This is a genomic window from Bordetella petrii (assembly GCF_000067205.1).
Classification (GTDB): Bacteria; Pseudomonadota; Gammaproteobacteria; order Burkholderiales; family Burkholderiaceae_B; genus Bordetella_A; species Bordetella_A petrii.
Window position 1 is genome coordinate 1,799,939 of sequence record NC_010170.1, and the last position, 900,948, is coordinate 2,700,886.

The following is a 900,948-nucleotide window of genomic DNA, read 5'->3' on the forward strand; positions in this document are numbered from 1 at the left end:
CAGGTAGCGGCCGGCCAGCGAGATGAACGTGGTCAGGGCGGCGCCCTTGTTGCCGCGCTCTTCTTTTTCGACCTGGACGATGAGTTCCTGGCCTTCGCGCAGGGCGTCCTGGATGCGGGCGGAGCGGACGTCCACGCCTTCCTTGAAGTAGCTGCGGGCCACTTCCTTGAATGGCAGGAAGCCGTGGCGGTCTTCGCCGTAGTTGACGAAGCAGGCTTCCAGGCCGGGTTCGATACGGGTAATGACACCTTTGTAAATGTTGCCTTTGCGCTGTTCGCGGCCGGCGGTTTCGATGTCGAGGTCGATGAGCTTTTGCCCATCGACGATGGCAACGCGCAGTTCTTCCTGGTGCGTTGCATTGAACAGCATGCGCTTCATGAGTGGGGTTCTCCGTTGTCATGACGCGCCGATATCGGCGCGTGACCTCGGGCCACTCGGGCTGCGGACTGAAGCGGGGCAAGAAGATCGTATGGTCAAACGGCAGCCGGGCGCAGCGCGCAGGCGTAGCCGCCGCCGGTCAGGCGGGCACGTCGTGCCCTGGGGCACGCGGTTCTGTCAGCAGGGGAGTCAGGTTCACTAAGTGTGGTTGACGGAAAGGGTTGCTGTGAACGGCAGGTGCGGCCGGCGATCGGCCCGCGCGCACCTGGTGCTTTATTACGCGACGATTCTTGCAGTGCTTCAGAGCCGCTTGCGGCATGCAACGGACCTGCCAGGACAGCGGGCAAATAAAGTGCCACACCACCATCCGGCAGGGCGCGGTTGCGCCGGCGACCGAGAGGCCCCGGAGCTGAACGGTCAGGCAGCAGTACAATGGCGGCCCGCGCGCTCGACGGAGACGCGTACATGTTGCATCTCTACGCCAGGCGGCTTTGTTCAGCCCCTTAAGGCTGTCCCGATTATATGTCGCTTTCCGCAATGCGCAAAGAAACCGCGTTTTTCTCCTCTTCTGCCCCCGCGGTCCGCCTGGTTGAGGTCGGGCCCGAGCACGATGGTCAGCGCATCGACAATTTCCTGGTGCGGCTGTGCAAGGGCGTGCCCAAAAGCCACATCTACAAGGCTATCCGCGGCGGAGAAGTCCGGGTAAACAAGGGACGCATCCAGGCTGACTACCGGGTGGCGGCCGGCGACGTGGTGCGCGTGCCGCCGCTGCGTCTGCCCGCGCCGGGCGAGTCGCGGCCCGTGCCGGGGGCGGAATTCCCGGTGGTATACGAAGACGAGGCCCTGCTGGTGGTGGACAAGCCCGCCGGCGTGGCCGTGCATGGCGGCAGCGGGGTGTCGTTCGGAGTCATCGAGCAATTGCGCGCCGCCCGCCCGCAGGCGCGTTTTCTCGAGCTGGCGCACCGGCTCGACCGGGAAACCTCGGGCCTGCTGATGATCGCCAAAAAACGCAGCGCGCTGCTGGCGCTGCACGCCATGTTGCGCGAAGGGCGGGGCGACAAGCACTATCTGGCCCTGGTCGAGGGCGATTGGGTCAACGACCGCCAGCACATCCGCCTGGCCCTCACCAAATGGACCACCCAGTCGGGCGAGCGCCGCGTGCGCCCCGATCCCGACGGCCAGGCCGCGCATACGATCGTCACGTTGAAGCAGCGCCTGGGCGGTTACAGTCTGGTTGATGCCGAGCTGCGCACCGGGCGCACCCATCAAATCCGGGTGCACCTGGCGGCCAGCGGTTTTCCCATTGTCGGAGACGATAAATACGGGACGGATGAAACGCGCGCCCGCTTCGCGCGCCTGGGGTTCAACCGCATGTTCCTGCATGCCCATCAGTTGACCCTGCCGCACCCGCTTACCCAAGAACCCTTGCGGCTGACGGCGGAATTGCCCGCGGCCTGCCGCAAGCTGTTGCAGCAGTTGGAGAGCCTGTAGACATGCCTTATTCGCTGGTGGTGTTCGACTGGGACGGAACCCTGATGGATTCCACGAACGGTATCGTGGCGGCCATCCAGGGCGCCTGCCGCGACCTGGACCTGCCTGTTCCGTCGGCTTCGGCAGCCAGCTGGGTGATCGGCCTGTCGCTCGAAAGCGCATTGCGCCGGGCCGTGCCCGAGCTGACCCAGGCCATGGTGCCGCGTTTTCTCGAGCGTTACCGTACCCATTACCTGTTGCGCGATCCCGAATTGCGGCTATTCGACGGCATAGAGGGCCTGTTGGGCGACCTGGCCGGGCGCCAGGTGCGCCTGGCGGTGGCCACCGGCAAGAGCCGGGTCGGCCTGGACCGGGTGCTGGCCGCCACCGGCCTGCGCGATGTTTTCCAGGCTACCCGCACGGCCGACGAAACCTTCAGCAAGCCGCATCCGGCCATGCTGCACGAACTCATGCAGGAACTCGATGTCGAACCGGAACGGGTAGTCATGGTGGGCGACACCTCGCACGACCTGCAAATGGCCAGCAATGCCGGCGTGCACGGCCTGGGGGTTGCCTACGGGGCCCACAGCCCGCAGGAATTGCACGGGTGCCAGCCGCAGGCCGTGGTCGACAGCGTGGCTGCCTTGCGCGAATGGCTGTTGCCGAGGGCTGGCGCCTGAATTCGCGCGGGCGGGAATAGGCGGGAATATTCCGGCCAGTTGTTCGTCTAAACAGTACCGAGCAATACATCCAGGAGAGACCGCCATGTCGTCACGCAAGCCGGGCCACGAGCCACCGCCGTCCGAGATCACGCCCGAGGCGGTCTGGCTGTCGCGTCGCGAATGGATGGCCCGCGCAGGCCTCGCCGCCGCGGCGGCCGGTCTGCCGGCGTGGGCCGCGCGGCGGGCGTTCGCCCAGGACGCGCCGTCGCTGGCGGGGCGGCCCAGCCCGCAGTTCTCGGTCATGGACAAGCAAACCTCGTTCAAAGACGTCAGCAGCTACAACAACTACTATGAATTCGGCGTCGACAAGAGCGATCCGGCCGAATACGCCGGCAAGCTGCAGACCCGGCCCTGGTCGGTCGTCGTCGAAGGCGAAGTGCGGCGTCCGCAGACCTTCGATATCGACGCGCTGCTCAAGCTGGCCCCCATGGAAGACCGCGTCTACCGGCTGCGCTGCGTGGAAGGCTGGTCGATGGTGATTCCCTGGGTGGGCTATCCGCTGTCGGCGTTGCTCAAGCAGGTCGAACCCACCGGCAATGCCAAGTACGTTGAATTCACCACGGTCGTACAGCGCGAGAACATGCCGGGGGTGCGCTATCCGGTGCTCGAGTGGCCCTACGTCGAAGGCCTGCGGCTCGACGAGGCCATGCATCCGCTGGCGCTGCTGGTGTTCGGCGTGTACGGCAAGGTGCTGCCCAACCAGAACGGCGCGCCGCTGCGCCTGGCCGTGCCCTGGAAATACGGGTTCAAGTCGGCCAAGTCGCTGGTGCGCATCAGGCTGGTCGAGCGCCAGCCCACCAGCTCATGGATGCAGGCTGCCGCCAACGAGTACGGTTTTTATGCCAATGTGAACCCCGATGTGCCGCATCCGCGCTGGAGCCAGGCCACCGAGCGGCGCATCGGCGAAGACGGCCTGTTCACGCCCAAGCGCAAGACCCTGATGTTCAACGGCTATGCCGACCAGGTGGCGTCGCTGTACCAGGGCATGGACCTGAAGGCCAACTACTGAACGCGGGCCGCCGCATGCCGGAATCTACGTCCGCGCCGCCGCCCGCCGCGCGCCGCGCGCAGTGGCCGGCCGCGACCGTGGCGCGCTTCAAGCCGCTGCTGTTCATTGCCGGCCTGCTGCCGTTCGCACGCTGGATCTGGCTGGGCTTCAACGATGGCCTGACGGCCAATCCCGTCGAGTTCCTGACCCGTTCATCGGGCACCTGGACACTGGTCTGCCTGCTGGTTACGTTGTCGATCACGCCCTTGCGCCGCCTGCTGGGCCAGCCCGCGCTGGTGCGGCTGCGCCGGCCTTGCGGGTTGTTTGCCTTCTTCTACGGCAGCCTGCATTTCATGGCGTGGGTCTGGTGGGACCGTGGCTTCGATCCGGCATCGATGCTGAGCGACATCGGCGAGCGGCCCTTCATCACCGCCGGCTTCGCGGCGTTCGTGTGCATGACGGCGCTGGCGGCCACCTCCACCCAATGGGCCATGCGCAAGATGGGGCGTCGCTGGCAGGCGCTGCATCGCGCCGTGTATCTGATCGGGGTGCTGGCCATCGTGCACTTGTGGTGGCACAAGGCCGGCAAGCACGATTTCCAGCAGCCGCTGGCCTACGGCGCGGTGCTGGCGGCGCTGCTGGGCTGGCGTGTGGTGGCGGCGCTGCGGGCGCGCGCCGCGCCGGGCGGCCCGCGCCGGCCTTAGCCGGCTGCCCTGGTTTTTATGCGCCGTGCGCCGTGAATTGCGCGCCGGTTAGTCGGCCTTGTCGCCGCGCGCCGGGCCGGTCGACAACGCCATGATGATGGCGGCGGTTTCGGCGTCGGGCTGGCCATCGTAGACGGCCGGCCGGTAATGCATCTGGAATGCCGCGATCACGTTGCGCGTGGCGCGGTCCAGCTTGCCGTGCTGCGGGCAGGCATAGCCCAGGCGCGCCAGTTGGTGCTGGAACCACGCGATGTCCGGCAGACCCTGGCGCTGCAGCGCGACCCAGTTGGCCGCCGCCTGCGCTTCGTCGTACCAGCGCCCGATGCCGGCGTCCGCCAGCCGCTTCCAGGGAAACAGCGGGCCCGGGTCGGTCTTGCGCTGCGGCGCGATGTCGCTGTGCCCCACGACGTTCTCGGGGTGCACATGGTGCCGCACGATCAGGTCGCGCAGCAGCAGCACCAGCGCCTGGATCTGCGCGTCGGGATACGGCTGCCAGTCCGGCGCGCCGTGCGCGTGATCGGCGCGGCCGGTGTTGACCAGCTCGATTCCGATCGACATCGGGTTCAGCCATGCCTGTTCGTACCACCGGCTTTCGCCTGCGTGCCAGGCGCTGCGGGTCTCGTCCACCAGCCGGTAGACGCGCGGGCGGGCATCGTCGGTGATCAGGTAATGGGCGCTGACGCCGCCCTGCGACAGCAGCTTGAGCGACACGGGGGCTTCTGCCGAGGTGTAGTGCAGCACGATGTAGCGCACCCGGCTGTCCTGGCTGACGGCGGTGATCGAGTCGTCGATGTGCAATCGCGGCGGCCCCGGAGGCCCGCTTGCGCAGCCGCCCAGCGCCAGCGCCGCGCCGGCCGTGACCAGCGCCGCTGCGTGGCGGAGCGGGCGCAAGGGGGTCATGGGCGTTGGGCCAGGTACAGGAACAGGGTGGGGCGCTTGTCCAGCTCGGGCGCGGGTCGGGTTTTCCAGTCGGCGATGCTGAACGTGCGCACCCATTCGTCGCCGGTGGTCAGCGAGCGGGCCACGCACAGGCGCGTGTCGGCGCGCAGCGTGGCCAGCAGCGTGGCGAACATGGCGGCGTTGCGGTAGGGGGTCTCGATCAGCAATTGGGTCTGGTGGTGGCGCGCCGAGTGCTGTTCCCAGGCGCGCAGCTGCTTGGCCCGCTCGGCCGGATCGACCGGGGCGTAGCCATGGAAGGCGAAGCGCTGGCCGTCCAGGCCGCTGGCCATCAGGCCCAGCAGGATCGACGACGGCCCCACCCACGGGCGCACGGTGATGCCCAGGCGATGGGCCGCCGCCACTATGCCCGCGCCGGGATCGGCCACGGCGGGGCAGCCCGCTTCGGACACCAGCCCCAGGTCGCGACCCTGCCGCACAGGCGCCAGCCACTGCTGTATCTGGGCCGTGTCGGTCTTGGGCGTCAGGGTATGGATGGTGATTTCCTGCAAGGGGCGCACCGTGCCGATCTGCTTCAGGAACGCGCGAGCGGTCTTGGCATTTTCGGCGACGTAGGTGTCCAGGCTGCCGGCCAGGGCGCGCGCTTCGGCGGGCAGCCAGCGTTCGGGGGCGGCCTCGCCCAGGCTGACCGGAATCAGGTGCAGGGTGCCGCTCATGCTGCGCCGCTTCCGGCAAGGGGGTCCAGGCCGAAGGTGGCCAGCATGCCGGTCAGGGCAATCAGGGGCAGGCCGATGATGGCGGTGGGGTCGTCGCTGCGGATGAACTCCATCAGCGCGATGCCCAGGCTTTCCGCTTTGGCGCTGCCCGCAGTATCGTAAGGCTCTTCGGCGTGCAGGTACGCGGCGATAGCGGCGTCCGACAACGGGCGGAAGCGGCAGTGCGTGACCACGTCGGCTTTCTCGACGCGCTGGCCGTCGGTCACGGCCAGCGCGCTATGAAACTCTACCGTGCGGCCGGCCAGTTCCCGCAGTTGGGCCTGGGCGCGCGAAAAATCGCCTGGCTTGCCAATCGGCCGGCCATCGACCGTGGCTACCTGGTCCGACCCGATCACGATGCAGCCCGGCTGCTCGCTGGCTACTGCCAGCGCCTTGGCGACCGACAGCCGCAGCGCCAGTTCGGCCGGGGCTTCGCCAGGGGCGGGGGTTTCATCGATGTCAGGGGAGATAACCTCGAAAGGCAGGCGCAGGCGCGCCAGCAATTCGCGCCGGTAGCGCGAGCTCGAGGCCAGGATCAGGCGGGGGGATGAAAGGGGCATGCGAAGTTTGACGGTGACATGTAAGTCACGGTATTATCTAACGTTTTGCGGGATTTTTGCAGGCTGTGCCTAAACCCAAACTCGCCCACCCCGTACCTGGTGCCGTGGCAGATGCGTCGGTAGATGCTGTGGCAGGTGCCGTGGCAGGTGCTGTAGTTGACGCCTTCGGGCTTGCTCGCCAAGGCGGCAGCGTACAGGGTACTGTACCCCTGGTGCGGCTGGCCAGGGCGGTAGAAGGCTTGCCGGAACAACCTGCCGGCGAGGCCGGGCTGGTGGCGTGGTCGGTGCGGGGCGAAACCGGAACGGGCATTGCCAAGACCGGCATCGCCGCGGACCAGCCGCTCTTGCATCTGCATGTGCGGGCCAACCCGGTGCTGGTATGTCAGCGTTGCAATGTCCCGTTTGCTTATGCAGTAGATTCCCGGACAGTATTGCAGTTGGTCAAGTCCGAAGACGAGCTCGACGACGATCTGTCCCTTGATTCGCAAGACCCGGAATTTGCGGACTCGCTGCCCGAAAAGGTGGTGGGCTCGCATCGTTTCGACCTGTTGGCCCAGGTCGAAGACGAGCTCATCCTGAGCATCCCGTACGTGCCCAGGCATCCCGTATGCCCGGGCGCGCAGGCTGAAGACGGCGACGCTCCCCAGGCGCCCGCCGCCGGGCGTCCGTCGCCGTTCGCGGTGCTCGAGCAACTGAAGCGCAAAGAGTAGATCAACATCGGGCTGCATCGCGTACAATGCGGCCCGTTTCTAGGAGTCATCATGGCTGTTCAACAAAACAAGAAGTCCCCGTCCAAGCGTGGCATGCACCGCTCGCACGATTTTCTGGTCAATCCGTCCACCGCGATCGAGCCCACCACCGGCGAAACCCATCTGCGCCACCACATCAGCCCCAACGGCTTTTACCGTGGCCGCAAGGTCCTGAAGACCAAGGCCGACGAATAACGCCGCGGCGGACTCGTCTTTCGCATTCACGGCAGCGCTGACCTGCACCTGTGATACGCATCGCTATCGACTGCATGGGCGGCGATTTCGGCCTGCCCGTCACGATTCCGGCCGCGATCGAGTTCGCCCGGCAATTTCCGGATTCCCGGCTGTTGCTGGTCGGCCTGCCCGAGGCCATCGAGGCGGCGCTGGCCGAGCACAAGGCCGCGCCGCGCGATCGCTTTGAAATCGTGCCGGCCACCGAGGTCGTCTCCATGGACGACCCGGTCGAGATCGCCCTGCGCCGCAAAAAAGACTCCTCCATGCGGCTGGCTGCCCAGGCGGTCAAGGACGGCCGCGCCGACGCTTGTGTCTCGGCCGGCAATACTGGCGCCTGGATGGCCATTTCGCGTTACGTGCTCAAGACGCTGGACGGCATCGACCGTCCGGCCATTGCCACGTCCATCCCGAACCAGACCGGCCGGGCCACCACCGTGCTCGACCTGGGCGCCAATGTCGACTGCACCGCCGAACACCTGTTGCAGTTCGCCATCATGGGCACGGCCCTGACCCAGGCGGTCGATCACCGCGACAATCCCACGGTCGGCCTGCTGAATATCGGCGAAGAGGTCATCAAGGGCAACGAGGTCGTCAAAGAGGCGGCCGAGCTGCTGCGCCGCAGCCCGCTGAACTTCCGCGGCAATGTCGAAGGCAACGACATCTTCAAGGGCACGGTCGACGTGGTCGTCTGCGACGGCTTCGTTGGCAATGTCGTGCTCAAGTCGGTCGAAGGGCTGGCCAAGATGCTGTCCAGCGTCATTCGCGAAGAATTCCAGCGCAACCTGGTCACGCTGCTGGCCGGGGCAATTGCCAAGCCGGTGCTCAACCGCCTGCGCAACCGCGTGGACAACCGCCGCTACAACGGCGCGGCCCTGCTGGGGCTGCGTGGCGTGGTCATAAAAAGCCACGGCTCCGCCGACGTCTACGCCTACGGCTTCGCCCTGCAGCGCGCGCGCGAGGCCGTGGTGAGTAAACTGCAAGAACGTACTGCCCAGGCCGTGGCGCTGATCACCCAGCGCGTCCAGATGGGCGAGGCCGCTGCCGGCGAGCCCGAGGCGGCCGGGGATACCGTTTGATGGGTACCGCAATGACATATGCTGTGATCGCCGGTTCGGGCAGCTTCCTGCCTGAACGGGTCGTGTCCAACGACGAACTGGCCGCCGAGCTGGCCACCCGTAATATTTCCACGTCCGACGAATGGATCGTCGAACGCACGGGCATCCGTCAGCGCCACCTGGCCGAGCGCGGCGTCACCACCAGCTTCCTGGCCACCGAAGCGGCCCGCCGCGCACTGGCCGATGCCGGCGTCAGCGCCGCCGAGGTCGACCTGATCATCGTGGCGACCTCCACCCCCGACTACGTCTTTCCCAGCACGGCCTGCCTGGTGCAGGCCAACCTGGGCGCGAAGGGCGGGGCGGCCTTCGACGTGCAGGCCGTCTGCAGCGGCTTCGTGTATGCGCTCAGCACGGCCGACGCCTTCGTCCGGGCCGGTCGGGCGCGCTGCGCGCTGGTCATCGGCGCCGAGGTCTTCTCGCGCATTCTCGACTGGAACGACCGCAGCACCTGCGTGCTGTTCGGCGATGGCGCCGGCGCGGTGGTGCTCAAGGCCGGCAGCAAGCCCGGTATCCTGGCGGCCCAGCTGCATGCCGACGGTTCGCAAACCAAGATCCTGTGCGCGGCCGGCAACGTGGCTTACGGCGACGTCACCGGCGATCCCTTCCTGCGCATGGACGGCCAGGCTGTGTTCAAGCAGGCCGTCACGGTGCTCGACCGCTCGGCGCGCGACGTCTGCGCCGAAGCCGGCGTCGAGCTCGCCGAGCTCGACTGGCTCGTGCCTCACCAGGCCAATGTCCGCATCCTCAATTTCCTGGCGCGCAAACTGCAAGTACCGACCGAAAAAGTCGTGATTACCGTCGATTCGCACGCCAACACCTCGGCAGCCAGCGTGCCACTGGCCCTCGATGCGGCCCGTCGCGACGGCCGCATCAAGCCCGGCCAACTGGTGCTGATGCAAGGCGTGGGCGGCGGTTTCACCTGGGGTTCGGTCCTGGCGCGCATGTAACGCCGGGCCCGGCCCCTGGGGCCGCGGGCCCGATGTCGGGTATCCTCACCGATTCTGAAATCAGTCGATACATCATCATGAAAATCGCGTTTGTCTTTCCCGGTCAGGGTTCGCAGTCGGTCGGCATGCTCGATGCCTGGGCGGGTAATGCGGCCGTGGCCGATGTCGTGGCTCGCGCGGGCCAGGCGCTGGGCCAGGACCTCGGCGCCCTGATCGCGCAAGGGCCGGCCGACCAGCTCAACCTCACCACCAACACGCAGCCGGCCATGCTGACGGCCGGCATGGCCGTGTTCGCCGCCTGGCGCGCCGCTGGCGGCGCGATGCCGGCCGTGATGGCCGGCCATAGCCTGGGCGAATACGCGGCCCTCACGGCCGCTGGCGCGCTCAGCCTCGAAGAGGCGGTGCGCCTGGTGCGCGTGCGCGCCGACGCCATGCAGGCGGCGGTGCCGGTTGGCGCCGGCGGCATGGCCGCCGTGCTGGGCCTGGATGACGACGCCGTACGCGCGGCCTGCGCGCAGGCCGCGCAGGGCGAAGTGGTCGAGGCCGTGAATTTCAACGCGCCAGCGCAGGTCGTCATCGCCGGGCACAAGGCCGCCGTCGAGCGTGCCTGTGAAGCCGCCAAGGCAGCGGGCGCCAAGCGCGCGCTGGTGCTGCCGGTGTCGGCGCCGTTCCATTCGAGCCTGTTGCGGCCCGCCGCCGACGTGCTGGCCGGCGCGCTGGCCCAGGCCGCCGTGGCTGCGCCGCGGGTGCCGGTCATCAACAACGTCGACGTCGCCTCGCCCGCCGATCCGGCCGCCATTCGCGACGCCCTGGTGCGCCAGGCCTGGCATCCCGTGCGTTGGGTCGAAACCCTGCGCGCCATGAAGGCGCAAGGCGTCACCCATGTGGTCGAGTGCGGCCCCGGCAAGGTGCTGGCCGGCCTTACCAAACGCATCGACGGTGAGCTCACCGGGCTTTCGATTACCGATCCGGCTTCCCTCGAGGCCGCGCTGACCGCGCTCGGCCAGAACTGACACGGCATGTCCCGTCCCTGGGGCGGGCATTACAACGGAACTGACATGGATAAACAATCGGCAGAACTGCAGGGCAAGGTGGCTCTGGTAACCGGCGCCACGCGTGGCATCGGCAAGGCCATCGCCCACGAACTCGCGTCGCGCGGCGCCATGGTGGTGGGCACCGCCACCAGCGAATCGGGCGCCCAGGCCATTACTGAAGCGCTCGCGCCGCTGGGTGGCCGTGGCGTGGTGCTGGACGTCACCGACGCCCAGGCCTGCGACGCCCTGATCGACGGGCTGGGCAAGGAAACCGACGGCGGCCCGCATATTTTGGTCAACAACGCCGGCATCACGCGCGACAATCTCGCCATGCGCATGAAAGACGAAGACTGGTCGGCGGTCATCGACACCAACCTGGCCGCCGTCTTCCGCCTGTCGCGCGCCGTGTTGCGCGGCATGATGAAAGCCCGCTGGGGCCGCATCATCAACGTGACCTCGGTGGTGGGCGCCAGCGGCAACGCCGGGCAGGCCAACTACGCAGCCGCCAAGGCCGGCGTGGCCGGCATGTCGCGCGCACTGGCGCGCGAGCTGGGCAGCCGCAACATCACGGTCAATTGCGTGGCGCCGGGTTTCATCGATACCGACATGACCCGCGCGCTGGGCGAATCCCAGACGGCCGCGCTGCTGCAGCAGATTCCGCTGGGTCGCCTCGGATCGCCCGTTGACATCGCGCATGCGGTGGCCTTTTTATCCGGGCCCCAGGCGGGTTACATTACTGGAACCACCCTGCACGTCAACGGCGGGATGTATATGCAATAAGGTCGCCCCAGAGCGGCCATCACAGGGTGCGCCGGGGTCTTACAGTCATTTTTGTCACGGCCAGGCGTTTGCATTCCTCAACGCTTGGCTATAATTCGCGGGATTTTTCCCAATTGGAGATCTGCATGGAAAGCATCGAACAGCGCGTCAAGAAGATCGTCGCTGAACAACTTGGCGTCAACGAAGCCGAGATCAAGAACGAATCCTCCTTCCTTGACGACCTCGGTGCCGATTCGCTCGACATGGTTGAACTGGTCATGGCGCTCGAAGACGAATTCGAGACCGAGATCCCCGACGAAGAGGCCGAAAAGATCACCACCGTGCAGCAAGCGGTTGATTACATCAATTCGCACGGTAAGCAGTAAGCTCACCTGTATTCACCCGGACGCCACGCCGCCCCTGCGGATGCGGCCGGGAACGGGGGCGGTTTCAGGAGCGCCGTGCGGTCCGTGCGCGGAAACATCTACTCGGTGTTTCCGCGGCCGGGCGGGCCGCATGGGCGGCGCATCCGAAAACCGCCTTTCTTTTGTCTGTTTTAGGAGTCCTCCGTGAAGCGACGAGTCGTCATCACCGGCCTGGGTATCGTATCGCCCGTGGGCAACGACATCTCCAGCGCCTGGGACAATATCGTCAACGGACGTTCCGGCATCGGCCGCATCACCCGTTTCGACCCTTCGGCCATCACCACGCACATCGCGGGCGAGGTCAAGGATTTCGACGTCACCCAGTACATGCCTGCCAAAGAAGCCCGCCAGATGGATACGTTCATCCATTACGGCATGGCGGCTGGCATCCAGGCCTGGCAAGACAGCGGGCTCGAAGTCACCGAGGCCAATGCCGAGCGCATCGGCGTCATCGTCGGCTCGGGCATCGGCGGCCTGCCCCGCATCGAAGAAACCCAGACCGACCTGCTGGCCAAGGGCCCGCGGCGCATCTCGCCCTTTTTCGTGCCGGGCTCGCTGATCAACCTGATCTCGGGCCAGCTGTCCATCCGCTTTGGCATGAAGGGCCCCAGTTACGCTGTCGTGTCGGCGTGCACCACCGGCCTGCATTGCATCGGCGACGCCGCTCGCCTGATCGAATACGGCGATGCCGACATCATGCTGGCTGGCGGCGCGGAATCCACCGTGTCGCCGCTGGGCATTGGCGGTTTTGCCGCCATGCGGGCGCTGTCCACGCGCAACGACGACCCCACCACCGCATCGCGCCCCTGGGACCGCGACCGCGACGGCTTTGTGCTGGGCGAGGGCGCGGGCGTGCTCGTGCTCGAAGAATACGAACACGCCAAGAAGCGCGGCGCGCGCATCTACGGCGAATTCGTGGGTTACGGCATGAGCTCCGACGCGCACCACATTACCGCGCCCGACAAAGACGGCCCGCGCCGCGGCGTGCTCAATGCCCTGCGCAACGGTGGCATCAACCTCGACGAGGTCGACTACGTCAATGCGCACGGCACGTCCACGCCGCTGGGCGACAAGAACGAGTCCGACGCGCTGAAGCTGGCGTTTGGCGATCACGCCAAGAAGCTGGTGGTCAACTCCACCAAATCCATGACCGGCCACTTGTTGGGCGCGGCCGGCGGCATCGAGGCAGTGTTCACCACCCTGGCCCTGTACAACCAGAAGTCGCCGCCCACGATCAACATCTTCAACCAGGATCCCGAATGCGACCTGGACTACTGCGCCAACGAGGCGCGTGACATGAAGATCAACGTGGCGATTTCCAACTCCTTCGGTTTTGGCGGCACCAACGGCTCGATGGCCGTTCGCCGGATCTGATTTGGACGACCGCCGGGATCTCGGCCGCCGCGCACTCTGCGTGCCGGTGCGCCGCCCGAGCCACCTGGCGCTGGTGGGCCGCGCGGCCGTTGCCAGCGCCGCTGCCTGCGCGGCTGTCGCGGCAGGGTGGCAGGCCGGGCCATCGGGCCTGGCCGTCTTGGCGGGGGCGGCAGGGGGCGTTGCCAGTCTGCGGCACGCGCTGCGCCACCGCCGTGCGGCCGGCCATGGGCCGGTTCGGGCGATCCGGGCCGTGCCGGGCAGCCGCCGGTGGCAGGTCCGGGTGGGGCCCCGCTGGCATGCAGCCACGCTACGAGACGCCCGTCGCGGCCCCTGCTGGCTCGAATTGCGATTACAGCCCGATCCCGCCGCAGGGCGGGCGGTTACAAATTTGCGGGTCGCCGTATGGCGGCCCGCTGTGTCCCCGGCCCGCTGGCGCCGGCTCTGTCTGCTGGCAGGGGCGGCGCAGCGCCTGGACACGCCTGCCCCGAGGCCCGCATGAGCGAGCGCGATATCGACGCCGAGCTGGTCGCCCGCGTGCAGCGCGGCGACAAAAAGGCATTCGACCTGCTGGTGCTCAAGTACCAGCGCAAGATCCTGCGTCTGCTGGGCCGCATGATCCGTGACCCGGCCGAAATCGAGGACGTCGCCCAGGAAGCCTTCATCAAGGCCTACCGGGCGCTGCCCCAATTCCGGGGCGAAAGCGCCTTTTACACCTGGCTGTACCGTATCGCGGTCAACACGGCTCGCAATTGGCTGGCGTCGGCCGGACGCCGCCCCAGCGCGCCGAACGCCATCGAGACCGAAGATGGTGAAACTTTTAACGAAACAGACAACCTAACCGATATCAGCACGCCGGAATCCATGGTGGCCAGTCGCGAGATCGCCGAAACGGTCAACGCGGTCATCGAGGAATTGCCCGAAGAGCTCCGGACCGCTATCGTGCTGCGTGAAATCGAAGGTATGAGTTACGAAGACATCGCCCAGAGCATGGGTTGCCCGATTGGTACCGTGCGTTCGCGCATTTTCCGTGCGCGCGAAGCTATTGCCACCCGGTTGCGTCCCCTGCTGGACACCGATGCCGAGCGTCGTTGGTAAGGAGCGGCAGTCATGCAATCAACAGTCAAATCCTCGGCAGATACCGATATATCCCTTGAAGAATCGATATCGGCCTGGATGGACGGCGAAGCGTCCGAAGATATTTTTCCCGATCTCGCCACTGTGCAAGGCCGCCGGACCTGGGACACCTACCACCTCATTGGCGATGCGCTGCGCAACACCGACCTGGCCGTCAGCCCCAGCGCCAGCTTCCACGCGCGCCTGTCGCGCGCCCTGGACGCCGAGCTGCCCATCGTGGCTCCGCAGCGCCGTCGTTCGCCGCTGCGCATGGGCCTGTCCGGCCTGGCCGTGGCCGCGGCCGTAGCCACGGTGGCCTGGGTGGCGCAACCGTACATCATGGGCGGCTCCAGCCGTCCCGCCGAAACCCGCGTGCTGGCCGACGCTTCGCCCGCCGAAACGCCGGGGCTGCGCGATTACCTCGAGGCTCATCGCCAGATGGCGGGTCCCAGCGCGGTGCGCCAGGTCTCGTTCGATGCCGGAGCCGGACGTTGATCGCACAGCTGCAGCAGTTCTGTCGACCGGTGCTGGGCCGCCACCCGTGGGGCCGCCGGTCCGCGCATGGGGCCGGATGGGCTCTCACCGCTGTGTTCCTGATGGTCTTCGCGGCCGCCCACGAGGCCGCCCGGGCCGCCGAACCCGCTCCGGCCGGGTCTATCCAACTGCTCTACGACATCCAGCAGGCCGCCCGCAAGCAAGACTACGCCGGCGTATTCCTGTACCAGCAGGGCGAAGTCATCCAATCGTCGCGCCTGGTGCATGTCATCGATGGCACGGGCGAGCGCGAGCGCCTGGAAATCCTCGACGGGCAGCCGCGCGAATACCTGCGCCACAACGACGAAATCCAGTGCCTGATCCCCGAACGCAAGACCGTGCTGATGGAGCCGCGCCGCGGCGACCGCTTCCCGGGCCTGTTGCTGGGCAATCCCACTGACCTGGCGCAACACTACGACATTCGGGCCGAAGATAAGCTGCACCGGGTGGCCGATCGCCAGTGCCGCGTCATCACCATCGCGCCGCGCGACGGCTTGCGCTACGGCTACCGCCTGTGCGCCGACGTCGACACCAATCTGCTGCTCAAGGCCCAGACCATCGACGCCAAACAGGGCGTGGTCGAGCAGGTCTCGTTCACGTCCATCCGCGTGGGCGGCAAGGTCGATTCCTCTGAATTATCTTCCCGCTGGAGCACCCGCGACTGGAAAGTGCTGCAGCCGCGCATCGAGCCCACCGACCTGGCCGCCCAGGGCTGGCGCATTCCCGCGCCCAAGGGCTTCGTGGCCGTCATGCAGGTCAAGCGCTCCATGGGGCACAGCAACGTGAACCAACTGGTGCTGTCCGACGGGCTTGCGGCCATTTCGGTATTCATCGAGCCGTACGATACCGGGCACGGCCATCCGTTATCGCCGGGCGCCGCGCGCCGCGGCGCCATCAACATCTATGGCACGCGAATTGCCGACTTCTGGCTGACCGCCCTGGGCGAAGTGCCAGCCGCCACGCTCGAGCAGCTGGCCACTTCCACCGAATACGTGCCAGCCTCGTCTCAATAACAAAAAGCCTGCAAAAAGGTTTGGGGAATTTTCGGAGTTCTCTCATGCAAACGCTTTCAGTGTCGACTCTCTTTTTCCGGCGCTTTTTCCTGGCCCTTTTGGCCAGCATCATGCTGGCGGGGGCGTATGGGCCCGCGCAAGCCCAGACTTCACCCCCGCCCACGGTGGCGCTGCCCGATTTCAGCAGCATCATCGCCAAGGCCGATCCGGCCGTGGTCAATATCCGTACCACCGCCACCGTGCCGGTCCGTTCGCCCGCCGGCGGCAACGATCCCTACGAGCTGTTCCGCTGGTTCTTCGGGCCCGATTTCCAGCCGCCCGGCATGCCGCAACCGCAGCAGCCGCAGCCGCGCCAGGCTCCCGAAGAGCGCAAGGTGCCGCGCGGGGTGGGGTCCGGCTTCTTCATCTCCGATGACGGCTACATCCTGACCAACAACCATGTGGTTTCCGACGCCGCCGACATCTACGTCACCCTGACGGATGGGCGTGAGTTCAAGGCCAAGGTCATTGGTACCGACGAGCGCACCGATGTGGCGCTGATCAAGATCGAGGCCAAGAACATGGTGGCCCTGCCCATCGGCGACCCCAAGCAGCTCAAGAAAGGGCAGTGGGTGCTGGCCATCGGCTCGCCGTTTGGCCTCGATTCCACCGCCACGTCCGGCATCGTCAGCGCCATCGGGCGTGATACCGGCGAATACCTGCCGTTTATCCAGACCGACGTGGCCGTCAACCCCGGCAACTCGGGCGGTCCCCTGCTCAACCTGAGCGGTGAAGTGGTCGGCATCAACTCGCAGATCATTTCGCGCAGCGGCGGCTTCATGGGCATCTCGCTGGCCATTCCCATCGACGAAGCCATGCGCGTGGCCGATCAACTGCGCGCCAGCGGCAAGGTCACCCGCGGCCGCATCGGCGTACAGATCAGCGAAGTGGGCAAAGACGTGGCCGAGGCCATCGGCCTGCCCAAGGCCGAAGGCGCGCTGGTGAGCAACGTGGAATCCGACGGCCCGGCCGATGACGCCGGCGTCAAGCCGGGCGACGTGATCACCTCGTTCCATGGCGAGTCCATCAAGCGCTGGTCCGATCTGCCCCGCATCGTCGGCGAAACCAAGCCGGGCACCCGCACCGAAATGGAAGTGTGGCGCCGCGGCAAGACGGTGACCCTGTCGGTCAAGGTGGGCGAGCTCACCAACACCACGGCGGCCTCGTCCGACAACGCCCCGGTCGAACCCGAGCACGCCGGCAATGCGCTGGGCCTGCGCGTGGTCGACGTGCCTGCCGATGTCCAGCGCAAGCTGGGCATCAAGGGCGGCGTACAGGTGCGCGCCGCCAACGGCGCCGCCGGTGCGGCCGGCCTGCAGCCGGGCGACATCGTGCTGGCGGTCAACAACACCGACGTGACCGGCGCCGAGCAATTCAACAAGCTGGTGGGCAAGCTGCCCAAGGGCAAGGCGGCTGGCCTGCTGGTACGCCGCGGCGATCAGACCCAATGGGTGGCGGTCGAGCCTGAGAAGTAGGGCCACCCCGCGAAGCGCCGCGCTTTGCCCTAAAAGGGGCGATGCCGGCGCACCGGCGGAGCCGGATCCGCGGCGTCGCCGGTGTGGGGGCTGCTTACGGCTCGGGAGTTTTCCCTGGTGTGCCAGGTGTCAGGCTCCGCAAGGTGCCTGACACCGTCAAATCATGGCGACAGTTGCTGCTTACAGCGGTGTCAGGCACCTTGCGGAGCCTGACACCTGGGGAGCAGTCCGCACCTGGGGGGCAGTCCGCACCTGGGGAGCAGCCTGACACTCGCGGAAGCGCCTGGATGCCTGCGGGAAATCCAGGCCGGCCAGGCGCGTGCAGCCCAGGCGGAAAACACTGCCGGGCGGGGCGGCGAGATTATGTGGGGCGAACCCGTATAAAATAGCCAGTTGCCGCAAAAGGGGGCGCGTTGCGCCCCCTCGTTTTTGGCTGGTCGCCGGAGCGCCGTCGCGCCTGTGCCCGCGCGTGTTTTGTCCCTAATAAACCCACCTTATGCAGCATATCCGCAATTTCTCCATCATCGCCCACATCGATCACGGCAAATCGACCTTGGCCGACCGCCTGATCCAGCGTTGCGGCGGGTTGGCGGCGCGCGAAATGTCCGCGCAGGTGCTGGACTCCATGGAAATCGAGCGCGAGCGGGGCATCACCATCAAGGCCCAGACCGCCGCGCTGCAATACCAGGCCCAGGACGGCAAGACCTACAACCTGAACCTCATCGACACCCCGGGGCACGTCGACTTCTCGTACGAAGTCAGCCGTTCGCTGTCGGCTTGCGAAGGGGCGCTGCTGGTGGTCGATGCCTCGCAGGGCGTCGAGGCCCAGACGGTGGCGAACTGCTACACCGCCATCGAACTGGGCGTCGAAGTGCTGCCCGTGCTCAACAAGATGGACCTGCCGCAGGCCGATCCCGACGCCGCGCGCCAAGAGGTCGAAGACGTCATCGGCATCGACGCCTCGAACGCGGTGCTGGCCAGCGCCAAGACGGGCATGGGCATCGACGAGATCCTCGAGACCATCGTGGCCCGCGTGCCGGCGCCTCAGGGCAACCCCGACGGCGCACTGCAGGCCCTGATCATCGACTCCTGGTTCGACAACTACGTGGGCGTGGTGATGCTGGTGCGCATCATCAACGGCGTGCTGCGTCCCAAAGACAAGATCCTGCTGATGGCCTCGGGCGCCACCCACCTGTGCGAGCAGGTCGGCGTGTTCACGCCCAAGTCGCAGCCGCGCACCGAGCTGTCCGCGGGCGAGGTCGGGTTCATCATTGCCGGCATCAAAGAGCTGGCGCATGCCAAGGTGGGCGATACCGTCACCCTGGCGGGCAAGCCGGCCAACGCGCCGCTGCCGGGCTTCAAGGAAGTCAAGCCGCAGGTGTTCGCCGGCCTGTATCCGGTAGAAAGCTCCGAATACGACCAACTACGCGATTCGCTCGAAAAGCTCAAGCTCAACGATGCCGCGCTGATGTTCGAACCCGAGGTCTCGCAGGCGCTGGGCTTCGGTTTCCGCTGCGGCTTCCTGGGCCTGCTGCACATGGAAATCGTGCAAGAGCGCCTCGAGCGCGAGTTCGACATGGACATCATCACTACCGCGCCGTCGGTGGTGTACGAAGTCGAACAACGCGACGGCAGCATCGAAATCGTCGATAGCCCGGCGCGCATGCCCGAAGTGGGCAAGATCGCCGACATCCGCGAGCCCATCGTCAAGGTCACGCTGTTCATGCCCCAGGAATACGTGGGTCCGGTCATGACGTTGTGCAACAACAAGCGCGGCGTGCAGATCAACATGAGCTACCACGGCCGCCAGGTGCACCTGACCTACGAGATTCCGCTGGCCGAGATCGTGCTCGACTTCTTCGACAAGCTCAAGTCGGTGTCGCGCGGCTATGCCTCGATGGATTACGAATTCCTGGAATACCGTTCGGCCGACGTGGTGCGGGTCGACCTGCTCATCAACGGCGACCGCGTCGACGCGTTGGCCATGATCGTGCACCGGGCCAATGCCCGCTATCGCGCGCGCGACGTGGTCACGCGCATGCGCGGGCTGATCCCGCGCCAGATGTTCGACGTGGCCATTCAGGCGGCTATCGGCGCCGAGGTCATCGCGCGCGAGAACGTCAAGGCGCTACGCAAGAACGTGCTGGCCAAGTGCTACGGCGGCGACATCACCCGCAAGAAAAAACTTCTCGAAAAGCAGAAAGCCGGCAAGAAACGCATGAAGCAGGTGGGCAGCGTCGAGATCCCCCAGGAAGCGTTCCTGGCCATCCTGCAAGTCGAAGACAAGTAGCGAGAAAAAGGCCTTTATATGAGCTGGAATTTTGCGCTGATACTTTTTGTGCTGCTGGTGGTTACCGGCATCATCTGGGTGCTCGACGTGGCCGTGCTGCGGCGCCGCCGCGCGCAGCGCGCGCAGGCCGCGGCCGACGGCGTCGACACCGCGTATGCCGCCGACCCCCAGGAAGCCGCGCGCCTGCGCCAAGAGGCGGCCGCGGCGGCCGGGCGCATTCCCTGGTGGGTTGAATACGCCGTCAGCTTTTTTCCGGTGATCCTGTTCGTGTTCGTGCTGCGATCTTTCGTCGTCGAGCCGTTCCGCATTCCGTCAGGCTCGATGCTGCCTACCCTGCAGTCGGGCGACCTGATCCTGGTCAACAAGTACAGCTACGGCATCCGGCTGCCCATCATTGACAAGAAGGTCGTCGAAGTCGGTGCGCCGCAGCGCGGCGACGTGGTGGTGTTCCGGTATCCGGTCGACCCCACCGTGGACTACATCAAGCGCATTGTCGGCCTGCCCGGCGATGAGGTCGCGTATGTGGACAAAAAGCTCTACGTGAATGGTCAACTGGTGCCGCACCAGCGCGACGGCGAGTATTTCGAGCCTGACAGGGTTTCGTACATTGCTCAGTATAAAGAGAAATTGGGCGACGTTAGCCACGATATCCTGCTTGATGAAGGAAAATCGCAGATTTACGGGCCTATCTGGAAGTTTCCGGGGCTGAGCAACTGCGATTACGCCCGTAATGGAGTACGCTGCAAAGTACCCGAAGGCCATTATTTCGCCATGGGCGACAACCGGGACAACAGCGCCGACAGCCGCTACTGGGGGTTCGTCCCTGACGCTAATATCGTCGGGAAGGCATTCTTCATCTGGATGAACTTCAGCGATCTCAGCCGCATCGGCAGCTTTAACTGACATGTCCCTCGCCACGCTGGAAACCCGCCTGGATCACCGCTTCGGCAACGCCGCTCTGCTTGAGCAGGCGTTGACGCACCGCAGCCACAGCGCTCGCCACAACGAGCGCCTCGAGTTCCTGGGCGATTCCGTGCTGAATTTCGTCGTGGCGGCCATGTTGTTCGAACGCTTTCCGAAACTCGATGAAGGCGATTTGTCGCGCTTGCGCGCCAACTTGGTCAAACAGGCCTCGCTGGCCGACATCGGCCAGCGGCTGGAGTTGTCGCAATACCTGCGGCTGGGCGAGGGCGAACTGAAAAGCGGCGGCTTCCGGCGTCCGTCCATCCTGGCCGACGCGGTCGAGGCCATTTTCGGGGCGGCGTTCCTGGATGGCGGCTTCGATACGGCGCGCAAGGTGATCGTGCGGCAATACCAGCCGGTGCTGGCCAGCGTCGACCCCAAGACGCTGGGCAAAGACGCCAAGACCCTGCTCCAGGAATTCCTGCAGGGTCGCAAGCTGGCCCTGCCCCTATATACCGTGGTGGCCACGCATGGCGCGGCCCATAGCCAGCAGTTCGAGGTCGAATGCGCCATTCCGGCGCTCGAAATCAAAGTGGTGGCGCCCGGCGCCAGCCGGCGCGCCGCCGAACAATCGGCCGCCAAGCTGGCGCTTGAAGCCGCGCAGGCAGCCAGTCCCGCGCGCGCCGTGCGCAAGCAAGGCAAGGCTCGCAAAGCCGCGCAATTGTCACTGCCGGTGGCGGTGGCCCAAGAGGTCAAATGAGCAATACCCCTTTCCGAACCGGCTTCGTTGCCGTGGTCGGGCGCCCCAATGTGGGCAAGTCCACCCTGACCAATGCCTTGATCGGCTCGAAAATCTCCATTGTCTCGCGCAAGGCGCAGACAACGCGCCACCGCATCCATGGCGTGCTCACCCGCGAACACGAGCAGTTCGTGTTCGTCGATACGCCGGGCTTCCAGACGCGCCACGGCGGCGCCATGAACCGCATGATGAATCGCGTGGTCACCCAGGCCCTGGCCGAGGTCGACGTGGTGGTGCATGTGGTCGAGGCGGGCAAATGGACCGACGGCGACGCCAAGCTGTTGCCGCTGCTGCCCGACGCCAGGCGCACTATCCTGGTGGTCAGCAAGATCGACGCCGTGAAGCGGCGCGACGAGCTGTTCGCCTTCGTATCCAAGATTGTTGCGCAGCATCCCTACGACGCCGTGGTGCCGGTCAGCGCCGTCAAGTCGCAGCAGCTCGACCAGCTGCTGGATGAAATCGCCGCGCGCCTGCCCGAAGGCGAGCCGCTGTTCGAAGAAGACACGCTGACCGACCGGCCCATGCGCTTCATCGCCGCCGAGCTGCTGCGCGAGAAAATCTTCCGGCTGGTTGGCGACGAGCTGCCCTACGGCTGTACCGTCGTCATCGAGCAGTGGGAAGAAACCGACAAGAATCTGCGCGTGGCGGCCTGCGTGGTGGTCGAACGCGACAGCCATCGGCCCATCCTGCTAGGCGCCGGCGGCGTGCACATGAAGCGCATCGCCACCGAAGCGCGCCAAGACATCGCCAAACTGGTCGACAAGCCTGTGCACCTCGAGGTGTATATCAAGGTGCGCAAGGGCTGGTCCGATCGCGAAAGCGCGCTGCGCGACCTGGGCTATGAGTAGACGGGCGCACCGCGTCCAGGATTGCGCTGCCTATATGCTCCACGCCACCGCGTGGCGCGAAACCTCGCTGATCGTCCAGAGTTTTTCCCGTGAGCACGGTTGCGTGGCGCTGGTGGCCAAGGGCGCCAAGCGCCCGTATTCGGTGCTGCGGCCTGTGTTGTCGGCGTTCCAGCCCCTGCTGTTGTCCTGGAGCGGCGCCGGCGAAGTCAAGACGCTGACCCGTGCCGAGGTGGCGGGCCTGCGGCCCCTGGCCGGCACGGCCCTGATGTCGGCCTGGTACATGAACGAGTTGCTCTTGCGCCTGTTGCCGCGCGAAGATGCGCACCCGGCGCTGTTCGACGCCTACGACACGGCCCTGCAGCAACTGGCGGGCGGCACGCGGGCGGCCGGCGCGCTGCGGCGCTTCGAATGGACTCTGTTGCGCGAAACCGGCTATGGCATTGACCAGGAAGCGCCCGATTTCGACGACCCCGCCATCGAGCCCGCCTTGCGCCGCGACCTGCGCGAGCGCCTGGCCGCCAACCTGGCGGGCCGTCCGCTGGCCACCCGGCGGGTGCTGCTGGATCTGCAGAAGCTGTAGCGGTGACTGTGGCTGTAGCTGTGGCTGTAGCTGTAGCTGTAGCTGTGGCTGTGGCTGTGGCTGTGGGTGGCTGTGGGTGGCTGTAGCTGGCTGTAGCTGTGGCTGTAACTGACGGTGGCCATCGCCATCGCCGCAGCCGACTCTGAACGGCGCAGGTGTCTGACTCCCGCAGGGTGTCAGACACCTGAGTGGGCCGATAGTCCAGCCACATCGGTGTCCGACACCCTGCGGGAGTCAGACACCTGGCTACCGCGGCCCACAAGAGAGCCAGACACTCGGCACACTTTCACTTCTACCACCTTCACTTCCGTCCCTTCATTTCCGTCCCCGTCACGTCCGTCCCGTTCACGTCCGTCCCGTTCAAGCCTGTCCCGTTCAGGCCCGTCACGGGCGCTTCGACAATCCGGGCACCCATTCCAGCCGCCCGCCATCCCGTATTTTGTATGCGTCCAGGGTGGTGTAGTTGCCGGAGCCTGCCGTGACCAGCGTGACCGCCAGTTCGGGCTGGCCGTCGCTATCCAGATCCTTTAGTTCTGCCTGGCGCAGTTCGCCGTCGCGCGGACGGATGATGCCGTCGGCATAGTCGCCGATCGACAGATCGCGGTACAGGCGGACGCTGTAGGTGCCGATAGAGGCCGGCTCGCCCGGTTCCTGGGCCACCACGACGGTGGCCGGCGCCTGGGCCAGCGGCACCACGATGGGCGCGGGCGCGGCCGCGTCGGCCGGGCTGGACGAACCCGCCCATTCGACCACGCTGGCATGGCTGCTGCGGCGGTCGACCAGGCACAGCATGGTCAGCGCCGCCCCTTTCATATGCGCTTGCGTAGCGGTGCCGCGGATCAGCAGGGCAGTTTGCCCCGAACGGTCGTCGAACTGCATGGGCATGCCCACTTGCTCGGTTTGCGCCAGGCCGGACGCCTGGGCGCACAGGCGCAGGGCCTTGTCTTCTTGCTGCTGCCAGGCGGCAGGCGAACTCGCCTGGGCCGCCGCAGCGACCAGGGTGGCGAGAAAAAGGCAGGCTGGGGCATGGCCAAGGCAGGGGGGCATGGGCGGCTCGTGTCGGGAAACAGGATGCTTATCGTGTAGCACGCGCCACGCCGGGTGTCCATGTGCCATAGGGCTTCTGCACACAGCGGTGTCAGGCACCCTGGCGGGAGCCAGACACCTGGCAAGCATCGTGTCAGGGGTCAGGCGCGAGTCAGCGATCTGGCAAACATCGTGTCAGGGGTCAGGCGCGAGTCAGCGATCTGGCAAGCATCGTGTCAGGGGTCTGGCGCGAGTCAGGGATCTGGCAAGCGTCGTATCAGGGGGTCTGGCGGGAGCCAGGGATCTGGCAAGCTCCGGCAGAGAGTGGGCACCTTGTACATGAAAAAGGCCCGCGCAAGGCGGGCCCAGGATGCCGGAAAGCCGGGGGCTTAATCGCGATCGCCGCCGAAAATGCCCAGTAGCATCAGCAGGTTCGAGAAGACGTTGTAGACGTCCAGGTAGATGGCCAGGGTGGCGGACACGTAATTGGTTTCGCCGCCGTTGACCACGCGCTGCAGGTCGACCAGCATGAAGGCCGAGAAAATGACCACGGCCAGCACCGAGATGGTGAGCATCAGGGCGGGCATTTGCAGGAAGATGTTGGCCAGCGCCGCCAGCAGGATGACCACCGCGCCGGTGAACAGCCACTTCTGCATGTTGGACAGGTCGCGCTTGATGGTGGTGGCCAGCGTGGCCATGGTGCCGAACACCACGGCGGTGCCGCCGAAGGCCGTCATGACCAGTTGCGCCCCGTTGCCCATGCCCAGCACGAAGCCCAGCAGGCGCGACAGCATGACGCCCATGAAGAACGTGAAGGCCAGCAGCAGCGTTACGCCCAGCGAGCTGTTTTTGTTTTTCTCGATGGCGAACATCAGGCCGAAGGCGCCCGCCAGGAACACGATGGCAGACAGCCCGGGGCTGGCCATCATGACCTGGTTCACGCCGGTGTACAGGCCTACCGCGGCACCCAGCACGGTGGGGATCAGCGACAGGGCCAGCAGCCAGTAGGTGTTGCGCAGCACCTTGTTGCGGACGACTTCGCCCGGCGCGCCGGCATAGCTGCCGGAGCGGTTGAAGGGAGAAGGACGGTATTCGTTCATGGACGGCTCCTGATTGCGGCAAAGGGGATTGCCCAATGGGGTTAGACGGTTAGGATACCTTACAGTTCCCTGAAAAATCTACTGTCAGGTGTTGCGTGGTTCAGCCCGGCCGCACGCCCCGTACCGCGCGCTCGATCAGGGCGGGCAGTTCGGCTTCGAGGCGGGCGCGCAGGCCGGCCGCGGCGTCGTCGACCGCGCGCTGCAAGGCTTGTTCCAGCTCGGCCTGCAGCGCCGCGCGCAGTACGGCGTCGCCGGCGGCGCCCGCGGCGGTGCTCCAGGCCGCCTGGGGCAGGCCCGCGCCGCCCGCGGCATCGGCTGGCAGGCCGGCGACCGAGTGGCCGGCAACCTGAGTCAGCACGGGCAGGTCGGCATCATGCGCGGCGGCGCCTGCCGTGCCAGACTCGGGCGCTAGGGTGGGCTCGGCGCGCTGCGTCAGGGTGGGGATGCCAGGGTCTGAATAGTGGGGCATGGGGACTCCTGGGGCCTATGCCGTGCGGCCGGCGAGGTCGTGGCTGTGCGGCGTGTGGCCGGCGGCCTGGTAGACACGCCAGCGCTGGCGCGCCGCCTGGCGGTCGGCGGGGTCGTCGGAGACGATTTCCAGCACGCGCGCGAATCCATCGTAGCCCGGCGGGCAGTCGTCGTCGAGGTTGAGCAGCCAGGGTTCGTCGCCCGCGGCGGCGGGCTGGGGCGCGGCCGCGGTCAGGATGACCGGCGTGTCGGCGGCCAGCGGGTCGGTCGCCAGCACATGGGGCACGAACGAGACGTCGTCGAACGCCCACAGCATGCGGTCGAACGCGGCCAGGCGGGCGCCGTCGGCGCAGTACACCACCAACCGCTGGCCCGCCTGGTAGCGCTTGCGGGCGGCCTGGCAGGCGGCCCGCAGGCGGTCGGCGGCGCCGAAGGCGAAGTCAATGCGCGTCATCGGCACAGCCGGGGCCGTCAGGCCTGGTCGAGCAGGAACTGCATCAGCAGGGGCACCGGGCGGCCGGTTGCGCCCTTGTCTTTGCCGCTGCGCCAGGCGGTGCCGGCGATGTCGAGGTGAGCCCAGCGATACGCCTTGGCAAAGCGCGACAGGAAGCACGCGGCGGTGACCGAGCCGGCCGGCGGGCCGCCTATGTTGGCCACGTCGGCGAAATTGGACTTGAGCTGGTCCTGGTAGGCGTCGTCCATGGGCATGCGCCAGGCGGTGTCGAGCGACTGGCGGCCAGCCGCCAGCAGCGCGTCGGCAAGCGCGTCGTCTTGCGTGAACAGGCCCGTGTTGACGTGCCCCAGCGCCACCACGCAGGCGCCGGTAAGCGTGGCGATGTCGACCACGGCCGACGGCTTGAAGCGTTCGGCGTAGGTGAGGGCGTCGCACAGTACCAGGCGGCCTTCGGCGTCGGTGTTGAGGATTTCGATGGTCTGGCCCGACATGCTGGTGACGATGTCGCCGGGCTTGTTGGCCTTCCCGCTGGGCAGGTTCTCGCAGGCGGCGATCAGGCCCACCACGTCGAGGGGCAGTTCGAGTTCGGCCAGGGCGCGGAAGGTGCCCAGCACGCTGGCCGCGCCGCACATGTCGTACTTCATTTCGTCCATGGTGGCGGCGGGCTTGAGCGAGATGCCGCCCGCATCGAAGGTGATGCCCTTGCCCACCAGCACCACCGGACCGGCCTTGGATTTCTTGGCGGGCTTGCCCGCATGGCGCAGCACGATGAAGCGCAGGGGCTCGTCGGAACCGCGCGCCACCGACAGGAACGAACCCATGCCCAGCGCCTCGACCTGCTTGCGGTCCAGCACCTCGACCTTCAGCGACTTGAACTCGCGCGCCAGTTTCCGGGCGGTGTCGCCGAGATAGGTGGGAGTGCACACGTTGCCGGGCAGGTTGCCCAGGGTGCGGGTGAGTTCCATGCCGTGGGCAATGGCGCTGCCTTCGCGCAAGCCCTGCTGGGTTTGCGCGGCTTCGCCGCGTTCGACCACCTGCACGATTTTCTTGAGCTTGGGGCGGGCGTCGCGGTCGGGTTTGCCGAACGTGGCGTCGTAGTGGTAGGTGGCGGCGCCGGCGGCGATGGCCGCCGAACGGGCACGGGCCCGGATGGGGGTATCGGCGATGGAGTTGGCGGCCAGCGTGGAAACGGCCTCGGTGATGCGGGCGGCCACGCATGCCGCCGCAAAACCTTGCTCGGCGGCGGCATGGGCGCGCGCGTTGTATTCGCTTTGCTTGCCCAGGCCCACCAGCACCACGCGCTGCGCCGACACGCCGGGCAGGGCGCGCAGCACCAGCGTGGCGCCGGGGCGGCCGCGGAACTCGGCCTTGACGACCTGGCGCACAGCATTGTTGCTGGCGCGGTCAATGACATCGGCGGCCGGGCTGAGTTCGCCATCGGCGTATACGCCCACGGCCAGCGCGGCCGTCTTGATCTGGTGCAGGGAAGCTGTGCTCTGTGTGCTAAATTCCATGGAGGATTCCCGTGTGCGTGGTGCAGTGCGGTTGATTATCCCGCATATTCTCACATGTCTCTATTCAAACGGTCTGTCGTCGCCGAGATCACCAGTCACGCGGGGGTGGTCTTTTCCACGCTGGTGGTAGTGTGGCTCAGCGTGCTGCTGGTGCGACTGCTTGGCGAGGCCGCCGGCGGCACGATCGGCGCCGATGTGGTGCTGGGCCTGGCGGCCTTTTCCACCATTACCGCGTTGCCCACCGTGCTGGCCGTGTCGCTGTTCATCGCGGTGCTTACCACCGTAACGCGCAATTACCGCGAATCGGAAATGGTGGTGTGGTTTGCCAGCGGGCTGTCGCTGGCCGACTGGCTGCGTCCGGTGCTGCGCGTGGCGATACCCGTGGCGGGGCTGGTGGCGGTGTTGACGCTGGTGGCGTCGCCGTGGGCCTATCGCCAGATCGCCGAATACCGCGAACGCTTCGAGCAGCGCTCCGACTTGTCCAAGGTCACGGCGGGGCAGTTCGCCGAATCGGGCGAAGGCCAGCGCGTGTTCTTCGCCGAAGAGCCCACCCAGGCGTCCGACGAACTGGGCAACGTGTTCGCGCGCGAAACCGGCCCCGAATGGCACAGCGTCATGACGGCCAGCAGCGCGCGCATCGAAACCGAACCCAATGGCGACCGCTTCCTGGTGCTGGGGCGCGGCCACCGCTACGACCTGAAACCCGGCACGCCCGAAATCCGCCTGGTCGATTTCGCCAAATATGGCGTGCGCCTGGAAAGCAAATCGGGCGATCCCATTGCCGAGGCGCGCGCGGCGGCCGAGCGTTCCAGCAAGGCCCGGCCCACGATGCAGCTGGTGGCCGACGACACCGACAGTTCCTGGTCGCAGATCATGTGGCGGGTGTCGATGCCGCTCGCGGCCCTGAACCTGGCGTTGCTGGCCATTCCGCTGGGCGCGGTGAACCCGCGCCTGGGGCGCTCGGGCGACCTGCTCATTGCCGGCCTGGTGGGCCTGCTGTACATGAACGTCATCAATCTGTCGCGTGCCTGGATCAGCAGCGGCAAGCTGCCCTTCGGCATCGGCGTCTGGGCCGTGCACGCGGTGGTGCTGGCGCTGGCGGGATACCTGTTGATGCGCCGCCTGCGCGTCAAGGCGCCGCGCCAGCAGTCGTCCTGAGCCTCACCGGGGCGCTAAGGCAGGTAATGCATGCCGCCCTGGCGGCCTGCCAGCAGCGGCGCGTTGCGCACGATCGAGCGGCGCATGAAATCCCATAGCACCGACATGCGCTTGAGCTTGTGCAGGTCTTCGTGGCAGTACATCCAGAAGCTGCGCGTGATGGCGATGTCGTCTTCCAGCACCGGCACCAGGCGCGCGTCCTGCGCGGCAATGAAACAGGGCAGAATGGCCAGCGAGCGTCCCTGCAGCGCCGCGTGGTACTGCGCCACGACGCTGGTGCTGCGCAACACGACCCGGCTGTCGGGCAGCAGGTCTTCCAGGTAGCGCAGCCGTTCGCTGAACAGCAGCTCGTCCACATAGCCGATGAAGGTATGGCCGGCCAGGTCGGCGCGCGTGGCGATGGGGGCATGGCGGGCCAGGTAGCCGGGGGTGCCGTACAGCCGCAGCGTGTAGTCGCACAGCTTGGTGCATACGTAAGGGCCGCGCTGCGGCCGCTCGATGGTGATGGCCAGGTCGGCCTCGCGCTTGGATAGGCTGACAAAGCGCGGCACCGGCAGGATGTCCAGGGTGATGTGCGGATAGCGGCGCTGGAAGTCGGCCGCCAGGGGCGTCAGCACATAGCTGCCGAAGCCTTCGGTGGCGCCGATGCGCAGGTGGCCCGACAGGGCCTGCCCGATGCCCGACAGGTTTTCGCGGGCCGTCTGCACCGCGCTTTCCATCTGCTCGGCGTACACGAACAGGCGCTGCCCGTCTTCGGTCAGCACAAACCCCGTGCTGCGCGATTTTTCGAACAGCAGCGAGTCGAGCTCGGCTTCCAGCGCGCGGATGCGGCGCGCGACCGTGGTGTGTTCAACCCCCAGCCGGCGGGCCGCCGCGCTGACGCGCTGGGTGCGGGCGACTTCCAGAAAATAACGCAGGCTGTCCCAGTCGAGCATAGCGGCTTCCTTGTGTATTAATGCACAACGAATGTGCAATTTGTGCTGTTGCTTGATGATTTTTACACATCTACACTAAACCGGCCGGCCCGCCGCTGCGCGCGCAGGCCGGCTACAAACATACGAATAATCACCGGAGACATGAACATGACACTGCACGCTCGCGGGCTGGCCGCCGGTTTCTGCCTGGGCGCCATGCTGGCCGGCCCGGCCATGGCGGCTGAACAGCCGCCGGTCAAGATCGGCATCCTGACCGATATGTCGGGTACCTATGCGGCCATGGGCGGAGCCGGCTCGGTGGCCGCGGCCCAGCTGGCCATCGACGACTGCCTGGCGGCGGAATGCAAGGGCATGAAAATCGAGCTGGTGTCGGCCGACAACCAGAACAAGGCCGACGTGGGGGCGGCGCGGGCGCGAGAGTGGTTCGACCAGGATGGGGTGACCGCGATCGCCGACCTCACCAATTCCGCCGTGGCGCTGGCCGTGCAGGGCATTGCCCGCGAGAAGAACAAGGTAGTGATGTTCTCGGGCCCCGCCACGACCGCGTTGACCAACAAAGAGTGCTCGCCGGTGGGCTTTCACTGGATGTTCGACACGTACTCGCAGTCGGCGGGCGGCGCCAAGGCCACGGTGCGCGCGGGCGGCAAGTCGTGGTACTTCATCACGGTGGACTACGCCTTCGGACATTCGCTCGAAGCCGACACGGCCAAGGCCGTCAAGGCGCTGGGCGGCACGGTGACTGGCTCGGTGCGCCACCCGCTGAACGCGCCCGACTTTGCGTCGTACCTGCTGCAGGCGCAAAGCTCCAGGGCGCAGGTGGTCGCGCTGGCCAACGGCGGGCAGGATACGGTCAATGCGGTCAAGCAGGCGCGCGAGTTTGGCATTGTCGATGGCGGCCAGCGCCTGGTGTCGCTGCTGATCTTCCTGTCTGATCTGCGCGCCCTGGGGCTGGAAAACGCGCAGGGGCTGTCTTATGTGGACGGTTTCTATTGGGACTACGACGACGCCACGCGCGCCTGGTCGAGCCGCTTCGAAAAAGCCTACCGCGGGCTCAAGCCCACCATGACGCAAGCCGGCGTGTATTCCAGCGTGCTGCACTATCTGCGCGCGGTGGCCGCCACCGGCACCACCGATGGCCGCAAGGTCGCCGACAAGATGCGCGAGCTGCCGATCAAGGATCCGATCATGCACAACGCCAGCATCCGGCCCGACGGCCGCGTCATCCACGACATGTATCTGTACGAGGTCAAGAAGCCGGGCGAATCGAAGGGCGGCTGGGACTATTCCAAGCTGGTCGCCACCATCCCGGCCGACGAGGCCTTCCAGCCGCTGGCGGATTCGACCTGCCCGCTGCTGAAGCAGTAAAACGGTTGCAAGGGGCGGGCCGCGCAGGCTTGCCCCGGGCGCCGGCAGTATCCCGCAATCTATTAGGAGCAACCCATGAGTGAAGTTCCCAGCGTGCCGCTACTGATCGGCGGCAAGCTCGTGCAATCCAAGACGACCGAATGGCGCGACGTGATCGATCCGGCCACGCAGCAGGTGGTCGCCCGCGTGCCCTTCGCCACGCGCGAGGAGCTGGACCTGGCGGTGGCCAATGCCAAAGAAGCCTTCCAGACCTGGCGCAATACCGGGCAGGGCGCGCGCATGCGCGTCATGCTGAAGCTGCAGCAATTGCTGCGCGAAAACACCGCCAAGCTGGCCGAGATGATCACCCGCGAGCATGGCAAGACCCTGCCGGACGCCGAGGGCGAAGTAGGGCGCGGCCTCGAAGTGGTGGAGCATGCGTGCTCTATTGCCAACCTGCAATTGGGCGAATACGCCGAGAACGCCGCCGGCGGCATCGACGTCTACACCCTGATCCAGCCCCTGGGCGTGTGCGCCGGCATTACGGCGTTCAACTTCCCGGTGATGCTGCCGTGCTTCATGTTTCCCATTGCCGTGGCTTGCGGCAACACCTTCGTGCTCAAGCCGTCCGAGCAGGACCCGACGTCTTCGCTGTTCCTGGCGCAGCTCGCGCTCGAGGCCGGCCTGCCGCCGGGCGTGCTGAACGTCGTGCATGGCGGCCCCGAGATCGCCAACGGGCTGTGCGAGCATCCCGATATCAAGGCCGTGTCGTTCATCGGTTCGACCCGCGTCGGTTCCGAGATCTACCAGCGCGCCTCTAATGCCGGCAAGCGTTGCCAGGCCATGATGGGCGCCAAGAACCACTGCGTGATCCTGCCCGATGCCGACCCTGAAGTCGCGTTGAACCAACTGCTGGGCGCCGCTTTCGGCGCGGCCGGCCAGCGCTGCATGGCGGCCTCGGTAGCGGTGCTGGTGGGCGAGGCCCGCAATTGGCTGCCCGACTTCGTCGAGCGGGCCAAGGGCCTGAAGGTCAATGCCGGCACCGACCGCAAGGCCGATCTGGGGCCGCTGGTGTCGCCCAACGCCAAGAAGCGGGTGGAAAGCCTGATCCAGAAAGGCGTGGACGAAGGCGCCAGGCTGCTGCTCGACGGCCGCAACCTGAAGGTGCCAGGCTTCGAGCAGGGCAACTTCGTGGGCCCCACGGTGTTCGACGGCGTGACCGAGAACATGACCATCTACACCGAAGAAATCTTCGGCCCCGTGCTCAGCGTGGTGGGCGTCGATACCCTGGAAGAAGCGGTGGCCTTCATCAATCGCAACCCCAACGGCAACGGTGTGGCGCTGTTCACTCAGGATGGCGGCGCGGCGCGCTACTTCCAAAACAACATCGACGTGGGGCAGGTGGGTATCAATATTCCCATTCCCGTGCCGGTGGCCTGGTTCAGCTTCACCGGTTCGCGCGGCTCGAAGCTGGGCGACCTGGGGCCCAACGGCAAGCAGGCCGTGCAGTTCTGGACCCAAACCAAGACCGTGACCGCGCGCTGGTCGGCTCACGGGCGCACGGTGAACACGACCATCTCGATGCGTTGACCGCCCAGGATGTCCGGCTCCCCAAAGGGGGCCGGACACCCACGGCCGATGCCGCCGCGGCAGGAAGCGGCGACATGGCCCTGAGGGGCGCGGCGCTCGGCAGGAGTGTGGCGAGGCGGCGTGTGTCCCCTCTAAACTTATATCAATAAATAATATAGAACAGGTTCTTTATTACTTATAATTGGCCGGTCTATCAGGGGCCACCATGAACCTGCAGCAATTCCGTTTTGTGCGCGAGACCATCCGCCGCGACTTCAACCTGACCGAAGCCGCCCGCATGCTTTACACCTCGCAACCCGGCGTGTCCAAGGCCATTATCGAATTCGAAGACGAACTCGGCATCAAGATTTTCGAGCGGCACGGCAAGCGCATCAAGGGGCTGACCAAGCCCGGCTTGGCTGTGTCGCAGGTCATCGACCGCATCATGCGCGAAGTCGACAACCTGAAGAAGGTCAGCGACGAATTCGCCCGCCGCGACGAAGGAGGGCTGGTCATCGCTTGCACCCACACCCAGGCCCGCTATCTGTTGCCGCGCGTCATTCCGGGGTTCCGCAAGCAGTTTCCCAAGGTGCACCTGTCGCTGGCCGAGGGCAGCCCGGGCCAGTTGGCCGAGATGGTGCTGCACGAGCAGGCTGACCTGGCCTTGGCGACTGAGTCGCTCGCGCTGACGCCGGGGCTGGCTACCTTGCCGGTATACGCATGGGAGCACACCGTGGTGGTGCGGCCGGACCACCCCCTGGCCGAACTCACCAGCAGCGCGGCCAGGAACCTGACGCTGGCGCAACTGGCCGAATACCCCATCGTGACCTACGACCGGGCTTTCACCGGCCGTACCACCATCGACGAGGTGTTCGCCAGCCAGAGCATCCATCCCGACATCGTGCTCGAGGCCATCGATGCCGACGTCATCAAGACCTATGTAGACGTGGGCTTGGGCATCGGCATCATCGCCGGCGTGGCCTACGACCCGCGCCGCGACGGCAACCTGGTGGGCCTGCCGGTCGGCCACCTGTTCGGCACGCACACCACGCGCGTCGGGGTGAAGGCCGGCGTGTTCCTGCGCGACTATGTCTATACCTTCCTGGAAATGATGGCGCCGTCGCTCACGCGCCAGGTGGTCGCCGAGGCGGTGCAGAGCCGTACCGCCTAGCTGGCCGGCCTGCCCGCCAGCCCGGCCGTTCAGGCCGGGTTTTGCTTTTTGGGGGTGCGGCGAGAGCGATGCTATGCCGGAGCAGGGGGCGATAAATATTATTAAATAAGAACCAATCGCATTTGTGTTGACTAAAAAATAGGAATCATTATCATTAACTCCAGTCGCAACGATCTGGAGTACAAATCATGGCAGCAGCGCTTAGCGCGGTAGTGGTGGGCGCCGACAGGCTGGGGAATATTCCCGACCTGCTCAAGGGCCACAATATTTCGATCACGCACCATATCAGCGGGCGTGATCCCTCGCACCAGAAGAAAACACTGCAGCTGCCCTCGGGTACGCAACTGGTCATTCTCCTGACCGATTTCCTGGGGCATAACGTGATGAAGACCTTCCGCAACGCCGCGCAGCGCGGCGGTATCCGGGTGGTGGCATGCCGGCGGTCAGTGTGCAGCATGCAGCAGGCCCTGCAGCAATGCGGCCTGTGTTCGATGCATTAAGCCAGGATTCACCCGCAAGCGCCGCGCGCATTCTTTTTAAGGGGACGAGGCTGGCGGGCGGCATGGCCCGCCGGCGCTTCCTTACCGAGCAGCTTCGCCGGGCGCGGCGGCCAGCAAGCCGCCTTCGAGGCGGCGGGCGCCGTTGTAGCGCTTGGCCCAATAGGTCAGCGTCATTTTTTCGATGCGCACCACGCCGCCCGCGCTGGGGGAGTGCACGAAACGGTTGTCGCCCAGGTAAATGCCCACGTGCGAATAGCGCCGCCCCAAGGTATTGAAGAACACCAGGTCGCCGGGCTGCAAATGCTGCTTGTCGATGGCGGTGCCCATCAGGGCCATGGCCGAGCTGTTGCGCGGCAGCTTCAGGCCCAGCGCGCGCTGGGCCGAATACGCGACCAGCCCACTGCAATCGAAGCCGGTATCGGGTGACGAACCGCCATAGCGGTAGCGCACGCCGAGCTGGTCCAGCGCCTCGTTGATGAGCGGGTCGCCTATGGCTTGCTGCCGTTCGCGGCTGAGCTTGCGCGCGACCAGCGAGCCGATCGGGTCGGACGAGGACGCGGCCCAGGCCGCGTCTTGCGAATCGAGGGCGGCGCGGTTGGCGGCGGGGCGGGTGTTTGCGCAGCCCGCCAGCAGCACGCACAGGCCAAAGGCCGCCAGGCCGGCGTACCGGCGCATGAGGCCGGGGCCATACATGGGTAGTGCGTGTATCAGGTGCCGGTGCATGCCCGCCCGAGCGGGGCGGCGGGCCCCGCGGATGCTGGTGGAATTGCCGCGATTCTAGCAAATGCCGCCGTCCGGCTTGCGGTCGCGGCCTGCGTCGGACCCATGCACATGGGGAATTCCCCAGGTTGCGCGGCAAGCCTGATGCAAGCTTTGCTGGCCACAATAGGGCCCGACAGGGGGCGAAGAAACCCCTCCAAACGGAGAGCAGGCCCGTGCAATCGGAGGCAAGTAATGCAAAAAACCCGCGATTTCCATCGCCGTTCCATCGACGACCGCGACGCGTTCTGGCGCGCCGAGGCTGAACGCATCCACTGGGAAACGCCGTTCGAGCAGGTGCTCGACTATTCCCGTCCGCCTTTCGCCCGCTGGTTCGTGGGCGGGCAAACCAATCTCTGCTACAACGCGGTCGATCGCTGGCTGCCGCAGCAGGCCGACCAGCCCGCCCTGATCTGGGTATCTACCGAGGTCGATCGCGAGGCCGTCTATACGCGCCGCCAGCTGTATGACGAAGTCAACGCGGCCGCCGCCATGCTGCGCGCGCAGGGCGTGGGCCGCGGCGACCGGGTGCTGCTGTACATGCCCATGGTGCCCGAGGCGGTTTTCACCATGCTGGCTTGTGCGCGGCTGGGGGCGGTGCATTCGGTGGTGTTCGGCGGGTTCGCCTCGGTGAACCTGGCCCAGCGCATCGACGACGCCGAGCCCAAGGTCATCGTGTCGGCCGACGCCGGCTCGCGCGCCGGCAAGGTGGTGCCGTACAAGCCGCTGCTGGACAAGGCCCTGAGTCTGTGCGCCCGGCCGCCGCAATCGGTGATCGTGTTCGATCGCGGGCTGGCGCCGTGCGAACGCCAGCCCGGGCGCGACCTCGACTACGCCGAGCTGCGCGCGCGGCACGCTGGCGAGCAGGTGCCCGTGCAGTGGCTCGAATCGTCCGAGCCCAGCTATATCCTTTACACGTCCGGCACCACCGGCAAGCCCAAGGGGGTGCAGCGGGACGTCGGCGGCTACGCCGTGGCGCTGGCCGCCTCTATGGAATATCTGTTCGATGGCAAGCCGGGCGATACCTATTTCTGCACCAGCGACATCGGCTGGGTGGTGGGGCATTCGTACATTGTGTACGGCCCGCTGATCGGCGGGCAGACCACCATCCTGTACGAAGGCACGCCGGTGCGCCCCGATGGCGCCATCCTGTGGCGGCTGGTCGAGCGCTTCGGTGTCAACACGCTGTTCTCGGCGCCCACCGCGGTGCGGGTGCTCAAGCGCCAGGCGCCCGAGCTGCTGTCGCGCCACGACCTGTCTTCGCTGCGCGCCGTGTACCTGGCCGGCGAGCCGCTCGACGAGCCCACCGCGCAATGGATCTCGCAAGGGTTGGGCAAGCCCATCATCGACAACTACTGGCAAACCGAGTCGGGCTGGCCGATCCTGTCGGCGCAGCCGGGTGTCGAACGGGTGCCCACGCGCTTCGGCAGCCCGTCGTTTCCCGTGTATGGCTTCGATGCGCGCATCGTCAGCGAAACCACGGGCGCCGACCTGGGCCCGGGCGAGAAGGGCGTGGTGGCCATTGCGCCGCCGCTGCCGCCGGGGGCTATGTCCACCATCTGGGGCGACGACGAACGCTTCGTGCAAACCTATTTCACGTCGATTCCCGGACGCCAGTTGTATTCCACGTTCGACTGGGGGCGCGTCGACGAAGACGGCTATTGGTTCATCCTGGGCCGCACCGACGATGTCATCAACGTGGCCGGCCACAGGCTGGGCACGCGCGAAATCGAGGAGTCCATCAACAGCCATCCCGGCATTGCCGAATGCGCCGTGGTGGGCGCGGCCGACAGCCTGAAGGGACAGGTGGCGATGGCGTTCGCGGTGCTGAAGAACCCCGATGCCGCCGCCGGTCCCGATGCCGCGCGGGCGCTGGAAGGCGATATCATGCGCGTGGTGGAAGAACAGCTTGGCGCCGTGGCCCGGCCCGCGCGCATCCATTTCGTGACCGCGCTGCCCAAGACCCGTTCGGGCAAGGTGCTGCGCCGGGCCATCGTGGCCCTGTGCGAAGGACGCGATCCTGGCGATCTCACCACCATCGAAGATCCCTCATCACTCGAACGAATCAAGGAATCGCTGTCATGAAGACCAAACCCGCATTGACCACCGACGACGTCAAGAAAGTCCTGGCCGCTGCCGAGGCGCATGCCGTGAAGAACGGCTGGGCGGTGGCGATCGCCGTGGTCGATGACGGCGGGCACCTGATGGGCATGCTGCGGCTCGACGGCGTGGCGCCGATTTCCAGCCGCATCGCCCCGGCCAAGGCGCAAACCGCCGCGCTGGGCCGGCGCGAGTCGCGCCTTTACGAAGAAAGCATCAACGGCGGCCGCTACTCGTTCCTGTCGGCTCCGCTGCTCGAGGGCATGCTGGAAGGCGGCGTGCCCATCGTGGCCAGCGGCGAAGTGGTGGGCGCGGTCGGCGTGTCGGGCGTCAAGTCGTCCGAAGACGCCGAGATTGCGCGCGCCGGCATCGCAGCCCTCGGCCTGTGACGCATCCGCTGCCGCCCGAGCCGGGCTCCGGCCCGGCCGTTCCGCCGGCCACCGGGCCGATGGCCGGCCTGCTCAACCCTGGCGTCGCGCGCCGCGAGGTCTGGGCCTGGGCCATGTACGACTTCGCCAACTCGGGCTACACCACGGTCATCCTCACCACCGTGTTCAGCACGTATTTTGTCGGCGTGGTGGGGCAGCGGGCCGACTGGGCCACGCTGGCCTGGACGGCGGCGCTGTCGCTGTCGTACCTGGCCATCATGTTGACCATGCCCACCCTGGGCGCGCGCGCCGACGCCCGCGCGGCCAAGCGGCGCCTGCTGTACACCAGCACGGCCGGCTGCGTGGCGGCGACGCTGGTGCTGACCCAGGCGGGGCCGGGCGACGTATGGCTGGCGCTGGCGGCGGTGGCCGTGTCCAACTATTGCTATTGCGTGGGCGAATCGGTCGTGGCGGCCTTCCTGCCCGAACTGGCGCGGCCCGCCGCGCTGGGACGCGTGTCCGGCTGGGGCTGGAGCTTCGGCTACTGCGGCGGCATGCTCACGCTGGGCCTGTCGCTGGCGGCGGTCACGGCGGGCGAAGCGCGTGGCCTGTCGGCGCAGCAATACGTGCCTTGGGTCATCGTCATTACCAGCGTCATGTTCGCGCTGGCGGCGCTGCCGTCGTTCTTCCTGTTGCGCGAGCGGGCCGCGCCGCATGCCATGGCCGTGCGCGCGCCCGACATGCTGCGGCGGCTGGCCGCCTCGTGGCGCGACACGGGCGCGCATTTTCCCGAGTTTCGCCGTCTGCTGATGTGCGGGGCCTGTTACCAGGCGGGCATTGCGGTGGTGGTGACCCTGGCGGCGGTGTATGCCGAGCAGGTCATGGGCTTCACCTTGCCGCAGATCATGCTTTTGGTGTTCACCGTGAACATCGGGGCGGCGGCCGGCGCGTTCGCGTTCGGCTATCTGCAAGACCGCATTGGCCACAAACGGGCGCTGGGCATCACGCTGGCGGGCTGGATCGTCATGGTGCTGGTGGCCTACGCGGCCGTCACCGCGCCGGTGTTCTGGGCCGCGGCCATCCTGGCCGGCCTGTGCATGGGCACCAGCCAGAGCGCGGGCCGGGCCATGGTGGGGGCGCTGGCGCCGCCCGCGCGCCTGGCCGAATTCTTTGCCCTATGGACGTTCGCCGTGCAGCTGGCCGCCGTGGTGGGGCCGTTGACCTACGGCCTGGTCACCTGGCTGACCGCCGGCAATCATCGGCTGGCCATCCTGGTCACCGGCATATTCTTTGTGGGCGGCCTGGCGCTGCTGGCCCGCGTCGACATTGGCCGCGGCCTCGCGCGCCGCGCGCAACCCGGCTGAACCGGCCGTGCCGCGGCTGGTATCCTTATAGAGGCAGCCGCCGGCGTGCGCCCCGGGCGGGTCCCTCCAGCCCGCCCGCTGCGTAAGGTGCCCGTAAGAGCGCGGCGATACGGTTGGGTATAGGCAGTCATCGCCATACCTACAAATCACGAACCCGGAGACAAACCATGTCCAATACCATCGAATCCGTCCTGGTCGAAACGCGCGTGTTTCCACCGCCCGAACGCGCCGCACAAGGCGCGCGCATCGGCAGCATGGACGCCTACCGCGCGCTATGCCAGGAAGTCGAACAGGATTTCGACGGCTTCTGGACGCGCCAGGCGCGCGAGAACCTGACCTGGTCCAAGCCCTTCACCCAGGTGCTCGACGAATCCAACGCGCCTTTCTACCGCTGGTTCGGCGACGGCGAACTCAACGTATCGGCCAACTGCCTCGACGTTCACCTGAACAATGGCAACGCCGACAAGACCGCCATCATCTTCGAGTCCGATGACGGCAAGGTCGACAAGGTCACCTACCGCGAATTGCTGGCGCGCGTGTGCCGCTTCGCCAATGGCCTGAAATCGCTGGGCTACAAAAAGGGCGATCGCGCCATCATCTACATGCCCATGTCCATCCAGGCCGTGGTGGCCATGCAGGCCTGCGCGCGGCTGGGAGTGACGCATTCGGTGGTGTTCGGCGGCTTTTCCGCCAAGAGCCTGCAGGAACGCATCGTCGACGTGGGCGCGTCGCTGGTCATCACCGCCGATGAACAAGTGCGCGGCGGCAAGACCATCCCGCTCAAGCCGGCGGTCGAAGAAGCCATCGGCATGGGCGGCTGCGACGCGGTCACCAAGATCGTCGTCTACAAGCGCACCGGCGGCAACGTGCCCTGGCAAGACGGACGCGACCTCTGGATGCACGATGTCGAGGCCGGCCAGCCCGACACCTGCGAACCGGTGCCGGTCAACGCCGAGCATCCGCTGTTCATCCTGTACACGTCGGGCTCCACCGGCAAGCCCAAGGGCGTGCAGCATTCGTCGGGCGGCTACCTGCTGTGGGCGTTGCTCACGGTGAAATGGACCTTCGACGCCCGCCCCGACGACGTCTACTGGTGCACGGCCGACGTGGGCTGGGTCACCGGCCATACCTACATCACCTACGGCCCGCTGGCCGCGGGCCTGACGCAAATCGTCTTCGAAGGCGTGCCCACCTATCCCGATGCGGGACGCTTCTGGGACATGATCGCGCGGCACAAGGTCACCACGTTCTACACGGCGCCCACCGCCATCCGCTCGCTGATCAAGGCCTCCGAAGCCACGCCGGCCGCGCATCCGCGCAACTACGACTTGAACAGTCTGCGCATCATCGGCACGGTGGGCGAACCCATCAACCCCGAGGCCTGGGTCTGGTACCACAAGAACGTCGGCCAGGAACGCTGCCCCATCGTCGATACCTGGTGGCAGACCGAAACCGGCGGCCACATGATCAACCCGCTGCCCGGCGCCACGCCCACCAAGCCCGGTTCGTGCACGTTGCCGCTGCCCGGCATCGCCGCGACCGTGGTCGATGAAACCGGGGCCGAGGTCGAGCCCGGCAATGGCGGCTTCCTGGCCATCAAGCGTCCCTGGCCCGCCATGATCCGCACCATCTGGGGCGATCCGGAACGCTTCAAGAAAAGCTACTTCCCGCCCGAATTGCGCGGCTACTACCTGGCGGGCGACGGCGCGCAGCGCGACGCCGACGGCTACTTCTGGATCATGGGCCGCATCGACGACGTGCTGAACGTCTCGGGCCACCGCCTGGGCACCATGGAAGTCGAATCCGCGCTGGTGTCGCACGAACTGGTGGCCGAGGCCGCCGTGGTGGGCCGCCCCGACGACACCACCGGCGAAGCCGTGGTGGCCTTCGTGGTGCTCAAGCGCGCGCGTCCCGAAGGCGACGAGGCCCAGGCCATCGCCAAACAGTTGCGCGACTGGGTTGGCAAGGAAATCGGCCCCATCGCCAAGCCCAAGGACATCCGCTTCGGCGACAACCTGCCCAAGACTCGCTCGGGCAAGATCATGCGGCGCCTGCTGCGCGTCGTGGCCAAGGGCGAGCAGATCACGCAAGACGTTTCCACGCTCGAAAACCCCGCCATCCTTGACCAGCTTGCCAAGTCGGTCTGAGGCCGCGCCCAGGGCGCGCCGCGCAAGGCGCGCCAGGAGTATCATCGAATGCGCCCGTCCCGGTTGACGCCGGGACGGGCGCTTTCTTTCTTTCCCGAGTTATTCCTGTGAGCCGCAGCAACTTCGATCGGACCGGACTGGCCCTGATGTTCACCACCATCGTGGTGTGGGCGGGCAGTTGGGTGGCGATGAAGCTGATTGTGCCGTATATCGCGCCCATCCAATTCGTGGCGGTGCGCTACTTGTCCGGCAGCCTGGTGCTGTTCGTGCTGCTGGCGGCGCTGCGCCGGCCGCTGGGTATGCCGGCGTGGCGCTTGACCTTGCTGACGGGGCTGACCCAGACGGCCGCCTTCCAGATCTTCGTGCAGATCGCACTGGTGACGGGCGGCGTAGGCAAAGTGTCGCTGCTGGCCTACACCATGCCGTTCTGGGTGGTGGTGTTCGCCTGGGCCTTGCTGCGAGAAAAACCCACGCCGCGCCATGGCGCCGGTTTCGCGCTGGCCGGCGCCGGCCTGGTGTGTTTTCTTGAACCATGGGGCGGCATGGGCGATGCCCTGGCAGTGCTGCTGGCCCTGGCTGGTGGCTTGTGCTGGGGCTTGGGAACAGTCCTGTCCAAACGCATGTTCGAGCGGCACGCGCCCGACCTGATGACTTTCACCGCATGGCAGATGCTCCTCGGCGGCGCGCTGACCCTGCCAGCCGCGCTGTGGGTGCCGCATGCGCCCGTACAGTGGGCCTGGCAGTTGTGGGCCGGCATGTTCTACATTGTGCTCATCGCCACCGCGGCCGGTTGGCTGCTGTGGCTGTCGGTGGTGCGGCGCGTGCCCGCGTCGATCGCGGGCCTATCCAGCCTGGGCGTGCCCATCGTGGCCACCCTGCTGGCCTGGCTGACGTTGGGCGAGCGGCCCACGCCAGTCGAGATGTCGGGCATGGCGTTGATACTGGGCGGCCTGTGGGTGGTCAGCCGCGCCTCGCGGCGGCCGGGGTAGATTTCTTTGCGATGGCGGGCAGCTGCCCGCCGGGATACCGAAGCAGTTGGACGAAGCACTTGGAGCATTCATGATCGATTTGCGCAGCGATACCGTCACGCGGCCCACCGCCGCCATGTTGCAGGCCATGGCCGCCGCGCCGGTGGGCGATGATGTCATGGGCGACGACCCCACCGTGCAGCGCCTGCAACAGACCTTGGCCGAGCGCACCGGCAAAGAGGCGGGCCTGTTCTTTCCGTCGGGCACCCAGAGCAACCTGGCCGCGCTCATGGCGCATTGCGGACGCGGCGACGAGTATCTGGTGGGCCAGCACGCCCACACCTACAAGTACGAGGGCGGTGGCGCCGCGGTGCTGGGCAGCATTCAGCCGCAACCCATCGAGCATGCCGCCGACGGCACGCTGCCGCTGGACAAGCTGGCCGCCGCGGTCAAGCCGCAGGGCGATCCGCACTTCGCCCGCACCCGGTTGCTGGCGCTGGAAAACACCTTCCAGGGCAAGGTCATCCCGGCCGGCTACATCGACCAGGCGGCGGCGTTCGCGCGCCAGCATGGCCTGGGGCTGCACCTGGACGGCGCGCGGGTGTTCAACGCGGCGGTCGCGTCGGGGCGGCCCGTGCAGGACGTATGCGCGCCCTTCGATAGCGTGTCGATCTGTTTTTCCAAGGGCCTCGGCGCGCCGGTGGGGTCGGTGCTGGTCGGCAGCCGCGCGCTGATCGATGCGGCGCGGCGCTGGCGCAAGGTGCTGGGCGGCGGCATGCGGCAGTCCGGCGTGCTGGCGGCCGCCTGCCTGCATGCGCTGCGGCACCACGTCGAGCGCCTGGCGCAAGATCACGACAACGCGCGCCTGTTGGGCGAAGGGCTGGCTGGCATCGATGGCGTGCGGGTGCTGGCGCAGAATACCAACATGGTGTTCGCCGAATTCCCGTCTGACGATTGCGAGCCGCTGTCGCGCGCCCTGCGGGAGCAGGGCATCCTGATGCGCGCCGTCTATGGTGGGCCGACCCGGCTGGTTACCCACCTGGACGTGTCGGCCGACGACGTCCGCGCGACTGTGAAAGCGATTCGCGCCTACTTCGCCTGAACGCCGTGCCGCGCAAAGCGCGGCACGCGCGCGTTGGGCAGGGGCCAATAACCCAGCTTCTGCGTCAGCGCGGCCGGCTCCAGGCCGGCATCCAGCAGGAACGCCACGGCCTGGCCCGCGGCCTGCAGTGCGGGCGTACGGCCCGGGCACGCATGCCGGCCCGCCCCGAACGTCCAGGGCGCATCGCCGGGCGCCGCCGCGCCGGCCGCCGCCAGCACCAGCAGCACCGTGGCGCCGGCCGGCAGGACCTGGCCGTCCAGCGACATCGAGGCATCCAGGTAGCGCCGGGTGTTGTGCACCGGCGGATCATGCCGGGCGGTGTGCGCGGCCGCGTGCAGGCATAGCGCGGCATCGCGGCGGGCCGCCGCGCAAAGCCCTGGGTCGCGGCCCAGCGCCGCCAGCGTATTGCCGACCAGGCCCGCTCCGGCTTCGCAAGACTGGAACAACAGGCCCGCCAGGTTGGCGGCGACCTCGGCGGGCTCGAATTCCGCCTGCGCCGCGCGGCTGCGCAGCAGGGCCAGCGGCGCGTCATCAGCCTGCGCGTGCAGGTGCTCCATCATGGCGGTCTGCAGGCGCGCTGCCGCAGCATGGCCCGCTGCGAGTTGATCCGCGGTGGCTGCCGGCCCCAGCGCGGCGCGGAACAGCCGCACGTCGCGGGCGCAGGCCGCAATGGCCGGCTGCGCCAGCCCCAGGCGGCTCGCCATGGCATAGACCGGGGCAGCGAACAGAAACTCATCCAGCCCGGGCAGGGTGTGCGGCGCGGCGGGCCAGCAGGGCGCGCCGCCGCAGGGCAAGGCCTGCAGGCAGTCGACCAGTAGCGGCTTCAGGCCCGCGTGGGCGGCGTCGTCGCGCATGCGCACGAAACGGCTGAACAGCAGGCCCGCCGCGTCATCGCCCAACGCACGCGGTACGGGTTCCGCCGCGGGCCGCACGCGCGCGGCGCGATGCGCCAGCACGGCATGGATCAAAGGCGGCGAGCTGGCCACCCAAAGGCCCAGCGCGGGGTCGTAGTACAGCGGCCGCTCGCGCGCCAGCGTCCGGTAGTACGGATAGGGGTCGGGGTGGGTGACGGCTTGGATGGGGTCGGCAGGGTGCATGGCGCCAGTATGCGGCGCCGGCCGGCCGTGACGTTTCGATGCAGGCCGAAAGATAGCGGGTGTCAGGCCAGCAGCGCCGCGTAACCGTCGCGCGCGTCGGGCCATTGCAGCACCAGGCCGCTGGCACGCAGGCGCGCATTGCTGAGCTTCTTGCTGCCCACCGCAGCGGGCGCAGGCCCGGGCGCGGGCTCGGGCGCGCCGGCCAGGCGAGCCAGGTGGGCATACAGGTCGTACAGCGGCAGCGGCGTGTCGTCGCAGCCGATGTATACGGTTTCAGGGTGCGGCAGCGCCAGCAGGTGGGCGGCGGCCGCGGCCGCATCGTCGATGTGGATGCGGTTGGCCCAGTGCGGAGGATGGCGCGGCGCGCGCGCGGCGCCGGCGCGCAGGCGTTCGATCAGTTGCAGGCGGCCCGGGCCGTACAGCCCCGCCAGGCGCAGGCTGACCGATGGCAGCGCCTGTGCGGCCAGCCAGTTTTCGGTGTCGAGCAGCACGCGGCCATTGAAACCGGCGGGGGCGGGCGGCGTGGTTTCGTCGACCCAGCCGCCGTCGTGGTTGCCATAGACGGCCGACGACGACACGAACAGCACGCGCTGCAGGGCGCGGGTGTCCAGCGCCGCCAGCAAGGCGGGCAAGCCTTCGCGGAATACCGCCTGGTAAACGGCCGGGTCGCGCGCGCCGGGCGCGGGCAGGTAGGCTAGCTGGGTAATGCCGGCGGGCAGGCCGGCCAGGGTGTCGGGCTGGGTGAGATCGGCGCGTAGCCAGTGGATGCCACCGGGTTCATTGGCCGGTGGCTGGCGCCGCAATGCCCAGACCTCCGCGCCGTCGGCCAGCAGGCGGCGCGCCAGGCGCAGGCCCAGGTCGCCACAGCCCGCCAGCAGAACGCGCCGGGTCATGCCGGTTTACATGCCGCTGTAGACCGGGCCTTCGCCGCCCTGCGGGGCCACCCACACGATGTTCTGCGTGGGGTCTTTGATGTCGCAGGTCTTGCAGTGCACGCAGTTCTGCGCATTGATCTGCAAGCGGTCGTCGCCGTGGTCATCCTTGACGAACTCGTACACGCCGGCCGGACAGTAGCGCGCTTCGGGGCCGCCGTACTTGGCCAGGTTCACCGCCACCGGCACGGTGGGATCTTTCAGGGTGAGGTGGACGGGCTCGTTTTCGTCGTGGTTGGTATTCGAGATGAACACCGAGCTGAGCCGGTCGAAGGTCAGCTTGCCATCAGGCTTGGGGTAGTCGATGCGCGCGCATTCCGAGGCCGGCTGCAGGCAGGCATGGTCGGGCTTGGTGCGATGCAGGGTCCAGGGGATGTTGCCCTTGAGCACCAGTTGCTCGATGCCGGTCATCAGGGTGGCGATGGTCTGGCCTTTCTTGAACCACTGCTTGAAATTGCGCGCCTTGTTGAGTTCGGTGCGCAGCCACGACGCCTCGAACGCAGCCGGATAGGCCGACAGCTCGTCTTGCCGGCGGTCGGCCGCCACGGCGTCGAAGGCGGCGTCGGCCGCCAGCATGCCGGTCTTGATGGCGGCATGGCTGCCCTTGATGCGCGATGCATTCAGGAAGCCGGCTTCACAGCCGACCAGCACGCCGCCGGGGAACGTGAGCTTGGGCAGCGACAGCAGTCCGCCGGCCGTGATGGCGCGCGCGCCGTAGGCAATGCGCTTGCCGCCTTCGAATACGCCGCGGATGGCCGGGTGGGTTTTGTAGCGCTGGAATTCTTCGAACGGCGACAGCCAGGGGTTGGCGTAGTCCAGGCCCACCACCATGCCGACCGCCACCAGGTTGTTGTCCAGGTGGTACAGGAACGAGCCGCCGTAGGTGTCGGCGTCGAGCGGCCAGCCGGCGGTGTGCATGACCAGGCCGGGCCGCGCCTGGGCCGGGTCGACTTCCCACATTTCTTTCAGGCCGATGCCGTAGGCCTGGGGGTCGCGGCCTTCGTCGAGCTTGTAGCGCTCGATGAGCTGGCGGCCCAGTTGTCCGCGCGAACCCTCGGCGAAGATGGTATAGCGCGCCAGCAGTTCCATGCCGGGCTGGTAGTGGTCGGTGTGCGAGCCGTCGCGCGCCACGCCCATGTCGCCAGTGGCCACGCCGCGCACGGCGCCGTTGTCGTCGTACAGCACTTCGGCCGCGGCAAAGCCGGGGAAGATCTCGACGCCGGCCGCCTCGGCCTGCTCGCCCAGCCACTTCACCACGTCGCCCAGCCGCACGATGTAGTTGCCGTGGTTCTGGAAACAGGCCGGCAGCATCCAGTTGGGCGTCTTGCGCGCGCCCGTGCGGGTCAGGAACAGGAACTTGTCCTGGGTGACCGGCACGTTCAGGGGGGCGCCCTTGTCTTTCCAGTCGGGGATGAGTTCGGTCAGGGCCAGCGGGTCCATGACGGCGCCCGACAGGATGTGGGCGCCGAGCTCTGCGCCTTTTTCAAGTACGCAGACGCTCAGTTCGCGGTTCTGCTCGGTGGCCAGCTGCTTCAGGCGCAGCGCGGCGGCCAGGCCCGCCGGCCCGCCGCCGACAACCACCACGTCATATTCCATGGACTCGCGTTCGGACATTACACCTATCCCCTCTGTGTGCCTTCTGGTGATGCAAGGAAGTATTATCGGCGATTGTATTGCAGCCGGCCGGCTTCTGCCCCGGCGCGTCCTTCACTATCAGGAGCTCCCATTGGCCCGGGATCAGAAACCCGCTCGTATTCTGGAAGTCGGCGATTGGCACCAGGCCGGCGTGCCCATGCGCTGGGGCGATGCCGACGCCTTCAACCACATGAACAACACGGTGTATTTCCGCATGATGGAAGAAGCTCGCATACAGATGCTGCGCAGCCCCGACTGGTCGCCGCCGCCGGGGCAGGGGTTCATCCTGGCGCATGCCTCGTGCGATTTCCTGCGGTCGTTCACGTATCCGGCCGACGTGCTGGTCACGCACCGGGTCACCCGCATCGGCCGTTCCAGCCTCGAAACCGAAGTGCTGCTCGACAAGTCGGGCGACGATTCCGGCCCGTATGCGCGCGGACGCACCGTGCTGGTATGGATGGATTACGCGGCCGGCAGCTCGCGGCCCTGGCCGCCCGGCGTGCTGGAACAATTGGGCCGGCAATGCATGCCTGCCGCGCAAGCCGCTAAAATCGGCCCAAACTAAATAAAAACGAACGGGCGCGCCACCCGCATGCAGCCGCGCCTATCTAAATTCGAATCTTAGGAGCTGGACAGATGGACAAAGTTTATGCAAGCGCCGCCGAGGCGCTGGCAGGCATCGTCGAAGACGGCCAGATGATCGCCGTGGGCGGTTTCGGCCTTTGCGGCATCCCCGAGGCGCTGATCGCGGCCCTGCGCGATTCCGGCGTCAAGAACCTGACCTGCATCAGCAACAACGCCGGGGTTGACGGCTTCGGATTGGGCCAACTGCTCAATACCCGTCAAATCCGCAAGATGATCGCCTCGTACGTGGGCGAAAACAAAGAATTCGAACGCCAGTACCTGGCCGGCGAACTCGAGCTCGAATTCACGCCCCAGGGCACGCTGGCCGAAAAGCTGCGCGCCGGCGGCGCAGGCATTCCGGCGTTCTTCACGCGCACCGGCGTGGGCACCATCGTGGCCGACGGTAAAGAGCTGCGCGAATTCGACGGCCAGCAGTACGTCATGGAACGTTCGCTGGTGCCCGATGTGTCGCTGGTCAAGGCGCATATTGCCGATCGCAGCGGCAACCTGGTGTTCCGCAAGACCGCGCGCAACTTCAATCCCAACGTGGCCATGGCCGGCAAGATCACCGTGGTGGAAGTCGAGGAAATCGTCGACACGGGGGCGCTCGACCCCGACCAGATCCACCTGCCCGGTATCTACGTGCACCGCATCGTGCTGAATGCACAGCCGGAAAAGCGCATCGAACAACGCACCACCCGCCCGGCCTGAGGAGAACACGACATGGCATGGACCCGCGATGAAATGGCCGCGCGCGCCGCGCGCGAACTGCAAGACGGCTTCTACGTGAACCTGGGCATAGGCCTGCCCACCCTGGTGGCCAACCACGTGCCCGAGGGCGTCGAGGTATGGCTGCAATCTGAAAACGGCCTGCTGGGCATCGGCCCGTTCCCCACCGAAGACCAGGTCGACGCCGACCTGATCAATGCCGGCAAGCAGACCGTGACCACGCTGCCCGGCTCGTCCATCTTTTCCTCGGCCGACTCGTTCGCCATGATCCGCGGCGGCAAGATCAACCTGGCCATCCTGGGCGCCATGCAGGTGTCCGAAACCGGCGACCTGGCCAACTGGATGATCCCCGGCAAGATGATCAAAGGCATGGGCGGCGCCATGGACCTCGTGGCCGGCGTGGGCAAGGTGGTGGTGCTGATGGAGCACGTGGCCAAGAAAAAAGACGGCACCGAAGACATCAAGCTGCTGCCCGAGTGCACGCTGCCCCTGACGGGCGTGGGCGTGGTCGATCTGATCATCACCGACCTCGGCGTGTTCGAAGTCGCCGAAGGCGGCCTGAAGCTGCGCGAACTGGCGCCCGGCGTCACGGTTGACGAAGTCAAGGCCAAGACCCGCGCCAAGCTGGACGTCTCCGGCGTCTGAGCGCGCACTGCACGATCCCTTGAAACCCTGCTTCGGCAGGGTTTTTCATGGGCGGTCGGCGCAAGGGTAATCCCGAAGTATGAAAATATATTTTCTTATCTAAAATTGTTGTGTAAACATAATTACATTCGTGCCGGACCCACCGTTTGCAGCCCACGACCCACTCATGACTCAGGCCAGTCCGTCCGTCGCCGCCCGGATTGCGCGCGCGCAGCCCAATCTCAGCCGGGCCCAGCACCGCATGGCCGAATATGTGCTGGCCCACCAGTTCCGCGTGGCCACCATGACCATCGACGAGTTTGCGGCCGCCGTGGGCGTGTCGGTGGCCTCGGCCAACCGTTTCGCCCGCGCGCTCGACCTGCCGGGTTACCCGCAGTTCCGCGCCGAACTGGCGCGCGGTTTCGAGTCGGCGCTCGAACCGGTGGAAAAACTGCGCGTCGAACTGGCGCATTCGGCCACGGCCGTGCAGGTCATGGCCGCCACGCTCGAAGAAGACATCCGCAATGCCCAGCGCACGCTGCAGGCCCTGGACGCCGATGCCTGCGAGCGGGCCGTCGACATCGTGCTGGGCGCCGAGCGCGTGTTCATCATCGGATTCGGCGCCAGCGGCTTCCTGGCGGGCCTGCTGCAGCGCAGCCTGTGCATGCACCTGCATGCCTGCGATTCGCTGGCCGGCCCGGGCGGGGTTTCGCATGCGGCTCGCCAGCTGGCCCGCATGACCGGGCGCGACCTGGTCATTGCCATTGGCTTTCCGCGCTACCTGGCCGACACGATCACCCTGGGCAAGGCGGCGCAGCAGGCCGGCGTGCCCGTGCTGGTGCTGACCGACAAACCCACTTCGCCGCTGGCGCCGCTGGCTACGGTGGCGCTGTACGCCCACACGTCGCGCCAGCTGTCGTCCAATTCCGAGACCGCCGCGCTGGGGCTGGTGGAAGGGCTGGCGGCGGCAGTGGCCCATCGGGCCAAGAATTCGATCCAGGCCGCGGCCGGCGTGACCCAGTCCGTCATGCCGTGGCTTTTCCATGGAGCAGGAAAAAGATGATTCAGCCGGTTATTGCCATCCACGGCGGCGCGGGCGCGATGTCGCGCGCCGCCATGTCGCCCGAGAAAGAGCAGGAGTACTTGGCGGCGCTGAACGGCATCCTGTCGGCCGGCCAGGCGGTGCTCGCCGCCGGCGGCAGCGCGCTGGACGCGGTGACCGAGGCGGTGCGCCGCCTGGAAGACTGCCCGCTGTTCAATGCCGGCCATGGCGCGGTGTTCACCAGCGCCGGCACGCACGAACTCGACGCGTCCATCATGGATGGCGCCACGCTGCGCTGCGGCGCCATCGCCAATGTGACGTGCGTGCGCAACCCGGTGCTGGCCGCGCGCGCCGTCATGGAACACAGCAAGCATGTGTTCTTCGTGGGGCCGGGCGCGGAAGATTTTGCCCGCGCGCAGGGCCTGGAACTGGTCGATCCGTCGTATTTTTCGACCGATGCGCGACGCGAGCAACTGCTGCGCGTGCAGCGCGAGAACCCCGATGCCGCCGTGCTCGACCACGACGGCCAGGCGCTGGTGGCGCGCGGCCAGCCCGCGCCGGCCGACCCGCTCGATGCCGACAAGAAGTTCGGCACCGTGGGGGCGGTTGCGGTCGATGCGCAGGGCAACGTGGCGGCCGCCACTTCCACGGGCGGCATCACCAACAAGCAGGTCGGCCGCGTGGGCGATGCGCCGCTCATCGGCGCGGGCTGCTATGCCAGCAATCGCAGCTGCGCCGTGTCCACTACCGGCACCGGCGAAATGTTCATCCGCACGGTGGCGGCCTATGACCTGGCCGCGCAAATGGAGTATGGCGGCGCCTCGCTGCAGGCGGCCGCCGATCGCGTGGTGTTCGAGACCTTGCCCGCCATCCAGGGCAAGGGCGGCCTGATCGCCGTCGACTCCCGCGGCAATGTGGTCCTGCCGTTCAACACGGAAGGCATGTACCGAGGCTATGCCCGCGTGGGCGAGCCTCCCGTGGCGGCCATCTACCAATGAGCGCCACGCCAATCGCTGCCCACGCGGCAGCCTGCAAGGAATGAAGCAATATGGTTGAACGCGCAAGCAGCCTGGCGTTGCCAGACAACCGCGTCGTGCAGGTCGATGGCCTGGGCGTGCGTTTCGCCACGTCGGAACGCACGGTGGACGCGGTGCGCAATCTGTCGTTTCACGTCGATCGCGGCGAGACGCTGGCCATCGTGGGCGAATCCGGTTCCGGCAAGTCGGTCACGTCGCTGGCGCTGATGCGGCTGGTGGAACACGGCGGCGGCAAGATCGCCTCGGGCAGCATGTTGCTGCGCCGGCGCAGCGGCGCCGTCATCGACCTGGCGCGTGCGTCGGGCGCCGCCATGCGCGGCATCCGGGGCGCCGACATCGCCATGATCTTCCAGGAGCCCATGACCTCGCTGAACCCGGTGTTCACGGCCGGCGACCAGATTGCCGAATCGATCCGGGTGCACCAGGGCAAAGACGCCGTCAGCGCGCGCGCCGAGGCGTTGCGCATGCTCGAGCGTGTGCGCATCCCCGAAGCGCGCCAGGTGCTGGACCGCTATCCGCACCAGTTGTCGGGCGGCATGCGCCAGCGCGTCATGATCGCCATGGCGCTGTCGTGCAAGCCGCAACTGTTGATTGCCGACGAGCCCACCACCGCGCTGGACGTCACCATCCAGGCGCAGATCCTGCAGCTTATCCGCCAGCTCCAGGAAGAAATGGACATGGGCGTGATCTTCATCACGCACGATATGGGCGTGGTGGCCGAAGTGGCCGACCGCGTGCTGGTGATGTACCGCGGCGACAAGGTCGAAGAGGGCGGGTCGGAGCAAGTGTTCGGGCAGCCGCGGCACGCCTATACGCGCGCGCTGCTGTCGGCCGTGCCGCGCCTGGGCGCCATGGCCGGCACCGACCTGCCGGCCAAGTTTCCGCTGTTGCGCGTCGATGCCGCGCAGGAACCCGAGCCGGTCGAGCCCCACGACACTGTGCACACCGATGCCCAGCCTATCCTGCGCGTCAAAGACCTGATTACGCGTTTCGACGTGCCCAGCGGCCTGTTTGGCCGGGTCAAGCGGCGCGTGCACGCGGTCGAGCGCGTCAGCTTCGACCTGTACCCCGGCGAGACCCTGGCGCTGGTGGGCGAATCGGGCTGCGGCAAGTCGACTACCGGCCGCTCGCTGCTGCGCCTGGTCGAAAGCCAGAGCGGCGCCATCGAGTTCGGCGGACAGAACATCCGCGAAATGCCGACGAGCGAGCTGCAGCACCTGCGCCGCAATATCCAGTTTATTTTCCAGGATCCGTTCGCCTCGCTCGATCCGCGCGTCACGGTGGGTTTCTCGATCATGGAGCCGCTGCTGGTGCATGGCATTGCCAAGGGCGAAGCCGCGCGCCAGCGCGTGGCCTGGCTGCTGGAAAAAGTCGGGCTGCCCGCCGAGCATGCCAGCCGCTATCCGCATGAGTTTTCGGGCGGACAGCGCCAGCGCATTGCCATTGCGCGCGCCCTGGCCCTGAACCCCAAGGTGGTGGTGGCCGACGAGTCGGTGTCCGCGCTCGACGTTTCCATCCAGGCGCAGATCGTCAACCTCATGCTCGACCTGCAGCGCGAACTGGGCGTGGCCTTCCTGTTCATTTCGCATGACATGGCGGTGGTCGAGCGTGTCAGCCATCGCGTGGCGGTCATGTACCTGGGCCAGATCGTCGAAATCGGCCCGCGCCGCGCCATTTTCGAGAACCCGCAGCATCCGTACACGCGCAAGCTGATGGACGCCGTGCCCATCGCCGATCCGGCGCGCCGGCACCTCAAGCGTGAACTGCAGTCCGATGAAATCCCCAGCCCGATCCGGGCCGTCGGCGACGAACCGGTGGTCCAGCCGTTGGTGCAGGTAGCACCGCGGCATTTTGTCGCCCGGCATCGCATTGCCGATGCCTATTGATACGCAAGCGACTGTACACCCCCAAGGAGCCTGTTCATGAATAAACGAGTCAATTCGCTGTTTCAGCGGAAAACCCTGGCGGCAAGCCTGCTGGCCTTGTCGGCCCTGACCTGCGGCAGCGCCGCGTTCGCGGCCAAAGACGTGGTGCTGGCCCTGAGTTCGCAGGCCGAGACGCTGGACCCCTACAACACCAACACCACCCTCACCACGGCCGTTACCAAGTCGTTCTACGAGGGCCTCTTCGAGTTCGACAAAGACCTGAAGATCAAGCCGGTGCTGGCCGAAAGCTACGAAGTCACGCCCGACGGCCTGACCTATACGTTCAAGCTGCGCCAGGGCGTCAAGTTCCATGACGGCACCGACTTCAACGCCGCCGCTGTGAAGGCCAACCTGGATCGCGTGCTGAACCGCGACAACCACCTGGCGCGCTACAACCAGTTCAACCGCATCGACAAGGTCGAAGCGGTAGATGACAGCACCGTGCGCATCACCCTCAAGGAACCGTTCGCGCCGTTCATCAACTCGCTGGCGCACGCCTCGGCCGCCATCATTTCGCCGGCCGCGCTGGAAAAATACGGCAAGGACATCGCGTTCCATCCGGTGGGCACCGGCCCGTTCGTGTTCGACGGCTGGAAGCAGACCGACTACGTGCGCGGCAAGAAGTTCGACGGCTACTGGAAGAAGGGCTATCCGAAGATCGACACGATCACCTGGAAGCCGGTGCTGGAAAACAGCACCCGCGCCGCCATGCTGCAGACCGGCGAGGCCGATTTCGCGTACACGCTGCCGTACGAGCAGGCCGCGCTGCTGGAAAAGAGCGACAAGCTGAACGTGCTGACGGGCGATTCCATCATTACCCGCTACATCAGCTTCAACGTGCAGCACAAGCCCTTCGACAACCTGAAGGTGCGCCAGGCCATCAACTACGCCATCAACCGCGAGGCACTGGCCAAGGTGGCGTTCGCCGGCTACGCCTTCCCGGCCCAGGGCATCGTTCCGCAAGGCGTCATGTACGCCTACAAGATGGACCCGTGGCCGTACGACCCCAAGAAAGCCAAGCAACTGCTGGCCGAGGCCGGCTACCCCAACGGCTTTGAATCGGTGCTGTGGGGCGGCTACAGCAACACCACCACCCAGAAGGTGCTGCAATTCGTGCAGCAGCAACTGCGTCAGGTGGGCGTGAAAGTCCAGGTGCAGGCCCTGGAAGTGGGTCAACGTACCGAGCTGGTGCAGTCGGCGCCGGATCCCGCCACGGCTCCTGTGCGCATGTACTACGCGGGCTGGTCGTCGTCCACCGGCGAGGCCGACTGGGCACTGCGTCCGCTGCTGGCGTCGGAATCGTTCCCGCCCAAGCTGAACAACACGGCGTACTACAAGAACGACGTGGTCGACGCCGACATCGCCAAGGCCCTGCGTTCGGTTGACGACAAGGAAAAGGCCCAGCTCTACCAGGAAGCGCAAGAGCAGATCTGGAAAGACGCGCCGTGGGCGGCGCTGGTCACTGAAAAAATGCTGTACGCCCGCAGCAAGAAGCTGGACGGCGTCTACGTGATGCCCGACGGCAACATCAATTCCAGCGACATCTCGCTTTCCGAGTAAGCGGACCCACCCGGCCGCAACACGGCCGATGCGCGCGCCGGCACATGCAGGCGCGCGCATCGCCGATCAGGTTGAAAAATGCTGAATTACTTCCTCAAGCGACTGGTGGGCCTGGCTCCCACCCTGCTGATCGTGGCAGTGCTGGTGTTCTTGTTCGTGCACATGCTGCCCGGCGACCCGGCACGTCTGGCGGCAGGGCAGGACGCCGACCTCGAAACCGTTGAACTGGTGCGCAAAGAGCTGGGGCTGGACAAGCCGTTGCCCGAACAGTTCGTGCGATTCTTCACCAACATCGTGCAAGGCGACCTGGGCACGTCGATCCGCACGCGCCGGCCGGTATCGGCGGAAATCGGCGAGCGTTTCATGCCCACGCTGCTGCTGACGCTGGTCAGCATGGCATGGTCGGTGGTGTTCGGCATGACCATCGGCATTACTTCGGCAGTGTTCCGCAACCGCTGGCCCGACCGTCTGGGCATGACCCTGGCCGTCTCGGGCATATCGTTTCCGGCCTTCGCGCTGGGGATGCTGCTGATGCAAGTATTTTCAGTGGACCTGGGCTGGCTGCCGACCGTGGGCGCCAATTCCTGGCAACACTACATCCTGCCTTCCATCACGCTGGGCGCGGCAGTGGCCGCGGTAATGGCGCGCTTTACCCGGGCCTCGTTCGTCGAGGTCATCCAGGAAGACTTCGTGCGCACCGCGCGCGCCAAGGGCCTGCGCGAGCGCATCGTCATCATCAAGCACTGCCTGCGCAACGCGCTCATTCCGGTGGTGACGATGATGGGCCTGCAATTCGGCTTCCTGCTGGGCGGCTCCATCGTGGTCGAGGCCGTGTTCAACTGGCCGGGGCTAGGCCGGCTGCTGGTCGACTCGGTGAACATGCGCGACTACCCCGTCATCCAGGCGCTGGTGCTGCTGTTCTCGCTGGAATTCATTCTGATCAACCTGGTGGTGGACATGCTCTACGGTTTCATCAATCCCACCATTCGCTACAAGTGAGGCGGCCATGACGCAAACGACCGCCGTGCAGACCGGCACCGACGTACGCACCCCCTGGGGCGAGTTCTGGCGCAAATTCCGCAAGCAGCACGTGGGCATGGGCGCCCTGGTGTTCGTGCTGCTGCTGGTGCTGATCGCCGTGCTGGCGCCGTGGATCAGTCCCTACGACGCCGAGAATTACTTCGACTACGACATGCTCAACACCGGGCCTTCGGCGGCCCACTGGTTCGGCGTGGATCCGCTGGGCCGCGACATCTTCAGCCGCATCCTGATGGGCGCGCGCATTTCGCTGGCCGCCGGATTCCTGTCGGTGCTGCTGGGCGCGCTGGTGGGCTGCACGCTGGGCCTGCTGGCCGGCTACTACGAAGGCTGGTGGGACCGCATCACCATGCGCATCTCCGACGTGCTGTTCGCGTTCCCGGGCATCCTGCTGGCGCTGGGCGTGGTGGCCATCCTGGGCAGCAGCATGACCAACGTGGTGGTGGCCGTATCGGTGTTCAGCGTGCCGGCCTTCGCGCGGCTGGTGCGCGGCAATACGCTGGCCCTGAAACACCTGACCTATATCGAGGCCACCAAGAGCATCGGCGCGTCCGACTGGACCATCCTGGTGCGCCACATCCTGCCCGGCACGATCTCGTCTATCGTGGTGTACTTCACCATGCGCGTGGGCACCTCTATTATCACGGCGGCCAGCCTGTCGTTCCTGGGCATGGGCGCGCAGCCGCCCACGCCCGAATGGGGCGCCATGCTGAACGAGGCACGTGCCGACATGGTCAACGCGCCGCACGTGGCGCTGTTCCCCAGCCTGGCCATTTTCCTGACCGTGCTGGCCTTCAACCTGCTGGGCGACGCCTTGCGCGATGCCCTGGACCCCAAGATAGACCGCCTGTAGCGCCTTTGATGCACACACAATCGATTCTTCCCCGCATCGGCGCGCTGCCGGCGGGGCCGCTGGACGCCATCAGCGACGTGCGCGGCGTCACCGTGGGGCACCACACGCTCGCCCAGGGCCCGCTGCAGACCGGCGTAACCGTGGTGCGCCCGCATCCGGGCGACGCCTACCGCGACAAGGTGCCGGCGGCCGCGGCGGTATTGAACGGCTTCGGCAAGAGCATCGGCCTGGTCCAGGTGCAGGAGCTCGGCGTGCTGGAAACGCCGCTGGCGCTGACCAACACGTTTGGCGTGGGCACGGTGGCCAATGCGCAGATCCGCGCCGCCGTGGCCGCCAACCCCGCTATCGGGCGCGAGTGGCCCACCGTCAACCCGCTGGTCTTCGAATGCAACGACGGCTACCTGAATGACATTCAGGCGCTGGCGGTGCAAGAAGACCACTACGCGCAGGCCCTGGCGGCCGCCGATGCGCGCTTCGCGCAGGGGTCGGTCGGGGCGGGGCGCGGCATGTCGTCGTTTTCATTGAAGGGCGGCATCGGCTCGGCTTCGCGCATCGCCCAGATACAGCCCGGCCTGCGCTACACCGTGGGCGCGCTGGTGCTGGCCAATTTCGGCCGCCTGCCCAGCCTGACCATCGCCGGCCGGCCGTTCGGCCGCGAGCTGGCGCGCATGCAGGACCAGGGCCAGGCCGCCGAGGCGGCTCGCCCCGAGCAAGGCTCGATCATCTTGCTGCTGGCCACCGACGCGCCGCTCGACGCTCGCCAGTTGCGCCGCCTGGCGTTGCGGGCCGGCGCCGGCCTGGCGCGCACCGGCTCGGTGTTCGGCCACGGCAGCGGCGACATTGCCCTGGCGTTTTCCACGGCTTATACCGTTCCCCACCTGGCCGAGCGCGGCATGCCGGCCGTGGTGCTGCTGCACGAAACCCGCATCGACCCGTTGTTCGAGGCGGCGGCCGAGGCGGCCGAGCAGGCTATCGTAGCGGCCCTGTGGCATGCCGAATCGGTCAGCGGGCGCGACGGCCATCGCCGCGCCTGCATCCGTGAAGCCGCGCCGCAATGGCGCGAGTGGCTGGCCCGCACTGAACTGTAAGCGGCCCCGGCTGGCGGCCGCCGCAACCCTGGTGACATTTTCATGAAGATCCTGATTTCCACTGACATCGAGGGCGTGGCCGGCGTATTCCACACCGAGCAGACTCGCGCCGGCAACGGCGAGTACGAACGGGCCCGCGCCTGGATGACGGGCGAGGCCAATGCCGCCATCCAGGGCGCTTTCGCCGGCGGCGCCGACGAAGTGCTGGTCAACGATTCGCATGGCGGCTTTCGCAACCTGCTGCCCGACGCGCTCGACCCGCGCGCCCGGCTGGTGCTGGGCAAGCCGCGCTACCTGGGCATGATGGGCGGGCTGGAAGAGCATTGCGACGCAGTCTGCCTGGTCGGCTACCACGCGCGTTCGCAGGCGCGCGGCATCCTGGCCCACACAATCAACAGCTTTGCCTTCGCGCGCGTCTTCGTCAATGGCGATGAACTGGGCGAGGCCGGCCTGTACGGCGCGCTGGCCGGCGAGCTGGGCGTGCCGGTCATCATGGCCAGCGGCGACGATGTCTTCATCGCCGAGACCCGCCCGCTGTTTCCGCATGCACAATGGGTGCAGACCAAGGTGGCGCACGGACAGGGCAGCGGAGCCACGCTGTCGCCGGCCGCCGCGCGCGAGGCTATCGCGGCCGCGGCCGAGGCCGCGGTGCGCGGCGCGGCCGGGGCGGTTCCCCTGCGCATTGCCGCGCCTATAGAATGCCGGTTGCAGACCCAGAGTTCGGCGCTGGCCGACCTGTTCTGCATGTGGCCCACGCTCGAGCGCGTGGACGGCGTGACGCTGCGTTTCACTGCAGACAGCATGCAGGCCGCCATCCGCGTGCTCAATAGCCTGTCGGCCATGTCGTCCATGCTGCGCTAAGGATACTCATGCCCCCCACCGACACCCGCATCGCCCAGTTGCGGCAGGCCATGCGCCGCCGCGGCCTGGATGCTTACATCGTCCCGTCCGCCGACCCGCACTTGTCCGAATACCTGCCGGCCCGCTGGCAGGGCCGCCAGTGGGCCAGCGGTTTCACCGGTTCGGTGGGCACCCTGGTGGTTACCGCCGACTTCGCCGGCCTGTGGGTCGACAGCCGCTACTGGGTGCAGGCCGAGGCCCAACTGGCCGGCACCTGCGTGCGTCTCATGAAGATCGCCGCCGCCAATACGCCGGGCCATGTCGACTGGCTGGCCGCGCAAATGCAGGCGGGGCAGCAGGTAGGCGTGGATGGCCAGGTGCTGGGCCTGGCTGCGTTTCGCGCGCTGTCGGCGGCGCTGGCGCCGGCCGGAGTGGGCCTCGACATCCAGGCCGACCTGCTGGCGGATGTGTGGCCCGATCGCCCGGGCCTGCCCGATGCGCCCGTGTACGCGCACGAGCCGCCCTACGCCTGCGTTTCGCGGGCCGACAAGCTGGCCCAGCTGCGCCAGGCCATGCGGGCGCACGGCGCCGACGTGCATCTGGTGTCCACGCTGGACGACATCGCCTGGCTGTTCAACCTGCGCGGGGCCGATGTGTCGTACAACCCGGTGTTCCTGGCGCATGCCCTGGTCGGCCTCGACCATGCCACGCTGTTCGTGGACGACGGCAAGATCGGCGCGGCGCTGCGCGCGGCCCTGGCGGCCGATGGCGTCGACGTGGCGCCCTACGGGCTGGCGGCCGAGGCCCTGGGCTCGCTCGAACGCGACCAGACCCTGCTGATCGATCCGGCCCGCGTCACCTGCGGCGTGTTCCACGCCATGGACCCGTCCGTGCCGCGTGTCGAGGCCACCAATCCCAGCACGCTGTTCAAGTCGCGCAAATCGGACGCCGAGTTGGCCCACGTGCGCCAGGCCATGGCGCACGACGGCGCCGCGCTGTGCGAATTCTTCGCCTGGTTCGAAAACGCCCTGGGCCGCGAAACCGTTACCGAGCTGACCGTCGACGAGCAGATCACGGCCGCGCGCGCGCGCCGCGCCGGCTACGTATGCCCCAGCTTCGCCACCATCGCCGGCTTCAACGCCAACGGCGCCATGCCGCACTACCGGGCCACCGCCGAATCGCACGCCATCATCGAGGGCGATGGGCTGCTGCTCATCGATTCCGGCGGCCAGTACCTGGGCGGCACCACCGACATTACCCGCGTGGTGGCGGTCGGCCAGCCCAGCGCGGACCAGAAAGTCGATTTCACCCTGGTGCTCAAGGGCATGATCGCGCTGTCGCGCGCCGCATTCCCGCGCGGTACGCCGTCGCCCATGCTCGACGCCATCGCCCGGGCGCCCATCTGGCAGGGCGGGGCCGAGTACGGCCACGGCACCGGCCACGGCGTCGGATACTTTCTGAACGTGCACGAAGGGCCGCAGGTCATTTCCTACCGGGCCGCGCCCACCGCCCACACCGCCATGGAACCGGGCATGATCACCTCGAACGAGCCCGGCATCTACCGACCCGGGCGCTGGGGCGTGCGCATCGAGAACCTGGTGGCCTGCCGCAGCTGGCTCGAGGGCGAGCTGGGCGAGTTCCTGTGCTTCGAAACCCTGACCCTGTGCCCCATCGACACCCGCTGCATCGAGGTTTCACTGCTGCGGCCCGACGAAATCGCGTGGCTGGATGACTACCACCACATGGTGCGGGAGCGAGTATCGCCGCACGTCGAGGGCGCGGCGCTGGAATGGCTGCGGGAAAGGACTCGGCCCTTGCTGGCGCAATAAGGCCGGTGAGGGCCCGCCCGGGCGCCATCGTGAAGCCAAGGCGCCCGTCCCGGCCAGCCCGGACGCCAGAAGAACCAACGAAAACCCGCAGGCCCCAGCGGCAGCCCCCACTGTTACCAGATCAGACCTCAGGGAAAACCCCTGCTCCCCCGATCCCCCGGCTATAATCCAAATTTCCCGCATGCGCCCGCTCGTCCCGGGCGCCTATTACGATGACCAAATACGTATTTGTCACCGGCGGTGTGGTGTCTTCCCTGGGCAAGGGGATCGCCGCCGCGTCCCTCGCCGCGATCCTCGAATCGCGCGGTCTGCAAGTCACCCTGCTCAAGCTCGATCCCTACATCAACGTCGATCCCGGCACCATGAGCCCGTTCCAGCACGGCGAGGTGTTCGTCACGGAAGACGGCGCCGAAACCGACCTGGACCTGGGCCACTACGAGCGCTTCATCTCGGCCAAGATGCACAAGGTGAACAACTTCACCACCGGCCAGATCTACGAATCGGTGCTGCGCAAAGAGCGCCGTGGCGATTACCTGGGCAAAACGGTGCAGGTCATTCCGCACATCACCAACGAAATCCAGGACTTCATCGCGCGCGGCGCCGATGCGGCCTGGAACGGCGCCACCGACGTGGCCATCGTCGAAATCGGCGGCACGGTGGGCGACATCGAGTCCCTGCCGTTCCTCGAGGCCGCGCGCCAGATGAGCCTGCGCCTGGGCCGCAACAACGCCGCCTTCGTGCACCTGACTCTGGTGCCGTTCATCGCCTCGGCGGGCGAGCTCAAGACCAAGCCCACGCAGCACTCGGTGCAGAAGCTGCGTGAAATCGGCATCTATCCCAACTTGCTGCTGTGCCGCGCCGACCGCCCCATCCCCGACGACGAGCGCGCCAAGATCTCGATGTTCTCCAACGTGCCGTTGGACGCGGTCATCTCGGTCTGGGACGCCGACTCCATCTACAAGATTCCCGCCATGCTGCACAAGCAGGGCGTCGACAACATCGTCTGCGAGGCCCTGGGCCTCACGCCGCCGCCGGCCGACCTGTCCATGTGGGACAACCTGGTCGATGCCCTCGAGCATCCCACCCACCAGCTCACCATCGGCATGGTGGGCAAGTACGTCGATCTCACCGAATCGTACAAGTCGCTGTCCGAAGCCCTGGTGCATGCCGGCATCCACACGCGCTCGAAGATCAACATCGAGTACATCGATTCCGAAGACATCGAAACGCGTGGCACCGACCAGCTCAAGCACCTGGACGCCATCCTGGTGCCCGGCGGCTTCGGCAAGCGCGGCACCGAAGGCAAGATCGCCGCCATCCGCTATGCGCGTGAAAACGGCGTGCCCTACCTGGGCATCTGCCTGGGCATGCAGCTGGCCGTCATCGAGTTCGCGCGCCACGTCGCCGGCCTGGGCGGGGCCAACAGCACCGAATTCGATCCCTCGGCGCCGCACCCGGTGGTGGCCCTCATTACCGAATGGATGGACCGCGAAGGCAAGGTCGAAAAGCGCGACGCTACCTCCGACCTGGGCGGCACCATGCGCAAGGGCGCGCAGCGCTGCCCCGTCAAGCCGGGCACCCGCGCCCAGGCCATCTACGGCGACGACGTCAACGAGCGCCATCGCCATCGCTACGAAGTCAACAACGTCTACGTGCCGCGCCTGGAAGAAGCCGGCATGGTCATCAGCGCGCGCACGCCCACTGAAAACCTGCCCGAAATGATGGAGCTGCCCGACCACCCCTGGTTCGTCGGCGTGCAGTTCCACCCCGAGTTCACTTCCACGCCGCGCGACGGCCACCCGCTGTTCTCCAGCTTCATCGAGGCAGCCATCGCCAACCACGCCCGCAAGGAGGCCTGAATGAAAGCCTGCGGTTTCGACATCGGCCTGGAGCATCCGTTTTTCCTGATAGCGGGTCCGTGCGTCATCGAGTCGCGCGAACTGGCCTTCGACACCGCTGGCCGCCTGAAGGAAATCACCTCCAGGCTGGGCATTCCGTTTATTTACAAAAGCTCGTTCGACAAGGCCAACCGCAGTTCGGGCAAGTCGTTCCGCGGCCTGGGCATCGACGAAGGCCTGAAAATCCTGGCCGACGTGCGCGACCAGGTGGGCGTGCCCGTGCTGACCGACGTGCACGAAACCGAGCAGGTCGAGCCCGTGGCCGCGGTGGTCGACATGCTGCAGACGCCGGCCTTCCTGTGCCGGCAAACCGATTTCATCCGGGCCTGCGCCGCGTCGCTCAAGCCGGTCAACATCAAGAAGGGCCAGTTCCTGGCGCCGCACGACATGGTGCAGGTCGCCCAGAAGGCCCGCGACGCCGCCATCGAGGCAGGCGGCGACGGCAGCAATATCCTGGTCTGCGAGCGCGGCGCTTCTTTCGGATACAACAACTTAGTGTCCGACATGCGCTCGCTGGCTATCATGCGGGAAACGGGCTGTCCGGTCGTGTTCGACGCCACCCATTCGGTGCAGTTGCCGGGCGGGCAGGGCACCTCGTCGGGCGGGCAGCGCGAATTCGTGCCGGTGCTGGCGCGCGCCGCCGTGGCGGTCGGGGTGTCGGGCCTCTTCATGGAAACCCATCCCAATCCGGCTTGCGCCTTGTCCGATGGCCCCAATGCGGTGCCGCTCGACTTGATGCCCGCGCTGCTCGAGTCGCTGGTCGAACTCGATCGCGTGACCAAACGCAACGGCTTCGTCGAAAACCAGTTCATCTGAGCCGATGCCGCCATGAATCTATTTATCGTTCAGGGAATCAAAAAATCATGAGTGCAATCGTCGATATCATCGGTCGCGAAATTCTCGACTCGCGCGGCAATCCTACGGTCGAGTGCGACGTGCTGCTGGAATCCGGCGCCATGGGCCGCGCCGCCGTGCCTTCGGGTGCGTCCACCGGCGAGCGCGAAGCCATCGAGCTGCGCGACGGCGACAAATCCCGCTACCTGGGCAAGGGCGTGCTGCGCGCGGTCGAGAACCTGAACACCGAGATCTCCGAAGCCCTGATGGGTCTCGACGCGCAAGAGCAAACCTTCGTTGACCGCACCCTGATCGAGCTCGACGGCACCGACACCAAAGAACGCCTGGGCGCCAATGCGCTGCTGGCCGCCAGCATGGCGGTGGCGCGCGCCGCGGCCGACGAGTCCGGCCTGTCGCTGTACCGCTATTTCGGCGGCAGCGGCCCCATGAGCATGCCCGTGCCCATGATGAACGTCATCAATGGCGGCGCGCATGCCAACAACACGCTCGACCTGCAGGAACTGATGATCCTGCCGGTGGGCGCCACCAGCTTCCGCGAAGCCCTGCGCTGGGGCGCCGAAGTGTTCCACGCCCTGAAGAAGCTCATTCACGGCCAGGGCATGTCCACCGCCGTGGGCGACGAAGGCGGTTTTGCGCCCAACGTGCCCAACCACGAGGCCGCCATCCAGCTGATCCTGAAGGCCATCGCCGAAGCCGGCTACGAGCCGGGCTCGCAGATCGCGCTGGGCCTCGATTGCGCCAGCTCCGAGTTCTACCGCGACGGCAAGTACACGCTGGCCGGCGAAGGCGGCCTGTCGCTGTCGTCGCAAGAGTTCGCCAACCTGCTGGCCACGTGGTGCGACAAATACCCCATCATCAGCATCGAAGACGGCATGGCCGAAAACGACTGGGAAGGCTGGAAGCTCCTGACCGACCAGCTCGGCAAGAAGGTGCAGCTGGTGGGCGACGATCTCTTCGTCACCAACACGCGCATCCTGAAAGAAGGCATCCAGAAGGGCGTGGCCAACTCGATCCTCATCAAGATCAACCAGATCGGCACCCTGACGGAAACCTTCGCTGCCATCGAAATGGCCAAACGCGCCGGCTATACGGCCGTGGTGTCGCATCGTTCGGGCGAAACCGAAGACTCCACCATCGCCGACATCGCGGTGGCCACCAACGCCATGCAGATCAAGACCGGCTCGCTGTCGCGTTCCGACCGCATGGCCAAGTACAACCAGCTGCTTCGCATCGAAGAAGAGCTGGCCGAAGTGGCCTCTTACCCGGGCCTCGACGCGTTCTACAACCTGCGTTAACCACGTCGGCCGGGCGCGGCGCGCCCGGCCCTTGCGGTTGGCCGCCATTGTTCAGGGTGTACGCATATGCGCCTGTTGTTCCTGGTGCTGCTAGTCTTGCTGGGCCTGATCCAGTACCCGCTCTGGCTGGGCAAGGGTGGCTGGTTCAAGGTATGGGACCTGCAGCGCCAGGTGGCCGCGCAACACGAGACCAATGATGGCCTGCGCGCGCGCAACGCGGCGCTCGAGGCCGAAGTGCGCGACCTCGCCACCGGCGTGGGCGCCATCGAAGAGCGCGCTCGCAGCGAGCTCGGCATGATGCGTGAAGGCGAGGTCTTCGTGCAGATCGTGCCCCCCGGCACGCCCGTGCCCCAGCCGGCCCCCGGCGCCCCAGGCCAAACCGCCTCCGCGCCACGCCGCTGACGACAGGCGCCATGCTCCCGGTAGGCCGCCGCCCAGCGTCGCAGCGCATGCGGGTTCACGCCGTGGCGTTGCGCCACGGCTTCCAGTCCCAAATCGCCCCGGCAATACTCCTCGACCGCTGCAAATTTGGTCTGTTCGCTGTACTTCACCATAAAAATACCCCCATAAGTTGGTATCCAACTTTTGGGGGTCACTTCACGGCAGGTGCCTGACACCGAAGCGGGCAGCAGTTGCTCCAACCTCGGCAGGTGCCTGACACCGAAGTGGGCAACAGTTGCTCCAACCTCGGCAGGTGCCTGACACCGAAGTGGGCAGCAGTTGCTCCAACCTCGCGGTGTCTGACACCCTGCGGGAGTCAGACACCTGGGCCAGCTGGCCGCTCAGATGCGACCGCATTTCAACGGATGCCGGCCCCCCGTTTGCGCACCCAACCGCCCCCAGACAGTGTCAGGCTTCCCGTTTACGCACCCAACCGGCCCGCAGACAGGTGTCAGGCTCCGGCAGGTGCCTGACACCGAAGTGGGCAGCAGTTGCTCCAACCTCACGGTGTCTGACACCCTGCGGGAGTCAGACACCTGGGCCAGCCGGCCGCTCAGATGCGACCGCATTTCAACGGATGCCGGTCCCCCGTTTGCGCACCCAACCGCCCCCAGACAGTGTCAGGCTTCCCGCTTGCGCACCCAACCGGCCCCCAGACAGGTGTCAGGCTCCGGCAGGTGCCTGACACCGAAGTGGGCAGCAGTTGTTCCGGCAGGTGCCTGACACCGAAGTGGGCAGCAGTTGTTCCGGCAGATGCCTGACACCGAAGTGGGCCGCAGTTGTTCCAACCCCACGGCGTCTGACACCCTGAGGGAGTCACGCACCCGGAACGTGTTCCGTGAGAATAAACCACCTGAACTCCACCGCCTGAATCGGCTTTTCACGGCCCGTCGCGGGCGCAGTTCCAGCTTCCGTACACCACCGGCCCTTGCCGTGCGGCGGGTGGCGCATGCCAATCGACTGGATGCGACTGCATTTCGATGCGCAGTTCCAGTTGCAGGGCCAGCAGCCCGCTTTGCAGGGCGCGTTGCGCGCAAGAGCCGGCAGGCCGGCCCATTTGCCGCAGCAGCGCGCGGGTTATCGGCGCCAGCGGCCGGTGCAGGGCGGTCAGGCGCAGGTGCAGGGTGTTGGCATCGAATATCGTGGGGCCGCCCGCCATGGCGCCGCGCGCTGCGTGCTGTTCGGCCTGGTAGTCGTTGCTGACGGCGCGACGCCCGGAAACGCCGGCCACCTTCAGGCCAGGGCGGGCGTGGGCCTGGAAGGCGGCCGCGCCGGGCTGCAGTACTTCGATGCGCCATGGCGGCATGCCGGCCGTTGCACCGTCCGTCCGGGCGAATGGCTGCAAGGCTTGTTTGTATGCACGGGCAATGGCCGCTGGCTGGCCATGCTGCGCGGCGCCGGCGCGGGCGGCGTCGAGCAGGGCGACATAGGCCAGTTGCCGCGCCAGGTGCCAGTGCACCGCCTCGGCGGCCAGCACGCCCAGCAGTAGCAGGGGCGGGGCGGCCAGGGCGAATTCCAGCAACGCGGCACCGCGGCTGCGCCTCGGCATGCCACGGCGCAATTGTGCAGAAGTCTGGTAGCGCATCGCCGCAGTGTGCCTGCCACGACCTTGGCCGTCGATTGTGGCATCTACGCCTGGCCAAATCCGCGCGGCCGCCGCAAGGCGAGCAGCGCGCGGCGCTTCGACAGTGGCGCTCAGTGCACCGTTGGAGGATCCTGCTCGGGCATCGGCTTGGCCGGGGCGAACAGTCCCGAGCAGTCGACCGCGTCGAATTCATACGGCTTGCCGCAGAAATCGCAGGTGACGCGCACGTTGCCTTGCTCGGCCAGAATGTCCTGGACTTCGCGCTCGCCCAGCGTGCGCAGCATGGACGACACGCGCTCGCGCGTGCATGTGCAATGCCAGCGCACGGGAATGGGCTCGAAGGCGATCAGGGTTTCTTCCCAGTACAGCCGGTGGATCAGAGTGTCGATGTCGGTGCGGACCAGTTCGTCGGGCTCGAGTGTGTTGGCCAGCACAATGGCGCGCTCCAGCGTGTCGGCGGTGCTTTCGGCGCGCGCCGCGCCGCCCTGGTCGGGCAGCCGTTGCACCAGCAGGCCGGCGGCATACTGCGTATCGGCCTGCAGCCACAGGCGGGTATCGAGCTGCTCGGAGGCTTTCATGTAGTGCTGCAGGGCTTGCGCCACGGTGTCGCCTTCCAGGGGCACGATGCCCTGGTAGGTTTGCTGGCCTGGCACCTTGCGGCGCGGGTCCAGCACCACGATGAAGCGGCCCTGGCCATCGGGATTGAGCAGGCTTTGCATATTGCCGTCGGCCGGCACCGCGTGGCCCTCGCGTATTTTCACGGTGGCGCGCAGGCTCAGGTCTGACTGGCATTCGACCACCAGCAGCGCGATAGGTCCGCTGCCCTGGATCTGCAGCAGCAGCGACCCCTCGAACTTGATATTGGCCGCCAGCAGTGCCGCGGCCGCCATCAGTTCGCCCAGCAGGCGCTGGACGGCGGGCGGATACTGGTGGTTTTCCTGGGCGGCCAGCCAGGTGTCGTGCAGCCGTACGGCCTGGACCCGCACCGAGCGGTCTTCGAACAGGTATTTCTTGAGTTGATCGGTCATGGAGGAATGTTAGCCGATCGCCCGGTTCCGTCGCGTCAGCCGATGCGCTTGAGCGCCTGTTTGTAGTGCCGTCCGCGCGTTTCGTAGTGGCGCGTGTTCTTGTGCATGGTGGCGATTTCCTCGGCGGTGAGCTCGCGCACCACCTTGCCGATGCCGATGACCAGCGAATTATCGGGAATGATGCGGCCCTCGGGGATGATGGCTCCCGCGCCCACCAGGCAGTTGCGCCCCACCACGGCATTATTCAGCACGATGGCCTGCATGCCGATCAGGGCGCCTTCATGGATGGTGCAGCCGTGCAGCATGGCCTGGTGCCCCACCGTGACCCCCGGGCCGACCGTCAGCGGACAGCCCTCGTCGACGTGCAGCACGCTGGATTCCTGGATGTTGCTGCCCGCCTGGATGACGATGGGCGCGTTGTCGCCCCTGATGGACACGTGCGACCAGATACTGACGCCGGCCTGCAAGGTGACGTCGCCGATGATGTCGGCGCTGTCGGCGACGTAGACAGTGGGGTCGATGGCAGGCGTTTGCTCGTCAAGCTGGTAGATGGGCATGCAACGGTCTCCGGTATGCAATCAGGCCTGGGTGGCGGCCGCCCGCGCTTCTTCGCGCTGGCGCAGCACCCTGCGCTGGATTTTACCGGTGGTGGTCATGGGCAGCTCATCGATGAACTCGATTTCCTTCGGATACTCGTAGGGCGCCAGGCGGTCGCGCACGTGCTCTTGCAAGGCCTGGATGAGCTGGGCCTGGTCGTGGCCGGCGTATTCGGGGGTCAGCACCACGTAGGCCTTGACCAGCGCGCCCCGCTCGGCATCGGGCTTGGGCACTACCGCGGCATTGGCCACGGCGTCGTGCCCCAGCAGGCAATTTTCGATTTCGCCCGGGCCGATGCGGTAGCCGGCCGACTTGAACACGTCATCGGCGCGGCCCGCATACCATAGGTAGCCGTCGGCATCGATGCTGGCCAAGTCGCCGGTGCGGCACCAGTCGCCGGTGAATTTGGCCTGGGTGGCGGCCTCATTGCGCCAGTAGCCCAGGAACAGAATGGGGTCGGGAAAACCGTGGATATCGTACCGGTTCAGAGCAATTTCGCCGGTTTCGCCCGGCGCGACCGGCTGGCCCGCGTCATCGATGACAGCCACCTGGTGGCCCGGGTAGGGGCGTCCCATGCTGCCCGGCCGGGCCGGCCAGCGCAGGCGGCTGTTGCCCACCAGGTAGTTCATTTCGGTCTGGCCGAACATTTCGTTGGGGGTGATGCCCAGCGCGGTCTGGCACCAGGAAAACACGGTTTCGCCCACGCTCTCGCCCGCGCTCATGACCGCCCGCAGGGCCAGCCGGTAGCGGCTGGCGGGCTCGGGCACCGCCTTCATCATCATCTTGAGCGCGGTAGGGAACAGGAAGGTATTGGTGACCTGGTAGCGCTCCATCAGTTCGAAGGCCCGCTCGGGCGTGAAGCGCCCGCGCGTGCCCACGATGGGGTGGCCGAAATACAGGGTGGGCAGCAAGGCGTCCATCATGCCGCCGGTCCAGGCCCAGTCGGCCGGCGACCAGAATACGTCGTTGGGCTTGGGGAACCAATCTTGCGAGGCCACGAAGCCCGGCAGGTTGCCGATCAGGACGCTGTGGGGCAGCAGGGCGCCCTTGGGGGCGCCGGTGGTGCCCGACGTGTACAGCAGGATGGCCGGGTCGGACGCGCGCGTGGGCACGGGCTTGAATTCGCCGGGCTGGCGGGCCAGCAGGCTGCGCCACGGCAGCACGCGCTCGTCGGCGAAGCCGATGCCGATGATCTGGTGCAGGTTGGGGCAGTTGTCGCTGATGGCCAGCAGGTTGGCGCTGGAGGCGTAGTCGACGATGGCGATCCGGGCGTCGGAGTCGCGCAGCCGGGTTTCCAGGGCTTCCGGGCCGAACAGCGACGACAGGGGCACGACCACTGCGCCGACGCTATAGATGGCCATGTGCGCCACGGCCGTCTCGGGGCGTTGTCCTAAAACCACACCGACACGGTCGCCGCGCTCGACGCCCATCTTGACCAGGCCATTAGCCAGTTGGTTGGCTGCCTCGGCCAGGCGCGCGTAGGTCCAGACTTCGCGGTTGCCGGCCTCGTCTTCGTAATAGATGGCGATGCGCCGGGCGTCGGAGCTGCTGGCCGCCCAGCGGTGGCAGCAGGCTTCCGCAATATTGAATTGGGTCGGCACCAGCCAGCGGAATGATTGGTAGAGCGCGTGATATTGGTCGTTCATGGCCCTATGTTGTAAGCGCGCCGGCGACCGTCCCCTGGGGATGCCGCCTGGGACCGGGATGCCCCAAGTGCAAGCATGACCTAGAGGGCCGCGAACTGCAACATTCCCGTGCGGCTAACGGGGACGTATAAGGGTTTTTACGGGTGTTTGTCCTGTCGGCGCAAGGCCGAGGGCAAGGCCGGCAGCGACAGCGGCCGGCGGCCGCGCGCCACGGCCGCCCCGATTTCGCGCCGGGCATGCTGCGCGGCCCAGTCCAGCAGCACCAGTTGGCCGTCGTGCGATTCGGCCAGGGCCGACAGGCTTTCCACCCAGTCGCCGTCATTGCAGTACAGCACGCCACCCACTTCGCGCAGCTCGGGCTTGTGGATATGGCCGCACACCACGCCGTCCAGGCCCCGGCGGCGCGCTTCGCCGGCCAGGGTTTCCTCGAAGTCGGTAATGAACGCCACGGCGTTCTTGACCTTGTGCTTCAAGTACTGCGATAGCGACCAGTAGTGCAGGCCGAGCCGGTGCCGCAGCCGGTTGAAATGGTGGTTCAGCCACAGCGCCGACTGGTACAGCGTATCGCCCAGATGGGCCAGCCATTTGCTGTGCTGGATCACGCCATCGAACTGGTCGCCGTGCAGCACCAGCAGGCGCTGTCCGCGCGCCGTCACGTGCACCTCTTCGTCCAGGATCTCGATGTCGCCGAAGGCGTATCCGATGAACTCGCGCGCGAACTCGTCATGGTTGCCCGGCACGAACACTACCCGCGTGCCGTTGCGGGCTTTGCGCAGGATGCGCTGCACGACATCGTTGTGGGCGCGCGGCCAATGCCAGTGTTTGCGCAATTGCCAGCCGTCGACAATGTCGCCCACCAGGTACAGCGTGTCGGATTCGTTGCGTTCCAGGAAATCCAGCAGGAATTCCGCCTTGCACCCGGCCGTGCCCAGGTGCAGGTCGGAAATCCAGAGTGTGCGCCAGTGGGTAGGGCGGACTTCGTTCACGTGGGCATCCCGCGGGGCTGTCGTCATGCCCAGGGATGTAATCATCCAGGCGTGACGCCAGTGTGACCGCCGGATGACGCCGTTGTGACGGATGCGTCCCTGGCGACGCCTCAGGCCTTGCGCGGCGGCGCGTTGCGCAGGCGCGTGCCCAGCAGCCGGTCGTGCAGGAACTGCCCATCGCGGTCGAACCACGACCAGACGAAGATGGCAAAAGGTGCGGCGACGATGAACATGTCTACCGATTTCCAGCCGGTAGCCGCCGAGGCAACGCCCACGATGCCCGCCCCCACCAGCACGGGCGGCCAGGCTAGCGCGTAGCGCGCCATCAGGCGCGGCACCGAAGGCGGCCGGCCATCGCGGTCGACAAGCCGGATGTTCCAGGTTTTCATGGGCAGCGTCTGGCCCTTGCGGCGCCAGCACAACACGAAGTAGGCCCCAATGGCGAGGAACAGCCATGCCTGGCGGGCGTGGCGCAACATCAGGGCGTGCCGGCTCTGGGTAAGCGTGTCGAACAGGTAGCCGGCCAGGAACACCACGCCAAACAGCAGCACGGCTTCGTACATCATGCAGGCAAAGCGGCGCAGCCGGCTGGGGGTTTGTTGGGGGTCGATGTCGGTCATGGGGGCGTATTATCCCGCATCCCGATCGGGTGAAAAAACAACTCTCGCGCCGCGCCGTGTGGGCGGGCTAGTTGGGGGAGCATTCTTGTCCGCAGGGGGCCGTGGGCAAAAAAAACCCACCGTTGCGGGTGGGTCTTAAAAGGGGCTGTAGCAGCCCCCAAGGGGAAATCGGTATGTGGCGCGGCCTGGCTTCTGGCTTCAGGCGGCCGAGTGCGCGGCCTTGGCGCCGGCGGCTTCGCGGGCCACCAGGGACTTGATGCCCTTGCCCAGCTTGCGCAGGCCCGAGGCCAGGGCGCGCATGGGACGGGGGCGGAATTGTTCTTCGATGGCTTGCAACATCAGCTGACGCTCGAGTTCGTCGGTCAGTCGGACGGTGGGGTTGACGTTGATCACGATAATTCCAGGGCTTGCGTAAATTTAAAGCGGTGTGTTTCGCTACGGGTTAACCCGAATTTTAGGGTTAACCCTGAATTTATGCAAGAGCCTGGTGCAACGCGCGCAATTTTGGTGCCGATAATGCGCCAGTTCGGCGCCTTGTGGCTTCCCGGCCACAATAGAGGCGCCAGATTGCAGCTTTCTTACAACGCCGGGTCGGGCCGTTCCCGGTAGCTGGCCGCCACCAGTTCGAAGCCGAACAGGCGGCAGTCGAGCGCGCCGTTGTACAGCGGCGTACGGCGCAGCGGCTTCAGGCGCAGGCGTTGCGGCAGGTCGCGGTCGCTCGAGATGGCGTGCACCTGCCAACCAGCGAATTCCCGCTTCAGGTGGGTTGACCAGGTTCGCCAGAGGTCGTCATCATCGGCCGGCAGACGTTCCCCGTAGGGGGGGTTGGTGACGATCCAGCCGTGCTCGGCCGGGGCCGGCACCTGCCGGGCATCGCCCACTTCGAAGCGGATGGTGTCGGCCGTCAGCCAGGCGCGTTCGGCATTGTTGCGCGCGTACTCGATGGCCATCGGGTCCAGGTCGTAGCCCACCAGCGGCGCATCCAGGCTGGGCAGGATGCGCGCGCGGGCGTCGTCTTTCAGGTCATGCCAGCGCCGCGCGTCGTGGCCGCGCAGGCGCTCGAAGCCGAACGGGCGCGAAATGCCCGCCGGCACGCCCAGCGCGATCCAGGCGGCCTCGATCAGGATGGTGCCGCTGCCGCAGAACGGGTCGAGCAACGGGGCGGCGGGGTCCCAGCCGGCCAGCGCCAGCATGCCGGCGGCAAGGTTCTCGCGCAGCGGCGCTTCGCCCTTGTCCAGCCGCCAGCCGCGCTTGAACAGCGATTCTCCCGAAGTGTCGAGGTACAACGTGGCGGTGTGGCCGGTCAGGAACAGGTGCACGCGCGCATCGGGCCGCACGGTGTCGATGCTGGGCCGTTCGCCTTCCAGTTCGCGCAGGCGGTCGCAGATGCCGTCTTTTGCGCGCAGGTTGCAGTAGTGCAGGCTTTGCACCGGGCTCTTGATGGCCGAGGTGTCCACCCGCAAAGTCTGCTCCGCGCCGAACCAGCGTTCCCAGGGCACGCTGCGGGCCAGATCGAGGATGTCGTCTTCGTGCGAGATTTCCGCGTGCGCCACTTGCAGCAGAATGCGGGTGGCCAGCCGCGAGTACAGGTTGGCGCGTTGCATGCCGGCCCAGTCGGCGCTGAAGTGGCAGCCCGCGCGGCCGGCGCGCGCGTCGGCAAAACCCAGCGCCTGCATTTCGGCGGTCAGCGCGGCCTCCAGCCCTTGCGGGCAGGGGGCGAAGGCCTCGAACGTTTCGGCTTCGCGCGCGGCGCGTGGCTGGCGGCGGCGCACGGCGGGCTGCTCGGCGTATTCTTCGGCTGCTGGCTCGGGTTGGGGGCGGGGCCGGGGCCGGGGCTGTGTCACGGGCGGCGCGGCCGGCTCTGCGGTGCGCCGTTGGGCTTTTTCCCGGGCAAGTTCCATTTGCGCGGCCGACCGCGCGCGCGCGCCGCTGCGGGTGCGCTTGGAACCGCGCTCGGCGGCGTGGGCGTCGCGCGCCGTTTTCTTGACCGTCAGCGTTTTGCGGCGGTCTTGTTCATCAGAGGACATACGAATCCGGGCCTGTGGCCAGGCAGGTGGTCAGAAGGGCTTGAGCACTACCAGCAGCACCACCGCCACGAGCAGCAAGACGGGAACTTCGTTGAACCAGCGGTAGAACTTGTGCGAGCGCGTGTTGCGGCCTTGCTCGAATTTGCGCAGCATCACGCCGCAGGCATGATGGTAGCCGATGATGAGCAGCACGAAGAACAGTTTGGCGTGCATCCAGCCATTGCCAGGACCCATGCCGATGCCGTAGCCCACGTAAAGCCACAGGCCTAGCGCCACGGCGATGACGGCCAGCATGGTGGTGAAGCGATACAGGCGGCGCGCCATGCTGACCAGACAGGACTGTACGGCGTGGTCGGGCTGCTGGGCCAGATTGACGTACAGGCGCGGCAGGTAGAACAGCCCGGCGAACCAGGACGCGATGAAGACGATATGAAAGGCCTTGACCCAGAGCATGGCGGGCGTCCGATGGGGCGTAGTGATGGCTGTATTGTAGTCAAGGATAGTGGGGGCTGTTTGGGTCGGGTGTTTTGGTTCTTGTTGTTTTGGTTCTTGCGTCGCCTTGCCGTTTCGGGGTGGGGGCTGGGCGAAGCCCGTCGGGCTCGGGCGCAACCGGGCGCCCTCGGCCTGCTGCGCAGCTGCCCCGCCGGTCAACTCGCCCAGCCCCCACCCCGTAACGGCAAGGCTGGCAGCGTTTCAATATGGCGTAACGCCATGGCGCTTTGCCGCGGCTTTCGCTTCATCCTCCCACAGGGATCGCCGTCCAGATGCAGAGTGCAGTGGCTGCTTCGAATTCACCCGCCCCCAGTTTCGCGTAGTTCGCCAAGCGGCGGCGGCGCGTTGGGCGACGGGGCAGCCTGCGTAGCAGGCCGAGGGCGCCTGGTTGCGCCCGAGCCCGGCGCACGGGCGCCGCCGCCGCTTGGCGAACTGCGCGAAACGGCGCAAGAACTCCCCCCATCAGATCACATACAAATCCACATACTCGTGCACCGGCATGGCCTCCAGCGTTTGCTGGTCGAGCGATGCCGCCAGGATGCGCGCCTGTTGCCGGGGCGGGAAGATGCGGGCCAGGTTGGTGCGGAATTTGGCTTCGAGCAGCGGGATGCCTTCCTGGCGGCGCCGCTTGTGACCGATGGGATACTCGCAGACGATCTCGTCCAGCCGGGTGCCGTCGTTGAATTCGACCGTCAGCGCATTGGCGATCGAGCGCTTGTCGGGGTCATGGTAGTCGCGCGTGAAGGCCGGGTCTTCAACGCACACGATCTTGTCGCGCAGCGCATCGATGCGCGGGTCGCGCGCCACGTCGTCTTCGTAGTCGGCAGCCGTCAGGCGCCCGAACAATACGGGCACCGCCACCATATACTGGATGCAGTGGTCGCGGTCGGCGGGATTGTTCCGCGGCCCCTTCTTGTCGATGATGCGAATGCAGGCCTCGTGCGTGCGGATGGTAATCCGGCTGATGTCGCCGGCTGACTTGCCGGCAGCCTGCAGCCGCTTGTGGATATCCATGGCGCATTCCACCGCTGTCTGCGCGTGGAACTCGGCCGGGAAAGAAATCTTGAACAGCACGTTCTCCATCACGTAGCTGCCGTAGGGGCGCTGGAACTTGAACGGCTGGCCCTTGAACAGCACATCGTAAAAGCCCCAGGTCTTGGTGGTAAGCACCGAGGGGTAGCCCATCTCGCCGGTACGCGCCATCAGCGCCAGGCGTACCGCGCGGCTGGTGGCGTCGCCCGCCGCCCAGCTCTTGCGGCTGCCGGTGTTGGGGGCGTGGCGATAGGTGCGCAGGCTTTGTCCGTCGACCCAGGCCAGCGACACCGCATTGATGGTTTCTTCGCGGTCCAGGCCGAGCAGCTGCGCCACCACCGCGGTGGTGGCCACCTTGACCAGCACCACGTGGTCCAGCCCCACCTTGTTGAACGAATTTTCCAGCGCGATGCAGCCCTGGATTTCATGCGCCTTGATCATGCCCGCCAGTACGTCGCGCATGGTCAGCGGCGCCTTGCCGGCCGCGATGGCGTTGCGCGACAACCAGTCGGCCGTGGCCAGGATGCCGCCCAGGTTGTCGGAGGGGTGGCCCCATTCGGCCGCCAGCCAGGTGTCGTTGAAATCCAGCCAGCGGATCATCGCGCCGATATTGAATGCGGCCTGTACCGGATCGAGCTGGAATTGCGTGCCAGGCACCTTCGCGCCGTTGGGCACCACCGTGCCCGGCACAATGGGCCCCAGCAGCTTGCGGCAGGCCGGGTATTCCAGCGCTTCCAGGCCGCAGCCCAACGTGTCGATCAGGCAGTTGCGGGCGGTTTCGTAGGCCAGCTTGCTGTCGATTTCATAGCCCAGGACGTAGTCGACGATATCGACCAGGACCTGGTCCGGCTCGGGGCGGATATTCGAGACAGGGGTAGACATGGCGGCTCCTTGGAGAGGGCGGGCCGGCGCGGCACGCGCGTCGCGGCCGGAAGGGGGCAACAACCAAACAGGGGAAGGAACCCCAAAACAGGCTGATTGTCGACAATCTAGCCCTAAACCAGCGGAATGGCTATAATTTCCCCAGCTATAACGCGTGAATTGTCAACATGGACACCAAAATCCTGACACTGCCCGTCGCAGCCGAAGGCGAGGCCGAAACCCTGTCGGACCACGTTTTCCGCAAAATCCAGGCGGCCATCGTCAAGGGCGAGATCGCGCCGGGCAGCAAGATGTCCGAACCCGAACTCGCGCGTACCTACGGCATCAGCCGCGGGCCGCTGCGCGAAGCCATCCATCGGCTCGAGGGCCAGCGGCTGCTGGTGCGCGTGCCGCACGTGGGCGCGCGGGTCGTGTCGCTCAGTCAGCAAGAACTGTGCGAGCTCTACCAGATCCGCGAATCCCTCGAAGGCATGGCCTGTCGCCTGGCGGCCGAGCGCATGACGCCCGCCACCGCGGGCGAACTGCGCCGCGTGCTCGAGGCACACGAACGCGACGAGGCCTTCCAGGCCGGGCGCGGGTATTACCTGCAAGAAGGCGACTACGACTTCCACTACCGCATCGTCCAGGCCAGCGGCAACCAGATGCTGATCCGCCTGCTGTGCGACGAACTTTATCAACTGGCGCGCATGTACCGCATCCAGTATTCGGCCACGCCCAACCGACCCCGCCAGGCGTACGCCGAGCATCACCGTATTCTCGACGCCATCGCCGATGGCGACGGGGAATTGGCGGAACTCCTGATGCGCAGGCACATCCGCGCATCGCGTCTCAACATTGAACATCACATCGCACAGGGCAACCTGCAGCGCACCGAGGCATGAACACAAAATACCGCAAGCCCCTGCCGGGCACCGACCTGGAATACTTCGATGCGCGCGCCGCCGTTGAGGCGATCGCGCCCGGCGCCTACGACGGCCTGCCATATACATCGCGCGTGCTGGCTGAAAACCTGGTGCGCCGCTGCGATCCGGCGCTGCTCGACGACGCGCTGCGCCAGCTTGTCGAGCGCCGTCGCGATCTCGATTTTCCGTGGTTCCCGGCGCGCGTGGTGTGCCACGACATCCTGGGCCAGACCGCGCTGGTAGACCTCGCCGGCCTGCGTGACGCCATTGCCGACAAAGGCGGCGACCCGGCGAAGGTGAATCCGGTCGTGCCGGTGCAGTTGATCGTCGACCACTCGCTGGCGGTCGAGCATGGCGGCTTCGAGCCCGATGCCTTCCAGAAAAACCGCGCCATCGAAGACCGCCGCAACGAAGACCGCTTCCATTTCATCGAATGGACGCGCCAGGCGTTCCGCAACGTCGACGTGGTGCCGCCCGGCAACGGCATCATGCATCAGATCAATCTCGAACGCATGTCGCCGGTCATTCATGCGCAAGACGGCGTCGCCTACCCGGACACCCTGGTGGGCACCGACAGCCACACGCCGCACGTCGACGCGCTGGGCGTCATCGCCGTGGGCGTGGGCGGCCTGGAGGCCGAGAACGTCATGCTGGGCCGGGCGTCGTGGATGCGGCTGCCGGACATCGTCGGCGTCGAGCTCACCGGCCGCCGCCAACCGGGCATTACCGCCACCGACATCGTGCTGACGCTGACCGAATTCCTGCGCAAAGAGCGCGTGGTGGGCGCCTACCTGGAATTCTTCGGAGAGGGCGCGTCCAGCCTTACGCTGGGCGACCGCGCCACCATTTCCAACATGGCGCCCGAGTACGGCGCCACCGCGGCAATGTTCTCCATCGATGGCCAGACCATCGAATACCTGAAGCTCACCGGCCGCGACGATGCGCAGGTCAAGTTGGTGGAAGCCTACGCCCGCACGGCTGGACTGTGGTCCGACACCTTGATCAACGCCCAGTACGAGCGCGTGCTGCGGTTCGACCTGTCCAGCGTGGTGCGCACGCTGGCCGGCCCGTCCAATCCGCACCGTCGCCTGCCGGTGGCCGATCTGGCCGAGCGCGGCATTGCCGGGCCGGCCGAAACGCAGCCCGGCCTGATGCCCGACGGCGCCGTCATCATCGCCGCCATTACCAGTTGCACCAACACCAGCAACCCCCGCAACGTCATCGCCGCGGGCCTGCTGGCGCGCAACGCCAACCGCGCCGGCCTGAGCCGCAAGCCGTGGGTGAAGACCTCGCTGGCGCCCGGCTCCAAAACCGTGGCCATGTACCTGGACGAGGCCGGCCTGACCGCCGAGCTGGAACAACTGGGCTTCGGGGTGGTGGCATTCGCCTGTACCACCTGCAATGGCATGTCGGGTGCGCTGGATCCCGCCATCCAGCAAGAAATCATCGAGCGCGATCTCTATTCCACGGCCGTGCTCTCGGGCAACCGCAATTTCGACGGGCGCATCCATCCCTATGCCAAGCAGGCCTTCCTGGCGTCGCCGCCGCTGGTGGTGGCCTACGCCATTGCCGGCACCATTCGCTTCGACATCGAGCGCGACGCGCTGGGCACCGACGCCGATGGCAAGCCGGTACGCCTGAAAGACATCTGGCCCAGCGATGAAGAAATCGACGCGGTGGTGAAGGCCGCGGTCAAGCCGGAGCAGTTCCGCAAGGTGTACGAACCCATGTTCGGCATCCGCGACGAGCGCCGCGAGGCCGTCAGCCCGCTGTACCAATGGCGGGCCGCCAGCACCTACATTCGCCGCCCGCCGTACTGGGAAGGCGCGCTGGCCGGCGAACGCACCATGCGCGGCATGCGGCCGCTGGCGGTGCTGGGCGACAACATCACCACCGACCATCTTTCGCCTTCCAACGCCATTCTTCCCGATAGCGCGGCCGGTGAGTACCTGGCCAAGATGGGGCTGCCCGAAGAAGACTTCAACTCGTACGCCACCCACCGCGGCGACCACCTGACCGCGCAGCGCGCCACCTTCGCCAACCCCAAGCTGTTCAACGAGATGGTGCGCAACGACGACGGCAGCGTGCGGCAAGGCTCGCTGGCGCGCGTCGAGCCCGAGGGCAAGGTCATGCGCATGTGGGAAGCCATCGAAACCTACATGCAGCGCAAACAGCCGCTCATCATCGTGGCGGGCGCCGACTACGGGCAGGGCTCGTCGCGTGACTGGGCCGCCAAGGGCGTGCGCCTGGCCGGCGTCGAAGTCATCGTGGCCGAAGGGTTCGAGCGCATCCACCGCACCAACCTGCTCGGCATGGGCGTGCTGCCGCTGGAGTTCAAGCCCGGCACCAATCGCAATACGCTGGAGCTCGACGGCACCGAAACCTACGACGTGATCGGCGAGCGCAAGCCGCGCGCCGACCTGACGCTGGTGGTGCATCGCCGCAACGGCCAGACCATCCAGGTGCCCGTGACCTGCCGCCTGGATACGGCCGAAGAAGTCTCCATCTACGAGGCCGGCGGCGTACTGCAGCGCTTCGCGCAAGACTTCCTCGAAGCCGAATCCGCACAGACTGCCCGCCGCGCGGGTTGATCCACGCTGTTCCGGGGCGCGTTAGGGGCGCCCCGGAACTTTTTTTCGACATACCGATTCCCCAGGACAGCACCATGGCCCATGCACCCCAGATCAGGATTCCCGCCACCTATATGCGCGGCGGCACGAGCAAAGGCGTGTTCTTCAAGCTGACTGACCTGCCCGAGGCGGCCCAGGCGCCAGGCCCCGATCGCGACGCGCTGTTGCTGCGCGTGATCGGCAGCCCCGATCCCTACGGCAAGCAGATCGACGGCATGGGCGCGGCCACCTCCAGCACCAGCAAGACGGTCATCCTGGCCAAGAGCAGCCGGCCCGACCACGATGTGGATTATCTGTTCGGCCAGGTGTCCATCGACCAGCCATTCGTCGACTGGAGCGGCAACTGCGGCAATCTGTCGGCCGCCGTGGGTCCGTTCGCCATCGCCAACGGCCTGGTCGATCCCCAGCGGGTGCCGGCCGACGGCATTGCCGTCGTGCGCATCTGGCAGGCCAACATCGGCAAGACCATCATCGCCCATGTGCCCATGACGGGCGGGGCGGTGCAGGAAACCGGCGATTTCGAGCTCGACGGTGTCACTTTTCCTGCCGCCGAGGTGCAGCTCGAGTTCATGGACCCGGCCGACGACGGCGACGCGGGCGGCTCGATGTTTCCCACCGGCAACCTGGTCGACGAGCTTGAGGTGCCGGGCGTGGGCACGTTCAAGGCCACGTTCATCAACTCCGGCATTCCCACCATCTTTCTCGAGGCCGCGGCGCTGGGCTATACCGGCACCGAGCTGCAGGACGACATCAACGGCGACCCCGCCGCGCTGGCCCGCTTCGAAACCATCCGCGCGCACGGCGCGCTGCGCATGGGCCTGATCGGTTCGCTGGAAGAGGCCGCCGGCCGCCAGCACACGCCCAAGGTGGCTTTCGTGGCCCCGCCCGCCGACTACACGGCATCCAGTGGCAAGCGCATCGCTGCCGGTGATGTCGACTTGCTGGTGCGGGCCATGTCAATGGGCAAGCTGCACCACGCCATGATGGGCACGGCCTCGGTCGCCATCGCCACCGCGGCCGCGGTGCCGGGCACCCTGGTCAACCTGGCCGCCGGCGGCGGCGAGCGCGAGGGCGTGCGTTTCGGCCACCCGTCGGGCACGCTGCGCGTGGGCGCCCAGGCCCGCCTGGTCAACGGCGAATGGACCGTCACCAAAGCCATCATGTCGCGCAGCGCGCGCGTGCTCATGGAAGGCTGGGTGCGCGTGCCCTGGGCGCCTCGCGCCTGAGGGAAAGCTTGGGGGGGGCGTGGCCGGAGGCTGGCGTTGTTCGCTCAGCCTGTGGGTGTCGGCCAGGTGCCGCCAGGTGTCGCCCCAGTGACGCCTAGGTGTCGCCCAGGTGTCAGGCTCCCGAAGGGTGCCTGACACCGTTCGGTTGAAACAGGCTCTGCCCACTTTGGTGTCAGGCACCCTTCGGGAGCCTGACACCTGACCCTCTGGCCCGCCTGGACTCGCGTCCAGGCCTTTTGCAATGCGCGTGACCGCAGGCGCTTACTTGCGCTTTTCCAACGGTACGTATTTCTGGAGGTGTCAGGCTCCCGAAGGGTGCCTGACACCTGACCCTCTGGCCCGCCTGGACTCGCGCCCAGGCCTTTTGCAACGCGCGTGACCGCAGGCGCTTACTTGCACTTTTCCAACGGCATGTATTTCTGGAGGTGTCAGGCACCCTTCGGGAACCTGACACCTGACCTTCTGGCCCGCCTGGGCTCGCGCCCAGGCCTTTTGCAATGCGCGTGACCGCAGGCGCTTACTTGCGCTTTTCCAGCGGCACGTATTTCTGGTCTTCGGGCCCGACGTAATTGGCGGTGGGCCGGATGATCTTGTTGTCGACGCGCTGTTCAATGATGTGGGCCGACCAGCCCGCCGTGCGCGCTATGACGAACAACGGGGTGAACATGGCGGTGGGCACGCCCATCATGTGGTAGCTCACGGCCGAGAACCAGTCCAGGTTGGGGAACATCTTCTTGATGTCCCACATGACGGTTTCCAGGCGTTCGGCGATGTCGAACATCTTGGTGCTGCCGGCCTTTTTCGACAGCTTGCGCGCCACTTCCTTGATGACCTTGTTGCGCGGGTCGGACACCGTGTACACCGGATGGCCGAAGCCGATGATGACTTCCTTGGCTTCGACGCGACGGCGGATGTCGGCCTCGGCTTCGTCGGGGCTGTCGTAGCGCTTCTGCACTTCGAAAGCCACTTCGTTGGCGCCGCCATGCTTGGGGCCGCGCAGCGCGCCGATGGCGCCGGTGATGGCCGAATAGATGTCAGAGCCGGTGCCGGCAATGACGCGGCCGGTGAAGGTCGACGCATTGAACTCGTGCTCGGCGTACAGGATCAGCGAGGTATGCATGGCGCGCACCCAGTCGTCCGACGGCTTCTTGCCATGCAGCAGGTGCAGGAAGTGCCCGCCGATGCTGTCGTCGTCGGTCTGCACGTCGATGATGCGGCCGTTATGGCTGTAGTGGTACCAGTACAGCAGCGCCGAGCCCAGGTTGGCCATCAGGCGGTCGGCGATGTCGCGCGCGCCGGGAATGTTGTGGTCGTCTTTCTCGGGCAGCACGCAGCCCAGCACGGACACGGCCGTGCGCATCACGTCCATGGGGTGGCTGGAGGCGGGCAGGCTTTCCAGGGCGTCCTGCAGTTGGGCGGGCAGGCCGCGCAGCGCGCGCAGTTTTTCTTTGTAGGCCTTCAGCTCAGCCTTGGTGGGCAGCTTGCCGTGCACCAGCAGGTGCGCGATTTCTTCGAACTCGGCGGTGCCGGCGAAATCCAGGATGTCATAGCCGCGGTAGTGCAGGTCATTGCCGGTGCGGCCCACCGTGCACAGGGCAGTGTTGCCGGCCACGACGCCGGACAGCGCCACGGATTTCTTCGGCTTGAACCCGGTCTTTTCCTCGGTGGGCGTGCTGGTTTTCTTGGCGGCCGGCTTCTTTTGCGAGGTGCTCATGTCTCTGACTCCTTACCCTTGGGGGGCGTAGATGGGGCGTAATGAAAATACGGAAATGCGGGCCTATTTGCCTTTGCCCTGCTGGAACAGCGCATCCAGCTGCGATTCGAAAGCGTGGTAGCCAATGCGGTCGTACAGTTCGTCGCGGGTCTGCATGGTGTCCAGCACGTTTTTCTGGTGGCCGTCGCGGCGGATGGCCTGATAGACGTTTTCGGCGGCCTTGTTCATGGCGCGGAAGGCCGATAGCGGGTACAGCACCATGGCCACGCCCACGCCGCGCAGTTCTTCCACCGAGAACAGCGGCGTCTTGCCGAATTCGGTAATGTTGGCCAGCACCGGCACCTTGACGGCCTTGGCGAAGCGGTCGTAGGTGGGCAGGTCGTAGGCGGCTTCGGCGAAGATGGCGTCGGCGCCGGCTTCCACGCAAGCCAGCGCGCGCTCGATGGCGGCGTCCACGCCATGCGATGCGATGGCGTCGGTGCGGGCGATCAGGTAGAAGTCGGAATCGGTGCGCGCGTCGGCGGCGGCCTTGACGCGGTCGGCCATTTCCTGGGTGCTGACGATTTCCTTGCCCGGCCGGTGGCCGCAGCGCTTGGCGCCGACCTGGTCTTCGATGTGGCAGGCGGCCGCGCCGAACTTGATCAGGCTTTTCACGGTGCGCGCGATATTGAACGCCGACGGGCCGAAGCCCGTGTCGATGTCGACCAGCAAGGGCACGTCGCAAACATCGGTGATGCGGCGCACGTCGGTGAGCACGTCGTCGAGCGTGTTGATGCCGAGGTCGGGCAGGCCCAGCGAGCCGGCCGCCACGCCGCCGCCCGACAGGTAGATGGCGCGGTAGCCGGCGCGCTTGGCCAGCAGCGCGTGGTTGGCGTTGATGGCGCCGATGATCTGCAGGGGGCTTTCTTCGGCCAGCGCCTGGCGAAAGAGGGCGCCGGGAGAGGCGGGACGGGTCATGGGCGAGTCTCCGTGGAAGGCACGGACGCTCGCTCGGGCGCCCGGGCCAGATTGATGTAGCGGAAAACGCCGCGTACCGGGCGGGACCCGGAGCTGCGCAATAAAGCTGGACCCTTGCCGCCGGCAGGCGAACCCGCCGGGAAAGACACAGGTTTATTGCGTAGAGGCCCTCAAGCGGGGACGCGCGGAACCGGCTTTGCCGGCCCGCAGCGTCGTCCCCTTGAGGGGGAAGCGCACAGCGCTTCGGGGAGGATCACACTACTTCAGCAGGTCTTTCACGCCGTCGCGCTCTTCGAGCAGCTCTTTCAGCGTGAAGTCGAGGCGCTCGCGCGAGAAGGCGTCGATTTCCAGGCCTTCGACACGCTTGTATTCGCCGTTTTCGGTGGTGACCGGCACGCCGTAGATGATGCCTTCGGGGATGCCGTACGAGCCGTCGGACGGGATGCCCATGGTGACCCACTTGCCGTTGCTGCCCAGCACCCAGTCGCGCACGTGGTCGATGGCGGCGTTGGCGGCCGAGGCGGCCGACGACAGGCCGCGCGCCTCGATGATGGCGGCGCCGCGCTTGCCCACGGTGGGGATGAACGTGTCGCGGTTCCAGGCGTCGTCGTTGATCAGCTTGGCCAGGCTCTGGCCGCCGACGGTGGCGAAGCGGTAGTCGGGGTACATGGTGGGCGAGTGGTTGCCCCACACCACGAGTTTTTCGATGTCGGCCACGGCCTTGCCGGACTTGGCGGCCAGCTGCGACAGGGCGCGGTTGTGGTCCAGGCGCAGCATGGCGGTGAAGTTCTTGGCGGGCAGGTCGGGCGCCGACTTCATGGCGATGTAGGCGTTGGTATTGGCGGGGTTGCCAACCACCAGCACCTTGACGTTGCGGCTGGCCACGTCGTTCAGGGCCTTGCCCTGGGCGGTGAAGATCTGGGCGTTGACGCTGAGCAGGTCTTTGCGTTCCATGCCCGGGCCGCGCGGACGGGCGCCCACCAGCAGGGCGACGTCGGCGTCCTTGAAGGCGGTGCGGGGATCGCTGTGAGCGGTGACTTCCTGCAGCAGCGGGAAGGCGCAGTCATCCAGTTCCATGATGACGCCCTTCAGGGCCTTTTGCGCTTTTTCGTCGGGGATTTCCAGCAGTTGCAGAATGACCGGCTGGTCTTTGCCCAGCATCTCGCCGGAGGCGATGCGAAACAGAAGGGCGTAACCGATTTGGCCGGCGGCGCCGGTGACGGCGACACGCATGGCGGGCTTGGACATGAAGGTTCTCCGTAATGAGTTCGGTGAGACAAAAATCTCGCCAATCAGTGTAATCGCTGGGCACGCCTGGGCGTGCCGCCGGGCAGCCGGCAGATAGCTCGAAATCCTAGATCGAATTTACGTATACGTCAATCGCTCTTATATCTTATATAAGACATAAGACGTTGGACAATGCGCGCCGCGTTGTGCCACAATGATGTGCTTGCCCGGTATCCCGTCTGCGCTGCAGACGCTACGGCAGCGCCAGCGTCATGTTGCGCGGGCCGCGCCATCGAACAAGCACACACAACGACTTCCATGGCAGACCCCAGGCCCGAATCCGCATCACGCCATCGCGCCGCCCGCACGGCGGGCGAAGGGGCCGCTTTCAGTCCGCTTTACCGCCAGATCAAAGACCTGTTGGTGCAAAGCCTGGAACGCGGCGAATGGAAGCCCGGCGAACTCATTCCCAGCGAAATCGACCTGGCGGCCCGCTTCCAGGTCAGCCAGGGCACGGTCCGCAAGGCGGTCGATGAACTGGCCGCCGAGCACCTGCTGCTGCGCCGGCAGGGCAAGGGCACCTTCGTTGCCACCCACCACGAGGCGCGGGTGCGCTACCGCTTCCTGCGTCTGGCCGCCGACGACGAAGGCGAGGGCGGGCGCGCCGAAAGCCGCATCCTGGAATGCCGGCGGCTGCGCGCACCGGCCGAAATCGCCCGGGTGCTCGAGCTGCGCGCCGGCGAAACGGTAGTTACCATCCGCCGGCAGCTGTCCATGAATCACCGGCCCACCGTCATTGACGACATCTGGCTGCCCGGTTCGCTGTTCCGCACGCTTACCCTCGAATTGCTGACCGCCAACAAGGCGCCGCTGTATGGCCTGTTCGAAACCGAATTCGGCGTCAGCATGGTGCGCGCCGACGAAAAACTGCGGGCGGTCGAAGCGCCGGCCGAAGTCGCCGGCCTGCTGGGCGTCGCGCCCGGCGCGCCGCTGCTGCAAGTCGACCGTGTTTCCTATACGTACGGCGATCGCCCGGTGGAGGTCCGCCGCGGCCTTTACCTTACCGATCGCTACCACTATCGCAATAGCCTGAATTGATGAGCTTTTTTCCTACGATTTGATACCAACCCGTTCTCTGGGCGAAAATAGCGTGTTTGCCTGCAAAGGCGAATCCAAGTTCGCTGTCACGAATCCCTAGCACCGTAACACCGAGGCCGTCATGTCCGACACCGCTGCCAAGCCACGTCCGCAGTTCCGCAATATTGGCATTGCGCAAATTGCCCGCTACCGCCTGCCCCTGGCGGGCAAGCTGTCCATCCTGCACCGCGTCAGCGGCGCGCTGCTGTTTCTCTGTCTTCCCTTGGTCATCCTGCCGCTGTTCGCGGCCAGCGTGGCCTCGCCGGAAAGCTACGCGCAAGTGGCGCAATACGCGGGCAATCCCCTGGTGAAACTGGTGTTGCTGGTCCTGGTATGGGGCTACCTGCATCACTTCTGCGCCGGCATCCGCTACCTGGTGCTCGACCTGCACATCGGTATCGACAAGGTCTCGGCCCAGAAAAGCGCCGGTGTGGTTTTCGGCGTCAGCCTGGCGCTGACCCTCGTGTTCGCCCTCAAATTGTTCGGAGCTCTGTAAATGGCCGCTACCAAGAACTATGGCCCCACGCGCCTGGTCGTGGGCGCGCATTACGGCGTCGTCGATTTCATCGCGCAGCGCCTCACCGCCGTCATCATGGCGGTGTACACCCTGGTGCTTATCATCGGCGTGCTGGTCATGCCGTCGTTCTCGTATGAAAACTGGAAGGCGCTGTTCACCTTCCATGTCTATGCGCTTCCCCTGGGCCAGATCCTGGCCACACTGTTCTTCTTTGCGCTGGCGTGGCACGCCTGGATCGGCGTGCGCGACATCTGGATGGATTACGTCAGGCCCGCAGGCGTGCGCATGCTGCTGCAGGTGCTGACCATCCTCTGGCTGGTCGGGTCGATCGTCTATTTCGCGCAAATCCTCTGGAGTATCTAAGCCGTGGTCTCTGTCCTGAATTCATTGCCGCGCCGCCAGTTTGATGTGGTGGTCGTCGGCGCCGGCGGAGCCGGCATGCGCTGCTCGCTGCAACTGGCCCAGGCGGGCCTGTCGGTGGCGGTCCTGTCCAAAGTCTTCCCCACGCGCTCGCACACCGTGGCGGCGCAGGGCGGCGTCAGCGCGTCGCTGGGCAACATGAGCGAAGACAACTGGTACTGGCACATGTACGACACCGTGAAGGGGTCGGACTGGCTGGGCGACCAGGACGCCATCGAGTTCATGTGCCGCGAAGCGCCCAATGCCGTGTACGAACTCGAACATTTCGGCATGCCGTTCGACCGGAATGCCGACGGCACGATCTACCAGCGTCCATTTGGTGGACACACCGCGAATTTTGGTGAAAAACCCGTGCAGCGCGCCTGTGCCGCTGCCGACCGTACCGGTCACGCGCTGCTGCACACCCTGTACCAGCGCAACGTGGCGGCGCGCACCCAGTTCTTCGTCGAATGGATGGCCCTGGACCTCCTGCGCAACGAGGCTGGCGACGTGGTCGGCGTGACCGCGCTGGAAATGGAAACCGGCGACATCTACGTCCTGGAAGCCAAGACCACCGTGCTGGCCACCGGCGGCGCGGGCCGCATCTGGGCGGCGTCCACCAACGCCTTCATCAATACCGGCGACGGCCTGGGCATGGCGGCGCGCGCCGGCATTCCGCTGCAGGACATGGAATTCTGGCAATTCCACCCCACCGGCGTGGCCGGCGCGGGCGTGCTGATCACCGAAGGGGTGCGCGGCGAGGGCGGCATCCTGCTGAACAAAGACGGCGAACGCTTCATGGAGCGCTACGCGCCCACCCTGAAAGACCTGGCGCCGCGCGACTTCGTGTCGCGCTCGATGGACCAGGAAATCAAGGAAGGCCGCGGCTGCGGCCCCGACGGCAGCTATGTGGTGCTCAAGCTCGACCACCTTGGCGCCGACGTCATCAACAAGCGCCTGCCGTCGATTCGCGAAATCGCCATCAAGTTCGGTAACGTCGACCCCATCAAAGAGCCGATCCCGGTCGTGCCCACCATCCACTACCAGATGGGCGGCATCCCGGCCAACTACCATGGCCAGGTGCTCACGCACGTCAACGGCGAAAGCAAGGTCGTCAACGGCCTGTACGCCATCGGCGAGTGCGCGGCGGTGTCGGTCCATGGCGCCAACCGCCTGGGCACCAACTCGCTGCTCGACCTGATCGTGTTCGGCCGCGCCACCGGCAACCACATCGTGGCCTCGCACCCCGAGCGCCAGCATGCCCACCAGCCCGTGCCCAAGGAAGCCGTCGAGTTTTCCCGCGACCGCGTGGCCAAGCTGGAAGCGCGCACCTCGGGCGAAAAGACGCAAGACGTGGCCAACGCCATCCGCGTGTCCATGCAGCGCCACTGCGGCGTGTTCCGCACGCTGGACCTGCTCAACGAAGGCGTGGGCCAGATCGAAGACCTGGCCAAGCAGGCCGAGCACGTCTATTTCAAGGACAAGTCCAAGGTGTTCAACACCGCCCGCATCGAGGCGCTGGAACTGACCAACATGATCGAAGTGGCCCGCGCCACCATCAAGTCGGCCGCCAACCGCCACGAAAGCCGCGGCGCCCACGCGCTGAACGACCACCCCGAGCGCGACGACGTGAACTGGCTGAAGCACACCCTCTGGTATTCCGAGGATGGCCGCCTGGATTACAAGCCCGTTCAAATGAAGCCCCTGACGGTCGAGTCCTTCCCGCCCAAGGCGCGTACTTTCTAAGCAGGATGCTGTTATGAGCACCAAGAGAATCGTCAAATTCGAGATCTACCGCTACGACCCGGACAAGGACGAGCGCCCGTACATGCAGAAGCTGGAAGTCGAACTCCAGCCCACTGACAAGATGTTGCTCGATGCGATCATCCGCATCAAGAACGACGTGGACGACAGCCTCGCCCTGCGCCGCTCGTGCCGCGAAGGCGTGTGCGGTTCCGACGCCATGAACATCAATGGCAAGAACGGCCTGGCCTGCACCACCAACCTGCGCGAGCTGAAAGAGCCCATCGTGCTCAAGCCGCTGCCCGGCCTGCCCGTGATCCGCGACCTGATCGTGGACATGACGCACTTCTTCAACCAGTACCACTCGATCCGCCCGTACCTGATCAACGACACGCCGCCGCCCGAGCGCGAGCGCCTGCAGTCGCCCGAGGCCCGCGAAGAGCTCGACGGCCTGTACGAGTGCATTCTGTGCGCGTGCTGCTCGACGTCTTGCCCGTCGTTCTGGTGGAACCCCGACAAGTTCGTCGGCCCGGCGGGCCTGCTGCAGGCATATCGCTTCCTGGCCGACAGCCGCGACGAAGCCACGGGCGAGCGCCTGGACAACCTGGAAGATCCTTATCGCCTGTTCCGCTGCCACACCATTATGAATTGCGTCGACGTCTGTCCGAAGGGCCTGAATCCGACCAAGGCAATTGGCAAGATCAAGGAACTGATGGTCCGTCGGACGGTCTAGTTAAACGGTGCAGAGATCAATATGGGCAGTCTGACTGAACTCGAACGGACGCGTCTGCGGTGGCGGGCGCGCCGCGGCCTGCTCGAGAATGACCTGATCATTACCCGGTACCTGGACGCATACGAAACGCAGCTCACCGATGACGACGTCGATGCGCTCGCCCAGCTGTTCGAGCTGGGCGACAACGACCTGCTCGACCTGTTGCTGGCGCGCAAAGAGCCCGAGGGGGCGCTCGACACGCCACGGGTGCGCACCATCATCGGACAAATGCGTGAGCTCTGATTAATAGTGAGGAAATAGCGATGAACCTGTCTGACAAGAAAGCCACTCTATCATTCTCGGACGGCTCCAAACCGATCGAGTTTCCCGTGTACAAGGGCACGGTCGGCCCGGACGTCATCGACATCCGCAAGCTGTACGGCCAGACGGGCATGTTCACGTTCGACCCGGGGTTCATGTCCACGGCGGCGTGCGAGTCGGCCATCACGTACATCGACGGCGACAAGGGCGAGCTGCTGTATCGCGGCTACCCGATCGAGCAACTGGCCGTCAACTGCGACTTTCTCGATATCTGCTACCTGATCCTGAACGGCGAGCTGCCTAACGCCGGTCAGAAAACCGATTTCGATTCGCAGGTCACTCACCACACGATGGTGAACGAGCAACTGCATTTCTTCCTGCGCGGCTTCCGCCGCGATGCCCACCCGATGGCCGTGCTGACCGGCCTGGTCGGCGCGCTGGCGGCGTTCTACCACGACTCCACCGACATCACCAACCCGCAGCATCGCCACATTTCGGCCATCCGCCTGATCGCCAAGATGCCCACCCTGGTGGCCATGGCGTACAAGTATTCGCAGGGCCAGCCGTTCATCTATCCGCAGAACGACCTGTCGTACACCGGCAACTTCCTGCGCATGATGTTCGCCACGCCGTGCGAAGAATACAAGGTGAATGAAGTCGTCGAGCGCGCGCTCGACCGCATTTTCATCTTGCACGCCGACCACGAGCAGAACGCCTCGACCTCCACCGTGCGCCTGTGCGGCTCGTCGGGCACCAACCCGTTCGCGGCCATCTCGGCCGGCGTGGCGTGCTTGTGGGGTCCGGCCCACGGCGGCGCCAACGAAGCGTGCCTGCAGATGCTCGAAGAACTGCAGGCCAACGGTGGCGTGGCCAAGGTCGGCGAGTTCATGGAGAAGGTCAAGGACAAGAACTCGGGCGTGCGCCTGATGGGCTTCGGCCACCGCGTCTACAAGAACTACGACCCGCGCGCCAAGCTGATGCAGGAAACCTGCAAGGAAGTGCTGCAGTCGCTGGGCCTGGAAAAAGACCCGCTGTTCAAGCTGGCCATGGAACTCGAGCGCATCGCCCTCGAAGACGACTACTTCGTGCAGCGCAAGCTGTACCCCAACGTCGATTTCTACTCGGGCATCGTGCAACGCGCCATCGGCATCCCGACCTCGCTGTTCACCGCCATCTTCGCGCTGGCGCGCACGGTGGGCTGGATCGCCCAATGGAACGAAATGCTGTCCGACCCCGACTACAAGATCGGCCGGCCGCGCCAGCTGTTCACCGGCGCGGTGACGCGCGACGTGCCCCCGATGGACAAGCGCTGATCTTCCCGGCGTATTTCCCGGCATGAAAAAACGCCCGCAAGGGCGTTTTTTCATGGGCGTCGCGGGCGCAACGGGCAGGGCGCCGGCGCGACGGCCGGCCCCTGCGCAAGCCGGGCTACATGCCGATGCCGCGCGCCATCAGCGCGGCAAACAGCGGCAGCAGCACGAACAGGTGGGTTTCCAGCATGACCCAGCGGCGGGCGCGCTTGATGTCGGCGTCGGCTGGGGCGTAGTCGGGCTGCTGGCGCGACTGCTTGCGCCAACGCAAAAAGGTCAGGGTCGGCACGATGGAACAGAGCCCGATAATGACGAACAGGGTGATTTTGGCGTGAAACCAGGGGTTGGCCATGTAAAAAGCGACGCCCTTGACCCCCAGGGTCAGGCGCAGCAGCCCGGTGGCCAGCACGGCCAGGGCCGAAACCAGGTACAGGCGGTCGTACAGGGCGAGCCGCCTGACTGTGTCGGGCGACAGGCCCGGGCGCAGCAGCACGGCCTCGGCGGTCATGATGACGATGAGCACAAAAATGGCCAGGTAATGAAACCAGGCGAGCAGGGCGTCTTGCAGCATGGCGGCTCCGGAAGATCTGGGTAGTGCGTTTTTAACATTGCGGCAGGCCAATTATCGGGCCGAGCATGAAAATTGCTGCTTCGGAAGTAGAATTTCCTGGTTGCGGGCCGGCACCGGTCAAACGCCTCGATGTTGGCCAACTGCCCGGCCAGTGACAAGACTATTGCTTGCACACCATGGGAAGCCAAGACATGACACAGACATCTGACGCGTCACAGCAAGGCCGGCCACTGCAAATCGACGACATCACGGTCATCGACAATACCAAGCTCAAGAAGGCCGTGACAGCGGCCGCGCTGGGCAACGCCATGGAGTGGTTCGATTTCGGCGTCTATGGTTTCGTCGCTTTCGCGCTGGGCAAGGTGTTCTTTCCGGACGCTTCGCCCACCGTCCAGATCATCGCGGCGCTGGGCACGTTTTCGGTGCCGTTTCTGGTGCGGCCCCTGGGGGGCGTGTTCTTCGGGGTCATGGGAGACCGCTTCGGCCGGCAGAAGGTCTTGTCGCTGACCATCATCATCATGGCGGTCAGCACGTTCTGCATCGGCCTGATTCCGTCATATCGGTCCATCGGCATATGGGCGCCCGTGCTGCTGCTGTTGTGCAAGCTCGCGCAGGGGTTTTCCGTGGGCGGCGAATACACCGGGGCGGCCGTCTTCGTGGCCGAGTATGCGCCCGACCGCCGGCGTGGATTCCTGGGCAGCTGGCTGGATTTCGGGTCGATTGCCGGTTTCGTGCTGGGCGCCGGCCTGGTGGTCCTGTTGCAGACCATCCTGCTGGAACCGACGTTCCTGGACTGGGGCTGGCGCATTCCGTTTTTCGTGGCCGGGCCGCTGGGCTTGCTGGGCCTGTACCTGCGCCACGCCGCCGAAGAAACGCCGGCCTTCACGCAGCAGCTGGAAAAAATGGAAAAAGAAGACCGGGACGCCGTGCAAGAGCGGCCCACCGTGTCGTTCCGGGAAATATTCTCGAAGTACCGCAAGCCCTTGCTGGTATGCGTGGGCATGGTGCTTGTGACCAACATTACCTATTACATGCTGCTGACCTACATGCCTACTTACCTGTCCGGCAGCCTGGGCTATTCCGAAGAGCATGGCGTGCTCATCATCGTGGTGGTGATGATAGGGATGCTGTTCGTGCAGCCGGTCGTGGGTTTTTTCAGCGACAAGATCGGCCGCAAGCCGTTCTTGCTGACGGGCAGCCTGGGGCTGCTGGTGCTGTCGGTGCCAGCCTTTCATTTCATCGGCAGCGACAACACCGGCCTGATTTTCCTGGGCCTGTTGTTCATCGCCGTGCTGCTCAATTGCCTGACCGGCGTCATGGCCTCGACGCTGCCCGCGCTGTTTCCCACGCGCATTCGCTACAGCGCGCTGGCCAGTTCTTTCAACATTGCCATCATTGTGGCGGGGCTGACGCCAACCGTGGCTGCCTGGCTGGTGGAAGAAACCAACAATCTGCTGATGCCCGCCTTCTACCTGATGGCGGCCTCGGTCATCGGCCTGGTGACTTCCCTGTTTCTGCCCGAGACGGCCAACCGGCCCATGCGCGGCGACACGCCCAGCGCGTCCAGCCATCGCGAAGCCAAGATGCTGCTGCAGCAGGCCTACGATTACATTGAAGAAAAACTGGGGGATGTCGACGAGGAAATCGCCGACATGGAGGAGAAGCTCGAGGCGCTGCGGCGGCGCCGCCAGCAATTGGCCGATCGCCACCCGCACCTGGAGTAGGGCGGGTGGCGGCCGGGGTCAGGAACGCGCGCGGGCGGCTTCCTGCTGCGCGTCGACCACCGCCAGGGCGGTCATGTTGACGATGCGGCGCACCGTGGCGCTGGTGGTCAGGATGTGCACCGGACGGGCCGAGCCCAGCAGGATGGGACCCATGGCGATGCCGTTGCTGCCGGTCATCTTGAGGATGTTGTAGGTGATGTTGCCGGTATCCAGGTTGGGCATGATCAGCAGGTTGGCCGGCCCCTTCAGCTTGCTGTCGGGGTAGGCCAGCACGCGGATCTTTTCCGACAGCGCGGCATCGGCGTGCATTTCGCCGTCGACTTCCAGTTCGGGCGCGCGTTCCTCGATGATGCGGCGCGCTTCGGCCATCTTGCGCGACGAGCTGGTCATGCGGCTGCCGAAGTTGGAATGCGACAGCAGCGCGATCTTGGGCACCACCCCGAAACGCAGCATTTCATCGGCGGCCTGCACCGTGATGCTGGCGACTTCCTCGGCCGACGGGTTTTCGTTGACGTGCGTGTCGGCGATGAACAGGGTCTGGTCGGGCAGCATCAGCACGTTCAGCGCGGCGTAGGTCTGCCCGGGCTTGCGGCCGATGATCTCGTCCACGTACTTGAGCTGGTTGTCGTACTTGCTGGCCACGCCGCACAGCAGCGCATCGGCGTCGCCGCGGCGCAGCAGCATCGCGCCGATCAGCGTGTTGTGTTTGCGGATCATCGCTTTCGCGATGGCGGGCGTGACGCCCTCGCGGCCCTTCAACTGGTAGTAGGCGTTCCAGGTTTCGTTGAAGCGGCTGTCGTCTTCGGGATCGACGATTTCGATGTTCTGGCCGGCCACCAGGCGCAGCCCGGCCTTTTTGACGCGCATCTCGATGACCGCGGGGCGGCCCACCAGGATGGGACGCGCCAGGTTTTCGTCGATGACGGTCTGCGCTGCGCGCAGCACGCGCTCGTCTTCGCCGTCGGCATAGATGACGCGCTTGGGCGCTTTTTTGGCTTGGGCGAACAGCGGGCGCATCAGCTGGCCCGAATGGTAGACGAAGCCCATCAGCTTCTGGCGGTAGGCCTCGATGTCTTCGATGGGGCGCGTGGCCACGCCGGAATCGACGGCGGCCTGGGCGACGGCCGGTGCGATCTGGACGATAAGGCGCGGATCGAAGGGTTTGGGAATGATGTATTCGGGGCCGAAGGACAATTCCTGCCCGGCGTAGGCGCGCGCGACTTCGTCGTTCTGCTCGGCCTGCGCCAGTTCGGCGATGGCTTTCACGCAGGCCAGCTTCATTTCTTCGGTGATGCGCGTGGCGCCGGCATCCATGGCGCCGCGGAAGATGAAGGGAAAGCACAGCACGTTGTTGACCTGGTTCGGGTAGTCCGAACGGCCGGTGGCGATGATGCAGTCGGGGCGGGCGGCGCGCGCCACTTCAGGGCGGATCTCGGGCTCGGGGTTGGCCAGGGCCAGGATCAGCGGGCGGTCGGCCATGGTCTTGACCATGTCGGCGGTCAGCACGCCGGCGGTCGAGCAGCCCAGGAACACGTCGGCGCCGCGCACGACGTCGGCCAGCGTGCGCGCGTCGGTTTTTTGCGCGTAGCGCTTCTTGTTGGGTTCCATGTTTTCGTCGCGGCCGTCCCAGATGACGCCGCGCGAATCCACCACGTAGATGTGCTCGCGCTTGATGCCCAGGTGCACCAGCAGGTCGAGGCAGGCGATGGCCGCGGCGCCCGCGCCCGATACCGCCAGCTTGACCTGGGCGATGTCTTTGCCGACCACTTTCAGGCCATTCAGGATGGCGGCCGACGAGATGATGGCCGTGCCGTGCTGGTCGTCATGGAAGACAGGTATCTTCATGCGCTCGCGCAGCTTCTTTTCAATGTAGAAGCACTCGGGCGCCTTGATGTCTTCCAGGTTGACGCCGCCCAGCGTGGGCTCGAGCGCGGCGATGATGTCGACGAGTTTGTTGGGGTCGTTTTCGGCGAGCTCGATGTCGAATACGTCGATGCCGGCGAATTTCTTGAACAGGCAGCCCTTGCCTTCCATGACCGGCTTGGCGGCCAGCGGGCCGATGTTGCCCAACCCCAGCACGGCGGTGCCGTTGGTGATGACGCCCACCAGATTGGCCCGCGAGGTGTATTTCGACGCCGCGTCGTCACCCTGGTCGAAAATGGCCATGCAGGCCGCGGCCACGCCCGGCGAGTACGCCAGCGACAAGTCGTCCTGGTTGGCCAGGGTCTTGGTGGGCATTACCGAGATTTTGCCGGGGGTCGGGTGCGCGTGGTAGTCGAGCGCCAGTTTGGTAAGAGTTTCGTCCATGCTGATGAGAGGCCTTGCGGCACGGCTGACAAAGTAGAAGACGGGCCGTCAGGGGCCCGTCCCGGAAAAGAAGGCGTCTATTTCAACAGAAAGTGGGGGGATATGTTTGCTGCAGTGCAGCGTATGCTGTTTTTGTGCGCGGGGTGCGGGCGGTGTTCTTTTGGCCGTCCCGGCGCATCCGGCCAGGCGCGGCCGGCGCACGTGCGGCGGGCTCGGGCGCATGCAGGCGCCCGAGGCCTGCTGCGCAGGCTGCCCCGCCGCCCAACGCGCCGGCCGCGCCTGGCCGGATGCGCCGGGACTCCAACTGGGGATCGGCCGCCGGGGGGCTGAATGCGTGCGGGGGGTCAGCTTAGCCAGGGCGGGGTCTGGCGGTGGAGGGCGCCGAGTTTTTCGCGCAGGGCCTGGCGTGCTGCCGCCAGGCTGGGGCTGTGCGGGGCGAGCAGGTCGAGTGCCTGCAAGGCGATCCAGTCGGCGCCGACCTCGAAAAAGTCGCGCAGCCGGGCCCGGGTGTCGCTGCGGCCAAAGCCGTCGGTGCCTACCGTGCGGTACGGGGCGGCGATCCAGGCGCGGATCTGTTCGGGCACGGCGCGCACGTAGTCGCTGGCGGCCACGACGGGCGCGTCGCCGGGCAGGCATTGCTCGACCCAGGCCGGCGGCGTGTCCAGCCCCAGCGTGCGCGCGCGCTCGCAGGCGCGGCCGTCGCGCGACAATTCCGAAAAGCTGGTCACGCTCCAGACTTCGGCGGCCACGCCGTGTTCTTGCAGGAGGTCGGCTGCCCGCAGAGCTTCGCTCAGCATGGGTCCGGCGCCCAGCAGCCGTACTTGTGCCGAACCTGGCGCCACGCGCACCCGGTGCATGCCGCGCAGGATGCCAGTGCGGGCATCTTCGGTGGGCAGCGTGGGCTGGGGCAGGTTTTCGTTGGTGACGGTCAGGTAATAGAACTCGTCGTGCTGTTCGTCGAGCATGCGTTGCATGCCGTGCTCCAGAATCACCGCGACTTCATAGGCGTAGGCCGGATCGTAGGCGCGGCAATTGGGCACGGTGGCCGCCACCAGGTGGCTGGAGCCGTCCTGGTGCTGCAGGCCCTCGCCGCCCAGCGTGGTGCGGCCCGAGGTGGCACCGATGAGAAAGCCGCGGGCGCGCTGGTCGGCGGCGGCCCAGATCAGGTCGCCGATGCGCTGGAAGCCGAACATCGAGTAATAGATGTAGAACGGCAGCATGGGCAGGCCGTTTACCGAATAACTGGTGCCGGCAGCGGTCCACGAGGAAATGGCCCCGGCCTCGGTGATGCCTTCTTCCAGGATCTGCCCGTCCAGCGCTTCACGGTAGTACAGCACCGAGCCGATGTCTTCGGGTTCGTACAACTGGCCCTGGGCGGAATAGATGCCGATCTGCCGGAACAGGTTGGCCATGCCGAAAGTGCGGGCCTCGTCGGCCACGATGGGCACAATGCGGCGGCCCAGCGCCTCGTCTTTGAGCAAGCCGCCCAGCATGCGCACGATGGCCATGGTGGACGACATTTCCTTGCCATCGGCTTGCAGCGCAAAGCGCGCCCACTGCGCGGCCGGCGGCACGGGCAGGCGCGGCGCTTCGGTGCGGCGGCGCGGCAGATGGCCGCCCAGCGCCTGCCGCCGCGCCTGCAGGTAGCGCAGCTCGGCGCTGTCGGCGGCCGGTTTGTAGAACTTCAGCGCCAGGCAGTCGGCGTCGGAAATCGGCAGCGCGAAGCGGTCGCGGAATGCCAGCAGGGTCTCGTCGTCCAGTTTCTTCTGCTGGTGCGTCGTCATCTTGCCTTGGCCGGCCGCGCCCATGCCGTAGCCCTTTTTTGTCTGCGCCAGGATCACCGTGGGCTGGCCGCGGTGGCGCACGGCGCGGTGGTAGGCCGCGTGGATTTTCACGATATCGTGTCCGCCGCGGCGCAGGCGGTCGATGGCCTCGTCCGACCAGTCGGCCACCAGGGCGGCCAGCTCGGGGTTCTGGTTGAAGAAGTGGGCGCGGTTGTAGGCGCCGTCATTGGCGGCAAAGGTCTGGAACTGCCCGTCGACGGTGTGCGCAAAGGCGCGCGCCAGCGCCCCGCCCGCGTCGCGCGCCAGCAGGGCGTCCCAGTCGCCGCCCCAGACCAGCTTGATGACGTTCCAGCCGGCGCCCGCGTACAGGGTTTCCAGTTCGTCGATGATGCGGCCGTTGCCGCGCACCGGTCCGTCCAGCCGCTGCAGGTTGCAGTTCACCACGAACACCAGGTTGTCGAGTTTTTCGCGCGCGGCCAGGGTCAGCGCGGCAATCGATTCGGGTTCGTCCATTTCGCCGTCGCCGAAAATGCCCCACACCTTGCGGTCGGAGGGCTGCGCCAGCGAGCGGTGCTCCAGGTAGCGCATGAAGCGGGCCTGGTAGATGGCGTTGATGGGGCCGATGCCCATCGACCCCGTGGGAAATTGCCAGAAATCCGGCATCAGCCACGGGTGCGGATACGACGACAGGCCGCGCAGGCCGCGGGCGCGCGCGGCGATTTCCTGGCGGAAGTGGGCCAGTTCGTCTTCGCCCAGGAAGCCTTCCAGGTAGGCGCGCGCATAGACGCCCGGCGCCGAGTGCGGCTGCAGATAGACCAGGTCGCCGGCGGCGCCGTCGCGACTGGCGCGGAAGAAATGGTTGAACCCGACCTCGAACAGGTCGGCGGCCGACGCATAGCTGGCGATGTGCCCGCCCAGTTCGCCGTGCGCCTGGTTGGCGCGCACCACCATGGCCAGGGCATTCCAGCGGTTGATGGAGGCAATGCGCTCTTCGATGGCCAGGTCGCCGGGAAAGGGCGGCTCGTCGCGTAGCGGGATGGTGTTCAGGTAGGCGCTGCGCGTCTGGCCGGCGGCGCGCACGCCCAGCGCGGCGGCCTGGGCCAGCAGTTGATCCACCACATAGGCCGCGCGCGGCACGCCGGCCGCATGCACCAGGGACTGCAGGGCTTCGCGCCACTCGGCGGTTTCGGCGGGGTCGATGTCTGTGGGCGCGGCGTTGGTCATGGCGGGGCAGGTCTCTGGAGAAGTGCCCATGCTATCGCTTTCGTTCAGGCATGAGTGATCGAAAATGCGCCAGATCGGCAATGCCGGCGGCATAATGTGCTGCAATAGGAACTTTCTGTGGACAAATGTGCCGACCATGCTGGACAGCACCGACCGCCGTATCCTCTCTATTCTGCAGACCGATTCCAGCCTCACCAACGTCGAGCTGGCACGACGTGTGCATCTGTCGCCATCGCCCTGTCTGGCGCGCGTGAAGGCCCTGGAGGCCGCGGGCGTGATCCGCGGCTACGTGGCCCTGGCCGACCCGCTGCAACTGGGGCTGAGCCTGAATGTGTTCATTCAGGTCAGCCTGGAAAAGCAGGTGGAGTCCGAACTCGAGCGCTTCCAGAATGCCATGGCCGAATGCCCGGAAGTGATGGAGTGCTATCTGATGAGCGGCGATTCCGATTACCTGCTGCGCGTGGTCGTGCCGGACATGCAGGGGCTGGAGCGCTTCGTGGTGAGCCGCCTGTCGCGCATTCCGGGGGTGCGCAACATCCGTTCGGGGTTTGCGCTGAAGCAGGTCAAGTACCAGACCGCGTTGCCGCTGGGCTGAAGCCGCGGGCGCCATGCGGGCGGCGTAGAATCGACGGATTGTTTTCTGGAGCCGCTATCCCATGACCGCACCCGCCCGCGTGCCCGATTCGATCACATTGCCTGAACTGACCGTGCGCGGGGTGATCGTCGGCGCGCTGATCACCGTGGTGTTCACTGCGTCGAACGTGTTCCTGGGATTGAAGGTCGGGCTGACCTTCTCGTCGGCCATTCCGGCGGCGGTGATCTCGATGTCGGTGTTGCGGCTGTTCAAGGACGCCAACATCCTGGAAAACAACATGGTGCAGACGCAGGCCTCGGCCGCGGGCACCCTGTCGGCCATTATTTTCATCTTGCCGGCGCTGGTCATGATGGGCCACTGGCAGGGTTTTCCATTCTGGCAGACCCTGGGCATCTGCGCGGCCGGCGGCATGCTGGGCGTGATGTTCACGATTCCGCTGCGCCACATCATGGTGGTGCAAAGCGACCTGCCGTACCCGGAAGGCGTGGCGGCGGCCGAGATCCTGCGGGTAGGCAGCGGGGGCAGCGACGGGGACGGCAGCGCGGCGGGCAAAACCGGCGCGGGCAAGTCCGCGCCCACCGGCATGGCCGACATCCTCAGCGGCGCCGGCGTTGCCGCCGCCGTCAGCTTTGCCGGCAACGGGCTGCGCATCCTGGGCGACGGGGTCAGCCTGTGGCCCACCATCGGCGCGGCCGTCTTCCGCCTGCCCATGGGATTTTCGCTGGCGCTGCTGGGCGCCGGGTACCTGATAGGTATCGTGGCCGGCCTGGCCATGCTGACCGGGCTGGTGATTGCCTGGGGCGTGGCCGTGCCGGTGCTGACCTCGCTGGGCACGCTGCCGGCGGGGCAGTCGGTGGCCGATTACGCCACCGGCCTGTGGAGTTCGCAGGTGCGTTTCATTGGCGCCGGCGTGATCGGGGTGGGCGCCATCTGGACGCTGGCGACGCTGTTCATGCCCATGATGCGCGGCATCAAGACGTCGTTCGCGGCGTTCGGCTCGGCGGGCAGGGCGGCCCAGGGCGGAGCGCCGCGCACCGAGCAGGACCTGCCGGCGCGCTGGATTTCGCTGGTGACGCTGGTGCTGGTCGCCATCCTGGTGGCCACTTTCGCCGTGTTCCTGCGCGCCCAGCCCGTTACGGCGGGCAGCGTGGCGATGCTGGTGGCCTATTCGGTCGCTTTCGCTTTTATCTTCGGCTTCCTGGTAGCGGCAGCTTGCGGCTACATGGCTGGGCTGGTCGGATCTTCCACCAGCCCGATTTCCGGCGTGGGCATCGTCGCCATCGTGCTGGTGTCCTTGCTGGTGCTGGCCCTGGAAAGCGCCGGCGGGCTGCTGGCCACCCAGGAGGGCGTGCAGATGGCCATCGCCCTGGCCATTTTCACGACCTCGGCGGTCGTGGCGGTGGCCTCGATCTCGAACGACAATCTGCAAGACTTGAAAACCGGCTGGCTGGTGGGGGCAACGCCCTGGCGCCAGCAGGTGGCGCTGCTGATCGGCTGCGTAGTGGGGGCGGCGGTGATCTCGCCGGTGCTCGAGCTGCTGTACAACGCCTATGGCTTCGCCGATGCGCTGCCGCGTCCGGGCATGGACCCCGCCGCGGCCCTTTCGGCGCCCCAGGCCACGCTGATGCTGGCCATCGCGCGCGGCATTTTCACGCACCAGTTGAACTGGGCCATGATTCTCATCGGCATGGCGGTGGGGCTGGGGCTGATCCTGGTCGACCAGGTCCTGGCGCGCACTTTCGCCGTGGCCCGCATGCCGGTGCTGGCGGTGGGCATAGGCATCTACCTGCCGCCCACGGTCAGCGCACCGCTGGTGGTAGGGGCGGTGCTGGCCTGGCTGCTTGAGCGCACGTTGCGCGGGCGCGCGCGGCGTGCCGGGCAAGCGTATGAAACGTATGCCGAGCTGCCCGGCCGGCGCGGCACCCTGCTGGCCTCGGGCCTGATCGTGGGCGAAAGCCTGGTGGGCGTGCTGATGGCGGCCATTATCGGCGCCACGGGGCAGGAAGCGCCGTTGGCGCTGGCGGGGGCGAGCTTCGCCGCCACGGCCTCGTGGCTGGGCCTGGCGGTCTTCGTGCTGGTGGCGGTGCTGTTCTATCGCCGCACGCTGGCCGCCGTGCCGGCACACGCCTAGCCGCGGCGCCGTGGGCGCGGGTGGTCCGTGGTTTTCGCGTCACAGGGTGGCGGCCCGCCGCCCGGGCCGATGCCGTGCGATGCCGTCCGTAGACGGCATCATGGCGGACGTTGCGCCGGCCATGCTGCCGCGGAATGCCGCCATGCCCCGGGGTGGGGCCGGCCGCGGCGGCCCGGCGAGACAGGCGCAAATCGTAAGGGTTATACTTTCAGGCCATACGGCTTTCAAGGCTTGTACGCGCCTTCTGCCCCTGCTATCCGCTAAACGGGAAGCCCGTGTCGCGGAAGGTTTTCCTGCATCGTATCGAGTGAAGCACTCGTCAAGGTGAAGCAATATATGTCTTCCGAATCAGAATCCCTTTCCAATTCGTATTTGTTCGGCGGCAACGCCCCATACGTCGAAGAACTGTACGAATCGTATCTCGACAATCCCGGCTCGGTGCCCGACAACTGGCGCGAATACTTCGACCAGCTGCAGCACGCGCCCGCCACCGACGGTCAGGAATCCACCCGCGACCAGGCCCACGCGCCCATCGTCCAATCGTTCGCGCAGCGTGCCCGCACCAATGGCTTCGTGCAGCATTCGGTCCAGCCCGACCTGTCGATGGCCAGCAAGCAGGTGTCGGTACAGTCGCTGATCGCCGCCTACCGCTCGCTGGGCTCGCGCTGGGCCGATCTCGATCCGCTCAAGCGCCGCGAACGCCCGCCCATTCCTGAACTGGATCCGGCCTTCTACGGCCTGACCGAAGCCGACCTGGACCAGACCTACTCGGCCACCAACACGTACTTCACGACCGCCAGCACCATGACGCTGCGCGACATCCTGAAGGCGCTGCGCGACACCTACTGTCGCAGCATCGGGGCCGAGTTCACCCATATTTCCGATCCGGCCGCCAAGCGCTGGATCCAGGAACGCCTGGAAAAATCCTTCGGCGCCGCCACCTACACCGCCGAAGAAAAACGCCACATCCTGCAGCAACTGACCGAATCCGAAGGTCTCGAGCGCTTCCTGCACACCAAGTACGTGGGCCAGAAGCGCTTTTCGCTGGAAGGCGGCGAAAGCTTCATCGCCTCGATGGACGAAGTGGTGAACCACGCCGGTGAATCGGGCGTCCAGGAAATCGTGGTCGGCATGGCCCACCGCGGCCGCCTGAACCTGCTCGTGAACATCATGGGCAAAATGCCCGGCGACCTGTTCGCCGAGTTCGAAGGCAAGCACGCCGAAGGCCTGACAGATGGCGACGTGAAATACCACAACGGCTTTTCCAGCGATCTTTCCACGCGTGGCGGCCCGGTGCACCTGTCGCTGGCGTTCAACCCGTCGCACCTGGAAATCGTCAACCCGGTGGTCGAAGGCAGCGTGCGCGCGCGCCAGGAACGCCGCGGCGACCACGAAGGCAAGCAGGTGCTGCCGGTGCTGGTGCACGGCGACGCGGCCTTCGCCGGCCAGGGCGTGGTCATGGAAACCCTGAACCTGGCGCAGACGCGCGGCTACGGCACGGGCGGCACGCTGCACATCGTCATCAACAACCAGATCGGCTTCACCACGTCCGACCCGCGCGATTCGCGTTCCACGCTGTATTGCACCGACGTGGTCAAGATGATCGAGGCCCCGGTGTTCCACGTCAACGGCGACGACCCCGAAGCCGTGGTGTTCGCCACCAAGCTGGCGCTCGACTACCGCATGCAGTTCAGCCACGACGTGGTGCTGGACATCGTCTGCTTCCGCAAACTGGGGCACAACGAGCAAGATACCCCGTCGCTGACCCAGCCGCTCATGTACAAGAGCATCGGCCACCATCCCGGCACCCGCAAGCTGTACGCCGACAAGCTCACCGCGCAAGGCGTGCTGGCCGAGGGCGAAGGCGACCAGATGGTGAAAGACTACCGCCAGCTCATGGAAGACGGCCAGCGCACCATCGAGCCCGTGCTCACCGACTACAAGAGCAAGTACGCCATCGACTGGTCGCCCTTCATGGGCGCCAAATGGACCGACCAGGCCGACACCGCGGTGCCGCTGGCCGAACTCAAGCGCATCGGCGAACGCATCACCACCGTGCCCGAGGGCTTCACCGTGCACCCGCTGGTGAACAAGCTGCTGAACGACCGCCGCAACATGGCCAAGGGCGAGATGAACCTCGACTGGGGCATGGGCGAGCACCTGGCCTTCGCGACGCTGGTGGCCTCGGGCTACGCGGTGCGCATCACCGGCCAGGACTCCGGCCGCGGCACGTTCACGCACCGCCATGCCGTGCTGCACGACCAGAACCGCGAACGCTGGAACGACGGTACCTACGTGCCGCTGCAGAACGTGTCCGACGGCCAGGCGCCGTTCACCGTCATCGACTCGGTGCTGTCCGAAGAAGCGGTGCTTGGCTTCGAATACGGCTATTCCAGCGCCGAGCCCAACACGCTGACCATCTGGGAAGCGCAGTTCGGCGACTTCGTCAACGGCGCGCAAGTGGTCATCGACCAGTTCATCAGCTCGGGCGAAGCCAAGTGGGGCCGCCAGTCGGGCCTGACGCTGATGCTGCCGCACGGCTATGAAGGGCAGGGCCCGGAACACTCGTCGGGCCGCATCGAGCGCTTCCTGCAGCTGTGCGCCGACAACAACATCCAGGTGGTGCAGCCCACCACGGCTTCGCAGATCTTCCACCTGCTGCGCCGCCAGATGATCCGGCCGTTCCGCAAGCCGCTGGTTATCTTCACGCCGAAGTCCCTGCTGCGCAACAAAGACGCCGGCTCGCCCCTGACCGAACTGGCCGGCGGCAGCTTCCGCCCGGTGATCGGCGAACTCGACGACAGCATCGATGCTTCCAAGGTCAAGCGCGTGCTGGCCTGCTCGGGCAAGGTCTACTACGACCTGGTCAATGCGCGCCGCGAGCGCGAGGCCAGCCACGTGGCCATCGTCCGCGTCGAACAGCTTTACCCGTTCGCCCACAAGTCGTTCGAGGCCGAATTGCGCAAGTACGGCCAGGCGACCGAGGTCGTCTGGGTGCAAGACGAACCGCAAAACCAGGGTCCGTGGTTCTATGTTCAGCATCACTTGTACGAGAACATGGCCGAAGGCCAGAAGCTCGGCTACGCCGGCCGCCCGGCTTCCGCATCGCCCGCGGTGGGCTATCTGGCCAAGCACCAAGAGCAACAAAAGGCCCTGATCGAACAGGCTTTCGCCGCCAAGTACAAAGGCTTCATGCTGACCAAATAAGGTCTGCCGCCGACATCGAACCCCTATTCAACGGAACCCATTACCATGGCTATTACTGACGTCGTTGTTCCCCAATTGTCCGAATCCGTGTCGGAGGCGACCCTGCTCACCTGGAAGAAGCAGCAGGGCGCAGCGGTCGAGGCCGATGAAATCCTGATCGAAATCGAAACCGACAAGGTCGTGCTGGAAGTGCCCGCGCCCGCTTCGGGCGTGCTGTCCGAGATCGTCGAAGGCGACGGCAGCACGGTGACTTCGGGGCAACTGCTCGCCAAGATCGACACGGCCGCCAAGGCGGCCGCCGCCCCCGCGCCGGCCGCCGAGGCCAAGGCTGAGCCGGCCGCCGAGAAGGCTGCCGCCGCGCCGGCGCCCGCATCGAACGCCGCTGCGGGCGTGGCTTCGCCCGCCGCCTCGAAGATCCTGTCCGAAAAGGGTGTAGATCCCGCCACGGTGGCGGGCAGCGGCCGTGACGGCCGTATCACCAAGGCCGACGCCCAGGGTGCCAGCGCGGCTCCCAAGGCTGCCGCCGCGCCGGCTGCGCCTGCCTCGCTGTCGCTCGACGGCCGCCCCGAACAGCGCGTGCCCATGAGCCGCCTGCGCGCCCGCATCGCCGAGCGCCTGCTGCAGTCGCAACAGGAAAACGCCATCCTGACCACGTTCAACGAGGTCAACATGCAGGCCGTCATCGACCTGCGCAACAAGTACAAAGAGAAGTTCGAGAAAGAGCACGGCATCAAGCTGGGCTTCATGTCGTTCTTCGTGAAGGCCGCGGTTGCCGCGCTGAAGAAGTTCCCGCTGATCAACGCTTCGATCGACGGCAAGGACATCATCTACCACGGCTACTTCGACATCGGCATCGCGGTGGGCAGCCCGCGCGGCCTGGTGGTGCCGATCCTGCGCAACGCCGACCAGCTGTCGATCGCCGAGATCGAGAAAACCATTGCCGACTTCGGCAAGCGCGCGGCCGATGGCAAGCTGGGCATCGAAGAAATGACGGGCGGCACGTTCTCTATTTCGAACGGCGGCGTGTTCGGCTCGATGCTGTCCACGCCCATCATCAACCCGCCGCAATCGGCCATCCTGGGCGTGCACGCCACCAAGGAACGCGCGGTGGTCGAAAAGGGCCAGATCGTCATCCGGCCCATGAACTACCTGGCGTTGTCGTACGACCACCGCATCATCGACGGCCGCGAGGCGGTGCTGGGGCTGGTGGCCATGAAGGACGCGCTGGAAGATCCGCAGCGTCTGTTGCTGGACCTGTAAACGGCCTCGGGCAAGGGTCATGTTTTTTCTGTCGCGACAGGCCGGCAAGCCCCGGCATGCCGCTGGCGCTTAATCAAATTCCCTCCATTCGAGATCATCATGTCCAAACAATTTGACGTCGTCGTCATCGGTGCCGGCCCCGGCGGGTACATCGCGGCCATCCGCGCCGCGCAACTGGGTATGTCGGTGGCCTGCATCGACGCCTGGCAGAACGGCCAGGGCGGCCCGGCGCCCGGCGGCACCTGCACCAACGTGGGCTGCATTCCGTCCAAGGCGCTGCTGCAGTCGTCCGAGCACTTCGAGCAGGCCAATCATCACTTTGCCGAGCACGGCATCGAGGTCAAGGGCGTGAGCCTGAAGCTGGACACGCTGATCGGCCGCAAGAACACGGTGGTCAAGCAGAACAACGACGGCATCCTGTACCTGTTCAAGAAGAACAAAGTCACGTTCTTCCATGGCAAGGGCGCCTTCGCGGGCAAGGCTGACGGCGGCTATGCCATCAAGGTTACCGGCACGGCCGAAGAAGACCTGGTAGCCAAGCACGTGGTGGTGGCTACCGGTTCGTCGGCGCGCGAACTGCCGGGCCTGCCGTTCGACGAAAAAGTCGTGCTGTCCAACGATGGCGCGCTGAACATCGATGGCGTGCCGAAGAAGCTGGGCGTGATCGGCGCCGGCGTCATCGGCCTGGAAATGGGCAGCGTGTGGCGCCGCCTGGGTGCGGAAGTCACCATCCTGGAAGCGATGCCGGAATTCCTGGCCGCGGCCGACCAGCAGGTGGCCAAGGAAGCCCTGAAGGCCTTCACGAAGCAGGGCCTGGACATCCAGATGGGCGTGAAGATCGGCGAGATCAAGGCCACCGCCAAGCAGGTTACCGTGCCCTACACCGATGCCAAGGGCGGCGAGCAGAAACTGGTGGTCGACAAGCTGATCGTCTCGATCGGCCGCGTGCCCTACACCGGCGGGTTGAACGCCGAGGGCGTGGGCCTGAAGCTGGACCAGCGCGGCTTCATCGAGGTGGACGGCGATTGCAAGACCAACCTGCCCAATGTGTGGGCGGTGGGCGACGTGGTGCGCGGCCCGATGCTGGCCCACAAGGCCGAAGAAGAGGGCGTGGCGGTGGCCGAGCGCATCGCCGGCCAGCATGGCCACGTGAATTTCGACACCGTGCCGTGGGTCATCTATACCTCGCCCGAAATCGCCTGGGTGGGCAAGACCGAGCAGCAACTGAAGAAAGAAGGCCGCGAATACAAGGCCGGCAGCTTCCCGTTCCTGGCCAACGGCCGCGCTCGCGCGCTGGGCGACACCACGGGCTTTGCCAAGGTCATCGCCGACGCCAAGACCGACGAAGTGCTGGGCGTGCATATCGTGGGCCCGATGGCGTCCGAGCTCATCTCTGAGGCGGTCACCATCATGGAATTCCGCGGCGCGGCCGAAGACATCGCCCGTATCTGCCATGCGCACCCGACGCTGTCTGAAGCCGTGAAGGAAGCGGCGCTGGCGGTGGACAAGCGCGCGCTGAACTTCTGATGCGGTGACGGCAGGCAGGTGTCAGGCTCCCGCAGGGTGCCTGACACCGAAGTGGGGCGGATATTCTTGCAGAGGCCGGATTGCCGATTCGCTTCGGTGTCTGACACCTTCGGAGTCAGACACCTGACGGCACAGCGGTAAATGATGGCCGATTCGCTTCGGTGTCTGACACCTTCGGAGTCAGACACCTGACGGCGCAGCGGTAAATGATGGCCAGTCCGCTTCGGTGTCTGACACATTCGGAGTCAGACACCTGGCGGCACTGCGGTAAATGATGGCCAGTCCGCTTCGGTGTCTGTCACCTTCGGAGTCAGACACCTGACGGCACTGCGGTAAATGACGGCTGGCCCGCTTCGGTGTCTGACACTTTCGGGTCAGGCACCTGACGATGCTTCTATAAATGGTCGAGGCGGCAGGTCCGCCTTTTTTTTGGGTTTGCTGCTGCGACATGAACGTCCGCGAATATTACGAACAGGCACTGGCGGAACGGGGCTATCGGTCCGACGCGGCGCAGAAGCGGGCCGTTGATCGGCTGCAGGCCTACTACGACGATTGGGTCAGCTTCAAGGCCATGCGCTCGAACGCGCTGAAAAAGCTGCTGAACCGGCCCGACGTGCCGCGCGGCGTCTACCTGTGGGGCGGGGTAGGGCGCGGCAAGAGCTTCCTGATGGACGCCTTCTATGCCACGGTGCCGGTGGTGCGCAAGACGCGGCTGCATTTTCACGAATTCATGCGCAGCGTGCATCGCGAGCTGGAAAGCGTCAAGGGCATGCAGGACCCGCTGGACGAAGTGGCGCGCCGGGTGGCCAAGCGCTACCGGCTGATCTGCTTCGACGAGTTCCATGTGTCGGACGTGGCCGATGCCATGATCCTGTACCGCCTGCTGCTCAAGCTGTTCGAATACGGCACCTCGTTCGTGATGACCTCGAACTACGAGCCGTCTACCTTGTATCCCGATGGCCTGCATCGCGACCGCATCCTGCCGGCTATCGAGCTGATCCAGAAGCGCATGGACGTGCTGAACGTGGACGCTGGCGTCGACTACCGCCGCCGTTCCCTGGAGCAGGTGCAGTGCTACCACACCCCCCTGAATGAGCAGGCGCGCGCCGCCCTGCAAGACGCCTTCGACCGGCTGGCCGACACGCCGCCGCAAGAACCGGTGCTGCACATCGAGCACCGCGAGATCCGCGCCCTGGCGCTGGGCGGCTCGGTGGTGTGGTTCGATTTCGCGACGCTTTGCGGCGGGCCACGCTCGCAGAACGATTACCTGGAACTGGCCAACCGCTTCCACGCCGTGATCCTGTCGGACGTGCCACGCATGGGGCCCCGCCAGGCCTCCGAGGCACGGCGCTTCACCTGGCTGATCGACGTGTTTTACGACCACAAGATCAAGCTGATCATGTCGGCCGAGTGCGAGCCCGAGGCGCTGTACACCGAAGGCGCGCTGGCCAACGAGTTCCATCGCACCGTATCGCGCATTCTGGAAATGCAGTCGCGCGAATACCTGGAGTCCGAACGCCGCCTGGCGGCCGGGCTGTAGCGCACCCCCCTGGTTTTGCCATTCTCGACTCCGCCCGCCACGCGATGGCGGCGGCGCCGGCTTGCGTCCAGGAATTGCTGGCGATGACATTAAGAATGATTATAATTCTCAAATTATTCGCAGCACAGAGTCCGCAGTGAAACCTGTACCTGGCGCCAGCCTGGCGCGCTATCGATGGGCCGTGGCCTCGCGCGTGGGCGCGGCCGCGCTGGGCGGCTACGCCCTGGCCTCCGCCACCGCCGCCTGCCTGGCCGTGTGGCTGCCAATGGCGCGGGCCGACGCCGTGCTCACCGGCATGCTGGTGGCTTTTGCGGCTTACGCCATAGGGGCGGCCTGGGTGTTTGCCACCCGCAACGCCTGGCGCGCCTGGGCCGGGATGCTGGGGCCCGCCGTCGTGCTGGCGGCGCTGTGCTGGCTGGGGCGCACGGCGGGGATGGCATGATGGCGCAACCGGCGCGCACCCAGGGCGAAAGCCTGCGGCAGGCGATGTCGTGGCTGCATACGTGGGCGGGGCTGGTGTTCGGCTGGTTGCTGTTCGCCATGTTCCTGACCGGCACTCTGGCGTTCTTCCGTCCCGAGATTACGCATTGGATGCAGCCCGAGATGCCCGCGCGCCAGGCAAGCCTGCCGGCCGCGCAAGCGGCCGAGGTGGCGCAGCGCTACCTGGAACAGCACGCGCCCGACGCGCCGCGCTGGTTCATCAGCCTGCCCAGCGCGCGTGAACCGCTGCTGGGCCTGCTGTACCAGGTGCCCAAGCCGGCGCCGGGCGAGCGCGGCTTCAAGCGCGTGAAGCTGGACCCCGCCACCGGCCAGGCGCTGAAGGCGCGCGAGACGCGCGGCGGCGACTTCCTGTATCGCTTTCATTTCGAACTTGAAATGGGCTTTCCGTGGGGGCGCTGGCTTGCCTCGGTGGCTGGCATGTTCATGCTGGTCGCCATCATCAGCGGGGTGATCACGCACAAGAAGATTTTCACGGATTTCTTTACCTTCAGGCCGGGCAAGGGCGGCCAGCGGGCCTGGATGGACGGCCACAATGTCCTGTCGGTGCTGGGCCTGCCGTTTCACCTGATGATTACCTTCAGCGGCCTGCTGATTTTCATGGCCATGCTGCTGCCGGCGGGCATCTCGGCGGCCTACGACGACCCGCGCCAGTTCACCAACGATATGTTTCCGGCCTTCGCGCCCGCGCCGGCGGGCCAGGGCGCTGCGCCGCTGGTGCCGCTGGGGCAGGTGGTGGAGCGCGCGCAGGCCGAGTGGCAGGGCGGCCGCGTCGGCCGCCTGGTGGTGGCCAACCCCGGCAAGCCGGGCGCCGTCGTGTCGGCCAGCCGCGCCGCCGAAGAACGCATTACGTACGGGCGGGGCGCGCCCAGCCTGCGCTTTGACGGTGTCGACGGCAAGCTGCTGGCGCGCCACGATGCCGACAGCGCGGCCAGAGTGACGGCCGGCGCCATCATCGGCCTGCACCTGGGCCTGTTCGCCGAACCGCTGCTGCGCTGGCTGTATTTCCTGGTCAGCCTGGCCGGCACTGCCATGGTGGGAACCGGGCTGGCGCTGTGGGTGGCCAAGCGCCGTCAGAAGGCCGGCCCGGCCGCCCGGCAGGCGTTTTCGCTGAGGCTGGTCGACGCCCTGAATGCAGGCGCCATCGCCGGCCTGTGCGTGGCCCTGGCGGTGTACTTCTGGGCCAACCGGCTGCTGCCCGTCGAGCTGCCGGGCCGCTCTGCCTGGGAAACCCGCGCCTTCTTCATTGCCTGGGGCCTGGCGTTTGCGCATGCCTTCCTGTTTCGGACCCGCATGTGGCCCGACCTGCTGGCGCTGGCCGCCGGCATGGCCCTGGGCCTGCCCGCGCTCAACGCGCTGACCACCGCGCGTCACCTGGGCGTGTCACTGCCGGCGGGCGACTGGGTCATGGCCGGCTTCGACCTGGCCGCGCTGGCCGCGGGCATCCTGCTGGCGTGGATGGCGCATAAATCGCGCCGGCCGGCCGCCCGATCCGCCCGGCAGCCGACACGCGCCGCGCGGGCGGCCGGGGCCTTGAAAACCGAGGTGAATCCATGATGAGCGTCGCCGCTTTCTGCCTGGCCTATGCCGGCTTTGCCGCCCTTTGCCTGGGCATGGACCGTCACTACGAGGCGGTGTTCGGACGTGCGCTGCCACGCCGCCACCGCGCCCCGCTGCGCGCCTTCGGCTGGGCCGCGTTGGCCCTGTCGCTGTGGGCCTCGGCTGCCGTGTGGGGCTGGCGCTACGGCACGGTTGAATGGATCGGCATCCTGACCCTGGCGGGACTGCTGCTGATCTGGCTGGTCAGTTTCCGTGCGGGTCCGGCGCTGGCCGTGGGCGGCGTCTGCGCCGTGGCGGCGCCGGTGCTGGCCTGGATATAGGCCGCCGGGGCGGCGTTCGCGCCCGACGCGCTACACTGCGGACTTCTCCGCAAACCGCTGTCATTCCGTCCATGAGTACCCGCGTCCTTACTGGCATCACCACCTCCGGCACCCCTCATCTTGGCAATTACGCCGGCGCTATCCGCCCGGCCATTACCGCCAGCACGCAGCCCGGCACCGACGCGTTCTACTTCATGGCCGACTACCACGCGCTGATCAAGTGCGACGACCCGGCGCGCGTGGCCCGTTCGCGTCTCGAGATCGCCGCCACCTGGCTGGCGGGCGGCCTGGACCCCGAACGCGTCACCTTCTACCGGCAGTCGGATATTCCCGAGATTCCCGAGCTGTGCTGGCTGCTGACCTGCGTGACCGCCAAGGGCCTGATGAACCGGGCGCACGCCTACAAGGCGTCGGTGGACCAGAACACGGCCAAGGGCGTGGAGCCCGACGACGGCATCACCATGGGGCTGTTTTCGTACCCGATCCTGATGGCGGCCGACATCTTGATGTTCAACGCCCACAAGGTGCCGGTGGGCCGCGACCAGATCCAGCACCTGGAAATGGCGCGCGACATCGCGCAGCGCTTCAACCACCTGTATGGGCGCGACTATTTCGTGCTGCCCGAGGTGGTCATCGAAGAAGAAGTGGCTACCTTGCCGGGCCTGGACGGCCGCAAGATGTCCAAGAGCTACAACAACACCATTCCGCTGTTCGAGGGCGGCGCCGCCGCGCTGAAAGCCGCGGTCATGCGCATCGTCACCGATTCGCGGCAACCGGGCGAGCCGAAAGACGCCGAGTCATCGCATCTGTACACCATCTATCGCGCGTTCGCCACGCCGGCCGAGTCGGCGGCATTTCGCGCGCAGCTCGAGGGCGGCATGGGCTGGGGCGACGCCAAGCAAGCCCTGTGCGATCGCCTCGAACGCGATCTCGCGCCGATGCGCGAACGCTACCAAGAGCTGATGGCCAACCCGGGACGCATCGAAGACATTCTGCAGGCGGGCGCACAGAAGGCGCGCAAACTGGCTGTTCCGTTCATGGAAGAGCTGCGCCAGGCGGTGGGCCTGCGCGCCGCCGCGGCACCGGCGGGCAAGGCGGCGGGCAAGAAAACCGGCAAGGCCGCGCGCTTTGTCAGTTTCCGCGACGACGACGGCACGTTCCGTTTCCGCCTGCTGGGTGCAGACGGCCAGGAATTGCTGCGCTCGCGCGGTTTCGCCAACCCCAAAGAAGCCGGCGCGCTGCTGCAGCGCCTGCAGGCGCAGGGCGGGCACGATTTCCTGCAGGCCGAGGGCCTGGCCTATGCAGCCGTGCTCGACGGCGACACGGTGGCGCAAGGCCCCCAGGCCGCCGATGCCGCGCAGCGCGATGCCCTGCTGGCGCAGGCGCGTCAGGCGTTGGCTTCGCTGGCGGGCTGACCGGGGCCGATCGGCGCGCTAGCGCGCGCCGCCGGTGGCCACGATGCGGCCGTCCTGAACCTGGAAGCGCGGTGTATTGCCCTGGCCGGCGATTTCCAGCGTGTCGCCCTCGGTGTAGCCAGTAACGTTCGGGCAGTCCAGCCATTCTGGGTTGATGAACGGAAAGTACTTCAGCGTTCCGCTGCCCTGGCTGGCGAACTCAAAGGTAGTGTTGGCCACCACTTCCGGGTCCCATTGGCTGGCGTCGAACACCATCGAGCACGCCGCGCCGATGCGGTAAACAATGCTGGCGCCCATGCTGGCGAAACCCAGCGCGCCCACGTGCAGGCTGGCGCCGTTGACCAGTTCGATAACGCGCGTGCCCAGGCGTTCGAGGGTGACGTGCTTGAACGAGACCTGCACGCCGTCGAGGGTGAGGTGCGCATACTGGCCCAACCTGATCTCTCCATAGGCCGCGGTGGGGCTGATGTTCTGGTCGTTGATGGTCTGCGCCTCGTTGGCGGCGAGCGCAAGAATAGTGCTTTGCATGACGAAGGAGTCTCCGGGATGGCGCGGTCGGGGAAAGCGGCATGACGTGACCGACGCGCGCGCCCCTCGCCAGAACCACGGTTTTCATCCACAGGCGGATGCCCTGGTGAGCAGGGAAATCCGTTTTTATTGTTTTGATACAACTTGATATTTTCGCTTAATTTATCGAGTTGCGCTCACCTTTTTGTGCTACGGTGCTTAGGGATTAACCCGGATTTCCGCGCCTCATCCGCCAGGCGGCCGCGGCTGCGGCCAATTGCACGGCGCCGCCGGCCAGCATGGCCAGCCGCAATCCGGGCATGCCGCTGCCCGCCAGGGTGTAGAGCGAGCCGGACAGCGCCACCCCAAGCGTGGCACCCACCATGCGCGCCACGTTGACCAATGCGCTGGCCGTGCCGGCGCGGGCGGCCGGCACGCTGCTTACCGCGGTGTCCATCAGCGGCCCGGTCGCCAGCCCCATGCCCAGGCCGGTTGCCGCCAGGCCCGCCAGGGCGGGCGCCAGCGCGGCCGAAGCCGCGCCCAGGGCGATCAGCCACAGGCCCGCGCCAATGATCGCCACGCCGCCGGCCGTCATGGCGCGGCGGCCCAGGCGGCCGCAGAGCAGGCCGGACCAGGGCGAGATCAGCACGAACACCAGCGCCATTGGCATCAAGGCCAGGCCCGCCTGCACGGCGTCAAAGCGCCCGCTGTCCTGCCATGCCAGCGGCAGCAGGAACAGCGCGCCGTACATCCCGAACGTCATCGCGGACGTAGCGGCCAGCGCGCCGCAAAACCTGGCGGACCGGAACAATGACAGCGGCACCAGCGCCGCCGCCTCGGCGCGCCGCTCGATGCGGATGAAACCGGCGACGGCCATGGCCGCTACGGTTGCCGCGACCACGGCCAGCCAGGGCGTGGTGTGCGACTCGATTGCCGCCAGGGCCAGCGCAGCCAGCGCCACGGCCGCCATCGCCTGGGCGCCGGCGTCCCAGCGGCGCCCACGCGGATCGGACGATTCGGGTATGGCGCGCCAGGCTAGCGCCATGGCGGCCACGCCCAGCGGGATCGCCGCGAGGAAGATGCCGGGCCATCCGTAGTGCTGCATCAGGATGCCGCCCAGAGTGGGGCCGACGGCCAGGGCCAGGCCATTGCAGGCGGCCCAGATGCCCAGCACGCGGGCGCGCGCGGCGGGATCGGGCCAGCCGACGCGAATCAACGCCAGCGAGGCGGGGATCAACAACGCGGCGCCCACGCCGGCGCCGACGCGCGCGGCCACCAGCGCCGCCACGGAAGGCGCCAGCGCGCAGCCTAGCGATGCTGCGCAGAAGAGACCCGCGCCCAGCAGGAAGACACGGCGCCGGCCCCACAGGTCTGCCAGCAGGCCGCCGGTGAGCAGCAGCGCGGCATAGGCTAGGTTGTAGCTGTCGATGACCCACTGCAATGCCTGCACGCCGGCGTGAAAGTGCAGGCCGACTGCGCGCGTGGCCAGGTTGACGGCCGCCGTGTCGACCTGCGCCACCAGCACCGCCAGGCACAACGCGGCCAGCGCCTGCCTCTGGCGGCGCGAGGCCGCGGGCGCCAGGCGCGCGGCCAGGGTTTGTTCTGTCATGAGCGCGTTTCCGGTTGCATGAGGCCCATTGTGGCGGCGGCGCGGCGGGCGATGTTTCGTCCGCCATCGAAGCGTGCGGCGCTAACATGCAGGTAGAGTCCAGGCCATGACAGGGAGCGCCGCATGACATACCAGCCCGGCTTTGCCGCCACCGCCTTCTTGCTGGCCGACCATGCGCGCGCCGCCATGCTGGCGGCGCTGCTCGATGGCCGCGCGTTGCCCGCCGGCGAGCTGGCGCGCGCCGGGGGCGTGACGGCGCAGACGGCCAGCGCCCATTTGGCCAAGATGCTGGAGGGCGGCCTGCTCGACGTGGAAACGGAAGGGCGGCATCGCTATTACCGGCTGGCCGGCGCGCATATCGCCCACATGCTGGAAAGCCTGTCGGTCATCCAGCCCGAGGCCGCGCGCCCGCCGGCGCTCAGCCCGCAGGCGCGCGAATTCCGCTTCTGCCGGCGCTGCTACGACCATCTGGCGGGACAATTGGGGGTGGCGGTCACCCAGGCGCTGCAAGCGCGTGGCTACCTGCTGGCCGCGCCTGACAAACAGTTCGACATCACCGAGTCGGGCGCGGACTGGTTTGCCGGCATCGGACTCAACGTGGACGCGCTGACGCCTACCCGGCGCGGGCTGGCGCGCCAGTGCCTGGACTGCACCGAGCGGCGCCATCATCTGGCTGGTCCGCTCGGCGTGGCCCTGCTGGCCCTGATGTGCGAGAAGGAATGGCTGCGCAGGGATGCCCGCTCGCGCGCCATTCGCGTCACGCCGCACGGCTGGGCGTGGCTGGACGCGCAACTGGGCATCAAGGCGCCGTCGCTGCCGCTGGCGGCCTGAAGGCCGTGCCGGCAGTGCCGGCCGGCCCGGCTGCGCCGAACGTTATTACCGTGCGGGGCAATTCTTACCGGCAGATCCCGCGCAGATAGCGACCGGGCGTACTCAGCGTTCGGCGCCGCCCTGCAGTTGCGGGATGTTGCCCGCGTCTTCGTGCACTTGCAGGCGGTCGTCCACGCGCTGCACGCCCGTCATGGCGGTCACGGCGGTCAGCAGGGCGTCGTGCTCGGCCGCCAGAATGTGCCCGCTCAAGGTCAGGTCTCCCGCTGTGGCGGTCACGCTGATCGCGCCGGGATGGCTGACCAGGCGTCCCAATTGGGCACGCACGCGTTCCGTTAGCTGGCGGTCGCTGGCCGGCGGCTCGTCCAGGCCGAGCCCGCTGCGGGCGCCAGCCGTCCAGCCACGCACATGGTCGGCCGCCTGCTTGCCTTCGGACAGCAGGCAGTCGGCGGCGTCGTTGCGCAGGGCGGTGAAGGTGTCGCAAAGCAGGGCGCGGCGCCGGCGCCCCAGTTGCGGGTCGAAGTAGTACATCGCCGTGGCGCCGAGCGCCAGCGTGGCAATGCGATTCAGGATGGTCATGCGTCCTCCGCGAGTCAGGGCCATGGGGCGGCCGCCCCGCAGGCGGGGCGGCTGGCATGCGGGGCCGCAAGCAACGTGCCCGGCCAGGGGCCGGGCAGGGCTTAGCGCTTGAGCCGCGCGAAGGCGTCCGCCATGGCGCTGTTGCGCGGTTCGGCGCCGCGGCCGGCATCGGCCTGCGGGCGACGCCCGGCCGGGCGGGCCGCACCGCGCGGCGCTTCGCCGCCAGCGCCGCGCCGCGCCGGCTGCGCCGTGTCGTTCAGGCGCATGGTGAGCGCCACGCGCTTGCGCGCCACGTCGACTTCAAGCACCTTGACGGTCACCGTCTGCCCCACGCGCACCACGTCGCGCGGATCTTTGACGAACTTCTCGGCCAGCGCGGAAATGTGCACGAGGCCATCCTGATGCACGCCAATATCGACAAAGGCGCCGAAGTTGGCCACGTTGGTGACGACGCCTTCGAGCACCATGCCGGGGTACAGGTCGTTGAGGGTTTCCACGCCATCTTTGAACTGCGCCGTCTTGAATTCGGGGCGGGGATCGCGGCCGGGTTTTTCGAGTTCGGCGAAGATGTCGCGCACCGTGGGCAGGCCGAAGCGCTCGTCGGTGAAGTCGGCCGGCGATACGCCTTTCAGCGCCTCGCGCTGGCCGATGATCTGCTGCACGTCGGCCTTGATCTTGGCGACGATGCGTTCCACCACCGGATAGGCCTCGGGGTGCACCGCCGAGGCGTCGAGCGGGTTTTCGCCATTGGGAATGCGCAGGAAGCCGGCGGCCTGTTCGAAGGCCTTTTCGCCGAAGCGCGGCACCTTGCGCAGTTGTTCGCGCGTGGGAAACGCGCCGTTTTCGTCGCGCCAGGCAACGATGTTCTTGGCCAGCAGCGAGTTCAGGCCCGACACGCGCGCCAGCAGCGCGGCCGATGCCGTGTTGACGTCGACGCCCACCGCGTTCACGCAGTCTTCGACCACGGCGTCGAGCGAGCGCGCCAGTTCGCGCTGGTTGACGTCGTGCTGGTATTGACCCACGCCGATGGCCTTGGGGTCGATCTTGACCAGCTCGGCCAGCGGATCTTGCAGGCGGCGCGCGATCGACACGGCGCCACGCAGCGTGACGTCGAGGTCGGGGAATTCCAGCGCCGCGGTTTCGGATGCCGAATACACCGAGGCGCCGGCTTCGGACACCACAACGCGGGTGAGCTTCAGGTCGGGGAACTGGCTCATCATGTCGGCCACCAGTTTTTCGCTTTCGCGCGAAGCCGTGCCGTTGCCGATGGCGATCAGTTCGACCTGATGGCGCGCGGCCAGCGCGGCCAGCGTGGCAATGGTGCCTTCGCGGTCGCGGCGCGGCTCGAACGGATACACCGTGGCAGTGTCTACGACCTTGCCGGTGCGGTCGATCACGGCCACCTTGCAGCCGGTGCGAATGCCCGGGTCCAGCCCCAGCACGGCCTTGGGGCCGGCCGGCGCGGCCAGCAGCAGGTCTTTCAGGTTGGCGGCGAACACGCGTATGGCTTCGGCTTCGCCGCTTTCGCGCAGGCGGCCGATCAGTTCGCTTTCGAACGCGGTCAGCAATTTCACGCGCCAGGTCCAGCGGCAAACTTCGCCCAGCCAGCGCGCGCGCGGCGTGGCGTCCAGGGCGAACAGGCCATTGCCCAGTTTCAGGAACTGGGCAATGCGCGCCACGCAGGGGTGCGGCGTCTGTGCTTCGAGTTCGGCTTCCAGGCCCAGCCGCAGTTCCAGCACGCCTTGCTGGCGGCCGCGCAGCAGCGCCAGGATGCGGTGCGAGGGCAGGGTGCGCAACGGTTCGTTGAAGTCGAACCAGTCGCGGAAGTTGGCGCCTTCGGCTTCCTTGCCCTCGGCCACTTTGGAATAGAGCAGGCCGGTGGACCACAGGTGCTCGCGCATGTCGGCCAGCAGGTCGGCATTTTCGGCGTAGCGTTCGGCCAGGATGTCGCGCGCGCCGTCCAGCGCGGCCTTGGCATCGTTGATCGATGCTTCGGGGTTCAGGTACTGCGCGGCGAGCACGGCCGGATCGCAGGCCGCGTCGGCCAGGATGGCGTCGGCCAGGGGCTCCAGCCCCGCTTCACGGGCGATTTGGGCGCGGGTGCGGCGCTTGGGCTTGTACGGGGCATATAAGTCTTCCAGGCGCTGCTTGGTGTCGGCAGTGGCAATTTCCTGTTGCAGCTCGGGGGTGAGTTTGCCTTGTTGCGTGATCGAATCGAGAATCGCGCAGCGTCGTTCTTCGAGTTCGCGCAGATAGCCCAGGCGGACTTCCAGGTTGCGCAGCACGGTGTCGTCGAGCCCGCCGGTGGCTTCTTTGCGGTAGCGTGCAATGAACGGCACCGTGGCGCCATCGTCGAGCAGTTCGACGGCGGCGGCCACCTGCGACGGGCGGCTGCCGAGTTCGGAGGCAAGCTGGGCAAGGATGCGGGCGTGGTCGACGCTGGGCGCAGTGCTCGTGGAGGCGGGAGTGTCAGGCATCTGGATACGGCGACAAAGGGAAAACAAGGGGCGGATTTTGCCACAAGGCGGCGCCGGGCCATCCGGCGCTGCGCTATTTTAGGCACGGCTGGGCGGGGCGGGGCAGAGTATCATTTGGGCCACTTCACCGCCTGCCCCCCTGATGCTGGACCTGGATATTTCCGAATTTTTCGCCGCCGATGGCCCGCTGGCCTCGGCGCTGCCCGGCTATGCGCCGCGGCCGGCCCAGGTCGAACTGGCGCAGGCCATCGGCCGCGCCATCACCGATCGCGCCACGCTGGTGGCCGAGGCGGGCACCGGCATTGGCAAGACCTGGGCCTACCTGGTGCCGGCTTTCGTGGCCGGCGGCAAGGTCATCATCTCGACCGGCACGCGCACGCTGCAAGACCAGCTCTACACGCGCGACCTGCCGCGCGTGCGCGCGGCGCTGGCGGCGCCGGTGACCGCCGCGCTGCTCAAGGGGCGCGCCAATTATGTATGCCACTATCACCTCGACCGCCTGCAGGGCGACGAACGAGCGCTCAAGTCGCGCACCGAAATTTCGCAGCTGCGGCAGATCCAGGTGTTCGCCGGCATTTCCAAGACGGGCGACCGCGCCGATCTGGGCAAGGTGCCCGAAGACGCCGACATCTGGCAGCGGGTCACATCGACCCGCGAGAACTGCCTGGGGCAAGATTGCCCGCGCATCCGTGATTGCTTCGTGGTGAAGGCGCGCCGCCAGGCCCAGGAGGCCGACGTGGTCGTGGTGAACCATGCGCTGTTCATGGCCGACCTGGTGCTGCGCGAAGAGGGCGTTACCGACCTGCTGCCCGAGGCCGATACGGTGATCTTCGACGAAGCCCACCAGCTGCCCGATACGGCCACGCGGTTCCTGGGCAGCAGCGTGTCCACGCATCAATTGCTGGATTTCGGCCGCGCGCTCGAGGCCGCCGGCCTGGCCTACGCGCGCGAGGCCGCCAAATGGAGCGATGTCAGCCGGCAGGTCGAGACCGCCGCGCGCGAACTGCGCCTGGCCTGCGCGCCGCTGGACCAGTTGCCGGGGCGCAAGGCCACGTTCGAGGCCATACCCGAGCCGGCGCAGTTCGATGCCGCGCTGGCCGCGCTGCGGCAGGCCGTCGATGCCGCCACGCGCGCCCTGGGCGCGGTGGCCGAGAAACACCCCGACCTGGCAGCGGCCGCGCGGGGCGGGGCCGAAATTTCGCTGCGCCTGGCGCGCTGGGCGCTGCCCGCCCGCGAGGGCGCCGCGCACGACGACGAAGGCTGGGGCCGCGATACCCATGCACTGACGCAGCCCGCCGACGACGGCCCGGCCGTGCCGCAAGCTGTATTGCAAGGGCTGTCGGCGGCCGCCGACTACACCGGCCCCGCGGTGCGCTGGGTCGAACACGGCCAGCACCATGTGCGGCTGCATTCAGCGCCGCTGTCGGTGGCGCAGGCATTCTCGCGGTTTCGCAAGCCGGGGCAGGCATGGATACTGACTTCCGCCACGTTATCCGTGCACGGCGATTTCCATCATTACACCAGCCAGCTGGGGTTGAACGACGCGCGCACCGGGCGTTGGGAGTCGCCGTTCGACTACACCGGTCAGGGCCTGCTGTTCGTGCCGCGCGACATGCCGGAGCCGCAGTCGCCGCGCTTTGCCGAACGCTTCGTGCAGACCCTGATGCCGCTGCTGCAGGCCAGCCCGGGCGGCACGCTGGTGCTGTGCACCACGCTGCGCGCCGTCGACCGCGTGGCCGGCCTGCTGGCCGAGGCATTCGAAGACCACGGCCACGAATGGCCGTTGCTCAAGCAGGGCGATGCCACGCGGCGCGACCTGCTCGAACGCTTTTGCAAGCTCGAACATCCCGTGCTGGTGGGCAGTGCGAGTTTCTGGGAAGGCATCGACCTGCCGGGCGATGTGCTGACGCTGGTGGCGATCGACAAGCTGCCGTTCGCGCCGCCCGACGACCCCGTCATCGAGGCGCGCCTGCGGGCCTGCCGGGTGCGCGGCGGCAACCCGTTTGCCGAATACCAGTTGCCCGAGGCCGCGATTTCGCTGAAGCAGGGCGCGGGCCGGTTGATTCGCACCGAGAGCGACTGGGGCGTATTGATGGTGGGCGACGCCCGGCTGGTAGAAAAACCCTACGGCAAGCGGCTGTGGCGCGGCCTGCCGCCGTTTTCGCGCACGCGCGACCTTAACGAAGTGCTGGCGTTCTACGCGCGGCGCCAGCAAGCGGCCTGAACTAGGCCCGGCGCCCGCCTACTTCCACGAGAACGGGTTCCACCAGCTCTTGTCCGTGAGCAGGTTCTGCGGGGTCATGGTGCTGTCGGGGTAGTTGGTCTTGAGCACCCGCTCGGCGTCGTTCTTCAGGTCGGTCATGCCGAGCTTGTCGTACGAGGCCGCCATGATCACCAGCGCTTCTTCGGCCGCGGGCACGCCTTCGAAATCGGTGATGACCGTCTGCGCGCGATTGGCGGCCGCCACATAGGCGCCGCGCTCGTAGTAGTAGCGCGCCACGTACACTTCGTTCATGGCGATGGCGTTCACCAGCCACGTGACGCGCTTTTCGGCGTCGGGCGTGTATTTGCTGGACGGATAGCGCTTGATCAACTCGTTGAATGCGTCGTACGACGCGCGCAAGCCCTTGGGGTCGCGCTCGGCGGGGTCCTGGCCGGTAAGGTTGCTCATGAAGGCGCTGGCCGGCGTGAAGTTGATCAGCCCCTTCAAGTACAGCATGTAGTCGGTGCCCGGGTGGTTGGGGTACATCTGCTGGAAACGGTCGATGGCGGCCAGCGCCTGTTCGTTTTCGCCGTCTTTCCAGTTGACATAGGCCAGGTCGATCAGGGCCTGCTGGGCGTACACGCCGAACGGGTAGCGGCTTTCGATGGCCGTCAGGCGCTCGCGCGCTTCATTCCAGGCGCCCGCCGCCGTTTCCGCCTTGGCGTCGGCATACAGCTGCTCGGCGCTCCAGCCGGCGGTTTTGTCATATTTTGTGTCAGTGCCACTGCAACCCGCGGCGACCAAGGCAATGGACAGCACGACGGCCGCGCGCAGGGGCCACCCACGACGAGCAGGGCGGTTCGGGGAGGCGACAGGGCGGATGATCACGGGATTGATGTCCTTGGTGTTAGGATGGCACGCTGAATTATATGATCTGTCTTCATGTCCCATACAGACGCCCCCGCCGCCGAAGCGGGCACCGGGTTCGCGGCGGATGACGAACCCCAGTTCATCACGGTGCCCGCAGGCACGCGCGCCGACCGGCTCGACAAAATCCTGGCCGCCCTGCTCGACGGGCATTCCCGCAGCCGCCTGCAGGGCTGGATCGAGGCCGGCTGGGTGCAGGTCAATGGCGCGCCGGCCAAGGTGCGCCAGGTGGTGGGCCCTGGCGACGTGCTGGCCGTGTGGGAACAGCCCGCTCCCGAAAGCCTGGCCTTCACGCCCGAGCCGATAGCGTTCGCCGTGGTGGCCGAGAGCCCCGACTGGATCGTGGTCGACAAACCCGCCGGGCTGGTCACCCATCCCGGCGCCGGCAACTGGAGCGGCACCCTGCTCAATGGCCTGCTGCACCGGTACCCGGAGCTGGCGCGGGTCGCGCGCGCGGGCATCGTGCACCGGCTCGATAAAGATACGTCGGGGCTGATGGTGGTGGCCCGCAACGAGTTGGCCCAGACCCATCTGGTGCGCCAGTTGCAGGCGCGCAGCATGGGCCGCGAGTACATTGCGCTGGCGCATGGCTGGCTGCCGGTTGCCGGCAAGGTCGATCGCCCCATCGGCCGCGATGCGCGCGTGCCGGTGCGCATGAGCGTGGAGCGCCCCATCGCGCCCAAGCCCGCCATTACGCATTACGCGCCGCTGCGCCGGGGCCGTGCCCCGGACGGACCGGTGACCGAAGTGGCTTGTCGCCTGGAAACCGGCCGCACCCACCAGATCCGCGTGCACCTGGCCAGCCTGGGGCACCCCCTGCTGGCCGACACGTTGTACGGGGGCCGGCTCACGGCCGGGGCGACGCGCCAGATGCTGCATGCGCGCGCCCTGCATTTCGACGACCCGGGCGGCGGCGGGCCGGCCGCGTTCCGCGCGGATCCGCCCGACGACATGCGCCAGGTACAGGAAGCCCTGCAATGGAGCGAATGATTCAAGGCCTGCCCGTCATCACCGGTCCGCAATGGGCGGGCGTGCGCTATTTCTGCACCACGCGCGGCGGCGGCGCCGGCGTGGCCCCGCACGATACGCTCAACCTGGGCCTGAGGGCCGGCGATGCGCCCGCCACCGTGCTGGAGAACCGCCGGCGCGTGCGCGCGGTGGTGCCGTCCGAGCCGCTGTGGCTGCGCCAGGTGCATGGCGCCGACGTGGCCGACGCCGATGGCGGCCTGCCCGATGAACCCGCCGCGGACGCCAGCGTCACCGCCACGCCCGGCCGCGTGCTGGCCATCATGGTGGCAGATTGCCTGCCGGTGTTCATCACCGACCTGGACGGCACGGTGGTGGGCGCGGCCCATGCCGGCTGGCGCGGCTTGGCCGGCGGCGTGCTCGAACATACGCTCGAGCGCCTGCGCGCCAAAGCGCCGCGCGCGCGCGGCTGGCGGGCCTGGGTCGGACCCGGTATCGGGCCCGCGGCGTTCGAAGTGGGCGCCGACGTGCGCGAGGCGTTCGCGGCCGATGGCCCCGAGGCCCTGTCCCATTTCGCGCCGCGCCCCGGCCTGGACGGCAAATGGCTGGCCAACCTGCCGGCCCTGGCCCTGCTGCGCCTGCGGCGCGCCGGCGTGGCGGATGCGCAGGCCTGCGGGCTGTGCACCGTGTCCGACCCGGCGCGTTTTTTCTCGTACCGGCGCGACGGCGTCACAGGCCGCATGGCCCTGCTGGCTTGGCGCGAATAGGGGCATTGCGCCGCGCCGCGGCATCGGCCCGCCGGCGTTGCGGCGCGCCGCCTGGGTATCCTTGTATACCCGCATTGACAGCCCCTATGTCGCCATGCAACATCGGGCTGTCCGCGCAGTGATCAACGCCGGGTCCGAGCTCGCAGTCGTTGCCCGCACCCGACCATAATATGGTGTCGAAGTGACCGCCCCTTCTTCTTCTGCATGGCCCGTTCCGGTCAGCGTGGCGCCGGACGTCCTGGCAGACATCCAGGCCGAGTTCTCGCGTGACTGGCTGCGTGTCTGCGATGAATCCCGGCGCGGCGTGCTGGCTCCGCCCGCCGACCGGCGCTTTCGCAGCCAGGCCTGGGCAGCCAGCGGCCAGCATATGTTGCTGGCGCATGCCTACCTGTTGTCGGCCCGCGCGCTGTCGCGCATGGTCGATGCCGCCCAAGTGGGGGAGGCGCTGCGCAACCGGCTGCGGTTTTCCATCATGCAATGGGTCGACGCGCTGGCGCCGTCGAACTTCCTGGCGTTCAATCCCGATGCCCAGCAGGCCATCATCGACACCGCCGGGCGCGCGCTCAGCGATGGCCTGGCCAACCTGGTCAACGATTTGCGCAAGGGGCGCATCACTCAGACCGACGAAAGCCAGTTCGAGATCGGCCGCAATGTGGCCACCACGCCCGGGCAGGTGGTGTTCCAGAACCCGCTGTTCCAGCTGATCCAGTACACGCCGCAAACCGATACCGTGTACGAGCGTCCGCTGGTGATCGTGCCTCCCAATATCAACAAGTTCTACATCCTGGATCTGCAGCCGGCCAATTCGCTGGTGCGCTACGCGGTGGAACAGGGCCATACGGTGTTCATGGTGTCGTGGCGCAACCCGCTCGCCTCCGATACCGACGGCACCGATGCCGCGACCTGGTCGCAATACCTGGACGATGCCGTCCTGAAGGCGCTCGAGGTCGCCAGCGACATCTCGGGCCAGCCGCAGGTCAACGCGCTGGGTTTCTGCGTGGGCGGCACCATGCTGGCCTCGGCCCTGGCGCTTGCGCAGGCGCGCGGCCAGCGGCCGGCGGCATCGCTTACGCTGCTGACGGTGCTGCTCGATTTCCACGATACCGGCGTGCTGCAGGTATTCGTCGACGAGGCCCACGCCCTGATGCGCGACCGCCAGCTGGGGCAGGGCGGGTTGATGCCGGCGCGCGACCTGGCCACCACGTTCTCGTTCCTGCGGCCCAACGAACTGGTCTGGAACTACGTTGTGGGCAACTACCTGAAGGGCCAGACGCCGCCGGCCTTCGACCTGCTCTTCTGGAACGGCGACAGCACCAACCTGCCGGGGCCGTTCTTCACCTGGTATTTCCGCAATACCTATCTCGAAAACAATCTCAAGGTGCCGGGGCGCGCGCAGGCGGCGGGCCTGGGGCTGGATCTCACCCGCCTGGACATGCCCGCGTACCTGTACGGTTCGCGCGAGGATCACATCGTGCCCTGGACATCGGCCTATGCGTCCACACAACTGCTGCGCGGGCCGCAGCGATTCGTGCTGGGGGCTTCGGGGCACATTGCCGGCGTCATCAATCCGCCCGCGGCCGGCAAGCGCAGCTATTGGGCCAGCGATGCCGCCGCGCTGCCGGGCGATCCGGGCGCGTGGCTGGCGCAGGCGCAAGAACACCCGGGCAGCTGGTGGCCCGATTGGGCCGGCTGGCTGGCCGGGCATGCGGGCGCGCGTCGCAAGGCGCCCCGCCGCGCCGGCAATGCGCGCTATCGCCCGCTCGAGCCGGCGCCAGGAAGTTACGTGAAAGTCAGGGCAACGTGAGCGGCCCGCAGGGCATTACGCAGTCAGGCTGCATGCAGTTATTTAGGCGCCCAGCGCGCAGGAGGAAGGGACATGAGCGGGAAACTGGCATACGTTACGGGCGGAATGGGCGGCATCGGCACGGCGATCTGCCGCCGGCTCGCCAAAGACGGTTTTCGCGTGGTGGCCGGCTGCGGTCCCAGCCGCAATTACCAGCAATGGATCGACGAGCAGGCGGCGCAGGGCTACACCTTCTATGCCTCGGTGGGCAATGTGTCCGACTGGGATTCCACCGTGGCGGCGTTCGAGCGCGTTTCTCGCGACCTGGGCCCGGTCGACGTGCTGGTCAACAATGCCGGCATTACGCGCGACGGGCTGTTCCGCAAGATGTCGGCCGATGACTGGCGCGCGGTCATCGACACCAACCTGAACAGCCTGTTCAACGTGACCAAGCAGGTCATCGACGGCATGGTCGAGCGCCAGTGGGGCCGCATCGTCAACATCAGCTCGGTCAACGGGCAGAAGGGCCAGTTCGGGCAAACCAACTATTCCACCGCCAAGGCCGGCATCCATGGCTTCACCATGGCGCTGGCGCAAGAGGTGGCTAGCAAGGGGGTCACGGTGAACACCGTGTCGCCCGGCTATATCGGCACCGACATGGTGCGAGCCATCCGGCCCGACGTGCTGGAAAAAATCGTCGCCACGATTCCGGTGCGCCGCCTGGGTACGCCGGAAGAAATCGCCTCGATTACCTCGTGGCTCGCTTCGGATGAATCGGGCTTTGCCACCGGCGCCGATTTTTCGCTCAACGGCGGCCTGCACATGGGCTGATTCTGCAACTGGCCGGGAAGGCGCCAGGCAGTCTTTCCGGCTTACACTTGGAATACTTCAAAGTTAAAAGAGATCGCCGATCTCGGGGACAACCTAATGACGCAAGCACAACCCGGCGCCAGCCTACGCCTGATCAAAAAGTACCCCAATCGCCGTCTGTACGATACGCAGACCAGCACGTACATCACCCTGGCCGACGTCAAGCAGCTGGTGCTGGCCAGCGAAGAGTTCCAGGTGGTCGACGCCAAGAGCGGCGACGACCTGACCCGCAGCATCCTGCTGCAGATCATTCTTGAAGAAGAAAGCGGCGGCATGCCCATGTTCTCGTCGAACATGCTGTCGCAGATCATCCGCTTCTACGGCCATGCCATGCAGGGGATCATGGGCTCGTACCTGGAAAAGAACATCCAGGCCTTCATGGAAATCCAGCAGCGCATGGCCGAGCAGTCGAAAGGACTGTATGGCAGCCAGTTCGGCCCCGAGGCCTGGGCGCAGTTCATGAACGTGCAGACCCCCATGCTGCAGAACATGATGAACAACTACATCGACCAGAGCAAAAACCTGTTCGTGCAGATGCAAGACCAGATGCAGGACCAGACTCGCGCCATGTTCTCGTCCTTCCCGTTCACGCCGGGCGGCGGCGCACAAGGCGGCCGCAAATAGCGGGGGGCGGAGCCGGACGGGAATTAGTGCGGCTTGCGATATGTCAGGAAATTGTCAGGACGTTCACGATACAGTAATGAAAACGGTTCTTGTTTAAACCCGGAACCGCTTTCCCCATCCTGTTATCGAGGCTCCGCATATGTTGAAAAAAGTCTTGGCGCTGGCAGTTGGCCTGGCGTTGTCGGGCAGCGCCCTGGCGGTCGAATACCCTATCGGCGAGCCGGTGCAGAAGGGGGGCATGGAAATCGGCGCGGTCTATCTGCAGCCCATTGAAATGGACCCGCCGGGCATGATGCGCCCCGCCCAAGACTCCGACGTGCACCTCGAGGCCGACATTCACGCCACGGCCGACAACAAAACCGGGTTCCCCGAAGGCGAATGGGTGCCGTACCTGGTCGTGAAGTTCGAAATCCAGAAGGTCGGCAGCCAGAACGTCCAGAAAGGCACGTTCATGCCCATGGTGGCTAACGACGGCCCGCACTACGGCGACAACGTCAAGCTCGAAGGCCCCGGCAAGTACAAGCTGAAGTACACCGTCATGCCGCCCTCGGCCAACAAGATGAGCCACTTCGGCCGCCATATCGACAAAGAAACCGGCGTTGGACCGTGGTTCGAACCCTTCGAGCTCGACTACGAATTCGTCTACGCCGGCACGGGCAAGAAGGGCGGGTATTGATCGTGCGCCGCCATGTTGCCTGGCTGGCCGCGCTGGCACTGTGCGTCGGCCTGTCGGCCGCGCTGCCGGGCGTGGCCCGCGCCGAGCTGCCCACTTTCAAGCTTACCTTCAAGCCCGACGGCACTTTCGAGCCGGCGCGCCTGGAAGTGCCGGCTGGCCGCTTCAAGATCGAGCTGGTCAACGAAAGCAACGAGCCGGTCGAATTCGAGAGCATTCCCTTGCGCAAGGAAAAAGTGATGGGCCCTGGCGTCAAGTCGTTCGTGGTGATCACCATTTCGCGGCCGGGCGAGTATCCCTTCTTCGACGATTTCCACCAGGACGTGCGCGGCACGCTGGTGGTGCTTCCCAAAGACTGATCCGGCGGTAGTCATGGAACAGGTACTTTTCATTGTCTGGCGCGAAAGCGTCGAAGCGCTGCTGATCGTCGGCATCCTGTTTTCGTGGCTGCGCGCCAGCCCCGCGGGTCGCCGCGGGCTGCCCTATCTGTGGGGCGGCGTGGCGGCCGGGCTGGCGCTGGCCGTGGCCTTGGCGCTGGTGCTGCTGGGCGTGTCGTCGTGGCTTAGCGACGAGGGGCAGGAATGGTTCCAGGCGGGCATGTCGCTCGCGGCCTGCGCGCTGGTGGTGCAGATGGTCGTCTGGATGAAAAAGCATGGCCGCACGCTGAAAGGCGAGCTCGAATCCGGGGCCAGCGTCTCGCTGGCTCAGAATAACTGGTGGGGCCTGCTGGTGCTGGTCATGATCGCCGTGGCGCGCGAAGGCAGCGAAACCGTGGTGTTCCTGTATGGCATTCTGGCGGCCGGGCAGGGCGGCGACACGGGTATGCTGGCGCTGGCCGGCGTGGCCGGCTTCGCCATCGCGCTGCTGACTTTCTGGCTGCTGCAGCTGGGCGGCAAGCTTATCACCTGGCGGCGCTTTTTCCGCCTGACTGAAATCCTGCTGCTGTTGCTGGCCGGCTCCCTGCTGATGGGTGGCCTCGACCGCCTGATATCGCTGGGCGAGCTGCCCACGCTGGTCGACCCGGTGTGGGATAGTTCCTGGCTGCTCGACGACAGCAGCGGCCTGGGTAAAGTGCTGGCCGATTTTGCCGGTTATCGCGCCTACCCCGCCTTGACCTCGGTATTGTTGTGGCTGGCCTATTGGGTAGTAGTATGGGCGCTGCTGCGCCGGGCGGGCCGGCGGCCGGCCCGGGCCACAGCACCCGCATGAAGCAGTTGCCTGACCGGCCGGCGATTTTGCCGGCCATTGCATTTGAAGGTTGATCCATGGCAGCCGTACTCGGGCGTTCCGCCGCCCGCTTCGCCGATTTTCTGCGCGACCATGCTCCGCTGCTGCGCAAGCTGCAGTGGTGCGTAGTCTGTGTCTACGCGTTCCTGCTGATCGTGCCGGCGCTGCTGCCGTTGCCCGACAACGCCGCTTCGGTATTCAACAACCTGACCATCGTCGCGCAGTTCGCGTTCTGGGGCGTGTGGTGGCCGTTCGTGCTGGTGTCCATTCCGTTGCTGGGCCGCGCCTGGTGCGGCTGGCTGTGCCCCGAGGGCATGCTGACCGAATGGGCCAGCGAACGCGGGCAGGGCCGCTCCATTCCTAAATGGATGCGCTGGGGCGGTTGGCCGTTCGTGGCCTTTGCGCTGACCACCATCTACGGCCAGCTGGTCAGTGTGTACCAATATCCGCTGGCGGTGCTCGCGGTGCTGGGCGGCTCCACCATGGCCGCCATGGTGGTGGGCTGGCGGTATGGGCGCAGCAAGCGCGTGTGGTGCAAGTACCTGTGCCCGGTCAACGGCGTGTTCAACCTGCTGGCCAAGCTGGCGCCCTGGCACTTCAAGGTCGACGAAGAAGCCTGGCGGCATCCGGTCATCCGCATCGAGCCTGTCAATTGCGCGCCGCTGGTGCCGCTGCGCCACATGAAGGGCGCGGGCGACTGCCACGTGTGCGGCCGCTGCAGCGATTACCGCGGGGCCATCGCGCTGACGCCGCGTTCGCCCGAAGAGGAAATTGTGCACGTGGCCAGCGGCGACGCCTGGCAGACCGCGTTGATCTGCTTCGGACTGATGGGCATCGCCATCGGCGCATTCCTCTGGAGCGCCAGCCCCTGGTTCGTGACGGTCAAGCAGTGGGCGGCGACGTGGCTGGTCGAGCACGACATCCTGTGGCCGCTGATGGATAACGCGCCGTGGTTCATCCTGACCCACTACCCGGAAATGAACGACAGCTTTTCGTGGCTGGACGGCGCGGGCATCCTGCTGTTCGTGGTGGGTAGCACAGTGGTCGTGGGCGGTGCGGCCTTCGCGGCGCTATGGGCGGCCGATCTCGCCGCGCCGGCGCGCCTGCCGGGCGGACGTCTGGCAGGCCTGCACAAGCTGGCGCAGGCGCTGATCCCGGCGGCCGGCATAGGCGTGTTCCTGGGGCTTTCGGCCACCACCGTCTCCCTGTTGGGGCACGAAGGCGTGGAAACCGGCTGGGCCGACCCGGTGCGCTTCACGCTGCTGACGCTGGCCGTGGCCTGGTCGCTGCGGCTGGGCTGGCGCCTGCTGGCGCAGCGCACGGCAGCCTGGCCGCGCAAGCTGGCGGCATGGTTGCTGATGGCGGCCGGGCTGGTGCCGTTCTGCACGGCCTGGGTGTTGTTCTTCGCCGTCTGGTAGCGGACGGCGCGCTATCATCGGCCTTTCGCCGATTGCCGTCGCGCCGCCATGCACACTTACGCCTTTCGCCTGCTCAATGTCTTCGCCGACACCACCTTCGGCGGCAATCCACTGTGCGTGTTCGAAGATGCGCGCGGCCTGGACGACCAGGCCATGCTGGACCTGGCGCGGCAGTTCAACTTGTCTGAAACCACGTTCATCCTGCCCAGCGCGCAGGCCGACGCGCGAGTGCGCATTTTCACGCCGGGCTACGAAATGCGCTTTGCCGGACACCCCACGCTGGGCACGGCTCACGTGGTGCGCGAGCTGGCCGCTGGCGGCGATGCGCTGACACTGGAATTCGCCGCCGGCATCGTGCCGGTGCAAGCAAGGGGCGACACCTGGACGCTTACCGCACCCGCCTCGGGCGCGCCCAAAACGGCAGCGCCGGCCCTGGCGGCCAGCGAGATCGCCGCGCAGTTGGGTCTGCACGTCGCCGACTTGCTCGATGCCCCGCTATGGGTCGACACCGGCGCCGACCAGTTGCTCGTGCCGCTGAAATCGGTCGACGCCGTGCAGCGCGCGCAGCCCGACAGCGGCCGCTTGCATCAGTGGCAGCCCAGCACCCTGGGACGCAAGACGGCCTACGTATTCGCTTTCGACCCCACGCCTGGGCGCGACGGCCGGCAGGTGGTACAAGCGCGGTATTTCTTCACGAAAGAGGGTGGGGGCGTGGCCGAAGATCCCGGCACCGGATCGGCCTGCGCCAACCTGGGCGGATGGCTGGTGGCGCGCGGCAAGCCACTGCCCGCACGCATCGAAGTGCGGCAGGGCCGTCAGGTGTCGCGGCCCTGCAGCTTGTACCTGGATGTGGCGCGCGACGGCGCCATCCAGGTCGGGGGGCGGGTGATCGAACTGGGTCGCGGCACGGTGCGCATTCCGCAAGCCTAGAAGCCGCGCCGGACCCGGGGAAGATCAGTTCGGCTTGGCCTTGGCCGGATCGACCTTGATGTCGTTCTGCACCTGCTTCACGCCTTCTACGTCGCGGGCCACGCGGGCGGCCTGCTCGACTTCGGCTTCGGTGCCGACGGCACCCGTCAGCGTGACGGTGCCCTCGGTGGTTTCGACGGCGATGTCCAGCGCGCTGAGCGTCTCATCGGCCACGAAGGCTGCCTTGACCTTGGTGGTGATCATGGCGTCCGACGCATACTCGCCCATCGACTGCTTGGGCGCTTCGCCTTCGGCGGCTTGCGCCGTGGCGCCGACCACGGCGCCCGCGCCCAACAGGGCTGCAACGATCAGTTTGCGCGTTTGCATGATGTTCTCCTTATGTTGCGGGTTCGGAGGCGGCGCGGCCGGATGCCCGCCGCCCACGACCTACTTCTTGCGGAATGCGCCACTCAGGATCGACAGCAGCGCCAGGATCAGGAACACAAAGAACAGGATCTTGGCGATGCCCGCGGCGCCGGCGGCAATGCCGCCGAAGCCGAGTACTGCGGCGATGATGGCGATGACGAAGAAAACAACGGCGTAATACAGCATGTGGGTTCTCCTCGAATCAAGAAAAAGGGATCAGCGGTTGGCGTCGAAGAATGCGCGCACTTCTTTCTCGGCTTCTTCCTTGGTCTTGCCGTAGCGCTCCTGGATCAGGCCGGCCAGCTGTTCCGCGTTGCCTTCGGTGCGGGTCAGCTCGTCGTCGGTGAGATCGCCCCACGCGGCCTTCGCTTTACCAGTCAATTGCTTCCACTTGCCTGCAACGATGTCGTTGTTCATGGTGGTCCTCCTGGTTGATGAGCGTTTCATCACCGTACGGGGCGCACACAGGGAGTGTCAAACACGGCTGTAGGCAAATGTAAGCCGCACCCGGCGCGCTCTCGCGGCCACGGGCGCGGCGGTTGATGCTGCAAGCGGAGTTACAGTTCAGTAAAGTTTTGAGGCGCTTTGACGGGCCGGCGTAACCAGCCCTGCAAGGTCGCGCCTGCGTGGCGTTCAAGCAGCCGCGGTGCGTTGCTTCAAGTGTGCGAGGGCGGCTTCCACCTGGTCGACCAACACCAGGCACAGGTCGCCTGCTTCCAGGCGTGCCAGCGCCGTGTCGATGGCCAGGAACTCGCCGCGAATTTCCTCTACGTGCCGGGCGCGCTGCGCGCCGGCCAGCCCCTGGCGCAGCAGGGTCAGCACCTCGCCGTCGGCGCGGCCGCGCTGGCACTGGTCTTCATACAGCACGACGTCGTCGAATGCATCGCCCAGGATCTCGGTCTGGCGGCGCAGGTCGTCGTCGCGCCGGTCGCCGGCGCCGCTGATCACCACGCTGCGCCGCCGCGCCGGCAGCGCTTCGACCGCCTGCACCAGCGCCTGGATGGCGTCGGGGTTGTGGCCGTAGTCGGCAATGACGGTGGCGCCCCGGTAGTCGAACATATTGAAGCGCCCCGGCACGGTCTGCGCGTCGCTGATGAAGCCGGCCAGGCCCTGACGGATCACGGGCCAGTCCACGCCCAGCGACCAGGCCGCGGCGACCGCGGCCATGGCGTTGTCGACCTGGAAGGCTATGGCGCCGCCATGTGTGAGAGGGATATCGGCCAGCGCGATGCGGACCTCGGCGTCGCCTTGCGCGGCCACGATGTCCGGGCCGTCGCGGTAGACCACGCGATGGCCTTGCGCGCGATGCGTGCCGATAAGAGGGTGCGCCGGGTCGCTGGAAAAGAATGTCACCGAGCCGGGGCAGGCCGATGCCATGTCGGCCACGATGGGGTCCGTGGCGTTCAGCACGGCGGTGCCGCCGGCATGCACGTATTGCACGATAACGCGCTTGACCACGGCCAGGTCTTCCACGGTGCTGATGTAGCCCAGGCCCAGGTGGTCGCCCATGCCCAGGTTGGTGACGATGGCCACGTCGCACCGGTCGAACGCCAGGCCTTCGCGCAGGATGCCGCCGCGCGCGGTTTCGAACACCGCCGCATCCACGCCCGGGTGCGCCAGGACGCGGCGCGCGCTGCGCGGCCCGCTGCAGTCGCCGCTGTCGATGCTGCGCGCGCCTATGTAGACGCCGTCGGAGTTGGTCATGCCGACGCGCAGGCCGCTGCCGGCCAGCAGGTGGGTGGTAAGCCGCACGGTGGTGGTCTTGCCGTTGGTGCCTGCCACCGCCACGACCGGGATGCGGCCGTCGTCGCCTTCGGCGAACATGCTGGCGATAATGGCTTCGCCCACCGCGCGGCCCTTGCCGAACGAGGGGTTCAGGTGCATGCGCAGCCCCGGCGCGGCGTTCACTTCGACCACGCCGCCGTGCTGTTCTTCGAGCGGCAGGTGCACCGTTTCGGCCACCACGTCCACGCCGCAGATGTCCAGGCCCACCATGCGCGCCGCGGCGACGGCGCGCGCCGCCAGGTCGGGGTGCACTTCGTCGGTGACGTCCGTGGCCGACCCGCCGGTGCTCAGGTTGGCATTGTGGCGCAGCGCCACCAGCATGCCCGCCGGCGGCACCGAGTTGGCATCGAGGCCCTGTTTTTTCAGCGTGGCCAGCGCGATGTCGTCGAAGCGGATCTTGGTCAGCGATGTGGCATGACCGTCGCCGCGCAGCGGATCGGCATTGACTTGCTCGACCAGTTCGCGCACGGTGTGGCGCCCGTCGCCGGTGACTTGCGGCGGGTCGCGGCGCGCGGCCGCCACCAGGCTGTCGCCCACGACCAACAGGCGGAAGTCATGGCCGGGGATGTAGCGTTCGACGATGACTTCGCCGCTGATGTCGGCTGCCGCCCGATAGGCGGCCTCGACCTGTTCGCGCGTCTCGATGTTGACCGCCACGCCGCGGCCCTGGCTGCCGTCGCGCGGTTTGATCACCACCGGCCCGCCCAGTTCGCGGACGGCGTCCCACGCGGCTTGCGGGTCCGACACCGAACAGCCGCGCGGCACCGGCACGCCGGCCGCGTCCAGCAGCATCTTGGTCAGGTCTTTGTCTTGCGCGATGGATTCGGCAATAGCGCTGGTGGCGTCGGTTTCGGCAGCCTGGATGCGCCGTTGGCGGCTGCCCCAGCCGAACTGCACCATGCTGCCCTGGGTAAGCCGGCGAAAAGGAATATTGCGGGCCAGGGCCGCATTGACGATGGACGCGGTGCTGGGTCCCAGGCGCAGGTTTTCGTCAAGCTCGCGCAGCCGCGCCAGCGCGCCGGCCAGGTCGAAGGGCGTGTCGTCCAGCGCGGCGGCAAGCAATTGCGCCGCCTGCTCGATGGCGAGCCGGCCGACGGCTTCTTCGCTGTATTCCACCACGACCTGGAACACGCCGGGCTCGATGGTGGCGGCCGTGCGGCCGAAGGCCACCGGGCAGCCGGCATGCGCCTGCAGCGCCAGGGCGGCCGCCTGCAGCACGTGCGCGATCGACAACGCTTCTTGCTGGCCGTCGGGCCGCAGCCTGCCGATTTGCGGAAAGCGCGCGCGCAGGCGGGCCTCGAATTCAGGCAGGTGCTCGTCGATGGCGCATTCGGCGTCATGGCAGGTGACGATGGCTTCGATTGCGGTGTTGCGGCTCCAGAGGTTGGGGCCGCGCAGCGCTCGGATGCGGGAGACTTCCATGGGCGGGTTCCTGGCGTCGTTTATTGTTGGATCCAGCGGCGCACGCGGTCGATGGTGGGGCCGGAATAGGCTTCGTCGGACTGCAGCAGCACGAAGTCGCCGGCCTGGATGTGGTCCAGCGCCAGGCCGATGGCCAGCGCATGATCGGGCTCGTCTTGCACGTCAATCGGGCGCGTCCCCTGGGCCAGGCCCTGGCGCAGCAGTGCGCGGGCTTGTCCGGCCGGGCGCCGGCTGGTGACCGTGGCATCGTCGTAGAGCACCACGCGGTCGAAGGCGCCGGCCAGCAAGCGGCCTTGCTCGATCAGGTCGGCGTCGCGGCGGTCGGCCCCGGCAGCGTACACGGCGCACCGGCGGCTGGCCGGAAAGCGCGCCGCGGCGTCGATCAGGGCTTGCAGCGCCGAAGCGTTGTGCACGTCGTCAACGACCACCGTGGCGCCGCCGCGTTCGAACAGGGTGAACTGCCAGGGCGCGTCGGCCTGGTCGATGTCGAAGGCTTCGATGCCGGCGCGGATGATGGCGTCTGGAATGCCCAGCGCCCATGCGGTGCCGACCGCCGCCAGCACGTTCTCGACCTGGAACCCCACGCGCGCGCCATGGGTGAGCGGTATTGCCGCGATGTCGGCCAATGGTGTTTCATTGCGGCCTTCGGCCAACACAATCGAGCCGCCGCGCAGGAACACGGCCCGCTTGCCCTGCGCCAGCTGTTCGGCGATGGCGGGCAACCCGGGGTCGATGCCGAAGAACACCACGTCGCCGTCGCACAGCGGCGCCATGCCGGCCACGAGCGGGTCGCGCGCATTGAGCACGGCCGCGCCGCCGGGCAACACCACGTCAACCTGGGTGCGGAACACGTTGGCCAGACGGTCGGTGTCCTGGATGTCGAAGTCGCCCAGGTGATCACCTTGGTCGATGTTGGTGACCACGCCGACCTGGCAGCGGTCGTAAGCCAGCCCCTGGCCCAGGATGACGGCGCTGTCGTTCTCGATGACGGCGGCCTCGACGCTGCGGTTCATCAGCAGCCGCCGGCCGCTGGCCCAGTCGGCGCGGTCGCCCGCCTGCACCAGCCGCGAGCCCAGATACAGGCCTTCGCTGCAGGCCAGGCCAGTATGGCGGCCGGCCAACGCCAGCAGACGCGCCACCAGGCGCGCCACCACCGTTTTGCCGTTGGCGCCGGTGATGCCTACCACTGGAATGCGGCCGTCGTCGCCGACGGGAAACAGATGGTCGACGATAGCGCGGCCCACCGGACGCGGCGGGCCGTCGGCGGGCTTCAAGTGCATCAGCAGGCCTGGCCCGGCATTGACTTCGACAATGGCGCCGCGCTGGTCGTCCAGGGGTTGCGAGATGTCTTCGGCCACCAGGTCCACGCCGGCCACGTCCAGCCCGACGATCTTCGCGGCCAGCACGACGGTGGCCGCCGTATCGGGATGCACGCGATCGGTGACGTCGAAGGCGACATTGCCGCTGCGCTGGATCAGCACGCGCCTGCCGGCTGCCGGCACGCTGTCGGCCGACAGCGACTGCCGCGCCAGCTCCAGGCGCGCCGCGGAATCCAGGCGCACGATGTTTAGCGGGTGGTTCTCGGTGCGGCCGCGCCGTGGATCGCTGTTGATCTGCAGTTCGATCAGGCGGGAGACGGTATTGCGCCCGTCGCCGGTGACCCAGGCCGGCTCGCCGGCGGCAGCCGCGACCAGGCGATCGCCCACCACCAGCAGGCGGTGCTCATTGCCGGGCACAAAGCGCTCGACCAGTACGCCGCTGCCTTCTTCGACCGCTACGGCATAGGCCGACAGCACTTCCGTCTGGCTGGCCAGGTTGGTGAACACGCCGCGGCCGTGGTTGCCGTCGCACGGTTTGACGACCACCGGCAGGCCGATGTCCTGCGCGGCTTCCCAGGCGTCGGCCGGGCTGTCCACCTGGCGGCCTTCGGGCACCGGCACGCCGGATTCCGACAGCAGTGTCTTGGTCAGATCTTTGTCGCGCGAGATACCTTCGGCGATGGCGCTGGTGCGATCGGTTTCCGCCGTCCAGATGCGGCGCTGGCGGGCGCCGTAGCCGAACTGCACCAGGTTGCCCTCGAACAGCCGGATGCAGGGAATGTCGCGGTCGTCGGCGGCATCGACAATGCATGCGGTGCTGGGGCCCAGGCAATGGGTGTCGACCAGGTCGTGCAGACGGGCGACGCTGCGCTGCACGTCGAACGGGCGGTCCTGGATGGCCGCCATGACCAGTTCGCGGGCCTCGTCCAGGGCGGCGCGCGTCACTTGTTCCTGCCAGGCGCGCACCACCACTTTATAGACGCCGCGCGTCGAGGTTTCGCGCGCCTTGCCGAAGCCGCCGGGCAGGCCCGCCAGCGTCTGCAGTTCGAGCGTGACGTGTTCCAGGATGTGCCCCGGCCAGGTGCCTTCGCGCAGGCGCTGCAGGAAGCCGCCGCGCACACCGGGGCTGCAGCGGTGTTCGATCAGGCCGGGCAGCCAGGTGGACAGCCGCTCGTAAAGCCCCGGTATGGTGTTCGACGGGTAGTCTTCCAGGGCGCCGATATCGACCCAGGCTTCAAGCACCGGGCGATAGGTCCAAATGTTCGGGCCGCGCAAAGCCACGACATCGAGAAATTCAATGTCTTTGTCTTTCATGTTTTGGTGGGGGGAGGTGCGCGTCGGCAGACAGGAGACCCCGGGGGAGAGCGGGCGGGGATGTCGGGCGGGAAGCAGGGCCGATGCGTGGGCGGGTGGTTTCCTAGGATGGAAATTGGTGAAATCGGCTGCTACTATACGCCGCCTTTTCCCGCCGATAAACTCGCGTTGTTGTACGGAAGGGACACGTTCGGCCAGGCCGACAACCCGGCCATGGCGGATCGCCATCCATGACTAAAAAGCAGCTTCTTTCCGGCGCTTGCGGGCAGGCGCCGGCCGGCCGGCACGATGCGGTGCAGTCCCGCCTCGCGCCGGGCGAAGCCATTCTGGCGCGGCTGGAAACCGACCTGGATGCGCACCTGGCCTTTCGGCCAGGATCGGTTGTCCTGACCGGCCGGCGCCTGCTGGCGTGCTGCTCCGACGATGGCCAATGGCGTGAATGGCCGGTTGCGCCGCGGCTGCGCCTGAGCCTGGCCGACCACGCCGGCGTCGCCACGCTCGAACTGCGCGACGGTCCGGTGCGCCTGGCGGCCTGGCGCTTCACCCTGGCCCGCAATGCCGCCGCCCTGCGGCTGGTGGCGGCCTTCGACGCCGTGCAGGCTGGCCGGCAGACCAGCGCGCCCGCCTGTTCCACTTGCCATTTGCCGCTGCCGGCCGGGCAGGCCGAATGTCCGGTGTGTGCGCAGGCCGCGGCCCGGCCGCCCTCGTCCTGGGCATTGCTGCGCCTGTGGCGTTTCGCCCGGCCATACCGGGGCCCGCTGCTGGCCGGCTTCGTGCTGACCCTGCTGGCCACCGCGGCCACCCTGGTGCCGCCTTATCTCACCATGCCCCTGATGGACGACGTGCTGATCCCGTTCCAGAATGGCGCGCCCATCGACTATTCGCTGGTGCGTCTGTACCTGGGCGGGCTGCTCGCCTCGGCCGCGCTGGCGTGGGGGCTGGGCTGGGCGCGCACCTACATTCTGGCCTGGGTCAGCGAGCGCATCGGCGCCGATCTGCGCACCACTACCTACGAACACTTGCAGCAGCTGTCGCTGCAGTACTTCGGCGGCAAGCGCACCGGCGACCTGATCTCGCGCATCGGCAGCGAAACCGACCGCATCTGCATTTTCCTGTCGCTGCACCTGCTCGACTTTGCCACCGATGTCCTGATGATCGCCATGACCGCGGCCATCCTGGTGTCCATCAATCCGTGGCTGGCGCTGGTCACGCTGGCGCCGCTGCCGTTCATCGTGTGGATGATCCATGCGGTGCGCGACCGGCTGCGCCACGGTTTCGAAAAAGTCGACCGCATCTGGGCCGACATTACCAACGTGCTGGCCGACACCATACCGGGTATCCGCGTCGTGAAGGCTTTCGCGCAGGAAAAACGCGAGGTGCAGCGCTTTCGCGCAGCCAACAACCGCAACCTGGAAGTCAACGATCGCGTCAACAGTCTGTGGTCGCTGTTTTCGCCGACGGTGACGCTGCTGACCGAAATCGGCCTGCTGGTGGTGTGGGTGTTCGGCATCTGGCAGGTTGCCAACAAGCAGATCACGGTGGGCGTGCTGGCGGCTTTTCTGGCGTATATCGGCCGGTTCTATACGCGGCTCGACTCGATGAGCCGCATCGTTTCGGTCACGCAGAAGGCGGCTGCCGGCGCCAAGCGTATTTTCGATATTCTCGACCACGTATCCAGCGTGCCCGAACCCGACGCGCCGGCGCGCCTGGATCGCGTGGCCGGCCGTATCGAGCTGCGCAACGTGGCGTTCCGCTACGGCAACCGATCGGTCATCCAGGGGCTCGACCTGGCCATCGCGCCTGGCGAAATGATCGGACTGGTGGGACACAGCGGCTCCGGCAAGAGCACCCTGATCAACCTGATCTGCCGCTTCTATGATGTGTCGGAAGGCGCGATACTCGTCGACGGCATCGACATCCGCAATCTGCGCATTGCCGATCACCGCCGGCACATCGGCCTGGTGCTGCAAGAGCCGTTCCTGTTCTTCGGCACCATCGCCGAAAACATTGCCTACGGCCGGCCGCAGGCCACGCGCGCCGAAATCGTGGCCGCGGCCCGCGCCGCCCATGCCCACGATTTCATCCTGCGCCTGCCGCACGGCTACGACTCGCTGGTGGGCGAGCGCGGCCAGGCGCTGTCCGGAGGCGAGCGCCAGCGCATCTCGATCGCGCGCGCTTTGCTGATCGACCCGCGCATCCTGATCCTGGACGAAGCCACCTCATCGGTCGACACCACCACCGAAAAAGAAATCCAGAAGGCGCTCGACAATCTCGTGCGCGGGCGTACCACCATTGCCATTGCCCACCGGCTGAGCACGCTGCGCCGCGCCGACCGGCTGGTGGTGCTGGCTCACGGCCGCGTCGTCGAACAAGGACGGCACGAGGCGCTGATGGCGCGCCAGGGCGCCTACTATCGCCTGTACCAGGCGCAGGCCCGGACCGGCGAGGCCGACCTGCGCGACGATGTCGACGATGCCGATGGTGGCGACGACGATGATGCGCCCCACGCCTGAACCGCCCGCGAGCCTGCCATGACGCTTCCCGCTTTCGACTTGTACCGCAACGCCCAGGGCAGGCTGGTGTATGTGCCCGTGGACGGGCCAGCGCACGAGGGCGTGCTGGCCGTGCGGGCGTTTCCAGTCAGCGCGCCCTCGCAGGGCGTGTCCATCATCAGCGCCGACGGCCAGGAACTGGCGTGGTTCGACGCCTTGGAAACCCTGCCGCCGCGAGCGCGACAGCAGGTCGAGGAAGCCCTGGCCGGCCGGGAGTTCATGCCCGAAATCCAGCGCCTCGAAGCCGTGTCGGCGTTTGCCACGCCATCGGTGTGGCAGGTGCACACCGATCGCGGACCCACCGAGTTCACCTTGAAAGGCGAGGAAGACATCCGCCGCCTGGCTGGCCAGATGCTGCTGATTTCAGACAGCCACGGCATTCATTACCTGGTGCGCGACACCGCGGCGCTCGACCGCCACAGCCGCCGGTTGCTGGATCACTTCTTGTAAGACCGCCGGAACGGCGTGTGGGCTTCGAGTTCGCCCATGTAGTCGTCCACGGCCTCGGTTTCGCGCTCCAGAAAATCCTCGATCGCGGCCGCGAAGCGCGGGTCGGCAATCCAGTGCGCCGACCATGTAGGGGTGGGCAGCAGGCCGCGCGCCATCTTGTGCTCGCCTTGTGCGCCGCCCTCGAAGTGCGCCAGGCCGTGCTGGATGCAGTAGTCGATAGACTGCAGGTAGCAGGTCTCGAAATGCAGGCCCGGCACGAACTCCAGCGCGCCCCAGTAGCGGCCGTACAGGATGTCGCCGCCCTGCATGTTCAACGCGGCCGCGATGGGCTCGCCGTTGCGCAGCGCCATGACCAGCACCAGCGCGCCGGGCAGGGCCGCGTGCAGGCGCTGGAAGAACTCGGCGCTGAGATAGGGCGGGTTGCCGTGGGCAAAGTAGGTATGCCGGTAACAACGATAAAAGAACGCCAGCGATGCGGCGTCGATCTGCGCGCCGCTCAGCCATCGGAATTCGACGCCGGCGGCCTGCACCTTCTTGCGGTCCTGGCGAATCTTCTTGCGCTTGTCGTGGTTCAGTTCCGCCAGAAAGGCATCCAGGCTGGCGTAGCCGGCATTGCGCCAATGGAACTGCACACCCTCGCGCACCATGCAACCGGCCTGGCGCAGCGCCGCCAGATCGTCTTCGCCCGGAAACAGCACATGCAGCGACGACACTTTCAGGCCCTGTGCCAGTTCGACCAGGCCATGCGCCAGCTCCAGGCGGTCGTCGGCATTGGCGGCCAGCAGGCGCGGACCGCCCACCGGCGTGAAAGGCACGGCGGCCAGCAGTTTGGGGTAATAGCGCAGGCCGTGGCGTTCGAAGGCATCGGCCCAGGCGTAGTCGAACACGTATTCGCCGCGAGAGTGCCCTTTCAGGTATAGCGGCACGGCGCCAGCCAGCCGGTCGGCGCGCCGCAGCAGCAGGTAATACGGCGCCCAGCCCGTATCCGGCGCCGCGCAACCGGTGTCGTGCAGGGCTGACAGGAATTCGTGGCGCACGAACGGCTGCTCGCCCGCCAGCGCGTTCCATTGGCATGCGTCCACACGGGACAGCGAGGTTTCGACGGCAAGACGGGCAGGGGGGCTCATGGTGCAATGATAAAGTCTGGCGTTGACAAGTTCCCGCGCCGTGCCGCAGCCCTTGCCTGCGGCCATCCGATCACCAGGCATGACCGATACCGCTTTTCCCGATTCCATCCGCCGGCTGGCCCTGGCCGCGCTGGCCACGCGCGCCTGGCCCGACAAGCTGGCCTTGGTGCGCGCTATTGGCGAGGCCGTTCCTGTCGACCCGAATACCCGGCTGGATGAACCTGCCGGCCTGCCCGGGCGCCCCGATGCGCCCGAGCTGGTGCCGCCGGGCCAGGTCCGGCAGCGCTCGGTGCAGTCGCCCGAAGGACGCGCCGCGCTGCTGCATGCGCTGGCGCACATCGAGTTCAATGCGGTCAACCTGGCGCTGGATGCAGTATGGCGCTACGAAGCGATGCCGCATGAGTACTACCACGACTGGTTGCGGGTGGCGCGCGAAGAGGCCTATCACTTCGAGCTCTTGAACGACCACCTGGACAGCCTGGGCCATGTTTATGGCGATTTTCCCGCCCACAACGGGCTGTGGGAAATGGCCGAGAAAACCCGTGACGACCTGCTGGCCCGGCTGGCCCTGGTGCCGCGTACGCTCGAGGCGCGCGGCCTGGATGCCTCGCCGCTGATCCGCGACAAGCTGGCCGGCGCGGGCGACGCCGCCGGCGCGGCCATCCTGGACATCATTCTGCGCGATGAGATCGGCCATGTGGCAATCGGCAACCGCTGGTATCGCCACCTGTGCGCCCAGCGCGGCCTGGACCCCGTGGTTTGCTACGCCGACCTGGCGCGCCGCTACGGCGCCCCGAAGCTGCGCGGTCCGTTCAACTTGGCGGCGCGCCGCCAGGCCGGCTTCGACGAGGCCGAACTGCAGGCCCTGCAGCAAACCTAGGCCGTGCGCGGTTACAGCGCGATACCACGCTAAGGCGTGGCCGCACGGCGCCGGCGCGCGCCTGCCTATAGAATCGACGCCATGATCTCCCGACATTCGCTTTCCTTGCTGTGCCTGGCCCTGCTGGCGGGCGGCGTGCGCGCCGCGCCGCCCGCCGATGCCATCGCCGCGTCCGCCGACACGGCCGCTTTCGCCGGCTGCCTGGCGCAATTGCGCGGCCAGGCGGCCAGCCAGGGCGTGTCCGCAAGCACGTTCAATACCTACACGCAAGGCCTCGCGCCCGACATGAGCGTGATCGCTTCGCTGGATGCACAACCCGAATTCAAAACTCCCATCTGGGACTACCTGGCCGCGCTGGTCGACGACGAACGCATCGCCGACGGGCGGCAGGCCCTGCAGCAGTGGCAGCCCGAGCTGGCCCGCGCGCAGGCGCAGTTCGGCGTCGATCCGGCCACGGTGGTGGCGGTGTGGGGCGTGGAGAGCAACTTCGGCAAGAAGTTGGGCGGGCGGCCGCTGCTGACTTCGCTGTCGACCCTGTCATGCTTCGGGCGTCGCCAAAGCTATTTCCGCGGCGAGTTCTTCGCCACGCTGAAAATCATCGAGCAAGAACACGTGCGTCCCGAGCGCCTGAACGGATCTTGGGCGGGCGCCTTTGGCCAGACACAGTTCATGCCCTCCACCTATTTGCGCCTGGCGGTCGATTTCGACGGAGACGGACGCCGCGACCTGGTCGACAGCGTGCCCGACGCCCTGGCCTCCACCGCCAACTTCCTGAAGCGCGCCGGCTGGCAGTCCGGGCTGCCCTGGGGTTTCGAAGTGGCCCTGCCGGCGGGCCTGGATATCCGCATCGCGGGCCGCCGCAACAAACGTCCCATGTCGGCGTGGGCCGCGCAGGGCGTCAAGCGCGTCGATGGCCAGCCGCTGCCGGCTGGCGATACCCCGGCAGGCCTGCTGCTCCCGGCGGGCCCGCAGGGGCCGGCCTTTCTGGTAACGCGCAATTTCGATGCGGTGTATTCGTACAACGCCGCCGAAAGCTATGCGCTGGCCATTGCCCATTTGTCTGACCGGCTGCGCGGCGCCGGCCCCTTTGTACGGGCCTGGCCCACCGACGATCCCGGCCTGTCGCGCGCCGAGCGGCGCGAGTTGCAATCGCTATTGATCGCGCGCGGCTACGACATCGGCGAGCCCGACGGCCTGATCGGCGCGCGCACCCGCACCGCCCTGCAGGCCGTGCAGCGCGAAGCCGGCCTCGTGGCCGATGGGCGGGCAGGGCAGAAATCCCTGCTATGGCTGCGCCAGAACGCCGCCGACCCGCCCGCCGGCGTCAATGCGCCGCCGGCGCGTTGAATACGTAAGCGTCCATCGACAGCACGCCATGACTGATGCCGCCGTCCAGCACCTCTACCTCGGATCCCGGGGCGGCGGCGCCGGCGGCGATCAGCAGCGGCAGGTAATGTTCGGCCGTGGGATGCGCGCGGCGCGCCTGCGGGGCCGCATCCAGGTAGCCTTCCAGGGCTTGGCGGTCATGCGCGCGCACCGCCGCGCGCGCCCACTCGGTAAAGGCTTGCACGTAGGGTTCGTCGGCGCCGTCGCGCTGGCGGAATTCATACAGGTTGTGTGTCAGGCTGCCCGAGCCCACGATCAGCACGCCTTCGCCGGACAGCGGCGCCAGGTTGCGTCCCAGCTCCCAGGCCTGGGCGGGCTCCAGCGAGGCAGGCAACGACAGCTGCACCACCGGCACGTCGTGCGCGGGAAACATATGCAGCATGGGCACCCAGGCGCCATGATCCAGGCCGCGCCGGTCATCCAGCGCGACCGCATGGCCGGCCTGGCCCAGCAGCGCCGCGACGCGCGCCGCCAGGGCGGGATCGCCCGGGGCCGGGTATTGCAACGCATACAGCGGCGCGGGAAAACCGCCGAAATCATGAATGGTCTCGGGCCGCGTGGATGCCGTCACGGCCAGGCCGCGGGTCATCCAGTGCGGCGATACGATCAGCACCGCGGCCGGTGTCGGACGGCGTTGCCCCAGGGCCGCCAGCAGCGGCCCCGCGCGGCCGGGTTCCAGGGCGAAGGTGGGCGCGCCGTGGGACACGAAAAGAGTAGGCTGTGCTTGCATGGCAGAAAATCTCCGTTAAGGCTGGCCCGGGACGGGGCAGCCCGTTTACTAGACTGTAATTGCCTAGTGAATAGAGATAAATAAGCCATTTGTGGAAACATTGTTCCAAGAATGGTGGGTAATATGGATCGCTTCGAAGAAATGCGCGTGTTCACCGCGGTGGTCGAGGCCGGCAGCTTCGTGAAAGCCGCCGAATCCCTGCGTATGTCCAAGGCGGGCGTCTCGCGCCACGTGACGGAGCTCGAAACCCGCCTGGGCGTGCGGCTCATGCAGCGCACCACCCGCCGGCAATCGCTGACCGAAGAAGGGCAGTTGTTCTATGAACGCTGCAAAATGCTGCTGGCCGAAGTCGAAGACGCCGAAACCGAAGTCAACAGCCGCAGCGGCGAGGTGGGCGGGCTGTTGCGCGTAAACGCGCCGCTGACTTTCGGCGTGCGCCACCTGGCGCCGCTGTGGGCGGTTTTCAAGGCTCAGCACCCCAGGCTGACACTGGACATCACCCTGGCCGACCGCGTGGTCGACCTGGTCGACGAAGGCTACGACGTGGCTGTGCGCATTACGCAGCTGGCCGACTCCACGCTGATCAGCCGCCATCTGGCCTCGACGCGCATGGTGCTGTGCGCCAGCCCCGCTTATATCCAGGCGCACGGGCGGCCCGAGCATCCCAAAGAGCTGGCCATGCACGCCGCCATTGCGTACAGCTACTGGGCCGGCCGCGACGAATGGCGTTTCCATGGCAGCGAGGGCGAAGTCAGCGTGCGCATCCAGCCCGTCATGCGCGCCAACAATGGCGACACCTGCGTGCAGGCCGCGCTGGCGCACCTGGGCGTCATCCTGCAGCCGACCTTTCTGGTTGGCGACGCCCTGCGCGCCGGCTCGCTGGTGGAGCTGATGCCGCAATACCGCTGCGCCGAACTGGGCATCTACGCTATGTATCCCACCCGGCGGCACGTGCCGCCGCGGGTGCGCGCGCTGGTCGACTTCCTGGCCGGCCACTTCGCGCACGCGCCGTGGCCCGACTGAGCCTGCGCGCCTTTTGCGGGCGGTGCCGTACCGCCTTTATTTCTACGGCGATTCAAAAAGGAGCTTGTGCGATGCCTAGTAGTCTGTCTCGTTCTGCTCGTTCGTATGGCCTGACGCTGTTGTGCTGCGCTGCCGTCGGCCTGGCGCACGCCGCGCCCGTGGCCGCGGTGCATGACGCCGCCCAGGCGCAGCGCCAACCCATGCTCGACACCATGCGCGACCTGGTCGGCATCGAGTCGGGCAGCAAAGACCTGGAAGGCCTGCGGCAACTTGCCGCGCTGGTGGCCAAGCGCCTGAAGGCGCTGGACGGCAAGGTCGAGATCATCACGCCCGCCGACATCACGCGCCTGGCCGATACGCCGGAACAGGTGGGGCCGATGGTGCACGCCGAATTCCAGGGCACGGGCAGCAAGAAGATCATGCTGATTGCCCACATGGACACGGTCTACCAGAAGGGCATGCTGAAAGACCAGCCGTTTCGCATCGAAGGCGAGCGCGCCTATGGCCTGGGCATCGCCGACGACAAGCAGGGCGTGGCCGCCATCATCCATACGGTGGCCTTGCTGCGCGACCTGGGCTTCAAGGAATACGGCTCGCTCACCGTGCTGATCAATGGCGATGAAGAAATCAGTTCGCCTGGCGCGCGCAACACCATTACGCGCCTGGGGGCTGACCAGGACGCCGTGTTCTCGTTTGAAGGCGGCGGCAAAGACGGCAACCTGCGCCTGGCCACCAGCGGCATCGGCGCGGCCTACCTTACCGTCACCGGCAAGACTTCACATGCCGGCGCGCGGCCGGAAGGCGGCGTCAATGCGCTGTACGAACTGGCGCATCAGGTGCTGCAAATGAACGACCTGTCGCAACCCGCGCAGGGGTTGAAGCTGAACTGGACCCTGGCCCAGGCCGGCACCGTGCGCAACGTGATTCCCGGCCGGGCCACGGCGCAGGCCGATGCCCGCTCGCTGAAGGTCGCCGATTTCGACGCGCTGGAGGCCGCCATGCGCGAGCGCATCCAGAAAAAGCTGCTGCCCGAGGCGAAGGTCGACCTGCGTTTCGAAGTGCGCCGCCCGCCGCTCGAAGCCACCGAGGCGTCGCGCCGCGTGGCCACGCATGGCGCGGCCATCTACGAAGAGCTGGGCTTGCCGATGAAGGTGCTGGACGTGGCGACCGGGGGCGGTACCGACGCCGCCTTCGCCGGCGTGAAGGCGCGCGGAGCCGTGGTCGAGGGCATGGGGTTGAGCGGCTTCGGCGCGCATTCCAACGCGGCGGAATACGTGCAGATCGACACCATCGTGCCGCGCCTTTATCTTGCCGCGCGCATGATCATGGACATTTCGCGCGACCAGGTGCCGCTTAAGTAGGGCGCGTTCGCGCCGGCGGCGCGGTGTCCTGCAGATACCGCAGCATCTGCCGGGCATAGGCGGGCAGGTCGTCGGCGTGCCGCACGCATAACAGCAGGTGGCGCTGCGCCCAGGGCGCGTCGAGCGCCACCGCCTTGATGCCGGTGGCGCGCGCACAGCGCCGCGCCGCCGCCCGCGGCACGATGCCTATGCCTATGCCGCCGCCCACCAGCCGGCAGATAGCGTCGAAGCTGTGCAGCCGCACACGGTAATTCAAGGCCGCGCCGGCGCGGCGCGCATGCAGGGCGATGTGCTCTTGCAGGGCGCTGCCCTCGGCCAGGCCGATGAAGTCATGGGCCGAAATCTCGGCCAGGCCCACGCTGGCCGATTGCGCCAACACGTGGCCGCGCGCCACCACCAGCACCAGCGGATCGGGGCGGAACGGATAGGTATTCAGACCCTGCGGGTCGGCTGAATCGGCCACGATGCCGATGTCGGCCGCGCCGGCGCGCATGGCGTCGGCGATGTCGTCGCTGGGCCGTTCTTGCACGTCCACCGAAATGCGCGGGTGCTGCGCCAGGAAGCCGCACAGCGCATCGGGAAGGTATTCGCTGAGCGCGGCCGTGTTGCACAGCAGCCTGACGTGGCCCCGGATGCCGTGTCCGTATTGGTCCAGCTCGCCGTGCATGCGCTCGACCTGCTGCAGTACGGCGCGGGCATGATGCAGCAGCGTTCGGCCCGCCGCCGTGACGCGCACGCCATGGCGCTGGCGCACCAAGAGCGGCACGCCCAGCGTGTCTTCCATGCCGCGCACGCGCTCGCTGGCCGACGCCAGCGTCATGTGGGCGCGCTGCGCGCCGCCGGTAATGGAGCCGGCCTCGTGAATTCGCAAGAACAGGCGCAGATCGGTCAGGTCGAAACGCATTGCGCGATGCTAGCACGCCAGAATAAGGAATAACCTGAACCTGAATTCGGCACATCCGCATTGGCGTACTGGCAATAGCCAATGAAAATAAGGTCTCTTGCAACACATTGCGGCGCGGGCGAAAGGCGGTTGCCTACGGTTGTGCCGAAACCTGGATACGCATGCATCTGTTCGAATTCTTGCCGCCCATGCCGGCCACGGTGGCTGCCGTGTTCTTGCTGGCCGGCCTGGCCAAGGGCGTGGTGGGCATGGGCCTGCCTACCATTTCCATGGCCTTGCTGGCCTTGTTCATGCCGCCGGCGCAGGCCGCCGCGCTGTTGGTCGTGCCTTCGCTGCTTACCAATCTATGGCAGGCGCGGCCCGCGCGCACACTGGGGCCGTTGCTGCGGCGCGTCGGCCCCATGCAGATGGGCGTTTGCGTCGGCACGCTGGCCGGCGCCATCCTGTTCGGCCCCCCGGCCGGCGACTGGGGCGTGGCGGCTTTGGGCGCCGTGCTGCTGGCATATGCGGCCTGGGGGCTGTTCGGCACGCCGCCCGTGCTGTCCGCGCGGGGCGAGCGGTGGCTGGGACCCTGCGCGGGAATGCTCACCGGCGTCATCACCGCGCTGACCGGCGTGTTCGTCGTGCCCGCCGTACCGTATCTGCAATCGCTGGCGCTGGACAAAGACGGGCTGGTGCAGGCCATGGGCGTGTCGTTCACGGTGTCCACGGTGGCGCTGGCGGCCGGGCTGTGGCTCAACGGAAGCTATGGCGCGAGTGCGGCGGGCGCTTCATTTGCCATGCTGGCGCCGGCCTTGCTGGGCATGGCCGCTGGCCAGCGCTTGCGCCGCACGCTGTCGCCGCGCATGTTCCGCCTGTGCTTCATGGCCAGCCTGGCGGCTTTAGGGGCCTACCAGCTTGTCGAGGGGCTGGCGTCTTGAAAACCCCGGCTAGCGGTGGAACCCGTACGACCGCATGATCTGGCCCACTTTCGGGCCCTTCAGGTAGAACAAGAACGAGCGCGCCGCCAGGTTCTCTTTGCCATTTTCCAGCAGCACGGCGTCCTGCCGGATCGGGTCGTACAGCGTCGTCGGCACGATCCACGCCGAGCCACGCTGGATGCGGCTGTCCTTGTAGATGTGCGACAGCGTCACGAAACCCAGGTCGCTGTTGGCGTCCGCCAGAAAGCGGCGGGTATCCATCGTGTTGTGGCGTTCGACCAGCTTGTCGCTCACCGAACCGCTCAGCCCCAGCCGGTCGAGCACCTGCATGGCAGGGCGACCATAGGGCAACAGGTCGGGGCTGGCAACCGACAGCCGCTTGAACTGGTTGTCTTTCAGCACCTCGCCTTGCGGGTCGACATAGCCTTCGCGCGGCGACCACAGCGCCAGCACGCGCATGGCGTAGGTGTAACGCGTGCCCGGCACGGCCTTGTGGGTGGCTTCCAGGCGCGCCGGCAGCACGTCGTTGCCGGCCACGAAAACATCGTAGGAAGCGCCCCGCGAGATCTGGGCGTAGAGCTGGCTGGTGGGGGCGGTGGACAACACCACGACATTGCCGGTCTTCCGCTGGAAATCTTCGGCAATGGCGCGGATCGGTGCCGCGACATCTGTTGCCACGGCCACCTGCACCTGTCCGGCGCGAGCCGTGGCAACGGTCATACAGGCAAGCAATAACGCGACGGGAAGGCTGATGCGCGCATTCATCGGCAATCTCTGGCGCTGCGGCGCAGCGCGTTTTCTATCGAACAGGCGTGTGATTTGATCATATTCACGCGGCCGCGCCCACCCGGCCCGGGGGGCAGGGCCGCGCCATGCCGAGGAAAATCCGGAAATGCATGGATTATTGGCTGTTGATAGCCGGATTGAATGTTGCAACATCGAGTTAAACGCTGGCGAGGCCGGCCGGTCATCGCGGGGTCGCCGCTTGGCAAGAACTCCCATTGCGATGAAAATCCGTGTTTTGTCTCGGGCCGCCTTGCGGACCTGCCTCCATGCGCGATTCAAGCAGTATCGACATACGGCCGATCGCGCCGCACGATTCGATCCCGGAACTGACGGCGTTGCTGCACAGGGCGTACGCGCGCCTTGCCGCCATGGGCCTGCGCTACGTGGCCACGCACCAGTCGGATGACATCACCCGCCAGCGCATCGCCCAGGGCGAATGCCACGTGGCGGTGGCCAACGGCGTTCTCATCGGTACCATCGTCTTCAAGCCCATGGCCAACACCAGGGGCTCGCCCTGGCTCGACCGGCCGGACGTGGCCTCACTGGCCCAGTTCGCGGTCGACCCGTCATGGCAATCACAGGGGCTGGGCGGGCGTCTGATGGCGCTGGCCGAGGCGCGCGCCGCGCAGACGGGCGCCGCCGAAGTCGCGCTGGATACCGCTGAATCCGCGGGGCATTTGATCGATTGGTATGTCAGGCGCGGTTATCGCCATATCGAATACGCTCAATGGCAAGGCGTGAACTACCGCAGCGTGATCATGAGCCGGCCGGTGCCGGCCGCGGAACCGGCGCCAGACGCGCCATAATACGGGTCTTGCACAAGACCCCCGCCGCGCTTTGCTCAGGCGCTCATTGCCCGTAAATACCCGGTCGAGCTGCCGCAAAACTTCGCCCCGTCCATGCCCGATTCCGCTGCACCCGTGTCCTCCACCGCCGTCCGCGTCGCCATCATCGGTGGCGGCCCGGCCGGCCTGATGGCGGCCGAAGCCCTGGCGCGGCAAGGCATACCGGCGGACGTCTACGATGGCATGCCGTCGGTGGGGCGCAAGTTCCTGCTGGCCGGCCGGGGCGGATTGAACCTTACCCACAGCGAGCCGGCCGGGCGTTTCAACGCGCGCTACGGCGTGCGCAGCGCCGCCGTGGCCGGCTGGCTGGGCCGGCTGGACGCCCAAGGCCTGCGCGATTGGGCGCATGGCCTGGGCGTCGAGACTTTCGTCGGGTCGTCCGGCCGCGTGTTCCCGCGCGAGATGAAGGCCGCGCCGCTATTGCGCGCCTGGTTGTCGCGGTTGCGCGCCGCGGGCGTGCGCTTTCATATGCGGCATCGCTGGAGCGGCTGGCCCCCCGGCGCGCCCATCGACCCGCGACAGCTGCATTTCCAGACGCCACAGGGGCCGTTGCTGGTGAGCGCCGATGCCGCCATTCTGGCCCTGGGCGGCGCCAGCTGGGCCAGGCTCGGCTCCGACGGCGCGTGGGTGGCCGGCCTGCAGGCGCACGGCGTAGACATCGCCGCGTTGCGTCCGGCTAATTGCGGCTTCGAGGCCAACTGGAGCGCGCACCTGCGCGAGCGCTGCGCCGGCATGCCGCTCAAGTCAGTTGCCATGGCGCCGGATCACGGCGGCGCGCCCGGCTTGTGGCGGCGCGGCGAGTTCGTGCTGACCGCCGCCGGCATCGAAGGCAGCCTGGTGTACGCCTTGTCGGCCGGGCTGCGCGATGCCATTGATGCAAACGGCACGACGCTCGCCTGGGTCGACCTGCTGCCCGATCAGTCCGCCGAGCGTGTTCTGGCGCAGGTTGCGCATCCGCGCGGCGCGCGTTCCATGTCCAGCCATCTGCAAAGCCGGCTCGGACTCAAGGGCGCCAAGGCCGCGCTGCTGCGCGAATGCGCGCCGGCACAAGCCTGGCAGGACACGGCGCTGCTGGCCCGCTGCATCAAGGCGTTGCCGCTGCGCCTGTTGCGCGCGCGTCCCATCGACGAGGCCATCAGCAGCGCGGGCGGCGTGCGCCTGGAGGCCGTTGACGACGCGCTGATGCTCAAAACCGCCCCGGGCGTCTTCTGCGCCGGCGAAATGCTGGATTGGGAAGCGCCCACCGGTGGCTACCTGCTCACGGCATGCATGGCCAGCGGCGTGGTGGCGGGAGAGGGCGCGCGGGCGTTCCTGGCATCGTGATGCCCGCAAGGCCTGTTTAGCCCACTAAGCCCAGTAAGCCCCGCTAAGCCCCGTTAGTGCCGGTGTCGGCCCGGCGCGGCAGCACCCAGTCCGGCCGAGCGAAATGGCAGGTATACCCGTCGGGGAAGCGTTCCAGGTAATCCTGGTGCTCGGGTTCAGCCTGCCAGAAATCGCCCGCCGGCTCGACTTCGGTAACCACCTTGCCGGGCCACAGTCCCGAAGCGTTGACGTCCGCGATCGTATCCAGCGCCACGGCTTTCTGCTGTTCGCTGGTGAAGTAGATTGCCGAGCGATAGCTCATGCCGCGGTCATTGCCCTGGCGATTCGGCGTCGTCGGGTCGTGAATCTGGAAAAAGAATTCGAGCAGCCGGCGATAGCTGATTTGCGACGGATCGAACAGAATCTCGATCGCCTCGGCATGCGTGCCGTGATTGCGATAAGTGGCATTCGGCACGTCGCCACCGGTGTACCCGACCCGGGTCGAGATTACGCCGGGCAGCTTGCGGATGAGATCCTGCATGCCCCAGAAGCAGCCGCCTGCAAGTACAGCACGTTCGGTCGTCATGATATTTCCTTTACCTGGTCGAGATATTCGCCGTAACCCTGTTCCACCATCTGATCGCGTGGCACGAAACGCAGCGAAGCCGAATTGATACAGTATCGCAGACCGCCGCGATCGCGCGGCCCGTCGGGAAATACATGCCCCAGGTGGCTGTCGCCATGCGTCGAGCGCACTTCGGTGCGGATCATGCCGTGGCTCGCGTCGCGCCGCTCATTGATGTTCACCGGCTCGACCGGCTTGGTGAAGCTCGGCCAGCCGCACCCCGATTCATACTTGTCCGTAGACGAGAACAGTGGTTCGCCTGACACGACGTCGACATAGATGCCCGGCTCGGCGTTGTGCAGCAGGGCGCCGGTTCCCGGGCGCTCGGTTCCGCTTTCCTGTGTCACCCGGTACTGTTCGGGCGTCAGGCTGGCAATAGCAGCCTCGGTTCTCTTGTACGAAGTAGCCATGGTTCGCTCCATTTCACACGTTGCGGACGCCGGGGCGCAAGCCCGGCACGGATGCGCGCAGCAGGCACAATGATGCTGCGAGCAAGACGATATCCTTCAGCAGAAACTGGCCGGGTGCCGCCGAGATGGCGGGAAATCCGCCCGCGCTGGCTTCCGCGACGCCAGGGGTAGTGAAGAAAAAGGTCAGGGTGATCAGGTACGTGGCCGCGGACATCGCCGCGCCCAGCGCCGAGAAAGCCGGCTGGAACGCTCCCACAACCAGAGCCGCCGCCGTCGACAGTTCCAGCACGCCGATCACGTAGCTGGCGCCCTGGATGCCGAACAAGGCGTGCAGCCAGCTCATGATGGGGCTGTGCGCGATGAACGGCCCGATGCCGTTCGCTTCGTACGCGGTGAATTTCATCGCGCCAAACCAGAGAAAAACAATGACGAGCGCCCACCTGAGCAGGGCCAGCGCCGCGGGCGATCCGGCGCCTTTTTCAGCGATTTGCAGGGGTGACGGGTTCTCGGGGTGGGTCATTGCGGTTTCCTTTGGTTCCAGGCGTGGTTATGAAGAAAAACGGTTTCAGGTCCTGGACGGCGAGCCGCAGGGCGTATCGAGCGATCCAAACGCTTCCATCGGGCAGCTGGCGCAGCTTCGTTCATCGCAGTAACGACAGGTCGTCAGCGCGGATAGGGCATCGTCCGGCAGTTTGGCGACCACGGTCTCGGCAATGCGCTCGAGCGCTTCCAGATCCTGCGCAGATACGTGCGCCAGCAGCGCCTCCAGTGCCGCTTTGCGCAGCGCCAGGAGCTCGTCGCGCTGCCGCGAGCCGCTGGGGGTCAACGCCAGGCTCATCGTTCTGCGGTCCAGCGCCGACGGGCGCTTTTCAACGAAACCTCGCTCGACCAGGCGATCGACCAGGCGAACCGCGCCCGCGTGCGACAGGCGCAGAATCCGGCTGAGCTGGTCGATGGACAGCGTGGGAGAGTGGCCGATCACAATCACCGCGGCCACGGTTTCTCCGCCCAGCGACATGGCCTCGGCAACCGCCGCGCGCATGCGGTCGGTTACGCCCAGGGCCAATGCGCCAACAAGATTCACGAGACGTTCCGATATTTGTGCCATGAAGCGTGCCCTGTAAATGTATGAGTCATGCATATATTAAAGGAGGAACGTGCCGGAACGCAAGCCCGATGGCGGGCACGTTGGCTGGGGGTGTGCGGGGGTGGTGGAGGATGCTCGCGTGAAAAAATGCGAAGCCAAAAGAAAACGCCAAGCGAATCAATCGCTTGGCGTTGAATTGTGGTGGAGCCGGGGGGAATTGAACCCCCGTCCGCAAGCCCTCCGCAACCAGTTCTACATGCGTAGTCGGCCTATTTGGATTTAACCCTGGACTTAGCCAACCGACAGGCCGGACCAGGGCGATTCACGTAATTTAAGCCTGAACCGTGTGACCCCAGCGCAGACCGATTCCTTGTAAATGTCGCTGCTGCGGTTCGGGGTTGCCCCCTGGGAAGTTGCCTTCCCCCGCCTGACCCAAGGACAGATCAGTGCAGCGGCTCACCGCTTAAGCGGCGAGAGCGAAACGCTCGTCGTTGGCGTTTGTAGTGTTCCAGTGGATTAACGAGCTTACTGGTGCTCGGCATGCCCTGAGTTGTTTCGCGACCCACGTCGAATCCGGATCGGCCCCAAGTTGCTTGAATTGTACTCCAAATCGCCGCGAACAGGCAGGATTTTGCGGGGTTTTCAGGCGTTGGCGCAGGGTTGTCGCCGCAGCGTATGCGGCCGCGGGCGAGCGGTGGCGGCCAGCAGCGCGCCCAGGCCGATCGCGGCCAGCACAATACCGGCCGCGGCCACGCCCAGCGATGCCAGGCCGTGGTGATCGATGACGTAGCCGCCCACGATCGCGCCGATGCCGATACCGGTGTTGGCGCCGGAAATATTCAGCGATGCGGCGAAGGCCGGGGCCTCGGGGGCCGATTTCATGACGCGCACGTGGCACACAATAAAAAGTCCCGCCTGGGCGATGCCCCAGATACCCAGGGCCGCGGCCAGCAGCCCCGGCGTGCGCATCACCGGCCCCAGCACCGCCAGGCCGGCCGCCATCAGCGCCGAGAACAGCAGGGTGGCCCCCAGGGCGCTGCGGTCGGCCAGCCGGCCGCCGACCCAGTTGCCAAGCAGCCCGATGGCGCCGAAAGCCATCATCGACCAGCCGACCCATTGCCCGTTGAAGCCGGCCAGCCGTTCCAGCATGTCGGCCAGATAGGTATAGGCGGTGAACATGCCGCTAAAGACCAGCAGCGACAGCAGCACGTGGCCCACCACCCGGGGGTTGCGCAAGATGCGCAACTGGGCGGCCAGCTTGACGTTCTGCGCGTGGCGGGGCGGACGTGGGAAGCAGGCCCACAGCAGCAGCGCCTTGGCGAACGCCAGCGCCGCCAGCGCGCCGAACGCGGCGCGCCAGCCGAAGGCATCGGAAATCAGCACGCCGATGGGAATGCCGAACACGGTAGCGGCCACGATGCCGAACGCCACCATCGAGATGGCCCGGCCGGCGCGCGCCGGGCCGGCCAGTTCAACGGCGGTGGCGCTGGCCAGCGACCAGAACACCGGCAACGCCAGGGCCGGGACAAAGCGCGCCACCGCCATGATGCCGATATTGGGCGCCAGCGCCGCCAGGGTGTTCGAGGCGCCGAATAGCGCCAGTACGCCAATGAACAGGCGCTTGCGGTCGATGTTGGTCATGAGCGCCGTCAGCATCGGCCCCGTGGCTGCCACGGTGAAGGCGAACAACGTCACCAGCAGCCCCGCCTGCGATACCGACACGCCCAGGTCGCGCGCCAAGGGAGGCAGCAGGCCGACGATCAGGAACTCGGTCGTCAGAATGGTGAAGCCGGCGGTGGAAAGCAACAGGATGGGCAACAGCATAGGATTCCTGTGCGCGGCACGGGGCGCCGCGCGTAATGAACGGGCAAGGGAAAGGCTGGAGTGCGGCCCGGCAGAGCCGGGTGGCGCCGCGTACCGGGCGCGCCGCGAGAACAGGGCGGCCGGCCGGGCGGCAAGAGCAGTGCGTCAGGAATGCACTGTACGGTACGGGCTCAGCCGGATAAAGAGGGAAAATTCGGCATGACTATTCATGCCAGATGAACAGTGCCCGGGGCCGCGCAGCCCGCCCCGGCTTACCCGGCACTAGCGTGCGTCGCGCGGCAGCAAGGGTTCGATGGCGCCCCACAGCTCGTCGGGCGTGGCGGCGCAGGCGTCGGCCGACCAGGTGGTGATGTTCTCGTCCGTGCCCAGGTAGCCGTACGCCGCCGCCACTGCCGGCATGCCGGCGGCATGGGCGGCCTGGATGTCGCGCAGGTCGTCGCCCACGTACACGCAGCGGTCGGTGGCGAAGCCGGCCTCGCGCGCGGCATGCAGCAGCGGCAGCGGGTGCGGCTTGGAGTGGTCGGTGGTGTCGCCGCACACCAGCACCGCGCTACGGCGCGTCAGGCCCAGGAATTCGACAATGGGCAGGGTCAGGTGGGTGACCTTGTTGGTGACGATGCCCCAGGCCAGCCCGCGCTCGTGTATGCCGTCGAGCAGGGTGGCAATGCCGGGGAAAAGGCGGCTGTGCACCGTGGAGCCCGCCGCGTAGTCTTCCAGGAACTGCAGCCGGGCCGGCTCGTAGTCGGGGTGGTCGGGCAGCAGGCCAAGGGCGATGCGCAGCAGCCCGCGCGCACCCTGCGAGGCCACCGGGCGCAGCGTTTCGTAGGGCAGGGGTTCCAGGCCGCGCCGGGTGCGCTGGCGGTTCGCCGCGGCGGCCAGGTCGGGGGCGGTATCGGCCAGGGTGCCGTCGAAGTCGAACAGGATCAGGGCGCTCATTTGCGGGCGGACATCAGGTAGTTCACGGAAGTATCGCCGGACAGGCTGTACACCTGGGTGATCGGGTTGTATTCCATGCCGCGCATGCCCGTGGGCTGCAAACCCGCCTGGCGCGCGGCGGCGGCCAGTTCGCTGGGCTTGATGAACTGCTCGTGGCTGTGGGTGCCGCGCGGCAGCAGGCGCAGCACGTACTCGGCGCCGATGATAGCGTACAGGAATGACTTGGCGTTGCGATTCAGGGTGGAAAAGAACACCCAGCCGCCCGGCTTGGCCAGGGCAGCGCAGGCGCGCACCACCGAGCCGGGGTCGGGCACGTGCTCGAGCATTTCCATGCAGGTGACGATGTCGTAATGGCCGGGTTGCTCGGCGGCCAGTTCTTCGACGGGCACGGCGCGGTATTCCACCTGCACGCCGGATTCCAGTCCGTGCAGGCGGGCGATTTTCAGCGAGCGCTCGGCCAGGTCGATGCCCGTGACCCGGGCGCCCGCCGCAGCCATGCTTTCGGACAGGATGCCGCCGCCGCAGCCGACGTCCAGCACGGCCTTGCCCGTCAGGCTGCCGGCGCATTGCTGGATCCAGTCCAGGCGCAGCGGGTTGATGGCGTGCAGGGGTTTGAATTCGCTTTCGGGGTCCCACCAGCGGGCGGCCAGGGCTGCGAACTTGTCCAGCTCGGCCTGGTCGGCGTTCACGCCGGGGCGGGCGGATGCAGGAGTTTGGGTGGTCATGGGCAACTGGGCGCGGCCGCGCCGGGATGAAAAAAGGGCCTCGCAGTGCGAGGCCCTTCATTGTAGCGGCTAGCGCGTCGATTAACGGCGGCTACCCACAACTTCGATTTCAACGCGGCGGTTCTGGGCACGGCCTTCACGCGTCTTGTTGGAAGCGACGGGCTGCAGTTCGCCCTTGCCTTCCGTGTAGATGCGGTTGGGGTCGACACCCTTGCTGACCAGGTACGACTTGACCGAAGCGGCACGGCGCTCGGACAGGCCTTGGTTGTACTTTTCGGTACCGATCGAGTCGGTGTGGCCAACGGCGATGATGGTTTCGAGGTCGATGCCTTGGGCTTGCTGGGCAACTTGATCCAGCAGCTGGCGGCCTTCCGGCTTCAGCGTCGACTTGTCGAAGTCGAAGAACGTGTCGGCGTTGAAGACGACCTTGGTGGCCATCGGCGTCGGCTTGGCGGGCGCCTGAGCCACCGGCACGCCGTCGCAACCGGGGATGCCGGTCGCCGGGGTCCAGAAGGCATCGCGCCAGCACAGTTCATTCGTGCCGTTCATCCACACGTCGCCGAACGGGTTGCGCCAGTTGTCCACGGTTTGCGCGGAAGCTGCACCAGAGGCCGTAACGGCGGCGAAGGCGAGCGCCAGAGCGAATTTGGAGGGTTTGTTCATGTTTCTCCTCGTTGAGCTTGAAGCTGGATAAGTGACTCGCAGCGAACCCCCGCCGCATATCAGGAAAACGGGGCCAGTATAGCAACGCCCAGAAAAGGTTCAAAGGATCGCTACTGGGTCTCCTGCGTGCTGGAAACAATCTTAAGGCATTTGATGACCTTTGGCTGCCTTCGAAAGCCGCATTGGTGCTGGATATGATCTTTTCTTCTCTGTGTGCCGCAGGGTTGTTGGTTTTTGACAACAGGGTGGCAATTGCGCCATCAGGCGGGACAGGGCGGCGGGCGTGGCGGGCGCCCGACCGGCCGTCCGACAATCGGATGATAGAATTTCCTGTTTACCCGGCCCGGGTTTCTCTTATTCGATTCAGTCGCTATATATATGGATTCCTTTGCCAAGGAGACGCTTCCGGTATCGCTGGAAGAAGAGATGCGCCGCAGCTATCTTGATTACGCCATGAGCGTAATCGTGGGGCGAGCGCTGCCAGATGTGCGCGACGGCCTGAAGCCGGTACACAGGCGCGTGCTCTATGCCATGCACGAGCTCAACAACGACTGGAACCGCGCCTACAAGAAGTCGGCCCGTATCGTGGGCGACGTCATCGGTAAGTACCACCCCCACGGCGACCAGTCGGTGTACGACACCATTGTGCGCATGGCGCAAGATTTCTCCATGCGCTACATGCTGGTCGACGGCCAGGGCAACTTCGGCTCCATCGACGGCGACAGCGCGGCGGCCATGCGCTACACCGAAGTGCGCCTGGCCAAGATCGCCCACGAGCTGCTGGCCGACATCGACCAGGAAACCGTCGATTTCGGGCCCAACTACGACGGCAGCGAGCAAGAACCGCTGCTGCTGCCCTCGCGCCTGCCCAATCTGCTGGTCAACGGCAGCTCGGGCATTGCCGTGGGCATGGCCACCAACATTCCGCCTCACAACCTGCAGGAAGTGGTCGACGGTTGCCTGTATTGCCTGCGCAATCCCGAATGCTCGGTCGACGAGCTCATCGAGCTCATCCCGGCGCCCGACTTCCCCACCGGCGGCATCATCTACGGCATGTCGGGCGTGCGCGAAGGCTACCGCACCGGCCGTGGCCGCGTGGTCATGCGCGCCAAGACGCACTTCGAAGACATGGAAAAGGGCAACCGGCAGGCTATCGTGGTCGACGCCATACCCTACCAGGTCAACAAGAAGACACTGCAAGAGCGCATTGCCGAGCTGGTCAACGAGAAAAAAATCGAAGGCATCTCCGATATCCGCGACGAGTCCGACAAAGACGGCATGCGTCTGGTCATCGAGCTCAAGCGCGGCGAAGTGCCCGAGGTCATTCTCAACAACCTGTACAAGAACACCCAGCTGCAGGACACCTTCGGCATGAACCTGGTGGCGCTGGTCGACGGCCAGCCGCGCCTGCTGAACCTGAAGCAGCTGATCCACTACTTCCTGCAGCACCGCCGCGAAGTCGTGACGCGCCGCACCGTGTTCCAGCTGCGCAAGGCGCGCGAGCGCGGCCACGTGCTGGAAGGCCTGGCGGTGGCGCTGGCCAACATCGACGACTTCATCGCCATCATCAAGGCCGCGCCCACCCCGCCGGTGGCGCGCCAGGAACTGATGTCGCGCGCATGGGATTCCTCGCTGGTGCGCGAGATGCTGTCGCGCGCCGATCTCGACGCGGTGGGCGGGCCCGCGGCGTTCCGCCCCGACGACCTGCACGAAAGCTTCGGGCTGCAGGGCGACGGCCTGTATCGCCTGAGCGACACGCAGGCGCAGGAAATCCTGAACATGCGCCTGCAGCGCCTGACCGGGCTCGAGCAGGACAAGATCGTCGGCGAATACAAAGACGTGATGGCCACCATTGCCGACCTGCTCGACATCCTGGCCAAGCCGGAACGCATCACTACCATCATTGGCGAAGAACTGCAGGCCATCAAGGCCGAATTCTCTACCGGCGCCAAGGACACCCGCCGCTCGGAGATCGAATTCAACGCTACTGAACTCGACACCGAAGACCTGATCACGCCTACCGACATGGTGGTTACCCTGTCGCATGCGGGCTACATCAAGAGCCAGCCGTTGTCCGAGTACCGTTCGCAGAAACGCGGCGGGCGCGGCAAGCAGGCCACGGCCATGAAGGAAAACGACTGGATCGACCAGCTCTTCATCGCCAACACGCACAATTACCTGCTGTGCTTCTCCGACCGCGGCCGGGTGTACTGGCTGAAAGTCTGGGAAGTTCCGCAGGGCACGCGCGGCTCGCGCGGCCGGCCCATCGTCAATATGTTCCCGCTGGCCGACGGAGAAAAAATCACCGTGGTGCTGCCCGTCAAGGAGTTCAGCGAAGACAACTACGTCTTCATGGCCACCTCGCGCGGCACTGTCAAGAAAACTCCGCTGTCCGACTTCTCCAACCCGCGCAAGGCCGGCATCATTGCCGTGGGCCTCGACGAGGGCGACTATCTCATCGGCGCCGACCTTACCGACGGCAAGCACGACGTCATGCTGTTCTCCGACGCCGGCAAGGCCGTGCGCTTCGACGAGAACGACGTGCGCCCCATGGGCCGCAATGCCCGCGGCGTACGCGGCATGACGCTCGAAGACGGCCAGTCTGTCATTGCTTTGCTGGTGGCCGGCGACGAATCGCAAAGCGTGCTGACCGCCACCGAAAACGGCTATGGCAAGCGCACCTCCATCGCCGAATACACCCGCCACGGCCGCGGCACCAAGGGCATGATCGCCATCCAGACCTCGTCGCGCAATGGCAAGGTGGTGGGCGCCGTGCTGGTGATGCCGTCCGATGAAATCATGCTGATCACCACCGGCGGCGTGCTGGTGCGCACCCGCGTCAGCGAAATCCGCGAAATGGGCCGCGCCACGCAGGGCGTCACGCTGATCAGCGTCGACGACGGCAGCAGCCTGTCGGGTGTGCGCCGGGTGGTGGAAAGCGATGCCGACGCCGACGACGAAGATGCCGAAGCCACGGATGCCAATGACGGCGAATCCGGCGCTTCGCCCGAACCGACCGAACCTACGGAGCAATGATGGCGCGTCCCTGGAACTTCTCGGCGGGCCCGTCGGCCCTGCCTGAAGCGGTGCTGCAGCAGGCTGCCGACGAAATGCTGGACTGGAACGGCAGCGGCATGTCGGTGATGGAAATGAGCCATCGCGGCAAGCACTTCGTGCAAATCTGCGACCAGGCCGAAGCCGATCTGCGCGACCTGCTGGGCGTGCCGGCCGATTACGCCGTGATGTTCATGCAGGGCGGCGGGCTGGGCGAGAACGCCATCGTGCCCATGAACCTGATCGGCCGGCGCGGCCATCCGGCGGCCGATTTCGTGCTGACCGGCCACTGGTCGACCCGCTCGCATAAAGAAGCCGGCCGCTACGGCGACATCCATGTGGCCGCCAGCGCCGGCGAGGCCGCCAGCGTCGATGGCCGCGAACAGGCTCCCTGGACCTGGGTGCCTCCGGCGGACACGTGGAAGGTGCGCCCCGAAGCGGCCTACCTGCACCTGTGCAGCAACGAAACCATTCATGGCGTCGAGTTCACCGACTGGCCCGACCTGGCCGCGCTGGGCGCGCCCGACGTGCCGCTGGTGGTCGACGCCTCGTCGCACTTCCTGTCGCGCCCCATGGACGTCACGCGCGCCGGCCTGCTGTTCGCCGGCGCCCAGAAAAATGCCGGGCCGGCAGGTGTCACCATGGTGGTGGCCCGTCGCGATCTCATCGGCAAGGCCCTGCCTATCTGTCCGTCGGCCTTCGACTACGCCAACGTGGCGGCCGAGCATTCGCGCTACAACACGCCGCCGGCGTTCGCCATCTACATCGCGGGCCTGGTGTTCAAGTGGGTGAAGGCGCAGGGCGGGGTGGCCGGCATGGAAGCGGCCAACCGCGCCAAGGCCGAGCTGCTGTACGGCTACCTGGACAGCACCTCCTTCTATCACAACCCCGTGCACGCGCCGGTGCGCTCGCGCATGAACGTGCCGTTCGTGCTGCGCGACGAATCGCTCAACGACGCCTTCCTGCAAGGCGCCGAGGCGGCCGGCCTGATGCAGCTCAAGGGCCACAAGAGCGTGGGCGGCATGCGGGCTTCCATCTACAACGCCATGCCGCTCGAAGGCGTGCGCGCGCTGGTCGAGTACCTGCGAGACTTCGAGCGCCGCTATGGCTGATTCCCTGCAAGACCGGCTCAAGCCGCTGCGCGAGCGTATCGACGCGCTCGACACCCAGATTCTCGAACTGCTGTCGCAGCGCGCCCGTGCGGCGCTCGAAGTGGGCGAGGCCAAGCACGCTGCCGCGGCCGACGGCCCGGTGCTGCGGCCCGAACGCGAGGCCGAGGTCATCCGCCGCCTGCAGCAGCTGAACCCGGGGCCATTCCCGCGCGACGCCGTGGCGTTTGTCTGGACCGAAATCATCTCGGCCTGCCGCGGCCTCGAACGCGGCATGACGGTTGCCTACCTGGGGCCGCGCGGCTCGTTTTCCGAGCAGGCGGCCTTCGAGCATTTTGGCCGGTCGGTGCAGCCGCTGCCTTGCCCGTCGTTCGACGAAGTATTTCGCGCCGTCGAGGCCGGGCAGGCCGACGTGGGCATGGTGCCGGTGGAAAACTCCACCGAGGGCGCGGTCAACCGCAACCTGGATCTGCTGCTCAATACGCCGCTGAAGATCCTGGGCGAGCGTTCGCTCGACATCCGCCACTGCCTGATGACGCAATCGGGCTCGATGGACGGCGTGACCGCCGTGGCTGCGCATCCCCAGGCGCTGGCCCAGTGCCAGGCCTGGCTGAACCGCCACTACCCCGGCCTGGAGCGCGTTGCCGAGGCCAGCAATTCCGAAGCGGCGCGCGTGGCGGCCGGCAATCCGGCCATGGCGGCCATTGCCGGCGAAAGCGCCGCGCCTGCCTGGGACCTGCAAATCGTCGCCGCCGGCATTCAAGACGACCCCAACAACCGCACGCGGTTCCTGGCGCTGGGCGATATCCAGCCACTGCCCAGCGGCAAAGACAAAACCAGCCTGATCCTGGCCGTGCCCAATCGCGCCGGGGCGGTCTACGACATGCTGGCGCCGCTGGCGGCCAACGGCGTGTCCATGACCCGCTTCGAATCGCGGCCCGCGCGCACCGGCCAGTGGGAATACTATTTTTACGTCGACGTACAGGGTCACCGCGACGACCCCCAGGTGGCCCGCGCGCTGGCCGACCTGCAGGAGCAGGTGGCTTTCATCAAAGTGCTGGGCTCGTACCCGGCGCAGTAATCTTCCTCGCGTACGCGCATTTTCATGACTACCGCCATCAAGCCGTTGACCGCTCCCGCCCACGTCAGCGCCATTGCGCCATACCAGGCCGGCAAACCCATCGAAGAACTGGCCCGCGAGTTCGGGCTGGACCCGGCCGGCATCGTCAAGCTGGCCTCCAACGAGAACCCGCTGGGCATGCCCGAATCGGCGCGCCACGCGCTGACCGCCGCGGCCGGCACGCTGGCCCGTTATCCCGATCCCAACGGCTTCGACCTGAAGGCCGCGCTGGCCGAACGCTACGGCGTGCCCATGGGCTGGATCACGCTGGGCAACGGCTCGAACGACATCCTGGAAATCGCCGCGCTGGCGCTGCTCGAACCAGGCACGTCGGCCGTGTATGCACAGCATTCGTTCGCCGTCTACCGCCTGGCCACCCAGGCGCGCGGCGCGCGTCACATCCAGGTGCCGGCGCGCGACTACGGCCACGACCTCGATGCCATGTTCGAGGCCATTGCCGACGACACCCGCCTGGTGTTCATCGCCAATCCCAACAACCCCACCGGCACCTTCGTGCCGGGCGCCGACGTGGCGGCCTTCCTGCAGCGCGTGCACGCCGCCCACGGCGACCGCGTCACGGTGGTGCTGGACGAGGCCTACAACGAATACCTCGACCCCGAGCTGCGCTTCGACAGCGTGGCCCTGGTGCGCCAGTATCCCAACCTGATCGTCTCGCGCACGTTCTCCAAGGCCTACGGGCTGGCCGGGCTGCGCGTGGGCTACGCCATGGCGCAGCCGGCGCTGACCGACCTGCTCAACCGAGTGCGCCAGCCGTTCAACGTGAACACGTTGGCGCAGGCCGCCGCCATCGCGGCGCTGGGCGACGCCGACTACCTGGCGCGTTCGTACGCGCTGAACAAGGCGGGCAAGCAGCAACTGTGCGCCGCATTCGAAAGCCTGGCGCGGCGCTATGTGCCCAGCTACGGCAACTTCGTGCTGGTGCACGTGGGCGACGCGCAGCGCGTCAACCTCGAACTGCTCAAGCGCGGCGTGATCGTGCGGCCCGTGGCCGGCGACGGCCTGCCTGAGTGGCTGCGCGTCACCATCGGCCTGCCCGAGGAAAACCAGCGGTTCATCGCCGCGCTCACCGAAGTTCTGGCCGCATGACGCGCCCGCCAGTCGGCACCGAGACGCAGGGGGCCGATGGCCCCCTGATTCCTGTCCTGGCGGTAGTGGGCGTCGGCCTGATCGGCGGCTCTGCGGCGCTGGCGCTGCGCCAGGCGGGGCAGGTGGGGCGCGTGCTGGGCGTGGGGCGCAATGCCCAGTCGCTCGAGCGCGCCCGGCAACTGGGCCTGATCGACGCCGCTGCCACGCCGCAAGAGGCCGCCGCGCAGGCCGACGTCATCTTGCTGGCTACGCCGGTGGGCGGCCTGGGGGCGATGCTGGCCCAGCTGCGCCCGCATCTGCAGCCCCACGCCGTGCTCACCGACGCCGGCAGCACCAAGGCGGAAGTCGTGGCGGCCGCGCGCGCCGCACTGGACGAGCGTATCGGCCAGTTCGTGCCGGGCCATCCGATCGCCGGCGCCGAGCGCAGCGGGCCCGATGCCGCCGACGCGGCCCTGTACCGGCGCCGCACCGTCATCCTGACTCCTCTGCCGGAAAATGCGCCCGCCGAGGTCGCGCGCGTGCGCGCGTTGTGGCAGGCTTGCGGTGCGCACGTCATCGACATGGATGCCGACGCGCACGACCAGGTGCTGGCGTCGGTCAGCCATATGCCGCATTTGCTGGCGGCAGCCTACATGGCCCAGGTGGCTTCCGCCGACAACGCGGCCGCGCGGCTGGCCCTGGCCGGCACGGGGTTTCGCGACTTCACCCGCATCGCGGCCGGGTCGCCCGAAATGTGGCGCGACATTTTCCTGTCCAACCGCGCGGCGCTGCGCGCCGAGCTGGCCGCGGTGCGCGCGGTGCTCGATCAGGCCGAGCGCGCTATTGCCGAAGGCGACGGCGCCGCGCTCGAGGCGTTGCTGGCGCGCGCCGCCCAGGCGCGCCGCGGCTGGCGCAAGGAGTAAGCCTTTCATGACCGGACAGCCTTATCTCGATCTGCCGCGCGCCAGGCAGGCGCGCGGCCAGGTTGCCCTACCGGGTTCCAAGAGCATTTCCAACCGGGTGCTGCTGCTGGCCGCCCTGGCCGCCGGGCGCACCGACATATCTGGCCTGCTCGATTCCGACGACACCCGCGTGATGCTGGCCGCGCTGCGCCAGTTGGGCGTCGAACTGGCTGAAGCCGGCGAGGGACGCGTGACGGTTGGCGGCGCCGGCCGCTTCCCGGTGAAGCAGGCCGACTTGTTCCTGGGCAACGCCGGCACGGCCTTCCGGCCGCTGACCGCGGCGCTGGCCCTGATGGGCGGGCAGTACCGTTTGTCGGGCGTGCCGCGCATGCACGAACGCCCCATCGGCGATTTGGTCGACGCGCTGCGGCAGTGGGGCGCCCGCATCGATTACCTGGGCCAGGCAGGCTACCCGCCGCTGGCCGTGGGCGAGGGCCGCATCCGGGCCGATGCGCCGGCGCGCGTGCAGGGCGCGGTGTCCAGCCAGTTCCTGACGGCGCTGCTGCTGGCCGCGCCCGTGCTGGCGCAGGGCAGCGACCGGCCGGTGGTCATCGAGGTGGCCGGCGAACTCATTTCCAAGCCCTATATCGAGATCACCCTCAATCTGATGGCCCGCTATGGCGTGCAGGTGCGGCGGGACGGCTGGCGCACCTTTACCATCGAGCCGGGCGCGGCGTACCGCAGCCCGGGCGCCATCGCGGTCGAGGGCGATGCCTCGTCGGCGTCGTACTTCCTGGCGCTGGGGGCCATTGGCGGCGGCCCGGTGCGGGTCACTGGCGTGGGCGCCGACAGCATCCAGGGCGATGTGGCCTTTGCCCGCACCCTGGCCGACATGGGCGTGCAGATCGACTACGGCCCCGACTGGATCGAGGCCCGCGGCGTGCGGGTCGACCAGGGCGGCCGGCTCAAGGCGTTCGACACCGATTTCAACCTGATTCCCGATGCCGCCATGACCGCGGCCGCGCTGGCGCTGTACGCCGACGGCCCGTGCCGCCTGCGCAACATCGGCAGCTGGCGCGTCAAGGAAACCGACCGCATCCACGCCATGCACACCGAGCTGGCCAAGCTGGGCGCCGAGGTCGAATCCGGCCCTGACTGGCTGCGCATCACACCGCCGGCCGATGGCGGCTGGCGCGACGCCCACATCGGCACCTGGGACGACCACCGCATGGCCATGTGCTTCTCGCTGGCCGCCTTCGGGCCTGCCGCTGTGCGCATCCTGGACCCGGGCTGCGTCAGCAAGACCTTTCCCGATTATTTCGACGTTTACGCCGGCCTGGTGTCCGGCGCCCCCGACAGCTATGACGACTGACTCCATCTCTTCTGCCGGTGCTCCCGTTCCGGTCATCGCTATCGACGGCCCGACCGCTTCGGGCAAGGGTACGGTCGCTCACCGCGTGGCCAAGGCGCTGGGCTGGGCGGTGCTCGACAGCGGGGCGCTGTACCGGCTTACTGCGCTGGCGGCGCTGAACCGCGGCCTGGCGGCCGAAGACGAGGCCGGCGTGGCCGGCGTGGCGCGCGGGCTGGATGCCCGGTTCGAAGGGCGCCATATCTATCTGGAAGGCGTCGAGGTGGGCGAGGCCATCCGCCAGGAGCGCGTCGGCAATTTCGCTTCGCGCATCGCCGCCTATCCGGCCGTGCGGCAGGCTCTGCTCGAGCGCCAGCGGGCGTTTCGCGTGCCCCCGGGGCTGGTGGCCGACGGTCGCGACATGGGGACGGTGGTGTTCCCGGACGCGGCCTTGAAGGTCTTCCTGGTGGCAGATGTCGAGGCGCGTGCCGAAAGACGCTGTAAGCAGTTGATCGAAAAGGGAATTTCCGCTAAACTATCCGACCTTTTGCGCGATATGCGCGAACGCGATGCGCGCGATACCCAGCGCAGCGCGGCGCCGCTGGTGCCAGCGGCCGATGCACACGTGCTCGACTCGTCCAACCTGACCATCGAGCAAACGGTGCAGGCAGTACTCGATTTCTGGAAAGTTTCCGTCCCTGGCGGCGGTTCGTAGTTCCGGGCAGGCGCCCGGGGCCCGGGCCCTGGCAGGTTCATTCACTCCACTGTCGCGGGCAATCCGCTTCGGTGTGTTTTTAACGGCCATTCCGGCCTAATGGATTTCAACCCCATGTCTTCCGTTTCCACCCCCGCCACCGGCGGCGAAAGCTTCGCCGACCTCTTTGCAGAAAGCCTCAAGAGCCAGGACATGAAGTCCGGCGAAGTCATCAGCGCCGAAGTCGTGCGCGTCGACCATAACTTCGTCGTCGTCAACGCCGGCCTGAAGTCCGAAGCGCTGATTCCCCTGGAAGAGTTCCTGAACGACCAGGGCGAACTCGAAGTGCAACCTGGCGATTTCGTCTCGGTGGCCATCGATTCCCTGGAAAACGGCTACGGCGACACCATCCTGTCGCGTGACCGCGCCAAGCGCCTGTCGGCCTGGCTGCAACTGGAAAAAGCCCTCGAAAACGGCGAACTGGTCACTGGCACCATCACCGGCAAGGTCAAGGGCGGTCTCACCGTCATGACCAACGGCATCCGCGCGTTCCTGCCGGGCTCGCTGGTCGACCTGCGTCCCGTCAAGGACACCACCCCGTACGAAGGCAAGACCCTCGAATTCAAGGTCATCAAGCTCGACCGCAAGCGCAACAACGTCGTGCTGTCGCGCCGCCAGGTGCTGGAAGCCAGCATGGGCGAAGAGCGCCAGAAACTGCTCGAAACCCTGCACGAAGGTGCCGTGGTCAAGGGCGTGGTCAAGAACATCACCGACTACGGCGCGTTCGTCGACCTGGGCGGCATCGATGGCCTGCTGCACATCACCGACATGGCCTGGCGCCGTGTTCGCCACCCGTCCGAAGTCCTGCAAGTGGGCCAGGAAGTCGAAGCCAAGGTCCTCAAGTTCGACCAGGAAAAGAGCCGCGTCTCGCTGGGCGTCAAGCAGCTGGGTGAAGACCCGTGGGTGGGCCTGGCCCGCCGTTATCCGCAAGGCACCCGCCTGTTCGGCAAGGTTACCAACCTGACCGACTACGGCGCGTTCGTCGAAGTGGAAGCCGGCATCGAAGGCCTGGTGCACGTCTCCGAAATGGACTGGACCAACAAGAACGTCGATCCGCGCAAGGTCGTGACCCTGGGCGAAGAAGTCGAAGTCATGGTCCTGGAAATCGACGAAGACCGTCGTCGCATTTCGCTGGGCATGAAGCAGTGCCGTCAGAACCCGTGGGAAGAGTTCGCCACCAACTTCAAGCGTGGCGACAAGGTCCGCGGCGCCATCAAGTCGATCACCGACTTCGGCGTGTTCGTCGGCCTGCCTGGCGGCATCGACGGCCTGGTGCACCTGTCCGACCTGTCCTGGACCGAATCGGGCGAAGAAGCCGTTCGCAACTTCAAGAAGGGCGACGAAATCGAAGCCGTGGTGCTGGGCATCGATACCGACAAGGAACGCATCTCGCTGGGCATCAAGCAGCTGGAAGGCGACCCCTTCAACAACTTCGTCGCCACCTATGACAAGGGTGCCGTGGTGCCGGGCGTGATCAAGTCGGTCGAGCCCAAGGGCGCGGTCATCACGCTGTCGGTCGATGTCGAAGGCTACCTGCGCGCTTCCGAAATTTCGTCGGGCCGCGTCGAAGACGCCACCACCGTGCTGAAGGCCGGCGAAAACATCGAAGCCATGATCGTCAACATCGACCGCAAGACGCGTTCGATCCAGCTGTCGATCAAGGCTCGCGACAACGCCGAAACCGCCGACACCATCCAGCGCATGTCCGAAGCCAGCGCCTCCTCGGGTACCACCAACCTGGGCGCGCTGCTCAAGGCCAAGCTGGATCAACAGCGCAACGACGGCTGATAGTGACCAAGTCGGAGCTGATCGCCGCACTGGCGGCCCGCTATCCCCAGCTGGCCGCCCGCGACACCGATTACGCCGTCAAGACCATGCTCGATGCAATGACCCAGGCCCTGGCCTCGGGCCAGCGCATCGAGATCCGCGGTTTTGGCAGCTTTTCGCTGTCGCAGCGTTCACCCCGCGTCGGGCGCAATCCCAAGTCGGGCGAGCAGGTGCTGGTGCCTGGCAAGCAGGTGCCGCACTTCAAGGCCGGCAAGGAATTGCGCGAGCGCGTCGACCTGGCCGGTGGCCTGGCCGACACGCAGCCCGACGGCGACGCGCCGGACCAGCCCCAGCCCACGCTGCTTGGCTTGCACGCCATGTAGCACGCCGGCAAGGTCCGGTTGCCCGTGCCAAACAGTACCGGCAAAGCCCCTTGAATGTTCAAGGGGCTTTGTTTTTTTGCCGCCGGCCCGGCCCGGCTTCCGCTTACAATTGAACGTCTCGAACCCTCTTCTGGAGCATGCCCCATGCGCTACTTAGTCTGGGCCCTGCGATTGCTCGTTTTCATTGCGGTGTTGATGTTCGCCCTGAAGAACACCGATCCCGTGGTGGTGAAGTTCTACGCCGACTATGTCGTGCAAGACGTGCCGCTCATCGTGGTCATGCTGGCCGCGTTCGTGCTGGGTACGCTGTTCGGCCTGCTGCTCACCGTGCCGGCCGCCATGCGCCGCCGCCGCGAAGCCGTGCGCCTGCGCCGCGAAGTCGAGCGCCTGCAGGCTGCCGCCAATGGCGTGCAGCCGGTGGTCGCGCCCGAGGCCATTGCCCCCATGTCTCCGCTGTAAGCGGCGTCATCCTGCCTTTTCCATAACCGGTACAGAGCTCGCAGCGTGGATTTTGAACCCTGGTGGCTTATCTTTGTGCCCGTGCTGTTTGCACTGGGCTGGTTGGCGGCACGATTCGATTTCCGGCAGATGCTGCGCGAAACGCGCACCTTGCCCGATTCGTACTTCCGCGGCCTGAACTTTCTGCTCAACGAGCAACCCGACCGCGCCATCGACGCCTTTGTCGAGGTCGCCAAACTCGATCCTGAAACCACCGAACTGCATTTCGCGCTGGGCAGCCTGTTCCGGCGCCGTGGCGAAATGGAGCGCGCCATCCGCGTGCACCAGAGCCTGCTCAGCCGCTCCGACCTGCCCGAGGCCGAGCGCGAGCACGCCCAGCACGAGCTGGCGCACGACTTCCTCAAGGCAGGCATGCTGGACCGCGCCGAAAGCGCCTTCGAACAACTGAAAGACACCCGCTACGCGCTGCCGGCACTGCGCTCGCTGATCCGCATCTACGAATCCGAACACGACTGGCCACGCGCCATCGAAGCCGTCAAGACGCTGCATGGCCTGGTTGACGAGCCTGTGCCGCAGATCGTGCACTATTACTGCGAACAGGCCCAGGCAGCCCTGGCCGTCAAGCCCTTCAATGCCGATGCGGCGCACGCCGCGCTCGATGCCGCCGACCACGCCGCCAGGCAGGCTGGCCAGAGCGAAGCCGCCGGCAAGCCGGCCAAGGTACGCACTGCCATGCTGCGCGCACGCCTGGCGCAGCTCGAGCAAGATCCGAAGCGCGAGCGCCTGTACCTGGAATCCATCCTGGCCGACGCGCCCGAATTCGCCGGCCTGGTGGCCGAGCAGCTGCTGGCCAGCTACCGCGCCGCCGACCAGGCCGCCGACGGCCTGGAATTGCTCCAGAAGCAGTACGCCCACCATCCTTCGCTCGACCTGTTCAACGTGGTGTTCCGCGAGTTGCGGGTGCAACAGGGCGCCGCGCCGGCCTGGGCCTTCGCTCGCGGGGCGCTGCGGCACCACCCCTCGCTACTGGGGCTGGACCGCCTGCTCGAGGCCGAACTGGGCAGCGCCAACAACGGGGCAGCGCAAGAGCAGGGCCCCGTGCGCGGCGCCGACCTCAGCCTGCTGCGCAGCCTGATCCACAAGCACACGCAGCGCCTGGACCGCTACGCCTGCCGCAATTGCGGCTTCCAGGCGCGGCGGTATTATTGGCAATGTCCGGGCTGCAACGCCTGGGAAACCTACGCGCCGCGCCGTTTGGAAGAACTCGAATGAAGCCATTTCCCCTCGAGGACATCGCGCGCAGCCGCGTGCTGGTCGTGGGCGACGTCATGCTCGACCGCTACTGGTTCGGCGAAGTCGACCGCATCTCGCCCGAGGCGCCCGTGCCCGTGGTGCGCGTGGCGCGCCGCGAAGACCGCCTGGGCGGCGCGGCCAACGTGGCCCGCAACGTCGCGGCGCTGGGCGGGCAGGCCACTTTGGTGGGCATCGTGGGCGTCGACGAAGGCGGCGACAGCATCGCCCGCATGGCCCAGCAGGCGGGCGTGCAGGCCGACCTGGCCGCCGACGCCGAGCACCCCACCACCCTGAAAATGCGCGTGCTGGGCCGGCAGCAGCAGCTGCTGCGCGTGGATTTCGAACAACATCCCAGCGCGGCCGCGCTCGACGATCTCGATGCCCGCGTGGCGCGCCACCTGGCCAACCACGACGTGGTGGTGCTGTCCGACTACGCCAAGGGCGCGCTCGACCGGGTCGAGGCCCTGATCTCGCAGGCGCGCGCCGCCGGCGTGCCCGTGCTGGTCGACCCCAAGGGCGACGACTACACCCGCTACCGCGGCGCTGCCCTGGTCACGCCCAACCGGGCCGAAATGCAGCAGGCCGTGGGCCGCTGGAATTCCGAATCGCAATTAACCGAGCGCGCCCAGCGGCTGCGCGCCGATCTCGATCTTGAAGCCCTGCTGGTCACCCGATCCGAGCAGGGCATGACGCTTTTCACCGCGGCGGGCCGCGAGCATGTCGACGCGCAGGCGCACGAAGTGTTCGACGTCTCCGGTGCTGGCGACACCGTGCTGGCCACGCTGGCCGCCATGCGGGCCATCGGCCAGCCCTGGGCAGAAGCCATGGGCTGGGCCAACCGCGCCGGCGGCATCGTGGTCGGCAAGCTGGGCACGTCGGTCGTCACCGCCGCAGAACTTGGAGAATCCACATGATCGTCGTCACAGGCGCCGCCGGCTTCATCGGCAGTAACCTGGTGCGCGGCCTGAACCGCCGCGGCATCCAGGACATCATTGCGGTCGACGACCTGACCGAGGGCGACAAGTTCCTCAACCTGGTCGATTGCCAGATCGCAGACTATCTCGACAAAGACGAATTCCGCCGCCGCGTGCTGGCCGGATCGCTGCCGCCGCTGCGCGCCGTGCTGCACCAGGGCGCGTGCTCGGACACCACCGAGCGCAACGGCCGCTATATGCTCGACAACAATTACCGGGTCACGCTGGAATTGTTCGAATACTGCCAGGCACACGCCATCCCGTTCCTGTATGCCTCGTCGGCGGCCGTATACGGCGGCTCGTCAGTGTACGTCGAAGACCCCACCAACGAACGGCCGCTGAACGTCTACGGCTATTCCAAGCTGCTGTTCGATCAGGTGCTGCGCACCCGCATGAAGTCCCTGACCGCCCAGGTGGTGGGCTTACGCTACTTCAACGTGTACGGGCCGCACGAGCAGCACAAGGGCCGCATGGCCTCGGTGGCGTTCCACAACATGAACCAGTTTCTGGCCGAGGGCCACGTGCGGCTGTTCGCGGGTTGGGATGGCTACGCCGACGGCGGCCAGAGCCGCGACTTCATATCGGTCGAAGACGTGGTGGCGGTCAACCTGCATTTTCTCGACAACCCCGGCACCTCGGGCATCTTCAATTGCGGCACGGGCCGCGCTCAGCCTTTCAACGATGTAGCTGCGGCGGTCGTCAACACGCTGCGCGAAGAACGCGGCGAAGCCGCGCTGCCGCTCGACAAACTGGTCGAGCAGGGGTTGGTGCGCTATATCCCGTTCCCCGACGACCTGAAAGGCCGCTACCAGAGCTATACCCAGGCCGACGTCACGCAATTGCGCGCGGCGGGTTTCGCCGCGCCCATGCGCGATGTGCAGACCGGCGTGGCCGAATACGTGCGCTACTGGCGCGCGCGCAAGGCCTGAGGGGTCAGGCCTGAGGCCGCTGCGTAGTTTCCGCGGCTGATTTTTCCGTTCACGCGCGCCCGGCGCGCAGCGGAGCAGGCCGCATCATGGCGGGCCAGGCGGGTCGACCGATCCGCCGGCCTTGTACGGAGACTCCGCCATGAATCCCTTTCTGCACGATACGGTGGCCGCGCCCCTGGCACCGTTGCCACGTCCTGTTTTTCGTCCGGCTCCGCAGTGGCCGCTGGTCGGTCCGCGCCGGCCCGGCCGAGCCGGCGCGGCGCATGGGCGCCGGCCGCTGGCGCGCACGGTGGGGTGCCTGGCCGTGGCTGGCGGGTTGAGCCTGGCAGCCATGCCGGCCCGCTCGCTGGACGTTAATGCGGCTTCTGCCGAACAGCTTGAAGCGCTGCATGGGGTAGGGCCGCGCACGGCGCAGATCATCGTGCAGGAACGCGAGCGCGCCGGGCCGTTCGAGTCGTTGCAGGACCTGTCGGATCGGGTGCGGGGTATCGGCCCCAAGCGCCTGGGCAGCCTGCAGGCGGCCGGCCTGACGGTGGGTGCGGGCGTGCCCGTGCTGACGTCCGGCAGTATCGCCACCCCTCAATTCGCGCCGGCGCTGCCCGCGCTTTCAGCCCCCTGACAGCTGGCGGGCGGTATCCCTGGCACGAGCGCGGCTTTGGTGCCGCGTCGTGGCGCCAGCGGTTATTATCGGTCGCATGGCTACCTCTACTTATCCCACTATCGAACAAACCGTCGGCAATACGCCGCTGGTCCGCCTGCAGCGCATTCCCGGCGCGGCGGGCCAGGCGCGGGGCAATGTCATCCTGGCCAAACTGGAAGGCAACAACCCCGCGGGCTCGGTCAAAGACCGACCGGCGCTGTCCATGATCCTGCGTGCCGAAGAGCGCGGCGAGATCAAGCCCGGCGACACGCTCATCGAAGCCACCAGCGGCAACACCGGCATTGCGCTCGCCATGACGGCCGCCATGCGTGGTTACCGCATGGTGCTGATCATGCCCGACAACCTGTCGGTAGAACGCCGCGCCGCCATGGCCGCCTACGGCGCCGAACTCATCCTGACTCCGGCCAGCAAGGGCGGCATGGAATACGCGCGCGACCTGGCCATGTCGATGCAGGCTGAAGGCAAGGGCAAGGTGCTGGACCAGTTCGCCAATCCCGACAACCCGCGCGCCCACATCGAGGGCACCGGCCCCGAAATCTGGACGCAGACCGAAGGCCGCGTCAGCCACTTTGTCAGCGCCATGGGCACCACGGGCACCATCATGGGCGTGTCCACCTACCTGAAGTCGCGCAACGCCGGGGTCCAGGTGATCGGCGCCCAGCCGGCCGAAGGTTCGCAAATCCCGGGCATCCGCAAATGGCCCGAGGCCTACATGCCCAGCATTTTCGACCGCAGCCTGGTCGACGGCTATGAGTCCATATCCCAGGTCGAAGCCGAAACCATGGCGCGCCGGCTGGCTGCCGAAGAAGGCATTTTTGGCGGCATTTCTTCGGCAGGGGCGCTGGTGGCGGCTTTGCGCGTTGCCGAACGCGTCGAGAACGCCACCATCGTGTTCATCGTCTGCGACCGCGGCGACCGCTATTTGTCTACCGGCGTGTTCAACGAAACCCGCTGACGCGCCGCCATGCCGTTCGGGCCTGGGCCGCCGCGAGGAGGCCCAGGCCCGAATGCTGTCCGCATGCGCATTGCCTGCGGGACGAGGCCGCGCTAGCGGCGCGCTTCCAGGGCGGCCGCCAGGTCGGCCACCGCAGTGGCGTAGAAATAACTGCGGTTGTATTGCGTCAGGGCAAAAAAATTGGGCGTGGCGGTGCGGTACTGCACCGTGCCGCGCGCTTCTTCTACCAAATCTACGACGCCCAATGGGCGGTCTTGCCAGCCGTCGGCCCGGGCGCCAGGCGCCAGCCGCGCGCCGGCGGCCCGCAGGCTGGCCCAGGTCTGCGTGGGTTGCAGTCCGCCCGAAGCCAGCGCCGCCGGGTCGGGCGGCAGGATGACCGGCGCAAAGACCGGCAGACCGCGCTGCCAGCCGTGCTCGACCAGGAAGTTGCCCACCGACATGACCGAATCGGCCACGCTGTTGGCCAGGTCGATGTGGCCGTCGTGATCGCCGTCGACCGCATAGCGCCTGATGCTGCCGGGCATGAATTGCGGCATGCCGATGGCGCCGGCGTACGAACCCCGGGCGTCGAGCGCCAGCTTGTCCTGCAAGGCCAGGGTGATGAAGTCGCCCAGTTGCCCGCGGAACATTTCGGCGCGCTCGGGCTTGGCGGGATCGGGGTAGTCGAACGCCAGCGTGGCCAGGGCGTCCAGCACGCGGAAGCTGCCCATGTTGCGGCCATACAGGGTTTCAACGCCGATGATGGACGCGATGATTGAGGCCGGCACTCCGTAGCGTTGTGCGGCCTGGGTCAGGAGGGTCTGGTTTTCTTCCCAGAACTGCAAGCCCCAGTTGATGCGCTTGGGTTCGACGAACCGGGCCCGGTAGGTGATCCAGCTGCGCCACACTTTGCGGCCGGGCGGCGAGGGGGCGATCAGCCGCGCCACGGTGGCGTTGTAGCGGGCGCTTTCCAGCGCGGCTACCACCGGTTCGAGCGCCAGGCCGCGCTCGGCGGCCAACTGTTCGGCGTAGCCGCGGGCGTCCGGGCGCAGCGCGCCCGTAAGGGTCGAGGCCGCGGCGGGCTCATCGGCCGGCCGGGCCGGGCCGATGCGGATAGGTGCGTTGCCGCCTGAGGGTTCGGGGGCGGGCTGGGCCGCTGTTGGCCCGGGAGGAGCGCTTGCACAACCGGCCAACACCAGGGTAACCGTGCCGATTTGCAGGAATCGCCGACAGATGAACATAATCTTCCTTATGGAGACCATGTATCTTACCCACCCGTCGTGCAGGCTGCATGAAATGGGCAGCTGGCATCCCGAAAGCCCACAGAGGCTGGACGCCATTGCCGACCAGCTGCTGGTCAGCGGCCTGGCGCCGTTCCTGGCCGAGCACGAAGCCCCCGCCGCCACCCGCGAGGCTATCCTGCGCGTGCATACGGCCGGCCACCTCGACAGCTTGCACGCCCGGTCGCCGGCCGAAGGCTATTGCACCATCGATCCCGACACGATGATGAATCCGCATACGTACGAAGCCGCGTTGCATGCGGCCGGCGCGGGCATCGCGGCCGTGGATGCGGTGATGGGCGGACAGGCCGCCAATGCCTTCTGCGCGGTGCGCCCACCCGGCCACCACGCGCGCCGCAGCCAGGCCATGGGATTCTGCTTCCTGAATAACGTGGCTATTGCAGCGCAGCATGCGATGCAGGTCCACGGTGTGCGGCGCGTGGCCATCGTCGATTTTGATGTGCATCATGGAAACGGCACGGAAGATGTTTTTGCGGGCGATGACCGGGTGCTGATGTGCAGCTTCTTCCAGCATCCGTTCTTTCCCAATAGCGGCACCGAGCATCCGGCTGCCAACATGGTCAACGTGCCGGTGCCCGCCTACACCGATGGCGCCGCGGTGCGCGAGCTGGTGCGCGACGTCTGGCTGCCGCGCCTGCAGGCGCATGCGCCCGAGCTCATCCTGATTTCAGCCGGGTTCGATGCCCACCGCGAAGACGACATGGGCCAAATGGGCCTGGTCGAGGCCGACTATGCCTGGATCACCGAGCGCGTGGCCGAAGTCGCCGACCGGCACGCGCAGGGGCGCATCGTCAGTATGCTGGAAGGCGGTTACAACTTATCAGCCCTTGGACGCAGCGTCGTCGCCCACATACGGGCGCTGGCAAAGTTGTAGAATCAATAAATTGTGCAATGCGGGGCCGGCACTGCCGGCCGATTAATCATAGCTAGGAGGCTGCTGGATGAAGGTACTGGTACCAGTCAAGCGCGTGGTTGACTACAACGTCAAGGTGCGCGTGAAGTCGGATCAAACGGGCGTGGATATCGCGAACGTGAAGATGTCGATGAACCCGTTCGACGAGATCGCCGTCGAGGAAGCCACCCGCCTGAAGGAAAAGGGCGGCGCCACCGAAGTGGTGGCGGTGTCTTGCGGCGTGGCGCAGTGCCAGGAAACCCTGCGCACCGCCATGGCCATTGGCGCCGACCGCGGCATCCTGGTCCAGACCGATGCCGAGCTGCAGCCCCTGGCGGTGGCCAAGCTGCTCAAGGGCCTGGTCGACAAGGAACAGCCGCAGCTGGTGATCCTGGGCAAGCAGGCCATCGACGACGACGCCAACCAAACGGGCCAGATGCTGGCCGCGCTGCTGGACTGGCCGCAGGCCACGTTCGCCAGCAAGGTCGAACTGGCCGATGGCGAGGTCACGGTCACGCGTGAAGTCGACGGCGGGCTCGAAACGCTCAAGCTGAAGCTGCCGGCCATTGTCACGACCGACCTGCGCCTGAACGAGCCGCGTTACGTGACGCTGCCCAACATCATGAAGGCCAAGAAAAAGCCGCTCGAGACCGTTACGCCGCAAGACCTGGGTGTCGATGCCGCGCCGCGCCTGAAGACGCTGAAGGTCACCGAGCCGCCGGCGCGCAAGGCCGGCATCAAGGTGGCCGATGTGGCCACGCTGGTCGACAAGCTCAAGAACGAAGCGAAGGTGCTCTAAGATGACGACTCTGGTTATTGCCGAACACGACAACGCCCAACTGAAGGGCGCCACCCTGAACGCTATTGCGGCTGCCGCCAAGCTGGGCGGCGATGTGCACGTGCTGGTGGCCGGCAGCAATGCCAAGCCGGTGGCCGAACAGGCCGCCGCCGCCGCGGGCGTGGCCAAAGTGCTGCTGGCCGATGCGCCGCAGCTGGCCGACGGCCTGGCCGAGAACCTGGCGGCGCAGGTGCTGGCCATGGCCTCGAGCTACAGCCACATCGTGTTTCCGGCCACGGCCTCGGGCAAGAACGTGGCCCCGCGGGTCGCCGCCAAGCTCGACGTGGCGCAAATCTCCGACATCATCGGCGTCGAATCGCCCGATACCTTCCAGCGTCCCATTTACGCGGGCAACGCCATTGCCACGGTGCAGTCGGCCGATGCAGTGAAGGTCATCACGGTGCGCACCACGGGCTTCGACGCGGTCGAAGCCACGGGCGGCTCGGCTGCGGTGGAAAGCGTCGAAGCGGTTGCCGATTCGGGCAAATCGTCGTTCGTGGGCCGCGAAGTGGCCAAGAGCGACCGCCCCGAGCTGGCCGGCGCGCGCGTAGTGGTTTCGGGCGGCCGGGGCCTGGGCAGCGCCGAGAACTTCAAGATCCTGGACCCCCTGGCCGACAAGCTGGGCGCGGCGCTGGGCGCCTCGCGCGCGGCGGTCGACGCGGGCTACGCGCCCAACGACTGGCAGGTGGGGCAGACCGGCAAGATCGTCGCGCCGCAACTGTACGTGGCGGTGGGCATCTCGGGGGCCATCCAGCATCTGGCGGGCATGAAAGACTCCAAGGTCATCGTGGCCATCAATAAAGACCCCGAAGCGCCGATTTTCGGCGTGGCCGACTACGGCCTGGTCGGCGACCTGTTCCAGGTCGTGCCCGAACTGGCCAACGCGCTGTAAGCTCCGGCTTCGCGCGACGCCGGGGCTGCCCGCCGGATTTCCCGGCCGGCAGCCCCGGCGTTTTTATTTCTAGCCGCTCGGCCAGGCCAGGCAGCGGTTCAGTCAATGACCGCGGTTCGTCGATCGTGGCAGTCCCGTGTCGTCCGGCCAGACAGGGGCGGCGCGTTGGGCGGCGGCGCAGCTGCGCAGCAGGCCGAGGGCGCCTGCATGCGCCCGAGTCCGACGCACGTGCGCCGCCCCTGTCTGGCCGGACGACACGGGGCAAGGGCAAGATCACGTTCAGCGCTGACGCCCGGCTTGCCACGCGCCGGCCTGACGCCCGGCTTGCCAAAGGTTTAAGATTGGCCCGCAGAGCACCGCGACCGCCAACCGACCCCTGGAGACACAATGCCCTACGTCACTCCCTTGCAGGATTTCCGTTTTGCGCTCAAGGCGCTGGCCGGGCTCGACGAGATCCTGAAGCTGCCTGGCTTCGAAGAGGTCACGCCCGACCTGGTCGACGCCATCCTGGACGAGAATGCCCGCTTCGTCGAGCAGGCCATCGCGCCGCTGAACGTACCGGGCGACACCCAGCCGCCGCGCTGGGACGACGGGCAAGTGACTACCACGCCGGGGTTCAAGCAAGGGTTTGCCGAGTACGCCGCGGCCGGCTGGCAGGGTCTGCAGCATCCCGCGCAATGGGGCGGCCAGGGCCTGCCCAAGCTGGTGGCCGCGGCCCCCAGCGAGAACATCCAGGCCGCCAGCCTGGCGTTTTCGCTTTGCCCCATGCTTACCGATGGCGTCATCGAGGCGCTGCTGACGGTCGGCTCCGATGCGCAGCGCCAGGCCTACGTGCCGAACCTGATCGCCGGCAAATGGACTGGCACCATGAACCTGACCGAGCCCCAGGCGGGCTCGGACCTGGCCCAGGTCGCCTCCCGCGCCGTGCCGCAGGCCGACGGCACGTATCGCCTGAGCGGACAAAAAATCTTCATTACCTACGGCGAGCACGACCTGGCCGAGAACATTATCCATCTGGTGCTGGCCCGCACGCCCGGCGCCCCAGCCGGCGTCAAGGGCATTTCGCTGTTCATCGTGCCCAAGTTCCTGGTCAACGACGACGGTAGCCTGGGCGCGCGCAACGACGTCTGGTGCGCCTCGCTCGAACACAAGCTGGGCATCCATGGCAGCCCCACGGCAGTGCTGCTGTACGGCTCGGGCAAGGGCGACGTGGGCGAGGGCGCGGTGGGCTACCTGGTGGGCGAGCAGAACCGCGGCCTGGAATACATGTTCATCATGATGAACGCGGCGCGTTTCGGGGTGGGGCAGCAGGGCATCGCGCTGTCCGAGCGCGCCTACCAGCATGCCCTGGCCTACGCGCAAGAGCGCGTGCAGGGCCGCGCGGTAGAGGGTTCGGCCGGGCCGGTCACGATTTCGCGCCACCCCGACGTGCAGCGCATGCTGCTGACCATGCGAGGCCTCACCGAGGCCGCGCGGGCCGTGTCGTTCGTGGCCGCTGCCGCGCACGACAAGGGCGTGCATCATCCTGATGCCGAGGTGCGCGCCCGCAACCGCGCCTTTTATGAATACCTGGTGCCCATCGTCAAGGGATTTTCGACCGAATCGGCGGTGGAAGTCGCGTCGCTCGGCATCCAGGTGCACGGCGGCATGGGCTACATCGAAGAAACCGGCGCCGCCCAGTATTACCGAGATGCCCGCATCCTGCCCATCTACGAGGGCACCACGGCCATCCAGGCCAACGACCTGGTCAGCCGCAAGACGCTGCGCGACGGTGGCGCCACCGCTTATGCCTGCATCGCCGCCATGCGCGATACGCTGAAGGCGCTCGACGCCGCTGCCACGCGCGCGGCGCCGGCCGAGCGTGCCGGCTTGAGCCTGCTGCGCGGCAACCTCGACCAGGCGATCCAGGCCTACGATGGCGCGGTGGCGTTCATTCTTGAGTATGCGCAATCGAATATCCGCGCCGTTTTTGCGGCCAGCGTGCCATACCTGATGCTGGCGGGCATCGTGCACGGCGGCTGGCAGATGGCGCGCGCGGCCCTGGCCTGCCAGCGGCAACTGGCCGAAGGCTCTACCGACCCGTTTTACCGCGCCAAGCTGTCTACGGCGCTGTTCTACGGCGCGCAGATCCTGCCGCGGGCATTGTCGTTGTCGGCCGCGGTGCGGGCGGGCGACGTGGCCGACGCCTGCGGCGCCCAGGCGAATATTGCGTAACGTTATTAAGCATATACAACTTACGTATTTCCAGTGATACCGGTTTGATGTAAGAATCGTTTGACTCCGACCTCGCGCACGCAGGGGTCGCCCTTAGCAGGCCGCCGGCGGCATGGCCGGCGGCGCCAACCGCCACGGAGACTTACATGAGCCAACTTCGCCTGGGCGATACCGCCCCGGACTTCGAGCAAAAATCTTCCATCGGCCCGATCCGTTTTCATGAGTATCTGGGCGACAGCTGGGGAGTACTGTTCTCGCACCCGGCCGATTTCACGCCCGTGTGCACCACCGAACTGGGCTACACCGCCAAGCTGGCCGACGAATTCGCCAAGCGCAACGTCAAGGTGCTGGCGCTGTCGGTAGACGGCGTCGAGTCGCACACCAAGTGGATCGACGACATCAACGACACGCAGTCCACCAAGGTCAATTTCCCCATCATCGCCGACGACGACCGCAAGGTGGCCGAGCTGTACGACATGATTCACCCGAATGCCAGCGCCACCGTCACGGTGCGATCGGTGTTCATCGTCGACCCGGCCAAGAAGGTGCGCCTGATCATCACTTACCCGGCCAGCACGGGCCGCAATTTCAATGAAATCCTGCGTGTGATCGATTCGCTGCAGCTTACCGACAGTCACAGTGTGGCCACGCCGGTGAACTGGGAAGACGGCGACGACGTCATCATCGTGCCGTCGCTGCAGGACGAAGCCGTACTGAAGCAGAAATTCCCCAAGGGCTACAAGGCCGTACGCCCGTACCTGCGCATTACGCCCCAGCCGAATAAGTAAATGACTCACGGTGCGGGTAAGGCGCGTGCGCCTTGTCCGTGCCGGTGCCGCCTCCGCGCCCTGATGGGGCGCGGTTTTTTTTATGCAGCCGCCGGGCTTATGCCTAATGGCGATGAGCAATCAAAAAATCATTCGTTCCGTTTAGTTCTTCCGGCCTGCACACTTGCATCCATCGTTGATATTCCTTCCCGGACGCAAGCATGCCGAAAAAGACGTTCTGGACTGCCCTGGCCGCCGTGGCCGCGACTTTCGTGCTGGGTTTGCCGGCACAGGCGCAGGATGCGCAGTCATTGTTGAACGTGTCGTACGACCCCACCCGCGAGTTGTATCGCGCGGTGGATGCCGCCTTCGTCAAGGCGTACCAGGCCAGCTCCGGAGTGGAACTGACCATCCGCCAGTCGCATGGCGGGTCCGGCAAGCAGGCCCGTTCGGTCATCGATGGCCTGGATGCTGACATCGTGACGCTGGCCCTGGCCTATGACATCGATGCCATCGCCGCGCGCGGCCTGCTGCCAACGGACTGGCAGAGCCGGCTGCCGCGCAACAGCTCGCCCTACACCTCGACCATCGTGTTCCTGGTGCGCAAGGGCAATCCGAAGCAGATCCACGACTGGAACGACCTGATCAAAGATGGCGTGGAAGTCGTGACGCCCAATCCCAAGACCTCGGGCGGCGCGCGCTGGAACTACCTGGCAGCCTGGGCCTACGCGCTGGAGCAGAACGGCGGAAGCACGGAGAAAGCCAAGGCGTTCGTCGGCGAGCTGTTGCGCCGCGTGCCGGTGCTGGATACCGGCGCTCGCGGCGCGACCACCACGTTCGTCGAGCGCGGCGTGGGCGACGTGTTGCTTGCCTGGGAAAACGAAGCCTTTCTGGCGTTGAAAGAGCTGGGACCAGACAAGTTCGATATTGTCATGCCGTCGCTGTCGATCCTGGCCGAGCCCCCGGTGGCCGTGGTGGACAAGAACGTAGATCGCAAGGGCACACGCGCCGCCGCCCAGGCCTACCTGGAATTCCTGTACACCCCGCAGGCGCAGGAGATCATCGCGCGCAATTATTACCGGCCCACCGACGAGCAGGTGGCGGCCCGGTACGCCAGCCAGTTTCCCAAGGTGAAGCTGGTCACCATCGACGATCCGGCCTTCGGCGGCTGGAGCAAGGCGCAACAGACGCACTTCAGCGATGGCGGAACCTTCGACCAGATCTATCAGCCCGGCGAACGATAGCCGCGCGCCACAGGATGCAAGCATGAATACCGCAACAATCGCGGCCTCCGGGGGCGCGGCACCGGCCGGCCGGCGGCGCAACCGCCCCGGCGTACTGCCGGGTTTCGGCCTTTCCATGGGATACGCGGTGCTGTATTTGAGCCTGCTGGTTCTCATTCCCTTAGCCGCGTTGCCGATCAAGAGCGCCGGGTTGGGCTGGGACGGGTTCTGGCAGGCGGTCACCGCGCCACGCGTGGTGGCTTCGTATCGATTGACCTTTGGCGCCGCCTTGCTGGCCGCGCTGGTGAACCTGGTGTTCGGCATGCTGGTGGCCTGGGTGCTGGTGCGCTACCGGTTTCCGGGCAAGAAAATCCTGGACGCGCTGGTGGACCTGCCGTTCGCGCTGCCCACTGCGGTGGCGGGCATTGCGCTGACGGCCCTGTACGCGAAGAACGGCTGGCTGGGCGGACCGCTGGAGCGTTGGCTGGGCCTGAAGGTGGCGTTCACGCCGCTGGGCATCGTGGTGGCACTGATCTTCATCGGCATCCCGTTCGTGGTGCGCACGGTGCAACCGGTACTTGAAGACATCGAACGCGAGATCGAAGAGGCCGCGGCCAGCCTGGGCGCCAGCCGCTGGCAGACCATCCGGCGCGTGCTGCTGCCCACCGTGCTGCCGGCGCTCCTGACCGGCTTTGCGCTGGCCTTCGCGCGCGCGGTGGGGGAATACGGCTCGGTGGTCTTCATTGCCGGCAACCGGCCTATGGTGTCGGAGATCACGCCGCTGCTGATCATCTCGAAGCTGGAGCAATTCGATTATGCCGGGGCGGCCGCCATTGCCACGGTGATGCTGCTGCTGTCGTTCGTGCTGCTGCTGCTGATCAATCTGTTGCAGGGCTGGCAGGCCCGGCGCTGCGGGAGACTCGCATGAGCCGCGGCGCATACGCCGGCGCGAGCCGGCCCGATCACCTGACCGAACCGCGCTGGGTGCGCGGCCTGCTGCTGGCTTTGGCCCTGGGCTTTCTGGCGCTGTTCTTGCTGGCGCCGCTGGCGGCTGTATTCATCGAGGCGTTCAAGAAGGGCTGGGAGCTGTATCTCGCGGCCATTGTCGAACCCGACGCCTGGAGCGCCATCAAGCTGACGCTGTGGGTGGCGGCGGTGTCGTTGCCGCTGAACCTGGTGTTCGGCGTGGCGGCGGCCTGGGCCATCGCCAAATTCCAATTCCGCGGCAAGCAGTTCCTGATCACCCTGATCGACCTGCCGTTCTCGGTGTCGCCGGTGGTCGCGGGCCTGGTGTTCGTGCTGCTGTTCGGCTCCCAGGGTTGGGTGGGCCCGTGGCTGCAGGCCCACGACCTGAAGGTGGTGTATGCGGTGCCGGGGGTGGTGCTGGCCACGCTGTTCGTCACGTTTCCGTTCATCGCACGCGAGCTGATTCCGCTGATGCAGGCGCAGGGCAGCGAGGAAGAGCAGGCCGCGCTGACGCTGGGGGCGAGCGGCTGGCAGATTTTCTGGCGCGTCACGCTGCCCAACATCAAGTGGGGCCTGGTGTATGGCGCCATTCTGTGCAACGCGCGCGCCATGGGCGAATTCGGCGCGGTGTCGGTGGTGTCGGGGCACGTGCGTGGACTGACCAACACGATGACCTTGCACGTCGAGATTCTCTACAACGAATACCAGTTCGCGGCCGCGTTCGCCGTGGCCTCGCTGCTGGCCTTGCTGGCGCTGGTGACGCTGCTGATCAAGAACCTGGTCGAGTGGCGCAGCGCGCGGCCCGGCGTGCAAACACAGGCCGAGCCGGCCGCCGCGCCCGCCGCGCTGGGCCGGCCCGCGGCCGCATGATGGAGTGCCCTGCATGAGTATCGAAGTCAGAAATCTCTCGCGCCGGTTTGGCGATTTCCGCGCGCTGGACGATGTGTCGCTGCATATCGAAACCGGCGAGCTGGTGGCCTTGCTGGGGCCGTCGGGCTGCGGCAAGACCACGCTGCTGCGCATCATCGCGGGGCTGGAAACGGCCGACAGCGGCAGCGTGCTGTTCGCCGGCGAAGACGCTACCGGAGTCGACGTGCGGCGCCGGCAGGTGGGGTTCGTGTTCCAGCACTACGCTCTGTTCAAGCACATGACGGTGTTCGAGAACGTGGCTTTCGGCCTGCGCGTCAAGCCGCGCGCCACCCGCCCGTCCGAGACGCGGATCCGCGAAAAAGTGCATGAGTTGCTGAGCCTGGTCCAGCTGGACTGGCTGGCCGACCGGTATCCGGCGCAGCTCTCGGGTGGCCAGCGCCAGCGTATCGCACTGGCGCGCGCGCTGGCCGTCGAACCGCGCGTGCTGCTGCTCGACGAGCCGTTCGGGGCTCTGGACGCCAAGGTGCGCAAAGAACTACGGCGCTGGCTGCGGCGCCTGCACGACGAACTGCACGTGGCCAGCGTGTTCGTCACGCACGACCAGGAAGAGGCGCTGGAGGTGGCCGATCGGGTGGTGCTGATGAACGCCGGCCGCGTCGAGCAAGTGGGCACGCCGCGCGAAGTCTGGGAACGTCCGGCCACGCCTTTTGTGTACGGCTTCCTGGGCGACGTGAACCAGGTCAGCGGCCATGCCAGCCGTGGCGTCTGGCAGGCGCACGGCGTCCAGCTGCCTGCCCCTGAACTGGCACAGGCCCAGCATCAGCAGGCGGTGGCCTACGTGCGGCCGCACGAGATCGACCTGGCGCGCGACGATGGCCAGGGCCAGGGCATCCCGGTTCGTCTGAACCACGCGTACCTGGCCGGACCCAGCGCCTATCTGGAACTCGAGCGCCGGGACATCCAGGCCATCATCGAAGCGCAGGTGCCCGAGCGCCTGTATCGCGAACTTGACTTAAAAGAGGGCGAAAGCCTGCTGGCACGGCCGCGCCGCGCCCGCGTTTTCGCAGTCCAGCCATGACCACATCCACCCATACCCTGACTCCCGCCGTGGCGGCGCGCTGGCAGGCGCTGCAGGCACGCCTGGCCGAGATCGCGCGGCAGCATCCCGATGCGGCGCTGGCTTCGTCTCTGGCCGCCGAAGACATGCTGCTGACCCACGCCATCTACGACGGCGCCATCGACCTGGAAATCTTTACCTTGGATACCGGCCGACTGCATGCCGAAACATTGGGCATGCTGGACAAGGTGCAGGCGCGCTACGGCCGCGCCATCACGGTGTACCGGCCCGATGCCGCCGCCGTGCAGGCCCACGTGCAGCAGCACGGCGCCTATGCCTTCTACGAAAGCGTGGAGCTGCGCAAGGCGTGTTGCCAGATCCGCAAGGTCGAGCCGCTCAAGCGCGCGCTGGCGGGGCGTGGCGCCTGGATCACCGGCCAGCGCCGCGCCCAGGCGGCCACCCGCGGCGAATTGCCCGACGCCGAACAGGATCCGGTGTTCGGCCTGTACAAATACAACCCGCTGGCTGCCTGGAGCGAGGCCGAGGTCTGGGAAGCCATCCGCGCGCTCGATATTCCCTATAACCCCCTGCACGACCAAGGCTACCCCTCGATCGGCTGCGAACCCTGTACGCGCGCGATTCGTCCCGGCGAGGACGTGCGGGCGGGGCGCTGGTGGTGGGAATCGTCAGACTCCAAAGAATGCGGCCTGCATGCCGGCAACCGCGTCATCGCCGTGACCGCCGAGCCGGCGAGCTCGACTTCTGTGTAAAGGAAAACCATGTCCGTCGTCGTCAATCGCAGCCATCTGGATTGGCTGGAATCCGAAGCGATTTATATCCTGCGTGAAGTGGCCGCCGAGTGCGCCAAGCCGGTCTTGCTGTTCTCGGGCGGCAAAGATTCGGTGGTGCTGCTGCGGCTGGCCGAAAAGGCGTTCCGTCCCGGCCGCTTTCCGTTCCCGCTGATGCACATCGATACGGGCCATAATTTCGATGAGGTCATCGCCTTTCGGGACCGGCGCGCCGCCGAGCTGGGCGAAACCCTGCTGGTGCGCAGCGTGGAAGACTCCATCCGGCGGGGCAGCGTCGTGCTGCGGCGCGAGAATGATTCGCGCAACGCCGCGCAGGCGGTCACGCTGCTGGAGGCCATCGAGGAATTCGGTTTCGACGCGTGCATCGGCGGGGCGCGCCGCGACGAAGAAAAGGCGCGCGCCAAAGAACGCATTTTTTCGTTCCGCGACGAGTTCGGCCAATGGGATCCGAAGGCACAGCGTCCCGAGCTGTGGAACCTGTTCAACACCCGCGTGCACAAGGGCGAGAACATGCGCGTGTTTCCCATCTCGAACTGGACCGAGCTGGATGTCTGGCAATACATCCAGCGCGAGCGGCTGTCGCTGCCGTCCATCTACTACAGCCACCGGCGCGACGTCGTGCGCCGCCGCGGCCTGCTTGTGCCCGTCACGCCGCTGACGCCGCCCCAGGACGGCGAGCAGGTCGAGAACCTGGCGGTGCGCTTTCGCACCGTGGGCGACATTTCGTGCACCTGCCCGGTAGCCTCCGAGGCGGCCGACCCGACGGCCATCATCGCCGAGACCGCCATCACTGACATCACCGAGCGCGGCGCCACCCGCATGGACGACCAGACTTCCGAGGCCTCGATGGAGCGCCGCAAGAAAGAAGGCTATTTCTGAACTGATTGAGCACCGGACATTTCCATGAACGCTGTGAACGACTCTTTTCTTTCGGGCGCCGACAATGGCGTGCTGCGCCTGATCACGGCCGGTTCGGTCGATGACGGCAAGTCCACGCTGATCGGGCGCCTGCTGTACGACAGCAAGGGCGTGTTCGCCGACCAGCTCGACGCCATCGCGCGCGCCAAGTACAAACGCGTGGCGGGCGACGGCATCGATTTCGCGTTGCTGACCGATGGCCTCGAGGCCGAGCGGGAGCAGGGCATCACCATCGACGTGGCCTACCGGTATTTCTCGACCCCGTTGCGCAAGTTCATCGTGGCCGATGCGCCGGGCCATGAGCAGTACACACGCAACATGGTCACCGGCGCCTCGACTGCCGATGCCGCCATCATCCTGATCGACGCCACCCGCGCCGCCGACGGCCGCTTGCTGCCGCAGACCAAGCGGCACAGCACGATCGCCCGGCTGCTCGGCATTCGCCATATCGTGGTGGCGATTAACAAGATGGACCTGGTCGGCTGGGATCGCGCCGTGTTCGAGCGCATTCGCGACGCCTATGCCGAGCTGGCGCGGCGCCTGGATATCGCGCAGTTTCATGTGCTGCCGCTGTCGGCGCTGGAGGGTGACAACGTGGTCAACCCGTCAGCTCGCACGCCCTGGTACGACGGGCCGCCGCTGCTCAGCCTGCTCGAGCAACTGGGCCAGGCCGAGGCTGAGGCTGCGCCGTCGCAGCCATTGCGATTTCCGGTTCAATGGGTGGCGCGCCACGGCGGCGCCAGCGCCGACGACTTCCGCGGCTATGCGGGCCGCGTGGCCAGCGGCGTGCTGCGCCCCGGCGACGAGATCGTGATCCAGCCTTCCGGCGTGACCGCGCGCGTGCAGCAGGTGCTGGCTTTTGATCACGAGGTGCAAGAGGCTGTCGCGGGCGATTCAGTGACCGTGGTGCTGGACCGCGACGTGGATGTGTCGCGCGGCGATGTGTTGTCGCACGCCGCCGCGCCGGCGCGTGTCGGCCGCGAGTTCGAGGCCGAGCTGTGCTGGCTCGATGCACAGGCCTTGAATCCGGCACGCAAGTATCTGCTCAAGCATGGCACGCGACTGACCTCGGCAAAGATCCGCGATGTGCTGACCCAACGCGATATTCATGAGCTGCAAGAGGTGGACAACGCGAGCGGCGCGCTGGCCATGAACGAAATCGGACGCGTCACGCTGACCACGCGCGAAGCGCTGGCGGTCGATCGCTACGCTGATGCGCCAGCCACCGGCGCCTTCATCCTGATCGATGAGGCTACGCACCAGACGGCTGCCGCCGGCATGCTGCGCTAAGTGCTAAAGCCGTCGCCGGAGGCTCGGCGGCGGCTTGTTGTTTTTCGGCAAAATACAATAAAAACAATGAGTTATGGCCGATTTCCAGAGCATGAAATGAATTCTCCAGACGGCCGGCGCGTCTTGCGGTAAAGTGGGACGTCGCCTGTTCAAGGCACAAGGGGCTTGCTGAAAGTACTGGTTTTTTGTACAGTACTTTCATGGAACGCACCGATCACGCTTTTTCCGCCGGTTCTGGGTCCCCGGCTGCCGCCCCCGCCGCCTTGCGCGGCCGGGGAGCGGTTACTAATGTTCGGCACCGCTTCCAGCAAACCGACCGCGCGCCTGCCGACGACGGCTGGGCCCCTGGCGATGCACCGACCCAGCCGGCCCTGAAAACCACCGTCAAGCCCGAGCAGGCCCGCAAGCTGCTCTCGCGCAACGACTCGCCCGACATCCCCTTCGACGTGGCCGTCAACCCTTACCGGGGCTGCGAGCATGGCTGCGTGTACTGTTACGCCCGGCCCACCCACGCCTACCTGGGGTATTCCCCCGGCCTCGACTTTGAAACCCGCCTGGTGGCCAAGGCCAACGCGGTCGATGTCCTGCGGGCCGAGCTGGCCCGCCCCGGCTATCGGGTGTCTCCCATCAATATCGGTTCGGCCACCGACGTCTACCAGCCCATCGAACGCCAGTGGCAACTGACGCGCGGCATGCTCGAACTGATGCTGCAAACCGGCCACCCGGCCACGCTGGTCACCAAGAACGCTCTGGTCGAACGCGACCTCGACCTGCTCCAACGCCTGGCGGAACAGCACCTGGTCACCGTATACGTCAGCGTCACCACGCTCGACACCGACATGGCGCGCACGCTCGAGCCGCGCGCCTCGGCGCCATGGCGGCGCATCCAGGCCGTGCGCACGCTGGCCAACGCCGGGGTGCCGGTGGGCGTGCTGGTGGCGCCCGTCATCCCGTTCATCAACGACGAATCCCTCGAACACATCCTGCACGAAGCCAGCCAGGCGGGCGCCAGCTACGCCAGCTACACCGTGCTGCGCCTGCCCTGGGAAGTCCGGGCCATGTTCGAAGAGTGGCTGCATACCCATTACCCCGACCGCGCCCAGCGCGTGCTGCACCGCATCGAAGACCTGCGCAACGGCCGGCGCAACGATCCCGGCTTTGGCACCCGCATGCGCGGCACCGGCCTGTGGGCCGACCTGCTGCGCCAGCGCTTCAATCTGGCGGTGCGCAAGCTGGGCCTGAACACCACCCGGCCACAACTGGCCACCCACTTGTTCCGGGCGCCCTTGCCGCCGGTGCTGCCTGCCAGCCCTGCCCAGGGGGCGGGGCCCTCCGGCCGTTCCGCCTTGTCGCAGCCCGCCCCGCAGTTATCGTTATTCTGAACGGAGCCTCACCATGACCATCGCCACGCTCGCCCCTGATTCCGTTGCCACCCTCTCGCCCTCGCGGCTGCCGGCATGGCTGCCGCGCATGCTGGCGCAAGCCGCTAGCGGTGTGCTGCGTCAACCGGCCAAGTGGCCGTTCTCGTCGGGCCTGTCGCGCGGGCATCTGCCGGGCGCCGTGCCGCAGGCGCAACGTCCCGCCCAGCCGGCCCCGGCGTCGCCCGCCACGCCGGCCGCCGGTTCCCGCGATACGCTGGCAATGGACACCCAAGCCGCGCACAGCCAGTCGCTGGGCACGGCCGCGCAGGCCGTCCAGCAGGGCGTGACCGCGCGCCAGATGGTGGTCGATATCCTGCTGGTGGGCATGTGGGGCGCGCTGATTCCCGGTCTGATGTGGCTGGGCGCGGCGGCAGGCTTCTAGGGCAGGGGCGCAGCGGCTGAACGCGCTGCCTAGCTGGACCCCAGCAGCACCACTCCCACCAGAATCGCCGCACAGCCGGCCAGCCGGCCGACACCCACTTTTTCGCGTAGCAGGAACATGCCTGCCAGCGTGCCCAGCATCATCGACATCTCGCGTGCCGGGGCCACCAGACTCAAGGGTGCACCGTTGCGCAAGGCGTACAGCACCAGGATATACCCCAGCGGCGACAGCACGCCCACGGCCAGCGCCAGATGCCAATAGCCGCGCATGGCCTGCCAGTTTTCGGCGCGCCGCCGCATGATGTGTGGCCCCATTATCACGGTGCGGGTGACACACGTGAACCAGTCAAACAGCACCGGCATGATCAGCACCACTTTGACGCCATAGGCATCCACCACTGTGTAGGCGGCGATGAACAGGCCGATTACCACGCCCCACCGCACTCCCAGCCAGGCCTGAGGCTGGCGGAACAATGAAAGGCGCCCCTGCGTGGCAATAAGCAGCACCCCGCCGACCACGCACAGCATGCCGGCTATGCCGCTGGCAGTGGCCGGCTCGCCCAGCAGCAGAAAGGCCCCCGTCGTTGACAGCAGCGGCCCGGTGCCGCGCGCAATGGGATACACGACAGACAAGTCCGCCACCTGGTAGCCGCGCTGCAGGCACAAGCTGTAGCCCAGATGCAACGCGCCAGACGCCACAATGCACAACACCACCGGCCAGGTCCAGGCCATACCCTCGTGCAGCAGAATCCAGATGACCCACGGGGCATACACCAGCACGGCGCACAGCCCATAGGCAAATACGAACACCGGCCCCACCATCGCCGCCCGTTTGGCCAGCAGATTCCAGCTGGCATGCGCCATCGCCGCCAGGATGACTAAAATCAGGGACGTATAAGACATGTGGGGACAGCAGCCGTGGAAGAGGGCAGGTGACGGGTTTGTGACACAGCAAGCCCTCAAGGGTACTCTTAAATGGGGTCGGTTTCCTGCATTGACCACTTCCTGCCGAATACAGGCCACGCAGAGCACTCACCGACGCAAAGCATTCGCCGACGCGAAGCACTCGCCAAAGCAAGCCCCGTGGGCGTCGAGGCCTGCGCGGGGCGGTGCGTTGGGCGGCGGGGTAGCCTGCGCAGCAGGCCGAGGGCGCCTGCATGCGCCCGAGCCCGACGCACGTGCACCGCCCCGCGCAGGCCTCGGCGCCCACGGGGCTTCTTAAGAACCCCACCTTAAGAGCCCCCAACCCCCGTTTTGATGTAGAATACCGGGTTTACCAAACCTCATCCTCTACCTTGCGCACAGCAAGCATGGCCGGCCCCGCCAGTCATCCAAGCGTAAAACCACCGCAAGGCACGATGATCTCGGAGTTCACATGAACCTCATCGCCGTCCTGGAACAGGAAGAAATCAAGCGCCTTACCGGCGACAAGACCATGCCCGAATTCGCCCCTGGCGACACCGTGGTGGTCAGCGTCAACGTCGTGGAAGGCACCCGCAAGCGTGTGCAGGCCTACGAAGGCGTCGTCATCGCCAAGCGTAACCGCGGCCTGAACTCGTCGTTCATCGTCCGCAAGATCTCGTCGGGCGAAGCCGTCGAGCGTACCTTCCAGCTGTACTCGCCGCAAATCGCCGGCATCGAAGTCAAGCGCCGTGGCGACGTGCGCCGCGCCAAGCTGTACTACCTGCGCAGCCGCTCGGGCAAGTCCGCGCGCATCAAGGAAAAGCTGGTTACCAAGCAGGCCAAATCGGCCTGATCTTCGGGGCGCGGCACCGGCCATGGCTGGACATTGCCGCGCTTGCCCGCATTCCGGGTTAAAAAGGCACCTGTAAAGGTGCCTTTTTTCATGTCTGCAGCAGGTATGCCTGACTCTTCGTCCCGCCCCCGCCGGCCTCCGGTCGCGCCGCCGTTCGACCCCACTGCGCAGGTATGGCAGCCTGCCGATTCCGACCTGGCCCCCGTGCCGCCCGAACGGCTCGCGCCCGAGCTGCTGCGCGGCGCGCTCAGCCGCCCCGGTCCGTGGCCGCAAGATGCTCTCGGGTCCACCGAATATCGGCACCCGGGCCGCGAAGGCGCGCCGGTGCTGGCCGCCGTGCTGATTCCGCTGGTGGCGCATGCCAACGGCGTGAGGGTCATGCTGACCCAGCGCTCGGCGCACCTGTATGAGCTTGCCCGCAAAAAATGGATCCCTTGCTGAGTGTGTAAAACTCACGCAAGGAGGGAGGAAAGATGGGTAATCCGAGAGCTCGATATACGCAGGAATTCATGCTGGAAGCCGTGCGCATGGTCCGCGGCGGCCAGAGCATGGCGGCGGTGGCGAAGATACTGGGCATCAGCCCGAAGACGCTGCACAACTGGGTGAAGGCCGATGCCGCTGGGAAGCTGAACGGCGCAGGCAAACAGGTTTCTCCAGAACAGATGGAGATTGCCCGGCTGCGCGCGGAGTTGGCACGCGTGAAGATGGAGCGCGACATATTGGGAAAAGCCACGGCGTACTTTGCGAAGGTGTCGGCATGAAGTACGCCTGGATCGAGCTTCACAGCCGACAATGGCCGGTGTCCCTGAGCTGCCAGGTGCTGGGTGTCAGCCCCAGCGGTTACCACGCGCGCAAGGTGCGGGATGTCGATACTGACCGACCGCGCCGACGCATCAGCAACGACGCTCTGCTGGTGCACATCAAGGCCGTGCACGCTGAATCCAAAGGCGAGTACGGCTGGCCGCGCGTGTGGAAGCAACTGCTGGTCCAGGGCATTCGCGTCAGCAAGGATCGTGTCCAGCGGCTCATGAAGCTGCACGGCATCAAGGCGAAGACCAAACGCCGGTTCAAGGTCACGACCGACAGCAAACACAGCCTGCCGGTCGCACCGGACCTGCTGCAACGAGACTTCTCTCCCGCGCGTCCCGACCAGGTCTGGACTACGGACATCACGTACATCTGGACGGACGAGGGTTGGCTGTTTCTGACCGTCATTCTCGACCTGTTCAGCCGTCAGGTGGTGGGCTGGTCGATGCAGCCGCACATGCGCACGGAGCTGGTGTCTGATGCGCTGCGTATGGCGTGGTTTCGCCGCCGTCCGCAAGCGGGCCTGATCCTCCACAGTGACCGTGGCAGCCAGTATTGCAGTCATGACTTCCAGGACCTGCTCAAGGGCTACGGCATGCGCAGTTCGATGAGCCGTCGAGGCAATTGCTGGGACAACGCACCGACCGAGAGCCTGTGGGGATCGCTCAAGCGTGCACGCATCCTCGGCCAGCGCTTTGCAACGCGTCGCGAAGCGATGGACGAGGTAATCGACTGGTTGAGCTTCTACAATCATTCGCGCTTGCACTCGACGTTGGGCTACGTCAGCCCGATGCAATTCGAGCGGGACTGGTACGCCGCCCAGAACCAACGGGTGGCATAATCTCGCTCAGTTAAGGGATCCGAAATTCGCGGGCAACGTCAGTACGACCATGCCGGGCAGATCAGCTTCCCGGGTGGCCGCCTGGAAACCTCCGACGCCACGCCTATCGATGCCGCGCTGCGCGAGGCCCAGGAAGAAACCGGCCTGTCGACCGAATTCGTCGACGTGCTGGGCAGCATGCCGGCGTACCTGACCTCCACGGGGTTCTCGATCACGCCGGTGCTGTCGCTGGTGCGGCCAGGGTTCACCCTGGCGCCCGACTCGTTCGAAGTGGCCGAGGTGTTCGAGGTGCCCCTGGCTTTCCTGATGGACCCCGCCAATCACCGGTTGTACCGCGCGACCCTGCCCGACGGGCGCGAGCGGCAGTATTACGCCATGCCCTGGCAGGGTCATTTCATCTGGGGCGCCACGGCGGGCATGCTGCGCAACCTGTACCACCTGGTGCGCCAGCGGCTGGCCGCCGATGCTGGCTGGCGTTGAAAAACGCTTAGTAGCGTTGCTGAGCGGCCTCGCTTTCTTCAAGAATGCGGCGGTATAGCGCGTAGCGGCTGGCGTCGATGGCGCCGGCCTGCAGCGCCGCCACCACGCCGCAACCGGGCTCGTGGCGATGCGTGCAGTTGTAGAAACGGCAGTGCTCGATGTGCGGCGAGAATTCCGGGAAGCCGCGCAGAATGTCTTCGCCCGACAAATGCTGCAGTCCGAATGCCTGGAACCCCGGCGAGTCGATCAGGTCGCCGCCGGGCGCCGGCAGGTGATACAGCCGGGTGGTGGTGGTGGTGTGCCGGCCCATGTCGAGCGCGGCGGAATATTCGCGCGTAGGGGCATCGGCGTCGGGCACCAGCGCGTTGAGCAGGGTCGATTTGCCCATGCCGCTTTGCCCCAGCAGTAGCGTGGTGCGGCCCGCCAGCCGCGGCGCCAGCCGCTCGCGCACGGTCGTGGCGTCGTGCGCGCTGAGCTCGATGACCGGCACGCCCAGCGCCCGCACCGAATCCAGTCGGGCGCGCGCGTCGGCCAGTCCGGCGGACAGGTCGGTTTTGTTCAGGATGATCAGCGGCTCGATGCCGGCGCTCCAGGCGCCGGCCAGCGCGCGTCCGGCCAGGTCGTCGGAAAACGTGGGTTCCACCGCCACCACGATCAGCAACTGGTCGACGTTGGCGGCGAACTGCTTGGTTCGCGTTTCGTCAGATCGGAACAGCAGATTGCGGCGCGGCAGAATGGCGTCGATGGCGCCTTCGTCGCGGCCTTGCGGCGCGACGCGCACCCGGTCGCCCACGGCGGCCCCGGCTTTCTTGCCGCGCGGAAAGCAGTGGCGCACCGAGCCGTCGGGGAACTCGACCACATAGTGGCGGCCGTGCGCCGCGACGATGCGGCCTTCCAGATGCGGGGCGGCGTTGGCGCCCGCGGGCCCGGCGCGCCGGGAATCGCCCTTGGGGCGGCCCGGCAGACTCATGTGCCCTGCGTCAGGTGACGGATGCGCACGGCGGCGGGCGGATGGCTGTCGTAGAAGGCGGAATGCACGGGGTCCGGCGTAAGAGTGGCGGCGTTGTCATCGTACAGTTTGACCAGCGCCGACACCAGCCTGCCGGACGAGCTCTGCGTGGCGGCGTAGCGGTCGGCCTCGAATTCGTCGCGGCGCGAATACCAGCTGGCCACCGGCGTGAGCATGAAGGTGAACACCGGGATCACCAGGAAGAACAGCAGCAGCGCCAGGGCGTCGTTGCGGCCGTCCAGGCGCGGCAGCACGCCCAGGCCTTCATAGAACCACGGCTGCCGTGCCAGCCATCCGAGCAGGGCGAAGAACAGCAGGGCGGCGGCGAAGCTCAGCACGATGCGTCTGATGATGTGGCGTTTGGCGAAATGGCCCAGCTCGTGCGCCAGCACGGCTTCTATTTCGTCGGCGTTCAGGCGCGCCAGCAAGGTGTCGAAGAACACGATGCGGCGCGACTTGCCGAAGCCGGTGAAGTACGCGTTGCCATGCGCCGAGCGGCGCGAGCCGTCCATGACGAACAGGCCGTTTAGCGCAAAGCCGCAGCGTTGCGCCAACTGCTTGATGCGGCTGGCCAGTTCGGGGTCGGACAGGGGCGTGAATTTATTGAACAGGGGCGCGATGAAGGTGGGGTAGATGAACAGCAGCAGCAGGTTGAAGGCTGTCCAGACGCCCCACGCCCACAGCCACCACAGGCTGCCCGCCTGGGCCATCAGCCACAGTATGACGGCCGCCAGCGGCGCGCCCAGCACCAAGGCAAGCAGAACGCCCTTGGCCAGGTCGGCCGCGAACAGGCCCGGCGTCATGCGGTTGAAGCCGAAACGTGCCTCCAGCTTGAATTGCCGCCACAGGGTGAAGGGCAGCCCCAGCAGGCCCAGCAGCAGCGCCACGCTACCCAGCAGCAGCAACTGGCGCAGCAGGTCGTTCGAAGTAGCCTGCGCAACCAGCAGGTCGATGGCCTGCAGCCCGCCCAGCAGCGTCAGCGCCACCAGCAGGACGGCGTCGTAGACGCGCTCGAGCATGCCTAGCCGCACGCGCGCCATGGTGTAGTCGGCTGCCCGCTGGTGGCTGGCCAGGCCGATGCGCGGCGCGAACTCGGGCGGCACCTGGTCGCGGTGGCGCGCCACGTGGCGGATCTGGCGCGAAGCCAGCCACAGGCGCACGCAGATATCGGCCAGCAGGAAGGAAACAAACAGGAGAGTGAGGAGTGTCAGCGGCACGGAGGGGGACGGCTATGAGAAAATGCAGTGTTTTAAAGGCAAATTATATGGCTGCGAACGAAAACCGCCTGGTCTGGCTCGATATGGAGATGACCGGGCTCGACCCCACCAAAGAACGCATCATCGAGGTGGCCGTAGTGGTCACCGAGCCCGACCTGACGGTCGTGGCCGAGGGCCCCGTGCTGGTCGTGCACCAGCCCGACAGCCTGCTCGACGCCATGGACAACTGGAACAAGTCCACCCATGGCAAGAGCGGCCTGATCGACAAGGTGCGCGCTTCCACGCTGACCGAGGCCCAGGCCGAGCGGATGCTGCTCGAATTCCTGGCGCAGCACGTGCCGGCGGGCAAGTCGCCGCTGTGCGGCAACACCATCAGCCAGGATCGCCGCTTCATGTACGCCTACATGCCCGAACTGGAGCGCTTCTTCCATTACCGCAACCTCGACGTCAGCACGCTGAAAGAGCTGGCGCGCCGCTGGGTGCCCGCGGTGTACAAGGGGTTCGAGAAAAAGAGCAAGCACGAGGCGCTGGCCGATATCTACGAATCCATCGACGAACTCAAGTATTACCGCGAGCACTTCCTGAAAGTGTAGGCGCTCGCCAGACCTGCCCGCATGCGCGCCGAGTCCGGCTATTCCGTTCTCCAGATTCGCCAGGCCGAGCAGCGGGCGCTGGCGCAGGGCCGCGCGCTGATGCCGCTGGCCGGGGCCGCGGCGGCAGGCTTCATTGCCGCGCGTTTCCCCGTGGGCAGCGTCGTGCTGGCCCTGGCGGGGCCGGGCAACAATGGCGGCGACGCGCTGGTGGCGGCCGCCCGGCTGCTGGCCGCGGGCTACACCGTACGCGTGACGATGCCGCGCGGTCCGCAGGCTTTGCCCCCCGATGCGGCGCGCGCCTATGCCGGCTGGCGCGCGCAAGGCGGAGCGGAACAATCCAACCTGCCGTCCGATCCCCCCGACGTCGTCATCGACGGCCTCTTCGGCATTGGCCTGAACCGTCCGCTGGATGCCACCTGGCAGACGCTGGTTGATGCTGTCAATGCATGGAACCGGCCGGTGCTCGCATTGGATGTGCCCAGTGGCGTAGACGCTGACAGCGGCCGCGTCCTGGGGCGTGCGTTGCGGGCCCGCTGGACCCTGTCTTTTATTGGCGCCGCGCGCGGCCTTTGCGCGCCCGGCCCGGGACGCGAGGCGGCCGGCGAATTGCATCTGGACACGCTGGGCGTAGCGCTCGCATAAGCGCCCGCGCGCAGCGCGCGCTAGGCCGCCGGACGGCCGCCGAAGCGTGTGTACACGGCCGGCGACAGTGGCGTATAGCGTTCGTTGTCGCGCCCGGCCACGGCGTCCAGGTGCTGTTCCGAGGCGTCGAACAATTTCCAGTAGATCTGGCCGCACAGCGCGCGGGCGGCGTGGCCGGGCCAGCGTTCAGGCAGCATGGGCACCGGCAGTTGCGGATCGTGCAGCACGATGCGGCGCCAGGTGTGCAGCAGCAGCATGCGGGTGGCGAAGGCATCGGCGGGGTCGAGCGGCTCGTCCAGCAGTTTTTCCAGCGGTCCGAACTGGCGCGAAAAATGCCGGTACTGGCCCGCCAGCGCGTCCAGGCTCCAGCATTGCGGCGCCAGGCTGGCGATGGGCAGGCCGCCCGCGCCGGCCAGATCGCGTCCCGACAGCACCAGCGCCTTGTCGGGGATGCCCAGTTTTTCCAGGATGTCATGCGCGGCGCGCGCGTCGGCCTGCGGGTGCGCGAACAGCCCCGGGGCGATCATGCCGAAGCCTTCCCAGGCCAGTTCGCGGCGCAGCTCCGTGCGCTCGGCCAGGCCGTTGTTTCCCAGGCGGGGCAGGGCCACCAGCGTCCATTCGCCGTTCCAGTCGGCCGCGGGTCCCACGTAGATGCGCTGCGAGGCATGCGCCGTATGGCGCAGGCCCTGTTCCGACAGCTGGTACAGGCTGCGCCGCCCATGCCGTTCGGCCTGCAGCCAGCCCTGCGCCACCAGCCGGAACACGCTGGTGCGCAGCAGCCGTTCGTTGATGCCCAGCGGCTCCAGCAATTCAATGATGCCCCCCAGCCAGATGGCGCCGCCGTGGCAGGCCAGTGCGTCGCCCAACAGGCTGACGCACAGCGACTTGGCGCGCGGTGGGTCTTCCTTTAGCAGACGGGCGATATGGCGGCCGATGGGAGAGGGCGAATTGGCCATGGATAGTGGGAGATATGACAATGATCAACATGATACACATATCTAATGTGATACAAAAATAGGTTTGACAATTAAATTTGTGTATTAAATAATCGTCTCATATTCGGCCCGGCGAATGGCCGGCGCGCGTCCGTCCTTGCTGCAGGCGGGCTGCGACCCACAGGAGACGAACATGTACGCACAACTTGTCGAAACTGGCGTCAAGCAGGTCCGTAGCATCGACCAGCTCACCGGCCCGGAACAAGCCTTCCAGCGCCGCATCGACGACGGCGTGCGCATCGAGCCGCAAGACTGGATGCCCGAGGCCTATCGCAAGACGCTCATCCGCCAGATCTCGCAGCACGCCCACTCCGAAATCGTCGGCATGCTGCCCGAAGGCAACTGGATCACCCGCGCGCCATCGCTCAAGCGCAAGGCTATCCTGCTGGCCAAGGTGCAGGACGAGGCCGGCCACGGCCTGTACCTGTACAGCGCAGCCGAAACCCTGGGCGTGTCGCGCGATGAATTGGTCGACGACCTGCATACCGGCCGCGCCAAGTACTCCAGCATCTTCAACTACCCCACGCTCACCTGGGCCGACATCGGCATGATCGGCTGGCTGGTCGACGGCTCGGCCATCATCAACCAGATCCCGCTGTGCCGCTGTTCCTACGGCCCGTACGCGCGGGCCATGGTGCGGGTTTGCAAAGAAGAGTCGTTCCATCAGCGCCAGGGCTACGATCTGCTGATCCAGATGTGCCGCCACGGCACCCCCGAGCAGAAAGCCATGTGCCAGGACGCCCTGAACCGCTGGTGGTGGCCGGCCCTGATGATGTTCGGCCCGTCAGATGCCGAGTCGCCCAACAGCGCGCAGTCGATGGCCTGGAAGATCAAGCTGTTCTCGAATGACGAGCTGCGCCAGAAAATGGTGGACCAGACCGTGCCGCAGGCCGAATACCTGGGCCTGACCGTGCCCGACCCCGACCTGAAATGGAATGCCGAGCGCGGCCACTACGATTTCGGCGAGATCGACTGGAACGAGTTCTACGCGGTCATCAAGGGTCACGGCCCCTGCAACCGCGAACGCCTGGCCGCGCGCAAGCAGGCTCACGAAGCCGGCGCCTGGGTGCGCGACGGGCTGGCCGCCTACGCCGAGAAGCAGGCGCGCCGCAAGGCGGCCTGACGCGCCGCTTCGATCTTGGTTTTCCGGGCCGCGCCGGCGGCCCGTTCCCTGAAGGATATGCATCATGAGCAAGGAATGGCCGCTGTGGGAAGTGTTCATCCGCAGCCAGCACGGCCTGGCGCACAAGCATGTGGGCAGCCTGCATGCCCCCGACGCCGAAATGGCCATCAACCATGCGCGCGACGTCTACACGCGGCGCAATGAAGGTCTGAGCATCTGGGTGGTGCGCGCCGCCGACATCGTGGCGAGCAGTCCGGGCGACAAGGAACCGCTGTTCGACCCGGCCAACAACAAGGTGTACCGGCACCCCACGTTCTTTCCCATGCCCGACGAAATCAAGCACATGTAAGGCGCGGACATGGACAAGCCCTTTTTTGAATACCTGCTGCGCCTGGGCGATACGACCCTGGTGCTGTCGCAGCGCCTGTCGGAGTGGTGCGGCCATGGGCCGGCCCTGGAAGAAGACCTGGCGCTTACCAACACCGCGCTCGACCTGCTGGGCCAGGCCCGCATGTGGCTGACGCTGGCCGGCGAAGTCGAAGGAGCCGGCCGCGACGAAGACGCGCTGGCCTACCTGCGTCATGCGCACGAGTTCCGCAACGCCACGCTGGTCGAGCGGCCCAACGGCCACTATGGCGACACACTGGCGCGCCAGTTTTTCTTCGACGTGTGGCATTACTTCCTGTTGCAGCGCCTGGCGCAGTCGGCCGACGAGCGCGTGGCGGCCATCGCCGCCAAGTCGCTGAAAGAAGTCACCTACCATGTGCGGCGTTCGTCCGACCTGGTGGTGCGGCTGGGCGACGGCACGCCGGAAAGCCATGCACGCATGCAAGAGGCCGTCGAGGCCGCCTGGCGCTACACGGGCGAGCTGTTCATCGACGACGCCATCGATCGCGACCTGGCCGCGCGCGGCGTAGGCTGCGAACTGGCGGCGCTGCGCGAGCCCTGGTTGGCGCATGTGCGCGAAGTGTTGGACGAGGCCACGCTGACCATGCCCGAGCTGGACGAGGCCGGCCATGCCGCGCTGCAGGGCGGGCGCCAGGGGCGGCACACCGAGGCCCTGAGCTACCTGCTGGCCGAGATGCAATCGCTGCCGCGCGCCTATCCGGGAGCCGTCTGGTGAGCAGCGCCGCGCCCACGCCCGCCACCCCGCGCCAGGTCATGGCGTGGCTGGAAAGCGTGCCCGACCCTGAAATCCCCGTGCTGTCGGTGGTAGACCTGGGGGTGGTGCGCGAGGTGGCCTGGGACGGCGCGACCTGCGTAGTCACCATTACGCCGACTTATTCAGGCTGCCCGGCCATGCGCGAGATTACCCACGACATCGAGCGCACGCTGGCCGGCCATGGCGTGGCGGCGGTGCGGGTGGAAACCCGCCTGGCGCCCGCCTGGACGACGGACTGGATGAGCGAACGAGGCCGGGCCGCGCTAAAGGGCTATGGCATCGCGGCGCCCGCCGAGCGCGCCATCGATATATCGGGCATCAGCCGCCGCGTGGCCGAGCCGGTGGTGGCCTGCCCGCATTGCGGCTCGACGCGCACGCGGCTGGTCAGCCATTTCGGTTCGACCTCGTGCAAGGCCTTGTACCGCTGTGGCGCGTGCCGCGAACCGTTCGACTATTTCAAGACCCACTGAGCAGGGCAGCTTCACGCCATGAGCCAGACATCGTTTCATTCCCTGAAGGTCGCCTCGGTGGCGCGCAACACGCGCGACGCGGTGGTGGTGACCTTCGACCTGCCCGCAGACCTGCGGGCGCAGTTCGCGTTCCGGCCCGGGCAATACCTGACGCTGCGCACCGAGCTGGGCGGCGAAGAACTGCGCCGTTCGTATTCCATCTGTTCGGCGCCCGGCGACGGCGTGCTGCGCGTGGCCATCAAGAAGGTCGACGAAGGCGTGTTCTCGAACTGGGCCAACCACGAGCTGCAACCCGGCCAGACGCTGGAAGTCATGCCGCCAGCCGGCAACTTCACCGTCGATTTCGCGCCCGAGCATCGCCGCCATTATGTGGCCTTCGCCGTGGGCAGCGGCATCACGCCGGTGTTCTCGCTGGTGAAGACGGCGCTTTCCACCGAGCCGCACAGCCGCTTTACTCTGTTCTTCGGCAACCGGGCCTCGTCGTCGGTGCTGTTTCGCGAAGAAATCGAAGACCTGAAGAACCTGTACATGGAGCGTTTTTCGCTGGTGTACATCATGAGCCGCGAAAGCCAGGACATCGAGCTGTTCAACGGGCGCCTGGACGGCGACAAGGTAGACCAGCTGTTGTCGGCCTGGATGCGCCCCGACGACATCGACTACGCGTTCGTGTGCGGCCCGCAGACCATGATCGAAAGCGTGGTGCAGCACCTGCAAGCGCGCGGCATTCCCAAGTCGCAGATCAAATTCGAGCTTTTTGGCGCGCCGCGCGGACCGCGCGCGCTGCGCACCGGCCGCGATGCGCCGGCCGCGCCCGGCAAGGGCCAGTGCGAAGTCACTGTCGTGCAGGACGGCCATCGCCGCACATTCATTATCGACAAGAACAAAGACAGCGTGCTCGATTCGGCGCTCGCGCAGGGCGTTGAGCTGCCGTATTCGTGCAAGGGCGGTGTCTGTTCGACGTGCCGCTGCAAAGTCATCGAGGGCGAAGTCGACATGGACGCCAACTTTGCGCTGGAAGACTACGAAGTGGCGCGCGGCTTCGTGCTCAGTTGCCAGAGTTTCCCGGTCAGCGACCGCCTGGTGCTGGATTTCGACCAGGAAACCTGAATCGGCCGCACATTCCCGAACCTTATTCATCCCGGAGATCGTCTCGTGTCACATGAATTTTTCGAACGCCACCAGTCCCTGCTTGAGCGCGCGCAGGCGGCCGCGGCCGAGCGCGGCTACTGGAGCCCCTTCGCCGAGTCGCCCAGCCCGCGCCACTATGGCGAGACTGCTGGCGACGACGGCCGCGCGGCCTTCGAGGCCCTGCGCGGCAAGCCCTTTCCGCTGGCGCTGACGGGCGCCCAGGGTTCGGTGGGCGGCGAGCAGTCGCCCTACGGATTCGCGCTGGACATCAGTTATCCGCAAGTGCCCGTGGCCTCGCTGGTGCAGAACGCCGGGCGCGCCCTGGAACAATGGCGCCGGGCCGGCCCGCGCGCCTGGGTGGGCGTGGCGCTGGAAATCCTGGCGCGCCTGAACCGGCGCAGTTTCGAAATCGCTCATGCCGTGCAGCACACCACCGGGCAGGGCTTCATGATGGCGTTCCAGGCCGGCGGCCCGCACGCGCAAGACCGCGGCGTGGAGGCGGTGGCTTATGCCTGGCAGGAAATGGCGCGCATTCCCGGCGTGGCGCTGTGGGAAAAGCCGCAAGGCAAACATGATCCCATCAAGATGGAAAAGCGCTTCACGATCGTGCCGCGCGGCGTCGCGCTGGTGATCGGCTGCTCGACCTTTCCCACCTGGAATGGCTATCCGGGTCTGTTTGCCAGCCTGGCCACCGGCAACACGGTAATCGTCAAGCCGCATCCTGGCGCGATCCTGCCGCTGGCCATCACCGTGCAGGTGGCGCGCGAGGTGCTGGCCGAGGCCGGCTTCGACGCCGACGTGGTGCAGCTGGCCGCGCATCCGGCCGGCGACGACACGGCGCAGCGGCTGGCGCAGGACCCAGCCGTGAAGATCGTCGACTTCACCGGCAGCAGCGTCAACGGCAATTGGCTGGAACAGCACGCCCGGCAGGCGCAGGTATATACCGAGAAGGCGGGCGTGAACCAGGTCATTGTCGATTCCACCGACGACCTCAAAGGCATGGCGCGCAATCTGGCGTTTTCGCTGGCCCTGTATTCGGGCCAGATGTGCACGGCGCCGCAGAACATCTACGTGCCGCGCGGCGGCATCGCCACCGCGGACGGCCATGCCAGCTTCGACGAGGTGGCGGCGGCCCTGGGCGCGGCCCTGCAGAAGCTGTGCGCCGATCCGGCCAAGGCCGTGGAGCTGACCGGCGCGATCCAGAACGAAGGCATCGCGGCGCGCATCGAGCAGGCGCGCGGCCTGGGCCTGCCGGTAGTGGCCGATAGCCAGGCGCTGGAACACCCGCAATTCGCCGGTGCGCGCGTGCGCACGCCGCTGCTGTTGCGCGCCGAGGCCGGTAATCCGGCTATCGCGCAGGAATGGTTCGGCCCCATTGCCTTCGTGGTGGCGACCGACTCTACCGCGCACAGCATCGACCTGGCGCGCGACAGCGTGGTGCGGCATGGCGCGCTGTCGCTGGCGGCCTACACTACCGACGAGCGCGTGGCCTGACGTTGCCCGCGAATTTCGGATCCCTTAACTGAGCGAGATTATGCCACCCGTTGGTTCTGGGCGGCGTACCAGTCCCGCTCGAATTGCATCGGGCTGACGTAGCCCAACGTCGAGTGCAAGCGCGAATGATTGTAGAAGCTCAACCAGTCGATTACCTCGTCCATCGCTTCGCGACGCGTTGCAAAGCGCTGGCCGAGGATGCGTGCACGCTTGAGCGATCCCCACAGGCTCTCGGTCGGTGCGTTGTCCCAGCAATTGCCTCGACGGCTCATCGAACTGCGCATGCCGTAGCCCTTGAGCAGGTCCTGGAAGTCATGACTGCAATACTGGCTGCCACGGTCACTGTGGAGGATCAGGCCCGCTTGCGGACGGCGGCGAAACCACGCCATACGCAGCGCATCAGACACCAGCTCCGTGCGCATGTGCGGCTGCATCGACCAGCCCACCACCTGACGGCTGAACAGGTCGAGAATGACGGTCAGAAACAGCCAACCCTCGTCCGTCCAGATGTACGTGATGTCCGTAGTCCAGACCTGGTCGGGACGCGCGGGAGAGAAGTCTCGTTGCAGCAGGTCCGGTGCGACCGGCAGGCTGTGTTTGCTGTCGGTCGTGACCTTGAACCGGCGTTTGGTCTTCGCCTTGATGCCGTGCAGCTTCATGAGCCGCTGGACACGATCCTTGCTGACGCGAATGCCCTGGACCAGCAGTTGCTTCCACACGCGCGGCCAGCCGTACTCGCCTTTGGATTCAGCGTGCACGGCCTTGATGTGCACCAGCAGAGCGTCGTTGCTGATGCGTCGGCGCGGTCGGTCAGTATCGACATCCCGCACCTTGCGCGCGTGGTAACCGCTGGGGCTGACACCCAGCACCTGGCAGCTCAGGGACACCGGCCATTGTCGGCTGTGAAGCTCGATCCAGGCGTACTTCATGCCGACACCTTCGCAAAGTACGCCGTGGCTTTTCCCAATATGTCGCGCTCCATCTTCACGCGTGCCAACTCCGCGCGCAGCCGGGCAATCTCCATCTGTTCTGGAGAAACCTGTTTGCCTGCGCCGTTCAGCTTCCCAGCGGCATCGGCCTTCACCCAGTTGTGCAGCGTCTTCGGGCTGATGCCCAGTATCTTCGCCACCGCCGCCATGCTCTGGCCGCCGCGGACCATGCGCACGGCTTCCAGCATGAATTCCTGCGTATATCGAGCTCTCGGATTACCCATCTTTCCTCCCTCCTTGCGTGAGTTTTACACACTCAGCAAGGGATCCATTTTTTGCGGGCAAGCTCAGCCAGCCAGGTGCAGGATGCGGCCGAGGTGTCGGGCGTGGCGCTGTCGCTGAACCTGACGGGCGCCGTGTTCGTGAACCAGACCGCTGCCTTCAGCGATTTCCATGGCACCGGCGCCAACCCCGCCGCCAATGCGGCGTTGTCGGACTCGGCGTTCGTGTCCAACCGCTTCCGCGTCGTGCAGACGCGCCGCCACGTCTGACCGGGAATTTTTCATGAGCTATCACAGCATCTTGTTTGAATTGTCGGGCGGCATTGCCCGGCTGACCCTCAACCGCCCCGACAAGCTCAACAGCTTCACCGCCGCCATGCACGGCGAGGTCGCCGACGCGCTGGGCCGCGTCGAGCGCGAAGGCGCGCGCGTGCTGGTGCTGACCGGCGCGGGCCGCGGCTTTTGCGCCGGCCAGGATCTGAGCGAGCGGCAGATGGCCGCCGAGGGCACGCCGCCGGATCTGGGCGAGACGGTGGAAAAATACTACGCGCCGCTGGTGCGCCGCCTGCATGCCCTGCCACTGCCCGTGGTGGTGGGCGTGAATGGCGTGGCGGCCGGGGCGGGCGCCAACCTGGCGTTCGCGGGCGACATCGTCATCGCCAAGGAATCGGCCAGCTTCATCCAGTCGTTCTGCCGGCTGGGGCTGATCCCCGACACCGGCGGCACCTTCGTGCTGCCGCGGCTGGTGGGGCGCGCGCGCGCCATGGGGCTGGCGATGCTGGGCGACAAGCTCAGCGCGCGCCAGGCGCAAGACTGGGGCCTGATCTGGCAATGCGTGGCCGACGACGCCTTCGACGCCACGCTGGACAAGCTGGCCGCGCACTTTGCCGCCGCACCCACGCGCGGGCTGGCCAGCACCAAGCAGGCGCTGCAGGCCAGCCTGCATAATGACTTGTCCGCCCAGCTGGACCTGGAGCGCGACCTGATGCGCGAGCTGGGCCGCAGCGCCGACTACGCCGAAGGCGTGGCCGCGTTCCTGGGCAAGCGCGAACCGAAATTCAAGGGGCGCTGATGACTACGCATGTGCCTTCCGTCGATGTGCCGGCCGACCCGCACGAACTGGCCCAGGCTGTGGGCGCCGCCATGTACGCGGTGGACGCCGCCACCCAGGGCCTGGACATGACCGTGGCCGAGATCGCGCCGGGCTTTGCCCGCCTGACCATGCGCGTGCGTCCCGACATGCTGAACGGCCACCAGACCTGCCACGGCGGCTTCATCTTCGCGCTGGCCGACAGCGCGTTCGCGTTCGCCTGCAATTCGCGCAACGCGAGCACGGTGGCCTCGGGGTGCACCATCGATTTCCTGGCGCCGGGTTTCGCCGGCGACGTGCTGACGGCGGTAGCGCAAGAGCGTTCGCTGGCCGGGCGCACGGGCGTCTACGATGTCACCGTCACTAACCAGGACGGCCGTCAGCTGGCGCTGTTCCGTGGCCGTTCGTACCGCATCAAGGGGCAGATCGTCGGCACGCCGCCAGAGGACTAAAGCCCCTTTTTGCAGCGTCACACTTATTACGATAAAGCGGCGTCGCGCCGCACAGCATTCCAGGAGACCGATTCCATGTCCAATTCCGTGAGCAAACCCGGGCTGGATCCCATCGAGCACGCCAGCCGCGACGAGATCGAGGCGCTGCAGTTGCAGCGCCTGAAGTGGACCCTGGCGCACGCCTACCAGAACGTGCCGCACTACCGGCGGGCGTTCGATGCCGCCGGCGTGCACCCCGACGATCTGAAGCAGTTGTCGGACATCGCCAAATTCCCGTTCACCACCAAACAGGATCTGCGCGAAAACTATCCGTTCGGCATGTTCGCCGTGCCGCGCGAGCAGGTGGCGCGCGTGCATGCCTCCAGCGGCACCACCGGCAAGCCCACCGTGGTGGGCTACACCACGCAAGACCTGGAAAACTGGGCCGGGCTGGTCGCGCGCTCGATTCGGGCGGCGGGCGGCAAGCGCGGCGACATTGTGCATGTGGCCTACGGCTACGGCCTGTTCACGGGCGGGTTGGGCGCACACTATGGCGCCGAACGCCTGGGCTGCACGGTCATCCCGATGTCGGGCGGCCAGACGGAAAAGCAGGTGCAACTGATCAGCGATTTCCGGCCCGACATCATCATGGTGACGCCTTCGTACTTTTGCAACATCGTTGAAGAACAGCGCCGCCAGGGTATCGATCCGCGCCAGAGCTCGCTGCGCATCGGCATTTTTGGCGCCGAACCCTGGACGGGCCAGATGCGCCAGGATATCGAGTCCGAGGCGGCCATCGATGCGGTCGACATCTATGGCCTGTCGGAAGTGATGGGGCCGGGCGTGGCCAGCGAATGCGTGGAGACCAAGGACGGTCCGGTGGTATGGGAAGACCATTTCTATGCCGAGATCGTCGATCCCGAAACCGGCGTGCCGGTGGCCGACGGCGAACAGGGCGAACTGGTCTTCACCTCGCTGACCAAAGAAGCCATGCCCGTCATTCGCTATCGCACGCGCGACCTGACCCGGCTGCTGGCGCCTACCTCGCGCAGCATGCGGCGCATCGGCAAAATCACCGGCCGCAGCGACGACATGCTGATCGTGCGCGGCGTGAACCTGTTTCCCACCCAGGTCGAAGAGCAGGTGCTGAAGATCGCCCAGCTGGCGCCGCACTACCAGCTGGTGCTGACGCGCAACGGACACCTGGACGAGCTGGAGATCCTGACCGAGGTGCGCGACGAGTTCGCCAGCCTGGCCGAAACCGAGCGCGAAGCGCTGGGCAAGCAGCTGCAGCACGCGGTCAAGTCGTACATCGGCGTGACGGCGCGGGTGCGGGTGGCGGACTGCGGGTTCGTGGAGCGCACCTTGACGGGCAAGGCGCGCCGGGTGGTCGACAAGCGGCCGCGCTGACGGGGGCGCGGGCTGGCGGGCCGCCTAGCTACCGCGCCGGGGCCTGCCGCAGTACTTCGCGGGCCACGATCAGCTTCTGTACCTCGCTGGCGCCTTCGTAAATGCGCAGGGCGCGGATTTCGCGGTACAGGCTTTCCATGATGGCGCCGCTGCGCACGCCGCGGCCGCCAAACATCTGCAACGCTGCGTCGATGACGGCCTGCGCGTTTTCGGTGGCCGATAACTTGGCCATGGCGGCCTCGCGGGTGGTGGGCAATTGCCGTACGTCGCGCTGCCAGGCGGCCCGATAGGTAAGCAGGGCGGAGGCGTCGATTGCCGCAGCCATTTCTCCCAGCCGGCTTTGCGTGATTTGCAGGTCGGCCAGTGTCGCGCCGAACATCTGGCGGGAACGGGCGTGGGCGACGGCTTCGTCAAAAGCGCGGCGCGCGAAACCCAGCGCCGCTGCCGCAACCGAGACACGGAAGATGTCCAGGGTGCGCATGGCCAGCTTGAACCCCGAGCCCGGCGAGCCGAGCATGCGCGTTGCTGGAATGCGCATGTCGGTGAATCGTAATGTGGCAAGCGGGTGCGGCGCCATGACGTCGATGCGTTCGGCAATAGAAAAGCCGGGATCGTCGGGGTACACCAGAAACGCCGAAATGCCGCGCGTGCCGGGGGCTGCTTCGCTGCGCACGAACAGCGTATATACATCGGCGATGCCGCCGTTGGAGATCCAGGTTTTTTCGCCATTGATGACGTAGTGCTCGCCGTCGCGGCGGGCGCTGGAGGTCATGGCGGCCACATCGGAACCTGCATTCTTTTCAGATAGCGCGAAGGCGGGGATCAGTTCGCCCCGCGCCACTTGCGGCAGCAGTCGAGCCTTGAGCTCGTCGGAGCCGGCCAGGCTGATGGCGCCGCTACCCAGGCCCTGCATGGCGAAGGCGAAATCGGCCAGACCGTTGCGATAGGCCAGGGCCTCGCGGGCCAAGGCCAGGTGGCGCGATTCGATGGCGGGCGCCAGCCCGCCGTAGGCGCCCGGCACGCAAGCGGCCAGCAAGCCGGCCGCGCCCAGATCCGCCACCAGGGCGCGACACAGCCTGTCTACGTTGTCTGGCCGGGCCGGTTCGTAGTCGCGGGCATCGGCAAACGCCTCGATGCGGGCGGCGAACTCGGCGTGGCGCGAGTCGAAAAAGGGCCAATCCAGGAAATCACGTGCCGCGGGCGTAATGGAATCGGAGCTACGCATGGTGGTTCAAAAGGGTTCATGGAAACGCCAGAATATACGCATACGAATGGGTATGTAAACTTTATGAACGAATTTTTCTCCATAAAAATCAAAGAAATAAATTTGACATTGTGAATTCAGGTATTTAATCTACCTGAAAGTATGAGCATGATCTGGCAGTGGAGAAGCTGTTATGGAAATCATCTGGTCGCCTGTGCTGGATCCTGCCGCCGCTCGCTGGCAGGCGCTGGCGCGGGATGCCGTCCAGCAGGGCGAATCCGACGACGCCGCGAGCTCGTTGCGCGACAGCGGCTTGCTCAAGCTGGTTCGCACCCGGCGCCAGGACGCCGCCCCGTTGCCGCTGACGACGGTGTTGTCGGTACTGGAAATTCTCGCCGTTCCCCGCTTGATGCTGGCCAGGCAGCTGGCCGCCGCGGTGGTGGCCGAAACCGCCGCCGCCCGCTTGCGCACAAACGAGGGCAAGGGGGCGCGGCTGGCCGGCGGGGCTGCAGCCGGGCTGCTGCTTCCCATGTATTCCGTCGATGACGCCGAGCCCACGATCGAGGCCAGGGCCGAACAACGCGGGTGGCGGCTATCCGGCCAAGGCCGCTGGATGGGCCAATATCAGCATGGCGCGGCGTTCTTGCTGTTTGCCGCAACGGTGCCAGCCCGCGGGGCCGACAACATCAGCGCCTTTGTGGTGCCGGGCTCCATTCTCGAACTCGGCGCGACTGAAGATCCCGGCGATGCCGCGCAGGCCAATCGTTTCCAGTGTGATGTCGCGCTGCGTGCCGGCCATATGCTTGGCCGGCCCGGTACCGCGCGTGCCGCCATGCGGCAGGCGGCGGCGCTGTGCCGGCTTACCGCTGCGGCGCAGGCGGTCGGGCTTGGCCTGGCGGCCTATGAGCTGGCGCGCGGCATCATGCCGTGGCTTGCCCCAGGCGATACGCCTGGGCCGGACGCACACCAGCTGGCCGGTTGCGCGACCGCCATTTCCGCGGCTCGTGCGCTGCTTTACGAAGCGGCGCACGGCGAACAGGCCGAACGGGACGCCGGCCTGACGAGCGTAATGGCCTTGCTGTCGGCCAGCGAGTGCGCCGAGCGAACCATTCAGGCCAGCCGGCAGATTGTCGGCGACGGCGCGCCCGGCATGCAGGCGCTGCTGCAGGCCAGCCAGGTCCAGCAAGCCGACGTCGGACCATCGCGAGCTCATGCCACTCTGCTGGCCGGGCGCATTCTTCCTTCCGTTTCCGCCACACCAGGAGTTCCCCTCATGGCCCGTAACGCCAACACCCGGTCGGCAGAGTCTCCCGGCCGGGTCGCCGAGATTCTCGATGCCGCGGCTGCCGCCTTTACCCAGTACAGCTACGACGCTACGACGCTCGACCAGATCGGCGATGCGCTCGGCGTCAGCAAGGGCAGCATTTATTACCACTACCGTAGCAAGGCAGACCTGTGGGTGGCCGTTTACCGCCGAGCCATGGAAATGAACATAGACGCGATCACGCCGATTGCCCGCCAGGCCGGCGTGCACGCGCTCGACCGCCTTTACCGTATGGCCCACGCCCATTCTTTGCAAGTGATGAAGCACCTGTCGTATCAGCGTGTTGCCGTGCAGGGCCTGGAAGCCCACCTCATGGGGCGTGTCAGCGAAGAGCAGCGTGCCAGCCTGGCCGAGGTCATCAGCTTGCGCGACCACTATGAAGAGCTGTTTGTTTCCGTGCTGACGCAAGCGATCGAGGCCGGCGAGCTGCCGCGGCAGAATCCGCGTTTGTCGATCAAGCCGCTGTTTGGCGCAATCAACTGGACCACGATGTGGTACCAGCCCCGGCCGGGCGAGACGGCCGCCGACCGTGATGCCCTGGCCAGCAGGCTGGCCACGTTCGTGCTCTCCGGGCTGACGCAATCGTACGAGCCAGTCGCCGAATTACCCGCCGCCACTCACCAGCCGAATACGCATTGAAACGGAACCCGTATATGCAAACCCCCGACTCCATTCGCCCCACTAGCGACGCATCGCGCTGGGCCGCCGTTTCCCAGTGGTACCACGCGTACTTTACCGGCTTGGTCATGACCATGGTCACCCGCTGCGGCACGCGCGAGGCCGCCGACCTGGTCTTCCATATTTTCCGCCGCCAGCATCTGGAACGCTTCCTGCCCGGCCTGGACAAGCTCGGCCTGGCCGGCCTGCCGCCAGCCGTGGCGGCCGCGCGCTACCACTACTTGTCCAATGCCATCGGCGGCGTGCACGTAGAGTATGTTGAAGAAAGCCAGAAGAAGGTCTGGGTGCGTTATCCGCCGCCGCGTTGGGCGTGGCATGGCACTGCCATCTGCGCCATTCCCGGCGAGGTCTCGCAGGCGGTGCTGCGCGGCTGGCACGCGCACAACGGCGTGTCGCTGGGCACGCGCCGCCTGGGTTTCGTGTGCACCAAGCAGACCATGGATGGCCAGCCCGGCCTGGAAGGCTACTACTGCGAATACGATCGAGATATTTCCGAAGACGAGCGGCTGCGTTTCGCGCGCGGCGAAGAGGCGCCCGACTTCGATCCCGCGTTGGCGCCCACCCTGCCCACCGCCGATTGGCCGCAGGAGCGCCTGCAGAAGGCCAAGCGCAACTACGCCATGGAATACGTGCGCACGGCGTTGCCCGAACTCATCGCCCTGCGCGGGCCGCACGAGGCCGCCTGGCTGGCTGGCATCACGGGGCGCCTGATCGGCATGCAGTTCTATGCAGAGACGGCTGCCGCCATGGGGTTGCCCGACCGCGGCGATGCGGCCGACTTTGCCCGCTTCATGGTGGCCCTGGCCCAAGCGCAAGGAGACGACGCCACGCTGTTGCAGGATGCCGCGGGGGCGGGGGTGCGCCAGTCCACCTGGAAGCTGATGGCCGGCCTGCCCGATTTGCACCACGCCGCCTTCGATGCCTGGAACTGTCTGCTCGAAGGCGCGCTATCGGCGCATAACCGGCGCCTCGATCTGCGGTTGGCGCGCCGGCTGGACCAGGGCGACGATGCCTATGAATGGCGCATTGTGCCGCGCGCCACCGTTCAGGTCGCAGGGGCGCGCGCATGACGGCCCAAAGCTTGAGCGGACTGCGGGTCATCGACGCCTCGCGCGTGCTGGCGGGGCCGTATTGCGGCCAGGCACTGGGTGATCACGGGGCCGACGTCATCAAGATCGAGCCGCCGGCAGGCGACGAGACCCGCACATTCGGGCCGCCGGTCAACGCCGGCGGAGCAGCCTATTTCCAGGCGCTAAACCGCAATAAGCGGGGCATCGTGCTGGACATGGGCCAGCCACAGGGGCGCGAGGCCTTTTGGCAATTGCTCGAGACCGCCGATGTGCTGATCGAGAACTTCAAGGCCAGCACCTGGCGGGCATGGGGCATCGCCACGCCCGAGGCGATCTGCGACCGGTTTCGCCGGCTGGTGCATTGCCGCATCACGGGGTTCGGCGATGATGGGCCGCTGGGTGGCATGCCGGGCTACGATGCCGCCATCCAGGCGGCCTCGGGCCTGATGAGCATCAACGGCGAGCCCGATGGTCCCGCCCTGCGGCTGGGCATTCCGGTGGTTGATCTTGCTACGGGAATGCAGGCCACCATCGCCGTGCTGGCGGCGTTGCAAGAGCGCGCCCGGTCGGGCCGGGGGCAGTTATGCGATGTCTCGCTGCACGATTGCGCCCTGGGCATTGCGCACCCGCATGCTTCCAACTATTTGTGGACGAAAAAAGCGCCACAACGCTCGGGTAATGGCCATCCCAATATCGCGCCCTACGATGCTTTCGAGACGGCCTCTATTCCAATCTACATCGCGGTGGGCAACGAGCGGCAATTCGGTACGCTATGCGAGGTGCTGGGGTGTCCCGATATGGCGCGGGACCCGCGTTTTGGCACCAATCTCGACCGCATCGCCAACCGCGAAGCGTTACGCGAAGCGCTGCTGGGCCACCTGCGCGCGCACGACGGGCGGCAAGTGGTGGCCACCCTGATCAAGGCGGGCGTGCCGGCTGCTCCTGTTCTCGACGTGCCCGAGGCCATCCAGACGCCGCATGCCCGGCACCGGCACATGGTGATCGAGCATCCCGGCTACCAGGGCGTGGGTTTTCCGGTCAAGCTGAGCCGCACCCCTGCGGCGCTGCGCGGTCTGCCGCCCTTGAAGGGGCAGCATAACCACGAGGTCCTGGCCGAAGCGGGTTTTTCCGCCGCCGATATCGCGCACCTGGAGGCCAGCGGCGCCCTGGGTCCCGTTCCAGATTCTTGACTCATCCCAACTATTTTCTCAACCAGGGCCGCGCAGAAAAGACGGCTTTTACACACTCGGAGACAAACATGAAGCAATGGCGCGTATACGTGCGGCTGGCATTCGCGGCCGCTATCGCCCCGATCGGCGCATGGCAGCCGGCGGCAGCGGCAAATACCTTTCCGTCCAAGCCGGTGGTGATTGTGGTGCCGCATCAGTCGGGCTCGACCACCGAGACGTTTGGCCGGATGCTGACCGCCGAAATGAGCGCCAGGCTGGGCCAGCCCATCGTCATTGAGTCGCGGTCGGGCGCGGCGGGCACCATCGGCGCGCACCTGGTCGCCAACAGCGCGCCCGATGGTTATACGGGCTTGATGAACGCGTCCATCCAGGTCATGTACCCGGGCATGTTCCGCAAGCTGACTTTCGATCCCATCAAGGACTTCACGCCGGTTGGCGTGTTCGGGTTCGCGCCAATGGTGGTGGTGGTGGCGGCGCAGTCGCCCATCAAGAGCTTCCAGGACATGATTGCGCGCGCGAAAGCCAAGCCCAAGAGCCTGACTTTCGCTTCCGGCGGCTTGGGATCGTTGCCCCACCTGGTGGGCGAACTGGTCAACCTGAGCACCGGGGCGCAGATCACCCACATTCCATACAACGGCACGGGGCAGGCCACCACCGACGTGTTGGGCGGCCATGTCGATATTCTGTACGCGTCGGTGGCCAGCGCCGTGCCGCTCATTACCAGCGGCAAAATGCGGGCGCTTGCCGTGACCTCGGGCAAGCGCATCGAGCTGCTTCCCGAAGTTCCCACGATTGCCGAGTCGGGTATTCCGGATTTCGATGTCACGTCGTGGTATGGCTATTGGGTGCCGAAGAACACGCCGGCTGACGTGGTGGACACGCTGAACCGGTCCATGCTCGAGGCGTCGGCCATGCCGGTCGTGCAACAGCGCCTGAAGCAGAACGGCATTATTGCCAGCACCATGGATGCCCGGCAGTTCGCCGATTTCGTGCAGTCCGAAAGCGCGAAGTGGCTGGATGTCATGAAACGCGCCAACGTACAGCCGGCGAATTAATGTCTGCTGAATCAATCACCGCCGAATCAACAGGCGGCGCGGGAATCAACCGCCCAGCAAATCGTAAGAATCAAGCAGTGCGTAGATGATTTCCGGCTTTCGCTCCAGCCCGCGGCGGATTGCCGCGGGCAGGGTCTGCCGGGTTTTGTTGCACAGGCCGGGCAGGTCGGCGATTTCGATGTGCAGGCCGCGCACGGTGCGCACTTCGTTGGGGCCGGGCGCAATGCGCAGCGAAATGCCCAACTGCGCATGCATCAGCTGCTGCATGCGGCGCAGGTCGTCCAGGCTGGACAGGTTTTCCAGCCGGGCCACCAGTTTTTTCTCTTCTTCGCGCGTCAGGCGCAGGATGCGGATATCGCCGCCGGGTGTGGCCAGCAACCGGTCGCGGTCACAGATACAGGCCCCCGGCGGGCATTCCTGGCGTATGGGAAACGGAACATTCATGACGCCAGCAACGGTATCACACGCGGCCGCCTACTTGGCGTACACCAGGTCGCGCAGCCCAAGCGACAGCCCCGGCCAATAAGTAATGATCATCAGGCAGGCGATCACCACCAGCACAAAGGGAATCAGCGGCTTGATCAGGCGTTCGAGCGGCTGCCCGGCCACGGCGCAGGCGGCGAACAGGTTGACGCCGAAGGGCGGGGTGATCATGCCCAGCGCCAGGTTCACCACCATGATGATGCCGAAGTGCACCGGTTCAACGCCGAACTGCATGGCCACCGGCAGCAGCAACGGCGCCAGCACCACCACCGATGCCGAGGTCTCGATGAACATGCCGATCATGAACAGGGCGGCGTTGATGCCCATCAGGAACGTAATCTTGTCGTGGAACAGGTGCGACAGCCAGGTGCCCAGCGCGTCGGGCACGCCCGCGCGGTTGAGCAGGAAACTGAAGACGCCCGCGTTGGCGATGACGAACATGATGACCGACGTGGACACCACCGAGCGGTGCAGCGTGCCCGACAGCGTGCGCAAACTGAGCTTGCGATAGACGAACTTGCCCACCACCACGGCATACACCACGGCTACCACCGATGCCTCGGTGGGCGTGAACACGCCGCCGTAGATGCCGCCCAGGATGATCACCGGCATCAGCAGCGCCAGCCAGGCGCGCTTGAATGCTTGCCATAGCGGCAGGCGGCCGTCGCCGTCCATCTTGCCCAGGCCGTGGCGCTTGGCGTACAGCCACACGTACAGCATCAGCGCGCCGCCGATGAGGATGCCCGGCACCACGCCGGCAATGAACAATTCGCCGGTGGAAGTGTCGGTGGACACGGCGAACAGAATCATGGGGATGGACGGCGGGATGATCACGCCCAGTTCGGCGGCGCTGGCCTGCAGCGACGCGGCGAACGGCGCCGGGTAGCCGTGGCGGACCATTGCCGGGATCAGGATTGCGCCGACGGCGAAGGTGGTGGCCACGCTGGAGCCGGCCACCGCCGCGAAAATCATGCAGGTCAGCACGCAGGTGCAGGCCAGGCCGCCCTGGATGCCGCCCACCAGGCTCTTGGCGAACTCGACCATGCGGTCCGAGATGCCGCCGGCTTCCATCAGGTTGCCGGCCAGGATGAAGAACGGCACCGCCACCAGCGGATACTTGTCCAGCGCCGCGTACAGCTGCTGGGCCACTACCAGCCAGGGCAGCCCCCCCAGCGACACGCCGGCCAGGCTGGCCAGGCCGATGGCGACCGCCACGGGCACTGACAGCCCGAAGAAGATCAGCATCGTCAGAATCATCAATTGGGACATGGCTGGGTGCCTATACAGTGCGTATCAGTTTTTCCATTGAGCTTTGGCGGGCTTGCCGCTAGCCTTGCGCGTCGTTGCGCACGGGGGCCGGTTCGTCGGCGCCGAGCAGCCAGCGGGTCAGCACGGCGATGGCCGCCAGCGACGCGCCCACCGGGATCGCCAGGTAGATCCAGGAAATCGAGATGTTCAGGCTGGGCACGTTCTGAAAGCGCACCCGGTAGGTCATGTGTCCGCCGATCCAGGCGATGAAGACCAGGAAGGCCACGCAGATGATGGCGATAAGGTGCTCCAGCAGGCGCTGCCGGCGGCCTTTGAGCAGGTTGTGCAGCAGCTCGACGCTGATCATCGCGCCGTGCCGGAACGCCAGCGAGATGCCCAGCAACACCGTCCAGATCAGCAGCGCGCGGGTCAGGACCTCGCTCCAGTCGGACGGCGCCTGCAGGATGAAGCGGGCGATGACCTGGTAGAAGGCGGCGGCGGCCGAGGCCACGAGCAGGATCTGGGCAATGACCGATACGGCCTTGAACAGGGTCTGTTCGGCAAGACGAAGCTGACGCATGGTGAATTCCGGATGCGGGGGAGGGCGGTGATGCCGGGGGAGCGCGAAACGCGGCCGGGCTGCGCTAGGCAGCCCGGCCTGGCCGGGAGCCGGCCTTACTTGGTGTTGCGGATCGCGTCGATCAGGCTCTTGTCGTACTTTTTGTAGTACTCGGCGTAGGCCGGCTGCACCGCGGCGGCGAAGGCATCGCGGTCGACGTCGGTCGTGACCTGCATGCCTTCCTTGCGAAGCTGCTCGACGCCGGTTTTCTCGATGTCGTCGACGTAGTCGCGCATGGCCTGGGCCGAGGCCTTGCCGGCCGTCTTGAACTCGGCCTTTTCGGCGTCGGACAGGCCTTCATACACATTGGCCGACATCAGCACCAGCGCCGGGCCGTACACGTGGCCGGTCAGCGACAGGTATTTCTGGATTTGCGACAGCTTGGCCGAGGTGATGACAGACAGCGGGTTTTCCTGGCCGTCGATGGTGCCTTGCTGCAGGGCGGTGGCCACTTCGGGCCAGGCCATGGGCGTGGGCAGGATGCCGATGGCGCGGAAGGCCGCGATGTGGATGGGGTTTTCGGTGGTGCGGATCTTCAGGCCCTTGGCGTCGGCCGGCGTCTTGACCGGGCGCACGTTGTTGGTCAGGTGGCGGAAGCCCTGTTCGCCCCAGGCCAGGGCGATGATGCCGCGGTCGGGGAACTTGGCCAGCATGTCCTGGCCGATCTTGCTGTCGAGCACTTTGCGGGCGTGTTCCAGGTCGCGCAGCAGGAAGGGAATGTCGAAAACGCCGGTTTCCGGCACGAAATTCAGGGTGGCGCCGGTGGACACGATGGCCAGGTCGATGGTGCCGATCTGCAGGCCTTCGATGACCTCGCGCTCGCCGCCCAGCGCGCTGTTGGGGAACTGCTGGATCTTGTATTTGCCCTTGGTCGAGCCTTCGATCGACTTGGCGAACGCTTCGGCGCCGGCGCCGTAGTGCGACGACGTGGACAGGGCGTAGGCCATTTTCAACGTGGTCTGGGCGGCTGCGGGCAGCGCGGCGGCGGCGGTGCAAGCCGCCAGGATGGTGGCGGCAAGCCAGGTCTTACGCATGGTGTCTTCTCCCGGGAACAGATGAATATTGGTATCGGCGCATCGCATGTTACGCCCAGCGCGCATGATAGCGGGATTCCCCGGGCAAACCGACCATTGGTTACCATTGCAAAATGATGGATTTCCCTGATTCCTCCTCCCGGGCGCGCCGGCCCGGCCTGGCCGCCGCCTTGCGCCTGGGCGCCCGCATGATGAGGCGCGACGCCCGCGCCGGCGAGCTGCGCCTGCTGGTGCTGGCCCTGGTGGTGGCGGTGGCCGCCGTCACCAGCGTGGGCTTTTTGGCCGACCGGGTCGGCCGCGCGCTCGAGCGCGACGCCGGCCAGATGCTGGGGGCCGACCTCGTGCTGGACGCCGATGCGCCCATCGATGCCGGATTCCTCCAGGCGGCCCGCGACCGGGGACTCGAGGTTTCGCGCACCATGCAGTTTCCCACCATGGCCAGCGCGGGCGATGCCGCCCAGCTGGTCTCGCTGAAGGCGGTCGAGCTCGGCTATCCGCTGCGCGGCCGCCTGAGCGTGGCCGACGCCCCGTATGCCGAAGGCGCTCCCACGCGCGATATTCCGGCGCCCGGCACGGCCTGGGCCGACGCCCAGTTGCTGGCGCTGCTGGATATCGGCGTGGGCGACACCATCGGCGTGGGTGACAGCCGGCTGCGGGTGGCGCGCGTGATCACCTATGAACCCGACCGGGGCCTGCAGTTCGTGAATGTAGCGCCGCGCCTGATGGTGCGCGCCAGCGACCTGCCGGCCACCGGGCTGGTGGCGCCGGGCAGCCGCATCGGCTACGCGCTGCTGGCGGCTGGCCAGCCCGACGCGGTGGCGGCGTATTCCACCTGGTTGCAGCAGCATTTGCAGCGCGGCCAGAAGCTGGCCACCCTGGAGTCCGGCCGCCCAGAAGTCCGGCGCACGCTCGATCGCGCCCAGCGTTTCCTGTCGCTGGTGGCGTTGCTGGCGGTGCTGATTTCGGCGGTGGCGGTGGCGCTGGCGGCGGGGCGTTTTATGACGCGTCATCGCGACGGCATCGCGGTAATGCGCTGCCTGGGCGCTGTGCAGCCGCAGGTGACGCGCATGCTGCTGGCAGAGTTCACCCTGGTGGGTCTGTTCGCCTCGGCGGCCGGCTGCCTGCTGGGCTACGCCGCACACCAGGGCCTGGTGCTGGCGCTGGGCAATCTCATCGATACCGAGCTGCCGGCGGCTTCGGGCGTTCCGGCCGTGCAGGGCCTGGTTACCGGCGTGTTGCTGTTGCTCGGTTTCGCGCTGCCGTCGCTGGCGCAACTGCGTCACGTGCCGCCGGCCCGGGTGTTGCGCCGCGATGCCGAAACCCTGCGCGCGCGCAGCGCGGCCGGCTACGCCCTGGGCGCGGCGGGCTTCGCCCTGTTGATCTGGTGGTTCGCCGGCAATGCGCGGCTGGGCGCCGTGGTGGCAGGGGGGTTCCTGGCCGCGTTCGCTGTTTTTGCCCTGGTGGCGTGGCTGTGCGTGCTGGGCCTGGCGCGGCTGCGCGGCGCGGCCGCCGGCCTGCCGGCGCTGCGTTTTGCCCTGGCAGGCGTGGTGCGCCGGCGCGCCGCCACCATTACCCAGGTGTGTGCGCTGGCAATCGGCCTGATGGCGCTGCTGTTGCTGGCCATGACCCGCACCGACCTGGTGGCCGGCTGGCAGCGCACGCTGCCGCCCGACGCGCCCAACCGCTTCCTCATCAACATCCAGCCCGACCAGCGCCAGCCGGTGCTCGATTTCCTGGCCGGGCACGGCCTGGGCGGCGTGGCGCTGTGGCCCATGGTGCGCGGCCGCCTGGTGGCGGTCGACGGCCGCCCGGTCGGCCCGGCCGACTATGACGAGCCGCGCGCCAAGCGCCTGGTCGACCGCGAATTCAACCTGTCGTATGGCGACGCCCTGCCGGCCGGCAACCGCATCGAGCAGGGCCGCTGGCTGCGTCCGGATGCGCACGAGGTCTCGATCGAGGCGGGCCTGGCCGAAGCGCTGCGGCTGGCGGTGGGCGACGTGCTGACTTTCGACGTTGCCGGCCAGCAGGTACAGGTTACGGTATCGGGCATCCGCCGTGTCGACTGGGATTCCATGCAGGTCAACTTCTTCGCCGTGCTGTCGCCCGCGGCGCTGCGGGACATGCCGCAAAGCTGGATTACCTCGTTTCACCTGCCGCCGGGCCAGCAGACGCTGCCGCGTGAACTGCTGCGCCAGTTTCCCAACCTGACGGTGTTCGACGTGGGTTCTATCCTGAACCAGCTGCAATCGGTGCTGGACCAGGTCGTTACCGCGGTACAGGTGTTGTTCGTGTTCACCCTGGCCGCTGGCGTGCTGGTGCTGGCCGCCGCGCTGACCGCCACCCGCGACGAACGCGTGCGCGAAGCCGCCGTGCTGCGGGCGCTGGGAGCCACGCGCAGCCAGCTGGCGCGCGCCCAGCGCCTGGAAATCCTGGCCGTGGGCGGGCTGGCCGGTCTGCTGGCGGCGGCCGGCGCCGCCGCCATTGCCTGGGCCCTGGCCACCTATGTGTTCGATTTCCGCATTACGCTCAGCGCCTGGCCCTGGCTGGCCGGTATCGGCGCAGGCATGGCGGCCGCCTGGGGCGGCGCCGCGCTGGCGCTGCGCGGCGTGTTGCGCACGCCGCCGCTGCTTACTCTACGAGAAGCCTCATGACCGCATCACGAGTCCAACCGCAGGTCGAATCCCTGCAGACTTCCAATACGCTTTTTGAAACCCTGGGCGGCGAGCCCGCCATCCGTGAACTGGTCGACCGCTTCTACGACCTGATGGACATGGAGCCCGACCTGGCCATCCTGCGTGGCGTGCACGGACCCAGCCTGGATTCGGCGCGCGAAAAGCTGTTCCTGTTCCTGTGCGGCTACTTCGGCGGCCCCAACTACTATATCGAGCGCTACGGGCATCCGCGCCTGCGGGCGCGCCACCTGCCGTTTTCCATCGGCCGGGTCGAGCGCGACCAGTGGGTGGCCTGCATGGGCCGGGCCATGCAGGACCAGGGGGTGGCCCCCGAACTCATCGACCGCCTGCTCGAGGCTTTCTACGGCGTGGCCGACTGGATGCGCAACCGTGACGACTGAACCTGGCACCGACGCCGCCGGCGCACGCCGGCTGGCCTGGGCCGGCCCGCCCCCCGGCGCCATGCTGTGCGACGCCCGCCTGGGGGCGGCCGATCCGCATTGGCTGGACCCTCGCTGGTACGGCGCGCAGGCCCGGCCGGTGGATGCAGGCGGGCGTCAGTCGGCCTGGTTCGTGCAGCATGACGACTGGCAGGGCGTGCTGCGGCGCTACCGGCGCGGCGGGCTGGTCGCGCGCATCAGCCGCGATGCGTACGTATGGCAGGGCGAGTCCCGCACCCGCTGTTTTCGCGAATACCGTCTGCTGGCATGGCTGCGCGAACGTGGCCTGAGCGTGCCGGCGCCCCTGGCCGCGGCCTACTGGCGCCATGGGCCGGCCTATCGCGCGGCGATCCTGGTCGAGCGCATTCCCCAGGTGCGGCCGCTGGCGCAACTGCTGGACCAGCCCGTCTGGGACGCCGCCGCCAGCGCCATTGCCGCCATGCACCGCCTGGGCGTGTGGCACGCCGACCTGAACGCCTACAACATCCTGCTCGACCCGCAGGGCCGCGCCTGGCTGATCGACTTCGACCGCGGCACGGCCGGCGGCATTTCCGCGCACGCGCGCCGCGCCAACATGCTGCGCCTGCGGCGCTCATTGCAGAAGGTGGGCGGCGCGGCGGGACTGGAGTTCTGGAACCGCCTCGACCAGGCGTACCGGGCCTGCGCCGACTGACCGAGGGGCCAGTGGCCCGCAGCGGTGTCAGGCACCTGTCGGAGCCTGACACCTGACGCGTGGCGCGCGACACTGCAATAGGTGTCTGACTCCCGCAGTGTCAGCAACAGGTGTCTGACTCCCGCAGGGTGTCAGACACCGATTGACCGAGACGCCGGTGGCCCATGGCGGTGTCAGGCACCTGCCGGAGCCTGACACCCGACGCAGATATCCACGGAGCCTGACACCCGACGCAGATATCCACGGAGCCTGACACCCGACGCAGACATCCACGGAGCCTGACACTTGAGGCAGACGTCTGCGGAGCCTGGCGCCTGACGGCTGGCGCGAGGCTGCCCCAGGCCGCGGCGTCCCTTGCCCCCGGGGGCTTTGTCGGGCTCTGTCCTGCGGCAAAGGCGGGGGTTTCTCCCGTGTTTTCTGGGCAAACTCCCTGAAAAAGGCTTTATCATTTTGCCCTTTGGCAAATTTCGCACTGAGAGTGGCAAGGGGCTCGCAATGAACATCAAGGCGGAAATCCGATGGGCGCTGGGCGCGGCGCTGGCCGCCGCCGCCATGTCGGGCGCATGCGCGCAGGACAAGGTCGTCAACGTCTATAACTGGGCCGAATACACGGCGCCCGACACCATTCCGGGCTTCGAGCGCGAAACCGGCATTCAGGTGCGCTACGACGTCTACGACAACAACGACACACTGCAGGCCAAGCTGCTTACCGGCAAATCGGGCTACGACGTGGTGGTGCCGTCCACGCACTACGCCTCGCGCCAGATCCAGGCCGGGCTGTACCAGAAGCTGGACAAATCCAAGATTCCCAACTGGAAGAACCTCGACCCCGACATCATGGCCCTGGTGGCCTCGGTGGACCCGGGCAACGAGCACGTCATCCCGTGGGGCTACGGCACCAACGGCCTGGGCTATAACGTCACCAAGGTCAGGCAGATCATGGGCGACGACGCCGACCTGGGCAGCTGGGACATGCTGTTCAAGCCCGAGAACGCCGCCAAGCTGAAAGACTGCGGCATCTCGGTGCTGGACGAGGCCGCGCAAGTGTTCCCGGCGGTGCTCAAGTACCTGGGCAAAGACCCCAACAGCGACCAGCCCGACGACTACAAGGCCGCGCTGGCCCTGCTCAAGCAGATCCGCCCGTACATTCGCCAGTTCAGCTCGTCGGGCTATATCGACGAGCTCGCCGTGGGCGACCTGTGCATGGTGTACGGGTTCTCGGGCGACGTCATGATTTCCCGCAAGCGCGCCCAGGACGCCAAGCGCCCGTACGAAATCAACTATTTCATCCCGAAGGGCGGGGCGCCGGCCTGGTTCGATGTCATGGCCATCCCCAAAGATGCGCCGCATCCCGACGCCGCCCATGCGTTCATCAACTACATCGAAACCCCCAAGGTGCACGCGGCCATCACCAACACCATGTTCTATCCCAATGCCAACAAGGCGGCGCGCGAGTTCGTGGTGAAAGACGTGGCTGACAACCCCATGATCTATCCGCCGCCCGACGTGGCCAAGACGCTCTACGTGATCAAGGCCCAGCCCCTGAACATCCAGCGCCTGCAGACCCGCATGTGGGCCGAACTGAAGTCCGGACGATAGCCATCATGAGCGACAGCCGTTACGCGGCGCAGCATGCGGCCGACCCCGACGAATTCGTGCGGGTGTCCGACCTGGTCAAGATATTCGGCGACGTGGTGGCCGTGAAATCGGTCAACCTGGCCGTGCGGCGCAACGAGATCTTCGCCCTGCTGGGCAGCTCAGGCTGTGGCAAGTCCACGCTGCTGCGCATGCTGGCCGGTTTCGAAGAAGCCACTTCCGGCCAGATCGTGCTCGACGGCGAAGACATCACCGCGGTGCCGCCGTACCGGCGCCCGGTCAACATGATGTTCCAGTCGTACGCGCTGTTTCCCCACATGACGGTCGAGGCCAACGTGGCCTTCGGCCTGAAGCAGGAAGGGGTCGACCGCGCCGAAATCCACGACCGCGTGTTCGAGGCCCTGGACCTGGTCCAGATGGCCGGGTACTCGCGCCGCAAGCCGCACCAGCTGTCGGGCGGCCAGCAGCAACGCGTGGCGTTGGCGCGCAGCCTGGTCAAGCGTCCCAAGCTGCTGCTGCTCGACGAGCCCATGTCGGCGCTGGACAAGCAGATCCGCCAGAAAACCCAGATCGAACTCGCCAAGATCCTGGAACAGGTGGGCGTGACCTGCATCATGGTCACGCACGACCAGGAAGAAGCCATGACCATGGCGCACCGCCTGGCCGTCATGACCGAGGGCCAGATCGTGCAATGCGGCACGCCACAAGACGTCTACGCGTTTCCCAATTCGCGCTTCGTGGCCGGCTTTATTGGTTCCACCAACCTGCTGACCGGCACCATCGTGGTCGACGAGCCCGACCACGTCGCCATCGAGTGCGCCGAGCTGACTCGCCCGCTGTACGTCAGCCACGGCGTCAGCGAGCCGCTGGGCATGGAAGTGCACGTCTCCATCCGCCCCGAACGGCTGGTGGTGTCGCGTACCCAGCCGCAGGGCGAATATAACTGGGCGCACGGCATGGTCAGCCACATGGCCTGGATGGGCAGCTATGCGCTCTACCAGGTGCGGCTCGATTCCGGCAAGATCGTCGAGGCCAGCGTGCCCAGCCTGCAGCTGGCCCAGAGCGACGCGCCCGGCATCGACGAAGAAATCTTCGTCAGCTGGGACGCCGACAGCGCCACGGTGCTGGCCTCATGAAGCCGCCTGCGCTGCGCGACTGGATGCCTTCGAACCGCACGCTGGCGGTGGCGCCGCCGTTCCTGTGGCTGGCGCTGTTCCTGCTGGTGCCGTTCCTGCTGGTGCTCAAGATCAGTTTCGCCGAACTGCAGTTCGGCATCCCGCCCTATACCGCGCTGGCCGAATTCAAGGACGAGGCCATCCAGTTCAGCCTGCACCTGCGCGGCTACATCCTGCTGTTCACCGACAGCCTGTACCTGGCCACGTACCTGAATTCGCTGAAAATGGCCGCCATCACCACGGTGTGCTGCGTGCTGATCGGCTATCCCATGGCGTACTACATCGCCCGCTCGTCGCCGGCGGTGCGCAACGTGCTGCTGCTGGGCGTGATTTTGCCATTCTGGACTTCGCTGCTGCTGCGCGTGTATGCCTGGGTGGGCATCCTGCGCAACGACGGCCTGCTCAACAAATTGCTGATGAGCCTGGGCATCATTTCCAGTCCGCTCGAAATCTACCGCACCGACCTGGCCGTATACATCGGGCTGGTGTATGCCTACCTGCCATTCTTCATTCTGCCGCTGTACGCCAACCTGGTGAAGATGGACCTGCGCCTGCTCGAAGCCGCGTACGACCTCGGCGCGCGTCCCTGGCAGGCGTTCTGGCGCATTACCGTGCCGCTGTCGCGGCCCGGCGTCATCGCCGGCGCGATGCTGGTGTTCATTCCGTCGGTGGGCGAATACGTCATTCCCGAAATGCTGGGCGGCGCCGACACCCTGATGATGGGCCGCGTCATGTGGAACGAGTTCTTCAACAATGCCGACTGGCCCATGGCCTCGGCCGTGACTTGCGTGATGGTCCTGCTGCTGCTGGTGCCGCTGGCGCTATTCCAGTACAACCAGGTGCGCCAGGAAGAGGCGGCGCGGGGGGCGCGCGCATGAAGGGGCCCAACAACACCGGGCGCGGCCTGGCCCTGGGGCTAGGGTACTTCTTCCTGTATGCCCCCATCATCAGCCTGATGGTGTTCTCATTCAACGACTCGCCGCTGGTCACGTCCTGGAGCGGCTTTTCGCTGCGCTGGTACGGCTCGCTGCTCAATGACGACGCGCTGCTCAGCGCGGCCTGGCTGTCGTTCAAGATCGCCGCCCTGACCGCCACCGCCGCCGTCGTCATCGGCACCTGGGCCGGCTACGTGCTGGGCCGCATGGGCCGCTTTCGCGGATTCGCCCTGTACGTGGGCATGCTCAGCGCGCCGCTGGTCATTCCCGAGGTCGTGCTGGGCATTTCGCTGTTGCTGATGTTCGTGGAAATGCGCGGCACGCTGGGCTGGCCGGCCGAGAACGGCACCTTTACCATCTGGGTGGGCCACGTGACCCTGTGCATGGCGTTCGTGGCGGTGGTGATCCAGGCCCGCATCCGCGACCTCGACCGCTCGCTCGAAGAAGCCGCGCTCGACCTGGGCGCCGCGCCGCTGACCGTGTTTTTCCGCATCACGCTGCCGCTGATCGCGCCGGCGCTGGTGTCGGCCTGGCTGCTGTCGTTCACCCTGTCGCTGGACGACGTGGTGCTGGCTTCGTTCTTGTCGGGGCCGGGGTCCACCACGCTGCCCATGGAGGTGTTCTCGCGCGTGCGGCTGGGCCTCAAACCCGAGGTCAACGCGTTGGCTACCCTGTTCATCCTGGCGGTGGGCACCTGTGTCATCCTGGTCAACCGCCTGCAATGGCGCAAGGAATCCGAACCGAAATGAAGTCTCAAGCAACCCTCTATGGCCTGAGCAAATGCAGCACCTGCGTCAAGGCGCGCGACTGGCTGTCGGCCCATAACGTGGCCCACGAGTTCATCGATTACCGCGATCATCCGGTGCCCGCGGCCACCCTCAAGGCCTGGGCCGCGCAAGTGGGCGGCTGGGAAAAGCTGGTCAACCGCACCTCGATGACCTGGCGCAGCCTGTCCGACGACCGCAAGGCGGCGCAGACCGACGCCGACTGGACCCGCCTCATCGCCGACTATCCGGCGCTGGTGCGCCGGCCCGTGACCGTCACGCCCGATGGCGAGGTTACCGTGGGCTTCTCGGAAAAGCGCTACGGCGAGCGCTTCGCCTGAGCATGGCCCGCGAGTCCGACAGGCGCCCCCGGCCGGCCGCCCGACGCGGCCGCGCGCCTGGCCCCGCGCTGCCCGACAGCTTCTTCGATCGCGATCCCTGCCAACTGGCGCGCGAGCTGCTGGGCAAGGTCATCCGGCGCAGGCTGGACGGCCTGTGGCTGTCGGCTCGCATCATCGAGACCGAGGCCTATTATCTGGCCGAGAAGGGCAGCCACGCGTCGCTGGGCTACACGCACAAGCGCCGCGCGCTGTTCATGGACGGCGGCACGGTTTACATGTACTACGCGCGCGGCGGCGATTCGCTGAACTTCAGCGCCGGCGGGCCGGGTAACGCCGTGCTGATCAAATCGGGCCATCCCTGGATCGACGAAGTTTCGGGCCCCGAAGCCCTGGCCCGCATGCAGGCCCTGAACCCCGACGCCAGCGGCCAGCCCCGCGCGCCCGCGCGGCTGTGCGCCGGCCAGACCCTGCTCTGCCGCGCGCTGGGCCTGAAAGTGCCCGACTGGGACGCGCGGCGCTTCGACCCCGCCGAATTCTTCGTCGAAGACATCGGCCAGGCGCCCGAGCGCCTGGTGTGCACGACGCGGCTGGGCATTCCGGCCGGCCGCGACGAACACCTGCGCTACCGATTTGTTGACCCGGCTTACGCGGCGTTTTGCACCCGCAATCCGTTGCGGCGCGGCCAGCAGGCCGGGCGCGATTACGACTGGATGGACGCTTACGGCGCGATCCTGGCCTGAGCCTGGGCTTCGTCGTACTGGCGCTGCAGGCGGGCGCGCCATGCCGCGTACTTGCGGTGCATGCGGCGTTTGTTCAGGCGCTTGCTCCAGGCGTATAGCGGAATCAGCGGCAGCACGCCGAAGCCGTCTATCAGGTACATGCCGGGCTTGCCGTCGGCATTGCGGCCCAGCGCAATATTCTTGGCCGACATATCGCTGATGACGATGTGCGCGTCGATGAGGTCTTCGAAGAACGCATCCAGCTGTGCTCCCAGAGCCGCGCTGATGCCCTCGCGCGCGATGATCTGCGCCAGGGTGGGCGCCAGCTGGCCATCCTCGCCGGTGATTTTTTCCACCAGCTGGCCCAGCCCCAGGGTGGTCTGCGCCAGCCCCACCACCCGGGCCATAGGCACGTTCCATACGCCCGAAGGCACGGTGGTGGTGACGTATTCCGACAGCTCGTCCAGGTAGACGCGGTAGGCGCTGTCGCGCTGGAACTGTTTGTAGAAGCGCTTGAACGGCTTGCGTTCCAGGTAGGCCGCGTACGCTTCCATGTTGATGACCTTGACCAGCAGCGACGGCTCGTTGGGGTGCTGGAAAACGTAGCGGTCGGCGCCCCTGGCCAGCACCTGGGCGTGGGCGAGATCCAGCGGCCCGAACACCGCGGCGTAGCCGGGAGACGGCGCGGCGGCGTTCAGGGTAGGGGAGTCGTGTTGCACAATGATGTCGCGGCGGTATTCGATGTCCTGCGATTGTCGAAGTTCGGGCGCTTTTGCGCAACCTGGGATGCGGCCAGGCAAGCCGCCGGCCGCCTACAATGGCGCTTTCAGGAGACTGCCCTTGATCGAAGCCTTGCCCTGGATCACCGCGGCGGCGGCCGTGCTTGCCTTGCTGGCCGTATTGGGCCTGTGGCTGCGCCCGTCCGCGGGGGCGCGCGTGGCGCGCCTGGCCGACAGTCTGGATCGCCTGGAGCGCACCCTGCGCGCCGACCTCGACACGAGCCAGCGCGGGCTGCGTACCGAGTTCGCCGAATCGACCCGTGGCCTGCGCGCCGAACTGGCCCAGGGGCACGAGGCGTTGCGCACCGCGCTGTCGCGCGACGCGCAGGCGGCCCGCGCCGAATACGCCGATTCGCTGGCGCGCTTCGCCGCGCAATTCGGCGAGCGCCTGGAAGGGCTGGTGGCCCTGAACGACCGCCGCATGCAAGAGGTGCGCCAGACGGTCGACCAGCGCCTGCAGGCCCTGCAGGCCGACAACGGCGCGCGGCTCGACGAGATGCGACGCACCGTTGACGAAAAACTGCATGCCACGCTTGAACAGCGGCTGGGCGAGTCGTTCAAGCTGGTATCCGAACGCCTGGAAGCCGTGCACAAGGGGCTGGGCGAAATGCAGTCGCTGGCCTCCGGCGTGGGCGACCTGAAACGCGTGCTGACCAACGTGAAGTCGCGCGGCACCTGGGGCGAAGTGCAACTGGCGCGCCTGATCCAGGACACCATGACGCCCGAGCAGTACGCCAGCAACGTCAAGCCGGTGCCCGGCAGCGACGCGATCGTCGAATTCGCCATCCGGCTGCCGGGCCGCGCGGCCGGCGCGCAGCCGGTGTGGCTGCCCATTGACGCCAAGTTTCCCAAAGAAGAATACGAGCGGCTGATGGAGGCCTGCGATGCGGCCGACGCCGATGGCGAGCGCGCCGCCAGCGCCGCGCTGGCGCGCGCCGTCGAACTGCAGGCGCGCCAGATCGCCGACAAGTACGTGGCGCCGCCGCACACCACCGATTTCGCCATCATGTTCCTGCCCACCGAGGGGCTGTATGCCGAAGTGCTGCGCCGCCCCGGCCTGCTCGACAAACTCCAGGCCCTGCGGGTCAACGTGGCGGGTCCCAGCAACCTGGCGGCCATGCTGAACAGCCTGCAGATGGGCTTTCGCACGCTGGCAATCGAGCAGCGTTCGTCCGAGGTGTGGCAGGTGCTGCGGGCCGTGAAGACCGAGTTCGCCAAGTTCGGCTATTCGCTGGCCAGCGTGAAGAAAACGCTGGAATCGGCCAGCAACAAGCTGGGGCAGACGGAAGTGCGCACCCGCGCCATGCTGCGCAATCTGAAGACGGTAGAGGTGCTGTCCGAAGATGACGCGCGGCGCTTGCTGGGCGAAGGCGCTTCGCCGGCGGACACGGACGACGGCGCCCTTGCGCCCCAAAATGAAAAGTGCTAACGGTGGAACGTAGGTAGGTCCTGGGTGGAGCCTGGGGCCTGCGCGACCGGGAGACCCGCATGCCGCCGTTCCAGACCCACACTGTCGTCAACCAGGTAGCGCCCCTGGAAGACTACTCGTTGTATGACACCGACCCCGCGCTGAACCAGGCCGTGCTGCGCGAGGGCGCCGCCGACGCGGTGGCCGAGCTGCGCGAGCATGGAGCCTGGCTGGGGCGCGGGCACGTCCTGGCGGCCGCCGAGCAGGCCAACCGCTGCTCGCCGCGCTGGCACGGCTACGACCGCAATGGCCACCGGGTCGACCAGATTGAGTTCCACGCCGCCTGGCACGCGCTGCTGGCGGGTATTGTGTCGCGCGGCCTGCACAGCCACGCCTGGCTGCGGCCCGCGCCGGGCGCCCAGGTGGCGCGCGCGGCGGCGTATCTGATGCAGGGGCAGATCGAGGCTGGCACGCTGTGCCCCACCACCATGACCTACGCCGCCGTGCCGCTGCTGCAGGCCGAGCCGGCAGGCGTCATCGACTTCGGCCGGCAATGGCTGCCCGCGCTGGCTTCGCGCGATTACGACAGCGCCGACGCGCCGCTGGCGGCCAAGCGTGGCGCGCTGATCGGCATGGGGCTGACCGAAAAACAGGGCGGCTCCGACCTGCGCGCCATTGCGACGCGGGCCGAACCGGTCGGGCAGGGCGGGCGCGGCGCGGCTTATCTGCTGACCGGCCACAAGTGGTTCCTGTCGGTGCCCCATGCCGACGCGCACCTGGTGCTGGCCAATACCGATGCCGGGCCGGGTTGCTTCTTCGTGCCGCGCTGGACGCCGGACGGGCCGCGCAACGCGGTGCGCATCCGCCGCCTGAAAGACAAGCTGGGCAATCGCAGCAACGCCAGCGGCGAAGTGGAGTTCGAGCAGGCCTGGGGCATGCTTATGGGCGAGCCGGGACGCGGCTTGCCGCTGCTGCTGCAGATGGCCGCCACCACGCGGCTCGATTGTGTGCTGGGCAGCGCGGCCCTGCTGCGCCAGGCGGTGGTGCAGGCCGCGCATCACGCGCAGCACCGGCAGGCTTTCGGACGCGCCCTGGCGTCCCAGCCGCTGATGCGCCAGGTGCTGGCCGACCTGGCCCTGGAAAGCGAGGCCGCCATGGCGTGGGCCTTGCGGCTGGCCCGCGCGGTGGACGAACGCCACCAGCCCGCCGCCCGGGCGCTCGTGCGCGTAGGCACGCCGGCCGCCAAGCTGTGGGTTTGCAAGCGCGCCATCGCCGCCATTGCCGAATGCATGGAAGTATGGGGCGGCAACGGTTATGTCGAAGAAAGCCCGTTGCCGCGGCTGTACCGCGAAGCGCCGGTCAACTCGATCTGGGAAGGCTCGGGCAGCATCATGGCCCTGGACGTGTTGCGCGCGCTGCAGCGCGACCCGGATTGCCTGCAGGCCCTGCACGACGAGCTGGACCCGGCGCGTGGCGCGTGGCCCGCCTACGACCAGGCCTGGCAGGCCTGGCGTGAGCTCGCGGCCAGGCAGGCCGGCAGCGAGGCCGACCCGGCCCAGGCGCGCCGGCTGGCCGCCGGGCTGGCGCGCCTGTGGCAGGCTGCCTTGTTGATCCGCCACGCGCCGGCCGCGGTGGCTGATGCGTTCGTGGCCAGCCGCCTGGCGGACGCCGGCGGCATTGCCGGCGAGCTGCCGACGGGGGCCGACCTGGACGCCATCCTGGCGCGGGCCTGGCCGGGTATCTGCTAAATTTCGCCTGTTCATCGACTTCCGGCGCCCAGCGCGCCCTGGCAACATGCTGACTCAACAAGAACTGAAGCAACAGGCGGCTGACGCGGCCCTGGCCCTCATCGAACCCCTGCTCGGGCCCGACGTGATCATTGGCGTGGGCACCGGCTCTACGGCCGACCTGTTCATCGACGGCCTGGCCCGCTACCGGGACCGCCTGCGCGGCACTGTCGCCAGTTCCGAGCGCAGCGCCGCGCGCCTGGCTGGCCACGGCATCACCGTGCTGGACCTGAACGACGTGACCTCCATGCCGGTGTATGTGGACGGCGCCGACGAAATCGACGCCCGCCTGCACATGATCAAGGGCGGCGGCGGCGCGCAGACGCGCGAAAAAATCGTGGCCTCGGTGGCCGATCGCTATATCTGCATCGTCGATGAATCCAAGCTGGTCGAGCGGCTGGGCAGCTTCCCGCTGCCGGTCGAGGTTATTCCCATGGCGCGGCAGGCCGTGGCGCGCGCGCTGGTTGCGTTGGGCGGGCAACCTCGCCTGCGCGAAGGCTTCACCACCGACAACGGCAATATCATCCTCGATGTGGCGGGCCTGCAGATCGACGACGCGCCCGCCCTGGAGCTTACGGTCAACAACCTGCCGGGCGTGGTCACCTGCGGCCTGTTCGCCCGCCCCGGCGCCGATGTGGCGCTGCTGGCCACGCAGAACGGCATCCGCCGGCTCGAACGGCCCTGATGGTTGCGCCGGCCGCGGCCTGCGCGGTCAGCCCCGCGGACCGGGGCCGGGGCTAGCCCGGCGCTGGCCTTGCCCGCACCCGGGGGGCGATTCATAATCCTGTCATACTCAGGTCATAACCTTGCGGGTCGGCAGGCCCATCACGCATCGCGCACAAAGGGCATCGCCATGTATACACCTACGCGGGGAGTCCGGATGACGGAGCACACCAACAAGCAGTTCGACGCCGATCTGGAAAGCGTCCGTTCGCAATTTCTGCAAATGGGCGGCGTGGTCGAGGCCATGATCCAGGAATCGGTCGCCGCCGTTCCCACTGGCGACCTGGACCTGGTCGAAAAAGTGCGCGAGCGCGAAAAGCAGGTCAACCGCCACGAAGTCGAGATCGACGAGCGCATCAGCCTGATTCTGGCGCGCCACCAGCCCACCGCCATCGATCTGCGCACGCTGCTGGCTGTGTCCAAGATGCTGACCGACATGGAACGCTGCGGCGACGAGGCCGAGAAAATCGCCAACACGGTGCGGCGCATGTACGACACCGAGCAGCGCCACATTCCGGTGATCGAGCTGCGCCACATGGCCGACAGCGTGGGCCGCATGCTGCACAACGTGCTCGACGCCTTCGCTCGCCTCGATCCCATCCAGGCGGCGCAGGTGGTGCGCAGCGACAAGGAGGTCGACCGCGAATGGAAGGGCGCGCTGCGTAACCTGATCACCTACATGATGGAAGATCCGCGCACCATCTCGCGCGCCATCGACATGGTGTTCATTGCCCGCGCGCTCGAACGCATCGGCGACCACGCCAAGAACATGGCCGAACGGGTCATCTACATGGTCAAGGGCGCCGACGTGCGGCACACCGGCGTGAAGAACGCCGAACGCCAGGCGCGCGGCGACGAAGACACGCCCTCATCCGAACAGCGACCCGGCGTAGACGCCTGAGCCGCGGCAGGGCGGAACAAACACCCTTTTGCATGAGCCGCGCGCGCCGGGCAGGCCTGCCCGGGGTTCGCTCGTCAGGCCGGTTCAGCGTACCGCACCATGATCTGCCATTCGGCGTGCACGGCCGGGCGCGGTTCGCCTTCGGCCGCGACCGCTACTTGCCATGCGCAGCGGGCTTCGCCGGGCCGGGGTTCGGCGACTGTGGCCAGGGCAAAACTGGCCGAGACCCGTGAGCCCGAGCGCACCGGCGCGGTGAAGCGGATTTTGTCGAAACCGTAATTCAGCACCAGCGCCGCGCCCGGAAAAGCGATGCAGCTGGCTTGCCAGCAGGTCAGCAGCGACAGCACCAGGAAACCGTGCGCGATGGTCTGCCCGTACGGCGATTGCGCCGCCGCGCGAGCGCCGTCGATATGAATCCACTGGCTGTCGTACGTGAGCTGCGCGAAGCGATCGATCATGGACTGGTCGATCTCGATGGCGCGCGACACCAGCGGCGGCTGCCCGACGAACTCGGCCAGCGACCGCACCGAGCCGAATTCGCGTATCGCCGCGCTGGCGAGGGATGGGCGGTGCGTCATGCGGGCTCCGGCGGTAGACACGATCGGTAGAAACATTCAGGGGACCAGCGGTTCGGCGGCCGCGGCAGGGGCGCGGATGACGCCGGCGCGCTCGAGCTGGTCGATGGCGCCGGCGTCCAGGCCGGCGCCAGCCAGCACAGCGCGGCTGTGCTGGCCTACCGTGGGCGCGCCGGCCGGCGTGGGGCCGCCGTCTTGCGCGCACGCGAAACCGATGCCGCGGGTCCGCACTTCGCGCCCGTCTTGCCGGAAGCGGTAGTCGGGCAGGTGGACGCAGCCGGTGGCATCGACCTCTTGCAGGAATTCTTCCAGTTTCCGCACCCTGGCCGCGGGCACGCCGGCCAGGCCCAGGGCGGCTTCCAGCTGTGCCGCGCTGCGGGCCGCGAACGCTGCGCGCAGGCATTGCACGACGTAGTCGCGGTCGTTCGGCACCACGAAGCCGTTGGGGGCGTTGAAGGCTGCCAGGTCGAGGGCGCGCGCGTCGCTGCACAGGCTTTCTATGCCCAGGATGGCAGCCATCTGGCGGAACTGCGCCGGTGTGTTGGCGGCTACCGCCAGCCAGCCGTCGGCGCAGCGGTAGGTATCGGCGGCCGGGCTGCCCGTGTAGCCGCGGTTGCCGACGCGGCGCGTCGGCGTGCCGTCGCTCAGGTAGGCGCACGAATTGGGGTACATCAGCATCAGCGAGGCTTGTACCATCGAGGCATCGATGTACTGGCCCGCGCCTTCGCGCGAGCGGCGATGCAGCGACGCCACGATGGACAGCGCCGCCAGCATGCCGACCGCCACGTCGATGACGGGGAAACCCACCTTCAGCGGCGGCGCGTCGTCGCCTTCGCCCGACATCATCATCATGCCGGTCAGGGCCTGGACCACGTGGTCGTAGGCGCCGCGCTGCGACCAGTCGCCCTGCTGGCCGAAGCCCGAGATCGAGCAGTAGACGATGTCGGGCCTGACGGCCTTGATAGCGGCGTAGTCGAGGCCGTGCCGGGCCACCACGCCGGGCCGGAAGTTCTCGATGAACACATCGGCCGAGGCGGCCAAGGCGCGCAACAATTCGGCGCCTTGCCTCATGCGGATGTCGAGCGCCAGCGACTGCTTGCCGGCGTTGATGGCGGCAAAGCCGGTGGGCGTGTCGGTGTCGGCGCCGTCTTTCATCGACCGCAGCACTTCGCCGGCCAGCGGCGGCTCGACCTTGATGACTTCGGCGCCCAGCTGGGCCAGGTAGAACGAGGTCAGCGGGCCGGCGATCACGTGCGAAAGATCCAGCACGCGCACGCCTTCGAGTGGCTTGGGCATGAATGATTCCGATCAGTTGGCGGTGGCGCCGGCAAGTTTGACGATCTCGGCCCATTTGCGGGCTTCGTCGCGTATGAAGGCGCCGAAAGCCTGCGGGCTGTCGCTGTGGATGACGCGCGTGCCCGTGGCCGCGAACATGCGTGCGATGCCGGGATCGTCGAGCGCTTCGTTGGTGGCGCGAAACAGCGTGTCGACCGCGGCGGCCGGCGACCTGCGCGGCAGCCAGAAACCGAACCAGAATTCCTGGATGGCAAGTTCGCTGTGCAGCACGTCGTGCAGCGTGGGCACGCCGGGCAATTGAGCCATGGGGGCGGGACTGGTCACCGCCAGGGCGCGCAGCTTGCCGCCCTCGACCTGCGGGATGGCGGTGCCCGCGATCGTGAAGGCGAAGTCGGTGTCGCCGCGCAGCAGCGACACCGGGATCTCCACCGAACCCTTGAACGGCACGTGCACCGCCCGGGCGCCGAGCAGCGACACCAGGGTCGCGCCGCCCAGGTGCGCGGCCGACCCGACGCCGCCGGAGCCGTAGTTCATCTGGCCCGGACGCGCCTTCAGGGCGGCTATCAGATCCTGCACGGTGCGACACGGCGAACTGGCGGCCACCACCAGCACGCTGGGCGAAGAGCCGATGACGCCGACCGGCGCGAAATCTTCTATGGGGTCGAATGCCAGGCCAGGCTGCAATGCTTTCTGGATCAGGTGCGAATTCGATCCCAGCAGGGCGGTATAGCCGTCGGCGGGCGCTTGCGAGACATACTGGGCGGCCAGCACGCCGCCCGCTCCGACCTTGTTCTCGACGACTACCGGCTGGCCCAGTGTGGCGCCGAGCCTGGGGCCGAACTGCCGCATCATGATGTCGGGTCCGCCGCCGGCGGCGTACGGAACGACGACGCGCACCGACCGGCCGGGATACACATCGGCGGCGCGCGCGGCGCGGCCGATCGCCAGGCTGGCGCCCAGGCCCCCTAGGCAGAACTCGCGGCGTTGCATGTTGTCTCCTTGTAGTGCTTGCAGAATAAGCAATCGCAGCGAGCATAAAAAGTGATATGTTTTTATATAACGATAACTTTATGTTTGATGTTTGCCGATGCCCGAAGCGATCGAACCCGACCACCTGGTGGCCAGGCTGCGCTTTCGCCACCTGCGCCTGCTGACCGAGGTGCAGGCCCGTGGCAGCCTGCGGGCCGCCGCGCAGGCGCTGAACCTGACGCAACCGGCGTTGAGCAAGGCGCTGACCGAAATCGAGCATGCATTCGGCTTCGCGCTGTTCGCGCGCGGGGCCCGAGGCCTGACGCCCACCGCGCAGGGACAGGTAGTGCTGCGGGGGGCCGGCCTGCTGCTGCGGGAGCTGACCCATGTGCGGGCCGAGGCCGCCGCGGCTTCCCGCTATGAAGCCAGCGTCCGCATCGGCGCGCCGCCGTTCGTGGCGCAGGTGTACCTGCCCGACGTCATCGGCAGGCTGGTGCAAGGACAGACGCCGGTGCGCGTGCAATTGCTGGAAGAGCGGGTGCCGGCGTTGATCGCGGCGCTGCGGCGCGGCGAACTGGATGCGCTGGTGACGACGTTTCCGCGGCAGATGCTGGCGCAGGACGCGGGCGCGCTGCAGGCCATCAAGCTGTTCGCGGTGCAGTTCGCCGTAATGGCCCCGGCCGGGCATGCACTGACGCGCGCGCGCCGCGTCGGCTGGGCGCGCCTGTCACAAGAGCCATGGGTGATGCCGGGGGTAGATTCGATGGGTCGCAAGCTCATCGAGCAATGCTTTGCGCAAGCCGGGCTGCCCGCGCCGCTGCCGGTGGTGGAGTCAAGCAGCCCGACCACCAGCATCCAGCTCGTGGCGGCGGGGTTGGGCATAGGCGTCGTGCCGGACGTGGCGCTGTTGCAGCACGGCGCGTTCCGGGCGGGGGCCGTCAAGCCGGTGCGCGTGATGCCAGCGCCACCGGCCAGCGCGGTGGCGCTGATCTGCCGAAGCGGGCCCCGCAACCCCCGCGTGGCGCTGCTGGAGCGGGCGCTGGGGCTGTAGCGGGGCGGGTAAACGGATCAGGCCGAAGGCGGCACGAACCCCTGGGCTTCGACGCTGCCATCTTCGAACAGATAGCGTTCCATTTGCTGCTGCAGATATTTGCGCGCGCGGGCGTCGGCCAGGTTCAGACGGTTTTCGTTGACCAGGCGGGTTTGCACCTGTTTCCAGTCTTCCCAGGCTTCCTTGGAAATGTTCTGCCAGATGCGGGTGCCCAGCTCGCCAGGGTAGGGGGGGAAGTCCAGGCCTTCGGCTTCGCGTTTCAGTTTGGCACAGTTGACGGTACGGGACATGGTGGTGCTGCCGGTATCAAGTGGTGGAAATGCCATTTTAGCGGGCTGCCGCGGCTATTGGGGTTTGCGTCGTTCTACCAGCCCCGTCCCGCGGCGACCGGGCGAGCGGTGTCGGCGCACGTGGGTCGGGCTCGGGCGCATGCAGGCGCCCTCGGCCTGCTGCGCAGGCTGCCCCGGCGCCCAACGCGCCGACACCGCTCGCCCGGACGCCGCGGGACTGCGATAGTTGAATGCGAACCACCGTAGCGCCATCGGTGTCAGACACCGACGTATGCAGATTGCTCGCCGGTTACAGTTTTTTGATGAAGACCAGGCTGTTGCGTGAGCGGTTGTAGTTGTTCTGCTTGTCGCGCGGCAGGTCGGCGACGCCGCCTTGCACGAAGCCGCGCTTCATGAACCAGTGCGAAGTGCGGGTGGTCAGCACGAACAGGCGGCGCGCGCCCATGGCGCGGGCGCGGGACTCCATGTGGCGCAGCAGAATCTCGCCTTCGCCCGAGCCCTGCCATTCGGGATGCACGATCAGGCAGGCCATTTCGGCCATGTGCTCGTCGGGGTAGGGGTGCAGGGCGGCGCAGCCGTAGATGACGCCGTCGTGCTCCAGCACGGTGAAGCGCTCGACCTCGCGTTCGATGACGCTGCGCGGGCGTGGCACCAGGGTGCCGTCGGCTTCCAGAGGTTCGATCAGGCTCAGGATGGCGCCCACGTCGTCGAGCGTGGCGGGGCGCAGGTCGTCCAGGGTGTCTTCGACCACCATGGTGCCCACGCCGTCGTGGGTGAAGATTTCGAGCAGCACGCTGCCGTCCAGGGCGTAGGGCACCAGGTGCGCGCGCGCCACGCCGCGCTTGACCGCCAGCGAGGCATGGCGCAGGTAGAACGCGGTGTCCTCGTCCAGCTCGCCCTTTTGCAACAGGGCGTCGGCGTCGACGCGCGCCAGCTCGGTATCCACCGCGCCGTCGGGGGCCAGCACGCCGGGCGAGCTGGACAGGAAAATCAGTTTCTCGGCGCGCAGCGCCACCGCCACGCTGGTGGCCAGCTCTTCCATGGCCAGGTTGAAGGCGTCGCCCGTGGGCGAGAAGCCCAGCGGCGACAGCAGCACCACCGACGAGCCTTTTTCTATGGCGAACTTCAGGGCGTCGACGTCGATCTTGCGAACCTGGCCGGTATGTTTGTAGTCGATGCCGTCGACCACGCCCGTGGGGCGCGCGGTGACGAAATTGCCCGAAATGACGCGAATGTGCGAATGCGACATCGGCGTGTTGGGCAGGCCCTGGCTGAAGGCAGCCTCGATGTCCAGGCGGATTTCGCCGGCGGCTTCCTTGGCGCATTCCAGCGCGGCCGGGTCGGTAGGGGCCAGGCCACGGTCGAATTGCTGGGTATAGCCTTTCAGGCGCAGCTGTTCATTGACCTGCGGGCGCGAGCCATGCACCAGCACCAGCCGCACGCCCAGCGCCGACAACAGCGACAGATCTTGCACCAGCGCATTGAGCGCGCCGGCCTGCACCAGTTCGCCGCCGAACGCCACCACGAAGGTCTTGCCTCGGAACGCATGCACATAAGGAGCAACTTCGCGGAACCATCGGACGAATTGCGCGGCGGCGAATTCAGGGGCTTCTTGGGCGGAGACGGTGTCGGGTTCCTGGTCGGGCATGATGGGCGGATGGGCTTCCTGGGAAATGGGGCACGCCCCGGGGGCGCGGCCGGCGCCGCCCGCAATGCGGCGGCGCTGGCGGAAATTATATGACCGCGCGCGCCGGCGCGGCGCCGCCGCCGCGCTACAGGGTGCCCGGATACAGCCCGCCGTCCAGCACCAGGTTCTGCCCGGTCATGTAGCCTGCCTGCGCGCTGCACAGGAAGGCGCAGGCGTCGCCGAACTCGGCCGGGTCGCCGAAGCGGCGCGCGGGGATGCCGGCCTGGCGTTGGGCCATGATGTCCTCGACGCTGCGCCCGGTGTTCTGGGCTGTTTTGAGGGCGGTCTGGGTCAGGCGGTCGGTGGCGAAGGGGCCGGGCAGCAGGTTGTTGATCGTGACGTTATGCGCGGCCACCTGGCGCGCCAGGCCCGCCACGAAGCCGGTAAGGCCCGTGCGCGCGCCGTTGGACAGCCCCAGGATATCGATAGGCATCTTCACCGCGGCCGAGGTGATGTTGACGATGCGGCCAAAGCGGCGCTCGATCATCCGGTCGATGGTGGCGCGGATCAGCTCGATGGGCGTCAGCATGTTGGCGTCCAGCGCGGCGATCCAGTCTTCGCGCGACCACTCGCGGAAATCGCCCGGCTTGGGGCCGCCGGCATTGGTGACCAGAATGTCGGGGTCGGGGCAGGCCTGCAGCGCGGCCGCGCGGCCGGCGGGCGTGGTGATGTCGGCGGCCACCGTGACGACCCGCGCGCCGGTCTGTTGGCGGATGTCGTCCGCCGCCGCTTCGAGGGCTTCGCGGCCGCGCGCCAGCATCACCACCTGTGCCCCTTCGCGCGCCAGCGACAGCGCGCAGGCGCGGCCCAGGCCCTTGCTCGATGCACACACCAGGGCGCGCTTGCCCTCGATTCCCAGATCCATTGCTTTGCTCCTGTGGCGGCCGCCCGGCGGCGGCATCGCAAGTTTTTATAATAGGCGTTCAGAGGATAATCCGTACATGCCCGAAGTCTCCCGCCCGTCCGCGCGCGGCGCCGCGCCGCGCCCCGAGCGACCCATCCCCGCCATTGCCTATCCCGAAGACCTGCCCGTCAGCGCCCGACGGGCCGAGATCGCGCGCGCCATCGCCGGCCACCAGGTGGTGATCGTCAGTGGCGAGACCGGCTCGGGCAAGACCACCCAACTGCCCAAGATCTGCCTGGAACTCGGCCGCGGCCGCCAGCGCATGATCGGCCACACCCAGCCGCGGCGCCTGGCCGCCACGTCGGTCGCCAAGCGCATCGCCGAAGAGCTGAACACGCCGCTGGGCGAAGTGGTGGGGTACCAGGTGCGCTTTAACGACCGCACCGGACCCAATGCCTCGGTCAAGCTGATGACCGACGGCATTTTGCTGGCCGAGTCGCAGCGCGACCCGCTGCTGCGCCGCTACGACACCCTGATCATCGACGAGGCGCACGAGCGCAGCCTGAACATCGATTTCCTGCTGGGCTACCTGAAGCAACTGCTGCCGCGGCGCCCGGACCTGAAAGTCATCATCACCTCGGCCACCATCGACGCCGAGCGCTTCGCGCGGCATTTCGCGGCGTCCGAAGACCGCCCCGCGCCCGTCATCGAAGTGTCGGGGCGGCTGTATCCGGTGGAAGTGCGCTATCGCCCGGTGCGGCAGGACGACGCCGAAGAACCCTCCGGCGGCCGGCCGAACCGCGAACGCCTGGCCGGCGACGAAGAGCGCGACCTCATCGACGCCATTGTCGATGCGGTGGACGAGTGCGCGCGCCATGGCCCTGGCGACGTGCTGGTGTTCCTGCCGGGCGAACGCGAGATCCGCGAATCGGCCGAGGCGCTGCGCAAGCGTCATCCCGCCGGCACCGAAGTCTTGCCGCTGTATGCCCGCCTGTCGCAGGCCGAGCAAGAGCAGATTTTCCATCCGCGTACCAATGCGCGCCGCATCGTGCTGGCCACCAACGTGGCCGAGACCTCGCTCACCGTGCCGGGCATCCGCTTCGTGGTCGACAGCGGCCTGGCGCGCATCAAGCGCTATTCGTGGCGCAACAAGGTCGAGCAGCTGCGCATCGAACCCATCAGCCGGGCCTCGGCCAACCAGCGCGCAGGCCGCTGCGGGCGGGTGGGGCCGGGCGTGTGCATCCGCCTGTACGACGAACAGGACTTCGACGCGCGCGCGGCGTTTACCGACCCCGAGGTGCTGCGCTCATCGCTGGCCTCGGTGATTCTGCGCATGAAGTCGCTCAAGCTCGACGACATCGAGCAGTTTCCGTTCGTCGAGGCGCCGCCCGGGCGCGCCATCGCCGACGGCTACCACCTGCTGCAAGAGCTGGGCGCCATCGAGCTGGCCACGCCGGCGGCCGACGAGACCCCCGAGGCCGCCGACGGCGCGCGCGCCGGCTCGGCCTTCGTGCTGACCCGTACCGGCCACGAGCTGGCCAAGCTGCCGGTCGACCCGCGCATCGGCCGCATGATCCTCGCCGCCCGCGAGCACCAGTGCCTGGCCGAAATGCTGATCATCGCCTCGGCGCTGTCGGTGCAAGATCCGCGCGACCGCCCCATGGCCGAGCGCGAGGCGGCCGAGGCCGCGCACGCCAAGTTTGCCGACGACAAGTCCGAGTTCGTGTCGTTCCTGAAACTGTGGCGCTGGTATGGCGAACAGGTGCAGCACAAGGCCTCGCAGCGCAAGCTGGTGGCGCTGCTGCGCCAGAATTTCCTGTCGCCGGTCCGGCTGCGCGAATGGCACGACGTGCATACGCAGTTGGCGGCGCTGGTGGGCGAACAGGGCTGGCGCCTGAACCAGTCCGAGGCAACCTACGAGCAACTGCACCTGGCCCTGCTGTCGGGGCTGCTGGGCAACATCGGTTTCAAGGGCGAAGAGGGCGGCCTTTACCGGGGCGCGCGCGACATCCGCTTTCACATTCACCCGGGATCGCGCCTGGCCAAGAAAGGCGGGCGCTGGATCATGGCCGCCGAACTGGTCGAAACCACGCGGCTGTATGCGCGCTGCGTGGCGCGCATCGAGCCTACCTGGCTGGAACGCGTCGCCGCCCATCTGCTGCGCCGCAACTGGTCGGACCCGCGCTGGGAAAAAAAGGCCGGCCAGGTGGTGGCCAACGAACGCGCCACGCTGTACGGGCTGGTGGTGTACGCCGGCCGCCGCGTCCACTACGGGCGCGTCAACCCGCAGCATGCGCGCGAATTGTTCATCCGCCAGGCGCTGGTGCCGGGCGACATCGATACGCGCCTGCCGTTCGTGGCGCACAACCGCAAGCTTATCGCGGGCATCGAAAAACTCGAACACCAGTCGCGCCGGCCGGACATCCTGGTGGACGACGAACTCATCTACGCGTTCTACGACCGCCAGCTGCCGCCAGACATTTCGCAGACCGCCTCGCTGGAAAAGTGGGTGCACGGGCTGGACAAGGCTTCTGCCGCCGCGCTGATGCTCACGCGCGACGAGCTCATGCGCCACGAGGCGGCCGGCGTCACCACGGACGTGTTTCCCAAGCAGGTCGAGTGGCAGGGCGTGTCCATGCCGCTGGACTATCATTTCGAGCCGGGCTCGCCGCGCGACGGCGTGACGCTGTCCGTGCCGCTGTTCGCGCTGAACCAGATCGACTCGGCTCGCTGCGAGTGGCTGGTGCCCGGCATGCTGAAAGAAAAAGTGCACCTGCTGCTGAAGTCGCTGCCGCAGAAGCTGCGCCGCCATTGCGTGCCGCTGCCCGATTATGCGGCCGGCTTCTATGAACGCTGGTACGAGCGCCTGGACGATCCGCAGCGCGGCCTGGTGGACGCCCTGATCGCCGACATGTGGTCACAGGTGCAAGTGCGGCCCGCGCCAGGCGATTTCAAGCTCGAGACGCTGCCCGCGCACTTGTTCATGAATTTCAAGGTGGTCGATGAGCACGGCCGCATGCTGGCGGCCGGCCGCAACCTGGCGCAGCTCAAGGCCGAATTCGGCAAGCAGGCGCAGGCCACGTTCCAGCAGCTGGCGGTACGCGACACCGAGGTGGCGCAGGCGCTGGCGCACGAGAACCTCACGTCGTGGTCGTTCGGCCCGCTGCCCGAAATCATGGAGATCAAGCGCAAGGGGCAGTCGGTGATCGGCTATCCGGCACTGGTCGACCGGGGCGCGCATTGCGATCTGGACGTTTTCGACGACCCGGACGAGGCGCGCCGCCTACATCGCGCCGGGCTGCTGAAGCTGTTCCGGCTGGGCCTGCGCGAGCAGGTGAAATTCCTTGAGAAGAACCTGCCCGACCTGACCAAGATGAGCATGTTCTACATGAATCTGGGCACACAGGAGGAATTGCGCGACCAGATCATCGATTGCGCCGTGGCCCAGGCATGCCTGGCCGAGCCATGGCCGGCCAATGCCGAAGAATTCGAGGCCCGACGCCAGGAGGGCAAGGGCCGCCTGGGGCTGCTGGCGCAGGAAGCCGCGCGCCTGGCGTACGCGGTTCTCACAGAATACGGCGCGGTGCAGCGCAAGCTACCGCAAGCCAAACCGCACGCCGCGGCCTATACCGACCTGCAGCAGCAAATCGCCGCGTTGATGCCCAAGTGGTTCGTGCGCGATACGCCGCACGCGCAACTGGCGCATTACCCGCGCTACCTGAAGGCGGCGGTGGCGCGCATCGACAAGCTGCGCGCCGATCCGGCGCGCGATACACGGCTGATGGCCGAGATGGCACCGCTGCTGACCCAGTACCAGCGGGCCCGTGCCGCCCTGAAAGGCGCCCTGGACCCGCGCCTGGACGAATTCCGCTGGTTGCTGGAAGAGCTGCGGGTGGCGCTGTTCGCCCAGGAACTGCGCACGCCTATGCCGGTGTCGGTGAAACGGCTGTTGAAAGCATGGGAGTCGATGCGCAGGTAGCGCCGCGCCTGTGGAGGCCGACCCTTTAAACCTGTCAGATCAACGGCGACGTCATTCCTGCAGCGTCGTCTTGTCGACCAGTTCATCCTTGCCGTAGAACTTCACGCCGATGTGGATGCGGTCGCGCCCCTGCGAGCGGCGATGCCGGTTGGTGTCGCGCAGCGAATAGACGCACCCGCAGTATTCCTGCTGGTAGAAGTTCTCGCGCTTGGAGATTTCGATCATGCGCTGCGAGCCGCCGCCCTTGCGCCAGTTGTAGGTCCAGTAGACCAGGTCGTCGTAGCGGGCCGCGGCGCGTTCGCCGCAGCCGTTGATCTGGTTCATGTCCTTCCAGCGGGAAATGCCCAGCGAGCTGGTGATGGTGTCGAAACCGTGCTCGTGGGCGTACAGCGCCGTGCGCTCGAAGCGCATGTCGAAGCACACCGTGCAGCGTTCGCCACGCTCGGGGGAGTTTTCAAGCCCCTTGACCCGCTCGAACCAGTTGTCCATGTCGTAGTCGGCGTCGATGAACTCGATGCCGTGCTGTTCGGCGAAGCGGATGTTTTCCTGCTTGCGGATCTCGTACTCTTTGACCGGATGGATGTTCGGGTTGTAGAAGAAAATGGAGTAGTCGATGCCCGATGCCTGCATGGCTTCCATGACTTCGCCGGAACAGGGCGCGCAGCACGAGTGCAGCAGCACCTTGCTGCGGCCGGCGGGCAATTCGAGTTTGGGGCGCACGAGCTGGGACATGGAAAAAACGTGTTGCAGCGGTAAAACCCTTATTTTACGCCCACTTGCGGTCGGGGCGGCGGGCGGCCCAAGCCAGCGCCAAGCCAGCATTAAGCCCGCCCCAGGCTGGCCCTACGCCGGCGCGGGCCCGCCCAGCACGCGGGTCCATAGTTCGGACACCGCCGCGCGTTCTTCGGCCAGCTGGTCCTGCGGCACGCGGGCCTTCTCGGTGCCCTGCAGGCGCAACTGGTGCTGCGTGCGCCGCAGCGTGCGGTAGGCGTCGCCGGCGCGCCGCGCCAGGTCGACGGGAATCAGGCCGGCTTCGCCCGCCAGGCGCAGCAGGGCGATATTGCCCAGATTGTTCACCAGCACCCGGTGCGTGCCGGCATGGCACAGCACCAGGTATTGGGTGACAAATTCCACGTCGACCATCCCGCCCCGGTCGTGCTTCAGGTCGAAGTCGCCGCTGTGGTTGGGGTGGCCGGCGCTGATCTTGTCGCGCATTGCCAGCACCTCGTCGCGCAGCGCGGCGGTGTCGCGCGGCTGCACCAGCACCGCGGCGCGGATGCGCTCGAAGCGGGCGCCCACGGTGGTGTCGCCGGCCGCGTAGCGGGCCCGTGTCAGCGCCTGGTGTTCCCAGGCCCAGGCATGCTTGAGCTGGTACTGCTCGAAGGCTTCAACCGACACGGCCAACAGTCCGGCCTCGCCGTCGGGCCGCAGCCGCAGGTCGGTTTCGTACAGGCGGCCGGACGAAGTCATGGTCGACAGCCATGAGGTCATGCGACGGCCCAGCTTGGCGTAGACCTCGGCGGCATCTTCGCGCGGGTCGTCGAACAGGAACACCAGGTCCAGGTCCGAGGCATAGCCCAGTTCCTTGCCGCCCAGCTTGCCATAGGCAATAACCGCGAAATGCGGGGTGGCGCCCGCCTGGCGGTTCACCAGCGGCCAGACGCGCCGCACGGTTTCGGCCAGCAGCATGTCGGCCAGCGCCGATAGCTGGTCGGCCAGCTTTTCGACCGTGAGCTGGCCTTCGAGGTCCTGCGCCAGCAGTTGGAAACTGGCCTGCCGCTGCACGTCGCGCATCAGGTTCATCTGCCGCTCGATGTCGGGTTCGCCATCGGGCAGTTTGCAGGCGTCGAGATCGGCCGAGAGTTGCTGGGCCATCTGTGCGAAATCCAGCGATTCGAACAGGGTGCGCCAGTCGATCAGGCTGTCGAGCAACAGCGGATGCTGGGTGAGGTACTGCGCGGCCCATGGGCTGGCGGCCATCATGCGCGCCACGCGCGCCAGCGTATCGGGATATTCCGCCAGCAGCGCCAGGTAGGCGCTGCGCTGCGCGATGGTCTCGATCAGGTCGAACAGGCGCACGGTGGCCTGGCGCGGCGCGGGCGTCTGCTGGGCGGCCTGCACGGCGGCCGGCAGCAGGGCCTCGAGGCGGCGCCGGCTGCTGTCGGGCAGGCTGCGTACGCGATGGCTGTCCAGCAGCGATTCGGCGCGCCGCAACAGGTCGTCGGCCTCGTCGCCGAAGGCTGCGCGGATCTGTTCGGCCAGGCGGCTCTCGGCGTCGTGTTCGCCGTTGCCTGTCGCGCAGGCCGTGCCGGCGGCCGGCGCGGGGGCGTCTTCGGTCTCGCCCATGCCGGCCAGGCGGAATGCGTTGCGAAACGTCTGCGCCACGAAAGCGCGGTGGTCGGCCAGGGTGCGTTCGAAGTCGCCGGCGGCCATGCCCAGCGCGGCGGCCAGGCGTTCGCGCTGGGCGGCGTCGCCGGGCAGCAGGTGGGTTTGCTCGTCTTCGCGGTATTGCAGCGCATGCTCGATGCGGCGCAGAAAGCGGTAGGCCTGCTCCAGCTTTTGCGCGTCCTCCGCGTCGATCAGGCCGGCATCGCGCTCGGCATGCAGGGCCGCCAGCAGGCCGCGCCGCTGCAGCGCCGGCATGCGCCCGCCGCGCACCAGTTGGAACAGCTGCACCACGAATTCGATTTCGCGGATGCCGCCATCGCCCAGCTTGATGTTGTTGGCGCTATCCACGCCGTTGCGTGCCAGCGCGCGGCGCTGCCAGTCCTGGCGGATGCGTTCGCGCAGCGCGCGCAGCGAGGCCAGGGCATCGAAATCGAAATATTTTCGGTACACGAAAGGCACGCGCAGGCTTTCCAGCTGGCGGACCTGCGCGGACGCATCGCTGTCGGCGAAGGCCTGCGCCGGGATCAGGCGGGCCTTCAGCCAGGCGTAGCGCTCCCACTCGCGGCCCTGCGCGACCAGGTAATGTTCCAGCGCGTCCAGGCTCCATGCCGGCGGGCCGGCATCGCCGTCGGGGCGCAGGCGCAGGTCGGTGCGGAACACCTGCCCGTGGGCATCGGCTTCGGACAGCACCGGCATCATGCGGCGCGTCAGGCGTCCGTAAAATTCGTGATGGCTGATGCGGCGCGGTCCGTCTGTATCGCCTTCTTCGCCGTACAGCATGATCAGGTCGATGTCCGACGACACGTTCAGTTCGCCGCCGCCCAGCTTGCCCATGCCCAGGATCAGCATTTCCTGGGGGGCGCCGGTGGCCGGGTCGCGCGGCACGCCATGCACGGCGGCCAGCTCGGCCGCCACGCTGCGGTAGGCAGCGGCCACGGCCAGGTCGGCCAGCGCCGTCATCGCGCCCACCACTTCTTCCAGGCTGGCCTGTCCGCCCAGGTCGCGCACCATCAGCGCCGTGAAGACGCGTTCACGCAGCTTGCGCAGCATTTCCCGGCACAGGTCGACGGGCAGGATCTCGGGCGCGTCGGCGCCGGCCAGCTCGGCCTGCCAGGCGGCCAGAACATTTGGCGTGACCGGATGGCGCGCGGCCGTTTCCAGCCAGGCGGCCAGGTCGGGATGGGCATCGACGCGCCGGCGCAGGTAGCCGGACCAGGCGAGGGCGGGGGTGAGCAGGGAAGCGGACATGGGGGCGGACGGGCAGACGGGAAGGCGTGTTTCAGGTATAAGGGGACGATACCCCAAGACACCTCGCCCTGCCCACTCATCCGTGTCATTGCCCGCCAAAGTCACCCGTTTTCTGTGCTGGTCCGCACTGGCCGTTTATGTCGTCGCGGCTGTCGTGCTGCTCGGATTGCGGTATTGGGTGCTGCCCAATATCGATCAGTGGCGTCCGCGCATCGAAGCCTACGCCAGCGAAGCGCTGGGCGCGCGAGTCGAGATAGGGCGCCTGCAGGCCGACTGGCGCGGCCTGAACCCGCGCCTGAAACTCACCGCGCTGTCCATCTATGACCAGCAGCCCGAGCCGGTGCTGACCTTGCCTTCGGTCTCGGCCGTGCTGGGCTGGCGCAGCGTGCTGCTGCTGTCGCCCAGCCTGCTCAGCCTGCGCATCGACGGGCCCGAGCTGCGGGTGCGGCGTGATGCCGGCGGCCGCTTATGGGTGGCGGGCCAGTCTATCGACCTGAATGCTCCGCATGATGCCGGCCGCTCGTCGCGGCTGGTGCAGTGGCTGGGCTCGCAGCGCGATCTGGCGCTGGCCAACGCCACTGTGCACTGGAACGACGAGTATCGGCAGGCTCCCGAAGTCACACTGCGCAACGTCAGCCTGCGGCTGTACAACGGCGCGCTGGCGCACCGCTTCGCGCTCAGTGCCGAGCCGCCGCCGGCCCTGGCGCGCGAGCTGTCGCTGCGCGGACGCTTCACCCGCAATCCGCTGCTGACCGGCCGGCAGCGCTGGACGGGCGAGCTGTATGCCGAAGTGGATGACGCCGAGCCTTCAGCCTGGGCGCCCTGGCTGGCCGTGCCGCGCATTGCCGGTCGCGCCGCCACGCGCGCCTGGCTGACCCTGGAGCAGGGCGCTGTCACCGACGTCACCGCGGATGCCGCGCTGCGTGATGTGCGCTGGCAGGCGGCGGGCGATGCAACGGCTATCGGCCTGGCCGGGGCCACGCTAAGGGTGCAGGGCGCCCCCGGCGACGTCGTGCAGTTTGCCGACGTGCCCCTGGCGCGCGGCGAAGACGGCGCGGGCATGGCCTTGCGGGGCGAGCTGACCGGCCTGAGCGCGAACCTGCCGCACACTTTCGACCCGCCGCTGCTGCAGGCCGACACGGTTCGCATCGATGCCAGCCTGCGCCGCCCGGCGGGGCAGCCCGCCGTGGTGGACGTGCGCCAGCTCGATATTGCCAACGCCGACCTCGATGCGCGCCTGCGCGGCCGCTGGAGTGCCCAGGGCAAGACCGCCGCCGGCACGGCCGACTTCCACGGCAACCTGGCGCGCGCGGCCATGCCTGCCATCTACAAGTACCTGCCGCTGACGGTGAACGCCGATGCCCGCGAATGGCTGGCGCACGGCCTGCCAGCCGGGCAGGCGCGCGATGCCGCCGTCACCGTCAAGGGCGACCTGGACGACTTTCCGTTCGAGGACCCGGACGACGTCGGCGAGTTCCGCATTGCCGGAGCGTACTCGGGAGCCATCGTCGACTATGCCCCCGCGCACGGCGACACCAAGGGCTGGCCACGACTTGAGAACCTGGCCGGCAATTTCGCGGTCGACAAGGCCGGGCTGTCGCTCGACAGCCCGGGCGGCGCCATCGCCCATACCGGCGACGGGCAGACCGTGACGTTGGGCGCCGTGACGGCTTCCATTCCGGATATGGAGCACCAGGCCACCCTGCATGTCGACGGGCAGACCAGTGGGCCTGTGCCGGCTTACCTGGCGCTGGCTGCCAACTCGCCGCTGGGCGGGTTGCTCGACGGTGCGCTGGATTCGGCCGAGGGCACGGGCGCGTGGCAGGTGGCCCTGAAGCTCGAGGTGCCGCTGCTGGACGCCGAGAACACCAAAGTGGACGGCCGCATTGCGTTCGCCGGCAACAGTTTCCGCTTTGTGCCGCTGATGCCCGAACTGCGGCAACTGCAGGGCGACCTGCACTTTTCCGAGCGCGGCGTGTCCACCGATGAACTGCGCACTGAATTCCTGGGTGGGGCGGCCACCATTGCCGGCAAGCTCGAACACGATGGCGACGCGCTGCGCCTGGCTGGCACGCTGCCGGCGTCGGGCTTGGCGCAACTGAGCGACAGTCCGCTCATGGCCCGTGTTACAGGCCAGACGCAATATCGTGGCCAGTTGGGCTATGGCTCGGGCGGGGTGCTGGACATTTCGGTTGAATCGGACCTCGCGGGCCTGGCTATCGATCTGCCCGCGCCGGTGGGCAAGGCCAGGTCCGAGACGCGCGCCCTGAAGGCCCGCTGGAGTCCGTCCCCGGGGGCGGCTGGCAAGCGCGACCAGTTGTCGGTGAGCCTGGACGCCGGCCTGGCGCTGCAACTCGAGCACGACCGCGCGGCGCCGCGTGGCGCGCCGTATTTCGCGCGCGGCGCGCTGGGCGTGAACCGCCCGGCCGCGCTGCCGTCATCGGGCCTGGCGGTCGACATCCAGATGCCCGAGCTGGACCTGGACGCCTGGGAAAAAATCGGCGACGAGGCGCAGGCATCCGGAAAGGGGCGCAAGGGCGCAGGCAAGAGCCAGGCCGTTCTGCCTATGCTCAGCCGCATCGGTCTGCAAACGGGACGTCTGCAGGTGGCGGGCTGGACGCTCGATGACCTGAAACTCAACGCCACCCGGCCCCAGCCGGAGCATTGGCAAGTCGGCATCGAGTCACGCCAGGCGGCGGGATCGTTGTCGTGGCAGGAGGCTTCGGGCGCCATCGCCGGCCAGGTTACGGCGCGGCTGACGCACCTGGCGCTGGGCGGCCAGGAGGCGCAGGGCGCCATGCAAGACGTGCCCGAAGCGTCGGGCGACGACCTGTCGGACATTCCCGCCATCGATCTGCGCGCCGAGCGGTTTTCGTTGTATGGGCACGAGGTGGGGGCGCTGGAGGTGCAGGGCACCAACCTGGAACGCGGCAAGTCGTGGCGCCTGGACAAGCTGCGCATTGCCAATGAAGCGGCCACCCTGGACGCTACCGGCAATTGGCGCCTGGATGGCGCGCAGCGCGGCCTGACGGTCGACGCCAAGGCCGACTTCAAAGATTTGGGCGGCTTCATCGACCGCATCGGCTACAAGCAGGTGGTGGCGGGCGGCAGCGGCACCGTGCAGGGCAAGCTGACCTGGCGCGACCTGCCGTGGTCGCACGATCTGGCCAATATCGATGGCCAGGCCCGGGTCAGTCTGGACAAGGGGCGGTTGATCAATGTGAACTCCCGCAGCGCGCGCCTGCTGGAGTTGTTGTCGCTGCAATCGCTGCAGCGGCTGGCCAAGCTGGAGTTCAACCCGACAGACCTGTTGCGGGATGGGTTCCCGTTTGACACCATTCGTGGCGATATGAAGCTGAGCCGGGGCATTCTGCATTCCGAGGGGTACAAGCTCAATAGCCCGGTGGCCACTATTGTGCTGGCGGGCGACACGGATATCGTGGCGGAACGCTGGAATCTGCGCGCGGTGGTGATCCCGAACCTGGATGCCAGCGGCGCGGCGGTGGTGACGGCGCTGGCGGTGAATCCGCTGATTGGGTTAGGGGCGTTTGTGACTCAATGGCTGTTGAAGCAGCCGCTGGCTCGCGCCATGACGATGGAATACGCGGTTACTGGCTCTTGGGACGACCCCAAGCTGGAGCCGGTGGAAACCAAGCCCGAACCCAAGCCGGGGCCGGTGAGCGAGTATATCGAGCACTGAGCTGGGGAGGGGGGCTGGTTTCTGTTAGGGGTGGGGCTGGCTCGGGTTGAGGCTGGGGCCTGGCTGTGGCTGCTATGGCCATGGCTTGTGCTGTGGTTGTGGCCGGGCCGGGATTGGTTCTTGCCCCGTCCTGTGTCGTCCGGTCGGGCGGGGGCGGCGCCCGTGCGTCGGGCTCGGGCGCAACCAGGCGCCCTCGGCCTGCTGCGCAGGCTGTCCCGCCGCCCAACGCGCCACCCCCGCCCGACCGGACGACGCAGGACTGCGACCAGTGAATTTGGGCCGCCGGATCTCGTGCAGTGATCTCGCCGGGTGTCTGGCGCAGGTGTCACTGTCTCAATACAAGACCACCAAGTGTCTGACGCAGGTGTCACTGTCTCAATACAAGACCGCCAGGTGTCTGACTCCGTAGGTGTCAGACACCGCTGTGTGCCGCGGGAGCTCCATTCGTATTATGTGCGGCATCGATGTGAAATTGCGATGCCTGATTCCGCGGTGCAGTGTCCTGCCGCAAGACCGCCAGGTGTCTGACTCCGTAGATACCGTCTTGGCAGTCAAGCGGGTAACGCGTAATCGCTGCGATAAGGGGTGCGGTTTTTAAGCACGCCGAAGCATAAGTGAGCGAGCTTGCGCATGGCGGCGCCGAGAGCAGCCATCTTGCTCTTGCCGGCGGCCAGCAGGCGGGCATAGAGCGCCTGTATGTGGGGGTTATGGCGCACAGCCACGACCGCGGCCATGTACAGGGTGGCCCGCACCCGAGCCGGCCCGGTCTTGGACAGCCGAGGCCGGCCGTTCAGGCTGGTGCCGGACTGGCGCTGTACGGGCACCAGGCCCAGATAGGCCGCCAACGCCTGCGGCGATTCAATGCGCCGGTTATGCATGATCGACAGCAACGCGTTGCCGGTCTGTGGGCCGACCGCCGGGATGCTGGTCAGCAGGTCCCGGTCCTCTTTCAGGTCGGGATGGCGGTCGATATGGTCGTTGATCGCGCGCTCCAGACGCTTGATCTGCTCGGTCAGGAACGCCACGCTTTTGTCGATCGAGCCGGTGACCGGCTCGGGCGACTGGCCGAACTGGGCCTTCTCCTGCCGGTTGAGCTCACGCTGCAGATCCTTGGCCAGCGCCTCGTGCCGGGCCAGCAGCGCGCGCAGTTGCCGCGCGTGCAGCGGCGCCGGCTGCCAGGCCGGCGGGCACAGCGCCTGGCCATAGCGGGCCAGCACGTAGCTGTCGAGCTCATCGTTCTTGGTGCGCACCGCCAGCGCACCGGCAAAATCGCGCGCCTGCGCCGGATTGATCATCGAGACCGTGGCCCCCGCCTCATGCAACGCGGTGCCCGCCTGCTCGTGGTACGGCCCGGTCGGCTCGAGCACCACGTGCAACTGCTCGGGCTGCGCGCCTTGCTTGGCGCACCAGCCTAACAGCGCCTGAATCCCGGCCACCGTATTAGCCACCACCTTGGTCTTGCGCTTATCGCCCTCGGCGCCGACCAGCGCGCAGTTGAGCTTGGCCTTTGAGACGTCAATTCCCAGAAAAAACATCGACTTGGACTCCTAGTGAAATGGCCCCCAAGCCCACTGCGCCCACTTGCCTTGTTCATGCAGGGTCACTATGCCCTAGGCTACCGTCCAGCATCCAGTCGGCTCTCAGAGGCGCGAATCCGGGGCCTAATCTGCGTCACAAAGTCCAGGCTTTCCGTGTCAGAACAAACTCACCGGATCCGCTAGTAGCGATAGCTAATCACTACCGCGCTCAAGATACAAGGTGTCAGACACCGCTGTGTGCCACGGCAGCTCCATTCGTATTGTGCGCGGCATCGCTGTGAAATTGCGATGCCTGATTCCGCGGTGCAGTGTCCTGCCGCAAGACCGCCAGGTGTCTGACTCCGTAGATGTCAGACACCGCTGTGTGCCACGGCAGCTCCATTCGTATTGTGCGCGGCATCGCTGTGAAATTGCGATGCCTGATTCCGCGGTGCAGTGTCCTGCCGCAAGACCGCCAGGTGTCTGACTCCGTAGGTGTCAGACACCGCTGTGTGCCTCGACGGCTTCATGCGCACTCGATCGGAAGCGCAGCGCTTCCGGGTCGAGCTTACTTTTTCATCATGTCGAAGAATTCGGCATTGGTCTTGGTGGCGCGCATCTTGTCGAGGATGAATTCCATCGACTGGACTTCGTCCATGTCGTGGATGAACTTGCGCAGTACCCATACCTTTTGCAGCAGTTCGGGCTTGATCAGCAGTTCTTCGCGGCGGGTGCCCGATTTGTTCAGGTTGATGGCCGGGTAGACGCGCTTTTCGGCCAGGCGGCGTTCGAGGTGCACTTCGGAGTTGCCGGTGCCCTTGAATTCTTCGTAGATGACCTCGTCCATGCGGCTGCCGGTCTCGATGAGCGCCGTGCCCAGGATGGTGAGCGAGCCGCCTTCTTCGAGGTTGCGCGCCGCGCCGAAGAAGCGCTTGGGGCGTTGCAGGGCGTTGGCGTCGACGCCGCCGGTGAGCACCTTGCCCGAGGCGGGCACCACCGTGTTGTAGGCGCGAGCCAGGCGCGTGATGGAATCCAGCAGGATCACCACGTCTTTTTTCATCTCGACCAGGCGCTTGGCCTTTTCGATGACCATTTCAGCCACTTGCACGTGGCGCGTCGCGGGTTCGTCGAAGGTGGACGCCACCACTTCGCCGCGCACGGTGCGCTGCATTTCGGTGACTTCTTCGGGGCGTTCGTCCACCAGTAGGACGATCATGACGGCGTCGGGGTAGTTGGTGGTGATGGCGTGAGCGATGTGCTGCATCATCACCGTCTTGCCCGACTTGGGGCTGGCCACGATCAGGCCGCGCTGCCCTTTGCCGATGGGGGCGAAGATGTCCATGATGCGGCCGGTGAGGTTTTCCTCGCTCTTGATGTCGCGTTCCAGGCGCAGCGGCTGGTTGGGGTGCAGCGGCGTCAGGTTTTCGAACATGATGCGATGCTTGATCGCCTCGGGGGCCACGCCGTTGACCTTGTCGACCTTCACCAGCGCGAAGTAGCGCTCGCCATCTTTGGGGGTGCGCACTTCGCCTTCGATGGAGTCGCCGGTGTGCAGGTTGAAGCGGCGGATCTGCGACGGCGAAATGTAGATGTCGTCGGTGCTGGCCAGGTATGAGGTCTCGGGCGAGCGCAGGAATCCGAAGCCGTCGGGCAGCACTTCGAGCACGCCGTCGCCGAAAATCTGCTCGCCCTGCTTGGCGCGCCGCTTCATGATGGCGAACATCAGCTCTTGCTTGCGCAAGCGGTTGGCGTTTTCGATTTCCAGGCCAGCGGCCATTTCCAGCAGCTGCGAAACGTGCAGCGCCTTCAGTTCATTGAGGTGCATCGCGGTGAAAGGGGAAATTTAAAGAAGGGCTTTGGCGGCGGGCCACGGACGGGCCCGCGCGGTACATGGGCGCCGGCGGGGCCGGCGCGCGAAAAAATTACAACGCGTAGTTTATTACAACGCGCCGTCCAGGAAAGCGGTGAGCTGGGATTTCGACAGGGCGCCCACTTTGGTGGCGGCGGCCTGGCCGTCTTTGAAGAGCATCAGGGTGGGAATGCCACGGATGCCGTACTTGGCGGCAGTGCCCTGGTTTTCGTCGACGTTGAGCTTGGCGACCGTCAGGCGGCCGGAGTATTCGGAGGCGACTTCTTCCAGGATGGGGGCGATCATCTTGCACGGGCCACACCAGGCTGCCCAGTAGTCGACCAGCACGGGCTGGCTGGACTTGATCACATCGGCATCGAAGCTTGCGTCGCTGACGTTCTTGATTTGCTCGCTCATGGTGATTCTCGGTTCAGCAGCATGGGACGCGCCAGCGGCCCTGCCGTTTGTTGTTCTACTGAAAGGTAAGGAGTTAAGCATACCACTGTTGATAACAACAGGGTTTGCCGGTTTTGTGTAGGATGTTGCGGCGCGGCCCACTGGGCGTCGCCGGCAAATGCCGTCGCGGCAGCCCGAAGCCGCCAGACTTGTCATCGTACCGAATTCGAGACTGGTCAGGACGTGCGCATCCCACCTCAGGCCGCGCAGAATCTGGACTTGTCCGTAAAATGTCGGTTTTTTTCCACAGATCTTGGGGATAACTTGGCTACACCACGTTACACCGAGGCGTCCATCCGCGTCCTGAAGGGGCTGGAGCCGGTGCGCCAGCGCCCGGGCATGTACACCCGCACCGAAAACCCGCTGCACGTCGTGCAGGAAGTCATCGACAACGCCGCCGACGAGGCGCTGGCCGGCTACGGCAAGCAGATCCAGGTCACCCTGCACGCCGACGGCAGCGTATCGGTCGAAGATGATGGCCGCGGCATTCCGGTGGGCCTGCACCCCGAAGAAAAGGCCCCGGTGGTCGAGCTGGTGTTCACCCGCCTGCACGCTGGCGGCAAGTTCGACAAGCAGGGCGGGGGCGCCTACGCCTTCTCGGGCGGGCTGCACGGGGTTGGCGTGTCCGTTACCAATGCCCTGGCCACCCGGCTCGAAGTCGTGGTGTGGCGCGACGGCGCCACCAGCCGCCTGGTGTTCAAGGGCGGCGACGTGGCCGAGCCCCTGGCGCCATACACCGAGGCAGGCCGCAAGAAGTCGGGCACGCGGGTGCGGGTCTGGCCCGATCCCAAATATTTCGACAGTCCGCAGATCCCGCCGGGCGAGCTGACCCACCTGCTGCGCAGCAAGGCTGTGCTGCTGCCGGGCGTGAAGGTCACGCTCACCAACGAGAAAACCGGCGACACCAAGACCTGGCAATACGAAGACGGCTTGCGCGGCTACCTGGCCGAAGCCCTGGCCGGCGCCGAGCTGATGGTGCCCTTTTTCGAGGGGCAGCAATACGCCGGCGCCGACCATGAAACTTTCGCCGACGGCGAGGGCGCTCAATGGGTGGTGGCCTGGACCGAAGACGGCAACGCGGTGCGCGAGTCCTATGTCAACCTGATTCCCACCCCCGCGGGCGGCACCCACGAGTCGGGCTTGCGCGAAGGCCTGTACGGCGCGGTCAAGGGCTTCGCCGAGCTGCACGGTTTGCTGCCCAAGGGTGTCAAGCTGCTGCCCGAAGACGTGTTCGCGCGGGCCAGTTTCGTGTTGTCGGCCAAGGTGCTCGACCCGCAATTCCAGGGCCAGATCAAAGAACGCCTGAACAGCCGCGATGCCGTGCGGCTGGTGGGCGGTTTTTCGAAAAGCGCGCTCGACCTGTGGCTGCACAGCAATGTCGAGTACGGCAAGAAACTGGCCGAACTGGCCATCCGCCAGGCCCAGGCGCGCGCGCGTTCGGCGCAGAAGGTCGAAAAGCGCAAGAGTTCGGGCGTGGCGGTGCTGCCCGGCAAGCTCACCGACTGCGAGTCGTCCGACGCCAGCCGCACCGAGGTTTTTCTGGTCGAGGGCGATTCGGCCGGCGGCTCGGCCAAGATGGGGCGCGACAAGGAATTCCAGGCCATTCTGCCGTTGCGCGGCAAGGTGCTCAATTCCTGGGAAGTCGACCGCGACCGCCTGTTCGCCAACAATGAAATCCACGACATCGCCGTGGCCATCGGGGTCGACCCGCACGGCCCGAACGACACGCCCGACCTGTCGGGCCTGCGCTATGGGCGTATCTGCATCCTGTCCGACGCCGACGTCGACGGGTCGCACATCCAGGTGCTGCTGCTGACGCTGTTCTATCGCCATTTCCCGCGCCTGGTCGAGGCCGGCAATGTCTACGTGGCCAAGCCGCCGCTGTTCCGCCTGGACGTTCCGGCGCAGGGCAAGCGGCCGGCGCGCAAGATCTACTGCCTGGACCAGGGCGAGCTCGAGGCCGCGCAAGACAAGCTGCGCAAGGAAGGCGTGCGCGAAGGGGCCTGGAGCATCAGCCGCTTCAAGGGCCTGGGCGAGATGAATCCCGAGCAGTTGTGGGAAACCACCATGAACCCCGATACGCGCCGTCTGCTGCCCGTGGGCTACGGCAGCCTGTCGCCCGACGACACCACCCGCATGTTCGACATGCTGATGGGAAAGGGCGAATCGTCGCAGCGCCGCGCCTGGATCGAAGAAAAGGGCAACCTGGCCGAGCTCGACATCTGACCGCCTGGCCTGCCTGACCGTACACGCAACTCCGAAGACACATGACCGACAGCAATCAACCCGGCCTGTTCGACGCGGCCGCCGGCGAGGCCGACGAGGCCATCACGCTGGCCCGCTATGCCGAGCAGGCGTACCTGGATTACGCCGTTTCCGTGGTGCGGGGCCGCGCCTTGCCCGACGTGGGCGATGGCCAGAAGCCCGTGCAGCGCCGCATTCTCTACGCCATGCAGGACATGGGCCTGGGCCCCGGCGCCAAGCCGGTGAAGTCGGCCCGCGTGGTCGGCGACGTGCTGGGCAAGTACCATCCGCACGGCGACCAGGCCGCCTACGACGCCATGGTGCGCATGGCGCAAGATTTTTCCCTGCGCTATCCTCTCATCGACGGCCACGGCAATTTCGGCTCGCGCGATGGCGACAACGCCGCGGCCATGCGCTACACCGAAGCGCGCCTGACGCCGTTCTCGCGCCTGCTGCTCGATGAACTCGACGAAGGCACGGTCGATTTCGCGCCCAACTACGACGGCAGCCAGCAAGAGCCGCAGATGCTGCCGGCGCGCCTGCCCGTGATGCTGCTCAACGGTGCGTCCGGCATCGCCGTGGGCATGGCCACCGAGATCCCGTCGCACAACCTGCGCGAGGTCGCGCAGGCCTGCGTGGCGCTCATCAAGCAGCCCCGGCTGTCCGACGAAGAGCTGCATGCCATGGTGCCGGGCCCCGACTTCGCCGGCGGCGGCCAGATCATCACCCCGGCGGCCGACATCGCCCAGATTTACGCCGGCGGCCGCGGCTCGCTCAAGGCGCGCGCGCGCTGGCGGTTTGAAGAGATGGCGCGCGGCCAGTGGCAACTGGTGGTGCACGAGCTGCCGCCCGGCACCTCGTGCCAGAAGGTGCTGGAAGAGATCGAGGAAATCACCAACCCGAAGGTCAAGACCGGCAAGAAGAGCCTCACCACCGACCAGCAACAGGCCAAGGCGGTGATGCTGAACCTGCTGGACGCCGTGCGCGACGAGTCGGGCAAAGACGCCGCCGTGCGGCTGGTGTTCGAGCCCAAGACTTCGCGCGTCGACCGCGACGAGTTCGTGAACACGCTGCTGGCGCAGACCAGCATGGAAAGCAGCGTGCCGGTCAACCTGGTGTGCATCGGCACCGACGGGCGGCCGCGCCAGAAGGGGCTGCGCGACATTCTTACCGAATGGCTGGCGTTCCGCACCGACACCGTGGTGCGCCGCACCCGCCATCGCCTGGACAAGGTCATCGACCGCATCCATGTGCTGGAAGGGCGCATGGTGGTGTACCTGAATGTCGACGAAGTCATCCAGACCATCCGCGAATCCGATGAGCCCAAGGCCGCGCTGATGCAGCGCTTCCAGCTGTCCGAGCGCCAGGCCGAAGACATTCTGGAAATGCGGCTGCGCCAACTGGCGCGCCTGGAGGGCATCAAGATCGAGCAGGAACTGGCCGACAAGCGCGAAGAACAGTCGCGTCTGCAGGAACTGCTGGACAACCCGGCTTCGCTGAAGCGGCTGCTGGTGAAAGAAATCGAGGCCGACGCCAAGCAATACGGCGACGAGCGCCGCACCCTGATCGAAACCGCCGAGCGCGCCGTGCTGGAAACCAAGGTGGTCGATGAACCGGTCACGGTCATCGTGTCGCAAAAGGGCTGGCTGCGGGCGCGCCAGGGACACGGCCACGACGCCGCGCAATTCGGCTTCAAGCAGGGTGATGACCTGTACGGCGCGTTCGAATGCCGCACCACCGATACGCTGATCGCCGTGGGCGACAACGGACGGGTGTATTCGGTGGCGGTGGCGGGCCTGCCTTCGGCGCGCGGCGACGGCCAGCCGGTGACCACCATGATCGACCTGGCGCCGGGCACCCGCATCGTGCATAGCATTGCCGCCTCGCCGGACAGCCGCTGGCTGTTGGCCACCCAGCGCGGCTTCGGCTTTGCCGCGCGCCTGGGCGACATGGTGTCGCGCCAGCGCGGCGGCAAGCAGTTCATCACGCTGGAAGCGGGCGACGCGCTGCTGCGCCCCGTGCCGCTGTTCGACGGCGCGCGCCAGTTGGCGCTGCTGTCGGCCAAGGGCAAGTTCCTGGTGTTCGGGCTGGACGAGGTCAAGTCGCTGTCGGCCGGCGGCCGCGGCACCATCCTGATCGGCCTGGATGCCGCCGACAAGCTGGCGCAGACGGTGCCGGTTGGCCCGGGCGGCCTGCGCGCCACCGGCATTTACCGAAACAAGCTCACGGAAGACGTGCTGGCCGGCGCGGCGCTCGAACCCTATGTGGGCAAGCGCGCCCGCAAAGGCCGGGCGCTGGACGTGCGGCCCAAGCAGCCCGTGCTGTCGCCGGTGCTATAGCGCTTGAACGGCGGGCCGGACGTACGGCCCGCTCAAGCAAGGCCAGACAAGGTGTCTGACTCCCGACAGGGTGTCAGACACCGCCAATGACGAAGCTGTTTGAATGGAACGGTGTCTGACACCCCGTCGGGGAGTCAGACACCTGGGCGCGACGCCGTTGCCGCCCGTTCAGGCGACGGCCAGGCCGCCTTTCTGCCGCTTCTCGCGGCGTCCCTGCATGGCCCACACCAGGGCCAGCGCGCCCGCAAAGGCCGGGCGCTGGACGTGCGGCCCGCTCAAGCAAGGCCAGACAAGGTGTCTGACTCCCGACAGGGTGTCAGACACCGTCAATGACCAAGCTGTTTGAATGGAACGGTGTCTGACACCCCGTCGGGGAGTCAGACACCTGGGCGCGATGCCGTTGCCGCCCGTTCAGGCGACGGCCAGGCCGCCTTTCTGCCGCTTCTCGCGGCGTCCCTGCATGGCCCACACCAGGGCCAGCGCGCCCGCAAAGGCCGGGCGCTGGACGTGCGGCCCGCTCAAGCAAGGCCGGACAAGGTGTCTGACTCCCGATAGGGTGTCAGACACCGTCAATGACCAAGCTGTTTGAATGGAACGGTGTCTGACACCCGTCGGGAGTCAGACACCTGAGCGTCACGCCGTTGCGCCCGTTCAGGCGACGGCCAGGCCGCCATTTTGCCGCTTCTCGCGGCGTCCCTGCATGGCCCACACCAGGGCCAGCGCGCCCGCAACGGCCGGGCGCTGGACGTGCGGCCCGCTCAAGCAAGGCCAGACAAGGTGTCTGACTCCCGACAGGGTGTCAGACACCGTCAATGACCAAGCTGTTTGAATGGAACGGTGTCTGACACCCCGTCGGGGAGTCAGACACCTGGGCGCGATGCCGTTGCCGCCCGTTCAGGCGACGGCCAGGCCGCCTTTCTGCCGCTTCTCGCGGCGTCCCTGCATGCCCACACCAGGGCCAGCGCGCCCGCAGGGCCGGGCGCCGGACGTGCGGCCCAAGCAGCCCGTGCTGTCGCCGGTGCTATAGCGCTTGAACGGCGGGCCGGACGTGCGGCCCGCTCAAGCAAGGCCAGACAAGGTGTCTGACTCCCGACAGGGTGTCAGACACCGCCAATGACCAAGCTGTTTGAATGGAACGGTGTCTGACACCCCGTCGGGAGTCAGACACCTGGGCGCGACGCCGTTGCCGCCCGTTCAGGCGACGGCCAGGCCGCCATTCTGCCGCTTCTCGCGGCGTCCCTGCATGGCCCACACCAGGGCAAGCAACAGCAGGGCGGGCACATAGACCCAGAACTCGGATGGCCGGTGCGGGTTGGGCACCTTGACGTTGAGCACGTCCCAGCCCTGTTCCCAGCCCGCGCGGCGGGCCCGGCTGCCGAATTGCACGGCGCCGATCTGCACCTGGTCGCCCAGCGCGGTGACCATCAGGCCGGCCGCGGTCAGGCGCTTGCGGCCGGCGGCTTCGCCGGTGCTGTCATCGCCCTCGGGCAGATCCGGCAGGGCCACCGCCACGGTCTTGGTGAGTTCGTCGCCCTCGATGTTCATGCCTTGCAGCACCGCCACCAGGCGGCCGCCGTCGGGCAGCGTGCCCGCGGTCGCCACCAGTTCCGAAGCCGGGCGGCTTTCGTACTTGTCGGCCAGGTGGTTCATGAACCAGTCCGGGCGGAACAGCATGAAGGTCACCAGCAACAGCACGCAAATCTCAAGCACGGTGCAGCGCACCCGCATCCAGCCCAGCGTGGCCGCGGCAAAGGTCAGCGAAGCCAGGGTCGCGCCGCCCACCACGAGCAGCAGCTCCCACCAGCCGTGCACGTCGATCAGCAGCAGCAGCGGGTTGAAGACGAACATGAAGGGCAGTACCGCGGTGCGCAGGGCGTAGGTCACGCCCTGCACGCCGGTCTTGATCGGGTCTTCACCCGAAATGGCAGCCGCCGCGAAGGTCGCCAGCCCCACCGGCGGTGTGATGTCCGCCATGATGCCGTAATAGAACACGAACATGTGCACGGCGATCAGCGGGATTACCAGGCCGTTCTGCGCGCCCAGCTCTACCACTACCGGCGCCATCAGCGTGGCCATCAGGATGTAGTTCGCGGTGGTGGGCATGCCCAGTCCCAGGATCAGGCACACCACGGCCGTGAACACCAGCATCACCAGCACGTTGCCCATTGAGATGAGCTCGACGAAGGCCGTCATGCGCAGGCCCAGGCCGGTCAGCGTGATGGCGCCCACGATCAGGCCGGCGGTGCCGCACGCGATGGCGATGCCGATCATGTTGCGCGCGCCGTCTTCCAGGCCGCCGATCGCTTCGCGCCAGCCGCGCCGCAGTTCCGGCGCCGTGGCCTGGCCGCGGAACCAGGCCGTCAGCGGCCGCTGCGTGACCATCTGCACCAGCATCGCCACCGCGGCCCAGAAGGCCGACAGGCCGGCGGACAGTTCTTCGATGCTCAGGCACCACACCAGGATTCCGATCGGAATCAGGAAATGCAGGCCCGCCCGCACGGTGGGCCAGGGCTCCGGGCGCACCGGATTGGTGATGCTGATTTCCTCGGGCAGGTCGGGATGGCGGGCGGCAATGCGCAGTAGCCAGACGTCCAACGCCACCAGCAGCGCCAGCAACACCCAGACAGCAGCCGCGCCGGCCACGGCCTTGACGCCCATGCCGATCCAGTAGACCAGGCCCATCACGATCAGCGTGCCGCAGATACCCATGCCCCAGCCGGCCAGCTTCTGCAATAGCGTGCGGGGCTGGCCGCCCGACATCATGGGCTGGATGCCCAGCTTCAGGGCTTCCAGGTGCACGATGTAGAACAACGCGATGTATGAGATCGAGGCAGGCAGGATGGCGTGGCGGATGATGTCGGTGTAGGGAATGCCCACATACTCGATCATCAGGAATGCGGCGGCGCCCATCACCGGCGGCATGATCTGCCCGTTGACCGACGACGCGGTCTCGATGGCGCCGGCGCGAATGCCGCCGTAGCCGGCTTTCTTCATCAGCGGAATGGTGAAGATGCCGCCTGTGACCACGTTCGCCACCGACGAGGCCGACACCAGGCCATTGACGGCCGACGACACCACCGCCACCTTGGCCGGGCCGCCGCGCAGGTGGCCCAGCAACGCGAACGATACCTGCATCATGTAGTTGCCGGCGCCGCATTTATCCAGCAGCGAGCCCAGCAACACGAAGATGAAGATATACGACACGGACACGCCCAGCGCCACGCCGTACACGCCCTCGGTGGTCAGCCACATGTGCGAGGCCAGGCGCTCGATCGAGGCGCCGCGGTGCGCCAGCACGTCGGGCAGCCAGGGGCCGGCCAGCACGTACAGCACGAATACCGCGCCCAGCACGGTCATGGGCAAGCCCAGCGAGCGGCGCGTGACTTCCAGCAGCAGCAACAGGCCGATGGCCGCGGTGGTCACGTCCATCGCGGTCGGTTGGCCGGGGCGGCCGGCGAGTTCTTTATAGAACAGGAACAGGTAGGCGCCGCAGAAACCCGCGATGATGGCCAGCACCCAGTCGTGCAGCGGCATCTGGTCGCGTGGGGAACTCTTGCGGGCGGGGTAGGCCAAATAGCCCAGGAACATCGCAATGCCCAGGTGCAGGGCACGAGCTTCGGTATCGTTAAAAATGCCCCAGCTCAGCGTAAAGGGCAGGGGCGAGGCGTACCAAAGCTGGAACAGGGACCAGATCAACGCGCCGATGGCTAGCGTGGCGCCGGCGATGCCGCCGCACTGGCGCCCACCGCGGTCGACATCGGCGACCAATTGTTCCAGATCGGCTGTCGTCGTAGACGGCTCGGTCTTCATTAATTTCCCCAGAATGTTCGGGTGGCCGAAAAGCGCGCGCCGCGCGGAATGCATGGCGCGCGCCCGGGCTCTATGGTGGAAAGCAGGGCCGGTCACGCCGCCGCGGTGCGGGCGTGGCTGGCCGGCACAGCGTTACAGCAGGCCTTTCTCTTTGAAGTACTTCTCGGCGCCCGGATGCAGCGGCGCCGACAGGCCATTCTTGGCCATGTCTTCGGCTTTCAGGTGGGCAAAGGCCGGGTGCAGCTTTTTGAAGTCATCCAGGTTGTCGAACACCGCCTTGACCACGGTGTAGACCGTTTCGTCAGACACGTCGGCCGAGGTGACGAAGGTGGCCGTCACGCCGTAGGTCTTGGTGTCGTTGGGGTTGTTCGGATACAGGCCGCCCGGGATGGTGGCGTACGCGTAGTACGGATACTTTTCAACCAGCTTGTCGACCGCCGGGCCGGTAAGCGAAACCAGTTGCGCGCCGCAGGTGGTGGTCGGGTCCTGGATGTTGGCCGAGGGGTGGCCCACGCCGTAGAAGAAGCCGTCGATCTTGCCGTCGCACAGCGCCGAGCCGTGCTCGTCGGGGCGCAGTTCCGAGGCCAGCGAGAAGTCTTTAAGCGTCCAGCCCATGGTGGCGAGCAGCTCTTCCATCGAGGCGCGCGTGCCCGAGCCCGGGTTGCCCACGTTGAAGCGCTTGCCCTTGAAGTCTTCGAACGACTTGATGTTGGCTTCTTTGCGGGCCACTACGGTGAACGGCTCGGGGTGGATGGAGAACACCGAGCGCAGCTTCTTGAACTCGCCCGCATCCTTGAACTGGCCCACGCCGTTGTAGGCGTTGTAGCCCACGTCGGACTGCACCACGCCCAGGTCCAGCTCGCCGGCCTTGATGGTGTTCACGTTGAACACCGAGCCGCCCGTGGATTCCACCGAGCAGCGGATGCCGTGCGAGGAGCGGTCTTTGTTGACCAGGCGGCAGATGGCGCCGCCCGCGGCATAGTAGACGCCCGTTACGCCGCCGGTGCCGATACTGACGAACTTCTGTTGCGCCGAGGCCGGCAGCGGAGCGGCGAACGCCATCGCCACTGCCGCGCATGCGGCGGCCAGGCCCCACCCCTTTTTATTGCCCAAGGTGTGTTTGACAGACTTGCTCATACAAACTCCTTTTGAGGATTTTCCCCGTAAGAATACCGGTGTTTCCGGCGATTGGCGCGCCCGGTTGCGGACGCGCGGCGTAGCGGCGCCGGGGTTGTGTCCCGGCACGTCAATAAAGCCTATGACCGGGTCTGCGCGATGGCCGCGTCGATGGCCCCCGTCAGCCGCTCGGTGAGCTGATCCAGTTCGTCGTCAGAAATAATGAAAGGCGGCGCCAGCAACACGTGGTCGCCGCGCTGGCCGTCAATCGTACCGCCCATCGGGTACACCATCAGCCCTCGCGCCATGGCTTCGCGCTTGATGCGGGCGTGCAGGGTGAGCTTGGGATCGAACGTCTCTTTGGTGGCGCGGTCGGCGACCAGCTCCACGCCCATGAACAGGCCCCGGCCGCGAATGTCGCCTACATGGGGGTGTTCGCCCAGCGCGGCCTGCAGGCGCTCGCGCAGGCCCGCACCCTGGTCGCGCACGCGTTGCAGCAGGCCGTCGCGGCGGATCACCTCCTGCACGGCCAGCGCGGCGGCGCAGGCCGTGGCATGGCCCAGGTAAGTATGGCCGTGCTGGAAGAATCCGGTGCCCGCGCTCATGGCGGACACGATTTTTTCTTGCGCCATGACCGCGCCGATGGGCTGGTAGCCGCCGCCCAGGCCCTTGGCGATGGTGATCAGGTCGGGCACGACCTGTTCTTGTTCGACGGCATACAGAGTGCCCGTGCGGCCCATGCCGCACATGACCTCATCGGCGATCAGCAGCACGCCATGGCGGTCGCACACTTCGCGGATGCGCCGGAAGTAGCCGGGCACGGCGGTCAGGGCGCCGGCGGTGGCGCCCACCACGGGCTCGGCCACGAAGGCCATTACGCTGTCGCTGCCCAGTTTCATGATCGTGTCTTCGAGTTCCCGAGCCAGGCGCGCGCCGTAGTCTTCGGGCGATTCGTTGGCGCCGCGGTCGCGGTATTCATAGCAGGGCGATACATGCGCCACGTCGATCAGCAGAGGTTTGAACTGCGTGCGGCGCCATTCGTTGCCGCCCACCGCCAGGGCGCCCAGCGTGTTGCCGTGATAGCTCTGGCGGCGGGCAATGATGTGGCGGCGCTGCGGCTGGCCGATTTCCACGAAGTACTGGCGCGCCATCTTCAGCGCGGCTTCGACGGCTTCCGAGCCACCCGACACGAAGTAGGCGTGGCTGGTGCCGGCCGGGGCGTCGGTCACCAGGCGGTCGGCCAGGCGCTCGGCGACTTCGGTGGTAAAGAAGCTGGTGTGCGCGTAGGCAAGCTGGTCGATCTGCGCATGCATGGCGGCCTGCACGTCTGGATGATTGTGGCCCAGGCACGAAACGGCGGCGCCGCCGGAGCCGTCGAGATAGGCGCGGCCGGCGCTGTCATACAGCCAGGCCCCCTGGCCGCGTACCGCCACCGGCGGGGTGGCGCGCAATGATCGATGGAATACGTGGGTTGTGCTCATGTCGGTCGTGAAAACAATAATAAGTAGTATGAAAAAAGAGGGGCGCCCGGGCCGGCGGGTGGCGTCGATGCCGCGCGATCGCTAGGGGCCGTGCTGCCCGGCCAGGGCCGACCAGAACACCTTGTCGGCGTGCATGCGGTCTTCGATCTCGCTCAGGCGGTTCAGTACTTCTTCGCCGCCGCGCGCGGTCAGGCGCGCGATCAAGTGTTCGGCCAGGCCCAGCAGGCCGGCGGTGGTGTGGAAGAACGAGCCCGGCCCTCGCTGGGCGGGCTGGTGTCGCACCCCTTCGCGGTCCGGGCGCTCGAACAGCAGCACGTGGCGGGCGTCGACCGCCAGCGGCGACAGCGTGTCGTCGGTCAGGGCAATTACCGCCACGCCCTGCTGTGCCGCCTGGCGGGCCAGCCGCACGCTGGCGGAGGGGTAGGGCGATTGCGAAATCGCGATCAGCGCATCGCCGTCGCGAAGGTTGTCGACGGTTTCGGCCTGCAGGCCGCCCAGCCCGTCGATCAGCACGCTGTTGCGCCGTACCAGCTGGTAGGCATAGTGCATCTGGAAAGCGATGCCGAACGCCGAACGCGTGCCCAGGAAGCCGACCTGGCGCGCCTCGAGCAGGGTCTTGACCGACGCATCGAACGCCGCCGAGCTGTTCAGCGAGCACACCGACTGGATGGCCCGCGCCTGCAGCTCCGTCAACGCGTCATGGCCGGGCGCGCCGGCGCTGCCATGGGCGGCCTGCAGTTCGGCGGCGCGCTCGCGCAGGCTGGCCGGGCGTTCGCCGGCCAGGGCTTGCTGGAACGGGGCGCGGAAGGCTTCATAGCTGTCGTAGCCGGCCGCGCGCGCCAGGCGCAGCATGGTGGCGGGTGCCACGCCCAGCGCCTGGGCCTGGCGCCGCATCGACCACAGGCCGACTTCGGCGGGGTGGTCCGCTACCCAGTGCGCCGCGCGTTGCAGCTCGGGCGGCAATTGCTCGAGCAGGCTCTGCAGACGTTGCTGCACCGGCAAGGGAAGAGAGGGAAGCGGCACGGTTGCGGGCGGGCAGGGCGTGAAAAAACACATGATAAATAAATGACTTGATAAAAAACATATGTTTTTCCATGGTTCAGGGTAATCCCTCGCATTGGGGACCGCCTGGTGCGCTGCTGCCGCAAGGAGTGGAAAATTTTCCTGGGTATTTTGTTAAAAGCGCATATTTTTCATTAACTTCAGGAAATCTGAATGCATTTATTCACATTTTCGGCGCTGGATGGGTTGACCTGAGGGGGTTGAGCGCATATTATCTGGGTAGAATCATTTGAGTAGAAATTAATCCTACTGAACTATTTTCAGTCATGAACAACGTGCCTACGCCCGACCCGTCCCAGCAGTACGACCTGCGCATCCTGCGAGCCTTGCGCCGCATCACGCGCTCGATCGCGCTGCATTCGCGCCAGCTCGCCGCGGTCAGCCACATCACCGCTCCGCAGCTGATGTGCCTGCGCACGGTCATCGCCAATGGGCCGCTGACGGCCACGGCCATCAGCCGTGAAATCCACGTCAGCCCCAGCACGGTGGTAGGCATTCTCGACCGCCTCGAAGACAAGGGCTTGGTACGGCGCGAGCGCGGCCGCGAAGATCGCCGCATCGTGTTCGTGTCGGCTACCGACGCCGGCCGCGAGCTGGCGTCGCAGGCGCCGTCGCCGCTGCAGAAGCATCTGGCCGACGCGCTGAACGCGCTGCCCGAACTCGAGCAGGCCACCATTACTTTGTCGCTCGAACGCATCGTCACGCTCATGGAGCAGGAAGGCCATGCGGTCGAGACGCACGGCGACGCGTCATCGCCCATTCTGGAAGTGCCTACCGGCGGTGCGCCGCCTGAGTCGGGGTTGGTCGTATGAGGGGGCAGGAACTGCAATCCCCCCAACCTTCAACGGCCGTCCAGCCGGCCGCCGCTTCGCCGCGCCTGCAATTGCGCGCGCCGCGCCGCACCGATGGCGCCGCACTGCACCGCCTGGTGTCCGAGTGCCCCCCGCTGGACGTCAACTCTCTGTACGCCTATCTGCTGCTCTGCGAGCACTTCAGCGCCACCTGCGTGGTGGCCGAAAGCGCCGGCGGCCGCATCGATGGGTTTGTCTCTGCTTATTTGCCGCCAGCCCGGCCCGACGTCATTTTCGTCTGGCAGGTTGCCGTGCATTCCCGCGCACGCGGCCAACGGTTGGGCCGCGCCATGCTACGCGAGCTTTTGCAACGCAAATCGCTCGAGCATGTTCGTCATCTTGAAACCACGGTGGGGCCTGACAACCAGGCTTCGCGCCGCACCTTCGCCGGCCTGGCCGGCGAGCTGGGCGCGCACATCGCCGAGCAGCCATTTTTCGACCGGCAGCTGTTCGGCGGTGCCGACCACGACGACGAGATGTTGTTGAAGATAGGCCCGTTCACCTTGCCGCCCCGCTAGGGGCTTGCAGGCCGGCGGCCTGTCGAACCGGGACGCAGGCTGGCGCAATGCCCGCGCGGGCATTGGTTGCCTCTGTGTCTGTCAATTCACGAAATGAAGGGAGGATTCTATGGACTTGAAAATCTTTGACCGGATGGAGTCGGAGGTGCGTGGCTACATCCGGTCGTTTCCGGTGATATTCAATCAGGCGCGCGGCTCTGTCCTGATCGACGAGGAAGGTGGCGAGTACATCGACTTCTTCAGCGGCGCGGGCACTCTGAACTACGGCCACAATAATCCTGTCTTCAAGGAAAAGCTGCTCGAATATCTCGAGGCCGATGGCGTGGTGCACGGCCTGGACATGGCCACCAGCGCCAAAAAGCAATTCCTGGAAGCCGTTGACCGCGTGCTGCTCAAGCCGCGCAACTGGCAGTACACGCTGCAATTCACGGGGCCGACCGGCACCAACGCGGTCGAGGCGGCGCTGAAGATCGCGCGCCAGGTCAAGGGCCGTTCCAATATCATTTCGTTTACGCACGGATTCCACGGCGTCAGCGGCGGCTCGCTAGCTGCGACGGCCAACATGAAATTCCGCGACGCCGCCGGCTACGCGCTGGGCAACACCAGCTTCATGCCGTATGACGGCTATTTCGGCCCCGACGTCGACACCATCGCCTATCTGGAGCGCATGCTGGAAGACCCCAGCAGCGGCCTGGACAAGCCTGCCGGCGTCATTGTCGAGACGGTGCAGGGCGAGGGTGGCGTCAACGTCGCCACGCTGCGCTGGCTCAAAGAGCTGGAAAAACTCTGCCGCCGCCACGACATGCTGCTGATCGTCGACGACATCCAGGTGGGTTGCGGCCGCACCGGCAGCTTCTTCAGCTTTGAATCGGCCGGTATCCGCCCCGACATCATCACGCTGTCGAAGTCGCTGTCGGGTTTCGGTCTGCCGATGTCGCTGGTGCTGATGAAGCCCGAGCTGGACATCTGGAAGCCCGGCGCGCACAGCGGCACCTTCCGCGGCAACAACCTGGCTTTCGTCACCGCCACGCAGGCGCTCGACACGTACTGGTCCAGCGATGCCTTCTCGACCGAAGTGCAGCGCAAAGAGCGCCTGGTGCGCGACTGGCTCGAAAACCTGGCCCACAGCTTCCCCAACGCCGGCCTGGCCGTGCGCGGGCGCGGCCTGATCCAGGGCCTGGTGGCCACGGCCGAGCCGGCGTTGGCCAACCGCATCGCGCAGCAGGCATTCAAGCGCGGCGTCGTCATCGAAACCTCGGGGGCGCAGGACGAAGTGCTGAAGCTGCTGCCGGCCCTGACTATCGAAGACGAACTGCTGACCCGTGGCCTGGAAACCATCGAGGCCGCCGTGGCCGAAGCGCTGGGCGAGTCGGGCCAGTCGGCCCGTGTTCTGAAATTTGGAGGAAAACGTCGATGATCGTACGCAATGTGAAAGATGTGATCGGAACTCAGGACGAAGTCCGCACCGACACCTGGGTCAGCCGCCGCGTGCTGCTGAAGAAGGACGGCATGGGGTTTTCGTTTCACGAGACCACCATTTTTCCCGGCGGACGGACGCACATCCACTACAAGAACCATCTTGAAGCGGTCTGGTGCATCGAAGGCGATGGCTCTATCGAGACGATCGCCGACGGCAAGAAGTACGAACTGGGACCGGGCGTGGTGTACGCCCTGAACGAGCACGACGAGCACTGGCTGTGCGGCGGCAAAGAGCCGCTGCGCGTTATCTGCGTATTCAACCCGCCGCTGACCGGCCAGGAAGTGCACGACGCCGACGGCGTCTACGCGCTGCCCGCCGAAGCGCAAGCGGCTTGAGAGCAAGGAGGCTGAACATGATCTCACCTGCCCAGGATCCGTACGCCTCGCGTACGGATCGCAGTTCCGCCATCATCGCCCGCCAGGATCCGGTGGTCTATGGCGATGGCAAGTACGCCGACGCATTGTCGGCCGAGCAAGTGCAGGACTACGACCGCGACGGTTTCCTGCTGCTGGAAAATGTCTTTTCCGCCGAAGAAGTGCAGGCCCTGATCGGCGAAGTCGAGCGCATGACGCGCGACCCCGCCATCGTGCGCCGCGAAGAGGCCATTACCGAGCCGGGCAGCAATGCCGTGCGCTCGATCTTCATGGTGCACGTGCTAAACCCCATGATCGCGCGCCTGACTCGCGATCCCCGGCTGGCCAACGTGGCGCGCCAGTTGCTGGGGTCCGAGGTGTACATCCACCAGTCGCGCGCGAACATGAAACCCGGCTTCAAGGGTAAAGAGTTCTACTGGCATTCCGACTTCGAGACCTGGCATGTCGAAGACGGCATGCCGGCGATGCGCGCGCTGAGCTGCTCGGTGCTGCTGAGCGACAACAATGAATGCAACGGCCCGCTGATGCTGGTGCCGGGCTCGCACCGGCAATTCATCTCGTGCGTGGGCGAGACGCCGCGCGACCACTACAAGCAGTCGCTGAAAAAGCAGGAATACGGCGTGCCCGATCCTGTCAGCCTGCAGTTGCTGGTCGAGCAGGGCGGCATCCGCACCATGATGGCCAAGGCCGGTTCGGTGGTGTTCTTCGACTGCAACACTATGCACGGTTCGAACAGCAACATCTCGCCGTGGCCGCGCTCCAATGTGTTCATGGTCTACAACAGCATGGAAAACACGCTGAACCCGCCCAAGTACGGCCTGGCTCCGCGACCTGAATACATTGCCACCCGCAAGGCCTTCAAGGCGGTGACGCCGCTCGATAAGCTGAAGCTGGTGGAATAACACACCCTTAAAGCTCGCAAGACAGCGCCGCCAGGCGCCCGCCGTATCCGCCCCGTGGCCTGCCGCCACGGGGCGTTTGCGTTATGGGCCCGGGCTTGCCGACCGAGGGAAGACATTGCTGTACGTACAGTTTGTACGTACCGATGTACACTAGCGCTTTTTCACGCCATCCGGATTTCCCCCGGGCCAGCCGGCCCTGATAAAAGGTACCTGGAGACACTACCCATGAATACCGAAGTTTCTCGCTTCCCCATGTTCTCGGCCATGATGAAAGTGCCGGGCGGGCTGATGCTGCTGCCGCTTATTCTCGGTTCCATCATCGGCACCTTCGCGCCCGATGCGCTGGCCATCGGCGGCTTTACCACCGCGTTGTTCAAGAACAGCGCGCTGCCCCTGATCGCGCTGCTCATCTTCGCCACCGGCACGCAGGTCAACATGCGCACGGGCGGGCCCATCCTGGCTACCGCGGGCACGATCCTGCTGATGAAAACGCTCGTGCCGGCCACGCTCATCGTGCTGCTGGGCAGCTACGTGGGGCTCGACGGTATCCTGGGTGTGTCGATCCTGGCCCTGCTGGCCGCCTTCGACAACAGCAACGGCGGCCTGTGGCTGGCCTATACCGGGCAGTACGGCGACAGCCGTGACCGCGGCGCCTACGTGGCCAGCGCGGTGAACGACGGCCCGTTCTTCAGCCTGTTGTTCTTGGGCGCCTCGGGCCTGGCCGATATTCCCGTCACGGCGCTGGTGGCCGCGCTGGTGCCGTTCCTGCTGGGCGTGGTGGTGGGCAACCTGGACGTGCAGTGGCGCAACGTGCTCAAGCCGGTGCCCAACATCGTGATCCCGTTCTTCGCCTTTGCGCTGGGCACCGGCATCAACTTGTCGGCTGTCGTGTCCGGCGGCATGACCGGCCTGGTGCTGGGTCTGCTGATCAGCCCGATCACCGGGTTCCTGGTCTACCTGGGCTATCGCTACATTCTGCGCCGTGGCGGCAAGAGCGGCATCGGTTTTGCCGCAGGCACCACGGCGGGCAACGCCATTGCCACCCCGGCCGTGGTGGCGGCGGCCGACCCGTCCTTGCAGCAATACGTCAGCACCGCAACGGCGCAGGTCGCCGCGTGCGTGCTGATCAGCTCGATCCTGGCCCCGTTGCTGGCCTCGTACTTCCTGAAGCGCGCCGGCGAACTCAAGCCCGCCGAAGACGTCGCCATTGCCATGGGCGAGCCCCAGCCGGCGACCGAGGCGAGGGTCTGAGCGTGGCGCCTTTCATTGCCATCGTCGCCGACGACCTGACCGGGTCGGGCGACACCGCCGTACAGTTCGTGCGCGCCGGCTGGCCCACCCAGCTGTCGGTGGGGCGGGCCGGCCAGGCGCTGGTCGATCCGGCCGCCGGCCGTGCCGAGGTGATCGCGGTTACCACGCACAGCCGGCCCATGCCCGGCCCGCAGGCCGCGGCGGTGGTGCGCGACGACGTGGCCGCCCTGCGCGTGGCCGGCGTGCGCCGCCTGTACAAGAAAGTCGATTCCACCTTGCGCGGCGCGTTCAAGGCCGAGATCGACGCGGCGCGCCAGGCCTGGCGCGACGACGCGATCGCGGTGGTGTGTCCGGCGTTTCCGGCCACGGGGCGCACCGTGCGCGACGGTATTCTTTATGTGGATGGCCGGCCGGTCACCGAAACGTCGGCGGCCACCGATCCCGTTACGCCCGTGACCGAGAGCCACATTCCCACGCTGCTGGGCGGCGCGCAGCTGGCCGTGATCGAGGGCGAGACCTCGCGCGCGCTGGCCGACCGCATTCTGGCGGCCGGCGCCGTGGTGGTGGTCGATGCGCAGACGCCGGCCGACATGGAGCGCCTGGCGCGCGCCATCGTGCTGCTGGGCGAGCGCGCGCTGCCGGTCGGCTCCGGCGGCCTGGCGGCGCCGCTGGCGCGGCTGTGGGCCGGCGCCGAATCGCGCGGCACGGTCATCGTGGTGGTGACGTCGCAGCACAGCGCGGCGCGCCGCCAGGCGGCTGCCCTGCAGGCGGGCGGCGCGCAGACGTGGTCGCCCACGCTGGCGCAACTGGCCGATGATGCGGCCTGGCGCGACTGGACGGCGCAAGTGCAACAGAGCGCGCCCGCCGCGCAGGCGCAGGCCACGTTATTGCTGCTGGCGCCCGAAGGGCGGCGGGACGGCCTGGACTCGGATGCCGTGGCGGCCCGCCTGGGCGGACTGGCCGGGCAACTGATCCTGGCCGGCACCGCCGCCGGCGTGGTCGCCACCGGCGGCGACGGCGCCAGCGCCGTGCTGGCGGCCCTGCAGGCCGGCGGCATCGCGCTGGTTGATGAAGTCACCGGCGGCGTGCCGCTGGGTACCCTGACCGGCGGGCCGGCAGCCGGATTGCCTATCGTGACCAAGGCCGGCGGTTTCGGCGCCGACGATGTATTGATCCGGGCCGCCAGCGCGGTCCGCGAACGGAGATTCCAAGCATGACCCAAGACGCAACGCCCCCCCGCATTCCCACCCTGGCTGTCACGCTGGGCGACGTGGCTGGCATCGGACCCGAGATCACCGCCAAGATGCTGCTGGGGCACGACGATCTGCGTCAGCGCGCGCGGCTGGTCGTGGTGGGCGATGCCGCGGCGCTGCGCCGGGCCGCCCAGGCGCTGGGCGCCGACGCCTCGCGCGTGCGGGTGGTCGAGGGGCCCGAGCAGGTACGCAATACGCCGGGCATCATCGAAGTCATCCAGGCAGGCCCTTCGCTCGAGCACGTGCCGCTGGGCAAGCTGAGCGCCGACGCGGGCGACGGTTCGGTGCGCTTTGTCACTACGGCGTGTGCACTGGCGCGCGAGGGCCGCATCGACGGCATCGTCACGGCGCCGCTGAACAAGGCCGCCATGCATCTGGCCGGCCACAAATGGCCCGGCCACACTGAACTGCTGGCGCACGAATTCGGCGTCAAGACGTTCTCGCTGGTGCTGTCGGCGGGCGACCTGTACATCTTTCACGCCACCACCCATGTGTCGTTGCGCCAGGCCATCGACGATGTCACGCCGCAGCGCATGCGGGCGGTGCTGCGCCTGGCCGGCTCGTTTGCCCAGGCCCTGGGCCGCGCCGACGAACCGGTAGCGGTGGCGGGGCTGAATCCGCACGCCGGCGAGAACGGCATTTTCGGCACCGAAGACGCCGACATCCTGGCGCCGGCCGTGGCCGAGGCCAACGCCGCCGGCATTCGCGCCGCCGGCCCCATTCCGGCCGACGCGCTGTTCCCGCAGGCCGTGCGCGGCAAATGGAAGTTCGTCATCGCCTGCTACCACGACCAGGGCCACGCTCCGTTCAAGTCGGTGTACGGCGACGACGGGGTGAACATCACCGTGGGCCTGCCGGTCGTGCGTGTCTCGGTCGACCACGGCACGGCCTTCGACATCGCAGGCCAGGGTGTGGCACGCGAAGACAGCCTGGTGCTGGCGGCCGAGCGGGCCGCGCATCTGGCCCCGGGCTGGTCGCATGTATGGGAAACTGCGCGCTCCACTACCGGAGGCTGATCCCATGGCGTCGTCCGCCGAACCCGCCGCGCCGCTCGACCGCTCCAGCGGCGATCCCCTGCATGCGCAGATAGCCCAGGCGCTGCGCCGCGACATTCGCGACCGCCAATGGGCGCCTGGCACAGTGCTGCCCAGCGAGGCGGCGCTGTGCCGGCAATTCGGCGTGGCGCGCAGCGTGGTGCGGCAGGCATTGGCGACGCTGGTGGCCGAGGGACTTATCCGCCGCGATCCCGGACGCGCGCCCACGGTGGCTCCTGCGCTCGAGCATCGTCGCATGGTGCAGCGCTCCACCGGCCTCTTCGAACAATTCGCCCACACCGGCACCGTGCTGCTCACGCGCGTGCTGCGCTGCGAGCCGGCCAAGCCGCCTCCCGAGGTAGCGACATTCTTCGGCTCGGATGACACCCTGCTGCTGGAACGCTTGCGCCGCGTCGACGACGAGCCGTTGGCCTTTGTGCGCACCTGGCTGCCGCGCGCGCGCCTGCCCGGCCTGTGCGCCGAGCATCTGCACGACACCTCGCTGCACCGCACCCTGGTGCAGCGGTTCGGCCTGCACCCGGGCCGGGGCCGCAACCGCATTCGCGCGGTGGGGGCCGACGCCGCGCTGGCCGAGGCGCTGCGAATACCAGTCGGCAGCCCGCTGCTGATGCTGGAAGGGCAGGGGTTCGACCAGCACGGACAGCCGCTCGAATGGTTCACTACCTGGCACCGCGCGGAAAAACTCGTGTTCGACGTTGATGTCAGTCCCGCTGGCGAGCATATCCATGCAGCGTTGCCGGATGCCGCCGGCCCTGCCGCGCCGCAGCCGGGTGGCTCGCCCACATCGCTCGAATCGGTCGAGGCGGCGCTCGAAGCCGCGCTCGATGCGGTGCGGCGCATGCGGCAAGGCGCGCCGGGCACCTGACGCGGTTCGGGCAGGCGGGCGCGGGTGCTATGCTAGGCGCCCACCCGTCCAACTGCCTCATGCCGCCATGACCGCACGCGTCGCCAGCCTGCACATTTATCCCATCAAGTCCTGCGCCGCCATCGATCTGGCCGAGTCGTCTATCGACCGCGCTGGCCTGGCCGGCGACCGGCGCTGGATGATCCTGACCGCGCAAGGCCAGTTCATGACGCAGCGCCAATGGCCCGCCATGGCGCTGATCCGCCCGGCCCTCACGGCCGACCATCTCGAGTTGCGCGCACCCGGCATGCCGGTGCTGCGCGTGCCGCTCGACGGCTCGCAGTTAAGTGGCACGGTGCGCCAGGCCACAGTCTGGAAAGACACCGTGCCCGCGCGCGACGAAAGCGGCGAGGCAGCCGCCTGGCTCAGCCAGGTGCTGGGGCTGGATTGCGTGCTGGTCAAGATCGACGCACCGTCCCAGCGGCCCTCGCGAATCGAATGGGTCGAGCGCTGGTGCGCCGCGCACCCCGATCTGGCCGAGGCGTTCGCCGGTGAACACCGGCTGGGCTTCGCGGATGGCTTTCCCTTGCTGATCGCCAACCAGGCTTCGCTCGACGAACTGAACGCGCGGCTGGCCGCGCAGGGCGAGCCGGCGGTGCCCATGAACCGCTTCCGGCCCAATATCGTCATCCAGGGCGAATGGGAGGCATACGATGAAGACCACACCGCCATGGTGACGGTGGGGCAGGTGCGCATGGCGCTGGTCAAGCCATGCACGCGCTGCCCCATGCCGAATATCGATCAGCTTACCGCCCAGCGCCACGATGAACCCGGCCGCACGCTGGCCGCTTACCGGAAGTTCGAGATCGGCGTGGTGTTCGGGCAGAACGCCATCGTTGCCGCCCCGACGGGCGCCCGCCTGCGGGTGGGGGATGCCGCCGAGATCGAGCTGGACTTCTGAGGCCGGGCGGTTCAGGCTGACAGCTTCAGGCCGACCAGCCCCGCGGCAATCAGCAGCACGCTGGCCACGCGCATCACGCTGAGCGTTTCATCGAACAGCAGAATGCCCGCCACGAAGGCGCCCAGCGCGCCGATGCCCACCCATACCGCGTAGGCCGTGCCCAGCGGCAGGCTTTTCATGGCGATGGACAGCAGCCAGAAGCTGGCCACCATGCCGGCCAGCGTAACAGCCGACGGAACCAGGCGCGTGAAGCCGTGGGTGTATTTCAGGCCGACGGCCCACACCACTTCGAACAGCCCCGCGAATACAAGAATGACCCAGGTCATAGAGTGCCCCATTTGAACAAGTGCCGGCATGCTTGCCGGCGATGGGGCCGTCCCCGGATGGAAAACAGCCGGCAAAAGGCCGGCGGCCGCTCCGGGCCGTCCCGGAGCGGTAAAAATTATAGAATACAAAATTGACCGCCTGGCGCGGCCAGGCGCTTTTGCCCTGGCCGCGGTGCCGGCGCCGCCTCGTTTTCTACAGATGGTATCCATGAGCTTCAAGGTCACCGTACAACCCAGCCAGCATCAATTCACGGTCGAAGCCGGCCAGACAGTCCTGGATGCCGCCTTGGCCGCCGGCATCGTGCTGCCGTACAGCTGCCGCAACGGCGCGTGTTCCACCTGCAAGGGCAAGGTGGTGACGGGCCAGGTTGACGCCGGCGAATACCCGGCCCAGATCCTGTCTCCCGAAGAACTGGCGCAAGGCTATACGCTGTTCTGCCAGGCGCGGCCGCAGTCCGACCTGGTGGTCGAATCCACTGAAGTCCGGCTGGCCAGCGATATCCAGATCCGCAAACTGCCGGCCCGCGTGCAGGCCATGGAGCTCGCCGCGCCCGACGTCACCGTGCTCAGCCTGCAACTGCCGGCGGCCGACCCGTTCCGCTATTACGCAGGGCAGTACATCGAGGTCATCCTGAAAGACGGCAAGCGCCGTAGTTACTCGATGGCCTGCGCGCCGCACACCGGCAGCCCGCTCGAATTGCACGTGCGGCATATGCCCGGCGGCGTATTCACCGACCACGTGTTCGGCGCGGGCGCCACGCAAATGAAAGTACGCGAAATCCTGCGCCTGGAGGGGCCGTTCGGTTCGTTCTTCCTGCGCGAAGACTCCGACAAGCCCATCGTGCTGCTGGCCAGCGGCACCGGCTTCGCCCCCGTCAAGGCCATCGTCGAGCACATGGCGCACCACGGCATCCGCCGCCCGGCCGTGCTCTACTGGGGCGGGCGTCGCCCGCGCGACCTGTACATGCACGAACTGGCGCAATCCTGGGCCCAGACATTGCCCGACTTCCGCTACGTGCCGGTGGTTTCCGACGGCCTGCCCGAAGACGGCTGGGACGGTCGCACCGGCTATGTGCACGAAGCCGTGCTGCAAGACCTGCCCGACCTGTCCGGCTACCAGGTGTATGCCTGCGGCGCGCCGCCCATGGTGGATGCCGCGCGCCGCGAGTTCACGGCGCAATGCGGCCTGCCCGCCGACGAGTTCTACGCCGACGCCTTCACTTCCGAGGCCGACCTCGCCCGCACGGGCACGGGCGCCTGACGCAGGGGCGGTGGTGCATGGGCGGGAAACTTCCAGGTGCAAATGGATACCGCCCCTTCTTTTATGTTATAGGCGGGGCAGGGGCGGCGCTGTAAACTGCCGCACCGGCATCTCGATCGGATCGAGCCGCGACCCCAGGGGCCCCGCCCCGCTGTGGCCGGCGGCGCAAGGAGCAAGGCGCGCATGAAAGTAGCGGTATTGGGTAGCGGCATCATCGGCATTTCCAGCGCCTGGTGGCTGCGCCAGGCCGGCCATGATGTCGTAGTGGTCGACCGCCGCCCGGGCCCGGCCCAGGAAACCAGCCTGGCCAACGGCGGACAGATCTCCGTCTCGTACGCCGAGCCCTGGGCCAATCCGCAAGCGCCCCTGAAGCTGCTCAAATGGGTGTTCCAGGACGACGCGCCGCTGCTGTTCCGGCCCCAGCTCGACTGGCGCCAATGGATGTGGGGGCTGGCCTTCCTGCGCGAATGCCTGCCGGGCCGGCTGGCGCCCAACATCCGCGCCATGGTGCGGCTGGCTGAATACAGCCGCACCACGCTGCAGGCCATGCGCGCCGAACTCGGTATTTCGTACGACCACCTCGAACGCGGCATTCTCAATTTCTATCGCGATCCCCACGAATTCGAAACCTCGCAGAAGGCCGCCGGCCTGATGCGCGACTTCGGCGTCGAGCGCCGGGTCGTCACGGCCGATGAGGTCGTCGCCATCGAACCCGCCCTGGCGCCGCATCGCGGCACTATCGTGGGCGGCGATTTCACCCCCGAAGACGAAAGCGGCGACGTGCACCTGTTTGCCGCCGGCCTGGCGCAGCAGTGCGAGCGCGCGGGCGTCGAATTCCATTACGAAACCAGCGCGACCCGCCTGGTCAGCCAGGGCGGCCAGGTGCAGGCGTTGGAAACCATCCAGCCCGATGGCCGCTTTGGGCGCATCGTGGCCGATGCCTACGTGGTGGCGCTGGGCAGCTTCAGCCCGCGCCTGGTGCGGCCGCTGGGCGTGCCTTGCAACGTGTACCCCGCCAAGGGCTATTCGGCCACCTTCACGGTGCGCGACCCCGCGCGCGCGCCTTCGGTCAGCCTGACCGACAGCAGCCACAAGGTCGTATTCTCGCGCCTGGGCGACCGGCTGCGCATGGCGGGTACGGCCGAACTATCCGGCTATTCGCGCGCGCTCAACAGCGGCCGTTGCGAGGCCATGACGCGCCTGGCGCGCGAACTGTTTCCCGACGCGCTCGATTTCGAAAGCGTCAGCTACTGGTCGGGGTTGCGCCCGTCCACTCCTTCGAACGTACCTCTCATCGGTCGTACCCGCATTCCCAACCTGTACCTGAATACAGGCCACGGCACGCTGGGCTGGACCATGGGGGTCGGTTCGGGCCGGGCTCTGGCCGATCTGCTCAGCGGACACAAGCCGGAGCCCGAATTTCCTTTTCTTGGTCTGTGAACCTATGAAGACACTGCAATTGGCGGGCCTGGCCCGCGCACTGATCGCCAGCCGGCGCACCTGGGTTTTCGGCGCCGCCATGCTTGCCGCTGGCGCGGCGCACGGCGCCGCCGTCGAAATCGAGGTCTGGCACACGCTCAGCGGCCCCAACAAGGCTGAATTCGAAAAACTCACCAAGAAATTCAACAAAGAACAGAATGACGTCGAGGTCGAATTGCGCGACTTCTCCAGCGCGCAGGATCTGCGCAAGGAAGCCGCCGAGGCCCTGAAGAAAAAGAAGGGGCCGAACCTGGTGCAGCTGGCCGACAACCGCTCGCCCGAAGTCGTGTCCGAGCACAAGGCCATCCTGCCTCTGTACCAGTTGCTGGCCAAGTACCCCATCAAGGACCTGAACTGGTTCCTGCCCGCCACTTCCAGCTTTACGCGCGACAGCAAGGGGCGCCTGCTGGCCTTCCCCTGGATGGCCGAAGTGCCTATCATGTACTACAACCTGGCCTATTACAAAAAGGCCGGCCTCGATCCTAACAAGCCGGCCCGTACCTGGGCCGACCTGCAGGGCGAGCTGCTCAAGCTGCGCGACGTCGCCAACATCGAATGCCCGTATGCGTCCAGCAACCAGGTGAAAATCCACCTGGAAAACCTGGCGCCCGTCAACAAGCAGCTGTTCACCAGCAACGACAACGGCCTGGCCGCCAGCAAAGCCGCGCCCGCGCTGCAGTTCGACACCTTGTACATGCGCCACGTGTCGCTGATGGCCAGCTGGAAGCGGTCGCTGCTGTTCATGGCGCATTCCGACGACAACCAGAGCGACAAGCTGTTCGCCAAGGGCGACTGCGCCGTGCTGACCTCCGGTTCCGGGGCGGCGGGCACCTTCATGAACACGCGCTCGCTGTCGTTCGGCGTGGCGCCGCTGCCGTATTACACGCAGGCCACCAAAGAAGCCGGCAGCCCGTTCGTCAGCGGCTCGGCGCTGTGGGCCATCGACGGCCACCCGCAAGCCCAGGAAAAAGCCACCGCGCAGTTCCTGGCCTGGCTGGCCAAGCCCGTCAACGCGGCCGAATGGCACCAGCGCACCGGCTATCTGCCGCTTACCGATGCGGCGTTCCGTGCCGCCGACGTGTCGTTCTACGACAAGGTTCCGGGGGCGCACGCCATTGTGCAGTCCATGCAGAGCAAATCGCCGTCCACCAGCCGCGGATTCCGCATGGCCAACTACGATCGCGTCGAAGCCGTGCTCAGCACCGAGCTGGATGAGGCTTTCGACGGCAAGACGCCGCCCGTGGCGGCCCTGAACCGCGCCGCCGACCAGGCCCGCCGCCTGGCGCAGCAACGCTAGCGCGGCATCCAGCCATGGCGGCCATGGCCGCCATGGCGCGCCGCTTGCCAACCGGCCGCCAGGCCGGTTTTTTCTTGCCGTCAATACCCGCGTCACCTGCAATGAACGAAAAATTCCGTTCGTACAAGTCGGTCTAGCTGGGCCGGCCGGGGCGAGCCAACATGCAGTCCTCGCGTTCCGATCCGGAGCGCGCATCGATTCAGGACGAGCATGCTTCGACTCATACTTCTGGGATTGCTGCCGCTGGGGCTGGCCGCCTGTGCACAGTGGCCCGGCAGCGTACAGGGCTGGCGGGCGGGCGGCGCCCCGGCCGGTCATTACGACTTCAACTGGCAGCTATCCGGCGATCCTTCCGTGGCGCCATTGCAGGTATTCAGCGGGGCAGGGCGCACCTGGCTGCAGTTCGCGCCCGGCCGCATCCCGCCCGCGCTGTTTGCACAAACGCCGTCCGGTTTGCAGCCGCTGTCGTACACCCTCCAGGAACCCTACCTGATTGTCGACGGCATCTGGCCGGCATTGGTGCTACAAGGCGGCCGTCACGTGGCGCGGGTCGAGCGGCAAGCCGCGCTGCCGGTATCGGCTCCGGCGGCGCCACCCGCCAGCACGGCTGCCGGGCGCGGCGGCGTGCCAATTGTTGAGCCGCCTGGCGCCGCGCCATTGTCGTCCGCACCAGCACTGCCTGCGCCGCACACGCCCCTTACACGGGACGATACGCCCTCGCGTTTCCGGGCGGGGGCGCCCGACGCCACCTTGCGCGCCGTGCTGGCACGCTGGGCTGCCGAGGCCGGCTGGTCATTCGAGCCGCAGCATTGGGCCGTCGATGCCGATATCCCCCTGGCGGGCAGCGCCGATTTTCCGGCCGATTTCAAGGCAGCCGTGCGCGGTTTGCTGGCCTCGACCGAACTCGCAGACCGGCCAGTGCAACCCTGCTTTTACGCTAACAAGGTATTGCGCGTCGTGCCGTTCGCCCAGGCGTGCGACCGCTCCGCCACTTCCGGAGCCCGCCCATGAAAGCCCGTCTGGCATATTGCAGTTTCGCCCTGCTGACGTTGACCGGGTGCTCGGCGCAGCAGTCGCTGCAGGCGCTGCGCGAGGCCATCACCACGGCACGCTCCAAGGTCGAGGCTGGCCAGCAACAGTTCGCTGCCGCCGTGTCCGACCGCAACGCGCGCATTGCCGCGCAAGATGTCGACAAGCCCTGGCTGGCCGGCAAGGCGCAGCCGCTGGCCCGCGACGTCGTGCTGCCGCCCGCGCTGCGCGGCGACGTTGACACGACCCTGCTGTTCGCCGGCCGGCTCGACCTGCCTTCGCTGGCCGAGCGGCTGACCAGCGTCACCGGCATTGCCGTGCGCATCGCACCCGATGCCTTGTTGCCGCGCTCGTTGTTCCTGCCGCGCCTGGGCCAGCCGGCGGCGGCCACGGCCGAACTGGCCGCGCCGATGCGCGTACCAGTGCTGGCCGGGCCGCGTCCCTTGCCCGATACGCTCGACACGTTGGCCGCCAGCTTCGGCGTGCACTGGCGCTACCAGCGCAACGCCATCGAGTTCTATCGCATGCAGACGCGCGTGTTCGACGTGCGCGCGCTGACGCTGGCCAGCCGGGCCGACGCCCGACTGGGCCGCGCCGGCTCCGCCGAAGCCGGCGGCTTCGACAACACGTCCAACACTACGCTTTCGTCAGGCGAGCATCATGCGCTGCAAGCCGTACGAGTCCGCATTCTGCCGTTCCTGACCCAGGCCGGCACCATTGCCGATCTCGACGGCGGCGGCAGCTCGCTGGTGGTTACCGACATTCCCGATGTGCTCGATCGCATCGGCCAGTTCATCGAGCGGGAAAACCAGGCGCTGACCCGGCGTGTGCGCCTGCTGTTCGAAGAAATCACCGTGGTGGCCAACGACAGCGCCGAGGGCGGCATCGACTGGAAGGCAGTCTACGACAGCGCCCGCGCGGCGGTTGCCGCCACGCTGCCAGTGGCGGCCGGCGGCGCCGCCGCGGCCTTGGGAGCCACGGTCGACAGCGGCCCGTTCCAAGGCACGCGGGCCATTGTCTCGGCGCTCAGCCAGACCGGCGCCGTGCTGCGCCACAGCAGCGTGCCGGTGCTTACCCTGAACCGCCGCCCCGTCACTCACGCGGTACGCACGACGTTCTCGTACATCGACCAGGTCCAGAGCACCGCCGTGCCCGGCATCGACGCGGCGCTGGGCAGCACGGCGCTGCCGTCGGTATCCATCAGCCAGAAGCAGGAAACCGTGGGCACGTTCCTGACGCTGGTACCCGACGCCCAGGCCGACGGCCGCATCCTGCTGTCGATCGCCTACGACAATACGGTCGCCCAGCCCATCAAAAGCGTCACCTTCGGCACGCAAGGCAACCAGATCCAGGTTCAGCAGATCACCATCGACGGCAACGGCACGGTGCAGCAGGTTGCGTTGAGCCCCGGACAGCCCGTCATCCTGTCCGGATTCGACCGTCGCCAGGACGAATACGACCGCCGCCGGCTGTCGGCCGATGCGCCGCTGCTTGCGGGCGGGCAAGACCGTGCATCGAGCGAGCGCCTGACCACCGTGGTGCTGGTGACGGCGCAGGTCGAAGAGGACATCTGAATGATCGCCGTCCCAGCTTCTGGCCAGCTGTTGCTGCTCGACGCCGATGATGGCGGCCGCAGTTTGGCGTTCGGCCTGGCGTGGTTCGCCCTGGTGGGCAGCCATGCACCCGCCATGGCCCGGACACGCGCGCGGCGCATGCGCGCCACGCATTACGTGGTGGGCGGGCAGGGGGCCCTGGCAGGCGGCTGCGCGCGGCTTGCGCCACACGCGCGGCGCCGGCCGGTGCATGCGGCAGCCCAGGCATTCGCACGGCGCCATCCCGATGGCAGCGCGGCCTGCATCGCGCCCTTGCCCGGAGGGCGCTGGTGGCTCGTGGCAGCCCAGGACGGCGCGGTGCTGGCCCGCGCCGACACGCTGTATCCCGATGAGGCACAGGCCGAAGCTGCCCTGCAGGCGCTGGCTGTCCAGTATCCGTCGCTGCGCCGTCACGATGGGCCGCAAACCTTGCAGGCTTTGCTGGCCGCGCCCGATAGCGCGGCATTGCTGCGTCCGGTGGGTTCGCGCTGGTCGCGCTTGCCGCTGCCGGTGCGTGCTTTCGCCGGCGCCCTGGCGCTGGCCCTCGCGCTACCCATGGCCTGGCACGCCTGGCGGCCGGCCCCGCGCGCGGCCATGCCGGCGCCGGAACTGGCTCCCGACGAAGCCTGGCGCCAGGCCACGTCCAGGTTCCGCCGGCAGCTCACGGTGCATCACCTGCCTGAGCTGGCCAGCGTGCTCGCCTCGTTGCATCGCCTGCCGCTGAATGTGCAAGGGTGGTTGCTGCGCGATGCGCGCTGCCAGCCCGCGCCGCGGGCCTGGTCGTGCCGCGCGGCTTATGTGCGCGCCCAGGCTGACGCCACCAACGGCGCTTTCGCGCGAGCCGTCCCTGCCGGCTGGCAAGCGCGCTTCCAGCCGCTCGATGGCGCCGAGCTGGCCTGGGTGGTGCCGGGCAATCGCACATCGCTGGCCGACGTGAAGCTGCCTTCTGCCGTGCACGTCGATCACGTCCTGGCCAGCGCCTTGCAGCTGGCGCGGCCCGCGTTCGCGCAACTGACCCTCGGGCCGCCGGCGCCTGTGCCGGTAGCTCCCCGCGATGCGCGGGGCCAGCCCATCGCCGCGCCGGCCAACTGGCCGGCCATGCGCCAGCGCGCGCTGGCGCTGCAGGGCCCGTTGCGCTCGCTTTCCCTGTTGGCCGGCCAGCCCCGGCTGGTCGTCGCCTGGTCGTCCGTGGTGCTGCGCCTGGCCGCCGGACGCGCTCCCGACACCGCTGTCAGTGCCCTGACGGCCGAACTCCAAGGAATCCTCTATGAGCAAAACTGATCCTCGCTCGCACAAGGCGCCGGCCCCGTCCAGCCGATGCTGCTCGGCATGGCTGGCGCTACTGGCGGCCGGCTTGGGGGCGGGCATGTCTGCCGCGGCGCAGCCGCTTGCAGACGAGGGCGCCTACGTCGAAGCTGCCGAAGCCACTGAGTCCGCCGAGGCCGAGCCGGCCGTCGCCGCACAGGCATGGGCCGAAGGCGATACGGTGCGCGAGCTGCTGCGCGCCGATGCACAGGCGGCACGGGCCACGCCGCCACCACGGCAGGCGGCCGATTGGCTGGGGCCTCGCGCTGGAGGCGCGCCGCGCGCTTCTGGCGGGCCGGCCGACGCCCCGCATGGTAGCGGCGCGGCCGACCGTGTCGATGTCGTGGCGATCTACGGCGTGGGCAAGGCGCTGCATGCCGACATCTCGGTCAATGGGCGCGTATCCCGCTATCGGGCGGGACGGGCCGCGCCGCTGGCAAGCGCGTCGCCAGGAGATTCATATGTCCTGCAGGCCATCGACGTGCCGTGCGTGCGCCTGCGCAAGTCCGGCGAACCCCATACTGCCTGCTTGCTGTCCGGCCATGACTGAATCTCCGGCTCTCATCACCGCGCCGCGTGACACCGCCCGACACGAGGCCTTCTGGCTGCACACGCTCGACGACCTGGCGCGGCTCGAGCCCGCCTTCGTGCGCGCGCTCAGCGGCGAGTTCGACCTGGCTTTGCTGGCCGGACGGCTGTGCCCGGTGTTGCTCGAAGGGGGGCAGGCCGCCGTATTCGCCTTGCACGACTACCTGCACGGCGACCCGATCGCCGAGGTCGAGCGCATGGTGTGCGCGCGCGGATACCGCCTGGCGCGAACGCCGCGCTATGCCTTGCCGGCCGCGTTGCTGCTGCCGGTGGCACGCGGTCAGGTCACGGCCGCCACGCTGCGCCAAAGCCGTCCGGCGGCTCCCGCGGCGCAGCGTTCGGCGTTGGCCTCGCTCTTTCTCGACATTGTGCGCTGGGGACTCGAGCAGCGCGCCAGCGACGTGCACATCAATATTCGCCAGGCGCCGGAAAAATCCGAAGTGCGCTACACCATCGACGGCGCCTACGTGCTGCCCGGTTGCTTCAGCGATATGTCGGCCGCCACCTTGCTCGACGTACTGGCAGTGGCATGGATGGACGTGCGCGGTGGCAATGGCGCGGTGTTCGACCCGCTGGCCGAACAGCAGGGCCGCATCGCGCTCGACATAGGCGGCCGGCCGGTCACCGTGCGCTGGGCCTCGCTGGCTACCGATGCCGGGCCGTCTGTATGCCTGCGGCTGCTGCGCCTGGATGCGGCCGAGGGCGGCGCCAGCCTGGCCGAGCTGGGTTACCTGCCATCGCAGATCGCCGTGCTGGAACGCGCGCGCGAACGCTCCGGCGGCGCGATTGTGCTGGCCGGCGTGGTCGGGTCGGGCAAATCCACTTCCATTGCCACGCTGATGCGGGGCATCCCCGACACGCGCAAGGTCATCACCCTGGAAGATCCAGCCGAGTACCGCATCGGCAATGCCTTGCAGAACACTGTCGGCCGCACGCTCGATGCCGACGCTTCGCCAGTGTTCGACGCCAAGCTCAAGACCGTCAAGCGCTCGGCCATGCACGACCTGCTGATCGGTGAAGTACGCGACCGCGACACGGGCCGCGCCTTCATGGACCTGGCAGGCTCGGGCGTCAATGTGTACACCACCACGCACACCGGTTCGGCCTGCATGATCCCCGAACGCCTGGCGTCCGATTTCATCGGCGTGTCGCGCGATTTCCTGGCCACGCCAGGCGTGCTCAAGCTGCTGGTCTATCAGGCGCTGTTGCCGCGTCTGTGCTCGGCTTGCGCCATGCCGTTCGACAGCCTGCCGCGGCATGAGTCCGCCACGGCATGGCGCGATTGGGCGCTGGCGTTCGCACGGGCCCATCATATCGACGGCGCCGCGCTGCGGGCCCGCAATGCCGCGGGCTGCTCTGCCTGCCGCCGGCCCCAGCTGCCGCAGCTGCACGGGCTTGCGGGGCGCACCGTGGTGGCCGAAATGATCGAACCCGATCACCACGTTCATCTTCTGCAGCTGATCCGTCGCCGCGACAACCTGGGCTTGCAGCGCCTCGTGCGCGCCTTGCCGCGCACGGCGTTCGACGATCCCGACATGGCGGGCAAGTGCGCGGCCGCCTGCGCGGTGTACAAGGCATCGCGCGGTCAGGTGGATCCGCGCGCAATTTCCCGGTACTTCCGGCTGCCCGCTGACTTTTTCCACGCCGCGCCCTTGCGTCCGGCGGGCGGAGACCGCCATGCATGAGTCCTTCGGCGGGCTGGCCGGCATGGTGCGGCAATGGGCAGCCTGGTACGACGGCCGTTGTTTCCAGCGGCAGCGCGCCGACTACTACGAATACCTGGCCGACCTGATAGACAGCCTGCAAGGCCGCAAAACCTTGCGCGACATGTTCGAAGACGATGCGTCGCGATATGGGACCCGCTCGGCGCGCGGCCGGCTGGCGCGGCGCTGGCAATACCGGTACCAGGAGTCCGGCGGCGACCTGGCCGCCGCCTGGGCTGGCACCATGCCCGACGACGAATGCCAGTTGGTCGCCGCGGCTCAGCAGGCCGGCGGCGAGGCGCTGCCGCACGCGTTGCGCGATCTGGCCGGCGCCGCGCGGCTGGTGCAGCAGGCGCGCGGCACCCTGGCGGGCACGTGCGCGGCAGGCGGCGCGGCGCTGGCGGTCGCTGTCGGCCTGCTGTGCGCCGTGCCGTATTTCACCGTGCCGCGGTTGCAGCATGTGTTTCAGGCCGTGCCCGCCGACTACTACGGCGGCCTCACCCAGGGCCTGTACGCGCTGGCGCAGGCCTTGCGGCGCTGGCTGGCGTTCTGGGCGGTGCTGTTGGCGGGCGGCGCATGGCTGGCGGCCTGGTCGCTGCCGGCCTTTACCGGCCCGTGGCGCGCGCGGCTCGACCGGCTGGTCCCCTGGAGGTTGTACCGCGATTTCCACGCCATCCGTTTCCTGGCCATGCTGGCGGTCATGCTGCGCCAGCGCGGCAACATCGACACGCGGCTGCGTCAGGCCCTGGCGGCGCTGGCCTGGCAGGCATCGCCATGGCTGAGCTGGCACATCGGCGAGATGCTCGCGCGTGTCGAACACGGCATTGTCGGCGCCCACACATTCGATACGGGCCTGTTCGATCGCGAAACCGCCTGGTTCATGGCTGACGTGATCGCGGCGCGCGGCGTCGAAGCGGGCGTCTCGCAGGCCCGCCTGCGGGTCGAGTCGCGCACGCTGGCGCGGGTGCGGCGCCAGGCCCTGGCGCTGCGGTGGACCATGCTGCTGGCGGCCGTCGCCACCGTGCTGGGCCTGGCGCTATGGCACTACGGCGTCATCGACGAACTGCGCCGCGCCCTCATGAATTACTACGCCAGCCGCTAGCGTCGCTGCGGCTGTCCATTTTCCTCTGCTCCCGGAGCCTTGCATGCCTTATCCCTCGCTCATCGCCAAGCCGCGCCGCCAGGCCGGTTTCTCGCTCATCGAAGTGTCCATCGTCACCGCCATCGTGCTGCTGGTGGCCATCATTGGCATTCCCGCCATCGGGGCGTATGTCATCGAAAACAAAGTGCCCAAGGTCGGCGAGGAATTGCAGCGCTTCGTGGCGCGCACCAAAACCTTCGCACAGGGCTCGGGGCCGGCGCCGTATGCCGACATCGACACAGGCGCGCTGGCCAACGCCCTGCGGGATTCCAGCGTGGTGGCGGTCGCCGGCACGGGCGCCGCGGCCGTCGTATCGCACGGACTGGGGGGCAGCGGCAGCGGTTCCAACGGCACGATCACCGTGGCTCCCGCCGCCGTGGCAGGAGGCGGCGCCGGCTCGGGGTTCGTCATTACCCTGACCAACGTAAGCAACGCCGCCTGCCCCGGCCTGGCATCGGTCATGCAGCGGGTGTCCGACATCATCACGGTCGAAGGGCGGGGCGGGGCGGCCAAGGTCAAGGACATCACCATCGTGCCGCGCCTGGCCTATAGCGCCGCCGCGGCCGAATCCCAGTGCGCCGAAGGCGACAGCAACACCTTCGTATTCACCGTGCGCTGAAGGGAACCCTCATGCGCACCATCGCATTGCACGCCCGCGCGGCGGAAAATTGCCGGCCGGGCCGGCGGCAGGCCGGCTTCGCCTTGCTCGAGCTGACGCTGGCGGTAGCCCTGGCCGGCATGTTGCTGGTCTGGGGCGCCAACCGGTTGGTCCACCGCATCGACGATGCGGCCGGCCAGGCAACCGGGGCCTGGATGCTGGAACTCAAGCGCGGGCTCGACAACATGCTGCGACAGCATTTCGACAGCCTGGCCGAAGGCGCGCCAGCGGTGGGCGCCAATGGCCAGCCCTTGTATGCCGACCCGCTGGCGCCCAGCCTGGCCGAACTCAAGGCGCACGGTCATCTGCCCGCCACGTTTCCAGAAAATGGCGCGCTGGGCGCCAGCGTGAACATCCGCATCCTGCGCGACACCCGTTGCCCGGGGGCGGGTTGCCGGCTAGATGCGCTGGCCTACGGCGTCAGGCCGGTCCTGCTGGCCGACGGTTCGGCGCCCGACCTGATGCGTCTGGGCGCGGCCATCGAGGCCACCGGAGGCTATGGCGGCTCGGCCACCGCCGCCCGGGTCCGCGGCGCCAATTTCGATTTCCCCAACCCGCCCGCACCCGCCATGCCGGCCCTGCCGCCGGGCACGCTGGCCGTGTGGGCCGGCTTCGGCGCGGCCGACTACGACCTGTACGTGCGGCGCCACGACACCCGCAACCCGGACCTGCGCGGCGACCTGTCCGTGGCCGGCTCCCTGTCCACCGAGGGGCGGCTGCATGCTGGCGAATACCTGGCGCTGGGTGGCGTGGCCGTAGCCGGCGCCGCGTGTCCGGACGGGGCGGGGCTGATCGCCCGCAGTGCAAAGGGCGGGCTGCTGGACTGCCGCGGCGGCGTCTGGACCGCGGCGCAGGGCAGTTTCGGCGGCGCGTACGCCCTAAACTCCAGCAAAGGATGCGCTCAGTCTTCGTCCCCGAACCCGCTCACGGGCACCTGTTCATGCCCCCGCGGCCATACCGCCGTCCGGGTGGCGCAGGGCCTGTGGAGCGAAGACGGCAGCGCCACCGTCGGCTATGTTTGCGTGGGCCCGGGGTAGGGCGGAGGGGTCGGCAGGCCGCCGACCCTCTATAATCAAAAATTCGCCAAAATTCCGGTTCGTCCCAGAATGAAATCCTCAGAGATTCGTCAGAAATTCCTGCAGTTCTTCCAGTCGAAAGGGCACACCATCGTTCCTTCGGCCTCGCTCGTGCCGGGCAACGACCCCACGTTGCTCTTTACCAATTCGGGCATGGTGCAGTTCAAGGACGTCTTTACCGGCAAGGAAACACGTTCCTATACCCGTGCCACGTCGTCGCAGCGCAGCGTGCGCGCCGGCGGCAAGCACAACGACCTGGAAAACGTCGGCTATACGGCGCGGCATCACACGTTTTTCGAGATGCTGGGCAACTTCAGCTTTGGCGACTACTTCAAGCGCGATGCCATCCAGTACGCCTGGGAATTGCTGACCCAGGTCTACAAGTTGCCCGCCGAGAAGCTCTGGGTCACGGTCTACCAGGAAGACGACCAAGCCTATGACATCTGGGCCACCGAAGTCGGCGTGCCGCGCGAGCGCATCATTCGCATCGGCGACAACAAAGGCAGCCGCTACGCGTCCGACAACTTCTGGCAAATGGCCGATACCGGCCCGTGCGGCCCGTGCTCCGAAATCTTCTACGATCACGGCCCCGATGTCTGGGGCGGCCCTCCGGGGTCGCCCGAAGAAGACGGCGACCGCTACATCGAAATCTGGAACCTGGTGTTCATGCAGTTCGAGCGCGATGCCGCCGGCAACATGACCCCCTTGCCCAAGCCCTGTGTCGATACCGGCATGGGCCTGGAGCGCATCGCCGCGGTGCTGCAGGGCGTGCATTCCAACTACGAAATCGACCTGTTCCAGAACCTGATCCGGGCCGCCGCGCGCGAAACCGGCGTCACGAACCTGGAAGACAATTCGCTGAAGGTCATTGCCGACCACATCCGCGCGTGCGCCTTCCTGATCGTCGACGGCGTCATTCCCAGTAACGAAGGCCGCGGCTACGTACTGCGCCGCATCGTGCGCCGGGCTCTGCGCCATGGCTACAAGCTGGGCCAGACCAAGCCGTTCTTCTACAAGCTGGTGCCCGACCTCGTGGCCGAGATGGGCCAGGCCTACCCCGAGCTGACCCAGGCCGCCGAGCGCGTGGCTCAGGTGCTCAAACAGGAAGAAGAACGCTTTGGCGAAACCCTCGAGCACGGCATGAAAATCCTCGACGGCGCCCTGGCCGGCGTGCCGGCGGGCGGCCAGCTCGACGGCACCACGCTGTTCACGCTGTACGATACCTACGGATTCCCGGTCGATCTCACCGCCGACATCTGCCGCGAGCGCAATGTCGAAGTCGACATGGCCGGTTTCGATGCCGCCATGGCGCGCCAGCGCGACCAGGCGCGCGCCGCGGGCAAATTCAAGATGGCCGAGGGCCTCAGCTACGAAGGCGCCGACACCCGCTTTGAAGGCTACGAAAAACTCGAGCTCGATGGCGTCAAGGTCGCCGCGCTGTACGTCGACGGCACCCAGGTCGAACGCGTCCAGGCCGGCCAGCATGCCGTGGTGGTGCTCGATGCCACGCCGTTCTATGCGGAATCGGGTGGCCAGGTCGGCGATACCGGCCTGCTCGAAAGCGGCGGCGCGCGCTTCGCGGTGGCCGACACTCTCAAAATCCAGGCCGGCGTGTTCGGCCATCACGGCGTGCTCGAATCCGGCTCGCTGGCCGTGGGCGATACGCTGCTGGCACGGGTCGATGCCGTGCGCCGCGCGCGCACCGTGCGCAACCACTCCGCCACCCACCTCATGCACAAGGCGCTGCGCCAGGTGCTGGGCGCGCACGTGCAGCAGCGCGGCTCGCTGGTCGATCCCGACAAGACCCGCTTCGACTTCGCCCACGACGCGCCGCTGTCGGCCGAGCAAATTGCCCAGGTCGAAGCCATCGTCAATGCCGAAGTCCTGGCCAACCAGCCTACCCAGGCCCGCGTCATGGCCTACGACGACGCAGTCAAGGGCGGCGCCATGGCGCTGTTCGGCGAAAAATACGGCGACACCGTGCGGGTGCTCGACATCGGCTTCTCGCGCGAACTGTGCGGCGGCACCCATGTGTCGCGCACGGGCGACATCGGCCTGTTCAAGATCGTGGCCGAAGGCGGCGTGGCGGCCGGCGTGCGCCGCGTCGAGGCCATTACCGGCGACAACGCGCTGGCCTGGGTGCAAAACCAGAACGCGCTGCTGCTGCGCGCCGCGGGCATGCTGCGCACCACCCCCGCCGACCTGCCCGAGCGCCTGGCCCAGGTGCAAGAGCAGCTTCGCACCCTGGAAAAAGACCTCGAACAGGCTCGCGGCAAACTGGCTGCCAGCGCAGGCAACGACCTCGCCGCCAAGGCGGCCGAGGTCAAGGGCGTGAAGGTGTTGGCCGCCAGCCTCGGCGACATCGATCCCAAGGCCTTGCGCGGCATGGTCGACAACCTGAAAGACCGCCTCAAGTCCGCCGTGGTGCTGTTGGCCAGCGCCGGTGGCGACGGCAAGATCAGCCTGGTGGGCGGCGTCACGGCCGACCTCACTGGCCGCGTCAAGGCTGGCGACCTGGTCGGCTTCGTGGCGGGCCAGGTGGGCGGCAAGGGCGGCGGCCGTCCCGACATGGCCATGGGCGGCGGCAACGATGCCCAGGCCCTGCCGGCGGCCGTGGCCAGCGTGCAAGGGTGGGTCGATGAACGTCTCTGATCCTGTCTCGGGCCTGCCGGAATTCCAGCACGAGGTCGATGCCAGCGGGCTGACGTGCCCGCTGCCCATCCTGCGCGCCAAGAAAGCGCTGGCCCAGATGGAAAGCGGCCAGGTCCTGCGGGTGGCCACCACCGATCCCAAGGCCACGCGCGACTTCCAGGCGTTCGCCAAGCAAAGCGGCAACGCGCTGTTGGCCCAGCACGACAACAACCAGGGCACGGTGCTGCACTTCCTCAGGCGGCGCTAGCGGTTCCCGGCCCCGGAAGCGCTCGAGGCGTTTCCGGGGTGTATGCTACGTATCCGGCTCGAATCGAGGCCTTCCTTGCCAGGGGCTCTCATTCAATGCTAGAATCTTCCGTTTTTCACAACTAATTCAAGGGATTACCTATGGTGGTGATTCGCATGGCCCGCGGTGGGTCGAAGAAGCGTCCGTTTTACAACTTGGTAGCCACCGATTCGCGCAACCGCCGCGATGGCCGTTTCATCGAGCGTGTGGGTTTCTACAATCCGGTTGCCAGCGAAGGCTCGGAAAGCCTGCGTATTTCGCTTGACCGCGTGCAATACTGGACCAACAGCGGCGCGCAACTGTCGCCCGCCGTCGAGCGTCTGGTCAAAGACTACTCGGCCAAGGTTTCCGCCGCCGCCTGACGGCGGGCTTGGCGCAAACCCGCGCTGCCTTGCCGGCCGGTTCTATGCCTGACGCCGCCCACGCCGCGGTTCCCGGCGACTTGGTCGAACTGGGCCGCATCAACGGGGCCTACGGCGTCAAGGGCTGGGTCAAGGTGCAGCCGCATTCTGCCCAGGCCGATGTGCTGCGCAAGGCATCCAGCTGGTGGCTGACCCGCCTCGTTCCTGAAAAGGCGCGAGGCGTTGTCGCGTCTGCGCCGCAAGAATACAAGGTTGTACAGGCGCGGCCCCAGGGCGCCAGCGTCGTCGCGCAACTGGCCGGCATCACCGACCGCGACCAGGCCGAGGCTCTGCGTGGCCTGGCAGTGCAGGTTTCGCGCAGCCAGTTTCCGGCCGCCGCCGACGACGAATACTACTGGGTCGACCTCATCGGTTGCGCCTTCTACACTAATGCCGAAGGCGAGCCGGCCCGCGTGGGCGTTGTCGAAGAAGTTTTCGATAACGGCGCGCACGCCATCCTGCGGGTGGTGCTGCAGCGCGCGCCCGCGCCCGGCGGCGAGCCCGAACCCCGGCGCGACGCCAAGGGGCGCCCGCTCGAAATGCTGGTGCCGTTTGTCGGCGCCCATATCCTGGCGGTTGATCTCTCCGCCCGCCGCATCGATAGCAACTGGCCCACGGAACTCTGATGCGCTTTGACGTCGTCACGCTTTTTCCGGACATGTTCGGAACCGTGCGCGACCTGGGCGTGACCGGCAGGGCGCACGCGCAGGGCCTGTGGGCCCTGCATGCCTGGAATCCCCGCGATTACACCCACGACGTGCATCGCACCGTCGATGACCGCCCTTACGGCGGGGGCCCGGGCATGGTCATGATGGCTGCGCCCCTTGAGGCCGCCGTGGATGCGGCGCAGGCGGGCCGCGCGGGGCAGGGCCTGGCGCCGGCGCCGGTAGTGCTGATGTCCCCCACTGGCCGGCGCTACGACCAGCAATACGCGCAATCCCTGGCTGCGGGCTCCGGCGCCGTGCTTATTTGCGGCCGCTACGAAGGCATCGACCAACGCTTCATCGACCGCTGCGTCACCGATGAAATCTCGCTAGGCGACTTTGTGCTGTCCGGCGGCGAGATCGCTGCGCTCGCCATCATCGATGCCGCGGTGCGGCTGCTGCCGGGCGCGCTGAACGATGGCGAGTCCGCCCTGCAGGATTCATTCCACGACACCTTGTCGGGCCTGCTCGACAGCCCCCATTACACCCGTCCCGAAGTTCATGCGGGCCAGGCGGTGCCGGCCGAGCTGCTCAGCGGCCATCACGCCAACATCGCTCGCTGGCGGCGCCAGCAATCGCTGCGGCTTACCGCCGAGCGCCGGCCTGACCTGCTCGAGCGCGCCCGCGCCAACGGCTGGCTCACCCCGGCCGACGAGCGCTACCTGGCCACCCTCGGCGCGTAAGCCGATCCCCTGGCGTCCCCCAGCGCCTCGCGCTGGTTGAACGTCCGCATCCCGCACGAACAGGGCGGCTCTTCAGTTCGTTCCATATTCTTCCGCCATCCCTAGGGAAGTCCCCACCTTGCCTGCGTGGCCGGTGCTGCTAGCATTGAAAATTATGTATATATGAAAATTTCAAATTTCATATCTTTCATATGAGCAGCCTGGCCGTCCCCGATGATCTCGCCTCGCGACGCTCGGCCCGCGCCTCGCGCGAGCCCGCGCCGGCTTCGGTGATCGACTTTTGGCTGGGCCAGCAACTGCGCCAGTTGCGCAAACAGCATGGGCTGTCGCTCATGCAGGTGGCCAAGGCCTGCGGCATTTCGGTGGGCCTGCTCAGCCAGGTCGAGCGCGGCCTGAGTTCGCCGTCGGTAAAAATCGTCACGCTGCTGGCTGGCCAGTTCGGCGTCTCGGTGGATTCGCTGCTGCGCGGGACTGGGCAGGGCGGCGGCGAGGCCGCCGGCCGCGTGGCGCGCGCCGGCACGCATCGCCGCGTCGACCTGCTCGACAAGGGCATCCACAAAGAGATGTACACCCCGCCCGCCGGCCGCAGCCTGGATCTCTGCCGGGCCCGCATCGCGCCGGGCGGATCCACTGGCGATGACTTGTTCTCTACCTGCATGGGCGAGCAGATCGGCCTAGTCTTGCAGGGCACGCTCGAGCTCTGGGTCGAAGACCAGGTCATGCTGCTGCGCGCCGGCGACAGTTTCTGCTATGCCAGCCGCACGCCGCGGCGCTGGCGCAATCCGGGTTCGGACGTCGCCGAAGTCATCTGGGCCATCAGCCGCATCGACTACCAGGAGGCCAGTCCGTAAACCGCGCCGGCCGGGCGCCGGCATGGCCGGCGGCAGACAGGCGCACATTACCGGCGCGCGACGCGCCTAGCTTTCCACAACAGTAGGGGAATATCCATGAAACAGAAGATCATGGCGGCAGCCCTGGCCGCCGCCCTGGCACTGGGAGGCGCCGCCCAGGCGCAGACTGTGCTGAAAGTCGGCTCCACGCCCACCGGCAGCCCGTTCACGTTCCTGGACACCAAGACCAACACCATCGAAGGGGTGATGGTCGACATCATCAAGGCGGTCGGCAAAGAGGCGGGCTTCGGCGTCCAGATCGAACCCATGGCGTTCTCGGCCCTGATCGGCTCGCTCACGTCCAAGCGCATCGACCTGATCTCCGCTGCCATGTTCATCACCGAGCCGCGCCAGAAAGTGGTCAGCTTTTCCCAGCCCGTGTATCGCTACGGCGAAGGCTTCATGGTGCCCAAGGGCGACGACAAGCAATACAAGTCGTTCGCCGACATGAAAGGCATGACGGTGGGCGTGCAGGTCGGCACGGCGTTTGTCGCGCCCATCCAGAACAGCGGCATGTTTAAAGAGGTCAAGCTCTACGACAACCCGCCCGACATGATGCGCGACGCGAACGCCGGGCGCATCCAGGGCGGCTTCATGGACTATCCCATCGCGGCCAGCATCATCGCCAAGGGCGCGTACCCCAACCTGAAGATGGCCAAGAGCTACGAGCCCATCGTGGTCGGCAGCCTGGGCATTGCCACGCGCAAAGAAGACACCGAGTTGCTGGCGCGCATCGACAAGGCGCTGACGAAGCTGAAAGCCGACGGCACCATCGACGGCATCCTGAAGAAGTGGAACCTGGCGGATTGAGCGCCGGACCCCGGCCGGCGGTCCGCACGCGGCCGCCGGCGCTTTCCACTTACCCCTCTAGGATGGACTGAACGATGATGGAGTTTTTCAACGATGCGCGCGAATTCCTGCCCATACTGCTGCAGGGCGCTACGCTGACGATCCTGGTGACCTTCGGGTCGCTGTTGCTGTCGACGCTGCTGGGGATGGTATGGGCCCTGATGCGGGTGTCCGGCATCAAGCCGCTGGCCAAGTTCAGCGCCGGCATGATCAACGTGCTGCGCGGTATCCCTATCATCGTGCTGCTGTTCTACATCTATTTCGTGATGCCCGACATGGGCATTGCGCTGACGGCCGTGCAGGCGGCCATCATCGGGCTGGGCATCGCGTATTCAGCCTATCAGGCCGAGAATTTCCGGGCCGGCATCGAGGCCATCGACCGCGGCCAGGTCGAGGCGGCCATGGCGATGGGCATGAGCTGGAGCATGACCATGCGGCGGGTAGTGCTGCCACAGGCGGTGAAAATCGTGCTGCCGCCCTATGGCAACATCATGATCATGATGCTGAAAGATTCCTCGCAGGCCTCCACCATCACGGTGGCTGAGCTGGCCTTGCAGGGCAAGCTGATCGCGGTTTCCACGTTCAAGAACGCCACGGTGTTCAGCCTGGTTGCCCTGATGTACCTGGTGATGTGCGTGCCGCTCATCCTGTTCGTGCGCCACCTGGAAAAAAGGAGTGCCGCCAAATGATCCTGCTGAAGAATGTGCACAAGAGCTTCGGCAAGCTCGAAGTCCTGAAGGGCATCGACGCCGAGGTCAGCAAAGGCGAGGTCGTCTGCGTGATCGGGCCCTCGGGCTCGGGCAAATCCACCATCCTGCGCTGCATTAACGGGCTGGAGCGCTACAACAGCGGCTCCATCACCATCGACGGCGAACCCGTCGACTGCGACTCGCCATCCATCGTGTCGATCCGCACCCAGGTGTCAATGGTGTTCCAGCGTTTCAACCTGTTCCCGCATCGCACGGCGCTGGAAAACGTTATTGAAGGTCCGGTCTTCGTCAAGAAAGAGCCACGCGCCCAGGCCATCGAGCGCGGCCGCGAATTGCTGGCCAGCGTGGGCCTGGCCGACAAGGCGGATGCCCATCCTCCCCAGCTTTCGGGTGGCCAGCAGCAGCGCGTGGCGATCGCGCGCGCCTTGGCCATGCAGCCCAAGGCCATTTTGTTCGACGAGCCCACTTCGGCGCTCGACCCCGAACTGGTGGGCGATGTGCTGGGCGTCATGCGCAAGCTGGCCGAGGCGGGCATGACCATGGTGGTGGTCACCCACGAAATGAGCTTTGCCCGCGAAGTGGCCGACCGCGTGCTGTTCATCGATGGCGGCGTGGTGGTAGAGCAGGGCGCCGCCCGCGACGTATTGAACCAACCGCAACATCCACGCACGCAGGATTTCCTGCACCGCGTATTGCATCCCATGTAAGGAGCCATCATGGCGCAAGCGCCATATCCGCTGTCGCATTCCTTGTGGGCCGCCACCGCGGCCCCGCCACCCCATACCACGGCGCTGGCGGGGTCGGCGCAGGCCGACGTGCTGGTCATCGGCGGCGGCTATGCCGGACTGAGCACCGCGCTGCACCTGGCCGAGCGCGGCATCGACACACTGCTGCTCGAGGCCCGCGAAATCGGTTTCGGCGGGTCGGGGCGCAACGGCGGACAGGTGATTCCCGGGTTGAAATACGACCCCGACGAACTCATCCGCATGTACGGCGCGCAGCGCGGCGAACGCCTTGTGCAGTTCGCCGGCGGCACGGCCGACCTGGTCTTCGGGCTGATCGAGCGCCACGGCATGGACGTGCCGCGCGAACGGGCCGGCTGGATCCAGGGCGCGCACACGCGGCAGGCGCTGGACATCGCGCACGCGCGGGCCGCGCAATGGGCGCGCTATGGCGTGCCCACCCGCAGCCTGGACAAGGCGCAGGTGGCTGCCCTGACCGGCACCGACCGCTACCAGGGCGGCTGGATCGATCCGCGCGCCGGCGCCATCCAGCCATTGAGCTACGTGCGCGGCTTGGCTCGCGCCGCGTTGGCGGCGGGCGCCCGCGTGCATACCGATACCCCGGTCCAGGCGCTGCGGCGCGACGGCGGGCGATGGGTGGCCGCCACGGCCGGGGGCGGCCAGGTGACAGCGCAGCGCGTCGTCATGTGCACCAACGCATACGGCCCGAGCCTGTGGCCGGGGCTGCGGCAATCCATCATCGATGCCAACACCTTCCAGGTCGCCACGCAGCCGCTGCCCGACGACGTGCGGGCCACGATCTTTCCGCAAGGCGGGGTGTGCTCGGATACGCGCAACCTGCTTCTGTATTTCCGGCTCGACCACCAGGGGCGCCTGCTGATGGGCGGGCGCGGCCCGTTCCGCGAGCCCAAGGGGCCGCAAGACTGGGCGCATCTGGAACGCGTGCTGGTCAAGCTGTTCCCGCAGGCGGCCGGCACCCCGTTCGAATTCCGCTGGTGCGGCCGAGTGGCGGTCACGCGCGATTATCTGCCGCACCTGCATGAGCCCGAGCCCGGGCTGCTGATCGACATCGGTTGCCAGGGGCGGGGCGTGGGTCTGCAGACCGCCATGGGCCAGGCGCTGGCCGCCTACACCGCGGGCGAGGGCGCGGATGCCCTGCCGGTGCCGCTCACGCGCATCAAGGGCTTTCCGCTGTATGGCCTGCGGCGGCTGTACGTCAATGCCGCGGTCGCGTGGTATCGCTTGAACGACGGCGGGGTCTAGGGCCTTTCAGTCCAGCCGCACCCACACCGCCAGGCCGCGGCCGCCTATACCTGCTGTGCACCATGCCTTGCCGCCGTGCAGGCGGGCGATCTGCGCCACCAGCGCCAGTCCGATGCCGCTGCCGCGCATGCCGCCGTTGGTGCCGCGGCTGCGGTAGAAGCGTTCGAACAGGCGTGGCCATTCGGCCTGCGGCACGCCGGGGCCGTCGTCGGCCACGCTCAGTAGCGCGCCACCATCTGGCGCGGGGGCGCAGCGCACCTCGATGTTGCCGCCCACGGGCGTATACCGCACGGCGTTGTCCATCAGATTGCCGACCAGGATGCCAACGGCGTCAACGTCGCCGTTCACGGTGCAAGCCTGCGTATCCAGCGTGATGCGTTGCCGCTTGCCGCGCGCCGCCGATTCATAATCCCGCACGCACATCGAGATCAGTGCGGCCAGATCCACTGGGGTGGCGGGGCGCTGTTCGATGGCGTCCAGACGGGCCTGGTCCAGCAGTTGCTCAGACAACCGGGTGGCGCGCCGGGCGACGGCCAGCAGGCCATCCAGCGCCACCTGGCGCGAGCCGCTTTCGCTGGCGTCGCGCGCCAGTTCGGCATGCGTGGTCAGCGCCGCCAGCGGCGTGCGCAGTTCATGCGCCGCGTCGGCGATGAAGCGGCGTTCGCGGCTCATGGCGGTGTCCAGCCGGGCCAGCAGCCGATTAACCGACACGATCAAGGGCTGCAGTTCCGCGGGCATGCCTTGCTGCGGCAGGGGCGCCAGGTCGAAGGGGTCGCGCGATAGCAACGTGGCGCGCAGCCGGTCCAGGCGGGCCAGGGTGTGGTTGACGACGAACCGCAGTGTCAGCGTCAGCAACAGGAACAGCAGCGCCGAAGCCTCCAGGCCTTGCCACAGCCAGGCCTGAAACTCGGCGCGCCGGTCTGCCAGCGCCATGCCCACCTGGATCTGAATCCGGTTGTCTACATCGCTGGAGGCATACATGCGCCAGGGTTCGCCGTTGACGGTCACGTCGGCATAGCCGTTTTCAAAGCGGTCGTTCAAGGGCGTGGCTGGCGCGCCTGGAGAGTGCGCCAGCTGGCGGCTGCCGTCGCGCGTCCATATCTGGAAATTGATCTGGGTCTCGAAAGACACCAGGCCTCCGTCGTCAGGCTCGAAGCCGATGGGTCCCTGGGCTTCGGTGAGCGACAGCGGCAATGATCGCATTGCGACATTGGCCACTTCATGCAGCTTCTGGTCCCACACGCCGGTCTGGGTGCGGCCTTGTTCGTAGGCGAACCAGGCGAACCAGCTCGCCCAGTTGACGGCCAGGGCGAGCAGCAGGCCCAGCAGCAGGCGGCGTTTCAGGGAAGGCAATCTGAGGCCTCGCCGAGCCGGTAGCCGTAGCCATGCACCGTGGCGACGATGTGGTCGCCCAGTTTGCGGCGCAGCTGGTGCACATACACCGCGATGGTATTGCTTTCGATGGTGCCGTGTCCGCCGTAGACAGCGTCTTCCAGCTGCTCGCGGGTCAGGCTGCGCCCCGGCCGCTCCATCAAGGCCAGCAGCGTCAGGTACTCGTGCTGGCTGAGCGTGACTTCGACGCCATCGCGCCGTACTTGCCGCGTAGCGGGATCGAGCGTGACGCCGGCGCAGGCCAGCAGCGGCGTGACCCGATTGCGGCTGCGGCGCAGCACGGCCCGCAGGCGCGCCAGCAGCTCGTCGAGCTGGAACGGCTTGACGATGTAGTCGTCGGCCCCGGCGTCCAGGCCCCCGATACGTTCGCTCAACTGGTCGCGCGCCGTGACCAGCAGGACGGGCGTGGCGTCGTAGCGGGCCCGCAGGGCGCGCAGCACCGACAAGCCGGATTCGCCCGGCAGGCCGATATCCAGCAATACGGCCGCATAGGGCGAGCCGGCCAGCGCCAGGCGGGCCTCGGCGGCGTCGCGCGCCCAGTCGACCGTGGCCCCGAGCTTTTGCGCCAGGCCGGCTTGCATGGCCATGCCCAGCATGGCGTCGTCTTCCACCAGCAGTATGTGCATGCGATTTCGTCCATCGGGAAGCGTGCCGCGCAGTATGCGGCACGGCCATTAAAAACAATTTAAAACCCTGGCTGCACAATCCGGTGCCATGGCAGGAGCCGCAAGGCGCGGCTCCGCCGATATTAAGAGGAATTGCCATGAAACGCCGATTGCGATGGGCCGCCGGACTGGCCCTGTTGGGAATGGCCGCGGGGCAGGGCGCGCACGCGCAGAGCCAGAATTTCATTGGCCTGGCGGCCGGGGTATTGCCTGAATACGATGGCGCCAAAGACTACCGCTTTCTGCCGGTGCCGCTGATCAACTACCAGAGTGGCCATTTCTTTATTTCGCCGCGCGCGGGCTTGCCCGCCACCGGCCTGAAATGGGACCTGGCGCCTGACGTCACGGCCGGCCTGTTTCTGGGCATGAGCCTGGGGCGCGACGATGACGCCGACCGGATCAAGGGCCTGGGCGATATCGATTTCCATGGCGTCTACGGCGCGTACCTCGAATGGCATCCCGGCCGGTTTTCGCTGGGCGCCGCCTACCGCCAGGCCATGCGCAGCGGCTACGGGGGCACGCTGGAACTGCGCACCAGCTATCGCGTGCTGCAGACCAGCCGCAATGTGGTCACCGTAGGCGCCAGCACGTTGTGGGGCAGCCACGACGACATGCAGACCTGGTTCGGCGTCACCCGCTCGCAGGCCGCGAACAGCGAAGCCGGCCTGAAGCCGTATTCGGCCTCGGCCGGCTTCAAGTCGGCGGCGTTGTTCACCAACTGGCGCTACAGCCTGGACAAAGACTGGACCGTGGTCACCACGGTGGGCGTCAAGACGCTCCTGGGCGACGCGCGCGACAGCCCCATCGTCGAGCGTGAAACCAGCGCGTTCGGCTCGCTGGGCATCACGTATTCATTCTGACCGGCGGGGGCCGCACGGCCCCCTCGGTTCAGCCCAGCTTGGCGCGCTGCTCGCGCACCTTGGCCAGGGTTTCATTGAACTGCGCCAGCCGGGCCTTTTCCTGCTCTACCACGGCGGCCGGCGCGCGCTCGACAAAGCTGGCATTACCCAGCTTGCCGGCAGCCTTGGCCGCCTCGCCTTCGAGGCGGGCGATTTCCTTGTCCAGGCGGGCGCGCTCGGCCGCCACATCGATCTCGACGTGCAGCATCAGGCGCGCGGTGCCCACCACCTGCACGGGCGCGCCGGCGTCGGGCAAGGTGTCGACCACGTCGACCTGGCTCAGCTTGGCCAGCGCCGCCAGATAGGGGGCGTTGCGCTGCAAGGTGGCGGCATCGCCTTGCGCTACTAGCGGCACGCGCTGCGCCGGCGACAGGCCCATTTCACCGCGCAGCGCACGCACGGCCTCGACCTGGGCCTTCAGATCCGCGACGTCGGCTTCGGCAGCCGGATCGACCGCGTCGGGGTTGCTGCGCGGGTAAGGCTGCACGCTGACGCTGTCGGCGACATCGGCCTGGCGCTTGCCGGCCACTACCGACACTTTTTGCCACAGCGCTTCGGTAATGAACGGAATGATGGGGTGGGCCAGCCGCAGCACGGCCTCCAGCACGCGGATCAGCGTGCGGCGGGTGCCCAGTTGCTGCGCCGGCGTGCCTTGTTGAATTTGCACCTTGGCCAGCTCGACATACCAGTCGCAGTATTCATCCCATACGTAGCGGTACAGGGCATTGGCCACGTTGTCGAAGCGGTAGTCGGCAAAGCCGCGCTCGACTTCGGCCTCCAGGGCCTGCAGCTGGCTGACGATCCAGCGGTCGGCGAACGACAGTTCGGCCGGCTGATCGCCGCCCAGGTCGTGGCCTTCGGTGTTCATCAGCACATAGCGGGTGGCGTTCCACAGCTTGTTGCAGAAGTTGCGGTAGCCTTCGCAGCGCTTGAGGTCGAAGTTGATGTTGCGGCCCAGCGTGGCGTAGGCCGCCATGGTGAAGCGCAGCGCGTCGGTGCCGAAGGCCGGGATGCCGTCGGGGTACTGGCGGCGCGTGGCTTTTTCAATGGCGCCGGCCTGCTTGGGGTTCATCAGGCCGTAGGTGCGCTTGGCCACCAGGCCGTCCAGGCCGATGCCGTCGATGAGGTCCACCGGATCGAGCGTGTTGCCCTTGGACTTGCTCATCTTCTGGCCGTCGGCGTCACGGATCAGGCCGTGCACGTATACATGCTTGAACGGAATCTGCCCGGTCAGGTGGGTGGTCATCATGACCATGCGCGCCACCCAGAAGAAAATGATGTCGAAGCCCGTGACCAGCACGCTCGACGGCAGGTAGCGCCGCAGGTCGGGCGTGTCTTCCGGCCATCCCAGCGTAGTGAAGGGCACCAGCGCCGACGAGAACCACGTGTCCAGCACGTCGGGGTCGCGCGTCAGCGGTCCTGCAACGCCGGCCGCGCGCGCCTGTTCCTGCGCCTGCGCCTCGGTGTGGGCCACGAACACCTGGCCGTCTTCCGAGTACCAGGCGGGAATCTGGTGGCCCCACCACAATTGCCGCGAAATGCACCAGTCCTGGATGTTGTTCAGCCACTGGTTGTAGATGGTGGTCCAGTTTTCCGGATAGAACTTGATGCGGCCGTCGGCCACCACGTCGAGCGCCACCTGGGTGATGCTCTTGCCCGGATGCCGCGTGCCTTCGGGCGCCGGCTTGCTCATGGCCACGAACCACTGGTCGGTCAGCATGGGTTCGAGCACCACGCCGGTGCGGTCGCCCTTGGGCTGCATCATTTTGTGCGGCTCGACCCGCACCAGGTACTGTTCGGCCTCAAGCTGGGCCACCACGGCCTTGCGGGCCTCGTAGCGCTCCATGCCCTGGAACTGCTTCGGGCCGTTCTCGTTGATGTGCGCATCCAGCGTGAAGATCACGATCAGGGGCAGGTCGTGGCGCAGCGCGCAGGCGTAGTCATTGAAGTCGTGGGCGCCGGTGATCTTCACGCAGCCCGTGCCGAATTCAGGGTCGACGAAATCGTCGGCAATAATGGGGATATTGCGGTCGCACAGCGGCAGTTCGACCATCTTGCCCACCAGATGCTGGTAGCGCGGATCGTCGGGGTGCACGCACAGCGCGCCGTCGGCCAGCATGGTCTCGGGGCGGGTGGTGGCGATGGTCATGCCGCGCAGGGTGACCGTCTGGCCGTCCTTGTCGACGATGGTCTGGGGGCCGTCGACGAACGGGTACAGAATGTGCCACATGTGGCCGTCGACTTCCTCGGACTGCACTTCCAGGTCGGAAACCGCCGTCAGCAGCTTCGGGTCCCAGTTGACCAGCCGCTTGCCGCGGTAGATCAGGCCTTGCTGGTACAGGCGCACGAAGGTCTCCACCACGCCGCGCGACATGCGGTCGTCCATGGTGAAGTACTCGCGCGGCCAGTCGGCCGAGGCGCCCAGGCGGCGCACCTGGCCGGTGATGGTGTTGCCCGACTGCTCTTTCCATTCCCAGACTTTTTCGATGAACTTCTCGCGGCCGAGGTCGTGGCGCGAGACTTTCTCGGCGTCGAGGCGGCGCTCGACGACGATCTGGGTGGCGATGCCGGCGTGGTCGGTGCCCGGCACGAAGACCGTGTCGTCGCCGCGCATGCGGTGGTAGCGCACCAGGCCATCCATGATGGTCTGGTTGAACGCGTGTCCCATGTGCAGCGTGCCCGTGACGTTGGGCGGCGGAAACTGGATCACATAAGGCTCGGGGTCGGTCCCCATTTTTACGTGCTGGCCCGCGGTGAAATAGCCGCGCCGTTCCCATTCGGCGTACCAGCGCGCCTCGAGTTCGGCGGGCTCGAAGCTCTTGGGCAGGTCGGCAGAGTCGGTTTCGGACGGGATCGGGGCTGCGGCTTCAGTCATTACGGGTTCCGGCAAAAAAGCGGGGGCGGGCCAATAGGCGGCCAAGCAAACCTGCAATTTTAAGATGTATTGCGGTCTTGACGGCGTGCTAGAATGCCGGGTTACTGTAAACCTTTCAGAAGTCCCTGTTTTTATTAATTATTTAAGAAAAACGCGGCGGTCGCCGGAAAGTTCCGGAACCTTGTGGAAGGGCCCAGTCTCGAATCCAGCCCGGAATGCCGCACCGCAGACAGGCCGACCCACCGTTGCCTCGGTGCGGGCCAGGCCGTCGTGGCGTGCAACCCATCAACCGAAAAACAGTCAAACCCAGTTTGGAGTTTCCTATGTCCGTCGAACGCACTCTCTCGATCATCAAGCCCGACGCCGTTGCCAAGAACGTCATCGGCCAGATCATCGCCCGCTTTGAAAACGCCGGCCTGAAGGTCATCGCCGCTCGCCTGCAGCAACTGTCGCGCGCCGATGCCGAGCGCTTCTACGCCGTGCACAAAGAGCGCCCCTTCTTCAAGGACCTGGTCGACTTCATGGTCTCGGGTCCGGTGTTCGTGCAAGTGCTCGAAGGCGAAGGCGCCATCCAGAAAAACCGCGACCTGATGGGCGCCACCGATCCCAAGAAGGCCGCGCCGGGCACCATCCGCGCCGACTTCGCCGACAGCATCGACGCCAACGCCGTGCATGGCTCCGACGCCGCTGAAACGGCCGCCGTCGAAGTCGCGTTCTTCTTCCCCGAAATCAACATCCACAGCCGTTGATCCGCGCCTTGCGCGCCTGAGCAAGTCATGGAAACCGCCGAACGCGTCAACCTGCTGGGCCTCGATGGCGCCGCCCTGTCCGACCTGGTCGGCCAATGGGGCGGCAAGCCGTTCCGCGCCCGCCAGTTGCAGCGCTGGATACACCAGCGCGGCGCCGACTCGTTCGACGCCATGACCGACCTGGCCCGCGACTTCCGCGGCCAGCTGGCGCAGCAGTGCCGCATCCAGGCGCTGCCGGTCAATACCGAGCAGCGCTCGTCCGACGGCACGCGCAAGTGGCTGTTCGACGTGGGGCAAGGCAATGCCATCGAAACCGTCTTCATTCCCGAAGACGACCGCGGCACGCTGTGCGTGTCCAGCCAGGCAGGCTGCGCAGTCAACTGCCGCTTCTGTTCCACTGGGCACCAGGGCTTCAACCGCAACCTGACCTCCAGCGAAATCATTGGCCAGCTCTGGTGGGCCAAGCGCGTGCTCGAGGCCGATGCCGGCACGGCGCGGCTGGGCGGCGCCGGCAACGACGACACGCGCGTCGTCAGCAATGTGGTCATGATGGGCATGGGCGAGCCCCTGCTCAACTACGACCAGCTCCTGCCGGCCCTGCGCCTGATGCTCGACGACAACGCCTATGGCCTGTCGCGGCGCCGGGTCACCGTGTCCACTTCGGGCGTGGTCCCCATGATGGACCGCCTGTCGCGCGACTGCCCCGTGGCGCTGGCCGTGTCGCTGCATGCGCCCACCGATGCGCTGCGCGACGAACTGGTGCCGCTCAACAAAAAGTACCCGCTGGCCGAGCTGCTGGCCGCGTGCGAGCGCTACCTGGCCAGCGCGCCGCGCGATTTCATCACCTTCGAATACTGCATGCTCGACGGCATCAACGATACCGACCAGCATGCCCGGGCGCTTATCCAGGTAGCCCGGCAGGTGCGCTGCAAGCTCAACCTGATTCCCTTCAATCCGTTTCCCGCCTCGGGCCTGAAGCGTTCGCCTTCGGCGCGAGTGAAAGTCTTCGCACAAAGGCTGATGGACGCCGGCATCGTCACCACCGTGCGCAAGACGCGCGGCGACGACATCGACGCCGCCTGCGGCCAGTTGGCCGGCGAAGTCCGCGACCGCACGCGCGTGGCCCAGCGCAACGCCGGCCGTACCATTCCCATTGCACAGGTGCAGGCATGACGCAGGAGCTCGACCCGGCTGTTTCCGCAAGCGAATCCCCCATGCAGGCCCAGGCGCAGGCCGCCACGGTCGGCCAGGCCTTGCAGGCCCTGCGCGTGGCGCGCGGCTGGTCGCTCGACGAAGTCTCCAGCCGCATCAAGTTCTCGGCGCGCCAGATCCAGGCGCTCGAAAACGAGCAATGGGCCAAGCTGCCTTCCGGGGTGTCGCTGCGCGGCCTGATCCGCAGCTATGCGCGCCTGCTCGATGCCGACGCCCCGGCTATCGTCGCCTCCCTCGAAACACAAATCGCCGCGGCGCCCGCCTCCGGCGCCGGGCATCGCGCTGGCCGCCCCATGGCCGTGCCGATCCAGCCGCACGACGACGAGCGTGGCGGCGCGCCCTGGGGCTGGCTGCTGGTCATCCTGGCCCTGTTGGTCGCGCTGGTCGCCTACGCGTTCTGGCAGGGCTGGCTGCCCGCCGAATGGCTGCCCACGGCCTGGTTCTCCCGGGTGAATCCGTAATACCGGTGTACGCATGCAACAGCCGTCTCCGCCCTGCCACGACGTTCCGCCACCCGAAGTAGGGGCCGCGCCGCGCCGGCCCACCCGCTCGGTTGCCGTGCAATGGGGCGACCGCCGGGTCGTCATCGGCGGCGCCGCGCCGGTCGTGGTGCAATCCATGACCAACACCGATACGGCCGACCCCATCGCCACCGCCATCCAGGTCAAGGAATTGGCGCAGGCCGGGTCCGAGCTCGTGCGCATCACGGTCAATACCCCCGAGGCCGCCCGTGAAGTCATCGCCATCCGCGAACAACTCGACCGCATGGGCGTGTCGGTGCCGCTGGTGGGCGACTTCCACTACAACGGCCACAAGCTGCTCACGCAATTTCCCGATTGCGCCCAGGCGCTGTCCAAGTACCGCATCAACCCCGGCAACATGGGCGGCGGCAAGCGGCGCGACGACAACTTCGCCCAGATGATCGAAGTGGCCTGCCGCCACGACAAGCCAGTGCGCATCGGCGTCAACTGGGGTAGTCTCGACCACGAACTGATGGCGCGCAAAATGGACGAAAACAGCCGTCGCGCGCAACCCTGGGAAGCCCAGGCGGTGATGCGCGACGCGCTGGTGGTCTCGGCCATCAGCAATGCCCAGCGCGCCGAGCAGCTGGGCCTGCGCGGCGACGCCATCATCCTGTCGTGCAAGGTCAGCCACGTGCAAGACCTCATCGCCGTCTACCGCGACCTGTCCGCGCGCTGCGACTACCCCCTGCACCTGGGCCTGACCGAAGCCGGCATGGGCAGCAAGGGCATCGTCGCCTCGACGGCGGCGCTGGCGGTGCTGCTGCAGCAGGGCATCGGCGACACCATACGCATTTCGCTCACCCCCGAACCGGGTGGCGACCGCGCCCGCGAAGTCATCGTGGCCCAGGAAATCCTGCAAACCATGAACCTGCGGGCGTTCACGCCCATGGTGGTGGCCTGCCCGGGTTGCGGGCGCACCAGCAGCACGTTCTTCCAGGAACTGGCCGACAGCATCCAGTCGTACCTGCGGCGCCAGATGCCGGTATGGCGCGCCCGCTATCCGGGCGTCGAAAGCATGAACGTCGCCGTGATGGGCTGCGTGGTGAATGGCCCGGGCGAAAGCCGTCACGCCGATATCGGCATCAGCCTGCCGGGCACGGGCGAAGTGCCGGCCGCTCCGGTGTTCATCGATGGCGAACGCACCGTCACCCTGAAGGGCGACCGCATCGCCGAAGAATTCCAGACCATTGTCGAAGACTACGTCGCGCGCCGCTATGGCGCGCAGGCCACTCACTGAAAAAGGGGCTGAGCCGCCTGGCGCGCCGCGGTGCGGGCCGTCGCGGCATGAAGAAGATGACGCAAGCTTTCCAGAAAGTCGCCGCCATACGCGGCATGAATGACGTACTGCCTGGCGACGGCGCGCGCTGGGAACAATTCGAGAGCATCGTGCGCGAATGGCTGCGCGGCTACGGGTACCGCAACGTGCGCACGCCCGTGCTCGAGCATACGCGCCTGTTCGCGCGCGGCATCGGCGAAGTCACTGACATCGTCGAAAAAGAGATGTACACCTTCACCGATGCGCTCAATGGCGACTCGCTCACCATGCGGCCCGAAATGACCGCCGGCGTGGTGCGCGCCAGCATCGAGCACAACCTGCTGTACGACCGGCCGCAGCGCGTCTACAGCATCGGCCCCGTGTTTCGCCACGAGCGCCCGCAGCGCGGCCGCTACCGCCAATTCCACCAGATCGACGTCGAAGCCCTGGGCTTTGCCGGCCCGGACGTCGACGCCGAGCTCATCGTCATGCTGGCGCGCCTCTGGAAGCGCCTGGGCCTGACCGACGTACGACTGGAGCTCAATTCGCTGGGCCAGCCCGCCGAGCGCGCCGCCCACCGGGCCGCGCTCATCGAGCACCTCGAACGCCACCGCGACATCCTCGACGAAGACGGCCAGCGGCGCCTGTACAGCAACCCGCTGCGCGTGCTCGACACCAAGAATCCGGCCATGCAGGCCATGGCCGACAGCGCGCCGCGCCTGTTCGATTTCCTGGGTGACGAATCTCGAGCCCACTTTGATGGCCTGTGCCAGTTGCTGGCCGATGCCGGCATCGAATACCGGCTCAATCCGCGCCTGGTGCGCGGGCTCGACTACTACAACCTGACCGTCTTCGAATGGGTTACCGACCGCCTGGGGGCGCAGGGCACGGTGTGTGGCGGCGGCCGCTACGACGGCCTGATCGAGCTGCTGGGCGGCAAGCCCGCGCCCGCGGTCGGTTTCGCCATTGGCATGGAGCGCCTGCTCGACCTCTGGGAACAAAGCGTGCCGCCGGCGCCCACGCCCGAATGCGAGGTCTACGTGGTGCACCAGGGCGAAGCGGCGCAGCGCCTGGCCGCGCGCGTCGGCGAGCAACTGCGCGACGCCGGTCTGTCGGTCATCGTGCATGCCGGCTCGTCCGGTTTCAAATCGCAATTCAAGCGGGCCGACGCCAGCGGCGCCCGTGTTGCGGTTATTCTTGGCAGCGATGAAGTGGCCGCCGGCACCGCCAGCGTGAAGTTCTTGCGTGCCGACGCAGCCGGCGAAGCCGCGCAGCAGCAGGTCGCGCTGGACCGCCTGGCCGACGTTTTGAAATCCAAGGGTTAGCATGGCATACGATCTCGAAGAACAGGAACAACTCGACGCAATCAAGGCCTGGTGGGCGCGCTACGGCACGCTCGTGGTGACCCTTGCGGCCATCGCCGCGCTGGCCTGGGGCGGCTGGTGGGGCTGGAAGGCCTACCAGACGCATCGGGCCAACCAGGCCATGGGCTACTTCGAGGCCCTCGAAGACGCCGCCCGCCTGGGAGGCACGGATTCCACCGTGCGCATCAAGGCCGCGGCCTCGACCTTGCGCAGCGACTACCCGTCCACGGGCTACGCGGCGCGCGGCGCCCTGGTGGCCGCCCATGCGCTCGAACAGCAGAACGACATCGCCGGCGCGCGTGAACAGCTCGAATGGCTGGCCGGCCAGTCCAAGCAGGCCGCGCTGCAGCCGGTGGCGCGCGTGCGCCTGGCCGGCCTGCTGCTCGACCAGAAGCAATACGACGCCGCCCTGGCGCAGCTCGATAACCCCCCGGCGGCGTTCGCCGCGCTGTATGCCGATCGCCGCGGCGACATCCTGGCCGCCCAGGGCAAGCCTGAAGATGCCCGCAAGGCCTGGCAAGCCGCGCTCGACGGGCTTGCCGCCAACGACCCCCTGCGGCAGGCCGTGCAATTGAAACTGGATGCCCTCAGCGGAGCCTGATCGTATGTTTAATTTCCGTCCCGGCCGCATGTGGCGCGGCGCAGCCCTGGCCGCCAGCCTGCTCGCGCTGGCCGGCTGCTCGATGTTCTCCAGCAACGACGACCGCTACGAGCCCGCGCCTCTTACCGAGTACGCGCCGGGCATGTCGGTGCGCACCATCTGGTCCACGTCGGTGGGCAGCGGCTCCGGTTTCGGCTTCGTGCCCGTCGTTGTCGGCGACGCGGTCTATGCCGCCACGCCCGACGGCTCGGTCGCCAAGCTTGAGCTGGCCAGCGGCCGGGTGCTCTGGAAAGCCGATGCCGACACCAAGCTGTCGGCCGGCGTCGGCAGCGACGGCGCCACCACCGTCGTCGCCTCGCCGCTGGGCGCGGTCATCGCCTTCGACGACACCGGCAAGGTCAAATGGAAGGCTCAGGCTTCCAGCGACGTCGCCATTCCTCCGGTCGTCGGCTACGGCGCTGTCGTGGTGCGCAGCGGCGACTACCGCATCCAGGCGTTCAACATCGAGAACGGCGAGCGTCTCTGGAGCCTGCAACGTCCGGGGCCGGCGCTGGCCTTGCGCAGCAACGCGCAAATGATCATGGCCGAAGGGCTGGTCATTACCGGCCTGCCGGGCGGCAAGCTGCTGGCCATCAACGTCGGCAGCGGCAACGTGCAATGGGAAGGCACCGTGGCCACCCCGCGCGGCGCCAGCGACCTCGAACGCCTCACCGACGTCGTGGGCGCGCCGCGCATCGCCGGCAACCTGCTGTGCGCGGTCGCCTACCAGGGCCGCATTGTGTGCTTCGATGTCACCCAGGGCGGACGGCCGTTGTGGGCCAAGGAATTCTCCAGCGCCAGCGGCATGGCGCTGGACAACCAGTTCGCCTACGCGCCCGACCAGCACGGCGTGGTCAGCGCATTCGCGCTCGACAGCGGCACCAATGTCTGGAAGCAGGCCGCCCTGAAGAATCGCAAACTGACCTCGCCGGCCGCGTTGGGCGGCGCCGTGGCTGTCGGTGATTTCGACGGCTACGTCCATTTCCTGTCGCGCAGCGACGGCAGCCTGCTGGCCCGCCTGTCGGTGGGCGGCGGGGCCATCGTCTCGCCCCTGCAAACCACGCCGCAAGGCCTGTTGGTGCAGAACGGCAACGGCAATCTCGTGCTGATCGGCACCAACTAACTTTTCAATCTGCCAGTCCTACCGTGTCTTTCAAGCCCGTCGTCGCCCTGGTCGGCCGCCCCAATGTGGGCAAGTCGACCCTCTTCAACCGCCTGACGCGTTCGCGCGCGGCGCTGGTTGCCGATTATTCCGGCCTGACGCGCGATCGCCACTACGGCGAGGGCAGGGTGGGCGACACGCCCTTCATCGTCATCGACACCGGCGGTTTCGAGCCGGTGGCCAAGACGGGCATCCTGCGCGAAATGGCGCGCCAGACCCGCCAGGCCATCGCCGAGGCCGACGTGGTGGTGTTCCTGGTCGACGCGCGCGCCGGCGTCAACGCGCACGACCACGAAATCGCGCAGTTGCTCCGTAAATCTGGCCAGCAGCGCGTGGTGTTGGCGGTCAACAAGGCCGAAGGCATGGGCGTGGGCAATGCCACCAGCGAGTTTCACGAACTCGGCCTGGGCACGCCATATCCGATTTCCGCCGCGCATGGCGACGGCATCGTCGATCTCATCGGCCTGGCCCTGCAAGACCTGGTCGAGCCCGAGCCCGAACCGGCCCCTGACGCCGCCGACCTGCCGCCCGACCATCGCATCAAGCTTGCCATCGTGGGCCGCCCCAACGTGGGCAAGTCCACGCTCATCAACACGCTGCTGGGCGAAGAGCGCGTCATCGCCTTCGACCTGCCGGGCACCACCCGCGACGCCATCGAGATCGATTTCGAGCGCGACGGCCGCAAGTACACCCTGATCGACACGGCCGGCCTGCGCCGCCGCGGCAAGGTGTTCGAGGCTGTCGAGAAATTCTCCGTCATCAAGACGCTGCAGGCCATCGAGGCCAGCAACGTGGTGCTGCTGATGCTCGATGCCCAGACCGAGGTTTCCGAGCAAGACGCCCACATTGCCGGGTTCGTGCTCGAAACCGGCCGGGCGGTGGTGGTGGCCATCAACAAATGGGACGGCCTCGACATCGACCAGCGCGAGCGCATCGAACGCGAGTTCCGGCGCAAGCTGCGCTTCCTGTCGTTCGCGCCTACCCACACCATCTCGGCCCTGAAGGGCCAGGGCATCAAGCCGGTGCTCAAGTCGGTGGTGGCCGCGCATGCCGCCGCCTTCGCCAAGCTGTCCACGCCCAAGCTCACGCGCGAGCTGCATGCCGCCGTCGAGCAGCAGCCGCCGCCGCGCAAAGGCATTTTCCGGCCCAAGATGCGCTATGCGCACCAGGGCGGGCAGAATCCGCCGCTGGTCATCATCCACGGCAATGCGCTCGACGCCATTCCCGATTCTTACCGCCGCTACCTGGAAACCCGTTTCCGCGAGGCTTTCAAGCTGGACGGCACGCCGCTGCGTATCGAGTTCAAGTCGTCGCGCAATCCCTACACGCAGGAAAGCTGATTCATGAGCCGCTACTGGAGTCCCGTCGTCGGGACACTCAGTCCCTACGTGCCGGGCGAGCAGCCCAAGCTGCAAGACCTGGTCAAGCTGAACACCAACGAACACCCGTTCGGCCCGTCGCCCAAGGTACTGCAGGCCCTGCGCGCGGCCTGCGACGACAGCCTGAAGCTGTATCCCGATCCCGGCTCCGAGCGGCTGCGGCAGGCCATCGCCGCCTATTGCCAGGTCCAGCCCGAACAGGTCTTCGTGGGCAACGGCTCCGACGAAGTGCTGGCGCACGCGTTCCAGGCGCTGCTCAAGCACGACGGCCCGCTGCTGTTTCCCGACATCACCTACAGCTTCTATCCGGTGTATTGCGGCCTGTACCAAATCGCCGGCCAGGCGGTTGCGCTCACCGAAGATTTCTGTATCGATGTGCAAGATTACCTGCCGGCCGCCGGGCGCGCGGCGGGCGGCATTATTTTCCCCAACCCCAATGCGCCAACCGGCCGCGCGCTGGCCCTGGGCGACGTCGAACGCATCGTGGCGGCCAACCCCGACATTCCGGTGGTCATCGACGAAGCCTATGTCGATTTCGGGGCCGAGTCGGCTGTGGGGCTGGTGTCCCGCTACGACAATCTGCTGGTCGTCCAGACGCTGTCCAAATCGCGTTCGCTGGCCGGCCTGCGGGTGGGGTTCGCCATCGGCAGCAGGGTGCTCATTGAAGCGCTCGAGCGCGTCAAGAACAGCTTCAATTCCTATCCCATCGACCGGCTGGCCGAAGCCGGCGCCGTGGCGGCCATCGAAGACACGGCGTATTTCGAGCGCACCCGCCAGGCCGTGATCGCCACGCGCGAAACCCTGGCCGGCCAGTTGCAAGAGCTGGGTTTTCAGGTGCTGCCATCGGCCGCCAATTTCCTCTTCGCCCGCCACCCCGGGCACGACGGCGCCGCCTTGGCCGCGGCGCTGCGCGAGCGCAGCATCATCGTGCGCCATTTCAGGCAGGCGCGCATCGACCAGTTCCTGCGCATAACCGTGGGCACCGAGACCCAATGCGCGCGGCTGGTCGAGGCTTTGCAGGCCATTTTGGCGGACTGAAAAACCGGCCGGGGCCTGGCTTCGCTTGTCCTGACACCTTATGAAAGAATTTGCCCCTCGGGGCAAGTGGCACGGGCCGGGAAAACCCTGTAGAGTACATATTTCGGCGTCTGCCACCACTCAAAACAATCAATTGGAGCCTGGCCAATGAGCAATAAAGGGCAAACTCTGCAAGATCCGTTTCTGAACACGCTGCGCAAAGAACATGTGCCCGTGTCCATCTATCTGGTAAACGGCATCAAGCTGCAAGGGCAAATAGAATCTTTCGATCAATATGTGGTGCTGCTGCGCAATACCGTGACGCAAATGGTGTACAAGCATGCCATTTCCACGGTCGTTCCGGCACGCGCTGTCAATTTCCAGGTGGATGTTCCCGCTGAATAATCATCAGGCTCCGGCTGTACCTTTTCCTGCCCGCCGCACGGCTCGTGTCGGCGGGCATTTTCGCAGTGGCGGGGCGGGTTCATGCGCGCGTTGATCATCAGTGTTGACCTGGGCAGTCCCGATTTCCTGGCGCATGCCGAAGAATTCGCCATGCTGGCGCGCGGGGCAGGGGCCGAGATCGTCGGCACCGTCACGGTGCGGCGCGACCGCCCCGACGCCAAATTCTTCATCGGCTCCGGCAAGGTCCAGGAAGCCGTGGCCATGGCCGGCGCGCTGCTGGCCGACCTGGTCCTGTTCGACCAACCCCTGTCGCCTGCCCAGCAGCGCAACCTCGAGCGCGAGTTCAACCTGCGCGTGGTCGACCGGGTGGCCCTCATTCTCGATATCTTCGCGCTGCGCGCCAAAAGCCACGAGGGCAAGTTGCAGGTCGAGCTGGCGCAGCTGCAGCACCTGGTCACCCGCCTGACCCGCCTCTGGACCCACCTCGAGCGCCAGCGCGGCGGTATCGGCATGCGCGGGCCGGGCGAATCCCAGCTCGAAATGGACCGCCGCATGATCGGCGCCAAGGTCAAGGTGCTGCGCGAACGGCTCGACCGGGTAGAGCGCCAGCGGGTCACGCAGCGGCGCGCCCGGGCGCGCGGCGGAGCGCTGTCGGTGTCGTTGGTGGGGTACACCAACGCAGGCAAGTCCACGCTGTTCAATGCCTTGACGCGGGCCGGCGCCTACGCGGCCGACCAGCTGTTCGCCACCCTGGACACCACCACGCGCCGCATCTGGATCGAGGGCACGGGGTCGGTGGTGTTGTCCGACACCGTGGGGTTCATCCGCGACCTGCCGCCCAACCTGATCGCCGCGTTCCGCGCCACGCTCGAAGAAACCATCCACGCCGACCTCCTGCTGCATGTCGTCGATGCCGCCAGCCCGCAGCGCGACGAGCAGATCGCCGAGGTCAACAAGGTGCTGGCCGAAATCGGGGCGGGTTCGATTCCCACCATTCTGGTGCACAACAAGATCGACCGCGCCGGGCTGGCCCCCCGGATCGAACGCAATGCCCATGGTACGATTGCGCGAGTATTCGTAAGCGCTACCGAGCGCGCCGGTCTGGATGCGTTGCGCGGGGCAATTGCAGAGATCGGCCAGATTGTGGGAAACAATGCCTCGAATCACCAAACTCTTCAATCTGAATGACCCAGGCTGGGGTCGCGGCAACAACAATGGCTCCGAGCCGCCCAAGCGCCCCAAGGGCAACAGCGACGGTCCGCCCGATCTCGACGAGGTCTGGCGCGATTTCAACAACCGCGTCGGCTCGCTGTTCGGGCGCAAGGGCGGGGGCGGCGGCAACCGCGGCGGCATGACCCCGCCGTCGCCGCGCGGCGCCCGCATCGGCCTGGGCGTCATTGCCCTGGTGCTGGTGCTCCTGTGGCTGGCCAGCGGGTTTTTCATCGTCCAGGAAGGCCAGGTCGCGGTCGTGACCCAGTTCGGCAAATACAAGAGCACCGCCGCGCCGGGCTTCCAGTGGCGCCTGCCTTACCCCATCCAGAACGCCGAAACCGTCAACATTTCGCAGTTGCGCACGTTTGAAGTGGGCTTTCGCGGCAGCTCGCGCAACAAGGTGCTGCCCGAAGCCCTCATGCTCACCACCGACGAGAACATCGTCGACATGCAGTTCGTAGTGCAATACCGCCTGCGAGCCGACGGCGCGCCCGATTACCTTTTCAACATGCGCGACCCCGACGAATCGGTGCGCCAGGCCGCCGAGACCGCCATGCGCGAAATCGTCGGCAAGAAGCCCATGGACTTCGTCCTGTACGAAGGCCGTACCGAAGTCGCCGTCGAGGTGCAAAACCTGATGCAGCAGATCCTCGACCGCTACCAGTCGGGCATCCAGGTCAGCACCGTCGCCATCCAGAACGTGCAACCGCCCGAGCAGGTGCAGGCCGCGTTCGACGACGCGGTCAAGGCCGGCCAGGACCGCGAGCGCCAGATCAACGAAGGCCAGGCCTACGCCAACCAGGTCATTCCCATGGCCGGCGGGCAGGCTTCGCGCATGCTCGAGCAGGCCGAGGGCTACAAGGCCAAGGTCATCGGCGACGCCCGCGGCGACGCGGCGCGCTTCACCAGCATCCTGGCCGAGTACGAAAAGGCGCCCAAGATCATGCGCGAGCGCATGTACCTGGAAACCATGCAGCAGATCTTCTCACGGGCCAGCAAGGTCATGGTCGACACCAAGAACAGCAACAACATGCTGTACCTGCCGCTCGACAAGATTATGCAGCAGGCCGCGCGCGACGCATCGGTCAAGCCGACCGCGCTGCCCGGCGCCAGCCAGCCCACCGTACCGCAGCCGCCTGCGCGCAGCACCGGCGCAAGCTCGTCCGGCAATACTGGCAGCAGCAGCAACACGCTGTCTCGCGACCGCCTGTCGCGTTAACCCGGAGGAGCCCAGAACATGCAACGCTTCATGCCCATCCTGGTCGGCCTCCTGTTGGTGCTGGCCGCCCTTTCTTCCTGCGTATTCATCGTGCGCGAGCGCGACTACGCCCTGGTGTTCTCGCTGGGTGAAGTGCGCAAGGTCATCAGCGAGCCCGGCCTGTACTTCAAGGCCCCGCCTCCGTTCCAGAACGTCGTCACCATCGACAAGCGCATTCTCACCATCGAATCGAGCGACGCCGAGCGCATCCAGACTTCCGAAAAAAAGAACTTGCTGATCGACTCCTACGTCAAGTGGCGCATCGCCGACCCCCGGCTGTACTACGTCACGTTTGGCGGCAACGAGCGTGCCGCGCAAGAGCGGCTGCAGGCGCAGATCCGCGACGCGCTCAACGCCTCGGTCAACGTGCGCACCGTCAAGGAAGTCGTGTCGGCCGAGCGCGACAAGATCATGAGCGAAATCCTCTCCACCGTGGCCAAGCGGGCCGAACCGCTGGGCGTCGAGGTGGTCGACGTGCGCCTGCGCCGCATCGAGTTCGCGCCCGAGATCTCCGAATCGGTCTATCGCCGCATGGAAGCCGAGCGTACCCGCGTGGCCAATGAACTGCGCTCGATCGGCGCGGCCGAAAGCGAGAAAATCCGCGCCGAGGCCGACCGCCAGCGTGAAGTCATCCTGGCCGACGCCTATGCCAAGGCGCAGACCGTCATGGGGCAAGGCGATGCCGAGGCCAGCGGGCTGTACGCCGCCGCCTTCGGCAAAGACCCCGATTTCTACACGTTCTACAAGAGCCTGGAAGCCTATCGGTCGTCGTTCTCGAATTCCAGCGACGTGCTGGTGGTCGACCCCAGCTCGGAATACTTCCAGTTCCTGAAAAGCTCCACCGGCCAGGCGGCCCCCGCGGCCAAGTAACCGGGCAGGGCGCCGGTGCCGGCGCCCTGCACATACGTCCAAACCATGTACAATATCGCGTAAGGTGCGACACGAATCGCTCGTGTCCCAGGTTGATGCCCTGGTAAATCAGCATCGCCCTTGGAGGTCGTCGGGCCTCTTTAAATAAATCGGCACCTTTTGCAGCCCTTGTGGCTGCCCTAGAGAGACGCAGCGTAAGCTGCTGAGTAGTAAAGAAACAGGGCTCGGCTCCAAAGTAGTATCGGCCCTGGGTGAAAGACACACGGAAACCTCGGTTTCCCATGCTTTTCACTATGGAGTTTTCTCATCACAACGAGCGAAATGCTCTCGATTGCCTTGTCACACGCACTTTCGTGGTGTCGCTGTGACCCGTCATACGACTGACGGTAGCCTACAGTGGCGGGCAGGATCGGTAACGGCCCTGTCTGAAGCCCACTCGACAATGTACTCCTGTGTACTCCAACAGTATCCACTGCCGTGAGGCTGGGGATGGATTCTGCCAGCAGCCAGGGCGGATGAGAGGCTAGGCTAGTCCCGCATGGGCAACGGAATGTGAACCATCGTCTGAACCCCCGTGATTATTGAACGGCCAAAGCTGCTTTTGGGCCGTAGCCAAAAGGCATCGTAGCTGGTTGGCCGCGTCTTACGTGCGGTCACGTCGTCATCCAAAGCTACCGGGGGAGAGATGGGTCCTAAACGGGCAGGCGCAACGCTGGTATTGGGTTGCGCCGGTAATCGAGGGAACGTGGTAAACCCCACTCGCCGCCCCAATCGCTCAGGCGACGAAGGCAGGAAAGCCGCAAGGCAATCTGTTGGCGGAGGGGGTAGAGGATCGTGGAGAAAGCGAAGGCCCGCCTGTAATGGGCGGGATAGGGGTTCGAACTTTGCCCCGGCCGAAAGGCAGCAGACTTCCACGTGGTGCAACCGTCGCTGACGGCTGTATCAGTCCAGGTAGCGAGCCATGGTTTTTCATGTCTCGTGTTTTTCTACAGGCCCGAAGGGACTCACCATCCCTTCGGGGAGCCGTGCGTCCTCTTAGGGTCTTACTACCCCGAGGTTCAGCATGGAAGAAACTGTTAATCCCAGTTCTGCGTCCTCGCGCGTCCCGGATAGCTGGCCGACCATAGACTGGCGGCGAGTCGTGCGGAATGTGAGGGCTATGCAGATACGTATAGCGAAGGCTACGCAGGCGGGCGATTGGCGTAGGGTGAAAGCCCTGCAAAGATCGCTGGTCCGCTCGTTTTCCGCCAAAGCATCGGCGGTCAGGCGAGTGACAGAGAACCAAGGCAAACGGACGGCAGGTGTCGACCGTGTGCTGTGGGACTCGCCCGAGAGCAAGTGGGAGGCAATCGGAAGGTTGCGGCAACCGGGATATCGGCCTCTGCCTTTACGGAGGGTCTATATCCCCAAATCCAATGGCAAGGAGCGCCCTCTGGGCATTCCTACCATGCGGGACCGCGCCATGCAGGCTTTGTATCTGCTGGCACTGGAACCGGTATCGGAATCGACGAGCGATCCGAACTCGTATGGGTTCAGAAAAGGACGTTCGACGGCCGATGCGATGGCTCAGATATTCGTCACATTGTCCGGCAGGGCTTCGGCCCAATGGATACTGGAAGCGGATATCAAGGGTTGTTTCGACTGGATCAACCATGAGTGGCTGCTCGCCAACGTCCCTATGGACCGGCGAGTGTTGCGCAAGTGGTTGAAGGCCGGCGTGATTCACAAAGGCCAGTTGCAGCCTACTACTGCTGGTACGCCACAGGGAGGGATTATTTCCCCTACCTTGGCGAATGTGACGCTCAATAAGCTGGAAACGGACTTGGCAGAGTACCTGGGTACGAAGCTGGGTTGGACTAAGGCCAAACGGTTGAAAGTCCATGTGGTCCGATACGCGGATGACTTCATTGTTACCGGTGCATCGAAAGACGTGCTGGATACTGAAGTCAGGCCTTGGATAGAACGCTTTCTTGCGGTTCGAGGATTGCAACTGTCCACGGAAAAGACGCGCATCATCCACATCGATGAAGGTTTTGATTTCCTCGGGTGGAATTTCAGGAAGTACTCTGGAAAGTTGCTCATCAAGCCGAGTCAGAAGAACGTCAAGGCGTTCTATGGCAAGGTCAGGGAAATCATCGGAGAAAACTTGTCGGCTAGACAGGTCGATCTGATCGCGTTGCTTAATCCAGTATTGCGGGGCTGGTCGCAGTATCACAGCCCCGTTGTGTCGAAGGCGACGTTCAACAAACTAGACGCGCTGATTCGTTGGCGGCTAGTGCGTTGGGCAAAGCGGCGGCATCCCAAGAAGACCACTTTTTGGTCGCTCAAGCAGTATTGGCGAACAGTAGGAGATCGGAGGGGGATGTTCGCAGCACCCGCAGTAGGCAAGGATGGTCAAAGGCAGATGCGCATGCTGTATCGGCTGGTTGATACGGCAATCGTGCGGCATAAGAAAATCAAAGGGGCGTACAACCCCTTTGATCCAAGTTGGGAAGCCTATGGTGAGGCCCTGCAATCGGAACGCTTGTTGCAAAACATGGCGTACCGCAAGCAGTGGGCGACGCTTTGGGTGGATCAGCAAGGACGCTGCGCTTTGTGCGGATGCCCGATGGACATGGAAACAGGGTGGCACGATCATCACCTGGTGTACAAGGTGCATGGCGGGTCGGATGCCCTGTCCAACCGTGTTCTGTTACATCCCGTATGTCACACCCGAGTTCACACGCTTGGGCTATCTGTTGTGAAGCCGGTCCGGAAACGGGCTTAGATGATCCAAACGAGCAAACAGGTTATACTTACCTGTAAGCTAAAGGGTCGCGCGTTGCGCTTGAGCCGTGTGCTGGGAAACTAGCACGCACGGTTCTTAGGGGGGGATGGGCCAGCAATGGCCTGTCCCTACCCGACCTAGAAAACATTCCGCATGCGGCTGAGCGGGCTTACGCCCTCTCAGCCGCTTTTGTTTTGGGCGTTGCCCACGCATTTCAGGTGTCATTCAGGTAAACACTCATGGGTAACTGGTTGCTGCCCGAGAGCCTCGCCGACGTGCTTCCCGCCGAGGCCCGGCGCATCGAGGAACTGCGCCGCGAACTTCTCGACCTTTACCGTACGTACGGCTTCGAGCTGGTCGCGCCGCCCTTGGTCGAGTACATCGATTCGTTGCTGTCGGGCACTGGCACCGACTTGAATCTGCGTACCTGCAAGCTCGTCGACCAACTGTCCGGCCGCACCCTGGGGGTGCGCGCCGACATGACCCCGCAAGTCACCCGCATCGATGCCCATCTGCTCAACCGGGCGGGCGTCACGCGCCTGTGCTACTGCGGCACCGTGCTGCATGCGCGGCCGGCCGACCTCCTGTCCAGCCGCGAGCTGCTGCAGATCGGCGCCGAAATATACGGCCACGCGGGCTTCGAGGCCGATCTCGAAATTCTCTCGCTGGTGCTCGACACCGTTGCCGCGGCGGGCCTGCGCCAGCCGCGGCTCGACCTCTGCCATCCGGGCGTGGTGCGGGCCATCCTCGATGCCGATCCTGCCGCTGCCGCGTACGCCGAAGACATCGTCTTGCTGCTGCGCGAAAAAGACGTGCCGGGCCTGGCCGAGCTGGCGCGGCGCGACGGCGGCATCCGCGCCGATACCGCCGCCGCCCTGCAGCGGCTGCCCGGTTTGTACGGCGGCCCCGACGTGCTCCAGCAGGCGCGCCACGACCTACCCCTGTTGCCCGGCGTGGCGGCGGCGCTCGACGCGCTGCAGGCCATCATCGACGCCATGCCGGATGTCACCCTGGGGGTCGACCTAGCCGACATCGGCGGCTACGGCTATCACTCGGGCGTCACGTTCGCGCTATATGCCGAGGGCTGGCACGACGCGCTGGTCAGCGGCGGCCGCTACGACGACGTCAGCCGGGCCTTCGGGCGGGCGCGCCCGGCCACCGGTTTCAGCCTCGACTTGCGCAAACTGGCGCGCGGCCTGCCGCCGGCTGGCCGGGCCCGCGCGGTTCGGGCGCCCTGGGGCCAGGACGCTGCCCTGGCCGCCGCGGTGCGCCAGTTGCGCCGCGCCGGCGAAATCGTCGTGCAGGCGCTGCCGGGCCACCAGCAGAGCCAGGATGAATTCATTTGCGATCGCGAACTGGTGCTGCAGGACGGCGCCTGGACGCTTCGGACGCTGTAAAAACTGACTCCCTCTTTTACCCGAGAGGGCCGCAGGGAGATTTCCGGATTTCCCGAGAAACTCGATATCGATTCGTACAATGAGCAAGAACGTAGTGGTTATCGGCACCCAATGGGGTGACGAAGGCAAAGGCAAAATCGTCGACTGGCTGGCCGAATCCGTCCAGGGCGTGGTGCGCTTCCAGGGCGGCCACAATGCCGGCCATACGCTGTGGATCAACGGCAAGAAAACCATTCTGCGCCTGATCCCGTCGGGCATCATGCATCCCGGCGTTACCTGCTTCATCGGCAACGGCGTGGTGCTGTCGCCCGAGGCGCTGCTCAAGGAAATCGAAGAACTCGAGGCCGCTGGTCTGGATGTCCGCTCGCGCCTGCAGATTTCTGAAATCTGTCCGCTGATCCTGCCGTACCACATCGCTGTCGACCAGGCGCGCGAAGCCCGCAAGGGCGAGGGCAAGATCGGCACCACGGGTCGCGGTATCGGCCCTGCCTACGAAGACAAGATCGCGCGCCGTGCCCTGCGCGTGCAAGACTTGTTCAATCCCGCGCTGTTCGACGAAAAGCTCGCTGAACTGCTCGACTACCATAACTTCGTCCTTACCCAGTACCTGGGTGCGCCCGCCGTGTCGGCCGCCCAGGTCCGCGACCAGGCCATGGCCCTGGCGCCGGCCATCGCGCCCATGGTCAAGGACGTCTCCAGCAATCTGTACGCCATGCAGCAGGCCGGCCAGCGCCTGCTGTTCGAGGGTGCGCAGGGCGCGCTGCTCGACGTTGATCACGGCACCTACCCGTTCGTCACCAGCAGCAACTGCCTGGCGGGCGCGGCGTCGGCCGGCGCCGGCGTGGGCCCGCAGTCGCTCGACTACGTGCTGGGCATCACCAAGGCCTACACCACGCGCGTCGGCTCCGGCCCGTTCCCCACCGAACTGGTCGACGAAATCGGTACGCGACTGGCCACTATCGGCAAAGAGTTCGGCTCGGTTACCGGCCGTCCGCGCCGCTGCGGCTGGTTCGACGGCGCCGCGCTCAAGCGTTCGGTGCGCCTGAACGGCATTACCGGCCTGTGCATTACCAAGCTCGATGTGCTCGACGGCCTTGAAAGCATCCAGCTCGGCGTGGGCTACCGTGTCAACGGCGAATTCCGCGACGTGCTGCCCTACGGCGCGCACGCCGTGGCGCAGGCCGAGGCCGTGCTCGAAGAGCTGCCCGGCTGGAGCGAGTCCACTGTCGGCATTACCGAGTACGCCAAGCTGCCGGCCGCCGCGCGCCGCTACCTTGAGCGCGTCGCTGAAGTCTGCGGCGTGCCCATCGACCTGGTGTCTACCGGCCCCGACCGCAACGAAACCATCGTGCTGCGCCACCCTCTCAAGGGCTGACGCCCGGTATCCGCCGCGGGCCGCGCGCCCGCCGCGTTATTATTTCAAAGCCGCCGCCGGCCGTGCCGGTGGGCGGCCTTTTCGTATTTTCAGGAGACACCGCTATGAGCGCGCCCGCCAACGACGACAGCCATTTGTGGATCAGCTGGGACGGCTACAACCGCCTGATCGAACGCCTGACGCTGCAGGTCTACCAGTCTGGCTGGCAATTCGACCTGATCCTGTGCCTGGCGCGCGGCGGCGTGCGGGTGGGCGACGTCATGTCGCGCATTTTCGACGTGCCCCTGGGCATTCTGGCCACCAGCAGCTATCGCGAGGCGGCAGGCACCAAGCAGGGCAACCTGGACATCGCGCAATTCATCACCATTACCCGGGGCGCGCCGGCGGGGCGGGTCTTGCTGGTCGACGATATGGTCGACACCGGCCTGACCTTCAACCGGGTGCAGGAGCACCTGCGCCAGCAATTTCCCGAGATCACCGAGCTGCGCAGCGCGGTCCTGTGGTGGAAAGGGCATTCGCAGGCTACGCCAGACTATTACGTCGACAAACTGCCCACCAACCCCTGGATCCACCAGCCCTTCGAAGACTACGACAGCCTGCGGCCACACCAGCTCGAAGCCTGGATCCGCAAGGGCTCGCAATCGAAATAAGCCCGGTTTTGCGGCATTTCCGCCCACCGAGAGGGCGGTTGCCCGCGGTTTGTCGCCAAATGCTGCCCGCCGTGCTAGAATCTCGGGTTACCAGTAAACCCTACCTGGGTTGCCGGGGCGCACAGGCGTGGTTTGTTGAATGGTTTTCGGGTCCTGCGGTTTGCGGTTTTTGCCGTTTGGAACAAAAATCTACCAACGAATCAACCAATAAGCCATGCCGGGCTTGCAGTCGAAGCGCCCCGTGTGTTCAACCTTTTTGTTACCCCAAAGCAGGCCTGCCACTTTATGCCTATTGTCCGACTGAAGGAAAACGAACCGTTCGAAGCTGCTCTGCGCCGCTTCAAGCGCACCATCGAAAAGACCGGTTTGCTCACCGAACTGCGCTCGCGCGAGTTCTACGAGAAGCCCACGGCCGAGCGTAAGCGCAAGCACGCCGCCGCGGTCAAGCGCCATTACAAGCGGATTCGTAGCCAGCAACTGCCGCCCCGCCTGTATTGATGTCTTTGATTCCAGAATCTATTGATTCCAGAATCATTCATCCAGGATCTCCTCGCCCGGGTCGACGTAGTCGACGTCGTCGGGCGATACGTGCAGTTGCGAAAGGGCGGCGCCAACCTGCTTGGCCTGTGCCCTTTCCATAACGAAAAAAGCCCGTCGTTCACCGTCAGCCCCACCAAGCAGTTCTATCACTGCTTCGGTTGCGGCGCGCACGGCACCGCCATCACCTTCCTGATGGAACACACGGGCGCCAGTTTCCCCGAGGCCGTGCGCACGCTCGCCGGCTCGGTGGGAATGACGGTTCCAGAAGAAAACCGCAGTCCCCGCCAGCAGGCCGAATCCGCGCGCCGCAAGGCCGAAGAATCGCGCCACACGCAGGTGCTCGACGCCGCGCAGGCACATTACCTGCGCCAGTTGCGCGCGTCTCCCGCGGCCATCCAGTACTTGAAGCAGCGAGGCCTAACCGGCGAAATTGCCGCGCATTTCGGCCTGGGCTGGTCGGGCACCGACCGCCATGGCCTGGCGAAAGTGTTCGACAACTACGACGACCCTACGCTGGTCGAGGCCGGCCTGGTCATCGAATCCGAAGACGGCCGTCGCTACGACCGCTTCCGCGAGCGCGTGATGTTCCCCATCCGCAACGCGCGCGGCAGCCTTATCGGCTTCGGTGGGCGCATCATCGGCAAGGGCGAACCCAAATACCTGAACTCGCCCGAAACCCCGCTGTTTTCCAAGGGGCAGGAGCTCTATGGCCTGTGGGAAGCCCGTCAGGCCATCCGCCAGGAAGGGCAGGTCATCGTGGTGGAAGGCTACATGGACGTGGTCGGGCTGGCGCAGCAGGGCATTGCCAATGCCGTCGCCACCCTGGGCACCGCCACCACCCCCGATCACGTCAAAAAGCTGCTGCGCAGCAGCGACAGGGTGGTCTTCAGCTTCGACGGCGATGCCGCCGGCCGCCGGGCGGCCTGGCGCGCATTGCAGGCTTGCCTGCCTGTGTTGCGCGACGACATCGCCATTCGCTTCCTGTTTTTGCCTGCCGAGCACGACCCCGATTCCTACGTGCGCGAATTGGGCGCTGAGGCCTTCCGGGCCTGCCTGGGCGAGGCCATGGCCCTGTCGCGGTTCCTGCTCGAAGAGCTGGCGTCGCGCCACAACCTGGCCGAGGCCGAAGGGCGTGCCAGCTGCCTGCACGAGGCCAAGCCCCTGCTGGCGGCCATTCCTGAATGCGCGCTGCGCCTGCAAATCGAGCGTGAGATGGCGCGCCAGGTGCAGCTGACGCCGGAAGAAATGGCGCAGATATTGGCGCAGGCCCCGGCGCGGCCGTTCGCGCCGCCTGCTGCCGGCGCTGGCGCGGGGGCTGGCGCCGCCCCTGCCGGCGCTGCTACGGCGTCCCCGCCCGACAGCCTGGATGCCGGCGCCTATTTTGACGCGCCGCCGCCGGATTTCGACTACGAGCCGGCGGGGTTCGGCTACGACGACGAGCCTCCCGGCATGGGCGGCGCGGCGCCGGAAGGCCGTCGCGGCCAGGGCGGCTGGCAGGCACGGCAGGGTGGCTGGCAGGGCAAGAAGGGCGACCGGAAAGACAAGGGCGAGTGGCGCGGCGGCCGCCGCGACGATGGCGTCGGTGGCTACGAAGGCCGCCGCTCCATGCCCTCGCTGGCCAAGCGCCTGCTGGCGCTGTTGCTTGCGCATCCCGAGCTGGTCGACACCATGGGAGACCAGCAGCTTGAAGTTCTGGACAAAGGTCCCCATCTAGGGTTGGTAAGAGATCTCATCATGCTGGCCCAGACTAGCGGGGCGCGCCATGTGGGTGCGTTGCTGCAGGCCGCCGATCCGGATTCCGACCTGGCCGCCGTGCTGAAGGGCATGCGCGCCGATCTGCTGGCCCAGGAAGACCTGCCCGAGCCGCAAACCGAATGGGATGATGCCCTGCGGCGCATCGAATTCGACTCCGCCCGCGCCGAAATGGCCAAGCTGGCCGAGACCGGGCTGGGTTCGGAAGAGGCGCGCCAGCGGTACCAGGAACTGTCTGCTCGTCTGGCGGTCTTAAAAGGTGGTGGAATACGCTAAATGCGGTAGAATCGAGGGTTTTCCGGCGGCTATGGCGGCATTTTGGCCGGCATGGATTTTCGCCCGAGGCAACTCAACAGAACAGATTCAATAGCGGGCCGGGCGTCGGCAGGCAAGGGTGGCAGGCACAGAATATGCCGGCCTTGCATGCGGGCTCTTAACCCGTTTTGTTACAATTAGGTGGCAAGTCGCGCAGTTCGGCAGGGGTTTTGGCCGGCGGCGTTGCAGGTACGGAGCTGTGTCGATCGCAAGCAGCTTGGGGCAAGGCCCTTCAAGCTGGCAGAGCCTGTCGCAGGCAAGGCAGCCCCCGCAACGCCCGGAAACCCCGCCGCAACGAATTCGCGATACCAGCGCACCCCTGGGCCGCAAGGCCAGAAGGAGTGCGGGTTGGGCCTCATGGGCCCGCGCCGCGGCCAACGCGGCGCACGCGGCTTCAGCCGGCTTGCCTGTTTTACCCGCATCGGTCCCGTTGCGGCGCTTTGGCGCGCACCGGGCCCTTGTGGTGCATATGTGCCCCAATCACGGGTTGCGACGACCACGGAAGCGACTATGACCAGAACATCAGGCAAAACCTCCCCTGCAGACGATACGGCTGTCACGCCGGTCAAGGCGGCCAAGCGCGCCGTCAGCATGGCGGCGGAAAAAGCGCCTGCCAAGGCGGCAGTGAAGGTCTCGAAGACGGCAACCAAGACCGCGGCCAAGAAGGCCGCGAAACCCGCCGCCGCTGCCGACAAGCCTGAAAAGGCTGCGAAGGCTGCGCGCGCCAAGAAAGCCGAAGACAAGCTGGCCGACCTGGTCGGCGGCGCGCGTCCGTCCAGCGGCCGGCGCCCCGGCCGCCCCGCCAAGAACGCCAACAACGACTCCGACGGTTTCGACGACTCCATGGACGGCGAAGGCGAGGTGCTGCCCGACCTTAAGCCGCCCAAGCGCGGCGGCAAGCGCGGCAAGGCCGATCCCAAAGACCTGATCGCCCGCGGCCCCGTCTCGCCCGAAGAATACGAAGCCCGCCGCAACCGGCTCAAGCAGCTCATTAAGCTGGGCAAAGACCGCGGCTACCTGACCTACGGCGAAATCAACGACCACCTGCCCGACGACCTGGTCGACGCCGAGGCCATCGACGGCATCATCAGCACGTTCAGCGACATGGGCATCTCGGTCTACGACCAGGCTCCCGACGCCGAAACGCTGCTCATGAGCGAAAACGCGCCGGTTGCGTCCAATGACGACGACGTCGAAGACGAAGCCGAAGCCGCCCTGACCACGGTCGATTCCGACTTCGGCCGCACCACCGACCCTGTCCGCATGTACATGCGTGAAATGGGCTCGGTCGAGCTGCTTACGCGCGAAGGTGAAATCGAAATCGCCAAGCGCATCGAAGACGGCCTGAAGCACATGGTGATGGCCATCTCGGCGTGTCCCACCACCATCAACGAGATCCTCGCCCACATCACGCGCGTGCGCGAGGGCCAGGCCCAGATCGATGAAGTGGTCGACGGCCTGGTCGATCCCGAAGACGGCGAAGAGTACGCCGGCGCCGGCGTCGCCGCCGACGAAGACGAAAACGACGACGGTCCTGCCGGCGGCATGTCCAGCAAGCAGCTGGAAGACTTGCGCGTCAAGGCGCTGGCCAAGTTCGACGAGGTCACCAAGCAGTTCGAGAAAATGCGCCAGTCGTACGAGCGCGATGGCTACAAATCCGAGGCCTACATCAAGGCCCAGGAAGCCATCCTGAACGAACTGATGGGTATCCGCTTCACCGCCAAGATGGTCGAAAAGCTGGCCGATACCCTGCGTTCACAGGTTGAAGAAGTGCGCCAGCTCGAGCGCGCCGTGCTGCATACCTGCGTGGATCGCGCCGGCATGCCGCGCAGCCATTTCATCAAGGTCTTCCCGGGCAACGAAACCAATCTCGATTGGGTCCTGCAGGAAGTGGCCGCGGGCCATCCGTACGCCGAAACGCTCGAACGCCAGATTCCGGCCGTCCAGGAACTGCAGCAGAAGCTCATCGACCTGCAAACGCGCGTCGTGCTGCCGCTGAAAGACCTGAAAGACGTCAACAAGCGCATGGCCACCGGCGAAGCCAAGGCTCGCAAGGCCAAACGCGAAATGACCGAAGCCAACCTGCGGCTGGTGATTTCCATCGCCAAAAAGTACACGAACCGGGGCCTGCAGTTCCTCGACCTCATCCAGGAAGGCAACATCGGCCTGATGAAAGCCGTGGACAAGTTCGAATACCGCCGTGGCTATAAGTTCTCCACGTACGCCACGTGGTGGATCCGCCAGGCCATTACGCGCTCCATCGCCGACCAGGCGCGCACCATCCGCATTCCGGTGCACATGATCGAAACGATCAACAAAATGAACCGGATCAGCCGTCAGATCCTGCAGGAAACGGGCGCCGAGCCCGATCCCGCCACCCTGGCGCAGAAGATGGACATGCCGGAAGACAAGATCCGCAAGATCCTCAAGATCGCCAAGGAGCCGATCTCGATGGAAACCCCCATTGGCGACGATGACGACTCGCACCTGGGCGACTTCATCGAAGACACGTCCACTCTGGCGCCGTCGGATGCGGCCCTGCACGGCTCGATGCGCGACGTGGTCAAGGAAGTGCTGGATTCGCTTACGCCGCGCGAGGCCAAGGTGCTGCGCATGCGTTTCGGCATCGAAATGAGCACCGACCAGACCCTCGAAGAGGTGGGCAAGCAGTTCGACGTTACGCGCGAGCGCATTCGGCAAATAGAAGCCAAAGCGCTGCGCAAGCTGCGCCACCCCAGCCGGGCCGACAAGCTCAAGAGTTTCCTGGAAGGGCAGTAAGTTTCCTGGGCCTCTAGCTCATGCCTGGTTAGAGCAGCGGACTCATAATCCGTTGGTGCTCGGTTCGACTCCGAGGGGGCCTACCAAGTAGTAGTAAATGCGGGTTTCCGGCTAGTCCGGAAGCCCGCATTTTTTTGCCCACGGTGGCAGGTCTTGCGCGGACACGCTCCTCGTGCCGCCCGGCTGTCGCGCGCACGCAACTGAATCATTGTCTCTACATGGTTTCTGCCATTTCGATGCGCCGGCCGTGAGCATGCGCCTGCCCGTTCGGTTGATAATATCCACCAAAAATGAAACAAAAACTAACTGCATAAGGGATCGCGCCAGGCACGCGACAGACACGCCGGCGCACGGGAGAAGTTGGGGCTCATGTTGGAACCAGTTATTGATGGCACATCCTGGTGGGATGTGCAGGGCGTATGGGTCGAGCCCGTCAACGAGCGGCGCCAGGGCATCAGCGGCGTGCAGCGCGTAGTCGACTCGCAGGGTGCCGTCTATTACGTCAAGCGCCAGACCAATCACTTGTACCGCAGCCTGCGTTATCCGCGTGGGCGGCCGACGCTATTGCGCGAATGGTTGAACTTGCAGTTCTGTGCCGCGCGGGGGATTCCAACCGCGCCCCCGCAGTTCTTCGACATGCGGAAAAGCGTGCGAGGTTGGGAAGCGGTCTTGGTGACGCGCGGTCTGGACGGTTTCATCAGTCTCGAAGACGGCATTCGCGGCGGGCGCTGGACCTGTACGGAGCGCCGCAAGATTCTGCTTGCCCTGGCAGAGCTGCTGGCTCCGTTGCATCGGGCCGGACGCAAGCACGGACATCTTTATCCTAAAGAGATACTTGTGCGCACCGAACCGGAGCTGAGCGTGGCCTTGCTGGACTGGGAAGTCGCCCGCTATGTCGGGCTGGCGCGCTGGGCTGCGCAATCGGACCTGGCCCGGCTATGGCGCTCATTGATTGCCTTGGACGTCGGTGACGCCGACAGGCGGGCGTTTCTTGAGTGCTACTGTGCTCTTGCCGGGCTGCACGACCTGCAGTTGCGCGGCGTGCCCGCATTGACTGACGAACCATCCTGTAGCCGGCCATCAGCCACCTGAGCGCGGTGCTTCGCCGGTGGCGCGCGCTTCGGCTACATCGATAAAAAAAAGCCCCACGCGGCAAGCCGGGCGGGGCTAAAAGCATTACCAAGATGTGTGCGTAGTACCTGGAGAGAGTAGGTGCTTCACACAGAAGCTAAGATAAACGAATCGCTGGCGGCGGGGGGCTGGAAACGGCCGATCCGTCGATGGTTTTTGCGGTAGATCAAGCAGCATTCTTGCTGATGGCGCGGGCGGCGCGAATCACCAGCGGAGCAAGGTCCTGGCGCGCTCGTTCCAGCGTCCAGCGAGGCTTCGGCACCGAAATATTGACGGCGGCGATTGGCTGGCTGTCTTCGTTCAAGATCGCGGCGGCCACGTTGACGTCGCCCTGGAAGAATTCCTCGTCGGCATAGGCGTAACGATGCTCGCGCGCTTCATCAACCAGTTGGCGCAGCGTCGCGGCGTCGGTGGTCGTGTGCGGTGTGTGCCTTTGCAGCCGCGCCGCGTCCAACTGGCGTTCGAGCTGGTCGGCTGGCAGGTGCGCCAGTATGGCGCGGCCGGAAGACGACGCCAGCATCGGAATGCGCGTTCCCACTGGCATGTAGATGGGAATGTGCTGGGACGTGGGCACGCGCATCACGAACACCATGTTGTCGCCCTCGTCGGGCACAGACAAATTGACGATTTCCCCGCATTCCTGGTTCAACTGGTGCAGCACCGCGTGCGCGTTCTGGAACAGCGGCTCGCGCGCAAGGTAGCTGTAGCCCAGCCCGAGCGCCTTCACGGTGACGCGGAAGCGTTTGGTGTGGGGGTCTTTCTTCAGGTAGCCGCACTGTTCCAGCGTATAGGCCACCCGTTGCGCCGAGCTGCTGGTAATCCGGCAGGCCTGCGCGATTTCGCGCAGGTTCATGGTTTCGCTGGCGCGAAAGGCCTGCAACACGGCCAGTCCCTTTTCCAGGGATTGGATAAACAACGCCGATTCGGCCATGAGTGTCTTCCCGGCAACCGGCCTGTGGCGGCCTATCGCCTATCGCATGAAGTTTATTGAGCGGCGATGTTACAACACCTCGCTACGATAGTTGACGCGCTAAAACAACGCAGGGCGAACCATTGCCAAATGAGTTGATGCACTAAATAATAATCGTATATCAAATTATAGTTATCGATATACGATATGACCTCTGCGCCTCAAGCACTTCCCTCGGGCGTCGACGTGGCCATTATCGGGGGCGGCATTATCGGGATTGCCACCGCTTATGCCCTGGCGCAGGCTGGGGTGCGGGTCAGTGTGTTCGAGAAGGGCGTGCTGGCAGGCGAACAATCGTCGCGTAACTGGGGGTGGGTGCGCACGCTCGACCGCGATCCGGCCGAAGTGCCGCTGGCCTTGCGGGCCAGGCAATTGTGGGGCGATATCCAGGCGCGTACCGAGGTGGGCTTTCGCCGCACCGGCATGTTGTATCTGCAGGAGCGCAGCCGCGATGCGGTGCGCCACCATCAGTGGCTGTATGCCGCGCGAGCATTCGACCTCGATGCCATGATGCTGGACCGCCCCCAGGTCTTGCGGTACCTGCCTGAATCTCCGCGGCCCTGGAGCGGGGCGCTGTATAGCGCCTCGGATGGCGTGGCCGAGCCGGGCATGGCCACCCAGGGCATCGCCGGACTGGCCCGCCAGCACGGCGCCCTGGTGTTCGAACACTGCGCGGTGCGTGGGCTGGATCTCCAAGCCGGGCGCGTGGCCGGTGTCGTCACCGAGCGTGGCCGGGTGCGGGCGAGCACGGTGGTGCTGGCCGGCGGGGCCTGGTCGCGGCTGTTCTGCGGCAATAGCGGCGTCGAGTTTCCGCAACTGAAGGTCAGGGGTTCGGTGCTGCGCACGCAGCCCTTCGAGGCGCCGCTGGCGGCTACGGTGAACGCGCTCGATTTCACCTGCCGCAAGCGGGCCGACGGCGGCTATACCGTGTCGCAGTTCGGCGCGTCGATGGCCGATGTGGTGCCCGACAGCTTTCGCCTGATGGGCAAGTTCATGCGTGCGTGGCTGGCGAACAATGCCTTCGTGAAGGTGCGTTTCGGCAAGCGTTTTTTTGAAGAGCTGGCTATTCCGCGCCGCTTTGCGCTCGATGGCCCCAGCCCGTTCGAGCGCTGCCGAGTGCTGGACCCGGCCGCGTCGCCGCAGGCGATCAAGACTGCATGGCGGCGGTTGGCCACCACGTTTCCCGTGTTCCGCGGCGCCCGGATCGACCGCTCGTGGGCCGGCTATATCGATGTCACGCCGGATGCCTTGCCAGTGATGTCGCCGGTAGATGCCGTGCCGGGATTCTTCCTGGCGTCGGGTTTTTCCGGGCACGGATTCGGCATCGGGCCGGCCGCGGGCGAGTTCATGGCCGACTTGGTGCTGGGACGCGCGCCGCGCGCGGATGTGCACCCATTCCGCTTTGCGCGCTTTGCAGAATAGGCCTTCATGGCCGGACTCAAACCGGCCGGCCTGTGGCCAGTCGTAACCGAGAACTACCAGCAAGCGCCATCCTGCTCGTGGCGAATCGCCTTGTTGCAATTGGCAGGGATGTCTTGCCTGGATAGGCTTCCCGCTCGCAGGCAGGCGAGTAGAGTGGAAGGCGTCTTTTCAAGAACAATAGGAGAGTTCCATGCTGAGTACATCCTCCACATTGCGACGCGCCGCCACGGCTGCGATGAGCCTGGCCCTGGCCGGGCTGGTGCTGGCGGGCTGCACCACCACCAAGCCCGAGGCGTCGGCCAGCGCGACCGAACAGCGCCAGGAAATCAACAGCGGCGCGGATGCCACCCTGAGCAAACTTTACGAGACGTCGCCGCAGGCCAAAGACCTGGTCCAGCGCGCCAAGGGCGTGCTGGTGTTCCCGTCGGTGCTCAGCGCCAGCTTCATTGTGGGTGCCCAGCATGGCAAGGGCGTGTTGCGCGTAGGCGGCACGAATGCCGGCTACTACAGCACCACCGCGGGTTCGATCGGTTTTCAGGCCGGGGCGCAGTCCAAGGCCGTCGTGTTGCTCTTCATGACCGACGAGGCGTTGCAGCAGTTCCGCAGCAGTAATGGCTGGACCGTTGGCGCCGATGCATCGGTGGCGGTGGCCAATGTGGGCGCCAACGGGCGTATCGACACCAATACGGCCAAGCAGCCGATTGTCGGCTTCGTCATGAATAATGGCGGGCTGATGGCGGGTGTGTCGTTGGAGGGCGCGAAAATCGCCAAGCTCGACCTTTGACGCAGGCGCGCGCAACTGCGCGCCATAGTGCCGTGACATAAGCGACATGGCATGCAAATCCGGCGCCTCAAGGGGCGCCGGATTTGCATGCGCGCCGCGTTACGAGCCTGCCGCTGCGCCTGTCTTGGGAACTGGCTTGTCCACGCAGGTAAAGTCGATGGTGGCTTCCTTGGGCATCAGGCCGGTAGCGTGGTTCGAGTTGATTTTGGGCTGCGACAGGCGTTGACCCAGCGAGGCGCAGTGGTCTTCGGCCTGCTCGCGGGCGATGTTCTTGACTTCGACCCAGGTCTGGAACTTGGCGCCGGCATTGTAGGTGACGCGATAGGTGTGGTCGCCGGTGGCGGATACCGTGCTCATGCTGGAGCACGCGCAAAGCATGGAAAGCGCGAAGGCGCAGGATAGAGGGCGAAGCAGCATGAGGAGTCCACGAATGAGATCAGCGCTATTACAAAGCACCGGACGGCTATCGTGCAAGCGGGCATGCCGGCGCGGCGCAGTCAGCGCGCACCGATGGCATTGCGGCGGTCGAGCTTGCGGCTGAGCACGATCGACGTCTGGGTCTGCTTGACGCCGTCGAGCAGGCCGATGTGGTCGAGCAGATCGTCAAGCTGCTCGTGGGTTTCGCAGCGCAGGAACACCAGGTAATCGAATGGCCCGCTCACCGACGAGATCTCTTCCACTTCGGGGATCTTGCTCAGCTCGCGTATTACCGCCGCCGGCGTCTTGGGCAGCACGCTGATGAAGCAGTACGCCCGCACCGCGGCGTCTTCCAGCTTGTGGCCCAGGCGCACGCCATAGCCGGCGATGGCGCCTTCGCGTTCCAGCCGGGCCAGGCGGCCCACGACCGTGCTGCGCGCCAGGTTCAGCTTGCGCGCCAGGATGGCGGCGGGCTCGCGCGCGTTGGCCTGCAGCAGGCTGAGCAGTTGGCGGTCGATGGCATCGAGTTTGTCGGGCATGGCGGAATAGGCGGGCAGGGCGCTGTTCGCAAAATACAGGCCCGCCGCGCGGCAAGTCAATGTGCCGCCTCAGTCGGGCTCGGTGGGTAGCCCGCCATGATAGATGCGCCCGTCGAACTCGAACTGGGCGATGGTCTTGGCAGCCGCGTCGAATATCCGGTCTTTCTGGGCTGGCGCAAGATGCTCGGTGTCTTTCAGCGTGAACCGGCAGGTGTCGGTCCGGCCGTCGTAGCAGGCGCTGTCGACAAACTGGCTGACGCCGTAGTCGTCGGCGAAGTGCGCGAATTCGCGCAATTGCTCCATTTCGTGGAAGGCGCCGCTTGCACTGATCAGGGTCATGCCCAGCTTGGCCTCGCGCGTAACGGCTCGGCCGGCGCCGCGCCTGGCGTACGCGCCGCTCAGCGGCGGAGGCGGGGCGTCGTCGTGGTCGTCGAAGCGTGCGCCTATGGTGCGCATGCGCGCGAGCACGGCGCGCCATTGGGCGGGCTCCAGCGCCAGCCGCGCGGCCATGTAGAACACGCGCTGCTTGCCCAGGCGGTGAACGGTAGAGGGGGCGGTGAAAGCCTGCCAGGCCGCCTCGTCGTCCAGGCCGGCCAACTGGGCCATTTGCGTGTTGGTGTATCCTAGCGCATCTTGCAGGCCGCGCAGGGCCAGTGGGCTGGGCGGGACATAGTGCTGCAGGGTTTTCATGGCGCGGCTCCGGTGTGGCCGGACGCGTCGCGGGACAGGCCCGGCCGGCGCGCGCGGCATGGCGGTTCCATGCACAAATGCTAGCGTGCCGGTAGCCGCTTTGCCAAGCGGCCCGCATGCTAGGATGCCCGCCAGGAAACCCATCTTGCGAGGCTATATGGACATCCAGGAACAAATCGCCGTTATCGTCCACACCATTTCGCACCAGGGCGGCCGCATCGATGCGCTGAACGCCGTTCTGTCGTCGATGCTGCACCTGGCCAAGTCGTCGCCGGGGCTGCGCGAGGCCATCGAGGCCCAGCTCGAACAGAACTACTCCAGCTTGCTGGCGCGCTCCGAGAACCCGCAGTATGTGGCGGGCTTCGAAAGCGTGCGCGACGCAGTGCAGGCCGCGCTCAAATAGCCCGGTTTACCCACAGCTTCTGTGGACAAGTCTTGGGATAGCTTGGGCACAGCCGGGAAATATCCTTGTGCAACAAGCGCTTGCATATCGCGCTCAATTCGTGACGCCGCTGCGTTTTTCGTCGGCGGCCGCCACGATGCCGCCCAGCGTGCGCACCGCCTGCGCCAGTTCAGGCGTATGCGCCGAGCCGCAACTCAGGCGCAGGAAGTGGCTGTAGCGGTCCGAGTTCGAGAACATGATGCCTGGCGCGATGCGTATGCCTTGCGACAGGGCCTGCTCGAAGACCTGCATGCTCGATCGCTGGCCCGGCATTTCTATCCATAGCAGCATGCTGCCTTCCGGCACGTTCAGGCGCGTGCCCGCTGGAAAATGCCGGGCAATGGCCTCTGCCAGCAGCTCGCGCTGCGCCTTCAACTGCCGGCGCAGGCGCGCCAGGTGGCGGTCGTATGCCTTGGACCCCATGTATTCCGCCACCGCGGCCTGCGCCAGCGGTTCGTTGGGGCGGCTTTGCGCGAACTTCAGCATGGCAATGCGCGAGCTCCACCGGCCGCCCGTCATCCATCCCAGCCGCATGCCCGGCGCCAGTGTCTTGTGCATCGAGGCGCAATAGATCACGTTGCCCGTGCGGTCCCACGACTTGACCGCGGGCTGCGGCTGGTTGTCGTCGCACAGCATCCCGTAGGTATCGTCTTCGATCAGGGCGACCTGGTGGCGTTCGCACAGGGTCACCAGCCGCGCTTTCTCGGTATCGGGCATCACGCAGCCCAGGGGGTTCTGGAAGTTGGGCACGACAACCACCGCGCGCAGGTGCGGGTGGGTTTGCATGGCCAGCTCCAGTGCGTCCACCGACAGGCCGCGCTGCGGGCTGGTGGGAACTTCCAGCGCGCGCATGCCCAGGCTTTCCAGCACCTGCAGCAGTCCGAAATACACCGGCGATTCGACCGCCACGGTATCGCCCGGCCGCGCCACGGCGCGCAATGCCAGGTTCAGCGCCTCGATGCAGCCATGTGTGACGACGATTTCGTCCGGCGCCAGGTTCATGCCCAGATCCAGCGCACGGCGGGCCAGCACGCTGCGCAATTCGGGGTGGCCTAGCGGGGGCACCCGCTTGACCAGGATGTCGGGCTGGCCGCGCAGGGTGCGGATCATGGCCTGCTTGAGCGCATCGGCCGGGTAGTGCGCCGGCGACGCCGATGCCAGACCGAGGTCTACGCTGGTGGCATGCCGTTCGCATTGGGCGATGAAGTCTGACACCCGGTCGTGGATGCCCACATAGCTGGCCGGGTCCAGCGGCTGTTTCAGGTCTGGCTCCTGGGCGGGCAGCATGCCGGCGCGATGGCGCGGCCGCACGAAATAACCCGAGCGTGGCCGGGCTTCGATCAGGCCGTCGTCTTCGAGCTGCCGGCAGGCCTGTAGCGCCGTCGAGAGGCTGACGCGGTGGGTGCGGACCAGCGAGCGTACCGAGGGCATGCGCTCGGCTGGAGCCAGCACGCCGCTCTGGATGGCGCGCCGATAGTGGTCGGCCAGGCGCTGGTAAAGAGGTTGGGCGTCCATGCAAGCATCATGCTCCCGGCGGGGCGGCCGCCGTAAGGCACAGTTCTTGGGAAAGCACACCATAACAGATGAAAAATCCCTTGTCTGTTGCGGTACAGAAACCCCAACGGTGTGTCTGTCCCGGCGCAAGCGCCATGCGTAAGCTGGAAGCTGCTTTCATCACCCGCTGGGGCACGCCGCCATGACCGCCGAATCACTCCTTCCGACCCGCCTGCTTGTGCTGCAACGCGGCGAAACCCGCACCTTTTTAGCCACCTCCGGCATGGTGCTGGTGTGCATCGAAGGCCGTGTGCGGCGCAGCGAGCCCATCCGCGGCTACGAAGAACCCTGGCCTTATATCGTTGACGTGGCCATGGGGCAGGGTGAATCGTACGTGTGCGAACAGGCCGTGCCGGTCCAGGTCTGCGCCGAGTCCCCGGCCAGGCTGTTATGCCTGCGGCCAGCCGGCCGATGGCGTGTGCTGGCCCGGCGCCTGCTGCGGGCCGGCGCGAAATATGCTATGATTTCAAACATCAGACGCGGGGTGGAGCAGTCTGGCAGCTCGTCGGGCTCATAACCCGAAGGTCGTAGGTTCAAATCCTGCCCCCGCAACCAGTTTTCGAAAGCCCGGCCCAAGCGCCGGGCTTTTGTTTTTGCATGCCGAGCAGTGCTTGAGATACCATGCCTGGGCCGACCGGTGGACTTTCCAGGAGACGCGCCATGGGCACTGCCAAGTATGATCATCCGGGCTACATCGCCGACCTCGGGCCGCAAGGCAGCTACTACGTAGGCGTGTGGTGCCCGCACGGCTATCCCGCCCATGTGCACATTGGCAATGCCGGCGTTACGCAGGCCGACGCCGGTCTGCGCCTGCGCATTCCCGACGGGGCGTTCCAGTCGTTGTCGGATGATTTCGAAACGCTGTGCCGGCGCGCTATTGGCCAGGCCTTGCAAAGCGGCCTGCTGCGTAGTGGCCTGGGCGGCTTCCAGGAAACTCGCCTGGCGCTCGATACCACGCCCTGGAGTGGCCCGATGCAGGCCGTGGCGCGCCAAGAGGCCGCCAGCGCTGCCGTGCCTTCGTAGCGCTAAGAAGCGCGGCCACCGCCCGGGCGGCCCAGCATGGCCACTAGCGCCTGCTTCAGGCGCGGCGAAAAAATCGGCACGGTATGCGACACGCCGTCGCGGTCTATGCCTTCTTTCAAGGTAACCGATTGCCCGTCGAAAATATCGGGCGCCTTGCCCGATTCGACATAATGCGCAAGTAGCGCATCGACTTGCTCTTGCGCGGCGGCCAGCGGCGCGGCGGCCACCAGCTGCTGCGCGGCATGCGCCTGCAGCACGCGGTGCAGGTCGTCGATGAACAGCGCCAGGGCGGCCTGGCCGCGGCAATGGGGCTGCTGCCAGCCCCATTCTTCGGTGCCGCCGGCGGCGGAGGACGGGGGATCATTCTGCATATCGCCATGCTATACCATTGCCGCGCCGGCGGGGCCGCCTGCGCATTGTTCTTGGTGGTTTAGCGGAAAACGGTGCATGATTGCGTTGCCGGTTTACTGCGATCCGGTACCGGGCGCACCATGCGCGCCCTGGTTGTTCACCGTGCCAAGGAGAAACCATGAAAAACAGAATCCTGCTTGTTGCGCTGCTTGCCATTGCGGCCGTTTCCGCGGGCTGCAATACCATTGCCGGTGCCGGCAAAGACATCGAGCGCGGTGGCGAAAAAATCCAGAAGGCCGCCGACTGACCCTCGCGTCCGCCGCCGCGTCCGGCCAGGCCGGGCGTGGTGGCGTTTCACGTCCGTAGCGCCGCAGGGCTGATGCATAATGCCTGCTTGGACTGATTCGGCGGAAATGAATATGCGCATCTTGGGCCTGGCAATATCTATTACCGCAGTCGCGCTCAGCGGCTGCGCCAGCAAAGGGCTCTTGTCCGGCGACCCGCCGGGCGCCACGGCTACTTTCCCGGTGCAGGCTGATTTCCAGGCGGCTTATCGCCGCGCTGGCGAATACGTGCGCGTGTGTCACGAACAGCGGCGCCACCCGTATGGGGTCGTCTATATGTCGCATCACAGCCTGGGACAAAAGGGCGCGCCCAACGAAATCCGCATTTACAAGAAAACCGAGCCGGCCAAGATCCTCGAAATCATCCGTGCGCAGCCCGACGGCCCGGCCACGTCCCAGGCTACCGTCATGGTGCTGGGCGACGCGCCCTGGGACCAGGCGGAAGTGCAGGCCGCCCAGGCCTCTATCCAGAGTGCAACCCCGGTATGCCGGCCGCTGGCGAACTGACGCCGGGGGCGGACGCGGCCCGTGCGTATGCGCCCTTGGGCGCCGCGGCACGCTGGCTGGGTTGGCTCAATGCCATCGGCGCGCTGGTTGAAGTGGCCTTCAGCCTGGGCGTGCTGGGCGCGGACGTCGCGCCGCCCGACCTGGGCCTGCCGCTGGCGGTCTTCCTGGTGGGTGTGGTGGCATGTGGCGCCGCCATGCTGTGCTGGGGGCTGGCGCAAGCCGGCATATCGGCCGCCCGGCCGCCGCGCCGGTGCATGGCGGCCGGCGTATGGTTGGGCGCCTTGGCGTATATCGTCAGCCTGGCGGCGTTCGCGGCCGGTTGCTGGCTGTCGGTCGGCGTGGCGTTCGATTCCTCTGGCGACTCGATGGGCACTGCGTATACCGTCCACGCCACGAAGTTCTGAAAATCGCTTGCGGCACCTAAATCGCCGGGTTTAATATGCGCATTGCGTATATTTTCCAGCCCAGGGGCCGCCATGTCTATTTCCCAGCAAGCTTTCCTGCGCGACGCCATGCGTCGCCTGAATCTCACGCGTGATGTCTTCGCCACGCGCATTGGCGTCAAGCGGCGCGCCCTGGATACCTGGCTGCTGCCCGAGGGCTCGCAAGAGTTTCGCACCATGCCCGAAGTCGTGGAGCGTTTCGTCAGCGAAATCGTGCAGAACAATGCCTTGCTGGAAAAATATACGCAAAGCGCGCAAGCCGGCCCATTGCGTGATCGCATCGCGGTGGACGGCAAGCATCAGCTGATTTCTGTCGATCAGTTCTCGCGTGAGTCCGTCGAAGACCTGTTCCGCGTTGCCGACATGATGCAGCCCATAGCCCGCAGGCAGAAAGTGTCGCGCGTACTGGAAGGCGCCGTGCTGGGCAATCTGTTCTTCGAGGCCAGCACGCGCACGCGCGTGAGCTTCGGCGCGGCCTTCTGCCGTCTGGGCGGTTCGGTATGCGATACCACCGGCTTCACGTTTTCGTCCATGGCCAAGGGCGAATCCATCTACGACACCAGTCGAGTCATGAGCGGGTATGTCGATGCGATGGTGGTGCGCCACCCCGACCGGGGGTCGGTGGCCGAGTTCGCGCAGGCCACGAATATTCCGGTGGTCAATGGCGGCGACGGCCCAGGCGAACACCCCAGCCAGGCACTGCTGGACCTGTACACCATCCTGACCGAGTTTTCCCGGCTGGGCAAGCTGCTCGACGGCGCGCACATCGCCATGGTGGGCGATCTGAAATACGGTCGCACCGTGCATTCGCTGATCAAGTTGCTGGCGCTGTACAAGGGCATCAAGTTCACGTTGATCTCGCCGCCCGGGCTTGAAATGCCTGCGTACATCATCGAGCAAGCCAGCCGCAACGGCAATGTCATCGAACAGAAAAGCTCGTTGGCCGACGGGCTGGCCGGCGCCGACGTCATCTATGCCACGCGGGTGCAGAAAGAGCGCTTCGCCAATGAAGAAAGCGAAGGCTATACGCCCGACTTCCAGATCAACCGCGCCATTATCGACGCCCATTGCGGGCCCGAAACCATCGTCATGCATCCGCTGCCGCGCGACAGCCGGCCGGGCGCGAACGACCTGAGCACCGACCTCAACGACGATCCGCGCCTGGCGATTTTCCGCCAGACTGACAACGGCATTCCCATCCGCATGGCGATCTTCGCCGTGCTGCTGGGCGTCGAAGGTCTGGTACAGCATTCAATGCGCGACGTGACCTGGAAACATCCGTCGCACATCGGCCCCGACGACTCGGCCTTCCACGGGCTGGATTGAAGGCGCGGCCATGCGGGCGGGCGGCGGGGCCGCCCGCCGCTCAGATGCGCTTTTCGCCGCCCAGCGCGGCGGTAAGGTCGGCCAGCAGCTTGGCCAGTTCACCCGTCATGAGCGCCATGTCGGAATCGAATTTCTCGTCGTCATTCTGCATGACGGTGTCGTTGCCTTCCTTCAGTACGTCGAGCGGCGCCACGCGCTTGACGTCCAGGGATTCGGTCAGCACGAACGACACACGATCGGCCCAGGTCATGGCCAGGCGGGTGCACTGTTTGCCCGACTGGATATGGCGCCGCACGTCGTCGGCATCGATGGAATGCTTGACATAGCGGATGGCCGCGCGGCTTTCGCCCGAGGCGCGCAGTTCGGTGTCCTGGTCGATGCTGAAATTGGCAGGGGCTTCGTCGGCCGCCAGCCAGCCGGTCATGGCGGCCGCGGGCGATTGCGCCACGTACAGGTTTTCCAGGGGGAGCGGGTCGATGGTCTTGACCAGCAGGCCGATGACTTCGTCAGCCTTGGCCGATGCGGCCGCATCGATGACCAGCCAATGGTTCACCGGATCGATCCAGACGCGCGTGTCGCGATAAATGCTGAAGGCCTTGGGCAGAAGCTCGTCGGTGACGCGCTCCTTGATTTCCTTCATTTGCTTGCGGCCAGGCTTGTAGCCTTGCTGCTCTTCGATTTCCTGGGCGCGGGCGCGGGCTACCTGGTTGACCACCGTGGCCGGCAGCAGTTTCTTTTCGGCGCGCAGTGAGAGCAGTATCTGCTGGTTCACCGTATGCGACAGGGCCGCGTTTTCGCGCGGCGAAACCCAACCCAGGCTTTGCATTTCGAGATTGTTGCCAGCCTGATAGGCATGCCGGGCCAGGCTTTCTTCAAGCTGCTCCCCGGTTAGCGTCCAGGGCGCAGACAGTCGGTATATCTTGAGATTCTTGAACCACATGGCGTCGGGCAAAAGGGTTGATTCTATACGAGTGCCGTCGACATGGCGCCCATGTGGTTCCCTCATTGACACGACACGTTCTGTCACGGACAGTGGGCGGGCGTTCCGGTATCTTCCGGCGCATCGTCACTCACCAAAAAAAGGACACAACGATGAAACCGGCGACTATCGTAGGCATTGTGCTGATCGCCCTGGGCGCGGCGGCGCTGGTCTACAAGGGCTTTAACTACACCAGCGAAGAAACCGTGCTGCAGATCGGTTCGGTCAAGGCCACGGCCGAAACCGAGAAATCGGTGGCGATCCCGGCCTGGGCGGGCGTTGCCGCCATCGTGGTGGGGGTACTCGTCATCGGGCTGGGTCGCCGCCGCTGATATGCGCCCGGCAAAAAAAACGCTGGGCCACCACGCTTGCAGGCTCCTTTTGATTCGCGGCCCGCACAAGACAAAAAAAGGCCCGGCTTGAAAAAGCCGGGCCCGGCAGGGTCACGCAATGTCACGCCATTAAAGGCTCGCGGGGGACGTGGCATTGGTGTCAGAGTACTGGCCCTGCGGTTTCCGGACAGGGGATCAAACGTCCGGAAATGTAGTGCAAGACCGTGATCTGAGTTGGCAGTCTAATCCTGGCGGTCTGACAGCGTCCTGAATCCATCCCGTCTCCGCGAGTGCGGGCAAAAAAAAAAGCTCCCGAAGGAGCTTGAAGGGCCAGACAGGCGCAGCAGTCCTGCCTGGCGGGGGAATGTGCGGTCAGTTGTTGATGTCGACGTCTTTGGTTTCGCGCACGAACAGCGTGCCGATAACCAGCGTCATGACCGCGATGATGATCGGATACCACAGGCCGTCGTAGATGTTGCCGGTGGCTGCCACGATGGCGAAGGCCACCGGGGGCAGGAACCCGCCGAACCAGCCGTTGCCGATATGGTACGGCAGGCTCATCGAGGTATAGCGGATGCGGGTGGGGAACATCTCGACCAGCATGGCGGCGATCGGACCGTACACCATGGTGACGTAGATCACGAGGATGGTCAGCAGCACCACCACCATGACCTTGTTCATCTCGGCCGGATCGGCCTTGGCAGGATAGCCGTGGTTACGGATGGCGGCGGTCAGCGCGGTTTTCAGTTCAGCCGAACGGGCCTTGAAATCGGCCGGCGCCATGCCCGCGCCTTCGAACGAGGCGAACTCGTCGTTGCCGATTTTCACCTTGGCCACCGTACCGGCGGGGGCCGCCTGGTTGGAGTAGTTCACCGAGTTGGCGGCCAGGAACGACTTGACCACGTCGCACGAGCTGGTGAACGACGAGGTGCCCACCGGGTTGAACTGGAACGAGCAGGTGGCCGGATCGGCGATGACGGTGACCGGCGCAGTAGCCTGGGCCTTTTCGAGCGCCGGGTTGGCGAAGTGGGTCAGGCCCTGGAACAGCGGGAAGTAGGTCAGCGCGGCGATCAGGCAGCCGGCCATGATGATGGGCTTGCGGCCGATGCGGTCCGACAGCGACCCGAACACCAGGAAGAACGGGGTGCCGATCAGCAGCGCCAGCGCGATCATAATGTTGGCCGTGTTGGCGTCGACCTGCAAGGCCTTGGTCAGGAAGAACAGGGCATAGAACTGGCCCGTGTACCACACCACGGCCTGGCCGGCAGTCAGGCCGAGCAGAGCGATGATCACGACCTTCAGGTTCTTCCACTGCCCGAACGACTCGGTCAGCGGAGCCTTGGAGCCGCGGCCTTCTTCCTTCATGCGCTTGAACGTGGGGGATTCGTTGAGCTGCAGCCGGATCCACACCGAAATGCCCAGCAGCACCACCGAGATCAGGAACGGAATGCGCCAGCCCCAATCGCGGAAGGCTTCTTCGCTCATGGCCGCGCGCACGCCCATGATCACCAGCAGCGACAGGAACAGGCCCAGCGTTGCGGTGGTCTGGATCCAGGCGGTGTAGGCGCCTCGGCGGCCCTGCGGCGCATGTTCGGCCACGTAGGTGGCCGCACCGCCGTATTCGCCGCCCAGGGCCAGGCCTTGCAGCAGGCGCAAGCCGATCAGGATGGCCGGCGCGGCGATGCCGATGCTGGCGTAGCTGGGCAGCACGCCCACCAGGAAGGTGGACAGGCCCATGATGACGATGGTGACCAGGAATGTGTACTTGCGCCCGACCAGGTCGCCCAGGCGGCCGAATACCAGGGCGCCGAAGGGGCGCACGGCGAAACCGGCTGCGAAGGCCAGCAGCGCGAAAATGAAGGCCGCGGTGGGGTTGACGCCCGAGAAAAAGTGCCCCGCGATGATGGCGGCCAGGGAGCCGTACAGGTAGAAGTCGTACCACTCGAAAACCGTGCCAAGCGACGACGCGAAGATCACGCGCCGTTCCTCCTTGGTCATCGGGCGCGGTCCGGTGGATGGGCCGCGTTCTGCCAGCGATGCTGTGCTCATGATGTCTCCTCGTTTCTGGGCCGGTGGTGATCCACCGTGCAGGCTCGCGCCGGATGGCCCGGCGTCGCGCTACCTGCAAGGTAAAAAAGGAGACTGACGAGGTTCTGACGCGATACTTACCCGAATCTTAAATTTGAAACAAATTATTTCCATTAAAGGGCAATATAGTGCGCGTCAGGGTATGCCCTAGGTAGGCTCCGCGGGGTTTGCGGTGCGCGCATACAACGGAAACAGCACCTGGATGCAGGTTCCCGGCAGCCGTGAATGCGCCGTGCCTTCCATAATATGCACTTCAGCGCGGTGCTTCTGGGCGATTTCGCGCACGATGGCCAGGCCCAGGCCGCTGCCTTCAGCCTGGGTGCCCAACACGCGGTAGAAGCGGTCGAACACCCTTTCGCGTTCTTCGGGCGCGATGCCGGGGCCCGAGTCTTCCACCTCGAGGACGGCGTGCGCCGCCGTGGCGCGCACCCGCACCGTGATGTGTCCGCCGGGCGGGGTGTAGCGCAGGGCGTTGTCGACCAGGTTGTTGAGCAGCTCGGCCAGCAGAATGCCATTGCCGGCGATGCGCACCGCGGTGTCGGCGGCCTCGAAGCCCAGGTCGGTGTTCAGGGCCAGAGCCTGGGGCACCCACAGCATGGTCTGCTCGTAGCCAATGGCGTTCAGGTCGGTGGGGGCCAGGTCGGCCGAATGCGGGTTTTCGGCGCGGGCCAGCAGCAGCAGCTGGTTGACCAGGCGCGTGGCGCGCTCGGAACCCATGACCAGCTGCCGCAGGCTCGACTGCATTTCGTCGGGGCTGGCGTCGCGCAGCGCCAGTTCGGCCTGGGTGCGCAGCCCGGCCAGCGGGGTTTTCAACTGATGCGCCGCGTCGGCCACGAAGCGCCGCTGCGCCTGCACGTTGGCCGACAGGCGGTCGAGCAGTTCGTTCATGGCCCCCACCAGCGGCGCGATCTCGGATGGCGCCGCGCGCTCGTCGATGGGCGACAGGTCGTCGGGCCGCCGCGCCCGCAGGCGTTGCTGCAGCGCATTGAGCGGCGCCACCCCGCGCGACAGCCCGAACCACACCAGCAGCACCGCCACCGGCAGCACCACGAACTGCGGGATGATCACGCCCTTGATGATGTCGTTGGCCAGCTCGGTGCGCCTTTCCATGGTTTCCGCCACCACCAGCAGGGCCGGCTGGGTCTGCGGGATGTGCAGGTCGATCCAGGTGTAGGCGAGCCGCACACCGAAGCCGCGCAGGGTGTCGTCGGCGTACTGCACGGCGCCGGGGCGCGGCTGGCCCAGGTCGGGCGGCAGGGGCAGGGCGCGGTCGCCGCCCAGGTATTCGCCATGGCTGCCCAGCGCCAGCCAGAACACGCTGTCGGTTTCGTCCGGGCGCAGCACGTCGCGCACGGACTCGCTCATGTGCAGGACGGCGCGGCCATCCTGGGCGTGGACGTAGCGCGACAGCACATGCAGGTTATTGGCCAGCGCCCGGTCGTAGGGCACGTTGGCGATGTTCTGCGCCACGACATAGGTAATGGCCACGCTCATGGGCCACAGCAGGAACAGCGGCGCCAGCATCCAGTCGAGGATTTCGCCCAGCAGCGATCGCTGGGGCGGCGCGAAGCTGGGACCCTTGGCCCCGCCGCTCATGGCGTCCAGGGCTTCCTGGTTCAGCTTTTCGTGCGCGGCCGGCTCAGTGCGCGAGGTAGCCGGCACCCTGGTCCCGTTCAAGGCAGTAGCCCAGCCCGCGTACAGTGATGATCTTGACCCCGCTGGGTTCGAGTTTCTTGCGCAAGCGGTGCACGTAGACCTCGATGGCGTTGGTGCTGACTTCTTCGCCCCATTCGCACAGGTGGTCGACCAGTTGCGTCTTGCTGACCATGCGGCCGCTGCGCGTTAACAGGATTTCCAGCAAGCTGACCTCGCGCGCGGACAGGTCGAGGGTCTGGTCGTCGACCAGGGCCACGCGGCCGGTCTGGTCGAACACCAGCCGGCCGTGGCGCAAAAGCGTGGCGCCGCCGCCCGCGCCGCGCCGGGTCAGGGCCCGCACCCGGGCTTCGAGCTCGGACAGGGCAAAAGGCTTGGCCATGTAGTCGTCGGCGCCCAGGTCCAGGCCCTTGACGCGCTGCTCGACGCTGTCGGCGGCGGTCAGGATGAGTACCGGCAGCAGCGAATTGCGCGCCCGCAGGCGGCGCAGCACTTCGAGCCCGGCCAGTTGGGGCAGGCCGAGGTCTAGAATGAGCAGATCGAAAGCCTGGGCGGCCAGGGCGGAATCGGCGGCCGCGCCGTCGCGGACGGCGTCGACAGCGTAGCCATTGTGGCGCAACGAGCGGGACAGGCCGTCGGCCAGGATGCTGTCGTCTTCGGCAATGAGGATGCGCATGCGTAAGGTAAAACGGGGCGATGGCCAGAGGGCGCCGGCCGGTTCGGGCATTCTGGCACAGCCCGGGGGCCTTGCCCACCCGGGGAATCCCAGGAGCTATATGGCATACTGGATTTTTATCCAGTATAATCCGATGCCATAATCGCCGCTGCCGGTATGTATATCTTCTGTATCGCTGGCGCGGGTTGGCGCCGGCCCGCCGCAGCGTCGCACACAAATTTACCCACGGGACACCACACCACATGAACGACAAATCCAGCAAGGCAGCCGCATCGGAAAAAGCCAAGGCGCTGGCCGCCGCGCTTTCGCAGATCGAAAAGCAGTTCGGCAAGGGCTCGATCATGCGCTACGGCGACAACGAGGTCGAACACGATATCCAGGTCGTGTCCACCGGCTCGCTGGGCCTCGACATCGCCCTGGGGGTCGGCGGCCTGCCGCGGGGGCGCGTCATCGAAATCTACGGCCCTGAGTCCTCGGGCAAAACCACGCTTACCCTGCAGGTCATCGCCGAAATGCAGAAAATCGGCGGCACCTGCGCCTTTGTGGATGCCGAGCACGCGCTCGACGTCCAATACGCGGCCAAGCTGGGCGTCAACCTTACCGACTTGCTCATTTCGCAACCCGACACCGGCGAGCAGGCGCTCGAAATCACCGACGCCCTGGTGCGCTCGGGTTCGGTCGACCTCATCGTCATCGACTCGGTCGCGGCCCTGGTGCCCAAGGCCGAAATCGAAGGCGAAATGGGCGACTCCCTGCCGGGCCTGCAGGCCCGCCTGATGAGCCAGGCGCTGCGCAAGCTCACCGCCACCATCAAGCGCACCAATTGCATGGTCATCTTCATCAACCAGATCCGCATGAAGATCGGCGTCATGTTCGGCAACCCCGAAACCACCACCGGCGGCAACGCGCTGAAGTTCTACTCGTCGGTGCGCCTCGACATCCGCCGCATTGGCTCCATCAAGAAGGGCGAAGAGGTCGTAGGCAACGAAACCCGCGTCAAGGTCGTGAAGAACAAGGTCTCGCCTCCGTTCAAACAGGCCGAGTTCGACATCATGTACGGCGCGGGCATCTCCCGCGAAGGCGAAATCATCGATCTGGGCGTGCAGGCTGGCGTGGTCGACAAATCGGGTGCCTGGTACAGCTATAGCGGCACCCGTATCGGCCAGGGCAAGGACAACGTGCGCGAATACCTGAAAGAGCACCCCGAACTCGCCGTCGAGATCGAAAACAAGGTGCGCGAGAACCAGGGCATCGTCAGCCGCGCGGCCACCTTTCCCGCCAGCGAAGCCGAGGCCGAAGACGACGGCCAGGCATGATCCGCAACAAGCCCGGCACTTCAAGCGAGCCGCGCAGCGCATCTGCTGCGCGGCGCAAACCGGGCCAGCGCGAAGCCGACGGCGGCTTCGAAACCTTGAGCAAGCCCGCGCGTAGCGGGCCCTCGCTCAAGGCCCGCGCGGTGGGCTATCTGTCTCGCCGCGAATATGCGCGCAACGAGCTTGCGCGCAAACTGCAGCCCTACGTAGACGAGGGCGCCGACCTCGATGCCGTGCTCGACGCACTGGAAAAAGAAGGCTGGCTGTCTACCGAGCGGTTCGCGCAAAGCCTGGTGCACCGCCGCGCCACGCGCCAGGGCACGGCTCGCATCGTCCAGGAATTGCGCCAGCACGGCGTGGCCGAAGACCAGGTTGCCCAATTGCGCGACGATCTCCGGGCCACCGAATATCAGCGCGCCCTGGAAGTCTGGCGCAAGCGCTATGGCAGCAAGCCGGCCGACCGCGCCGAATACGCCAGGCAGGCGCGCTTCCTGGCCAGCCGTGGCTTTGCCCACGACGCCATCCGGCGCGTGCTGGGCGACGAACACGACGACTGACTCCCGCCACGGCGGCACTCCGCTATCGCGTCAGGCCTTGGCCGAGCGTATGCCGTCCAATGTCTTGAAGCAGACTTCGCGCGCGATCGCCAGAAAATCCCCCACGTACGAGGCTTCTGTGTCTTCCGTGCGCACGGCCGCGTATAGGGTGCGCCATACGCCCTGCGGGCCCAGATGGCACAGTTTCAGCCAACCCGGCCGCAGGTATTCCGTCAGCGCCCAGTTGGGCAGCGCCGCCACGCCGCGGTTGCTGGCAACCAGCTGAGCAATGATGGGTGTCAGCTCTGCCTTGCGGACCGCTGCGGGCTCGACCCCGGCCGGGTCCAGGAATGCGGTGAAAACATCCAGCCGCTGCCGGTCTACCGGATAGGTAATCAGCGTCTGGTCGGCAAGCTGCTCAGGCTCGACGTGCCGCAGGCTCGCCAAGGGGTGTGATCCCGCCACGGCCAGCACCAGCTCGTATTTGAACAGCGGCAGGTACTCCACGGCTTCCAGCCGCAGCGGATCGGACGTAATAACCAGGTCGAGATCGCCGCGCACCAGGGCGGGCAGGGGGGCGAACGAGAACGCGGCCGAAAGGTCCAGCGCCACGTCGGGCCACTGTCCCCGAAAGGCATCCAGCGCCGGCATCAGCCACTGAAAGCATGAGTGGCATTCAATGGCCAGATGCAGCCGCCCTGTACGCCCGGCCGCGAGCTTTTGCAGTTCACGCTCCGTGGCGCGCAGGCGCGGCAGGATTTCATCGGCCAGCGCCAGCACCCTCAGCCCGGCGGTGGTGAGACGGGCAGGGCGAGTGCGCCGGTTCAGCAGCGGGGTGCCCAGCCGGGTTTCGAGGTCGCGCAACTGATGCGATAGCGCCGATTGCGTCAGGTGCAGGCGTTCGGCGGCTTCTTGCAGGCTGCCGCCATCGCGTATGGCTGACAGGGTTTCGAGATGGCGGATTTCAAGCATGGCGGATCTGCTGGCCGAATAAGGGCTGCGGGGTGCGACTAGCGCTAGTTACATGAATAAATCTCAACAAATATATGTTGAGTTTGATTTTGCTGCAAGTTGACTTGAGCGCAGAATAGCATCCGAGTTGAATAAATTTGGTCTTCTTGGATATTTATATGACTATTACTCATAATTTGGGGTTCCCGCGCATCGGGGCGCAGCGTGAACTGAAGCGGGCGGTCGAGGCCTACTGGAGTGGCAAGAAAACGGCAGCCGATCTGGAAGAGACCGGCCGCGAGTTGCGTGCGGCGCATTGGCAGCGCCAGGCAGCCTCGGGGCTGCAATGGGTGCCCGTGGGCGATTTCGCCTGGTACGACCACATCCTGGAATGGACGACGTTGCTGGGCGCCGTGCCGGCCCGCTTCGGGCAGCCCGAAGGCCAGCCGGTCAGTCTGGACACGCTGTTTCGCATGGGCCGCGGGCGAGCGCCCAGCGGCACGCCCACGGCGGCCTGCGAGATGACCAAGTGGTTCGATACCAACTATCACTACATCGTGCCCGAACTGGTGCCGGGCCAGACGTTCCGTATTGCCCGCGAATATCTATTCGAGCAAGTCCAAGAAGCCCAGGCGCTGGGTCATCAGGTCAAGCCCGTGATTCCGGGCCCGCTGACCTGGTTGTGGCAGGGCAAGGGCGACGCCTACGCCGGCGGCGCCAGCGACGCGGCCAAGCTGCAACTGCTGGATACGCTGCTGCCAGTCTATGCCGAGGTGCTGGCTCGCCTGGCGCGGCTGGGCGTCGAGTGGGTGCAGATCGACGAACCTATCCTGGTGCTGGACCTGCCCCAGGCCTGGCGTGACGCCTTCCGTACCGCTTACGCGCGCCTGGCCGACGCTCCCGTCAAGCTGCTGGTGGCGACGTATTTCGGCGGCTTGAACGACAATCTGGCTACCGCGCTGGCCTTGCCCGTGGCTGGCCTGCACGTGGACCTGATCCGCGCGCCGGGCCAGTTGCAAGACGTGGCGGCGGGGCTGCGGCCCGGCCAGGTGCTGTCAGCCGGCATCATCGACGGCCGCAACATCTGGCGCACCGACCTGGACGCGGCGCTGGCCGCGCTGGCGCCGGCTCGCCAGCTGTTGGGCGAGCGCCTGTGGCTGGCGCCCTCGTGCTCGCTGCTGCACGTGCCGGTCGACCTGGCAAATGAAACCGACCTGGATGCCGAGCTGCGCAGCTGGCTGTCGTTCGCCGCGCAGAAACTCGACGAACTGGGTTTGCTGGGCCGCGCGCTGGCCGATGCCCGGGCGCCCGGCGTGGACGAGGCACTGGCGGCCCAGCGCGCCGCGCTGCGGGCGCGGCGCCAGTCGGCGCGCATCCACAACCCGGCCGTGGGCCGCCGCATGGCCGAATCGAATGCGGTTACGCGCGAGCGGGCGCCGTTTGCCGAGCGCATTGCGCGCCAGCAGCAACTGCTGAAGTTGCCGGCGTTTCCCACCACCACCATCGGCTCGTTCCCGCAAACCGCCGAAATCCGTGCCCTGCGGCGCGACTGGAAATCGGGCGCCCTGAGCGATTCGGCCTACGAGGCGGCAATTCGCAAGGAAATCGAGTCGGTCATCCGGTTCCAGGAAAAAATCGGCCTGGACGTGCTGGTGCATGGCGAGCCCGAGCGCAACGACATGGTGGAGTACTTTGGCGAGCTGCTGGCCGGCTTTGCCTTCACCCGCAATGGCTGGGTGCAGAGCTACGGGTCGCGCTGCGTCAAGCCGCCGATCATTTTTGGCGACGTGGCGCGCCCGGCGCCCATGACCGTGGGCTGGTCGTCGTACGCCCAGTCCCTGACCGACAAGCCCGTCAAGGGCATGCTGACCGGTCCGGTCACCATCCTGCAATGGTCGTTCGTGCGCGACGACCAGCCGCGCGAGCAGACTTGCCGCCAGCTGGCGCTGGCCCTGCGCGACGAGGTGGTCGACCTGGAGCAGGCCGGGGTGCGCGTCATCCAGATCGACGAGCCGGCCATTCGCGAAGGCTTGCCGCTGCGCCGCGCCGACTGGCAGGCTTACCTGGACTGGGCGGTGGATTGCTTCCGCCTGTCCACCGCCGGCGTGGCGGCCGACACGCAGATCCACACCCATATGTGCTATTCGGAATTCAATGACATCATCGAATCCATTGCCGCGATGGATGCCGACGTCATCACGATCGAGACCTCGCGCTCGAACATGGAATTGCTCAAGGCCTTCGAAGACTTCCGCTACCCGAATGACATCGGGCCCGGCGTCTACGATATTCATTCGCCGAACGTGCCCGACGTAGACTGGATGGTGGGCCTGATGCGCAAGGCCGCCGGGCGGCTGCCCAGCGAGCGTTTGTGGGTCAATCCTGACTGCGGCCTGAAAACCCGCGCCTGGCCCGAAACCGAGGCCGCGCTGGTCGGCATGGTCGAGGCGGCGCGCGCCCTGCGGGCTGGCTGATCCGCGCTGTTCCGTGGCGCCGCCCGCCTGCGCGGGCGGCGGTTCCCGTCCGCGACGCGCGCCGGGGGCCTGCGTTATACTCCCCAGGATTTGCTGCTTTGCGTCAATTGTCCTGAAAACGCAGGCCGTCCATGCCCTTGCCACCGTCGAAAGTCTCCCGCCAGCCCCTGCATACGCGTTCCATACGCGTGCAGTCCTACGGGCGCGACGACGGGTTGTGGGACCTCGAAGCCGAACTCATCGACGTCAAGGCCTACGACTTCCCCAGGCATAACGGCGACATCTTCCAGGCAGGCCGCCCCATCCACCACATGCATTTGCGCATCACCATCGATGAAGCGTTCACCATCGTGGCGGCCCAGGCAGTCTATGACGCGGCACCCTACGAACAGCAATGTTCGGCCATCGAAGCCTCGTACGCGGGGCTGATAGGCATGAACCTGCTCAAGGGGTTTCGGCGCCAGGTCAAAGAGCGCTTTGGCCATACCGCGGGCTGTACCCACATGACCGAACTGTCGCAGGTGTTGCCCACCGCGGCGGTGCAGACCATGGCCAACCGCCGGCGCCAGAACAGCAATCCAGGCGTGCGTCCATTCCAGCTGGACGGCTGTCATGCCTTGCGCACCGACGGCCCGGTGGTGCTTGAGCACTATCCCAAGTGGTACACCGGGGATAGCGCTGAAGCGGCGGACGCGCTTTCCGACTCCCCCTCTCTTTCTCATTCGTCCTGACAGGTAACACATGAAAATCCACGAGTATCAAGGCAAGGAACTGCTGAAGCAATTTGGCGTCCCCGTGCCGCGCGGGATCCCCGCTTTTTCCGTCGACGAGGCCGTGGCTGCCGCTGAAAAGCTGGGTGGGCCGGTATGGGTCGTGAAGGCGCAGATCCACGCCGGTGGCCGTGGCAAGGGCGGTGGCGTGAAGCTGGCGCGTTCGCTCGACGACGTACGCAAGCTGGCCTCTGAAATCCTGGGCATGCAACTGGTCACGCACCAGACCGGCCCCGAAGGGCAGAAGGTCAACCGCCTGTACATCGAAGACGGCGCCGACATCCAGAAGGAATACTACGTGTCGCTGGTCACCGACCGCGCCACGCAGAAGGTCGCCATCATCGCTTCGAGCGAAGGCGGCATGGACATCGAAGAAGTCGCCCATTCGACGCCCGAGAAAATCATCACCGAATACATCGACCCGCTCACCGGCCTGCAAGCCGAGCAGGCCAAGAAGGTGGCGGAATCCATCGGCCTGTCGGGCGGCTCGGCCGACCAGGCTGCCGACGTGTTCCAGAAGCTGTACACGTGCTACATGGACACCGACGCCTCGCTGGTGGAAATCAACCCCCTGAACTGCGACAGCAAGGGCAATATCATCGCCCTGGACGCCAAGTTCAACTTCGATTCCAACGCGCTGTTCCGCCACCCCGAGATCGTCGCCTACCGCGACCTCGACGAAGAAGATCCCGCTGAAATCGAAGCCAGCAAATTCGACCTGGCCTACATCCAGCTCGACGGCAACATCGGCTGCCTGGTCAACGGCGCCGGCCTGGCCATGGCCACCATGGACACCATCAAGCTGTTCGGCGGCGAGCCGGCCAACTTCCTGGACGTTGGCGGCGGCGCCACGGCCGAGAAAGTGACCGAAGCCTTCAAGATCATGCTCAAGAACAAGGGCGTGAAGGCCATTCTGGTCAACATCTTCGGCGGCATCATGCGCTGCGACGTCATCGCCGAAGGCGTGATCACCGCGTGCAAGGCCGTCAACCTGAACGTGCCGCTGGTCGTCCGCATGAAGGGCACCAACGAAGAACTGGGCAAGAAAATGCTGGCCGACTCGGGGCTGCCCATCATCAGCGCCGACACCATGGCCGAAGCGGCCACCCGCGTCGTAGCCGCCGTCAAATAAATTGCCAAGGATTCACAAATGTCGATTCTGATCAACAAGGACACCAAAGTCATCACCCAAGGCATCACGGGCAAGACGGGCCAGTTCCACACCCGCATGTGCCGTGAATATGCCAATGGCAAAGCCGCCTTCGTGGCTGGCGTGCATCCCAAGAAGGCCGGCGAGGACTTCGAAGGCGTGCCCATCTTCGGCAGCGTGCAAGACGCCAAAGACAAAACCGGCGCCACCGTCTCGGTGATCTACGTGCCGCCCGCGGGCGCCGCCGCCGCCATCTGGGAAGCGGTCGAGGCCGAGCTGGACCTGGTCATCTGCATTACCGAAGGCATTCCGGTGCGCGACATGCTCGAAGTCAAGAACCGCATGAAGGCCAAGAACAGCAAGACCCTGCTGCTGGGCCCGAACTGCCCCGGCCTGATCACGCCCGACGAAATCAAGATCGGCATCATGCCCGGCCACATCCATCGCAAGGGCCGCATCGGCATCGTCAGCCGCTCGGGTACCCTGACGTACGAAGCCGTGGCGCAGGTCACCGAACTCGGCCTGGGCCAGTCCAGCGCCGTGGGCATCGGCGGCGATCCCATCAACGGTCTGAAGCACGTCGACGTGCTCAAGCTGTTCAACGACGATCCCGACACCGACGCCGTCATCATGATCGGTGAAATCGGCGGCCCCGACGAAGTCAACGCCGCGCAGTGGGCCAAAGACAACATGAAGAAACCCGTGGTCGGCTTCATCGCCGGCGTCACGGCGCCTCCGGGCAAGCGCATGGGCCACGCCGGCGCGCTGATCTCGGGCGGCGCCGACACGGCCGACGCCAAGCTCGAAGTGATGGAAGCGTGCGGCATCCGCACCACGCGCAATCCGTCCGAAATGGGCAAGCTGCTGAAGTCCGTGCTGTAATCAGGCAACGGGTCTCGCCCCAAAAAGCCCGCCCCGGCGGGCTTTTTTAACGGGCGGGGGTCCGTTTGCCGCCCCGCCGGCCTGCGAACTATAAAATAAGCGCACCGGCACCCCGCGTACATTCAAAAATAATCCGCCGCACGCCCACAAGGCGCGCCAGGCAGCGGCCATCCAAATCGCTCGCGCACCCGCGATGGCCTGTACGTCCAACATTTGTTACTGACACCTAGGGGATCATCTAGGAAAGAGAGGAATGGAACTCACTTCAGCCGCATTCTGGATTGCCCTGCTGCAAATCATCTGGGTCAATATCCTGCTATCCGGCGACAACGCCGTGGTCATCGCGCTTGCCGCGCGCTCGCTGCCTCCCACGCAGCAGAAAAAGGCTATCGTGGTCGGCTCGGCCGCCGCGATCATCATGCGTATCATCCTGACCCTGGTCGCGGCGAAGCTGTTGCTGCTGCCCTGGTTGAAGCTGATCGGCGCACTGCTGCTGGTTTACATCGGCGTGTCGCTGCTATTGCCCGAAGGCGAAGACGATGGGGACGGCAAACAGCATGGCAGTCTGCTGTCGGCCATTCGCACCATCATGATCGCCGATCTGGTAATGAGCCTGGACAACGTCGTGGCCGTGGCCGCCGCCGCCATGGGCGACACCACGCTGCTCGTGGTCGGACTGGCGATCAGCATCCCGCTGGTGATTTTTGGCAGCACCCTGCTGCTCAAGGTCATCGAACGCTTTCCCATCATCGTATGGGTGGGGGCGGCGCTGCTGGGTTTTATCGCCGGCGAGCTGCTGGTGGGCGATCCCGCGCTGGAGGAACCTGTCGCGCGTATCGACACGGCGCTGGGCCTGACGCAGCACCAGCTGGCCTTGGGCGCGGGGGTAGTGGGCGCCCTGGTCGTACTGGCGCTGGGGAAAATTTTCCTGGCCCGTCAAAAAGTGCTGACGCAAAGCTGAACTACAATAATAGATTCGATACGCACGGCGGAGTGCCTCGCGCACACCGCCAGCGCCGGTGCGCGGCCGGCGTTGCGTAATTGTTTCGTCAAATAAATCCCCGGGGGGTCAAAGTGCTTGAGTTTTTCCAGACGCTGAGTTGGGCGGCGGTGTTCCAAATCATTCTTATCGACATCCTGCTGGGTGGCGATAACGCCGTGGTCATCGCGCTCGCTTGCCGCAATCTGGCACCCAAGCAACGCATGCAGGGCATCCTGTGGGGTACCGCCGGCGCCATCATCCTGCGCGTCGTTCTCATTGCCTTCGCCCTGACCCTGCTGGCCATTCCGTTCCTCAAGATCATCGGCGCCTTGCTGCTGCTCTGGATCGGCGTCAAGCTGCTTCTTCCCGAAGACGACGGCCATGGCAACATCAAGGGCGGCACGTCCATTGCCTCGGCGGTCAAGACCATCATCGTGGCCGACTTCGTCATGAGCCTGGACAACGTCATCGCCATCGCCGGCGCGGCCCAGAACGCCCACGAAGGTCACCAGATCGGCCTGGTCGCGTTCGGTCTGATCGTGAGCGTGCCCATCATCATCTGGGGCAGCACCCTGGTGCTCAAGCTCATCGACCGCTACCCGCTGGTTGTCACCTTCGGCGCTGGCCTGCTGGGCTGGATCGCCGGCGGCATGTTCATTACCGACGTGGTCGTAGAGAATCAATTCGGCCCCCAGCCGAGTACGGTTAAAATCGCTGCCGAAGTCATCGGCGCACTGTTGGTCATTCTCGTGGGGCGGTGGCTGGCCAGCCGTAAGAATGCCTCCAAGGAATCCACCCATGAGTCTGCGTAAAAACGACAACCCCGAAGCCGGCCTGAGCCTGTTGCAAGGCCTGCTGGTGCTGGCCATCCTGGGCGTCATTGCCTCGGTCATTTTTGCCAGCCTGGCCTGACGCCGTTCGTGTCCGTTCCGCAACGCCTCGTCATTGCCACCCGCGCGAGCCGGCTTGCCCTCTGGCAGGCCGAGCACGTGCGTGACCGCCTACGCGCGCTGTATCCCGCCTGCGCCGTCGAACTGCTCACGCTCACCACGCGCGGCGACCAAATCCTCGACCGCACGCTGTCCAAGGTGGGCGGCAAGGGGCTGTTCGTCAAAGAACTCGAAACCGCCTTGCTCGACGGCCGGGCCGACCTCGCCGTGCATTCGCTGAAAGACGTCCCGGTCGACCTGCAGGCGCCATTCGAGCTGTGCGCCATTCTCGAGCGCGCCGATCCCCGCGACGCGTTCGTGTCCAATCAGTACACCACGCTGGCCGACCTGCCGGCCGGCGCGGTCGTGGGCACGTCGAGCCTGCGGCGCGAATCCCAGATTCGCCAGCGTTATCCGCACTTGTCGGTCAAGCCGCTGCGGGGCAACCTGGATACCCGCCTGAGCAAACTCGACCGCGGCGACTACGCCGCCATCGTGCTGGCGGCTGCCGGCCTGCAGCGCCTTGGCATGGGTGAGCGCATCCGCAGCCTGCTCGAACCCGAAGACAGCCTGCCGGCGGCCGGGCAGGGGGCATTGGGTATCGAAATCCGCAACGACCGCAACGATCTGCGCGAGTGGCTGGCGCCGCTGGCCTGTTCGCGCACCACCGCCTGCGTGGTGGCCGAACGTGCCGTGTCGCGCGCCCTGGGCGGCTCGTGCCAGGTGCCGCTCGCTGCCTATGCCGAACTCAACGGCAACAGCCTGGCGCTGCGCGCCCTGGTGGCTTCGCCCGACGGCACCCGTGTCATTCGCAGCCAGCATGCCGGCCCGGCTGAACAGGCCCAGGCCATCGGCCAGGCTGCCGCGCAAGAGCTGCTGTCCAACGGCGCCGACGCCATCCTGGCCGAACTGCAAGACCCGCCCGCGTCCTGAGCACGCTGGCCGCCAACGATCCGGGCCGTCTATGGGAGTGCCCATGTCGCGCATCGCCATCCTGACCCGCCCAGACAGCCGCAACGAAGCGCTGGCGCGCGAACTGCGCGCCGCGGGCTGGCACGTGCTGGAGCTGCCGGCGCTCGAAATTCGTCCCTTGCCCGTGCAGCCGGCGGCGTTGCCTCTGCCGCAAGACCACGATCTGGTCGTTTTTGTCAGCGGCAACGCGGCGCGCCTGTATATGACCCAACTGCGGGACGTGGCGGGGCAGGCTGCCTGGCCGCTTGCCACGGCGGCGGCTACCGTGGGGCCGGCTAGCGCGCGCGCCTTGCGCAACCTGCCAGGGTTTGGCGCGGATACAACAGTGCTGTGCCCGCCGCCCGAGGCGCCCACCCACGATTCCGAAGCCCTGTGGGCGGTGTTGCGCGCGCGCGGGCCCTTGCCGCGCCGTGTTCTGCTGGTACGGGGCACGCAAGGCCGCGATTGGCTGGCCGAACGGCTCGAGGCCGCCGGAGCACAGGTGTTCCGGCATGCCGTGTACCAGCGCCAACCCGCACCGTGGCCCGCGGCGGCCGTGCGGCAGCTGCACGACTGGGCCGGGCAGGGCGCGCAGCCTACGTGGCTGCTGACCAGCGGCGAGGGCCTGGCGGCCGTGCAGGCGCAGGTTCGGCAACTGGGGCTGCATGACTGGTGGCGCGCCTGCCCCTGCATCGTCACGCATCCCGCGCTGGCCCGGCGCCTGCAGCACGACGCGGGTGGCGACGCGCCCGCCCCGATGGTAAAAGTTTGCTTGCCGGTCGATGAAGCGATCCTTGCCGCTTTTGTTGCGGCTTGATTCGAAGTTTTGGCTTTTCACCGAATACAATCGCGTCTATGACAAACCAGACCCCCGCTACCGAATCGGCCGCCTCCGCGGCAGCCCCGGGCACAGGTTCGCCCGCCACGCCGCCGTCCGGCGCGTCCAAGGCCAAAGCGAAGGCCAAAGATAGCCGGCCTTCCAGTGCGGTAGGCACCTTGACAGCGGCGCTAGTCATCGTGCTTCTGCTGGCAGTGGGGCTGGGCTGGGCGCTGTGGCTGCAGCGCAAGCAATTTCTGGCGGCCGGCCACGAAGTCGCCACGCGCCTCGAAGCGCTGGAACAGTCGGCCGCGCAAAGCCGCAAAGACGCCCGCGAGGCATTGGCCCTGGCGCAGGCGCAGGCTGGCCGGGTCGCCGAGCTGCAAGACCAGGCCGAGGAAGCCAAGAGCCGTTACGACGACCTGCAGCAGGCCTGGCAAACCTTCAGCGGCGGCGCCAGCGACGAACTGCTCGCCAACGACATCGAACGCCTGCTTGTGCTGGCCAATCAGCAATTGCGGCTGGCGGGCAACGTGAACAACGCCATCGTCGCCCTTGAAACCGCCCAGTCGCGGCTGGCGCACGCCGACCGCCCGCGCTTTGCCAGCCTGCAGCAAAGCATCAATGGCGACCTCGACCGCCTGCGCGCCGTGGCCACCATCGACATTCCCACTCAATCCAGCCGCATCGACCGCCTGGCCGGCCTGGTGTCCAAAGCTCCCATGCTGGTGCCCGATGCCGCGGCGCCCGACGCCAATACCGACGGCGCCCCGGCCGCGCGCCAGGCGCCCGTGCCTCCCGAAACCGACCCTCGGGCCGGGCTGCCCGCCGACGCCGCCTGGTGGCAGGTGTGGCGCGCCGAGATCGCCTCGTGGCCGGGCCGGGCCGGCAGCGCGCTGGCTCACGAACTGGGCGATCTCATCAGCATTCAGCGCGTCGACCAGCCGGCCGCGCTGATGCTGTCGGCCGAGCAGGCCGGGCAGGCTCGCGCTGCCCTGCGCCAGCGCCTGATGACGGCGCAACTGGCCATGCTGATGCGCCAGCCCGAAGTCTGGAAGAACGAACTCGATAACGTCGTCAGCGCCTTGCGCACCTATTACGACATGCGCTCGCCCGATACGCAAGCCGCGCTGCGCCTGGCCCAAGACCTGGCGCAAACCGACATCGCGGTGCGCCTGCCCGACGTCAGCGACAGCCTGGCCGGCGTGGCCGCGCTGCGCGCCGCCGGTTTCGACGCGAACCAACAGGACTGACGCATGCGTACCTGGTTCTGGACTCTGCTGCTTGCTGTCGTCGCCGTCGCTTTGGCTGTCGTCTTGCGTAGCCATGCCGGCAATGTCATGGTGCTGGTGTGGCCGTGGCGCATCGAACTGTCGCTGACGCTGGCCGTGCTGCTGGTGCTGGCGCTATTTGTGGCGTTGTACGTGGGCTTGCGCCTGCTGGCGTGGCTGCTCGCCATTCCCGACCGCATGCGCGCATGGCGCGGCCAGCGCGCCCAGGCGCGCGACCACGAACTGCTTGAACGCGGCTGGACTGAACTGCTCGAAGGCCGTTTCGCCCACGCCGAAAAAGACCTGTCCAAGCTGCTCGAGCAAACCCGCGTACCCAGCCGCCGCGTGCTGGCGGCCCTGTCCGCGGCGCGCGCCGCCCATGGCCTGGGCGAATTCGAACGCCGCGACCGCCTGCTCGAGTCGGCGCGCGAACACGCCAAGGGCAACGCCGGCCTGCAGGAAGCCATTGCCACTGTGTCGGCAGATCAACTGCTCGACCAGGGCAGGGCGCAAGAGGCCCTGGCCGTGCTGGCGCCGCTACAAGACGGCGGCGTGCGCCACCTGCACACCATGCGGTTGCTGTTGCGTGCCGAGGCCGCCCTGAACCACCACGACCGCGTCTTCACGCTGGCGCGGGGCCTGCTGCGCCGCAATGCGCTGTCCAAGACTGAAGCCGCGCATCTTATCGATTCCGCGGGCGCGGCGCGCTTGCGCGCGTCGGCCGCGTCGGGCACCGATGCCTGGCGCGCCGTCTGGAAAGACCTGAAAAGCGACGAACGCACCTTGCCCGAGATCGCCCTGGCCGGCGCCACCGCCTTCGAGGCCGCGGGCGAACCCGCCGAGGCGGCGCGCGTGCTCGAGGCCGCTGTGCCGGTGCATTTCACGCCGTCGCTGGTGGCGGCTTATGCACGGTGCGACGCCGACCAGGTGCCGCGCCGCCTGGCCAAGGCCGAAGGCTGGCTGCAGAAGCGTCCGGCCGACGCCGATCTGCTCGCCGCGCTGGGCATGCTGTGCCTGAACGGGCAGTTGTGGGGCCAGGCCGAACGCTACCTGCAGCGCAGCCTGGGGTTCCGCAACGATTCCCATACCCATGCGTTGTTGGGCAGCCTGTACGACCGCCTGGACCGTCCGGCCGATGCCGTGCGCCACTGGCGCCTGGCCACCGCCGCCAGCATGGCTTTGCCCGTGCTGGCTGTCGACCAGGCGCTGCCAGCCGCCGAAACCTCCGCCGATCCGCTGCACCTGGATGCCGAAGGCGAATATTCCGCCTACCCGCCCGAGTCCGGCCCGTCTTCCGTCACGGCCATGTATTCGTCCGAAACGCTGCCGCAAGCCGTGCCGGCCGATTACGTGCTCGACCCCGATGCCCGCGCGGCCGACCGCGAGCATAGCGCGGCCACCGATCCCGAACCCGCGGCGGTTCCGCCCGCCCGGTCAGCCGTCGACATCGAAGACTACTTCGACAGCGCGCCGATCCCCGTGGCGGCGTTCGACGTGCCGGTGCCCACGTATGGCACCCAGGCACCCAAGGCGCCCGCCGAGGCCGCATCCAGGCCGGACGACGACCATTCCCATTCTTCTCCAAACAAGCAAGGTTGAACCATGAGCCTCGATCGCGTGTCTTCCGGCAAGCAACTGCCGGAAGATTTCAATGTCATCATCGAAATCCCCATGAATGCCGATCCGGTGAAGTACGAGGTCGACAAAGACACCGGCGCCGTGTTCGTCGATCGTTTCATGCTCACCGCCATGCACTATCCGTGCAACTACGGCTACATTCCCCAAACCTTGTCCGATGACGGCGACCCGGCCGACGTGCTGGTCGTCACGCCGTTTCCCATCCAGGTCGGCGCTGTCGTGCGCTGCCGCGCCCTGGGCGTGCTCGAAATGGACGACGAAGCGGGCGGCGACGCCAAGCTGCTGGCCGTGCCCGTCGACAAGCTGTATCCCCCTTACCGCCACATCAAGTCGTACGAAGACCTGCCCGCCGAAGACATCGGCCGCATCCAGCATTTCTTCGAACACTACAAAGACCTCGAAAAGGGCAAGTGGGTGAAGGTCAAGGGCTGGAAGGGCGTGCAAGCCGCCCAGGAAGAAATCGTGCGCAGCGCCGAGCGCTACAGCAAGTCGTAAACGGCTGGCACCTTCCTGACCATCAGGCCGCGATGCGCATGGCGTGTATCGCGGCCTGATGCTTTATGCGATGGCCAAGTCGGCATAGCCCGGCGCCAATGGCCGGTGCGGCTCCGGCGGGCCGCCCGGTGGCGCTGGGTGCGACGCAGGCGTGGCCAGCGCAAAAAAGGGATAAACTCGCGCATTGAATTCCACTGCGCCGGCCATGCCGGCACGCGTTCAACAAGGTCAAGCAAACATGGACTACGTTTTTCCCCCGTCGCCGCCCGTTGGGCTGCCTGTGGCTGGAAGCAGCACGCTGTTCCCCGCGCGCCGTGTGTACTGCGTGGGGCGCAACTACGCCGAGCACGCCAAGGAAATGGGCTTCACCGGCCGTGAAGATCCCTTCTTCTTCTGCAAGCCGGCCGACGCCATCGTGCCGGTAGCCGACGGCCAGACCGGCAGCATTCCGTACCCCTCGAAGACCAGCAACCTGCACTACGAAATGGAGCTTGTCGTCGTGCTGGGCAAGGGCGGCAAAGACATTCCGGTCGAGCAGGCCACCGATTGCATCTGGGGCTACGCGCTGGGTCTGGACATGACCCGCCGCGACCTGCAGGGCGAAGCCAAGAAACAGGGCCGCCCGTGGGAAGTTGGCAAGGCGTTCGATTTTTCCGCGCCGCTGGGCCCCATTCATCCGCGCAGCAAGGTGGGCACGCTCGAACGCGGCGCCATCTGGCTCGAGGTCAACGGCCAGCGCAAGCAGTCCAGCGATATCTCGCAAATGATCTGGAACATATCCGAGAGCATCTCGTACCTGTCGGGGCTGTTCGAGCTGAAGGCGGGCGACCTGATCTTCACCGGCACCCCCGAAGGCGTGGGCGCGGTGGTGCAGGGCGATGTCATGACCGGCGGCGTCGAAGGGCTGGGCGAACTGCGCGTGCGCGTCGCCTGATCATCGAACTTTCCAGGAGCAACAGTCATGCGTGGACGAGTCATGCTGATGGCACTGATCGTTTTTGGTGTCGTGCTGCAAGGCTGCAATACCATGGCAGGCATGGGTAAAGACATGTCCCAGGCGGGGCACGCCATTACCACTGCCGCTGAAAAATAAGGCCTGACGGCCTGCAACAAAAAACGGCCCCGATCGGGGCCGTTTTTTGTTGGCGCGGCGCCATGACAGTTAGCGCGCGCCGGCTGGCGAGAGTATTTCGCCTACCTCGGTATCCGCGAATAGCCGGTGCGTCGGCATCGTTTCAGACTACAGCCTCTGTTCACAGCAAGGGGGCTGACATGGTCCGAAGCGTTACCCGCCAACGCGGGCAAGGAATGACGGAGTACATCATCGTGGTGGCGCTGATCGCCGTGGCGGCCATCGCGGTTTATCAGCTATTTGGCCAGGTCGTGCGTTCGCAGACCGCGGCCATGGCGCGCGAGCTGGCCGGTGAAGACGGCACCAGCGAAGCGCGCGCCGCGCAGTCGGCGGCCGGCAAGGCGGCGGCGCAGACCAAGGCACGCACGCTCAAGTCGTTCACGGGCAATGCCAAATGATGTACCTGGCGCGGCGCTGGCGGTGTGCGGCGACCGGGTCCGGGCAGGGCGGGCAAGCCTTGCCCATCGCGCTGGCCTTGGCCACGATCGGCGGGCTGGGCTTGGTGGCCTTGTATAACGTCGGCCAGACCGCCGCCGCGCGCGTGCGTCTTACCCACGCTGCCGACGCCGCGGCCTACAGTGGCGCGCTGCAGCAAGCACGCGCGCTCAACCTGCTGGCCTACATCAATCGCGCGCAGGTGGCGCACCAGGTGGCTATGGCGCATCTGGTCACGCTGGCGTCCTGGGCGCAGTTCGGCCAGGCGCAGTCCGGGCAGCGCACGCGCGGCAATCCGCCCGCGCCGCTTATCGGCGCCCTGTTCGGCACCGCGCTGGGCGCCGCGTATGCGCGCGCAGTCGCCACAGGCGGCGCCGTGCCCGAGCTAGCCGGCGCGTTCCAGCAGCACGACCAGGCTGTGCACCAGGTGCTGCAGCAGGCATCGGCAAGCGTGGTCTCTGGTATGCACGAGGCCCGTCGGCAAGCCATGCTGCGCGTGCTGTACGCGAATTACCCCGAGCACTATCCCGCCTACGACGGCAATCCTGTCGTGCAAGGCGGGCCGTTACTGCTGCGCGCCTCTGCCGATCAGGCCGCGAGCGCCATACAATGGCATGCGGGCAACAGCCCGACCCACTTGCGGGGCATGGTCGAGCTGGCGGCGGCCCGCTACGATTTTCTCCGCCCACGTACCCTCACGCGCCGCAGCAACTGGATCGTGCACCGCAGTTGTCCCACGCTGCGCCACGAACTGCGGCGGCGCGGCGGCACCTGGCTGGACAACGATGGTCAGTGGGGGGCGCGCGATACGCTTTCGTACCACGCGCTGCGTTCCAATCGCTGGATCGGCTGCTATTACCGTGAATACGCCATGGGCTGGGGGCAGGGCGGGCAGCGGGCCTTGGCCGGCGACGAGTTCATCGAAAAGCCCCCGCAAGATTTCTCGCAGCAAGACTTCTGGCGCTGGGTGCACGAACACACCTCCTGGAACATCTTTTCGGGCCAGGACAACCCCATGGCCAACTCCTATGCGGTGGCGGGGGCGGCGCGCTGGTCCAGCCGCGGGCTGCCGTTTTATCACGAGCTCGATGCGCAAGCGGCGGGTCAGCCTCAGGGTTTTGCCATTCAGGTCAGCCAGATGGCCGACACGCTATCCACTACCGATGCGGCCAGCCACCTGGCCGCACCTCGCGGGCGCTATGCCTACGCCGGTTTGCGAGCCGAAGAAGCCGTTACCGTCACCAGCGCCGCCGAAGCCTACTTCGCGCCACCTGCTTCCATTGCCGGGCGCACCGAGTTCGCGGGCCTGTTCCGGCCTTACTGGCAGGCCCGACTGCGGCCCGTCGCGCCGGGTACCTCGTTCGGAGACCTGCCATGAAGTTCTTGCGCCATTATGGCGCCATGCGTGGCCAGGCCAGCATCGAAGCCATCCTGGCATTGGCCTTGCTGGCCCTGTTCATGCACGGTCTGGCCACGGTCGGGGCACTGCAAATGCGTGGCCTGCACGCGGCGCAACTCAGCCGCCACGCCGCGTTCGCGGCAGCCCGCGGGCAACGCGAACTTCCGCACTGGAACGGCGCCACGATCTCCGCCATGCATGCGCGCCACACCGACGCCGGTCTGCTGGCGGGCGATGCCCAGGCGGCCGGCCTGGCGCGAGACTGGTTGCGCACTGGCACGCATCTGCGCGTGGCGCAAGCCCGCGTGCACGCCGAACCCCGCCCGGTGTTCGTGCGGCGCGACGAGCCGTCGGCACTGTTGCCAATGCAGCGGCAAACCGTGCTTGCCGAAAACGCCGGCCACGCGCATGGCGAAGCCGCCACGGTGCAGCGTCTTGCGCTGTCGTCTCCAGGGTGGTCTGCCGCCGCGCAACGATCCCAAGCCGCCGCGCAGGCGTTACAGCGCCGCATGCAGCAGGTCGATGCGCCTTGGGGGCGCGGCCGCTGGTCTGTCGATTGGCTGGGGGCATGGGCTGACCTGACCCCGTCCGCGCCAAGGGAGCGCTGAGGCATGGGCGCGCCTGTGCTGCAGCGATCGCGTCCGGCATGGTGTCACGCGCGCTGGGGGCTGGCCACGGCGGCATGCGTGTCCATGATTGTCGCGGCACATGCCGGCCAGCAGCCCGCCCCCGTCCGCCTGCCGCTGCCGCCGGGCAGCACCCAGGCTTCCTTGGGGTTCGGTATGCGCCTGTACGGCATGCCGGCCGATATCCGCGTGATCGAGATCCCCATGCCCGTGGCGCAGGCTGCGCCCGCGCTCGCCCGGCACCTTCCGGTGCTGTCCGACCTCGGGGTTCATCCCGGATTCGCGATCCTGTCCGGGCAATCCGCGGGCCAGTTGTGGCTGGCCGTGCTCGAACCCGCAGGGCCGCAGCGCGCGCGCGGCAGTATCGCGGTGCTGAATGCCCCGGCAAGGCACGAGGCTTTGCTGCGGGCCAAACCTACCTGGCTGCCGGCCGGCGCGCATTTGCACCTGGATTTCAGCGATGCCGACCATGGCGCGCGCACCATTCATCAGGTCTGGACCATGGCCTTGCCCCGGGCGGCGGCGGCCCGTGTCATCGCCGAGCGCCTGCGGCAAGACGGCTGGCATCCCGACCCGAGCCACGACGCCGCCAGCCGCTGGATGCGCGGCGCGGCATCGCTGGACATCGTCATCGTCGCCGTCGACGGCGGCAGCGGCATTCTGCTGCAGCAGCACGAAAAGGTTCGGCCATGACATTTTCATTTTCCCCGCTGCTGACGCGGTTGCGCGCGTTGGGCGTCTATGGCTTTGCGTTGGCCGCGGGCCTGCTCGCCGCCTGGGCGGCGCGCGAGCACATTCAGGCGCGCGTGCGTGAAATCGAGCGCGAAGCCGAAGTGCTTGCCGTCGACAAGCTCGTTGTCGCCACCGATCTGCCGGCCGGAACTCGGCTGCAGGCGGGGCACCTGGCGGTACGCGATATTCCTGTGCCGTGGGTCGCCAGCGGCTCGTTCGATCCCGAGGCGGCCGACCAGGTCATCGGCGCCGTGCTGGCCGCCGACCTCAGGCAGGGCGATGCCTTGCTCGATGTCCATCTGGCGCCGGCCGTCGCGGCTCCTGCGTTGTCCGAGCTCGTGCCGGCGGGCCGGCGCGCGGTGACGCTGCCGGCCGAAGAAATCAACGCGGCGGCGGGCCTGCTGCGAGCGGGCGACCTCATCGATCTCTATGTGTCCTTCGCGCATCGCGGCCAGCACTTGACGGCGCCGCTGATGCAGGGCGTGCGCGTGCTGGCCATGGAATCCGGCGCCGACGCTGCGCCCTCCATCACGCTGGACGCCTCGGCGCAAGACGCCATCAAGCTGGTGGCTGCCCGGCACGGCGGTACCCTGACCGCCATGTTGCGCCATCGAGGCGATGGCGCGGCTCCGCCCGTAACCGCGTCGGGCGATCTTGCAGCGCTGATGGGCATCGATGCCCGCGAGGCCGGCCCCCGCACGGCCGTGCCTGTCCTGTATGGCGACCGGCTCGATGCCGGTCCGACGGCGCAGGCTCTCGAGGGCGGCAGCGACATGCGCGCATCAGACCCGGAGGCGCCATGATGCTGTCTCGCCTGTGGGCCTGGGGGCTGGGCCTAGTCCTGCTGACAATGGCCAGGCCGGCTGTCGCCGTCGAGCCCGTCGTGCTCACGCTCGAAGTCGGGCAGACCCGCGTGTTGCGCCATGCCGAGGTCACGCGAGTGGCAGTGGGCAATGGCCAGGTGGTCAGCGCGGTGTCGGTCGATGGCCGCGAGGTCGTGCTGTTCGCCCGCCAGGAGGGCGCGTCGTCGGTGCACGTCTGGGCGCCCCGCGGCGTGGCGGCAGCTTACGAAGTGCAAGTGCGGCCTGCCGGCTGGGCGCTCATCCAGGAAGAAGTCCAGACGCTGCTGCGCCACATTCCCAATGTGCGCAGCAGCGTGGTGGGCGGCAATGTGGTGCTCGAGGGCGACGACCTCGCCGATGACGACCGCGCGCGCGTGGCGGCGCTGGCGCAACGCTACCCGCGCATTCTGGACTTCACCGGCCAGGTCGGCTGGGACAACATGGTGCTGCTCGACGTGCAGGTCGTAGAAATACCTAGCGCGCGCTTGCGCGAATTCGGCCTGCAATGGGATGCCCTGTCGCAAGGAGGCCTGCATGCCGGTGGCGTCTGGCAGCCCGGGTCCAGCCTGCAGCTGGCCGATGCGGCACAGCCGCCCGCGCTATCCATGCAAGGCATGGGGGCAGCTGGATACTTCGGGGTCAACGCGCTGCTCTCAGCGCGGCTGGCGGCGCTGGCCCAGCGCGGCGAAGCCGTGATGCTGGCGCAGCCGCAATTGTTGGCGCGCAGCGGCACCACGGCGTCGTTCCTGGCCGGCGGCGAAGTGCCCTACAGCACGACAGACGCGCAAGGCAACAGCTCTACCGAGTTCAAGCCCTATGGCGTGTCGCTGAACATTACGCCGCGCATCGACCGCAACGGGGCCATTCGTTCTCGCATCGAAGTCGAGGCCAGCTCGATCGATACCTCGCTCAGCGTGGCGGGCGGGCCGGCGCTGCGCACCCGCCGCGCCGTTACCGAGTTCAACGTGCGTTCCGGCCAGACCCTGGTGCTGGGCGGTTTCTTGTCCCGCGAACGTTCGCACGAACGCAGCGGCCTGCCTGTATTGCAAGACATCCCGTTATTGGGGGCGCTGTTTTCATCACGCCGCGACCAGCACAAAGAAACCGAACTGGCCATATTCGTGACACCACGTATCGTGTCGCAAGACCATGCCGAACTGGCCTTGCGCGTACAGCGCGGCCGCCATGTGTTGCAGCAGGCCTTTCCCGCCTCTCCCGCCCTGGGTACCGCGGCCCCGGGGCCAGGCGCCCCTGACTGGAGCGCCTACATGGGGCCCGGCTCGCAATGGCGCGGGGCTGCAGGGGATGCAACCGTTCACCGCACTTTCCAATGACTATGCTCGATATCTCCATGACCTTCGAAGACGGGCAGCAGCGCACAATTCGTGTCCAGGCTCCCGTGCTGATCGGCCGCGCCGCGCAATGCGGCTTGCGCATTGCCAACTGGCGCGTGGCCCGAAGCCATGCGCGGCTGGTGCCACACGACCAGGCACTTGAACTCGAAGACCTCGGCTCTTTGGGCGGCACGTTCGTCAACGGGCAACGCATTACCGTGCACCGGCCCGTCCTGCCTGACGACGACATCCTGGTCGGACCATGCCGCATGCGGGTGCGCCACGCGGCCGAGCCCGTGGCTGTGGCTGAAAATGAGCCCGTCCGCGACATGCCTTTGCCGGCCACCCCTGACAACGAACCCCAGGTCGAATCCGTCATCCCGGTGTTGGATGCGCTGGCCCTGCTGCCGCATCGCCGCCGCCTGCATGCGGCCTTGCTGCAGGCCCTGGACCTGCGCCGGCGCGATGTGGCAGGCATGAGCGACACCTTGCTGCGCAACGAGGCGCAGCGTCTGCTCGACGGCATTGCCGCCGCCGACACCGGCATCCCGGATCAGGTCGACCGATCCATTCTGTGCCGCGATGTGCTGGACGAAGCCGTGGGGCTGGGGCCGCTCGAGCCGTTGCTGGCCGACGCGGGCATCAGCGAAATCATGGTCAACCGCCACGACGAGATCTACATCGAGCGCGCGGGCCGTCTATGGCGTCACGACGCCGCGTTCAGCAGCGAGCAGTCGGTGCGTTGGGTCATCGAGCGCATCGTGGCACCGCTGGGGCGGCGTATCGACGAAAGCGCGCCCATGGTCGATGCTCGCTTGCCAGACGGGTCGCGCGTCAATGCGATCATTCCGCCGGTCGCGCTGAAAGGCGCGAGCCTGACGATACGCAAGTTTCCGGCCCGGCGTCCGCGCATGGCCGACCTGGTGCAGTCCGGCTCCATCGATGCCGCGATGGCCGAATTCTTGTATTTGTGCGTGCGCAGCCGCAAGAACGTCGTCGTGTCCGGCGGCACCGGCTCGGGCAAGACAACCTTGCTCAATATACTGTCCAACGCCATTCCCGAGGGCGAGCGCATCGTCACTATCGAAGACGCCGCCGAACTGCGGCTCGACCATGCTCATCTGGTCGCTCTCGAGGCGCGCCCCGCCAATCTCGAAAACCGTGGCCGCATCGATATTCGCGACCTGGTGCGCAACGCCTTGCGCATGCGCCCCGACCGTATCGTCGTGGGCGAGTGCCGCGGCGCCGAAGCCTTCGACATGCTTACCGCCATGAACACCGGCCACGAAGGTTCGCTGACCACGCTGCATGCCAATTCGCCGCGCGATGCACTAGGACGGCTGGAAGCCATGGTGCTGATGGCTGGCATGGACTTGCCGCTGGGCGTCGTGCGTGAACACATCGGCGCCAGCATCGACATCATCGTGCAGCAGGCGCGCCTGCCCGATGGCCGCCGCGTGGCGACCTCCATCGTCGAGATCACTGGCCTGGAAAGCGGCCGCATCCAGTTGCAGGAACTGTTCCGCTACCAGCCCGGCGCCGGCTTCCAGGGGTGCGGTCTGCTGCCCAGCTTCGCGGACGACTGGCGCGCGGCCGGCATCGCGTTCGACGCCGGATTGTTCTGTGGCAGCGCGGGCAGGGGTCTGGCGCCATGATCTGGCTGGCCATTGCCATGTCCACCGCGTGCGTGGCATTGCTGGCCTGGCGGGCCCAGGCCTGGTTCGGCCCGGCCTTGCAGCGCTATCGCCAGGTGTATACGCAAGAGGCTGGCATCAAGCTCAGTGAAGTCTTCCTGTTCATCGACCCGGCGCAATTGTGGCTGGGCGCCATGCTGCTGGCGGGAGTGGCCGGGCTGGCTGCGTTCGCCGCCAGTGGCAGCGCCATGTTGGGCGGGCTGGCGGCCGTGCTGGCCGCGAGGTTGCCCCGGCACGTGGTCGCGCGGCTGCGCGGGCGCCGCCTGGCGCGATTCGAGCAGCAACTGCCGGGGGCGCTGCTGGCCCTTGCATCCGCCTTGCGCGCGGGGGTGGGGGTCTCGACCGCGCTGCGCCACATCGTCGACCACAGCGAGCCGCCGCTGGCCCAGGAATTTGGCTTGATGCTGCGCGAGCAGCGGCTGGGCGTTTCGTTCGATGCCGCGCTCGCGCGTCTCAGCCAGCGCGTGCCCTCGGAAGCCTCGGCCCTGGTGGCCGCCGCGCTGCGCGTGGCTACGCATACGGGCGGCAATCTGGCTGAAACGCTCGACGGCATCGCCCGCACGCTGCGCGAACGCCTGCAGTTGCAGGGCAAGGTGCGGGCGCTTACCGCGCAGGGACGCCTGCAGGCCTGGATAGTGGGGGCCTTGCCATTGCTGCTGGCGGCCGTGCTCGACCGCATGGAACCCGACGCCATGGCGATACTGTGGCACACGCCGCTCGGGTGGGCGGTGCTCGCCGTCGTGGCCGGGCTGGAAACGGCCGGGGTGCTGCTGATCCGGCGCATTGTCGACATCGACATCTGAAGGCCGCCATGTTGTCAGCACTTGCCATCACTCTGGCCGGCGCGGGCGGGGCCGTGGCGGCCTGGCTGCTGCTGCGGCCGGCGCTGGCCGTGCGCATGCCACCCGATGCCTCGGCCCCCATGTCCTGGGGCTGGCGCCTGTGCTGGCCATGGCTGTCCGCCGGAGCCGTGGTGTGCGGGCCATTGCTGTCCTGGCGCCTGCGCGACGCGCTGGCGCACAGGCTGGCCCAGACGGGCCTGCCGCCCGCGGTGACGGCCGCGCATGCCGCAGCCGCGGTGGCTGGCGCGGCGGCGTGCGGCGCATTCCTGGCCGGCGGGCTGGCATGGTGGCTGGGCACGGCTGTCGCGTGGCCTGCCGCCGGACTGGCCGGGGCCTTGTTCATGGGCGGCTGGCCCGTCGCGTGGGCGAGCCGCCGCATCGGCCGGCGACGCCAGCGCATCGGACGCGAGCTGCCGTTCGTGCTTGACATGATGACCCTGTGCATCGAATCAGGCCTGGGCCTGCATGGCGCGCTGCAGCAGGCCGCGCAGCATGGCCCGCCGGGGCCGTTGCGGCAAGAGCTGCACCATGCACTGGCGGACATGCGCGCCGGCATGCCACGCGCCGCGGCCCTGAAGGCCTTGGCCGATCGCGCCGACAGCCCGGCCGTGCGCAGCTGGATCGCCGCGCTGACCCAGGCCGACAGCCTGGGCATGAGCCTGGGCGCGGTATTGCGCGGGCATGCTGCGCAGTGCCGCACCGATCGCTTCCAGCGCGCCGAAAAGCTGGCCATGGAAGCGCCCGTGAAGATGCTGCTGCCGCTGATCGGCTGCATATTCCCGTGCACCTTCATCGTGCTGGCCTTTCCCATCGCGGTGCAGTTATGGCAGGCGGCCCAATGAACGGCCGTCGCTGTCGCCGTCGCTGCGCGGCGCCTGGACGCATCCGCCTGGTGCGGGCGCAAGGCGCGCTGGGCCGGTTGCGTGGCTTGCTGTGCCGGGCGCGACCGCCCGGCCCGCGCACGGGGCTGTTGCTGTCGCCCTGCTGGGCGGTACACACCATAGGCATGCGCTACGCCATCGATGTGGCATTCATCGATGCCCGCGGCCGCGTGCTGCGGCTGGCGCGCAAGGTGCCGCCCGGGCGGCTGGTGGCTTGCCGGGGCGCGGCCGCGGTCGTAGAGCTGGCGCCCGATGATGCCGATACCTGCCTGCGTCGCAGGCGGCGCGTGCAAGCGGCGCTTTGCCAGCTACGGGCAAGCCGCGGCCGGGTGGGCTAGGGTTGCGGGGTACCGGCTGCCGGCACGAAAAAACGCTCGCGTAGCGCTTGCAGCCCGATACGCTCCAGTATCTCGTTCAAGCGCTCGGCGGGCTTGCGGCGGGGCAGATTCTTGTACTGGGCGATGATCAGTTCGTTCTTCATCGAGTGTTCCCAGCCCACCAGTTCGGTCACGCTGACCTGGTAGCCGTGCGCTTCCAGCTGCAGGCAGCGCAGCACGTTGGTGATCTGGCTGCCGAATTCCCGCGTATGCAAGGGGTGGCGCCATATCTCGGCCAGCGGATCGGCCAGCGCGCGCGCCTTGTTCTGCCGCAACACAGCGGCCACTTCGGCCTGGCAACAGGGCACTACCACGATGTACTTGGCCCGTTTTTCCAGCGCGAAGCGGATCGCGTCGTCGGTGGCGGTATTGCAGGCATGCAGCGCCGTTACGACATCAACCCGCTCAGGCAGGCTGGCCGAAGTAATCGACTCGGCCACCGACAGGTTCAGGAACGACATGCCGGCAAAACCCAGGCGCGCCGCCAGTGCCTGTGACGAGGCCACCAGTTCGGGGCGGGTCTCGATGCCGTACACGTGCGACTGGTCTTGCAGGGCCTTGAAGTACAAGTCGTACAGGATGAACCCCAGGTACGACTTGCCCGCGCCGTGATCCACCAGCGTGACGGCGCCTTTCCCGGCTTTAACATCTTGCAGCAGCGGCTCGATGAACTGGAACAGGTGGTATACCTGCTTGAGCTTGCGGCGGCTGTCCTGGTTGAGCTTGCCGTCGCGCGTCAGGATGTGCAGTTCCTTCAACAGTTCGACGGATTGGCCGGGGCGGATTTCGGGGGCAGGGGACATCGGTGGCGGCGGGCCGCGCATGCGCGGCGCAAGCCAGAAGAAAGCGGAAAGCCTCAGATTTTACTGAAACCCATCTTTACCGAAACCCAGAGAGGCCGCCGCGGCCGTCATTGCTTATGCAGTTCGACCCGCGTCTGTGTCAAATGCCAGGCGCAAGGCATGGTTGCGCACGTCCAGGGGCCAGTTGGCCACGTGGTGCGCGAATCGCGGGGCATCGTCGGTGAACAAGGCCCGGGCCGCCTCTTCGAATCCGGGTAAATCGCCCGCAATGGACGACATGAACCGGTAGGCCGCTTCCTGGCGCTCGCGCCGCCGGCTTGCGCCCGTGTCGTTGTGGCGGGCTTCTTCGACCAGCTTGCGTAATGCCACGGACGCGCCGCCGGGCTGCCTGGCCAGCCATTCCCAGTGGCGCGGCAGCAGGGTTACCTCGCGCGATACAACTCCCAACCGGGGGCGCCCGCGCCCGCGAGGCGATGCTGCGTCGGCCTCGGCAGCATTTGCCGGGCTTTGGGGCGGCGCCAGGCGACCCATGATTTCCGCCTCGGAGCCGCGCAAGTCCACGTCAATCAATTGCCCGGTGGCGTCGCTGTAGATCAGGACGGGGCCTGCGGCATGGTTGTCGTGCGCCCGCCGCACAGCCAGGGCAACCTGGGGCAATTCGCCCGACGCGATGAGGCGATGGCCATCGAAGGCGGTGCACATGGGCGGGGCAGTGGTGGTGTTCTCCATAGAGCCTCCTTCTGCTTGGATGTTCGTATTATTTACCGGGTAAAAATTAAGATCAATATTACCCGGGTTAAATTTTGCAACCAGAATTTGGCGCCCCGCCTAGGTAGAAACACCTAGTAAAACGCCGCCAACCGCGTATAATCTTGCTTTGCGCCCGGAGTTCCCCATGCGTCTCGTACAAAAAGCGCTCACCTTCGACGATGTGTTGTTGGTGCCTGCGTACTCCGAGGTGTTGCCGCGCGACACCTCGCTGGTCACCCGCCTTACCCGCAACATCACCCTCAATATCCCGCTTGTGTCCGCCGCCATGGACACCGTCACCGAGTCGCGCCTGGCCATCGCCATGGCCCAAGAGGGTGGCATCGGGATCATCCACAAGAACCTCTCCGCCGACGAGCAAGCCAAGGAAGTGGCCCGCGTCAAGCGCCACGAATTCGGCATCGTCATCGACCCGGTTACCGTCACGCCCGACATGAAAGTGCGCGATGCCATCGCGCTGCAGCGGCAGCATGGCATTTCGGGCCTGCCGGTAGTGGAAGGCAAGAAGCTGGTGGGCATTGTCACCAACCGCGACCTGCGCTTCGAAGACCGCCTGGACCAGCCCCTGCGCAACATCATGACGCCGCAGGAACGCCTGGTCACCATGCAGGAAGGCGCCACGCTGGACGAAGCCCAGGCGCTGATGCACAAGCACCGCCTCGAGCGCGTGCTGATCGTCAACAACGCCTTCGAGCTGCGCGGCCTGGCTACCGTCAAAGACATCGTCAAGAACACCGAGCACCCGGTTGCCAACAAAGACGCCCAGGGCCAGTTGCGCGTAGGCGCGGCGGTGGGCGTGGGCGCCGGCACCGAAGAGCGCGTCGAGAAACTCGCGGCCGCGGGCGTTGACGTCATCATCGTCGACACCGCGCATGGCCATTCGGCCGGCGTGCTGGAACGCGTGCGCTGGGTCAAGCAGAACTATCCCAAGGTCGAAGTCATTGGCGGCAACATCGCCACCGCAGCTGCCGCACGCGCCCTGGTCGAGCATGGCGCCGACGGCGTCAAGGTGGGCATTGGCCCCGGCTCCATCTGCACCACCCGCATCGTGGCTGGCGTGGGCGTGCCGCAAATTACCGCCATCGCCGACGTGGCCAAGGCGCTGGAAGGCACCGGCGTGCCGCTGATCGCCGACGGCGGCATCCGCTATTCGGGCGACATCGCCAAGGCCCTGTCGGCCGGCGCCTTTGCCTGCATGATGGGCGGCATGTTCGCCGGCACCGAGGAAGCCCCCGGCGAAGTCGTGCTGTTCCAGGGGCGCTCGTACAAGTCGTATCGCGGCATGGGCAGCCTGGGCGCCATGTCCGACGGTTCGGCCGACCGCTACTTCCAGGATCCCGCCAACAACGCCGACAAGCTGGTGCCCGAAGGCATCGAAGGCCGCGTGCCGTACAAGGGCAGCGTGCTGGCCATCATTTACCAGCTGGTGGGCGGCATCCGGGCCTCCATGGGCTATTGCGGCTGCGCCACCATCGACGACATGCGCACCAAAACGCAGTTCGTCGAGATCACATCGGCGGGGGTGCGGGAATCCCATGTGCACGACGTGCAGATCACCAAGGAAGCCCCCAACTACCGCGCCGACTGATCCGGCACCGGCTGAGTACAATGCAATCCATCGCGCACCGGCAGAACCCCGCGGTTCTGGCCGGTGCGCTTTTATTTCCAAACCGGCAGAGTCTTCATGCACCACCAGCGCATTCTCATTCTTGACTACGGTTCGCAAGTTACCCAACTGATCGCCCGCCGCGTGCGCGAAGCCGGCGTGTATTCCGAGATCCATCCCGGCGACGTCGATGATGCCTTCGTGCGCGACCAGGCAGGGCAGGGGCTCAAGGGCATCATTCTGTCGGGCAGCCATGCGTCGGCCTATGCGGAAGATTCGCTGCGCGTGCCGGCCGCCGTGTTCGAACTGGGCGTGCCGGTGCTGGGCATTTGCTACGGCATGCAGTCGATGGCTCAGCAACTGGGCGGCACGGTAAGCTTTTCCGATCATCGCGAATTCGGCTATGCCGAGGTGCGCGCCCATGGCCATACCCGGCTGCTGGACGGCCTGGCCGACTTCACCACGCCCGAAGGCCACGGCATGCTGAAGGTGTGGATGAGCCACGGCGACAAGGTCACCGCGCTGCCGCCCGGCTTCAAGGTCATGGCCTCGACCCCGTCGTGCCCCATCGCCGGCATGGCCGACGAAACCCGCAATTTCTACGCGGTGCAATTCCACCCCGAAGTCACGCACACCGTGCAGGGCAAAGCCATGCTGGCCCGCTTCGTCAACGAGATCTGCGGCTGCCAGGGCGACTGGAACATGCCCGACTACGTGTCTGAAGCCGTGGCGCGCATTCGCGAACAGGTCGGCAGCGACGAAGTCATCCTGGGCCTGTCGGGCGGCGTGGACTCGTCCGTGGCCGCGGCCCTGATCCACAAGGCCATAGGCGACCAGCTGACCTGCGTGTTCGTCGACCATGGCCTGCTGCGCCTGGACGAAGGCAAGCAGGTAATGCAGACGTTCGCCGAGAACATGGGCGTGAAGATCATCCATGTCGACGCCACCGAACAGTTCATGGGCAAGCTGGCCGGCCAGGCCGACCCCGAAGCCAAGCGCAAGATCATCGGCCGCGAGTTCGTCGAGGTATTCCAGGCCGAAGCCGGCAAGCTGAAAAGCGCCAAGTGGCTGGCCCAGGGCACCATCTACCCCGATGTCATCGAATCGGCCGGCGCCAAGACCGGCAAGGCCACGTCGATCAAGTCGCACCATAACGTGGGCGGCCTGCCCGACACGCTGAACCTGCAACTGCTGGAACCCCTGCGCGAACTGTTCAAGGACGAAGTGCGCGAGCTGGGTGTGGCCCTGGGCCTGCCGCCGCAGATGGTGTATCGCCATCCGTTCCCCGGCCCCGGCCTGGGTGTGCGCATCCTGGGCGAGGTCAAGCAGGAATTCGCCGACCTGCTGCGCCGCGCCGATGCCATTTTCATCGACGAACTGCGCAGCACCATCGACGAAACCAGCGGCAAGAGCTGGTACGACCTGACCTCGCAGGCCTTCGCCGTGTTCCTGCCGGTAAAGTCAGTTGGCGTGATGGGCGATGGCCGCACGTATGAATACGTGGTGGCCCTGCGCGCGGTGCAGACCTTCGATTTCATGACCGCCGACTGGGCGCCGCTGCCGCATGCGCTGCTGGCCCGCGTATCGTCGCGCATCATCAACGAAGTGCGTGGCATCAATCGCGTGGTGTACGACGTGTCGAGCAAGCCGCCGGCGACGATTGAGTGGGAGTGATCCCGCGTCCGGCATAGACCGGCAATAAAGCGCATTAAAGCACTTATAAGCCCGCGTAACGGCGGGCTTTTTTGTGTTCGTGTCTGGCGTTCATGGTATTTCCGGGCAGGGTGGTGAATGCGCCATGTTGGCCGATACCAAGCCGAGGAACCTCAAGCCCAAGATCTTTACCTTCGGGGAGCTAGATCGGCTTAACAAACGCCAACACAGCTATGGTAAGCATCGCAATCACGATGCCAAGATCAGCGCCAGGAATTCTGCCCACAGCTGTTCCAGTCCGAATACAACGACGTATTCGGCCGGAACGAACCCCATGTAATGCCGAGAGCGCGAGAACGAAAACCAGCTTGACCATCAACCATCGTGATGACAGCCATCCTGCACTGAGCGCCAGCGATAACCCGAAGATCCAGGTCAATAACAATGCAGGTGTGGTGACAAGGCGATCAAAACGCAGCAGCGCGGCCAGCATCCCTATTTGTTCTTGCGGTGGAGACTGCGAGATGGCATTCACCATCCTTTCTTGCGCAAGCAAGCCACCTACCAGAAACACCACCGCTGTCACGTGCGCAGCCACCAAATAGGGATAGAGCACCATTACCATCATCAGGCCTGCCCGATATCGTTGAATGCTCTAGCCCGTTCGCGTAGCCACCGGATATTCATATAGCCGCCGAATGGCAGGAACGCAACCGCGAACAATCGAAGCGTTTCCCGTTTATGCCAACCGCCGCCGGCTACGGTTTGTAGTGCAGTCCAAAGGTACGCTAAGAATGCGATTCCATGTATTGGCCCCAGTAGCTTCGAGCCATACGGCCAACCCCAAAAATGTCGGAGAGGCACCGCAAGGAACACTAGAAGGATCAGCGTTGTTGCCTCCACGATTGACACCTTCTCTAGGCGCTTCAGTTGTTTGTATTCAAAATTTCCGATACATGCATTTTGATCGAGCGAATTCTTTTTGGTTTGTACGCTTGTGGTCATGACTCATCCGCTGAGTGGGTCAATATGGCAGTGGCCAACCAGACCAGCGAGTTGCCTCTCGCCGGAAGCGCAAGTATGTAAACGTGTTCGAAGTTCGCCAATTGGCTAGAATGACATTTATCGAAGGATTCTAGCCAACCGGGGGAAGCGTTCAGTGAACCAGGGTGCAGTACACAGGGTTGCCGTCCTGGCGTTTGATGGCGTTGTGCCTTTTGATCTGATGATGGCCTGTGAGATGTTCGAGCGCGTGCAACCCGCCCCGGGAAAGAGCCCATACGAGGTGCTTGTATGCGCTCAGTCGCGCCGTGTTCGAACGAAGCAGTTCGATATGCACATCCACTGGGGCTTGAGCCATGTCGCAAACGCCCAGACGGTCATCATTCCGGGACTCGACGACGTCCTTTCCCCCGTCCCCAACATCCTGCTGGAAGTCATCCGAGCAGCGGAAAAGAACGGCGCGAGGATCGCATCGCTGTGCAGTGGCGCCTTCATCCTGGCACGCACCGGGTTGCTGGATGGCCTGCGTGCCACCACACACTGGCGTTGCGCACGACTGCTGGCAGACATCTTCCCCCAGGTCACAATCGATCCCAATGTTCTTTTTGTGGACAACGGCCGCATACTTACCTCGGCAGGTGCTTGCGCCGGAATGGATCTATGCCTACACATGATTCGGCAAGATCATGGAAATGCCATTGCAGCGGACACGGCCCGATGTGCCGTCATGCCCCTTGGGCGAGAAGGCGGGCAGGCACAGTTCATCGCCTACGATCCACCAGACGAACCTTCCAATCTCAGCCCGTTACTGCAATGGCTCGAGGAGCGGCTGGATCAGGAATTGACCCTGAAGGACATGGCTGAGCAGGCCGCCATGAGCAGCCGCACGTTGAGTCGACGGTTTCAGGAGCAACTGAACACCACCCCTCTCCAGTGGCTCTTAAGGGCACGTGTAAGGCGTGCGCAGACCTTGCTGGAAACGACAAACCTGCCCATTGAGCAGATCGCTGGCGCAACGGGTTTTGGAACCCCTACCTCGCTGCGGGAACATTTCGGCCGGATCGTGGGAGTCAGCCCAACGGCCTATCGAAGATCCTTTAATCCTGTGCGTTGAGCTGGCAGTAAGACCTATCTGGTAGGCAAGGTGTCACAGCCGGCGCAGCAGCTCGTGCAGGTGGCTTATGAAGCGATGCGAGGAGCCTCGGGTTTTGCACTGGGGCAAGGCACGATCGACGCCGGCACCGCCAACCGCTTACGTCATCATCGCCGGCAATGCCTCGGCGAGCGCATCGACCGCCAGGCGCACTTTGCGCGGCAGTTGAGGGGTCCGCAGCCACAGCGCGTAGGCGTCGTACAGAAACGCCGGCCGGTCCGGCAACAGTGCAACCAGTGCCCCCATTCGGAGGCGATCGCTGATAAGCCAGGACGGAAGCCAGGCCAGTCCCATGCCGAGTGTGGCGGCATCGGCAATGGCGTCGAGATCATCCATGCGCACCCGGTTGGCCGGCACGATCTCCTCTGGCGGATGTCCGTCTTTAGGAAAGAGCCACGGGCTGACTCGGCCAGACCGTCTGTACACGATGGCTTGGTGCTGGCCGAGCGCGGCGACGGTGGCCGGCTGCCCATGTGTCTTGAGATACGCGGGTGATGCGCAGACGATCATTCGCTGGCGTGCCACACGACGCGCGATCACGCCCGCCTTGTCGGCCAGGTCGCCGGTACGGATGGCGATGTCATAGTCGCCCTCGGCCAAATCGACGAAGCGGTCGTTGAACGAGAGGTCCAACTCCAGCGCCGGGTATTGCTGCGCCAGCCTCAACAGCACGGGCGCCACGCAATGCCGGCCAAAGTGCACGGGCATGGTGACGCGCAGCTTTCCGCGCGGCTCGCCGAGTTGGTCGGCCGCAAGCGCATCAGCCGCTTCCACCTCGGCCAGCACGACCTTGCAGCGCTCGTAGTAGGCCTGCCCGAAGTCGGTCAGGCTCTGGCGTCGCGTGGTGCGGATGAGCAGGCGCGCACCAAGGCGGGTTTCCAGCGCGCGTACATGTTTGCCAACCATGGGGCCGGACAGGCCGAGCGCATCCGCGGCGGCCGCAAACGAGCCTAGATCGACGGATTTCACGAAGACGGCCATGCTGGTCAAGCTGTCCATATTGAAAACTCTTGGTTTCGACTGTTGTCGATTATCGGCTATTTATCGGTCAGATTCGCATTGATACAGTGAATTCATTTCAAATGGTTCCGACTGGAGGGGTTATGGCGCGTGTTGTCCGTTTTCATCAGCATGGGGGGCCGGAGGTCCTGCGCATCGAACACGTCGAGGTTCCACTGCCGGGCCCAGGGCAGGTACGTATCCGCGTCAAGGCGTTGGGGCTCAACCGGGCCGAGGCATTGCTGCGGGCAGGGTCGTATATCGAGCGGCCGGCGTTTCCTTCCGGGCTCGGGCTGGAGGCGGCGGGGCTTGTTGATGCGGTGGGGGCCGGTGTCACGGCGTTTGCGCCGGGCGACGCTGTGAGCATCGTGCCGCCGCAGTCGATGGTTCGCTGGCCCACCTATGGCGAGTTGATTACGTTGCCTGCCGAACTTGTCATCAAGCATCCGCCGGCGCTTGGCTGGGAGGCGGCTGCTGCGGTCTGGATGCCATATCTCACCGCCTATGGCGCGCTGATCGACATTGCCCATCTTGGCCCGGAAGACTTTGTGGCCGTGACGGCGGCGTCCAGCAGCGTCGGGCTGGCCGCGATCCAGATCGCGAACCGGGTAGGGGCGACACCCATCGCGATCACGCGGACCTCGGCCAAGGCCTGCGCCCTGCGTGCCGCGGGTGCCGCCCACGTGATCGCGACGGCGGAAGTGGAGCTCGGAGCCCGACTGCTGGACATTACCGGAGGGGCTGGCGTGCGTGTGGTGCTGGATGCGGTCGGTGGCCCGATTTTCGAGCCGCTCACGACAGCGATGTCGCGCGGCGGCATTCTTATCGAATATGGCGGCCTGAGTGCGGAGCCGACGCCTTTTCCCCTGTTTTCTGTACTGAGCAAGACCCTGACGCTGCGCGGCTATCTGGTGCACGAGATCACCGGCGACCCGGCGAAGCTCGAAGCCGCCAAGGCATTCATTCTTGACGGACTGGCTTCGGGGGCTTTTCAGCCGGTAATTGCCAGAACCTTTGAGTTTGACCAGATCGTTGACGCGCACCGCTTTCTTGAGTCAAACGAGCAGTTCGGCAAGATCGTGGTAACGGTTTGATCGCTCGCGCATGTTCAAGGGCGTGCAATGCGCCGCCCGTGCAAAAAAAACTTGACCGGGGCGCCGTGGGATATTGCTCGACAACGATGGCCATCTACCGGTTAGCCAGGCCCGGCCTGAACTACAGCGTGGTTGCCAATTCCATGACGACCTCGCGCACCCACCGCTGCCCGCTGTGGCCATGGTTGCGCTCATGCCACAACATGCTCACGCCGAAACCCGGAACAGGGAAGGGGCATTCGACGACTCTGAGCGTCTTGCGGCGGTCGCGCACCAGCCGCTCCGGCACCAGGGCAACCAAGTTCGAATGGGCGACGATCTCTGGTACGGCCAGAAACGACGCCGCGGAAAGCACCACGTTACGGCGGTAGCCCAGTGTGGCCAGCCCGTCGTCCACTGGGGTTGTGAAATCGCCGCCATGTAGCGAGACGATGACATGATCCAGTTGCGCAAACTGCTCGACCGAAAGCCGGTTGCGCAATCCGGGGTGCCGCTGCCTGCCGATCAGCACATAGCGCTCATCGAACAGATGCCGGCTGCGCAGGCTGCCGGGGCCCTGTTCAGGCGTCATCAGCGCCAGATCCACTTGGCCGCTGCTCATCTGCGCCTGCAGCAGGGACGGGTCGAGATGGCGCAAGGCGATTCGTACGCCAGGCGCCCGTTTTCGCAGCGCAACCGCCAGAGGCTGGACCACGGCCGCCTGGAGATAATCGGTACAGGCGATGGCAACGGTGAGACTGGCCGTTGGCGCATCGAAGTGGCGATGTTCCGCCAATGTGGCGCGCACCTGATCCAAGGCGAGGCGTAGCGGCTCCAGCAGTTCCAGCGCCTTGGCCGTGGGTGACATGCCCCGCTGCGTTGGTATCAGCAAAGGATCGTCGAACAGGGTGCGCAGGCGACTCAACTGGGTGCTGACCGCGGGTTGGCTGAGGTGCAGGCGCTCGGCCGCGCGCGTCACGTTCTGTTCCGCCAGCAGGGCCTCCAGCGTGACCAGCAAATTAAGATCCAGCTTCTTGGTATCCATAAAATGGATAATAGAGGAAATTTATTTGAATTTCACAAATACATAACGACGCGCCAAACTGCCAGTCATCTCAACTCAGATGCCTGTGAAAGCCAAGCCCATGCAGTCAGCCAGCAAAAAGAAAGTGCTTATCGTCCATGCTCACCCGGAACGAACATCCGTGACGAGCCAACTCGCCGAGATTGCTTGCGCGGTGCTCCGATCCCAGGGGCACGAGGTCATGCAGTCCGACCTGTACGGCATGGGGTGGAAAGCGGTGTTCGATGCGAACGATTTCCCTACGCGGGTCAAGCATGATCGCCTGTCGTTCATCGATGAGTCGGGACACGCGTTTGCCAATGGTTGCCAGACGCCCGACGTCGAGGAAGAGCAACGCAAGATTCTGGCGGCCGACGCGGTGATTTTGCTTTTCCCGCTGTGGTGGTTCAGCATGCCAGCCATCATGAAGGGCTGGGTGGACAGGGTATGGGCCTTTGGCCTGGCCTATGGCTACCAGGGGGCCGGCAACGCGTATCGCTATGGCGACGGTGGCTTTGCGGGAAAGCGGGCGCTGCTGGCGGTTTCTGTTGGCGGGCCAGAGCGGGACTACTCGCCCAGGGGCATCAATGGGCCGCTGGAGCAACTGCTGTTTCCCATTACGCATGGCACGCTGTTCTTCCCCGGCATGCAGGTGCTGCCTACCTTCGCGGTGTATGGGGCAGGCGGGATCGACGCCAAAGGCATGGCTGAAGCCGGTGCGGCCTGGGGGGCCCGGGTGGAACGGCTGTGACGTTGCCCGCGAATTTCGGATCCCTTAACTGAGCGAGATTATGCCACCCGTTGGTTCTGGGCGGCGTACCAGTCCCGCTCGAATTGCATCGGGCTGACGTAGCCCAACGTCGAGTGCAAGCGCGAATGATTGTAGAAGCTCAACCAGTCGATTACCTCGTCCATCGCTTCGCGACGCGTTGCAAAGCGCTGGCCGAGGATGCGTGCACGCTTGAGCGATCCCCACAGGCTCTCGGTCGGTGCGTTGTCCCAGCAATTGCCTCGACGGCTCATCGAACTGCGCATGCCGTAGCCCTTGAGCAGGTCCTGGAAGTCATGACTGCAATACTGGCTGCCACGGTCACTGTGGAGGATCAGGCCCGCTTGCGGACGGCGGCGAAACCACGCCATACGCAGCGCATCAGACACCAGCTCCGTGCGCATGTGCGGCTGCATCGACCAGCCCACCACCTGACGGCTGAACAGGTCGAGAATGACGGTCAGAAACAGCCAACCCTCGTCCGTCCAGATGTACGTGATGTCCGTAGTCCAGACCTGGTCGGGACGCGCGGGAGAGAAGTCTCGTTGCAGCAGGTCCGGTGCGACCGGCAGGCTGTGTTTGCTGTCGGTCGTGACCTTGAACCGGCGTTTGGTCTTCGCCTTGATGCCGTGCAGCTTCATGAGCCGCTGGACACGATCCTTGCTGACGCGAATGCCCTGGACCAGCAGTTGCTTCCACACGCGCGGCCAGCCGTACTCGCCTTTGGATTCAGCGTGCACGGCCTTGATGTGCACCAGCAGAGCGTCGTTGCTGATGCGTCGGCGCGGTCGGTCAGTATCGACATCCCGCACCTTGCGCGCGTGGTAACCGCTGGGGCTGACACCCAGCACCTGGCAGCTCAGGGACACCGGCCATTGTCGGCTGTGAAGCTCGATCCAGGCGTACTTCATGCCGACACCTTCGCAAAGTACGCCGTGGCTTTTCCCAATATGTCGCGCTCCATCTTCACGCGTGCCAACTCCGCGCGCAGCCGGGCAATCTCCATCTGTTCTGGAGAAACCTGTTTGCCTGCGCCGTTCAGCTTCCCAGCGGCATCGGCCTTCACCCAGTTGTGCAGCGTCTTCGGGCTGATGCCCAGTATCTTCGCCACCGCCGCCATGCTCTGGCCGCCGCGGACCATGCGCACGGCTTCCAGCATGAATTCCTGCGTATATCGAGCTCTCGGATTACCCATCTTTCCTCCCTCCTTGCGTGAGTTTTACACACTCAGCAAGGGATCCATTTTTTGCGGGCAAGCTCAGGCTTTGCCATGTGTCGGTCCGGCAGACAAGAATATCTGGGAGTGTAGGATCGCCGTGGGACGATGAATCGCGCAGTAAGCCCGAAAAACAGGTCGTTTTTTAGGAGATGGACAAGAATCGATGCCCTGCAAAGAAAAAAACCCCGGCAAGAAGATATGCCGGGGAGATGCGCTCAGCGGGCCAGGCATTGCTGCCTGGCGTCCGGGAGGGCGATTAGCGCAGCAGCGAGAGAACCGTCTGCGGCACTTGGTTGGCTTGCGCCAGAACCGAGGTGCCAGCCTGTTGCAGGATCTGGGCCTTGGTCATGTTCGACACTTCGGTGGCGTAGTCGGCATCTTCGATACGCGAACGAGCGGCAGACAGGTTATTCACCGTGTTGTTCAGGTTCGTGATGGTCGACTCGAAGCGGTTCTGGATCGCGCCCAGGTCGCTTCGCAGCGAATCGACGGCGCTCAGGGCGTTGTCGATGGCGTTCAGCGGATCGACGACGATTTCATCATCGGCGGTGGCGGTAACCACGCCCGTGTCGAGATCAACCGTGGCTTCGTAGTAGGAGGTCTTGTCGCCGGAAACGTTCTTGACGTAATAGGCGCCGGTTTCGCTATCGCGCACCAGGGAGTTGGTGCCCGAGAACGTCGAGTTCACCGTGCTCAGGTCGACCGCAACGCCAGGATCGGCGGCAGCGGTCAACACAGCCTGGGCAGTTACGGCGGTGCCGGCAGCCAGGGTGCTCGTGGCGCTGCCCAGGTTGACACTGACTTCGCCGGTGTCAAGGTCGATCTCGGCGTCGTAGTACGTGCCGCCAGCTTTCACGTAGTATGCGGTCGTCGTGCCCGTGTTGTCCATATACACGGTGCTGACGCTCGGGGCGGCCGGCTCAACCAAAGTCGCGGCTTCGGCGTCCGCCAGAGTCACCACGCCGTCCGCGGTGTCGAATTCGGTCGCGTCCGCGTTGATGTTGCTCGCGGCAATGCCGGCCGTGATGGCGCCAACGGTGACAGTGCCGGTATCGGCATTGAACGTGGCCTCGTAGTAGTCGGTGCCGTCCGTCGCGTACAGCTGGTTGTCGGTGCCCACCGCCAGAGTGAACGTGCTGCCGCCTTCGACGGCAAACGAGAAGTCAGTCCATTCGGCCGGAGCGCTGGCGGCGATGGTCGTGACGTTGGCGAAGTTTTTGCTGGTCAGCTGGCTGCCGACATCGAGCTTGTCCAGGCCGAGGGTGGTGGCATTGACTTGCTTCAGATCGATGGTGATCGTTTCGTTATCGTTCGCGCCAACCTGGATGGTCAGGCTCTGGTCGTTGGCGAGGACTTTCACGCCGTTGAACTGAGTCTGCTCCGACACGCGGGTGATTTCACCCAGGCGTTGCGTGATTTCATTCTGGATCGATTCCAGGTCCGACGGCGAATTGGTGCCGCTGGAAGCCTGAACCGTCAGTTCACGGATACGCTGCAGGTTGTTATTGATTTCGTTCAGCGCGCCTTCGGTCGTTTGAGCGATCGAGATGCCGTCGTTGGCGTTGCGAGCAGCCTGGGTCAGGCCGCGCACGTTGGCGGTGAAGCGGTTGGCAATCGCCTGGCCGGCGGCGTCGTCCTTGGCGCTGTTGATGCGCAGGCCGGAGGACAGACGCTCGATGGCGGAACCCAGAGCGGATTGGGACTTGTTGAGGTTGTTTTGTGCAACCAGCGACAAGTAGTTGGTGTTGATAACAGCAGCCATGGATAGCTCCCAAGAGAGAAAGGCTTCTTCAAACTGGGCAGCCAGGCCGCCCACTTCGCGGGACCTGATGCCCCGCTGTCCTGGGTAACGGCGCGACCATCGTTAACTTAAGTGCACTTGTTGCCGGATTTGGCCGCATGTGGGCGCGAAGTTGTTACAGCACCTGGGCCAGATGCGATTCGGCGGGCAAGTGGTGCCATGCGTCTTCTTTCAGGCGGGCCCGGATGCGCGCCGTGGCCTGGCTGCGCAACTGGCAGACGCGCGCCTCGGTAACTTCCAGCACCGCGCCGATCTCTTTCAGGTTGAGTCCCTGTTCGTAGCACAGCGACAACACCAGCTTTTCGCGTTCCGGCAGGGTTTCGATGGCATTGACCAGGGCGCGGCGCAGGTCGCCCGTCAGCAGGGCGTCCAGCGGATCGCCGCCGCTGTCCGCAGGCACGTCGCGCCAGCCTCGCTCGTCGGGGTCGTTCGAGCCGATGTCGTCGTAGTGCAGGATCTGGATGCCGCGGGCGTCGTTCAGCATGGCCTGATATTCGTCCAGCGGCAATTCCAGCTCGTCGGCGATCTCGCTCTCGGAGGGCGGGCGCATCAGTTCATGTTCTTTGCGCTGGATGGCGGCTTCGATGCGCTTGCCCTTGCTGCGCACGCTGCGGGGCAGCCAGTCCTGGCTGCGCAGTTCATCCAGCATGGCGCCGCGAATGCGGGCCGTGGCATAGGTTTCGAACTGGGCGTCGGGCGTTTCCTGGTAGCGCCGGGCGGCGTCCAGCAGCCCGATCATGCCGGCCTGAATCAGGTCGTCGAGCTGGACGCTGGCGGGCAGGCGCGCCAACAGTTGCAGCGCCAGCTTGCGGACGAGCGGCGCGTACCGGACCAGGCTGTCATCGGCGTAGGGCATGCGTATCTGTCGACGTCTTGTTTCAAGCAAGAATTGTCGGCAAAGACGCTTGTTTCATTCGTATAAAAACGAAAGGTTTTAAGCGTTTGTTTACGAAATCCGCGCGAGATAAGGCCTTGAAATGTAACGTTACTGTATCTTTTATGCCAAATAACAAAAAATAATCCACATTTAGATATGAATGTCATAAAAATTGACACTTTGCATGGTAGATTGTATGCATATTGGTATGAGCGGATACATTTAGTATCCAGGCATGCTACGGGCCGAGGGGATCGGACCGATATGGCCGGCGCCGAAAAAGTGCCGGTATTACAAGTCTTTAGGAGCCACAAGCGTGAATACAGCGGATAGTTCTTTGCTCGCCGATATTCGAGAAGTCAACTTGTCATATCTGCTGCTGGCCCAGCGGATGCTGCGCGACGATTACGCTGCGTCGATGTTTCGCCTGGGTTTCAGCAACGAAGTGGCCGATATCCTGATGCGCCTGTCGCCGGCGCAGCTGGTCAAGCTGGCCGGGTCGAGCTCGCTGCTGTGCCGTTTCCGCTTTGACGACTATAGCCTGCTGTCGGCACTGACGCAGGATGTGCTGGGCGGGGCGCTGCAACAGGCCCATGCCACGATCTTGTTGGCCAAGCAGCCGGTCGAGCAGTTGGCCTGATGTCCCGCGCTGCCATGGCTACAAGAAGCGTGTCGCAGGAGGCGGACGACATCCTCCTGGCCAGTTCCATGATTTCGTTGGGCGCGCGCCTGCAGGTGCTGGAAGCCGAGACTTGCCTGAGCCACGACCGGCTGTCGCGGCTGTATCGCGAGATTCGCGGCTGCTCGCCACCCAAGGGCATGCTGCCGTTTTCGGTGGACTGGTTCATGACCTGGCTGCCCAACATTCACTCCTCGCTGTTCTACAACGTGTACTCGTTTCTGAACGCGCACACGGCCAGCCGCGGCATTCGGGCCACCATCGACGCGTACCGCCTTTACCTGGAGCACGCGGGCGTGGAAAACCAGGCCGAGGAGCCCGTGCTGAGCTTCACGCGGGCCTGGATGCTGGTCAGGTTCTTCGACAGCGGCATGCTGCAGCTGTCGCCTTGCCGCCAGTGCGGCGGGCATTTCATTGCGCATGCGCACGATCCGCAGGGGGACTTCATCTGCGCGATCTGCCGTCCGCCGCCACGCGCCGGCAAGACTCGCGCGGCGGCCAAGGCGCGCGCCGGCCAGCGCCCGGCGGCGCCGGCGGCGGCCGCCGCAGCGGCGGCCAGGGCCTGAACGCGGCCCAAACAGCTCAAAAGCCCCTGAAAACCCCCCGTAACCCGTGTTTTTACAACCGGGTGCGCGGGGGATCATTGTCGCCAACTCTAGACTCGATGGCAGAGGCCCGATGTGTTGATTGTTATTGGTTATGCGGTGGTGCTCGTCGCGGTGATCGGCAGCTTTGCCGCGTTGGGCGGGCACATGGGGGCGCTGTATCAGCCGTTCGAGCTGACGCTCATTGCGGGCGGCGCGCTGGGCGCGTTCCTGGCGGGCAACAGCCGTAAATCGCTGGCCCTGATGCGGCGGGCGCTGCCGCAGGCTATCAAGGGAGCTCCGTACAGCAAAGAGGTGTACATGGAGCTGATGGCGCTGCTGTACGTGCTGCTGAACAAGGCGCGGCGCGAAGGCCTGATGGCGATCGAATCGCACATCGAAGACCCGGACGCCAGCGCCATCTTCAGCGAGTATCCGCGCATCCGGCAGGATGACAAGCTGATGGAGTTCATCACCGATTACCTGCGCATCATGATCAGCGGCAACATGAGCTCGTTCGAGATCGAGACGCTGATGGACGAGGAAATCGAAACCTATCGCCATGAGCGCGAAGTGCCCAGCCATTCGCTGCAGCAGATGGCGGACGGGCTGCCCGCCTTCGGCATTGTGGCGGCCGTGCTGGGGGTGATCAAGGCGCTGGGCGCGGTGGATCAGCCGGCTGCGGTGCTTGGCGACCTGATCTCGAAAGCCATGGTGGGCACTTTCCTGGGGGTGCTGCTGGCTTACGGCTTCGTGGCGCCGCTGGCCTCGCGTCTGGATCGGCGCACGTCGGAGTCGGTGAAGGTGCTGGAGTGCATCAAGGTGACGCTGCTGGCCAGCATGAACGGTTATCCCCCGCAGCTGGCCGTGGAATTCGGCCGCAAAGTGTTGTTCTCGACCGTGCGCCCCTCGTTCGGCGAGCTGGAAGAGCACGTGCGCCAGGCCAAGTCCGCCGCCACCGGCCGCGCCTGACGGGGCGGCCAGATGAGTTCGCTGAACAATCACCGGGTAGTGATTCGCCGCAAGCGGGGGGGGAGCCGCCCGCACCACGGCGGCAGTTGGAAGATCGCCTACGCGGATTTCATCACCGCCATGATGGCGTTTTTCCTGGTGATGTGGCTGATATCCATTGTGCCCAAGGAAGAGCTGCGCGGCCTGGCCGAATATTTCCGGATGCCGTTGCGCGTGGCGCTGACGGGCGGGCCGAACTATTCGGCCGAGACCAGCGCCATTCCAGGCGGCGGCAGCGACCCGCTGCGCGACGAGGGCGAGGTGCGCAAGTCCGATGGCAGCCGGGTGCAGTCCCAGGTGCAGTCCGACGCCGAGCGGCGCGACCGCCATGCGCTGGAGCGCCTGAAGCGCCGGTTGGATTCGATGCTGGAGGAGAACCCGGTGTTGAAGAACTTCCGGCCCCAGCTGCTGATCGACATGACCACGGAAGGGCTGCGCATCCAGATCGTCGATAACCAGAAACGGCCGATGTTCGCCACCGGCAGCGCCGAGGTGCAGCCGTATATGCGCGACATCCTGCGCGAGCTGGGCCCGGTGCTCAATGAGCTGCCGAACAAGATCAGCATCGCCGGGCATACGGACGCGACGCAGTACGCCCGTGGCGAGCGCGCGTATAGCAACTGGGAGTTGTCCGCCGACCGAGCCAACGCCTCGCGCCAGGAACTGGTGGCGGGCGGCATGGCCGAAGGCAAGCTGATGCGCATCCAGGGGCTGTCGTCCAGCATGAGCCTGGTTAAAGATGACCCGTATGCGGCCGTTAACCGTCGTATCAGCCTGGTGGTGCTGAATCGGCGCACCCAGCAGCAGATCGAGCAGGAGAATGCGGCGGCGGCGGACCTGAGTGTGCGCGGCGCCAGGGAAGTGAGCGAGTCCGTGGGGGCGCAGCCCCCGGCAAGCGAGGCGGCAAGGTAGTCATGACGGCAACGATATTGGTGGCGGACGATTCGGCAACGATGCGCATGATCGTCCAGGCGACGCTGACCGAGGCAGGCTGGCGCGTATTGACGGCCGGCAACGGTCAACAGGCGCTTGAACTGGCGCGCGGCAATCGCGTCGACATGCTGGTCAGCGACTGGAACATGCCCGTCATGGGCGGGCTGGCGCTGATCCAGGGCTTGCGCGGCGAGCCCGGCTATCAAGACCTGCCCGTACTGGTGTTGACCACCGAAGATGACGTGCAGAGCAAAGACGCGGCGCGTGGCCTGGGAGTATGCGGCTGGCTGAACAAGCCGCTGGATCCCGGCGTGCTGGTGGAATTGGCCTCGGAACTGCTCGGCGAGCAGCCCGCGGCCTGAGCAAGTTTGAAAGGAAGGCATACGTTCTATGAGCAGCGGCCTGGATCTCAGTCAGTTCTACGAGACATTCTTCGACGAGGCGGATGAGCTGCTTGCCGAGATGGAGCAGTTGCTGTTGCAACTGGATGTCGAGTCGCCGGATATCGAGCAGTTGAACGCGATTTTCCGCGCCGCGCATTCCATCAAGGGCGGCGCGGCCACGTTCGGGTGCTTCCAGCACCTGGCGGGCACGACCCATCTGCTGGAAAACCTGCTGGATGAGATCCGGCGCGGCGAGATGGCGCTACGCGCCGATATGGTGGACATTTTCCTGGAAACGAAAGACGTGCTGAAGAGCCAACTGGACACTTATCGCGCCGCGCAAGAGCCCGACGAGGCGGTGTACGAACGGATCTGCGCGATATTGCGCCAGCTGGCCCAGGAACACGGTTCGGCGGCCGTGACGGCACACGAGCCAGCCGCGCCGGTGGCGCCCGTGGAGCCGCCGGCTGCCGCCCCCGAGGCTGCCGAGCCCGCCGCGCCCGCGCCTACCGGCCAAGCGCAGGCGGCAGCCCAGGACGACAGCCTGCCGTTCCGGGTGCGTATTGCCCGGGTCGCCGACAAGGATGCCCAGTCGCTGCTGGAAGAGATGGGCAACCTGGGCAAAGTGGTGGCCCATGACCGCGCCGACGGCGGATTGACGGTTTGGGTGGACAGCACTTGCTCGGCCGACGACATCGAAGCGGTGTGCTGCTTTATTGTCGATGCCGACCAGCTGGCGGTGGGGCGCGCCGCCGCGCCGCAGGCCGACGACGCCGTCGAGCAATTCGCGCAGGCCGCCGCGGGTTTTGCCGCGCAGGCGGCGGACGCGCCGGCCTCGGCCCCGACGTCCGCGGCCAGCCCGGCGGCTGCGTCCACGCCCACCAGGCAGGCGCGCGCCGCGGCCGCCGCGCCCGCAGGCGACAAAGAATCCACGTCGATCCGCGTCGGGGTCGAGAAGGTCGATCAGGTCATCAACCTGGTGGGCGAACTGGTGATCACCCAGGCCATGCTGGCGCAGACGGCCTCGGGCCTGGACCCGGTCTTGCACGACCGGCTGCTCAACGGCATGGAGCAGCTCGAGCGCAACGCGCGCGACCTGCAGGAAGCGGTGATGTCGATCCGCATGATGCCAATGGACTACGTGTTCAGCCGCTTTCCGCGCGTGGTGCGCGACATCGCGGTGAAGATGGGCAAGCAGATCGAACTGCAGACGTACGGGCGCGCCACCGAGCTGGACAAGAGTCTGATCGAGCGCATTATCGATCCGTTGACGCACCTGGTGCGCAACAGCCTGGACCACGGCATCGAGACGCCGGAAAAGCGCATTGCCGCCGGTAAAGACCCGGTGGGCCAGCTGATTTTGTCGGCCGAACACAACGGCGGCAACATCGTGATCGAGGTCAGCGACGACGGCGCGGGCTTGAACCGCGACAAGATCCTGAAGAAGGCCATTGCGCAGGGCTTGCCCGTCAGCGAGAACACGCCCGACGAAGAAGTGTGGCAGTTGATCTTCGCGCCCGGCTTTTCCACGGCGGAGCAGGTAACCGATATCTCCGGGCGCGGGGTCGGCATGGACGTAGTGCGGCGCAACATCCAGGATATGGGCGGTCATGTGCAGCTGTCGTGCGTACCCGGCGAGGGCACTACCACCCGCATCGTGCTGCCGTTGACGCTGGCCATCCTGGACGGGATGTCGGTGCGGGTGGGCGACGAGACTTTCATCCTGCCCTTGAACCACGTCACCGAATCGCTGCAGCCCAGCGATGACCAGATGTACTCGGTGGCGGGCGATGAACGCGTGATGCAGGTGCGCGGCGAATACCTGCCGCTGGTGGAGCTGCACCGGGTGTTCGGGGTTGAGAACGCCCAGACCGACCCCACGCAGGCCATTGCCGTGATCATGCAGGCGGAGGACCGCCGCTTTGCCTTGCTGGTGGATCACCTGGTGGGGCAGCATCAAGTGGTGGTGAAGAACCTGGAATCCAACTACAGAAAAGTGCCGGGCGTATCGGCCGCCACCATCCTGGGCGATGGCAGCGTGGCGCTGATTGTCGACGTGTTCGCGCTGGCGCGGGCGAACCGCGAGAAATGGGCGCAGCCCGAACTCACACATTGACGGAGAACCTTGTATGGCAGTCAAACCTCAAGCGCAGGCCGCGCGCGTCGAAGATGTCGGCAGTGAGTTCCTGGTATTCACGCTGGGCGAGGAAGAGTACGGCATCGACATCCTGAAAGTGCAGGAAATCCGCGGCTACGACGCGGCCGCCGTCACGCGCATCGCGAACGTGCCATCGTTCATCAAAGGCGTGACGAACCTGCGCGGCATCATCGTGCCCATCGTGGACTTGCGCATCAAGTTCAAGCTGGGCAGCGTCGAATACAACGAACAGACCGTGGTCATCATCCTGAACCTGGACCACCGCGTGGTGGGCATTGTGGTCGATGGCGTGTCGGACGTGTTGATGCTGGCCGCCTCGCAGGTGCGCGCGGCGCCGGAGTTCGGCGCCACGCTGTCTACCGAATACCTGACCGGGCTGGGCACGATCGACGACCGCATGCTGATCCTGGTGGATATTGAGAAACTGATGACCAGCGAAGAAATGGCGCTGGTGGAAAAGGTTGCAGCCTAGGGTAAACAGGCCCCGCCGCGCGCGGCCCGCGGGGGGCCGCAGCGCCCCGGGGCAGCCGTTGGAAACAGTTGGGGGGTTTTGTCATGCGCAAGTTCCTGGTCAACATGAAAATACGCACCAGCCTGCTTGGCGTATTGGCGTTTTTTTCGCTGATGCTGGTGATCGGAGCCGCCTTGGGCGTGCTGTCGCTGCGCGTCAGCAATGGCACGCTGGCCAGCATTCGCCAGACGCAGGACGTGGGCGATGCGTTGACGCGCGTGGCCAATAGCTACAAAGACGTCGTCAACGGCCTGGCCCGCACGGCGAATGCGCATTACAACGATATCGTACGTAGCATTGGCCAGCCCGTGGCGGTGTCGCAGGGGCTGGGCGCAGAGGCCGCGGGCCTGCTGCAGCGCGCCAACGCGGCGATGAACCGCGCCCAGACCGAGTTTGAGTATTACAAGAAACTGCCACGCCCGGAAGGCGCGCAAGAAAGCCTGGACGAGATCGACGCGGCATACGCCGCGCTGATGCAGCGGGGCGTCGCGCCCCTGTTCGGCCTGCTCGAGCGCGGCGACATGGTTTCGTATCAGAAGCAGGCGCGTGCGGTGCACGATGCCGCCGAAGGCCGTTTTTCGCGCGCATTGGAAGGCTTCGACTTCTGGCGGGCCAGCCAGTTGCAGGATGAGTACGTGCTGGCCACCCAACGCTACCAGGGCGTGTTGATCGCCGTGGCCGTGGGCGGGACCATGGCGGCGCTGCTGGTCTTCAGTACCTATCTGTTTCTGCGCCGTCGGGTACTGCAGCCGTTGCAGGAAGCCGGCCGGCACTTTGATCGCATGGCCGCGGGCGACCTGACGGCGCGGGTCGAGGTGCGCAACAGCAATGAAATCGGCCAACTGTTCTCGGCGTTAAAGCGCATGCAGGAGAACCTGGCGCGCACGGTGTCGCAGGTGCGCCGCGGGGTGGACGAGATCAACGTGGGTTCGCGCGAGATTTCGGCGGGCAACACCGACCTGAGCAGCCGTACCGAACAACAGGCGGCGTCGCTGGAAGAGACGGCGGCGTCGATGGAAGAGCTGGCCTCGACGGTCAAGCAGAACGCCGACAACGCGCGCCAGGCGAATCAGCTGGCGGCCAGCGCCTCGGACGTGGCCGAGCGCGGCGGAGCGGCGGTCTCGGAAGTGGTGAGCACGATGGAAGGGATTTCGGCGAGCTCGCGCAAGATTTCCGAGATTGTGTCGGTGATTGACGGGATCGCGTTCCAGACGAACATTCTGGCGCTGAACGCGGCGGTGGAAGCGGCGCGCGCGGGCGAGCAGGGCAAGGGCTTTGCGGTGGTGGCGGGCGAAGTGCGCTCGCTGGCGCAGCGCAGCGCGCAGGCGGCCAAGGAAATCAAGGTGCTGATCGAGGACTCGGTGAGCAAGGTGGGCACGGGTTCGCAGCAGGTGGAGCGGGCCGGTGCGACGATGCAAGAGATCGTGGCGTCGGTCAAGCGGGTGACGGACATCATGGGCGAGATTTCGGCGGCCTCGGAAGAGCAGTCGGGCGGGATCGACCAGGTGAACCGCGCGGTGTCGCAGATGGATGAAGTGACGCAGCAGAACGCGGCGCTGGTGGAAGAGGCGGCCGCGGCGGCGGGCTCGCTGCAAGAGCAGGCGCAGCAGCTGGCCGAGGCGGTGGCGGTGTTCAAGATCAACGCCGGCGAAGTCATCGAAGTGCCGGCGCGCCAGCTCGACGGCGCTCGCGCGGTGCGCGAGGCGTTGCGCCAGCCCGGGCATGAGCACGATCCGGCCGCGCCGGGCGCGCTCGCGTTGCAATAGTAGTCTGCCGTGGCAAACCCGGGCGCCAGCGCATCGTTTCCCGCCGAGCGGCAGTTCGAGTTCCGCGAGGCCGACTTTGCGCGCGTGCGCCGCATGATTCATGCGCGGGCCGGTATTTCGCTGGGCGAGCACAAGCGCGAGATGGTGTACAGCCGGTTGACCCGCCGCCTGCGGGCGCTGGGCCGGCAGGATTTCACCGGCTACCTGGATCACCTGGAAAGCCAGCCGGCGGCGCCCGAGTGGGAAGACTTCGTCAACGCGCTCACCACCAACCTGACCGCGTTTTTTCGCGAGGCGCATCATTTTCCGATTCTGGCCGAGCTGGCCCGCAGCCGCCCCGGCCCCGTGTCGGTCTGGTGTTGCGCGGCATCCAGCGGTGAAGAGCCTTATTCGATTGCCATGACGCTGGTCGAGACGCTGGGCGCGCGGGCCGCGTCGGCCACAGTGCTGGCGACCGACATCGATACCCAGGTGTTGGACCGGGCGCGCGCCGGCATATATGCCGACGAGCGGGTGGCCCGCATGGATCCGGCGCGGCTGAAACGCTTTTTCCTGCGCGGACGCGGCGCCAATGCCGGACAGGTGCGGGTGCGGCCTGAACTGGCCGCCATGGTGCGCTTCGAGACCGTGAATCTGCTGGCGCCTACCTGGCCCATAGCCGAGCAGTTCGACGCGATCTTTTGCCGCAATGTCATGATTTATTTCGATAAACCGACCCAGGCGGGCATCTTGAAGCGTTTCGTGCCGCTATTGAAGGCGGGCGGCTTGCTGTTTGCCGGTCATTCCGAGAATTTCACGTACATCAGCCGAGAGTTCCGCCTGCGCGGACAGACGGTGTACGAATGCGTGGGTCCGCAGCCCGGACGTTAAAGCGATGATGAAGAAGATACGCGTTCTGTGCGTGGACGATTCGGCCCTGGTTCGCGGCCTGATGACCGAGATCATCAACAGCCACGACGACATGGAGGTGGTGGCGGTCGCGCCCGATCCGCTGGTGGCGCGCGAATTGATCAAGCAGCACAACCCCGACGTGCTGACGCTGGATGTGGAAATGCCCCGCATGGACGGGTTGGATTTCCTCGAGAAGCTGATGCGGCTGCGGCCCATGCCCGTGGTGATGGTGTCGTCGCTGACCGAGCGCGGCGGCGAGACCACGCTGCGCGCCCTCGAGCTGGGCGCCATCGATTTCGTGACCAAGCCGAAGCTGGGCATCCGCCATGGCATGCTGGAGTATTCCGAGCTTATCGCCGATAAGATCCGCGCCGCCGCGCGGGCGCGGTTGCGGGTGCCGGCAGCCAGCGCGCAGGCGGCGCCGCCCGCGCGCCTGCGCAGCCCGTTTGCCAGCTCGGAAAAGCTGGTGATAGTGGGGGCTTCGACGGGCGGTACCGAGGCCATCCGCGAAGTCTTGCGGCCGCTGCCGCCGGATAGCCCGGCGGTGCTGATCACCCAGCACATGCCGGCTGGGTTCACGCGTTCGTTCGCCCAGCGCCTGGATGCCCTGTGCGCCGTCACGGTGCGCGAGGCCACGCACGGCGAGCGGGTGCTGCCGGGCCATGTTTATCTGGCGCCTGGCGGCGATACGCATATGAAGCTGGGGCGCAGCGGCGCCAACTATGTGATCGAACTGGAGGCCAGCGAGCCGGTCAACCGCCATCGTCCGTCGGTGGACGTGCTGTTTCACTCGGCGGCCAGCGCGGCCGGAGCCAACGCCATCGGCGTGATCCTGACTGGCATGGGCAAGGATGGCGCGGCCGGCATGCTGGCCATGCGGCAGGCCGGCGCGCACACACTGGCGCAGGACGAGGCCAGCTGCGTGGTGTTTGGCATGCCGCGCGAGGCCATCGCGCTAGGCGCGGCGGCCGAGGTGGTGGCGCTGGACGCCATGAGCGAACGCATCCTGACGCGCCTGGGCGACCGCGCGAACCGGGTCTGACGGCGCCGCGCCGACGGTGGGCAGCCAAGATTATTTTCTGGAGTTGAAATGATAGACAAGGGTATGAAGATTCTGGTGGTGGATGATTTCCCCACGATGCGGCGCATTATCCGCAACCTGCTCAAAGAGCTGGGTTTCGAGAATGTGGATGAGGCCGAAGACGGCGCTATCGGGCTGGAAAAACTGCGCAACGGCAGCTTTCAGTTTGTGGTGTCGGACTGGAACATGCCCAATCTCGATGGCCTGGAAATGCTCAAGCAGATCCGCGCCGACGGCGCGCTGAAGTCGCTGCCGGTGTTGATGGTGACGGCCGAAGCCAAGAAAGAGAACATCGTTGCCGCGGCCCAGGCCGGCGCTAACGGTTATGTGGTCAAGCCTTTCACGGCGGCGACGCTGGAAGAAAAGCTGACCAAAATATTCGAGAAACTCGCTGGCTGAGGTGCGGGATGAGCGCAATGGATACTGGCAATGACGGCGATCCGTCCGACCTGATACACCGTATCGCCTCGCTGACGCGCATGCTGCGCGACAGCATGCGCGAGCTGGGTCTGGACCAGGCCATCAAGGATGCCGCGCAGGCCATCCCCGATGCCCGCGACCGCCTGCGCTATGTGGCGCAGATGACCGAACAGGCCGCCAACCGCGTGCTCAACGCTACCGAGGCGGCCGGGCCGCTGCAGGACCGCATGGCCCGTTCGGCGCAGGCGCTGGACGCGCGCTGGCAGCAATGGTTCGACCAGCCGCTGGAACTGCCCCAGGCGCGCGAACTGGTAAAGGACACCCGGGCGTTCCTGGCCGACGTGCCGGCGCAAACGCAGCAGACCCAGAGCCAGCTGATGGAAATTGTGATGGCGCAGGATTTCCAGGACCTGACCGGCCAGGTGATCATGCGCATGATGGATGTGGTTGGCGCCATCGAGCGCGAGCTGCTGCAAGTGCTGCTGGACAACGTGCCGCAAGAGCGCCGCGACGAGGCGCAAAGCCTCTTGAACGGACCGCAAGTCAGCCCGGCGGGCAAGGCTGACGTGGTAACCAGCCAGGACCAGGTCGACGACCTGCTGGCCAGCCTGGGGTTCTGAACGCGCATTGACAGGGCCGCGGCGGCCCCGCCACGATGCCCGCCGATGGCGCCGGGCAAGACAAGGAGACAGGCATGGCGCATTCTTCATTGCGTTGGGGCGGCCTCTGGCGCCTGGTGCGGGGGCTCGACCGGGGCCAGGCGGCGTTGGCTGACCGCGCCTGGTCGGTTAGCCCGCTGGCGCGGCCGTTGCATCGTTTCCTGGCGCGCATGCGCGGCCACGTGGTTGCGGTGCGGCAGGCCAGCATCCAGATCGCCCTGAATGCCGCTCGCACCCAGTACCAGGCCAGCCAATGCGCGAGCCTGGCGCGCGAACAGGCCGCGGCGGCCGAGGCGCTGGCCGGCAGCGGTTCGCAGATCGAGCAGTTGTCGGATGCGGCGTCGGCACACATGCGCGAGATTGCCCAGGTGTCGGCGCGCAACCTCGAAGCCGCGCGGGCCGCGCTGCTGGCGCTGGGCGACGTGATGGGCCGCATGGAGCGGATGACCGCCGAAATGGCGGGGCTGGCGGGCGTGGTCGAGCAACTGACTCAGCGCGCCCACTCGGTGGCCGACATCAGCCGCCTGATCAAGGACGTGTCGCTGCAGACCCAGTTGCTGGCGCTCAATGCCGGTGTCGAAGCCGCGCGCGCGGGCGACGCGGGCCGCGGTTTTGCCGTGGTGGCCACCGAAGTCGGCCGGCTGGCCGAGCGGGTCAACGCCGCGACGGGCGAGATTGGCACGCATACCGGCGAAATGCTGGACCTGGTCGAGGCTACCCAGCGCCAGGCCGGGACGCTGCGCGAAGACATCGAAGCCTCCGGCGGCCAACTGGACCTGACCCGCGACGAGTTCGCGCGTTTTGTGCGCGACTTCGACGGCATGAATGGCCAGGTGGCGCAGGTGCTGAGCGCGGTGGACGAGGTAGACGCCACCAATCACGACATGAATGCCCGCATAGGCCACGTGGCCGCCCTGAGCGCCGACGTGCTGGGCCGCGCCACCGCCATGTCGGAGCAGGTTGACCGTATCCGGGCGCAGACCGAGAGCGTGCAGGAGGTGCTGGCCGGCATGCGCACCGGGGGGACGGCGTTCGATCATCTGTCGGCCATGCTGGTGGCGTTCCGCGATGCCGCGCAGCGCCTGCTGCAGGAGGCGGCCGCCCGGGGCGTCGATGTGTTCGACCGGCAATACCGGCGCATTCCCGATAGCGACCCGCCGCGCTACCACACCCGTTACGACCGGGCCGTAGAGCAGCCGCTGACCCGGTTGCTGGACGAAGTGCTGGATTCGGTGGCGGGCGGCAGTTACACCATCGTGGTCGATGCGGCGGGCTATGCCCCGGCCCACAACAGCCGTTACTCGCATGCCCCCAGCGGCGACCGCGCGGCCGATGTCGCCCGGGTGCGGCACAAGCGGATCTTCAACGACCCGGTGGGCGCGCGCCTGGCTGCCAACACCGCGGGCCAGCTGTTTCAGACTTATTCGCGCGATACCGGAGAGATTGTCAACGATGTATCGCTGCCGCTGTTCCTGGACGGCGTGCACTGGGGCGCCGTGCGCATCGGCCTGGACTACGCGCGTTTCGAGGCGCAGTTCCAGGGCGCCGCGCCGCGCCCGGGCGAATAGCGCCGCTTTCCTGCTGCTTCTTGGGTGATCGCCGGCGGCCGGGGCCTCCTAGAATCTCGGCGAGCCGCCCTGTTTGCGCACGGCAGGGGCGGCGGAAAATACCGCGAGCATGGCCGACGAAAGCGATCTGGAGAAAACCGAAGCCGCCTCTCCCAGGCGCCTGGAAAAGGCGCGCGAGGAGGGGCAGATCGCGCGTTCGCGCGAACTGGGCACGTTCCTGCTGCTGGCGGCCGGCGTGGGCGGGTTGTGGCTGAGCGGCTCGATGCTGTACCGCGGCCTGACCGGGGTGCTGCGCAACGGCCTGGGCTTTGACGCGCGGATCGGTCGCGACCCCGGCATTATGGTGGCCCAGGCGGTCGACGGCGCGGGCCAGGCGCTGCTGCTGGTGCTGCCCATTTTCGGCGTGCTGATGGCGGTGGCCGTGCTGGCCAGTGTGGTGCTGGGCGGTTTTGTCTTTTCCGCCAAGCCGCTGCAGCCGGATTTTGCCAAGTTGAGCCTGTTTTCGGGCCTCAAGCGCATGGTGTCGGCGCAAACCGTGGTGGAATTGCTGAAAGCGGTCGCCAAGGCGCTGCTGGTGGGCGGCGTGGCCGTGGCCGTGATCGGCGGACACCGCGACGAAATGCTGGCGCTGATGCACGCCGCGCCGACCGAGGCGCTGGTAAAGGCCTTGACGCTGGTGGCGCTGTGCGCCGCCCTGATCGTGGCCTCGCTGGGCATCATCGTGCTGCTGGATGTGCCCTGGCAAATCTGGAGCCACCTGAAGAAGCTGCGCATGTCGAAGGAAGACGTGCGCCAGGAACATAAAGAAAGCGAGGGCGACCCCCACATCAAGGCGCGCATCCGGCAGCAGCAGCGGTCCATGGCCCGGCGCCGCATGATGAGCGAGGTGCCGCGCGCCGACGTCGTGGTCACCAATCCCACCCATTACGCCGTGGCGCTGCGCTATGCCGAGGGACAGGCGGCGCCGCGCGTGGTGGCCAAGGGCACGGGCCTGGTGGCCGCCCGCATCCGCGAACTGGCCGCGGGGCACCGCGTGCCTCTTTTGCAGGCCCCGCCGCTGGCGCGTGCCCTGTACCAGCACGTCGAGCTGGGCCAGGAGATTCCGGCGGCGCTGTACACCGCGGTAGCCGAAGTGCTGGCCTGGGTGTTTCAGCTGCGCAGCTGGCGCGCCGAATGGGGCGCGGAGCCGCCCGCGCCAACCGGCCTGGCGGTGCCCGCCGAGCTAGACCCCCTTGCCAGCGCCCAGTAACCACGATGGCCCCAGAGATTTCCTACGCATGAGCCAATTGCTTTCCGCTTTGAAAACCCACGGCGCGGCCAACGCCCGCATGTTGGCCGGTCCGGTACTGATCGTGCTGGTGCTGGGCATGATGGTGCTGCCGCTGCCCACGTTCCTGCTGGATCTGCTGTTCACCTTCAATATCGCGCTGTCGGTGATGATTCTGCTGGTGGCGATGTTCACCCGCAAGCCGCTGGATTTCGCCGCATTTCCGGCCGTGCTGCTGTTCGCGACGCTGTTGCGCCTGTCGCTGAACGTGGCCTCGACCCGCGTGGTGCTGCTGCACGGCCACACGGGACCGGACGCCGCCGGCAAGGTGATCGAGGCGTTCGGGCATTTTCTGGTGGGCGGAAATTTCGCGGTGGGGATCATCCTGTTCGTGATCCTGACCATCATCAACTTCATCGTCATCACCAAGGGCGCGGGGCGTATCGCCGAGGTGGGCGCCCGCTTCACGCTGGACGCCATGCCCGGCAAGCAGATGGCCATCGATGCCGACCTGAACGCCGGGCTGATCGGCGAAGACGAGGCGCGCCGGCGGCGCGGCGAGGTGTCGCAGGAAGCGGATTTCTTCGGCTCGATGGACGGCGCCAGCAAGTTCGTGCGGGGCGATGCGATCGCCGGGCTGTTGATCATGGCGATCAACGTCATGGGCGGCCTGATTGTCGGCATGGCGCAGCACGACATGAGCATTGGCGACGCGTCGCGGGTGTATACGCTGCTGACCATCGGCGATGGCCTGGTGGCGCAGATTCCCGCGCTGGTGATTTCCACCGCGGCTGGCGTGGTGGTGTCGCGCGTGTCGACTGACGTTGCCCGCGAATTTCGGATCCCTTAACTGAGCGAGATTATGCCACCCGTTGGTTCTGGGCGGCGTACCAGTCCCGCTCGAATTGCATCGGGCTGACGTAGCCCAACGTCGAGTGCAAGCGCGAATGATTGTAGAAGCTCAACCAGTCGATTACCTCGTCCATCGCTTCGCGACGCGTTGCAAAGCGCTGGCCGAGGATGCGTGCACGCTTGAGCGATCCCCACAGGCTCTCGGTCGGTGCGTTGTCCCAGCAATTGCCTCGACGGCTCATCGAACTGCGCATGCCGTAGCCCTTGAGCAGGTCCTGGAAGTCATGACTGCAATACTGGCTGCCACGGTCACTGTGGAGGATCAGGCCCGCTTGCGGACGGCGGCGAAACCACGCCATACGCAGCGCATCAGACACCAGCTCCGTGCGCATGTGCGGCTGCATCGACCAGCCCACCACCTGACGGCTGAACAGGTCGAGAATGACGGTCAGAAACAGCCAACCCTCGTCCGTCCAGATGTACGTGATGTCCGTAGTCCAGACCTGGTCGGGACGCGCGGGAGAGAAGTCTCGTTGCAGCAGGTCCGGTGCGACCGGCAGGCTGTGTTTGCTGTCGGTCGTGACCTTGAACCGGCGTTTGGTCTTCGCCTTGATGCCGTGCAGCTTCATGAGCCGCTGGACACGATCCTTGCTGACGCGAATGCCCTGGACCAGCAGTTGCTTCCACACGCGCGGCCAGCCGTACTCGCCTTTGGATTCAGCGTGCACGGCCTTGATGTGCACCAGCAGAGCGTCGTTGCTGATGCGTCGGCGCGGTCGGTCAGTATCGACATCCCGCACCTTGCGCGCGTGGTAACCGCTGGGGCTGACACCCAGCACCTGGCAGCTCAGGGACACCGGCCATTGTCGGCTGTGAAGCTCGATCCAGGCGTACTTCATGCCGACACCTTCGCAAAGTACGCCGTGGCTTTTCCCAATATGTCGCGCTCCATCTTCACGCGTGCCAACTCCGCGCGCAGCCGGGCAATCTCCATCTGTTCTGGAGAAACCTGTTTGCCTGCGCCGTTCAGCTTCCCAGCGGCATCGGCCTTCACCCAGTTGTGCAGCGTCTTCGGGCTGATGCCCAGTATCTTCGCCACCGCCGCCATGCTCTGGCCGCCGCGGACCATGCGCACGGCTTCCAGCATGAATTCCTGCGTATATCGAGCTCTCGGATTACCCATCTTTCCTCCCTCCTTGCGTGAGTTTTACACACTCAGCAAGGGATCCATTTTTTGCGGGCAAGCTCAGACCGACCAGGACGTGGGCCAGCAGATGCTGGCGCAACTGTTCTCGAACCCCAGCGTGCTGTACCTGACCGCGGGCATTATCGGCATCATGGGGCTGATTCCCAATATGCCGCATGTGGCGTTCCTGACGCTGGCCGTCATTCTGGCCGGCACCGGCTGGGCGCTCCAGCAACGCGCGCACGCGGCACGCCAGGCCGCGGCCGGCCAGCCATCGCAAGCGGCCGCCCAAGCCCAGGCGGCCGCCGCCGAGGCCAGCTGGGATGATGTTTCCATGGTGGACCCGCTGGGCCTGGAGGTAGGCTATCGCCTGATTCCGCTGGTGGACCATGCCCAGAATGGCGAGCTGCTGCACCGCATCCGCAGCTTGCGCAAGAAGTTCGCCCAGGACGTGGGTTTCCTGCCGCCCGTGGTGCACATACGCGACAACCTGGAGCTCAAGCCCAACGACTACCGCATCCTGTTGTCCGGGGTCGAGATCGGCCGTGGCATGGCGATGCCTAACCAATGGCTGGCCATCGACCCCGGCGGCGTCACGGCTGCAATCAAGGGCACGGCGACCACCGACCCGGCCTTTGGCCTGCCGGCACTGTGGATCGACAGCGCCCAGCGCGACACGGCCCAGGCGGCCGGCTATACCGTGGTGGACGCCGGCACGGTAGTGGCCACGCACCTGAACCACATGATGCATCGCCATGGCGCGAGCCTGCTGGGCCGCCAGGAAACCCAGCAGCTACTGGACCGCATCGGCGCCGAAGCACCCAAGCTGGTCGAGGACCTGGTGCCCAAGACCCTGTCTCTGACCACGCTGCAGAAGGTGCTGCAGGGGCTGCTGGCCGAAGAGGTGCCCATACGCGACATGCGTTCCATCGTGGACACTCTGGCCGAACACGCGCCGCGCCTGGCCGCGCAGGCCGCGGCCACTAGCGGCCAGGCCGACGTGCCCGAACTGATCGCGCTGACTCGCCGCGCGCTGGGCCGCGCCATTACGCAGCAATGGTTCCCCGGCGACGGCGAACTGCAGGTGATCGGCCTGGACGTGAAGCTCGAGCGCGTGCTGACCCAGGCCTTGACCACGAGCGGAGGCCTCGAGCCCGGCCTGGCCGATACGTTGCTGCGCGAGGCGCAGGCGAGCGTGGCCCGGCAAGAGGCCCAGGGCCAGGCGCCGGTGCTGGTGGTGTCGCCGCCCCTGCGCGCGCCGCTGGCGCGCTTCCTGCGCCACCATTTGCCGCAGCTGGGCGTATTGTCCAATGCCGAGATTCCCGATGAGCGCATGCTGCGGGTGACGTCGCTGATCGGTGCCGGCGCATGAAAATAAGCAGATTCATTGGGGCCAGCAGCCGCGACGTCATGCGCCAGGTGCGCGAGGCGCTGGGTCCGGATGCACTGATCGTTTCCAACCGCAGCGTGGCCGATGGCGTCGAGGTGTTGGCCACTCTGGACGAACCGGCCGCCGAACCCGCCGCCGAACCCGTCGCGGCTGCGCTGGCCGCGCTGCCGGGGCCGGACACCCCATTGCCGGCGCCGCAGCCGGCCGCGCCGATGCCGGCAGACGCGACGGCGGGCCTGGAAGCGGCTATCGGAGCATTGCGCGGCGCGCTGGAAACCCGGCTGGATGGCCTGCTGTGGGGAGGCGCCGATACGGCCGGGCGCGAGCCGCAGCGCGCCGCGCTGTTCCGCCTGCTGCTCGATGCCGGCTTCAGTTCGCGCCTGGCGCGGGCGATGCTGGAGCGATTGCCTGGCGGGTTGGGCCAGCGCGAGGCGCAGTCATGGGTGCGCAATGAACTGGTGACGCATTTGCCGGTGCTGACGCGCGAAGACGAGCTTTGGGAGCAGGGCGGCGTGTATGCGCTGGTCGGCCCCACCGGCGTGGGCAAGACCACCACGCTTGCCAAATTGGCCGCGCGCTGCGTGGCCCGCGAGGGCCGCGAACAGGTCGCGATGCTGACCACCGACAATTTCCGCATCGGCGCGCTGGAGCAACTGCAGATCTACGGGCGCCTGATGGGGGTGCCGGCGCGCTCGGTGCGCGACGTGGCCGAACTGCGCGCCACGCTGGCCGAACTGGGCGACCGCAAGATGGTGCTGATCGACACGACCGGCATCAGCCAGCGGGATCGGAATGTGGCCGCGCAGGCCGCGCTGCTTTGCGGCGCCGGCAGGCCGGTACGGCGCCTGCTGGTGTTGAACGCCGCCAGCCAGGGCGACACGCTGGATGAGGTGGCGCATGCATACCGGCACGGCGCCGGCGAAGATGTGGCCGGCTGCATCATCACCAAGCTCGACGAGGCGTCGCGCCTGGGTCCGGCGTTGGACACCGCGGTGCGCCACCGGCTGCCGGTGCATTATGTGTGCGTAGGCCAGAAAGTCCCGGAAGACCTGGCGTTGGCCCGTGCTGACGAACTGGTGGATCGCGCGCTGGCGGCGCCCGTGCAGGCGCCGGCACTGTACGCGCCCAGCGAGGCCGACATGGCGTCGCTATGGCGTGCGCGCAACGCTGCGCCGCAAGATGACGCGGCGCAGCGCCGGCGCCAGTGGCTGGCGGCGGCACTGTTGCCCGGCGGCGCGGCTGAGGCCTCGACGCTGGATCAGGCGCTGGCGTGGCTGGATGCCGACGCTGCCTGCAGGCAGGCCCGCGCCGCCTGGCGCGAAGTGGAAGCGCCACGCGCGGCGGCAGCCGGGCAGGGTGGCGCCGACATCAGCCTGGATGACGTGCGGCGCGCGTTTGCGTCGGCCTGCGACCGGCACCTGCTGGTGCTGCATGGCACGGCGGCGCTGGGCGGGGCTGGATTGCCGGGCGCCAGGCTACAGGCGGCGTTGCTGTTGAGCGATCGCGGCGCCGCGCTGGGCGCGGCGGCGGGCCGGGTGCATAGCCCCCGGACGTCGGGCGGCCCGGACCGGGCATGGATGCCAGAAGCCGGCCGCACGCTGCCGGAACGGGTCGCGGCGCTGGCCGAAGGGCTGCCCGCGGTGCCGCTGGTGCACTTGACCGAACCTGGCGACACGCCCGCGTGGCGCAGCCTGCCGGCTGGCACGGCCTGGCTGGCGCGCTGCGCCGGGGCCATGAAGGTGCTGCACGACGATTGCCCGACTACCTTGAATGCGGTGGGCAAAGCCTTGGGCTATCTGCCGGCCGGCGCGCTGGACGACGCGGCCGGCATCGCGGCGCTACAGCCGGCGTCGCGCGGCCCGGCGTGCGAACTCTGGGCATCCGGCACCGAGGTGGCGGTGCCCCGCCGTGGCGCGCCGGCACTGCCGTTGCGGCTGGTTTGCGCGCGGGTGGTCGGGGCCGACGGCGCGGTGCTGCGCCAGCTTTTCGGCCTGACCAGCCTGTCGGCCAGTCAGGCCGATGCGAGCACGGTGGCCCGCTGGCTGGCGCTGCAGGAGCGGGCGCGCGGCGCATTTCGCGATATGGCGCAAGCCTGGCCGGCTCTGCCGGCCGGCACGGGAATGGCCGGGCAGGCCGCGCGCGCCGCGCTGGCGGCCCAGCTGGGCGCGGCCTGCTGGCAAGTGGCGCAAGCGCCCGGTGCAGCGACCCTGGATTCCCCGCTGCGCGGCGCGCTGGGGGCCGGCCGTGGGTTGACCGCGCGCGCCATGCCGACGGCGTTACTGAAGCTGTTTTCGATGCTGGAAATGGCCGCCTGAGCGGCGAGGCACGACGACACAGGTGTCAGGCTTCCGGAGGCGCCTGCACCGTAGTATTGATGCGATTTTCCGGTGTGCCGGTTTTTGTGACCCGGCGTGAGCCTGCTTCGGTTTCTCAGGCCGCGACGATGTTCTTGCCGCCATATGCGCCGCGGCGCCCGCGGCCCTGGGCGTCGTAGGTGCCGGCGCTGGCCATGCCGCCCATCTCGCGCAGCGCGTCCAGCGATTGCTGGGTGTAGCGCAAACTGACTTCCACCAGCGCGCTGTTGCGGGCGTTGCGTTCGCGCGCGACGGCGGCATTGGCCAGCAGCGTGCGCCAGGCTTCGGCCAGCTGCGGGTCGCGCGCGGCGGCGTGTTCGGTGCCTTCGTGCCCTTCGGGCAGCCCCATCTGCTCTAGCAGCGCGTCGCGGTGGTCACTGAGCGCGGCCAGCCGCAGGGCCAGGGATTCCTTGTGCCGCGTCAGTTCCGGCAATTGCTGGAAGGCGGTGCGATCGACCAGGGCATGGGTTTCACTGTCCAGGGTAGCGGAGAATTCCTGCACCAGGGCGTTTTCGCGTGCCAGGCAATCGAGCAGAGAAGTGGGCATGTCCATGGTGCGGGCCGTGCGTGAGTAGGCTATTTGACCAAATCCCGGGCGCTGGCGATCAGGCTGTCGGCGATGCGGCCGGCGTCGATCTGCAGTTGTCCGGAAGCGATGGCGGCGCGTATGGCGGCCACGCGTTCGACGTCGATGTCGCTGCTGCCGTCCTGCAGGGCGAGCAGCTGGCGCGATGCGGGGCTGAGCGCCACTTGCGCACTGGTGGCGCCCGACGATGCGGTCGACGGCGCCGCGCCGGCCGGGGTGTCGGCCCGCCCGCCCGGCGCCTGGGCGCCGACAGGCCGGGAAGAGGATGGGATGATTTTCAAAGCAGTCTCCGCAGGGCAAGGTGTGAGCTTGCCCGCAAAAAATGGATCCCTTGCTGAGTGTGTAAAACTCACGCAAGGAGGGAGGAAAGATGGGTAATCCGAGAGCTCGATATACGCAGGAATTCATGCTGGAAGCCGTGCGCATGGTCCGCGGCGGCCAGAGCATGGCGGCGGTGGCGAAGATACTGGGCATCAGCCCGAAGACGCTGCACAACTGGGTGAAGGCCGATGCCGCTGGGAAGCTGAACGGCGCAGGCAAACAGGTTTCTCCAGAACAGATGGAGATTGCCCGGCTGCGCGCGGAGTTGGCACGCGTGAAGATGGAGCGCGACATATTGGGAAAAGCCACGGCGTACTTTGCGAAGGTGTCGGCATGAAGTACGCCTGGATCGAGCTTCACAGCCGACAATGGCCGGTGTCCCTGAGCTGCCAGGTGCTGGGTGTCAGCCCCAGCGGTTACCACGCGCGCAAGGTGCGGGATGTCGATACTGACCGACCGCGCCGACGCATCAGCAACGACGCTCTGCTGGTGCACATCAAGGCCGTGCACGCTGAATCCAAAGGCGAGTACGGCTGGCCGCGCGTGTGGAAGCAACTGCTGGTCCAGGGCATTCGCGTCAGCAAGGATCGTGTCCAGCGGCTCATGAAGCTGCACGGCATCAAGGCGAAGACCAAACGCCGGTTCAAGGTCACGACCGACAGCAAACACAGCCTGCCGGTCGCACCGGACCTGCTGCAACGAGACTTCTCTCCCGCGCGTCCCGACCAGGTCTGGACTACGGACATCACGTACATCTGGACGGACGAGGGTTGGCTGTTTCTGACCGTCATTCTCGACCTGTTCAGCCGTCAGGTGGTGGGCTGGTCGATGCAGCCGCACATGCGCACGGAGCTGGTGTCTGATGCGCTGCGTATGGCGTGGTTTCGCCGCCGTCCGCAAGCGGGCCTGATCCTCCACAGTGACCGTGGCAGCCAGTATTGCAGTCATGACTTCCAGGACCTGCTCAAGGGCTACGGCATGCGCAGTTCGATGAGCCGTCGAGGCAATTGCTGGGACAACGCACCGACCGAGAGCCTGTGGGGATCGCTCAAGCGTGCACGCATCCTCGGCCAGCGCTTTGCAACGCGTCGCGAAGCGATGGACGAGGTAATCGACTGGTTGAGCTTCTACAATCATTCGCGCTTGCACTCGACGTTGGGCTACGTCAGCCCGATGCAATTCGAGCGGGACTGGTACGCCGCCCAGAACCAACGGGTGGCATAATCTCGCTCAGTTAAGGGATCCGAAATTCGCGGGCAACGTCAGTGCCGGCAGGCGCCGCTAGGGGCGGCCGGCTCTTGTCCTTGTAACGGCGGCGGCGCGGCGAACTTTAGCGTGGCCGGCCGGCTGGTGACTTCAATATGTAACATCTAAAGCACAACCTCGACCAGGGTGGCGTTGCGCACGATGCCGCTGACCACCTGGCCCGAGGGCGTGCGTACCTGCACCGGCGCGCCCGGCGGGGCGTCGTCGAGCGCCTCGCCCTCGCTGCTGATTACGAAGCCGGCTCCGCGCGCGGTGATGCGTACCTGCTGGCCACGGGTGACCGCCCGCGCGCTGCGCAGGGCCGTGCCTTTGATGGCCTGCCCGGCGGCGATGCGATAGCGGGCCCGCATGCCGACGATGGCCGCCGGATCGACCACTACGCCGTGCGGCAGGGCGACCAGGTCGCCGTCGCGGGCATCGAGGTCATTGGCCTGGATGGTCTGTCCGGCGGGAATCATGTGTGCGGCCACGTAATACTGCCCCCGCACGCTGACGGTCGCCTGCACGTACTGGGTCCAGGATTGCGGCGCGGTGCAGCGCACGCCGACGGTCATGCGCGGACGCGGGCGCAGCGCCGAGGGCAGGAAAGGCGCCAGTTGCGTGCAGCTTGCCAGGCGCGAGGCGTCGATCGGGTCGAGCGTGATCGACAACGTGCCGGGCAGGCCGGCGAGCTGCTCGCGCAGGAATGCCTCGGCCGCCTGCCCGATGGCGGCGGCGGCGGCCGCGGCGGGTGTCGCTTCGGCGCGCGCGGCCGCACCGGCCGGCGGCGCCGGCAGCAGCACGGTGCCCAGCAGGGCCAGTCGCAAGAGAGCGCGCGAGAGCGGTTGCATGATGCTGGCATTGTAGAAGCGGGGTGCCGCCGGCAAGACCCGAATTGAATCGGAAATGACGGGTTATTTGCCTGATTGTGGCGCGCGCCCGGCCCCTAAGATGCCGTCATGCAAAAAGGGATTGCGGCGTGCCGCGGTCCCGCAGGTTCCGCTCACTCTTCCTGCAGGACACTCCCAGGATGCTAGACAGGCTCAACGAAGACTTTCGCTTCTACCAGCAGGCAATCGCGCTGCGCGCCGAACGGCAGGAAGTGCTGTCTTCGAACATTGCCAACGCCGACACGCCCAACTACAAGGCGCGCGACTTCGATTTCCAGGCCGCCATGCGCAACGCGCTGGACACGCGCATGCGTCTGCCCGACACGCAGCTGGCGCTGACCTCGGCGCGGCACATTCCGGCCAAGGCTGTCACGCCCGACCCCGCCGAGCTGCTGTACCGCCTGCCGTATCAACCCAGTATCGACGGCAACACCGTCGATATGGACGCCGAGCGGGTGCAGTTCGCCGACAACACGCTGCACTACCAGAGCAGCCTGCAAATGCTGTCGAGCCGCATTCGCTCGATGATGTCGGCCATCCAGGAATAACCCACGGACCCCGCCATGTCTTTGACCAGTATTTTTGATATTGCCGGTTCGGCGCTGCAGGCCCAGTCGCAGCGCATGAACGTGTCGGCCAGCAACCTGGCTAACGCCGACAGCGCAGTGGGCCCGGACGGCCAGCCTTATCGCGCGCGCCAGGTAGTGTTCCAGGTGAATCCTCCGGCGGGCCAGGCCTACGGCCGCGAAATCGGCGGCGTGCGCGTGGCGGGGGTGGTACAGGACCCGTCGCCGCCCAAGCTTATCTACGATCCGTCCCATCCGCTGGCCAACCCGCAGGGCTACGTGACGATGCCAAATGTGGATCCGGTGGCCGAGACCGTCAACATGATCGCGGCGTCGCGGTCGTACCAGGCCAACGTGGAAGTGCTGAACACGGCCAAGCAATTGATGATGAAGACGCTGACCCTCGGCCAGTCTTGAACCCCTGAACGGAGCCCCGGATGACCACGGTCAACAACAGTACAGATTCCACCGGACTGGCGCTGGCGCAGTCCGGCGTCGGCGCCAATAGCGCGCAGAGCCTGCAGGACCGCTTCCTGACGCTGCTGGTCACCCAGCTGAAAAACCAGGACCCGCTCAACCCGATGGAAAACGCCGAGCTGACATCGCAGCTGGCGCAGATATCCACGGTGGAAGGCATTACCAACCTGAAGAACACGTTGCTGGCCATCAGCGGACAGATCGACGTGTCGCAGTCGATGAATGCCGTGTCCATGATAGGCAAGGGCGTGCTGATTCCCGGCGAAAAAATTTCGCTCGGCACCGATGCAAGCGACCCGTCCAAGCGCGTGGCCACGCCTTTCGGCATCGACTTGCAGGGCGATGCCGCCAAGGTGTCGGTCAAGATACTGGACGCATCGGGCGCGGTAGTGCGCAGCTTTGAGCTGGGCGAGCAGGATACCGGCGTGCTGACGCTGGACTGGGATGGCACCAACGATGGCGGGCAGGCGCTGGTAGACGGCAAGTACACCGTGAAGGTCAGCGCCACGGATGCCGACGGCAAGAAAGTGCAGGCCGAGACGCTGACTTACGGCAAGGTAAACAGCGTGTCGTATTCCACTGACGGCCTGCGGCTGGACCTGGGCCTGGCCGGCCAGATCAGCATGCTGGATGTACGCAAGGTGCTGGGTACCTGAGGGTACGCGGCGGCAATCGACTAGACACTCACACGAGCGAGAGAACACATGGGTTTCGGACAAGGATTGAGCGGCCTGAACGCCGCGGCGCAGAACCTGGACGTCATCGGCAACAACATCGCCAACTCGGGCACGGTGGGCTTCAAGTCCGCCACGGCGTCGTTTGCCGACGTGTACGCGAGTTCGCGCGTGGGCCTGGGCGTGAAGGTCAGCGCTATTAACCAGCGTTTCTCGGTAGGCAACGTGACCGTCACTGGCGGCGAATACGATATCGCCATCGACGGGCCCAAGGGTTTTTTCCGCCTGACCGACCCCAGCGGCGGCGTGTTCTATTCGCGCAACGGCGAGTTCCTGGTGGATAAGGATTTCTACCTGGTCAACGCCCAGGGCTACCGCCTGACCGGCTACGCCGCCGGCGCGGTGGGGTCGGCCCCGGTGGACCTGCGGCTGCCGCAAGGCAACATCGCTCCCAAGCCGACCGACGCGGCCGGGTTGCAGACCAACCTGAACGCCAATGCCGATGCCATCGACCCGGCCACCTCGCCCTTCGATCCCACGCTGGCCTCGACCTACACCGACTCGGTGCCCACCACGGTATATGACTCGCTGGGCAACGCGCATCAATTGACGCAGTACTTCGTCAAGCGCGCAGGCGATACGGTGACTAACGAAAGCGTCTACGAGGTGTACTACACGCTGGACGGCGAGGCCATGGACCCTACTACCGAAGCCGCCGGTGTCTGGGGTGGGGCAACGACGCTGACCTTCGACGCGGCGGGCCGCCTGACCTCGGCGCCCACAGTGGACCTGTCTTTCGCCACGCCGGGCGGCACCACGTCGCCGGCCGACCCGCTGGCCATCACCATGAGCTATGACGGCGTGACGCAATACGGCAGCGATTTTTCGCCCAAGATCACGCAGAACGGTTATTCCAGCGGCGAATACTCGGGCCTTTCGATCAACAGCGACGGCACCCTGCAAGCCAACTACACCAACGGTGAAACGGCCATCATCGGCACGCTGGCGCTGGCCAACTTCAACAACGTGCAAGGGCTGCAGCCGGTGGGCAACAACGCCTGGGCCGAGACCGGCGCGTCGGGCCAGCCCACGCTGGGCCAGCCCGGCACCAATGGTCTGGCGACCGTGGTCGGCCAGGCGGTGGAAGCCTCGAACGTGGACATGAGCAAAGAGCTGGTCAACATGATCGTGGCCCAGCGCACTTACCAGGCCAACGCGCAGACCATCAAGACCCAGGATGAGGTCATGCAGGTGCTGATGAACATGCGCTAAGGGCGCCGGGCATCGCACGGGAATAAGTCATGGATCGAATCATCTACACCGCGATGGGGGGCGCCGCGCGCGCCGCCGAGCACCAGGCCGTGTTGAACAACAACATGGCCAACGTCAGCACGCCGGGGTTTCGCGAGCAGCTGGCGATGTACCGCTCGGTGCCGGTACTGGACGGCACCTCGCTGCCCACGCGCGTCTCTACCGTGACCGCTACGCCGGGCAGCAATTTCCAGCTGGGCAACATGGAAACCACGGGCCGCGCGCTGGACGTGGCGCTGGCCGGGCCGGGGTGGCTGGCGATCCAGACCCCGCAGGGCGAGGCCTATACCCGCGCCGGCGACCTGCAAGTGGGCGTGAATGGCCTGCTGCAGACCGCGCAGGGGCAGCCGGTGCTGTCGGACCAGAACGGCGTGATCGACGTGCCGGAACTGGCCACGCTCACCATTGCCAGCGACGGCACCATCACGGCATTGGGGGCGGGCGACCCGCCCAACAATATCCTGAACCTGGGCCGCCTGAAGATGGTGAACCCGCCCGAGACGGCGATGGTGCGCGGCGACGATGGCGTGTTTCGCATGGCGCAGGGCGGCGGCCAACCTTTGCCGGCCGATCCGGCGCTGCGCCTGATGTCGGGCGTGCTGGAAAGCAGCAATGCCAGCCCCATCAAGGCCATGGTCGGCATGATCGACAACGCGCGGCGTTTCGAGATGCAGATGCAGGTGATCAGCGAGGCCGACAAGAACGCCGAGCGGGCCAATGGCCTGCTTTCCATGAGCTAGTAATTTTTTCACGCACGGCCCGGTAAATGCCGGCCGCGCCAGGAGTATTCACCATGATGCGTTCGCTTTGGATCGCCAAGACCGGTCTCGAAGGCCAGCAAACGTCGATGGACGTGATTTCCAACAACCTGGCCAACGTCCAGACCAACGGTTTCAAGCGCGGCCGCGCCATTTTCCAGGACTTGATGTACCAGACGCTGCGCCAGCCCGGCGCCCAGGTGGGCGACGCCAACCAGTTGCCCACCGGCCTGCAACTGGGCACTGGCGTGCGGGTGGCTTCCACCGAGCGGGTATTTACGCAGGGCAACCTGAACAACACCGGCAGCGAACTGGACATCGCCATCGACGGCAAGGGGTTCCTGCAGGTGGACCTGCCCGACGGCACCCAGGCATACACGCGCGACGGCACGCTGCAGGTGGACCAGAACGGGCAGTTGACCACGGCGGGCGGCTATGTGATTCAGCCGCCCATCAACGTACCCGACAACGCGCTGTCGCTGACGATCGGCAAGGACGGCACGGTATCGGTTACTCAGCCCGGCGCGGCCGGCCTGAATGTGCAGATCGGCCAGTTGCAACTGGCGACCTTCATCAATCCGCCTGGCCTGCAGAGCGTGGGCGAGAACCTGTACCTGGAGACGGACTCGTCGGGCCCGGCGAATATTCTGCAGCCTGGCATCGACGGCGCGGGTTCGATCCTGCAGCAGTACGTCGAGACCTCGAACGTGAATGTGGCCGAGGAGCTGGTCAACATGATCACCACGCAGCGCGCGTACGAGATGAACAGCAAGGCTGTGAAGACCTCGGATGAAATGCTGGCCCGCCTGACGCAGCTGTGATGCCCATGATTGTGCTGCGCCTGCTGTTCGCGGCCGTGCTGGCGCTGGCCGCGGCCGGTTGCGCCATGATTCCGCCCGAACCCGTCGTGACCGGGCCGGTGACTGCCGCGCCGCCGCCGCCGCCCATGCCGGCGGCGCAGCCCAATGGCTCGATCTACCAGCCGCGCGTCTACGGCAATTACCCGCTGTTCGAGGACCGCCGGCCGCGCAATGTGGGCGATATCGTCACCATTGTGCTGAACGAGCGCACCAACGCCGCCAAGAACGTGGCCACCAACACCGACCGCAGCGGCAACGTGGGGTTGGGCATCGCCGCCACTCCCGGTTTCATGGACAGCTGGGCCAACGCCAAGTTGAATACCGACGCCTCTGGCTCCAACAAGGCCTCGGGCAAGGGCGATTCCAGCGCCAACAATACCTTCACCGGCACCATCACCACCACGGTGATCGGCGTGTTGCCCAACGGCAACCTGCAGGTGGCCGGCGAGAAGCAGATCGCCATCAACCGCGGCAGCGAATACGTGCGCTTCTCGGGCGTGGTCGATCCACGCTCGATCACCGGGGCGAACTCGGTGTCGTCGACCCAGGTTGCCGATGCCCGCATCGAATACCGCAGCAAGGGCGTCATGGATGAAGTGCAGACCATGGGCTGGCTGCAGCGCTTTTTCCTGATCGCCTCGCCATTCTGACCATGACGCCTACGCCTTCGTTTTCTGTTCTGTCGCGCCTGGCCGGCTGTGTTCTGGCGGCAGCGTTGCTGATGCTGGCCGGGCCCGCGCAGGCCGAGCGCATCAAGGACCTGGCTTCCATCCAGGGCGTGCGCGGCAATCCCCTGATCGGCTATGGCCTGGTGGTGGGCCTGGACGGCAGCGGCGACCAGGTGCGGCAGACGCCGTTCACCCAGCAGAGCCTGACCAACATGCTGTCGCAGCTGGGCATTACCGTGCCGCCCGGCAGCAACATGCAGCTCAAGAACGTGGCGGCCGTCATGGTGACCGCCACGCTGCCGGCCTTCGCCCGGCCCGGGCAGCGCCTGGACGTGGTGGTGTCTTCGATGGGCAATGCCAAGAGCCTGCGGGGCGGCACCTTGCTGATGACGCCGCTGAAGGGCGCCGACAGCCAGGTGTACGCCATCGCCCAGGGCAATATCCTGGTGGGCGGCGCGGGCGCGTCGGCAGGCGGCTCGAGCGTGCAGATCAACCAGCTCAATGGCGGCCGCATTAATGACGGCGCCATTGTCGAGCGCGGCGTGCCGACCTCGTTCTCGCGGGACGGCCTGATCTACCTGGAAATGGACGTGACCGATTTCGGCACGACCCAGAACGTGGTGGCCGCGCTGAACCGCCAGTTCGGCGCGGGTACGGCAGAAGCCGTGGACGGCCGGGTAGTGCAGGTGCGCGGGCCGCTGGATGCCGCCGAGCAGGCGGCTTTCCTGGCCCGCGTCGAAAACCTGCAAGTGCGGCGCGCACCGGCCACGGCCAAGGTCATCATCAACGCGCGCACGGGGTCGGTGGTCATGAACCAAACCGTCATGATCGACGAGGCGGCCGTGGCGCATGGCAACCTGTCGGTGATCATCAATCGCCAGACCCAGGTGTCGCAGCCGGACACGCCGTTCGGCGGCGGCCAGACCGTGGTGGTGCCTAACACGCAGATCGAAGTGCGGCAGGAAGACGGCGCGTTGCACCGGGTGCGCACCAGCGCCAACCTGGCCGATGTGGTCAAGGCGCTGAACGCGCTGGGCGCCACGCCCCAGGACCTGCTGGCCATCCTGCAGGCAATGAAATCCGCCGGCGCGCTGCGCGCCGACCTTGAGATTATCTGATGGCCTTCGTCAGCTACACCCCGCGCCCGGATGCCCAGCAATCGGTATTCGACCTGGGCCGCCTGGCCGACCTGAAGCGCGGCGTGCGGGCCAAACCGGGCGACTCGGCCGCGCAGAAGCAGGTGGCCACCCAGGTGGAGGCGCTGTTCCTGCAGATGATGCTCAAACGCATGCGCGAGGCCGGGCCCAAGAGCGGGCTGTTCGATTCGCAGCAGTCGCAGATGATGCAGTCCATGGCCGACGAGCAACTGGCGCTGCAACTGGCGCGGCCCGGCGTGGGCCTGGCGCAGGCGATGCTGCGGCAGATGCAGCAGGGCCGGCCGGCGGGCGTGGCCGATGCGGCCCTGGATGGGGTGCTGCAAAACGATAGCGCCCCGCGCCGGGTGACGGCGCTGCTGGACGTGCTGCGCAACAACCGCGCCAGCGACCGCGCACTGGCCGCGGCCGAGGGCGCGCCCGTTCATGTGGTGGACTTCGTTTCCCGCATGGCCGGGCCCGCGCAAGAGGCAGCCCGCCAGACGGGCGTGCCGGCACGCCTCATCCTGGGCCAGGCCGCGCTGGAGTCGGGTTGGGGCCGGCGCGAACTGAAATACGACAACGGCGCCACCAGTTACAACCTGTTCGGCATCAAGGCCGGATCGAGCTGGAACGGCAAGGTGGTGAATGTGCTGACCACCGAGTACGAAGACGGCGTGGCGCGCAAGGTGGTGCAGCCGTTCCGCGCCTATGGTTCGTACGAGGAGTCGTTCGCGGACTACGCGCGCCTGATCGGCGAGAACCCCCGCTACGAGCCGGTGCTGCAGGCCCGCGACGAGATCGACGCGGCGCGGCGTATCCAGGCGGCCGGCTATGCCACCGACCCGGCCTACGCCGACAAGCTGATCGCCATCATGGGGCAGCTGCGCGGGGCGGGCGGTACGGATTTTTCCCATGCCCGCTAAATTCGCGCCTGTGCCTGCCGTTAACCCGGTATCAGGACCGGATACGGTTTTCTACGGGATATCGGCAGCATGAATCTGTACAACTTGGCGCTCACCGGGCTGAACGCATCCCAGGCGGGGATGGAAGTCACCAGCCACAATATCAACAACGCCGCCAACGCGGGGTATAGCCGGCAGCGCCTGGTCACCTCGACCGCCGGCGCGACCGAGACCGGTCAGGGCTTCTTCGGGCGCGGCGTGCAGGTCGACACCGTCAAGCGCCAGTACGACAGCTTCCTGTATCGCCAGATGGTGGGCGCGCAGGGCACAGGCGCGCAGCTCGCCACCCACTACGACCAGGTTTCGCAGATCAATAACCTGTTCGGCGACCGTACGGTGGGCATCACCCCGGCGCTGGAGAATTTTTTCGCCAGCCTCAACGCCGGCGCCAGCAATCCGGCCGACCCGGCTGTGCGCCAGGACATCCTTGGCAAGACCAATTCGCTGGTCACGCAGATCAACACCGCCTACCGCGAGTTGCAGAACTTGCGCGAGGGCGTGAACACGCAGATTTCGACCACGGTCGAGCAGGTCAACAGCTACCTGGAACGCATCAACGACCTGAACAAGCAGATCGTGGTGGCGCAGGGCAAGTCGGGCCACGCGCCCAACGACCTGCTCGACCAGCGCGACCAGGCGCTGTCGGAACTGAACCAGCTGGTGGGCGTGCGCTATTACGAGCAGGGCAACAGCCTGAATATCACCCTGCAAAGCGGTCAGACGCTGCTGTCGGGCACGACGGTGTACCCGCTGGCGGCCGTGCAGTCGGCCTCCGATCCCACCCGCATGGCACTGGCCTATTCGCTGCCGGCCGGCTCGGGCTCTACTGTGCAGGTCGAGCTGTCCGACAGCGAGATCAGCGGCGGCAAGCTGGCGGGGTTCCTGCAGTTCCGCAGCCAGTCGCTGGACGCGGTGCAAGACCAGTTGGGGCAGCTGGCGATCGGCCTGGCCCTGGCGTTCAATGCCCAGCACGAAGCGGGCCTGGATCTGAACGGAGACCCGGGGGAAGCCCTGTTCGGCCTGAGCCAGCCGGCGGCGATCCCCAAGGTGGGCAATACGGGCGATGGCTCGCTGACGGCAGAGTTCACCGATGCCAGCGCCATTCACGCCACGTCGTACGACATTGTCTACAACGGCACGCAATACGTGGTGACGCGCCAGTCGGACGGCGCCGTCCAGACGCTGACGCCATCGGCGGACACGCCGCCCACCATCGAGTTCGATGGCATGACGGTGACCGTGGACGGCACGCCCGCGGCGGGCGACGTCTGGAAGCTGCAGGCCACCCGCGACGCGGCGCGCGACCTGAAGGCATTGATCACCGATCCGGCCAAGCTGGCTTTGGCTGATGCCGCCGGCGGCACCACCAACGGCGCCAACGGTTTGCTGCTGGCCAAGCTGCAGACGGAAAAAGTGCTGGGCGGCGGCACCCTGAGCCTGAGCGGGCAGTTTTCGCAGCTGATCAACAACATCGGCGTGCAGACCCAGCAGATCAAGACCGCCGCGACGGCGCAGGACAACCTGATTACCCAGCAGACCTCGGCGTACCTGTCGGTATCGGGCGTCAACCTGAACGAGGAATACGTGAACCTGACGATCTACCAGGAACAGTACCAGGCCAGCGCCAAGATTCTGGACGTGGCCAGCACGGTGTTCGACACCCTGCTGGGCCTGCGCTGATCGATGCCGATTGAGACGGATTTGGAGCTTTTCCCATGCGCCTGAGCACTGCCCTGATTTACCAGAACGGCCTGAACGGCATCCTGAAGCAAGAAAGCACGCTGTCGCGGCTGCAGGAGCAACTGGCCAGCGGCCGCCGCGTGCTGACGCCGGCCGACGACCCGCTGGCCGCCTCGCTGGCGGTAAACGTGTCGCAGACGTCGAGCATGAACGCCACTTACGCGTCCAACCGCAATACGGCCAAGCAGACCCTGGGGCTGGAGAGCAATGCCCTGAGTTCGGTGGTGACCACGCTGCAGTCGGTGCTGCAGCGCGTGGTGCAGGCCGGCGGCACGCTCAGCGACCCCGACCGGCAGGCGCTGGTGACCGAGCTCGAGGCCTCGCGCGACCAGCTGGTGGGCCTGGCCAATTCGACCGACGGCAATGGCCAATATCTGTTTTCGGGCCATCAGGGCTTCAGCGCGCCTGTTACGCTCGACGCCGACGGCAACGTGAGCTATGGCGGCGACAACGGCCAGCGCCTGATCCAGGTCGACCAAAGCCGGCAGATGGCGGGCAGCGACGTGATCTCGGACATCTTCGGCAAGGCGTCGGCGGGTTCGAAGGCCTATATCGTCGAGGCTAACGAGGCGAACACCGGTACGGGCCAATTCAGCTCGGTGTCGTTCGACACGACGACTGGCAGCGGGGCGAATCAGGACTTCATCGTTACGTTCTCGGATGTCGGCGGCGTGTTGCACTATACGACCGATACGGTGCCGAGTTCGGCGCCGGTAACCGCGCCTTATGTCGAAGGCCAGACCATCGACCTGGGCGGCATCAGTTTCAGCGTGTCGGGGCAGCCGGCCGTGGGCGACAGCTACACCATCGAGACGCCCAAGGCGTCGAACATGGATATGTTCGAAACGCTCGACACCCTGATCGACACGCTGGGCCGTTCGACCACCAACGATCCCGCCGCGGTTGCCGCCATCAACAACGCGTTGGCCACGGCCAACAAGAAGCTGAACCTCACCCTGGACAATGTGCTCACCGTGCAGGCATCGGTGGGCGCCCGCCTGAACGAGCTCGATGCGCTCGATGCGGTGGGTTCGCAGCGCACGCTGTCGTATACCAAGCAGCTCTCCAACCTGGAAGACGTGGACGTCTATTCCGTGACCTCTGAACTGCTGCTGCGCAAGGTTGCGCTCGACGCGGCGAGTTCGTCGTTTTCGATCATCCAGGGTTCCAGCCTATTCAGCCGAGGCCGTTAAGCCGGCGATTCGGCATTTCTAGCGTATTTCCATCTATCACCTCAGATCATGCTGTCCAATATGAAAGTACGCACAGGCATCCTGCTTGTGCTCGGCGTATTACTGCTGGCCTTGTTGGCATCCAACGGCACTGCCTGGCTGGCCATGTATTCCAGCAACGACAAGCTCGATCGGGTCAATTCGGCTTATTCGAACCAAGTTGTGCCGGTATATGAGGCCAGCACCCTGCTGCAGCGCTCGCGCCTGAACCTGGCGGCGGCAGCCGTCGAGCTGCAAGCGGGCCGCTTCCCCGAAGCCGACCGGTTTCTGCAGCGCGCGCGGGAGGCCGGCAATACGGCTGCGCAGGTAATGGCTGACTTCATGAAAAGGGAGAAGAGCGCCACGTTGCAGGAAAAGTCGGCCACCCTGAATACAGCCTACCAGCGTTACGCCAGCCAGGCGCAGTCGCAGGGTGAGGCGCTGGGCAAGCAGGACACCCGCGCGTTTATCGAGCGCAACGACGACACCCAGGCCGCCGCGATCGCATTCGACGAGACGCTGGCGGGTTATCTGAAGTACATCGATGAGCGCACCGACGAGCTGGTGGTCGAGGCGCATACCGACTACTCCATGTCCCGCATCGTGTCGATCGCGCTGGCGGCCATTGCCTTGGTGTTGGCGGCATTGTGCTGGATATTCATGCAGCGCAGCGTGCTGCGGCCGTTGCGCCTGGCGGGCCAGCATTTTGACAAGATCGCCGCGGGCGACCTGACGGCCCGGGTCGAGGTGCACAGCACGAACGAAATGGGGCACCTGTTCTCGGCGTTGCGGCGCATGCAGGAGAACCTGGCGCGCACGGTGTCGCAGGTGCGCCGCGGGGTGGACGAGATCAACGTGGGTTCGCGCGAGATTTCGGCGGGCAACACCGACCTGAGCAGCCGTACCGAGCAACAGGCGGCGTCGCTGGAAGAGACGGCGGCGTCGATGGAAGAGTTGGCCTCGACGGTCAAGCAGAACGCCGACAACGCGCGCCAGGCGAATCAGCTGGCGGCCAGCGCCTCGGACGTGGCCGAGCGCGGCGGAGCGGCGGTCTCGGAAGTGGTGAGCACGATGGAAGGGATTTCGGCGAGCTCGCGCAAGATTTCCGAGATTGTGTCGGTGATTGACGGGATCGCGTTCCAGACGAACATTCTGGCGCTGAACGCGGCGGTGGAAGCGGCGCGCGCGGGCGAGCAGGGCAAGGGCTTTGCGGTGGTGGCGGGCGAAGTGCGCTCGCTGGCGCAGCGCAGCGCGCAGGCGGCCAAGGAAATCAAGGTGCTGATCGAGGACTCGGTGAGCAAGGTGGGCACGGGTTCGCAGCAGGTGGAGCGGGCCGGTGCGACGATGCAAGAGATCGTGGCGTCGGTCAAGCGGGTGACGGACATCATGGGCGAGATTTCGGCGGCCTCGGAAGAGCAGTCGGGCGGGATCGACCAGGTGAACCGCGCGGTGTCGCAGATGGATGAAGTGACGCAGCAGAACGCGGCGCTGGTGGAAGAGGCGGCCGCGGCGGCGGGCTCGCTGCAAGAGCAGGCGCAGCAGCTGGCCGAGGCGGTGGCGGTGTTCAAGATCAACGCCGGCGAAGTCATCGAAGTGCCGGCCCAGCAATTGACGGCCCAACACGCGCCGCGCGTGGCCGAGAGCGCGCGGCAGTCGGCGGCGACTGCAACCACGGCCGCCCGCGGCGCCGAGCCGGCGCCCTCGGCGCCGCTGCGCCAGTTGCCTGGGGCGACGACGCAGGCGCCGGCGCCAGCCGCCGCGGCTGCTGCGCCGCGCACGGCGCGCAGTGTACGCCGGGCCGACCAGGCGTCCGCGCCGGCGGAAAGCACCGCGTCGTCGGTTACGCGACGTGCCGCCGCGGCACAACCGCAGGCCGAAGGCGCCAGCGCCTCGCGCCCGGCGCGCCGCCCGACGGTTGCGGCCACGGGGCCGATTGCGGCGAACTCGGCAGCCCGTCGCGCCGCCGCGGCGGACGACGATTGGGAATCTTTCTGATGCGCCGGCAAGCTGGCGCGAATGGGTGGCGGGCATGCGTTTGAGAACGACGCTGGCCGTGCTGGGTGTGACGTGGTTGCTGGCTGGCTGCATGACGGCCGGGCGCAACTTCGATCCCGGCCAGCTGTCGCGCCTGACACCCGGCGAATCGACGCTGGAAGAAGCTTCGTATGCATTGGGGGCCGCGCCGGCCATGCTGTATGGGCAGAGCGACGGCGGCACGCTGGCGCTCTGGTCGTTCAAGGCCACATTCGTGACCGACGGCTTGTACAGCCGTAAGCAGGCCATGTTGCAGTTCGGCCCCGATGGCAGGCTGGTGCGGCTGGTGGACACCACCAATGTGCTGCTCGAGCCCTGGGAGCGCAGAAAGCTGCTTGGGCCCGCGCCACCGCGGCTGGACGGCCCGGCGGGTGCGCCATGGAACCCGGCGCCGCCAGCGCCGGAGCAATAGTGGGCATGGCGCAGTCAGCCAGAGCCGATGGGTTGCCGGCATTTGCCGGCAGTGAACGAGTTTCGGAATACTACTGAAATACGGGGGAGAGCGATGGACGCGACTTTCGATACCGGCGCCAAGCCGGCCAAGGCCAAGAAACGGGCGCGTGCGCCCAAGCAGAAGCGCTCATGGAAAATTCGCGACGCACGGGTGGGCACGCTGCTGCTGCTGGTGATGGGCTTCTTCGCCGTGCTGATTGCGGCGGTGGGCGCCCTGGCAGCGTATTTTCTGCAGAGCAACTATGAATCGATCCGCCAGATCAACGACCTGACCGCGCGCGCCAAGCAAGTCGAAATCATCAATAGCGACATGCTGCGTTCGCGCGTCGACCTGATGGTGGCGGCCCGCTACTTGCAGGAGTCGGGCTGGGGCAGCGGCGAGAAGTCGGCCGCCGAAGCCAAGAAGGCGCTGGAGGCGGCCACTTCGCGCCTGGACGGCGTGCGCAAGCGCTTTTCGGATTTCCAGCAGAACATGCTGGAAGACGATGCCGGACGCCGCCTGTCGATGGACCTGGTGCGCCGCTACCGTGCTTATATCGACGATGGCGTCGACACCATGGTCGAGGCGCTGCGCAGCGAAGATTACTCGACCTTCTATATGGTGAACAACGAGTACGGCACGCCGCGCAGCGAGACGTTCATCGAGGCGATCGCCAAGTTCACCGACTACATCCAGGAACAGCGGGACGCCAATATTGCCACGGCGCAGACCAATTTCGAGCGAGCGGTGCTGGCGGTGGGCGTGGCCGTAGTGTTGGCCCTGGTGCTGATGTTGGTGGCGCGCGTGGTGTTTGGTCGCCTGGTGGTGCGTCCGCTGATCGACGCCGGCCAGCATTTCGACAAGATCGCCGCGGGCGACCTGACGGCCCGGGTCGAGGTGCGCAACAGCAATGAAATCGGCCAACTGTTCTCGGCGTTAAAGCGCATGCAGGAGAACCTGGCGCGCACGGTGTCGCAGGTGCGCCGCGGGGTGGACGAGATAAACGTGGGTTCGCGCGAGATTTCGGCGGGCAACACCGACCTGAGCAGCCGTACCGAGCAACAGGCGGCGTCGCTGGAAGAGACGGCGGCGTCGATGGAAGAGCTGGCCTCGACGGTCAAGCAGAACGCCGACAACGCGCGCCAGGCGAATCAGCTGGCGGCCAGCGCCTCGGACGTGGCCGAGCGCGGCGGGGCGGCGGTCTCGGAAGTGGTGAGCACGATGGAAGGGATTTCGGCGAGCTCGCGCAAGATTTCCGAGATTGTGTCGGTGATTGACGGGATCGCGTTCCAGACGAACATACTGGCGCTGAACGCGGCGGTGGAAGCGGCGCGCGCGGGCGAGCAGGGCAAGGGCTTTGCGGTGGTGGCGGGCGAAGTGCGCTCGCTGGCGCAGCGCAGCGCGCAGGCGGCCAAGGAAATCAAGGTGCTGATCGAGGACTCGGTGAGCAAGGTGGGCACGGGTTCGCAGCAGGTGGAGCGGGCCGGTGCGACGATGCAAGAGATCGTGGCGTCGGTCAAGCGGGTGACGGACATCATGGGCGAGATTTCGGCGGCCTCGGAAGAGCAGTCGGGCGGGATCGACCAGGTGAACCGCGCGGTGTCGCAGATGGATGAGGTGACGCAGCAGAACGCGGCGCTGGTGGAAGAGGCGGCCGCGGCGGCGGGTTCGCTGCAAGAGCAGGCGCAGCAGCTGGCCGAGGCGGTGGCGGTGTTCAAGATCAACGCCGGCGAAGTCATCGAAGTGCCGGCCCAGCAATTGACAGGCAATTACGCTGCGCCCCTGGTGGCCCAGTCATAAGAAAAAGCTGACTCCCCCAATTGCGCCGGCCATGCCGGCGTTTTTTTTGGGGGGTATCTGGCTCCCACCGGGCGCCGACGGCGTGTCGGGCGGGATCTGGTGCCAGGGTCCCGCAAGGTGCCTGGCACCGCGTGGCGGGCGAAGCTGTGGCGCATGGGGCGGTGCCAGGCACCCTGCGGGAGCCTGACACCTGGAACGGACGTGGGCCGACGTGGGTCGGACCTGCGCCGGCCCCGAGCCGGCAGAAGATGTTTCTTTGTCCCAGCGGCGCTAGCGCGCGGCCAGCCCGCCCAAGACGTCACTGATTGCCTGCAAGCCATCTCGCATCAGGCCTTCCAGGAACGGGGCGGCATGCGGCAGCACGGCCGCCAGCAGCAGCAGGCCGGTGATCAAGCTGACAGGGAACCCCACCGCGAATACCGACAGCTGCGGGGCCGCGCGATTCAGGATGCCCATGGCCAGGTTGATGGTCAGCAGGGCGCAGATCAGTGGCAGCGCGAGCAGCAGGCCGGATACGAAAATGGTCTGCCCCCACTGCACCAGGATGCCCCAGCCATTGGGGTCGAGCGTCAGTTGCGTCAGGGGCAGTACGTCGAATGAGCGCACCAGCGCCGCCAGCACCAGCAGGTGGCCGTCCAGGGCCAGGAACACCAGCATGGCTACGATATTCAACAGCCGCGACAGCACCGCGGTGTTGGCGCCGGTGGAGGGATCGAAGAATGAAGCGAACGACAGCCCCATTTGCAGGCCCACGAACTCGCCGGCCGTCTGCACCGCGGCGAATACGATGCGCATGGTGAATCCCATGGCGATGCCGATCAGCACTTGCTGGCCCAGCAGCCATAGCCCGGCGTACGAACCGGGCGGAATGGCGGGCGGGGGCTCCAGGCCGGGCGCCACTGCCACGGTGAGCATGAAAGCCAGCGCCACCTTGATCCGGATAGGGATGGTGGATTCGGAGAACAGCGGCGCGCTGCCCACCAGCGCCAGCATGCGCACGAACGGCCAAAGGAACTGCAGCAGCCATGCGTCGAGCTGCTGCTGGGTGAAGTTGATCATGGCATGCAAGGCCGGCTGCCGCGCACAGGCCCGCCTACGAGACCAGCAACGGAATCTGGCCGATCAGCTGACGGATGTAGTCGGTCATCAGGCCCAGCAGCCAGGGGCCCATCAGCACCAGCACGCCGCACATGGCCAGCAACTTGGGGATGAACGACAGCGTCATTTCGTTGATCTGCGTAGCGGCCTGGAACACGGCGATGACCAGGCCCACTGCCAGGGTCACCAGCAGCAGGGGGCCAGCCATGGCCAGCGCTATTTTCAGCGCCTGGTAGGTCATCGACATGACGGTTTCAGCGGTCATGGCGGCGCTCCGTTATTGGTAGAAACTGCTGGCCAGCGACCCCAGCAGCAGGTTCCAGCCGTCGGCCAGCACGAACAGCATCAGCTTGAAAGGCAGGGCCACGGTGACCGGCGGAACCATCATCATGCCCAGCGCCATCAACACGCTGGCCACCACCAGATCGATGATCAGGAAAGGAATGAAGATGGTGAAGCCGATCTGAAAAGCCGTTTTCAGTTCACTGGTGATGAAGGCGGGCACCAGGATCTTCATGGGCACCTGCGACGGATCTTCCAGGGCCGGCTGGTTCGCCAGGTTGGCGAACAGGGTCAGGTCGTTCTCGCGCGTCTGGTGCAGCATGAACGTGTGCAATGGCGCGGCGGCGCGCTCGACGGCCGTTTCGAAGGGAATCGAACCTTCCGACAGCGGCTTGTAGGCTTCGCTGTAGATGCGGTCGAACACCGGCGACATGGTGTAGAAGGTAAGAAACAAGGCCAGCCCGATCAGCACGTGGTTGGGCGGCGACATGGCCGTGCCCAGGGCGCTGCGCAGCAGCCCCAGCACGATGATGATGCGCGTGAAGCCCGTCATCATCAGCAGTGCCGCCGGCAGGAACGACAGCGAAGTCATCAGCAGCAGCGTCTGCATGCTGAGCGAATACGTCTGCGCGCCGCCGGGGCCAGGCGTGGCGGTCAGGGCAGGCAGGGTGGCCTGGGCCACGACGCCCGCCGGAAACAGCGCCAGCCCCGCCAGCGCGGCGGCGGCCAGGGCGAGCGGCACGCGGCGGCACGAGCGGAAATGGTGCATGCGATGGAGCATCATGAAAACCGGAAGAGAGTCAGCCGCGGCGCTTGAGCGCCTGCGACAGCTTGCCGGCGAAGGCGCCCAGTTCAGACGCAGGCGGCGCGACGACGCCCGCGGGCAGCGTGTGCAGGGGCGTGATCTGGGTGGACGTGACGCCGACCACCAGCCAGGTGTCTTCGATCTGCAACAGGGCCACGCTCTGGCGCGGGCCCAATGGCAGGCTGGCTACCTGGCGCATCGGCCCTGAGCCGGCGCGCCCGGCCAGCCCGGCGCGGCGCGCCAGCCAGGCCGAAGCCAGGATGGCCGCCACCACCAGCACCAGACCGATCACCACGCGCAGCACGGCCGATTCCGTCATGGCGTTCTCAGCGACGGTTGTTCAGGCGGTTGATGCGTTCCGACGGCGTGATGATGTCGGTGAGGCGGATGCCGTACTTTTCTTCCACGACCACCACTTCACCCTGGGCAATGAGGTAACCGTTGACGAAGATGTCCATGGGTTCGCCGGCCAGGCCGTCGAGCTCGACCACCGAGCCCTGCCCGAGCTGCAGCAGGTTCTTGATGGTGAGACGGGTGCGGCCCAGTTCCACTGTCAGCTGCACCGGCACGTCCATGATCAGGTCGATGTCGTTGCCGTTGCCGCCGGCAGCGTCGGCCAGTGGCTTGAAGACCGAGCCGCCGGCCGGACGGGCCGCGGGCGCGGCGGCAGGAGCAGCCGCGGCAGGCGCCGTGGATGCGGCCGATGCCTGTTCGGCCATGGCGCCGGCCCAGTCGTCCTGCGGTTTCAGGCCGTCGGCCTGGGTGGGGGGCTGGGCCGCCGCGGATTGCTCGGCAAGCGCATCGGCCCAGTCGTCGGCCGGGGTGGCGGACGAACCGGAACCGGTCTGGCCGGGCGCGTTCGTGTCAGTCATGGTCGGGGGCCTCGTGTGTATCGCTTTCGTAGGTAAACAGGTTCTGCACGCGCAGGGCGTATTGGCCGTTGAAGACGCCGTAGCTGCATTCCATCAGGGGCACGCCGTTGACGTTGGCGATAACCGTCTCGGGCACCTCGATCGGCAGCACGTCGCCGACTTTCAGGCGCAACAGTTCGCGGATGCTGGAGGGGATCGACGCGAATTCGGCCGTCAGGTCGACGTCGGCGCTGCGCACCTGGCGCGAGAGCTGGTGGGTCCAGCGCTGGTCGACTTCTTCCAGGGTCGTTTCCTGCAGCGGGCGCGTCAGCAGGTCGCGCACCGGCTCGATCATGGAGTAGGGCAGGCAGATATTCAGGTCTCCGCCAGTCGCGCCGAACTCGATGTGGAACGACGACACCACCACGACTTCATTGTTGCCGGTGATGCTGGCGAACTTGGTGTGCATCTCGGAGCGCACGTATTCGAACTCGATGGGGTACACCGCTTCCCAGGACTTGCCGTAGCTTTCCAGGGTCAGGTTGAGCAGGCGGCGAATGATGCGCTGCTCGGTGGTGGTGAAATCGCGGCCCTCCACGCGCGTGTGGTAGCGGCCGTCTCCGCCGAACAGGCTGTCGATCACCAGAAACACCAGGCTGGGATCGTAGGTGAACAGCGCCGTGCCCCGCAGCGGCTTCATCTGGATCATGTTCAGATTGCTGGGCACCGGCAGATTGCGTTCGAAGTCGGCGTATTTCAGTATCTTGATCGACCCGACCGTGATGTCGGCGTTGCGCCGCATGAAATTCAGCAACAGGTGGCGCAGCTGGCGGGCGAATCGCTCGTTGATGAGTTCGAGCGTCTGCATGCGCCGCCGCACGACGCGGTCGGGCGAGCTCAGGTCGTAGGCGCGCGCGCCGCGCGCATCGGCCTCGTCGCGGGATTCGCTGTCGCTCTCGCCGGTAACGCCGGCCAGCAGCGCATCGACTTCATCCTGCGAAAGAAACGCCTCGTAGGCCATGCTTACTGCACCACGAAGGCGGTGAACAGGGCGGCGCTGACGTACTGGCCATCGGGCAGGGGCGAGAACGGCTGATTCACGGCGGCGACGATGGCGCGCGCCATGTCGGCCTTGCCCTGGGGCGACTGCGCGACCGTGGGCGATTGCGCCGACAGTACCATCAGGATGCGGCTGCGCACCTCGGGCATGTATTTCTCGATACGCATCCGCGTCTGCTCGTCGCCCGCGCGCAGAGTGATGCCCACATGCAGGATGCGCTCGCTTTCGGCGCTTTGCAGCGTGACAGTGAAGGCTTCCAGGGGAATGAAAATGGGCGCCGGCACCGGGGTCGGCGTGGCGGGCGGCTCGACAAAAATGGCCGGCGCGGGGCCGGCATCGGCCTTGCCGACGCCCAGCCGCACGGGGGCCGCCGCTTCGGTGTACTGGCGGTGCATGATGAACCAGGTGGCGGCCACGCTCGCGCAGGCGACGATGGCCAGCGCAAGCAGCCAGAAAAGGCCGCGCAGGATCGGGCTGCCGCCAGAGGTGCGCAAAGGCAGGCTGCGTGACGGCATGGAAGGATTCTTGGAAGTGGCCATCAGGGTATCGATGCTAGGGAATGAAGGGATTCTGCCCCAAACTCCGCCGCGGTTTGCAGGCGAAAAACAGGACGAAAGCTGCGTATCTCAGGCTATTGCGCCGCAGCGTGCGGCGCTCGCCCGCTGCGGTGCGCCCCATGTCGTGCGGTGGCGCGGCACGGGTCAGGCGAAGGTGTCGACCAGTCCGTCGCCGCGCGCGACCCGGGTGGCCGCGGCCGGCGCCAGGGCCACTGCCCCGTCGCCCTGTGTGCCGCCGCCTTGGCCATGGCCGCCGCCTTGCGCCTGCTGCTGCATGTCGAAGCCGGATTGCGAGCCGTGCTCGCCCACGTTGGCCTGCCCCAACGACAGGCCGGCCTGCGCCAGCGCCTGGTGCAGTTGCGGCAATGCGGCTTCGACCGCGTGGCGCACCGCCGCATGGGCCGACACGAAGCTGGCGCTGGCCACGCCGTCATTGACGCTGAGCGTGACGCGCAAGGGACCCAGGTCAGGGGGATCGAGGCGCAGTTCTGCGGTGTGCTGGCCGCGCGTGGCGTCGTGGCTCAACACGACCAGCTGGCGGCCCAGGTCGGCGCCCCAGGCCGGGGTGGCGGCGACGGGCGTGGCCACCGCCAACGATAGCGCCCCGGCCTGCGGCATTGGGGCGGGCGCCGTGGCTTGCGGGCTGGCGGCGGCCGCCAGGCTGGCAGCCGCGTCGGCGGCGTGCGACGATGCCGCGCCATGGCCGGCCGGTTGCGCGACGGCGCTGGCTGCCTGCAGCGCAAGCTCGGCCTCGGCGGCAGCCTGCGCGTTGAGGTGTTCCGGGGCCTCGGCCACGGCGGTGACCGCTACGGCGTTGGGGTTTGGCATGGGCGCGGGCGCGCCGCGCAGTTCGTGGCCGGGCACGCGGGTGTCCGGCCGTGCCGCGGCAGGGGCCTGCGTCTGTGGCGCCGGGGTGTTGGCAGGGGCCGCGGCCGACAGCGCCAGCGCCGCGGCGGGCGGGGGCGGCGCGGCGTCGCCTGCCTTGGCCGCCGACGCCACCCCGGCCGCACCATCCGGCAGAGGCGCGGCCGGCATGGCGGGCGCGCCGGTGGCGGCCTCGCTCGTCACGGCCGGCGTCTGCTGCTGCAACTGCGCGGCCTGCGCCGCGATTTCCAGCGCCTGGGCCGGCAGCGCGGGCGCCTGCGCTTCAGGTGGCGCAACTTGCGGCTGGGCCGGCGCCATGGCCTGCGCGGCCGCGGCGCCGGCCGCCGCGGCGGTTGCCGGGTCCACCACGGTGGATGCGGCCGTGTCGGCGCTGGCGTCTTCGGTGGGCGCTTTGCCGGGTTTGGCATTGCTGGCTGGCTTGCCCTGCGCGCCGGTGGCGGGCCGTGCGTCGTCGGTCGCCGCGCCGCGCTGGCGCGCCAGCTGCTGCGCGAAGCTGCCGGTCTTGGGGTCGCTGGCCACGGACGCGGCGCGCTTGCCCTGGACGGGCGGCGCGGTGGGGACCAGCAGCGGGGTAGTTGGAGTCGCGGTCATGAGGGCATCCTGATCGGCGGTCGGGTCGTTGGGCGCCAGTGCGGTCAGGCCTGGCGGAACATCATGCGGGAGGCGAATTCGTCGCTGGCGCGCTGTTCGCGCCGCGTCTCCAGCACAGCCTGCGCGCGTCGCTCGCGCTCGGCCAGGGCATCGAACGAATTGAGCCGGCGCTGTTGCTGTTGCCAGTGAACGCGGCCTTGCGCCAAGTGGCTGTCGGCCTGGCGCAGCACGGCGGCCTGCTGGCCGATAGCGTCGTCCAGGGTGGCGATGAAGCGCTGGTAGTTGTGGCAGTCGGCGGCCGACATGCCGGTCTGCATGGCATTCTGCAGGCGCAGCAGGTAATCTTGGCGATAGTCCTGCAGCATCGACAGTTGCCGTTCGGCATGGGAGCGCTCGGCGTTCAGCCGGCCCAGCGCGCGCGCCGCCTCGTCAGTGCTTTCCCGGGCCAGGCCGATCAGCGTATCCAGGGGCAATTGGCTAGGCATAGGCTTCCTTGGTCTCGAAGGCCGCGCGCAACTGGTCGACCGCGGCGTCGTAGGACACGCTGTCGCCGATGTCCTGCTGCAGGAAGGCCTCCAGGCGCGGGTAGCGCGCGATCGCATCGTCGAGCTGCGGGTCGTTGCCGGCGCTGTAGGCGCCCACGGCGATCAGGTCGCGGTTGCGCTGGTAGCGCGACAAGGTCTGCTTGAAGCGGCGCACCACGGCGTACTGCTGGTCGCTGATGAGCGAGGTCATGGCGCGCGAAATCGACGCCTCGATGTCGATGGCCGGGTAGTGCCCGGCTTCGGCCAGATGGCGCGACAGAACTACGTGTCCGTCCAGGATGGCGCGCGCGGAATCCGCGATGGGATCTTGCTGGTCGTCGCCTTCGGCCAGCACGGTGTAGAACGCCGTGATGGAGCCCGCCTTGCCGTTGGGGCCTGGCGCGCCCATGCCGGCGCGCTCTACCAGGGCGGGCAGGCGCGCGAACACCGAAGGCGGGTAACCCTTGGTGGCGGGCGGTTCGCCAATGGCCAGGGCAATCTCGCGCTGCGCCATGGCATAGCGCGTGAGCGAGTCCATGATCAGCAGCACGTCCAGCCCCTGGTCGCGAAAATGCTCGGCCAGGCGGGTGGCGTAGGCCGCGCCCTGCAGGCGCAACAGCGGCGATACATCGGCCGGAGCCGCCACGACCACCGAGCGCGCCAGTCCGTCGGCGCCCAGGTTGTGTTCGATGAATTCCTTGACTTCGCGGCCGCGCTCGCCGATGAGGCCCACCACGATTACGTCGGCGCGCGTATAGCGGGCCATCATGCCCAGCAGCACGCTCTTGCCCACGCCCGAGCCGGCAAACAGGCCCATGCGCTGGCCCCGGCCGACAGTCAGCAGGCCGTTGATGGCGCGCACGCCGACATCCAGCACCGTGTCGATCGGCGCTCGCGACAGGGGGTTGATGGGGTGGGCCGACAGGGGGGCCAGTTCGGCGCCAGTCAGCGGACCCAGGCCGTCCAGCGGACGCCCGGCGCCGTCGAGCACGCGGCCCAGCAAGGCATTGCCCACCGGCAAGTGGCGGCCAAGCTGCGGTTTGGCGTTGCCGTTCAGTTCGGCCCTGCGCGGCAACGGAATAGCGCGTTGCACAGGCGGCTCGCCGGGCACGACCCGCGCGCCGGGCGGCAGGCCGGAAATGTCGGCTTGCGGCATCAGGTACAGCGTGTGGCCGTCGAAACCCACCACCTCGGCGTCGGCCCAGTGATCGTGGCCGCGCGCGATCTCGATGCGGCAGGCCGCGCCCACCGGCAGCCGCAGGCCGGTGGCATGCAGCACCAGGCCGGTAGCGCGGATGATGCGGCCGCTGGCCAGCCACGGCTCGGTGGACGCAGCTCGGATCGAGCCGATGCGCAGCTGGGTTTCCCAGCGTTCGACCACCGGCGCGGCCGCGGCGCTCATGCCTCGGACTCCCAGGATACGCTGCGCCCCAACGAAGCGGCGATGCGGCGCCAGCGCGTCTGCAGCGTGGCGTCGATATCTCCGTAGGGTGTCTCGGCGCGGCAGCCGCCGCGCGCAATGGATTCGTCCGCCAGCACGCGCCAGTGGCCTTCGCGCAGTTCATCGGCCAGGTGCTGGCGCACCAGTTCGAGATCGGCGGGATGCACCCAAAGCCGCATGGCGCCGGTCGCGGCGGGATTGATATGCAGCACTTCGCGCACGGCGGCCAGCATGCTCTCGGGCTGCTCGGCCAAGGTCGTGCGCAGGATCTGCCCGGCGATGTCCAGGGCCAGAGTCAGCAGTGCCTGGCCCATCCGGGCTTCCAGGTCCGCCAGCGAGGCGCCGCAGGATTCGGCCAGCGCGTGCAGTTGCAGCGCTTCCTGGCGAGCCTGCTCGCGGCCTTGCGTCAGACCTTCCTGGTAGCCGGCTTCGCGGCCGGCCGCCAGCCCCTCGGCGTGGCCAGTCTGGCGGCCTTCGCGCAATCCTTGTTCCCGGCCTTGCTGCAGGCCCTCGCGGCGTCCGGCCGCCTCGGCCTGGGCGCGCGCTTCGCGCAGCAGTTCTTCGGGGTCCGGCCCGGGGTCGGGTTCGGGCGGCGGCGCCACGATCTCGATGGCGTCTTCCACCGGCAGGTCGAACGACGACATCTGCCAGCGCCGCCAGGCGGTGCGGGGCAGGGCGCCGGTGATGCCCCCCGCGTTTCGGGGAAAGGTTTTCCCCTCAGACATAGGCGTCGTCGCCCTGGTTGCCCAGCACGATCTGCCCGCTTTCGGCCAGGCGGCGGGCGATCTGCAGGATCTTCTTCTGCTCGGACTCGACCTTGGACATGCGGATCGGGCCTTGCGCCTCGAGGTCTTCGCGCAGAATGTCCGCGGCACGGCTCGACATGTTGCGCAGGAATTTGTTGCGCAGTTCTTCCGAGGCTCCCTTCAACGCCACCATCAGGCTGTCGTTGTCGATTTCCTTCAAGATCAGTTGCAGTGCGCGGTCTTCGACGTCGATCAGGTTGTCGAACACGAACATTTCGTCGATGATCTTCTGCGCCAGGTCGCTGTCGCGCTCGCGCAGGCTTTCCACCACGGCCTCTTCCTCGGCCGAGCTCATCATGTTCAGGATCTCGGCTGCCGTGCGCACGCCGCCCATCTTGCTGCGCTTGGCGCCCTGGCCCGCCAGTACGGAATTGAGCACGTCGGTCAGCTCCGACAGCGCAGCCGGCTGCACCCCGCCGAAGGTGGCGATGCGCAGCATCACGTCGTTGCGCAGGCGGTCGGTCAGCAGGGCCAGCACGCCGGCGGCGCGGTCGCGCTCCAGGTGCACCAGGATGGTGGCGATGATCTGCGGATGCTCGTCGCCGATCAGTTCGGCCACGGTGTGCGGATCGAGCCAGTTCAGCGCATCGATGCCGCTGGCGCCTTCGCCGGCTTCCAGGATGTCTTCGATCAGCCCGGCCGCACGGTCGCTGCCCAGAGCCTTGGTCAGCACGGTGCGGATGTAGTCGTCCGAGCCCAGCGTCACGGCCATGAACTGGTCGGCTTCCTGGCGGAATTCCTCCAGCACCACGGCCACGTCGCCGCGCGTGACCTGTTTCAGGTTGGCCATGGACCCGCCCACCAGCTGCACTTCACGCGCCGACAGGTACTTGAAAACTTCCGCCGCGGCATCTTCGCCCAGCGACATCATCAATACGGCGCTGCGCGTTACGCCGTCCAGGGGCTTTCCGTCATTTTTCATCTTGGGTCATCCAGGCACGCATCACCATCGCGACGGCGCGCGGGTCTTTGGTGGCCATGTCGCGGGCACGCTGCAGGTTGTCTTCGTAGCGGTTGACTTCCTTGGCCCGTGCCGCGGCCTGGGCTTCGCGCTGCATTTCCTGGCGGCGCGCCTCGGCCTCTTCGGGGTCCACCGGCGGATTCAGGTAGTTGCTGACGGCGGGCCGCAACCTGCGGTACAGCCACAGGGCAAGCGCCAGACCGAACACCCAGGCAAGCACGGTCTTGACCAGGTCGAGCAGTTCCGGATCACGCCAGAAGGGCGGCTTGACTGGCTTGTCGTTGAACTGGCTGTTGACCAGGTTGAGCGAGTCGCCCCGGGCTTCGGAATAGCCCATGGCTTCGCGCACCAGGTTGGTCAGCTTGGTCAGCTCTTCTTCGGGCAGCGGTTGGGGCTCGCCGCTGCTGTCGGGCAGGTAATTGACCACCACTGCGACGGACAGGCGCTTGAGCATGCCCACCGGCTGCTTGACGTGGCTGATGGTGCGATCGACCTCGTAGTTGATCGTGGCGTCGTTGCGATTGTTGGTCGGCAGGCGCGGGGCCGCCTGCGTTGCGGCGCCTTGCGCGGCGTTCTGGCCCGCCTGGGCCAGCTGGCCGGGTTGGCCGCCCTGTGCGGCTTGCGGCGCGGCCGGCGGGTTCACGATCGGGGCCTGGGCGGCCGCGGGCGGCTGGTTGCTGAGCGCGCCGGGCACGCCCTGGGCCGGGTCTATGCCGGTCTGCAGCGAATCGCTGGTCTGCTTGCTGCGCACCGCGGCCTGGCCGGGTTCCTGGTTGGGACGGTAGACCTCCGAGGTCTGTTCGCGGCGCGCGAAATCCATTTCGGCGCTGGCCTGGGCCTGCACGTTGCCCGGGCCCACCAGCGGGTTCAGGATGGTAAGAATGCGTTCAACCGTGCGCTGCTCGATGTCGCGCCGCAGTCGCGACTGGTCGGCATCCAGGCCGCGTCCTTCGCCCAGCGGGGCAGACAGCAGGCGGCCGTTCTGGTCGACGATGGAAATGTTCTCGGCGGTCAGGTCGGGCACGCTGGAGGCCACCAGCCAGGCCACGGCGGCGACCTGCGCGTCGCCCAGGCTGCGCCCCGGGTACAAGTGCAGCAGCACCGACGCAGTGGGCGCCTGCCGGTCACGCACGAACAGCGACTGGCGCGGCAGCGCCAGGTGCACGCGGGCGCTCTGCACGGTATTCATGGCCTCGATCGAGCGCGCCAGCTCGCCTTCCAGCCCGCGCTGGTAGTTGATCTGCTCGGCAAACTGGCTGGCCCCGAAGCGGGCGTTGTCCAGCAGCTCGAATCCCACCGAACCGCCGCGCGGCAACCCCTGGCCGGCCAGTTGCATACGGGTGGCGTAGACGCGGTCGGCGGGCACCAGCAGCGCCCGGCCGTCGCCGCTGAAGCGGTACGGCACGTTCATCTGCCCCAGCGCGCTGACGATGGCGCCGCCGTCGCGGTCATCGAGGTTGGCGAACAGCACCTTGTAGTCGGGCTCCCGGCCCCACATCGCCAGTACGGCCACGATCGCCACCAGCGCGGCGGCGACGCCCAGCAGCACCGGCTTGGGCAGCGCGCGGACTTTCTCCAGCACGGGGAACCTTGCCAGCAGCGATGTGCCTAGAGTGGCCTGCTGGTTCATCGGGAACTCCGGCGAGCTTCGCGGAGCGTAGAAGCGAACGACATGGGCGGGTAGGGCAGGTTACGCATGCAACGTGCTTGGTATCGGGGAGCGTGAATTATGGCGGCCGCCCAGGCCATCCCAATCGATGAAAACAACCGTTTTTTGGCGTTACTTGTCTCCTATGTGTCCCGCGTTTTGCGACCCGCTGCCGTGGCCGCACCGCAAGGCCGCATGCGCGGAACTGTCGGGTGTTTTGCCGGTTATTGCGCGCTATGGGCGGGCGCGGCCGCGCGTAATCTTGCAGCCTGTTCTATTTTTGGACTGCGAGGAAGCGAGACCATGGCGGTATCGGGTTTGTCTGGTATTGAAAGCATGCTGCAGCAGATGCGCGCCGTGGTGCAGGCTGCCCAGAGCAATGGCGTGAGCCCAGCCGAGCTTGCCCCTCAGCCCGCCAGCTTCGCCGCCGAACTGCAGCGTTCGCTGCAGCGCGTATCGGCGGCCCAGATCGCCGCCACCAACCAGGGCAAGGCCTACGAGTTGGGCGCGCCCGGCGTGTCGCTGAACGACGTGATGATCGACCTGCAGAAAAGCTCGATCGCCTTCCAGACTGCTGTCCAGGTACGCAACCGCCTGGTGGCGGCATACAAAGAAATTTCCGCCATGTCGGTGTAAGCCCGCGTGGCTCAGATGTCGGCCGGCTCCGGCGTGCGCTGATACCAGATCGCCTCCGGGAAGCCGGACAGCATGGCGGCGCTGCTGTCGGCAAAATGCATGACCAGCGGCCGCGCGACCCGGAAGCGGATGTCGGTGCCGTCTGGCGTGGCGCCCGCGAAATCCAGAATGACCTCGTGATGCGCGGGGCTGCCGCTTAACTGCGCCTGGAAGGCGTCGAGGTCGTGAGGCCGCCAGAAGAAATGCCGTAATTGCCAGTCGGGCCCCAGTATGCGCGCGTCGCAGAACGGGTCGTCGTGGGGATCGCGGGCGGCGCGCACGCGCACCCGGCTGTCGGGGTGCATGAGTTCGCGCAGCACCGCGCGGATCTCGTCGGTGCGGTTGAGCAGGGCGCCGGTCGCTGGAAGCTTCATGGCCGCGGTGGCTTGTCAGGGCGCGGCGGCGTTGTCGCGATGCTGGGCGACGCCGGTTTCCAGGCGATATAGCCAGGCCAGCAGTTCAGCCACGGCGGCGTAGAGCTGCGGAGGAATGTGCGCATCCAGATCTACCTGCATGAGCAAGCTCACGAGTTCGCGCGATTCGTGCACATACAGGCCGTGTTCACGCGCGGTACGCACGATGGTGTCGGCGATCTGGCCGTATCCCTTGGCCACCACGCGCGGCGCGGTATCGTGCTCGCCGTAGCTTAGCGCAACTGCGGCGCCGCGGTGCGGATTGCCCGGGTCGGAGTCTTTGTGGCTCATGGCGCGGGCTCGTCGGGGCGAGGCGGCGTGGCGCCCACCGATAGATGGCTCAGGGTCAGGCCGGCCCGCTGCAAGCCTTCGCGCAGGGTCTGGGCCGCGCCGTGGATTTCAGTCGCGCTGCGCGGCGCGACCAACTGCATCACCAACTGGTCGCCCGCCAGGTTGAGCCGGGCTTCCACCAGGCCCAGGCGTGGCAGGTCCAGCTTCAGGCGGGTGGCCCAATGCGTCGTGGCTTGCGCCGCGCCTTCGGGGGCATCGCGCCGCACCTCCCATTCCATTGGCGTGCCAGGCCAGGCTTCGCCCTGCCAGGCCAGCGCCTGGTTGGCCAGGACATCCAGTTGCTGGCGCACCAGCGGCATGGCATCCGGATGTATGCCCGTCGGTGCCGGCGCCGGCGCGTGCGGCCCCGCCGAGCCAGGCGCCTGGCCGCCTGTCGCGGCGGCAGTGTCGGTGCTGGAAGACGGCGCGGCGCCCGGTGACGTCCGGGCGGCCGACGGCGGGTCGCCGGCAGAAGTCGCGCGCGCCAATTGCGCCTGCGGCTCGGCGCGCACTTGTTCGATGCTGCGCTGGCCGAATGCCAGGTCGCTCAGGTGCGATTCATAAAACAGCCCGCTGCCTTGCAGCGCCTGGCGCAATGCGCCCGCCAGCACGGCGACGCTGGGCAGGGCAGGCGCCCCGGCGTGCGTCGCTTGCGTCGCTTGTGTTGCTTGTGCGCCAGCCCCGGCCGGGAGAGCCGGCCGGCCGCCCGTCGCCGGGCTGCGGCTACTTGCGGCGGCAGGGTCGGTAGCGGGATTCGCGGCGGAAGAGGAAGCCGTACCCGCGGCGGCGGGGGCGGGCCGGACCGAGTTGCCGGCATCCGGCGCGGCGGCGGACGGGCCGGGCGGCGGCGCGGGTTGCCACAGCGGCGCCTTGCCTTGTGCCGGCGGCGCCTGCTCGGGGTAGAGCGCCAGCAGCGCCAGAATGGTGCGGGCGGTCTGGCCCAGGGTGGTGGGGGCCGACGCCGTGGTGTCAGTGCGGGTGACGTTGTTGCCGGTGGCCTGCGTCAACGAATCGGTGGTCTTGGCGTCGGCCACCGTGTTGCCTCGCGTGCCGGCCGACTCGACCGGCTGGCGCGGCCCCCGGCCGGCGCCGTCGGTCTGGCCGGGGCGCACGGCTTCGCCGGGCTGCGTCACGGCATTGGGGCGCGCGCCCGAGACCAGGTTGGCGTGCGCCGCCATGGTGGTGCCCAGCACGGCATCCAGCCGCTGTACCAGAACCGTGCCCAGGGCCGAAGGGCCGACGCTCATGCGTGCCTCGCTTCAACCCGCCGGCGGCCAGGCTTCCATATCATGCGGTCGAAGTCCGCGCGCCATAGGCCGACAGCAGCGACTGTTGGCGCTTCATGCGCCCCAGCAGGTCGCTCAGGCGCGCCATCTGCGGAACGGCCAGGTCGCGCGTGGCGGCGTCGTTTTCCAGGATGCGCACCAGTAGCTCGTACTTGGCCTCGCGGCCCGCGTTGTCCAGCGGCGTCACGGGGTCGAGGCGGCGCAATTGTTCGACCGATTCGCAATAGCGCTGGCCACAGGCCAGCACGACGCCCCAGTCGCCGGCGCGGGCGGCGGCGAGCATCTCGTCGGTCAGGGTGGCGATTTCCCGGTAGATATCCAGGACACAGGCGGGCCGCGGGGGGGACGTCATAAAGGTCGGGCTCGCGCAAGGGGCGAGTAGGTCAGAGTCAGGCCGGCACGGGGCTGGCGGGGGGATCGTTGGCGGCCTGCCAGGCTTGCGCCAGTTCGGCCAGCAACCGGTCGGCGGTGTCCAGCTGCGTGGCGTCGCCTTTCAGGTTGGCCAGCAGCAGGGTGCGTACGATGTAGTCATACAGGTTGGCCAGGTTGGCGGCCATCTCGCCGCCCGCCTCCATATCCAGGCCGGTTTTCAGGCCCTCGTCCACGATGCGGGTGGCCTTGGAAATGGCTGCTCCGCGCTCGGCCACCCGGCCCGCTTCCAGATGCAGGCGGGCCTGGGCGATAGCGGCGCGCGCGCCGTTGAACAGCAGCGTGATCAGCCGTTCGGGGCTTGCGCTCAAGACCTGGGTCTCGAGGCCGATGTCGGTATAAGAGCGGGCGGAATAGCCCGCAGGGCGGCGAGCGGCGTATGTCATGGTCTGCGCGGAAATGGGGTCAGCTTTGCTTGGACATGGCCTCGAACTGCTGCGTGAGGTAGCTGCTGAGGCTGTTCATCTGTGCCACCAGCGCGTCCAGTCGCGTGAATTGAGCGCGATAGTTGTCCATGGTGGCCTGGATGGACACCTTGGTGCGGTCGTATTGGTCCTGCAGCGACTCCACGGTCTCCTCCAGGCCGTCGGTGCGCGTCTTGATCGAACCGTTGCTGCCCAGGATGCCGTCGGTCGCGGTCTTCATCTTCTCGGCCAGCCCGCCGGCGCCGCCGAACAGGCGCGCCACGTCGGCCGGGTTGTCCGCCAAGGCCTTGTCCAGCTTGGTTTCATCCAGCTCCAGCTTGCCGCTGGTGGGGTTGCTGGTGATGCCCAGCTGGCTCAGCGTGCGCAGCGCGCCTTCGCCGCCCACCACGCGCAAGGCAGCCGCCATGGTGGACTGGATGTTGCGGGTGGTGCCGTCGCCGGTCAGCGCGCTTTGCGATTCGGAGCTGACGTCAAAGGCGGTCAGGTCGGCAATCGTCGACTGCAGGCTGTTGTAGGCGTCGACGAAGGTCTTCACGGCCTTGGTCAGCACCGACGGGTCGCTGGTGATTGATACCGAGATGGTTTCGTCCGGCTCGGTGGTGGCGGTCAGCTCCAGGGTGACGCCGTCGACGGCCTTGTCGATCGTGTTCGACTGGCTTTCCACGACGACGCCGTTGATGGTGACCACGGCGTTCTCGGCGGGCTCCAGTTCCGTCATGGGCGAGGCGCTGCCGGCCTCGTAGCCCACCACGGCCTGCACCGCCGTATTGTCCGACGTGATGCTTTTCACGGCGGATTGCGTGCCGGTGTTCTTGCTGGTCAGCATCAGGTAGCTGTTACCGTCGCCATCGGTGACGATGGTGGCGCGCACGCCCGCGTCGTCATTGTTGTTGATGGCCTTGGCCACGCCGTCCAGCGAGGTGTCCGAGCCCAGCTCGATCGTGGTGGTCTCGTCGTTGGCCAGGGTGATCTGGATGCTGCCGCCGCTGCCCATTGGCTCTTTGCGGTCTTCAACCAGATCCGATTTCAGGGTTTGTGCGGTTGCCAGGGAGGTGATGCCGATCTTGTAATTGCCCGCCACGGCGCCGGCCTCGGTCTTGACCGTCAGGCCTTCGCCGCTGACCGAGCTCTTGACCGCGCTCAGCGTGTCCGATTTGCCCAGCGTGGCGGCCGCCTTCTGTACGGCCTCGACCGCGCTCTGCAGCTTGCTGTAGGCGGAAATGCGGGTCTTGACGCTGGTCTGGCGGGCGGTGATCTGCGTCAGCCGGGTTTCTTCGGCCTTCTGCAGCTGGTCGAGCATGTCTTCCAGGTTGGTCAGGCCGGACCCAGAGCCGAGCGAAGTGATAGAGGCCATGGTGGTTTCCTTGCGAGCTATAGGATTCTGTCAAAACGCCGCGTCGCGCGATTGGCCGGGCAAGGGCACAAGGGCGGGCTAGTTTGGCGCTTTCAGGCGGTAGTCTGGACGGCGTTGCCCTGCATTTGCACGATCATCCGGGCGATGCGCAGCAGCGCCTCGGACGGAATGGTGCGGATTTTGTCCCCGGTTTCCGAGTCGATGATGCTGACCACCACCTGGTGAACGTTCGGGTCGATGTCGAACTGCAGCTGGGTCTTCCAGGCGCGCAGCTGCTGGTTGATTTCTTCCAGCGCGCGCTCCAGCGGCAAGGGCGGCTGGCCGGTGCCCTCCGCCGCATCCTGCGCGCCGCCGCTGTTGGTCGACGCGGCCGCTGGGGTCACGGCCACTGCCGGTTCTGGCGGAACCGGCGCGACATTCACGGTGGGCAGCGCAAGAGGGGCGGGGGCGAGCGGGCTGACAGCCATGGTCACTCCTGTCAAGCGGGCGCCCTGAGGCGCCCGGCGAGGTTGGCGGGAATTTCTCAGCTACCATAACGGCACCCCGGGTCGGAACTTTAGCGATCCGCCGCCGGGTAGTTTCCGTTGTCTACTTGTGATCAGCCCATGAGCGTCAAGACGGCCCTGCGCGTCATCGAAATCATCGAGACTTACGCCCGAGAGCGGCGCGCCCTGCCGCTGTCCGAGCTGGCGCGGCTGCTGGGGGTGCCGGTGTCGAGCTGCCTGGCGCTGATCCGCACCCTGTCCGATCTGGGCTATCTGTACGAAACCGGCCGGCGCCAGGGCTACTACCCCACGGGCCGGCTGCTGGCCATGGCGCAGCGCATCGCGCGCGCCGATCCGGTGCTGGACCGGGTCTATGCCAGCCTGCTCGAACTGCGCGACGCCACCCAGGAAACCGTGGTGTTCGGCAAGCTGGGCAGCGATGGCAGGGTGGTGTACCTGGACGTGCTCGATTCCCCGCACACCATCCGCTATGCGCCGGTGGCGGGCGAATTCCGCGACTTGCATGCCAATTCGCTAGGCAAGGCCCTGCTGTCCGTGCTGGAGCCCGACGCGCGCCACGCCCTGCTGGCGCGCCGCCCGCTGGTGCGCCACAACGAGCGCACCCTGGTCACCCCCGAGGCCGTCGACGCCGACCTGGAACTGTCCAGGCGGCGCGGCTGGTTCATGAACCTGGGGGAATCCATTCCCGACGTCTGCGCCATTGCCTGGCCGGTCACATTGTCTGGCGAGGTCTATGCCATTTCCGTGGGCGGCCCGGTGTACCGGATCGAGCCGCAGCAGCAGGAATACGCGCGGATACTGCGGGCGGCTTGTACGGCGCTCGAGCAGCGGGGGTGATTTTTTTCTTCTGGCGGATTCAAAGCCCCCGTTGCCGGGCAGGGCGGGGTTCTTGAATGCTTGGCTGCGGGTTTCTTAGAAGAAAAAAGTGTACAGGGCCGGCAATTCAAGTCGCCCTGCGCGACTTGAATTGCCATTCGCGCCGCGACGCGCGCGATGATGCCGGGGAAAACCCGGTGCATTCGGAGCTCGGCCAGCCACAAGCCGAACGGCCCGCCCGGCCGAGCTGCCCGGCCCCGCACAACCGTCCTCTGTAAAAATGGCCGCCCCAACAACCGCAAGAACCCCGCAGCCTAATAAGACTTCGGCAGCCCCAACACCTTCTCGGCAATAAAACACATAATCAACTGCGGGCTGACCGGCGCAATGCGCGGTATATAGCTTTCCCGCAGCAAGCGCTCTACGTGGTATTCCTTCGCGTATCCCATGCCGCCCAGGGTCAGCACGGCGGTCTGGCACGCGTTGTGGCCAGCTTCGGCGCCCAGGTATTTGGCGCTGTTGGCATACGGGCCGCAGGGCAGACCGGCGTCATACAGGCTGGCCGCCTTGAACACCATCAGGTTGGCCGCCTCCAACTGCATCCATGCCTGGGCCAGCGGGTGCTGGATGCCCTGGTTCTGGCCGATGGGGCGGCCGAATACGGTGCGTTCGCCGGCATACTGCACGGCCCGGTCCAGCGCCGCCCGGCCGATACCCACCGCTTCGGCGGCGATCAGGATGCGTTCGGGATTCAGCCCATGCAGAATGTATTCGAAGCCGCGGCCCTCTTCGCCGATGCGGTCGGCCACCGGAATACGCAGGCCGTCGATGAACAGCATGTTCGAATCGACCGCCTTGCGGCCCATTTTCTCGATTTCCCGGACTTCGACCCGCTCGCGGTCCAGGTCGGTGTAGAACAACGACAGGCCCTGGGTCGGCTTCGATACTTCGGCCAGCGGCGTGGTGCGCGCCAGCAGCAGCATCTTGTGCGCCACCTGCGCGGTCGATATCCAGATCTTGCGGCCGTGCACGATATATTCGTCGCCCTGGCGCTCGGCGCGTGTAGACAGCTTGGTGGTGTCCAGGCCGGCATCGGGCTCGGTCACGGCAAAGCAGGCTTTCTCGCGCCCGGCGATCAGCGGCTCCAGCCAGCGACGGCGCTGATCGTCGGTGCCGAACACCACTACCGGGTTCAGGCCGAAGATGTTCATGTGCACGGCCGACGCGCCGGCGAAGCCGGCACCCGAGGCCGCGATGGTCTGCATCATCAGGGCCGCCTCGGTCATGCCCAGGCCGGCGCCGCCGTACTCCTGGGGCATGGCGATGCCCAGCCAGCCGTCGTTGGCCAAGGCCGCGTGGAAGTCGTGCGGGAACCCGCCGTCGCGGTCGCGCTCCAGCCAGTAGTCGTCCGGAAAACGCTCGCATACGCGGCTGATGGCATCGCGCAAGGCGAGCTGGTCGGACGAGAATTCAAAATCCATCAAAGAGCTCCTTCTTGGGTAGCGCGCGCCGCGATCAGCGCATCGATTTCGGCATCGGTGCAGCCTGCTTCGCGCAGTATTTCGCGACTGTGCTCGCCCAGGCGCGGGGCCGGCCGGCGTATGGCCGTGGGCGTGCCGTCGTAGCGCCCGAGCGGCGCCGGCGTGCGCAGCCGGCCTTCGCTGGGGTGGTCCAGCGTGCGCACGAAACCGGTAGCCTGCAGATGCGGGTCGTCGACCAGGTCGTCCACCGAGTACAGGCGCGCGGCGGGAATGTCGGCGCGCGCCAGATCGGCCAGCCATTCGGCGCTGCCGCGGGTTCGCATGATCTCGGCCACGAACGCATATGCCTCATCGATATGGCGCGCGCGCGCGGTGTGCGTACAGAAGCGCGGGTCTTGTTCGAGGTCGGGGCGGCCGATCAGGGTAAAGAAGTTGCGCCAATGCTTGTCGTTGTAGATCAGCAGGCACAGGTAACCGTCGGCCGTGGCGTAGGGCCGGCGGTGCGCCGCCAGCAGGCGGGTGTAGCCGGTGGGGCCGAGCGGCGGGTCGAAGGTCGCGCCGCCCAGGTGGTCGCCCAGCACCATGTGCGCCATGCCCTCGAACATGGGAATCTCCACCGCCTGGCCCCGGCCGTGGCTGCGGGCGTGCAACACCGCCGACACCAGCGCGATGGCCACGTGCAGGCCCACTGCGCGGTCGGCCAGGGTCAGCGGCGCGTAGCGCGGCACATCGCCGCTTTGCCGGCTGAACAGGTCGGCGATGCCGGTCTGCCCCTGGATCAGGTCGTCGTAGGCGGGGCGCCCGGCATAGGGGCCGGTTTCTCCGAACCCGTAGGCGCCCACATAGACCAGCCGGGGGTTGCGCGCCGCCACGGCATCGTACGACAGCCCCAGCCGCGCCATGGCCTGCGGCCGTATGTTGTACAGCAGCGCGTCGCAGCCTTCGGCCAGCTTCAGGCAGGCCTCGCGGCCGGCCTCGGTTTTCAGGTCCAGCACGATCGAGCGCTTGTTGCGGTTCAAGTGCAGGTACAGGTGGCCCATGCCGGCGTTGCGCATGGGCCCCACGGCGCGCATATTGTCGCCAGCCGGGGATTCGACCTTGATCACGTCGGCCCCCAGGTCACCCAGCACCTGTGTGGCATAGGGCCCCATGACCACAGAGCTCAGGTCCAGGATGCGCACGCCGGCCAGCGGGCCGGCGGTTTCGGGAGTCGGCGTCATTGCGGTTGAATGCCTGCGTCCTTGATCAGCTTGCCCCACAGGTCGCGCTGCGCGCTGACGAACTTGGCGAAGTCTTCGGGCGTGCCGCTGAAGGCATCGAAGCCCAGGCCTGCCAGGCGCTTGCGCACGTCGGGGTTGGTCACGATCTGGTTGATGGCGGCATTGAGCTTGGCCACGATTTCGGGCGGCAGCCCGGCCGGGCCGAAATAGCCGTTCCAGGAATTGAGGTCGAAGTCCGCCACGCCGGCTTCGCGCATCGAGGGCAGATCGGGCACGATGGTGCTGCGCTCGGCGGTGGACACGGCCAGCGCGCGCAGTTGCCCGGACTGCACGAAGGGCAGGCCGGAAGCCAGGTCGGTGAACATGAAGTCGACCTGGCCGCCGACCAGGTCGGTCAGGGCCTGGGGCGTGCCTTTATAAGGCACGTGCAGAATGTCGATGTTGGCGCGGCGGGCCAGTGTTCCGCCCGCCACGATGCCGGTGCTGTTGCCGGTGGCATACGTGACGCGGCCGGGATTCTTGCGCGCGTAGTCGATCAGGTCCTGCACGCTTTTGTACGGACGCTGTGGGTTGACCACCAGGATGAAAGGCAGGTTGCCGCCGCGCGCGATGGGCGTGAAGTCTTTCACGGGGTCGTACGGCACGTTCTTCATCAGGAAGGGCGCGGCCGAATGCGACGTATTGGTGGTAACGAACAGCGTGTAGCCATCCGGCTTGGCGCGCGCCACATAGTTGGCGGCGATGGTGGCGTTGGCGCCCGGCTTGTTTTCCACCACGACTTGCTGGCCCAGAATATTGCCCAGCTCGGCGGCGAAAATGCGGCCTACGGCATCGGTGCCCGAACCGGCGGGAAACGGCACCACCAGGCTGATGGGCTTGTCGGGATAGGCGGCCTGCGCCGGGCCGGCGGCGGCCAGGGCGGCGCCGGCCAGGGCGGCGGCGCGTAGAGAGCGTAGGAACATGGATCAGTCTCCTGGTAAGGGGCGGCGTCTGTCGGCCGTCTGGGGAAAAGGGCGGCCGCTCAGGCGGACGCCGCAGGCGCCGCGAAGCCGCGTATGACGCGGTCGGGCGATTCTTCGTAGGGTGGCGAGTAAATGACCAGCAGCCGCGCGGGCGTGTCGCTGGTCACCGTGAATACATGCGGGATATCGGGTGGGAAATAGCAGCAGTCGCCGGCGGTCATGTCGGCGGATTCGTCGCCTACCTGGGCCCGCGCGGTGCCCGACAGCAGGTAGCAGACCTGTTCGATGCCGGGGTGGGCATGGGGCAGCGCGCCCTGGCCTTTTTCGATGACGCCCAGCAGCACTTCCACGTGTCGGGCGCCGACGGTATCGGGGCCGATCAGGCGCCGGTTCAACGTGCCGGTGTGGTTGGCCGGGTGGTAGCCGGGCACTTCGGCTTCGCGCACCAGCCAGCTGGGCGATCGGGACATGCGGGACTCCTGTATTTCCTGTCTGTGAAATTATTTTCATACACAGGAAAAAATCAGGCAAGCGGATTTTCCCTGATGGCATCACGGGAGGGTGGGGTATCCGGGGGGAAAGGGGGGGCGGCTGCTAAACTGCCGCGTCTGTCATTTTCGCCCGCTGTCATGTCCGCCTTCCGTCTCGATGCCACGACCCCGTTGCCGCAGTGGCTGCAGTATCTCGAGTCCATCCACGGCAAGGCCATCGACCTGGGCCTGGAGCGCGTCAGGCAGGTTGCCGGGCGCCTGGCGCTGCGGCTCGACGGCGTCAAGTTCGTGGTGGGCGGCACCAATGGCAAAGGCTCCACCTGCGCCATGCTCGAAGCCATGCTGCTGGCGGCCGGCTACCGGGTGGGGCTGTATACCTCGCCGCATCTCATCGATTTCAACGAGCGGGCCCGCATCAACGGCGAAATCGCCAGCGACGCTGCCCTGACCGAGCAATTCGCCGCCGTCGAGGCCGCCCGCGGCGAGGTCACGCTTACCTATTTCGAATTCACCACGCTGGCCATCCTGCGCTTGTTTTCGCAGTCGAACCTGGACGCGGTGGTGCTCGAGGTCGGCCTGGGCGGCCGGCTCGACGCGGTCAATATTGTCGATGCCGATTGCGCCATCATTACCAGCGTCGATCTCGACCATACCGATTACCTGGGCGACACGCGCGAGCAGATCGGCCTGGAAAAGGCGCATATCTACCGCGCCGGCCGGCCCGCCATCTGCAGCGATCCGCAGCCGCCGCAGTCGCTGCTGGACCACGCGCAGGCCATAGGCGCCGACCTGTGGCGCTTTGGTCACGACTTCAATTATTCCGGCGACCGCCAGCAATGGGCCTATGGCGGCCGTGGCCAGCGCCGCAACGCGCTGGCCTACCCGGCGCTGCGCGGCGCCAACCAGCTTCTCAATGCCTCGGCCGCGCTGGCCGCGCTCGAATCGGTGCGCGACCGCCTGCCGGTGCCCCAGCAGGCGGTACGGGTCGGGCTGCTGCAGGCTTCGCTGCCGGGGCGCTTCCAGATCCTGCCCGGCCAGCCGGCCGTCATTCTCGACGTCGCGCATAATCCGCACGCGGCCGCGGTGCTGGCCCAGAACCTCGACAATATGGGGTTCCATCCCTATACGCACGCCGTGTTCGGCATGTTGAACGACAAAGACGCCAATGGCGTCATCGCCAAGCTGGCCAGCCGTGTCGACCACTGGTATTGCGCCGGGTTGCCCGGGCCGCGCGGCGGCTCGGGGCAAGACCTGGCCGGCCGTGTGTCGGCGGCCCTGCAAACCGCGCCGGCGGGCGGCGAAGCGCCCTCCGTGCAGGCGTACGCAGACCCCGCCGCGGCCTATGCCGCGGCCCGCGAACGGGCGGGCGAGGGTGATAGAATCGTGGTGTTCGGCTCATTTCTCACCGTAGCCTCGGTTTTGCAGTCGCTGGGCCGCAAAGCGTAGGCTGCGGGCAGGCGGGACGCCGGCTCCCGCCCAGGTCGCAAGGAATTCCTGTCCATGGGATTGTTCACTCGCAAAGATTCCGCCTCGCAGGCATCGCCCTCCAGGCCGCGTCCATCGGTCTCCAGCGAAGCCCAGGCGGCGGAACTGCGCGCGCGCGCTCGCCGCAGGCTGGCCGGGGCGGTGGCGCTGGTGCTGGCGGCGGTCATCGTGCTGCCCATGGTGCTCGATTCCGAGCCCGTGCCGGTGGCCGACGACATCCCCATCCGCATCCCCGATCGCAACACGCCATACCAGCCGTCCGTGTCGCCACCGGCCACGGCCGAGCCCGGCGCGCCCGATACCGTTGCGCAGGCCCAGCCGCCCGCCGCTCAGCCGCCTGGCGAGCCACCCGCGCCGCCCGACGTCACCACGCCCCCGGCGCAGCCTCCGGCCACGGCCCAGGCCCAGCGTCCCGAACCCGACCCCGCGCCGGCCGCCAAGCCGCCGGCGCAGCAGCCGCCGGCCAAGCCGCAGCGCGACGACGACGGCGCGCGCGCCCTGGCCCTGCTCGAAGGCCGGGCGCCCGGCAGCGAGCCCGCGGCCAAGCCGTCGGCCGCGCCCGCCGCCAAGGGCAATTTCGTATTGCAGATCGCTTCCTATAGCAGCCAGGCCGACGCCCAGTCGCGGCGCACCAAGCTGCATCAGGCCGGCGTCACCAACGCGTTCGTTGAACAGGCCTCCGTGGGCGGCAAGCAGCAGTACCGCCTGCGCGTGGGGCCGTTCCCGTCGCGCGATGCTGCCCAGGCGGCCCAGGCGCGCCTGCGCACGCTGGGCTACGACAACGGCTTCATCGCCAGCCAGTGACTGGCTTCGATTTCGTCGTGCTGGCGATCCTGGCGGTGTCGGGCCTGCTGGGTCTGTTGCGCGGCCTGCTGAAAGAAGTGCTGTCGCTGATGGCGTTCGCGCTGGCATTCATTGCCGCGATCTGGTGGGGCCCCACCGTATACGGCTGGCTGGAACCCTATATCGAGACGGCGATGCTGCGCATGGGAGTGTCTTACGCGGCGGTGTTCATCGTGGTGCTGCTGGCGGTGGGGCTGGTCAACATGACGTTGGCGGCCCTCATCCGCACCACCGGCCTGACGCCCGCCGACCACGGCCTGGGCGCCGTTTTCGGGCTGGCGCGGGGACTACTGATCGTCCTGGTGCTGGTCGCCTTGGGGGGCTATACGCCGCTGCCGCAAGAACCCTGGTGGCAGGACGCCATGTTTTCGCATTCGGCCACAGAGGCCATCAGACACATCAAACTGTGGCTGCCCCCGTCGCTAGCGACGTGGCTGCCGTACTAATTGTTTTAACGGGAAATCACCATGTGTGGAATCATCGGCGTCATCGGGCGCGGGCCGGTCAACCAGCTGCTCTATGACAGCCTGCTGCTGCTGCAGCATCGCGGCCAGGACGCGGCCGGCATCGCCACTTTCCAGGGCAGCCACTTCAATATGTTCAAGGCGCATGGCCTGGTGCGCGACGTGTTCCGCACCCGCAACATGCGTTCGCTGCCGGGCGCCAGCGGCATTGGCCACGTCCGCTACCCCACCGCCGGGTCCAGCGCCAGCGAAGAAGAAGCCCAACCCTTCTACGTGAATGCCCCGTTCGGCATCACCTTCGCGCACAACGGCAACCTGACCAACTGGCGCGAACTGCGCGAGTCGCTGTACCGGGTCGACCGGCGCCACATCAATACCAATTCCGATTCCGAAGTGCTGCTCAATGTGCTGGCGCACGAGCTGCAATCGGCCGCCAACGGGGTCTCGCTCGACGACGACACCATCTTCCGCGCCGTGGCCGCCGTGCACAAGCGGGTGCGCGGCGCCTACGCCGTGGTGGCGCAAATCTCCGGCTACGGCCTGCTGGCTTTCCGCGACCCTCATGGCATCCGGCCGCTGTGCATCGGCCGCCAGGAAACCGAAGAGGGCGTCGAATGGATGGTCGCCTCGGAATCCGTGGCCCTGGAAGGCAGCGGCTTTGCCTTCGTGCGCGACGTCGAGCCCGGCGAGGCGGTGTTCATCGACCTGGACGGCCGCATGGTCAGCCGCCAGTGCGCCGACAATCCGCAACTGGTGCCGTGCATTTTCGAATACGTGTACTTCGCCCGGCCCGATTCCATGATCAACGGCGTGTCGGTATACGATGCGCGCCTGCGCATGGGCGAGTACCTGGCCGACAAGGTGGCGCGCAACATGCGCCTGGGCGACATCGACGTGGTCATGCCCATTCCCGATTCGTCGCGGCCGGCCGCCATGCAACTGGCCGCGCGCCTGAACCTGGACTACCGTGAAGGCCTCATCAAGAACCGTTACGTGGGCCGTACGTTCATCATGCCGGGCCAGGCGGTGCGCCGCAAATCGGTGCGCCAGAAGCTCAATGCCATCGGCATGGAGTTCAAGGGCAAGAACGTGCTGCTGGTCGACGATTCCATCGTGCGCGGCACCACCAGCCGCGAGATCGTCGACATGGCCCGCGCCGCCGGCGCCAATAAGGTGTACTTCGCCTCGGCCGCGCCTCCGGTGCGCTATCCCAACGTGTACGGTATCGACATGCCCACCCAGAGCGAGCTCATCGCTACCGGCCGCTCCGACGAAGAAATCGCCCGCACCATCGGCGCCGACGGGCTCATCTATCAAGACCTGCAAGATATGCAGCAGGCCGTCACCGACCTCAATCCCGCGCTCACGCACTTCGAGGCCTCGTGCTTCGACGGCCAGTACATCACCGGCGACATCACCGCCGAATACCTCGAACGCCTGGGCCAGTCGCGCGGCAGTTCGGGCGACGAAGAATCGTCAGGCGGCCTGCAGTTCAACATGGGATACGTGTCCAACGACGCCTGATCCCGTCCGGGCCGGGTCCAAGCGGCCCGGCTTTTTTTCAACCCCTTTGCCGGTCATGCCATGTTTTCGTCCCGCCAGCGCCTGCTGCTACTGATTGCCGTTCTTTGCTTCGCCGCCGTGGGGCTGGCGCTCGTTTCGCAGCATGTGTTCGATATGCCGCCTTGCGCCTGGTGCGTGCTGCAGCGCCTGATCTACCTGGCGATCGGCGTGGTGGCGCTGGCGGGCGCCTTTGCGGGCGCTATCGCGCGCGTCTGCGCGGCGCTGTGCGCGCTGCTGGGCGTGGGCGGCATCGCGGCGGCGTGGTACCAGTACGACGTGGCCGCGCAGATGTTCTCGTGCAGCCAGACCTTCGCCGACCGCTTCATGAGCGGGTCGGGCCTGGATGGCGCCGTGCCGTGGCTGTTCGGCATTTTTGCCAGCTGCATGGATGCCTCTGTCGACTTGCTGGGCCTGGAATACGCGCTGTGGAGCCTGGCGCTGTTCGTCGTGCTGGTGATCGCGGCGTTGCGCGCGCTGTTGCGCCGCTGAACGGCGCCCATCGGGCGCGGCCCGTTCAGGCAGGGCAGGCGCGCTAGCCGGCGCGCTGCTGTAGCGTGTATGCGGCGCGATCGTCTTGCGCCAGCAGCCTGGTCAGCACCGGCATGGCTTCTCGCAAGGCCGCGTGCAGCGTCCACGGGGGATTCACCACGAACATGCCGCTGCCATGCAGGCCCAGGCCATCGGCGGCCGGTTTTTTTATTTCACGATGACTCCAGCCTGGCACTTCGCTGGACTGCGCTGAAGCTGGATACAGCAGGTTTATCAATAACTTACGCGCGTCCATCATATGCCGGTGCTTTCTGAAACCTGACCCGGCTTCCACTCTCATGGCTCCCATGTGGCTCTTGGAAACGGGTCTTTCCGAGGAGTCATCATGGCCAAGATCAAACTCACCAAGACCGCTGTGGAGTCGGCGCAGCCCCAGGCGCAGGCGGTCGAACTGCGGGATACCGTGGTGCCGGGCTTCCTGTGCAAGATCACCCCGGCGGGTCGCCGGGTGTTCATGCTCCAGTACCGCACGAATGCCGGGGAGCGCCGCAAACCCGCCTTGGGCCTGTTTGGGGAGCTGACCGTCGAGCAAGCCCGCGTTATGGCCCAGGACTGGCTGGCCGAGGTTCGCCGGGGTGGCGATCCCGGCGGTGCCAAGACCGAGGCGCGCAAGGCCCCCACTATCGCGGAGTTGTGCAAGAAGTTCATGGAGGACTACTCCAAGAAGCGCAACAAGCCCAGCACGCAGGAAGGCTATCAGGGCGTCATCGACCGCTGCATCATCCCATTGCTGGGCCGCAAGAAAGTGCTTGATGTGAAGCGCCCCGACATTGCCGGGCTGATGGAAAAGCTCTCGTACAAGCCGACCGAGGCAAATAAGGCATTCGGCGTACTGCGCAAGATGTTCAATCTGGCCGAGGTGTGGGGCTACCGCCCGGACGGCACCAACCCGTGCCGCCATGTCCCGATGTTTCCGCCGGGAAAGGAAACCCGGCTCATCGTGGACGGCGAACTGGCGCTGATCTACCGCCACCTAGACAAGCTGGAGGCCGAAGGATTGGAGAACTACGTCATCCCGCTGGCGATCCGGCTGCAATTTGAGTTTGCCGCGCGTCGCTCCGAAGTCTGCCCGCTCGAATGGACTTGGCTGGACTTCGAGAACCGCCGCGTGGTTTGGCCTGACAGCAAGACCGGCGGCATGTCCAAGCCCATGAGTGCGGAAGCCTATCGGCTGCTTTCGACAGCTCCGCGTCGGGAAGGCTGCCCCTATGTCCTGCCTTCGCCCCACAACCCCGACAAGCACCTGACTTTTGGCGAGCACTATGGCGGCTGGTGCCGGGTGCTCAAGGCCGCCGGCGTGCCGCACGTCGGCACGCACGGCATCCGCCACCGCTCGACGACCGACATTGCCAATTCGGGCGTACCCACCAAAGTAGGCATGAAGTTAACGGGCCACAAGACCGTGGCGATGTTCATGCACTACGTCCACACCGAGGACAAGCCGGTGCGCGATGCGGCCGAACTGGTGGCCAGCCGACGCCAAGCCATCACTGGCGCGAGGCGAACTGATCCGGTGGAAACAGCAGCTACTTAAGCCAACTTCTTGCGATTCATACCCGAACGGATATAATCATGGTTCAGAAACGCAAGCTGCTGTACTGGGAAGGCTCCTCGAAGAAGGACTTCAAGGAGTTTCCCGTCGATGTACAGAAGGACATGGGTGTGGCGTTGTTCATCGTTCAGTTGGGCAGCACACCACATTCGGCCAAGCCCTGGAGGGGGTTGGGCTCCGGTGTGTACGAATTGGTGGAAGACCATCGGAGCGATACTTTCCGGGCGGTCTATACAGTGAAGATGGGCGATGCGGTACATGTACTACATGCGTTCCAGAAGAAGTCCAAGTCCGGCATCGCCACGCCGCAGCCGGACGTGGAACTGATCGAGAAGCGGTTGAAGGCCGTGCTGGCCCGTCACAAGACGAGCGGGAGATAAACGATGAAGCGTAGTGACCATTCGCAAGGCACTGACAACGTGCTGCGAGATTTGGGCTTTGACGATGCTGAAGAGCTTTCGGCAAAGGCAGCGCTCGCGCTCAAGCTCAATGAATTGATTGACCATCGCGGCCTGAGCCAGACGGAGGCTGCGGCGATCACGGGCATGACTCAACCGAAAGTGTCCCAAGTCCGCCGCTACAAGCTCCAGAACATTTCACTGGAACGGCTGATGCAGGCACTGGTGTCACTGGACCAGCGTGTGGAGATTGTGGTGCAGCCTGCGCGGCGTACTCATTCGGCGTGCATTACGGTTGCTGCATGAGTCGATGGGGCCTGCATAGAGGGGGATGGGGAGAATGAAGTTTGCTTATGAAGATTTGAGCGACGATCAGTTCGAGGTACTGATCGTGCTCTTGTGCCAGCGCTTGCTCGGTATCGCCGTTCAGGGATTCGCAAAAGGGCCGGATGGCGGGCGTGACGCAAAATTCGTCGGCACGGCCGAGCTGCATCCTAGCAAGACAGCCCCGTGGGTAGGCACAGTCATCGTTCAGGCCAAGCATACCAACGGGTACAACCGCAGTTTTTCGGAACTGGACTTCTACAGCACGTCTAGCAGCAATACGGTGGTCGGCAAAGAAGTACCACGCATCAAGAAGCTGCGCGAGGCCAAGCAACTCGACCACTACATGCTGTTTGCGAATCGCCGCCTGACCGGCAATTCCGAGACGGAAATCCGTGACCACATCGCCGCCGAATGCGGCGTCCCTGCTTCGTCTATCTATCTTTGCGGCTTGGAACAACTGGAACTTTGGCTGAAACGCTTTCCAGAGGTGGCCCAGGAGGCGAATTTGGATGCGGTGGACTCGCCGTTGATTGTTAGTCCAGATGATCTTGCAGAGGTTGTCCAGGCGCTAGCACGGCAGAAGGATGGTTTGACGGCGTTACTCGACGACCCACCCACCGTACGTGTGACGTATGAGGAAAAGAACACGCTGAACAATATGACGGCAGCGTACGCAAAGGAGCAGAGGCGAAAATACCTGAAGGAAACGGCGCAAATTCGCACGTTTCTTGCTGCGCCAGAGAATATCGAATTGCTGCGCATGTACGAATCTGTGGTCGATGAGTTTCAGCTCAAGATTCTTGCGAAGCGCAAGGACTACCAGACCTTCGACGAGGTCATGGAGTATCTGGTAGATCTGCTGTTCAATCGTGACCCGGTTCTTCGGCAGCACGCGCACAAGCGACTGACGCGAGCCATTCTTTTCTACATGTATTGGAATTGTGACATTGGGGAGGTGGATGATGCTGCGGCCAACCAAACACTCACATCCTGATCGCACAGTTATTAACGTTTCTCTGCTGCTCCTGTCGCGACTGAAAGATCGTCGTGTCGATGAATACGATGTGCTGCGCAAATTTGCGAAGAAGCACGTCGTGGGTGGCGATGTACTTTTCCTGCCCGCGCTCAACTTTCTCTATTTGATGGGCTTAGTTGAATATCGCCCCAAGACTGACGCAGTGGAATACGTGGGGCCAAATGAAGCTATCTAAACTCTATTCAAACAAGCCGGATGTGTTCGAGCCCGTGGACTTTGCTCCTGGGCTGAACGTCGTCATGGCTGAAATTCGTCTGCCGGAGAATCGAAACAAGGACACCCATAATCTTGGGAAGACCACGCTGGGGCGTCTTTTGGATTTTTGCTTCCTGGCAGGCAAAGACCCTAAGTTCTTCCTCTTCAAGCATTTTGACTTGTTCAAGGATTTCGTTTTTTTCCTTGAAATTGAACTGGAAGACGGCTCTTTCATCACGATCCGACGCAGCGTAGAAGACGCAACCAAGATTGCCTTCAAGCAGCATGAAGCAGGCCACCAGGACTTTTCGGCTTTGGCGCTCGCAGAATGGGGACATCGGGACGTTCCTTTTGAACGCGCACGCGAACTGCTTGACGGCCTGCTCGACTGGCGTGCTCTCAAGCCGTGGTCGTACCGGAAAGCGCTTGGTTACCTGCTGCGTTCGCAAGAGGATTTTCGTGAAGTTTTCCAACTTCGCAAGTTCGCCTCTAAACACGCCGACTGGAAGCCATTCCTTGCACATCTTCTGGGCTTCGATGCCAAGCTGATCGCTGACCACTATGCGAAAGAGCACGAACTCGCCAAAAAGCAGGAGACAGCGCAAACCATTAAAAATGAACTAGGAGGCTCGGTCGAGGACATCAGCAAAATTGAAGGCATTCTTCTGCTCAAGCAAAAAGACGCAGAGAAGAAGCAAGTGCTGTTGGATGCTTTCGATTTTCGCGCCCAAGACAAAGATCGCACCAAAAAGGTGGTTGATGAAGTCGATGAGCGAATTGCCGCGCTGAATTCGGAACGTTATTCCTTGAGTCAAAACAGGAAGAAGGTGCAAGCATCGTTGCAGGAAGATCAAATCCTTTTCAGTCCCGATGAGGCGCAGAGGTTGTTTGGCGAAGCCGGCGTGTTGTTCCAGGGGCAGATCAAGAAAGATTTCCAGCAGTTGATTGCTTTCAATCGGGCCATCACGGATGAGCGCCGTGGCTATCTCCAAGAGGAGTTCGCGGAAATCGAAGGTGAGCTGAAGCGGGTGAATGCAGAATTGAATGCGCTAGGAAAAAAGCGCTCGGAAATGCTCTCCTTCCTGAGCGGAACGGATGTTTTCACCAAGTACAAACAGCTCTCGGATGAGATGGTGACGTTGCGCGCGGACATCACATCGTTGGAGCACCAGAAAGGCCACTTGCATCGCCTCCAGGAGTTGCGCGCTGAGATTCGATCCTTGACGGAAGAGCGCGACCATTTGCAAGCGCGGATCGAAGCCGACGTGGATAAGCAGAACTCGGATCAGGCAAGCCCGTTCTCCACGATCCGCGTTTTCTTCAGCGAAATTGTTGAGGAAGTCATTGATCGCAAGGCACTGTTGAGCGTGGCGATCAACCAGGTAGGTCACCTGGACTTCAAAGCGGAAATTCTTGATGGATCGGGCAACGCCACCAGTGCTGACCTGGGGCACACATACCGCAAGCTGCTGTGTGTCGCTTTCGATATGGCCGTGCTGCGAGCACACCTGAGCGAGAAGTTCCCACGCTTTGTGTATCACGACGGAGTGTTGGAGTCGCTGGATGACCGCAAGAAAGAGAATTTGCTGACGGTTGTACGTCGCTATGCAGATTTGGGATTGCAGCCGGTCATCACGCTGATCGACTCAGATTTGCCTGTACGTGCAGAAGATGATGCCCCTGTTTTTACAGCAGGCGAAATCGTCGTCACGCTGCACGATGAGGGCGATCGAGGCCGAATTTTCAAGATGAGAGGGTGGTAATTCAATCATCCATGCGTCCCGGCGTGCTGCCGTCGGGCTCGCGGGCTGCGCCCCGCGCTTCGTGCCGAATCGCGGCCATCCGGCTTTGATCCCTGACGCCTCCGGCCCTCTCGGGCCTGCGCGCTGCGCTTGCCCAAAGCCGAGTGTGTGCAGTGGGCGGGATGTGGGCGGTCTTGCTGTTCCCTTCACCGTATCACGGCGTTCTCGCCGTCAAGGGCGGCGCGCGCTGGTGCGCGCTTGCGTCCTGGCGGCCGTCTGCGACCCCTGACTGCTTGCGCTGCGCCGTGTTTCCCACGGTTCCGGGCAATTCCGCCCGAGTAACCGGAGCACGATCATGTCGCAACTTTCCCTCTCTCTCGATACTCCGCTGATGGTGCGCGATGGCCGTGGCCGCTATCGGCCGGCGGACGCCGACCAGATTCTGGAAGCTGCGCGTCAGGTCATCGAACAGAAGATGCAGCGCGGCGAGACGTTCACGTCGCCGGAGGCGGTGAAGGACTACCTGCGCGCCAAGCTGGCCGGCTACGAGCACGAAGTCTTTGCGATGCTGTTCCTCGACACGCGCCATCGGCTGATCGACTACGTGGAGATGTTCCACGGCACGATCGACTCGGCCGAGGTACATCCGCGCGAAGTAGTGAACAGGCGCTGCGGCTCAATGCGGCGGCGGTCATCATTTCGCACAATCACCCCAGCGGGAACCCCGAGCCGAGCGCGGCTGACAAAGCTCTGACCGCGCAGCTTCGGCAGGCGCTGGCGCTGGTGGAGGTTCGCACGCTGGATCACATCATCGTCGAGGGCAGCAGCACCACGTCATTCGCCGAATGCGGCCTGCTTTGACCCTCGGGGGCTTCGGCCCCCTTTTTTTGCTGCGCCCGGTGGCGCAGCTCCGGCCCTTGCGGGCCTGCGCGTGCTGCGCACTTGCCGAAAACCGGGGTGCGTGGAGGTGCGAGGGAGGCGGTCTTGCTGTTCCCTTCATCGTACCACGGCGTTCTCGCCTTCAAGGGCTGCGCGTGCTTGCACGCTTGCGTCCTGGCGGCCGTCGTTGACCCCTGACTGCTTGCGCTGCGTCGTGCCCCGGAAGGGTCGGGCAATTCCGCCCGGCATCCTTTCAGGAGTTCACCATGAACAACGCACTCATCACTGACGAGCAGCGCATCGTGCTACTGGCCAACGGCCGCGAATCCTTGGAGAACCCGGACTTCGATCCGGCCCCCGTGGTCAAGCTGTTCACGCCGGACGCCGGTGCGACCTGGCTGCTGACCGAGATTGATCCCGATGACCACGACCACGCCTTTGGCCTTTGCGACCTGGGCCTGGGGATGCCGGAAATCGGCTGGGTCAGTTTGGGCGAGCTGGCAACGGTGCGTGGCGGGCTGGGCCTGCCGATCGAGCGTGACCTGTCGTTCCGCGCCGAGAAGCGCTTGAGCGCTTATGCGCGCGATGCGCGGCTGGCCGGGCGGATCGTTGTCTAACCCGGCCCTGGGCGAATGGCCCAGCAGCGCATCCCATATCGGGATGCGCTTTACTACATCGTCAGCGAGGCCAGTCGTCGCTGCGAACACCTTCAAAGAAGCCAGGGCCGACTTCGATACGCAGTGAGGAGTGGCGGCGCAAGATCTTCTGCGCTATCTCGGGCGATGCGTAGTCCGTGAAGTCGAGGAGGTAGCCATAGACCATTTCACCGCTACTGCCGTCCAGCTCCATTGCTTCTACATCGGCGAGATTGCCAACCTCATGCAGTTCGAGGCCCAGCAGTTCGGCATAGGCTTGCGATACGCTGCGCGGCGGTGGCTCGCCATCGTAGTCGTCATCTCCCCAGTTCGTATCGAGTTCCGCTTTGGTGACTTGGCAGTCCACTGACCCAAAGCACTGGCTACCCAATCGATCCACTGTCAGGAAGCCTTCCACGTTCACTTTGTGGCCCGCGTAGGGGCGCTCAGTGTCGATTCCCAGGCCAACATGGCCATCCAGGTTGATTTCCAGCGAGCCGCCAACGGGTACGTTTTCAGACTCGACCTCGAAATCGAAATAGACCTCATCAATGCCATCGTAATTGGCGTTGGCCATCTCGCTGTTCACGTCATCGTCTTCGATGACCACCTGATCCACATGCTCACGCAAGTAGTTGTCGAAGTCCGCATGAGAGGCGTGAATGTGTGTACGAGGCGCCCGCTCTTTGAAGGCTGCGTCGATCAACTCGTGCAGTTGGCTTGGCGTGGGGGCCGCGCCAAGTTCGCTGGCGCGCTGATCGAGCTGGTCGTAGTCGACTACAACGTGGTGGACGTTGCCCAAATCCTGGGGTTCGACCGCGGCTACCTGCGCAGCCTGGTAGGCGGCAAGGCTCTTGTAGCCAAGTGCAGCAACGATGAGTTGCTGCGCGTGGCCAAGCTGCACAGGTGCGGCCACGGAAGCGCTGTTCTTGCGAACAGAATGGGCAAGGTCGGAAATGCCGATGGGCATACGATTCTCCTGATTTCAGCGCAGACCAATCGAGCGATTACTTGGCCTACGCCCAGGCGATATCGCATGGTGGTGGCAAGAAATACGGGGGAAAGCAGAACGCAGTCTTGATTGAGCCGCTCGAAGCTCAGGCGGACAGGGCCTTGCCCACATTGTCCGCGAAAAATCGACCAAAGACAAATTCCGCGATGCCCAAACTGCTGGGCGTCCCCGGCCACCTGGGAGATGGCCGGTCGCGCTGTCGTGCGCGTAGCGCATCGAGCCGCCTGCGGCGTCTCGCCCCTTCCGGGCTTCCATCGTTCCCTCGCTCCGCTCGGCTGACGCCTCCGGCCCGGCTTCCCGCTTCGGGCCTGCGCGCTTCGCTTGCCGTGCGGTCAGCGCAGGGGGAAGGCCGTTGCCATGTCCAGCCGTCTTCCCTGACTCCATCACCTTGTCCGCGACTGTAGCCCGCTCCCGTGTGCCATCAAGGCGCGCAGGGCCGTGTCCTCGGCTGCGCCTGCGGGCCGCACCAACCCTGCGCTTTTCTCCTTGACGGCCCCCGTCCGCGCGCTCCTGACCGTCGCGGGCGATGAACTCAGGAAAGACGGTGGCAACAGGGCCAACCGGGTTCCTCGTGCCGACCGCACCGAACAGCCGAAAGGCTGGGCTCCGAATCTAGGAATCCGGTGTGCGGTGTGAACAGCAAACCTCTTTTTGTCAGGAGAAAGACCATGCAACTCGCATCCCGTTTCGCTTCCCGCTCCCCCTCGCTGCGCAGCGACTACCCGCTGTCCGATGACCAGATTCACCGTGTAGCGCCGTCCATCTTCGCGGACGCGCCGCATGAAAGCCGTTCGCAGCGGTACGCCTATATCCCCACCGCCGCCGTGCTGACCGAGCTTCGCAAAGAAGGGTTTCAGCCCTTCATGGTGACGCAAACCCGCGTGCGCGATGAAGGCAAGCGCGAGCACACAAAACACATGATTCGCCTGCGCCACACCAGCCAGATCAACGGCGCGGAAGCTAACGAAATCGTGTTGCTGAACTCGCACGACGGCACGAGCAGCTATCAGATGCTGGCCGGCATGTTCCGGTTCGTGTGCAGCAATGGCCTTGTCTGCGGTGACACCGTGGCCGATGTGCGCGTACCCCATAAGGGCGACGTGGCGGGCCAAGTCATCGAAGGCGCGTTCGAGGTGCTGCGCGGTTTCGAGCGTGTGAAGGAATCCCGCGACCTGATGCGCGGCATCACCTTGGACGATGGCGAGGCCGAAGTCTTCGCACGCGCCGCGCTGGCCCTCAAGTACGACCCCACCGACAACAAGCCCGCGCCCATCACCGAATCGCAAATCCTGATGCCGCGCCGGTTTGAAGACCGCCGCCCTGACCTGTGGAGCGTGTTCAACCGCACGCAGGAGAACTTGACCAAGGGCGGACTGTCCGGGCGCAGCGCCAACGGACGCCGCCAGCAGACCCGCCCTGTGCAGGGCATTGATTCCGATGTGCGGCTCAATCGCGCCCTCTGGATGCTGGCCGATGGCCTGCGCCAGTTGAAAGCCTGAACCGTTCCCCCGCCGGAGGGGCGGTTCCCCTCCATTCCCTTGTTTCACTCGATTGGAGATTCACCATGAACGCCACTACGCAAACCGAAGCCCGCGCCGTCAATGCCGCCGCCGCTGTCCCGCTGGAAGCCGCCGACCCGACCAAGAACCTGATTCTGGTTCCGCTGTCGCGGCTGGTGCTGCGCCCCACGGGCCGCAACGTGCGCAAGACCCCGCGCATGTCCATCCCCGAACTGGCCGCGAGCATCCAGCGCGTGGGCCTGCTGCAAAACCTGATCGTGATCGCATCCGCCGATGGCGAGCATTACGAGGTGGTCGCGGGTGGCCGTCGCCTCGCCGCGTTGAAGCTGCTGGCGAAGAAACACCGTATCGGCAAGGAATGGGAAGTGCCTTGCCTGCTGGTGGCCGATGGCACGGCCCGCACCGCCAGCCTCACCGAGAACGTGCAGCGCGAAGCAATGCACCCGGCAGACCAGTTTGAAGCCTTCGCGGCACTGGTGATGGAGGGCCGACCCATCGAGGACATTGCGGCGGATTTCTCCGTCACGCCGCTGGTGGTGCAGCGCCGCTTGAAGCTGGCGAATGTTTCCCCGCGTCTGATGGCTGACTATCGGGCCGACGCCGTGAGCCTTGACCAGTTGATGGCCCTTGCCATCACCGACGACCACGCAGCGCAGGAAAGTGCGTTCTACGATGCACCGCAGTGGCAGCGCCATCCCTCGCACTTGCGCGAACGCCTCACCGAGCGCGAAATCGACGCCTACCGGCATCCGCTGGTGCGCTTCGTCGGACTGGAAACCTACGAGGCCGCAGGCGGTGGCATCCGCCGTGACCTGTTCGCGGAAGATGATGCGGGTGTGTATCTGACGGATGCCGCACTGCTGGAACGGCTGGCGCAAGACAAGCTGGCAGGCATCGCCGCCACTGTCCGCGCCGAGGGGTGGGCGTGGGTGGATGCCACGCCGGGCGTGACCCATGCCGACCTGCACGCCTTCCAGCGTGCGCCGAGGGAACGGCGCGAGCCGACCAAGCGCGAAGCGCAGCGCATCGAGAAGCTGCAATCCAAGATGCAGGAACTGGCCGCAGCCATAGATGACGCGCTGGACGCCGACGACGAGGACAAGGCCGACGCCTTGCAGGAGGAAGGAGAAGCCGTTGGCGAGCAGTTGCAGGCTTTGGAAGATGGCTTGCAGGACTACAGCCCGAACGTGAAGGCCGCAGCCGGTGCCATCGTCACCATCGACCGCAACGGCGAGGCCGTGATTCATCGCGGCCTGCTGCGCGAAGCCGAGGCGAAAGCGCTGCGCACGCTGGAAAGGCTGCGCCAAGGGTTCAGCGGCGAGGATGCCGCGAACGATGAGGAAGGCGAAGACGACGAAGCGCCCAAGACCGCCGCCGTGTCCGACCGGCTGGCGCAGCGCCTGAGTGCGCATCGCACTGCCGCGCTGCAAATCGAAGTCGCACGGCATCCGCATGTCGCTCTGGCCGCGCTGGTGCATGGCATGGTGCAGACCGTCTTGCAGGAAAGCCGCTACGGCCTCAGCCGTGATTCTCTGCCGCTGGGCGTGGGCCTGAAAGTGCAAGACCGGCTGGAAGGCATGGCCCCGGACTGGCCGGAATCGCCCGCCGCCGTGGCACTGCGCGAACTGCAACAGGTGGCGGGTGAAGCCTTGCCGGAGGACAGCGCCGAGCTGTTCGCCGCGCTGCTGGCGAAGCCGCAAGACGAACTGGTGCGACTGCTGGCCGTGTGCGTGGCGTCCACGGTGGACGTGGTGACGCCTCACGCCACGCCGCAGCAACCGGGCGCGGAACTCGCGCAGGCCGTGGGGCTGGACATGGCCGCATGGTGGCAGCCGACCGCAGAAGGCTACTTCAAGCACGTTTCCAAGGCCGTGATTCTGGATGCCGTGGGCGCGTTTGCACCGGAATCCGTCACCCGGCTGGCGAAGCTCAAGAAGGCCGACATTGCCAGCGAGGCCGAGCGGCTGGCCGATGGCACGGGCTGGATGCCCGCCATCTTCAAGGCCGCAAGCCCGCAGGAAGCGGCGCAGGACGAAGGCCCGGAGCAGGATGCCCCGGAGGACGCCGCGGCAATGGCGGATGAACCCGCCGAGACGCTGGCCGCTTGACCCGCGCCGCAGGCAAGCGCCCCGGTTTCGACCGGGGCGCTTCGCTGGAAGGAGAACTACCCATGACCCGCATCACGACCAGCCGCCCGCACATGGCGGTCATCTACGCACCCGGCACGGTTCGCGCCCGCCGCTGGCACGGTGATGGCGACGTGCGCGGCTACCGCCCGCCCTCGGGCTGGTCGGCCCGCGCCGACCTCACCGACATTCACCCCATCACGGGCCGCGCCTTGCTGCGCGCCGTGTGGTGGATCATCGAGACGAAGGAATAGCCACGTTCAGCACCGCGCCCAGGCCGTTCCGTCCTGGGCGCGGTGAACTTCAAAAATCCGGGCGCGGCGGTAGCCGCGCCCGGTGTCAAAGGCGAACAGCTGGAACACCACGCCTCCGCCTTCGCTTGTGCTCAGGCGGCGGCGTTGAAGGCATCGCAATACCGCGCGGTGCCTTCTTTCATTGCCCCCATAAATGACAAGAGCAATTATAGTGAAGTGATATTGGGGGGCAATATCTAATGAACAAAGAACATCGTCCGCATGGCAAGGCTCCTACCGCATGGGAAGCCGACATTCTCAAAATCCGGGCCTTTGAGATGGTGCTGATCCTTTTCTACATGGAAGATTTGCGGCGCTTCATCATGGGCTCCATCGAGGCGACCGACAAACTGCATGGGCTGAATCGGCTGAGTGATGGCAAACCCAAGACCAGGGAAGGCAAGAAGCTGGAGCTGGCCCGCGCCGTGCTGGTTTCCGAAGGGGTCATTGACCAGGCGGAGAGCGATGAACTCAAGGAATTGGTGGACTACCGCAACATCATTGGGCACACGATCCATGACCTGACCGTGGATGTGGGAGCCTATTCTGATCTGACCAGACAGCGAGACCCCAAGACCTTCAAACCGATGCCTTTGTATGACTACACGGCAGCCAAGCGGGCCAAGGCGCTGCGGCAGAAGGTGAGCAAAGGCATGATGAAGAAGTTCATGATGATGGCGTCGCTCGACTTCCTGGCCTTTGAAGCGGCGGAGAAGACCTACGTTGCGGAGATCGAGCGGCTGAAGAAGCGGGTCAACCGAGGCATCGTGAAGGCCAACAAGGTGATTGCGGAAACGAATCGCATCATGAAGGCCATCCCGGAGTCGGTCATGGAATCGGCCCAGCCCGGCCACCCGAGGAACGTCAAGGAAAACGGAACCTTGAGCAAGCGCGGCGTGGAGTGCGTTTTCCAGCTCTTTGAAGCCCAAGCAACCCCGTTGGCTGCGGCTTACCTGATGAGGATTTCGCAGCGCTCGGCCACGCATTGGTTTGCCAAGTGGAAGGCCAGCAAGGCGTAGCGCTTTCCGTCTGCGCTGTTCGGTTGGATACCTCGGGCGTGTCGGCGCGATGCGCCGCCGGGCTTTCGGGCTGCGCCCCATGCTTCGTGCCGAATCACGGCCATTCGGCTTCAATCCCTCACGCCTTCGCGCCTGCGGCGCTGCGCGCTTCGCTTGCCTCCGGGGGAAAACCCTGCGGGCTATCCCCGCCGCGCGATGCTTGGCGCCCCTCGGGCACTGCCGAACCGGCTGGGCCGGATCGGCAGTGCCCCACCGCATGGGCAGGGCTGGGGCGGTACGCTGGGGCTTGCTGCGGCAGGTTGTACGAATGCGTGCCGTCCTCAACGCTGGCGGTTCTCGCCCATCACGTCACGAAGGACGGTTCACAGACATCCCGCCCGGCATCGCTATGGAGCTTCCATGTCACGCCTCAAGGCTGGCGCCCCTAAATGCGGCAGGGGCGTTCTCGCCTGTCGTTGGGGTATTGACCTGGCCCGCGTCAGGGCGCAAGCCGGTGCAGCCTGTGTGCGGGGATGCCGAGCCGGCCCTGTCTCCTTTCGGTGCGGTTCGGCCCAAGGCGTCCTTGTCTCGTTGTGAATCCTGGCGGTGGCGCGGCTGCGCCTCGGGCTTCATGGCTGCAACCGTCCGGCGAAAACAATTTCCCCTCTGCTGCGCAGATTCCTCGCGGGACAAATTCTTTTCGCCTCCCGGCTCTCCACTGCGTTGCGACCGCAAGCGGTGCAGCCAGCCCGTCCCCCGCCGGCCGGATCACAACAAGGACGCGATGGGCGCGAACCTTGTTCCACCAAAAGGAGATCCATCATGGCCAACATCGGCACCTTCACCGCAGACAAAGACGGCTTCACCGGCACGCTTCGCACCCTGACGCTCAACGTCAAGGTCAAGCTGGTGCCCAACGACAAGGGAGACAACGAGAAGGCCCCGGACTTCCGCCTGCAGGCCGCCAGTCACGACATAGGCGCGGCGTGGAAGAAGACCAGCGAGGCCGGGCGCGAGTACATCTCCATGACCCTCGACGATCCTTCGTTCCCGGCCACGGTCTACGCCCGCCTGATCGAAGGCGAGGACGGCACGCACGACCTGATCTGGTCGCGCAGCAAGCCCCAGACGGCCTGACGGCCGCCAGCGCCCCGCCCACGCGGCGGGGCGCAGTGCTGCTTTTGCGGCGCTGCGTGGAGGCAGCACCATCGCCTAGTCTGCGCCGTGTCGAGTTGCTTGAGTATGCGTTGAGTCTGCGGTTGCAAGAACAGTCGGGCGTGCGGTGCTTTGCACCGCCGGGCTTTTCGGGCTGCGCCCCGTGCCGACTTCACCGTCACGGCCATCCGGCTCCAATCCCTCACGCCTACGCGCCTGCGGCGCTGCGCGCTTCGCTTGCCCTCCGGGGATCGGCGCAAGGCCCATCCCCGCCGCGTTGCACTTGGCGCCCCTTGAACGCCGCCGAACCGGCTTTCGCCGGATCGGCCGGGCCGTCGCCTACGGCTGGGCCGCTGCTGCGAGCTGGCTTTCAGCCTCGCTCATCAGCACGGCCGTGCTGCATTCGAGCGCGCCAGCTATCTTGAAAATGATCGCCAGCGTGGGCATGTGCTCGCCGCGTTCGATCTTGCCCATGTGGGAGCGCTCGATACCGGCCTGGTGCGCCAGCGATTCCTGCGCGATGCCGCGCTCCATCCGCAGCGCACGCACCGCCGCGCCGAAGGCGTGAGCCAGCTCGGCGTCGTGGGTGGTGGAGCCGGCCGGTCGGCCGCGCTGGACGGTTCGCTTCTGCATAGACAGAAGCGTCAATTCGCAGCACAATTAAAACCACGTTATCTTTAACTCAATCACTCGATTCGATCCTTTTTCGTGCTTCTACGTTTTTACGGAAATCCGCCTCTGAGGCTTTCTGCAAAAGCGCACAGTCTCATCCGTGCATTTCTTCCAATCCGCCGATACGGCTACGTTTGGGTGGATTTGTTCCAAGAAGGGGCCGCCCATGAACCGACTCATCACCGAGGACGAGCGCAGGCAGTTGCTGGCCCACGGCCAGGCTCGCGCCCGTGGCGAGGCCATCGACCCGCTGCCCGTGGCGCGGCTATTCACTCCGTACGCGCATCTCATCTGGCTGCTGGCCGCGCTCGATCCTGTCGATGGCGATACGGCCTGGGGACTGATCGACCTGGGGCTGGGGATGCCCGAACTGGGCTCCGTGAAGCTGTCCGATCTGGCATCCATCGTCGGGCCGCGCCAGCAGCCCGTGATGCGGGATCGGTATTTCCAGGCAGCGCGCCCGCTGTCGGAATATCTGCGGCTGGCCCAGGAGAACGGTTCCATCCTCGATTGAACCGTTCGCGCTCCAGCCAGACCGGGCGCATTGAGACTATTTCAGTCTTATTCCTGACCTGTCCGGTCTGAATCCGCACTCTTGCATCAAACCATTGCTGGTGTGACTCAATCAGTCAGGCTCTTTTGTGCGGAGTCGGGCACGGTGTTTTATGCCGCATGACGTTTTCAGGTCGAGCGGCCGTCGCATTCGGACGGGATTCGCAATACACCGGAGCCAATCTGGCTTGACACCGCATGTTACAGCTTGAATTGACACAGAGGACGGTTTTGACCTGGATGCGGTAGCTCCGTTTTGATCTGCCCGTGGCGGCGTTCCTGCGGTTCGACAGGAGCTTTCGTTATGGTCAACCCTCATCACGTTGCCCACTGGTATCCCACCGCCGCCTATTTGTACATCCTGGGATTGGACATGCTGGCGCTGGCCTGGGAGTATCTGCGCAGGCATCCCGATTACCGGCTCGACTGGATGCGCCACCGTCGCCGGTCACAGGCCGCACAACATGCGGCGCTGCGCTGGGGCTTGCGCCTGCTGGAAGACCCTGCCCTGGATGCGCGCGACGCGCACCCGGCCTGGCTGCCCGGCAATGCCGCCGTGGTGCAGCTCCATCCCGATCACGATCCGCCGCCGGATGCGGCCGTGTTCGCGTTCTGGCGCATCCCTGGCCACAAGCAACTGCTGCACGACGGCAAGGGACTGGCGCTGATCGTGCGCAGTCCCGGCCATTGTTCGCGCTTCGCGCTCGCTCCGGGTCTGGAGGACGGCATGGCGGTCGTCCATGCTCATCGCGGAAGTGGTGACGGCGGCGCTGCTGCGCCTGCCCGCTGCCATGCGCCCGTGCCGGACGCCGCGCTGGCCCATGCCATGCCCAGGCCACCTCCTGCCGCACTGTTGGAGCTGCACACCTTGCAGGCGCTCGACGCGACCCTGGCGGGTGCGTCCTTGCGCGAAGTGGGCGAAGGGCTGTTCGGTGCCGACGCCGTGGCCGACTGGTACAGCGACGGCGGGCTGCGCTCGAAGGTGCGCCGCCTGGTGCGGCGCGGCGATGCGCTGATGCGCGGCGGCTATCGCCGCCTAGCACAGCTTGCGCCGCTTGAGAAGGGTCGTTTTGATAAGGACGCAAAACGACCCTGAGCAAGAGGGCTTCGTTTTCTGAGACTGCCTCCATCCGGTTGCGCTGTGTGGCCGGAGCTTTGAAAGCTATGGAGGTTCTTACCATGCGTCCTGCTCCCTTGCGGCCTGCCGCCACTGTCTCGACCGCTGCCGCGCAGCCCCAACGCTATCTCACCAACGACGAAGCCGCCGAATACTTGCGCCTGTCGCCGCGCACGCTGGAAAAGCAGCGCGTGATCGGCGGCGGCCCGCGCTTTCGCAAGTTCGGCCGGCGCGTCATGTACGCCGTGGCCGACCTCGATGCCTGGGCTGCCGACCGCAGCTTCGAGACGACCTCCGATCCCGAATACGCCGAGCACCACTCGGCTGACAACCGTGCGCGCTGATCGGCGGCGCGCGGCAGGCCATCGCCATGTCCAGCACCGCGCTGCCGTCCCGGCAGCGGCCGTTGCAGGAGCGCGAACAGCTCGACCTGTTCCGCGCCTTGCCCAGCGACATGGCGCCGCGCGACAGCCAGGACTTGATGGCCTATCCGTTCTTCTCGCTCGGCAAGTCCAAGCGGGTCAAGCCCATCGACTTCCGTGCGGGCAAGGTGACGATTCGCGTGGAAGGCACGGCCGAGCACGGCATCGCCACGATTTGGGATGCCGACGTGCTGATTTGGGCGGCCTCGCAGATCGTGGAGGCGAAGGATGCGGGCCTGCGGCCATCGCGGCTGATCCGTGCAACGCCCTACGAGATCCTGCGCTTCATCGGGCGCGGCAAGTCGCTGCGCGACTACCAGCGCCTCAAAGCGGCCTTGGATCGCCTGCAATCGACCACGGTGGCCACGTCCATCCGCGAGACAACCGGGCGACGCCTGCACCGCTTCTCGTGGATCAACGAATGGAAGGAACTGGCCGATGCCAGCGGCACGCCGCTGGGCATCGAGCTGATCTTGCCGGACTGGTTCTATACGGGCGTGCTGGATGCCGCCCTGGTGCTGACCATCGACCCGGCGTATTTCCGGCTGACCGGCGGCATCGAGCGATGGCTGTACCGGCTGGTGCGCAAGCACGGCGGCAAGCAGGCATACGGCTGGCAGTTCGATTTCCGCTACCTGCACCAGAAATCCGGCAGCACCGCCAAGCCCTACGACTTCGCCTGCGACCTGCGCACGCTTGTCGCGCGGCAGTCGCTGCCCGGTTACGTTCTGGGCATCGAGCGGATGCCGGACAGCGGCGCCGAGCTGCTGACCTTCCGGCCCGTGCCGCATACGGCACGGGGATAACTCCGGGAGAGCCTGTGAATCGTGTCGTGCTATCAGGCGTGCGGGGTATCGTGCTATCAGGCGTGGGACTATCGTGCTATCAGGCGTGCCAATCGGCCGCAAACCCGCGCCAGCACTGGGTTTGCGCACCCTCTAACTTCCCTAACTTAAATTCTCTAACTTGTAGTAGGGAAACGCCGCTGCGGTGGACAACCGCCACGCGGCGCGAAACGCAGCAGCAACAGCCGGGCTTTCCAGCAGGGAGGGCCAGGCCATGATCGTCGCGCTGCTCAACCAGAAAGGCGGCGTGGGCAAGACCACGCTCGCCACGCACATCGCCGGCGAGCTGGCGATGCGCGGCCAGCACGTTGTGCTGCTGGACGCCGACCCGCAGGGTTCATCGCTGGACTGGACGCAACGCAGAAGCCAGCAAGGCTTGCCACGGCTATTCAGCGCGGTGGGCCTCGCACGCGAAACGCTGCATCAGGAAGCCCCGGAGCTGGCACGCCGCGCCGATCACGTCGTCATCGACGGGCCGCCGCGCATTGCCGCCTTGGCGCGCTCCGCGCTGCTGGCGGCCGAGCGCGTGCTGATCCCGGTGCAGCCCAGCCCCTATGACCTGTGGGCCAGCGCCGAGATGGTGGCGCTGATCCGCGAGGCGCAGGTGTTCCGGCCGCTGCTCCGCGCGGCCTTCGTCATCAACCGGCGCGTCAGTACCACCGTGATCGGGCGCGAAGCGCGCCAGGCGCTCGCCGACCAGCCGCTTCCTGCGCTGCGCGCGGAAGTGCATCAGCGCATCGTGTTCGCCGACAGCGTGGCCGCTGGCCGGCTTGCACGCGAGACGGCACCGGACAGCGCCGCCGCGCGGGAAATCACCGCGCTGGTGGACGAACTGCTGCGGTGGACGACATGACAGCGAAGTCACCACCGAACAGCAAACGTGCGGCAAAGCGCGTCGGCATCGGCGCGCGTCCGCCCGCGAATCCGCACGCCGAGGCGTGGATTCGCCAGGGCGACGCCGATGCGCTGGGCAAGGGCGACCTCTATACGGCCCGCCTCACGCTCGACATCACGCCCGCCATGCGGGCGCGCATCAAGGTGTCGGCCTTCACGCAAGGCGTGACCGTGGCCGACCTGCTGCGCGGACTGCTGGAGCGGGAGTTTCCCGAGAACCGCAGGGAGAACACACCATGACCGCATCCACTCCACCAGTCACCGCGCCTGCCGCTGTCGCGGCCACGGCTGCACTGGCTGCGCCTATCGGCCAGCCTGCCAGCGCGCCGTTGACGCGCGTCGCGCTCGCCTACATCGAGGCCCGTTTCAAGCTCTACCTGCGCTTCGGCGAACCCGCGCGCGCGCACCAGCTCGACCGCTGGCGGCGTAGCGCGGTGTTCCTGCCGGGCGCGTTGTTCTGCCGCGTGCGCTGGCAGTCCAACGACTTCGGCACCGTGCGCTGGCAGCTCATGGTGATGCAAGCCTGCACACCGCTGGATGCGGCGCAGCGCATCCCCGGCGTGCAGCCGGGCGCGCGCCTGCTACTGCACGCCGAGGGCGACGGGCAAGTGCGCGCCGTGCTGGAACGCATCGACGCCATCGAGGCGCTGGGCGTCGCGCCCATCGCCGTCTCGCCCGCGTACTGGCGCACGCTCGCCAACCGGCTCGCCGCGCGCCTGCCGCTGCCCGAATACACCGCCGAGCGGCACGCCGCCTGGCTGACCGGGAGGGCGCTGCCATGACCACCGTTTCCACCACCGGCACCGCACCGTGTCCTCGTTCGCATGCACGCTCACGCTTGCGCGCTCGCATCGTGCTCGCTGGCTTCGCCGCCTGCGGCCTCGCTGCGCTGGCCTGGGCTTCGTTCGTGCAGCCGCTGCCGCGCCTGATCTATAACCCGTCCGACAGCGTGGCCGTCGGCTGGTATCGCGTCGATCCGCTGCACCATCGGCCCGGCTCGCTGCCACGTCCGTCGTCCGTGGGCAGCATCGTCCTGACCACGCTGCCGCCAGACGCCGCCGCGCTGGCCGCGCAGCGCGGCTACCTGCCGGCGCGCGTGCCGCTGCTCAAGCGCGTAGGTGCGACCGCGCCGCAGCACGTTTGCGTTTTCGATGCGCTGGTGTGGATCGACGGCGTGCCGGTGGCCGCCGTCCGGCCCGCCGACCGACTGGGCCGTCTGCTGCCATCCTGGCCGCAGTGCCGGCAGCTTCGGCCTGGCGAACTGTTCCTTCTCAGTGTGACCAATCCGGCGTCGTTCGACAGCCGATATTTCGGGCCGGTCAGCGCATCCGCCGTGATCGGCGTCGCGCGCCCGATCTGGCTGGAGGCCCGCCCATGATGGCCGCCGACTCGCTGCACGTTGCCGTGCATCTTGTCGTGCCATCGGGCGTGCCGATCCCGTGGCTTTCCGCATGTCGTCGCGCGTGCAGTGCAAGCGCCGATCCTTCGTATCGGGCGCCGCACTTCGCGCTGGCTGCTCGCGCAGCAGCGCCGCCGGGCCGCCGCTGCCCGGAGCGCCAGCGAGGGGCAAAGGCGGAAGGCAAGACAAAAGGACGCGGCACCGGGCCGCGTCGAAAGCCAGTCTGCACGTGGGGGTGGCGCAGCACGGCGCGGCTTCGCCGCCGTGCCGCGTGTGGCGCGAGAGCTGCGCCAATGCAGGCATGTCCGCGTGCTTCGCACGCCGGGGCACGCCCCAGCTTTCAGGGGGCACAGCCATGACCGACCGCCACGACGACGACTTCCGCGTGCGCCCAAACCCTCCAAAGGCCCCGAAGAATCGGGGCAAGGGCCAGGGGCAGAGCTTCGTTTCCAAGGTGCTCAAGCAAGCAGGCAAAGCCAGCAGCGGCAAGTCCACGGTGCGCCGTCCGGCGTCGGCGCGTGGCACCGGCCAGCGGCCCGGCTCGCGCCTCGGGCGCGGCCACACGGCGGCGCGCTTCGCGGGTGCGAAGCTGACGCCCATGTCCCGGCGCGTGACTATCAAGACCTTGCTAGTGAACCACCAGCGGGCCAGCCCGCAGTCGCTCGCCAAGCACCTGCGCTACATCGAGCGCGACGGCGTGGGCCGCGACGGTGAGCCGGGCCAAGCCTACGGGCCGCAGACCGACGCCGCCGACCTCAACGCCTTCAAGGAACGCTGCGCGGACGACCGGCACCATTTCCGCTTCATCCTCTCGCCCGAGGATGGCGCGGAGCTGGAAGACCTGCGCACCTACACGCGGCACCTCATGGGCCGCATTGAGGCCGACCTGGGCACGGGCCTCGATTGGGTGGCCGTGAACCACTGGAACACCGACAACCCGCACACGCACATCGTCGTGCGCGGGCGCGATGACACGGACGAAGACCTCATCATCGCGGGCGACTACATCGCCGACGGCTTCCGCCACCGCGCCGCCGAGCTGGCGACCGAGTGGCTCGGGCCGCGCACCGAGCTGGAGATCCAGCAGACCTTGGTGCGCGAGGTGGAACAGGAGCGATGGACGAGCCTGGATCGCACCTTGAAGCGCGAGGCTGGCGACGATGGCCTGGTGCATGTCGAACGGCTCAACGAACCCCGCTTGCAGCGCCAACGCCTGCTGCTGATCGGCCGCCTGCAACGCTTGCAGCGCCTGGGCCTGGCCGACGAGACGCAGCCGGGCACCTGGGCCGTCCATGCCGATGCGGAAAAGACCCTGCGCGCCTTGGGCGAGCGCGGCGACATCATCCGCACCATGCAACGGGCCATGAGGGGCGAGCCGCGCGAGCTGGCGGTGTTCGAGCCTGGAGACGATGGCCGAACCATCCTGGGGCGCGTGGCCGCGAAGGGGCTGGCCGACGAGCTGCGCGACCGGGGCTATCTGGTCATCGACGGCGTGGACGGCAAGGCGCACTACGTCGCACTCAACGCCCGCGACGAACTGGCGAACTATCCCACCGGGGCCGTGGTGGAGGTGAAGGGATCGACCGACGTGCGCGCGGCCGACAGGAACATCGTCGCGCTGGCGAATGATGGCCTGTACCGCACCGATCACCACCTCGCCATCGCGCAGGGCCAGGCCGTGCCCGGCCGCGACCCGCAGGAAGTCATCGCCGCCCACGTCCGCCGGCTGGAGGCCCTGCGCCGGGCCGGCATCGTGGAGCGCGTGGCCGAAGGGCTATGGAAGGTGCCGAACGACCTGGCCGAGCGTGGCCGCCAGTACGACGCGCAGCGCCTGGGCGGCGTGGCCGTGGAGCTGAAATCGCACCTGCCCATCGAGCGGCAGGCCCGCGTGATCGGGGCCACCTGGCTCGACCAGCAGTTGATCGGTGGCGGCGCGGGCCTGGGCGACCTGGGTTTCGGTGGCGAGGCCAGGCAGGCGATGCAGCAGCGCGCCGACTTCCTCGCCGAACAAGGGCTGGCCGAGCGGCGTGGGCAGCGCGTGATTCTTGCGCGCAACCTGCTGGGCACGCTGCGCAACCGGGAGTTGGCACAGGCCGCAAAGGACATTGCCGGCGAAACCGGCCTGGAGCATCGCCCGGTGGCCGACGGGCAGCGCGTGGCCGGCATCTACCGGCGCAGCGTCATGCTCGCCAGCGGGTGCTACGCGATGCTGGATGATGGCATGGGCTTCTCGCTGGTGCCGTGGAAGCCGGTGATCGAGCAGCGGTTAGGGCAGCAGCTTGCCGCCACAATGCGCGGTGGCGGGGTGTCTTGGGAAATCGGCCGACAGCGCGGCCTGTCCGTTGGCTAGCTTGTGCTGCTTTGTCTGCTCACTACGTGGGGTGTGCCAAAGCAGCACACTCCGATAGTTTGTCAATGTTGCCTGGCGCTTCTGAAGCTCAGATGATTTTTGGGGCTTCCCGCAAGAACGGCAGGAAGCCTTTATCGTAAGGTCATGGCCTTTCCAGAATGGTGGCGATGCCTTGCCCGCCACCTATGCACTGGGTAGCAAGAGCATAGCGCCCTTGCTGCCGCGCCAGCAGAGCCGCAGCCTTGCCAGTGATACGAGCGCCGGTAGCGCCCAGCGGGTGGCCGATAGCCAGCCCCCCGCCGTCGATGTTCACAGTAGCCATGTCCAGTTCCAGGTCGCGGATGCAAGCCAGCGCCTGCGACGAGAAAGCCTCGTTGATCTCCACGACGTCCAGGTCAGACACCGCCAGGCCAGCGCGTGCCAGCGCCTTGCGTGTGGCCGGGATAGGTCCGATGCCCATGACGGCCGGATCTACTCCAACGGTCGCAAAGCTACGAATGCGCGCCAATGCTTGCAGGCCATAGCGCTCGGCAAAGTCGTCGCTGGTGACGAGCACCGCTGATGCTCCATCGGTCAGCGGCGACGACGTGCCAGCCGTGACCACGCCGTCTGCCCGGAAGGCGGGTTTGAGTCCCGCCAGCGCCTCCAGCGTGGTGCCTGGGCGGATGCAGCCGTCGGCATTGACCAGTTCGCCATCCTGTAAACGGATAGGCACAATCTCGTCGGCCAGCCGACTTTGCTCGCGAGCAGCAGCGGCTTTCTGATGGGATTGCAGCGCGAGCAAATCTTGATCGGCGCGATTAACACCCCAACGCTGCGCCACGTTCTCTGCCGTCTCACCCATAGAGATATAGGCAGCGGTGTTGGTCTGCAACTCAGGGTTGGGCGAAAAGTTAAAGCCGCCCTGCGGTACCAAGCTCATCGACTCTACGCCTACGCAGAGGAAAGCGTCTCCCATGCCCGCCTCAATCTGTGCGGCCGCGATATGCACTGCCTGCATAGACGATCCGCAGAAGCGGTTTACCGTCATCCCGCCAACGGCCTCGGGAAGACCGGCTAGCAAGCCGACGATGCGCGCCAAGTTGTTGCCCTGTGCGGCCTCGGGGTAAGCGCAGCCAAGGATCACGTCCTCCAGCAGCGCTGGGTCTAGGTCGGTGCGTTGCAGCAGTCCTTGCACGACCTGCGCGGCCATTGTGTCGGGCCGCACTTCGGCTAGGCGTCCCTTGCGGGCGAAATGGAATGGTGAACGTGCATAGGCGGCGATGACTGCTTTCATGATGTTTTTCCTTTCATGGTGTTTCCTCTTCTGAATAGTCAAAACCACCTCCAGCGGTGGATCTGAACGTCAGCGCGACATCGACTCATCGCGCATTAAAGCCAAGATGGCTTCGGATAGTTCGGGATCGTCCACGGCACGCGCGAGTACCATCGCGCCGACGCTTTCCATGATTGCTCATGGGCTCTTTCCAGGCGATCCCTATGCGTTGCCAGGACAGTGCCGCGCGAATTTAGAGCTTTGGGATAAAGCTCGGCCAAGCTGAGCGGCTTGGTCACATCCGGATTCTCCTGCGCAGGCTTACCAGTTTGTTGTGTGGCGAGCTAGGCAATCACCTTCGGCGCGATACTCTCGGCCCAAGGAATCGGAGTCCGCGCCGAGGCCGCAGGGCTGCTCACCGCATCGAGCCGACCGATATGCTCGGCCGACAGCTTGACCGACAAAGCCCCCAGGTTGTCGGCCAGCTGCTCGGGCGATCGCGGCCCGATGATCGGTACGGAGCCGTGGGTGCCGGCCCAGGCAATCGCTACTTGGCCCGGCGTCACCCCTAGTTCCTCGGCGATGGCAATCACCGTGTCGAGAATCTGCGTGCGTTGCTCGGAGTTCTCCGGCTGGAACACCTTGCCGCCAAAACCTTCCGCACGGCCTTTCTCGCCCTTGCGGTACTTGCCGGTCAGCATGCCGCCTCCCAGCGGCGACCAAGTGACGATGCCGAGGCCCAGGGCATGCGACGCGGGGAACAGTTCGGCCTCAGCTTCGCGCCGAACCAGGCTGTGCTCGAATTGCGCGGCCGCGATGGGCACCGCCCCGGAGACTTCGGCCAGCGTCACTGCACGGGCCAAACGCCAAGCCGGGAAGTTCGATATACCTGCGTATAGGATCTTGCCCGCACGTGCCAGGTCCTCGAAGCCTCGGACGATTTCCTCTGTAGGCGTGACGCCATCGGGCCAATGCACCCAGTAGATGTCGATCCGGTCGGTCTGGAGCCGCTTCAGGCTCGCCTCCAGTGAGACAACCATGGCCTTGCGGCTATTGCCAAGGATCAGCGGGTTGGCATTGGGTGTAGCGCCACGTGTGAATTTGGTGGTGAGCACGAAGTTTTCGCGTTGACCCTTCAGCAAGGTGCCAAGCAACTCTTCGGATTGCCCAAACTGATAGGCGTCGGCCGAATCGATGAAATTGCCGCCGGCCTCAACGTAGGTATTGAAAATTTTCGTGCTGACATCGGGATCGGCCCCATAGCCCCAGCCCGTTCCGAAGTTTCCGGTGCCGAGTGATACCTGAGATACCTTGAGACCGGTACTGCCAAAGACGGTGTATTTCATGCTCTGCTCCTAAAAAAGAAAAATGCTCTACGCTTCTTGCGCCGCACCGGGGCGACGCGGCACTACAAGATTTCCCACGGATACCTGTACGGTCTTCCCGTCTTGATTCAGCGTGGTCGTGCGGACCTTCGCTATTCCTTGCTCGGGACGAGATTTCGATGGCCGCACTTCGAGAACTTCGCTCTCCACACGTAACTCATCGCCGGGCCGAACCGGAAGCGGCCAACGCAATTCGTCGAATCCCGCGCCCACGATGCCTCCCGCCGGTTTGAACTCGCTGTCCACCAGCAGTCGCATCGTGATCGCGGCGGTATGCCAGCCGCTCGCCGCTAGGCCCCGGAAGATCGAGCTGCTTGCAGCGGTTTCGTCCAGGTGGAAGGGCTGGGGGTCGAACTCGGTGGCGAAGCTCTTGAGGCGGTTTTCTTCGACACGAATGCGCGTGCTGCCGGCGTAGCGTTGCCCCGCTGCCAGGTCTTCCAGATAGAGAATGGTCATGTCCAACTCCCGTCAGATGGCTTCGAGTGCCAGCGCAATGCCCTGGCCCCCGCCGATGCACAGCGTGACAATGCCGCGCCGGATGCCGTCCCGCCGCATCGAATGCAACAGTCGTGTGGTCAGCACTGCACCCGTTGCACCGATGGCGTGTCCGTGGGCGATTGAGCCGCCCTCGACGTTGACGATGTCTTCGGCAAGATTGAGTTCGCGCAGGCACGCCAGCGTGATCGCTGCGAACGCTTCGTTGATCTCGATGCGTTCGATGTCGGTGTGCTTCCAATCAGCACGTTCGAGTGCCAACTTGACCGCTGGCACCGGCCCGATGCCGAACATGCCGGGTTCGACGGCGGCCACCCCTTGGGCGACCAGCCGCGCCCAGGGTTGCAGACCGTGGCGCTCGGCGAAGGCGCGTTCCGTGACGATCACCGCTGCCGCGCCACTGTTGAGGCCCGGCGCATTGCCAGCGGTGATGGTGCCGTCCTTGCGGAACGCGGGTCTGAGCTTGGCCAGCGTTTCGACCGTTGTGTCGGGCCGGTTGGCTTCGTCCTTGTCGAAGCGCACGGCACCCTTGCGACCGGCCAGTTCGATTGCAACGATTTCCTCGGCAAACTTGCCCGCAGCCTGTGCAGCACTGAAACGCTGCTGCGAACGTGCGGCCCAGCGATCCTGATCTTCGCGCGTAATGCCGTACTGGTTGACCAGATCCTCGGTATGCCAGCCCGAGTGTTGTCCGCTGAACGCATCATTGAGGCCATCGCGCAGCATGCTGTCGAGCATCAGCGCATCGCCCATGCGGTTACCCCAGCGTCCGCCCGGCACGAGGTAGGGTGCCTGGTCCATGTTTTCCATGCCGCCGGCGATCACGGCGCCAGCGTGACCCGCCGCTACTTCCAATGCCGCCGTCGCGATGGCTTGGGCGCCGGAGCCGCACACTCGGTTTACCGTCAATGCAGGCACTTGCACCGGCAGCCCGCCGCCAATGCTTGCCTGGCGCGCTGGATTCATCCTGGCGCCGGCCTGGATGACCTGGCCCAGCACGACGGCGTCGATGGCGTCGGCTGCCAACCCGGAACGCCGCAGGGTCTCGCGGACAACGGCCGCTCCAAGTTCAGGCGCAGGCGTGTCTTTTAACGCGCCACCGTAGGTGCCGATCGCTGTGCGCACCGGCGAGCAGATGACGATTTCAGTTTGAACCATGTCCGTCTCCCGAGGTGAATCAAGCGCGATCGAAGATCAGGCACGTCGTTGTTGCGTGCGCGTAGATCTTTCCGTCCGGGCCGACGATCTGGCCGTCGGCTACGGCGACTTGGCGCCCGGCGTGAATCAACTTGCCTTCGGCACGTACCAGTGGCACCTGATCGCTCAAGGGGCGAAGCATGTTCACCTTCAGTTCCAGTGTGGTGTAACCCTTGCCGACTGGAAGCGTCGTATGCACTGCACAACCCACGGCTGAGTCAAGCAGCGTGGCGAACCAACCGCCATGTACGGTCCCCAGCGGGTTGTAGTGACGGCGCGATGGCCGCCCCTGAAAAACTGCCGAGCCATGCTCCATGTGAACCGGAATGAAGTCGAGCGTGTCGCCGATCGGCGGCGGAGGCAGCTCACCTGCAAAGATCGCCTCGAACACCTCCAAGCCCGATCGGTTGAACGCTTGCCCCTTGGGAACAACATCAGGTGCCTCCAAGCGTGCGCGCACACGCGCTTCGTCTGCTTCCCATCGTGCGACTACTTCATCGACTGACATACGCTGCTCCTTCTTTCCATTAACTTGCATATACAAAGATTGCAGGTACAATGTATCACATGAAGAACGCCACCAAGCCTCAAGGCTGTACGAATCTCAAGCTGCGCCAGCTCACTCGCGTGGTGACGCGCCACTACGACCGCTTTTCCAGTGAGACGGGCTTGAAGAACACGCAGTACGCGCTGCTGTCGCACGTCGTCGGCCTCGGGCCTATCCGCCCGGGCGATCTGGCCAAGCGCATGTACATGGATGCCTCGACATTGACACGCAACTTGCAGCCGCTGGTGGCGCATGGGTGGTTGCAGATTGGTGCCGGCAACGATGCTCGCAGTCGTCTTGTCGAAGCGACCGATGCGGGGCGAGAAAAGCAAGCCGAGGGGCAGCGCGCGTGGAAGGCAGCACAGTTGGCGCTCAACGAGCGGCTTGGCATCGAGCGCGTTGCCGCGCTGCACGAACTGCTTGAAGCCTGCATCGAATGCCTGGATGACGATGCCGAGAGCGTTGCCGATGGAGCTTCGCCATGAGCGCATCACCCCACCAAACAACCGGCGATGCCTGCGCTAACTCCCTCGATTCAACAGACAACCAAATGATGCAAGAACATACATACGTGGCGAAGGGAGAAGAGGCCCCGGGAACACAGAAAGCACTGACTGCTGAATTGCTGTTCCTGCTTGCCGGGCTGGCAGCATTGGGCGCGCTCGCCACCAACATCATCCTGCCGGCGTTTCCCGACATGGCCGTTGCCCTCGGCACGTCGGTGATCGACCTGAGCGCCACGCTCAGCAGCTTCCTTGTCGCCTTCGCAGTGGGGCAGCTTTTCGTCGGACCGCTGTCGGACCGATTCGGCCGAAGGTGGCTGGTGTTAGCCGGCCTCTTGGCATTCGTTATAGGAAGCGCGATATGCGCGTTCGCCAGCACGCTACCTCAACTCATCGGGGGACGGGTTGTCCAAGCGCTCGGGGTCTGCGCAACATCGGTCCTGTCGCGTGCCATTGCTCGCGACTTGTTTGACGGTGAGGCGCTTGCTCGCACGCTCACCCTCATCATGGTGGCTATGGCTGCCGCTCCGGGCTTTTCACCGATGCTCGGCGGCGCGCTCAGTAGCTGGCTAGGCTGGCAGTTCACGTTTGCCTTTGTCGGTGTGATGGCCGTCGTGCTGGCAATTCATTACAACGCCAGGCTCGGGGAGACGCATCAAGCTGACAGACGTTCGGCCATTTCTATCCCGGCGATACTGAAGACTTACTGGCAGCTCCTGACCGATCGGCGCTTCATCGCTCCAGCGCTTACGATGAGCCTTGTCAGCGGTTCGCTGTACGCATTCTTCGGCATGGCCCCGGCGATCCTGATGGTTGGATTCCATTTCTCGCCGTTTGGGCTGGCGATCTTCTTTGCATCTACCGTTTTCGTCGTGTTTGGCGCTGGCCTCTTGGTGCCACGCCTGGCCCACCGATGGGGACAGGCACGGGCAGTTCGGGTGGGTCTGGTTATCGCATTGACGGGCAGCATTGTGCTGCTGGTTGGCAAGGAAGATTTCGTGTTCTTTTCCGCTGCTCTGATGGTGTTCCTGCTCGGGATGGGCATGGTCAACCCGCTGGGCACCGCCATTGCGTTGCACCCCTTCGGGCGGCAGGCAGGAGCGGCGTCGGCGTTGCTCGGCTTTTTGCAGATGGGGTGCGCGGCCGTCGCCATCAGCGTTGGCGCGATGCTCGATGTTCCTGCGTATACATCGCTCGGCATCATCCTCACGTCCAGCCTCGCACTGGCCTTCGCCGCTTTTTGGACCTTGCAGTAAGACCCGCCGCAAGACGCTATCCATTCCCATTCAATAGAACCAATATCAACATGACCAAACAAGCACTCTTCGAGTCGTACCCACTGGGGTCTCTGACTCTCGCCAATCGCATCGTTATGGCACCACTGACCCGCAGCCGTGCCGGTGCCGGACTCGTGCCCAGCGAACTGGCCGTGACCTATTACGCCCAACGCGCTTCTGCCGGCCTGATCATCACCGAGGCCACCCATCTACCGGCGCAGCGTCATGCTCGCCAGCGGGCGTTACGCGATGCTGGATGACGGCATGGGCTTCTCGCTGGTGCCGTGGAAGCCGGTGATCGAGCAGCGGTTAGGGCAGCAGCTTGCCGCCACAATGCGCGGTGGCGGGGTGTCTTGGGAGATTGGTAGAGCACGATTCGTCTGGTAACGGCATGTGCTACCTGTGAGGAACAGGTTGACGAACTCATTGCATCGTTGTCGGCCCCGATGAACGCGGGGCGGCAGGCTTGATGCAGGATTAGCAGCAAGCCACAGCCACAGCCACAGCAGCATTCAGTTATTGCATTCACTCTGTGCAACTTGCAGTAGCCATTGCTTCAACGCCAGCGCGGCAGGCCGCAAGGCAGAGCCTTTGTGATGGACGATGTAATAGCCTTTTGTTACTGGCAGGCGGCACTCGAATGGCTCGCACAGCGAGCCATCGCGCAGCTCGGCTTCCGTCAGGATGGCGCTGCTCAAGACAGCGCCTTGGCCGTATCGCGCAGTTTCTATGGCTAGCAGAGACTGGTCAAAGTGTAGGCTTGGGATTGCGTCGATCTGCTCGTCCGTGAGGTGGCTGAACTGTTGGAGCCAACATCGCCAATGCGGTTGCAGGGTTGTGTGCAACAAAGTTGCCCGAACCAGATCATCGGGTGTTCTCAAACGGTGTTCTTTGACATAAGCCGGCGAGCAGTAGAGCCGAGCCTCGTCGTGGCAGAGCAATGCGGATTCCAGCGAGGCATCCTCTCCGTCGAAGTAGCGTATGGCAAGGTCAACCCGATCGCGCTCAAAATCACTCATCGCGGTGGTAGCGCCCAGGTGCAAAGAAATATTCGGCTGCTTGGCCAAGAAACCCACCATGCGCGGCGCAAACCATTTCGCGGCGAGCGTTGGCGGCATGGAGAGCCAAACCTCGTTGGCTTGACTCAGGCGGAGTTGCTCGCTGACATGCTGGATGCGTGCCAGCGCAGGCCGAATGGCAGCCCAATAGTGCATAGCTTCTGCCGTAGGCTGGATCTGCCTAACCATGCGCGTGAATAGGGTTACGCCCAGCCACTCTTCGAGCTTCTGGATTTGCTGCCCTACCGCGCCTGGTGTGACATGAAGTTCTGCGGCCGCCATGGTGAAGCTTTTGTGCTTCATGACCGCATCAAAAACCACCAAAGACCGAACCGGAAGGGTCGTACTCATAAAGCCCCCATGATGTAGTTTTTCTATTCCATGGGCGAAGTTTAATCGTTTGTTCAAGAAGGTGCCATGCGGAAAAATTGCGGCATCAAAAGCAGCATCCCCTATTGCGTCTGCGGCCTCATCGAGCCCGACACAGGTTAAATCCAAAGGGGACATCCGAGAACCTTGTGGCTACAGGAATCCCTATGTCTATGAATCAAAAACGCCCGTTCATCCCATTGTCCAGCGACACCGAAAGCAAACCGACACCTGCGATGCGGCAGGCCATCGCAAATGCGGAGGTGGGCGACGAGCAACGAGGAGAAGACCCCACCGTCAACCGACTGCAAGAGCGCGTAGCCGAACTGCTAGGCAAGGAGGCAGCGCTGTGGTTTCCGGGGGGCACGATGTGCAACTTTGTGGCGACGAAGGTGCATACGAATCCCGCGGATGGCGTGATCGCCGACTGGATGGCGCACATCATCCGTGCAGAGTCTGCTGGTGTGGCCTTGAGTTCCGGTGTTCTGATTGAACCGATCATGACCCAGTCAGGGATCTTCACTGCCGAGGAAATGCGGCAAGCGCTCCATCGCCTGAAGACCGTTTCCTCGCCTTACGGCCCACCACCCAAGCTTGTCTGTGTAGAGCAGACACACAACTTCGCGGGCGGCACTGTCTGGTCACTCGATCAGCTCAAATCGGTGTCCAGCGCGGCGTGCGCTGAAGGACTAGCAATACACATGGACGGCGCACGACTGCTTAATGCCTGCGTCGCCACCGGAGTTTCACCAGCCGCCTACGCGGCGCAGGTGGACAGCGTGTGGATCGACTTCACCAAGGGACTGGGTGCGCCAATCGGTGCCGTCATGGCAGGAAGCCGCGACTTCATCGCCGAAGCCAAGCGCTACAAGCACGTGTTTGCCGGAGCCATGCGGCAGGCGGGCATCGCCGCAGCGGGCTGCTTGCACGCTCTCGATCATCACGTGGATCGCCTTGCCGAAGACCATGCAAATGCACGCCGTCTGGCCGACGGTCTTAAGGGGCTGGCCGGTATCCACGTCATGACGCCAGAGCCCGAGACCAACATGGTTTATTTCGATCCCTCTGGCATCGGCATTTCTCACGAGGTATTTCTGTCGCAACTCCAATCGCGCGGCGTGCGCATGGGTCTGGTACGAGGAGCGATTCGTGCCGTCACGCATCTGGACGTCAGCCAAGCAGACATTGACGCGGCCATCCTCGCGGTCGGCGCTATCGCGCAGTCGCCGCCTGAATCACACGCACCAATGGTCTCGAATGCAGGACGACAAGGGTACTGATGGCCCTCCCATATGAGTAACTGTCGTTGTTACTGGCCGGCGGAGCCATGTGGTGGCGCGCGCACATGAAACCCATCTAGCGTTGGCGTGCCCATATCTTTCCATTTCTGAACTGCGGGGATTTATATGCCACTTGTAAGAATCGACTTAGCCAAGGGCAAGTCCATAGAATTTCGCCGCACCGTCGGCGACATCGTGTATGCCGCCACTGTCAATACTATCAATGTGCCTCAGAACGACCGCTTCCAGGTCATTACCGAGCACGATCCAGAGATGTTCATCTTCGATCCGAGCTATTTGGGCATCGCGCGCTCGGCGGACTGCATATTCATCCAGATCACGCTCAACACCGGGCGCACGACGGATGCTAAGAAGTCTCTTTTCAAGGCCATCGTTGATGGAATGCAGGCGCGGCTAAACCATAGGCCCGAGGACGTGTTTATTGGCCTCGTTGAGACCAACAAGGAAAATTGGTCTTTCGGCAATGGGCTTGCACAGTATGCGGCGTAATAGCATGGCGTCTCGAAACGATGGCAAGACGCAGCGCGGCTTCTGGCCTTTGGTACTGGTGGCTGCCGCGATCCTGATGGTCACGATGGGCATAAGGCAATCCATGGGCCTATTCCTGTCGCCGCTTAATACACACACTGGCTTGGGTATTGCCTCAATCAGTTTTGCCATGGCGATCGCACAGTTGGTATGGGGAGCTGCGCAGCCGCTCTTTGGGGCTGCTGCCGACCGTTGGGGGCCAGGCCGGGTCATCGTCATTGGTGCGGTGATGCTAGCCGCAGGCTCTGCCCTGACCACGCAGGTCAGTAGCCAATGGGGGTTGATCTTTACTGTTGGTCTGCTCAGTGCAGCAGGCGCAGGCGCGGGCAGTTTTTCCATTCTTATCGGTGCAACTGCGCAGCGCATTCCGTCAGAGCGCCGCTCGTTTGCAGGCGGAGTTATCAACGCAGGTGGAAGCATGGGGCAGTTCATCTTTGCTCCACTGAACCAGGCTGTCATGTTGGCCTTTGGCTGGATGAGCGCCATGTGGACAATGGCAGTGCTGGCCTTGTCCACGGCACCGATGGCGTGGTGGCTGCGCGGCACGCCTCGCAAGCCAAGCGCGAAGGCGGAGGCGGATGACGGCTTCACGCTACGCCACCAACTCAGGATCGCCTTGCGCGACAAGAGCTACTGGTGCCTGCATGCAGGCTTCTTCACCTGCGGCTTCCACATTGCCTTCCTTGTCACGCACATGCCGGGCGAAGTCGATCTATGCGGTCTGAGCGCAAACGTGGCATCCACCTCACTGGCCATCATCGGTTTGACCAACGTGGCCGGAAGCCTGGTCGTCGGTGTCTTGGGCACCCGCATGCGCATGAAAATGATTCTGTTCTGGATGTATGCATCGCGCGCCGCAGCCATTCTTGTCTATATGGCTGCGCCAAAAGAGCCGTGGACTTTCTACCTGTTCGCTGTCGTGCTCGGTGCCACCTGGCTCGCAACGGTGCCACCGACGGCCGGACTGACTGGGAAGCTGTTCGGTGCGCGCTATCTGGGTACGTTGTTCGGCCTCACTCTATTGAGCCACCAGATCGGTGGATTTCTGGGGGCATGGCTGGGCGGCGTGGCTGTGGTCAGCATGGGCAGCTATGAATGGATGTGGTGGGCAGATGCCGCATTGGCATTTGCTGCGGCACTTGTAAATTTGCCAATCAAGGAAGAAAGGATGACGCCTCATACGGTGCCGACCTGATTCACGGAGCTGTTGGTTGTGCTGAAGTGAGCCGTCTTTTTTGGAGGGATGTGTGAATGGAACTTCGCCATTTGCGATGCTTTCTCGCCGTCGCGGAGGAACTGCATTTTGCGAGAGCAGCTGAACGACTCCATATCGAACAGTCTCCGTTGTCGCGCGCCATCAAAGAACTAGAGGATGACTTGGGCGTGATGCTGTTTGCTCGCACCACGCGCAGCACACGACTGACCCGCGCTGGCCAACTGTTCCTAGAACACGTGCGTCGTGTTTTCGCGGCCTTGCAACAAGCCCGCGACAGCGTGACCACTGCGGCCAATGGCTTCCACAGCCAGCTGCGCGTGGCACTGTCAGATGGCATTACTCCGTCGCGCTTGCCAGCCTTGTTGGCTCTATGTCGCCAGGAAGAACCCGAAGTTGAAATCCGCTTCTTCGAGGTTCCGCTGTCGCAGCAGATTAAGGGATTGCATGACGATCTTTACGACGTAGGGTTTGCACAGTCCGAGGAAGTAGGCGACAGCATCATTGCCTTACCCGCTTGGAGTGATCCACTCATGGTCGCTGTGCCAGCACGGCATCCGCTGCTGGCTCACAAGCGTATTCCATTGGATGAACTGCTGCGCTACCCGCTTGTCCTGTGCGATCCGCAGGTCTGTGAAGGCCATGCCAAGCATGTTGACCGGGTATTACGTCGCGCCGATATGGAGCCGCTGATCGCGGAGCGGGTCGCTTCTTGTGATCTGATGATGGTGCTGGTGTCGGCCGGGTTCGCGCTCGGACTGGCGGGCGCAGCGCATATTGTCGCAAGCCGTGAACCTGGGGTGGTAGCGCGTCCACTGGCATCACGAGTGCCGCCGTTGACGACCTACCTGTTACGCCCTGATGGCCCACCATCCGATGTGCTGGCTCGATTCATTGAGCGTGTGCAAGCTATCGAATCACCGGAGTCTCCCAAGCCCATCGCGTGCCTCAATCCTGATCCTGCGGAGGAACCTGCATCATGAAGAAGGTCATCCCATTCTTGCTGGCGGTCACATTGACCGCCTGCGGCCCATCCGAAGCGCCACAGAAACCCGCCGATTCCGCAGCCAATATCCCCACGGTGGAAGAACTGGCGGCCAACCCCGAACGGCTCAAGGAGCTGCGGCAGCAGTGCAAGACCGACCGCGCCAAGCTGGGAGATGTGTTGTGCAACCGGGTCGCCGAAGCCACGCGCAAGCGGTTCTATGGCGATGGCGAAACCCCGTACACGCCGCCGAAAGAGTCACCCAAGTTCTGAGTATTGGCGGCTCGCCGCATTACCTTCATTGTTTTGCCCAACACGCCGCAATGCGCCCGCATTTGCGGCGTTTTTCTTTGCTTCGCCACAACACTAATTCTTTCCTTTTGCTCGATCTTTCTGCTTGAAACGGTCTTTGACCGGTACTGACCCGGCACCGAACCTGACGCCTGCGGCACGTCCTTGTGCCGCTTTTTCCATGAGGAATCAGCGCAGGAGAAATCGGAGGCCAGGTCATGCAAGGGACGAACGTGCTGTTCGGTCAGATCGCCGTGGTGTTCGGCATCGTGATCGCCGGAGTGTGGGGTGCCACGCAATGGACAGCAGCCGCCCTTGGCTATCAGTTACGCCTTGGCTCGCCCTGGTTCGATTTTCTTGGCACGCCGATCTACCACCCGTGGAAGTTGTTCGAGTGGTGGTTCTTCTTCGACGCTTACGCGCCCCGCATCTTTGACATCGGCGGAGCCATCGCAGGCGGGAGCGGCTTGGTGGCGGTGGTGGTCGCCATCGGCATGTCGATATGGCGCTCGCGCCAATCGCGCCTGGTCACGACCTACGGCTCCGCCCGCTGGGCGAACGCGGAGGACATTCGCAAGGCGGGCCTGACGCAGCCAGAGGGCGTGTTCCTCGGCCAGCACGATCGCCAGTACCTGCGCCATGAAGGCCCGGAACATGTCCTGACCTTTGCGCCCACGCGCTCGGGCAAGGGCGTCGGCCTTGTTGTGCCGACGCTGCTGTCCTGGCCCGCGTCCGCCGTCATCCACGACATCAAGGGTGAGAACTGGCAGATCACCGCCGGCTGGCGCTCGCGCTTCTCGCACTGCCTGCTGTTCAACCCCACGGATGCGAAGTCGGCGGCCTACAACCCGCTGCTGGAGGTACGGCGCGGCGCGCATGAAGTGCGCGACGTGCAGAACATCGCGGACATTCTGGTCGATCCCGAAGGCGCGCTGGAGAAGCGCAACCATTGGGAAAAGACTTCGCACGCGCTGCTGGTCGGGGCCATCCTGCATGTGCTCTACGCGGGCGAAGACAAGACGCTGCGCGGCGTCGCCAACTTCCTCAGCGACCCGGCCAGCCCGTTCGAGCTGACTTTGCATCGAATGATGACCACGCCGCACTTGGGCGACGGGCCGCATCCGGTAGTCGCGTCGGCGGCGCGTGAAGTGCTCAACAAGTCGGACAACGAGCGTTCCGGCGTGTTGAGCACCGCCATGTCGTTCCTCGGCCTGTACCGCGATCCCACGGTGGCCGAAGTCACCTCGCGCTGTGACTGGCGCATCGCCGACCTGATCGCGGCCGAGCATCCGGTGTCGCTGTACCTGGTGGTGCCGCCTTCGGACATATCGCGCACCAAGCCGCTCATCCGCCTGATCCTCAACCAGATCGGGCGGCGGCTCACCGAATCGCTCGACGGCTCCGACGGCATCGAACGCCGCCACAAGCTGCTGCTGATGCTCGACGAGTTTCCGGCCCTGGGCCGGCTCGACTTCTTCGAGACAGCCTTGGCCTTCATGGCGGGCTACGGCATCCGTAGCTTCCTCATCGCGCAGTCGCTCAACCAGATCGACAAGGCGTATGGGCAGAACCATTCCATCCTCGACAACTGCCACGTCAGGGTGACGTTCGCCACCAACGACGAGCGCACCGCCAAGCGCATCTCCGAGACGCTGGGCACTGCGACCGAGCTGCGCGCCCAGCGCAACTACGCGGGCCATCGGCTCGCGCCGTGGCTGGGCCACCTCATGGTGTCGCGCCAGGAGACGGCCCGCCCGCTGCTGACGCCGGGCGAAGTCATGCAGCTTCCGCCCGACGAGGCGGTGGTGATGGTGTCCAGCGTGGCACCGATCAAAGCCACGAAGCTGCGCTACTACGCCGACGCCAATTTCAAGCGGCGAGTGCTGCCGCCGCCCGCGCTGGCGGACGGGCAGTACGCCGACGCGCCGCCGCTGCGCCCCGACGACTGGAGCGGCTTGGCAATCCCTGCCGTGCCCGCTGCGCCTGCGGCCGATGCAGCCGACGGCTTCGGGGCTTTGGCCGACAACGGCGGCCCACGCCGTCAGCCTGAGCTCTCCGAAACCGTCGCCTACGACCCAGAACTGGCCGCGCCCGCAGCCGACCTCGCGCTGCTCGATGACGACGACGACCTGCCGCTTCCCCTTCCTCGCCAGCTTGATCCAGCCATGCAACGCACGGCCCGGCTGGCATCGCTGAACCCCAACGACGGAATCGAGCTATGAGCCAGTACCGCCTGAACCTCTTTATCCAGCCCGAACACGCCCAGCGGCTCGATGAACTGGCCGCCAAGAAAGGCGTGTCCAAATCCAGCATCGTCGCCGCCGCCTTGGCGTCCTGGCTGTCGCCGGACGCGGCCGACCAGCGCGAGGCAGCCATCGCCAAGCGCCTTGACCGCCTGTCGCGCCAGGCCGAGCGCATGGAGCGCGATCAGAACATCGCCATCGAAACGCTGGCGCTGTTCATCCGCTACTACCTGACGGTCAGCACGCCGGTTCCCGAGGCGCACCAAGAGGCGGCCCGCGCTCAGGGCAAGGCGCGCTTCGAGCAGTTCACCGAGCAGCTTGGCCGCCACCTGCTGCGCGGGCGCAGCCTGGTGCGTGACGTGGTGGAGGAGCTGCATCCCGACCCGATGCGAATGGAGGACGCGGCGGCAGCCGCTCAAGCGCAGGAGCGTGCCTCATGAGCGCCGTTCCGCGACTCCCGCCCGAGCCACGCTCATCCGCTGCGGCTTCGCTCGACCGGCGCATCCAGATGCTGCGCACGGCAATGGGGCCGCTGATCGCCACCGCGCTCGAAGACCCCGACGTGGTGGAAATCATGCTCAACCCGGATCGCACCCTTTGGGTGGATCGCCTGTCGTCGGGTCGCGCGCCTATGGGCGTGGAGATGCCCGAGGCCGATGGCGAGCGAATCATCCGCCTGGTCGCCGCCCACGTCGGCGCGGAGGTGCATAGCGGTCAGCCGCTGCTATCGGCTGAACTGCCCGAAACCGGCGAACGCTTCGAGGGCATCTTGCCACCCGCCGCACCGGGGCCGGCCTTCGCGCTGCGCAAGCGCGCCATCGGCGTGATCCCGCTGGAGCGGTATGTCGTGGACGGAATGATGACCGCTGCCCAGGCGGGCTTTCTGGTGCGCGCCGTGCGCGAGCGTCAGAACGTCCTGATCGCCGGGGCCACCAGCAGCGGCAAGACCACGCTCGCCAATGCCTTGCTCGCCGAAATCGCCGCCACCGGCGACCGCGTGCTGGTGCTCGAAGACACGGTGGAGCTGCAATGCGCGGCCCGCGACCACGTGCCGCTGCGCACGCGGCAAGGCGTCGTGTCGATGACCGAGCTGGTGCGCTCGTCCATGCGCCTGCGGCCTGATCGCGTCGTCGTCGGCGAGGTGCGCGGTGCCGAGGCGCTGGATCTCATCAAGGTGTGGGGCACCGGCCATCCCGGCGGCATCGCCACGATCCATGCGGGTTCCGCGCTGGGTGCGCTGTTGCGCATGGAGCAACTGATTCTCGAAGTGGCGGTGAACCCGCCGCGTGCGCTGATCGCCGAGGCAGTCAACGTGGTGATCCACATCGCCGGTCGCGGGCGCAAGCGCCGCATCGAGAGCATCGCCCGCGTCGTCGGCTTCGACGGTGTGGGCTACCGATTGGCGGATTGGGGGGCGGACGCGTTGGAAACGCCGTTTCCCGAGCTGCCGCTATTTCCCGAAGCCGCACCCGCTGCGGCGACTTCCCCGTCCTCTGACCAACCTGGAGAACTGCCATGACGCAGATGATCGTTCCTGCTTTCCGTGTTTCTGCAAATCCGGCTTTGCGCCTTCCCATCCGGTCGCGGCTGCGCAGCCTGGCCCGCCCTGCGGCACAAGGGCTGATGCTGGCCGCGCTGCTGCTGTTCCTGACCGGAACCGCGCAGGCCGCCGGTTCTTCAATGCCATGGGAAGGCCCGCTGCAATCCATCCTCGAATCCATCCAGGGGCCGGTGGCGCGCATCGTCGCGGTCATCATCATCATCACCACGGGCCTCGCGCTGGCCTTCGGCGACACGTCGGGCGGATTCCGCAAGCTGATCCAGATCGTGTTCGGTCTGTCCATCGCGTTCGCGGCTTCGAGCTTCTTCTTGTCGTTCTTCAGCTTCTCCGGCGGGGCCGTCGTATGAATGCCCCGGATACCTTCGCGGCCGGCTTCGAGGTGCCGCTGCATCGCTCGCTGACCGAGCCGATTCTGCTGGGCGGTGCGCCGCGTACCGTGGCAATCGCCAACGGCACGCTGGCCGCCGCTGTCGGGCTGGGCCTGCAACTGTGGATTCCGGGCGTCGTGCTTTGGATCGTCGGCCATTCGCTGGCGGTCTGGGGTGCGCGCGTCGATCCGCAGTTCATGGCCGTGTTCGCCCGGCACATCAAGCACCGCCCGCTGCTGGACGTGTGAGGGGATGCCGCCATGCTGAACCTTGCCGAATACCGCCAACGGCCCGCGCTGCTCGCCGACTGGCTGCCCTGGGCCGGGTTGGTCGCGCCCGGTGTCGTCTTGAACAAGGACGGCAGTTTCCAGCGCACGGCCCGGTTTCGCGGGCCTGACCTCGACAGCGCCACGCAAGGCGAGCTGATCGCCACGTCGGCCCGCTTGAATAACGCGCTGCGCCGGCTGGGTTCGGGCTGGGCGCTGTTCATCGAGGCCGAGCGCCGCGCCGCCGCCGATTACCCGCACTCGGAGTTTCCCGAGCCGCTTTCGTGGCTGGTGGACGAAGAACGCCGGGCCACCTTCGAGGAATCGGGCAATCACTTCGAGAGCGGCTATCACCTGACGCTGGTGTATCTGCCGCCCGAGGAATCGCGCGCCCGTGCCGCCAAGATGCTCTACGAGAACACGCCGACGAATGGCGTGGACTGGCGCGAGCGGCTGCAAGCCTTCGTCGCGGAAACGGATCGGGTCTTTGACCTGCTCGATGGCGTCATGCCGGAAATCGCCTGGCTGGACGACAGCCAGACGCTGACCTATCTGCACTCGACCATCTCGACACGACGCTATCGCGTCGGCGTTCCCGAGGTGCCGTTCCACATCGACGCGCTGCTGACCGACTCGCCGCTGGTCGGTGGCCTGGCCCCCATGCTTGGCGACAGGCACCTGCGCGTGGTGTCGGTACGCGGTTTCCCGACCTCGACCTGGCCGGGGATTCTGGACGACCTCAACCGCCTGGGATTTGGGTATCGCTGGAGTACGCGCTTTCTGTGCCTCGACAAATCCGAGGCGGAACGGGAATTGGGGCGCCTGCGCCGCCAGTGGTTCGCCAAGCGCAAGAACGTCATCGCGCTGCTGCGCGAAACCATCTTCCAGCAGGAAAGCCCGCTGGTCGATACCGACGCGAACAACAAGGCCGCCGATGCCGACGCCGCCTTGCAGGAGCTGGGCAGCGATCAAGTCGCCTTCGGCTACCTGACGGCGACCGTCACCGTCATGGACGACGACGCCGGCGCAGCCGACGAGAAGCTGCGCATGGTGGAGCGGGTGATTCAGGGGCGTGGCTTCGTCACCATCCCCGAAACGCTCAATGCCGTGGATGCGTGGCTGTCCTCGCTCCCCGGCAATGCCTATGCGAATGTCCGGCAGCCGATCATCTCGACCCTCAATCTGGCGCACATGATGCCGGTGTCCGCCGTGTGGGCCGGCCCCGAGCGCAATGCCCACCTCGACGGCCCGCCGCTAATCGTCACCCGCACCGATGGCGCGACGCCGTTCCGGCTGGTGACGCACATCGGCGACGTGGGCCACACGCTGGTCGCCGGCCCGACTGGCATGGGCAAGTCGGTCTTGCTCGCCACGCTGGCGATGCAGTTTCGCCGTTATCGCGGCTCGCGCATCTTCGCGTTCGACATGGGGCGCTCCATGCGCGCGACCATCCTCGGGCTGGGCGGCGAGCACTACGACCTGGGCATGGATGGCGAAATCGCCTTTCAGCCCTTGGCTCGCATTGACCGCGAGGGCTACCGCACCTGGGCCGCCGAATGGATCGAAGGCCGCTTGCTGCACGAAGGCGTGGCGGTCGGCCCCGACGAGAAGGCTGCTATCTGGTCGGCACTCGGCAGCCTTGCCGGTGCGCCGGTGGAGCAGCGCACGATGACCGGGCTGTCCGTGCTGTTGCAGAGCAATGCGCTGCGCCAGGCGCTCGCGCCCTATGTGCTGGGCGGCGCGCACGGGAAGCTGCTGGACGCCGATCACGACCGGCTAGGCATGGCCAACGTGCAGTGCTTCGAGATGGAGGAGCTGATGCACAGCAAGGCCGCCGTCATGGCCGTGCTGCATTACCTCTTTGCGCGCTTTGACGAACGCTTCGACGGTGCGCCCACGCTGTTGATCCTCGATGAAGCCTGGTTGTTTCTCGATGACCCGGTGTTCGCCGCGCGCATCCGCCAGTGGCTCAAGACGCTGCGCAAGAAAAACGTGTCGGTGATCTTCGCCACGCAGAGTCTTGCCGACATCAAGGATTCGAGCATCGCGCCCGCGATCATCGAAAGCTGCGCGAGCCGCATCTTCCTGCCGAACCCACAGGCGACCGAACCGCAGATTCGCACGATCTACGAGGGCTTCGGGTTGAACTCGCGCCAGATCGAGATCGTCGCCACTGCGCAGCCCAAGCGCGACTACTACTACCAATCCCGCCTCGGCAACCGCCTGTTCGACCTCGACCTGGGGCCGGCGACGCTGGCTTTTGCGGGCGCTTCCACGCCGCAAGACCAGCGCGCCATTGACGAAGTTCTTGGCCGCGTGCCGCCGGGCGCCGGCACGCCCGGCTTCGCGGGCGCCTGGCTGCGCCATCGCGGCCTCGATTGGGCGGCTGACCTGCTGCCCTCGTTCCCCGGCCTCGCGCCGGATTCCCTCGCTGACCAACCACTGGAGAACTTGCCATGAAGAAGCGCCTTGTCGCCGCTGCCATCGCGGCCATGCTTTGCACCGCCACTGCCCATGCGCAATGGGTCGTGATCGACCCCACCAACCTCGTGCAGAACACGATGACCGCGATCCGCACGCTGGAGCAGATCAACAACCAGATTCGCCAGCTCCAGAACGAAGCGCAAATGCTGATGAACCAGGCACGCAACCTCGCCAGCCTGCCGTCCAGCGTGGTCGGCCAGTTGCGCGCCAACCTGGCGACGACCGAGCGGCTGATCGCCCAGGCGCGAGGCCTGGCCTACGACGTGACGAATCTGGATCGGGAGTTTGCCCGCCTGTACCCGGAACAGTACGCCGCCACCGTCAGCGGCGACCAGATGTATCGCGACACGCAGGAACGCTGGAAAAACACGCTCAACGGTTTGCAGACCACCATGCAGATGCAGGCGCAGGCATCGCAGAACCTCCATGACGATGAGGGTGTTCTGGCCGATCTGGTGAGCAAGAGCCAGTCTGCCGTCGGTGCGCTGCAAGCCATGCAGGCCACGAATCAGCTTCTGGCCTTGCAGGCCAAGCAGTCGATCCAGACACAGCGGCTCCAGATCACGCAGGACCGGGCCGCTTCGCTGGAACTGGCGCGGCAGGCAGCGGCCACCGAGCGCGCCCGCGAAGTGCGGCGGCGCTTCCTCGGGGAAGGCACGCCGTACACGCCGCAGTCCGTCAATTTTTACCGCGACTGACGGGGGCCGACATGCGATGCGTCCTCGTCCTTGGTGCCGTGCTGCTGGCCGCCTGCGGAGAGCAGCCGGCCGACAACCTCGCCGATGCCCTGGCCGCCGATCCCGCGCGGCTCAAGGCATTGCGCGCGCAATGCGCGGCCGACCGGCTGGCCACGGGCGCGGACGCTTGCCGCGCCGCCGCCGAAGCCTTCCGGCGGCGCTTCTTTTCCGGCGAGGCCGGGCCGGATGAATACCAGACGCTGGCCGACCTGCCACCGATCCCGCCCAGCTTCGAGGAACCGGAGAACACGCCATGAATGACGTGACCATCATCGACCAGTTCCTCAACACCTTCGCCACCTACATCGACTCGGGTTTCGGGCTGCTGCGCGGCGAAGTGGCGTTCCTCACAGCCACGCTGATCGTCATCGACATGACGATCGCCGGGCTGTATTGGGCCATGAGCCACGCCACCGGCCAGGGCGATGACGTGATCGCCAAGCTGCTGCGCAAGGTGCTCTACGTCGGTGCCTTCGCCTACATCCTGAACAACTTCAACTGGCTGGCCAGCATCGTGTTCCGCTCGTTTGCGGGATTGGGCATCACCGCCACCGGCTCGGCCATCACGATGGAGAACTTCCTGCAGCCGGGCCGGCTTGCCAAGACCGGCATCGACGCCGGAGCGCCGATTCTGGAGCAGATCGGCGAGATGGCCGGTTTTCCCGAGGTGTTCGTGAACCTCGACCCCATCGTGGTGATGTTCCTCGCATGGTTGGTCGTGGTGCTGTGCTTCTTCGTGCTGGCGATCCAGCTTTTCATCACGCTGATTGAGTTCAAGCTGACCACGCTCGCCGGGTTCGTGTTAGTGCCGTTCGCGCTGTGGAACAAGACCAGCTTTCTCGCCGAGAAGGTGCTGGGCAATGTGGTGGCCGCCGGCATCAAGGTGCTGGTGCTGGCCGTGATCGTCGGCATCGGCTCGGGCTTGTTCTCGCAGTTCCAAGTCCATCCCGCCGAGCCGAACATCGACCACGCGCTGGTCATCATGCTGGCCTCGCTCACCTTGCTGGCGCTCGGGATCTTCGGCCCTGGCATCGCCACGGGCCTCGTGTCCGGTGCGCCCCAACTGGGTGCGGGCGCGATGGCTGGTGCCGCCGTCGGCGCAGCCGGAACGGCAGTGGCTGTCGGTGCTGCCGCGACGGGCGTGAGCGGTGCGGTGGCCGCTGGTGCCCGCATGGCCCCGGCCGCCGCCAAGCTGGCCGGCAGCGGCGGGCGTGCCGCCACGTCGGCGGCTGGCAGCGCGAAGTCGGCGTTCCAGGCCGGTTCCGCCGCCGCAGGCGGCGGCGCGAAGGGCGCTATGGCGGGCCTGGGCAACGTCGCCAAGACCGGCGCGCAATCCGCCGGACGCGCTGCCGCATCCCGCGCTGCCGCTGCCGGGCAGCGCATGGCCGCGCCGTTCCGCGCGGGCTGGAACGGAGACGCTGGCGCGTCAGCCGGCCAGGCCGCCGCCAGCGAAGCCCCCGCAGGCGCTGCCGCTGCACAGCCCGCCGATCAGCCCGCTTGGGCCAAGCGGCTGCAACGCCGCCAGCAACTCACCCACGCCGCGACCACTGCCGCCCACACGCTGCGCGGTGGCGACGGCGGCGGCTCCGGCCAGGGGCCGAGCCTGCGCGATTCCGATTCATAAGGAGAACTGACCATGCGATTCAAGAAACCGCAGGTGCGCTATGCCGACACGCCGCCGCCTGCCACGCCGTACCAAGCTGCCGGCCAGGTGTGGGACGACCGTATCGGCTCGGCCCGCGTCCAGGCCAAGAACTGGCGATTCATGGCCTTCGGCTGCTTCACGCTCGCGCTGCTGATGGCCGGTGGTCTGGTGTGGCGCTCGGCGCAGTCCATCGTGACGCCCTACGTCGTGGAGGTGGACAACGCGGGCCAAGTGCGCGCCGTGGGCGAAGCGGCCACGCCGTACCGCCCCAACGATGCGCAAACGGCGCACCACATCGCGCGCTTCGTGACGCTGGTGCGCTCGCTGTCCATTGACCCCATCGTCGTCCGCCAAAACTGGCTGGACGCCTACGACTACACGACCGACAAGGGCGCGGCCGCGCTCAACGACTACGCGCGGGTCAACGACCCGTTCGCGCGCATCGGCAAGGAGTCGGTGACGGTGCAGATCACCAGCGTCGTGCGCGCCAGCGACACGTCTTTCAACGTGCGCTGGACGGAACGCCGCTACGTCAACGGCGCCGCGGCGGGCCTGGAGCGGTGGACGGCCGTGGTGTCCATCGTGCTCCAGCCGCCGCGCACCGAAGAACGCCTGCGCAAGAACCCCCTGGGCATCTACGTCAACGGTTTGTCGTGGAGCCGCGAACTGGATTCTTCCGAAGGAGCAAAGCCATGAATGATCTTTTCCGTAAATCCGCCTTGCCGTTGATCGTGCTCACCCTCGCGGGCTGCGCCACGCAGGGCAAGCCGCCGCCGACCATCTCGCTCGATGAGCCGGTGCAGGCCCAGCCGCTGCCCGAGCCGCCCGCGCCGGTGGAGGTGGTGGCCGTGCCCGAGGTGCTGCCGATGCCGGCGCAGTTGATGCCAGTTCCCGAGGCCGAGGATGCCAAGCCCACACCCGAGCCGGCCGACGAGAAGGTGCGCGTTTCGCGGGCCAATGCCGAGGCGCGTGTCGCGCCCACGCGCGAGGGCTACGTCAACGCGATTCAGGTGTGGCCGTTCACCGATGGCGCGCTCTACCAAGTCTATGCAGCCGTGGGCCGCGTGACCGTGGTTTCGCTCCAGCCGGGCGAGGAGCTGGTGACAGTGGCCGCCGGCGATACCGTGCGCTGGATCGTGGGCGACACGTCTAGCGGCAACGGTGCCGATTTGCGCGTCAACGTGCTGGTGAAGCCGATCCGCTCGGGCCTCAAGACCAATCTGGTCATCACCACCAGCCGCAGGACGTACTTGCTGGAACTGACTTCCACGGACAAGACGTGGATGGCGTCCGTTTCGTGGGAGTACCCGCGCGACCGGATGCTGGCCTTGCAGCGCCAGGCGCAAGCGGCCAGCGCCGCCGCGCCGGTCGATAGCGGCCTGTCGCTGGAGAACCTGCGCTTTCGCTACGCGATCAGCGGCAGCAATCCGCAGTGGAAGCCGCTGCGCGCCTTCGACGACGGGCAGAAGGTCTATATCCAGTTTCCCGCTGGCATCGCGCAAGGCGACCTGCCGCCGCTGTTCGTGATCGGGGCCGAAGGCGATGGGCAATTGGTGAACTACCGCTTCCGCTCGCCGTACTACATCGTGGATCGCCTCTTTGGTGCGGCGGAACTGCGCCTGGGCGGCGACAAGGGCGACGTGGTGCGGATCGAGCGCACGGATGGCGTGGCACGGAGGAACTGACCATGAGCCAGGACGACACTCCCGACCTCGCCACGCCGCAGGCAGGCAAGGTCGCGCCCGAGACGGTGGCGCTTCGTGCCCAGCCGCGTGCTGTGACCCGGTTGAACCGGCGCACGCTGGCCGTCCTCGTCGGTAGCCTGTCGGTCGCCGTGCTCGGGGCCACGATCTGGTCACTGCAACCGCAGCGGCGTGGCGCGGGCGAGCAGACCGAGCTTTACAACGTCGATCGCGTCTCGAAGTCCGAAGGGCTGGACGGCCTGCCGGCCGACTACTCGAAGCTGCCGCAGAAGGTGCCCGAGCTGGGGCCGCCACTGCCGGGCGATCTTGGCCCGGCCATCGTGAACTCGCAGCAGCCGGCCGTGGCCGCTTACGCGGCCCCCGGCCACGATCCGAACGATGCCTTGCGCAAGGAAGCGGAAGCCGCAGCGGCTTCGTCGGTGTTCTTCCGCTCGGCCGGCCAGGGTCAGGCCGCCGCCACGACCACGATGGCGCAGACGGCGCCGGGTGTGCCCGGTGCTGCCAACACGCTCGCGGCCTTCGATCCGCTCGCGGCTGGGCCAGCCTCGGCGGCGGCCCAGCTTGCCGCCCCGACTGCGGCACGGAGTCGGCAAGACCAGAACGAGGCATTCCTGCAAAGCGGCTCTACGGAAACCCGCAATTCCGGCCATCTGGCACTGCCGGCATCGCCGTATCAGGTCATGGCCGGGACGGTGATCGCGGGCGCGCTGGTGACAGGCATCAAGTCGGACTTGCCGGGCGACGTGATCGCCACGGTGACGGAGCCGGTCTATGACTCGGCCACGGGCAAGTTTCTGCTGATCCCGCAGGGCTCGCGCATCCTCGGGCGCTACAACAGCCGGGTCAGCCACGGGCAGAGCCGCGTGCAGGTGGTGTGGAATCGGGTCATCCTGCCCGACACGTCTTCGCTGACACTCGACAACCTCATCGGCACCGACCCGGCCGGTTACTCCGGCCTGGAGGATGACGTGGACTGGCATTGGGATCGCGTCGTCGCGGGCGCGGTGCTGACGACGTTGCTGGGCGTCGGTGCCGAGCTGGCCGCGCCCGAGAACCGCCAGGACGGCAACCGCATCGTCATCGCCGGGCGCGACAGCGCCCAGGACAGCATCAATCAGGTCGGCCAGGAGATTACCCGGCGCAACATGGACATCCAGCCGACGCTGACCATCAGGCCCGGCCTGCCGGTTCGCGTCATCGTCAACCGGGATCTGGTGCTGCGGCCCTACCAGCCGCTGTTCTTCAACCGGGGGGCTTCGCAATGAGCACGAAGAAGCTGCGGCTCGGGCCGCTGCCCAAGACCGAGAACGTCAAGCTGACCTTTGCCTGCCCGGCCAGCCTGAAAGCCGACCTCGACCGCTACGCCGCGCTGCACGCGCAGACGTATGGCGAGGCGGTCGATGCCGAGAAGTTGATCCCGCACATGCTGGAGGCGTTCATGGCAGGGGATCGAGGATTCAGGAAGGGCACCACGATGCGGAGCGTGCCGCCCAAGCCGACGTGATGGCCTCGAACACTGCCCAGCCGCATCCATCGAACGCGCAGCCCAAGGCTGCGCGTTCTTCGTTCTGGATGCCGCCAAGAGCCGCCTGGGCTATGATGATGCGACAAGCCCGCCGTCCCTCGGCAATCCAGCACGACACAGTGCGATGCGGCTTTCTCTCCCAACGCTCCTATGTGGCTCCTAGCCCACGAGGCCACACCTCGCCACAGTGGCCGAGAAAAGAGCTAACCTACTGTCCCATATACGATTTCAAGCCCTACGTGATTTGTACGAAGGACTTGACACCAGAACTTTTTTACGGTCAGCGACACATGCAGCCAGCTTTTCACCTGCAGGTTATCCAGGTGGCGGGCCAGCTCGGTGGCTTCGCGGCGCTGCACCAGCGGGTACCACACGGCATACGTGCCGGTGGCAAAACGCTTCAGGCCTTCTTTCACGGCGTTCAGCGTGCGGCGGTAGTCTTGCTTGTCTTCGTACGACGGGTCGATCAGCACCAGCCCGCGCCGCGGCGGCGGGGGCAGCAGCGCCTTCATGCCCTCGAAGCCGTCGGTTGCGTAGATCGTAGTCTGGCGCAACGCGGTCTTGTCCAGTTGCTCCAGGTTGCCCACCAGCACGTCCGATTCGGTGGGGTGCATTTCGAACAGGCGCAGGCGGTCGCGATCGCGCAGCGCGTCCAGCGTCAGCCAGGGCGATCCCGGATAGTGGCGCAGGCGGCCGTCGGGGTTGTAGCGGCGCACCCGCTCAAGGTAGCTTGCCAGCAGCGGCGGCAGGTCGTCGCGCTGCCACAGTCGGCCGATGCCATCGGCGAATTCGGCGTTCTTCGCGGCCCAATCGCTGTCCAGGGCGTAGAGCCCCGCGCCCGCATGAGTGTCCACCACCCAATAGGGGGTGTCTTTGCGGTTCAGGTAATCCAGCATGTGGATCAGCACGGCGTGCTTGAGGACGTCGGCGTGGTTGCCGGCATGAAAGGCGTGTCGGTAGCTGAACAAGGCGGAGTCCTGCGCTCAGGCGGGCGGGCCGATTTCGGCCAGCGCGTCGGTGAAAAGGGCATCCAGGCCCCAGGACAGCAACAGGCGCGCACGCGCCGGATCGTTGATGGTCCAGGCGGCGATGCGGTAGCCGGCGGCGTGCACGGCGTCGATGAGTTCGCGGCTGGCGTCGCGGTGGTTGATGTTGAGCGCCACGCATCCCAGGCGCGCCAGCCGCTCGGGCCAGTCGGCCGGCACCTGCTCCACCAGCAGGGCGCGCGGCAGTTCGGGGGCGGCCGCCTGGGCCGCGGCCAGCGCGGCTTCCGAGAACGACGACAGCAGCGGAGCGGGCAGGGCGTCTTGCCACAACGCGCGCGCGGCCAGCGCCACGGCGGCGCCGGTTTCGCTTTCCTGGCCGGGGTTGGGTTTGATTTCGATGTTGCAGGCGATGCCATTGGCGATGGCATAGCGGGCCACGGCCTCGAAGGCGGGCACGGGTTCGCCCACGTAGGCAGGCGAATGCCAGCCGCCGGCATCCAGCCGGGCCAGCTCGGCATACGACAGCGCGGCGGCGGGGCCATGGCCATTGGTGGTGCGGTCGAGGGTGTCGTCGTGCAGCAGGAAGGCGACCTTGTCGCGGCTGAGCTTGACGTCGAATTCGACCATGCGGAACCCGTGCTCGGCGCCGACGCGCATGGCGGCCAGGGTATTTTCAGGGGCCAGGCGGCCGCCGCCGCGGTGGGCAATATGGGTAGGATAGGGCCAGGGGCGGTCATGCTCGGGACGTTTCCAGGGTGAAGGATGCAAGGATACTCCTTTGGGGCCGGGCGAAGCCCGTCGGGCTCGGGCGCATGCAGCGCCGAGCTTCACACGGGGAGTCCAGAGCCGTTGAAGGGTTCGAATTCACCGGCAATCAGTCTCTGGGCGTGCGGGCGGGCGGGGCGGCGCGTTGGGCGGCGGGGCAGTCTGCGCAGCAGACCGAGGGCGCCTGGATGCGCCCGAGCCCGACGCACGGGCGCCGCCCCGCCCGCCCACACGCCCAGAGACGGGGCAAGAACCAAACCCCCCCCGCCACAGCAAGCACATCCACCAACCCGGTACCCGCTCCGCCACGCGGGTTGAAGGCCTCTCGCCAGCCCCAAACTGTGGCGTACGGGGCGAAAATGGTAAACTCCGGCGGCTTACCGGGTTCGATTCCGGCACCTGGCAAGGGCGGGGCAAGGGCGAATCGGTTTCGCCTTTTTTTATGCGTTTTTTTGCGGTGCGGCGTCCATCTCAGGGCGCGCCGCGCACGGCAAACAGGGAATCCATGTTCGAACTACTACGCAATCATCGCCGTTGGATGCAGTTCATTCTGCTGATCCTGATCGTGCCGTCGTTCTTCCTGGTGGGCATCCAGGGCTACGAAAGCTTCATCCGCCGCGAGCCCGAACTGGCAACGGTGGCTGGCCAGCCCATCACTCGCAGCGAGTTCGACATGGCCCATCGCAACCAGCTCGAACAATTCCGCCAGCGCCTGGGCAGCCAGTTCGATCCCGCCCTGGTCGATACCCCCGCCATGCGCGAACAACTGCTCAACCAGCTGATCGACCAGCGCCTGCTTGCCCAGGTGGCCATCGACAACCGCTTTTCGGTATCTGACGGCACGCTGCGCAACACCATCGCCGCCATTCCACAAGTGCAGGACAACGGCCGCTTTTCCCCCGAACGCTACCGCCAGGTGCTGGCCGCACAGGGCATGACGCCTACCTCGTTCGAGGCCGGCCTGCGCCGCGACCTGGCGGTGGGGCGTGTGCTCGAACCCATCAACCAGTCGGCCGGCGCGCCCGATGCCGTGGTGGCCTCGCTCGAGTCCGCCCTGACCCAGCAGCGCACCGTGCAATTGCGGCGCTTCGCCGCGGCCGATTACCGCGCGCAAGTGTCAGTGTCGCCTGAAGACATCCAGACCTGGTATGACGGCAACAAGCAGCAGCTGACCGTGCCCGAGCAGGTGACCGCCCAGTACCTGGTGCTGGACGAAGCCGCCGCCACGCAGGGCGTGCAAGTCAAAGAAGAAGACATCGCCAGTTACTACGAGCAGAACAAAAACCGCTTCGGCCAACCCGAGCGCCGGCGCGCCAGCCACATCATGATCGAGCTGCCCGCGGGCGCCTCCGAAGATGCCCGCAAGGCCGCGCACGCCAAAGCCGAGGCGCTGGCCAAGCAGGCCGCCGCCGATCCCGCCCAGTTCGCCGAGCTGGCGCGCGCCAACTCGCAAGATGCCGGCTCGGCTGGCAAGGGTGGCGACCTGGGCTGGCTGGCGCCGGGCATGCTGGCCGGTCCGCTCGAAAAAAGCGTTTTCGGCCTGGCCAAAGACCAGGTCTCGGGCGTGGTTGAAAGCCCCTCGGGCCTGCATATCGTCAAGGTTACCGAAATCCAGCCCGCCGCCATCAAGCCGCTGGCCGAGGTCCGCGACGAAATCACCGCCGAAATCCGCAAGCAGATCGCGGCCACGCGGTTTTCCGAAATGGCCACCAAGCTTACCGAAATCGTGTACGACCAGCGCGACAGCCTGCAGCCCGCCGCCGATGCGCTGGGCCTGAAGCTGCGCACCGCCTCGGGCATCACCCGTGAAGGGCTGCTGCCCGCCGACCAGGCCGGCGCCGACGCCGCCGCCAGCGGCCCCGATGCCCAGTTGCTCGACAACCCGCGGGTGCGCCAGGCGCTGTTTTCGCCCGACGTTCTGCGCGACAAGCAGAATTCCGGGGTCATTGAACTGTCGCCCGACACCATGCTGGCGGTGCGCGTGGCCCAAGTGCAGCCCGAACATGTGCCGCCGCTGGATAAAGTCAGCGCCAACATCCGCGAGCGCCTGCTCGACGAGCGCGCCGCCGAAGCCGCCCGCAAGGCCGGCACGGCAGCCCTGGATGGCTGGAAGGCCGATCCGGCCACGCTGCCCGAAGGCTTCGGCGCTTCCGCGGTGGTGTCGCGCCAGCAGCCCGGCCAGCTGTCGCAAGACGTGCTGAACGCCGCGATGCGCCTGCCCGCCGAGCCGTTGCCCGCCTACGCAGGGGTGAACGACGGCAACGACTACGTGGTGGTGCGCCTGGACAAAGTCGAAGCCGGCGCCTCCGAGGCATCGGCCCGCGACTTGCTGGCGCGCCAGCTGGGGGCGGCCTGGGGCCAGGCCGAAGACGCCGCGGTGCTGAAAGTGCTGCGCGAGCAATACCAGGTGAAGATCCTGCCCGAAGCCGCCTCGGCCCTGCAGGGCCAGGATCAATCCGCCGGCTGATCCTTCTTCAGTATGGGCTGCAGCGCAGCCCATACGTTATCCAGCAGCAGCGGCTGGGCCTGTTCGTTGGGATGGATGCCATCAGCCTGGAACAGCGCGCGGTCGGTGGCCATGCCGTCCATCAGGAACGGCACCAGTCCCGCCTGTTCGGCCTTGGCCACCGCGGGAAACACCGCGGCGAAGCGTTGCGCGTAATCGCGCCCGTAATTGGGCGGAATCTGCATGCCCACGATCAGCACCCGCGCGCCGGCCTGGCGCGCCTGGCTGGCCATGGCGCGCAGGTTCTGCTCGGTCATTTTCAGGGATAGCCCGCGCAGCGCGTCGTTGGGGCCCAGCTCCAGCACCACGATGGCCGGGTGGTGGCGCTGCAGCAGCGCTGGCAGGCGCGAGACGCCGCCGCTGGTAGTATCGCCGCTGATGCTGGCATTGATGACCTGGTAATCGGGGTATTGTTCCGACAGGCGCCTGGCCAGCAGCGGCACCCATCCGGTGCCCCGCGCCAGGCCGTATTCGGCAGACAGGCTGTCGCCCACCACCAGCAAGGTGCGCGGCGCGGAACCTGGCGCCGGGGCGGGGGTCTGAGCGTGGACGGCCGGCGCGGCAAAGGCGGCGGACATGGCGGCGGCAACGAACCAACGGAAGAATAGACGCATGGATAGCAAGGTCTCGATCGAGGTTTCCGGGCTGGGCAAGCAGGTGTCGGACGCGGGCGGCACGCTGTCGATCCTGGAGGGAATCGATTTTACGGTGGCGGCCGGCAGCGCCGTGGCCATTACCGGCAGCTCGGGTTCCGGCAAGTCCACGTTACTGGGACTCATGGCCGGCCTGGACGTTCCCTCGGCCGGCAGCGTGCGGTTGGCCGGGCAGGATCTGTTCTCCCTCGATGAAGACGGCCGCGCGCAGCTGCGCGCGCGCCACGTCGGTTTTGTGTTCCAGTCATTCCAACTGCTGCCCAACCTGACGGCGCTGGAAAACGTCATGCTGCCGCTGGAACTGGCCGGCCAGCCGGCGCGCGACGCCGCCCAGGCCATGTTGCGGCGAGTGGGGCTGGGCGAACGGCTGCACCACTATCCGCGTACCCTGTCCGGCGGCGAGCAGCAGCGCGTGTCGCTTGCCCGCGCCTTCGTGGTGCGTCCGGGCCTGCTGTTCGCCGACGAGCCCACCGGCAGCCTGGACGCCACCACCGGCGCCACGGTCATCGACCTGATGTTCGACCTGCATCGCGAGCACGGCACGACCCTGGTGCTCGTCACGCACGATCCGCAACTTGCCGCCCGTTGTGGGCGGCAACTGGTGCTGGCGGCCGGCCGGCTGGCCGGCTGACCCTCCCGCGGGCAGGGCTCAGGCCAGCCCGCGCGCCCGCTGGTTCGACGCGTAGATGTTGTCACGCGTGGGCATCGGCGCGCCGTTCAGGCCGGCGATCCACTGCGCGGTGCTCATCACCGCGGCGAAGCGGCTTTGCATCACTACCGTCAGCACCCGGTGGATTTCCTCGGCCGAGGCCTGGCCGGCGCTGTTCGCGTAGGGCACCGAGCCGGTGGCGTCGTTCAGCACTTCCACGCGCAACCCGGCATGCACCGCGTGCTTCACGGTGGAATCGTCGCAATTGTGCGTCATGTAACCCACCACGGTAATGGTGTCGATGCCGCGCTCGGCCAGCCACGCCTCCAGGCCGGTGCCGGCGAACGCGCTGGGCATGCCCTTGACCACGTGGTGGTCGTGGGGACGCGAAACCACGCTTTCGTGCAATTCGGCGCCGTGCGAGCCCCGCGCGAACAGCGGCGACTCGGCCGGCTCGATGTCCTGCACCAGCACGATGGGCACGCCGGCTGCATGGGCCGCGTCCATGGCGCGGCCGATGTTGGCAAGCGACTGCTGCGGGTCGGGGTACTCGATGGGCAGTTTGCCGCCGAAGTATTCATTTTGTACATCGACGACGATCAGGGCGCGCCGGGCTGCGGGTTGGGTCATGGCGGTTCTCCGGTTGTGTTGAGGGGATGAACCCATTATTCCCAGCGGCCGGCATGCCCGATAGTGGCCTGAATGACAATATTGGATAAAATCGGGCCATGCCCTTGATCAGCGCCGCCCGTCGTGCGCCCGTCCATTCCATGCGTTCCCTGCCTGCCGTGTCCAGCCGTTTTTCCGTCCCGCGCCGCGAACCGGCCGCCGCCACCGTGGCCGTGGTGGCCTTCGACCAGATCAGCGCATTTCACCTGACGGTGCCCTGTGCGGTGTTCGAGCAGCGCGAGGCGCCGGGCCTGCCGGCCTTCGACCTGCGCGTCTGCGCCGCCGAGCCGGGGCCGCTGCGCACCAGCGCCGGCTTCACGGTGCAGGCCGATCATGGCCTGCGCGAACTGGCGCGGGCCGACATCGTGGTGGTGCCGAGCTGGCGCGACACGAGCGAACCCGCGCCGCCCGCGCTGCTGCGGGCGCTGCGGCAGGCGCACGCGCGCGGCGCGCTGGTGGTGGGCCTGTGCCTGGGCGCTTTCGTGCTGGCCGAGGCCGGCCTGCTGGACGGGCGCGCCGCCACCACCCACTGGATGTGGGCCGACGATTTTTCGGCGCGCTATCCGCGGGTGCGGCTCGACCGCGATGTGCTTTACGTGGACGCCGGCGACGTGGTCACCTCGGCCGGCACCGCTGCCGGCATCGATTGCTGCCTGCACGTGCTGCGGCGGCGCTGGGGCGCGGAAGTCGCCAACAGCGTGGCGCGCCGGCTGGTGGTGCCGCCGCACCGGCAGGGTGGCCAGGCGCAGTATGTGGAACAGCCGGTGCCGGCGTCGGTGGGCGCGGACCGACTGTCCGGCGTGCTGGCTTGGGTGTCGGCGCACCTGGACCGCGCGCACGACCTGGATTCGCTGGCGGCGCGCGCGGCGATGAGCCGCCGCACGTTCACCCGCCATTTCCGGCAGGCTACCGGGGGCACCGTGGGCCAGTGGCTGTTGTCGCAGCGGCTGGCCCTGGCCCAGCGGCTGCTGGAAACCAGCGACGCGCCGGTCGAGACGATTGCCGCGCAGGCCGGCTTCGGCACGCCGCTGTCGCTGCGGCAGCATTTCCGGCGCGCGCTGAAAGTGTCGCCGTCGGCATACCGGCGCGAATTCCGGCAATCGGTATGAAAACGCGCCAGGCGCCTGCGGCGCCCGGCGCCATGAATCATGGCGTGCGCGGCGCGCTCGCGCGGCTGCGCCGCCATTCGATCAGGCCGATGACGATGCCGCTGCCGCAGATGATGGCAATGCCCAGCCAGGTCAGCGCGTCGGGAAAGTGCCCCCACACCAGCCAGCCCACCGCGGTGGCGCTGACGATCTGCAAATACACGAAAGGCGCCAGCGTCGATGCCGCGGCGTTGCGGTAGGCGCCGATCTGCAACAGGTGGCCCAGCGCGCCTGATACGCCGGTGGAGATCAGCAGCAGCCAGTTGCCCGGGCTCAGCTGGGCCAGCACGGCCTGGGCGGGTGGCAAGGTGACGGGCAGGGCGAGGGTCAGGCATACGGTGCCCACCGCGCCGCTCCAGATCAGCGAGGTGTAGGGGTCGTCGCCGGCCACGCGGCGCGTGGCGATGAACTGCGCGGCAAAGCAGCATGCGGTCAGCAGGCCGAACAGCACACCCAGCGGATGCAGCCCGCCGCCGGGGCGGACGATGATCAGCACGCCGGCGAACGCCACCGCCGCGGCCACCCAGCGCGAGGCGCGGGGCGGTTCTTTCAGTACCCACGGCGCCAGCGCCAGCACGATCAGGGGGGCCAGGAAGTTGATCGCCGTGGCCTCGGCTTGAGGTATGTAGCTCAGGGTGGTGAAGAAGGCGAGGGTGGCCAGCAGCATCGAGCCGCCGCGCAGCATCTGCTCGCGCGGGCGCGTGCTGCGCAGCACGGCCAGGCCGCGACGCGGCAGCACCAGGGCCAGCACCAGCAGCAGGTGCGCCAGGTAGCGCACCCAGCACAGGATCAGCAGCGGCACGCCGGCTTCCATGACCCACTTGCCGCTGGCATCCAGGCACGACAGTGTCCAGGCCGAGAGAATCAACAGTACGATGCCGATCAGTGGGCGCGCCGCAGGGTGGGCGGCAGAGATAGGCGGCGTGGCTGCCGGGGCTGATCCGGCGGCGGCCCGGGACATGCGGGGCTCCTTGTCAGGCAGTCAACATATATGCCCGAACCGGCAGGCGGCCGGCGCGGCGAAACGGGCACATGATACGCTCATCCTCGCTACACGGATGCGGGCCATGATCGATCTACGAAACATCGAGACTTTTTTCTGGGTATCGACGCTGGGCAGTTTCCGGGCCGCGTCCGAAAAACTCAACACCACCCAGCCGGCGGTGTCGCAGCGTATCGCGTCGCTCGAACGCGACCTGGGCGTGCGCCTGTTCGAGCGCGACGCGCGCGGCGTGACGTTGACCGGCAAGGGCCACGAGCTGCTGTCGCATGCCGAGCGCATGCTGCAGTTGCGCCGCGACATGCTGCAGGCCGCGCGCGAGCAGAACGTGATGCGCGGCCCGCTGCGCATCGGCGTGGCCGAGACCATCGTGCAGACCTGGCTGCCGGCGCTGGTCGAGTACCTGCACGCCGCGTATCCGGCCCTGGTGCTGCAGATCGAGGTGGACACCACGCCGGTATTGCGCAGCCACCTGACGGCGCGCCAGATCGACCTGGCTTTCCTGATGGGCCCCGTGGTGGAGGCTCGCTTCGAAAACCTGCCGCTCTGCGCCTATCCGCTGGCCTGGGTGGCCAGCCCGCGCCTGGCGCTAGGCCCCGAGCCCCTGACGCTGCAGCGCATCGGCACGCTTCCTGTCATCACGTACCCGTCCAGCAGCAGCCCTTACCAGTTCGTGCGCGACATGCTCACGCGCGCCGGCGTGCAAGCCCCGCGCATGTACGGCAGCGCGTCGTTGTCGATGGTGGTGCGCATGACGCTGGACTGTATAGGCACCAGCGTCATCGCGCCCGTGTTTCTGGACAAAGAGCTGGCCAGCGGCGAGTTGCGGCTGCTGGACGTGCAGGCCGACCCGCTGCCCGACCTGGCGTTTACCGCTACCTGGGTGCAGGGCCCCGACAGCCACGTGGCGCGCGTGATCGCACAGCTGGCCCAGCAGGCTGCGGTGGGCAGGCTGGGTCCGCTGTCGCACGGCGTGTAGCGGCGGCGCGCACCCTAGTGGCGCGCGAAGTACTGGCTGGGCGTCACGCCATACGCATTGCGAAAGCTGCTGATGAAGGCGCTGATGCTTTCATAGCCGACCGCCAGCGCCGCTTCGGTGACCGGCTTGCCGGCCGCCAGCCATTCCAGCGAACGCAGCAGCCGCGCCTGTTGCCGCCATCTTCCCAGCGTGATTCCGGTTTCCGCGCGAAAGCGCCGCATCAGCGTGCGCGACGACATATTTACCCGCCGCGCCCAGGCCTCGATGCCCCGGGCGTCGTCGGGCCGATCCAGCAGCGTCGTCGCCAGCTCGTGCAGGCGGTGGTCGCGCGGCATGGGCAGCGGCAGGCTGGCTTGGGGAAGTATCCGCAGCTCGGCCACCAGCACCTCGAACAGGCGCAAGGTGTGAGCGAGGTTCTGTTCGTCGGGCGGTATGCCGGCCAGGCGCTGCAGCAACGCCTCGACCAGCGGACCGGACGCCCAGGCGCACGCCTGCGCGGGCAAGCTGTCGCAGGCGTCGGCCCGCACATACAGGAACAGGCCGCGCGCGTCGCCGAACCAATGGGCCTCGTGCAGCATGCCGGGCGGCATCCAGCCCAGGCGGCCGGGCGTCATCGTCAGCACCTCGCCGTCGCTGCGCACCACGCTGACCCCTTCCCGCACCGCCAGCAGCATGCCTTTGTCGTGGCGGTGCGCGGGCACGGCAATGCCGCGATTCTGGCGTGCCTGGGCGACCTGAAACGGCGTCAGTAGCGGGACCGGGTCTACGGCGGCTGGCGGAGCCTGCTCAGGCATGGGGTGGCGGGTCCGGGACATTGGTTGGCGCAATTGCGTTAGTGGCAACAGATACAAATGTATAGCATTCTCAAACACAATCTGCGGCAATGGCCTTGCTGTAAGCAGGGGCGGCTGGCCGCCCGCGCGGCCTTCCGAAGCGCGCATGCGCCGCCGCGCGGACCCCGCCGGAAAGGTCCCAAGCGCCTGGCCCGCAAGACAGAAGGAGTATTCGAATGAACCGGGACGCTTACGCCCTGCATGATTTGACGCACTTCCCCCTGGTGTTGACGCGGCGGCCCAACGTGGCCCAGGGCGCCGTCCAGACCTGGGCGCACGAGATGGACATGCTGGTTGCCAGTGGCAAGCCGTTCGTGCTGGTCGGCACCGACCTGAATGTAGACATGTCGCTCGCCGACCGGCGCGACATGGTGGCGTGGCAGGCCTCGAACATGGCCAGGCTGCGGCGCTGTTGCGCCGGTTTCGTATCCATCGTGCCGGACCCGCGCGCGTTCGGCCTGCCGTTCATGGCCGTGCCCACGCTGGCGCAGGCGCGTGACCGCGCGCGTGAACTGCTGGCGGCTTTTCCCGGAGGGCAAGGGGCATCTATCGTGCGCCGGGTGGCCTAGGATTTTCCCTGATATACGCAGCTGAATCGCCTGGCGGCCGGGCGCCGCGAGAGCCGGCAAGACATGCCGGGCGCGGCCCGCAAAGCCGCGTGGTTGCTGCATTGCGCGTAGTGCGGCGCGGGCGCCGGGATCAGACCTAAAAATAATTTATACCTCGGCATCCGAACTTACGATTGGACAGGACTGCGCCCGCCCGGTGCAATGCGCGGCAAAGAGGGGCTGGACGCGCATCGCGGCGGCCGGCCCGGCCGATTTGCGGCGCGCCATCAGGGTAACGGGGCCCGGCGCGCGACCGAACCCCGCCTGCAAGGAGAATCCCTATGAAGAAGCCCTTGATCGTCGCCGCCATCGCATTGATGGCCACTGCCGCCCACGCGCAGGACCTGCCCAAGACCCACCTGACGGTGGTGGGCGGGCTCAGCAACCTGACCGCCTACAACGACTACGAAAAACCGTTCTGGACCAAGACCTTGCCCGAGCTGTCCAAGGGCCAGGTCACCGCCGATATCAAGGGCTTTAACGAGATGGGCCTCAAAGGCCCCGAGTTGCTGCGCCTGATGTCGCAGGGCGTAATCCAGTTCGGCACGGCCACCCTGTCGTACTTCGCGAGCGACAACCCCATCAACGAAGCGATCGACCTGGCCGGCCTGGCGCCCGACGTGAAGACGGCGCGCGCCGTGACCCGCGCCTTCGAGCCCGTGTACGCCAAGCTGTACGGCGAGGGCGCCAACGTCAAGCTGCTGGGCATTTCCACCTACCCCGCGCAGGTGCTGTTCTGCAATGCCGAGATCAAGAGCCTGGCTGACGTGAAGGGCAAGAAGGTGCGCACCAGCAGCCGCACCACCGCCGAATTCGTCGAGGCGCTGGGAGGCTCCAGCGTCACCATGGCGTTCGGCGAAGTCGTGCCGGCCCTGCAGAACAAGGTGGTGGACTGCGCCATCACCGGCTCGCTGTCGGGCTACTCGGCCAAATGGTACGAGGTCTCCACCCACCTGTACGCGCTGCCCATCAACTGGAACCAGCAGATCCACGCGGTCAACCAGAAGGCGTGGGACAAGCTCGATCCCAAGGTGCGGACCTTCCTGCAGACCAACATCGACAAAATGGTCGACGACATCTGGGACGCCGCCGCGCGCCAGACCCAGGAGGGCTATGACTGCAATACCGGCGCCGCGGCATGCCCGTACCCGGTCAAGGGCAAGATGGTGCTGGTGCAGCCCACCGATGCCGACCGCCAGCTGCTGAAGAAAGTGCTCAGCGAATCGGTGCTGCCGAAGTGGGCCGCTCGCTGCTCGGCGCAATGCGTCCAGGACTTCAATGCCACCATCGGCAAAGAACTGGACCTGGTCGCCAAGAAGTAATCCGCCGCACATCATCCAGGCGGTCCGCCGCGCGCCGCGTCACGGGCTATCCCGGCGCGCCGCGCGAGCGGCCGCGGAGACAGAGCATGACCCGACCTGAACAATTCCGGATCCTCGGCGCGCTATTGCGCCGGGCCGAGTCCTTTTCGCGCGTGGCCGTGTGGGTGGGCGGCGCGCTGACCCTGGCCAGCGTGCTGCTGATCTCGTTCGACGTGGTGGCGCGCAAATTCTTCGGCTTTACCACCGGCGGGGCCGACGAGCTGTCGAGCTACGCGTTTGCCATCAGCACCTCGTGGGCGCTGGCCTTCGCCACGCTGCAGCGCGCCAACGTGCGCGTCGACGTGCTGTACCAGTACCTGCCGGTGCGGCTGTCGGCGCTGCTGGATTGGATCTCGCTGGTGGCGCTGGGCGTCTTCATGGTGTACCTGACCTACTACGCTATGGAAATGGCGCAGACCTCATGGGTGCGCGACTCGGCGGCCAATACGCCGTTGGCCACGCCACTGTGGATTCCCCAGGGGCTGTGGATGCTGGGCCTGCTGTGGATGTGCATTACCGTGGCCCTGATGCTGGTGCGCGCCTCGCTGGCGCTGGCCACCGGCGACCTGGACCTGGTCAAGCAAGTCTGCGGCGTGCGCTCGGCGCAGGAAGAAGCCGATGAAGAAGCCGCCGCGGGCGAGCGCATGGTGAAAGGAGAGGCCGCATGATCGCCACGACCCTGATCCTGTTGCTGGTGCTGATCGGCATTTCGATTCCCGTGGGCGCCGCCCTGGGGGTGCTGGGCCTGATCCTCGACCCCCTGTATTCCATGCTGCCGCTGACACGCGCCATCGGCGAAATCTCGTGGAGCGCGAACAACGAATTCCTGCTGGTGGCGATTCCGCTGTTCATCATGCTGGGCGAAGTGCTGCTGCGGTCGGGTTTCGCCGAGCGCATGTACAGCGCCATGAGCTTGTGGCTGTCGTGGTTGCCGGGCGGACTGATGCACGCCAACATCGGCGCCTCGACGCTGTTCTCGGCCACCTCGGGCTCCAGCGTCGCCACCGCGGCCACCGTGGGCACGGTCGCCCTGCCGCAGATCAAGAAATACGGCTACAACGAGCCGTTGTTCCTGGGCAGCCTGGCCGCCGGCGGCACGCTGGGCATCCTGATTCCGCCGTCGATCAACCTGGTGATCTATGGCGTGCTGACCAATTCGTCGGTGCCCAAGCTGTACCTGGCCGGCATCTTGCCGGGTTTCGGCCTGGCGATGCTGTTCATGTTGACTGTGGCGGTGGCCTGCGTGCTGCGGCCGCAATGGGGCGGGCACAAGATCAGCGCCACGATGGCGCAGCGCCTGGCCAGCCTGGTGCACCTGGCGCCGCCGCTGGGCATTTTCTTCCTGGTGGTGGGCTCGATCTACGCCGGCCTGGCCACGCCCACCGAGGCGGCCGCGCTGGGCGTGCTGGGCGCCCTGATACTGGCGGCCTGCTTCGGCCGCTTGACCTTCGCCATGCTGCGCGACGCTATCGAAGGCACCATGCGCTCCACTGCCATGATCATGCTGATCGTCATCGCAGCCAGCTTCCTGAACTTCGTGCTGTCCGCCACCGGCATCACCGACGCGCTGACCCGGTCGATTACCGGCCTGGGCCTGTCGCCGGGCTGGATGCTGTTGATACTGGTGCTGTTCTACCTGGTGCTGGGCTGCTTCATGGAAACGCTGTCGATGATGATCACCACGATCCCCATCGTGGCGCCCATCATGATCGCCATGGGCTATGACCCGATCTGGCTGGGCATCGTCATCATCGTGCTGGTAGAGGCCGCGCTGATCACGCCGCCGGTGGGGCTGAACCTGTTCGTGGTGCAAAGCTTGCGCAAGAGCGGCAGCATGGGCGCCGTCATCGTGGGCAGCCTGCCGTTCGTGTTCGCCATGTTCTTGATGCTGGCGCTGCTGGCGTTCTTTCCCGACCTGGCCCTGTGGCTGCCGCGCGTGTTCGGCTGACGCGCGGGCCGTTTTCTTCACCGAGTTTCATGCAGGAACCATCATGAAAGCTGTATTCCAAGTCGAGTCCGAAGGCGCTGTCCACAGCCTGGAAACCGATATTCGCAACCTGGTGGTGGCGGGCTGGGCCGGGCGCGACCGCGCCGCCATCGAGCATCACATTGAAGAGCTGGCCGCCATCGGCGTGCCGCGCCCCAGCAGCGTGCCGCTGTACTACCGCATTGCCGACAATCAACTGACGCAGGCCGCCCGCATCCAGGCCGTGGGCGATGCCTCGTCGGGCGAAGTCGAGACCTTCGTGTTCGCCGTCGACGGCGAGCTGTATGTCAGCATCGCCTCGGACCACACCGATCGCAAGCTGGAATCGCACAGCGTGGCCTTGTCCAAGCAGGTATGCGCCAAGCCGGTGGGCACCGCCGCGTGGCGGCTGGCGGACGTGGCCGACTACTGGGACGAGCTGGAAGTGCGCGCGTACATCATCGAGAACGGCGTTCAGGTGCTGTACCAGGAAGGCACGCTGGCGTCGCTGCGCACGCCGGCCGAACTGATCGCTGGCTACACGCAGGGCGGCGCGCTGCCCGATGGCACGGGCATGACGTGCGGCACCGTGGCGGCCATCGGCGGCATCCGCCCGTCTACGGTCTTCATCATGGAGCTGTCCGACCCGCGCCGCCAGCGGGTGCTGCGCCACCGCTATGATGTCGAGGTCTTGCCCGAGGTGGCCTGAGGCCCCCGGGCAGCCACGATATCCACCGATTTGCACGCCGCGCCGCGGCACGAGGATCTCATGCTTGCCACCTTGAACGACACCACCGCCGCCTTGCAGCAAGGCAGCACCAGTTCCGTTGCATTGACCGAAGCCGCGCTGGCCCGTGCGCAAGACCCGGCCGGCGAGGGCGCGCGCGTGTTCACGCGCGTGTATGCCGACCAGGCGCGCGCCGCCGCGCAGGCTTCCGACATGCTGCGCGCAGCCGGGCTGGCCCGTTCGCCCATCGACGGCCTGCCGGTCTCCATCAAGGATCTGTTCGACGTGGCGGGCGAAACCACGCTGGCCGGCTCGGTGGCCCGCCAGGGCGAACCCGCGGCCGACGAGCATGCGGTGGTGGTGCAGCGCCTGCTGGCGGCGGGCGCCGTCATCATCGGCCGCACCAACATGGTGGAATTCGCCTATTCGGGCCTGGGCATCAACCCGCACTACGGCACCCCGCTGAACCCCTGGGACCGCGCCACCGGGCGCATTCCCGGCGGCTCGTCGTCGGGGGCGGCGGTGTCGGTCACCGACGGCATGGCGCTGGGCGCCATCGGCTCGGATACCGGCGGCTCGGTGCGCATTCCGGCTGCGCTGTGCGGCCTGGCCGGCTTCAAGCCCAGCGCCTGGCGCGTGTCCATGGCCGGGGTGCTGCCGCTGTCGACCAGCCTGGATTCGATCGGCCCCCTGGCGCCCACGGTGCGCTGTTGCGCCACGCTGGACGCCATACTCGCGGGCGACGAAGTGGCTGAATGGCAGCCGGCCGAGCTGGACGGCCTGCGCCTGGCCGTGCCCACCACCCTGGCGCTGGACGGCATGGACGCGCATGTTTCGCAGGCTTTCGCCGACGCGCTGTCGCGCCTGTCGGCGGCCGGCGCGCGCATCGAAGAAATCGAAGTGCCCGAATTCGCCCAGCTGGCGGCCATCAACGCCAAGGGCGGCTTCACCGCCTCGGAAGCCTGGGGCTGGCACCGCGACCTGATCGCCCGCAAGGCCGACCGCTACGATCCGCGCGTGGTGTCGCGCATCCGGCGCGGCCAGGAGATGTCGGCCGCCGACTACCTCGACCTGCTCGATGCGCGCGAGGCCTGGGTGGCGGCGGTGGAACACCGCATCGCCCGCTACGATGCGCTGTTGCTGCCTACCGTGCCGGTGGCGGCGCCCACTGTGGCCGAGGTCACCGCCAGCGACGACGCGTACTACGCGGCCAATGGCCTGATCCTGCGCAACCCCACGTTGATCAACTTCCTGGACGGCTGCGCGGCGTCGGTGCCGTGCCATTCGCCCGGCAGCGCGCCCGCCGGCCTGATGGTGGCCGGCGCCAACGGCGCCGACCGCCGCATTTTGTCGATCAGCATGGCCATCGAAGACCTGCTGGGATTCCCGCATCCATAGGTGTCTGACAAGGTGTCAGGCACGATACCTACCGACCATGACACATACCCCACAATCCGGCACGGCGTATCGCGCGCGCCTCGAGGCGCGCGCCGGCCGCCTGGCCGGCCCCACGGCCAATCTGGCGCCCGGCCATGTACAAGCCAACCTGGCGATCCTGCCGGCCGACGTGGCTGGCGATTTCCTGCGTTTCTGCCAGCGCAACCCCAAGCCGTGCCCGCTGCTGGCGGTGTCCGAGCCTGGCGATCCCGCGCTGCCCAGCCTGGGGCACGACATCGACGTGCGCAGCGACATCCCGCGCTACCGCGTCTGGCGCGACGGCCAACTGGCGGGCGAACCCACCGACGTGCGCGACCTGTGGCGCGACGACCTGGTGGCCTTCCTGATCGGCTGTTCGTTTTCGTTCGAAGAAGCCATGCTCGACAACGGCCTGCCGGTGCGCCACATCGAACAGGGCTGCAACGTGCCCATGTATCGCACGTCTATCCCCACCGAGCCGGCGGGGCCGTTCCGCGGCCCCTTGGTGGTGTCGATGCGGCCGCTGAAGGCGGCCGACGCCATCCGCGCCATCCAGGTAACGTCGCGCTTTCCCTCGGTGCATGGCGCGCCGGTGCACCTGGGCGACCCGGCCCAGATCGGCATCGCCGATATCAACCGGCCCGACTACGGCGACGCGGTAGAGATCCGGCCTGGCGAGATTCCTGTGTTCTGGGCCTGCGGCGTCACGCCGCAGTCGGTCGTGGCGGCCGTGCGCCCCAAGTTCTGCATCACCCACGCACCGGGCCACATGCTGGTGACAGACTTGCTCAACAGCCGGATGGCGGTGCTGTAGGCTGTTATTCGGGCGCCGCCAGGGGGCTTCAGGCGTATTCAGGTGTCTGACTCCCGAAGGGTGTCAGACACCGTACTGCAGAGAAGGCTGTGGCACACATCGGTGTCTGACACCCTGAGGGAGTCAGACACCTGAATCATGCTGCCTGCGTCGTGCTTCCTGAATCATGCTGCCTGCGTCGTGCTTTCTGCCGGCCGTGCCGGTCAGAAAATATGCCGGAAGCCCACGGCCGCGCCAAGCTGGCTGCTGCCGCCGTTGATCTCGTCGCGGGCGGCGTCTTTCACCTTGTTGTAGTCGACGGTGGCGTACACCTGCGAACGCTTCGACAAGGCGTATTCGGCCACCGCCACCAGGGCATAGCGCTTGCCCTTGTCGCCCGACTCCGCCACGTTCTTGCTGCGGTCGTAGTAGGCGGCGCCGGTAACGGCCCAGCGCGGCGTGGCCTGCCAGGTCACGCCAGCGAAATAGCCGTCGTCTTTGCGGTCCAGGCCGGGCATGGGCGTGCCCCCCATCACGGCGTTCACGAAGCCGGTTTCGTCGCGGCCGTTGAAGTAGCCCGCGAACAGCTTGGCGCTGTCGAACTGGTACGAGGCGTTCAGGTTCCACACGCGCTGGCGGTCGTCGGAATTGGTGTCCGAATACGTCTGCTGGTAGGCGCCGCCCAGCGCGAGCTGGCCGAACGTATAGCGCAGCGAGGCGCCGTACTGCGAGCCCACCTTGTGGTCGTCGTAGTCTTCGCCGTTGGCGTACGACAGCACCAGCGCCAGCCCGCCCAGCGTATTCGAGTAGGTGAACATATTGCCGGTGCGCACGCGCGACATGGCGGCGGGCAGCCAGGCATTCTGGTCGTAGTTGCCAACGGTCAGCGGATCGAAGTGGTCGGCCAGCAGGTTGAACATGGGCGTGTTCTGCAGGCCCAGGGTCAGGGTGCCGATCGCGCCGCCATCCAGCCCCAGGTAGGCCAGCCGGCTGAAGGTTTTGTCGGGGTCGGACCCGTTGCCGTTCTGCATGCTGAAGCCGTTTTCCAGGCGGAAGAACGCCTTCATGCCGTCGCCCAGGTCTTCGGTGCCGCGCAGGCCCCAACGGCTGTTGGAGATGGCGCCGTTGGCCAGGCCGAAGCGGCTGCCGTCGTCCTGGCTGCTACGGCTGAGATAGCGCATGCTGATATCGGCGATACCGTACAGCGTAACGCTGGTTTGCGCCGCGGCGGTGCCCGCGGCCAGCCCGGTCAGGGCCAGCAGCGCGATCGCGGTTTTCTTCATGGTGTTTCCTCCCGTACAACTTTTACTTGTCCGGCTCGTGGCCGGTGCAGGTTGCCGGTGGCGCGGCAGCGGATGGTTGCCGCGCAGCCGGCTGACAATGCGCCGGCCCCTCGAGGGGGCCGGCACGCCTTCTGTTTACATGCGCATGTGCTGGGGCAGCCACGTCGCAATGCCGGGCACCAAATACAGCAGCAGCACCGCGACGATCATCAGGAAGAACATCGGCAGCGAGGCCCGTGCAATGTACGGCAGCTCGCGGCCGGTCATGCCCGACAGCACGAACAGGTTGAAGCCCACCGGCGGGGTGATCTGCGCCATTTCCACCACGAACACCACGAAGATGCCGAACCAGATCAGGTCGATGCCGGCCGCCTGCACCGTGGGCAGCAACACGCCCATGGTCAGCACCACGATAGAGATGCCGTCCAGGAAGCAGCCCAGCACGACGAAGAATGCCATCAGCGCCATGACCAGCCAGAACTGCGACAGCCCCAGGCCGCCGATCCATTCGGCCAGCGCGCGCGGCAGGCCGATGTAGCCCATCGACAGCGTAAGGAACTGCGCGCCGGCCAGGATCAGCGCGATCATGCAGTACAGGCGGGTGGCGCCCATCAGCGATTGCGTGAAGGTCTTGCGCGACAGCGAGCCTTGCAGGGCCGAAAGGACCAGCGCGCCCACCACGCCAATGGCGGCGGCCTCGGTGGCCGTGGCAATGCCGGCGTAGATGGAGCCCAGCACGGCGGCGATCAGCAGCAGCACGGGAATCAGGTGGCGCGACTGGTACAGCTTCTGGCCCAGCGACATGTGCTCGTCGGCCGCCGGTATGCTGCCGCGGTTGCGCAGCGCCCACCAGGCGATGTACCCCATGAACAGCGCCGCCAGCATGATGCCTGGCAGGATGCCGGCGATGAACAGGCGCGCGATGGACACGTCGGCCGCCACGCCGTAGACGATCATGATGATGGACGGCGGAATCAGCAGGCCCAGGGTGCCGGCGCCCGACAGCGTGCCCAGCACCTTGTCTTCGGGGTAGCCGCGTCGCTTGAGTTCCGGGATGGTCATCTTGCCCACGGTGGCGCAGGTGGCCGCCGACGAGCCCGATACCGCCGCGAAAATCGCGCAGCCAATGACGTTGGTGTGCAGCAGCCGGCCGGGCAGGCGGTTCAGCCAGGGGGCAAGGCCCTTGAACAGGTCTTCGGACAGCCGGGTGCGAAACAGGATCTCGCCCATCCAGAGGAACAGCGGCAGGGCGGTCAGCGTCCAGCTGGATGCCGCGCCCCAGATGGTAACGGCCATGGCGTCGCCGGCCGGGCGGCTGGAAAAGATCTCCATGCCGATCCAGGCGGTGCCGGCCAGGGTCAGGCCGACCCACACGCCACAGCCGAGCAACGCGAAGATCGAGATGATCAGCAGGGTAATGACCAGGACTTCATTCATGAGTTTGCTGCGAAGAGGGAGCGGGCAGGCCGCGCAGGCGGCGCACGAGTTCATCGACCACGGACACCAGGAACAGCACGGTGCCCACCGCCATGGCGATCTGGGGAATCCAGAGCGGCGTGGCGTCGTTCGCGGTGGATATGTCGTTGTAGAGCCGCGAGTCGTGCACCAGCTTGATGCTGAAGTAGGCGAAAGCCGCGGCCAGCACGGCGCCTGCCGCCAGCGCGAAGATGTCGAGCCGCCGGCCGTTGCGCGCGGCCAGCGAATTCAGCAGCAGCGTCACGCGGATATGTTCGCCGTGCTTGAAGGTGGTGGCCAGGGCCAGGAAGCCGGCCGCGGCCATGAAGTAGCCGGCGTATGCGTCGGTGCCGGGAATGTTCCAGCCCATCTGGCGGGCAATGATGGCGGCCAGCACCGAGGCCAGCACGCCTATCATGCACAGGCCGGCCAAAAGGCCGGCCGCGCCGTACAAAGTATCTAGAAAACGGCGCATGCGGGCCTACATCTTGCGGTAGGCTTCGACCATGGCCTTGCCGTCGGCGCCAGAACGTTCCAGCCAATCGTCGATCATGCGCTCGCCCACCTTGGTCAGGCCGGATTGCAGTTCGGGCGTCGGCGTGATGATTTCCAGGCCGTTCTTGGTCAGCTCTTGCTGGTACCACTTGTTCTTTTCTTCAGACAGCTTCCAGCCGCGTTCCTCGGCTTGCGCGCCGGCTTTCTTCAGGGCTTGCTGGGTGGCGGGGTCGAGCGCGTCGTAGGCCTTCTTGTTGACGATGACGGCGTTCTTGGGCAGCCAGGCCTGGGTGTCGTACCACTTCTTGATGTACTCGTAGGTCTTGGTGTCGTAGCCGGTAGAGGCCGACGACATGTACGAGTCGATCACGCCGGTGGCCATGGCCTGGGCCAGTTCCGCCTGCTGCACGGTAACGGGCTGCGCGCCCACCAGTTCGGCGATCTTGGCCGTAACCGGGCTGTAGGCGCGCCACTTCAGGCCTTTGAGGTCTTCGACTTTCTTCAGGTCTTTATTGGCGAAAATGCCTTGCGGCGGCCAGGCCACCGCGTACAGCAGCATCATGCCTTGCGAGGCCAGTTTCTTTTCCAGGTAGGGCTTCTGGGCCTGGTACAGCTTGAACGAGGCGGGGTAGCCGGTGGCCAGGAAAGGCAGGCCGTCCAGCGCATACACCGGGTCTTCGTTGGCGTAGTTGGTGAGCAGGATCTCGCCGATCTGCGCCTGGTTGCCCTGCACGGCGCGCTTGATCTCGGGGGCCTTGTACAGCGAGGCGTTGTTGTGCAGCGTGATCTTCAGCTTGCCGCCCGACAGGCTTTCGACGTCTTTGATGAACGTGTTCAGGTTCTCGACATGGAAGTTGCTGGCGGGGTAGGCGCTGGGCAGGTCCCAGGTCGTCTGTGCGGTGGCGCCGGCGCTGAAAGCCAGCACGAAGCTGCCGGCCAGCAGGGAGAGTTTCTTGTTCATGGGAGATCCTTCGTAGGGAGTCATGGACGGATGGCCTTGCGGGCATCGCGGAAACACCGCGGCGCTTTGCCGCGGCTGTCACAAACTGTGCAATTCTATGATGCAAGGGGCAGTCGCAGGCCCTGGAAAGCGCGGTGCTAGGGGTAATTCCTAGGGCTTTTTCGTAATCTGCGCGACGCTGCGCGAGCGACTGGCGCGGTGCTTGATGCTTAAAGCGAATGCGCTTCGGGCGTCGCTGCATGGGGCCCATGCCGGCCTCATTTTCGGGGGGGACGAAGATGCCATCGAAAGTGGTCCTGGCGGCGCCCGAAAGCGCAGGATCGTGATAATTTTTTGTTGATGAAATGTAGATAAATTATTAGTATTTCGTCTACATCGATTCTGCGGAGCATTCCGTGAGCTCTCATCTCATCGCCTCGTCGGCCCATTTGGCCAGTAACCGCGCGCCCGATCTTTCCGAAGTGGAATTCGGCCTGATGATCGCCGGCCATGCTTTCGACCGCTGGACCGTGCGCTGCATGGCGGCGGCCGGCTTGCCCGACCTGACCGCCACCGACGTCATGGTGATGCACCACGTGTACCACCGCCAGCGCGGCAAGAAGCTGGCCGACATCTGCTTCACGCTGAACGTCGAAGACACGCACATCGTCAATTACTCGCTGAAGAAGCTGGAACGCCTGGGCGTGGTGCGCGGCGAGCGCAACGGCAAAGAAGTGTTCTACAGCGCCACTGACGAGGGCGCCGCTTTCATCAAGCGCTATACCGAGATCCGCGAGCAGTGCCTGATCGACGGCCTGGAAGCCGGCGCGGGCGCGGGAGTGGAATTCAACCGCCAGCTCGCCAAGGCCTTGCGCGCGCTGTCGGGGCTGTACGACCAGGCGGCCCGCGCGGCTACCTCGCTTTGATTCTTCCAGGCCCGGCGGGCCTTGGGGCCGGCCGCCGCGCCATTCCTTTTTTCTGTTGAGGACACTATGAAGTGGCAATTCTGGATTGACCGTGGGGGCACGTTCACCGACATCGTGGCGCGCCGGCCCGACGGCAGCACGGGCACCGCCAAGCTGCTGTCGGAAAACCCCGAGCAATACCGCGATGCGGCCGTTGCGGGCATTCGCCAGCTGCTGGGCCTGGCGCCGGGCGAGCCGGTGCCGGCCGAGCAGGTGGAATGCGTGAAAATGGGCACCACCGTGGCCACCAACGCGCTGCTCGAGCGCAAGGGCGAACGCACATTGCTGGTGACCACGCGGGGCTTTCGCGACGGCCTGCGCATTGCCTACCAGAACCGGCCGCGCCTGTTCGACCGCAACGTGGCGCTGCCCGAGATGCTGTACGAATCGGTCGTGGAAGCCGATGAGCGTATCGACGCCGCCGGCGCCGTGGTGCGCCCGCTCGACGAAGAGAGCCTGCGCCAGGAACTGCGGCAGGCTTACGACAGCGGCATCCGCGCCGTGGCCGTGGTCTTCATGCATGCCTGGCACACGCCCGCGCACGAGCAGCGCGCGGCCGAGCTGGCGCGCGAAATCGGCTTCACGCAGGTGTCGGCATCGCACGAGGTCAGTCCGCTGATCAAGTTCGTCTCGCGCGGCGACACCACGGTGGTCGACGCGTACCTGTCGCCCATCTTGAAACGCTATGTCGATCAGGTGGCGGGCGAACTGCCCGGCATCCGCCTGATGTTCATGCAGTCCAGCGGCGGCCTGACCGACGCGCACCGCTTCCGCGGCAAAGACGCCATTCTTTCCGGCCCGGCCGGCGGCATCGTGGGCATGGTGCGCACCAGCGAACTGGCCGGCCTGCCTCGCGTCATCGGCTTCGACATGGGCGGCACTTCGACCGACGTTTCGCACTACGCGGGCGAGTTCGAGCGCGAATTCGAAACCCAGGTTGCCGGCGTGCGCATGCGCGCGCCCATGATGAGCATCCATACCGTGGCGGCCGGCGGCGGCTCCATCCTGCATTTCGATGGCGCGCGCCTGCGCGTGGGCCCGGACTCGGCCGGGGCCAACCCGGGGCCGGCCTGCTACCGGCGCGGCGGCCCGCTGGCCGTCACCGACTGCAACGTGCTGCTCGGCAAGATCCAGCCCGATTTCTTTCCGCGCGTGTTCGGTCCGGCGGCCGACCAGCCGCTGGACCGCGAGGCGGTGCAGCAGCGCTTCGAAGCCATGGCCGCCGAGGTGCGCGCGGCCACCGGCCGCGAGATGACGCCCGAGCAGCTGGCCGAGGGTTTCCTGGAAATCGCCGTGGGCAACATGGCCGAAGCCATCAAGCGCATCTCGGTGCAGCGCGGCCACGACGTTACCGAGTACGCCCTGACGGTGTTCGGCGGCGCCGGGGGGCAGCACGCCTGCCTGGTGGCCGACGCGTTGGGCATGACCACCGTGTTCGCCCATCCGCTGGGTGGGGTGTTGTCGGCTTACGGCATGGGGCTGGCCGACCAGACCGACATGCGGCAGAAAACCGTGGAAAAGGTGCTGGACGCGGCGCTGATGCCGGAACTGCAGGCCGAGCTCGACGACCTGGCCGCGCAGGCAGTCGGTGAATTGCGCCGCCAGCACGTGCCGGCCGAGCTGATCCAGGTGCAGCGCCGCCTGCACCTGAAGTACCGCGGCACCGACACCGCCCTGGAAGTGGCATACGGCGAACTGGACCAGGTGCGCCAGGACTTCGAAGCCGCGTATCGCCAGCGCTATTCGTTCCTGATGCCCGGCCGCGAGCTGGTGGTGGAAACGCTCTCGGTCGAAGCCACCGGCGGCGGCGAGCCCGCCGCCGAAGCCCCGGTCGAGCGCAGCCGCGCAGGCGCGCCGCCGGTGGGCCGGATGGTCAAGATGTACGGGCAGGGCGCCTGGCGCGATACGCCGCTATATGTGCGCGCCGATCTGGTGCCGGGCGATGTGCTGGCCGGCCCCGCCATTATTTCCGAGCCCAACCAGACCACGGTGGTCGAACCGGGCTGGCAAGCCGAACTCACGGCGCTGGACCACATCCTGCTCAAGCGCGTCGAGGCGCGGCCCGAGCGTCGCGCGGTGGGCACGCAGGCCGATCCGGTCATGCTGGAGGTGTTCAACAACCTGTTCATGTCCATCGCCGAGCAGATGGGCTACCGGCTGCAGAACACGGCTTATTCGGTCAACATCAAAGAGCGCCTGGACTTTTCCTGCGCGATCTTCGACGCGCAGGGCAACCTGATCGCCAACGCGCCGCACATGCCGGTGCACCTGGGGTCCATGGGCGAGTCCATCAAGACCGTCATGCAGGCCAACGCCGGGCGCATGCGGCCCGGCGATGCCTACGTGGTCAATGATCCCTACCACGGCGGCACACACTTGCCCGATGTCACGGTCATTACGCCGGTGTTCGACCGCGCCGGCCGCGAGATCCTGTTTTTTGTCGGGTCGCGCGGGCACCATGCCGATATCGGCGGCACCACGCCCGGCTCGATGCCGCCCGACTCCCGCACGGTGGAAGACGAAGGGGTGCTGTTCACCAACTTCCAGCTGGTGCGCGACGGCGAGTTCCGCGACCAGGCCGCGCGCGAGATCCTGGCCTCGGGACGCTGGCCCGCGCGCAATCCCGACCAGAACATCGCCGACCTGCACGCGCAGATCGCCGCCAATGAAAAGGGCGTGCAGGAACTGCTGCGCATGTGCGACCACTTCGGGCTGGATGTGGTGCGCGCCTACATGGGGCATGTGCAAGATAACGCCGAAGAGGCGGTGCGCAGGGTCATCTCGGTGCTGAAAGACGGCCACTACGAATACCCGCTGGACAATGGCGCGGTCATCCGCGTGGCGGTGCGCGTGAACCGCGAGGCGCGCAGCGCGGTGGTCGATTTCACCGGCTCGTCGGCACAGCTGGACAATAACTTCAACGCGCCCAGCGCCATTGCCGTGGCGGCGGTGTTGTATGTGTTCCGCACCATGGTGGACGACGACATCCCGCTCAATGCGGGTTGCCTGAAGCCGCTGGACATCATCGTGCCCGAGGGCTCGATGCTGCGACCCAATCCGCCGGCCTCGGTGGTGGCGGGCAACGTGGAAACGTCCATGTGCATCGTCAACGCGTTGTACGGGGCGTTGGGCGTGCTGGCGGCCAGCCAGGGCACCATGAACAACTTCACGTTCGGCAATGCGCGCTACCAGTATTACGAAACGATCTCGGGCGGCACCGGGGCGGGGCCGTTGCGCATCGACGCGGCCGGGCCGCGCGACGAAGGTTTCGCCGGCGCCTCGGTGGTGCAGGCGCACATGACCAACTCGCGGCTGACCGACCCCGAAGTGCTGGAGCTGCGTTTTCCGGTGCGGCTGGAGTCGTACGAGATTCGCCATGGTTCGGGCGGCAGCGGCCGCTACCGGGGCGGCGACGGCGGCGTGCGCCGGGTGCGCTTCCTGGAAGACATGACGGCGGCGATTCTGTCGAACAATCGCGTTCATGCGCCTTTCGGACTGGCGGGCGGCGGCGCCGGCCAGGTGGGGCGCAACTACATCGAGCGCGCCGACGGCAGCATCCAGGAACTGGGTCCGCAAGACAGCGCCAGCCTCCGGGCGGGAGATGTGTTCGTGGTGGAGACGCCGGGAGGAGGGGGGTACGGGGAGGCGTAGGGGGCGCTCTCGGCGGAGGCGGGTGGAGTTCTTGCCTCGTCCCGCGCGGCCCGGGCCGGCGGCGGCGCACGTGCGTCGGGCTCGGGCGCAAGCACGCGCCCTCGGCCTGCTGGCGCAGGCTGCCCCGCCGCCCAACGCGCCGCCGCCGGCCCGGGCCGCGCGGGACTGCAGTGCATGGTGTTCGTCGCGCTTGCGGGGCTGGCTGGATACAAGGCGTCTGGTTTCCGCCCGGGCGCCAGGCAACGCACGGTCGCGCCAGCGGTCAGGTGTCTGACTCCCGCAGGGTGTCAGACACCGTACCGTCGTTCTACTTGATGTTGATTTCTTGCGAGGGACGGGCCTTGCGGTCGTAGATGCGCAGGGTGACGTGTTCGTCGTCCAGGGCGAACACGGCGGTGGCCAGGGTGTTTTCGTCGTCGGGGTCGTCGGGCGCGCGGCGCAGGATGGGCAGGGCGCCTTCAGTGTCGTGCAGCGCGGCCACCAGGTCGGCTTCGCCCGAGGCGTCGTTCCAGGTGTCGACCAGCGCGTCGATGCGGTTCTGGCGGGCGCGCGACGAGTCGGTGACGATTTGCGGTGTATCGCGCGTGCCGTGGTGGATGAGGTGGTTGGCGTGCCCATAGCGGCGCGCCACGGTTTCCACCGAGCAGGCGCCCGGGGTGGCCTCGATGCTGAGCAGCCTCGGGTCGCCCGCCGCGCCCAGTGTGTGGTGGAAGGCGCCGGCGCGCGGCATGTGGGCCAGCAATTCGGCTGCCTGGTCCAGCGAGGCGCAGTCGAGCACGGCGCGGGCCAGGAACATGCGCGGCACGCCGGCGCGGCGCGTCCGGGTGCGCAGGTTATTGATGGTTTGCACCAGCCCGGCGCGGTTGGCGCCGAACGTATGCCCCGGCAGCGAGCCGGGGTAATAGAAGCTGACATAGCCCGGCGCGTCGTCGGGCTGCACGTCGACGACATGGCAGCGGCCGTACAAGTATGGATCGCCGTCTTCGTTGTGGGCGATCCAGCGCTCGCCGTCAGCCGCCTGTAGCGCAACCGAGGTGCAGCCATCGGTGGTCTTGTGCAGCAGGTCGCCGCGGCAGTGCCACAGCAACAGGTCGGCGGCCGGTATGCGCAGGCCTTCGGCCAGGCCCTCGAATTCTTCCCAGATGGCGGGCAGGGCTTCCTGCGCGTGGCCCGCCAGTTCTTGCAGGTAGGCATGGCCGCGCCAGGGGCGCAGCGCCTGCCAGGTGGCGCTCTGGTCCAGGTAGACAGTCATGAGGGGCCGGGCCAGCTTGCCCAGTGCCTGGCCGATCTGGCGGCGGGTGCCTGCAATGCGTACGGGCTTGAACGGCATGAATAATCTCCGGCGAATGATCCGATTGTAATTTCCCGGCGCATGCTTGCCATGGGGACAGATGAGTTAACATGAGCCGGCGAGCGTGCCCAGCCATCCGCCGCGGCATGCTGACAGATTGCTCCGGTTTGGCCGGGGCCCGTTGTCTCTACAGGAGAAATTCGATGATTAAGCGTAGAATCGCCGCCGCGCTGGTGGGCTTGAGCCTGATCGGCGCCGTGTCCACCGCCGCGGCCCAGGACAAAGAACTGATCGTTGCCACCGACACCGCCTTCGTCCCGTTCGAATTCAAGCAGGGCAGCACCTATACCGGTTTCGACATCGACCTGTGGGCCGCCATCGCCAAAGAACTCAACCTGAAGTACAAGCTGCAGCCGATGGACTTCAACGGCATCATCCCGGGCTTGCAGACCAAGAACATCGATGTGGCGCTGGCCGGCATCACCATCCGCGACGACCGCAAGCAGGTCATCGATTTCTCCGACCCCTACTACGAAAGCGGCCTGGCCATCCTGGTGGCGGCGAATGAGGATGCCATCAAGTCGGCCAAGGATCTCGCCGGCAAGAGCGTGGCCGTCAAGACCGGCACCGCCACCGTCGATTTCATGAAGAAAGAAGTGCCCGAGGCCAAGCTGCGCCTGTTCCCCAACATCGATAACGCGTATCTCGAGCTGGCCACGGGCCGGGTCGACGCCGCCGTGCACGACACGCCCAACGTCCAGTACTACGCCAATACCGCCGGCAAGGGCCGCGTGAAGGTCGTGGGCACTGTCAAGAGCGGCGATTTCTACGGCATCGCCTTCCCCAAGGGCAGCGACCTGGTCGCCAAGGTCAACCAGGCCCTGGCCACGCTGAAATCCAACGGCCAGTACGACGCCATCTACACCAAGTGGTTCGGCAAGCAGCCCTGAGCGCACGCACGCTGCAGGCCGGGGCCGCGGCGGGGGCAGCCCCCCGCCGGCCCTGCATACCAAGCCGTAACGGCCCGGCAGGCCGCACATATTAGGGGAAGACCGTGCAATTCGACTGGTCTGTCATCTGGGCGTCCATGCCCAATCTACTCGACGGCACACTGATGACCGTCAAGATCACTTTCTGGGGCCTGGTCGGCGGCTTTCTGCTGGGGGCACTGGCCGGCGTGGCGCGCGCCTATGGGCCGCGGCTGTTGTCGGCGATCGCGCAGGTGTACATCGCGGTCATCCGCGGCACGCCGATCGTGGTGCAGGTCATGTTCATCTATTTCGCGCTGCCTCTGATGGTGCCGGGCCTGCGGGTAGATGCGATCTGGGCGGCCATCGCCACGCTGATCATCAACTCGGGCGCCTACATCGCCGAGATCGTGCGGGGTTCGCTGCTGTCGGTGCACAAGGGGCTGAAAGAAGCCGGACAGGCCATGGGCCTGCCGTTCTACAAGATACTGCTGCACATCATCGGGCCGGTGGCGTTTCGCCGCATGATCCCGCCGCTGGGCAACCAGTGCATCATCAGCCTGAAAGATTCGTCGCTGTTCATCGTGATCGGCGTGGCCGAACTGACCCGCCAGGGGCAGGAGATCATGGCCAGCAACTTCCGGGCGGTAGAGATCTGGTCGGCGGTGGCCATCATCTATCTGATCCTGACCGGCGCGCTGGCTCTGGCGCTGCGTCTGGCCGAAAAAAGGATGCGCATACTATGAGCATGGTCGAATTCCACAACGTCACCAAGCGCTTCGGCGATTCCACCGTGCTCGACGGCATTTCCCTGAACATCGACGCCGGCGAAGTCGTGGTGGTGGTGGGGCCTTCGGGCTCGGGCAAGTCCACCTTCCTGCGCTGCATCAACGTGCTCGAAACCATCGAGGGCGGCGACCTGCTGGTCGATGGGCAAAGCGTCAAGGGCCCGGCGGCCCAGGTGCGCGAAATCCGCCGCGAGGCCGGCATGGTGTTCCAGCAGTTCAACCTGTTTCCGCAAATGACGGCGCTGGAAAACGTCATGTTCGGGCCTGTGCACACGCGCGGCGCGTCGCGCCAGGAGGCGCGCGAGCAGGCCGAGGCCTTGTTGCGCAAGGTGGGGTTGGGCGAGCGCATGGGGCACTATCCGGCCGAGCTGTCCGGCGGCCAGCAGCAGCGCGTGGCCATCGCGCGGGCGCTGGCCATCAAGCCCAAGCTGATGCTGTTCGACGAGCCCACGTCGGCGCTGGATCCGGAACTGCGCCACGAAGTGCTGAAGGTCATGCGCGACCTGGCCGAAGAAGGCATGACCATGGTGGTGGTTACCCACGAAATGGAGTTCGCGCGCAAGGTGGGCAGCCGGCTGATTTTCATCGACGCCGGCAAGGTGGCCCACGATGGCCCGCCCGCCGAACTGCTGTCGAACCCGCCCAGCCAGCGGCTGCGCGACTTCCTTCAGCACGTGGCCTGAGCCAGGCCAGCCAGATTGGTCAGGTGTCTGACCCCGCAGAGGTGTCAGACACTGCCGTGTGCAGCCGCTGTCTCGGCAATACGGTGTCTGGCACCCCGCGAGAGTCAGACACCTGGAAAAGTTTAGCCGAACAAGTTCTGCTGGATCTGTTCCAGGTGCGCGAGCAGCAGCACGCGCGCCTGTCCGGCGTCGCGGTCTTTCAGGGCGGCCACGATGGCACGGTGCTGCTGCTGATATTGCTCGCGCCGTTCGGGCGTCAGCGAGTTGGACTTGAGCCGGCCCCATTCGCCTTGTTCGCGCACGCGGTTGGCCAGTTCGAGTATCTGCAGAAAGAAGGTATTGTGCGTGGCCGCGGCGAACGCCTTGTGCAATTCGCCGTCCCAGTGTTCGAAGTCTTCGATGCTGGCCGCGGCTTCCGAGCGTTCCAGGCATTCGCCCATGCGGGCGAAGTCGGCGCCGGTGGCATTGCGGGCGATCAGCATCGGCATCAGCGGTTCGATGAGCAGGCGCGCCTGCATGAGCTCGGCCGGGCTGGTGTTCAACCCCGCCTGGCCCGGCGCGGCGGGCGCCACCGCGTGCACACCTGGCGCCACGAAAGTGCCGCTGCCCACCGCCTGGACGATCAGGCCGCGTTCGCGCAGTTCGGCCAGCACGCGCCGCACAGACCCGCGCGACGCGCCAAAGCGCTCGCTCAGCGCGCGCTCGGGCGGCAGCCGCATGCCTTCGCGCAGGCGGCCGCTGGCCATCGATTCCATCAGGAAATGCGCCAGGGCCTTGGCCCCCTCGGCGCGCAGGCCCCGGCCCGCCACGAGATCATCCACATCCGTTCTCCAGTGATAGCGGCAGGGTAGCGTACTTGAACCAATTGGTCAAATTTTGACCCGAAAATCCTTGCCTTGGGGCCCATACGGTTCTAGAGTGGCGCTTGTCCGAGGCAGGGCATGTCGCCTTGTCTACCGCCATGGCGGGCCACGCGGGTAGAAGAAAAATACGATCCAATTGGTTCATAAATAAACAACCGGCGCCGCCGGCGCCGGCCCATCTGGAGGGTTGGAGACATGGCTGTGAGTGCAAGCAAGTGGTGGTGTGGCGTGGCGCTGGGCCTCGCGGCGTGCTGCGCCCAGGCGCAGTATCCCGAACGGGCGGTCACCATGATCGTGCCGTTTCCGCCGGGCGGCGTGGCCGATACCGTGGCGCGGCCCGTGGCTGATGCGCTGTCGCGCGAGCTGGGCCAGAGCGTGGTCATCGAGAACAAGGCCGGCGCCGGCGGCTCGGTGGGTATCGGGCAGGCGGCGCGCGCCACGCCCGACGGCTATACGGTGCTGATGAGCCTGTCGTCGATCTCGATCCTGCCCGAGGCCGACAAGATTCTGGGCCGCCAGGCCGCGTTCCGGCTCGACCAGTTCGTGCCCATTGCGCGCGTGACGGCCGACCCCACGGTGCTGATCGTGCGGGCCGATGCGCCGTGGAAAACCGTGCAGGAATTCGTGGCCGACGCCAAGCGCCGCCCCGGCGCCTTGAACTACGGCAGTTCGGGCATTTACGGCTCGATGCACGTGCCGATGGAAATGTTCAAGGGCGCGGCCGGCATCGACCTGACGCACGTGCCTTTCACTGGCGCCGGCCCGGCCGTGGCGGCCTTGCTGGGCGGGCAGGTCGATGCCATATCCAGCGGGCCTTCCAGCGTCGTGCCGCACATCCAGGCTGGCAAGCTGCGCGCCCTGGCGCATTGGGGCGACTCACAGTTGGCGGCGTTGCCGCAGGTGCCCACGCTGGCTTCGCAAGGCTATGACGTCAAGTTCGTGCAATGGTCGGCGCTGTTCGTGCCGGCAGGCACGCCGGCGCAGGCGGTCGACCGCCTGCGCGAGGCGGCGCGCAAAGTGCTGAATGACCCCAAGCTGCAGCAGACCATTTTGTCGGCCGGCAGCCCGGTGCAATACATGGACGCGCCCGAGTTCGCCGCCTATTGGAAGACGGACGCCCAGGCCATGGCCACGGCGGTGCAGCGCATCGGCAAGGTGGAATAGCGGGGCTGGGCCGGTATTGGCCTAGCCCTTCACCCGCACGATTTTCTGCACCTGCGGCACGTGCCGGATGGCGCGGATGACCTGCGCCAGGTGCTTGCGGCTGTCGACCTGGATGGTCAGGTGCAGCGACACGGTAGCCACCGCGTCGTCGTGCATGGTGATCTGCACGATGTTGGCATCGGCGGCGGTGACTTCCGCCGCCAGCCGGCCCAGCACGCCCCGCTCGTTGCGGGTAATGACGTCGAGCCGGGTCGACAAGTGCTTGGCGGTTTGCGCATCCCAGGCCACGTTGACCCAGCGCTCGGGTTCGCGCGCGCGCTGGCGCACGGCGATGGGGCAGTCGGCGGTGTGCACCACCAGGCCCTGGCCCAGCCGCAGGCCGGCCACGATGGGGTCGCCCGGCAGCGGGCCGCAGCACGGCGCCAACTGCACGGCCTGGCCTTCGTTGCCCTGGATGAGAATGGGCGCGCTGCGCGCCGAGGTGATTTCGTCCACGGCGGCCGCGGTGGTGGCCACCATCTGGTGCTCGGGCGCGAAGCGGCGCGCCACGACGGTGGCCAGCCGCTTGCCCAGCCCGATGTCGGCTAGGATTTCATCGCGCGAGCTGGCGCCGGTGCTGCGCGCCAGTTTCTGCCAGGCGGGGTCGTCGGAGGCGGGCAGGTCCAGGTGCAGCTCTTGCAGCGCCTGTTCGAGCAGGCGTTCGCCGAATGCCACCGACTCTTCATACTTGACGGTGCGCAGGTAGTGGCGGATTTCCGAGCGCGCCCGCCCGGTGCGCACGTAGTTCAGCCACTGCGCGTTGGGGCGCGAGGCGGGCGAGGTAATGATCTCGACCGCGTCGCCGCTGCTCAGTTCAGTGCGCAGCGGCACGAATTCGTTGTTGACCTTGGCGGCCACCGCCTGGTTGCCGATATCGGTGTGGATGGCATAGGCGAAATCGACTGGCGTGGCGCCACGCGGCAGCGAAATGATCTTGCCGCGCGGGGTGAACACATAGACGGCGTCAGGGAACAGGTCGACCTTGACGTGTTCGAGGAATTCGCCTGAATCGCCCGTCTGGCTTTGAATGTCCAGCAGCGACTGCAGCCACTGGTGGGTGCGCTTCTGCAGGTCGTTCAGCGAGACGTCGGCCCCCTTGTACAGCCAGTGCGAGGCAACGCCTTCTTCGGCGATGTGGTGCATGTCGCGCGTGCGGAACTGGAATTCCACAGGAGTGCCGTACGGGCCCACCAGCGTGGTGTGCAGCGACTGGTAGCCGTTGACCTTGGGAATGGCGATGTAGTCTTTGAACTTGCCAGGCACCGGCCGGTATAACTGGTGCAGGGTGCCCAGCGCCAGATAGCATTCGGGCAGCGTGTGCACGATGACGCGAAAGCCGTAGATGTCGAGCACTTCCGAGAACGACTTCTTCTGTTCGGTCATCTTGGTGTAGATGCCGAACAAGGTTTTCTCGCGGCCCGATACTTCGGCTTCGATGCCCGCCGCGGGCAGGGCGGCGCGCACCGCGTCGCCAATTTTGCTGATGACTTCGCGCCGGTTGCCGCGCGCGGCCAGCACGGCCTTGTACAGCACCTGGTAGCGGTTGGGATACATGGCCGCGAAGCACAGGTCTTGCAGTTCGCGGAACAGCACATTCAGGCCCAGCCGGTGGGCGATAGGCGCGTAGATGTCGAGGGTTTCGCGCGCGATGCGGCGCCGCTTCTCGGGGTTGACCGCGTCCAGCGTGCGCATGTTGTGCAGGCGGTCGGCCAGCTTGATGAGTATGACGCGCACGTCGCGCGCCATGGCCAGCAGCATCTTGCGAAAGCTCTCGGCCTGCTGCTCGGCCTTGGTGGCGAAGTCGAGGCGGTCGAGCTTGGACAGCCCGTCGACCAGTTCGGCGACTTCGGTGCCGAATTTCTCGGCCAGCTCATGCTTGGCGATGCCCTGGTCTTCGATGACATCGTGCAGCAGGGCGGCCGACAGCGCGTTGGCGTCGAGCTTCCAGGCCGCGCAGATTTCAGTGACGGCTATCGGGTGCGAGATATACGGCGAGCCGCTGGCGCGGAACTGCCCCAGGTGCGCCTGATCGGCGAAGCGGTAGGCTTCGCGCACGCGTTCGATGTCTTTTTTGTCGAGATAGCTGCCGATGATTTCGGTCAGCGGCGCCAGCGAGGCTACTGGCGATGACACCGCGCCGGTGTCGTCCGCGGGAGCGGACAGTTGCGCGGGCGAACCTTTCTTGCCGGGGCGGCGCCCCAGCCGGGAGCCCGCGCGCAAGGCGGCGAGCAGGCCCGTGGAAGCATACTTCAGCCGGGGAAAAGCCATGTTGCCGCCCCCAGGCCCGGATCAGGTCGGGACTTTGCGCAGCATTTCCAGGCCAGTGTGGCCGCCGGCGATTTCGCGCAGGGCCGTAACCGTGGGCTTGTCTTTGCTGTCGATGCGCGGTGCGTGGCCCTGCGCCAGCTCGCGGGCGCGGTAGGTGGCGGCCAGCGTGAGCTTGAAGCGGTTGGGGACTTGGTTCAGACAGTCTTCGACGGTAATTCGGGCCATGGATTACACCTGGAACGTGCTGTGAAAAGGTTTGCTGGCGTCAGTGGGCCGCCGGAATGCCCAACTGCGCGAACAGCGGCGCGTGGCGGACGGCCTGAGACGAAAAGCGTAGCCGGGCGGCGCTGACGATTTGCGCAAGTTCCGCCAAAGCTACGCTAAATTCTTGATTAATAATAACATATTCGCATTCCGGCGCGTGCGCGATTTCCCCGCCGGCCGCCAGCAGGCGGCGCGCGATCACGGGCGGGGCATCCTGGCCGCGCGCCTTCAGGCGATGCTCGAGTTCTTCGATTGAAGGCGGCAGGATAAAAATGCCGATGGCGTCGGGATAGCGCTGGCGCACCTGGCGCGCGCCCTGCCAGTCGATTTCCAGCAGCACGTCTCGGCCGTCGTGGGTGGCCTGGTCGATCAGGTCGCGCGGCGTGCCATAGAAATTGCCGTGCACCTCGGCCCATTCCAGCAGGGCCTGGCTCTGCCGCAGGGCCTCGAACTGCTCGAGGCTGATGAAGCGGTACTCGCGCCCATCGACTTCGCCCTTGCGCGGGGCGCGCGTGGTGCAGGACACCGACAGTACGAGCGATTTGTCGTGGTCGAGCAGGGCCTTGACCAGGCTGGACTTGCCGGCGCCACTGGGGGCGACGACCATGAAAACATTGCCGGGACGTTCGGACATGGCGCGGACAGACAAACAGGTAAGACGCGAAGAATAGCAAATCGGCCGCCGCGATGGGCGCAGGCCGCCCGCGGGGCGTGCCGGGGCCAGGGAAAAATCTAATACCTTAAAGGAATAAGTAAATAAGAAATTAATATATGACGAATGGTTGCGGATCTTGCGGGCAAAGATGGCTGGGGATCCCTGTTTCGTCATGCGTGCTTGCAACGTTTCGCGTGTGATTGCGTTAGGATTTCGCGGTTCAGTTTCACTGGGAGAAACCCGATGCATTCGAATGAGCAAGCCGGCGCGAAAGTCGCCCTGGTCACCGGGGCCGGTACCGGCATCGGACGCGCCGTGGCGCTGGAATTCCTGGCCCAGGGCTACCGCGTGGTGCTGGCCGGACGCCGCCGCGACATGCTGGAGCAAACCCGCACCGCGGCGGGCGAAGACGGCGCGCGGGCGCTGGTGGTGCCCACCGACGTCAGCGATGAGCAGGCTGTGCGCGAGCTCTTCGACGAAACCCAGCGCGCCTATGGCCGCGTGGACGTGCTGTTCAACAATGCCGGCCGCAATGCGCCGGCCGTGCCGATCGAAGACTTGCCGGTCGAGACCTGGCGCGAAGTGGTCGACGTCAACCTGACCGGCATGTTCCTGTGCGCCCAGGCCGCCATCCGGCTGATGAAAGCGCAGCAGCCCGGCGGCGGCCGCATCATCAACAACGGTTCGATCTCGGCGCACGCGCCACGGCCGTTTTCTATTGCCTATACGGCCACCAAGCACGCGGTCACGGGGCTGACCAAGTCAATTTCACTCGATTGCCGCAGCTATGGCATTGCCTGCGGGCAGATCGACATCGGCAACGCCGCCACCGACATGACGCAGCGCATGGCGGCCGGCATTCTGCAGGCTGACGGCACCAAGCGCGTCGAACCCCGCATGGACGTCGCGCATGTCGCCCACGCGGTGGTATCCATGGCCAACCTGCCGCTGGATGCCAACGTGCAGTTCATGACCATCATGGCGACCAACATGCCGTTCGTGGGGCGTGGCTGAGGCCGTTTTCCCACGGCGACACAACTTCTATTCGGACAATTTTCGCGGCAGCCATACCCAGGCGGCCAGTCCGAGCAGGAGCATCAGCATGCCGCCTGCGCCACAGGCCAGATGCAGCCCCGAAAGAAAGGCTTCCTTGGCCTGCATCGCGGCTGCGTCTGTGATTCCGGGATGGCCCAAGGTCTCGCTCAAGGTTCCCGCCACAGCCGGGCCGGACAGCCGAAACACCAGTGCCGCCAACGAGCCCAGCAAGGTAATGCCCAAGGCATTGCCGATCTCATTGCTGGTTTCCGCGATCGAGCCTGCCGCCCCGGCGCGCTCGCTCGGCACTGCCGACACGGCGATTTCAGCAACGAGGCTGAATGACAAACCATAGCCCACACCCGCGATCACCGTCGAACCCACAAATGCGACGACTCCGGCCTCGGTGGTGGTGAACAGCAGCAGGAGCACGCCCACGCCGATCAGGGCATGCGTACCCACCAAGGCGGCCTTGCGTCCGATGCGTTCAACGATGTGGCTGGTTCCTACGCAGGTGGCCGTCAGCACCACGGCCCCGGGCAAGGCCATCAGCGCTGCCGCGAAGACCTCATAGCCCAACACCGATTGCAGGTAGATGCCCGACAGATAGCCTGCCGCCGACCAGACCACCAGTGACAACAGCCCGGTCAAAATGGCGATCGAGAAGATCCGGTCCCTGAACAAGCTCAGATCCAGCAGCGGAAAGGCGATGTTCGTCTGCCGGCGCAGGAAAGCCGCCAGGGCGAGCAGGCCCGCCACCCCTGCGAGGGACTGCATCGGTGTAAAGCCCTCAGCCGCCGCGCTTTTGATTGAGTAGGTGAACAGCAGGATTCCGGCGAAGGACAGCAACAGGCTCGGCGCGTCGATGCGGCCGTAGGTGGTGGTGCGCACTTCGCGCAGCAGCACTGGCGCGGCCAGCAGGAAGACCAGCACCACGGGGACGTTGATCAGGAACACCGCACCCCAGTCGAAGCGCTGCAGCAGCAACCCGCCGATGATCGGTCCAATGGCAAATCCCGCCGCGAACGTGGCCGCGAAGATGCCGATGGCCTGGGCCCGCTGCCGCGGCTCAGGAAACAAGGCGCTGACAATGGCCAACCCCGAGGGCAGCAGGGTGGCGCCGCCCAGTCCCATCAGCGCGCGAAAGCCGATCACGCCGGCGGGTGTCGTGGAATACGCCACGCCCAAAGAGCCCAGCCCGAAAATCACGGCCCCGCCCATTATCAACTTCAGCCGTCCATAGCGGTCGCCGATGTTGCCGAAGGTGATGAGCAAAGAACCGACGACAAACCCGTAGATATCCAGAATCCAGAGCGCCTGGTCCGCCGTTGGCAGAATCGCGGCGGTCACGCGCGGCATAGCCAGGTACAGGACAGAGCCGTCCATCGCCACTAGCAGCACCAGGGCGAGAACGGTCAAAAGCCCCATCCATGCCTTACGGCTGGCGGGTTGTGGAAGTGAAAGCCTGTGGGGAGTCATAGTCATGGTCCGGGTGTGGACGCCACTCGGTTGCCTGCCGGGCCGCGATCCAATATACTAAAAGTAACTTACGGATGGTAAGTTACCTTTGGTATATAGCAATGTCAACCCTTCCGAAAATTCCTCCCGCCTCCAAGGGCTCCGTCCGCCGCCGCCTGTCCAGGGATGAACGGCTGCGCCAGCTACTCGATGTGTCCTGGCAATTGATCCGGACTGAAGGCACGGATGCGTTGACGCTGGGGCGGCTGGCCGACGAAGCAGGAGTCACTAAGCCGGTTGTCTATGACCACTTCGGCACCCGCAATGGACTGCTGGCAGCGCTCTACCAGGATTTCGATGTGCGCCAGACGGCTGTGATCGACGCAGCTATCGCTGGCAGCAAGGCCACGTTGCAGGACAAGGCCCGCGTCATTGCCGGCAGCTATGTCGAATGCGTGCTGACCCAGGGGCGGGAGATGCCCGGCGTATTGGCCGCGCTCAGTGGCTCGCCGGAGCTGGCGGTGATCAAGCGGCAATACCAGCAGGCGTTCATCGAGAAGTGCCGGCGAATCCTTGAACCCTTCGCCGGTGCGCGGGGCGTGTCGATGGCAAGCCTGTGGGCGATGTTGGGCGCGGCCGAGGGGCTGTCTCAGGCGGCGGCAGTGGGCGACCTCAGCGAAGAGCAGGCGCGGGACGAGTTGGCGCAAACCATTCTGGCGATGGTCGAGCGCAGCAAACTCACGCCTGACTCCAACTGAGTCAGTGAATGAACCTTGCGGTATCGAGCCTTGGCGTAGCCCGGTGAACTGCGGTACTGGCGTCACCGCGAAACAAAAAAAGCGCCCGCGGGCGCTTTTTTGTTGGAACGGCAGCGCTGCTTATTGCGCGGTGTCGGCCGAGGCCACCAGATGGCCCTGCGCCCCGGAGGGGGCGGTGTCCAGGTAGCGGCGCGCGGTAACGTAGTGGCGCGACCAGTAGACGTTGTCGAGGTTGTCGATGCGTACGCTGGAGCCGCGCGTGGGGGCATGCACGAATTGGCCCTGGCCGATATAAATGCCCACGTGCGATACGCCGCCGCGCCGGCGCGTGGCGAAAAATACCAGGTCGCCCGGCTTGAGGTGTTTCTTGCTGACCGCGCTGCCGGCCTGGCGCTGCGCGCGCGCCGTGCGGGGCAGTTCGACACCGGCGATTTCACGGTATACGAATTGGGTAAGGCCGCTGCAATCGAACCCGCCGTCGGGATCTTCGCCGCCCCAGACATAGGGGGTACCCAGCGCATCCAGACCGGCGCGCACGACCATTTCGGGCAGGGACGGAACGGTAAGCGGATCGATGAGGCGCAGACCCTTCAACGACGCCAAGGCGTCGGTGGCTATGGTGGCGTGAGCGGGGGGGGACCAGGACAGGCCTGCTGCCAGTAGAGGCGCGGCCAGGAATGCGGATAAAGCGGACAGGGCAGGACGGACTTTTCGCGTCGGGGGAGTCATTGCGACACTTCAGAATTCGGAGCGGGCGGGGTGGCTGACTGCGTCGAGCCGGCGAAAATGTGGCGCTAATACAACGAGGCCACACGGCATTCTACAGGATTGACGTTTCTTTGCACTTACGGGTTATTACTAGGCGATGACTGAAAATGGCGCCGGCTTGATGGGTCGCAAAGGGCGTCATGGCCTTGCGGCATAATCGGAAGCAGCCTGCCGCCGGCATGCCGCCTTACCGGAATCGCAATATGACAGTTGACTTTTTGGCCGCTTCTATACGTAGCCCCGAGCCGCTGGGCTTCGAGCGATTCGACCAGGCCCAGGCGGCGGTCGAGCGGCTGACCGAAATCTACGGACGCAACACCGCGTATATCCGCGCCGCGTTCCAGGACGTGGTCAATGGGCGCGACCTGCCGGGGCCGGTACGGGCGTGTTACCCGGCTATTCGCATCGCCGTCGACACCTATGACCCCATCGACACCCGCCTGTCGTTCGGCCACGTGGCCGAGCCGGGCATCTACCAGACCACCGTCACCCAGCCGGCGCTGTTTCGCGACTATTACCTGGAACAGATCGGGCTGCTGCTGCAGAACCACGGCGTGGCGGTCGAGGTGGGGGAGTCTGAATCGCCCATTCCCCTGCATTTCGCCTTTCCCGAGGGCGCCTATGTCGAGGGCGAGCGGCTGGAAGGCATGCGCCGGCCGCTGCGCGATTTGTTCGACGTGCCCGACCTGGCCGTAACCGACGACGCCATCGTCAACGGCTCGTGGCGCGGGCGCGAGGGCGAACCGCGCCCTCTGGCGCCGTTCACGGCGCCGCGGGTCGATTATTCGCTGCATCGCCTGCAGCACTATACGGCCACGGCGCCAGCGTATTTCCAGAACTTCGTGCTGTTCACCAACTACCAGTTCTATGTCGATGAGTTCTGCGCGCGGGCCCGGGCCCTGATGGCCAGCGGCAGCGGCGACTACGACGCGCTGGTCGAGCCTGGCAATCGCGTCACCCGCCGCGGCGACAATGCGCCGCCGCCGGTGCCGGCCGGAGGGCTGCGCCTGCCGCAGATGCCGGCCTACCACCTGGTGCGGCCGAATCATTCCGGCATTACGTTGGTGAACATCGGTGTGGGGCCCTCCAACGCCAAGACCATTACCGATCACATTGCTGTGCTGCGCCCCCATGCCTGGCTGATGCTGGGCCATTGCGCCGGCCTGCGCGACTCGCAGCGGCTGGGCGACTACGTGCTGGCGCATGGCTACGTGCGTGAAGACCATGTGCTGGATGACGACTTGCCCACCTGGGTGCCCGTGCCGCCGCTGGCCGAGGTGCAGGTGGCGCTGGAGCAGGCCGTGGAAGAGGTGGCCGGCCTGTCGGGCTGGGAACTCAAGCGCATCATGCGCACCGGCACGGTCGCCAGCATCGACAACCGCAACTGGGAACTGCGCGACCATAACGAACTGGTGCAGCGCTTTACCCAGTCGCGCGCCATTGCGCTCGACATGGAATCGGCCACCATCGCGGCCAACGGCTTTCGTTTTCGCGTGCCCTACGGAACCTTGCTGTGTGTGTCCGACAAACCTCTGCACGGCGAACTGAAGCTGCCCGGCATGGCCAGCGCGTTTTATCGCGACCAAGTCAACCAGCACCTGGAAATCGGCATCCGGGCACTGGAACGCCTGCGCGACATGCCCCCGGAGCGGCTGCACTCGCGCAAGCTGCGAACTTTCATGGAAACGGCGTTTCAATAGGCATTAAAGTAGTTATTTTGATATAAATACTACTTTAGTGCCTTGTCGTCCCGGCGATTTCATGGCAATATAGTAGTACGTTTTTATTAAAAACTACTTTATTGCCATGAAAACCCTGCCTGCCATTGCCGAGACCCTGCGCAACCGTCTGCGCGAGCAGGGCATGACCCAGGCCAGCCTGCGCGATGCCGCGGGCATCGCGCAGCGCACGCTGACCAATGTGCTCAGCGGCGAGCAAGACTTCAAGGTCAGCACATTGCTGGCGCTGGCCGACCGCCTGGGCCTGGAAATGATCCTGGTGCCCAAGGGCGCCGCCGCGGCCGTCGATGCCGGGGCCACCGTCAAGCCCAAGGTGCCCACGCGCATCGAGGTGGCGCGCCGCCTTGCCAGAGAGGCAGCCGAATGAACGTTCAGGCCCTGGCCATTTTCATCGGCGCCTTGCGTGCAGGCGTGCTGTTTCGCTACAGCATGCCGGGGGCCGAGGTCGTTACCCGGTTCGTGGCTGACGACGCCTTCGCCCGCCGGGCCGATGCGCCGGTCGTGTCGGCGGCTTACCTGGCCGAATCGCCCGCCGACCAGGCGGCGTTCTGGGCCGACGTGCGCAGCGAGCCGCTCAACGGCCGCTATTCGCCGCAAAACGGCTGGCTGCTGCCGGCATTCTTCCAGAACCTGTTGCCTGAAGGGGTGTTCCGCGACCATGTGGCGCGCATCCGCGGCTGCGACCCGAAAGACCACTTCGAAATGCTGGCGGCTTGTGGTGCCGACTTGCCGGGCAACATCTATGCGCGGCCGGTGGAACTGTCGCGCGACGCGCTGGCGCATTACGTCACGCAAGACCAGGACGCGCTCGAAATGACGGTCACCGCCGACCCCATGGAGCAGGGCGTTTCGCTGTCGGGCGTGCAGCCCAAGCTGGGCGTCATCAAGCAGGGTGAAAGGTATGTGGGGCGAACCCGCGATCACGACACCCACATCATCGCCAAACTGCCGGTGGTGGGCCAGCCATTGCTGCCGGAACTCGAAGACCTGTCGCTGCGGCTGGCCCAGGCCGCCGGCGTGGATATCTGCCACGCCTATCTCGAACCGCTGGAAAACCTGGCGGCCGAGCACGGCTACGACCTGGGCGACGCCGATGCGCGTACCCGCTTCCTGGCGGTGGTGCGCTACGACCGCGAGCCGGGACGCCGCGTCCATTGCGAAGATTTTGCCCAGATCCTGGGCGCCATGCCCGAAGAAAAATACCGGGCCGCCACTTACCTGGACGTGGCGGCGGTGCTGCTGGCGTTCGATTCGCTGGGCGAGCCTGCTGTGCACGAGTTGCTGCGCCGCATGGTGGTCAACGAAATGCTGGGCAACCCCGACATGCACCTGAAGAACCTGGGCCTGGTGTATTCCGATGGCAAGACGCCGCGCCTTGCGCCGGCGTACGACATCGTGGGCTATGCGGCCTACCATGCCTGCCAGGGCCACGCGCTGCATATCGTGCCGCCGGCCATGCAGCCGCGTCGCACGGGGCGGGACGCAGGCGCCAAGCCCGGCCTGTCGCCGGCCATGCTGCGGGCGTTTTGCGCCGGCCTGGGTATTCCCGAAAAACCGGCGGCCAGGGTGGTGGCCGATTGCGTCAAGGCCGCGCATGCGCAATGGCCCGCCCTGATCGCCGCCTCATCCCTCACCGCGCGCCAACAGCAGAATCTGCTGGCGCATTTCCACGCGCACCCAATGGTGAAATCGGTGCGCTAGGCGCCAGGCGCCAGCTCCTGCCTTCGCTTGCGTCAGGCCTAGCCAGGGATCAGGCTCCGAAGGTGCCTGATACCGTTGCGTGGCGCCGGTGTCCCAGCCGTGCCGTGTGCGTGGCATTGGTGTTCCAGCCGTGCGGTGTGCGTGGCATCGGTGTGCCAGCCGTGCGGTGTCTGACACCCTGCGGGAGTCAGACACCTGGCTACGACCTTGGTGCGCTGCGGAAGCTAGGCAGCCGACAGCGCTTGCGTCGTCAGGGATCAGGCTCCGAAGGTGCCTGATACCGCTGCGTGGCGTCGGTGTCCCAGCCGTGCGGTGTCTGACACCCTGCGGGAGTCAGATACCTGGCTACGACCTTGGTGCGCTGCGGGAGCTAGGCAATCGCCTGCATTTGCGTCAGGCTTGCAGAATCACGCGCACGGGTTCGAAGCCGGCGCGTTTTTTCCAGGTCAGCAGGCCCGGGCCGCCGTGTTCGAGCGCGCCGTACCAGACGGCATGCACGCCAGCGGCGCAGGGTTCGGCCGCATCGAGCAGCCAGCGCACGATCGCGGCATGCATTAGCGGCATGACGCCATGGCCCAGGTGGTCCTTATGGCCCATCAGGTCCAGGTAATGCACCACATCGCCGCAGCGCGTGAGCTTCAGGTAGGCGACCAGGCGGCGGTCGGTTTGCAGCGCGCCGTTGCAGTGCCCGGGCTCGGGCAGGAACACGCCCCACCACATGGTCCAGTGGGTGGCGCAGCCCGGAGGCTGCCATGCGACCGGCATGCGGGCCGGCGTGCCGACATGGTGCGGCTTGAGCAGCCAGCGCGCCAGTACCGGCCCGCCACTGCGCAGCGCCATCGAGGTTTTGACCGCGTGTACGTCGTGTACATGCATGGGTAACGCGAAGCGTTCGACGCAATAACCCTGCCGCTGCGCCTGGCGTATTTTCGGCAGGGTGCGGCGGGAATGACGGCGCAGCAGGGCCTCGAAGCCCGCGCCATCCACGCATTGCGCCAGGTCCAGCATCATGGGCGCGGCGCGGCGACGGGCTGCGTGGTCGGCTTCGCCCGGGGCGCGCATGTCGTACCGCCGCGCGATGCGCGTGAAGCGACGCAGCGCCTGGTCGGCCCCCGGGCCCTGGGCCAGCGCCGCATGCATGGCCAGCGGCCTGGACGGCAGGTGCGGCCCGGCCGGCCAGTCGCGCAGGCGCGGCCGCTTGCGCAGGCGTACCAGCAGCGGGTCGACCGTCAGGTAGTAGCCGGCCATCAGCACGTCGAACGGAGTCATAAGAAAATCCCGGGAAGCCGCGCCGCGGCGCGCCCCCGGGCCGCCCGCGCAACAGCATGCAGCCATGATCGTAAAGCATCAAGCGCAGCGGCCGGCGGGTGCGCGCAAGGCGGCGCGGCTACTCTAAGATGACGTCTTTCCAAGACTGGGGCGCATCATGGAATTGCGGCAGCTGGAATTGTTCATCGGCATTGCCGAGTCGGGGGCGTATTCGCGCGCGGCCATGCGGCTGTCAATCAGCCAGCCCGTTCTTAGCCGGCAGATCAAGGCGCTGGAAGACGAATTGGGCGTAGCGCTGTTCCATCGCACCGGCCGCGGCGTCACCCTGACCGAGGCGGGCGCGCTGCTGGAGCAATACGCGCGCGGCCTGGTCGAGACGGCGCGCAGCGCCGCCGCAGCCGTCAAGGCGATCGGCGGGGCGCCCAGCGGGCCGGTGGTGGTGGGCATGCCGGCCTCGATATCCACGGTGCTGTCGGTATCGCTGATCGAGGCATTCCGCCGCGCGTATCCGGGCATGTCGCTGAAATTCATGGAAGGTTACAGCGGCCACGTGCTCGAATGGCTGGCCGCGGGCCGCACCGACATCGCCGTGCTGTACGACGCCCCGCGCCTGAGCATTCCGGCGCTGCCCACCGAGGCCTTGCTCACGGACGAACTGTTCCTGTTGGGGCCGGCCAGCGACCCGGCAGGGGTAGGGCGCGGGCCGGTGCCGGCAGCGCGCCTGAGCCGCATTCCCATGATTCTACCCAGCCGGCCGCACGGCATTCGCGTGCTGGTCGATGAATCGCTGGACAGTATCGGGCTGGCGCCGAACGTGGAAATGGAAATCGACGCCATGCATTCGATGCTGCGCCTGGTCGAAAGCGGGCTGGGCTACGCCGTCTTGTCGTATTCGTGCGTGGCTGCGCAAATCGCTCAACGGCGCATGCGCATCTGGCGCATCGTGCACCCCACCATTACCCGCACGCTGGTCATCGCCACCTCCACGCAGCGCCCGTCGACGCATGCCGTGCGCGCATTGGGCACGCTGCTGCGGCGCCAGATCCAGGACCTCGTCGACCAGGGGCGTTGGGCGCCGGACGCATCTGTGTTTTCCTGATGGCGCGGCGCGCAACGCTTCGGGCCGGGCGGCTACGCGCTGCCGCGCTGGCGGATCGGCACGCCGGCCCAGGTCTCGACCACCTTGGCGATGTGGGTGAAATCGGCCTGATCGCCGCAGAGCGCGGTGGTCAGCACCAGCATTTCCCGCACGGCCGCACCTACGATCATGGGCACCCCGATGGCTTCGGCCTCGTCGACGCACAGCCGCACGTCTTTGTAGGCCAGCCGCGCGGCAAAGCCGATGTCGAACGTGCCTGGCAGCACGGCCTTGGGGAATTTGTCCTGCGTAGCAGAATTGCGGCCCGAGCCGGCATTGATCACGTCCAGCATCACCGCCGGGTCCAGGCCGGCCTTCACGCCCATGGCCATGGCTTCGGACGTGACAGCCACCGCCGCCGCCGACAGCAGGTTGTTGGCCAGTTTCATGGTTTGGCCCATGCCGGCCTTGTCGCCCAGGTAGAACACCGGGCCAAAGTGCTTCAACGTGGGCTCCAGGGCATCGTAATGATCGCGCGGGCAGGCGGCCATCACAGCCAGCGTGCCGCGCACGGCCCCGCCCACGCCGCCGCTGACGGGCGCATCCACGTACAGGATGCCGCGCGCCGCCAGCACCTGGGCCACCAGCGCCGCCACGCGCGGCCCGATGGTCGACAGATCGACCACGCGCTTGGCGCGGGCGCCGCCGATCAGGCCGTCGGCGCCGATGGTGACCTGCTGAACGATTTCCGGCGTGGGCAGGCTCAGGAATACCGTGTCGGCGGCGTCGGCCACGTCGCGCAGGCTGGCGCAGGCGGTGGCGCCCCGCGCCCGCAGGCGCGCTACGGCGTCCTGATTGCTGTCGTAGACGGCCAGCGCGTAGCCGGCATCGAGCAGACGGCCAGCCATCGGCCCGCCCATGTTGCCCAGACCGATGAATCCGTAAGTCTCTTCAGGCATGACTGTTCCTTTGGGTTGAATAGGGGCTTTAGCGCGGTTGCAGGCCGATCTGCTTGGCCAGGTCCGCCACTCGCTTGGAGTCCTGGGCCAGCAGCCTGGCGAACGGGTCGGGGCCGCGCTCGGCCGGGCTAGGTGCCTGGGCGGCGAGCTGCTCCAGGCGGCCCTTGAATTCGGGGCTGTCGATCACGACCGAAAGCGCCTGGGCCAGTTTGTCGATTACCGGACGCGGCGTGCCCTTGGGTGCGACCACGCCGTTCCAGATTGCCAGGTCGAACTGCGGCAGGCCGCCCTCGGCGAAGGTGGGCACGTCCTGCATCTGGGGCAGGCGTTGCGGCGTGGACACCGCCAGCGCGCGGATACGGCCGTCTTTGTGCAGCGGCATCATGGTGACGGTCTGGTCGATCACGCCGTCGATCACCCCGGCCATCAGGTCAGCCAGCGCGGGGCCTGAGCCGCGATACTGGATCAGCTCGCCCTGCGTCTTGGAAAGATGCAGGAACATGCCTTCAGCCAAGTGGGCCGTGGTGCCGGGGCCGCCCGAACCGAAGTTCAGCTTGGGCGGGGATTTCATGCGCGACAGCAGTTCGGGCAGAGTCTTGATGCCGCTTTTATTGCTGACCGAGAGCACCATCGGCACCGTGGCGACCGTGCCCACAGTTGCCAGGTCGCGCACCGGGTCTACGCCGGCGTCGGGGTGCAGCAGCGGAATGATGGCCATCGACAGGTTGCTGAACATCAGCGTATAGCCGTCGGGCTCCGACTTCAGCAAGCGCTGCATGCCGATCAGGCCGCCCGCGCCGGTGGTGTTTTCTACCACCACCGGCTGCTTCAGCGTCTTGGACAGCGAATTGCCGATCAGCCGGGCCAGCGTGTCCAGTGTGCCGCCGGGCGCCACGCCCACGATGATGGTGATGGGCTTGGCGGGGAATTCCTGCGCAACGGCCTGCCCCGACAGCAGCAAGGCGGCCATGCAGCCGGCAAAGAATCGCAACATGTCTTGTCTCCTTGGTTCTAGGCGTGCGGGCATGGCCCGTTTTTTGCATCCCCCGACCCACGCCTGTGCGCCGGCCGGGTGATCCCGATACTAGCCATGAGCACCGCAACAAGCGTCCACGGCCGCGACATACCAGCCTCGCCATTTTTGGCATAACGGGCAGGCACGCCGTTTGCTTAGCGATGGCGCCATCCACTGCCGAGAACGTCATGAAGCCGATCCGCAAAGCCGTATTTCCCGTCGCGGGCCAGGGCACCCGTTTCCTGCCCGCCACCAAGGCCATGCCCAAAGAGATGCTGCCGATCGTCGACAAGCCGCTCATCCAGTATGCGGTCGAAGAGGCCGTCGAGGCGGGAATCACAGAGCTGATCTTCGTCACGGGGCGCCACAAGCGCGCCATCGAAGACCACTTCGACAGCATGCCGGAGCTCGAAGCCGGCCTGCAGGCCAAGCACAAGACAGCCCTGCTGGAAGCCGTGCGCCACGTCATTCCGCCGCATGTGGCCTGCCTGTACACCCGGCAATCCGCGCCGCTGGGGCTGGGGCACGCGGTGCTGTGCGCCGCCCCGCTGGTGGGCGACGAACCCTTCGCCGTGCTGCTCGCCGACGACCTGATCGATGCGGATACTCCCGCGATCGGGCAGCTCATCGATGCGGCATGCCGCCACGACAGCAGCATGCTCGCCATCCAGAACGTGCCGCGCGCCCAGACCGACCAGTACGGCATCATCTCGGGGCATCGCGTTGACGCGCGCACCGCACGGCTGCAGGGCATAGTCGAAAAGCCGCTGCCGGCCGAAGCGCCGACCACGCTGGCGGTGGTGGGCCGCTATGTGCTCGAACCCCGTATCTTCGACCTGTTGCGCGCCACCCAGGCCGGAGTAGGGGGCGAGATCCAGCTGACCGACGGCATTGCCCGGTTACTGCGCGAGCGCCCGGTGCACGGCTACCAGTACGACGGCGTGCGCTACGACTGCGGCAGCAAGGTGGGGTTTTTCGAGGCCACCATGGAGCTTGGGCGCAAGTATCACGGCCTTGGCGTTTCCCGCGAACAAGACGCGGTGCTGGCGGGCGATGATTGAGGCCGAGGCCGCGCCGGGAGTAAGCTGCCGTACGATCCCGGGAAAACCGCATGCAAATGCTAATCAGGCAGGAAAAACTGTTGCTGTTGGCCATTGCGTCGGCCGTGGTGGCGTATGTCGCGGGCGGCCGTCTGACCAGCAGCGGCGCGTCGACGGCTATCGCGGCCACCGTGCTGCTGGTGGCCGCCATCATCTGCGCTTCGCAGCGCGTGGCCTTCCATGCCGAGCAGCTGGCGCACCGTCTGGGCGACCCATACGGCACCATGGTGCTGACCTTGTCCGCGGTGCTCGTCGAAGTGGTGGTGCTGGGCATGGTGTTGTCGCACGACCCTTCGCCCACGCTGGTGCGCGACACCATTTACGCGGCGGTCATGCTCGACATCAACGGCATCCTGGGGCTGGCGGCCCTGATGGGCGGGCTCAAGCATGGCGAGCAGGCCTACAACGACGATTCGGGCCGCGTATACACCGTGATGATCCTGACGGCCATGGCCATTTCCATGATCGTGCCCGAGTTCATTGCGCGCGAGCACTGGCATATTTATTCGGCCTTTACCATTGTCATCATGGTGATGCTGTATGCCGTATTCCTGCGCATGCAAACAGGCCCGCACAGCTATTTTTTCAGCTACAGCTATCCCGAGAAGCGGCGGCCGCGTGCGGCGCAGCCGGCGCGCGGCCCTTCCACGATGCTTTCGGTGGGGCTGCTGGTGGCTGGCGTCGTCATCATCGGCGCCTTGTCAGAGGTCATGGCCAAGACGCTGAACGTATCGCTCGAGCACGTGCAAGTGCCGCCGGCGCTGCCGGCCATCGTAGTGGCGCTGATTTCCGCCAGCCCCGAGATACTGACGGCCTTGCGCGCGGCGCTGGCCAACCGCATGCAGTCGGTGGTGAATATTGCCCTGGGCGCGTCGCTGTCTACCGTCATCCTGACGGTGCCGCTGATGGAAGCCCTGGCGCTTTATACCGGCCAGCCGTTCGAGATGGCGATGACGCCCATCCAGACCATAATGGTGCTGGTCACGCTGATCGTCGCGGCCATCAACGTGAATGACGGCCAGACCAACGCCATCGAAGGCATGACCCACTTCGTGCTGTTTGCCACGTTCGTGATGCTTTCCATACTGGGCCTGTAGCACAGGCCGGCGGCCATCCGCCGCCATTCCGTCGCCACTCAGGAGTACACAATGAAACACCAGACCGGCACCGGCGAACCCCAGCATTCCAGCAGCGGAGACCACCCCCGGCCCGAGGCGCCGCGCGAAACCGCCGAGCCGCGCCAACGTTCGACGGTGGCGCGCATGTTCGATCACTTCGCCAGCGCCGTGGCCCGCGCCACGGGCTCGCCCATCGCCTTCGGCTGCGCGGCGCTGGTCATCGTGCTGTGGGCCGCGGCGGGGCCATGGGCCGGTTTTTCGGAGGTATGGCAATTGGTGGTCAATACCGGCACCACCATCATCACCTTCCTGATGGTCTTTTTGATCCAGCAGAACCAGAACAAAGACAGCCGCGCCCTGCACGTGAAACTGGACGAGTTACTGGTGGCCTTGAAAGGGGCCAGCGAAAAACTGGTTGATATCGAAGACCTGGAAGAAGACGAACTCAACGAAATCGCCGACCGGTACCGCCGCATGGCCACGGCCGCGCGCGGGCGCCAGGCGCCGGAGTAGGCGCGGCCATTGCGTCCGCCAGCCTGCCCGCGGGCACGCAGATTGCATGCGTGACGCTTGTTCCGCGACGCCTTTGTTCCGCGACGCCTGCTTTTATTGCAACGGAGCACACCATGACTGTGTCCAATCATCGCCAGCCGGGCGGCCCGCCCGGCGTTCCGCCCGACGACCCCGAATGGCCGCGCGAGCCAAGGCCCGAAGAGCCCACCCCAGATCCCCATCGGCCGCCGTTCGACCCCGACCGTGTGCCGGGCACGCCCCAGGGGCCGAACCCGTCGTCGCCCGACAGCATCGACCTGGCCTAGTGAGCGCGCTTGTCTTTCACGCGCAGATGTCTGGCTCCCGTCAGGGTGCCTGACACCTTGCGGCCAATGCGTTCAGGCAGCAAAAAAGCTGCCTGAGCTTACGCGCTGGGGACAAGCGCTTTCAACCCCAGCCGACGCGCCAGCTTGTGCAAATTGCTGGGGTCGATTTCCAGGGCGCGCGCCGCGCGCGCCCAATTGCCGTCATGCGCGGCCAATGCCGCGCGAATGGCGTCGCGCTGGCTTGTCTCTACGGCGATGCGCAGCGGCACAGACGCGGGCAGGGAGGCCGTCACGGCCCGCGCCGCAGGGCCGGAAGCGGCGGGCAGACCGTCCAGGTCCAGCAGCGCTGCTTCCAGGGTGACGATTTCATTGGTTCGTACCCCGCGCCCCACCGCCTTGATGGCCGCGCGGCTCAGCACGTGCTCAAGTTCGCGCACATTGCCCGGCCAACGATAGCGGCGCAGCGCATCCTGCGCATCGGCCGACAGCCTCAGACTGCGCAGGCCCAGGCGGGCGCGGTTGATTTCCAGAAAGCGCCCGGCCAACAGCAGGACGTCGTCGCCGCGCTCGCGCAGCGGCGGAATGGGAATGGGGTAGACCGACAGTCGGTGGTACAAATCGGCGCGGAAAGCGCCGTCGCGCACCAGGTCGCGCAGGTTGCGATTGGTGGCGGCGATGATGCGCACATCGACATGGCGCGGGCGGTCATCGCCCAGGCGCTGGATTTCGCCGTTCTGCAGGGTGCGCAACAGCTTGGCCTGCACCGCCAGCGGCAGTTCACCCACTTCGTCCAGGAACAGCGTGCCATGATTGGCCGCGTCGAAGCGCCCGGGCCGCTCGCTGATGGCGCCGGAAAAGGCGCCCTTGGCGTGGCCGAACAGTTCGCTTTCGGCCAGCGACTCGGGCAGCGCCGCGCAATTCACATGCACCAGCGGCTTGGCGCGGCGGCGCGACAACTGCTGCAGGCGATGGGCGAACAACTCCTTGCCCACGCCGGTTTCGCCCAGCAACAGCACGGGAAGCTCGGAATCGGCCACCACCTGCAATTCGTGCAGCAAGTGCGCGATGGCCGGGCTCTGCCCCAGCACCTCGCCGCCCGTGCCCACCTCGGCCGCATCGGTGGCGGCTGCGCCGCGCACCGCGCGCAACGCGCGGATCTCGGCTTCGAGGCGGGTGGTGCGCACCGCCGCCTCGACCAGCAGGGTCACACGCTGCAATTCGGCGCGCGCCTCGGCATCGAAGGTGCCGACCTGCAGGGCGTCCAGCGTCAGCACTCCCCACGGCTGACCCTCTACATGCAGGCTGGCGCCCATGCAGTCATGCACGGGCAGCGGCTGGCCGGCGTGTTCGTCGATCAGGCCATCGTACGGGTCGGGCAGGGTGCTGTCGTGATGAAAGCAGGTAATGCCGCGCCGCCCCAGAATGGCCGCCAGGCGAGGGTGCTGGCCCACGGCAAAGCGGCGGCCCAGCGCATCTTGCACCAGGCCATCGACCGCGATCGGGCGCAGGTGATCTTCTTCGAGCTGCAGCAGCGCCACCGCGCCGCAGCGAAAATGCGTGCGCAGGCCGGACACCAGGCGCTGCAGCCGCACCGCCGGGGGAAGGTCGGCCACCAGATCGGCCATCAAAAAGGTTTCCATGGGGTGGATTTTACCCGTATCTGGTTATATCTACCCTGAATGTTGGGGTGAATATAACCATGGCTACGAGCACGGCCTTGATTTAAAAGAATAATTTTCTGGCATGCGGTTCGCTTTAGTACAGGTGCATACTTTTCACGGAGACTTTTCATGAGCCCGCACGCAGCACCTACCCAAGCGGCCACCCCCACTGCGCCTGCAGACTGGCACGAGGCGCCCCTGTCACAGCTGATCGACCACATCCTGCAGCGCTACCACGAACGCCACCGGCAGCAATTGCCCGAGGCGATCCGCCTGGCGATCAAGGTCGAGCAGGTGCATGCCAGCCATGCCAGTTGCCCCCATGGCCTGGCCGAGCATCTGCACAGCATGCTGCAAGAGCTGGACAGCCACATGCGCAAAGAAGAGCAGGTGCTGTTTCCGCTGATCGCGCAGGGCAGCGGCGCCATGACTGGCGGCCCCATCACCATGATGCGCATGGAACACGACCAGCACGCCCAGGACCTGGCGCAACTGGACAAGCTGACCTCCCGGTTAGAACTGCCGCAAGACGCCTGCAACACCTGGCGCGAGCTGTACGCGCAACTGCGCGCCTTCCAGCAAGACCTGGTCGATCACATCCGCCTCGAGAACACTGTGCTGTTTCCCAACGCGCTGGCCGGCCGGCCCGCCTGAACCCGCCAGCGGAAACCGCCACCATGAACATCGACAAATTCAAACAGCAGCACCTGGACATTCTGGAAGGCATTGCCGCGTTGCGGCGACTGTCTCATGCGGGAGTGGCGCGCAACGCGGCCGCCATCGCGCGCCGCATCGTCGCCATGAGCTCCACCATCAAGCTGCACCTGGCCATCGAAGACCGCATGCTGTATCCCGTGTTGGCACGCAATCCCGACACGGCGCTGGCCGATAAAGGGCGCAGCTTCCAAGACGAAATGGGTTATATCGCTCAAGCCTATGCCGCGTTCGCGCACCGCTGGAGCAATGCCCAGGCACTTGCGCAAGACGAAGCCGGTTTCAAGGCCGACGCCAACATCGTGCTCAGGAGAGTGCGCGAACGCATGCTGCGCGAAGACAGCGACCTGTACCCGCAGGTCGAGGCGTTGTAGCGACGCTGTGCGTGGGCTCAGGCCAGCATCAGGACGGCCGAAACGTTGCGTTCGGCCGTCGAACCTGCCTGAAGCATCACTCTATATTCTGCGCCTGCTCGCGCATCTGCTCGATCAGCAGTTTCAGGTCCATGGCGGCGCGGGTGACGTCCATGCTGCCGGCTTTCGATCCCAGCGTGTTGGCTTCGCGGTTCATTTCCTGGAACAGGAAGTCCAGCCGCTTGCCGGCGCTGCCGCCGCCACGCTTGCTGTCGGACTTGGTCTTGCCTTTGCTGCCGCCGCCCAGCAGATGCCGCAGTTCTTCCAGGTGCGAGCGCAGCCGGGCCAGTTCTTCGGCCACGTCGATGCGCAGCGCGAACAGGTTGGCCTCTTGGGCCAGCCGCTCGGAAAGTTCCGGACCCGAGATATGGGTGAAGCCGCCGGGGAATGCCGCCTCGACCGACTCGCGCAGCTTGGTCGCCAGTTTTTCGCGATGATCGGCAAGTAACTGGGGCAGGTGGGTTTCGACGGATTCGACAATGCGCGCCACCCCGTCGGCGCATTCCAGCATGGTGGCGGCCAGGCGCTGGCCCTCGCGTTCGCGGCCTTCTTGCAACTGGGCCAGGGCTTCTTTGGCGGCCTGCAGGCAGGCGGCGCCCCAGACCTGCGGATCGAGCGCGTCGTTGCCGCGCTGTCCGGGCCAGTTGAACAGTTCGGCCAGGCGGGGCGGCGCCACTTCGGGCAGCACGCTGCGCGCGGCCTGCAGTTGCTCGGCCAGATGCTGCAGCCAGGCGGGGTCGAGCCGGGCCAGCTCGGTGCCGGCATTGCGCGTGTAAGAGGCCCGCACTTCGACTTTGCCGCGGCTCAGGCTGGCGGTAAGCAGCTCGCGCAGCGGTGTCTCGGCGTGGCGCAATTCGTCGGGCAGGCGAAAGTACAGGTCCAGGTAGCGGCTATTCACGCTGCGCAGTTCCAACGCCAGAGAGCCTTGTTCGAGGTCGGCGCGGGCGTTGCCGAAGGCCGTCATGCTGCGAATCATGGGGGGTGTCCTGAAGAAAATCCGGAAATAAGGCGGGCCGCCAGGCGGCCCTTTGCACCTTTTGCAGCAGGATACCTCAAGATACTTCAGGCGCCGCCCCCTGGCGCGGCCCCACGTACAATGCAGCGCAATGTCCTTGTCCGGAGCCAGTCCCGTGTCTTCTTCCACCGCTTCTGCCGTGGCGCGCCCGTCCGGCCGCGCTGTCGATCAATTGCGCCCCTTCAGCCTGCAGCGCGGCTACACCCGCTATGCCGAGGGCTCGGTGCTGGTGCGCGCCGGCAACACGCACGTGCTATGCACCGCCAGCGTGCTCGACAAGGTGCCGCCGTTCCTGAAAGGGCGGGGCGAGGGCTGGGTGACCGCCGAATACGGCATGCTGCCGCGCGCCACCCACACGCGCGGCGACCGCGAGGCCGCGCGCGGCAAGCAAAGCGGCCGCACGCAGGAAATCCAGCGCCTGATTGGCCGCAGCCTGCGCGCGGTGTTCGACATGAAGGCCCTGGGCGAGCGCACGCTGCACCTGGACTGCGATGTGCTGCAGGCTGACGGCGGCACCCGCTGCGCCAGCATCACGGGCGCCTGGGTGGCGGCCGCCGATGCGGTGGCGCTGCTGATGCAGCGCGGCGACCTGGCGGCCAACCCGATCCGCGACGCGGTGGCCGCCGTCTCGGTGGGCATGGTGGCCGGCCGCCCGGTGCTTGACCTGGACTACCAGGAAGACTCCGCCTGCGATGCGGACGTGAACGTGGTCATGACGGGTGCGGGCGCGTTCGTGGAAGTGCAAGGCACGGGCGAAGGCGCCACCTTCGCGCGCAGCGAACTCGATGCCATGCTGGGCCTGGCCGAGCAGGGCATCGCGCAATTGGTGCGGGCGCAGCGCGAGGCGCTGGCATAACGGTTTGCCGCGCCGGGCATGGCCACCAGGCCCGGCGCCCGCCGGGCCGTTGATCTGCCTGGCCGCTTATTTGGCGGGCAGCAGCGCGCCAACGTGGGCCAGGTTTTCCAGGTTCCAGATGGCGTCGATCAGGCCGCGTATTTCGGCTTCGGTGGCGGCTTGTGCGTAAACGCCCAGCTGTAGCGCTTTTTCTTCGATTTCGGGGCGGCTGAGCGTGTTGCCCGGATCGCCTTTGGGCTCGTCGACACGCGCGTGCAGCACGCGGCCGTCGGTGGTGCGCACGGTAACCTTGCCGATCCAGCGCTCGGGGTAGGCGCTGTCGACTTCCGGGTCGAGCTCCATGCGGAACTTGCCGCGCAGGCCGGCGACATCCTGGTCGCCCAGCGCGGCGTCGAATTCGGCCAGGCCGGCCCGGCCGCTGCGCGCAATGAGCGCCAGCACCGTGCCCATTGAGAACTTGGACTGGTGGACGGTCTTGGGGTCGACCACGGGACCCAGCACGTCGATGGCGCCCTGGTGCACATGGGCCACCACTTCGGCCAGGTCGCTGTCGCGCAGCTTGTATTCGCGCATGGCCTGCTGCAGGGCGTCGGCGGCCGGATGCGTATGGCGGCACGAGGCGTGATATTTGAACGAGGTTTCGGCCAGCGCCCAGCGTTGGCCCAGGCGGTCGAGCAGGCGGGCCGGGTCGGCGTCGGTGGACATGCCGGCCGCCATGCCCTGAGCGCCTTCCAGGATGCGGCGCGCGCCGGTGAAGCCTTCTTGCGCCAGGTATGCCGCGGTCAGGCCGTCGGCGGCCGCCTTGGCGGTGTGCAGTTGCTTGGAGTCGGCCGCGTCGCGCAGGAATTCCCACAGCCCCGCCGCCTGCGTGCCCGCCGATCCCAGGGCGTGCAGCATCTGTTCGGCGTTCAGGTTCAGCAGCCGGCCCACGGTGACCGCCGCGGCCAGGGTGCCTACCGTGCCGGTGGTGTGGAAGATCTTGTAGTGCGAGCGTCCCAGGTATTCGCCGACGCGAATGCCCACTTCGTAGCCGGCCACCGCCGCCACCAGCAGGTCTTTGCCTGACCGGCCCAGCGCCTGGGCCACTGCCAGCGCGGGCGGGAACACCACCGCGGCCGGGTGGAACACCGACCCGTTGTGTACGTCGTCTTGCTCGACCACGTGGGCGGCCGCGGCATTGACCATGGCCGCGAACAGCGGCGTGGTCTGGCGGCGCGTGATCAGCACCTGGGCGGGGCCGCTGGCCGGACCCATGGCGGCCGCGTAGCGTTCGATGGCCTGCACCGCGCGTGCGTTAGCGCCCGCCAGGATAGAGGCCAGGCAGTCGAGCAGCAGGTCTTCGGCACGGCGCAGCACCGGCGCGGGAATGTCTTCGAAGCGCAGGTTGGCGGCAAACTCGGCCAGCGCGGCGCTGGGGTGGGGGTGGTTGGCGGTCATGGGAATCAGAACGAACGGGGCAGGCCCAGCACGTGCTCGGCCACGTAGGAAAGAATGAGGTTGGTGGAAATCGGCGCCACCTGGTACAGGCGCGTTTCGCGGAACTTGCGCTCTACGTCGTATTCGGTGGCGAAGCCGAAGCCCCCATGGAACTGCAGGCAGGCGTTGGCCGCTTCCCAGGATGCGTCGGCCGCCAGCAGCTTGGCCATGTTGGCCTGGGCGCCGCAGGGCTGGTGCGCATCGAACAGGCGGCAGGCTTCGTAGCGCATGAGACTGGCGGCCTCGACGTTGATGTGCGCCCGCGCGATGGGGAACTGCACGCCCTGGTTCTGGCCGATGGGGCGGCCGAACACGATGCGTTCCTTGGCGTAGGCGGCCACCTTGTCCACGAACCAGTAGCCGTCGCCGATGCATTCGGCGGCAATCAGGGTGCGCTCGGCATTCAGGCCGTCGAGAATGTACTTGAAGCCCTTGCCTTCTTCGCCGATGAGGTTTTCAGCGGGAATTTCGAGGTTGTCGAAGAACAGCTCGTTGGTCTCGTGGTTGACCATGTTGGGGATGGGGCGGATCTGCATGCCATGCTTGACCGCGTGGTGCAGGTCGACCAGGAAGATCGACATGCCTTCGGACTTGCGCGTGACTTGGTCCAGCGGCGTGGTGCGCGCCAGCAGGATCATCAGGTCGGAGTGCTGGACGCGCGAGATCCAGACCTTCTGGCCGTTGATGACGTAGCGGTCGCCGCGCCGCACGGCGGTGGTCTTGATCTTGGTGGTGTCGGTGCCGGTGGTGGGCTCGGTGACTCCCATGGACTGCAGGCGCAGTTCGCCGTTGGCGATGCGGGGCAGGTACTCGCGCTTTTGCGCTTCGGAGCCATGGCGAAGCAGGGTGCCCATGTTGTACATCTGGCCATGGCAGGCGCCCGAGTTGCCGCCGCTGCGGTTGATTTCTTCCATGATGACCGAGGCTTCGGTCAGGCCCAGGCCCGAGCCGCCGTATTCTTGAGGAATGAGCGCGGCCAGCCAGCCGGCTTCGGTCAGGGCGTTCACGAATTCTTCGGGGTAGCCGCGTTCTTCGTCGATTTTGCGGAAGTACTCGCCGGAAAACTGGGCGCACAGGTCGCGGACGGCTTCGCGGATGTCCTGGAAGGCGTGATTGGTGTCGGGCATGGCGGGGTTCTATGATGAGGCTTACAGATAATCCCGGCACTTTGCCGCAACCCGGGCTGGCTTGCCAATTTATGATTGCTTAATACCGAGTTAGCAATTGCCGAAGAACAGAGGAATTCATGGCGGGGCACTTCGATCTGACCGACCTGCAACTGATCGTGCACATCGGCGACTGGCACAGCCTGACCCGCGGTGCCGAGAAAACCCATTTGTCGCTGCCGGCGGCCAGCACGCGCATCAAGAACCTGGAAGAGCACTTCGGCACCCAGCTGTTGTACCGCACCAGCCAGGGGGTCACGCTCACGCCGTCGGGCGAAGCCCTGACGCGCCATGCCCGCACCGTCATGCGCCAGGTCGAGCAACTGCGCGGCGACATGCAGGAATTTGCCCGCGGGGTCAAAGGCCACGTGCGGGTGCTGGCCAACACGACCGCCATGACCGAATTCATGCCGGCGGTGCTGGGACGCTTCCTGGCCGCCCACCCCGACGTCAACGTCGAGCTGCGCGAACGGCTCAGCTACCTGATCGTGCGGGCGGTGGCCGAAGGTTCGGCCGACCTGGGCATCGTGGCCGGCTGTACGGCCGACCAGGGCCTGCAGTTCATTCCCTACCGCAAAGACCGGCTGGTGATGGTGGCCGCGGCCAGCCATCCGCTGGCCCGCGAGCCCGCCGTGGCCTTCGCCGACACGCTGGGCAACGATTACGTCGGCCTGTCCGAATGGAGCGCCATTCACCCGTTCCTGGTGCAGGCGGCCGCGGCGCTGGGGCGCACCTTCAAGTTCCGTATCGAGGTGGGCAACTTCGAGGCCGTGTGCCGCATGATCGAAACCGGCGTGGGCATTGGCGTGATTCCCGAATCGGTTGCGCTGCGTTTCGCGCGCGCTCTTAATATCGCCATCGTGCCGCTGACCGACGACTGGGCGCTGCGCGAGCTGCAGATCTGCGTGCGCGATCGCGACGCGCTGCCCGCCTTTGCGCGCGAACTGGTCGACATGTTGGTGGCCGATGTGCCCGAGCATGAGCGCGAGGGGGAGGGCGAAGGCAAGCGCGCGCCGCCGGCGGCCGGCTGAGCGCCGGCAATCCGCCAGGCCCGCCCCGCATGGCCCCCGACTACAATGGCGGCATGACGTCGTCGAATACCGAAATTTCCCTGTCCCGGGTCGTGCTGGCCTCGAACAACCCGGGCAAGCTGCGCGAGTTTTCCGCTCTGTTCGCCCCCCTGGGCATCGAACTGGTTCCCCAGGGCGAGCTGGGCGTGCCCGAGGCCGAAGAGCCGCACGTCACGTTCGTCGAGAACGCGCTGGCCAAGGCGCGCCATGCCAGCCGCCTGACCGGCCTGCCGGCCCTGGCCGACGATTCCGGCCTGTGCGTGGCGGCGCTGGCGGGCGCCCCCGGCGTGTATTCGGCCCGCTATGCGCAGCTGGCCGATCCTGCCGCCGTGCGCAGCGACGCCGCCAACAATGCCTTACTGGTCAGCAAGCTGGCCGGCGTGGCCGATCGGCGCGCCTGGTACGTGGCGCTGCTGGTGCTGGTGCGCGCCCATGACGACCCGCGGCCGCTCATCGGCGAAGGCCTGTGGCACGGCGAAATCGTCGAGACGCCGCGCGGCGGCAACGGCTTCGGCTACGATCCGCATTTCCTGCTGCCCGAGCTGGGCCGCACCGCCGCCGAGCTCGACCCGGCCGAGAAAAACCGTGTCAGCCATCGTGCCCGCGCGCTGGCGCAATTACTGGACAAGCTCGCGCCGCGCTGAGCCGCGCGCCGCCGTTGTTTCGAAATCGTGGCCATCACCATTCCCATCCACCAGGCCGGCTCCGGCGCCCGCGCACGTGTCGTGACGCCCGCCGGGGCCAGCCTGACCAGCCTGCCGCCGCTGTCGGTATACGTACACGTGCCTTGGTGCGTGCGCAAGTGCCCGTATTGCGACTTCAATTCGCACGCGGCGCCGGCCGAGCTGCCCGAGCGCGCCTATCTCGACGCCTTGCGCGCCGACCTGGAACAGGCCCTGCCGTCGGTATGGGGCCGGCAGGTAGTGTCGGTATTCCTGGGCGGCGGTACGCCCAGCCTGCTGTCGGCCGCGGGCCTGGATGAACTGCTGGCCATGCTGCGCGCCTGTCTGAACGTGCTGCCCGACGCCGAAATCACCATGGAAGCCAACCCCGGCACGGCCGAAGCGGGGCGCTTCCGCGATTACGCGGCCAGCGGAGTGAACCGCCTGTCGCTGGGCATCCAGAGCTTTGACGACGCCCAGTTGAAGAAGCTGGGGCGCATCCACGATGCCAGCCAGGCCCGCGCCGCCATCGAGATGGCGCAGCGTGCCGTGGACCGGGTCAACCTGGACCTGATGTTTGCCTTGCCCGGGCAGGACATGACCGCCTGCCTGGACGACGTGCGGCAGGCGCTGTCGTTCGGCACCGAGCACCTGTCGCTGTACCACCTGACGCTGGAACCGAATACCGTCTTCGCCAAGTACCCGCCCGAGCTGCCCGATGACGATGCCAGCGCCGCCATGCAAGACGCCGTCGAGGCCGCGCTACAGGCCGCCGGCCTGCTGCGCTACGAGGTTTCGGCCTACGCCCGGCCGGGCGCCCGCTGCCGGCATAACCTCAATTACTGGGAATTCGGCGACTATCTTGGCCTGGGGCCGGGCGCGCATGGCAAGCTGTCGTTCCACGACCGCATCGTGCGCGAGGCGCGCCTGCGCAACCCCGATAGCTGGATGGCTGCGGCCATCGCCCGCGACGGCAGCCACATCGCCGAGGCCCGCACGGTCGGCCCGGACGAGCTGCCGTTTGAATTCATGCTGAATGCCCTGCGCCTGAAAGACGGCGTGGCGGCCTCGTCATTCCAGGAACGCACGGGGCTGTCGCTGGCGGCCATCGCCCAACCCCTGCAAGCCGCCACCAAGCGGGGCCTGCTCGATCCCGACCCGACCCGGCTGCGCGCCACCCCGCTGGGCTGGCGGTTCCTGAACGACCTGCAGGAAATGTTCCTGTAAACGGGCTGGCCAGAAAAAATCGCAGGCGTGGCGACAGACAGGCCTACACAGGAAGGCGTCCACAGGCAGGCCTTCAAGGTGTCTGACTCCCGCAGGGTGTCAGACACCGCCGTAATCCGCGAACCGCGCCACAGAACACGAACGGGGACAGAGTCACACAGCTTGCCCCCCAAAAGCACCATATTGGTGCCCGCATGCCCCACAGTTTGCACTATTATGGTGCCAAGATGCCCCTCCATGGATGGTTATGGGCGGGCATGCCCCGGGTTGGGTCTTGGCACGCATATTGCTTTCCTCTTTTCATGCCAGCCGGACCTGGGCTCAGCCCCCGGCGCTTTTATCACATGGAGATGACATGGCAAGCCCGAAAGACATCCTGAAGCAGATCGCCGACAACGAAGTGAAGTTCGTGGACTTCCGCTTCACCGACACGGTGGGCCGCGAGCACCACGTGTCCGTTCCCACCTCGGCCGTCGATGAAGACAAGCTGGAAAGCGGCCAGGCGTTCGACGGTTCGTCCATTCCGGGCTGGAAGGGCATCGAGGCTTCCGACATGCTGCTCATCCCCGATCTGGACACCGCCAACCTGGATCCTTTCCGCGAAGAACCCACCCTGATCCTCAGCTGCGACGTGGTCGAACCTTCCGACCTGAAGGGCTACGACCGCGATCCGCGCTCGCTGGCCAAGCGCGCCGAAGCCTACCTGAAGTCGTCGGGCCTGGGCGACACCGCCTACTTCGGTCCCGAACCCGAATTCTTCGTGTTCGACGGCGTCACCTGGAACACCGACATGTCGGGCACCTTCGTGAAGATCAAGTCCGAAGAAGCCTCGTGGTCCACCGGCACCGAATTCGAAGGCGGCAACATGGGCCACCGCCCGGCCGTCAAGGGTGGCTACTTCCCCGTGCCGCCGGTCGATTCGTTCCAGGACCTGCGTTCCGAAATGTGCCTGCTGCTCGAGCAGATGGGTGTGCCGGTTGAAGTGCACCACCACGAAGTGGCCGGCCCCGGCCAGCTGGAAATCGGCACCAAGTTCAGCACGCTGGTCAAGCGCGCCGACTGGACCCAGATCCTGAAGTACGTCGTGCACAACGTGGCGCACGCCTACGGCAAGACCGCCACCTTCATGCCCAAGCCCGTCGTCGGCGACAACGGCTCCGGCATGCACGTGCACCAGTCCATCTGGAAAGACGGCCAGAACCTGTTCGCCGGCAACGGCTACGCCGGGCTGTCCGAGTTCGCCATGTACTACATCGGCGGCATCATCAAGCACGCCCGCGCGCTCAACGCCATTACCAACCCGGGCACCAACTCGTACAAGCGCCTGGTGCCGCACTTCGAAGCCCCGGTCAAGCTGGCCTATTCGGCCCGCAACCGTTCGGCCTCGATCCGCATCCCGTACGTGGGCAACCCCAAGGCTCGCCGCGTCGAAACGCGCTTCCCGGATCCCCTGGCCAACCCGTACCTGGCTTTCTCGGCCCTGATGATGGCCGGCCTGGACGGCGTGCAGAACAAGATCCACCCGGGCGATCCGGCCGACAAGAACCTGTACGACCTGCCGCCGGAAGAAGACGCGAAGATCCCGACCGTGTGCGCGTCGCTCGATCAGGCGCTCGAAGCCCTGGATCAGGACCGCGAGTTCCTGACCCGCGGCGGCGTGTTCAGCAACGACATGATCGATGCCTACCTGGCCCTGAAGGAAGGCGAGGTCCAGCGCCTGCGCATGACCACGCATCCGGTCGAGTTCGACATGTACTACAGCCTGTGATGTCTCTGGCCTGGGCGTAATAAGGTGTCGGGCTCCGAAGGCGCCCGACACCGCTGCGTGCAGAAGATATGGCCCACTTCGGTGTCTGACACCCAGCCGGGAGTCAGACACCTGGCTGTGTCGGCCCATTTTGCCCTGGTGCCACAATGATGAATGTCGATGCGTTTGATCTCCTGGCTACTGCTGTCCTGCTGCTGAATGAGCGGGGGCATGTCGAACATGCCAATGCCGCGGCCGAAGACCTGTTTGGCCGGTCCCGCAAGCAGTTGCGTGGCCTGTCGGCCGCCACGCTGTTCGGCCACCCCGAGGCCCTGCAGTCGTCTATCGATCGCGCCGTGGCTGGCCAGTTTGCCGATGTGCGTCAGTTGTCGTCCGTGCGGCGCGCCGGCGAATCGGTCGAGGTGTCCGCCACCACCGTCTCGCTGGCTGGCCAGGCCTGGCCGGTGCTGATCGAGGCGCGCGAAATCGAACAACGCGTGCTGGCCGATCGCAACCACCGGTTGGTGGAGGAAATCGAGGCGCACCGCGAATTGCTGCGCAACCTGGCGCATGAAGTCAAGAACCCCCTGGGCGGCCTGCGCGGAGCCGCGCAGTTGCTCGAAGCCGAGCTGCCCAGCGCGGCGCTGGCCGAGTACACCCAGGTCATTATTTCCGAGGCCGATCGCCTGCAGGTGCTGGTTGATCGCCTCAGCGGCCCCCAGCGCGTGCCGCTGAACGCGCGGGCCGTGAATATTCACGAAGTCTGTGAGCGCGTGTGCGCGCTGATCCAGGCTGAATTCCGCGACAAGGTCACGCTGGTGCGCGACTATGACGCATCGGTGCCGGATCTGCAGGGCGACGCCGCCCGGTTGATCCAGGCCGTCCTGAACGTGACGCGCAACGCCGCACAGGAACTGTCGCTGCAACCCCAGGGGGGCGACGTGCCGCCCGCGCAGATCATCCTGCGCACGCGGGTGGCGCGGCAAGTCATGCTGGCGCACCGGCAGCACCGGCTGGCGCTGGTGCTGGCCATTATCGACAACGGGCCCGGCGTGCCGGACTCGATCCGCGACCGCATTTTCCACCCCCTGGTCACGGCGCGGCCGGGCGGCACCGGCCTGGGCTTGAGCCTGGCCCAGGATTTCGTGCAGCAGCACGGAGGCATTATCGAATTCGAATCCCGCCCCAGGCACACTGAATTCCGTCTGGTCTTGCCGATGGAGCAGCCGCTGTGAGCAAACCCGTTTGGATTGTCGACGATGACCAGGCCATACGCTGGGTCCTGGAAAAAGCCCTGGCGCGAGCCGGCATCCCCACGCGCAGCTTTGCGCAGGCCGCGGACGTGCTGGCGGCGCTGGATGTCGAAACACCCGCGGCGCTGGTGTCCGATATCCGCATGCCCGGCGGCAACGGCCTGGACTTGCTGCGCCAGATCAAAGAGCGCCATCCGCACCTGCCGGTCATCGTCATGACCGCCTTCGCCGACCTCGACAGCACGGTGTCGGCTTTCCAGGGCGGGGCGTTCGATTACCTGGCCAAGCCGTTCGACGTGAACGAGGCCATTTCGCTCATTGAGCGCGCCGTGCACGAAACGGCGCCCGCCGATGAGCGCGCCGGCGAAAGCCAGGGCGGCGAGACCGGGCAAGGCAACGAGCGGTGGATGATGACCCAGTCGTCTTCCACCGCCATGCAGGAGGTCTTTCGCGCCATCGGCCGCCTGGCGCAGTCCAAGGTGACGGTGCTCATCACCGGCGAATCCGGCACCGGCAAAGAACTCGTGGCGCGCGCCTTGCACGGCCACGGCGCGCGTGCCGGCGGCCCGTTCGTGGCGCTGAACGCGGCGGCCATCCCGCGCGACCTGCTCGAGGCCGAGCTGTTCGGCCATGAGCGCGGCGCCTTCACGGGCGCCAATACGCTGCGCCGGGGCCGCTTCGAAGAAGCCCACGGCGGCACGCTGTTCCTGGACGAAATCGGCGACATGCCGATCGAACTGCAAACCCGCTTGTTGCGGGTGCTGGCCGAAGGCAGCTTCTATCGCGTGGGCGGCGCCCAGCCGGTGCGGGTCGACGTGCGCATCGTGGCGGCCACCCACCAGCCTTTGGAGCAGCGTGTCGAACAGGGGTTGTTCCGCGAAGACCTGTTCCACAGGCTTAACGTGATCCGCCTGCGGCTGCCGCCGCTACGCGAGCGGGTCGAAGACATCCCCGCGCTGGCCAATCATTTCCTGGCCGCCAGCGCGCGTTCGCTGGGCGTGCCGGTCAAGCGGTTGACGCCCGACGCCGTGGCGGTGCTGACGCGCTTCGATTTTCCGGGCAACGTGCGGCAGCTGGAGAACTTCTGCCATTGGCTGACCGTCATGGCGCCTGGCCAGACCATCGAACGCGCTGACCTGCCGCCCGAAATTCGCGCCATGGAATTGCAACCGCAGGCCGCGGCCAGCGGCATGACCGCGGTGCGAGGCGGTTTTCCGACGCCCGCCGCGCCCGCGACGGCCGGCATGACGTCCGGCCGCACCGATACGGGCCCCGCCGACTGGCAGGCCGCGTTGTTGCGCGAAGCCCAGCAGCGTCTGGAGCGTGGCGAACCGGCTGTCATGGCCACGCTGACGCGCCAGTTCGAACGCATTCTGCTGCAAAGCGCGCTGGACGCCAGCCGTGGCCGCCGCGTCGAAGCCGCATCGCGCCTGGGCATAGGCCGCAACACCATCACCCGCAAGCTGCGCGAACTGGGTATCGAAGAGTAAAAGTGGCCAGCTGCCAGGTGCCCGATAGAGTCGGGCGCCTGGTTTCAGAACCCCAGCAGGCTTTCGCACAGGCGCGGCGAGCGCAGCTTCTGCAGCCACCATTTCAGCGCCGCGCCGGGCGCCTGCTCGCGCCAGGCGTAGACCAGCTGCTCGGTCATGGGCACGCCATCGGCGATGGCGCATTGCACCAGTTCGCCGCGCACGATGTATGGCGCGGCCAGTGTCAGCGGCAGGTATCCGCAACCCAGGCCGCGCACCTGGGCATCGATCTTGGCCTGCATGGTCGGCATCACGATCAGGGGTTGCTTGCTCAGCAGGCCGCGCGTCAGCGGCGGCAGATGGCGCGAGGTATCGGCCACTACTACGGCGCAATAGGCCGAGATGTCGTCCGCCCCCAGCGGCCGGCCCAATGCCGCCAGCGGGTGCCGCGGCGCCACGCAGAAACCGAACTGCACTTCGCCCATGGGTTGGGACCGGTACGCGCCCGGCGCGGCGCCATTGGCATCGGCGCCGATTACCAGGTCGGCACGCCCGGTTGCCAGCGCATCCCAGTTGCCGCTGAGCACTTCGGTGGACAGGCGCAGCGTCGTCACTGATGCCAGTTCGCGGAATTCCCGCATCACGTCGTACAGCGGCGACAGGGGCAGCACGGCATTGACGGCCACGCGCAATTCCAGTTCCCAGCCGGTGGCTACGCGCCTGACCCGGCTAGCCAGGGCATCCAGCGACTGCAGTACCTGGCGTCCGTCGTGCAGCAGGGTTTCGCCGGCCGGGGTCAACTGGGCGCGATGGCCGCTGCGGTCGAACAGCAGCACGTCCAGCGCGTCTTCGAGCTTGCGCACGGCATAGGTGACGGCCGACGGCACTTTGCCCAGCTCGCGCGCGGCCTGCGCGAAGCTGCCGTGGCGCGCGATGGCATCAACCATGAATAGCAGTTCGGGTGTGATGGCTTGCATATCGAGACCATTCAAATGCCGATCGTTCAAATACCGATCGTTCAAATAAACTGAATAATCTCATCAAAGCGCTTCAGCCTCAAGGCCTGCAACAGGGCGCACAATGCTTTTCATCCGCAGTGAAAGTGCGCAGCGCGCCGCCACTGCAAATTCATGAAATTTGAAAGGAGCTCATCATGCTGACCCTGCGCCGTAGCAACGAACGTGGCCACGCCAACCATGGCTGGCTGGATAGCTACCACACCTTCTCCTTCGCCAACTACTACGACCCGGATCACATGGGCTTCGGCCCGCTGCGCGTGATCAACGACGACCGCATCGCCCCCAGCCGCGGCTTCGGCACCCATGGCCATCGCGACATGGAAATCATCACCTATGTGCTCGAGGGCGCCGTGGCCCACAAAGACAGCATGGGCAGCGGCTCGACGATCCGGCCGGGCGACGTGCAACGCATGAGCGCCGGGCGCGGCGTGCTGCATTCCGAGTTCAACCCGCTGGACGACGCGCAGACCCATCTGCTGCAGATCTGGATCGAGCCGGACGTGACCGGCATCGAACCCGAATACGAAGAGCAGCGCGTGCCCGAAGCCGACAAGCGCGGGCGCCTGCGCCAGGTGGTGTCGCCCGATGGCGCCGACGGTTCGATGCGCATTCACCAGGACGCGCGGCTGTATGTGGGGCTGTTCGACGGCGCCGAGCAGGCTGATTTACCGTTGGCCGCCGGCCGCCGCGCCTGGGTGCATGTGGCGCGCGGCAAGGTCACGGTGAACGGCCAGGCCCTGTCGGCCGGCGACGCCGTGGCGCTGACTGACGAGACCGCCGTGCGCATCAGCGGCGGCGAACAGGCCGACGTGCTGGTCTTCGACCTGCCTTGAGCGGTATCTTGGCAGCATGCAGCATGCAGGCAGCCTGACTCCCGGCAGGGGGCAGGCGCCTGGACACAGATCTTCCATGCACGACACCACCAAGGAGAACACCTTATGTCCGCCGTCGAAACACTGATCGTCCCGCGCTCCAGCGACCTGGGCGGCGGCCTGCAAGTCCGCCGGGCCCTGCCTTCCGCGCAGCGGCGCACTGTCGGCCCCTTTGTTTTCCTGGACAACATGGGCCCGGCCATGTTCGAACCGGGCAAAGGCGTCGACGTGCGCCCGCATCCGCACATTGGCCTGTCCACGGTTACGTACCTGTATGAAGGCGCGATGATGCATCGCGACAGCGCCGGCCATACCCAGGAGATCCGCCCTGGCGAGCTCAACTGGATGACTGCGGGGCGCGGCATCGTGCATTCCGAGCGCACGCCCGATGTGCAGCGCGGCGCGGGTCACCGCCTGTCCGGGCTGCAATTGTGGGTGGGCCTGCCCAGCCGCCATGAAGAAACCGACCCCGGTTTCGTGCACTATGGGCTGGACGCCCAGCCGGTGATCGAAGGCGAGGGCGTGCGCGCCCAAGTCGTGGCCGGTTCGCTGTTCGGCCGCACGTCGGCCGTGCAGACCCTGTCGCCGCTGTTCTTTGGCGACATTACCCTGCAGCCCGGCGCCACGCTGGTCGTGCCGGCTGAATACGAAGAGCGTGCCGCTTATCTGACCCGCGGCGCTGTGGAAATCGACGGCCAGGTCTATCAGCCGGGCCAGCTGCTGGTGTTCGCCGCGGGCCAGCCGGTGACAGTCCGCGCGCTGGATGCCGCACGCCTGGCAATACTGGGCGGCGAGCCGCTGGACGGACCACGCTTCGTCTGGTGGAACTTCGTGTCCAGCAGCAAAGAGCGCATCGAGCAGGCCAAGCACGACTGGCAGCGCGACCGCTTCAACCAGGTAGTGCCGGGCGACGAAACCGAATACATCCCACTACCCGCCCCACGCGCCTGACGGATATCCAGGCCTGCAGGGCAGGCACCCAGGCAGCAGGCGTCCGACCCGCCCACCTCAGCCAGGTGTCTGACACGGGCACCTCAGCCAGGTGTCTGACACACCCACCTCAGCCAGGTGTCTCACACGCCGCACCTCAGCCAGGTGTCTGACTCCCGCAGGGTGTCAGACACCAGTACGACTGAGCTACTCGTAGCACACTGCGGGGTCAGGCACCTTCGGAGCCTGACCCCTGTCCTGCAGCCGCATATGTCCAGGCGCTGCCAGGCACCCGACACGCCCACCTCAGCCAGGCGCCCGACCCGCCCACCTCAGCCAGGCGCCCGACACGCCCACCTCAGCCAGGTGTCTGACACACCCACCTCAGCCAGGTGTCTCACACGCCGCACCTCAGCCAGGTGTCTGACTCCCGCAGGGTGTCAGACACCAGTACGACTGAGCTACCCGTAGCACACCGCGGGGTCAGGCACCTTCGGAGCCTGACCCCTGTCCTGCAGCCGCATATGTCCAGGCGCTGCCAGGCACCCGACCCGCCCACCTCAGCCAGGCGCCCGACACGCCCACCTCAGTCAGGTGTCTCACACGCCCCACCTCAGCCAGGTGTCTCACACGCCCACCTCAGCCAGGCGCCCGACACGCCCCCCTCGGCCAGACGCCCGACGCGACGTCCTCTGCGGGTCGCCAGCTACATGCCGCGCGCGTACGCCTGCTGACGTTGCGCGACCAGGGTCTCGCGCCGCACGAAGTCGCGCACGAAGCCGTCGGCGGGGTGGTGGTGCAGGTTATACGGGGTATCCCACTGCACGATCTTGCCCTCGCTCATGACGCCAATGCGGTCGGCGATGGCGAAGGCTTCGGCCTGGTTATGTGTAACCAGGATGGCAGTGTGCCCGGTCGATTTGAGAATGTCGCGTACTTCGAAAGCCAGCCGTTCGCGGGTGTCCACATCCAGGTTGGAAAACGGTTCATCCAGCAGCAGCAGGTCGGGCGAGGGCGCCAGCGCGCGGGCCAGCGCCACGCGCTGCTGCTGGCCGCCGGAGATCTCGTGCGGATAATTATCAGCCGCGGCGCTCAGGCCCACCATGTCGAGCATTTCCCGCACGCGCGCCGCGCGCTCGGCCTTGCCCAACTTGCGCAGGCCGAAGGCGACATTCTGCGCGGCCGTCAGGTGCGGGAACAACGCGTAGTCCTGGAACATCATGCCCACTCGGCGCAATTCGGGCGCCACTTGCACGGTCGGCGACGAAATTACCGTGCCGTCCAGCGATATCTGCCCGGCGCGCACCGGCTCGAAGCCGGCGATGGCGCGCAGGATGGTGGTCTTGCCGCAACCCGATTCGCCCAGCAGGCAGCCGATGTGGCCGGCCGGCAGCGCCAGCGACAGGTCCTGCACCACGGGCCGCAGGCCTTGCGGTGTGTCGTAGGCAAGATGGATATGGTCCAGTTCAAGCAGCTCGGGCACGATGTCAATGTCCCATTTTCAGATTAGTGCGCGCCAGCAGAATAACCGGCAACAGGCCGGCCAGCACGATGGCCAGGGCCGCCACGGCGCCTTCTTCGTAGGTGCCGCGCGCGGCCTCGGCATAAAGCCAAGTGGCCAGCGTCTCGAAGTTGAGCGGCCGCAACAGCAGCGTGGCGGGCAGTTCTTTCATGGCGTCGACGAACACCAGCAGCGCGCCGGCGGCCAGCGCCGGGCGCAGCAGCGGCAGGTGCACGCGGCGCAGTGTGCCGCCGGCGGTTTCGCCCAGCAGGCGCGAGGCTTGTTCCAGCGACGGCGGAATGCGCGCCAGCCCGGCTTCGATGCCGCCCACCGACACCGCCAGAAAGCGCATGGTGTACGCGCAGACCAGGGCCCCCATCGACCCCATCAGCAGCAGGCCCTGGTTGCCGAACACCGCGCCCAGGTGGCGGTCGATCCAGGTAAAGGGCACGAGCAGGCCAATCGCCAGCACGGTGCCCGGCACCGCATAGCCCAGGCTGGCAATGCGGGCGCAGGCCCGGCCGGGGTTCAACCGCGCGCTTTCCCGCAGCGTGCGTCCCGCCCATGCCACCACCAGGCCGCAGCCCAGCGTCACGATCGTGGCCGTGAATGCCACGATCAGCGTATTCGACAAGCCATTGATCAACTGGTCCGACACACCGCCCACCAGGTGCAGACGCTTATAGGTCTCGACGATCAAATACCACGCTGGCGCCACGAACCCCAGCACCACCGGAATCCAGCCCAGCACCACGGCCAGCCATGCCGCGCCGCCGCGCAGGCGCCGCGGCTGCATCGGCCGCATGCGTTGCGTGTTGGCATAGCGCTGGCGCTTGCGGCCATGCCGCTCCAGCAGAATCAGCCCGACCACGATGGCCAGCATGGTCAGCGCGATCTGCGCCGCGCTGGCCAGGTCGGAACGCGTGATCCAGGTGGTGTAGACCGACACGGTAAGGGTCTGCACCCCCAGGAATTCCGAGGCGCCGATGTCGTTCAGCGTTTCAAGCAGCGCCAGGCTGGCGCCCACCGCAATCGCTGGCCGGGCCAGCGGCAGCGCCACGCGCACGAACACGCCCACGCGGCCGGCGCCCAGGGTGCGCGCCGCTTCGAGCAGACTGGCGGCCTGGGTCATGAACATGACGCGAGTGCTCAAGTACACATACGGGTACAGCACGAAACCCAGCACGAAAACGGCGCCGTAGATCGAGCGCAGGTCGGGCAGGCGGAACTGGCGCGGGCTGTCGTAGCCCAGCAGGGCACGGATGGCGGTCTGGATGGGTCCGATGGGATGCAGCAGATCCAGGTAGGCAAACGCAATAATGTACGTGGGCACCGCCAGGGGCAACAGCAGCGCCCAGGTCAGGATGCGGCGGCTGGGAAACTCGTACGCCGTCACCAGCCAGGCCGCGCCAGTGCCCAGCAGCGTTACCAGCACTCCCACGCCGACCAGCAGCATGGCCGTATTGGCCAGGGCCTGCGGCAGCACATAGCGGGCCAGGTGCGACCAGTGTGACAGGTCGGCGTGCATGGCTTGCCACGCCAGTGCCGCCAGCGGCAACAACACGGCCAGCGCGATCAGCGCGGCGCCCGCCAGCCAGCCCGCGCCGCGTTCAGGGCCGCGCAGCCGCCATGAGCGGGGCAAAGTTCGAATGTGCATGCTTCAGATGCGGCCAGATCGGCCCGGTGCCTGGCCCTAGCGGGGGACCGGACATTGGAGGCAGGCGATGCTGTTCCGTAAAAAACAGGTGTAAAAGGCAAGTGTCTGACACCCTGGGGGAGTCAGACACCTGTTTATGACACCTCGTTATCAGCCACGCCTTGCGGCGCCAGGTTTAATTGTCGAAACCCACCTTGTCGACCAGCTCGCTGGCCTGCTTGCGGTACTTGGCGATCTCCGCCACGGGCAGCGAATCGACCTTCAATTCGCCGAAGCTGGCCACCACCGGATCCAGCTTCACGCCAGGGCGGATGGGGTATTCATAGTTGGCGCGAGCGTACAGCGTCTGGGCCGGTTCGGAAACCAGGAATTCCAGCAGCTTGATGGCGTTGTCTTTGTTGGGCGCGTGCGCGGCGACGGCGGCGCCGCTGATGTTCACGTGCGTGCCGGTGCCGCCGTTCTTGAACGTGGGGCGCACCACCTTGATGGCGTCGCCCCACTTGCGGGCGTCGGTGCCGGGCTCGGCGTTCTTCATGTGGCCCACATAGTAGGCGTTGGCGATACCGATGTCGCAGATGCCGCCCAGGATGTCGCGCGCCACGTCGCGGTCGCCGCCCGCCGCCTTGCGGGCCAGGTTGGCCTTGACGCCGCGCAGCCACTGTTCGGTGGCTTGCGCGCCGTCATGCGCGATCATGGCCGCCACCAGTCCGGTGTTGTATGGGTGCTGGCCAGAACGGATGCAGACCTTGTTTTTCCATTGCGGGTCGGCCAGGTCTTCGTAGTGGAAGCTGTCCAGTTTCACGTCGTTGGCCACGTACAGCACGCGGTCGCGCAGCGACAGGGCATACCACTGGCCATCGGCGCCGCGCAGATTGGCGGGAATCACCGAATTCAGGGCGTCCGATTTAACAGGCTGCGTGACGCCGCCATCGACCAGGTCGACCAGGTTGCCGATGTCCACGGTCATCAGTACGTCGGCGGGCGATTGCGCGCCTTCGGCCTTTACCCGCTCAAGCAGGCCGTCCTTGATGAAAACCGTATTGACCTTGATGCCGCTTTCCTTGGTAAAAGCGTCCAGCATGGGCTGGATCAGCTTGGGCTCGCGAGTGGTGTACAGGCTGACTTCGCCAGCGGCCAGCGTCGGGCTGGCCAGCACGCTGCCAGCCAGCGCCAGCGCGCCCAGTAGCGGGGTCAGGGATAGGCGTCGGATCGACATGAGGGGCTCCGGTGCGTTGCATGAATAACAGACACGAAGCCGCGCCGGAAGGGCGGCGTAGCGCATCCGTTAACGAAAATGATTATCAAGTAGGTGTGACAATACCAGGAAGATGCAAGACGTTCAACTTGGTGTCAGACTGAAGGTTGGCGCCGTGATTTCTATCAAAGAGTTATAAGGGCATTACGGATTAATGAGACAAGTTATCAAGCAGTCACGGTAAAATAGGGATAACCCTTAGCCCCGCGCCCGTCTTTTGCACGGCGTGGCATTCCATCCGGCGCACCTGGTGCGTTGTACCTTTTTCAACGACATGGCAGCTTTCAACACCGAGCGCGTACTCAGCGTGCGCCACTGGAACGATACGCTTTTTTCCTTCACCACCACGCGTGACGCGGCCCTGCGGTTCCACAACGGCCACTTCGTCATGATCGGCCTCGAAGTCGAAGGCAAGCCCCTGATGCGGGCCTACAGCATCGCCAGCGCAAACTACGAAGAAAACCTCGAATTCCTCAGCATCAAGGTGCAAAACGGGCCGCTCACCTCGCGCCTGCAGCACTTGAAAGAAGGCGACACCATCCTGGTCAGCCGCAAGCCCGTGGGCACCCTGGTGGTCGATGACCTCAAGCCCGGCAAGCACCTGTTCCTGTTCGGCACCGGCACGGGCCTGGCGCCCTTCATGAGCATCATCAAAGATCCCGACGTCTACGAGCGCTTCGAAAAAGTCGTGCTGGTGCACGGTGTGCGCTGGGTCAGCGAACTGGCTTACGCCGACTTCATCGAAAAAGAACTCCCCAACAACGAGTTCTTCGGCGACGTGGTGCGCGAAAAACTCATCTACTACCCCACCGTCACGCGCGAACCTTTCCGCAACCAGGGCCGCATCACGGAACTGATCGAAAACGGCAAGCTCTGCCAAGATATCGGCCTGCCGCAAATCAACCCCGAAACCGATCGCGCCATGCTTTGCGGCAGCCCGCACATGCTGGCCGACATCAGCGCCATGCTCGACAGCCGCGGCTTCCAGGTCTCACCCGGAGTCGGCGAACCGGGCGACTACGTGGTCGAACGCGCGTTCGTCGAAAAATAAGCCCGGTTCGTTGTTTGCCCCAAAGCCTGTCCGATGTGAACCGGACGGGCTTTTTCATGCGCGCCTGATTTCCGCCCTGCGCCAAACCAGGTATCCGACTCCCGAAGTGCCCGGCACCGCCCCGCGCCAAGCCAGGTGTCCGACTCCCGGAGTCCCCGGCGCCACCCCGCGCCAAGCCAGGTGTCTGACTCCCGGAGGGTGTCAGACACCGAAGTGTGCAGCGACGATCTCAACCCCAACGGTGTCTGACACCCTGCGGGAGTCAGACACCAGCCACATCAGCTGCAACCGAGGCATCCCCCGGGCCTGCCAACATCCTCAAGCCAGGTATCCGACTCCCGGAGTCTCCGGCGCCGCCCCGCGCCAAGCCCGGTATCCGACTCCCGAAGTCCCCGGCGCCGTCCTGCGCCAAGCCAGGTGTCTGACTCCCGGAGGGTGTCAGACACCGAAGTGTGCAGCGGCTATCTCAACCCCAACGGTGTCTGACACCCTGGCGGGAGTCAGACACCAGCCACATCAGCTGCAACCGAGGCATCCCCCCCGGGCCGGCCAACATCTTCGGCGCCCCCGCGCCTGCCGCCGCTATTTCCCCTGCGCCGACAGGCACGCCGCGTCTTTGTCTGACAGCTTGTTCGCCTTCAGCCAGGTTTGCGTTTCTTCGGCGCCGGCCTTCTTCAGCGCGGCCATGATCGGCTCCGAAGGCGTAGTGTCGAGCGTCATCTTGTTTTCACGCATGCGGGTGTAGTTGGCCTGGATGCGTTGCTCGACGCCGGCCCACGATGCCGCCGACACGTCCTGCGCGGCCTTGGTCAGAATGGCTTGCTGGGTCTTGTCCAGGGCGTTCCAGGCATCATTGTTGATGATGGTGTAGCTCAGCGGAATCGAATAGCTGACCGCGGTGAAATTCGGCAAATGATCCCACAGACTGCGGCCCGCGCCGCCATCGCCCGAGGTCAGCACCGCATTCACTTCGCCGGCCGCCAGCTTGGCCGCCAGCGCCGAGTAGGGCATTTGCACGCTTTGCGCGCCCACCCGCTCGAATACCGATTTGCTGGTGGCGTCGTACGTGCGGATCTTCAGGGCCTTGACGTCGGCTTCGGTGCGCAGCGGCTCGACCGACCAAATGCCCGACGGCGGCCACGGCGTCACGTACAGCAGGCGCGCTCCCAGCGCCTGCAAGCGTTGCTCCAGGGCGGGGCGGGCGCAGGCGTACAGGGCATGAGCTTGCTTGAAATCCTTGGCCGCGAAAGGCAGCGACGACAGCAGGAACAGCGAATCTTTATTGCCCAGCACGCCGCCGAACAGCGTGCCCATCTGGGCCTTGCCGTCCAGCACGGCGCTGACCTGTTCGTTGCCCTTGTAGGGGTTTTGCTTTTCCTGCAGCGTCTGGACGTCAATGTCGCCCTTTGACGCCTGCTTGACCGCCTCGGCAAACTGCAGATCCGCCGCGGCGGTTATCGATGTGGCAGGGTATTCGTTAATCAGCTGCAGCGTGGCCTTGGACCACGCCTGCGGAGCGGCCAGCGCGGCGCACAGGGCGGCGGCCACGGCGGCATGACGTCGTTGAAGGTACATGTGCGATTCCCCCAGGGTTTAGTGTGATGGCCCTTCGATTTTTAGCACCGCGGCAGCGCCACGGACACCAGGGGGAAACGCGTAATATCCGCAGCCCTGCCAGGTGTCAGGCTCCCGCAGGTGCCTGACACCGCCATGCGCCACGGACGCTTCAGTCAAGCAGGGTCTGGCGCCCTGACGGGAGCCAGACACGTACAGCAGAACCTGGCAAGTACCTGGCCAGGCAGTACTTGGCAAGTACCCGGCAAGTCCTTTGCCGAGTGCTCATGGCCGTGCCGAACTCAGTAAACGGCTCATTCCGCCTTGATGCCCGCCTTCTTGATGATGTCGCCCCACTTTTGCGACTCGCTACGCTGGAACGCAGCCAGTTCTTGCGGAGTGGATGTCGCGGGGGTCGTGCCCGTGGAGTTATAGAAGTGCTGGGCGGCCTTGGCCTGGGTGGCCTTGATCAGCAAGTCGTTCAGCTTGGTCACGATGGCGTCGGGCGTGCCGGCCGGTACGTAGGCGCCGAACCAGTAGCCCATTTCGTACCCGGGCACGCCGGCTTCCGCAATGGTGGGCAGCTTGGGCGCCAGCGGCGAACGCTCGCTGCCGGTAAAGCCCAGCGCGCGCAGCTTGCCGGCTTCCACTTGAGGCAGGCCCGTGGCGCTATCGGTAACCATCATGTCGATCTGTCCGCCCAGCAAGTCGGTGATTGCCAGCGGGTTGCTCTTGTAGGGCACGTGCAGCAGCTTGATGCCGGTCATCTGCTGCAACAGCTCGCCTGCAATGCGGCTGCTGGAGCTGCCGCTGCCGAAGCTGAGCTTGCCGGGCGACTTCTTGGCCAGGGCCAGGAATTCGGTCACGCTCTTGGCCGGCGATGACGGATTGACCACCATGAACTGCCCACCCTTGCCAAGCAGAGTCAGCGGCGCGAAATCCTTCACGGGGTCGTAGGGCAGGCTCTTGTACAGATGCTCGTTGGCCGCCTGCGTGGTGTTGGTGGTGATCAGCACGGTGTAGCCGTCGGCCGGCGCGCGGGCCGCGGCTTGCGCGCCGATCATGGCGCTGGCGCCCGGCTTGTTCTCGATGACCACCGACTGGCCGGTCTGCTCGGCCACGCCCTGACCGATGGCCCGGCCCAGTTGGTCGGTGGCGCTGCCGGCCGCGAACGGCACGATAAACGTGATGGGTTTGCTGGGGAAGTCTTGCGCGGCGGCGGCCAGCGGCAGCGCGGCGCACAGGGCGGCAAGCAATCGTAGCGGGGTGATGCGCATAGGGAGTCTCCTGGTGTTGTTGTAGAAAATGCGAAAAATGCCGGGTTACCGTGCCGGCGGCACGTCGGCGGCGGGCTGGTCGCCCGGAATGTCCGGCAGGCGCCGGGCCAGTTCTGGGGCGACGTCCACCCGCAGATCCAGCAGATGGAACGACAGGCTCTTGCCGTGCGTGTCCAGGTTCAGGGCGTCGTTCACGCCGCCGTCCAGCACGCCTTCGAGCACGAAATTCATGGCGTGCAGGGTAGGGATCAGGTAGCGCGTGACGCGGGCAGGGCGGCGATACGCAAACCACTCGGCCACGCGTGCCTCGGTAACCTGCTCGGCCAGTACCGCGTAGCAGTCCGGGTCCCAGGCGATCAGGCTCAGGTTGGAAATATCGCCCTTGTCGCCCGAACGGCTGTGCGCCAGGCGGTACAGGGGCACGCGCAGCGTGTCGCGGGCATTCATCGCGCGGTCTCCATCATGGTCCAGCCGCTGTGCACGGCGTCGCGGGGAATCGTGCACGACACCATGTTCAGGCGGGGCCGCAGGGCGGTGCGTACGCCGCCGCCGCCGGCCGGGCCGCAGGTATACAGGGCAGTTACTTCACGCAGCAGCCGCTCGGCCACACGCGCATCGGGGTGCTCGGCGGCCAGGCGCAACCTGACGTCGCGGCCGGCGCCCGCCGGGCGCGCATCCAGCATGGCGCCATCGTCGTCGCCCAGGATGCTGAGCACGCCAATCAGATCCACCCGCAGGGTCAGCGCCCCGCCCAGCCGCCGGCGCACGATATCCGCCGCCAGGCGCGCGCGCGCCTCGGCCTGCACGCCGGCATACGAGATCTCGGCCTCGGCCAGCCAGCCGCCGCGATGGCAGACATTGACTTTCAGTTCGTCGGGCCGAGCATGGCCCTCGATGCCCTGCACCGCAACCCGGTCGGGGCCCAGCACTTGCACCGACGCCCGGCTGAAATCGGCCACGACGTCAGGCGTCAGATAGCGCGCCGGGTCGTGCACTTCGTACAGCAGTTGTTCCTTAACCGTGCGCGCATCCACCGCGCCGCCCGTGTCGTCGGCCTTGCCGATCACGAAGCCGCCGTCGGCGTCTATCTCGGCAATGGGGTAACCCGCCGCGTGCACGTCGGGCACCTCTTTCAGGCCCGGCACACAGAAATAACCGCCGGTGACCTGGGTGCCGCATTCCAGCATGTGGCCGGCCATGGTGGCGCGGCCCAGGCGCGCCCAATCGTCCCGTGCCCAGCCATAATGCGCCAACGCCGGCCCGACGGTCAGCGAGGGGTCCGCCACGCGGCCCGCCACCACGATTTGCGCGCCGGCGCTCAGCGCGTCGGCGATCTCGCCCGCGCCCAGGTACACGTTGGCGCTGACCACATCCATGTCGTCCAGGCGCGGCCCCAGCCGTTCGCGCAGCAGCGCGCGCTGCGCCGGCGTGGTCAGCGCATCGCCGTGCACCACCGCGATGCGTGGCGCCGGCAGGCCTTGCGTGCGCGCCAGGCCGGCAATGCAGCGCGCGGCGGCCGGCGGGTTGGCGGCGCCGAAATTACCCACGATGTCGATGCCCTGGCGCAGGCAGTCGGCCAGCACCGGCGCCAGCAGTTCTTGCAGCAGGGGCTCGTACCCGCCTTCCGGATCGGCGTTGCGCGCCAGCTGTGCCAGGGCCAGGGTGCGCTCGGCCAGGGTTTCGAAGATCAGCGCGCCGCCGCCGCGAGCGGCCAGCGACTGCACCACCGCCTGGGCGCCATCGGTGCGGTCGCCCGAAAAACCTGTTGCGCAGCCAATCAGAAAAGGAGAAGCAGCCATCATGGGTCCGTCAGCACGGCGCCCAGTGGCGCCTCGTATTGCGGCCACTATAGGCAGGCTTGCTTCATAAGTGAAATAGAAATATAAGATCAATTCATCCAGAGTTTGTATGAATTTATCCGCCCGCCAATTGCGTGCTTTCGTGGCCTTGGCCGACGAAAAGCACTTCACGCGCGCCGCCCAGCGCTGCCACCTGACACAGCCGGCCTTCAGCGCGCTGATCCGTGCGCTGGAAGACAGCGCCGGCGTGCGGCTTTTCGACCGCAACACGCGCAATGTCGAGCTCACCGCCGAAGGCCGGGTACTCGACGCCTCGGCGCGCCGGCTGTTGGGCGACTTCGAGCTGGTGGTGGAAGATCTGCGTGACCACGCCGCACGGCGCCGTGGCCGCGTTACCGTGGCGGCCCTGCCTTCGCTGGCGGCGGGTTGGCTGCCGGGCCTGCTGGCCCGCTTTCATCAAGACTACCCGGGCATCACGCTGCAACTGCGCGATGCGCTGCTGGACCCCTGCCTGGACATGGTGCAGGCGGGCGCCGCCGATTTCGCCGTGGCCGCCCAGCGCGCCGACATGACAGATCTGGAAAGCGAATTCCTGCACGCCGACCGCTTTTTCCTCGTATGCCGCAAAGACCACCCTCTGGCCGCGCGCGCCCAGGTGCGCCTGCGCGATCTCGGCCGCTGGCCGTTGATCCAGCTGGCCCGTGGCAGCAGCGTACGGCGCCATCTGGACGAAGCCTTGGGCGCCGCGCCGGCCCAGGCGCTGCTGGAAGTCGAGCACCTGGCCACCGTCACCGGCCTGGTGTCGGCCGGCCTGGGCATCAGCGTAGTGCCGGCCATGACCCTGTTTCACTTCCAGCGCGACGAACTCGCCATCAAGCCCCTGGCCGGCAAACCCTTGACGCGGCCACTGTACCTGGTGCGGCGCCAAGGCCGCAGCCTGTCGGTGGCAGCGCAGACCTTATATGACTTGCTGATGGAGCATCGGGAGCGGATCGGCGGGGTGTAATGGGGTGGGCTGTCGGACAGGTGTTCGTTGGATAGCTGTTTGTTGGGCAGATTTCGTTGGACAGGTTTCGTTGGACAGGTTTCGTTGGACAGATTTCGTTGGACAGGTGTCTGGCTCCGCAGGTGCCAGACACCGGATCATTGAGACAGTCGTTCCCCACAACGGCGTCTGGCACCTACGAAGCCAACCCCCCGCCACGCCATCAGACACAAAAACGGAACACTGTTTTCGCCCCAATCGTGGGAACTCCTCGCTTTCGCAAATGCCTATTGCTGTTTACACTTCAATAGTCCAGTCTGTTCCGACTGATCTTCCAGGATACGGCCCATGAGCAAGCAAATCATTCATACCGACGAGGCTCCCGCCGCGGTCGGCCCGTACTCGCAAGCAGTTGCCGCTACCGGCGGCAAGACGGTCTATCTGTCTGGCCAGATCGGCCTTGAACCCGGCACCGGCGACCTGGTGTCTGAAAACTTCGACGCCCAGGTACGCCAGGCCTTCGCCAACATGACGGCCGTTATCAAAGAGGCCGGCGGCACCCTGAACGACATCGTCAAGCTCACCCTGTTCCTGACCGACCTCAACAAATTCACGGCCGCCAACGCCATCATGGCCGAGCTCATTCCTCAGCCGTTCCCGGCGCGCTCCACGGTGGGCGTGGCCAGCCTGCCGAAGGGCGCGCAGTTCGAGGTCGAGGCCATTTTGGTGCTGTAAGCGGCGGCCCTGCGCCTGCTTCGGGCCCCGCCATGCCAGCAGCCACAGCCGCCGCACGCAAGACTTCCGGCGCCGCCACCGGCGCCGGGCGTGCGCTGACGGATGTACAGCGCAAGCTGCACAGCCTGGGGCTGGTCACGGCCGAAGACTGCATCCTGCACCTGCCGCTGCGCTACGAAGACGAAACCCGCATCGTGCCCATCGGCTCGCTGCGCCCCGGCGCCACCGCCCAGGTCGAGGGCGAAATCCTGCGCAGCGAAGTGCTGTACCGGCCGCGGCGCCAACTAACCGCCGTCATGGCGGACGACAGCGGCGAACTGCAATTGCGCTGGCTGAATTTCTACCCCAGCCAGCAGAAACAATTGGCCATCGGCCGGCGCCTGCGCGCACGGGGCGAAGTGCGTGGCGGGCTGTTCGGCCGTGAAATCGTGCACCCGCGCATGAGCAGCGCCGAAACGCCGCTGCCAGATGCGCTGACCCCCGTATATCCCAGCACCGATGGGCTGCCGCAGCCATCGCTGCGCAAGGCCATTGGCCAGGCCCTGCAGCAGGCCAATCTGGATGACACGCTGCCGCCGGCGGCGCTTGAGCGCTACGACCTGATGCCGTTCGCGCCCGCCATCCGTCTGTTGCATGCGCCGCCGCCGGGCGTTTCCGAACACGACCTGATCGAACGCGGCCACCCGGCCTGGCGCCGCATCAAGTTCGACGAACTGCTGGCCCAGCAGCTGTCGTTGGCGGCCGCGCGCGCGGCCCGCCGCAGTATCCGTGCCGAACCGTTGCCGGCGCAGGGTGGCGCGGGCGGCCTGGTGGCGCGCCTGTACGCAGCCTTGCCTTTCCAGTTAACTGGCGCGCAGCAACGCGTCGTGCAAGAAATTGCCGCCGACCTGGCTAAACCGTATCCCATGCACCGTCTGCTGCAAGGCGACGTGGGCAGCGGCAAAACCGTGGTCGCCGCCATCGCGGCCGCGCAGGCAATTGCCTGTGGCGCACAGGTGGCCCTGATGGCGCCTACCGAGATCCTGGCCGAACAGCATTTCCGCAAACTGGTGTCGTGGCTGCAGCCGCTAGGCGTGAACGTGGCCTGGCTAAGCGGCAGCCTGACCGCGAAGGCGCGCCGCCAGGCGGCGGCCAGCGCCGCCGATGGCAGCGTGCAACTGGTGGTAGGCACCCAGGCGCTCATCCAGGACCACGTCGAATTCCACCGCCTGGGCCTGTCCATCGTCGACGAGCAGCACCGCTTTGGCGTGGGCCAGCGGCTGGCGCTCACGCGCAAGGGCGAAGCGCCGCAGGGCCACACCGTGCCGCACCAACTGAACATGAGCGCCACGCCCATCCCCCGCACCCTGGCCATGACGTTCTTCGCCGACCTGGACGTCTCGGTCATCGACGAACTGCCTCCGGGGCGCACCCCGGTGGTCACCAAGCTGGTGTCGGATGGCCGGCGCGACGAGGTCATCGCCCACATCGCCCACGCCGTGCGGGAAGGCAGGCAGGCCTACTGGGTATGCCCGCTGGTCGAAGAAAGCGAGGCCCTGCAGCTGCAAACCGCGGTAGATACCTACGAGACCATGCAGGCCGAACTACCCGACCTGCGGCTGGGCCTGGTACATGGCCGCCTGCCGCAAACCGACAAAGCCGCGGTAATGCAGGCATTTCGCGACGGCGACATCGACCTGCTGGTGGCCACCACCGTCATCGAAGTCGGTGTCGACGTGCCCAACGCTTCGCTCATGGTCATCGAGCACGCCGAACGCTTCGGCCTGGCCCAACTGCACCAATTGCGCGGCCGGGTAGGGCGGGGCAGCGCCGAATCCGTGTGTGTGCTGCTGTACCAGACGCCACTATCGCAGGTGGCGCGCCAGCGGCTGCGCGCCATGTTCGAAACCTCAGACGGCTTCGAGATCGCGCGCCGCGACCTGGAACAACGCGGTCCCGGCGAGTTCCTGGGCACGCGCCAGTCTGGCGTAACGCTGCTGCGCTTTGCCGACCTGGAGTCCGACGTAGGCATCGCAGAACAGGCGCGCGAGGCCGCGGCCTGGCTGCGAAACGAATACCCCGCCGCAGTCGAGGCCCACCTGGCGCGCTGGATGCGCGGCCGCGAAGACTTCCTGCGCACATGAAACCCTTCCATCACTCCGCTTTCCGCGGCCGCTTCTAGCAAGGTATGTATCGCCATGACTCTGACCGAACTTAAATACATCGTCGCAGTCGCGCGCGAGCGGCACTTCGGCCGTGCGGCCGAAGCCTGTTTTGTCAGCCAACCCACGCTGTCGGTCGCCATTCGCAAGCTGGAAGACGAACTGGGCGTAACTCTGTTCGAGCGCGGCGGCGCCGAAGTGGGCGTTACCGCCATCGGCCAGCGCATCGTCACGCAGGCGCAAAAAGTGTTGGAAGAAAGCGCCAGCATCAAAGAAATTGCCCGCCAGGGGCACGACCCGCTGGCCGGCCCGCTGCGCGTGGGCGTCATCCACACCATCGGCCCCTACCTGCTGCCGCGGCTGGTGCCCATGCAGATCGCGCGCACCCCGCAAATGCCGCTGCTATTGCAGGAAAACTTCACCTTGCGCCTGGTGGAACTGTTGCGCCAGGGCGAAATCGATTGCGCCATCATGGCGTTGCCCCTGCCCGAGGCCGGCCTGGTCACCCAGCCCCTGTACGACGAGCCATTCGTGGTGGCCGTGCCGCGCGACCATGAGTGGGCCGAACGCCAGGCCATCAGCTCCGAAGACCTGAAACAGCAGACCATGCTGCTGCTGGGCACCGGCCATTGCTTCCGCGACCAGGTGCTGGAAGTGTGTCCCGAACTGTCGCGCTTTTCAGCGGCCAGCGACGGCATCCAACGCACCTTCGAAGGCTCGTCGCTGGAAACCATTCGGCACATGGTGGCCGCCGGTATCGGCGTGACTGTGCTGCCGGTTACCGCCGTACCCGAGTCGCCGCAGCCCAAATCGCTGCTGCGCTACCTGCCGTTCGAAGGCGTGCCGCCCGAGCGCCGCGTCGTGCTGGCCTGGCGCCGCAGCTTTCCGCGCCTGGCGGCCATCGAGGCCCTGGCGCAGGCCGTTTATGAATGCGGGCTGCCCGGGGTGAAGATGCTGGATAAAGAGGCGGTGCCCATTTGAGGAATGTTTTGTATCCAAGCAATACCAGCCTGATAATCCCGCCAGCCGAACCCGATTTTTATCTTGTTCCGATGGTATTCTTGTATCGTCTTTATCCTTAAATAAAGGAGAACTAAATGGCCAAATCGTCCAAAGCAGCCGGTAACGCTGGGCTTCGCATCAACATCGGCATTTCCGACAAAGACCGTACCGCGATCGCGGGCGAACTTTCCAAGGTGCTGGCGGATTCCTACACGCTGTACCTGATGACCCACAATTTCCACTGGAACGTCACTGGTCCGCTGTTCAATACGCTGCACCAGATGTTCATGACCCAGTATTCCGAAGAATGGGCCGCCCTGGATGACATTGCCGAACGTATCCGCGCGCTGGGCGTGCATGCCCCGGGCACGTATCGTGAGTTTTCCAAGCTTTCCTCCATTTCCGAGCCGGGCGCAGTGCCTGATGCCATGGAAATGGTGCGGCTGCTGGTCAAGGGCAACGAAGCGGTCTCCAAGACTGCCCGCGCCGCCTTCGACAAGGCCGACAGCGCCAACGATCAGCCCACCGCCGATCTGCTTACCCAGCGCATGGACATCCACGAGAAAAACGCCTGGATGCTGCGCAGCCTGCTTGAATAAGCCTGGCGCACCGGGCGCACGATAGCGAAGAAGTCAACTCATTGCCGGCCGCCGTAGGGCGGCCGCGCATTTTGTATTGTGAAAAAAATCAATTTTTCGCAGCTCGGCATGCAATTTCCCGGCCACCAGGCTTGGCGATGGCTCATGGCGCCGCTTTGGGTGCTGGCGCTGGCTACGGGAGCAAAATCTTTCGAAGGCAATCCCCTGATAGGTAGCCGGGCCTTGAACAAAAGGGGGCTATTTGTAGCACGGGCCAGGTTTGCCCATTTCATGGCGGGCCTTCGGCGGCGCAAACTGGCACATTTAATTAGTGATCAGGATAGACGGGATTTCGATCGACAAGGGTACATACTAAAGCCGGACTTTCTTCCAACGGAGGTATTCGAGGCCATATATAACGAGATTATGATGACAGAAGGCGGGGCTCGCCAAATGCAACAGGGCCACACCATTACTCGACGCCTGCCATTGGATCGCCGTATTCTCAAACAGATGCCAGCTACTCGTCATTTTCTGAAAAGTCATTTATGGCGCGATCTGTTGAGTTACGTAGCGGCATCCCGCTGTTATCCGATGAATTATGTGCAGTCGATATATACACAAGTGCGCCAGGGGCGGGGCGATCCTCAAACGGTGCTGCATTCCGACACCTTCCACCCTACGGTAAAGGCGTGGTTGCTTCTTACCGACGTCGGGCGAGACGATTGTCCGCTGATCTATGTGCCTGGATCCCACAAGCTCAATCTTCGCCGCCTCGCCTGGATGCGCCGTAAGTCGTTACAAATGCCGACACCACAAGACCGAATGAGTTCTCGTGGCTCTTTGCGCATTACGCCGAACGAGTTGGCTAGATTGGGATACGCAGAACCTCGAGCACTGGTTGCCACGAAAAATACCCTGATTGTTGCGGATACCAGTGGTTTCCATGCGCGCGGCCAAAGTCGCTATCCTTGCACTCGTGTCGAAATCTGGGGGTACGGACGCACTAACCCATTTCTGCCCTGGACAGGTTGTGACATACGGGGGCTGCCCGGGGTGCAGGATCGCGCGACACCCATTTACTGGGGGATTCTGGACATGATGGAAAAATTGGGCTGGAGGCGCAATCCATGGCGTCGGATGCCGCCCGTACCGGAGACTGATCATAGCCACCGAATTCCGCGATAAACAACAACCAAATTGTGTGTTGATTACAGGCGCTACCGGTAGCATTGGCGGTGCGCTGGCTTTGGAGTACGCCAAAGCCGGGGTCGATACGCTAATTCTCCAAGGCCGCAGAACTGAACGCTTGGCGGAATTGGCGCAACTGTGCCGTCGTGAGGGGGCCCAAGTAGAGACGCATGCTCTCGATGTGCGCGATCATGCCTCCCTAATAGCGTGGTTGACGCAGATATGTGAGGTTCATGCTCCGGATCTCGTCATTGTGAATGCAGGTATCAACATTAATGTTGGTTCTGACCGGCAAGGCGAGATTTGGCAAGATGTACACGAATTACTGGACGTCAACGTCAAAGCCGCTTTTGCTACCGTGCACGGTGTGCTGCCATTCATGCGGAAGCGTGGCCAAGGGCAGATTGCACTGGTGAGCTCTCTAGCTGCGTGGCGGGGGCTGCCTGAAACACCGAGCTACAGCGCCAGCAAGGCGGCCATCAAGGTCTATGGTGAGGCCATGCGAGACGGTCTGGCCGCGGAAGGCATACGCTTCAACGTCATCATGCCAGGCTATGTTGAATCTCCGATGTGTTTCGACATGCCCGGGCCTAAACCGTTTCTGTGGACGGCAGCGCGGGCCGCTCATGCGATTCGGCGGGGTTTGCATGCCAATCGAGCCCGAATCAGTTTCCCATTTCCGCTGAATCTGGGTTGCTTTCTGCTGTCTGTCATTCACCCGTCCGTATCTGGGTGGATATTGCGCAGGCTGGGCTACCGTGTTTAAGGATTACTGGCTCGCAATACTACCCGCATATCTGTTCGGCCTGGTGCTTTCCTTGCTGGCCGAGCGGTTTCTGACGCCTCGGCCGGTTCTGCCTTGGCAGCGGCCGGCTTGGACGCTGGGCGTTCACGTCGGTATATGGACACTAATGTTCGGGTTGGAGGCGGCCCTTTTTCGTCGGCCGTACTTTGGCGCCACCAACGTACTGGCCATTCAGGCGTTGATCATTCTCGTCAGCAACGCCAAATATCAAGCCCTCAGAGAACCCTTCATCTTCCAAGATTTCGAGTATTTCCTCGACGCCGTCAAGCACCCCAGATTGTATTTGCCATTTTTCGGGCTGACGCGCGCGCTGGTGGCCTCTGCCGGCTACGCTCTGGCTCTGTGGGTAGGTCTGTCCTGGGAGCCCTCCATGGCCGGAATTGCAATCAGCAATCCATGGAATTCCGCGACAGCTTTCGTGCTATTCACTCTGTCTATCGTAGCGGCGGGATTTGCGGCCGCCTTGTTAGCAGGACGCCGCAGGATGGAGGTGTTCAATCCCGCCGAAAATCTAAAGCAATTGGGATTGGCCGCCACGCTATGGGTGTATGGACGCGCCGAAAGGCAGGCGACCAGCACGATACGCCAAGGCGCGCCTTTTGCTCGTATGGCATTCCCTGCAATTTTGCCGAAATCACTGCCTGATATGGTGGTGATCCAGAGCGAATCGTTCTTCGATGCCCGTCATACATACTCTCAACTGAGGGAAGACATCCTGAGCAATTTCGATCGGCTGAAGGCAGAATCCGTTCAATATGGCGCGTTGAACGTCACTGCTCGGGGCGCTAATACGGTACGAACCGAGTTCAGTTTTTTGTCTGGAATGGCGGCCGCGGACCTTGGCATACATCAGTACAACCCTTATCGCCGGTTGGCACAGCAGAGCTTTCCGACTTTGCCGTCGCACCTAAAAACCCTAGGCTATCGTACGGTCTGTGTGCATCCATATCATCGCAGTTTTTACCGCCGCAATACGGTCATGCCATTACTGGGGTTCGACCAGTTTATTGGTATCGAGGCGTTCCAGGACGCCGTGCGCGATGGTCCGTACGTCGGAGACCAGGCGCTGGGCAAACATGTATTGGGGCTACTCGGCGGCGGAGAGGGTAAACCCCTATATGTCCACGTCATCACTATGGAAAATCATGGGCCGTTACATTGGGAAACTGTAACCGAAGCAGACAGCGAGGCATTGCTTCGCATGCCCATCCCTCCCGGTTGCGAGGACTTGGTGGCATATGCCCGCCACCTGCGCAATGCCGACTTTATGTTGGGTGGACTCGCACAGGGCCTAAAAGACCGAGCACGCATGACCGCGCTTTGCCTATACGGTGATCACGTCCCCATCATGCCTGCCGTGTACAGCAAGTTGGGGGCCCCATCGGGTGAGACTAACTACATCTTGTGGCGGTCAGATGGGCCTGGATTGGCGCGAGATCAAGTGTGTGACATTAGCGAACTTGCATTTGCGTATTTGAGGGTGGCGGGGCTGATGGCCCCCTAGGCAGTTGGCACCTGCAAGCTGTTCAGAGCCGAATAGTTTTCAATTGTGGGGGCAAAAAATACATATAGAAATATATGAAGAAAAATTGTCTATTTTTTGCCCGGCGCCGTAATGGCTAAAGAGATTAATGTCGGTACAATTCCGGCCTCGCTCATAATCAATGGCGATGCAGGGCCGCCGCCGATAACGCTACCAAAAACGCTGGAATTTGTAGGGTTCTGGTATATAAGATGATAAATTTTCAGAAATTGAAATCCAAGCGCCTGATGGTCTGGGTTGTCGGTATTCCGATGGCAGTTGCGCTTATTTATTACAGTTTCTTTGCGCTAGATCGATATGTCAGCGTGGCGCAGGTGGCAGTGCGTCAGGTCGGAACTAACGAGACGCCGCAGGTTCCGGGGTTGGCAGTTATGCTCAGCGGCCTGAATCCCACTTCCCGGGAAGAAACGCTGTATTTGAGGGAGTTTTTGACCTCTCAGGACATGCTCAATGTCTTGCAGGAGAAGATAAACTGGTCCGAGCATTACGCTCAGCGCTGGTGGGATCCTCTTTATTGGCTGTTTGCCGACGCGCCGCAAGAAGATGTACTGGCGTACTATCAGCGCGTGGTAACGGCGTATTTTAATGAGCAAACCGGCTTACTTAGCCTTAGCGTGGAGGCGTTTGACCCTGAATTTGCGCAGCAGACACTCGACATCATGCTGCAAGAGAGTGAGCGCTTCGTGAATGAGCTTTCGCATCGAATGGCGCGAGAGCAAATGAACTTCGCAAAGAGTGAATTGGCCAACGCCCGCAGAGCGTACGAAGAACGCCGTGAAGCATTATTGACATTTCAGAGCGCCAATAGTCTGTTGGATGCTGAGGCGGCCGCCAAGGCACGTGCTGAAGTCATTTCGGAGCTTGAGGCGAGTTTGACCAAAGAGCGTACTACGTTGAAAGGCTTGCTCGCGACCTTGGATTCCAATACGCCGCAAGTCCGCCAACAGCGAAATCGCATTCAGGCGATGGAGCAGCAGTTGGCAGCTGAAACCCGGCGCTTGGTTTCACAGCAAGGTGGGGACAAGCTCAACGTAGTGGCATCGCAGTACCGGAATTTGACGATCGACGCGGCTATCGCCGAGGAGGCGTACAAATTCGCAGTCAGCTCTGTTGAAACCGCGCGTATTGAAGCCAGCAAGAAGTTGCGCAGCCTGGTCACTGTCGTATCGCCTAATCTGCCAGACAAGGCTATCTATCCAGATCGCATTTATAACCTAATTACATTGTTTATTGCGTTTTTGCTGCTCTACGGCATAGCCCGTTTCGTAATCGCTGCCGTTGAAGACCATCGCGACTAACCACATAAGAACATGACTATGAACTCTCGTCTCATTCTACGCGTGTCGGTCTTGTGTGCCCCCCTCTTGCTGGCTGGCTGCGGAAGTCTGCTTTCTTCCGCGGGTCCATCTCGCTATGCCGTAATGAATAGCGACGAATCGCAGGAATATAAACTGATCGATCTTAGCGCCGCCACGATTGCGCCATACATGCGGCCTCAAGAAGCGGAACCTGACGCCTCCGTCGCATTACCCTCTGTACCTGAAATTCGATTGGTGCCAGGCGACGTGATGCGCGTGATGATTGCCGACAGCGCAATGGAAGGCGCATTGTTCGCACCCCTAGCAGCTGGGGGAACTGTATTCGACAGTGTGCGAGTGAATAGCAAGGGCGCCATTTCGCTACCATATCTCGGAAATCAGCGAGTCGCTGGAAAGACTCCTGGACAGGTAGAGGAGTTAATTCGAAAAAAACTGAAAGGAATTACCACTGACGTTCAAGTCCAGGTCGGTTTGACAGGTGATTTGTCTGGCTCCGTGCTGGTGGTCGGGGCGGTGAAGGAACCCGGTCGTTTTTCCGCTTTGGAAGGTCCACTTACGCTTCTCGATGCTATTAATCGTGCTGGCGGACCGGTGCTGGAGCCGCACCTGATTCGCGTAGTGGTTCGGACGGGAAAAAAATCCTATTCCTTCAACTATCAGGAACTTCTGTCGGGAAAGAATCAGATAGTACCCCCTGGCGCGGAGGTGGTGCTGGAACGAGCTCGTAAGCGCTTTGTTGCTATGGGGGCTGTGGGCGATCCAGGTCTGCATGATCTGCCATCGAACAATCCTAGCTTGTTGGAGGTGCTGGGCAGCGTGAAAGGCCTGGACGAGGTAAAGGCAGATGCCGCTGGAGTATTCGTGTTTCGACTCGTTGATCAGTTCGATCCGGAAACCGGGAAAAATGAACCACAGGCCGAAGTATTTCGCTTGAACCTGAAAGAGCCCGCTGCCATGTTTCTGGCTCGTCAATTCCTGGTGCAGCCTGAAGATGCTATCTATGTGACCAATGCCGCGGTGTATGAATGGCAGAAGATAATTTCGCCAATTGTACAGGTGCTAGTGCTGGGCCGGACGGTCAACAACGGTTTTTGAATCTCGCCATGAAAAAGCGCTCTTCATTCTCCATCACTCGCGCTGTAGTTTTTGCGCTTGTCCTGCGTGAAATGCAGACCCGTTTCGGGGCCCGCCGAATGGGGGCGTTCTGGATGCTGTTTGAACCGATCGCGCACATCACGTTCTTGATGTTCTTAATGACGGTGGTAAGAGGCCGGCATTTGCCCGGATTCGATTATCCGATTTACCTTTTGACAGGTTTGGTGCCGTTTTTCCTGATGCGGAATATTTCGCTGAAAATGATGGAGGCTATAAACGCCAACCGCCCTCTTTTCGCGTACCCTAATATTAAGCCATTTGACACTTTCCTGGCTCGACTTATTGTTGAATGTTCGTTGTCGGCTTGTATCTACGTGCTGCTGCTTTGTGCCATGGGGTTTTGGCTGGGCTACGATATTTCTATACATGCGCCACTGAGTTGGTTTGTGGCGTTATTGACCGGCATAGCCTTCGCATTTGGCCTCGGCTTGGTTTTATGTGTTGTGGGCGAAGCTATGCCGAATTCCAAAACATTTATTAGATTGATGTTTTTGCCGCTGTACTTGATATCTGGAGTTATTTTTCCTATTTGGATTCTACCTATCCGCTACATGGAGTGGCTGCTGTGGAATCCCTATTTGCATATCATCGATAATTTACGCTATTCAGTGTTTGAGCATTATCCACGTATGCAAGGAATCAGTTTCGTATACCCGGTGGAGGTCACGCTTGTGCTGCTGTTTTGCGGGATGGTTCTATACCATTTACGGCGACGAGTATTGGTGGCGATATGATAGAAATTCGCAACGTAACCAAATCATATCTGCATCATAAGGGTGGACGAAAATTCGTATTTAAGAATCTGTCTTTCGTTGTGCCAGAGGGTCGGAATGTGGCTCTGATAGGACGGAATGGCGCCGGTAAGTCGACGCTGATGCGGCTGCTTGGTGGATTGGATGTCCCCGATAGCGGCCGGATTGTGACGGATAAGAGCATATCGTGGCCAGTGGGGTTAGCTGGAGGATTCCAAGGCTCATTGACTGGCCGTGAAAACGTAAAGTTTGTTTGCCGTGTTCAGGGATTTCACGGTGAAGAGATGAAACGTCTGGTCAATTTTGTGGAAGATTTCGCCGAGATAGGCGAGTATTTTGATTTACCTGTCAAGACTTACTCATCCGGCATGCGAGGGCGTGTTTCTTTTGGTCTCAGTCTGGCATTCGATTTTGACTATTTCTTGGTCGATGAAGCAATGTCTGTAGGTGATGCACATTTTCGGGACAAGGCAGCTCAGGCTTTCAAGGATCGTGTTGGCAAAGCCAATATTATTCTTGTCACTCATGGAATGGGGCAAGTGCGAAAAATGTGCGACTACGTGCTTTTAATAAAGGATGGCATGGTTCATCCGTTTGAGGATATCGAAGCCGGTATCGCCGCTTATCAGGCCGTATAGCAGCGCAAGGCTGCGCGACGCGCTGTGCCCCGTAGCACTTCGCCGGCATTCGCCAATATATAAGTCTATCTCAGAATTTGTTTAAAATGGCCAATAAAATAGAAGCAGCTTCCAAGCACGTGAAGGAAAATTTTTCGGATCGCCGAACTAGGTTTCTTCTATCGCTTCCTTCGTTGAGATCGGATAATAGCCGGCGACGGATAAATTATATTTTCCGCTTGAGAGACCGCCTTTTTTTCCGGAAAAAGAAACCCTCTTCCGAAGAATATCCTTTTCGGATCATTGATCCCTACGAGGTGTTCGGGGAAGATTTCCGCTTTAGCGAATGGACGCTGGTTGGGGACAATTGGCGTGCTACAGAGGATGTTAAACCTGTAGCCATTTTCTGGGGCTTCAATAACTGGAAATGGGGTTTTGTCAGCGATTACTTGGCTGACTATAGAGTCGTATTTGCGCCGCGTAAGATACTGTCCATACCGTCGCTTATCGCTCTAAGAAAGTTTCCTATCAAACCATCTGCGTTTTTCTTTTGGGGCTTTACAGAACCACGTATGGTTCGTTGGTATGCATCTACCCGGCATATCCCAACTTTCCGGATGGAAGACGGTTTTATCAGATCTGCCGCGCTGGGAGCCTCTCACGCGACTCCCTATTCGCTCATCGTTGATTCAAAGGGCCTGTATTATGATCCAAATCGGGAATCGGATATTGAGGCCATCCTGAATGAATACAATTTCTCTGACACGGAACTGGCTGCTGCAGAAGAGAGCCTCAATCTTATTCGTGCGTTGGACATCGCAAAGTACAATCCGCCTAGCTTTAATGGAGGTCAAGGCGGCGGCATAAAAATACGCAGGAAGATCGCAGTTATTGGTCAGGTGGACAATGACATGTCCATTCGCCTCGGCAATGTCGACAAGTGGACAATGATCGAGCTTATCAGACTTGCGAAGTTCGAAAATCCAGATGCGCAGATCGTGTACCGACCACACCCCGAAGTTTATAAGGGGTATCAGAAGAGCAAATTTCGCGCTCGTGTAGTTACGGCCATTTGCGAGATTGCTAATCCGGATGTCCCACTAGGGCAATTTCTAGGAACGGTCGATCATGTTTATACTATCACGTCGCTGTCGGGGTTGGAGGCGCTTTTGCGCGGTAAGAAGGTCACCGTCGTAGGCGCAGCATTCTATGCAGGGTGGGGGCTGACCGATGATCGAGTGAAGTTGCCCAGGCGGACACGACAGCGCAGCCTGATCGAGTTGTTCGCGGCGATATATCTTAAATATCCCAAATATTTGGCTGACTTGAACGATCCAGCGATTGGCATTCAGGCGGCGTGCTTGAAGATTAAAGCGGACTATGAAATTGGGCGCTTCCAACTGATCAAGTCGGGTGACTCAGAGCAGACCGCTGCCATGCGGGCGATTACAGCCTCCGCGCATTGGCCCCAATTGGTCTTCGGAACAAACAAAGATCTTGCCGGGCGCGATCTGCAGAAAATCATCGGCGGAATTGATTTCAGCGAGTTGTTCCTGAATCGACCGGGAGCTATTTTTCAGGCAACCCTTTTATATAGCATTTGCGGAATGTGTTCTGGGAATGCTGCCAGGAACGCATTTTTGAGTGCGGTGCGTGGCTTTGTCGACGCGGAGGTTTTCAACGAGCTGCTGCTCGACCTTAGCCATGCGTATCCCGGTGAATATGTGGCAAAGCAATTGGCATGGCTACTTGCCGAAGTCAAAAACCCTCGTGCGTCGGTGCAGGTACTGTCGGATGAACTCATCCGTAGTATTGAAATGAACCTTCGCATGGTCGAAGCCGAGGCGAGTGAGGAGTCATCACCTTCAGTCAAGGCGCCGTCTGCTCCTATACCGTTGACTGCCGAGCAGGCGGATCTGCTGTATGAGGTTTTTGATTACAGCATATCCATTCGCGACATCGATAGGGCAATAAAATCCGCAAAAAGGCTGCTGCTTGCCGGATATTATGTCCCGAAATTGATGCCAAAGATGGCACAGATTGCATCGTTGAAATTCGACAATGAGTCGGCCAAAATAATAGCGATGCTGAGCCATTATGGCGATTTGAATGGCATGATGGCGCTCCTGCAGGCTCGGTCGTATTCATCACAAGATATATCGAGAGACATTTTAGGGTTCATTACATTGCTGGCAAAGCTGATTTCACTTAAGCCGGATCGTGTAAATGATGCTATCTTCCTGATAAAAAAATTTCCAGAACTGTTTGATGAAGATAAATTCGAACGCATCCTTATCGGCATATTGATGTTGAATAGCAGGCGATCAATGGATCGTGTGCTTGGTTTGCTTGCGGTCGAGCGTCCTCATTTGGCGCTTAGCGCCATAGAAGGTCTGCTCGACAGTGGGGAAACGTCAGGCAACATTCGGATTGTTTATTCCCAGGCACTTTCTTATGCAGGGCGTCTTGGTGATGCGCTCGCAGTTATGGATAGAGCGCGTCAGGAACAAAAAATTAGCTCTACCTACAGGGAAACGCTGCGGCTGTATGTATTGGCGGGTATGTACGAAGAAGGCTATAAACTGGTTCTGGACGCACAGCGCCGGCGTATTGATCTTGGTGACATGCATCCGAGAAAGATATATTTCGGCTCACGGATGATTAAGGAGGCTTTCTTCACTTTTACCGAGCTTTCGTTAAAACGAACGGTGGAGACATATTATCCGGAAAAATATTTCCATTACGCTTCTCCGTGTGGCGTGCATGACAGTCTTTTCATGTTAGCCATATTCGGGCCTGGTGATGAGATTCGTTTCGCGAGCATCTATAATTTGTTACCACAAAAGCTGCAGCAAAAGGATATCTCGATCAGTTGCGATCCGCGCTTACAGGCGTTATTTTCGCGTTCGTTTAGGCACTTGCGGTTCGTGCCGGTCCCTCGTCCGAGGAACAGTGATCCGATTGACATCGAGGAGTATTCCAAGGTCCTTGGCTCTGATTTGATCGGGGTCATCAATAATACTGCAACGGAATCGATTGAGGCTGCCGACGGAGTGATGCTTGTGACGGACATGCTGCATGAATGCTTGCCCAACTACAAGGCATTCCCGGGCACGGCATATTTGAGACCCGATGTGCGCCGCGTAGCCGAATATCGTGACCGCTTGCCTACAGGTAGGCGCTTGGTTGGATTGAGTTGGCGTAGCAGTCTGACAACGCACTCTCGCAACGAACATTATTTGACGATAGAGGAACTGGAGCCTATTTTTAATATAGAGGGAATTCAGTTCGTCAATTTTCAATATGACGAATGTGAAGACGAGTTGGCGTGGGTTGAGTCGCTGTACCCGGGAAAGCTGATTAATTTTTCGGACTTGGATCAGTACAATGACCTGGACGGCGTCGCGGCACTAATGACGTGCATGGATTTGATGCTTGCGCCAGCGACTACGGTTGTCGAACTCGCCGGTGCGCTGGGTTGCCCCACCTGGATGTTCTCGAATTCTTCCGAGTTGCACTGGCGCCGAATTGACGGTCTCGGAACAGATGTTTGGCATAATAGTATCCGTCACATTGAGGGCTCCGTATTAGGGGATAAATCCACACTGGTGGCGGAAGTGCACAAGCGGTTGTCCGCATTTGCCACAGCACGTTCGGTAGAGGACGCAAGTTCGGCTATGTTGGAATCTGTAGTTACTAACCGGCTTGTTGCAGGCAATGGCGCCTGACAGCTCCAACGTGCTATTGACGACGTTCCCGGAGCATCGCTCCAGGAACGTGGGAGATTGTCTGATAACCGACTCGACGCTGTCGCTCATTAGGTCACGGGTTCCCCAATTTGACCCCGTGATTCTGTTTCGCGAAGAATCGTTAGATTCACTTAATGATGAGGTGGTCCGGAATATTATCGCTCCCGGATTCTCCGTTTCTAATGGAACTTATCCAAACCTTTTCCGACTATACGCGGACTTACAGAGGATGCCGGCTTTTTTCCCGATAGGATGTTCGCTGCAACATCCGTCGGCAGGCGCTAGCGTGGCGAGCGACTATTCGTACGATCGTCATACTTTGAATTTTTTGCGGTGGATTGCTTCGGAGTTCGGCCCGTTGCCGTGTCGTGATCATTTGATCGTGGATATATTGAGTCGCCATGGTATTTCGGCAGTTTATAGCGGGGACATGGCACTTTATGACGAAAAAAAAATAGGCTTGCCGTTCCAGCCCCCAGCTGCGATGAATTCGGTGGTATTCACAATTCCGCATCATGAACGATTCGTTCGGCAGGCGGCAGGCGTGTTAAATGCGATCGTGGCGTGCGCTAGTCAGGCGCGCCGGTATGTTGCGTTTCACAGCCTTCCGAATTCGCATTCCCGCCGCGTCGCCGAGCTGGCACTAGCGTTAGGATTCGAGGAATTGCATCTTTATGGGTCTGCGTGCAATTTGGATATCTACGATGACATTGACCTGCATATCGGCTATAGGCTGCACGGGCATATTGCGTTTCTACGGCGTCGGAAGGCATCGGTATTGTTAGTGGAGGATTTCCGGTCGTATGGATTTTCCCAGACATGGGGCACTTCCGTGGGGTGTTTTAACGCCTTTGGCTGTGGATCGATATCCGAAGATGAGGCTCTTCCTGCCGAAATTATACGATTTGTGAATCAGCAATTTGATGAGGAGTTCGACGATTATCGCCGGGTTTTTGACTCTATAGATAGCACTCACGCGGCCTTTGTTAAGCCATATTTCGACGACCTGGCGTCTAGACTTTGTTGAGCCATTTTATTAACTAACTGACTATATATTTATGCTTCGCGAAAAAACTATTCTGATTACTGGCGGAACCGGCTCCTTCGGCAACACTTTCGTGCCGATGACGCTGGCCAAGTACAACCCGAAGAAGGTGATCATCTTTTCCCGCGATGAAATGAAGCAGTGGGATATGGCCAGGAAGTTCCATGACGATCCCAGGGTTCGTTTTTTCATCGGCGACGTGCGAGATCGGGAACGTCTCTATCGAGCCTTGGACGGGGTGGATTACGTTGTACACGCAGCCGCGACCAAGATCGTTCCGACCGCCGAGTACAACCCCTTCGAGTGCGTAAAGACCAACGTCGATGGCGCGATGAATCTCATCGACGCGTGCATCGACAAGGGCGTCAAGCGCGTGGTGGCGCTGTCTACAGACAAGGCCAGCAGCCCCATCAATCTGTACGGCGCCACCAAGCTGGCATCGGACAAGTTGTTCGTCGCGGGCAATGCGTATTCCGGCGAACATGGCACGCGCTTTGCCGTGGTGCGGTACGGCAACGTGATGGGCTCGCGTGGCTCGGTGATCCCGTTTTTCATGTCGATCAAAGACAAGGGTGTGCTGCCCATCACCGACGAGCGCATGACGCGTTTCATGATTTCGCTGGAGCAGGGCGTTGAACTGGTCTGGCACGCTTTCGAAGATATGGTGGGAGGCGAAATCTACGTGAAGAAGATCCCGTCGATGAAGGTCACCGACCTGGCGCGTGTCGTTGCGCCGGAGGCCAGGCAAGAAGTCGTGGGCATTCGTCCTGGCGAAAAACTGCACGAGCAGATGATCGGCGCCGAGGATTCCTTCCATACGTACGAGTACCCCGAGCACTACAAAATCCTGCCCGCCATCAATGGCTGGTCGACGTCGCCCGAACGCATCAAGGACGGCAAGCGTGTGCCGGAAGGCTTTGTGTACGCGAGCGACAATAATTCCGATTGGATGAGCGATCAGCAGCTGCAGAACTGGATCGAGGTCAATCGCGAGAAGATCGGGAGTATCTGACCATGATTCCGTACGGCCGGCAGGACATTACCCAGGCGGATATTGATACGGTTGTTGGCGTGCTGAAATCGGATTTTCTGACTCAGGGGCCGAAAGTGCCTCAGTTTGAAAAACTGGTGGCTGAGCATGTTGGCGCCGAATACGCCTATGCGGTGAATAGCGCCACATCGGCGCTACACATCGCGTGCTTGGCGCTGGGCCTGGGGCCGGGCGATCGCTTGTGGACTACGCCTGTCACCTTTGTGGCGTCGGCCAATTGCGCGCTGTATTGCGGCGCCGAGGTCGATTTCGTCGACATTGACCCGCGCACGTATAACATCAGCGTCGAAGCGCTTAAGGTAAAACTGGAAGCTGCTCGGCAGGCCGGCCGGTTGCCCAAGGTGGTTGTGCCGGTGCATCTGTGCGGCCAACCCTGCGACATGGCGGCCATTCATGCTTTAGGCCAGGAGTACGGGTTCAAGATTATTGAAGATGCTTCCCATGCCATCGGCGGGAAGTACAAGGGTGAGTTTATCGGTAATTGCCGATATAGCGACATCACCGTATTCAGCTTTCATCCGGTGAAGATCATCACCACTGCTGAAGGCGGCATGGCGCTGACCAATAACAAGGACCTGGCCGATGCGATGGCGTTGCTGCGCAGTCATGGCATTACACGCGATCCAGCACTGATGACGCATGTGCCTGACGGGGGCTGGTACTATCAACAAATTGAGCTCGGTTTCAATTACCGCATGACCGAGCTCCAGGCCGCGCTTGGTGTCAGCCAGATGCAGCGCCTGGATGCATACGTCGCTCGGCGCCATGAGTTGGCACGTCGCTATGACGAGCTGCTCGCCGGCTTGCCACTGACCACGCCCTGGCAGCACGGCGATGGGTATTCAGGCTTGCATCTGTATGTGATTCGACTCGCGCTCGGCAAGATCCAGGCTACGCATCGGCAGGTGTTCGATTCCTTGAGAGAGCAAGGCATTGGCGTGAACCTGCACTACATCCCCGTCCATTTGCAGCCCTACTATCAAAAGATGGGTTTTAAACACGGCGATTTTGTTGAAGCCGAGCGCTATTATGCGGAGGCGATCAGTCTGCCGATGTTTCAGACCATGACGTTCGCCCAGCAGGATGAAGTGGTTGATGCTGTGCGCAAGGCGGTGCAATTGTGAAGCTGGCCGTCATTCCGGCAAGAGGGGGCAGCAAGCGTATTCCACGCAAGAACATTAGAGAATTCTGTGGAAAACCCATGCTGGCCTGGTCAGTCGAAGCCGCACTGCATAGTGGATGCTTCCACTCGGTGGTGGTTTCGACCGACGATCCGGAAATCGCTTCGGTGGCGCAGGCTAGCGGGGCGTTCGTGCCGTTCTTGCGGCCAGCCGACTTGTCGGACGATCATACTGGCACTATTCCGGTGGTACGCCATGCTATTCAATGGTTCCTCGATCAGGGCGAGTCGGTAGAGCAGGTGTGCTGCCTATATGCCACTGCACCGTTCGTGCGGGCGGCAGATCTTCAGCACGGTCTGCAGGTGTTGCTGGAGACTGGCGCGGATTACGCCTTTTCGGTCACCAGTTACGCATTTCCCATACAGCGGGCGCTGCGTATGTCCCCTGGTGGCCGCGTCGAGATGTTCAGTCCGGAGCATTTCACTACTCGTTCCCAAGATCTGGAAGAAGCATTCCATGACGCTGGCCAATTCTATTGGGGGCAGGCAGAGTCCTGGCTGCAGGGAAAAGTGATTTTCAGCCCCGCCGCGGCACCTGTGTTGCTGCCCCGGCATCGCGTCCAGGATATCGACACGCCTGAAGACTGGACGCGCGCCGAGTGGTTGTTCAGGGCCATGCGTGAGCAAGAAAGATGGGCATGAAAGTCGCATTCCGCACGGACGCATCGCTCAGCATTGGCACAGGCCATGTGATGAGATGTCTGACTCTGGCTCGTCTGCTGGCCGCGGGTGGCGCCCAATGCCGTTTCATCTGCCGGCCCCATGACGGCCACCTCGTCGACTACATCCGCGCAGAGGGGTTTGATGTTCGTAGCCTGCCGGTCAGTATTGGCAAGCCGTCTACGCTTCCAGCATTGGCGCACGCACATTGGTTGGGTTCCACCCAAGAGGATGATGCTGCTCAGACGTGCGAGCAATTATGTGATTTTTCCGCAGACTGGCTGGTGGTCGACCATTATGGCCTGGATCAGGAATGGGAACGGCGATTGCAATCTTCTGCGGCACGTCTGTTGGTGATCGATGATCTCGCTGACAGGCAGCATGTGTGCAATCTGTTGTTGGATCAGACGCTCGGGCGCAATCCAGACGACTATCAATCGCTGGTTCCGGCAGGTTGTATGGTGTTGGCGGGGCCCAAGTATGCGCTGCTGCGTCCGGAGTTCGCGCAGGCGCGGCGGGACAGTCTGCGGCGGCGTCGCACGGCCCGCGCTATCGGCCGTGTGCTGGTCACCTTGGGCGGCGTCGACCAGCACAATGCCACGGAAGCCGTACTGAATGTGCTGGATGGCGAAGGCGCGTTGCCCGATACATGCCAGATTACCGTAGTCATGGGAGCTGCCGCGCCTTGGCTCGATGCGGTCAAGGCCCGGGCGTCGTTGATGCGCAGGCCGACCGAGGTCGTCTTGAATGTGCGAGACATGGCACGCCGCATGGTGGACAGCGACCTGGCGATTGGCGCGGCAGGCAGCACCTCTTGGGAGCGGTGCTGCCTGGGACTGCCTACGGCTTTGCTTGTGCTGGCCGAGAATCAGCAGCCTAGCGCGCGCGCTCTGGGCGAAGCCGGGGCCGTGCGGCTCATTGGCGGCCCGCAGGACATCGCCCAACGCCTGCCCGGCATTCTGGCCGAGTTTTCTGACATGCGAGTCTTGCACGCGGCCAGCGATATGGCTAGCCGTGTGTGCGATGGCGCGGGCGCTGGCCGTGTGGCTGATTTGATGAAGGAGCGTTCGTGAATAGCGAAATCTGCCACGGCGATAGCGTGCGCCGGATGCGGGCGGACGACTTGGCGCGGGTGCTGGCCTGGCGCAATCATCCCCAGATTCGGCGCTTCATGTACACAACGCACGAAATCAGCCTGGAGGAGCATGCCGCCTGGTTCCAGCGCGCTTCGGCGGACGCCCGCAAACATTTGCTGATATTCGAAGCCGACGGCGTGCCTATGGGGTTCGCCAACTTGAACGTCGCCACCGCCGGGGCAATTGCCGAGTGGGGCTTCTACGTTGCGCCCGACGCGCCGCGCGGCACCGGCATGCGCCTGGGGCGTACCGTGCTCGCCCATGCATTCGGCCCGCTGGGCCTGCATAAGGTCTGCGGGGAAGCGCTGGAATTCAATGAACGGTCTATCAATTTCCATGGCCGCCTGGGGTTTCGCCAGGAAGGGGTGCTGCGTGATCAGCACTTCGATGGTGAAACGTATTGCTCAATTGTGGTGTTCGGCCTGTTGAGCCATGAATGGAAGCCTTTGTGAGTGAAACTATGAGCATTCCCCATATTTCCATTGCCGGTAGAAGAATTTCCCAGGAAGACCCGCCTTATGTGATTGCGGAGGTATCCGCCAACCATAACGGCCGTCTCGATGTGGCCCTGCGCCTGATCGACGAAGCAAAGAAGGCGGGCGCCGATGCGGTGAAGTTGCAGACTTACACTGCCGACACCATTACCCTGGACGCCGATACGGAGGATTTTCAGATCCGTGGCGGGCTGTGGGACGGCAAGACGCTATATCAGCTATACCAAGAAGCGCACATGCCCTGGGAATGGCACGAGCCTCTCTTCGAGCATGCGCGTAAAGTCGGCATACCGATTTTCAGTTCGCCGTTCGATCGTACAGCTGCCGATTTGTTGGACAGCCTGAATGCTCCGGCATTCAAGATTGCGTCGTTCGAGGCGGTGGACTTGCCGCTGATCCGCTATGTGGCCGGCAAGGGCAAGCCCATGATCATTTCCACCGGCATGGCAGATGATGAAGAGATCCAGGAAGCCATCGACGCCGCCCGTTCCGGCGGTTGCACACAGCTTGCCATCTTGCACTGCGTCAGCGGCTATCCCGCGCCGGCCCAGGATTACAACTTGCGAACGGTGCCCGACATGATCCAGCGTTTCGGTCTGGTGACCGGGTTGTCGGACCATACGCTGGACAATACCACTGCTGTAACCAGCGTGGCGCTGGGTGCATCGCTGATCGAAAAGCATTTCACTTTGGATCGCAGTGGTGGCGGACCGGATGATAGTTTTTCTCTGGAGCCGGCGGACCTGGCGGCACTTTGCCGGGACAGTCGGACGGCATGGCAGGCACTGGGTAAGGTTGATTATGGCCGCAAGTCCAGCGAACAGGGCAATGCGCAGTTTCGTCGTTCGCTGTATTTCGTCAAACCGCTACAAGCGGGTGAAACTATCACTGAGGATGCCGTGCGTAGCGTGCGCCCCGGCTTTGGGTTGCCACCCAAGCAATTGGATGACGTCGTCGGGCGCAAGGTAGGCCGTGATATCGCGGCCAATACCCCTGTGCGTGCGCAAGATTTGCGGGATTAGCTCGGCAATATGCTGAAGTCCGTGCCTCCGACGTCCTCGGACCTATGATCGGGATCTTCTCCAGGCGCATGGCTGCCCAATTGTGCGTACGGGTTTTGTTGCGGGCGGATGTGCGCCGCCTGCACGTGTGGCACTGGCTGGTGCCTGCACGCGATGTGGATGCGATTGCCGGCTGGGGCTTGCGACCTACCACGCGCTGGCCGCGCGCTTACGCCATGCGGAAGTCCTTGCCGTACGTTGCGCTTGAGGACGGCTTCCTGCGTTCTTATGCGCCGGGCCAACGCGCGCCGTCATTGTCGTTGGTGGTGGACGGCGACGGCATTTACTATGCGGCCGGTAGCGGCAGTTCTCTAGAAACTCTGCTGAATTCCGATGCTGACTTGCTGCACGGCATCGAAGATGCGTGCGCTCGAGCGCGTGATTTAATTTGCCGGGCGCAGTTGGGCAAGTACAACGCTGCGCCGTCGTTGCCAGCCGGAATGTTGGGCGCCGGAGACCGAGGCCGGGTGCTGGTAGTTGATCAGACAGTTGGTGACGCAGCAATTGTGCATGGTGGCGCCAACGCCGCGACGTTCGAACGTATGCTCGCCGCTGCTCTGAACGAGAATCCCGGCGCCACGGTCTACATCAAGACGCATCCGGAGGTCGGTGGCGGAGCGAAGCAGGGCTACTATTCATCATTGGCTCCCATGGCTCGGGTGGTTCTGATAACCGAACCCGTTAGTCCCATGAGCCTGGTGTCACACATGGACCGGGTCTATGTCGCCACGTCTCACCTGGGTTTCGAGGCATTGCTGGCTGGGAAGCCTGTCACCTGCTTCGGCACTCCATGGTATGCGGGTTGGGGAGTTACCGAAGATCGCCAGGCTTGTGCGCACCGCATGCGCCGCCGCTCTGTGCAGGAATTGTTTGCCGCGGCGTATTTCCACTACAGCCGCTATCTGGATCCGACCACGCACGGCGAGGGCAGTATTTTTCATGCCATCGATTGGCTGACACGCCAGAAGCTCATGGCTGAGCATATGCAGGGTCGCTCCATCGCAGTCGGCTTCCGCCGTTGGAAGGCACGGCATGTGCGCGAATTTTTGGGACTGGATGCTAGCCGGGTGCATTTTGTGCGCAATGCTCGCGCGGCCGCGCGGCTGGCGCCCGGTCCGCAGGATCGCCTGGTGGTCTGGGGGAACGATTCTGTCGATCAGGTGCGATGTCTGGCCCGGCGAGTAGGGGCCAAGTTGCTGCGTATGGAAGATGGTTTCTTGCGTTCTGTGGGCTTGGGGTCCGATTTCGTGCCGCCTTTGTCACTGGTGTTGGACGGCAGCGGCATGTATTTCGATCCGCGTGAGCCCAGCGATCTCGAAAACCTCCTGAATCAGCACGCGTTCAGTGTTGCCGACCTGTGCAGGGCTCGCGCCATTCGGCAGTCGATTACCGACCTGGGGCTGACGAAGTACAACATTGAGCAACGCCGTGCACCGGAATGGCGAGCGAAGGGCAAACGCATCATCCTGGTGCCAGGGCAAGTGGAAGACGATGCCTCGATTCGCTACGGTTGTGGCGAAGTGCGTAGCAATCTGGGTTTGCTTCAGGCGACTCGCGCAGAACATCCTGAGGCATATATCGTGTATAAGCCGCATCCCGATGTGCGAGCCCGTAATCGAGCCGGCCGAATGCATCTGAGCCGGGCCATGCAATACGCAGACGAGGTCGAGCTGTCTTGCTCCGTGGTGAGTTGCATCGAGGCTTGCGATGAAGTGCACACCATGACTTCGCTGACGGGTTTTGACGCGCTGCTAAGGAATAAGCGGGTGGTGGTGTATGGTCGCCCGTTCTATGCGGGCTGGGGGCTGACCATAGACAAGCTGCCCATGGCCCGCCGCACCCGCACACTGAACTTGGATGAGTTAGTGGCCGGTACGCTTCTGCACTACCCCTTGTACTGGGACCCGGTACTGAAAGGCTACACCACTTGTGAGGCCACCATCAATCAGCTGGTCCGCCAGCGCAACGCCATTATCGCCGCACGCGGCGAGCACGCGCTCTTGATGAGCGCGGCTTATCGATTATGGCGCAAAGTATGGTTGTGGCTGCAGTGCGGTTTTATCGTGAAGTTCTAAGATGTCGGCGCGCAATTACCTTTTTCTTCAGGGCGTGTGCTCGCCATTCTTTGCCAGCTTGGGACGAGCGCTGCGTCAACATGGTCATGACGTACGCAAGGTCAATTTCACGGTGGGCGATCGCGTCTATTGGGGGCTGGGCAATACAGTTTCGTACCGGGGGCCGATGCGTGCGCTGCCGCAGTTCTATGCCGACGAGTACGAACGCCATGGAACCACTGACATTGTGCTATTCGGTGATTGCCGTCCGGTACATCAACCGGCCATCGCTCTAGCTAAGCAGATGGGCATCCACGTACATGTATTTGAAGAAGGTTACTTTCGTCCCTATTGGGTCACGCTAGAGCGCGACGGCGTGAATGGCAATTCCGCGCTGCCGCGCGACCCCAAGTGGTACCGGGAGCACGCACGCGCTTTGCCTTCTTACGGCAACGGCGAGCCGTTTACCGCATCATTCTGGCGTCGGGCTGTTTATGACGTGGGCTATAACATTTGGGCCGGATTGAACCCGGTGTTGCATCGCGGCGTATCCAGCCATGTGCCGTACAACCCGGCAGTTGAATACCTGTCGTATGTGCGTCGCGGCATGCGCTTGCAAACCAGGGCAAGACGTGATGCATCCATCTTGCAGCGGATTATGACCGAGGCCGAGAAGCGGCCATTCTTCTTGTTCCCGCTGCAGATCAACACTGATGCGCAGGTGAGATTTCATTCGCCGTTTAGCTGCGTGGCAGATGCGTTGCGATACGTCGTCGAGTCATTCGCGGCGCATGCCCCTCAGCTTTGCCGGTTGCTGGTCAAGGCGCACCCCCTGGACCCCGGGCTGGTGAACTACCATAAGATGATTGCTGCCTTGAGCAAACAGCTGGGCTTGGCTGACCGGCTTTTCTACATTGAGAGCGGCGTTTTGCCTCCGCTGCTGGATCGCACGCGCGGAGTTGTTACTATTAACAGCACGACTGGAGCTTCGGCGATACTACATGGCCGCAGCACGATCGCGCTGGGCAAGGCCATATACGATATGCCTGGATTGACATTCCAGGATCCCTTACAGACGTTTTGGCGGGAGCACTACGTCCCGGACAATAAGCTGTTTTCGGCGTTCCGCAATGTGGTGATTCACCATACACAACTGAATGGCGGCTTTTATTCGACAGATGGGATCGCGTTGGCCACGCAACATGCAGTCGCACGGTTGACCGGAAATGCGTAGCAGCTGCACCCACTCAGCTGATGCCGAGGCTGGCGCGACTACAATTCTCGGCTGAGTATGTTTACCGTGCTGCGCAGCTGTTCTTCCGTATGGCAGCATGAAATAAAAAAGCGTAGCCGCGCTGACTTCTCTGGCACTGCAGGGTACAGGATGGGCTGCACGTTGATGCCCTGCCGGAACAGCGCGGCTGATAACCGTGCCGCCTTCAGCGAGCTTTGAATGATCGCCGGCACCACAGCCAATCCCGAACTGCTCCCCGTATCAATCCCCGCTGCTTGCGCCAGCTCCAGAAAATACTTCCCCCGCGCCTGCAGCGTCGCCACCCGCTCCGGCAATTCCTGCATCCTCCTCAACGCCGCCAGCGACGCCGCGGCCACGCTGGGCGGCATTCCCACGCTGTACAGGAACCCGGGCGCCAGGAACTTCAGGTGTTCCACCAGTGCCGTCTCGCCCGCGATATAGCCGCCGCATCCTGCCAGCGTCTTGCTCAGGGTTCCCATCCAGATGTCGACATCTTTGCCGGCCAGCCCGAAGTGCTCGCGGATGCCGTACCCGCGCTTGCCCATTACGCCCAGCGAATGGGCCTCGTCCACCATCAGGAATGCCTTATGGCGTCGCTTGATGTCGACGAAGCGGGGCAGGTCGGGGAAATCGCCGTCCATGCTGTAAATGCCTTCCAGCACGATCAGTACGCGCTCGAACTGATGGCGCTGGTCTTCCAGGATTGCGTCCAGGGCTGCCCAGTCGTTGTGAGGGAAGGGCAGGCGCCGCGCGCCCGATAGTTGCGTGCCCTGCAGCACGCTGTTGTGGATGAACTCGTCGTGCAGGATCAGGTCGCGTGGGCCGAACAGGTAACCGATGGTGGACACGTTGGTGGCGTGGCCGCTGACGAACGTAATAGCGTCTTCCACTTCGTACACCTCGGCCAGGGCGCGTTCCAGTTCGCGGTGGATCGGGCGCTCGCCCGACACCAGTCGGCTGGCCGATACGGACGTGCCATAGCGTTCCATGGCCTGCCGGGCCGCCGCCTGTACGACCGGGTCGTCCGACATGCCCAGGTAGTTGTAGCTGGCGTAGTTGACGTAGGTCTTGCCGCCGATCTTGGTTTCGGCGCTGGCAGTGCCTTCGTGCAGCTTGAAGAACGGGCTGCGCACGCCCATGCGGGCGGCGCCTTCGTTCATGATGCGCAGCTGGCGGTAGCCGGGATGCATGTCGAAGCGGTAGAACTCTTCTGGAATGGCGCTTTTACGCGTCAAGGCCTGGGGCATTGCGCGCTGGCCGTGTTCCTGTCCGGCCTGCCGCAGCTTGCGCTCCAGGGCCTGTTGGATAAGCTTGTCCTTGATGCTGGCGGACAGGCCCGGCAGCCCTTTTTTGGTGTTGCTCACAGTGTTCAGTGAATCATGCGTTGTTTGGCGTCGACGCTGCCCGATTTGAGGTCGTCGGCGAACTTGGCCATGGCTTCGGCGGGCACTTCGTCGGTGTGTTGCGAGACCACCTGTTCAACCTGGGCCAGCAAGGTGTCTTGCCCCGCGGACTCGCCGTCGTTGCGCAGTAGTTGGATCAGCCGGCCAGCCAGCTTGTCCAGGGTGGGGCTTTCGTTTAGCGCCATGACGGGCAGACGAATGCCGAAACGGTTTTCCAGGGCTACGACGAGCTCGACGCCCATCAGCGAATCGAGCCCCATGTCGTACACCGAGACGTCGGGGTTGATTTTGTCGGCGGGCACGCGCAGGATTTCGCCGATTTCCGTTTTCAGCATCTCGACCAACACGGGATGCAGAGCTTCGTCGTCCAGGGTGGCCAGCAGGTGGCTGATGTCGCGTGCGTCGCCATCGTCGTCGCCACTGTCGCTGGCTCGGCGGGCCAGCAGGCTGAACTTGGGCGTGGTGGCGCTGGGCAGGAAGCGGCGCAGGGCGCGCCAGTCGAGCTCAAGTACGCCCAGGCCGCTGGCGTCGGCCTGCAGCATGGCTTCCAGCGCTTGCAGCGCGGTTTCGGAAGCCAGCGCCGCCCCGCCCATGCGGCTTTGCAGGGCGTCCTTGATTTTCTTGTTGCGCGCCAGGTAGCCGACGTCGTCAATGGCGCCCCAGCGTACGCACGTGGCCGGTAGCCCCAGGGCGCGGCGGCGCCGCGACAGGCCCTCCAGCCAGGCGTTGGCCGCCACGTAGTTGGCCTGCCCGGGGTTGCCGAACAGGGTGGTGGCCGACGAGAACGTAATGAAGAAGTCCAGTGGCAGTTGGCGCGTGGCGGCGTCCAGGTGCAGGGCGCCCAGCACCTTCGGAGCGAGCACGCGCTGGATCTGTTCGGCCGTGGCGCTGCGCACGAGGCCGTCGTCGATCACCATGGCGGCGTGTACGACCCCTTTGAGTGGCGGCATGGCGCCGCTGATGTCTTGCAGCAGGGCGTCGACTGCCTGGGCGTTGGTGACGTCGCAGGCAGCGGCATGCACCGTGACGCCGCGCGACTGCAGCGCGGCGATGGCTTGCCGGGCGGTGTCGGACGTGGGGCCGCTGCGGCTGACCAGCGCCAGGTGGCGGGCGCCCTTGTCGGCCAGCCACTGAGCGGTGCGCAGGCCGAAGCCGCTGAGGCCGCCGGTGACCAGGTAGGTGGCGTTTTCGGGCAGGGCCAGCGCGGCCCGCTGCGCGGCGGTGTCGGTTTGGGCGTGGGCGCCACGGATGCCGTTGCGGTAGGTGATGACGATTTTGCCAATCTGGCGCGCTTGTTGCATGTAGCGGAATGCGCCGACGATTTCGTTGGCATCGAACTCCTGGTACGGCAGCGGACGCAGCACGCCCTGGGCGAACAGGGCCATCATCTCGCCGAACAGCCGCCGCGTCAGGGCGGGGCGCTCGTGCATCAGCTGGTCGGCGTCGATGCCGAAGTAGCTGATGTTGTTGCGGAAGGGGCGCAGTCCGATGCGGGTGTTTTCGTAGAAGTCGCGCTTGCCCAGTTCCAGGAAGCGGCCAAAGGGCTTGAGCACGCGCAGGTTGCGATTGATCGCTTCGCCCGCCAGCGAGTTCAGCACGACGTCAACGCCTTGCCCGTCAGTGTCGGCCAGGATTTCATCGGCATAAGCCAGCGAACGCGAGTCGTAGATGTGCTGCACGCCCAGCAGGCGCAGGAAGTCGCGCTTTTCGTCGGACCCGGCCGTGGCGTAGATTTCAGCGCCGCGCCATTGGGCGAACTGGATGGCGGCGATGCCCACGCCCCCGGCCGCGCCGTGGATGAGTACTTTTTCGCCTTCTTCGAGCTGCGCCAGGTGGTGCAGGGCGTAGTACACGGTGAAGAAGGTGCTGGGTATGGTGGCTGCGGCTTCGAACGAGATGCCCTCGGGAATGTGGGCAATGGCGCTGGCCTTGGTGAATACGCGGTTGGCGAAGCTGGCGGGCCCGAACCCCACCACGGCATCGCCGGGCCGGTAGTCGGCGCCGGCGTCAGGGCCCGCGCGCAGCACGGTGCCCGCGAATTCCAGGCCCAGGGTGGGGCCGGCGAAGCCGTTTTCGATGGCTTCGTCGGACAGCAGGCCCAACGCATACATGACGTCGCGGAAATTCAGGCCGGTGGCGCGCACTTCGATTTCCAGCTCGTCGCCGGCCAGTTCGCGGGCCGGGCAGGCTTCCCAGCGCAGGTTGCGCAATTGGCCGGGGAATTCGAAACCCAGGCGCAAATGCCCGGAGGCGGGAGCGGCAGCCTGGACGTGGGCAGGGTCGGGCATGCTGTGCAGGCGTGGCGCATAGCGCCGGCCTTGCACGGTGATGATGGCTTCTTGTTCGGCGTCGGGCCAGCGCAGTTCACGCTCAACAGCGTCCAACACGGTGTCGTCCGGGGCGGCGCCGGGCAGGTCGAGCAGCCGCACGCCGAATTGGGCGGCTTCGTTCATCATGGTGCGGCCGTAGCCCCACAGCGTGGCGTCGCCGATGGCGTCGGCGTCGCCGTCGCGCGTCAGGTATTGGGCGGCGTTGGCGGTCAGCAGCCACAGGGTAGCGCTGCTATTGGCGCGTTCCAGCGCTTGCGCGGCGGCGGCGGCCAGTGCGCAGCGGCGCACCTGGGCCTGCAGCAGGGCGGCAGGGTCGGTAATGTCTTGCGCTTGCGCCAGGCCGTCCAGGTGGATGATGCCGTCGATCTGAACCAAACGGCTCTTGGCCTGAGCCAGCATTGCGTCGAACTTTGCGGGGTCGGTATCGCGCTGGATGCTGGTGCGGCAGCCGGCGGCGGAGAGCCGCGCGGCCAGGGCCTCGGCCAGGGCGGCATCGGCGTCATGCGCGCCGGCCAATAGTAGCCAACCACGCTGCACGGCCGGTGTTGCCTGCAGCCGCGAGGCGGGCTGGCTGTGATCGGCCGGGGTCTGAGCCTGAGCTTGGGCCGTGGCGGCCAGCAAGTAGGGCCCTGAGAGGGTGTCGGGCGTGAATTCGGCCAGCGGCCCGCATGCGTAGCCTTGTTGGGCCAGGGCGCCTTGCCAGAAACTGACCGGGTACTGGCATGAAGCCGGCGTGCCGTCGTCGGCCAGTGCGCTCCACCAGCCAGGCCGCGCGCCGGCGACGAAATCCAGCCACGCCACGGGGTGTGTGCCCAGCAGCAGCAGGGTGCCGCCGGTTTTCAGGCTGGCGCGCGCGTAATCCAGCATCTGCTGGGTGTGTTCGGCGCTGGCGGCGTCGGCGTGCAGGATCACCAGGTCGTGGGCCGGGGCATCGGCTTCGGCGATGTCGATTGGCCCGCAGCTTGCATCGGGATACGCATCCAGCAGGCGTTGCGCGCGCTCGCAGCCGCTGGCATCGGGCGACGCGTAGCGGTAGTCGGCCACGCTGAAGTCCAGCGCCGTGCAGCAGTTCAGTGCAAAGGCCGGCGCATGGGCGCTGATTTCAAGCACGCTCAGGCGCGCGCCGGCGGGCAGGGCGGCCTGGGCGTTGGCCAGGATGCCTCGCAGCGCGGCGCCAACCCGCTCGCACGCCTCGGCGCCGAGAATCTGGCGGGTCAGTGCGCCGGGCGAGGCCTCGGGCGGGCATATTGCATCCAGTGCGATGCGCCCTTGCAGCAGTTCCGCCAAGTGCAGGCCGACGCGCCCTACGGCATGCACGATGTGGGCGTAGTCGGGGTATTCGCGCACCAGGCTGTTCCAGATGTCGATGACATCTGGCGCGCCATCGTCTTGGGCCTGGAATGTCCAGCCCGACGGGGTGCGCTCAAGCAAGCCGGCATCGGCCGCGCGGGCCAGCAATTGGTCGAGCAGCACGGCGGTGTCGGGAGAAGCCTGGCGGCAGCGTTCGAGCACGTCGTCGTACAGGTGCTGGGTTTGGGGAGCCAGCGCGCGTAGCGCCCGCAATACAAATCGGTCGCACAGGCTGTCGAGCAGCGGCTCGATTTCGTGAGCGTAGCGCGCGTGCTTACCGTCTTGGGCGGCGCTGGCGGCGGCGCCAGCCAGTGCATCGGCCGCGGCAGCGGAATCCAGTGTGCTTTGGCGGCTTAGCGGGTCGTGCGCATGCGGGCTGGGCACGCCGCTATCGGCCAGAAAATCCAGCGCGCCAGCGCTGGCCTTGGACAGGCGGATGCTACGGAAGCGTGCTTCGCGCACGGTGGCGATCTGCTCGCCCGTTTCGTTGTACAGGAAGAACTCTGCCGTCAGCGAGTGTGGGCCGCGGCGCAGCAGGCGCGCGCGCGCGTAGCGCGGCAGGCCGGCGTCGGTACGCAGCGCCAGCCGGCCGATCTTGGCCGGCACAAAAGCCACGCCGCGCCCCATTGCCGGGTCATCGCGCAGCAGCTGGATGATGAGTTGGAATGTGCAGTCGAGCAACGCCGGATGCAGCAGACTGTGCGTCAGGCTGTCTTGCAGCGCCGGGTGCGGTTCAAGCTCTGCCAGCACGGTGTCGGGGGATTCGGCCCAGCCATGCTTGACGGCCCGGAAGGCGTCGCCGTACGCCAGTCCGACGGCATGGGTCAACAACGCATGAGACTCGCCGGTGAAATCGGCGGCGCGGTCGGGGCATTGCACCGGGGCATCGGTAAGCAGGGCCGAGCCCGCCTCGCGCAGGATGCGGGCGGCCGCGTGCAGGGTCCAGGGTTCGGTGCTGCCGACGTCTTTGGCCTGGATGCGCAAGCCGCCGTCAGCGGCATCGAGGCTGACGCGCAGGCGCTTGGACGGGGCCGCGGCCAGCAGCAGCGGCGCGCGGATTTCGAGCTCTTCGATTTCCGCCCAGTTGCCAGGTTGCCATTGCGCGGCGGCGGCCAAGGCGATTTCGGCGAAGCCCGTGCCGGGGAACACCACGGCTTCGCCCACTACGTGATCGGCCAGCCAGGGGTACAGGGCCGTGTCGAGCTGGTTTTCCCAAATGCCCTCGTGTTGTTGCAGCGGGTAGCCCAGCAGCGGGTGCACTTTTGCGCGCTGCAGTTGCCCGAGCGATTCGGGGGTGACGGGATGCCAATGGCGCTCGCGTTGCCATGGATAGGCGGGCAGCGCGACGTGGCGGCCTTCCCAGGGGAAGAGATCTTGCCAGTCGACCTGCGCGCCGCTGCACACGGCCTGGCCGGCGGTGTCGCGGATTTTGGCCGGCTCGTCGTTGCCGCGGCTGGCGGTGAGCAGCACACGGCCCTTGCGTTCGGCCGCCGCCAGGCTGTCGTTGACGTACGAGCGTAGCACCGGATGGGGGCCGATCTCGATGAAGAGGTTCTCGCCGTCAGCCACCAGCGTGTCGACGGCGTGCTGGAAGCGCACGGGTTCGCGCACGTTACGCCACCAATAATTGGCGCCGAGTTCGCGGCCGTCGAGCAGGCCGCCGGTAATGGTGGAATAGAACGGCACGTGACCTGGCTGCGGAGCCAGGCTCTCCAGCGTTTGTTGCAGGCCAGCCTGGATGGGGTCCATGGCGGCGCTGTGGAAGGCGTAGTCCAGGTCCAGACGTTTGTGAAACACCTGGCGCTCGGCCAGTACGGCCTCGACGGTGGCCATGGCGGCCGGGTCGCCGGCCAGGGTGGCGCCACGCTCGCTGTTGTAGCCGGCCACGCACAGTGCGTCGGTCAGCTGCAGTTCGGCCAGCAGGGCGGCGGCAGTGCCGCCGTCGATACCGACTGCCGTCATGCAGCCCTGGCCTTTGGTGGTGCCCTGCAGCCGGCTGCGATGGAAGATGACGTGAACCGCATCGGCTAGCGACAGCGCGCCGCAGGCCCACGCCGCGGCAACTTCGCCCACGCTGTGGCCGACCACCGCGGTGGGCAGGATGCCGCGCTGGGCGAGCATGCGTGTAATGCCGATCTGGATGGCGAACAGCGCGGGCTGTGCGACTTCAGTGCGTTCGTACTGGTTGGCGTTGTCGGTGCGCGCAAGTTCATCGGCCAGGCGGTAGCCGGCCAACGGTGCGAAGAGATTGTCGATTTCGTGCACGGCCTCGGCGAACACGGGTTCGGCCAGCAACTGGCGGCCCATGCCGGCCCACTGCGAGCCATTGCCCGAATATACGAATACCGGACCTTGCGCGTGGGGGACCGCGCTGCCCGTGGATACGCTGTAGCGCGGCGCCTCGCCTTCGGCGAACTGGGTGAAGGCTTGTGCCACGGCTTCGCTGTCGGTGCCGTAGACCACGGCGCGCTCGGCGTGCCATTCGCGGCGCATGGCGGCGTGGTAGGCCACGTCGTACAGGGCTCGCGCGGGCTGGCCTTGCAGCACCCGCGCCAGGTTGCGGGCGGCCGCCTTCAGGGCGTCGGGGGTCTTGCCCGAAACCACGACGGGCACTGCCGCGGTGTTGGCCAGCTTGTCGGCCTGGTCCTCGCCGGCGGCGGGCGGGCTTTGCAGGATGACGTGCGCGTTGGCGCCGCCGAACCCGAAAGAGTTCACGCCGATGGTCAGCGGCTTGGTGCGGGGCAGGGGGTGGTTTTGCGTGGCGACCGCGATGTTCCAGTTATCGAACTCGATGGCCGGGTTGGGCGTCTGGATGCCGATGGTGGCCGGTACCACGCGGTGCTGCAGGCTGTAGATGGCCTTGACCAGGCCCGCCACGCCGGAGGCGGCTTCCAAGTGACCCAGGTTGCTCTTGACCGAGCCGATCAGCAACGGGTTGCCGGAGCCGCGCGGCTGGCCCAACGCCGCGCCGATGGCGCGCGTTTCGATGGGGTCGCCAACGGCGGTGCCGGTGCCGTGGGCTTCCAGGTAGTCGATGTCGGTGACCGGGATGCCGGCGCGTTCGTACACTTGCCGCATCAGGGCGATCTGGGCGTCGGCGTTGGGCACGGTGAGGCCCGATTTGCGGCCGTCGGTGTTGACGGCGCTGCCGGCGATAACGGCCAGGATGTGGTCGCCATCGGCCATGGCCTGGTCGTAGTCTTTTAGCAGGAACAGGCCCCCGCCTTCCGAGCGTACGTAGCCATCGCCGGAGGCGTCGAACACTTTGCAGCGGCCGCCGGGCGACAACATAGACGCCTTGGAAAAGGTGATGAAGCCGTAGGGGTGCAGGTGTAGGCTCACGCCGCCGGCGATGGCCATGCTGGCTTCGCCGGTGACGATGGCGCGGCAGGCTTGGTGCACGGCCACCAGCGAGGACGAGCAGGCGGTGTCGACTGCCATGCTGGGCCCATGCAGGTCGAACAGGTACGACAGGCGGTTGGCGGCGATGCTGGAGGTGTTGCCGGTGGCCATCGAGGCGTCGACAGCCCCGACGTCATCGGACAGGCGGTAGGAATAATCGGCGCTGGCGATGCCGATATACACGCCGCAGTCGCTGCCACGCAGAGCCGAGGGCCGCATGCCGGCGTGTTCGATGGCTTCCCAGCACATTTCCAGCAGCAGGCGCTGTTGCGGGTCCATCAGCGCCGCTTCGCGCGGTGAAATTCCAAAAAAATGCGCGTCGAAGCCCGAGACGTCGCCAATTGAGCCGGCGGCGAAGGTGTACGCGGTGCCGGGGTGGTCTTTGGCGGGATGCAGATAGGCATCTGGATGCCAGCGCTCGGCATCTACCTGGGTGACCAGATCGCGGCCGGCCAGCAGGTCGGTCCAGTATCGTTCGGTATCGGTTTGCGGAAACCGGAACGAAAGCCCCACAACGGCAACACGTTTTGCCATGTATATCTTCCTTCGAACAAACAGCTTTCGAGAGCTTTTCTTGATTTTTTTCTGCGGATAGACGACGCAGGGGCCGGTTGCCGAGGCAGCGGCAGGCTGTGTCTAACAGGCAATGGTCAACGGGGTGGCCGGAAGCGGCCGTATAGGCGAAGTGGAAATCGGGATGTTCCTTGTTTAGTCTGGGCTGCCACGATTTAAGAAAAAGAGTTGCGATCCCGGCCTGGGCGGAAGCGGTTTGACCATTATGGTCGGGTTCACGATGTATTTCGAGAGGCCAGATTTTACAGTTTATTGTGGTAATTCAGGCTTTTCGTGGCGCATCGCAAAACGCAGATACAAAACGCTTCGCAATGCGGGACTTCCGGGCAGATAACCGCAGTTTTCTGCATCCTTTATATGTTTTTGCGGATATTTCCGACTGTGCCAAGACCATTCTTACGCGGGGAAATTCACCTATTAGTAACAAAATGCGTGTATTAGGCCGATTATCTTCTGTTATGCAAAATTTAGTTTCCTCCGTTGCTAAATTTGGGAGGAAATCGGCTGATTTTGAATTAAGCAATTGTCAAGGCGTGGCTATTTATTCCCTGTAGCCCCGTTTTTGCCTGATATCAAGTCTTAAGCGTGCGGCGCGCCGGTATGCGGCAGGCAGTTTGTCTACGGCGGCGCCGGGCGCCCCTGGCTGAAGATCGGTCGTTTCGCCAGCCCCGTCCGGGCGCGCGGCCAAAAATAAGGCCCCGCGGCAGTGGCGCCGCGGGGCCTGCGGGACGGTATCGCCCGGGACTTATTTGAAGGCGGTCTTGCTGCCGTCTTTGTGCCAGGTGAAGACCTGGAATTCAAAGTCGTTCAGGTCGCCCTGTTTGTTCCACGAGGTCTTGCCGATGGGGGTGTCGAACGAATTGGCATGCAGGTATTCGGCCACCTTGGTGGGATCGGTGCTGCCCGAGCCCTTGATGCCTTCGGCGATGACCTGGGTGGCGGCGTAGGCGGTGAGTTGGAAGGCGCCGCTGGCGTTGCGCTTCTTGCTCTGGAAGGCCTTGACCACTTCGGCATTGGCCGGGTTCTGGGTGAAGTCGGCCGGCAGGGTCAGCAGCATGCCTTCGGCGGCGTCGCCTGCGATGGCGTTGATGTCGGGGTTGCCCACGCCCTCGGGACCCATGAACTTGGCGCTGACGCCTTGTTCGTGCGCCTGGCGCAGCAGCAGGCCCATTTCAGGGTGGTAGCCGCCGTAATAGACGAAATCGACGTTGTTGGATTTCAGTTTGGTAATGACTGCGGAATAATCGCTGTCGCCGGCGTTGATGCCTTCGAACATCACGACCTTGACGCCGCCTTTTTCAAGATTGTCTTTGACCGCGGTGGCGATGCCCTGGCCGTACGACTGCTTGTCGTGCAGCACGGCGACCGTCTTGGGCTTGATTTTGTCGAGGATGAACTTGGCGGCGGCGGGGCCTTGTTGGTCGTCACGGCCGATGGTGCGGAAAATGAACTCGTAGTTCTTGCCGTCGGTGAGGGCGGGCGAGGTGGCCGAGGGAGTGATCATGACCACGCCTTCGTTGTTGTAGATGTCGGCAGCCGCGATGGTGGCGCCCGAGCACACGTGGCCCACCACGAAGCCGATTTCATCGTTGACCACGCGGTTGGCGGCCACCGGACCCTGCTTGGGTTCGCAGCCGTCGTCGATGACGACCGTTTCGAGCTTCTTGCCGTCGATGCCGCCGGCGGCGTTGATGCGCTCGACCGCGGTGTCGACGCCTTCGCGCACCATGGCGCCGTACTGGGTGACCGGGCCGGTAGTGGGGCCGACCACGGCGATCTTGATGGTTTGCGCCTGCGCGCCGGCCGAGACAGCCAGCCCGGCGGCCAGGCCAATGGCGGCCAGAACCGGGGTGAGGCGGAACGGTTGTTTCATGAGGAATCTCCTTTGCGTCGTTATATAAGCCGGGCCGGCCAGGCAGGCACACAGGCTTGTGCAGGCAAGCATACCTGAAAGCCCGGCAGATTTGCGCCGGTCGGGTAGACAATCGGGCCAGATCCGGCGGCGTTGTCCTTATTCCTTGGGGCGTATATGCAAAAGACGATTTATTCGTTTGCGTTCATAAGCTGGCGGGGCATTATTGACGCCATGAGATTCCAACCGATCATCGTCCCGGGCTGGAAAGACTCCGGCCCCGGCCACTGGCAGACTCGTTGGGAACAGTGTGTGCCACATGCGCAGCGCGTGCGGCAGCCCGATTGGGAAAACCCCGATCCCGCTGTCTGGAACGCCACGGTGGCTGCCTGCGTCGACGCGGCTGCATGCCCGGTTTTGCTGATTGCGCATAGCCTGGGCTGTCTGGCGGCGGCCAGCCTGCCGGTGCCGCTGCGCGCCAAGGTGGCGGGCGCGCTGCTGGTGGCGCCCGCCGATGTCGAACAGCCTGGCATGCCCGAGTGCCTGCGCGCGTTTGCGCCGGTGCCGGCGCAGTCGCTGCCGTTCCAGTCGGTGGTGGTGGCGGGCGACAACGACCCGTATTGCCACCTGGAACGGGCCCGCCAGTTTGCGGCGGCCTGGGGCAGCCGGCTGGAAGTCATTCCGCACGGCGGGCATATCAACGCAGACAGCGGTTTTGGCGAATGGCCGCAAGGGTTGAAGTTGTTGTCGGCCTTGCGGCGCCGCGCCATCTGGCGCGTGGCGGCGCCATTGCCGCGCGTTTCCCCCGTGCCCATGTCGGCCGATGTGAAAACCCAGGCGGCGGGATAGCCGGGTTTAGTGCATGGGTTGGGCGTCGGGCCGTCTGGGCACGGCCGGTGTCTGACACCCTGCGGGAGTCAGACACCTGAAAAGAGGGGTTGTCGCAGCCTGGAAAGAGTGGTTGGCGCAGCCTGGATGCCAGGCGCCTGGAAAGAGTGGTTGGCGCAGGCTGGATGCCAGGTGTCTGGAAAGAGTGGGTGCCGCGCCCAGGTGTCTGGCTCCGCAGGTGCCTGACACCGACGAGTTGAGGCTGTCTAGGCACCTTGACTGCTGCCCGCTGTCACGCGTCGAACGTCCCAGCCTGCACGAAGCCAGCGTAGGCGGCGCGGCGTGCCGCGTCGTCGTGACCCATGGCCATATAAAGCGGGTGCAAGTCGAGCATCTGTGCCTGAGCCAATCCCACGCGTTCACGATAGCTGGACCAGGGATAATCGCATGCCGCCTGCGCGAGCCGTGCGCGTACGGGATTGAGTTCGATATACCGGCAGCATTCCAGCAGATATCGTTCTTCATCGATGACCCGCGATTTGAAGCGGGCTTCCCAGATCGATCCCATGGTTTGCTTGCGTGCGTTCCAGCGCCGCGTCGCGCCGCGCGCCAGGTGCTGCATTAATGTGGATAGCGAAGCGGGATTCTCTGTGGGTGTCAACAGCAGATGGACGTGATTGGGCATCAGGCACCAGGCATGTAGCGCTACTGCCAACTGTCGGGTGTGATGGTGCAGGCCCTGTAGGTAGACACGATAGTCATGCGCGCGCTCGAACACCACTTGTTGCCGATGTCCGCGCTGGACGATGTGATGAGGGTGGTGCGCAAGAAGAATGCGGCGTGATCGGGGCATGGCTGCAGGTGCGGAACGAAGCAATGCCGACGATAGCGCCTGGCGAGCCAGCCGGCGCATGCCAGGGACGGATTTGTCTGGGGGAAACGGAAACAGTTTAGGGGCGGGCAGGGTTGTGTGACGCAATCGGTGTCTGACACCCTGCGGGAGTCAGACACCTGGGAGAGGTTGGCAGCCGTAGCCAGGAGTCAGGCACGTGGAGAGGTTGGCAGCCGTAGCCAGGAGTCAGGCACGTGGAGAGGTTGGCAGCCGTAGCCAGGAGTCAGACACCTGGAAGAGGTTGGCTGCCGTAGCCAGGTGTCAGGCTCCCGTAGGGTGCCTGACACCGATGAGGTGAGACTGTCTGGGCGCAATCGGTGTCTGACACCCTGCGGGAGTCAGACACCTGAGGAGATTGGCTGCTGTAGCTAGATGTCAGACACCTGAGGAGATTGGCTGCTGTAGCTAGATGTCAGACACCTGAGGAGATTGGCTGCTGTAGCTAGATGTCAGACACCTGAGGAGATTGGCTGCCGCAGCCGGGAGCCGGGAGTCGGGCGTCTGGCTACGCTTGGCCATCCTACGCCCGGCTGTCCGGTGGTCAGGTGTTTTCGACGCGGCGGCCGGTGTCGGTTTCGAACCAGTGCAGGGCGTGGCGGCCGTCGGGGCCTACGTTCAACTGGTCGCCGGGGCGCGCGGGGGTGTCGGCCAGTTGGCGGGTGGCGCAGCGCACCACCACGGCATTCTGGCCGCAGCGGCAGTGCACCAGTTGTTCCGACCCCAGTGTTTCCACCATTTCGACTTCGGCCGTCAGGCCCTGGGCGTTGAGCAGCATGTGTTCAGGCCGCATGCCCATGGTGACCGCGCGGCCGCGCACGGCGGCAGGCACCTGCAGCGGCGAGATGTCGAGCGCGTGGCCGTCGGGCGTTTGCAGGGTGCCGTCGCCCGACACGTTGACCGGCATCAGGTTCATGGGCGGCGAGCCGATGAAGCCGGCCACGAAAGTGGATGCCGGTTTCTCGAACACTTCCATGGGCGTGCCGATCTGTTCGGGCACGCCCTGGTACATCACAATCATGCGGTGCGCCAGGGTCATCGCCTCGACCTGATCGTGCGTGACGTACAGGCTGGTGGTGCGCAACCGGCGGTGCAGCTTCATGATTTCCAGGCGCATGGCCACGCGCAACTTGGCGTCCAGGTTCGATAGCGGTTCGTCGAACAGGAATACCTTGGGTTCGCGCACGATGGCGCGGCCCATGGCCACGCGCTGGCGCTGCCCGCCCGAGAGTTGGCGCGGCCGCCGGTCCAGCAGCTTGTCCAGCTCCAGGATCTGCGCGGCCGCTTCCACGCGCTTGCGGATTTCGTCTTTGGAAAACTTGCGGATCTTCAGGCCGTAGGCCATGTTGTCGAACACGCTCATGTGCGGGTACAGGGCGTAGTTCTGGAACACCATGGCGATGTCGCGTTCGGCCGGCTCGAGTTCGTTGACGACTTTGTCGTCGATGAGGATCTCGCCGTCGGTAACCGTTTCCAGTCCGGCCACCATGCGCATCAGGGTGGATTTACCGCAGCCCGACGGGCCGACGATGACGATGAACTCGCCGTCTTGCACGTCGACGTCGATGCCGTGGATGACGGCGACGTTGCCGGCATAGGTTTTCTTGACGTTTCGAAAGCTCAGGGTAGCCATGGAGTGTTCTTTGCGTGGACGGCTGCGAACAGCCCGGTTATTTCTCGGTGTCGACCAGGCCCTTGACGAACCATTTCTGCATCAGGATCACCACCAGGGCAGGCGGCACCATGGCCAGCATGGCGGTGGCCATGGTGATGTTCCATTCAGTGACGCTGTCGCCGCCGCTGATCATGCGCTTGATGCCGATGACCACGGGGTACATGTTTTCTTGCGTGGTGATCAGCAGCGGCCACAGGTACTGGTTCCATCCGTAGATGAACTGGATGACGAACAGCGCGGCGATGCTGGTGCGCGACAGCGGTAACAGCACGTCGCGGAAAAAGCGCAGCGGACCGGCGCCGTCGATGCGGGCGGCTTCGACGAGTTCGTCGGGCACCGTCAGGAAGAACTGGCGGAACAGGAACGTGGCGGTGGCCGACGCGATCAGCGGCAGGGTCAGGCCGGCGTAGCTGTTGAGCAGTCCCAGGTCGGCCACGACCTTGTAAGTGGGCGCGATGCGCACTTCGACCGGCAGCATCAGCGTGACGAAGATCATCCAGAAGAAGAACATCCGGCCGGGAAAGCGGAAGTACACCACCGCGAAGGCCGACAGCAGCGAAATGGCGATCTTGCCCAGCGAGATGACCAGCGCCATGATGAGGCTGACGTACAGCATGCGGCCCACGCCGGCGCTGGCCAGGGCACGGGCATAGTTGTCGACGAAGTGCGGGCCGGGCAGCAGCGACATGGGCGCGGCGGCGACTTCCTGCGCGGTTTGCGTCGACGCGACAAAAGTGACGTAAAGCGGGAAGGCCACCAGCGCCACGCCACATAGCAGGATCAGGTGGGCCAGTATGTCGAGCCAGGGACGGCGTTCAACCATGGTGTCGTAGCCTTATGAATCAGTACTGCACTTTGCGGTCGATGTAGCGGAACTGCACCACGGTCAGCGTTACCACGATGGCCATCAGCACTACCGATTGGGCGGCTGACGAGCCCAGGTCCAGGCCGTGGAAGGCGTCGCTGTACACCTTGTAGACCAGGATGGACGTGGCCGTGCCCGGGCCGCCCTGGGTGGTGGTGTCGATGACGGCGAAAGTGTCGAAGAATGCGTAGATGATGTTGACCACCAGCAGGAAGAACGTGGTGGGCGACAGCAACGGGAACACGATGGTCCAGAAGCGCCGTACAGGCGAGGCGCCATCGATGGCGGCCGCCTCGATCAGCGAGCGCGGAATGGATTGCAGGCCGGCCAGGAAGAACAGGAAGTTGTACGAGATCTGTTTCCAGACGGCGGCGATCAGCACCAGCGTCAGGGCCTGGTTGCCGTTCAGGCGCGGGTTCCAGCTCACGCCCAGGTCATACAGGGCCACGGCCAGGATGCCCACCGAGGGCGAGAACAGGAACAGCCACAGCACGCCCACCACGGCGGGGGCCACGGCATACGGCCAGATCAGCAGTGTCTTGTACAGCCCGGCGCCGCGCATGACGCGGTCGGCCATTACAGCCAGCAGCAACGATACGGCCAGGCCTACGAAGGCCACCAGCGCCGAGAACACGGCGGTGACGCGGAACGAGTCCAGATAATCAGGTTGGCGGAACAGGTCGACGAAATTGGCCAGGCCGACGAATTCGGAAGACAGCCCGAAGGCGTCCTGCAACTGCATGGACTGCCACATGGCCTGGCCGGCGGGCAGGAAGAAGAAGATCAGCGTGACGGCGATCTGGGGGGCCAGCAACAGGTACGGCAGGGTCTTGTGTCGGAAGACGACGCGTTTTTCCATGGATGCACGCCCGTGGGAAATCATGAGCCGGCGGCTGACCAGCCGCCGGGGAATGCCGCGCAGGCCCCGCCGCCGGCCCGCGTAGGGCGGACAGCGGGGCCCGGCGGTTTACTTGACGCTTTTCTCGAACTTTTCGAGCAGCTCGTTGCCGCGGGTGACCATGACCTTGATGCCGTCCTGGGCAGAGGCCTTGCCGGACATGATGCGTTCCATTTCCTGGTCTTCGATCTCGCGGATCTGCGGCAGGAAGCCCAGGCGCAGGCCGCGCGATTGCGCGGTGGTCTCGACGTTGAGTTGCTTGACGCCGACTTCGGTGCCGGGGTTCTTATCGTAGAAGCCTTGCTTCTTAGTCAGCTCGTACGCGGCCTTGGTCACGGGCACGTAGCCAGTCTGCTGGTGCCAGCGGGCGGCGATTTCGGGGCTGGCCAGGAAGTGGAAGAACTTGGTCACGCCCTTGTAGGTCTCGGGCGACTTGTTCGCGAACACCCACAGCGACGCGCCGCCGATGATGGTGTTCTGCGGCGCGCCCTTCACGTCGGCGTAGTAGGGCAGGGTGGACGTGCCGAACTCGAACTTGGCGTTCTTCGAGATGTTGGCGCGCAGGCCGCTGGAGCCGGTGATCATGGCGCACTTGCCGCCAATGAACAGCGAGTTGGGCTGGTCGCCGCGTCCGCCGTACATGAAGATGCCTTCTTTGGCGAGCTTGGCCAGGTTGTCCAGGTGGCGCACATGCAGCGGGGTGTCGATGGCAAGGCGGGCATCCAGGCCGCCGAAGCCGTTGTCCTGGGTGGCGTAGGGCACGTTGTGCCAGGCCGAGAAGGTTTCAAGCTGCACCCACGACGGCCAGGACGTCGTGTAGCCGCATTCTTGTCCCGCGGCTTTCAGCTTCTGGCCGGCGGCGGCCAGTTCTTCCCAGGTCTTGGGCGGTTGTTCGGGGTCGAGGCCGGCTTTCTTGAAGGCGTCTTTGTTGTAGTAGAAGACGACCGTGGAACTGTTGAACGGCATCGAGATCAGCTTGCCTTCCTGCGACGAGTAGTAGCCCGCCACCGCGCCGATGAATGCCTTGGGGTCGAGCGGATCGCCGGCTTCTTCGGACATTTGCTGCACCGGCTTGATGGCGCCCTTGGCGTACATCATGGTGGCCGTGCCCACTTCGAAAACCTGCAGGATGTCGGGCGCATTGCCCGCGCGGAACGCCGCGATGCCGGCGTTCATGGATTCGCCGTAGTTGCCTTTGTAGACGGCGTTGACTTTGTAGTCGGGGTTTTTCTTGTTGAATTCCTGGACCAGCTCATTGACGCGTTCTCCCAGCGCGCCTTCCATGGAGTGCCAGAATTGGATTTCGGTGGCTGCGTGCGCCGAAGATCCGGCGAAGGCCGTCAGCAGGGCGGCGACGGTGAAGGCGAGGCGGTGAGATCGCATGGAAGGTCCTCCTTGGTTGCGTTGCTGTGGCGCGGGGTGTCCGGCCACAGAGAACACGACACCTTATGTACGGTTTGTGACAGAGACGTGACTTTTACACCAGCTGCCAGCGCTGTCAAATATCAAATAGCGTACGCCAGTAACGCTTGCTTGGGCGAATGGGGCACGAATGGCTGGTGTGTCAGCGCGCCGGCTGCTCGATGGCGGCGGGGCGGGCCAGGTTCCACATCAGGGCGCGAAAGGGCGCGAGCATGCTCAGGTTGACCGCCAGCTTGATGGCCAGGTCGCCGAACATCCAGGTGACCCATGGCAGGCCGGTGGCGGCGAAGGCCACGCTGAAGAACACCGCGGTGTCGAGCACCGCGCCAACGGTGCCCGAGAGCAGCGGCGCGCGCCACCAGCGCTGGTCGCGCAGGCGGTCGAAGACCTGGATATCGGCCAGTTGGGCGCAGATGTAAGCCAGGCCGGAAGCCAGGGCGATGCGGGGCGACGCCACCCATACCGACACCGCCAGGGCGGCGGCGAAGCCCACCCAGGCCACGCGGCGCGCGGCGGCCGGGCCGAAGCGGCGGTTCAGCACGTCGGTAACCAGGAATGCCACCGGGTACGACAGGCCGCCCCAGGTCAGCCAGTCGTTCAGCGGCACCTGGACCAGGATGTTCGAGCCCACCACGATCAGGCCCATGCAGAACACCGCCACGGCGAACTGCCGCGCCATCATGGGCTGGAAGCGTCGAGCTGTGCTCATTTGCCGAACTCGCTGGCCAGCTCGCGCGAGCGTTGGGCGGCGGCCTCGATGGCCTGGCGCACGATGGCCGCGAGGTCGGCCTGCTGGAAGACCTGCAGCGCGGCTGCGGTGGTGCCTCCTTTGGAGGTGACCCGTTCGCGCAGCACGGAGGGCGGGTCGTCGGATTGTGCAGCCAGGCGCGTGGCCCCGTCGAGCGTGCCCAGCGCCAGTTGGCGGGCCTGATCGGGGCTGAGGCCGACGGCGACGCCGCCGGCGATCAGGGCTTCCAGAAACAGAAATACGTAAGCCGGGCCGCTGCCCGACAACGCGGTGACCGCATCGAGCGCGACATCGTCGTCCACCCACACCACCTGGCCGACCGAGCCCAGCAGGCGTTCGGCCAGCTCGCGGCCGGCGCGGTCAACGCCTGGCAGCGCGGCCAGGCCCGTGACGCCGGCGCCGACCAGGGCAGGAGTATTGGGCATGCAGCGCACCAGGTTCTGCCACGGCGAGCCGGGTTCGCCCAGCCAGCCCGACAGGGTGTCGGCGCGGATGCCGGCGGCCACGCTGATGACCAGCGTGCCGGGTTGCAGCCAGGCGCGAGTCGCCGCGACAGCCTCGCGCAATTGTTGCGGCTTGACGGCGTAGATCCAGACGCGGCATGCCTGCAGGGCGGCATCGGGCGCGCCGGCAGCGGTAGCGCCGCGGGCGCGCCAGGCGTCTTGCACTGCGGGGGTGGGGTCGATGGCGTGCAGGTTGCCGGCGGGACAAGTTTTGCCCGCCAGGCCGCTGGCCAGGGCCGAAGCCATGTTGCCGCCGCCGATGAAGGCGATAGAAAGCTGGGTATCCATAGGGCGCGATTGTAGCTGCCGCGGGACTGACCTGGCGCAAGCGCGGTGTAAGTATGTTGGCAGATACTGCGGGCGCGCGGGCGACCCAGGGGCGCCAGGGTTATACCTTGGTTGCACCCAGGCAACACTGCGCGCTGGCTGTCCTGGCACAACCCGGGTGGCACCTGAAACCTGGCCCGTAGCTACCCGCTACGGAGTCAGATATGTGTCCCCTTTTTTCTAAGGCTCAAAAATATTGGGGATTACACGCAGTGACACCGCGAGGTGCTGCTTTCAGAATACCGCCCACGCTGTACTTTTGCCCAAGAAGCCGGCAATGGTCGCATCGGGCTGCCGGGTATCCCCTGGCAATGCCGGCGCCTCCAAAGCTGCCTATCCCTTTCGCCGGAGAATTCCGAATGAAGCTTCTGCACCGCGTTACCCCTGTCGCCATGGCATTTGGGGCGTTGCTCCTGGCTGGCGCCGCACAGGCGGCCGACACTATCAAAATCGGCATCCCCCAGCCCATGACCGGGCCCAACACTCAATATGGCACGCAGATTCAGGCAGGCGCGCTGACCGCCATCGAAACCATCAATGCCCAGGGCGGCGTCAAGGGCAAGAAGCTCGAGCCCATTCTCATTGACGACGGTTGCGAGCCCAAGCAGGCCGTGCCCGCCGCCAACCGCGTGGTCAATTCGGGCGCCAAGTTCGCCGTGGCGCATGCCTGCTCGGGCGTTACCGTGCCGGCCGTGAACGTGTATGAACAAGAAGGCATCGTCGCCATCACCCCGGGCGCGACCTCGCCACTGGTTACCGACACCACCAAGCCGCACTTCTTCTTCCGCACCATCGGCCGCGACGACCAGCAGGGTCCGTTTGCCGCGCGCTACATCGCCAATACGCTCAAGCCCAAGAAAGTGGCCGTGCTGCACGACAAGCAGACCTACGGCTCGGGCGTGGCCACCCAGGTAAAAGAAACGCTGGAAAAGAACAATGTCAACGTGGTGATGTTCGAGGGCATTAACGTTGGCGACAGCGATTACTCGGCGGTCATCACCAAGCTGAAGTCTGCGGGCGTGGACCTGGTCTATTTCGGCGGCTACCACCCCGAACTCGGCCTGCTGCTGCGCCAGTCGCGTGAACAGGGTCTGGACGTACAGTTTATGGGCCCCGAAGGCACTGCCAACCAGGATCTGGTGGCCATTGCCGGCCCGGCCATCGAAGGCCTGCTGGTGACGCTGCCTTCCGACTTCACCAAGCTGCCCGGCAACGAGGGCATCGTGAAGGCGTTCCACGACGCCAAGCGCGACCCCGATGGCGCCTTCCAGATGCCCGCCTACGCGGCGGTGCAGATCCTGGCCAAGAGCATCGACGCAGTGGGCGAAGACCCCGCCAAGGTGGCCGACTACATGCACAAGACCGCGTTCGACACGGCCATCGGCAAGGTTGAGTACGACGCCAAGGGCGACCTGAAGGACTTCGAATTCGCCGTTTTCAAGTGGGACAAGAGCGGCAAGAAGACCCAGCTGTAACCACGCGCCGCCCCGGCCATCCGCCAGGGCTTGAACGCACGCCCAGGTTTCCGGCTCCGGGTCGTCCTACCGGAGCCGGAACCATTTGGAGCATAGGTACCCATCCATGTCAGACCTTATCCCCCAACTTACCCAGCAGGTCTTCAACGGCCTTTCGCTGGGCGCGATCTACGCGCTGATCGCCATTGGCTACACAATGGTCTACGGCATCATCGGTATGATCAACTTCGCCCACGGCGAGATCTACATGATCGGCGCATACGTGGGCCTGGTAACCCTGACCGCCATCGGCACCAACAGCGGCCTGCCGTTGCCTTTCATTATTGCGGCCATGTTGCTGGTGGCCATCGTCGTGACCGGCGTGTACGGTTTCAGCGTCGAGCGCGTGGCGTACCGGCCGGTGCGCGGCAGCCAGCGGCTGGTGGCGTTGATCTCGGCTATCGGCATGTCTATTTTCCTGCAGAACTGGGTTGCCCTGGGGCAGGGCGCGCGCGACATGGCCGTGCCATCGCTGATCTCGGGCTCGCTGCAGTTCAACATGGGCTCGCAATTCGACGTGACGTTGCCATATTCCCGCATCATGATCATCGTGGTCACGGTGCTGCTGATGGTCGCGCTGTCGCTGTTCATCAAGTATTCGCGCATGGGCCGCGCCTCGCGCGCCTGCTCGCAGGATATGCACATGGCCAACCTGCTTGGCATCGACACCAACCGCGTCATTTCTTTCACCTTCGTGCTGGGCGCCATGCTGGCGGCCGTGGGCGGCGTGCTGATCGCCATCACCATCGGCAAGCTCAATCCGTTCATCGGGTTCCTGGCGGGCATCAAGGCGTTTACCGCCGCCGTGCTGGGCGGCATCGGCAGCATTCCCGGCGCCATGCTGGGCGGCGTGCTGCTGGGCCTGGCCGAAACGCTGGCCGCCGCCTATATCTCGTCCCAGTACAAAGACATTGTGGCCTTCGCGCTGCTGGTGCTGATTCTGCTGTTCCGCCCCACCGGGCTGCTCGGCAAACCTGAGGTGGAAAAAGTCTGATGGCCAACAACACCCTTAAAAACGCCACGATGGCGGCCGTGCTGACGGCCGTCATCGTCACGCCGGTGTTCGGGCTGCAGCTGGTTCGCCAGGGCGCCCGCACCAATATGGAAACCCACTGGGACCTGGTGGCTCTGGCCGCCGCGGTAGTGTTCGTGTTCCAGTTGCTGCGCCCCTGGCTGGCGCGGCCCTTCCAGCAACTGAAGACCAGCATCCCGATGTTGCCCTCGGCGCCGGCCAAGGGCAACAAATGGATCATCGCGCTGCTGATCCTGGCCGCGGTGATCTGGCCGTTTTTCAGCGGCCGCAGCTCGGTCGACATCGCCACGCTGGTGCTCATCTACGTGATGCTGGGCCTGGGCCTGAACATCGTGGTGGGCTTCGCGGGCCTGCTCGACCTGGGCTTCGTAGGCTTCTACGCGGTGGGCGCCTATACCTACGCGCTGCTGTATCACTGGGCAGGCTGGGGCTTCTGGGAAGCGTTGCCGTTCGCCGGCGCGATGTCGGCGCTGTTCGGATTCGTCCTGGGCTTTCCGGTGCTGCGTTTGCGCGGCGACTACCTGGCTATCGTCACGCTGGGTTTCGGCGAGATCATCCGCCTGCTGCTCATCAACCTGAACTTCATCACGGGCGGCCCCGACGGCATTTCGGGCATACCCAAGCCCACGGTGTTCGGCATGGAAATGGCGCGGCGCTCCAGCGTAGAGGGCGCACGCACGTTCCACGAGATCATGGGCTGGACGTTCGATAACCAGCACATGGTGAACTACCTGTACCTGATGGCGCTGGCGCTGGCCCTGGTGACTCTGTTCGTGTCTACGCGCCTGATCCGCATGCCGGTGGGCCGCGCCTGGGAAGCGCTGCGCGAAGATGAAATCGCCTGCCGCTCGCTGGGTCTGAACCCCACCCGCATCAAGTTGTCGGCATTCACGCTGGGCGCGATGTTCGCCGGGTTCGGTGGCGCGTTCTTCGCGGCGCGCCAGGGCATGGTCAACCCAGAGTCGTTCACGTTCATCGAATCGGCTCTCATCCTGGCCATCGTGGTGCTGGGCGGCATGGGTTCGCAGGTGGGCGTGATTTTGGCCGCCATTTTGCTGACCGTGCTGCCCGAGGTGGCGCGCGAGTTCGCCGAGTACCGCATGCTGATATTCGGCCTGGTGATGGTGTTGATGATGATGTGGCGTCCACAGGGGCTGCTGCCCATGAAGCGTCCCCACGTGGAGCTGGCCAAATGAGCGAAGCACTATTGAAAGTATCCGGGCTGACCATGCGCTTTGGCGGCCTGCTGGCCGTTGACAGCGTGGGCTTCGAGGTGCAGCGCGACGAAGTGTTCGCCATCATTGGCCCCAACGGCGCCGGCAAGACCACGGTGTTCAACTGCGTGGGCGGTTTCTACAAGCCCACGGCGGGCGACATCATCATGGACGGCAAGCCGATTACCGGCCTGCCCAGCCACAAGGTGGCGCGCCATGGCCTGGTGCGCACCTTTCAGAACGTGCGCCTGTTCAAGCAACTGACGGTGCTGGAAAACCTGCTGGTGGCCCAGCATACCCAGGTGGAATCCCGGCTGCTGCCGGGCCTGCTGAAGCTCAAGGGCTACCGGCAGTCCGAGGCCGAGGCGCTGTCGCGCGCGGCGCAATGGCTGGACTTCATGGGCCTGCGCCAGTACGCCAACCGCGAGGCCGGCAACCTGGCCTATGGGCACCAGCGGCGGTTGGAGATCGCGCGCTGCATGATCACCAAGCCGCGCCTGCTGATGCTCGACGAGCCGGCCGCCGGTCTGAACCCGCAGGAAAAGCGCGACCTGCAGCAATTGATCGACCAGTTGCGCCGCGAGTTCGGCGTGGCGGTGCTGCTGATCGAGCACGACATGAGCCTGATCATGGGCATTTCCGATCGCATCCTGGTCATGGAGCACGGCAAGCCCATCACCACCGGCACACCCGAGCAGGTGCGCAGCGACGAGCGCGTCATCAAGGCGTACCTGGGGGAAGAATGATGCTGAAGCTGGACAATATCCATACTTACTACGGCGCCATCCAGGCCCTGAACGGAGTCTCGGTCGAGGTGAACCAGGGTGAGATCGTGACCCTGATCGGCGCCAACGGCGCCGGCAAGACCACGCTGCTGATGACCGTCTGCGGCAATCCGCGCGCGCGCGAGGGCACTATTACCTTCCTGGGCGAAGACATCACCCGCCACGATACGCACCAGATCATGCGTTCGGGCATCGCCATCTCGCCCGAAGGGCGGCGCGTGTTCAAGGATCTGACCGTGGCCGAAAACCTGATGATGGGCGGGTTTTTCGCCAGCCGCGAAGCGATCCAGGAGGGGCTGGAGCACGTGTACACGCTGTTCCCGCGTCTGAAAGAGCGGGCGGTGCAGCGCGCCGGCACGATGTCCGGCGGCGAACAGCAGATGCTGGCCATCGGCCGCGCGCTGATGACCCGGCCCAAGCTGTTGTTGCTGGACGAGCCCACGCTGGGCCTTGCGCCGCTGATCATTGCGCAGATCTTCGACATCATCCGCACGATTCGCGAACAGGGAGTCACGGTGTTCCTGGTCGAGCAGAACGCCAACAAGGCGCTGCAAGTGGCCGACCGTGGCTATGTGCTGGAAAACGGCAAGGTGGTGCTGCAGGATACGGGCGCCAACCTGCTGGTGAACGACGACGTGCGCAAGGCGTATCTGGGCGGCTGAGCCCGGTTTTGCGAGGCCGGGGTAGGCAGCTGTCGTGAGTTGATTTCAGGTGTCCGCCTCCGGCAGGGTGTCGGATACCGAAGTGGGCAGCGGTTTCTCGGTAGTACGGTGTCTGACACCCTGACGGGAGTCAGACACCTGGCGTGACGGCTGGCTGGCGGGAGTCAGGCACCTGGGGATTTCAGGTGTCCGACTCCCGTAGGGTGTCGGACACCGAAGTGGGTAGCGGTTTCTCGGTAGTACGGTGTCTGACACCCTGACGGGAGTCAGACACCTGGCGTGGCGCTTGGCTGACGGGAGTCAGACACCTGGCGTGGCGCTTGGCTGGCGGGAGTCAGACACCTGGCGTGACGGCTGGCCTGAGACGTCTGGGTTAGGGCTGGGCGTTCAGGCGGCCTGGCGGTGTTCCGGGGTTTGTCGCCAGTAGTCGATGGCGGCGCGGGCCAGGGCGTCGATGGAGTCGGTCAGCAGTACGCCCAGGGCCGCGCGCTGGGCGTGGGGAATGGCGAGTGGCAGTTCGGTGCAGCCCAGCACCACCGCATCGGCGCCGCGGGCTCGCAGCAGGCGCACGCCTTGCATGGCGGGCTCGACTGCCGCGGGCAGGTCGCCGGCCTTGACCGCACGTATCGGCGCGACGCAATAGCGTTCGATTTCGTCGGCGTCGGGGACGATGCACTGATAGCCGTGCCGCTCCAGTCGCGTCTGGTACAGGCCCAGCGCCAGCGTGGCGGGCGTGCCCATCAGCCCGATGCGCCCGTGCGCCAGGCCCAGCCGCCGCAGGTCTTGCGCCACCGCATCAATGATGTGCAAGATGGGCAGCGGCGTGGCCGCGCACAATTGGTCGTACCACAGATGGGCCGTGTTGCACGGAATGGCGATCACACGCGCGCCGGCGGCATGCAAAAAGCGCAGGCCCTCGACCATGTAGGGCAGCGGATCTTCGCCGCCGCGCATGCGCGCATCGCTGCGGTCGGGAATGCGCGGATCGTTGCGCAGCAGGGTGGGGATATGCTGCTGGTCGATGGCGGCCGGCGTCAGCGCGGCCAGGCGCAGGGCGAAGGCCGCGCCCGCCAGCGGCCCCATGCCGCCCAATATTCCCAGATAGCCGGTCGTGTCGGGCGTCATGGCCGCACGGGCGCCAGCACCTGGCCGGGGCGGGCGCCGACGGCCTGGCGTCCGTCCCATACCTGCGCGCCGTTTACCCATACCGCTTCGATGCCGCGGCTTAACTGCAGTGGCTGCTCGAAGGTGGCCGCGTCGGTGACGGTGTCGGGATCGAACAGCACCAGGTCCGCGTAGCAACCGGGCTGCAGCAGCCCGCGACGCGGCAGGCCATATTGGGCGGCGGCCAGGCCGGTCATCTTGTGAATGGCTTCTTCCAGCGTCAGCAAATTCCGTTCGCGCACCATGGTGCGCAGCACGTTGGTGAACGTGCCCCATTGGCGGGGGTGCGGGTGCGGGTCGAAGGGCAGCCCGTCCGATCCCACCATGGTCAGCGGATGGCGGAAAATGCGTTGCACGTCGTCGGGCGACATCAAGAAATAAATAGCCCCGGCGGGGGCCAGGCGCTCCAGGGTTGCGGCTTCGTCCAGGCCGAGTTCGGCCATCACGTCGGCGAAATCGCGGCCGGTGGCCTCCGGATAGCCCTTGGACCAGGTCACCAGGGTGCGTTGGGCCAGCAGCACGCGGTCGAGCCGCAGCATGGTCGACGTGGCCGGATACGGATGGCAGTCCAGGCATACCGGCTGGGCGGCGGCAGCCCGGGTGATTAAGTCCAGCGTTTCGCGGGACCGTCCGTGGTTGCGCGCGCCGGCCAGCTTGTGATGCGAGAACACCACGCGGCAATCCAGGGCGCGGCCGATTTCCAGCGCTTCGTGCATGGCGGGGACGATATGGTCGGCCTCGTCGCGCAAGTGCGTGGCGTACACGCCGGCACGCCCGCGCAGCGGCTGGCATACGGCAATGATTTCTTCCGTCGTGGCGGCCGCGGCGGGCGGATAGAAGGTGCCGGTGGATACGCCGAACGCGCCCGCGTTCAGCGCCTGGGACAGCAGCGTCCGCATGCGCGCCACTTCGTCCGGATTGGCCGCGCGGGCGGTGTCTTCCATGGTGGCTACGCGCAGGGTGGTGTGGCCCACCAGCGGCACTACATTGACCGCCGCTGGCGCGGCGCGCAAGGCATCCAGCCAGGCGGCGAAGGTGCCGTAGCGGAACAACGCCTGCGGCCCCAGCAGGTCGAGCGGCTGCGGGATGTCATGGCCCGCCAGCGGTGCCAGGCTGATGCCGCAATTGCCCGTGACCACGGTGGTAATGCCCTGCGATACCTTGGGCGTCATGTCCGGATGCGCCAGCAGGTAGCCGTCGTCGTGGGTGTGCGAATCGATGAACCCCGGCGCCACGGCCAGGCCCGCTGCATCGATGACCGGGATGCCGGCCGGAACGTCAAAATCGCCCACCTGGACGATGTGCTGCCCGGCCACGGCAATGTGGCCGTGGCGGCGGGCCGCGCCGCTACCATCGACGATGGTGGCGTTCTGCAAAACAAAATCGGCGTGCATGCGGGTGAATCCAATACGCGGTCAGTCGAGTTTCTGGATCCCGGCGTCATCGATGATCTGCCGCCACTTGGCGGATTCGCGATCGATGAAGGCCTGGAAATCGGCGGGCGTACCCTGGCCAGGTTCGGCGCCCAGCTTGGCCAGCCCTTCGCGCACCGCGGGCGCGGCCAGCGCCTTGTTCAAGGCCGTATTGAGCGTGGCGAGGGTTTGCGGCGGCGTGCCCTTGGGCGCTACCACGCCGCCCCAGGAAATGGTTTCGTAGCCTTTGAGGCCTTGTTCGTCGAGCGTGGGCACATCGGGCAGCAAGGCCAGGCGCTTCATGCTGCTGACCCCCAGCGCGCGCACGCGGCCGCTCTGGACCAGGGGCGCGGCTTCCGACGAATTGATGAAGATGAAGTCCAGGCGGCCGCCCATCAGGTCCTGCAAGGCGGCCGGGCCGCCATTGTAGGGAATGAACGTGACGTCGATCTTGGCCATGTTCTTGAACAGCTCGGCGCCCATGTGGCCGCTGGTGCCCACGCCCGAGGCGCCATACGACAGCTTGCCGGGGTTGCCGCGCGCGCGGGTGATCAGGTCTTGCACTGATTTGTCGGGCGAATCGGCCGGCACGATCAACACGTTGTACAGGTTGAACAGATGGGCGACAGGCGCCAGGTCGGCGTCGACGTCATAAGGCAGTTTCTTGAACAGTGCGCGATTCACCGCCAGCGTGTTGATGTTGCCGTAGCCGATGGTGTAGCCGTCGGCGGCGGCGCGTTTAATCTGGATGATGCCGATATTGCCGGCCGCGCCCGGCCGGTTTTCAACCACGATGGGCGTGTCCAGTTCTTGCGCCAGCTGGTTGGTGACCAGGCGCGACAGCACGTCGGGCGAGCCGCCGGCCGCCGAAGGCACCACGAAGTTGATGGGCTGGTCTGGCCAGGCATGGGCCGCGCCGGCAAGTCCGGCGGTCAGCGACAAGGCGGCGAGGCCGCGAGCCACGATTTTGTGCATGATATTCCCCTGTGTCGATAATGCCCGGGCAGGTTATCACCGGGCCGGGCGCGGATCCCTATCGAAAAATGTCCCCGTCCTATAATCCGCCGTTATCGAACGGGGGAGAAAAACATGGTCGGGCAGCAGCACGAAGACACGCCGGACACGGTGCCGGCCAGGGATGCGCGAGGCGCGCCGCCGCTCAGCCTGCGCCAGATCGAAGTATTCCGCGCCATCATGATGGCGGGGTCGATCAGCGGCGCGGGGCGCGTGCTGCATGTGTCGCAGCCGGCGGTCAGCCGGGTGCTGGCCTTGACGGAAAGCCGCCTGGGCTATCCCCTGTTCGAGCGCGCCAAGAGCCGCCTGCTGCCCACGCCGGAAGCGCGGCGCCTGTATCTGGAGGTCGAGCAGGTGTATGGCGGCATCCAGCGCGTCAATGACCTGGCGGCCAACCTGGGCCGGCGCGGCGCGGGCATGCTGCGGGTGGTGGCCAGCGCCAGCTTTGGACAACGGCTGATTCCGCGGGCGATGGAGCGTTTCCGGGTACGCAATCGGTCGGCGCGGGTGGATTTCCGGACGGTGACCTTCGACGAGCTGGTGGGTTATTTCCTGAGCGATCGCGCCGACGTCGGCATTTCTATGACTGCGCCGGACCATCCCAACCTGAGCTCCACGCGGGTGGGCCAGGACTCGATTGTCTGCGCATTGCCGGCGGATCACCCGTTGGCGGCCCGCGAAGTGATACGCGCGGAGGACTTTTCTTCGGCGGCCTGGATCGGTTACCCCGCGGGCACGCCGCTGGACCTGGCCCTGGAAGGTTTCTTCGGCGCGGGCCCGGTGTCGCCGGCGGCGATCGAAGTGCATTCACCCGTGACGGCGCATGCGTTCGTGCAGCAGGGCATGGGGCCGGCGCTGCTGGACCGCTGGTGCATTCCCCCGCAATCCACCGTGGCGCAACGGCCCATAGAACCCGCGGCGCACGTCGAGATCTGGGCTACGCATTCCAACCTGGCGCCGTTGCCTTTGCTGGGGCGACGCTTCCTGGCGGCGCTGCAAGAAGTGCTGGCCGAATCATCGAATTTTGTCGGCCAGGCATAACCTGGCGCTATCGAGCGTGCGCCGCCAGCACGCGGCGCTGCGCGCAAAGCCTTGTTTGGCGCGGATTTCGGCCTGGGGCAGGGCGATCCGGGCGACGCGCCCGGGCCGGTTTACGCGGCCGCTCGGTGGCGGCATGCTTGCACCTTTTCGAATGGCGGGAAGGAGCAAATATGACCAAGGGGCAACGGAAAATCGGCTTGGCCGTGGCGCAGATGGGGCCCGTGCACCTGGCCGATACGCGCAGGGCCGTGGTGGCGCGGCTGGTGGAGATGTTGCGCGAGGCGCACGCCCGCGGAGCCGACCTGGTGGTGTTTCCGGAACTGGCATTGACCACGTTTTTTCCGCGCTACTGGATGAGCGACGAAGAGGCGCAGGCTCGCTTCTTCGAGGCGCAAATGCCCAATGCCGAGGTTCAGCCGCTGTTTGACGAAGCGCGCCGGCTCGGCGTGGGCTTCTACTTGGGATACGCGGAACTTACCCCGGAAGGCGTGCCGTACAACACCGCCATTCTGGTTGACCGCGGCGCGCGCATCGTGGGCAAGTACCGCAAGGTGCACCTGCCCGGGCACGACGACCACAAGCCGCAGGCGCCGTTCCAGCACCTGGAGAAGAAGTTCTTCCAGGTCGGAGACCAGCCGTTCGGCGTGTGGGACACCATGGGCACGAAGATCGGCATGTGCCTGTGCAACGACCGGCGCTGGCCCGAGACCTGGCGTGTGATGTCGCTGCAAAGCGCCGAGTTGGTGGTGCTGGGGTACAACACGCCGTCGGTGAATATCCATTGGCCGGAACCGGTGCATTTGCGCATGCACCATCACTTGATCACGCTGCAGGCCAGCGCCTACCAGAACTGCGTCTGGGCAGCGGCGGCCGCCAAATGCGGCGCTGAAGACGGGCACCACATGATAGGCGGTTCGGTGATCGTGGCGCCCACTGGCGAGATCGCCGCGCAGGCCAGCACCGAAGACGACGAGGTGATCACGGTGAGCGCGGACCTGGGCCTGGCCGAGACTTTCCGCCGCCACGTCTTCGATTTCGCACGGCACCGGCGCCCGGAACATTACCGCCTGATTGTCGAACGCACGGGTCCCGGCGAACCTTTGCCGCGGGATTGAGGCTTGCGGGTGTGCGGGTTCTGCGAAGCGTCGGGTTCGGTGCTATTGAGGGACTGCTGCCCACTTCGTCGGCGCGATTGGGGGGCTGTTGCCCACTTCGGTGTCTGACACCCTGCGGGAGTCAGACACCTGAGGCGACACCTTGAGGAAGGCTCGCACCTGATCTGAGGCTTGCCAGGTGTCTGACTCCCGCAGGGTGTCAGACACTTGACGTCCCGAAGCGCTGACGTCCTGAAGCGCTGACGTCCTGAAGTGCGCGCCGCTTCGGGGGGGCGGGCGTTAATTCAGTCCTTCGGCGTGCAGCGCGGCCTGCGCGGCGGGGTCGGCTTCCATGCGCTGGAAGAAGGCGGCCAGGTTGTTCATGCCGGACAGGTCGATGTTCTTGCCGCGTGCCCACCGCAGCACCACGTACAGGTACGGGTCGGCAATCGACGGCGCCGCGCCGGCCAGGTAGGGCCGGTCGGCCAGTTGCTGGTCCAGGTGTCCGAACAGGGTGCGCAGCTGGGTGGCCGCCGAGGCCGCCAGCTTGGCCTGCGCGGTTTCGTCGTCGGGCAGGTAGCGCTGCGCGCCGAAGATCAGCGAGAACGTGCGGTGCACGTCGGAATTGATCAGGCCCAGCCACCGGCGCACCTGCGCCCGCGATGCGGCGCTGCCGTCGCCCAGCAGCTGGCTTTGCGGGGCCTGCTCGGCCAGGTATTCCAGGATGGCGGCGTTCTGCGTCAGCTTCAGGTCGCCGTCGACCAGGGCGGGCACCGCGCCCAGCGGGTTGATCTGCAGGAATTCGGGCTGCTTGAGTTCCTCGCGGGACAGCTTTTTCGCCTGGTAGGGCTTGCCTATCCATTCGAGGACGATGTGCGAGGCCAATGAGCAGGCGCCGGGCATGTAGTACAGTTTCATTGCACGTATTCTCCAGAAGAACAAGACGGTCTGACGCCTTCATGGTACGCCAGGTGCGTACCGGCGACAGGCCGCCCCCCTTGCCGACAACCCGATCATCGACGCTGCCGGAGGTGCTTCATGCCGAGATTGCGATCGCGTTCATTCATGCGTGCGGCGGCTGCTACCGCGCTGGCCGGGCTGCTGGCAGGCAGTCTGCCTGCCGCGTCCCGCGCGCAGACCCAGGCGCCGCCCGCCGCGCAGGGCAAGGCCCAGGTCGCCGAGATGGCCCGCGGGCTCGAGCACCCCTGGTCGCTGGCCTTCTTGCCTGACGGCAGCATGCTGATTACCGAGCGGCCCGGCCGCCTGCGCCGGCTGGACGCGCGGGGCGCCTTGTCGGCCCCGCTGCAAGGCGTGCCCCGGGTGCATGCCCAGGGGCAGGGCGGCTTGCTCGACGTCGTGCTTTCGCCGGATTTCCCACGCGACCGCCTGGTGTATTTGTCGTATGCCGAGGCCGACGCCGCGGGCGAGCGCAGCGGCACGGCCGTGGGGCGCGGCCGGTTGTCGGAAGACGGCGGGCGGCTGGACGATTTCACGGTGATCTTCCGGCAACAGCCCAAGCTGTCCAGCGGGCAGCATTATGGCGGGCGCATGGTGTTCGGCAACGACGGCTTGCTGTTCGTCTCACTGGGCGAGAACAACCGCCGTCCCACCGCGCAAGACCTGGACAAGCTGCAAGGCAAGATCGTCCGCATCAAGCCCGACGGCGGCGTGCCCGACGGAAACCCGTTCGCCGGCCGGCCGGACGCGCGCGCCGAGATCTGGACCTACGGCATGCGCAATCCGCAGGGCATGGCGCTGAACCCCTGGACGGGGGAACTCTGGGAACACGAGCACGGCCCGCGCGGCGGCGACGAGGTCAACGTTATTCGCGCAGGCCAGAACTATGGCTGGCCGCTGGCTACCTACGGCATCAATTATTCGGGTTTTGCCATCCCCGAGGCCCAGGGCGAAACGCTGGCATCGGGCCAGGGGCCGTTGTATTGGTGGAAAAAATCGCCCGCGATCAGCGGCATGGCGTTCTACGATTCAGACCGATACCCGCAATGGCAAGGGTCGCTGTTCATCGGCGCGCTGGCCGGGCAGGCGCTTATCCGACTGCAGCTGGAGGACGGCGGGAAGGTGGTGGCCGAGGAGCGCTTGCTGGGCGACCGCGGAGCGCGCATCCGCGATGTGCGGCAAGGCCCGGATGGCGCAGTGTATGTGTTGACGGACTCGGATGACGGGATGCTGCTGCGGCTGACGCCGGCCCGCGGCGAAGGAGAAGACAAATGAGTACGTACGAGCTGATAGGGTCGCGCGGCTGTGGTTCGGCGATCGTGGAAATGGCGCTGGAGTTGGCCAACGTGCCCTATACCGTGACGGACCTGCCGTATCTCAAGCCTGGGCCCGGACGCGACCGCTTGCTGCGGCTGAACGTCACCGGGCAGGTGCCGACGCTGGTGCTGCCGGGCGGCGAGGTCATGACCGAAAGCGCGGCCATGATCATGCATTTGAACGATGTCGCGCCGGCCGCGGGCCTGGCGCCGCCGGCCGATAGCCCCGAGCGCGCCAGGTTCTGGCATCTGCTGATGCGCCTGATCGGCGCGGTGTACCCGACGTTCACGTATGCGGATGATCCGCCCAAGTGGACCACGGCGGGCGAGCCGGCCGAACTGCTGCGCACGCGCGTGCATGGCCGCCGCGCGGAGCTGTGGCAGGAGCTCGACCGGCACGTCGGCGCGCCGCACGTGCTGGGGCGGCGCTTCAGCGCGCTGGACTTGTACGTGGCGGTGATGATCCGCTGGCGGCCGGGGCCGCAGTGGTTCAAGTCGTGCTGTCCCGCCCTGTATGCCGCGGCGCAGCAGGCGGCCGGCCAGCCCGACGTGGGCCAGGTGCTGGCGCGCCATTTCGACCCGCCCCTGGAGTAGGCGCCTGGAATCAGGCACCTGCGCAGCCTCACACCTGATCCGGTGCCGGTGCGCTCAGGCGGAGCGCCAGGCGGCCCAGGCCACCAGCGCCCAGGCCACCAGAAACGCCACGCCGCCGATCGGCGTAATGGCGCCCAGCCAGCGTGTGCCGGTGACGGCCAGCAGGTACAGGCTGCCGCTGAACAGTACGATGCCCGCGAACATGACCAGCCCCGCCGTCGACAGCGGGGTCGAGCCGAAGCGCGCGCCCAGCAGGGCGATCACGAACAGGCCCAGCGCATGCACCAGGTGATACAGCACGCCGGTTTGCCACACCGCCAGCAGGTCGGGAGCCAGCATGCGCTTGAGTCCATGGGCGCCGAATGCGCCGGCGCCCACCGCGGCGATCATGTTCAGAGCGGCCAGGATGGCCAGCTGTCGGTCGGTCATGGGGTGTCCTTTGCAAGAATGCGGGGCCGCGCCCGCGTCGACGGCATTATGCCGCCCGGCGCGTAATGCGTCAGGCGCCGCGTGCCGGACGCCGGATGAGCGTCGATTTGCCGAACAGGCTTTGCACCAGCTCGGTGGCCAGTACCGCCGTCTTGTTGCGCACGTCGAGCGCCGGGTTCAGTTCGACAATGTCCAGCGAGCCCAGCCGGCCAGTATCGGCGATCATTTCCATGCAGAGTTGCGCCTCGCGGTAGGTGGGGCCGCCTGGAATGCTGGTGGCGACAGCGGGCGCGATTTCGGGATCGAGGAAGTCGACGTCGAAGCTGACATGCAAATGCGTGTCGGGGGCGAGGTCTGCCAGCGCGGCTTCCATGGCGGCGCGCATGCCGATTTCGTCGATGATGCGCATGTCGTAGACCTCGACGCCAGCCGCGTCGATAAGGGATTTTTCTCCTTCGTCGACGCTGCGGATGCCGATCTGGCGTATCCAGTTGGGCTGCAGCGCCGGCACATGGCCGGCCAACCCGACGAGCGGCCCGGGGCCGTTGCCGCACAGGCAGGCCACGGGCATGCCGTGCAGGTTGCCCGAAGGGGTGAGCGCCTGGGTGTTGAAATCGGCGTGCGCGTCCAGCCACAGCACGCGCAGTGGCTTGCCGGCAAACCGGCAGTGGCGAGCCACGGCGCTGATCGAGCCGATGCCCAGGCAGTGGTCGCCCCCCAGCAAGATGGGCAGGCGGCCGCGTTCGAGTTCGGCATGCGCCGCATCGTGCACCGCCAGGTTCCAGGCCGCGACTTCGGCCAGATGGCGGTAGCCATTCTGGGGCGGCAGGCCGGGATTGGGCGGGCCGGTCAGGTTGCCGGCGTCTTCGACGTCATGGCCCAGGGCCTGCAGGGCGGGCCCCAGGCCGGCCACGCGTAGCGCTTCGGGCCCCATCGAGGCGCCGCGCGAGCCCGCGCCGATGTCGGTGGGGGCGCCGATCAGGGTCAGGCCGCGCGGCGCGGCGGTGGCGGCGGTGGCAGGCACGGCGGGCTCCTTGGCGGCCGGGGCCGCTTGCTGGGGTACAGGTATCTTTATCGATGTGCGGCCGCGACGCAAGCGGCGCCGGCGGTGTCCGGGTCGGCCGCATGGGCATGGCAGGGCTGCCCGGCCCGCTGCGGCACAATGGGGGTTTTCCTTCTTGCCGCTTTCCCAGGGCGGCCGTCTATCTATGTTGCGTTTTTCCAGAATGCGCCGGGTGAGCCTGTGCCTGCTGATGCTGGCCGCCGCCGGCGCGGCCAGCGCCGCGCAAGACAAGCCCTTGCGCATTGCCGTGATTCCCAGCGTGGCGAACGAGGCCACCGAGATCGCCATCGCCCAGGCGCGCAAGCAGGGCCTGCGGGTCGAGCTGGTGGAGTTCAGCGATTGGGTCATGCCCAACATTGCCGTGGCCGAAGGTTCGGTGGACGCCAACTTCTTCCAGCACGAGCCGTTCCTGCAATTGTTCAACCGCAGCCGCAACACCAACCTGGAGCCCATCGCGTATGGGTATTCCACCACGATAGGGTTGTTCTCGAAGCGCTTGAAGCGCGGCGATCCGGTGCCGCAGGGGGCGCGCATCGCCATACCGAACGATCCGGTCAATACCGGGCGAGCCTTGCTGTTGCTGCAGAAAATGGGCCTGCTGGTGCTGCGCCGCGGCGACGACCCGCACGCCAGCATGCAGGACATTGTGTCGAACCCGAAGCAGCTGGCGTTGATTCAAGTCGAGGGCTCGCAGTCGGCGCGCACCTTTGATGACGTCACGGCATCGGTTACTTACACCACGTTCGCCAAGCATGCCGGTATCGACGAAAGAGACGGCCTGGCGTTCGACAATACCGATCCGGAAAATGTGCGGCGCTATGCGATCCGCTGGGTTACCACCCCCGAGCGCGCGCAAGATCCGCGTTTACTGCAGTTCATCCGCATTTACCAGCAATCGCCCGAGGTCAAGGCCAAGCTGCGGCAGCTATATGGCGACCTGATCGATTTTCCGTGGTGAGCAAGCCGCTGCGTACTTTTAGGACGCGGGCCAGGTGTCTGACTGTCGCGGGGTGTCGGACAGGGTGGGTGTGGCAGTTGCTGTGTATTTCGAGGAAGTGGTCAAGTGTCTGACTCCCGTCAGGGTGTCAGACACTGCGCGATTGGGGCAGTCACTGCACACTTCGGTGTCTGACACCCTGCGGGAGTCAGACACCTGCCTGGGTGCTTCTGCGTCGGTTCTTCTGCCTGGCGTCTTCTGTCTAGGCTTTTGGCAGGGCGAGCAGTTCGCCCATGCGCACGGGGCCGCGCACGGAGGGGGTGTCGGTCCAGCGCACGCGGCCGGGGCCGAACAGCACGATGACGGTCGAGCCCAGCTTGAACAGGCCCATTTCGGCGCCCTTGTCCAGGTGGATGGGCGCCCGCGCGGCTTCGTCGTAGCGCTGCGCACGGATCTGCCGCTTGTGCGGCGTGACCAGGCCGGCCCAGGCGGTTTCGATGGAGGCCACGATCATGGCGCCGACCAGCACCATGGCCATGGGACCGTATTCGGTGTCGAACAGGCAGGCCACCCGCTCGTTGCGGGCGAACAGCTCGGGGACGTGGGTGGCGGTAAGCGGGTTGACCGAAAACAGCCGGCCCGGCACGTGCACCATTTCGCGCAGCGTGCCGGCGCAAGGCATGTGCACGCGATGGTAGTCGCGCGGCGACAGGTAGATGGTGGCGAAGTCGCCGCCCATGAAAGGCTCGGCGCGGGCGGGGTCGCCGCCCAGCAGGCTGGTCAGGCTGTACGAGTGGCCCTTGGCCTGGAAGATGCGGCCATGTTCTATGGGCCCCAGCTGGCTGATGGCGCCGTCGGCCGGACACAGCACGGCGCCCGGCTCGGTGTCGAGGGGGCGCGCGTCGGCCCTGAGCTTGCGGGTGAAGAACTGGTTGAACGTGTCGTAGGCCAGCGGGTCTTGCACCAGCGCTTCGCTCATGTCGACGCCGTAGCGGCGCACGAACCGCGAGATCATCCAGTTCTTGATGGCGGGCGTGCGGCAGTCGGCCGCCAGCCCCATGAGACGCGACACCAGGTGATGGGGCGCGGCATACTGGCTGGCAAGAAAGAGCTGATCTTTGAAGAGCATGTGGGTCGTGGAGGGCGTGGCGCTGCGCGGGGCTAAGAATGTTACTTGTTATGGCGGCCCGGCGCCAGGGCGCGCGGGGCCTGGTCCATGGCGCGCCTAGCGCGGCAACGGCTCGACGGGCACGCCTTCGGGAATTTGCCGCACGCGCTCGCGCTGGATCTGGCGCGAGGTGAAGCCGGTATGGCGGCTGGCCGCGTTGCGCAATAGCACCGACAGGATCGAGCCCTTGTCTTGTATCCAGCGTGTCTTGCCGCGCAGCAGCCTGAAGGCGTTTTCCGGGGTGCCCAGCCGGTAGCCGGTATCGTTGATGGTGATGCTGTGCTTGCCGTCGAAGGCGGCGGGGTCCTGGTCGATGATGGCGACGGCATCCAGGTTGTTGGTGCCGTGGTCGATGCGGTACAGGAATGTGATCTGGTTGTACGGGTCGCGGATGGCGATAAGCTTGTCGGCCCCGGATACGTCGGAAATCATGCCTATTACCTGCGATTCGACGAGCAGGCTGCCGCGCTGCTCTTCGGTGTAGAGCAGCACGGTAAGCGGAGTATCGACGGCGGAATCGGGCATGGGCGGCACGGGAATAGACGCGAAGCGCCGATTCTAGCGTACCGGCCCGCCGCCCGTGTTCATGTGGCCAGGCTGATCCAGGTGGTTTTCAGGTCGCTGTACTTGTCCAGCGCATGCAGCGACTTGTCGCGCCCGAAACCAGACTGCTTGACGCCGCCGAACGGCACGGTGATGTCGCCGTCGGCGTAGCAGTTCACCCACACCAGCCCGGCGCGCAGACGGCGCGACAGTCGATGGGCCCGGCCCAGGTCGGCCGTCCAGAGCCCGGCCCCCAGGCCGTATACCGAGTCGTTGGCCAGGGCGATGGCCTGGTCTTCGGTGCCGAAGCGCTGGGCCGCCAGCACGGGCCCGAAGATTTCTTCGCGCACCAGCGAGTTGTTCTGGTCGGCGCAGTCGAAGATGGTGGGTTCGATGTAGTAGCCGCCGCTGTCGTCGCGCGCGCGCCCGCCGCCCAGGCGCAGCGAGGCGCCCTCGCGCTGGCCAGCCTCTATGCGCGCCAGCACGGCCTGCATCTGCCGTTCGTCGACCATGGCGCCCATCGCGGTGGCGGGGTCGAGCGGATCGCCGGGCTGCATGGCGCGGGCATGGGCGGCCACGCGTTCCATGAATTCGTCGTAGATGCCGTCCTGCACGTACAGCCGCGACCCGGCGATGCACACTTCGCCCTGGTTCACGAAGATGGCGGCCGCGGCGGCCGTGGCGGCGCGTTCCAGGTCGGGGCAGTCGTCGAACACGATATGCGGCGACTTGCCGCCGCATTCCAGCCAGACGCGCTTGAGATTCGACTGGCCGGCATACTGCATGAAACGCTTGCCGGTGGCGGTGGATCCGGTGAAGGCCACGCAATCCACGTCGGGATGCAGGCCGAGCGCCTGGCCGGCCTGGGCGCCCAGGCCCGGCACCACGTTGAAGACGCCGGGCGGAATGCCGGCCTGCGCTGCCAGGTCGGCCAGCATGATGGCGCTGAGCGACGACTGCTCGGCGGGTTTCAGGATGACGCTGTTGCCGGCGGCCAGCGCAGGCGCCACTTTCCAGGCCGCCATCATCAGCGGGTAGTTCCACGGCACCACGGCCGCCACCACGCCCAGCGGCTCGCGCGTGATGGTGGCCAGGGCCTGGCCGCCGGTGGGCGCGATTTCGTCGTAGATCTTGTCGATGGCCTCGCCGTACCAGGCATAGCAATGCGCGGTTTCGGGCAGGTCGAACGCCAGGGCGTCGCGGATGGGCTTGCCCATGTCCAGCGTCTCGACCAGGGCCAGTGTCTCGGTGTGTTCGGTGATCAGGGCCGCCAGGCGCTGCAGGCGGGTTTTGCGTTCGCGCGGCGGCAGGTCGCGCCAGCTGCCGGCCTCGAAGGCGCGGCGCGCCGCCTGCACGGCGCGGTCCACGTCGGCCGCGCCGCAGGCGGCTATGTCGGCCAGTTTGCGGCCGTCGATGGGGCTGTGCGCGGCGAAAGTGGCGCCGTCGGCGGCATCGACATATGCGCCGTCGATGTACGCCTGGCCGCGCAATTGCAGGGTGGCGGCCTTGCGGCGCCAGTAGTCGGTATCGTGCAGGGACATGGCGGGAGCTCCTGTGGGTTCAGACACCTGCCTCGCAGGGTAGGGTCAGGCGCCTGCGTTGATCGGTCTCGTGCGCGCTGCGGGTTTACGGGCGGGCGGCGCCGGCGCGGGCCAGCATGGCGTCGAGCAGCACATTGCAGCCCGCTTCCAGGTGATCGGGCCGGGCGTCTTCGATTTCGTTGTGGCTGATGCCGTCTTTGCAGGGTACGAAGATCATTGCCGTGGGCGCGACGGCGGCCATGTAGACGGCGTCATGGCCGGCGCCGGTCACGATGTCCATGCGCGGCAGATCGCGCGCGGCGGCGCCGTCGCGGATCTTGCCCACCAGGTCGGGGTCGAACGGCGTGGGCGGGAAGTACTGCACGTCTTTGACCTCGACCGTGACGCCATGGCGCCGGGCCACGTCTTGCGCGGCCTGCCGCCAGGATTCATGCATGCGCGTGAGCGTGGCTTCGTCCTCGTGGCGTAAATCTACCGTGAGGCGCACCTGGCCCGGAATGACGTTGCGCGAGCCGGGGTGGGCGTGGATTTCGCCCACGGTGCCGCGGCCGTGCGGCTGGTTGGCGTTGGCGATGTCGATCACCGCCTGCACCAGGTAGCTGGCGGCCAGCAGCGCGTCTTTGCGGATGCCCATGGGCGTGGGACCGGCATGCATTTCCATGCCGGTGACCACGACGTCGTACCAGCGCAGCCCCAGCGAGCCGGTGACCACGCCGATGACCTTGTTCTCGTGTTCCAGGATGGGGCCTTGCTCGATGTGCGCTTCAAAGTAGGCGTCCACCGGCCGGCCGCCGACCGGATCGGCGCCTGCATAGCCAATGGCCCGCAGCTCGTCGCGCACGGCCTTGCCGTCGGCATCGCGGGCGTTCAGGGCGGTTTCCAGTGAAAATTTGCGGGCGAACACGCCCGAGCCCATCATCACGGGCACGAAGCGCGAACCTTCTTCGTTGGTCCAGATCGCCAGCTCCAGCGGCGCTTCGGTCTGCACGCCGGCGTCGTTCAAGGTGCGCATGACCTCCAGTCCGGCCAGCACGCCATAGCAGCCGTCGAACTTGCCGCCGGTGGGCTGGGTGTCGATATGGCTGCCGGTCATGACCGGGGGCAGAGCGTCGTTGCGGCCGGCGCGGCGGGCGAAGATGTTGCCCACCTGGTCCACCCGCACCGACAGGCCGGCTTCTTTCATCCAGCCCACGACCAGGTCGCGGCCCTGGCCGTCGAGCGCGGTGAGGGCCAGCCGGCAGTTACCGCCCTTGGGGGTGGCGCCGATCTTCGCCAGGTCCATCAGCGACTGCCAGAGGCGCTGGCCATCAATAGAGATCGTGCGAGTCGTCATCGAGCATGTCCTTTCAAGAGTGGGCCGCCAGCGCGTTCTGGCGGATGGCCGACAGCAGTTGCCCGGGAGCGATGCCTTCGGGGTCGTAGCGCAGTTCCAGCAGGGCGGGCAGGCGTTCGCGGTCGGCAAACGCGCGGGCCCGCTCGAAGGCCGCCCCGAAATCGGCGGTGTGCTCCACTGCCTCGCCATAGCCGCCGTAACCCTTGATGATCTGCGTGAAATCAGGGTTGTCGAAGCCCAGCGCGATGGGGCGGGCGGGAAACTCGCGTTCCTGGTGGGCGCGGATGGTGCCCCACATGCCATTGTTGAACACCAGGATGACGATGCCCAGCCGGTATTGCATGGCCACGCCGAGTTCCTGCATGTTCATCTGGAAGCAGCCGTCGCCCGCGTAGCACACTACCGTTTGCCGCGGGTTTTCGAGTTTGGCCGAGATGGCGGCGGGCAGTCCGTAGCCCATCGAGCCCACCGTGGGCGCCAGACTGGTGGCGGGGCCGGTGAACTGGCGGTAGCGGTGCGGGTACAGCGCGTAGTTGCCGGCGCCTACGGTGACGCAGGCATCGGGCGGCAGTTGCGCATTGACGTGCGCGGCGGCCTCGTCCAGGCTCAGCGCGCCGGGGGCGGGCAGCGGCCGCAGGCTGTCCAGGTATTCGGCGTGGGCTTCGCGCACCGCCTCGCCGCGCGCAACGGCATGGCCGGGCCGCAGCGCGTCGAGCGCGCCCGCGAAGGCGGCCACGCTGCTGGCGATGCCCAGGGTGGGCGTGAACACGCGGCCCAATTCGGCGGGGTCGGGATACACATGCACCAGTTGCTGGCGCGGCAGCGGGCTTTCGATCAGGGTATAGCCTTCGGTGGTGGCTTCGCCCAGGCGGGTGCCCACCGCCAGTACCAGGTCGGCGTCGTGCACGCGCTGGCGCAGCTCGGGCGTCATGGCCCAGCCCACCTGGCCGGCCGCATTGGGGTGGCGCTGGTCGTAGCATTCCAGGCGGCGCCAGGCCGTACCCACCGGCAGCTCGAAACGCTCGGCAAACGAGGCCATCTGCTCGATGGCCTGGCGGGTCCAGCCGCTGCCGCCCAGCATCAGGAAGGGGCGGCGCGCCTGGTCCAGCAGTTCGACCATGCGCGCCAGGTCGCCGGCGCCGGGATGAATCTGGCTGCGGGTATAGCGAGGCAGGTCGGGCACGCTGGCCGTGCCCCACAGCGTGTCTTCGGGCAGGGCCAGCACCACGGGGCCGGGGCGCCCGCTGGTGGCCACGCTGAAAGCGCGCGCCACGTACTCGGGAATGCGCTCGGTGCGGTCGATCTGCGCTACCCATTTGGCCATCTGGCCGAACATGCGGCGGTAGTCGATTTCCTGGAAGGCTTCGCGTTCGCAGAAGTCGTTGCCGACCTGGCCCACAAACAGGATCATTGGCGTGGAGTCCTGGAACGCGGTGTGCACCCCGATGCTGGCGTTGGTGGCGCCGGGGCCGCGCGTCACGAAGCAGATGCCGGGTTCGCCCGTCAGCTTGCCGTAGGCCTCGGCCATGTAGGAGGCGCCGCTTTCCTGGCGGCACACAATGGGCTGGATGGCGCCGGTGTGCTCGTTCAGGGCATCGATGCAGGGCAGGTAGCTTTCGCCTGCCACCATGAACAGGCGGCGCACGCCGTGGATGCGCAGTTGCTGTACCAGGATCTGGCCGCCGTTGCGCACGGGCGGAGTTGCGCGGGTCATATTGGGTCTCCTGGTTCGGAAGCCGCCTGCGGGGCGGCGTGCCAGTTTTCGAATTCGGCATGGCGCGCCAGCAGGCGGCGGGCCGTGTTGTAGTCGGGCGGATCGATGCGGGCGCCGGCGTCGGGCTCGCCGCGCTGCTGCGCCTCGTAGGCCAGCGTCAGGGCCTGTGCCGAACGCACTTCGGCCGCGTTGGGGGTGAACACGGCGTGGATGTCCGGCACTTGTTCGGCAAACACCGCGCACTTGGACTTCAGGCCGATGCGGCGCGCCCAGCGCAGGTCGGCCGCCAGCGCGCGCGGGTCGCGGTAATTGAAGGGGCAGTCGATGGCCACGCAGCCGGCGGCCGTGCAGTCGACCAGGAAGCGGTTGCGCAGGGCATGCAGTTCGATGCCGTCGGGGCCGCGTTCGGCGCCCAGGTCGGCGGTGAGGTCTTCGGCGGCCAGCAGACAGGCGCTGATGCGCGGGCTGGCGCCCAGGATATCCAGCGCCCGGCTGACGCCGCGCGCGGATTCGAGCGTGGGCACGATTTCGGTGCGGCCGGCAGGCAGGCCCAGCTCGGCTTCGCAGGCCGAGACGGCCTGGTCCAGCGCCGCGATCTGCGCGGCGCTTTCGGCGTGCGGCAGGAAAATCGCGTCGGGCGCGCCGGGCATGACGCCGCGCAGATCTTCCAGCCCGTCGCCGGACAGCGTGTTGATGCGCACGGCCGCCACCGTGCCGCGCGCGCGGCACAGCGCGATCAGTTCCACGATGCGGCGGCGCGCGGCGGGCCGGTCGGCCGGCGCGGTGAACTCTTCCAGGTCGGCGACCAGCGCGTCGGCGCCGCTGTCCAGGCCGGCCTGTTGGGCCGCGGCATCCAGGCCGGGCACGAACATCCAGCTGCGCCGCAGCCGCGGGGGGCGAAAGGGGATAGCGACGGGCTTCATTGGACGTGCCTGGGCAGGTACAGGACCAGTTCGGGGATGAAGGTGAGCAGCAGCATGACCGTGGTCATGGCGAGCATCATCCAGGTCAGCGGACGCAGGGTCTGCATCATGTTGATGCCGCCGATCTTGCAGGCCGCCATCAAGTCCACGCCCACCGGCGGCGTATTGGCCCCGATGGCCATGTTGATGGACAGCAGGATGCCGAAATGCACCGGGTCGATATGGTAGTGCGCCAGCACCGGCATGACCACGGGTGCCACGATGATGATGACCGGAATGGCTTCCATAAAGGTGCCCAGGAGCAGCAGCACCACGGTAAGCACCAGCAGCACGGCGGTCTTGCTGTCGGTCCAGTTGACCAGCAGCTGGGACAGCGCCTGCGGCACTTGCTCGGCCACGAGTATCCAGGCGAACAGCGCCGAGGCGCCGATCAGCAGCAGAATGGATGCGCTGCCTTCGCCGGTGGATTTGAGACTTTCCCACACCGCGCGCAGGCTCAGCGTGCGATACCAGAAGAAGCCGATCAGCAAGGCGTAGACGATGGCGCTGGAGGCGGCCTCGGTGGCGGTGAAAATACCCAGCCGGATGCCGCCGATGATCAGCACGGGCACCATCAGCGCCGGTACGGCGTCGACCAGGGCGGCGCGCAGCTCGGCCCAGCTGAAGAGGGCGCCGCCAGCCCAGTTGTGCTTGCGGGCCTGCCAGATGGCCACCACGATCAGCGAGCCGCCCAGCAGGATGCCGGGGATGATGCCGGCCAGGAACAGCTTGCCGACCGAGGTATCGGTGATGGTGCCGTAGACGATCAGCACGATGCTGGGCGGGATGATGGTGGATGCCGCCCCGGCGCTGCCCACCAGGGCGCAGCTGAAGCCCTTGTCATAGCCGCTGCGGGCCATGGCGGGCAATAGCAGGCTGCCGATGGCGATCACGTCGGCCACGCCCGAACCGGATAAGGCGCCGAACATCAGGCAGGCCAGCACCGCCACCACCGCGAGCCCGCCGCGTATGTCGCCGACGATGGCGGCGCACAGGCGCACGATGCGTTGGGTGAGGCCGGCGCCGTTCATGAGCTGAGCGGCCAGGATGAACAGCGGAATGGCCAGCAGCGTGAAGCTGTCCAGCCCCGACACGTACTGCTGCGCGGCCAGCATCATGGGCGCGGTGTCGTAGACGGCCAGGTAGGCCAGGCACGACAGCACCAGCCCGAAGGCGATGGGCATGTCGATCAGCACCGTGACGGTGAACACGCCCATGAGAAAGAGGGCACCCGTAGACATCTATTTATTCCTTCGGCGCGACCGGCGCGGCCGCGAGCAATTGAGCAAGGTGCACCAGCACGGCGGCCGCGCAGGCCACGGGCAGGGCCAGATAGACGACGCCGGCCGACACGTCGATGGCGGGCAGGGTCTGGTCCATGGTGAGTTGCGCCAGCTGCCAGCCGGCGTAGCCCAGCACGGCCAGCCCCACGATGATGAGCAGCTGGTTCAGGCGTTCAATGCAGGCCAGCGCGCGCGGCCCGCGCACGAAGAACGGCAGCAGGCCGGCCATCAGGTGGCTGCGCTCGTGGCTGCAGGTGATGCCGCCCACGAAGGCGGCCCATACCAGCACCAGGCGCGGCAGTTCTTCCGCCCAGTGCGGGGTGTCATGCGTGACGAAGCGCTGGAACACCACATAGGTGATCAGCGCGGCCAGCACGGCCACCGCCACGGCGGCGATGGCCTTGCTGGCCCACGACAACAGGTCGGCAAGGCGCTGCAGCATCATTGGCCCTTGCGGTACTTCTGCAGGATTTCCATCAGTTCGGCGCCGTAGATGGGTTCGTAGGTTTTCCACACGGGCGCCACGGCGGCGATGAAGGGAGCCTTGTCGACCGTGTTGACCTGCATGCCTTTTTCTTTCAGCTTGGCCACGAAGTCATCGTCGCCCTGGGTGATCATCTTGCGTTGCTCATCGCGCCACTTGTTGGCGGCCGCCTGCACGATCTTCTGGTCTTCGGGCGAGATGCGGTTCCAGGTGTGCTTGGCCACGATCAGGCTGGCGGGGCCCCAGACGTGGCCGGTCAGCGACAGGTATTTCTGCACTTCGAAGAACGACGAGGTATAGATGATGGACAGCGGGTTTTCCTGCGCGTCGAACACCTTCTGCTGCAGGGCCGAGTACAGTTCGCCGAATGCCAGAGGCGCGGGGTTGGCGCCCAGCGCGGTAAAGGTGTCCAGGCGCATTTTGTCGGGCGTGACGCGCGTCTTCAGGCCCTGCAGGTCGGCCGGCGTATTGATGGGGCCGCGGTTGTTGGTCAGGTGGCGAAAGCCGTTTTCCCACCACGACAGGATCACCAGGTTCTTGGCAGCGGCCAGCTTGGCCAGCGCCGCGCCCAGTTCGCCGTCGTAGGCGGCGTAGGCCTGCTGTGCGTTGCTCCACGTGTAGGGCAGCTCGACGATGCCGAACTTGGGTTCAATGGGCTGCAGCGAGCCCGAGCCGATGATGGCCGCGCCCTGGCTGCCGATCTGCAGGCCTTCGAGCATGGTTTTTTCGTTACCCAGCTGGCCGCTTGGGAACAGCACGAAGTTCACGCGTCCGTCGGTCTTTTGCTTGACCTCGGCGGCAAACCCTTCGGCTGCCTTGTTCCAGCTGTGGCTGGGGGCCAGCACGTGGCCCAGCTTGATGTCCAGCGCGTGCGCGGCGGGGGCGGCCAGCGCCAGGCCGGCGGTGGCCAGCAGGGCGGCGAGAGTACGGGTCAGCTGCATGTTTTCACCTTGTAATGTCGATGTTGGAATGAATGCCCTTGGGGGATGCCTGGCAGCGGCTACCTGATGCCGCCGCTGCCGAAGTCTTCGCGCAGCCGGGCCAGGATGCCGACCAGGTGGTCATGCATGGCGTGGCGCGCGCGGATGGGATCGCGGTCGACGATGGCGGCCAGGATGCGATCGTGCTCTTGCTGGGCGGTCTGCCAGACCTGCGTGGTGACGAAGTGCTTTTCCAGCCGGCTGAATACCGGGCTGGCGATACTGAGCTGCCAGATGTGCGAAATGGCGGCCGCCAGCGCGGCATTGCCGCAGGCGTCGGCGATGGCGCCGTGGAAGGCCCGGTCGTGGGCGCCGGGCGAATCGGTCAGCGACATGCCGGCGTGCGCGGCCTGGATGGCGGCGATCTGGGCGGGCGAGCCGCGCTGCGCGGCCAGCGACACGCATTCGGGTTCGAGCAGCAGCCGCGTTTCGAGCAGATCGAACGGCCCGATGTCGGTGGGCTCGGCGGCGGGGGCGTCGGCCGACGGCGGCAACCCGTACTTGCCGTCTTCGCGCGGCATGGCCACGAAAACGCCGGTGCCCACCCGCACCTCGACATAGCCTTCGATTTCCAGCGCGATGAGCGCCTCGCGTATGGAGGCGCGGCTGACCTGCAGTTGCTCGGCCAGGTCGCGTTCGGCCGGCAGGCGGGTGCCGGCCGGGAAGTCGCCCGCCCGGATGCGGCCGGCGATCTGGTCGGCAATCATGCGGTACAGGCGGGTGACGGCGACGGCTTGGAAGGTGCTCATGGTGCCTGGGTGTCTGGTGGCCTAGTGGTCAGGCCACTGACTCTACAGGACGGCGGCAGGGCGTCCCACTGGGGAAAACCATAGGCCGGCACAGGGCTTGCGGCCCCGGAGCGCATCGCGGCGCACATCGCGCCGGGCGCTTTCATCCAGGAGACCTCCATGTCCGATTCACGCACTCCCCAGGCCAGCGACGATGGCAAGCCGCGCCAACAGGCTCAGCCAGGCCGACAAGACCGCATGGCGCCCCCGCCCGAAGGCGAGGAGCGCGATTACCTGGCCGCTGGCAAGCTGCGTGGCCGGCGCGCGCTGATCACCGGCGGCGACAGCGGCATCGGCCGGGCCGTGGCGGTGGCTTTCGCCAAGGAAGGAGCCGATGTGATCTTCACATACCTGCAAGAGCACGAAGACGCGCGCGAAACCGAGCGGCTGGTCGGCCAGACAGGCCGGCGTTGCGTGTCGGTCGCCGGCGACCTGGGCGACGAGGCGCACTTGCTAAGGGTGGCGGAGCTGGCGCGCACCGAGTTCGGCGCCATTGACGTACTGGTGAACAACGCGGCCGAACAGCATGTGATGGAGTCGTTCGAGCACATCACGCGCGAGCAGCTGGAGCGCACGTTCCGCACCAATTTCTTTGCGATGTTCCGCCTGACGCAGGAAGTGCTGCCGCTGATGGAAAAGGGCGGCGCCATCGTGAACACGGCCTCGGTGACTGCTTATCACGGCAACCCGAAGCTTATTGACTATTCGGCCACTAAGGGCGCCATCGTGTCGTTCACGCGCTCGCTGTCCACCGCGCTGGCCGGGCGCGGCATTCGCGTCAACGCGGTGGCGCCGGGGCCGATCTGGACGCCGCTGATTCCGTCGACGTTTCCCGAAGACAGCTTGCCGTCGTTCGGCAAGAACACTCCCATGGAGCGGCCGGGGCAGCCGGACGAAGTGGCGCCGTGCTTCGTGTTCCTCGCCAGCGACGACGCCAGTTATATGTCGGGCCAGGTGCTGCATCCGAACGGCGGCCAGATCGTCAACGGCTAGCAGGAGCGGCCGGGCCGGGCATGGAGATTGCGATGTGCACTGCTCTTATACCGTTTGGAGAATCGACATGAAGCGTGAATTACTTTCCTGGGCCGCGGCCATGGCCGTGATGGGCGCGATGGCTGGCGGCGCGCAGGCGCAGTCCACGCCGGATACCGGCGCGCCTTCGAGCACCTCGCCTTCGACCACGCCCAACGATGGGTCGGCTGTGCCGCCCAATACGCCGGTGCCTGCTGGGCAGATTCCGCCTGCCGGCGAAACCGCCCCGGCGCACCGCAGCGAGGGCTCGATGGGTTCACAGGGGAGCATGGATGCCGGCACAGGCGCCGGTACCGGCCAGATGGGTTCGCCGGGCAGCAAGACCGGCATGCCGCAGGACCGCAACCAGGTTCCCGATCGGAACGAACCCGGCTCTACCGAGCCGAAGATGCCCAATACCGGCGGCAAATAAGCCGTGCCGATGCCAAGGCGGCGCCCCGAGGGGCGCCGCTGGCGTGTGGGTCCGTGATGGACGGCGGCTTCAATACTGCCGTCGCAGGTCGGCGGGCGGCCGCTTGATCTGGGCGCGGTATTTCGACACGGTGCGGCGCGCCACCACGATGCCGTCGGCGGCCAGCTTGCTGGCCAGCGCCACGTCCGATAGCGGCATGCGCGGATCTTCGTTGTCGATCAGTTCGGCGATCAGTGCCCGTACGGCGCCCGCCGAGCACGAACCGCCCGTGTCGGTGGCCAGTTCGCGCGAAAAGAAATACTTGAACTCCAGGATGCCCATGGGCGTGGCCATGTATTTGTTGGCCGTGGCGCGCGATACGGTCGATTCGTGGATGTCGAGTTCGGCCGACACTTCGCGCAGCATCAGCGGCCGCAGAGCAACCGGGCCGTATTCGAAGAACATGTGCTGCAGGCGCACGATGGCTTCGGCCACGCGCTGGATCGTGCTGTAGCGCTGTTCGACGTTGCGCACCAGCCAGCGCGCCTCTTGCAATTCCTGGGCCATGGGGCCGCGGTCGCGATAGCGCGTGGTGCGGAACAGGTCGGCGTAGACGCGGTGCAGGCGCGGTTGAGGCACCGCGCCGCGATTGCAGTACACGCGCCATTGCCCGCTTTCTTTACGCACGATGACGTCCGGCACGATGTAGGCGGGCGGGGCTTCGTCGTAGCGCCGGCCGGGTCGCGGGTCGAGCGAGCGCACGGTATCGCAGGCTTGTCGCAGGCTGCTTTCGTCGCAACCCAGGGCGTTTTGCAGAGCTTCGTAATCGTGGCGGGCCAGGATATCCAGGTGCTGGTCGACAATGCGGCGCGCCAGGGCGACCTCGGGGCGCTGCCCGTCGAGCGCCTGCAGTTGCAGGGCCAGGCATTCTTGCAGATCGCGCGCGGCCAGTCCCGGAGCATCCAGCTGTTGCACCAGGCGCAGCGCCGCGCGCCATTCGCTTTCGTCGGGCGGCGTGCCGAATACGCCTGGCTCGGCCAGTTCGAGCAGCGGCTGGCGCAGGTAACCGTCTTCGTCGAGCGCCTGCACGATGTATTGCGCCAGCAGCCGGTCGCGCGGCGACAGGCGGTAGGTGCGCAGTTCCTGGTCCAGACGCTCCTGCAGCGACACCGAGGCGCCCACCCACAGGCCCATGTCCATTGGCGCCCCGTCGTTGGCGCGGCGCGCGCTGGGGTAATCGCCAGAGTACGCGGCCGGGCCGTGCTCGTCGCCCAACGCACCCGACGACGTTGCGGCGGCTGCCTGCGCGACGGGGGCGTCGGCCCCCGCGCCATCCGGCGCCTGGGGCGCCGACGCGGCGGCTTCTTCGTCTTCTTCGAGGAAGGGATTTTCGACTAGCGCCTGCCGCACCTCCTGGTTGAATTCCAGGGCTGACATCTGCAGTAGCTTGACGGACTGCTGCAGGCGGGGCGTCAGCGCGGTTTGCTGGTGCAGGCGCAACTCATGGGCGGCGTGAATCAAAGTTATCTCCTTTCTTGCAACGGGTGTGGCAAAGGGCACTTCCCTGGTTATGCAAGAACCATGCCAATTTCCCTCCCGCAGGAGCGGAGCTGATTTGGCGAGCCGGCTCGCAGCCTTTCTTACGGTGTCATGTAAGAAGTGCAAAGCCGCGGGCGCCGCTATACCGGTTCTGGGGACGACGGATCGGAAGACGGCATACCGCTTGCTTATGGACGGCAACGCCGGGCAGCGCCAGGCAGCTTCCGTATGGAGATTCCCCATGAAAAAAATCGCGATAGTCAGTGAACACGCGTCGCCGTTGGCCTCGCCAGGCAGCGTGGACAGCGGCGGCCAGAACATCTATGTGGCGCAGACGGCGCGCCGGTTCGCGGCCGCGGGGCATCAGGTGGATATCTTCACGCGCCGGGACAATGCCTGCCTGCCCGCGGAAGTCGCCTGGCATCCTGGCATTCGCGTGATCCATGTGCCGGCCGGGCCTGCCCGATACGTTCCCAAGGAAGATCTCTTGCCGTATATGGACGACTTCGGCGCTTTCCTGTCGCGGCATTTCGGCCTGCAGGCGCGGCCGTACGACGTGGTGCACGCCAATTTCTTCATGTCGGCGCTGGCCAGCCTGCCGGCGGCGCGGCGCCATGGCGTGCCGCTTGCGGTAACTTTCCACGCGCTGGGGCGGGTGCGGCGCCTGCACCAGCGCGAGGCCGACCGCTTTCCAGACAGCCGGTTCCAGATCGAAAGCGATATCGTGCGCGAGGCCGACATGATCATTGCCGAATGCCCGCAAGATCGGCGCGACCTGCTCAATCTGTACGACGCCGACCCACGTCGTATCAGGGTGGTGCCCTGCGGCTATGATCCGCAGGAAATGTCGGTCATGGACAGCGGCGAGGCGCGCCGCCGGCTGGCGTGGCGGGCGGATGAATTCCGGATTCTGCAACTGGGCAGAATGGTGCCGCGCAAGGGCGTTGACAACGTCATCGAAGCGCTGGGCGTGCTGCATCGCCGGCATGGCGTGGCTGCCCGTCTTTGCGTGGTGGGAGGCGACCGGCGCGACAGCCCCGAACTGGCGCGCTTGCGCGCCGTGGCGGATCGGGCCGGCGTGACGCCGTTCGTAGAGTTTGCCGGGCGGCGCGACAGGCAGGATCTGTGCTGCTATTACTGCGCCAGCGACGTATTCGTGACCACGCCGTGGTACGAGCCTTTCGGCATTACGCCTGTGGAGGCCATGGCTTGCGGGCGGCCGGTGGTGGGTTCGGACACCGGCGGCATACGCAGCACCATCAAAGACGGCAAGACCGGGTTCCTGGTGCCGGCGCGTGATCCCGAAGCCCTGGCCGCGCGGCTGGCGCGCCTGGCCGCCGATCCCGGCCTGCGCCGCCAGATGGGCCTGGCCGGGGCGCGCCGGGCACGCCGCCGGTTTACCTGGCGGCAAGTGGGAAATGACCTGCTGGCCGCCTACGATGAGCTGTCGCCCGTGCAAACCCTGGATGCCTTCCAGGCGCGGCCGCAGGTGCTGGCCGCCTGATACGCGGTTGCGGCAGGTGTCAACATCGCGTCAGGTGTCAGGCTCCGCAGGTGCCGGACGCCGCTGTGCGCCGCTGGCGTTCCGGTTTTACGGTGTCTGAGACCGGCATTCCAGTTTTACCGTGTCTGATAGCGGCGTTCGGGTTTTACGGTGTCTGACACCCTACGGGAGTCAGACACCTGGCAGGTACACCTTGGTTTTGGGCGTCCGTGGCGTGAGCAGCTATCGCGTCAGGTGTCAGGCTCCGCAGGTGCCGGACACCGCTGTGCGCCGCTGGTGTTCCGGTTTTACGGTGTCTGAGACCGGCGTTCGGGTTTTATGGTGCCTGATACCGGCATTCGGGTTTTATGGTGCCTGATACCGGCATTCGGGTTTTACGGTGTCTGACACCCTACGGGAGTCAGACACCTGGCAGGTACACCTTGGTTCTGGGCGTCCATGGCGTGAGCAGTTATCGCGTCAGGTGTCAGGCTCCGCAAGTGCCGGACACCACTGTGCGCCGCTGGCGGTCCGGTTTTACGGTGTCTGACACCAGCGTTCCAGTTTTACCGTGTCTGACACCGGCGTTCCAGTTTTACCGCGTTTGATACTGGCATTCGGGTTTTACGGTGTCTGACACCCTACGGGAGTCAGACACCTGGTATGGCGCGGCGCGTGGCGCGGGCGCGGCGTGGGTTACTTCAGCACGCTGATATTGCCGTCGGGCTCGATATAGGCCCGGCGGATGTCCGATAGCTTATCGACGCCGTGCTGCCGCAGCTCGCTCATCAGTTCTTCCGGGGTTATGTATTCTCGCCGCATGCTGCGCCGTAGCATCTGGCCATCGCGCACCAGGCACACCTTGTCCGATTCGAGCAGGCGGCCGAGCCATGGCAGGAAATAGGTCAGCCGATCTATCAGCGCCACCCAGCCCACGATGACGGCGACCAGGATGGCGCCGTCGGTGATCGACTGGTACTGGCCCGCCATGCCGTTCTGCGCGGCGTCAGCGATCAGCACCAGCACCAGCATGTCGGCCACGCCCAAGGACCCGACGTCACGTCGCCCGGCCACGCGCAGCAATATCAGTATGCACCAGTACATGAGCGATCCGCGCACGATCAATTCCAGCGGCGGCACGGTCAGCCGGAACAGGTCTGGCCAATTGACATCCATGGTCGTACTCCTCGTGGTTGAACCCAACATCGCCCGCCGGCCCGCGCCGGCACGCTAGCGTGGCCTGCCGCCGTTGCGCACCGGGTCGGGACGGGAATGCGCCAGGCCGGCGTCGTCTTCGTCGACGATGCGGTCGGCCTCGATGTCGCTGCCGGTGTCATCTTGCAGCGACGGCTCCACGCTTTCGCGTTCGCCCGTGCCTTGCGAGTCGGTATCGTGGTCGCCGGCGGTGCCGGGCAGGTCGCTGCCCGAGTCGGATGAATCGCTGGGGCCCAGGCCGGGCTCGCGCGGCACGGCTTGGATAGGGAAGGGCGAAACGCGAAAAAACGACAAGTCCATGGCGAACTCCATAGTCGGGTGCGACGCGCCACGCGCGCGCCGCACACCCTCCTGCAAGTTTCGTGCCGGGGGCGGGGCGGGAACAGGGCTTGCGGCAAGCAGCGGCTTTTACTGCCGTGGAGTCCAATCATGAACGATGTCGATAAATCAACGCCGCGGCCCGCCGGCCGCCGGGAGCGGGAGGACGAAAAAATGCGTGAGCGCGATACCGATCGCACCTTGGCCGACCGGCCGGCAGACCCGAACCGGGCTGGCGCCGGCACACGCATTCCGCCCGGCGTGGACGCCGAGGATGTGCGCGATCCCGGTCGCCAGACACCGGACGCGCCGCCCGTCGACAACCGCTCATGACGCGGCGGGCTTGAGCAGGTCGGGCACGCGGGTTGCTATGCGTTCCTGCCCGCGAGCGGCGGGTTTCCCGGGGGGAACGAGATGAGTCCTTGGAAGATGAGCTGGCTTGCCGCGGCGACTGCCGCCGCGGTCATCATGGGAATACAGGCATACGCGTCTTCGGCGGCGCTGGATCACCAAGACCGCCTGTTCATGGAGGCTGCCACGCGCGCCGGCCTGTTCGAGCTGAGGGCGGGCGACCTGGCCTTGCAACGGGCTTCGAGCGACGAGGTGCGGGCGTATGCCCAAACGGTGTTGCGGGACCAGGCGCAAGCCCGCGCCAGCCTGTTGGCCCTGGCCGCGGCCAAGTCGCGCGCCGTGCCCACTGCCGTGGGCGCCGACCAGCATGCCTTGCTTGGCAGGCTGCAGAATGCGCCGCAAACCGCGTTCGACGACCTGTACTTGCAGAAGGTCGCGGTGCAGGGCCAGGCGTCCGTGGTGCGGCTGTTCGAGCGTACGGTGCGCGACAGCGACGATCCGGAGATCCAGGCCTACGCGGCCCGCGTGCTGCCCATGCTGCAGCGCCATCTCGACGAGGCGCGCCGGCTGCAGGCGCGGCTGCAATGGCCAGGCGCCAGTCCGAGCATGCTGGCCAGCGCGGACGGGCCGCTGTAGCTCGGCGAGCGCCGGGCGCCCGCGAGCGGCGCCCTCGGCACGCCGCTATGAGCGGTCGAACACGCGCCGCAGCAGGTCGATGGGCACGGGAAAGACGATGGTCGAGCTCTTGTCGCCGGCAATGTCGTACAGCGTGGACAGATAGCGCAGCTGCATGGCTTCCGGTGTGCTGGCCAGCGTGCGGGCGGCATCGACCAGTTTTTCGGCGGCCTGCTGTTCGCCTTCGGCGTTGATGATGCGCGCGCGCCGGTTGCGTTCGGCCTCGGCCTGGCGGGCAATGGCGCGCACCATGCTTTCGTCGATGTCGACGTGCTTGATCTCCACCGCGGCTACCTTGATGCCCCAGTCTTCGGTCTGCCGGTCCAGTATCTCGCGCAGGTCGGCATTGAGTTTGTCGCGTTCGGACAGCATCTCGTCGAGGTCATGCTTGCCCAGCACCGAGCGTAGCGTGGTCTGCGCCAGCTGGCTGGTGGCATCCATGTACTGTTCTACCTGGATCACCGCGCGGTCGGCGTCCACCACCCTGAAGTACAGCACCGCGTTCACCTTCACGGATACGTTGTCGCGCGAGATGATGTCCTGGGTGGGAATGTCCAGCACCACGGTGCGCAGGTCGACACGCACCATCTGCTGCACCACGGGAATCAGGATGATCAGCCCCGGACCCTTTACGCCGGTGTAGCGTCCCAGGGTGAACACCACGCCCCGTTGGTACTCGCGCAGCACGCGGATCATGGAAATGGCCAGCAGCACGATCAGCGCCGCGGCGATGAAATAGGCGATCAGGGTCATGTCGATTCCTTTGGGATGGAAGAGGCGGGGCGCACGTGCAGCACCAGGCCCTGGCGCGATTCGATGATGGCCTGCTCGCCGGGCCGCAGGGGCGCATCGGCGCGCGCTTCCCAGGTTTCCGCGCCGGCGCGCACCAGGCCGCCGTGCCCGTGCCAGGACAGCACTTGCACCGCCTGGCCGGCTTGCGTGCTTCCGTCTGACACTACGCGCCGGCGCTGTGCGCGCAGCGCGACAAAGAAGATCAGGAAGAGCAGCAGGGCGCTGGCGGCAGCCGCCGTTGCCACCAGCGGCACCGACAAGGCGAACCCGGCGCCGTGCGTGTCATACAGAAACAGCGAGCCGAACGCGAACAAGGCCAGGCCGGCCGCCCCCAGCAGGCCGAGTGTGGGCGTGAACGCCTCGGCCGCCATCAACGCAATGCCCAGCAATACCAGGCCCAGGCCCGCGTAGCTGACGGGCAGCATGTTCAAGGCAAACAAGGCGGTGACCAGGGCCACGGCGCCCAGCGCACCGGGCAGAATGGCGCCGGGGTTCATCATCTCGAACAGTATCCCGTAGATGCCCAGCAGCAGCAGGATGTACGCGATGTTGGGATCGGTGATCACGGCCAGCACGCGCGTGCGCCAGTCGGGTTGTAGCTCAAGCACAGCGGCGTCGCGCGTGGCCAATGTGATGACCGATGCATTAGCGCGTAATTCGCGGCCGTCGGCCCGGCGCAGCAGGTCGTGCAGGTCGTCGGCAACCAGGTCGATCACCTTTTGCTGCAAGGCCTCGCGGGCCGCCAGGCTGGCGGCGCCGCGCACGGCCTGTTCGGCCCATTCCGCATTGCGGCCGCGCATGTCGGCCAGGCTGCGGATGAGCGCCGCGGCGTCGTTGACGGCCTTGCTGTCATGGGGCGGCGGCGCGGCGTCCGCAGGCTTGCCGCCGGGGTCGGTTTCGGCCTTGCCGTGGTCTTCGTTCCGAGGCCGGCTGTCAGGCCCCAGGGGGATGGGGGTGGCCGCGCCCAGGTTGGTACCGGGCGCCATCGCGGCCAGGTGGCAGGCATAAAGAATGTAGGTGCCCGCGCTGGCCGCCCGCGCGCCGCCGGGCGCGACATAGCCGATGACGGGCACCGGCGAGGCGATGATGGCGCGCACGATATCGCGCATGGACGAGGCCAGGCCACCCGGCGTGTCGATGCGCAGCACCACGGCGGCGGCGCGGCGCGCATTGGCGTCGGCCAGGCCGTGCCGCAGGTACTCGGTGGTGGCGGGTCCTACCGCGCCCTGCAATTGCAACACCACCACCGGCGCAGACTGGCCTGGCGGCGCGGAGGTTGCCTGGGCGCGGGCCGGCGCGGACATGAAAGCGGCCATAGCCACCCACAACCAGGCTATCGCGCACAGCAACCCGGCACAATGGCTGGCGCACGGCAGGTGGCGTGACCCGGAATGCGGCATGGCGGCGCTCCTGGAGACGGGCCCGCATGCGAGCCCTGGTATCCATGGTAGTGCCTGCGCCCGCGCGTCACAAGGCGCCGTCGGTCGCCAGCAGCGTGACCAGGTGCGGCACCGTGGTCTGGGGCGGGGTGGCCTGCGCGCCGCGCTCGAACAACTGCTCGATGGCGTCGGCCGCACCGTGCGCCGCCCCGGCTTCGTGCGCCATGGTGGTGTAGTAGTCGAGGTCTTTGCGGGCGTTGGACAGCGAGAACCGCAGGCCCGAGTCGTCGCCCGATTCCAGGAAGGGACGCATGCGTTCCAGGGCTGCGCCGCCGCCGCCACCCTTGGCCAGAATGTCCACCAGCACTTGCGCCTCGATGCCGGCGCGTTTTGCGCAGGCGGCCGCCTCGGCAATGATGGCGGCGCAACCCAGCGAGACATAGTTGTGGATAAGCTTCATGCGATGGCCCGATCCCACCGGCCCGGCGTAGGTGATGTTCTCGGCGTAGCAGCGCAGCAGCGGCTGGCAGCGCTCGTACAGGGCGCGGTCGCCGCCCACCAACAGGTTCAGGCGGCCCTCGGCGGCTTCTTTGGGCGTGCGGGTCATGGGGGCATCGAGGAATTGGCCGCCGGCCTCGGCCACGGCTTGCGCGATGCGCACGGTGGAGGACGGGATGGCGGTGGAGCAATCGATGACCACTGTGCCCGGCCGCAGCCCTTGCAGCAGGCCGTCGGGACTGAACAGCACGTCTTCGACCTGGGGCGTGCCGGTCACGCACAAGATCACCACGTTGGCCTGGCGCGCCACCTGCGCGGGGCTGGCCACTTTGGCCGCGCCGGCCGTCAGCAGGCCATCGACCGGCTGGTTGCCGGGGTGGTCGAGCAGCACCAGGGGATATCCGTGTTTGACGATGTTGCTGGCAATGCCGTGGCCCATCAGGCCTACGCCAATCATGCCGATTGTGTCTTTCCCGGTAGTCATGAGATGGATTCGCGCTGAAATTTGGAAATTGGACGCCGCCGCGGCGGCACGATGACCATCATACAAGTAATGCAATGCCGCCCCGGCGGCCGCGCCTGGCCGCCGGGGCGGCTGGCCCCGGTGAACGGCCCCGGTGGTCAGTGCCAGCGCCGGCCGCGCGCGGCGCCGATGACCGTGCCGCAGACCAGCACGGCCGCGCCGGCCCACAGCAGGCCGCGTCCGCCTGTGGCCAGTTGGGTGTACATGCTGGTCTTGCGCACGTGCGGCGGCCCGGCGCCATCGCGGGCAGTATCTCCGCGTGCCGGGGCGCCGGCGTCGTACAACGCGTCGGCCCGCTCGCGGGCGGCGGTGTCGCTGCGCTGGTGGCGGATCAGCCAACCTGCCATGCGATCGGCCAGGGCGGGCATGCGCAGGCCCACGGACGAAATGGCTTTGGCGGCGCCGCCCACGAAAATATCGCGGCGCGGATGCTGGGCGGCGTACAGAATGGCCCGCGCGACGGTGTCGGCTGTGTATACGGGCGGCGGCAGGCGCGGCTCTACGTCCATGTAGTTGCGGGCGTGCTCGGAGTAACCGGTGGCAATCGAGGCCGGCTTGATCAACGTGACCGACACCGGCGCGGCTTCGGCCTCGAGTTCCATGCGCAACGCGTCGGTATAACCCTTGACGGCGTGCTTCGAGGCGGAATAGGCGCCTTGCAGGGGAATCGCCCGGTCGGATACCTCGCTGCCCACGTTGATCAGGGCGCCGCCATGTTGTTTCAGATAGGCGACGGCGGTGGTCGATCCGTACACCACGCCCCAATAGTTGGTGTCGAATAGTTTCCGCTGGTCTTCGATGGGCACGTCTTCCAGCCGGCCGAAAATCGATACCCCGGCGTTGTTGACCCACGTATCGATGCGGCCGTACTGGTCGATTGCCGCGCCCAGGATGCGGTCGTGGTCGGCCGCCACGCCGACATCGGCGCGCACGGCCAGGGCCTCGCCGCCTTCGGCCCGGATGGCCGCCACGGCGTCGTCCAGCGACTGCTGGCTGCGGCAGGCCAGTACCACCTTGGCGCCCTGGCGCGACGCCAGCCGCGCCGTGGCCAGGCCGATGCCGCTGCCCGCGCCGGTAATGACTATGACCTGGTCGTGCAATTTTTTCAGTCGGACATGCATGATGATCTCCCGTGTAGGACGCATCCGCCGGGCGGGCGGTCCTATACGGGGCCCCGCCAGGGCAGCGAATGGCGTAGTTCGGCTTCGATGCGGCGGCGCCGCTGCGCTGGCACATAGCGAGCCAGGCGCAGGTGGACGGCGCCGTAATGCAGCCAGAGTGTTTCGGCCGAATCGGCCTGTCGCACGAGCCGTGCCCAGTTGCGGTTGAATATGTGACGCGTGGTGGACCGCCCCATGTGCACCTCCACGATCATGCGGCCGTCGTCGAGCAGCGTTACCGTTTCGCCGTCGCGCACATGGCGGGCGAACGACAGGCTGGCCCCCGCGAGCAGCGCGATTTCGATGGCGCCATAGACGGCCACCGGCCACAGCCCGCGCATGGCGAACACCAGGCTGACGACGAGGGCGATGGCCGCGGCGCCGCCCATGCCCAGCAGGAACTGGCGCGGCGTGACGCAGCAGTTGCGCTTGAGCACCCAGCGTCGTTCGACCCGGGCGTCGGCCGTGGAAGCAGGGGCTGCGTCACAGGGCGGAATCAGCGCCGGCGGCAGCGGCGGCTGCGCACCCGGAAACGCATGGGCGCGGCGCATATGCATGATTTCACCGGATATCGGGCGGCACGACGAAGGTGTGATGCGGCGCCGGCGATGGCAGGGTCCATTCCAGCCCTTCGGCCCCTTCCCAGGGTTTGGCGGCCGCCGTTGCGCCCTTGCCGCGATAGCACTGCAGGATGACGTACAGGAACAGCAACTGCGACAGGCCGAACCAAAACGCGCCGATGGTGGCCACCTGGTGGAAGGTGGTGAACTGCGCGGCGTAGTCGGCGTAGCGGCGCGGCATGCCTGCCAGACCCAGGAAGTGCATCGGGAAGAACGTGAGGTTGAACGACAGCATGGTCGACCAGAAGTGCAGCTTGCCCAGCTTTTCGTTGTACATGCGGCCCGTCCATTTGGGCACCCAGTAGTACGCGCCGCCGAACAAGGCGAACAGCGAGCCGGCCACCAGCACGTAGTGGAAGTGAGCCACCACGTAGTAGGTGTCGTGCACCTGGATGTCGATCGGGGCGATTGCCAGGATCAGCCCGGTGAAGCCGCCCATGGTGAACACGAAGATGAAGCCGATCGCGAACAGCATGGGGGTTTCGAAGGTTAGCGAGCCGCGCCACATGGTGGCCACCCAGTTGAACACTTTCACCCCGGTGGGGATGGAGATCAGCATGGTTGCGTACATGAAGTACAGCTGGCCGGCCACGGGCATGCCGGTAGTGAACATGTGGTGCGCCCACACAATGAACGACAGCACGGCGATGGCCGAGGTAGCGTACACCATGGATGCGTAGCCGAACAGTTTCTTGCGGGAGAACGTGGGCACGATCATGGACACGATGCCGAAGGCCGGCAGGATCATGATGTAGACCTCGGGGTGCCCGAAGAACCAGAACACGTGCTGGTACATCACCGGGTCGCCGCCGGCGGCGGCATTGAAGAAGCCGGTGCCGAAATGGCGGTCGGTCAGCACCATGGTGACCGCCGCGGCCAGCACGGGCATTACGGCAAGCAGCAGGAAAGCGGTGATCAGCCAGGTCCAGCAGAACATCGGCATCTTCATCAGCGTCATGCCGGGCGCGCGCATGTTCAGGATGGTGACGATGATATTGATGGCGCCCATGATGGACGAGGCGCCCATGATGTGGATGGCGAAGATGGCCAGGTCCATGCCGGGGCCCATTTGCGCCGACAGCGGCGCGTACAGGGTCCAGCCGGCGGCGGTGGCGCCGCCGGGCACGAAGAAAGATGCCGTCAGCATGAGCGCCGCCATGGGCAGCAGCCAGAAGCTGAAGTTGTTCATGCGGGCGAAGGCCATGTCGGATGCGCCGATCTGCATCGGGATCAGCCAGTTGGCAAAGCCCACGAGCGACGGCATGATCGCGCCGAAGATCATGATCAGGCCGTGCATGGTGGTGAACTGGTTGAACAGCTCAGGCTGGAAGAACTGCAGGCCGGGCTCGAACAGCTCGGTGCGCAGCAGCAGGGCCAGCGTGCCGCCTTCCAGCAGCATGACGAACGAGAAGATGAGGTACATCGTCCCGATGTCTTTGTGGTTGGTGGCAAACAGCCAGCGACGCCAGCCGTGCGGGGTGTCGTGCCCGTGCGGGGCATCGTGGGTCAGAGTGTCCATGGCGCATCCTGGAATAGGGCGGGCTGGCGCTGACGGCAGCAAACAAGCTGCCGCGTCGCCCGGAGACCTGATCCGCACATTGAGCGCCTGCATAGCTGACAATCACCTGAAACCCGACATGCCAATGCCGGCAAATCTGGCGGTTCAGCCCGGCACGTCCGGCGTTTTCGCCACGCGCGCCGGGGCCCGGCCTGGGCGGGGCTGCCGCAGCCGGGCTTCCAGCAACACGTAGGCCACCAGCGCCACGATCAGCGGGGCAAGGTAATACAAGGCGCGGTAGGCCAGCAGCGTGCCGAGCACCTGGGCCTGCGACACTTGCGGGGCCAGCATGGCCACGAACACGGCTTCCAGCACGCCCACGCCGCCAGGTATGTGCACCACCGCGCCGGCGATGCTGCTGAGCAGCAGGGCCGCCAGCACCAGCGTGTACGACACACGCTGCTCGAACAGCAAGTACAGGATGCCGGCGATCGCGCCCCAGCAGATCACGGCCAGCACCGACTGCAGCACCGCGATGCGCAATGCCGGCAGCGGAATGTGGCGCCGGCCCACGCGCAGATGCCGGCGGCGCGACAGGGCGCATAGCGCCAGGTAACCCGCCGCGACGGCCAGCATGGCGGCTCCGGCCACCTGCAGCGCGGCCGGGCTGAGTTGCCAGGCCGAGGGCGCCTGGCGCAGGGCGAACAGCGCGCCGAACAGCCACAGGTAGCCCAGCCAGTTGGTGAAGATGCTCATCGCCAGCACCTTCGAAATCACCGATAGCCGCAAGCCCAGCTTGCCGTACAGGCGAAAACGCAGGCCCACGCCGCCGATCAGCGCGCCCAGGTTGACGTTGATGGCGTAGCTGACGAACGCCACGGCCATGGTCGTGGTCGTGCCCAGTTTGTGCCCGGTATAGGCGCGGCCGATCAGGTCGAAGGCGGTGTAGGCCAGATAGGCCACCGGCACCAGGCAGGCGCTTTCCACCAGCGCCGATGTCGGCATGTCCTGCAGCACGCGCCATACCTCGTGCCATTGCACATCGCGCGCCAGCCGCGCCAGCAGCACGATGGCCACCACCATGAACAGGCCGGTCCAGTATCGCCGCGTGCGTTTCCAGAAGCGGCGCGCGGGGCGCCAGGTGGTGGCCGAAAGCAGGCGGCGTGGCTTAATCATGCGAACGCTCATCGGTAGGCGCGGCGGGTTGGGAAGGATCGATGCGCTCCAGCCGCGGTCGGCGCACCGGCAAGGTGGCAGCCCATGCGGGGAAGCGGCGCAGCACGTGGAAGACGGCTACGCCGAACCACAGGCGGCTCAGCACGCGCTTCATGCCTTGCTGGGGCACCATGCGGCGGCAATGGTGCTGGATCAACTGGTCGAGGGATGCGCGCAGTTCCGCGGTGAAGGCGCGGTCGCGCACTACCACGTTGGCTTCCAGATTCAGGGCCAGACTGAGCGGGTCCAGGTTGCTGGAACCCACGGTGGCCCATTCATCGTCCACGCAGGCCACTTTGCCGTGCAGGGGCCGCTCGCAGTATTCGTAGATGATGACGCCGGCCGACAGCAGATAGTCGTACAGCGTGCGGGCCGCCAGTTGCGCGATGGGCATATCCGGCTCGCCCTGCAGGATAAGCCGCACGCATACGCCCCGTCGGGCGGCGTTGCGCAGGTCGCGCAGCAACCGGTAGCCCGGAAAGAAATAGGCGTTGGCCACCGTGATGTCGTGCTGGGCGGTGCGGAACCCGGCGCGGTAATAGCGTTCTATGTCGGTGCTGTGCCGGTCGTTGTCGCGCGTGACGAACAAGGCCGCGCCCGCGTCGGTGGCGCCGTGGGCCGAGCCGGCGCGGCGCCGCCAGCGCCGCCGGCGGCCGCGGCCATGCACCGCTTCGTAGGCGAAGCGGTGAATATCTTCCACTACCGGGCCGCGCAGCTCGGCCGCGTAATCCTGCTTGGCTTCGGGCCCGTATTCGGCCAGATGGTCGGCCGAGTAATTGATGCCCCCCACGAACGCCACCTGGCCGTCTACCACCGTCACTTTGCGGTGCATCCGGCGCAAGGCGTTGACGCGAAAACCCAGCACCCGGGGGTGCGGATCGTACACATGAAAACGCACGCCGGCTTCGGTCAAGCCGCCGATGAAGGTTTCGTCCAGGCAATCCGACCCGTATCCGTCTACCATGACGTCGACCTCGACGCCGCGCTGCGCCGCCTCGATCAAGACCTGGCGCAGCTCCTGGCCGACCGGGTCGTCGAACAGAATGAAGGTTTCCAGCAGGACTTCCCGGCGCGCGGCGCGTATGGCCTCGAATACGCGCGGGAAGAACGCCTCGCCGTTCTCCAGCAGGCGCACGGTGTTGCCTGGATGCCAGGCGGCGCTCATAGCCGCACCTCGGCCGCCAGCGGCGCGTGATCGGACAGGTGGCGCCAGACCCGTGATGCGAGCGGGACGGGTCTGGCCGCCGCCACGTCGCGCACATAGATGCGGTCCAGCGCCAGCAACGGCCAGCGGGCCGGGAACGTGCGCGGCTCGCGCCCGAGGGCGCGGCGGAATACGTCATGCAGCCGGCAGGCCGCCAGCAGCGGGGACGCGCGCCGGCGCCAGTCGTTGAAATCGCCGCCGACCAGCACTGGCGCATCGTCGCCGAGGCGCTGCACCAGTGCGCACAGCTGTCCCAGCTGCGCGCGCCGGTGCGCTTCGCGCAGGCCCAGGTGCACGCATACGGCATGCATGTCGCCGGCCAGGTCGGGATGGCGCACGGTGCACTGCAGCATGCCGCGGCTTTCGTGGTTGTCCACCGAGACATCGTGATTCTGGTGGGTAACGATGGGCCAGCGCGACAGCACGGCATTGCCATGGTCGCCCTCGGGGTAGACCGCGTTGCGTCCGTACGCGAAGTCGCTCCACAGGCTGTCGGCCAGGAACTCGTACTGCGACGTGGCCGGCCAGGCCGCCAGGCGGCGCGCATGGCGGTGATGCGTGCCGATAACTTCCTGCAGGAACACAATATCGGGCCCCGCGTCGCGCAGCGCGGCCTTCAGTTCGTGCAGGATGAAGCGCCGGTTGAAGAGCGTGAAGCCTTTATGGACGTTGACGGTCAGCAGCTTGATCGTCGTGCCGCCGCGTTGCGGTGATTCTTGATCTGGCGGTTCTTGGCCTGGCGATGCTTGGCCTGGCATATGGCTCTCCGGTGAGGCAATGGCCGACACCCAGGCAAGAAGCGTGCCCGGCGTTCGCGGGCGGCGCACGCCCCGAAAAATGGCCTTTTTTGCCTGCGCCGGAAGAAAATTCCGATTTACCGCGCCCCGAGGCTACCGTACCGGGCACGCTATATGCTGGCGCCCCGCCAGCCGGGACGGCGTTGCGTGGTGTTACGCCGCCAGGGATGCTGCCCAGGCATACTGGAGCCCTGCCGCGCGTACGGCGCGGCGGGTCCGGCCCTGTGCCGGCTGTTGAAGAGGACGCCATGTTCACCAAGCGAGACCAGGTGCGCAACCCATGGGCCGATACTCGCGCCCGCCTGGAAGACGAACGTGTCATGTTGCAACGCATCGCCAGGGGCGTGCCCCTCGGTGAAGTCATGGCAGACGTGCTTCGTTCCGTCGAACGTCAATCCGGCGTAGATCTCAAAACGTCGATCATGTGCGTCGACCCCGCCCTGGGGCAGTTGCGCTATCTGGCGGCGCCGGGCCTGCCGGCCGAGTTCGTGGCCAAGACAGACGGCGCGCCGATCGGCCCGACACAAGCGTCGTGGGGCGCCGCCGCCCACCTGGGCTCGCCCGTGTATGTGGGCGACATTGCAACCCACCCCAACTGGAAGCCGTGGCGCGACCTGGCGCTTGGCTACGGCCTGCGCGCCTGTTGGGCCACGCCCATCAAGGGAACCGACGGCAGCCTGCTGGGGGTGGTCTCGAACTACTATCGCGTCGAGCACATGCCGGCGCCCAACGACATCGATGCCATGGCGTTGGTGGCGCGCACCGTGGCCCTGGTTATCGAGCGCCATCGCACCCAACAGGCGCTGCGGGAAAGCAGCGAGCGATGGCGAAGCATGTTCCAGCGCATGCAGGAAGGCTTTTTCCTGTGTGAGGCCGTACGCGATGCCGAAGGCCGGATCGTCGATTTCCGTTTCATCGAGGTGAATCCGGCCTTTGAACAGCAGAGCGGTTTGCAAGCCGGCGACACGCTGGGCCATTCGCTGCGTGAAATGATCCCGGGGGTGCCCGACCTGATTCTGCAGACGTTCGCCAATGTAGTGGAAACGGGCGAGTCCGCGCAGTTCGAGCAGGCCGCGCCGCACCAGGGGCGCGACGCCTGGTACGAGGCGCATGTCCATAAAGAAGGACCTGACCGGATAACGGTGCTGGTGCTGGATATCTCGGCGCGCAAGGCCGCCGAGGGCGAGTTGTGGGCCGAGCAGCATCGCAAGAACTTCCTGTTGTCGCTCGTGGACCAGATGCGCGAGATTCATCGACAGCACGATATCGAGCATGCTGCGTGCGAGGCGCTGGGCCGCCACTTGCAATTAAGCGTGGCTGCCGTGCTGGAGTTCGACGCGAGCGGCGCTCGCGCGCGGGCGGGCACGCATTGGGTGTCGGAACAGGCAGAGCAGGAAGGCGAAAGTATTTCAATGAGCCAGATCGGCCGGGAATGCGCCCAGGCCTACGAAAACGGCCGCACCACGTTTCTGTCGCCCTTGCTGGCCAGCCAGGCAGGCGAGGCAAGTCCCGTGGCCATCGCGATTCCGTTGCGGCGTTGGGGTTGGCCTACCGGCATGTTGTACGTGAGGCCGCATCGCAGCAACCTGCTGAAAGGCACGGATATCGCGTGTGTGGAGGAGGTGGCCGAGAGGCTTTGCGATGCCATCGAGCGCTCGCAGTATGCCCGCGTGCTCGAGCGGCGCGTCGAATCGGCCATCGCGGAACGCGACCGCATCTGGCGCCTGTCGCCCGAATTGCTGGCAGTGGCCAATGCGCGCGGCCGCTTTGTCAGCGTGAACCCCGCCGTGCGCGCCATCCTGGGCTGGACGCCAGAGCAATTCCTGGCCATGCCCATGGAAGACCTGGCGCATGCGGACGATCTGCCGCGCATCAAGGAAAGCCTGCGTTTGAACGGCGATCCCGGCCAGCGGGTGCGGCACCTGGAAAGCCGCCTGCTGACGAAGCAGGGCGGCTATAGCTGGATCACGTGGACCATCTCGTGGGCACACGACAACTTCTACCTGGTGGGCCGCGACGATACCGATTTCAAGCTGCAGGCCGAGCAACTGCGGCAGGTTCAGGCGGCCCTGCTGCAATCGCAAAAAATGGAAGCCGTGGGCCAGCTGACCGGCGGCATCGCGCATGACTTCAACAATATGCTGCAAGGCATCAGCGGCGCGCTGTACCTGATCCAGCGCAAATTCGATGCCGGCAAGTACGAGGATGCGATTCGCTTCATTGCTACTGCCATGGACTCCACCAATCGGGCGGCGCGGCTCACGCAGCGCCTGTTGAGCTTTTCGCGGCGCCAGCCGCTGGACCCGCGGCCACTGGACCCGGCCGCCATGCTTGCGTCCATGGATGACCTGTTCCGCCGCTACACGGGCGAAGGGGTCATCTTGACCTGTCGCGCCCAGCCGGGCGTGCACATTGTAAAGTGCGACGCCAGTCAGTTCGAGAGCGCCTTGTTGAACCTGATCATCAATGCGTGCGACGCCATGCCGGACGGTGGTCACCTGACCGTCGAGGCGCTGAATACTCGGCTCGACGAGGATTTCCTGCGCCAGTACCCCGATGTGCGGCCCGGCGAATTCGTCGAAGTCAGGGTCGTGGACCACGGCCGCGGCATGGCGCCCGAAGTACTTGAGCGGGCCTTTGAGCCATTCTTCACGACCAAGCCCATGGGCGAGGGCACCGGCCTGGGTTTGTCGATGATCTACGGTTTCACCCGGCAGGCCGGCGGCCTGGTGGCCATGGACAGCACGCCCGGCGAAGGCACCACGGTCAGGCTGTGCCTGCCTCGCTATCAGGGACGCCAGGCCCGCCCCGATGGCCCCGCGGTCTCCGAGACGGTCGAGGCCGGCGCTTTGCCTCCCGATACGGTGATTGTGCTGGTCGAAGACGACACCAATGTGCGCGAAATGGTGCGCGAATGCCTCGCGGGTGTTTCGCTGCGCGTGCTGGAGGCGGCCGACGGCGAGGCTGGCGCGCGGCTGCTGAAGGACGCGCAGCGGGTCGACCTGCTGTTGACCGATGTAGGCCTGCCTGGCCTGAACGGCCGCCAGTTGGCCGACGTCGCGCGCGAAATCCGTCCGGGCCTGCGAGTGCTGTTCATGACCGGCTATGCGGAAAACGTGGTCGACGGCAGCGAGTTCCAGGGCGAAGGAATGGAAGTCATCCTGAAGCCATTTTCGCCGGGCAGCCTGATAGACCGCATCCGCAAAATGCTCAGCCATGAGGCGTCGGGCTGGAACATATCGGACGAGCGTACCCGCGACGGCGCATCAGGCCAACTGGATACTGACGGGATGGCCCTGCAATAGCTGGGTGAGGGCCAGGCATCCGCGCGTGTCCGGGCGTTGCACGGCGTCCGTGCGCACATCGCGCCAGGCCAGCCCTGCCAGGCCCGCCGGAAGCCGTACGTGTGTGTCGGCCCAGAAATCGGTTGCGCGCGCATCCCGCGCCGGGTCGGACAGCGCCAGGCTGCACAGGCGCGGCACGGCCACCAGCAAGTGCCGGCCTTCATGGCAGCGCACGAACGCCACCACATGCGCCGCCTTGGCGCCGTGCACGGACAGCGGCAGGTATGAGCCATGGCCGAACAGCAAGGGATGCGCGGTTCGCAACTGCAGCAGGCAATGTACGAGCTGCTGCTTGATCTGGCCCGGCTGCCAGGCGGCATGGCGCACGGCTGCGCCGCCTGCCTGAGGGGCCGGCGGATGCGCCAGCGCGGCTGCCCGCGCTGCGTAATCGACCGGGCGCCGGTTGTCGGGGTCCACCAGGCTGAAGTCCCAGAACTCCGTGCCCTGGTACAGGTCTGGAACGCCCGGCACGGTCATGCGCAGCGCGGTCTGGGCCAGGCTGTTGATCAGCCCCGCCGGCGCCAGGCGCTGCGCGAAGGCGGCGATCTGCTCCAGCCGCGAGCGGCCAGCGCCGTGGGGTTCCCGCAATTGTTCCAGGTAGGCGTCGCAAGCCGCCTCGTAATCGAGATCCGGCTCGGCCCAGCTCGAACGCCGCTTCGCTTCGCGCAAGGCTTTGCGCTGCCAGGCGCGGACTCGTTCCAGGAAGTGTTCTACGCCTGGCGTGTCGCCTGGCTCCAGCCCCGCAGGCCAGGCGCCCACGAGCGTTTGCAGCAACATGTAGCGGTCGGCTGCGGCCGGCGGCGCACCGGCCGGACCCAGCCATTGCTGCGCGTGCTGCAGCCATTCAAGCGGGATTTCCGTCAGCGCCGCCAGGCGCGCGCGCACATCTTCGCCGCGCTTGTGGTCGTGGCTCGCGGTGGCCAGCATCGCGCCGGGAAAGCGGCGGGCGCGGGCCGCGCAGGCGCGATGGAAATCGGCTGCGGACAGCGCAAAATGATCCGGCGCGGCGCCCACCTCGTTGCGCGACAGTAACGGACCGTAGCGGTAAAACAAGGTGTCCTCGAGCGCCTTGGCCGCCAGCGGCGGGGTCAATTGCTGAAATCGGCGCAGCGCCAGATCTTGTCCGGGCCGCGGCTCGTCGCCGGCGAGCCATAGCAGGATCTGGTTCAGCAGGTCGATGTCGGCATGCGACAACGCCGGGCCGGGCAACTGCCGGGCGCGCGCCGCGGCGGCCTGGCAGCAGGCCCGGTCGGCGGCGCTGTTGGCGGCGGGGCCGCCATAAGTGCGATACACCGGAAAGGCCGCCAGCAGGCGGGTCAGCACGCGGTCGATGGCGTTTTCGCTCCAGTCGCGCGTTGCGAGGTCGCCGCGCGCGACGTCCAGCAGGGCGCGCACCAGGGCGCGGCGTTCGGCCGCGAAATGGCGCGACAGCATGCGCAGGCGCGCAGCTTCGAGCTGTTCGCGCGGCGGCCGGTCGTCATGCGCCAGCACCTGCCAGGCCTGGACCAGCACCGGAGCCGCGGCCGGGTCGTGCAACAGCGCGCCAGCCTGGTCCATGAAGTCGTAGCCTGTCGTGCCGTCGACGTCCCAGCGTTCATCCAGGGTTTCGCCGGGAGCCAGGATCTTTTCCACCACCAGGTAAGGGTCGCGGGGCAGTCCGGCTGTCAGGCGCGCCTGGCCGGCCGTGCGCAGGGCAGCGCGCAACTGCCTGCAATAGCCGATGGGGTCGGCCAGACCGTCTACATGGTCGACCCGCACGCCATCGATCAACCCTTCGGCATAGAGCCGCAGCGTCAAGGCATGTACGGCGTCGAACACGTCGGGCCGCTCGACCCGCACGCCCACCAGCGTGTCGACTTCGAAGAATCTTCGCCAGTTGATCTGGTCGGCGGCCGTGCGCCACCACGCCAGCCGGTAGTGCTGCTTTTCCAGCAGTTGATGCAGGCGGGCACGGCCGGCCGCGTCCGCCGGGTCGTGAGATCCGGTTGCCGCGCCGGGTGTGGATGAGTCGGGCTCGGTGCCTGGGGCCAGCGGCAGGCGCGCGCCGCAGGCTTCGATGGCGTAGGCGCCGGCGTCGGAATCGTAGACCAGGCGAATGTCGCCGGCTTGCAGGCTGGCCCCATAGGGGCGCGCCAGCCGGGGCAGCAACAGCTTGCCATGCAGCGCGGCGTCGGGCGGATGCCAATCGATGTCGAACCAGTCGGCATACTGGCTGGCTTGCCCGTGCATCAACACGTCGCGCCACCAGGGGTTGGCGCAATCGGCCGCCATATGGTTGGGCACGATGTCGGCGATGAGCCCCATGTCCTGGCCGCGCAGGCCGGCCGCCAGTCGCCGCAGGGCTGCTTCGCCGCCCAGCGCCGGATCGACGCGGCCGTGATCGGCGACGTCGTACCCGTGCGTCGATCCGTTGCACGCCGTGCTAAGAGGCGAGAGGTACAAGTGGCTGATGCCCAGCTTCGCGTAGTACGGCACCTGGGCCAGCGCGTCGTCGAGCGTGAAGCCGGCGTTCAACTGCAACCGGACGGTCGCGCGGGGAATCATGCCGATCTCCGGGCGGCAGTGATCGCCTCGATCCGAGCGCGCAGCGCAGGGTCCTGCAGCAGGTTGCCGGAGGTTCGCGGCAGGCGCTGGCGCCAGTTGGGGTGTTCGGTGGTAGTTCCAGGCAGGTTAGGTTGGTCGGCCACGGCGGCCAGATCTTCCAGCGGCGCCAGCATCAACGGCGCCGGCGTGGCGGCTACGAAACCGAGCATGGCGGCGATGGGCGCCGTTTGGGGTGGCGTGTCGCCTTGCACCAGGCCGGCGGCGCGCAGGCCGGACCACAGGGACGAGCGCTGGGCCTGGCGTTCGGCCAGGGCTTGGGTATTGACCGCCGGGGCGGCGCCCAGACGAGCCCGCCATTGCAGGTCGCGGCCTTCCCACCAGCCACGTAGCGTGGGCAGGTCGTGCGTGGTGGGCATGGCAATGGCGTCGGCCGGCCATTCGCCGGGCGCCAGGAAGGCCGCGGACGTGCCGGAAGGCGGGCGCACGGGCGGCGCCGCGGTCTGGAACCACAGCACGCTGGTGCCCAGAATGCCGCGCTCGGCCAGGCGCTCGTTGAAGCCTTCGGGCACGGTGCCCAGGTTCTCGCCCACGATCAGGGCCCGGTGGCGCCAAGCCTCCAGGGCCACCAGGTCCAGCAATGGGTTCAGCGGATAGCGCAGATACGCGCCCGCCTCGGGCGAGGCGCCGGCCGGCACCACCCACAGGCGTGCCAGCCCCAGGATGTGGTCGATGCGCAGGCCGCCCGTGTCGGCGAGCACGGCTCGCAGCATCTCGATGAAGGCCGAATATCCGCGCTCCTGCAGCGCGTGGGGAGAGAATGCGGCCAGGCCCCATTGCTGCCCTGCTGGGTTGAAAAGATCGGGCGGGGCGCCTATGGACAAGCCTTCGATGATCTCGGCCTGGCGGCTCCACGCATGGCTGCCGCGCGGGTCCGTGCCCACCGCCAGGTCGGCAATCAGCCCCAGGCGCATGCCGGCCTGGCGCGCGCGGGCCTGGACGCTGCCCAGACTGGCGCGCGCCAGCCATTGCATGAAAATGTGAAAGCCCACTTCCTGTTCGTGCGCCGCGCCAAAGCCCCGGGCGCGGGACGAGCGAGGGTCGCGCAAGGCGTCCGGCCACTGCCGCCAGTCGGTGGCGTGGCGTTCGTGCAGCACTTCGAAAACGGCGTGGTTCTGCAGGGTGTCGCCGCCGGCTTCGCGAAAGCGGGCGCAGGCGTCGCGCAAGGCCGGCGCGGCGCGCTCGAACCTGTCGTACAGTTTGCGCAGCAGCGCCAGGCGCCGCGCGCCGGCGGCCTGCCAGTCGACCAGGCAGGCCTGCTCGAGCGCCGCGGCGCGTCCGGCGGCATCCACTGCCGCCATGGCCGAGCGCACTTCATCAGCGCCGAATACTGCGCCCGGATCGGCATACAGCACATTCAAGAAGAGCCGGCTCGATGGAGAGTAGGGGCTGCAGGCTGCGGGCCGGGCGCTGAACATGGCGTGCATCGGGCTGACCGCCAGCGCGTCGGCGCCGAGCCGGCCTGCCTGTTCGGCCAGGTCGGCCAGCGCGCCGAAGTCGCCATAGCCGCCCGCGGCCGGGGCCGAGGGGTCGGCGCGGCGCAGGCTGTGTATCTGCGCGGCGATGCCCCAGGCTCGCGGCGAATCGTCCTGCAGCAGCTGCGCTGGCGATGGGCATCGCCCGGGCGCAACGGCCAGCGCGTACTGGCGCCCAGCCAGTTCCAGCAGGTGGTAGCCGGGGCGGTCAGGAGCCTGCAGGCAGGCATCGTCGCCGGCCCCGGTGGCCTGGCCTTCGTCGCAAGTGCCGTCTTCGTAGTGGACGAGATAGCGGCCCGCGCGCACGCCGGGCAGCTGCACGCTGTGTCCCGTCCGGACAATGGTCAGTGCGGGCGGCTGGCTGGCGGGCAAGGCCAGGCGAGCAAGGCTGTCGCGCGCCTGCGCCGGCGTGTCGGCGGGCAGATCCATGGCCGCCAGGACCGCGCGCAGCGTTTCGGCGGGCGTGTCGCGCCGCCGGCCATGCGCATCGATCCAGCGCGGCGCCACGCCGGCGGCTTCGGCCAACGCCGTCAGTGAATCCGCGACAGAGGCGCTGGCGCTCATCGGGGTTCCTCCATGATGCACAGCGTGCACTCGGCTGGCAGGCTGCCGCCGGCCAGCGCGTCGTATGCCCCGGCGCAGCTCTGGAACAGCAGCACGGCGGCTTCGCCCGGCAACGCCGCGTGGACCGGCGCGACATCTTCGTCGCCCAGGTTCACATACAGGGACAGCCGCGCGCCGTCGCCCAGGCGCCAATGCGCGGCCACCGCGGATGGCCCCAGCACGTTGGCGGCTTCGGCGCGAGCGCCCGCCAGGCGCGGCGCGATGAGGCGCTGTCGCACCTTGAGCAGCGCCTGATAATAATCTTGCCAATGCACTGCCTCCGGCTCTTCGACCCAGGGATAGCTGGACGCATAGGTGTCCGGATCATTCGGGTCCGGCAACTGCCAGCCTGTACGGCGCGGTGCGGCACCGAAACGGAACTCGCGCTGCCTGCCGTCGCGCACGGCCTGCGCCAGGGCAGGATCGGCATGATCGGTGAAATACAGGAACGGCGCCCGCGCGCCGCATTCCTCGCCCATGAAAATCAGCGGGATGTGCGGCGCCAGCAGCTGCAGGGCGATGGCGGCCCGCAGGGCTGGCTGGCGCCGGGCGGCGAGCGTCAGCAGGCGTTCGCCGAAGGCGCGGTTGCCGGTCTGGTCATGATTCTGCAGGAACAGCACGAACGCCGTGGACGGCAGGTCGGCGCTGGGCTCGCCGCGATGCCGCGCCGCATCGCGCAGCGTGGATTGACCCTGGTAGGCATAACCTTCGGACAGGCAGCGCGCCAGCATGGCGGCAGGTTGCGCGGCGTAGTCGGCGTAGTAGCCGTGAGTCTCGCCCGTAAGCAGATGGTGCAGCACGTGATGCGCGTCGTCGTTCCATTGGGCATCGTAGCCCTGCCGTAGCAGCGACGCGCGATTATCGTCGTTCTCGACCACCAGGTGTATGTGCCGTGACGCCGGAATGTGGCTGCGCACGTAGCGCGCCAGTCGGGGCAGCCACTCTGGCGTGGCGATGGCATGCACGGCATCCAGCCGCAGGCCGTCGAAGCGGTACTCCGTCAGCCAGTACAGGGCATTTTCTTCGAAAAAACGGCACACCTGCGGTTGCCGGAAATCGATGGCGGGGCCCCAGGGCGTCTGCACGTCGTCGCGAAAGAACTGGCGGGCGTAGGCGGGCAGGTAGTTTCCTGTGGGGCCGAAATGGTTGTAGACGACATCGAGCATCATGCACATCCCCAATGCATGGGCCGCATCCACCAGTTCTTTCAGTTGACGCGGCGTGCCGTAGCAAGCGTCGGGCGCGAAGGGCAGCACACCGTCGTAGCCCCAGTTGCGCCGGCCGGGAAAATCGGCGATGGGCATGAGTTCCACCACGGTGATGCCCAGCGCGGCCAGCTCCGGCAAGCGTTGCTGCAAGCCGGCAAAGCCGCCCGCGAGCCCGGCGTGCACTTCATAGATGACGGCTTCCTGCCACGGCCTGCCCGTCCAGTCGGGGTGCCGCCAGGCGTAGCCGTCCGCGGCGGAGACGATGCTGTAGCCGTGCACGTCATCGGCCTGCTGGCGCGATGCGGGGTCCGGCACGGCGTGTTCTGCGTCGAGCCGGTAACGGTAGCGCGTGCCGGGCGGGCACGCCACGTCTGCCTGGACCCAGCCTGTCTCGTCGGGCTGCAATGGAATGGGCGTGCGTCCTTCTATTTCAAGCGCCAGGGCAGGCGGCGCGGACGGCGCCCACAGGCGAAAGCGCGTCGTGCCATCCGGCATGGCCTGCGCGCCGAACATGGGCGCGGCGTCGTCCACCGGGGCGTCGAGGCGCCGGCAGGGCTGGCATTCGGCAGGCATGGTGTTCATGTCGAGGCTCCCGCATGCGCCGCCAGGACCACCAGGCTATGGGCCGCCACGTCGACGGTTTCCGCCGCGACCGGTTGCGCGGCGCGCCGGGGCTGGGCGCTGTCGAGTTCCAGGGTCCATTGCAGCGCGGGTGGCGGCAGGTGGAAGCTGGCGGGTTCGTGGCCGGCGTTGAACAACAGCAGCGTCACGTCGGCTTTTCCGCCGCCGACGCGGCAGGCGCGGCGCATCGCCAGCGTGCGGCGGCCGGCGTCTTCCCAGGCGGGCGGGTCCATCGGCTGGCCCGCTTCGGTGAACCATGACAAGGCGCCGATGCCGGGAGTGGCCTCGTGGCCTGCATCGCCGTAGCGGGCCGTGCGCAAGCTGCCGTGGGCACGCCGCAATGCGCTCAGCCGAGCGACGTAGTCGGCCAATTCGGCGCCAGCGGGGCGTTCGAGGTCGGCCCAATCCAGCCAGCTGATCGGGTTGTCCTGGCAATAGGCGTTGTTATTGCCTTGCTGGCTGTTGCCGAACTCGTCGCCCGCCAGCAGCATGGGCGTGCCATCGGCCAGGAATACCGTGGCCAGCACGGCGCGCTGGATCAGCGCCCGCTGCGCCAGCACTTGCGGGTCGCCGGTCGGGCCTTCGTGGCCCCAGTTGGCGCTGAAATTCTCGGCATGCCCGTCATTGCCGCCTTCGCCATTCGCCTCGTTGTGGCTGCCGTCATAACTGACGACATCGCACAACGTAAAGCCGTCATGCGAGGCCGCATAGTTGATGCTTGCCCAGGGCCGCCGATGGCGACGGTCGAACAGGTCGCGCGAGCCGGCAAGCCGCGCGGCGAGTTCGCCGGTCATGCCATCGTCTCCCCGCCAGTAGCGGCGCACGCCGTCGCGGAACCGGTCGTTCCATTCGGCGAAGCCCGGCGGATGCTGGCCCAGTTGATATCCGTCCGGTCCGATGTCCCAAGGCTCGGAAATGAGCTTCAGCCGCGATAATTGCGGGTCTTGCAGAATGGCGTCGAAGAAGCCCGATCCCGGGTCGAACCCGGTGCCTTCTCGTCCCAGCGTCACGCCCAGATCGAAACGGAATCCGTCAACGCGATAGGCCGAGGCCCAGTGCCGCAGCGAGTCCATGACCATCTGCAGCACGCGCGGGTGAGAGATATTGACAGTATTGCCGCAGCCGGTATCGTTGATGTAGTGGCGCTCTTCGCCCGGCACGAGCCGGTAGTAGCTCGCATTGTCGAGCCCGCGCCACGACAGGGTCGGCCCCAGTTCGTTGCCTTCGCACGTGTGGTTGTAAACCACATCCAGAATGACCTCGATGCCCGCGGCGTGCAGGCGACGTATGGCCTGCTTGAGTTCGTTCGGCCCGGCCTGGGGCACATAGGCCGGTTCGGGGGCAAAGAAAGACAGCGTGCTGTAGCCCCAGTAGTTGTGCAGTCCCCGTTCGACCAGAAAGCGGTCCTGCAGGAACGCATGCACGGGCATCAGCTCGACCGCGGTGACGCCGAGCCGGTGCAGGTGATCAATGAAGCGCGGGTCGGCCAGGGCGCTGGCAGTGCCGCGCAAGGGCGGGCGCAGGTCTTCGCGCTGCATCGTGGCGCCGCGCAAATGCAGCTCGTACAGTACTGTGTCGTTCCAGCCGGTCGCCGGCGCGACGCTGCGGCCCCAGTCGAAGTGATCGTCGACCACCACGGCTTTCGGCATCGGCAGGGCGCTGTCGCGCCGGTCCATGCTCAGGTCGGCCTTGGCGTGCTGCATGCGGTAGCCGAAAAGCACATCCGACCAGCGCACGCCGCCGGTCAGGCGCCGCGCATAAGGGTCCAGCAAGAGTTTGTGCGGATTGAAACGGTGCCCGTTGCGCGGGTCGTACGGCCCGTGCGCGCGAAAGCCATACACCAGTCCGGGCTGCGCGTCGGGCAGGTAGCCGTGCCACACTTCATCGGTGCACTCCGGCAACGCCAGGCGGCTCAGCTCCTTGCGGCCGCGCGCGTCGAACAGGCACAACTCGAGGCGTGTCGCGTTTGCCGAAAAGACGGCAAAGTTGACCCCCAGGCCGTCGCTTGTTGCTCCCAGCGGGTATGGGGAACCGGGAGCCAGGCTGGATTGTGCGGAAATGGCCATCATCAGTCCTCGTGCCGCAGCAATAGTGTCGACAGCGGCGGCAGCGTCAGCGACACCGATTGCGCCTGGCCATGGGCCGGCGTGTCGTGGGTATCGGCCAGGATCGGACCGGTCAGGCCGGTGCCGCCGTAGGCCGCGTCGTCGGTATTGATGCGCGCGCGCCAGCGGCCCGGCAGCGGCACGCCGATGCGGTAATCATGGCGAGCCACCGGCGTGAAATTGCAGACCGCCAGCAGGTGGCGCTGGCCATCGGTGCGAACGAAGGCCAGCACGCTGTTGGTTTCGTCGTCGCCGACCATCCAGGCGAACCCCGACGGATCGGAATCGCGCCGATGCAGTTCGGGCAATTCGCCATACAAGTGGTTCAGGTCGCCCACCAGCCGCTGTACGCCGCGCCGGCCCGGGTCGTCCAACAGGTTCCAGTCGATGGCGGCATCATGGTTCCACTCGCTTTCCTGGGCGATTTCGCCGCCCATGAACAGCAGCTTCTTGCCGGGATGCGCCCACATATAGCCGTAATACAGGCGCAATTGCGCCAGCCGGTCCGCGTGGCTGCCGGGCATCTTGCCCAGCAGCGAGCCCTTGCCGTGCACCACTTCGTCGTGCGACAGCGGCAGAATGTAGCGCTCGGAGTACGCATACATCATTCCGAAGGTAACGTCGTGGTGGTGGTGCCGGCGGTGCACGGGATCATGGCGCATGTAGCGCAGGGTGTCGTGCATCCAGCCCATGTTCCACTTGTAGTCGAAGCCCAGCCCGCCGTCGCCGGTGGGCGCGGTCACTCCGGGCCATGCTGTCGATTCCTCGGCCACCATGATGGCGCTCGGGCATTCGCATCCCACGACGGTATTCAGTTCGCGCAGGAAGTCGACCGACTCCAGGTTTTCCCGGCCGCCGTAGCGGTTCGGAATCCATTCGCCCGGGGCGCGGCTGTAGTCGCGGTACAGCATCGACGCCACTGCGTCCACGCGCAGTCCGTCGATATGAAACTCGCGCAGCCAGTGCAGCGCGCTGGCAATCATGTAGGCTTTTACTTCGTTGCGCCCCAGGTTGTAGACCAGCGTGTTCCAGTCGGGGTGGAAGCCTTCGCGCGGGTCGGCGTACTCGTATAGCGCGGTGCCGTCGAAGCGCGCCAGGCCGTGGGCGTCATTGGGAAAGTGCGCCGGCACCCAGTCCAGTATCACGCCCACCCCGGCCGCATGGCAGCGGTCGACGAAGCGCGCGAAATCCGCTGGCGCTCCATAGCGGGCGCTGGGCGCAAACATGCCCAGGGGCTGGTAGCCCCACGAGCCGCCAAACGGGTGCTCCATGATGGGCATGAGCTCGATATGGGTGAAGCCCAGTGCGCGCGCATAGGCCGGCAGGCGTTCAGCCAGCCGGTCCCAGAGGGGACCCGGCCCGCAGTCGCCCAGCCACGAGCCCACGTGGACTTCATAAATGGCCACCGGCGCGTCGGGCCGTTGGCGCGCCGCGCGGCTTTCCATCCAGGCGGCGTCGTTCCAGGCATAGGGCGCGCAGGCCGGCACGACAGAAGCCGTGGCGGGCGGCGCTTCGGTCTGGCGCGCCATCGGATCGGCGCGCAGCGTGGTCGCGCCGTCCGCCCCCAGGATCTGGTACTTGTAGCGGCTGAGCGGCGCGACTTCCGGCACAAAGATCTCCCATACTCCGGCGGCATGGCGCAGCCGCATGCCATGGCGCAGGCCGTTCCAGCCATTGAAGTCGCCTACCAGCGCCACGCGGCGCGCATTGGGCGCCCATACGGCAAAGCGCACCCCGGCCACGCCATCGATCTCGCATGCGTGCGGGCCCAGGCACTGGCCGGCATACAGCCAGGATCCCTGGGCCAGCATGGTCAGGTGGGCGTCGTCCAGCAGCGGGCCATAGGCGTAGGGGTCGCCGATCTCTTCGACGCTGTCGGGCCAGCGTACCCGCAGCCGGTAGCAAGGTTGCCCGTCATTGCAGTGGCGCGTGATGTCGGCGGCGTACAGGCCGTCGCCTATCGGCGACAGCGGCAGCACGGCCCCTCCGGAAAACACCGCCTCGGCCCCGAGCGAGCAGGGCAGCAGGGCGCGCAGCAGCGTGCGTCCGTCTTCGGCATGCGGGCCCAGCACACTGAAAGGGTCGGGGTGCCGCCCCTCCAGCAGTGCCGCGCGCGTTTCGGGGGCCAGGTCCGTGCCGGCGGTTTTTTCTGTTTCGCTCATGGGCGTTGTTCCTCCTGGCCGATGGCCGTTGCCATCAACTGGGTGCGCGCCAGCTCGGCCAGCCCGCACAGTGGAATGGATACCCAATCGGGCCGGTGACGCGCCTCGTAGCAAATTTCATAGGCGGCTTTCTCGATCAGCGCGGCCTGCACCAGGGCCTGCTCGCGCTCGGGCGGCAGGCGCAAGGCCTGCCCGGCGGTCTCGCGATAGCCTTGCATGAAGGCTTGAGCGGCGCGCGCGCTGAACCGCTCCAGCAAAGAACGGCGCCGGTCTTGCGGACTTTGGGGCGGCTGTCCCTCTGCTGTGTCGCTGGGCGGCGCCGGGGCGTCCGGCGGCTCGCCGCGCGCGATGGTGGCAGCCGCATAGTCGAGCGAACGCAGCATTCCGGCCACGTCTTTCAATGGGCAGGTCTTGGCGCGGCGCTCGGCCAGCGTCCGGGCCGGTTCGCCCTCGAAATCGATCAGGTAGGCGTCGGTGTGCGCCAGCAGCACCTGGCCCAGATGGAAGTCGCCATGGATACGCACCTGCAGGGCGCCCGTGGCGGCCTGGGTCAACCTGCCTATTTGCTCGGCCAGGCGATCGCGGTGCTCGCACAGCCAGAGTCCGCATGCGCGCGTGGTGGCATCCAGCGCGTCGTCCAGTCCCGGCAGCATGGCCAGCGCCCGGTCCAGCATCGCGACGATGGCATCGGCACGCGCCTGCGCATCTTCCGGACGGGCGGCCTGCGGGGCGAAGGCCGGGTCGTCGCAGGGTTGCGCCAGCACGTTGTGCAGCTCCGCAAGCCGCCGGCCGATGGTGGCGGCAACGGTGGCGTATCCGGCCAGGGTTTCGTCGAATTCTTCCAGGCCGGCATTGCGCGGCAGCGCATCGTCCAGGGCCCGCTTCAGGTAGTCGATGGTCCACGACCAGGCGTCGCCCTCATGGATCAGGTAGGCGTGCAGCACCGCGAGCGTGCGCATCGAGCCGTCGGCGTCGCGGCGGGCCACTTCACCGAGCAAGGCGGGGGTGTTGGCGTAACCCGCCTGGGTCAGGCGCCGCGACATTTCTACCTCGGGCGACAAGCCGGATTCCAGGCGGCGCACGATTTTCAGCACGGCTTTGTTGCCCAGCGCGATCGAAGTATTGCTCTGTTCGCCGGCGTGCCAGTGCAACGGGATGTCGGGCGGAAGTTCCAGGCTGCGCAGCCCGGCTTCGGGCAAGAAGCACAAAGCCGACGTCGATTCGCCGCCCGCGGGCTGCTCGCGCCCGGATTGCAGGGCGGCTACCAGCGTGCGCACGTATGACTCCTGGCGGGATGCGTCGACCAGTATGCCTACGTCCGAGCCGCGCCGGACGCGCGCCAGAATGTAGTCTTGCGGCGCCGCGGCTTTCCAGGCAACCGACAGCGGCACGTGCAGGCGCGTACGGGCCGCGCCCGTTCCACTTTCGAGCTCGGTGACCAGGTATTCCTCGGCGCCGCCGCCAGCCAACGGCGTGCTGTCTACCAGCCGCGCCGCGCCAATGCGATGCTCGGAAGGGAACCACCGCTGGCGTTGCAGGAAGGCGGGCAGCACATCTTGCTCGAATGCCCGCCGCGAAGACTCCGTCAGCGCAAGCCCGCCGCGTCCCCGCAGCACGAGGGTGGCCTGGTCGGACATCTGTTCCGGTTGCTGGGCATGCCAGGCGGGCGATGCATGCTCCGTGCTCAGCTCGAACCAGTAGAACCCATATGGCGGCAGCGTCAGCAGATAGGGCAGCTTGCCAATATCGGGAAAAGGATTGCCGCCCAGCATTTCCACCGGAACGCGCCCGTCGAACTCGGCAAGATTCAACTCGACCGGCTGCGCGGTGCTGGAGAGGTTGGCCACGCACAGGATGGTGCTGTCGTTTGCCTGCCTCAGGTAGGCCAGGATCTTGCGGTTGCCCGGGTACAGGAAGCGCAGCGAACCGCGCCCGAAAATCTGCGACTGCCGGCGCTTCGCCACCATGCGGCGGGTCCAGTTCAACAGCGAGTGCGGGTCGCGCTGCTGCGCTTCGACATTGATCGCCTCGTATCCATACAGCGGGCTCATCAGCACCGGCAGGGGCAGGCGCTCCGGATCGCTGCGCGAAAATCCGCCATTGCGGTCGGGCGACCATTGCATCGGCGTGCGCACGCCATCGCGGTCTCCCAGGTGGATGTTGTCGCCCATGCCCAGTTCGTCGCCGTAGTACAGCACCGGCGTGCCCGGCATGGATAGCAACAGGCTGTTCATCAGTTCGATGCGGCGGCGGTCGCGCTCGAGCAGGGGCGCCAGGCGGCGCCGGATGCCCAGATTGATGCGCGCCCGCGGGTCGGCCGCATAGACGTTCCACAGATAGTCGCGCTCTTCGCTGGTGACCATCTCCAGCGTCAGTTCGTCGTGGTTGCGCAGGAAAATGGCCCACTGGCAGGTGGCCGGAATTTCCGGCGTCTGCGCGATGATGTCGGTGATCGGAAAGCGGTCTTCCTGCGCGATGGCCATGTACATGCGCGGCATCAGCGGAAAGTGGAACGACATATGGCATTCGTCGCCGTTGCCGAAATATTCCTGGGCGTCTTCCGGCCACTGATTGGCCTCGGCAAGCAGCATGCGGCCGGGGTACTCCGCGTCGATGACGGCGCGGATGCGGCGCAGCACCTGGTGCGTCTCGGGCAGGTTCTCGTTGTTGGTGCCTTCGCGCTCAACCAGATACGGCACGGCGTCCAGCCGCAGTCCGTCTACGCCCATGTCCAGCCAATAACGCATGACCGACAGAATCTCTTTCAGCACCTGCGGATTGTCGTAGTTCAGGTCGGGCTGGTGCGAGTAGAAGCGGTGCCAGAAATAGGCGCCCGCCTCGGGGTCCCGGGTCCAGTTCGATTTCTCGGTGTCGCAGAAGATGATCCGGGTGCCCGAGTAGGCCTGGTCGTTGTCCGACCATACGTAGTAGTTGCGGGCTGCGCTGCCGGGCCGGGCACGGCGCGCGCGCTGGAACCACGGATGCTGGTCGGAAGTATGGTTGACCACCAGTTCGGTGATGACCCGCAGGCCGCGCGCATGGGCGGCGCGGATGAAGCGCCGCGCATCGGCAATGGTGCCGTAGTCGGGATGAACGCCCCGATAGTCGGCGATGTCGTAGCCATCGTCGCGCCGCGGCGACGGATAGAAGGGCAGCAGCCAGACGGTGTCCACGCCCAGGCTGGCAATGTAGTCCAGCTTGGCGGTCAGTCCTTCGAAGTCGCCGATGCCGTCGTTGTTCGAGTCGTAGAACGAGCGGACATGCAGCTGATAGATGACCGCGTCCTTGTACCAGAGCGGGGTGTCTTGAACAGGCGGCAGGGCGGATGGTGCTGGCGACATGAGTACTCCGCGTCTAGTCGTGGGCCGACAGGCGCCACAGGCGATAGGGCCGGTCCGGGTGCAGCGCGACGTCGCGCCATTTGCCGTGCCAGTACTCGCGGCCGCCGTCGAGCAGGTCGTCGGCGCACAGCCGGCCGTCGTCGGGCAGGTCGAACAGCCGGAACGGCGCTTCCATTCGAGCTTGCTGCGGCCGGTGCGGATCGAGGCTGATGGCGGCGAGCACGACGTTGCCGCGGCACGGCGTGGCTTTGCAGAAACACAGCACCTGGTCGTTGCCGGCGTCGATAGCCGTGAAGCCGCGATGGGTCTGCAGGGCGGGGTTGGCGCGGCGTATGGCGTTGAGCCGGGATATTTGCGCAATGATGTTGCCTGGCGCGTTCCAATCGCGTTGCCGCAACTGGTACTTCTCGGAATCCAGGTATTCCTCTTTGCCTGGCAGCGGCTGGAATTCGCACAGCTCGAAGCCGCTGTACATACCCCACAGGCCCGAAGTCGTGGCCGCCAGCGCGGCGCGGATCAGGAAGCCGGCGCGCCCCGAGGTCTGCAGGAAATAAGGATTGATGTCCGGCGTATTGACGAAGAAATTCGGCCGGAAAAAATCGGCCACCGGCGGCGCCGACAGTTCCTGCAGGTACTCTGTCAGCTCGCGCCGGGTGTTGCGCCAGGTGAAGTAGGTGTACGACTGCGTGAAGCCCGCTTTCGCCAGGCGGTACATCATCTTGGGCCGGGTGAAGGCTTCCGACAGGAAGACGACGTCCGGGTGCCGGTTCTGCACTTCGCCGATGAGCCATTCCCAGAACGGCAGCGGCTTGGTATGCGGGTTATCTACCCTGAAAATGCGTACGCCGTGGCCTATCCAGAACAGCACAATGTCCCGCAAGGCCAGCCACAGTGGCGATTTGCGGGCGCGCCGGCCGCCCGCAGCGTAGAACGATACGTTGACGATGTCTTCGTACTTTTTCGGCGGATTCTCGGCATGCCGGATGGTGCCATCGGCGCGCCGCTCGAACCAGTCGGGATGTCGCGCCAACCAGGGGTGATCGGGCGAGCACTGAATGGCGAAATCCAGCGCGATTTCCAGGCCGTGTTCGCGCGCGCGCTCCACCAGCCGCAGAAAGTCGGACAGGGTGCCCAGCTCGGGATGGATGGCGTCGTGCCCGCCCTCGGGCGAGCCAATGGCGTAGGGGCTGCCTACGTCCCCTTCCTCGCTGTGCAGGCTGTTGTTGGGCCCTTTGCGGTGCGTGCGGCCGATGGGGTGGATGGGCGGGAGATACAGTACGTCGAAACCCATGTCCCGCACCCGGGGCAGTTGGGCGATAACGTCGTCGAAGGTGCCGTGCCTGCCGGGTTCGGCCGCCGCCGAGCGGGGAAAGAGCTCATACCAACTCGCATAGCAGGCCGCGCGCCGGTCGACCCACAAGGGATAGGGCGCAGGGCTCAGGTAGTGAAAGGGCTTGTCGGCCAGTGTGCGCATGGCCTGCGCCAGCTTGTCGTCCAGCAGCGCCTCGGCCGCCTGGGTTCCGGACGCCGCACCGGCCTGCTGCAAGGCCGTGGCGACGCAGGCTGCCGCGGCTTTGCCACCGGGCAATGCGCCGCCGCGCTCCAGCGCGGCGCGCAGCAACGCGGCGCCGTCGGCCAGGTCCGCCATCAGGTCTTGCCCGGCATCGCGCTTTTTTATGAGGTCGCCGCGAAATGTTGCCCAGGTGTCGCGCCAGGCGCTGACCATGAATTCATGCCGCCCGATGCGAAACGGGCGGATGACGGCTTCCCATCGATCGTTGGGAAGCGCCCGCATGGGCGCGGCGCGCCATTCGGCTTCGTCGGCCGCGCGCCACAGCACTTCGGCCGCCAGCGCCTCATGGCCGTCGGTGTAGATGTCGGCCTGCACGCATAGCGGATCCTGCGCCACGCATTTTGCCGCATAAGCGCCGCCATCGACCGTCGGGGCCACGTTCTCGACCGCGATGCGCCCGCTGCGTCCGGCCCGCGGGCCGGCGCGGCGCCCGACTGGCGGCATTTGCACGGGCGGGGCCGGCTCGATGGAGAAGGCTGCCGCGCCGCCGGGCTCGAGCGTGTCGCCACGCAGGCGCACGGCGGGCGGCACATGTTCGTGGCACGGCGTGCCGGCGGGCAGCAGGCGGCCGATATGGTCCCAGTCGACGCGGGCCGGAGCGTCGGTGCGAGGGTTGGCCAGCAGCACCCGTGCGCCGGCGGCGGGTTCGCCTGCCCAAGCGTCGTGGCGCACCAGCACGGTGCACAGGCCGTCTCGCCCGCCGACGGCGCTCAAGGCGCCCGCGGGCCGCTGGCGGCCCAGCCAGGCGTTGGCTTGCGCGTACATGCGTTGCCGCGCGTCCAGTCCGCCCGCCGCCATGATGCCGTCGCCACTGACGACGGCCGCCCAGAGCCCGCGCAAGGCTTGCGCGCCGGAATTCATTTCCACCGTCTCGGCGGGCATGGCGATGACCGGCGCGACGGCGCCCAGGCGGGCATGTTCTTCGGTCAGCCAGGCCGACTTGAAATCCCACCAGGGCAGCGACGAGAAGACGCCGTCGAATCCCGCCCCGCGCAAGGCCATGACCTGGTCTGGGGTCAACCCCGGTGTCCAGGCCAGGAAACGGCGATCGGGAAAGGCTGCACGCAATGGGGCCAGCAAGGCGTGCCAGTCGGACGCTTCGATCCGCTGGGGGGCATCGAAGCGCAAGCCGGACAACCCGGCATCCAGCCAGCGCGCCAGGCGTTCGCTCCAGGCATGGATGAACTCCCGCGGCAGCGGGCCTTCGCGCAGATAGCGCACGCCGCGCGCGCTGAGCGCCATGCGGGGATCGCGGGCCGGGTCGTCCGCGGGCGCGCGATACCAGTCCGGATACCGCGCGTTCCGGGCAGGGTCGGTCGCGATGCGGTCCAGCACCAGGTCCATGTAGACCGGCAGGCCGTGGCGCGCGCCGCTGTCCGCCACGCGTCGCAACAGCGCTGACATGCAATGGCCCGGGTCCAGGGCGGGGTCGGGGTGATCGGGATCCAGCGGCACGCCTGTCTCGGCGCCGCGGGCAGGACGCAGCCACAGCGGCTCGATCAACAGGACATTGAAGCCGGACTCGCGCACCCGCCGGCACAGTGCGTCCCACGGATCGGCGGACTCGGCGTGCAGGCTGTCGATCTCCGCCTTACGCGCCCAATAGATGCGCAACGGCTCCGGCGGCGATGCCGGCGGCTGAGGCGGTGGGCCGAGGCGGTAGTGGCTGCTCTCCATGTAGGCCCGCGCCTCAGTAGGCCGCCGGGGCGGGCATGCCGTCCAGCGAGGAGCGTGCATAGGCAGGCAGCGGCGCGGGCCGGATCGTCGGCGCCGGGACCCGGCCGCGGCGCGGCGCGTCGACCATGTTCTCGAACAGGTCCAGGTAGGGCTGTGCGGCGGTGTTCCAGCCGAACTCGCACGCCATGCCATTGCGCTGCATTGAGCGCCAGATCGCCGGCTGCGCGTACAGCCTCAGGGCGCGATCGATCGCATGGCCCATGTCGGGAGCGCCATCGCCATCGAACAAGATTCCGGTGGCCGCCAGCATGGCCTGGCTGCCCTCGCGTTCGCCCGGATCAACAATGGTGTCCGCCATGCCTCCCACGCGCGAGGCGATGGGCACCGCGCCGTAGCGCATGGCGTAAAGCGGCGTCAGACCGAACGGCTCGAAGCGGCTGCCGTGCAGCAGCATGTCGGCGCCGGCGTGCAGGCGATGGGCGGTGGTTTCGTCATAGCCGATGCGCACGGCGCAACGCCCCGGATAACGCGCGGCCAACGCCTCCAGCTCGATCTCGTACTGGCGTTCGCCGCGCCCGATGATCGCGACTTGCAGGCTGGGGTGGCGATGCAGCGCGTCGGGCAGGGCTTCGACGGCCACGTCGGCCATTTTCTGGCTGGTCAGGCGACTGCCCATCGCCAGCAGCGCGGCGCCCTGGTCGGGATGCAGACCGAAGGCCTTCTGCAGGGCGGCCTTCGCGCGGCTCTTGCGGGCCGGGTTGCGCGCGCTGTAGCAGAGATGGCCCAGGTGAGGGTCGCTGGCCGGATTCCACAATGCGTCGTCGATGCCGTTCGGAATGGGCGCCAGGTCGGCAGCGCGCGCCCGCAGCAGCGGATCGAGGCCGCAGCCGAATTCGGGGGTCATGATTTCGCGCGCATAGTTGCGGCTGACCGTGGTGATGCGGTCGGCGTAGCGCAGGCCTGCCTTCATGAAGTTGATCCTGCCGTGCAGGCGGGCGCCGTCATCGGTGCAATAAGCGCCCGGCACGCCGATCTGGCCGGCGCACTCCAGCTCAAAGCTGCCCTGGAAAGCCAGGTTGTGCACGGTGAGCACGGTTTTTACGTAACGCAGGCCCGCCGCGCGCACCAGCAAGGGGACCAGGCCGGCGTGCCAGTCCTGGGCGTGCAGAATATCCGGCCGGCGCATGCCGGGCAGACCGGCCGCCACGCGCATGGCCGCGTGGGCCAGGGCCGCGAAGCGCACGGCGTTGTCGGCGTAGGGCTGGCCCTGTTCATCCAGGTACAGGCCGTCGCGGTCATACAGGCCGGGATTGCACAGCAGGTAGAAAGGCAACCCGGACTCGGGGCACAAGGCGCCCACCAGCGTCGCTTCTCCGCCCGGCATGCCAGCCAGGTGAGCGATGTGGCGTATGCCGACCACCCGGTCCAGAACGCCGCGGTAAGCCGGCATGAGAATGCCGGTATCCACCCCCGCGCGGCTGAGGGCCCGCGCCAGGCCTGTTACTGCATCGCCCAGGCCGCCGCTCTTGGCAAGAGGAAAGGCCTCGGAAGTCACCATCAAGCTGCTTGTTCTCGCCATGATTGCTCCAGTACGTGCGTGCTGTCCACCCGCACAGGGGACGGGTGCCGGGCGGCCTTACGCAAGCGGCGTACCTGGGGTGGCCGGCGTGCAACCGGCATGCCTGGGCATGGAGCAAAGGCCGGGCCGCGCGGGCCCTTCAAGGCTGGCGGGAAGCTTCCGTGGTTGCGCCATGCGGCCGCTCGCGCGACACGCGCACGTGCTGCTCCGCGACGGCAAATGCGATATCCGCCGCGCCCAGTTCGCGCAGCAGGCCCAGGTTGATGCGCTGCTGGATATCCATATAGCGGTTGTAATCCGCGAGCATGACGTAATAGACGGCTTCGAATACCAGGCCGTGCTCGCCGAAGCTGGCAAGATGCGCGCGGTCGAAGCGCGTGTCGTCCTGGGTTTCGATCTGGCGGCGCACGATGCCGGGCACGGCCGCCACGCTATCCGGCGGGGTGCGGTACGCCAGGGTGAAACCGAACACGATGCGTCGTTGCTGCATGCGCTTGTAATTCTGGATAGTCTGCTTGAGCAGTTCAGTGTTGGAGCAGACGATCTGCTCGCCGCCCAGGCTGCGGATGCGGGTCGTCTTCAGGCCGATATGCTCGATGCTGCCCGCCACCGCCCCGAACACGATGAAGTCCCCCACCTCGAACGGCTTGTCCAGGCCGATGGCGATCGAAGCGAACAGATCGCTGAGTATGGTCTGCACGGCCAGCGCGACGGCCACGCCGCCGATTCCCAGGCTGGCGACCAACGCCGTGACGTTGACCCCCAGGTTGTCCAGCATGGCGAGCACCGTCATGGCCCACAGCACAATGCGTAGCAGCAGAGCCAGCAGCATCGCGGTCACCGCCCGGCCGCCCGCGCGGTTGACCAGCGCGCGCACCAGGCCGACGGCAATGGCGCGGTCGGCCCATAGCGCCACCTGCAGCGCGGCCAGCACGAACCATAGATGAGAGGCCGCCACGGCCCAGGGCGCGATGACCCCGGTGATGCGCGCGGCGAGCAGGACGGCGATCAGGAACAGAACCAGCCAGCTGGTGCGGCCCAGTATTTCCAGGGCGGCTGCCAGGCCGCCCCGGGCAGAGCCCTGCGGGTGTTGCTGCAGACGGGTCCTGGCCAGGCCCAGGAACAGGCGGGCGGCGATCAGCAGCGCCGCCGCGAGCAGCGCGGTAAGCAGCCAGGCCCACAGCGGGCTGCCCGCCAATTCGTGGCTTGTGATCCAGTGCACGCCGCACCTCCGGCCTATGAACGAGGCCGCCATCGCCGCAAGGCGCGTGCCCGCGGCCCGGCTGCCCGGTCAGCCCTGGCGCGTAGAGGTGGGCGTGTCGGCGTTGTAGGCGCCAAGCCGGTTGTACAGGGTTTTCAGGCTGACGCCCAGGGTATCGGCGGTGCGCTGCTTGTCGCCATTGTGGTGCGCCAGCGTGGCCAGGATGACGTCGCGCTGCGCCTGGCTCAGCGGCGTGCCTACGGGAAAGCACAGGGCCCCGTCGGTACTGTCGCGCGCCTCGGCCGCGCGGGGCCGGCGCCGGAATTCTGCTTCCACTACCGTGTCGGCCATGATGAACGCGCGCTGCACGGCATTGCGCAGTTCGCGCACATTGCCGGGCCAGTCGTACGACAGCAGTGCATCCATCATGCGGGCCGAGAAACGCTTGCTGGTCTTGTGGGCGGCGTTCAATTCGTCCAGGAAGCGTTGCGCGAGAATGCGCACGTCGCCTTCCCGCTCCCGCAGGGGCGGCACGCGCAGCGGCACGATCAGCAAGCGGTGCAGGAAATCCTGGCGCAGTTTGCCGCTTTCGACGGCGGCGTAGGGGTCCCGGTTGGTGGCGCAGACGATGCGGGCGCCAGTATGCAGCACTTCGGTGCCGCCCACGCGCTGGTACGTGCCGCTTTCCAGCACCCGCAGAAACTGTACTTGCAGCGCGTCCGACATTTCGGTGACTTCGTCCAGGAACAGCGTGCCGTTGCCGGCCGACTCGAAGTAACCCGCGGTCTGCCCCAGCGCCCCGGTAAAGCTGCCTTTTTCATGGCCGAACAGCTGGGCGTGCGCCAGCGAATGGCTGAAGGCTCCGCAATTAACAGGAATGAATGGGTGCTTGCTGCGCTCGCTGCCCTCATGAATGGCGCGTGCGATCATTTCCTTGCCGGTGCCGCTTTCGCCCGTAATAAATACGGTGGCGTCGCTGCGGGCGGCTCGAGCCACTTGCGAGCCGAACTCTCGCATCAGCGGGCACATCCCGGCAAAGGCTTCTTCAATTTGTATCGGCGTGCGTACTGACTGCCTGGCTGGGCCCGGCGTAGTGCCCTGCATGATTCTCCCCGAAGCAAAGCGGAAGCTGACATGCCCCGCACCGATCGAAATGTCGTGTGCTGGCGATGATACGGCAGCCATTATCCCGATATGCAACCATGTGCAAACATTGGCAAACGTTGGTGGTGGAGGGACGGGAAACCGGCCGCGCGCGCGCCGCTGCGCGGTATGCTCAAGCAAAGAAGAAACCCTTGCGGCGTTCTGCCGTTGTCTGATTTTGTAACGGAGTAGCAATGCCTCACATGCTCGTTCTGGACGATGACGAAGCGGTGCGCGAAGTCCTGGCCGAAATTGCCCGCGAGCACGGTTTTTCGGTGGCCCAGGCCGCCACCATGAAAGACGCGATGATCCAGCTGCAACGCCAGCAACCCGACCTGGTCCTGACCGACGTGCGCCTGCCCGGCGCCAGCGGCATGGAAATTTTCGGCCGCATGCAGAATTCGGACGCCGAAGTGGTGGTGATTACCGGCCATGGCACCATGGACAACGCCGTCGAGGCCCTGCGCCTGGGCGCCACCGACTACCTGGTTAAACCGGTGTGCATGGATCGGCTGGCAGAGATCCTGACCCGCGTGGCGGCCGACCGCGGCGGCGCCGCCAACGACGGGCCGTTCCAGGAGCCCGGGCGGTTTGGCAAGTTGCTGGGCCAGTCCGAGTCGATGGAACAGTTGTACGCGCAGTTGTCGCGCGTGGCCGCCACCGACGCCACGACCTTGCTGATCGGCGAAAGCGGCACCGGCAAGGAATTGGCCGCGCACGCTATCCATGAGCTCAGCAGCCGCGCCAGCAAGCCGTTCATCGCGGTCAACTGCGGCGCGATCTCGCCGCACCTGATCGAAAGCGAGTTGTTCGGCCACGAGCGCGGCAGTTTTACCGGCGCCGACCGGCAGCACAAAGGGTATTTCGAACGCGCCGATTCCGGTACGCTGTTCCTGGACGAAGTCACCGAGATGCCGCTGGACCTGCAAGTGAAGTTGTTGCGGGTGCTGGAAACGGGCCGTTTCATGCGGGTGGGCACGCACCGTGAAGTGGCGTGCGACGTCCGCATCGTGGCGGCCACCAACCGCAGTCCCGAGCAGGCCATACAAGAAGGAAAGCTGCGGGAAGACCTGTATTACCGGCTGAGCGTGTTCCCCATCGAGTTGCCGCCGCTGCGCGAGCGCGGTACCGATATCCTGTTTCTGGCCGACCGCTTCCTGCAGGCGCTTAACGATAAATACGGCGAATCCAGGCGGTTTTCCGAGCAGGCGCGCCAGGCTATTGGCGAGTACGCATGGCCGGGCAATGTCCGTGAACTGAAGAACTATGTGCGCCGCGCCTACATCATGGCTGAGGATGGCATCCTGGGCGCGGATGCCTTGCAGCCGCAGATCGCGCCGGACGGCGGGGGGCAGGCGGCGCGGGTGGTCGTGCCGTTGGGCGTGACACTGGCCGAGGCCGACCGCCGCCTGATCATGGCCACGCTCGAACGCTGCGGCGGGGTCAAGAAGCAGACCGCCGCGGTATTGGGCATCAGCGCCAAGACCTTGTACAACCGGCTCGAAGAATATACGCGGGCCGGCCACCTGGTCATGGATGAAGACGACGCGCCGGGCGGGGAGCCCGGCCGTCAACGCGGCGCCTGACCCGGCGGCCGCGCCGCCGCCCCCCGGGGCGGCTTTCCTGCGCATCCTGGCTAGCACCCTGGCTCGCAACCTGTAGTGAACCGCTGACAGGCACGGTGCTTGCTGCCTTCCGCCCCCATGGAAACCCGCTATGGGAGCAGGCATGCAAACGGTGTCGGATTTTGTCTTGTCGCGCCTGGCGCAATGGGGCATTCAACGCGTCTACGGCTATCCGGGCGACGGTATCAATGGGCTGATCGGCGCCTTCGGGCGCACTCGCGAACCCCTGGAATTCGTGCAGGCGCGCCATGAAGAAATGGCCGCGTTCATGGCGTGCGCGCACGCCAAGTTCACCGGACAGGTAGGCGTATGCATGGCGACTTCAGGCCCGGGCGCCATTCATCTGCTCAACGGCTTGTACGACGCCAAACTCGACCATCAGCCCGTGGTGGCGATCGTGGGCCAGCAGGCGCGCTCGGCGCTGGGCGGCGACTACCAGCAGGAGGTCGACCTGGTCAGCCTGTTCAAGGACGTCGCCCACGATTTCGTGCATTCGGCCGTCAGCCCGGTGCAGGTTCGGCACCTGGTCGACCGTGCCATCCGCATCGCCATGGAGCGGCGCGCCGTTACCTGCCTGATTCTGCCCAACGATGTGCAGGATCTGCCGGCGGTGCCGGCTCCGCCGCGCGAGCACGGCACGGTCCATACAGGCATCGGCGTCACTTCACACGCCGGCGTGCCGGCGCCCACGGCGCTGCAGAACGCCGCCGATATCCTGAACAAGGGCGAGCGCGTGGCGATTCTGGCAGGCGCTGGCGCGCGCGATGCCGGCGAAGAGTTGCTGCAGGTGGCCGAACTGCTGGGGGCGGGCGTGGCCAAGGCGCTGCTGGGTAAATGCGTCGTGCCCGATGACGTGCCATATGTCACGGGCTCGATCGGGCTGCTGGGCACCCAGCCCAGCTGGCGCATGATGAACGACTGCGACACGCTGCTCATGGTGGGTACGGCATTTCCCTACGGAGAATTCCTGCCGCCCGAAGGCCAGGCGCGCGCGGTGCAGATCGACCGCGATGGCCGCATGATCAGCCTGCGCTACCCGGTGGAGCAGGGCCTGGTTGGAGACAGCAAGGCCACGCTGCGGGCGCTGGCTCCCTTGCTGCAGCCCAAGCAGTCGCGCCGCTGGCGCGACAAAATCGAGAAAGATGTGGCGCAGTGGTGGCAGACCGTCGAGGCGCGGGCCATGGTGGCCGCCCGTCCGCTGAATCCGCAGCGCCCGTTCTGGGAGCTGTCGCCGCGGCTGCCGGACCGCAGCATCATTACCTGCGATTCGGGCTCGGCCGCCAGTTGGTATGCGCAGCAGCTGCGCCTGCGCAAAGGCATGACGGCGTCGCTGTCGGGCGGATTGGCCAGCATGGGCAGCGGCGTGCCGTACGCCCTGGCGGCCAAGCTGGCCCATCCCGACCGCCCGGTATTCGCGTTGGTGGGCGACGGCGCGTTGCAGATGAACGGCATGAACGAATTGATCACCGTGGCGCATCGATGGCGCGATTGGGCCGACCCCACGCTGGTGGTAATGGTGCTGAACAATGGCGACCTCAACATGGTGACCTGGGAGCAGCGCGTAATGGGCGGTGATCCGCGCTTCAAGGATTCCCAGCTGCTGCCGCCATTTCCCTATGCCGAATACGCGGAATTGCTGGGCCTGGAGGGAATCCGGGTCGACGACCCCGACCAGGTCGGGCCGGCCTGGGACCGCGCCATCGCGGCGGGCCGGCCGGTCTTGATCGAGATGGTCACCGATCCGGAAGTGCCGCCCATACCGCCCCACGTGCCGCTCAAGCAGGTGCAGAACTATGTGAAGGCGCTGCGCCAGGAAGATGCGTCCGGCGGCGCGGCCCTGCGCGCCACGATCAAGCAGTGGTGGGCCGGCTGACGGGCCCCCCGGCGTCCCTATTGCATTGCCATAAAAGGAGTACAGCATGATGCACACTCGTGAATTCGACGCGGCACCCGGCCGCGCCCAGACGTATCCGCCCAAGGAGCCCGTTCAGGATCCGCCCGTCCGCCCGGACGATACCCCCGAAGACACGCCGCGCAAGCCGTACCCGCCCGACAGCATTCCCAACCCCATGCCCGGCCTGGACCCCCAGCAAACCCCGGGCATCGACCGTTGGCAGGACGACGCGTTCGAGGCGGCCTGGCGCCGCGCGACGCGCGAACTCTGATGCGCGGCGACGCACAGCAAGGCGGGGCTGCCTTTGCCGGGCGGGATGCCGCGGCCCGGGCCGTGGCCATGGTCATGCCGATGATCGCCGCTGCGATGGCCGACCGGCGCGTCGGCGAAAGCGGTTTCCTGCACATCGTGGTCATGGACCCCGCCGCCAGCCCCGCGACGCAAGACTTCGAAGAAGCGATTCTTTACGAAGAAAGCGTGGGAGACCGTTCGGCCTGGGATGCCGACTACGCCGCCTATGCGCGCGGCAAGGCGGCCATATCCTGGCGCACGGGCCTGGATAGCCATGTGGTCTGCGAGACGCGGCCGCATTTGCTGCGCCCGGCCGACGGCACGGTATGGGGCAGCGTGTGCGTCGAGGGCATCGTGGTTGGCGTGAGCGGCGCGAATCCCTGGTACGACGAGGCATTCGCCGGCGCCATCGCGCATGCGTTCAAGGCCATCGCCAAGGCCCGCGGCCGCCAGGCCGATTGATCCTCGCGGGCCGGCCCCCCGGCACGGCATTTGCGTGGAGGCCCGCTCACATGCGCCGGCGCGGGCCGGCAGTTGATACAAGGAGTGATTCATGAACCTGCTTACCCACCGCAACCAGGAATCGGGCGAACGCATGAAGGGCGGCCTGCGTGAACTGGTCGCCGGCGTCGAAGACTTGCTGCGCTCGACGGCCTCGTATAGCGGCGCGGATATCGAGTCGACCCGCGACCGCCTGAAGCGCCAGCTGGACATGGCGCGCGAGCAGGCCCATGAGTGGGAGCGCTCGGCCGTGGGGCGCTACCGGCATGCCTCGGCGGCCACCGACGAGTACGTGCACGACCATGCCTGGAAGACCGCCGGGCTGGCGATCATTCTGGGCGTGGCCATCGGCGCGTGCCTGGGGTCCGGGCACTGGCGCCGCTGATGGCGGCATCGACCGGCCGCATTCCAACCTGAGCCGGGCGAGGGCGCGGCAGCGCCTTCGCCCCTTGCCCTCCCATGCCTGAAACCAGCAGCGCCGCCCGCGCGCGCCAGGAGGTGAACCGCAGCATACTCATGGCGTTGTGGAAGCACCGCCGGCGCACGGCCGCCGCGGTGGCGTTGCTGGTTGTCGCCAAGTTGCTGATGGTGGCGGTGCCAGCGGTGCTCAAGCGCATCGTCGATGCCTTGAGCGAGCCCGCCACGCTGCTGACCCTGCCGGTATTCCTGTTGCTGGCCTATGCCTTGTTGCGTTTCGCCGGCAGCCTGTTCACCGAGTTGCGCGACGTGGTCTTCGTGCGCGTCACGCAGGCCGCGGTGGCCGATTTCAAGGTGCGCATGTTCGAGCATTTGCAAAGGCTCGGCGCGCGCTTTCATGATTCGCGCCAGACCGGCGTGCTGGCGCGCGATGTGGAGCGGGGCACGGCGGGGGTGGGGTTCCTGTTGGGCACGGCGCTGTTCACCCTGCTGCCCACGCTGGTCGAGATTGTGTCGGTGCTCGTCATCCTGGTCGCCGGCTACAGCATCTGGTTTGCCGCCATAGTGGCCGTAACTTTCACGGCATATGCCATCCTGACCACCGTGCTCACCGAAAGGCGGGCGCCGTTCCAGCGGCAGATCAACGATCTCGATTCCCTGGCCAGCGGCCGTATGGTGGACAGCCTGCTCAACTACGAGGCGGTCAAGCTGTACGCCAATGAAGATCTGGAATCGCGGCGCCTGAGCACTGTGCTGAAAGAATGGGTAGGGGTAGGCATCGTCAACCAGCGCTCGCTGTCGGTGCTGCATATTACGCAAAGCGCCATCATCGCGTTCGGGGTGGCCGCGGTAATGCTGCTGGCGGGCAAGCAGGTGGTGGACTTTGACATGAGCGTGGGCGACCTGGTGCTGGTCAACGCGTACATTATCCAGATATGCCTGCCGCTGAACACCCTGGGCCTGATCTTCCGCCAGGCCAAGGAGGCATTGATCAACGCCGAGCGCGTGGGCGCGCTGCTGCAGATCCAACCGGAAGTTGGCGACGAAGGCACGTTTGCGGCGCTGCGCGTGGACCACGGGGAAGTGCGTTTCGAGAAGGTCAGCTTTGGCTACGAGCCGGGACGGCAGATTCTATGGGACGTGGATTTCACCGTGCCGTCCGGGGCCACGGTGGCCGTGGTGGGCGGCAGCGGTTCGGGCAAGTCGACGCTGGCGCGGCTGCTGTTCCGCTTCTACGACCCGGACGCCGGGCGCGTGCTCATCGATGGGCAGGACTTGCGTCACGTCGACCAGAAGAGCCTGCGCCGCGTGCTGGGCATCGTGCCGCAGGATACGCTGCTGTTCGACGAAACTATCGCCTACAACATCGCCTACAGCGACCCCGCCACGCCGCGCGAAGCGGTAGTCGAGGCGGCGCGCGGCGCCCGTGTGGACGAGTTCATCGCCAGCCTGCCCGCGGGCTACGATACACGGGTGGGCGAGCGCGGAGTCAAGCTGTCGGGCGGCGAGCGGCAGCGCATCGCCATTGCCCGGGCCCTGCTGAAAAATCCGCCCATCATGGTGTTCGACGAAGCCACGTCTGCCCTGGACACCCGCACCGAGCGGGCCATCCAGGCGGAACTGACACGCATCTCGCGCGGCCGCACCACGCTGGTTATTGCCCACCGCCTGTCGACCATCGTGGACGCCGACCTCATCCTGGTCATGGAGCACGGGCGCGTCAGAGAGCAGGGCACGCACGACGAGCTGCTGGCGCGGCAGGGCATCTATGCCCAGATGTGGAACCTGCAACGCCAGCAAAACGCCCTGGAGGCCGAGGCCACGCGCCTGAGCCGCCAACCGGTCAATCTGGTGGCGCTGGTGGCGGGCGTGCTGGATGGCGCGCGCCCGCTGCTGGACGCCAAGGGCGTGAATTTGTACACACAGATCGCCAGCGAAGCGGCCCGCATTACCGGCGACCCGAGCGCGTTGCAACAGCTGATCTGGAATCTCTATGCGCACGCGGTCGCGGTCACGCCGCCGGGCGGCCGCATCGAGCTGCGGCTGGCTCGCGACGGGCCATTGACGCGCCTGACCATCGCCGATGGCCGGCCTTCGCCCGGACAGGCAGCGGCGCAGCAGCCGGCCGCCGACGAGCCGGACGTCCTGCGCAGCATGGCCGCCCTGGATCCCGCCCGCGTGCAGGCGGAAGCCGAGCGGCTGGGCGGCGTATTGCGCGCCAGCGACGCGGCGGCGGGCGGCATGGCTTACACCCTGGAGTTTCCGTTGCGCGCCGTAGATGCGCTGCCCGCGTCGGCCACCGAGACCAGTGGCATCGACCTGTCCGGCGTGGCGATCATGGTGGCCGACGACCAGGAAGACGCGCGCGGCCTGGTGGCCGAGGTGCTGGCCGACCGGGGCGCGGCCGTGCACACCTGCGCCAGCGGCGCGGACGTGCTGGCCGCCTTGCGGCAGGCCTCCTGGCCCGATCTGCTGGTGTGCGATATCTCGCTGGGCGATATGGAAGGGTACGAACTCATCGGCCGCATCCGCGCGCTGGAGGCCGAACGCGGCGCGCCGCTGGGCGAGCGCATGCCGGCCGTGGCGCTGTCGGGGCACACCGGGCCTGAAGACCGCCTGCGCGCGTTGCTGGCCGGCTTCCAGATCCACGTGGCCAAGCCGGTCGACCCGCGCGAGCTGCTTGCCACCGTGTCCGCCATGCTGCGCCCCGACACGCGCCGCGGCGCGGCTTCCTAGTCCGCTCGATTTTCTTACTGGAGGGTGTAAGAAGTGCCGGCGCGCTGCGCGGCCCCCTGGCCGGCTGGCCGTGGCACACCGCTTGCTCAGTCTACGCCGAGCGGCAACCCGGATTCTCCGGCGCCTGCCGCGGTATCTGCAGGAGACAGCCATGCCTTATTCAAATCGGCCCCCGCCGCGCCATTATGGCCAGGATCCTGGCCAGGACTCTGACCCCCGGCCGGCCGGGTGGGGCGACGAGCAGGACGAGGGCGAACGCTTTCCGCGTGAGCACCACACCCGGCAGAGCGGCCGCTGGGGCGGCGAAGAGCCGGCCTACGGGCGGCGCTACGGCGAGCGGCCCGCCGAACCCGCGGGCGGGGGCAACCCTAACGGCCACGGCCCGCAATACGAGCAGGGAGGCCGGTATCCCGGCACCCGGGATGCGGCCGCTTCCGAGGGGTGGCGCAGCGACGCCGCCGCGCAACGCTACGGCTGGCAGGACCCGGCCCTCGCGAGGTCGCAGCGCATCACCCCGAAGGGCTATGTGCGTTCCGACGAGCGCGTGCGCGAAGACCTGTGCGAGCGCCTGAGCCACAGCGGCCTGGACGTCCGCGACGTGTCGGTGGAGGTCAGCGACGGCACGGTCACCCTGGAAGGCACGGTGCCCAACCGCGCCACCAAGCATGCCATCGAGGATTGCGCCGACGACTGTCTCGGCGTGAACGACATTCAGAACCATATCCGCGTGGGAGGCATCGTCCACCCGGGCATGACGCGGATGGAATGAGCCATGCGGCAATCCATTTTCAACGGAGATCGATCATGAACCATGACACTACCAGCCAGGCCGCCGCGGGCGGCCAGACCCGCATCATTGGCAAAGGCAAGGCCACCGCGGACGGCCCCGGCCCCGAAATCATGGCGGCCGACACGCTGATCGGCAACGACGTCTACAACCCGGCCAATGAAAAGCTGGGCTCTATCCAGGACATCATGCTGGACGTGCCGCATGGGCGCGTTGCGTATGCCGTGCTGTCGCACGGCGGCGTGTTGGGCGTGGGCGACAAGCTGTATGCCATTCCCTGGAGCGCGCTGGTGCTGGACACCGACCGCAAGTGCTTTGTGCTGGATGTCGCCAAGGACCGCCTGAAAAACGCCGAGGGGTTCGACAAGGACCACTGGCCCAGCATGGGCGAAAAGCAGTGGGCCCAGGAACTTTACGACTACTACGACCAGCCTCCGTACTGGTAGGGCGCGCGTCCGATCCTGTCCGGGCGGCGCGCTGCGCGCTGCCCGTCTTCATGCACGGCAACACAGAGAGATCACCATGAGGGAAAACGAAACCCTGGCGGGACGCGTCGTCCTGGTCACAGGCGGGGGCAGCGGGCTGGGCGCCGCAATCTGCGACATGCTGGCCGCGGAAGGCGCCAGTGTCGTGGTCGCGGACCTGGACGAAACCCGCGCCCATGACTGCGCGCGCCGCCTCTCCGAGCGCGGCGCCGCGGCCTGCGCCACCGTGATGGACGTGGGCGACCCGGAGCAGGTCGCCGCGGCGCTGGACCTGGCCATGCAGCGCTATGGCAAGCTGGACGCGGTAGTGAACAATGCCGGCATCGATGTCACCGCCTCCATCGACGAACTTGACGTGGCCGCGTGGGAGCGCGTGCTGCGCACCAACCTGACAGGCCCCTTCCTGGTGGCCAAGCTGGCCAGGAACCGGCTGACGCCGCACGGGCACATCGTCAACATCGCCTCGACCGCCGCGCGCCGGGCCTGGCCCAACGCCAGCGCCTACCATGCCTCGAAGTGGGGCCTGCTGGGCCTGTCGCACGCGCTGCATGCAGAACTGCGCGGCATGGGCCTGAAAGTCAGCGCGGTGATCGCCGGCGGCATGCGTACTCCATTCTTGCTGGACCGCTTTCCCGATATCGACACCACCTGCCTGCAGGACCCGGAAAACGTCGCGCGCGCGGTGCGTTTCGTGCTGACGCAACCCGACGAGACTGTGGTGCCCGAGGTGATGGTGCTTCCCATGAAGGAAACCTCATGGCCCTGATCCCGGCGGTGTTCCTGGATAAGGACGGCACTGTGCTGGCCGACGAGCCCTACAACGTCGAGCCCGCGCGCATGGCCTACGCGGCGGGCGCGCGCGCCGGGCTGCGCGTGCTGGCTGCCAGCGGCGCGCCGCTGATCGTGATCAGCAACCAGCCCGGCGTGGCGCGGGGCCGTTTCGCGCCGCAAGCGCTGGCGCGGGTGCACACGCGCCTGGCCGCGATGTTCGCCGCGGCGGGCGCCCGCCTGGCGGGCTTTTACTGGTGCCCGCACGACCCGCGCGGCACCGTGGCGGCCTATAGCCGCGTCTGCGCGTGCCGCAAGCCGCAGCCGGGCCTGCTGTTGCAGGCGGCCCGCGAGCACCGCGTCGACCTGGGGCGCTCATGGTTCATCGGCGACATTCTGGACGATGTCGAGGCAGGCAACCGCGCCGGTTGCCGCACCGTGCTGCTGGATGTGGGCAACGAGACCGAGTGGCGGTCGGGACCTTGCCGCACGCCCACGGTCACCATGCCGGACCTGGAACAGGCGGCCCGCCACGTAGCGCGCGCCGTGGCTGAAGCAGGGCGGGAGGCGGCATGAACGACGCGCAGTCATCCTGGGCCGAGGCCCGCCGCATCCTGTGCATCCGTCTGGATAACCTGGGCGATGTAGTGATGAGCACACCCGCCATGCGGGCGCTCAAGACGCTGCCCGCACGGCCCCGCCTGACGCTGCTGGCCAGCTCGGCCGGCGCGGCGGCCGCGCCGTTCCTGCCCGACGCGGATGAGGTGCTGTGCTACGACGCCGCCTGGGTAAAGAACGATGCCGCCGGCAATCAGCACGATATCCGCATGATCCAGCGCCTGCGGGAACAGCGCTTTGACGCGGCCGTCATTTTCACGGTGTACAGCCAGAGCGCCTTGCCGGCCGCCTTGTTGTGCCATCTGGCGGGCATTCCCCGGGTGCTGGCGCACAGCCGCGAGAATCCGTATCGCCTGCTGACCGACTGGGTGCGCGAGCACGAGCCCGAACAGGGCGTGCGGCACGAGGTCCAGAGGCAGCTCGACCTGGTGGCGTCGGTGGGCGCCGTGGCGGCCGACACGCGCCTGGCATGGCGGGTGCGGCAGGCCGACCGCGCCGCTTTGCGGCAACGCCTGCATGCGGCGGGCGTCACCGAACCCGGCGGGTGGATCGCGGTGCACAGCGGCGCCAGCGCGGCCTCGCGGCGCTATCCGGCCGCCCAGTATGCGCAGGCCGTCGCGGCCTTGCGCCACGAGGGCCGCCGCATCGTCCTGCTGGGCACGGCCGCCGAGCGCGGCCTGGGCGGGCAACTAGCCGCGTTGCGGCAGTCGGTGCCGGGTCTGCTCGACCTGTGCGGCGCATTGTCACTGGGCGAGCTGGCCGCCGCTATCGAAAGCGCCGCGGTGCTGGTATGCAACAACAGCGGCCCCGCGCATATCGCGGCGGCGCTCGGCGTGCCGGTGGTCGACCTGTACGCGCTGACCAATCCCCAGCACACGCCCTGGCAGGTACCCAGCAGGGTGCTGTACCACGACGTGCCGTGCAAATACTGCTATCGCAGCGTGTGTCCGCAGGGCCACCACGCCTGCCTGGCGCAAGTGTCGCCGCGCCGTGTCGCGGCCGCCGCCCGCGAACTGCTGGCGCACGGGGCGCACGGGTGGCAGCCGGCGCAAACGGGACTGGCCGCCTGAGCGGCGAGCGAAGACGTTAAAGGAACCCTCATGCATACCCTGGGAATCAATGCCGCCTTTCATGATTGTTCCGCCGCGCTCGTGCGCGACGGCGTGGTGCTGGCGGCGGCCGAGGAAGAACGCTTTACGCGCATCAAGCACGGCAAGCGGCCAGTGCCTTTCTCGACCTGGCAATTGCCTTTCCACGCCATCGACTATTGCCTGGCCGAAGCCGGCATCGCGCTGGGCGACGTGGACCATATCGTCTATGCCTTCGACCCGGCGCTGCTGCCGGCGCCTCCGCAGGCCGATGGGCAGATCGTCCTGCCCCTGGAGCCCTCGCGCGCCGCAGCGCGGCCGCATGAGGGATCGCCCTGGGATCCGCTGTTCGTGTCTTATGTGGTCAATGCGCCGCGCCAGTTGCTCGACGGCGCGCCGCACCATTTGAAAGCCCGTTTCGAAGGGGTGACGCTGGACCACATCCTGTCGCGCTGGACGTTCCTGGACCACCACCTCAGCCATGAGGCGAGCGCGTTCCTGGCGGCGCCCTGCGACGAGTCGGCGGTGCTTACCCTGGATGGCCGCGGCGAACGCGCCAGCACCAGCTATGGTCTGTTCAGCGACGGCCGCTACACGCGCCTGAAGCAGATCGAGCTGCCGCATTCCCTGGGTCTGTTGTACGAAGACGTTACCCGCTACCTGGGGTTTCTCCATTCGTCCGACGAGTACAAGGTGATGGCGCTGGCCTCGTTCGGCCAACCCGAATACCTGAGGCAGTTGCGCGACATCGTGCGCCTGGACGATCAGGGCGGCTATTGGCTGGAACCGGCCCGGCTGCAAGAACGCTTCGGTCCACCGCGGCGGCGCGGCGCGCCGTTCGAGGCGCATCACAAGAACCTGGCAAGTTCCCTGCAGCATGTACTTGAAGAGACCGCCTTGCACATGGCCGGCTGGCTGCATCGGGAAACCGGCGCGCGCCATCTGTCGATGGCGGGCGGCGTGGCCCTGAACTGCGTCATGAATGCGCGCCTGACCCGCGATGGCCCGTTTGACAGCGTGTGGGTTCAGCCAGCCGCCGGTGACTCCGGCACGGCGCTGGGCGCCGCGTTGTATGTCGATTACCAGCAGCGCGGCGGGCCGCGCCGCTGGACCATGGAGCATGCCTACCTGGGGCCGGAGTATGGCGACGACGAGATCGAGCGCTTTCTGTACCGGTCCAGGCTGGCATTCCGCAAGCTCGACGACGTGGCCGAGGAAGCGGCGGAACTGCTGGCGCAGGAGAAAATCCTGGGCTGGTTCCAGGGCCGCATGGAGTTCGGGCCACGCGCGCTGGGCGCCCGCTCGATCCTGGCCTCGCCGTTGGACAGCGGCATGCAGGCCCGCCTCAATGGCCTGAAAGACCGCGAGGATTTCCGGCCGGTGGCGCCGGTGGTGCTCGAAGACCGCGCCCCGCAATGGTTCGACGCGCGCGGCGCGGACTCGCTGTGCGCGCCCTTCATGCTGTTTGTCTATGACGTGTTGCCGCAGCGCGCGGCCCAGATCCCGGCGGTGCGGCACATCGACGGCACGGCGCGGGTGCAGACGGTGCGCCGCGACCAGAACGCGCGCTATCACGATCTGCTGGCGGCCTTCGAGCGCCGCACCGGCGTGCCGGTGCTGGTCAATACGTCGTTCAACACGCGAGGCGAACCGGTCGTGTGTTCGCCGCGTGACGCGATCGAGTGCTTCTGGACCTCGCCGCTGGACGCGCTGGTCATCGGCTCGTATCTGCTGGAGAAACCCCGATGAGCGGCATGACGCAGCCCCTCGCGGTGTCGGTAGTGGTGCCCACCCGCGGCCGGCCCCAGCTGCTGGAACGTTGTCTGCAGGCCCTGCTGGCGCAACGCTTTCCGGCCCAGGCCTACGAGGTCATCGTATGCGACGACGGCGCCGACCCGCTGACGCGCCGGCAAGTGCAGGCGCTGGATGCGCCGGACGGCAATGGCGTGCGCCTGCGCTACCTGGCGGCCGCGGACACCGACGGGCCGGCCGCGGCGCGCAACCTGGGATGGCGCAACGCGCGCGGGCCGGTCATTGCCTTTACCGATGACGACACCATCGCCGCGCCGGACTGGCTGGCCGAAGGCTTGCGTGCGCTGCGCCCGGACGTGCAGGCGGTGGCGGGCGCCATCGACATGCCGATTCCCGACGTGCCGACCGACTACGAGCGCGATGCGGCCGGACTGGCGCGGGCCGAGTTCGTAACCGCCAACTGCTTCGTGCGGCGCTCGGCCCTGGAAGAGGCGGGGGGGTTCGACCCGCGCTACACCATGGCCTGGCGTGAGGATTCCGATCTGCATTTCGCCATGCTGGAGCGGGGCATGGACGTGGCGCGCGCACCGCGCGCCCGGGTATTGCATCCCGTGCGCAACGCGCCGTTCGCGGCCGGACTGCGCATGCAGAAGAAAGTGATGTTCGACGTGCTGCTGTACCGCAAGTATCCGCGGCTATACCGCGCGCGCATACGGCGGGGCCCGCCGTGGTTCTACCTGGCTGGCGCGCTGTCGCTGGCCGGGGCCGTGGCGGCCGGGCTGGCGGGGCGCGGCGTTGCTTGCGCGGCGCTCGGCATGATCTGGCTGGGCCTGACCGCGTGGTTCTTCATGCGCCGGCTGCGGGGCGTGTCGCGCCGGCCCGCCCACGTGGCCGAACTGGCGCTGACCTCGGCCGCGATCCCTGTCCTGTCGATCGCATGGCGACTGGTGGGAATGGCGCGCTTTGGACTGCGGTTTCCATGAACGCCATCAACACACCGGCAGGACCATCGGGGCAGCCGGCCCGGATCGCCGTGTTCCGCGCCTTGCAATTGGGCGACATGCTTTGCGCAGTGCCAGCCTTGCGTGCGCTACGCCACGCGTTTCCACGCGCGCACGTCACGCTGGTGGGTCTGCCCGGGGCGCGCGACTTTGTGCGCCGCTTTGACCGATACATCGATGAGTTGCTGGAGTTTCCGGGCACGACTGATTTTCCCGAGCAAGCGCCGCGCGAACACGACCTGCCGGCGTTCTACCGGCACGCGCAGGCGCACCGGTTCGACGTAGCGCTGCAACTGCACGGCAGCGGCCGGCATTCGAACGCGGTTGTGCGTAATCTGGGAGCTCGCCGCTGGGCGGGTTTCGTGCCGACCCGCGCAGAGACTGTGCCGGGCAGCCGGATGGTCTGGCCCGATCACCTGGCCGAGCCATTGCGTTACCTGGCGCTGTTGCGCTATCTGGGCATCCCGGCCTTCGACTCATCTCTGGAGTTGCCTGTAACGCCGCCCGAAGAGGCCGCCGCGCAAGCCTTGCTGCGGCATGAAGGCCTGGATCCGCGCCGTACGGTGCTGGTGCATCCCGGGGCGCGCCTGCCGTCGCGCCGCTGGCCCACCGAGCGCTTCGCCCAGGTGGCGGCGGCGCTGGGCGCGCAAGGCTGGCAGGTGGCGCTGACCGGAACGGATGACGAAGCCGCGTTGGCCGCGGCGGTATGGCGCGCCTGCGCCATGCGGCCGGCCAACCTGTGCGGCCGCACCTCGCTGGGTGAGCTGGCGGCGCTGGCCGGCCGCTGCCGGCTGGTGATCTGCAATGACACCGGCATGTCGCACGTGGCGGCAGCCGTGGGCACGCCGAGCGTCGTGATCGCCTCTGGCAGCGACGCGCGGCGGTGGGCGCCGCTGGACGGCAGCCGTCATGCCGTCATTGCCGCCGACGTGCCATGCCGCCCCTGCAGCCACGTGGTGTGCCCGATCGGGCATCCCTGCGCGCTGGCCGTGCCGGCCAGCGAAGTGCTGGCCCGCGCGCGCAGCCAACTGGAGGAATCCCATCATGTCGCGTACTGAGGCGGCCGGCGCCGCGCGCCGGCTGCGCATCCTGGTGTGGCACGTGCACGGCAACTACTTGTATTCGCTGACGCAGACACCGCATGAGTTCTACGTGCCGCAACGGGGCGACGGCCGGCCGGGCTATGGGCCGCTGGGCCGCAAGATTCCCTGGGGGCCGAACGTGCACGGCGTGCCTGCCGAACAAGTGCGGAACCTGGCCGTGGATCTGGTGGTGTACCAGTCCGGGCACAACCTGGCCGACGCGCCAATGCTGCTGTCGCAGGCACAGCGGCGGCTGCCGTGCGCATACATCGAGCACAATCCTCCCGCGCCGCTCGCGGCCGAGACGGTACATGCGTTTCGCCACGAGCGGGGTCTGCTGGTGCATGTCACGCCGTACAACGCCGTCATGTGGGATTCGGGCGGCATGCCGCAGCGCGTGGTCGAGCACGGCATTCCCGATCCCGGGCCGTTGTACCGGGGCGACCTGGCGCGCGGCATCGTCGTGGTCAACCACCTGGCGCGCCGGGGCCGGCGCGTCGGCGCCGACTTGTACGCCCAGGCCGCAAGGCAAGTGCCGCTGGACCTGATCGGCATGGGCTCGGAGGAAGCCGGCGGGCTGGGGGAAGTGCCCAACATGGAAGTGGCCCATTTCATGGCGCGCTACCGGTGCTTTTTCAGCCCGGTGCGTTACGCCAGCCTGGGGTTATCGCTGGTGGAAGCGATGTTGTGCGGGCTGCCCGTGGTGGGCTTTGCCGCGACCGAACTGCCTTGCGTCATTACCAGCGGGCATGACGGCTACGTCGACACGCGCCCCGAGCGCCTGCACGACGTTTTGCGGCAATTGCTCGCCGACCGGGGCCTGGCCCGCGAATGGGGCGAGGCCGGCCGGCGCACGGCGCTGCGGCGATTTGCCATCGACCGTTTCGTTGCCGACTGGAACCAGATATTCGCCACGTTGACGGAGGCATCATGAAAGACAGTATGACGACATTGCCCAGAGCCTTGGTCGCCGGCGGGGCGGGGTTTCTGGGCGCGCACTTGTGCCGGCGCCTGTTGCTGCAGGGCTGGGAAGTGATATGCGTGGACAACTTTCATACCGGACGCAGCGAGAATCTGGCGGGCCTGGCCGCGCACCCCGGGCTGACCGTGATACGCCAGGACATTGCGCTGCCGTTGCCGGCCGAACTTCACATCGACTGCATCTATAACCTGGCCTGCCCGGCATCGCCGGTGCACTACCAGGCCGATCCGGTGGCCACGTTGCAGACCTGCGTGCAAGGCGCCACGCAGTTGCTGGAACTGGCCGCGCGCACGGGTGCCCGCATTTTGCAGGCGTCCACCAGCGAAGTGTATGGCGACCCGCTCGAGCACCCGCAGCGCGAGGGCTACTGGGGGCATGTCAATCCCGTGGGGCCGCGCTCGTGCTACGACGAGGGCAAGCGCTGCGCCGAGACCCTGTTCATGGAATATGGCCGCCGCCGTGGCGTGGTGGTGAAGATCGCGCGCATCTTCAATACTTACGGACCAGGCATGGCGGCCGACGATGGCCGGGTCGTCTCGAACTTCATCGTGCAGGCCCTGGCCGGCCATCCGCTCACCGTATACGGCGACGGCAGCCAGACGCGATCGTTCTGTTATGTGGACGATCTGGTGGACGGCTTGCTGCGCCTGATGAATAGCCCGGACCAGTTCAGTCAGCCCGTCAACCTGGGCAACCCGGCCGAGATTTCAGTCTTGCGCATGGCCGAGCTGGTGCGCGAGCTGACGGGATCGCGCGCGCCGCTGCAGTTCCGCGACCTGCCGCGCGACGACCCCACGCATCGCTGCCCCGACATCACGCTGGCCCGCGAACAGTTGCGGTGGCGGCCCACCACGCCGCTGTCGGCCGGCCTGGCGCGCACCGTCGATTATTTCCGCCGGCAGGCGCACCGGGCCCCCGCGCCGACAGCAGCGATGGCGGCGGGTGGCATGGCAGGAGCGTGAAATGGACTCGCAAGGCAGGCTGGTAGTGATTTCGCCGCATTTCGACGACGCCGTCTTCAGTTGCGGCGAGTGGCTGGCCGCCCGGCCCGGCGGCACGGTATTGACGGTTTACTCGGGCGTGCCGTCGCATACCGCGCCGCTGCCCGACTGGGACCGCCGCTGTGGATTCGAGCGGGCTGACCAGGCGGTGATGGCACGGCACGAGGAAAATCGCGCCGCCATGGCCGTGCTGGGCGCGCGCGGGCTGGGCCTGGGACTGCTGGACGACCAGTACCAGGGGCCCGCCAACGAGGCCGGGCGGATCACCGGCATGCTGGCCGCCGCGTTGACCACGCTGCGGCCCGCGGTGATCCTGGCGCCGCTGGGCTTGTTTCATCGGGACCATCTGCGCGTATCCGATGCCGCATTGACCGTATGGCGGCTGTTCTCGACGCTGGGCAGCAGTTGGCTGATGTACGAAGAAGCCTTGTATCGCCGCAAACCCGGCCTGGTGCAACAACGCCTGGCCGACTTGCAGGCTCAGCATGTGCGGGCCACGCCGCAAGCCGGCCCGCGGCCGGGCGGCGACCACAAGCTACGCGCTGTTGCCGCGTATGCCAGCCAGCTGGATGCGCTGGGACTCACGCCCGGGCAGGGCGATGATGCCGCGCCGGAGTGCTATTGGCGGCTGGAGGCCGAAGCGCCGGGGCACGAATGATGCCGCCCCGTCTTTCCATCGTGGTGTTGACCCACAACCGCCGCGCCGAACTGATGCGTACGCTGCATGGCCTGGCGCGGCTGCCGGGCCGGCATCCGATCATCGTCGTCGACAATGGCAGCGCCGACGGGACGGCCGAGGCGGTGCGGCGCGACTTTCCGGGCCTGGCGCTGGTGCGCGCGCCGGCCAATCTGGGCGCGGCGGGCCGCAATCTGGGCGTGCGCGCCGCGCAGACCGAGTACGTGGCCTTTTGCGACGACGATACTTGCTGGGAACCCCGCGCGCTCGAAACTGCCGTTGGCATTCTGGACGCCGCGCCGGAAATCGGCGTATTGACTGCCCGTGTCCTGGTCGGCCAGGAAGGCCGCCTGGACCAGGCGTGCGCTGCCATGCAGGAAAGCCCCTTGCCCGAGCAGCCGGGGGTCGGCCCATGCCTGCTGGGCTTCATGGCGGGCGCCTGCGTCATGCGTACTGAAGTATTCCGCGGGGCCGGCGGGTACTGGCCCCCGCTGCTGATTGGCGGAGAAGAAGAGCTGCTGGCGCTGGATGTGATGGAGCAAGGCTGGCGCATCGTGTACGCGCCGGCGGTATGCATCCGCCATTGGCCGTCCACGGCCCGCGATGCGCCGCTACGGCGGCGGCTGCTGGCTCGCAATGCCGTCTGGACAGCCTGGATGCGGTTGCCCGCGGCCATGGCCTGGCATGCCACGGCTCGCGAGTTCCGCCTGCAGCGCTCGGCGCGCGAGCGCCTGCGCCTGGCCCGCGATGTCGGGCAAGGCATGGCGGCGGTGCTGGCGCGCCGGCGGGTGGTTTCGCCCCGGGTATGCGAATTGCTGGCCTGCGAAGCACGTCAACGCCACAGGAGGCCGTGATGTCCTTGATTGTCGCCGCCCGTTTCCAGACCTTCGAGCAAGCCGAAAGCGCCGCGCGCAACCTGTATGCCGCTGGGTTCCGCGATGAAGATATGCATACGTTCTACGTCAACATCGCGGGCGAGCACGCGCGCTATCCCATGGGCGGCGACCGCAAGGCCGATCCCGACGCGCATGGCGCCTCGATGGGCGCGGTGGTGGGCGCCGCGGCCCTGGGAATCCTGTTCGCCCTGGTATGCGCCGTGCTGGCTTGGCAGATCGAGCCGTCGGCCATTGTCGTGACGGCCGCCGGCGGGGTGGGCGCCTATATCGGAGCCTTGGCGGGCGCGCTGTGGGTGACCGGCCAGGGGCGCCGCTTGGCCCGCGGCGCCCGGGCCCCCGATGTCCACCCGGAAGTGCGGCAAGCTGGCGTGCTGCTGGCCCTGCACATCCAGCCCGACCAGGAGGCCCGCGCAGTGGCTGTATTGCGTGAGGCGGGCGGCGTGGACGTGGAACGGGCCAATGGCCGCTGGGCCAATGGCCAATGGCAGGATTTCGACCCGCTGACGCCGCCGCAGCGCGAGCCGGAACCTGCAACTCATTGACCGTCTGGCGTCAGGCCGCGCGGGCGCCCGGCGCCTGCAAGCCCCGCGGCGGACGCCGGCCAGAAGGAGCATATCCATGCCCAACACGCCAAGATCCGCGCCGCCGCGCAAGGCCGCCCGGCCGCAGCCCGCGGCCCAAGGCAAGGTACTGCCTCCCCGCGATACGGTTGACGTTCCGCGCCAGCCGCCCCGGCCGACCACGGATACGCCCGACGAGGCCGCCAAAGATAGCCGGCCGGTGCGCGACAACCGCGACGACTCGAACTGGGCCGACGGCTCCAAGCCCCGGCCGCACGCCAAGAACACGCGCTCGCATCTGCTGTAGCGCGGCAACCTTCACGTACGTTCACGTACGTTCAGGTACGCGGCGCCTGCCAGCTACGCAGGAAATGCCACAGGCGCCGCTCGTCGGCCGCCAGGCCGCGCGGTGCGGCGGCCGGCGTGGTGCAGGCAGGCAAGGCGCCCAGCCGATACGCGTCCAGGATGGTCGGGTGAATATAGCAATTGCGGCAGACCGCCGGCGTGTTGCCCAGCCGCTTGGCCACTTGCCTTACGACCTCTGCCAGCGTGCGCGTGGCCTGCGCATCGTTGTCAACCGGTTGGCCCTGCAGCAGCTTGAAAGCCATCACCGAGCCCGCCCAGGTGCGGTAGTGCTTGGCGGTGAATCCGCTGCCGCTGGCCGCTTTCAGGTAAGCGTTGACCATGTCCGAATCGACCGGCCGGATCTCGCCGTCTTCGGCGCGGTAGTGGAACAGTTGCTGGCCAGGCAGGTCCATGCATCGCTTGACCGTGCGCGCGATCCGCGCGTCGGTCACGGTAACGTCGTGCGCAACTCCGCTCTTGCCCGTGAACCGCAGCCGCAGGCGGTCGCCGGCCACGGCGGTGTGCCGGCGCTTCAGCGTGGTAAGCCCGTACGACTGGTTGGCGCGGGCGTATTCGCGCGTGCCGATGCGGATCAGCGTGATCTCCAGCAGGCGCACCAGCACGGCCAGCATCTTGTCCTGCGTCAGGGCGGGGCGGCGCATGTCGCGGGCCACCCTGCGGCGGATGCGCGGCAGGCTGGCGGCGAATTCGAGCAGTTGCCCGTACTTTGCCGCATCGCGCTCGGCCCGCCAATCCGCATGGTAGCGGTACTGTTTGCGGCCCCGCGCATCGCGCCCTGTGGCTTGCAGGTGCCCATTCGGCAAAGGGCATATCCATACATCGGTATAGGCGGGCGGAATCGCCAGTGCGTCGATACGCGCGATGACCCGCGCATCGGAGATCACGCGGCCGCGCGTATCCAGATAACGGAATCCGCCCGATCGGGCGCGCTCGCGGGTGTAGCCGGGGCGGCTGTCGTCTACGTATACCAGGCCCGCCTGGCGCGCCACGCTAGGAACGCCGCGCTCCCGCGCCGCGGTGGCGCTGGCTCTGCTGGTCCTGGCCCGAGCCGACCTGGGTGGCGTGGCCGTCCTTCTTGGACCGGTGCTGGGCGTCTCCGTGGCTTTTCTGCATTTCGCGCGGGGTGTCGTCTTTGGTAGCGGCAGGGCGTTGCGGTTTCATGGCGGGCTCCTTGGCGGGCAGGGCGGCGGCCGGCGGTTCGCCGGCCAGCCAGGCCTGGTAGTAATGAGGCAGGCGCGACAGCGCATAGCGGGCGCTGGCTTCGCGGATGGCATTGCGCGCGCCGGAAAAGCGCCGCGTCTCGGTGTAGACCACGGGGCGCGCATCGGCGGCGCCGGCGCGGAACAGCCATGCATAGCATTGGGTGCCCGGCTCGATATCGTCATCTGTGTCATCGGTGACGCCGGTGTTGGCGATGGCGACCGAGGCCGGGCTGCGTTGGCTGGCGCCCAGGGCCATGGCGCGGGCCACAGGCTCGCTGGTCAGGTTGCAGCGGCGCAGCAGGGCGGCGTCCAGGCCCAGGCAGCGCAGCTTGGCTTCGGGCGCGTACGTCACGAACGCACAGTCCAGCAAGCTGCCCGCGCCGGGCACGTCGGCCAGCGTGGCGGCAATCAGTCCGGCGGTGCACGACTCGGCGGTCACCAGCACCAGCGACTGTTCCGACATGAAGCGCGCAACGCGCTCGACTTCGTTCATGCAGCGATCTCCCATGGCACGCACGCCGCTATTGCAAGCGGCGTGCCTGGCATCAGTGCTCGACCGGCTCGCCGCCCACCCGGGCGCCGACGATCATTTCCGTGGCCCAGTTCAACAAGATGGACGTGTAGGCTTGCTGCGCCGCCTTGTCGGTCAGCCCGTGGTCGGCGCCGTCCACGATGCGGTGTGTCATCGAATGCGCGCGCAGGAATGCGGAGCGATAGTTCATGATGGTGGAATGGGGAATGTACGTGTCATGCTCGGACTCCACGATCAGCACATCGCCGGTAAATGCTTCGCATGCCGCGAGCGCACGGTTTTCGTCGGGGCCCACCCGCGTCAGGCGGTACGCCGCCAGGTTCTCGCGGCTGAGCGAGCCCTTGGGCCGGTCCCATTCTTCGTCGCGATAGAGCGCCGGCACATGCAGCGCCAGCCACCTCACCGGGCGCATCGTCGACAGAATGGCGGCCAGGTAGCCGCCATAGCTGCTGCCCACCACCGCGATCTCGCGGCTGTCAATGGAGGGGTGGGCGAGCAGTTGGTCGTAGGCCGCCACCACGTCGCGCAGATTGTCGCGCCGAGAAACCCGCGAGCGCTGCGCCTCGGTGGCGGCATGGCCGCGCAGGTCGAAGGTCAGGCAGATACATCCAAGCCCGGCGATCCTGCGCGCGCGGGCCAGGTCGAATTTCTGGCTGCCGCCCCAGCCATGGACGAACAGCACGCCCGGGATGCGGGTCTCGGGCGACAGGAAAGTGCCTGACAGTTCCTGGCCCTCTACCGGAATCGAGACCGAATCGCTATGCGTGGCCATGCTGCACGATCCCGGCGGATTTACTGATGCGTCCCACCTGCGGGTCGTCATCGTCGTACACGATCGTGGCTTCGGGGGGCCGTGAGTCGTCGCCGCCATAGCTTTCGGTAGTGCGGGCTCGAACCCTCGTCAGGCCGGGATCGCGGCAGAACGCCTCCAGCGCGCAGGCTTCCGCCATGCTGGCGCCGCCGGCGCGCCACGATTGCTCCAGCACGCCGCTGCGGCAGTCGCCTGCAGGGCCCAAGCCCTGGGCAACGTCATAATTGCGCCGCGACGCGAAGAAACCCGGATAGCAGTCCTGCACGGCGGCGTCATAGCATCGCGCCAGTTCGATGGCGTGGCGTAGCGCGGCCGGCCAATGGGAGGCCGCCAGGGCGTCGAGGCCGCCGCGCACGAACAGTATGTCCGAGCCGCCGTATACCGGGTTGCCGTCGTTGTCGCGCGTCAGCTGCTGCGTGCCGACATAGCTCGCCGCCATGCCGGGCAGGCGCACGGTGCCCACGCTATAAGTCACGATGTCTTCCAGGTGTTCTTCCAGCACCAGCCCGAACTGGGCCGTTTCGTTCTCATTCTGGGCACGCAGCGCGTCGCGCAACTCTGCTTCGTCGCCCACCTTGACCTGGCCGCGCCCGGCCGTCGCCTGCACCGGCTTGACGCGCACTGGGCCATTGCGCAGCAGCAGCGTGCCGGCGAGCAATGCATCTTCGGCCGAGAAGACGGTGTAGCCCGCCAGCACGGCGTCTCGCACCCGCGCGCCCATCTGCGCCGCCCAGCCCGCCGGCGCGGGCGCTCGCGCGCCATCGAGCAGGGCATGCGTGATGGCCTTGCTGGCTACGAAATCATGGGGCACCACGCCGCCGTAGAAGTCCATCTCGCCGTGGATTCCCAGGCGCGCCGCGGCCGGGCTGCCCAAGGTCATGGCGGGCACGTAATAAATATGCGGTGTTGCGGGGCCGTCCGAAGCGGGCGCGGGTTCATAGTCCACCGAGCAGGGGCAGCCCAGCAGGCCGGCCAGCTTGCCAGCCAGCGCCCGGTGGCTGGCCGTATCGTGGGCCGAGGCGCCCAGGCGGCGCGGGTAGGCTGCCACCAAGTCGGGGCGTTGCCCGGGGCAGGGCGATTCTGGGCTGCTGCGAGACAGGGTCGGCATGGCAGGGCGTGGTCTTTGATTCGGTGAGCGCTCAGCCACGCACGTAGCGTGCCCGGCCCGCGTCAGCTGTTGAGCCAACGCATGAGCAGCGCCAGGGCGGCCAGCAGCAGGGCCGCGCCGATCCAGGTGGCGGCAATCCGGGTGAAACGCTTCATTCCCTTTCCCATTTCAATTCCTTGATCTACATTGGGTCTTCCTGCCAGACGAGGGCGGATTACCGCCGCATGCGCAGTTTTCGTGCCGGAATGGGCAGCCAGAGGGAACCGAAATGTAAACTGGCTGTCAGGTTTTATTCAGCTTGTTGTAAGAAATGCTAAAACAGCGTTCTTTTCCCCTATTCATCCGGAGATTGCATGCTCGAGTTTTTCCAGACCCTCAGCTGGGCCGCCGTGTTCCAGATCATTCTCATCGACATCCTGCTCGGCGGCGACAACGCGGTGGTCATCGCGCTGGCCTGCCGCAACCTGCCGCCCCGGCAGCGCATGCAAGGCATCTTGTGGGGCACCGCCGGCGCCATCGGCCTGCGCGTGGTGCTGATCGCCTTTGCGTTGACGCTGCTTGCCGTTCCCTACTTGAAGATTGTCGGTGCGCTGCTGCTGCTGTGGGTCGGCGTGAAGCTGCTCATTCCTGAAGAGGACGCGCACGGCAACATCAAGGGCGGGGCGTCGGTCTGGGCCGCGGTCAAGACCATTATCGTGGCCGACTTCGTCATGAGCCTGGACAACGTCATTGCCATCGCCGGGGCGGCGCAGACCGCCAATCCGGACCACCAGATCGGCCTGGTCATCTTCGGCCTGGTGGTCAGCGTGCCCATCATCATCTGGGGCAGCACGCTGGTGCTCAAGCTGATCGACCGCTATCCGTTGGTGGTCACGTTCGGGGCCGGCCTGCTGGGCTGGATCGCGGGCGGCATGCTGGTGACCGACGTGGTCATCGTAGAGCGCCTGGGCGAAGTATCCAGCGCCATGAAGCTGACGGCCGAAGTGGTGGGCGTGCTGGTGGTGGTGGTGCTGGGCCGATGGCTGGCCGCGCGCAAGAAGACGGCGGCGCCGGAATCCGGCCACGGGCAAGACTGATGCCAGCCTGAGCGCCGCTGCGCCGGACGCCGGCACGGGCCATGCGATGTCTGCGGGCATCGCATGGCCCGTGCCGGCGTTTTTTTTCGCGCGCTTTTGGCCGGGATTCAAGTGGCGCGCATAACTTCATATCGACTAAGTATTTTTCAGCGGCCGGGCGCAGTCCCAGAATCGTTGCTTCCTGATCACCAATGGAGCAGCGGTTCCAATCATGCCGATTCTGATGTTGGCCGGCAGCCCCGCGCTGCATTCGCGTTCATCGGCGCTGTTGCGTTATGCGGGCCGGCGCCTGGCGGCGCGGGGGCTGCCAGGCAGCGAACTGGGACTGCGCGACCTGCCCGCCGAGGACCTGATCGAAGGCCGCTACAGCGGCGCGGCCGCCAGCCACTTGCGGCGGCGCGTTGCGCAGGCGCAGGCGTTGTTGATCGCCTCGCCCGTTTACAAGGCCTCGTTTGCCGGCGGCTTGAAGGCCATCCTGGACCTGCTCGACGAAAAGGCGCTGGCCGACAAGATCGTGCTGCCCATTGCCACCGGTGGCAGCGCTGCGCATCTGCTGGCGCTCGAGTACAGCCTGAAGCCCGTGCTGTCGGCGCTGGGCGCCCGCCACATTCTGGCCGGCGTGTACGCGACAGATCGCCAGGTAACGGTGCGCCACGATGAGGCCGCCATCGATGCAGAGGTGCGCGCGCGGTTGGACGCGGCAGTGGACCGCCTGGCCGCGCATGTGACCACTGCGCCGCCAGCGCGGGGCTATGACCTGGCCTACCTGGCCTTGAACGCAAGGTTCAGCATTTGACAAGGAGAACTCGCATGACGACCCGGTTTGCCCGCCTGCCGCACTATGTAATGGCGCTGTGCCTCGCGCTGCTGGCCTGCGCGTGCGCGACGGCGCAGGATGCCGGCACGCTGCGCATCGGCTACCAGAAATACGGCACGCTGACCATCTTGAAGGCATTGGGCTCGCTCGACAAAGCGCTGGGCGAGCAGGGCATCGCGATCAAATGGGTGGAGTTCCCCGCCGGCCCGCAACTGCTGGAAGGCCTGAACGTGGGGTCGATCGATTTCGGCACCGTGGGCGAAGCGCCGCCCATCTTCGCGCAGGCGGCCGGCGCGCCCCTGGTTTACGTAGGCAACGAGCCGCCCGCACCCGAGAGCGAGGCGATTCTGGTGCCGCACGATTCGCCGATCCGCAGCGTGGCCGACCTCAGGGGCAAGAAAGTGGCCTTGAACAAAGGGTCGAATGTGCATTACCTGCTGGTCAAGCACCTGGAGAAGGCCGGCGTAGCCTATCGCGACGTGCAGGTCGCCTACCTGACGCCCGCCGATGCACGGGCCGCCTTCGAGCGCGGCTCTGTAGATGCCTGGGTGATCTGGGACCCGTTCCAGGCCGCGGCCGAACAGCAGCTGGGCGCTCGCGTGCTGGCCGACGGACGCGGGCTGGCCAACAACTATCAGTTCTTTCTGGCATCGCGCGATTACTTCCAGCGGCATCCTCAAGTCATCGAGACCTTGCTCAAGGAAATCCGCCGTGGCGACCTCTGGGCGCGCGACAACCAGCAGGCATCGGTCGAGTTGCTGCAGCCCGTGCTGGGGCTGGAACGGCCCGTGGTAGAGCTGGCGGCCCGGCGGCTTGCCTACGGCGTGGAGCCGGTCACGCGTGAAGTGCTGCGGCACCAGCAACAGATCGCCGACGCGTTCCATGCGCTGAAGCTGATTCCACGCAAGCTCGATGTGCAGCAGGCATCGCCGCCCGGCCTGCGTTGACGATAGATACGGAGCACTGCCGCATGAATGTATTCTGGTTTATTCCCACGCACGGCGATTCGCGCTACCTGGGCACCACGCAGGGCGCGCGCGCCGCGACCCACGACTACTTTCGCCAGATCGCCGTGGCGGCCGACACGCTGGGATACGATGGCGTGCTGTTGCCCACCGGGCGATCTTGCGAAGACGCGTGGGTGGTGGCGTCGAGCCTCATTGGCGCGACTCGCAGGCTGAAATTCCTGGTGGCTGTGCGGCCCGGCGTCAGCTCGCCGCAGTTCGCCGCGCGCATGGCGGCCACGTTCGACCGCATGTCCGGCGGGCGACTGCTGGTCAATGTGGTCACCGGCGGCGATCCCGCCGAGCTCGAGGGCGACGGGCTGTTCGCCAGCCACGACGAACGCTACGCCATTACCGCCGATTTCCTGAAGATCTGGCGCGGCATCCTGCAGGCCAGCCACGAGGGCGGCTCCTACAGCTTCCAGGGCCAAAAGCTGGCGTCGCGTGGGGGCAAGGTAATTTTCCCGCCCGCGCAGCTTCCGTATCCGCCGCTGTACTTCGGTGGCTCGTCCGAGCCGGCGCATGAACTCGCGGCCGAGCAACTCGATGTGTACCTGACCTGGGGCGAGCCCCCCGCAGCGGTGGCCGCCAAGCTGGCGGACCTGCGCGCCCGCGCCGCGCGGCATGGACGCGTGCTGAAGTTCGGCATCCGCCTGCATGTGATCGTGCGCGAAACCGAGCAGGCCGCATGGCAGGCCGCCAATGCGCTGATCAGCCACCTGGACGACGATACCGTGGCGGCGGCCCAGGCCGCCTTCGGCCGCATGGACTCGGAAGGGCAGCGCCGCATGGCCGCATTGCATGGCGGCCGGCTGCACGGCGTGGATGGCGGGCGCGGCCACCTGGAAATCGCTCCCAACCTGTGGGCGGGCGTGGGCCTGGTGCGCGGCGGAGCCGGCACCGCGCTGGTCGGCAGCCCGGAAATCGTGGCCGCGCGCATGCAAGAGTATGCCGACCTCGGCATCGACACGTTCATATTGTCGGGCTATCCGCACCTGGAAGAATCGTTCCGCTTCGCCGAGCTGGTGTTCCCGCTGCTGCCGGGCCGGCAGGCCGCGCAAGCCGGGCAAGGCGTGCTGACCGGCCCCTTTGGCGAAGTGATCGGCACCGAACTCGCACCCGTGCGGGCGGCGGCCCGATGAGCGGGCCCGGGCATTCCGCCCACGCCTGGCGCCGCCGCGCGTTGCCGTGGCTGGTGCCGGTGCTGGTGCTGGCGGCATGGCAGGCGTCGGCGCAAGTAGGCTGGCTATCTTCCCGCGTGCTGCCGGCGCCCTGGGCCGTGGCGCGCGCCGGCTGGAGCCTGGCCCTTTCCGGCGAACTCTGGGAACACCTGCGTGTGAGCGCCTTGCGGGCCCTGTGGGGGCTGTTGCTGGGAGGCGGCCTGGGCCTGGCGCTGGGCCTGCTCAACGGCGCATCGCGGCTGGCCGAAAGTCTGCTCGACACCACGCTGCAGATGGTGCGCAACATTCCGGTGCTGGCGTTGATTCCGCTGGTGATCCTGTGGTTCGGCATCGAAGAGGCCGCCAAGCTGTCGCTGCTGGCATTGGGCGTGTTTTTTCCCGTGTACCTGAACACGTTCCACGGCATCCGCTCGGTCGATCCGGCGCTGATCGAAATGGGACGTTCGTACGGGTTGTCGGGCTGGCGCCTGTACCGCGACGTCATCTTGCCGGGCGCCTTGCCGTCCATGCTGGTCGGGCTGCGCTTCGCGCTGGGGCTGGTGTGGGTCATTCTCATCGTGACCGAGACCATTTCTGCGCAGTCGGGCATCGGGTACATGACCATGAACGCGCGCGAATTCCTGCAGACCGATGTGGTGCTGCTGGGCATCTTGTTGTACGCGCTGCTGGGCAAGCTGGCCGACCTGTGCGCGCGCGGGCTGGAGCAAAGCCTGTTGCCCTGGAACCCTGCCTACCGGCGGGCCTGATACACACCCCTCAAGGCGCGTCGCGCGCGCCTTGCGGCGCCTATGCTTGTTTGGGAGCGGAACATGTTTGTCAATCTCAGCGAATTCGAGTTCCTGCAGTACCTGGAGCCGGGCCGCGCCGAGCCGGCACACGAGACGCCGGCTGTCGCGCCCGCCCAGCCGGCGGTGCGAGTGACTCTGCGCGATCTGCACAAATACTATGGCGAACGGCATGTCCTGAAAGGGCTGGACCTGGATATCGCCCCGGGCGAGTTCGTGGCCGTGGTGGGCCGCAGCGGTTGCGGCAAGAGCACGCTGCTGCGCCTGCTGGCGGGCCTGGAAGCGCCTTCGGCCGCGCGCGGCCAGCCGCAAGCCCACGCGGCCGTGCGCTTCGACACTGTGGCGCAGGCCGGCGCCGATGAACGCGTGCGCATCATGTTCCAGGACGCGCGGCTGCTGCCATGGAAGCGGGTAATCGACAACGTCGCCATCGGCCTGTCTGAGCGCGAGCGTGGCCGGGCGGCCGCCGTGCTGCGGCAGGTCGGCCTGGGCGAGCGCGGCGGCGAATGGCCGGCGGCGCTGTCGGGCGGCCAGAAGCAGCGCGTGGCGCTCGCCCGCGCGCTGCTGCATCGGCCCGGGTTGCTGCTGCTGGACGAACCGCTGGGCGCGCTCGATGCGCTGACACGCCTGGACATGCAGCAGCTGATCGAAGACCTGTGGCGCCGCGACGGCTTCACCGCGGTGCTGGTGACCCACGATGTGCATGAAGCCGTGGCCTTGGCCGACCGCATCCTGGTCATCGAAGCAGGGCAGATCGTATTGGACCAGCGCGTGGCTTTGGCGCGGCCGCGCAACCGTGGTAGCGCCGCCTTCGCGGCCCTCGAGGCCCGCGTGCTGGACGCGGTGCTCGAACGCCGCGGCGAGCCGCCCGGCGCGCGGGCTGCGCCGTTGGCGCCGGTCATCGCCATTGGCCATCTGCGGCTGGCCGTCTAGGTCACTATTTTCTTGCACAAGGAATCATTATGAGCATCCCGTCCATCAACGCCCGCAACCAGTTCCGCGGCCGCATCAAGGAAATCATCCTCGGCCCCGTGCTGTCCGAAGTCGACGTGGACACGCCCGCCGGCACGGTGACTTCAGTGATCACTACGCGTTCTGTCAAAGAGCTCGACCTGCAGGTCGGTTCGGAAGTGCTGGCCTTTGTGAAGGCTACGGAGGTTTCGGTCGCCAAGCTCTAGGCCGCGCAATCGGCGCTTGCGCGGCTCGCCATGCCGGCCGCCACGCTGGTTTGTCGCAGCGCAGCGCGGGGCTTTATCATGGCAACGGCGCCCGTTGCGGGCGCCGCGTTGCCGCGGCCCGCGCATCAGTGGCCGCCCGTCCCGCAGGAGGCCGCCACGTGGCTCGGCAAGCACGTTACACCAGACCCTTGGGTATGTATTTCGAGTCGGCGCTGCCGCGCGCATGGTCGGCTGTTCCATGGGTTCTGCGGGCGTGCCGCACGCTGCTGTTGCTGGCAACGCTGTGCCTGGGCGGTCTCGCCCACGCGTCCCCGGCGGGCCAGGCAGAATCCGCCACGCCCGAAGCCGCCGCCGGGCTCACGCCCGCGCGCCTGGCAGATCTGCTCGACGACCCGGCCACGCGGCAGCAGCTCATCGAACGGCTGCGCAGCGAGGCGCCCGCTCAGCATGCCGCCGCGCAGACGGGCCAGGCCGGCGGCCCTCATCCGTCGCTGCCCACTCGCATCGCGCGCAGCGCCCAGTTGTTCCTGGCCGGCATGGCCACGGACGCGGGCCGCGCGGTAGATGAACTGACCGCGCTGGCCAGCGGCGCCGGCATGCCGCCGCCGCGCCGCGCCGCACTGGTCGCCGAGCTGTTGGGGCTGGCCGCCGTGGCCGCGGCCACCATTGCCGCCTTCCTTTTGCTGCGCGCCCTGGCGTCGTTCGTTTACGCGCGCATCGACCGCTGGGTGGCCCATCCACCCGCCGGGCCGGCGCATCGGGGCGGCGCCGCGTCGGCCATGATGCGGCGCGCCGCCGCCATGCTCGGAGCCCTGGCCATCGACATTGCCATCGTGCTGTTGGCAGGGCTGGCGGGCTATCTGGCGGGGCTGTACGGAACGGGGCAGCGCGGCGCCGTCAGCACCGCGCAGTCGCTCTTCGTCGATGCCTTTGTCGCCGTGGAAATCGCCAAGGCCCTGATCCGCGGCGTATTCGCCACGCGCTATCCCATGCTGCGCCTGTTTGCCATGGCCGACGATGTGGCCCGCTATTGGAACGCCCGCCTGGGGCGGGTGGCGGCCGTCATCGGCTACGGCCTGTTGCTGGCCGAGCCGGTGGCGAAGGCGTTGCTGTCGCCATCCATAGGCGAGCTGCTGGGGCTGGTCATCATGGTGGCGGCCTATATCTACGCGGTGCGCATCATATGGCGCAACCGTCTGGTGCTGCGCGAGCGGCTGGAGCAACGCGCCGCACGCGGGTCCTCATACTTCGGCACCTGGTTCCGCCTGCTGGCCCGCACCTGGCACGTGCTGGCTCTGGGCTATTTCACCGTGCTGCTGGTGGTCAGCCAGGTCGATACCGAAAGGGCGCTGCCGTTCATGGTCGAGGCTACGGCCCAGTCGCTGGTGGCCCTGGCCGTCGGTGCTTTGCTGATCATGGCGCTGGCCGGCCTGCTGGCGCGCCGCATCAAATTGCCCGAAGACGTGCGCCGCAAGCTGCCCATGCTTGAGGCCCGCGTCAATGCCTACGTGCCGGCGGCGCTGCGCGGCCTGGGCGTGCTGATCCGCATCGTGGTCGCGCTGTTCGTGCTGGACGCCTGGCGCGTGTTCGATTTGTCCAGCTGGATCGCGTCCGATGCCGGCGCGGCCGCGGTGCGCATGGTGGTCAACGTAGCCATCATCCTGCTGGTTGCCGCCGTGGTCTGGACGGTGATCGCCAGCATCATCGAGCACCGGCTCAGCCTGGGCGAAGGGCGCGGCATGCCCACGGCGCGCGAGCGCACCTTGCTGGCGCTGTTCCGCAACGCCGCGCTGATCGTCATTGTGACGCTGACGGTGCTGGTCGTGCTGTCGCAGATCGGCGTGGACATCGCGCCGCTGATCGCCGGGGCAGGGGTGGTGGGCCTGGCGATCGGTTTCGGTTCGCAGAAACTGGTGCAGGACATCATCACAGGCGTGTTCATCCAGCTGGAAAACGGCATGAACCAGAACGACGTGGTGCAGGTGGCCGGCATTTTCGGCACCGTTGAAAAAATCACGATCCGTTCGGTGGGCATACGCACGCTGGATGGCGGCTACCACCTGATTCCGTTTTCGTCGGTGGACGTGGTGTCCAACCACATGCGCGATTTCTCGTACCACCTGGGCGAATACACCATCGCGCACCGCGAAAGCGTCGACGACGCGGTGCTCCACCTGCGGCGCGCGTTTGAAGAACTGATGCAAGACGAACTGCTGGCGCCCGAAGTGCTTGAAGAAATCAGCATTCCCGGCGTCACGTCGCTGAGCGAGAAGGGCGTGACCATCCGGGTGCTGATCAAGACCACGCCCGGCATGCAGTGGGCGGTGCAGCGCGGCTACAACCGCCTGGTCAAGAAGCACTTCAACGCGGCCGGCATCGAGCTTCCGTACCCGCACACCGTGGTCTATTTCGGCCAGGACAAGAACGGCTACGCGCCGCCCGCCAACCTGTACATGCAGACCGACCGGCCCGACGAGCACGGCAATGCCCGGGCCGCCGGGCAGATGCGCCGCCGGCTCTCCAAAGAGCAGGGCGCGGCCGCCGAAGACGTGCTGGGCAACGAGCTGGACCGGGTGGCGAACGATCCGGATGCCGATTCCAAACCGGCTTAGGCGGGCCATGACCGGCGTCACGGGTAGCGGCGCCGCAATCCGCTATATTTCTACCGTCCGTCATCATTCCCCGATACGCCGCCATGCCATCGACCCCGCTTTCGTTTCTTCCGGCGCGCCGCCGCCTGCTCCTGGGCCTGGCGCTGGCGCCGGCCGCGGCATGGGCCGCGCCATCGGCGCCCCTGGTCCAAGTATGGAAATCGCCCACCTGTGGCTGCTGCACCGACTGGATCTCCCACCTGCGCGATCACGGTTTCCGGGTCGAGGTGCAAGAAGTGCCCAGCACCGCCGAAGTGCGCAATCGGCTGGGCATACCGGCTGAGTACGGTTCTTGCCATACCGGGCTGGTTGATGGCTATGCCCTTGAAGGCCACGTGCCCGCCTCCGACATCCAGCGCATGCTGCGCGAACGGCCGGCCGCCATCGGGCTGGCCGTACCCGGCATGCCGCTGGGCTCGCCCGGCATGGACGGCCCCGAATACCAGGGCCGCAAGCACCCCTACGAAGTACTGCTGGTCAGGCGCTGGGGCCTCACGCGGGTCTACCAGGCGTATCTGTAGCGGCCGCGTCCGGCTGGTTCCGGGGCCATCAGCGCGGCGGCGTATCGCCCGCGCCCAGGTCCCAATACAGCCCGGTCATCAGGGTCAGGCCTTCGCGCAGCAGTTCCGGCGGCAGGTGTTCGTTAGGCGCATGCTGCGAGCAGCCCGGATACGAGTGCGGCACCCATATGGTGCGCAGGCCCAGCACTTCCGTAAAGATATCGTTCGGCAGCGAACCGCCCAGGTTGGGCAGAATCGCCGCCTTCTTGCCGCTGGTGCGTTCCAGCGACTCCACCGCCCAGCGCACCCATGGATCATCGGGGTCGATGCGGGTGGCGCGGAACATGGTTTCGCGCGTGGTCTGCACCTTCACCATGGGGAAGCCCTGGCGGTCCAGATGCCGGCGCAGGGCGGGCAGCAGGTCGTCGGGGTCCACGCCCACCACGAAGCGCAGTTGGCAGCGCGCCCAGGCGCGCGGCGGGATCGCGTTGACCGGCGTTTCGGGGTTGCCGGTCTTGTAGGCCAGCACTTCGAACGAGCACCAGCCGAAAACCCGCTCGGCGGGCGACAGGCCAGGCTCGCCCCAATCGGGCTCGATGACCGGCCCGTCGGCGCCGCCATCCACCTGGCAGTCGGCCAGGGCGCGGCGCACGCTGGCCGGTAGTTCAGCCGGCACCCATTCGGGCACGCGGATCTGGCCGGTGGGCGACACCAGGGTGGCAATGGCATGCGCCAGCTGGATGCCGGGGTTCGAGATCAGTCCGCCCCAGTTGCCTGAATGGTGGCCGCCAGCGCGCGCCTCGATGCTCAGGTCGAAATTCAGGCTGCCGCGCGCGCCCAGGAATACCGTGGGGCGCTGCGGACTCAGGCGGGGCCCGTCAGAGGCGATCAGCAGGTCGGCCGAAAAGCGGTCTTTGTGCTGCGCGCACAATTCGCGCAGGCCCATCGACCCGGTTTCCTCGCCCATCTCGATCAGGTATTTCACGTTGAAGCCCAGCTTGCCGCGTGTTTCCAGCACCAGGCGCAGCGCCTCCATGTTGACGCTGTGCTGCCCCTTGTTGTCGGCGATGCCGCGCCCGTACCAGCGGCCGTCCTGCTCGGTCAGTTTCCAGGGCGACAACCCGGGATGCCATTCGGGCTCCAGGCCGCGGATGACGTCGCCGTGGCCGTAGCCGAACACCGTGGGCAGGGCGGGATCTTCGATGCGCTCGGCATACAGGAACGGGGCGCGGGCTTTATCGTGCGTGAGCGTGCAGCATTCGAAGCCCATGGCTTCAAATGCCGGCCGCATTTCCGATTCCAGGTAGGCTGCCAGCTCGCCGGCTCGGTCGGGGTTCTGGCTTTCGGTGGGCACGGCCAGCCGGCGTGCCAGCAGTGCGCGAAAGGCGCCGGAGTCAAAACACTGTTCGGCATTGGCGATGGCGGCGGCGCGGCTCATGGCTGTACTGATCCTTGGAAAGACGGCGGATAAAGGTGGCAGGCGACCAGCGCCTGTTCCTGAGGCAGCAGGGCGGGGCGGTCTTGCCGGCACTGCGGCATGGCGTGCCTGCAGCGCGGGTGGAACGGGCAGCCCGACGGCGGGTTGATCGGGTCGGGAAACGACAGGCCCAGCCCGGTGTCGGGGATGCCCAACCCCGGTTCGGGCGTGAGCACCGAAGCCAGCAAGGCCTGAGTATAAGGATGGCGCGGCTGGCGGAACAACTCGGCGGCGGGCGCCGATTCGACCACGCGGCCCAGGTACATCACGGCGACGCGGGTGGCGATATGCTCCACCACGGCCAGGTTATGGCTGATGAATACGTAAGTCAGGTTGAATTCCTGGCGCAGCGACATCAACAGGTTCATGATCTGCGCCTGCACCGAGACGTCCAGCGCCGAGGTGGGCTCGTCGCAGATAACGATCTCGGGGTTCATCACCAGGGCCCGCGCAATGGCCACGCGCTGCCGTTGGCCGCCTGACAGCTGGCCGGGCGTGTTGCCGGCCAGGCGCGCCGGCAAGCCCACCCGCTCGAGCATTTCAATGGCCTTGTGCCGGCGCGGATTGGGAATGCCATGCACTTCCAGCGGCAGCGACACGATCGAGGCGATATCGCGGCGCGGATTCAGCGAAGAATAGGGGTCCTGGAACACCGGCTGCACGCGGCGCGCCAGGCTGCGGCGCGACATGCCGCGTATGTCTTCGCCGTCGATGCTGATGGCGCCGCCGGTGGTGGGGATCAACCCCAACAGCAGGCGGGCCAGGGTGGATTTGCCGCAACCCGACTCTCCCACCACGCCCAGCACGCCGCCGCGTTCGACGCCCAGGTCCACGCCGTTGACGGCGTGCAGGGTGCGGCGCGGCTGGAACATGCCGGTTTTGACGGTGAAACTGCGGCTGACGTCGCGAGCCTGGATCAGCGCGTCCATCAGGCGGCCTCCCGTATGCAGCGCCATTGGCGGCCGGGCGGCGCCTGGCGCACCGGAATATCTTGCCGGCACGCCGCCTGCGCGTGGCGACAGCGGTCGTGGAAGGCGCAGCCGCGCAACTCGCCGGTCAGCGCCGGCACGACGCCCGGAATGGTGCCCAGGGGCGTGCCCGCGGGCGTGCGGCCTGGCACCGGGATACAGGCCAGCAGGCCTTCGGTGTACGGATGCCGCGGCGCGGCGAACATCTCTGCCACCGGGCCCTGCTCGACGATCTGCCCGGCATACATCACCGCCACCTGGCGGGCAATGCGCGCCACCACGCCCAGATCGTGGGTGATGAGCACCATGGCGATGCCCAGCTCGCTCTGCAGGTCGGCCAGCAGGCGCAGTATCTGCGCCTGTATGGTCACATCCAGGGCGGTGCTGGGTTCGTCGGCGATCAGCAGCTCGGGGCCGCACATCAGCGCCATGGCGATCATCACGCGCTGGCGCAGGCCTCCGGAAAGCTGGTGTGGGTACTGGCCCAGGCGCTGCGCCGCCGAGGCAATTCCGACTTTCTCCAGCAGTTCCACCGCGCGGTCGCGTGCCTGTGCGGCCGTGGCGTGACGATGGTGGCGGTAGTGCTCGGCCAGTTGCTCGCCGATGTTGTAGGCCGGATTCAACGCAGTCATGGGCTCCTGGAAGATCATGGCCATCTTGTTGCCGCGCAGCGCATTGACCCGCCGCCGGCCGGCCCGCGACAGGTCTTCGCCCAGCACCTCCAGGCGCGTGGTGCTGCGCCGCGCGGCACGCGGCAGCAGGCCCATGACGGCCAACGAGGTCATCGACTTGCCGCAGCCCGACTCGCCCACCAGGCAAAGCGTTTCGCCGCGCCGCACCTCGAACGATACGCCGCGCACCGCGTGCACGGGGCCGCGCGGCGTATCGATGTCGACGCGCAGGTCCTGCACGTTCAGCACGATCTCGGAATCGGCGGCGCTCATTCCTGCACGTCCCGCCTGTGATGCGCTTGCCTGCTCATGCGCGGCTCCCTGTTGGTTTGCACAAGTCCTAGGCCCTGTCCTCGGGCGTCAACCACTGGTGCAGGCCGTCGCCGGCCAGGTTGATGGCGAAGATCAGCAGCGCCAGCGCGCTGCCGGGTATGGCGATCAGCCAGAACGAAAAGAACATGTAGGCCTTGGCTTCCGAAATCATCAATCCCCATGACGGCAGGGGCGGCTGTACGCCCAGCCCCAGGAACGACAGCGCGGCCTCCAGCAGGATGGCGCTGGCCGCCTCGAGCGTGGCGATGACGATCAGGTGCGGCACGACGTTGGGCAGCACTTCGCCGCGCACGATGCGCCAGGTGGAGGCGCCGGCCGCCTGCGCGGCCGAGACGTATTCCAGCGAACGCACCTGCTGCGTGGCGCTGCGCATCACGACGGCGAAGCGGTCCCATTTCAGCAGGCCCAGCACCATGATCACGACCCACAGCGAGCCGCCCACGATGGCGACGGTGGCCAGGGCCACCAGAATGACCGGCATCGACAGCCGGGTGGTGACCAGGAACGACACCACCATGTCGACGCGCCCGCCGAAATAGCCAGCCGCCATGCCCAGCGTGGTGCCGATCAGGCCGGAGATCAGCGCCACGCTGGCGCCGATCAGCAGGGAAATGCGCGCGCCGTAGAACAGGCGCGACAGGTAGTCGCGGCCCAGTTGATCGGTGCCCAGCGGATGCAGCCAGCTGCCCTTGTCGTACCAGACCGGCGGGGCCGTGCGGTGGGCCAGGTCCTGGAAGTACGGGTCGTGCGGCGCCAGCCAGGGGGCCAGCAGCGCCACCAGGACAATCAGCAGCAGAATGGCGCCGCCCACCAACAGCGCCTTGTTGTGGCGCAGCCGGCGCCATGTCAGGCGGGCCGGCGCGGCAGGGGCGGGGACCGGGGCGGGCGATTCGGCCAGCACGGGAGGCATCGGCGCGGCCATAGTTCAGGACACCCGGATCCGAGGGTCGAGCCAGGCATTGGCCACATCGGCCGCCAGGGTCAGCAGCACGTATAGCACCGAGAGCAGCAACACGATCAGCTGCATGACGGGATAATCCTTGAAGGTGATGCTCTGGTAGGCCAGATAGCCCAGCCCGTCCAGCGCGAAGATAGTCTCGATGACCACCGAGCCGCCCAGCAAATAGCCCAGCTGCACCGCCGCCAGCGCCACTACCGGCACGATGGCGTTGCGAAGCGCGTGCTTGAAGATGACTTTGCCGGCCGGCAGCCCCTTGGCGCGGGCGGTGCGGATGTAGTCGGCGCCCAGCACCTCGATCATGCCGGCGCGGATCAGGCGCATGAACGCGGGCGCCACGTAATAGCCCAGCGCGATGGCCGGCATCACGAAATGCTGCCAGGTGCCGCTGCCCGAAACGGGCAGCACGCGCCAGGTGATCGAGAACAACATGATCAACAGCAGCGCGAAGAAGAAATTGGGCAGCGCCTGGCCCAGCACGGCAACCGCCAGGCACAGGCGGTCGGCCAAGCTGTCCTTGTACAGCGCCGCCAGCACGCCCAGCGGTATGGAGATCAGCAGCGCCACGCCCAGCGCCGCCAGGCCCAGCATCAGGGTGGTCTGCAGCTTCGAGAAGATCAGCGGCCCGGCATCGGTCTTGAAGTACACCGAAGTGCCGAAGTGGCCATTCAGAATGTTCCACAGCCAGTCGGCGTATTGCACGATGACCGGGCGGTCCAGCCCGTACGCCTTGCGGATCATGTCGATGTCGGCCTGGCGCGCGCCTTCGCCGGCCAGCGCCACGGCCGGGTCGCCCGACAAGTGCAGCAGCAGGAAGGCCAGGACCGAGACCGTCAGCGCCACCAGCACCGCCAATCCCAGCCGCCGGATCATGAATGCAAGCATTACCGCCCTCCGTGTTGCTGCCGCAGTGTCCGGCTTATTTCCAGCTCATGTCCCAGAAGCGCACCAGTTCATCGGGATAGGGTGTGAAATCGACGTCCTTGCTGGCCACGTAATACACCGGCAGCGACCACAGGGGCGCGGCGTAGGCGTGCTCGGCGATCATCGTCAGAGCCTGCTTGTAGGCAGCGTCGCGCGCCGCGCTGTCGATCGTGTGGTCGCCCTTGTCGAGCAGTTCGCGCACTTTCGGATCGTGCGTGATGTCGTCCTTGCCGAACGAAAAATACACCGGGGTCGAGGCCGACACGTCGTTGACCAGGTTCGATCCCCAGGTCTGGTGCGTCAGCGACGCCTTGCCCCCGCGGATCATGTCGCGCATGGCCGCGTATTGCAGGAAATTCAGCTTGGCGCGTATGCCCACGGCCTGCAGGTAGTTGATGATGGCCTCGGTCTGGTTGCGCTCGCGGTAGGCCACGATGTCGATGTCGAAGCCATCGGGGTAGCCGGCCTCGGCCAGCAGTTTCTTCGACAGCGCGGGATCGTACTTGTACACCGGCGCGCCTTCGTCGGTGCACCCCACCTGCGACGGCGTGCAGATGGTGTTGAGCACTTCCGCGCCTTCTCCCACGATGTTCTTGATGATGGCTTCGCGGTCGATGGCGTGCAGGATGGCCTTGCGCACCCGCTCGTCCTTCAGTTGCGGCGCCGGCGTGTTGTCCAGGATGTTCATCTGCATGAACACGATGCGCATCGTGTTGCCGCTCTTGACCTGCAGCTGGGGCAGCGTCTTCAACTGCTCGGCCTGGTCCTTGGGCACGTGCATGATGAAATCTTCGCCGCCCGAAATGACCTCGGCCATCTGAGTCTGGCGATCAGGGATGAAGCGGATCACGACCTTGCCGATCTTGGGCTGCGCCTTGGGCGAGTCCTTGAAATAGTCTTTATTGGCTTGCAGTGTGATGGATTTGCCCGGCACGTACTCGGTCACCTTGTATGGGCCGGTGCCCACCGGCTTGGCGTTCATGCCCTGCGGGCCGACCTCGGCGTAGTACTTGGCCGGATGAATGGCCACGGTAGTCGACAGGTACTCTTTGGCGGCCGGGAAGGGCTCTTTGGTGGTCAGGCGCACCTTGTACTTGCCCAGCTTCTCGACCTTGTCGATCCACCGCACGTTCTGTTGCGTGGTGGCCTTGTTCTTCGGGTCGGCAACGAAATTCAGGGTGTACACCACCGAGTCGGCGTCGAATTCCTCGCCGTTGTGAAACTTGACGCCTTCGCGCAGTTCGAATTCCAGCGTCTTGTCGTCGACCTGTTTCCAGCTCTTGGCCAGTTGGCCTTTGTATTCGTTGGTCAGCGGATCTCGGTACAGCAGTGTGTCCCAAACATTGGCGGCGATGATCACGCCAATGCGCACGTTATTGAAATACGGGTCTACGCTTTCGGGGGCCTGGTCGTAGGCCATGCGCAGGGTGTCATCCTGCTTGCCGGCCCAGGCCGGCTGCGCGGCTAGCGCGCCGGCCAGCAATAGGGCGGCGGGAAGCCGAAAAGACAACGATGCAACGAAACTGACGCGACATTCAGCCATGATTGGCTCCTGTAGACCGTATCGGTTAAGCGGAATACTGCGGTGTTGCGTGGATCGTTTCTCGGCCCGCGGGCCGGTGCCAGTGCGCGGCCATCTACGGCCGCACGCGCCTGCGCGGCAGCGGTTTCGCGACCGGAGTCACCTAATATCAGTGGGAGGCTGCTGCGCATTGGTATACCAAATTATTCTGGCGTTTCAGCCACTATAAAGCAGCCAGTAAATTCGCCAGCATGGGGGAATACCCTGAAATTTCAATACAAAACAATGAAATAGGGGTTAATCGCGAGAGCCGGGTCATGATGCGGATTGCCCGCCCAAGATGCGTTGCGTATCATGGTTGCACGGATTTCATTGTTGTATACCAATTTTTTGGCCCCAGGCCGCCGGTTTTTACTTCAACGGACAACACATGCAAGAAGCACTGATGCAGCAGGCGATCCAGTTCGCCCAAGAACACGAAACCGCCTGGGACCGCGAGGTTGGCGGCGTATGGGGCGTGCACCAGCAGGATCCCCCGCCATGGAACCGTCTGCTGGGCCCGGTGCACGATCGCGGCCCCGTCACGGGCTTGGTGGTGGTGGACGGGCACACGGTGGCGTCGTGGGGCGAGCCGCAGCGCGCCGACCTGACCTTCAGCGTGGCCAAGATGTACCTGGCCCTGGTGGCCGGCGTGGCGCATGACCGCGGCCTGCTGCCCGACGTCGACGAGCCGGTGCGCGCGCGCGTGCCCGGTATCGGTTTCGACACCGGTCGCAACGCCAAGATCACCTGGCGTCACCTGCTGCAGCAGACCAGCGAATGGGAAGGTGAACGCTTTGGCGTGCCCGACCAGGTAGACCGCTATCGCGCGGTCACATTCGGCGCGCCGCCTGGAGGCAAGAAAGGCGATGCGCGGCCCTTGCAGGAACCGGGCACCTACTGGGAATACAACGACGTGCGCATCAACCAGCTGTCGTACGCCCTGCTGCACTTGTTCCGCAAACCGCTGCCCGAAATCTTCCGCGAAGCCATCATGCGCCCGCTGGGCGCCAGCGACGACTGGCACTGGGCGTGCTACGACAACGCCTGGGTCGAGATCGACGGCGAGCTCATGCCGTCGGTGCCGGGCGGTTCCCACTGGGGCGGCGGCATGTCCATCAGCAGCGAGGACCAGGCCTTGATCGGCCGCATGCTGCTCGACGAGGGGCGCGCCAACGGCCACCAGATCATTTCTGCGGAATGGGTGCGGGCCATGCGCACGCCCAGCCGGCTGGCGCCGTACTACGGTTACTTGATCTGGCTGAACGAGGGCCGGCGCATTTTCCCCAGCGTCACCGCTTCCAGCTTTTTCGGCATCGGCGCGGGCAGTTCGTTCACCTGGGTCGAACCCGAGCGCCGCATGGTGGTCATTGTGCGCTGGCTCGATTCGGCGCATGCCGATGCACTGTTCGGCAAGATCCTGGCCGCGGTGGATGCCTAGGCGGGCCGGGCGCCCCCGGCCGCCAGGGCGGGGCGCCGGTTTCGCGCCAGCAAGGGGCTGAAAACCAGGCTTGCCACCAGCCACATCAGCGCGGCCGACCACAGGGTCTGGCTCAGGAAGTGCGCGCCCTGAAGGATGCGCACCAGCGAAAACACCAGTCCCGTTGCAATCCCCAGCCCAAGGCCCCACCAGCGCCAACGGCCCGCGTCTAGCGCGCTTGCGGCGAAATACAGCGAAAGCAGCGCATAGCCCGCGCCCGCATGCGCGCTGGGCAGGGCATGGCCGGCCGCGGCGCGGCTGGCCGCCCACCAGTGTGCCGGCCAGGCGGTGTCGCCGCCGAATTCCAGCAAATTGTAGGGACGTGGCATGGTCGTGTGGTGCTTGAGCTGGCTGACCGCCAGCTGTCCCACCAGGCAGGTCAGCACGATCGCCCACAGCGCGCCGCGGGCCGGACGCAATGGCGCGTAGCGATAGCTGGCCAGCGCCCCGGCCAGCGCCAGCAGGGCGACGCCGACGGGCAGGGCCACCAGCAGGCGATGCCCGGCAAATTCCAGCAGCGCGGCATGCCGCAGCGGGAACTGGCCGCCCAGCGGATCGTACAGTGCGCGCGCAATGGCCATGTCCAGGCCGCTGTGTTGCGCCAGCCAGGCCAGCAGGCCCAGCAGCAGCGTGCCGGCCACGACGTGGCCGAGGGTGTAGGCGGCAGGAGCGGACAGGCGAGGGGACATGGATGCAGACAGCGGAAACCCGGACTGCGGCATGCTAGGACGCGCCGCGTCGAATTTGCGTGGAATCCGCGTCCCCGGGGCCGCGCGGCGAGGCCCCCCGGGCTGCTTGACCTTCATCATTTACCGCTCTGATCAGGGGCACTACCCTGGGTTGAAGGACGGGCCTTCGCCCGCCATTTTCAAGAGCATCGCCATGTACCAACATATTCTTCTTCCCATCGACGGTTCCGAGCTGTCCCAGGTCGGTCTTACGCAGGGGCTGGCGCTGGCCCGCGCGCTGAAGGCCCGCGTCACCATCATGACCGCCCTCGAGCCGGTCCACATTCCGTCGACGGAAGGCGTGCGGCTGCCCGGCGTGCAGCAACAGCTGCAGCGCCAGGCGCGCGAGCGGGCCCAGGGCTGGCTGGATGCCGCCGCCGCCAAGGCCCGCGACGCCGGCGTGGCGTGCACCACCCATATGCAAGACGGCAACCAACCCTATGCCGCCATCGTGGAATGCGCCGAGCAGATCGGCTGCGACCTGATCGCAATGTGCTCGCATGGCCGCAGCGGCATGGCGGCCATGGTGCTGGGCAGCCAGACCCAGAAAGTGCTGGCCAAATCGCAAATTCCCGTGCTGGTTTACCGCTAGGCTGCGCGCGGCAACGCCGCCAGGCGCCGCGCAGGCCGGGCCAGGCCTGCCCGCCACGGGGGGGCCGGGCCCAGGGGGCCGGACTGGATATAATCTCCAGTTCGGCCTTTTTCATGGCCCCGTATCATTCCTTCCTTGCGCGCGCCGGCGCGCCGACTCAATATGAAAAAACTGACCGCTGTCTTCCTGGCCTGCGCCACGTCGTTGCTTGCCGCTTGTGGCCAGGGCGATGATCCCGCGCCGCAGGCCAGCGCCCCCGCCGCCCGGAAAATCGTCGTGGGCCTGGACGACAACTTCCCGCCCATGGGTTTTCGCGATGAAAACAACCAGCTGGTCGGCTTCGACATCGACATGGCGCGCGAAGCCGCGCGCCGCATGGGCATCGAAGTCGAATTCAAGCCCATCGACTGGAGCGCCAAAGAGGCCGAATTGAACGGCAAGCGCGTGGATGCGCTCTGGAACGGCCTCACGATTACCGAAGAGCGCAAAAAGAACATCGCCTTCACGGCGCCCTACATGGCCAACCACCAGATCATTCTGGTGGCCCAGGCCTCGCCGGTGCAGAACAAGGCCGACCTGGCCGGCCGCGTGGTGGGCGCGCAAGATGGCAGCAGCGCCGTCGACGCCATCAAGAAAGACGCGCAGGTGGCCGCCAGCCTGAAAGAGCTGAAGCTGTTCGGCGACAACGTCACCGCCCTGATGGACCTGTCGGCCGGCCGCCTGGATGCAGTGGTGGTCGACGAAGTCGTGGGCCGCTACCTGGCCAGCAAGCGGGCGGGGCAGTACCGCGTGCTGGACGAAAATTTCGGCACCGAAGACTACGGCGTCGGCCTGCGCAAAGACGACGCCGAACTGCTGGCCAAGCTCGACCAGACCCTCGACGCCATGAAAAAGGACGGCAGCGCCGCCCGTATCGCGCAACAATGGTTCGGCGCCGACATCATCAAATAACTGGCCTGGCCGGCTGACGGGATCGTCGCATGGATTACGTCGTCTCCCTGCTGGGGCCGATGGCGCAGGGAGCCAAGACCACCCTGACGCTGTTTTTCGTGACCTTCGCGCTGGCGGTGCCCCTGGGGCTGCTGCTGGCGCTGGCTCGCGTTTCCCATTGGCGGCTGCTCAGCCAGCTGGTCAATGGCTACATCTGGCTGATGCGCGGCACGCCGCTCATGCTGCAGATGCTGTTCATCTATTTCGCGTTGCCGTTCGTGCCGGTGGTGGGGGTGCGGCTGCCCGATTTTCCGGCCGCCATCGTGGCCTTCGCGCTGAACTACGCGGCGTATTTCGCCGAGATATTCCGCGCCGGCATCCTGTCGGTGGACCGGGGCCAGTACGAAGGCAGCAAGGTGCTGGGCATGAGCTACCTGCAGACGATGCGGCGCATCGTGCTGCCGCAGATGGTGCAGCGTGTGCTGCCGCCCATGAGCAACGAGACCATCACGCTGGTCAAAGATACCTCGCTCATCTACGTGCTGGCGCTCAACGACATCCTGCGCACGGCGCGCGGTATCGTGCAGCGCGATTTCACCACCACGCCGTTTCTGGTCGCCGCCGCGTTCTACCTGTTCATGACGCTGCTGCTGACCTGGCTGTTCCAGCACATGGAAAAACGCTATGCCAAGTACGACCAATAGCGCCCCGGCCCAGGCCGATGCCCGTCCCGTGATGATCGCCGCGCGCGAAGTCGGCAAATCGTTCGGGTCGGTGCGCGTGCTCGACCAGGTATCGTTGACCTTGCGCAAGGGCGAGGTGGTGGCCGTGATCGGTCCGTCGGGATCGGGCAAGAGCACTTTCCTGCGCTGCCTGATCCACCTCGAGACCATCGACCAGGGCAGTATCGAGATCGAGGGCGAGGCTCTCGCCACCGCGGCGCCCGGCGGCGCCAGCCGCTATGCGCCCGACGCCGACGTGCGGCGCATCTGCCGCAAGATGGGCATGGTGTTCCAGTCGTTCAATCTGTTTCCGCACATGACGGTGCTGCAGAACGTCATCGAGGCGCCGGTCACCGTGCAGGGCGTGCCGCGCGACGTGGCCATTCCCAAGGCCGAGGCGCTGCTGCGCAAGGTCGGGCTGCTGAACAAGCGCGACAACTACCCGGGACGCCTGTCCGGCGGACAAAAGCAGCGCGTGGCCATCGCGCGCGCGCTGGCAATGGAACCCGACATCATGCTGTTCGACGAGCCCACCTCGGCGCTCGATCCCGAACTGACCGGCGAAGTGCTGCGCACCATGCGGCAGCTTGCCGATGAGCACATGACCATGCTGGTGGTCACCCACGAAATGGGCTTTGCGCGCGAAGCGGCCCACCGCGTCGTCTTCATGGATGAGGGCCGCATCGTCGAAGAGGCGCCGGCCGAGGCCTTTTTCCGCGCGCCGCGGCAACCGCGCGCCCGGGCCTTCCTGGGTCAGATGCTGTAAGCGGCGCGGTGCGCCACATTGTTACGTTCATTGAAAGAATTTATAAATTAAAACAGCATTTCTCCATGATCTGACTACCTTAACAATGTTGCGCCACATGCAAAGATTCAATGGCGCCAGGGTGGGCAGACAGGGAGAGAGGAAATGCGTACTTATCGACGCAGGATCGCCGCGTGGCTGGCATGTGGCGCCTTGGCGCTGCTGGCGGGCTGCGCCGCGCCGGGCGGCAAGAAAGACACGATCGACATGGCGGGGCTTTCGCAGCCCGTGGAAATCCTGCGCGACAAGTATGGCGTGTCGCATATTTACGCCCAGAACCAGCACGACCTGTTTTTTGCCCAGGGTTTCAACGCGGCCCGCGACCGGATGTGGCAGCTGGACTTGTGGCGCCGGCAGGGCGAAGGCAAGATGGCCGAGCAGTTTGGCCCGCGCTTCGTCGAACAAGACCGCGCGGCGCGCCTTTTCCTGTACCGGGGCGATCTCCAGGCCGAGTTCGCCAGCTATCACCCCGAAGGGCAGGCCATTCTTACCGCTTTCGCCCAGGGCATCAACGCCTATGTCGATTGGGTGAAGGCGCATCCCGAGCACATGCCGCCCGAGTTCAAGCTGACAGGCACCGAACCCGGGTACTGGAGTCCGCAGACTTCACTGATCCGCATCTATGGCCTGACGCGCAACGTGGCCAGCGAAGTCAAACTGTCCCAGCAGATTGCCGCGCTGGGACTCAATGCAATACAGGATCTGGGCACCTACGAGCCGCCCATTGCGCTGCAGGTGCCCGCCGGTCTGGATGTGCGGCAAGTCACCAGCGCGGTGCTGGCCGATTACAACCTGGCCCGCAAGGGGCAGAAGTTCGAGGCGGCCGACTTTCCGCGCAGCCCGCTGGCCGCTGCCGGGCGCGCCGAGCTGGCGCGCAGCCTGTCGGCCAACCTGCAGGCGTCGCTGGACCCCGATTTCGACCCGCTGGCGCCGCGCTACGAGAGCAATAACTGGACCATCGCGGGACAGCACACTGCGACGGGGCGACCCATTCTGGCGGGCGACCCGCACCGCGCGATCGCGATGCCGTCGCTGCGTTACATGGTGCACCTGAATGCCCCAGGCTGGAATGTGATCGGCGCGGGCGAGCCAGCGCTGCCAGGCGTGTCGATGGGGCATAACGACCGCATCGCGTTCGGGCTGACCATTTTCTCGTTCGCCGATGAAGAAGACCTGTACGTCTACGATACCAACCCGGCCAACCCCAACCAGTACCGCTACCGCGGCGGTTGGGAGAACATGCGCACGCTGGACGAGACAATACCGGTACGCGGCCAGCCCGCGGCCACGCGGCAACTGAAGTTCACTCGGCATGGGCCCGTCATTCACGAAGATCCGATCCGCCATAAGGCCTACGCGCTGCGCGCGGCGTACCTGGAGTTTCCTGGCACCGCGGCCTACCTGGCGAGCCTGCGCCTGAACCAGGCGCAGAACTGGGAGCAGTTCGTGGCCGGCATGGAAAAGCACTATACGCCCAGCGAGAACATGGTGTATGCCGACGTGGACGGCAACATCGGCTGGTTCGGCGGCAGCATCGCGCCGATCCGCCCGCGCAAAGACTGGTCGGGCATGCTGCCCGTGCCCGGCAACGGCGATTTCGAATGGAACGGGTTTTTGCCCACCAGTTCGCTGCCCAAGTCGCTGAACCCGCCCGAAGGCTATGTGGCGACCGCCAACGAGTACAACCTGCCGTTCGACTATCCGTATAAGGAAATGGCGGCCCGCACCTGGTCGGAGCCGTACCGCGTGCAGCGCATCCGCGAAGTGCTGGCCGGCAAGAACGGGCTCAGCCTGGAGACCTCGCAGCACCTGCAGTTCGACAATTTGTCGATTCCGGCGCGCACGCTGACGGGTTACGTGAAGTCGCTGAACTCGGTGCAACCCGGCGTCGGCGAGGCGCTGCGCCTGCTGCAGGACTGGGATTACCGCACGGAGATCGACTCGCCGGCTGCCACGGTGTATGAGTTCTGGCTGCCCGAAGTGGTCAAGCGGGTATCCGACCTGTATATCCCGCCGCAGGGGCGGGCGGTGTTTGGAGACCTTTCGACCCGCAAGGTGCTGGAAAAACTGGCGACTCCGGATTCGGCCTTCGGTCCCCGGCCCGAGCAGGGGCGCGATGCGCTGCTGCTGGCGGCGCTGGACGACGGCATGCGCAAGCTGACCGCAACCCTGGGCACGGATTCCCGGCAATGGGAATGGGGGCGGCTGCACCACATTCAGTTCGAGCACGCGCTGGCCGGCCTGATGTCGCCGGAAACCGCCAAGGCCTTCGGCACGCCGCGTTATCCGGTCAGCGGCGACAACGACACCGTGCACCGCGCGACCTTCCGCAAGTCGGATTACCGGCAGATCAGCGGCGCCTCGTATCGACAAGTGATAGACGTGGGCGACTGGGACAACTCGCGCATGCAGAACATGCCGGGCCAGTCGGCCGACCCGCGCAGCCCGCATTACCGCGATTTGCTGGAAGGCTGGGCCACAGGCAAGTACATTCCCATGGCGTTCAGCCGCGAGAAGGTCGAAAGCGAGCTGGGCGACAGCCTGGTGCTGCAGCCGCGGTAAGGGCGGTAAGGCCGCAGCGGCCGCTCGCCAGGCGTCAGGAATGCGCGGAGTCTGGCGCCTGGGCTGTGCCCCGGGTGGCGGACGCGCCGCGCAACCGGCGCGCGTATATCGCCCCCCAGGCCAGGCCCAGCATCGCCGTCGCCAGCGAGCCCAGCAGCACGCCCAGCTTGGCCGCGCCCAGCATGTTGGCGTCGCCGGCAAAGGCCAGCATGGCAATGAAAATGGACATCGTGAAGCCCACGCCCGCCAGCAGGCCGATCAGCACGATGCCGCCCCACGTGACGCCCGGCGGCAGCCGGCACCAGCCCAGCCGCACCAGCAGCCAGCTCATTGCTATGACGCCCGCCGGCTTGCCGACGATCAGGGCGCCCGCCACGCCGGCCATTACCCAATGCGAGCCGCCGGCCGCGAGATCGACCCCATCCAGACTGACGCCGGCATTGGCCAGGGCAAACAGCGGCATGATGGCGTAGGCCACCCAGGGGTGCAGGGCGGCCTGCACGCGCACCACGGGCGGCAGGATTTCACGCTGTGCCACGCGCAACTGCCGCAGCGGTAGCGTCGGCGCGCCTGACTCCGCCGCGGGTTGCGCCTGGTACCAGCCAGCCAGTTCGCGGGTCGCCCGCGACATCATTTCCAGCGGCTGTTCACGCATGCGCCGGGGCACCACGGGCGTCATCAGGCCCAGCACCACGCCGGCCAGCGTCGGGTGCGCCCCGGTCATCAGCAGGCCGGTCCAGACTATGGCGCCGGGCAGTACATAGGCGTAGGCCGTGCCGATGCCGATGCGCTGCAGGCCCAGCACTATCGCGATGCCCAATGCGGCCACCGCAAAACCGCTGTAGTCGAGACCGCCCGAATAGAAGAAGGCGATGATCAGCACCGCGATGATGTCGTCGATGATGGCCAGTGCCAGCAGGAAGATGCGTACATTGCCGGGAATGGCGCGGCCCAGCAGGGCCAGCACGCCCACTGCGAAGGCGATGTCGGTCGCGGTGGGCACGGCCCATCCGGCGCTGCGCGGAGCTTGGCCGTTGAAGGCCAGGTAGATGAGCGCCGGCGCCACGACCCCGCCCAGCGCCGCGGCCAGGGGCAGGGCGGCCTGCCTGAAATTGCTGAGCGCGCCTTCATGGATCTCGCGGCGGATCTCCATGCCGACGGCCAGGAAGAACAGGGTCATCAGCGCATCGTTGATCCAGAAGTGCAACGGCTGGGCGAATTCATAACTTCCCAGCCGGAACGACAGGGGAGCGTGCCACAGGGCGTGGTAGCTATGGGCAAAGGCGGAATTGGCCCAGACCAGCGCGATGGCGGCGGCGGCCAGCAGCACGGCGCCGCTGACGGCTTCCACGTGCAGAAAACGTTCCAGGGTGGCGAATGCGCGCTCGGCATACAGTTGCGCGCGCGGCAGGTTCCGGGGAGCGGAGTGGTGTCGGGTCATGACGCAGGTATCCTGCGTGGCGGCCCGACCAGCGCAATGAACCTGTCTTGCCGCAGGTTGCGGCCGACACCCAGCCGCCATTCTACACAGCTTGCGGCGCGCGGCTATTTTTTGTGGTTGCCCGCCAGGGCCGCCGTGACGCCCAGCCCGATCAGCATGGCGCCGCCCACATAGCGCTCGAATTGCAAGTAGCCGCGGCTGCGGCGCAGCCAGCGGCCGGCGGCGCTGGCTGCCAATGCATAGCAGGCGTCGCTGGCCAGGCCCAGCAGCGTGAAGACCAGGCCCAGAAAAACCACTTGCGAGGCCACGTGGCCACGGCCCACGTCGACGAACTGCGGCAGGAAGGCAAGGAAGAACAGCGCCGTCTTGGGGTTGAGCAGGTTGACGATGAACCCGTCGCGGAACAGCCGGCCATAGCGCCGTTGCATGCGTGGCGCGTCGATGGCCGCGGCCGCGGGCCGGGTGCAGATTTTCTTCAGGCCCAGCCAGATCAGGTAAGCGGCCCCGGCGTACTTAACGATGCTGAATGCCAACGCCGACGACGCCAGCAAGGCCGACAATCCCAGCGCGGCAGCGACCACGTGCACCAGCGTGGCCGTGTGGATGCCCAGGTCCGACACCAGGCCAGCCTTGCGGCCTTGCTCGACGGATTGCGTAATGATGTAGAGCACCGCCGGGCCGGGAATGACCAGTAGAACCAGGGCGGCGCCCACGAACAATGCCAGGTTGGCAGTGCTGGGAATGATGAATTCCATGGAACGTGGGTCTCTGTTCGACGCTGTTCCGCGTTCAGCGGGACTGCAGGGCTTCTTTGATTTTCTTGTCGGTGTTGTATTGGCTCAGCGCGTATACCGCCCAGATTGCCGCCGGAATCCAGCCAATGAGCGTAATTTGCAGGATCAGGCAAATGATGCCCGCAATGGGCCGGCCGATGGTGAAAAAGCCCAGCCAGGGCAGCAGCAAAGCTATGAGCAGACGCATGGGTTGCCTTTTACGCAAGATAGTCGGGGCAGTTTACACCGCGCCTATCGGCTTTCGAACGCCGTTCCTGGGTGAACCAGCTTGATTATAATGAAATATTATTCAAATAAAACAAATATATAGAGTACATAGTTAAAGTAAAAACATTAAAGTAAATTCTAACTCAGATGCGCTGCCAACCGCTGCGTAAAAAAATGTAGAAAAACATCGCAAAGCTTGCGCGCCGGCATCGCGGTACTTAAAGTGGTACCACAGTTGATGTGCTGCTTCACCATCAGATCAAATCCGCGGGACATATGAGCAGGTAGGAGCAGGCCGCCAGGTATTTCGCAACGGGCCTGCGTCGTTGATCCACCCGTCGAGGATTGCTGCAGAACGTCCGCAAGAATCAAGAATTCAACGTAGCGGGTGGCGGCGGATTCAGCCGCGATATCTATGAAGCTGGCGGTCGGGAGCAGGCTACGCGCATGGTTCTCATGTCCCGCAAAGACATCCTGAACGACGTTCCCTTTCCTGGCGTCCCGTCCTGGGTATCGGTGCAGTCGCGCTGAGTTGCGCCCTTAGATTCGGCATTCCGTGGAAAGGAAGGCGGAAATGAAAAGGGTGTTGAAGAGAGTTTTCAAGGTCTGCGGATTGACGCTGGCGATCGTAGTGGTGACGCTGCTGGCGGTTCGGGTTTACAACATCCAGCAAAGCCCTCCGCTTGCTCCCTGGCATACCTATGTGCCTGACGAATGGCACGCTGAGAAGCTCGACCACAGCTCGTGGCAGCAATATCTTGCCCATGAAGAAAAGCTGTTCGCCATGGTGCGGCAGAACGTCAGCGCCCAGCTCAGCGAGGACGAACAGGTCGACAGCAACCGGTACTTCGAGGGCTCGCGCGTCAACCCAGATCATTTCGCGCACGATTGGAACCGCTCATATGTGCTGACGCCCGCTGGCGAACCGGCCGGCGTGGTGGTGCTGCTGCATGGCCTGACGGATTCGCCCTACAGCTTGAGGCATATCGCCGCGCATTATCGGTCAGTGGGATACGTGGTGGTGGCAATCCGGCTGCCGGGCCACGGCACCGTGCCGGGTTCGCTGACGGATACAGCCTGGCAAGACTGGGCGGCCGCCACGCGGCTGGCCGTGCGGGAAGCGCGCCGCCGGGTGCCCGCGCCCCGCCCGCTGCACATCGTGGGGTTTTCGAACGGCGGGGCGTTGGCGCTGATGTATGCCCTGGAGGCCATCGGCAACCCCGGCCTGGCACCGCCCGATCGCCTGATCCTGATCTCGCCCATGATTGGCATTACGCGGTTTGCTCGGTTCGCCGGCCTGGCCGGGTTGCCCGCCATCCTGCCGGCATTCGCCAAAGCCGCGTGGCTGAGCATCGTGCCCGAGTTCAACCCGTTCAAGTACAACTCGTTTCCCATCAATGCGGCCCGGCAATCGTATGAACTTACCCAGGCGCTGCAGGGCGAGGTGCTGGCGCGCCAGCGCGACGGCAGCCTGGCGCGGTTGCCGCCCATCATCAGCTTTCACTCGGTGCTGGATTTCACGGTCAGCACCCGCGCCCTGATCAACGCGCTGTATGCGCGGCTGCCGGAGAACGGCAGCGAGCTGGTGCTGTTCGACTTGAACCGCGCCACCAAGCTCGGGCCCTTGTTCCGGCGCGGCGTGGAGTGGGCGCTGGCGGGCACGCTGCCCGGCGAGCGGCGCAATTACCGGCTCACCATCATCACCAACGCCAGCCCGTCATCCAACGACATGATCGAGCGCGTCACCGAGGCCGGTACGACCGACATCACCGACCGGCCCATCGGCATGCGCTATCCGCGCGAAATCTATTCGCTGTCGCACGTGGCGCTGCCGTTTCCGCCCACCGACGCGCTGTACGGGCAGCATCCCGACAATATTGAAGAGTTCGGCATCAGCCTGGGGGCGATGTCAATGCGCGGAGAGGTCGGCGTGTTCGTGGTCGGCATGGATTCGCTGGCTCGCCTGACTTCCAACCCGTTCTATGCATACCTGCTGGAACGGATCGACGGATTGATCCCGCGATGAGGCGCCTGCTGCCCGCCTGCTCCACGGACCCACCCGGCGGCGCCGAGCAGCGGCTGTCGTTGCGCGTCATCGCCGGCATTCTCGTGCTGGGCCTGTTGTACCTGGCCAGCCCTGTGTTCATTCCGCTGGCCTTTGCGCTGTTCACGATCGCGCTGGTGGCGCCGCTGCAGCGTGCGCTGGCCGGGCGCATGCCGGCGCCGCTTGCGTCAATACTGACCCTGGCCGTGACAGCCGGGTGCGTGGCGGCGTTCCTGTTGCTGGCAGGATGGGGCTTTGGCCTGATCGCCCAGTGGATCTTCGGCAATGCCGGCCGGTTCCAGCGCCTGCTCAGCATGGAAACCGAGGGCATGCACCGCCACGGCGGCATGGTGTTGCGCTTGTTCGTGGACAACGTCAATGCCGCATGGCTGCTGCGCGCCGTGCAAGAGCTGGCGCTCAAGATTAACAGCATGCTCGGGCTGTCATTCCTGACGATCATTTTCGTGGCGCTGGGCCTGTTTGAGCTGGACGAAGCGCCCGGCCGTCTGCGCAAGGCGCTGGGCGCCAGCCGCGGCCGGCGCTGGACCGCCGCGGCTGCCGAGGTGGCGGCCAAGCTGCGCCGTTACATGATCATCCGTACGGTAGCCAGCGTGCTGACCGGCCTGAGCGTCTGGCTGTTCACGATCTACGCCGGGCTGGAGCTGGCGTCGGCATGGGGCGGGCTGGCCTTCCTGCTCAACTACATCCCGTTTCTGGGGCCGCTGGTCGCCACGGTGTTCCCGGCGCTGTTCGCCTATGTGCAGTACGAGTCGCTGCAGGCCAGCCTGGCGGTGTTCCTGAGCCTGAATTTCATCCAGGTGATCTACGGGTGCTATCTCGAGCCCAGGCTGGCGGGCAGTGCTTTTTCTCTGTCGCCCCTGATGGTGATGCTGGCGGTTTTCTTTTGGGGGCTGGTGTGGGGAATTCCCGGCACCTTTATCGGCGTGCCGTTGCTGATTACGGCGACGGCGGTTTTCGGCGCCATGTCGCCGGCCGCGAAACGGCAAGGCGTGCTGCCGCGCGCCCGTGGCCGGCGGCAGGCCTGCGAGTAGGGGCGGGCGCGCAGGGCGCACCCATGTCTGTGCTTACTTCTTCAGCCGAGGTGAACGATGGAACACAGTGCCAACAAGAAATTCGGGCTGATGGCCCTGACAGGAATGGTGGTGGGTTCGATGATAGGCGCCGGAATTTTTTCGCTGCCCCGCACCTTCGGCGGCGCGACGGGCGTCGTCGGGGCGGTCATCGCCTGGGGCATTGCGGGCGGCGGAATGTACACCCTGGCGCGGGTATTCCAGAGCCTGGCCGAGCGCAAGCCCGACCTGGATGCCGGCGTCTTTGCCTACGCAAAGGCGGGCTTCGGCGACTATCTGGGTTTTCTATCCGCGTTCGGGTACTGGATAGGAAGCTGCATCGGCAACGTGTCGTACTGGGTGCTGATCAAGTCGACCCTGGGCGCGTTTTTTCCGGTATTCGGCGATGGCAATACCGTTACTGCTATTGCCGCCGCGTCGGTGGGCATCTGGCTGTTCCATTTCCTGATTCTGCGCGGCGTGCAGCAGGCGGCGTTCATCAACGCCGTCGTCACCGTGGCCAAGGTGATCCCGATTCTGCTGTTCATCGTGGTGCTGCTGTTTGCGTTCAAGCTTGACCTGTTCCGCTCCAACCTTTGGGGGGCGCAAGGCAGCGGCGGCGCGAGCCTGTTCGAGCAGGTGCGGCTGACGATGCTGGTGACAGTGTTCGTTTTCCTGGGCATTGAAGGGGCGAGCGTCTATTCGCGCTATGCGTCGCGACGCTCTCATGTCGGGGTGGCCACGCTGATCGGCTTTGTTTGCGCGCTGGTGCTGATGGTACTGGTATCGCTGCTGCCCTACGCGGTGATGGCGCAAGGCGATATCGCGGCCCTGCGCCAGCCCTCGATGGCCGGCGTGCTGTCCGCCGTGGCAGGCCCCTGGGGGGCCATATTCATCAGCGCGGGGCTGTTGATATCGGTGCTGGGCGCCTATCTGGCCTGGTCGCTGATTTGCGCGGAAGTGCTGTTCGCCGCGTCGAAGAACCGGGACATGCCGCGCATATTCGCCCGCGAAAACAAGAACGGCGTGCCTGCCGCGGCGCTGTGGCTGACCAACATCATCGTCCAGTTGTTCGTGATCAGCACGTACTGGTCCAACGATGCGTTTGCGCTGATGCTAAGCCTGACCAGCGCCATGTCGCTGATCCCGTACTTCCTGGTGGCCGCGTTCGGCTTCATGCTGGCGCGGCGGGGCGAAACCTATGAAGGCGCAGCCGGCCGCAACCGCGACCTGGTGCTGGCCGGTATCGCGGCCTTCTACACCGCTTTCATGATTTATGCGGGAGGCCTGAAGTTCGTGCTGCTTTCCGCACTGTTGTATGCGCCCGGGTCGGCTCTGTACTACTGGGCGCGCCGCGAACAGGGGCAGCGTCTGTTCACCGGATTCGAGCTGGCTGTGTTCGTCGTGGCGTGGATAGGCTGCATTGCGGCCATCATTGGATTGGTGCGTGGCTGGATCGCGATCTAACAGGGAGTTGATCATGTCTGAAACCATTGAATTTGGCGTTCATTCCGAAGTCGGCCAGCTGCGCACCGTAATGGTGTGCGCCCCCGGGCGTGCCCATGAGCGCCTGACCCCTTCCAATTGCGACGCGCTGCTCTTCGACGATGTGATGTGGGTAGACAATGCCAAGAGAGATCATTTCGATTTCATGACCAAGATGCGGGACCGCGGCGTGAATGTGCTGGAGATGCACAACCTGCTGACCGAAACCGCGGCCAACCCTGAAGCCAGGAAGTGGATACTGGACAACCAGGTGGTGGCAGACCAGGTCGGCCTGGGCCTGTTGAACGAAATCCGCGGTTACCTCGACGGGCTGCCTGCGCGCCAGTTGGCGGAAACGCTCATTGGTGGCCTGTCCACCTTCGAGTTTCCCGAGTCCATCGGCGGCGAACAGTTGCAGCTGATCAGGGAAGCGGCTGGCGTCACCGAGTACTTGTTGCCGCCGCTGCCCAATACCTTGTATACGCGCGACACCACTTGCTGGATATACGGCGGGGTCACGCTCAACGCGCTGTATTGGCCGGCCCGTCATGAAGAAACGATCCTGGCGGCCGCCATCTACAACTTCCACCCGATGTTCGCCGGCGCGGTGAATGTGTGGTGGGGCGACCCCCTGGTCGACCACGGGCTCGCCACGCTGGAGGGCGGCGACGTCATGCCCATCGGCAAGCGCAATGTGCTGATCGGCATGAGCGAACGCACTTCGCGCCAGGCCATCAGCCAGGTGGCGGCCAGGCTGTTCGAGCGCGGCGCGGCCGACCGGATCATTGTGGCCGCGATGCCAAAGCTGCGCGCCGCCATGCACCTGGACACGGTGCTGACTTTCGCCGACCGCGACTGTCTGCTGGTGTATCCGGATATCGTAAATCACATCCAGGCGTACTCGTACCGCCCGGGCAGCAAGCCCGGCGAGCTGGATCTGCACAAAGACAAGGGTTCGCTGACCGAGGTAATTGGCCAGGCGCTGGGCGTGAAAAAAATGCGTGTCGTCGAGACCGGTGGCAACGCCTATATGCGCGAGCGCACGCAGTGGGACAGCGGCGCGAACCTGGTGTGCGCGGCGCCGGGCGTAGTGTTCGCCTATGACCGCAATGTCTACACCAACACCTTGCTGCGCAAGGCCGGCATCGAGGTCGTCACCATCGTGGGGGCCGAACTGGGAAGAGGGCGGGGCGGCGGGCACTGTATGACATGCCCGATTGCGCGCGACGCCTGCGACTAGCATGGAAACCGCCAGGCTTTCCCGCGTGGCCCTGACGGCCATGGTGGTGGGCTCGATGGTGGGCGCCGGGATATTCTCGCTGCCCGGCGTGTTCGCGCGCCACACCGGCCCGCAGGGCGGGCTGGCGGCCTGGGGCATTGCCGGGTCCGGCATGTTGACGCTGGCCATGGTGTTCCAGTTCCTGGCGCGCCGGCGGCCCGACCTGGATGCCGGCATTTTCGCGTATGCCCAGGCAGGTTTCGGACGATACATCGGCTTTCTGGCCGCGTTGGGCTACTGGACCGCGGCGTGCCTGGGCAACGTCAGCTACTTTGTGGTGTTCAAGGCCACGCTGGGCGCGGTGTTTCCGTTCTTCGGCGACGGTGACACCGTTTCCGCCGTTCTGACGTCATCGGTATTGCTGTGGGCCACGCATTTCGCCATTTTGCGCGGCATCCGCCAGGCGGCCGGGATGAACACCGTGGTCACCATCGCCAAGATCGTGCCCATCATCATCTTTATTGTCTGTGTCGCGTTCGCGCTCGACATGAATGTGCTGAACGAGAACCTGCGCGCGGCGGCCGGCGCGGAAAATGGCAGCCTGCTCGGGCAGATCCGCGGCACGATGCTGGTAACCGTGTTCGTATTCCTGGGCGTGGAGGGCGCCAGCGTTTATTCCCGTTACGCCAGGCGCCCCGATGACGTCGCGGTTGCCACGGTTGCCGGGTTTCTGCTGGTGCTATTGCTGCTGGTCTCGGTCACGCTGTTGTCGTACGGGATACTGCCCCGCGCGGAGCTGGCCGGGTTGCGCAATCCGTCTATGGCGGGCGTGCTGCGGGCGGCCGTGGGGCCCTGGGGAGCCGTGCTGGTCAGCTCGGGCCTGATGGTGTCGGTTGCCGGCGCGTATTTGTCCTGGATATTGCTCGCGGCCGAAGTGTTGCACGCGGCCGCCCGCGCCGGCGTCATGCCGGCCTTCCTGGCGCGCCAGAACCGCCATGGCGTGCCCGACCGGGCGCTGTGGCTGAGCAACGGCGTCGTGCAGCTCTTCCTGGTTGGCACGCTGTTCACCCAGGACACCTTCCTGCTCATCAAGACCATGGCCGGCTCGATGAGCCTGGTGCCGTATTTCTTCGTGGCGGGTTTCGGCCTGTTGCTGACCTGCCGCGGTGAAAGCCATGGCGGCTGGACCCGCCAGCGCAAGTTCGAGTTGTGCGTGGCGGCGCTGGCCACGGCTTATGCCAGCGCAATGATCCTGGCGGCGGGCCTTGACTACTTTGTGCTGTCGTCATTGATCTATGCGCCGGGCACCGTCCTGTTCATTCTTGCCCGGCGCGAGCAGGGGCAAACGGTGTTCGCGCCGTTCGAGTGGCTCATTCTCGGCATCGTGGCGCTGGGCTGCGCGGCCGGGTTGTGGGGGCTTGTCAGCGGGGGAATGCGCCTCTAGCCCTTGCGCTATTTTTCCCAGCAGCAACGCAGGCTTTTTCAAGGAGCATCGTCCATGAAAAAAATTCTCTTTCTCGTGCCGGTGGCATTGCTGGCGGGCTGCGCGTCTACGGCAGGCTCTCAGGGCGACTCCGCGCGCTATGGAACAGCGCCGAGCGAGCACGACCTGTACGAGTTGATGACGCAGTACCGCGACACGCTGCCTGCCACCCGCTACGTTTCGTATCGCGACAAGGGCTACCAGGAGTCGGTGAAAAAGATCAGCTACACCGACGCGCAAGGCCAGCCGAAGTACGGCTGGGAATACGATTTCGAGGTCGCGGCCTACGATGCCGTGGACCAGGATCCTATCGGCTGGAGCGCGCGGCGGGCCATATTTTTAAACGGCCGCCCCATACGCATGGAAGACGGCGCGGGCAATCCGATTCCGCTCAGACCACAGGCCGCGCCCACCCAGGCCATCGTGCCCACGCCCACGCCTGCCACGATCCGGCCCGGCCGTTAGCCGCGCCGGCCTCGTATGAGCTTTGTCATTATTGCGGAGCGAATCATGTACAAGCACAGCAATGCCAGCCTGGCCGGCGCCGTGGCGCTGGCCGCGGCTTGCGGCCTGGCCGGGTGCGCAAATCATCAGGCATCTTCCAGGCTTTATACCTTCGAGCAAACCCAGCGGGCCCAGACCGTGGTGCTGGCCCAGGTAACCGGCGTACGCCCGGTCGTTATACAGGCAGACAGCACCACCGGCCTGGGCGCCGCCGCGGGCGGCGTGCTCGGCGCGGTGGCAGGCAGCGCCGTGGGTGGCGGTTCGGGGCGGCGGCTTACCACCACCGCAGGCGCCATAGGCGGCGCGATGGCGGGCAACGCGGCGGAAAACGCCCGCAGCCGCAGGCAGGGGGTGGAAATCACGCTGCGGCTCGACAGCGGCGAGACCCGCGTCATCGTGCAGGAAGCCGACGTGCCGGTGTTCGTGGGCCAGCGCGTGCAGGTCATTACGCAAGGCGGCCGTACCCGGGTCGCGCCGGTGTAGCCGTGACGGCATTCATGGCCATCGGCCGGCCGAAGCGCGGGGGCAGCCTATTGCGGATGAATGCGCGTGATCTTGGTGCCTTCCAGGCCGATGCCGGCCATCAGGCCTTCTTGCCCGAACGGAATGGCGTAGACGTCTTGCGTCAGGGTGGTGGTGCTCATGCTGGCGGCGGCGCCCTTGTTGATCACCACCACGTTGGGCGCCGCGCCCAGGGCCCAGCCGTCGCTGCGGTCCAGGTACTGGAGCGCCTGCTCGTTCATGAAGAAGAGGGCGTAGCTGAAGGTCTGGATGCCGGCCTGCAGCCCGAACGATGCGCCGGAAAGATCATAGTAGGCTTCGACGCGGCCTTTCTTGAGCAGCGCGCCATCGCCGTTTTCGCCGCCCACTAGCATGCCGGCCTTGACGATCTTGGGAAAGACCAGCACCGCCACCGCTTTTTCGGCAAGCGCGCGCGCCTTGGGCTCCGAGGCTTGCAGCTGCCGCAGCGCCTGGGTGGAGTCGCGCGCGATCTCGGCCGCGGAGGCCGCCCGGGCAGCCGGAGACCAACAGGCGGCAGCGCCAGACAGCAGCATGGCGGCAAAGAGCGCGGGCCTCGCGATGGAACCTGACCGGGTAATTTTCATGACAACGACTCCAGGATTGCGCGCGACCGGCGCGGAGAAAGGTCGTGCAGAGTATCGGCACCCCCCGGCCGGTTGTCAATCAAAGCCGGGATACGCCCAGTCAGCGCGATGGCAGGGGAGACTTTCCATGCGGAAAAGCCGATAATCGGCGACACATCCATCACATATTGGTATTTCTGTATGGATAGCCGGCAACTGCGGTATTTCGTCAAGACGCTCGAAGTCGGCAGCCTCACGCATGCCGCGCAAGCCTTGCACATTGCCCAGTCGGCGCTCAGCCGCCACATGCGCAACCTGGAAGATGAGCTCGGCGTGCGCCTGCTCACCCGCAGCAAGCAGGGCGTGGAGGCCACGCCGCAAGGCGCGCTGCTGCTCGAGCACGGACGCAATATCCTGCGGCAGTTCGAGCAGGCCAGGCAGGAAATCATGTCGCTGGGCGCCGAGCCCTTCGGCGAGGTCGTGCTGGGCATTCCCGCCACGGTCAGCCCCATTCTCATCCGCCCGTTGCTCGAAGCGGTCGGTCAGGCCATGCCCAAGGTGGCGCTGCGCATCATCGAGGGCATGAGCGGGCATCTACTGGAATGGCTGCACTCGGGGCGGCTGGATATCGCGGTGCTGTTCGACGTAATGCCCAAGGCCGGCCTCAATACCTCGGTCATCGGGCAAGAGCCCATCTACCTGGTCGGGGCGGCGGGCAAGTTCAAGGCGGACGCGGAAGTTCCCCTGCGCGAGCTGGGCAACTATCCCTTGATCACGCCCGGCGCCAAGCATGGCATCAGCATGCTGATCCGCCAGGCGGCAGCGCGCGAGAACGTCGACTTGCAGATCCGCGTCGAAGTCGACGCCTTCGCCGAAATGATCGACCTGGTGCGCCAAGGCCTGGGCTATACCATGCTGGCCCGCATGGGCTTTCACCGCGAACTGAAGGCCGGCAAGGTTTCGCTGGCCCACATCGTGGATCCGCCCATTCTGCGCACCCTGGTCATCGCCACGCCCAAGGCGCGCCCGCAATCGCCGGCCACGCAGTTCGTCATAGACAGCACCATCCGCTTGCTGCAGGCGTTCATCGACGCCGAGCCGCCCGCGCAGCCCGGGCCGCGCCGCACGCGCAAGCGCGCGTAGATCACGCCTGGCCGCTCATCGATCTCAATTTGCGATGAGTGCGATGCCTATTATCTGCTTTTCCGCCTGTAGGGCCTTTCCTAGAATCAGCCCAAACAAAGAAAGGCGCTGAGGCCGCGCCGGGCCGGCAGAAACTCCATCCCCGGCCGGGCGCGCAGCGCCAGGGAGAGACGACATGACGGCGCTGGCGGAAGTTCCGGAAGCAGGCGCGCGCGGCAGGGTCGGCGATATTTACGCCGACATTCGCGCCACGCTGCGGGTACCGGTAGTGAACACCATTTATCGCCAGTTGGCGGTCATGCCGGAAGCCCTGGAATGGGCCTGGTTGTCGGTGCGGCCGCATCTGCTGTCGGGCGCCGTGGCGCGCCAGGCCGAGATGCTGCGGCGCGATGTGCAGCGTGTGCTGGATGCGGCCAGGCCGGCATCGCTGCCGGCAATTGTGGCGGTGCCGCTCAGGCAAAAGCGGGAAGCGGCGCGGGTGGTGCAAAGTTATGAACTCGCCAACCGCATGAACCTGGTGTGCTTTACCCATCTGCTGCGCCAGCCCGGGGTGGGCCGGTCGGCGGCAAACCAGCCGTGGGCGGTCCGCGACCATGCCCGGGCCACGCGCGCTCCCGCGCCGTCCGCCGTCTTGCCGCCCATGCCAGACCTGGCTGACCTGACGCCCGAGGTGATGGCGCGGGTGCGGCGCCTGAACCGGCTGGGCGAATACACCGAACCCAGGACGGTGGCCGGGCTGTACCGGCACCTTGCGGTCTGGCCGCAGTTCCTGGGGGCGGTCGAGGCCTGGTTGACCCCGTGGAACCAGGACGGGCTTCTGCTCAGGTTGCGCGAAACCGCGCTGGACTCGGTAGCCAGGCAGGCGCGCCTGCACCCGCTGCGCATGCAGGCGCCCGATGCCCGGGTCGAATTGCAGTTCCGCGGGCAATTGCAGCTTTTTTCCGGCGTCGTCATTCCGAAGATGATTCCGGTGGGGCTGTTGCTGGACAACTGGCTGCACCGCAGCGAGAGCCGCAAGATCGCCTGTTGACGCGGCGACGCCCGCAACACCCTTCACGCTGTTACCCGGGGCCTGTGCCAGCGCAGGCTCCTGGGTATGTTTTTTCCGAATGGAATGACCATGCAGCCGAATTTCCTGTTCATCATCACTGACCAGCATCGCGCCGATCACCTCGGGTGCTACGGCAACCCCATTGTGCGCACCCCCCACATCGATTCGCTGGCGCGCCGCGGCTGGCGGTCCGAGCGGTTCTACGTGGCGAACCCGGCGTGCATGCCGAATCGCGCCACCTTGATGACGGGGCGCATGCCGTCGTTGCACAAAGTGCGCTCAAACGGCATCCCGCTGTCGCTGCAGGCCACGACCTTCGTCGAACTGCTGCGCGAGGCCGGGTACCTGACGGCATGCAGCGGAAAAATCCACCTGCAGCCCATGACCGGCGACCTGCCGATTCTGAAGTCCGCCGACGGCGAGGGCGCGCCGCCGCCCGCGCGGCTGGCCGATGCCTGGCATGGCGACGATGGCCGCTACGACCAGGAAAGCATCCTGAAATGGCAGCAGGACCCCGAGCACGATCTGACGCTGCCTTATTACGGATTCGAGGAAGTGCACCTGACGATGATGCATGCGGACGGCGCGCACGGCCATTATGGACGTTGGCGCGAGCAGCGGCATGCCCACGCCGACCGGCTGGTGGGGCCGAGCAATGCGTTGCCGCAACAGGGCATCTCGGCCTTGCAGGCATGGCGCACGGCGGTTCCCGAAGCCCTGTATTCCACTACGTATATCAAGGAACAGGCAATCAGTTTTCTGGAGCGCCAGGCCGACGCAGGGCAGGGCGGGCGCCCCTTTTTTCTTCAGTGTTCGTTTAACGACCCGCACCACCCGTTCACCCCGCCAGGCAAGTACTGGGACATGTACGATCCGCGCCAGATGCCGTTGCCGGCTGCCTGCCGCCCGAATATCGGCGAGCCCCCGCCGCCGTTGCGGCACTTGCTGAAAGAGCGGGACGAAGGGCGCGCCAACCGGGAATCATGGATGCTGCAGGCGGTAAGCGAGACCGACGTGCGCGAGGCGCTGGCGCTTACCTACGGCTCGATCACCATGATCGACGACGCGGTGGGCGAGATCCTGGCGACGCTTGAGCGGCGCAACCTGCTGCACAACACCGTGGTCATATTCACCAGCGACCACGGCGACTACATGGGCGACCACCAGCTCATGTTCAAGGGGCCCATTCATTACGACGGCCTGATCCGCGTCCCGTTCATCTGGTGCGACCCGCAACGCAAGGTGCGTGGCGGAACATCGTCGCCGGCGCTGGCCGGCACTATCGACATCGCCCGCACCATCCTGGCGCGAGCCGGCCTGCAAGGCTTTCACGGCATGCAGGGCTGCGACCTCATGCCGCTGATGCAGGGGCAGGTATCGGATCTGCGGCCCGCCATCATCGTTGAAGAGGACAACCAGCGCGCCTTCATGGGATTCGACCGCCCGGTGCGGATGCGCACCCTGGTGACCGGCGGATGGCGGCTGACGGTGTACCGCGGCGTGGAGTGGGGCGAACTGTACGACCTGCGGGCCGACCCGCTGGAACTGCACAATCGTTGGTCGGATCCCGATGTCGCGCAGGTGCGCGCCGACCTGCTGCTGCAACTGGTGCAATCCATGCAGGAACTGGCGGACGACAGCCCGCTGCCGAAGGCCCGGGCCTGATCACCATGGCTTGCCGACACTCAGGGAGACTCGCATGACCATACTGGACGAGGCCGGCGCACGGTTTGGCGCGCTGGGCATGCTGATCGACGGAGAATGGCTGACCCGGGGCGCGGCAGGCATGCAGCCGGTGATCGATCCCGCAACGCTGCGGGTGCTGGGCGAACTGCCGCTGGCCGCGGCGGGCGAGCTCGACCGGGCCGCGCAGGCCGCGCATGATGCGTTCAAGACATGGTCGCGCACGCCGGCCATCGAGCGCAGCCGCGTGCTGGCCCAGGCGGCGCAACTGATGCGCGAACGCGCCGAGCTGATCGCGCATATCCTGACGCTGGAGCAGGGCAAGCCGCTGGCAGAGTCGCGCGGCGAAGTCACGGGCGCGGCGGAGATATTCGAATGGTATGCGCAGGAATCGCGCCGTCTGTATGGGCGGGTGATTCCCGCGCGCCAGGCCCAGACCCGGCAATGGGTGCTGCACGAGCCGGTCGGCCCGGTGGCGGCGTTCACGCCCTGGAACTTCCCCGCGCTGACGCCGGCGCGCAAGATCGCGGGCGCGCTGGCCGCCGGCTGCACGTGCGTGATCAAGCCGGCCGAGGAAACCCCGGCCACCGCCCTGGAACTGGCGCGCGCCTGCATGGATGCGGGCCTGCCCGCCGGCGTGCTGAACGTGGTGTTCGGCCAGCCGGCGGAGGTCTCCGGGCACCTGATCCGCGCGCGGGAGATACGCAAGATCACGTTTACCGGGTCTACCGCCGTGGGCAAGCAGTTGGCCGCGCTGGCGGCGTTGCATGGCGCCAAGCGCTGCACCATGGAGCTGGGCGGGCTGGCTCCCGCCATTGTGTTCGACGACGCCGACATCGACGAGGCGGTGGCAGTATGCGCGGCATCGCGCTTTCGCAATGCCGGCCAGGTCTGTGTGGCGGCCTCGCGCTTCTACGTGCAGCGCCAGGCCCTGGGGCGCTTCATGGAGCAGTTCCAGGCCCATGTCGCCAGCCTGAAAGTCGGTAACGGGCTGGCCGCCGATACCCGCATGGGTCCGCTGGCCAACGCGCGCCGCCTGGAGGCTATGCCTGGTTTTATTGATGATGCAATGCAGCACGGCGCACGGGTGGCCGCCGGCGGAAGGCGCCACGCCGGGGCGGGCTATTTCTGGCAGCCGACCATCCTGGCCGGCATGCCCGACGCGGCCCGGGCCATGTCCGAAGAAACCTTCGGGCCCATCGCCCCGGTGGCCGCCTTCGATACGGTAGATGAAGTCATCGGGCGGGCCAATGACGTGCCTTACGGACTGGCGGCGTATGCCTTCACGCGCTCGGCCGCCACGGCCATGGCGGTGGCCGACGGCCTGCAGGCTGGCATGGTGGGCATCAACACGCCGGCGATTTCTCTTGCGGAAGCCCCGTTTGGTGGAGTAAAGGAGAGCGGGTATGGCAGCGAGGGCGGCATCGAAGGGCTGCAAGCCTACCTTTGCACCAAGTTCGTGGCCCATCGAGCATAGGGAGCGTACTGGCCATACCAATCGTCAACACAACGAGACAAGGGGTACCAACATGCACAACATGGCGAAGGTGCTGTCCTTACTGGCAATGGCCACGGCCGCTGTACACCCGCCGGCGCAGGCCGATACGTATCCACACCAACCTATCACCCTGATCGTCAATTTTCCCCCTGGCGGCGCCACCGACCTGACCGCGCGCGCCCTGGGCCAGGCGATGACAGAATCGCTGAAGCAGCCAATGGTGGTCGAAAACCGCGCTGGCGCGGGCGGCGCAATTGGAATCGGCGCGATATCCAGCGCCAAGCCCGACGGCTACCATGTAGGCTTCGTGTCGGTGGCGGGCCTGACCACGCTGCCGCAGATGCGGCGTGTTCCGTACAGCATGGATTCCGTCACCTATCTGTGCCGCGCCTACGATGCGCCGGTTTTCATGCTGGTGACCCAGGGTTCGGAATTCAAGACCGCCAAAGCGCTGGTGGCCTATGCGAAGCAAAATCCGGGCCGGCTGAACTACGCGACGGTGGGCCCGGGCTCGCTACCGCATCTGGCCGCCCTGGACTTTACCGCGGCGGCCGGAGTCGACATCCGCCACATTCCCTACCAGGGCGAGGCGCCCGCCATTACCGACTTGCTGGGCGGCCATGTGGATCTCTATTTCGGCACCAACGCCGTCGCCACCGCGCATAACCTGCGGCGCCTGGCCGTGGCGGCCGATGCGCGTCAGAACGAGGCGCCCGACACGCCGACGCTGGCGGAGCTGGGCTACCCGGTGCACCGGTCGATCGGCGGCGGGTTGATCGCGCCGGCGGGGTTGGACGGCCAGGCACGGCGCACGCTGGGCCAGGCCTGCAAGACGGCGGTGCACAGCCAGGGCTTCAAGCAGGCGCTGGGCAACCTGAGGCTCAACCCGGCCTACCTGGACGGCGACGACTTCAAGCGCGAACTGCAGACCGAGGCCAGCGGCAACCGGAAATTGCTGGAACGGGAAGGATTGCTGGCGAAGTAGGGGACCGGCGCAAACTGACGTTGCCCGCGAATTTCGGATCCCTTAACTGAGCGAGATTATGCCACCCGTTGGTTCTGGGCGGCGTACCAGTCCCGCTCGAATTGCATCGGGCTGACGTAGCCCAACGTCGAGTGCAAGCGCGAATGATTGTAGAAGCTCAACCAGTCGATTACCTCGTCCATCGCTTCGCGACGCGTTGCAAAGCGCTGGCCGAGGATGCGTGCACGCTTGAGCGATCCCCACAGGCTCTCGGTCGGTGCGTTGTCCCAGCAATTGCCTCGACGGCTCATCGACTGCGCATGCCGTAGCCCTTGAGCAGGTCCTGGAAGTCATGACTGCAATACTGGCTGCCACGGTCACTGTGGAGGATCAGGCCCGCTTGCGGACGGCGGCGAAACCACGCCATACGCAGCGCATCAGACACCAGCTCCGTGCGCATGTGCGGCTGCATCGACCAGCCCACCACCTGACGGCTGAACAGGTCGAGAATGACGGTCAGAAACAGCCAACCCTCGTCCGTCCAGATGTACGTGATGTCCGTAGTCCAGACCTGGTCGGGACGCGCGGGAGAGAAGTCTCGTTGCAGCAGGTCCGGTGCGACCGGCAGGCTGTGTTTGCTGTCGGTCGTGACCTTGAACCGGCGTTTGGTCTTCGCCTTGATGCCGTGCAGCTTCATGAGCCGCTGGACACGATCCTTGCTGACGCGAATGCCCTGGACCAGCAGTTGCTTCCACACGCGCGGCCAGCCGTACTCGCCTTTGGATTCAGCGTGCACGGCCTTGATGTGCACCAGCAGAGCGTCGTTGCTGATGCGTCGGCGCGGTCGGTCAGTATCGACATCCCGCACCTTGCGCGCGTGGTAACCGCTGGGGCTGACACCCAGCACCTGGCAGCTCAGGGACACCGGCCATTGTCGGCTGTGAAGCTCGATCCAGGCGTACTTCATGCCGACACCTTCGCAAAGTACGCCGTGGCTTTTCCCAATATGTCGCGCTCCATCTTCACGCGTGCCAACTCCGCGCGCAGCCGGGCAATCTCCATCTGTTCTGGAGAAACCTGTTTGCCTGCGCCGTTCAGCTTCCCAGCGGCATCGGCCTTCACCCAGTTGTGCAGCGTCTTCGGGCTGATGCCCAGTATCTTCGCCACCGCCGCCATGCTCTGGCCGCCGCGGACCATGCGCACGGCTTCCAGCATGAATTCCTGCGTATATCGAGCTCTCGGATTACCCATCTTTCCTCCCTCCTTGCGTGAGTTTTACACACTCAGCAAGGGATCCATTTTTTGCGGGCAAGCTCAAACCTTGCGCCACCGCTCCGGCACTTTCCATTATCATCCACGGATAGTCCTGCCTGGACGGCCGTGCCTGCGCAGGCACGGCCGTGTTCCGTGCAGTTCATGGTGCAGTTCATGGTGTTCGTGTTCTGTTGAACCTTGATTGGAGAGCCATGATGGCGATGTCGAGTCGACGCCTTGCCCGCTTCCTGCTGCCCGTATTGCTCGGCGTCGGCGGAACTGCCTGGGCGCAGGCCTACAGCGCGTTTTCGACAGACTCGATCTACGGGTCGTTGAAGCGGGCCGAATCCGTGTCGTTCAACCAGGCGGCTTCCAAGGTGCTCGCCAACCCGCAAGACAACGAAACCACGCTCTGGACCAGCCCGCTGGCCGGCCGCACCCCGGTGTCGGGCAAGCTGTATGCCGACGGTTCGCGGCAGCAAAACGGCCTGCCGTGCCGCTTGCTGCATGCCCAGCTCGAGCGCGGCCTAAACCGCGAAGAATGGGAGTTCTGGTTCTGCCGCCAGGCCGATGGGCAGTGGAAGGCCATTTCCCAGACCCGGCACTGATCCCGCACTCTGACCCTACCTCGATACCCGATGGCCAAATCCGTGACGAAGCTTTTTTATTTTCCCGGCAACGCCAGCATGGCGCCGCATTGCCTGCTCGAGGAAATCGGGCAGCCCTTCGAGCTCGCATTCGTCGATCGCGAGCAAGACGCCCACAAGTCTGCAGACTATCTCAAGCTGAATCCCAATGGCCTGATTCCCGTGCTGGTCGATGGCGACATGGTGCTGTACGAAAGCGCGGCCATCTGCCTGCACCTGGCCGACCGGCATCCGGAAACGAAGCTCGCGCCCGCATGCGGCACGCCGCAGCGGGCACAGCTCTACAAATGGCTGATGTGGTTCACCAACACCATGCAAGCGACCCTGCTGGCGTATTTCTACCCCGAGCGATGGGTGGACGAGGGCAACGCGGCTGCGGCAGGGCAAATAAAAGCCCATGCCGAAGCGAAAATTGCCGGCCTGCTGGACCAGATGCAAGCTCACCTGGAAAAGTCCGGCGGCCCTTGGTTCCTGGGCGAGCAGTACACCGTGCTGGACCCGTTCGCCATGATGCTCTGCCGCTGGACGCGCGGCCATGCCCGGCCCGCGCGCGATCTTCCCGGGCTTGGCGCCTATCTGCAGCGCGTGCTGGCCCGGCCGGCAGTGCAGCGTGCGCTGCGCACGGAAGGGCTGGCGGCGCCCTGGGTGTAGCTCAGCAGCGATCGGTCCGCGGGTGTGGCATGCGATGGGCGGGCGTTTATTGGCTTGGGGGGCAATGTCATTGCGGAAAGGGAAGTTCCGCCCATATCAGTAACTTTACATAATATACATTATGCGCAATTCAGGCGCCGACGCAGACCAGCCGCTCGGCCATGGAATGGCCGTCGATGTAGTCCCTGAAATGCTTCAAGAACGCCATTTCCGCCTGGGTCGGCTGCGCGTCCCGGTGCCACAGCAAATGAAGATCCACGGTGCACACGCCTTCGCCCGGCGGCAAGCGCCACAGGCGCCCCTGTTCGATATCTGCCTGCACGCTGTGCTCAGGCAGGCAGCCGATGCCAAAACCCGCGATCAGCAACCGCTTGACCTCGTCGTGCTGCGTCGACGACGCCACGATGCGGCCGGAAAACCCCCGCTGGTCGCGAAAAATGGTCAGCGGCGAAAGGCTGTCACCCAGCGCATCGCTGGCGAAGGAAACGAAGTTCTCTCCCAGCAGATCGTCGATGCGGACGTCCTGTTTGCCGAATAGCGCATGGTTTCGGCCGCAGAACAGCGCGTAGCGCTGCTGCAGGAAGATTTTGCTCTCCAGCCGCCTGGGCATTTGCCGGCACAGCGCGATGCCGGCGGTGGCCGCCCGCTGCTGTATCAGCGTGACGATCTCGCTGCTCGGCAACACGTCGAGCTGCACTTCGATGCGCGGGTGCCGATGATGGAAATCGGCCCAAAAGTTGTCGTACACCGTGGAATGGATCCGGCTGGCAACCAACAGTCGGATGCGCCCTGTGGCTTCGGCTTCCGTTTGCGAGACGTCCGCCAATAGCTGCGACACATTCCCGTGGATGAGTTCAGCCGCCCTGCACGCTTCTTCGCCCGCATTGGTAACCGTAAACGCCACGTTATGCCGTTCGATAAGCCGCCGTCCGAGCTGGTCTTCCAGGCGTTTCAGCGCCTGGCTGACGGCTGATTGGGTCAGGTGCAGCTTGGCCGCGGCGCCGCTGATGCTGCGCTCCTGGACGATGACCAGGAAGGTTCGCAGCAGATTCCAGTCCAGCCGCTCGCTGGAGCGCGGATCGGGCACGATGGGAACAGGCATGACGGTAATATCGATGAATATACGCGGTAATTGGCCGAAAATACGGCTATTTGACAGATAAATCGGGAACATATTAACTGAATTTAAGTCAATTATTAGAAAGCATAAATTGACTTAATGTCCAGCCTGGAGGCATAACGCTAGCCATTCATTGAAGGAGCTCGGCATGACGCAAAACGGTATTCCCTCCGCGCTGACCGAAGAACAGGTCCAGCGCATTCTGCAGGCGGTCGATGCGCGCTTCGACGCGCAACTCGCCTTTACCCAGGATCTGGTGCGCATTCCGTCGCTGCGCGAACAGGAACACACGGCCCAGGACTTTCTATATGAAGCGATGCGCAAGCGTGGCTTCACCATGGATCGCTGGCAGATCGACGTCAAAGATATCGAATCGCATCCGGGCTTCGGCCCCGTGACGGTTTCCTACGAAAACGCGTTCAATGTCGTGGGCGCCTACCGGCCGGAACAGCAAACCGGCCGCTCGCTGATCCTGAATGGGCACATCGATGTCGTGCCCACCGGCCCGGCCGGCATGTGGAGCCGTTCTCCGTGGGACCCCGCCATTGTCGACGGCTGGATGTATGGCCGCGGCGCGGCCGACATGAAAGCGGGGTTGGTCGCCAACTTGTTTGCCTACGACGCCGTGCGCGCGGCCGGCTACGCGCCAGCCGCGCCGATTTATTTTCAGTCGGTGGTGGAAGAAGAATGCACCGGCAACGGCGCGCTGGCCGCGTTGCTGCGCGGTTACCGGGCCGACGCCGTGATCATTCCCGAGCCCGAGGAAAACATGCTGGTGCGCGCCAATGTCGGCGTGCTGTGGTTCAAGGTGCGCGTGCAGGGCCGGCCCATGCATACCCGGGAAATGGGCAACGGCTTCAATGCCATCGACGCGGCCTATGCGGCAATCGAGGCGCTGCGCCGCATCGAAACCAAATGGAACGGTGAGCATCATTGCCACCGCCATTTCGAGCATCTCGATCACCCCATCAATTTCAATATTGGAAAGATCGAAGGCGGAGACTGGCCTTCGACGGTTCCGCCCTGGTGCGAATTCGATGTGCGGGCGGCTATTTATCCGGGCACCACGGCCGACGAGGCGCGCGCCGAGATCGATGCCTGCCTGCGCGAGGCCGCTTCCGATCCACGCCTGGGCGGAACCCCGCCGCAGGTTACCTACACGGGTTTCTATGCCGAAGGCTATGTGCTGGAAGAAGGCAGCGACGCCGAAAACACCCTGCAGCAATGCCACCGGCTGGCCTTCCAGAGCGATCTGGAAAGCTTCACGACGCCGGGTTACCTCGATGCCCGCGTGTTCGTGATCTACGGCAATATGCCCACCCTGGTATATGGCCCGAAATCGCTCGATATCCACGGTTTCGATGAGCGCGTGCATATCGAATCCGTCCGGCTCATTACCAAGACCATTGCGCTGTTCATTGCGCAATGGTGCGGCGTGGCGCCCTCCCCGGCCTGAACTTCGCCGGCACCTACGCGGCCTGCTGTGAGGAACTATTCAGGCGGGCCTCTGCCTTGCGCGCGGCCAGCGTCAGGCCCAGCCGGCGGCTTTCGGCGACCGCCGTCTGCCAGTGTTCGCGAGCCTTGGCGAGTTGGCCCTGGCGGGCGGCCATGTTGCCCAGCAGGCAAAGGTAATCGCCGCGCATGAACAGGCTGCCAAACCGGTCCATGGCCTCGGCCGCGCGCCGCACGGCGCTGCAGGCCCGTTCGGGCTGGTCCTGCTCCAGATACGCGCCGGCCAGCAGCAACTCGAGCGCGGACTGCAGCACCGGCATGCCGGTGCGCGAGGCGTCGATGGCGCGCTGTATTTCGTCCAGCGCGCCCCGCTCGCCACGGCGCGCACGTACCCAGCCCGCCAAACCATCGGCCAGGCCGTACCACAGCGCAAAATCACCGCTGTTCGCCGCGGCGCGCACGGCATCCGCGGCCTGCAAAGCCTGCTCGTCGTCGCCGCGCTGGCGATGGACTTCGCCCAGCATGGCTAGGCAAAGCACGCGGCTGGCCAGGTGGTTCAGTTTGTCCGCGTCGGTCAGGCCGGCATTGGCCCAGCGCAGGCCTTCGTCCTCGCGTCCTTGCAGGGTCAGCACCCAGCCCAGCACCGCCTTGGCCGCACAGACGCCATCCGCGCCCCAGCGGGCGAAGCGCATGGAGTAATCGGGGTGCCCGCCCAGGCTTTGTATGCTCGTGCGCAGCCACCGTTCGGCGGCGACGAGGTCGCCGGTCAGTAAGTGACTGAAGCCGCATGCGTACTGCGCCCTGCCCAGCAAGGCGCTGTCGCCGGTCTGCTCGGCATAGCGGCACAGACGATTGGCCTGCTGCAGAGTCTCCGCATGCGTGCGGGTGCTCAACGCTACCGTCCAGACGCCCCATAGCAATAAGAACTGCGTATTCGGGTCGTCGTTGCTCTGCTGAAGTTCGGCGGTGCGCGCATAGGCCTGCGAAGTCTCGGCCGCCCCGCCCCCCTTGAGCGCGGTGAACACCGAACCGCGCAGCAACTGCACATCCAGTTCGATCTTGCGGCGCATCGGCACATCAGCAATGTAGCGCAGCGCCAGCAAGGCGCGTTCGGTCAGCGCGTGCGCCTCGGTCATCCCGGACTGCGCCAGCGCATCGCGGGCGGCCAGGCACCACCAGTGCGAAGCGTCGGGGTGCTGGGCCATTTCGAGATGCCGGGCAATGTAAGCCGATTCGACGGGTTCGGCGCGCGGCCCCAGTTCGATCAGGTAGTTGGCCACGCTGTGGTGCTGCATGCGCCGCTGGCCGGGACTGAGAGTGTGATAGATCGCGTCGCGCACCAGCGCGTGGCGGAAATTGGCAGGCATGCCCTCTTCTATCAAGCCGCGCTGGCGCAGCTCGCGCAGGACTTCAGGCATGCCCTCGGGCGGCACGCCGACCTCCTGGGCGGCGCGTGCCATCAATGCTTCGTCCACGTGCCCCGCCACTGCGGCGAACTGCGCCAGCCTTCGCGTGGCCGGTTCCAGGTCCGACAGGCGGGCGGCTATCAGGTCCGCGATGATGGGCGTGACGCCAATATCGGCGCCCAGCATCACCTGGCGGACCATTTCTTCCGCGTAGAGCGGTATGCCGTCGGCGTCGTCCACGATGCGCGCGCGCAGCTTGGGCGACAGACGCTGCCCCCGGGCGCGGTGCGCCACCAGTTCGGCAATGGCCTGGCGTTCCAGCGGCTTGAGCACCAGTTCATGGGCGGGCCACGGGCAATTGAAGCCGTCCCGCGCGGTCATCAGGATCATTGTCGGCGCGGGCTGTTCCTGCTGCGCCAGCAGTTGGAGCAACGCCAGGCTGGAATGGTCTGCCCAGTGCAGGTCTTCCCAGGCCAGCAGCAAGGGCCGTTGCGCCTGGCTGCGGTGAGTCAGGATGGCCGCCAGCGCCTGCATCAAGGTCGAGCGCGACAGGTCGCTGGATGCCCTGCGCTCTTGTTCCGGAAACAGCACGCGGCGCAGGCTGTCGCGCACCGAGGCCTCCAGCCCCACGCGCTGACAGACCGTATCGACCAGTTGCCCCTGGTACTCGGGCGAATCGAGCGCGCCGTGGATGCCGCCCCACTCCAGCGACAGCCGCCGCATGATGTATTCGCGCACGGCGTAGAACGGCGTATGGTCATGGCCCTCGTGACAGGCGAGCAGGTAGACGTCGCCGCCGGTGTGGCGCACATATTCCGCCATGACCCCGGTCAGCAGCGACTTGCCGATGCCGGCTTCGCCGCGCACCATCATCGCGGTGGGCGTTTGGGCGACCGGCAGGTGGGCCCACAGGCGGACCAGGCTGTCGAATTCGCGTACCCGGCCGAACATGCGCCGCACCACCTTGGCTTCGAGCTGGGATTCCAGCACGCACAGATTGCGCCCATGGCGTTTTTCGGCGCGCGTGGCGAAGTCGCCGGCCAGGCGATCGCGGGCCGGCGCGCTGATCAGGATTTCGCCGCTGTCGGCCAGGTAGGCCAGCCGCATGGCGCGCTGGCTTACCAGCGCACCGGCGTCGGGCCGCACCGTCGACTGCACCAGCGAGATGTCGGCGTGTATGCCCATGCCCACCCGCACGCCGGCGGGCAAGGACAAGGCCCGGATGGCGCAGGCGAGCTTGCCCGCCGCATGGGCCGGGCGCTCGGCCAGTTTGGGATAGCCGAACACGATCGCCAGGCTGCTGTCGGCGCCGACCAACACGTTGGCCCCTTCGCTGCGCGCCAACTCGAGCAAATGCTTGCGCGCTGTCTGCAGGCTTTGCAGGGACTGTTCGGGATAGTCGTCCGACTCGTCCAGCGATAAAGATACCGCTAACACGGCAAGTGGCTGATACTGGCGCTGCTCGAGCGGCCGTAGCGAGTCGAGTTCGGCCGTAGGCAGCATGGTCTCGACCAGGGCGCGCGTCTGCTCGGCGGGCTCGCTGTCGAAGCGTTCGCGCATGATCCCCACGCAATGCTGGTAAGCCAGCATGGCCGCTTCACGGTTGCCCGCATCCAGCAGCAGGCGGATCAGGTGGCGGTGGGCGCCCTCGTCTTCCGGGTGGATGTGCACCCATTTCTTGGCGGTATCCAGCGCTTGTTCCTGCAGACCCGCTTCCGCCAGCCGGGCCAGCAGCGCGCTGCGGCATTCCGAGACGTCACGCTCGATGCGCGATTGCCAGCTGGTCTTCCAGGCAGTGAACGATCCGCTTTCCGGCAGATCGGTGTACTCCAGAAAATTGCCGCGGTCGTAGTCCAGGCGCTGTTCCAGCGTCAGCGACTCGTAGCCGGCGGCGCCAATGATGGCCAGCACGTCCACCATGATCACTTCGGGGTTCAACGCCAGGGTGCTGGCGGTGGATATCCAGGCATCGGGCACCGGTTCGAACAGGCGGCGCAGCACAAATAACGCATGGCGCAGGTTGGCGCGACCATCTTTCAGGTCGGCCGGCCACAGGATGTTGGCCAATTCCGCCCGGGAATAGGGTTTCCCTTGTGCCAGCGCCAACATCGCCAGCAAAAGCTTGGGCTTGCTATAGCTGAGTGCGCGTCGGCCATTGACGTTGGCCACGGCGATGTCGAATTCCCCGAGTAATCGAAGTTGGATGGGCCGGATCAGACTTGGGTGCATAGGCAGATAGAGGGCGAGAACATTGCGACCCCTGCCAGACCGACGCTGCCCGTAGGCACACCCATTCGCCCTGCCTCTTACTGTTTGGGTCTTTTTTGTTCTCGGTTGATGTCGATTCGATACAGAAATCACGTTGTAGCGCAAAAACCGTTGAACAAACGTTAAATCAATTGCAGACGATGACTAAATTTTTGCGATTTGCATCAACGGTTGATAAACGGTGGATTCCTAAGATGCATCAACACCACGTGAAAAGCGATTTTCTTCGCCGAACAAGATACTACAAATGTATGCAAATTGATTCACGTCCGTTGTCTGAATTCTCGTAAAGGATAAGCCGCCGTGCCAACTGCAGGGTTCGATCGCAATCTGGGCGCCAGCCCTATCCGTGCCGACCGGCCGGTGGGCGACAACCCGCGCGATGGCGAAACGTTTGCGGCCATGCGCGCGCAGATCGACCAGTTGACCGACATCCATGCAAGCGCGGTGGTGGACTGGGAGGCGGTCACGCGGCTGGGCACGCAGATACTTAATGAAGAAGGCAAGGACCTGTCAGTGGGGGCATGGCTGACCCTGGCCTTGCTGCACACCCGTGCGTTGGCGGGGCTGGCCGATGGCGTGCATGTGCTGCGCGACCTGGTGGCCACGTACTGGGACGAGATGTCTCCGCCCGCGGCACGGCTGCGCGGCCGGCGCAACCAGATCCAGTGGCTGCTGGATCAACTGAGCGAGCGCATCCAGGACCCGCAAGCCGAGTTCGCCGCCCTGAAGCCGGACGTGCACAGCGGATTGCTGGCCGACTGGGAAGCGCTGGATGCGGCGTGGCAGCAGCACGACGATGAGGTGCCGGCGTTCTATGGCCTGCGCGCCGCGCTGACGAACCTGCCGGTGGAACGTCCCGCCGAGGCGGCGCCCGCGACGCCCCCGACCGGTGCGGCCGCCGGCGCGCCCGCCGCTGCCTCCGCCACGGCGATGGTGGCGCCGGCCGCCGCGCCCGTGGCCGGCAGCGATCCGGAGGCGGTGGCCGAAGCGGGGCTGGCCGGCCTGCGTCCGCTGATCGATTGGTATCTGCAAGAGCACCCCACCCTGCCGTTGTTGTACAGGCTGAACCGCATTTGCGCCTGGGCGACGTTAGAGCAGGCGCCGCCCGTCCAGAACGGCGCAACGCGCCTGCCTCCCCCGCCCGATCAGGTAATGGTCGGGTTCGAGAAAATCGCTCAAGGCGGCGACCCGGAGGCGGTGATCCATTTCGCGGAGTCGCGCCTGATCGGCCACCGCTATTGGCTGGACTTGAACCGCGCCAGCCATGCCGCGCTGAGCCGGTTGGGCGCCAAGGACGCGGCTCTGGTCGTGGCCTTCGAAACCGGCCGCCTGCTGGCGCGTCTGCCGCAGTTGGCGCAAATGAAGTTCAACGACGGCCGCCCGTTCGCCGATCCCGACACCCAGGCGTGGCTGGAAGCGCTGGGAGGCGAAACGCCGCGTGCGGCCGGCAGCGCGGACCCCGTGGCCGAACTGGCCGCGGCCGCCGACGCCGACGCGGTGGCCGGCAAGTTGAACGAGGCGCTGGACAACCTGCAGGCCGCCGCGCGCCATGCCGGCAGCCAGCGCGACAACTTCCGCTTGCGCCTGGCGCAATGCGCCCTGCTCCAACGTTTTGATGCGCGTGCCGACATGCGTCCGCTGCTGGCCACGCTGATTGAAGAACTCGACGCCCACCGCCTGGCCACTTGGGAACCCGATCTGGCGCGGCAAGCCCTGAAGCTGGCGGCGACCGTCGAACTGCGATACGGCGCGCCTGGCGCCGGACCCAATGAATCCATGCTGGCCCGTCTGGCCAGCCTGGATTTGCGGGCCGCTTGGCAACTTTCGCAGTCCACCACCGCCGCCGCCTAATCCATCCGCTACCAAGGAGAACTGCAATGGCCAATGATGGATCCGTAGCCCCGAAAGAACGTGTCAACATCGTCTACAAGCCGGCCACCGGCGACGCGCAGGAGCAGGTCGAACTGCCGTTGAAGCAACTCGTGCTGGGCGACTTCACGCTGCAGGAATCAGATACCCCGCTCGACGAGCGCAAGCCCATTCAGGTCGACAAGGACAACTTCAACGACGTGCTCAAGGCCCAGGGCCTGAGCGTGACCATGGCGGTGCCCAACCGCCTGTCCGAAGGCGAAAGCGACGAATCACTGCCGGTCACCCTGAAATTCGAGAACATCCGCGATTTCGAGCCCGACGCGCTGGTCGAGCAAGTGCCCGAGCTGCGCCAGTTGATCGAGCTGCGCGAAGCGCTTAAGTCCCTGAAAGGCCCGCTGGGCAATCTTCCCGATTTCCGCAAGAAGCTGCAGGCGCTCATTCAAGATGAAGGCGCGCGCGAACGCTTGCTGTCCGAATTGGGTGTGCAATCGGCCGGCCCCGAGTCCGACCAGTCCAAGGAGTAATCGATGAGCCAGGAATCTCCCCAGCAACAGGGCGCGGCGCAACCCGCCGAACAGGCCGGTGGCTCGCTGATCGATCAGTTGATCGAATCGACCCGCGTCAAGCCCGGCGACGATGCGTATTCGATCACTCGCCAGGGGCTGGAAGCCTTCGTGGCGGAGCTGCTCGAACCCAGCCGCGCGCAAGAGAAAGTCAGCCAGGGGCTCATCGACGAGATGATCGCCGGTCTGGACCGCAAGCTGTGCCGGCAGGTCGACGCGATCATGCACCAGGAACAGTTCCAGAAGCTGGAATCGGCCTGGCGGTCGCTGAAGTTCCTGGTCGACCGGACCGATTTCCGCGAGAACAATCGCATTGAAATCCTGAATGTGTCCAAGCAGGCGCTGCTGGAAGATTTCGAGGACGCGTCGGACATCACGCGCTCGGGCTTGTACAAGGCGGTGTACACGGCGGAATTCGGCCAGTTCGGGGGCGAACCGTTCGGCACCATCATCGGCAACTATGAGTTCGGCCCCGGCGGGCAGGACGTCAAGCTGCTGCAATCGGTGGCCAGCGTCGCCGCCATGGCGCACACGCCGTTCATTGCCTCTGCCGGGCCGCAATTCTTCGGCATGGATTCCTATGCCGGCTTGCCCAACCTGAAAGACCTGGCCGCGGTATTCGAAGGCCCGCAGTACACCAAGTGGAATGCCTTCCGGCAGACCGAGGACGCGCGCTTCGTGGGCCTGACCTTGCCCAATTTCCTGCTGCGCGTGCCCTACGGCGACGATACGGTGCCCACCAAGCAGTTCCGCTACAACGAGGACGTGTCGGGCGGCAGCAAGGATTTCCTGTGGGGCAATGCGGCCTTCGCGTTCGCCAGCCGCCTGTCGGAGAGCTTCGCGCAGTACCGCTGGTGCGCCAACATCATCGGGCCGCAAGGCGGCGGCACGGTGGGCGACTTGCCGGTCTACAACTACGAGGCCATGGGCGAGACGCAGACCAAGATCCCCACCGAGGTGCTGATCTCGGAGCGGCGCGAATTCGAGCTGGCCGAACAGGGGTTCATTGCGCTGACCATGCGCAAGAACACCGACAACGCCGCGTTCTTCTCGGCCAATTCAGTGCAGAAGCCCAAGTTCTTCGGCAACAACAAGGAAGGCAAGGAAGCCGAGCTGAACTACAAGCTCGGCACGCAATTGCCCTACATCTTCATTGTTAGCCGGCTGGCGCACTACATAAAGGTGATCCAGCGCGAAAACATCGGAACCTGGAAAGAGCGCACGGATCTGGAATCGGAGCTCAATAACTGGATCCGCCAGTATGTGGCGGACATGGACAACCCGGCGGCCGGCGTGCGCAGCCGCCGCCCGTTGCGCCAGGCCGAAATTACCGTGTCGGATGTGGAAGGTGATCCGGGATGGTACCGAGTGGGCCTGAAAGTGCGCCCGCACTTCAAGTACATGGGCGCGTCTTTCACGCTTTCCCTGGTGGGCAAGCTCGACAAGAGCTGATCCGCCTTCACCCGGATATGGCGTGCCGGCTGCCACCGGCACGCCGCCGGACCTGCATGTAATGCAGATACTTCTTCAACTGCAAGGAGCAATTTACCATGGCAATGCCGTGCTATCTGACCCTCGAAGGGCAAAACCAAGGCAAGATCGAAGGGTCTTGCGAAGTCAGCGGACACGAGGGAAAGATCCTCGTGCAGGCCGTCGACCATTCCATCGAACTGCCCAAGAACCCGCAAACCGGCCTGCCGTCGGGCAAGCGCCAGCACCTGGGCATCACCCTGGTGAAGGAAATCGACAAATCTTCGCCCAAGCTGTACCAGGCGCTGTGCTCGGGCGAACAGCTGAAATCCGTGGTGCTGGAGTTCTACCGTATCAGCCCCAAGGGCACGGAAGAAAAGTACTACACCATCAAGCTTGAAAAAGCGGTGATCGTGGCGACCCACCTGTGGGTGCCGAACTGCCTGCAGCCCGACAACCGCCAGTTGGGGCACATGGAAGACATCGGCATGACCTACGAGAAGATCGTCTGGACGTGGGAGCCGGACGGCATCGAATCGGAAGATTCGTGGCTGGCGCCGAAGTAATCGCCTGAGAGCGGGAGCCCGCAAGGGCTCGCCGCCCCTGACCATGAGAGAGCTTCGCTTGCTGGAACGCGTAGCCGGCCTGGGCGCCGGCGTGCAGCGGTCGCACATTACCCGCGCGGAAATCCTGGTCGATTCGATCTTGAACCACCTGCGCCGCATTTTGAACACGCGCCAGGGCAGCGTACCCATAGACCCGCTGTTTGGCGTGCCGGATTTCACCAATCTGGCGGGATCGTTCGCCTCGGGCACGACAGGACAAATGATAGAGGACATGAATCGCATGATCCAGCGCTACGAGCCGCGCCTGCGCCAGCCGCGTATCACGTTCGCGGAGTCTCAGGACGAGGTGTTGTCGCTGGCCTTTTCCATCACCGGCATGATCGCCGTGGATGACCAGGAAATACCGATACGTCTGACGTCGCACGTGGCCGCGAACGGCCACGTCTCGCTCAAGAGGCAATAGACCGTGCTGAACCGCTACTACGAACAGGAGTTGGGCTATCTGCGGACGCTGGCGGCGGAATTCGCCGCCAGCAACCCCGCCCTGGCGCCGCTGCTTGGCGCCGGTAGCGCCAGCGACCCCGACGTAGAGCGGCTGCTGGAAGGCGTGGCGTTCATGACGGGGCTGATGCGCCACCGCCTGGACGATGACTTCCCCGAGTTCATCCAGAACCTGGCGCAGCTGCTGTTTCCGCACATGCTGCAACCCCTGCCCTGCATGACCATCATGCGCTACCAGCCGCGCGCGGCCCTGGAAGGCCCGGTAACGATACCGGCCGGCACCGAGTTCGCCTCGGTGCCGGTGGATGGCTTGCGGGCCATATTCCGGGCGTCGTTCCCGGTAACGCTGGAGCCGGTGGAATTGCTGGGCGCGCAATGGGAAGGCGGCGGCACGCAGCCGCGTTCGCTACGGCTGCAGTTCAGCCTGGCGGGCCTGCCCGGCGCGCCCTGGACTGGCGACAGCCTGCGGTTCTTCCTGGGCGACGCGCACGCGGACGCGGCGCGCCTGTACTTGCTGCTGCTGCGCTACGTGCGCGAGGTCCGCATCGGCACCGACGGAGGACCCCTGACAGTGCTGCCGGCCAGCGCCATCCAGCCAGCCGGCCTGCGCCCCGACCTGGAACTGATGCCCTGGCCCCGCGGCGCGCACCCGGCCTGGCGGGTGCTGCACGAATACTTCGCCTTGCCCGAGAAACTGCTGTTCCTGGACATCGCCGGCTTTTCACGCTGGACCTCGCGCGGAACGGGCGACCGCTTTTCGGTGCAGATCATGTTTGACCGGGTGCCGGACTGGGCGCCCGCGGTCGGAGCGTCCAGCTTCATCCTGAATGCGACGCCGGCGGTCAATTTGTTCAGCCACGATGCGCATCCGATCCGGGTCGATCATCTGCAGCCCGACTATCGCATCCGGCCCATTGCCCGGGGCAGTCAGTCGGTAGAGCAGATTTTCTCGGTCGACAGCGTGCGGGCCCGCAACGCCAATGGCGACGAACAGGAGTACCACGCTTTCTCGGCCATGCAGGATGAGGACGCGGGTTCGTACCACATCAGCATCCGCGCCTCGGCTCTGCATCGCGGCTACGACCACTTCCTGAGTTTGCCGTATTCCCCCGGCGAGACGCCTCAGCCCCTGACCCTTTCGACGCGGCTGACCTGCACGCATGGCGACCTGCCGCAAAGCCTGCGGCTGGGCGACATCTGCGAGCCGACCGACAGTTCGCCGGCGCGGGTGGGATTCAGCAATATCCAAGGCATTACGCCGCACAGCCCGCCGGTCATCGACAGCACGCTGTTGTGGCGCGTGCTGTCGCACCTGAACGCCAACCACCTGGCCCTGGCCAACGAAGGCCAGCTGCGCGACCTGCTGTCGCTGTACGCGCCGGCGCGCCAGGCGGACGCGCAGCGCCACGCCGCGGCCCGCCGCGCCATAGAGTCGATCGGCCAGGTGCAGGTGGAGCCGGTGCGCCGCATCGTGCATGGCATGCCGGTGCAAGGCAACGACGTGCGCATCGAATGCCGCGGCGACCACTTTCCGGGCCGCGGCGGCCTGTTCCTGTTTGGCACGGTGCTGGACGAATTCCTGGCCGGCACCACGGCCATCAATACCTTCAGCGCTCTGACGCTGGTGGATGTCGTCAACGGAGAAACCCTGCAATGGCCAGCGAAGATCGGCCGCTATCGCCTGCTGTAGCGCCACCGGGCGGCGATCCGCTGCTGGCGCAAGGGCACCGCTATGCCTTCTTCCAGGCGTTGCGGCTGCTGCGCCTGCGCAGCGCCGATGCGCAGGCGTTCTCGCAGGATGTGCGGGTGCGCCCCTCAGCCACGCTGTCGTTTCCCGATCGCGACATCGAGGAAATCCGGCTCGACGAAATCGGCAAATACCGGATCACCGCGAACTTCTTCGGCCTGTATGGCGTCACCTCGCCGCTGCCGACGTTCTACACCGAAGACCTGATCGAAGAGCAGCTGCAAGGCGGCTCGACGGCGCGCGATTTCATCGACATTCTGCATGCGGCGCTGTACCCGCTGCTGTTTCGCGCCTGGGAAAAGAACCGCACCTGGCTGGCGGTGGCCGAGCGGCGCGATGCCAATCGCCTGGACCACTTGTACGCGCTGGTGGGCATGGGCGGCGGCGCGGCGGCGCGCCGCCCCGGCGTGCGGCGCCTGCTGCCGCATGCCGGCAATTTCAACCAGTTCCCCCGCTCTGCGCTGGGCCTGGAGTCGCTGGCGGCAGGGTTGCTGGGCGCGCTGGCCGTGGAGGTAGAGCCCTGCGTCGCTGAAGTGGTGGCGATTCCGGCGCCCGCGCGCTGCCTGCTGTCGGAGCAGGCCTGCGAGTTGGGCGAGAACGCCATGCTGGGCAGCCAGATCGCGGATCGGGCCGGCGGCCTGATCATGCATATCGGGCCGATTCCGGCCGGCCGCCTGCAAGAGCTGCTGCCCGGCGCGGCGCTGCACGAACGCCTGGTGCGCGCCATTGCCCTGTATTTGCGCGTGCCGCTGCGCTGCGTGCTGGGGCTGCGCGTCGAACCTGAGCAGCGGCGCGGCGCCAGCCTGGGCGAAGGCTGGTGCCAGCTGGGCCTGGATACCTGGCTGCCCGAGGCGGCGCCGGGAAACCCGGCCAACCCATGGCCTCGCTACGACGAAGTCTTCCTGCCGATCGACACCGATCCCACCCGTATTTCCAAAGAGGTCATGCAATGATGCTGGTAGAGCTAAAACCCCTGTTCGCGCGCCTGAACTCCTACTGCTCGGCGGCCCTGGAAGGCGCGGCCGGCCTGACGCTGGCCCGCAACCATTACGAGATTGCCGTCGAGCACATGCTGCGCCGCCTGATCGAAGCGCCCGACGGCGACGCCGCCCGCATCCTGGCGCACTTCGACATCGACGCGTTGCGCCTGACGGCGCAACTGGACGATGCGCTGGGCCAGCTGAAGAACGGCAATCCCGGGCGTCCGGTGTTCGCCGGCCTGTTGACCGAATGGGTGCAGGAATCGTGGCTGACCGCCTCGATCACGTTGGGACAGAGCCGCGTGCGTAGCGGCGCCATGCTGCTGGCCCTGGTGGCGCGGCTGAGCTACTACGGCGCGGGCACGCGCTACGCCGAAACCTTGCGGGCCATCTCGCGCGAGCAACTGGCGGCCGAGTTCGACAGCATTGTCGACGGGTCGAGCGAAACCGACCTGCGCATCGCCGACGCCGCGGGCGCCGGGGCCGCCACGGGCGCGGCAGGCGGCGCCGGCGCCGGCGAAGCCGCCATCGGGCGCTTCTGCGAAGACTTCACCGCCAAAGCGCGTGCCGGCAAGATCGACCCGGTGTTCGGGCGCGACAATGAAATCCGGCAGATGATCGACATTCTTGCGCGCCGCCGCAAGAATAATCCGATCTGCGTGGGCGAACCCGGCGTGGGCAAGACCGCGGTGGTGGAAGGGCTGGCGTTGCGCATCGTCAATGGCGACGTGCCCGAGTTCCTGCGCGATACGCGCCTGCTGGGCCTAGACCTGGGCCTGCTCGAGGCGGGCGCCAGCGTCAAGGGCGAGTTCGAGAACCGGTTGCGCGGCGTCATCGATGAAATCAAGGGCTCGGTCAAGCCGATCATCCTGTTCATCGACGAAGCGCACATGCTGATCGGCGCCGGCGGCCAGAGCGGCGGCTCGGACGCCGCCAACCTGCTCAAGCCGGCCCTGGCGCGCGGCGAGCTGCGCACCGTGGCGGCTACCACCTGGTCCGAGTACAAGAAGTATTTCGAGAAAGACCCTGCCCTGGCGCGCCGGTTCCAGCTGGTGAAGCTGGACGAGCCCGACGTGCACACGGCGGTGCAGATCCTGCGCGGCCTGAAAGACCGCTACGAGGCCGCGCACGGCGTCACGGTGCGCGACGATGCCATCGTGGCCGCCGCTGAATTGTCGGACCGCTACATCACGGGACGCCTGCTGCCAGACAAGGCCGTGGATCTGCTGGACACGGCGGCCGCGCGCGTGCGCATCGGCCTGGGCGTGAAGCCGGCCGAGCTGGAAAGCCTGGAAAGCCGCCTGGCCGGCCTGGAGCGTGAGCGCGTGGCATTGGCGCGCGACGTGCAATTCCAGCCGGGAACCTACAGCGAGCGGCTGGGCGAGATCGAGTCCGAACGCGCCAGCCTGCAGGCGCAGCACGCCGAGCTGGAGGCGCGCTGGAAAACCGAGAAAGAAGCGGCCGAAGCCGTGCTGGCGCTGCGGCGCCAGTTGGGCCAGGCGCAGAATGTGCCCGCCGTGCCCACAGCCCAGGCGCCTGACGGCAGCACGCCGGAGCCCACGGCCGAGGCCGCTGCCGAACCTGCCCGGGAGCCGGCCACCGATGTGTCTGCCGATACGTCCACGGACACGGTCACCGATACGGTTACTGATACGTCCGCGCAAGCCGCGGCGTCGCCGCAAGCCCTGGCGGCTCAATTGGAAGAAGCCCGCAACAAGCTGAAGAACCTGCAGGCGGGTTCGCCCCTCGTGTTCATTGAAACCGACCCGGACGCCGTGGCGCGCGTGGTGTCGGACTGGACCGGCGTGCCTCTGGGGAAGATGCAGCGGGATGCCGTCAGCAGCGTGCTGGCGTTGGCCGACCGCATCAAAGAACGCATACGCGGCCAGGACCACGCGGTGGACCAGATCGCGGCCACGGTCAAGGCCGCGCAATCGGGCCTGCGGGACCCGCAGCAGCCCATGGGGGTGTTCCTGTTGGTAGGCCCCTCGGGCGTGGGCAAGACGGAAACCGGCTTGGCGGTGGCCGACCAGTTGTTCGGCGGCGAGCATGCGCTGGTGTCGGTCAACATGAGCGAATTTCAGGAAAAGCACACGGTCAGCCGCCTGGTGGGTTCGCCGCCGGGGTATGTCGGCTATGGCGAAGGCGGCGTGCTGACCGAGGCCGTGCGCAAACGGCCCTATTCCGTGGTGCTGCTCGACGAGGTCGAGAAGGCCCATCTGGACGTCGTGAACCTGTTCTATCAAGTGTTCGACAAGGGCACGCTGGCCGACGGCGAAGGCCGCGTCATCGACTTCAGCAATACCGTGGTGTTCCTGACCAGCAATCTGGCCACCGAGGAAATCACCCGGCTGGCCCGCGACGGCCGACCTGATGTCGAAGCCTTGACGACCGCCATTCACCCCGTGCTGGCCAAGCATTTCAAGCCAGCGCTGCTGGCGCGCATGACGGTCGTGCCCTACTACACCCTGCCGCCTTCCGAGCTGGCCGGCATTGCCGAGCTCAAGCTGAACAAGCTGGCCAGCCGGCTGCTCGCGGCCAACCGCATACAACTGAGCTTCGACGATGCCGTGCGCGACACCATCGCCGCGCGCTGCACCGAAGTGGATAGCGGCGCCCGCAACATCGATTTCATTCTGCGCAAGAGCCTGATGCCCTTGCTGTCGGATACGGTGCTGTCGGCGCTGGCGGATGGCCGCGCCCTGAGCGCCATCCGCGTGGCGCCGGACGATAACGGCGGCTGGACCCTGACGACGACGGAGGCTTGAGTTCATGACGGATGCCGCCTATGACTATCGCCTCGAGTGCCCGGCGCTGCGAAATCTGGCGCCCGGCCAGGCTATTCACGTCACGCACTGGCGAGGGACGGAGGCGGTTTCGCGGCTTTATCGTCTTGAGGTGACGGTTGCGGTCCGCAAGGCGGATCTGCCCCTGGAGCAGCTGCTGAACCAGCCGGCCACGCTGTTGGCCCGCAAACCGGATGGGGCGTTGCTGCGCTGGCACGGCATCGTCACGCAGGGCGCGCAACGAGGCCGCGACGAGACTTACGACTACTACCAGATCGTGCTGGAGCCGCGCCTGGCGCGGCTGCGCACCCTGCGATGGTCGGACATCTACCTGAACCAGCAGCTCGACGACATTATCCGGCAACTGCTGCGCCTGGCTGGGCTGGACGAACCCTACAGCAGCCCGGGAGCGCCGTACGACTACCGTATCGCGGCCAGCCAGTTGGCAACGACGCGCACGCCATTCACCTGCCAGTTCGAGGAAAGCTGCCTGGATTTCCTGATGCGCAAATTGGAGTACTACGGTGTGTACTTCTGGTTTGAACAGGGCGAACAACAAGAGTCTGTCGTATTCGCCAACAGCGTGGAGCAGCAACCCACCGACCTGGACAGCGTGGTTTATTACCCCAACGGCGTGATCGATCCCGACGCCACCGAGGTCGCGGTCACGCGCCTGAACCGGCTTGTCAGTTTACGGCCCGGCACAGTCACGCTGCACGACTCGAACGACTGGGGCAACACGGCGCTGTCGCTGGTCAGTACGGCAAGCGCGCCTGGCCCCGTTGTGGCATTTGGCGAAGTGCATGACATGAGCAGCCATTTCGAGAGCCTGAGTGATGGCGACACCATCGGCGGCGAAACACTGGCGACCTGGCGCAGCCAGGAACTGGCTTGTGAGCGCCTGCGCATCGAAGGCGAGGCGCGCACCCCGGGTGTGTGCGCCGGCCGGTTGATCGAGGCCTCGGAGTACCTGCGCGGCGCCGACCCTGCCCAGTATTACGTGATTGAAGTCACGCACGAGGGCGCGCAGACCCTGGAGACGGCACCGGAAACGGATGCCCCCGCCTACTTGGCCCGTTTCGTGGCCCTGCCGCGCTGGCTGGATTCCGGCGCGTCGGACCAGCTTCCCCTGCAGTTCCGCCCTGCCCGCGTGACGCCGGTGCCGGTGGTGACGCACATGGTCAATGGGTTTATCGATATCGACACCCCCAATCAGCCGAAACAATATGCCCAGCCGGATGAAGACGGCCGCTACAAAGTGCGGCTGACGTTTGCCCGGCAGCGCTACGGCGGCAACCAGAACTCTGCCTGGCTGCGCATGGCCACCCCCTACGCGGGCGGCAGCTCGGCCTCCGGCCTGCACAATGCGGGAATGCACTTTCCGCTGCGGGAAGGCACCGAGGTGCTGATCACTTTCCTGAACGGCAATCCCGACCGGCCGGTGATCATCGCCGCCCTGCCCAACGTGGAGGCCCCCAGTGTGGTCACAGCGGCGAACCCGGGTGACCATTTGATCCAGACCCCGTCAGGCAATGTGATCGCTATGCGGGACGCCGCCCGGCAGACCACGCAAGACGAGTCCCAGGACAGCTCCGGGGACTACAGCGTCAACAACAAATCGGCCATCTTGTTGAGCACGACCACAGAGAATACGTCGCTGAACCTGGGCGCCACCAATGATCCCTCTTTGGCGGACGGCTTCAACCTGACCACCGACGACAACGGCAACATCCACGCGGGCACCAGCATGGTGATCGAGGTGCCGGGCCACCTGCGCATGTCGGCGGGCAGTTCGGGCTGGGCGGGCCTGGTCAGCATGCAGTTGCCCAATATGCCTACCGGCGTGACGATCGGCAGCAACGCGGGCCTGGTCGTCCAGAATTTCATGGGCGTGAAGATGGAGACCGTGGAAGCGATAACGCTGGGCAACTTTTTGGGCGGCAAGATCAGCGCCACGGAAGCAATAGATTTCTCGGTCACGATGGGCGGCAGGATAGGCGTGAAATGGGCCGGGGAAAAGGACATCAACCTGGCCACCAAAAAATATCTCGCGCCTCAGTTCAGGAGCACCTACGGGGTCGTGAATGCGATTGTCAACGAATGGAAAGGCGTGGCCGTACAAAAAGAAGAGACGGCCGTGAATTATTCGGTGAGCACTATCGCGAGCCACAAGGTGACTACCAAGGGCTTTTACAAGGTGAGCGCCGTGACCAGCACGTTGGCGATCAGCACCGAGTCGATCTCCATGGCGACGCCAGTCTTCAGCGTGGGCGCTACTGGGGACGCGACGATCACGGGCTCGTCCATCGAAGTCACCGCCGATATGGACCTGAGCCTGACGGGCGGCGCCAATGCGACGATCTCCGCCATCGGCGTACGCATGGTGTCGGAAAGCGATATCTACTGTAACGCCCCGGCCATCACCATTGGCGGCGGCACCGTCCTCGTAGGCTGAATCATCGATGAAAGTCGCCAAGTCCACCGATGTTCTTTTGCTGCTTGGCCGCCAATCGCTTGGCGGGCGGCCCAGCCTGACCGTTACGGTGGGTTATGCCTGCGGCATCGACGGCACGCGCCTGACCGAGCAGCAGGCGTGGGCCTGGCTGGCGCCGATGTTCGACAAAGAGCCGTTCGACCTGGGCGAGAAGAAGGCGCGCGGCAGTTATGCCGTGGCGGGCATGGCGTGCGCGCCGGCCGGCCAGGCCGTCACAGGCATCACTGTCCGCGCCGGCGTAGGCGAGCTGCATAAAAGCCTGCTGGTGCAGGGCAACCGCTATTGGACGCGCGGCATCGCCGGCTGGCAGCCCAGCGCCCCGCAGCCGTTCGAACGCATGGCGCTGGACTTGCCGCACGCCTATGGCGCCTCTGGCTGGCTGCATAATCCGCACGGCCGCGGCCATTGCGCCGACCCGGATCAGGCCGATGGGGTAGCTCTGCCCAATGTCGAGCATCCCCGGCACCCCGTGCTAAAGCCCTCCGATGTGCCGCCGCTTGCCGCGCTGGGCCCGTTGCCCCAGGGCAGCCCGGAACGCGCGCGCTGGCTGGGGACGCTGGATGAAAGCTGGCAGCGCCGGCGGTTGCCATGGCTGCCCGACGATACCGATCCGCGCTGGTTCGACCGGGTGCAGCAGGACCAGTGCCGGGAAGGCTACTGGCGCGGCGACGAGCCGTGGTTTGCCGAGCACATGCATCCGCGGCAGCCGGTGCTGCGCGGCAAGCTGCCCGGCCTGCGCCCTCGCCTGTTGCTGCGCGCCGCGCGCGAGCCCGAACAGCGTTTCGAGGCGCCGCTGGACCTGGATACTGTGTGGCTTTTCCCCACGGATGAGCGCGTGCTGGTGCTGTACCGTGCCAGCGTGGCCGTCACGCGCGAGGATGCCGCCGACATGCTGGGACTGGCCGTGTTCACCGAGACGCTGGACCAGGCGGCCTTGTCCACCGAGCACTGGGCCGCGGTCTGGCGCCAGCAGGAAGAAAAAGTCGCCAAGCCACCGAAGCCCGCGGCATCCACCGCGCCGGCGGATGCCGACGCCGCTGCCGCTGCCGCGGCCACCTCCCAGGCCGCGACCGAACATAAGGCCGCCATACTGAAAGAGCTCGCCGACGGCCAGAAGGAAGCCATCGGCGAAGCCGACCGGATGATGAAGGCGCTGGGCCGCCCTCCCGTGAGCAGCCGGTTCGCGAATGCCGGCATGCAGGTGGCGGAAGACGCCGATCCCGTGCCTATGGCCTGGCCGCAAGAACCCGTGGCGTTTGCGCAAGCCGTGCGCGCCTACGTCAAGGCGGAGCTGCAGGCCGGCGAGGCCGAGGCCCGCGCCACCATGAAACGCTACGGGCTGGACGCCGACGCCATGCTGGCGCGCTCGCAAGCCAATCCGGCCAGCCAGATCGACGATCCCGCCGAGCTTTTCGCGAGTCTGCCCGTGACGCCTGAGAAAAGACAGGCGCTGCTGAAGGAGTACCAGGCATTCATGGCACAGATGGATGCCCTGGAAGCGCGGGCGGCCGATATACAGCGGCAAGCCGATGCCATGCAGGCGGAGCCGGCGCCGCCGCCTGGAATCGATGAGCCGCTGCCCGCCGGTGCGCGTACGCCGCTGGACAGAGACACGCTGCTGGCGCGCCACGCGGCTGGCCAGTCCTGCGCCTGGGCCCTGCTGCAGGATCTGGATTTATCTGGAGTGGCGCTGCGTGGCGTGGACCTTTCGCACGCGCTGTTGCAGCGTTGTGTCTTGCGGCAAGCCGACCTGGAAAGATCGAATTTCCTGGAAGCCGAGCTGCAGCAGTGCGATCTGGTAGAAGCGCGGCTGGAGCAGGCCCGTTTCAGCCGGGCCATGTTGACTGACTGCACGCTGGATGGCGCGGCGGCGCCGGGCGCCGATTTCTCCCAGGCCTGGCTGAAGAAGAACAGCCTGGCCAAAGCGCAGCTGAGCAAGACCCAGTGGCGCAACGCGCAGGTGGCGCAATGCGGTTTTGAAGAGGCCGGCATGCCGGACGCGCAGGGAGACCGCGCGCAATTCAAGTCTTGCCGGCTGCCTGGCGTCAATGCGGCGCGAGCGCAATTCCAGTGGGCCACTTTCGACCAATGCGACCTGGCGGCGGCGGTGTTTGACGAGGCAATGCTGGCCAAGGCCACGCTGATCGCCAGCCAGGCCGGCGGCGCGACATTCGCGGGCGCACGTATGCCCGGCCTGCGCATCCTGAAAGGCACCGACCTCAGTGGCGCGCGGCTGGATCGCGCGCAGATGGACGGCGCCAGCCTGCAGGATAGTTGCCTGGCGCAAGCCACATTGCGCGAAGCCCGCCTGGATCGCGGCCTGCTCAAGAACTGCGACCTGACCGGCAGCGACGCCTGGCACCTGGTGGCGCGGGCGGCCAACTTCGTCGGCAGCCGTGTGGCCCGGGCGAGCTGGCGCGGCGCCAATCTGATGCAGTCGCGCTGGGGCGAAGCCGTGCTGGAAGACGTGGATATGACGGGCGTGAACCTGCACGCGGCCGACACGCGCCGGGTAAGCGCGCAAGGCGTGCAATTGGCCCAGGCTCTGCTGACTCGCTGCCGCCTGCTACAGGACTATGCCCGTGACTGACGCCGCCATGGACACGTTGCTCGAGCAGTTGCGCGCCGGCCGCCCGATTCCCCCGGATGCCCTGGCCGGCGCCGACCTGTCCGGTATCGACCTGGCCGGCATGCGCTTGCGCAACCTGGATTTGCGCGGGGCACGCCTGAATGGGGCAAAGCTGGCGCGCACGATCTGGCAGGGTTGCCGCCTGGACGAGGCGCGCTTCGATCAGGCGGTGTTGACCGAAGCATCGTTCACCGCATGCCGAGGGCGTGGCCTGTCGTTGCGAGGCAGCAAGGCCGACTGGGTGTCGATGCGGCAATGCGTGTGGGTAGACGGCGATTTCGAGCAAGCTGACCTGACACGCCTGATGGCCACGGGCGCCAGCTTTGCCGGCTGTCGCCTGCAATCGGCCACCCTGGTCAAGGCGCTGTTCTCGGAATGCGACCTGTCGGGCCTGGACCTGCGCGGCGTGACCTGGGCGCAGTGCCATTTTCCCGATTGCCGGCTGCGCGGCGCGCGCTTCGAAGGCGCGGCCCTGACGCAATGTTCATTCCCCCGGGTCGACGCCAGCGAGGCCGATTTCAGCGGCGTCCAGGCGCCCAGCGCATCGTTTCATGCCGCGCGGCTCAATGGCACACGATTCGACGGCGCGCTGCTCGATCGCGCCATCCTGGATCAGGCGCGGCTCGATCACGCCAGTTTCGCCCAGGCATCGCTGAACGGCAGCCGGTTATATGGCGCCGCGTCGCTGGGCGTGACGTTCGCGGACAGCAAGCTGGCCCGGGCGGATCTGTCGCATTTCCAGGCGGCTCACGCGGATTTCTCGCGCGCCGACCTGACGGGCGCGCTGCTGCATGCCGTGCAGTTGCCGGATGCCCTGTGGCGTCAGACCGTGCTGGACGACGTGCGCCGCGACGATCCCGAACTGCGAGCCGCCGAATTATGGCAACCCCCCGTATAACCCGGAAGACCTACGCTATGTCCTATCCTCTTTCCGCCCCCCTGCCCGAAGACGCCGCCGCCGCGCCCTCTGCCAACCAGGAACCCCGCGACCAGGCCAGCTTGCAGCACGCCCGCCTGGTCATGGGTGACGGCACGCGCTATGCGGCGCTGACCCCCCAGGGAGCCATCTGGGTAACACCCGCCGCCGGATGCCTGCTGCAGCCCGCCATCGGCGACCTGGCGCTGGTCAGTCTGATGAACGGCCAGGGCTACATCTTGACAGTGCTTGAGCGCGCGGCGCCGGACCGCCCTGCCGAGGTGGCGCTGCCGGGCGATCTGCATCTGTCGCTGCCGCAGGGCCGCCTGGCGGTGACGGCCACGCACGGTGTTGCGCTGGACGCGGGCCCGGCGCTGGACGTCGCCGCCGGGCGGCTGACGGCGGCGCTGCAAACCGCCGATGTGGCTTGCCAGGCGCTGCGGCTGACAGGCGATGAAGCGTTCTCGCAGTGGAATACCCGCACCGACATAGCGGGCAGCCGGCTCGATATCGCGACTCGCAGTGAAAGCCATGCCGAGCACAGCGTGCGCCGCATTGCCGGCCACGAAGAAGTCTGCGCGCAATCGATGCGGCACCTGGTCGATCAGGACTGGTCGGTCCACGCTGATACGGCCGATCTGAAGGCATGCGACCGCGCCGCGGTCACCGCCGCGTCGGTACAACTGGGCTGAGGAGAGCGCGGCCATGTTTCTGCTGAATACGGGTGGCGCCATGACCACCGCCACGGTGCCCGATGTCTGCATGACGCCCGCGGCGCCCTCTCCTATTCCGGTTCCCTACCCCAATTTCGCCATGAGCGATATGGCCGATCCGGCCAGCATCGTGGAAAACGTGCTGGTGGTGGGCATGCCCGCGCTGAACATGGGCAGCTCGCTGCTGCTCAGCCAGGGCGACGAGGCAGGCAGCGCGGGCGGCGGCGTCGCCTGCGGGCAAATTATGGGCAAGGCGGACTTCGTCGACGGCAGCATGACTGTCATGGTGGGCGGGATGCCGGGCGTGTGCCTGACCGGCATGACGACCCAGAACGCGAACAACACCGTCGGCCTGGTGGCGAGCCCCAGCCAGGTCGTGGTGATTCTGCAGGGATGACGAACGCCATGACCGCCATGACGATCTTGCGCCACCCGCTTCCGCGCCACCGGTTGTTGCGCCGCCTGCTGCCCGCGGCGCTGTGCATCGGTGTCCTGGCATCGTGCAGCTCCCTGAACAGCATGATGGGAGGTTCGTCCGAGCAGGATGCGCTGAAAGCCCTGAAATGGACTTATGCCGCCGATGGCGTGCAGATTGCCTTGATGGCCGATCCGCACCTGAACCAATCGACCGACCAGCCCCACACCCTGGCGCTGACGGTCGTTCAGATGGCCGACCCCAATGCCTTCACGGCCGCCACCGCGAACTCCGCCAAGCTGACCACGCTGCTGCTGGCCGACAGCCCGCCGCCCGGCATGCTGGCATTGAATCGCGTGTTCGTGTCGCCGGGCGAGCAGCGCACCATCACCCTTGCGCGCGTCGAGAAAGCCCAGTACGTGGGCCTGGCCGCGGGCTACTACCACCTGGACCCGGCCCGTAGCGCCCGCCTGTACCGCATCGGCGTGGAAGTGAATTCGTCCGGCATCATCGTCACCACCCGCCAAGCCGCGCCTGAGCCTCTGAAGATCGATTTGCGGCTAGGCGCCAGCGGCATCCAGGAATCTCCGGGCGCAGGCGCTCCGCCCGTGACGCTGACCAAGCCCAAGGCGGGGCCTGTGCCTCCGCCCGCCCCGGCCCCTGCCCCGGCCCCGGCCCCTGCCCCGGCCCCTGCCCCGGCCCCGGCCCAACAACCTTGACCCCTTTCCCATTTCATTGTGCGTATGACACAGCCACTTAACCAACCACTGTTCTGGCACCAGGGCCTGTTCCTGCAGCCGCACCATTTCCAGTACCAGGACGCCTGGACCGCGCGCAACCTTGCGCGGCAACTGGACCTGATCATGCCGTGGGGATGGGGTTTCGGCGCGCTGCAGATCGACGACACCGCGCTAGCGGCGCGCCATCTGGTGATTGAACAGCTGACGCTGCGATGGCCCGACGGCACGCTGACCGAGGCGCCCGGCAATGCCCGCATCGAATCCGTGCGCTTCGAGCTGGCCGATTTTTCCCAGGGCCCGCGCACGCTGTATGTGGGGTTGCGCCGGCATGTCGAAGGGCAGCCCAATGTGCAGAAGTTCGAAAACCTGGACGATGCCGGCCAGGCCAACACGCGCCTGGCGGTGCCCGCCGACCCGCAACAAGTGCCGGACCGCTATACGCCGGGCCCTACTGGCCGGGTCACCTTGATGACTTATGTGTTGCGCCTGTTCTGGGACGACGAGCTGGACCATCTGGGCGACTACGACCTGATGCCGGTCGCTCAACTGGAACAGGATGGCGAGGTAGTGCGCATGATGCCGCGCTTCGTTCCGCCTTGCTTGAACCTGGCGGCCTCGCCGCAGTTGCAGCAGATGCTGCGCGAGCTGCGCGACGAGGTGATCGGCCGGGCACGCCAGCTGGAGGTGTTCAAGCAGCCGGTGGCCAGCCGCTCTGACGATGCGCAATTTTCGCCTGTGCTGGCGCTGTCGGTGCTCAATCGCTACGGGCCGCTGATCACGCACCTGGCGGAATCGCTGCAGACGCATCCCTGGACGGTATATGGGGTGTTGCGGCAACTGGCCGGCGAGCTGAGCACATTCTCGGAATACTGCGACCTGCTGGGCGAAACGCGCGACAACCAGTCGTTATTGTCCCCGTACAAACACACCGACATCGGCTCGGCCTATGCCGCCGTGACCGAACTGATTCGACGGTTGCTGAACGAAATCACCGTCGGGCCTGAAATGATGGTGCATTTCGAGCAGGACAGCATGGCCTCGGCCTTGTACCAGGCCGAGATGCCGGCCAGCTTCTTCGGCCCGCGGCATCGGTATTACCTCATGGCGCGCAGCTCGGCCGCGGACCCCAAGGAACTGAGCGAACTCGTCGCGCTGGAAGCCAAGCTGGGCATTCCGGACCTGATCGAGACGCTGGTGACGCGCTCGTTGCCGGGGATCGAGATGCTGCCGCTGCAGACCCTGCCGCTGGGCATGCCGCGCCGTGCGGGCGCGGCGTATTTCCGCCTGGAAAGCCTGTCGGACAGCTGGGACGACGTAGTACGCGACGGACGGCTGGCCTTCTTCATGCCGGACGCGCCTGCCGACCTGCGGTTGGAACTCATTGTGATCAAAGGATAATCCGTGCGCCTGAGCAACTTCTGGATTCCCATCATCGATTCGGCCCGCGTGGCGACGACGCAGGCCGACCAGGATGCGGCCTCGCTGTCGGCGCAGTTGAAGGCGACGCTGGACGCCACCGCCGCACGCGCGCAGGACGCCGGCTTTTCTCCAGACGATGTGCAACTGGCGCTGTTCGCGGTGGTGGCCTGGATCGATGAACTGGCCATGTCGCGCGAATGGCCGGGCGCCGATTCTTGGCGGTTGGCGCCGCTGCAGCGCCACTATTTCGGCACGACCCGCGCGGGCGTGGTGTTCTTCGAAAAGCTGGAGTCCCTGCCGGACGAAGCGGTCGAGGTGCGGGAAGTGTATGCCCTGGTGCTGCTGGCTGGCTTTCACGGGCGCTACACGCATCGGCCAGCGGGTGAGCTTGCCGAATACCGCCGCGCCTTGCTGGAACGTGTGTCCCAGGAACGCCAGATGGACCCGCTGAGCACGGAACAGCCCTTGTTTCCGCTGTCGGGCGCGGGCGCCAGGCGGCCGGTGCGCCGCCATCGTGGCCTGGCGCCATCGCTGGCCAGTCTGCTGCTGATCGTGCTGCCCCTGTGCGTGCTGCTGGGCCTTTATCTGTTCCTGGACTATCGCCTGGCGCATGCCGCCGCGCAGTTGATTGCACCACTGACAGGCCGTCTTTGAATTCACTTGGGCAATGCCCCTGATTCCATGATGTTCAAGAAACTACTCGTGCTGATTGCCTGGTTGCTGGGCCTGCTGTTGCTGGCGCTGGGGTGCTGGCTGGCCGGCCTCTACTTTCAGTGGCCGCTATGGCAGTCGGCCGCCTTGTTTGCCGGGGTGCTCGTCGCCGGGGCGCTGCTGGCCTGGCTGCGGCGCCGCTGGCTGGCCTGGCGGCTGCGCCGCAAGCTGGCGCAGCCGGTCAATGCCGCGGCCTTCGACACGCGGCGCCTGGACGCTGACTGGCGCGCCGGCCTGCGCGCCCTGAAGCAGTCGCGCCTGTCCCGTTTCGGTTCGCCTTTGTATGTGCTGCCGTGGTACCTGGTGCTGGGCCCGCAGGAGGCGGGCAAGTCTGAACTGCTGCGTCGCGCCGCCGGCGCCAGCCCGGTACAGGCGCAGGGCGATGATCCGCCCGTCCTGCAATGGTGGCTGCTGCGGCGCTGCGTGGTGCTGGACCCCGCGGCAGCCATGGGAGAAGAGCATCTCGCGCCCGCCTCGGGCAACTGGCGGCGCCTGCTGCACTGGATGATGCGGACTCGCCGGCGTGAACCGCTCAATGGCCTGATCCTGGCGTTCAGCGCCCAGTGGCTGATGCAAAGCGACGAGACGCAGCGCAGCGAAACCGGCCGGGGCCTGCGCACGCGGCTGGACGAACTGGCGCGGGTCTATGACGCGCGCATTCCCGTGTATATCGTGCTGACCGACTGCCAGACCTTGCCGGGATTCGCGCCATGGGCGGCCGGCCTGGGGCCTGATGTCAACGGCCAGGCAATGGGGTTTCTGAACACCTCGCCCGGCGCGGGCGTGGGCGAGTTCATTGGCGATGCCTTCAACAGCATCGTGCACCGCATGTTCGATTTGCGCGTGCTGCAGGGCACCCGCGAGCGGCCCGACGACGAGGCGTTCGCCCTGCCCGAACGCATGGCGCCGCTGGCGCTGCGGCTGGCCAACGTACTGCGGCCCGCTTTCCAGGCTACGCCCTATGCCGAGACCCCGCTGCTGCGCGGCCTGTACCTGACGGGGCAGCCGGGTGGCGCCGACCGCACCGCGCCCGCCTGGTTCGGCCCTGGTCTGTTCGAGCAGGTATTGCCCGGGCAGCGGCATGCCTGGCAGCCGCTGGAGCGCTGGCGCCACTGGCGCCGGCTGTTGCGGCACGCCGTGGCCGTGGCCTGGCTGCTGGCGTGCGTCGGAGTGGGCGTCTTCCTGGTCCATTCGAGCCACGTGGCGCAACAGGAGCTGCATGCAGCCAATCTGCCGGGGCTGGACCAGAAGCTGGATGCGTCGGGATCGGTTTCCAGCAACCTGCACGCGCTGCAGGCCGTACGCGGCGCCGTGCACAGCCTGCGGCAGCGCCCGCGCTGGGAGCAGCGCTGGCTGCCCTTCCAGCGCCGGGTCAACCACATCCAGGACATACTGGCCAACAGCTATGTGCAGAGTTTCCACCAGGCCGTGATCGTCGGCCATCTCGATCCGCTGCTCAGCACCAGTCTGCCGCAGCTGGATGCCAAGCAGGACGACAAATTGCTGGCGGCCTGGGTTCAGACTCTGGTGCGCCGCATCAACCTGCTCGATGCCGCCCTGAACGGCAAGGACGTCTACGCGCTGCCGGCGCCGGGCGGTGAAATGACGCTTCTGTTCGCCAGCGCCAAGAATCCGCCGCCCAATCCTATCGATGGCGCGCTGTTGGGCGAGATGTACCAGGATTACCTGACCTGGCAAACACACCGCGAAGTGTTGCTTTCCGAGCGACGCGCTTTGCAGCAAGTGCTGGCCAGCCTGAACCTGACCGAGCGCTCGCGAGGATGGCTGTACGCCTGGGTTGACTTGCAGGGCAACCTGCGGCCGGTGCGGCTGACCGATTTCTGGGATATCGCGGCGCAACCCGGGCAGCCCTACGTGCCAGCCGCCCTGACGCCCGCCGGCGAACAGGCCGTGTCGAGTTTCGCCGCTGAACTGGGGCGCGCATCGGGCAACAGCGAGCTGTGGGCCGAGCGCAGCAAGGAGTTCCGCCAGAATTACCTGCAGGCGGGGCTGGACGCCTGGTACGCCTTCGCGGATGCCTTTGCGTCGGCGCCGAACCAATTGGCCGACGGCACGGCGCGCCGCGAGGTCATGTCGACCCTATTCACCGCCAATGGTCCGTACCGCCGTCTGCTCGGTTTGCTGGCGCAGGTCGGACAACTGTGGCCCGCCCAGTCGCGTCCCGACTGGATGCAGCAAGCCATCCAGATCAATGAACTGCAGTCCCTGGCCGCCGAGCAAAGCCAGCAGCGCACTGGCGCCGCCGCGGGCGTGAAGCAACGCCTGCAAGTCGTGCAACAGTTCGGCAGCAGCATGCTCCAGGAACTGCCCGCGCGGGGCGGCTCGATATCGGACGGGTTGGCCGAGCTGCACATGGACAAGGATGCCCTGAGCTTGCTGGCGGCCTATCGCAAAGACGTGCTGGCGACGATCGTGCCGCTGCAGCAAGGCGATGGCAACGCCATGAAAGCGGCGATAGACATCTGGTCGTTCGGGCATGACCCCAATGTGAAATCGCCACCGCTTATCGACGCCGGCACTGCGCTGGACAAGCTCAGGAAACTGGCCGGGGGCAAGGCCGGGCCGCGCACCAGCGTCGTCTGGAAGTTGCTGTCGGGGCCACTGGATTTCACCCTGGATTACGCGGGTCGCAATGTGGCCTGCCGCCTGCAGCAAAGCTGGGAGAACTCGGTGCTGAGCGTTATACAGGGCGTGGACGACGCCGACCTGGCCAACGATATGTTGTTTGGCGACCGTGGCCAGGTAAAGGCATTCATGGGGGGCGATGTCAAGAATTTCATCGAACAGAACGGAAATCAATACCAGGGACGTGCCGCCCTGGGGCATGTGGTTCCGTTCAATGGGCAGTTCTATGCCTTTGCCAGTCTGTCGCAATTGCGGCAGGTCACGCTGGCCAGCCAGCAGATGCAGTCCAAGCGCTCGCAGGATGAAGCCCAGGCCCTGGGCAAACAGCAACAGGACCTGGAGGCCCAGATTGCCAAGCTCGAGGCCACCACGGCCAACGTGACGCTGAGCACGGTGCCGCCTCAGACCAATCCGGGCGCGCGCGCCCTGCCGGAAAGCATTACGCTCAGCCTGCAATGCGCCAGCGGCCGCATCACTCTGGAAAATCTGAACTTTCCGAACAAGGCCGCGTTCCCGTGGGCGATGGCCAATTGCGGCGATACGGCGCTCAGTATCCGCTATGCGGGCTTTGAGTTGAACCGGCAATGGAGCGGCGCGCGCGGCTTCATAGACTTCCTGAAGGAGTTCTCCAGTGGGCAGCGGCGTTATACGCCCGCCGATTTTCCCGACCAGGCTGCGTCGATGCAGCAGGCCGGCGTGCAGTGGATTGCGGTGACCTATCAGCAGCAAGGGCAGGCGCCTCTGGTCGCGGCATTTGCCGACGCGGACAAGCTGGCCGCCCAAGCCGGCGAAGTCAAGGCGCGCCTGGAAAAACTGCAGCCGGGCACTGCGCCTGGCTCGACCGTGCCACCGCCGCGGCCCGCTCCCGCCTTGCCGCGGCAGATCGTCTCGGTCTGCATGGGTCCGACCGCCAGCCTGATGCCGGCACCCGAGCCCGCGCCAGCCCCGGCGCCGGGGCCGTCAACGGCGGTCCCGGCCGCACCGGCCACGTCCGTGGACAGTGGCTACGCCGTGCAAGTGGGCATCTTCGCGCATCCCGATCCTGTACGCGCGCAATTGGCGCTCAACGGGTTCGAAGCGACTGAAGCCGCGATCACGCTGAAGGGCCATGCCTACACGCGCATTCGCGTCGAGGGACTGGCCAGCGAGCAGGCGGCGCAGGCCGCGGCGGAAAAAATCGGGCGCCTGCTCAAGCTGAAGCCGGCGGTGCTGCATAACGGAAAGGTGCTGGACTGAACGGCCTTCCATGCGTCCACAGGTAGCTGCCGTCCAACCCCTGAAAACCGGCAGCCGATCTGCGTCCTGACCATGTCCAGCTCGCTGTGCAGGATCTGCATGGCCCGCGCGATATCTGCTGCTATTTCGACAATGACATCCGGGCCAAGGCGCTGGCAGACGCGCGCAGCCTGGCCCGGTTGTGCTCGACTTGCCGCTGGCGCCGCTTAGGACCAGCGCGGCAGGCCTGACAGGGAAACCTCACCTAGAGCACCGCTGCCGCGGTAATCCGCGCGCCGCCCGGCGCCGCGCAAGCGCTGTTTAGCATTTTTTATTTCTAAGTTAAACAAAATAGCGCGTTTCGCTACAAATCGCAGGATAGCGCGGAGAGCGTTTAACGGACGTTTAACTGTTCGCCGGAAAACCCCCCGAATTTCGCGATTCGCTTCAACGGCCCATAAATATCGAGTTCCTAACATGCTCCCAAGCACCGACCAAACGTGGCTCCGGTGCCCGGTTCCACCCGCGGCCCAGCCGCAATTAACCTCGCGGCGATGCCGCAACCTACTGGAGAAGTTCATCATGAAGAAGACCGTGATCTGCGCAGTGTCCATGTCCCTGGCCCTGGCTGCCGGCGGCGCCTATGCCGCCGATAGCGTTTCCCCGAGCAACTTGAAAAATGCCGGCCCGGCCAACGGCGACATTGCCAAGGCGGAAATGAAGAAAGCCAGCCTGGCCCATCCCGATGCGGCCCTGGCCAACAATATGCCCAAGGCCTACATGAAGAAGGCCCGCCTGGCCAACCACGCCCCGGCTCTGGCCAACCACGCCCCGGCTCTGGCCAACCATGCTCCGGCTCTGGCCTACAACATGCCCAAGGCCTACATGAAGAAAGCCAGCCTGTCCCCCGACGCCATGCCCAAGCCCGAGATGAAGAAAGCCTGAAAGCATCGCCGTCCTGGCAGCATCGCGGCGGAGCCTGTCCGTACAGGCTCCGCCCTTTTTTTATGGGCAAGCGAAACCGCCGGGCCGGCTCCACCTGCCGCGGGTATGGGCAACGGCCCGATTCTTGCTGGCCAATGAGTCTTCGGCTTTCCCTGTGTACATTCGCCATGATCTCATCGGTTCGCCACGCAAGCGCCATCCGCATCGGTATTTCGGGCTGGCGCTACGCGCCCTGGCGCGGCATGTTCTACCCGCCCGGGCTGCCGCAGGCGCAGGAACTCGCCTATGCGTCGCACCAGGTGCCGACCATCGAAATCAACGGCACCTTCTATTCGCTGCAGCGGCCGGAGTGGTTCGCGCGCTGGCGCGACGCCACACCGCGCGGGTTCGTGTTCAGCGTCAAGGGTACGCGCTACATCACGCACCGGCTGCGGCTGCGCAACATCGAGACGCCCCTGGCCAATTTCCTGGCCTCTGGCTTGTTCGAACTGGGTGACAAGCTCGGGCCCATTTTGTGGCAATTTCCGCCTTCGATGCGCTTTGATGCAGAGCGCTTCGGGCAGTTCCTGGCATTGCTGCCGCAGGACACCGGTGCCGCGGCGCGGCTGGCTCGCCGCCACGACGCGCGCATGAATGGCCGCTCGGCCTTGCCGGGCGGACAACCCCGGCCGCTGCGCCACGCGGTGGAAATTCGCCACGACAGCTTTGCCTGCCCCGAATTCGTCACCATGCTGCGTACGCACGACGTGGCGCTGGTAACGGCCGACACCGCCGGCAAATGGCCGCTGCTGGAGGACGCCACCGCCGGTTTTGCGTACCTGCGGCTGCACGGCGACAAGGCCCTTTATTCCAGCGGCTATACCGACGACGCGCTGCGCCGCTGGGCTGCCCGCATCCGAGCCTGGTCGCGCGGGCACGAGCCGGCCGATGCCCGCCGCGCCGGTCCCCGGCCCAAGCGGGCCTACGGCCCGCGCGACATCTATTGCTATTTCGACAACGACATCAAGGTCAAGGCGCCCGGCGACGCACGCAACCTGGCCCGGTTGCTGAAGCTGCCGCTGGCGCCGGTCGAGCCTGGCGCGGACCCTGAGGAATCAGGCGCCGCAGGCGCCTGAAGAGAGGCCCGCGCGCTCAGCGCCCCGCTGGCAGCAGGAAGCGGAACACCGCGCCCTGCCCTGGCTCGTCGAGCAGGCTGATCTCGCTGCGGTGCAGCTGCAGGATGCGCTGCACGATTACCAGCCCCAACCCGCCGCCGTCGCGCCGGTGCTGGCTGAGGGCCGAGGCGCGCGTGAACAGCCCCTCGCGCAGCTCGGCCGGGATGCCGGGGCCGGTATCGCTGACGAGCACCTCGACGGCCTGGTCCGCGCTGCCCAGCCGCACCTGGATGCCGGTGCCCGGCGGGCTGTGGCGGATGGCGTTGTCCAGCAGGTTGGTCAGCACACGCTCGATCATGGCCAGGTCCGCGTGCACCGGCGGCAGTTCGCGGGGGAAATCGGTGCTCAGGCGCTGGCGCCGCGCCTCGGCCGCCAGCTCGAACTTCTGGATCACGTCTTGCACCAGCTCAGGCAGCGCAAAGGTATCGAGCTCGGGCTGCACCAGTCCGGATTCGAGCCGGGCCAGTTCGAAAAGCTCTTGCGCCAGCCGGCCGACCTTGCGGCTTTGTCCCAGCGCGGTATCCAGGTAGCGGCGTCGCTCGTCGGGCTGCAGCGCCTCGTCTTTGAAACGCAGGGTCTCGAGGTAGCCATGCAGCGATGTCAGGGGCGTGCGCAAGTCGTGCGAGATGTTGGCGACCAGGTCGCGCCGCTGCTGGTCCTGGCGCGTGAGTTCGCGCCATTGGTCGGCGATGCGGCGTCCCATCTGCGCAAAGGCGCGCCGCAGCACGGCGATTTCGTCACCGCGTTCGTCGGCGTCGCCCGCCCGGTACAACGCCGCCGCGGCCGCGCCGTCGCCGTCGAAATTGCGCACCGCCTGCGTCAACGAGCGCAGCGGCCGGGTGATCAGCGCGAACGCCACCAGGCCGGCCGCCAGGCCCAGCAAAGCCACCAGCGCGATCGACCACAGCGTGGTGCGCAGCACCGCGCTGGCCGATATGGTCGAGGCCAGCGCGTCGTGCGCTTCGCCCTGCAGCACCACGTAGACGTAGCCGCGATCCTGGCCGTTGATGCGGATCGGCGCGGCGCTGAACACCTTGCGCGCGCCGCTGTTGCGCGGGTCCACGCCCAGGATGGGCAGGGCCTCGCCGGCCAGGAAGCGGCGCACCGGTTCCAGGTCGACCCGGTCGAGCTTGACGTGTCCGGGCGGCGCGGCGTCGGCTTCGATGCGGCCATCGTTGCCCAGCAGGTAGACTTCGACCGCCGGATTCACGGCCATCAGCTGGTCGAACAGCATGCGCACCGAGTCGGGCTTCCAGCCGCCGGCGTCCATCAACGGACGGCTGCCGGCAATGTGCGCGGCCAGGCCGCTGGACAGGCGCTGCACGACTTCTTGCTGATAACGTTCGTTGGCGGCCATGTGCAGCCAGGCCGAGGCTCCGCAGCAGGCCAGCAGCAACAGGGCGAACACCGCCGACAGGCGCTGGGTGAGGGTCAGGCGCTTCATGTGGGCTCTCCGGAGGCCGGCGCGGCAAACTTGTAGCCGCGGCCCCATACCGTCAGGATGCGGCTGGGCTCGGAAGGATCGGCTTCGATTTTGGTGCGCAGCCGGTTGATGTGGGTGTTCACCGTGTGCTCGTAGCCTTCGTGCTGGTAGCCCCACACCTGGTTCAGCAAATCCATGCGCGAGAACACTTTGCCAGGATGGCGGGCGAAGAAATACAACAGGTCGAATTCACGCGGCGTCAGGTCCAGCGGCTGGCCGTCGACCGTGGCATCGCGCGTCACGGGGTCGATGGAAAGGCCCGAAACCTCTAGCCGCCCGGCATCCAGGCGGGCATTGCGTTCGAGCGCGTCGGTCCGGCGCAGCAGCGCCTTGATGCGGGCCACCAGTTCCAGCATCGAGAACGGCTTGGCCAGGTAGTCGTCGGCGCCCAGCTCCAGCCCCAGGATGCGGTGCACCTCGCTGGAGCGGGCGCTGGTGATGATGATGGGCGTATACCGCGCCATGGCCCGGGCGCGCTTGCAGATCTCCAGGCCGTCGATGCCGGGCAGCATCAGGTCCAGCACCAGCGCGTCCCAGCGTCCGGCTTCAAGCTGGCGCAGGCCGGTTTCCCCTTCGGCCGCGTGGGTGACCTCATAGCCTTCGTCGCGCAGGTGCAATTGCAGCAGGTCTGCGATGTGGACGTCGTCTTCGACTATCAGGATGCGCTTGGACATGGCGGTGATGGGAATACGGGCGGTATGGGGCTATTGTCGCCAATTGCGGCGGGCCAGTTATCACATTTAATTTAAATCTGCGTGAGGACTTCGCCATGCGGCGCGGGCAAGAATGCGCCCATGGTTACTCCTTTGCCCCCCTATCCGCACGCTGACGCCGCCGCAACCGAGCCCATTCACCCGGGCTGGCTTCGCGTCACGCATTGGCTGAACGCCCTGGCGGTGCTGGTCATGATCACCAGCGGCTGGCGCATCTATAACGCGTCGCCCCTGTTCGACTTCGATTTTCCGGCCGGTATCACGCTAGGCGGCTGGCTGGGCGGCGCGCTGCAGTGGCATTTTGCCGGAATGTGGCTGCTGGCCGGCAACGGGCTGCTGTACCTGGCCCTGAACCTGGGCAGCGGCCGGCTGCGGCGCCGTTTTTTCCCCCTGTCGCCACGCGGCGTCGCCGCCGATCTGGGCGCCGCGCTGCGCGGCCGCCTGTCGCATGCCGATCCGCGCCACTACAACGCCGTGCAGCGGCTGGCCTATCTGTTTGCCATGCTTGATATCGCGGTGCTGGTGCTGTCCGGTCTGGTGCTCTGGAAATCGGTGCAGTTCGAGACGCTGCGCATGCTGATGGGCGGCTATGAGGCGGCCCGCTACGTGCATTTCATCGCCATGGCGTTGCTGGCCGCGTTCGTGGCGGTGCACGTGCTGATGGTGGCCCTGGTGCCGCGCACGCTGGCGGCCATGATTCGAGGCAAATAGAAGGACACGCCATGACTTTGCGTAGACGCCCCGCCCTGCCCGGCCTGGATGGCCCGGCCATCGTACAAGAAGCGCGCAGGCTGATTGCCCGGCGCGTCGAACAGCCCGCGCGCCGCGCGTTCCTGCAGCGCACCCTGAGCCTGGGCGGACTGGCGCTGCTGTCGGGCTGCAGCCTGAGCGACAACGAGAGCGTCGAGCAGGCCCTGACCGCTGTGTCGCGTTTCAACGACCGCGTGCAGGGGTGGATTTTCGATTCCAGCCAGCTGGCGCCTACCTATCCCGAATCGATGATCACCCGGCCGTTTCCCTTCAATGCCTATTACGGCATTGAAGATGTGCCGCAGGTGGACGAAGCCGGCTACCGGCTGGAACTGGCCGGCCTGGTGGCCGACAAGCGTCCGTGGCGCCTGGACCAGCTGCGCGCCATGGCGCAGGCGGACCAGGTCACGCGGCACATCTGCGTGGAAGGCTGGAGTGCCATCGGCAAATGGGGCGGCGTGCGCTTCTCGGATTTTCTGCGGCGCGTGGGCGCCGACCTGCAGGCCAAGTATGTGGGTTTCAAGTGCGCCGATGACTACTACACCAGCATCGACATGCCCACCGCCCTGCATCCGCAGACATTGCTGGCCCTGACCTACGACGGCCAGCAGTTGCCGCCCGAATACGGTTTCCCCATGAAGCTGCGCATGCCGACCAAGCTTGGCTACAAGAATCCCAAGCATATCCAGGCGATCTACGTGACCAACACGTTTCCCGGCGGGTACTGGGAAGACCAGGGATACAACTGGTTCGGCGGCAGCTGACGAGTTTTCAACCCGCGGCCGAGCCGCAACACACTGGAGCTATCACCATGAAAAAAAGCGCGATTTATGCAGTTTCGATGTGCCTCGCCCTGGCCGCTGGCGGAGCCTATGCCGCGGACAGCATGAGCAAGGACGGCATGGCCAAGAGCTCGATGTCCAAGGACGGCATGTCGCGGCACCAGGGCATGTCGAAAGATGGCATGTCGAAAGACAGCATGGCCAAGGACTCGATGTCGAAAGACGGCATGAAAAAGGACGGCATGAAGAAAGACGGGATGTCCCATGACGGCATGAAGAAAGACGCCATGTCCCACGACGGCATGAAAAAGTAACCCGCGCAGGGCGGCACGGCCGCGGACCCCGCTCGCGCGGGCGCCGCCGGCCGGATTATTGTGGAGCAGATCATGAAAACGACTCGCAGGCTTTTCCTGGCTGTCGGCGGCGGCGGCCTCCTGGCCGGCATGCTGGGCGCGCTGGCCGGCCCGGGCGGTCAGGCTCGCGCGGCGCAGGAGACCTACGCGGTGATGCACAGCGATGCCGAATGGCGGACCCTGCTGACCCCGGCGCAATACGCCGTATTGCGTCAGGCCGATACTGAGCGCCCCTATTCCAGCCCGCTGGACCACGAGCATCGCGACGGCACGTATGCCTGCGCCGGTTGCGCGCAGCCGCTGTTCTCGTCGCAGACCAAGTTCGACAGCGGCACCGGCTGGCCCAGTTTCTGGCAGCCGCTGCCGCACGCGGTAGGCACGACGCGCGACCGCAGCTTCGGCATGGTGCGCACCGCGGTGCATTGCTCGCGCTGCGGCGGCCACCTGGGCCATGTATTTGACGACGGACCCCGCCCCACCGGATTACGCTATTGCATGAACGGCGTTGCCCTGGCTTTCAGTCCGGCGGCCTCTTGACAGGCTTCTCTACAGGAAATTCATCATGAACTCCACACGCGCCACGCCGGCTGCCAAGTCCGGATTCCTGTCACGCCGCGCCAGCTTCCGCCTGGCGGGCGCGGCCCTGCTTGCCGGCGCCGCCTGGTTCACTTTCCAGACGCCAGGCAGGGCCGCCGAGGCCGTTTACCGTATTCCGCCTCCTGCCATGGACCTGCCCGCCGGTGACGCGCACACGGCGACCGCGGTGCTCGCCGGCGGCTGCTTCTGGGGCGTGCAGGCGGTGTTCCAGCACGTGCAAGGGGTGACGCAGGCCCTGTCGGGCTACGCCGGTGGCAATGCCGGCTCCGCCAACTACGACACCGTCAGCAGCGGCCGCACGGGCCATGCCGAGGCCGTGCAGATTACCTACGATCCCACCCGCGTTTCATACGGGCAGCTGTTGCAGATCTATTTCTCGGTGGCCCACGACCCCACCCAGCACAACCGCCAGGGCCCGGACGTGGGCACGCAGTACCGGTCGGCCATCTTCCCGGCCAGCGATGACCAGCGGAAAGTCGCCGAAGCCTATATCGCACAGTTGAACCGCTCAGGCATTTATCCCAAGCCGCTGGCGACCACTGTCGAGAACCTGCAGGGTTTCTATCCTGCCGAAAATTATCACCAGGACTACCTGGCGCATCACCCGGACAGCCTGTATATCGTGATCAACGACCAGCCCAAGATAGAAAATCTGGCCAAGGAGTATCCCGCGCGGTTCCGGCAAACGCCGGTCCTGGTGGGCGGCTGACTCTGCGCAGCGGGCCACTCTGCTTGACGTTGCCCGCCGGGCAGGCATAACCTCGAACCCGGGTTCAGGTTATGGAAGGGATAGTGTCTTCGACATCGGCGGTGCATCACTGTGTGGGCGTATTGCTGGCGGCGGGCGAAGGCCTGCGCTACCGTGCCGCGCGCCGCGCCTTGCGCGACGCCGCCCACAAGCTGCTGGCCCGCCTGCCTGACGGGCGCCTGGTGGCCCAGGCCAGCGCCAGCACGCTACTGGCGGCCTTGCCCGACACCGTCGCCGTGGTGGGCGACCGGCCGCCCGAACTGCCCGCCCTGCTGTCGCGGCTGGGCTGCTCCATTCTGAATGCGCCCGCGGCTCCGCGCGGCATGGGGGTTTCGCTGGCCGCGGCGGCCCGCCACCTGCTGGCCCGCCCTGCCCCGGCCGGACAACTGCCCGGCTGTGTCGTGGCGCTGGCCGACATGCCGTGGCTGCGGCCCGATACCCTGCGCCTGCTGCTGCAGCAGGCCGCCAGCGATCGCATCGTGGTGCCCGTATGCCAGGGCCGGCGCGGCCACCCCGTGGTGTTCGGCGGAACTTATCTGCCCGAGCTGGCCGAGCTCGATGGCGATACGGGCGCGCGGGCCTTGCTGCAACGGCATGGCGCGCTCGAAATCGAATGCGACGATGCCGGCGTGCTGCAAGACATCGACACCCCCCAAGACCTGCTCACAGGAAACCCTACCCCATGAATCCTCTAGACATGGACGTGCTGCGCCAGGCGCGCGACTGGATCGCCCAGGGCCATGCCGTGCACCTGGCCACGGTGGCGCAAACCTGGGGCTCGGCGCCCCGCCAGGCCGGCGCGCTGATGGCCTTGCGTGGCGACGGGCGTATAGCGGGATCGGTATCGGGCGGTTGCGTCGAAGACGACCTGATCGCCCAGGCCAAGGCCGGCCGGCTGCCCGGCCGGCCCGAGCGCATTACCTATGGCGTGACCAGCGACGAGGCCGCGCGCTTTGGCCTGCCTTGCGGCGGCACGCTGCGCCTGGTGATCGAACCGTTGGCGCAAGCCGAATGGCTGCAAGCCGTGCTGGCCGCCATCGACGCACAGCAGCTGGTGGCCCGCACGCTCGACTTGCAGACCGGCGCCTGTACGGTGGCGCCGGCCAGCCCGGCGGATGGCCCCGACTTCGATGGCCGCATACTGCGGGCCGTGTATGGACCGCAATGGCGGCTGCTGATCATCGGCGCCAACCAGACGGCGCGCGCCCTGTGTGGCATCGCCGCCATGCTGGATTTCCGCGTGCTGGTGTGCGACCCGCGCGAAGAGCTGTACGCCGGCTGGGATGCGCCGCATTGCACCCTGCTGACCAGCATGCCCGACGACGCCGTGCTCGAGATCGGCGTGGACGCGCGCACGGCCATCGTGGCCCTGACGCACGATCCCAAGCTCGACGACATGGCCTTGCTGGAAGCCCTGAAATCGCCGGCCTTCTATGTCGGCGCGCTGGGGTCGCGCCCCAACCAGGCCAAGCGCCGCGAACGCCTGCGCCAGTTCGACCTGGACGACGCCCAGATCGCGCGCCTGCACGGTCCGGTGGGCCTGCGCATCGCCAGCCGCACGCCTGCCGAGATCGCGGTAGCCGTGGCGGCCGAGCTGGTGTGGGTGCGAAATTCCCTGGGCACCGCCCAGGCGTCGTCTTATCTGGACGTTGGCAGCCTGCCTGACGGCACGTCGCGCATCAAGGCCGATCCGGCCGCATAACCACGCCGGCGCGCCGCGCGCCGCCGGCCCTGGAATGCCACCCTCAGGAGTGCCGCATGAGCCTTGCCAATCCGTCCCGCCGTTCGTTCCTGAAGACAGTCGCCATCGGCGGCACGACGATCTACATTGCGCCGCTGGGCAGCAAGGCGTATGCCGCGCTGTTCGAACAGCAATTGCTGACGCCGGTGCAATGGAACGCGACCGACGGGCGCGCCCGGTTCCGCATCGACGGCATCGCCAAGGTGACCGGCTCGAAAATCTTCGCGCGCGACATTCGCGCGCGCGACCTGCCCAACTGGCCGCACGAGCAGTCACATGCGTTGATCCTGCGCGCCACCCGGGCCGACCGCCAGTATGCCGGCCTGGACCTGGCCGTGCTGGGCCTGGACCTGCAGCCCGACCGGCTGGTGACCGCGCAAGATCTGGAAAGCGACGGCATTGCCTTTCCGTCGTTCTATGGCGACGACATGCTGCTGCCTGAAGGCAAGACGCCCGCCTACCTGGGCCACGCCGTGGCCATCCTGATCTATCACGATTTCGCGCGGTTTCGCTATGCCAAGAACAAGCTGCAGTTCCGCGACGACGTGGTGCGGTATGGCGCGCACACCGGGCCCTTGCAGCGCGATCCGTGGGGCACGTTCCGGTTTGTGCGTGTCGGAGGCGCCACCGGCTACGACGAAGATGTTTATTCCAGCCTGAAAGATGCGCCGGTGTTTCCCAGCACCATGCGCAAGCATTTGCCGGTATGGCCCGACGGCATTGATCACGGCAAGCTGGGCGAGCAAGGCATGTACTACGCCGCACGCATCGCCGCCGAGCTCGACCAGCCGCCGGCCGACTGGCTGGTCATGCAGCGCGACTATCAAACGCAATCGGTGGACACGGCTGCGCTGGAGCCCGACAACGCCAACTGCTGGTACGACGCCGGACAGCAGGCGCTGCATATGGTCGTGCCCACCCAGTCGCCGCAAGAAGTGGCGGAAAGCACGGCCGAAATGACCGCCAAGGGGCGTTATCCGGTGCGCAAGGTGTTCCTGCACCCCTGCTATACGGTGGGCTACGGCTCGAAAGACCACTGCAATATGCCGTTCTATGGGGTGGTCTGCGCGCTGTACGGCGAGGGCCGCCCGGTGCGCATCGCCAACGACCGCTACGAACAATTCCAGACATCTCTCAAGCGCCACGCTTTCGACATGCGCTACCGCATCGCGGTGGATCGCAAGACAGGGCTGATGCAGGCCTTCCAGGGGCACCTCGAGGCCAATGGCGGCGGACGCGCCAATTTTTCGCCGTCGGTGGCGATGGTGGGCGCGACGGCCGCGCAGTCCATCTACTACTTTCCGAAGAACGACCTGACGGCTGTCGCCAACGCCAGCCGCGCCATCGATGCCGGCTCGGCGCGCGGCTACGGCACCTTGCAAAGCATGGCCGCCACCGAAATGATGGTGGACGAGATCGCGGCCGAACTGCAGCTCGATCCCATCGAGTTCCGGCTGCGCAATGTGCTGAAGTCGGGCATGAAGAACACCCAGGGCGCGGTGCCGGCTGGCGCCGTGCGGGCCGATGAAATCCTGCGCAAAGCGGCGGCTCATCCATTATGGACCGGACGCGCCCGCAAAAAGGCCGATTACGAGAGTGACCATCCGGGCCAGCGCTACGGCGTGGGTTTCGCCTGTGTGCAGAAAGACTTCGGCACCGGCGCCGAATCGTCATTTGCGCGCGTCGAGGTCGACGCGCAGGGCCGCATCAGCCTGTTCCACAGCGGCACCGAGATCGGCACCGGCATGAGCACGTCGCAGGCGCTGGTGTGCGCCCGGTGGCTGGGCATGCCGGCCACCCAGGTGACGACCTCGGTGATCGACTGGCCCGAATTGCCCATGCACACCAGCGGCGACCCCTACCTGATGAGCCAGCAAGAGCAGGATCGCCTGTCGCGCGATCCCGCCTGGACGCCGGCCTATGCCTCGCCGTCCAGCGCCACCAACTCGGCATTCTATTTCGCGCACACGACCCGCGAGGCCGCGCGCGTGGTGTTCTTGCACGGCTTGTGGCCCGCCGCGCTGGACTTCTGGCAGCGCGGCCTGGGCGGCGGGCAGGCCGCGCCGCTGGTGGTGCGGCCCGAAGATGCGCGCTGGGAACAAGGCGCCCTGACCTGCGCGGGCATGCAGCCGCTGCCCCTGGCCCAGCTGGCGCAACGCGCCCACGAAATGGGCCTGGTGACCGGCGCGGTCGTGCACGCGTTCAACCGCTGGCAATGGACCGAGGCCGAATTTCCCATCGATGACCAGGCGCACCGATTGCCATTGGACGGCCTGGCGCTGCGCCACGGTGTTGGCGCGGCGGGCGCGCCCCGCGATGCTCATGAGCCCGCGGCTGGCAATTACCGGGTCGTGCCGCGCACCCAAGTGTTCATTCCGCCGGTTCAGCGCAATAACGCGGCGGTAACCTACTACACCGCGGTGGGCACCCTGGTTGAACTGGCCGTGCATGAAGCCACGGGCAAAGTCGAGCTGCTGTCGCACCATTCGCTGATGGAATGCGGCAACATGATTTCGCCCGAGCTGGTTTCCAGCCAGCTGCAGGGCGGCCTGGCCATGGGCATCGGCCATGCCCTGCACGAATACCTGCCGCTGTACGAAGACGGCCCCGGCAATGGCACCTGGAACTTCAACCGCTATCACCTGCCATTGGCCAGCGAGGTGGCCCTGTGGAAGCAGACCGCCGACATCCTGCCGCCGCTGTCAGAAACCGACCCGCCCAAGGGCGTGGCCGAGGTCGTGATGATTCCTGTCGTGGGCGCCATCGTCAACGGTCTGGCCCACGCGATCGATCACCGGTTTACCGCCTTGCCCGTCACCCCCGGGCGAATACTGGAGGCCCTGGCATGAGCATCCCCACCGAATCTCTCAGCCTGACCATCAATGGCAAGGCCATCGGCCCGCTGCAAGTGCCGGCCAACCTGATGATGATCGATTTCCTGCACGAGTATGCGGGGCTGACCGGGTCGCGGCTGGGTTGCGGCCAGGGCATCTGCCACGCCTGCGTGGTCATCCTGGACAAGCCCGACGGCACCAGCGAGGAAATCCGCACCTGCATCACCGGCGCGCTGTTCTTCCAGGGCAAGCGCGTGCGCACGGTCGAGGCGCACGGCCGGCGCAATGCGCAGGGGGAAACCGTGGAGCTGTCGCCGATCCAGCAGAAATTCCTGGATCACTACAGCTTCCAGTGCGGCTACTGTACGCCCGGCTTCGTCAATGCCGCCACCGTGCTGGTCGAGCGGCTGCGACGCCAGCCGATCGAGCGGGCGCAGGTCGAAGAGGTGGTCACCCAGGCCCTGGATCACCACATCTGCCGATGTACCGGCTATGTGCGCTACCACCAGGCAGTCAAGGACGTGGTGCTCAGCACCCCCGGCCTGACGACCGGAGTCTGACCATGGCCCAGCTACTGTTCATGCGAGCCACGCTGGCGGCCGCTGGCTTGGCGGCCCTGGCCGCCTGCAGCCAGGGCGATGATGCGCCCCCGCCGCCCGAGCCGCCCATCGCGGCCGGGCAAGACACGCTGCTGCGCGGACGCTACCTGGTGCGGGCGGCCGACTGCGCCGCCTGCCATACCGCCGAGAACGGCGCGCCCTTTGCCGGCGGCGTGCCGCTGGCTTCGCCGTTCGGAAAGTTCTATGGCACCAACATCACGCCCGACGCCGAGCACGGCATCGGCAAGTGGAACGCCGACGACTTCTACGCCGCCCTGCACGATGGCGTGGCCCCGGACCGGCACCTGTATCCAGCCATGCCCTATACCTCGTACCGGCAACTGAGCCGCGCCGACAGCGACGCGATGTTTGCGTACCTGCGTAGCGTCAAGCCGGCGCCGGTGCCCAACCGCGAGCCGGAGCTCAGTTTTCCGTACAACCTGCGCTTCGGTGTGCGGTTCTGGAACTGGCTGTTCCTGGAAGACAGCCTGCCAGACGCCTCGCGTGGCGACTCCCAGGCCTGGCTGCGCGGCCGCTATCTGGCCGGCGCGCTTGGCCATTGCGCCGAATGCCATACGCCGCGCGGCAAGCTGGGCCAGCTCGATGCCGAACGGCCCTTGCAAGGCGGCGCGCTGGGCCGCATCAAGGCGCCAGACATCTCGCCCGGGGGGCTGGCCGCGCGCGGCTGGACGGCCGGCGACCTGAATGCCCTGTTCGCCACCGGCATTGCGCCCCAGGGCGCGGTATTCGACGAAATGTTCCCGGTCGTGCACTTGAGCACGCAGCATCTGGCTAAAGAGGACATTGCGGCGCTGAGCACCTACCTGCTCGGCGACGCGCCGGCCGCGCCCACGGCGGTGCGTCCAGCCGAAATGGAACCCCGGCTGCGCGACAGCGGAAACCGCCTGTATACCGCGCTGTGCGCCGGCTGCCATGGCTTCGAGGGCGAAGGCAAACCGGGCGTCGCGGTGGCCATGCAGGGCAGCGCCGCGCTGCGCGACGCCGATGCGCATAACCTGGTCGCGGTCATGCTGGATGGCATCAAGGCGCAGGATTTTCCCGGCACCGCCGCCATGCAGGCCATGCCCGGTTTCGCCGGCACGCTCAGCAACGCCGAACTGGCCGACCTGGCCAATTACCTGCGCGCCCGCTGGGGTGGACAGGCATCTGGCGTTACCGCGGAGTCAGTCCAGGCGCTGCGCCAATGATCCGGCCACGAAGTTGATGTAAATCAAAAGGAATCCTGTCTGAGTCGCTATCCTGGAATAGAGAATTCAACTCGCAATTCAATATCACGGAGCGCTCCATGCAGAAAATCCTGGTCCCCATCGATGGTTCCGAATGCGCCCTGCGCGCCTTGCAAACGGCCATAGCCATGGCGGGGCGGCATGGCGACACCGAGCTGCATTTGCTGAACGCCCCGCTGCCTATTCTGTCGGGCCACGCGCGCATGTTCCTCAGCAAGCAAGATGTGCAGAACTACTATGACGACGAAGGCGACAAGGCCCTGGTCGATGCCCGCCAGGCCGCCGAACAGGCCGGCGTGCCGTTCGTTACCGTGGTGCAGCCGGGGCATTCGGCGCAAATCATTGCCGACTACGCCCGCACCCACCAATGCGCCCACATCGTCATGGGCACGCGCGGCCTCAGCGCCCTGCCCGGCATACTGCTGGGTTCGGTGGCCAGCAAAGTCATCCACCTGGCCGACGTGCCCGTCACGCTGGTGAAGTAGTTTCAGCCCGGCCCGCCGCCTACGGGCGGCCCGGGCTGCCTTTCCAGAGGCGCAGCAGGGGTTCGGGCGCACGCGCCTCGGGCACCTGGAACCGCACGGCGGGCGCCTCGTCCACGAACCAGATCTCAATTCTGAAATACCGCTGGTCGCCGCCGCCCGGCTCGTCCGCGCCGGCCGCCAGCGGCGCGGCCTGGAGCAAGGCCTGGCACACTTCCCGGCGGGTATCCTCGGGGCACGAGCGCAAATCGATGTCGCGCGGCGCCGCGCGGGCCGGCAGGTAGGCCACCCCACCCTGGCGCGACAGCCGCACCAGCGTGGCCTGCGATAGAGGCGGCAGTTCGATCATGGCAGCACGCCTACCTGGCGCCAGGCTTCGCGCACGGCCTGTCGGGTGGCCGCGTCGGCGCTGGCGGCCTCGAGGGTCAGCGTCGCAAAAGACGCGAAATCGGCCTGCGCGCCCAGGCGCTTGTCGCGCAAAGCGTCGTACCACACGCGCCCCGCCCGCTGCCAGGCCGGCCCGCCCAGCGCCGTGGCGGCCAGGTAAAAGGCCCGGTTGGGAATGCCCGAATTGATATGCACCCCGCCATTGTCATCGGTGGTGTCGACGTAATCCTGCATATGGGCGGGCTGCGGGTCTTTGCCCAGCGCCGGGTCATCGTAGGCGGAGCCGGGCTGCGCCATCGAGCGCAATGCGCGCGCGTTGACGGCCGAGGTGAACAGGCCGGCGCCGATCAGCCAGTCCGCCTGGTCGGCTGTCTGGCCGGCACGATGCTGCTTGACCAGCGACCCGAACACATCCGACAGGGACTCGTTCAACGCCCCGGACTGCCCCTGGTAGCGCAGGCCGGCTTCGTGGTCGATGACGCCATGGCTCAGCTCGTGGCCGACGATATCGACGGCCACGGTAAAGCGGTTGAAGACCTCGCCGTCGCCATCGCCGAACACCATTTGCGCGCCGTTCCAGAAGGCATTGTCGTAGTCCTCGCCGTAGTGCACGGTGCCCACCAGCGGCAGGCCCGCATTGTCGATGGAATGGCGGCGATACACCTGCCAGAACATGTCGTAGGTGGCTCCCAGGTGCTCATAGGCCTCGTCGACCGCCGGGTCGCCGCTGGGCGGCTGGCCTTCTGCGCGCACCAGCAGGCCCGGCAGGACGGTGCCATTGGTGGCGCTGTGCACCGCGCGACTCACCTGGCCGGGCGGCGAAACCGCGGTTGCCGGCGCGCGCGTTCCGGCGGGCGCGGCCGTGGCGGTGGCGCGCAGGCTGCGCGCCTGCGCTTCCAGGCGCAGGGTGCTCAGGGCGCGCTGGCGCACGCGCGGACTGGCATGGCGCGTCAGGCGGTCGAGCATGTAGGGCGGAATCACGCCGGAGCACCAGGGATCGGACATGACACGGGACATGAACGGGCCTCCTTGGCCGGATGTGGCCGGCTACGCTTTCACATTAGCAGAAAAGCATGGCGCCGGTATCGCATGCCCGCCGCCTGGACCAAGCCCCCAAGGCTTCTTGCTATTCACAAAGGATTTGCAATAATGACTGCGCTCGCGGCGGGGGAACCAAGCCGGTCCGACGGGCTCTTACAGCGGGCCATCCTTCAAACAACACAAGAGAATCACCATGATCAAATCTGATGATACCGGCAAGCTCATCCTGCGCCTGAGCCTGGGCATACTGGTGCTGATGCACGGCCTGGCGAAACTTTCCGGCGGCGTGGGCGGCATCGCCGGCATGCTGTCCGGACACGGCCTGCCCGGCTTTCTGGCCTATGGCGCCTACGTCGGCGAGGTCGTCGGGCCGCTCCTGGTCATTCTGGGCCTGTACAGCCGCCTGGGCGCGCTGTTTATCGTGATCAACATGATCGTGGCCATCCTGCTGGCGCACATGGGGCAATTGTCTTCCCTCACGCAACAAGGGGGCTGGGCCCTGGAACTGCAAGGCATGTACCTGTTCGGCGCCCTGGCCGTGGCGTTCATGGGCGCGGGCCGTTTCTCCCTTGGCGGTTCCGGCGGCCGCTGGAACTGAAGCCCGTTTCTTCTGTAGCGAGAGCCGCGCGCCCGTTGGGCGTGCCGGCTTGTGGGCGGGGCCGCGCAAGCGGCCCCGTCTGTATTGGCGCCAGGCATTGGTGCTAGCATGAACCGGTGCATCAGCCGGGGCACGCCCCGACGCTGCCAGGAGACCGCCATGAAACACGCTCTTGCCATGCTGGCATTGGCCGCCGCGCTGGGCGGCCCGTTGGCCGCGCGGGCCGAATTGCCCGTGGGCGCGCCGGCGCCCGATTTTTCGGCGCCCGCCTCGCTGGGCGGCCAGGTATACACCTTCAAGCTGGCCCAGGCGCTGGCGCAGGGGCCGGTGGTGCTGTACTTCTATCCCGCGGCTTTCACGCAGGGGTGCACCATCGAGGCGCGCAACTTCGCCGAGGCTACCGACGACTACCAGGCGCTGGGAGCCAAGGTCATTGGCGTGTCGGCCGACGATATCGACACATTGAAGAAGTTCTCGGTCAGTGAATGCCGCAGCAAATTCGCGGTGGCCGCCGATGGCGACCAGTCCATCATGAAGGCCTACGATGCCGTGCACGATCGCCGGCCCGAGTACGCCAAGCGGGTTTCTTACGTGATCACGCCGGACGGCAAGATTCTGTACGCCTATACCGACATGAGCCCGGACCACCACGTGGCCAATACCCTGCAGGCGTTGCGCCAGTGGCGCGCGACGCAGCCCGGGGCCGGCCAGTAGCCGGCGCGGCCTCGCGACAGGCTCAGCGAGTAGCGCCGGGCAGGATTTCCAGCACGCGCTCGGTCGGGCGGCACAGGCGGGCGCCCTGCTCGGTGACCACGAACGGGCGGTTGATGAGAATCGGATTCTCGACCATGGCGTCGAGCAGTTCGTCGTCGGATACGCCGGCCGCGTCCAGGCCCAATTCCTGGTAAACCGGCTCTTTGGCGCGCACGGCCTCTCGCACGCTTAGCCCCGATTGCTGGATGAGGCCGGCCAGCGTCTGGCGGGACGGCGGCGATTTCAGGTATTCGATGACGGTGGGTTCGATTCCTGCGTCACGGATCATCTGCAGCACATTGCGCGAGGTGCTGCAGCGCGGGTTGTGATAAATGGTGGCGGACATGCGAACTCCTTGGCCAAAGCCACAGTCTACCCAATCGGGCCGCGCGGCGGCAGGCCTGCCCTAGCTGAACGGCCACACCGTGGGGTGCGTGCCAGGCGGCATCGAGGGCCGTGCCCAACGCGCCGGCGTCAGCGAGAACTGCGCCGCATGCCGCACCGCCGCCAATTGCCCGAAGCCCGACGATTCGCTTTCCAGAAAGCCCTCGATCGGCGGCATGGCGCACTGCAGGCCATCGGGAACGCGGCCCAGCGAGCGCAGCCAGCGCGCCGTCTGCGCCAGCGACACGCGCACATGCCACGAGCCGCCTTCGACGGCCTGGCGCGCCAGCGCCGCCTGCGCCCCGTAGGCCATCAGGTAGCCCGAGGCGTGGTCGAGTATCTGCATGGGTAGCGGCTTGGGGGCCTGCGAGCCGGCCGCCTGGGCCTCGGCGTGATTGAAGCCGGTGGCCGTCTGCACCAGTGAATCGAAACCGCGCCTTTGCGCCCAGGGGCCGCTGTCGCCATACGCCGACAGCGACACATAGACAATGCCCGGCCGCAGGCGGGCGGCTTCCTGAGGGCCGAAGCCCAGCGCCTGCATGGCGCCGGGCCGGTAGCCCTGCACGAACACATGGGCGCTGCGCAGCAGGTTGGCCAGCGCGATGCGGCCATCGGCGGTTTCCAGGTCAGCGTGCACCGACAGCTTGCCGCGGCTGGTTTCCGCGATGGTCTCGATGTTGGGCAGGTGTGGCGAGTTGATCAGCATGACATCGGCGCCATAGGCCGCGAGCGCGCGGCCGCATACCGGCCCGGCGATGATGCGCGTCAGGTCCAGCACGCGTATGTCTTTCAGCGGCCGGGCGTCGTGGCCGTAGCGTGGCAGCGGCCGAGGGTCGGCTTCGCCGATGCGCTCGACCGCAAGGGCCGGCTGGCCGGCCAGCGCCAGCCCTTGCGGGTGGCGATCCCATTCGTCGAAGCTGCGCATGGCGGCGACCACCAGCCCCGCTTCGGCGGCCTGCTGTTCGAAATCGAGCGCGCGCCATTGCGACAACGCCTGCTCGACTTGCGCTCGCGTGGTGGCGGCGCCAGTGGGGCAACCCAGCAAGGCCAGCGCGCCATCGCGATGGTGGGCGAAATTGGCATGGATGCGCACCCAGCCGCCGTCGCCGCAGCGGTACGCGCCCGTGATCTTGTCCCGCACCTCCGGCGTCACGCCGTCCAGCGTGAAATAGCTGCGGCATTCCTGCGCCGCGTGCAGCATGTCCACCGCCACCCGTTGCCGCGCGCCGCCGCGCAGGTGCCACAGCTCGGCGGCGGCCAGGGCTGCCGCCGCCATGCTGGCCTGGGCGGCCGTGCCTACCGGGAAAGATGACGGCAGCACTGGCTCGGCGCCCGACAAATCTATGTAGTCCATGGCCTCGTCGGGCATGTCGAGCGCGCGCCACAAGCCTTGCAGCGCATCGCGCGCGGTCTTGTTGCTGCGGGATTGCCCGTCGGGATATAGCGGGCGCGAGTCCATCAGGTTTGCCATTTCACTGCCACATCATCGTTTGGTTGTTCGATTACAGGGCGGCCCACGGACGGCGTCAATACGCCTGCCAGGCGCGCCGGGCCACCGGACACAACTTCTTGTAGGTTTTACATGTGCCCGGCGCGGTCCAGCCGCCGCAAGAAGACCTGCAGTTCCTTGATGACCTGCTGATCGCCCCGCGCCTGGGCCGCTTCGATGCCGCGTTGCCAGGCCGCGCGGGCGCCGGGCGCGTCGCCCTGCCCTTGCAGCGCCTTGCCCAGCCACTTCCAGGCCACTGAATAGCCCGGGTCGAATGCCAGCGCGGCCCGCAAATGCGGAACGGCCGTGGCGTATTGCTCGCCCTCTACGTAGGCCTTGCCCAGCGAAAAGCGCAATAGCAGGTTGTCCTGGCCTGTGGCCAGCATGGTTTCGAGTCGTTCAGTCAGGCTTTGCATGGTGTGTTCCCGTAGCGCTACGCCATGAAGCCATGATAGGCCATCGTGCCGCGGGCACCGGCCTGAACCATGTTCGTGCAAGGGAATCTGCGGCGCGGCGCTACACTCGACCCAAGGGCTGCCCGGGCAGCATGGCGGCCCGCCACATGAGGGTTAGGCCATGAGCACGATCTACGATTTTTCCGCCCTGGACTTGAACGGCGAAGAGCAGGCGCTGGACGCGTTTCGCGGCCGGGTGCTGCTGGTGGTGAACGTGGCTTCGCAGTGCGGGTTCACGCCCCAGTATGCCGGGCTGGAGGCGCTGTACCGCGATTACCATGCGGCCGGCCTGTCGGTGCTAGGGTTCCCGTGCGACCAGTTCGGCCACCAAGAACCCGGTGACGAGGCTGCCATTCGCGATTTCTGCACGACGCAATATGGCGTCACGTTCCCGATGTTCGCCAAGATCGAAGTCAACGGCCCCGACGCCCACCCGCTGTACCGCTGGCTGAAGGGTGAAAAACCCGGCGTGCTGGGCACCGAGGCCATTAAGTGGAACTTCACCAAGTTCCTGGTGGGCCGCGACGGCCAGGTCATCAAGCGCTACGCGCCGACGGACAAGCCTTCGGCCCTGAAAGACGACATTCTGCGCGCCTGCGAAGCGGACACCTGAGTCCGCTACGGCCGCGCCGATTGCAGCGGCGGCAGGCGCCGCCGCACGGGACTGGACTTGACGATGGCGGTGTTGGTTTCGGCAAACTCGGTGATGCGGTCCAGCACGCCGTCGAGCTGCGAGATGGATTTCAGCAGCAGCCGCGCGATGAAGCAGTCGTCGCCCGTCACCTTGTCGCATTCAACGAATTCGCCGATGCCGGCAATCAATTTTTCGACCTTGCGCAACTGCCCGGGCAGCGGGCGGATGCGCACGATGGCGGTCAGCGTGTATCCCAGCGCCACCGGGTCGATGTCCAGCGTATAACCCCGCACTACCCCGGACTCTTCCAGCCGGCGCAGGCGGTCGGCCACGCTGGGAGCCGACATGCCGACCTGGCGCGCCAGGTCGGCGGTGGTGGTGCGTGCATTGGCGGTCAGCAGCTGCACCAGGCGGCGGTCGATGCCGTCCAGGACGTCGTTTTCAATAGTTAGGTTATTTGCCATATAAATATTCAAAACAAAGGCAGATTTATAAAAATGCTATTTTTTCAATATACTATACCGCAAACCTGCCTGGGATAATTTCTTCATCGACATCGATTCTCGATGCGCACTTTAAAGGTGATGCGATGAAGGCCAACAATGAAGCGGGCGGGCTGGCGCAAATGGCCGCCGCCATGGCGATCTCGGGCACGGTGGGCGTGTTCGTGCTGGAGTCCGGGCAAAGCGCCTGGAACGTGGTGTTCTTGCGCTGTGTATTCGGCGCGCTGGGGTTGCTGGCCTACTGCCTGGCGCGCGGCCTGCTGCGCCCGGGCATCTTCACGCGCGCCACGCTGGGCTGGACGCTGGTGGCCGGCGTGGCCATCGTGTTGAACTGGGTGCTGCTGTTTTCGTCGTACCGGCTGGCGTCCATTTCACTGGCCACGGCCGTCTATAACTTCCAGCCCTTTTTCCTGATCGCGCTGGGCGCCATATTCCTGGGCGAACGCCCTACCCTGGGCAAGCTGGGCTGGTCGGTGGCGGCCTTCGGAGGCCTGTTGCTGGTACTGCGCATCGAGCCCGCCGAACTGGCCCAAGCCGGCGGCTACCTGCACGGCCTGGCGCTGGCTCTGGGCGCCGGCGCGCTGTATGCGGTCACGTCGATCATTGTCAAGCGGCTCAAGCATATTGCGCCGCACGTGCTGGCGCTGGTGCAGGTCAGCCTGGGCGCACTGCTGCTGTTGCCCATGGTGGAGTTCGCCGCCCTGCCCGCCGCGCCAGCGCAATGGGGCATATTGGCGGCCATCGGCCTGGTGCACACCAGCCTGACCTACATCCTGCTCTACTCCGCCATCCAGAAACTGCCCACCACGTCGGTGGCGGCGCTGGCGTTCATTTACCCCGCGGTGGCCATCATGCTGGACTACATGGTGTACGGGCAGCGCCTGGCATGGTCGCAGGTGGCGGGGGTCAGCCTGATCCTGCTGGCCGCCGCGGGCGTCAGCCTGAACTGGCGCCTGCCCCGGCGGCAGGGTGGCGCGGGCCGCGACGCCGGCGCGGCGAGGGCCAGCCGGGCCTGACCGCCAGCGCTCGCTGCCGGCCGCAATGTCCCCACGGCCGGCCAGGCTTGCCGCGTTGCGCCGCGGCAAGCCGCTATCATGGATGCTGAAGTCGCCGCCCGTTGCGGGCGGCTCCAGCACAAAGGATACGCGCCATGATCGATCTCTATTACTGGACTACGCCCAACGGCCATAAGATCACGATGTTCCTCGAGGAAGCCGGCCTGCCGTACCGGATCATCCCCGTCAACATCAGCAAAGGCGAGCAGTTCCAGCCCGATTTCCTGGCCATCGCGCCGAACAACCGCATTCCCGCCATCGTCGACCAGGCGCCCAAGGACGGCGCCGCGCCGGTGTCCTTGTTCGAATCGGGGGCCATCCTGCTGTACCTGGCGGAGAAAACCGGCCGCTTCATTGCGCAAGACCTGCGCGGGCGGGCCGATACCCTGCAATGGCTGTTCTGGCAGATGGGCGGCCTGGGGCCCATGGCTGGCCAGAACCACCACTTTTCCGCCTATGCGCAAGAGCGCATTCCTTATGCCATCGATCGCTACGTCAATGAAACCAATCGCCTGTATGGCGTGCTGAACAAGCGCCTGGCCGACCGGGAATACGTGGCCGGCGAATACTCCATTGCCGACATGGCCGCCTACCCCTGGATCGTGCCGCACGAACGGCAAGGCCAGGACCTGAACGACTTCCCGCACCTGCACCGCTGGTTTCAGGCCATCCAGGCGCGGCCCGCCACGCAGCGCGCCTACGAAAAGGCCAAGCAGATCAACAGCGCGCCGTCGGTGCACACCGACGAATCGCGCCGCATCCTGTTCGGCCAGACTGCCCAAAACGTGCGCTGAGGCCGCCATGTCCGATGCTTCCCTGCAGTTCCGGCGGGCCCGCGCGGCGGATCTGGACGCCATCGTGGCCCTGCTGGCCGACGACGTGCTGGGCAGCGGCCGGGAAGACCCGTCCGTGCCGGCCGCCGATTGCTACGTACGAGCCTTCGACGCCATCGACCGCGATCCCAACCAATGGCTGGCCGTGGTCGAGCGCGGCGGCGCGGTGGTCGGCTGCCTGCAGCTGAGCTTCATTCCCGGCCTGTCGCGGCGCGGCCTGTGGCGAGGCCAGATCGAAAGCGTGCGCGTGGCTGCCGGCGAGCGCGGAGCCGGCACGGGCCGCGCCATGTTCGAATGGGCCATCGGACAGTGCCGCGAGCGCGGCTGCGGCCTGGTCCAGCTTACTACTGACAAGGCGCGCGTCGATGCCCGGCGCTTTTATGAATCACTGGGGTTTGTCGCCACCCACGAAGGCATGAAGCTGGAACTGGCCGCCTGACCCGGAGTCTTATCCCTATGCATGGTGAATACAAAGTCCCTGGCGGCAAGCTGGTGGTGGTCGACCTCGAGGTCGAAGCCGGCCGGCTGGCGCGCGTGCGCCTGAGCGGCGATTTTTTCCTCGAGCCGCCCGAGGCGCTCGAGGCCATCAACCAGGCCCTGTGCGGCTTGCCCGCGGACGCCGATGAAGCCCGCCTGGCCGAGGCCGTGCAGGCCGGCCTGCCGGGCGAGGCCGAACTATTCGGCTTTTCGCCGCAGGCTGTCGCGGTCACCGTACGAAGGGCGCTGGCATGAGCACACGCACACATTGGAACGACTATGCCTGGCAACTCATCCATGAGGGGCCTCAGCCGCCGGCGCTACACATGGCGCTGGACGCCGTCATTACCGACGAAGTGGGCGCGGGCCTGCGGCCGCCCACGCTGCGCATCTGGGAATGGTCCGAACCCGCCGTCATCATCGGGCGCTTCCAGTCGCTGAAGAACGAGGTCGACCCCGATGGCGCGCGGCGCCATGGCGTAACGGTGGTGCGGCGGGTCAGCGGCGGCGGCGCCATGTTCGTGGAACCTGGCAATACCATTACCTACTCGCTCAGCGTGCCGCAGGCCCTGGTTCAGGGCCTGAGCTTCCAGCAATCGTATGAGTTCCTGGACGGCTGGGTAATCCGCGCGCTGCACGACCTGGGCATCAAGGCCTGGTACCAGCCGCTCAACGACATCGCCTCGGAAAGCGGCAAGATCGGCGGCGCGGCCCAGGCCCGGCGTGCCGGCGCGGTGCTGCATCACGTCACCATGTCGTACGACATCGACGCCGAGAAAATGGTGCAGGTCTTGCGCATCGGCCGCGAGAAGCTGTCCGACAAAGGCACCACCAGCGCCAAGAAGCGGGTCGACCCGCTGCGCAGCCAGACGGGCCTGGCGCGCGACACCATCATCGAACGCATGCTGCAGACTTTCCGCAGCCTGGCGCCGCTTACTCCTGTGACTCTGGCCGACGCCACGCTGGAACACGCGCGCCGGCAAGCCCAGGAAAAGTTCTCCAGCCCCGAATGGACAGCCCAGGTACCGTGATGCGATTTTTTTGCCATTTTCCCGATGCCCCGAGGTTCACGCGTGCCTGCCTGGCAGGCGCCGCCCTGGCGGTGCTGGCCGGCTGCGCCAGTTCGCCGTCCGACACGATCAGCCTGCCGCCCTCGACGCCGCAGCCTACGGCCACCGAAGCCCAGGTTCGCGGGTTGAACGTTGAAAAACTGCAATGGCAAGGCGCCAAGCCCGGCTGCCAGGGCCAGTGTCCGCGCATCGAGATCGACAGCGTGGCCTTTCCCGATATTCCCAAGCTGACCGAACTGGTCGACCATGTGCTGGCATACATGACAGGCGTGGACCCCAACCGCCCTCGCCCGTACCGCACGATATCCGAGTACACGCAGTATTTCTGGCAGACCGCGCAATCGCGCGACACCACCATCTTCAAGGCCAGCGTGAAAGCCGTGGTTGGCAATATCGTGGCCGTGGAGTTGCACACGGGCCAATACCTGACCGGCGCCGCGCACGGCATTCCCGCCACCCAGTACCTGAACTGGCAGCGCGACCAGTCCCGCGTGCTGGCCCTGGACGAAGCGCTGCAGCCCGGCGCACGCCCTGCATTTGTCGAAGCCCTGCGCCGCGCCCATACCGCCTGGCTGGCCACGAACCCCGACGCGCAGCGCGATCCGCAGGCCTACGACCGCATGTGGCCGTTCCAGGAAAGCAATAATTTCGCGCTGACGCCCGAAGGCGTGGTGGTCAAGTACGACGCGTATTCCATCGCGCCCTATTCACACGGCGAACCCGAACTGCTGATCCCGTACGCCGAGCTGCGTGGCATCCTGCGGCCGGAGTTCATGCCGCCCGCATAGGGAGCAGTCCGCATAGGGGGCCGCCCGCCCGCAGGGCCGCCAGGTGTCTGGCGCCCCGGCGGGCGCCGGACGCCCGGCCTGCCTGGGGTTTCGCCGCGCGTTACGGATACAGGCCGCGCACCTGGCGCGCTTGCAGGATGCGCGTGCAAGCCACGATGAAGGCCGCGGTGCGCAGCGTCACCTTGTGCTCCTTGGCCACTTGCGACACGGCCGAATAAGCTTCGCGCATCAGGCGTTCGAGGCGGTGGTTGATTTCGTCTTCGCTCCAGAAGAAGCTGGAGAAATCCTGCACCCATTCGAAGTAGCTGACGGTCACGCCACCGGCGTTGGCCAGCACGTCGGGCACGACGTACACGCCGTTTTCGCGCAGCACGTCGTCGGCTTCCGGCGTGGTGGGGCCGTTGGCGCCTTCCACGACGATCTTGGCGCGCACCTTATGGGCGTTGGACTGGTTGATCTGCCCTTCCAGGGCGGCCGGGATCAGGAAGTCGGTTTCCAGCTCCCAGAACTGGGCATTGTCCAGCGCCTCTGCGCCGCTGAAGCCCCCCACGCCGCCCTTTTGCGATACGTGGGACAGCAGCTTGTGCACGTCCAGGCCGGCGGGGTTGTACACCGTGCCGGTGTGGTCTTGCACCGCGATGACCTTGGCGCCGGTTTCGTGGAACAGGCGCGCCGCCGTGCCGCCCACGTTACCAAAGCCCTGCACGATGACGCGTGCCTGGCTGACATCGATATTGCAGTCGCGCGCCGCTTCGCAGGCGGTGACGAACACGCCGCGGCCGGTGGCCTCGACGCGGCCCAGGCTGCCGCCCAGCGCGATGGGCTTGCCGGTGACCACGCCCGTGGCCGTGGAGCCCTCGTTCATGGAGTAGGTGTCCATCATCCACGCCATGGTCTGCGCATTGGTGTTCACGTCGGGAGCCGGAATGTCTTTCGACGGCCCGATGATGACGCCGATTTCAGAGGTGTAGCGGCGCGTCATGCGCTCGATCTCGGCCTGCGACAGCTGGCGCGGGTCGACGCGGATGCCGCCCTTGGCGCCGCCATACGGCAGGTTGACCGCGGCGTTCTTCACCGACATCCAGGCCGCCAGGGCCATGACTTCGGACAGCGTAACGTCCTGGTGAAAGCGCACGCCGCCCTTGCCCGGCCCGCGCGACGTATTGTGCTGCACGCGGTAGCCCTCGAAGTGGGCGACGCTGCCGTTGTCGAGCTCGATGGGCACGTCGACGATCAGGGCGCGCTTGGGCCGTTTCAGCGTTTCCACCCAGCGCGCCAGCGGGCCCAGGTAAGGCGTGACGCGGTCGACTTGTTGCAGGTAAATCCCCCAGGGGCCAAGGTGTGCGGCATCCAGGTACGACGGCAAGGCATGGGTGGGGCTATCGGACATGAGAAGAATCTCCAGGCTAGGACTGACGTCATTGTAGCCAGCAAAATTCATGTCGTCCCCATTAAATTGAAAGAATATTAAATGGGGACGCTTTGTCAGCCGACGCCACGGGCGGACGCAAAACTCATCTTACGGCGCAAGCAGCTGCCACGCCAGCCGGGCGGCCACGCGCGCCGTGCGGTTGTCCAGATCGAAGGCCGGATTGCATTCGGCCAGGTCGGCCACCCGCAGTTTGCCGCTGCGCCGGACCCGCAGCGCAATCTCCTCCACCACAGACAGCGGCACGCCGTAGGCGGCGGGCGCCGATACGCCCGGCGCCACCGCGGCGGGCAGCACGTCGATGTCGATGGTCAGGTACACATGCGCGGCCGCGTCCAGCAGCCCGTCGATTTCGGCCAGGCGCGCGTCCAGGTGCCGCTCCTGAAGGTCGCGGTCTTCGACCCACACCGCGCCGATTTCGGCGGCGCGCGCATACAGGGCCGCCGTATTGCCCAACCGCGATACGCCATAGCAGGCGTACTGCCAGGCGTGGCCCGCGGCGGCGCAATGCTCGGCGATCTGGTCGAACGGCGTGCCCGAGCTGGCGGGCCGGCCGGTGCGCAGGTCGAAATGGGCATCCAGGTTCAGCACCAGCACCGGCCCGCGGTCGCCCTGCCCGTCCAGCCAGCGGCGCAGCCCCTGGAAGCTGCCCCACGCGACTTCATGGCCGCCGCCCAGCACCAGGGGCCGCGCCCCGGCCGCCAGGGTATTGGCCACGCAGGCGGCCAGGCGGTCTTGAGCGTCTTCGAGATGGCCATCGTCACAGACGATGTCGCCCGCGTCGACCAGGCGCGGGAATCCATGGGCCGGCAAACCGGCCAGCATGCGGCGAATGGCGGCCGGGGCTGCGGCCGCGCCCAGGCGCCCCTGGTTGCGGGCCACCCCGGCATCGCAGGCAAAGCCGATCAGCACCGGGTCGCCGGCGCCGATGCCCTGCCCCGCGGCGCTGGCCACGTGCGCCAGCCGGCGGGTGTCGCCGCGCTCGGCGCTGTCGTCGCGCGCCCGCCAAAGAGCGGGATCGAGCCGCGCAATCATGCAGCCCCCTGCGCCGAGGTGTTGAGCACCGCCTGCAAGAAGGCGCGGGTGCGCGCTTCGCGAGGCTGGGTGAAGATCACATCGGGCGGACCCGATTCGAGGATGACGCCGCCGTCCATCACCGCGACCACGTCGGCGACGTCGCGGGCGAACCCCATTTCGTGGGTTACCACCATCATCGTCATGCCTTCTTTGGCCAGCAGCTTCATCACCTGCAGCACTTCGCCCACCAGTTCGGGGTCGAGCGCCGAGGTGGGCTCGTCGAACAGCATCACTTCAGGCTCCATGGCCAGCGCGCGGGCGATTGCCACCCGCTGCTTCTGGCCGCCGGACAGGCTGGCCGGCATGGCCTGCATCTTGTCGCTCAGGCCGACCTTGGCCAGCAACTGTGCGGCCTGCGCCTCGGCCGCCGGGCGGCTCATGCCGCGCAGCGTGCGCGGGCCGACCGTGACGTTGTCCAGCACCGACAGGTGCGGGAACAGGTTGAACGACTGGAACACCATGCCCACCCGCATGCGCAGGCGGTTGAGTCCGGCCTGGGTCATGGGCGTGCCGTGGTCCAGCACCGACTGGCCGCAGATCTCGATCGTGCCGCCCTGCGCCACTTCCAGGCCGTTGCAGCAGCGCAGCAGCGTGCTCTTGCCCGAGCCGCTGGGGCCGATCACGACAACCACCTGCGAACGCTGCACGTCGAAGTCGATGCCGCGCAGCACCTCGACCTCGCCGAACGATTTGCGCAGCCCGCGAATGCGGATCATGTCTTGTGGGTTCATTGCACCATGCCTCCGGCACGCAAGCGGTGCTCGATGCGGCGCAGGACGGTGGTCGTCGCCGTGGTCAGCACCAGGTAAATCAATGCGATCACCAGATAGGTTTCCAGCGAACGGTACGAGACGCTGATGATCTTCTGGCCTTCATGCATCAGGTCGTGGATGGTCAGCAGCGACACCAGCGCCGAGTTCTTGATCAGTGCGATGAACTCGTTGCCCAGCGGCGGGATCATGCGCACCACTGCCTGCGGCAGGATGATGATGCGCATGGCCTGCCCGCTGGACATGCCCAGCGAACGCGCCGCCTCGGTCTGCCCGCGGTCGACGGACTGGATCGCGCCGCGGACGATTTCGGACACGTAGGCGCCCGAATACATGCCCAGGCCCAGCACGCCGCAGGCAAACGCCGGCAGCATGATGCCGAACTGCGGCAGGCCGAAGAACCAGATGAACAGTTGCACCAGCAGCGGCGTGCCGCGAAAGCACAGCAGGTACAGGCTGCACAGGCCGTACAGGCCGCGGCGTTGCGGGTTGAGCCGGCCCACGCCGACCAGCAGGCCGATCACGCAGCCCAGCAGCAAGGCGCACGCGGTGACCTCGACGGTGACCGCGGCGCCGCGCAGCAGCGCGTCGAAATCGGCGAAGACGGGCGAAAAGTCCAGGTTCATCGGGGCGCCGCCTCGAACCACTTGCCCACCACCTTGTCGTAGGTGCCGTCAGCCTTGAGCTTCTTGAGCGCCGCGTTCAGCGCGGCCGTGAGCTCGGGCTTGCTCTTGGGCACGGCAATGCCGTATTGCTCGGTGGTGATCTGTTCGTCCAGCACGGTCAGTTCAGGCGTGTTCTGCGCGAACAGCTTGGCGGCGGGCTTGCCGGTTACCGCGGCATCGGTGCGTCCGACCTGCACCAGGTTGAACATTTCCTGGTTCTTTTCTACCTCGACGCGCTGCACCTGGGGATAATGTTCCTTCAGGTAATTGACCGACTTGGTGCCCACCTGCACCGACACCTTGCGGCCATCCAGGTCTTTCAGGCTCTTGATCGGTCCGTCTTTGCGGGTGAGCACGACCAGGCCGCCGGCGTAGTACGGGTCGGTGAAGTCCACCACCTGCTTGCGCGCATCGGTGATGTAGATGGCCGATACAGCCATGTCGGCGCGGCCGGCCTGCAGGGCCGGGATCAAGCCCTTGAAATCAATGTCGATCCATTCGATTTTCTTGCCCATGGCCTGGCCCAGCGCCTCGATCAGTTCAATGTCGAAGCCCGTGCGCTGGCCGTTCTTGACGAACTCCATGGGCGGAAAAGTGGCGTCGGTCACCACGCGCAGGGTTTCCTGCGCATGCGCCGGGGCGGCGCCCCAGGCCAGGCCCAGGGCCAGAACAGTGGTCAGTAGTTGGCGGCGTGTCTTCATCGGGTTTCCTTTGGGATGGTAAGAATGTGAAACTACGGGAACGTCAGCCTGGGCCTTCAACTGCACTGCAGTCGGGCCGAAATCCGCCGGGCGGCGGCAATTGTCATATCGATCAGGGCGGGCGCGCGCAGCGCGGCGCGGGTAGATGGCGCCATCAGCGTGATGGAGGCCACCGCGAGGTGCGGACGCTGGAATACCGGCACGCTCACGCCCCAGACGCCCGCATCCAGTTCACTGTCAGTCACGGCATAGCCGGCCGCGCGGATGGGCTCCAGGCTGGCGGCCAGCTCGGCCACGTCGACGCCTGAAGCCCGCAAGTCGTCGAGCAAGGCCTGCAGGCGCGCCGCCGGCATGAACGCCATGAGCGAGCGCGCCGAAGCGCCGCGCACCAGCGGCAGCCCGCGGCCCTTGACGAACGAGCAACGCAACGGGTGCGTGCTTTCGATCATGTCCAGGCATACGGCCTGGTCTTTCACCGCCAGTAGCAGACCCACGGTTTCGCCGGAGTCCGCCGCCAGGCGCGCCATGTCGGGCTGCGACTCGCGCACCAGGAACGACGACTGGTCGAAGCCCCAGGCCAGTTGCACGCACAGCGGACCAGGGCCGTACTCGCCGCCCTGCTCTGCCACGAACCCCCAGCGCTTGAGCAACGCCACCTGGCGGTACAGCGTGCTTTGCGCCAGGCCCGTCTTGTCGGCCAGGGCCTGGATCGACAGGGGGCCGTCGTGGCGGGCCAGCGAGGCCAGCACGTACAGCACGCGGTCGGCGCCTCCGGCGATGGCATGGTCCTGCATGGGTCGGGCTCCGGGTGGCTGATTGAACGGCGGCAGATTAGCGGGGTTTTCTCATTTTCTGCCGATGGCATTCCCAAAAATTGAGAATTCTCCGGGAAAATCCCAACAAAAAAGCCTGCCTGGCCGCAGGCATTCGGGCCTGCCCAAGCATGCCCGCCCGGTTTACATCGTGTTGCGTCCCGAGGCTGTCCTGCAATATTCCCCTCGATAGAATGAATTCCCTTGTCCGGGCGCACGCCCATATCGCACTTTTGTCTTGCGCGAGGCGATACATGTCCACTGGCCTACTTTCCCCTTCGGTGGTGCTGCGGCACTCCAACGATGTCCTGACGCTTACGCCCTGGCAGGCAGGCGGCAAGCGCGCCAACCGGTATGCCGACCGGGCCGGCGCCGAATCCATGCTGCGCCTGTTCATGAACGACGACGGCAACCGCCTGGCCGTCATGCGGCTTTGCCATGCCATCGAGCCCGGCTACACGCTGGCCGGCTCGCAAACCAGCGCCGGCGCGGCGCGCCACATGGCGGGCCTGATCGCCTCAGGCAAGGTGCTGGCCGCGCGCACCGGCGAAGCGGCCGAGTACGTCGAGGGACAGTTTCCGTATACGATGCGCCAGCTGGCCTACCTGCCGGCGCGCGGCACCGGCGTCAACGGTTCGTATTTCCTGCGCGGGCACTACGTCGTGGACGGCCGCGATATCACGGTCTCGGCCATGGGCTTCACCTCGGTCATGCGCGCGGGTTCGGTGCGCTTCTTCGCATCGGCGCGCCTGTCGATCGACGGCCAGCAGGGCGAGCCCCACCCCTTGACCCAGGACGATCCCGGCTACTGGCCGTCGGACGAGTACGCGCCGATCGGCGCCGCGCAGTGGGAACTGCCCGAGGTGCGGCACGGGCAGTCGATCGCGCTTGTGATCAGCGCGGGCTACGTCTTTGAAACCGTCTCGGGCCGGGCCACCCCCATGCCTGCCACCACCGAGCGCGAATTCCCGTTGGCGCTGGCCTGAGCCCATGATGGCCGCCCGTCTGTTGGCAAGCACGCTCCTGGCCGCCGCGGCGCTGCTGCCAGGATGGACCGCCGCCGCCAGCCCGGCCGCAGCCGGCGACGCCGGCCAGCAGGCCCTGGCTGCCTACCAGGCCGCCCACGGCGACTCCGGCCGGTTACGCCAGGCCCTGGCGCTGGCTGACCAGGCGCTGCGGGAAGCGCCCGGCGACACCGGGCTGCGCCTGTTGCGGGCCGATATCCAGACCGGCCTGCGCCAGTACACGCAGGCCCTGGCCGATTACCGGCAACTGCCGGACGCCGGCCTGGCGGCCGAACGCAAGATGTTGCAATGCATGCTGCGGGAGCGGGTGCAACCGGCGCCACTGCCGTTGGATTGCTACGCCGAGGCAAGCCGCCGTTTTGCCGCCGGGCAAGCCGCGCCGGGGCGAGATCCAAACTATGTGATGGCCTTGCTGCTGGCGCGCGACCCCCAGGGCCCGCGCCTGGCCGCCGAGCTGCTGGCCGCCACGCCGGCTGGCCCGCAACGCGAGATCAACGCCATGCTGTTTCAGGACTTCGATCGCAACCGCTACCTGCGATCGGTCCTGCCCTGAGCCGCGGCCCCTTGCGGCCGCAGGCCCAGTATCTGTTCAGCCTCAGTACTTGTTCAATTTGACGCCGGATACCCCCGACAGGCTCGGCGCGTCGGATTCGGTTTGCGCAGATGGCGGTGCGGGTTCGGCCTGGGGCCGCGTGGCGGCAGGCGCGGGCGCGGGAGCAGCCGGCGCCGCGGTGGCCGGAGCTTGTCCGCCGCGCTGGGCATCGCGCCGGCGCTCCGCCTTGGCGATGAGAGTGCCCAGTTCGGTGGCCAGCTTGCCGGCCTTGCCCTGGTAGGCCCAGTCTGCGGCATTCTGCCCCTTGAGGTTGCGCGTCGTGACGTCGGCGCCGGCGTCCAGCAGCAGCTGGACTGTCTCGCGGCTGCCCGACAAGGCGGCCATCATCAGCGGCGTTGTGCCGTCCGGAGACGGGGCGTTGACCATGGCCTTGTGCGCCAGCAGCAGCTTGGCCGTGTCCAGGTGCCCCTTGGACGCCGCGTAATGCAGTGGCGTCCAGCCCAGGCGATTGACCTTTGCCCCGCGCGCGATCAAGGCGCGGGCACGTTCGGTCTGCCCCGCCACCGCCAGGTACATCAGCGCCGTTTCGTTGGCCGGGTTGACGGCTTCCAGATCGGTGCGCGGATCGGCGGCCAGCGTGTCGAACACCTGCCAGGCGCCATCCACCACGGCGCGCATCAGGGCGGGCTGGCCGTTTTTGTAGCGCACGTTGGGGTCGGCGCCGCCCGCCAGCAATTCGCGGATTTCGGGAGCATTGTCGTTGTGGACGTACACCCACCAATTATCGGGCGAAGCCGCCGCCAAAGCGGCGGGCATGGCGCAGGCCGCCGCCACGGCCAGCAAGCCAACCGCCAGCGTGCGGCGGGCCCGCATGGGGGCAGATCGGAAATGTCTCATGGCGCACATCCTTGAGAAAACTCTTTAACTATTTCACTTCAGATAATTTACTTTAAATATTTAACACTAAATTATCTTTCTATCTTGTTGAATAATTTAAAGAAATTTTCCGTAGAAGCAGCCGCTACCTGGGCGACATCAATGCCCTTGAGCTGCGCGATCTTTTCGGCGACGTGGATGACTTTCGAGGGATCGTTGCGCTTGCCCCGGAACGGCACGGGCGCCAGGTAAGGCGAATCGGTCTCGATCAGCAGACGATCCAGCGGCATGCGGGTGGCGACCTCGTGGACGATCCCGGCATTCTTGAATGTGACGATGCCCGACAGGGAAATATGGAAGTTCAGGTCCATTGCGGCCTGCGCCATGTCCCACGACTCGGTGAAGCAGTGCATCACGCCCCCTACGTCGGCGGCGTTCTCTTCGCGCAGAATGCGCAGCGTGTCGGCTACGGATTCGCGGGTATGGATGATGAGCGGCAGGCCCGCCTGGCGCGCCACGCGGATATGGCGGCGGAAACGTTCGCGCTGCCAGTCCAGCGGTTCGCTCAGGCGATAGTAGTCCAGGCCGGTCTCGCCTATGGCCACTACCTTGGGGTGGCGTGACAGTTGCAGCAGCTCGGCCTCGGTGGGGTCGGAGGTGGCTTCGTAGTCGGGATGCACCCCCACCGACGCCCACAGGTTGCGATGCGGCTCGACCAACTCAACCAGGCCGGGCCAGTCGGGCATGTCGACGCTGACGACCAGCGCATGCGTGACCTGATTGGCGGCCATGCGTTGCAGGATATCGGGCAGTTCTTGCGCCAGCTCGGGAAAATTCAGGTGGCAGTGTGAATCGACGTACATGGAAGACTGTTCGGTAAGCGGGATGGGCCGGCGGCCGGCGCTGCGGCCGGCGCGGGCGCCTTATCCCTGGCAGGATAGCACCACGCGCTGCAGGGTCGCGTGGGCGAGCAACTTGGCGTTGAGCGGATGCGTGGCCAGGCGCCGCTGCTGGGTCAGCCAGCGCGCCGCTTCAGCCAGGCGTACCGCGTTGGCGCGCGCCGCAGCCTGCCCCACCGGCTTGGCCAGAGCGGGAAAGTACCGCACCGGCTGGCTCGCGCTGGCCAGCATCAGGTCGGTGTACAGGCGTTGCAGCGCGTCGATCCATTCAGGCGGGGTGAGCTTCTCGAGTCCTTCGGACAGCGCGCCGATATCCGGCGTCTGTCCCTGGGCCAACGGGGTTACCAATTGCGCCAGCCACTCGGGGCACGCCTGCTGTCCTCCCTGAGCCAACCGCAACGCGGCCAGGGGCGCGCCGCCGGCCGCCGCCAGCCAGTCGGTGGCCCCGTCAACGCCCTGCTCTTGCAGCCACTGCAAGGCTTGCGCCGCCTCGGGGGCCGGCAGCGGCAGCCGCCGGCAGCGCGACACCAGCGTGGGCAGCAGGCGGTCGGGGGCGTCGGCCACCAGCAGGAACACCGTGTGCGGCGGCGGCTCTTCCAGCACCTTGAGCAAGGCATTGGCCGAAATGGCATTCAGCGCGTGTGCCGGATAAAGCAGCGCGACCCGCCAGCCGCCGCGATGGGTGGCCGTATTGAACCAGGATTCCAGCGTCCGGATCTGGTCGATGCGGATTTCTTTCGATGGCGCCCGCTTGGCCGCCGCGCCGCCACCGGCGGGTTCGGCCTCTTCGGCGCCCTCGGCGGCCTCGGCGCCTTCTTGCAGGGCAATGGCCTCGGGGCGGATGCGGCGCAGGTCGGGGTGGTTGCCGCTAGCCACCCAGGCACAGGCGGGGCATTGCCCGCAAGCCAGGTGATCGCGGGGCGACTCGCACAAGAGGCTGGCGGCCGCGGCAGAAGCGAACTGAAGCTTGCCGATGCCGGCCACGCCATGCACCAGCCAGGCGTGGGCGAAGCGTTCGCGCTCGGCCAGCCAGCTGCGCGCGATGTCTTGCTGCCACGGCAGGAAGGCCGCCGCGCCATCCTTGGGCGCGCTTTTTCCGTCTTCGCCCTTCGGGCGCCCTGCCGGACTCATGGCATCTCCGCCAGGGCTTGCAACTCGGCGTGCAGTTGCGCGCGCACCTCGGTCACGGGCCGGCTGGAATCGACGATACGGATACGGCCGGGGTGGGCCTGCGCGCGCGCCAGGTACGCCGCGCGTGTGCGCTCGAAAAACGCCGCTTCCTCGCGCTCGAACCGATCGGGCAGCCGGGCATCGGCCAGGCGCGCGCGCGCCAGTTCCAGCGGCACGTCGAACAGCCATGTGCGGTCGGGTTGCAGCGCCGGGCGCATCCATTGTTCGAGCACCGCGATGCGGTCGGCCCCCAGCTGGCGCCCGCCTCCCTGGTAGGCGTAGGTGGCGTCGGTGTAGCGGTCGCACACGACCCAGTCGCCCCGCGCCAGGGCGGGCTCGATGACCTGCGTCAGGTGCTCGCAGCGCGCCGCGAACATCAGCAGGGTTTCGGTGTCGAGCGTCATGGATTCGGACAGCACCAGCCCCCGCAGCGTCTCGCCCAGGGGCGTGCCGCCGGGCTCGCGGGTCGCGACCACGGTGCGCCCCATGTCTCGCAGTGCGTCTGCCAGCCAGGCGGCGTGGGTGCTTTTACCGGCGCCATCGACGCCTTCGAGGGTAATGAAACGTCCGCGTGCAGTCATGTGTTGATACTGAAAGGAGCCATGCATGAACAGGCGCTAATCACGGCCCAGAATGTAGCGCGCCACGTTGCGGTTATGTTCGGAGAGGTTAGCCGAAAACTCGCTGGTGCCATTGCCGCGCGAAACAAAGTACAGGTATTTGTGGCGCTCCGGCTGGACAGCGGCCAGCAACGAGGCGCGCCCCGCCGCGGCAATGGGCGTGGGCGGCAGTCCGGCGCGGGTGTAGGTATTCCAGGGCGTGTCGGCCTGCAGGTCGGCGCGCCGGATGCGGCCCTTGTAGCGTTCGCCCATGCCATAGATCACGGTGGGATCGGTCTGCAGCATCATTCCCCGGCGCAGACGGTTGATGAAGACGCCTGCCACGCGGGTGCGGTCGGGGCCGTGTCCGGTTTCCTTCTCGATGATGGACGCCAGCACCAGCGCGTCGTAGGGCGAACTTAGCGGCAGGTCGGGCTGGCGCTCGGCCCAGGCCTCGGCCAGCATTTGCTGCTCTTGCTGGTAGGCGCGGCGCAGCAGGTCGAAATCGGACGTGCCCGGCGTGAACACATACGTGTCCGGGAAGAACATGCCTTCGGGCTCTTTGATGGACGAACCCAGCCTGGCCATCAGGGCCGCATCGCTGATGTCGCCCAGGGTCTGCTTGACGTCGGGGTTGGCGCGCAGGGCCTGGCGGAATTGTGCGTAGGTCCAGCCCTCCAGGAAGGTGATCTGCCGCTGAACCATGTCGCCGCGCGCCAGGCGCTCGAGCAGCACCCACGGCGAATCGCCGGCGCGCGCCTCGTAGCCGCCCGCCTTGATCAGTTTGTCGCGCTCGGACAGGCGCGCCAGCCAGGCGAAGCCGTCTTCCCAGATGGGGATGCCGGCCTCGGCCATGGCGCGCGCCACCGCGCGCGGCGTGCTGCCCGGCGCCACGATGAACTCGACCTTCTCGGCGGGCAGGTCCAGCGAGCGGTTCATCCAGGCCCAGGCGCCGCCCGCGGCCGCGGCCGCCAGCAACGCCACGGCCAGACAGACCAGCAGGAAATAGAGGCAAAGCTTTTTCATAAGTGTGCGCAGTTTAATGGATGATGGCGAATCGGGCCGGCGCGTCGCCCCTGCTGCGGGCAAGGGTTTGGTTCCAGCGCCATGCGGCGGCGGGTATCATGAGCCCATCAGGCGCCGTACCGGCGCCCCGCCCTGTCTGCCGTTTCGCTATGCAATCATTTTTCGATTCGATTCCTGTTCGCGCCGATGGTTCGGCGCATTGCGCGGCGCTGCCCGATTACGCCGTGGTGGCGGCATCCGGCGCCGACGCGTTGACATTCCTGCACGGCCAACTGACACAAGACGTCGCCGGCCTGCCCGCCGACGCCGCGCGGCTTAGCGGCTACTGCACCGCCAAGGGCCGCCTGCTGGCCACGCTGGTGCTCTGGCGCGCACAAACCATGCCCGAGGCGTCCGACGCCGCCGAGGCCGCGCGGGTGTACGCCCTGACGCGGCGCGACCTGGCCGACGCGCTGGTCAAGCGCCTGTCGATGTTCGTCCTGCGCGCCAAGGTAAAGCTGGCGGTGGCGCCGTTGCAGGCGGCCGGCGTCTGGTGCTCGCCGGAAGGCCTGGCCTCGCTGCAAAGCGCCGCTGGCGGCGCCCTTCCCACGGCGGCCTGGCAGCGCGCCGAACTGGCCACGGGCACCTGGATTGCCGCGCCTTCGGCCAGAGGGGCCCTGCGCTGGTGGTGGATCGCCTCCGAGGCCCAACTGCAGCAAGCCGGCGCCCTGGCCGCGCAACTGGCCCGCGGCACCCCCGACCAATGGCGTGGCGACGACCTGGCCGCCGGCCTGCCTTGGGTTGCGGCGGCCACGCAAGACCTGTTTATTCCGCAAACGCTCAACCTGGATCTGCTCGACGGCGTGAGCTTCACCAAAGGCTGTTATCCGGGCCAGGAGGTGGTGGCCCGCAGCCATTACCGCGGCACCGTGAAGCGCCGCGCCGCCTACGGGCGGCTGGACGGCCAGGCTGATCCGCCGCCGCCCGGCACCGACATTTACGATGCCGCCCAGCCGCAAGAGCCCTGTGGCCGGGTCATCGAGGCATCGCGCGACGGCGTGCTGTTCGAAATTGCATTGGCCGCGCTGGCGGCAGGCGAATTGCGCGTAGGCGCGCCCGACGGCCCGCATATTGCGGTTGCGCCGTTGCCCTACGCGCTGGCCGAAGGCGCCTGAACGACGCGCACGGCCCGTGCGCGGCTACACCGCCACGCCGAACAGCGCACCCACGCCGGCGGTTAGCAACATGGCCAGGCCGCCCAGCACCATGACGCGCAGCGCCGCCGGCACTGCCGGCGCGCCGCCGGTGCGCGCCGCCACGGCGCCCAGCACGGCCAGCCACAGCACGGACGTGGCGGTAACCACTGACACCATGTTGGCCACCGGGGTGACGGCCGCGGTGATCAACGGCAGGGCCGCGCCCGAGGCGAACGATACCGCCGAGGCCAGGGCCGCCTGCACCGGCTGGGCCCGGTTGTGCACCGAGATGCCCAGTTCGTCGCGAGCGTGCGCGTCCAACGCGTCGTGACGGGTCAGCTGAACGGCCACCTGCTGCGCCAGCTCGGGCGCCACGCCGCGGTCCACGTAGATGTCGGTGAGCTCTTGCAGTTCCTGGGCCGAATTACCTGTTAGCGAACGCTGCTCCAGCCGCAGGTCGGCGGCTTCGGTATCGGCCTGCGACCGTACCGACACGTACTCGCCGGCCGCCATCGACAGCGAGCCGGCCACCAGCCCGGCCAACCCGGACGTCAGTACGGTTTCGTGGGCGGCGCTGGCCGCCGCCACGCCGGCGATCAGGCTGGCGGTGGACACGATGCCGTCGTTGGCGCCCAGCACGGCGGCGCGCAGCCATCCGGCGCGAAAAATACGATGGTGCTCTCTAGCGGGCATGTTTCAAGAAAGGTCGAAGGAAACTCAGCGCGGCGCCACGCGCACGGCGGTCATCAGGCCCACCAGGCACAGCGTGGACTGCTGGCCGCGCCAGGCCTGGACCTCGACCTGGCACACCGTAAGGCGGCGGCCCGGCTTGAGGACACGGCCGGTGGCCAGGAAACGCTCGCCGTCGGCAGGCGCCAGGAAATTCATTTTGAATTCAGAGGTCAGCACGTCTTCGCCCGCTTCGAATAGCGAAAACGCCGCATAGCCGCCGGCGCTGTCGGCGATGGCGGTGGAAATGCCCGCATGCAGGTACCCGTTCTGCTGGCACAAGTCGGCCCGGAAAGGGAGTTCGATGTCGACCTGCCCGGGCTGCACCCGCGCCAGCCTGGCGCCGAAAGCGGCCATGACCGTCTGGCGCGCGAAGCTGTCGTGCACGCGCTGCAGCGCGGCCTGCGCCGCGCGCGGGTCGGGGGCGACGCTCATGTGTTGTGGGTATAGAGGTTGACAATGCTGGAAAAATCGAGCTTGCCGCTCCCCCCCGTGCTGTGCAGCGAATACAGGTTGCGCGCCAGTTCGCCCAGCGGAATGGACGAGCGCGACGACAGCGCCGATTCGGCGGCCAGGCCCAGGTCTTTGAGCATGAGGTCGACGCCGAAGCCGCCCGCGTAGCCCTTGGAGGCCGGCGCGTGTTCCATGACGCCGGGCCAGGGGTTGTAGAGTTCGGTGGCCCAATTGCGGCCGGAGCTCTTGGCGATGATGTCCGACAGCACCTTGGGGTCGAGGCCGTTGGCCACGCCCAGCGCCAGCGCTTCGGAAGTGCCGGCCATCAGGATGCCCAGCAGCATGTTGTTGCAGATCTTGGCAACCTGCCCGGCGCCTGCCGTGCCCGCGTGGAAGATGTTCTTGCCCATGTTCTGCAGCACCGGCATGGCCCGCTGCAGCGCATCGGGCTCGCCGCCCACGATGAAGGTCAGCGTGCCGGCGGCGGCACCGCCCGTGCCGCCCGAAACCGGCGCGTCGATCATGGCCAGGCCGCGCGCCTGCGCGGCGGCGGCGACCTTGCGCGCCGAATCGGGGGCGATGGTGCTGCATTCGATCACCAGGGCGCTCGGGTCGATGCTGGACAACAGGTCGTTGTCGAGATAGAGCGCTTCGACGTGCTTGCTGGCCGGCAGCATGGATATGACGACTTCGGCGCCGCGCACCGCTTCGGCGGCCGAGCCGGCCGCGCGCGCGCCGGCGTCGGACAGGCCCTGGACGGCGGCGGGCACCAGGTCGAACACGGTAAGTGAGTGACCGGCCTTGATCAGGTTGTGCGCCATGGGTGCGCCCATGTTGCCCAGGCCGATGAATGCGATGCTGCTCATGTGTAGTCTCCGGGTGTTGTCGTGGGAATGGTGGTTGGCGTCCCGCCGGGCCGGGCAACCGGGCCATGCCCGGCGGCGGGCCCGCGGGCGCGATGGATCAGTTTTCCGCGGGGCCCAGGTCGGCCAGCGGATGTGCCTGGCCGGCGGGCCACGGCGCCTCGAAGTAGCGCTGCACCCAGGCTTCGTCAGCCTGTTCGAGGGTGGCCGGATTCCATCTGGGTTGCTTGTCTTTGTCGATGAGCAGCGCGCGTATGCCTTCGGCGAAGTCGCCCTGCACCGTGCACGCCAGCGCGGCCACGTATTCGGTACGGAAGACGTCGGCCAGCGAGCGCAGCCGCGTGTGCTGCTGCAAGGTGAACGCCAGCCGGGCGGAACCGGGCGAGCCCGCCAGCATGGTGGCGGCCGCGCGCGCCAGCCAGGGGTCGGCGTGGTCTTTCAGGTCGGCGATGGCGCGGTAGATTTCGGGCAGGTTGTTGCCGCTGCACAGGCTGTTGACCTGGAAGGCATGCTGGCGCAGCGGCCCGGGCTGCAGCGGAGTGGCCGGCTCGTGGGCCAGCAGCGCGCGGCGCAGCAGGCCATCGTTGATGGCGCGCGGCGGCGAGGAACCGTCGCCCGGGCCGCCCGCCTGCCCCGCCCAGGGTGTTTCGAGCAGGGCTTCGACCAGGCGTGGCCAGTCGGCGGATTCGAGGCGGAAATCGGCAATGCCGGCGTAGAAGGCATCGGAGGCGTTCAGTTGCGCGCCGGTAAGCGCCAGGAACAGCCCGGTGCGCCCCGGCATGCGGTTCAGCAGCCAGCTGCCGCCCACGTCGGGGAACAGGCCGATCGAGATTTCGGGCATGGCGATGCGCGTGGTTTCGCTGACCACGCGGTGGCTGGCGCCCATCATCAGGCCCACGCCGCCACCCATGACGATGCCGCTGCCCCAGCACAGCACCGGTTTGGGATAGGTATGGATGCGGTAGTCCAGCCGGTATTCGCGTTCGAAGAAATCGCGCGCGTGCTGATTGGCCCAGGCGCCCTGCCCCCGGTGCTGCTGCATGCTGCGGTACAGGCCGTGCAGGTCGCCCCCCGCGCTGAAGGCCTTGCCGCCGGCGCCCTGCAGCACCACCGCGGCCAGCCCCGCGTCATGCGCCCAGGCATCGAGCTGGGCGGCCAGCAGGTCGACCATTTCGAGCGATAGCCCATTGAGCGTTTGCGGCGCATTCAGCGTGGCAAAACCCAGCCGCATGCCGTTGGCGGCGGTTTTTTCTTCGAACAGCACCGGGGCGTTCATCGGATGTCGGCTCCTTTTTCGAGCAGTTGGCGGGCCACGATCACGCGCATGATCTCGTTGGTGCCCTCGAGTATCTGGTGAACACGAGTATCGCGCACCAGGCGCTCGAGTGGGTAGTCGCGCAAGTACCCATAGCCGCCGTGTATCTGCTGGGCGTCAAGGCAGACCTGGAAACCCATGTCGGTGGCAAAGCGCTTGGCCATGGCGCAGTAGGTGCCGGCGTCGGGCGAGCCGGCATCGAGCTTGCAGGCCGCCAGCCGCACCATCTGGCGCGCCGCCACCAGGTGCGTGGCCATGTCGGCCAGCTTGAATTGCAGCGCCTGGAACTCGGCCAGCCGGCGTCCGAACTGGCGCCGTTCGTCCATGTAGCGCCGCGCGGCGTCCAGCGCGCCCTGGCCGGCGCCCACGGAACATGTGCCTATGTTGATGCGGCCGCCATCGAGTCCTTTCATGGCGATCTTGAAGCCCTCGCCTTCGCTGCCCAGCATGTTGGCCGCCGGCACGCGCACATTCTCGAAGGTGATGGGGCGGGTGGACTGGCTGTTCCAGCCCATTTTTTCTTCTTTGCGGCCGTAGCTGATGCCCGCGCTGTCGGCCGGCACCGCGAAGGCGCTGACGCCGCCCGGGCCTTCGCCGCCGGTGCGCGCCATCACGACCAGCAGGTCGGTGTCGCCGCCGCCGGAAATGAACGCCTTGGCGCCGTTGAGCACATAGTGGTCGCCGTCGCGCTGCGCGCGGGTGGACAGCGAGCCCGCGTCGGAGCCGGCGCCCGGCTCGGTCAGGCAGTACGACGCAAGCTTCTGGCCGCTGGCCAGCAGCGGCCCCCAGGCTTCGCGCAGGGCCGGCTGGCCCCACTGCCCGACCATCCAGGTGGCCATGTTGTGGATGGTGAGAAAAGCGGTGGTGGACGGGTCGACGGCGGCCATTTCCTCAAACACCAGGGTGGCGTCCAGCCTGGGCAGGCCCAGGCCGCCGATGTCTTCGGCCGCATAGATGGCGCAAAAGCCCAATTCGCCCGCCCGCGCGAAGGCCTCGCGCGGGAAGATGCCTTCGGCATCCCAGTGCGCCGCATGGGGCGCCAGTTCACCCTGGGCGAAATCGCGCGCCGCCTGGGCAAAGGCGCGCTGCTCGTCGGTCAGTTCCAGATCCACGGCTTTGTCTCCTGTTGGGTCGGTCTTGATGGCGCCGCGGCCGCCTCGTGAGCCGCCGCGCCTGCCAAGCGCCGATTTTGCATGACGTTAACGTAAACGTAAATCTATCGGTGCCATCTTACGCCGGATTCGCGCAGGGATTTTGTCTTGCCGGTGACAATGCGCCCACCGGCCGGCCGCCCTACAGCAGCCCGGGCGGGCGCTCGCGCCCCTGCCGGGCGGCCTTGGCCCGCCGGTGCTCGGCGCGGCGGCGGCGCGACTCTTTCGGGTCGAAGTCGAGCGGCCGGTAGATTTCGACCCGGTCGCCATCGGCCAGGGGCGTATCCGCCCGGCAAAGCTTGCCGAACACCCCTACCCCCAGCTGCCAGGCGTCTTTGCCCGGAAACCGCGCCGCGAAGCCGCTGGCTTGCACGGCATCGCCCACAGTGGCATGCGCTGGCAGCTCCAGCGAGCATTGCCACGCCGATGCCGCGGATTCGGCATGGCACACGCACACGCGCAACGGGGCGTCATTCGCCATAGACCGCCTGCGCCCGCTTGGTGAAAGAATCGATGAAACTGGTGGCGATGCGGTTGAACACCGGCCCCACCACCATTTCGAGCGCCCGGTTGGAAAAGGCGTATTCCAGGGTGAACAGCACCTTGCAGGCGTCTTCGGCCAGCGCCTGGAACTGCCAGTGACCCACCAGCATCGAAAACGGCCCATCGACCAGTTCCAGGTCGATGCGCTCGGGGTAATCGTGGGTATTGCGGGTGGTAAAGCGCTGTTTCATGCCGGCGAAACTGATCAGTATCGAGGCCTGCATGCCGTGCTCGGTGCGCGACTGCACCTCGGTGCCGCCGCACCAGGGCATGAATTCAGGGTACTTTTCCACGTCGGCCACCAGGTCGAACATCTGCGCGGCGCTGTAGGGAACCAGGACGGATCGCTGTACTTTGTGCATCGGCTATCGCAAATCGCTAGAATGACCAGATTTTACCGGTAGCGCCGCTACCGGCGGATTTTCCCGCCGCATACCGCCTCATGAGCATCATTGACAATCGCAAGGCCACGCACGACTATTTCATCGAAGACCGCTTTGAAGCCGGCCTGGTCCTGCAGGGCTGGGAGGTCAAGGCGATTCGCGAGAACCGCGTGCAACTGAAGGAAAGCTACGTCATCGTGCGCGATGGCGAGCTGTTCCTGCTGGGTATGCACGTGAGCCCGCTGCCCACGGCATCCACCCACGTGCATCCCGACGCCATGCGCACCCGCAAGCTGCTGCTCAAGGCCGAGGAAATCAGCAAGCTGATCGGCAAGGTCGAGCAGCGCGGCTACACGCTGGTGCCCCTGAATCTGCACTACAAAAACGGGCGCATCAAGCTCGATTTTGCCCTGGGGCGCGGCAAGAAGCTGTACGACAAGCGCGATACGGCCCGCGAAAAAGACTGGCAGCGCGAAAAAGAGCGCATCATGAAGCACGACACGCGCAACAAGTAAGTTTGCCTCCGAAGCGCGTCACGCTTCGGGGCCTGTTTCAAGAAGCCTTGCCGGTCTTCACGATGGCCATGGCCGACGCGATCAGGCCACCCACATCCGACAGGTTCGACGGCAGGATCAGCGTGTTGCCTTCCTTGGCCACGTTGCCGAAGGCGTCTACATAGCGCTCGGCCACTTTCAGGTTGACGGCTTCCATGCCGCCGGGCTGGCGCACCGCCTCGCCCACCTGCGTGATGGCCTTGGCCGTGGCCTCGGCGATGGCCAGCACGGCCGCCGCCTCGCCCTGCGCCTGGTTGATCTGGGCTTGTTTCTCGCCCTCGGAACGGGCAATCGCGGCCTCGCGCTCGCCGGTGGCGATGTTGATCTGTTCCTGGCGGCGCCCTTCGGAGGCGGCGATCAGGGCCCGCTTTTCGCGTTCCGCCGTGATCTGCGCCTGCATGGCCCGCAAGATTTCATTGGGCGGCGTCAGGTCTTTGATCTCGTAGCGCAGCACTTTCACGCCCCAGTTCAGCGCGGCTTCGTCCAGCGAGCTGACGATCGTGCTGTTGATGAACTCGCGTTCTTCGAAGGTGCGGTCGAGCTCGAGCTTGCCGATGACCGAGCGCAGCGTGGTCTGCGAGAGCTGGGTGATGGCCGAGATGTAGTTCGACGACCCGTAGGACGCGCGCATGGCATCGGTGACCTGGAAATACAGCACGCCGTCGACCTGCAGCTGAGTGTTGTCGCGCGTGATGCAGACCTGGCTGGGCACGTCCAGCGGGATTTCTTTTAGCGAGTGCTTGTACGCCACCCGCTCGATAAAGGGAATGACAAAGCCCGCGCCCGGCGACAGCACGCGGTCGAACTTGCCCAGCCGCTCGACCACCCAGGCATGCTGCTGGGGCACGATGGCGATGGCCTTGATAATGATCAGCAGCGCCAGGACGACCAGTACGATCAGGACGATGGTGGAAGTATCGAGCATCATGAGGATTCCTGCGTGGGTAATGGAAGCGTGCCGGCTCAGGCGCGCTCGGCGGTTTCGCGGGGGACCAGCACCAGGCGCGTGCCCCGCAACTCGGCGATGACGTGCGGGCCCGGCTGGCGCGGCTGCCCGGCGGCCAGCTCGGCCTGCCAGTGCGCGCCCCGGTACCAGACCCGCGTCAGGCCGGTCTCGGACCAGGACTCGACCTCGACCGTCTGGCCGATGTCCATGTTGACGTCGGCATTGCGGCCGGCGTCGATTTCACGTTTTTTCAGGACTCCGGTGCGACGCAGCACCAGCAGCCCGGCCAGCGCCACCACCGCGCAGGCCACCAGTTGCCATTCGAGGCCGGCCGCCAGCCACGCGGCAATGCCCCCGGCGGCCAGGCCCAACGCCACCAGCAGCAGATAGAACGTGCCGCTGGCGACTTCGCCGATGAGCGCGGCTGCCGCCAACCCGAACCAGATCCACATCGTCTTATGCCTTGTTCAAGCCGAGTACCGCGTCGATTGTACGGATTTCCGCCCTGCCCGGGTGCGAAATCGCCGCATGGCGACTATCATGATGCGCATGAACGCATGCGATACCTCCGCGTTGCCGGTCCTGATCCTGCACACCGGCGATCCCGACGACACCCTGCGCGGCCGCCACGGCGATTACGCGCAGATGCTGCGCCACGCGGCGGGCCTGGCCCCGCAGGCCGCGCACATCGTGCGTGCCCATGCGGGCGAACTGCCGCGGGCGCCGGCAGACTACCGCGCCGTGCTCATCACCGGCTCGCCCGCCATGGTCACCGACCGCGAGCCCTGGAGCGAACAGGCCGCCGGCTGGTTGAAGCAGGCCGCTGCCGCCGGCCTGCCCATGTTCGGCGTATGCTACGGGCACCAGCTGCTGGTCCATGCATTGGGCGGCGAGGTGGGCTACAACCCGCGCGGGCGCGAGCTGGGCACGCAAGCCATCGAATGCCTGCCGGCCGCCGCCGGCGACCCGCTAATGGCCGGCTTGCCGGTGAATTTTCCGGCGCAGCTGCTGCACGCCCAGACCGTTACGCGCCTGCCCGCCGGCGCCGTGACCCTGGCGCGTTCCACGCTCGATGACCACCAGTTGCTAAGGCTCGCGCCGGGCATTTATTCAAGCCAGTTCCACCCCGAATTCGGCCCGGAATTCATGCGCGATCACCTGCTCGCCTACCAGGCCGACTACGCGCGGGAAGGCCTGGACGCGGGCGCATTGGCCGACGCCCTCAAACCCACGCCCACCGCGGCCAGCCTGCTGCGGCGCTTCCTCAACCTGCGGCAACCCGCCGCCACGGCGCAGCGGTAGGCTGGATGGCGCCAGGCGCCTGGCTTACAGGCGCGCCACTGCTGTTCAACGGCACGGGGCCTGACACCCTGCTGCGGGAATCAGGCCCGTGAATAAATAGCGGGTATTACCCATAAAAAAACCCCTGCTTCGCTTGAAACAGGGGTTTTTGCCATGCCCGCCGGACGCGCCGGCCAGGCATGGATCATTTGGCCAGGCGCTGCCAGGTGTCGACCACGGTATCCGGGTTCAGCGACATGGACAGGATGCCTTCGTCTTTCAGCCACTGAGCGAAGTCGGGGTGGTCGCTGGGGCCTTGGCCGCAGATGCCCACGTACTTGTTGGCCGCCAGGCATGCCTTGATGGCACGGCGCAGCATGAACTTCACCGCGTCGTCGCGTTCGTCGAAATCGGCCGCCAGCAGTTCCATGCCCGAATCGCGGTCCAGGCCCAGGGTGAGCTGGGTCATGTCGTTCGAGCCGATGGAGAAGCCGTCGAAATACTGCAGGAATTCGTCGGCCAGCAGCGCGTTGGACGGCACTTCGCACATCATGATGAGCTTCAGGCCGTTTTCGCCGCGCGCCAGGCCGTGCGCGGCCAGTAGATCGACCACGCGGCGCGCCTGCCCCACGGTGCGCACGAACGGCACCATGATCTCGACGTTGGTCAGGCCCATTTCGTCGCGCACTTTCTTCAGGGCTTCGCACTCCATGCGGAAGCACTCGGCGAAGTCGGCCGCGATGTAGCGCGACGCGCCCCGGAAGCCCAGCATGGGGTTTTCTTCTTCGGGCTCATAGCGCGAGCCACCCACCAGCTTGCGGTATTCGTTCGACTTGAAGTCGGACATGCGCACGATGACCGACTTGGGCCAGAATGCCGCCGCGATGGTGGCAATGCCTTCGGCCAGCTTCTCGACGAAGAAGGCGCGCGGGCTGGCATAGCCGCGCGCGGCCGATTCGACCGCCTTTTTCAGCTCGCCATCGACATTGGGGTAGTCGAGCACTGCCTTGGGGTGGATGCCGATATTGTTGTTGATGATGAATTCCAGGCGCGCCAGGCCCACCCCCGAGTTGGGAATCTGGGCGAAATCGAACGCCAGTTGCGGATTGCCGACGTTCATCATGATCTTGACGTCGATGGGCGGCATTTCGCCGCGCCGCACTTCCTCGACCTCGGTTTCGATCAGGCCATCGTAGATACGGCCTTCATCGCCCTCGGCGCACGACACCGTGACCGACTGCCCTTCTTTCAGCACGTCGGTGGCTTCGCCGCAGCCCACTACCGCCGGGATGCCCAGCTCGCGCGCGATGATGGCCGCGTGGCAGGTGCGGCCGCCGCGGTTGGTGACAATGGCCGAGGCGCGCTTCATGACCGGCTCCCAGTTGGGGTCGGTCATGTCGGTGACCAGCACGTCGCCGGGCTGGACCTTGTCCATTTCGGAAATATCAGCCACCACCCGCACCGGGCCGGAGCCGATCTTCTGGCCGATGGCGCGGCCGGTTATCAGTACCTGGCCGGTGGCCTTCAAGCGATAGCGCTGCTGCACGTCGTTGCCGCTTTGCTGCGACTTCACGGTTTCGGGGCGGGCCTGCAGGATGTAGATCTTGCCGTCGATGCCGTCGCGGCCCCATTCGATATCCATGGGGCGGCCGTAGTGTTTTTCGATAATGACTGCGTAGCGCGCCAGTTCGGTGACTTCGTCGTCGCTGAGCGAATAGCGGTTGCGCTCGGACACCGGCACGTCAACGGTGCGCACGGCGCGGCCTTCGGGGCGCTCGGGGTCGAATTCCATCTTGATCAGCTTCGAGCCGATGCGGCGGCTGACGATGGGATAATGGCCTTGTTCAAGTGTGGGCTTGAACACGTAGAACTCGTCGGGGTTCACCGCGCCCTGCACCACGGTTTCGCCCAGGCCGTACGACGAGGTAATGAACACCACGTCCTGGAACCCGGACTCGGTATCGATGGTGAACATCACGCCCGCGCTGCCCTTGTCGGAACGCACCATGCGCTGCACGCCCGCCGACAACGCCACTTCGGCATGCGCGTAGCCCTTGTGCACGCGATACGAGATAGCGCGGTCGTTGTACAACGAAGCGAACACGTGGCGGATCTTGTCGAGCACGTCATCGATGCCCACCACGTTCAGGAAGGTTTCCTGCTGGCCGGCAAACGATGCGTCGGGCAGGTCTTCGGCGGTGGCCGACGAGCGCACGGCGAACGAACCCTTGCCGTCGGCATCGAGCGCGGCAAAGGCGGAGCGGATCTGCTGTTCGAATTCGGGCGAAAACGGGGCCTCGACGATCCATTGGCGGATCTCGGCGCCGGCCGTGGCCAGTTCGCGGACGTCTTCGGGGTTGAGCGTGCTGAGGCGGGTGGAGATGCGCTGATCCAGGCCCGACGCCTTGAGGAAATCGCGGAAAGCCTCGGCGGTCGTGGCGAAGCCGCCCGGTACGCGGACGCCCGCGCCGGACAGCTGACTGATCATTTCACCTAGCGATGCGTTTTTGCCTCCTACCGAGTCCACATCCGTCATGCGGAGCTGCTCGAACGAAACGACATACGACATTGAAGTCACCTTTTACAATGGAGAGAAAGCGAGTTTGGTCAATGCATCCGGATGCGCTGACCAAACTGGCCTTGGACCGCTCTTGGGGTGACTTATATCGGGGTCAGATTGTACCCGGTCGGGCACCATGGCTTTCCCCTTTGGTTGGAATATTTTACATATGGCTTCGCCCCCTATCGAACGGACTGTCTACATCGTTTCGGACAGTACCGGCATTACCGCCGAGACCTTCAGCCACTCGGTGCTTTCGCAATTCGAGGAAGTGCATTTCCGGCCGGTACGCCTGCCTTTTATCGACACCGTCGAAAAGGCCCGGGAAGTCGCCGCCCGCATCAACCGCAACGCCCTCGAAACCGGCGTGCCGCCCATTGTGTTCAGCACGCTGGTCAACCCGGCCAGCATGGAATGCGTGCGCAACGCCAACGGCATCTTCCTGGACCTGTTCGGCACCTTCGTCGGGCATATCGAGCAGGCCCTGGGGCTGAAATCCAGCCACTCGATCGGCCGCTCGCATATGGCGGCGAATTCCGAGCAGTACCGCAACCGCATCGACGCCATCAACTTCAGCCTGGCGCACGATGACGGCCAGTTCATCACCCAGCTCGATCAGGCCGACGTCATCCTGGTGGGGGTGTCCCGTTGCGGCAAGACGCCCACCAGCCTGTACCTGGCCATGCAGTACGCCATCAAGGCGGCCAATTTCCCATTGACCCCCGACGATTTCGAGCGCGGCACCCTGCCCTCGACGGTGGCGCCGCACCGGGGCAAGCTGTTCGGTTTGTCGATCCAGCCCGAGCGCCTGGCCGAAGTGCGCAACGAGCGCCGCCCCAACAGCAAGTACGCCAAGCTGGAGCAATGCCGCTACGAGGTGGCCGAGGCCGAGCGCATGATGCGCCGGGAAGGTATTTCGTGGCTGTCGACCACCACCAAATCGATCGAGGAAATCGCCACGACCGTCATGCAGGAAGTGGGGCTGGACCGCTCGAATTGAGGCAGGAGGCTGGGTGAGCCAGGAAGCGAGGTAAGCCAGGTAACGCAGGTAAGACAGGTAACGCAGGTAAGACAGGTAACGCAGGTAAGCCAGGTGTCTGACTCCCGAAGGGTGTCAGACACCGATGCCCGGCAGTGCATGCCCCACGGTGTCTGACACCCTTCGGGAGTCAGACACCTGCCAGACACCTGGCAAATACCTGGCAAATACCTGGCAAATACCTGGCAAATACCTGGCAAATACCTGCCAGACACCAGTCAGATACCCGCCAGCCGCCACCGGCCGGATCTACGCCTGCTGCATCTGCCGGCGCTGCTCGAACAGGCACAGGGCGGCGGCTACGGCCACGTTCAGCGATTCGACCGCTGGCGCGTGGTCGATGCGTACGCGCAGCGCGGCCGCCTGCTGCAGCGCGGGCGCCACGCCCTGCCCTTCATGGCCGAATACCCAGGCGCAGGCCGGCGGCAGCCGGGTGGCGTACAGGTCTTGCGCGCCTTCCAGGGTGGTGGCCGCCAGCGGTATTTCAAGCCGCTGGGCACAGGCCTGCAGGTCGGCGTGTTCGTGCAGCGCCAGCGCAAAATGCGCGCCCTGCCCGCCGCGCAGTACCTTGGGCGACCACGCCGCCGCGCAGCCGGGCGACAGCAGCACCCGCCCGATACCGGCCGCCGCGCACACGCGCAGGATGGTGCCGACATTGCCGGGGTCTTGCACCCGGTCCAGCCACACCATGGGCTCGTCCAGTCGCGCCGGCAATGCGGGCGTGGGTGGGTCCACCACGAACAGCACGCCTTGCCCGGTTTCCACGGTTTCCAGGTGGCGCAGCAGGCGGGATTCCAGCAGCAGCGCCTGCCGCGGCGGCACCGCCGCGAGCAACGCGGCCAGCTCGGGTTGTTGCACCCGTCCGGCGTCGAACACGGCCCACGCCGGCGGGCCGGCCTCGGCGAGCCAGGCCTGGCACAGGTGCACGCCTTCCAGGATGGCGGGCTCGCCGCGCCGGCCGGCATGCTGCGCCAGGCGCTGCAATTGCTTGAACTGGGGGTTGTCGCGCGAGGCGATCTGCTTCATGGCACGACGGCCAGCCGCTCTCGCACGGGCGCGAAACTACGCCGATGCTCGGGGCAAGGGCCATGTTCGCGCAACCGTTGCATGTGCAGCGCGGTGCCGTAACCCTTGTGCTGGTCGAAGCCGTACTGCGGGTACAAGGCATGCAGCCGCTGCAGGTCGGCGTCGCGAGCGGTCTTGGCCAGGATGGACGCGGCCGAGATGGCCGGCACCAGCGCGTCGCCCTTGATGACCGTCTGCACGGTGCAGCGCAGCGTAGGCGCCTGGTTGCCGTCGACCATGGCCACCTGCGGGGCCTGGCCCAGCCCGTCGACGGCGCGCTGCATCGCCAGCAGCGTGGCGCGCAGAATATTCAGGGTATCGATCTCGAGCACCGTGGCGCTGGCCACGCACCAGGCCAGCGCCCGCTCCTGGATGTGCGCGGCAAGTTCTTCGCGGCGCTCGGCGGTCAGTACTTTGGAGTCGGCCAGCCCGTCGACAGGCCGGCCCGGGTCGAGGATGACGGCGGCGGCATAGACCCCGCCCGCCAGCGGCCCGCGCCCGGCCTCGTCCACGCCGGCCATCAAGATGCCGGCGAAGTCGGGAACCTCGGCGAACAGGCTAGGCTGCTCCATGGGCCACCTCGAGAATGGCGCGCGCGGCCAGCGTGGCCGTGTCGCGGGTCAGGTCGCGGTGCATGGCGGCAAAGCGGGCCTCGACGCGGGCCGCCTGGGCGTCGTCGGTCAGGGCCGCCCAGGTGGCCTCGGCCAGTTTATCGGGCGTGGCGTCGTCCTGCAGCAGCTCGGGCACCGCGAAATCGCGCAGCAGCACATTGGGCAGCCCGACCCAAGGCAGGTACGGACGCTGCTGGCCCGATTTCCAGGCCATGATGCGCCGCATCCAGGGCGACAGATAGTACGAGATCACCATGGGCCGCTTGAACAGCGCCGCCTCCAGCGTGGCGGTGCCGCTGGCGACCAGCACGGCGTTGCTGGCTTCCAGCGCGCTCCAGGCCACCGGCAAGCCGCCGCTGGCGGCGTCTTCGGCGGTCAGGCAGCGCAGGCCGGGCACCGGGTACTGCGCCAGGATGGCTTCGAATTCGGCGCGCCGTTGCGCATTGACCATCGGCACCACGCACACCAGGCCGGGATCGCGGCGCTGCAGCTGCTGTGCCGCCTGCAGGAAACGGGGCGCCAGAATGCGGATTTCCGACGAGCGGCTGCCCGGCAGGATGGCCAGCACCCGCGCATCGGCGTCCAGCCCCAGCCGCTGGCGCGCCGCGGCGCGGTCGGGCTGCATGGGGATGGCATCGGCCAGCGGGTGCCCGACATAGGTGACCGGTATGCCCTCTTTGCGGTACAGCTCTTCTTCGAACGGGAACAGCACCAGCATGTGCGAGACGGCCTCGCGGATCTTGTGGATGCGCTCGTAGCGCCAGGCCCAGATCGATGGCCCCACGAAATGGACCGTGGGCGTGCCGGCCTGGCGCAGCGCCAGTTCGAGCTTCAGGTTGAAATCAGGCGCATCCACGCCCACGAACACCGATGGCGGGCTGGCCAGCCAGCGCCGCTTCACGTCGCCGTAGGTGCGCAGCAGGCTGGGCAGGCGCTTGAGCGCGTCGACATAGCCGAACACCGTCAGCGCATGCATGGGATGCCAGGCATCGAAGCCGGCGGCCTGCATGGCGGGCCCGCCGATGCCCTGGCACTGCACGGTTTCGTCGCGCCGCAGGCCGGCGATTACCCGGCTGGCAAGCAGGTCGCCCGAAGGCTCTCCCGCCACCATGCCTATGGACAGGCTCATGACCGGATGATGCCCCGGCTGGAGGCATCGAGGAAGTCCAGCAGCACCTGCAGCGCGTCTTTGGCGTCGGGGTGCGATTGCTGGCGGGCGCGCAGCTCGGCGCGCGCTTCGTCGAGCGACAGGCCGCGCCGGTAGACGATCTTGTAGGCTTCGCGCAGGCTGGCGATGACCGGGGCGCTGAAGCCGCGCCGGCGCAGGCCTTCGACGTTGATGCCCACCGGCCGGCACGGGTTGCCCGCGCCCAGCACGTACGGCGGCATGTCCTGCATCAGCGAACTGTTGCCGCCCGTCATGCTGTGAGCGCCGATCTTGCTGAACTGGTGCACGCCGGTCAGGCCGCCGATGATGGCCCAGTCGCCCACATGCACGTGGCCGCCCAGCTGCACCGAGTTGGCGATGATCGTGTTGCTGCCAATATGGCAATCGTGCGCAATGTGCACGTAAGCCATGATCCAGTTGTCATCGCCCAGCGTGGTGGCGCCGCCATCTTGCACGGTGCCGGTATTGAAGGTGGTGAATTCGCGCACCGTGTTGCGGTCGCCGATCACCAGGCGCGTGGGCTCGCCGGCATATTTCTTGTCTTGCGGCATGCCGCCGATCGAGCAGAACCGGTAGAAACGGTTGTCGCGGCCGATGGTGGTGATGCCGTCCAGCACGCAATGCGGGCCGATTTCCGTTCCGGCGTCGATGGTCACGCCGGGGCCCACGACACAATAGGGTCCGATGCGCACGCTACCGTCGACCTGAGCGGCCGGGTCGACCAGGGCGGTGGGATGGATGTTTCCTGACATATTGAGCACAGGCCCTAGGCTTCCAGGCTGCGGATGGCGCACATCAGCTTGGCTTCGGCCACGATCTGGCCGTCGACCAGCGCGCGGGCCTGGTACTTGCAGATGGCGCGACTAAGGCGCTCGGCCTGCACTTCCAGGCGCAGTTGGTCGCCCGGCACGACCGGGCGGCGAAAACGCGCCTCGTCGATGCCCACCAGGTAATACGCCGTCTTGGCGCTGTCGCACTTCAGGCCGCCGTCGTCGTCGGTGAACGAGAACAGCGCGGCCGCCTGGGCCATGGCTTCGGTGATGAGCACGCCGGGCATGACGGGATGATGCGGGAAATGGCCTTCGAAGAACGGTTCGTTGATCGACACGTTCTTGATGGCGACAATGGATTTGCCGGGCACGATATCCAGCACGCGATCGACGAGCAACATCGGGTACCGATGCGGCAGCCGCTCCATGATCGCCTTGATGTCGAGTTCCATTTCGTAAAATTTCCTACCGTTTTGAATTATGTTGCCGCCCTGTTGCCATCGAGCGGCGCGGATCAGGCTTTTTCCAGCGCCCGCAGGCGTCGACGCAGCTGCGACAGTTGTTGTAGCACGGCGGCGTTGCGCTGCCATTCGCCGTGTTCGGCGTAAGGGTACACGCCGGTATAGCGGCCCGGCTGCAAAATGTTCGACGTGACCGCGGTGCCGCCCGAGATGTGGACGTCGTCGCCCAGCGTCAGGTGGCCCGACAGCATGGCCGCGCCGCCGATGGTGCAGCGCGACCCGATGACGGTGGAGCCCGCCACGCCCACGCAGGCCGCCATGGCGGTATGGGCGCCCACGCGCACGTTGTGGCCCAGCATGATCTGGTTGTCGAGCTTGACCCCGTCGCCGATGTCGGTGTCTTCGAGCGCGCCGCGGTCGATGGTGGTGTTGGCGCCGATTTCGACGTCGTCACCGATGCGCACTCCGCCCAGCTGGGCGATCTTGCCCCAGGCGCCCTGCCCCAGGGTGGGATCGGGCGCGAAGCCGAAGCCGTCGGCGCCCAGCACCACGCCGCTGTGCAGGATGGCGCGCGCGCCGATGCGCACATTGGCATACAGGGTGACGCGTGCGTGCAGCAGGCAGTCGGGCCCCAGGCTGGAACCTTCGCCGATGACGCAACCCGGCCCCAGCGTGCTGCCGCGGCCAATACTGGCGCCGGCCTCCACCACACAGTGCGGGCCGATGCGCACGTCGTCTTCGATGACGGCATCGGGCGCCACCACCGCCAGCGGGTGCACGCTGGCCGGCAGCCTGGGCCGCCGGGCGGCGTCGAACCACTGCGCCAGGCGCGCGTACAGCAGGTAGGGATGCGGGCACACCACCCGCGCGCAGGCAGGGGCGCTGGGATCGTTGGCCAACGCCTGGGCGGCGTCGGGCGTGACGATGACGGCGGCCGCCCGTGTACCGGCCAGCTGGCTCTGGTAGCGCGGGTTGGTCAGGAAGCTGATTTCTTCCGGCCCGGCCGAAGCCAGGGTGCCAATACCGCGGATCCGGGGCAGCGTGGCGTCTGCAGCGGCTTCGATGCGCCAGTCGAGCCCCTGGGTATTGGCGGACGCCAGCAGTGCATCGAGGGCCGGCGCGCGGACGGGATCCAGGAGGATCGGCATGCGTTCGGCGCCAGCGATTATTTGCCGAGGGCCTGGATCACCTTGTCGGTGATGTCGACGCGCGGGTTGACCGTGACCGCGTCCTGCACGATCAGGTCGTAGTTTTCTTGTTCGGCGATGCGCTTGATGGCCTGGTTGGCCTTGGTGACGATGGCCGAGAATTCTTCGTTGCGGCGACGGTTGAAGTCTTCCTGGAACTCGCGGCGCTTGCGCTGCAGTTCGGTATCCAGGCGCGACAGTTCGCGCTGGCGGTTGGTGCGGTCGGACTCGGACAGCACGGGCGCGTCTTTGTCGAACTTCTCGGCCTGCGCGCGCAGGTTGCTGCTCAGGCGCTGGAGTTCGTCGTCGCGCTTCTTGAATTCGGACTCGATCTTGCTTTGGGCAGTCTTGGCCGGCGCCGACTCGCGCAGGATGCGCTCGGTGTTCACGAAGCCGATCTTGGTGCCTTGCGCATTGGCGGGCAGCGCCACGGCGGAACCCAGGAGCAGCGCACCCGCCAGTGCCAGCGCACCGCGCAGTTTGCCGATGCGCTTGACGCGTGCCGGGCTCGAGGTGTTGAGTGCGAAATCAGACATCATGAAAATCTCACCTTCCAATGAGGTAAAGCAAAGTCATTATTGTGCCACTAAACGGACTGGACGCCGGGATGCGGCGCCCTGCCCATGTGATCAGGCGTAACCATCAGGCGGTTAGAAGCCCGTGCCAATCTGGAACTGGAAACTCTGCCGGTCGTCGCCCGACTTGGCATTGAGGGGACGGGCATACGACAACTGCAGCGGGCCCAGCGGCGATTGCCACGACAGGCCGACGCCCGCCGAATAACGCCAGCCGCAGGGATCGTCGACCTCGTTGCCGGGCTCGCCGGCCGTGCACTTCATGCCGCTGCCGGCCGCCACCTGGCCCGCGTCGGCGAACAGGAACCAGCGCAGCGTGCGGTCTTTCGAGGCGCCCGGGAACGGCAGGTACAGCTGCGCGTTGGCCACGATGCGCCGCGAGCCGCCCAGGTAGTCGCCGGTAAGCGTGTCGCGCGGGCCCAGCGAGGCGCCGTCGTAGCCCCGCACCGTGCCGATGCCGCCTGCGTAGACGTTCTTGATGACCGGGTAGTCCAGGCTGCCGTAGCTGCGCCCGTAGTCGACCATGCCGTTCAGGGCCAGCGTGTAGCTGCGGCCCAGCGGAATGTAGTACTGCTGCTGGGCGGTCAGCAGGTAGTACTTCAGGTCCATGGTGGAGAAGTCGCCCTTCAGGCGCGTATACGAGCCCTTGGTGGGTGCCAGCGCGCTGTCGCGCGTGTCTTTCGACCAGCCGACGTTGAAGATGAGCGCGTTGGTGCTGTCGCCGTACTGGTCGACGAAGTCGCGGTACGCTTGCGGCGAGTTGTCGTACAGGTCGATCTGGTTGCGCTCGAACGTGGCGCCCAGGAATACGCGGTCGTATTCGGAGATGGGCACGCCGAAGTTCATGCCTAGGCCCATGGCCTTGACGCGGTAATCGCCGTCGTTGTTGTCCCAGGGCTCGGTGACGCGGTAGTAGGCCGACGTCGTGCGGCTGATGCCGTCTTTGGTGAAGTACGGATCGGTATGCGACAGCACGGCCGCGCGGTTGGTCTTGCTGGTGTTGAACTGCAGCGTCAGGTTGGTGCCGCTGCCGAACACGTTGTCTTCGCTGATGCCGGCCGACAGGATGGCCTTTTCGGACGAACCGTAGCCCACGCCCAGGTTGATCATGCCGGTGGGCTTTTCCTTGACGTCGACGTTGACGTCGACCTGGTCGGGCGAGCCCGGCACCGGGTCGGTGGACACGTTGACTTCGCTGAAGTAGCCAAGGCGATCGATGCGGTCGCGCGAGATTTTCAGGTCGCCGGAGTCGTACCACGCGGCCTCTTCCTGGCGCATTTCGCGGCGCACGACTTCGTCGCGGGTGCGCGTGTTGCCGCCGATCTGGATGCGGCGCACGTAGACGCGGCGGCTGGGGTCGACGTAGAACGTGACGTCGGCTTCATGCTTGGCGCGGTCGAGCGTGGGGTTGGGATTGACGTTGGCGAACGCGTAGCCCAGCTCGCCCAGGTAGTCGGTGATGGCCTTGGCGGAATCGTTGGCCTGCGCCGCCGAGAAGGTTTCGCCTTCCTTGACCTGCACCAGGTTGTTGATTTCCTTGTCGAGGCCCAGCAGGTTGCCGGCCAGCTTGACGCTGCGCACCTTGTACGGCTCGCCTTCGTGCAGCGTGACCGTGATGTAGATGTCTTTGCGGTCGGGCGAGATGGTGACCTGCGGCGGTTCGACCGAGAATTCCAGGTAGCCCTGGTCGAGGTAGAACGAGCGCAGGCGTTCGATGTCGCCCTCGAGTTTTTCGCGCGAGTACTTGTCGGTGTTGGTGTACCAGGTCAGCCATCCCGGCGTGGTGAGGTCGAACAGGTCGAGCAGCTCGCTTTCCGAGAAGGCCTTGTTGCCCACCACGCTGATCTGGCGGATCTTGGCGACCTCGCCTTCAAAGACGTCGAAACTGACGCCTACGCGGTTACGCGGCAGCGGCGTGACCGTGGCGGTGACTTCGACGCCGTACTTGCCCTTGCCCAGGTACTGTTCCTTGAGCTCGAATTCGGCGCGCTCGAGCATGGACTGGTCGAAGATGCGCCCTTCGCCGAAGCCCACCTGCATCAGCGATTTGGTGATCGCCTTCGAGTCGAATTCGCGCATGCCGTTGAACGTGACCGACGCGATGGTGGGACGTTCTTGCACGACCACCACCACGACATCGTTGTCGGTCTGGATCTTGACGTCGCTGAAGAAGCCCGTGCCGTACAGCCGGCGCACGGCTTCGGTGGCTTCGGCCTCGGTGAATTCTTCGCCGACCTTGACAGGCAGGTAGCCGAACACGGTGCCCGCGTCGGTGCGCTGGATGCCTTCTACGCGGATATCCCGCACGACAAAAGGGTCGAACGCATGAGCCAGAGCCGGCATGAGCAGCGCGGCGAGCAGGCTCGGCATGACGCCCTTTTTGTGATGAAACATCCGAAAAGACATGTCCTTGGCTATCCTAGGTCGAGCAAATGGCGGACGATTTTATTCGATCGCCAGTCAGGTGAACAGACGGGCGAAATCGTTGAACAGCGCCAGTCCCATGAGCCCCGCGAGCAAACCGATGCCGGCGCGCTGGCCGATGTCGATCCAGCGGTCGGGTGGCGGGCTGCCCCGCACAATTTCGACGAGATAGTACAGCAGATGCCCGCCGTCGAGCATCGGAATCGGCAACAGGTTAAGTACGCCCAGGCTGATGCTGATGAGCGCCAGGTAGGCCACGTAGGCGGCAATGCCCAGGCGCGCGGTCTGGCCGGCGTAATCGGCGATGGTGACCGGGCCGCTGATGTTGCGCCAGGAAACCTCGCCGATCACCATGCGTCCCATCATGCGCAGCGACAGCCAGGCCGTATCCCAGGTGCGGGCCGCGGCGCGTCCCATACTCTCGAACAGTCCGTAACGCACCGTCACCATGGGCAGGTCGCCGCCCAATTGCACGCCGATGCGGCCGATGGTGGCGCCCTGGACGGTTTCGGCGCGCGGCACCACGGTCAACGTAACCGGCGTGCCGTCGCGCAGCAGGGTCAGCGCGAGGGGCTGGCCCGCATGGCGCTGGATGAGGTCGACCAACTGGGCCGTGCCCGGTTCGGGGGTGTCGCCGGCGCGGACGATGCGGTCGCCGTTGCGCAGGCCCGCGTGCTCGCCCTCGCCGCCCGGGATGACTTCGCGCACCACCGGCCTGGGCTGGGCCAGGCGCAGCCCGGCATCGGCCAGGGGATCACCCTGGGCCGGATCCATGCGATTGCCGGGTACTTGCAGGGCGCGCTGCTGCGTGGCGCCGCCGGAGGCGCGCACGTCGACGCGGGCCTGGCCGCCGGCCGACAGCACGTCGAGCAGGCGCCAGCGCGCGTCGTTCCAGGATGCCACCTGGCGGCCGTCAATGGCCACGATGCGATCACCGCCCTGGAATCCGGCCTGGGCGGCCGGGGTGCCGGCGGCCGGCGGGGCGATGACGGCGGCGGGCTCTTGCGTGCCGGCCAGGTTCAGGCCGGCATAGAGCAGAACCGCCAGCACCAGATTGAAAATGGGGCCGGCCGCCACGATGGCGATACGCCGCGCCACCGGCTGGGTATTGAACGACTGCGCGGCCACGGCGCGCGACGCGCCGGGCGGCGGGTCGTCCTGCATCTTGACGTAGCCGCCCAGGGGGATGGCCGACAGCGCCCACTCGGTGCCGTGCCTGTCGGTGCGGCGCAGCAGCACCTTGCCGAAGCCCACCGAAAACCGGAGCACGCGCACGCCGCACAGGCGCGCCACCCAGTAGTGCCCCAGTTCGTGGAACGTGATGAGTATGCCCAGGGCAACGATGAAGGCAAGCAGGGTGAAAAGCATGAGTGGATATCTGAGGGCGGGCCGATTCAGGCCAGGCCGAGATTGCCCGCGTAGGCGCGCGTTGCGGCATCGAGGGCCAGGACGTCGGCCAGGCTATCGAGCGTAACAGAAGACTGGCGCTGCTGCCATTCGAGGGCGGCGGCGATCACCCGGGAAATCCACGTATAGCGCAGGCGGCCCGACAGGAAAGCGTCGACCGCGACTTCGTTGGCGGCATTCAGGGCCACGCAGGCGGCCTGCCCGGCGCGCAGGGCGTCGAAGGCCAGTTGCAGGCACGGAAAGCGCCGCAGATCCGGGGTTTCGAATTCGAGCCTGCCCCAGCGGGCGAGATCAAGCGGCCCTACCCCGCTGGCCAGCCGCTCGGGGAACCCGAGGCCATACGAAATAGGCGTGCGCATGTCCGGCTGGCCCAGCTGCGCCAGCACCGAGCCGTCGTCATATTCGACCATCGAATGCACCACGCTTTGCGGGTGGATGAGCACTTCGATGCGCTCGGGCGGCATGGCGAACAGCCAGTGGGCCTCGATGACTTCGAGCCCCTTGTTGAGCATGGTGGCCGAATCGACCGAAATCTTGCGCCCCATGCTCCAGTTGGGATGGGCGCAGGCCTGGTCGGGAGTGACCTCGTGCAGGTCGAGCGGATCGTGCCGGCGGAACGGGCCGCCCGAAGCGGTAAGAATCAGCCGCCGCACGCCCCGGGCTGGCTGTTCCGGCGCGCTGGCCCGCCCTTCGTGGGGCAGGCACTGGAAAATGGCGTTGTGTTCGCTGTCGATGGGCAGCAGTTCGGCGCCATTGGCGCGCACGGCCCGCATGAACAGCGCGCCGGCGGCCACCAGGGCTTCTTTGTTGGCCAGCAGCACGCGCTTGCCGGCCTGCGCCGCCGCCAGCGCGGCCGGCAGCCCGGCAGCCCCGACGATGGCGGCCATGACCGTGTCGCAGGCCGCGTCGGCGGCCGTATCGGCCAGCGCCTGGGCGCCGACGCGGATCTCGGGCGGCGTGCGCCCAGCCGGCCAGGCGGCGAGAAAACGTTGGCGCGCCGCCGCGTCGGGCACCACCACGACCGCCGCGGCGCTGGCCGCGGCCTGTTCGGCCAGGCGCTCGATGCGGCTGTGGGCCGACAGGGCGAATACCGCCAGCTGCTCGGGATGGCGGGCGATGACATCCAAGGTACTTTCGCCGATGGAACCGGTGGAACCCAGGACAGCAACGCGTTGGAAACGACTCAAGACAGGACTCCAGACAACAGCAAGGCAAACGGCGCCACCGGCAGAATGGCGTCGATGCGATCGTAGACCCCGCCATGGCCGGGCAGCAGCGCGCTGGAATCTTTGCGGCCGGCGCGGCGCTTGAGCAGGGATTCGAACAGGTCGCCCACGATGGAAATGGCGCCCAGCAACGCGGCGGCCGGCAGCGCCAGCCACAGGGAGCCCCGCTCGACCAGCGCGTGGCCGAAGCTGCCCGTCCACAGGCTGGACAGCCAGATCCAGGCCACCGCCCCGGCAATGCCGGCCACGGCCCCCGCGACCGTCTTGCCCGGGCTGACCCTGGGAGCCAGTTTACGCTTGCCGAACGCCCGCCCGGCAAAGTAGGCCGAGATGTCGGCTACCCAAACCAGGGCCAACAGCGACACCACGAACCAGCCGCCGCGCGCCATGAACATGAGCGCCAGCACCGACCAGGCCGCCAGGACGGCCGGCACGCTGAACAGCGACCAGCCCAGGCTGGCGGCAGGCGCATCGGAGCGGCCGCGCGCCACGGCCGTGGTGACGGCCAGCAGCCACACCAGGGCCACCGCCGGGGTCAGCCAGCGCACCACGGCTGCGTGCAGCGCGGCGGCGGCGGGTGCGCCCGATAGCCAGGTCCAGGCCAGCCACAGCATGGCCGCCAGCAGCACGGCGGCAACCCCTACGCAAAGCGTGCGCGATGGCGGCTGCGGCACGGTCAGGCGCAGCCATTCCCAGGCGGCGCAGGCGGCTGCGGCGGCCAGCAAGGCCACGAACCACCAGGGATTGCCCGAAGCCAGGGCGGCGGCCAGGACGGCCAGCAGGACGGCGGCGGTAAGGACTCGTTGGCCGAGCATGGTGTCTCCGGTGGCCTGGGGCCTGTTTCACGCTAGCGCGCGGCGTCTTCGCGCAACTGGGCGCTGGTGCGTCCGAAACGGCGCTCGCGGGTGCGGTACCACTCGAACGCGGCATCCAGCTCGGCCGCGCCGAAATCGGGCCAGTATTGGTCGGTGAAGTACAGCTCGGCGTAGGCCAGCTGCCAGATCAGAAAATTGGAAATGCGCTGTTCGCCGCCAGTGCGGATGAACAGGTCGGGCTCGGGAGCCCATGCCATCGACAGATGCTCGGCGAGGTGGGATTCGTCGATGCGCTGGGGGTCGCGCGCCAGTTCGGGGTGCTGGCTGAGCATGGCGCGGGTAGCCTGCAGGATGTCCCAGCGTCCGCCGTAATTGGCGGCCACCGACAGATGCAGGCGATCGTTGGCGGCGGTGCGGACCTGGGCGTCGGCGATAAGCGCCTGCAGGCGCGGCTCGAAGCGCGACATATCGCCCACTACGTGCAGGCGCACGCCCTGCTCGTTGAGTTTGTCGACCTCGCGCTCGAGCGCCTGCACGAACAGGCGCATCAGCAGCGAGACTTCTTCGGGCGGACGCCGCCAGTTCTCGGAGCTGAACGCAAACAGGGTCAGGTAGCGCACGCCACGCCGCCCGCAGGCCTCGACCACGCGCCGCACGGCCTGCACGCCCTTGGCGTGGCCCGCGGTGCGAGGCAAGTGCCGGCGCGTCGCCCAGCGCCCGTTGCCATCCATGATGATGGCCACGTGCTGGGGAACGGCCTGAGTGGCGGGAATCGCCTGGGTGGAGCTGATAGCCATGAGCAGGAAGCGTTGCCCGGTACCTGGCCGTGGTTATACGGTCATGATTTCCGCTTCTTTCTGGGTGATGAGCTTGTCGATCTCGGTGACGTTGCGATCGGTGAGTTTCTGGATGTCGTCTTGCGCGCGGCGCTCGTCGTCTTCGGAAATTTCCTTGTCCTTGACCAGCTTCTTGAGCGATTCGTTGGCTTCGCGGCGCAGGTTGCGCACGGCGATCTTGGCGTCTTCGCCCTCGCCCTTGACCACCTTGGTGAGGTCGCGGCGGCGCTCTTCGGTCAGGGCGGGCATGGGCACGCGGATGCTGTCGCCCAGGCTCATGGGATTCAGGCCCAGGTCGGATTCGCGAATGGCCTTCTCGATGGCGGCGGCCATGGGCTTTTCGTAGGGCTGCACGCTGATGGTGCGCGCATCGACCAGGTTCACGTTGGCAACCTGGCTCACGGGCACCGGCGAACCGTAGTACTCGACCTGGACGTGATCCAGAATGCCGGTATGGGCGCGGCCGGTGCGGATCTTGGACAAGTTGACCTTCAGTGTGTCAAGCGACTTGGCCATCCTGGTTTCGGCGGATTTGCGGATTTCTGCGACGCTCATGAGGATTTCCTTTGCTTAAACGTGTACCAGGGTGCCTTCGTCTTCGCCGCTGACCGCGCGTTTGAGCGCGCCGGACTTGTTGATCGAGAACACCTTGATGGGCAATTTCTGGTCGCGGCAAAGCGCGAACGCGGTGGCATCCATGACTTCGAGCCGGCGCACGATGGCCTCGTCGAAGCTGATGCGCGCATAGCGCGTGGCGGTGGGATCTTTGTTGGGGTCGGCGCTGTAAATGCCATCGACCTTGGTGGCCTTGAGCACGATTTCGGCGCCGATTTCGGCGCCGCGCAGGGCCGCCGCGGTATCGGTGGTGAAGAACGGGTTGCCCGTGCCGGCCGCGAAAATAACGACCTTGCCTTCTTCGAGGTAGCGCAGCGCTTTGGGGCGAATGTACGGTTCGACCACCTGGTCGATGTTCAACGCCGACTGCACGCGGGTGTCGACGTCTTTGTGCTTCAGGGCGTCTTGCAGGGCCAGGGCGTTCATGATGGTGGCCATCATGCCCATGTAGTCGGCCGTGGCGCGATCCATGCCCTGGGCGCCGGGAGCGACGCCGCGGAAAATGTTGCCCCCACCGATGACGATGGCCAGTTCGACGCCCAGCGCCACCACTTCGGCGATTTCATCGGTCATGCGCACGATGGTGCTGCGGTTGATGCCAAAGGCATCTTCGCCCATCAGCGCTTCGCCGGAAAGTTTGAGAAGAACCCGTTTGTATGATCTGCTGCTCATAGGTGATGTCCCAAGGACCGATCCGACGAAAGTGTAAGACAAGAAATAGGGCCGGACTAGATGTTTTCTAGCCGGCCCTGGGTACTACGACCGATCAGGCGCGGCCGGCAGCGGCAGCGGCGACCTCGGCGGCGAAGTCGCTGGTCTTTTTCTCGATGCCCTCGCCCACCACGAACAGCACGAACTTGTTGATCGAGGCGCTCTTTTCCTTGAGCATCTGTTCAACCGTCTGCTTGTCGTTCTTGACGAAGGGCTGCGACAGCAGCGTGACTTCTTTCAGGAACTTCTGCACCGAGCCTTCGACCATCTTGGCCACGATTTCGGCGGGCTTGCCCGATTCGGCGGCCTTCTGTTCGGCCACCGAGCGTTCGGCAGCGATGTCGGCGGCCGGCACGCCGTCGGCGTTCAGGGCGCGGGGCTTGGTGGCGGCGATGTGCATGGCCAGGTCTTTGCCGACTTCTTCGGCGCCGGCATATTCGACCAGCACGCCGATCTTGCCGCCGTGCACATAGCTGGCCAGGGCGTTGGCGGTTTCGATGCGTTCGAAGCGGCGCACCGAGATGTTCTCGCCGATTTTGCCGACCAGGGCGGTACGGGTGGTTTCAACCGTGCCCTCGCCCAGCGGCAGGGCCGACAGCGCCGCCACGTCGGCGGGTTTCTGGGTGGTGACCAGCTCGGCCAGCTTGTTGACGAAAGCGACGAAATCGTCGTTCTTGGCCACGAAGTCGGTTTCGCAGTTGACTTCGATGACGGCGCCCTGCTTCGCGTCGGCCGAGATGTACAGGCCGATCAGGCCTTCGGCGGTGACGCGCGCGGCGGCCTTGCTGGCCTTGTTGCCCAGCTTGACGCGCAGGATTTCTTCGGCGCGGGCCAGATCGCCCTCGGCTTCGGTCAGGGCCTTCTTGCACTCCATCATGGGCGCGTCGGTCTTTTCGCGCAGTTCCTTGACGAGGGCGGCGGTAATTTCAGCCATGATTGCTCCAGTTTCGCTAAGACATGCCCCGGCGGGCCGGGGCACATGAATTGATTCGACAAGACACCCGCTCTGGCGGGCCATGAGACGGGAGCCCGTCTCGAGACTTCCGGCCGGCCCGGACGTCGGACGGGATGCCCGCCGCGCCCGGCCTGCCGGATCGGGCTATCAGCCCTGGTTGTCCTGCACTTCGACGAACTCTTCCGAGCCTTCGCCGGCTTCTTCGACCAGGCCGTTCAGGTTCTGCTCGCGGCCTTCCAGCACGGCGTCGGCGATGCCCTTGGCGTACAGCGCGATGGCCTTGGCCGAGTCGTCGTTGCCCGGAATGACGTAGTCGATGCCGTCGGGCGAGTGGTTGGTGTCGACCACGGCGACGACCGGGATGCCCAGCGTGCGGGCTTCAGCCACGGCGATCTTGTGGTAGCCGACGTCGATGACGAACAGCGCATCGGGCAGGCCGTTCATGTCTTTGATGCCGCCGATGGACTTGTTCAGTTTTTCGAGCTCGCGCTGGAACAGCAGGCCTTCTTTCTTGATCATGCGCTCGGCGCCGCCTTCGGCGACCACGGCTTCCATGTCTTTCAGGCGCTTGACCGAGGTCTTGACCGTCTTGAAGTTGGTCAGCATGCCGCCGAGCCAGCGGGCATCGACGTAGGGCATGCCGCAACGGGCGGCTTCGGCCGCGACCAGTTCACGGGCGGCGCGCTTGGTGCCGACGAACAGGATGTTGCCGCCGCGGGCAGCCAGCTGCTTCACGAACTTGGTGGCGTCCTGGTACTTGGCAACCGTTTGTTCCAGGTTGATGATGTGGATCTTGTTGCGATGGCCGAAAATGTACGGGGCCATCTTGGGATTCCAGTAGCGGGTCTGGTGGCCGAAGTGGACGCCAGCTTCCAGCATTTCACGCATGAGGGACATGAATTTCTCCGAGGGTTGGTTCTTGCGCTACGCCTGTACCGGCCCATGCATGGCACAGTTCGGCACCCTGGGTGGCATAGCACGCGATTTCCTGTCGCCCGCATCGATTTGCTCGATGCCTGGCGCCAGGATGAAAAGCCCGAAAACCGGTGGCCGATCGCTGCGGCAGGGCGGGCATATGAGGCATATAAGCCCACATAACCCCGCACCACCCTCGCACAAATGCGTGGCGCAGCGAATAAACCCAGACGGCCGAGGCGGCCAGGGCCTACAATAAAAGCACCCCCTGGCTTTGCCCCCGGTTTTTAGGCAAGCCTATAATTCTACTATTTTTCCACCCAGTTACTCAAGCCACCTACATGGGCCTCGTTACCAATCCCGCCGACCTGGACAAGATGCGCGCCGCCTGCCAGGACGCCGCGAAGATCCTCGATTTCATCACCCCTTACGTCAAGCCGGGGGTCACCACGGGCGAACTCGACCGCCTGTGCCTGGAATACCTGACCGACGAGTTGAAAGTGAAATCGGCCACGGTCGGCTATGCCCCCCCGGGCTACCCGCCCTTCCCCGGCGCGATCTGCACGTCGGTCAACCACCAGGTCTGCCATGGCATTCCCGGCGACAAGGTGCTGAAAAACGGGGACGCCCTCAATATCGACGTCACCATCATCAAGGACGGCTGGTTCGGCGACACCAGCCGCATGTATCACGTGGGCGAACCGTCGATCCAGTCGCGCCGCCTGGCCGAGATCACGTTCGAGTGCATGTGGAAAGGCATCCAGCAGGTGCGCAACGGCGCCACCCTGGGCGACGTCGGCCATGCCATCCAGAAGCATGCCGAATCCAACGGCTATTCGGTGGTGCGCGAGTTCTGCGGCCACGGCATCGGCCAGCGCTTTCACGAAGACCCGCAGGTGCTGCACTATGGCAAGCCGGGCAGCGGCGTGCGCCTGACCACGGGCATGATCTTCACCATCGAGCCCATGATCAACGCCGGCCGCCGCGAGATCCGCCAGCTGGCCGATGGCTGGACGGTCGTGACGCGCGACCACAGCCTGTCGGCGCAATGGGAGCACACGATCTGCGTCACCGACACGGGCTATGAAGTCCTGACCCTGTCGCCGGGCGTGCGCCAGCCGCCGGCGTTCATTACCGAGCCCCTGACGCTGCCCGCCACCTGATCCGCCAGCACCATGACCACAGCCGCCCCGCCTTCGCTTCCTGACCTGCGCCGGCGGCTGCAAGCCGCGCGCGGCGAGGCCATCGCCCAGTTCCGGCAGCACCGCCGGCCGGACATCCTGTTGTTCGAACTGCGGCGCGTCGTCGACCAGACGCTGCGCGACCTGCTCAAGCTGCACCCCCTGCCCGCCGGCGCCACACTGGCGGCCGTCGGCGGCTACGGCCGCGGCGAACTGTACCCGCATTCCGACGTCGACCTGCTGATCCTGCTGCCGCACGCGCCGTCGCCCGGCGATGCGGGCGCCATCGAGACCCTGGTGGCGGCGCTATGGGACCTGGGTCTGGAGCCCGGCCACAGTGTGCGCACGCTGGCCGACTGCGAGCAGGAAGCGCAGGCCGACATCACCGTCGAGACCGCCTTGCTGGAATCGCGCTGGCTGGCCGGCAGTCGCAGCCTCATGAAGCAATTCGAGGCGGCCATCCAGGCCCAGCTCGATGCCCCGGCGTTTTTCCAGGCCAAGCGCGTCGAGATGCAACAGCGCCACGCGCGCTACCAGGAAACCCCGTATGCGCTGGAGCCCAACTGCAAAGAATCGCCCGGCGGGCTGCGCGATCTGCAGGTGATTCTATGGATGGCGCGCGCCGCCGGCTTCGGCCGCACCTGGCGCGAGGTGGCCCAGGCCGGCCTGCTGACGCCGTCCGAAGCGCGCGACCTGCGGCGCGCCGAGCAGGCCTTCAAGCGCCTGCGCATCGAGCTGCACCTGCTGACCGGCCGGCGCGAAGACCGCGTGCTGTTCGATTTGCAGCCCGGCCTGGCCGAGGTCTACGGCATCCAGGCCACCGCCACCCGGCGCAGCAGCGAGCTGCTGATGCAGCGCTATTATTGGGCCGCGCGCCTGGTGACGCAGCTCAATGCGATTCTGGTGCCCAGCATTGAAGAACGGCTGTTCCCCCGCCCCGACACCGGCGCGCGCGAGATCGACGACGATTTCCGCAACCTGCGCGACCGGCTCGACATCGTGCGCGACGACGGCTTCGAGCGTAACCCTACACTTTTGCTGCGCGCTTTCCTGGTCATGCAGCAACGCGCGGAGCTTACCGGCCTGACGCCGCGCACCCTGCGCGCCATGTGGCACTCGCGCCATCGCATCGACGCGCAGTTCCGGCGCAACCCGGTCAACCGCAAGCTGTTCCTGCAGATTCTGCAGCAGCCGCGCGGCATTGTGCATGAACTGCGGCGCATGACAATGCTGAATATCCTGCCGCGCTATTTGCCGGTATTTCGCCGCATTGTCGGGCAGATGCAGCACGACCTGTTCCATGTGTACACCGTCGACCAGCACACGCTGGCCGTGGTGCGCAACATCCGGCGCTTCACCATGCCGGAACACGCGCAGGAATACCCGCTGGCAAGCCAGCTGATCGCCAACCTCGAACGCCATTGGCTGCTATATGTGGCTGCCCTGTTCCACGACATCGCCAAGGGGCGCGGCGGCGACCATTCCGAGCTGGGCGCGCGCGAAGTGAGGCGTTTCGCGCACGAGCACGGGCTGGAGCCCGATGATGCGGAGCTGGTCGAGTTCCTGGTTCGCCAGCACTTGCTGATGTCGGCCGTGGCGCAGAAGCGCGACTTGTCCGACCCGGAGGTCATCAAGGATTTCGCGGCTACCGTGCGCGACGAACGGCGCCTGACGGCACTGTACCTGCTGACGGTGGCCGACATACGCGGCACCAGCCCCAAGGTTTGGAATGCCTGGAAAGGCAAGCTGCTCGAAGACCTGTACCGCCTGACGCTGGCCGCGCTGGGCGGGTCGCCCGCCGACACGCACACCGTGCTGACCGAACGCAAGGAAGAGGCGGCCCGCCTGACCCGCCTGGCCGGCCTGCGCGACGACGCGCGCGATGCCTTCTGGAACGAGCTGGACGTGGCGTATTTCCTGAGGCACGACGCGTCGGACATCGCCTGGCATACCCGCCACCTTTACTACCAGGTCGCTCCCGACAGCCCGGTGGTGCGGGCCCGCCCCACCGAGCATGGCGAAGGGCTGCAGATCATGGTGTACACCCGCGACGTGCCCGAGCTGGTGGTGGCCATTTGCGCCTATTTCGACGCCAAATCGCTGGGCATCCAGGATGCCCGCATCCATACCACCCGCCATGGCTGGGCGCTGGACAGTTTCATCGTGCTGCTGCCCGAAGGCAGCACCGACCTGCGCGCACAGGCCACGCTGGTCGAACACGAACTGGCGCAGCGCCTGCGCGACCCGCAGGACGCCACTGGCGCGCGCGGGGCCTACGGCGCGCCGGCGCGCCGCCGGCAGTCTCGCATTTCGAAGGTCTTCCCGGTCATGCCGCAAGCCGAACTGCAGCCCGACGAGCGCAGTCAGTCCTGGCGGCTGTCGGTTACCGCCACCGATCGTCCCGGGCTGCTGCATGCGCTGACGCGCGTGTTCGCCAGTCATGGCGTCAGCGTGAGCATGGCCAAGATCATGACGCTGGGCGACCGGGTTGAAGACGTGTTCATTTTGACTGGCTCGGCGCTGGAGCGCCCGCGCACCCAAATGCAGTTCGAACGGGCCGTGCTGGACGCCCTGGCCGGCGACGAGGCGCGGCAACAGGCGGCGTAAACGGCGAATTGCGGGTGCTTCGAGCTGCGAGCCTCAGGCGGCCTGCCGCTGCGCCTGGCGGACTTCCTGCAGGCGCGCCGCGGCGTCGCGCAGCGCGGTGCGCAGCCCCTCTTCCACCACCGGATGGTAGAACGGCATGTCGAGCATCCGGGCCACGGTGAGCTGCTGCTGCGCGGCCCAGGCCAGCAGATGGCCGATGTGCTCGGCCGCCGGGCCGACCATTTCGGCGCCCAGGAACTGTCCGGTTTCGTTGTCGGCGTACACGTGCAGGATGCCCTTGTTCTTGAGCATGACGCGCGAGCGGCCCTGGTCGCCGAAGTCGACTTCGCCGGTCACGAAGCCGCCTTGCGGCAGGCGCGCATAGGGCGTGCCAACCATGGCGATCTGCGGATCGGAAAACACGACCGCCAGGCCCGCGCGCCGCAGCCCGGGCTGCACGTCCGGATAACGCGCCGCGTTGGCGCCGGCGATGCGGCCTTCATCGGCGGCCTCGTGCAGCAGTGGCGCGTCGGCGTTAGCATCGCCAGCAATGAAGATCGGCGCCGCGCCAGCCTGCAAGGTGTTGCGGTTGAACTCGGGCACGCCGCGGGCGTCGCGCGCCAGGCTGGTGTGATGCAGGTCGAGTCCGTCCACGTTCGGCCGCCGGCCGGTGGCCACCAGCGCGTAGTCGAACAGTTCAGTGCGTTCGGTGTTGTCCAGCGCCACGTAGCGGACTTCGACCTGGTCGCCCACGCGCGTCGTGGACAGCACGCGCGCGTCCGGGTCCAGGTAGAACTCGTCCTGGAAGCTGCGGCGCGCGCGCTGGCGCACCACCGGGTCGCCCAGTCCGCCCAGGCTGCCGCTGACGCCGAATACCCGCACTCGCACGCCCAGCCGGGCCAGCGCCTGGCCCAGTTCCAGGCCGATGACGCCAGGGCCGAACACAGCCACGCTGCGCGGCAGGTCTTGCCAGGCGAATACGTCGTCGTTGACGACCAGGCGGTCGCCCAGCGCAAGGAACGGCGGCGGCACCGAGGGCCGCGATCCCGTGGCGATGACCACGCTGGCCGCGCGCACTTCGACGCGCTCGTCCACGCGCAGCACGGTATCGGATACAAAGCGCGCATAGCCGGCGAGCTTGTCTTCGGCCGGGATGTTCTCCACGCCTTCCAACACGAACCCGACAAAGCGGTCGCGCTCGCGGCGCACCCGCTCCATGACTGCGCGGCCGTCTACGCGCACCGCGCCGTCAATGTGCACGCCGAACGGCGCCGTGTGGGCGGCAGAATGCGCCGCCTCGGCCGCCGCGATCAGCAGCTTGGAAGGCATGCAACCCACCCGCGCGCAGGTTGTGCCGTACGGGCCGCCTTCGATCAGCAGCGCGCGCTTGCCGGCGGCGCGGGCGGCGCGATAAGCCGCCAAACCAGCCGTGCCGGCGCCAATGACGGCGATATCGGTATGCAGAATATCCATGACTGTCCCATGCTGGACCAGCGCCGCGTGGCCGCGCCGGCAGAGTAAACCGTAAGGTAAGAAGTGTGCTGGCATCCGGCGTCCTCGTGACGCCGGATGCCGCGCGGGCGAGGCTGTGCCTGTCCGCTGCGGGGAACTACAGGTATGCCTTCAGGTCTTCCAGGCCGCCTACCAGGGTGCCGTTGATGAAGACTTGCGGGGCCGTGCCCTTGCCCGAGATCGCGCCGATGACCCGGCCGCGCACCTTGTGCTCGAGCGGAATCTCGATCGGGTCGTAGCCCTTGTCGGCCAGCAGGGCCTTGGCTTCGATGCAGAACGGGCAACCCGGCTTGGAAAACACCACCACCTGATCGGGCTTCTTCGCCTGCGGGGCGATATAGGCCAGCATGGTGTCGGCGTCCGAGACTTCGAAGGGGTCGCCTTCTTTCTGCGGTTCGATGAACATCTTTTCGATCACGCCGTCTTTCACCAGCATCGAATAGCGCCAGCTGCGCTTGCCGAAGCCGAGGTCGCGCTTGTCGACCAGCATGCCCATGCCTTCGGTGAAGTCGCCATTGCCATCGGGCAGCAGCGTGATGTTGCCGGCCTCCTGGTCCTTGGCCCATTCGTTCATGACGAAGGTGTCATTGACCGACACGCATACGACAGCGTCCACGCCTACGCTGGCGAACGTCGACGCCAGCTCGTTGTAGCGCGGCAGGTGCGTCGAGGAGCAAGTGGGGGTAAAAGCGCCAGGCAGCGAGAAGACCACGACGGTCTTGTTCTTGAACAGGTCGTCGGTGCTGACCTGCTTCCATTCGTTGTCCTGGCGGATGGGGAAGGTCACGTTGGGGACCCGTTGGCCTTCGCGATTCTGCAGCATTCAATCATCTCCTTGAGGGGGTTTGGCGGCCTCGCCACCATGAAAGAGATGATAAATGCGGGCTATCAATATAACAAATTTAATTATTTAACTTAATTGATAGCCAAGGCCAATCGGGCCACCCGCCCAGTGTCCGCCTTATGCCAGCGGCTGCACGTCGTAGCCCGCCTGCTCGATGGCGGCGCGCACCGGATCGGCGGCGGGCGCATTGTCGACCGTGACGCGGTGGGCGGCAAGATCGGCCGTAACGCGGGCGCCGGGCACGGCTTGCTGCACCGCCTGGGTGATGGTACTGACGCAATGACCGCAGGTCATGTCGGGAACGGTGAATTGGAAAGACATGGCAGCTCCTGTAGAACGAAAGAATAAAACATGGGCCAAGCCCACGAGACGGAACCAGCTTAAACCTTCCCATCATGGCAAAGTCAAGCGTAAAATGGGCTTGACCTTCCCATCATGGGAAGGATGAAACTGTCGGCACATTCTCTTGCCGGAGCCGCAGCATGACTGCCCCTACCCTAGTCCAGACTGAACTCGCCATCGAAGGCATGACCTGCGCCTCATGCGTCAAGCGGGTAGAAAAAGCCTTGTCGGCCGTGGCCGGCGTGGGCGCGGCCAGCGTCAACCTTGCCACCGAGAGCGCCCGCGTCGAACATGACCCGGCCGCCGACGCCCAGGCGCTGGTGGCCGCAGTGGCGCGCGTGGGCTACACGGCCCATCCCATTGCCGCTCAGGACGGCCACGAGGCCCGCCAGGAACAGGCGCGCGCCGACGAGGCGCGCAGCTTGCGCCGCGCCTTCACCGTAGCCCTGGTGCTCACCCTGCCCGTTTTTGTGCTGGAAATGGGCTCGCATATTTTTCCCGCCATGCACCATTGGGTGGCCACGCGGCTGGGCACGCAAAACAGCTGGCTGCTGCAGTTTGCGCTGACCACCGCCGTGCTGGCCTGGCCGGGCCGGGTTTTTTTCACTAAGGGGCTGGCCGCGCTGTGGCGCCGCGCACCCGAGATGAACTCGCTGGTTGCGGTGGGCGCGGGCGCGGCCTGGGCTTATTCCGTGGCGGCTACCTTTGCTGCGCAATGGCTGCCCGCCAACGCACGCTACGTCTATTACGAAGCCGCGGCCGTCATCGTCACGCTCATTCTGCTGGGACGCATGCTGGAAGCTCGCGCCAAGGGGCGCACCGGCGCGGCCATCAAGCGCCTGATCGGCCTGCAGCCCCGCACCGCGCGCGTGCTGCGCGACGGCCAGGCGCACGACGTGCCCATTGAGCAGGTGCGCCGCGGTGAGCATGTCGTGGTGCGCCCCGGCGAGAAGATCCCCATCGACGGCGAGATCATCGAAGGCAGCTCGTACGTCGACGAGTCCATGTTGACGGGCGAACCAATGCCCGTGGAAAAGCGCGCCGGCATGCGTGCCACCGGCGGCACGCTGAACACCTCGGGCAGTTTCACCCTGCGCGTCACGCACACGGGCGCCGACACCATGCTGGCCCGCATCATCCACATGGTGCAGACGGCCCAGGGCGCGAAGCTGCCTATCCAGACACTGGTGGACCAGATTACCGCCTGGTTCGTGCCCGCGGTCATGGCGATCGCGCTGCTGGCTTTCGCGGCCTGGCTGGCGTGGGGCCCCTCGCCGGCGCTGCCGCTGGCCCTGGTCAACGCGGTGGCCGTGTTGATCATTGCCTGCCCGTGCGCCATGGGCCTGGCAACCCCCACTTCCATCATGGTGGGCACGGGCCGCGCCGCGGATCTGGGCGTGCTGTTCCGCCAGGGCGACGCGCTGCAGGCGCTGCGCGATGTCGAGGTCGTGGCGTTCGACAAGACCGGCACGCTGACACTGGGCAAGCCGGCCCTGGTGGGCCTGCAGGCCGCGCCGGGCTTCGACGGCGACCAGGTGCTGGGCTGGTTGGCCGCGGTGCAGGAACGTTCCGAGCATCCCATCGCCCGCGCGATCGTGGCGGCCGCGCGCTCGCGCGGGCTGCCCGCCCTGCCCGCCGACGACTTCCAGGCTGTGACCGGCGCCGGTGTGCAGGCACGGGTGGACGGCCGGCGCATCGTGGCGGGCGCCGCGCGACTGATGGCTCAACACGCCGTCGACCTGGCGGTATTCGGCGAGCAGGCGGCAGACTGGGGCGCCGAAGGCAAGACCCCCGTGTATGTGGCGGTGGATGGACGCGCGGCCGCGCTGGTGGCGGTGAGCGACCCGCTCAAGCCCTCGGCGGCCAGCGCCATCAACGCATTGCATGCGCTGGGCATCAAGACGGCGATGATTACTGGCGACAATGAACTGACCGCGCGCAGCGTGGCGCGGCAACTGGGCATCGACGAGGTGCGCGCCGAGGTGCTGCCCGATGGCAAGGTCGCGGCCATCGAGGCGCTGCGCGCCGGCGGCCGGAAGCTGGCCTTCGTGGGCGACGGCATCAACGATGCGCCGGCGCTGGCCGCGTCCGACGTGGGCATTGCCATCGGCACCGGTACGGACGTGGCGATCGAAGCGGCTTCGGTCGTGCTGATGGCCGACGACCTGCACGGCGTGCCCAACGCCATCGGACTCAGCCGCGCCACCCTGGCTAATATCCGCCAGAACCTGTTCTGGGCCTTTGCCTACAACGCCGCGCTGATTCCGCTGGCGGCCGGGGCGCTGTATCCCGCGTTCGGCCTGCAACTGTCGCCCATTTTCGCGGCGGGCGCCATGGCCCTGTCCAGCGTGTTCGTATTGGGCAACGCGCTGCGCCTGCGCGCCTACCGCCCCGCCCATCCGCCTGCCCATTCACCAGCCCGCGAAGACCAGCCATCATGAATATCGGACAAGCCGCCAGCGCCACGGGCATCTCGGCCAAGATGATCCGCTATTACGAAAGCATCGGCCTGATCGGCCCGGCCACGCGCACCGAGTCCGGCTACCGCGTATACAGCGAGCATGACCTGCATACCTTGCGGTTCGTGCGGCGCGCTCGCGACCTGGGCTTCTCGGTAGAACAGATGCACGAACTGCTGGCGCTGTGGCGCGATCGCGGCCGTGCCAGCGCCGACGTCAAGCGCATCGCGCTGAGCCATGTAGAAGGCCTGGAGCGCAAGGCCGCCGAACTGCAGCAGATGGCCGACAGTCTGAGGCACCTGGCGCGCCATTGCCACGGGGACAGCCGCCCCGAGTGCCCCATCATCGAAGAACTGGGCGGCGGCGCGGGCTGAGCGCGCCGTACCGCGACGCCCGCGCAACCGGGGCCGCGCTGCAAACCGGGTAGCGATTACGCGGCCGCTTCGGTGTCTTTCTGCCGGGCTTTTTCCTGAGCCGCCAGCACCTCGCCGGCAGGCAGCGATTCGAACACCGCAATCGATTCCACGTGGCCGGTGTGGGGGAACATGTTGATCACCCCCGCGCTCTTGAGCACATAGCCGCCTTCGTGAACCATGATGGCCGCATCGCGCGCCAGGGTGGCCGGATTACAGGACACATATACGATGCGACGCGGCCGCTCGTCCGGACCCAGCAGCGCCAGCGCCTGCGCAACCGCCTGCGCGCCCTCGCGCGGCGGGTCGATCAGCATGCGGTCGAAGTATCCCAGGCCGCGCAACCAGTCCACGTCGACCTCGAAGAGGTTCAGCGTCGCGAAGCGGGTGCGGCCAGCCAGGCCGTGCCGGTCAGCCGCGGCCAGGGCCCGGTCGGTGAGAGCCTTGCTGCCCTCTACCCCGACGGCTTCACGGCCGCGCGTGGCCAGCGGCAGCGTGAAATTGCCCAGCCCGCAGAACAAGTCGGCCACGCGGTCTTCGGGCTGCACGTCGAGCAGCATCAGCGCGCGCGACACCATCGCACGGTTGATGGCGTGGTTGACCTGGGTGAAGTCGGTGGGCCGGTACGGCATGCTGAGGCCGAACTCGGGCATGGCATAGGACAGCGTGTCGGCGTGCTCGGGTTCGAGCGGATGCACGGTGTCGGGCCCCTTGGGTTGCAGCCACCATTGCACGCCGTGCTGTGCGGCGAACTGGCGCAGCACGGCCAGGTCGCCATCGGTCAGGGGTTCGAGGTGGCGCAACACCAGCACCGTGGCCTGGTCGCCCAGCGCCACTTCGATCTGCGGCATGCGGTCGGGCGTCGACATCGCGGCGATCATGGCGCGCAGCGGCATCAGCATGGCGCTGACGTGCGGCGGCAACACGTGGCATTCGCGCATGTCGGCCACATAGCTGCTCTTGCGCTCGTGGAATCCCACCAGCACCCCGCCCTTTTTGGGCACTACGCGCACCGACAGGCGCGCCCGGTAGCGGTAGCCCCAGGTGGGGCCGTGCAGCGGCGGCAGGACGCGCTGCGGGCGCAGCTTGCCGACGTGCCAGAAGGTGTCTTCGAGCGCGCGCTGCTTGATGGCCACTTGCGCGGAAGGCTCCAGGTGCTGCATGGCGCAACCGCCGCACACGCCGAAATGCGGGCAGCGCGGCGCCACCCGCAGCACCGAGGGGCGCAGGATATCCTCCACGCGGGCAATTTCATACGAGGGCTTGCGCCGCACCGTTTGCGCGGTGACGCGCTCGGTGGGCAGCGCGCCCTCGACGAACACGACCTTGCCGTCGCGGCGGGCGATCCCCCGGGCTTCGAGGTCCAGGGATTCGATATTCAGTGCTTCGGCCATCTCTTGTGCAATCCAGGCTGATACAGGCAACCGGGCATTGTAAAAGAGGAAGCCGGGGCACGCCGCCGCGGCCGCAATGCCCTAGAACGACCGGGCCACCGAAAACACCGCGCCCAGGCGGCCGGACGGATGGCCGTTCTTGGTGGGCAGCCAGTTGTCCGCGCTTGCGCCCACGGCGGCCAGGCCCAGCACCCAGCCGTTCAGGTCCTTGGTGACGCCAAGCTTGTAGTCCACGTAATGGCCGAGCGAATCGCCGTCCATGTCGACCTGCTTTTTCAGCTTCTGGTAGCCCACGTGCGCCTCCAGCCCCCAGCCATCGCCCAGGTCGAAATTGGCGGTGCCATCCAGGTACCAGGTACCCTTGCTGTCCGGCGTGCTGAAGAAATCGCTGGGCGTGTACGAGTACTTCAGCGAGTAGTTCTCGTAGCTCAGGCCCACGTACAGGTCGGTGTTGTTGTAGTTGCCGCCCTTGGGCGACGACGAGCCGGGATAGTAGTAGTACAGCGCGCCGACATCCAGGCCCAGGCCGTGCCCCAGGTCGCCCTTCCAGCCGCCGTAGAAGTCCATTTCCAGGTTGCCTTCGGGAAAGACGAAATCGGACACGTTGGAGTTCCAGTTGCCCAGATAGAAGCCCGAGGAGTGCTCCAGGTCGATCCCCACCTGCACGGCGGGCCGGAAGTTGGTTTGCGAATAGCCGCGGAACCGGTAGTCGCTGACGATGGCGGCGTTGCCGCTGAGCGAAAAGCCCGCGCCCAGGTCGGTGGGTTCGGCGTGGGCTACGGCGGCGAAACCGGCGCAGAGCGCCAGGGGCAAGGCAAGCAGCGTGCGTTTCATGGTGCGGATCCTGTGAGCGGGGAAGGCGCACCGGCGGGACTGCCGGCGCGGGCCGGCTTCTTTTCAACGGAATGACACCGGCTCGATCTGGCTAAAGCAGCTTTCGTGCCAACTTTTCATGCCCCGGCGCAGCCCTGGCGATGGGCCGCTGGCGCACCACCGCGGTGCCGCGTGCGCCAGCGGCGCACGGTTACAGCGCGGCGCGCGCCGGCATGCGCCAGATCGAGGCATGAGAAAAAAAAAGCGCGGCAGGCTGCCGCGCTGGTAAGGTGCCTGCCCCTGCGGAGCCAGACACCTGGTCAGCCGAACGATCAGTTGGCCGGAGCGGTTTGTGCCGCGGGAGCCGATTTGCCGGCGCGGCGCTCTTGCATCTTGGCGAAGCGCTCTTTCATGCGGGCCTGGCGCGCCTTGACCTGGTCGGTAACCTGCTGGCGCTGGCCGTCATTGAGGGTGTCCCAGGCTGCCAGCCATTTGCCGCGCACTTGCTCGGCCTGCTCGCGGAACTGGTCGCGCCCCTGGTCTGCGCGGGCGGCCAGCGCGTGCGGGTCGAGCTTGCCGCTGGCGAGCTGGCTGTCGAGCAGCTCATGCCGCTTGGCGCCCGCGTCGCGCATGGATTTGTGCAGTTCGCCCTGTGCCTGCTTGGCCGCGTCGAAGGCGGCCTGCTGCTTGGCATCGAGCTTGAGCGCTTCGACCTGCTTCTTGGACAGCGGGCCCACGCCGGGGATCAGGAAGCCGTCGTGCAGGCGCATGCCCATGTGGTGGCGGCCATGCTTGCCGCCGTGGTGCCAGCCTTGCTCTTGGCGCACGGAATCGGCGTCGGGCGCCGCCAGGGCGGTCCCCGACAGGCCGGTGGCGGCCATGACGAAACCCAGGGCAGCCAGGGAAGAACGGATCGCGTATCGGGACATAGTGGTCTCCTGAAAAAGTAGAACGCGAGACCATTGTGGGTGCGAGACCGTTACGCACGGATTTCTCGGCCCCGGCCGATATTTCAGTCGGTTGCAGCGGCGCGCCGGCCTCAGGCCGCGTCCCAGGCGGCCAGGTATTCGCGCCAGTGCGCGGCGTTGCTGGCGGCCAGCGTGTCGCGCACCAGGTCGACTTCGGCCTGGTAGGCCGCCGCGTCGAGCTCGCCGCGCAGGAAGCGAAAGCGGCAATACACCAGCCAGGTGTTGACGACGTCGGTTTCGCAGTAGGCGCGCACCTCGTCGGCCTTGCCTTGCTGCCATGCCGGCCAGACCTGCCCGCCGTCCATGCCCAGTTTGCCGGGAAAGCCGCAAAGCTTGGCCAGTTCGTCGAGCGGCGCATTGGCGCGGCCGTTGTACTTGGCCAGCAGGTCCATCAGGTCGATGTGGCGGGTGTGGTAGCGGCTGATGTAGTTGTTGAATTTGAACTCGCGGTCGTCGTCGCCCGTGTCCCAGTAGCGCGGCGCCGGCACGCCATGGATCAGGCTGCGGTAATGCAGCACCGGCAGGTCGAAGCCGGAGCCGTTCCAGCTGACCAGCCGCGGCGTGTAGCGCTCGATGGTCTTGAAGAAGCCGCTGATCAGCGCGGCCTCCGGGTCGTCGGGCTGGCCCAGCGTCTTGACGCGAAAGCCCTGGTCGTCGCGAAACACGCAGCCGATGACCGCGATGCGCTGCAGGTGCAGCGGCAGGAAGTCGTGTCCGACCGCCTCGCGGCGCGCCTGGAAGGCGCGTTCGGCGACTTCGGCGTCGGGCACGTCGGCGCCCCAGCCGTTGAGCTTGCGCAGCCCGTCTACGTCGGGCAGTGTTTCCAGGTCGAAGACCAGCGTGGGCGTCATCGCGGCGGCAGGTACTGCAGCGGATCGACCGGCGTGCCCTGGCGGCGGATTTCGAAATGCAGGCGCGGCGAGGTGGTGTCGGTCTGGCCGACCTCGGCGATCTTTGCGCCGCGCTTGACCGTCTGGCCGGTCTTGACCAGTAGCTTCTGGTTATGCGCGTAGGCGGTGATGAAGCCGTTCTGGTGATTGATGATGATCAGGTTGCCCAGGCCGCGCACGCCGTTGCCGCTGTACATGACCTTGCCGTCGGCGGCAGCGGCGACCGGATCGCCCAGGGCGCCGCCGATGTCGATGCCCTTGGTGCTGCTGTTGAAAGTTTGCGTGACCGGTCCGCTGGACGGCCAGCCCCAGCTGATCAGGGTGGCGTCGGAGGCGCGCGGCGGCGTGGGCACCGGGGCGGGCGTTTGCGCGGGCGGCGTGTTGGCGGCCGGCGGGGTTTCAGGCTCGCCCAGCGGAATGGGCTTGGCCTCGGCGACGGGCGCCGGCGCGGGCGTGGCCGCAGGTGCTGTGGCGGCGCCGCTGCCCGACAGCTTCAGCACCTGGCCCACGGCCAGCTGGGTGGGGTCGCTGATGTTGTTCCAACGCTTGAGTTCGTTGACGTCGACGTTATTGACGCGAGCGATCTGGTACAGCGTGTCGCCAGGCTTGACCACGTAGGTGCCGCCGGGCTGCGCGGCGGCCGGCTGGTTGGACAGGTCGACGACGGGAGCGCGGTTCTTGGTGAACGAGCACCCGGCCAGCAATGCCAGGCTGAATATGCCGGCCAGCCAGGCGGCTCGCGGCAAGTGTGCGGCGCGCGCCGCGGCAAAAGAAAAATCGGTCAGTGGCAACTGCCCGTTGAGCATGTGCTTCTCCTGGTTGCTCAAGATTGTATTCCTGCCCTTAGCGGTACGAAACGCACGGCTTCAAGCTCGGTGCGCTTCCAGCTGGCAGTGCCGGTGCGCTCGATGAGCACCAGCCTCTGGTTGGAGGCACCTTCAGGGGCGATCAGGCGTCCGCCCGGCGCGAGCTGGTCCAGCAGCGCTTGCGGAATGGCCAGACCGGCCGCAGCCACAACAATAGCATCGAACGGCGCCACGCCGGGCAGGCCCAGCATGCCGTCGCCGTGGATCAGGCGCACGCGGGTGGCCAGGCGCAAGGCGCGCAGGTGGCCGCGCGCCAGCTCGAACAAACCCCGGATGCGCTCGATGGCGTGCACTTCGCGCACGAACTGGGCCAGCACCGCGGCCTGGTAGCCGCAACCGGCCCCGACTTCGAGCACGCGCGTGGGGTTGCGGTCTTCGCAGGCCGCGGCGATCATGCGCGCCACCACCCAGGGCTGCGAAATGGTTTGAGAATGGCCGATGGGCAGCGCGGCGTCTTCGTAGGCCCGGCTGGCCAGTGCCTCGTCGACGAACAAATGGCGCGGCACGGCGGCCATGGCGTTGAGCACGCGCTCATCGACGATGCCCTGGGTGCGCAGCCGCTGCACCATGGCGTGGCGCAGCCGGTCTGAGTTCAGGCCCAGGTTGCCGCCCTGCCCGCCTGCGCCCGCCGCCGGCGCGGGCCGCGCCAGCGTGGGGGGCGAGATGCGCGTGTTGCTGTTGGCGGCGGTGATGCCGGGCGCCAGGGACGTGGAGCCGTAGCCCGGGCTGCGTGGGCGCGGCGGGTTGCCGGGAGGCGTCACAGGCTTGCGCATAGCGGCTCCGCCCAGCGCCGGACTTCGTCCAGCTGACTGTGTTGGGTCAGGTCGAGCCGCAGCGGCGTTACCGATACGGCGCCTTGGGCCACGGCGTGGAAGTCGGTGCCGGGCGCCGCGTCGGCGGCCAGGCCCACCGGCCCGATCCAGTAGACCGTGTCGCCGTAGGGCGTGGTGGTGCGCACCACGGGCTCGGACGGATGGCGCTTGCCCAGGCGGGTGACCTGCAGGCCCGCCATGGCCTCGAATGGTCGGCTGGGAATGTTGACGTTGAGCAGCACCGGCGCGGCCAGCTGCTGGGCGACCTGGCGCTCGACGACCTGGCGCGCCACGCGCGCCGCGGCCTCGATGTGCGCCCAGCCCTTTTCCGCCAGCGAGAACGCGATGGCAGGAATGCCGAACAGATAGCCTTCGGCGGCCGCGGCCACCGTGCCTGAATACAGGGTGTCGTCACCCATGTTGGCGCCGTTGTTGATGCCCGACACGACGAGATCGGGACGCGTGTCCATCAGGCCGGTCAGCGCCACGTGCACGCAGTCGGACGGCGTGCCATTGACGCATATGAACCCGTTGGCGGCAGTGCGCACGGTGAGCGGCCGGTTGAGTGTGAGCGAATTCGAGGCGCCGCTGTGGTTGGTTTCGGGCGCCACGACGGTGAGTTCGCCCAGCCCCTGCAGGGCCTGCACCAGCGCCTCGAGGCCCGGGGCGGTATAGCCGTCGTCGTTAGAAACCAGAATTCGCATTGTGCATCCAGAAGAAAGGGCGCTCGATGAAAACGCGACCGATTGTACCGCCCTAAACCCGCCTGCTTTGCATGGCCGTGCACCCACCCTGCCCCGTTGTCCTATGGATAACCCGCAGACGCGGCGCAGGCCCGCGCGGTAGAATCCGCAGCCACGATCCCTTACACAATGGACATTACCCATGGTGCAGACCGCCCCTTCAATTTTCCTCAGTGCCGCGCTCATCGCGCTGGCCTACTTGATCGGGTCGATTCCCTTCGCGGTGGTGGTCAGCAAGCTGATGGGCCTGCAAGACCCCCGCAGCTACGGATCGAAAAATCCCGGCGCCACCAACGTGCTGCGCAGCGGCAACAAGGCCGCGGCCGCGCTGACGCTGCTGGGCGATGCCTTCAAGGGCTGGTTCGCCCTGTGGCTGGCCCAGATGCTGGCGCCCGGCCTGTCGTGGACAGTGTTCGCGCTGGTGGCCCTGGCGGCCTTCCTGGGCCACCTGTATCCGGTGTTCCTGGGCTTCAAGGGCGGCAAGGGGGTTGCCACGGCGCTGGGCATCCTGCTGGCTATCCACCCGGGCCTGGCGCTGGCCACGGCGGCCACGTGGGTCATTATCGCGGTGTTTTTCCGCTATTCGTCGCTGGCCGCCCTGGTGGCGGCATTCTTCGCGCCGGTTTACTACCTGTTCGGCTCGGGTGTCGCGTGGTACGCGCAAGGGCCGGTGGGCGTGGCGCTGGCCATCATTACCCTGCTGCTGTTCTACCGGCATCGCGCCAATATCGCCCGCCTGCTGGCCGGCACTGAAAGCCGCATCGGCGCGAAGAAAAAATAGCCCGGCCCGCGCCCGCTAGGCTGGCGTGCCCGCGCAGATGTCGGCAAGATCCCAGCGCGGCCTGACCGTGAACGCATGCTGGCCGGCCTGCAGCGACGCCAACCCGGCCTTGACCCGCTCGGCAGCCGCGAACGCGATCATGGCGCCATTGTCGGTGCACAGCGCCAACGGCGGGAAATAGGCTCGCGCGCCCAGCGGCCGCAGCGCCTGCGCGAGCAGTTCGCGCAGCAACTGGTTGGCGCCCACGCCGCCCGCCACCACCAGCCGTTTCAGCCCGGTTTGCTTGAGCGCCCGTACGGCCTTGGCCACCAGCACTTCGACGATGGCCGCCTGGGTGGCGGCGGCCAGGTCGGCGCGCGCGGCGTCGTCCAGGCCGCCATCGCGCTCGGCTTCTTTTACGCGCGTCAGCACCGCGGTTTTCAGGCCACTGAAGCTGAAGTCGAGGTCGCCGCTGTGCAGCATGGGGCGAGGCAGCGCGTAGCGCCGCGGATCGCCGCTGGCCGCCAGGCGCGACAGCGCCGGACCGCCCGGATAGCCCAGGCCCATCAGCTTGGCCGATTTGTCGAAAGCCTCGCCGGCGGCGTCGTCGAGAGTTTCGCCCAGCAAGGCATAGCGCCCTACTCCATCGACCCGCATCAGTTGCGTATGCCCTCCGGACACCAACAGCGCCACGAACGGGAAATCGGGGCGAGGGTCGTCGAGCAGCGGCGACAGCAGGTGGCCTTCGAGGTGGTGAATGGGAATGGCCGGCAGCCCGCGCGCCCAGGCAAACGCCTGCGCCACGCTGGCGCCCACCAGCAGCGCCCCGGCCAGGCCTGGCCCGGCGGTATAAGCCACCGCGTCGACATCCTGCAGGCCCAGGCCCGCCTCTGCCAGCACCTGGCGCGCCAACGGCACCGCGCGGCGGATGTGGTCGCGCGAGGCGAGTTCGGGCACCACGCCGCCGTACTCCTGGTGCATGGCGATCTGGGTATGCAGGGCGTGCGCAAGCAGGCCGCGTTCGGTGCTGACGGCGGCCACGCCGGTCTCGTCGCACGAACTTTCGAAGCCAAGAATGATCATGGGCGGAAGTTTACATCTGGTGCGAAAATGGCGGCTTCATAAGCACACACCGTTCAACCACCGGGGAACTGAAAAATGCTGGAGAAGCTATTCCAATTGCGCGAGCACGGTACAAACACCCGTACCGAAATCGTCGCCGGCCTGACGACCTTCCTGACGATGTCATACATCATCTTCGTCAACCCGGACATCCTGTCCTCGACCGGCATGGATCGCAACGCGGTCTTCGTGGCCACCTGCCTGGCGGCGGCGCTGGGCTCGCTGATCATGGCGCTGGTGGCCAACTGGCCCATCGGCATGGCGCCGGGCATGGGCCTGAACGCCTTCTTCGCGTTCACCGTGGTGAAAACCATGGGCTACACCTGGGAACAGGCGCTGGGCGCGGTGTTCATTTCCGGCGTCATCTTCCTGCTGCTCACCGTCACCGGCGTGCGCGCCTGGCTGATCAAGGGTATTCCGCATTCGCTGCGCAGCGCCATCGCCGCCGGCATCGGCCTGTTCCTGGCCATCATCGCGCTGTCGAACGCGGGCATCGTGGTGCCACACCCGGCCACCAAGGTCACCCTGGGCGACCTGCGCGGGCATGCGCCTCTGTTCGCCATTCTGGGCTTCTTCATCATCGCCTCGCTCGATGCGCTGCGCGTGCGCGGCGCCATTCTGATCGGCATCCTGGCGGTCACGCTGCTGTCCATGGCCCTGGGCTACAACGAATTCCACGGCGTGTTTTCCACGCCGCCCAGCCTGGCGCCCACCTTCATGCAGCTGGACATCATGGGCGCCCTGCACACGGGCTTCGTGCACGTCATTCTGGTGTTCGTGCTGGTCGAAGTATTCGATGCCACTGGCACCCTGATGGGCATTGCCAAGCGCGCCGGCCTGGTGCCCGAGGACCGGCCCAACCGGCTCGGTCGCGCGCTGTTCGCCGACAGCACCGCCATCGTGGCCGGCTCGATGCTGGGCACCAGCAGCACCACGGCGTATGTCGAAAGCGCCTCGGGCGTGCAGGCTGGCGGCCGCACCGGCCTGACGGCCCTGGTTGTGGGCCTGCTGTTCCTGGCCGCGCTGTTCATCTCGCCGCTGGCCGGCTCGGTGCCTGCCTATGCCACCGCGCCCGCCCTGTTGTATGTGGCCGGCCTGATGATGCGCGAGCTGATCGAAATCGACTGGAATGACGTATCCGAAGCCACGCCGGCCGCCCTGACCGCGCTGGTCATGCCGTTCACCTACTCCATCGCCAACGGGCTGGCGTTCGGTTTCATCAGCTACGTCGTGCTCAAGACCTGCACCGGCCGCGGCCGTGAAGTGCACGCCGCCACCTGGCTGGTGGCCGCGCTGTTCGTGATTCGCTACGCGTTCTTTCCGGGGTAGCCGGGCGCGGGGGCCGGGCGTCGGGTTCGGCAGACGCTTGCGCCGCTGTATTGCAGGAAGGCGTGCCGAGCTGACGGTGTCAGGCACCCTGCGGGAGCCTGACACCTGGCCATGTGGCATCGAATCTGCGGCTGCCGGCACGCCGCTTGCGGGGGCCATTGACTCAGGCTATCGACCCGATCGACCACAAGGTTGATCCGGCAACGGATTGATTTCGCCGATACACTCTCCATGTATAGAGCAGGCGCCCGTCGATCCGGGCGCTTTCTTGTCATGACCTGGAGACCCACCCCATGACCGAACTGGCCCGCGTGCCGTTTTCCGTACTCGACCTCGCCCCCATCGTGCAGGGTGGCGATGCCGCGGGCGCCTTCCGCAATACGGTCGACCTGGCCCGCCATGTGGAGCGCTGGGGTTACCGTCGCTTCTGGCTGGCCGAGCACCACAACATTACCGGCGTGGCCAGCAGCGCCACCGCGGTGCTGATCGGCCAGGTCGCGGCGCACACCCATACCCTGCGCGTCGGATCTGGCGGCGTCATGCTGCCCAATCACGCGCCGCTGATCATCGCCGAACAGTTCGGCACGCTGGAAAGCCTGTTTCCCGGCCGCATCGACCTGGGGCTGGGCCGCGCGCCCGGCAGCGACGGCGCCACCCAGCAGGCGCTGCGGCGCGGCCCGCGCAGCGGCCTGGAATTCCCGGCGCTGCTCGACGAACTGCGCGCCTTGCTGGCCCCCGAGCGGCCCGGCCAGCCGGTGCGCGCCATCCCCGGCGCCGGCCTGGACATCCCGATCTGGCTGCTGGGTTCGAGCGATTTCAGCGCACGCCTGGCGGCAGAGCTGGGCCTGCCGTTCTCGTTCGCGGGCCATTTCTCGCCCGAAGGCATGGCCGCCATGCGACTGTACCGCCATCTTTTCAAGCCGTCGGCCGCGCTGCAGCGGCCGTATGCGATGATCGGCGTGCCAGTCATCGCTGCCGACACCGACGAGCAGGCCCAATACCTGGCCACCACGCAGCAGCAGAAATTCTTGTCGCTGATCCGCGGCAACCGCCTGCCGCTGCAGCCGCCCGTGGACAGCATGGAGGGCATCTGGAACGAATGGGAACGCCAGGCCGTGCAACAGAAACTGGCCGCCTCCATCGTGGGCAGCGCCGAGACCGTCAGGCAAGGCCTGCAGGCGCTGGTCGCACAGACCGAGGCCGATGAAGTCATGATCGTTTCCGACTTTTATCACCATGCCGATCGCCTGCGGTCGTACGAAATAGTCGCCTCGCTGAAGAACAGCGCAGGCACGGCCACCCAGGCCGCCTAGGCCTGTACAGCCCGCCCGACCGGGCGGGGAACCGCGCGGGCCACCCCCGCCCAACCGGCCGATCCGGCCATCGACGCCGCCCACCCGGCGGCAAGGACGCCAAACATGAGCAGCATCGTTGAACTGACCAAAGATTCCTTCCAGGAAGCCATCACGCCCGACAACACCCTGATCGTCGACTTCTGGGCGCCCTGGTGCGGCCCTTGCCGCGGCTTCGCGCCGGTGTTCGAGCAAGCCGCCGAACAGAACCCCGACGTCACCTTCGCCAAGGTGAACACCGACGTCGAGCAAGAACTGGCCGGCGCGCTGGGCATCCGTTCCATTCCCACCCTGATGGTGTTTCGCGAGCAGGTCCTGCTGTTCTCGCAGCCCGGCGCCCTGTCGGCCGGCCAGCTCGACGAGCTGCTTGAGAAGATCAAGGCAGTGGACATGGCCAAGGTGCACCAGGAAATCGCCGCCGCGCAGGACGGCAGCGAGAAGTAAGGCCCGCCCGGCACGGGCGCGCTATGACGCCGGCGGGTCTTGCTCCTGCCAGCGGGCGCGCCCGCGCGTGATGTCGGCCACGATGCCGGCCAGCCCGTCCAGCGCTTCGCGCGGGACGGCCAACGCCAGCGCCACCCCGTCGCCGTCGAACGATTCGGCCTGCACCGAGGCGCCCGCCTGGGCGATGCGCGCCCTGAGCAGCGGCAGTTCAGCGTAGTCGCAGCGGCATGTGACGGCCACGGTTTCGATAATGGGCACGCGCGGGCCGAGGCGCAGGCATTGCGCCGCGCAACCGCCGTAGGCGCGCACCAGGCCGCCCGCGCCCAGCTTCACGCCGCCGAACCAGCGCACCACCAGCACCGCGACCCGATCCAGCCCCTGCCCTTCGATGGCTTGCAGGATGGGACGCCCCGCGGTGCCACCCGGCTCTCCGTCGTCGTTGAAGCGATACGCCTGCCCGATGCGATACGCCCAGCAGTTGTGGGTGGCGGTCGGGTCGCTGTGCGCGGCAAAGAATGCCATTGCCTCGGCCACGCTGGCCACCGGGCCCGCATGGGCTTCGAAACGGCTTTTCTTGATGTCTTCGTGGTAGGCGCAGGCAGCGCCGAGTGTGTCGCTCATATGCCGTGATTGTAGGCGGCAGGCACGCGGCCGCGCGCCTCAGCCGTGGCAGTCGGGCACTTCCTGGTCCAGGTAGACGTCAAAGGCGACGTCGCGCGCCCATTTGCGAACCATGGCCTGCCAGGCGCCCTGCTGGCGCCACTGTTGCATGGCGGCGGCCAGCCAGCGCACCGAAGCCTCGTCGCCCGCGCGCGCCAGCCACACCCGTTCGGCCACCGGGCCGTCGGCCGGCAACGTGGCCGAGAATTTCTTCCATTCGGGAAATTGCATCAACGGGCCCCATGCGGCATCGTCGATGAGGCCGATGTCGCAGGCGCCCTCGCGTACCGCCACCAGCGCGTCGGACGGCACCCGAAAGGTGCGAACCGTGGCTCCCCAATGCGCCGCCAGGGCCTGGGCCTGGAAGGCGGCGCTGGACATGCAAACACTACGGCCCTTGACCTGCGACCAGCGGCGCAGCGCCGTGTCGCTGCGAATGACCGCCTTGGGGCGGGCCTGGTAGCCGGCCGGCACCAGCGCCACGTTCGGGTCATCGAGCCCCGCGTCCGATTGACCGGCGATGCGGTCGGCCAGCAGCAGGTCGACCGTGCCGTCGGCCAGCGCCGCGGCGCGCTGCTGCGGCTCGACCTGCACCACCTTGACCGGCAGGCCCAGCCGCTCGCCCAGCCGTTCGGCCAGCACCGTGTCCAGCCGCTCGGGCGTGCGCACCTTGGCGCCCGCCGCGGCGGGCGGGGCCAGGTACGGCACGCCCACCACCAGGACGCCGCGCTCGCGGGCCTGGGTAAACGGCTGGCCGGAGGATTGGGCCGCCGCCGGCGCGGACATGCCCAGCAGGCCGGCCAGCGCGGCCAGAGCCAGGGCCGGCCGGCCACAACGAAGAAGGAAGCGCAACCAGGGCTTCATGGCTTGCGGCGGGCGCGGGCCCGCCGTTCCTTTTTAGACGTACTGATACCGCAACAGACGGTGCTTGAGGTTTTCCAGCACGAACTGGTCGATCAGCGCCGCCAGGATGGCGATGACCAGGATATTGGCCATTACCCCCGTCATGTCGGCGATTTCGCCCGAGTAGGCCAGCGAACGGCCCAGCCCCTTGCCGAAACCGATGAGCATCTCGGCCGAGATCAGCGCGCGCCATGCGTTGCCGAACGCCAGCTGCGCGCCGGTGATGAGCTCGGGCATGACTGCCGGCAGGTACACGCGCTTGATCAGGCCCCACGGCGTGGCGCCCATGACGCGGGCCGCCGACACGTGCACGCGCTGCACCGACTCGGTGGCGTTCATGACGCTGAGCGCGGCGGGGAAGAACGCCGCCAGCGCCACCACCACGATGATGGGCGTATTGCCGAAACCCATCACGATGAGAAACAGCGGCACCCAGGCAATGGACGGGATCGACTGCAGGATGACGATGGCGCTGCGCAGCACTTCACGAAAGAAGTACAGCACGGCCGCCACCAGGCCGAAGCCGATGCCCGCCAGCAGCGCCAGGCCATAGCCGGCGCCCAGGCGCCCCAGCGTGCCCACCAGGCTCTGGTGGAACGACGCTTCGCCCAGGTCCCGCACCAGCCGGCCCACCACGGTGGGCACGCCCGGCATCAGAAAATCGGGCAGCGCCCAGGCGGCCGCCTGCCACAGCAAAAAGATGAAGGCCACGCCAAGCACCCCGGCGAGGTGCTTGCGCAGGCCGGTTACACGGGTAGAGGAGCTCAAAGCTTGCGCGCCTCTTGCCAGGACAGGTCGACGATGCTGGACACGTCGTACGGCTTGCCGTCACGCGTCTTGAGCGAGCCCTGGTCTTGCAGGATGCCGGCGATTTCCTGCATGCGCGCGGTGTCCTTGTCGGTGAGCTTGGCGGTGAAGACCTGGGTCTTGATCGCTTCGGTGATCACGGTTTCGCGGGGCAGTTCGCCACGTTCGAGCGTCTTGAGCGTGGGTTCGGCGATGAAGTACGACGCGATCAGCTTGGCAGCCTGCTCGGGCTTCTGCTGCAGCAGGTCGATGGCGGCCTTCTGCGCGTCGAGCGCCTTCCAGACGTCGTCTTTGCGCTTGTCGAGCACCTCGCCCGAGGTGATGACGACCATGCACGGGAACGGCCAGGCCTGGCCCACTTCGTAGATCTGCTTGACCGGGGCCACCAGCTGGGCAATGCGGTCGTAGGGCTCGAACAGGAAAGCGGCGTCGACGCGCTTGCCCACCAGCGATTGCACCGCCACCGCGGGGCTGACGCCCATGATGTTGACATCGGACGGCTGCAGCTTGCCTTCTTTCAGCACCACGCCCTTGAGCACCACGTCGGCCGTGCTGCCTTCTTTCTGCGAGGCCAGGGTCTTGCCCTTGAGGTCGGCGATGTTCTCGATACCGGCATCGTCACGCACCACCAGCGAGTGATAGCCTTGCTGCGCGCCGCCCACCACCTTCAGGTCGGCGCCCTTCGAGGCCCAGGCCACCGCGTTGGTGAAGCCCAGCACGCCGATGTCGGCCTGGCCGCCCACGATGGCCTTGATGAGATCGGTACCCGACTTGAATTCGATGAGCTCGGTGTCCAGCCCCTCTTTCTTGTAGAACTCGCCTTCTTGCGCCACGATGGCCTGGGCGTCGTCCATGACGCGCAGATAGCCGACGCGGAATTTCTCGGCGGCCATGGCCGGGGCGGCCGCCACCAGCGCCGCGGCCAGCGGCAGGGCCAGCCATTGCTTCAATTTCATGATGTGCTCTCCAGTGCTTGGAATAATGGGTATGTTATGTAGATCGGGAACGGGCCGGCCGCGCCGGCGGCGGAGTCGCCGAACGCGCGGCGGGCGCTCAGGCCGCCAACGCCACGTCGCCTTCGGCGACCTGGATGCCCAGCAAACTCAGGATTTCGCGCTTTTCGCCGGCCAGATCGGACAGGTCGTGCGTCTTGCGGCGATGCTTGAGGTTGAACTCGCGCAGCACCCGCGCCGGACGCGGGCTGAACACCACGATGCGGTCGGCCAGGAACAGGGCCTCGTCGACGTCGTGGGTCACCAGCAGCACCGAAGGTTTTTCCTGCTGGATCAACTGGCGCAGCACGTCTTGCAGGCTGAGGCGCGTGAGCGCATCGAGCGCGCCAAACGGCTCGTCCATGAGCATGGTCTTGGGTTGGGCGATGAAGGCGCGCGCCAGCGCGGCGCGCTGGCGCATGCCGCCCGAGACTTGTTGAGGGTAGTAATTTTCGAAGCCCGCCAGGCCGACCCGGGCCAACCAGGCCACTGCCTTCTCGCGCGCCTCGGCCTTGGCCACGTTCTGGAATTCGAGCGCCAGCGCCACGTTGTCGCGTAGCGTCAGCCAGGGGTACAGCGCGTGTTCCTGGAACACCAGCGTGCGGCTGGGATGCGGCCCGGCCACCGGCTTGCCGTCGGCCAGCACCTGGCCCTGGCTGGGTTTTTCCAGGCCGGCGGCCATATGCAGCAGGGTCGACTTGCCGCAACCCGACGGCCCCACCAGGGCGACCAGCTCTCCGGTCTTGAATTCGCAGGAGAACCCGTCCACGACTTGCAGTGCGCCGAAGTTCTTGTGGACGTGGTCGAAAGTAAGGTTCATGTGACGGGCTCGCGCGCGGGGCGTGGGATAGAGAAACCCTAATCTAACAACCCGTTATATGAATCCAAACTATATTTTTAGAATTCATTAACAACTAACGGTTATATGAAAATGCGATTGCCCTGCCCGTTCTCTTACCCCTCGATGCCGCGCGAGGCCAGGTAGTCTTCGTAGCCGCCGCGGTAATCGACGATTTCGCCGCTGGGCAGGATTTCGATGACGCGGGTGGCCAGACCGGACACGAATTCGCGGTCGTGCGACACGAAGATGAGCGTGCCCTGGTACTTCTCGAGCGCAAACTGCAGCGACTCGATGGATTCCATGTCGAGGTGGTTGGTGGGTTCGTCGAGCAGCATGACGTTGTGGCGGCCCAACATCAAGCGGCCGAAGGTCATGCGGTTTTTCTCGCCGCCCGACAGCACCTTGGGCGCCTTGGGCAGGTCGTCGGCCGAAAACAGCAGGCGGCCCAGCACCGAGCGGATAGATTGATCGTCATCGCCCGGCTGCCGGTATTCGCCCATCCAGTCGAACAAATTGATGTCGGTTTGCTGGAACTGGTCGGAGACGTCTTGCGCCATGTAGCCGAGGTCGGCGTTATCGGACCACTTGATAGTGCCCGAATCAGGCGCCAGGTCGCCCGCCAGCATGCGCAGCAACGTGGTCTTGCCCACGCCGTTGGCGCCGATGATGGCGATTTTCTCGCCGGCGTCGATCATGGCCGAAAAATCGCGGATGACCGGCGCGTCGTACGACTTGGACAGGTTCTCGATGGTGGCGGCCAGGCGGTGCATGACCTTGTTCTGCTCGAAACGGATGTACGGGTTCTGGCGCGACGAGGGCTTGACCTCGACCTGCTCGGCCTTGATGCGGTCGATCTGCTTCAGGCGCGAAGTAGCCTGGCGCGACTTGGACTTGTTGGCCGAGAAGCGGCGCACGAAGTCCTGCAGTTCGGCCACCCGCTCCTTGGCCTTGGCGTTGTTGGCCACCAGGCGCTCGCGGGCCTGGGTGGAGGCCAGCATGTAGTCGTCGTAGTTGCCGGGATAGATGCGGATTTCGCCATAATCCAGGTCGGCCATGTGGGTGCACACCTGGTTCAGGAAGTGGCGGTCGTGGCTGATGATGATCATGGTGCTCTGGTAGCCGTTAAGCACCGTTTCGAGCCAGCGGATCGTGTTGATATCGAGGTTGTTGGTGGGCTCGTCGAGCAGCAGCACGTCGGGGTTCGAGAACAGCGCCTGCGCCAGCAGCACCCGCAGCTTCCAGCCCGGCGCGATTTCGCGCATGGGCAACTGGTGCTGGTCAACGCCGAATTCCAGGCCCAGCAGCAGTTCGCCGGCGCGGGCTTCGGCGGTATAGCCGTCGTACTCGGCGAACTTGGCCTCGAGTTCGGCCGCGCGCATGTAGTCGTCTTCGGTAGCCTCGGGGTTGGCGTAGATGGCGTCGCGCTCGGTCATGGCGGCCCACATTTCAGTGTGGCCCATCATCACGACGTCGAGCACGCGCTGGTCTTCGAAGGCGAACTGGTCCTGGCGCAGCTTGCCCAGCCGCACGCCGGGTTCCAGCGAGACGTTGCCGGCGGACGATTCGAGGTCGCCGCCGATGATTTTCATGAAGGTCGACTTGCCCGAGCCGTTGGCCCCGATCAGACCATATCGGTTGCCTTCCCCGAACTTGACGCTGACGTTCTCGAAAAGGGGCTTGGGGCCGAACTGGATAGTGAGATTGGCGGTAGAAATCACGGGTTATGTATATAAGAAGTCGAAACGCCCGCAATGCGCGGGCTAAACCCGGTAGTGTAGCAAGCCCCCGGTTTCCCGGCCCGGCCCGGCCCCGCGCGCCAGCCCGCGTGCATTGACCCGCGCCGTTCCTGTCCGTTGGGGTCGGCCAGCGGCGCCGGCGCGTTGGCCGGCGGGGCAGCCTGCGCAGCAGGCCGAGGGCGCGTGGTTGCGCCCGAGCCCGACGGACGGGCGCCAGCGCCGCTGCCGACCCCAACGGACAGGAACCACCCGGAACGAACCCGGAACCGCCTCAAAACAGACGCCATACCAGGCCTCAGAGCCTCCCAAAAACCCAACCTTCAAACCTCAAGCAACAAGCACAAAATCCCCTCCCCGCCCCATAGGGGTTATTCCCGACCGTCAGACAATTGTCAGAATACGTTCAGCACGGTTTAATCCGGATGCGTCCTATGTTTGCGCTATCAACGTATTAACGCCGCCTGCGGACGCCCTGCTACATGCATTGCGCTTTGTCCTTGCTTCATGCTGCCCCACACGTTGTTCACAACAAGCTGGTTCATGCAGTTCACTCTGGAGACAACAAGCCATGCAACACCCCGCCTCTTCCCGCCGCCGTTTTATCGCCGGCGCCACCTCGGTCGGCGCCGCCGCGTTGGGATTTCCCGCCATCAGCCGCGCCCAGGGCTCGCCCATTTCCCTGCGCTTCCAGAGCACCTGGCCTTCCAACGACATTTTTCACGAATTCGCGCAAGATTACGCCCGCAAGGTCAATGACATGGCCGAAGGCCAGCTCAAGATCGAAGTGCTGCCCGCCGGCGCGGTGGTAAAAGCCTTCGACCTGCTGGACGCCGTGTCGGCCGGCACACTGGACGGCGGCCATGGCGTGGTGGCCTACTGGTACGGCAAAAACACCGCCGTAGCCCTTTGGGGATCGGGCCCGTCGTTCGGCATGGACGCCAACATGCTGCTGGCCTGGCACGAATACGGCGGCGGCAAAGAGTTGCTGGCCGAGATCCAGCAAGCCATGGGGGTCAACGTCGTGTCGATGATGTACGGCCCGATGCCCACGCAGCCCTTCGGCTGGTTCAAGAAGCCGGTCACCAAGACGGACGACGTCAAGGGCCTGAAGTTCCGCACCGTGGGCCTGGCCATCGACATGTATTCGGCGATGGGCGCGGCGGTGAACGCCCTGCCTGGCGGCGAGATCGTGCCGGCCCTGGACCGTGGGCTGCTGGACGGCGCCGAATTCAACAATGCCTCGTCCGACCTGGCCCTGGGCTTCCAGGACGTATCCAAGATCTGCATGCTGCAGAGCTTTCACCAGAGCGCCGAGCAGTTCGAGATTCTGTTTAACAAGAACAGATACGAAGCGCTGCCCAAGCATCTTAAGCACATCCTGGCCTACGCGGCCCAGGCCGCCAGCGCCGACATGTCCTGGAAAGCGGCCGACCGCTATTCCTCCGACTACGTCAAGCTGCAGAAAGAGCACAACGTCAAGTTCTACAAGACGCCCGATGCGATTCTGCAGCAACAGCTCAAGATCTGGGACGACATGATCGAGAAGCGCTCGGCCGAGAACCCGCTGTTCAAGAAAGTGCTGGAGTCGCAGCGCGCGTTCGCCCAACGGGCCGGACGCTGGCACAACGATACGTCCGTGAATTACCGGATGGCGTTCAACCACTACTTCGCGCGCAAACCCGCGGCCTGACCCGCCGCCGGCTGATGCACCGCCGCGGCCGCGCACCCGCCTGCCCCGGGCCGGACCCTGTTTCCGGTCCGGCAGGCGGGTGCGTCGTTGCCGCCGCCCTATTTCCCGACCTGGATCGCGCCCGATGCTCAAGCTGATACGCATGGTGGACCGCCTGTCCACCTTCGTGGGCCAGGCCTTCGCCTGGCTTATCGTGGTACTCACCGTACACATATGCTGGGAGGTAATGGCCCGGTATTTGTTCAACACCCCCAGCGCCTGGGCCTTCGACCTGCAACTGATGTACTACGGCGTGCTGTTCATGATGGCCGGCGCCTACACGCTGGCCAAGAACGGCCACGTGCGCGGCGACATCCTGTACGGTTTCCTGCCGGCGCGCGTGCAGGCCGGGCTGGACATCATTCTGTACATCGCGTTCTTCATTCCCGGCGTGGTGGCCATGGTGTGGGCCGGCTGGTATTACGCGGGCGAATCCATCGCGATTCGCGAGCATTCCTCGCTGATGGCGAACGGGCCGCCCATCTATCCCTTCAAGGCTTTCATTCCGATCGCTGGCGCGTTCCTGCTGCTGCAGGGTCTGGCCGAGATCGCGCGCTGCGTCCTGTGCCTGCGCCACGGCGCCTGGCCATCGCGCGCCGAAGACGTGGAAGAAGTGGACGTCGACAAACTCAAGGAAATGGTGCACGTCAAAGACGAAGACATCGCGCGGCTCGACCGCTACGTTATCGACGAGGAGAAGGCGCGATGAAGATCCACAAGGCACTGTGGTTCGGCCTGAGTTGCATCGCCATCGTGCTGGCGATGATCGGCTTCCTGACGCCCTGGCACGACATCACCACCGGCCACCTTGGGCTGCTGATGCTGGCGCTGATCGTGGTGGCGATCATGCTGGGCTTTCCCACCGCGTTCACGCTGATGGGCATGGGCGTGATATTCACCTTCCTGGCCTATTACCTGCAGAACCCGAACATCCAGCATTCGGTGCGGCAGACCCTGGACCTGATGGTGCAGCGCACGTACGCCACCATGACCAATGACGCGCTGATCTCGGTGCCCTTGTTCGTGTTCATGGGCTACCTGGTCGAACGCGCCAACCTGATCGAGAAGCTGTTCCGTTCCATGCACCTGGCCCTGGCCCGGCTGCCCGGCGCGCTGGCGGTGGCTACCCTGGCTACCTGCGCCATCTTCGCCACCGCCACCGGCATTGTCGGCGCGGTGGTGACGCTGATGGGGCTGCTGGCCATGCCGGCCATGCTGAAGGCCGGCTACAGCGTGCGCCTGACGGCGGGCTCTATCACCGCGGGCGGCTGCCTGGGCATCCTGCTGCCTCCTTCGGTGATGCTGATCGTCTACGGCGCCACTACCGGCGTGTCGGTGGTGCAGCTGTATGCGGGCGCGTTCTTTCCCGGCCTGATGCTGGCCGGCCTGTACGTGGCGTACGTGATGATGGTGGCCAAGCTGCGGCCGGACATGGCGCCGCCGCTGACGGCCGAAGAGCGGCGCATTCCCCTGCCCGCCGACGCCGAGGCCCTGTCGCGCCAGGGCTATACGCATGCCATGGCCGGCATGCTGGCCACGCTGTTCAAGGGCCGCCGCAATAGCGCCGTGTCGATGCGCTTCCTGTCGCGCAACATGATGCTGGCGCTGGCTCCGCTGCTGGCCTTCGCCGTGCTGACGGGATCGGTGTACTACATGGTGACCGAACCGCCAGTGGTGTATGAGATTCCCGATGAACTGCGCCTGGGCGGTGGCGACGACTACAGCAGCGGCTTGGCCGAGCCACCCACGGAAGACGGCGGGCTCGCCGAGCCGCCGGCCGCCGAGGGCGGTGTGGCCGAACCGCCCGGCGCGCCGGCCGCGCAAGCGGACGCCGGCGTGCAGGCCCCGGCCGAACCGGACGCCGAGTCCGGGCCGGCCCGCCAGCCCGCGCCAGGAGGCTACTGGATATTCTTCGGCGTGTGCCTGGCGCTGCTGGCGGTGTTCTATGCCCTGCTGACCTGGGCGCGCCTGGAAATCTTCAAGATGCTGATGGGCTCGTTCTTCCCGCTGGCGCTGATGATCGCCGCGGTGCTGGGCTCTATCACCTTCGGCCTGGCCACGCCCAGCGAAGCGGCGGCCATGGGCGCGATGGGCGGCGCGCTGCTGGCGCTGGCGTACCGGCGCCTGAACATGCCCATCCTGCAAGAATCGGTCTTTCTTACGGCCAAGACCAGCGCCATGGTGTGCTGGCTGTTCGTCGGGTCGTCGATTTTCTCGGCCGCGTTCGCGCTGCTGGGCGGGCAGCGCATCATCGAGGAATGGGTGCTGTCGCTGGGGCTGACGCAAATCCAGTTCATGCTGCTGGCGCAGGTCATTATCTTCCTGCTGGGCTGGCCGCTGGAATGGACCGAGATCATCGTGATTTTCATGCCGATTTTCGTGCCGCTGCTGATCACCTTCGATATCGATCCGCTGTTCTTCGGCCTGCTGGTGGCCCTGAACCTGCAGACCGCGTTCCTGTCGCCGCCGGTGGCCATGTCGGCCTTCTATCTGAAGGGCATATCGCCGCCACATGTGACGCTGAACCAGATTTTCCTGGGCATGATGCCGTTCATGGGCATCCAGGTGGTGGCGATTTTCCTGCTGTATGTGTTCCCGGAAATCGGCCTGTGGCTGCCTACCGTGTTGTACCGTTGAGCCTGGTCCGTTCTTGAAGGAAGCTGCAAATGCTGCAAACGCTGGAAGTCGCGTACGGCCCCCAGACCGCGGTGGTCTGGCTGGCCAGGCCCGAGGTGCGCAACGCGCTGGACGCGCGCCTGATTGCCGAGCTGACCGAAACCTTCATGACCCTGGGCGACGACCGCGAAGTGCGAGCCATCGTCCTGGCCGGGCGCGGCAAGGCTTTCTGCGCGGGCGCCGACCTGAACGCCATGCGCCACAGCGCCCAGGCCGGCGAAGCCGACAACCGCGCCGACGCGCTGGCCATGGCCACGCTGCTGCATACCGTCCACACCTGCCCGAAGCCCACCATCGCGCGGGTGCATGGCGCCTGCATGGCGGGTGGCATGGGGCTGGCGGCGGCGTGCGATATTGCGGTGGCGGCCCGCGAGGCGCGCTTCGCCCTGACCGAGACCCGGCTGGGGCTGATACCGGCCATGATCTCGCCGTACGTGCTGCGGGCCATCGGACCGCGCGCGGCGAGCCGCTGGTTCCTGAGCGCCGAAGTCTTCGAGGCCGCCGAGGCATGGCGCATGGGCCTGGTGCACGAATTGTGTGAGACCGATGAACTGGATGCCCGCATCAATGAACTGCTGGGGCATTTCATGCTGGCCTCGCCGCACGCGCTGGCGGAATCGAAACGTCTGATCCGCGAGCTTGCGGGCCGGGCCATCGATGCGGAGGTATTGGAAGATACCGCCGCCCGCCTCGCCGCGCAGCGCGCGACCGAGGACGGGCGCGAAGGGATTGCTGCGTTCCTGGAAAAACGCGCGCCGCGCTGGGTGCCGCGGGAAGAATAGGCGCCCGGGCGTCAGACACCCGGGTACACCTGGTTAATGATGGTGTTCGTCGATGACCAGGTGCGCCATGCCCGGCTCGGTGGCCAGGCCCACTTTCTTGCCAACGGGCAGGGTTGCCTTGGTGTCGATGTGCCCGTACGGCAGGCCCGTGACCACCGGCACCTTGACCGTGCGGCGCAGCCACTTCAGCACTTCGGGCATGTCGTAGCCGGCGTCGTGCGGCGCGAGCCGGTAGTTGGTGAAGTAGCCCAGCACGATGGCCTTCTGGCGTTGCAGCACGCCTGCCTGCCATAGCTGCGCCAGCATGCGCTCGACGCGGTACGGGTGCTCGGCCACGTCTTCCAGGAACAGAATGCCGCCGCGCACGCGTGGCATGTACGGCGTGCCCAGCAACGACACCAGCGTGGCCAGGTTGCCGCCCCACAGGATGCCCCGGCAATCCACCGGATCGGCGTCGGGCGTCTCGAAGCTCAGGATCTCAAGCTCGCCGCGCATCAGCTCGCCGAACAGCGCGGCGGTCAGGTCGTCGACCTGGTCGCCGCCGAAATCGGCCACCGCCGTCGCGCCCGAATAGCTGACGGCCCCGGTCTGCGCCAGAAGCGCCAGGTTGAACGCGGTGAAATCGCTCATGCCCACAAAGCGTTTGCCGCTGTCGGCCATGGCGCGCCAATCGATGTCGGGCAGCAGGCGGCTCAGGCCGTAGCCGCCGCGCGTGACCATGACGATGGGGTGCTTTTGGCGGATGGCGCGCGCCAGACCGGCCAGGCGCTGCTTTTCGGTACCCGCGAAGCGCTGCCGCACCGCCAGCGCGGCGCGGTCGACCGTGGTCTTGAAGCCCTCTTGCGCCAGCCGCTGGCAGGCGCGCTGCACGGTAGCCGGGTCGCGCACAGCCGACGATGGCGAAATCAGGTAGATGCCGCCGGCGGCGGGCGGCTGGCCGTGATCATGGCCGTGATGGTCATGGTCGCAGTCGTCGGCGCAGACATGGCCATGCTGCCCATGCGCGGGGCGATGCGGGGTGTTCATGTGGGGGATTCCTTGGCGCGGCGCGCGCGGAAGAACTGCCGCAGCAGATTGCCGCAGGGTTCGGCCAGCACGCCGCCGGTGATGGTGGTTTGATGATTGAGCCGCACGACCGCGCCCACGTCGAGCACGCTGCCGCAGGCGCCGGTCTTGGGATCGGCGGCGCCGTAGACGACCCGCGCCAGCCGCGCGTGCAGCATGGCGCCGATGCACATGACGCAGGGTTCCAGCGTGACGTACAGGCTGACGCCCGGCAACCGGTAATTGCCCAGGCGCCGCGCGGCGGCGCGCAACGCCACGATCTCGGCGTGCGCGGTGGGATCGCTGTCGGTGATGGTGCGGTTGTAGCCGGCGCCCAGCACCTGCCCCTGCGCATCGACCACCACGGCCCCGACCGGCACTTCGCCGGCCTGCCAGGCGGCTTCGGCCTGTTGCAGCGCCAGGGCGATGAAGTCGGCGTCGCCGGGCTGCGGCGCAGCCGGCAGCGGCGCCATGCCGGCGTCAGCCACGGTACACCCGCGACTTCAGCGCGATGCGCCCGGCCAGGCTGGTGACGGCCTCTTCAAGCCACTGGTACAGCTCGGCGTCTTCGTCGTAGCGCGCCTGGTTCAGGTTGGACACCCGGCCTTCCTCGATGAAGCCCCAGGCCCGGCTGCGCTTGTCGCGGTGCTTCGGATCCCAGACGCCGAAGGCGAAGCCGCCGGCGCGGCGGATCAGCGAAAAACACGGAATATCGGTATAGCCGTCGCCCACGAAGACCATCTGGTCGAACGGCACGCGCAGGCGGTCTTCGGGTACCTTGCGGTTGACCTCGAACGGCTTGTTGCGGAACTCGCGCCCGATAATGCCCTTCTGGATGTGGAACAGGTAGCGGGTCTTGTCGGTGAAGCTGACCAGCCGGCGCGGAAACGCGATGCCGCCGTCAGGGCCATAAACGAATTCGGACGACCAGATCTCGGTGAATTCGTGCGCGATGGGCGTGGCCCGCACCACGTCGCCGATGCCGCTGGAAATCAGGTAGAACTCGAGCTGCACCTGGGGATGCTCGGCCCGCACCGCGGCGCGCAGCCGCTGAAACAGCGTGGGCACGCCGTCGTGCAGTGGCAGGCTGGCGCCCCACTGGGCGAGGCGCTGCTGTGTGATGAGCCCGTGCGCGCCACTGCGCGAGAGTTCGATCATCTGGTACAGGTAGGCCGGAACCGGGTCCCAGTCGTGGTCGGACAGCAGCGGGCCGACCTTGTCTTTCCAGAAGGCGGCCGTATCCACCCCCATACTGTCCAGGAAGCCGGACGTGCTGTCGGGGGCCAGCGTGTCGTCGAAGTCGAATATCAGGGCGATGACGTCGGACATGAATGCAGCGCAAAGTCGTCGATAGGCGACATTTTGCCTGATTGCGGCCGCGGACGTTGCCGCGGCCGCAGTCCGGCCCGCCGCCCTAGCGCACCGGCACGGGTGTGGCGGGCATGCCCGGAGCCGTCGTGCCAGGCGCGGCGCCCGGCGGCACGGGGGCCGGCGGCACGGCGCCGGGCATCGCCCCGGGAGCCGTCGTGGCCGGCACGGCGCCCGAAGGCTGCGCCGGCACGGGAATTACTGTCTCGCGCAACACGCCGCCGCTTTCAACGCTGCCCTGCACGCTGGTGGGCGACGACATCTGGCGCAGGCAATCTTCGCGCTGGCCTTGTGGCAGCTTGTTGCATCGGGCCGTGGCATTGGCGTCGTAGTTGGCCGACTGGCCGTTATCCAGGCGCTTGCGCTGTGCTTCTTCGCGCGCCGCGCCGGCTTCGCGCAGGCAGGTGGCGCGGTCCTGGTTGGTCTGGCCGCTGTTGCAGCGCTGCACATCGGATTGGTACTGCGCCTCGATGGAGCCGGACGCCGCCGCGCCGGCTGCCTGGGCGGCCGGCATGCCGGCCACGCCCGCGCCCAATGCCAGGGCGCAGTACAGTTTTTGCATACGTCGCATGTTCATCTTCCGCTCCTTGTTGCTGTGCCGCGCCAGGCGCGGCCGTTTATTTACGGTACGGGAAAGACGATGCCGATGGCGAATGCAGATGTTACAAATCCGTCCGACCGTAACGGGTGCGGGGCGACGTAGCGGTCGGATACGATTCGCCGCGCTGGCGGCGGCCGCGATAGACCGCGGCGCGGATCAGCAGCATGGCGGTAACGGGCGAGGTAATGAACAGCAGCAGCGTGATAAGCACCTCATGCACCACCGGCCGTTGCTGCACGGCCGAGAACACCAGCATCGACGCCACCAGCACGCAGCCCGCGCCCAGGGTGTTGCCCAGGGTGGGCGCATGGATGCGGCAGAAGAAATTGTTGAAGCGCAGCAGGCCAGCCGAGCCGACCAGCGCCAGCAGGCCGCCCGCCACCAGCAGGATGCTGGCCGGAATGCCCGCCCACAGAGGGATGTCGGCGCTCATGGTTCGATGACCTCGCCGCGCAACAGGAACTTGGCCATGGCCGTCGCGCCTACGAACCCGAACAGCGCGATCAGCAGCGCCACGTCGAAATACACGGACGTGCCGGACCGCACGCCGAAGGCCAGCATGGCCAGCATGCCATTGATGTAGAGCGAATCGAGCGCCAGTACGCGGTCTTGCGCGGTCGGCCCGCGCACCAGCCGCACGGTGCCGCAGGCCATGCCCAGCACAAAGCAGAGCAAGGCGAACGACGCGGCCCAGTACAAGACGAGGTTCATTCGAAGATCTCCTTCAGGGTGCGCTCGTAGCGCTGCTTGATCAGGTCGATCCAGGCCTGTTCGTTTTCGAGGTCGAGCACGTGCAGCGTCAGTAAATCGTCGGACACGTCGACCCATACGGTGCCGGGCGTGTATGTGAGGATGCAGCCCAGTAGCGCGCGCGCATGCGGGTCGTGCAGGTCGAGCGGAACATGCACGTAGCCCGGCGAAAAATCGCGCCGGAAATCGATGATCAGCCGCCCTACCGCGATATTCGATCGCACGATGTCGACCGCCACGCGCCAGAGCAGGCCCGGCAACAGCCACAGCTTGTGCGGCCGGCTGCGCAGCGGCCGCAGGCGGCTGGACGCGAATCCCAGCCAGAGCGCCAGGGCCAGCCCCAGCACCGCCTGCCCGGCGGATAACGATTCGTTGAGCACCAGCCATAAGACCAGCAGCACCGCGGGCAACAGCAGCAGATAGGCGCGCCGCATTATCGTGCCTCCAGGGTACGGGCCGTGTCGGCCGACAGCACGGCGTCGATGTACAGGGCCGGCTGGTCGAGCGTGCGCGCGGCTTCGTCGAGGTAGGTGGACACCGGCCCTGCCCCGGCCGCCAGGCCCACGCACAGCAGGATCAGCACGGCCACGGGGCCGGCCTCGCTGATGCGCAGTCGCGGCGTGCTGCGCTCGTCGGCGCTCCAGAAGATGCGGATGCCGGCCCGGCCGAATGCCACAATGCCCGCCAGGCCCGACACCAGTACCGCCGCCACGAGAATCCAGGCGTCAGCCGGCTGCGCCGACGCATTGGCGGCGCTGACCGCCGCGGACAGCAGCGAGAACTTGGCCACGAAGCCCGACAGCGGCGGCAGGCCGGTCACCAGCAAGGCGCAGGCCACGAAGGCCAGCCCCAGAAAAGCCATGGCGGCGGGAATGGCCACGCCCACCACGTCATCGGAACGATTGGGCGTTTCGGGGTCGTCGAGGTCGAACATGTCCATGGTGACCGCCAGCACATTCGCGCCGAACGTGCGGGTACGCTCGACCAGCTCGACCAGCAGGAAGAAGGCGCCGGTGGTAAGCACCGAACTGAGCAGGTAGAACAGCGCCGGCCCGGTCAGGGTGACGCCGGGCATGCCCAGCGCCGTGAGCAGCGTGCCGGCCGAGATGATGACGCAATAGCCCACCATCTGTTCGAGCTGCTGCGTGGCCAGCAGGCCGACGGCGCCGAACACCAGCGTGCCCAGCCCGGCGGCGAACATCCAGTCGAGGCTGAAAGCCGCCGGCGCGCCGGTGGGCAGCAGCAGCGACCCAATGCGCAGCAAGGCGTAAATGCCGACCTTGGTCATGATGGAGAACACCGCCGCCACCGGCGCGCTGGCCGACCCGTAGCCGCGCACCAGCCAGAAGTTCAGCGGCCAGGCGCCCGCCTTGACCAGGAAGGCCAGCCCCAGCACCGCGGCGCCGGCTTCGAACAGCAGGCGCTCGCTGCCGTGCAGCGTGCCCGCGCGCACGGCCAGGTCGGCCAGGTTCAGGGTGCCGGTCACGCCATAGATGAGCGCAATGCTGATCAGCAGCAGGAACGACGCCACCAGGTTGACGGCAATGTAATGCAACCCCGCGCCGACCCGCGCCACGCCGGAACCGTGCAGCAGCAACCCATACGACGCGGCCAGCAGCACTTCGAAGAACACGAACAGATTGAACAGGTCGCCCGTGAGGAAGGCGCCGTTCAGGCCCATGAGCAGGAACTGGAACAGCGGATGGAAATGCACGCCCAGGCGATCCCAGCGGGCCAGCGCGTAGATCAGCGCGGCCAGGCCCAGCACCGCGTTGAGCGCCAGCATGATGGCCGACAGGCGATCGACCACCAGCACGATGCCGAACGGCGCGGGCCAGTCGCCCGGCAAATAGACGCCGACGCCCGATGGCCAGTGCCCCCCTGCCCCGGCCGCCAGCGCCAGCAGCGCGACCGCGGCCGCCAGTTGGGCCAGCCCCGAGGCCACCGCGATGCCGGCCCGCACGCCGCGGCGGGTGTCGCCCAGCAGCAGCATCGCCGCGCCGGCGAGCAGCGGCACCGCGATGGGATACATGGGCGCATGTTGCAGCCAATCGATCAAGATTCGGACTCCCTGCCATCGACGTGATCAGTGCCGGTAAGGCCGCGCGAGGCCAGCAGCACCACCAGGAACAGCGCGGTGGTGGCAAAGCCGATGACGATGGCGGTAAGCACCAGCGCCTGTGGCAACGGATCGGCCAGCGTGGACGGGTCGGGCGCGACCGCCGGGTCGACAACCGGAGGGCGGCCGACCGTCAGGCGGCCCATGCCGAAAATGAAGAGGTTGACGGCGTACGACACCAGTGTCAGCCCCATGATGACCTGGAACGTGCGCGGGCGCAGGATCAGCCACACGCCCGACCCGGCCAGCACGCCAATGGCGGCGGCGTATATCAGTTCCATCAGGCGGTACCTCCTTGTTGCGCGGCCGCCTGAGCTTCGGCGGCTGCCTTGCGTTGCGCGCGCAGCGATTGGTGAGCCAGCGCGACCAGCATCAGCAGCGTGCCGCCGACCACCAGCATATAGACGCCCACGTCGAACAGCAGCACCGTGGAAAGATGGATGTGCCCGAGCAGCGGCACCGGGACATCCCAGGCCAGCGCCGACAGGAACGGCCGCGAGGCCAGCCAGGCCGACATCGCGGTGAGGCCCGCGCACAAGAGGCCCAGCGCGATCCAGTGCTGCGGATTGAGCCGGCTGCGCGATTCGACCCAATAAACCCCGCCCACCATGTATTGCAGGATCACCGCCGTGGCCATTACCAGCCCGCCTACAAAGCCGCCGCCCGGCTGGTTGTGGCCGCGCAGCAGCAGGTAGGCCGAGACCATGGCGGCAATGGGCAGCACCAGGCGCACCAGCACGGCCGGCAGGGCCATGGGGCCAGCGGGCAGATCCGCCCGGATGTCGGGCGCGGCGCTGGGCGCGCTGGCCGGGTCGCGCTGCTGCACCGGGATGTCGGCGCTTTCGGTGGCGGGCCGGAAGCGCCGCAGCAAGGCATACACCGTGAGAGCAACGATGCCCACCACGGTAATTTCGCCCAGCGTGTCGAAGCCGCGGAAGTCGACCAGGATGACATTGACCACGTTGGTGCCGCCGCCGTCCGGCAAGGCATGGTCGACGAAGAACGACGAGATGGTGTGGCCCGGCGTGCGCGTCAGCATGGCGTAGGCCAGCGCCGCCACCGACGTGCCCGCCACTGCTGCGATGATCACGTCGCGGGTGCGCCGCAGGCGCGCGCGGGTTTCGTGCCGCTCGCCTTCGAGGCTGCCCTCGATGCGGCGCGGCAGCCAGCGCAGGCCGGACAGCAGCAGCACGACGGTGACGACCTCGACGGCCAGCTGTGTCAGGGCGAGATCGGGCGCCGAAAACCAGACGAAGGTCAGGCAGGTGGCCAGGCCCGCCCCGCCCGCCAGGATGAGCGCGGCCAGACGATGGTACTTGGCCTGGAACGCCGTGCCGATGGCGCAGATGCCGCCCACGACCCAGAGCGCGGCAAAGGCCGGATCGAGCGCCAGGATGGGGGTCGGCGCGTCGTTCCAGCGGCCATGGTGCAGCGGCAGCCACGCCACCAGCAGCGCGCCAACCACGATCAGCACCATCTGCACCTGCAGGCGTGGCGAGGCAATGCGGTTCAGCACCCAGCCAGCCGCCACGCTGGAATGGTCGAGCAGGAATTCGAACGAGCGGCGGCCATCGAAGCGGTAAATGAATGGCACCTTGCCCGGCTGGGCCTGCTGGCGCGCCCGCAGCGCCAGGTACAGCAGGATGCCCCCCGCCATGGCCACGAAACTCATGAGCATCGGCAGGTTCAGGCCATGCCACACCGCCAGGCTGTACTCGGGCATGTCGGCGCCCAGCACGCTCTGCGCGGCGGCGTGCAGGAAAGGCCCGACGGTAATGCCCGGGATCACGCCCACCACCAGGCACATCAGCACCAGCAAGGCGCTGGGCACCAGCATCCAGCGCGGCGGCTCGTGCGGCGCGCGCGGCAAGTCGTGCGCCGGCGGGCCAAAAAAGACCTGCAGAATGAAACGCAGGGAATAGGCCACGCTAAAAGCGCTGGCCAACACGGCCATCGCCGGCAGGCCATACTGGATGAGCGGGTCGCCGCTGACGAAGGTGGTCTCGGCGAAGAACATTTCTTTCGAGATGAAGCCGTTGAGCAGCGGCACCCCGGCCATGGCCGCCGCCGCCACCATGGCCAGCGTGGCGGTGATGGGCATGGCGCGCCGCAAGCCGCTCAAGCGGCCGAGGTCGCGCGTGCCGGTTTCGTGGTCGACGATGCCGGCCGCCATGAACAGCGACGCCTTGAACGTGGCGTGATTGACCATGTGGAAGATGGCGGCCACCAGGCCCAATGAGCTGTTCATGCCCAGCAGCAGCGTGATCAGGCCCAGATGGCTGATGGTGGAATACGCCAGCACGCCTTTCATATCCTGCTGGAAGATGGCGGCGTATGCCCCCAGCACCAGCGAGCACAGCCCTGCCCCGCCGATGATCCAGAACCATTCTTCGGTGCCGGCCAGCACCGGCCAGAAGCGCGCCAGCAAGAACACGCCGGCTTTCACCATGGTCGCCGAGTGCAGGTAGGCCGACACCGGCGTGGGCGCGGCCATGGCGTTGGGCAGCCAGAACTGGAACGGAAACTGGGCGCTTTTGGTCAGGGCCCCCAGCGCGAGCAGGATGAGCACGGCCGGGTACCACGGGTCGGACCGGACCAGGTCGCCGGCGGCCAGCACGCGGTCGAGGTCGTAGCTGCCGACGATATGGCCCAGAATGAGCACGCCGGCCAGCAGGCACAGGCCTCCGGCGCCCGTGACGGTAAGCGCCATGCGCGCGCCGCGCTTGGCGTCCAGCCGGTGGTGCCAATAGGCGATCAGCATGAACGAGGCCAGGCTGGTCATTTCCCAGAACAGCACCAGCTGGATCAGGTTGCCCGACAGCACGACGCCGAGCATGGCGGCCATGAAGGCCTGGAAAAACGAGAAAAAACGCGGCACCGGGTCTTCGGGCGACATGTAGTAGCGTGCGTACAGCACCACCAGCGCGCCCATGCCCGAGACGATCAGCGCGAACAGCCACGCGTAGCCGTCCATGCGCAGCGTGAATTGCAGGCCCAGCGCCGGCGCCCATGCCAGGTCGGCCCGGATCACGCCGCCTTCGGCCACCTGTGGATACAGGCCGGCCACCAGCACCACGCATGCCAGCGCCGTCAGGCCGGCCAGCCAGGCCTCGGCGTTGCGGGCGTTGGACGGCAGCAGCGCGGCACACAGGCTGCCGGCAAACGGCAGAGCGAGGATGAGAATCAGCGACATGGCGTTCCGGGAGGACCAGCGGCTTGTCTCGTGGGCGTGAGTCAAGCATACGGCCGGGTGACGTTACTCGGAAGCCTGGCGTGGCGCGCCGTTGCAGCGACGCCGCGACCGCGACGCCAGCGCGTCGAAGAAGCCGGCCAGGAATCCACCCCGAAAAATATCAGATTCTTGTAAGGTTCGCACGACGCTTGGGGTTGCCGATGCAATAATGCGCCCGCGCCCGCCCTGTCGTGGCGGACGCATACAGGAGACCTCATGTTAAAGAAGAACCCGTTTTTCAACACCGCCCTGCTCGCCGTGGCCTGCCTGATCGGCTCCGGCGCGCAGGCCCAGGGCTACCCTGAACGCCCCGTGCGCCTGCTGGTGCCCTTTGCCGCCGGCGGCACCACCGACCTGGTGGCCCGCATCGTGGCCGACGGCCTGAGCCGCGAACTGGGCCAGCCCGTGGTGGTCGAGAACCGCGGCGGCGGCGGCGGCGCGATCGGCGCCGAAGCCCTGACCAAGGCCGCGCCCGACGGCTACACCATCGGCGTGGCCACCGTCAGCACCATGGCCACCAACCCCGCCACCAATGCGCAGACCCCGTACGATCCGCTGAAAGACTTCACGCCGATCACCAACCTGGTCAACGTGCCCAACGTGCTGACGGTGAACCCGAAAACGCCGGCCAAGACCCTGAAGGAATTCATCGCCCTGCTGAAATCGCAGCCCGGCACCTACAGCTATGCCTCGGCCGGCACGGGCAGCATTTCGCACCTGGACGGCGAACTCTTCAAGTCGCTGACCGGTACCGACATGATCCATGTGCCGTACCGGGGTTCGGGCCCGGCGCTGAACGACACGCTGGCCGGCCAGGTCAGCGCCCAGTTCGACAACCTGCCCTCGTCGATTTCGCACATCCAGGCTGGCAAGCTGCGCGCGCTGGCCGTGGCGGCCCCGGCTCGCGTGGCCGGCCTGCCCGATGTGCCCACGTTCGCCGAAGCGGGCCTGCCCGCCATGGACAACATGGCCTGGTATGGCCTGGTGGCGCCGGCCGGCGTCTCGCCCGCCATCGTCAAGCGCGTGCACGACGCGGCCGTGAAGACGCTGCAAGACCCGGCCATCCGCCAGCGCCTCGAAGAGCGCGGCGCTCTGGTCGATGGCAATACGCCCGAGCAGTACGCGGCCCAGATCAAGCGCGAGCTCGAACTGCGCAAGCGCATCGCCGATGAGCAGCACATCCGGCTGAACTAAGCCGCGACCGCCGGCCGCCTGCTCAGGCGGCCGGCACTTCCCGCACCCCGACTCCCATGTCCTGCCAGGCTTCGGCGTGGCAAGTAAAGAGCAGCACCTGGTGGCGCGAGGCCGCGTCGTACAGGGCCCGCTTCATCAGTTCGCGCCGGCTGTCGTCGGCATGGACCAGGGTGTCGTCCAGCACCAGCAGCGTCGGGCGGCCTGCCTGCTGCAGCAGATCGGCATAGGCAAGCCGCGCCAGCACGCCCAGCTGCTCGCGCGTACCGAAGCTGAGCATCTCGATCGCATCGTCGCCTTTGCCGCGCGCCAGCGCCGCGGGCATCAGCGCATCGTCCAGGCGCCATTGCGCGCCAGGAAACAACAGGCCCACATAATGCTGCAGCCGGCGCGCCAGCGGATCGAGCAGGCGCTGCGTGGCCGCCGCGCGCCGCTCGCCGACCAGCTGCCACAGCAGGTCGAGCGCCCGCGCCCGCATGGCGAATTCGTCGCGCCGCCGCGCCAGCCGCTGGGCATCGGCCTGCGCCTGCAGTAGTTGCTCGCCCAGCCCCTGGGCCTGGGCCTGTTCAAGCTTGCCCTGCAATTGCAGCAGCTCGGCGTGGCGGCGCTGGTGCGCATCGCGGGCCAGCGCCGCCGATTGTTCAAAGCGCCGGGCATCCTGCTCGATGATCTCGGGCTGATGCGCCTGCAGGGCCGCCTGCGCGGCCTGGGCGCGCTGCGCCAGCGTGTCGCGCCGCGCCCTCGCCTCGACCAGTCTGGCGCCGCGTTGCTCGCGCTGCGCAGCCCGCCCGGCGGCGTCGAACTCGCCCTGCCGCGCCGTCCACTGGGCTTGCAGCACCTGCGTGCTGGCCTGCTGCGTATCGAGCGCGGTGCGCGCCGACACCACCTCCTGGGCGGCATGTCCGGCCTCGGCCGTGGCCGCGCGCAAGGCCTGCTGCGCCTGCTCCAGGCTCACGGGCGCGGCGGCGTCGGGCAAACCGGCTCGCAGCGCCTGCAGTTGCGCGCGGCGCTCATGGGCCTGGCGCTGGGCTGCCCGCAATGCGTCGACGCCCTCGGGCGCCTGGATCCGCAAATGTTGGCGCGCCATATCCAGGTCGCGGCGCGCCCGCTCGTGGGCGGCGGCCCGCGTCTCGGCTTCGGCCAGGCTGACGGCGCCCAGGCGCGCAAGCAGGCCCTGCCGCTCGGCCTGCGCCGTGTGCAACGCCGCGAGTACCGCCGGCAGGTCGCGCCCGCCCGGTTCGATGCGCAAAGTGCCAACCCCGGGAATGCGCAATTCGGTCGCCTCGGCCAGCAGCACTTCGCCCGAGTCCGTTAATGCCGACTCGCCCATGTCGATGCGGCGGCCGGCTTCCAGGCGATGTTCCAGCCGGGTCGCGCCCGCGCGTTGCTGCACCTGCAGATGCGCGATGCGCTGTTCCAGTTCGCGCAGGCCGCGCAGGCCGGCTTCATCGATCGCCAGCCCGGCAACGTCGCGCTGCAGGGCGTCGATTTGTTGCGCGAACTTCCCGGCTTGGGCAATGGCCTCGTCCAGGCGCTGCAGCTCGCGGTCCAGCCGCTGCAGTTGTTCGTCGCAGTCGCGCCGCTGTGCCGCCTGCTGCGCGGCGGCCACCTGCGCATGGCAATGTGCTAATTGCTCGTCGGCCTGCTGTTGCCGCTGCAGGGCCCGCTGCAGCGCGGCACGGGCCGGCTCCAGGCCGGCCGAGGCCGCTTCGGCCTGGGCCCGCAGTTCGCGCAACGCCGCGCTATCGCGCTGGTCCCGCTCGACCTGGTCGTGCAGCAGCGCCAGGGTATCGTCGGCCTGCGCCAGTTCACGCTGCAGGCCGGCCAGCGCCTCGCGCTCGCGGTCGATCTCGGCCAGGCGCGCGCGCGCCTGCGCCGCGCGCTGTTCGAAATCGAGCCAGGGTTGCTCATGTTGCGCCTTGTCGTGGTCGCGCCGCAGCGCGGCCAGCCGGTCTACGTCGGCATCCAGCGCCCGCTTGGCGGCGGCCAGCGCTTCGGCGGCCTGCGCGGCCCGCTGGCTGGCGTCTTCGGCCTCTTTGTAGGCGCCCTTGGGCCGGCCGCTGCGTGCATCACGCAATGCGGCGCGTTCGGTCTCGATGCGTTCGTAGAGGTAATCGCCGTCGGCCGAGGCCAGTTCCCCGGTCAGACGCGTCAGCGCCTCGCGCAGGTGACCCTGCGCATGGCCCGCTGGTTCGGCCAGGTTCTGCCCTTCGCCTTGCTGGATCCAGAGCAGACCTGGGATGCCGCCGTGCTCGGGCCGGCTGGTGCCCTTGGCGGAAAATTCGAACCCCAGCAGGCCCGCCAGCGTATTTTCGGCTGCCTCGCCTTCATGGCGCTCGGCGCCGTCGTCGACCAGCAGCTCGCAGCGCGCACGGCTGAGGAACGACTTGCGCAGCAGATAGCGGCGCCCGCCGTGCTCGAATTCGATCTCGACCGAGGGCCTGGCGCCCTGCGCGCCCCACGGCGCCAGGCCGGCCACCTTGGTGGTCTTGTAGCGTTCCAGGAACGCGGCGCGGATGGCGGCCACGAAGGTGCTCTTGCCGGCCTCGTTCGGACCGGCGATGACGTTCAGGCCGTCGGCCAGATCGTCCAGCACGGCGGCGCCGCGGAACTTGCGGAATTCTTCTAGCGCGATACGGCGCAGCTTCATGGCGACTCCGCCCGTTCGCGCTGGAATTGCACCAGCAGGCGCAAGGCCTGCCTGGCGGCCGAAGCCTGGGCCGGATCGTCCTGTAGCGCTTGCAGTTGCGCGGCCACTTCGCCCACGTAGCCGCTCGCCCCCAGGGCTGCCAGGTCTTGCGCGCCAGGCGCCAGGGACACGTTGGCGGCATCGAGCAGCAAGGCGCGCGTGCGCGCGGCGGCGCGTGCCACGGATTCTTGCAGCATGTCCCAGGCATCGAGCGGCAACTGGCCGGAGAGCTCCAGGCGCAGCACGTCGTGCGCGCCCAGGGCCTGCAGGCGCTGTGCCAGCGCTTCGGCATCGGATGGCAGCACCAGCGATTCGGTCCAGTGCGCCCATCGGTATTGCGCCACTGGCAGCGTCTGGACCACGGGCTCGGCGCCAGCGCCGGGCAAGCGCACGTCCAGCGCACAGCCCGAGGCATTGGCGCGGAAGCGGTCGGGCTCGGGCGTGCCGGCATACCAGGTACGGGCGTCGATTTGCAGGCAGCCGTGCCAGTCGCCCAGGGCCAGATAGTCGAGCCTGGCACGGGCCGCGCGGTCGGCGGCAATGGGATTGGCGGAATCCACCGTATCGGGCAGCCGGCCGGCCACGCTGCCGTGGGCCAGCCCCACCCGCACGCGGCCCGGCTCGGTAGCCAGCGTATCGAACACGGCGGTGGTGTCGTCGTAAGTGTGGCGCTGCGTCAGAGGCGCGGCCAGCACGGCCAGGTTCAGGCCGGGCAGGTCAACCACGCCGGGCCGCAGCGGCACATGCACGTTGGCCCCGATGCAGCCGAGCTGGTGCGCCCGCGACCAGACGCTGTCGGCCAGCGCCGCGTCGTGGTTGCCGGCAATAAGCACCCAGGGGCCGGCATAGCCGGCCAGCGCATCGAACAAGCGGCGAATGCTGCGGTCGGACACGGCCTGGGTGTCGAATACGTCGCCCGCCACCAGCACCGCGTCGGCGCGCCGCTCGGTCGCCAGTGCGGCGATGCGAGCCACCGCCGCATAGCGGGCCTCGGCCAGCATGGCGGCGTCATCGGTGTCGAACTGGCCGTACTGCCGCCCGATCTGCCAATCGGCGGTATGGATGAGATGAATCACGAGTTGCCCGCGGAGTGCCTGCGCCACGGCGGCGCGTCATGCCGCGATTGTGGCATATGGCGCGTGGCGGGCGGGATGTATGCGACGGGGCGGTGTCTGACACCCTGACGGGAGTCAGACACCTGTGGGGTTCTGCGGGGTTCTGCGAGTTCGGTCTGGTCCGATCCGGTCTGGTCCGATCCGGTCTGGTCCGATCCGGTCTGGTCCGATCCGGTCTGGTACGGTGAGGCCCGGTCGCGGCAGGTGTCAGGCTCCCGCAGGGTGCCTGACACCGCTGCCTGCCACCAATGTCCCGGGACTACGCCGCCGAGCGCTCGCCCAGCGCGGGCCCGGCGTGGCGCGTCTGCGCGGCCTGGTAGCGCGCCAGGGCCAGGTCATCGGCGCGGATGGCGGGCCGCTGGCCGGTGACCAGATCCGCCACCACCTTGCCGGAGCCGCAGGCCATGGTCCAGCCCAGCGTGCCGTGCCCGGTGTTCAGGAACAGATTGGCGTAGCGCGTGGCGCCCACAATGGGGGTGCTGTCGGGCGTCATGGGGCGCAGGCCGGTCCAGAACTCGGCCTGGGCGACCTCGCCGCAACCGGGATACAGATCGGTCACGACGTGCTCCAGCGTGCGCCGGTGCGCCGGGTTCAGGCCCAGGTCGAATCCCGCCAGCTCGGCCATGCCGCCAACCCGGATACGGTTGTCGAAGCGCGTGATGGCAACCTTGTAGGTTTCGTCGAGCACCGTGGATACCGGGGCCGCCTCGGCGCTGGCCAGCGGGATGGTGAGCGAATACCCCTTCACCGGGTAGACGGGCAGCTCCAGGCCCAGGGGGGCCAGGAACCCGCGCGTATAGCTGCCGAACGCCGCCACATAGCGGTCGGCCGCCAGGGTTTCGCCGCCGACCCGCACGCCGCGGATCTCGGCGCCGCCCGCCACCAGGGCCTCGACGTCTTGCCCATAGCGGAACTCCACGCCCAGGCCGGCCGCCAGTTGGGCCAGGCGGCGCGTGAACAGGCGGCAATCGCCGGTTTCGTCGTTGGGCAGGCGCAGGCCGCCGGCCAGCTTGTGCGCGGTGCGGGCCAGCGCCGGCTCGACGGTTTGCAGACGGGCGCTGTCCAGCAATTCGTAGGGCACGCCACAGGCGTCCAGCACCTGGATGTCGCGCTGGGCCGCCTGATACTGGCTGGCGCTGCGGAACAACTGCAGCGTGCCGAGCGTGCGGGCTTCGTACTGGATGCCGGTGTCGGCGCGCAGCTCACGCAGGCAATCGCGGCTGTATTCAGCCAGGCGCAGCATGCGTTCTTTATTGACGGTGTAGCGGCCGGCCGTGCAGTTGGCCAGCATCGCGGCCATCCAGCGCCACTGGTACAGCGTGCCGTCGGGCCGGATCGCCAGCGGCGCGTCTTTCTGGAACAGCCACTTCAGCGCCTTGAAGGGAATGCCGGGCGCCGCCCAGGGCGTGGAATAGCCCGGCGACACCTGCCCGGCGTTGGCGTAGCTGGTTTCGCAGGCAGCCTCGGGCTGGCGGTCGAGCACCGTGACTTTGGCGCCCTGGCGGGCCAGGTAATACGCGGTCGTGGTGCCGATGACGCCGCTGCCCAGGACGATGACGTGCATGAGAATTCCCCGATTTAGACATGTCACACGAACATTCAAATAGTCTAGAAGCGGCGAAGCAGTGAAAAGCACTAAAATCACCCGCTCCAATCCATTTTTCGACTGGCGGTCCGGGCCTGGGAGGCCCGGCAAGAGTGAAATGCGCGAACTCGACCGTATCGACCTGAAAATCCTCGACATTCTGCAGCGCGACGGACGCATCTCCATCACCGACCTGGCCGAACGCATCAACCTGTCGGCCACGCCCTGTTCCGAGCGCGTCAAGCGGCTGGAGCGCGAGGGCGTCATCGCCGGGTATCATGCGCGCGTCAATCCCGCCGCCCTGGGCCGAAACTTGCTGGTGTTCCTGGAAATCAAGCTGTCGGCCAAGTCGGGCGACATGTTCGACAAGGTCAAGCAGGAACTGCTCTACGTGCCCGAAGTCATGGAATGCCACCTGGTCTCGGGCGACTTCGACTACCTGGTGAAGGCCCGCCTCACCGAAATGAACGAATACCGCCGGCTGCTGGGCGAAATCCTCAAGCGCCTGCCCGCGTCGGCGGAATCGCGCAGTTATGTGGTCATGGAAGAAATCAAGGAAACCCTGTTCCTGCCCACCCATGGCCACTAACGTCGATAGCACGAGGCCCTCGCGCCCAACCGGAGACCTGTACTCATGACGCGCCTGTACCGATATTTCTTCCGCGGGCTGATCACGGTGTTGCCGATCGCGCTGACGATCTACGTGCTGTACATCCTGCTGGCCTGGACCGAACGGGCGGCGCTGGCCCTGCTCAGCCCGTTCATCGGCAGTTTCTACATTCCCGGCATGGGCCTGGTGCTGGGCGTGCTGGGTATTCTGCTGATCGGCTACCTGGTCTCGAAAGAGCGCGTGCAACGCGTTTTCCACCTGGTGGAGATGCCGTTCACCAACCTGCCGGTGGTCAAGAGCATTTATTCGTCGCTCAAGAGCTTCGCCGACTACTTCTCGCCCAGCGCCAAGACCGACACGCAGCACGTGGTGATCCTGCGCATTCCGGGCCAGCCGCTCGAACTGGTGGGCCTCATCACCCGGCGCGGCGCCGACGGCTTGCCCGACGGCTTCCTGCCGGGCGAGCGCGTGGCCGTGTATTTGCCCATGGGCTACATGATCGGCGGCTATACCGTATTCGTGCCCACCGACTGGGTGCAGCCCATTGATATGTCTGTCGAGGAAGCCATGCGCGCCTCGCTGATTGCGTGGATGGCGCGCAGCCCCGACGGTTCGCCCGCGGCGCGGCCCGAGCCGCCTGCTACTCCGCCTGCCACCCCGCCTGCCTCCGAGGCGCCAGCGGCCGTCCCGCCTGGCCCGCCCGCGGCTCCCTGAACCCGCCCAGACCCGCCTGCCCAGGAATTTTCCATGAAACTCATGGCCAAGAACTCGCTGTTCGCCATTTTGCTGCGCTCCC

The 900,948-nt window shown here is 66.2% G+C and carries 826 protein-coding genes, 2 tRNA genes, 1 other RNA gene and 10 pseudogenes (2 of these 839 only partly in view); 523 read left to right on the forward strand and 316 right to left on the reverse strand.

The window, feature by feature from the left end; translation table 11 throughout:
* Positions 1 to 378, reverse strand: the beginning of a protein-coding gene (locus BPET_RS08860; protein WP_012248665.1) for an Rne/Rng family ribonuclease. The gene continues 2,610 nt to the left of window position 1, outside the view; 378 of the gene's 2,988 nt are visible here — the first part of the coding sequence; the start codon lies at positions 376 to 378; its stop codon lies off the left edge, out of view.
* Between the two features lie 522 nt (positions 379 to 900).
* Between BPET_RS08860 and BPET_RS08865 the strand changes: the two genes are divergently transcribed.
* The 4 genes from BPET_RS08865 (at position 901) to msrQ (ending at position 4,262) form a co-directional block, all read left to right on the forward strand.
* Positions 901 to 1,869, forward strand: a complete 969-nt coding sequence (locus BPET_RS08865) for an RluA family pseudouridine synthase (protein WP_012248666.1) — start codon at positions 901 to 903, stop codon at positions 1,867 to 1,869.
* Positions 1,870 to 1,871: 2 nt separating this feature from the next.
* The gene (locus tag BPET_RS08870) at positions 1,872 to 2,528 is read left to right on the forward strand and encodes an HAD family hydrolase (protein WP_012248667.1); all 657 of its coding nucleotides are present in this window, start codon (positions 1,872 to 1,874) and stop codon (positions 2,526 to 2,528) included.
* Between the two features lie 85 nt (positions 2,529 to 2,613).
* The gene (gene msrP / locus BPET_RS08875; protein WP_012248668.1) at positions 2,614 to 3,579 is read left to right on the forward strand and encodes a protein-methionine-sulfoxide reductase catalytic subunit MsrP; all 966 of its coding nucleotides are present in this window, start codon (positions 2,614 to 2,616) and stop codon (positions 3,577 to 3,579) included.
* 14 nt (positions 3,580 to 3,593) lie between these two features.
* Entirely contained in the window at positions 3,594 to 4,262 is a 669-nt protein-coding gene (gene msrQ, locus BPET_RS08880; RefSeq protein ID WP_012248669.1) for a protein-methionine-sulfoxide reductase heme-binding subunit MsrQ, read from the forward strand.
* Positions 4,263 to 4,310: 48 nt separating this feature from the next.
* On the opposite strand, the gene BPET_RS08885 is transcribed toward msrQ, so the two are convergent.
* From BPET_RS08885 to BPET_RS08895, 3 genes are read right to left on the reverse strand one after another with little or no spacing between them, the layout of a single operon-like run.
* Positions 4,311 to 5,162, reverse strand: coding sequence for an N-acetylmuramoyl-L-alanine amidase (locus tag BPET_RS08885; protein ID WP_151208950.1), 852 nt, complete (start codon positions 5,160 to 5,162; stop codon positions 4,311 to 4,313).
* Entirely contained in the window at positions 5,159 to 5,875 is a 717-nt protein-coding gene (locus BPET_RS08890) for an SAM-dependent methyltransferase (protein ID WP_012248671.1), read from the reverse strand. Before BPET_RS08890 ends, BPET_RS08885 begins: the two co-directional genes overlap by 4 nt.
* The gene (locus BPET_RS08895) at positions 5,872 to 6,474 is read right to left on the reverse strand and encodes a Maf-like protein (RefSeq protein ID WP_012248672.1); all 603 of its coding nucleotides are present in this window, start codon (positions 6,472 to 6,474) and stop codon (positions 5,872 to 5,874) included. The genes BPET_RS08890 and BPET_RS08895 overlap by 4 nt, the downstream gene beginning before the upstream one ends.
* 104 nt (positions 6,475 to 6,578) lie before the next feature.
* Between BPET_RS08895 and BPET_RS08900 the strand changes: the two genes are divergently transcribed.
* From BPET_RS08900 to recO, 17 genes are all read left to right on the forward strand, one after another.
* Positions 6,579 to 7,184 (forward strand): YceD family protein, encoded by a 606-nt coding sequence (locus BPET_RS08900; RefSeq protein ID WP_050978222.1) that lies wholly within the window; start codon positions 6,579 to 6,581, stop codon positions 7,182 to 7,184.
* 51 nt (positions 7,185 to 7,235) lie between these two features.
* Positions 7,236 to 7,418: a 50S ribosomal protein L32 gene (gene rpmF / locus BPET_RS08905; RefSeq protein ID WP_006389284.1), complete on the forward strand. Its 183-nt coding sequence runs from the start codon at positions 7,236 to 7,238 to the stop codon at positions 7,416 to 7,418.
* A 50-nt stretch (positions 7,419 to 7,468) separates the two neighbouring features.
* Positions 7,469 to 8,533: a phosphate acyltransferase PlsX gene (gene plsX, locus BPET_RS08910; RefSeq protein WP_012248674.1), complete on the forward strand. Its 1,065-nt coding sequence runs from the start codon at positions 7,469 to 7,471 to the stop codon at positions 8,531 to 8,533.
* Complete coding sequence (locus tag BPET_RS08915; RefSeq protein WP_012248675.1) at positions 8,533 to 9,519, forward strand: beta-ketoacyl-ACP synthase III; 987 nt, start codon at positions 8,533 to 8,535, stop codon at positions 9,517 to 9,519. Before plsX ends, BPET_RS08915 begins: the two co-directional genes overlap by 1 nt.
* A 77-nt stretch (positions 9,520 to 9,596) precedes the next feature.
* Positions 9,597 to 10,532, forward strand: a complete 936-nt coding sequence (gene fabD, locus BPET_RS08920; protein ID WP_012248676.1) for an ACP S-malonyltransferase — start codon at positions 9,597 to 9,599, stop codon at positions 10,530 to 10,532.
* Positions 10,533 to 10,577: 45 nt separating this feature from the next.
* Complete coding sequence (fabG, locus tag BPET_RS08925) at positions 10,578 to 11,333, forward strand: 3-oxoacyl-ACP reductase FabG (protein ID WP_041862821.1); 756 nt, start codon at positions 10,578 to 10,580, stop codon at positions 11,331 to 11,333.
* A gap of 125 nt (positions 11,334 to 11,458) precedes the next feature.
* On the forward strand, positions 11,459 to 11,698 hold the full coding sequence (acpP, locus tag BPET_RS08930) for an acyl carrier protein (protein WP_012248678.1): 240 nt from the start codon (positions 11,459 to 11,461) through the stop codon (positions 11,696 to 11,698).
* Positions 11,699 to 11,881: 183 nt separating this feature from the next.
* The gene (gene fabF / locus BPET_RS08935) at positions 11,882 to 13,111 is read left to right on the forward strand and encodes a beta-ketoacyl-ACP synthase II (protein ID WP_012248679.1); all 1,230 of its coding nucleotides are present in this window, start codon (positions 11,882 to 11,884) and stop codon (positions 13,109 to 13,111) included.
* 495 nt (positions 13,112 to 13,606) lie between these two features.
* Positions 13,607 to 14,206, forward strand: a complete 600-nt coding sequence (gene rpoE / locus BPET_RS08940) for an RNA polymerase sigma factor RpoE (protein WP_041862822.1) — start codon at positions 13,607 to 13,609, stop codon at positions 14,204 to 14,206.
* A gap of 12 nt (positions 14,207 to 14,218) precedes the next feature.
* Positions 14,219 to 14,719, forward strand: a complete 501-nt coding sequence (locus BPET_RS08945; RefSeq protein ID WP_012248681.1) for a sigma-E factor negative regulatory protein — start codon at positions 14,219 to 14,221, stop codon at positions 14,717 to 14,719.
* Positions 14,719 to 15,771 carry a MucB/RseB C-terminal domain-containing protein gene (locus tag BPET_RS08950; protein ID WP_041863720.1) on the forward strand — a complete coding sequence of 351 codons (1,053 nt, stop codon included), beginning with the start codon at positions 14,719 to 14,721 and terminating at the stop codon, positions 15,769 to 15,771. The genes BPET_RS08945 and BPET_RS08950 overlap by 1 nt, the downstream gene beginning before the upstream one ends.
* Positions 15,772 to 15,815: 44 nt before the next feature.
* Positions 15,816 to 17,285 carry a DegQ family serine endoprotease gene (locus BPET_RS08955; RefSeq protein ID WP_012248683.1) on the forward strand — a complete coding sequence of 490 codons (1,470 nt, stop codon included), beginning with the start codon at positions 15,816 to 15,818 and terminating at the stop codon, positions 17,283 to 17,285.
* A gap of 496 nt (positions 17,286 to 17,781) precedes the next feature.
* Positions 17,782 to 19,575 (forward strand): translation elongation factor 4, encoded by a 1,794-nt coding sequence (lepA, locus tag BPET_RS08960; protein WP_012248684.1) that lies wholly within the window; start codon positions 17,782 to 17,784, stop codon positions 19,573 to 19,575.
* Between the two features lie 18 nt (positions 19,576 to 19,593).
* Positions 19,594 to 20,478 (forward strand): signal peptidase I, encoded by an 885-nt coding sequence (gene lepB, locus BPET_RS08965; protein WP_012248685.1) that lies wholly within the window; start codon positions 19,594 to 19,596, stop codon positions 20,476 to 20,478.
* Between the two features lies 1 nt (position 20,479).
* A complete protein-coding gene (gene rnc, locus BPET_RS08970; protein WP_012248686.1) occupies positions 20,480 to 21,238 on the forward strand; it encodes a ribonuclease III in 759 nt (252 codons plus the stop codon).
* On the forward strand, positions 21,235 to 22,125 hold the full coding sequence (gene era, locus BPET_RS08975; protein WP_012248687.1) for a GTPase Era: 891 nt from the start codon (positions 21,235 to 21,237) through the stop codon (positions 22,123 to 22,125). Before rnc ends, era begins: the two co-directional genes overlap by 4 nt.
* Complete coding sequence (gene recO / locus BPET_RS08980; RefSeq protein WP_012248688.1) at positions 22,118 to 22,705, forward strand: DNA repair protein RecO; 588 nt, start codon at positions 22,118 to 22,120, stop codon at positions 22,703 to 22,705. The genes era and recO overlap by 8 nt, the downstream gene beginning before the upstream one ends.
* A 384-nt stretch (positions 22,706 to 23,089) precedes the next feature.
* Here the strand turns inward: recO and BPET_RS25935 are convergent, their stop codons facing one another.
* The 5 genes from BPET_RS25935 to BPET_RS09005 all read right to left on the reverse strand — a co-directional run bounded on the left by BPET_RS25935 (position 23,090) and on the right by BPET_RS09005 (position 27,267).
* Complete coding sequence (locus tag BPET_RS25935; RefSeq protein WP_081482995.1) at positions 23,090 to 23,752, reverse strand: PliI family lysozyme inhibitor of I-type lysozyme; 663 nt, start codon at positions 23,750 to 23,752, stop codon at positions 23,090 to 23,092.
* A 368-nt stretch (positions 23,753 to 24,120) separates the two neighbouring features.
* Positions 24,121 to 24,831, reverse strand: coding sequence for a Bax inhibitor-1/YccA family protein (locus BPET_RS08990; RefSeq protein WP_012248690.1), 711 nt, complete (start codon positions 24,829 to 24,831; stop codon positions 24,121 to 24,123).
* Between the two features lie 100 nt (positions 24,832 to 24,931).
* Positions 24,932 to 25,300: a hypothetical protein gene (locus tag BPET_RS08995; RefSeq protein WP_012248691.1), complete on the reverse strand. Its 369-nt coding sequence runs from the start codon at positions 25,298 to 25,300 to the stop codon at positions 24,932 to 24,934.
* A 15-nt stretch (positions 25,301 to 25,315) separates the two neighbouring features.
* Positions 25,316 to 25,753: a DNA polymerase III subunit chi gene (locus tag BPET_RS09000; RefSeq protein ID WP_041862823.1), complete on the reverse strand. Its 438-nt coding sequence runs from the start codon at positions 25,751 to 25,753 to the stop codon at positions 25,316 to 25,318.
* Positions 25,754 to 25,770: 17 nt separating this feature from the next.
* The gene (locus BPET_RS09005; RefSeq protein WP_012248694.1) at positions 25,771 to 27,267 is read right to left on the reverse strand and encodes a leucyl aminopeptidase; all 1,497 of its coding nucleotides are present in this window, start codon (positions 27,265 to 27,267) and stop codon (positions 25,771 to 25,773) included.
* A gap of 54 nt (positions 27,268 to 27,321) precedes the next feature.
* On the opposite strand from BPET_RS09005, the gene lptF reads away from it, so the two are divergent.
* Positions 27,322 to 28,425, forward strand: coding sequence for an LPS export ABC transporter permease LptF (gene lptF / locus BPET_RS09010; RefSeq protein ID WP_041862824.1), 1,104 nt, complete (start codon positions 27,322 to 27,324; stop codon positions 28,423 to 28,425).
* Between the two features lie 14 nt (positions 28,426 to 28,439).
* On the opposite strand, the gene BPET_RS09015 is transcribed toward lptF, so the two are convergent.
* Positions 28,440 to 29,360, reverse strand: a complete 921-nt coding sequence (locus BPET_RS09015) for a LysR family transcriptional regulator (protein WP_012248695.1) — start codon at positions 29,358 to 29,360, stop codon at positions 28,440 to 28,442.
* 147 nt (positions 29,361 to 29,507) lie between these two features.
* On the opposite strand from BPET_RS09015, the gene BPET_RS09020 reads away from it, so the two are divergent.
* The 4 genes from BPET_RS09020 (at position 29,508) to BPET_RS09035 (ending at position 33,944) form a co-directional block, all read left to right on the forward strand.
* A complete protein-coding gene (locus BPET_RS09020; protein ID WP_012248696.1) occupies positions 29,508 to 30,725 on the forward strand; it encodes an ABC transporter substrate-binding protein in 1,218 nt (405 codons plus the stop codon).
* 75 nt (positions 30,726 to 30,800) lie between these two features.
* Positions 30,801 to 32,294 (forward strand): CoA-acylating methylmalonate-semialdehyde dehydrogenase, encoded by a 1,494-nt coding sequence (locus tag BPET_RS09025; RefSeq protein ID WP_012248697.1) that lies wholly within the window; start codon positions 30,801 to 30,803, stop codon positions 32,292 to 32,294.
* A 205-nt stretch (positions 32,295 to 32,499) separates the two neighbouring features.
* Complete coding sequence (locus BPET_RS09030; protein WP_012248698.1) at positions 32,500 to 33,444, forward strand: CysB family HTH-type transcriptional regulator; 945 nt, start codon at positions 32,500 to 32,502, stop codon at positions 33,442 to 33,444.
* A 188-nt stretch (positions 33,445 to 33,632) separates the two neighbouring features.
* The gene (locus tag BPET_RS09035; protein WP_012248699.1) at positions 33,633 to 33,944 is read left to right on the forward strand and encodes a DUF2325 domain-containing protein; all 312 of its coding nucleotides are present in this window, start codon (positions 33,633 to 33,635) and stop codon (positions 33,942 to 33,944) included.
* An 81-nt stretch (positions 33,945 to 34,025) separates the two neighbouring features.
* On the opposite strand, the gene BPET_RS09040 is transcribed toward BPET_RS09035, so the two are convergent.
* On the reverse strand, positions 34,026 to 34,667 hold the full coding sequence (locus BPET_RS09040; protein WP_012248700.1) for a C40 family peptidase: 642 nt from the start codon (positions 34,665 to 34,667) through the stop codon (positions 34,026 to 34,028).
* 231 nt (positions 34,668 to 34,898) lie between these two features.
* Here BPET_RS09040 and BPET_RS09045 point away from each other — a divergent pair, with 231 nt between their 5' ends.
* The 6 genes from BPET_RS09045 to ltaE all read left to right on the forward strand — a co-directional run bounded on the left by BPET_RS09045 (position 34,899) and on the right by ltaE (position 42,752).
* Positions 34,899 to 36,788, forward strand: a complete 1,890-nt coding sequence (locus BPET_RS09045) for a propionate--CoA ligase (protein WP_012248701.1) — start codon at positions 34,899 to 34,901, stop codon at positions 36,786 to 36,788.
* Positions 36,785 to 37,192 carry a GlcG/HbpS family heme-binding protein gene (locus BPET_RS09050; protein ID WP_012248702.1) on the forward strand — a complete coding sequence of 136 codons (408 nt, stop codon included), beginning with the start codon at positions 36,785 to 36,787 and terminating at the stop codon, positions 37,190 to 37,192. The genes BPET_RS09045 and BPET_RS09050 overlap by 4 nt, the downstream gene beginning before the upstream one ends.
* A complete protein-coding gene (locus BPET_RS09055) occupies positions 37,189 to 38,535 on the forward strand; it encodes an MFS transporter (RefSeq protein WP_085970206.1) in 1,347 nt (448 codons plus the stop codon). Before BPET_RS09050 ends, BPET_RS09055 begins: the two co-directional genes overlap by 4 nt.
* A gap of 167 nt (positions 38,536 to 38,702) precedes the next feature.
* The gene (acs, locus tag BPET_RS09060; protein WP_012248704.1) at positions 38,703 to 40,682 is read left to right on the forward strand and encodes an acetate--CoA ligase; all 1,980 of its coding nucleotides are present in this window, start codon (positions 38,703 to 38,705) and stop codon (positions 40,680 to 40,682) included.
* Positions 40,683 to 40,789: 107 nt separating this feature from the next.
* On the forward strand, positions 40,790 to 41,671 hold the full coding sequence (locus tag BPET_RS09065) for a DMT family transporter (protein WP_012248705.1): 882 nt from the start codon (positions 40,790 to 40,792) through the stop codon (positions 41,669 to 41,671).
* Between the two features lie 70 nt (positions 41,672 to 41,741).
* Positions 41,742 to 42,752: a low-specificity L-threonine aldolase gene (gene ltaE / locus BPET_RS09070; RefSeq protein ID WP_012248706.1), complete on the forward strand. Its 1,011-nt coding sequence runs from the start codon at positions 41,742 to 41,744 to the stop codon at positions 42,750 to 42,752.
* Here the strand turns inward: ltaE and BPET_RS09075 are convergent.
* From BPET_RS09075 to BPET_RS09085, 3 genes are all read right to left on the reverse strand, one after another.
* Positions 42,740 to 43,849 (reverse strand): cytochrome P450 family protein, encoded by a 1,110-nt coding sequence (locus BPET_RS09075; protein ID WP_041862825.1) that lies wholly within the window; start codon positions 43,847 to 43,849, stop codon positions 42,740 to 42,742. The two genes, ltaE and BPET_RS09075, sit on opposite strands and share 13 nt — an antisense overlap.
* 62 nt (positions 43,850 to 43,911) lie before the next feature.
* A complete protein-coding gene (locus tag BPET_RS09080) occupies positions 43,912 to 44,742 on the reverse strand; it encodes an NAD-dependent epimerase/dehydratase family protein (protein ID WP_012248708.1) in 831 nt (276 codons plus the stop codon).
* 6 nt (positions 44,743 to 44,748) lie between these two features.
* A complete protein-coding gene (locus BPET_RS09085; protein ID WP_012248710.1) occupies positions 44,749 to 46,395 on the reverse strand; it encodes an electron transfer flavoprotein-ubiquinone oxidoreductase in 1,647 nt (548 codons plus the stop codon).
* 112 nt (positions 46,396 to 46,507) lie between these two features.
* Between BPET_RS09085 and BPET_RS09090 the strand changes: the two genes are divergently transcribed.
* From BPET_RS09090 to ftsB, 16 genes are all read left to right on the forward strand, one after another.
* Positions 46,508 to 46,981 (forward strand): acyl-CoA thioesterase, encoded by a 474-nt coding sequence (locus tag BPET_RS09090; protein ID WP_041862826.1) that lies wholly within the window; start codon positions 46,508 to 46,510, stop codon positions 46,979 to 46,981.
* 71 nt (positions 46,982 to 47,052) lie between these two features.
* Entirely contained in the window at positions 47,053 to 47,751 is a 699-nt protein-coding gene (locus BPET_RS09095) for a CoA transferase subunit A (protein ID WP_012248711.1), read from the forward strand.
* A gap of 12 nt (positions 47,752 to 47,763) precedes the next feature.
* The gene (locus BPET_RS09100) at positions 47,764 to 48,414 is read left to right on the forward strand and encodes a CoA transferase subunit B (RefSeq protein WP_012248712.1); all 651 of its coding nucleotides are present in this window, start codon (positions 47,764 to 47,766) and stop codon (positions 48,412 to 48,414) included.
* Between the two features lie 166 nt (positions 48,415 to 48,580).
* Positions 48,581 to 49,456, forward strand: a complete 876-nt coding sequence (locus BPET_RS09105; RefSeq protein ID WP_012248713.1) for a MurR/RpiR family transcriptional regulator — start codon at positions 48,581 to 48,583, stop codon at positions 49,454 to 49,456.
* Complete coding sequence (locus BPET_RS09110; protein WP_012248714.1) at positions 49,453 to 50,433, forward strand: isoaspartyl peptidase/L-asparaginase family protein; 981 nt, start codon at positions 49,453 to 49,455, stop codon at positions 50,431 to 50,433. Before BPET_RS09105 ends, BPET_RS09110 begins: the two co-directional genes overlap by 4 nt.
* Before the next feature lie 50 nt (positions 50,434 to 50,483).
* Entirely contained in the window at positions 50,484 to 52,358 is a 1,875-nt protein-coding gene (locus BPET_RS09115; protein ID WP_012248715.1) for a dipeptide ABC transporter ATP-binding protein, read from the forward strand.
* A gap of 36 nt (positions 52,359 to 52,394) precedes the next feature.
* Positions 52,395 to 53,957, forward strand: coding sequence for a glutathione ABC transporter substrate-binding protein GsiB (gene gsiB, locus BPET_RS09120; RefSeq protein WP_012248716.1), 1,563 nt, complete (start codon positions 52,395 to 52,397; stop codon positions 53,955 to 53,957).
* 78 nt (positions 53,958 to 54,035) lie between these two features.
* A complete protein-coding gene (gene gsiC / locus BPET_RS09125; protein ID WP_012248717.1) occupies positions 54,036 to 54,956 on the forward strand; it encodes a glutathione ABC transporter permease GsiC in 921 nt (306 codons plus the stop codon).
* A gap of 7 nt (positions 54,957 to 54,963) precedes the next feature.
* The gene (gene gsiD, locus BPET_RS09130) at positions 54,964 to 55,848 is read left to right on the forward strand and encodes a glutathione ABC transporter permease GsiD (protein WP_012248718.1); all 885 of its coding nucleotides are present in this window, start codon (positions 54,964 to 54,966) and stop codon (positions 55,846 to 55,848) included.
* An 8-nt stretch (positions 55,849 to 55,856) separates the two neighbouring features.
* Positions 55,857 to 56,936 (forward strand): DmpA family aminopeptidase, encoded by a 1,080-nt coding sequence (locus BPET_RS09135; protein WP_012248719.1) that lies wholly within the window; start codon positions 55,857 to 55,859, stop codon positions 56,934 to 56,936.
* A 42-nt stretch (positions 56,937 to 56,978) separates the two neighbouring features.
* The gene (locus BPET_RS09140; RefSeq protein ID WP_012248720.1) at positions 56,979 to 57,797 is read left to right on the forward strand and encodes a M55 family metallopeptidase; all 819 of its coding nucleotides are present in this window, start codon (positions 56,979 to 56,981) and stop codon (positions 57,795 to 57,797) included.
* Positions 57,798 to 57,805: 8 nt separating this feature from the next.
* Positions 57,806 to 59,605 (forward strand): aminopeptidase P family protein, encoded by a 1,800-nt coding sequence (locus BPET_RS09145; protein WP_012248721.1) that lies wholly within the window; start codon positions 57,806 to 57,808, stop codon positions 59,603 to 59,605.
* Between the two features lie 212 nt (positions 59,606 to 59,817).
* Positions 59,818 to 61,464, forward strand: a complete 1,647-nt coding sequence (locus BPET_RS09150) for a CTP synthase (RefSeq protein WP_012248722.1) — start codon at positions 59,818 to 59,820, stop codon at positions 61,462 to 61,464.
* Complete coding sequence (gene kdsA / locus BPET_RS09155; protein WP_012248723.1) at positions 61,465 to 62,319, forward strand: 3-deoxy-8-phosphooctulonate synthase; 855 nt, start codon at positions 61,465 to 61,467, stop codon at positions 62,317 to 62,319.
* A 47-nt stretch (positions 62,320 to 62,366) separates the two neighbouring features.
* Positions 62,367 to 63,653 carry a phosphopyruvate hydratase gene (gene eno / locus BPET_RS09160; protein WP_012248724.1) on the forward strand — a complete coding sequence of 429 codons (1,287 nt, stop codon included), beginning with the start codon at positions 62,367 to 62,369 and terminating at the stop codon, positions 63,651 to 63,653.
* 66 nt (positions 63,654 to 63,719) lie between these two features.
* Positions 63,720 to 64,055, forward strand: a complete 336-nt coding sequence (ftsB, locus tag BPET_RS09165) for a cell division protein FtsB (protein WP_012248725.1) — start codon at positions 63,720 to 63,722, stop codon at positions 64,053 to 64,055.
* On the opposite strand, the pseudogene BPET_RS25940 reads toward ftsB, so the two are convergent.
* The 11 genes and pseudogenes from BPET_RS25940 to BPET_RS09215 all read right to left on the reverse strand — a co-directional run.
* Positions 64,043 to 64,207: pseudogene (locus tag BPET_RS25940) on the reverse strand (transposase); the annotation flags it as partial. The gene ftsB and the pseudogene BPET_RS25940 sit on opposite strands and share 13 nt — an antisense overlap.
* 767 nt (positions 64,208 to 64,974) lie before the next feature.
* Entirely contained in the window at positions 64,975 to 65,643 is a 669-nt protein-coding gene (locus tag BPET_RS09170) for a hypothetical protein (protein WP_041863727.1), read from the reverse strand.
* A 146-nt stretch (positions 65,644 to 65,789) separates the two neighbouring features.
* Positions 65,790 to 66,707 carry an Hsp33 family molecular chaperone HslO gene (gene hslO, locus BPET_RS09175; protein ID WP_012248727.1) on the reverse strand — a complete coding sequence of 306 codons (918 nt, stop codon included), beginning with the start codon at positions 66,705 to 66,707 and terminating at the stop codon, positions 65,790 to 65,792.
* Between the two features lie 35 nt (positions 66,708 to 66,742).
* Positions 66,743 to 67,264, reverse strand: a complete 522-nt coding sequence (locus BPET_RS09180) for a gamma carbonic anhydrase family protein (RefSeq protein WP_012248728.1) — start codon at positions 67,262 to 67,264, stop codon at positions 66,743 to 66,745.
* Between the two features lie 21 nt (positions 67,265 to 67,285).
* Positions 67,286 to 68,950: an acyl-CoA synthetase gene (locus BPET_RS09185; RefSeq protein WP_012248729.1), complete on the reverse strand. Its 1,665-nt coding sequence runs from the start codon at positions 68,948 to 68,950 to the stop codon at positions 67,286 to 67,288.
* 137 nt (positions 68,951 to 69,087) lie between these two features.
* Positions 69,088 to 69,963, reverse strand: a complete 876-nt coding sequence (locus BPET_RS09190) for a UDP-2,3-diacylglucosamine diphosphatase (protein WP_085970250.1) — start codon at positions 69,961 to 69,963, stop codon at positions 69,088 to 69,090.
* Positions 69,964 to 70,046: 83 nt separating this feature from the next.
* Positions 70,047 to 70,556, reverse strand: a complete 510-nt coding sequence (locus BPET_RS09195) for an RDD family protein (RefSeq protein WP_041862828.1) — start codon at positions 70,554 to 70,556, stop codon at positions 70,047 to 70,049.
* Between the two features lie 198 nt (positions 70,557 to 70,754).
* Entirely contained in the window at positions 70,755 to 70,949 is a 195-nt protein-coding gene (locus BPET_RS09200) for a hypothetical protein (protein ID WP_012248731.1), read from the reverse strand.
* A gap of 185 nt (positions 70,950 to 71,134) precedes the next feature.
* On the reverse strand, positions 71,135 to 72,583 hold the full coding sequence (locus BPET_RS09205) for a THUMP domain-containing class I SAM-dependent RNA methyltransferase (RefSeq protein ID WP_012248732.1): 1,449 nt from the start codon (positions 72,581 to 72,583) through the stop codon (positions 71,135 to 71,137).
* Positions 72,584 to 72,613: 30 nt separating this feature from the next.
* Positions 72,614 to 73,036, reverse strand: coding sequence for a CopD family protein (locus BPET_RS09210; protein WP_041862829.1), 423 nt, complete (start codon positions 73,034 to 73,036; stop codon positions 72,614 to 72,616).
* A gap of 501 nt (positions 73,037 to 73,537) precedes the next feature.
* The gene (locus tag BPET_RS09215; protein WP_012248734.1) at positions 73,538 to 74,989 is read right to left on the reverse strand and encodes a bifunctional 2-methylcitrate dehydratase/aconitate hydratase; all 1,452 of its coding nucleotides are present in this window, start codon (positions 74,987 to 74,989) and stop codon (positions 73,538 to 73,540) included.
* A gap of 167 nt (positions 74,990 to 75,156) precedes the next feature.
* Between BPET_RS09215 and BPET_RS09220 the strand changes: the two genes are divergently transcribed.
* The 3 genes from BPET_RS09220 (at position 75,157) to prpF (ending at position 79,747) form a co-directional block, all read left to right on the forward strand.
* A complete protein-coding gene (locus BPET_RS09220) occupies positions 75,157 to 75,870 on the forward strand; it encodes a GntR family transcriptional regulator (protein ID WP_012248735.1) in 714 nt (237 codons plus the stop codon).
* A complete protein-coding gene (gene acnD / locus BPET_RS09225) occupies positions 75,867 to 78,482 on the forward strand; it encodes a Fe/S-dependent 2-methylisocitrate dehydratase AcnD (protein WP_012248736.1) in 2,616 nt (871 codons plus the stop codon). The genes BPET_RS09220 and acnD overlap by 4 nt, the downstream gene beginning before the upstream one ends.
* 74 nt (positions 78,483 to 78,556) lie before the next feature.
* Positions 78,557 to 79,747, forward strand: a complete 1,191-nt coding sequence (gene prpF, locus BPET_RS09230; protein ID WP_012248737.1) for a 2-methylaconitate cis-trans isomerase PrpF — start codon at positions 78,557 to 78,559, stop codon at positions 79,745 to 79,747.
* 517 nt (positions 79,748 to 80,264) lie between these two features.
* Here the strand turns inward: prpF and prpC are convergent.
* From prpC to BPET_RS09245, 3 genes are all read right to left on the reverse strand, one after another.
* Entirely contained in the window at positions 80,265 to 81,461 is a 1,197-nt protein-coding gene (gene prpC, locus BPET_RS09235) for a bifunctional 2-methylcitrate synthase/citrate synthase (protein ID WP_012248738.1), read from the reverse strand.
* A gap of 63 nt (positions 81,462 to 81,524) precedes the next feature.
* Positions 81,525 to 82,418, reverse strand: a complete 894-nt coding sequence (gene prpB / locus BPET_RS09240) for a methylisocitrate lyase (protein WP_012248739.1) — start codon at positions 82,416 to 82,418, stop codon at positions 81,525 to 81,527.
* 258 nt (positions 82,419 to 82,676) lie between these two features.
* Positions 82,677 to 83,666: a malate dehydrogenase gene (locus tag BPET_RS09245; RefSeq protein ID WP_012248740.1), complete on the reverse strand. Its 990-nt coding sequence runs from the start codon at positions 83,664 to 83,666 to the stop codon at positions 82,677 to 82,679.
* Between the two features lie 297 nt (positions 83,667 to 83,963).
* Here BPET_RS09245 and BPET_RS09250 point away from each other — a divergent pair, with 297 nt between their 5' ends.
* From BPET_RS09250 to BPET_RS09280, 7 genes are all read left to right on the forward strand, one after another.
* A complete protein-coding gene (locus BPET_RS09250) occupies positions 83,964 to 84,743 on the forward strand; it encodes a GntR family transcriptional regulator (protein ID WP_041862830.1) in 780 nt (259 codons plus the stop codon).
* Positions 84,744 to 84,864: 121 nt separating this feature from the next.
* Entirely contained in the window at positions 84,865 to 85,278 is a 414-nt protein-coding gene (gene sdhC, locus BPET_RS09255) for a succinate dehydrogenase, cytochrome b556 subunit (protein WP_012248742.1), read from the forward strand.
* A complete protein-coding gene (gene sdhD, locus BPET_RS09260; protein WP_012248743.1) occupies positions 85,279 to 85,662 on the forward strand; it encodes a succinate dehydrogenase, hydrophobic membrane anchor protein in 384 nt (127 codons plus the stop codon).
* A 3-nt stretch (positions 85,663 to 85,665) separates the two neighbouring features.
* Positions 85,666 to 87,444: a succinate dehydrogenase flavoprotein subunit gene (gene sdhA / locus BPET_RS09265; protein WP_012248744.1), complete on the forward strand. Its 1,779-nt coding sequence runs from the start codon at positions 85,666 to 85,668 to the stop codon at positions 87,442 to 87,444.
* Between the two features lie 13 nt (positions 87,445 to 87,457).
* On the forward strand, positions 87,458 to 88,174 hold the full coding sequence (locus BPET_RS09270) for a succinate dehydrogenase iron-sulfur subunit (protein WP_012248745.1): 717 nt from the start codon (positions 87,458 to 87,460) through the stop codon (positions 88,172 to 88,174).
* Between the two features lie 21 nt (positions 88,175 to 88,195).
* On the forward strand, positions 88,196 to 88,456 hold the full coding sequence (locus tag BPET_RS09275) for a succinate dehydrogenase assembly factor 2 (RefSeq protein WP_012248746.1): 261 nt from the start codon (positions 88,196 to 88,198) through the stop codon (positions 88,454 to 88,456).
* Positions 88,457 to 88,476: 20 nt separating this feature from the next.
* Entirely contained in the window at positions 88,477 to 89,787 is a 1,311-nt protein-coding gene (locus BPET_RS09280; RefSeq protein ID WP_012248747.1) for a citrate synthase, read from the forward strand.
* Between the two features lie 115 nt (positions 89,788 to 89,902).
* On the opposite strand, the gene BPET_RS09285 is transcribed toward BPET_RS09280, so the two are convergent.
* The gene (locus BPET_RS09285; protein ID WP_012248748.1) at positions 89,903 to 90,355 is read right to left on the reverse strand and encodes a DUF2214 family protein; all 453 of its coding nucleotides are present in this window, start codon (positions 90,353 to 90,355) and stop codon (positions 89,903 to 89,905) included.
* 191 nt (positions 90,356 to 90,546) lie between these two features.
* On the opposite strand from BPET_RS09285, the gene proP reads away from it, so the two are divergent.
* Positions 90,547 to 92,079 (forward strand): glycine betaine/L-proline transporter ProP, encoded by a 1,533-nt coding sequence (gene proP, locus BPET_RS09290; protein WP_012248749.1) that lies wholly within the window; start codon positions 90,547 to 90,549, stop codon positions 92,077 to 92,079.
* A gap of 18 nt (positions 92,080 to 92,097) precedes the next feature.
* On the opposite strand, the gene BPET_RS09295 is transcribed toward proP, so the two are convergent.
* Positions 92,098 to 94,386, reverse strand: coding sequence for an NADP-dependent malic enzyme (locus BPET_RS09295; RefSeq protein WP_012248750.1), 2,289 nt, complete (start codon positions 94,384 to 94,386; stop codon positions 92,098 to 92,100).
* Between the two features lie 344 nt (positions 94,387 to 94,730).
* Positions 94,731 to 97,424: an alpha-ketoglutarate dehydrogenase gene (mdeB, locus tag BPET_RS09300; RefSeq protein ID WP_012248751.1), complete on the reverse strand. Its 2,694-nt coding sequence runs from the start codon at positions 97,422 to 97,424 to the stop codon at positions 94,731 to 94,733.
* A gap of 106 nt (positions 97,425 to 97,530) precedes the next feature.
* Here mdeB and BPET_RS09305 point away from each other — a divergent pair, with 106 nt between their 5' ends.
* The 10 genes from BPET_RS09305 to BPET_RS09350 all read left to right on the forward strand — a co-directional run bounded on the left by BPET_RS09305 (position 97,531) and on the right by BPET_RS09350 (position 111,447).
* Positions 97,531 to 97,989, forward strand: coding sequence for an Lrp/AsnC family transcriptional regulator (locus BPET_RS09305; protein ID WP_041862832.1), 459 nt, complete (start codon positions 97,531 to 97,533; stop codon positions 97,987 to 97,989).
* A 61-nt stretch (positions 97,990 to 98,050) separates the two neighbouring features.
* The gene (locus BPET_RS09310; RefSeq protein WP_012248753.1) at positions 98,051 to 100,120 is read left to right on the forward strand and encodes an OPT family oligopeptide transporter; all 2,070 of its coding nucleotides are present in this window, start codon (positions 98,051 to 98,053) and stop codon (positions 100,118 to 100,120) included.
* 336 nt (positions 100,121 to 100,456) lie between these two features.
* Positions 100,457 to 103,327 carry a 2-oxoglutarate dehydrogenase E1 component gene (locus BPET_RS09315; protein WP_012248754.1) on the forward strand — a complete coding sequence of 957 codons (2,871 nt, stop codon included), beginning with the start codon at positions 100,457 to 100,459 and terminating at the stop codon, positions 103,325 to 103,327.
* A gap of 45 nt (positions 103,328 to 103,372) precedes the next feature.
* On the forward strand, positions 103,373 to 104,587 hold the full coding sequence (gene odhB, locus BPET_RS09320; protein WP_012248755.1) for a 2-oxoglutarate dehydrogenase complex dihydrolipoyllysine-residue succinyltransferase: 1,215 nt from the start codon (positions 103,373 to 103,375) through the stop codon (positions 104,585 to 104,587).
* A gap of 99 nt (positions 104,588 to 104,686) precedes the next feature.
* On the forward strand, positions 104,687 to 106,114 hold the full coding sequence (gene lpdA, locus BPET_RS09325) for a dihydrolipoyl dehydrogenase (RefSeq protein ID WP_012248756.1): 1,428 nt from the start codon (positions 104,687 to 104,689) through the stop codon (positions 106,112 to 106,114).
* 448 nt (positions 106,115 to 106,562) lie between these two features.
* A complete protein-coding gene (gene zapE, locus BPET_RS09330; protein WP_041862833.1) occupies positions 106,563 to 107,654 on the forward strand; it encodes a cell division protein ZapE in 1,092 nt (363 codons plus the stop codon).
* A gap of 136 nt (positions 107,655 to 107,790) precedes the next feature.
* Positions 107,791 to 108,096: a DUF3649 domain-containing protein gene (locus tag BPET_RS09335; RefSeq protein ID WP_012248758.1), complete on the forward strand. Its 306-nt coding sequence runs from the start codon at positions 107,791 to 107,793 to the stop codon at positions 108,094 to 108,096.
* Entirely contained in the window at positions 108,093 to 109,709 is a 1,617-nt protein-coding gene (locus BPET_RS09340; protein WP_012248759.1) for a PepSY-associated TM helix domain-containing protein, read from the forward strand. The genes BPET_RS09335 and BPET_RS09340 overlap by 4 nt, the downstream gene beginning before the upstream one ends.
* Positions 109,706 to 110,032: a DUF3325 domain-containing protein gene (locus BPET_RS09345; RefSeq protein WP_173376830.1), complete on the forward strand. Its 327-nt coding sequence runs from the start codon at positions 109,706 to 109,708 to the stop codon at positions 110,030 to 110,032. Before BPET_RS09340 ends, BPET_RS09345 begins: the two co-directional genes overlap by 4 nt.
* A 71-nt stretch (positions 110,033 to 110,103) precedes the next feature.
* On the forward strand, positions 110,104 to 111,447 hold the full coding sequence (locus BPET_RS09350) for a tryptophan--tRNA ligase (RefSeq protein WP_012248761.1): 1,344 nt from the start codon (positions 110,104 to 110,106) through the stop codon (positions 111,445 to 111,447).
* 18 nt (positions 111,448 to 111,465) lie between these two features.
* Here BPET_RS09350 and BPET_RS09355 read toward each other — a convergent pair whose 3' ends face one another.
* Both BPET_RS09355 and BPET_RS09360 read right to left on the reverse strand, forming a co-directional pair.
* Complete coding sequence (locus BPET_RS09355) at positions 111,466 to 111,975, reverse strand: hypothetical protein (protein ID WP_012248762.1); 510 nt, start codon at positions 111,973 to 111,975, stop codon at positions 111,466 to 111,468.
* Positions 111,976 to 112,180: 205 nt separating this feature from the next.
* Positions 112,181 to 113,563, reverse strand: coding sequence for an MFS transporter (locus BPET_RS09360; RefSeq protein ID WP_012248763.1), 1,383 nt, complete (start codon positions 113,561 to 113,563; stop codon positions 112,181 to 112,183).
* A 123-nt stretch (positions 113,564 to 113,686) separates the two neighbouring features.
* Here BPET_RS09360 and BPET_RS09365 point away from each other — a divergent pair, with 123 nt between their 5' ends.
* Positions 113,687 to 114,394, forward strand: a complete 708-nt coding sequence (locus tag BPET_RS09365; RefSeq protein ID WP_012248764.1) for an ArsR/SmtB family transcription factor — start codon at positions 113,687 to 113,689, stop codon at positions 114,392 to 114,394.
* A 102-nt stretch (positions 114,395 to 114,496) separates the two neighbouring features.
* Here BPET_RS09365 and BPET_RS09370 read toward each other — a convergent pair whose 3' ends face one another.
* On the reverse strand, positions 114,497 to 114,970 hold the full coding sequence (locus BPET_RS09370; RefSeq protein WP_041862834.1) for a BON domain-containing protein: 474 nt from the start codon (positions 114,968 to 114,970) through the stop codon (positions 114,497 to 114,499).
* 101 nt (positions 114,971 to 115,071) lie between these two features.
* Positions 115,072 to 117,447, reverse strand: coding sequence for an RNA-binding transcriptional accessory protein Tex (gene tex / locus BPET_RS09375; protein WP_012248766.1), 2,376 nt, complete (start codon positions 117,445 to 117,447; stop codon positions 115,072 to 115,074).
* 142 nt (positions 117,448 to 117,589) lie between these two features.
* On the opposite strand from tex, the gene BPET_RS09380 reads away from it, so the two are divergent.
* Positions 117,590 to 119,671, forward strand: coding sequence for an ATP-dependent DNA helicase (locus tag BPET_RS09380; protein WP_012248767.1), 2,082 nt, complete (start codon positions 117,590 to 117,592; stop codon positions 119,669 to 119,671).
* An 18-nt stretch (positions 119,672 to 119,689) separates the two neighbouring features.
* On the opposite strand, the gene BPET_RS09385 is transcribed toward BPET_RS09380, so the two are convergent.
* Complete coding sequence (locus BPET_RS09385) at positions 119,690 to 120,535, reverse strand: outer membrane protein assembly factor BamD (protein ID WP_407921184.1); 846 nt, start codon at positions 120,533 to 120,535, stop codon at positions 119,690 to 119,692.
* Between the two features lie 57 nt (positions 120,536 to 120,592).
* Between BPET_RS09385 and BPET_RS09390 the strand changes: the two genes are divergently transcribed.
* The 10 genes from BPET_RS09390 to BPET_RS09435 all read left to right on the forward strand — a co-directional run bounded on the left by BPET_RS09390 (position 120,593) and on the right by BPET_RS09435 (position 129,835).
* Positions 120,593 to 121,567, forward strand: a complete 975-nt coding sequence (locus BPET_RS09390; RefSeq protein WP_012248768.1) for an RluA family pseudouridine synthase — start codon at positions 120,593 to 120,595, stop codon at positions 121,565 to 121,567.
* Positions 121,555 to 122,310, forward strand: a complete 756-nt coding sequence (pgeF, locus tag BPET_RS09395) for a peptidoglycan editing factor PgeF (protein WP_012248770.1) — start codon at positions 121,555 to 121,557, stop codon at positions 122,308 to 122,310. The genes BPET_RS09390 and pgeF overlap by 13 nt, the downstream gene beginning before the upstream one ends.
* A 181-nt stretch (positions 122,311 to 122,491) precedes the next feature.
* Positions 122,492 to 124,114, forward strand: a complete 1,623-nt coding sequence (phaC, locus tag BPET_RS09400) for a class I poly(R)-hydroxyalkanoic acid synthase (protein ID WP_012248771.1) — start codon at positions 122,492 to 122,494, stop codon at positions 124,112 to 124,114.
* 72 nt (positions 124,115 to 124,186) lie between these two features.
* Positions 124,187 to 124,924, forward strand: a complete 738-nt coding sequence (gene phbB, locus BPET_RS09405) for an acetoacetyl-CoA reductase (protein WP_012248772.1) — start codon at positions 124,187 to 124,189, stop codon at positions 124,922 to 124,924.
* Positions 124,925 to 125,020: 96 nt separating this feature from the next.
* The gene (gene phaR, locus BPET_RS09410; RefSeq protein WP_012248773.1) at positions 125,021 to 125,587 is read left to right on the forward strand and encodes a polyhydroxyalkanoate synthesis repressor PhaR; all 567 of its coding nucleotides are present in this window, start codon (positions 125,021 to 125,023) and stop codon (positions 125,585 to 125,587) included.
* 139 nt (positions 125,588 to 125,726) lie between these two features.
* The gene (locus BPET_RS09415; protein ID WP_012248774.1) at positions 125,727 to 126,263 is read left to right on the forward strand and encodes an iron transporter; all 537 of its coding nucleotides are present in this window, start codon (positions 125,727 to 125,729) and stop codon (positions 126,261 to 126,263) included.
* 23 nt (positions 126,264 to 126,286) lie between these two features.
* Positions 126,287 to 126,619: a cupredoxin domain-containing protein gene (locus BPET_RS09420; protein ID WP_085970252.1), complete on the forward strand. Its 333-nt coding sequence runs from the start codon at positions 126,287 to 126,289 to the stop codon at positions 126,617 to 126,619.
* 13 nt (positions 126,620 to 126,632) lie between these two features.
* Positions 126,633 to 127,469: an FTR1 family iron permease gene (locus BPET_RS09425; protein ID WP_012248776.1), complete on the forward strand. Its 837-nt coding sequence runs from the start codon at positions 126,633 to 126,635 to the stop codon at positions 127,467 to 127,469.
* A gap of 56 nt (positions 127,470 to 127,525) precedes the next feature.
* Positions 127,526 to 128,905 (forward strand): 4Fe-4S binding protein, encoded by a 1,380-nt coding sequence (locus BPET_RS09430; RefSeq protein ID WP_012248777.1) that lies wholly within the window; start codon positions 127,526 to 127,528, stop codon positions 128,903 to 128,905.
* A gap of 48 nt (positions 128,906 to 128,953) precedes the next feature.
* Positions 128,954 to 129,835 (forward strand): PhzF family phenazine biosynthesis protein, encoded by an 882-nt coding sequence (locus BPET_RS09435; protein ID WP_012248778.1) that lies wholly within the window; start codon positions 128,954 to 128,956, stop codon positions 129,833 to 129,835.
* Between the two features lie 24 nt (positions 129,836 to 129,859).
* On the opposite strand, the gene BPET_RS09440 is transcribed toward BPET_RS09435, so the two are convergent.
* The 5 genes from BPET_RS09440 to cphA (BPET_RS09460) all read right to left on the reverse strand — a co-directional run bounded on the left by BPET_RS09440 (position 129,860) and on the right by cphA (BPET_RS09460) (position 136,080).
* Positions 129,860 to 130,201 (reverse strand): BON domain-containing protein, encoded by a 342-nt coding sequence (locus tag BPET_RS09440; protein ID WP_012248779.1) that lies wholly within the window; start codon positions 130,199 to 130,201, stop codon positions 129,860 to 129,862.
* Between the two features lie 60 nt (positions 130,202 to 130,261).
* A complete protein-coding gene (locus BPET_RS25945; protein WP_012248780.1) occupies positions 130,262 to 130,426 on the reverse strand; it encodes a DUF1328 family protein in 165 nt (54 codons plus the stop codon).
* Positions 130,427 to 130,456: 30 nt separating this feature from the next.
* The gene (locus BPET_RS09450; RefSeq protein ID WP_012248781.1) at positions 130,457 to 130,657 is read right to left on the reverse strand and encodes a CsbD family protein; all 201 of its coding nucleotides are present in this window, start codon (positions 130,655 to 130,657) and stop codon (positions 130,457 to 130,459) included.
* A 216-nt stretch (positions 130,658 to 130,873) separates the two neighbouring features.
* Complete coding sequence (cphA, locus tag BPET_RS09455) at positions 130,874 to 133,447, reverse strand: cyanophycin synthetase (protein WP_012248782.1); 2,574 nt, start codon at positions 133,445 to 133,447, stop codon at positions 130,874 to 130,876.
* Positions 133,448 to 133,467: 20 nt separating this feature from the next.
* Entirely contained in the window at positions 133,468 to 136,080 is a 2,613-nt protein-coding gene (gene cphA / locus BPET_RS09460; RefSeq protein WP_041862836.1) for a cyanophycin synthetase, read from the reverse strand.
* A gap of 230 nt (positions 136,081 to 136,310) precedes the next feature.
* On the opposite strand from cphA (BPET_RS09460), the gene BPET_RS09465 reads away from it, so the two are divergent.
* Together BPET_RS09465 and BPET_RS09470 are read left to right on the forward strand one after the other, a co-directional pair.
* Complete coding sequence (locus tag BPET_RS09465) at positions 136,311 to 138,593, forward strand: cyanophycin metabolism-associated ABC transporter (RefSeq protein WP_012248784.1); 2,283 nt, start codon at positions 136,311 to 136,313, stop codon at positions 138,591 to 138,593.
* A gap of 18 nt (positions 138,594 to 138,611) precedes the next feature.
* Positions 138,612 to 139,082: a cyanophycin metabolism-associated DUF1854 family protein gene (locus tag BPET_RS09470; RefSeq protein ID WP_012248785.1), complete on the forward strand. Its 471-nt coding sequence runs from the start codon at positions 138,612 to 138,614 to the stop codon at positions 139,080 to 139,082.
* Here BPET_RS09470 and BPET_RS09475 read toward each other — a convergent pair.
* On the reverse strand, positions 139,070 to 140,209 hold the full coding sequence (locus tag BPET_RS09475; protein ID WP_041863734.1) for a GNAT family N-acetyltransferase: 1,140 nt from the start codon (positions 140,207 to 140,209) through the stop codon (positions 139,070 to 139,072). The genes BPET_RS09470 and BPET_RS09475 overlap by 13 nt on opposite strands.
* Before the next feature lie 79 nt (positions 140,210 to 140,288).
* Between BPET_RS09475 and BPET_RS09480 the strand changes: the two genes are divergently transcribed.
* Both BPET_RS09480 and BPET_RS09485 read left to right on the forward strand, forming a co-directional pair.
* Positions 140,289 to 141,089, forward strand: coding sequence for a ferritin-like domain-containing protein (locus BPET_RS09480; RefSeq protein WP_012248786.1), 801 nt, complete (start codon positions 140,289 to 140,291; stop codon positions 141,087 to 141,089).
* An 81-nt stretch (positions 141,090 to 141,170) separates the two neighbouring features.
* Entirely contained in the window at positions 141,171 to 142,436 is a 1,266-nt protein-coding gene (locus BPET_RS09485) for a lytic murein transglycosylase (RefSeq protein ID WP_012248788.1), read from the forward strand.
* Here the strand turns inward: BPET_RS09485 and BPET_RS09490 are convergent.
* Entirely contained in the window at positions 142,414 to 143,205 is a 792-nt protein-coding gene (locus BPET_RS09490; protein ID WP_012248789.1) for a dioxygenase family protein, read from the reverse strand. The genes BPET_RS09485 and BPET_RS09490 overlap by 23 nt on opposite strands.
* Positions 143,206 to 143,328: 123 nt before the next feature.
* Between BPET_RS09490 and BPET_RS09495 the strand changes: the two genes are divergently transcribed.
* The gene (locus tag BPET_RS09495; protein WP_012248790.1) at positions 143,329 to 144,228 is read left to right on the forward strand and encodes a LysR family transcriptional regulator; all 900 of its coding nucleotides are present in this window, start codon (positions 143,329 to 143,331) and stop codon (positions 144,226 to 144,228) included.
* 71 nt (positions 144,229 to 144,299) lie between these two features.
* Positions 144,300 to 145,589: a M20/M25/M40 family metallo-hydrolase gene (locus BPET_RS09500; protein WP_012248791.1), complete on the forward strand. Its 1,290-nt coding sequence runs from the start codon at positions 144,300 to 144,302 to the stop codon at positions 145,587 to 145,589.
* On the opposite strand, the gene BPET_RS09505 is transcribed toward BPET_RS09500, so the two are convergent.
* The gene (locus BPET_RS09505) at positions 145,582 to 146,493 is read right to left on the reverse strand and encodes a LysR substrate-binding domain-containing protein (RefSeq protein WP_012248792.1); all 912 of its coding nucleotides are present in this window, start codon (positions 146,491 to 146,493) and stop codon (positions 145,582 to 145,584) included. The two genes, BPET_RS09500 and BPET_RS09505, sit on opposite strands and share 8 nt — an antisense overlap.
* A gap of 161 nt (positions 146,494 to 146,654) precedes the next feature.
* On the opposite strand from BPET_RS09505, the gene BPET_RS09510 reads away from it, so the two are divergent.
* Positions 146,655 to 147,413, forward strand: coding sequence for a sulfite exporter TauE/SafE family protein (locus BPET_RS09510; RefSeq protein WP_012248793.1), 759 nt, complete (start codon positions 146,655 to 146,657; stop codon positions 147,411 to 147,413).
* 9 nt (positions 147,414 to 147,422) lie between these two features.
* Here BPET_RS09510 and modA read toward each other — a convergent pair whose 3' ends face one another.
* Complete coding sequence (gene modA, locus BPET_RS09515; RefSeq protein ID WP_231852673.1) at positions 147,423 to 148,133, reverse strand: molybdate ABC transporter substrate-binding protein; 711 nt, start codon at positions 148,131 to 148,133, stop codon at positions 147,423 to 147,425.
* Between the two features lie 332 nt (positions 148,134 to 148,465).
* Between modA and BPET_RS09520 the strand changes: the two genes are divergently transcribed.
* Together BPET_RS09520 and BPET_RS09525 are read left to right on the forward strand one after the other, a co-directional pair.
* Positions 148,466 to 149,005 (forward strand): GNAT family N-acetyltransferase, encoded by a 540-nt coding sequence (locus BPET_RS09520; protein ID WP_012248795.1) that lies wholly within the window; start codon positions 148,466 to 148,468, stop codon positions 149,003 to 149,005.
* Positions 149,006 to 149,098: 93 nt separating this feature from the next.
* Positions 149,099 to 150,367 carry a TIGR03862 family flavoprotein gene (locus tag BPET_RS09525; protein ID WP_012248796.1) on the forward strand — a complete coding sequence of 423 codons (1,269 nt, stop codon included), beginning with the start codon at positions 149,099 to 149,101 and terminating at the stop codon, positions 150,365 to 150,367.
* A 43-nt stretch (positions 150,368 to 150,410) separates the two neighbouring features.
* On the opposite strand, the gene msrA (BPET_RS09530) is transcribed toward BPET_RS09525, so the two are convergent.
* From msrA (BPET_RS09530) to ompA, 9 genes are all read right to left on the reverse strand, one after another.
* Positions 150,411 to 150,932: a peptide-methionine (S)-S-oxide reductase MsrA gene (gene msrA, locus BPET_RS09530; RefSeq protein ID WP_012248797.1), complete on the reverse strand. Its 522-nt coding sequence runs from the start codon at positions 150,930 to 150,932 to the stop codon at positions 150,411 to 150,413.
* Positions 150,929 to 151,381 (reverse strand): peptide-methionine (R)-S-oxide reductase MsrB, encoded by a 453-nt coding sequence (gene msrB, locus BPET_RS09535; protein WP_012248798.1) that lies wholly within the window; start codon positions 151,379 to 151,381, stop codon positions 150,929 to 150,931. Before msrB (BPET_RS09535) ends, msrA (BPET_RS09530) begins: the two co-directional genes overlap by 4 nt.
* A 13-nt stretch (positions 151,382 to 151,394) precedes the next feature.
* Entirely contained in the window at positions 151,395 to 151,901 is a 507-nt protein-coding gene (locus BPET_RS09540; protein WP_012248799.1) for a YkgB family protein, read from the reverse strand.
* Positions 151,902 to 151,946: 45 nt separating this feature from the next.
* Positions 151,947 to 152,465, reverse strand: coding sequence for a MarR family winged helix-turn-helix transcriptional regulator (locus BPET_RS09545; RefSeq protein WP_231852674.1), 519 nt, complete (start codon positions 152,463 to 152,465; stop codon positions 151,947 to 151,949).
* Between the two features lie 202 nt (positions 152,466 to 152,667).
* Positions 152,668 to 153,054: a transfer-messenger RNA gene (gene ssrA / locus BPET_RS25950) on the reverse strand.
* A gap of 56 nt (positions 153,055 to 153,110) precedes the next feature.
* Entirely contained in the window at positions 153,111 to 154,292 is a 1,182-nt protein-coding gene (locus BPET_RS09550) for an MFS transporter (RefSeq protein WP_012248801.1), read from the reverse strand.
* Positions 154,293 to 154,553: 261 nt separating this feature from the next.
* A complete protein-coding gene (locus BPET_RS09555) occupies positions 154,554 to 155,228 on the reverse strand; it encodes an HAD-IA family hydrolase (protein ID WP_012248802.1) in 675 nt (224 codons plus the stop codon).
* Positions 155,225 to 155,953, reverse strand: a complete 729-nt coding sequence (gene ubiG, locus BPET_RS09560; protein WP_012248803.1) for a bifunctional 2-polyprenyl-6-hydroxyphenol methylase/3-demethylubiquinol 3-O-methyltransferase UbiG — start codon at positions 155,951 to 155,953, stop codon at positions 155,225 to 155,227. The genes BPET_RS09555 and ubiG overlap by 4 nt, the downstream gene beginning before the upstream one ends.
* Before the next feature lie 81 nt (positions 155,954 to 156,034).
* Positions 156,035 to 156,616: an outer membrane protein OmpA gene (gene ompA, locus BPET_RS09565; RefSeq protein ID WP_012248804.1), complete on the reverse strand. Its 582-nt coding sequence runs from the start codon at positions 156,614 to 156,616 to the stop codon at positions 156,035 to 156,037.
* A gap of 378 nt (positions 156,617 to 156,994) precedes the next feature.
* On the opposite strand from ompA, the gene gyrA reads away from it, so the two are divergent.
* The 15 genes from gyrA (at position 156,995) to cysM (ending at position 173,410) form a co-directional block, all read left to right on the forward strand.
* Positions 156,995 to 159,652 carry a DNA gyrase subunit A gene (gene gyrA, locus BPET_RS09570; RefSeq protein ID WP_012248805.1) on the forward strand — a complete coding sequence of 886 codons (2,658 nt, stop codon included), beginning with the start codon at positions 156,995 to 156,997 and terminating at the stop codon, positions 159,650 to 159,652.
* Positions 159,649 to 160,782 carry a 3-phosphoserine/phosphohydroxythreonine transaminase gene (gene serC, locus BPET_RS09575; protein WP_085970207.1) on the forward strand — a complete coding sequence of 378 codons (1,134 nt, stop codon included), beginning with the start codon at positions 159,649 to 159,651 and terminating at the stop codon, positions 160,780 to 160,782. The genes gyrA and serC overlap by 4 nt, the downstream gene beginning before the upstream one ends.
* Positions 160,775 to 161,860 (forward strand): prephenate dehydratase, encoded by a 1,086-nt coding sequence (pheA, locus tag BPET_RS09580; RefSeq protein WP_012248807.1) that lies wholly within the window; start codon positions 160,775 to 160,777, stop codon positions 161,858 to 161,860. The genes serC and pheA overlap by 8 nt, the downstream gene beginning before the upstream one ends.
* A gap of 24 nt (positions 161,861 to 161,884) precedes the next feature.
* Positions 161,885 to 163,006, forward strand: coding sequence for a histidinol-phosphate transaminase (hisC, locus tag BPET_RS09585; RefSeq protein WP_012248808.1), 1,122 nt, complete (start codon positions 161,885 to 161,887; stop codon positions 163,004 to 163,006).
* On the forward strand, positions 163,003 to 163,908 hold the full coding sequence (locus BPET_RS09590) for a prephenate dehydrogenase (protein ID WP_012248809.1): 906 nt from the start codon (positions 163,003 to 163,005) through the stop codon (positions 163,906 to 163,908). The genes hisC (BPET_RS09585) and BPET_RS09590 overlap by 4 nt, the downstream gene beginning before the upstream one ends.
* 7 nt (positions 163,909 to 163,915) lie before the next feature.
* Entirely contained in the window at positions 163,916 to 165,259 is a 1,344-nt protein-coding gene (gene aroA, locus BPET_RS09595) for a 3-phosphoshikimate 1-carboxyvinyltransferase (protein ID WP_012248810.1), read from the forward strand.
* Positions 165,249 to 165,950 (forward strand): (d)CMP kinase, encoded by a 702-nt coding sequence (gene cmk / locus BPET_RS09600; protein ID WP_012248811.1) that lies wholly within the window; start codon positions 165,249 to 165,251, stop codon positions 165,948 to 165,950. Before aroA ends, cmk begins: the two co-directional genes overlap by 11 nt.
* Before the next feature lie 114 nt (positions 165,951 to 166,064).
* A complete protein-coding gene (gene rpsA, locus BPET_RS09605) occupies positions 166,065 to 167,777 on the forward strand; it encodes a 30S ribosomal protein S1 (protein ID WP_041863740.1) in 1,713 nt (570 codons plus the stop codon).
* A gap of 2 nt (positions 167,778 to 167,779) precedes the next feature.
* The gene (locus BPET_RS09610) at positions 167,780 to 168,139 is read left to right on the forward strand and encodes an integration host factor subunit beta (protein ID WP_012248813.1); all 360 of its coding nucleotides are present in this window, start codon (positions 167,780 to 167,782) and stop codon (positions 168,137 to 168,139) included.
* Between the two features lie 144 nt (positions 168,140 to 168,283).
* Positions 168,284 to 168,598 carry a lipopolysaccharide assembly protein LapA domain-containing protein gene (locus BPET_RS09615; RefSeq protein WP_012248814.1) on the forward strand — a complete coding sequence of 105 codons (315 nt, stop codon included), beginning with the start codon at positions 168,284 to 168,286 and terminating at the stop codon, positions 168,596 to 168,598.
* Between the two features lie 45 nt (positions 168,599 to 168,643).
* Positions 168,644 to 169,870 (forward strand): lipopolysaccharide assembly protein LapB, encoded by a 1,227-nt coding sequence (lapB, locus tag BPET_RS09620; RefSeq protein ID WP_012248815.1) that lies wholly within the window; start codon positions 168,644 to 168,646, stop codon positions 169,868 to 169,870.
* Entirely contained in the window at positions 169,867 to 170,805 is a 939-nt protein-coding gene (gene rfaE1, locus BPET_RS09625; protein WP_012248816.1) for a D-glycero-beta-D-manno-heptose-7-phosphate kinase, read from the forward strand. Before lapB ends, rfaE1 begins: the two co-directional genes overlap by 4 nt.
* Positions 170,802 to 171,794, forward strand: a complete 993-nt coding sequence (rfaD, locus tag BPET_RS09630; RefSeq protein WP_012248817.1) for an ADP-glyceromanno-heptose 6-epimerase — start codon at positions 170,802 to 170,804, stop codon at positions 171,792 to 171,794. Before rfaE1 ends, rfaD begins: the two co-directional genes overlap by 4 nt.
* A gap of 139 nt (positions 171,795 to 171,933) precedes the next feature.
* Positions 171,934 to 172,413, forward strand: coding sequence for a ComEA family DNA-binding protein (locus tag BPET_RS26360; RefSeq protein WP_012248818.1), 480 nt, complete (start codon positions 171,934 to 171,936; stop codon positions 172,411 to 172,413).
* 76 nt (positions 172,414 to 172,489) lie between these two features.
* Positions 172,490 to 173,410 (forward strand): cysteine synthase CysM, encoded by a 921-nt coding sequence (cysM, locus tag BPET_RS09640; RefSeq protein ID WP_012248819.1) that lies wholly within the window; start codon positions 172,490 to 172,492, stop codon positions 173,408 to 173,410.
* A 92-nt stretch (positions 173,411 to 173,502) separates the two neighbouring features.
* Here cysM and mltB read toward each other — a convergent pair whose 3' ends face one another.
* Positions 173,503 to 174,630 (reverse strand): lytic murein transglycosylase B, encoded by a 1,128-nt coding sequence (gene mltB, locus BPET_RS09645; protein ID WP_012248820.1) that lies wholly within the window; start codon positions 174,628 to 174,630, stop codon positions 173,503 to 173,505.
* A 10-nt stretch (positions 174,631 to 174,640) separates the two neighbouring features.
* Between mltB and BPET_RS09650 the strand changes: the two genes are divergently transcribed.
* The 12 genes from BPET_RS09650 (at position 174,641) to BPET_RS09705 (ending at position 187,426) form a co-directional block, all read left to right on the forward strand.
* Positions 174,641 to 175,564 (forward strand): histone deacetylase family protein, encoded by a 924-nt coding sequence (locus BPET_RS09650; RefSeq protein WP_012248821.1) that lies wholly within the window; start codon positions 174,641 to 174,643, stop codon positions 175,562 to 175,564.
* A gap of 67 nt (positions 175,565 to 175,631) precedes the next feature.
* Entirely contained in the window at positions 175,632 to 176,381 is a 750-nt protein-coding gene (locus BPET_RS09655) for an electron transfer flavoprotein subunit beta/FixA family protein (protein ID WP_012248822.1), read from the forward strand.
* Position 176,382: 1 nt separating this feature from the next.
* Positions 176,383 to 177,312 carry an electron transfer flavoprotein subunit alpha/FixB family protein gene (locus BPET_RS09660; RefSeq protein WP_041862838.1) on the forward strand — a complete coding sequence of 310 codons (930 nt, stop codon included), beginning with the start codon at positions 176,383 to 176,385 and terminating at the stop codon, positions 177,310 to 177,312.
* 387 nt (positions 177,313 to 177,699) lie between these two features.
* Positions 177,700 to 179,526 (forward strand): acyl-CoA dehydrogenase, encoded by a 1,827-nt coding sequence (locus BPET_RS09665; RefSeq protein ID WP_012248824.1) that lies wholly within the window; start codon positions 177,700 to 177,702, stop codon positions 179,524 to 179,526.
* A 146-nt stretch (positions 179,527 to 179,672) separates the two neighbouring features.
* Complete coding sequence (locus tag BPET_RS09670; protein WP_012248825.1) at positions 179,673 to 180,314, forward strand: peroxiredoxin; 642 nt, start codon at positions 179,673 to 179,675, stop codon at positions 180,312 to 180,314.
* A gap of 200 nt (positions 180,315 to 180,514) precedes the next feature.
* Positions 180,515 to 181,537 (forward strand): sulfate ABC transporter substrate-binding protein, encoded by a 1,023-nt coding sequence (locus tag BPET_RS09675; protein ID WP_012248826.1) that lies wholly within the window; start codon positions 180,515 to 180,517, stop codon positions 181,535 to 181,537.
* Between the two features lie 22 nt (positions 181,538 to 181,559).
* Entirely contained in the window at positions 181,560 to 182,444 is an 885-nt protein-coding gene (gene cysT / locus BPET_RS09680; RefSeq protein WP_012248827.1) for a sulfate ABC transporter permease subunit CysT, read from the forward strand.
* Positions 182,441 to 183,352, forward strand: coding sequence for a sulfate ABC transporter permease subunit CysW (gene cysW / locus BPET_RS09685; RefSeq protein WP_012248828.1), 912 nt, complete (start codon positions 182,441 to 182,443; stop codon positions 183,350 to 183,352). The genes cysT and cysW overlap by 4 nt, the downstream gene beginning before the upstream one ends.
* A gap of 13 nt (positions 183,353 to 183,365) precedes the next feature.
* Complete coding sequence (locus BPET_RS09690) at positions 183,366 to 184,430, forward strand: sulfate/molybdate ABC transporter ATP-binding protein (RefSeq protein WP_012248829.1); 1,065 nt, start codon at positions 183,366 to 183,368, stop codon at positions 184,428 to 184,430.
* On the forward strand, positions 184,427 to 185,179 hold the full coding sequence (locus BPET_RS09695; RefSeq protein ID WP_012248830.1) for a phosphoadenylyl-sulfate reductase: 753 nt from the start codon (positions 184,427 to 184,429) through the stop codon (positions 185,177 to 185,179). The genes BPET_RS09690 and BPET_RS09695 overlap by 4 nt, the downstream gene beginning before the upstream one ends.
* A 9-nt stretch (positions 185,180 to 185,188) precedes the next feature.
* Positions 185,189 to 186,097 (forward strand): sulfate adenylyltransferase subunit CysD, encoded by a 909-nt coding sequence (cysD, locus tag BPET_RS09700; RefSeq protein WP_012248831.1) that lies wholly within the window; start codon positions 185,189 to 185,191, stop codon positions 186,095 to 186,097.
* A gap of 24 nt (positions 186,098 to 186,121) precedes the next feature.
* Positions 186,122 to 187,426, forward strand: coding sequence for a sulfate adenylyltransferase subunit 1 (locus tag BPET_RS09705; protein ID WP_012248832.1), 1,305 nt, complete (start codon positions 186,122 to 186,124; stop codon positions 187,424 to 187,426).
* Here the strand turns inward: BPET_RS09705 and BPET_RS26585 are convergent.
* Entirely contained in the window at positions 187,389 to 187,628 is a 240-nt protein-coding gene (locus BPET_RS26585; protein WP_151208952.1) for a hypothetical protein, read from the reverse strand. The two genes, BPET_RS09705 and BPET_RS26585, sit on opposite strands and share 38 nt — an antisense overlap.
* Between BPET_RS26585 and BPET_RS09710 the strand changes: the two genes are divergently transcribed.
* Both BPET_RS09710 and BPET_RS25470 read left to right on the forward strand, forming a co-directional pair.
* Positions 187,627 to 188,808, forward strand: a complete 1,182-nt coding sequence (locus BPET_RS09710) for a PA0069 family radical SAM protein (RefSeq protein WP_012248833.1) — start codon at positions 187,627 to 187,629, stop codon at positions 188,806 to 188,808. The two genes, BPET_RS26585 and BPET_RS09710, sit on opposite strands and share 2 nt — an antisense overlap.
* A gap of 13 nt (positions 188,809 to 188,821) precedes the next feature.
* A complete protein-coding gene (locus tag BPET_RS25470; RefSeq protein WP_012248834.1) occupies positions 188,822 to 189,229 on the forward strand; it encodes a hypothetical protein in 408 nt (135 codons plus the stop codon).
* A 29-nt stretch (positions 189,230 to 189,258) separates the two neighbouring features.
* Here the strand turns inward: BPET_RS25470 and BPET_RS09720 are convergent, their stop codons facing one another.
* The gene (locus tag BPET_RS09720) at positions 189,259 to 190,131 is read right to left on the reverse strand and encodes a DMT family transporter (RefSeq protein WP_012248835.1); all 873 of its coding nucleotides are present in this window, start codon (positions 190,129 to 190,131) and stop codon (positions 189,259 to 189,261) included.
* A 472-nt stretch (positions 190,132 to 190,603) separates the two neighbouring features.
* Between BPET_RS09720 and rplS the strand changes: the two genes are divergently transcribed.
* From rplS to BPET_RS09745, 4 genes and pseudogenes are all read left to right on the forward strand, one after another.
* Entirely contained in the window at positions 190,604 to 190,984 is a 381-nt protein-coding gene (gene rplS, locus BPET_RS09725) for a 50S ribosomal protein L19 (protein ID WP_012248836.1), read from the forward strand.
* Between the two features lie 105 nt (positions 190,985 to 191,089).
* The gene (locus BPET_RS09730; protein WP_050978224.1) at positions 191,090 to 191,425 is read left to right on the forward strand and encodes a hypothetical protein; all 336 of its coding nucleotides are present in this window, start codon (positions 191,090 to 191,092) and stop codon (positions 191,423 to 191,425) included.
* Between the two features lie 32 nt (positions 191,426 to 191,457).
* Positions 191,458 to 192,632 (forward strand): IS3 family transposase gene (locus BPET_RS09740; RefSeq protein WP_085970191.1). Its coding sequence is split into 2 segments (ribosomal slippage): positions 191,458 to 191,707 and positions 191,707 to 192,632, totalling 1,176 coding nucleotides; the frame shifts between segments, so codons are not numbered across the junction.
* A 42-nt stretch (positions 192,633 to 192,674) separates the two neighbouring features.
* A pseudogene (locus BPET_RS09745) lies at positions 192,675 to 193,112 on the forward strand (NUDIX hydrolase); the annotation flags it as partial.
* 7 nt (positions 193,113 to 193,119) lie between these two features.
* On the opposite strand, the gene rsgA reads toward BPET_RS09745, so the two are convergent.
* Both rsgA and BPET_RS09755 read right to left on the reverse strand, forming a co-directional pair.
* Complete coding sequence (gene rsgA, locus BPET_RS09750) at positions 193,120 to 194,082, reverse strand: ribosome small subunit-dependent GTPase A (RefSeq protein WP_012248839.1); 963 nt, start codon at positions 194,080 to 194,082, stop codon at positions 193,120 to 193,122.
* On the reverse strand, positions 194,079 to 195,338 hold the full coding sequence (locus BPET_RS09755; RefSeq protein WP_012248840.1) for a M48 family metallopeptidase: 1,260 nt from the start codon (positions 195,336 to 195,338) through the stop codon (positions 194,079 to 194,081). Before BPET_RS09755 ends, rsgA begins: the two co-directional genes overlap by 4 nt.
* A 47-nt stretch (positions 195,339 to 195,385) precedes the next feature.
* Here BPET_RS09755 and orn point away from each other — a divergent pair, with 47 nt between their 5' ends.
* Entirely contained in the window at positions 195,386 to 195,931 is a 546-nt protein-coding gene (orn, locus tag BPET_RS09760; RefSeq protein ID WP_012248841.1) for an oligoribonuclease, read from the forward strand.
* Between the two features lie 21 nt (positions 195,932 to 195,952).
* The gene (locus BPET_RS09765) at positions 195,953 to 196,573 is read left to right on the forward strand and encodes an NAD(P)H-hydrate epimerase (RefSeq protein ID WP_012248842.1); all 621 of its coding nucleotides are present in this window, start codon (positions 195,953 to 195,955) and stop codon (positions 196,571 to 196,573) included.
* Positions 196,574 to 196,593: 20 nt separating this feature from the next.
* Here the strand turns inward: BPET_RS09765 and paaX are convergent, their stop codons facing one another.
* A complete protein-coding gene (gene paaX, locus BPET_RS09770) occupies positions 196,594 to 197,529 on the reverse strand; it encodes a phenylacetic acid degradation operon negative regulatory protein PaaX (RefSeq protein ID WP_012248843.1) in 936 nt (311 codons plus the stop codon).
* Between the two features lie 172 nt (positions 197,530 to 197,701).
* Between paaX and paaA the strand changes: the two genes are divergently transcribed.
* The 6 genes from paaA to paaN all read left to right on the forward strand — a co-directional run bounded on the left by paaA (position 197,702) and on the right by paaN (position 202,945).
* On the forward strand, positions 197,702 to 198,691 hold the full coding sequence (paaA, locus tag BPET_RS09775; RefSeq protein WP_012248844.1) for a 1,2-phenylacetyl-CoA epoxidase subunit PaaA: 990 nt from the start codon (positions 197,702 to 197,704) through the stop codon (positions 198,689 to 198,691).
* Between the two features lie 64 nt (positions 198,692 to 198,755).
* Positions 198,756 to 199,040, forward strand: a complete 285-nt coding sequence (paaB, locus tag BPET_RS09780; RefSeq protein WP_012248845.1) for a 1,2-phenylacetyl-CoA epoxidase subunit PaaB — start codon at positions 198,756 to 198,758, stop codon at positions 199,038 to 199,040.
* A gap of 9 nt (positions 199,041 to 199,049) precedes the next feature.
* A complete protein-coding gene (paaC, locus tag BPET_RS09785; RefSeq protein ID WP_012248846.1) occupies positions 199,050 to 199,814 on the forward strand; it encodes a 1,2-phenylacetyl-CoA epoxidase subunit PaaC in 765 nt (254 codons plus the stop codon).
* 38 nt (positions 199,815 to 199,852) lie between these two features.
* Positions 199,853 to 200,323, forward strand: a complete 471-nt coding sequence (gene paaD / locus BPET_RS09790; protein ID WP_050978321.1) for a 1,2-phenylacetyl-CoA epoxidase subunit PaaD — start codon at positions 199,853 to 199,855, stop codon at positions 200,321 to 200,323.
* A gap of 18 nt (positions 200,324 to 200,341) precedes the next feature.
* Positions 200,342 to 201,430 (forward strand): 1,2-phenylacetyl-CoA epoxidase subunit PaaE, encoded by a 1,089-nt coding sequence (gene paaE / locus BPET_RS09795; RefSeq protein ID WP_012248848.1) that lies wholly within the window; start codon positions 200,342 to 200,344, stop codon positions 201,428 to 201,430.
* A gap of 45 nt (positions 201,431 to 201,475) precedes the next feature.
* Positions 201,476 to 202,945, forward strand: coding sequence for a phenylacetic acid degradation protein PaaN (gene paaN / locus BPET_RS09800; RefSeq protein ID WP_012248849.1), 1,470 nt, complete (start codon positions 201,476 to 201,478; stop codon positions 202,943 to 202,945).
* Positions 202,946 to 202,983: 38 nt separating this feature from the next.
* Here paaN and BPET_RS09805 read toward each other — a convergent pair.
* A protein-coding gene (locus BPET_RS09805) for an IS3 family transposase (protein WP_085970191.1) occupies positions 202,984 to 204,158 on the reverse strand; the annotation gives its coding sequence in 2 pieces (ribosomal slippage) (positions 202,984 to 203,909 and positions 203,909 to 204,158; 1,176 coding nt in all).
* Between the two features lie 66 nt (positions 204,159 to 204,224).
* Between BPET_RS09805 and BPET_RS09815 the strand changes: the two are divergent.
* The 4 genes and pseudogenes from BPET_RS09815 to paaK form a co-directional block, all read left to right on the forward strand.
* A pseudogene (locus tag BPET_RS09815) lies at positions 204,225 to 204,425 on the forward strand (phenylacetic acid degradation protein PaaN); the annotation flags it as partial.
* A 13-nt stretch (positions 204,426 to 204,438) separates the two neighbouring features.
* Complete coding sequence (paaG, locus tag BPET_RS09820) at positions 204,439 to 205,227, forward strand: 2-(1,2-epoxy-1,2-dihydrophenyl)acetyl-CoA isomerase PaaG (protein ID WP_012248851.1); 789 nt, start codon at positions 204,439 to 204,441, stop codon at positions 205,225 to 205,227.
* Positions 205,227 to 205,697: a hydroxyphenylacetyl-CoA thioesterase PaaI gene (paaI, locus tag BPET_RS09825; RefSeq protein WP_012248852.1), complete on the forward strand. Its 471-nt coding sequence runs from the start codon at positions 205,227 to 205,229 to the stop codon at positions 205,695 to 205,697. Before paaG ends, paaI begins: the two co-directional genes overlap by 1 nt.
* Positions 205,698 to 205,772: 75 nt before the next feature.
* Positions 205,773 to 207,086 (forward strand): phenylacetate--CoA ligase PaaK, encoded by a 1,314-nt coding sequence (gene paaK, locus BPET_RS09830; RefSeq protein WP_012248853.1) that lies wholly within the window; start codon positions 205,773 to 205,775, stop codon positions 207,084 to 207,086.
* A 28-nt stretch (positions 207,087 to 207,114) separates the two neighbouring features.
* Here the strand turns inward: paaK and BPET_RS09835 are convergent, their stop codons facing one another.
* Complete coding sequence (locus tag BPET_RS09835; protein ID WP_012248854.1) at positions 207,115 to 208,311, reverse strand: acyl-CoA dehydrogenase family protein; 1,197 nt, start codon at positions 208,309 to 208,311, stop codon at positions 207,115 to 207,117.
* A 172-nt stretch (positions 208,312 to 208,483) separates the two neighbouring features.
* Here BPET_RS09835 and BPET_RS27315 point away from each other — a divergent pair, with 172 nt between their 5' ends.
* The 4 genes from BPET_RS27315 (at position 208,484) to BPET_RS09855 (ending at position 213,607) form a co-directional block, all read left to right on the forward strand.
* On the forward strand, positions 208,484 to 210,253 hold the full coding sequence (locus BPET_RS27315; RefSeq protein WP_012248855.1) for a TetR family transcriptional regulator: 1,770 nt from the start codon (positions 208,484 to 208,486) through the stop codon (positions 210,251 to 210,253).
* A 14-nt stretch (positions 210,254 to 210,267) separates the two neighbouring features.
* Positions 210,268 to 211,362, forward strand: coding sequence for a hypothetical protein (locus BPET_RS09845; protein WP_012248856.1), 1,095 nt, complete (start codon positions 210,268 to 210,270; stop codon positions 211,360 to 211,362).
* Entirely contained in the window at positions 211,359 to 212,552 is a 1,194-nt protein-coding gene (locus BPET_RS09850; protein ID WP_012248857.1) for a CaiB/BaiF CoA transferase family protein, read from the forward strand. The genes BPET_RS09845 and BPET_RS09850 overlap by 4 nt, the downstream gene beginning before the upstream one ends.
* A gap of 68 nt (positions 212,553 to 212,620) precedes the next feature.
* Complete coding sequence (locus tag BPET_RS09855; RefSeq protein ID WP_012248858.1) at positions 212,621 to 213,607, forward strand: Bug family tripartite tricarboxylate transporter substrate binding protein; 987 nt, start codon at positions 212,621 to 212,623, stop codon at positions 213,605 to 213,607.
* A 45-nt stretch (positions 213,608 to 213,652) separates the two neighbouring features.
* Here the strand turns inward: BPET_RS09855 and BPET_RS09860 are convergent, their stop codons facing one another.
* The 4 genes from BPET_RS09860 to BPET_RS09875 all read right to left on the reverse strand — a co-directional run bounded on the left by BPET_RS09860 (position 213,653) and on the right by BPET_RS09875 (position 216,991).
* Entirely contained in the window at positions 213,653 to 214,051 is a 399-nt protein-coding gene (locus BPET_RS09860) for a hypothetical protein (protein WP_012248859.1), read from the reverse strand.
* A gap of 30 nt (positions 214,052 to 214,081) precedes the next feature.
* Positions 214,082 to 215,359 carry a TRAP transporter large permease gene (locus BPET_RS09865; protein WP_012248860.1) on the reverse strand — a complete coding sequence of 426 codons (1,278 nt, stop codon included), beginning with the start codon at positions 215,357 to 215,359 and terminating at the stop codon, positions 214,082 to 214,084.
* Positions 215,360 to 215,417: 58 nt separating this feature from the next.
* The gene (locus BPET_RS09870) at positions 215,418 to 215,918 is read right to left on the reverse strand and encodes a TRAP transporter small permease (RefSeq protein ID WP_012248861.1); all 501 of its coding nucleotides are present in this window, start codon (positions 215,916 to 215,918) and stop codon (positions 215,418 to 215,420) included.
* Positions 215,919 to 216,013: 95 nt separating this feature from the next.
* Positions 216,014 to 216,991, reverse strand: coding sequence for a TRAP transporter substrate-binding protein (locus BPET_RS09875; protein ID WP_041863762.1), 978 nt, complete (start codon positions 216,989 to 216,991; stop codon positions 216,014 to 216,016).
* 113 nt (positions 216,992 to 217,104) lie between these two features.
* Here BPET_RS09875 and BPET_RS09880 point away from each other — a divergent pair, with 113 nt between their 5' ends.
* The 9 genes from BPET_RS09880 (at position 217,105) to BPET_RS09920 (ending at position 226,327) form a co-directional block, all read left to right on the forward strand.
* Complete coding sequence (locus BPET_RS09880; RefSeq protein ID WP_012248863.1) at positions 217,105 to 219,642, forward strand: ABC transporter permease; 2,538 nt, start codon at positions 217,105 to 217,107, stop codon at positions 219,640 to 219,642.
* Positions 219,639 to 220,064 carry a group II truncated hemoglobin gene (locus tag BPET_RS09885; protein WP_012248864.1) on the forward strand — a complete coding sequence of 142 codons (426 nt, stop codon included), beginning with the start codon at positions 219,639 to 219,641 and terminating at the stop codon, positions 220,062 to 220,064. The genes BPET_RS09880 and BPET_RS09885 overlap by 4 nt, the downstream gene beginning before the upstream one ends.
* 61 nt (positions 220,065 to 220,125) lie before the next feature.
* Complete coding sequence (locus BPET_RS09890; RefSeq protein ID WP_081483059.1) at positions 220,126 to 220,776, forward strand: 3-deoxy-D-manno-octulosonic acid kinase; 651 nt, start codon at positions 220,126 to 220,128, stop codon at positions 220,774 to 220,776.
* Between the two features lie 495 nt (positions 220,777 to 221,271).
* On the forward strand, positions 221,272 to 222,375 hold the full coding sequence (locus BPET_RS09895) for a polyamine ABC transporter substrate-binding protein (RefSeq protein WP_012248866.1): 1,104 nt from the start codon (positions 221,272 to 221,274) through the stop codon (positions 222,373 to 222,375).
* Positions 222,376 to 222,380: 5 nt separating this feature from the next.
* Complete coding sequence (locus tag BPET_RS09900; protein ID WP_012248867.1) at positions 222,381 to 223,508, forward strand: ABC transporter ATP-binding protein; 1,128 nt, start codon at positions 222,381 to 222,383, stop codon at positions 223,506 to 223,508.
* Positions 223,505 to 224,425 carry an ABC transporter permease subunit gene (locus BPET_RS09905; protein ID WP_012248868.1) on the forward strand — a complete coding sequence of 307 codons (921 nt, stop codon included), beginning with the start codon at positions 223,505 to 223,507 and terminating at the stop codon, positions 224,423 to 224,425. Before BPET_RS09900 ends, BPET_RS09905 begins: the two co-directional genes overlap by 4 nt.
* Positions 224,422 to 225,231 carry an ABC transporter permease subunit gene (locus tag BPET_RS09910; RefSeq protein ID WP_012248869.1) on the forward strand — a complete coding sequence of 270 codons (810 nt, stop codon included), beginning with the start codon at positions 224,422 to 224,424 and terminating at the stop codon, positions 225,229 to 225,231. Before BPET_RS09905 ends, BPET_RS09910 begins: the two co-directional genes overlap by 4 nt.
* Positions 225,228 to 225,587, forward strand: a complete 360-nt coding sequence (locus tag BPET_RS09915; protein ID WP_012248870.1) for a Spx/MgsR family RNA polymerase-binding regulatory protein — start codon at positions 225,228 to 225,230, stop codon at positions 225,585 to 225,587. Before BPET_RS09910 ends, BPET_RS09915 begins: the two co-directional genes overlap by 4 nt.
* Before the next feature lie 2 nt (positions 225,588 to 225,589).
* The gene (locus BPET_RS09920) at positions 225,590 to 226,327 is read left to right on the forward strand and encodes a DNA-3-methyladenine glycosylase (RefSeq protein WP_012248871.1); all 738 of its coding nucleotides are present in this window, start codon (positions 225,590 to 225,592) and stop codon (positions 226,325 to 226,327) included.
* Here BPET_RS09920 and BPET_RS09925 read toward each other — a convergent pair.
* Entirely contained in the window at positions 226,306 to 227,025 is a 720-nt protein-coding gene (locus tag BPET_RS09925; protein ID WP_012248872.1) for a YrbL family protein, read from the reverse strand. The genes BPET_RS09920 and BPET_RS09925 overlap by 22 nt on opposite strands.
* Positions 227,026 to 227,092: 67 nt before the next feature.
* On the opposite strand from BPET_RS09925, the gene rmuC reads away from it, so the two are divergent.
* From rmuC to phoU, 4 genes are all read left to right on the forward strand, one after another.
* Positions 227,093 to 228,514: a DNA recombination protein RmuC gene (gene rmuC / locus BPET_RS09930; RefSeq protein ID WP_085970208.1), complete on the forward strand. Its 1,422-nt coding sequence runs from the start codon at positions 227,093 to 227,095 to the stop codon at positions 228,512 to 228,514.
* 59 nt (positions 228,515 to 228,573) lie between these two features.
* Entirely contained in the window at positions 228,574 to 230,241 is a 1,668-nt protein-coding gene (locus tag BPET_RS09935; protein ID WP_012248874.1) for an isovaleryl-CoA dehydrogenase, read from the forward strand.
* A 46-nt stretch (positions 230,242 to 230,287) separates the two neighbouring features.
* Complete coding sequence (rpiA, locus tag BPET_RS09940; RefSeq protein ID WP_012248875.1) at positions 230,288 to 230,965, forward strand: ribose-5-phosphate isomerase RpiA; 678 nt, start codon at positions 230,288 to 230,290, stop codon at positions 230,963 to 230,965.
* A gap of 195 nt (positions 230,966 to 231,160) precedes the next feature.
* Positions 231,161 to 231,904 (forward strand): phosphate signaling complex protein PhoU, encoded by a 744-nt coding sequence (gene phoU / locus BPET_RS09945; RefSeq protein ID WP_012248876.1) that lies wholly within the window; start codon positions 231,161 to 231,163, stop codon positions 231,902 to 231,904.
* Between the two features lie 74 nt (positions 231,905 to 231,978).
* Here the strand turns inward: phoU and BPET_RS09950 are convergent, their stop codons facing one another.
* Genes BPET_RS09950 through BPET_RS09960 form a run of 3 tightly spaced genes read right to left on the reverse strand, consistent with a single transcriptional unit; the run spans position 231,979 to position 234,765 of the window.
* Complete coding sequence (locus BPET_RS09950; RefSeq protein ID WP_012248877.1) at positions 231,979 to 232,482, reverse strand: MaoC family dehydratase; 504 nt, start codon at positions 232,480 to 232,482, stop codon at positions 231,979 to 231,981.
* Positions 232,483 to 232,518: 36 nt separating this feature from the next.
* On the reverse strand, positions 232,519 to 233,775 hold the full coding sequence (locus BPET_RS09955; RefSeq protein WP_012248878.1) for a CaiB/BaiF CoA transferase family protein: 1,257 nt from the start codon (positions 233,773 to 233,775) through the stop codon (positions 232,519 to 232,521).
* A 12-nt stretch (positions 233,776 to 233,787) separates the two neighbouring features.
* Positions 233,788 to 234,765 (reverse strand): Bug family tripartite tricarboxylate transporter substrate binding protein, encoded by a 978-nt coding sequence (locus BPET_RS09960; RefSeq protein WP_012248879.1) that lies wholly within the window; start codon positions 234,763 to 234,765, stop codon positions 233,788 to 233,790.
* Positions 234,766 to 234,862: 97 nt separating this feature from the next.
* Here BPET_RS09960 and BPET_RS09965 point away from each other — a divergent pair, with 97 nt between their 5' ends.
* Positions 234,863 to 235,795 carry a LysR family transcriptional regulator gene (locus tag BPET_RS09965; RefSeq protein ID WP_012248880.1) on the forward strand — a complete coding sequence of 311 codons (933 nt, stop codon included), beginning with the start codon at positions 234,863 to 234,865 and terminating at the stop codon, positions 235,793 to 235,795.
* 17 nt (positions 235,796 to 235,812) lie between these two features.
* Here BPET_RS09965 and BPET_RS09970 read toward each other — a convergent pair whose 3' ends face one another.
* The 3 genes from BPET_RS09970 to BPET_RS09980 form a co-directional block, all read right to left on the reverse strand.
* Positions 235,813 to 236,085: an oxidative damage protection protein gene (locus BPET_RS09970; protein ID WP_041862840.1), complete on the reverse strand. Its 273-nt coding sequence runs from the start codon at positions 236,083 to 236,085 to the stop codon at positions 235,813 to 235,815.
* Positions 236,086 to 236,374: 289 nt separating this feature from the next.
* Entirely contained in the window at positions 236,375 to 237,733 is a 1,359-nt protein-coding gene (gene argA, locus BPET_RS09975) for an amino-acid N-acetyltransferase (protein ID WP_012248882.1), read from the reverse strand.
* A gap of 124 nt (positions 237,734 to 237,857) precedes the next feature.
* Positions 237,858 to 238,637: an SDR family oxidoreductase gene (locus BPET_RS09980; RefSeq protein ID WP_012248883.1), complete on the reverse strand. Its 780-nt coding sequence runs from the start codon at positions 238,635 to 238,637 to the stop codon at positions 237,858 to 237,860.
* 76 nt (positions 238,638 to 238,713) lie between these two features.
* Between BPET_RS09980 and hrpA the strand changes: the two genes are divergently transcribed.
* On the forward strand, positions 238,714 to 242,595 hold the full coding sequence (hrpA, locus tag BPET_RS09985) for an ATP-dependent RNA helicase HrpA (protein ID WP_012248884.1): 3,882 nt from the start codon (positions 238,714 to 238,716) through the stop codon (positions 242,593 to 242,595).
* A 51-nt stretch (positions 242,596 to 242,646) separates the two neighbouring features.
* On the opposite strand, the gene BPET_RS09990 is transcribed toward hrpA, so the two are convergent.
* Both BPET_RS09990 and glnE read right to left on the reverse strand, forming a co-directional pair.
* The gene (locus BPET_RS09990) at positions 242,647 to 243,327 is read right to left on the reverse strand and encodes an epoxyqueuosine reductase QueH (protein WP_041862841.1); all 681 of its coding nucleotides are present in this window, start codon (positions 243,325 to 243,327) and stop codon (positions 242,647 to 242,649) included.
* A 111-nt stretch (positions 243,328 to 243,438) separates the two neighbouring features.
* A complete protein-coding gene (glnE, locus tag BPET_RS09995; RefSeq protein ID WP_012248887.1) occupies positions 243,439 to 246,231 on the reverse strand; it encodes a bifunctional [glutamate--ammonia ligase]-adenylyl-L-tyrosine phosphorylase/[glutamate--ammonia-ligase] adenylyltransferase in 2,793 nt (930 codons plus the stop codon).
* Between the two features lie 82 nt (positions 246,232 to 246,313).
* Between glnE and BPET_RS10000 the strand changes: the two genes are divergently transcribed.
* Complete coding sequence (locus tag BPET_RS10000) at positions 246,314 to 249,931, forward strand: YhdP family protein (RefSeq protein WP_041862843.1); 3,618 nt, start codon at positions 246,314 to 246,316, stop codon at positions 249,929 to 249,931.
* Positions 249,932 to 250,482: 551 nt separating this feature from the next.
* Here the strand turns inward: BPET_RS10000 and BPET_RS10005 are convergent.
* The 3 genes from BPET_RS10005 to trxA (BPET_RS10015) all read right to left on the reverse strand — a co-directional run bounded on the left by BPET_RS10005 (position 250,483) and on the right by trxA (BPET_RS10015) (position 253,714).
* Positions 250,483 to 251,466: an IS110 family RNA-guided transposase gene (locus BPET_RS10005; RefSeq protein WP_012247065.1), complete on the reverse strand. Its 984-nt coding sequence runs from the start codon at positions 251,464 to 251,466 to the stop codon at positions 250,483 to 250,485.
* 550 nt (positions 251,467 to 252,016) lie between these two features.
* Positions 252,017 to 253,273, reverse strand: a complete 1,257-nt coding sequence (gene rho, locus BPET_RS10010) for a transcription termination factor Rho (RefSeq protein WP_012248888.1) — start codon at positions 253,271 to 253,273, stop codon at positions 252,017 to 252,019.
* Between the two features lie 114 nt (positions 253,274 to 253,387).
* Positions 253,388 to 253,714 (reverse strand): thioredoxin TrxA, encoded by a 327-nt coding sequence (trxA, locus tag BPET_RS10015; protein WP_041862844.1) that lies wholly within the window; start codon positions 253,712 to 253,714, stop codon positions 253,388 to 253,390.
* Positions 253,715 to 254,017: 303 nt separating this feature from the next.
* On the opposite strand from trxA (BPET_RS10015), the gene BPET_RS10020 reads away from it, so the two are divergent.
* Both BPET_RS10020 and parC read left to right on the forward strand, forming a co-directional pair.
* A complete protein-coding gene (locus BPET_RS10020; protein WP_041862845.1) occupies positions 254,018 to 255,979 on the forward strand; it encodes a DNA topoisomerase IV subunit B in 1,962 nt (653 codons plus the stop codon).
* A 41-nt stretch (positions 255,980 to 256,020) separates the two neighbouring features.
* The gene (gene parC / locus BPET_RS10025; protein WP_012248891.1) at positions 256,021 to 258,336 is read left to right on the forward strand and encodes a DNA topoisomerase IV subunit A; all 2,316 of its coding nucleotides are present in this window, start codon (positions 256,021 to 256,023) and stop codon (positions 258,334 to 258,336) included.
* Between the two features lie 1,194 nt (positions 258,337 to 259,530).
* On the opposite strand, the gene BPET_RS10030 is transcribed toward parC, so the two are convergent.
* The 4 genes from BPET_RS10030 to BPET_RS10045 form a co-directional block, all read right to left on the reverse strand.
* Positions 259,531 to 262,146 carry a TRAP transporter permease gene (locus BPET_RS10030; RefSeq protein WP_012248894.1) on the reverse strand — a complete coding sequence of 872 codons (2,616 nt, stop codon included), beginning with the start codon at positions 262,144 to 262,146 and terminating at the stop codon, positions 259,531 to 259,533.
* 132 nt (positions 262,147 to 262,278) lie between these two features.
* On the reverse strand, positions 262,279 to 263,283 hold the full coding sequence (locus BPET_RS10035) for a TAXI family TRAP transporter solute-binding subunit (RefSeq protein ID WP_012248895.1): 1,005 nt from the start codon (positions 263,281 to 263,283) through the stop codon (positions 262,279 to 262,281).
* Positions 263,284 to 263,402: 119 nt separating this feature from the next.
* Entirely contained in the window at positions 263,403 to 264,743 is a 1,341-nt protein-coding gene (locus BPET_RS10040) for an aspartate aminotransferase family protein (RefSeq protein WP_012248896.1), read from the reverse strand.
* A gap of 81 nt (positions 264,744 to 264,824) precedes the next feature.
* Positions 264,825 to 265,766, reverse strand: a complete 942-nt coding sequence (locus BPET_RS10045) for a MurR/RpiR family transcriptional regulator (protein WP_041863769.1) — start codon at positions 265,764 to 265,766, stop codon at positions 264,825 to 264,827.
* A gap of 305 nt (positions 265,767 to 266,071) precedes the next feature.
* Here BPET_RS10045 and BPET_RS10050 point away from each other — a divergent pair, with 305 nt between their 5' ends.
* From BPET_RS10050 to BPET_RS10095, 10 genes are all read left to right on the forward strand, one after another.
* The gene (locus BPET_RS10050) at positions 266,072 to 266,617 is read left to right on the forward strand and encodes a MarR family winged helix-turn-helix transcriptional regulator (protein ID WP_012248898.1); all 546 of its coding nucleotides are present in this window, start codon (positions 266,072 to 266,074) and stop codon (positions 266,615 to 266,617) included.
* Positions 266,614 to 267,174, forward strand: a complete 561-nt coding sequence (gene ectA, locus BPET_RS10055; protein WP_012248899.1) for a diaminobutyrate acetyltransferase — start codon at positions 266,614 to 266,616, stop codon at positions 267,172 to 267,174. The genes BPET_RS10050 and ectA overlap by 4 nt, the downstream gene beginning before the upstream one ends.
* Before the next feature lie 109 nt (positions 267,175 to 267,283).
* Complete coding sequence (ectB, locus tag BPET_RS10060) at positions 267,284 to 268,591, forward strand: diaminobutyrate--2-oxoglutarate transaminase (protein ID WP_012248900.1); 1,308 nt, start codon at positions 267,284 to 267,286, stop codon at positions 268,589 to 268,591.
* Positions 268,588 to 268,989 (forward strand): ectoine synthase, encoded by a 402-nt coding sequence (locus tag BPET_RS10065; protein ID WP_012248901.1) that lies wholly within the window; start codon positions 268,588 to 268,590, stop codon positions 268,987 to 268,989. Before ectB ends, BPET_RS10065 begins: the two co-directional genes overlap by 4 nt.
* Positions 268,990 to 269,006: 17 nt before the next feature.
* Complete coding sequence (gene thpD / locus BPET_RS10070) at positions 269,007 to 269,930, forward strand: ectoine hydroxylase (protein ID WP_012248902.1); 924 nt, start codon at positions 269,007 to 269,009, stop codon at positions 269,928 to 269,930.
* Positions 269,931 to 270,155: 225 nt separating this feature from the next.
* On the forward strand, positions 270,156 to 271,181 hold the full coding sequence (locus BPET_RS10075) for a 2-keto-3-deoxygluconate permease (RefSeq protein ID WP_012248903.1): 1,026 nt from the start codon (positions 270,156 to 270,158) through the stop codon (positions 271,179 to 271,181).
* Positions 271,182 to 271,183: 2 nt separating this feature from the next.
* A complete protein-coding gene (gene dtnK, locus BPET_RS10080; RefSeq protein WP_041862846.1) occupies positions 271,184 to 272,398 on the forward strand; it encodes a D-threonate kinase in 1,215 nt (404 codons plus the stop codon).
* Positions 272,395 to 273,450, forward strand: coding sequence for a 4-hydroxythreonine-4-phosphate dehydrogenase PdxA (gene pdxA, locus BPET_RS10085; protein ID WP_012248905.1), 1,056 nt, complete (start codon positions 272,395 to 272,397; stop codon positions 273,448 to 273,450). Before dtnK ends, pdxA begins: the two co-directional genes overlap by 4 nt.
* A gap of 4 nt (positions 273,451 to 273,454) precedes the next feature.
* Complete coding sequence (locus BPET_RS10090) at positions 273,455 to 274,354, forward strand: GntR family transcriptional regulator (RefSeq protein WP_012248906.1); 900 nt, start codon at positions 273,455 to 273,457, stop codon at positions 274,352 to 274,354.
* 67 nt (positions 274,355 to 274,421) lie between these two features.
* Entirely contained in the window at positions 274,422 to 275,294 is an 873-nt protein-coding gene (locus BPET_RS10095; protein WP_012248907.1) for an MOSC domain-containing protein, read from the forward strand.
* Between the two features lie 11 nt (positions 275,295 to 275,305).
* Here the strand turns inward: BPET_RS10095 and sugE are convergent, their stop codons facing one another.
* Positions 275,306 to 275,620, reverse strand: coding sequence for a quaternary ammonium compound efflux SMR transporter SugE (gene sugE / locus BPET_RS10100; RefSeq protein ID WP_012248908.1), 315 nt, complete (start codon positions 275,618 to 275,620; stop codon positions 275,306 to 275,308).
* A 208-nt stretch (positions 275,621 to 275,828) separates the two neighbouring features.
* Between sugE and BPET_RS10105 the strand changes: the two genes are divergently transcribed.
* The 21 genes from BPET_RS10105 (at position 275,829) to BPET_RS10205 (ending at position 297,930) form a co-directional block, all read left to right on the forward strand.
* Positions 275,829 to 276,881, forward strand: a complete 1,053-nt coding sequence (locus BPET_RS10105) for a CDP-6-deoxy-delta-3,4-glucoseen reductase (protein WP_012248909.1) — start codon at positions 275,829 to 275,831, stop codon at positions 276,879 to 276,881.
* 183 nt (positions 276,882 to 277,064) lie between these two features.
* The gene (locus tag BPET_RS10110) at positions 277,065 to 278,321 is read left to right on the forward strand and encodes a D-amino acid dehydrogenase (protein ID WP_012248910.1); all 1,257 of its coding nucleotides are present in this window, start codon (positions 277,065 to 277,067) and stop codon (positions 278,319 to 278,321) included.
* A gap of 4 nt (positions 278,322 to 278,325) precedes the next feature.
* Complete coding sequence (locus BPET_RS10115; protein WP_012248911.1) at positions 278,326 to 279,657, forward strand: extracellular solute-binding protein; 1,332 nt, start codon at positions 278,326 to 278,328, stop codon at positions 279,655 to 279,657.
* Positions 279,658 to 279,867: 210 nt separating this feature from the next.
* Positions 279,868 to 280,668, forward strand: coding sequence for a TcpQ domain-containing protein (locus BPET_RS10120; protein WP_012248912.1), 801 nt, complete (start codon positions 279,868 to 279,870; stop codon positions 280,666 to 280,668).
* Entirely contained in the window at positions 280,665 to 282,260 is a 1,596-nt protein-coding gene (locus tag BPET_RS10125) for a hypothetical protein (protein WP_012248913.1), read from the forward strand. Before BPET_RS10120 ends, BPET_RS10125 begins: the two co-directional genes overlap by 4 nt.
* Entirely contained in the window at positions 282,261 to 283,559 is a 1,299-nt protein-coding gene (locus BPET_RS10130; RefSeq protein WP_012248914.1) for a type 4b pilus protein PilO2, read from the forward strand.
* Complete coding sequence (locus BPET_RS25475; protein ID WP_012248915.1) at positions 283,546 to 284,133, forward strand: hypothetical protein; 588 nt, start codon at positions 283,546 to 283,548, stop codon at positions 284,131 to 284,133. Before BPET_RS10130 ends, BPET_RS25475 begins: the two co-directional genes overlap by 14 nt.
* A complete protein-coding gene (locus BPET_RS10140) occupies positions 284,126 to 285,856 on the forward strand; it encodes an ATPase, T2SS/T4P/T4SS family (protein WP_151208953.1) in 1,731 nt (576 codons plus the stop codon). The genes BPET_RS25475 and BPET_RS10140 overlap by 8 nt, the downstream gene beginning before the upstream one ends.
* 22 nt (positions 285,857 to 285,878) lie before the next feature.
* Positions 285,879 to 286,976, forward strand: a complete 1,098-nt coding sequence (locus BPET_RS10145; RefSeq protein ID WP_050978325.1) for a hypothetical protein — start codon at positions 285,879 to 285,881, stop codon at positions 286,974 to 286,976.
* A gap of 43 nt (positions 286,977 to 287,019) precedes the next feature.
* A complete protein-coding gene (locus BPET_RS10150) occupies positions 287,020 to 287,634 on the forward strand; it encodes a type 4 pilus major pilin (RefSeq protein WP_012248918.1) in 615 nt (204 codons plus the stop codon).
* A gap of 11 nt (positions 287,635 to 287,645) precedes the next feature.
* A complete protein-coding gene (gene pilV, locus BPET_RS10155; RefSeq protein ID WP_012248919.1) occupies positions 287,646 to 288,710 on the forward strand; it encodes a type II secretion system protein in 1,065 nt (354 codons plus the stop codon).
* A gap of 69 nt (positions 288,711 to 288,779) precedes the next feature.
* Entirely contained in the window at positions 288,780 to 291,401 is a 2,622-nt protein-coding gene (gene alaS / locus BPET_RS10160) for an alanine--tRNA ligase (protein WP_012248920.1), read from the forward strand.
* A complete protein-coding gene (locus BPET_RS10165) occupies positions 291,388 to 291,648 on the forward strand; it encodes a sulfurtransferase TusA family protein (RefSeq protein WP_012248921.1) in 261 nt (86 codons plus the stop codon). The genes alaS and BPET_RS10165 overlap by 14 nt, the downstream gene beginning before the upstream one ends.
* Positions 291,649 to 291,788: 140 nt before the next feature.
* Positions 291,789 to 292,049, forward strand: a complete 261-nt coding sequence (gene rpsP / locus BPET_RS10170) for a 30S ribosomal protein S16 (protein WP_012248922.1) — start codon at positions 291,789 to 291,791, stop codon at positions 292,047 to 292,049.
* A 44-nt stretch (positions 292,050 to 292,093) separates the two neighbouring features.
* Positions 292,094 to 292,714, forward strand: a complete 621-nt coding sequence (gene rimM / locus BPET_RS10175) for a ribosome maturation factor RimM (RefSeq protein WP_012248923.1) — start codon at positions 292,094 to 292,096, stop codon at positions 292,712 to 292,714.
* Entirely contained in the window at positions 292,714 to 293,475 is a 762-nt protein-coding gene (gene trmD, locus BPET_RS10180; RefSeq protein ID WP_012248924.1) for a tRNA (guanosine(37)-N1)-methyltransferase TrmD, read from the forward strand. The genes rimM and trmD overlap by 1 nt, the downstream gene beginning before the upstream one ends.
* Positions 293,476 to 293,666: 191 nt before the next feature.
* The gene (locus BPET_RS10185) at positions 293,667 to 294,326 is read left to right on the forward strand and encodes a helix-turn-helix domain-containing protein (protein ID WP_012248925.1); all 660 of its coding nucleotides are present in this window, start codon (positions 293,667 to 293,669) and stop codon (positions 294,324 to 294,326) included.
* Between the two features lie 96 nt (positions 294,327 to 294,422).
* Complete coding sequence (locus BPET_RS10190) at positions 294,423 to 295,175, forward strand: ABC transporter substrate-binding protein (protein ID WP_012248926.1); 753 nt, start codon at positions 294,423 to 294,425, stop codon at positions 295,173 to 295,175.
* A gap of 74 nt (positions 295,176 to 295,249) precedes the next feature.
* Entirely contained in the window at positions 295,250 to 295,903 is a 654-nt protein-coding gene (locus BPET_RS10195; RefSeq protein WP_012248927.1) for an amino acid ABC transporter permease, read from the forward strand.
* The gene (locus tag BPET_RS10200; RefSeq protein ID WP_012248928.1) at positions 295,900 to 296,631 is read left to right on the forward strand and encodes an amino acid ABC transporter ATP-binding protein; all 732 of its coding nucleotides are present in this window, start codon (positions 295,900 to 295,902) and stop codon (positions 296,629 to 296,631) included. Before BPET_RS10195 ends, BPET_RS10200 begins: the two co-directional genes overlap by 4 nt.
* Positions 296,632 to 296,640: 9 nt before the next feature.
* Positions 296,641 to 297,930: an NAD(P)/FAD-dependent oxidoreductase gene (locus BPET_RS10205; protein WP_012248929.1), complete on the forward strand. Its 1,290-nt coding sequence runs from the start codon at positions 296,641 to 296,643 to the stop codon at positions 297,928 to 297,930.
* A gap of 6 nt (positions 297,931 to 297,936) precedes the next feature.
* Here BPET_RS10205 and BPET_RS10210 read toward each other — a convergent pair whose 3' ends face one another.
* A complete protein-coding gene (locus tag BPET_RS10210; RefSeq protein ID WP_041862847.1) occupies positions 297,937 to 299,283 on the reverse strand; it encodes an ATP-binding protein in 1,347 nt (448 codons plus the stop codon).
* A complete protein-coding gene (locus BPET_RS10215; RefSeq protein WP_012248931.1) occupies positions 299,271 to 299,948 on the reverse strand; it encodes a response regulator transcription factor in 678 nt (225 codons plus the stop codon). The genes BPET_RS10210 and BPET_RS10215 overlap by 13 nt, the downstream gene beginning before the upstream one ends.
* A 137-nt stretch (positions 299,949 to 300,085) precedes the next feature.
* Between BPET_RS10215 and BPET_RS10220 the strand changes: the two genes are divergently transcribed.
* Positions 300,086 to 300,847, forward strand: a complete 762-nt coding sequence (locus BPET_RS10220) for a MipA/OmpV family protein (protein ID WP_012248932.1) — start codon at positions 300,086 to 300,088, stop codon at positions 300,845 to 300,847.
* 28 nt (positions 300,848 to 300,875) lie between these two features.
* On the opposite strand, the gene BPET_RS10225 is transcribed toward BPET_RS10220, so the two are convergent.
* Complete coding sequence (locus BPET_RS10225) at positions 300,876 to 303,761, reverse strand: valine--tRNA ligase (protein WP_012248933.1); 2,886 nt, start codon at positions 303,759 to 303,761, stop codon at positions 300,876 to 300,878.
* 323 nt (positions 303,762 to 304,084) lie between these two features.
* On the opposite strand from BPET_RS10225, the gene ndk reads away from it, so the two are divergent.
* The 22 genes from ndk to BPET_RS10335 all read left to right on the forward strand — a co-directional run bounded on the left by ndk (position 304,085) and on the right by BPET_RS10335 (position 329,474).
* On the forward strand, positions 304,085 to 304,510 hold the full coding sequence (gene ndk, locus BPET_RS10230; RefSeq protein ID WP_012248934.1) for a nucleoside-diphosphate kinase: 426 nt from the start codon (positions 304,085 to 304,087) through the stop codon (positions 304,508 to 304,510).
* 27 nt (positions 304,511 to 304,537) lie between these two features.
* Positions 304,538 to 305,683 (forward strand): 23S rRNA (adenine(2503)-C(2))-methyltransferase RlmN, encoded by a 1,146-nt coding sequence (rlmN, locus tag BPET_RS10235; RefSeq protein WP_012248935.1) that lies wholly within the window; start codon positions 304,538 to 304,540, stop codon positions 305,681 to 305,683.
* Complete coding sequence (locus BPET_RS10240; protein WP_012248936.1) at positions 305,680 to 306,183, forward strand: helix-turn-helix domain-containing protein; 504 nt, start codon at positions 305,680 to 305,682, stop codon at positions 306,181 to 306,183. The genes rlmN and BPET_RS10240 overlap by 4 nt, the downstream gene beginning before the upstream one ends.
* Positions 306,184 to 306,196: 13 nt before the next feature.
* On the forward strand, positions 306,197 to 307,483 hold the full coding sequence (ispG, locus tag BPET_RS10245; RefSeq protein ID WP_012248937.1) for a flavodoxin-dependent (E)-4-hydroxy-3-methylbut-2-enyl-diphosphate synthase: 1,287 nt from the start codon (positions 306,197 to 306,199) through the stop codon (positions 307,481 to 307,483).
* 56 nt (positions 307,484 to 307,539) lie between these two features.
* The gene (gene hisS, locus BPET_RS10250) at positions 307,540 to 308,826 is read left to right on the forward strand and encodes a histidine--tRNA ligase (protein WP_085970255.1); all 1,287 of its coding nucleotides are present in this window, start codon (positions 307,540 to 307,542) and stop codon (positions 308,824 to 308,826) included.
* 1 nt (position 308,827) lies between these two features.
* Entirely contained in the window at positions 308,828 to 309,466 is a 639-nt protein-coding gene (locus BPET_RS10255; RefSeq protein ID WP_012248939.1) for a YfgM family protein, read from the forward strand.
* Between the two features lie 4 nt (positions 309,467 to 309,470).
* On the forward strand, positions 309,471 to 310,628 hold the full coding sequence (gene bamB / locus BPET_RS10260; RefSeq protein ID WP_012248940.1) for an outer membrane protein assembly factor BamB: 1,158 nt from the start codon (positions 309,471 to 309,473) through the stop codon (positions 310,626 to 310,628).
* A gap of 23 nt (positions 310,629 to 310,651) precedes the next feature.
* Positions 310,652 to 312,007: a ribosome biogenesis GTPase Der gene (gene der, locus BPET_RS10265; RefSeq protein WP_012248941.1), complete on the forward strand. Its 1,356-nt coding sequence runs from the start codon at positions 310,652 to 310,654 to the stop codon at positions 312,005 to 312,007.
* Between the two features lie 3 nt (positions 312,008 to 312,010).
* Entirely contained in the window at positions 312,011 to 313,084 is a 1,074-nt protein-coding gene (gene hisC, locus BPET_RS10270) for a histidinol-phosphate transaminase (protein WP_012248942.1), read from the forward strand.
* 147 nt (positions 313,085 to 313,231) lie between these two features.
* Positions 313,232 to 313,468: an RNA chaperone Hfq gene (gene hfq, locus BPET_RS10275; RefSeq protein WP_012248943.1), complete on the forward strand. Its 237-nt coding sequence runs from the start codon at positions 313,232 to 313,234 to the stop codon at positions 313,466 to 313,468.
* Between the two features lie 81 nt (positions 313,469 to 313,549).
* Entirely contained in the window at positions 313,550 to 314,656 is a 1,107-nt protein-coding gene (hflX, locus tag BPET_RS10280; RefSeq protein WP_012248944.1) for a GTPase HflX, read from the forward strand.
* The gene (hflK, locus tag BPET_RS10285) at positions 314,622 to 315,899 is read left to right on the forward strand and encodes an FtsH protease activity modulator HflK (RefSeq protein ID WP_012248945.1); all 1,278 of its coding nucleotides are present in this window, start codon (positions 314,622 to 314,624) and stop codon (positions 315,897 to 315,899) included. The genes hflX and hflK overlap by 35 nt, the downstream gene beginning before the upstream one ends.
* 18 nt (positions 315,900 to 315,917) lie before the next feature.
* Positions 315,918 to 316,808, forward strand: a complete 891-nt coding sequence (hflC, locus tag BPET_RS10290) for a protease modulator HflC (RefSeq protein ID WP_012248946.1) — start codon at positions 315,918 to 315,920, stop codon at positions 316,806 to 316,808.
* Between the two features lie 1,063 nt (positions 316,809 to 317,871).
* The gene (gene ltrA / locus BPET_RS10295; RefSeq protein WP_012248947.1) at positions 317,872 to 319,575 is read left to right on the forward strand and encodes a group II intron reverse transcriptase/maturase; all 1,704 of its coding nucleotides are present in this window, start codon (positions 317,872 to 317,874) and stop codon (positions 319,573 to 319,575) included.
* Positions 319,576 to 319,814: 239 nt separating this feature from the next.
* The gene (locus BPET_RS10300; RefSeq protein WP_012248948.1) at positions 319,815 to 320,972 is read left to right on the forward strand and encodes an ATP phosphoribosyltransferase regulatory subunit; all 1,158 of its coding nucleotides are present in this window, start codon (positions 319,815 to 319,817) and stop codon (positions 320,970 to 320,972) included.
* A 79-nt stretch (positions 320,973 to 321,051) separates the two neighbouring features.
* Positions 321,052 to 322,347 (forward strand): adenylosuccinate synthase, encoded by a 1,296-nt coding sequence (locus BPET_RS10305; protein WP_012248949.1) that lies wholly within the window; start codon positions 321,052 to 321,054, stop codon positions 322,345 to 322,347.
* A 104-nt stretch (positions 322,348 to 322,451) separates the two neighbouring features.
* Positions 322,452 to 322,997: a phosphoribosyltransferase gene (locus BPET_RS10310; RefSeq protein WP_012248950.1), complete on the forward strand. Its 546-nt coding sequence runs from the start codon at positions 322,452 to 322,454 to the stop codon at positions 322,995 to 322,997.
* Between the two features lie 285 nt (positions 322,998 to 323,282).
* Positions 323,283 to 323,495, forward strand: a complete 213-nt coding sequence (gene rpsU / locus BPET_RS10315; RefSeq protein WP_006218592.1) for a 30S ribosomal protein S21 — start codon at positions 323,283 to 323,285, stop codon at positions 323,493 to 323,495.
* Between the two features lie 21 nt (positions 323,496 to 323,516).
* On the forward strand, positions 323,517 to 325,565 hold the full coding sequence (gene dnaG, locus BPET_RS10320) for a DNA primase (RefSeq protein WP_012248951.1): 2,049 nt from the start codon (positions 323,517 to 323,519) through the stop codon (positions 325,563 to 325,565).
* Between the two features lie 549 nt (positions 325,566 to 326,114).
* The gene (gene rpoD / locus BPET_RS10325) at positions 326,115 to 328,382 is read left to right on the forward strand and encodes an RNA polymerase sigma factor RpoD (RefSeq protein WP_041862848.1); all 2,268 of its coding nucleotides are present in this window, start codon (positions 326,115 to 326,117) and stop codon (positions 328,380 to 328,382) included.
* A gap of 7 nt (positions 328,383 to 328,389) precedes the next feature.
* A tRNA-Ile gene (locus BPET_RS10330) sits at positions 328,390 to 328,468 on the forward strand.
* 283 nt (positions 328,469 to 328,751) lie between these two features.
* Positions 328,752 to 329,474 carry a lipopolysaccharide kinase InaA family protein gene (locus BPET_RS10335; protein WP_012248953.1) on the forward strand — a complete coding sequence of 241 codons (723 nt, stop codon included), beginning with the start codon at positions 328,752 to 328,754 and terminating at the stop codon, positions 329,472 to 329,474.
* Positions 329,475 to 329,679: 205 nt separating this feature from the next.
* Here BPET_RS10335 and BPET_RS10340 read toward each other — a convergent pair whose 3' ends face one another.
* Entirely contained in the window at positions 329,680 to 330,444 is a 765-nt protein-coding gene (locus tag BPET_RS10340; protein WP_012248954.1) for an IclR family transcriptional regulator, read from the reverse strand.
* Between the two features lie 186 nt (positions 330,445 to 330,630).
* Between BPET_RS10340 and BPET_RS10345 the strand changes: the two genes are divergently transcribed.
* Both BPET_RS10345 and BPET_RS10350 read left to right on the forward strand, forming a co-directional pair.
* A complete protein-coding gene (locus BPET_RS10345) occupies positions 330,631 to 331,905 on the forward strand; it encodes an NAD(P)/FAD-dependent oxidoreductase (protein WP_012248955.1) in 1,275 nt (424 codons plus the stop codon).
* Between the two features lie 190 nt (positions 331,906 to 332,095).
* A complete protein-coding gene (locus BPET_RS10350; protein ID WP_012248956.1) occupies positions 332,096 to 332,689 on the forward strand; it encodes a BPSL1445 family SYLF domain-containing lipoprotein in 594 nt (197 codons plus the stop codon).
* Positions 332,690 to 332,788: 99 nt separating this feature from the next.
* Here the strand turns inward: BPET_RS10350 and BPET_RS10355 are convergent, their stop codons facing one another.
* The 3 genes from BPET_RS10355 to BPET_RS10365 all read right to left on the reverse strand — a co-directional run bounded on the left by BPET_RS10355 (position 332,789) and on the right by BPET_RS10365 (position 334,335).
* A complete protein-coding gene (locus tag BPET_RS10355) occupies positions 332,789 to 333,046 on the reverse strand; it encodes a hypothetical protein (protein ID WP_231852675.1) in 258 nt (85 codons plus the stop codon).
* Between the two features lie 140 nt (positions 333,047 to 333,186).
* Complete coding sequence (locus tag BPET_RS10360; protein WP_012248958.1) at positions 333,187 to 333,645, reverse strand: Lrp/AsnC family transcriptional regulator; 459 nt, start codon at positions 333,643 to 333,645, stop codon at positions 333,187 to 333,189.
* A 69-nt stretch (positions 333,646 to 333,714) separates the two neighbouring features.
* Positions 333,715 to 334,335: a hypothetical protein gene (locus BPET_RS10365; protein WP_012248959.1), complete on the reverse strand. Its 621-nt coding sequence runs from the start codon at positions 334,333 to 334,335 to the stop codon at positions 333,715 to 333,717.
* A 157-nt stretch (positions 334,336 to 334,492) separates the two neighbouring features.
* Between BPET_RS10365 and BPET_RS10370 the strand changes: the two genes are divergently transcribed.
* Positions 334,493 to 334,738, forward strand: a complete 246-nt coding sequence (locus BPET_RS10370; protein ID WP_041862849.1) for a hypothetical protein — start codon at positions 334,493 to 334,495, stop codon at positions 334,736 to 334,738.
* Between the two features lie 93 nt (positions 334,739 to 334,831).
* On the opposite strand, the gene BPET_RS10375 is transcribed toward BPET_RS10370, so the two are convergent.
* Positions 334,832 to 336,292 (reverse strand): aminotransferase-like domain-containing protein, encoded by a 1,461-nt coding sequence (locus tag BPET_RS10375; RefSeq protein WP_012248961.1) that lies wholly within the window; start codon positions 336,290 to 336,292, stop codon positions 334,832 to 334,834.
* Between the two features lie 517 nt (positions 336,293 to 336,809).
* Between BPET_RS10375 and BPET_RS10380 the strand changes: the two genes are divergently transcribed.
* Together BPET_RS10380 and BPET_RS10385 are read left to right on the forward strand one after the other, a co-directional pair.
* Positions 336,810 to 336,886 (forward strand) — tRNA-Met (locus tag BPET_RS10380).
* 105 nt (positions 336,887 to 336,991) lie between these two features.
* Complete coding sequence (locus tag BPET_RS10385; protein ID WP_012248962.1) at positions 336,992 to 337,354, forward strand: hypothetical protein; 363 nt, start codon at positions 336,992 to 336,994, stop codon at positions 337,352 to 337,354.
* A gap of 2 nt (positions 337,355 to 337,356) precedes the next feature.
* Here BPET_RS10385 and BPET_RS10390 read toward each other — a convergent pair whose 3' ends face one another.
* Positions 337,357 to 337,725, reverse strand: coding sequence for a hypothetical protein (locus tag BPET_RS10390; protein WP_012248963.1), 369 nt, complete (start codon positions 337,723 to 337,725; stop codon positions 337,357 to 337,359).
* A gap of 158 nt (positions 337,726 to 337,883) precedes the next feature.
* Here BPET_RS10390 and BPET_RS10395 point away from each other — a divergent pair, with 158 nt between their 5' ends.
* From BPET_RS10395 to BPET_RS10410, 4 genes are all read left to right on the forward strand, one after another.
* Positions 337,884 to 338,012 carry an entericidin A/B family lipoprotein gene (locus tag BPET_RS10395; RefSeq protein ID WP_041862850.1) on the forward strand — a complete coding sequence of 43 codons (129 nt, stop codon included), beginning with the start codon at positions 337,884 to 337,886 and terminating at the stop codon, positions 338,010 to 338,012.
* A gap of 112 nt (positions 338,013 to 338,124) precedes the next feature.
* On the forward strand, positions 338,125 to 338,556 hold the full coding sequence (locus tag BPET_RS10400; protein ID WP_041862851.1) for a BPTD_2524 family lipoprotein: 432 nt from the start codon (positions 338,125 to 338,127) through the stop codon (positions 338,554 to 338,556).
* On the forward strand, positions 338,535 to 338,960 hold the full coding sequence (locus tag BPET_RS10405) for a hypothetical protein (protein ID WP_012248965.1): 426 nt from the start codon (positions 338,535 to 338,537) through the stop codon (positions 338,958 to 338,960). Before BPET_RS10400 ends, BPET_RS10405 begins: the two co-directional genes overlap by 22 nt.
* A gap of 72 nt (positions 338,961 to 339,032) precedes the next feature.
* Positions 339,033 to 340,325: an aspartate carbamoyltransferase gene (locus BPET_RS10410; protein WP_012248966.1), complete on the forward strand. Its 1,293-nt coding sequence runs from the start codon at positions 339,033 to 339,035 to the stop codon at positions 340,323 to 340,325.
* A gap of 40 nt (positions 340,326 to 340,365) precedes the next feature.
* Here the strand turns inward: BPET_RS10410 and BPET_RS10415 are convergent, their stop codons facing one another.
* Positions 340,366 to 341,265: a recombination-associated protein RdgC gene (locus BPET_RS10415; protein ID WP_041863780.1), complete on the reverse strand. Its 900-nt coding sequence runs from the start codon at positions 341,263 to 341,265 to the stop codon at positions 340,366 to 340,368.
* Between the two features lie 152 nt (positions 341,266 to 341,417).
* Here BPET_RS10415 and BPET_RS10420 point away from each other — a divergent pair, with 152 nt between their 5' ends.
* On the forward strand, positions 341,418 to 341,636 hold the full coding sequence (locus tag BPET_RS10420) for a hypothetical protein (RefSeq protein WP_012248968.1): 219 nt from the start codon (positions 341,418 to 341,420) through the stop codon (positions 341,634 to 341,636).
* 372 nt (positions 341,637 to 342,008) lie between these two features.
* Here BPET_RS10420 and BPET_RS10425 read toward each other — a convergent pair whose 3' ends face one another.
* The 3 genes from BPET_RS10425 to BPET_RS10435 form a co-directional block, all read right to left on the reverse strand.
* The gene (locus tag BPET_RS10425; protein ID WP_012248969.1) at positions 342,009 to 343,685 is read right to left on the reverse strand and encodes an MFS transporter; all 1,677 of its coding nucleotides are present in this window, start codon (positions 343,683 to 343,685) and stop codon (positions 342,009 to 342,011) included.
* Between the two features lie 186 nt (positions 343,686 to 343,871).
* Entirely contained in the window at positions 343,872 to 345,248 is a 1,377-nt protein-coding gene (locus BPET_RS10430; RefSeq protein WP_012248970.1) for a sensor histidine kinase, read from the reverse strand.
* Between the two features lie 115 nt (positions 345,249 to 345,363).
* The gene (locus BPET_RS10435) at positions 345,364 to 346,053 is read right to left on the reverse strand and encodes a response regulator transcription factor (protein ID WP_012248971.1); all 690 of its coding nucleotides are present in this window, start codon (positions 346,051 to 346,053) and stop codon (positions 345,364 to 345,366) included.
* Positions 346,054 to 346,295: 242 nt separating this feature from the next.
* Between BPET_RS10435 and recA the strand changes: the two genes are divergently transcribed.
* Positions 346,296 to 347,369 carry a recombinase RecA gene (gene recA, locus BPET_RS10440; protein WP_012248972.1) on the forward strand — a complete coding sequence of 358 codons (1,074 nt, stop codon included), beginning with the start codon at positions 346,296 to 346,298 and terminating at the stop codon, positions 347,367 to 347,369.
* Complete coding sequence (gene recX, locus BPET_RS10445; RefSeq protein WP_012248973.1) at positions 347,366 to 347,923, forward strand: recombination regulator RecX; 558 nt, start codon at positions 347,366 to 347,368, stop codon at positions 347,921 to 347,923. Before recA ends, recX begins: the two co-directional genes overlap by 4 nt.
* Positions 347,924 to 347,953: 30 nt before the next feature.
* Here the strand turns inward: recX and BPET_RS10450 are convergent, their stop codons facing one another.
* Entirely contained in the window at positions 347,954 to 348,874 is a 921-nt protein-coding gene (locus tag BPET_RS10450; RefSeq protein ID WP_012248974.1) for a LysR family transcriptional regulator, read from the reverse strand.
* Between the two features lie 158 nt (positions 348,875 to 349,032).
* Between BPET_RS10450 and metE the strand changes: the two genes are divergently transcribed.
* The 23 genes from metE (at position 349,033) to BPET_RS10570 (ending at position 371,467) form a co-directional block, all read left to right on the forward strand.
* Positions 349,033 to 351,327: a 5-methyltetrahydropteroyltriglutamate--homocysteine S-methyltransferase gene (gene metE / locus BPET_RS10455; RefSeq protein WP_012248975.1), complete on the forward strand. Its 2,295-nt coding sequence runs from the start codon at positions 349,033 to 349,035 to the stop codon at positions 351,325 to 351,327.
* 131 nt (positions 351,328 to 351,458) lie between these two features.
* Positions 351,459 to 352,058, forward strand: a complete 600-nt coding sequence (locus tag BPET_RS10460) for a DUF2889 domain-containing protein (protein ID WP_012248976.1) — start codon at positions 351,459 to 351,461, stop codon at positions 352,056 to 352,058.
* A 10-nt stretch (positions 352,059 to 352,068) separates the two neighbouring features.
* On the forward strand, positions 352,069 to 353,229 hold the full coding sequence (sucC, locus tag BPET_RS10465) for an ADP-forming succinate--CoA ligase subunit beta (RefSeq protein WP_012248977.1): 1,161 nt from the start codon (positions 352,069 to 352,071) through the stop codon (positions 353,227 to 353,229).
* Between the two features lie 18 nt (positions 353,230 to 353,247).
* The gene (sucD, locus tag BPET_RS10470; protein ID WP_012248978.1) at positions 353,248 to 354,129 is read left to right on the forward strand and encodes a succinate--CoA ligase subunit alpha; all 882 of its coding nucleotides are present in this window, start codon (positions 353,248 to 353,250) and stop codon (positions 354,127 to 354,129) included.
* A 253-nt stretch (positions 354,130 to 354,382) separates the two neighbouring features.
* Positions 354,383 to 355,090: a TerC family protein gene (locus BPET_RS10475; RefSeq protein ID WP_012248979.1), complete on the forward strand. Its 708-nt coding sequence runs from the start codon at positions 354,383 to 354,385 to the stop codon at positions 355,088 to 355,090.
* A gap of 113 nt (positions 355,091 to 355,203) precedes the next feature.
* The gene (locus BPET_RS10480) at positions 355,204 to 355,923 is read left to right on the forward strand and encodes a TerC family protein (protein WP_012248980.1); all 720 of its coding nucleotides are present in this window, start codon (positions 355,204 to 355,206) and stop codon (positions 355,921 to 355,923) included.
* A 108-nt stretch (positions 355,924 to 356,031) separates the two neighbouring features.
* Positions 356,032 to 356,973, forward strand: coding sequence for a hydroxymethylbilane synthase (gene hemC / locus BPET_RS10490; RefSeq protein WP_012248981.1), 942 nt, complete (start codon positions 356,032 to 356,034; stop codon positions 356,971 to 356,973).
* A gap of 43 nt (positions 356,974 to 357,016) precedes the next feature.
* Positions 357,017 to 357,808 carry a uroporphyrinogen-III synthase gene (locus BPET_RS10495; RefSeq protein WP_012248982.1) on the forward strand — a complete coding sequence of 264 codons (792 nt, stop codon included), beginning with the start codon at positions 357,017 to 357,019 and terminating at the stop codon, positions 357,806 to 357,808.
* A 38-nt stretch (positions 357,809 to 357,846) separates the two neighbouring features.
* Positions 357,847 to 359,061 (forward strand): uroporphyrinogen-III C-methyltransferase, encoded by a 1,215-nt coding sequence (locus BPET_RS10500; protein ID WP_012248983.1) that lies wholly within the window; start codon positions 357,847 to 357,849, stop codon positions 359,059 to 359,061.
* A gap of 3 nt (positions 359,062 to 359,064) precedes the next feature.
* Positions 359,065 to 360,678, forward strand: a complete 1,614-nt coding sequence (locus BPET_RS10505) for a heme biosynthesis HemY N-terminal domain-containing protein (RefSeq protein WP_012248984.1) — start codon at positions 359,065 to 359,067, stop codon at positions 360,676 to 360,678.
* Between the two features lie 3 nt (positions 360,679 to 360,681).
* Positions 360,682 to 361,212 carry an inorganic diphosphatase gene (gene ppa, locus BPET_RS10510; RefSeq protein WP_012248985.1) on the forward strand — a complete coding sequence of 177 codons (531 nt, stop codon included), beginning with the start codon at positions 360,682 to 360,684 and terminating at the stop codon, positions 361,210 to 361,212.
* 238 nt (positions 361,213 to 361,450) lie between these two features.
* Positions 361,451 to 362,146, forward strand: coding sequence for a fumarylacetoacetate hydrolase family protein (locus BPET_RS10515; RefSeq protein ID WP_012248986.1), 696 nt, complete (start codon positions 361,451 to 361,453; stop codon positions 362,144 to 362,146).
* Between the two features lie 27 nt (positions 362,147 to 362,173).
* A complete protein-coding gene (locus BPET_RS10520; RefSeq protein ID WP_012248987.1) occupies positions 362,174 to 362,305 on the forward strand; it encodes an entericidin A/B family lipoprotein in 132 nt (43 codons plus the stop codon).
* A gap of 179 nt (positions 362,306 to 362,484) precedes the next feature.
* Positions 362,485 to 362,742 (forward strand): hypothetical protein, encoded by a 258-nt coding sequence (locus tag BPET_RS10525; RefSeq protein WP_012248988.1) that lies wholly within the window; start codon positions 362,485 to 362,487, stop codon positions 362,740 to 362,742.
* Positions 362,739 to 364,157 carry a hypothetical protein gene (locus BPET_RS10530; protein WP_012248989.1) on the forward strand — a complete coding sequence of 473 codons (1,419 nt, stop codon included), beginning with the start codon at positions 362,739 to 362,741 and terminating at the stop codon, positions 364,155 to 364,157. Before BPET_RS10525 ends, BPET_RS10530 begins: the two co-directional genes overlap by 4 nt.
* Positions 364,154 to 364,786: a hypothetical protein gene (locus tag BPET_RS10535; protein ID WP_012248990.1), complete on the forward strand. Its 633-nt coding sequence runs from the start codon at positions 364,154 to 364,156 to the stop codon at positions 364,784 to 364,786. Before BPET_RS10530 ends, BPET_RS10535 begins: the two co-directional genes overlap by 4 nt.
* A 3-nt stretch (positions 364,787 to 364,789) precedes the next feature.
* A complete protein-coding gene (locus BPET_RS25480; RefSeq protein WP_012248991.1) occupies positions 364,790 to 365,497 on the forward strand; it encodes a hypothetical protein in 708 nt (235 codons plus the stop codon).
* Positions 365,494 to 366,339, forward strand: a complete 846-nt coding sequence (cpaB, locus tag BPET_RS10545) for a Flp pilus assembly protein CpaB (protein WP_012248992.1) — start codon at positions 365,494 to 365,496, stop codon at positions 366,337 to 366,339. The genes BPET_RS25480 and cpaB overlap by 4 nt, the downstream gene beginning before the upstream one ends.
* The gene (locus BPET_RS10550) at positions 366,336 to 367,712 is read left to right on the forward strand and encodes a type II and III secretion system protein family protein (RefSeq protein WP_012248993.1); all 1,377 of its coding nucleotides are present in this window, start codon (positions 366,336 to 366,338) and stop codon (positions 367,710 to 367,712) included. Before cpaB ends, BPET_RS10550 begins: the two co-directional genes overlap by 4 nt.
* Positions 367,709 to 369,367 carry an ATPase, T2SS/T4P/T4SS family gene (locus BPET_RS10555; protein ID WP_081482997.1) on the forward strand — a complete coding sequence of 553 codons (1,659 nt, stop codon included), beginning with the start codon at positions 367,709 to 367,711 and terminating at the stop codon, positions 369,365 to 369,367. The genes BPET_RS10550 and BPET_RS10555 overlap by 4 nt, the downstream gene beginning before the upstream one ends.
* Positions 369,364 to 370,209: a type II secretion system F family protein gene (locus BPET_RS10560; protein WP_012248995.1), complete on the forward strand. Its 846-nt coding sequence runs from the start codon at positions 369,364 to 369,366 to the stop codon at positions 370,207 to 370,209. The genes BPET_RS10555 and BPET_RS10560 overlap by 4 nt, the downstream gene beginning before the upstream one ends.
* 8 nt (positions 370,210 to 370,217) lie before the next feature.
* The gene (locus BPET_RS10565; RefSeq protein ID WP_012248996.1) at positions 370,218 to 371,090 is read left to right on the forward strand and encodes a type II secretion system F family protein; all 873 of its coding nucleotides are present in this window, start codon (positions 370,218 to 370,220) and stop codon (positions 371,088 to 371,090) included.
* Positions 371,087 to 371,467: a DUF192 domain-containing protein gene (locus BPET_RS10570; RefSeq protein WP_050978227.1), complete on the forward strand. Its 381-nt coding sequence runs from the start codon at positions 371,087 to 371,089 to the stop codon at positions 371,465 to 371,467. The genes BPET_RS10565 and BPET_RS10570 overlap by 4 nt, the downstream gene beginning before the upstream one ends.
* Here BPET_RS10570 and BPET_RS10575 read toward each other — a convergent pair.
* Both BPET_RS10575 and BPET_RS10580 read right to left on the reverse strand, forming a co-directional pair.
* Entirely contained in the window at positions 371,464 to 372,309 is an 846-nt protein-coding gene (locus BPET_RS10575) for a class I SAM-dependent methyltransferase (protein WP_041863792.1), read from the reverse strand. The genes BPET_RS10570 and BPET_RS10575 overlap by 4 nt on opposite strands.
* A 114-nt stretch (positions 372,310 to 372,423) precedes the next feature.
* A complete protein-coding gene (locus tag BPET_RS10580) occupies positions 372,424 to 373,038 on the reverse strand; it encodes a DUF2239 family protein (RefSeq protein ID WP_012248999.1) in 615 nt (204 codons plus the stop codon).
* Positions 373,039 to 373,204: 166 nt separating this feature from the next.
* Between BPET_RS10580 and guaB the strand changes: the two genes are divergently transcribed.
* Both guaB and guaA read left to right on the forward strand, forming a co-directional pair.
* Positions 373,205 to 374,665: an IMP dehydrogenase gene (guaB, locus tag BPET_RS10585; RefSeq protein ID WP_012249000.1), complete on the forward strand. Its 1,461-nt coding sequence runs from the start codon at positions 373,205 to 373,207 to the stop codon at positions 374,663 to 374,665.
* A 96-nt stretch (positions 374,666 to 374,761) separates the two neighbouring features.
* Positions 374,762 to 376,357 (forward strand): glutamine-hydrolyzing GMP synthase, encoded by a 1,596-nt coding sequence (gene guaA, locus BPET_RS10590; RefSeq protein WP_012249001.1) that lies wholly within the window; start codon positions 374,762 to 374,764, stop codon positions 376,355 to 376,357.
* A gap of 181 nt (positions 376,358 to 376,538) precedes the next feature.
* On the opposite strand, the gene BPET_RS25960 is transcribed toward guaA, so the two are convergent.
* Positions 376,539 to 376,955: a CopD family protein gene (locus BPET_RS25960; protein WP_231852677.1), complete on the reverse strand. Its 417-nt coding sequence runs from the start codon at positions 376,953 to 376,955 to the stop codon at positions 376,539 to 376,541.
* A gap of 8 nt (positions 376,956 to 376,963) precedes the next feature.
* Positions 376,964 to 377,341: a DUF3817 domain-containing protein gene (locus BPET_RS25965; RefSeq protein WP_012249003.1), complete on the reverse strand. Its 378-nt coding sequence runs from the start codon at positions 377,339 to 377,341 to the stop codon at positions 376,964 to 376,966.
* 154 nt (positions 377,342 to 377,495) lie between these two features.
* On the opposite strand from BPET_RS25965, the gene BPET_RS10595 reads away from it, so the two are divergent.
* Positions 377,496 to 378,452: a GlxA family transcriptional regulator gene (locus BPET_RS10595; protein ID WP_041862854.1), complete on the forward strand. Its 957-nt coding sequence runs from the start codon at positions 377,496 to 377,498 to the stop codon at positions 378,450 to 378,452.
* 138 nt (positions 378,453 to 378,590) lie between these two features.
* On the opposite strand, the gene BPET_RS10600 is transcribed toward BPET_RS10595, so the two are convergent.
* Positions 378,591 to 379,490 (reverse strand): LysR family transcriptional regulator, encoded by a 900-nt coding sequence (locus BPET_RS10600; RefSeq protein ID WP_012249005.1) that lies wholly within the window; start codon positions 379,488 to 379,490, stop codon positions 378,591 to 378,593.
* Between the two features lie 104 nt (positions 379,491 to 379,594).
* Between BPET_RS10600 and BPET_RS10605 the strand changes: the two genes are divergently transcribed.
* On the forward strand, positions 379,595 to 380,584 hold the full coding sequence (locus BPET_RS10605) for a zinc-dependent alcohol dehydrogenase family protein (RefSeq protein WP_012249006.1): 990 nt from the start codon (positions 379,595 to 379,597) through the stop codon (positions 380,582 to 380,584).
* A 121-nt stretch (positions 380,585 to 380,705) separates the two neighbouring features.
* On the opposite strand, the gene BPET_RS10610 is transcribed toward BPET_RS10605, so the two are convergent.
* Positions 380,706 to 381,608 carry a LysR family transcriptional regulator gene (locus BPET_RS10610; RefSeq protein ID WP_012249007.1) on the reverse strand — a complete coding sequence of 301 codons (903 nt, stop codon included), beginning with the start codon at positions 381,606 to 381,608 and terminating at the stop codon, positions 380,706 to 380,708.
* An 85-nt stretch (positions 381,609 to 381,693) separates the two neighbouring features.
* Between BPET_RS10610 and BPET_RS10615 the strand changes: the two genes are divergently transcribed.
* Positions 381,694 to 382,377 carry an NAD(P)H-dependent oxidoreductase gene (locus BPET_RS10615; protein WP_231852678.1) on the forward strand — a complete coding sequence of 228 codons (684 nt, stop codon included), beginning with the start codon at positions 381,694 to 381,696 and terminating at the stop codon, positions 382,375 to 382,377.
* A gap of 38 nt (positions 382,378 to 382,415) precedes the next feature.
* On the opposite strand, the gene BPET_RS10620 is transcribed toward BPET_RS10615, so the two are convergent.
* The 3 genes from BPET_RS10620 to BPET_RS10635 form a co-directional block, all read right to left on the reverse strand.
* A protein-coding gene (locus BPET_RS10620) for an IS3 family transposase (protein WP_085970191.1) occupies positions 382,416 to 383,590 on the reverse strand; the annotation gives its coding sequence in 2 pieces (ribosomal slippage) (positions 382,416 to 383,341 and positions 383,341 to 383,590; 1,176 coding nt in all).
* A 280-nt stretch (positions 383,591 to 383,870) separates the two neighbouring features.
* Positions 383,871 to 385,376, reverse strand: coding sequence for a flagellin N-terminal helical domain-containing protein (locus BPET_RS10630; protein WP_012249009.1), 1,506 nt, complete (start codon positions 385,374 to 385,376; stop codon positions 383,871 to 383,873).
* A gap of 154 nt (positions 385,377 to 385,530) precedes the next feature.
* On the reverse strand, positions 385,531 to 386,271 hold the full coding sequence (locus BPET_RS10635) for an RNA polymerase sigma factor FliA (protein WP_012249010.1): 741 nt from the start codon (positions 386,269 to 386,271) through the stop codon (positions 385,531 to 385,533).
* A gap of 337 nt (positions 386,272 to 386,608) precedes the next feature.
* On the opposite strand from BPET_RS10635, the gene flhD reads away from it, so the two are divergent.
* The 15 genes and pseudogenes from flhD to BPET_RS10710 form a co-directional block, all read left to right on the forward strand.
* Complete coding sequence (flhD, locus tag BPET_RS10640; RefSeq protein ID WP_041862855.1) at positions 386,609 to 386,932, forward strand: flagellar transcriptional regulator FlhD; 324 nt, start codon at positions 386,609 to 386,611, stop codon at positions 386,930 to 386,932.
* 14 nt (positions 386,933 to 386,946) lie between these two features.
* The gene (flhC, locus tag BPET_RS10645) at positions 386,947 to 387,537 is read left to right on the forward strand and encodes a flagellar transcriptional regulator FlhC (protein WP_041863794.1); all 591 of its coding nucleotides are present in this window, start codon (positions 386,947 to 386,949) and stop codon (positions 387,535 to 387,537) included.
* 114 nt (positions 387,538 to 387,651) lie between these two features.
* Positions 387,652 to 388,527, forward strand: a complete 876-nt coding sequence (gene motA / locus BPET_RS10650; RefSeq protein ID WP_012249013.1) for a flagellar motor stator protein MotA — start codon at positions 387,652 to 387,654, stop codon at positions 388,525 to 388,527.
* A gap of 12 nt (positions 388,528 to 388,539) precedes the next feature.
* A complete protein-coding gene (gene motB / locus BPET_RS10655) occupies positions 388,540 to 389,478 on the forward strand; it encodes a flagellar motor protein MotB (protein ID WP_012249014.1) in 939 nt (312 codons plus the stop codon).
* 2 nt (positions 389,479 to 389,480) lie between these two features.
* Positions 389,481 to 389,861, forward strand: coding sequence for a response regulator (locus tag BPET_RS10660; protein ID WP_012249015.1), 381 nt, complete (start codon positions 389,481 to 389,483; stop codon positions 389,859 to 389,861).
* 28 nt (positions 389,862 to 389,889) lie between these two features.
* A complete protein-coding gene (cheA, locus tag BPET_RS10665; RefSeq protein ID WP_012249016.1) occupies positions 389,890 to 391,998 on the forward strand; it encodes a chemotaxis protein CheA in 2,109 nt (702 codons plus the stop codon).
* 13 nt (positions 391,999 to 392,011) lie between these two features.
* The gene (gene cheW / locus BPET_RS10670; RefSeq protein ID WP_012249017.1) at positions 392,012 to 392,512 is read left to right on the forward strand and encodes a chemotaxis protein CheW; all 501 of its coding nucleotides are present in this window, start codon (positions 392,012 to 392,014) and stop codon (positions 392,510 to 392,512) included.
* 83 nt (positions 392,513 to 392,595) lie between these two features.
* Positions 392,596 to 394,317 carry a methyl-accepting chemotaxis protein gene (locus BPET_RS10675; protein ID WP_012249018.1) on the forward strand — a complete coding sequence of 574 codons (1,722 nt, stop codon included), beginning with the start codon at positions 392,596 to 392,598 and terminating at the stop codon, positions 394,315 to 394,317.
* Positions 394,318 to 394,410: 93 nt separating this feature from the next.
* Positions 394,411 to 395,187, forward strand: a complete 777-nt coding sequence (locus BPET_RS10680) for a CheR family methyltransferase (RefSeq protein WP_231852702.1) — start codon at positions 394,411 to 394,413, stop codon at positions 395,185 to 395,187.
* 7 nt (positions 395,188 to 395,194) lie between these two features.
* A complete protein-coding gene (locus BPET_RS10685; protein WP_041863797.1) occupies positions 395,195 to 396,250 on the forward strand; it encodes a protein-glutamate methylesterase/protein-glutamine glutaminase in 1,056 nt (351 codons plus the stop codon).
* A 48-nt stretch (positions 396,251 to 396,298) separates the two neighbouring features.
* On the forward strand, positions 396,299 to 396,688 hold the full coding sequence (gene cheY / locus BPET_RS10690) for a chemotaxis response regulator CheY (RefSeq protein WP_012249021.1): 390 nt from the start codon (positions 396,299 to 396,301) through the stop codon (positions 396,686 to 396,688).
* A gap of 8 nt (positions 396,689 to 396,696) precedes the next feature.
* The gene (gene cheZ / locus BPET_RS10695; RefSeq protein ID WP_012249022.1) at positions 396,697 to 397,329 is read left to right on the forward strand and encodes a protein phosphatase CheZ; all 633 of its coding nucleotides are present in this window, start codon (positions 396,697 to 396,699) and stop codon (positions 397,327 to 397,329) included.
* A gap of 74 nt (positions 397,330 to 397,403) precedes the next feature.
* Entirely contained in the window at positions 397,404 to 398,936 is a 1,533-nt protein-coding gene (locus tag BPET_RS10700) for a methyl-accepting chemotaxis protein (RefSeq protein ID WP_041862856.1), read from the forward strand.
* Between the two features lie 109 nt (positions 398,937 to 399,045).
* Positions 399,046 to 400,185 carry a flagellar biosynthesis protein FlhB gene (flhB, locus tag BPET_RS10705; RefSeq protein ID WP_012249024.1) on the forward strand — a complete coding sequence of 380 codons (1,140 nt, stop codon included), beginning with the start codon at positions 399,046 to 399,048 and terminating at the stop codon, positions 400,183 to 400,185.
* A 28-nt stretch (positions 400,186 to 400,213) separates the two neighbouring features.
* Positions 400,214 to 401,026 (forward strand): annotated as a pseudogene (locus tag BPET_RS10710) (FHIPEP family type III secretion protein); the annotation flags it as partial.
* A gap of 37 nt (positions 401,027 to 401,063) precedes the next feature.
* On the opposite strand, the gene BPET_RS10715 reads toward BPET_RS10710, so the two are convergent.
* Positions 401,064 to 402,238 (reverse strand): IS3 family transposase gene (locus BPET_RS10715; protein ID WP_085970191.1). Its coding sequence is split into 2 segments (ribosomal slippage): positions 401,064 to 401,989 and positions 401,989 to 402,238, totalling 1,176 coding nucleotides; the frame shifts between segments, so codons are not numbered across the junction.
* A 64-nt stretch (positions 402,239 to 402,302) separates the two neighbouring features.
* Here BPET_RS10715 and BPET_RS10725 point away from each other — a divergent pair.
* Together BPET_RS10725 and flhF are read left to right on the forward strand one after the other, a co-directional pair.
* Positions 402,303 to 403,613 (forward strand): annotated as a pseudogene (locus BPET_RS10725) (FHIPEP family type III secretion protein); the annotation flags it as partial.
* Positions 403,610 to 405,946, forward strand: coding sequence for a flagellar biosynthesis protein FlhF (flhF, locus tag BPET_RS10730; RefSeq protein ID WP_012249027.1), 2,337 nt, complete (start codon positions 403,610 to 403,612; stop codon positions 405,944 to 405,946). The pseudogene BPET_RS10725 and the gene flhF, both read left to right, overlap by 4 nt.
* A gap of 115 nt (positions 405,947 to 406,061) precedes the next feature.
* Here flhF and BPET_RS10735 read toward each other — a convergent pair whose 3' ends face one another.
* Positions 406,062 to 406,532: a flagella synthesis protein FlgN gene (locus tag BPET_RS10735; RefSeq protein WP_012249028.1), complete on the reverse strand. Its 471-nt coding sequence runs from the start codon at positions 406,530 to 406,532 to the stop codon at positions 406,062 to 406,064.
* A 29-nt stretch (positions 406,533 to 406,561) separates the two neighbouring features.
* Entirely contained in the window at positions 406,562 to 406,852 is a 291-nt protein-coding gene (gene flgM, locus BPET_RS10740) for a flagellar biosynthesis anti-sigma factor FlgM (protein WP_041862858.1), read from the reverse strand.
* 89 nt (positions 406,853 to 406,941) lie between these two features.
* Between flgM and BPET_RS10750 the strand changes: the two genes are divergently transcribed.
* Positions 406,942 to 408,116, forward strand: a protein-coding gene (locus BPET_RS10750; RefSeq protein WP_085970191.1) for an IS3 family transposase whose coding sequence is annotated in 2 segments (ribosomal slippage) — positions 406,942 to 407,191 and positions 407,191 to 408,116 — 1,176 coding nt in all. Because the reading frame shifts where the segments join, the coding sequence is not laid out codon by codon here.
* Positions 408,117 to 408,262: 146 nt separating this feature from the next.
* Here the strand turns inward: BPET_RS10750 and flgA are convergent.
* Positions 408,263 to 408,988 carry a flagellar basal body P-ring formation chaperone FlgA gene (gene flgA / locus BPET_RS10755; RefSeq protein ID WP_012249030.1) on the reverse strand — a complete coding sequence of 242 codons (726 nt, stop codon included), beginning with the start codon at positions 408,986 to 408,988 and terminating at the stop codon, positions 408,263 to 408,265.
* Between the two features lie 179 nt (positions 408,989 to 409,167).
* On the opposite strand from flgA, the gene flgB reads away from it, so the two are divergent.
* From flgB to BPET_RS10825, 14 genes are all read left to right on the forward strand, one after another.
* Positions 409,168 to 409,575, forward strand: coding sequence for a flagellar basal body rod protein FlgB (gene flgB, locus BPET_RS10760; RefSeq protein ID WP_012249031.1), 408 nt, complete (start codon positions 409,168 to 409,170; stop codon positions 409,573 to 409,575).
* A 15-nt stretch (positions 409,576 to 409,590) separates the two neighbouring features.
* Positions 409,591 to 410,010 (forward strand): flagellar basal body rod protein FlgC, encoded by a 420-nt coding sequence (flgC, locus tag BPET_RS10765; protein ID WP_012249032.1) that lies wholly within the window; start codon positions 409,591 to 409,593, stop codon positions 410,008 to 410,010.
* Between the two features lie 20 nt (positions 410,011 to 410,030).
* A complete protein-coding gene (locus BPET_RS10770; RefSeq protein ID WP_012249033.1) occupies positions 410,031 to 410,726 on the forward strand; it encodes a flagellar hook assembly protein FlgD in 696 nt (231 codons plus the stop codon).
* Positions 410,727 to 410,774: 48 nt separating this feature from the next.
* A complete protein-coding gene (flgE, locus tag BPET_RS10775) occupies positions 410,775 to 412,016 on the forward strand; it encodes a flagellar hook protein FlgE (protein WP_012249034.1) in 1,242 nt (413 codons plus the stop codon).
* A 29-nt stretch (positions 412,017 to 412,045) separates the two neighbouring features.
* Positions 412,046 to 412,795: a flagellar basal body rod protein FlgF gene (locus tag BPET_RS10780; protein ID WP_012249035.1), complete on the forward strand. Its 750-nt coding sequence runs from the start codon at positions 412,046 to 412,048 to the stop codon at positions 412,793 to 412,795.
* Positions 412,796 to 412,848: 53 nt separating this feature from the next.
* The gene (flgG, locus tag BPET_RS10785; protein ID WP_012249036.1) at positions 412,849 to 413,634 is read left to right on the forward strand and encodes a flagellar basal-body rod protein FlgG; all 786 of its coding nucleotides are present in this window, start codon (positions 412,849 to 412,851) and stop codon (positions 413,632 to 413,634) included.
* Complete coding sequence (locus BPET_RS10790) at positions 413,634 to 414,323, forward strand: flagellar basal body L-ring protein FlgH (protein ID WP_041862859.1); 690 nt, start codon at positions 413,634 to 413,636, stop codon at positions 414,321 to 414,323. The genes flgG and BPET_RS10790 overlap by 1 nt, the downstream gene beginning before the upstream one ends.
* 2 nt (positions 414,324 to 414,325) lie before the next feature.
* Positions 414,326 to 415,459 carry a flagellar basal body P-ring protein FlgI gene (locus tag BPET_RS10795; protein WP_012249038.1) on the forward strand — a complete coding sequence of 378 codons (1,134 nt, stop codon included), beginning with the start codon at positions 414,326 to 414,328 and terminating at the stop codon, positions 415,457 to 415,459.
* A complete protein-coding gene (gene flgJ, locus BPET_RS10800; protein ID WP_012249039.1) occupies positions 415,459 to 416,400 on the forward strand; it encodes a flagellar assembly peptidoglycan hydrolase FlgJ in 942 nt (313 codons plus the stop codon). Before BPET_RS10795 ends, flgJ begins: the two co-directional genes overlap by 1 nt.
* A gap of 69 nt (positions 416,401 to 416,469) precedes the next feature.
* Positions 416,470 to 418,119, forward strand: coding sequence for a flagellar hook-associated protein FlgK (gene flgK, locus BPET_RS10805; protein ID WP_012249040.1), 1,650 nt, complete (start codon positions 416,470 to 416,472; stop codon positions 418,117 to 418,119).
* Positions 418,120 to 418,154: 35 nt separating this feature from the next.
* Positions 418,155 to 419,372 carry a flagellar hook-associated protein FlgL gene (flgL, locus tag BPET_RS10810; RefSeq protein ID WP_012249041.1) on the forward strand — a complete coding sequence of 406 codons (1,218 nt, stop codon included), beginning with the start codon at positions 418,155 to 418,157 and terminating at the stop codon, positions 419,370 to 419,372.
* Between the two features lie 48 nt (positions 419,373 to 419,420).
* On the forward strand, positions 419,421 to 421,385 hold the full coding sequence (locus BPET_RS10815; RefSeq protein ID WP_012249042.1) for a methyl-accepting chemotaxis protein: 1,965 nt from the start codon (positions 419,421 to 419,423) through the stop codon (positions 421,383 to 421,385).
* A 34-nt stretch (positions 421,386 to 421,419) separates the two neighbouring features.
* Entirely contained in the window at positions 421,420 to 421,836 is a 417-nt protein-coding gene (locus BPET_RS10820) for a hypothetical protein (RefSeq protein WP_012249043.1), read from the forward strand.
* Between the two features lie 93 nt (positions 421,837 to 421,929).
* Positions 421,930 to 423,657 carry a methyl-accepting chemotaxis protein gene (locus BPET_RS10825; RefSeq protein ID WP_012249044.1) on the forward strand — a complete coding sequence of 576 codons (1,728 nt, stop codon included), beginning with the start codon at positions 421,930 to 421,932 and terminating at the stop codon, positions 423,655 to 423,657.
* Positions 423,658 to 423,927: 270 nt separating this feature from the next.
* On the opposite strand, the gene fliR is transcribed toward BPET_RS10825, so the two are convergent.
* From fliR to fliF, 13 genes are all read right to left on the reverse strand, one after another.
* Positions 423,928 to 424,716, reverse strand: coding sequence for a flagellar biosynthetic protein FliR (gene fliR, locus BPET_RS10830; RefSeq protein ID WP_012249045.1), 789 nt, complete (start codon positions 424,714 to 424,716; stop codon positions 423,928 to 423,930).
* A 34-nt stretch (positions 424,717 to 424,750) separates the two neighbouring features.
* The gene (gene fliQ / locus BPET_RS10835) at positions 424,751 to 425,020 is read right to left on the reverse strand and encodes a flagellar biosynthesis protein FliQ (protein ID WP_012249046.1); all 270 of its coding nucleotides are present in this window, start codon (positions 425,018 to 425,020) and stop codon (positions 424,751 to 424,753) included.
* 12 nt (positions 425,021 to 425,032) lie between these two features.
* Complete coding sequence (fliP, locus tag BPET_RS10840) at positions 425,033 to 425,806, reverse strand: flagellar type III secretion system pore protein FliP (RefSeq protein ID WP_050978327.1); 774 nt, start codon at positions 425,804 to 425,806, stop codon at positions 425,033 to 425,035.
* A 31-nt stretch (positions 425,807 to 425,837) separates the two neighbouring features.
* A complete protein-coding gene (gene fliO / locus BPET_RS10845; RefSeq protein WP_012249048.1) occupies positions 425,838 to 426,161 on the reverse strand; it encodes a flagellar biosynthetic protein FliO in 324 nt (107 codons plus the stop codon).
* 7 nt (positions 426,162 to 426,168) lie between these two features.
* Entirely contained in the window at positions 426,169 to 426,714 is a 546-nt protein-coding gene (gene fliN, locus BPET_RS10850; RefSeq protein ID WP_012249049.1) for a flagellar motor switch protein FliN, read from the reverse strand.
* On the reverse strand, positions 426,707 to 427,714 hold the full coding sequence (gene fliM, locus BPET_RS10855) for a flagellar motor switch protein FliM (protein ID WP_012249050.1): 1,008 nt from the start codon (positions 427,712 to 427,714) through the stop codon (positions 426,707 to 426,709). The genes fliN and fliM overlap by 8 nt, the downstream gene beginning before the upstream one ends.
* Positions 427,715 to 427,716: 2 nt before the next feature.
* The gene (locus BPET_RS10860; protein ID WP_012249051.1) at positions 427,717 to 428,292 is read right to left on the reverse strand and encodes a flagellar basal body-associated FliL family protein; all 576 of its coding nucleotides are present in this window, start codon (positions 428,290 to 428,292) and stop codon (positions 427,717 to 427,719) included.
* A gap of 162 nt (positions 428,293 to 428,454) precedes the next feature.
* Positions 428,455 to 429,786, reverse strand: a complete 1,332-nt coding sequence (locus BPET_RS10865; protein ID WP_012249052.1) for a flagellar hook-length control protein FliK — start codon at positions 429,784 to 429,786, stop codon at positions 428,455 to 428,457.
* Positions 429,787 to 429,830: 44 nt separating this feature from the next.
* Positions 429,831 to 430,271 (reverse strand): flagellar export protein FliJ, encoded by a 441-nt coding sequence (fliJ, locus tag BPET_RS10870; protein WP_012249053.1) that lies wholly within the window; start codon positions 430,269 to 430,271, stop codon positions 429,831 to 429,833.
* The gene (gene fliI, locus BPET_RS10875) at positions 430,264 to 431,712 is read right to left on the reverse strand and encodes a flagellar protein export ATPase FliI (RefSeq protein WP_012249054.1); all 1,449 of its coding nucleotides are present in this window, start codon (positions 431,710 to 431,712) and stop codon (positions 430,264 to 430,266) included. The genes fliJ and fliI overlap by 8 nt, the downstream gene beginning before the upstream one ends.
* Positions 431,709 to 432,476 (reverse strand): flagellar assembly protein FliH, encoded by a 768-nt coding sequence (gene fliH, locus BPET_RS10880; protein WP_012249055.1) that lies wholly within the window; start codon positions 432,474 to 432,476, stop codon positions 431,709 to 431,711. The genes fliI and fliH overlap by 4 nt, the downstream gene beginning before the upstream one ends.
* Entirely contained in the window at positions 432,469 to 433,479 is a 1,011-nt protein-coding gene (fliG, locus tag BPET_RS10885; protein WP_012249056.1) for a flagellar motor switch protein FliG, read from the reverse strand. Before fliG ends, fliH begins: the two co-directional genes overlap by 8 nt.
* A complete protein-coding gene (fliF, locus tag BPET_RS10890; RefSeq protein ID WP_012249057.1) occupies positions 433,469 to 435,148 on the reverse strand; it encodes a flagellar basal-body MS-ring/collar protein FliF in 1,680 nt (559 codons plus the stop codon). Before fliF ends, fliG begins: the two co-directional genes overlap by 11 nt.
* Before the next feature lie 321 nt (positions 435,149 to 435,469).
* Between fliF and fliE the strand changes: the two genes are divergently transcribed.
* Positions 435,470 to 435,802: a flagellar hook-basal body complex protein FliE gene (fliE, locus tag BPET_RS10895; protein ID WP_012249058.1), complete on the forward strand. Its 333-nt coding sequence runs from the start codon at positions 435,470 to 435,472 to the stop codon at positions 435,800 to 435,802.
* A gap of 11 nt (positions 435,803 to 435,813) precedes the next feature.
* Here the strand turns inward: fliE and BPET_RS10900 are convergent, their stop codons facing one another.
* From BPET_RS10900 to BPET_RS10930, 7 genes are all read right to left on the reverse strand, one after another.
* A complete protein-coding gene (locus BPET_RS10900; RefSeq protein ID WP_012249059.1) occupies positions 435,814 to 436,215 on the reverse strand; it encodes a hypothetical protein in 402 nt (133 codons plus the stop codon).
* Positions 436,216 to 436,230: 15 nt separating this feature from the next.
* The gene (locus BPET_RS10905) at positions 436,231 to 436,545 is read right to left on the reverse strand and encodes an EscU/YscU/HrcU family type III secretion system export apparatus switch protein (RefSeq protein ID WP_012249060.1); all 315 of its coding nucleotides are present in this window, start codon (positions 436,543 to 436,545) and stop codon (positions 436,231 to 436,233) included.
* Positions 436,542 to 437,831, reverse strand: coding sequence for a flagellar hook-length control protein FliK (gene fliK / locus BPET_RS10910; RefSeq protein WP_012249061.1), 1,290 nt, complete (start codon positions 437,829 to 437,831; stop codon positions 436,542 to 436,544). The genes BPET_RS10905 and fliK overlap by 4 nt, the downstream gene beginning before the upstream one ends.
* A 40-nt stretch (positions 437,832 to 437,871) precedes the next feature.
* Positions 437,872 to 438,222, reverse strand: coding sequence for a flagellar protein FliT (locus BPET_RS10915; protein ID WP_012249062.1), 351 nt, complete (start codon positions 438,220 to 438,222; stop codon positions 437,872 to 437,874).
* A 37-nt stretch (positions 438,223 to 438,259) separates the two neighbouring features.
* Positions 438,260 to 438,685: a flagellar export chaperone FliS gene (fliS, locus tag BPET_RS10920; RefSeq protein WP_012249063.1), complete on the reverse strand. Its 426-nt coding sequence runs from the start codon at positions 438,683 to 438,685 to the stop codon at positions 438,260 to 438,262.
* Positions 438,686 to 438,704: 19 nt separating this feature from the next.
* Positions 438,705 to 440,078 carry a flagellar filament capping protein FliD gene (gene fliD / locus BPET_RS10925; RefSeq protein WP_012249064.1) on the reverse strand — a complete coding sequence of 458 codons (1,374 nt, stop codon included), beginning with the start codon at positions 440,076 to 440,078 and terminating at the stop codon, positions 438,705 to 438,707.
* A 92-nt stretch (positions 440,079 to 440,170) separates the two neighbouring features.
* On the reverse strand, positions 440,171 to 440,545 hold the full coding sequence (locus tag BPET_RS10930) for a flagellar protein FlaG (RefSeq protein ID WP_012249065.1): 375 nt from the start codon (positions 440,543 to 440,545) through the stop codon (positions 440,171 to 440,173).
* Positions 440,546 to 440,683: 138 nt separating this feature from the next.
* Between BPET_RS10930 and BPET_RS10935 the strand changes: the two genes are divergently transcribed.
* On the forward strand, positions 440,684 to 441,421 hold the full coding sequence (locus BPET_RS10935) for an IclR family transcriptional regulator (protein WP_012249066.1): 738 nt from the start codon (positions 440,684 to 440,686) through the stop codon (positions 441,419 to 441,421).
* 293 nt (positions 441,422 to 441,714) lie between these two features.
* On the opposite strand, the gene BPET_RS10940 is transcribed toward BPET_RS10935, so the two are convergent.
* The 4 genes from BPET_RS10940 to BPET_RS10955 are packed head-to-tail and all read right to left on the reverse strand — an operon-like array spanning position 441,715 to position 445,533.
* Positions 441,715 to 442,881: an acyl-CoA dehydrogenase family protein gene (locus tag BPET_RS10940; RefSeq protein ID WP_012249067.1), complete on the reverse strand. Its 1,167-nt coding sequence runs from the start codon at positions 442,879 to 442,881 to the stop codon at positions 441,715 to 441,717.
* Positions 442,881 to 444,101 (reverse strand): CaiB/BaiF CoA transferase family protein, encoded by a 1,221-nt coding sequence (locus BPET_RS10945; RefSeq protein WP_012249068.1) that lies wholly within the window; start codon positions 444,099 to 444,101, stop codon positions 442,881 to 442,883. The genes BPET_RS10940 and BPET_RS10945 overlap by 1 nt, the downstream gene beginning before the upstream one ends.
* Positions 444,098 to 445,063, reverse strand: a complete 966-nt coding sequence (locus BPET_RS10950; protein ID WP_012249069.1) for a Bug family tripartite tricarboxylate transporter substrate binding protein — start codon at positions 445,061 to 445,063, stop codon at positions 444,098 to 444,100. The genes BPET_RS10945 and BPET_RS10950 overlap by 4 nt, the downstream gene beginning before the upstream one ends.
* Before the next feature lie 59 nt (positions 445,064 to 445,122).
* Positions 445,123 to 445,533, reverse strand: a complete 411-nt coding sequence (locus BPET_RS10955; RefSeq protein WP_012249070.1) for a cupin domain-containing protein — start codon at positions 445,531 to 445,533, stop codon at positions 445,123 to 445,125.
* 159 nt (positions 445,534 to 445,692) lie between these two features.
* Between BPET_RS10955 and folC the strand changes: the two genes are divergently transcribed.
* Genes folC through BPET_RS10980 form a run of 5 tightly spaced genes read left to right on the forward strand, consistent with a single transcriptional unit; the run spans position 445,693 to position 450,398 of the window.
* Positions 445,693 to 447,000: a bifunctional tetrahydrofolate synthase/dihydrofolate synthase gene (folC, locus tag BPET_RS10960; RefSeq protein WP_012249071.1), complete on the forward strand. Its 1,308-nt coding sequence runs from the start codon at positions 445,693 to 445,695 to the stop codon at positions 446,998 to 447,000.
* 54 nt (positions 447,001 to 447,054) lie between these two features.
* Positions 447,055 to 447,843: an SPOR domain-containing protein gene (locus BPET_RS10965; RefSeq protein ID WP_012249072.1), complete on the forward strand. Its 789-nt coding sequence runs from the start codon at positions 447,055 to 447,057 to the stop codon at positions 447,841 to 447,843.
* The gene (locus tag BPET_RS10970; protein WP_012249073.1) at positions 447,840 to 448,328 is read left to right on the forward strand and encodes a CvpA family protein; all 489 of its coding nucleotides are present in this window, start codon (positions 447,840 to 447,842) and stop codon (positions 448,326 to 448,328) included. Before BPET_RS10965 ends, BPET_RS10970 begins: the two co-directional genes overlap by 4 nt.
* 21 nt (positions 448,329 to 448,349) lie before the next feature.
* The gene (gene purF / locus BPET_RS10975; RefSeq protein ID WP_012249074.1) at positions 448,350 to 449,870 is read left to right on the forward strand and encodes an amidophosphoribosyltransferase; all 1,521 of its coding nucleotides are present in this window, start codon (positions 448,350 to 448,352) and stop codon (positions 449,868 to 449,870) included.
* A gap of 60 nt (positions 449,871 to 449,930) precedes the next feature.
* Entirely contained in the window at positions 449,931 to 450,398 is a 468-nt protein-coding gene (locus BPET_RS10980) for a disulfide bond formation protein B (RefSeq protein WP_012249075.1), read from the forward strand.
* A 43-nt stretch (positions 450,399 to 450,441) separates the two neighbouring features.
* Here the strand turns inward: BPET_RS10980 and rlmJ are convergent.
* Positions 450,442 to 450,606 (reverse strand): annotated as a pseudogene (gene rlmJ, locus BPET_RS27320) (23S rRNA (adenine(2030)-N(6))-methyltransferase RlmJ); the annotation flags it as partial.
* 177 nt (positions 450,607 to 450,783) lie between these two features.
* On the opposite strand from rlmJ, the gene BPET_RS10990 reads away from it, so the two are divergent.
* The 8 genes and pseudogenes from BPET_RS10990 to BPET_RS11020 all read left to right on the forward strand — a co-directional run bounded on the left by BPET_RS10990 (position 450,784) and on the right by BPET_RS11020 (position 457,204).
* Positions 450,784 to 451,992 carry a tyrosine-type recombinase/integrase gene (locus BPET_RS10990; RefSeq protein ID WP_012249076.1) on the forward strand — a complete coding sequence of 403 codons (1,209 nt, stop codon included), beginning with the start codon at positions 450,784 to 450,786 and terminating at the stop codon, positions 451,990 to 451,992.
* A 38-nt stretch (positions 451,993 to 452,030) separates the two neighbouring features.
* Positions 452,031 to 452,390, forward strand: coding sequence for a type II toxin-antitoxin system RelE/ParE family toxin (locus BPET_RS10995; RefSeq protein ID WP_012249077.1), 360 nt, complete (start codon positions 452,031 to 452,033; stop codon positions 452,388 to 452,390).
* Between the two features lie 3 nt (positions 452,391 to 452,393).
* Complete coding sequence (locus BPET_RS11000) at positions 452,394 to 452,714, forward strand: helix-turn-helix domain-containing protein (RefSeq protein ID WP_012249078.1); 321 nt, start codon at positions 452,394 to 452,396, stop codon at positions 452,712 to 452,714.
* 34 nt (positions 452,715 to 452,748) lie between these two features.
* Positions 452,749 to 453,729 carry an ABC-three component system protein gene (locus BPET_RS11005; protein WP_012249079.1) on the forward strand — a complete coding sequence of 327 codons (981 nt, stop codon included), beginning with the start codon at positions 452,749 to 452,751 and terminating at the stop codon, positions 453,727 to 453,729.
* Positions 453,695 to 453,946: an ABC-three component system middle component 8 gene (locus BPET_RS25975; RefSeq protein WP_228708800.1), complete on the forward strand. Its 252-nt coding sequence runs from the start codon at positions 453,695 to 453,697 to the stop codon at positions 453,944 to 453,946. Before BPET_RS11005 ends, BPET_RS25975 begins: the two co-directional genes overlap by 35 nt.
* On the forward strand, positions 453,933 to 455,729 hold the full coding sequence (locus BPET_RS11010; RefSeq protein WP_012249081.1) for a DUF2326 domain-containing protein: 1,797 nt from the start codon (positions 453,933 to 453,935) through the stop codon (positions 455,727 to 455,729). Before BPET_RS25975 ends, BPET_RS11010 begins: the two co-directional genes overlap by 14 nt.
* Before the next feature lie 334 nt (positions 455,730 to 456,063).
* A pseudogene (gene radC / locus BPET_RS11015) lies at positions 456,064 to 456,569 on the forward strand (RadC family protein).
* Positions 456,570 to 456,853: 284 nt separating this feature from the next.
* Entirely contained in the window at positions 456,854 to 457,204 is a 351-nt protein-coding gene (locus BPET_RS11020; RefSeq protein WP_012249083.1) for a DUF2958 domain-containing protein, read from the forward strand.
* Positions 457,205 to 457,265: 61 nt separating this feature from the next.
* On the opposite strand, the gene BPET_RS11025 is transcribed toward BPET_RS11020, so the two are convergent.
* Positions 457,266 to 458,192 carry a hypothetical protein gene (locus BPET_RS11025; protein ID WP_012249084.1) on the reverse strand — a complete coding sequence of 309 codons (927 nt, stop codon included), beginning with the start codon at positions 458,190 to 458,192 and terminating at the stop codon, positions 457,266 to 457,268.
* 710 nt (positions 458,193 to 458,902) lie between these two features.
* Here BPET_RS11025 and BPET_RS11030 point away from each other — a divergent pair.
* The 5 genes from BPET_RS11030 (at position 458,903) to BPET_RS11050 (ending at position 464,308) form a co-directional block, all read left to right on the forward strand.
* On the forward strand, positions 458,903 to 459,733 hold the full coding sequence (locus BPET_RS11030) for a DUF932 domain-containing protein (protein WP_012249085.1): 831 nt from the start codon (positions 458,903 to 458,905) through the stop codon (positions 459,731 to 459,733).
* A 65-nt stretch (positions 459,734 to 459,798) separates the two neighbouring features.
* Positions 459,799 to 461,862 carry a ParB/RepB/Spo0J family partition protein gene (locus BPET_RS11035; protein WP_012249086.1) on the forward strand — a complete coding sequence of 688 codons (2,064 nt, stop codon included), beginning with the start codon at positions 459,799 to 459,801 and terminating at the stop codon, positions 461,860 to 461,862.
* Positions 461,863 to 461,924: 62 nt separating this feature from the next.
* Complete coding sequence (locus tag BPET_RS11040; RefSeq protein ID WP_012249087.1) at positions 461,925 to 462,134, forward strand: hypothetical protein; 210 nt, start codon at positions 461,925 to 461,927, stop codon at positions 462,132 to 462,134.
* 239 nt (positions 462,135 to 462,373) lie between these two features.
* The gene (locus BPET_RS11045) at positions 462,374 to 463,192 is read left to right on the forward strand and encodes a ribonuclease HepT family protein (protein WP_012249089.1); all 819 of its coding nucleotides are present in this window, start codon (positions 462,374 to 462,376) and stop codon (positions 463,190 to 463,192) included.
* Positions 463,193 to 463,993: 801 nt separating this feature from the next.
* Positions 463,994 to 464,308, forward strand: coding sequence for a DUF736 domain-containing protein (locus tag BPET_RS11050; RefSeq protein WP_012249090.1), 315 nt, complete (start codon positions 463,994 to 463,996; stop codon positions 464,306 to 464,308).
* Between the two features lie 357 nt (positions 464,309 to 464,665).
* Here BPET_RS11050 and BPET_RS11055 read toward each other — a convergent pair whose 3' ends face one another.
* Complete coding sequence (locus BPET_RS11055; protein WP_011516230.1) at positions 464,666 to 464,959, reverse strand: helix-turn-helix domain-containing protein; 294 nt, start codon at positions 464,957 to 464,959, stop codon at positions 464,666 to 464,668.
* 205 nt (positions 464,960 to 465,164) lie between these two features.
* Here BPET_RS11055 and BPET_RS11060 point away from each other — a divergent pair, with 205 nt between their 5' ends.
* The 9 genes from BPET_RS11060 to BPET_RS11100 all read left to right on the forward strand — a co-directional run bounded on the left by BPET_RS11060 (position 465,165) and on the right by BPET_RS11100 (position 472,577).
* Positions 465,165 to 465,512 (forward strand): DUF2958 domain-containing protein, encoded by a 348-nt coding sequence (locus BPET_RS11060; RefSeq protein ID WP_012249091.1) that lies wholly within the window; start codon positions 465,165 to 465,167, stop codon positions 465,510 to 465,512.
* 342 nt (positions 465,513 to 465,854) lie between these two features.
* Positions 465,855 to 466,646 (forward strand): DUF2285 domain-containing protein, encoded by a 792-nt coding sequence (locus BPET_RS11065; RefSeq protein WP_012249092.1) that lies wholly within the window; start codon positions 465,855 to 465,857, stop codon positions 466,644 to 466,646.
* An 83-nt stretch (positions 466,647 to 466,729) separates the two neighbouring features.
* Positions 466,730 to 467,011, forward strand: coding sequence for a helix-turn-helix transcriptional regulator (locus BPET_RS11070; RefSeq protein ID WP_041863808.1), 282 nt, complete (start codon positions 466,730 to 466,732; stop codon positions 467,009 to 467,011).
* A gap of 26 nt (positions 467,012 to 467,037) precedes the next feature.
* Positions 467,038 to 467,895 (forward strand): replication initiator protein A, encoded by an 858-nt coding sequence (locus tag BPET_RS11075; RefSeq protein WP_012249094.1) that lies wholly within the window; start codon positions 467,038 to 467,040, stop codon positions 467,893 to 467,895.
* A gap of 253 nt (positions 467,896 to 468,148) precedes the next feature.
* Positions 468,149 to 468,787, forward strand: a complete 639-nt coding sequence (gene parA, locus BPET_RS11080; RefSeq protein WP_012249095.1) for a ParA family partition ATPase — start codon at positions 468,149 to 468,151, stop codon at positions 468,785 to 468,787.
* Positions 468,784 to 469,068 carry a hypothetical protein gene (locus BPET_RS11085; RefSeq protein ID WP_012249096.1) on the forward strand — a complete coding sequence of 95 codons (285 nt, stop codon included), beginning with the start codon at positions 468,784 to 468,786 and terminating at the stop codon, positions 469,066 to 469,068. The genes parA and BPET_RS11085 overlap by 4 nt, the downstream gene beginning before the upstream one ends.
* On the forward strand, positions 469,065 to 469,610 hold the full coding sequence (locus BPET_RS11090; protein ID WP_012249097.1) for a DUF2840 domain-containing protein: 546 nt from the start codon (positions 469,065 to 469,067) through the stop codon (positions 469,608 to 469,610). Before BPET_RS11085 ends, BPET_RS11090 begins: the two co-directional genes overlap by 4 nt.
* Positions 469,607 to 470,206 (forward strand): S26 family signal peptidase, encoded by a 600-nt coding sequence (locus BPET_RS11095; protein ID WP_012249098.1) that lies wholly within the window; start codon positions 469,607 to 469,609, stop codon positions 470,204 to 470,206. The genes BPET_RS11090 and BPET_RS11095 overlap by 4 nt, the downstream gene beginning before the upstream one ends.
* A 376-nt stretch (positions 470,207 to 470,582) precedes the next feature.
* Positions 470,583 to 472,577 carry a relaxase/mobilization nuclease domain-containing protein gene (locus tag BPET_RS11100; protein ID WP_012249099.1) on the forward strand — a complete coding sequence of 665 codons (1,995 nt, stop codon included), beginning with the start codon at positions 470,583 to 470,585 and terminating at the stop codon, positions 472,575 to 472,577.
* A gap of 142 nt (positions 472,578 to 472,719) precedes the next feature.
* On the opposite strand, the gene BPET_RS11105 is transcribed toward BPET_RS11100, so the two are convergent.
* The 5 genes from BPET_RS11105 to BPET_RS11125 form a co-directional block, all read right to left on the reverse strand.
* Complete coding sequence (locus BPET_RS11105) at positions 472,720 to 473,853, reverse strand: thiolase family protein (RefSeq protein ID WP_012249100.1); 1,134 nt, start codon at positions 473,851 to 473,853, stop codon at positions 472,720 to 472,722.
* Between the two features lie 323 nt (positions 473,854 to 474,176).
* A complete protein-coding gene (locus tag BPET_RS11110) occupies positions 474,177 to 475,178 on the reverse strand; it encodes an aldo/keto reductase (RefSeq protein WP_012249101.1) in 1,002 nt (333 codons plus the stop codon).
* Between the two features lie 27 nt (positions 475,179 to 475,205).
* Positions 475,206 to 475,673, reverse strand: coding sequence for a MaoC family dehydratase (locus BPET_RS11115; protein ID WP_012249102.1), 468 nt, complete (start codon positions 475,671 to 475,673; stop codon positions 475,206 to 475,208).
* A gap of 12 nt (positions 475,674 to 475,685) precedes the next feature.
* Complete coding sequence (locus BPET_RS11120; RefSeq protein ID WP_012249103.1) at positions 475,686 to 476,870, reverse strand: thiolase family protein; 1,185 nt, start codon at positions 476,868 to 476,870, stop codon at positions 475,686 to 475,688.
* Between the two features lie 19 nt (positions 476,871 to 476,889).
* Positions 476,890 to 477,417: a PaaI family thioesterase gene (locus BPET_RS11125; RefSeq protein WP_012249104.1), complete on the reverse strand. Its 528-nt coding sequence runs from the start codon at positions 477,415 to 477,417 to the stop codon at positions 476,890 to 476,892.
* Between the two features lie 59 nt (positions 477,418 to 477,476).
* Here BPET_RS11125 and BPET_RS11130 point away from each other — a divergent pair, with 59 nt between their 5' ends.
* The 4 genes and pseudogenes from BPET_RS11130 to BPET_RS11140 all read left to right on the forward strand — a co-directional run.
* Positions 477,477 to 477,941: a MarR family winged helix-turn-helix transcriptional regulator gene (locus BPET_RS11130; protein ID WP_012249105.1), complete on the forward strand. Its 465-nt coding sequence runs from the start codon at positions 477,477 to 477,479 to the stop codon at positions 477,939 to 477,941.
* On the forward strand, positions 477,938 to 479,215 hold the full coding sequence (locus BPET_RS11135; protein ID WP_012249106.1) for a multidrug effflux MFS transporter: 1,278 nt from the start codon (positions 477,938 to 477,940) through the stop codon (positions 479,213 to 479,215). The genes BPET_RS11130 and BPET_RS11135 overlap by 4 nt, the downstream gene beginning before the upstream one ends.
* Positions 479,216 to 479,265: 50 nt before the next feature.
* Positions 479,266 to 479,472, forward strand: a pseudogene (locus BPET_RS25995) (oxidoreductase); the annotation flags it as partial.
* Positions 479,444 to 479,623: pseudogene (locus BPET_RS11140) on the forward strand (DUF3363 domain-containing protein); the annotation flags it as partial. The pseudogenes BPET_RS25995 and BPET_RS11140, both read left to right, overlap by 29 nt.
* 125 nt (positions 479,624 to 479,748) lie before the next feature.
* Here the strand turns inward: BPET_RS11140 and BPET_RS11145 are convergent.
* On the reverse strand, positions 479,749 to 480,645 hold the full coding sequence (locus BPET_RS11145; protein WP_012249109.1) for a LysR substrate-binding domain-containing protein: 897 nt from the start codon (positions 480,643 to 480,645) through the stop codon (positions 479,749 to 479,751).
* Between the two features lie 185 nt (positions 480,646 to 480,830).
* Here BPET_RS11145 and BPET_RS11150 point away from each other — a divergent pair, with 185 nt between their 5' ends.
* The 18 genes from BPET_RS11150 (at position 480,831) to BPET_RS11230 (ending at position 497,492) form a co-directional block, all read left to right on the forward strand.
* Positions 480,831 to 481,943, forward strand: coding sequence for a threonine aldolase family protein (locus BPET_RS11150; RefSeq protein WP_012249110.1), 1,113 nt, complete (start codon positions 480,831 to 480,833; stop codon positions 481,941 to 481,943).
* A 126-nt stretch (positions 481,944 to 482,069) separates the two neighbouring features.
* Complete coding sequence (locus tag BPET_RS11155; RefSeq protein ID WP_012249111.1) at positions 482,070 to 482,453, forward strand: tautomerase family protein; 384 nt, start codon at positions 482,070 to 482,072, stop codon at positions 482,451 to 482,453.
* Between the two features lie 4 nt (positions 482,454 to 482,457).
* Positions 482,458 to 483,687 carry an MFS transporter gene (locus BPET_RS11160; RefSeq protein WP_041863814.1) on the forward strand — a complete coding sequence of 410 codons (1,230 nt, stop codon included), beginning with the start codon at positions 482,458 to 482,460 and terminating at the stop codon, positions 483,685 to 483,687.
* A gap of 56 nt (positions 483,688 to 483,743) precedes the next feature.
* A complete protein-coding gene (locus BPET_RS26000) occupies positions 483,744 to 484,688 on the forward strand; it encodes a LysR family transcriptional regulator (protein ID WP_012249113.1) in 945 nt (314 codons plus the stop codon).
* On the forward strand, positions 484,685 to 484,963 hold the full coding sequence (locus BPET_RS11165; RefSeq protein WP_012249114.1) for an EexN family lipoprotein: 279 nt from the start codon (positions 484,685 to 484,687) through the stop codon (positions 484,961 to 484,963). Before BPET_RS26000 ends, BPET_RS11165 begins: the two co-directional genes overlap by 4 nt.
* 236 nt (positions 484,964 to 485,199) lie before the next feature.
* Complete coding sequence (locus tag BPET_RS11170; RefSeq protein WP_012249115.1) at positions 485,200 to 487,203, forward strand: conjugal transfer protein TraG; 2,004 nt, start codon at positions 485,200 to 485,202, stop codon at positions 487,201 to 487,203.
* The gene (locus BPET_RS11175; protein ID WP_012249116.1) at positions 487,200 to 487,664 is read left to right on the forward strand and encodes a CopG family transcriptional regulator; all 465 of its coding nucleotides are present in this window, start codon (positions 487,200 to 487,202) and stop codon (positions 487,662 to 487,664) included. Before BPET_RS11170 ends, BPET_RS11175 begins: the two co-directional genes overlap by 4 nt.
* Positions 487,661 to 488,743: a P-type conjugative transfer ATPase TrbB gene (gene trbB, locus BPET_RS11180; RefSeq protein WP_012249117.1), complete on the forward strand. Its 1,083-nt coding sequence runs from the start codon at positions 487,661 to 487,663 to the stop codon at positions 488,741 to 488,743. Before BPET_RS11175 ends, trbB begins: the two co-directional genes overlap by 4 nt.
* Positions 488,740 to 489,132: a TrbC/VirB2 family protein gene (locus tag BPET_RS11185; protein WP_012249118.1), complete on the forward strand. Its 393-nt coding sequence runs from the start codon at positions 488,740 to 488,742 to the stop codon at positions 489,130 to 489,132. The genes trbB and BPET_RS11185 overlap by 4 nt, the downstream gene beginning before the upstream one ends.
* A complete protein-coding gene (locus tag BPET_RS11190; protein ID WP_012249119.1) occupies positions 489,129 to 489,401 on the forward strand; it encodes a VirB3 family type IV secretion system protein in 273 nt (90 codons plus the stop codon). The genes BPET_RS11185 and BPET_RS11190 overlap by 4 nt, the downstream gene beginning before the upstream one ends.
* Positions 489,402 to 489,413: 12 nt before the next feature.
* Entirely contained in the window at positions 489,414 to 491,879 is a 2,466-nt protein-coding gene (gene trbE, locus BPET_RS11195; RefSeq protein ID WP_012249120.1) for a conjugal transfer protein TrbE, read from the forward strand.
* Positions 491,876 to 492,601: a P-type conjugative transfer protein TrbJ gene (trbJ, locus tag BPET_RS11200; protein ID WP_012249121.1), complete on the forward strand. Its 726-nt coding sequence runs from the start codon at positions 491,876 to 491,878 to the stop codon at positions 492,599 to 492,601. Before trbE ends, trbJ begins: the two co-directional genes overlap by 4 nt.
* 11 nt (positions 492,602 to 492,612) lie before the next feature.
* Positions 492,613 to 492,897 (forward strand): hypothetical protein, encoded by a 285-nt coding sequence (locus tag BPET_RS11205; RefSeq protein ID WP_012249122.1) that lies wholly within the window; start codon positions 492,613 to 492,615, stop codon positions 492,895 to 492,897.
* Positions 492,894 to 494,264 carry a P-type conjugative transfer protein TrbL gene (gene trbL / locus BPET_RS11210; RefSeq protein ID WP_012249123.1) on the forward strand — a complete coding sequence of 457 codons (1,371 nt, stop codon included), beginning with the start codon at positions 492,894 to 492,896 and terminating at the stop codon, positions 494,262 to 494,264. Before BPET_RS11205 ends, trbL begins: the two co-directional genes overlap by 4 nt.
* A gap of 12 nt (positions 494,265 to 494,276) precedes the next feature.
* Positions 494,277 to 494,981 (forward strand): conjugal transfer protein TrbF, encoded by a 705-nt coding sequence (gene trbF, locus BPET_RS11215; protein WP_012249124.1) that lies wholly within the window; start codon positions 494,277 to 494,279, stop codon positions 494,979 to 494,981.
* Positions 494,978 to 495,970 (forward strand): P-type conjugative transfer protein TrbG, encoded by a 993-nt coding sequence (trbG, locus tag BPET_RS11220; protein ID WP_012249125.1) that lies wholly within the window; start codon positions 494,978 to 494,980, stop codon positions 495,968 to 495,970. Before trbF ends, trbG begins: the two co-directional genes overlap by 4 nt.
* Before the next feature lie 2 nt (positions 495,971 to 495,972).
* Positions 495,973 to 497,253: a TrbI/VirB10 family protein gene (locus BPET_RS11225; RefSeq protein WP_012249126.1), complete on the forward strand. Its 1,281-nt coding sequence runs from the start codon at positions 495,973 to 495,975 to the stop codon at positions 497,251 to 497,253.
* Positions 497,250 to 497,492 (forward strand): DUF2274 domain-containing protein, encoded by a 243-nt coding sequence (locus tag BPET_RS11230; protein WP_012249127.1) that lies wholly within the window; start codon positions 497,250 to 497,252, stop codon positions 497,490 to 497,492. The genes BPET_RS11225 and BPET_RS11230 overlap by 4 nt, the downstream gene beginning before the upstream one ends.
* A 224-nt stretch (positions 497,493 to 497,716) precedes the next feature.
* Here the strand turns inward: BPET_RS11230 and BPET_RS11235 are convergent, their stop codons facing one another.
* Entirely contained in the window at positions 497,717 to 498,481 is a 765-nt protein-coding gene (locus BPET_RS11235; RefSeq protein WP_012249128.1) for a 23S rRNA (adenine(2030)-N(6))-methyltransferase RlmJ, read from the reverse strand.
* Between the two features lie 15 nt (positions 498,482 to 498,496).
* Positions 498,497 to 499,267, reverse strand: a complete 771-nt coding sequence (ugpQ, locus tag BPET_RS11240) for a glycerophosphodiester phosphodiesterase (protein ID WP_012249129.1) — start codon at positions 499,265 to 499,267, stop codon at positions 498,497 to 498,499.
* A gap of 502 nt (positions 499,268 to 499,769) precedes the next feature.
* Here ugpQ and BPET_RS11245 point away from each other — a divergent pair.
* Entirely contained in the window at positions 499,770 to 501,731 is a 1,962-nt protein-coding gene (locus BPET_RS11245; RefSeq protein WP_012249130.1) for a SurA N-terminal domain-containing protein, read from the forward strand.
* On the opposite strand, the gene BPET_RS11250 is transcribed toward BPET_RS11245, so the two are convergent.
* Positions 501,716 to 502,384: an arylesterase gene (locus tag BPET_RS11250; protein ID WP_041862861.1), complete on the reverse strand. Its 669-nt coding sequence runs from the start codon at positions 502,382 to 502,384 to the stop codon at positions 501,716 to 501,718. The genes BPET_RS11245 and BPET_RS11250 overlap by 16 nt on opposite strands.
* Here BPET_RS11250 and BPET_RS11255 point away from each other — a divergent pair.
* Positions 502,383 to 503,054, forward strand: coding sequence for an ABC transporter ATP-binding protein (locus tag BPET_RS11255; RefSeq protein ID WP_041862862.1), 672 nt, complete (start codon positions 502,383 to 502,385; stop codon positions 503,052 to 503,054). The genes BPET_RS11250 and BPET_RS11255 overlap by 2 nt on opposite strands.
* Before the next feature lie 18 nt (positions 503,055 to 503,072).
* Here the strand turns inward: BPET_RS11255 and BPET_RS11260 are convergent, their stop codons facing one another.
* A complete protein-coding gene (locus tag BPET_RS11260; protein ID WP_012249133.1) occupies positions 503,073 to 503,702 on the reverse strand; it encodes a cysteine hydrolase family protein in 630 nt (209 codons plus the stop codon).
* Positions 503,703 to 503,800: 98 nt separating this feature from the next.
* Here BPET_RS11260 and BPET_RS11265 point away from each other — a divergent pair, with 98 nt between their 5' ends.
* The gene (locus tag BPET_RS11265; protein ID WP_012249134.1) at positions 503,801 to 504,850 is read left to right on the forward strand and encodes a GlxA family transcriptional regulator; all 1,050 of its coding nucleotides are present in this window, start codon (positions 503,801 to 503,803) and stop codon (positions 504,848 to 504,850) included.
* Positions 504,851 to 504,887: 37 nt separating this feature from the next.
* Here BPET_RS11265 and BPET_RS11270 read toward each other — a convergent pair whose 3' ends face one another.
* Positions 504,888 to 505,850 carry a DMT family transporter gene (locus BPET_RS11270; RefSeq protein ID WP_012249135.1) on the reverse strand — a complete coding sequence of 321 codons (963 nt, stop codon included), beginning with the start codon at positions 505,848 to 505,850 and terminating at the stop codon, positions 504,888 to 504,890.
* A gap of 106 nt (positions 505,851 to 505,956) precedes the next feature.
* On the opposite strand from BPET_RS11270, the gene BPET_RS11275 reads away from it, so the two are divergent.
* Complete coding sequence (locus BPET_RS11275) at positions 505,957 to 506,868, forward strand: LysR family transcriptional regulator (RefSeq protein ID WP_041863818.1); 912 nt, start codon at positions 505,957 to 505,959, stop codon at positions 506,866 to 506,868.
* Between the two features lie 14 nt (positions 506,869 to 506,882).
* On the opposite strand, the gene BPET_RS11280 is transcribed toward BPET_RS11275, so the two are convergent.
* Entirely contained in the window at positions 506,883 to 507,662 is a 780-nt protein-coding gene (locus tag BPET_RS11280) for an AraC family transcriptional regulator (protein ID WP_151208956.1), read from the reverse strand.
* A 215-nt stretch (positions 507,663 to 507,877) separates the two neighbouring features.
* On the opposite strand from BPET_RS11280, the gene BPET_RS11285 reads away from it, so the two are divergent.
* The 7 genes from BPET_RS11285 to BPET_RS11315 all read left to right on the forward strand — a co-directional run bounded on the left by BPET_RS11285 (position 507,878) and on the right by BPET_RS11315 (position 514,593).
* Positions 507,878 to 508,270: a hypothetical protein gene (locus BPET_RS11285; RefSeq protein WP_012249138.1), complete on the forward strand. Its 393-nt coding sequence runs from the start codon at positions 507,878 to 507,880 to the stop codon at positions 508,268 to 508,270.
* A gap of 320 nt (positions 508,271 to 508,590) precedes the next feature.
* Positions 508,591 to 509,631, forward strand: coding sequence for a TRAP transporter substrate-binding protein (locus tag BPET_RS11290; RefSeq protein WP_012249139.1), 1,041 nt, complete (start codon positions 508,591 to 508,593; stop codon positions 509,629 to 509,631).
* 86 nt (positions 509,632 to 509,717) lie between these two features.
* A complete protein-coding gene (locus BPET_RS11295) occupies positions 509,718 to 510,338 on the forward strand; it encodes a TRAP transporter small permease subunit (RefSeq protein WP_012249140.1) in 621 nt (206 codons plus the stop codon).
* Positions 510,335 to 511,618 carry a TRAP transporter large permease gene (locus BPET_RS11300; protein WP_012249141.1) on the forward strand — a complete coding sequence of 428 codons (1,284 nt, stop codon included), beginning with the start codon at positions 510,335 to 510,337 and terminating at the stop codon, positions 511,616 to 511,618. The genes BPET_RS11295 and BPET_RS11300 overlap by 4 nt, the downstream gene beginning before the upstream one ends.
* A gap of 43 nt (positions 511,619 to 511,661) precedes the next feature.
* Positions 511,662 to 512,345 carry a DUF2848 domain-containing protein gene (locus tag BPET_RS11305; protein ID WP_012249142.1) on the forward strand — a complete coding sequence of 228 codons (684 nt, stop codon included), beginning with the start codon at positions 511,662 to 511,664 and terminating at the stop codon, positions 512,343 to 512,345.
* 60 nt (positions 512,346 to 512,405) lie between these two features.
* Entirely contained in the window at positions 512,406 to 513,761 is a 1,356-nt protein-coding gene (locus BPET_RS11310; RefSeq protein ID WP_012249143.1) for an amidase, read from the forward strand.
* A gap of 37 nt (positions 513,762 to 513,798) precedes the next feature.
* Positions 513,799 to 514,593 carry a putative hydro-lyase gene (locus tag BPET_RS11315; protein ID WP_012249144.1) on the forward strand — a complete coding sequence of 265 codons (795 nt, stop codon included), beginning with the start codon at positions 513,799 to 513,801 and terminating at the stop codon, positions 514,591 to 514,593.
* 203 nt (positions 514,594 to 514,796) lie between these two features.
* On the opposite strand, the gene BPET_RS11320 is transcribed toward BPET_RS11315, so the two are convergent.
* From BPET_RS11320 to BPET_RS11335, 4 genes are all read right to left on the reverse strand, one after another.
* A complete protein-coding gene (locus tag BPET_RS11320; protein ID WP_012249145.1) occupies positions 514,797 to 515,855 on the reverse strand; it encodes a porin in 1,059 nt (352 codons plus the stop codon).
* Between the two features lie 135 nt (positions 515,856 to 515,990).
* The gene (locus BPET_RS11325) at positions 515,991 to 517,292 is read right to left on the reverse strand and encodes a TRAP transporter large permease (protein WP_012249146.1); all 1,302 of its coding nucleotides are present in this window, start codon (positions 517,290 to 517,292) and stop codon (positions 515,991 to 515,993) included.
* A complete protein-coding gene (locus tag BPET_RS11330) occupies positions 517,285 to 517,785 on the reverse strand; it encodes a TRAP transporter small permease (RefSeq protein WP_012249147.1) in 501 nt (166 codons plus the stop codon). Before BPET_RS11330 ends, BPET_RS11325 begins: the two co-directional genes overlap by 8 nt.
* A 6-nt stretch (positions 517,786 to 517,791) precedes the next feature.
* Positions 517,792 to 518,766 (reverse strand): TRAP transporter substrate-binding protein, encoded by a 975-nt coding sequence (locus BPET_RS11335; RefSeq protein WP_041862863.1) that lies wholly within the window; start codon positions 518,764 to 518,766, stop codon positions 517,792 to 517,794.
* A gap of 395 nt (positions 518,767 to 519,161) precedes the next feature.
* Between BPET_RS11335 and BPET_RS11340 the strand changes: the two genes are divergently transcribed.
* Together BPET_RS11340 and BPET_RS11345 are read left to right on the forward strand one after the other, a co-directional pair.
* Positions 519,162 to 519,671, forward strand: a complete 510-nt coding sequence (locus BPET_RS11340) for a winged helix DNA-binding protein (protein ID WP_012249149.1) — start codon at positions 519,162 to 519,164, stop codon at positions 519,669 to 519,671.
* A gap of 66 nt (positions 519,672 to 519,737) precedes the next feature.
* Positions 519,738 to 523,361 (forward strand): hydantoinase B/oxoprolinase family protein, encoded by a 3,624-nt coding sequence (locus BPET_RS11345; RefSeq protein ID WP_012249150.1) that lies wholly within the window; start codon positions 519,738 to 519,740, stop codon positions 523,359 to 523,361.
* A gap of 307 nt (positions 523,362 to 523,668) precedes the next feature.
* Here BPET_RS11345 and BPET_RS11350 read toward each other — a convergent pair whose 3' ends face one another.
* Positions 523,669 to 524,691, reverse strand: coding sequence for a C45 family autoproteolytic acyltransferase/hydolase (locus tag BPET_RS11350; protein ID WP_012249151.1), 1,023 nt, complete (start codon positions 524,689 to 524,691; stop codon positions 523,669 to 523,671).
* Between the two features lie 164 nt (positions 524,692 to 524,855).
* Between BPET_RS11350 and glnH the strand changes: the two genes are divergently transcribed.
* From glnH to glnQ, 3 genes are all read left to right on the forward strand, one after another.
* Positions 524,856 to 525,602 (forward strand): glutamine ABC transporter substrate-binding protein GlnH, encoded by a 747-nt coding sequence (gene glnH / locus BPET_RS11355; protein ID WP_012249152.1) that lies wholly within the window; start codon positions 524,856 to 524,858, stop codon positions 525,600 to 525,602.
* Positions 525,603 to 525,706: 104 nt separating this feature from the next.
* Complete coding sequence (gene glnP, locus BPET_RS11360; protein WP_012249153.1) at positions 525,707 to 526,366, forward strand: glutamine ABC transporter permease GlnP; 660 nt, start codon at positions 525,707 to 525,709, stop codon at positions 526,364 to 526,366.
* A complete protein-coding gene (glnQ, locus tag BPET_RS11365) occupies positions 526,363 to 527,091 on the forward strand; it encodes a glutamine ABC transporter ATP-binding protein GlnQ (protein ID WP_012249154.1) in 729 nt (242 codons plus the stop codon). The genes glnP and glnQ overlap by 4 nt, the downstream gene beginning before the upstream one ends.
* Before the next feature lie 122 nt (positions 527,092 to 527,213).
* On the opposite strand, the gene BPET_RS11370 is transcribed toward glnQ, so the two are convergent.
* A complete protein-coding gene (locus BPET_RS11370) occupies positions 527,214 to 527,912 on the reverse strand; it encodes a FadR/GntR family transcriptional regulator (RefSeq protein WP_012249155.1) in 699 nt (232 codons plus the stop codon).
* Between the two features lie 237 nt (positions 527,913 to 528,149).
* Between BPET_RS11370 and BPET_RS11375 the strand changes: the two genes are divergently transcribed.
* Positions 528,150 to 529,118, forward strand: coding sequence for a Bug family tripartite tricarboxylate transporter substrate binding protein (locus BPET_RS11375; protein ID WP_012249156.1), 969 nt, complete (start codon positions 528,150 to 528,152; stop codon positions 529,116 to 529,118).
* 21 nt (positions 529,119 to 529,139) lie between these two features.
* Here the strand turns inward: BPET_RS11375 and BPET_RS11380 are convergent, their stop codons facing one another.
* The 3 genes from BPET_RS11380 to gmk are packed head-to-tail and all read right to left on the reverse strand — an operon-like array spanning position 529,140 to position 532,323.
* Positions 529,140 to 531,425 carry a RelA/SpoT family protein gene (locus BPET_RS11380; RefSeq protein WP_012249157.1) on the reverse strand — a complete coding sequence of 762 codons (2,286 nt, stop codon included), beginning with the start codon at positions 531,423 to 531,425 and terminating at the stop codon, positions 529,140 to 529,142.
* Positions 531,426 to 531,446: 21 nt separating this feature from the next.
* The gene (gene rpoZ / locus BPET_RS11385) at positions 531,447 to 531,650 is read right to left on the reverse strand and encodes a DNA-directed RNA polymerase subunit omega (RefSeq protein ID WP_012249158.1); all 204 of its coding nucleotides are present in this window, start codon (positions 531,648 to 531,650) and stop codon (positions 531,447 to 531,449) included.
* A gap of 40 nt (positions 531,651 to 531,690) precedes the next feature.
* Entirely contained in the window at positions 531,691 to 532,323 is a 633-nt protein-coding gene (gene gmk / locus BPET_RS11390) for a guanylate kinase (protein WP_012249159.1), read from the reverse strand.
* A 264-nt stretch (positions 532,324 to 532,587) separates the two neighbouring features.
* Here gmk and BPET_RS11395 point away from each other — a divergent pair, with 264 nt between their 5' ends.
* Positions 532,588 to 533,358: an SDR family oxidoreductase gene (locus tag BPET_RS11395; RefSeq protein ID WP_012249160.1), complete on the forward strand. Its 771-nt coding sequence runs from the start codon at positions 532,588 to 532,590 to the stop codon at positions 533,356 to 533,358.
* A 27-nt stretch (positions 533,359 to 533,385) separates the two neighbouring features.
* Here the strand turns inward: BPET_RS11395 and BPET_RS11400 are convergent, their stop codons facing one another.
* Positions 533,386 to 534,807, reverse strand: a complete 1,422-nt coding sequence (locus BPET_RS11400) for an MFS transporter (protein WP_407921185.1) — start codon at positions 534,805 to 534,807, stop codon at positions 533,386 to 533,388.
* A 152-nt stretch (positions 534,808 to 534,959) separates the two neighbouring features.
* On the opposite strand from BPET_RS11400, the gene BPET_RS11405 reads away from it, so the two are divergent.
* Positions 534,960 to 535,595 (forward strand): TetR/AcrR family transcriptional regulator, encoded by a 636-nt coding sequence (locus tag BPET_RS11405; protein WP_041863825.1) that lies wholly within the window; start codon positions 534,960 to 534,962, stop codon positions 535,593 to 535,595.
* A 120-nt stretch (positions 535,596 to 535,715) separates the two neighbouring features.
* Here BPET_RS11405 and BPET_RS11410 read toward each other — a convergent pair whose 3' ends face one another.
* A complete protein-coding gene (locus BPET_RS11410; protein WP_012249163.1) occupies positions 535,716 to 536,324 on the reverse strand; it encodes a C40 family peptidase in 609 nt (202 codons plus the stop codon).
* Between the two features lie 242 nt (positions 536,325 to 536,566).
* Between BPET_RS11410 and BPET_RS11415 the strand changes: the two genes are divergently transcribed.
* The 3 genes from BPET_RS11415 to BPET_RS11425 all read left to right on the forward strand — a co-directional run bounded on the left by BPET_RS11415 (position 536,567) and on the right by BPET_RS11425 (position 539,803).
* A complete protein-coding gene (locus BPET_RS11415; protein WP_012249164.1) occupies positions 536,567 to 538,063 on the forward strand; it encodes an AMP nucleosidase in 1,497 nt (498 codons plus the stop codon).
* Positions 538,064 to 538,169: 106 nt separating this feature from the next.
* Positions 538,170 to 538,469 (forward strand): helix-turn-helix domain-containing protein, encoded by a 300-nt coding sequence (locus tag BPET_RS11420; RefSeq protein ID WP_012249165.1) that lies wholly within the window; start codon positions 538,170 to 538,172, stop codon positions 538,467 to 538,469.
* The gene (locus tag BPET_RS11425; protein WP_012249166.1) at positions 538,466 to 539,803 is read left to right on the forward strand and encodes a type II toxin-antitoxin system HipA family toxin; all 1,338 of its coding nucleotides are present in this window, start codon (positions 538,466 to 538,468) and stop codon (positions 539,801 to 539,803) included. The genes BPET_RS11420 and BPET_RS11425 overlap by 4 nt, the downstream gene beginning before the upstream one ends.
* A 393-nt stretch (positions 539,804 to 540,196) precedes the next feature.
* Here the strand turns inward: BPET_RS11425 and BPET_RS11430 are convergent, their stop codons facing one another.
* Entirely contained in the window at positions 540,197 to 541,072 is an 876-nt protein-coding gene (locus BPET_RS11430; RefSeq protein WP_012249167.1) for a hypothetical protein, read from the reverse strand.
* Between the two features lie 157 nt (positions 541,073 to 541,229).
* On the opposite strand from BPET_RS11430, the gene BPET_RS11435 reads away from it, so the two are divergent.
* On the forward strand, positions 541,230 to 542,171 hold the full coding sequence (locus tag BPET_RS11435) for a LysR family transcriptional regulator (RefSeq protein WP_012249168.1): 942 nt from the start codon (positions 541,230 to 541,232) through the stop codon (positions 542,169 to 542,171).
* 32 nt (positions 542,172 to 542,203) lie between these two features.
* Here BPET_RS11435 and BPET_RS11440 read toward each other — a convergent pair whose 3' ends face one another.
* Together BPET_RS11440 and BPET_RS11445 are read right to left on the reverse strand one after the other, a co-directional pair.
* Complete coding sequence (locus BPET_RS11440; protein WP_012249169.1) at positions 542,204 to 543,109, reverse strand: NAD(P)-dependent oxidoreductase; 906 nt, start codon at positions 543,107 to 543,109, stop codon at positions 542,204 to 542,206.
* Positions 543,110 to 543,137: 28 nt separating this feature from the next.
* Positions 543,138 to 544,103 carry a Bug family tripartite tricarboxylate transporter substrate binding protein gene (locus BPET_RS11445; RefSeq protein WP_012249170.1) on the reverse strand — a complete coding sequence of 322 codons (966 nt, stop codon included), beginning with the start codon at positions 544,101 to 544,103 and terminating at the stop codon, positions 543,138 to 543,140.
* 209 nt (positions 544,104 to 544,312) lie between these two features.
* Between BPET_RS11445 and galU the strand changes: the two genes are divergently transcribed.
* The 4 genes from galU to BPET_RS11465 all read left to right on the forward strand — a co-directional run bounded on the left by galU (position 544,313) and on the right by BPET_RS11465 (position 547,160).
* Positions 544,313 to 545,185 carry a UTP--glucose-1-phosphate uridylyltransferase GalU gene (galU, locus tag BPET_RS11450; RefSeq protein ID WP_050978330.1) on the forward strand — a complete coding sequence of 291 codons (873 nt, stop codon included), beginning with the start codon at positions 544,313 to 544,315 and terminating at the stop codon, positions 545,183 to 545,185.
* A gap of 50 nt (positions 545,186 to 545,235) precedes the next feature.
* A complete protein-coding gene (locus BPET_RS11455) occupies positions 545,236 to 546,321 on the forward strand; it encodes a calcium:proton antiporter (RefSeq protein WP_012249172.1) in 1,086 nt (361 codons plus the stop codon).
* Between the two features lie 51 nt (positions 546,322 to 546,372).
* Complete coding sequence (locus BPET_RS11460) at positions 546,373 to 546,855, forward strand: low affinity iron permease family protein (RefSeq protein ID WP_012249173.1); 483 nt, start codon at positions 546,373 to 546,375, stop codon at positions 546,853 to 546,855.
* Between the two features lie 113 nt (positions 546,856 to 546,968).
* The gene (locus BPET_RS11465) at positions 546,969 to 547,160 is read left to right on the forward strand and encodes a hypothetical protein (protein WP_041862864.1); all 192 of its coding nucleotides are present in this window, start codon (positions 546,969 to 546,971) and stop codon (positions 547,158 to 547,160) included.
* A gap of 98 nt (positions 547,161 to 547,258) precedes the next feature.
* Here BPET_RS11465 and norR read toward each other — a convergent pair whose 3' ends face one another.
* Positions 547,259 to 548,800: a nitric oxide reductase transcriptional regulator NorR gene (norR, locus tag BPET_RS11470; RefSeq protein WP_012249175.1), complete on the reverse strand. Its 1,542-nt coding sequence runs from the start codon at positions 548,798 to 548,800 to the stop codon at positions 547,259 to 547,261.
* 150 nt (positions 548,801 to 548,950) lie between these two features.
* Here norR and BPET_RS11475 point away from each other — a divergent pair, with 150 nt between their 5' ends.
* A complete protein-coding gene (locus tag BPET_RS11475; RefSeq protein WP_012249176.1) occupies positions 548,951 to 549,475 on the forward strand; it encodes a hemerythrin domain-containing protein in 525 nt (174 codons plus the stop codon).
* Positions 549,476 to 549,498: 23 nt separating this feature from the next.
* Positions 549,499 to 549,909, forward strand: a complete 411-nt coding sequence (locus tag BPET_RS11480; protein WP_012249177.1) for a hemerythrin domain-containing protein — start codon at positions 549,499 to 549,501, stop codon at positions 549,907 to 549,909.
* Between the two features lie 76 nt (positions 549,910 to 549,985).
* On the opposite strand, the gene BPET_RS11485 is transcribed toward BPET_RS11480, so the two are convergent.
* Positions 549,986 to 550,924 (reverse strand): YicC/YloC family endoribonuclease, encoded by a 939-nt coding sequence (locus BPET_RS11485; protein ID WP_012249178.1) that lies wholly within the window; start codon positions 550,922 to 550,924, stop codon positions 549,986 to 549,988.
* A gap of 130 nt (positions 550,925 to 551,054) precedes the next feature.
* On the opposite strand from BPET_RS11485, the gene rph reads away from it, so the two are divergent.
* Positions 551,055 to 551,819: a ribonuclease PH gene (rph, locus tag BPET_RS11490; protein WP_050978228.1), complete on the forward strand. Its 765-nt coding sequence runs from the start codon at positions 551,055 to 551,057 to the stop codon at positions 551,817 to 551,819.
* A gap of 66 nt (positions 551,820 to 551,885) precedes the next feature.
* Here the strand turns inward: rph and BPET_RS11495 are convergent, their stop codons facing one another.
* Entirely contained in the window at positions 551,886 to 553,256 is a 1,371-nt protein-coding gene (locus BPET_RS11495) for an MmgE/PrpD family protein (protein WP_012249180.1), read from the reverse strand.
* Between the two features lie 5 nt (positions 553,257 to 553,261).
* Positions 553,262 to 554,422, reverse strand: coding sequence for an acyl-CoA dehydrogenase family protein (locus BPET_RS11500; protein ID WP_012249181.1), 1,161 nt, complete (start codon positions 554,420 to 554,422; stop codon positions 553,262 to 553,264).
* A 119-nt stretch (positions 554,423 to 554,541) separates the two neighbouring features.
* Here BPET_RS11500 and BPET_RS11505 point away from each other — a divergent pair, with 119 nt between their 5' ends.
* The 6 genes from BPET_RS11505 to ntrC all read left to right on the forward strand — a co-directional run bounded on the left by BPET_RS11505 (position 554,542) and on the right by ntrC (position 561,910).
* Complete coding sequence (locus BPET_RS11505; protein ID WP_012249182.1) at positions 554,542 to 555,492, forward strand: LysR family transcriptional regulator; 951 nt, start codon at positions 554,542 to 554,544, stop codon at positions 555,490 to 555,492.
* Between the two features lie 53 nt (positions 555,493 to 555,545).
* Complete coding sequence (rdgB, locus tag BPET_RS11510; RefSeq protein ID WP_012249183.1) at positions 555,546 to 556,175, forward strand: RdgB/HAM1 family non-canonical purine NTP pyrophosphatase; 630 nt, start codon at positions 555,546 to 555,548, stop codon at positions 556,173 to 556,175.
* Between the two features lie 27 nt (positions 556,176 to 556,202).
* Positions 556,203 to 557,420, forward strand: a complete 1,218-nt coding sequence (gene hemW, locus BPET_RS11515) for a radical SAM family heme chaperone HemW (protein WP_012249184.1) — start codon at positions 556,203 to 556,205, stop codon at positions 557,418 to 557,420.
* 355 nt (positions 557,421 to 557,775) lie between these two features.
* Positions 557,776 to 559,188, forward strand: a complete 1,413-nt coding sequence (glnA, locus tag BPET_RS11520) for a type I glutamate--ammonia ligase (RefSeq protein WP_012249185.1) — start codon at positions 557,776 to 557,778, stop codon at positions 559,186 to 559,188.
* Between the two features lie 149 nt (positions 559,189 to 559,337).
* Complete coding sequence (gene glnL / locus BPET_RS11525; RefSeq protein WP_041862865.1) at positions 559,338 to 560,402, forward strand: nitrogen regulation protein NR(II); 1,065 nt, start codon at positions 559,338 to 559,340, stop codon at positions 560,400 to 560,402.
* Positions 560,399 to 561,910, forward strand: coding sequence for a nitrogen regulation protein NR(I) (gene ntrC / locus BPET_RS11530; RefSeq protein ID WP_012249187.1), 1,512 nt, complete (start codon positions 560,399 to 560,401; stop codon positions 561,908 to 561,910). The genes glnL and ntrC overlap by 4 nt, the downstream gene beginning before the upstream one ends.
* Before the next feature lie 44 nt (positions 561,911 to 561,954).
* On the opposite strand, the gene BPET_RS11535 is transcribed toward ntrC, so the two are convergent.
* Positions 561,955 to 562,866: a LysR substrate-binding domain-containing protein gene (locus BPET_RS11535; protein WP_012249188.1), complete on the reverse strand. Its 912-nt coding sequence runs from the start codon at positions 562,864 to 562,866 to the stop codon at positions 561,955 to 561,957.
* 176 nt (positions 562,867 to 563,042) lie between these two features.
* On the opposite strand from BPET_RS11535, the gene BPET_RS11540 reads away from it, so the two are divergent.
* Positions 563,043 to 563,741: a pirin family protein gene (locus tag BPET_RS11540; RefSeq protein ID WP_012249189.1), complete on the forward strand. Its 699-nt coding sequence runs from the start codon at positions 563,043 to 563,045 to the stop codon at positions 563,739 to 563,741.
* Between the two features lie 105 nt (positions 563,742 to 563,846).
* Positions 563,847 to 564,731 carry a pirin family protein gene (locus BPET_RS11545; protein ID WP_012249190.1) on the forward strand — a complete coding sequence of 295 codons (885 nt, stop codon included), beginning with the start codon at positions 563,847 to 563,849 and terminating at the stop codon, positions 564,729 to 564,731.
* A gap of 685 nt (positions 564,732 to 565,416) precedes the next feature.
* Here BPET_RS11545 and BPET_RS11550 read toward each other — a convergent pair.
* From BPET_RS11550 to BPET_RS11560, 3 genes are all read right to left on the reverse strand, one after another.
* Positions 565,417 to 566,193: an ABC transporter ATP-binding protein gene (locus BPET_RS11550; protein ID WP_012249191.1), complete on the reverse strand. Its 777-nt coding sequence runs from the start codon at positions 566,191 to 566,193 to the stop codon at positions 565,417 to 565,419.
* A 4-nt stretch (positions 566,194 to 566,197) separates the two neighbouring features.
* Positions 566,198 to 567,868 carry an ABC transporter permease gene (locus tag BPET_RS11555; protein ID WP_012249192.1) on the reverse strand — a complete coding sequence of 557 codons (1,671 nt, stop codon included), beginning with the start codon at positions 567,866 to 567,868 and terminating at the stop codon, positions 566,198 to 566,200.
* A 175-nt stretch (positions 567,869 to 568,043) separates the two neighbouring features.
* The gene (locus BPET_RS11560; RefSeq protein WP_012249193.1) at positions 568,044 to 569,084 is read right to left on the reverse strand and encodes a Fe(3+) ABC transporter substrate-binding protein; all 1,041 of its coding nucleotides are present in this window, start codon (positions 569,082 to 569,084) and stop codon (positions 568,044 to 568,046) included.
* A gap of 313 nt (positions 569,085 to 569,397) precedes the next feature.
* Here BPET_RS11560 and BPET_RS11565 point away from each other — a divergent pair, with 313 nt between their 5' ends.
* Positions 569,398 to 570,174: a ferredoxin--NADP reductase gene (locus tag BPET_RS11565; RefSeq protein ID WP_012249194.1), complete on the forward strand. Its 777-nt coding sequence runs from the start codon at positions 569,398 to 569,400 to the stop codon at positions 570,172 to 570,174.
* Positions 570,175 to 570,756: 582 nt separating this feature from the next.
* On the opposite strand, the gene dctP is transcribed toward BPET_RS11565, so the two are convergent.
* From dctP to BPET_RS11585, 4 genes are all read right to left on the reverse strand, one after another.
* Positions 570,757 to 571,749, reverse strand: coding sequence for a TRAP transporter substrate-binding protein DctP (gene dctP, locus BPET_RS11570; RefSeq protein ID WP_012249195.1), 993 nt, complete (start codon positions 571,747 to 571,749; stop codon positions 570,757 to 570,759).
* 293 nt (positions 571,750 to 572,042) lie between these two features.
* Entirely contained in the window at positions 572,043 to 573,005 is a 963-nt protein-coding gene (locus tag BPET_RS11575) for a Bug family tripartite tricarboxylate transporter substrate binding protein (RefSeq protein WP_012249196.1), read from the reverse strand.
* 45 nt (positions 573,006 to 573,050) lie between these two features.
* Positions 573,051 to 573,452 (reverse strand): AtuA-related protein, encoded by a 402-nt coding sequence (locus tag BPET_RS11580; protein ID WP_012249197.1) that lies wholly within the window; start codon positions 573,450 to 573,452, stop codon positions 573,051 to 573,053.
* Positions 573,449 to 574,804, reverse strand: a complete 1,356-nt coding sequence (locus tag BPET_RS11585) for an acyclic terpene utilization AtuA family protein (RefSeq protein WP_041863834.1) — start codon at positions 574,802 to 574,804, stop codon at positions 573,449 to 573,451. The genes BPET_RS11580 and BPET_RS11585 overlap by 4 nt, the downstream gene beginning before the upstream one ends.
* Positions 574,805 to 574,913: 109 nt before the next feature.
* Here BPET_RS11585 and BPET_RS11590 point away from each other — a divergent pair, with 109 nt between their 5' ends.
* From BPET_RS11590 to BPET_RS11685, 22 genes are all read left to right on the forward strand, one after another.
* Complete coding sequence (locus BPET_RS11590; RefSeq protein ID WP_012249199.1) at positions 574,914 to 575,810, forward strand: LysR family transcriptional regulator; 897 nt, start codon at positions 574,914 to 574,916, stop codon at positions 575,808 to 575,810.
* Between the two features lie 327 nt (positions 575,811 to 576,137).
* Positions 576,138 to 576,524, forward strand: a complete 387-nt coding sequence (locus BPET_RS11595) for a Rid family detoxifying hydrolase (RefSeq protein ID WP_012249200.1) — start codon at positions 576,138 to 576,140, stop codon at positions 576,522 to 576,524.
* Between the two features lie 32 nt (positions 576,525 to 576,556).
* Positions 576,557 to 578,647 carry an ATP-dependent DNA helicase RecG gene (gene recG / locus BPET_RS11600; RefSeq protein ID WP_012249201.1) on the forward strand — a complete coding sequence of 697 codons (2,091 nt, stop codon included), beginning with the start codon at positions 576,557 to 576,559 and terminating at the stop codon, positions 578,645 to 578,647.
* A 54-nt stretch (positions 578,648 to 578,701) separates the two neighbouring features.
* A complete protein-coding gene (locus BPET_RS11605) occupies positions 578,702 to 579,646 on the forward strand; it encodes a LysR substrate-binding domain-containing protein (RefSeq protein WP_012249202.1) in 945 nt (314 codons plus the stop codon).
* A 116-nt stretch (positions 579,647 to 579,762) separates the two neighbouring features.
* Positions 579,763 to 580,266: a Dps family protein gene (locus BPET_RS11610; RefSeq protein WP_012249203.1), complete on the forward strand. Its 504-nt coding sequence runs from the start codon at positions 579,763 to 579,765 to the stop codon at positions 580,264 to 580,266.
* Positions 580,267 to 580,344: 78 nt separating this feature from the next.
* Entirely contained in the window at positions 580,345 to 581,433 is a 1,089-nt protein-coding gene (locus BPET_RS26005; protein WP_231852682.1) for a phytanoyl-CoA dioxygenase family protein, read from the forward strand.
* A 16-nt stretch (positions 581,434 to 581,449) separates the two neighbouring features.
* Positions 581,450 to 582,202, forward strand: coding sequence for an SDR family NAD(P)-dependent oxidoreductase (locus BPET_RS11615; RefSeq protein WP_012249205.1), 753 nt, complete (start codon positions 581,450 to 581,452; stop codon positions 582,200 to 582,202).
* Entirely contained in the window at positions 582,195 to 583,745 is a 1,551-nt protein-coding gene (locus tag BPET_RS11620) for an LTA synthase family protein (RefSeq protein ID WP_012249206.1), read from the forward strand. Before BPET_RS11615 ends, BPET_RS11620 begins: the two co-directional genes overlap by 8 nt.
* A gap of 230 nt (positions 583,746 to 583,975) precedes the next feature.
* A complete protein-coding gene (locus BPET_RS11625; protein ID WP_012249207.1) occupies positions 583,976 to 585,082 on the forward strand; it encodes an ABC transporter permease in 1,107 nt (368 codons plus the stop codon).
* Positions 585,083 to 585,205: 123 nt separating this feature from the next.
* Positions 585,206 to 586,198 (forward strand): polysaccharide biosynthesis/export family protein, encoded by a 993-nt coding sequence (locus tag BPET_RS11630; protein ID WP_231852683.1) that lies wholly within the window; start codon positions 585,206 to 585,208, stop codon positions 586,196 to 586,198.
* A gap of 8 nt (positions 586,199 to 586,206) precedes the next feature.
* Positions 586,207 to 586,992 carry an ABC transporter permease gene (locus BPET_RS11635; RefSeq protein WP_012249209.1) on the forward strand — a complete coding sequence of 262 codons (786 nt, stop codon included), beginning with the start codon at positions 586,207 to 586,209 and terminating at the stop codon, positions 586,990 to 586,992.
* A complete protein-coding gene (locus tag BPET_RS11640; protein WP_012249210.1) occupies positions 586,989 to 587,648 on the forward strand; it encodes an ABC transporter ATP-binding protein in 660 nt (219 codons plus the stop codon). Before BPET_RS11635 ends, BPET_RS11640 begins: the two co-directional genes overlap by 4 nt.
* 86 nt (positions 587,649 to 587,734) lie before the next feature.
* Positions 587,735 to 591,355, forward strand: a complete 3,621-nt coding sequence (locus tag BPET_RS25485) for a capsular polysaccharide export protein, LipB/KpsS family (RefSeq protein ID WP_012249211.1) — start codon at positions 587,735 to 587,737, stop codon at positions 591,353 to 591,355.
* Positions 591,345 to 592,403: a polysaccharide pyruvyl transferase family protein gene (locus BPET_RS26615; RefSeq protein WP_012249212.1), complete on the forward strand. Its 1,059-nt coding sequence runs from the start codon at positions 591,345 to 591,347 to the stop codon at positions 592,401 to 592,403. The genes BPET_RS25485 and BPET_RS26615 overlap by 11 nt, the downstream gene beginning before the upstream one ends.
* 31 nt (positions 592,404 to 592,434) lie before the next feature.
* The gene (gene pseB / locus BPET_RS11650) at positions 592,435 to 593,433 is read left to right on the forward strand and encodes a UDP-N-acetylglucosamine 4,6-dehydratase (inverting) (protein WP_012249213.1); all 999 of its coding nucleotides are present in this window, start codon (positions 592,435 to 592,437) and stop codon (positions 593,431 to 593,433) included.
* Positions 593,434 to 593,435: 2 nt separating this feature from the next.
* Entirely contained in the window at positions 593,436 to 594,596 is a 1,161-nt protein-coding gene (gene pseC / locus BPET_RS11655; protein ID WP_012249214.1) for a UDP-4-amino-4,6-dideoxy-N-acetyl-beta-L-altrosamine transaminase, read from the forward strand.
* The gene (gene pseF, locus BPET_RS11660) at positions 594,593 to 595,294 is read left to right on the forward strand and encodes a pseudaminic acid cytidylyltransferase (RefSeq protein ID WP_041862867.1); all 702 of its coding nucleotides are present in this window, start codon (positions 594,593 to 594,595) and stop codon (positions 595,292 to 595,294) included. Before pseC ends, pseF begins: the two co-directional genes overlap by 4 nt.
* The gene (pseG, locus tag BPET_RS11665; protein WP_151208958.1) at positions 595,291 to 596,385 is read left to right on the forward strand and encodes a UDP-2,4-diacetamido-2,4,6-trideoxy-beta-L-altropyranose hydrolase; all 1,095 of its coding nucleotides are present in this window, start codon (positions 595,291 to 595,293) and stop codon (positions 596,383 to 596,385) included. The genes pseF and pseG overlap by 4 nt, the downstream gene beginning before the upstream one ends.
* Positions 596,382 to 596,900: a UDP-4-amino-4,6-dideoxy-N-acetyl-beta-L-altrosamine N-acetyltransferase gene (gene pseH / locus BPET_RS11670; protein WP_197535841.1), complete on the forward strand. Its 519-nt coding sequence runs from the start codon at positions 596,382 to 596,384 to the stop codon at positions 596,898 to 596,900. Before pseG ends, pseH begins: the two co-directional genes overlap by 4 nt.
* Positions 596,885 to 597,964, forward strand: a complete 1,080-nt coding sequence (gene pseI / locus BPET_RS11675) for a pseudaminic acid synthase (protein WP_231852684.1) — start codon at positions 596,885 to 596,887, stop codon at positions 597,962 to 597,964. Before pseH ends, pseI begins: the two co-directional genes overlap by 16 nt.
* Before the next feature lie 44 nt (positions 597,965 to 598,008).
* Complete coding sequence (locus tag BPET_RS11680; RefSeq protein WP_012249219.1) at positions 598,009 to 600,078, forward strand: capsular polysaccharide biosynthesis protein; 2,070 nt, start codon at positions 598,009 to 598,011, stop codon at positions 600,076 to 600,078.
* A gap of 1 nt (position 600,079) precedes the next feature.
* Positions 600,080 to 601,291 carry a capsule biosynthesis protein gene (locus BPET_RS11685; RefSeq protein ID WP_012249220.1) on the forward strand — a complete coding sequence of 404 codons (1,212 nt, stop codon included), beginning with the start codon at positions 600,080 to 600,082 and terminating at the stop codon, positions 601,289 to 601,291.
* 38 nt (positions 601,292 to 601,329) lie between these two features.
* On the opposite strand, the gene BPET_RS11690 is transcribed toward BPET_RS11685, so the two are convergent.
* From BPET_RS11690 to BPET_RS11700, 3 genes are all read right to left on the reverse strand, one after another.
* Positions 601,330 to 602,676 carry an aminotransferase class I/II-fold pyridoxal phosphate-dependent enzyme gene (locus tag BPET_RS11690; RefSeq protein WP_012249221.1) on the reverse strand — a complete coding sequence of 449 codons (1,347 nt, stop codon included), beginning with the start codon at positions 602,674 to 602,676 and terminating at the stop codon, positions 601,330 to 601,332.
* A 5-nt stretch (positions 602,677 to 602,681) separates the two neighbouring features.
* Positions 602,682 to 610,331, reverse strand: a complete 7,650-nt coding sequence (locus BPET_RS11695; RefSeq protein ID WP_012249222.1) for a type I polyketide synthase — start codon at positions 610,329 to 610,331, stop codon at positions 602,682 to 602,684.
* A 784-nt stretch (positions 610,332 to 611,115) separates the two neighbouring features.
* Positions 611,116 to 612,243 (reverse strand): branched-chain amino acid ABC transporter substrate-binding protein, encoded by a 1,128-nt coding sequence (locus tag BPET_RS11700; RefSeq protein WP_012249223.1) that lies wholly within the window; start codon positions 612,241 to 612,243, stop codon positions 611,116 to 611,118.
* A gap of 213 nt (positions 612,244 to 612,456) precedes the next feature.
* Between BPET_RS11700 and BPET_RS11705 the strand changes: the two genes are divergently transcribed.
* Positions 612,457 to 613,071: an RBBP9/YdeN family alpha/beta hydrolase gene (locus BPET_RS11705; RefSeq protein WP_041863839.1), complete on the forward strand. Its 615-nt coding sequence runs from the start codon at positions 612,457 to 612,459 to the stop codon at positions 613,069 to 613,071.
* Positions 613,072 to 613,342: 271 nt separating this feature from the next.
* Here BPET_RS11705 and BPET_RS26010 read toward each other — a convergent pair whose 3' ends face one another.
* The 7 genes from BPET_RS26010 to proC all read right to left on the reverse strand — a co-directional run bounded on the left by BPET_RS26010 (position 613,343) and on the right by proC (position 620,338).
* A complete protein-coding gene (locus BPET_RS26010) occupies positions 613,343 to 613,903 on the reverse strand; it encodes an REP-associated tyrosine transposase (RefSeq protein ID WP_081483003.1) in 561 nt (186 codons plus the stop codon).
* A 580-nt stretch (positions 613,904 to 614,483) separates the two neighbouring features.
* Entirely contained in the window at positions 614,484 to 615,572 is a 1,089-nt protein-coding gene (locus tag BPET_RS11715) for a sn-glycerol-3-phosphate import ATP-binding protein UgpC (RefSeq protein ID WP_012249226.1), read from the reverse strand.
* 37 nt (positions 615,573 to 615,609) lie between these two features.
* On the reverse strand, positions 615,610 to 616,437 hold the full coding sequence (gene ugpE, locus BPET_RS11720) for a sn-glycerol-3-phosphate ABC transporter permease UgpE (protein WP_012249227.1): 828 nt from the start codon (positions 616,435 to 616,437) through the stop codon (positions 615,610 to 615,612).
* A gap of 19 nt (positions 616,438 to 616,456) precedes the next feature.
* Entirely contained in the window at positions 616,457 to 617,338 is an 882-nt protein-coding gene (ugpA, locus tag BPET_RS11725) for a sn-glycerol-3-phosphate ABC transporter permease UgpA (protein ID WP_012249228.1), read from the reverse strand.
* A gap of 108 nt (positions 617,339 to 617,446) precedes the next feature.
* Positions 617,447 to 618,760 carry a sn-glycerol-3-phosphate ABC transporter substrate-binding protein UgpB gene (ugpB, locus tag BPET_RS11730; protein WP_012249229.1) on the reverse strand — a complete coding sequence of 438 codons (1,314 nt, stop codon included), beginning with the start codon at positions 618,758 to 618,760 and terminating at the stop codon, positions 617,447 to 617,449.
* Positions 618,761 to 618,941: 181 nt separating this feature from the next.
* Complete coding sequence (locus tag BPET_RS11735) at positions 618,942 to 619,508, reverse strand: queuosine precursor transporter (protein ID WP_012249230.1); 567 nt, start codon at positions 619,506 to 619,508, stop codon at positions 618,942 to 618,944.
* A complete protein-coding gene (gene proC / locus BPET_RS11740) occupies positions 619,505 to 620,338 on the reverse strand; it encodes a pyrroline-5-carboxylate reductase (RefSeq protein ID WP_012249231.1) in 834 nt (277 codons plus the stop codon). Before proC ends, BPET_RS11735 begins: the two co-directional genes overlap by 4 nt.
* 398 nt (positions 620,339 to 620,736) lie before the next feature.
* Here proC and BPET_RS11745 point away from each other — a divergent pair, with 398 nt between their 5' ends.
* The 5 genes from BPET_RS11745 (at position 620,737) to BPET_RS11765 (ending at position 625,585) form a co-directional block, all read left to right on the forward strand.
* Positions 620,737 to 621,852 (forward strand): branched-chain amino acid ABC transporter substrate-binding protein, encoded by a 1,116-nt coding sequence (locus BPET_RS11745; RefSeq protein WP_012249232.1) that lies wholly within the window; start codon positions 620,737 to 620,739, stop codon positions 621,850 to 621,852.
* Positions 621,853 to 621,958: 106 nt separating this feature from the next.
* Positions 621,959 to 622,885, forward strand: a complete 927-nt coding sequence (gene livH / locus BPET_RS11750; protein ID WP_012249233.1) for a high-affinity branched-chain amino acid ABC transporter permease LivH — start codon at positions 621,959 to 621,961, stop codon at positions 622,883 to 622,885.
* Positions 622,885 to 624,120 (forward strand): high-affinity branched-chain amino acid ABC transporter permease LivM, encoded by a 1,236-nt coding sequence (locus BPET_RS11755; protein ID WP_012249234.1) that lies wholly within the window; start codon positions 622,885 to 622,887, stop codon positions 624,118 to 624,120. The genes livH and BPET_RS11755 overlap by 1 nt, the downstream gene beginning before the upstream one ends.
* Positions 624,117 to 624,884 (forward strand): high-affinity branched-chain amino acid ABC transporter ATP-binding protein LivG, encoded by a 768-nt coding sequence (gene livG, locus BPET_RS11760; protein WP_012249235.1) that lies wholly within the window; start codon positions 624,117 to 624,119, stop codon positions 624,882 to 624,884. Before BPET_RS11755 ends, livG begins: the two co-directional genes overlap by 4 nt.
* Positions 624,884 to 625,585 carry an ABC transporter ATP-binding protein gene (locus BPET_RS11765; protein ID WP_041863841.1) on the forward strand — a complete coding sequence of 234 codons (702 nt, stop codon included), beginning with the start codon at positions 624,884 to 624,886 and terminating at the stop codon, positions 625,583 to 625,585. Before livG ends, BPET_RS11765 begins: the two co-directional genes overlap by 1 nt.
* Positions 625,586 to 625,972: 387 nt before the next feature.
* Here the strand turns inward: BPET_RS11765 and cuyB are convergent, their stop codons facing one another.
* The 3 genes from cuyB to BPET_RS11780 are packed head-to-tail and all read right to left on the reverse strand — an operon-like array spanning position 625,973 to position 629,136.
* Positions 625,973 to 626,710, reverse strand: a complete 738-nt coding sequence (gene cuyB / locus BPET_RS11770) for a cysteate racemase (protein ID WP_012249237.1) — start codon at positions 626,708 to 626,710, stop codon at positions 625,973 to 625,975.
* On the reverse strand, positions 626,707 to 628,143 hold the full coding sequence (locus BPET_RS11775; protein WP_012249238.1) for an N-acyl-D-amino-acid deacylase family protein: 1,437 nt from the start codon (positions 628,141 to 628,143) through the stop codon (positions 626,707 to 626,709). Before BPET_RS11775 ends, cuyB begins: the two co-directional genes overlap by 4 nt.
* 21 nt (positions 628,144 to 628,164) lie before the next feature.
* Complete coding sequence (locus BPET_RS11780; protein WP_012249239.1) at positions 628,165 to 629,136, reverse strand: Bug family tripartite tricarboxylate transporter substrate binding protein; 972 nt, start codon at positions 629,134 to 629,136, stop codon at positions 628,165 to 628,167.
* 114 nt (positions 629,137 to 629,250) lie between these two features.
* On the opposite strand from BPET_RS11780, the gene BPET_RS11785 reads away from it, so the two are divergent.
* Together BPET_RS11785 and BPET_RS11790 are read left to right on the forward strand one after the other, a co-directional pair.
* Positions 629,251 to 630,216, forward strand: a complete 966-nt coding sequence (locus tag BPET_RS11785; protein WP_012249240.1) for a LysR family transcriptional regulator — start codon at positions 629,251 to 629,253, stop codon at positions 630,214 to 630,216.
* A gap of 170 nt (positions 630,217 to 630,386) precedes the next feature.
* A complete protein-coding gene (locus BPET_RS11790) occupies positions 630,387 to 631,331 on the forward strand; it encodes an N-carbamoyl-D-amino-acid hydrolase (RefSeq protein WP_012249241.1) in 945 nt (314 codons plus the stop codon).
* Between the two features lie 279 nt (positions 631,332 to 631,610).
* Here the strand turns inward: BPET_RS11790 and BPET_RS11795 are convergent, their stop codons facing one another.
* A complete protein-coding gene (locus BPET_RS11795) occupies positions 631,611 to 632,228 on the reverse strand; it encodes a glutathione S-transferase family protein (RefSeq protein WP_012249242.1) in 618 nt (205 codons plus the stop codon).
* 120 nt (positions 632,229 to 632,348) lie between these two features.
* Here BPET_RS11795 and BPET_RS11800 point away from each other — a divergent pair, with 120 nt between their 5' ends.
* Complete coding sequence (locus BPET_RS11800; protein WP_012249243.1) at positions 632,349 to 633,542, forward strand: PQQ-dependent sugar dehydrogenase; 1,194 nt, start codon at positions 632,349 to 632,351, stop codon at positions 633,540 to 633,542.
* Complete coding sequence (locus tag BPET_RS11805; RefSeq protein ID WP_012249244.1) at positions 633,539 to 634,177, forward strand: glutathione S-transferase; 639 nt, start codon at positions 633,539 to 633,541, stop codon at positions 634,175 to 634,177. Before BPET_RS11800 ends, BPET_RS11805 begins: the two co-directional genes overlap by 4 nt.
* A gap of 54 nt (positions 634,178 to 634,231) precedes the next feature.
* On the opposite strand, the gene BPET_RS11810 is transcribed toward BPET_RS11805, so the two are convergent.
* Both BPET_RS11810 and rocF read right to left on the reverse strand, forming a co-directional pair.
* Complete coding sequence (locus tag BPET_RS11810; RefSeq protein ID WP_012249245.1) at positions 634,232 to 634,606, reverse strand: DUF423 domain-containing protein; 375 nt, start codon at positions 634,604 to 634,606, stop codon at positions 634,232 to 634,234.
* A gap of 70 nt (positions 634,607 to 634,676) precedes the next feature.
* Positions 634,677 to 635,630: an arginase gene (rocF, locus tag BPET_RS11815; protein ID WP_012249246.1), complete on the reverse strand. Its 954-nt coding sequence runs from the start codon at positions 635,628 to 635,630 to the stop codon at positions 634,677 to 634,679.
* 184 nt (positions 635,631 to 635,814) lie between these two features.
* Here rocF and BPET_RS11820 point away from each other — a divergent pair, with 184 nt between their 5' ends.
* Positions 635,815 to 636,627 carry a MetQ/NlpA family ABC transporter substrate-binding protein gene (locus tag BPET_RS11820; protein ID WP_012249247.1) on the forward strand — a complete coding sequence of 271 codons (813 nt, stop codon included), beginning with the start codon at positions 635,815 to 635,817 and terminating at the stop codon, positions 636,625 to 636,627.
* 241 nt (positions 636,628 to 636,868) lie between these two features.
* On the opposite strand, the gene asd is transcribed toward BPET_RS11820, so the two are convergent.
* The 10 genes from asd to BPET_RS11870 form a co-directional block, all read right to left on the reverse strand.
* Positions 636,869 to 637,735 (reverse strand): archaetidylserine decarboxylase, encoded by an 867-nt coding sequence (gene asd, locus BPET_RS11825; protein WP_012249248.1) that lies wholly within the window; start codon positions 637,733 to 637,735, stop codon positions 636,869 to 636,871.
* A gap of 96 nt (positions 637,736 to 637,831) precedes the next feature.
* The gene (locus BPET_RS11830) at positions 637,832 to 638,299 is read right to left on the reverse strand and encodes a hypothetical protein (RefSeq protein WP_012249249.1); all 468 of its coding nucleotides are present in this window, start codon (positions 638,297 to 638,299) and stop codon (positions 637,832 to 637,834) included.
* 59 nt (positions 638,300 to 638,358) lie between these two features.
* Positions 638,359 to 639,858 (reverse strand): aldehyde dehydrogenase, encoded by a 1,500-nt coding sequence (locus BPET_RS11835; protein WP_012249250.1) that lies wholly within the window; start codon positions 639,856 to 639,858, stop codon positions 638,359 to 638,361.
* A gap of 85 nt (positions 639,859 to 639,943) precedes the next feature.
* Entirely contained in the window at positions 639,944 to 641,191 is a 1,248-nt protein-coding gene (locus BPET_RS11840; RefSeq protein ID WP_012249251.1) for a Zn-dependent hydrolase, read from the reverse strand.
* Between the two features lie 13 nt (positions 641,192 to 641,204).
* The gene (locus BPET_RS11845) at positions 641,205 to 642,905 is read right to left on the reverse strand and encodes a thiamine pyrophosphate-binding protein (RefSeq protein WP_012249252.1); all 1,701 of its coding nucleotides are present in this window, start codon (positions 642,903 to 642,905) and stop codon (positions 641,205 to 641,207) included.
* Positions 642,902 to 643,828 carry an HpcH/HpaI aldolase/citrate lyase family protein gene (locus BPET_RS11850; RefSeq protein ID WP_012249253.1) on the reverse strand — a complete coding sequence of 309 codons (927 nt, stop codon included), beginning with the start codon at positions 643,826 to 643,828 and terminating at the stop codon, positions 642,902 to 642,904. The genes BPET_RS11845 and BPET_RS11850 overlap by 4 nt, the downstream gene beginning before the upstream one ends.
* Positions 643,825 to 645,108 (reverse strand): TRAP transporter large permease, encoded by a 1,284-nt coding sequence (locus tag BPET_RS11855; protein ID WP_012249254.1) that lies wholly within the window; start codon positions 645,106 to 645,108, stop codon positions 643,825 to 643,827. Before BPET_RS11855 ends, BPET_RS11850 begins: the two co-directional genes overlap by 4 nt.
* A 4-nt stretch (positions 645,109 to 645,112) precedes the next feature.
* The gene (locus BPET_RS11860; protein WP_012249255.1) at positions 645,113 to 645,592 is read right to left on the reverse strand and encodes a TRAP transporter small permease; all 480 of its coding nucleotides are present in this window, start codon (positions 645,590 to 645,592) and stop codon (positions 645,113 to 645,115) included.
* Entirely contained in the window at positions 645,592 to 646,575 is a 984-nt protein-coding gene (locus BPET_RS11865; protein WP_012249256.1) for a TRAP transporter substrate-binding protein, read from the reverse strand. Before BPET_RS11865 ends, BPET_RS11860 begins: the two co-directional genes overlap by 1 nt.
* A gap of 59 nt (positions 646,576 to 646,634) precedes the next feature.
* Positions 646,635 to 647,363, reverse strand: a complete 729-nt coding sequence (locus BPET_RS11870) for a FadR/GntR family transcriptional regulator (protein ID WP_012249257.1) — start codon at positions 647,361 to 647,363, stop codon at positions 646,635 to 646,637.
* Positions 647,364 to 647,522: 159 nt separating this feature from the next.
* Here BPET_RS11870 and BPET_RS11875 point away from each other — a divergent pair, with 159 nt between their 5' ends.
* Positions 647,523 to 648,395 carry an SDR family oxidoreductase gene (locus BPET_RS11875; protein ID WP_012249258.1) on the forward strand — a complete coding sequence of 291 codons (873 nt, stop codon included), beginning with the start codon at positions 647,523 to 647,525 and terminating at the stop codon, positions 648,393 to 648,395.
* Positions 648,396 to 648,462: 67 nt separating this feature from the next.
* Positions 648,463 to 648,846, forward strand: coding sequence for a hypothetical protein (locus BPET_RS27175; protein ID WP_050978231.1), 384 nt, complete (start codon positions 648,463 to 648,465; stop codon positions 648,844 to 648,846).
* A gap of 69 nt (positions 648,847 to 648,915) precedes the next feature.
* Here BPET_RS27175 and BPET_RS11885 read toward each other — a convergent pair whose 3' ends face one another.
* Positions 648,916 to 650,346: an RNA polymerase factor sigma-54 gene (locus tag BPET_RS11885; RefSeq protein WP_231852685.1), complete on the reverse strand. Its 1,431-nt coding sequence runs from the start codon at positions 650,344 to 650,346 to the stop codon at positions 648,916 to 648,918.
* A gap of 259 nt (positions 650,347 to 650,605) precedes the next feature.
* Here BPET_RS11885 and BPET_RS11890 point away from each other — a divergent pair, with 259 nt between their 5' ends.
* The gene (locus BPET_RS11890; protein WP_012249262.1) at positions 650,606 to 651,868 is read left to right on the forward strand and encodes a glycosyltransferase; all 1,263 of its coding nucleotides are present in this window, start codon (positions 650,606 to 650,608) and stop codon (positions 651,866 to 651,868) included.
* Positions 651,869 to 652,543: 675 nt separating this feature from the next.
* On the opposite strand, the gene BPET_RS11895 is transcribed toward BPET_RS11890, so the two are convergent.
* Both BPET_RS11895 and BPET_RS11900 read right to left on the reverse strand, forming a co-directional pair.
* Positions 652,544 to 653,023 carry a DUF421 domain-containing protein gene (locus BPET_RS11895; RefSeq protein WP_012249263.1) on the reverse strand — a complete coding sequence of 160 codons (480 nt, stop codon included), beginning with the start codon at positions 653,021 to 653,023 and terminating at the stop codon, positions 652,544 to 652,546.
* A 54-nt stretch (positions 653,024 to 653,077) separates the two neighbouring features.
* Positions 653,078 to 653,362: a hypothetical protein gene (locus BPET_RS11900; protein ID WP_012249264.1), complete on the reverse strand. Its 285-nt coding sequence runs from the start codon at positions 653,360 to 653,362 to the stop codon at positions 653,078 to 653,080.
* 129 nt (positions 653,363 to 653,491) lie between these two features.
* Between BPET_RS11900 and BPET_RS11905 the strand changes: the two genes are divergently transcribed.
* Positions 653,492 to 653,713 carry a hypothetical protein gene (locus BPET_RS11905; protein ID WP_041862869.1) on the forward strand — a complete coding sequence of 74 codons (222 nt, stop codon included), beginning with the start codon at positions 653,492 to 653,494 and terminating at the stop codon, positions 653,711 to 653,713.
* Positions 653,714 to 653,809: 96 nt separating this feature from the next.
* Positions 653,810 to 654,367 carry a DUF4142 domain-containing protein gene (locus BPET_RS11910; RefSeq protein ID WP_050978232.1) on the forward strand — a complete coding sequence of 186 codons (558 nt, stop codon included), beginning with the start codon at positions 653,810 to 653,812 and terminating at the stop codon, positions 654,365 to 654,367.
* A gap of 45 nt (positions 654,368 to 654,412) precedes the next feature.
* Here the strand turns inward: BPET_RS11910 and BPET_RS11915 are convergent, their stop codons facing one another.
* From BPET_RS11915 to BPET_RS11955, 9 genes are all read right to left on the reverse strand, one after another.
* Positions 654,413 to 655,102 carry a slipin family protein gene (locus BPET_RS11915; protein ID WP_407921186.1) on the reverse strand — a complete coding sequence of 230 codons (690 nt, stop codon included), beginning with the start codon at positions 655,100 to 655,102 and terminating at the stop codon, positions 654,413 to 654,415.
* A gap of 53 nt (positions 655,103 to 655,155) precedes the next feature.
* Entirely contained in the window at positions 655,156 to 656,598 is a 1,443-nt protein-coding gene (locus tag BPET_RS11920; RefSeq protein WP_012249267.1) for an NfeD family protein, read from the reverse strand.
* A 67-nt stretch (positions 656,599 to 656,665) separates the two neighbouring features.
* A complete protein-coding gene (locus BPET_RS11925; protein ID WP_012249268.1) occupies positions 656,666 to 657,559 on the reverse strand; it encodes an NAD(P)-dependent oxidoreductase in 894 nt (297 codons plus the stop codon).
* A gap of 137 nt (positions 657,560 to 657,696) precedes the next feature.
* Positions 657,697 to 658,719: an SDR family oxidoreductase gene (locus BPET_RS11930; RefSeq protein WP_012249269.1), complete on the reverse strand. Its 1,023-nt coding sequence runs from the start codon at positions 658,717 to 658,719 to the stop codon at positions 657,697 to 657,699.
* A 41-nt stretch (positions 658,720 to 658,760) separates the two neighbouring features.
* Positions 658,761 to 659,315, reverse strand: coding sequence for a DUF2244 domain-containing protein (locus BPET_RS11935; protein WP_012249270.1), 555 nt, complete (start codon positions 659,313 to 659,315; stop codon positions 658,761 to 658,763).
* A gap of 4 nt (positions 659,316 to 659,319) precedes the next feature.
* Positions 659,320 to 660,897: a cytochrome c oxidase subunit I gene (gene ctaD / locus BPET_RS11940; RefSeq protein ID WP_041862870.1), complete on the reverse strand. Its 1,578-nt coding sequence runs from the start codon at positions 660,895 to 660,897 to the stop codon at positions 659,320 to 659,322.
* A 144-nt stretch (positions 660,898 to 661,041) separates the two neighbouring features.
* Complete coding sequence (locus BPET_RS11945) at positions 661,042 to 662,052, reverse strand: lysylphosphatidylglycerol synthase domain-containing protein (protein WP_050978234.1); 1,011 nt, start codon at positions 662,050 to 662,052, stop codon at positions 661,042 to 661,044.
* Positions 662,045 to 663,256, reverse strand: a complete 1,212-nt coding sequence (gene clsB / locus BPET_RS11950) for a cardiolipin synthase ClsB (RefSeq protein WP_012249273.1) — start codon at positions 663,254 to 663,256, stop codon at positions 662,045 to 662,047. The genes BPET_RS11945 and clsB overlap by 8 nt, the downstream gene beginning before the upstream one ends.
* Positions 663,253 to 664,053 carry an endonuclease/exonuclease/phosphatase family protein gene (locus BPET_RS11955; RefSeq protein WP_012249274.1) on the reverse strand — a complete coding sequence of 267 codons (801 nt, stop codon included), beginning with the start codon at positions 664,051 to 664,053 and terminating at the stop codon, positions 663,253 to 663,255. The genes clsB and BPET_RS11955 overlap by 4 nt, the downstream gene beginning before the upstream one ends.
* Before the next feature lie 287 nt (positions 664,054 to 664,340).
* On the opposite strand from BPET_RS11955, the gene BPET_RS11960 reads away from it, so the two are divergent.
* The gene (locus BPET_RS11960) at positions 664,341 to 667,397 is read left to right on the forward strand and encodes a PAS domain S-box protein (protein WP_012249275.1); all 3,057 of its coding nucleotides are present in this window, start codon (positions 664,341 to 664,343) and stop codon (positions 667,395 to 667,397) included.
* Here the strand turns inward: BPET_RS11960 and treY are convergent.
* The 10 genes from treY to BPET_RS12010 all read right to left on the reverse strand — a co-directional run bounded on the left by treY (position 667,359) and on the right by BPET_RS12010 (position 688,599).
* Positions 667,359 to 669,980: a malto-oligosyltrehalose synthase gene (gene treY / locus BPET_RS11965; protein WP_012249276.1), complete on the reverse strand. Its 2,622-nt coding sequence runs from the start codon at positions 669,978 to 669,980 to the stop codon at positions 667,359 to 667,361. The two genes, BPET_RS11960 and treY, sit on opposite strands and share 39 nt — an antisense overlap.
* Positions 669,977 to 672,076, reverse strand: coding sequence for a 4-alpha-glucanotransferase (malQ, locus tag BPET_RS11970; protein ID WP_012249277.1), 2,100 nt, complete (start codon positions 672,074 to 672,076; stop codon positions 669,977 to 669,979). Before malQ ends, treY begins: the two co-directional genes overlap by 4 nt.
* Positions 672,073 to 673,854, reverse strand: coding sequence for a malto-oligosyltrehalose trehalohydrolase (gene treZ, locus BPET_RS11975; protein WP_012249278.1), 1,782 nt, complete (start codon positions 673,852 to 673,854; stop codon positions 672,073 to 672,075). The genes malQ and treZ overlap by 4 nt, the downstream gene beginning before the upstream one ends.
* 47 nt (positions 673,855 to 673,901) lie before the next feature.
* Positions 673,902 to 676,013: a glycogen debranching protein GlgX gene (glgX, locus tag BPET_RS11980; RefSeq protein ID WP_012249279.1), complete on the reverse strand. Its 2,112-nt coding sequence runs from the start codon at positions 676,011 to 676,013 to the stop codon at positions 673,902 to 673,904.
* On the reverse strand, positions 676,013 to 678,211 hold the full coding sequence (glgB, locus tag BPET_RS11985; RefSeq protein ID WP_012249280.1) for a 1,4-alpha-glucan branching protein GlgB: 2,199 nt from the start codon (positions 678,209 to 678,211) through the stop codon (positions 676,013 to 676,015). The genes glgX and glgB overlap by 1 nt, the downstream gene beginning before the upstream one ends.
* On the reverse strand, positions 678,208 to 681,552 hold the full coding sequence (gene treS / locus BPET_RS11990) for a maltose alpha-D-glucosyltransferase (RefSeq protein ID WP_012249281.1): 3,345 nt from the start codon (positions 681,550 to 681,552) through the stop codon (positions 678,208 to 678,210). Before treS ends, glgB begins: the two co-directional genes overlap by 4 nt.
* Positions 681,553 to 681,565: 13 nt before the next feature.
* On the reverse strand, positions 681,566 to 684,802 hold the full coding sequence (locus tag BPET_RS11995; RefSeq protein WP_012249282.1) for an alpha-1,4-glucan--maltose-1-phosphate maltosyltransferase: 3,237 nt from the start codon (positions 684,800 to 684,802) through the stop codon (positions 681,566 to 681,568).
* A 13-nt stretch (positions 684,803 to 684,815) separates the two neighbouring features.
* Positions 684,816 to 686,381, reverse strand: coding sequence for a glycogen synthase GlgA (glgA, locus tag BPET_RS12000; protein ID WP_012249283.1), 1,566 nt, complete (start codon positions 686,379 to 686,381; stop codon positions 684,816 to 684,818).
* A 139-nt stretch (positions 686,382 to 686,520) separates the two neighbouring features.
* Entirely contained in the window at positions 686,521 to 687,603 is a 1,083-nt protein-coding gene (locus tag BPET_RS12005; protein ID WP_231852686.1) for a mechanosensitive ion channel family protein, read from the reverse strand.
* Between the two features lie 69 nt (positions 687,604 to 687,672).
* Positions 687,673 to 688,599 (reverse strand): sigma-54 interaction domain-containing protein, encoded by a 927-nt coding sequence (locus BPET_RS12010; protein WP_041863875.1) that lies wholly within the window; start codon positions 688,597 to 688,599, stop codon positions 687,673 to 687,675.
* 320 nt (positions 688,600 to 688,919) lie between these two features.
* Here BPET_RS12010 and BPET_RS12015 point away from each other — a divergent pair, with 320 nt between their 5' ends.
* From BPET_RS12015 to BPET_RS12110, 20 genes are all read left to right on the forward strand, one after another.
* Complete coding sequence (locus tag BPET_RS12015; protein ID WP_012249286.1) at positions 688,920 to 690,311, forward strand: sigma-54-dependent transcriptional regulator; 1,392 nt, start codon at positions 688,920 to 688,922, stop codon at positions 690,309 to 690,311.
* 142 nt (positions 690,312 to 690,453) lie between these two features.
* Positions 690,454 to 692,223 (forward strand): thiamine pyrophosphate-requiring protein, encoded by a 1,770-nt coding sequence (locus tag BPET_RS12020; RefSeq protein WP_012249287.1) that lies wholly within the window; start codon positions 690,454 to 690,456, stop codon positions 692,221 to 692,223.
* A gap of 46 nt (positions 692,224 to 692,269) precedes the next feature.
* Complete coding sequence (locus BPET_RS12025; protein ID WP_012249288.1) at positions 692,270 to 692,515, forward strand: hypothetical protein; 246 nt, start codon at positions 692,270 to 692,272, stop codon at positions 692,513 to 692,515.
* A complete protein-coding gene (locus BPET_RS12030; protein ID WP_012249289.1) occupies positions 692,515 to 692,997 on the forward strand; it encodes a hypothetical protein in 483 nt (160 codons plus the stop codon). Before BPET_RS12025 ends, BPET_RS12030 begins: the two co-directional genes overlap by 1 nt.
* 91 nt (positions 692,998 to 693,088) lie before the next feature.
* The gene (locus BPET_RS12035) at positions 693,089 to 693,421 is read left to right on the forward strand and encodes a DUF883 family protein (protein ID WP_012249290.1); all 333 of its coding nucleotides are present in this window, start codon (positions 693,089 to 693,091) and stop codon (positions 693,419 to 693,421) included.
* A 74-nt stretch (positions 693,422 to 693,495) separates the two neighbouring features.
* Positions 693,496 to 696,189 (forward strand): ATP-binding cassette domain-containing protein, encoded by a 2,694-nt coding sequence (locus BPET_RS12040; RefSeq protein ID WP_012249291.1) that lies wholly within the window; start codon positions 693,496 to 693,498, stop codon positions 696,187 to 696,189.
* A gap of 151 nt (positions 696,190 to 696,340) precedes the next feature.
* Positions 696,341 to 696,958 (forward strand): BON domain-containing protein, encoded by a 618-nt coding sequence (locus BPET_RS12045; RefSeq protein WP_012249292.1) that lies wholly within the window; start codon positions 696,341 to 696,343, stop codon positions 696,956 to 696,958.
* 35 nt (positions 696,959 to 696,993) lie between these two features.
* Entirely contained in the window at positions 696,994 to 697,422 is a 429-nt protein-coding gene (locus tag BPET_RS12050) for a PRC-barrel domain-containing protein (RefSeq protein WP_012249293.1), read from the forward strand.
* Between the two features lie 76 nt (positions 697,423 to 697,498).
* On the forward strand, positions 697,499 to 698,227 hold the full coding sequence (locus BPET_RS12055; protein ID WP_012249294.1) for an SDR family oxidoreductase: 729 nt from the start codon (positions 697,499 to 697,501) through the stop codon (positions 698,225 to 698,227).
* Positions 698,218 to 698,805, forward strand: coding sequence for a D-glycero-alpha-D-manno-heptose-1,7-bisphosphate 7-phosphatase (locus BPET_RS12060; RefSeq protein ID WP_012249295.1), 588 nt, complete (start codon positions 698,218 to 698,220; stop codon positions 698,803 to 698,805). Before BPET_RS12055 ends, BPET_RS12060 begins: the two co-directional genes overlap by 10 nt.
* Positions 698,802 to 699,917 (forward strand): glycosyltransferase family 9 protein, encoded by a 1,116-nt coding sequence (locus BPET_RS12065; RefSeq protein WP_012249296.1) that lies wholly within the window; start codon positions 698,802 to 698,804, stop codon positions 699,915 to 699,917. Before BPET_RS12060 ends, BPET_RS12065 begins: the two co-directional genes overlap by 4 nt.
* Positions 699,918 to 699,947: 30 nt before the next feature.
* Complete coding sequence (locus tag BPET_RS12070) at positions 699,948 to 701,684, forward strand: carbamoyltransferase family protein (protein ID WP_012249297.1); 1,737 nt, start codon at positions 699,948 to 699,950, stop codon at positions 701,682 to 701,684.
* Positions 701,681 to 702,670 carry a glycosyltransferase gene (locus BPET_RS12075; RefSeq protein WP_012249298.1) on the forward strand — a complete coding sequence of 330 codons (990 nt, stop codon included), beginning with the start codon at positions 701,681 to 701,683 and terminating at the stop codon, positions 702,668 to 702,670. The genes BPET_RS12070 and BPET_RS12075 overlap by 4 nt, the downstream gene beginning before the upstream one ends.
* Complete coding sequence (locus BPET_RS12080) at positions 702,667 to 703,746, forward strand: glycosyltransferase family 9 protein (protein WP_012249299.1); 1,080 nt, start codon at positions 702,667 to 702,669, stop codon at positions 703,744 to 703,746. The genes BPET_RS12075 and BPET_RS12080 overlap by 4 nt, the downstream gene beginning before the upstream one ends.
* A complete protein-coding gene (locus BPET_RS12085) occupies positions 703,733 to 704,704 on the forward strand; it encodes a glycosyltransferase (protein WP_012249300.1) in 972 nt (323 codons plus the stop codon). Before BPET_RS12080 ends, BPET_RS12085 begins: the two co-directional genes overlap by 14 nt.
* Positions 704,701 to 705,714, forward strand: a complete 1,014-nt coding sequence (locus BPET_RS12090; RefSeq protein WP_151208961.1) for a UDP-glucuronic acid decarboxylase family protein — start codon at positions 704,701 to 704,703, stop codon at positions 705,712 to 705,714. The genes BPET_RS12085 and BPET_RS12090 overlap by 4 nt, the downstream gene beginning before the upstream one ends.
* A gap of 1 nt (position 705,715) precedes the next feature.
* Positions 705,716 to 706,411: a PIG-L deacetylase family protein gene (locus tag BPET_RS12095; RefSeq protein WP_012249302.1), complete on the forward strand. Its 696-nt coding sequence runs from the start codon at positions 705,716 to 705,718 to the stop codon at positions 706,409 to 706,411.
* Positions 706,408 to 707,283, forward strand: a complete 876-nt coding sequence (locus BPET_RS12100; RefSeq protein WP_012249303.1) for a glycosyltransferase family 2 protein — start codon at positions 706,408 to 706,410, stop codon at positions 707,281 to 707,283. Before BPET_RS12095 ends, BPET_RS12100 begins: the two co-directional genes overlap by 4 nt.
* On the forward strand, positions 707,283 to 707,867 hold the full coding sequence (locus BPET_RS12105) for a hypothetical protein (protein WP_012249304.1): 585 nt from the start codon (positions 707,283 to 707,285) through the stop codon (positions 707,865 to 707,867). Before BPET_RS12100 ends, BPET_RS12105 begins: the two co-directional genes overlap by 1 nt.
* Before the next feature lie 76 nt (positions 707,868 to 707,943).
* Positions 707,944 to 708,192, forward strand: coding sequence for a hypothetical protein (locus BPET_RS12110; RefSeq protein ID WP_012249305.1), 249 nt, complete (start codon positions 707,944 to 707,946; stop codon positions 708,190 to 708,192).
* A 31-nt stretch (positions 708,193 to 708,223) separates the two neighbouring features.
* Here BPET_RS12110 and BPET_RS12115 read toward each other — a convergent pair whose 3' ends face one another.
* From BPET_RS12115 to BPET_RS12130, 4 genes are read right to left on the reverse strand one after another with little or no spacing between them, the layout of a single operon-like run.
* Positions 708,224 to 709,240, reverse strand: coding sequence for a DNA topoisomerase IB (locus BPET_RS12115; protein WP_012249306.1), 1,017 nt, complete (start codon positions 709,238 to 709,240; stop codon positions 708,224 to 708,226).
* A gap of 1 nt (position 709,241) precedes the next feature.
* Entirely contained in the window at positions 709,242 to 709,946 is a 705-nt protein-coding gene (locus tag BPET_RS12120; RefSeq protein WP_012249307.1) for a CinA family protein, read from the reverse strand.
* Between the two features lie 52 nt (positions 709,947 to 709,998).
* Entirely contained in the window at positions 709,999 to 710,757 is a 759-nt protein-coding gene (locus BPET_RS12125) for an alpha/beta hydrolase family protein (protein WP_012249308.1), read from the reverse strand.
* On the reverse strand, positions 710,744 to 711,904 hold the full coding sequence (locus BPET_RS12130; RefSeq protein WP_012249309.1) for a DUF3182 family protein: 1,161 nt from the start codon (positions 711,902 to 711,904) through the stop codon (positions 710,744 to 710,746). Before BPET_RS12130 ends, BPET_RS12125 begins: the two co-directional genes overlap by 14 nt.
* Before the next feature lie 353 nt (positions 711,905 to 712,257).
* Here BPET_RS12130 and BPET_RS12135 point away from each other — a divergent pair, with 353 nt between their 5' ends.
* The 9 genes from BPET_RS12135 (at position 712,258) to BPET_RS12175 (ending at position 721,117) form a co-directional block, all read left to right on the forward strand.
* Positions 712,258 to 712,980 (forward strand): TerC family protein, encoded by a 723-nt coding sequence (locus BPET_RS12135; RefSeq protein ID WP_012249310.1) that lies wholly within the window; start codon positions 712,258 to 712,260, stop codon positions 712,978 to 712,980.
* Positions 712,981 to 713,191: 211 nt separating this feature from the next.
* Positions 713,192 to 713,776, forward strand: a complete 585-nt coding sequence (gene ssuE / locus BPET_RS12140; protein ID WP_012249311.1) for an NADPH-dependent FMN reductase — start codon at positions 713,192 to 713,194, stop codon at positions 713,774 to 713,776.
* A 50-nt stretch (positions 713,777 to 713,826) separates the two neighbouring features.
* Entirely contained in the window at positions 713,827 to 714,744 is a 918-nt protein-coding gene (locus BPET_RS12145) for a sulfonate ABC transporter substrate-binding protein (protein WP_231852704.1), read from the forward strand.
* Positions 714,745 to 714,767: 23 nt separating this feature from the next.
* Positions 714,768 to 715,943 carry an FMNH2-dependent alkanesulfonate monooxygenase gene (ssuD, locus tag BPET_RS12150; protein WP_012249313.1) on the forward strand — a complete coding sequence of 392 codons (1,176 nt, stop codon included), beginning with the start codon at positions 714,768 to 714,770 and terminating at the stop codon, positions 715,941 to 715,943.
* Positions 715,940 to 716,728 (forward strand): aliphatic sulfonate ABC transporter permease SsuC, encoded by a 789-nt coding sequence (gene ssuC / locus BPET_RS12155; protein ID WP_012249314.1) that lies wholly within the window; start codon positions 715,940 to 715,942, stop codon positions 716,726 to 716,728. The genes ssuD and ssuC overlap by 4 nt, the downstream gene beginning before the upstream one ends.
* 63 nt (positions 716,729 to 716,791) lie before the next feature.
* Complete coding sequence (locus BPET_RS12160) at positions 716,792 to 717,700, forward strand: ATP-binding cassette domain-containing protein (protein WP_050978235.1); 909 nt, start codon at positions 716,792 to 716,794, stop codon at positions 717,698 to 717,700.
* A gap of 29 nt (positions 717,701 to 717,729) precedes the next feature.
* Positions 717,730 to 717,945, forward strand: a complete 216-nt coding sequence (locus BPET_RS12165; protein WP_041862871.1) for a TOBE domain-containing protein — start codon at positions 717,730 to 717,732, stop codon at positions 717,943 to 717,945.
* A 194-nt stretch (positions 717,946 to 718,139) separates the two neighbouring features.
* Positions 718,140 to 720,557: a mechanosensitive ion channel domain-containing protein gene (locus tag BPET_RS12170; protein WP_012249316.1), complete on the forward strand. Its 2,418-nt coding sequence runs from the start codon at positions 718,140 to 718,142 to the stop codon at positions 720,555 to 720,557.
* Between the two features lie 83 nt (positions 720,558 to 720,640).
* Entirely contained in the window at positions 720,641 to 721,117 is a 477-nt protein-coding gene (locus tag BPET_RS12175) for a DUF411 domain-containing protein (RefSeq protein ID WP_012249317.1), read from the forward strand.
* Between the two features lie 28 nt (positions 721,118 to 721,145).
* On the opposite strand, the gene BPET_RS12180 is transcribed toward BPET_RS12175, so the two are convergent.
* From BPET_RS12180 to BPET_RS12205, 6 genes are all read right to left on the reverse strand, one after another.
* Positions 721,146 to 722,534: a M20 family metallopeptidase gene (locus BPET_RS12180; protein WP_012249318.1), complete on the reverse strand. Its 1,389-nt coding sequence runs from the start codon at positions 722,532 to 722,534 to the stop codon at positions 721,146 to 721,148.
* Positions 722,531 to 723,502 (reverse strand): ABC transporter ATP-binding protein, encoded by a 972-nt coding sequence (locus BPET_RS12185; protein ID WP_041863892.1) that lies wholly within the window; start codon positions 723,500 to 723,502, stop codon positions 722,531 to 722,533. Before BPET_RS12185 ends, BPET_RS12180 begins: the two co-directional genes overlap by 4 nt.
* Complete coding sequence (locus tag BPET_RS12190; RefSeq protein ID WP_012249320.1) at positions 723,502 to 724,485, reverse strand: ABC transporter ATP-binding protein; 984 nt, start codon at positions 724,483 to 724,485, stop codon at positions 723,502 to 723,504. The genes BPET_RS12185 and BPET_RS12190 overlap by 1 nt, the downstream gene beginning before the upstream one ends.
* A 67-nt stretch (positions 724,486 to 724,552) precedes the next feature.
* Entirely contained in the window at positions 724,553 to 725,467 is a 915-nt protein-coding gene (locus BPET_RS12195) for an ABC transporter permease (protein ID WP_012249321.1), read from the reverse strand.
* A 3-nt stretch (positions 725,468 to 725,470) separates the two neighbouring features.
* A complete protein-coding gene (locus BPET_RS12200; protein ID WP_012249322.1) occupies positions 725,471 to 726,388 on the reverse strand; it encodes an ABC transporter permease in 918 nt (305 codons plus the stop codon).
* 34 nt (positions 726,389 to 726,422) lie between these two features.
* On the reverse strand, positions 726,423 to 727,970 hold the full coding sequence (locus BPET_RS12205) for an ABC transporter substrate-binding protein (RefSeq protein WP_012249323.1): 1,548 nt from the start codon (positions 727,968 to 727,970) through the stop codon (positions 726,423 to 726,425).
* A 409-nt stretch (positions 727,971 to 728,379) separates the two neighbouring features.
* Here BPET_RS12205 and BPET_RS12210 point away from each other — a divergent pair, with 409 nt between their 5' ends.
* On the forward strand, positions 728,380 to 729,429 hold the full coding sequence (locus BPET_RS12210; RefSeq protein WP_041862872.1) for a serine hydrolase domain-containing protein: 1,050 nt from the start codon (positions 728,380 to 728,382) through the stop codon (positions 729,427 to 729,429).
* On the opposite strand, the gene BPET_RS12215 is transcribed toward BPET_RS12210, so the two are convergent.
* Entirely contained in the window at positions 729,426 to 730,157 is a 732-nt protein-coding gene (locus tag BPET_RS12215; protein WP_041863894.1) for a phosphatase PAP2 family protein, read from the reverse strand. The two genes, BPET_RS12210 and BPET_RS12215, sit on opposite strands and share 4 nt — an antisense overlap.
* Before the next feature lie 193 nt (positions 730,158 to 730,350).
* Between BPET_RS12215 and BPET_RS12220 the strand changes: the two genes are divergently transcribed.
* The 5 genes from BPET_RS12220 (at position 730,351) to BPET_RS12240 (ending at position 735,807) form a co-directional block, all read left to right on the forward strand.
* Positions 730,351 to 730,788: a universal stress protein gene (locus BPET_RS12220; protein WP_041863896.1), complete on the forward strand. Its 438-nt coding sequence runs from the start codon at positions 730,351 to 730,353 to the stop codon at positions 730,786 to 730,788.
* A gap of 162 nt (positions 730,789 to 730,950) precedes the next feature.
* Positions 730,951 to 731,739 carry an amino acid ABC transporter substrate-binding protein gene (locus tag BPET_RS12225; RefSeq protein WP_012249327.1) on the forward strand — a complete coding sequence of 263 codons (789 nt, stop codon included), beginning with the start codon at positions 730,951 to 730,953 and terminating at the stop codon, positions 731,737 to 731,739.
* Positions 731,740 to 731,768: 29 nt separating this feature from the next.
* Entirely contained in the window at positions 731,769 to 732,422 is a 654-nt protein-coding gene (locus BPET_RS12230; protein ID WP_012249328.1) for an amino acid ABC transporter permease, read from the forward strand.
* 31 nt (positions 732,423 to 732,453) lie between these two features.
* Positions 732,454 to 733,206, forward strand: a complete 753-nt coding sequence (locus BPET_RS12235) for an amino acid ABC transporter ATP-binding protein (RefSeq protein ID WP_012249329.1) — start codon at positions 732,454 to 732,456, stop codon at positions 733,204 to 733,206.
* A 144-nt stretch (positions 733,207 to 733,350) separates the two neighbouring features.
* On the forward strand, positions 733,351 to 735,807 hold the full coding sequence (locus BPET_RS12240; protein ID WP_012249330.1) for a penicillin acylase family protein: 2,457 nt from the start codon (positions 733,351 to 733,353) through the stop codon (positions 735,805 to 735,807).
* Between the two features lie 34 nt (positions 735,808 to 735,841).
* On the opposite strand, the gene nhaA is transcribed toward BPET_RS12240, so the two are convergent.
* The 3 genes from nhaA to BPET_RS12255 all read right to left on the reverse strand — a co-directional run bounded on the left by nhaA (position 735,842) and on the right by BPET_RS12255 (position 738,229).
* Positions 735,842 to 737,248 (reverse strand): Na+/H+ antiporter NhaA, encoded by a 1,407-nt coding sequence (gene nhaA / locus BPET_RS12245; protein ID WP_012249331.1) that lies wholly within the window; start codon positions 737,246 to 737,248, stop codon positions 735,842 to 735,844.
* Positions 737,249 to 737,352: 104 nt separating this feature from the next.
* Complete coding sequence (locus tag BPET_RS12250; protein WP_012249332.1) at positions 737,353 to 738,003, reverse strand: LysE family translocator; 651 nt, start codon at positions 738,001 to 738,003, stop codon at positions 737,353 to 737,355.
* A gap of 34 nt (positions 738,004 to 738,037) precedes the next feature.
* Positions 738,038 to 738,229: a YqaE/Pmp3 family membrane protein gene (locus BPET_RS12255; RefSeq protein WP_012249333.1), complete on the reverse strand. Its 192-nt coding sequence runs from the start codon at positions 738,227 to 738,229 to the stop codon at positions 738,038 to 738,040.
* Between the two features lie 603 nt (positions 738,230 to 738,832).
* Here BPET_RS12255 and BPET_RS12265 point away from each other — a divergent pair.
* Genes BPET_RS12265 through BPET_RS12295 form a run of 7 tightly spaced genes read left to right on the forward strand, consistent with a single transcriptional unit; the run spans position 738,833 to position 746,537 of the window.
* Entirely contained in the window at positions 738,833 to 740,275 is a 1,443-nt protein-coding gene (locus BPET_RS12265) for an alpha/beta hydrolase (protein ID WP_041863897.1), read from the forward strand.
* Positions 740,272 to 741,345 carry an AI-2E family transporter gene (locus BPET_RS12270; protein ID WP_012249335.1) on the forward strand — a complete coding sequence of 358 codons (1,074 nt, stop codon included), beginning with the start codon at positions 740,272 to 740,274 and terminating at the stop codon, positions 741,343 to 741,345. The genes BPET_RS12265 and BPET_RS12270 overlap by 4 nt, the downstream gene beginning before the upstream one ends.
* A gap of 57 nt (positions 741,346 to 741,402) precedes the next feature.
* Positions 741,403 to 742,830: a basic amino acid/polyamine antiporter gene (locus BPET_RS12275; protein WP_012249336.1), complete on the forward strand. Its 1,428-nt coding sequence runs from the start codon at positions 741,403 to 741,405 to the stop codon at positions 742,828 to 742,830.
* Positions 742,831 to 742,843: 13 nt separating this feature from the next.
* The gene (locus tag BPET_RS12280) at positions 742,844 to 744,088 is read left to right on the forward strand and encodes an arginine deiminase (RefSeq protein ID WP_012249337.1); all 1,245 of its coding nucleotides are present in this window, start codon (positions 742,844 to 742,846) and stop codon (positions 744,086 to 744,088) included.
* A gap of 1 nt (position 744,089) precedes the next feature.
* Positions 744,090 to 745,511, forward strand: coding sequence for a basic amino acid/polyamine antiporter (locus BPET_RS12285; protein ID WP_012249338.1), 1,422 nt, complete (start codon positions 744,090 to 744,092; stop codon positions 745,509 to 745,511).
* Positions 745,512 to 745,565: 54 nt separating this feature from the next.
* Entirely contained in the window at positions 745,566 to 746,015 is a 450-nt protein-coding gene (locus tag BPET_RS12290) for a hypothetical protein (RefSeq protein ID WP_012249339.1), read from the forward strand.
* 45 nt (positions 746,016 to 746,060) lie between these two features.
* Positions 746,061 to 746,537 carry an outer membrane lipoprotein gene (locus BPET_RS12295; protein WP_012249340.1) on the forward strand — a complete coding sequence of 159 codons (477 nt, stop codon included), beginning with the start codon at positions 746,061 to 746,063 and terminating at the stop codon, positions 746,535 to 746,537.
* Positions 746,538 to 746,584: 47 nt separating this feature from the next.
* Here BPET_RS12295 and BPET_RS12300 read toward each other — a convergent pair whose 3' ends face one another.
* The gene (locus tag BPET_RS12300) at positions 746,585 to 747,160 is read right to left on the reverse strand and encodes a lipid-binding SYLF domain-containing protein (RefSeq protein WP_012249341.1); all 576 of its coding nucleotides are present in this window, start codon (positions 747,158 to 747,160) and stop codon (positions 746,585 to 746,587) included.
* A gap of 180 nt (positions 747,161 to 747,340) precedes the next feature.
* Here BPET_RS12300 and BPET_RS12305 point away from each other — a divergent pair, with 180 nt between their 5' ends.
* From BPET_RS12305 to BPET_RS12325, 5 genes are all read left to right on the forward strand, one after another.
* The gene (locus tag BPET_RS12305) at positions 747,341 to 748,282 is read left to right on the forward strand and encodes a LysR family transcriptional regulator (protein ID WP_050978236.1); all 942 of its coding nucleotides are present in this window, start codon (positions 747,341 to 747,343) and stop codon (positions 748,280 to 748,282) included.
* A gap of 175 nt (positions 748,283 to 748,457) precedes the next feature.
* Positions 748,458 to 749,312, forward strand: a complete 855-nt coding sequence (locus tag BPET_RS12310) for a halocarboxylic acid dehydrogenase DehI family protein (protein ID WP_012249343.1) — start codon at positions 748,458 to 748,460, stop codon at positions 749,310 to 749,312.
* A gap of 90 nt (positions 749,313 to 749,402) precedes the next feature.
* A complete protein-coding gene (locus BPET_RS12315; protein WP_041862874.1) occupies positions 749,403 to 750,998 on the forward strand; it encodes a sulfatase family protein in 1,596 nt (531 codons plus the stop codon).
* A 34-nt stretch (positions 750,999 to 751,032) separates the two neighbouring features.
* The gene (locus tag BPET_RS12320; protein ID WP_012249345.1) at positions 751,033 to 752,493 is read left to right on the forward strand and encodes an NAD-dependent succinate-semialdehyde dehydrogenase; all 1,461 of its coding nucleotides are present in this window, start codon (positions 751,033 to 751,035) and stop codon (positions 752,491 to 752,493) included.
* Between the two features lie 52 nt (positions 752,494 to 752,545).
* Positions 752,546 to 753,499, forward strand: coding sequence for a tripartite tricarboxylate transporter substrate binding protein (locus BPET_RS12325; protein WP_012249346.1), 954 nt, complete (start codon positions 752,546 to 752,548; stop codon positions 753,497 to 753,499).
* Positions 753,500 to 753,555: 56 nt separating this feature from the next.
* On the opposite strand, the pseudogene BPET_RS12330 reads toward BPET_RS12325, so the two are convergent.
* A pseudogene (locus BPET_RS12330) lies at positions 753,556 to 754,729 on the reverse strand (IS3 family transposase).
* Positions 754,730 to 754,944: 215 nt separating this feature from the next.
* Here BPET_RS12330 and BPET_RS25500 point away from each other — a divergent pair.
* Both BPET_RS25500 and BPET_RS12345 read left to right on the forward strand, forming a co-directional pair.
* Positions 754,945 to 755,340: a hypothetical protein gene (locus BPET_RS25500; RefSeq protein WP_012249349.1), complete on the forward strand. Its 396-nt coding sequence runs from the start codon at positions 754,945 to 754,947 to the stop codon at positions 755,338 to 755,340.
* Between the two features lie 30 nt (positions 755,341 to 755,370).
* Positions 755,371 to 756,030 (forward strand): glutathione S-transferase family protein, encoded by a 660-nt coding sequence (locus tag BPET_RS12345; protein WP_012249350.1) that lies wholly within the window; start codon positions 755,371 to 755,373, stop codon positions 756,028 to 756,030.
* Between the two features lie 130 nt (positions 756,031 to 756,160).
* Here BPET_RS12345 and BPET_RS12350 read toward each other — a convergent pair whose 3' ends face one another.
* Entirely contained in the window at positions 756,161 to 757,132 is a 972-nt protein-coding gene (locus BPET_RS12350) for a LysR family transcriptional regulator (protein ID WP_041863906.1), read from the reverse strand.
* Between the two features lie 166 nt (positions 757,133 to 757,298).
* On the opposite strand from BPET_RS12350, the gene BPET_RS12355 reads away from it, so the two are divergent.
* Positions 757,299 to 758,606: an ArgE/DapE family deacylase gene (locus BPET_RS12355; protein ID WP_012249352.1), complete on the forward strand. Its 1,308-nt coding sequence runs from the start codon at positions 757,299 to 757,301 to the stop codon at positions 758,604 to 758,606.
* A gap of 13 nt (positions 758,607 to 758,619) precedes the next feature.
* Here the strand turns inward: BPET_RS12355 and BPET_RS12360 are convergent, their stop codons facing one another.
* Entirely contained in the window at positions 758,620 to 762,177 is a 3,558-nt protein-coding gene (locus tag BPET_RS12360; RefSeq protein WP_041862875.1) for an AAA family ATPase, read from the reverse strand.
* A gap of 402 nt (positions 762,178 to 762,579) precedes the next feature.
* Here BPET_RS12360 and tssA point away from each other — a divergent pair, with 402 nt between their 5' ends.
* The 19 genes from tssA (at position 762,580) to BPET_RS12455 (ending at position 788,722) form a co-directional block, all read left to right on the forward strand.
* Entirely contained in the window at positions 762,580 to 764,130 is a 1,551-nt protein-coding gene (gene tssA / locus BPET_RS12365; RefSeq protein ID WP_012249354.1) for a type VI secretion system protein TssA, read from the forward strand.
* Positions 764,131 to 764,156: 26 nt separating this feature from the next.
* On the forward strand, positions 764,157 to 764,675 hold the full coding sequence (gene tssB / locus BPET_RS12370; RefSeq protein WP_012249355.1) for a type VI secretion system contractile sheath small subunit: 519 nt from the start codon (positions 764,157 to 764,159) through the stop codon (positions 764,673 to 764,675).
* Positions 764,676 to 764,678: 3 nt separating this feature from the next.
* Positions 764,679 to 766,166 carry a type VI secretion system contractile sheath large subunit gene (tssC, locus tag BPET_RS12375; protein WP_012249356.1) on the forward strand — a complete coding sequence of 496 codons (1,488 nt, stop codon included), beginning with the start codon at positions 764,679 to 764,681 and terminating at the stop codon, positions 766,164 to 766,166.
* A gap of 98 nt (positions 766,167 to 766,264) precedes the next feature.
* Entirely contained in the window at positions 766,265 to 766,750 is a 486-nt protein-coding gene (locus tag BPET_RS12380) for an Hcp family type VI secretion system effector (RefSeq protein ID WP_012249357.1), read from the forward strand.
* 43 nt (positions 766,751 to 766,793) lie between these two features.
* On the forward strand, positions 766,794 to 767,213 hold the full coding sequence (tssE, locus tag BPET_RS12385; protein WP_012249358.1) for a type VI secretion system baseplate subunit TssE: 420 nt from the start codon (positions 766,794 to 766,796) through the stop codon (positions 767,211 to 767,213).
* Positions 767,214 to 767,216: 3 nt separating this feature from the next.
* Complete coding sequence (tssF, locus tag BPET_RS12390) at positions 767,217 to 768,941, forward strand: type VI secretion system baseplate subunit TssF (protein ID WP_012249359.1); 1,725 nt, start codon at positions 767,217 to 767,219, stop codon at positions 768,939 to 768,941.
* Entirely contained in the window at positions 768,905 to 769,951 is a 1,047-nt protein-coding gene (gene tssG, locus BPET_RS12395; protein ID WP_012249360.1) for a type VI secretion system baseplate subunit TssG, read from the forward strand. Before tssF ends, tssG begins: the two co-directional genes overlap by 37 nt.
* Positions 769,948 to 772,746 carry a type VI secretion system ATPase TssH gene (gene tssH / locus BPET_RS12400; protein WP_012249361.1) on the forward strand — a complete coding sequence of 933 codons (2,799 nt, stop codon included), beginning with the start codon at positions 769,948 to 769,950 and terminating at the stop codon, positions 772,744 to 772,746. The genes tssG and tssH overlap by 4 nt, the downstream gene beginning before the upstream one ends.
* 4 nt (positions 772,747 to 772,750) lie before the next feature.
* Positions 772,751 to 775,219, forward strand: coding sequence for a type VI secretion system Vgr family protein (locus BPET_RS12405; protein WP_012249362.1), 2,469 nt, complete (start codon positions 772,751 to 772,753; stop codon positions 775,217 to 775,219).
* Positions 775,220 to 775,226: 7 nt separating this feature from the next.
* Complete coding sequence (locus BPET_RS12410; protein ID WP_012249363.1) at positions 775,227 to 777,848, forward strand: DUF2169 family type VI secretion system accessory protein; 2,622 nt, start codon at positions 775,227 to 775,229, stop codon at positions 777,846 to 777,848.
* On the forward strand, positions 777,841 to 778,785 hold the full coding sequence (locus BPET_RS26625) for a pentapeptide repeat-containing protein (RefSeq protein ID WP_158310080.1): 945 nt from the start codon (positions 777,841 to 777,843) through the stop codon (positions 778,783 to 778,785). Before BPET_RS12410 ends, BPET_RS26625 begins: the two co-directional genes overlap by 8 nt.
* A gap of 17 nt (positions 778,786 to 778,802) precedes the next feature.
* Positions 778,803 to 779,495 carry a DUF3540 domain-containing protein gene (locus BPET_RS12420; protein WP_050978237.1) on the forward strand — a complete coding sequence of 231 codons (693 nt, stop codon included), beginning with the start codon at positions 778,803 to 778,805 and terminating at the stop codon, positions 779,493 to 779,495.
* A 13-nt stretch (positions 779,496 to 779,508) separates the two neighbouring features.
* Positions 779,509 to 779,913: a DUF4150 domain-containing protein gene (locus tag BPET_RS12425; protein ID WP_012249366.1), complete on the forward strand. Its 405-nt coding sequence runs from the start codon at positions 779,509 to 779,511 to the stop codon at positions 779,911 to 779,913.
* 8 nt (positions 779,914 to 779,921) lie between these two features.
* Positions 779,922 to 780,650 carry a type VI secretion system lipoprotein TssJ gene (tssJ, locus tag BPET_RS12430; protein ID WP_012249367.1) on the forward strand — a complete coding sequence of 243 codons (729 nt, stop codon included), beginning with the start codon at positions 779,922 to 779,924 and terminating at the stop codon, positions 780,648 to 780,650.
* Positions 780,651 to 780,674: 24 nt separating this feature from the next.
* On the forward strand, positions 780,675 to 782,069 hold the full coding sequence (gene tssK, locus BPET_RS12435) for a type VI secretion system baseplate subunit TssK (RefSeq protein ID WP_012249368.1): 1,395 nt from the start codon (positions 780,675 to 780,677) through the stop codon (positions 782,067 to 782,069).
* Positions 782,070 to 782,072: 3 nt separating this feature from the next.
* Entirely contained in the window at positions 782,073 to 782,744 is a 672-nt protein-coding gene (locus tag BPET_RS12440; RefSeq protein WP_012249369.1) for a DotU family type IV/VI secretion system protein, read from the forward strand.
* Positions 782,745 to 782,750: 6 nt separating this feature from the next.
* Positions 782,751 to 786,683 (forward strand): type VI secretion protein IcmF/TssM N-terminal domain-containing protein, encoded by a 3,933-nt coding sequence (locus tag BPET_RS12445; RefSeq protein WP_231852688.1) that lies wholly within the window; start codon positions 782,751 to 782,753, stop codon positions 786,681 to 786,683.
* Positions 786,684 to 787,244: 561 nt separating this feature from the next.
* Positions 787,245 to 787,607, forward strand: coding sequence for a hypothetical protein (locus BPET_RS12450; protein ID WP_041862877.1), 363 nt, complete (start codon positions 787,245 to 787,247; stop codon positions 787,605 to 787,607).
* 167 nt (positions 787,608 to 787,774) lie between these two features.
* Entirely contained in the window at positions 787,775 to 788,722 is a 948-nt protein-coding gene (locus BPET_RS12455; protein ID WP_041862878.1) for a DUF72 domain-containing protein, read from the forward strand.
* 16 nt (positions 788,723 to 788,738) lie between these two features.
* Here the strand turns inward: BPET_RS12455 and BPET_RS12460 are convergent, their stop codons facing one another.
* Complete coding sequence (locus BPET_RS12460) at positions 788,739 to 790,205, reverse strand: sensor histidine kinase (protein WP_012249374.1); 1,467 nt, start codon at positions 790,203 to 790,205, stop codon at positions 788,739 to 788,741.
* On the reverse strand, positions 790,202 to 790,918 hold the full coding sequence (locus BPET_RS12465; protein WP_012249375.1) for a response regulator transcription factor: 717 nt from the start codon (positions 790,916 to 790,918) through the stop codon (positions 790,202 to 790,204). The genes BPET_RS12460 and BPET_RS12465 overlap by 4 nt, the downstream gene beginning before the upstream one ends.
* 120 nt (positions 790,919 to 791,038) lie before the next feature.
* On the opposite strand from BPET_RS12465, the gene BPET_RS12470 reads away from it, so the two are divergent.
* The 11 genes from BPET_RS12470 (at position 791,039) to BPET_RS12520 (ending at position 801,093) form a co-directional block, all read left to right on the forward strand.
* Positions 791,039 to 791,668, forward strand: a complete 630-nt coding sequence (locus tag BPET_RS12470) for a cytochrome b/b6 domain-containing protein (protein ID WP_012249376.1) — start codon at positions 791,039 to 791,041, stop codon at positions 791,666 to 791,668.
* Positions 791,669 to 791,679: 11 nt separating this feature from the next.
* Entirely contained in the window at positions 791,680 to 792,471 is a 792-nt protein-coding gene (locus tag BPET_RS12475; RefSeq protein ID WP_012249377.1) for a molybdopterin-dependent oxidoreductase, read from the forward strand.
* Positions 792,472 to 792,518: 47 nt separating this feature from the next.
* Entirely contained in the window at positions 792,519 to 792,803 is a 285-nt protein-coding gene (locus BPET_RS12480) for a pentapeptide MXKDX repeat protein (protein ID WP_012249378.1), read from the forward strand.
* A gap of 72 nt (positions 792,804 to 792,875) precedes the next feature.
* Positions 792,876 to 793,379: a peptide-methionine (R)-S-oxide reductase MsrB gene (msrB, locus tag BPET_RS12485; protein ID WP_012249379.1), complete on the forward strand. Its 504-nt coding sequence runs from the start codon at positions 792,876 to 792,878 to the stop codon at positions 793,377 to 793,379.
* 25 nt (positions 793,380 to 793,404) lie between these two features.
* Positions 793,405 to 794,148 carry a peptide-methionine (S)-S-oxide reductase MsrA gene (gene msrA, locus BPET_RS12490; protein WP_012249380.1) on the forward strand — a complete coding sequence of 248 codons (744 nt, stop codon included), beginning with the start codon at positions 793,405 to 793,407 and terminating at the stop codon, positions 794,146 to 794,148.
* An 83-nt stretch (positions 794,149 to 794,231) separates the two neighbouring features.
* Positions 794,232 to 794,873 carry a nucleotidyltransferase family protein gene (locus BPET_RS12495; RefSeq protein ID WP_012249381.1) on the forward strand — a complete coding sequence of 214 codons (642 nt, stop codon included), beginning with the start codon at positions 794,232 to 794,234 and terminating at the stop codon, positions 794,871 to 794,873.
* Positions 794,870 to 795,889, forward strand: a complete 1,020-nt coding sequence (locus tag BPET_RS12500; RefSeq protein ID WP_012249382.1) for an XdhC family protein — start codon at positions 794,870 to 794,872, stop codon at positions 795,887 to 795,889. Before BPET_RS12495 ends, BPET_RS12500 begins: the two co-directional genes overlap by 4 nt.
* Positions 795,890 to 795,945: 56 nt before the next feature.
* Positions 795,946 to 798,777, forward strand: a complete 2,832-nt coding sequence (locus BPET_RS12505; protein ID WP_012249383.1) for a xanthine dehydrogenase family protein molybdopterin-binding subunit — start codon at positions 795,946 to 795,948, stop codon at positions 798,775 to 798,777.
* Positions 798,774 to 799,322 (forward strand): (2Fe-2S)-binding protein, encoded by a 549-nt coding sequence (locus BPET_RS12510; RefSeq protein WP_012249384.1) that lies wholly within the window; start codon positions 798,774 to 798,776, stop codon positions 799,320 to 799,322. Before BPET_RS12505 ends, BPET_RS12510 begins: the two co-directional genes overlap by 4 nt.
* Before the next feature lie 2 nt (positions 799,323 to 799,324).
* Positions 799,325 to 800,569 carry a cytochrome c gene (locus BPET_RS12515; protein ID WP_012249385.1) on the forward strand — a complete coding sequence of 415 codons (1,245 nt, stop codon included), beginning with the start codon at positions 799,325 to 799,327 and terminating at the stop codon, positions 800,567 to 800,569.
* Between the two features lie 98 nt (positions 800,570 to 800,667).
* Complete coding sequence (locus BPET_RS12520) at positions 800,668 to 801,093, forward strand: universal stress protein (RefSeq protein WP_012249386.1); 426 nt, start codon at positions 800,668 to 800,670, stop codon at positions 801,091 to 801,093.
* Positions 801,094 to 801,112: 19 nt separating this feature from the next.
* Here BPET_RS12520 and BPET_RS12525 read toward each other — a convergent pair whose 3' ends face one another.
* A complete protein-coding gene (locus BPET_RS12525) occupies positions 801,113 to 801,439 on the reverse strand; it encodes a protealysin inhibitor emfourin (RefSeq protein WP_012249387.1) in 327 nt (108 codons plus the stop codon).
* Positions 801,436 to 802,494: a M4 family metallopeptidase gene (locus BPET_RS12530; protein WP_012249388.1), complete on the reverse strand. Its 1,059-nt coding sequence runs from the start codon at positions 802,492 to 802,494 to the stop codon at positions 801,436 to 801,438. The genes BPET_RS12525 and BPET_RS12530 overlap by 4 nt, the downstream gene beginning before the upstream one ends.
* A gap of 217 nt (positions 802,495 to 802,711) precedes the next feature.
* Between BPET_RS12530 and BPET_RS12535 the strand changes: the two genes are divergently transcribed.
* Both BPET_RS12535 and BPET_RS12540 read left to right on the forward strand, forming a co-directional pair.
* A complete protein-coding gene (locus BPET_RS12535) occupies positions 802,712 to 803,116 on the forward strand; it encodes a DoxX family protein (protein ID WP_012249389.1) in 405 nt (134 codons plus the stop codon).
* A 159-nt stretch (positions 803,117 to 803,275) separates the two neighbouring features.
* The gene (locus BPET_RS12540; protein ID WP_012249390.1) at positions 803,276 to 803,830 is read left to right on the forward strand and encodes a peroxiredoxin; all 555 of its coding nucleotides are present in this window, start codon (positions 803,276 to 803,278) and stop codon (positions 803,828 to 803,830) included.
* 22 nt (positions 803,831 to 803,852) lie between these two features.
* On the opposite strand, the gene arsC is transcribed toward BPET_RS12540, so the two are convergent.
* The 3 genes from arsC to BPET_RS12555 all read right to left on the reverse strand — a co-directional run bounded on the left by arsC (position 803,853) and on the right by BPET_RS12555 (position 806,158).
* Positions 803,853 to 804,215, reverse strand: coding sequence for an arsenate reductase (glutaredoxin) (arsC, locus tag BPET_RS12545; protein WP_012249391.1), 363 nt, complete (start codon positions 804,213 to 804,215; stop codon positions 803,853 to 803,855).
* Positions 804,216 to 804,275: 60 nt separating this feature from the next.
* Positions 804,276 to 805,724 (reverse strand): CoA transferase, encoded by a 1,449-nt coding sequence (locus tag BPET_RS12550; protein WP_012249392.1) that lies wholly within the window; start codon positions 805,722 to 805,724, stop codon positions 804,276 to 804,278.
* 107 nt (positions 805,725 to 805,831) lie between these two features.
* Entirely contained in the window at positions 805,832 to 806,158 is a 327-nt protein-coding gene (locus BPET_RS12555) for a tetratricopeptide repeat protein (protein WP_012249393.1), read from the reverse strand.
* 160 nt (positions 806,159 to 806,318) lie between these two features.
* Here BPET_RS12555 and BPET_RS12560 point away from each other — a divergent pair, with 160 nt between their 5' ends.
* Positions 806,319 to 806,810 (forward strand): glutathione peroxidase, encoded by a 492-nt coding sequence (locus tag BPET_RS12560; protein WP_012249394.1) that lies wholly within the window; start codon positions 806,319 to 806,321, stop codon positions 806,808 to 806,810.
* Between the two features lie 5 nt (positions 806,811 to 806,815).
* Here the strand turns inward: BPET_RS12560 and BPET_RS12565 are convergent, their stop codons facing one another.
* On the reverse strand, positions 806,816 to 807,295 hold the full coding sequence (locus tag BPET_RS12565) for an Lrp/AsnC family transcriptional regulator (protein WP_012249395.1): 480 nt from the start codon (positions 807,293 to 807,295) through the stop codon (positions 806,816 to 806,818).
* 125 nt (positions 807,296 to 807,420) lie between these two features.
* Here BPET_RS12565 and BPET_RS12570 point away from each other — a divergent pair, with 125 nt between their 5' ends.
* The 6 genes from BPET_RS12570 (at position 807,421) to BPET_RS12595 (ending at position 811,557) form a co-directional block, all read left to right on the forward strand.
* Entirely contained in the window at positions 807,421 to 808,350 is a 930-nt protein-coding gene (locus BPET_RS12570; protein ID WP_012249396.1) for a DMT family transporter, read from the forward strand.
* A gap of 134 nt (positions 808,351 to 808,484) precedes the next feature.
* Positions 808,485 to 809,183: a glutathione binding-like protein gene (locus tag BPET_RS12575; protein WP_012249397.1), complete on the forward strand. Its 699-nt coding sequence runs from the start codon at positions 808,485 to 808,487 to the stop codon at positions 809,181 to 809,183.
* A gap of 7 nt (positions 809,184 to 809,190) precedes the next feature.
* A complete protein-coding gene (locus tag BPET_RS12580; RefSeq protein ID WP_012249398.1) occupies positions 809,191 to 809,661 on the forward strand; it encodes a GNAT family N-acetyltransferase in 471 nt (156 codons plus the stop codon).
* A gap of 17 nt (positions 809,662 to 809,678) precedes the next feature.
* Positions 809,679 to 809,954, forward strand: coding sequence for a lipoate--protein ligase A (locus tag BPET_RS26370; protein WP_012249399.1), 276 nt, complete (start codon positions 809,679 to 809,681; stop codon positions 809,952 to 809,954).
* On the forward strand, positions 809,951 to 810,730 hold the full coding sequence (locus BPET_RS12590; RefSeq protein WP_012249400.1) for a lipoate--protein ligase family protein: 780 nt from the start codon (positions 809,951 to 809,953) through the stop codon (positions 810,728 to 810,730). Before BPET_RS26370 ends, BPET_RS12590 begins: the two co-directional genes overlap by 4 nt.
* The gene (locus tag BPET_RS12595) at positions 810,730 to 811,557 is read left to right on the forward strand and encodes an RsiV family protein (RefSeq protein WP_012249401.1); all 828 of its coding nucleotides are present in this window, start codon (positions 810,730 to 810,732) and stop codon (positions 811,555 to 811,557) included. Before BPET_RS12590 ends, BPET_RS12595 begins: the two co-directional genes overlap by 1 nt.
* A gap of 100 nt (positions 811,558 to 811,657) precedes the next feature.
* Here BPET_RS12595 and BPET_RS12600 read toward each other — a convergent pair whose 3' ends face one another.
* The 6 genes from BPET_RS12600 to BPET_RS12625 all read right to left on the reverse strand — a co-directional run bounded on the left by BPET_RS12600 (position 811,658) and on the right by BPET_RS12625 (position 816,993).
* Positions 811,658 to 812,947 carry a Glu/Leu/Phe/Val family dehydrogenase gene (locus BPET_RS12600; RefSeq protein ID WP_012249402.1) on the reverse strand — a complete coding sequence of 430 codons (1,290 nt, stop codon included), beginning with the start codon at positions 812,945 to 812,947 and terminating at the stop codon, positions 811,658 to 811,660.
* 129 nt (positions 812,948 to 813,076) lie between these two features.
* Positions 813,077 to 814,021 (reverse strand): formimidoylglutamase, encoded by a 945-nt coding sequence (gene hutG, locus BPET_RS12605; RefSeq protein ID WP_012249403.1) that lies wholly within the window; start codon positions 814,019 to 814,021, stop codon positions 813,077 to 813,079.
* Complete coding sequence (locus tag BPET_RS12610) at positions 814,018 to 814,794, reverse strand: amino acid ABC transporter ATP-binding protein (protein WP_012249404.1); 777 nt, start codon at positions 814,792 to 814,794, stop codon at positions 814,018 to 814,020. The genes hutG and BPET_RS12610 overlap by 4 nt, the downstream gene beginning before the upstream one ends.
* Complete coding sequence (locus BPET_RS12615) at positions 814,791 to 815,459, reverse strand: amino acid ABC transporter permease (protein ID WP_012249405.1); 669 nt, start codon at positions 815,457 to 815,459, stop codon at positions 814,791 to 814,793. Before BPET_RS12615 ends, BPET_RS12610 begins: the two co-directional genes overlap by 4 nt.
* Positions 815,456 to 816,199 carry a glutamine ABC transporter substrate-binding protein gene (locus tag BPET_RS12620; RefSeq protein ID WP_012249406.1) on the reverse strand — a complete coding sequence of 248 codons (744 nt, stop codon included), beginning with the start codon at positions 816,197 to 816,199 and terminating at the stop codon, positions 815,456 to 815,458. Before BPET_RS12620 ends, BPET_RS12615 begins: the two co-directional genes overlap by 4 nt.
* Before the next feature lie 56 nt (positions 816,200 to 816,255).
* Positions 816,256 to 816,993: an IclR family transcriptional regulator gene (locus BPET_RS12625; RefSeq protein WP_012249407.1), complete on the reverse strand. Its 738-nt coding sequence runs from the start codon at positions 816,991 to 816,993 to the stop codon at positions 816,256 to 816,258.
* Between the two features lie 272 nt (positions 816,994 to 817,265).
* Here BPET_RS12625 and BPET_RS12630 point away from each other — a divergent pair, with 272 nt between their 5' ends.
* Together BPET_RS12630 and BPET_RS12635 are read left to right on the forward strand one after the other, a co-directional pair.
* Complete coding sequence (locus tag BPET_RS12630) at positions 817,266 to 817,997, forward strand: hypothetical protein (protein ID WP_012249408.1); 732 nt, start codon at positions 817,266 to 817,268, stop codon at positions 817,995 to 817,997.
* A gap of 4 nt (positions 817,998 to 818,001) precedes the next feature.
* Positions 818,002 to 818,589 carry a tetratricopeptide repeat protein gene (locus tag BPET_RS12635; RefSeq protein ID WP_012249409.1) on the forward strand — a complete coding sequence of 196 codons (588 nt, stop codon included), beginning with the start codon at positions 818,002 to 818,004 and terminating at the stop codon, positions 818,587 to 818,589.
* 42 nt (positions 818,590 to 818,631) lie between these two features.
* On the opposite strand, the gene BPET_RS12640 is transcribed toward BPET_RS12635, so the two are convergent.
* The 5 genes from BPET_RS12640 to mltG all read right to left on the reverse strand — a co-directional run bounded on the left by BPET_RS12640 (position 818,632) and on the right by mltG (position 823,159).
* Positions 818,632 to 819,486 (reverse strand): ankyrin repeat domain-containing protein, encoded by an 855-nt coding sequence (locus tag BPET_RS12640; protein ID WP_012249410.1) that lies wholly within the window; start codon positions 819,484 to 819,486, stop codon positions 818,632 to 818,634.
* 71 nt (positions 819,487 to 819,557) lie between these two features.
* On the reverse strand, positions 819,558 to 820,328 hold the full coding sequence (locus BPET_RS12645; protein WP_012249411.1) for a TatD family hydrolase: 771 nt from the start codon (positions 820,326 to 820,328) through the stop codon (positions 819,558 to 819,560).
* Positions 820,329 to 820,388: 60 nt separating this feature from the next.
* On the reverse strand, positions 820,389 to 821,495 hold the full coding sequence (gene holB, locus BPET_RS12650; RefSeq protein WP_012249412.1) for a DNA polymerase III subunit delta': 1,107 nt from the start codon (positions 821,493 to 821,495) through the stop codon (positions 820,389 to 820,391).
* Entirely contained in the window at positions 821,492 to 822,115 is a 624-nt protein-coding gene (gene tmk / locus BPET_RS12655; RefSeq protein WP_012249413.1) for a dTMP kinase, read from the reverse strand. Before tmk ends, holB begins: the two co-directional genes overlap by 4 nt.
* Positions 822,116 to 822,151: 36 nt before the next feature.
* On the reverse strand, positions 822,152 to 823,159 hold the full coding sequence (gene mltG / locus BPET_RS12660) for an endolytic transglycosylase MltG (protein WP_012249414.1): 1,008 nt from the start codon (positions 823,157 to 823,159) through the stop codon (positions 822,152 to 822,154).
* Between the two features lie 149 nt (positions 823,160 to 823,308).
* On the opposite strand from mltG, the gene ygfZ reads away from it, so the two are divergent.
* Complete coding sequence (ygfZ, locus tag BPET_RS12665; protein ID WP_041862880.1) at positions 823,309 to 824,313, forward strand: CAF17-like 4Fe-4S cluster assembly/insertion protein YgfZ; 1,005 nt, start codon at positions 823,309 to 823,311, stop codon at positions 824,311 to 824,313.
* Positions 824,314 to 824,337: 24 nt separating this feature from the next.
* On the opposite strand, the gene BPET_RS12670 is transcribed toward ygfZ, so the two are convergent.
* The 7 genes from BPET_RS12670 to BPET_RS12700 form a co-directional block, all read right to left on the reverse strand.
* Positions 824,338 to 825,027 carry a VIT1/CCC1 transporter family protein gene (locus BPET_RS12670; RefSeq protein WP_012249416.1) on the reverse strand — a complete coding sequence of 230 codons (690 nt, stop codon included), beginning with the start codon at positions 825,025 to 825,027 and terminating at the stop codon, positions 824,338 to 824,340.
* Between the two features lie 24 nt (positions 825,028 to 825,051).
* A complete protein-coding gene (locus BPET_RS12675) occupies positions 825,052 to 825,498 on the reverse strand; it encodes a PaaI family thioesterase (RefSeq protein WP_012249417.1) in 447 nt (148 codons plus the stop codon).
* A complete protein-coding gene (gene mmsB / locus BPET_RS12680; RefSeq protein WP_331386537.1) occupies positions 825,495 to 826,592 on the reverse strand; it encodes a 3-hydroxyisobutyrate dehydrogenase in 1,098 nt (365 codons plus the stop codon). Before mmsB ends, BPET_RS12675 begins: the two co-directional genes overlap by 4 nt.
* Positions 826,480 to 827,655 (reverse strand): enoyl-CoA hydratase/isomerase family protein, encoded by a 1,176-nt coding sequence (locus BPET_RS12685; protein ID WP_012249419.1) that lies wholly within the window; start codon positions 827,653 to 827,655, stop codon positions 826,480 to 826,482. Before BPET_RS12685 ends, mmsB begins: the two co-directional genes overlap by 113 nt.
* Entirely contained in the window at positions 827,652 to 828,806 is a 1,155-nt protein-coding gene (locus tag BPET_RS12690) for an acyl-CoA dehydrogenase family protein (protein WP_012249420.1), read from the reverse strand. The genes BPET_RS12685 and BPET_RS12690 overlap by 4 nt, the downstream gene beginning before the upstream one ends.
* 181 nt (positions 828,807 to 828,987) lie before the next feature.
* Entirely contained in the window at positions 828,988 to 829,326 is a 339-nt protein-coding gene (locus BPET_RS12695) for an RnfH family protein (protein WP_012249421.1), read from the reverse strand.
* Complete coding sequence (locus BPET_RS12700) at positions 829,316 to 829,750, reverse strand: type II toxin-antitoxin system RatA family toxin (RefSeq protein ID WP_012249422.1); 435 nt, start codon at positions 829,748 to 829,750, stop codon at positions 829,316 to 829,318. The genes BPET_RS12695 and BPET_RS12700 overlap by 11 nt, the downstream gene beginning before the upstream one ends.
* A gap of 80 nt (positions 829,751 to 829,830) precedes the next feature.
* Here BPET_RS12700 and smpB point away from each other — a divergent pair, with 80 nt between their 5' ends.
* Positions 829,831 to 830,286, forward strand: a complete 456-nt coding sequence (gene smpB, locus BPET_RS12705; RefSeq protein ID WP_012249423.1) for an SsrA-binding protein SmpB — start codon at positions 829,831 to 829,833, stop codon at positions 830,284 to 830,286.
* A gap of 37 nt (positions 830,287 to 830,323) precedes the next feature.
* Here the strand turns inward: smpB and BPET_RS12710 are convergent, their stop codons facing one another.
* Both BPET_RS12710 and BPET_RS12715 read right to left on the reverse strand, forming a co-directional pair.
* Complete coding sequence (locus BPET_RS12710; RefSeq protein WP_041863920.1) at positions 830,324 to 831,250, reverse strand: SPFH domain-containing protein; 927 nt, start codon at positions 831,248 to 831,250, stop codon at positions 830,324 to 830,326.
* Between the two features lie 38 nt (positions 831,251 to 831,288).
* Positions 831,289 to 831,723, reverse strand: a complete 435-nt coding sequence (locus BPET_RS12715) for an NfeD family protein (RefSeq protein WP_012249425.1) — start codon at positions 831,721 to 831,723, stop codon at positions 831,289 to 831,291.
* A 97-nt stretch (positions 831,724 to 831,820) separates the two neighbouring features.
* Between BPET_RS12715 and BPET_RS12720 the strand changes: the two genes are divergently transcribed.
* Positions 831,821 to 832,573: a glutamine amidotransferase gene (locus BPET_RS12720; protein ID WP_041863922.1), complete on the forward strand. Its 753-nt coding sequence runs from the start codon at positions 831,821 to 831,823 to the stop codon at positions 832,571 to 832,573.
* A gap of 184 nt (positions 832,574 to 832,757) precedes the next feature.
* On the opposite strand, the gene ppsA is transcribed toward BPET_RS12720, so the two are convergent.
* Positions 832,758 to 835,121 carry a phosphoenolpyruvate synthase gene (ppsA, locus tag BPET_RS12725; protein WP_012249427.1) on the reverse strand — a complete coding sequence of 788 codons (2,364 nt, stop codon included), beginning with the start codon at positions 835,119 to 835,121 and terminating at the stop codon, positions 832,758 to 832,760.
* 160 nt (positions 835,122 to 835,281) lie between these two features.
* Here ppsA and ppsR point away from each other — a divergent pair, with 160 nt between their 5' ends.
* Positions 835,282 to 836,112 carry a posphoenolpyruvate synthetase regulatory kinase/phosphorylase PpsR gene (gene ppsR / locus BPET_RS12730; protein WP_041862881.1) on the forward strand — a complete coding sequence of 277 codons (831 nt, stop codon included), beginning with the start codon at positions 835,282 to 835,284 and terminating at the stop codon, positions 836,110 to 836,112.
* A 288-nt stretch (positions 836,113 to 836,400) separates the two neighbouring features.
* On the opposite strand, the gene BPET_RS12735 is transcribed toward ppsR, so the two are convergent.
* The 16 genes from BPET_RS12735 to rpsB all read right to left on the reverse strand — a co-directional run bounded on the left by BPET_RS12735 (position 836,401) and on the right by rpsB (position 851,874).
* Positions 836,401 to 837,177: a TrmH family RNA methyltransferase gene (locus tag BPET_RS12735; RefSeq protein ID WP_012249429.1), complete on the reverse strand. Its 777-nt coding sequence runs from the start codon at positions 837,175 to 837,177 to the stop codon at positions 836,401 to 836,403.
* A complete protein-coding gene (gene rnhB, locus BPET_RS12740) occupies positions 837,174 to 837,788 on the reverse strand; it encodes a ribonuclease HII (protein WP_041862882.1) in 615 nt (204 codons plus the stop codon). The genes BPET_RS12735 and rnhB overlap by 4 nt, the downstream gene beginning before the upstream one ends.
* A complete protein-coding gene (gene lpxB, locus BPET_RS12745; RefSeq protein WP_012249431.1) occupies positions 837,775 to 838,956 on the reverse strand; it encodes a lipid-A-disaccharide synthase in 1,182 nt (393 codons plus the stop codon). Before lpxB ends, rnhB begins: the two co-directional genes overlap by 14 nt.
* Positions 838,953 to 839,747 carry an acyl-ACP--UDP-N-acetylglucosamine O-acyltransferase gene (lpxA, locus tag BPET_RS12750; RefSeq protein WP_012249432.1) on the reverse strand — a complete coding sequence of 265 codons (795 nt, stop codon included), beginning with the start codon at positions 839,745 to 839,747 and terminating at the stop codon, positions 838,953 to 838,955. The genes lpxB and lpxA overlap by 4 nt, the downstream gene beginning before the upstream one ends.
* Before the next feature lie 14 nt (positions 839,748 to 839,761).
* Positions 839,762 to 840,217 (reverse strand): 3-hydroxyacyl-ACP dehydratase FabZ, encoded by a 456-nt coding sequence (gene fabZ / locus BPET_RS12755; RefSeq protein WP_012249433.1) that lies wholly within the window; start codon positions 840,215 to 840,217, stop codon positions 839,762 to 839,764.
* Positions 840,218 to 840,279: 62 nt separating this feature from the next.
* Positions 840,280 to 841,374: a UDP-3-O-(3-hydroxymyristoyl)glucosamine N-acyltransferase gene (lpxD, locus tag BPET_RS12760; RefSeq protein ID WP_012249434.1), complete on the reverse strand. Its 1,095-nt coding sequence runs from the start codon at positions 841,372 to 841,374 to the stop codon at positions 840,280 to 840,282.
* Positions 841,375 to 841,391: 17 nt separating this feature from the next.
* The gene (locus BPET_RS12765; protein WP_012249435.1) at positions 841,392 to 841,952 is read right to left on the reverse strand and encodes an OmpH family outer membrane protein; all 561 of its coding nucleotides are present in this window, start codon (positions 841,950 to 841,952) and stop codon (positions 841,392 to 841,394) included.
* A 111-nt stretch (positions 841,953 to 842,063) separates the two neighbouring features.
* The gene (gene bamA, locus BPET_RS12770; RefSeq protein WP_012249436.1) at positions 842,064 to 844,394 is read right to left on the reverse strand and encodes an outer membrane protein assembly factor BamA; all 2,331 of its coding nucleotides are present in this window, start codon (positions 844,392 to 844,394) and stop codon (positions 842,064 to 842,066) included.
* Between the two features lie 54 nt (positions 844,395 to 844,448).
* The gene (rseP, locus tag BPET_RS12775; RefSeq protein WP_012249437.1) at positions 844,449 to 845,780 is read right to left on the reverse strand and encodes an RIP metalloprotease RseP; all 1,332 of its coding nucleotides are present in this window, start codon (positions 845,778 to 845,780) and stop codon (positions 844,449 to 844,451) included.
* 26 nt (positions 845,781 to 845,806) lie between these two features.
* On the reverse strand, positions 845,807 to 847,006 hold the full coding sequence (locus BPET_RS12780; protein ID WP_012249438.1) for a 1-deoxy-D-xylulose-5-phosphate reductoisomerase: 1,200 nt from the start codon (positions 847,004 to 847,006) through the stop codon (positions 845,807 to 845,809).
* On the reverse strand, positions 847,003 to 847,860 hold the full coding sequence (locus tag BPET_RS12785; protein ID WP_012249439.1) for a phosphatidate cytidylyltransferase: 858 nt from the start codon (positions 847,858 to 847,860) through the stop codon (positions 847,003 to 847,005). The genes BPET_RS12780 and BPET_RS12785 overlap by 4 nt, the downstream gene beginning before the upstream one ends.
* 32 nt (positions 847,861 to 847,892) lie before the next feature.
* Positions 847,893 to 848,657: a polyprenyl diphosphate synthase gene (uppS, locus tag BPET_RS12790; RefSeq protein ID WP_012249440.1), complete on the reverse strand. Its 765-nt coding sequence runs from the start codon at positions 848,655 to 848,657 to the stop codon at positions 847,893 to 847,895.
* Positions 848,658 to 848,690: 33 nt separating this feature from the next.
* Positions 848,691 to 849,251, reverse strand: a complete 561-nt coding sequence (frr, locus tag BPET_RS12795; protein WP_012249441.1) for a ribosome recycling factor — start codon at positions 849,249 to 849,251, stop codon at positions 848,691 to 848,693.
* A gap of 15 nt (positions 849,252 to 849,266) precedes the next feature.
* Positions 849,267 to 849,983, reverse strand: a complete 717-nt coding sequence (gene pyrH / locus BPET_RS12800) for a UMP kinase (protein ID WP_012249442.1) — start codon at positions 849,981 to 849,983, stop codon at positions 849,267 to 849,269.
* 94 nt (positions 849,984 to 850,077) lie between these two features.
* Entirely contained in the window at positions 850,078 to 850,956 is an 879-nt protein-coding gene (gene tsf, locus BPET_RS12805; protein WP_012249443.1) for a translation elongation factor Ts, read from the reverse strand.
* Between the two features lie 168 nt (positions 850,957 to 851,124).
* Positions 851,125 to 851,874: a 30S ribosomal protein S2 gene (gene rpsB, locus BPET_RS12810; RefSeq protein ID WP_012249444.1), complete on the reverse strand. Its 750-nt coding sequence runs from the start codon at positions 851,872 to 851,874 to the stop codon at positions 851,125 to 851,127.
* Between the two features lie 359 nt (positions 851,875 to 852,233).
* Here rpsB and map point away from each other — a divergent pair, with 359 nt between their 5' ends.
* Positions 852,234 to 853,055 carry a type I methionyl aminopeptidase gene (gene map, locus BPET_RS12815; RefSeq protein ID WP_012249445.1) on the forward strand — a complete coding sequence of 274 codons (822 nt, stop codon included), beginning with the start codon at positions 852,234 to 852,236 and terminating at the stop codon, positions 853,053 to 853,055.
* A 12-nt stretch (positions 853,056 to 853,067) separates the two neighbouring features.
* Positions 853,068 to 855,680, forward strand: a complete 2,613-nt coding sequence (locus BPET_RS12820) for a [protein-PII] uridylyltransferase (RefSeq protein WP_012249446.1) — start codon at positions 853,068 to 853,070, stop codon at positions 855,678 to 855,680.
* A gap of 33 nt (positions 855,681 to 855,713) precedes the next feature.
* On the opposite strand, the gene BPET_RS12825 is transcribed toward BPET_RS12820, so the two are convergent.
* From BPET_RS12825 to BPET_RS12835, 3 genes are all read right to left on the reverse strand, one after another.
* On the reverse strand, positions 855,714 to 857,132 hold the full coding sequence (locus BPET_RS12825; RefSeq protein WP_041862883.1) for a dihydrolipoyl dehydrogenase: 1,419 nt from the start codon (positions 857,130 to 857,132) through the stop codon (positions 855,714 to 855,716).
* Between the two features lie 136 nt (positions 857,133 to 857,268).
* Positions 857,269 to 857,994 carry a glutathione peroxidase gene (locus BPET_RS12830; RefSeq protein ID WP_012249448.1) on the reverse strand — a complete coding sequence of 242 codons (726 nt, stop codon included), beginning with the start codon at positions 857,992 to 857,994 and terminating at the stop codon, positions 857,269 to 857,271.
* A gap of 138 nt (positions 857,995 to 858,132) precedes the next feature.
* Positions 858,133 to 858,336: a heavy-metal-associated domain-containing protein gene (locus BPET_RS12835; protein WP_012249449.1), complete on the reverse strand. Its 204-nt coding sequence runs from the start codon at positions 858,334 to 858,336 to the stop codon at positions 858,133 to 858,135.
* Between the two features lie 161 nt (positions 858,337 to 858,497).
* On the opposite strand from BPET_RS12835, the gene BPET_RS12840 reads away from it, so the two are divergent.
* Both BPET_RS12840 and cueR read left to right on the forward strand, forming a co-directional pair.
* The gene (locus tag BPET_RS12840) at positions 858,498 to 860,798 is read left to right on the forward strand and encodes a heavy metal translocating P-type ATPase (protein WP_012249450.1); all 2,301 of its coding nucleotides are present in this window, start codon (positions 858,498 to 858,500) and stop codon (positions 860,796 to 860,798) included.
* Entirely contained in the window at positions 860,795 to 861,190 is a 396-nt protein-coding gene (gene cueR / locus BPET_RS12845) for a Cu(I)-responsive transcriptional regulator (RefSeq protein WP_012249451.1), read from the forward strand. The genes BPET_RS12840 and cueR overlap by 4 nt, the downstream gene beginning before the upstream one ends.
* Positions 861,191 to 861,246: 56 nt before the next feature.
* On the opposite strand, the gene rlmD is transcribed toward cueR, so the two are convergent.
* From rlmD to surE, 7 genes are all read right to left on the reverse strand, one after another.
* The gene (gene rlmD, locus BPET_RS12850) at positions 861,247 to 862,623 is read right to left on the reverse strand and encodes a 23S rRNA (uracil(1939)-C(5))-methyltransferase RlmD (protein ID WP_012249452.1); all 1,377 of its coding nucleotides are present in this window, start codon (positions 862,621 to 862,623) and stop codon (positions 861,247 to 861,249) included.
* An 81-nt stretch (positions 862,624 to 862,704) separates the two neighbouring features.
* A complete protein-coding gene (locus tag BPET_RS12855; RefSeq protein WP_012249453.1) occupies positions 862,705 to 863,457 on the reverse strand; it encodes a TorF family putative porin in 753 nt (250 codons plus the stop codon).
* Between the two features lie 311 nt (positions 863,458 to 863,768).
* Positions 863,769 to 864,365 (reverse strand): hypothetical protein, encoded by a 597-nt coding sequence (locus tag BPET_RS12860; protein WP_012249454.1) that lies wholly within the window; start codon positions 864,363 to 864,365, stop codon positions 863,769 to 863,771.
* 110 nt (positions 864,366 to 864,475) lie between these two features.
* Positions 864,476 to 865,255 (reverse strand): 3'-5' exonuclease, encoded by a 780-nt coding sequence (locus BPET_RS12865; protein WP_012249455.1) that lies wholly within the window; start codon positions 865,253 to 865,255, stop codon positions 864,476 to 864,478.
* Positions 865,252 to 866,100, reverse strand: a complete 849-nt coding sequence (locus BPET_RS12870; RefSeq protein WP_012249456.1) for a peptidoglycan DD-metalloendopeptidase family protein — start codon at positions 866,098 to 866,100, stop codon at positions 865,252 to 865,254. The genes BPET_RS12865 and BPET_RS12870 overlap by 4 nt, the downstream gene beginning before the upstream one ends.
* Positions 866,101 to 866,117: 17 nt before the next feature.
* Positions 866,118 to 866,933, reverse strand: a complete 816-nt coding sequence (locus BPET_RS12875; protein ID WP_012249457.1) for a protein-L-isoaspartate(D-aspartate) O-methyltransferase — start codon at positions 866,931 to 866,933, stop codon at positions 866,118 to 866,120.
* Positions 866,918 to 867,676: a 5'/3'-nucleotidase SurE gene (surE, locus tag BPET_RS12880; RefSeq protein ID WP_012249458.1), complete on the reverse strand. Its 759-nt coding sequence runs from the start codon at positions 867,674 to 867,676 to the stop codon at positions 866,918 to 866,920. Before surE ends, BPET_RS12875 begins: the two co-directional genes overlap by 16 nt.
* Before the next feature lie 181 nt (positions 867,677 to 867,857).
* Here surE and plsY point away from each other — a divergent pair, with 181 nt between their 5' ends.
* On the forward strand, positions 867,858 to 868,496 hold the full coding sequence (gene plsY, locus BPET_RS12885; protein WP_012249459.1) for a glycerol-3-phosphate 1-O-acyltransferase PlsY: 639 nt from the start codon (positions 867,858 to 867,860) through the stop codon (positions 868,494 to 868,496).
* A gap of 15 nt (positions 868,497 to 868,511) precedes the next feature.
* On the opposite strand, the gene tsaD is transcribed toward plsY, so the two are convergent.
* A complete protein-coding gene (gene tsaD / locus BPET_RS12890; protein ID WP_012249460.1) occupies positions 868,512 to 869,558 on the reverse strand; it encodes a tRNA (adenosine(37)-N6)-threonylcarbamoyltransferase complex transferase subunit TsaD in 1,047 nt (348 codons plus the stop codon).
* 75 nt (positions 869,559 to 869,633) lie between these two features.
* Between tsaD and BPET_RS12895 the strand changes: the two genes are divergently transcribed.
* From BPET_RS12895 to trxA (BPET_RS12905), 3 genes are all read left to right on the forward strand, one after another.
* Entirely contained in the window at positions 869,634 to 870,926 is a 1,293-nt protein-coding gene (locus tag BPET_RS12895) for an NCS2 family permease (RefSeq protein ID WP_012249461.1), read from the forward strand.
* A gap of 293 nt (positions 870,927 to 871,219) precedes the next feature.
* Positions 871,220 to 872,239, forward strand: coding sequence for an LLM class flavin-dependent oxidoreductase (locus tag BPET_RS12900; RefSeq protein ID WP_012249462.1), 1,020 nt, complete (start codon positions 871,220 to 871,222; stop codon positions 872,237 to 872,239).
* Between the two features lie 105 nt (positions 872,240 to 872,344).
* Positions 872,345 to 872,722 (forward strand): thioredoxin, encoded by a 378-nt coding sequence (trxA, locus tag BPET_RS12905; RefSeq protein WP_012249463.1) that lies wholly within the window; start codon positions 872,345 to 872,347, stop codon positions 872,720 to 872,722.
* A 21-nt stretch (positions 872,723 to 872,743) separates the two neighbouring features.
* On the opposite strand, the gene BPET_RS12910 is transcribed toward trxA (BPET_RS12905), so the two are convergent.
* The 6 genes from BPET_RS12910 to BPET_RS12935 all read right to left on the reverse strand — a co-directional run bounded on the left by BPET_RS12910 (position 872,744) and on the right by BPET_RS12935 (position 878,643).
* Positions 872,744 to 873,343: an IMPACT family protein gene (locus tag BPET_RS12910; RefSeq protein ID WP_012249464.1), complete on the reverse strand. Its 600-nt coding sequence runs from the start codon at positions 873,341 to 873,343 to the stop codon at positions 872,744 to 872,746.
* A 39-nt stretch (positions 873,344 to 873,382) separates the two neighbouring features.
* Entirely contained in the window at positions 873,383 to 874,246 is an 864-nt protein-coding gene (locus BPET_RS12915) for a transporter substrate-binding domain-containing protein (protein ID WP_012249465.1), read from the reverse strand.
* A gap of 33 nt (positions 874,247 to 874,279) precedes the next feature.
* A complete protein-coding gene (locus BPET_RS12920) occupies positions 874,280 to 875,053 on the reverse strand; it encodes an ABC transporter permease (protein ID WP_012249466.1) in 774 nt (257 codons plus the stop codon).
* Positions 875,050 to 876,048 (reverse strand): ABC transporter substrate-binding protein, encoded by a 999-nt coding sequence (locus BPET_RS12925; RefSeq protein WP_012249467.1) that lies wholly within the window; start codon positions 876,046 to 876,048, stop codon positions 875,050 to 875,052. The genes BPET_RS12920 and BPET_RS12925 overlap by 4 nt, the downstream gene beginning before the upstream one ends.
* Before the next feature lie 97 nt (positions 876,049 to 876,145).
* Positions 876,146 to 876,904: an ABC transporter ATP-binding protein gene (locus tag BPET_RS12930; RefSeq protein WP_012249468.1), complete on the reverse strand. Its 759-nt coding sequence runs from the start codon at positions 876,902 to 876,904 to the stop codon at positions 876,146 to 876,148.
* A gap of 134 nt (positions 876,905 to 877,038) precedes the next feature.
* Positions 877,039 to 878,643, reverse strand: a complete 1,605-nt coding sequence (locus tag BPET_RS12935) for an ABC-F family ATPase (RefSeq protein ID WP_012249469.1) — start codon at positions 878,641 to 878,643, stop codon at positions 877,039 to 877,041.
* A 586-nt stretch (positions 878,644 to 879,229) separates the two neighbouring features.
* On the opposite strand from BPET_RS12935, the gene BPET_RS12940 reads away from it, so the two are divergent.
* From BPET_RS12940 to BPET_RS12955, 4 genes are all read left to right on the forward strand, one after another.
* Entirely contained in the window at positions 879,230 to 880,351 is a 1,122-nt protein-coding gene (locus BPET_RS12940; RefSeq protein ID WP_012249470.1) for a TRAP transporter substrate-binding protein, read from the forward strand.
* Between the two features lie 124 nt (positions 880,352 to 880,475).
* The gene (locus tag BPET_RS12945) at positions 880,476 to 881,099 is read left to right on the forward strand and encodes a TRAP transporter small permease subunit (RefSeq protein ID WP_012249471.1); all 624 of its coding nucleotides are present in this window, start codon (positions 880,476 to 880,478) and stop codon (positions 881,097 to 881,099) included.
* Positions 881,096 to 883,027 (forward strand): TRAP transporter large permease, encoded by a 1,932-nt coding sequence (locus tag BPET_RS12950; protein ID WP_012249472.1) that lies wholly within the window; start codon positions 881,096 to 881,098, stop codon positions 883,025 to 883,027. Before BPET_RS12945 ends, BPET_RS12950 begins: the two co-directional genes overlap by 4 nt.
* Before the next feature lie 29 nt (positions 883,028 to 883,056).
* Entirely contained in the window at positions 883,057 to 883,848 is a 792-nt protein-coding gene (locus BPET_RS12955) for an enoyl-CoA hydratase/isomerase family protein (RefSeq protein ID WP_012249473.1), read from the forward strand.
* Positions 883,849 to 883,881: 33 nt separating this feature from the next.
* On the opposite strand, the gene BPET_RS12960 is transcribed toward BPET_RS12955, so the two are convergent.
* The 10 genes from BPET_RS12960 to BPET_RS13005 form a co-directional block, all read right to left on the reverse strand.
* Positions 883,882 to 884,874, reverse strand: a complete 993-nt coding sequence (locus BPET_RS12960) for an LD-carboxypeptidase (RefSeq protein WP_012249474.1) — start codon at positions 884,872 to 884,874, stop codon at positions 883,882 to 883,884.
* Positions 884,871 to 885,365, reverse strand: a complete 495-nt coding sequence (tadA, locus tag BPET_RS12965) for a tRNA adenosine(34) deaminase TadA (RefSeq protein ID WP_012249475.1) — start codon at positions 885,363 to 885,365, stop codon at positions 884,871 to 884,873. Before tadA ends, BPET_RS12960 begins: the two co-directional genes overlap by 4 nt.
* 7 nt (positions 885,366 to 885,372) lie before the next feature.
* Complete coding sequence (locus BPET_RS12970) at positions 885,373 to 886,221, reverse strand: HAD family hydrolase (RefSeq protein ID WP_012249476.1); 849 nt, start codon at positions 886,219 to 886,221, stop codon at positions 885,373 to 885,375.
* Positions 886,222 to 886,306: 85 nt separating this feature from the next.
* Positions 886,307 to 886,837, reverse strand: coding sequence for a hypothetical protein (locus BPET_RS12975; protein WP_012249477.1), 531 nt, complete (start codon positions 886,835 to 886,837; stop codon positions 886,307 to 886,309).
* Positions 886,838 to 886,922: 85 nt separating this feature from the next.
* Positions 886,923 to 887,294 carry a monovalent cation/H(+) antiporter subunit G gene (mnhG, locus tag BPET_RS12980; protein WP_012249478.1) on the reverse strand — a complete coding sequence of 124 codons (372 nt, stop codon included), beginning with the start codon at positions 887,292 to 887,294 and terminating at the stop codon, positions 886,923 to 886,925.
* Positions 887,291 to 887,572: a K+/H+ antiporter subunit F gene (locus BPET_RS12985; RefSeq protein ID WP_012249479.1), complete on the reverse strand. Its 282-nt coding sequence runs from the start codon at positions 887,570 to 887,572 to the stop codon at positions 887,291 to 887,293. The genes mnhG and BPET_RS12985 overlap by 4 nt, the downstream gene beginning before the upstream one ends.
* Positions 887,569 to 888,045 carry a Na+/H+ antiporter subunit E gene (locus tag BPET_RS12990; protein WP_012249480.1) on the reverse strand — a complete coding sequence of 159 codons (477 nt, stop codon included), beginning with the start codon at positions 888,043 to 888,045 and terminating at the stop codon, positions 887,569 to 887,571. The genes BPET_RS12985 and BPET_RS12990 overlap by 4 nt, the downstream gene beginning before the upstream one ends.
* On the reverse strand, positions 888,045 to 889,670 hold the full coding sequence (locus BPET_RS12995; protein WP_041862884.1) for a monovalent cation/H+ antiporter subunit D: 1,626 nt from the start codon (positions 889,668 to 889,670) through the stop codon (positions 888,045 to 888,047). The genes BPET_RS12990 and BPET_RS12995 overlap by 1 nt, the downstream gene beginning before the upstream one ends.
* Positions 889,667 to 890,011, reverse strand: coding sequence for a Na+/H+ antiporter subunit C (locus BPET_RS13000; protein WP_012249482.1), 345 nt, complete (start codon positions 890,009 to 890,011; stop codon positions 889,667 to 889,669). The genes BPET_RS12995 and BPET_RS13000 overlap by 4 nt, the downstream gene beginning before the upstream one ends.
* A complete protein-coding gene (locus BPET_RS13005) occupies positions 890,011 to 892,923 on the reverse strand; it encodes a monovalent cation/H+ antiporter subunit A (protein WP_012249483.1) in 2,913 nt (970 codons plus the stop codon). Before BPET_RS13005 ends, BPET_RS13000 begins: the two co-directional genes overlap by 1 nt.
* Before the next feature lie 255 nt (positions 892,924 to 893,178).
* Between BPET_RS13005 and BPET_RS13010 the strand changes: the two genes are divergently transcribed.
* The gene (locus BPET_RS13010) at positions 893,179 to 894,156 is read left to right on the forward strand and encodes a Bug family tripartite tricarboxylate transporter substrate binding protein (RefSeq protein WP_012249484.1); all 978 of its coding nucleotides are present in this window, start codon (positions 893,179 to 893,181) and stop codon (positions 894,154 to 894,156) included.
* A gap of 22 nt (positions 894,157 to 894,178) precedes the next feature.
* On the opposite strand, the gene BPET_RS27445 is transcribed toward BPET_RS13010, so the two are convergent.
* From BPET_RS27445 to BPET_RS13025, 3 genes are all read right to left on the reverse strand, one after another.
* Entirely contained in the window at positions 894,179 to 896,803 is a 2,625-nt protein-coding gene (locus BPET_RS27445) for an AAA family ATPase (protein WP_012249485.1), read from the reverse strand.
* Positions 896,800 to 897,918: a metallophosphoesterase family protein gene (locus tag BPET_RS13020; protein WP_041862885.1), complete on the reverse strand. Its 1,119-nt coding sequence runs from the start codon at positions 897,916 to 897,918 to the stop codon at positions 896,800 to 896,802. Before BPET_RS13020 ends, BPET_RS27445 begins: the two co-directional genes overlap by 4 nt.
* 298 nt (positions 897,919 to 898,216) lie before the next feature.
* A complete protein-coding gene (locus BPET_RS13025) occupies positions 898,217 to 899,521 on the reverse strand; it encodes a D-amino acid dehydrogenase (protein ID WP_012249487.1) in 1,305 nt (434 codons plus the stop codon).
* A gap of 139 nt (positions 899,522 to 899,660) precedes the next feature.
* Here BPET_RS13025 and BPET_RS13030 point away from each other — a divergent pair, with 139 nt between their 5' ends.
* The 3 genes in view from BPET_RS13030 to BPET_RS13040 are tightly spaced (at most 45 nt apart) and all read left to right on the forward strand, a layout consistent with a single transcriptional unit that may run on beyond the window.
* Positions 899,661 to 900,131, forward strand: a complete 471-nt coding sequence (locus BPET_RS13030; RefSeq protein ID WP_012249488.1) for a winged helix-turn-helix transcriptional regulator — start codon at positions 899,661 to 899,663, stop codon at positions 900,129 to 900,131.
* Between the two features lie 45 nt (positions 900,132 to 900,176).
* Entirely contained in the window at positions 900,177 to 900,866 is a 690-nt protein-coding gene (locus BPET_RS13035) for a DUF502 domain-containing protein (protein ID WP_012249489.1), read from the forward strand.
* A 33-nt stretch (positions 900,867 to 900,899) separates the two neighbouring features.
* A protein-coding gene (locus BPET_RS13040) for a restriction endonuclease (protein WP_050978239.1) crosses the window boundary here: on the forward strand, positions 900,900 to 900,948 show its 5' end (the start). It continues 545 nt past the right edge of the window; 49 of the gene's 594 nt are visible here — the first part of the coding sequence; it begins with the start codon at positions 900,900 to 900,902; its stop codon lies off the right edge, out of view.

Excerpts from the sequence above, each read along its gene's own strand:
- BPET_RS11010 (WP_012249081.1), top strand. The coding sequence starts at position 453,933 with ATGAAGCTATCTAAACTCTATTCAAACAAGCCGGATGTGTTCGAGCCC.
- paaC (WP_012248846.1), top strand. The coding sequence starts at position 199,050 with ATGGACAAGCCCTTTTTTGAATACCTGCTGCGCCTGGGCGATACGACC.
- BPET_RS11045 (WP_012249089.1), top strand. The coding sequence starts at position 462,374 with ATGAACAAAGAACATCGTCCGCATGGCAAGGCTCCTACCGCATGGGAA.
- BPET_RS09005 (WP_012248694.1), bottom strand. The coding sequence starts at position 27,267 with ATGGAATTTAGCACACAGAGCACAGCTTCCCTGCACCAGATCAAGACG.
- parC (WP_012248891.1), top strand. The coding sequence starts at position 256,021 with ATGACCGACAGCAATCAACCCGGCCTGTTCGACGCGGCCGCCGGCGAG.
- rlmN (WP_012248935.1), top strand. The coding sequence starts at position 304,538 with ATGGAAACCGCCGAACGCGTCAACCTGCTGGGCCTCGATGGCGCCGCC.
- tssG (WP_012249360.1), top strand. The coding sequence starts at position 768,905 with ATGGCCAGCGAAGATCGGCCGCTATCGCCTGCTGTAGCGCCACCGGGC.
- BPET_RS12310 (WP_012249343.1), top strand. The coding sequence starts at position 748,458 with ATGACGGCGCTGGCGGAAGTTCCGGAAGCAGGCGCGCGCGGCAGGGTC.
- glgB (WP_012249280.1), bottom strand. The coding sequence starts at position 678,211 with ATGAGCGAAACAGAAAAAACCGCCGGCACGGACCTGGCCCCCGAAACG.
- rpoD (WP_041862848.1), top strand. The coding sequence starts at position 326,115 with ATGACCAGAACATCAGGCAAAACCTCCCCTGCAGACGATACGGCTGTC.
- tsaD (WP_012249460.1), bottom strand. The coding sequence starts at position 869,558 with ATGATCATTCTTGGCTTCGAAAGTTCGTGCGACGAGACCGGCGTGGCC.
- BPET_RS11565 (WP_012249194.1), top strand. The coding sequence starts at position 569,398 with ATGGCAGCTTTCAACACCGAGCGCGTACTCAGCGTGCGCCACTGGAAC.
- fliQ (WP_012249046.1), bottom strand. The coding sequence starts at position 425,020 with ATGACCGCTGAAACCGTCATGTCGATGACCTACCAGGCGCTGAAAATA.
- fliO (WP_012249048.1), bottom strand. The coding sequence starts at position 426,161 with ATGACGGAATCGGCCGTGCTGCGCGTGGTGATCGGTCTGGTGCTGGTG.
- BPET_RS10420 (WP_012248968.1), top strand. The coding sequence starts at position 341,418 with ATGAAACCGGCGACTATCGTAGGCATTGTGCTGATCGCCCTGGGCGCG.
- BPET_RS11855 (WP_012249254.1), bottom strand. The coding sequence starts at position 645,108 with ATGTCTACGGGTGCCCTCTTTCTCATGGGCGTGTTCACCGTCACGGTG.
- BPET_RS10195 (WP_012248927.1), top strand. The coding sequence starts at position 295,250 with ATGATGGAGTTTTTCAACGATGCGCGCGAATTCCTGCCCATACTGCTG.
- BPET_RS10340 (WP_012248954.1), bottom strand. The coding sequence starts at position 330,444 with ATGGCCGAATCGGCGTTGTTTATCCAATCCCTGGAAAAGGGACTGGCC.
- BPET_RS11680 (WP_012249219.1), top strand. The coding sequence starts at position 598,009 with ATGATCGGGATCTTCTCCAGGCGCATGGCTGCCCAATTGTGCGTACGG.
- BPET_RS09440 (WP_012248779.1), bottom strand. The coding sequence starts at position 130,201 with ATGCAAACGCGCAAACTGATCGTTGCAGCCCTGTTGGGCGCGGGCGCC.
- phoU (WP_012248876.1), top strand. The coding sequence starts at position 231,161 with ATGACGGAGCACACCAACAAGCAGTTCGACGCCGATCTGGAAAGCGTC.
- rpsU (WP_006218592.1), top strand. The coding sequence starts at position 323,283 with ATGCCTATTGTCCGACTGAAGGAAAACGAACCGTTCGAAGCTGCTCTG.
- thpD (WP_012248902.1), top strand. The coding sequence starts at position 269,007 with ATGATCTCACCTGCCCAGGATCCGTACGCCTCGCGTACGGATCGCAGT.
- BPET_RS11165 (WP_012249114.1), top strand. The coding sequence starts at position 484,685 with ATGAAGAAGGTCATCCCATTCTTGCTGGCGGTCACATTGACCGCCTGC.
- BPET_RS11705 (WP_041863839.1), top strand. The coding sequence starts at position 612,457 with ATGAGATTCCAACCGATCATCGTCCCGGGCTGGAAAGACTCCGGCCCC.
- BPET_RS10400 (WP_041862851.1), top strand. The coding sequence starts at position 338,125 with ATGCGCATCTTGGGCCTGGCAATATCTATTACCGCAGTCGCGCTCAGC.
- BPET_RS13035 (WP_012249489.1), top strand. The coding sequence starts at position 900,177 with ATGACGCGCCTGTACCGATATTTCTTCCGCGGGCTGATCACGGTGTTG.
- BPET_RS12305 (WP_050978236.1), top strand. The coding sequence starts at position 747,341 with ATGGATAGCCGGCAACTGCGGTATTTCGTCAAGACGCTCGAAGTCGGC.
- pyrH (WP_012249442.1), bottom strand. The coding sequence starts at position 849,983 with ATGAGCAGCAGATCATACAAACGGGTTCTTCTCAAACTTTCCGGCGAA.
- BPET_RS09345 (WP_173376830.1), top strand. The coding sequence starts at position 109,706 with ATGATGAGCGTCGCCGCTTTCTGCCTGGCCTATGCCGGCTTTGCCGCC.
- BPET_RS11890 (WP_012249262.1), top strand. The coding sequence starts at position 650,606 with ATGAAAAAAATCGCGATAGTCAGTGAACACGCGTCGCCGTTGGCCTCG.
- BPET_RS11050 (WP_012249090.1), top strand. The coding sequence starts at position 463,994 with ATGGCCAACATCGGCACCTTCACCGCAGACAAAGACGGCTTCACCGGC.
- BPET_RS09705 (WP_012248832.1), top strand. The coding sequence starts at position 186,122 with ATGAACGCTGTGAACGACTCTTTTCTTTCGGGCGCCGACAATGGCGTG.
- BPET_RS12840 (WP_012249450.1), top strand. The coding sequence starts at position 858,498 with ATGACTGCCCCTACCCTAGTCCAGACTGAACTCGCCATCGAAGGCATG.
- BPET_RS12125 (WP_012249308.1), bottom strand. The coding sequence starts at position 710,757 with ATGGCCACGCATAGCGATTCGGTCTCGATTCCGGTAGAGGGCCAGGAA.
- BPET_RS10145 (WP_050978325.1), top strand. The coding sequence starts at position 285,879 with ATGGTGCGGCAATGGGCAGCCTGGTACGACGGCCGTTGTTTCCAGCGG.
- BPET_RS10610 (WP_012249007.1), bottom strand. The coding sequence starts at position 381,608 with ATGGATACCAAGAAGCTGGATCTTAATTTGCTGGTCACGCTGGAGGCC.
- paaE (WP_012248848.1), top strand. The coding sequence starts at position 200,342 with ATGAGCCAGACATCGTTTCATTCCCTGAAGGTCGCCTCGGTGGCGCGC.
- BPET_RS11910 (WP_050978232.1), top strand. The coding sequence starts at position 653,810 with ATGAGCTGGCTTGCCGCGGCGACTGCCGCCGCGGTCATCATGGGAATA.
- ppa (WP_012248985.1), top strand. The coding sequence starts at position 360,682 with ATGAGCCTCGATCGCGTGTCTTCCGGCAAGCAACTGCCGGAAGATTTC.
- BPET_RS12315 (WP_041862874.1), top strand. The coding sequence starts at position 749,403 with ATGCAGCCGAATTTCCTGTTCATCATCACTGACCAGCATCGCGCCGAT.
- tssH (WP_012249361.1), top strand. The coding sequence starts at position 769,948 with ATGATGCTGGTAGAGCTAAAACCCCTGTTCGCGCGCCTGAACTCCTAC.
- BPET_RS11225 (WP_012249126.1), top strand. The coding sequence starts at position 495,973 with ATGAGCCAGGACGACACTCCCGACCTCGCCACGCCGCAGGCAGGCAAG.
- BPET_RS12405 (WP_012249362.1), top strand. The coding sequence starts at position 772,751 with ATGACGGATGCCGCCTATGACTATCGCCTCGAGTGCCCGGCGCTGCGA.
- hflC (WP_012248946.1), top strand. The coding sequence starts at position 315,918 with ATGCAACGCTTCATGCCCATCCTGGTCGGCCTCCTGTTGGTGCTGGCC.
- BPET_RS12060 (WP_012249295.1), top strand. The coding sequence starts at position 698,218 with ATGGCCCTGATCCCGGCGGTGTTCCTGGATAAGGACGGCACTGTGCTG.
- BPET_RS12825 (WP_041862883.1), bottom strand. The coding sequence starts at position 857,132 with ATGGATATTCTGCATACCGATATCGCCGTCATTGGCGCCGGCACGGCT.
- argA (WP_012248882.1), bottom strand. The coding sequence starts at position 237,733 with ATGCCCGACCAGGAACCCGACACCGTCTCCGCCCAAGAAGCCCCTGAA.
- BPET_RS12525 (WP_012249387.1), bottom strand. The coding sequence starts at position 801,439 with ATGATCGAACTGCCGCCTCTATCGCAGGCCACGCTGGTGCGGCTGTCG.
- holB (WP_012249412.1), bottom strand. The coding sequence starts at position 821,495 with ATGAGTCCGGCAGGGCGCCCGAAGGGCGAAGACGGAAAAAGCGCGCCC.
- rdgB (WP_012249183.1), top strand. The coding sequence starts at position 555,546 with ATGACGTCGTCGAATACCGAAATTTCCCTGTCCCGGGTCGTGCTGGCC.
- BPET_RS13025 (WP_012249487.1), bottom strand. The coding sequence starts at position 899,521 with ATGCACGTCATCGTCCTGGGCAGCGGCGTCATCGGCACCACGACCGCG.
- BPET_RS11125 (WP_012249104.1), bottom strand. The coding sequence starts at position 477,417 with ATGTCAGTCGATGAAGTAGTCGCACGATGGGAAGCAGACGAAGCGCGT.
- BPET_RS09015 (WP_012248695.1), bottom strand. The coding sequence starts at position 29,360 with ATGCTCGACTGGGACAGCCTGCGTTATTTTCTGGAAGTCGCCCGCACC.
- BPET_RS09080 (WP_012248708.1), bottom strand. The coding sequence starts at position 44,742 with ATGACCCGGCGCGTTCTGCTGGCGGGCTGTGGCGACCTGGGCCTGCGC.
- BPET_RS11845 (WP_012249252.1), bottom strand. The coding sequence starts at position 642,905 with ATGACCCGCGCAACTCCGCCCGTGCGCAACGGCGGCCAGATCCTGGTA.
- map (WP_012249445.1), top strand. The coding sequence starts at position 852,234 with ATGGGCCTCGTTACCAATCCCGCCGACCTGGACAAGATGCGCGCCGCC.
- cpaB (WP_012248992.1), top strand. The coding sequence starts at position 365,494 with ATGACATTTTCATTTTCCCCGCTGCTGACGCGGTTGCGCGCGTTGGGC.
- BPET_RS11395 (WP_012249160.1), top strand. The coding sequence starts at position 532,588 with ATGCATTCGAATGAGCAAGCCGGCGCGAAAGTCGCCCTGGTCACCGGG.
- guaB (WP_012249000.1), top strand. The coding sequence starts at position 373,205 with ATGCGTCTCGTACAAAAAGCGCTCACCTTCGACGATGTGTTGTTGGTG.
- BPET_RS09990 (WP_041862841.1), bottom strand. The coding sequence starts at position 243,327 with ATGTCCCAGCTCGTGCGCCCCAAACTCGAATTGCCCGCCGGCCGCAGC.
- BPET_RS10860 (WP_012249051.1), bottom strand. The coding sequence starts at position 428,292 with ATGGCCACTTCCAAGAATCCTTCCATGCCGTCACGCAGCCTGCCTTTG.
- BPET_RS27445 (WP_012249485.1), bottom strand. The coding sequence starts at position 896,803 with ATGAAGCTGCGCCGTATCGCGCTAGAAGAATTCCGCAAGTTCCGCGGC.
- BPET_RS09890 (WP_081483059.1), top strand. The coding sequence starts at position 220,126 with ATGCTGTGCGACGCCCGCCTGGGGGCGGCCGATCCGCATTGGCTGGAC.
- BPET_RS11575 (WP_012249196.1), bottom strand. The coding sequence starts at position 573,005 with ATGCGCATCACCCCGCTACGATTGCTTGCCGCCCTGTGCGCCGCGCTG.
- BPET_RS09720 (WP_012248835.1), bottom strand. The coding sequence starts at position 190,131 with ATGTCTTATACGTCCCTGATTTTAGTCATCCTGGCGGCGATGGCGCAT.
- BPET_RS10365 (WP_012248959.1), bottom strand. The coding sequence starts at position 334,335 with ATGAAAACCCTGCAGCACTATGTCCCGCCCAGCCCACTGGCCCTGCGC.
- BPET_RS09190 (WP_085970250.1), bottom strand. The coding sequence starts at position 69,963 with ATGACGACAGCCCCGCGGGATGCCCACGTGAACGAAGTCCGCCCTACC.
- BPET_RS10965 (WP_012249072.1), top strand. The coding sequence starts at position 447,055 with ATGGGATTGTTCACTCGCAAAGATTCCGCCTCGCAGGCATCGCCCTCC.
- BPET_RS08915 (WP_012248675.1), top strand. The coding sequence starts at position 8,533 with ATGGGTACCGCAATGACATATGCTGTGATCGCCGGTTCGGGCAGCTTC.
- BPET_RS12200 (WP_012249322.1), bottom strand. The coding sequence starts at position 726,388 with ATGCTTGCATTCATGATCCGGCGGCTGGGATTGGCGGTGCTGGTGGCG.
- BPET_RS11445 (WP_012249170.1), bottom strand. The coding sequence starts at position 544,103 with ATGTTGCGATTCTTTGCCGGCTGCATGGCCGCCTTGCTGCTGTCGGGG.
- BPET_RS10680 (WP_231852702.1), top strand. The coding sequence starts at position 394,411 with ATGATTCATGCGCGGGCCGGTATTTCGCTGGGCGAGCACAAGCGCGAG.
- sdhD (WP_012248743.1), top strand. The coding sequence starts at position 85,279 with ATGGCCGCTACCAAGAACTATGGCCCCACGCGCCTGGTCGTGGGCGCG.
- BPET_RS25485 (WP_012249211.1), top strand. The coding sequence starts at position 587,735 with ATGGCCAATAAAATAGAAGCAGCTTCCAAGCACGTGAAGGAAAATTTT.
- BPET_RS12985 (WP_012249479.1), bottom strand. The coding sequence starts at position 887,572 with ATGAACCTCGTCTTGTACTGGGCCGCGTCGTTCGCCTTGCTCTGCTTT.
- BPET_RS11780 (WP_012249239.1), bottom strand. The coding sequence starts at position 629,136 with ATGCACAAAATCGTGGCTCGCGGCCTCGCCGCCTTGTCGCTGACCGCC.
- BPET_RS10580 (WP_012248999.1), bottom strand. The coding sequence starts at position 373,038 with ATGGAGAACACCACCACTGCCCCGCCCATGTGCACCGCCTTCGATGGC.
- mnhG (WP_012249478.1), bottom strand. The coding sequence starts at position 887,294 with ATGAGCGCCGACATCCCTCTGTGGGCGGGCATTCCGGCCAGCATCCTG.
- gsiD (WP_012248718.1), top strand. The coding sequence starts at position 54,964 with ATGACGCAAACGACCGCCGTGCAGACCGGCACCGACGTACGCACCCCC.
- BPET_RS12915 (WP_012249465.1), bottom strand. The coding sequence starts at position 874,246 with ATGAAGCCCTGGTTGCGCTTCCTTCTTCGTTGTGGCCGGCCGGCCCTG.
- BPET_RS10355 (WP_231852675.1), bottom strand. The coding sequence starts at position 333,046 with ATGAGCACGGTATCCGCCACCGGCGACCACACCTATCGCGTCACCTAC.
- BPET_RS08945 (WP_012248681.1), top strand. The coding sequence starts at position 14,219 with ATGCAATCAACAGTCAAATCCTCGGCAGATACCGATATATCCCTTGAA.
- BPET_RS11735 (WP_012249230.1), bottom strand. The coding sequence starts at position 619,508 with ATGAGCACAGCTCGACGCTTCCAGCCCATGATGGCGCGGCAGTTCGCC.
- BPET_RS09415 (WP_012248774.1), top strand. The coding sequence starts at position 125,727 with ATGTTGAAAAAAGTCTTGGCGCTGGCAGTTGGCCTGGCGTTGTCGGGC.
- BPET_RS09690 (WP_012248829.1), top strand. The coding sequence starts at position 183,366 with ATGAGTATCGAAGTCAGAAATCTCTCGCGCCGGTTTGGCGATTTCCGC.
- BPET_RS12045 (WP_012249292.1), top strand. The coding sequence starts at position 696,341 with ATGCCTTATTCAAATCGGCCCCCGCCGCGCCATTATGGCCAGGATCCT.
- BPET_RS10635 (WP_012249010.1), bottom strand. The coding sequence starts at position 386,271 with ATGCCCTACGCCGATGACAGCCTGGTCCGGTACGCGCCGCTCGTCCGC.
- BPET_RS10935 (WP_012249066.1), top strand. The coding sequence starts at position 440,684 with ATGAGCGTCAAGACGGCCCTGCGCGTCATCGAAATCATCGAGACTTAC.
- BPET_RS11085 (WP_012249096.1), top strand. The coding sequence starts at position 468,784 with ATGACAGCGAAGTCACCACCGAACAGCAAACGTGCGGCAAAGCGCGTC.
- BPET_RS12095 (WP_012249302.1), top strand. The coding sequence starts at position 705,716 with ATGGACTCGCAAGGCAGGCTGGTAGTGATTTCGCCGCATTTCGACGAC.
- BPET_RS09285 (WP_012248748.1), bottom strand. The coding sequence starts at position 90,355 with ATGCTGCAAGACGCCCTGCTCGCCTGGTTTCATTACCTGGCCATTTTT.
- BPET_RS10945 (WP_012249068.1), bottom strand. The coding sequence starts at position 444,101 with ATGACGCCGACTCCCGAAACCGCCGGCCCGCTGGCCGGCGTGCGCATC.
- BPET_RS12620 (WP_012249406.1), bottom strand. The coding sequence starts at position 816,199 with ATGAAGACACGCCGCCAACTACTGACCACTGTTCTGGCCCTGGGCCTG.
- BPET_RS27175 (WP_050978231.1), top strand. The coding sequence starts at position 648,463 with ATGAAGCGTGAATTACTTTCCTGGGCCGCGGCCATGGCCGTGATGGGC.
- BPET_RS11300 (WP_012249141.1), top strand. The coding sequence starts at position 510,335 with ATGATCGCCACGACCCTGATCCTGTTGCTGGTGCTGATCGGCATTTCG.
- norR (WP_012249175.1), bottom strand. The coding sequence starts at position 548,800 with ATGGAAACCTTTTTGATGGCCGATCTGGTGGCCGACCTTCCCCCGGCG.
- BPET_RS10110 (WP_012248910.1), top strand. The coding sequence starts at position 277,065 with ATGAAAGTAGCGGTATTGGGTAGCGGCATCATCGGCATTTCCAGCGCC.
- BPET_RS12900 (WP_012249462.1), top strand. The coding sequence starts at position 871,220 with ATGACCGAACTGGCCCGCGTGCCGTTTTCCGTACTCGACCTCGCCCCC.
- BPET_RS11805 (WP_012249244.1), top strand. The coding sequence starts at position 633,539 with ATGAGTACGTACGAGCTGATAGGGTCGCGCGGCTGTGGTTCGGCGATC.
- BPET_RS09510 (WP_012248793.1), top strand. The coding sequence starts at position 146,655 with ATGCATCTGTTCGAATTCTTGCCGCCCATGCCGGCCACGGTGGCTGCC.
- BPET_RS11715 (WP_012249226.1), bottom strand. The coding sequence starts at position 615,572 with ATGGCTACCCTGAGCTTTCGAAACGTCAAGAAAACCTATGCCGGCAAC.
- BPET_RS11625 (WP_012249207.1), top strand. The coding sequence starts at position 583,976 with ATGATAAATTTTCAGAAATTGAAATCCAAGCGCCTGATGGTCTGGGTT.
- BPET_RS11185 (WP_012249118.1), top strand. The coding sequence starts at position 488,740 with ATGACGCAGATGATCGTTCCTGCTTTCCGTGTTTCTGCAAATCCGGCT.
- BPET_RS09500 (WP_012248791.1), top strand. The coding sequence starts at position 144,300 with ATGCCTAGTAGTCTGTCTCGTTCTGCTCGTTCGTATGGCCTGACGCTG.
- BPET_RS09355 (WP_012248762.1), bottom strand. The coding sequence starts at position 111,975 with ATGCAAAGCACTATTCTTGCGCTCGCCGCCAACGAGGCGCAGACCATC.
- BPET_RS12625 (WP_012249407.1), bottom strand. The coding sequence starts at position 816,993 with ATGCAGGACCATGCCATCGCCGGAGGCGCCGACCGCGTGCTGTACGTG.
- BPET_RS10795 (WP_012249038.1), top strand. The coding sequence starts at position 414,326 with ATGACGCCTACGCCTTCGTTTTCTGTTCTGTCGCGCCTGGCCGGCTGT.
- BPET_RS25965 (WP_012249003.1), bottom strand. The coding sequence starts at position 377,341 with ATGACCACAAGCGTACAAACCAAAAAGAATTCGCTCGATCAAAATGCA.
- BPET_RS12285 (WP_012249338.1), top strand. The coding sequence starts at position 744,090 with ATGGAAACCGCCAGGCTTTCCCGCGTGGCCCTGACGGCCATGGTGGTG.
- surE (WP_012249458.1), bottom strand. The coding sequence starts at position 867,676 with ATGCGAATTCTGGTTTCTAACGACGACGGCTATACCGCCCCGGGCCTC.
- BPET_RS12575 (WP_012249397.1), top strand. The coding sequence starts at position 808,485 with ATGATCGATCTCTATTACTGGACTACGCCCAACGGCCATAAGATCACG.
- rnhB (WP_041862882.1), bottom strand. The coding sequence starts at position 837,788 with ATGGAGCAGCCTAGCCTGTTCGCCGAGGTTCCCGACTTCGCCGGCATC.
- tssK (WP_012249368.1), top strand. The coding sequence starts at position 780,675 with ATGACACAGCCACTTAACCAACCACTGTTCTGGCACCAGGGCCTGTTC.
- BPET_RS12855 (WP_012249453.1), bottom strand. The coding sequence starts at position 863,457 with ATGAAACGCACGCTGCTTGCCTTGCCCCTGGCGCTCTGCGCCGGTTTC.
- BPET_RS11865 (WP_012249256.1), bottom strand. The coding sequence starts at position 646,575 with ATGCAGCTGACCCGTACTCTCGCCGCCCTGCTGGCCACCGCCGGCCTG.
- tssC (WP_012249356.1), top strand. The coding sequence starts at position 764,679 with ATGAGCCAGGAATCTCCCCAGCAACAGGGCGCGGCGCAACCCGCCGAA.
- trbB (WP_012249117.1), top strand. The coding sequence starts at position 487,661 with ATGAGCGCCGTTCCGCGACTCCCGCCCGAGCCACGCTCATCCGCTGCG.
- hisC (WP_012248942.1), top strand. The coding sequence starts at position 312,011 with ATGAGCCGCTACTGGAGTCCCGTCGTCGGGACACTCAGTCCCTACGTG.
- BPET_RS09280 (WP_012248747.1), top strand. The coding sequence starts at position 88,477 with ATGAACCTGTCTGACAAGAAAGCCACTCTATCATTCTCGGACGGCTCC.
- cueR (WP_012249451.1), top strand. The coding sequence starts at position 860,795 with ATGAATATCGGACAAGCCGCCAGCGCCACGGGCATCTCGGCCAAGATG.
- BPET_RS12080 (WP_012249299.1), top strand. The coding sequence starts at position 702,667 with ATGAACGCCATCAACACACCGGCAGGACCATCGGGGCAGCCGGCCCGG.
- tex (WP_012248766.1), bottom strand. The coding sequence starts at position 117,447 with ATGCCTGACACTCCCGCCTCCACGAGCACTGCGCCCAGCGTCGACCAC.
- BPET_RS09310 (WP_012248753.1), top strand. The coding sequence starts at position 98,051 with ATGACCGCACCCGCCCGCGTGCCCGATTCGATCACATTGCCTGAACTG.
- BPET_RS11230 (WP_012249127.1), top strand. The coding sequence starts at position 497,250 with ATGAGCACGAAGAAGCTGCGGCTCGGGCCGCTGCCCAAGACCGAGAAC.
- BPET_RS12295 (WP_012249340.1), top strand. The coding sequence starts at position 746,061 with ATGTACAAGCACAGCAATGCCAGCCTGGCCGGCGCCGTGGCGCTGGCC.
- BPET_RS12055 (WP_012249294.1), top strand. The coding sequence starts at position 697,499 with ATGAGGGAAAACGAAACCCTGGCGGGACGCGTCGTCCTGGTCACAGGC.
- ppsA (WP_012249427.1), bottom strand. The coding sequence starts at position 835,121 with ATGTCGTATGTCGTTTCGTTCGAGCAGCTCCGCATGACGGATGTGGAC.
- BPET_RS25935 (WP_081482995.1), bottom strand. The coding sequence starts at position 23,752 with ATGCCCCCCTGCCTTGGCCATGCCCCAGCCTGCCTTTTTCTCGCCACC.
- BPET_RS12350 (WP_041863906.1), bottom strand. The coding sequence starts at position 757,132 with ATGCCTGTTCCCATCGTGCCCGATCCGCGCTCCAGCGAGCGGCTGGAC.
- BPET_RS09095 (WP_012248711.1), top strand. The coding sequence starts at position 47,053 with ATGGACAAAGTTTATGCAAGCGCCGCCGAGGCGCTGGCAGGCATCGTC.
- BPET_RS11150 (WP_012249110.1), top strand. The coding sequence starts at position 480,831 with ATGTCTATGAATCAAAAACGCCCGTTCATCCCATTGTCCAGCGACACC.
- proC (WP_012249231.1), bottom strand. The coding sequence starts at position 620,338 with ATGGATACCCAGCTTTCTATCGCCTTCATCGGCGGCGGCAACATGGCT.
- BPET_RS11425 (WP_012249166.1), top strand. The coding sequence starts at position 538,466 with ATGAACGTTCAGGCCCTGGCCATTTTCATCGGCGCCTTGCGTGCAGGC.
- galU (WP_050978330.1), top strand. The coding sequence starts at position 544,313 with ATGAAGCCGATCCGCAAAGCCGTATTTCCCGTCGCGGGCCAGGGCACC.
- BPET_RS12550 (WP_012249392.1), bottom strand. The coding sequence starts at position 805,724 with ATGGCAAACCTGATGGACTCGCGCCCGCTATATCCCGACGGGCAATCC.
- BPET_RS08995 (WP_012248691.1), bottom strand. The coding sequence starts at position 25,300 with ATGCCCCACTATTCAGACCCTGGCATCCCCACCCTGACGCAGCGCGCC.
- cysT (WP_012248827.1), top strand. The coding sequence starts at position 181,560 with ATGAATACCGCAACAATCGCGGCCTCCGGGGGCGCGGCACCGGCCGGC.
- BPET_RS11000 (WP_012249078.1), top strand. The coding sequence starts at position 452,394 with ATGAAGCGTAGTGACCATTCGCAAGGCACTGACAACGTGCTGCGAGAT.
- BPET_RS09475 (WP_041863734.1), bottom strand. The coding sequence starts at position 140,209 with ATGAGCCCCCCTGCCCGTCTTGCCGTCGAAACCTCGCTGTCCCGTGTG.
- BPET_RS25475 (WP_012248915.1), top strand. The coding sequence starts at position 283,546 with ATGAGCAAAACTGATCCTCGCTCGCACAAGGCGCCGGCCCCGTCCAGC.
- BPET_RS09550 (WP_012248801.1), bottom strand. The coding sequence starts at position 154,292 with ATGCTGTTGCCCATCCTGTTGCTTTCCACCGCCGGCTTCACCATTCTG.
- BPET_RS10390 (WP_012248963.1), bottom strand. The coding sequence starts at position 337,725 with ATGCAGAATGATCCCCCGTCCTCCGCCGCCGGCGGCACCGAAGAATGG.
- nhaA (WP_012249331.1), bottom strand. The coding sequence starts at position 737,248 with ATGACCCGACACCACTCCGCTCCCCGGAACCTGCCGCGCGCGCAACTG.
- BPET_RS12235 (WP_012249329.1), top strand. The coding sequence starts at position 732,454 with ATGATCGCCGCGCGCGAAGTCGGCAAATCGTTCGGGTCGGTGCGCGTG.
- acs (WP_012248704.1), top strand. The coding sequence starts at position 38,703 with ATGTCCAATACCATCGAATCCGTCCTGGTCGAAACGCGCGTGTTTCCA.
- BPET_RS25470 (WP_012248834.1), top strand. The coding sequence starts at position 188,822 with ATGACCATCGCCACGCTCGCCCCTGATTCCGTTGCCACCCTCTCGCCC.
- BPET_RS12230 (WP_012249328.1), top strand. The coding sequence starts at position 731,769 with ATGGATTACGTCGTCTCCCTGCTGGGGCCGATGGCGCAGGGAGCCAAG.
- BPET_RS12070 (WP_012249297.1), top strand. The coding sequence starts at position 699,948 with ATGCATACCCTGGGAATCAATGCCGCCTTTCATGATTGTTCCGCCGCG.
- BPET_RS09220 (WP_012248735.1), top strand. The coding sequence starts at position 75,157 with ATGGACACCAAAATCCTGACACTGCCCGTCGCAGCCGAAGGCGAGGCC.
- BPET_RS09115 (WP_012248715.1), top strand. The coding sequence starts at position 50,484 with ATGGTTGAACGCGCAAGCAGCCTGGCGTTGCCAGACAACCGCGTCGTG.
- BPET_RS11535 (WP_012249188.1), bottom strand. The coding sequence starts at position 562,866 with ATGCAAGCCATCACACCCGAACTGCTATTCATGGTTGATGCCATCGCG.
- BPET_RS12085 (WP_012249300.1), top strand. The coding sequence starts at position 703,733 with ATGTCGCGTACTGAGGCGGCCGGCGCCGCGCGCCGGCTGCGCATCCTG.
- BPET_RS11915 (WP_407921186.1), bottom strand. The coding sequence starts at position 655,102 with ATGATCCGCGTGCTGCGCGAGTACCAACGGGGCGTGGTGTTCACCCTG.
- tssB (WP_012249355.1), top strand. The coding sequence starts at position 764,157 with ATGGCCAATGATGGATCCGTAGCCCCGAAAGAACGTGTCAACATCGTC.
- eno (WP_012248724.1), top strand. The coding sequence starts at position 62,367 with ATGAGTGCAATCGTCGATATCATCGGTCGCGAAATTCTCGACTCGCGC.
- BPET_RS26615 (WP_012249212.1), top strand. The coding sequence starts at position 591,345 with ATGGCGCCTGACAGCTCCAACGTGCTATTGACGACGTTCCCGGAGCAT.
- BPET_RS12270 (WP_012249335.1), top strand. The coding sequence starts at position 740,272 with ATGAGGCGCCTGCTGCCCGCCTGCTCCACGGACCCACCCGGCGGCGCC.
- BPET_RS12180 (WP_012249318.1), bottom strand. The coding sequence starts at position 722,534 with ATGAGCCGCGCCGCCGCCATCGCCAATGCCGAACAGTGTTTTGACTCC.
- BPET_RS09960 (WP_012248879.1), bottom strand. The coding sequence starts at position 234,765 with ATGCAACGCCGCGAGTTCTGCCTAGGGGGCCTGGGCGCCAGCCTGGCG.
- mltG (WP_012249414.1), bottom strand. The coding sequence starts at position 823,159 with ATGAAAAAGCTTTGCCTCTATTTCCTGCTGGTCTGTCTGGCCGTGGCG.
- BPET_RS09350 (WP_012248761.1), top strand. The coding sequence starts at position 110,104 with ATGAGTACCCGCGTCCTTACTGGCATCACCACCTCCGGCACCCCTCAT.
- BPET_RS10350 (WP_012248956.1), top strand. The coding sequence starts at position 332,096 with ATGCTGAGTACATCCTCCACATTGCGACGCGCCGCCACGGCTGCGATG.
- BPET_RS11170 (WP_012249115.1), top strand. The coding sequence starts at position 485,200 with ATGCAAGGGACGAACGTGCTGTTCGGTCAGATCGCCGTGGTGTTCGGC.
- BPET_RS09135 (WP_012248719.1), top strand. The coding sequence starts at position 55,857 with ATGCACACACAATCGATTCTTCCCCGCATCGGCGCGCTGCCGGCGGGG.
- aroA (WP_012248810.1), top strand. The coding sequence starts at position 163,916 with ATGACCGGACAGCCTTATCTCGATCTGCCGCGCGCCAGGCAGGCGCGC.
- BPET_RS10075 (WP_012248903.1), top strand. The coding sequence starts at position 270,156 with ATGAATACCGAAGTTTCTCGCTTCCCCATGTTCTCGGCCATGATGAAA.
- BPET_RS11350 (WP_012249151.1), bottom strand. The coding sequence starts at position 524,691 with ATGCCGTTCAAGCCCGTACGCATTGCAGGCACCCGCCGCCAGATCGGC.
- rfaE1 (WP_012248816.1), top strand. The coding sequence starts at position 169,867 with ATGAAGCCATTTCCCCTCGAGGACATCGCGCGCAGCCGCGTGCTGGTC.
- flgK (WP_012249040.1), top strand. The coding sequence starts at position 416,470 with ATGAATCTGTACAACTTGGCGCTCACCGGGCTGAACGCATCCCAGGCG.
- flgE (WP_012249034.1), top strand. The coding sequence starts at position 410,775 with ATGGGTTTCGGACAAGGATTGAGCGGCCTGAACGCCGCGGCGCAGAAC.
- flgA (WP_012249030.1), bottom strand. The coding sequence starts at position 408,988 with ATGCAACCGCTCTCGCGCGCTCTCTTGCGACTGGCCCTGCTGGGCACC.
- BPET_RS09490 (WP_012248789.1), bottom strand. The coding sequence starts at position 143,205 with ATGCAAGCACAGCCTACTCTTTTCGTGTCCCACGGCGCGCCCACCTTC.
- BPET_RS10735 (WP_012249028.1), bottom strand. The coding sequence starts at position 406,532 with ATGCCCACTTCTCTGCTCGATTGCCTGGCACGCGAAAACGCCCTGGTG.
- BPET_RS11505 (WP_012249182.1), top strand. The coding sequence starts at position 554,542 with ATGGCGGGGCACTTCGATCTGACCGACCTGCAACTGATCGTGCACATC.
- pilV (WP_012248919.1), top strand. The coding sequence starts at position 287,646 with ATGCGCACCATCGCATTGCACGCCCGCGCGGCGGAAAATTGCCGGCCG.
- BPET_RS12195 (WP_012249321.1), bottom strand. The coding sequence starts at position 725,467 with ATGGCCGCGCCGATGCCTCCCGTGCTGGCCGAATCGCCCGCCCCGGTC.
- fliK (WP_012249061.1), bottom strand. The coding sequence starts at position 437,831 with ATGAGCGTCGGCCCTTCGGCCCTGGGCACGGTTCTGGTACAGCGGCTG.
- BPET_RS10500 (WP_012248983.1), top strand. The coding sequence starts at position 357,847 with ATGACAAACCAGACCCCCGCTACCGAATCGGCCGCCTCCGCGGCAGCC.
- BPET_RS09765 (WP_012248842.1), top strand. The coding sequence starts at position 195,953 with ATGCGCGCCGAGTCCGGCTATTCCGTTCTCCAGATTCGCCAGGCCGAG.
- BPET_RS09835 (WP_012248854.1), bottom strand. The coding sequence starts at position 208,311 with ATGCGTAGCTCCGATTCCATTACGCCCGCGGCACGTGATTTCCTGGAT.
- BPET_RS11155 (WP_012249111.1), top strand. The coding sequence starts at position 482,070 with ATGCCACTTGTAAGAATCGACTTAGCCAAGGGCAAGTCCATAGAATTT.
- guaA (WP_012249001.1), top strand. The coding sequence starts at position 374,762 with ATGCACCACCAGCGCATTCTCATTCTTGACTACGGTTCGCAAGTTACC.
- BPET_RS11605 (WP_012249202.1), top strand. The coding sequence starts at position 578,702 with ATGACTCTGACCGAACTTAAATACATCGTCGCAGTCGCGCGCGAGCGG.
- BPET_RS26360 (WP_012248818.1), top strand. The coding sequence starts at position 171,934 with ATGAATCCCTTTCTGCACGATACGGTGGCCGCGCCCCTGGCACCGTTG.
- sucC (WP_012248977.1), top strand. The coding sequence starts at position 352,069 with ATGAAAATCCACGAGTATCAAGGCAAGGAACTGCTGAAGCAATTTGGC.
- BPET_RS26010 (WP_081483003.1), bottom strand. The coding sequence starts at position 613,903 with ATGCCCCGATCACGCCGCATTCTTCTTGCGCACCACCCTCATCACATC.
- BPET_RS12225 (WP_012249327.1), top strand. The coding sequence starts at position 730,951 with ATGAAAAAACTGACCGCTGTCTTCCTGGCCTGCGCCACGTCGTTGCTT.
- msrP (WP_012248668.1), top strand. The coding sequence starts at position 2,614 with ATGTCGTCACGCAAGCCGGGCCACGAGCCACCGCCGTCCGAGATCACG.
- dctP (WP_012249195.1), bottom strand. The coding sequence starts at position 571,749 with ATGTACCTTCAACGACGTCATGCCGCCGTGGCCGCCGCCCTGTGCGCC.
- acpP (WP_012248678.1), top strand. The coding sequence starts at position 11,459 with ATGGAAAGCATCGAACAGCGCGTCAAGAAGATCGTCGCTGAACAACTT.
- paaA (WP_012248844.1), top strand. The coding sequence starts at position 197,702 with ATGTACGCACAACTTGTCGAAACTGGCGTCAAGCAGGTCCGTAGCATC.
- BPET_RS09470 (WP_012248785.1), top strand. The coding sequence starts at position 138,612 with ATGACGCTTCCCGCTTTCGACTTGTACCGCAACGCCCAGGGCAGGCTG.
- malQ (WP_012249277.1), bottom strand. The coding sequence starts at position 672,076 with ATGAGCGCCAGCGCCTCTGTCGCGGATTCACTGACGGCGTTGGCCGAA.
- rho (WP_012248888.1), bottom strand. The coding sequence starts at position 253,273 with ATGCACCTCAATGAACTGAAGGCGCTGCACGTTTCGCAGCTGCTGGAA.
- BPET_RS09050 (WP_012248702.1), top strand. The coding sequence starts at position 36,785 with ATGAAGACCAAACCCGCATTGACCACCGACGACGTCAAGAAAGTCCTG.
- BPET_RS09360 (WP_012248763.1), bottom strand. The coding sequence starts at position 113,563 with ATGACAGAACAAACCCTGGCCGCGCGCCTGGCGCCCGCGGCCTCGCGC.
- BPET_RS11930 (WP_012249269.1), bottom strand. The coding sequence starts at position 658,719 with ATGCATGTCCGACTGAAAAAATTGCACGACCAGGTCATAGTCATTACC.
- hslO (WP_012248727.1), bottom strand. The coding sequence starts at position 66,707 with ATGACCGATCAACTCAAGAAATACCTGTTCGAAGACCGCTCGGTGCGG.
- BPET_RS11095 (WP_012249098.1), top strand. The coding sequence starts at position 469,607 with ATGACCACCGTTTCCACCACCGGCACCGCACCGTGTCCTCGTTCGCAT.
- trbJ (WP_012249121.1), top strand. The coding sequence starts at position 491,876 with ATGAAGAAGCGCCTTGTCGCCGCTGCCATCGCGGCCATGCTTTGCACC.
- flgJ (WP_012249039.1), top strand. The coding sequence starts at position 415,459 with ATGGCCTTCGTCAGCTACACCCCGCGCCCGGATGCCCAGCAATCGGTA.
- msrQ (WP_012248669.1), top strand. The coding sequence starts at position 3,594 with ATGCCGGAATCTACGTCCGCGCCGCCGCCCGCCGCGCGCCGCGCGCAG.
- BPET_RS12035 (WP_012249290.1), top strand. The coding sequence starts at position 693,089 with ATGAACCTGCTTACCCACCGCAACCAGGAATCGGGCGAACGCATGAAG.
- BPET_RS09485 (WP_012248788.1), top strand. The coding sequence starts at position 141,171 with ATGATCTCCCGACATTCGCTTTCCTTGCTGTGCCTGGCCCTGCTGGCG.
- BPET_RS09370 (WP_041862834.1), bottom strand. The coding sequence starts at position 114,970 with ATGACCATCCTGAATCGCATTGCCACGCTGGCGCTCGGCGCCACGGCG.
- BPET_RS11830 (WP_012249249.1), bottom strand. The coding sequence starts at position 638,299 with ATGCCCGATTCCGCCGTCGATACTCCGCTTACCGTGCTGCTCTACACC.
- BPET_RS10915 (WP_012249062.1), bottom strand. The coding sequence starts at position 438,222 with ATGACGTCCCCCCCGCGGCCCGCCTGTGTCCTGGATATCTACCGGGAA.
- BPET_RS11555 (WP_012249192.1), bottom strand. The coding sequence starts at position 567,868 with ATGCACATTCGAACTTTGCCCCGCTCATGGCGGCTGCGCGGCCCTGAA.
- BPET_RS11475 (WP_012249176.1), top strand. The coding sequence starts at position 548,951 with ATGAGCCCGCACGCAGCACCTACCCAAGCGGCCACCCCCACTGCGCCT.
- BPET_RS11875 (WP_012249258.1), top strand. The coding sequence starts at position 647,523 with ATGTCCGATTCACGCACTCCCCAGGCCAGCGACGATGGCAAGCCGCGC.
- glnE (WP_012248887.1), bottom strand. The coding sequence starts at position 246,231 with ATGTCCGCTTCCCTGCTCACCCCCGCCCTCGCCTGGTCCGGCTACCTG.
- BPET_RS11030 (WP_012249085.1), top strand. The coding sequence starts at position 458,903 with ATGCAACTCGCATCCCGTTTCGCTTCCCGCTCCCCCTCGCTGCGCAGC.
- BPET_RS11160 (WP_041863814.1), top strand. The coding sequence starts at position 482,458 with ATGGCGTCTCGAAACGATGGCAAGACGCAGCGCGGCTTCTGGCCTTTG.
- BPET_RS09365 (WP_012248764.1), top strand. The coding sequence starts at position 113,687 with ATGACATACCAGCCCGGCTTTGCCGCCACCGCCTTCTTGCTGGCCGAC.
- prpC (WP_012248738.1), bottom strand. The coding sequence starts at position 81,461 with ATGAGCACCTCGCAAAAGAAGCCGGCCGCCAAGAAAACCAGCACGCCC.
- BPET_RS09305 (WP_041862832.1), top strand. The coding sequence starts at position 97,531 with ATGCTGGACAGCACCGACCGCCGTATCCTCTCTATTCTGCAGACCGAT.
- glgX (WP_012249279.1), bottom strand. The coding sequence starts at position 676,013 with ATGATGGCCATTTCCGCACAATCCAGCCTGGCTCCCGGTTCCCCATAC.
- BPET_RS10505 (WP_012248984.1), top strand. The coding sequence starts at position 359,065 with ATGCGTACCTGGTTCTGGACTCTGCTGCTTGCTGTCGTCGCCGTCGCT.
- BPET_RS09865 (WP_012248860.1), bottom strand. The coding sequence starts at position 215,359 with ATGTCCCAATTGATGATTCTGACGATGCTGATCTTCTTCGGGCTGTCA.
- BPET_RS10105 (WP_012248909.1), top strand. The coding sequence starts at position 275,829 with ATGAGCTTCAAGGTCACCGTACAACCCAGCCAGCATCAATTCACGGTC.
- BPET_RS27315 (WP_012248855.1), top strand. The coding sequence starts at position 208,484 with ATGGAAATCATCTGGTCGCCTGTGCTGGATCCTGCCGCCGCTCGCTGG.
- BPET_RS11835 (WP_012249250.1), bottom strand. The coding sequence starts at position 639,858 with ATGTCCCTGCACGATACCGACTACTGGCGCCGCAAGGCCGCCACCCTG.
- flgG (WP_012249036.1), top strand. The coding sequence starts at position 412,849 with ATGATGCGTTCGCTTTGGATCGCCAAGACCGGTCTCGAAGGCCAGCAA.
- BPET_RS12475 (WP_012249377.1), top strand. The coding sequence starts at position 791,680 with ATGACTTTGCGTAGACGCCCCGCCCTGCCCGGCCTGGATGGCCCGGCC.
- BPET_RS09100 (WP_012248712.1), top strand. The coding sequence starts at position 47,764 with ATGGCATGGACCCGCGATGAAATGGCCGCGCGCGCCGCGCGCGAACTG.
- BPET_RS11190 (WP_012249119.1), top strand. The coding sequence starts at position 489,129 with ATGAATGCCCCGGATACCTTCGCGGCCGGCTTCGAGGTGCCGCTGCAT.
- BPET_RS11345 (WP_012249150.1), top strand. The coding sequence starts at position 519,738 with ATGAAGTGGCAATTCTGGATTGACCGTGGGGGCACGTTCACCGACATC.
- BPET_RS11695 (WP_012249222.1), bottom strand. The coding sequence starts at position 610,331 with ATGGCAAAACGTGTTGCCGTTGTGGGGCTTTCGTTCCGGTTTCCGCAA.
- treY (WP_012249276.1), bottom strand. The coding sequence starts at position 669,980 with ATGATTCCCCGCGCGACCGTCCGGTTGCAGTTGAACGCCGGCTTCACG.
- BPET_RS12695 (WP_012249421.1), bottom strand. The coding sequence starts at position 829,326 with ATGGCGAATGACGCCCCGTTGCGCGTGTGCGTGTGCCATGCCGAATCC.
- BPET_RS25945 (WP_012248780.1), bottom strand. The coding sequence starts at position 130,426 with ATGCTGTATTACGCCGTTGTTTTCTTCGTCATCGCCATCATCGCCGCA.
- BPET_RS09040 (WP_012248700.1), bottom strand. The coding sequence starts at position 34,667 with ATGCACCGGCACCTGATACACGCACTACCCATGTATGGCCCCGGCCTC.
- rpsA (WP_041863740.1), top strand. The coding sequence starts at position 166,065 with ATGTCTTCCGTTTCCACCCCCGCCACCGGCGGCGAAAGCTTCGCCGAC.
- BPET_RS10460 (WP_012248976.1), top strand. The coding sequence starts at position 351,459 with ATGCCCTTGCCACCGTCGAAAGTCTCCCGCCAGCCCCTGCATACGCGT.
- BPET_RS11995 (WP_012249282.1), bottom strand. The coding sequence starts at position 684,802 with ATGGAGAGCAGCCACTACCGCCTCGGCCCACCGCCTCAGCCGCCGGCA.
- BPET_RS12255 (WP_012249333.1), bottom strand. The coding sequence starts at position 738,229 with ATGCGTCTGCTCATAGCTTTGCTGCTGCCCTGGCTGGGCTTTTTCACC.
- ppsR (WP_041862881.1), top strand. The coding sequence starts at position 835,282 with ATGGCTTCGCCCCCTATCGAACGGACTGTCTACATCGTTTCGGACAGT.
- BPET_RS08955 (WP_012248683.1), top strand. The coding sequence starts at position 15,816 with ATGCAAACGCTTTCAGTGTCGACTCTCTTTTTCCGGCGCTTTTTCCTG.
- BPET_RS11040 (WP_012249087.1), top strand. The coding sequence starts at position 461,925 with ATGACCCGCATCACGACCAGCCGCCCGCACATGGCGGTCATCTACGCA.
- BPET_RS12785 (WP_012249439.1), bottom strand. The coding sequence starts at position 847,860 with ATGCTCGGCCAACGAGTCCTTACCGCCGCCGTCCTGCTGGCCGTCCTG.
- BPET_RS10780 (WP_012249035.1), top strand. The coding sequence starts at position 412,046 with ATGGATCGAATCATCTACACCGCGATGGGGGGCGCCGCGCGCGCCGCC.
- trxA (WP_041862844.1), bottom strand. The coding sequence starts at position 253,714 with ATGAGCGAGCAAATCAAGAACGTCAGCGACGCAAGCTTCGATGCCGAT.
- BPET_RS11115 (WP_012249102.1), bottom strand. The coding sequence starts at position 475,673 with ATGACCATTCTCTATCTGGAAGACCTGGCAGCGGGGCAACGCTACGCC.
- BPET_RS12645 (WP_012249411.1), bottom strand. The coding sequence starts at position 820,328 with ATGTACGTCGATTCACACTGCCACCTGAATTTTCCCGAGCTGGCGCAA.
- paaI (WP_012248852.1), top strand. The coding sequence starts at position 205,227 with ATGACTACGCATGTGCCTTCCGTCGATGTGCCGGCCGACCCGCACGAA.
- lptF (WP_041862824.1), top strand. The coding sequence starts at position 27,322 with ATGTCTCTATTCAAACGGTCTGTCGTCGCCGAGATCACCAGTCACGCG.
- lepB (WP_012248685.1), top strand. The coding sequence starts at position 19,594 with ATGAGCTGGAATTTTGCGCTGATACTTTTTGTGCTGCTGGTGGTTACC.
- BPET_RS10405 (WP_012248965.1), top strand. The coding sequence starts at position 338,535 with ATGCCGGCCGCTGGCGAACTGACGCCGGGGGCGGACGCGGCCCGTGCG.
- BPET_RS12120 (WP_012249307.1), bottom strand. The coding sequence starts at position 709,946 with ATGAACGAAGTCGAGCGCGTTGCGCGCTTCATGTCGGAACAGTCGCTG.
- recG (WP_012249201.1), top strand. The coding sequence starts at position 576,557 with ATGCCAGCAGCCACAGCCGCCGCACGCAAGACTTCCGGCGCCGCCACC.
- BPET_RS12165 (WP_041862871.1), top strand. The coding sequence starts at position 717,730 with ATGAGCATCCCGTCCATCAACGCCCGCAACCAGTTCCGCGGCCGCATC.
- BPET_RS11460 (WP_012249173.1), top strand. The coding sequence starts at position 546,373 with ATGAAACACCAGACCGGCACCGGCGAACCCCAGCATTCCAGCAGCGGA.
- BPET_RS10950 (WP_012249069.1), bottom strand. The coding sequence starts at position 445,063 with ATGTTCCTACGCTCTCTACGCGCCGCCGCCCTGGCCGGCGCCGCCCTG.
- fliP (WP_050978327.1), bottom strand. The coding sequence starts at position 425,806 with ATGCACCATTTCCGCTCGTGCCGCCGCGTGCCGCTCGCCCTGGCCGCC.
- BPET_RS09180 (WP_012248728.1), bottom strand. The coding sequence starts at position 67,264 with ATGCCCATCTACCAGCTTGACGAGCAAACGCCTGCCATCGACCCCACT.
- BPET_RS11375 (WP_012249156.1), top strand. The coding sequence starts at position 528,150 with ATGGCTGTGAGTGCAAGCAAGTGGTGGTGTGGCGTGGCGCTGGGCCTC.
- BPET_RS11790 (WP_012249241.1), top strand. The coding sequence starts at position 630,387 with ATGACCAAGGGGCAACGGAAAATCGGCTTGGCCGTGGCGCAGATGGGG.
- BPET_RS12010 (WP_041863875.1), bottom strand. The coding sequence starts at position 688,599 with ATGCGAGAGTTCGGCTCGCAAGTGGCTCGAGCCGCCCGCAGCGACGCC.
- BPET_RS09035 (WP_012248699.1), top strand. The coding sequence starts at position 33,633 with ATGGCAGCAGCGCTTAGCGCGGTAGTGGTGGGCGCCGACAGGCTGGGG.
- fliH (WP_012249055.1), bottom strand. The coding sequence starts at position 432,476 with ATGTCTGAGGGGAAAACCTTTCCCCGAAACGCGGGGGGCATCACCGGC.
- BPET_RS11960 (WP_012249275.1), top strand. The coding sequence starts at position 664,341 with ATGTTCACCAAGCGAGACCAGGTGCGCAACCCATGGGCCGATACTCGC.
- BPET_RS12675 (WP_012249417.1), bottom strand. The coding sequence starts at position 825,498 with ATGAGCGTCGCCCCCGACCCGCGCGCGGCGCAGGCCGCGCTGCAGCGC.
- tssE (WP_012249358.1), top strand. The coding sequence starts at position 766,794 with ATGAGAGAGCTTCGCTTGCTGGAACGCGTAGCCGGCCTGGGCGCCGGC.
- ygfZ (WP_041862880.1), top strand. The coding sequence starts at position 823,309 with ATGCAATCATTTTTCGATTCGATTCCTGTTCGCGCCGATGGTTCGGCG.
- flhF (WP_012249027.1), top strand. The coding sequence starts at position 403,610 with ATGAAAATAAGCAGATTCATTGGGGCCAGCAGCCGCGACGTCATGCGC.
- BPET_RS10205 (WP_012248929.1), top strand. The coding sequence starts at position 296,641 with ATGGCGCAAGCGCCATATCCGCTGTCGCATTCCTTGTGGGCCGCCACC.
- BPET_RS25500 (WP_012249349.1), top strand. The coding sequence starts at position 754,945 with ATGATGGCGATGTCGAGTCGACGCCTTGCCCGCTTCCTGCTGCCCGTA.
- BPET_RS11255 (WP_041862862.1), top strand. The coding sequence starts at position 502,383 with ATGGATAGCAAGGTCTCGATCGAGGTTTCCGGGCTGGGCAAGCAGGTG.
- sugE (WP_012248908.1), bottom strand. The coding sequence starts at position 275,620 with ATGACCTGGGTCATTCTTGTATTCGCGGGGCTGTTCGAAGTGGTGTGG.
- BPET_RS12975 (WP_012249477.1), bottom strand. The coding sequence starts at position 886,837 with ATGAACATGCGACGTATGCAAAAACTGTACTGCGCCCTGGCATTGGGC.
- BPET_RS12925 (WP_012249467.1), bottom strand. The coding sequence starts at position 876,048 with ATGAAATTGAAGCAATGGCTGGCCCTGCCGCTGGCCGCGGCGCTGGTG.
- BPET_RS12160 (WP_050978235.1), top strand. The coding sequence starts at position 716,792 with ATGTTTGTCAATCTCAGCGAATTCGAGTTCCTGCAGTACCTGGAGCCG.
- BPET_RS11635 (WP_012249209.1), top strand. The coding sequence starts at position 586,207 with ATGAAAAAGCGCTCTTCATTCTCCATCACTCGCGCTGTAGTTTTTGCG.
- BPET_RS12050 (WP_012249293.1), top strand. The coding sequence starts at position 696,994 with ATGAACCATGACACTACCAGCCAGGCCGCCGCGGGCGGCCAGACCCGC.
- motB (WP_012249014.1), top strand. The coding sequence starts at position 388,540 with ATGAGTTCGCTGAACAATCACCGGGTAGTGATTCGCCGCAAGCGGGGG.
- ssuD (WP_012249313.1), top strand. The coding sequence starts at position 714,768 with ATGAATGTATTCTGGTTTATTCCCACGCACGGCGATTCGCGCTACCTG.
- BPET_RS09145 (WP_012248721.1), top strand. The coding sequence starts at position 57,806 with ATGCCCCCCACCGACACCCGCATCGCCCAGTTGCGGCAGGCCATGCGC.
- BPET_RS11130 (WP_012249105.1), top strand. The coding sequence starts at position 477,477 with ATGAAGAACGCCACCAAGCCTCAAGGCTGTACGAATCTCAAGCTGCGC.
- BPET_RS09105 (WP_012248713.1), top strand. The coding sequence starts at position 48,581 with ATGACTCAGGCCAGTCCGTCCGTCGCCGCCCGGATTGCGCGCGCGCAG.
- BPET_RS12275 (WP_012249336.1), top strand. The coding sequence starts at position 741,403 with ATGGAACACAGTGCCAACAAGAAATTCGGGCTGATGGCCCTGACAGGA.
- lpxA (WP_012249432.1), bottom strand. The coding sequence starts at position 839,747 with ATGTCAGGAAACATCCATCCCACCGCCCTGGTCGACCCGGCCGCTCAG.
- BPET_RS09025 (WP_012248697.1), top strand. The coding sequence starts at position 30,801 with ATGAGTGAAGTTCCCAGCGTGCCGCTACTGATCGGCGGCAAGCTCGTG.
- BPET_RS10450 (WP_012248974.1), bottom strand. The coding sequence starts at position 348,874 with ATGCTTGAAATCCGCCATCTCGAAACCCTGTCAGCCATACGCGATGGC.
- trbE (WP_012249120.1), top strand. The coding sequence starts at position 489,414 with ATGCTGAACCTTGCCGAATACCGCCAACGGCCCGCGCTGCTCGCCGAC.
- BPET_RS12510 (WP_012249384.1), top strand. The coding sequence starts at position 798,774 with ATGAGCATCCCCACCGAATCTCTCAGCCTGACCATCAATGGCAAGGCC.
- BPET_RS10570 (WP_050978227.1), top strand. The coding sequence starts at position 371,087 with ATGAACGGCCGTCGCTGTCGCCGTCGCTGCGCGGCGCCTGGACGCATC.
- tssJ (WP_012249367.1), top strand. The coding sequence starts at position 779,922 with ATGACCGCCATGACGATCTTGCGCCACCCGCTTCCGCGCCACCGGTTG.
- BPET_RS11320 (WP_012249145.1), bottom strand. The coding sequence starts at position 515,855 with ATGAAGAAAACCGCGATCGCGCTGCTGGCCCTGACCGGGCTGGCCGCG.
- BPET_RS09555 (WP_012248802.1), bottom strand. The coding sequence starts at position 155,228 with ATGAGCGCCCTGATCCTGTTCGACTTCGACGGCACCCTGGCCGATACC.
- fliJ (WP_012249053.1), bottom strand. The coding sequence starts at position 430,271 with ATGCCTAGCCAATTGCCCCTGGATACGCTGATCGGCCTGGCCCGGGAA.
- BPET_RS09045 (WP_012248701.1), top strand. The coding sequence starts at position 34,899 with ATGCAAAAAACCCGCGATTTCCATCGCCGTTCCATCGACGACCGCGAC.
- ugpA (WP_012249228.1), bottom strand. The coding sequence starts at position 617,338 with ATGGAAAAACGCGTCGTCTTCCGACACAAGACCCTGCCGTACCTGTTG.
- BPET_RS10190 (WP_012248926.1), top strand. The coding sequence starts at position 294,423 with ATGAAACAGAAGATCATGGCGGCAGCCCTGGCCGCCGCCCTGGCACTG.
- rmuC (WP_085970208.1), top strand. The coding sequence starts at position 227,093 with ATGCGGCCAGGCAAGCCGCCGGCCGCCTACAATGGCGCTTTCAGGAGA.
- BPET_RS09655 (WP_012248822.1), top strand. The coding sequence starts at position 175,632 with ATGAAGGTACTGGTACCAGTCAAGCGCGTGGTTGACTACAACGTCAAG.
- ispG (WP_012248937.1), top strand. The coding sequence starts at position 306,197 with ATGCAACAGCCGTCTCCGCCCTGCCACGACGTTCCGCCACCCGAAGTA.
- BPET_RS11785 (WP_012249240.1), top strand. The coding sequence starts at position 629,251 with ATGGTCGGGCAGCAGCACGAAGACACGCCGGACACGGTGCCGGCCAGG.
- BPET_RS09185 (WP_012248729.1), bottom strand. The coding sequence starts at position 68,950 with ATGAACGACCAATATCACGCGCTCTACCAATCATTCCGCTGGCTGGTG.
- cheY (WP_012249021.1), top strand. The coding sequence starts at position 396,299 with ATGATAGACAAGGGTATGAAGATTCTGGTGGTGGATGATTTCCCCACG.
- BPET_RS09110 (WP_012248714.1), top strand. The coding sequence starts at position 49,453 with ATGATTCAGCCGGTTATTGCCATCCACGGCGGCGCGGGCGCGATGTCG.
- BPET_RS12565 (WP_012249395.1), bottom strand. The coding sequence starts at position 807,295 with ATGGCAAATAACCTAACTATTGAAAACGACGTCCTGGACGGCATCGAC.
- recO (WP_012248688.1), top strand. The coding sequence starts at position 22,118 with ATGAGTAGACGGGCGCACCGCGTCCAGGATTGCGCTGCCTATATGCTC.
- livH (WP_012249233.1), top strand. The coding sequence starts at position 621,959 with ATGTCAGACCTTATCCCCCAACTTACCCAGCAGGTCTTCAACGGCCTT.
- BPET_RS10410 (WP_012248966.1), top strand. The coding sequence starts at position 339,033 with ATGTCTATTTCCCAGCAAGCTTTCCTGCGCGACGCCATGCGTCGCCTG.
- BPET_RS09435 (WP_012248778.1), top strand. The coding sequence starts at position 128,954 with ATGCACACTTACGCCTTTCGCCTGCTCAATGTCTTCGCCGACACCACC.
- BPET_RS11250 (WP_041862861.1), bottom strand. The coding sequence starts at position 502,384 with ATGCGTCTATTCTTCCGTTGGTTCGTTGCCGCCGCCATGTCCGCCGCC.
- pseG (WP_151208958.1), top strand. The coding sequence starts at position 595,291 with ATGAAAGTCGCATTCCGCACGGACGCATCGCTCAGCATTGGCACAGGC.
- rnc (WP_012248686.1), top strand. The coding sequence starts at position 20,480 with ATGTCCCTCGCCACGCTGGAAACCCGCCTGGATCACCGCTTCGGCAAC.
- ugpE (WP_012249227.1), bottom strand. The coding sequence starts at position 616,437 with ATGGTTGAACGCCGTCCCTGGCTCGACATACTGGCCCACCTGATCCTG.
- BPET_RS12615 (WP_012249405.1), bottom strand. The coding sequence starts at position 815,459 with ATGAACCTGGACTTTTCGCCCGTCTTCGCCGATTTCGACGCGCTGCTG.
- BPET_RS09880 (WP_012248863.1), top strand. The coding sequence starts at position 217,105 with ATGATGGATTTCCCTGATTCCTCCTCCCGGGCGCGCCGGCCCGGCCTG.
- glnH (WP_012249152.1), top strand. The coding sequence starts at position 524,856 with ATGATTAAGCGTAGAATCGCCGCCGCGCTGGTGGGCTTGAGCCTGATC.
- BPET_RS12735 (WP_012249429.1), bottom strand. The coding sequence starts at position 837,177 with ATGAAGCAGATCGCCTCGCGCGACAACCCCCAGTTCAAGCAATTGCAG.
- BPET_RS10955 (WP_012249070.1), bottom strand. The coding sequence starts at position 445,533 with ATGTCCCGATCGCCCAGCTGGCTGGTGCGCGAAGCCGAAGTGCCCGGC.
- BPET_RS09965 (WP_012248880.1), top strand. The coding sequence starts at position 234,863 with ATGCCCGAAGCGATCGAACCCGACCACCTGGTGGCCAGGCTGCGCTTT.
- fliF (WP_012249057.1), bottom strand. The coding sequence starts at position 435,148 with ATGAACCAGCAGGCCACTCTAGGCACATCGCTGCTGGCAAGGTTCCCC.
- gsiB (WP_012248716.1), top strand. The coding sequence starts at position 52,395 with ATGAATAAACGAGTCAATTCGCTGTTTCAGCGGAAAACCCTGGCGGCA.
- BPET_RS12480 (WP_012249378.1), top strand. The coding sequence starts at position 792,519 with ATGAAAAAAAGCGCGATTTATGCAGTTTCGATGTGCCTCGCCCTGGCC.
- BPET_RS09900 (WP_012248867.1), top strand. The coding sequence starts at position 222,381 with ATGAGCGACAGCCGTTACGCGGCGCAGCATGCGGCCGACCCCGACGAA.
- BPET_RS09390 (WP_012248768.1), top strand. The coding sequence starts at position 120,593 with ATGTCCCATACAGACGCCCCCGCCGCCGAAGCGGGCACCGGGTTCGCG.
- livG (WP_012249235.1), top strand. The coding sequence starts at position 624,117 with ATGAGCGAAGCACTATTGAAAGTATCCGGGCTGACCATGCGCTTTGGC.
- lpxB (WP_012249431.1), bottom strand. The coding sequence starts at position 838,956 with ATGAGCCTGTCCATAGGCATGGTGGCGGGAGAGCCTTCGGGCGACCTG.
- alaS (WP_012248920.1), top strand. The coding sequence starts at position 288,780 with ATGAAATCCTCAGAGATTCGTCAGAAATTCCTGCAGTTCTTCCAGTCG.
- BPET_RS10865 (WP_012249052.1), bottom strand. The coding sequence starts at position 429,786 with ATGACCGCGACTCCAACTACCCCGCTGCTGGTCCCCACCGCGCCGCCC.
- cphA (WP_041862836.1), bottom strand. The coding sequence starts at position 136,080 with ATGAAAGACAAAGACATTGAATTTCTCGATGTCGTGGCTTTGCGCGGC.
- BPET_RS11945 (WP_050978234.1), bottom strand. The coding sequence starts at position 662,052 with ATGATTAAGCCACGCCGCCTGCTTTCGGCCACCACCTGGCGCCCCGCG.
- BPET_RS08870 (WP_012248667.1), top strand. The coding sequence starts at position 1,872 with ATGCCTTATTCGCTGGTGGTGTTCGACTGGGACGGAACCCTGATGGAT.
- BPET_RS12600 (WP_012249402.1), bottom strand. The coding sequence starts at position 812,947 with ATGTCCGATAGCCCCACCCATGCCTTGCCGTCGTACCTGGATGCCGCA.
- BPET_RS10030 (WP_012248894.1), bottom strand. The coding sequence starts at position 262,146 with ATGAAGACCGAGCCGTCTACGACGACAGCCGATCTGGAACAATTGGTC.
- BPET_RS12320 (WP_012249345.1), top strand. The coding sequence starts at position 751,033 with ATGACCATACTGGACGAGGCCGGCGCACGGTTTGGCGCGCTGGGCATG.
- BPET_RS12540 (WP_012249390.1), top strand. The coding sequence starts at position 803,276 with ATGAAACACGCTCTTGCCATGCTGGCATTGGCCGCCGCGCTGGGCGGC.
- BPET_RS09905 (WP_012248868.1), top strand. The coding sequence starts at position 223,505 with ATGAAGCCGCCTGCGCTGCGCGACTGGATGCCTTCGAACCGCACGCTG.
- cheZ (WP_012249022.1), top strand. The coding sequence starts at position 396,697 with ATGAGCGCAATGGATACTGGCAATGACGGCGATCCGTCCGACCTGATA.
- BPET_RS11640 (WP_012249210.1), top strand. The coding sequence starts at position 586,989 with ATGATAGAAATTCGCAACGTAACCAAATCATATCTGCATCATAAGGGT.
- cheA (WP_012249016.1), top strand. The coding sequence starts at position 389,890 with ATGAGCAGCGGCCTGGATCTCAGTCAGTTCTACGAGACATTCTTCGAC.
- BPET_RS09660 (WP_041862838.1), top strand. The coding sequence starts at position 176,383 with ATGACGACTCTGGTTATTGCCGAACACGACAACGCCCAACTGAAGGGC.
- BPET_RS11295 (WP_012249140.1), top strand. The coding sequence starts at position 509,718 with ATGACCCGACCTGAACAATTCCGGATCCTCGGCGCGCTATTGCGCCGG.
- BPET_RS10385 (WP_012248962.1), top strand. The coding sequence starts at position 336,992 with ATGGGCACTGCCAAGTATGATCATCCGGGCTACATCGCCGACCTCGGG.
- BPET_RS09295 (WP_012248750.1), bottom strand. The coding sequence starts at position 94,386 with ATGGACGAAACTCTTACCAAACTGGCGCTCGACTACCACGCGCACCCG.
- BPET_RS11105 (WP_012249100.1), bottom strand. The coding sequence starts at position 473,853 with ATGAAAGCAGTCATCGCCGCCTATGCACGTTCACCATTCCATTTCGCC.
- phbB (WP_012248772.1), top strand. The coding sequence starts at position 124,187 with ATGAGCGGGAAACTGGCATACGTTACGGGCGGAATGGGCGGCATCGGC.
- BPET_RS09980 (WP_012248883.1), bottom strand. The coding sequence starts at position 238,637 with ATGGATCTGGGAATCGAGGGCAAGCGCGCCCTGGTGTGTGCATCGAGC.
- BPET_RS11145 (WP_012249109.1), bottom strand. The coding sequence starts at position 480,645 with ATGAGTACGACCCTTCCGGTTCGGTCTTTGGTGGTTTTTGATGCGGTC.
- BPET_RS09525 (WP_012248796.1), top strand. The coding sequence starts at position 149,099 with ATGCCCGATTCCGCTGCACCCGTGTCCTCCACCGCCGTCCGCGTCGCC.
- BPET_RS11630 (WP_231852683.1), top strand. The coding sequence starts at position 585,206 with ATGAATAGCGACGAATCGCAGGAATATAAACTGATCGATCTTAGCGCC.
- cuyB (WP_012249237.1), bottom strand. The coding sequence starts at position 626,710 with ATGACGCCCGACACGACCGGCTATCTGGGAATATTGGGCGGCATGGGG.
- fliE (WP_012249058.1), top strand. The coding sequence starts at position 435,470 with ATGGCGGTATCGGGTTTGTCTGGTATTGAAAGCATGCTGCAGCAGATG.
- lepA (WP_012248684.1), top strand. The coding sequence starts at position 17,782 with ATGCAGCATATCCGCAATTTCTCCATCATCGCCCACATCGATCACGGC.
- BPET_RS11205 (WP_012249122.1), top strand. The coding sequence starts at position 492,613 with ATGCGATGCGTCCTCGTCCTTGGTGCCGTGCTGCTGGCCGCCTGCGGA.
- BPET_RS11545 (WP_012249190.1), top strand. The coding sequence starts at position 563,847 with ATGTCCGCCGTCGAAACACTGATCGTCCCGCGCTCCAGCGACCTGGGC.
- BPET_RS10220 (WP_012248932.1), top strand. The coding sequence starts at position 300,086 with ATGAAACGCCGATTGCGATGGGCCGCCGGACTGGCCCTGTTGGGAATG.
- BPET_RS11110 (WP_012249101.1), bottom strand. The coding sequence starts at position 475,178 with ATGAAATACACCGTCTTTGGCAGTACCGGTCTCAAGGTATCTCAGGTA.
- BPET_RS11405 (WP_041863825.1), top strand. The coding sequence starts at position 534,960 with ATGTCAACCCTTCCGAAAATTCCTCCCGCCTCCAAGGGCTCCGTCCGC.
- BPET_RS11895 (WP_012249263.1), bottom strand. The coding sequence starts at position 653,023 with ATGGATGTCAATTGGCCAGACCTGTTCCGGCTGACCGTGCCGCCGCTG.
- BPET_RS12835 (WP_012249449.1), bottom strand. The coding sequence starts at position 858,336 with ATGTCTTTCCAATTCACCGTTCCCGACATGACCTGCGGTCATTGCGTC.
- BPET_RS11305 (WP_012249142.1), top strand. The coding sequence starts at position 511,662 with ATGAAAGCTGTATTCCAAGTCGAGTCCGAAGGCGCTGTCCACAGCCTG.
- folC (WP_012249071.1), top strand. The coding sequence starts at position 445,693 with ATGTCCGCCTTCCGTCTCGATGCCACGACCCCGTTGCCGCAGTGGCTG.
- BPET_RS10600 (WP_012249005.1), bottom strand. The coding sequence starts at position 379,490 with ATGGACAGCTTGACCAGCATGGCCGTCTTCGTGAAATCCGTCGATCTA.
- BPET_RS11610 (WP_012249203.1), top strand. The coding sequence starts at position 579,763 with ATGGCCAAATCGTCCAAAGCAGCCGGTAACGCTGGGCTTCGCATCAAC.
- BPET_RS11755 (WP_012249234.1), top strand. The coding sequence starts at position 622,885 with ATGGCCAACAACACCCTTAAAAACGCCACGATGGCGGCCGTGCTGACG.
- ectB (WP_012248900.1), top strand. The coding sequence starts at position 267,284 with ATGGACTTGAAAATCTTTGACCGGATGGAGTCGGAGGTGCGTGGCTAC.
- BPET_RS11685 (WP_012249220.1), top strand. The coding sequence starts at position 600,080 with ATGTCGGCGCGCAATTACCTTTTTCTTCAGGGCGTGTGCTCGCCATTC.
- BPET_RS10995 (WP_012249077.1), top strand. The coding sequence starts at position 452,031 with ATGGTTCAGAAACGCAAGCTGCTGTACTGGGAAGGCTCCTCGAAGAAG.
- BPET_RS10415 (WP_041863780.1), bottom strand. The coding sequence starts at position 341,265 with ATGTGGTTCAAGAATCTCAAGATATACCGACTGTCTGCGCCCTGGACG.
- BPET_RS09920 (WP_012248871.1), top strand. The coding sequence starts at position 225,590 with ATGGCCCGCGAGTCCGACAGGCGCCCCCGGCCGGCCGCCCGACGCGGC.
- pheA (WP_012248807.1), top strand. The coding sequence starts at position 160,775 with ATGGCTGATTCCCTGCAAGACCGGCTCAAGCCGCTGCGCGAGCGTATC.
- BPET_RS10120 (WP_012248912.1), top strand. The coding sequence starts at position 279,868 with ATGCTTCGACTCATACTTCTGGGATTGCTGCCGCTGGGGCTGGCCGCC.
- BPET_RS11455 (WP_012249172.1), top strand. The coding sequence starts at position 545,236 with ATGCAAATGCTAATCAGGCAGGAAAAACTGTTGCTGTTGGCCATTGCG.
- BPET_RS09650 (WP_012248821.1), top strand. The coding sequence starts at position 174,641 with ATGGAGACCATGTATCTTACCCACCCGTCGTGCAGGCTGCATGAAATG.
- fabZ (WP_012249433.1), bottom strand. The coding sequence starts at position 840,217 with ATGGAACTCGACATCAAGGCGATCATGGAGCGGCTGCCGCATCGGTAC.
- BPET_RS10115 (WP_012248911.1), top strand. The coding sequence starts at position 278,326 with ATGAAGACACTGCAATTGGCGGGCCTGGCCCGCGCACTGATCGCCAGC.
- glgA (WP_012249283.1), bottom strand. The coding sequence starts at position 686,381 with ATGGCGAGAACAAGCAGCTTGATGGTGACTTCCGAGGCCTTTCCTCTT.
- gsiC (WP_012248717.1), top strand. The coding sequence starts at position 54,036 with ATGCTGAATTACTTCCTCAAGCGACTGGTGGGCCTGGCTCCCACCCTG.
- BPET_RS11245 (WP_012249130.1), top strand. The coding sequence starts at position 499,770 with ATGTTCGAACTACTACGCAATCATCGCCGTTGGATGCAGTTCATTCTG.
- BPET_RS10520 (WP_012248987.1), top strand. The coding sequence starts at position 362,174 with ATGCGTGGACGAGTCATGCTGATGGCACTGATCGTTTTTGGTGTCGTG.
- BPET_RS12955 (WP_012249473.1), top strand. The coding sequence starts at position 883,057 with ATGCTGCAAACGCTGGAAGTCGCGTACGGCCCCCAGACCGCGGTGGTC.
- pseI (WP_231852684.1), top strand. The coding sequence starts at position 596,885 with ATGGAAGCCTTTGTGAGTGAAACTATGAGCATTCCCCATATTTCCATT.
- BPET_RS10515 (WP_012248986.1), top strand. The coding sequence starts at position 361,451 with ATGGACTACGTTTTTCCCCCGTCGCCGCCCGTTGGGCTGCCTGTGGCT.
- BPET_RS08890 (WP_012248671.1), bottom strand. The coding sequence starts at position 5,875 with ATGAGCGGCACCCTGCACCTGATTCCGGTCAGCCTGGGCGAGGCCGCC.
- BPET_RS10130 (WP_012248914.1), top strand. The coding sequence starts at position 282,261 with ATGATCGCCGTCCCAGCTTCTGGCCAGCTGTTGCTGCTCGACGCCGAT.
- BPET_RS11280 (WP_151208956.1), bottom strand. The coding sequence starts at position 507,662 with ATGCCTGAGCAGGCTCCGCCAGCCGCCGTAGACCCGGTCCCGCTACTG.
- hrpA (WP_012248884.1), top strand. The coding sequence starts at position 238,714 with ATGCCCGAAGTCTCCCGCCCGTCCGCGCGCGGCGCCGCGCCGCGCCCC.
- BPET_RS10530 (WP_012248989.1), top strand. The coding sequence starts at position 362,739 with ATGATGTACCTGGCGCGGCGCTGGCGGTGTGCGGCGACCGGGTCCGGG.
- pdxA (WP_012248905.1), top strand. The coding sequence starts at position 272,395 with ATGACCCAAGACGCAACGCCCCCCCGCATTCCCACCCTGGCTGTCACG.
- proP (WP_012248749.1), top strand. The coding sequence starts at position 90,547 with ATGACACAGACATCTGACGCGTCACAGCAAGGCCGGCCACTGCAAATC.
- frr (WP_012249441.1), bottom strand. The coding sequence starts at position 849,251 with ATGAGCGTCGCAGAAATCCGCAAATCCGCCGAAACCAGGATGGCCAAG.
- flhB (WP_012249024.1), top strand. The coding sequence starts at position 399,046 with ATGGCCGACGAAAGCGATCTGGAGAAAACCGAAGCCGCCTCTCCCAGG.
- BPET_RS12580 (WP_012249398.1), top strand. The coding sequence starts at position 809,191 with ATGTCCGATGCTTCCCTGCAGTTCCGGCGGGCCCGCGCGGCGGATCTG.
- rpmF (WP_006389284.1), top strand. The coding sequence starts at position 7,236 with ATGGCTGTTCAACAAAACAAGAAGTCCCCGTCCAAGCGTGGCATGCAC.
- BPET_RS10475 (WP_012248979.1), top strand. The coding sequence starts at position 354,383 with ATGGAACTCACTTCAGCCGCATTCTGGATTGCCCTGCTGCAAATCATC.
- BPET_RS26000 (WP_012249113.1), top strand. The coding sequence starts at position 483,744 with ATGGAACTTCGCCATTTGCGATGCTTTCTCGCCGTCGCGGAGGAACTG.
- BPET_RS11560 (WP_012249193.1), bottom strand. The coding sequence starts at position 569,084 with ATGTCGATCCGACGCCTATCCCTGACCCCGCTACTGGGCGCGCTGGCG.
- gyrA (WP_012248805.1), top strand. The coding sequence starts at position 156,995 with ATGGATTCCTTTGCCAAGGAGACGCTTCCGGTATCGCTGGAAGAAGAG.
- era (WP_012248687.1), top strand. The coding sequence starts at position 21,235 with ATGAGCAATACCCCTTTCCGAACCGGCTTCGTTGCCGTGGTCGGGCGC.
- BPET_RS10310 (WP_012248950.1), top strand. The coding sequence starts at position 322,452 with ATGAGCGCGCCCGCCAACGACGACAGCCATTTGTGGATCAGCTGGGAC.
- BPET_RS11025 (WP_012249084.1), bottom strand. The coding sequence starts at position 458,192 with ATGCCCATCGGCATTTCCGACCTTGCCCATTCTGTTCGCAAGAACAGC.
- BPET_RS09860 (WP_012248859.1), bottom strand. The coding sequence starts at position 214,051 with ATGAATGTTCCGTTTCCCATACGCCAGGAATGCCCGCCGGGGGCCTGT.
- BPET_RS12170 (WP_012249316.1), top strand. The coding sequence starts at position 718,140 with ATGTATTTCGAGTCGGCGCTGCCGCGCGCATGGTCGGCTGTTCCATGG.
- flgC (WP_012249032.1), top strand. The coding sequence starts at position 409,591 with ATGTCTTTGACCAGTATTTTTGATATTGCCGGTTCGGCGCTGCAGGCC.
- BPET_RS11055 (WP_011516230.1), bottom strand. The coding sequence starts at position 464,959 with ATGCAGAAGCGAACCGTCCAGCGCGGCCGACCGGCCGGCTCCACCACC.
- BPET_RS11120 (WP_012249103.1), bottom strand. The coding sequence starts at position 476,870 with ATGGTTCAAACTGAAATCGTCATCTGCTCGCCGGTGCGCACAGCGATC.
- BPET_RS12960 (WP_012249474.1), bottom strand. The coding sequence starts at position 884,874 with ATGAACACCCCGCATCGCCCCGCGCATGGGCAGCATGGCCATGTCTGC.
- BPET_RS09430 (WP_012248777.1), top strand. The coding sequence starts at position 127,526 with ATGGCAGCCGTACTCGGGCGTTCCGCCGCCCGCTTCGCCGATTTTCTG.
- BPET_RS12895 (WP_012249461.1), top strand. The coding sequence starts at position 869,634 with ATGCTGGAGAAGCTATTCCAATTGCGCGAGCACGGTACAAACACCCGT.
- BPET_RS10065 (WP_012248901.1), top strand. The coding sequence starts at position 268,588 with ATGATCGTACGCAATGTGAAAGATGTGATCGGAACTCAGGACGAAGTC.
- BPET_RS11290 (WP_012249139.1), top strand. The coding sequence starts at position 508,591 with ATGAAGAAGCCCTTGATCGTCGCCGCCATCGCATTGATGGCCACTGCC.
- BPET_RS12500 (WP_012249382.1), top strand. The coding sequence starts at position 794,870 with ATGAATCCTCTAGACATGGACGTGCTGCGCCAGGCGCGCGACTGGATC.
- rpiA (WP_012248875.1), top strand. The coding sequence starts at position 230,288 with ATGCTGACTCAACAAGAACTGAAGCAACAGGCGGCTGACGCGGCCCTG.
- BPET_RS12765 (WP_012249435.1), bottom strand. The coding sequence starts at position 841,952 with ATGATGTCTGATTTCGCACTCAACACCTCGAGCCCGGCACGCGTCAAG.
- BPET_RS11065 (WP_012249092.1), top strand. The coding sequence starts at position 465,855 with ATGGTCAACCCTCATCACGTTGCCCACTGGTATCCCACCGCCGCCTAT.
- BPET_RS09540 (WP_012248799.1), bottom strand. The coding sequence starts at position 151,901 with ATGACCCACCCCGAGAACCCGTCACCCCTGCAAATCGCTGAAAAAGGC.
- ssuE (WP_012249311.1), top strand. The coding sequence starts at position 713,192 with ATGCCGATTCTGATGTTGGCCGGCAGCCCCGCGCTGCATTCGCGTTCA.
- BPET_RS08990 (WP_012248690.1), bottom strand. The coding sequence starts at position 24,831 with ATGAACGAATACCGTCCTTCTCCCTTCAACCGCTCCGGCAGCTATGCC.
- cmk (WP_012248811.1), top strand. The coding sequence starts at position 165,249 with ATGACGACTGACTCCATCTCTTCTGCCGGTGCTCCCGTTCCGGTCATC.
- msrA (WP_012249380.1), top strand. The coding sequence starts at position 793,405 with ATGAACTCCACACGCGCCACGCCGGCTGCCAAGTCCGGATTCCTGTCA.
- BPET_RS25975 (WP_228708800.1), top strand. The coding sequence starts at position 453,695 with ATGATGCTGCGGCCAACCAAACACTCACATCCTGATCGCACAGTTATT.
- BPET_RS10370 (WP_041862849.1), top strand. The coding sequence starts at position 334,493 with ATGGACATCCAGGAACAAATCGCCGTTATCGTCCACACCATTTCGCAC.
- rsgA (WP_012248839.1), bottom strand. The coding sequence starts at position 194,082 with ATGAGTCTGCCGGGCCGCCCCAAGGGCGATTCCCGGCGCGCCGGGCCC.
- BPET_RS12520 (WP_012249386.1), top strand. The coding sequence starts at position 800,668 with ATGCAGAAAATCCTGGTCCCCATCGATGGTTCCGAATGCGCCCTGCGC.
- BPET_RS09480 (WP_012248786.1), top strand. The coding sequence starts at position 140,289 with ATGACCGATACCGCTTTTCCCGATTCCATCCGCCGGCTGGCCCTGGCC.
- BPET_RS11430 (WP_012249167.1), bottom strand. The coding sequence starts at position 541,072 with ATGACTCCGTTCGACGTGCTGATGGCCGGCTACTACCTGACGGTCGAC.
- trxA (WP_012249463.1), top strand. The coding sequence starts at position 872,345 with ATGAGCAGCATCGTTGAACTGACCAAAGATTCCTTCCAGGAAGCCATC.
- pgeF (WP_012248770.1), top strand. The coding sequence starts at position 121,555 with ATGGAGCGAATGATTCAAGGCCTGCCCGTCATCACCGGTCCGCAATGG.
- plsY (WP_012249459.1), top strand. The coding sequence starts at position 867,858 with ATGGTGCAGACCGCCCCTTCAATTTTCCTCAGTGCCGCGCTCATCGCG.
- BPET_RS10825 (WP_012249044.1), top strand. The coding sequence starts at position 421,930 with ATGGACGCGACTTTCGATACCGGCGCCAAGCCGGCCAAGGCCAAGAAA.
- bamA (WP_012249436.1), bottom strand. The coding sequence starts at position 844,394 with ATGTCTTTTCGGATGTTTCATCACAAAAAGGGCGTCATGCCGAGCCTG.
- BPET_RS09855 (WP_012248858.1), top strand. The coding sequence starts at position 212,621 with ATGAAGCAATGGCGCGTATACGTGCGGCTGGCATTCGCGGCCGCTATC.
- BPET_RS09695 (WP_012248830.1), top strand. The coding sequence starts at position 184,427 with ATGACCACATCCACCCATACCCTGACTCCCGCCGTGGCGGCGCGCTGG.
- BPET_RS09970 (WP_041862840.1), bottom strand. The coding sequence starts at position 236,085 with ATGTCCCGTACCGTCAACTGTGCCAAACTGAAACGCGAAGCCGAAGGC.
- trbG (WP_012249125.1), top strand. The coding sequence starts at position 494,978 with ATGAATGATCTTTTCCGTAAATCCGCCTTGCCGTTGATCGTGCTCACC.
- BPET_RS12420 (WP_050978237.1), top strand. The coding sequence starts at position 778,803 with ATGTCCTATCCTCTTTCCGCCCCCCTGCCCGAAGACGCCGCCGCCGCG.
- fliR (WP_012249045.1), bottom strand. The coding sequence starts at position 424,716 with ATGATCAACTTCACCCAGCAGCAGCTCGACGCATGGCTGCTGCAGTTC.
- BPET_RS11700 (WP_012249223.1), bottom strand. The coding sequence starts at position 612,243 with ATGAAACAACCGTTCCGCCTCACCCCGGTTCTGGCCGCCATTGGCCTG.
- BPET_RS10165 (WP_012248921.1), top strand. The coding sequence starts at position 291,388 with ATGAACGTCTCTGATCCTGTCTCGGGCCTGCCGGAATTCCAGCACGAG.
- BPET_RS10300 (WP_012248948.1), top strand. The coding sequence starts at position 319,815 with ATGGGTAACTGGTTGCTGCCCGAGAGCCTCGCCGACGTGCTTCCCGCC.
- BPET_RS12065 (WP_012249296.1), top strand. The coding sequence starts at position 698,802 with ATGAACGACGCGCAGTCATCCTGGGCCGAGGCCCGCCGCATCCTGTGC.
- BPET_RS11820 (WP_012249247.1), top strand. The coding sequence starts at position 635,815 with ATGTTGCGTTTTTCCAGAATGCGCCGGGTGAGCCTGTGCCTGCTGATG.
- BPET_RS09845 (WP_012248856.1), top strand. The coding sequence starts at position 210,268 with ATGCAAACCCCCGACTCCATTCGCCCCACTAGCGACGCATCGCGCTGG.
- BPET_RS12190 (WP_012249320.1), bottom strand. The coding sequence starts at position 724,485 with ATGAGCGCCGCCGATTCCGAGATCGTGCTGAACGTGCAGGACCTGCGC.
- odhB (WP_012248755.1), top strand. The coding sequence starts at position 103,373 with ATGGCTATTACTGACGTCGTTGTTCCCCAATTGTCCGAATCCGTGTCG.
- BPET_RS10095 (WP_012248907.1), top strand. The coding sequence starts at position 274,422 with ATGACCGCACGCGTCGCCAGCCTGCACATTTATCCCATCAAGTCCTGC.
- BPET_RS10305 (WP_012248949.1), top strand. The coding sequence starts at position 321,052 with ATGAGCAAGAACGTAGTGGTTATCGGCACCCAATGGGGTGACGAAGGC.
- phaR (WP_012248773.1), top strand. The coding sequence starts at position 125,021 with ATGACGCAAGCACAACCCGGCGCCAGCCTACGCCTGATCAAAAAGTAC.
- BPET_RS10560 (WP_012248995.1), top strand. The coding sequence starts at position 369,364 with ATGATCTGGCTGGCCATTGCCATGTCCACCGCGTGCGTGGCATTGCTG.
- BPET_RS09140 (WP_012248720.1), top strand. The coding sequence starts at position 56,979 with ATGAAGATCCTGATTTCCACTGACATCGAGGGCGTGGCCGGCGTATTC.
- paaK (WP_012248853.1), top strand. The coding sequence starts at position 205,773 with ATGTCCAATTCCGTGAGCAAACCCGGGCTGGATCCCATCGAGCACGCC.
- BPET_RS12530 (WP_012249388.1), bottom strand. The coding sequence starts at position 802,494 with ATGTCCCGTGTCATGTCCGATCCCTGGTGCTCCGGCGTGATTCCGCCC.
- BPET_RS10905 (WP_012249060.1), bottom strand. The coding sequence starts at position 436,545 with ATGAGCCACAAAGACTCCGACCCGGGCAATCCGCACCGCGGCGCCGCA.
- rfaD (WP_012248817.1), top strand. The coding sequence starts at position 170,802 with ATGATCGTCGTCACAGGCGCCGCCGGCTTCATCGGCAGTAACCTGGTG.
- cysW (WP_012248828.1), top strand. The coding sequence starts at position 182,441 with ATGAGCCGCGGCGCATACGCCGGCGCGAGCCGGCCCGATCACCTGACC.
- paaG (WP_012248851.1), top strand. The coding sequence starts at position 204,439 with ATGAGCTATCACAGCATCTTGTTTGAATTGTCGGGCGGCATTGCCCGG.
- bamB (WP_012248940.1), top strand. The coding sequence starts at position 309,471 with ATGTTTAATTTCCGTCCCGGCCGCATGTGGCGCGGCGCAGCCCTGGCC.
- BPET_RS11435 (WP_012249168.1), top strand. The coding sequence starts at position 541,230 with ATGGAATTGCGGCAGCTGGAATTGTTCATCGGCATTGCCGAGTCGGGG.
- rimM (WP_012248923.1), top strand. The coding sequence starts at position 292,094 with ATGCCTGACGCCGCCCACGCCGCGGTTCCCGGCGACTTGGTCGAACTG.
- mltB (WP_012248820.1), bottom strand. The coding sequence starts at position 174,630 with ATGTTCATCTGTCGGCGATTCCTGCAAATCGGCACGGTTACCCTGGTG.
- gmk (WP_012249159.1), bottom strand. The coding sequence starts at position 532,323 with ATGTCCGAACGTCCCGGCAATGTTTTCATGGTCGTCGCCCCCAGTGGC.
- BPET_RS10005 (WP_012247065.1), bottom strand. The coding sequence starts at position 251,466 with ATGTTTTTTCTGGGAATTGACGTCTCAAAGGCCAAGCTCAACTGCGCG.
- ssuC (WP_012249314.1), top strand. The coding sequence starts at position 715,940 with ATGAGCGGGCCCGGGCATTCCGCCCACGCCTGGCGCCGCCGCGCGTTG.
- BPET_RS12930 (WP_012249468.1), bottom strand. The coding sequence starts at position 876,904 with ATGAACCTTACTTTCGACCACGTCCACAAGAACTTCGGCGCACTGCAA.
- BPET_RS12860 (WP_012249454.1), bottom strand. The coding sequence starts at position 864,365 with ATGTCCCGATACGCGATCCGTTCTTCCCTGGCTGCCCTGGGTTTCGTC.
- BPET_RS12700 (WP_012249422.1), bottom strand. The coding sequence starts at position 829,750 with ATGCACAAAGTACAGCGATCCGTCCTGGTTCCCTACAGCGCCGCGCAG.
- BPET_RS09425 (WP_012248776.1), top strand. The coding sequence starts at position 126,633 with ATGGAACAGGTACTTTTCATTGTCTGGCGCGAAAGCGTCGAAGCGCTG.
- BPET_RS09450 (WP_012248781.1), bottom strand. The coding sequence starts at position 130,657 with ATGAACAACGACATCGTTGCAGGCAAGTGGAAGCAATTGACTGGTAAA.
- BPET_RS11335 (WP_041862863.1), bottom strand. The coding sequence starts at position 518,766 with ATGAACAAGAAACTCTCCCTGCTGGCCGGCAGCTTCGTGCTGGCTTTC.
- BPET_RS11800 (WP_012249243.1), top strand. The coding sequence starts at position 632,349 with ATGCCGAGATTGCGATCGCGTTCATTCATGCGTGCGGCGGCTGCTACC.
- orn (WP_012248841.1), top strand. The coding sequence starts at position 195,386 with ATGGCTGCGAACGAAAACCGCCTGGTCTGGCTCGATATGGAGATGACC.
- treS (WP_012249281.1), bottom strand. The coding sequence starts at position 681,552 with ATGTCGCCAGCACCATCCGCCCTGCCGCCTGTTCAAGACACCCCGCTC.
- ugpB (WP_012249229.1), bottom strand. The coding sequence starts at position 618,760 with ATGCGATCTCACCGCCTCGCCTTCACCGTCGCCGCCCTGCTGACGGCC.
- BPET_RS13000 (WP_012249482.1), bottom strand. The coding sequence starts at position 890,011 with ATGGAACTGATATACGCCGCCGCCATTGGCGTGCTGGCCGGGTCGGGC.
- BPET_RS10140 (WP_151208953.1), top strand. The coding sequence starts at position 284,126 with ATGACTGAATCTCCGGCTCTCATCACCGCGCCGCGTGACACCGCCCGA.
- BPET_RS10425 (WP_012248969.1), bottom strand. The coding sequence starts at position 343,685 with ATGAGCACAGCATCGCTGGCAGAACGCGGCCCATCCACCGGACCGCGC.
- BPET_RS09495 (WP_012248790.1), top strand. The coding sequence starts at position 143,329 with ATGGATCGCTTCGAAGAAATGCGCGTGTTCACCGCGGTGGTCGAGGCC.
- BPET_RS10535 (WP_012248990.1), top strand. The coding sequence starts at position 364,154 with ATGAAGTTCTTGCGCCATTATGGCGCCATGCGTGGCCAGGCCAGCATC.
- smpB (WP_012249423.1), top strand. The coding sequence starts at position 829,831 with ATGAGCATCATTGACAATCGCAAGGCCACGCACGACTATTTCATCGAA.
- uppS (WP_012249440.1), bottom strand. The coding sequence starts at position 848,657 with ATGGCTATCAGCTCCACCCAGGCGATTCCCGCCACTCAGGCCGTTCCC.
- rpsP (WP_012248922.1), top strand. The coding sequence starts at position 291,789 with ATGGTGGTGATTCGCATGGCCCGCGGTGGGTCGAAGAAGCGTCCGTTT.
- BPET_RS11070 (WP_041863808.1), top strand. The coding sequence starts at position 466,730 with ATGCGTCCTGCTCCCTTGCGGCCTGCCGCCACTGTCTCGACCGCTGCC.
- BPET_RS10435 (WP_012248971.1), bottom strand. The coding sequence starts at position 346,053 with ATGCGCATCCTCATTGCCGAAGACGACAGCATCCTGGCCGACGGCCTG.
- BPET_RS10375 (WP_012248961.1), bottom strand. The coding sequence starts at position 336,292 with ATGGACGCCCAACCTCTTTACCAGCGCCTGGCCGACCACTATCGGCGC.
- BPET_RS10215 (WP_012248931.1), bottom strand. The coding sequence starts at position 299,948 with ATGCACATACTGCTGGTGGAAGACGACGCCATGCTGGGCATGGCCATG.
- BPET_RS12300 (WP_012249341.1), bottom strand. The coding sequence starts at position 747,160 with ATGAAAATTACCCGGTCAGGTTCCATCGCGAGGCCCGCGCTCTTTGCC.
- BPET_RS12075 (WP_012249298.1), top strand. The coding sequence starts at position 701,681 with ATGAGCGGCATGACGCAGCCCCTCGCGGTGTCGGTAGTGGTGCCCACC.
- BPET_RS10035 (WP_012248895.1), bottom strand. The coding sequence starts at position 263,283 with ATGAGCAAGTCTGTCAAACACACCTTGGGCAATAAAAAGGGGTGGGGC.
- BPET_RS11905 (WP_041862869.1), top strand. The coding sequence starts at position 653,492 with ATGAACGATGTCGATAAATCAACGCCGCGGCCCGCCGGCCGCCGGGAG.
- trbF (WP_012249124.1), top strand. The coding sequence starts at position 494,277 with ATGCGATTCAAGAAACCGCAGGTGCGCTATGCCGACACGCCGCCGCCT.
- BPET_RS12380 (WP_012249357.1), top strand. The coding sequence starts at position 766,265 with ATGGCAATGCCGTGCTATCTGACCCTCGAAGGGCAAAACCAAGGCAAG.
- flgL (WP_012249041.1), top strand. The coding sequence starts at position 418,155 with ATGCGCCTGAGCACTGCCCTGATTTACCAGAACGGCCTGAACGGCATC.
- rpoZ (WP_012249158.1), bottom strand. The coding sequence starts at position 531,650 with ATGGCCCGAATTACCGTCGAAGACTGTCTGAACCAAGTCCCCAACCGC.
- glnA (WP_012249185.1), top strand. The coding sequence starts at position 557,776 with ATGGCAAGCCCGAAAGACATCCTGAAGCAGATCGCCGACAACGAAGTG.
- paaB (WP_012248845.1), top strand. The coding sequence starts at position 198,756 with ATGAGCAAGGAATGGCCGCTGTGGGAAGTGTTCATCCGCAGCCAGCAC.
- BPET_RS10360 (WP_012248958.1), bottom strand. The coding sequence starts at position 333,645 with ATGCCCGACAAACTCGATGCCATCGACCGCCAACTGCTCAGCCTGCTG.
- metE (WP_012248975.1), top strand. The coding sequence starts at position 349,033 with ATGACTATTACTCATAATTTGGGGTTCCCGCGCATCGGGGCGCAGCGT.
- hisS (WP_085970255.1), top strand. The coding sequence starts at position 307,540 with ATGACGCAAGCTTTCCAGAAAGTCGCCGCCATACGCGGCATGAATGAC.
- glnL (WP_041862865.1), top strand. The coding sequence starts at position 559,338 with ATGAATGTCGATGCGTTTGATCTCCTGGCTACTGCTGTCCTGCTGCTG.
- mdeB (WP_012248751.1), bottom strand. The coding sequence starts at position 97,424 with ATGGGCACTTCTCCAGAGACCTGCCCCGCCATGACCAACGCCGCGCCC.
- BPET_RS12535 (WP_012249389.1), top strand. The coding sequence starts at position 802,712 with ATGATCAAATCTGATGATACCGGCAAGCTCATCCTGCGCCTGAGCCTG.
- tadA (WP_012249475.1), bottom strand. The coding sequence starts at position 885,365 with ATGGCGCCGCTGCCGGCTGCGCCGCAGCCCGGCGACGCCGACTTCATC.
- BPET_RS10575 (WP_041863792.1), bottom strand. The coding sequence starts at position 372,309 with ATGTCCCCTGCCCCCGAAATCCGCCCCGGCCAATCCGTCGAACTGTTG.
- rlmD (WP_012249452.1), bottom strand. The coding sequence starts at position 862,623 with ATGGCCGAAGCACTGAATATCGAATCCCTGGACCTCGAAGCCCGGGGG.
- BPET_RS11935 (WP_012249270.1), bottom strand. The coding sequence starts at position 659,315 with ATGCATATGCGCCGCGCCCATGCGTTTCCGGGTGCGCAGCCGCCGCTG.
- glnQ (WP_012249154.1), top strand. The coding sequence starts at position 526,363 with ATGAGCATGGTCGAATTCCACAACGTCACCAAGCGCTTCGGCGATTCC.
- prpF (WP_012248737.1), top strand. The coding sequence starts at position 78,557 with ATGGCCCATGCACCCCAGATCAGGATTCCCGCCACCTATATGCGCGGC.
- serC (WP_085970207.1), top strand. The coding sequence starts at position 159,649 with ATGATGGCGCGTCCCTGGAACTTCTCGGCGGGCCCGTCGGCCCTGCCT.
- rpoE (WP_041862822.1), top strand. The coding sequence starts at position 13,607 with ATGAGCGAGCGCGATATCGACGCCGAGCTGGTCGCCCGCGTGCAGCGC.
- lpdA (WP_012248756.1), top strand. The coding sequence starts at position 104,687 with ATGTCCAAACAATTTGACGTCGTCGTCATCGGTGCCGGCCCCGGCGGG.
- BPET_RS12185 (WP_041863892.1), bottom strand. The coding sequence starts at position 723,502 with ATGGACGCGCTGATCCAGGCTCGCGACGTCAGCCGCAGTTTCACCGTC.
- BPET_RS08865 (WP_012248666.1), top strand. The coding sequence starts at position 901 with ATGTCGCTTTCCGCAATGCGCAAAGAAACCGCGTTTTTCTCCTCTTCT.
- BPET_RS12280 (WP_012249337.1), top strand. The coding sequence starts at position 742,844 with ATGTCTGAAACCATTGAATTTGGCGTTCATTCCGAAGTCGGCCAGCTG.
- fabG (WP_041862821.1), top strand. The coding sequence starts at position 10,578 with ATGGATAAACAATCGGCAGAACTGCAGGGCAAGGTGGCTCTGGTAACC.
- BPET_RS13030 (WP_012249488.1), top strand. The coding sequence starts at position 899,661 with ATGCGCGAACTCGACCGTATCGACCTGAAAATCCTCGACATTCTGCAG.
- kdsA (WP_012248723.1), top strand. The coding sequence starts at position 61,465 with ATGAAAGCCTGCGGTTTCGACATCGGCCTGGAGCATCCGTTTTTCCTG.
- BPET_RS10240 (WP_012248936.1), top strand. The coding sequence starts at position 305,680 with ATGACGCAGGAGCTCGACCCGGCTGTTTCCGCAAGCGAATCCCCCATG.
- ctaD (WP_041862870.1), bottom strand. The coding sequence starts at position 660,897 with ATGGACACTCTGACCCACGATGCCCCGCACGGGCACGACACCCCGCAC.
- BPET_RS10550 (WP_012248993.1), top strand. The coding sequence starts at position 366,336 with ATGATGCTGTCTCGCCTGTGGGCCTGGGGGCTGGGCCTAGTCCTGCTG.
- BPET_RS09870 (WP_012248861.1), bottom strand. The coding sequence starts at position 215,918 with ATGCGTCAGCTTCGTCTTGCCGAACAGACCCTGTTCAAGGCCGTATCG.
- BPET_RS12100 (WP_012249303.1), top strand. The coding sequence starts at position 706,408 with ATGATGCCGCCCCGTCTTTCCATCGTGGTGTTGACCCACAACCGCCGC.
- cphA (WP_012248782.1), bottom strand. The coding sequence starts at position 133,447 with ATGGAAGTCTCCCGCATCCGAGCGCTGCGCGGCCCCAACCTCTGGAGC.
- BPET_RS09270 (WP_012248745.1), top strand. The coding sequence starts at position 87,458 with ATGAGCACCAAGAGAATCGTCAAATTCGAGATCTACCGCTACGACCCG.
- BPET_RS10770 (WP_012249033.1), top strand. The coding sequence starts at position 410,031 with ATGACCACGGTCAACAACAGTACAGATTCCACCGGACTGGCGCTGGCG.
- BPET_RS11330 (WP_012249147.1), bottom strand. The coding sequence starts at position 517,785 with ATGCGCCGTTTTCTAGATACTTTGTACGGCGCGGCCGGCCTTTTGGCC.
- BPET_RS10255 (WP_012248939.1), top strand. The coding sequence starts at position 308,828 with ATGGCATACGATCTCGAAGAACAGGAACAACTCGACGCAATCAAGGCC.
- BPET_RS12720 (WP_041863922.1), top strand. The coding sequence starts at position 831,821 with ATGAACGCATGCGATACCTCCGCGTTGCCGGTCCTGATCCTGCACACC.
- BPET_RS11585 (WP_041863834.1), bottom strand. The coding sequence starts at position 574,804 with ATGGCTGCTTCTCCTTTTCTGATTGGCTGCGCAACAGGTTTTTCGGGC.
- BPET_RS09275 (WP_012248746.1), top strand. The coding sequence starts at position 88,196 with ATGGGCAGTCTGACTGAACTCGAACGGACGCGTCTGCGGTGGCGGGCG.
- BPET_RS09315 (WP_012248754.1), top strand. The coding sequence starts at position 100,457 with ATGTCTTCCGAATCAGAATCCCTTTCCAATTCGTATTTGTTCGGCGGC.
- BPET_RS09665 (WP_012248824.1), top strand. The coding sequence starts at position 177,700 with ATGCCCTACGTCACTCCCTTGCAGGATTTCCGTTTTGCGCTCAAGGCG.
- tmk (WP_012249413.1), bottom strand. The coding sequence starts at position 822,115 with ATGACTGCACGCGGACGTTTCATTACCCTCGAAGGCGTCGATGGCGCC.
- BPET_RS11595 (WP_012249200.1), top strand. The coding sequence starts at position 576,138 with ATGAGCAAGCAAATCATTCATACCGACGAGGCTCCCGCCGCGGTCGGC.
- clsB (WP_012249273.1), bottom strand. The coding sequence starts at position 663,256 with ATGAGCGCCGCCTGGCATCCAGGCAACACCGTGCGCCTGCTGGAGAAC.
- BPET_RS09505 (WP_012248792.1), bottom strand. The coding sequence starts at position 146,493 with ATGCGTTTCGACCTGACCGATCTGCGCCTGTTCTTGCGAATTCACGAG.
- BPET_RS12025 (WP_012249288.1), top strand. The coding sequence starts at position 692,270 with ATGATGCACACTCGTGAATTCGACGCGGCACCCGGCCGCGCCCAGACG.
- paaD (WP_050978321.1), top strand. The coding sequence starts at position 199,853 with ATGGCGTGGCTGGAAAGCGTGCCCGACCCTGAAATCCCCGTGCTGTCG.
- acnD (WP_012248736.1), top strand. The coding sequence starts at position 75,867 with ATGAACACAAAATACCGCAAGCCCCTGCCGGGCACCGACCTGGAATAC.
- BPET_RS10225 (WP_012248933.1), bottom strand. The coding sequence starts at position 303,761 with ATGACTGAAGCCGCAGCCCCGATCCCGTCCGAAACCGACTCTGCCGAC.
- BPET_RS12410 (WP_012249363.1), top strand. The coding sequence starts at position 775,227 with ATGAAAGTCGCCAAGTCCACCGATGTTCTTTTGCTGCTTGGCCGCCAA.
- BPET_RS25960 (WP_231852677.1), bottom strand. The coding sequence starts at position 376,955 with ATGGTGCTCTATCCCTATTTGGTGGCTGCGCACGTGACAGCGGTGGTG.
- BPET_RS13005 (WP_012249483.1), bottom strand. The coding sequence starts at position 892,923 with ATGTCGCTGATTCTCATCCTCGCTCTGCCGTTTGCCGGCAGCCTGTGT.
- BPET_RS11775 (WP_012249238.1), bottom strand. The coding sequence starts at position 628,143 with ATGCACGCCGATTTTGTTTTGCAGAACGCCACCATCGTCGATGGTAGC.
- BPET_RS12135 (WP_012249310.1), top strand. The coding sequence starts at position 712,258 with ATGCTCGAGTTTTTCCAGACCCTCAGCTGGGCCGCCGTGTTCCAGATC.
- BPET_RS11175 (WP_012249116.1), top strand. The coding sequence starts at position 487,200 with ATGAGCCAGTACCGCCTGAACCTCTTTATCCAGCCCGAACACGCCCAG.
- BPET_RS12640 (WP_012249410.1), bottom strand. The coding sequence starts at position 819,486 with ATGAGACATTTCCGATCTGCCCCCATGCGGGCCCGCCGCACGCTGGCG.
- BPET_RS12590 (WP_012249400.1), top strand. The coding sequence starts at position 809,951 with ATGAGCACACGCACACATTGGAACGACTATGCCTGGCAACTCATCCAT.
- pseC (WP_012249214.1), top strand. The coding sequence starts at position 593,436 with ATGATTCCGTACGGCCGGCAGGACATTACCCAGGCGGATATTGATACG.
- BPET_RS10125 (WP_012248913.1), top strand. The coding sequence starts at position 280,665 with ATGAAAGCCCGTCTGGCATATTGCAGTTTCGCCCTGCTGACGTTGACC.
- BPET_RS10940 (WP_012249067.1), bottom strand. The coding sequence starts at position 442,881 with ATGGATTTTGAATTCTCGTCCGACCAGCTCGCCTTGCGCGATGCCATC.
- msrB (WP_012248798.1), bottom strand. The coding sequence starts at position 151,381 with ATGGCTACTTCGTACAAGAGAACCGAGGCTGCTATTGCCAGCCTGACG.
- BPET_RS11100 (WP_012249099.1), top strand. The coding sequence starts at position 470,583 with ATGACCGACCGCCACGACGACGACTTCCGCGTGCGCCCAAACCCTCCA.
- BPET_RS11590 (WP_012249199.1), top strand. The coding sequence starts at position 574,914 with ATGAATTTATCCGCCCGCCAATTGCGTGCTTTCGTGGCCTTGGCCGAC.
- BPET_RS11465 (WP_041862864.1), top strand. The coding sequence starts at position 546,969 with ATGACTGTGTCCAATCATCGCCAGCCGGGCGGCCCGCCCGGCGTTCCG.
- BPET_RS11420 (WP_012249165.1), top strand. The coding sequence starts at position 538,170 with ATGAAAACCCTGCCTGCCATTGCCGAGACCCTGCGCAACCGTCTGCGC.
- BPET_RS11135 (WP_012249106.1), top strand. The coding sequence starts at position 477,938 with ATGAGCGCATCACCCCACCAAACAACCGGCGATGCCTGCGCTAACTCC.
- sdhC (WP_012248742.1), top strand. The coding sequence starts at position 84,865 with ATGTCCGACACCGCTGCCAAGCCACGTCCGCAGTTCCGCAATATTGGC.
- BPET_RS12345 (WP_012249350.1), top strand. The coding sequence starts at position 755,371 with ATGGCCAAATCCGTGACGAAGCTTTTTTATTTTCCCGGCAACGCCAGC.
- BPET_RS11410 (WP_012249163.1), bottom strand. The coding sequence starts at position 536,324 with ATGACTCCCCCGACGCGAAAAGTCCGTCCTGCCCTGTCCGCTTTATCC.
- BPET_RS09875 (WP_041863762.1), bottom strand. The coding sequence starts at position 216,991 with ATGCGTAAGACCTGGCTTGCCGCCACCATCCTGGCGGCTTGCACCGCC.
- BPET_RS11580 (WP_012249197.1), bottom strand. The coding sequence starts at position 573,452 with ATGAATGCCCGCGACACGCTGCGCGTGCCCCTGTACCGCCTGGCGCAC.
- BPET_RS09915 (WP_012248870.1), top strand. The coding sequence starts at position 225,228 with ATGAAGTCTCAAGCAACCCTCTATGGCCTGAGCAAATGCAGCACCTGC.
- prpB (WP_012248739.1), bottom strand. The coding sequence starts at position 82,418 with ATGACCCGTCCCGCCTCTCCCGGCGCCCTCTTTCGCCAGGCGCTGGCC.
- BPET_RS09730 (WP_050978224.1), top strand. The coding sequence starts at position 191,090 with ATGCCTGACTCTTCGTCCCGCCCCCGCCGGCCTCCGGTCGCGCCGCCG.
- ectA (WP_012248899.1), top strand. The coding sequence starts at position 266,614 with ATGAGGGGGCAGGAACTGCAATCCCCCCAACCTTCAACGGCCGTCCAG.
- pseB (WP_012249213.1), top strand. The coding sequence starts at position 592,435 with ATGCTTCGCGAAAAAACTATTCTGATTACTGGCGGAACCGGCTCCTTC.
- BPET_RS11850 (WP_012249253.1), bottom strand. The coding sequence starts at position 643,828 with ATGAAGCCCGTCGCTATCCCCTTTCGCCCCCCGCGGCTGCGGCGCAGC.
- flgB (WP_012249031.1), top strand. The coding sequence starts at position 409,168 with ATGCTAGACAGGCTCAACGAAGACTTTCGCTTCTACCAGCAGGCAATC.
- BPET_RS11400 (WP_407921185.1), bottom strand. The coding sequence starts at position 534,807 with ATGGGGCTTTTGACCGTTCTCGCCCTGGTGCTGCTAGTGGCGATGGAC.
- BPET_RS09895 (WP_012248866.1), top strand. The coding sequence starts at position 221,272 with ATGAACATCAAGGCGGAAATCCGATGGGCGCTGGGCGCGGCGCTGGCC.
- BPET_RS11810 (WP_012249245.1), bottom strand. The coding sequence starts at position 634,606 with ATGACCGACCGACAGCTGGCCATCCTGGCCGCTCTGAACATGATCGCC.
- cysM (WP_012248819.1), top strand. The coding sequence starts at position 172,490 with ATGGCTACCTCTACTTATCCCACTATCGAACAAACCGTCGGCAATACG.
- BPET_RS12865 (WP_012249455.1), bottom strand. The coding sequence starts at position 865,255 with ATGACGCCCACGCTGGTCTTCGACCTGGAAACACTGCCCGACGTAGAC.
- BPET_RS12505 (WP_012249383.1), top strand. The coding sequence starts at position 795,946 with ATGAGCCTTGCCAATCCGTCCCGCCGTTCGTTCCTGAAGACAGTCGCC.
- BPET_RS10820 (WP_012249043.1), top strand. The coding sequence starts at position 421,420 with ATGCGTTTGAGAACGACGCTGGCCGTGCTGGGTGTGACGTGGTTGCTG.
- BPET_RS09590 (WP_012248809.1), top strand. The coding sequence starts at position 163,003 with ATGACGCGCCCGCCAGTCGGCACCGAGACGCAGGGGGCCGATGGCCCC.
- BPET_RS12015 (WP_012249286.1), top strand. The coding sequence starts at position 688,920 with ATGCCTCACATGCTCGTTCTGGACGATGACGAAGCGGTGCGCGAAGTC.
- BPET_RS12030 (WP_012249289.1), top strand. The coding sequence starts at position 692,515 with ATGCGCGGCGACGCACAGCAAGGCGGGGCTGCCTTTGCCGGGCGGGAT.
- BPET_RS12560 (WP_012249394.1), top strand. The coding sequence starts at position 806,319 with ATGAGCACGATCTACGATTTTTCCGCCCTGGACTTGAACGGCGAAGAG.
- BPET_RS12325 (WP_012249346.1), top strand. The coding sequence starts at position 752,546 with ATGCACAACATGGCGAAGGTGCTGTCCTTACTGGCAATGGCCACGGCC.
- BPET_RS12105 (WP_012249304.1), top strand. The coding sequence starts at position 707,283 with ATGTCCTTGATTGTCGCCGCCCGTTTCCAGACCTTCGAGCAAGCCGAA.
- BPET_RS12970 (WP_012249476.1), bottom strand. The coding sequence starts at position 886,221 with ATGTCCGACGTCATCGCCCTGATATTCGACTTCGACGACACGCTGGCC.
- rplS (WP_012248836.1), top strand. The coding sequence starts at position 190,604 with ATGAACCTCATCGCCGTCCTGGAACAGGAAGAAATCAAGCGCCTTACC.
- BPET_RS12950 (WP_012249472.1), top strand. The coding sequence starts at position 881,096 with ATGAAGATCCACAAGGCACTGTGGTTCGGCCTGAGTTGCATCGCCATC.
- lpxD (WP_012249434.1), bottom strand. The coding sequence starts at position 841,374 with ATGCCGATCCTCCTGGATCCCGTCCGCGCGCCGGCCCTCGATGCACTG.
- BPET_RS11495 (WP_012249180.1), bottom strand. The coding sequence starts at position 553,256 with ATGACCGCCAACCACCCCCACCCCAGCGCCGCGCTGGCCGAGTTTGCC.
- BPET_RS11265 (WP_012249134.1), top strand. The coding sequence starts at position 503,801 with ATGCCCTTGATCAGCGCCGCCCGTCGTGCGCCCGTCCATTCCATGCGT.
- BPET_RS12710 (WP_041863920.1), bottom strand. The coding sequence starts at position 831,250 with ATGCTCGATACTTCCACCATCGTCCTGATCGTACTGGTCGTCCTGGCG.
- BPET_RS12910 (WP_012249464.1), bottom strand. The coding sequence starts at position 873,343 with ATGAGCGACACACTCGGCGCTGCCTGCGCCTACCACGAAGACATCAAG.
- BPET_RS10605 (WP_012249006.1), top strand. The coding sequence starts at position 379,595 with ATGGCGCGTGTTGTCCGTTTTCATCAGCATGGGGGGCCGGAGGTCCTG.
- BPET_RS09205 (WP_012248732.1), bottom strand. The coding sequence starts at position 72,583 with ATGTCCTCTGATGAACAAGACCGCCGCAAAACGCTGACGGTCAAGAAA.
- modA (WP_231852673.1), bottom strand. The coding sequence starts at position 148,133 with ATGACCGTTGCCACGGCTCGCGCCGGACAGGTGCAGGTGGCCGTGGCA.
- BPET_RS10345 (WP_012248955.1), top strand. The coding sequence starts at position 330,631 with ATGACCTCTGCGCCTCAAGCACTTCCCTCGGGCGTCGACGTGGCCATT.
- BPET_RS11765 (WP_041863841.1), top strand. The coding sequence starts at position 624,884 with ATGCTGAAGCTGGACAATATCCATACTTACTACGGCGCCATCCAGGCC.
- BPET_RS11745 (WP_012249232.1), top strand. The coding sequence starts at position 620,737 with ATGAAGCTTCTGCACCGCGTTACCCCTGTCGCCATGGCATTTGGGGCG.
- BPET_RS12515 (WP_012249385.1), top strand. The coding sequence starts at position 799,325 with ATGGCCCAGCTACTGTTCATGCGAGCCACGCTGGCGGCCGCTGGCTTG.
- BPET_RS10335 (WP_012248953.1), top strand. The coding sequence starts at position 328,752 with ATGTTGGAACCAGTTATTGATGGCACATCCTGGTGGGATGTGCAGGGC.
- BPET_RS10565 (WP_012248996.1), top strand. The coding sequence starts at position 370,218 with ATGTTGTCAGCACTTGCCATCACTCTGGCCGGCGCGGGCGGGGCCGTG.
- BPET_RS25480 (WP_012248991.1), top strand. The coding sequence starts at position 364,790 with ATGGGCGCGCCTGTGCTGCAGCGATCGCGTCCGGCATGGTGTCACGCG.
- BPET_RS11315 (WP_012249144.1), top strand. The coding sequence starts at position 513,799 with ATGACACATACCCCACAATCCGGCACGGCGTATCGCGCGCGCCTCGAG.
- fabD (WP_012248676.1), top strand. The coding sequence starts at position 9,597 with ATGAAAATCGCGTTTGTCTTTCCCGGTCAGGGTTCGCAGTCGGTCGGC.
- BPET_RS09075 (WP_041862825.1), bottom strand. The coding sequence starts at position 43,849 with ATGCACCCTGCCGACCCCATCCAAGCCGTCACCCACCCCGACCCCTAT.
- BPET_RS09675 (WP_012248826.1), top strand. The coding sequence starts at position 180,515 with ATGCCGAAAAAGACGTTCTGGACTGCCCTGGCCGCCGTGGCCGCGACT.
- ltaE (WP_012248706.1), top strand. The coding sequence starts at position 41,742 with ATGATCGATTTGCGCAGCGATACCGTCACGCGGCCCACCGCCGCCATG.
- BPET_RS09245 (WP_012248740.1), bottom strand. The coding sequence starts at position 83,666 with ATGTCCAAGCCCGCCATGCGTGTCGCCGTCACCGGCGCCGCCGGCCAA.
- BPET_RS10185 (WP_012248925.1), top strand. The coding sequence starts at position 293,667 with ATGAGCAGCCTGGCCGTCCCCGATGATCTCGCCTCGCGACGCTCGGCC.
- BPET_RS12250 (WP_012249332.1), bottom strand. The coding sequence starts at position 738,003 with ATGGAATTCATCATTCCCAGCACTGCCAACCTGGCATTGTTCGTGGGC.
- BPET_RS09170 (WP_041863727.1), bottom strand. The coding sequence starts at position 65,643 with ATGCCGAGGCGCAGCCGCGGTGCCGCGTTGCTGGAATTCGCCCTGGCC.
- BPET_RS11260 (WP_012249133.1), bottom strand. The coding sequence starts at position 503,702 with ATGACCCAACCCGCAGCCCGGCGCGCCCTGATCGTCGTCGATGTACAA.
- BPET_RS11840 (WP_012249251.1), bottom strand. The coding sequence starts at position 641,191 with ATGACGACTCGCACGATCTCTATTGATGGCCAGCGCCTCTGGCAGTCG.
- BPET_RS09250 (WP_041862830.1), top strand. The coding sequence starts at position 83,964 with ATGGCAGACCCCAGGCCCGAATCCGCATCACGCCATCGCGCCGCCCGC.
- ubiG (WP_012248803.1), bottom strand. The coding sequence starts at position 155,953 with ATGACCACCCAAACTCCTGCATCCGCCCGCCCCGGCGTGAACGCCGAC.
- BPET_RS11075 (WP_012249094.1), top strand. The coding sequence starts at position 467,038 with ATGTCCAGCACCGCGCTGCCGTCCCGGCAGCGGCCGTTGCAGGAGCGC.
- trmD (WP_012248924.1), top strand. The coding sequence starts at position 292,714 with ATGCGCTTTGACGTCGTCACGCTTTTTCCGGACATGTTCGGAACCGTG.
- ndk (WP_012248934.1), top strand. The coding sequence starts at position 304,085 with ATGTCCGTCGAACGCACTCTCTCGATCATCAAGCCCGACGCCGTTGCC.
- BPET_RS10660 (WP_012249015.1), top strand. The coding sequence starts at position 389,481 with ATGACGGCAACGATATTGGTGGCGGACGATTCGGCAACGATGCGCATG.
- BPET_RS09030 (WP_012248698.1), top strand. The coding sequence starts at position 32,500 with ATGAACCTGCAGCAATTCCGTTTTGTGCGCGAGACCATCCGCCGCGAC.
- BPET_RS13010 (WP_012249484.1), top strand. The coding sequence starts at position 893,179 with ATGTTAAAGAAGAACCCGTTTTTCAACACCGCCCTGCTCGCCGTGGCC.
- BPET_RS12130 (WP_012249309.1), bottom strand. The coding sequence starts at position 711,904 with ATGCCGACCCTGTCTCGCAGCAGCCCAGAATCGCCCTGCCCCGGGCAA.
- BPET_RS12355 (WP_012249352.1), top strand. The coding sequence starts at position 757,299 with ATGACGCAAAACGGTATTCCCTCCGCGCTGACCGAAGAACAGGTCCAG.
- BPET_RS10150 (WP_012248918.1), top strand. The coding sequence starts at position 287,020 with ATGCCTTATCCCTCGCTCATCGCCAAGCCGCGCCGCCAGGCCGGTTTC.
- BPET_RS12945 (WP_012249471.1), top strand. The coding sequence starts at position 880,476 with ATGCTCAAGCTGATACGCATGGTGGACCGCCTGTCCACCTTCGTGGGC.
- fliI (WP_012249054.1), bottom strand. The coding sequence starts at position 431,712 with ATGAGCGCCGCGGCCGCGCCGGTGGTCGAACGCTGGGAAACCCAGCTG.
- arsC (WP_012249391.1), bottom strand. The coding sequence starts at position 804,215 with ATGTCCGCCACCATTTATCACAACCCGCGCTGCAGCACCTCGCGCAAT.
- BPET_RS11060 (WP_012249091.1), top strand. The coding sequence starts at position 465,165 with ATGAACCGACTCATCACCGAGGACGAGCGCAGGCAGTTGCTGGCCCAC.
- BPET_RS08895 (WP_012248672.1), bottom strand. The coding sequence starts at position 6,474 with ATGCCCCTTTCATCCCCCCGCCTGATCCTGGCCTCGAGCTCGCGCTAC.
- BPET_RS12685 (WP_012249419.1), bottom strand. The coding sequence starts at position 827,655 with ATGAACGCCCCGGTGCTGTTCGAAGAAAAAACCGCCGCCAACGGCATG.
- tsf (WP_012249443.1), bottom strand. The coding sequence starts at position 850,956 with ATGGCTGAAATTACCGCCGCCCTCGTCAAGGAACTGCGCGAAAAGACC.
- BPET_RS12715 (WP_012249425.1), bottom strand. The coding sequence starts at position 831,723 with ATGTGGATCTGGTTCGGGTTGGCGGCAGCCGCGCTCATCGGCGAAGTC.
- BPET_RS11090 (WP_012249097.1), top strand. The coding sequence starts at position 469,065 with ATGACCGCATCCACTCCACCAGTCACCGCGCCTGCCGCTGTCGCGGCC.
- BPET_RS12290 (WP_012249339.1), top strand. The coding sequence starts at position 745,566 with ATGAAAAAAATTCTCTTTCTCGTGCCGGTGGCATTGCTGGCGGGCTGC.
- hflK (WP_012248945.1), top strand. The coding sequence starts at position 314,622 with ATGCCTCGAATCACCAAACTCTTCAATCTGAATGACCCAGGCTGGGGT.
- BPET_RS09380 (WP_012248767.1), top strand. The coding sequence starts at position 117,590 with ATGCTGGACCTGGATATTTCCGAATTTTTCGCCGCCGATGGCCCGCTG.
- BPET_RS12455 (WP_041862878.1), top strand. The coding sequence starts at position 787,775 with ATGATCTCATCGGTTCGCCACGCAAGCGCCATCCGCATCGGTATTTCG.
- BPET_RS12470 (WP_012249376.1), top strand. The coding sequence starts at position 791,039 with ATGGTTACTCCTTTGCCCCCCTATCCGCACGCTGACGCCGCCGCAACC.
- BPET_RS09210 (WP_041862829.1), bottom strand. The coding sequence starts at position 73,036 with ATGCTCTGGGTCAAGGCCTTTCATATCGTCTTCATCGCGTCCTGGTTC.
- fliD (WP_012249064.1), bottom strand. The coding sequence starts at position 440,078 with ATGGCCTCTATCACTTCGCTCGGCTCTGGGTCCGGCCTGACCAACCTG.
- BPET_RS10700 (WP_041862856.1), top strand. The coding sequence starts at position 397,404 with ATGGCGCATTCTTCATTGCGTTGGGGCGGCCTCTGGCGCCTGGTGCGG.
- BPET_RS09955 (WP_012248878.1), bottom strand. The coding sequence starts at position 233,775 with ATGCCCAAGCCACTCGAAGGCGTGCGCGTGCTGGATCTTTCGCACGTG.
- fliS (WP_012249063.1), bottom strand. The coding sequence starts at position 438,685 with ATGACATACGCCGCTCGCCGCCCTGCGGGCTATTCCGCCCGCTCTTAT.
- BPET_RS10930 (WP_012249065.1), bottom strand. The coding sequence starts at position 440,545 with ATGGCTGTCAGCCCGCTCGCCCCCGCCCCTCTTGCGCTGCCCACCGTG.
- BPET_RS10200 (WP_012248928.1), top strand. The coding sequence starts at position 295,900 with ATGATCCTGCTGAAGAATGTGCACAAGAGCTTCGGCAAGCTCGAAGTC.
- cheW (WP_012249017.1), top strand. The coding sequence starts at position 392,012 with ATGGCAGTCAAACCTCAAGCGCAGGCCGCGCGCGTCGAAGATGTCGGC.
- BPET_RS11500 (WP_012249181.1), bottom strand. The coding sequence starts at position 554,422 with ATGCCCGACACCAATCACGCCTTCCAGGACATCCGCGAAGCCGTCCGC.
- flhC (WP_041863794.1), top strand. The coding sequence starts at position 386,947 with ATGGCTACAAGAAGCGTGTCGCAGGAGGCGGACGACATCCTCCTGGCC.
- BPET_RS09850 (WP_012248857.1), top strand. The coding sequence starts at position 211,359 with ATGACGGCCCAAAGCTTGAGCGGACTGCGGGTCATCGACGCCTCGCGC.
- BPET_RS10555 (WP_081482997.1), top strand. The coding sequence starts at position 367,709 with ATGACTATGCTCGATATCTCCATGACCTTCGAAGACGGGCAGCAGCGC.
- rseP (WP_012249437.1), bottom strand. The coding sequence starts at position 845,780 with ATGCTTTTCACCCTGCTTGCCTTCATCGTTGCCCTGGGCATACTCATC.
- zapE (WP_041862833.1), top strand. The coding sequence starts at position 106,563 with ATGAACGTCCGCGAATATTACGAACAGGCACTGGCGGAACGGGGCTAT.
- BPET_RS12090 (WP_151208961.1), top strand. The coding sequence starts at position 704,701 with ATGAAAGACAGTATGACGACATTGCCCAGAGCCTTGGTCGCCGGCGGG.
- BPET_RS10495 (WP_012248982.1), top strand. The coding sequence starts at position 357,017 with ATGTCGCGCATCGCCATCCTGACCCGCCCAGACAGCCGCAACGAAGCG.
- BPET_RS11325 (WP_012249146.1), bottom strand. The coding sequence starts at position 517,292 with ATGAATGAAGTCCTGGTCATTACCCTGCTGATCATCTCGATCTTCGCG.
- hisC (WP_012248808.1), top strand. The coding sequence starts at position 161,885 with ATGACTACCGCCATCAAGCCGTTGACCGCTCCCGCCCACGTCAGCGCC.
- BPET_RS10980 (WP_012249075.1), top strand. The coding sequence starts at position 449,931 with ATGTTTTCGTCCCGCCAGCGCCTGCTGCTACTGATTGCCGTTCTTTGC.
- BPET_RS11925 (WP_012249268.1), bottom strand. The coding sequence starts at position 657,559 with ATGACTACCGGGAAAGACACAATCGGCATGATTGGCGTAGGCCTGATG.
- BPET_RS09935 (WP_012248874.1), top strand. The coding sequence starts at position 228,574 with ATGCCGCCGTTCCAGACCCACACTGTCGTCAACCAGGTAGCGCCCCTG.
- BPET_RS11020 (WP_012249083.1), top strand. The coding sequence starts at position 456,854 with ATGAACAACGCACTCATCACTGACGAGCAGCGCATCGTGCTACTGGCC.
- BPET_RS11310 (WP_012249143.1), top strand. The coding sequence starts at position 512,406 with ATGCTTGCCACCTTGAACGACACCACCGCCGCCTTGCAGCAAGGCAGC.
- rpsB (WP_012249444.1), bottom strand. The coding sequence starts at position 851,874 with ATGTCCCTCATGCGTGAAATGCTGGAAGCTGGCGTCCACTTCGGCCAC.
- BPET_RS10040 (WP_012248896.1), bottom strand. The coding sequence starts at position 264,743 with ATGAGCACAACCCACGTATTCCATCGATCATTGCGCGCCACCCCGCCG.
- BPET_RS09465 (WP_012248784.1), top strand. The coding sequence starts at position 136,311 with ATGACTAAAAAGCAGCTTCTTTCCGGCGCTTGCGGGCAGGCGCCGGCC.
- cysD (WP_012248831.1), top strand. The coding sequence starts at position 185,189 with ATGTCCGTCGTCGTCAATCGCAGCCATCTGGATTGGCTGGAATCCGAA.
- BPET_RS11870 (WP_012249257.1), bottom strand. The coding sequence starts at position 647,363 with ATGAGCACCTTCCAAGCCGTCGCCGTCACCCGCCTGTACCGCATGATT.
- BPET_RS12870 (WP_012249456.1), bottom strand. The coding sequence starts at position 866,100 with ATGCTCAACGGGCAGTTGCCACTGACCGATTTTTCTTTTGCCGCGGCG.
- BPET_RS12940 (WP_012249470.1), top strand. The coding sequence starts at position 879,230 with ATGCAACACCCCGCCTCTTCCCGCCGCCGTTTTATCGCCGGCGCCACC.
- BPET_RS12450 (WP_041862877.1), top strand. The coding sequence starts at position 787,245 with ATGAAGAAGACCGTGATCTGCGCAGTGTCCATGTCCCTGGCCCTGGCT.
- BPET_RS12425 (WP_012249366.1), top strand. The coding sequence starts at position 779,509 with ATGTTTCTGCTGAATACGGGTGGCGCCATGACCACCGCCACGGTGCCC.
- BPET_RS12635 (WP_012249409.1), top strand. The coding sequence starts at position 818,002 with ATGATGGCCGCCCGTCTGTTGGCAAGCACGCTCCTGGCCGCCGCGGCG.
- BPET_RS10630 (WP_012249009.1), bottom strand. The coding sequence starts at position 385,376 with ATGGCTGCTGTTATCAACACCAACTACTTGTCGCTGGTTGCACAAAAC.
- BPET_RS09340 (WP_012248759.1), top strand. The coding sequence starts at position 108,093 with ATGATGGCGCAACCGGCGCGCACCCAGGGCGAAAGCCTGCGGCAGGCG.
- BPET_RS12210 (WP_041862872.1), top strand. The coding sequence starts at position 728,380 with ATGCAAGAAGCACTGATGCAGCAGGCGATCCAGTTCGCCCAAGAACAC.
- BPET_RS09615 (WP_012248814.1), top strand. The coding sequence starts at position 168,284 with ATGCGCTACTTAGTCTGGGCCCTGCGATTGCTCGTTTTCATTGCGGTG.
- fliM (WP_012249050.1), bottom strand. The coding sequence starts at position 427,714 with ATGGCCTACGAGGCGTTTCTTTCGCAGGATGAAGTCGATGCGCTGCTG.
- BPET_RS09215 (WP_012248734.1), bottom strand. The coding sequence starts at position 74,989 with ATGTCTACCCCTGTCTCGAATATCCGCCCCGAGCCGGACCAGGTCCTG.
- BPET_RS12630 (WP_012249408.1), top strand. The coding sequence starts at position 817,266 with ATGTCCACTGGCCTACTTTCCCCTTCGGTGGTGCTGCGGCACTCCAAC.
- BPET_RS12820 (WP_012249446.1), top strand. The coding sequence starts at position 853,068 with ATGACCACAGCCGCCCCGCCTTCGCTTCCTGACCTGCGCCGGCGGCTG.
- ltrA (WP_012248947.1), top strand. The coding sequence starts at position 317,872 with ATGGAAGAAACTGTTAATCCCAGTTCTGCGTCCTCGCGCGTCCCGGAT.
- BPET_RS10990 (WP_012249076.1), top strand. The coding sequence starts at position 450,784 with ATGGCCAAGATCAAACTCACCAAGACCGCTGTGGAGTCGGCGCAGCCC.
- paaX (WP_012248843.1), bottom strand. The coding sequence starts at position 197,529 with ATGGCCAATTCGCCCTCTCCCATCGGCCGCCATATCGCCCGTCTGCTA.
- BPET_RS12215 (WP_041863894.1), bottom strand. The coding sequence starts at position 730,157 with ATGTCCCCTCGCCTGTCCGCTCCTGCCGCCTACACCCTCGGCCACGTC.
- fliN (WP_012249049.1), bottom strand. The coding sequence starts at position 426,714 with ATGACTGACACGAACGCGCCCGGCCAGACCGGTTCCGGTTCGTCCGCC.
- asd (WP_012249248.1), bottom strand. The coding sequence starts at position 637,735 with ATGCTCTTCAAAGATCAGCTCTTTCTTGCCAGCCAGTATGCCGCGCCC.
- BPET_RS12220 (WP_041863896.1), top strand. The coding sequence starts at position 730,351 with ATGTACCAACATATTCTTCTTCCCATCGACGGTTCCGAGCTGTCCCAG.
- BPET_RS10090 (WP_012248906.1), top strand. The coding sequence starts at position 273,455 with ATGGCGTCGTCCGCCGAACCCGCCGCGCCGCTCGACCGCTCCAGCGGC.
- BPET_RS10430 (WP_012248970.1), bottom strand. The coding sequence starts at position 345,248 with ATGCTGGCGCCGCTGTTCCTGCTGTGGCCCATGAGCGTGGCCATTACC.
- hfq (WP_012248943.1), top strand. The coding sequence starts at position 313,232 with ATGAGCAATAAAGGGCAAACTCTGCAAGATCCGTTTCTGAACACGCTG.
- ftsB (WP_012248725.1), top strand. The coding sequence starts at position 63,720 with ATGCGCCTGTTGTTCCTGGTGCTGCTAGTCTTGCTGGGCCTGATCCAG.
- BPET_RS09085 (WP_012248710.1), bottom strand. The coding sequence starts at position 46,395 with ATGTCCGAACGCGAGTCCATGGAATATGACGTGGTGGTTGTCGGCGGC.
- BPET_RS09195 (WP_041862828.1), bottom strand. The coding sequence starts at position 70,556 with ATGACCGACATCGACCCCCAACAAACCCCCAGCCGGCTGCGCCGCTTT.
- BPET_RS11860 (WP_012249255.1), bottom strand. The coding sequence starts at position 645,592 with ATGCTGCAGCGCCTTGCCGACCTGTTGTCGTGGGCCAGCAAGGCCATC.
- BPET_RS12595 (WP_012249401.1), top strand. The coding sequence starts at position 810,730 with ATGCGATTTTTTTGCCATTTTCCCGATGCCCCGAGGTTCACGCGTGCC.
- BPET_RS09885 (WP_012248864.1), top strand. The coding sequence starts at position 219,639 with ATGACCGCATCACGAGTCCAACCGCAGGTCGAATCCCTGCAGACTTCC.
- ompA (WP_012248804.1), bottom strand. The coding sequence starts at position 156,616 with ATGAACAAACCCTCCAAATTCGCTCTGGCGCTCGCCTTCGCCGCCGTT.
- BPET_RS10815 (WP_012249042.1), top strand. The coding sequence starts at position 419,421 with ATGCTGTCCAATATGAAAGTACGCACAGGCATCCTGCTTGTGCTCGGC.
- BPET_RS11035 (WP_012249086.1), top strand. The coding sequence starts at position 459,799 with ATGAACGCCACTACGCAAACCGAAGCCCGCGCCGTCAATGCCGCCGCC.
- BPET_RS08885 (WP_151208950.1), bottom strand. The coding sequence starts at position 5,162 with ATGACCCCCTTGCGCCCGCTCCGCCACGCAGCGGCGCTGGTCACGGCC.
- fliG (WP_012249056.1), bottom strand. The coding sequence starts at position 433,479 with ATGAAAAATGACGGAAAGCCCCTGGACGGCGTAACGCGCAGCGCCGTA.
- BPET_RS12465 (WP_012249375.1), bottom strand. The coding sequence starts at position 790,918 with ATGTCCAAGCGCATCCTGATAGTCGAAGACGACGTCCACATCGCAGAC.
- BPET_RS11900 (WP_012249264.1), bottom strand. The coding sequence starts at position 653,362 with ATGGACTTGTCGTTTTTTCGCGTTTCGCCCTTCCCTATCCAAGCCGTG.
- BPET_RS12990 (WP_012249480.1), bottom strand. The coding sequence starts at position 888,045 with ATGCGGCGCGCCTATCTGCTGCTGTTGCCCGCGGTGCTGCTGGTCTTA.
- BPET_RS11275 (WP_041863818.1), top strand. The coding sequence starts at position 505,957 with ATGATCGATCTACGAAACATCGAGACTTTTTTCTGGGTATCGACGCTG.
- BPET_RS12205 (WP_012249323.1), bottom strand. The coding sequence starts at position 727,970 with ATGGCTGAATGTCGCGTCAGTTTCGTTGCATCGTTGTCTTTTCGGCTT.
- BPET_RS12570 (WP_012249396.1), top strand. The coding sequence starts at position 807,421 with ATGAAGGCCAACAATGAAGCGGGCGGGCTGGCGCAAATGGCCGCCGCC.
- BPET_RS11285 (WP_012249138.1), top strand. The coding sequence starts at position 507,878 with ATGAACCGGGACGCTTACGCCCTGCATGATTTGACGCACTTCCCCCTG.
- BPET_RS11415 (WP_012249164.1), top strand. The coding sequence starts at position 536,567 with ATGACAGTTGACTTTTTGGCCGCTTCTATACGTAGCCCCGAGCCGCTG.
- BPET_RS12610 (WP_012249404.1), bottom strand. The coding sequence starts at position 814,794 with ATGAACCCACAAGACATGATCCGCATTCGCGGGCTGCGCAAATCGTTC.
- BPET_RS10675 (WP_012249018.1), top strand. The coding sequence starts at position 392,596 with ATGCGCAAGTTCCTGGTCAACATGAAAATACGCACCAGCCTGCTTGGC.
- BPET_RS12175 (WP_012249317.1), top strand. The coding sequence starts at position 720,641 with ATGCCATCGACCCCGCTTTCGTTTCTTCCGGCGCGCCGCCGCCTGCTC.
- BPET_RS11380 (WP_012249157.1), bottom strand. The coding sequence starts at position 531,425 with ATGGCTTTTCCCCGGCTGAAGTATGCTTCCACGGGCCTGCTCGCCGCC.
- BPET_RS10050 (WP_012248898.1), top strand. The coding sequence starts at position 266,072 with ATGAACAACGTGCCTACGCCCGACCCGTCCCAGCAGTACGACCTGCGC.
- BPET_RS11270 (WP_012249135.1), bottom strand. The coding sequence starts at position 505,850 with ATGTCCCGGGCCGCCGCCGGATCAGCCCCGGCAGCCACGCCGCCTATC.
- BPET_RS11480 (WP_012249177.1), top strand. The coding sequence starts at position 549,499 with ATGAACATCGACAAATTCAAACAGCAGCACCTGGACATTCTGGAAGGC.
- BPET_RS09670 (WP_012248825.1), top strand. The coding sequence starts at position 179,673 with ATGAGCCAACTTCGCCTGGGCGATACCGCCCCGGACTTCGAGCAAAAA.
- trbL (WP_012249123.1), top strand. The coding sequence starts at position 492,894 with ATGAATGACGTGACCATCATCGACCAGTTCCTCAACACCTTCGCCACC.
- hutG (WP_012249403.1), bottom strand. The coding sequence starts at position 814,021 with ATGATTGCGCGGCTCGATCCCGCTCTTTGGCGGGCGCGCGACGACAGC.
- BPET_RS26370 (WP_012249399.1), top strand. The coding sequence starts at position 809,679 with ATGCATGGTGAATACAAAGTCCCTGGCGGCAAGCTGGTGGTGGTCGAC.
- purF (WP_012249074.1), top strand. The coding sequence starts at position 448,350 with ATGTGTGGAATCATCGGCGTCATCGGGCGCGGGCCGGTCAACCAGCTG.
- BPET_RS12040 (WP_012249291.1), top strand. The coding sequence starts at position 693,496 with ATGCCTGAAACCAGCAGCGCCGCCCGCGCGCGCCAGGAGGTGAACCGC.
- BPET_RS12240 (WP_012249330.1), top strand. The coding sequence starts at position 733,351 with ATGCGTACTTATCGACGCAGGATCGCCGCGTGGCTGGCATGTGGCGCC.
- recX (WP_012248973.1), top strand. The coding sequence starts at position 347,366 with ATGATCCGCAACAAGCCCGGCACTTCAAGCGAGCCGCGCAGCGCATCT.
- BPET_RS09000 (WP_041862823.1), bottom strand. The coding sequence starts at position 25,753 with ATGACGCGCATTGACTTCGCCTTCGGCGCCGCCGACCGCCTGCGGGCC.
- BPET_RS10790 (WP_041862859.1), top strand. The coding sequence starts at position 413,634 with ATGCCCATGATTGTGCTGCGCCTGCTGTTCGCGGCCGTGCTGGCGCTG.
- msrB (WP_012249379.1), top strand. The coding sequence starts at position 792,876 with ATGAAAACGACTCGCAGGCTTTTCCTGGCTGTCGGCGGCGGCGGCCTC.
- BPET_RS11920 (WP_012249267.1), bottom strand. The coding sequence starts at position 656,598 with ATGCCGCATTCCGGGTCACGCCACCTGCCGTGCGCCAGCCATTGTGCC.
- BPET_RS11485 (WP_012249178.1), bottom strand. The coding sequence starts at position 550,924 with ATGATTCGCAGCATGACGGCCTTCGGCAACGCCCGCGCCGACCTCGAA.
- BPET_RS10900 (WP_012249059.1), bottom strand. The coding sequence starts at position 436,215 with ATGAAGCTTCCAGCGACCGGCGCCCTGCTCAACCGCACCGACGAGATC.
- BPET_RS26585 (WP_151208952.1), bottom strand. The coding sequence starts at position 187,628 with ATGAAAGTACTGTACAAAAAACCAGTACTTTCAGCAAGCCCCTTGTGC.
- BPET_RS09020 (WP_012248696.1), top strand. The coding sequence starts at position 29,508 with ATGACACTGCACGCTCGCGGGCTGGCCGCCGGTTTCTGCCTGGGCGCC.
- BPET_RS12830 (WP_012249448.1), bottom strand. The coding sequence starts at position 857,994 with ATGCTGCAGAATCGCGAAGGCCAACGGGTCCCCAACGTGACCTTCCCC.
- msrA (WP_012248797.1), bottom strand. The coding sequence starts at position 150,932 with ATGACGACCGAACGTGCTGTACTTGCAGGCGGCTGCTTCTGGGGCATG.
- rph (WP_050978228.1), top strand. The coding sequence starts at position 551,055 with ATGTCCTTGTCCGGAGCCAGTCCCGTGTCTTCTTCCACCGCTTCTGCC.
- BPET_RS12020 (WP_012249287.1), top strand. The coding sequence starts at position 690,454 with ATGCAAACGGTGTCGGATTTTGTCTTGTCGCGCCTGGCGCAATGGGGC.
- BPET_RS09710 (WP_012248833.1), top strand. The coding sequence starts at position 187,627 with ATGGAACGCACCGATCACGCTTTTTCCGCCGGTTCTGGGTCCCCGGCT.
- BPET_RS11005 (WP_012249079.1), top strand. The coding sequence starts at position 452,749 with ATGAAGTTTGCTTATGAAGATTTGAGCGACGATCAGTTCGAGGTACTG.
- parA (WP_012249095.1), top strand. The coding sequence starts at position 468,149 with ATGATCGTCGCGCTGCTCAACCAGAAAGGCGGCGTGGGCAAGACCACG.
- BPET_RS12460 (WP_012249374.1), bottom strand. The coding sequence starts at position 790,205 with ATGAAGCGCCTGACCCTCACCCAGCGCCTGTCGGCGGTGTTCGCCCTG.
- BPET_RS11955 (WP_012249274.1), bottom strand. The coding sequence starts at position 664,053 with ATGCCAGGCCAAGCATCGCCAGGCCAAGAACCGCCAGATCAAGAATCA.
- BPET_RS11540 (WP_012249189.1), top strand. The coding sequence starts at position 563,043 with ATGCTGACCCTGCGCCGTAGCAACGAACGTGGCCACGCCAACCATGGC.
- BPET_RS09150 (WP_012248722.1), top strand. The coding sequence starts at position 59,818 with ATGACCAAATACGTATTTGTCACCGGCGGTGTGGTGTCTTCCCTGGGC.
- BPET_RS10525 (WP_012248988.1), top strand. The coding sequence starts at position 362,485 with ATGGTCCGAAGCGTTACCCGCCAACGCGGGCAAGGAATGACGGAGTAC.
- BPET_RS09520 (WP_012248795.1), top strand. The coding sequence starts at position 148,466 with ATGCGCGATTCAAGCAGTATCGACATACGGCCGATCGCGCCGCACGAT.
- BPET_RS10685 (WP_041863797.1), top strand. The coding sequence starts at position 395,195 with ATGAAGAAGATACGCGTTCTGTGCGTGGACGATTCGGCCCTGGTTCGC.
- BPET_RS12875 (WP_012249457.1), bottom strand. The coding sequence starts at position 866,933 with ATGCGCAAGCCTGTGACGCCTCCCGGCAACCCGCCGCGCCCACGCAGC.
- BPET_RS11440 (WP_012249169.1), bottom strand. The coding sequence starts at position 543,109 with ATGCCTGAAGAGACTTACGGATTCATCGGTCTGGGCAACATGGGCGGG.
- BPET_RS10395 (WP_041862850.1), top strand. The coding sequence starts at position 337,884 with ATGAAAAACAGAATCCTGCTTGTTGCGCTGCTTGCCATTGCGGCCGTT.
- hflX (WP_012248944.1), top strand. The coding sequence starts at position 313,550 with ATGCGCGCGTTGATCATCAGTGTTGACCTGGGCAGTCCCGATTTCCTG.
- BPET_RS12555 (WP_012249393.1), bottom strand. The coding sequence starts at position 806,158 with ATGCAAAGCCTGACTGAACGACTCGAAACCATGCTGGCCACAGGCCAG.
- BPET_RS12670 (WP_012249416.1), bottom strand. The coding sequence starts at position 825,027 with ATGCCCGCTAGAGAGCACCATCGTATTTTTCGCGCCGGATGGCTGCGC.
- BPET_RS12110 (WP_012249305.1), top strand. The coding sequence starts at position 707,944 with ATGCCCAACACGCCAAGATCCGCGCCGCCGCGCAAGGCCGCCCGGCCG.
- BPET_RS12145 (WP_231852704.1), top strand. The coding sequence starts at position 713,827 with ATGGCGCTGTGCCTCGCGCTGCTGGCCTGCGCGTGCGCGACGGCGCAG.
- sucD (WP_012248978.1), top strand. The coding sequence starts at position 353,248 with ATGTCGATTCTGATCAACAAGGACACCAAAGTCATCACCCAAGGCATC.
- BPET_RS09910 (WP_012248869.1), top strand. The coding sequence starts at position 224,422 with ATGAAGGGGCCCAACAACACCGGGCGCGGCCTGGCCCTGGGGCTAGGG.
- BPET_RS11795 (WP_012249242.1), bottom strand. The coding sequence starts at position 632,228 with ATGAAACTGTACTACATGCCCGGCGCCTGCTCATTGGCCTCGCACATC.
- recA (WP_012248972.1), top strand. The coding sequence starts at position 346,296 with ATGAACGACAAATCCAGCAAGGCAGCCGCATCGGAAAAAGCCAAGGCG.
- BPET_RS09950 (WP_012248877.1), bottom strand. The coding sequence starts at position 232,482 with ATGACGCACCGCCCATCCCTCGCCAGCGCGGCGATACGCGAATTCGGC.